The sequence below is a fragment of the Methylobacterium sp. CM6241 genome (assembly GCF_054817845.1).
Genome location: NZ_CM139246.1, coordinates 4,104,069 through 4,915,000, shown reverse-complemented (window position 1 = coordinate 4,915,000; position 810,932 = coordinate 4,104,069). Strand labels below are relative to the sequence as shown.

Sequence of the window (810,932 nt, the reverse complement as noted above, 5' to 3'; positions counted from 1 at the left end):
ACGGGCCGCCGCAGCGAGATCCGCAGGCACCGAACCGCCAAGCTGGACCGCTACAGGATGTTCCGCATCCGAGAATCCGAGCAGACGCTCCCGGTCGCCGTGCAGGACGGCGTTGCTCGTTACCATTTCGGTATAAAGGCGTGCACGGCGCGACAGGACGCGGTGGAACGACCGGCAGTATCGGTCGGTCCAATCCATCATCGGCGCGACCGAGAAACGGATATCGTCAGGTTTCATCATGTCCGCATCAAAGAGACTGGCTCCGGCTTTGCCGGAGTGACGTCTGCCTCGGCTGTTCCAATCAATGATCGTGCTTGCAATCCGGCCCATGCACATGAGCGTGGCCGTCATTCCCATGATCATGAGCGTGCGCGTGCCCGTGATCTGCATGGTCATGACCATGATCGTGCGCATGCGAATGATCGTGATGGTGATCGTGCCCGCACTGGCTATGGTCGTGGGCCTCACGCTCGGGCTTGAAAGCCCGTGAGACCGGGTTTGCGGCGCAGCCCTGGCCACGGACGAGTTCCGCATTCGCCGGAGTCGCGGGAATATAGAGGACGTCGGCGCCGATCTCCGCCGGGACGTGACTGCCGCCGAGCTGCCAGGAAAGCCGCATCAAGCGCGCCGGATTCTCGGCGCGCACTTCGAGCAACGGTTCGGCCGCGGCGCGAACCGTCACCAAGCGTCCATCTTCGAGACGAAAGGCATCGCCGTCCTCGACGGGCGCCAGCTTCGACAAGGCCAGGGTGAAGCTCAAGCCTCCCGCGCCGTTGAGGATCGCAGCCGCCCCCTGGCGACCATCGTGATCGAGCGTGACGCTATCGGCAACGGAATCGGGGCGGATGGCGGCTTTGCGGACGATGGCGGTGGCTCGCAGCATGGCTTCCTCGAACGGTTTAAACTCATCTGGGCATCCGGCGAGGGCGGCCCAAGGTGTCTGGCGTGCATCACTAACGGGTTTTTCGCCGGAACGGAAAGCTTGGCCGGAACCGTTCCCCCATCACGTGCATTCCACGAAAGGAATGGCTAAGCTACGTTGCGCAAGGTCACCACGGCGATAAGCCGGGCCAGAAAACGCACAAGGGAGTCTCGGGACCATGAAGAAGCTCATTGCCGCTACCCTCGCCGGGGCTCTCGCCCTCTCCCTCGGCGCCTGCAACACGCCGCAGGATCGTGCACTCGGCGGCGCCGGCCTCGGCGCTTTGGCCGGTGCTGCCATCGGCGGTGCAGCCACCGGTCGGGCCGGCGGCGCTCTTGCCGGTGCGGCCATCGGTGGCGCCAGCGGCGCGATCATCGGCGCCGGCACAGCCCCGCGCTGCCCCTACGGCACCTATCGCGACGCCTACGGCGACGTGTACTGCCGCTGAGATCTTTCCATACGGGAAGAACATCGGGGTCGAGGCGCATGCCTCGGCCCTTTTTCATGACGTGGAGACAAGACGGGCCGGGGGCATTTGCCGTATGCGGGTCTGCGCCGGCGAATGACCGGCCGACGATCCTCTGCGATGCCGATGCTGTCTCACGCTTTTCTCGTTTCGCCCCTCGAATGCGCCCTCCACGCCCATCAAGGCGGTTCCGCATGACCGTCGGGATCTGGGGCAAGCTCGGCGGCGCCGGAATCGGACTGGCCATCGGTGGACCGATCGGCGGTCTGGTCGGCGGGGTCGCCGGTCACTTCCTGGTGGATCGGGAAGGCGCGATCTTCGGCGCGACGCCGAGGGATGTCGTCTTCACCACCGGCCTCGTGGCGCTGGCCGCCAAGATGGCGAAATCGGACGGCGTGGTGACGCCTTCCGAGGTCGAGGCCTTCGCCAAGGTCATCCAGGTCAGCGAGCGGGAGCGGCCCGGCGTCCAACGGCTGTTCGACCTTGCCAAGGGCACCTCGGCCGGGTTCGATGCCTATGCGCGACAGATGGCGACGGCGTTTCGCGATGAACCGGCTTTGCTGGAGGATGTCCTCGACGGCCTGTTCCACATCGCGAAGGCCGATGGTGCGATCCATGAAGCAGAGGAGCGCTACCTGCGTGCCGTGGCCGAGACCTTCGGCTTCGACGATGTCGCCTTCCGACGCATTGCGGCACGGCATGTACGACTCGCCGACGATCCGTATCTGGTCCTCGATCTAGACCATGAGGCGAGCGACGCCGAGGTGAAGGCCCGGCATCGCGCCCTGGTGATGGAGAACCATCCCGATCGCGCCATCGCTCGAGGCGTCCCCCCCGAAGCCGTGACGATCGCGACCGAAAGGCTCGCGGCGATCAATGCCGCCTATGACCGGATCGCCGCCGAACGACGTTTGCGTTGAGGCGGAACGGAGGAACTGCCGCATGAAGCCCAAACCGGAAAGCCCGGTGGCGACCAGTGTCATGCCATCGCCCAACCATGGGGAGCGCCGCGACGGGCCGCCGACCATGCTGATCCTGCACTATACCGGAATGGAGAATGCAGCCGCCGCATTGCAGCGCCTCGCTAACCCGATCTCCGAGGTCTCGGCGCATTACGTGGTGCTGGAAGATGGCCGGGTGATCCAGATGGTGCCGGAATCACGCCGCGCCTGGCATGCTGGGGCCGGTACATGGGGCCGCGCCACAACGGGAATCGAGCGAGACATCAACTCGCGCTCCATCGGCATCGAGATCGTCAATGGCGGGCATGTCGGCGGATTACCGCCCTATCCGCCAGAGCAGATCGACGCGGTGATCGCACTGTCCCAGGATCTCGTCACACGTTGGAACATCGCGCCGTGGCATGTCCTCGGCCATTCGGACGTGGCGCCGGAACGCAAGGAAGATCCAGGCGAGCATTTTCCCTGGCACCGACTGGCCGCGGCGGGAATCGGACATCACGTGCCGGCGTCACCCATCCGCGACGGGCGCTTCTTCGCGGAGGGCGATACCGGACAGCCGATCGAAGCGCTCCAGGCCATATTCGCACTCTACGGCTACGACATACCCGTGACCGGAGTTTTCGATCGTCGAACCCAGGCGGTCGTCACGGCATTCCAGCGCCGATTTCGCCAGGCACGCGTGGATGGAGTCGCCGATGCCTCGACGATCACGACCTTGCGCGACTTGCTGGCCGCATTACCGTCACGGTGATTGCTCGACGCCGCATCCGTCGCCGCACGTGAGCGGTCCGGCCCCATAGTCTAAAGACGGGTCGACTTCGCAATCATCGATGACGTCACCGGCACAGGCGCCGGTGACGGAATTCAGGACCACTCTCAGGCGCGTTGCGACACGGCGTCCCTGTTCTCGTCCTTCGCTGCATCCTTGGCTGCGTCCCGCGTGCGCCACAGGCTGTAAGCGACGCCGCCCGCCAGCAGCACCAGCGTCACGACAAGCGACACCCATGGCGGCACATGAACGAGGTCGAACGTGTCGGCCACTACGATCTTCGTTCCAATGAAGATGAGGATGAACGCCAGCGCGGTCTTCAGATAGGCGAAGCGATCCACCATGGCGGCGAGAGCGAAGTAGAGCGCGCGTAGGCCGAGAATCGCGAAGATGTTGGAGGTGTAGACGACGAACGTATCGGTGGTGATCGCGAAGATCGCCGGGACGCTGTCGACGGCGAAGATCACGTCCGCGCCGTTCACGAGGATCAGGCCGAGCGCCAGGGGGGTGAACCAGAGGACGGACTTGCCGCTCTGCGGATCCGGCTTCCGAACGACGAAGCGTTGGCCGTGCATCTCCGGTGTGATGCGCATCACCTTGCGCAGCATCCGAACCATCGCGTTGTCCTGAATGTCGCCGGCCTCTTCCTCCTTGCCGAACAGCATCTTCAGCCCGGCGAAAATCAGGAAAGCAGCGAAGATCGACAAGACCCAGGCGGCCTGGTGTACGAGCGCGGCGCCGAGCCCGATCATCAGCCCGCGCAGGACCACCGCGGCGAGAATGCCCCAGACGAGAACGCGGTGCTGCGCCGCGCGGGGAATACCCAGGGAGGTGAGAATGACCGCAATGACGAAGACGTTGTCCATGGACAGCGACTTCTCGACCACGAGGCCGGCCACGTATTCCTGAGCGGGCTGTGCCCCGAAATACCACCAGATCCAACCGCCGAAGGCGAGGCCGAGGCTGAAATAGAACGCGGTGAGAAGGAGGCTCTCCTTCACCCCGATCTCGTGGTCCTTGTCCCGATGTAGCAGACCGAGGTCGAAGGCGAGCAGCCCGGCGACCAGGGCGTGGAACCCGAGCCACATCCAGACAGGCTTGCCGAGCCATTCGATGAAGAGAAAGTCGACCATGTGGGACCGTCGATGCTTTGCGAGACGCAGGAAAGCATCGGCTCCGACATCACGGAAGGCGTCAACGCGCATCCGCCAGAGGGGCCCGCAGCCGATTTCCGTAAGCTGGGAACCGCCGGGACGGTAATCAAGAGACGGCATGGCGGCGCCGTCGCGTTCACGCCGAGCGCGGGTTCCGAGAGCTCTACCGGTGTGGCCAACCGGCCGCAGAACGGGGCAAACCGCTCGTCGCCATCGATCGCTTCCTTGTTTTGCTGCACCGCGACGCCCCACAATGGCGGGCGGTTCGGAGCCGGGCGGTGTGAGGGTTCAGCGCGTGAGGATCGGACGCATCCTTGGATGGGCGAACTTCGCGCTGGTCTTGGCCGGTTCGGCGCAGGCCGAGGCGACGCGCTTCGTCGCCCCGGAATGCCGGGCCGGTTCGACACGACAGGATGCGCTCACGGGAGTCGGCGAGCGCGGCGAGTTGATCCTGGCATCGGGCAGTCGCGCAATTCTGGGCGGTATTCGTTGGCCGGTGGAAGAGGATGGCGCGGCCCGTGCCTGGCTTCTCCGGCATCGAGACCGTCCGCTGGAGCTCGTGCCGCGCGGCGAGGCCGACCGATGGGGACGCGCGCAGGTCGATGCGGCCGTTCTCGACGAGGCGGTGGACCTTGCCGGTGGGCTGATCGCGGAGGGACTTGCCTATGTGGATGCCGGCGAACGCGACACGCTGTGCAGACCGGCGCTGCTGAGCCTCGAAACCGAGGCTCGCGGAGCGGCGAGGGGGCTTTGGCGCACGGGCGTGCGTGAGGGCCGGGAGGGTGGCGCGTTGCGCGAAGCGACCGGTCGTTTCATCGTGGCGCAAGGGAGGGTCGTGAATGTCGGCGAGCGGTCGGCCCGGACCTACGTGGATTTCGCCAGGCGGGGTGAAGATGGCTTGACGGTCACCGTGTCGAAGCGCACTTGGCGCCAGTTGCGTGAACGTGGTCTGAGTGCGGCGACGCTACGCGGGCGCCTCGTCCGCGTTCGCGGTGTCGTCGAGGCTTGGCGCGGACCCACCCTCGACATCGCAAGCGCAGACATGATCGAAGTTTTGGATGAGGAGCGGGCGCTTCGGCGCTGAACGGAATGATTGGGGGGCACACTCGACATCGCGGATTCTGGGCTGGCCGAAGCGGCCTGCTCATGTCGACGCTCATCCTGCCGCTGTTGGTGGGCTGCGGCGCCGACCAGACCGGCGCCCTGTTGCAGCCGGCCGCGATCAAGGTCCCGGTGGAGGCTCCCCGCACCACGGGCCGTGAGCGGACCGCCTCGGATGCCGACCATGCCAAGCTCGTGGCTTCCTTCGGTGGGGAATACCGTTCGCCGGCCGCTCTGCGCCTGCTGACGGAGGTGACCGACCGTCTGGTGAAGGCCACCGACCGTCCGGAGGAGACCTACGCGGTCACGCTTCTCGACTCGCCGGTCATCAACGCCTTCGCCCTGCCCAATGGCCGGCTCTACGTGACCAGGGGGTTGCTGGCGCTGGCCAGCGATACGTCCGAGATCGCCGCCGTGCTGGCGCATGAGATCGCCCACGTCACCCTGCGCCATGCCACGGCGCGCACTGAACTGGCCCTGCGCTCGCAGCTGGTGAGCCGGGTCGTCGCCGACGTGCTCAACGATCCGGCCACCGGCGCCCAATTGCAGAACCAGTCGAAATTCGCCCTGGCCCGGTTCTCCCGCGATCAGGAGCTCGAGGCGGACGGGATCGGTGTCCGGACCCTGGCGCGGGCCGGCTACGATCCGTTCGGTGCGGGCCGGTTCCTCAACTCGCTCAATCGCACCACAAACATGAAGACCGGGACGGGCATGGCCGGCGAGCCCGACATGCTCGCCACCCATCCCGGTACCAGCGAGCGGATCAACCTCGTCACCCGCGCCGCCCGCCTGATCGGCGCGCCCGGCCTCGGCGTCGATGAGCGTGCGCGCTACCTCGCGGCCATCGACGGTATCGCCTATGGCGACAATCCGGGCGACGGGATCGTCAAGGGCCGCCGCTTCCTCCATCCGAGCCTCGGCATCGCCTTCGAGGTACCGGAGGGATTCACGATCGAGAACACGCGGAACGCCGTCCTCGGCGCCACCGGGGAGGGGAGCCGTCGCCTTTTGTTCGATCAGGTCGAAAGCCATGTCGGCCAGAGCCTGGAGGAGGTGCTGCGCGCAACCTGGAGCGACAGCATCGAGGCGAGTTCGGTGGAGAACCGGATGATCGCCGGCAACTCCGCAGTCACGGCGATGTCGCGCGGCAAGGACTGGACCTTCCGCCTCGCCGCTGTCCGGGTCGGGGAGACCACCTTCCGCATGATCATGGCCGCCAAGGGCAGCACGGATCCCGACGGCGCGTTCCGTCGCTGGACGGAGAGCCTGTCCGGCGTCGGCCCCGACGAAGTGAAGTCTCTACGCCCACTGCGCATCCAGGTCGTCGTCGCCGGGCCGGCCGATACGGCCGACGAGATGGCGCGCAGGATGGTGGTGCCCGATCGTCCCCTCGACCGCTTCCTCGTCCTCAACGAGCTGGAGCGGGGTGCCGTCATCCGGGCGGGCCAAAGCTACAAGCTCGTCGTCGAGTAGCGAAACACGGTTGCGGTCTGGCAGTTCGATGCCGGACCACGCTGTGGTGATTCCCGATTCCACCCGGGTCGTTCATGCTGGTCGTCAGGCCCGCCGCGACGCTCGGGGAGCACCAACGGTTCGACCGGTGGCGGAGAACGTGGCCGTCATGGGCATCCTAACCGAGTCTCATCCGAACGGAGTCGTCGATGCATCATCCAGCGTCCGCTGTCCGTATTCTCATCGTGGAGGACGAGGTGATGCTTCTCGACGTCATCACCGCCCATCTCGAAGAGGTCGGATATGACGTGATCCCGGCGGTCACCGCAGAAATCGCGCTCGATATTCTGCAGCGTGGCGACCCGGTGGACATCCTGTTCACGGACATCCGTCTGCCGGGTGCGATGGATGGATGGCAGCTCGCCGAAGCCGCGCGGGACATCCGTCCCGCCCTTCCGGTGATCTACGCCACCGGCTTCTCTCACACCCCGCCCCGGATGGTAGGCGGCGCGGTCTTCTTTCAGAAGCCCTATCGCGCGGCGGCGGTCATCCGCGCGATCAAAGGGTTCGGCGTGTCACCACCCGCCTGATCGGTCAGGCGGCGGCGAGTGCCATCGACATCGATTCCTTCTTCATCAACTCGCGGTAGAACCCGTCGAGGTGGGTAAGCTTGTCCGGCGAGCCGTCCTGGATGACGCGCCCGCCTTCGAGCACCACGATCCGGTCGAAATCCTTCAGCGTCGAGAGACGGTGCGCGATCGCGATGACGGTCCGCCCCTTCATCAAATTGGCCAGGGCGTGCCGGATCGCCTCCTCGGAATCGGCGTCCAGCGCCGAGGTCGCCTCGTCGAGCAGCAGGATCGGGGAATCCTTCAGGATGGCGCGGGCGATGGCGATGCGCTGGCGCTGACCGCCGGACAGCTTCACACCCCGGTCGCCCACGATCGTGTCGAAGCCCTCCGGCAATGCCTCGATGAAGTCGGTGCAATGCGCCGCCGCAGCTGCCTTCCAGACATCCTCGTCCGATGCGTCCGGCCGGCCATAGCGGATGTTCTCGCGCAGCGTCCGGTGGAACATCGACACGTCCTGGGGCACCACCGTGATGGCTTCGCGCAGGGAATCCTGCGTCACCCGGTTAATGTCCTGACCATTGAGCAGGATCTTCCCGCTCTGGACCTCGTAGAAGCGCTGGAGCAGCGAGAAGAGGGTCGATTTACCGCCACCCGACTTGCCCACGAGACCGATGCGCTGCCCGGCCTCGATCTTCACGTTGAAATCCGTGAAGACCGCGCGACCATCGGGATACGAGAAGGCGACGTGATCGAACTCGATCTCGGCGCCGGTGCCCGAAAGCGGCATCGCTTCGGGATGGTCGATCAGGTCGTGCGGCTGAAGCAGGGTATGCAGGGCCTCCGACAGCCGGGCCGTATGCTGAGTCGCATCCACCAAGGCGACGGCGAGGTCGCGCGTGGCGGCGAGGATACGGATGCCGAGGGTGCAGACGAGGACCACCTGTCCGTTGGTGGCCTGGCCCGCTTCCCACATGGTGATGGCCCAGTAGAGCAGGCCGAGCACCGCGAAGACCGTGAGGATCGCGTGAACGATCCGAAGCTTCTCGAGGTAGAGCAGCGAGGAGCGACGCGACCGCATCTCGACGCCGATGGTACCGTCGAAGCGCTTGTATTCCCGCTTGAACGCCGAGAAGGCGCGGACCAGCGGCATATTGCCGACGAGATCCACCATCTCGCCATCCACGCTCGCGGCTTTGGCCGCGAAGTCGTGGTGGAGCGGCTTTCCCGCAGCCGCCATCTTGAACATCAGGATGACGACGGCGGCGAAGATGCCGGCCAGGACGCCCGCCATGGTGAGGTTGACGGTGCCAATATAGACGATCGACAGGAAGGCCGCGACGCAAGGTGGCATCACGTTGAACACGAACATGTTCTCGACCGTGAAGATCGCGTTCGAGGTTGCGGTGATGCGCGAGGCGAGAGTTCCGGGCTGCCGGTCGGCGAAGAAGGACGGCGAATGCCCGGTCATGTGCCGGAACAGGTCGCGGCGGATATCACCCGTGACACCGACGAAAGTGAAGGATCCGACGAGGCTCGCCACGCGCCAGAGCATGTTGTCGGCGGCGATGAAGGCGATGAGGACGGCCAGTGCGCCCCAGATCAGGCCTGCATCCGGCCCCTTACTCAGGGCATCGACGACGCCCTTCAGCGCGTAATCCGTGCTCACGGAGAAAGCGACGGCTCCGAGGACAGCGCAGAGGATGACCAGATGGGGAAGGGCCCGCCGCTTCAGGTAACGGGAGACGAAGGCGAAGGGCCTGTCGGCATAGACGCAGAGGTCTTCCATATGGGTGACCATCCCGGTGCTCATTCTTAACTGTCGGATTCTGACGTGACCCTGCAAGCAGGCAGCACGGAACCGTGAACCTATAGGTCGCAACGCAAATCTCGTCCAAGCGTTGCAGGCTGCCGTCAAGCTTGCGCTCTTATACCGAGGAAACCTGAACGGGTCTTGAGCGGCAAGCGAATTCGATGCCGTAACCCCATCAGGTCGCCTCCACCTGACGGGTCTCCGGCATGATCAGGGCGAGGAGGGCGAAGCCCGCCAGACCCACGATGGCGAGGCCGAGGAAGGCGCTGTGGCTGCCGAGGTGATCGGCCATGATTCCGGCCAGCGACGTCGACAGGGCGGCGCCGATCCCCATGGCGGTTCCGACCGCACCGAGGGCGAGGTTGAACCGGCCGGTGCCGCGCGTGACGTCAGAGACCACGAGGGGAACCATGACCCCGAACACGGCCGCCGAGACGCCGTCGAAGACCTGGATCGCCACGAGGAGTTCGGGGCTATCGGTATAGGCGAAGAGCAGGCCGCGGATCGGGAGGGCGGCAAAGCCGATGAGAAGGAGCGGGCGGCGGCCCCATTTCTCGGCGGCCCGCCCGACCGCCGGGCCGGAAATCGCCAGGACGACCTGGGGCACCACGATGCAGGCTGCGATGAGCGCGGTGGCGGTTTCGCTGGCCCGCAGGGTCAACATGCTGCCCACGAGAGGCAGCATGGCGGCGTTGGCCAGGAAGAAAAGGGTCATGCAGGCGGCAAAGCACAGAAGGGGGCGATTGGTGACGATGGCCTTCAGCGCGCTTTCCTTCGGCCCCGACTCCACCGCCTCGGCTTGGCGGGCCTGCAGCGGTGCCGCGCCGGGACGGATGAACGAGAGCGCGATCAGCGTCGGGATCATGAGGAAGGCGGTGAGGTAGAACACCGCGTCGTTCGACAGGTAGTAGCCGCAGGCTCCCATCAACGCCGCCGCGACCGCGTTGCCGAGCGCCGAGAAGCTCGCGTTGCGCCCCAGCCGTTCACCGGCACGTTTATGCCCCACCAATCCGATGCTGATGGCCGCGATGGCCGGCGTCAGGATGCAGCTCGCGGCCGAATGGGCCGCCATGGCGAGCAGAACGATGAGGAAGCTCGGCCACATGGCGAGGGCGAAGGCGCTGAGCGAGATCGCCACGACCGAGAGCCCCGCCGCGAAGCGTCGCGAACGAACCGCATCGACGAAAGCACCGCCCGGCACCTGACCGAGCAGGCTGACGAGGCTGCCCACCGTGAGGGCGAAACCGATGTCGGATTGCGTCCATTGCGCCTGCGTGAAGTACACGGCGAGGAACGGACCGAACCCGGTCTGGAGGTTCGCGACGAAGAACGCGAAGGCGTCGAGCCCGCGGCTGCTTCTCACCGAAACGGCCTGCATGTCGGTCGAAGCCTCTCCGGGCATCTCGGCATAGGCGTCACGCCGGGGAACCCCACGCGGTCGGAATTCCGACCGGGGCACTTCGCGGGGTTTGATGACGCGTCGATTCTGCGAGCGGGATACCGTCATTTGTCCGGCGATTTCTCAGCCGGCTTGTCTGGCATGGGAGTGGCCGCAGGGGTAGACGGCGGCGTGACGGGAGCCTGGACCGGAGCCGCCGGAGTCGGTGCGGCGGGGGGCTGAACCGCAGGGAGCTGCGCTGCCGGGACTGGCGCTGCCGGAACTTGCGCGGGAGCGACTTGTGCAGGGGCCACCTGAGCGGGCGGAGGCGCTTGGCCGGCCGCCGCGTCGCCGTCGGGCGGAACGCTCGGGCTCGCCGGGCCGAGGACGACGATGGGATCGCCCGGCTTGTATTCCGGCGAGACGCGAACCTGGTTCCGGCTCAGCTGAAGGACGAGGCGGCTCGGCTTGCCATCCGGCGAGAAACGCATGGCGCGCCAGTCCACCGCGATCTTGCGCGAGCCTACGCCAAGAAAGCCGCCGAAATCGATGATGGCGGCGCGTGGCCGACCATCCTTGTCGAGGATGATGTCGATGATCCGACCCATATCCTCGCCGGTGGAACTGCGCACGGCTTTGCCGAGCACACCCTCGTAATCCTGGGTATCCAGAACCGTCGCGGGTGTCCCTGTGGCCGGTACGGGCGGGGCAGCCGCCGGCTGTGCCGGCGCGGTGATCTGCGGTGGCGGCACCGGCGGCGAGACTGGGGTTGCGGGTGCCGCGGGCGCGGCCGGAGACGCGTCGCTCGCCGCGCCGGTAGCCGGAGCGGTTCCCTCTGCTGCGGCTCCCGCGGCCCAAAGGGTGATCGACGCGGCGGCAACCAGCCGGACAGTTCTGAACACGTGCGTTCCCCGAAGAAGCATGTCGCCGGCTCCCGCTCGACCTCGGCCATCCCGAGACGTTCTCGCCTGGCATGGAGTGGGAAGGCGTATGAGAGCGGACCAAGGCGAAGTTGTGGATGACGGCGAACCGATCAGCAGAGGAGCGGCTCGTCCCGATCACGGATTGGCAAGAACCGGACCGTGGCGGTCATGGTGGCGTGCAGCGCGGAAGCTGTCCAGGCGAACCGGCGCCCGGCGACACGGAATTTTTCCCTGTCCGCCGCGTGAGGTATGACGAAAGCCCTGTGATCGTCTGGTTTTCGCCTTTTGTGCATCGTAGAGATGCGCGCAAGCGTGCCGAACCACCCGCGCGAACTGAGGTGGAATACTTTTGAGGAACTCGTCGATGCGTATCCCGTCGAAAGCCTGCGCTCTGGCGCTTCTTGCAGCGTCTTTGGGCGGTTGCCAGGCATTGTCCGGCGGCGGTGGCGTCATGCCAGAGAGCGAAGTCGGTCCTCCGCCCTCCATGCGCGGTGCCGTGCCTGGCGCTCAGCGCGCACGGGCGGCCGAGGTCGATCCCGATGGGGCGCCGCTCCAGACGGCTCCGACGCGGCGCCTGGACCTGCCGAAATCGGCCGGCGGCCAGACCCGCTCCCAGGCGGAGGCGGAGCGCCGGATTCGCCGTGAGGACATCGAGGGCGAAACGACCAGCCGTTCGAGCTCCGGCGGGCTCGCCCCGCAGATGGGGTCGGGCGGCAGTGTCGGCCTCGGCGGGAAATTCTAGAACCGCGCGACGCGACTGACGGATTCTAAAAGCGCCGCCGATGGAGCCCCCATCGGCGGCGTTGTCGTGTGTGAGGGCGAAGATGCCGGTCAGACGAGATCGGCACCACGCGTGTCGGTATCGACCCGACCTTCGACGGCAACGAGTCCCGTCAGGCCAGCGAGGAGCGCGCCGGAAGCGACGAGGGCGAGGGCAGCGGCTGCGATGAACATACTCTTAGTGTTCCTCATCGCGCTTAAGGGATCGTTCTCCGTCGCGTCTGGGCGGTGTTCCGAGATCGCGCAGATGCGGCGATTCCGGGGGAGGAACGAAAAAAGATTGCACGCTCCCGCAATGTGGCGTCGTCCGGCGACCTACCGTCCTGCCACCCGGCGCAGACCCGATCCCCTCTCCACCATCGGATCATGCGGCGCTTCTCCCGCGAACCGCACAGCGAAGGCCTCGGAACGATTCGGTTGTCTTCCTAACGCATTGTCGGACGACAGGTTTTTCGGACGATGCCCGTTTCGATGCCGCCGGGCCGCTCTGTCGTCCCTGATGACGATCATAGAGGGAGCGGCCGTCATGCGGATCGGATCGCGTCGGGACGGAAGTCCGTGCTCCCGCCTTCGTGGGCTTGCAAAATCCCCGCTATCCCCGTCCCTTCTGTGGATGGGCGGTGGGTCTACGTGATTCCCTCTTGGAACGCTCTCAGCACCGCTTAGTTGTTGCAGCTATGCGCTCCGAGGCCCTTGGCCGTGGGCGTGACGGCGCTCAAAGCCAAAAACCGGAGGAACTCATGGCAACCAAGACCACCACCAAGGCAGCCGACAAGCCGGCCGCTGCCAAGAAGACCGCTGCTCCGAAGGCTGAAGGCGCCGCTAAGCCCAACGCGCTGCAGCAGCCGCTGAAGCCCTCCGAGGAACTCGCGGCCGTCGTCGGCTCCGCAGCGCTTCCGCGCGGCGAGGTCGTCAGCAAGGTTTGGGAATACATCAAGAAGCACAATCTCCAGAATCCCGAGAACAAGCGCGAGATCCTGGCCGACGACAAGCTGAAGAAGGTCTTCGGCAAGGACAAGTGCACGATGTTCGAGATGAACAAGCACCTCGCTGCCCATCTCAAGTCGGCCTGATGCCGGTGCGGCCCGGCGCTCGAGTGGCGCCGGGCAGGCTCTTTCTCAGTTTCGGTACGTCCGCTAGCGACCCGAGAGCGTTGCGCTCAGGCGATGTGACGGATCACTCCCCCATCGACGCGTAGGGCCGCACCGCTGGTGGCGCTGGCGGCCGGACTGCAGATGTAGGCGACCATGCTGGCGACCTCCTCGACCGTCGCCAAGCGACGAATGAGCGAGGTCGAGCGGTGCTCGGCGACGAAGTCCCGTCCCAGCTTGTCGAGATCGACCTCGCCGGTATCCTTCGCCATTTTCGCCATGAAGTCGGCGACACCCTCCGACAGGGTCGGCCCGGGCAGCACGCTGTTCACGGTCACTCCGCTTCCGGCCACCGTCTCGGCGAGGCCCCGTGACACGGCGAGCTGCGCCGTCTTCGTCATGCCGTAATGCACCATCTCCACCGGGATGTTCAGGCCCGACTCGCTGGAAATGAAGACGACCCGACCCCATCCGGCCTCGACCATGCCCGGCGTGTAGGCCCGCGAGAGGCGTATGCCGCTCATCACGTTGGTCTCGAAGAAGCGAAGCCAATCGTCGTCTTGTATCTCGAAGAACGGCTTCGGTTCGAAGATGCCGGTGTTGTTCACCAGGATATCGACCTCCGGCAAACCCTTCACCACGGCCTCCGCGCCGCTCGCCGTGGCGATATCGCCGGGGGCCGCGATGAATGCCGTCGTGCCGGTCTCCTCCGTCAAGCGCCCGATCGCCGCCCGAACCCGGTCCGGTGTGCGCCCGTTGACGGCGACGGTGGCGCCCATTCCGGCGAGGGCCTTGGCGATGCCGTAGCCGATGCCGCCGGTCGAGCCGGTCACCAGGGCGCGCCGCCCTTTCAGATTCATGTCCATGAATGTCTTCCTCCGTTGGCAGCCTCGTCGATCAACGCCTCAGGCGATGGGTGGCTGCGTTCGGGGGATCAGCCCGTCGGCTGGCGCCGCATGATGCTGGAGACGGCACCGGCCGCTGACAGGGCGCAGGCGCACCAGAGCGCTGCCCCGATGGAGACGGCCGTACCGCTGGCATGGGTCAGCCCGAAGATGACGGCGACGAGGGCCGCGCCGAGCGATTGCCCCGTCAGCCGCGCCGTCGATTGCATGCCGCTGGCTCCACCGCTGCGCGAACGCGGCGCGCTCGTGACGATCACCTTGTTGTTCGGCGCCTGGAACAATCCGAAGCCGATTCCGCAGACGGTCAGCCGCCAGGCGATATCCACCAGCGTTGGGGCGGCGGGGAGCAAAGCCAGCGCCGCGATGCCCCCGGCCATGAGCGCCAGGCCGATGCCGCCGAGAACACCCGGCGCGTACCGGTCGGCGAGGCGGCCGGAGATCGGCGCCGTGATCGCGATGGCGATGGGCCAGGGCGTCATCAGGAAACCGGTCTCGGTGGCGGAGAGGTGCAACGCGTCCTGGAAATAGAAGGGCAGGGCGACATAGGCCATCATCTGCGCCCCGAACGAGGCGATGGAAGTCACCATCGACAGGGCGAAGGCGGGAATGCGCAGCAGGTCCACCGGCAGCAGCGGTGTCGCGAGCCGGGCCTGATACAGGACGAAGACGGTGCCGACCGCGAGCCCGGCGGCGATCTCCGCAAGGGCGAGCCAGCGCCCATTCGCTTCGCCGATTCCATCGAGTCCGATGATGAGAAGGCCGAAGGTGAGGGCGTTGAGGAGCGCGCTCGGGACGTCGAACCGCGCCCCACTCACCGGCGTCACCGGCAAGGTCCGCGCGGCCACCGCCAGGGCCACGAGGCCGACGGGCAGGTTGACCAGGAACAGCCACGGCCAGGTCGCCACGGAGAGGATCGCGGCGGCGACGGTCGGGCCGGTCGCCGAGGCCATGGCGACGATGAGCGCCACGTTGCCGACCCCCCGGCCGATCATGCGATGCGGATAGATGAAGCGCACCAGGGCTATGTTCACGCTCATGATGCCGGCCGCACCGAGCCCCTGGGCGATCCGGGCGACGATGAGCCCGGGCAGGGATGTCGACAGCGCACAGGCCAGGGAGGCCGCGACGAACACGACGAGTCCGGCGAGATAGACCTTCCGATAGCCCAGGATGTCGCCGAGGGAGGCAAGCGGCAGCAGCGACGCGGTCACGGCGATCTGAAAGGCGTTGACCACGAAGATCGCGGAAGCGGGGCTGACCCCGAGATCCTTCGCCATGGCCGGCAGCGCCACGTTCACGATGGCCCCGTCCAGTACCGCCATGGTCATGGCGAGTCCGATGGCGAGAAGCGCAAGCATGCGCTCGCGCACCGGCAGACCATCCATGGGTTTCGCGCCGGGCCGCGGTACGGCTCCACCGTTATTGAGAGGGTCTGCCTCGTGCGTCATCGCACAGAGCCGTGAACGATCCCTGCTCGCTTCGGCAAGTGCCCTATGTCACCCATCGATCGCAAAGACATCATCGAGGCGTTCCACCGGGGATCACATGCGTCTGGCGACCTTCCTGCTCGGCTTCCTTCTCGCGGTCACGCCCTCTCTCACGAGAGCCGACGATGCCGGGCCTCTGGGGATTGGCCTGGAGGGCTTTGCCTATCCCCACCCCGTCTGGTTTCTCGACCTGACGCGGGACAACGAGCGGCAGCGCCTCGCCTATATGGACGTCACGCCGACCGGGACACCGAACGGACGTACCGTTCTGCTGCTGCACGGCCGTAATTTCCCGTCGAGTTACTGGGAGCCGGTGATCGGTGCCCTGGCGGGGGCGGGCTACCGCGTGGTCGTTCCCGACCAGCTCGGCTTCGGCAAATCGTCGAAACCGGTGGGACCGTTCAGCTTCGACGTGATGGCGGCGGAAACCGTATCGCTTCTCGATGCGCTCAATCTCCCGCGCGTCGATGTCGTCGCGCATTCCATGGGCGGTATGCTGGCCGCCCGACTTGCCCGAAACGCGCCGAACCGGGTGAACAGCCTCGTCCTCGAAGCGCCGATCGGTCTCGAGGATTATCGCTTCACCGTCCCTCCCGTTTCGAACGACACGCTTCTCCGCATCGAGGGCGGTGTCACCGCGGACGTCTACCGGCGCCAGCTGATGACGAATTACGCGCTGTCGCTGCCCTCCACGGCGATCGAGCCCTTCGTGGCGATCCGCGAGCGCGTGAAGGGTTCGGGCGAATATCCGCGCTGGCTCCAATCCTTCGTCAATTCCTACCAGATCATCTGGGGCCAGCCGGTGGTGCATGAGATCCCGCTGATCGCCGCGCCGACCCTGTTCATCATGGGCGCAAACGATCGCAACGCACCGGGCAAGCCCTTCGCCCCCGAAAACCTGCGCGCCGCCATGGGCGACAATGCCGGCCACGCCAAGAGCCTGGCGGCCCGGATGCCGGACGGGCGCGCGGTCGTCTTCGAGGGCGTCGGCCACCTCGTCCATATGGAAGCGACCGATCGCTTCAACGCCACGATGCTCGAATTTCTCAACGGCCATTGAACCGGGACGAACAAAGGGAGCCCTCGGATGGATGTCGGCGTGATCGGGTTGGGCCGGATGGGCCGAGGCATGGTGCAGAGCCTCGTCCGGGGCGGTCACCGGGTGAGGGTCTGGAACCGGACCGCGTCCGCCGCCGACGGTCTCGATGGGGTGACGGTCGCGCGTAGTGCAGCGGACGCCTTCACCGGGGATGCGGCGATCACCATGCTCGCCGACGACGCGGCCCTGCGTTCGGTGATCGTGGAGGGCGGACTTCTCGATTCCGGCACGCGGCCCGGCCTGCATCTCAGCATGAGCACGATCTCGGTGGCGCTCGCGCAGGAGCTCACCGCGATCCACGAGCGGGCCGGCGTGCCCTATATCGCCGCCCCCGTCTTCGGCAGGCCGGACGTGGCACAGAACGGTGCCCTGAACATCGTCGTCGCCGGCGACCCGGATGTCATCGCGAAGGCGCAACCGCTGCTCGACGCCCTCGGTACGAAGACCTGGACCTTCGGAACCGAGCAGTATCGGGCCAATGCGGTGAAGCTCGCGGGCAACTTCATGCTGATCGCGGCCATCGAGGCCATGGGCGAAGCCGCCGCCTTCGCCGAGGGACATGGCGTCGCCGGTGCCGATCTCCTCGAACTTCTCACCAACACGCTATTCGCCTCGCCGGTCTACAAGGGCTACGGCGCATCCATCGCCGCCGGGCGCTATGAACCGCCGGGCTTCGGTTTGAGGCTCGGGCTCAAGGATATCAGCCTCGCCCTCGCGGCATCGGGTCAGGCCGGCGTACCGATGCCTTTCGCCAGCGTGCTGCGCGACAACCTCATCGACGCCGTCAGCCACGGTGACGGCGACAAGGATCTCGCCGCCCTGGCGCTGGTCTCGGCGCGGCGAAGCGGGCGGTAGGCCGATCCCGGGGGAAACTGGCTGACAAGACTGGGGCAGCTTCCTGCTTGGTTAAAGCGCCCCCTCCCGCACCGCGCCAGGATCGGCGAGCGAGTGAAGCAGCCGCGCGGCGGAATGGGCGAAGCGCAGGGTCACCGCCTTGCGGCGGGCGCCGCTCAGCACATGGTCGACCGGGTCGCGCAGGATCGCGGCGCTGTAGCCGTCGGCGATGATCAGCCCGGCCTCGTCGGGCGTCAGTCCTTCGGGGAGGGAATCGGGAACGGCGAAATAGAAGCGGTCGCAATAGTCCCGGTAATCCGGCCACTTCTTGTCGGCGCGGAAGTCGGCGACGCTGGATTTGATCTCCACGATGGTCAGCCGGCCGGCCGGGCACAGGGCGATGATGTCCGCCCGCCTGCCATTGGCGAGGGAGAATTCCGGGATCGTCACATGGCCGAGGTCGGCGAACAGCCGGCGGACCCCGCGCTGGACCTGGAGCGCGGTCGCCGATTGCCGGCGGTCCGGCGGTAGGACGAGATGGGCGAGGGCTGCTGACATGGCTTCGCTTGGGGATGGCTTCGCTTGGGGAGAGTGCTGTCTCGAATCGACTGGTCCGCCAGGGAATCAGGTCGGCCCGCCCTTGTCACCTGCGGCAGCCTGCCCGCCCGCCAGTGCGGCGCGGATCGCGTCGAACCCGTCGGTCAGCGCCGCCGGCCCGGGCTGCAGGATCAGAGGCGACTTGATCTCGTGGATACGCCCCGCCGCCACGGCGGGGATCACATCCCAGCCCGGCCGCTCGCGGATGCGCGCCATGTTCACCCGCTTGCCGCACCACGAGGCGAGGATGACGTCCGGCTGCGCGGCGATCACCTGTTCGGAGGTGACGATCCTGTCCTTGGCCGCCGGCTGGCGGGAGAGGTCGGAAAAGACGTCGTCGCCGCCGGCATAGCCGATGAGTTCGGAGACCCAGCCGATGCCAGAGATCATCGGCTCGTCCCATTCCTCGAAATAGACTGTCAGGCGGGGCGGGCCGGCATTGTCGAGGGCGGCGGCGCCGAGGCGGTGGGCGTAACCCTGGGCCAGCACGTCGGCCTTCTCGCTGGCCCCGACCAGAGCGCCCACGGTACGGATCATCGCGAGGCAGCCGGCGACGTCGCGCTGGTTGAAGAGATGGACCGAGATTCCGGCGCGAGCGAGGTCGGCGACGATCTCGGCCTGCATGTCGGAGAAGGCGAGGACGAGGTCCGGCTGCAGGGCGAGGATCTTGGGCAGGTCGGCGCTGGTGAAGGCCGAGACGCGCGGCTTCTCCTTGCGGACGCGGGCAGGCCGCACGGCGTAGCCGGACACGCCGACGATCCTGTCCTCCTCACCCAGCAGATAGAGGGTCTCGACGGTTTCCTCAGTGAGGCAGACGATGCGTTCGGGCGGGAACCGGCGCATCCGGCGTCAGGAGTTGAAGAAGCTGATGACGCCCGCGCCCGGCGCGAGCCAGACGAAGGCCCAGACGAAGGCCGAACTCCAATTGGCCAGCTGGAACGGCAGGCGCGGCACCTCGAACATCCCGGCGATGAGCGGCACCACCGCGCGGGCCGGGCCGATGAACCGGCCGATGACGATGCCCCAGGCGCCGTAGCGCCGGCAGAAATCCTCGCCCTTGGCGACCATCTGCGGATAGCGGCTCATCGGCCAGATCGACTTGGCGCCGTGCTGGAAGTAGCGGCCGATCTCGTAGGACACCCAATCCCCGAGCCCGGCGCCGATACCGCCCGCGATCACCATCGGCCAGAACGGGATGCCGCTCGCACCGATCAGCGCGCCGATGGCTACCAGCAGCACGGTGGCGGGGACCAGGATCGACAGGAAGGCCAGCGATTCGCAGAAGGCGAGCACCGCGATGATGAGGGGTGCCCATTCCTTGTGCGTCTCCACGAAGGTCAGGATCGTGGTCTTCAGCGCTTCGAAATCCATGGATGCCCCTGCTCGTCGCGCCCGATGTGCGGGAAGGCCGCGATTCCGGCAAGGGTCGATCTCGTCACGAAGGGGGCCTCACGTCGGTTGTGAATGCACCACGGGACAAAACCGGCTACGACGCTGCCCGTCGCGCTCGCACCCGTCGAAGCAAGGCCGAATACGCCGATGAGAATTCTATCGATCCAGTCGCACGTCGCCTTCGGCCATGTGGGCAATGCCTCGGCGGTGTTTCCCATGCAGCGGCTCGGCGTCGAGGTCTGGCCGATCCATACCGTGCAGTTCTCCAACCATACCGGCTACGGCGCCTGGCGCGGCCGTGTGTTCGATGGGCCGATGATCGAGGACCTCGTGCTCGGCATCGCGGAGCGCGGTATGCTCGGGCAATGCGACGGCGTCCTGTCCGGCTATATGGGCTCGGCCGATATCGGCACCGCCATCGTGCGGGCCGTGGCGGCGGTGCGGAGCGCCAACCCGAAGGCGCTGTATTGCTGCGATCCGGTGATGGGCGATACCGGGCGAGGCATCTATGTCCGCCCCGGCATCCCTGAATTCCTGCGGGATCAGGCCCTGCCCGCCGCCGATATCGTCACTCCGAACCAGTTCGAGCTGAACTTCCTGTCGGGCCTGCCTACCGGCACCCTCGGCGAGGCCAAGGCCGCGGTGGCGGCGATCCAGGCTTTGGGGCCGCGCGTCGTGCTGGTGACGTCCCTGGTCACCGAGGACACCCCGTCCGAGTCCATCGACCTGATGGCGGGGGAGGGTGGCCTGTTCTGGCGCCTGCGCACGCCGCGCCTCGATCTCGACGTGAACGGCGCGGGCGACGCCATCGCGGCCCTGTTCCTGGTCCATTACGCCCGCACCGGCTCGGCAGCCTTGGCTTTGGGCATGGCCGGTGCTTCGGTCTACGGCCTCCTGCGCCGCACGGCCGAGGCGGGCTCGCGCGAGATCCTCACCGTCGACGCGCAGGACGAGTTCGTGGCACCCAGCGAGACGTTTCCCGTAGAGCCGATTTGATGGTCAACGAAAAGGAAAAGCCGATGAGCCGCCGCTTCGTCACCCTCGACGTCTTCACCGACACGCCCTTTGCCGGGAATCCGCTGGCCGTGGTGCTGGATTCGGAAGGGCTCGACGACGCGGCGATGCAGAGGATCGCGGGCGAGTTCAACCTGTCCGAGACGGTGTTCGTGCTGCCGCCGACGGAGGCACGCCACAAGGCCCGCCTCCGCATTTTCACGCCCACGCGCGAGCTTCCGTTCGCCGGCCACCCAACGCTCGGGGCGGCGATCCTGCTGGCATTGCACGATGCGAAATCCGGCCTCACCGACGCCACCGCCTTCGGTCTCGAAGAGACGATCGGCACCGTGGCCTGCGTCGTCGAAGCGGGTGAGGGGCGCGGCCGTGGTCGCTTCAAGCTCCCGATCCTGCCGCAATACGATGGCGAGGGACCGGACGCGACGCTCCTCGCGCAGATGATCGGGTTGGAGACGCAGGATATCGGCTTCGGGCGCCACGTGCCGAGCCGGCACACGGCAGGGCCGGCTTTCCTGTTCGTGCCGGTCAATACGCGGGCGAAACTCGACGCGGCGCGTGTGGACCTCGCCGCCTTCTCCACCCTGGATCCTCAGACGGCGCTCTACCTCTACGCAGTGGACCCGGAGGGCCTCGGCCTCCGCTTCCAGACCCGGATGTTCGCGCCTCATCTCGGCGTGATGGAGGACCCGGCGACGGGGTCCGCCGCCGCGGCCTTCGCCGGCGTGATGATGGAGTTCGAGCCTCTCGGTGACGGCGAGCACGATGTCCTGATCCGCCAGGGCGTCGCCATGGGCCGTCCGAGCGAGATCGCGCTCCAACTGGTCATCGAATCCGGAGCCCTCCAATCCGTCGAGATCGGTGGTTCGGCCGTGGTGATGAGCGAGGGGACCCTGCTTGTCTGACGGTTTCACCCTCACGCGGATCGAGGGGGTGACGGCGCGGCTGGTGCCGTTCGCATGGGAATGGGCGCAGGCCAACGCGGCTCTCATCTCCGAGAACTGGCGTCGGCGCTGCGCCGCACGGTCCGGGCTGTTCGACGGACGCGTCCTCCTCGCGAAATCGTGCCGGCTCGAGGGGGCATTCTGTTCCGTCGAACTGTTCGAGACGTCCTACGCGAGCTTCATCACCCACAAGGACCTGGGCTCCCCCGACCCCACCGTTCTGAACGCCTTCGCGGCCATTGCCCCTCACGGGTCGGATGGCGTCGTGCTTCTTGGTGTCATGGGCGCTCACACGGCCAATGCCGGGCAGGCTTATTTCCCCTGCGGCACGCCGGATCTCGACGACGTGCGTGACGGTGACACGGTCGATCTGGCCGGAAGCGCGGAGCGCGAGTTCGTCGAGGAGACCGGCATGGCACCTCCGGCCGGTGCGCAGAACCAATGGCTTCTGCTTCGCGGAAAGAGCCAAGCGGCATTTCTGCGGCCCGTGACGTTCCCCGATCAGGCAAACACACTGCGGCAGGACATGGAGCGCCATCGCCTCGCCGAGATCGAGCCGGAACTGGCTGGTTTCATCACGGTCGCGTCCAGCGACGAGATCGACCCCGGGTCGATGCCCGACTTCGTCCAGGCTTACCTCCGCTACGCATTCCCGCCGCCGAGCGCGTCCGCATCCTCGAACGACTGACGCAAAGCCAGGGCTGGAGTCGATATCGCGCGGGCCGCCCTATCGTACCGGGCGCAGGACCAGCCGGTCGCCCCGCACCTCGTAGGAGCCGAGCCTGTCAAGAAAGCTCATCCCGAGGAGGTTGCCCGACAATGCGCCACGCCGGCTCACCAGGGCCGAGACGCGCCGTTCGGTGATCGTGCCCACGGTGAGGCTGTCGAGATAGACGGGGGCGGCCATCGCGGTGCCGTTGGCGGTCGAGACCCGGATCGAGAAGTCGGAGTCCGGCGGCGCGATCCCGATGGCGGCGGCGTTCTCCGCCGTGAGGACGACGGAACTCGCGCCCGTATCGAACTGGAAGACCTGGGCACGGCCGTTCACCTCTGCCCGCACGGAGAAGGCCCCGTCCGCCCGGCGGTTGACCGTGACGCTTCCATCGCCGGACGTCACGGCGCTGCCGGGCCGCAGCGTCCCGACAAGGCGATTGCCGACATCCCCGGCCTCCTCCTTGTAGGCGTAGCCCGCGACCAGGGCGACGGTGAGCGCGGCCCAGAACAGCAGCGCCTTCAGGTTGGTGCCGATCTGTTGGCTGAACCGATGCCAGAACCCGGCGAGGAAGATCGTCAGCAGGGTTCCGCTGAAGGCGAGGCGTGCGAGCTGGTCCTTGTCCAGCCCGGCCACCGTGCTCTCACCATCCGAGAGGACGAGAAAGGCGACGATGCCGAGAAGGATCGCGAGGGCGGCGTAGATCATGGCCCGGCCACGGCCTTCCCACACGGGGGATAAGCGGCGCGGAGGCGATGCCCGAGGGTCGCCATGATGGCTTGCCGCTTCGTCTCCGACAGCGAGCCCCACATCCCGATCTCTTCGCGCGTGCGTCCGCAGCCCTCGCAGAGCCCGGTCGCCGCGTCGAGAATGCAGAGCTTCGTGCAGGGGCTCGAAGCCCTCGGGGCGACAGGCTGGGTCATGGCCGTTCCATGCCCTCAGGCGTGGGTCGCGATCAAGCGCCAAAGTGCCATGGTCAGCGCGGGACCGTCGCCACGAGGCCGAGAAGCGCCGCGATCTCCGCCACCTGCTGGCAGGCTCCGATGACGTCGCCGGTCTGGCCGCCGATCTTGGCGCGGGCCAGGGCGGTGAGGCCGAGGGATGCTCCCAGCGCCAGGGCGGGCATCAGCACCATCCCGAGGACGGGCAAGCCGGCGATCCAGCCAATCGCGACGAAGACGAGGGTAAGAGACGCGACGATTGCGATGGTCCGGCGATCGGGCACGCCCACCGACGCGCCCGCCCCGCCGGGACGGGCGGGGCCGAGCAGCACCATCGGCGCGAGCGCGGCGCTGCGCGAAAGGGACGCGGCCAGCAGGAGAGCCATCGCCGCCATGGCCCCGGTGCGATCGAGAAGGGTCGCGAATGCGCCGATCCTCAGGGCGAGGGTCAGGACGAGGGCGACGCCGCCATAGGCGCCGATCCGGCTGTCGCGCATGATCTCGATGCGGCGCTCGCGCGTCGCGCCGCCGCCGAACCCGTCCGCCACGTCCGCGAGACCGTCCTCGTGCAGCGCCCCCGTCACCAGCGTCCCCACCGCCACGGCGAGGGTCGCCGCCAGGAACGGCCCGAGATCCAGCCCCCAGGCGACGAGCAGGATCAGCGCGGAGGGCAGGGCGAGGATGAGACCCGCCACGGGCAGCAGCCGCGGCAGGGTGCGGAAGTCGGGCAAGCGATGCGGGTCGCCCTCGCCGGGAAGGCGCGGCACCGGTAGCCTCGAATAGAACCGCAGGCACGCCGCGAGATCGTAGGCCAACGAAGCGCCGGGAAACGTCTCGTCCGGTTCCAGATCCCGGCCTTGTGTCATGGAGGCCTGCCTTCACCGCTCGCGCCCTGTTGGTTATAGCTCGCCCCACAGGCAGGCCGCCATACCGGACGCGCCGAGACCCAAGGCAAGTTTCGCGCGATGACCCAGACACCCCCGACCCACGATCATTCCGACCAGACGCCGTTCTCCGACATCCGCCGCCTGATCGCCTCCGTGCCGGGCGCGGACCGGGATGCCGTCGCGATGGTGCGCGAGCGGGATGCGCTGCTGACGAAGCCGGCCGGGGCGCTGGGTCGCCTCGAGAAACTCGTCGAATGGCTCGCGGCCTGGCAGGGCAAGGGCCAGCCCAGCCTAGACCGCCCCCTCGTCTGCGTTTTCGCCGCCAGCCACGGGGTCACCAAGCGTGGCGTCTCCGCCTTCCCGGCGGAGGTGAACCGCCAGATGCTCGACAATTTCGCGGCGGGCGGCGGCGCGATCAATCAGCTCTGTGCCGCCTACGGCCTCGGCTTCAAGGTCTTCGATCTCGCCATCGACCTTCCCACCGGCGACATCTGCGAAGGGCCGGCCTTCACCGAGAAGGAATGCGTGGCCACCATGGCCTTCGGGATGGAGGCCATCGCCGCGGGCACGGATTGCCTCGGCCTCGGCGAGATGGGAATCGGCAACACCACCATCGCGGCGGCCATCTACGCGGCGCTTTACGGTGGCGAGGCGGCGCATTGGGTCGGGCGTGGCACCGGCGTCGATGCGGCCGGGATCGAGCGCAAGGTCGCGGCCGTGGAGGCCGCGTTGGCCTTCCATGCCGGCCATCTCGACGACCCGCTTCAGGTGCTATCGCGCCTCGGCGGCCGCGAGATCGCCGCCATGGCCGGCGCCATCCTGGCGGCGCGGATGCAACGCATCCCCGTGGTCATCGACGGCTATGTGGCGACGTCGGCCGCTGCGATCCTCCACGCCATCGATCCCACGATGCTGGACCATTGCCTCGCCGGCCATGTCTCGGCGGAGGGGGCCCATGCGGAGGTTCTGGAACGCCTCGGACTGGTGCCGCTGCTGGCTCTCGGCATGCGGCTTGGCGAAGCGTCGGGCGCCGCCCTCGCCATCGGTCTCCTGAAAGGCGCGCTCGCCTGCCACCGCGACATGGCGACCTTCGCCCAGGCGGGGGTATCGGGGCGCAGCGAAGCATAAACCGGGGCGACCCGCCGCGCGGATCTCGACTTCGCGCGGCTCCAGCCCGGTTCAGGCTGCGCGGGCCGCGCTTCGGCGACCGCGCAGGGTCGTTCCCGAATCCGCTTCCTCGGAAAGGTTGAGGGCGGGCAGCGTGTCCATGACGCGGCTCGCCGGGAAGATCACGACGACCTCCGTCCCCTCGCGCGGCTTGGATTTGAGGTGGAAGTTGCCGCCATGCAGGTCGACCAGCCCCTTCACGATGGGCAGGCCGAGACCCGACCCCTGTTCGGCCGTCTTGATCGCCAGGGAGCCGCGACCGAACGACGACATGACCGTGCCGAGTTCGTCCTCGGGAATGCCCGGCCCGCTATCCTTCACGCTGACATATTGCCCGCCCGACGCGGTCCACCCGACCTTGATCGTGATGTCGCCGCCCGGCGGCGTGAATTTCACCGCGTTGGACAGGAGGTTGAGCACGATCTGGCGCAAGGCCCTCTCGTCCGCCCAGATGCGGGGGAGGGCGGGATCGATGAATTCGTGGAAGGCTTGACCCTTTCCACGCGCCCGTAGGGCGACCATGTGGCGGCACTCGTCCACCGCATGGGCAAGCTGGATCGCCTCCTCGTTGAGCTCGTAGCGCCCTGCCTCGATGCGCGACAGGTCAAGGATCTCGTTGATGAGGTTGAGCAGGTGCATCCCGCTATCGTGGATGTCGCCGGCATATTCCTTGTACGACGGAGCCACGTGGGCGCCGAAAACCTCGTTCTTCATCACCTCCGAGAACCCCAGGATGGCGTTCAGCGGCGTCCGCAATTCGTGGCTCATGGTCGCGAGGAAACGCGACTTGGCGAGATTGGCCTCCTCCGCGCGTCGCCGCGCCTCGTCGGAATTGCCCTTCGCCTGTTCCAGTTCGATGAAGATCGCGTCCTTTTCCGCCTGCGATTTCAGCGCCCCCACGGCCGACGCGTAGACGCGGCGGGCGAGCCCCAGGAAGAAGATCTGCGATCCGACCACCATGGTCACGAGCAGGATCGTGTCCATGTCCTGCGAGAACGCCAGCAGGGAGAGCGCCGCCAGGATCAGCGGGAGCAGCGCGGCGGCAGCGGCAGCGGGCAGGGTCGCCGCCAGCATCGCGGCCACCGCGGCGGCGATGACGAGGCCGAACAGTACGAAAATGCGGGCGCTGGGCGCGGCTACGAGGATCATCAAGGCCCATGCCGAACTCTGGACGATCTCGCTCAGCATGAAGGCGCTGCGCCAGCGTCTCACCGAGACCGTATCCGCCGATTGCCGGAGGAAATGTTTGGTCAATCCCATCGAGAGGCCGACGCCGCAGATCAGGCAGACGGCCCAGGACAGGGCGACGGGAATCGGCACCCACAGGGAGGACGCCCCGGCGATGACGAGGCCCAGGACGGCATGGGTCAGCCCGGCACCCGAGCGGTACTCGGCGTAGATCCGGAGCAGCTCGTAATCGAAGGCGCGTTCGAGCCCGTTCGTCGAGGTCAGCCGCTCGCGTGCCGAACGGATGTCTCGGGCCACTTTGCGGCGGCGAACGGATTCCGGTGCCGAAGGACCGCGTCCACGCTGAACCATCTCCGCTGTCAGGTCCGACATCACCGTCTTGGGGATCTTGCGAGGGAAAACGGAGGTCGAAAGGACCTCGGCCTGTCGGTGCAGCGACAAGGCCAAGGTGCGCCAGATACGTTAAGAACGGCCTGCCGCGATCCGAACACTTGTCTCTAAATCGCGTGGCTTCACTCCGCTGGCACCTATGCAGGCCCCGATCCGGCTGCCCGCCTGGTGTGCGAAAGCGCACATTTCCTGGGTCGATTCAGTATTTAGAAGTAGTCGAACTTAAAGTCGGAGAGATGTCATGCTGAAGCTGAATGTCGACGGTGCGTCGCATGAAGTCGATGCCGATCCCGACATGCCGCTCCTCTGGGCGTTGCGCGATCATCTGGGCAAGACCGGTACGAAATATGGGTGCGGCATCGCTCAATGCGGCGCCTGCACGGTGCATCTCGACGGCCAGCCCGTCCGCTCCTGCCAGACCCGCATCGGCGATGTGGGCGAGGCGAAGATCACGACGATCCAGGGTGTGTCCGGGCGGGTGGCGGAGGCGGTTCAGACCGCGTGGCGCGGCCTCGATGTGGTCCAGTGCGGTTATTGCCAATCGGGCCAGATCATGTCGGCCATCGGTCTGCTTTCGACCACGCCGAAGCCGAGCGACGCCGAAATCGACAGTGCCATGGACGGCAACATCTGCCGCTGCGGCACCTATCAGCGTGTCCGCGCCGCGATCCACGAGGCCGCGCGCTCCCTCGCCTGATCCGCACCGAAGGCCGGCCCAAGGGCCGGCACTCTCCTGAACCCATGCAATGCCCGCCGTCGTCGCCCTGGAGGAAGCCATGCTGAAGGTCCGTCAGACCAAATCCGAGGCGGCCGCCCCCCGTCCGTCGCGCCGCGCCTTCCTCGGCGGAGCCGGCGTCGCGGCCGGCGCCCTGGTGATCGGCTTCACCCTCGGCCCCGCCAAGCCGGTGCGCGCGGCGGCCGGGCCCGACCTCTCCTCCGCCCCGGCTCAACCCAACGCCTTCGTGCGGATCGCCGCCGACGACACCGTCACCGTGCTGATCAAGCATCTGGATATGGGGCAGGGCAATACGACGGGTCTGGCCACCATCCTGGCCGATGAACTCGATGCCGACTGGTCGCGCGTGCGCGTGGCCTTCGCTCCCGCCGATGCGAAGCTCTACAACAACCTGCTGATGGGGCCGATCCAGGGGACCGGCGGTTCGACTGCCGTGGCCAATTCCTGGTTCCAGCTTCGCAAGGCCGGTGCCGCCGCCCGCGCGATGCTCGTCACCGCGGCGGCCGAGAAATGGTCCGTCCCTGCCTCCGAGATCACGGTCTCGAACGGCACGGTCAGCCACCTCGCCTCGAAGCGCGAGGAGCGGTTCGGCGCGCTGGCGGAAGCCGCCGCGGCGGTGCCCGTGCCACAGCAGCCGAAGCTGAAGGACCCGAGCCAATGGGTTCATATCGGCAAGAAGCGTCCGCGCCTCGACTCCGCTGCCAAGACCGACGGCACCGCGATCTATTCCATGGACATCCGCCGGCCGGGCCAGGTGACGGCGGTGGTGGCACATGCCCCGCGTTTCGGCGGCATTGTGGCGAAGGTCGACGACAAGGCCGCGCGTGCGGTGCCGGGCGTCATCGACGTGGTGACGATCCCCACGGGCGTCGCCGTTCTCGCCAAGGATACGTGGTCGGCCATGAAGGGCCGCGACGCTCTCTCGGTCACCTGGGATGAGAGCGCTGCGGAGAAGCGCTCCTCGGACACGATCCTCGCCGAGTATCGCGAGACGGCCAAGCGCCCCGGAATCGTCGCGTCGGAGAAGGGCGATCCCGCCGCCGCTCTCGCCGGTTCGGCCAAGGTCATCGAGGCGGAATTCACTTTCCCCTACCTCGCCCACGCCGCGATGGAGCCGCTGAACGCTACGATCGAGCGCGCTTCCGACGGCAGCTACGACATCTATGCCGGCCTGCAATTCCAGACGATCGAACAGGCGGTCGCCGCCGCGACCCTCGGCGTGACGGCCGACAAGGTCAGGCTGCACACGCAATGGGCCGGCGGATCGTTCGGGCGACGGGCGACGCCGACGGCCGATTACATCGCCGAGGCGGCCTCGATCATGAAGGCGACCGGCGGCAAGGCGCCGGTCCATCTGGTCTGGACCCGCGAAGACGACATGGCGGGCGGCTATTACCGCCCGATGGTGCTTCACACCCTCAAGGCCGGGATCGATGCCAAAGGCTCCGTGACAGGCTGGCAGCACCGGATGGTGGGCAAATCGATCATGATCGGCTCGCCCTTCGAGGCGATGCTGGTCAAGAACGGCGTCGATTCCACCACCGTCGAGGGCGCATCGGACACGCCCTACGCCATCCCGGCCTACCGGTTCGAGGTCCATAACGCCCGTGAGGGCGTTCCCGTCCTGTGGTGGCGCTCGGTGGGCCACACCCATACGGCGCAGGCGATGGAGGTGTTCATCGACGAGCTGGCCCATGCCGCAGGGGCCGACCCGCTGGCTTACCGCCTCGGGATGCTCGGCGGCGCGCCGCGCCTCTCCGCCGTCCTGAAGCTCGCCGCCGAGAAGGCGGATTGGGCCAAGCGCAGTAGCGGCAAGGGGCAGGGCCTCGGCATCTCGGCGCACGAATCCTTCGGCTCCTACGTGGCGATGGTGGCCGACATCACGGCGGATGGGAGCCATGTGAAGGTCAACCGCATCGTCGCGGCGGTGGATGTGGGCATCGCCGTCAACCCCGACGTGATCCGCGCCCAGGTGGAGGGATCGGTGGGCTTCGCGCTCTCCTCCGTTCTGCGCAACAGGATCACGCTGACGGACGGGGTGGTGCAGGAGAAGAACTTCGACGCCTACGAGCCGACGCGCATGAGCGAGATGCCGGTGGTGGAGGTCCATATCGTGGCCTCCGACGTTGCCCCGACCGGCATCGGCGAGCCGGGCGTGCCCGTCATCGCCCCGGCGATCTCGAACGCGATCTTTGCCGCGACAGGCCAGAGGCTGCGCTCGCTGCCCCTCGACCTGAGCGGGTTGAAGGGGGTCTGAGCCCGATCGGGAGCGCGCCTCCGCCAGTCGCGGCGGCGTCAGCGCCTCAGGAAATCGATGAGGTCCGTCGTCAGACGCTCGTGATGGGTGAGCGGGATCGCGTGCGGAGCACCCTCGTAGATTTCGAATTCCGCGCTCGGCACGGCTGAGGCCGCGACCTTTCCGGTGACGTCGATCGGCACCGTCTGGTCGGCATCGCCATGGATGATCAGGCAGGGCACCGTCACCTTCGCCATGTCGGGACGGAAATCGGTCTCGGAGAAGGCCTTCACGCAGGCGATGGTGGCCTTGGGCGAGGCCAGCATGGCGACCTGCCCGGCCCAGGCGATCATCTCGGGCGATGCGGGCGAGGTGAACATGCCGGCACCGAAAAAGCCCTTGTTGAAATTGGCGAGGAAGGACGGCCGGTCCATCCTCAGCCCGTCGATGATCTCCTCGAACACGCTGGCATCAACGCCGTCGGGATGGTCCGGGGTCTTCAGCATCATCGGCGTCACCGCCGAGATCAGGACCGCCTGGGAGATCCGGTCGCTGCCGTGCCGCGACAGGTAGCGCACCACCTCTCCGCCCCCCATGGAAAATCCGACCAGGGTCACGTCGGTGAGGTCGAGTGCGTCCAGCACCGCTTTCAGGTCGTCGGCAAACGTATCGTAATCGTAGCCCTGCCACGGCTGCTCCGAGCGGCCAAACCCACGGCGGTCATACGCGATGGTCCGGAAGCCCGCCTCGGCCACAGGTACCATCTGATATTCCCACATATCCGCGTCGAGGGGCCAACCGTGGAGGAACACGACGGGCCGCCCGTGACCCCAATCCTTGTAGTAGAGGCTGGTGCCGTCCTGCGCGGTGATGAAGGCCATGGGGTGCTCCCTGTGTTCCTCGGTAGGGCATGCTCGTGGGGGAGGCCGGCGTCGTGGGCTCCTCCGACGATTCAAGCGCGGGGTGCGGCCTCTCGTTCCCACGTCCCGTACTCCCAGGATCCCGTGTTCACACTACCTGTCACGGCGCATGACCTCGTTCGAATCGATCGCCGCGTCCCTCCGCGCCTGCCGCCTGTGCCGCGACGCGCCGCTCTATGGGGCGCCCCTGCCGCAGGAGCCCAAACCCATCGTCCAGGGCTCGAGTTCGGCGCGTCTCTGCATCGCGAGCCAGGCTCCGGGGAACCGGGCGCACAAGAGCGGTGTCCCGTTCATGGATCCGTCCGGCATCCGCCTAAGGTCGTGGCTCGGCCTGTCCGAGCCGGATTTCTACGACGCCAGCCGGCTGGCCATCGTGCCCATGGGCGCGTGTTTCCCTGGCCTCGACGCGAAGGGGGGCGATAAGCCGCCGCGTCGTGAATGCGCCGAACGCTGGCGGGACACGCTGTTCGAGGGCCTGCCCGAGATGGAGCTCATCCTAGTCATCGGACAATACGCGCAAGCCTGGCATCTCGGCCGGGTCGAGGGTAGTCTCACCGCCATGGTGCGCAACTGGCGAACCATTCTCGATGAGCCGCGCCGGCCGCGCGTGCTTCCCTTGCCGCACCCGTCCTGGCGGAACAACGGCTGGCTCCGGACCAATCCGTGGTTCGAAGCCGAATTGCTGCCGGTGCTGAAGGAGGAGGTTTCCCGGGTGATGACGCGTGGGTGACAGGGCCGCCCGCGTTGACATGGAGCGCCGTGACGGCGATCCGTCACCCGATCCCCCGGAGCTCTCCATGTCCCACGCCGCCATCGATCCGCGAGACCGCCTCATCGTCGCCCTCGACCTGCCGAGCGTGGCCGAGGCCGAGGCGCTGGTGGACCGCATCGGCGATGCCGCGACCTTCTACAAGATCGGGTACCGGCTGGCCTATTCCGGCGGCCTTCCCCTGGTGCAACGGCTTTCGCGAGCGGGCCTGAAGGTCTTCATCGACCTGAAGCTGCACGATATCGGCAATACCGTGGAAGACGGCGTCCGGGCCCTGTCCGACCTCGGCGCGACCTTCCTCACCGTCCATGCCTATCCGCAGACCATGCGCGCCGCCGTTCGGGGTGCCGGCCGGGGCGGGCCGACGATCCTCGCGGTCACCGTGCTCACCTCCTACGATCAGGCCGATGCGGACGAGGCAGGCTACGCGATGCCCATCGCGGATCTGGTGGCCTTGCGTGCGAGGCAGGCGGCCGAGGCCGGGATCGGCGGCATCGTCTGCAGTGCCGTCGAAGCAGCCTCCGTACGGTCCGCCATCGGCCCGTCGCGGCTGATCGTGACGCCCGGCATCCGCCCGGCAGGCGACGATCTCGGCGACCAGAAGCGCGTTCTGACGCCGGCGGCCGCCATGGCGGTGGGGATCGATCACATCGTCGTCGGCCGGCCGATCACCCAGAGCGCCGATCCTCGCGCCGCGGCGCAGGCGATCCTCGCTCAGATGGGCTGATGATCTCGGCGCGCTACAGCGGCTCGGCCGGTTCCCTGGCCTTGACCGGGGTGGTGGTCCCGGCGGGTTCGTGGAGCGCCCGCAACAGGAAGGCGATCATCGCATCGATGGGTGGCGCCGGCGCATTGGGGTACTGGCTTACCAGGACGGGATGGCAGTAGCGCGTGATCGCCACGTGCAGGCACGCGGCGGTGGTCGCGGGATCCTCGACCTGGAACTCGCCGCTGCGGACGCCGTCCGTCACCACCCGCTCCAATGCCGCGCCGATCCGGTCGATATGGTGCCGGCACACCCCCCAACTCTCCGTCATGGCGGCTTCCACCATCTCATGGATGCGCGGGTTGTCCTTGCAGCGCTCGATACAGTCGCGGTGAAGCTCCCGGATGATTTCCGCGACCCGCTGGTCCGCGCTGAGGCCAGGAGCCACGGCGATGCCCGCGATCAGCGCCTCGACCTCACGGGTGACGCGTTCGACCACCGCCTCGTTGATGGCTTTCTTCGATTCGAAGAACCGATAGACATTGGCCGGGCTCATCCGGAGCGTCTTGGCGATGTCGGAGACGGTGGTCTTCTGGTAGCCGATCTCGCGAAAGAAACGCTCGGCCGTCGCCAGAATCCTGCATCGTGTCGTGGGGGCCGCGTCTTCCAGGCTCGCCTGCAACGGGTCGACGGTGATTGTCATAAACGGACCCTAAATCTCCTGCCTCCAGCCGTCAAAAACACGGCGTTGAACAGTGGATCATCGCACGGAACAGATGAACGGTGCAGGAATGATCCCAGCGCTGAATCGAAGCGGCTCGTCCAGGAGATGGTGAGGTCGGCGGAAGGTCTCGTCGGACCATCACGAGCGAACGATTTGAAGTAGCGGCCGGCGCACCTTGGGACACCGCGTGGGATGTCCGGAGCCACCCGTGTCTCTACCGCTCAGGGATCGCTGACGGCGACGATCCACGATTGCGGGGCGGTCAACGTGCCGTCAGTGATACGACATTCAGGACAGGCAACCGTGACCGCCTCCGTTCCCGCGAAGAGATGAGGCGAAGGCGACTTCAATAACGAATGTCGGGCTCACGATACACATGAGCCGTGGCCGAAGCGGACGCTCACAACGCCGACAGCAAGCGGGTGTGGGTTTACGAGCCGAACTGCGATCCGAGCTGTTCCAGATACTCGGCCAGGTCCACGCCGCCGACACGCTTGCCGTAATCGAACCGCATGCCCTGTCGGATATCGACGCTCGTCTGCTTCGTCGTCAGCGTGAAGGGCTTCACGCAGATCCAGGCGCCGTCGCGGCGATGTTCGAAGAAATTCAGGATCTCGTGCTTGGCCATCGCAGCCTCCGGTCGAATCTCCAGATCAACCGCTAAGCCGCGTCAGAGTTCAGGCGTCTCGAACTTATATTCGGTTCCCACCTGAGCTTGGCCGTAAAGACAAACCCCCGTGCACTGCAACATTGCCGAAGCAATGCACGGAGGAAGGTCGGTTCAGGCAACAGCCTTCAGGGCGCCGGTCTTCGTATGGAAGTCCGGTCCGTTGAAGGTTTTCTCGACATAGCCGGCGCGGATGAGGAAGTCGCCGAAGCGCTCGCCCGCCGTCTTGCCCTGCGCATAGGCCGCGAAGAGCGGATCGAGGATGGTCCTGATCTCGGAGCTGCTTACATCCTCGGCGTAGAGCTTGCCGAGGCGCGAACCATCGAAGGCGGCACCGAGATAGAGGTGATAGCGCTCCGGGCCGCGACCGACGAAGCCGATCTCCGCGATGAACGGCCGGGCGCAGCCATTCGGGCAGCCGGTCATGCGGATCGTGATCTCGTCGTCCTGCAGCCCGTGTGAGGCGAGGCTCTCCTCCAGTTCCGTCATCAGGTCCGGCAGGTAGCGTTCGCTCTCGGCGAGCGCCAATCCGCAGGTCGGCAGGGCGACGCAGGCGATGGAATTGCGACGCAGGGCACTGGCGCCCTTCTGCATCCCGTACTCGTCCACCAGCGCCTCGATCTCCGCACGCTTCTCGGACGGCACGTTGGCGATGATGACATTCTGGTTGCCGGTGAGGCGGAAGTCGCCCTCGTGGATCTCCGCGATCCGGCGCAGGCCCGCCAGGAGCTTCGGCCCGTCGCCGAGATCGTCCTTGATGCGGCCCGACGGGACGTAGAGGGTCAGGTGGTGGCGACCATCGTCACCCTCGGTCCAGCCGAAGCGGTCGCCGTTGCCCGTGAAGGTGAAGGGCTTCGGGTCGGATAGGGGCTTGCCGAAACGCTTCTCCACCTCGGCGCGGAAGGCGGCGAGGCCGTAGCGCTCGATCGTGTATTTCAGACGGGCGTTCTTGCGGTTCTTGCGGTTGCCCCAGTCGCGCTGGACCGTCATCACCGCCTCGGCGACCCGCACCGCCTCTTCCGGCTTGCAGAACAGCATCACATCGGCGGTACGCGGGAACGTGTCCGGCTCGCCATGGGTCATGCCCATGCCGCCGCCGACCGTGACGTTCCAGCCGGTGACTTTGTTCTTCTTGTCGAGGATCGCGATGAAGCCGAGATCATGGGCGAAGACGTCGACTTCGTTCGACGGCGGCACCGCGATGACGATCTTGAACTTACGCGGCAGGTAGGTCTTGCCGTAGACGGGCTCGAATTCCGGTTCGCCGCCGATCACCTTCTCGCCATCGAGCCAGATCTCGCGCCAGGCATTGGTCTTCGGCAGGAGCGTGTCGGAGATCGCCTTGCCGAGATCGTATGCCGCCTTGTGGGCACCCGATTGGGCCGGATTCGTCGATGCCATGACGTTGCGGTTTACGTCGCCGCACGCCGCGATGGTATCGAGCAGGGCGGCGTCGATGGCGGCCATGGTCCGCTTGAGGTTCGACTTGATGACGCCGTGATACTGGAAGGTCTGGCGGGTCGTCGCCCGCAACGTGCCGTTGGCGTAGGTGGTGGCGATGTTGTCGAGGACGAGCCATTGCTTGGGCGTGACGACGCCGCCGGCAATGCGCAGGCGGATCATGAAGCTGTAGGCCTTGTCGAGCTTCTTTTTGGTCCGCTCGGGGCGCAGGTCGCGATCGTCCTGCAGGTACATCCCGTGGAACTTCACGAGCTGGCCGTCATCCTCCGAGATCGCCCCCGTGGCATGCTTGAGCAGGCCATCCGCCAGGGTGCCGCGCAGGAAGCCGCTCGCGATCTTGATGTGCTCGTTATGCGCGAGGCCCGCCTCGCGGGCCGCGTCGGCCTCGTCGATCGGACGGGTCGTCGGCGGGGTCTCGTAGGTGCGGGGAGGAGTCAGGTCGTCCATGGCGATGATCCGGTCTTTTCAATTCATATTTTGGCGCCGCATGCGCATCCCCATTTGAGCGGGGGAGGAACAACGCGCCCTAGTAGACGTCCTGCTGGTAGCGATGGGCCCGCTCCAGCGCCGCTACCGCGGCTTCGGCATCGGTGTCGCTCAGCGATTTGACCTCGGCATAGGCCTGGACGACGGCGTTGCGCACGTCCTTGGCCATCCGGTTCGCATCGCCGCAGACATAGAAGCTGGCGCCGCCATCGAGCCATTCCACCACTTCCTTGGCGTGCTGGCGGATGCGGTCCTGCACGTAGATCTTCTCTGGCTGGTCGCGCGAGAAGGCGACGTCGATCTTCGTCAACGAGCGGTCTTCCAGGGCGTCCTGCCATTCGAGCTGGTAGAGGAAGTCGTGGGTGAAGTGGCGGTCACCGAAGAAGAGCCACGAGCGACCGGTGGCCTCGATGGCGCGGCGCTCCTGCACGAAGGCGCGGAACGGGGCGACGCCGGTGCCGGGGCCTACCATGATGATGTCGGTGGCCGGGTCCTGCGGCAGGCGGAAATGCCGGTTCGGCTTCAATTTCACCCGCAGCTTGGCGCCGTTCTTGATCCGGTCGGCCACATGGACCGAGGCGACGCCCGACCGGGAGCGGCCATGGCTGTCGTAACGAACGGCGACGATGGCGAGATGGACCTCGTCGCCCACTTCCTTGCGCGAGGAAGCGATGGAATAGGCCCGTGGCGGCAGGGGCCGCGTGATGGTGTTGAGATGCTCGGCCGAGAACGTCGCGGGGAAGGTCTCGATGAGATCGATGAGGTGGCGACCCTCGATCCAGGCTTTCACCTCACCGCTGTCGATGAGCTTCTGCGCTTCGGAATGGCCCGTCGCCTTCACGAATCGCTCCACCGTGGTGGCCGACAAGGTGGTGATGTCGCGCTCCGCGAGGAGCGCCCTGCGCAGGCTCTCGTCCCCGGATAGATTCGTCGCCTTGAGGATCTCCTCCACGAGGGCCGGATCGTTCTCCGGGTAGATCTCCAGCGAATCGCCGGGCTCGTAGGCGGGGGCACCGTCCGGGAATTCGAGCGCGAGGTGGATCGTCTCCTTGTCCGAAAGCGACGAGTTGAGGTTGATGTGATCCACCACCTCGACCACGACCGGTTCGCGGCTCGGCTCGGCGTCGTCGTCCTCGACGGCGGCGCGGCCGGCGAAATCGACCGCCACGACGTTGTCGGCGCTCGGCGCGGGCGCCAGAGCCTTCAGGGTGTTCTTGATCCAATCGGCGGCGGGCTTGTCGAAATCGAGATCGAGATCGGCGCGGTCCACACTACGCTTTCCGCCCAGCGCCTCGAACCGCGCATCGAGCGCCTTCCCGATGGCGCAGAACTCCACATAGGAAGTGTCGCCGAGCGCCAGCACGCCGAAATTCACGCCGTCGAGGCGAGGGGCGCCGTCGCCCATCAATTCGTTGTAGGCGCGGGTGGCGCGAGCGGGAGGCTCACCCTCGCCCCAGGTGGCGGCGATGGCGATCACGTTCTTCGCGCCGGGCAGCGTCGCGATGTCGAGGTCGGCGAAATCCACGACCTTCGGCTTGAAGCCGCTTTTCTTGGCGAGCTTGGCCACGGAGCCGGCCAGGGCTTCGCAATTGCCGGATTCACTGGCGTAGATGATCGTCAACGGCTCGGATGCCTTCGGCGGCGCTGAGGGTGCCACGGCGTTCTGGCCGCCGGCCGCATCCAACCCAGCGAGAAAGCCCGCGAGCCAGGCGCGTTGGATCGGCGTCGCTCCGCCGAGGACCGAGTCGAGGCTCGCGCGTTCGCTGTCGTTGAACGGGGCGGTTTGGGGAAGGATCGCTTGTCGTGCCATCGGTAAGCCATGTCGTCCTGAGAGGCCGGCTGTCAACGGGATGTCCGTTTTACAGAACGACGTCGGGGTAGAAGGAGCTGCCTATCCTTGCAGCGCAATAGAGAATTTTATTCTCCCGCCACGACCGAGAGGGTTGGCGTGAAACGACCGTTCGAGGGAGCGGCCGGCAGCGGAAGTGCCGTTGTCGACTTCACTTTTTCCATGGCGAAGCGCGACGTCACGTTCTTGAGCGGCAAGGTGGCGATGAGCTGCTTATAGAATGTGTCGTAAGCCTGCATATCAGCGACAACGACCCGCAACATGTAATCCACATCCCCCGCCATGCGGTAGAACTCCAGCACTTCGGGCATGGCGGCGACGGTCGAGGCGAAGCGCTCGAGCCAATCGCGGGAATGGTCCGACGTTTCGATGGACACGAAGACGGTGAGGCCGAGACCCAGCTTGACGGGATCGAGAACCGCGACCCTGCGGTCGATCACGCCATCGGCTTCGAGGCGCTGGATACGCTTCCAGCACGGCGTCTGAGACAGGCCGACCTTCTCGCCGATCGTCGCGATCGACAGAGTGGCGTCGTTCTGCAGCAGTGCCAGGATCTTCAGATCGATCGCGTCCATATTGACCTCGCTAAGCAGTTCCGATCGGCGGCGCCGAGGTGCGCGGAGGCACGACGTCGACCGGCGAATTGAGAAGGATATTCCTTCGACAGGCAACCAATCCGGTCGCCACGCCTTTGCAAACCATAGCGGCGTCCGCGTGGGAATGCCGCGCCGCGATGGCCGCTATGCCTTGACAGCGTTCGTTATAGCGAACATTTCAGGCGTCAGACAAGCAGGCATCTTTCAGGCAGTCGTATCGAGCACCGCAGATGAGCAATTCCCTGGAACGAACGGCGCGGGACCTCGCGTCCACGATGGCCGGCCTCGATCTGCGGGGCCGGATCCGCGCGATCGAAGCCGCGATCCCCGGCCGACTGGTCTTCACGACCAGCCTCGGCATCGAGGATCAGGCTCTGACCCACGCCCTCGCCATGGCCAAGGGGCGGACCGAGATCGTCACGCTCGATACCGGACGGCTCTTTCCCGAGACCTACGACGTGTGGGCGGAGACCGAATCGGCCTACGGCATCCGCATCCAGGCCTATGCGCCGGAGCGGCTCGCCGAAGAGGCATTCGTCCGCGACGAGGGAATCAACGGCTTTCGCCACTCGGTCGCCGCCCGGCAGGCCTGCTGCGGCTTTCGCAAGGTCGAGCCGCTGGGCCGGGCCCTCGACGGCGCCGCCGGTTGGCTGACGGGTCTGCGCGCTGGCCAATCCGCCAATCGCGCGGATACGCCCCTGGCGGAGGCGGACGAGGCGCGTGGCCTCATCAAGATCAATCCGCTGGCGGATTGGACCAGAGCCGATGTCGACCGCTTCGTGATCGACAATTACATCCCCTACAACGTCCTGCACGATCGCGGCTTCCCTTCGATCGGCTGCGCGCCGTGCACGCGTGCCATCAAGGTCGGCGAATCCGAACGCGCCGGCCGCTGGTGGTGGGAGCAGGAATCCAAGAAGGAATGCGGCCTCCACGTGCACCAGCCCGAGGCGAACGTTCAGCCGGGCCAGGAAGCTGCCGCATTCGAATCGACACCCCGCAACAGCAATCTGGAGATGGCCCGATGAGCGCCGCCACCGCCCTGGCCGCCACGCTGCCCGAGCGTCTGACTCACCTGCAGCGTCTCGAAGCCGAGAGCATTCACATCATGCGGGAGACGGTCGCCGAGACCGAAAACCCGGTGATGCTCTATTCGATCGGCAAGGATTCGTCGGTGCTCCTGCATCTGGCGCTGAAGGCCTTCGCACCGGGACGCCTGCCGTTCCCGCTGATGCACATCGATACGACGTGGAAGTTCAAGGAGATGATCGCGTTCCGCGATCAGCGCGCCAAGGAGCTCGGGCTCGATCTCATCGTCCACACAAACCAGGACGGCCTGGCCCGGGGCATCGGTCCGATCAGCCATGGTTCGGAAGTCCATACCGACGTGATGAAGACGCAGGGCCTGCGTCAGGCGCTGGACAAGCACAAGTTCGACGCGGCCTTCGGCGGCGCGCGCCGCGACGAGGAGGCGTCCCGCGCCAAGGAACGCATCTTCTCCCTGCGCACGGCCCAGCATCGCTGGGACCCGAAGCGCCAGCGCGCCGAGCCCTGGCACCTCTACAATCTCAAGAAGAAGCGCGGCGAATCCCTGCGCGTCTTCCCGATCTCGAATTGGACCGAGCTCGATGTCTGGCTCTATATCGAGCAGGAGCAGATCCCGATCGTGCCGCTCTACTTCGCCAAGCCCCGCCCCGTGGTGGAGCGCGACGGCCAGTTGATCCTGGTCGACGACGACCGCCTGCCCCTGAACCCCGGCGAGACCCCGCAGAACCTGTCCGTGCGTTTCCGGACGCTGGGCGACTACCCGCTCACCGGTGCCGTGGAGAGTGATGCCGCGACCCTGCCGGAGATCATCGGCGAGACCCTGGCCGCCCGGACCTCCGAGCGTCAGGGTCGCGTGATCGACAAGGACGGGTCGGGCGCCATGGAGCGCAAGAAGCAGGAGGGGTATTTCTAAGATGACGATCCATCAGTCACCCGAAGCCTTCGGCTACGACAGCTTCCTCGCCGCTCACCAGAGCAAGGAAGTGCTGCGCTTCATCACCTGCGGCTCCGTCGACGACGGCAAGTCGACCCTGATCGGCCGCCTCTTGCACGACACCAAGCAGATCTTCGACGATCAGGTGACGGCGCTGCAGCGCGATTCGCGCAAGCACGGCACCCAGGGCGCCGAGATCGACCTCGCCCTCCTCGTGGACGGTCTCCAGGCCGAGCGCGAGCAGGGCATCACCATCGATGTCGCCTATCGCTTCTTCTCCACCGACAAGCGCTCGTTCATCGTCGCCGACACGCCCGGTCACGAGCAGTACACCCGCAACATGGCGACCGGTGCCTCCACGGCCGATGTCGCCGTGATCCTGGTGGACGCTCGGCAGGGTCTCACCCGTCAGACAAGGCGGCACGCGCTGCTGGTCTCGCTGCTCGGGATCAAGCGCGTCGCCCTCGCGGTGAACAAGATGGATCTGGTCGGCTGGTCGCAGGGCAAGTTCGAGGAGATCACGGCGGCGTTCGACGCGTTCGCCGCGCCCCTCGGCTTCACCGAGATCCGGCCCATCCCGCTTTCCGCCAAGAACGGCGACAACGTCGTCCTGCCCGGCGCCGCCGTGCCCTGGTACTCAGGGACTCCGCTCCTCCAATACTTGGAGGAAGTGCCCGTGCGGGTCGAGGAGCAGGCCGCTCCGTTCCGTCTTCCGGTCCAGTGGGTGAACCGTCCGAACTCCGACTTCCGCGGCTTCTCGGGCCTGATCGCCAGCGGCCGCGTCGCCCCCGGCGACGCGATCATCGTCGAGCCTTCGGGCCGGACCTCCACCATTGCCCGGATCTACACCGCCGATGGCGACCTGCCGCATGCCGTGGAAGGTCAGTCCGTCACCCTCGTACTCGCCGACGAGATCGACGCCTCGCGCGGTTCGGTAATCGTCACGGCCGATGCGCCGATGCGGGTGAGCGACCGTTTCGACGCCCGTCTCTTCTGGGCGGCCGAGACCGAACTCCTGCCTGGCGCCACCCTGCTCGCGAAGATCGGCACCGTGACGGTGAACGCCACCGTCACGACCATCCATACGCGGATCGATCCGGAAAGCGGCAATCCCGTCCCGGCCGCCCGCCTCGTGGCCAACGACATCGCGGACGTGACCCTGAGCCTGGACCGCGCCGTGGCCATCGATGCCTACGCGGCGAACCGCGATACCGGCGGGTTCATCCTCATCGACCGCGAGACCACCGATACGGCGGCCCTCGGGCTGATCCATGCGGACAAGGCCTCCGCAGCGGAGAAGGACGAGCCGGAGGCGACCCGCGCTGCGAAATCCGGCGGAGGGTTCCTGTCGAAGCTCCGTTGGGTCTTCGGAGGCATCTGACCTCAGGGCACATCTGTCCTCATCAGTACGAAGCGGCCATCCCGGAGCGTCATCGCGCCAGGGGTGGCCGCTTTGACGTGTCCGGCAGCCTTGCCGGCTCACAGCTCCGGGATTAGGGTCCGCGCGCTTTTTGAAGAGGCGCGTATCGGCGCCCATCTGACGTGATCGGAGTAGACCATCATGGGCTTTCTCGCCGACGCCCTGTCCAAGGTGAAGCCGTCCGCCACCATCGCGATGACGCAGAAGGCCCGTGAGCTGAAAGCCGGCGGGATGGACGTGATCAGCCTGTCGGTGGGTGAGCCCGATTTCGATACGCCCGACCACATCAAGGAGGCGGCGATCGACGCGATCCGTCGCGGCGAGACCAAGTACACGCCGGTTTCCGGGATCGTGCCCCTGCGCGAAGCGATCGTGCGGAAGTTCAAGCGCGAGAACGGCCTCGACTACAAGGCGTCGCAGACCATCGTCGGCACCGGCGGCAAGCACGTCATCTACAATGCCCTTCTCGCCACGCTGAACCCCGGCGACGAGGTGGTGATCCCGCGCCCCTACTGGGTCTCGTATCCGGAGATGGTGGTGCTGTGCGGCGGCACGCCGGTCTTCGCCGAGACGGACATGGAGCATGATTTCAAGCTCCAGCCGGAAGAACTCGAGCGGGTGATCACGCCGAAGACCAAGTGGATCATTCTCAACTCGCCGTCGAACCCCTCCGGCGCGGCCTATGCCCGCGACGAGATGAAGAAGATCACCGACGTCCTCATGCGGCATCCCCATGTCTGGGTGCTCACGGACGATATGTACGAGCACCTCTGCTACGGCGATTTCGAGTTCGTCACGCCGGCTCAGGTCGAGCCCGGCCTCTACGACCGGACGCTGACCATGAACGGCGTCTCGAAAGCCTATGCGATGACGGGCTGGCGCATCGGCTACGCCGCCGGTCCCGAGCACCTCATCAAGGCGATGGATTTCGTCCAGGGCCAGCAGACCTCCGGCGCCTCCTCGATCTCCCAATGGGCGGCGGTAGCGGCCCTCGACGGCACGCAGGAGCATCTCGCCCGCTTCCGCGCCGCTTTCCATGAGCGCCGCGACCTCGTGGTTTCCATGCTGAACCAGACCAAGGGCCTCAAATGCCCGACGCCGGAAGGCGCCTTCTATGTCTACCCGTCCTGCGCGGAGACGATCGGGCGCAAGACGCCTTCGGGCAAGATCATCGAATCGGACGAGGATTTCGTGCTGGAACTGCTCCAGGCCGAGGGTGTCGCCGCCGTTCACGGCTCGGCTTTCGGCCTCGGACCGAACCTGCGCATCTCCTACGCCACGTCGAACACGGCGCTGGAAGAGGCCTGCACTCGCATCCAGCGTTTCTGCGGCTCGCTGAGCTGAGACGGCGAGCGACGATTGCCGCCAACCCGGTGCCATGAGGCAGCGCGGTCGAAACCCGCTTCGATCGGAGCGGTGGGAATATCCTCACCGTTCCGACCTGCAATGACGCTGTCCCGGGTGTGAGCCGGGAATGCCGGCATGGACGAGCCTCCCGAGGCCGATCCCATCCTGTCCCGTGTTCCGCCAGCGGACGAGCCTGCGGCGGAAGGGCCCTATGCGGCCGGATCGGTTGCCGGCTCGGTGTAGGATGTCTACATCGGCGGTCCCCGCGGCTAATGCGTTCGACGGTTTCGCGAACCCTCTCGGACTTGCGTGGCTGCAGGGCTTGCCGTGACGGGGCGATGCGGACCAGTTCTCTGCGTCGATCCTGTGAGGCCTGGTGGGCCGGGTCGCGTCAGGTGTGTCACGAGTGCGGGGAACAGGAACCGTCGCCGTGGCTGATGGCCCACGCTCATTGCGCGCTCAGCTTGTCGAGCCATTTCAGGACAAGTGCCGGACGAGTGCTTGAGCGGATTGGTTTACCGACTTCACGCACAAGTGAGACGGGCCGGGGAACCGGCCAGGTTCCTCCGCGTAGTCTCGGGCTCCTCCTCATGCGCCGCCTTCTTACCAACGGCACCAAGGCGATCGTCGCCATTGCCGCGCTTTCCACCGCCGCCCATTGGGCCATGCGCCTCCAACGCGAGCCCGCGCTGTCCGCCGTGCCGGTGGCAGCGATGAAGGACCCGGTGGCGACGGGGTCGATCCCCGTGAGAGCCGTCGAATCCCCCGCCGGTGATCGCTTGGTGGACGTGACACGCGGGCTCGACCAGAAGCGTCTCGGCGAGTTGATCTCCGGGGCCGCCGTGACCAAGCCCAAAGTCGAGAAGACCGTCGCCACGCACTGAACGGGCGACGCTCGCCGGAAGCGTCACGCGATGGTCAAAGGCACGTGGTTCGGTGTGGCCGACCCATTGCAACAGGCTTTCGCATGATGGACCGATCCGCTCTGACCCGCCGCCAGACCATGGCAGGCGCCGCCGCACTGGCGCTGTCGGCCAGTTCCGCCCGGGCGTCGGAGCGTGCGACGGGCATGGTCTACGAGAGTGTCTCCGGCGAACGGATCGGCATCCCGGATGTCGCCGTCTCCAACGGCCGGGACGTGGTCCTCACCGATCGTCAGGGCCGCTACGGCCTCGATGTGTCGGATGGCGACACCGTCTTCGTGGTCAAGCCGTCGGGCTTTGCCCTGCCGCGCGACGAGAACAACATCCCGCGCTTCAGCTACCTCCACCAACCGCAGGGGACGCCGCCCGAATTGCGGCTGCGCTATCAGGGCATCGACCCGACGGGACCGCTTCCCGCCTCCATCGATTTCGCGTTGTCGCGCCAGTCGGAACCGGATGCCTTCGAGGTGATCCTGTTCACCGATCCGCAGCCCGAGAGCCCGGTGGAGCTCGGCCATGTCCGCGAGACGGCGGTGACGCGCGTCCTGGGGACGAAAGCCGCCTTTGGCATGACCACGGGCGACATTCTGTTCGACGATCTCTCGTTCTACGGCCGCTCGAACCGCATCATGGGGCGCATCGGCATTCCCTGGTTCCATATCGGCGGCAATCACGATCTCAATTTCGAGGCGCCCGACGCACGCTACAGCCGCGAGACCTTCAAGCGGGTCTACGGAGCGCCGTACTACGCCTTCCACCACGGCAAGGCGCTGTTCCTGATGCTGGACACCGTCCATTATCTCGGCGCCGCATCGGGGGCGGGCGATGGGGTAGGGCGCTACGAAGGGCGCATCGGCGAACGCCAGCTCGCCTTCGTGGCCAACATGCTGGCGCAGACGCCCAAGGATCGCCTCGTGGTCATCGCGATGCATATCCCGCTCTACACCGACCTCAACCCGGACGATCCGCGCCAGAACGTGATGGACCGCGAGCGCCTGCTGGACCTTCTGGGCGACCGCCCGGTATTGAGCCTCGCCGGCCATACCCACACGACGGAGCATCATTATCCCCGTGCGGGCGGCGCGGGGAGCCACCATCACCACGTCCTCACCGCCGTCTCGGGCTCGTGGTGGAGCGGCCCCTCTTCCCGCACCGGCATCCCCTCGGCCGACAGCCGCGACGGAACACCCAACGGCTTCCATGTCCTCTCGGTGGACGGCGCCGGTTACACGACCCGCTACCGCCCGGCCCAGGGCGAGCCGGACGAGGGGATGCGGATCGTTCTGGAGAGCCAGTATCGCGGCGGCGCGGGCGAGGTCCTGCGCGATTACCGGCCGATGCAGACGCTGCGGTCGCCGGTGCCGCGAGAGAGCCTCTCCGCCACCAATCTGGTGGTGAACGTCTTCGACGGCGGCCCGCGCACGCGGGTCTCCTATCGGATCGGCAGCGGCCCGGCCGTCGCGATGGTGCGGACGCGACGCCCCGATCCGTTCGTGAACGAGGTCTACCTCCGCTATCCCGAGGCGAAGAAACCCTGGGTGAAGGCGGAGCCTTCGAGCCATATCTGGGTGGCACGTCTCGACGGCGGCATCCCGGCCGGAAGTCACCGCATCACCGTGGATGTCGAGGACGAGTATGGTCGTCCGCTCTCCTCCGGCCTGGTGCTGGAAGTCACCGGCGAAGTCGGGTCATCGCGCGGCTGAGTCGGACAGCCCGCCCGTTTCGGGGCGGGCGGAGCGTAAGCCCGGTGTCAGGCGGCCAATTGGCGAGCGCCGTGGTTACCCTCTTGGATCTCCTCGACGATCTTGGCGCAGAACGCGTCGAGGTCGCCCGGATTGCGGCTGGTGACGATCCCTTTGTCGGTCACCACCGCCTCGTCGTGCCACTGGCCGCCGGCATTGATGACGTCCGTCTTGATCGATGAGAACGAGGTCAGGTTCAGGCCCTTCACGGCACCGGCCTCGATCAACAGCCAGGGCGCGTGGCAGATGGCGGCCACGACCTTGCCGGACGTCAGAAAGGCCTTGATCACCTCCAGGGCCTTCGGCTCGAGCCTCAGCTTGTCCGGGTTGATCTGACCGCCGGGGAGGACGAGCGCGTCGAAATCGGCCGGGTCGATGTCTTCGAGATCATTGTCGACCGCAACGTTCTTGCCCCAATCCGTCTTGTCCCAGCCGCGAATGGATTCCCGCGATTCGCGTGACTTCGGCGATGCGACGACGACGCTCGCTCCGGCCCCCCTGAGATTCTGCAGCGGAACGGTGAGCTCGGTTTCCTCGAAACCGTCTGTCGCGACGATGAGAACCTTCGACTGCTTGATGTCGGCCATGGCAGATCTCCGCATGTGTTCAAAGAGGTAGCGGAAGAACCGGTGGCGACTGGGGCAGGTTCCTGGACGGGCCGAGGCGCAATGCAGCCACGGCGGCAGCACAATGCTCGAATTCATGCTTTGCTGGAACTGGCGACGATCGGGGCGGGTTGGTCCGACAGACGACCGACTTAACGTCGGAACGCGATCCACCTAGAAGCGCGATCCACCTAGAAGCGAAGGAGACGCTGAATGGCCAATCCAGGCCTACCGATCCCCGAGCCGCTGCCGGGCGGAATCCCCGGTGACCTGCCACCGCCGCCGCTGCCGCCAGATGAAGGGCCGGATATCGGCCCGACCGGACCACGGACCCCGTATCCTGTCGACGATCCCGGCGTCGACGAGCCGAAGGGACCGGGCTCCGAGCCCGATTATCTGCCGGGCGGACCGACCGACCCCGGCGTCAGGATGTGATCGAGGGGTTTAGTGATCCCCGTGTGACGCGCGCACGTCCCGGGGCGCACTGAGGATTTCAGAGAGGCTCGTCACCACGTGGCGGGCCTCTTCATCCGTCAGGCGCAGCTGGAAGGGGGGAAGCGCCCCGGCCTGCAAGGCGACCACGGCCTGTCCCTGCTCGTCGGTGCCGACCTCGATGGCGGACGAGGTGACTTCGAGCATGGCGATATCCTCGTCGCTCAGATCGTCCGGCAGGTCGACATCGTCCGGCTCGTCGATCGCGGTCAGCAGCTGTCCCACCGCACGCACGAGCGCACGGGCCGCCCGCGCATCCATGACGACGGCCGTGGCCTGATCGTCCTTCTGGAATGAGAGCTGGATGTTCGCGCCTTCGAGGGAAACCGAGATGCCCGCCATGAACCGCCTGATTGCGTCGCCTAACTGCCTGGAACAGGTCCCATATATGCATGTCGCGGACCGAAAAACACGGGGTCCGCTCGGAGTCCCATGAGAGTGCGGCGTGCCGGTGCGGCAGGCAAGATCGAGCCGGGTGCCTTGTTGCCGCCGCACAATCAGCCTACATGGAGGACAGCGGGCATCAGTGAGCCGAACGCAACGTGCATCGCACGTCTCACGACCTGCTGATCCCGTCAAATGTAAAAGAGGACCGGCGCCGGGTATCTCGAGCAGATGCACGTCTTTGGTCAACGAACGATACGAGGTTCTATTCGTGAATACCGGCACTGTTAAGTGGTTCAACGAAACCAAAGGCTACGGCTTCATTCAGCCAGATGACGGCGGCAAGGACGTGTTCGTTCACATCTCCGCCGTCGAGCGCGCGGGAATGCGCAATCTCATTGAAGGTCAGAAGGTCTCCTACGAGATCCAGACCGACAAGCGCAGCGGCAAGGACTCGGCTGGTAACCTCCAGGCGGCTTGACGCCCCCGGCGCCAGCCCTCGGGGCTGGCGTCACCATCGGCCATAGAGCGCCGTGTCCGCCGCCATCCCGACGATCTCCTCTAGGGAGACGAGTTCGCTGAGGATGGCATCCCTCCCACCCATCAAACCTCTGACTTACGGAACACGGAGCTAAGCTCGTTGTTCTGCACACCAAGAAAATCTGAAAGATCACAAGAAAACATGTTGTTCGAATATACCCGGCGCCGCGGCGTCCGTTCGCCCATCACCGATGCGGCGACATTCAAGGTAGGAAAGCTGAAGCAGACGACGTCGCGTGATGCGCAGGACATCGATCTCAGCCACCTCATCGACACCTCTTACAACTACCATTCGCCCCGTGAACTGCGCTGGCACCTCGCCGAGCGGCTCGGAGTGGCTCCCGAAGTGGTCGCGGTTCGCGAACACGCCTGATCGGGCTTATCCTGCGTCGAGGGCATCGTCCCCGCGCTGATGGACGTTTCGCGCCGAGTTCCTCACAGGGCTCGGCGTTTGCGTGTCCGGGCCCATCGCGCCGGCATGGGGGCGGGGGAGAATCACCCTCGGTCGTCTCGACCATCGGGTGTCCCGCACCTCGGCGAATGCCCGCGCTTACCAGGGTGAACGCTCGGTCGATGGCGCCACGGAGCACCGGAACGCGGCCGGATTTGTCGATCGGCCCGGAGACCTCGAAAGCCTCGCCGATGGCGGTCGAAACCCGGCTCGATTCCGGTCGATTTTACCGCCGTATCCACACACAATCGACGCTTCACCAAGCTGCGAAGGGAATGACGCGTCGTCGCGATGACGAACGCTTCAGACCCGCGTCAGGGCGGCAACGACATCGTCGCGCAGGGTGTCCGACATCGCGATCAGCGCCCCGTGGACGGGATCTGGTCTATTGTAGGTCGTGCGATTTCCCCGCAGGTCGCTCACCGATCCTCCCGCCTCGCGCAGGAGCAGGTCGGCCCCGGCGAGGTCCCAGTCGCGCGCGTCGGACGAAACGAGGCCGATATCGATCGATCCCTCCGCGACCCTGGCCACCCGCAAAGCAAGGGACGGCACACGCGGGACGATCTCGAAATCGACCGCTTTTCCGTCAACGGAGCCGCCCCGTGCAAGCTTATCGGCCATCGGTTTCGGCCCTGTCACCCGCGCACCAGCGAGTCCGGCCTGTCGCGAGACCGACAGCGAAACGCCGTTGCACGTCGCGCCAGCACCCGCCACCGCCTCGTAGAACTTGTCGCTGACGGGAGCATGGACGAAGCCGAGAACAGGCTGCCCCTGCGAGAGCAACGCCACCGAAATCGACCAATCGGGATGGCCTGTGAGGAAGGCACGGGTGCCGTCGATGGGATCGACGATCCAGACGAGGTCGGAGCCCAGGCGAATTGGATCGTCGCTCGTTTCCTCCGAAAGCCAGGCGGCCTTCGGCAGCAAAGCACTCAGCCTGATCTTCAGGAACGTATCCACCGCCACATCGGCTTCCGTCACTGGAGAGCCACCGGCCTTCGACCATGTCCGGGCCGTCGTCTGTCCGTCCGCCCGGAAGTAGGGAAGGGCGAGGGAGGCAGCTTCGCGGATCGCCGCCCGCAGATCAGGGACGAGGGCCTTGGCGGCTTCGATCGACATCGTGTCGGACATGCGTCTCCGAATCTTCGGGTTTTCTCGAGAAGGGATGCGAATCGGGCCTTTCCGCACCCTGCGGCGGGAAGAGACTGATACCGTTGTAGGGCGGGCATCCCATGCCCACAAGGATCGAGAATCCGGAGATGCACCGCGATCCTGAGGAATGAAGCAAGGAAGTGTTGAGCATCCCAATCGCTTCCCCGCCGTCCACGATCGCTTAACTGTGGCTATTAAGGCGGTTTGAGGAGGTTAGACGCAAATCTGCTTGTCATAAGAGACGGCCCGACAGAGGCCGATCACACCAACAGGGCGTCGGACCAATGAACACTTTCTCAAACATGAATCCAACCGAGACAAACGTCGGCATCGCCACCGATCACTGCCTGCAGGATGGCGTCGCGCTGAGCTCCGTGGCGTTCACTACTTCGGTTCTGCCGATCACCGGCCGCGTCGCTGGTGGTACCGTGGCCATCGGTGTCGCCCTGGCCTTCGCCTCCGAGGATTCCGATGCCTGCGACGAGGATCGCTTCGCCCTTCTGCTCGTGGACGAGACCGGCGCCACGCTGGGTCGTCTCGGCCCTTATGGCGATGACGATGTGGTCGCGATCTGGCGTGATTGCTCGGCCCGGACCGGCCTGCCGCGGATGATCGTGCGGGAAGACGGCACCCTCGCAACCGTGTCGCGCCAGCTCGGCCGTGTTGCTCTCGGAACGACCCGCACCCGCCGTCGTCACGGCCTGCTCAATGGCCGCCGCCCGCGCTTCCTCGTCCGTCGTAAGACCGGCGTGCTGCCGGTGCGCCCCCTGATCTACCGCGGTGAGAGCGAGATCGTCGGAGGCGCGCTGTCCTAAGGCCGGACCGGCCTCAGAAGAGGGCCTGCCACAGGGCATCGGCCGACAGGCCAGCGAAAAGTATCAACCCGGCATCGCGGTTAGAGCGGAAGAGCAGCAATGCCCCGCGCCCGTCACCGGGTTTCAGACGGAAAACCTGCCATCCGAGATGGGTGGCAAACAAGGCAACGCCGACAAACCCGACAGGGCCCGCACCAGCCAGTGCCACGGCTGTGGCAATGGCGGCGGCCGAGACCGCGTAGCACAGGCCGATGGCGGGCTTCAGACTGCGGCCAAACAGGCGGGCCGACGAGCGGATGCCGGCGATCTCGTCATCCTCGATGTCTTGAACCGCATAGATCGTATCGTAGCCGACGATCCACGCAAACGCGCCGACATAGAGAGCCAAGGCCGGCGCACCGAGACTGCCGAAGGCGGCGACCCAGCCCATCAGCGCTCCCCACGAGAAGGCGAGGCCGAGAACCGCCTGGGGCATGGACATCACCCGTTTCATGAACGGATAGATCGCCACTGGTAGGAGGGACGCCATGCCGACCCAGATGGCGGTAGCGTTGAATTGCAGTAGCACGGCCAGACCGACCATCGCCTGCATCACGAGGAAGATGGCGGCGGACCGCGTCTTCACCTGCCCGGAGGGGAGGGGGCGAGAGCGCGTGCGCTCCACCTGCGCGTCGAGATCACGGTCGGCGATGTCGTTGTAGGTCGAGCCCGCCCCTCGCATGGCGATGGCGCCGATCAGGAACAAGAGCAGATGCGCCGGGTCCGGAAACGGCTTGTGACCGGCGAGCGCCGCCAGGGCGGCCGACCACCAGCACGGTAGGAGCAGTAGCCACCAGCCGATCGGCCGTTCGATGCGGGCGAGGCGGAGATAGGGACGGAGGCCGCGAGGGGCGTGACGATCGACCCAGTGGCCGACGACAGCATCCGCGACCTTCCCGTCTGCGCCGTCCGGCGAGGTCACGCCCGCCATGGGCGGGCGCTACCGTGGACCGAAATGGCAGCCAAGGCCTAGAGCGCGCCCTGCGGCATCTTCAAGCTGCCCGTCAGGCCTGGCCCGCCGAGCATGCCACCGCCGCTACCGCCGCCGCCGTTCTGGGCCTGCGCCCGCGCCTGGGCTTCCATCTTCGCGGCCTGGGCGGCGACGCCGCAGATCTTGGTGCGGATGCCGGCGACCTTCAGATGGTCGGCCTTGAAGCCTTCGGCGAAGGAATCGGGAATGGAGCACCATTCCTTGTTGGCGGCGATCCACTTCACGCCTTCGTTGCCGTTGGTCTGCAGCTTGCCGAACAGCGCGCAGGCTTCGGCGGGGGTCATCTTCTTCTTGGAGTTCGACGCGGCATTCGCCTTGGCCACGAGATCCTTGCGCGACTGGAGCGTCTTCTGGATCTCACCGCATTCCGCGTTCTGCGCGAAGGCGGGACCAGCGATGAGAACGGAGCCGAATGCAGCTCCGGCGACGGCCGCGATGATCTTCGATGACATGAGTTGGATTTCCCTCTCCCCCAATCTACACCGGTGCCTTGCCGTGGCTGCCGGAGCGATTGCCGAACCTCGTTGACGTCTCGCCATAGGAATGTGGCGTCTTTCAAGACGTAAATGGCCGGTAAGGTTTGCGTTTGGGGAAACTCGACAAAATCCAGCGCTGTTGCCCCGGCGCATCACCTGCAATCGGGCGCCGGCGTTGACAGGCCTGCGGACGCGGGCGACCACGCTGAGCCATGGCAGCATACGACTTTACCGCCCCCCGCCTTTTCGTCGAATCCGACCTTGGTGAAGGCACTGTCCTTCCCCTGGAACGCGCCCAGGCGAACTACCTGCTGAACGTCCTGCGGCGTGGCCCGGACGATCCCGTCCTCGTCTTCAACGGCCGCGACGGCGAATGGCGCACCCGCATTGCCCAGAGCGGGCGCAAGAGCGCAGAACTGATCGCCGTCGAGCAGGTACGGCCTCAATCCGAGCGTGCCGACCTGCATTACCTCTTCGCGCCACTGAAGACCGCCCGGCTCGACTATCTGGCGCAGAAGGCCGTGGAGATGGGAGCCGGAACCATACGGCCGGTCTTCACCCGTTACACGCAAGGCGAGCGGATCAATCTCGATCGCCTGCGCGCCAACGCCATCGAAGCGGCTGAGCAATGCGGCATCCTGGCGATTCCCGAACTTCCCGATGCGGTCCGGCTCCCCGTAGCGCTCGCGGAACTCGCGTCCGAACGCCTCCTCGTCTTCTGCGACGAGAACGCCGCGGTGGCCGATCCTGTCGCGGCCCTGCGCAGCGCCGCCGACCCGGCGGCGCCGCCGCCCCTGGCGGTTCTGATCGGGCCTGAGGGTGGGTTCTCGGCAGAGGAGAGGGAAATGATCGCTGCGCGGCCCAACACGGTCGCGCTATCCCTCGGACCTCGGATCCTACGGGCGGATACGGCGGCCGTGGTGGCTCTCACCTTGGTGCAGTCTGTGCTGGGAGACACACGCTGATGAGCCCCCCACCACGCCGCGTTGTTCATGGCTCGCGGCTGGACTAAGGAGTCGCCATCTTCAAAGGGGCTCCTCCGCTGCGGTCCGGCCTGCCTCTCACCACACACGACCTTCATCACGAGGCAGCGCATGGCGCGCGATACGTCCGACACGACACCGCTGACGAAGCGGGACGAACTGATCGCGTGGTTCGCCGAGGGCGAAAAACCGCCCGAGAGCTTCGCCGTCGGCACGGAGCACGAGAAGGTTCCGTTCTACCGGAACGGCAACGCACCCGTTCCCTACGCGGGCGAGACTGGAATCCGCGCGCTCCTCGAAGGCGTTGCGCGCGAAACGGGCTGGGAGGCGATCGAGGATGCCGGCAACCTGATCGGCCTCGCCGGAAATGACGGGGGAGCGATTTCGCTCGAACCTGGCGGGCAGTTCGAATTGTCCGGCGCGCCGCTAAGTGATGTCCATGCCACCGAGCGTGAATTGCGCAGCCATCTGGAGGCGACCGCTCGTGCGGCCGACCCACTCGGAATCGGTTTCCTCGATCTCGGCATGAGTCCGAAATGGACCCGTGAGGGAACGCCGGTCATGCCCAAGAGCCGGTACAAGATCATGGCCGGCTACATGCCCAAGGTCGGCTCCCTCGGCCTCGACATGATGCTGCGTACCGCCACGGTGCAGGTGAATCTCGACTTCTCCTCAGAAGCGGACATGGCGGCCAAGATGCGGGTCGCCCTGGCGCTGCAACCGGTGGCGACGGCGCTCTTCGCGAACTCCCCCTTCACCGACGGGCGCCCCAACGGCTTCCTCTCGCGACGCTCCGAGATCTGGCGTGATACCGATGCCGACAGGACTGGCATGCTGCCCCGCGCCTTCGAGGCTGGCTTCGGGTATGAGGCATATACCGACTGGCTGCTCGACATGCCGATGTATTTCGTCAAGCGCGGGGAGACCTATCACGACGTCAGCGGCGCCTCGTTCCGCGATCTCATGGATGGGCGGCTCGCGGCACTTCCCGGCGAGAGGGCTACGATGTCGGACTGGGCGAACCATGCCTCCACGGCTTTCCCCGAGGTCAGGCTCAAGCGCTACATCGAGATGCGCGGCTCAGATGTGGGCGGCGCGGACATGATCGTCGCGCAGGCGGCGTTCTGGGTCGGGCTGCTCTACGACGATGCCGGGCTCGCGGCGGCCTGGGACATTGCCAAGGCTTGGAGTACCGCAGAGCGCGAATGCCTTCGCGCTATCGTGCCACGTCTCGGACTCGCGACACCGATCGCCGGACGCAGTCTGGGCACTGTGGCAGCGGAAGCCCTGGCTATCGCCCGCAAGGGTCTTGAAGCGCGCGGGCGCCGTGATGCCCAGGGACGCGATGAAACTCACTTCCTCCAGCCCCTCGAAGCCATCGTCGCCAGTGGTCATTCGCGTGCTGAGGATAGGTTGGCGGATTACGAGGGTCCATGGCGGCGCTCCGTCGATCCGGCGTTCACGGAATGCGTCTTCTGAAGAGAGGCTATTGACTATAAACCCATGTCTTCTTGAAACGACAATTGTGCCGGGGCACACGTTCGGCCGATAGTGCCTCGTCTGTTCCGGAACGGTTCATCAAAGATGGTGTTTTAACGGTGCAGGTACACTCGAATTAGGAGATCGCCCGCATGTCGCGCATCATGTCCCTGGTCCTTGCCGGTTCGACCGCCGTCGGTCTGGCGGCAGCTCCTCTCTCCGGCGCACAAGCCGCCCCGATGCCCACTCTGACGTCGGCACAGGTCGCTGGCGGCTCTGCCGTGGAGACCGTTCGCTATGGCCGCTACTACGGCGGCGGCTACGGCTACCGTCGCGGCTATTATGGTGGCGGCTATCGCCGTGGCCCCGGCATCGGTGGAGCCCTCGCGGCGGGTGCCGCTCTGGGCATCATCGGCGGCGCCATCGCGGCGAGCCAGGCTCCCCGCTACGGCTATTACGACCGCGGCTACGCGCCAGCCTATGGGTATGCCCCGGCCTATGGCTACGCGCCCGCCTATGGCTACGCCCCGGCCTACGGTTATCCTGCCTACGGCTACTAACATCATCCACGGAGCCTCGTCTTCGGCTCAAGCCCCGCCCGAGGCTCCAGCCTCGGGCGGGGCTTGTCGTATCGTTGGACAGATATGACCGACGCGCCACTCGTCCTCGATCTCAGCGGCCTGAAATGCCCCCTGCCGGTGCTACGCACCCGCAAGGCCATGCGCGGCCTGGAACCGGGGGCGCAGCTGACCATCCTCTGCACCGATCCGGTCTCGGTGATCGACATCCCCCATCTCGTCACCGAAGAGGGCGATCGTCTCGTCGGTCAGGGCCGCGACGACGGCGTCTTCAGCTTCACCATTGAGAAGGGCGGCACCTGAAAACTCGTTCATTCCGCACTGTCTTCGCCTCAATGATGCGGCAACTCGCGGTTAGGTGATCCCGAAGAAGGCCGCGTGACCGCCCGTGGCCGGAAGACGGGAACGACTATATGGCGCCGGTGATCCGTGGCACCCGCATCCTGCACGATGGCTGGAGCCGCTTTCTCGTGGCAGAAGTCACGATGCCGGACGGCACGCGCCTGACCCGCGAGATCGAGGATCACGGCCGCGCGGTCGGGGTGCTGCCCTATGATCCTGAGCGCCGCGTGGCGCTTCTGGTGGAGCAGTTCCGGCCACCCACCTTCTTTGCGGCCGGTACCCTGTCGCTTCTTGAGATCCCGGCTGGACTCCTCGACGAATCTGAGCCCGAGGACGGCGCGCGCCGCGAGGCCTTCGAGGAGACCGGCGTCCGCCTCGGCACCCTCGAACGCCTGACAACTGGGTGGTCAATGCCCGGGATTTCTACCGAACAGATGGACCTATTTCTGGGTGCCTATAGCGCCGCCGACCGCTCCGGCCCCGGCGGTGGGTTGGCCGAGGAACATGAAAGCATCACCGTTCACGAGATGCCCCTGGCCACCCTCGCCGCCATGAGCGATCGGGGCGAGATCACCGACATGAAAACCCTGGTGCTTCTCTTCGCACTGCGGCTTCGTCGGCCGGATTTGTTCGCCTGAAGCACCAATCCGGTGGGTACGGCGCGCGTCCTGTTCGATCTGATTGCCGGCACCGTCACCCTGTCCACGAACACGGGCGGCGTCTTTACTAACCTCGCCGGCTCCATCGAGAAGATTTCGGCGGACTTCTACCTCATCACCATCACCGCAACCTGCGCCACCACCGCCCTCGTGTCCCGCCTCTGCTTTGGCGACGACGCGAAGGCTCTCGCGTATCTCGGCGGCACGACCAAGAGCATGGACCTTTGGGCGTGCTCCTTCGCTCCGGCGGCCTAGCCCCAGCACTCTTCCTTTGACAAACTCACCGCAGTAAATCGCGTCCCCCCCCGAGCGGGCCACACAGAGGCGATGACTGTGCCGCCCGTTGGCAGCGGGATCTCGAATTACATGAGCCGCGAATCAGAGAGGACACCGTCGTCTTCGCCCGTTGCCGCCGATCAGCATCCGCCATCTATGCATTTCTGTGCAAAGGGCGCCGGACTGCAGGCAATACCTGAAGTTTTGGGGACGCTCGTGCCCTGTTTCAGCGTAATATTTATAGTCGCATAGGCGCTCGCCGCACCTTCGTAGCGGTTAAAGCTTCTGGCCAGTAGCCGGCCCATTCGATGAGCGCGATCGCCAAGGCAATAGCGATCACGGCCAGCGCAACAATCGCCTCGGTCTTCGTCCAACGCCGTCGCGTCCACCGGCTTAAGATGATCGTCAGTCGTAGAAGCTGATCCATCCGGGCAGCTTATCACCGCAAAACCGGCCGGTCGCCGCACATGCTCAAGCCAATAGCCAGCCGCCGAGATGCACGGCGCCAAGGGCCATAAGACCAAACCCGACTGCTTCCACGGCAACGAGACAAGTCAGGATCGCGTCCTGTGCAAACCCTTCAGCAAAATGCTCTTCCGGCTCCGGCAAGTGCCCGTTGTCGAAGTGCTGCATTCCAAAATCCGCCCCCGGTCCGGAAAGCCGATCGTAGGCAGTTAATTTTGTATTCACTATTCAGGAGACTACGCATGGGCGCGTCCGCCATCATGACGCATCTGAGCCTTGCCGCGCTTAAATCGCGGGAAGGCGTGCAGCTGGAAGCCTAGCTCGACGGCATCGGGGTGTCGACGAACGGCTACGGCCACACCAGGGGCGTCAAGCTCGGACAGGTCATCACCAGGCCCAGGCCGACGCGTTGTTCCTCGATGACCTCGCCTCGCACGCGCTGCCGATCCTGTCGGCCACCAAGGTCCCGGTGGCCGAACACGAGCGAGACGCCCTGATCTCCATCGCCTTCAACTTCGGCGTGGGCGGCTTTACCGGCTCGACGTTCCTTCACCACTTGAGCGCCGGCGAACGGAAGGGCTACGCGGAGGCGATCGAGCTGTGGATTAAGAACAAGGAGCTGCCCCCCGACTGCCGAGCGGGACCAGTTCCTGACGCCCTACACCAAGGCGGCGCCTACGGCCCGTAGCACCGACGCGAAGCCGGTCAGCGCGCCGCTCACGGCATCGGTACCGCTGGACGTTCCACCCGTCGCGCCGGCGCCGGCCGCTTCCTTGATAATCCCGCCTGCTATTCCGGTGCCTTCGCCCGCCTCGGAGCCGCTGACGAGCCGACGGTGGTCTTTTAGCCGAGCAAGCTGGCCATGTTCCTCAACGACTTCATAAACAACCAGATGGTCGGTCCGAAATGGGGCCTGCTCCCGAGCCCTCGGCGCGGCGGTGGGCTGCTACATCGTGGTGCAATTCACGTTCGCGCTGATCTATGGCGCCTCCACCGTCGCCCATTCTCCCGCCTCAACACCCCGTCTTCGGCACGCTTTCAGGGTTCGAGGCGCTGTCGGTCTACATTGCCGTCTTGGAAGGCGTTTCACGCAAGAGCCGGCGTAGTGAGGTTCTCGACAAGCTGGAAAGGGTCGCCGGGTAATGGGATGGCTGGATTTTCTGGAGACCACCATCGCCCGCCAATCGGTTGGATGGTGACCCGCCTGCGGGGCGACAAGGAGCACCTTCCGCCGCCGGTGCCCGCAACGCCGGCCGATGTGCCGGCGCCGTTCCAACAGGTGCCGCGCGAGGTCATCGACGTGATGGAGGAAATGCGCGACTTCGCCCGGCGGCAGACCGTGGACATCAACAGCATCGCCGAGAGCGTGCGGACCATGCGGGATGAGGCGAAGCAGTACACAAGCTTGCTGGCTGCAATCGAACGAGAGCAGGCCACCGAGAATCGGACGCACGGATGCGATGCGCATGCTTGGCGCGCTCCTCTGTCTCACCTAATCCGACGCGCTACCGCGCCTGTTTGTCGTCCTGAGAGCACGATATGACCCGCCCGGTGAGAACCAGAGGGATTTTTTTATAACGGATCCGTCGTAACGGCACCAGCCAAGCTGAAACCTTATTGGGATCTCAGTATTTATCTAGCTCGAGCGAAACACTGCTGCCTCGATTTGGATACATCCATGAATAAATTGATCCTTGTTACCACTGCGATTCTGCTTGCTGGTCCTGCTCTCGCGCAGGGCGTTGTCCCAAGCGAGCCAAGCGGGTCAGGAACGGTCATCGAAAACCAGCCGAATACGACCGGCAATGACCGCGACGTGACAGTTTCGCGTGGGGCGACTGGTGCCGAAACGGCTACAAGCGACTCGGCCGCGGGCGGCAATGCCAATCAGCCTTCGCGTGCCGTGCCAAACGGTAGCGCTGGCGGCGGCGGTGGGGGCAACGGCGGGCTCTAATCTCCACTGTGAGAAAGCCGGCTCATAAGCCTCGCAGACATTAACCCGCCCGGCTGACGCCGTGGCGGGTTTTTCGTTCGCGGCCTTGCAACGAGACATCCGGTCACCGTTTCATCCGGCTACTGGCGTAGTTTAACGGTTAGAACGCAAGCCTAAGAAACCTGAACCAGGGGTGCGACTCCCCTTATCGTTTACATCCTTCTCCTCAAGCCCGACTGCCGTCAGGGCCAAAAAGGCTTTCCTGCGTTTTAGGAGCACGTTCGGCGCAATTTCGCTGCCCTGTAACAGACATGAGCCTGTATTTCGCCCCGAACAGACCTCGCCAGCCCGGGTCGCGCCCCCGCAGGTATTCGGTGAGGTGTGCGCCTAAGCACATCAATCATATGCCGGAAATCTTCGTAATCGCGAATTGATTGCCAACTCATTATCGTTGATCCTAACTCCTAGCTTGGCACTGAGCGGGGCATTGAGATGGATCGACATGTCGGCGACGCAAGAAATCGCTTTTGAGCAAGCTCATCGCGTGGGCGAGGGGCGCAGTGCAGAGGTTTTTGCAGACAGATCCAGACGAGTACTCAAACTCTATAAAGCAAAATGGGGCAATCAACTGGCGAAAAAAGAGTTCGTTGCGACATCTTTTGCCCGTTCCCATGGCCTGCGTGTCCCGGCTCCTTTGAGCATAATTGAGCGAGATGGACGAAGTGGTGTTATATTTGAACATATTTACGGCAAAACAGTCCTAGAACATTTTAAAAGTAGCCCGCTCGGAATGTTGGGCGCGTTACGAAAACTTGCCATCATTCAGTATAGCATTCATAAAATTGAAAACCCGCCGCTTCCGGACCAACAAGACGCGATCCGTATTCAGGTATCCAGAGCTCGGGTGCCGTCCTGGTTGAAACAGACAACGCTCGCGGTTCTCGACCGCTTACCGCATGGTGACAGGCTTTGTCATGGGGATCTCCATCCGGAGAACGTTCTCTACACATCCGAGGGCTTGGTCGTCATAGACTGGGAGAAGTCAACATCTGGTCATCCGGCGGCAGATGTCGCCCGTACCGACCTCATCATCCGATCCGGACGCGTCGGCGAGACTCGCACGCTAAGAAAAGTGATAGACAGAATTATTTGTAAAGCTTTGGCAGAATTTTATATTCGGCAGTATTGCCAGTTGAGCATGATCAGCAGGCAGGATGTCATGGCTTGGCGTTTGCCGATGCTTGTTGCTCGCCTTTCCGGTCAGGTTGCTGCAAATGAGCATGAAATTCAGGCAGAAGCTTCAGAGCTCGGAACTCAGTTCGCGCATCTCGTATGAAGAATGGTCACATCGCCCCTCGCTGAACTCAAGCGCGGCGAGCGCAAGCGGAGACCAGACTCGTAGGTATTGACAGGCAGGTTTCCCTCCCTACCTAGGTGTTTGATCCCAGGGTTTGATGGTGCAATCTTCACGTTGGAGTGGAAGGACGCGCTATGGGCTAGGTTCTTCACGGCAGCGCCACGACGACTGAGGCGGTTCGTCAAGCGATCCAGCATAGTCAAGCGAGCCTGAGGGCTCTCTCGAAACGCTACGGGATCAACCAGAAGACCGTCGCCAAGTGGAGGCAGCGGACCTCGGTCGCCGACCAGCGCACGGGTCCGAAGGATCCGCGTTCGACGGTGCTTTCACCTGAAGATGAGGCGATCGCGGGACCAGGCTCGGGCCGACGTGTTCGACTACATCGAACGCTTCTACAATCCGGCCCGCCGACACTCGACCCTCGGCTACGTCAGCCCAATCGAGTTCGAAAAACAGGCCCAATTAGCTTAGGATCGTGTCCACGGAACCGGCAGCAGGCCAGACCTCCGGCCGATATCCGGGCTTTACGAAGGTGACATCAAACTCGTCCGACCGGTCGACGTCCAAAGAGCAGGGCGTTGCAGGGCAGGCATAGCCTTTGGTGGTGGTCATCGTTGCGCCGGGCGGCTCAGTCTGAAAGGCCATCTTCTCCGACGTACCGCGGGTAATACTTCCACACGCGCCGACGCTCGCCGCGACGAGAGCCGCAGCCACAAGAATTCGCCCAGTCATGACGTCCCCCAATGCCGCGTGCATACGCGGCATTGGGTTGTGCCGAGCCTGTGATTTCTACGCAAGACTGAGATTGCTCGCGGCACTGCGCAGCCGTTCACTGTTGCACAGAAACTTCTTAGATGTGGCGTAGCGCTGTCCGGTAGCGCGCCAGGCTCATAACCTGGAGGTCAGCGGTTCGAATCCGAGCGCCGCAACCAGCATCACGCTGAGGCGTAACCATGGCTCGCCTAAGCACCCTTAAGCCCCGCCTGGGAGCCCTAGACACTTGCACGGCCAGCGGCACTTCCAGACGACGACGAAGTCGAGGACATCGGGCCGCTTGACCCAACGAACCTACCGCTGCCGGAGGCGATCGGGCGCAAGGAGAACTTCCTGGGCCTCCAGCGCAAACAGGAGGCCGAGAAGAACGACAAGAAGCTCGTTGACCGCGAGCCGGCCGGTCGCCGCGCAAGCCCTGACATCGTGAGTATCACCATGGACGTCGCTGCAATTCAGCGTGTTCTATCTGCGCGCGGTTTTGGCTCTGGCCCTATCGACGGGAAGAAGGGCAAGAAGACCACAGAGGCGATCAAGGCGTTCGAGGTCGCCAATGGCCTCGGTGTCGATCGCAAGGTCAGGCCACCCACCTCAGCTCCCCTGTTCCCGGAGTTGGTCCCGACACGTATCGACGATCTGCCGACCTTCCCGCCGGCCGCCATCGATCCCGAGGTGCGGCCACCTGCGACCCGCTGGCCCCGTCAGCGCGATTGTATGACCTTCTTACGTCCGAAGCCTTTTAGAGAACGCTTGCCGCCGCAGCGGCGTCACCAAGTCGGAGATGGTTCGAGAACTCATCGCCCAGCGCCTCGAATTCGAGGGCGTTGCAATCCCAGAAGCTGTAGCGCGTCGGCGCGTTCGACTCCCTCTTGATTCCCGGCCGGAGGCCTAATCATGGATCAGAATTCAGCCCGCGCCCTGATGATCTCGCCCGCGAAGTCGAAGGGCTTTGTCCTTCAGCCGGAAGCTGCCACAGCCGCAACCGTGAAATTCTCCGGCAGCGTTCGACTCGATCACAGATCGGGCAGCAAAGTCCCGTTTGACGGCGAACACCGCGCGTTCCGGGTACTGGACGGCAGGGCGGTAGATCTCGACCTCGCCACTCACGCTATCGCACTTGATGTTTGGTCCCGGCATTTGGTGGAGCGGGTTTGACGTGAATCGACCTGCCCCTACTCCTCTGGCTCGTGGCATGATGGCGTTCCGAGCCGGTCTACAGGCCGACCGGGATGCGTAAGCCGTGCGTAAGCAGCGATCGTTGCTGAGCAGGGCAACTCCTAGCTCCCCGCCCGGATCAACCGAACGGCGCAAGCGACCATCACCAACACAAACTCCGAACTCGCCGCCCGCTTCAAAGCGGAGGCCGGAGTTCATGAACCGCGCTACAGATGGAATGGGAGATGAGCAGTCTGAGAGACCTTGAGGCCGAAGCGCGGCAAGCGACGGGCCTACTGGCCGGCGCCATGCGACGGTATGCCGATCCCAGTACGAGCGTCAGCGACGCGGAGGGCACAGCCGCGCTAGTCGCCGCCTGGAAAGCCAAGGCGAAGGCCAACCCTGACGCTCAGCCAGCGACGATGCGGGAAATCATCATGAGGTAGGCTGCCGAAGCGATGGCAGCGGCATCGATGGCGCGCTGGGCCGTAGACGCGGCAAGAGCCGAAGCCGTAGAGCAGGTCAAAGCATTGCGGTTGGCGCGAGAGGATGAAGGCTATCAGACTCGCAAGGCCGCGAAGGAAGCTTTCGAGGAACGGAAAGCTGCGCCGCACTCACATAAGTGAGCGGGACAGAAACGGAGAAAAGCTTCTAGGATGACTCAGGGCGGCCGAGAGGCGTTGTGGGCTAATCGAACAGCTGGAAGCTTCATGAATGCCGCCAGTGAGTCTCTAAGCGAATCCTACGGACCGTTCCAAGCGGCGCTTCGCCAGCTTCGGTCCATTCTAAGACGACGCAATGAGTGTTTGTGCCCTAAAAAATTGCTTCGCGGCCAACGCTAGAGAATTACACCCCCACCGCACCCCAAAACGTAAAGCTGGGGTGCAGCACCTACAAAATTCTCAGCTAAGCCCTCGAAATTGTTGGTGCCGCAAGAGGGATTCGAACCCCCGACCCCCTCATTACGAATGAGGTTGGAGGGCTTTCACACCCTTTCGCGTCATTTCGCGCATGCCCTCCTAAGTCGTTGTAATCACTCCGCACCTCGGCATATCGTGCTCGCGGCCTTTCGCCGATGATCGCACGCTGCCGGCACATTCTGCGCCCCCAGCGCGCCCCCAGCGCCTCGGCAGGCCGGCGAATGAGGGTGTCGGGATGCCAGCTCAACTGCTCACGGACGCGGCGATCAGGGCGTGGCCTGTGCCAGAGACAGGCAGGGTCGAGGTCTCGGATAGTCGGAGCAGCGGTTTGGTGCTGCGCATCACGGCAAAGGGCGATCGCTCGTGGAGCTTTCGGTTTCGTGATCTGGATGGCCGCACGCAACGCGTGACAATCGGCCACTACCCCGAAGTCGGTCTCGCAGCCGCGCGGGCCAAGGCCGAGGAGCATCGAGCCCGTGTGGCCCAAGCCGGCAGCACAATCGGAGACCGCAAGGCGGCACGTCTGGCTGCCGAACGGCTACAGGCAGAGCGGGAGGCGGCCCTGGCGGCGGCTGAGGCGGATCGGGTGGCCGCCGAGCGTGCCACGGCCGACATACAGGCTCACGCCTGGGAGACGCTGGCAGAGCAGTACCTCTTGCGGCACGCCAAGCCGAAGAAGCGCTCGGCCGGCGAGGATGAGCGCATGCTGAAGCTGCATGTCACGCCGAAGTGGGCCGGGCGAGACTTTCGCACCATAAAGCGCTCCGACTGCATCCAACTGATCGATGGCGTCGCCGATACCGGCAAGGATGCTCTGGCCAATCGCCTCTGCCCGCTGCTCTCCAAGATGTTCAAGTTCGCGGTGGATCGGGGGATGCTCGACGCCTCGCCGGCCGTTGCCTTGCCCAGGGTTGCCCCCAACGTGGTCCGCGATCGCGTGCTGACGGGTGATGAGATCGCCCTGCTATGGGCCGCCACGGCTGATGACGTGGCATTCTCGCCCCTGATGCGTCTCGCCCTTCGTCTGATCCTCGCCACGGGGGTACGGCCGGGTGAGGTGGCCGGCATGCATGAAGGCGAGCTGATCGACTTCGACAACCCGGCGCGAGCCACATGGTACATCCCGGCCGAGCGCATGAAGGCGAACAAGCCCCATGCCGTGCCGCTCACGCCCCTGGCGCGATCCATCATCATCGAAGCGATCGGCATAACCGATGAGATGGGCACCCGCCGCGCCGATGTCAGCGGCGGCGAGGCACTGCCTGCAGGCCGTCGTCACGTCTTCACCTCGCCGCGTGGCACGCCTGGGGCCAAGGCGATCGATGCCCACGCCCTCGCCCATGCCATGGCCCGGTTCGGCCGGATGATGGCGAAGCCCGCCGGTGAGGGCTCGCCGGCCTGGATGACGGGTAGGGGCAGCGCGACGTGGTGCACCGATCTGCCCACGCCTCACGATCTGCGCAGAACGGCAGCCACGGGAATGCGGGGACTCAACATCTCGATCGCCGATGTGCAAGCCGTCATCGGGCATGCGCGGCAAGACGTGCTCGGCCGGCACTACGATCGCCACGATGCGATGCCCGAGAAGCGTCACGCCCTGACGCGGTGGGCAGCCGAGTTGGAGCGCATCATCGCCGGCCGGGCCGACGAGACGGTGGTGGCGTTTCAGCCGGCGCGCGCGGGAGCTGCCTGATGTCGTCGCACGATGAAGACTTGGGACTGTGGCCCTGGGAAGAGCGCTTGCTCGGCAGGCCGCTCTTCGACACGAAGCGGTATCTCAGCGGTGTGCCGCTCTTCGATATGACCGGTGAGGAACGGGGCAAATGGGATGAGCTGCGAGCCAGTGCCCCCGTAGCGATAGACGAATGGACGGCTCAACGTCTCAAGGCCAATCGCGCGCCCCACCTCGATCTCGACGGCCTGGGGTGCTCGCCCGGCTCAGATCGATGCCCGTATTACATGGCTCGCTGGCACACCGTGTTCGCGGCGACAATGGCGAACATCAAGCTTGGTTGGTCGCCGTCACCGGCAGGGATTGATCGGGCGAGGGAAGCTGTCAGAGCTTGCTTTACGCAAGACTATGCGCTGAGAAGCCAGCTACTTGCCTCCCACTCTCGGGTACAGAAGAGCTTGATCGAAAGCAGAGCGCAGCTCAAGGATCAGGCGACCCAGTGCTCGAAACTCATTCAAGCGATTGGCAAAACCACGCTCTTGCATAACGCACCATACGTAGATGGCGCACCGTCAACTGACGTTATGCAATCTCTTTCGCCGTGGCAGTGCAATCGATATGGAGGCTTGCTGACTAACGCTAGAAGGGCAAGCGCCGAACTGTCTGAAAATTTGAGTGAGCTTGAGGCTATACTTCGTTCACCGGAAAATAAAGCGACCGACCCCGATGGGAACATTTGGTTGAGAGAGTTTGCAGGCTTCATGTGCGTTGCGTGGGGCAGACTGATACACGGTCGCCCTATTGGAGAAGGCCCAGACGGGATTGGCTTCGTCTCGAATGCATTCGACAGCCTGTTGACCGTCTCCCCCGATTGGGCAGCGGATGGCGGCTGGGATACCAGAATACGCAGCGGAAAGGAGAAGGCCGCTCACTACACCGACGCCTTGAATCGCCGCGCCCCTCTGTCTCCCCGCCACGATCAGTCGAGGTAGCCGCCTCGGCCGAGATCGTAGGCCGCCATCGCCACGGCGTAGGGTGTGAGGCCCAGGGCGGTGCCCAGGGTCTCACGCGAAGGCAGGGGGCTGCCAGGATGATCGGCGAGGTGCTGCAACAGCGTCAGGCCGACCGCGATCGCATCGGGCATCATCGTGCGATCAAGAGGCAGGCAAAGCATCCGCTCGGCGATTACCTCGGCCCGCGCCGCGAGGTGACGCGTGCGAGTGGCTCCCGCCTCCCGTCTCGCGATCTCGGCCCTTCGCCTGAAGACGGCGGCAACCATTGGGTCCATCCTTGCCATGTCACTGCCTCCTACGGCGTGGGTGCCCAAGCGCCCGTCACCGAGGGCGATGCCGTCAGGGTCGGGTTGTTCACGTCGAGGCGCGAGACGAAGCCGCCGCCCCGGAAGTAGGTGTGCTCCACCTCAACGATGCGGTACGTGCCGTCCACGCCGGGCCGCGCACCGTTGACGCTGCATTGGCCGAGCGCCTGGGCCTTCGGCTCACCGTCGATCACGATCCAGCCCGAGCCACGCTCTTGCACGGAAACGGTGCTGTCGCCCTTGCCCGCCGTCTTGGCCATCGCCTCCTCATTCACGGGGAACATGCCCGAGATGCGGGCCTTGCTGTTACCGAAGCCGAAGCCCCCGGCAATCGAGGTAACGACGCTCTGCCACGCGGCCTTGTCTCGATCGAAGAAGCCATGCGCCGCTGCGCTCCACTGCGCACGGGTGATCCTCGGCTTGATGCCCCAGGCCAGCACGTTGGTGCCCACGGTGCAATCGACTGAGGGGAAGTCCACACCGCCGGCTGTGGCGACACTCGACAGGTCCACGATGGCCGCTTCGGTGCCCTCGATCTTGAGCTGCCCGCCGAGTTCCTGGGCCGTCCGCCTCAGCCATGACATCGGGGACTCGCTGCCGATCGACCAATACGAGCGCTTCACGTTGCCGAGACTGCCGCCGATGCGCAGGGTGACACCGGCCAGCTTCGCGATGGCTTCGGCCGGTACGCGGAACTCGATCTGCTCTGGGCCGCCACCGCCGCCGCTCTGGGGGGCATCCTTGCCGCCGCCCCAGGTGCCGTTGATCAGCTCTTTCAGTTTGCCCAGCATGTCGGCACCCTGAAACTCCAAGCTCACCGTGCGCCCGCCGCGCCGGCTGCCGTTGCTGATGATGTCGGCCATGTACCCGTTGAAGACGCGAGCCGCCGGCTCATCGGGCTATCCCAGCTTGATGTAGCAGGGAGCCCCATCACCGGGCAGGGCGAACTTGCCGTAGCGATCATCGATCACCAGGGAGGCTGTGCTCATGTTCTCGCGGTCGGCGATCTTCAGGCTGATGAGGTACGGGTCGAGCTGATCGGTGATGTTGCGGCCGGCGAAGTAGACCTCGGCATGTGCACGGTGGCGTCTCGGCCGAGGGGGGGCATTCACGATGTCATCGGCGTTGAGCAGCTCGCCGTCAGGGTCGAAGAGCATCGGTTCGTTCGCATTGCGGGCCATGGCTGATCTCAGAGTTCGGGCTGCGGGACGGGCAAGAGGGCGAAGCGCTCGACACGGCGGCGGGCCCTGGCTCGACGGCTTTCCGCCGCTTTCAGCTCAAGCCATTTCTGCGGGTCTTTCGCCTTGTATCGAGCGCGTCGCGCGGCTTGCATGGCGGCGCTTTCTTCGGGTGTGGCGACACGCGGCGCGGGCTCACCCGTGATCCGGCGGTGGCGAAGGCGCTGGTACGCCTCGCGCTTAAGCCGGATGTAGCGCTCGCGGTGCTTCTCGACGTAGCGCTCGCGTTGGCCTCTCCACTTCAGGCGCTTGGCCAACTGCTCGGGGGTGAGCGCATCGTCAGGCATCTGTGCGAGCTGTTCGCGGGCTGGGGGCTTCGGCTGGGATGCCGGCCGAACCGTCTCGGGTGTGCGCCGGGCTCGGGGCTCGGCGAGGGTGATACCGTCATCAAGGGCCATCTCAGGGTCTCGCTCTCCATCACGCGGGTCTTTCGACGCCATCGGTCTCAAATTAAATTTCGGAACGGCCCCCCTTTGCGAAATTAATCCGTAAGAGAGAGCTCGGGAGGCAGCGCCCCCCCGGGGCCTCGAAACCGCTAGAACGGTCCCTAAAGGGAGGGGGTGTCCCCCATGGGTGACGCCACCCATCCACACCGGTATCCGGCCCCCTGCCTCCCGCTGCCTCGCTGCCGCATATTCTCAGCATGCCCCAGGCCCAGGCAGGGCGGGGGCAGGCCGGCGGCAGGGTTCGGTGCCCGCCGCCAGTCGATGCCCGCCCTGGGGCTGCTATGCGGCTTTCTCAGTGCGGCCCTCGGCAAGCATCCACTGCCTGCGCTTGCCGGTGACGTAGGCCTCAGCGAGCTCCTTCAGGTTGATGCCCAGGTTCACGGCCCCGCGCCTCGTGGCATTGCCGGCCGGGTTGTCGCGGTACGTCACGGCCAAGCGCTCGGCGGCTGCGTGCCCGTCGGGCGAGTTCGCGAGATGGGCGAGGCTGCGCTTGATCGCTTCATCGGCCACGGCCATGGGGAGCTGCGTCTGGCCGGTCTGAACCAACTGCTCTTCGCCGTTGCGGTCGATGTAGAGCAGCGGCACCGCGACGATGACAAGCAGGCGATTGGGCGGGTAGCGGAACTCGGGCTCGGCGACGCTCACCGGCTTGGGCGGCTTGGGCAGCTCGGCGGTGCCGGCGCGGATGGCAGCGGCACGGTCCCTCATCGGTGCGACGGCCTTGCAGGCATAGTCGGCCGCCGAGACGGGGGCAGGCGACGGGTAGGCGATCGCCCGCGATGTCTTGCCGGCATCGTTGACGGTGGCGCGGGCCAGGGCGATTCCAGGCCGCTTGCCGTACCCCTCATCGACATGCACGCTCTGGAAGAGCTTGGGCTCGCGGTGGGCTATGGCCTCGGCGAAGACGGCGGACAGGATGGCATCGGCATTCACCGTCGGGCCGTATGCCGCCGTGATTGCCGTGCGCAGAGGGGCGAGTGCCTTGATCAGGGCGGCCACGGGCGCGTCCAACTTGCCCGCTGCCTCCACGAGATCGGCGGCGCGCGCTTCCTGGGCAGCCGCCTCTGTCTCGCGGGCGGCGGCGTCACGGGCGGTGTCGCGCTGGGCCTGTGCCGTTGCGAGGCCGGCGGTGGCGCGGTCGAGGCTGCCTTCCAAGGTCGAGACCAGGGCCTGTGCGTTGGCGAGGGCCGCGCGCTCGATCGCGCCGGCCTCCTCGGCGGTCTGGCCGGCTTCGAGCGCCAGCGCCACGGCATCGTCCTGCGTATCGATCAGCGAGGCCACCTTGCTTTTGGCGGTGGTGATCTCGGCGCGGAGCCGGGCGATGTTGCGCTCGCGCCCCAGCACGTCGGCGTCCAATTCGGCGATCGGGTTTTTCGAGTTGAAGAGTTTCGGAAACTTCATCGTTACACCTATATCGGCCGCGTGGTGGGGGCAGATCGCGTGCGGCCAGCCCGCAACCTGCGAATGGCTACCGGCAGGCGCGGGGCTGCGCCGGGCGGTTGAGGGCGAGGGCGGCGTCGCGCCACGCGGCGGGCGAGATCAGCACGCCGATGCTGGGGATGATCGCGCCACGCTGAAGGGTGATCAGGCCAACGGCTTCGAGCATGCGCAGGCAGCGGCGGTACGCGGCCGGGTCGGGCAGCACGTCGCTGACGTGGGCCGGGTCGGCCATGCACAGCCCAGCGATGGCGTAGCGGCGCGCGGCGTCATCGAGCACCATGGCGGCGGCGAGATCGGGAAGGCGCAGCCTGTCGAGCCACCGGCTCACCACCTCACCACGACGCCTCATCTCAATCTCGTGGATCGAGCGTCTCGGCTTGCCGGCCCCGCCGCCCTCGCCGAGTGCGGCATTGCCCTTCGTCTCGCGCCGGCTAGCGTGGCGCACATTGTACGCGCCAACGTATCCGCGAGGCTTTTTCGTGTGTTCGATCGTGACGGGCATGGCTGACATGGGGGGATCACCTCAGATGTAGCGGATGGGCTGGTGGAGACTGTCGGTTGCCGTGGCGAGACTGATCGCTTCGCCAAGCATCATCTTGGCGGCGTAATCGAAGGGGTTGCCGGCAGGCCCGACCTTAAGCACGGCGCTCATCAGTATAGCCGTCTCCTTCAGGCTAATTTGCTTGATGATGCGTCCCATACGGCCTCTCGCCGCCGCCTGCGTCATGTATCCGCCAGTGCTATGCTTATGCAAAGCTTGCAGCGCAGGCATCTGTATCGTCCAGATGATCGCCCGCCAGTTGGGCGTACCGTCCGCGAGGATGGGCACACCGGCAGCGTCCAACCCGGCCGAGCGGGACCGCTTCGTCTTCGCGGGCCGGGTAGCGGGGGCAGGGGGCGTCGAGGCAGGCGCGCGGGCAGGGCGGCTTACCGGCGGCTCGTGGCTGGCACTGTCGGCCTGGGGCAGGCTGGCAAACTCGCCGTCGCCGTCGTCGGCCCAGGGTGCGTGATCGCGGTACACCCCATCCGCCGCGTCGATATCGCTGTCGTCGGCCGGGGCAAGGGGCGAGACGTGCGCGCTGCCCTGATCGGTGCTCGGCCGACTTTCTTCACTCGAAATACGCTGATCGCCCGTCAGGGAGATCGACGGCGTAGCCGGCGCGTCAGACCCTCTCTCGGCTGACACAGCGTCAGGGCTCTGAGGCGTAGCCGAAGAGTCCTGTACGGGAGGGAAATAAGAACCCTTGGGGATATCTTGCTCGGCCCCTGGGTGCTTTAGTCTAGAAGCCCCAGCCTCGCTCGAAGCCTCAGAAATTGAGGCGTCACCGCGTGTGCCGGCAGGTCCGTGGAACCGCTTCACCAAAGCCTTGATCTGCTCGGGCGACAGCTTCACCTGCCCGCTGTCGAGTTCCAGTTTCACCGCATCGCACTTGCGGTGGCCGTTCGTGCCGTAGCGCTTCGTGCGGGTGATCAGGCCGAGGTGCTCAAGCATGGCCAGCCGGCGCTTCACGGTGCCGACACTCAGGCTCGTGCGGGCGGCGATCGTGTCTTGACGGCAGGTGGCGACGCCCTTGGTCGCAACGCCGATCAGGTAATCGAGGGTTGCCGCCGACGCGGGATCGAGGCCCTTGTGCGAGCGCTTCCACCTGCGCAGCACCGTGATGCAGACGGTCTCGCCATCGGTGCTATTGCCCGAAGGGGGGCCGCACCGCGGCTTGTCGTTGTAGGGCTCGGCCGGGCCACGCGACTGGCTTGTTTCCCTACGCCAGCGGGGCTTCGCTTCGGCGTGGAGATCGCCATAGCCGTAGCACGAGGGCTTGCTATTCGGTTTGGAGGCAACGAGATTATGCAAAGTCACCGGATGGTCTCCCGGGGCAAGTGTTGAGCCAGAGTGGATGCTGGCTTTTCGAGAACTAAATTACGTGTTTGCCGGGGGGAGCTCGGTGAGCATAGACGAAAGGGCCGGTACGCGGGAGCGTCACCGGCCCTTTTTCTGTCTGTATCAAGCGGCTTTGTGCTCGTAATTGCCACGCAGCTCTGCGGGAGGCAGCTCGGACTTGAAGCGCATGATCTCGGCTTCGCTGATCAGCGTGCGGCCACCGAGTTTCACGGCGCTGATTCTGCCGGTCGCCATGAGCTTGTAGAGCGTCGTCACGCCGATACCGAGGCTGGCCTTGGCATCCTTCACAGTCATCAGACGTGCGTTGCGGCTATCCATGGGTAGTGCCCTCTTCGTCTTGCCGGCGTCTTTCGCCAGCACCCGAGATGCACCCTGCCATGTCTCCGCCAGATCACGTCCACAGCCGATTGTGAAAAAACGACCATCGACTGTGGGTGATCACGCCGGCCTCTTGCCGATATAAACCTGATCGACAAAGGGCAGATTGACGGTGCCACCGGTAACGGGGTGCATTACCGCTGCCAGACGCCAAACCTAGGCACGGTCGTCTGCATCTGTGGGCGTGACATGCAGTGCCAAGAAATGGTCCAGCGTATCAACGGGCGGATAGAACTTGGAACCCTTCTTACTCTTGCCCCCATTGTAGCCGGTCCGCTTGCCGCTCTAGGGCGTCGAGCGCAGTGTCCGACGGTCAAAGATCGCCGCGTTCGCCCAGAGTTGCGGCCCAAGGCCAGACGCAGGAGCTTAGGAGGATCGTTAACCTGTTGCTCGAAGCAACCTGCCGCCAGCTAGCGCGGGGCCTGCTGGAAGACGGATTCCCAGGGCAGGAGGTCGTAAGGCATCAACAACAACGGCGGGCCCGTCTTCACGATGAAGCGCAGCCCATTGATCCCCCCTTGCAGGCCGAACTCGCGCCGCCCTGCGGCCTCGCGCAGCAGCGTTAGCTAAGGGGCGACCAAAACCCATTCATCATCGGGAACGCCGGACGGGTAAACAGTGCAAAAAGTGGTCATGCCCCTTCATCTGGATTCCAGACCGCTCAGCTCCATAAACCCTTTAGTTGTCCGCCTTGGTAGCGTGTGCAACAACCTCAGCGAGCTTGACTAGATCAATTGCTTCGAGCGTTTCTTCTCGCGGCACTGAATACCTTGGGAATTCGCGCCGGAGCGTTTGAGCGAGATCGCCGATCGTATCTTCACGTCGGAGAGAATGATGGATTAGGAAGGCAACAACTTGTCGTGCCTGCTCTTTCGCGCCGCGCACATGATTGTTCTCGCGCCCTGCAAGCGCATTGCGCCAACCATGTGCTGCTTTTTCTACAGTAATTTGATCAAGCACACGCTCTAAGCCGTGCGGCACAAGCTGAGACAGCAATCTCAGAAAGTATAAGGCATCATTATAGAAGGTAGGGCTTTGCTGGGAAAGCGCGTCTGAAATATTATTATAATGAGGCTCAAGCAGTTGTAGAATAATTGCGGGGTCATCTAATGAAAAGTTTGTTAGAACAAGCATACCCAACGTCCACTCTACGTGCCAAAATTGGGTAATCATTATTTGCTTACCCGCAGCAATAATACGGCTCGCAGTATTAGGCGCCATCACCGCGAGGCGCGCTGACAAATGCGAGATGCGCGGCTCGTTACGTGCAATTAGCGCATAGATCGCCGGCCGCGCTGCCATTACGCTATAGGCTACGCTGATCAGCATTTCAGCATTACCAATGTCGGACGCCCAATCGTCACCTATCGTTGCATCGACCGATTCCCAGTCGATCGCCATTACTGTCGCTTGAAATAGCTTCGGGGACGTCTTGTCCAAAAAACTTAGCAGCCCCGCCGCCGACTGGAAATTCCGCTTAGTGCTCTTTGACAGCTTGGCGGCGAGGTCTGTAGGAGACCAGCAGGCGCAGAGCTTTCGGCCGACCTGTTTCATCCGTCGCGTTGGTGCGAGCTTGCCGACATATATCTGCAACGGATCGTAAAGCCTGAGTGAGTCCCAAACGATGTCATTCAGCTCATAAAAAGCATTCACTGGATCAGCACGCATCCGCTTTGAGATTGCCGGGACAAGCGCCTCGATCAACTCGAATCCGAATTGCGGCTCGAAGTAGCAAAAATGCTCGCACAGGTCGGCGACGGTCCAGAGGGGAGCATTCTCGGGCCAAGCGCGAACCAAGCGTGCCAACGCAGGCCGGTCAACAGCTACCATATGTGCTGTCTTCCATACCTCATCCTGACCTACTCTCATCATATTTATCAGATCGGCAATCTCGCAGGCGTGAACCGGTCCGGCCTTACTCATCGCCTGAGCTAGCAGCGCTGGGTTCGTCTCGGCGACGATCGCTCGTCCCAGCGCTTGATCCTGATTCAACAAAACATTCACGAATCGGCCGATTGCATAGCCCGCACCTTCCGGCGTCGCTTCAATCCAGTTTACGAGCGTTCTCCGGCGCACGGCGACTCTCGCTATTTCGTCCGCCAAATAATTGTGTATCTCGGAAAGCGCCCAACAGGCCTCTCGTATTTCGACTGTCGTTGTCGCGGCCCAACAGCGTTCGAGGACTGGATAAAGCCATTGCCGATCTATCGGTCGATGCCAGCGTCCATTGACCTCGACCTGCGACAGCTCGCGCAACAGCAGAGCGATGCCGCCAAGCGGTGTCTCTTCATCTTGCAGCACCACGCGGAGCATCTTGGCAACCGCCATCCGGCCGTCCTGGTCTTGGTCATCGAGAATTGGACCGATGAGAACGCCCGAAAGCCGTTGATGCGGACAGCGTAAGTCCTCCCGGCTAAGCAACAGCCTTTGGCTGATTAGCCAGTCTATCGCCAAGTCTGTCTTATGGGGGGGCATCCACGATTCAAGAATCGACAAGAGCGCTTCACGCGTGCATCGGGCGTCTCGCGTCGCAAGCTGGCGTATCGCTGCGGCAGCGAGAACCAGATCGGCGCCGGCCGACCTAGCTGAACTCGCGAGCGCTCTGGCGCGACGCCAACCGCCGCCGAGAATGAAACAAAATTGCCAGGGGAAGGTCGCAACCTGCGCGGCATGGTCGAGGCGGCTATCCAGTTGCTCATCGCCGGGCCTGTCCCCTACGCGGTCGTCGGCACGGCGGACAGCAGCGAGCGTTGCAACAGGCATGGCACGCAAACCGTCGGCAATGACGCGGACTGCACGACGAGCATCAATCTGGATGACGCCGGGAAACGAATTCTTATCCACCTCAATCGTATGAGCGCTGATCACCCACAACGTATCCGTCGCCTGCTCTTCTAGTCCACGCAAGAAGCCTGGGCGTGCCAAATGGGCGTCGTCGACGATTAACAGCGTCGACCTTTGCCTGTCGGCAGGTGGCGTACTCTCTACCATCGGGTCGTCCAACCGTAGCACGCGCCACCCCTTGGCATGGAGCTGTCGCGCTGCCTGAAGCGTGCAAATCGACTTGCCAGCGCCTGCAACTCCCGCCAGCCGCGCTGATCCAGCACGTTCGAGATCGCTGAGCAGCACGGCCGTCTCTGGCAGCACGGGGCACGTTGCGACATCTGCCGGGCCAAGGGCACGGCCCATCAAGGCAGGTCCAAGATCACGCGCCGTATCGAAGGAGACTTCCAACCAGGGGGATATCGAAGCAAGCGGGCGAACAGTAGTCTCGATCGCGAGCATCCTTTGCTTGATTGCCTCGATCTCGACCGCACTGGGCAATGCCTTAAGGGCATCGATGATTTCGAGAAGATGCCCTGCATGTTCAGGATAGAATTGCTCTATTACATCGCTGTGTCCCGAGAGCAGCAATTGAATTGTCTCCCAGCCGATTACCTCTACTGGGAACCGGCCGTCACGCTCTCGGCGTTCAGATATCTCGCGAACATGGCGCTGTAATTTGGCATCGGTGGAGGCCGTAGTCGCGAAACACCAATGGGCAAGACTGGGCTTGAAGGTATCAGCCTTCGCGAGTTCGGCGTCGAACTCGGCCGGCGTGGCCTTTGCGCCGTAATTTCTATCCTTGCCCTTACACTGAACGCCGTGGACTAGCCGATTTGCATAGGTAGGCCTTCCATAGACGTCTACGCCATGCTGCTTTTGCCCGACGCGGCCGTTCTTCTGCGCCAGCGGGTCGCTCCAAATTTTGGCGAAGAGAGAGCAAATTAGCTCTTCAAACTTCTCCCATGATTTGGGCGGGGCAATCTGCTTGTCGATGAACTCCATACGCTAACGATAAACGCGCATCCCGCGTTGGCGAACCCTTTTCGCGCGCCTCTTGTGCGGCCCGCTGAAAATACAATTTGTTGAGCTTCCATTCCGTCCCTCACGCGCCAACAAGCAGCTAGCGGTCGGCTCCCGTCGCTCAATGCGCGCTGAAGTGAGTTTTTTTAATTCGGGGCAACCATAGAACTGCCCGGTACAATCGACCCCGGCCGCAAGCGATCACTAGCTCAGGCTTCTGAATGCTGAATTTTGATCACGGGACCTACGACCGCCACGCCTTCATAGGGCAGGTGCGAATAATATCGGCAGCCAGTAGGACCACCTGTCTGCGCCCCCGGCGCGCCCCCAGGGAATTGAGGACCTAATAACCTCGAAGAAAACAAACAGCAGCAACTGGAATCATTAGGGAATTTGGTGCCGCAAGAGGGATTCGAACCCCCGACCCCCTCATTACGAATGAGGTGCTCTACCAGCTGAGCTATTGCGGCGAGATCCGTAGTGCGACGGCTGGTGTCGCTTCGGATCGTTGCGGCTTCATATCCGCACGCTCGACCGATGGCAAGGCGGCCCGCGTCGTCTTCGTGATGCAACTGTGCCACGGACGGTGCATCACGGTCCCGCGATGCGCCATGCTGCCTTGACGCGGAGCGATGCGGCTTCGAAGGCTCGCGGCACGTTTCAGGAAAAGCCATGTCCCTCATTGCCCGCTTGCGTGCCTATGCTGCCGACGCGTTCGGCCTGTCCGCGAGCCCGGACGATTCGGAAGCTGTAGATGAGCGCTTGGCGGCGATTGCCCTTCTCGTCCATGTGGCACGGGTGGATGGCGTTCTCGACGGGGCCGAGTCGGAGCGGCTCTGCCGCTTGGTCGAGGGACGCTATGCCGGCAACCGAGAAGAGGCCGAAGCGCTGATCGCTCGCGCAGCCGGCGTCGATGCCCAGACCCGCGACATGGCGCTGCTCGTGGAAATGATGGGCCACGAGTTCGGCGAGACGGAGCGCGCGCGGCTGCTCTCGATGGCGTGGTCGGTGGCCGGCGCCGATGGCACGGTTCATGAGTTCGAAGAGGCGTTGGTCTGGCGGCTCGGTCGCCTGCTCCGGTTCGATGACACGGCGATCCGTCTCGCCAGAGCCGGCGCAGAATCGGGGGCGGTCTCCTAGCGGCAGCTCGGCAGACGATCCTCGGTTTCGCCGGGCCGGATCAGGCCGGAAGAAAGAATCGCGGCGCGATGATCGTCAGCTTCACCTTGATCCTCCTGGCCCAACTCGTCGGAGAGGTGCTCGCACGTGCCACGGCCCTCTCAGTCCCGGGACCGGTCATCGGGATGGCACTGCTTCTCTTGTTCATGGTGCTGCGCGACCGCTGGTCCGGCATTGCTTCACGCGTCCTCGCTGCGCCCCTCGTGGACGGCACCCTCGAGCGTTCCGGAAAAGGGCTGCTCGCCCATCTGTCGCTGATGTTCATCCCGGCCGGCGCCGGTATCGTCGGACGGCTCGACGTGCTCGAAGCTCATGGCCTGGCGCTGGCCTGCGTCGTTGTCGTCTCGACATTGGCGACCCTCACGGCGACGGCGCTAACCTTCGTCGCCGTCAAGCGTTGGGTCGCCCCGGGGAGGGAGCCATGACCGGCGATTTCGCGCTCTGGGTCTATCTCTCGCGCACGCCCCTGCTGTGGCTGACCGTGACTCTGATGGTCTATGCGGTGGCCGACCGCATCGCCACGGCAACGAACAGGCATCCTCTGGCGAATCCCGTAGTCGTCGCCATCATCCTGATGGCTGGCGTGCTTAAGCTGACCGGAACGCCCTACGCGACTTATTTCGACGGTGCCCAATTCGTCCACTTCCTGCTCGGGCCCGCCACCGTGGCCCTGGCGATCCCGCTCTACGAATACCGCGTCACGGTGATCCGCTCGCTGGCGCCAATGCTGGCAGCTCTCCTCGTGGGCTCCGTCGTAGCTCTCATCTCTGCCATGACGTTGGGCACGGCCTTCGGCATCCCGCACGACGTCATCATCGCCCTCGTCCCGAAATCAGTGACGACCGGTGTCGCGATGGGGATTGCTCAGAATCTCGGCGGCGATCCGACCCTCGCGGCCGTGCTGGTGATGTTGACAGGTATGACCGGTGGAATCCTGGTGACGCCGCTCATGAATCTGCTCCGCATTCAGGACATGCGGGCACGGGGCTTCGCAGCCGGTCTCGCCGCGCACGGTGTCGGCACCGCACGGGCGTTTCAGGTCAACGAGGTGGCGGGTGCTTTCGCGGGTATCGCACTCGGTCTCAACGCCTTCATCACGGCGATTCTCGCACCGCTCGCCGTGACGTTCTTGCGCTGACGTCACCCCTATTTGGCGAGAGCGGCCTCAGGCGTTTCCGTCGGGATGAAGCGGCCGTCCTGGCCCGGTTTCATGTCGATGCGCGTGTCGTGAAGGGCGTGCAGCGTCGAGCGATGGCCGATGGAAACGATGGTCGTCCCCGGCAACCGCTCGCGCAGCATGCGGTAGATGCCGGCTTCGCTCGGCTCGTCGAGGGCGGCGGTGGATTCGTCGAGGAAAAGCCACGCGGGCTTCGCCAGCACGGCGCGGGCGATGGCCAAACGCTGCTGTTCACCGCCGGACAGGCGCTGGTCCCAGGCATCGATCTCGTCGAGACGGTCGGCCAGCTGCGGCAGTTGCGCGGCAATCAAGGCTTCGCGGATCGCCTCGTCGGAGAACTGGTCGGTGGTGCTGGGATAGACCACCGCGCCACGCAGGGTTCCGAGTGGAATATACGGCCGCTGCGGCAGCACCAGCGCCGACTGACCTTCGGGCACGTCGATCCGGCCCTTGCCGAACGGCCAGATCCCGGCGATCGCCCGGAACAGGGTCGACTTGCCCGATCCAGACGGGCCGGTGACGAGAGTGGCGGCACCCTTGGTGAGGGTAAACGACTTGGCGGAGACAATCTCGCGACCATCGGGCAGCGCCAGGGTCATGCCGGACGCCGTCACGGCCGGGCCCGGTCCACTGCCCTGCACCAAGCCGTATCCGGCACCGGACAGGGCCTCCGCCTTCGTCATCGCCCGCTTGAATGACGTCAGGCGGTTGGTATTGGCGCGGTACGACGCGATGGTGGTGTAGGAATCGATGAAGAAGGACAGGGAACCCTGGACGCTGCTGAAGGCGTTCGCCGTCTGCTGGAACTGGCCGAGGGTAATTTTCTTCAGGAAGTAGGATGGAGCGGCGAGGATGTAGGGAAACACCACGCTGATCTGGTTGTAGGACAGGGTGAAGCTGCCGATCTTGATCCGCCGGTAGATGATGGCGAGGTAGTTCTCGATGATCTCCCGGAACAGCTCGCGCAGGCGCAAGGTCTCCGACCGCTCACCGCGCAGCAGGGCAATCTGCTCGGAATAGATCCTGGTCCGCGCAAGTGAGAAGCGAAAATCGGCCTCCACCTTCTCCTGCCGGAAGTCGAGGCCGATGAGCGGACGGCCGATGAGATGGGTCAGCCAAGTTCCGACCACCGCGTAGACGATGACCAGCCACACCAGGAAGCCGGGCACTACCATGTCGGTGAAGGGAAGAACGAAATCCCGCGACAGCCCCCAAAGGATAACCATAAAGGAAACCAGGGTAGCGGCCTGGGACAGGAGCCGGATCGACAGGCTCGTCGTCTGCTGGATGAAGAGGTTGACGTCGCTCTGGATGCGCTGATCCGGGTTGTCGGCCGGTTCGTCGGTGAAGGGTATGCGGTAATGCGTGCCCCCATCGAGCCAGCGGCTGTAGAGGCTGCGTGCGAGCCAAGTGCGCCAGCGGATATGCAGCGAAGCATCGACGAAAGTGTCGAACATGCCGATGATGACCCAGATCGTCGCAAGAGGCACGAAGATCCAGACGAGCTGATACCAGAATGCGTCGGCGTTATACTCTTGCAGCGCGTTGAAGAGGTCGCGGTACCAGAAGTTCAGGCGCAGTTGTAGCGCAACCTGCGCAAAGGTGATGAAGATCGAAAGCGCAACGAGGCGCCGTGCGACGCGGCCTTCGGTACCGCCGAAGAAACGGAACGGTCGGATTTCCCGGTTCGGCTCCTCGCGTGCGGCGAAGAACGGATCGGCGATGCGGGTGATCGCGCGGATGGGTTCGAGATGGGAAATTCCGAATACGATGCCTGCGAAGACCACCGCGCCCGTGGCCGCGAAGGCAGGCGGCAGCAGTGCCGCCAGCGTCTCCGGCAGAAAACCGGATGCTGCCAGTTGCTTAGCACCGGCTAGGAACAAATACCCGATACCGTAGACGGAAACGAACACCTTGAGATAATCTGAGAGCTTGGCGGAGGCAAAAAGGATCACCACCATCGCGAAGCCGCTGAGGCTGACGTAGAGCGGCGTCGAGGTGCCCGGCAGGATCAGAAGAACGAGGGCAAAGAGCGCCGTTATGGCGGCCTGCAGGCCGAGGCCTGTCCTGAGTACGGCCACGCGCGTCTCCTCAACTCGGTAAATTCAAATGTGCGAATGGGTCTTCGCCCGCCGGATTAGCACCCGATCGTGACGGCGGCAGTGACGGCCGGTCGTGGCGAGATCGTGGCGAGGGCTTCACCCGCCGGATGCGTCAGATCGGATCAGGGCCAATCCCAGTCGCCGTAATCGGGCTCGCGACAGCGGTACCCCACGGGGCATTCCAGATTATCGCGGGTCGGGACGAAACGGAGCTCGGCGATTTCCGTCAGGCCGCAAAGGCTGCGATCGCTGACGAAGCGTTCCGTCTTTACCGGCTGCTCCCCCTTGCCGGACCTATCCGCCTTGCCCACGGACCAGGACAGGACCGCCGATCCGTCGCGCTTCACGAGCGCCATCGCGTCCGCGCAGGACATCCGCGGAGTGGAGGGAGGCGTCTGAGCGCCGGCCGAGGTGGCGATGACGACGCAGACGGCGATGGCGAGGCGTCTCGTCACGATGGATCTGCGCGCTGGTATGTTTCTCACAAGCTTGAGCATGGCAGTTTTGGAAAGCGACGGGAAGGCCTTGCCGTTCGCTCGCCCTATTCCCGGAGTCTATCCACCGCTATCAAACGCACCGAGACAGAATAATCACACACCTGTCCTGACGAGAGCCGACTTTGAGAATGATAACGGCCTGCATGTCGGACGGGGTGGGGGATCGAATGTCGCGGAATAGTGAGGTGGTGGGCGCCGCCGCGAAATTGGCGCGCACGGGATTGGCTCGGCCTCAGGGTCGGGCTTGACGGGAGACGACGATGGCCGCCGGCATCGAAAGCGAGGATATGAGAAACGAGGACGGCACGCCGTCAGTGACGGTGACCGGACCGTCGGGAGGGTCGCGCCGTGCCTTGATACTCCCAGTATCCCTCGCCATGGGCTGGGGCGTTCTCCTCGGCTACAGCACAGTTCTGTTGACGAACGATACCCCTGTCCGACCTGAGACCGGCACGGCACAGGCTGCCTTGAACGAGCCGGGTCCGTTCGAGAACACGGCGGCATCCTCACGCCTGCCCCGTGCCAATGCGCCCTGGTCGGATGTGGGGCTTGGCTCTGCTCACGCTGGAGCGCCTGCCCGGGACAGGCTCGCTGCATCCCCTGCCCAGCCGGGCATCCGGCCGGTCGCGCTCAAGCAGGATACGGAAGTGACGCCACGCGCCGATGCCCCCGCTGCCGCTTCTCCACCGATCGAGGCGGCGGCTTATGTCGGCGTGTGGGGGCCGAACGAGGTGGCATGCCGCCGCGGCGCGCGGCGCCGTGGATACATTCCGGCGCGGATCACCGAGAATGGCGCGCGGGCGGGAAACACCGTCTGTACCTTCCGCGACGGGCGGCGCATGGGCGCGAGTTGGAGCGTGGCGGCATCCTGCAGCGATGGCGGCCGGCGCTGGACATCCCAAGTGAAGCTGATCGTCGAAGGCGACCGTCTGACATGGTCGAGCGCCAAGGGCGACGCCTCTTACGTCCGGTGCAATCGCCGCGCCGGGTAAATACCGCCGATACTGAAGTCTCGCCGGCTCTCTGCCGTGACGGGCTGAAATATCGGGTGAAGGTTTCACGGATTCAATTCGGCCAAATCCGTACACGCGACGACATTTAACCGCCCAGCGCCCGGTCTTGTCCGATCATCCGTAACGAAAAGAGGGTCGTCTTGCGACGACCCTCTCCGCTCTCGCGGCGGTAACCGCGAGAGCATCCATTCCACGTGACGATAGGGACGACTTAGAAGTCCATGCCGCCCATGCCGCCGCCGCCCGGCATCTGGGGAGCGCCGCTGTCCTTCTTGGGAGCATCGGCGATCATGGCCTCGGTGGTGACGAGGAGGCCGGCGATCGAGGAGGCGTCCTGCAGAGCGGTGCGCACGACCTTGGCCGGGTCGACGATGCCGGCCTGGATCATGTCGACATACTCCTCGGTCTGGGCGTTGAAGCCGTAGGTGATCGAAGAGGTGTTGTCGGTGATCTTGCCGACCACGATCGAGCCTTCGACGCCCGAGTTGGCGGCGATCTGGCGGATCGGGGCCTCAAGGGCCTTCAGCACGATCTTGATGCCGGCCTGGACGTCCGGGTTGTCGCTCTGGAGAGCGCGGACGGCCTCACGGGCACGGAGGAGGGCGGTGCCGCCGCCGGGGACGATGCCTTCTTCCACCGCAGCGCGGGTGGCGTTGAGCGCGTCGTCGACGCGGTCCTTCTTTTCCTTGACCTCGACCTCGGTCGCGCCGCCGACGCGGATGACCGCGACGCCGCCGGCGAGCTTGGCCAGGCGCTCCTGGAGCTTCTCACGGTCGTAGTCCGAGGTGGTCTCCTCGATCTGCGCCTTGATCTGGCCTACGCGGGCTTCGATGTCCGCCTTCTCGCCGAGACCGTCGATGATCGTGGTGGTCTCCTTCTCGATGCGGATGCGCTTGGCGCGGCCGAGCATCGGGAGGGTGACGTTCTCGAGCTTAATGCCGAGGTCCTCGGCGATCATCTGACCCTGGGTCAGGATCGCGATGTCCTCGAGCATGGCCTTGCGGCGATCGCCGAAGCCCGGAGCCTTGACGGCAGCGACCTTGAGGCCACCGCGCAGCTTGTTCACGACGAGCGTGGCGAGAGCCTCACCCTCGATGTCTTCGGCGATGATGACGAGCGGCTTGCCGGTCTGCACCACGGCCTCGAGAACCGGCAGCATCGCCTGGAGCGACGAGAGCTTCTTCTCGTGGATGAGGATGTAGGGGTCCTCGAGCTCGGCGACCATCTTCTCCGCGTTCGTGATGAAGTACGGGGAGAGGTAGCCGCGGTCGAACTGCATGCCCTCGACGACGTCGAGCTCGGTCTCGGCGGTCTTGGCTTCCTCGACGGTGATGACACCCTCGTTGCCGACCTTCTGCATGGCGTGGGCGATCATCTCGCCGATTTCCTTGTCGCCATTGGCCGAGATGGTGCCGACCTGGGCGACTTCCTCGGACGAGGCGACCTTCTTGGCGCGGCTCGTGATGTCCTTCACGGCGGCGGTGGTGGCGAGGTCGATGCCGCGCTTCAGGTCCATCGGGTTCATGCCGGCGGCCACGTACTTGGCGCCTTCACGGACGATGGCCTGGGCCAGGACGGTGGCCGTGGTGGTGCCGTCGCCAGCGATGTCGTTGGTCTTCGAGGCCACTTCGCGCACCATCTGGGCGCCCATGTTCTCGAACTTGTCGGCGAGCTCGATCTCCTTGGCGACGGTGACGCCGTCCTTGGTGATGCGCGGAGCGCCGAAGGACTTCTCGATGACGACGTTACGGCCCTTGGGGCCGAGGGTCACCTTGACGGCATCCGCGAGGATGTCGACGCCGCGGAGCATCTTCTCGCGGGCATCTGAGCCGAAGCGTACTTCTTTCGCTGCCATGTATAGATCCTCATCAGGTTGAGAGCCTTGAGGCGCTCACCGAAGGGCGCGCTCGAAAGGCTCGAATGGAAGAAGGAAGAGGGCCGGGTCGCTTTAGGCGACGACGCCCATGATGTCGGATTCCTTCATGATCAGGAGGTCCTGACCGTCGATCTTGACTTCGGTGCCGGACCACTTGCCGAACAGGACGCGGTCACCGGCCTTGACGTCGAGCGGGTTCACGCGGCCCGCCTCGTCACGGGCGCCAGGGCCGACGGCGACGATCTCGCCCTCTTGCGGCTTCTCCTTGGCGGTATCGGGGATGATGATGCCCCCCTTGGTCTTCTCTTCGCCTTCGATACGGCGGACGACGACACGGTCGTGCAGCGGACGGAACTTCATGAGCTGCCCTCTTGCTTCAAATTCATGGATGGCGTTGATGCGGCCGAAGGGCTCGCCCAACCCAGGCTGTTAGCACTCCCGAGCGAAGAGTGCCAAAGCAAGGGCGGAGGTAGGCTCAAGCTCCTTGCGAGTCAAGACGCGGACGACGCGTCATGCCGCGTTTGCGCAGCATGTTCTGCTCTCCTGTCGCTGACAGACGGATGACAATCACCCCATGATCAGCCTTCAGGGACCGCAAGGCGCGGTCGAGCATTCCGGCGCAGCCAATGGCGGCGGCGTGCCGAGCCATGCGATCTGGATCGACCTCAACGATCCGAGCGCCGAAGAGGCCGAGCATATCGAGGCCGCCACCGGCCTGCGCGTCCCCTCACGAAAGGCTCTGAGCGAGGTCGAGAATTCGAGCCGCCTGCGCCGGCTCAAGAACGGTCTTTCGCTCTCCACACCGATGATCACCTTCGACAAGGTGGATTCGCAGCTGACCCCGCTCGGCTTCGTCCTGACCCGGGACCGGCTCATTACGGTCAGGTTCAACGAACTGCGCGCCTTCGAGGAGGTCAAGAAGCGCATCGGCGACGGTGACGGCGCTTGCCAGACCGGCACCGAGATCTTCCTCCTCTTGGTGGAGGAGCTGGTGGACAGCCTCGCCGACGCCCTGGAGGAGATGGGTGCCGATCTCGACGCGCTCTCGACCCGGATCTTCGACTTCGACGTGAGGGCAGGGGGCGTCGCCGGCGATTCCGGCAAGACCCCGCGCCGCCGCGACCTCGCGCTGCGCCGAATCCTCCGCAGCGTCGGTCGGCGGGGCAAGGCGCTCGGCAAGATCCGCTCGAGCCTGCTCGGCCTCGAGCGCATCCTCCCGTTCGTCGCCGGCGAGTGCGAACACCTGCTCGGCGCGACCGAGATGCCGCGCTTCGAGACCCTGCGCCGGGACATCGCCTCCCTCGACGAGTTCGAGATCCGCTTGTCGGAAAACGTCCAGTTCCTGCTCGACGCCACTCTCGGCCTCATCAACATCGAGCAGAACAACACGTTTCGCGTGCTCACCGTCGTCTCGGTAGTGGGCGTGCCGCCGACCCTGATCGCGTCGATGTACGGCATGAACTTCAAGCACATGCCGGAACTCGACTGGGCCTATGGCTATCCCTATGGTCTGTCGCTGATCGTCATCAGCGCGATCATCCCCATCGTCTTCTTCAAGCTGCGCGGCTGGTTCTGACGCGCGTTCGATCGAGCGTTTTCGGGGTTTAGGGAAATCTTTTCGGCCCAGCGCGCAAGGATTGGGAGCATCGCCGGCAATCCGGCGACCAGAGTCGACCGCATGGCCGTAATCGTCGCCTTCATCCTGAATGCCGGGCTCAATTTCGGCCTCGGCCTCCTTCTGGCCAAGCTCATGGGGCCGGCGGATTTCGGCCTGTTCGGCCTCGCCACCACGGGTGCCGTGGTGCTCAACACCCTGGTCTTCGAGTGGCTGCGGCTGTCGGCGACACGGTTCTATTCCAATCGCGTCCGGCGCGAGGAACCTTGGATCCGCCATGGGCTGGACCGGGCCTACGCCATCCTGGCCGTCCTCCTCCTGGTCGCATCGGCTCTCTGCGCCGTCGTCGGCGCGACTGTGGAAATGAACACGGAGGGCCGTTTCGCCATCGCGGCGGGGGCTGGCCTCGCCGCCTTCGGCATCGGCCTGTTCGATTATCACGCAGCCCTCACTCGCGCGCGATTCGACGGCGGCCTCTATCTCAAGCTCACCCTCATCAAGAACGGCCTGTCATTCCTGCTCATGGCGGGCGCAGCCTGGCTGTTTCCGCAGCCGCTCTGGGTGCTGGTCGCTTGCGGGCTCAGCCAGTTTCTACCCGTCGTGATACTGCGCAAGCCGCTGCTCGATCCGCCCGTGCCGATCGTCCGCGTTCGGATGGGGGAGACCTGGCGGCTGTTTCGCGCCTACGGGCTTCCGCTGATCGTGGCGAACGCGATCTACCAGATCACGCCGTTCCTCAACCGTAGCGCCATCGCCATGTCGTTCGGCCTGGCGGAGGCCGGTTATTTCACCCTGGCGGCGGATGTCGCCTCGCGCAGCCTCAGCATGATCGGCACGGCCCTGGACCTCATTCTGTTCCAGCTCGCCGTGCGGGTGGACGAGCACGAGGGCCATGTGGCGGCCGAGGCCCAGATCGGCCGAAATGCGGCCATCGTGGTGGCGCTCATGGTGCCTTGCGCCGGCGGACTCTGGGCTGTGCTTCCAGCACTCCAAGGGCTCGTCGTGCCGGAGGCTTATCGCGGCCCCTTCGCCCTCTATGCGCTGATCCTCATCCCCGGCCTGCTCTGCGGCACATTGCTCAATTTCGGGCTCAACCCGATCTTCCAGATCCGGCGCAAGACGGTGCCAGTCATCGCCGCCGCCCTTGTCGGCCTTGCCGTGAATGCCATCTGCCTGGTCGTCCTGCCCGCGCATTTCGGGGCGCCCGGCATCGCCATGGCGCAGAGCGCCGGCCTCGTCGCCTCGACGCTCTGGCTCGCAGTCCGGGCCCTCGCGGGTCCGGAGCGCCTGCGGATCGACTGGTGGGAGATCTTTGCCGCCTGTACCGCCACCCTGGCGATGATGGCCTGCCTGGCACCGTTCAGGCACATGGATCCGGCCATGGCACTCGCCATCTGCCTGCCTCTCGGTGTGCTGGTCTATGCCCTGCTCGTTGCGGTGTTTGACATCGCCGGATTACGCGGCCTCGTGACAACCTATCTGCGGCAGCGCGCCGTCACCCCGGCGGCGTGAGACAGAACGCACCGCTTGAAAGCGGGGCGTCCCTTCCCGCATATGGTCGTCTGAAGATGCCGTCGAGCATCGTAGCGGGCAGGAAACGATGCGGTCATACGAGCCTCAGGACGAAGGCGAGGCACAAGCCATCGTCGCCGCCGCCGCCGGCCGGTCAGAGCCGATGCGGCTCGTCGGCGGGGGAACCAAGGCCGCGATCGGCCGCCCCGCCCAGGACGAAGCCACCCTCTCTTCCCTTCGTCTGACTGGGATCACCCTCTACGAGCCGGCCGAGATGGTGGTCGCCGCCCGGGCCGGAACTCCCCTCGCGCAGGTCCAGGCCTTGCTGGCGGAACGCGGCCAGATGCTGCCCTTCGAGCCGATGGACCATCGCATCCTGATGGGCTCGGCCGGGGAGCCGACCTTCGGTGCCGTGGCAGCGACCAACAATGCGGGACCACGCCGGATCAATGCGGGGGCGGCCCGCGACAGCCTCATCGGCGTCCGTTTCGTCAACGGGCGCGGGGAGGCCATCAAGTCCGGCGGCCGGGTGATGAAGAACGTCACCGGCCTCGACCTCGTCAAGCTCATGGCGGGCTCGTGGGGCACCCTCGGCCTGCTCACCGAAGTGACATTCAAGGTGCTTCCCGTCCAGGAACGGGTGACGACCTTGGCCTTCTCCGGCCTCGATGATGCGACGGCGGTGGCCGCTCTCAGTGCCGCCCTCGGATCACCGTTCGAACTCACGGGTGCGGCTCACCTGCCGAGCGGCCTCGACGGGCCGAGCCCGCGCACTCTGATGCGCCTTGAGGGTTTCTCGGAATCCCTCGATTACCGCCTCGGCGAATTGCGCAAGCTCCTCAGGCGGTTCGGAGAGCCGGAGATCATCGAGGGCGAGATCGGAGCCGTTCTGTGGGCTGCGATCCGCGATGTCATCCCACTGACGGAACCGCGCGCATCCGCCGTCTGGCGAATTTCCACCGCACCGATGCAGGGTCCTGCGGCCACGGCCGCCATCGCGGCGCAGCGCCCGGCGCGTTGGTTCTACGATTGGGGCGGCGGCCTCGTCTGGCTGGCCACCTCGGCCGAGGGCGATGCCGGCGCCGAGACCATCCGCGACGTCCTCCGCACCACCGGCGGGCACGCCACCCTGGTGCGGGCACCGGATGCGGTACGCGCGGCGACCGCCGTCTTCGAGCCTCTGTCAGATCCGCTGCTTCGTATGACGGCCGGGATCAAGGCGGCGCACGATCCGAAGGGGGTTTTCAATCCCGGCCGAATGTATGCTGGCATCTGACCCCCGTACGGTTCCCGCCCCAGCGATCCGGTTCTCGCCCGATGCCAGAACCAAGCTTTCAGCATCCGGCCCAAACGTTGACCGCGACAATCTCACCCGCAGCGGCCTCATGATCCTGAATGGCTTTCGCGCTATCCCCGCCGGGTGTGCGGAGGTTTAGAGCCGTTCCAAGGCTCGGCTTCCGCCGAAATTTTCTCTAAGCTGCTTGAAACAGCGCCGGGCGGCGACAGACCACCCAGCAAGAAAACGATATCGGGACCCTGAGGAAACGCCGTGCAGACCAATTTTAGCCTGACGCAGCTTGCCGACCCGGCGATGGCCGCTTCGGAAAAAATCCTGCGTACTTGCGTGCATTGCGGATTCTGCACTGCGACCTGCCCGACCTATCTCCTCCTCGGCGACGAACTCGATTCCCCGCGCGGCCGCATCTACCTCATCAAGGACATGCTGGAAGGCGGCAAACCGGCCACGCCGGAAGTGGTCAAGCATGTCGACCGCTGCCTGTCCTGCCTGTCCTGCATGACGACCTGTCCGTCCGGTGTGCATTACATGCACCTCGTGGATCATGCCCGCACGCATATCGAGGAGACCTATCGCCGGCCCTTGAGCGACAGGCTCCTGCGCAGCGTGCTCGCCTTCGTGCTGCCCTATCCGAACCGCTTCCGCCTCGCGCTTCTGGCCGCCAAGATCGGCTCGCCGTTCCGGCCCCTCGTCGCCCAGTTGCCCCGTGTCGGCAACCGCCTCGCGGCGATGCTCGACCTCGCCCCCGCGCTCCTGCCGAACCGCACCGTCAACGACCGGCCCGGCACCTTCCCGGCCGACAACCGAGCGCGGGAAGCGAGCGCCCTGCTCCAGGGCGAGGCCGCACCCGCCCGCGCCGGCCGGGTCGCCCTCCTGCGCGGCTGTGCCCAGAGCGTGTTGCGGCCGGATTTCAACGAGGCGGCGGTCCGGCTTCTCACCCGCCACGGCGTCGAGGTGGTGCAGGCGAAGGGGGAGGGGTGCTGCGGCGCGCTCACCCACCATATGGGCAAGTCCGAAACCTCCCACGCCCAGGCCAAGCGCACCATCGATGCCTGGATCGCCGAGATGGACGGCGACGGTCTCGACGCGATCATCGTCACGGCCTCGGGCTGCGGCACGACGATCAAGGATTACGGCTTCATGTTCCGCGACGACCCAGCCTATGCCGACAAGGCGGCGCGGGTCTCGGGCCTCGCCAAGGACGTCACCGAATATGTGGCGAGCCTCGGCCTGATGCCGCCTCTGTTCGAGAGCGATCTCGTGGTGGCCTACCATTCCGCCTGCTCGATGCAGCATGGCCAGGGCATCCGCACCGAGCCGAAGAACCTGCTCAAGAAGGCCGGCTTCACCGTGAAGGACGTGCCCGAGGGCCATATCTGCTGCGGCTCGGCCGGCACCTACAATATTTTGCAGCCGGAGATCGCCGGGCGCCTCCGCGACCGGAAGGTAGCCAATATCGAGCGCATGCGCCCCGACCTCATCGCCACCGGCAATATCGGCTGCGCCACGCAGATCGGGAACGGCACGAGCATCCCCATCGTGCACACGGTGGAACTGCTGGACTGGGCGACGGGCGGGCCGAAGCCGGCGGTGCTCGAGGGATTGGGCGGGATGCGGGTGCTGGAGGCGGCGGAGTAACGCCGAAGCGGCGCCAAGACCTGACCATTTCCCCAAGACCTGCGCATTTCCTGTCGATGGCTCGGATGGACAGCGGACGGGAAAAGGGGGTCAAGGGGTTCCGGATCCGGTCACCGGAATCCAGCGATAGCCTGTCCCTCGCGGTTCGACATGGCCGAGCGACGGGAACGCCGTGTGATAGCCCGCGACCAGCAGCTTCTCGGTGGCGGCCATCGCGTAGATCGCCCGACGGGTCGCGATGCCCTGATCCTTGTCGAGATCGAACAAGGCGTGCCATTCGGGGTGGCTCAGCGACGCCATCTCGTGATGGGCGCAATCGCCCCACACGAGCATCCGTTGCCCCTCGCTCTCGCAATGGAAGGCAAGGTGCCCCGGTGTGTGCCCGAAGGCCGCCACCACGTCGATGCCGGGCGCGACCGTGTCGCCGGGTCCGACGAAGCGGATGCGTTCGCGCAGCGGGACGAGATGGCTGCGCACCACTGCGGCCGATCGGTAGGTGTTGCTGTCCGCTGGCGCCGAAAGGCGCTCCTCCGAGGTCCAGAAGCGGTATTCCGCCTCTCCCACGACGTAGGCCGCGTTGGGAAATTGCGGAATGCCGCCCTTGAGGAGGCCGCCGATATGGTCCGTATGGCAGTGTGTGATCACCACGAGGTCGATTGCTTCCGGCGCAATTCCGGCGCGCCGTAGCGCCTGACCCAGCCTCCCTCCCGCCGGCCTGGGGATGAAGCCGACCTCGCCGTTTCCGGTATCGAAGAGGATGCGCTGTGTGCCGGTCTCGATCAGCGTCGGGGTGAAGCCCGGCGTGAACCGGTCCGGCGAAAGCCGGTTCTCCCGCATCAGCGCTTGCACCTCCTCTCTCGGCCGGTCCTCACCGACGATCGGCCATGGCCCGTCGATGGTCTCGTCCGCATCGAGCAAGCTGGTGATGGTGAAGGCGCCGAGCCGGATGCGTCGCGATGCAGGTGCCTCGGCGAGGGCAGCCGCCCCGGCCAGGGCCGGCCTCGCGCCGGAAAGAGCGAAGCCCGCGAGGGCGCCCGTGACAAGCCGGCGGCTCAATGTGATCATCGTGACAGGATCTCCGGCTGACCCAACCGCGCCGGTGGGCCGCGAGGCGGGGATCACCGGCCTAGCGCGTGGGGAGGGGGTACCGCTTGAACGAACGTGCTGGCCCAGCGCTCGGCCCCCTTTGGCACGTCGAGGGCGGGCACACCTTCTTTGCCGGACCGCTCGGCTACAACGCTAGCCACCAGCATGGTGCGCCGGTCTATCTGGCCGGCCTGTATGGATCTTTCCGCATCCGGTTCAGGCCTGGTCCGTGGATCGCCTGCCGCACGGCCTTCGTCCCGGCCGGGATGCGGCACGAACTCGATTGCGCCGGCGATCCCTTGGGCGTCCTCTATCTTGAGCCGGAGGCCGGAGCGCGGGCTCTCCTGGGCCTGATCGCCGCCGGCGAGGACATCGACGGCGCACGCGTCGCCATGCGGGGTGAGATCGAGCCGCTTCGTTCGCTCTACGAATGCCGGCGCGCCACGGTCTGGGCGGGGCAGGCCATCGCCGATCTCGCCGGCTTCGCAATGCGTCGGAACGAACCGACGCTCGATGGGCGCATCACTCGAATCATGGCCGGCCTCGGCACCCGCCAGGACGCGAGCATGTCGGCGCCGCGCCTCGCGGCATCCGTTGGGCTGTCCTCCTCGCGGATGCAGCACCTGTTCACCCGCGAGGTGGGAGTTCCATTCCGGCGCTATCGCTCGTGGCTGCGCATGCGGCGGGCGATCGACGCCGTCATTCGGGGTGAAACCTTCACGGTCGCGGCCCACGACGCGGCCTTCGCCGATCAGGCCCATTTCGCCAACGCGTTCCGGCAGACATTCGGTGCACCCGCCTCGGCGAGCCTCGTCGGTATCCGGCGGCCATAGACGCCAGTGGCCTCAGTTCGGCCGGCGCACTTCAGCCAGCACGAACACCCGGATCGCCGAGGACAGATTCTGCGCGCCCCGCGCCTCGTCGATCTCGCCGATCAGCACCTGCACCGACTGCTCGCGGGCGGCGGCGATCTCGCGCAAAGCCTCCCAGAACGGCGTCTCCAACGACACGCTGGTCCGGTGGCCGGCGATCATGACTGAGCGTTTGGTAGTGCCGGTGGTCATCGAGCGCGCAACCCTCCCCCCTCTGCGGCGGAGGGTGCCTGCGGAGCAGGCGGGAGAGGGGGCGACCTCTCCGGAGATGACGCTCCCCTCTCCCGACCCTCGCTGACGCGAGGGCCACCCTCCCCCGCAGAGGGGGGAGGGGAGACTTGCGAGCGCTTTAGGGTCGTCACCCGTCCGAATCCGGTCCCACGAGCTTGTGGCCCTCGTGGCGTGAGAACTCGATGGCCTTCTTGGCCTCGGCCAGGGTCTTGGCCTTCTTCGGCCGGCCGAAGGCGATGCGGTTGTCATCCGCCTTCGCCTCCTTCTCGGCCCGCGCCTTGCCCTTGCGGACCGAGCGCAGGTTGATGATCTCGGCCATGAGCTTCCCCGTCAGTCGACGCTCGGTGCCAGCATGGTCTCGGGGCGCACGACCCGATCGAACTCCTCCTCCGTGACGTAGCCGAGGCGCAGGGCCTCTTCCTTCAGGGTAGTGCCGCGCTTGTGCGCGGTCTTGGCGATCTCGGCGGCCTTGTCGTAGCCGATGGAGGGGGCGAGCGCCGTCACCAGCATGAGCGAGCGGCTCATCAGGTCGGCGATCTTGTCCTCGTTGGCCTTGATGCCGACGACGCAATTGTCGGCGAAGCTCACGGCGGCATCGGCGAGGATGCGGATCGATTGCAGCACCGCATTGGCGATGACCGGCTTGAACACGTTGAGCTCGAAATTGCCCTGGGAGCCGGCGAAGCTCACCGTGGTGCCGTTGCCGATCACCTGGGCACAGACCATGGTCAGCGCCTCGCACTGCGTCGGGTTGACCTTGCCCGGCATGATCGAGGAGCCCGGCTCGTTCTCCGGCAAGGAGAGTTCGCCGAGGCCCGAGCGCGGGCCGGAGCCGAGGAAGCGGATGTCCTGGGCGATCTTGAATAGGCCCGCCGCCAGGGCCGAGAGCGCACCTTGCGTGAAGACGAGGGCATCGTGGGTGGCCAGCGCCTCGAACTTGTTGGCGGCCGAGGTGAAGGGAAGGCCGGTCAGCTCGGCGACCTTGGCCGCAAACTTCTCCGCGAATTCCGGATGGGCGTTGAGGCCGGTGCCGACCGCCGTGCCGCCCTGTGCGAGAGCCAGCACACCCGGAAGCGTCGCCTTCACGCGCTCAGTGCCCAACGCCACCTGCGCGACATAGCCCGAGAATTCCTGGCCCAGCGAGACGGGCGTCGCGTCCTGCAGGTGGGTCCGGCCGATCTTGACGATGGACGAGAACGCCTCGGACTTCGCCTGGAGCGCGTCGTGCAAGTGCTTCAGGGAGGGCAGCAGCCGGTCGTTGATCTCGCGCGAGACCGCGATGTGCATCGCCGTGGGGAACACGTCGTTGGAGGATTGGCCGCGATTGACGTGATCATTGGGATGGACCGGCGACTTGCCGCCCCGCTTTCCGCCGAGCAGCTCGTTGGCCAGGCTCGCGATGACCTCGTTGGCGTTCATGTTCGACTGGGTGCCCGAGCCCGTCTGCCAGACCACGAGGGGGAATTCCTGGTCGTGCTCACCGGACACCACCTCGGCGGCGGAGGCGGCGACGGCCTGGGCCACCTTCGGGTCGAGGGCGCCGAGATCCTGGTTCACCAGGGCGGCGGCCTGCTTCACCATCCCGAGGGCATGGACCAGGGGGGCCGGCATCTTTTCGGTGCCGATCTTGAAATTCTGGATCGAGCGCTGGGTCTGCGCGCCCCAGTAGCGATGGGCCGGAACCTCAATGGGGCCGAACGTGTCGGACTCGGTCCGGGTGGCGGACGTTTCGGTGGGGCTTTCGAGCGGCGACATCGTGGCCTCTTAGATGGCGGAGTATGCGGCCTTACTTAGACGGTGCGGGGCCAAACCGCGATGGTGCTTTTACCAAAGGCGTCACAGGTCCGTGCCGGAGTCAGGCACCGCCCCCGCGTCGAATCCAACGAGGATACATGCCGATGCCCGTGGACGCAGCGACCATGGAGCCCGATGCCCGACCGCGTTTCCGTCCTTCCGTTCCCCGCCCGCTTCGCGAACAGCCGGGGCTGTTCGCCTTCCTGAAGGCGGTGCGCGCCAATCCGATCACCACGTGGCTCGACGAGCATTTCGTTGAGCCGGTCGTGGCGCGAGAGGGTGCGATGGGCCGTGTGACCGTGGTCAGTGACCCTGCCCTGATCCGCTACCTGTTCGTCGAGAACGCCGCCAATTACCGCAAGGACGACCTGCAGCGCCGGGTTCTCGCGCCGGGCCTCGGCAACGGCCTTCTCACGGCGGAGGGCGAGGAGTGGAAACTGCAGAGGCGGACCCTCGCGCCGATTTTTTCGGCCCGCCATGTCCTCGGTTTTGCGGCTCCCATGAATGAGGCCGGGGCGAAAATCGGCCGTCGCCTCGCCCGACGCGATGGCACAACCGTCGACGTGGCGCTGGAAACGACCCGGGTCACTCTCGACGTGCTCGAGCGGACCATCTTCACCGAGGGGCTCTCCAGCGATCCCGACGCTCTCGGCCGCGCCATCACGCGCTTCCTGGAATCGGTCGGGCCGGTGGACCCGATGGACGTGTTTGGTGTCCCTGCCTTCGTGCCGCGTATCGGCCGCCTTCGGGCGAGGCCCGCGATCCGCTTCTTCGAGGAAGTCGTGAACGCGCTCATCGAGCGCCGGCGGGCGCAACTCGATGGCGGAACGGCGCCTTCCGATCTTCTGACGTTGCTGCTTCAGGCTCAGGACCCTGAAACCGGCAAAGGTCTCAGCGACTTCGAAGTCCGCGCCAACATCGTCACCTTCATCGCTGCCGGTCATGAGACGACGGCGAATGCGCTGACCTGGGCTCTCTATTGTCTGTCGCAGGATCACGATTCCCGAACTCACGTGGAGCGCGAAGTCGATGCGGTGCAGGGTGATGTGTTCGATGCCGACGCACTCCCCTACACCAAGGCGGTGATGGAGGAGACGATGCGGCTGTTCCCGCCCGTTCCGTTCATGAGCCGGCAGGCCATCGCGGAGGATCGGATCGGCCGGATCAAGATCCCGCAGGGATCGCTGATCATGGTGGCACCCTACGTGCTCCACCGCCACCGGACGTTATGGGACGAGCCCGAGACGTTCATGCCTGAACGTTTCCTGCCGGAGAACAGAGCGGCGGTGCAGCGATTTTCGTACCTGCCGTTCGGAGCCGGACCGCGCGTCTGTATCGGCCAGAGCTTCTCGCTCCAGGAAGCCGTCATCGTGCTGGCGCATATGATCCGTCGCGTACGCTTCACATTACCGGCGGATCATGCCCCGGTGACGCCGTTGCAGCGCGTAACGCTCCGACCAGAACATGGCTTACGGATGCGAGTGGAGCAGCGGGCCTGACCTGACCCGCGGCACCATTATTAGGTAAGCGAAGCGCGCTTCGGCTCAGTTCTTCTTGCGGAACGCGTCGAGGCTCACAACTTCGGCGCCGGCCTCACCACCCTCGGGCTTCTTGGCCGCTGGCCGGGCCGGCTTTCCGTCCGCGCCATCCTCAGTCTTGTCGAGGTTCTGGCTCGCACCCTGCGCGGGCAGAAGTTTGGGAACGCTTGCGCCGATCGCCGCGACGGCATTGCCTTTCGGCATGATCTCGCTCGGCTCCGATGCGGCGCCACGCGGCGCGTTCTTCGAGCCCGGGACCTGTGGCGCATCGTCCGAAGCGTCATCCTCAGCCGTCTCGTTCAAGTCGAACTTCAGGCCGAACTGCACGGAGGGATCGAAAAACCCGCTCAGAGCATCGAACGGTACGAGCAGACGCTCGGGTACTCCCGAGAAGGACAGACCGACCTCGAACGCATGTTCGGTGACGCCGAGGTCCCAGAACTGATGCTGGAGGACGATGGTCATGTCCTGAGGGTATTTCTCCCGCAACCGCTGGGACATCCGCACCCCCGGCGCTTCCGTCCGGAACGAAACGTAGAAATGATGTTCCCCCGCGAGGCCTTCGCGGGCCGCGTCGGTCAATACCTTGCGCACGACGCCGCGAAGGGCATCCTGAACCAGAAGGTCGTAACGGATCAGATCGTCTGCCATCGCTTGTCGCTTTGCCCGGTACCTGCCGGAATATCGCGCTGGTGGCGCACCGGGTCGGTGAATTGACGTGAAGGCTTGCCGGACTCGGGCCCAGGTTTCAATCGCGCCGTTGCCGCCGTGGTGGCCACGGGGGGCGGTGAATTGACACCGTATCCAAGTACCCAGAATTCTGCTGAAAACGCCTGGGTCCATCGGCTTTCACCGAAGTCTGTCAGGCGCCTAGCCCGGCCTCTCGACCAAGCGGATTGAATATAGAGGGAGAGGCGTCGCTTTTGAAGCCCGATCCTGTCGTGGAGATGTCCGCGGAGCGGGCAATCGCTGAAATGGCTCGCCATGAAGGCGACGGGCGGTCGAGGCGCTCGTCGTTCCATCTGGCCGCGACCGCGTTTCGGGATGCCATCGGCCTCGTCCTGGTAACGCTGTCCATCATGGTCGTCGCGGCCATCGCCGCGATGCTCATCGTTCGAGTCGGCGCAGACATCCTGCAGGGTATCGATCCGCTGGCCAGCGACGTCCGCCGACCCCGGCTCTATCCGCAACAGATGGTCCTACGGGAGGTGGCGAGCGACATCCTGCGACAATGCCTGATCGTCGCCATCGTCATCGGTACGGCGATCTGGTCCGCGGGCAAGGCTTGGCGCGCCAAGCTCGCGCTCAGTCCGGTCGACGCACCCGGCCTCGCTCCTTCGAGGCTTCTCGCCATCATCCTGTTCTGGCCCTTCCTCCATATTCTGTGGGTGATCGCGACCGCGGATGCCTTTCACATGGCGTTCGGACGCAATGTCGGCCTGTCGCCCCTGCTCAGCAGGACGGGCGCATTCGCTTGGCTCGCCTTCACGATCGTCCTGGCTCCCGTGGCGGAGGAGCTGCTGATGCGCGGGGCCATGTTCGAGAGGGCATCGCGCTTCCTCAAGCCGTGGGGAGCCATCCTCGCTACCTCGGCGCTGTTCGTGCTGCTTCATCTCCAGGTCGGCAGCATCGCCCGTCCGGTCTCCCTCGTCCCCCTGGCCCTGATGCTAGGCTGGCTGCGTTGGCGGACCGGGCGGCTATGGCCATGCATCCTGCTCCACGTCTGGAGCAATCTCGCCGTCGTCGCCTACTTGCTGTGGCCGGCGTCCGCCTGACGCTCGCCTCCCGACCCGCTTCGCGGTATCGCAGGAGACAAGAATGGGATCCCGATGCACGCCTATCATCAGCTCATCGAACGCATCCTCTCCGAGGGGACGCGCAAGGACGACCGAACCGGCACAGGCACGCTCTCGGTCTTCGGCCACCAGATGCGCTTCGACCTGGCGCAGGGCTTCCCGCTTGTGACGACGAAGCAGTTGCATCTGCGCTCGATCATCCACGAGTTGCTCTGGTTTCTCACCGGTGACACCAACGTGCGGGCGCTCCAGGCCAACGGCGTCACGATCTGGGACGAATGGGCCGACGCCAACGGCGATCTCGGCCCGGTCTACGGCCGGCAATGGCGTTCCTGGGCTAAGCCCGACGGCGGTGCGGTGGACCAAATTTCCTGGCTCGTGGACGAAATCAGGCGAAACCCCGATTCCCGTCGCCTGATCGTTACGGCCTGGAACCCGGCCGACCTCGACAGGATGGCGCTGGCGCCCTGCCATTGCCTGTTCCAATTCTATGTCGCCGACGGGCGGCTCTCGTGCCAGCTCTATCAGCGCTCGGCGGACGTGTTTCTCGGCGTGCCCTTCAACATCGCGTCCTACGCGCTTCTGACAGCCATGATCGCGCAGGTGACCGGTCTCAGGCCCGGCGATTTCATCCATACCCTGGGAGACGCCCATCTCTACGTGAACCATCTCGATCAGGCGCGGTTACAGCTGACTCGTGAGCAGCGCCCGCTGCCACGCCTCGTTCTCAATCCGGAAGTCCGCTCGCTGTTTGAATTTCGGTTCGAAGACATCGCCATCGAAGGCTACGCGCCGCATCCCGCCATTCGTGCGCAGGTGGCGGTCTGATGTCTGTCTCCTCCCGCCCCCTGATCAGCCTCGTCGTCGCCGTGGCCCGCAATGGCGTCATCGGCCGGGACAACGGCCTGATCTGGCGCCTCGGCAGCGACCTGCGCCGCTTTAAGGCACTGACCATGGGCAAGCCGCTCCTGATGGGTCGGAAGACCTACGAATCCATCGGACGACCATTACCCGGCCGACGCATCATCGTTCTCACCCGCGATCAGTCACTCTCGATCGCGGACGTCAATGTCGTTCACGATTGGAAAGGGGCCATCGCGGCGGCCGGCGATGCGGAGGATCTGATGGTGGCCGGTGGGGGGGAGATCTATGCCCTGGCGCTACCGCATGCCGACCGCATCTACATGACAGAAGTCGACATTTCTCCTGAGGGAGACACCGTCTTCCCCAGCTTCGACAGAGGTACCTTCCGCGAGACATCCCGGGTCGCACACCCGTCCGGCGATCGGGATGAATGCGCCTTCGCATTCGTTGATATGGAACGGGTCCGGTAACTCTACGCCGCGACGCATTGTGCAAGAGCGCCCGGCGCTGTTGCCTTTCCCCTTCATGATGCCCACTTGCCAGCCTTGACAGGACGGAGTGGCGACACTCAGTACCGTGAGACGGATCGGCCTGAAGCGGCAACGCGCCGGTCCGACCTCGAACGTCACTGCCTCAGCGGGAGATATCGGCGAGCATGCCTTGGAGCAATCAAAGCGGCGGCGGTGGCGGCAACGGGGGAGGGCCCTGGGGCCGTGGCGGCGGCGGCAATGGAGGCGGGGGCGGCCCGTGGGGTAGCGGCGGTGGCGGCGGCGGCGGAAAGACGCCCCCCGACCTCGAAGAGATCCTCCGTCGTGGCCAGGACCGTCTGCGTGGCATCATCCCCGGCGGTTCCATGGGCGGCGGCAAGGGTGTCGCTGTGGCCGGCGGCATCGTGCTGTTCATCTGGCTCGCCACCGGCATCTACACGGTCGCGCCGCAGCAGGTCGGTATCGAGACGATCTTCGGACGCTACACGAACACCACCGGCCAGGGGCCGCATTACAACTTTCCCTATCCGATCGGCGCGGTCACAAAGCCGAATGTCGGCCAGGTCAACAGCGTTCAGATCGGCTACCGCGCAGGCGCCGGGTCCCAGTCGCGGGGCCGCGACATGCCTGAGGAAAGCCTGATGCTCACGGGCGACGAGAACATCGTCGACCTCGATTTCGAGGTGCAGTGGCGCATCAATCCGCTGAAGGCGTCGGACTTCGTCTTCAACCTCGAGAATCCCGAAGGGACGATCAAGGCAATTTCCGAGAGCGCCATGCGCGAAGTGATCGGTCGCCGGAATATCCAGGCGATCCTGACCAACGAGCAGTCCAGCGTGGCCCAGGAGGTCAAGGAGATCACCCAGAAGGCTCTCGACGAGTACGGCGCCGGTGTCCGCATCGAAGTCGTCCAGCTCGTCGCCGTCAATCCGCCGCCGGATGTTCGGCCCGCCTTCATCGACGTGAACGCGGCTCAGCAGGATGCGGAACGCGCTCAGAACGAAGCCCGCACCTATGCCAGCCGCGAGGTTCCGCAGGCTCGCGGTAAAGCCTCGCAGATCGTCCAGGCCGCGGAAGCCTACAAGACCCAGGCGACAGCGGACGCTACCGGCCAGGCGGCCCGCTTCCAGCAGGTCTACGAATCCTACAAGCTCGCACCGGCTGTCAGCCGTGAGCGTATCTTCCTCGAAACGATGGAGCGGGTCCTGGGCTCGGTCAACAAGGTCATCATCGACCAGAACGGAACCGGCGTTGCCGGTGGAGCAACGGGCGCGGGCGTCGTTCCGGTGCTTCCGCTGACCGAATTCGGCAATCGCAACACCAATACGGGGGCTGGACGATGAACAATCCCGCTCTTCGCACCGGCGTCCTCTTCCTCCTCGCGGTGCTCGCCGTCGCGCTCTATGCTTCGGTCTTCACCGTCGGACAGATGCAGCAGGCCCTGGTGATCCAGTTCGGCCGCGTCCGCACGGTCCTCAATCAGACCGGCACCGAGAAGCCGGGCCTGTACTTCAAGGTTCCGCTGATCGAGAACGTCGTGCTCTTCGACAAGCGCGTCCTCGATCTCGATCTTCCGGTTCAGACGCTTCTGACTGCCGACCGGCAGAATCTGGAAGTCGATGCGTTCGCCCGCTACCGCATCGTCGATCCGCTGCGCTTCTATCAGTCGGCGAATAACGTTCTGCGCGCCAACACGCTTCTGGCGAGCTTCACCAACTCGGCCCTGCGTAACGTGCTCGCCCGTTCGACCCGCGACGCCATCGTGCGGACCGAGCGTTCGCACCTGATGAACGTCATCCAGGGTGACGTGAACAATCAGGCGAAAGAGCTGGGCGTGGAAATCGTCGACCTGCGCATGACCCGAGTCGATCTTCCGGCGCAGAACTCGACCGCCGTCTACAAGCGGATGATCACCGAGCGTAACCGTGAGGCCGCCGATATCCGCGCGAACGGCGATCAGATCTCTGCGACGATCAAGGCGAAAGCGGACCGCGACGTCACCGTCGTCCTGTCTGAGGCCAACCAGACTGCTGAAACCCTGCGAGGCCAGGGCGACGGCGACAGGAACCGGATCCTCGTGGAGGCCTTCGGCAAGGACCCTGATTTCTTCGCCTTCTATCGGTCGATGCAGGCTTACGAAACTGGTCTGAAGGGACCCGAGACACGCCTCGTCATCAACCCGAACTCGGATTTCTTCCGTTATTTCAACGATCCGCAGGGGCGTGCTCCGGCAACCGCACCGCGCGCATCGGGTTCGGCGGATGCGGCTCCGACGACCGGGACCGTCCGCTGAAACGGGCTTCCACTAACTGACCTACCCTTGATCGTCCGCTTCGGCGGACGATCTAAGCCTCGTCTCAACAAGAGGTCGACCATGATTTCCGCCGCGAGCGCCAGAACGGCGCGACGTCCCCGAGCGTTCCACCAGACGGCACGCTCGGCCTTCGCCGCCGTGTCGTTCGCCACCGCGGTGGCGTTCACGGGCCTCGCGACTCCGGCCCTGGCGAAGGGACCTGAATCCCTTGCCGATCTCGCCGAAAAGGTGACCGACGCCGTCGTCAACATCTCGGCCTCTACCACTGTGGAGTCGAAGACGCCCGGCCGGACGATGCCGCAGCTGCCTCAGGGCACACCATTCGAGGATCTCTTCGAAGAGTTCTTCAACAAGCGGGGTCAGCGCGGCGACGGGGATTCACCGCGCCCACAATCGCGCAAGTCGAACTCCCTCGGATCGGGATTCATCATCGACGCATCGGGCATCGTGGTAACGAACAACCACGTCATCGGAGACGCCAACGACATCCAGGTGATCCTGCACAACGGCACCAAGCTGAAAGCAGAGATCATCGGCAAGGATCCCAAGATCGATCTCGCCGTTCTGCGGGTGAAGCCAGAGGCCGACAAGCCGCTGAAAGCTGTGGCCTTCGGCGATTCGGAGAAGATGCGTCCCGGCGACTGGGTCATCGCCATCGGCAACCCGTTCGGCCTCGGCGGCTCGGTCTCGGCCGGTATCGTTTCCGCGCGGGGCCGCAACATCGAGTCCGGCCCCTACGACAACTACATTCAGACCGACGCGGCCATCAACAAGGGCAATTCCGGTGGCCCACTGTTCAACATGGACGGCGAGGTCATTGGCATCAATACGGCGATCCTGTCGCCGACGGGTGGCTCGGTCGGCATTGGATTCGCCGTTCCTTCCGCTACGGCGTCGCAGGTCATCGACCAGCTTCGTGAGTTCGGCGAGGTTCGTCGTGGCTGGCTCGGCGTGCGCATTCAGAACGTCGACGATGCCACCGCCGACGCCCTCGGCCTCAAGGGCGGTGCCAAGGGCGCGCTCATCGCAGGCGTCGATGAGAAGGGTCCCGCCAAGACGTCCGGCCTCGAAGTCGGTGACGTCATCACCAAGTTCAACGGAACGACGGTGAAATCCTCCAGCGACCTTCCCCGCATCGTCGCATCGACGCCGGTCGGCAAGGTGGTCGAGGTCATCGTGGTCCGGAAGGGTACCGAGACAACCAAATCGGTCACCCTTGGCCGCCTGGACGATCCTGAGAAGCCGCAACTCGCCAATGCCAAGCAGCCTGAGGCGGAGCCCGCGATTCGGCAGGCCCTCGGTCTCAACCTGTCCGGGATCACCGACGAGCTGCGCCGCCGCTTCAGCATCAAGGACAGCGTGAAGGGTGTGGTCGTCACACGCGTCGACCCGAACTCCACCGCCGCCGACAAGCAGATCAAGCCGGGTGAGGTGATCGTCGAGGTTGGACAGGAATCGGTCTCATCGCCCGCCGACGTGACGAAGCGGGTCGATCAGCTGAAGAAGGAGAACCGCAAATCCGTTCTCCTCCTCGTGGCGGCGGCATCGGGTGATGTGCGCTTCGTGGCGATCGGACTTGAATAAGCGCTGTCTCCATCGACAATATCGGCCCGTCCCGTGCGCGGGTTGGGCCTCGCTATGCCGCCCGGCCGGGACATTCGGCTTGTGCGACTCGGCGGCCGGCGCGTAGGCTCATCTTCACGATGAGACGAGACAACCGATGACGGCGGTCGCCTTCGACACCCTCAAATTCGCCCGCTCCCTTCGCGAGAAGGCGAAGCTTTCGTCCGAACAGGCCGAAGGCCTCGCGGACGCATTCACCGAGCTGTTTCAGGGCGACATCGCAACAAAGTCCGATATCGGGTCGGTGAAAGTCGACATCGAGGCACTTCGCTTGTCGACACGAGCCGATATCGAGGCGCTCAAGCTGTCCACGAGATCAGACCTTCGCGAAGCCGAGGCACGGTTGGAAGCCAAGATCGAAGCCACGAAAGCCGATATCATCAAGTGGATGTTCGGCACGATCGGCTTTCAGACCCTGATCATCCTCGGCGCCGTCATTGCCCTGGCACGGATCGTCCGCTGACGCCTCAGTCCTACGCGACGAACTCGTTCGCTCCGTAACCCTGCAGGTAGAGAAGCGCGGTCAGGTCGCCGTGGTCGATGCGGACATCCGCCGCCGCCGCGACCTTGGGCTTGGCCCGAAACGCCACGCCGAGGCCGGCCTCGCCGAGCATGTCGAGATCGTTCGCCCCGTCGCCCACCGCCATCGTGTCCTCACGGTCGAGGCCGAAGCGCGAGCGCAGGGCGATCAGCGTCGCGCGCTTGGTCTCCTTGCCGACGATGGGCTCTAGCACCTCGCCGGTGAGATAGCCGTCCTTCACCCCGAGGGTGGTGGCATGCGCCTCGTCGAATCCGATCGTCGCCGAGATCGGTCCCGTGAACAGGGTGAACCCGCCGGAGACCAGGCAGGTATGGGCGCCGTTGGCCTTCAGCGTCCGGACGAGGACGCGCCCCCCCGGTGTGAGGGTGATGCGGTCCCGGATGAGGTCGTCCACCACGCCGACCGGCAGATCGCACAGCAGGGCGACACGCTCGCGCAGGGCCGGCTCGAAGGCGATCTCACCGCGCATGGCCCGCTCGGTGATGGCGGCGACGCGGTCCTTCAGGCCGATCGTGTCGGCGAGCTCGTCGATGCATTCCTGCTCGATCATGGTCGAATCCATGTCGGCCAGGAACAGCCGTTTACGGCGGTGAGCGCCGGAGACCTGCACGGCGACGTCGAACGGTTCGGCGGCGAAGGCCGCCCGTAGTCGCCGCGCCATCGCGGAAACGTCCTCCCCGGTGCCCGGAAACAGGATCTCGGCCGCCACCTCGCCATGGAGGATGCGCGGCTGATGATCGGTCCGCAGCACGGAACGGGCTTCCGCCAGCACTGCATCGGTGATGGCGGGGCGGCTCTCGTTTGCTATCAGGGTCGCGACGAGGGTCATCGGGGAGTGTCCACGCCTTGCCGCCGGTCACGGACGGATCACACAGACAGGCGCCCCCGGCGGCGATCCTCATCGCAGGGCCCACCGCCTCGGGCAAGTCCGGCCTCGCGACGGAACTCGCGCGCCGTCACGACGGCGTCGTGGTCAACACCGATTCCATGCAGGTCTATGCCGATCTGCGACGGTTGTCGGCGCGGCCGAGCGTCGAGGAGGAAGCGCTGGCGCCCCACCGGCTTTACGGCGAGGTGGATGGCGCGGTGAATTACTCCGCCGGGCACTTCGCCCGCGATGCCACGCGCCTCCTCGTCGATCTGAACGGCCGGCTTCCAATCTTCGTCGGCGGCACCGGCCTGTATATTCGCGCCCTGGAAGAGGGGTTGTCGGACCTGCCGCCGGTCCCCGATGAGATCCGAACCGCGCTTCGCTCACGGGCCGAGGACCGGGCCACCGACCTGCTCCATGCCGACCTCGCGGAGGTCGACCCCGCCGGGGCGGAAACGCTGCGGCCCACCGACCGCGCCCGGATCATGCGGGCGCTCGAAATCTTCGCCGCCACCGGGAGACCGATCTCGGCGTTTCATGGCGAGCGCGTCGCAGGGCCGCTGGCGGGCAAACGTCTGGTCAAGCTGTTCCTCGCCCCCGAGCGCGAGACCCTGCGCGCCCGGATCGACCGACGTTTCGTGGCGATGATCGAGGAGGGCGCCCTCGACGAGGTCGCGGCCCTGCGGGAGCGCCGCCTCGATCCGCTCCTGCCGATCATGCGCGCCCACGGCGTGCCGGGCCTCATCGCTCATCTCGACGGGACGATCCCCCTCGCCGAGGCGATCCAGCGCGGCCAGGGCGATACAAGGCGCTACGCCAAGCGGCAATTCACCTGGTTCCGCCACCAGATGGGCGAGGACTGGGCCTGGACCGATCCCGACGCGGCCCTCGCCGTGGCGACCAGCCTCATTTTTCCAGGCGGGCGATGAGGCTCGACGTATCCCAGCGGTTGCCACCCATGGCCTGCACGTCGGCATAGAACTGGTCGACGAGGGCGGTGACCGGGAGCTTGGCGCCGTTGCGCCGGGCTTCGAGGAGGAGAATGCCGAGATCCTTGCGCATCCAGTCGACGGCGAAGCCGAAATCGAATTTTTCGGCATTCATCGTCCGGCCGCGATTCTCCATCTGCCAGGAGCCGGCCGCGCCTTTCGAGATCACGTCGAGCACCGCATCCACGTCGAGCTCGGCACGCTTGGCGAAGTGGATCGCCTCCGACAGGCCCTGGACGATGCCGGCGATGCAGATCTGGTTGACCATCTTGGTGAGCTGGCCGGAGCCCGCCGGTCCCATCAGGCGTGAGGCCTTGGCGAAGCTCAGGATCGCGGGCTCGACCTTGGCGTAGGTGGCCTCGTCCCCGCCGCACATCACGGTGAGCGCCGCGTTTTCGGCGCCGGCCTGTCCGCCGGAAACGGGAGCGTCGATGAAGCCGAGGCCGAGTTCGGACGCGGCCTGGGACAGTTCGCGGGCGACCTCGGCCGAGGCCGTGGTGTGATCCACGAAGATCGCTCCCTTCTCCATTCCGGCGAAGGCACCGTCCTCACCCAGTGTCACGCCGCGCAGGTCGTCGTCGTTGCCGACGCAGGCGAAGACGATCTCCTGTCCGGCAGCCGCCTCGCGCGGGGTCTTGGCGAAGGCGCCCCCATTGGCCTTCACCCAGGCCTCCGCTTTGGCGGCGGTCCGGTTGTAGACGGTGACGTCGTAGCCATTCTTGGCGAGGTGACCCGCCATCGGGCCGCCCATCACACCCAGGCCCAGGAACGCGACCTTCGCCATCATCCGTCTCCATCTGTCACTACGTTTGCGGCGGGTCTAGATTCGATGGCGGGAGGGGTCAAACGCGAGACGGTCTCAGCCGCCCGTGACGCTCATATGGCGTGGTACGGCAGCCGGTCGGGCGCGCTCAATGACGAAGTCATGGCCCTTGGGCTTGCGAGCGATGGCATCGGTGACGGCCTGCGTGACGAGGGCGTCGTCCGGTGAGGCGCGCAGGGCCTCGCGCAGGTCGGCCGCGTCTTCCTGGCCGAGACACATGTAGAGCTTCCCCGTGCAGGTCAGGCGGACACGGTTGCAGCTCTCGCAGAAATTATGGGTCAGAGGCGTGATGAAGCCGAGCCGCCCCCCGGTCTCGGCGATGCGGACATAGCGGGCAGGGCCACCGGTGCGGTCCGGCAGCGGAATCATGGTGTATCGCTGTTCGAGACGTGCCCGGGCAACAGACAGGGGCAGGAACTGGTCGGTGCGGTCACCATCCACTTCACCGAGGGGCATCACCTCGATGAGGGTCATGTCCATGCCATCGCCATGGGCCCAGGCGATCATGTCGGCGATCTCGTCTTCGTTCACGCCCTTCAGCGCCACGGCGTTGATCTTGACCTTGATGCCTGCCTTGCGGGCCTTCTCGATGCCGTCGAGCACGACCTTGAGGTCGCCGCGCCGCGTCACGGCGCGGAACTTGTCCGGGTCGAGCGTGTCGAGAGACACGTTCACACGCCTGATGCCGAGTTCGGCGAGTTCCGATGCGAAGCGACCGAGCTGCGTGCCGTTCGTCGTCATCGTCAACTCTTCCAGGGCGCCTGTGCCTAGATGGCGCGACAGACGACGGAAGAGATGCATGATGTCGCGGCGAACGAGCGGCTCGCCGCCGGTGATCCTGAGCTTGCGCACGCCCCGGTCGATGAACACGCCACAGAGCCGGTCGAGTTCCTCTAGCGTGAGCAGATCACGCTTGGGCAGGAACGTCATGTCATCCGACATGCAATAGACGCATCGCAGGTCGCAGCGATCGGTCACGGAGATGCGAAGATAGGTGATAGCCCGCTGGAACGGGTCTATCAGGGGCGCTTGCGCTTTCGAAGCTACGGGTTCGGCATAGGCAACACCCATGGGAGACTCGTGGCTCTTGGCTGGGGAGATTTCTGAAGCGTGGTCGCGCGAGGAACCTAGCATCACTGGCATATGAGGCGTTGGTGGCCACGGAGCAAGCGCATGCCGACGCATGCCCCGTACGCTCTACACATATATTGCATCCGAGACTGTTACAGGCATGAGAGTTCCAGTATGAGCCAGCATCACGCCGATCCCCTCCCCACCGGACAGCAGGTCGCCGCACCGGAGCGGTGGCCCACCGAGATCCGCCTGTCAGGCGACAAGCGGACGCTGAACGTCTCCTTCGAGGATGGCGGCAAGTTCGCGCTGCCAGCGGAATATCTGCGCGTCTCGAGCCCCTCGGCCGAGGTTCAGGGACATTCCCCCGCCGAGCGCAAGGTCATCGGCGGAAAGCGAGACGTGGCGATCCTCTCGGTGGAGCCGGTGGGCAATTACGCGGTCAAGCTCACCTTCGACGACATGCACGATACCGGGCTGTTCGGCTGGGGCTATCTCTACGACCTCGGCCGTGAGTACCGGAACCGCTGGGCGAAGTACCTGTCCGAGCTCGAAGAGCGCGGCCTCGTGCGCGATGCCGCCCGGCGTCCGGCCACCAATCCGGCAAAGGGCGAGCCTCCGAAGAGCGAAGGAAGCTGCGGAAGCGGGTGCGGATGTCACTGACCGCCACCGCGGACCCGAACGGTATCGCGACCCCGACTCCCGCCACCAGCCGCCGCATCCTGGCGCTGGCTTTGCCGATGACGCTCGCCAACGTCACCACCCCGCTCCTCGGTTTCGTCGGGGCGGCGGTGATCGGGCGCCTCGGCGATGCCGCTCTCCTCGGCGCCATGGCGTTGGGTGCAGTGGTGTTCGATGCGATCTTCTGGTCCTTCGGCTCGCTTCGCATGGCGACGGCAGGGCTCACGGCTCAGGCGGCAGGTGCCCGCGACTCGGCCGAGATCGACCGGATCCTGGCCCGCTCGCTTGCGGCCGGAATCCTGGTGGGGCTCGTCATCGTCGCCGCTCAGGTGCCGATCGCGACCGGGGCCTTCCCGCTCAGCGGCGCGAGCCCGGCAGTAATCGCGGGTCTCGCCACCTATTTCCACATCCGCATCTTCGCGGCCCCATTCACGCTGGCGAACTATGCCATCCTCGGCTCGGTGCTCGGTCGTGGGCGGACCGATCTCGGACTTCTGCTTCAGGTGGCGATCAACCTCGTCAACATCGTCCTGACCCTCTTCCTCGTGCTCTGGGCGGATCTCAGCGTCGCGGGAGCCGGCATGGCCACGCTCGTCGCCGAAGCCGCCGGAACCGGCATCGGGCTCGTCCTGCTGGCCCGGCTCGGCTCGCGTCCGTTCGCGGTACCGTTCGCCGTCATTCGCGATCCACTGGCATTGGCGCGCATGCTCAGCGTCAATGCCGACGTCATGATCCGCACCCTGCTGCTGGTCGGTGCCATCGCCCTGTTTTCCGCGCTCGGTGCGCGCTCGGGCGACGTAATCCTGGCGGCGAATGCCGTCCTGTGGAATCTCTTCCTCATCGGAGGGTTTTTCCTCGACGGGTTCGCCACCGCGGCCGAGACGCTGTGCGGGCAGGCGGTCGGCGCGCGTGACGAAGCCGGTTTCCGCCGCGCGGCCCGCCTCAGTGTAATCTGGTGCGTTGCCTTCGGCCTAGCGGTGGCGACACTGTTCCTGGCCTTCGGCGCAGCCTTCATCGATACGGTCACGACGAGCCCGGAGGTGCGCGAAACGGCGCGTGCGTATCTGGCCCCCGCCGCACTCGCTCCTCTCGTTGCCTCCGTGCCGTTCGCCTTCGATGGAATCTACATCGGCTCCACGTGGACACGGGCCATGCGCAATCTGATGATCGCGGCCACCGGCGTCTACGCCGTGGCGATCGGCATCGCTCACACCGCAGGCTTCGGGAATATGGGTCTGTGGCTCTCGTTCCTGATTCTGCTGGCGGCACGCGGCGCCAGTCAGGCTCTGGCCTATCCGGGGCTCGCCCGCCGGACCTTCGATAGTGCGCCTGCGGCAAGGGATGTGCGCGCGCCCTGATCGTCGGCGTCCGAGCCGGATTGGTGCCGTTCAGCTTCGATCGATACACTGAGCACGTCTCACCAGCCGGGGATCGGCGCCGGTATCCATCCGCGCCGCCTCATCGGAGTCCTCCGTGCCCTATACCACCCTCTCCGACGTCGCCCCCGCCATCGATACGTCGCCGCGCTTCGCCTCCTCGGTTCCCGACACCGTCATCGCGATCCCGGTCTACAACGAGGCCGAGCGGATCGAGGCCTGCCTCCGCGCCATCGACGCGCAGGAGGGCGTGCGTCCCGGCAGCCTCGGGCTTTATCTGTTCCTGAACAATTGCAGCGACGGCACGGATCGGATCGTTGCCGAACTCGTGCAGGACATGTCGATCCCGGTCCGGGTCAGGATGGTCACCTTCGACGGCGCCCATGCCGGATGGGCGCGCTGCGCGGCCATGGAAGCCGCTGCCGAATGGATCGGCCCGGACGGCACCGCCGGAACGATCCTGACCTCGGATGCCGACAGCCGGGTGCCGTCGGATTGGGTTGCGCGCAACCTCGCAGCCTTGGATGCCGGGGCCGATGCCGTAGCGGGGCGCATCCAGATCGATGAGGACGAATGGGCGGCACTGCCCAAGTCGCTTCGCGCACGGGGCAAGCTCGAAGATGCCTACAGCGATCTCTTGACCGAGTTGGAAGCACGGATCGATCACGATCCGCACGATCCCTGGCCGTGCCACCGGACGACGATCGGCGCCACGCTCGCCGTCCGCCTCTCAGCCTACCGTAAGGTGGGGGGCATGCCGATGATCGCCCTCGGCGAGGACGGCGCTTTCGTGGCAGCCCTGCTGCAGCACGGGCTGCGAGTGCGGCACGCCAAGGACGTGGTCGTCACCGTTTCCGGCCGCCTGGTCGGCCGCGCGCCCGGTGGCGTCGCCGATACGATACGCGCGCGCTGCGAGGTGCCTGACAGCCTCTGCGATGCACGTATGGAGGCGGTTCCCCGCGCGCTCTACCGCTATCTGTGGCGACGCCGCCTTCGTCGGCTCCACGCCACGAGCGCCTTGGCGACCACCACGGCCTGGGCACGCAAACTGTCGATCCCCGAGGCGGATGCCGTGCGGATCGCTAAGCAGCCTCTCGTCGGACTCGCGGTCGCCGAGATCGAGCGTGTCAGCCCCAAACTGGTCTACCGTCCGCTCGGCCCTCGGCAACTGCCCCACCATATCCGCCTGGCGACGGTCGTCCTTACATTCCTACGCGCTGCTTCGGCCCTGAACCGCAAACTGCCGTCCCCCGAACTGCCTGAAGCCAAGACACTGCCTGAAGCCAAGACAATGGCAGTCGATCCCGCCTCTCACTGAGCCTCGCGCTTCGACAAATACGACGCCTTCAGATCGGCCTGCCTGCGATCCCCAGGCCGACTTTCTCGCCTCTCACCGAAAGAATGCCTCGCTTCAAGATGGCGTCTTCGAGTTCGTCGAAGGCCTTCGTGAGATGGGTCTTGGCCGTCAGGATGGTCGAGGCGCGCGGACGAGGCTGCTCCATCATCAGGCCGACAAGGTCGTCCGTACTTTCCAGGACGCTGCGGTGAAGCACGTGGATCGTAGGGTCGGGTTCGATGAACCGCATCGCACTATCGGTCCACCGCCTCAACTCGCCAGATAAATCCTCACCCACGGAAGCATAAGCTTCGATCTTCATGCGAACGTTCACGAAACTCGTCGCGATGTCTTTGTGCAGCTGCGTCATGACAACAAGGTCGGTCGGGGTTGGACTTCATAGGCCGTGAGGATAGTCTCTGTTCGTCAACAAAATATGCCATGCAAAATCTCGCGCAAAGTCGCACCGATCAGCCATGATTGGTGCTGGCCAGATATCGCGCGGCGTTCATCCGAACCACACGTTGTGCCGTCGTGACGGAGAGGGCCTGGAAGGCCGCCGTCATGCCATGCATCACCTCGGGCGCCTTCTCGCGCTCCGATTGCGAGGTCATGAACAGCTTGAGGATTTCCCGGCCGAACCGTACGGAGCGGCCGAGATGATGTCTCCGGCCAAGCCCCCCAGCCAGCGCATCCCATTGTTCACGGATCGGTCGCGCGTCCGTTAACGCCCCGCCGTCGCGAACCGAGCATCCGGCATGGGATGAGCCGCAGCGGTATCGAAGATGCCTTAGAAAATTCCCGATGATCGGTGATTCCCGCCATCGGGCTGAAAAACCGACGCCAGCCCTGTCCGTCAGGGTAAGGCCGGGCGAACACCCTGGCTTCCTGGCGGTGCAACACATTGGAAGTATTCTGATATATGGTTTTTCTCAAGAACCGGCTTTGCTTCCGACGATCGCTGGGCTACGCGCTAGCGACAATGCGCAAGATCACTCACTCCGCACTGATTTCCGCCTCCCTGCTGGCCTTCGCGGCCCTGGGCACCGGCTTCGCCTCGGCCAAGGAGACGCCGATCGGCCCTCCCATGCTCAAGGACGGGCTGGAAGTGACGGCGGTCTATCTTCAGCCGATCGAGATGGACCCGCTGGACATGATGCGCGCCGCCGCGCAATCCGACATCCACCTCGAAGCCGATATCCGCGCGGCCAAGGACAACCGTAACGGGTTCGCCGAGGGCGACTGGCTGCCCTCCCTCGACGTGAGCTTCGAACTGACGAAGCTGGAGGGCGAGGCCGCCACGGGTCCGAAGGTGAGCGGCTCGCTGATGCCGATGGTAGCCAATGACGGCCCGCATTACGGCGACAACGTCAAGCTGAGCGGCCCCGGCCGCTACCGGCTCAAGCTCACGGTGGCGCCTCCCGGCAAGAACCAGCATTTCGGCCGCCACGTGGACAAGGAGACGGGTGTCGCCGAATGGTTCAAGCCCTTCGACCTGATCCAAGACTTCACCTTCGCCGGCACCGGCAAGAAGGGCGCGTATTGAGCACCGTGATGCAGCACGTCCGCAGCCTTGCACTCGCCTGCACCTTCATGGCAGCCGGCATCGGCTTTGCATCGGCCAATGACATGCCGGTGATCAAGGTCGAGATGAAGGACGGCGTGATCATCCCCGAGATCATCGAGGTGCCGGCCAATACCCGCTTCAAGCTGGAGATCACCAATACCGGCACCTCGCCGGTGGAGTTCGAGAGCATGGAATTGAAGCGCGAGAAGGCCCTGGCCGCTGGCTCAACCTCGGGAATCGTGTTCCGCACCCTCGACCCCGGCACCTACGACGTGTTCGACGACTTCCACCCGGAAGCCAAAGCCAAGCTGGTGGCGAAGTAGCCCGATGGCGGCGAGCGTCTCGACGGACCTGCGTGAAGCCTGGATCGACCAGCGCCTCGCGGAACTCGGCCATTGGCTCCAGCGCCACGGCGGGATCATCCGCAGCGTGCAATGGGCTGTGGTCGCGGTCTACCTCGTCCTCGTGGCCGTGCCGGCCTTCCTGCCCCTGCCGGACCGGACCGCCCATCTCTGGAACAACCTGACCGTCCTCGCGCAGTTCGCGTTCTGGGGCATCTGGTGGCCCTTCGTCCTCGTGAGCATGGTGCTCGTCGGCCGGGCCTGGTGCGGGGTGCTGTGCCCCGAGGGCACGCTCACGGAATTCGCCAGCCGCTGGAGCCTCGGCCGCGCGGTGCCGCGCTGGATCACCTGGGGCGGCTGGCCCTTCATCGCGTTCGCCGGAACCACGGTCTACGGGCAGATGGTCAGCGTCTACGGCTACCCGAAGCCGGTGCTCGCCGTCCTCGGCGGCTCCACCGTGGCGGCGATCGCGGTGGGCCTCGTCTATGGCCGCAACAAGCGCGTCTGGTGCCGCTATCTCTGCCCCGTGAACGGGGTCTTCGCGGTGCTGGCCAAGCTCGCGCCAGTGAGCTTCCAGGTGGACCGCCCCGCCTGGGCCGCCTCCGACAAGCCGCAGGGCGCCGCCTTCAACTGCGCTCCCCTGGTGCCGGTGAAGACCATGCGCGGGGCCGGCTCCTGCCATATGTGCGGGCGCTGCAGCGGCTATCGCGGCGCGGTCCGCCTCGCCCGGCGCTCCCCCGCCTACGAGATCGTCCATGTGGCCGGCACCGAGCCGAGCCTCGAACAGACGGTCCTGATCCTGTTCGGCATGATGGGCCTCGCGGCCGGTGCCTTCCAATGGTCGTCGAGCCCCTGGTTCATCGACGCCAAGCAATGGCTCGCCACCTGGTTCATCGAACACGGGATGGTCTGGCCGCTCGAGACCACCTTGCCGTGGTTCGTGCTCACCAACTACCCCGAGCACAACGACGTCATGACCCTGCTCGATGGCGGCCTGCTGCTGGCCTATATCGGCGCCGCGACGATCATCCTGGGGGTGGGCCTCTCCGCCCTCGTGGCCCTCGGCACTCGCTTTCTCGGCCCCTGGTCGTCGTCGCGTTTCCACCACCTGACGCAGACGCTGATCCCCATCGCGGGATGTGGCGTCTTCCTCGGCCTCTCGGCCCTCACCGTCACCTTCCTGCGCGGGGAGGGGCTCCCGCTTCCCTACGTCGCCGAAATGCGTGCCGGGCTGCTCATCGGCGCGAGCCTGTGGAGCGCGTGGCTCGCCTGGCAGGTGGCGGGGCTCACCACCGGCGGATGGCGCCGGGCGGGCGCGACGGCCTGCATCGCCGCCGCCGCCACCCTGTCGGTTTCCGGCTGGGTGCTTCTGTTCTGGATCTGGTAGGGCGCTCACACCGCCCGCCCGCGACATCGAAGGAAATCTCCGCATGATCGGAGCATTCGTCATCGCCTTCCGCGAGGTCATCGAAGCCGGCCTCATCATCGGCATCGTGCTGGCGGCCACGCGCGGCATCACCGGGCGCGGCCGCTGGATCGGCCTCGGCGTGGTCGGCGGGCTTGCCGGCGCCTGCCTCGTGGCGCTCTTCGCCGAAGCGATCTCCGACGCGTTCGAGGGCGCGGGTCAGGACATCCTCAACGCCGCCGTCCTCGCCACCGCCGTCGTCATGCTGATCTGGCACAACACCTGGATGAGCCGCCACGGGCGCGAGCTCGCGGGCGAATTGAAGGCCGCCGGAGAATCCGTGCGCAGGGGGGAGACCACATCCGCTGCCCTGGCCTTCGTCGTCGGCGCGGCGATCCTGCGCGAGGGCGCGGAGCTCGTCCTGTTCCTCTACGGCCTCGTCGCGTCGGGCACGTCCGGCCCCGATCTGCAGATCGGGGCGCTGGCCGGAGTCGGCGCGGGCATCCTGATCTCGGCGGTGAGCTATTTCGGCCTGGCCGCGATCCCGACCCGCTACGTCTTCTCGGTGACCAGCGCGCTCATCATCTTCCTCGCCGCCGGTCTCGCGGCGCAGGCGGCACAGTTCCTCACCAATGCCGGGCTCATCACTGTGCTCGACCGGCCGCTCTGGAACACCGCCAACATCCTGTCCGAGGGCAGCATGGTCGGCCGCGTGCTCCACGCCCTCGTCGGCTATACCGACCGCCCGACGGGGCTGCAGGTCATCGTCTATCTCGGCACGATCCTGGTCATGGTCGCCCTCATGCAGTGGTCGTCGGCGGACAAGCGTCGGCGGACACTGCGGACGGCGTGAAGCGGAGACACAGGCCGTGCATGTGACTCACGATTCGGCGGCCCCGGCGGCCGCCCCGATCAGCTTCGACGAGTTCCTCGCCGTCGACATCCGGATCGGCACGGTGGTCTCCGCCGAGCCTTTCCCTGAAGCGCGGAAACCTGCAATCAAGCTCGTCATCGATTTCGGTCCGGCCATCGGCACCAAGCGCTCCAGCGCCCAGATCACCGAACATTACCGGCCGGAGGATCTGGTCGGCCGGCAGGTCGCCGCGGTGGTGAACTTCCCCCCGCGCCAGATCGGCAAGTTCCTCTCGGAGGTCCTGACGCTGGGCTTCGCCGATACGAACGGTGCCGTCGTACTGTTCCGCCCCGACCATGCCGTGCCGGACGGAAGCCGCCTGTTCTGAATGTAGACTCACCGCCGGCGGGGAGCGGTCGCTATCCAGGCGTCCACTCGCGCGGCCATCCCGGCCGGATCTCCGCTGAGCGCGAGGATTTTCTGCCTCGAGGTCTCGCCCGCCGCGATCCGGATCTCAGACCGTCGCAGTGACAGGGCCTCCGCCAAGGCAGCGATAAGAGCCGTATTGGCGGCGCCCTCCACCGGCGGCGCGGCGACCCGCATCTGTACCCAGACCCGTCCATCGGCGGTCTCGACCAGCCCGTCGAGGCCCGTTCGGCTCGCACGTGGCGTCAGACGCACGGCGAGCCGAATCCCCTCCGAAGTCAGGGTATAGGGACACGCCTCGGTCATGGCATGGCCGAGGCGTGGCAACGGCTCTCCGCCGACGGCAAGATGATTCCAATCAGCCCCAACACCAGACCCCTTCCTCAGTGCGATCCCGGCGCGAGGAAAAAGCGGAACATCGGCGAAAGTCTTCTCTTCAGCTCTTTCCCGCGAGACCCATGCGGCGGTCTTCGGCACGCATGGCCGCTTGTCAATCGCGCGTCATTGGCGCGCATTTTATATCCGGAGGGCTGTCGCGGCAGCCGTGTTGCACTAAGCTGCACCGCATCGTCACTGGAATGCGTTCATGTCCGATCTTCGCCTGCGCCGCAGCGTCCTTTACATGCCCGGCTCGAACCAGAGAGCCCTCGACAAGGCGAAGACGCTGCAGGCGGACGCTCTGATCCTAGACCTCGAAGACGCGGTCGGGCCGGACGAGAAGGAATTGGCCCGGGATCAGGTCTGCGCGGCCGTGAAGGGTGGCGGGTATGGTAGCCGCGAGCTCGTGATCCGCGTCAATGCTCCCCAGACTCCCTGGGGCGAGGCGGATTTGAAGGCCGCGATCCAGGCCTGTCCCGACGCCATCCTGATGCCGAAAGTGTCCTCGCCGGCGGTTCTCGAGAGCATCGCCAACCATCTCGAAGCCCTCGACGCCCCCGAGAGCATCGATGTCTGGGCGATGATCGAGACCCCGGCGGCGATCCTCAACATCCAGGAGATCGCCAAGGCCCGGCGCGACCGGCGCACCCGGCTCACCTGCTTCGTCCTCGGGACGAACGATCTCGCCAAGGATACCTGGGCCCAGCTCGTGCCGGGCCGGGTGCCGATGCTGCCCTGGATGATGTTCACCCTCGCCGCCGCCCGCGCCGAAGGACTCACCATCCTCGACGGCGTGTGGAACGATATCGGCGATGTGGAGGGCTGCCGCACGGAGTGCCGGCAGGCGCGCGACCTCGGCTTCGACGGCAAGACGCTGATCCATCCCAACCAGCTCGAACCGGCCAACACCTCCTTCGCCCCGACCGAGGAAGAAGTGCGCCGCGCTACCCTGGTGATCGACGCCTTCGACAAGCCGGAGAACGCCAAGCGGGGCGCCATCAAGGTCGAGGGTCGCATGTACGAGCGCCAACATATCAGCATGGCGCGCCGCGCGGTGAACTGGTCGGAATCTATTGCCGCCAAAGGGTATTGAGGGCGGGCCTGCGTCGCGAAGGCTCGGCCGGGCGGGGAACAAGGCGTGGTGAAGCGGGCTTTCCCGCTCATCCCGCCTCACCCCGGTCCTTCGCCGTCGCGTTACCACCCACGGACGGGTCGGGATGGTTCGGGCAGATCGGGTGAGGTTGGCACCGGAGGGCGCCACCGCCTTCCGCCGACGTCTTGCCCCAAGGATTCTTGCCCCTCATGAGCCCGATCCTCGAACCTTTCACCCTCGGCGACCTCACCCTCAAGAACCGCGTCGTCATGGCTCCGTTGACCCGGAGCCGGTCCTCCGACGAGGGCATCCCCCCGGATTTCGCGGTCGATTACTACGCCCAGCGGGCCAATGCCGGTCTCATCATCTCGGAGGCGACCAACATCTCGCCCCAGGCGGTCGGCTACGCCCTGACGCCGGGCATCTGGACCAATGCGCAGGTAGAGGGATGGAAGCCCGTGACCGCGGCGGTTCACGCCAGTGACGGCCGCATCTTCCTGCAGCTCTGGCATACGGGCCGCATCTCACATCCCGACGTGCAGCCCAACGGCCAGTCGCCGGTGGCGCCCTCGGCCCTGAAGCCCGAGGGTATGGCTTTCACCAAATCCGGCATGAAGCCGCATGAGACGCCCCGTGCGCTTGAGACGGACGAGATCCCAGGAATCATCGAGGATTATCGCAAGGCCGCCGAGAACGCGAAGCGCGCGGGATTCGACGGTGTCGAGATTCATTCCGCCAATAATTACCTGCTCGAGCAATTTGTGCGCGATTCCACCAACAAGCGGACCGATCAGTATGGCGGCTCCATCGAGAACCGCCTTCGCTTCCCCCTCGCCGTGGTGAAGGCGGTCACGGACGTCTGGGGCGGCAAGCGCGTCGGCATCCGCCTGTCGCCCGCCACCACGGAGCCCGGCAAGACACCGCTGGACAGCGATCCGAAGGCAACGTTCGGCGCCTATATCGACGCGCTGAACGCGTTCGATCTGCTCTACGTCCACACGATCGAGGGCGTGACACAACAGACCCGCGAAGTGCCGGACGAGGTCGATTTCGGGCAGATCCGCGAGCGTTTCCAGGGCGCATATATCGGCAACAACCAATACACGCTCGAACTTGCCGAGAAGGACCTCGCCGAGGGGAGGGCGGACCTGTTCAGCTTCGGCCGGCCCTATATCGCCAATCCCGATCTCGTGGAGCGGCTGCGCACCGGCGCACCGCTCGCCGAGGCTCCGAAGGCGTATTGGTATGGCGGGGGCGCCAACGGCTATTCCGACTGGCCGGGCATGAACGGCCCCATCGCGTTCCGGCGCTGAGGCTTTGTCCTGAAAGGCGGGCCTCAGCCCTTCGGTGAGGGCGGGGGCTCGCTGGCCTTGGCCTCGACCTGGGCGCCATCGGCATTCGCCGGTTGGGGCACGGACACTTCCGGGTAGCGCTTACGATACTCTTTGAGGAAGGCCTGCAGCGTATCCGCTTTGGTGGCTTTCTGCGCGATATCCCGGAAGGCCTGGCTCCGCACGGCATTCGGCTGGGTGAGCAAGGCGAAGGTGCGCGCGTCCATGCTGTCGGCCATGGGGCCGGCGAACTTCGCCCGCAGGCGCTCGAGCCCGAGCACCTCGTTCGACAAGCCGTAGGCAATGGCGGCGCGGATGATGTCGGAGCGCATGGCATCGTCGAGGGGTTTGCGCATGCGCCATGCCTCGCCGACCATGGCCTCATGCGCCTCGCCGGCCTCGCGCCAGCGGCGGCCACCCCAGAGAATGTCGGCACGCAGCCGGTCCGCGTCGGGGCCTGACTCCGCTTCGATGGTCTCCAAAGCCAGATCCGTGCGTGACAGGTCGGACAGGGCGCGGGCGCGGATGAGGGCGCGGGCGCGGCGCAGATCCTCGGGAAGCTCGGGCTGGTAGGTAGCATCGATGACCTGAAGCGCCTGAAGGGGCTTCTCGTCCATCATCCTGATGGTCGCCAGCCGCGCAGCGACACTGGCGCGGGCCGGCCCGGACAGCCGGTGATCGACCTGATGTTGGAGAAGTTCACCGGCTGAATCGAGGAGATCGAGTTCGACCAGCTTGTCCGCGAGGCGGCGCACGATCTCGTCGCCACGGCGGCCGATCGGGGCGAAATCCTTGAAGTCGAAATACAGCGCCAGCGCCTCCACGCCGGACATCTTCGCGCCCTTCTCGGTCAGGAAGAGGTCATCGAACAATTCCTGAGCGCTGTCGTGGAGCTCGCGGCTGATCGGTGATCCCGGCGCCAGCGCATCCGCCTTGCGTGACGCGGCAAAAGCCTGCCGCCAGCGCCCGGCTTCCATGTTGAGCTTGGCGAGTGCTGCGATCGTCCTCTGCTCGATCTCGTCGCCATGCCAGGTGAGGAGGAGGGTTTCCAGCCGCTCGATCGCCTCAGCCACCGGCATCTTGTCGAGGGCATGGGCCAGGATCGCGGCGCGAAGGGTCGCCACCGCCGCGATGGGCCGGTCCGCCGTGTCCGAGAGCCGCGTGTAGGTGTCGAGGGCAGCACTGGTCTGGCCCGTCACCTCGTCGATGCGTGCGCGCAGGAAGGCGAGCCTGTCGGTGACGGAGCGATCCGCCGCGCGCGCCAGCGCCGTCGTGATCTGCCGGCCCGCAGCGGCCCAATCGCCGTTCTCGATGGCAGCCTCCGCTGCCGCCGCGCGAAGCAGTCCCTGCAAGTCGTCGGGATAGCGCTCGATGATGCCGGCCGTATCGCGAAAGGCCGTATCGGCGGCCGGCCAGCGACCCGCCATGGCATCGAGGTAGCCTTTCCAAAGCCGTGCTTCCGGGTCCGCCCGGAGGAACTCGTTCTCCAGCGCCTTTCGCGCATCGGCGTAGCGCGCCATCTGGATGTTTGCCACGGCGGTGAGGATGGCGAGCTCGCGTTGTCCGGCCAGAACCGGATCCTCGCTGGCCGCCACCTGAAGGACACCGAGGGCTTCCACGTCGAGCCCGTTGGCGAGCATACCCCTCGCGAGGATCAGTCGCAGCGGCCCACGCGCCGGCCGTGGGGCATCCACCACGTCGTTCAGTTGCTGGCGCAGGTTCTCGCCGATATTGCCGCTCCTCGCCGCATCCCAGGGCGTGCGCTCTATGGCGAGATCGCTCACGGCGGTGAGTGCCGGCTTGGCAGGACGCGCGACGCCGGAAACCGACATGCCGCCCTCACGGCCGATCACGACGCCGTCCATATCCGGCCGCACCAGCAGGTCATCGGCTTTCGCAAGGACGGCGACGCCCTGACGACTGGGCAGCAGCTCGAAATCCACGAACGCCTGGCGTTTGGGGATCCCGGCGGGCTTGGGCCCATAACCGGTCACGACACCGATCCGCTCGCCGTTCCGCTCGATCCATGTCGCCCCGCCCGGATGCGGCAGGCGTATACCGATGCCGATCCGGCCGCTGGCTTCCGGGTTGCGGATCGCCGAAAGCGGTTCGCTGGCCGACAGATTCTCACCGGCGACGAGTTCCCACCCGGTCGGTGCGTCGGCATCGCCAATCGGCACGAGATCGAGAAGGCGCTCGCGGGGAACCCTGAAACTCAGAACGATGAAGGCACCCTGCCGCCGTGGCTGGCTGACGGTCTCGAAGACCGAATCGCCAGCGGGCACGATGACGGTTTCGGCGGTCTCGAAGACGAGGGTAGCGATGCCTGCGCGTTCGAACAAAGCCGCCGCCGGCTGTCGGCTGAACGGGAAAGCGAGGCCTGGGCCGGCTGGCCGCAGGATGATGGTTTTCTGCGGGGCCGTCACCTGCGGGGCACCCACCTGCTTCTGCATCGTTGCGGTGAGCGGCGAGGCGGGTTTCGACGCAGGTTCGGCCTTCGCATCCGCGGCCTTGCCGTCGGTGGAGGACTTACTGTCAGGGGAGGGTTTGCCATCGACGGGCACGGCCTTGGCGTCCGATGGCACAGCTTTGCGGAGAATATCCAGCGTGACGCCGTCATCGTCCCGTCCGGTCCGGATCTCGTAGCCGGCGGCGGGACTCACCATGAGACGGGCGCCGTCCGCGTCGTTCTCGACCGTCAGAGTCTCGATGGCAGGCTTCGTCCGTCCGCGGGGAGCGCCGTCGTCGATGCGCCAGGCACCGGGAATCGTCAGCCGCGTTCCCGATCCGGTCTCGTCGAAGCGAGCGACCGTATCCGGCGGGAGCCGTAAGCTGAGGCGTGTCAGCGTTGGGAGACGCGAGAGTTCGAGGGCGAGTCGCCTCGGTTCCACGATGGGCGTGGCCGCCTTCATGGCAGCTTCTGCCAATTGCGCCCGACGGACGAGGTCGGCCACGATCTCCGGTGGCAGGGGAGGGGGAAGCCCGGACCAATCCTCAGGTAGTAGATCGATGAAAACATGCTCGCCCGCCGCCTGGACGTTCAGGCGATACGGCTTCTGCAAGGCGATACGCATGCCGGTCCCGTCAGGGTCCCGCCGCACCATCGAGACGAATTCGGGGATATCACTGACGATCTTTTCCGGCGCAGGAGTGGTGGGCTCGCCGAAATTCACCAGGAGGACGAGGCCGGACATCCTGGCCTTCACCGGAACCGCCGAATTGAAGGTCATGGCGATTCGGGCGTAGCGCCCGACCTGATTGGCCTTCACCGTCAGGAGCCGCGCGGCTTCCGCCTCGCTGGCCCAGACGAACGTCCCCGCCACGATCGAGGTCGCCATGAAGCCGGCCATGAGGTGGCGCCGACGTCTCGCGATTCCGCCCCCCATTCCCATTGCAGTTTACGCCACACCCGGTTGCGCGGAGAGCCGAAGACAAGCCGCCGCGAAACGATACACCGTCGGCGACTCTCTCCCTTCGAGGCTAACGCCCGCCTAACGGGCGCCTGGCGCGCTGTCTCAAAACTGCGCGTCGCTCGAGAGATACTGGCGCGTTCATTCTTTCGAAGCGCGATATCGTCGGATCCGCGCTATCTCGCCCTCCGAACAAACAAAAAGCCCCACTCGGCTTCCGCCAAGCAGGGCAGTGTTCAGAAGGACATTCCTTGGGAGGAATGACCCTTCATATCATGTGAGATCCCACATTTACCACATCGACCCCAAACATCTCCCCGGCTTTCGAAGCTGGGCTACCCTGACGCTCGAGCATATGTCGGTGTTGCCCAGGGCGGACGGGACAGATCCGGTCGATGATGGGCGTTACAGACCGCCGTTTCCGCCGCTGCCACCGCCAGCGCTTCCGCCCCCGGACCGGCGTGAAGGCTGGCTGGAATTGCCGCCCGCCGCCGAGCTGTCGCGACCGCTGCGGCCACCAGTATTGTTCGACATGCTGGGGGTGCCAAGGCCGCGCTTCGAGTAGCGCGAGCGCGCATCGGCGGACGTCGTCATCTGGGCGAGCGCGAGAGAGGAAACGGCGAGCGCACAGAATGTGATGGCTAAGGTCTTCATAGGTGCTCCTGCGAATGCCCGGAGGTAACGCGGGACCGACCGGAAATATCCATACTGGACAATGGAGATCGCGATAGTAAAAGCCCCGCCCGGCATAGGCCAGACGGGGCGAAGTCGTCATATCCCCCTCGGGGCCGAGGGTATGGGTTAGACGCTTCACGGCACCGGAATCATCCTGGAAAGACGGCGACTGCGCAGATGTCGCACCGCCCCGGCGCGTTACCGCCCTAGATGACGCAGGCTATCGATGGGTTCGGCAACCGATGTGGTATCTGTACGGCCTCGTACTGCTCGCTGGCGTCGCGAACGCTGTGCAGGCGGGACAGAACGGTGCATTGGCGAAAAGCTTCGGCGGCTCGCTGAGTGCGGGCCTCGTCGTGGCAGCGGGAACGGCCACTTGCGTGCTTCTCGTAGGGCTTGCATCGGGCAAGCTCACGCTTCCGACTCTGGCTCAGGTCCTCGAGGCCCCGTGGTGGGCATGGTTCGGCGGAGTGCTGGGCGGCGGCATCGTTGTCGCGCAGCTTATGGTGGCGCGTCAGATCGGGGCGGCTCCCTTCCTCGGCATGCTCGTGACGGCGGGCGTCGTCGCTTCGATCCTGCTCGATCATTTCGGATGGGTCGGCTTCGAACGCCATCCGGCGACCCTGTGGCGCATCGTCGGCGGCCTACTGATGATCGGAGGCGTAGCCCTGGTGGCAAGCTCCTAGCCCATCGGGCCGAACCCTTACAGCGCCGCCCGTCTCCCGCCGGGCCGGTCACTCTCACATTTCGTCCTCAGGAACACCGATGCACCGCTACTTTCCCGTTCTGATCGCCGTCTTCGCCCTACTCGCGGCAGGAATTCTATATGCGTTCGTCCGAAACGGAGACACGGCACATACCGCGCCCGTCCAGCAGACGGCGCCTCGCTGATGCGTCGCCTCATGCCCATGGTGCTGCTGGGTCTGGCTGCGATCCTTGCGGTGATCTGGGTCGGCGTATGGAATTTCGAATCGCTTCGCACGGAAAGGGCCGAGAATGGCGGAGCCCCCGCCGTTCCCGCCTGCGATCCGGACAACAAGGTTGGCAAGGCAATCCTGCCGAACTGCCCGGATGCGTCGATCAAAGCGACGTCCAAACCCTGACACGTACGCCGACGACCGAACTTTGACCCATCCGGGACCGACGACGGTCCCGGATCGACGGTCTGTACAAACGGATCGGGCGGATACCCGATCCGGTCACTGCTTCACGACGAGGCCCGGAAGGGTTTTGCCGTTCGCGCCGAAATTCTCCAGAGCCTTGGCGCAGTTTGCCGGAACGTCCTGCGAATAGACGTCGGCATAGGCCTTCACGCGCAGAATGAGTTCGCCGCCCGCCAAGGCATCGGGCTCGAGACCGAGGCTCCGCACCACCGTCTTGAAGGTCTCGTAATTCGGTTTCGCATCGGGGCAGGACGCCGAGACGAACTGCAACAGCCCGGCGAGCTTTGCGGCAGTGTTCTTCTGGCGCTCCTCCTTGGTGTCCGGGGGCGCTGGCGCATCCGGGGCGGGCTGCGCGGCGAGCGGGAGCGTCAGGCTTCCGAACAGGAGCGAGGCGAGCAAGATCTGCTTCATGGGTGGCGTTTTCCTACCTATCTGTCGCATCGCCTGACTGTTTGCCGTCAGTGCGAGAGCGCGCTGGCCCGGGCGAGGGCGGCACCGAAGCCGTTGAGCGGCACGGTGATCGTCGTGGGTTCGGTGGCGTCCTGCTTCGGTGCGAGAATGAGCAGGTTCTTCGCGGTCTTCATCGTATCGGTGGCGAGGGTGGGCAGGCTCACCGGGACGAGGCACCCTTCGGAACTGCAGGTGTAATAGGGGGCGCCCTTGCCGAGGACCGCCTCGTCGATCTTGAAGCTCAACCCTGCCTCGATCTGGAACCCGAACGGCATCAGGATCAGTCCATCGGTGCGGTCGTTCGCCGGCGGCTTGAGCTCGATGGCGAATTCGCGGCGATTGTCGCGCTTCGATCCCTGGGCCTGGACCACCGAGCAGATCGTCGCCTGATTCTCGCGGGAGCAATTGATGCTCCAATCGCCGTAGCTCTCGCTCAGCGCGCTGGCTCCTTCCGGCCACGTCGCCTTGGCGGGGGCGGTGGGCGCAGGCGCGGCTGTGGCGGCAGCGGCCGGTTTCAGTGCGGGCTTGGGTTTCGGTTTGGGTTTGGGCTTCGGCGACGACTCGGCGGCCGGTGTGTCCTGCTCCGGCGCGGCCTCCTGGGCGTAAGCGGCGTTCCAGGCATCCCCGATCGCGGCAAGCGAGATCACGCCGACCAGGGGTAAAACATGTCTCCAACGCATCAAGCGGGCATCCGGCGTTCGAACGAAGTCACGCCTGCCGCCTAGCCCTCCCTGCCTCCGAGCGCAATGCACCGGTTGGCATCGCGATTTATCGCCCACCGGCAATCCGACCCGTTCGCCTTGCCTGATCTACCCGCCGGGTTCAACGCCGCTTGTCCTGGCCGGTGCCCTGGTCGATGGCCGGCAATTCGTTGGGGCCGAGGCCCATGACGACGGGCTGCTGCGTCGGTGTCTGGCCACGCGCGCGGTTGGCCAGGGCCACGGTCAGCTTCTCGGCGGGCTCCGATTGCATCAGGGCCAGGACGTCGGCCATCTTACGCGGGTTCATCGCCAGGACGATGGGTACCAGCACGTCGAGGGCAAGACGGTCGAAGACGCGGGCGGCATCCTTCGGCTTCATCGTCTCGTACATCGTGACGATGTTCTTCAGGGCCGCCCTCTCGGCCTCGGCCTGTTGGGCGCCGGCCCCGTCGGGCCTCTCTTCGTTGCGTTTGAGATCCTTCACGCCCTCTTCGAGCTTGCGTTCGGCGGTGCCGAGCATCTGCTCACGCAGGCTCAGGGTCTCGTCACGCTGCTTGAGCGCGTCGCGCCGAGCAGCCAATTTTTCGAGGATGGCGCGCTCGCTGGCCGGCATCGGCTCCGCGGGCGGCGGTGGCCGTGGAGCAGGCGGCTCCGGCTCGGCCGCCGGCTTCTCCGACTCTTTCGGTGTCACCGAACCCGTGGTCTGCGGGTCGGCCAGTTCGTAATTGGTCCGCGCCTTGGCGAGGACCCTGGCGAAGTCCGGCAATTGCCCGCCCGCCGAGGCCGCGCTCGGCCCCATGTCGTCGACGACGATGGCGCCGAGCTTGAGCACGAGCAGTCCGACGGCCGCCATCGTCACGGCATCGATGAGGCGCAGCTTGTAGGGCCGAACCTGGCCGGGACCTTTACGGCCCGGCCGCAGCTTTCCGAGGTGGTTCTGCCCCGCGCGGACGAGGAAGCCGGACTTCTTCATGCGGCGCGGCTCCGCAGGCGTCCAAGGGCGCGCTCGGACATGGCGAGCGCGGCGGCGGCGGCGGCTCCGAGACGCTCGCCGTTAGGGCTCGATGCCGCGACCGGCGCCTGCTCGGGCTGGGTCCGGCTGGCGCGGAGCTCCGTCGGGCGGATGTCGGAGGGGCGGATTTCGACGGGCGGCACCGCGGCTAACTGCGACGGCTGGGAATGCGCGACGATGGCCGAGATGCGGGCGATCACGGTCTGGCCGGCCTGGACATGGGCAGAGAGATCGGCGGCATAGCGCTCCGCCGTGCCGAGACGGTCGGCCAGGGTGCGGTCGCATTCGTCGAGGGTGGCGCGCAAGCCGATGATCGCCCGCTCGGCGGTGGAACTCGCCACGACGAGATCGCCGATCGTCTGGCGCAGGGCCGCTTCATCGGCCTTCATCCGGGTGATGCGCCGGCTCAGGCTCACCGACGAAACGATGCTGGCGACGAGCAGCACGGCAACGAGGATATCGGCGGCGAGGGTGACGAGGAGGCTCATGGCGCGGTCACCCGTCGTTGCGGTTGTTGATAGAAGCCTCGAAGGCCTGGAACGTGGTGCGCGAGCGCCGCAGCGGCCGCGTGAGTTGCACCGAGATGTTGTCGTCGACCCGGCCGATGCGCCCCTGCGTCAGGGCCCAGTCGCCACAGCGCACGGAGATCAGGTCCGTGGGCTTGGTATCGAACATCAGCGTGTCTCCGACCTTGAGCGACAGCACCTTCTTCAGCGGCAGCATCATCTCGTGGAGGACCGCATCCATCGTCGCGTCGGCCTGCCAGATCTCGGTGGCGAGGTGGCTCTCCCAGACATGATCGCGGCCGAGCTTCTCGCCCATGAAGCTCTGCATGAGCAGTTCACGGATGGGCTCGATCGTGGCGTAGGGGAACAGGATCTGGAGCTGGCCGCCGCGGCCGTCCATGTCGAGCTTCAGGGTGATCAGGATGGCGGCGTTGGCCGGCCGGGTGATCGTGGCGAAGCGCGGGTTGGTCTCGATCCGGTCGATGCCGAAGCGCACCGGGGAGAGGGGCTGGAACGAGAGTTCGAGATCGCTGAGGATGATCTCCACGAGGCGCCGCACCAGCTGCATCTCGATAGTCGTGAACGGACGCCCGTCGAGCCGAGTCGCCGAGCCGCCGCGCTTGCCGCCCAGCAGCAGGTCGAGGGTCGAGTAGGCGAGGTTCGATTCCACCGTGACGAGGCCGGAATTCTCCCAGGCATCGGCCCGGAAGACCCCGAGCAGGGTCGGCAGCGGAATGGCGTTGAGATAATCGCCGAAGCGGACAGAGGTGATGTTGTCGAGGGTCACCTCGACGTTGTCCTGGAAGAAGTTGCGCAGGCTGGTCGACAACAACCGGATCATCCGGTCGAAGACGATTTCCAGCATCGGAAGGCGTTCGTACTGGACGACGCCCGAATCCACGATGGCACGGACGCCGCCGGCACCCGATGCCGACAATTCGCGAAGGCTGAATCCGAGGACGCCGTCGATCTCATCCTGGTTGAGGATGCGGTCGTTGCCGGCGAGTTCGGGGAGATTGTCGGTCTCCCCGTCCTCGATCATCGTCGCCCATTCGGCGGCGACGTCGCTGGCATGCGTGCTCGTGCCCTGCTCGGCCAGCGCCGCGCCCCACTCGTCGGCGAGCGAGGTTTCGCCGCCTTCGGCGTTCTGCGCGATCAGGGCGGCTGCCCAATCGTCCTCTTCGAGCTCGTCTTCGGGACCTGCCATGACCGTCTCGATACCGGTTGAGGGGAATTACTGGACGATCACGTCCTTGAAGAGCACGGCCTCGGCCCGTGCCGGATGGATCGCGACATTGACGCGCCGCAGCAGTTCCTCGCGGAGCCGGTAGAGGCCGGCCGAGCCGGCGAGATCGCTGGCGCGCAGCTCACGCATGTAGACTTGGAACGTGTCCTCGATGCGCGGCATCAGCGGCTTGACCTCATTCTCTACCTTAGCGTCCTTCAGTTCGAGGGACACTTTGACCTTGGCGACGCGCGGCTTTTCCTGGCCGGGGTCGTTGGCGAGGTTGATCGTCATCTCGCGCACGTCGAGGAAGACGAGCGGCTTCTTCACCTCGACGGCGGCGTGATCGTCGCCGCCCTTCTTCTTCATCATAAAATATCCACCACCACCGCCGGCCAGCAGCAGCACGGCCGCACCGATGATGATGATCTTCTTCTTTCCACCCTTCGGGGCTTCGCCTTCGGCGTCTTCCCCGTCGGCGGAAGGGGTCTTCGTCGGCTTCTTCGCCATGGCGCGCCCCCTTCGGATCTCGTCTCAGGGTGCGTTCGGCGATGTGTGCCCGCGACCCCTTGCAGGGATATATCTGTGGCTACGGTTAACACCTCGTTAAGGAGGCAAATTCTGCCGGGCGGTTCTTGCCGCGGGGAGAGGAAGATCAGCGGCCAGGAGCAGGCCGGACTCGCACCAAGCATCTGAAACTGTTCATGAAATCCGTTTTTCGGCGGATGGCACGGGCCGTGCGGACATGATTAACGTCGCCGCAGCCCAAGGCCTTTCGATCCATGCAGAACGCACTGTTTGTCGGAGTCTCCAGTCAGGTCGCCCTGCAGCGTGAACTCGACGTGATCGCCAACAACATGGCGAACGTCTCCACCACGGGCTTCAAGGGCCGCAGCTCACGGTTCCAGGAATACCTGATGCCGGTCGCGAGCGCCGACTCGTTCCAGCGGCAGGATCGGCGCGTCTCCTACGTCATCGACCAGGGCACGGCCCTCGACCTCGCCCAGGGGCCGATCGAGCAGACCGGCAATCCTCTGCACGTGGCCGTGCGCGGCGAGGCGTTCCTCGTGGTCCGCACTCCGACCGGAGACCGCTACACCCGCAACGGTGCGTTCGAGACCGACCCTCAGGGCAACCTCGTCACCAGCGACGGCTATGCCGTCCAGGGCGAGGGTGGGCCGATCCAGATCAACCCCCAGGAAACCGGCATCGCCATCGGTCCGGACGGAACGGTCTCCACCAATCTCGGCATCCGTGGTCGCGTGCGGATGGTGACCTTCCCCAACCCGCAGGCCCTCACCAACGAAGGCGCCAACCTCTACTCGTCCCAGGCGGCCCCGGTGGCCGCCGGTGTGAACGGCCGCCTCGAATCGGGTGCCCTCGAACGCTCCAACGTCAAGCCCGTCATCGAGATGACCCGGCTGATGGACGTGAACCGCACCTACACCATGGTCTCGGGCGTGATCTCGCGCCTGGACGAATTGCGGGGCACGGCGATCCGCCGCCTCGCCGACGTCGCGTAAGGAACCCAGGCGATGCGCGCCCTCTACGCTGCCGCCACCGGCATGGCGGCCCAGGAACTCAACGTCCAGGTCATCTCGAACAACATCGCGAACCTGCGGACCACCGGCTACAAGCGCCAGACCGCCCATTTCCAGGATCTGCTCTACCAGAACCTACGCCGGGCCGGTTCGTCGACCTCGGACCAGAATACCCAGCTTCCCGCCGGCCTCGCCATCGGCTCGGGCGTGAAGACGACCTCCACCGCCCGGACGATGTCGCAGGGTCCGCTGGCATCCACGGAGAAGGAATACGACGTCGCCATACGCGGCGAGGGTCTGTTCCGGGTCACGATGCCCGATGGCCGCATCGCCTTCACCCGCGACGGCTCGTTCGATCTCTCCGCACAGGGACAGCTGGTGACCCGCGACGGCTACCTCGTCGATCCGGGCATCACCGTCCCCAACAATGCGACCAGCGTGACGATCAGCGCGCAAGGTTCGATCCAGGCCACGGTGCCGGGTCAGACCGCGCCGCAGAATCTCGGCCAGTTCCAGCTCTCCCGCTTCGTCAACAAGGTCGGCCTCGAATCCATCGGCGACAACCTATTCGTCGAAACCGCTGCCTCCGGCCCCCCCATCAACGGCCTGCCGGGCGCCGAGGGCTTCGGCAACCTGCAGCAGAGCTACCTCGAAGAGGCGAACGTGAACGCCGTCAACGAGATCTCGTCCCTGATCGCCGCGCAGCGCGCCTACGAGATGAACTCGAAGGTCGTCACGGCGGCCGACCAGATGCTCTCGACAACGTCGCAGATGTTCCGCGCCTGACGGTGCGGGCGCTTCACTCCCCTGACGTCCCGGCCTCGTCCTTCCATTTTACCCCGCCTCCGAAAGCGTCATGCCATGTACGCCCTGAGACAGATCTCCGCCGCCGAGTCACGGCGCGCCGCCACGCTCACCCCCGGCATCGTGGTGCGCGCCCTCTTCGCCCTGGCGGCCCTCTGCTTCATGACCGTGCAGGTTCTCGCGGAGAACAACGGCCAGCGGCTCCGCCTCCGCGGCGACGTCACGGCGCGCGGCGACATCCTGACCCTCGGTGATCTCGTGGAAGGTGCGCCGGCGGATCTCGCTCAGCGCGCTCTGTTCCGCGCGCCGGCGCTCGGGGCGTCCGGCACGATCCAGGCTCGCCGCATCGCCGACGCCATCGCGCCCCTCGGGCTCGGCGAGATCGAGACGGGCGGGCGGGCTCAGGTCTCGGTCCAGCGCGCCGCTCGGCGCGTGGGCCCGACCGAGATCGAGGCCGCGATCAAGCGCGTGCTGGAGACGTCCTACGGGCTCGATCCACGCAACCTCGCGATCCGCGTCGATGGGGAGAACACCGTTCTCCTCGCCCCCCTCGATCTCGACGGACAGGCGACGGCCCTCGACGTCACCTACGATCCGCGCCTGAAGCGGGTCGCTGCCCTCATCACCCTGGGCGAGCGTCAGGCATCCCTGCGCGTCGCCGGACTCGTGCAGGAAATCCGCGAGGTCCAGATTCTCTCTCGCACGCTCAATCGCGGCGACACGGTGAGCGCCGCCGACGTCACCATCGAGCGCCGCCCCCGGGAGGCGACGCCCCCCGACGCCCAGGCCGGGTCGGTCGTCTCCATCGGCCAGGTCGCACAGCGCAGCCTGAGTGCCGGCTCCATTCTCCGGTCCGGCGACGTCGCACCGGCGGATATGGTCCAGCGTGGCGAGGCCGTGACCATCGTGTTCGATGCCCCCGGCCTCAACCTCTCCCTGCGCGGCCAGGCCAACGAGAACGGCCGCCTCGGTGCCGCGATCACCGTCACCAATCCCGTCTCCAAGAAATCCCTCGCCGCCACCGTGATCGGCCCCGGCCGCGTCTCGGTCAGCTCGCCCGCCAGCCTCGGCCGCCAGGCCAGCGCGGCGTTCGACGCCGCCCGCTGATTCCACCCGATCGCCTCTAGGAAAAAAGCTGGCTCCCATGACCAACCGCACCACCCGCCTCACCTTCAAGCCGCTCTCGCTTGCCGCTGCCGTGCTGGTTTCGTCGGGCCTTGGCGCTTGCAATACGGCTGATCGGCTGTCGCAGGTCGGCGCCACGCCTACGCTCTCGGCCATCGAGGACCCGACTTCGCAGCCGGGCTACCGCCCGGTGCGCCTGCCGATGCCGGACGTCCAGCCGGTCTCCTACGCACCGAACTCGCTGTGGCGGACGGGATCGCGCGCCTTCTTCAAGGATCAGCGCGCCGCCCGGATCGGCGATCTCGTGACGATCAAGGTGAACGTCACCGACCGCGCCAACCTGAACAACGAGACGAAGCGCTCCCGCTCCAATGCGGAAGGAATGGGCCTTCCCAACGCTTTCGGCCTGGAGAGCAGCGCCGCCGTCGCCGCCGCCGGGATCAGCCCGGACAAGCTGATCGCCGGGACATCGACCTCATCGAGCGATGGTTCGGGGTCGGTCCAGCGCAACGAGACGGTGACGACCAACATCGCGGCGATCGTCAACCAGGTCTTGCCCAACGGCAACCTCGTCGTGGAGGGCAAGCAGGAAATCCGCATCAACTTCGAAGTGCGCGAACTCATCGTCGCCGGCGTGGTCCGGCCGGAGGACATCGAATCCGACAACACGATCGATTCCTCGAAGATCGCCCAGGCCCGCATCGCCTATGGCGGTCGCGGTCAGATCACCGATGTGCAGCAGCCCCGTTACGGCCAGCAGCTCGTCGACATCCTGCTTCCGTTCTAAGCCGGAAGAGGCCGGTCAATGGTCAGTGCCGGGCCGGTTCGGGCGCGGAGCGGTACCGTGATTGTCGACGAAGGCGGAGCGTTCGGGATCTTTCTTGAGCGCGGCGACACGGCGGCGCTGCCACATCGCCACCCCGATCACGAGAGCGAAGGTGGCGAGCGCAAGCACCAGGATCAGAACTTCATTGTCCATTTCGGGATCCTTGATCGACGCGAAGTCGTATCAGTAATCACGAGATGAGCGCGAAGGTTCCGGCGCAGAAAATCAATGCCCTGCCAAGCTTACGCCGGATATCGGGCCCCGATCATCGGATCGAAAGCTCGGGCTCCGGTATCCGCAATGCTTGATCACCGATGCCATCCCCGACAGAGCCGGTTGATGACGTGAGGTTCGGTGCTACTCGTCCCGATAGACGCGCTCGCGCCGCTCGTGGCGCTCCTGCGCTTCCAGGGAGAGGGTGGCGATGGGCCGGGCATCGAGCCGCTTCAACGAGATCGGCTCGCCGGTTTCCTCGCAAAATCCGTAGCTTCCGTCCTCGAGACGGGCGAGCGCCGCGTCGATCTTGCCGGTGAGCTTGCGCTGCCGATCCCGCGCCCGCAACTCGATGGCCCTATCGGTTTCGGACGACGCGCGATCGGCGAGATCGGGATGGTTCTCGTTCTCGGTCTGAAGTGCGACGAGTGTATCCTGAGCCTCGCGCAGGATATCGGCCTTCCAACCCACCAGCTTGCGGCGGAAATACTCACGCTGCCGATCGTTCATAAACGGCTCGTTCTCAGACGGAACATATCCGTCTTCGATCTTGACTGTCGCCATCCTCGCCCCTTCGCAAGTCCGTCACAGCCGGTACGCGGCGATGTTTCGCGTGCCTATACTTGAGGGCGCCCCACACTACAACGCACCCGACGTCCCGAACCTCATCTGATTTCATGATGCGTATACCATGCGACAAACACGCAACGGGTGCATCCCCCCGGCGGCGGGTCCGTCGGTGGCGAGTCCACACGGTCGCCGAGGATTATCGGGGTCGGGTCACGGCGCGTCAGATTGGCCCATAGCGGTGGCAATCGAGACCGTACGCAGTCGGACAGGTTGCGCGAATGGCTGTCGCCGGAGCGGTACGGCCGGTATGCGGCTGGACCGTCGTGACCTATACCTGTCTCGTTCGCGCTGGTCCGGTGACCGACGGCTCGATCTCGCCTTAAGCGTGCAACCGAGGCCCTGAGAGTGCCGGAAAGCCGATCTTTGCCGAAGCCGATCAAAGAACATTCGGAGATCTTCGTAGGCGGCAGCGAGATGGCGGCCCTGATGCGGGCCAAGGACTGGTCACTGACCCCTCTCGGCTCGCCGGAAGGCTGGCCGGAGGCGCTGAAGGTCGCCTTGCGGATCCTGCTGACCTCGAGATTCGAGATGTGGCTCGGCTGGGGGCCGGACATCGCCTTCTTCTACAACGATGCCTACCGCCCGACCCTCGGCCTCAAGCACCCGGATTCCCTGGCCAAACCCACCCGGATCCTCTGGGCCGAGATCTGGGACGACATCGAGGCACGGATCCGCAGCGTCTACGATCACGGCGAAGCGACCTGGGACCGTGGGTTGCTGCTTCTTCTGGAGCGCAACGGCTATCCCGAGGAGACCTATCACACCTTCTCCTACAGCCCCGTCATCGACGATGACGGATCGGTGGGCGGCCTGTTCTGCGCGGTCAGCGAAGAGACCGACCGGGTCATCAGCGAGCGCCGGCTCGGTATCCTGCGCCTTCTGGGAGAGAGCCTCGCGCGTGCGGAATCCCGCCCCGACGTTCTCAGTGCGGTCGAGGCCAGTTTAGGCACGGCGCGTCGAGATCTTCCCTTCAGTGCCATCCATCTCTTCGAGGGGGGCAACCTCGCCCATCTCGCCTCCACCATCGGAATATCCCGGGACCATCCCGCACTGCCGGGTGTGATCGATCCTGCGGGCCCCCTCGCCGAATGGTTCGGCGGCACCCAAGGCGAGAGGATCATCGATCTCGATCAGGCGCAGAACTGGCCCACGGGCGATTGGTCGAGGCCGCCGGCGAGGGCAGTGACGCTGCCCCTCGTCGGACAGGGTGGAAGCGCACCGCTTGGCATCGTCACGGTCGGCCTCAATCCGCACCGGCCCTTCGACGCGGATTACCTCAGCTTCCTCAAGCTTCTCGCCGGCCAGATCTCGTCGAGCCTCGCCAGCGTTTCCGCCTACGAGGCCGAGCGGCGGCGCAACGCCGTCCTGGCCGAAGCCGTCCGCATGCGGCAGGAGGCGGCCGAAGCCCTGAGGCAGGCCAACGACGCCCTTCTTTCCGAAGTGCGGCAGCGGACGGCCGAGCGCGACCGCATGCGGTCTCTGTTCAAGGACGCGCCCGGCTTCATGTGTGTCCTGAGCGGCCCGACGCACGTTTTCGAGTATACGAACGAGGCCTATCTCCAGCTCATCGGCCATCGCGACATCATCGGGATCGCCGTCCGTGAAGCATTGCCCGAGGTCGAGGGCCAGGGCTTCTTCGAGCTCCTCGACGAGGTCTATGCGACGGGCAGGCCCTTCATCGGGCGTAACATGACCGTGACGGTTCAGTTCGGACGAGAGGGCGGCCTCGAACAGCGCGTCGTCAACCTCGTCTACCAACCGATCACGGAAGCCGACGGAACGGTCAGCGGCATCTTCGCCGAGGGTCACGACGTCACCGACAGAGCCCAGGCCGAGGATGCCCTGAGGCGCCTCAACGAGACGCTGGAACAGCAGGTCCAGGCCCGCACGAAGGAGGTGCAGGAGCGGACCGAGGAGCGCGACCGGGCCTGGCGCCTGTCACAGGACCTGTTGATGGTCACCGAAGCCGACAGCCGGATCGCGGCAGTGAACACGGCGTGGACGACGCTTCTCGGCTGGACTTCCGACGCTCTCACCGGACGGTCCTTCGCAGAACTCGCCCATCCCGAAGACCGCGATGCCATCTGCTCTACCTTCTCGGCCATCGTCACCGAACCGCTCACCGCTCCTTTCGACCTCCGTCTGCGCCATGCCGACGGCAGCTATCGATGGTTCGCCTGGACGGGGGCGTTCGAGGACGGACGGATCTATGCCAGCGGGCGCAACACCACGGCGGAGCGCGAACAGGCCGCTGCCCTGGAACTCGCCGAGGATGCCCTGCGCCAAGCCCAGAAGATGGAGGCCGTGGGCCAGCTCACCGGGGGCATCGCCCACGATTTCAACAACCTCCTGACCGGGATCGTCGGCTCCCTCGACCTGATGCAGACCCGCCTGTCGCAGGGGCGGATGGAGAATATCGAGCGCTACGCCAAGGCGGCGATGTCCTCGGCCAACCGGGCAGCCGCGCTGACCCACAGGCTTCTCGCCTTCGCAAGGCGCCAGCCGCTCGACCCGAAACTGGTGGATGCCAACGCGCTCATCGCGTCGCTCGAAGATCTCCTGCGCCGGACGATGGGCGAGACGATCGCTCTCGACATCGCCATGGGGAAGGGGCTCTGGCCGACCTTGTGCGATCCGCACCAGCTCGAGAACGCCATCCTCAATCTGGCGATCAACGCCCGCGATGCGATGCCGGATGGCGGCCGGCTCCGCATCGAGACCAGCAACACCGAACTCGACCGAGCCTATGCCCGCCTGCATCCGGGGGTGGAGCCGGGCCCATATGTCTGCATCGTCGTGTCGGATAGCGGCACCGGCATGCCGGCCGATGTCATCGCCCGTGCTTTCGATCCGTTCTTCACGACGAAGCCCCTGGGGCAGGGGACCGGCCTCGGCCTGTCGATGATCTACGGCTTCGCCCGACAATCCGACGGGCATGCCAAGATCGATTCCCAAGTGGGGAGCGGCACGGCGGTGAAGCTCTACCTGCCCCGCTCCATCGAAGCGGTCGTGGAGGTGGACGCGGTCGGCGCCGTCGCGGAACTTGCTCGCCTCGGCGCCGGGGAAACGGTTCTGGTGGTTGAGGACGAGACTGTGGTCCGGGACCTCATCGTCGATGTGCTGGAAGACCTCGGCTACCGTGCGATCTCCGCCGCCGACGGTTTGTCCGGCCTCAAGATTCTCACGACCCAGGAGCGCGTCGACCTGCTCGTGACCGATGTCGGCCTCCCCGGCCTCAACGGTCGCCAACTCGCCGATCAGGCGCGTGAAACCCGGCCCGGCCTCAAAGTGCTGTTCATCACGGGGTATGCCGAGAACGCCATCTTCGGCAACGGCCAACTCGATCCGGGCATGCAGATGATCACCAAGCCGTTCCCCGTGGAGATCCTGGCTGGGCGCATCCGCGAGATGATGGAAAGCTGATCGGAGGAGGCCTCGTCGGGCGCTCGTGGCCCCTCAGTTGTCTTGGGCCGATTGCAGTTTGGCGAGTTCCACCGCCGCACGCAGCTCGATATCGGCGATGAGCCCATCCAGGCGCGGATCACCGCTCGTTCCCGCACGTTCCGAGAGACGACTCGCGATGGATTGAAGTTCACGTGTCGACACCCGCCCCATCACCAGCGACGCCTTGAGCCGGTCGAGACCGTCCAGAAGGTCGTGGCCGCGCCTGGCGAAACGACGGCGACGCTCGCCGGGCTGCTCGTCCTGGCCCTGGAGGGTCAGGATCGCGTCGAGCCCCGCCAGAGACGTGGTCGATGCGGTGGAGGCGGCGGTGGAAGTGGCGGCGGCATCATGGCCCAGCATGAAGGACGGCGACGCATCCGCCTTGCGAACGGTCGGCGAGGCAGCGGCCGAAGTCTGCGAGACGAGGCGGTTATCGACGCGCATGGGCCGTCTCCGAAAATCAGGGCGTCGTTTCGCGCATCGGCACGATGATCGTTCCGCCCAGCAGATTCCGCCCTCGATGGTTAATCATCGGTAAACAAGCCGGCAGAACCTGCCGGGTCGGCAGGGAAGGCCGACCTTCCATGCCTCGACATCGCCAGAGAGAATCAAGAAAATCATTTATTATCAGTCACTTATAAGACCAGATCTGTTGGCACGGTCCTGGCAGACCTACCGGTATGTCCGACTTGACCGACATGCTCCGTCGACCAGCAAAGCGACTCATGCCACTCGCGATCGCCCGGCCCAAACATTCTACTCTCCTTGCCTGCGCAGCCGCGCTGCTGACGCTGGTCTTCGCCATGAACGGGCAGGCTTCCGCCCTGTCACGCGTGAAGGATCTCGCGAGCATCGAGGGAGTCCGACAGAACCAGCTGGTCGGCTATGGGATTGTCGTCGGTCTCAACGGTACCGGCGACACGCTCAACAACATCCCGTTCACCCGGCAATCGCTTCAGGCGATGCTGGAACGCCTCGGCGTGAATACGCGGGGCGCCACCATGCGCACCCAGAACCTCGCAGCCGTGATGGTCACGGCGAGCCTGCCGCCCTTCGCCACGCAGGGAAACCGCATCGACATCACGGTGTCGTCACTGGGCGACGCCAAGTCGCTCCAAGGCGGCACGCTGCTGGTCACGCCCCTGCTCGGTGCCGATGGCGAGGTCTACGCCTTGGCGCAGGGATCGGTGGCCATTGCGGGCTTCTCGGCCGAAGGCGATGCCGCGAAGATCACCCGCGGGGTTCCCACCAATGGGCGCGTCCCCAACGGGGCGATGATCGAGCGCGAGACGGCGTTCAAGATGAACGACATGCGCTCCCTGCGCCTGTCTCTGCGCAACCCGGACTTCACCACCTCGAAGCGGATCGCGGCCGCGATCAACGACTTCATGGGCGCCGACACCGCCGAGCCCACCGATCCGGCCACCGTCACGCTGCAGATCCCCGCCAAATATAACGGCAACATGATCCGCCTCGTCACCGAGATCGAGCAGCTGAAGATCGAGCCCGACCAGACGGCGCGGGTCGTCGTCGACGAGCGCTCGGGCATCATCGTGATGGGCCGCGACGTGCGCGTCTCCACCGTCGCCATCGCGCAGGGCAACCTCACCGTCACCATCACCGAGCAACCGCAGGTGAGCCAGCCCGCACCCCTCTCGAACGGTACCACCACCGTCGTGCCTCGCACGGGGGTCAAGGTCGATACCGGCGACGGCAACAAGCTCGCCATGGTCAAGGAAGGCGTCACCCTGCGCGAGCTGGTGGATGGCCTCAACGCGCTGGGGGTCGGTCCCCGCGACCTGATCTCGATCCTCCAGGCCATCAAGGCCGCCGGCGCCCTCCAGGCCGATATCGAGGTGATGTAATGCAACCCCTTTCCTTCCTCCCACCCAAGAGGCGCTGACCATGCTGTTCGCCCCCCTCGCCGCCAAGGCCGCCATTGGCGTCGGCCGCGCGCTCATCGGCGACATCGCCAAGACCGTCGGCAACGGCCTGAAGGAAGACGCGGCCAAGGAAAGCGCCAAATCCGCATCGACGTCAGCGAACGCCAGACTGTCGGCGACGGCCGCCAAAACCCCAGCGGAGGTCAAGGCCCGGAAAGCCTCCAACGAGTTCGAGACGATGTTCCTGGAACAGACCCTGGAGCGACTCACCACCTCGGAGGGAACCGACGGTCCGCTAGGCGATAACGGCACCGGCGGAGCGGTCTACCGCTCGATGCTGACCAAAGAATATGCGGGCCAGATGGTGAAGAGCGGCGGAATCGGCATTGCCGATCAGGTTTACCGTGAGATGATCAAGATGCAGGAGGCCGGCAATGCACCCCGGATCTGAGACCAGAACGCTACGGATCGTCGACAAGGCCGGCGCGGACGCGCTGATCGCCCATATCATGGAGACGATGCAGTCGCTGGAGGCCATCCTCGTCGAAGAGGGTAGCCACGTAAGGGCCGGTCGGCTGCGCCAGGGGCTGTCGGACACGGAGCGGAAGACCGCTCTCGGTGCGTCCTATATGCAGGGCCTCGAAGTGGCGAAGGCCAATGCCATCGCGCTGGCGCGCTTTGCCCCGGACTCGATCGAGGGACTTAAATCCGCGCACCAGCGCTTCGCTCAGGTGGTCGAGACCAGCCAGATCGTCCTGGCGACGGCGCGCACGGTGTCGGAGAGCCTGGTCAAGTCCCTGGCCGAGGATATGAGCCGGTCGAGGACGACGACCGTCTACGGCCGTCCCTCGCAGCCGCCTTCGCCCTACGGCAGGGGCGCGGCCGCGCGGAGCCAGCCGCTGGTTCTGTCGCGCAGCCTCTGACGGCTCAACGCCCGCCAGCGTCGATCCTCACATAGGTGCGGACCGGACCGTAATCGGTGTCCACGCGCGTATCGACGGCCAGTCGGCCGCCGGTGATCGGCCGCGAGTCGGGACCGTCTTCGCGAGAGCGGAGAGCGAGGCCCGTCGTCGCCCGACCACCGATGCGGATACATGTGTCGGAGCCGGGAATACGAATGAAGCCGGAGCCGTGGCGGGGGCAGGGTTTCGCCGCTTGCTGGGGCTCGGGGCGGAGTGGCTCGTGCGCGAGAGCGGGCGCGGCCGACGCCAGGACCATACCGAAGAGCAGGCCATAGGTCCCGACCGTCCTCGCCATGCCTGTCCTCGCCGCCATTCCCGAACGATCATGCTGGATAGCTCAGCTTTAACGATGGGTCGATGCCACCTCGCCACAGCGAGACGGTAACCTTTCGGTAAACAAACGTCCTTAATGCTTTCTGACACAGTCAAACGGGAAGCATGGGTCATGGCGGATAAGGTCATCGGGGCGGCGGCGTCCGATCGGTCGCCGGAAGCGCTGTTGAAACAGGCCGTGAGCGGCGCCAAGACGCGGCCGGCGCCGGTACCGGAGGCACGCAAGCGCCTGCCGGCCATCGATCCGCTTCTCGCCGGTGTCGCCGCGGCGGCTCTCGTTCTCGGCCTCGCCATGGGTGCGGGCGCGATGAGCCTTGCCTCCCCGAACGGTAACCTTTCCTCGGAATCCCTGACGCAGATCCAATCCCGTCTCGATGCCCGCCACGCGGATCTCGGTCGTCTGCAAACCGACATCGAGAAACTCGGCAAGATCCTTGCTCAGGTGCAGGATGCGACCGAATCGGTTCGCAGCGAAGCGAAGAATCGCTCCGCGACGCTCAACGACCGGATCGGAAAATCAGAACAGGCCATCGTGACGAAGATCACGAGCCTCGCCGATCGCCAGGACCAGACCGAGCGCGACCAGACGGCGAAGATCGCGGCCCTAACGGCTCAGATCGAAAAGCGTGCCGTGGCACCCGCTCCGGCCGCACCGGTGGTGGCGCCGCAAGCCGCAAAACCTCATCAGGCTGAGCCGACTGAAACCGGCTCGATCCCGGATAAACCGAAGGTCGCCGCCCCGGCCGTGATCGAAACCTGGGCCGTGCGGGAGGTCTATAATGGGGTTGCCGTCATCGAAGACCGCCGCCATCGTCTGGTGGAAGTCGGTCCGGGCGATACAATTCCCGGTATTGGCAAGGTCGATGCGGTGGAACGGCGCGGTCGTGTCTGGACCGTCGTGACGAAGCAAGGGCTAATCACGAACCAGACGTGGTGATGGGAACGAAATGAGCGCGAAGGTGCGACTTCAGGAAACCTGAACCTCGATTTCCGGATCACGCAGGGAATGCGGAAAGCGCGGCTCGATGGTCATGGGATGGACCATCGCGCTGGCGCGCGTGATGCGGGTCCGACCATGCGTCAAAGCACGGTCCTGGCTTTCCAGGGTCGGAAACAGGATTGCCGCCAAAAGCGCTTGGCCTTCGAGATCGGCGTCGAGATTCTTGGCTTCGAACACTGGCATTGCGGTCACCGGACCTTGAGCCGTGCGGATTCGCAGGGGTCGTTGGGCTCGTATAAGCGAATAATGGGGATTGCGGCAACAAGTTCCCGATCACCCTGATTATTTACGCTTAATTTGCTTTTGCACTGCCGCGAAGTTTTCGCAGTGCGAAAGCGCACCGGATCAAAGCTCTAATTGCGCCGGCCCAGGGTTTTCGCCGTTCGAAAATCTTATCCGAGTAAACCCATCGCTTCTTTGGCAAGTCTCCAATGCAGACTGCCCTCTGGCCGTGAACACGGAACCGTCCTTTGACCAAGCCCCTCAAGCAGAGACAAGAATTCTTTTTCTCATCGCGTCAGGCACCGTACGTCCCAGCATCCTAGACATGCCCGTGTCTTGATTAGACGTCGAATAAAATAGAATTGACGCTGAGCACACCTATATTCGGACCTCGAATTCAAGCATCCGGCATGGTCACCGCAATGGTTCGAGCAAGCTCGGCAGCTCGTTGGGGATCTCGGCGACGATCCTGGGAAAGGTCGCCCTGTCGAGATCGGGACGTCGCTTCCTCCGGGTATTCGACACGAAAAAGGGCGCTTTCGCGCCCTTGATCGACGTCTCCATTCGGACTTCGCTGGTGTCAGGCGACTGCGGTCGCCTTCACCGGGATGCCCTTCTCCGTCAGGAACTGCTGCAATTCGCCGGACTGGAACATCTCGCGGGTGATATCGCATCCGCCGACGAACTCGCCCTTCACGTAGATCTGCGGAATGGTCGGCCAGTTCGAGAACGCCTTGATGCCGTCGCGGATCGCCATGTCGTCGAGGACGTTCACGCCCTTGAACGGCACTTCCAGGTAATTGAGGATCTGCACGACCTGGCCGGAGAAGCCGCACATGGGAAATTGCGGCGTGCCCTTCATGAACACGACCACGTCCTGGGAATCGATTTCGGTCTTGATGGCGGTGTTGGCGTCGGTCATTGCGATGTTCCTTGTTACTGGCCTGATCTAGTGATGGTCGGGCGCCGGTTTCAATACGGCTGCAAGACGCTCGAGACCGCGGTCCATATCGAAGTCGAGCGAGGTGAGTTCCTCGGGCGTGAAAGGCATGATGTCCGGGAGGCCGCCGGGCAGGGATTCTCCAAACACGTTGAGCGACGCGTCGGCGAGCTTTACCGATATGCTCCACAAGCGTTGCCAGTCGATCCGCTGACGCATCGAGGGCCTGTAGTTGCGCGCAGCCGACGCATGCCAAACGATGACCTCCTTGCGCCATGACCGGGTCGATTGAGCCGTAGGCGCAGAGACGTACTTCAAAATGTGAATGAGCACCCGGGAAAGCGCGCTCTCGACACGATCGATCTCGGATCGCCCAACGCTCTCGATCTCCTCGACTACATTATGCCAATCGAGAACATTCGATAATTCCGGGCGCTGTCCAAGCGCGCGCATAGCGGCACCCTGTTCCATCGCCCAGGCCACGGCACCGTCGTCGTAAAGGCTCGGCTGGTCCATGGGGACGCCTCGTTGGTCGCCCTTAATCCTGCGGGACGCCCGTCGTGAGCGCAAGGGCGTGGAGCACGCCCCCCATCCGCCCCTGGAGCGCCCCGTAGACGAGCTGGTGCTGCGCCACGCGAGTCTTGCCCTTGAAGGCCGAGGAGATGACCGTCGCGGCGTAGTGGTCGCCGTCGCCGGCTAGGTCCTTGATCTCGATCGTGGCGTCGGGCAGCGCCTCGCGGATCATGGCCTCGATATCGCGCGCATCCATCGGCATCGGACTTAATCCTTTTCGAGTGACGTTCAGACCGCGGCAGGCCGGGTCGCCATGTAGGTCGGCAGCCAGCCTTCATGCGCCTCGCGTAGATCCGAAACGGATATGGTTTCGCCCGCGGGCAAGGTCAAATCCTGCCCCCCGGTGAGGCCGACGACAGCGGCCGGGATGCCTTGCGCGTTCGCGCTGTAGAGAAGGTCCGGCACCTTTTCGGGATCCACGCTGAGGAGATAGCGGGCCTGGTCTTCTCCGAAGAGATAAGCATGCGCAGGTAGACCCGCCGGCTCTTCCGGCAGCGTCGCGCCGATGCCGCCGGCGATGGCCATCTCGGCCAAGGCCACGGCAAGGCCGCCATCTGACAGGTCGTGCACCGTGTCGACGAGCCCGGAGACGATGAGGCTGCGGACGAAATCGCCGTTGCGTCGCTCGACCGCGAGGTCGACCGGCGGCGGCGCACCGTCTTCGCGGCCGGAGACCACCGAGAGATAGACCGACTGGCCGAGCCAGCCCTCCGTCGCGCCGACCAGGACCAGCATGTCGCCGTCGCGCTTCAGCGAGAGGGTGGCATGCTTCGTCACGTCGTCGAGGAGGCCGACGCCGCCGATCGTCGGGGTCGGCAGGATGCCGACGCCGTTGGTCTCGTTGTAGAGCGAGACGTTGCCGGAGACGACGGGGAAGTCGAGGGCGAGGCAGGCCTCGCCGATGCCCTTGAGGCAGCCGACCAGCTGACCCATCACTTCCGGCTTCTCCGGGTTGCCGAAATTCAGGTTGTCGGTGATGGCGAGAGGCTTGGCGCCCACCGCCGTGATGTTGCGCCAGGCTTCCGCCACGGCCTGCCGACCGCCCTGGACCGGATCGGCCTCGCAATAGCGCGGCGTGACGTCGGCGGTGAGGGCGAGTCCCTTGGGGCCGTCCTCGACGCGCACGATGGCGGCGTCGCCACCGGGCTTCTGTACGGTGTTGCCACTGATGAAGTGGTCGTATTGCTCGTAGACCCAGCGCTTCGACGACAGGTCGGGGGAGCCGACCAGCTTCTTCAAGGCCTCGGCATTGCCGATCGGCGCGGGCACGTCGGCAGCGGCGATGACCGGCTGGTGCGTATTGGCGATATGCGGCCGGTCGTAGAGCGGGGCTTCGTCACCGAGTTCCTTGATCGGCAGGTCGGCCATGGTCACGCCGTCATGCTTCACCACGAAGCGCAGCGTATCGGTGGTGTGCCCGATGATCGCGAAATCGAGGCCCCATTTCACGAAAATGGCCTCGGCTTCCGCTTCCATACCGGGCTTGAGCACCATGAGCATGCGCTCCTGGCTCTCCGAGAGCATCATCTCGTAGGCGCTCATATTCTCTTCGCGGGCCGGCACCTTCTCGATGTGGAGCTCCACGCCGAGATCGCCCTTGGCGCCCATCTCGACGGCCGAGCAGGTGAGGCCGGCCGCACCCATGTCCTGGATCGCGATGACGGCCCCCGTTGCCATCAGTTCGAGGCAGGCTTCGAGCAGCAGCTTCTCGGCGAAGGGGTCACCGACCTGCACCGTGGGCCGCTTCGATTCAGAGGCGTCGTCGAACTCGGCCGAAGCCATGCTGGCGCCGTGAATGCCGTCGCGGCCGGTCTTCGAGCCGAGATAGACGATCGGATTCCCGACGCCCGTGGCCGCCGCGTAGAAGATCGCGTCGGTGCGGGCGAGGCCCACCGCCATGGCGTTGACGAGGATGTTGCCGTCGTAGCGCGGGTGGAAGCCGACGGCGCCGCCGACGGTGGGAACGCCGAAGGAATTGCCGTAGCCGCCGATGCCCGCCACCACGCCGGAGACGAGGTGGCGCGTCCGGGGATGGTCCGGCGAGCCGAAGCGGAGCGCGTTCAGCGCCGCGATGGGCCGGGCGCCCATGGTGAACACGTCACGCAGAATGCCGCCGACCCCGGTCGCCGCGCCCTGGTAGGGCTCAATGAAGCTCGGGTGGTTGTGGCTCTCCATCTTGAAGACGCAGGCCAGACCGTCTCCGATATCGATGATACCCGCATTCTCGCCCGGCCCCTGGATCACCCACGGCGCCGAGGTCGGCAGCCCACGCAGATGCTTGCGGGAGGACTTGTAGGAGCAGTGCTCGTTCCACATGGCCGAGACGATGCCGAGTTCGGTCAGCGTCGGGTCGCGGTCGATGAGGCCACGAAAACGCTCATACTCGTCCGGCGTCAGTCCATGCTGGCGCACCAGTTCAGGGGTGATCGGAACATCGTTGCGGAACATGCGAGCCCTCTCGACCGCTCAGGCTCCACTCGGGCGGCCTCCCATGGACGGAAGTCGCGCGAGGTGAACCTAGTTGGGTCGGCTCTAGAGTGTAAGCGCCTGTGCTGGCAACACGTCATCGCGGCGTCCGGCCATGCGCTCTCGTGGAAAAGCGCCGTCAGGCCGCTTTGGACGGGGGCAGGACACCCGCTCCGCGACAGCGGTCGATGATGCTGTGGATAGGCTCCGGCCCGGCGACGAAGGCGACGTAATCGAACGCCTCCGGGTTCAGGCTCGACATCAGAAGCTGGAAATGCATGCGGAACAGGTTCCACTTGCGCCGGGCGATGATCTTGCGCTCGATTAGATCGGTGATGCGGACATGGATCTCCACCGGCTGGTGCCCGGCAAGCGACGGGACACCGGAGGCAGTGAGCACGTCGCGATCGTGGACCGAGAGCCAGTCCCATTTCGCGCGCACGTCGATCCAGCGAATCGCAGGTGCCGCCGCCACCCGGGAGAGCGCTGCGCGCATCTCTTTGGCCGGCGCATCGAGGGTGATCCAGGGGATCACGCTGCCGATGCTGACGAAGGAGACGGGCGTGCCGCGCAAGCCGAAATCCGGATCGCGGGTGAGGATCCGGTCGAGGGCCTCGATGCCGAGAAAGCTCGACGAGGAATGGCCGATGACGACGATCTCGGAGGCATGGCCCTCGGCGGCCTGGATCTTGGTCGCGAAGGCGTCGAGGCGCGCGCGCATCCGGGTCTCGGCGCCGCTGGCATGGTCGTAGGTGAAGGCGGTATCGTCCACCAGATGGGCGACGTAGAACGGCTTGCCCCGTGTCACCGCCATCAGGCCGAGATGAATCCCGTAGGCGAGAACGGGGATCGCCGCGAGGCTCCAGGGTCGCCATTGCTCCGGTCCGAGCCAGGCCGGCAAAGCCGCGAGGACGAGGGAGAGGACCACCAGGGCGGCATAGATCGCGTGGACGCCGATGATCACGCGGGCGAAGCGCTTCGCCTCGCGACGGAATCGCTTCGGGTAGCCGTCCCGTAAGAGCCGCCACCAGAGTGCGGGCACCTCGACGAGCCGGCGCAGGGTCGAACGTGGAAACCGGGCGCGGACGATGTCGTCCCAGCGCAGCAGGGTGTAGCGCGTCGGCGCGCCATCCGCCTCCACGCGCCAGTCGAGACGCAATCCGTCGGCGGACCGTTCCGGATCGCTCACGGTGATGGTCATGCCGCGCCGGACGGCGGTCAGCCGGCTCTCCCGCCGGAAGAGGCCCCAATAGGTCTCGGGTTCACGCGGGTCGAAACCCGGCATGTAGAAGACCTGGCGAGGCAAGGTGTCGGGGGCCGGCGGGTCGGAGGCGATGGGGCTGGTATCCGTGACTGTGTGGAAGACAGGCGCGAGTGGGGCGCCGAATCCGCTGCCTACACGAACTGGCCGGCCTGATACGAGTGCGAAACCGCATCAGGCTGTGCCGGTCGAGAGCGCTCTCCGCCGACGTGGATGCCGGTTCGGCGGAAAAGAGCGCGGCACAACAAGGGGCTGGAGCTTTGTCCCAGCCCAACATGCTCGGACCCAGCGCTAGCCGTGCGCGAGGTATTCCGCGATGGCGGTGACGAAGCGGTCGCCATAGGCGTCGCGCTTGCGCTCACCGACGCCGTGCACCGTCCGCAAGGCGTAGAGGTCGACGGGCTTGGCCTTGGCCATCTCGATCAGCGTGCGGTCGGGAAAGACCATGAAGGCGGCGATGCCTTCGCCGCGGGCGATGGTGGCACGCAGGCCTCTAAGATGCTGGAACAAAGCTTCCGTCGCCGGATCGAGATCGAGGGTCGCATCTTCGCGCGCCGCGCCGCTGCGCTTGCGGTCGCGCGGCTCGGCCACCTTCGGCTCCGGGTCCGGCCGCATCTGGATCGCTTCACGGCCGAACAGGATGGCTTCGCCCTTCTCGGTCAGGGAGAGCCCGCCGAACCCGTCGTCGTTCTCCGCCACGGCCCCGGCTGCAAAGAGCTGGCGCAGCATTGCCCGCCATGCCGGGAGCGGCTTGTCGGCACCGACGCCGAAGGTCTTCAGCGCCGTGTGGCCGTTGCGCCGAATCGTGTCGGTTTCCTTGCCGTGGACGACGTCGCAGACATAAGCGGCGCCGAAACGCTGCCCCGTACGGACGATGGCCGAGAGCAGTTTCTGTGCCGGCACGGTGGCGTCGATGAGCGAGATGCCGCTGCGGCAGAGATCACAGCGGCCGCAGGGCTCGCTCGCCTCGCCGAAATAGCCGAGCAGCGATTGCCGCCGGCAGGTCGCACCCTCGCAAAGCGCGATCATCGCCTCCAGCTTGCGCCGCTCGACCCGGCGGCGCTCATCCGGCACGTCCTTCTCGTCGATCTGCCGTCGGCGCAGGGACATGTCGTCGAGGCCGTAGATCGTGAGCGTATCGGCGGGCAGGCCATCGCGACCGGCGCGGCCGATCTCCTGATAGTAGCCCTCGACATTGGAGGGCATGTCGGCGTGGCAGACGAAGCGGACGTCCGGCTTGTTGATGCCCATGCCGAAGGCGACGGTGGCGGTCATCACCACCCCATCCTCCTGCAGGAACGTGTCCTGGTTCTTCATGCGCGTGCCCTGGTCGAGGCCGGCATGGTAGGGGAGGGCGTTGAACCCATCCTTGGCGAGCACCTCCGCGAGCTGCTCCGTGCGCTTCCTCGACGAGCAGTAAATGATCCCGCTCTCGGAGCGGCGGTGGCGCAGGAAGCGCTCGATCTGGCGGGTCGGGTTGTCCTTCGGCGTGAAGGTCAGCCGGATGTTCGGCCGGTCGAAGGAATGCACGAAGGCCTTCAGGTCGCGGCCGGCCGGAAACAGCCGCTCGGTGATGTCGGCCCGCGTCGCCTTGTCGGCGGTGGCGGTGAGCGCCACGGTCTGGACATTCCCCAACGCCTCGCGCGCCTTGGAGAGATCGCGGTATTCCGGGCGGAAATCATGCCCCCATTGCGAGACGCAATGAGCCTCGTCCACGGCCAGCCGCCGCACGCCGGCCCCGCGCAGGGCATCCATCAGCCCTTCCATCATCAGCCGCTCAGGCGAGACGAAGAGGAGCCGCAGATCGCCGCTGCGGATCTTGCGCCAGGTCTCCCGCGACGTCGCCTCCGCCACCGATGAGTTCAGGGTCGCTGCTTCGACGCCGAAACCGATCATCTGCTGGACCTGATCGTGCATCAGGGCGATCAGCGGCGACACGACCACCGTGAGTGAGGATTCGACCAGGGCCGGCAGCTGATAGGTCATCGACTTGCCCGAGCCCGTCGGCATCACCGCGAACACGTCTGTCCCATCGAGGACGGCACCGATCACCTCGTCCTGTCCGGGCCGGAAATCGTCGTAGCCGAAGGTCTTCTTGAGGGCGCGTCGAGCTTCGTCGAGGCGGTCGGTCATGCAGGGCCCGTCATCGCGGTCAGGGAAGGGCGGCAGGCGGACGTCGCGCCGGCCATCCTCGGCACGGCAATGCCGCCGTCGCGGCCGTCATTTGCCATGATGGTGGCTTTGACGGCCTCGGGCTCCAAGGTCAATCGTCGGGATCGCCGCCTCGCCTCGATCGCGAACGTGTCAGCGGGATGCGATCGCGACGGCGGCACCGGCCATGACCGTTCCGGCTCCACGGTTGAGCAGTCGTCGCGCCCTGGCAGAGGTCATCACGCGCCGGGCCCGTTCGGCCGCCAGGACGTAACCGGAGAGGATGATGCCGAGGACGAGAACGATGGTGACACCAAGCTCCGCCAGCCCCAGAGCATCGATCCGGCCGAGATCGACCACCGTCGGCAGCAGGGCCAGGAAGAACAGGATCACCTTCGGGTTGCCCAGGGTGATGGCGAGGCCGCCCGCGAACAGACGCAAGGCTCCCTCGTCACGAAGAGGCTCCGCGTCGATCACGCCGACCCGGGATGTCCAGGCTTTGAAGGCCAGGACAGCGAGATAGACCGCGCCGGCATATTTCAGTGCGACGAGAAGCGGCGCGAAGGTCTGCGCCACCAGGGCGAATCCACCCGCCGCCACGGCGAACCATATCAGGTCACCGACAATGAAGCCCGCGACGAAGGCACCGATGCCGCGGGTGCCCTCGGCGAGGACACGCGCCACCAGGGCTGCGATGCCGGGGCCGGGGGAGGCTACGGCGGCGGCATAGATGGCGGCAAAAACGACAAGATGCGCGATGGGAATGACGCCTGCTCCGGTCGACAGTTGCAATACAGGGCATACAAAGACTTCACATCTTAAGTCACCCGAAAGGAGATGTCTGCTCAGATTGGGCAAGGGTCAGCGGGTCGTCATCGCGGGCCGATGAAAGACCGGCGAGTTTATCCCATGATGGTCCTTCCCTTCCTCGGTTTCGCTGGCGCCACGGGGGCGGCGATCGCCGGGAGACGCGGCCTGGCCTTGCTGCTCTGGGGCCTGTCCCTGGGCGTGCTGCTGGCATTGTTCCGCGAGCACGCCACCGACGCCCTGCCGCTCGTCTTCTGAAGGCCACGGAATGTCCGCATCGTCCCTCGCCCGCGCGCTGAACGCAGCGGGACTCCTCGGCTGCAGCCTCATCCTTCTCGTGGCGTTCTGGTTTCAGATCGTCCTCGGAGAATTGCCGTGCCCGCTCTGCGTGCTCCAGCGCGCCGCTTTCACGGCAGTCGGGCTGGGGCTCGTCCTCAATATCTGCGACCGGCCGAGACCGTCACATTATGCCATCGTCATCCTGAGCGCCGTGGTGGGAGGCGCGGTCTCCGCCCGTCAGACGGCTTTGCACATCATCCCCGGAACCGGGACCTATGGCTCGGATCTGTTCGGCTTCCATTTCTATGTCTGGGCGCTCATCGCCTTCACCGGCATCATCGTCGCCGTCGCGATCCTGTGCCTGTGGGATCGGCAGTTCACTCCTGAGGCCGCCGTGTCGCGCTCGGAGACGGTCTCGGTCCTCGGGCAGCCCACCGGAACGGCGCCGACAGTTCTTCCCGGCACCCGGGCCGGGGCGCTCGGCCTATCCGTCGTCCTGCTGTTCCTCGTCGTGGCGCTGGCCAATGCCGGTTCGACCTTCGCAGAATGCGGGTTCGGCCTGTGTCCCGACAATCCGGTAAATTACGAGATGTTCGAGCGGCTGATCGCGCGGTGAGTCAGGCGGGCACGATACGCCCGTCGGACACGGAAACCATGTCAGCCCGGCCGTCCAGCTCGGCGAACAACGCCGGATCGGCGCCGGTCATCCAGACCTGCCCCTGCAGGGCGGCCAAGGCATCGAACAGGCCCGCCCGCCGCCGCGGATCGAGATGCGCCGCGACCTCGTCGAGCAGAATGAGGGGGGCGATGCCGCACATGGCCTGAACCAGGCGCGCATGGGCCAGGACGAGGCCAATGAGCAGCGCCTTCTGCTCACCTGTCGAAGCGGTCGCGGCCGCCACGTCCTTCGGTCCGTGGCGGACCACGAGGTCGGTAGCCTGCGGGCCGACCAGGGTGCGCCCGGCGGCACGATCGCGGTGGCGGCCCTGGCGCAGGGCAGCGCGGAACCGGTCCTCCGCCTCCAAGGCCGGCCAGACGGCCACGAGATCGTCGAGGTCGCCTTCCAGCCTCAGCCCGGCCCATGGAAAGGGCTGCGCGTCGTCGCGGGTCTCGGCGATGAGACGATCCAGCCGCTCGGCGGTCTCGCGCCGCGCCAACGCCACAGCGACGCCGAGTTCGGCGACTTCGCGCTCGATGGCATCGAGCCATTGCCCGTCGCTGGGCCGTTCTTCGAGCAGGCGGTTGCGGGATCGAAGTGCCCGCTCCAGCGCGTTCACCCTCGCGCCGTGCGTCGCGTCGACGGCAAGGACCAGACGGTCTAGGAAGCGGCGGCGGTCGCCGGCGGGGCCGCGAAACAACCCGTCGAGATCCGGCGTCAGCCAGACCACCCTCAGGAACTCGGAGAAGGCAACGGGGGAACCTACCGTCTCGCCGTCGATCCGGCACAGACGCGTGGCCCGGCCGTCGCCCACGGCGGGCTCGAAGCCCGTGCCAATGCGATGTTCCTCCTCGCCCTGTTTGAGCGCGAGGGAGACCGCGAACCCGCCGGAGCCCGCATTGCGCGCCATGCTCGATAGGTCCGCGCGCCGCAGGCCCCGGCCGGGGGAGAAGAGCGAAATCGATTCGAGGAGGTTGGTCTTCCCCGCCCCGTTCTCTCCGACGAGCGCGACGAAGCGGTTCCCGACGGCGAGGTCGAGATCGGCATGGTTGCGGAAGTCGCGGCAGATGACACGGGTGAGGCGCAGACCGACGACGGACGGTTCGTCGGTGGATGGATCCACGATGCCCGAACTTTCTGGGGTAATCGGCGAAACGACCTCGATCACACCCGCATCGGCATCAGCACATACAGCGCCGAGGCGCCCTCGCGGTCCTGGATCAGGGTCGGCGAGCCGGGATCGGCGAGCTTGAACAGAGCCGTGTCGCCCTCGAGCTGGCTCGTGATGTCGAGGAGGTAGCGAGCGTTGAAGCCGATATCGAGGGCGGAGGCCTCGTAATCGACGTCGAGCTCTTCCGTGGCGCTGCCGGAATCCGGGTTGTTGACGGAAAGGGCGAGGCGGCCCTCCTGCACGGCGAGCTTCACCGCGCGGCCGCGCTCGGACGAGATCGTCGAGACACGGTCGACCGCACGGGCGAACTCGTCGCGCTGCACCGTGAGAAACTTGTCATTCCCCGACGGGATCACCCGCTGGTAGTCGGGAAAGGTGCCGTCGATGAGCTTGGAGATCAGCGTCACGCCGCTGGCGAAGCGGAAGCGGATCTTGGCCGGCGACAGGTCGATCTCGACGGTCTCGCCGCCATCCTCCACCAGCTTCTGAATCTCCGCCACGGCCTTACGCGGCACGATGATGCCCGGCATGCCACGGCTGCCCTCGGGCGCGTCGATCTCGACGCGGGCGAGGCGATGGCCATCGGTGGCGACCGCACGCATCTTGAGGGCGCCGTCGACATCGATCGTGTGGAGGTAGATCCCGTTGAGGTAGTACCGCGTCTCTTCCGTGGAGATCGCGAACTGGGTCTTCTCGATGAGACGCTTGAGGTCGCTCGCGCCGATGGAGAAGCTGGTGCCGAGTTCGCCGGCGGCGAGATCGGGGAAGTCACCTTCGGGCAGGGCACCGAGGGAGAAGCGCGAGCGGCCGGAGCGGATCGTCATCTGACCGGTCTCGCCGCTGGTCTCCAGCGAGACCTGCGCCCCGTCGGGGAGCTTGCGTACGATGTCGTAGATCACATGGGCGGGCACCGTGGTGGCGCCCGGATCGACGATGTCGGCCGGCACGGATTCCGTCACCTCGATGTCGAGATCGGTCGCCTTCAACTCCAATCCGTCGGTTCCGCTGCGCAGGAGCACATTGGAGAGGATCGGAATCGTATTGCGCCGCTCAACCACACGATGCACGTGGCCGAGCGATCGAAGGAGGGCCGCGCGCTCGACAGTGACTTTCATCGCAACAACTCGTGGTCAGTCGGAAAAACGTCGCTGACCCCGAAAACGATGACGGATGGAGCCGGCGGCTTGGCCGGTGAACTTGGCGAAGGCCCTGTCCGAACGCAAGAGCGCGAAACGCTCTATCCAGGGCAATGCGGAAGAGACGTCCTCCAGGGCAACCGCTCCGAGCGCTTGCCCCGGCTTTCTTCGACGCCTTCGGTCTCCGAGGCCAGCCTCCGCGAACCGGAGCTTTCGCTCGAGCTCGAGGCGAAGCCGCTCATGCGGCTTCGCCTCGTCCAGGCTTTCAGTCCTGCAGCATTCGCTTGAGGAGCTCGACCTCGTCGTTCAGCACATTGTCCTCGCCGATCAGCTTATCGATCTTGCGGACCGCGTGGAGCACTGTGGTGTGGTCGCGCCCTCCAAAGCGGCGGCCGATCTCGGGCAGCGACCGCAGGGTCAGCACCTTGGAGAGATACATCGCGATCTGGCGCGGCTTGACCACGGCGGCGGTCCGCCGCTCCGACAGGATGTCGGAACGCGAGACGTTGTAGCGCGAGGCGACCAGTTTCTGGATGTCCTCGATCTTGATGCGCTTCGGCTCGCGGTTCTTCACGAGGTCACGGATCGCGGTCTCGGCCGTCTCCATTGTCACGGCGGTGCCGGTGAGCGTGGCATGGGCGAGAAGCCGGTTCACGGCGCCTTCGAGATCGCGGCCATTGGCGGTGATCGCACGGGCGACATAGGTGGCGACGGTGGGCGACACCTCGAAATTCGGATGCGCCACCCGTACAGCGGCGAGCCGCGCCGACAGGATCGACATGCGTAGCTGCTCGTCCAGAGTGCCGATCTCGACCACGAGGCCGCCGGCCAAGCGCGACCGCACCCGCTCTTCCAGGGCTTCGAGTTCGGTGGGCGGACGATCCGAGGCCACGACGACCTGACGGCCCGCATCGATGAGCGAGTTGATCGTGTGCCCGAACTCGGCCTGGATCGACTTGCCCTGAATGAACTGGACGTCATCGAGGATCAGGAGATCGATGGCGCGCAGTTTCTCCTTGAAGGCCAGCGCACTCTGGGTCTTCAGCGCGTTGACGAAGCCGTACATGAAGCGGTCGGCGGTGAGGTAGATCACCCGGCGGCCGGACTCACGCGCGGCATGGCCGATGCCATGGAGAAGGTGGGTCTTACCCAGGCCGACGCCGGCATGGAAATAGAGCGGATTGTAGAGGGCACCCTGGCCGTCATGACGGGCCACGCGCTCGGCTGCGGCGTGTGCCAGGGCATTGGATCGACCCACGACGAAGCTCGCGAAGGTGAGGCGATTGTCGAGGGGCGCGCCGTTGAGGTCGCCGGAGGCTTCGCCGCGCGCCTGAGAGGAGGATTCCGCCTCGGCCGGGAAGCTCATCTCGCCGGATGAGGGCTGCGCGCTGCTGGCGGCCTGGAGACGAGCGAGGGGACTCGCGGGAGCCGAGGACTTGACCGCACCCGAAACGACGCGTGGGGGAGCACCAGCACCGCGCACGCCCACCTCGATGAGCGAGACGCTCTCGACTTCGCTGCGGAACGTGGCCAGGACACGGTCGAGATAATGGGATTCGATCCAGCTCTTGAGGAACCGGGTCGGCACGCTGAGGCGGGCGGTCCCGGAGACCACCTCCACCAATTCGAGACGCGCGAACCAGCTGGCGAAGACGTCTTCGCCCAGTTCCGCCCGCAGGCGCCGCTTCACGCGCGCCCAGGCAGCAACCGTGTCCGATCCCCCTGCGCCACTCATGCCGGTCTCGGCGTTACCCGCCACGCTACCGTCGACATGCATCATCGCTCTCCTCGCGCCGAGGGCGGAAGCCGCCGCCCGGAACGTACGCACACTGGACTGACTTCACGCCCCGCAAGGAATTCGCGGAACCCATAGAGATCCGGCGGAGTCAACACCTCCACCGCAGGCTTTTGCCGATGAGAAGACCCTATCAACAATAAGCTACGGTTCTCCTAACAACGGGGGTTGCGGGGAAAGCAGTGTGAGGTGCCTTGAGAGTCTCGCTGATCCGCACCGAGTCCTGAGCCGCCCGAAACCTTGCGGACGATTCGGATAGGTTTGAATTAAGTGTGAATTTTCCCGCTTTTGGCGAGACATCATTAATCTACACAGCCCTCCTAGACTCCGCAACACGGCAGATTCGCAAGTAGGGTTAACGGTTCGACTCGGATTGGAGCGACCAACAGCCCACCGGACGATGAGCGATGGCAGTCAGCCGCGACGAAACATCCGGCGGGTCCGCACGGCAGATGCATTGGGACAGAGGCGGGAAAACACGGCCTGAAACGAAAGAAGCCCGGCACTGAGGCCGGGCTTCTTTCGCGTCATCCAAGGAAGGAAGGGATCAGGCTGCGAGAGCCTTGACCCGCGCCGCGAGGCGCGAAACCTTCCGGGAGGCGTTGTTCTTATGAACGATGCCGTGCTGAGCGGCCCGCATGATCTCGGGCTCGGCTGCCCGCAGGGCGGTCAGCGCAACGGACGGGTCGCCGCCGGAAATCGCCTCTTCGACCTTGCGGAGGAAGGTACGCATACGGCTGCGGCGCGAGCGGTTCACAGCGGTCCGCTTCGCGATCTTGCGGGTCATTTTCTTGGCCGACACGGTGTTGGCCATGGGGCATCCTCGTTCATGTAGGGCGATGCCGACGAGCCCGCGGGCTTGGTGTGTCGGTCTACGCGCAAAGGTTGTTCGGGCAATGGCGAAGCCGACGGGCTGCGTGAGTGCGGCCTGTCGGCGAAGCGCGCTCTATAGACACGCCCCGGCATTCCGTCAACGCGACAGGCGCGAATGTCCGTACCGCCGATGCTGCCGAACCCTCGCTCGGGCCATCGACATTCCGCACTGAATGACGCCGGTCGAACAAACCAATCGGCTGACAGCAAGTATTGTATCGGACTACGAACAGGTTATCCGCCGCCTCGACAGTTGAACGGGGCGCCCCGACACAGCCCTGTCGTTCACGACACGATCATCGGGCGATCGTCTTTTTTCGCTCGACGATGAGACGACGTTTGACCGGGGCCGGGCTTCGGAGAAAGTGGCCTTCCACGATTCGCACGCGAAACGGAATAGATGACCTCCGACATCACGCTCTATCATTCACCCAACACGCGCTCGTCTGGCGTCCGAATCCTGCTGGACGAGCTCCAGTTGCCCTATCGTCTGCACGTCCTCAACATGAGGGCAGGGGAGCATCGCGAGCCCGCCTATCTGGCGATCAATCCCCTGGGCAAGGTCCCCGCCATCCGGCACGGGGATGCGGTCATCACCGAGCAGGCCGCGATCTATCTCTATCTCGCCGACGAGTTCGCCCAGAAGGGCCTCGCGCCGCCGGTCGGGGACCCGCTGCGTGGTCCCTATCTTCGTTGGATGATCCTTTACGGGTCGTGCTTCGAGCCGGCGGTGATCGACCGCGCGCTCGAAAGAGAACCGGGCCCGATGGCGATGTCGCCCTATGGCAGCTTCGACGCGGTTCTCGACAGCATCGTCGCGGGCCTGTCGAAGGGGCCGTATCTTCTGGGCGAGCGATTCAGCGCCGCCGACATCCTTTGGGGTGCCGCACTCGGCTGGATGACCGCCTTCAAACTCGTCCCGGAAGAACCCGTGATCGTCGCCTACGTGGCCCGGATCAAGGATCGCCCCTCCTTCCGCAAGATCACGGCCGACGAATCCGCCCTCGCGGCCAAGCAGCAGGAAGCGGACTGATCACTGTTCGCGACCCACCATGCCCATCGGAATCATGAGAAGGAGCCACAGACATGCGGATGATCTTCGTCAATCTGCCGGTGAAGGATCTCGAAGCCTCGAAGACCTTCTTCGACGCCCTGGGCTTCACGTTCAATCCGGCGTTCACCGATGAGAATGCGGCCTGCATGGTGGTGTCGGACAGCATTTTCGTGATGCTGCTGACGGAAGCGCGCTTTCGTGACTTCATCACCGGCGACATCTGCGATGCATCGAAGGCCACCGAAGTGCTGACCTGCCTCTCCTGCGAATCACGTCAGGAGGTCGACGATACCCTGGCCAAGGCGCTGGTGGCCGGGGCCAAGCCTTGGAAGCCGAACATGGATTACGGCTTCATGTATGGCTGCTCGTTCCAAGATCCGGATGGCCACGTCTGGGAGCTGATGCATATGGATCCGGCAGCCATTCCGCCGCAATCCTGAGACGTGCATCCGGCCGCCGGGCTCAGCCCGGCGGTATCGCCGTGCCGGTCGAGCGCGTCATCATCGTCGAAGGAAGCGAGGAGGGGGCGAAGGCCGCCACCAGATGCATGCCGATGACGGGTGCGAAGACCAGGGTCATCATCACGAGAAGGATCAACGCCACGCTGTTGTCGCGGGAGGGCGAAGCGGCGCGCGAGCGGGCACGGCGGAAAGCAAGGGTCTGGAAGGTCATGGGCTCACCTCGTTCGACCGGCCGTCAGGGCCGATCGCGGGTGAACCCGATCAAGCGATCAGGCGCTCAACACGCTGTCGGCCGAAGTCGGCGCGGTCCATCGACTACTGTCGCTGGGCATTGGGTTCGAAAGTTCCTGTGATCCACCGAGCCGAGCATATGCCGGGCAACGGCGGTTGCGCCCACATGATGCGGTGCGAAGGGTTCGTCAAGCCTTAACGTGGCATCCGCGGGATTGATCCGCATCACGATGCGAGCCGCGCGGCGAAGCGCTCCACCAGGCGTCGCCCGACCTCGTCCTTGTCGAGGGTCGGCCATGTCTCCAGACCCCCATCCCGGTCGAGCAGATGGATGGTGTTGGCGGTGCCGCCCATGACACCGCCCTCGGCGGAGACATCGTTGGCGACGAGCAGATCGCAGCCCTTGCGGGCGATCTTCGCCCGGGCATGAGCGATCACCGAATCTGTTTCGGCGGCAAAGCCGACCACCAGCGTCGGGCGTCCTTCACTGCGCTGGGCGATGGTGGCGAGAATGTCCGGATTCTCCACAAGCGAAAGGGGCGGTACGGCCGCCCCGTCCTTCTTGATCTTGGACGCGTGATCCTGCGCCGGACGCCAATCCCCCACCGCCGCGGCGAAGATGGCGAGGTCGGCGGGGAGGGCGGCCTCCACCGCCGCCAGCATCTCCCGCGCGGTCTCCACACGCACCATCGTGACGCCCTTCGGATCGGCGATGGAAACGGGACCGGAGATCAGCGTGACCTCCGCGCCCGCTTCTGCGGCAGCGGCGGCGATGGCGTGGCCCTGTCGCCCCGACGAGCGGTTGGCGAGGTAGCGCACCGGGTCGATCGGTTCATGCGTCGGGCCGGACGTCACGAGCACGCGCCGGCCCGCGAGAGGCTTCTGCGGCGAACGACCGGCCAGAAATCCAAATCCCCCGGTCGCCGCCGAGGATGCCCTCGAGATTTCACCGAGCATGGCCTCGACCGCGTCGGCGATCTCCAAGGGTTCCGCGAGGCGGCCCGGACCGAACTCAGATTCCGCCATGGCGCCGTCATTGGGTCCGACCACCCGGACACCGTCGCCCTTCAGGGTCGCGAGATTCCGACGCGTCGCCGGATGCTGCCACATGCGGACATTCATCGCCGGAGCGATCAGGATCGGGAGGGTCGTCGCCAGGAGAACCGTGGAGGCGAGATCCGAGGCGTCGCCGCTCGCCATCCGTGCCATCAGGTTAGCGGTGGCGGGCGCGACCACAATGGCATCCGCATCGCGTGCCAGCTTGATATGGCCGATATCGGCCTCCTCCGCCCGGTCGAACAGGTCGGTATGGGCACGCTCCCCGGCGAGGGCGGCAGCGGCGAGGGGGGTCACGAATTCCTGTGCCCCCGCCGTGAGCAGCGGACGCACCCGCGCCCCGCGCTCGCGGAGGCGGCGGATCAGGTCCAGCGACTTGTAGGCGGCGATACCGCCACCGATGACGAGCAGGATGCGTCGGTTCTGGAGGGGGAGGGTCATGATGGAGGGCTACTCCCGCTCTTCGTGATCGTCCACAGCGAACGGATATGGCATGGCAGCCACGAACAGCGGTGTCCGCGCCATTCCGTTCACCCGGCCCCTATCGGAACGCCATCACCAGCGCGCCTACCGCGATGGCCCAGAGCGCCGCCGTGGACCAGAGCGCCCGGCGACGCTCCTTGCGGGCGATGCTCTCCAGAGCCTTGCGGTCGCCGGTTCCGCTCTCGTCGAGACGCACGAGAATCCGGCGCAGGCGCTGGGCGAGATCGGGCAGGTCGGTGACGACGTCGGACAAGGTCAGGGCCGCACGTCCCGCACCCTCGATTCGCCCGAGAGGTCCGAGATTGCGCGCGATCCACGAGCGGACCACCGGCTCCGCCCCGGTCCACATGTCGAGCTGCGGGTCGAGGGACCGGGCGACGCCCTCCACCACCACCATGGTCTTCTGCAGCATCACCAGTTCGGTGCGCGTGCTCATGTCGAACAGGGCAGTGATGTCGAAGAGAAGGGTCAGCACCTTGGCCATCGAGATTTCGTCGGCCCGTCGCTGGTGGATCGGCTCGCCGATGGCGCGGATGGCCTGGGCGAAATCCTCCACCGAATGGTGGGCCGGCACGTAGCCCGCCTCGAAATGCACCTGCGCCACGCGCTTGTAGTCGCGCAGGATGAAGCCGAGCAGGATCTCCGCGAGGAAGCGCCGCTCCATGATCCCGAGCCGGCCCATGATGCCGAAATCGACCGCCACCAGCGTGCCGCTCGCATCCACGAATAGGTTTCCGGGATGCATGTCGGCGTGGAAGAAGCCGTCGCGGATCGCCTGCCGTAGAAAGGACTGGATGACCGCGAGCCCGAGCGCCTTGGGGTCGTGGCCGGCGGCGACGATGGCGCCGCGATCATTGAGCCGGATGCCCTCGATCCACTCGCTCGACAGCACGTCCCGCGCGGTCAGCTCCCATTCGGGCTTCGGCACGCGGAAATCGGCATCGTCCTTGGTGTTCTGCGCCAGCTCGGACATGGCCGCGGCTTCGAGCCGGAAATCCATCTCCATCATCACGGAGCGGGCCAGGATCTCGACCACGTCGCGCGGGCGCAGGCGCTCGGCCTTCGGCGACAGGGCATGGACCACGCGGGCCATGAACCGCATCACCTGAAGATCGCGCTGGAACCGCTCCCGCACGCCCGGCCGCATGATCTTCACAGCCAGCACCCGCTCGACGCCGTTCGCGTCGAGGATATGGGCCTTGTGGACCTGGGCGATGGACGCGGCGGCCACGGGCTCGCTGAAGGACAGGAACAGTTCGCGGACCGGCTTGCCGAACGCGGCTTCGACCACGCGGATCGCCTGCTCCTGTGGGAAAGGCGGAACCCGGTCCTGCAGCTTCTCGAGATCGAGGGCGGCATTCATGCCGACGATGTCGGGCCGCGTCGCCAGGAACTGGCCGAACTTGACGTAGGAGGGGCCGAGCCGCGTCAGAGCGCGCTGCAGCGGCCCCGCCCCTGCGCCGAGGCCCGGCCGTTCCAGCATCCGCCCGAGCTTCAGGGCGAAGCGAAGATGCGGCGGCAGCTCGGTGGGGTCGATGAACGACAGCCCGCCTTCGCGCGCCAGCACGAAGCCGACCCCGGCACCACGGATGAGATAGACGATGGCGCCTAACATGGGATGCTTTCGACGTGCGTGATCACGGCAGGACCAGCACTCGGCCCACCACTGAACCTTATCCTGAGGTGCCGACGCTCGGCGGCGGCCTCGAAGGAGGTTTCCAGAGGCCGCCCTGCGATCTGGAGGCCTCCTTCGAGGCCGCTATCGCGGCACCTCAGGATGAGGGAGCTGTGTAGGACCAGATCGGGCAGATCGATCCGTTCTGGTTTCACGAGATCTTCCAGCCGGAATGGATCGCCACGATCCCGCCGGACAGGGGCCGGTGGGTGACGTGCTTGAACCCGGCTTCCTCGATCATGCCGGCAAATCGACCGGGGGTCGGGAATTTGCGGATGGATTCCACGAGATACCGGTAAGAATCCGCGTCGCCCGCCACGCTCGCGCCCAGGCGCGGAATCACGTGGAACGAATAGGCGTCGTAGATCCGGTCGAGGACCGGCAGGTCTACCTTGGAGAATTCGAGGCACAAGAAGCGCCCGCCGGGCTTCAGGACGCGGCGTGCCTCGGCCAGGGCCAGATCGATCCGGGGCACGTTCCGGATGCCGAACGCGATGGTGTAGGCGTCGAACGCCTCGTTCGGCAGGGGAAGCGACTCGGCATTCGCGGTGACGAAATCGATCCGCCCATCATAGCGGTGGCCGGCGCGCTCGGCGCCGACCCGCAGCATCGCCTCGTTGATGTCGAGCACTGTGACATAGGTCTCGGGGCCCCCCGCCTCCAGGCAGCGGAAAGCGATGTCGGCGGTGCCGCCGGCCACATCGAGATGGTGGAAAGGCCGATTGCGTGGTGGCCGCAGCATCGAGATGAGATGCGACTTCCAGGCGCGGTGGAGCCCGCCCGACATCAAGTCGTTCATCAGGTCGTAGCGTTTCGCCACGGAGCGGAACACGTCGTCGACACGCCCCTGCTTCTCGTCGAGCGCAACCTGCTCGAACCCGAAATGCGTGCTGGTCTCGTCCTTCGAACGCTCGGCCGAACTCATGTCACCATCCTCTTGCGCGAGCGTCATAGCGAAAGCCGGCAAGGATCGCCATGTGCCGGGTTAGACAGGTGCATGACGATCGGTGGCGGATGCCGACCCTCGCCGTGTCGGCGCCGTCCCCCGATCCAGAGCCTCGCCCCCTCCATGCCAGAACTGCCCGAAGTCGAAACCGTCCGTCGCGGGCTTTCCCCCGCCATGGTGGGTGCACGATTCTCCCGCGTGACCCTGCGCCGGCCGAACCTGCGGTTTCCCTTCCCCGAGCGCTTCGCCCAGCGGCTCGAAGGCGCCACGGTGACCGATCTGGCGCGACGGGCGAAATACCTCACCGCCGGTCTCGACACGGGAGAGACGCTGATCCTGCATCTCGGCATGAGCGGGCGCTTCGACGTGGCCTTGCCGGACGGGAGAAACGTCTCGCCGGGAGATTTCTATCTCGAAGGGGCACTCGGCAACGCCAAGCACGACCATGTGGTGATGGCGATGTCGAACGGCGCCACCGTCACCTATAACGACGCGCGCCGCTTCGGCTTCATGGATCTCGTGCCGACCCTGGACCTCGCCGGCTGTAAGCATTTCGCCGCGATGGGGATCGAGCCACTGAGCGAGGCCATGGGCCCGGAGAGCCTGGCGCTCCTCTTCCGCAACAAGATCACGCCGCTGAAGGCCGCTCTCCTCGATCAGCGGCTGATTGCCGGTCTCGGCAACATCTATGTCTGCGAAGCGCTTCACCGCGCCGGGCTGCATCCCGAATTGCCGGCGGGAATCCTGGCGAAAGACGATGGGCGCCCGACGACGAAAGCGCGGTTGCTCGCACGGATGATCCGCGACGTGCTAACCGAGGCCGTCGCCGCCGGCGGGTCCACCCTGCGCGACTACGCCCATACCGATGGCGGGTTGGGCTCGTTCCAGCATGCGTTCCGCGTCTACGACCGCACCGGCGAACCCTGCACGGCGAAAGGCTGCGGCGGCACCATAGCGCGGATCGTGCAATCGGGACGCTCGACGTTCTATTGTGAGACGTGTCAGCCTGCGAAGCCCGGCAAACCTGCTGTTCGCCGGGCCTGACTCGGTATTACCAGCCGCGACGCTCCTCCGGATCCGGCTTACGCCCCTGCGGGGTCAGCCCGTCGATGACGCCCGGTAGCGCCTGGGCCAGCTGTGACAGCAGATCGTCGCGGGAGAGGCCGGTGCGGCTCTGCAGCGTGTTCACCGTGTCCGAACCGAGGGCGTCCGCGAGCCGGTTCGGCTCGACGGGCTGGTTCTGTCCATGCCCGATCCAGGAACCGATGGCGTCGCCGAGACCGCCGCGCTGGAGCCGGTCGATCAACCCGTCGAACCCACCGAGATCGTCGCCCTGCTCCTGGTCGAGGCGGCTGTAAGGCCCCGCGCCGGAGGAATGACCCTGATCGCGAGAGCCCTGGTAGCCCTGGCCGCTGCCGGGTCCGTCGAGCATCCCCGACAGGTCGCTGAAATCGCCTTCCGGCGACGATCCGCGTGATCCGCCGCCATAGCCGCCACGGTCTCGGCCCTCATTGTACGGGTCCTGGTTGAAGCCGCCCTGGTCACCGTCGTCATAGGGCTCGGGCGGCCCGCGCCGGCCCTGCTCCATTTCCGGCTGGCCTCCCCGACCGCCGCCGAGGATGTCGCTCAACCCGCCGCCGCCCTTCTGCAGGAGCAGCATCAGCAAAGCCTGCACGATGGGCGACAGGGAGCCACCGAGCGCTCCGCCACCGGAACCGCCGCCTTGCTGGTGATCGCTGCCCCGGCCACCGCCGAGGACGTTGCCGAGCACACCGCCGATGACCTGATCGAGTAATCCCATGGTCGTTCCTCCTGAGCAGCGAGCCTTGACGGCGAATTCTATTCCCGGCGTCCGCCGGTCCCGGCGCGGTCGCGCGCGGGCAGATGATCGAGCGGGTTGGTCCGAGACGACTTGCCGTCATCCTCGGTCACAGCCGTCGTGGGGCGGATGGCGCTCGGCGGCTTCACGTCGCCGATGGGCTTCGAACCGGATGTCTCGCCGGATCGGGTTTCCGACGGAACGTCGGCGGCCGTCGGTTGGTCGCGGCGATCTGAGATTGCCTGGCCAGGCGCGGTCTGCACCAGGAAGATGCCGGCTGCGAGGAGCAGGCTCGCCCGGATGAAAGGTTCCTTGCGCATGGGATTGCTCCGTCGGTTCGAGGCACGGGGGCGCCCGGGTTCGGGCGCCGTCACATGCTTCTCCAAGCCCGAGCCTAGGCCGGGGGTTCCGACGCCGGTGCGGGTTTCAGTCGCGCTTGCGCCCGCCGCCGCCCTTGTATTTCGGCTTCTGGCCGCCGAGCCCCTGGGTCGAGCGCGCCTTCGGGCGCTCGGCCCAGAGGGGCGCTTCGCCTCCCACGGGTAATTCGCGGTCGGTGCCCGGGCCCATATTGTCGAGGCTCGGCTTCGAGATACGACTCCGCTTCGCGCCGTACTTTCCGGCATCGCGCTCCACGTCACCCTGGCGCGCCATAGGGTCGTCGGAAAGCAGAAGCTCCGTCGCCTGGAGGCGCTTCAGCTCGTCGCGCAGGCGCGCCGCTTCCTCGAAATCGAGATCGGCGGCGGCCGTGCGCATGCGCTTCTCGAGATCGGCCATGACGGCCTTGAAGTTGTGGCCGATCGTGGCCGCGTTCTTGGCCAGACCCGTATCGACCTGGACGTGGTCGCCCTCGAACACGCTGCTGAGAATGTCGGAGATTCCGCGCTTCACGCTCTGCGGCGTGATGCCGTGCTCCTCGTTATAGGCGAGTTGCTTCTGGCGGCGGCGCTCGGTCTCCGCCATGGCCCGTTCCATCGAGCCGGTGATGTTGTCCGCGTAGAGAATGCAGCGCGCGTCGGCATTACGCGCGGCGCGGCCGATGGTCTGGATCAGCGAGGTCTCGGAACGCAGGAAGCCTTCCTTGTCGGCGTCGAGGATCGCCACGAGGGCGCATTCGGGGATGTCGAGGCCCTCGCGCAGCAGGTTGATGCCGATGAGCACGTCGAACGCGCCGAGCCGCAGGTCGCGGATGATCTCGATCCGTTCCAGCGTGTCGATATCCGAGTGCATGTAGCGCACGCGGACGCTGTTCTCATGCAAATACTCGGTCAGGTCCTCGGCCATGCGCTTGGTCAGCGTCGTCACCAGCGTGCGATAACCGGCCTGGGCCACTTCGCGCACTTCGCCCAACAGATCGTCCACCTGAGAGCGGGCGGGGCGGATCTCGATCACCGGATCGACGAGGCCGGTGGGGCGGATGACCTGCTCGGCGAAGACGCCGCCGGTCTGCTCCATCTCCCATTTCGCCGGGGTCGCCGAGACGTGGACCGATTGCGGCCGCATGGCGTCCCATTCCTCGAACCGGAGCGGGCGGTTGTCGAGGCAGGAGGGCAGGCGGAAACCGTATTCGGCCAGCGTCGCCTTGCGGCGAAAGTCGCCCTTGTACATGCCGCCGATCTGCGGAACCGTGACATGGCTCTCGTCGGTGAAGACGATGGCATTGTCGGGCAGGTATTCGAACAGCGTCGGCGGCGGCTCGCCGGGCTTGCGGCCAGTGAGGTAGCGCGAATAGTTCTCGATACCGTTGCAGGCGCCCGTCGCCTCGATCATCTCGATATCGAAGGTGCAGCGCTGCTCGATCCGCTGCGCCTCGATGAGCCGGCCCATCTTGGTCAACTCGTCCACCCGAAGCTTCAGCTCGGTCTTGATGCCCTTGATCGCCTGCTGGAGCGTCGGACGCGGTGTGACGTAGTGCGAGTTGGCGTAGACCTTCACGAACTTGAGGTCATTGATCTTCTTCCCGGTGAGCGGATCGAATTCAGTGATCGACTCGATTTCGTCACCGAACAGGCCGATGCGCCAGCCGCGATCCTCCAAGTGGGCGGGCCAGAGTTCGATCACGTCGCCGCGCACCCGGAAGGTGCCGCGGGCGAAGTCGGACTGGATGCGCTTGTATTGGAGCGCCACGAGGTCGGCGACCAGTTGGCGCTGCTCGATCCGCTCGTTCAGCGACACCGTGAACGACATGGCGGTGTAGGTCTCCACCGAGCCGATACCGTAGATGCACGAGACCGAGGCGACGATGATGACGTCGTCGCGCTCGAGCAGAGCGCGTGTCGCCGAGTGGCGCATCCGGTCGATCTGCTCGTTGATCGAGGATTCCTTCTCGATGAACGTGTCGGAGCGCGGCACGTAGGCCTCGGGCTGGTAGTAATCGTAGTAGGAGACAAAATACTCCACTGCGTTGTCGGGGAAGAAGCTCTTGAACTCGCCGTAGAGCTGCGCCGCCAGGGTCTTGTTCGGCGCCAGGATCAGGGCGGGGCGCTGCGTCGCCTCGATGATCTTGGCCATGGTGAAGGTCTTGCCGGAGCCGGTGACGCCGAGCAGCACCTGATCGCGCTCGTTCTTGTTCACCCCTTCCACCAGTTCGGCGATGGCGCGCGGCTGGTCGCCCGCCGGCTCGAACTCGGATTTCAACGTGAAGGCGAGGCCGCCTTCGGATTTCTTTGGCCGCTCCGGGCGATGCGGCGCCCAGGTCTTGCCGTCCCGGAACAGCGGGTTGCCCTCGGTGAGGAGGCGCGACAGCGCGTCCACCGTGGCGGATACGCCGTCGGTGGCCAGCGAACCCTCATCCTCGTTCGCCAGCGCCTCGGGTGCCGGACCGTCTTCCGGCGGCGTGATCCCCAGCGCCTGGGCGAGGCGTGGATCGACCTCGGCCGCGTCGCCGAGGGTGAACCCGGCCTGCGGCGCTTCACTGAAACCGCCGGGCGGCGATGCGGCTTTCTTGGGCCTGCCGGGCTTCTTCGGCGGAGCCGGCGGCGCAGGATTCTCGACCGCGGGCAGCCGGTTACGGTTGAGCGCCGGGCTCAGCAGGGCGGCCAGGTGCTCGTCGAGCGGTTTCAGCTCGGGCTTCGAAGCCTTCGCCGAGGAGACGCGGGGTTTGTTCGCAGGAGGCATGGGTGGAATATGGCCCCGCGGAACGAAAGGGGAAAGGGCGGCCCATCGCTTCGCGCCAATCAGGAGCGAGACCCATCATGACGACGACGTCGAACCCGATCCATCCGCAGGCGCGGATCGGCCATGTCCATCTCAAGGTCGCCGATCTCGACCGGGCCCTGGCCTTCTATTGCGGCGTGCTCGGATTCTCCCTCAAGGCTCGCTACGGCACCCAGGCCGCCTTCATCGCGGCGGGGGATTACCACCACCATATCGGGCTCAACACTTGGGAGAGCGAAGGCGGCAGCCCGCCGCCGCCCGGCACGACCGGCCTATTCCACCTCGCAATCCTCTATCCGACCCGCGCCTCCCTCGCCGATGCCCTGCAGCGTCTCGACGCGGCCGGCATCGCCCTCGACGGGGCCAGCGACCACGGTGTGAGCGAGGCACTGTACCTGCGCGACCCGGACATGAACGGAGTCGAACTCTACAGGGACAGGCCGGAAGCGGAATGGCCGCGCGATGCCGAGGGCGGCCTCACCATGTTCACCCGCCGCCTCGATCTCGCCGATCTCCGGGCCGCCCTGGATGAAACCTGAGGAGCACCAAAACGTTAGGTGGCAACCTTTCCGTGTGCTAACCAGTGACGAGACGATGCCGCTCTCGAACGGGGGCGGCCGAGGCGGGCATGGCGGCACCAGATCGTCGCCGCCTCGACGCCACCCGCTCGCTCGAGGCCCACGGTCTCGGGCGCAGGGCGGCGGCGGGTGGAGACGAGCCGCGCCCCCCTTTGCCCGATGCGAGCGACCCCATGAAAATCCGGACCGGCTACACGATCGGCTACGACACGTTCGGCCCGACGCCGATCACCCTGATGCTCAACGTCCACCCATCCAGGGCTGGTGATCTGCTGACACCGGAAACGATGACGATCGAGCCGCCGGTGGAGGCCCACAGCTACCTAGATCCGTTCGGCAACGTCTGCACCCGCATCCTCGCCCCCGGTGGCCGGATCACGGTGTCGGCCGATTTCACGATCGAGGATTCCGGCGAGTTGGACGAACTCGTGCCCGATGCGAAACAGCATCCGGTGCAGGATCTCCCGGACGACGTCATGCCGTTCCTGCTCGGCAGCCGCTATTGTGAGACCGACAAGCTCTCGAACATCGCCTGGGGTCTTTTCGGCACCACACCCGAGGGTTGGGCACGGGTCCAGGCGATCCACGATTTCGTGCACCGGCACATCAAGTTCGATTACCAGCAGGCCGACGCCACCCGCACGGCTTTCGAAGCCTACACGCAAAAGATCGGCGTCTGCCGCGATTTCACGCATCTCGCCGTCGCCTTCTGCCGCTGCATGAACATCCCGGCCCGCTACTGCACCGGCTATCTCGGCGATATCGGCGTGCCCGTGGTGCCGCCGGGCGACTTCTCGGCCTGGCTCGAAGTCTATCTCGACGGGCGCTGGTTCACCTTCGACGCCCGCAACAACAAGCGCCGCATCGGCCGCATCCTCATCGCGCGAGGCCGCGACGCCACCGACGTGGCGATCTCCACGAGCTTCAGCACGGCCCTGCTCGCCAGCTTCGACGTGCATACCGACGAGATCAGCGAGACCGGCGAGTTGACCCCCATCGCCTGAAGCGGATCCACGCCGGATCGACATCCGACCTCCCGCGTTCCGATAGACACATTCCCTCCTCGGCCGGTCCCTCCACCGGATAGGCCGAGGAGGAATGCACCTCTATTGGAGACAGCATGTCGGACAGGATCAAGGGTACGGCGCTCATCGCCGGTGCGAGCGGCATCGTCGGCAACAACCTCGCCCGTCACCTCGTCGCCGAGGGCTGGAACGTCCTGGGCCTGGCGCGCCGGCCCGTGGATATCGAGGGCGTGACCCCGGTGACGGCGGACCTGACCGATCCCGCCTCCCTGCAAGCGGCCTTGTCCAAGCTCGCGCCGACGCATGTCTTCATCACCACATGGATGCGGCAGGCGACCGAGGCCGAGAATTGCCGCGTCAATGGCGCCATGGTGCGCAACCTTCTCGACGCACTGCAAGCGGCTCCGTTGCGCCACGTGGCCCTGGTGACCGGCCTCAAGCATTATCTCGGGCCCTTCGAAGCCTATGGGAAAGGCACGCTGCCGCAGACGCCGTTCCGCGAGGACCAGGACCGTCTGCCGGTGGAGAATTTCTACTACGTACAGGAGGACGAGGTCTTCGCTGCCGCCAAACGCCAGGGGTTCGGCTGGAGCGTGCACCGTCCGCACACCATCGTCGGCTATGCCCTCGGCAACGCCATGAACATGGGCGTGACGCTGGCCGTCTACGCCTCCCTCTGTCGAGAGACCGGACGCCCGTTCCTGTTCCCGGGCTCACCGCAGCAATGGAACGGGTTGACCGACGTCACCGATGCGCGGCTGCTGGCCCGTCATCTCGCCTGGGCCTCCACCGATCCCGCCGCGGCGAACACCGCGTTCAACGTGGTCAACGGTGACGTCTTCCGCTGGTCGTGGATGTGGGGGCGCATCGCGGAGTGGTTCGGCCTGGAGCCGGCGCCCTATCCGGGTGCGGCGACGCCCCTCGAAGAGCAGATGGCCAAGGACGGGCCGGTCTGGAGGGATCTGGCTGAACGCCACGGGTTGGTCGAGTCCGACCTCGACCGTCTCGCCTCCGCATGGCACACCGATGCGGATCTCGGCCGACCGATCGAGGTGGTCACCGACATGGCGCGCAGCCGCCGGCTCGGCTTCCTCGATTATCAGCCCAGCAACGACAGTTTCCTCGACCTGTTCGGCCGGTTGCGGACCGAAAAAGTCATTCCCTGACACAGCATTCACTGAGACAGAAAGTGACGATGCAATCCGAAACGCCGGCTTCGCCCAACCCTGCGCTTCCCGAACTCGACTCGGAGACCCTGGCCTTCGCGGGCCGGGTTTTCCAATATGCGCGGGCAGGGCATGTGGACGAGCTCGAAGAGCTATTCGCTCAGGGACTCCCGGCGAACCTCCTCAATGACAAGGGCGACAGCCTGCTGATGCTGGCCGCCTATAACGGGCAGGTCGAGACCACGCGCCTCATCCTCGAGAACGGCGGCGACCCCGAACTCTCCAACGACCGCGGACAGACCCCGCTCGCCGGCGCCGCCTTCAAGGGCGACATGGCCATCGTCGAGCTACTGCTGGAGAAGGGCGCCTCCATCGACGGCACCGGAACCGGCACGCGCACCGCGCTGATGACGGCGGCGATGTTCAACCGCACCGAGATGGTGGAACTCCTGCTGGCGCGGGGTGCGGACCCGGCCAGGCGCGACGGCAACGGGCAAAGTGCCGCGGATCTCGCCCGTTCCATGAACGCCGCCGACACGCCGTTCCAGCTCGAGGCGGCCATCCGGCTCGCCCGACTGAGCGTCGACTGAAGCCAATCGATCGATGGATGGGGCCTGACGGGATGATCAAATCGCTGGCGATGGTCCGCCGCTCCGTCTTTCCGCTGATGGCCGGCGCCCTGACAATCTCCTCGGGAGCGGGGGCCGAGGAATGGCCGATGTTCGGCCGCGACCATACCAACCGGCATTTCTCGCCGCTCACGGCCATAGACCGGGGCAACGTCGCCAAGCTACGTCCGGCCTGGATCTTCCAGACCGGGATCACCGGCTACTTCCAGGCCGAGCCGGTGGTGGTGGGCGGCGTGATGTACGTCTCCACCACGCAGAACCACGTGGCTGCCCTGGAGGCGAAGACCGGCCGGGTGATCTGGACCTACACCCACAAGGCCCGGACGGAGAAGATCTTCGGACCGCCCTCGAATCGCGGCGTCGCGGTCTCGGGCGGCAAGGTCTTCGAGGCGACCATGGACGGGCGGGTCATCGCCCTCGACGCCAAGACCGGCAAGGTCCTGTGGGACCACGAGGCCGTCCGCCCTGAGGAGGGCGAGTCGGAGACCGCCTCTGATCTTGCGGGAAAGCTGGGCGCGGGCGCGATCCAGGGTTCGAGCCGGCTCGGTTTCAAGATGCCGCCCCTCGTGGCCGACGGACTGGTCATCGTCGGCGTGGCCGGGGCCGGCTACGGCCTCCACGTGGAGGACGAGAAAGGCGGGCTCGACGGCGGCGCTGTGGTCGGGATCGAGGGCGGCTACGGACGACGCGGCTGGCTCGCTGCCTACGATGCGGCCACCGGCGAGGAGCGCTGGCGCTGGTACGTCACCAAGGAGGACGGCTGGGAAGGCGGCTTCGTCGAGAAGACCGCCGATGGGGTGCCGCTCAATCGCGACATCGCCGCCGAGAAGGCGGCCGTACCCCGGCACAGGGAGGCCTGGAAGGTCGGCGGCGGCTCGCTCTGGATGACCCCGGCCTACGATGCCGATCTCGGCCTGATCTATGTCGGCACCGGCAACCCCGCGCCGCAGAATTTCGGCCTCTCGCGGCCGGGCGACAACCTCTACACGATGAGCCTCGTCGCTCTGGACGTGAAGACCGGAAAACTGCGCTGGTATTACCAGCAGGTCCCCCATGACGAATGGGGCTACGACGTCGCGAGCCCGCCCTTCCTGCTCGACTACGCGACGTCGCAAGGCCCGGTGAAGGCGGTCGCCGAAGCGAGTAAGACCGGCTGGCTCTACGTCCACGACCGGGCGACCGGCACGCTCCTCGGCAAGTCCGCGCCGCTGACCACTCAGAAGAACCTCTACGCACCGCCCACCGAGACCGGAACCGTCGTCAGCCCCGGTCCCCTCGGGGCGATCTCCTGGCATCCGGTCGCCTTCGATCCGACGACGAGCATGGCCTACGCCCAGGTCCGTCACGGCGCGACGACCTACACGGTGAGGACTGTTCCCGCCACCGCCGGCAGGCCGCAGATCCGTTTCACCGAAACGAGCGAGGCGAAGGGAGAGCCTTCTTTCAGCACGCTCACGGCCGTCGACCTCGCCAAGGGCGGCGCGATCAAATGGTCGGTGAAGGCGGGAAGCCGCCTTTCGGGCGGCACGCTCGCCACCGCCGGCGGTCTGGTCTTCTCCGGCGAGGAGGACGGCCATCTCGATGCCCATGACGCAGCGACCGGCACGATGCTGTGGCGTTTCCAGTGCGGTGCCGGGATCGGCGGGCCGCCGATCACCTATTCGCTGGACGGCCGGCAATACGTGGCCGTGGCGGCCGGCGGAGCCTCGTTCACCAAGGGCTCGGGTTTCGGCACCGGCGACGCGCTCGTCGTGTTCGCCCTGCCGGACTAACGGTTATCTCGTCACTTCGCATGTCCGCCTCGACGGACTGAATATTGCCACCGCCAGCGCCCCTTGCCGGACATGCTCCCCCCACAAGCTTGGCCAGCACGATGGTTGCCTGTCGTGATAGGGGGTCGAGGATCGCTATCATCGCCTAGACGGCGTGCGAGCAGCGTGCTGTCGTCGATAGCGGGGCCAAGCGTGTTTGCCCGGCGGCAGGAAGTGACGGCATGAACCCGAACACCCGGCGATGGGCCATCAGTAGCGTCTTCGGCCTGTTCGTGGGCTGGGCGATCGGCGGGGTGATCTTTCCCGTCCTGACCGCCCTCATCGGTATGATGGTCCGGCCCAACCCGGGCATGCGGGATGCCGCCATAACCTGGCCGGGACCGGCTTTAGACATGCTGCCCTTCCTCGCCATCGGTCTTCAGGCCACCGTGGTGATCGCCGTGACGCTCCTCCTTGCCCGCGCGGGCGGTGAGCGTCGACGCATAGGCTGGGGCTGCCTCGCCGTCGGGGGCGCCATCCTCTTGAATGGCATCGTCCTCCTGGCGATCACGGGCGTCCTGGGCTGGCTTCTCGACCGGGATTCCGGTGGTACCAGTGGTGGCGAGGCGAGTGCCGGGTTCTTCCTACTGCTGTTGGGCCTGCCCTACGCCCTGCTCTGCATCGCGCTGCTGGCGGGCGGGGCGGTGATGCTGCGCAGGCGCCCGCCTTCGCCGCCGCCGGGAGGAACGGGACGGTCCGGACTGTGATGAAGGCGTGACGACCGCCATTACCCTTCAAGCAGGTCACCTGTTCGCGGCCGGCCGGATGTGACAGGACGACACAGGCGGCGCGCCGCTTGCATTGGCAGAGCCGAGATCACAAGAGACCGCACCACCCCATGTCGACCGATGTTTCCGAGCCACGACAGCCCACCGACCCCGGCTCCCCCGTGGTGCGCACGATCGCGATGCCCGCGGACACCAATCCGGCCGGGGATATTTTCGGCGGATGGCTGATGGGACAGATGGATCTGGCAGCGGGTAACGTCGCCGCTCGCCGGGCGCGGGGCCGCTGCGCCACGATCTCCGTGGATGCCATGACCTTCCATCGCCCGGTCATCGTCGGCGACGAGGTCAGCATCTATGCCTGGATCGTGAAGGTCGGCCGCACCTCGCTCCGCATCCAGGTCGAGGTCTGGCGCCGCGAACGCGAGAGCGAGACTACGATGAAGGTGACGGAAGGCCTGTTCACCTTCGTCGCCATCGGCAGCGACCGCCGCCCGAGGCCGATCCCGCCCGAGGTCGAAGAGACCTGGGAGGTCTGAGTTTCGATCCCACCCGGTTCGGGCGGGACCGCCTCACCACCACGACGTGCCGCGTCCCAATTCGCCGACGTCGAGATGGCTGGCGATGGAGGCTCCGATATCCGCGAAGCTCTCCCTACGCCCGAGTGACCGGGCGGCGAGACCGGGACCGAAGGCCAGGACCGGCACCTGCTCGCGGGTATGCTCCGTCCCCGACCATGTCGGGTCGTTGCCGTGGTCGGCGGTGACGATGCAGACATCACCCGCCTCGAGCACCGCATGGATCTCGGGCACGCGCGCATCGAAGCGCTCCAGCTCGGCGGCATAGCCGGGCACATCGCGGCGGTGGCCGTATTCCGTGTCGAAATCGACGAGGTTCAGGAAGACCAGCCCGCCCTCGGGGAGGGTGCGGAACGCGGCCAGCGCCGCATCGAGGCAGGCAACGTTGCCGGCGGCCTTGATCTCGCGGCCCGTGGCGCGGTGGGCGAAGATGTCGCCGATCTTGCCGACGCTGACCATAGGGCGTCCCCGCTCGCTCAGGCGGTCGAGGAGGGTTTCGCCCGGCGGCTGCGTGGCGAAATCCTTGCGGTTCGGGGTACGCCGGAAACCAGTTTCCTCTGAGCCGAGGAAGGGGCGGGCGATGACCCGGCCGATCCGGTAGGAGTCGCAGATCTCGCGGGCGATCCGACAGAGCTCGTAGAGCCGATCCAGCCCGAACGTCTCCTCGTGAGCGGCGATCTGGAAAACGCTGTCGGCCGAGGTGTAGCAAATCGGCTTGCCCGTCAGGACGTGCTCTGCCCCGAGACGCTCGACGATCGGGATGCCGGCGGCGTGGCAATCGCCGAGGATACCGGGGAGTTCGCCCCGTTCGATCAGCATTTGGATGAGGGCAGTGGGGAAGGCCGGCACTCTGTCGGGAAAGTAGCCCCATTCCTCGGTGACGGGGGCGCCCGCGATTTCCCAATGGCCGGAGGGTGTGTCCTTGCCGGGCGCGGTCTCGATGGCATGGCCGTAGGCCCCATCGACCGGACCGGATGGCTCGAGCCCGGGCGGGATGCGGCCGCTCGCCCCCTCGGCGGCGAGACCGAGGCCGAGACGCGTCAGATTCGGCAGCGCGAGGGGGCCGGCTCGAAGGCCCGCGCGATTACCCGCCCCGGCGGCACAGGATTCCGCGATATGGCCGAGCGTGTCCGACCCCTCGTCGCCGTAGCGGGCAGCGTCCGGCCCTCCGCCGATGCCGACCGAATCGAGGACGATGAGAAAGACGCGCGCCATGGGTCTCGTCGTGTTCAGGCCGGGACCACGTCTTCGGTGGTGGCGCTGTTGAGATCGAAGGCGGCAGCGAACAGGGCCTTCGTGTACTCGGTCTGCGGCCGGGCGAAGATGGCCTCCGCCGGGCCTTCCTCCACGACCTTGCCGTTCTGCATCACCAGCACGTAGTTCGCCAGCGCGCGCACGACCTTGAGATCGTGACTGATGAAGAGGTAGGCGAGCTTGCGCTCCTTCTGCAGGTCGCGGAGCAGGGTGACGATCTGAGCCTGAACCGACCGGTCGAGGGCCGAGGTCGGTTCGTCGAGGACGACGAAGCGCGGTTTCAGCACCATGGCGCGGGCGATGGCGATGCGCTGGCGCTGGCCGCCGGAAAATTCGTGCGGGTAGCGATCCATCGTCGCCGGATCGAGACCGACATCGGTCAGTGCCTTGGCGACCACGGCGCGCCGCTCGGTGCGCGACTTCACCGCTCCCTGCACGACGAGGCCCTCGGCGACGATGTCGGCCACCGTCATGCGCGGCGAGAGCGAGCCGTAGGGGTCCTGGAAGACCACCTGCATGTCGCGCCGGAACGGTCGCATCGGTCCGGGGCCGAGCCCGGCAATGGACTGGCCGAGGAAGACGATAGGGCCCTCGCTGCCGGTGAGGCGCAGCAGGGCGAGCCCCAGAGTGGTCTTGCCCGATCCGGATTCCCCGACGATCCCGATCGTCTCCCCCTCGCGGACGGCGAGGGACACGCCATCCACCGCCTTCACGTGGAAGGTGGTGCGCCGGAGAAGCCCCTCGCGGACCGGAAACCACACCTTGAGCGGGCCGGCTTCCAACAGGCGCGGAGCGTCGTCCGCCACCGGGTTGGCGCGCCCCTTCGGCTCGGAGGCGAGCAGGCGCTGGGTATATTCGTGTTTGGGCCCGGCGAAGATCTCGTCCACCGGCCCCGCTTCGACGATGCGGCCGGCGAGCATCACGCAGACCCGCGAGGCGATGCGCTGCACGATGCCGAGATCGTGGGTGATGAACAGCATCGACATGCCAAGGCGCTTCTGCAGGTCGGCCAGGAGCGTGAGGATCTGCGCCTGGACGGTGACGTCGAGGGCGGTGGTCGGCTCGTCCGCCACCAGAAGGTCCGGCTCGCAGGCGAGCGCCATGGCGATCATGACGCGCTGGCGCTGGCCGCCGGACAATTCGTGCGGATAGGCGCCCATGCGCCGCTCGGCGTCGCGGACGCCGACGAGTTCGAGCAATTCGAGGATGCGGGCGCGGGCCTTGCGGCCGGACAGGCCGCGATGGATCTCCAGAACCTCACCGATCTGCCGCTGGATCGTGTGCAGTGGATTGAGCGAGGTCATCGGCTCTTGGAACACCATGGTGATGTCGGCACCACGGATCTTGCGCAACTCCGGCTCCGGCAAGGCCAGAATGTCCCGTCCCTTGAACAGGATGCGACCGCCGGGATGGACGGCGCTGCCATCGAGGAGACGCAGGATCGACAGGGCCGTCACCGACTTGCCCGACCCGGACTCGCCCACCAGGGCAACCGTCTCGCCCCTGTGGATTGTGAAGCTCACGCGATCCACTGCCAGCGTCTCACGCTCACGCGAGCGAAAGGCGACCGACAGGTCCTGGACGTCGAGCAGCGTGTCAGTCATCGAGGGAAGGGCACCGGGTCCGCGGATTGGGGGAAGCCGAGGTTCTTATAGCGCGGCGCGATGAGATCGGCGAACGGCGATTGATCCGGCGCCAGACCGCATTACAAACGCCCCGTGACATCCCTCCGCAGCCTGATCTTCGCCTGTTGTCTCCTCGCCGCCGCGCCGGCCTCGGCCGAGGTGGCGACGGAAACCGTTGAGCAGGCGCTCTGCCGCCTGATCGAGGATTCAGCCAGGGTGCGCGGCCTGCCCGTGCCGTTCCTGACGCGGCTGATCTGGCGGGAAAGCAGTTTTCGCGTCACGGCCGTGAGCCCGGTCGGTGCGCAGGGCGTCGCGCAGTTCATGCCGGGAACGGCACGCGAGCGCGGGCTGACCGACCCGTTCGATCCCGAACAGGCGATCCCCCACGCCGCTCATCTCCTCGCCGACCTCAATCGCCAGTTCGGCAATCTCGGCCTCGCGGCGGCGGCCTATAATGGCGGCGCGGGCCGGGTCTCGGGCTGGCTCGCCGGAACGGGCGGCCTACCCGCCGAGACGCGCGCCTATGTCATGGCGATCACCGGCGCGCCGGCGGAGGATTGGCGCGGAGGCGCGGCCGTCAACGGAGCCGAGGGAGAGTCTGATGCCCCCAAGAAGGAAGCGTCGAAGGCGGAAGCGCCGAAGACCTGCCTGCAGGTCACCGCTGCTTTGCGGATTCCCTCGCGCGGCGATCGCTTCGCCCTTGGCGGCAACGAGGGGCCGGCCGCCCCCTGGGGTATTCAGCTCGCCGGGAATTTCTCGAAATCCCTCGCCCTCCAGAGCTTCTCCCGCACCCGGAAACTCTATGCCGGGGTGATCGGCGAGGTGCGGCCAATGATCATCGGGACGCGCCTGCGCAGTCGCGGCACGCGCGCCTTCTACCGGATCCGCATCCCGGCCGAGAGCCGGGCGGCGGGCGATATCCTGTGCGGCCGCATCCGGAAGGTCGGGGGCGCCTGCATCGTGCTGCGCACCTGAATCCGAAAAACCCTTTTTCCGGTCATGAATCCGCCGTGCGGCACGTGTCATTCGGGTCTTCGTTTCCCCGTTTGAGAGATGCATGACCCGCGCCTTCGCCGCCTTCGCCACTCTCGCCTGCCTCGCACTGGCCGCCTTCGGGGTCACGGCCTGTTCGCCCCTCGCCCTCTTCGATGCCGTCGGCCCGCGCGACCAGGGCGGCCGGCTCGCCCAGAAGAGCGCCGCCTTCGGCACCCATCCGCGGCAACGCCTCGATGTCTTTACGCCCGTCGGCGGCGCGGCGGATGCGACGGTGCTGGTCTTCTTCTATGGCGGCTCGTGGAAATCGGGCGCGAAGGACGATTACGAATTCGTCGGTCAGGCCCTGGCGGCCCAGGGTTTCGTCACCGTCATCCCCGATTACCGGGTCTATCCGGAAGTTCGGTTCCCCGACTTCCTCAATGACGGCGCCGCCGCCATCGCCTGGGTTCGCGACAACATCGCCGAATATGGCGGCGACCCGCGCCGCATCGTTCTCGCGGGCCATTCGGCCGGGGCCTACAATGCCCTGATGCTCGGGCTCGATCCGCGCTACCTGCGCAAGGCGGGCGTCGATCCGAAGGTGATCCGGGCCGTGGCCGGTCTGTCCGGCCCTTATGACTTCCATCCTTTCGACCAGGACACCTCGCGGGACGTGTTCGGACAGGCCCCCGACCCGGCGGCGACGCAGCCGATCACCTTCGCCAGCCCTCATTCACCGCCCGCATTCCTGGCCACGGGCGGCAACGACACCATCGTCCGTCCGCAGAATACCCAGAGCCTCGCGGCGCGACTGCGCGCGGTGCGCGTGCCGGTGCAGGAGCGGATCTATCCCGGCCTCGACCATGCCGACACGCTTCTGGCCCTCTCGGTCACCTTCCGCTCGAAAGCGCCGGAACTGTCGGAAATGACGACATTCCTCAAGCAATATGCCGGGACACAACAGCACGTTCGCTCGGTCTCGCGGTGGGACCGTTAGGCGAGCGCCGGAAGACAGGGGGACAAGCCATGCGCGACGACGACACGGACCGGCCGAAGCGCACGGTCTCCCATACGGTCGGCGAGAGCCTCGACACACTCTCCCTCGACGAGATCGCCGAGCGGATCGCCTTGCTGCGCGCCGAGATCGAGCGCCTGGAATCGGCCCGAACCGGCAAGAAATCCGCGCTGGACCGGGCATCCTCGATCTTCAAACTGTAGGCACGGACTCCCCGGGCGGGGCCGCGCCCTCCCGCCTCATGGCCTCCTCCTCCTCGCCCAGCCGGGCGATGTCGTCGGCCACGACCGCCTCCAGTCCACGCGCGATCTTCAGCGCCCGCGTCGGCTCGCCAACCCGCATCACCAGGACGATGGTCTCGCGATCGACGCAGCCGGGCTCGCCACAGGCGATTTCGTTGACGGCGAGGACGTCATCCTCGCCGAGCCCGAAACCCAGGCGAAGCTCGCGCTTGAGCCTCGCCGCATCGGCCGACCGTGCGGCCGAGCGGGCGCGGGCATCCTTGAGGGAAAAGAACGCCATCAGGCGGCGGCACGCTGCCAGGCGGGAAACGGATCGGGCAGGGCGCGGTAGGGCGCCGGATCGAACCGCGTCACCTCCTCGGAACCGACCAGACAGGCGTCGAGTGCGGCGGTGATCGCTGCCTGGTCGAGACCCGTCCCGATGAAGACGAGTTCCTGGCGGCGGTCGCCCCAGGGCTCGCTCCAGTTCCGGGACAGATGACTGCGCCACTCCGCATCCTCCGGCCAGCGGGCCTTCGGTACGCAGGCCCACCACGCCCCCATCGGGGAAACCCGGGCGATGGCACCGGCGAGGGAGAATTCACCGACCCAGTCCGGGCGCGTCGCCAGCCAGAAATGCCCCTTCGCGCGGATGAGGCCCGGCCATGTCGTTTTGGTGAAGGCATCGAAGGCCTCGGGGGCGAAGGGACGGCGAGCCCGGTAGACGAAGGAGCCGATCCCGTATTCCTCGGTTTCAGGCACGTGATCGGCGGCGCCGTAGAGCTCCTTGAACCAGAGCGGGTGTTCCTGCGCCTTCTCCTCGCTGAACAGGCCGGTATCCAGAACCTGGTCGGGGGGGACGCGGCCATAGGAGGCCTCGACGATGCGGGCATCGGCATTGAGCCCACGTATCACCGAGCGGACCAGAGCGAGCTGATCCGCCCCGACATCACCGGCCTTGTTGAGGACGACCACATCGGCGAACTCGATCTGCTCCACGAGAAGGTCGACAAGGGTCCGGGCATCCTCCTCGCCCGCAATCTCGCCCCGGTCGCGCAGGAACGCCGTCGAACCGTAATCGCGCAGGAGACTCACCGCGTCGACCACGGTGACCATGGTGTCGAGGCGGGCGACGTCGCTCAGCGCAGCCCCGTCTTCGTCACGGAACGAGAAGGTGCTCGCCACCGGCAGCGGCTCGGCGATGCCGGTGCCTTCGATCAGGAGGTAATCGAACCGCCCTTCCTCCGCGAGCGTCCGGACTTCGGCCAGAAGGTCGTCCCGCAGCGTGCAGCAGATGCAGCCATTGGTCATCTCAACCAGGCGTTCGTCGGTGCGGGAGAGGTTGGCGCTGCCCTCACGGATCAGAGCGGCGTCGATGTTCACCTCACTCATGTCGTTGACGATCACGGCGACGCGTCGTCCCTCGCGGTTGTTGAGAATGTGGTTCAACAGCGTGGTCTTGCCGGCACCGAGGAAGCCGGAAAGGACGGTGACGGGGAGACGGTGATCGCGCTGGCTCATCGGAAATCCACTATGTAATGTAATACTATTACAATTCGTGGGATCGTCCCTGTCAATCCCGTTTGAAAATCTCTGTCCACGGGTAGACAGAGGAGGGTCGAAAAGCGCGCTCCGCGTGTTAGGGGAGGGCCATCCCGGCAGAGTCGCGGCAAAGGTGCAGCCGCTGGCCGGCGATCGCCCGAGGATGGAATCCAGTGCGACCCTGGCGAGAAGGACCGGGAGACCGGCGCAGCTACCATCACGGCAACCTCAAAGAGGCGCTGATCGAAGCGGCGCGCCGGTTCATCGCCGAGCGCGGCGTGGGCGGTTTCACCCTGGTCGATGCGGCACGCCTCGTCGGAGTGACCCCCGCCGCGCTCTATCGTCATTTCCGGGGTCGCGAAGCTCTGCTGGAGGAGGTGGCCGGCCGTGGCTTCACCGACCTCGCCGAGCGTCTGGCACGCTCCCTCACCACACGCGGAACACCTCTCGAGCGCTTCACCCGAATGGGCGAAGCCTATCTCGCCTTCGCCGAGGAAGAGCCCGGCTATTATGCCGCGATCTTCGAGACGCGTGGCGCACCGATGGCAGCGGATTCTGCAGCCTCCGACGTCCCGCCCAGGCCCAGCCCCTTCGACCTTCTGCTCGAAGCGCTGAAATCGACGTTTCCGGATGGATTCGGTGGGGTCGAGCCTCGTTTCGTCGCCCTGGAAGTCTGGGCCCTCTCGCACGGGCTCGCCACGCTCTCGGCTTCCGGCCATCTGCCGAAGGGGCCGGGAATGCCAGACAAATACGAGTTGCTACGCGCCGGCGTGCTGGCCCTCGTCCATGGCGCGGGACGCCCCCGACCCTTGGCCTGACACTCTCCTGAAAACGACCCTTGAAACCGCCACGTCGCATTCGCAAGTAAATGTGGTTCACATTAACATCGGAGCTGTGAGCCGTGAGCTTTTCCTCGACCTCTCCCTGGGCCACCGCCAAAGCCTGCCGCAGCGGTCCGTTTCCCCGCCGCTCTTTCGAGATCGGCGCCGTCGTCGTCGCGTTCTTCTATTGGTGGCCGTTGGCGGCGGCCTACATCGCCTGGAAGGTGGCGGGTTACCCGGCATTGTCCGAACTGCGCGGCATGATCGGCCGCGGATCCGATTGGCAGGCGGGCATGCGCAAATCGCGCTTCGCCCAGGCGTTCGAGGCCGCAGACCTGCGCGGCACCGGTAACCTTGCCTTCGACGATTACCGCCGCGCCGAACTCGACCGGCTCAATGCCCAGCGCAAGGCGCTGCAGGAGGAGAGCCGCGCTTTCGCCGAGTTCGTGGAAGAACTGAAGCGCGCCAAGGACCGCGAGCAGTTCGACGCCTTCATGGCCAAGCGCAACAATAGCGGCCCGACGCAGAGCGTCTGACCGATCCCCCATTCGGGGCAAGGAGGGCTTCCGGCAGCGATGCCGGGAGCCCTTTTTCGTTTGTCCGGCGGCGAGATCAATCCTGCAGTTTCTTCAGGTGATGCAGGGCGATGAAGTGCAGGCAGAAGCCGAGGATCAGCGCCGTCACGCTCACCGCACCCGGCTCGGTCTGGAAGAACCGCAGCGAGACGCTCCACGCCTCGGAGCGGGACAGGCGGTGGTCAAACCCTTCGTAGAGCCGCATCCCCGGCAGGAAGAAGCCGACCATCACCAGGGACGCCCCAAGCGTATTGAGGAACGTGGCGCGATAGCGGACCCTGTCGTTACGGGCGGACTTGCTCATGGGCGTACTGTTTCGGATAAGTTTCATCGACGACCCGGACCACCCTGTTTGCATCGCTCCGACGACCGGGACGCGCCCCCCACCGCGTCATGGCCGCGCTTCTTTATCGGATTTTCCTGCCCCGGGGGGCCATAAGGGCGGGAGTTCAAAAGAGCGTGGGGTCTGTCCGGTGCCGTCCGTGGCACGGTGGGCCGGTTCTCGGGGGAGTGAAGGCGATGGTGAATACGGACGGTCCCGGCGCGGAGACCCGCGCGACGGTCACGGTGGTCAACCATCCCCTGGTCCAGCACAAACTGACCCTGCTCCGCCAGAAGGAGCGCTCGACCAAGGGCTTTCGCCAGATCCTCAACGAGATCGGGATGCTCCTCGCCTACGAGGTCACCCGCGACCTTCCCCTGGAGCGGGTGACGATCGAGACGCCGATCCAGGCGATGGAGGCACCGCAGATCGCCGGAAAGAAGCTGGTTCTCGCCCCCATCCTGCGCGCGGGGGTCGGCTTCCTCGACGGCATGCTGTCGCTGGTGCCCTCCGCGCGCGTCGCCCATGTCGGGCTCTATCGCGACCCCGAGACGCTGGAGGCGGTGGAATATTACTTCAAGGCGCCGTCCGACCTCGCCGACCGCACCGTCCTCGTCCTCGACCCGATGCTCGCCACGGCCAATTCGGCCATCGCGGCCATCGACCTCCTGAAGCAGCGCGGCGCGCGCGACCTGCGCTTCGTCTGCCTCCTCGCCGCGCCGGAAGGCATCGCCAAGCTCCAGGCGACGCATCCCGACGTGCCGGTCTGGACCGCCTCCATCGACAGCCACCTCAACGACCACGGCTATATCGTGCCAGGCCTCGGCGATGCCGGCGACCGGATGTACGGCACCCGCTGAGACATTCCTCGCTTACCAACTGCGCCCTTGCCAACCTGCCCTCCGGCCGCACATGACGGGTCACGCCAACCGGAGATGTGATGCAATGACGTCAAGCCCAGACCTGCCCGAGACCATGCGCCAGATCCGGTTCGCGGGAGCAGGTGGGCCGGACGTCCTGACTCTCGAGACGGTGCCGCTGCCCCAGCCCGGTCCCGGCCAGGTGCTCATCGAGGTCGTGTCGGCCGGCGTGAACCGGCCCGACATCCAGCAGCGCGAAGGCAAGTATCCACCGCCGAAAGGGGCCACCGAGATTCCGGGCCTCGAAGTCGCCGGCCGGGTCGCGGCCCTCGGCGAGGGGGCGGAGGGTTTCGCCATCGGCGACGAGGTCTGCGCCCTCACCATCAGCGGCGGTTACGCCGAATTCGCCGTGGCCGAAACCGGACAATGCCTGCCGCGCCCGGCGCCGCTCTCGCTGATCGAGGCCGCCGGACTGCCGGAGACCTATTTCACCGTCTACAGCAACGTCATCGAGCGCGGGCGGCTGAAGCCGGGCGAAAGCTTCCTCGTTCATGGCGGATCGAGCGGCATCGGCTCCACGGCGATCCAGATGGCGAAGCTCCACGGCGCGCGGGTCTTCGCGACCGCCGGATCCGCCGAGAAATGCGCCTTCTGCAAGGAGCTCGGCGCCGACGAGGCGATCAATTACCGGGAGGCGGATTTCGCCGAGGAGATCAAGCGCCTCACCGAGGGCAAGGGCGTCGATGTCATCCTCGATATGGTGGGCGCACCTTACCTCGCCCGCAACTTGGCCTCCCTGGCGATCGAGGGACGTCTCGTGCAGATCGCCTTCATGCAGGGCTACAAGGTCGAGAGCTTCAGCATGACGCCGATCATGATGAAGCGGCTCACCTTCACCGGTGCGACCCTGCGGGCGCGTCCCAAAGCGGAGAAGGCGGCCATCGCCGAGGGCCTGCGCCGGGACATCTGGCCCCTCCTCGCCGATGGCCGGATGAAGCCGATCATCCACGCCACCTTCCCCTTGGAGAAGGCGTCCGAGGCCCATGCGCTCATGGAATCCAGTGCGCATCTCGGCAAGATCATGCTAACGACCGGGCGGTGACGCAGGGGTTAACTTGGATGTCGCTGCGGCTTTTGCGTCATATGCCGCGACCAGGGCCAATCGACTCGGAACAGGGAGCTCGGCCGTCGCGTTCAATCCACCAAATGGGACATCCGCGTCTCAGGTTGAACATGACGGCCGTCCCCGGCCGAGCTTCGAAAGGTATCCCATGGCAGAACGACTCGACGGCCAGGACGCGCGTCAGGGCAAGAAGGGCAAGCCAGTCCTCTACGTCCTGATCGGCAGCCTCGTCCTCCTCGCCATCGCCATCACCGGTCTGATGACCTGGCAGGGTGCGAACTCTCCGAAAGACTACGCCTCGCAGAGCCAGGACGCCTCCCGTGGTCAGGTCACCGGCTCCGTGAACGGGTCCGGAAACGGAACCTCGTCGGCGAATACCGGCAACGTTCCCGCTGGCAACCCAGCCTACCCGGCGCCGGCCCAACCTTCGGCCAATGGCGGCCAGAAATAATCCAGACATCATGTCGGTCCCAGCGACCGGCAATGACGACAGCGCGCTACGGCATTGCGGCGGACCTATCCGCTTCGAAGCCGTAGCGTTTTTTATTGAGACGCACTGTTGGTCTGGTGAGATCTCTCGCTAGAGGTCTTTGCATGAAGAGCTACGATCACCACTCGGGATCTAAGCCTTCACGCTCCGCCAGTTCTCAGCGGGTCGGAACCGGAACTTCGCCACGATAATCGTAGAAGCCGCGCTTCGTCTTCCGGCCGAGCCAGCCGGCCTCGACATATTTCACCAGAAGCGGGCAGGGGCGGTACTTCGAATCCGCCAGCCCTTCGTAGAGCACCTGCATCACCGAAAGGCAGGTATCGAGGCCGATGAAATCGGCCAGCTGCAGCGGTCCCATCGGATGGTTGGCACCGAGCTTCATCGCGGTGTCGATGGCCTCCACCGAGCCGACGCCCTCGTAGAGCGTATAGATCGCCTCGTTGATCATCGGCAGCAGGATGCGGTTGACGATGAAGGCCGGGAAATCCTCCGACATGGTGGAGGTCTTGCCGAGCTTGGCGATGAAGGCCTTGGCCGAAACGTAGGTCGGGTCCGCCGTCGCGATGCCCCGGATCAGCTCCACGAGCTGCATGACGGGAACCGGATTCATGAAATGGATGCCGATGAACCGCTCCGGCCGGTCGGTCGCGGCGGCGAGGCGGGTGATCGAGATCGACGACGTGTTCGTCGCCACGATGGCGTCGGGGTTCAGCGAGGGGCACAGGGCGGTGAAGATCTGGCGCTTGGTCGCCTCGTCCTCCGTCGCCGCCTCGATGACGAGATCGCAGGGGGCGAGGTCGTCATAGCTCTCGGCGGCCTGAATACGGGCGACGCCGCTGCGCCTCTGCTCGTCGGTGATCGTACCCTTGGAGACCTGTCGCGCCAGATTGCCGTCGATCGTCGCGAGCCCGCTATGGATCCGGGCGGTGTCGCGGTCGTTCAGCCGCACGTCCAGTCCCGCCATGGCGCAGACATGGGCGATGCCGCTTCCCATCTGGCCGGCGCCGATGATTCCGACGGTCTTGATCTCGATGGCCATCGCTTGAACTCGCACCCCTGAGGCGCGGCCGGTTCGGCCGCAGAACGCCCGCCTAGCGATCGAGGCGTTGGCGCCGCAATTGAAATGCGGCGCACAAAATTCCTAGATCATTTTCTCGCTGAGGTGCAGCCCGGGCAAGCGCTTAAATGGGAAAAGAACTCCGCCGCGGATGGCTGCGGCGGAGTTCCATCGTTCTGATCCGGTCCGGATCAACCTTTGGCTTTGGCGATCTCGGCCTGAAGCTCGGGGACGATCTGGAACAGGTCGCCGACGAGGCCGTAATCCGCCACCTGGAAGATCGGCGCATCCTCGTCCTTGTTGATGGCGACGATGACCTTCGAATCCTTCATGCCGGCCAGATGCTGGATCGCGCCGGAGATGCCCACCGCCACGTAGAGGTCCGGCGCCACGACCTTGCCGGTCTGGCCGACCTGCCAGTCGTTCGGAGCGTAGCCCGCATCGACGGCGGCGCGCGAGGCACCCACGGCCGCGCCGAGGGCGTCGGCCAGCGGCTCGATGAGCTCCTTGAACTTGTCCGAGGAGCCGAGCGAGCGGCCACCCGAGACGATGATCTTGGCGGCGGCCAGTTCGGGCCGGTCGGACTGGGCGATCTCTTCGCCCTTGAAGGTGGATTTGGACGAAGCGGGCGCGCTCACCGAGACGGGCTCCACCGGAGCGGTCGATCCCCCGGCAGCAGCGGCCTTGAACGCCGCCATGCGGACCGTGATGACCTTCTTGCCCTCGGCGGCCTGGACGGTCTGGATCGCGTTGCCGGCATAGATCGGCCGGTCGAACGTATCGGGCGAGATCACGCTCATGATGTCGGAGATCTGCGCCACGTCGAGAAGGGCGGCCACGCGCGGCAGCACGTTCTTTCCGGTGGTGGAGGCGGCGGCGATGATCACGTCGTAATCGGCCGCGAGCGAGACGATCAGCGCCGCCGTCGGTTCGGCCAGGGCGTGGTCGTAGGCGGCATCCTCGGCCAGCAGCACCTTCTCGACACCGTCGAGGGCGGCGGCGGCATCGGCTGCCGGGCGGCTCGCCGCACCGGCGACCAGGGCGTGGATCGGTCCGCCGATTTCGTTGGCGGCGGAGAGCGCCTTCAGGCTGGCGTCGCGCACGGCGCCGTTATCGTGCTCGATGAGGAGGAGAATGGCCATGCTATGCGTCGAACCTCATATGCGGTGCGGCCTGGCATCCGTCGCGGCGTCGCGCCGGACTGCGGCCGAGGATAAGGATTGTGGGCCGGCGCCGGCCATCCTGCGACGGTCGGAGCGCGGACGGAGCCTGAAGCTCAGATGACCGAGGCTTCGCCCTTCAGCTTCTGGACCAGTTCGGCCGCGGAACCGACCTTGATGCCCGCCTTGCGTCCGGCCGGCTCGACGGTCTTCAGCACCTTGACCCGCGGCGTCACGTCGACGCCGAGCGCATCGGGGCTCAGCTCCTCGAGGGGCTTCTTCTTCGCCTTCATGATGTTGGGCAGCGACGCGTAGCGCGGCTCGTTCAGGCGCAGATCCGTGGTCACGATCGCCGGCAGGGCGAGGGTGACGGTCTGCAGGCCGCCATCGACCTCACGGGTGACGTCGATCGAACCCTCGCCGAATTCGAGCTTGAACGCGAAAGTGCCCTGCGGCCAATCGAGCAGCGCGGCGAGCATCTGCCCGGTCTGGTTGGAATCGTCGTCGATGGCCTGCTTGCCGAGGATGACGAGGCCGGGGGCCTCCTTCTCCACGACGGCCTTCAGGATCTTGGCCACCGCCAGCGGCTCCACGAGCCCGTCGGTCTTCACCAGGATCGCCCGGTCGGCACCCATGGCCAGAGCCGTGCGCAAGGTCTCCTGCGCCTGCTGCGGACCGATGGACACGGCGACGATTTCGGTCGCCTTGCCCTTCTCCTTCAGACGGATCGCCTCTTCGACGGCGATCTCGTCGAACGGGTTCATCGACATCTTGACGTTGGCGAGTTCAACGCCCGAACCGTCGGCCTTGACGCGGATCTTGACGTTGTAGTCGACGACCCGCTTGACGGGCACCAGAACCTTCATGGCGGTCACAATCCTCCAATGATTTTCTTGGCAAGGGCCGGCGCAGCGCGCGAGGGGCCTTCGACGCGGTCGAAGGTCCGGGCACCCTCTTGGAATGAAGCGGCGGACCGTAACGGGGGGATTTCAGACTTGTCAACGCGTGCGACAGTCTAGCCCCGCGTCGAACACATGCGATCCGTAATTCACGCTCGCTTGTATGCGGTCTACCAGATTTCCCGCTTCAGCGGTTCTTGCCTGGAACCCAGAGCACGTCGTCGGCTCCATTGGCATTGGCCGTGCGGCTCGCCACGAAAAGGAAGTCCGACAGGCGGTTGAGGTATTGCAGCGCCTCGGGCGAAACGCGCTCGCCCTCCACGGCGGCGAGGGCCACCGTCAGGCGTTCGGCCCGGCGGCAGATCGTACGGGCGAGATGGAGCGCGGCTGAGGCCGCGGAACCGCCGGGCAATACGAAGGATTTCAGCGGCGACAGCTCGGCATTGAGCACGTCGATATCCGCCTCGATCCGCTTCACCTGGCTGGCGACGATACGCAGGGGCTCGTAGGCCGGCGGCTCGTCGCTTTCCGGGGTCGCGAGATCGGCCCCGAGGTCGAACAGGTCGTTCTGGATACGGCCGAGCATCGCGTCGAGGACGATATCGGCGTGGAGACGGACGAGGCCGATACACGCATTGGTCTCATCGACCGTCCCGTAGGCCTCGACCCGCAGATCCGCCTTGGAGCGACGTTCGCCATTGGCGAGCGCCGTGGAGCCCTTGTCGCCGGTGCGCGTGTAGATGCGGTTCAGGGTGACCAAGGGTTATCCGATCTCAGATCCGGGCGTCGGGCTCAGAACGTGTAGCCGATCTTGCCGCCGAAATTCGTCAGGCCGCGATTCTCGTGGCACAGGCCGGCATTCGACATGTGCTCGACGGTGGCCATGATGCTCCAATGCTCGGTCAGACGATAGCCGAGCGCCGCCGCTTCGCGGAAGAGCGGGTTGCAGCCGAGGGCGTTGAAGCCCGCCGGTGCGTTGGCCTTCAGGCCGGTATAACCGTTATGCGCGCCCGCGCCGAAGAAGCCTTCGAGGAAGACCCGGTTGTTCAGGGTCTGCGGGAAGAGGTCCACCGTCCAGGTCGCGCCGATATAGGCGAAGCTGGTGCGACCATCGAAATTGTAGCTGCCGCCCACGGTCGGGCGCGGCACGAAGGCCTGCCAGAACGGATCGAGGCTCACGACCGGCTTGGAGAACAGGATCTCGCCGTTGATGGCGTTGGTGTTCTTCTCGGCGCTGCCGGGATCCTGCACGGCCCCGCCGATGCGCACTTCGGACACGATGCTCAGCGGCTGGACAGGCGTGACGTAGGCCGCAGCGGGAGGCGGCGATCCGAGATCGGCGGCCTGGGCGGAACACACGACGGGCAGGGCGAGAATGCCGGCGACCAGGCGAGAGCAGATGGCTTGCATCGATGACGGATCCAAAGTGAACCCGACCTTCCTACCACGCAGGAATACGCTGGTGTCAGCCCGGACGATCAGTAATCCCGTCCCGATATCGTCTTAGACGAGAGGTGAGACCCAGCCGCCACACTCACCGAGATGTGATGATTGCTCAGGCGGAGCGCCACCAGACGACGCCCATGATGAAAATGATCGCCAAGAACTGGAGCAGTACGCGGAGGCGCATCAGCCGCTGAGACAGGTTGGCGCTGCCCCCACGCATCATGTTGATGAGACCGAGAAACAGCACGACGGCCACGGCGAGGCAGGCGACGAGGACCAGGGTGTTGGATGACATGGAGGCTCGCGCTCGGAACGGGGGGATGGAGCCCATATGGCTCTGCCGATCCCCTAGCCCATAGGGCAGGGGATCGCACCCGCGGAACGGGTGCGACCTTCAGTTTCGCCGGAGCAGGCGCTCGAAATAGTCGAGCTCTTCCCTGGGCCGACTCGGATCGCCGAGCTTGCGCCGCAGCTCCTCCATGATCCGGCGCGTACGCTGGACCGCGGATTCGTCGGCGGTCGGAACCTTGCCACGGCCGTCGGAGAGGTCGCGGCCCTTGGTCGGACGGCCGAGCGGATCGTCGTCACGATTGCCGGCCTGCCCCTGCTGGCTCGGGTTCTCGCCGCCCTCCTGCTCGCCCTCGCCTTCACCCTCGCCCTGGGCCATCTCCTCCATCTGCTTCTGCATGCCGTCCGCGCCGCGCTTGAGCCCATCGAGGGCGCGGCCCTGAGCGTCGACGGCATCGCCTTCCTTGCCCTCGCCGAGGGCGCCTTCGGCGTCGCGCATCGCCTCTTCGGCGTCGGCAAGGCCTTCCTCGCCCTGCATCCCGAGCTCCTTCATCCGCTTCTGCAGATCTTCGAGACGCTGGCGCAAAGCCTGCTGGCGTTCGCCAGCGCCACCCTGGCCCTGCTCGCCCTTCTGGCCTTTCTGACCCTGTTGCCCTTGCTGGCCCTGCTCTCCGCCCTGCTGGCCCTGGTCGCCATTCTGCTGCTGCCCCTGCTGGCCGCGCTGGGGCTTCTGGCCCTGCTTCTGCCCGGGCTGCTGGCCGCGCTTGTTCTGGCCGTCCTTGAAGGTCTCGTCGCGGAGCGCCTGCTGCTCGCGGGACATCTTGTCGAGTTCCTCGGCCTGCTTGCTCATCTCACGGCCATTCGGGTCGGATTTGGCTCCCGGCTCGGCGGTCTGGAGGTTCTCGAGGATGCTGCGCAGCTGTTCGAGCAGGCGTTGCGCCTCGGCGGTGTCGCCGCGCTTCATCGCCTCTTCCATGTCCTTCAGCATCTTGTTCAGATCGTCCGGGGTGACGGTCTTGGCGTTCTGCTGCGACTTGCCCTTCTCGCCCTGCTGCTGAGGCTGCTTCTGCTGGCGCTCGGCCATCTGCTTCATGAACTTGTCGAGGGCCTGTTTCAGGTCCTCCGTCAGCTTCTTGATTTCCTCGTCCGGCGCGTTCCGGTCGATGGCGTCCTTCAGCCTGTCCTGGGCAGCGCGCAGGCTCTTCTCCGCATCGGAGAGGTCGCCATCCTCGATCTTGAGCGCCATCTCCCACAGCAGGTCGGCCACCTCGATCAGGTTTTCGTCGGTCCGTGCCGCCTTGAGCCGGCGGGACGCGGTGCGCAACCCGAGGAAGATCGAGGGCTGCGGCGTGAACTGGTCCGGCGCGATCATGAGTGCATCGAGGGCGGTCTGCACCCGGCGCCGGCTTTCGTCGGGAGCGGTGACGAGGCGCCGGCGCTCCTCGGCCAGGGCGCGCGCCAGGGGCTCGCGGAACGGCCGGGCCGGCAGCGTGATCTCCGCCGTCTCGGTCCGCCCCTCCTGACCGGCCTCGTCCTTCACCACGATGGTCAGCCGGACCCGCGCGCCCGACCAGGGATTGTCGGTGAGGTCCACAAGGGTCTTCGTATCGGTCTCGCCGCTCGCGTCCGAGGGCAAAGCGAGGGGCATCTTCGGAAGGGGCACCAGGGAGCGACCGCCCGTCAGGGGTTCGACGATCCCGTCGGCCGAAGCGATGCCGTAATCGTCCTTGGCGCGGTAGCTCAGATTGAAGGTGCCGCGCGCATTCACCTCCAGGGCGCCGACGCGCCGGACTTCCGGGGCGAGGTCCGGGATGGTCTCGACGATGAGATGCTGCTTGGGCGCCGAGCCCGCGGCGATGATGAGATCGGCGGTGCCGCCGACGAGCTGGAAACGGTCCTCACGAAGGTCGGGACGCGCTTCCTTGCCGGGGAGAGGCTTGAAACCCGCATTCGGCGTCAGCACGACATCGCCCTGGCCGGCGATCCGGACGATCAGCGTGGAGTTGACCGGTGCGCGCAGGCGCTGCTCGGTCCCGCTCATCGTGACGACGAGGGGCGGAAGCCTCGTATAGAGCGGCGGATCGATCCAGCCATCGACGCGAAAGTTCGGTCCCGGGCCGGCGGCCTCGTGCCAGTCGAACGCACTCCCGATGCGCTGGCGCCATTCCGGGCCTGCGACGAACAGGCTGGCCAACGCCGCCACGACGAAGCCGGCGCGAAGGGCGAAGGGGTCGCGGCGCGGCATGCCCGGACGGGGCAGGCCGACGCTCAAGCGGGAGACGGCCTCGGCTGCGCGGCGCTGATGCAGCGCCCAAAGCGCCTGCGTCGCCGGGTCCGTCGTTCCGACGGCGAGGGTATCCTCGATGGCCGAGGCCGGATTGTGGGACGAAGCGCCGTCGGCGGCGTCACGGTCGAGGCGGGCCAGTGCCTCGCGGCGGCTCGGGCGGGATAGGCGGACCAGCGGCACCAGAGCGGCGAGAAAGGCGAGGGCGAAGGCGGCGAGGCCGGCGATACGCCAGAACGGCGACAGATCGAGCCAGAGCCCGAGCCACGAGGCCGCGAGGAAAGCCAGGACCACGGCAAGCGCCCGCCAGACGAGCGGCCAGGCACGTTCCCACAATCCGGCGGCCTGCGATTGCGACACGAGCCGATCGAGCCGGCTTCGGGCTGCCGGCGTCTTCGGCGCCGTCATCTGGGTCGCTTTGGAGGTCGTCGCGTCGGCCTCGTCCATTCTGTTTGGGCTCCCGAGGCGGGGAATGCTCCAGGCATCCCGCCATGTCAGCCTAGCATGGTGGCGGCGCGCGGCGATCGGGTCAAATCGGCCCACCCGCATCGCGGGTGCGCGGCCAAGCAGGTCCGCATTGGCGAGCCAACGCTTCACCTCGCTTAGGCCTTTGAAGTGTCGCAGGTTTCGGAACGCAAAACCGGTGACCACTTTTACTAAACCTGCTTAGTCCGACCGCAGCCAGTCGGGCACGCGGTCGAGGCCGATGAGGTCGTCGTAGCTCTGACGCGGCCGGACGATGGCGGCGCGGTCGCCACTCACCAGAACCTCTGGCACGAGGCGGCGCGTATTGTAGGTTCCGGCCTGGACAGCCCCGTAGGCGCCCGCGGTCATCACGGCGACGAGGTCGCCCGGTGCGACATCGGGGATATCCCGGGCCAGCGCGATATAGTCGCCGCTCTCACAGACCGGCCCGACCACGTCGGCGACGAGGCGGGGAGTGTCGGCACCGGGCTCGATGACCGGGCGAAGGGCGTGGTAGGCCTCGTAGAGCGTCGGGCGGATCAGATCGTTCATCGCCGCGTCGACGATGACGAAGGTCCGGCCCTCCGTGCGCTTCACGTAGAGGACGCGGGTGACCAGGATGCCGGCATTGCCGGCGATCATGCGGCCGATCTCGAAGACCGGGCGCAGGCCGAGGGGCCGGAAATGCGGGCGCAGGATATCCGCCAGGGCGGCGGGCTCCGGGGGAGGGGCGTTGTCCTCGCGATAGGGAACGCCGAGACCGCCGCCGAAATCGATGTGATGCAGGGGGTGACCCTGCGCCATCAGGCTGCGCGCCAATTCGGCCAGGAGCCCGGCCGCATGGGCGAAGGGTGCGAGATCGGTGATCTGACTGCCGATATGCATGTCGACGCCGGACACGGCGATCCCCGGCAGGGACGCCGCGCGGGCATAGACGTCCGCCGCGCGTCCGATGGGGATGCCGAACTTGTTCTCGGATTTTCCGGTGGAGATCTTGGCATGGGTCCCGGCATCCACGTCCGGGTTGACCCGGACGGAGACCGGAGCGGTCGCCCCGAGAGAAGAGGCCACCTCGGACAGGGTTTCGAGCTCGGGCTCGCTCTCCACGTTGAAGCAGTAGATGCCGGCATGCAGGGCCGCCGCCATCTCCTCGCGGGTCTTGCCCACGCCGGAGAACACGATCCGCTGCGGATCGACGCCAGCGGCAAGCGCCCGCCGCAACTCTCCCTCGGAGACGATGTCCATCCCCGCCCCGAGACGGGCCAGGGTGGTGAGCACCGCCTGATTGGAATTCGCCTTCATCGCATAGCAGACGAGGGCGTCGTCTCCCGCGAAGGCTTCGGCGAAGACGCGGTAATGCCGATCGAGCGTCGCCGTGGAGTAGCAATAGAACGGCGTGCCGACTTCGGCCGCGAGGCCGGTCAGGTCGACATCCTCAGCGGCCAGCCGGCCGTCACGATACTGGAAATGGTGCATGGCGGGCCTTGGGACGCGAATCCCGAAACGCGAACCTGACAGAAGACGGCACGCCCGACATAGCCCCGTCGGGACGGGCGTCAGGCCCGCGTCAATCTAGAGGAGCGGATCGAGGATGAATGGCTGTTTGGGGACGGTATAGCCGCGCTTGACGCCCCTCGAGGTCTGTACGGGAGCCTCGAAGATCGCCTGGGGCGTACCGGAAATCGCCGTGGGGTCGAGGTCGTCGCCATCGGCCACCGCGGTCGCATCCGCCACCGGCGACGCTCCGAGGCCGATCCCTGAGGATTGCACCGGTGCTCGCGTATCGGGGGCCTGCAGGGCACCGCGCCGGCCGCAGCCGGAACCGGCGAGGGCCACGCAGCCCACAGCGAAGAGCAACGTCAGTCGGGAACGAAACAACATCAACGCGGGTCCGGCACCTCAGGCGGCGGCATCATAGCCGCTGCCGCTCGCCGATGCGAGCGCAACGGCCACGCTTTGTGCAGCCTGAGGCCCGGAGGCCTCAGGGAAGGGGATCAAACCTACGTGTCAGCCGGGCTGGTCAGCCGGGCTGGTCAGCCTTTCTTGCCGCCCGTCTTCTCGTAGGCGTCGATCGCGCGGCGGCAATTCTCGGACAGCTTGGTCCAGTTGGTCTGGAAGCACTTGTCCACCGCCGGATCATCGGGAGAGAGGTTCCCGCAATAGGTGAGGTAATCGCCGGTGCAATACTTCTTCAACGTCTCGTTGCCCCGCTTCGTCTGGGGAGCGGCTTGAGCGAAAGCCGCCGCCGACGAGAACACGGCCATGGTGGCGAGAGCGAGGGCAAGCGAAGTCGACTTGAATGCCATAGGGAACGAGATCCGTCTCAGACAGTGGAGATGTGACGAACCCGATGATGCCTATGCATGGTCGAAACAAGGCACGCCGGTGGTCATCCCATGAACAACGCGGCTTCTACGCCACAGCTTCCATGACCTGCAACAAGCCTGTAAGGCTTCGGCGGCTGTTCACACCCGTTCGGCCTGTTTCAACGGAACAGGGTCGGCCTGCGCACCGGGCATGGGGAAAACATCGACGGACGGAAGCCGGTTCTGCCTCAGCAGCGAATCCGCCACCTCGACGATACGCTGGCGAAGAACGGCGATCTCCTGGTCTTGCTGCACGTTGGCCTGCGGCACCTTTGCCGCTCGCAGCGCTTCGCATTCCTCCAGAAGCGCTACGTAGCGGGCTTGGAGATCCGGCGCGGGTCCGTCGCTGGCGGTGTCTCCTTCCACGGTCTCCGACGATGCTACTGGGCTGCGTAGCGCATGGAGATCGTCGATGAGATCGCGATGGGCGTTCTCCAGGACTTCGAGCGTGGCGAGGCTGAGGGTTCCTTCCGCGCGAGCGGTGGCGAGGTCGCGTTCGACGCCGTCGAGGGTCGCTCTCGTGGATGCGAGGGTGGCATCCCGCTCCTCCACATTTCGAGCCAGGGCGGCGATCTCGAGGGTCCGCGCTCCGATGGCAGCCATATCCGAATGGCGGCTCGCGCGTGCGGCCTCCACCTTTCGTTCGAGACGACGCTGGGTGACGGCGAAACGCGCGCGCAGGAAATCCTTTTCGGCGGCGATCTCGGAGGCGGAGAGGGGGACGAGCCCTTCGAGCCGACGCTTGGAGAGACGGATCGCCCGGGCGTTCACGGCCGGCAGGACCATGAGGGCGCAGAGGCTCGCCGCAAGGAAGCCGAGCGCGAAGATCATCACGGTTTCGATCACGCGGGCATGCTCTTCCTAAGCAGGTTTCGCAAAAGTGGTCACCGGTTCTGCGCCTTGAAACCTGCGAGATTTCAACGGTCTAAGCAGGCTCGCGTTGGCACGCCGCCGCGGGCTTGCATAGGCCAGATGCGCGAGCCGACAGACCTCAGCATGAACGTCTTTAAACCATTTCCCCCGTGCGAGACCAATCCTTTGAACGGCTTGAGACAACCCAACGCCGACCGAGCCGGGCGAACCGGATCAGAACGGGTTCCAAGTCGGCTTCGACGTGAACTTGAGGTAGCCGACATTGATCCCGAGGCGCGCGCCGACACCGGTCCGGATCGGCACCACCACCATTCCGTCATTCGTGACGGCGGTCATCCCGAACCCGCCGATGAAATAGGCCGAGCCGTCGACCCCGGCAAAGCGCCGGTAGAGGCCGGAGACCGAGGGCATGTTGTAGAGGAGCATCATCGTGCGGTCACCGTCGCCGCCGACGTCGAACCCGATGGACGGTCCCTGCCAGTAGATCCGGCGCTGCCCGGCATTGCGGGTATAGAGTGTGCCTTCGCCGTAGCGGACGCCGCCGACGATGGCGCCGGAGGCTTCCTGCCCGAGGATGTAGCCGTTGGGCTCGCCCCAACGGCGGGTCGCTTCCTCGACGGTGAGGGCGAGGCCGCGCGACATGGAGCCGAAGAACTTATGCCCGTTATCCACGATCTCGGCCGGACGGAAACGGCCGGGGGGCGGCTCGTCGAAGGCCAGAGCCGGGGCGACGGACGCGGCGATCGACAGCGCGGCGGCTGCCACGCCGAGGCTCAGAACGCGCCGACGGGTGATGAGCGGCGAGGGCTCGGCGGATGCGGAGAGGGGATTCGAAGGATCTGTCATCCGGAGCTCCATGTTCGCCCATCAATGGTTCGACATCCGTCCCGATCACCCACATTCTGGCGAATGGGTTTATCCGGTCCGGGACGAGCGGAGAGACGAGCTTGCGTCGCGCCGAGTCGAGCATGAAGTACCGCATGATAGGGTTAACGCGGCGTAACTTCGGAGCGGTCGCGTTGGCGTCGTGCCTCGCCGCACCTCGAAGCGCCTCGGCGGGGCAGGGGCTGATCGCCCTCAACGGTTTCGACGCGGTGAGCTACTTCCTCGACCCCGAAGGCCAGCCGGTCGCCGGCAAAGCGACCTACGAATGGGTCTGGAAGAACCGGACCTGGCGCTTTTCGAAGGCGAGCAATCTCGCGGCGTTCCGGGATGCGCCGTCGGTCTACGCACCGCGTCTCGGCGGCTACGATCCGATCGGGATCGTCGATGGCCGGATCGTCGATACGGACCCGCTGGTCTTCGCGATCCTGCCCGGTCCGACGGGGGATGCGCTCTACCTGTTCCGCAACCCGGAACATCGCGCGAAGGTCGTGGCGTCTCCCGCCATCATCGGGGTGGCGGAAGAGACGTGGCCGAGCCTGAAGTCGCTCACGGAGGACGGCGTGACCCGCTGACACGGGCGCCCCGGTCAGGGCCGCGCGGTGTGCCCTTCCCGGATCGTATTCAGGTTGGGCCCGCGATCGGGCAGTCCGAGACGGCTGGTATAGCTCGGATCCCCAAGGGCCGCGAAAGGGCCGTTGCGGTAGAAGATGCGGTAATGGCCATAGGTGATCTCGCGCCCGGAGGGCACGACGACCCTGCCGCCGGCCGTGGTCAGCACATGATCCCCGGCGGCCGTGTCCCACTCCATGGTCGGGCCGCAGCGGACATAGATATCGGCCTCGCCCGAGGCGATGAGGCAAAATTTCAGGGCCGAGGCCACGCCCCGCCTCTGACCGATGGGAAGGCCGGCGAGACAGGCCTCCGTCTCTGTGTCGCCGTGGCGGCGGCTGACCAGGGCGACGAGCCCGTCCTCCGGTACTTTCCGGACCCGGATTGCATTCCGACCCGTCGGTCGCCCGCGATGGATCACCGCCTCGAAGGCGGTGACGCCGGCCCCCCAGACGCGGCCGATACCCGGACCGGCCACGGCCGAGGCCACCGGCCTGTTTCCTTCGATCAGGCAGATATTGACGCTGTAATCCGGGTTTCCCGCGAGAAAATCGCGCGTGCCGTCCAATGGATCGACCAGAAAGAACAGGTCGGCCGGCGGCAGGTCGTGGGTGGACTCCTCGGAAACGATCGGGATCGTTGGATAACGCTGCTTCAGCGCTTCGATGATCAGCTTTTCGGAGGCGATATCGGCGACGCTCGAAGGGGTCCCGTCCGGCTTGATCACGTGTGCGCAATCGCCACCATGATGTCGTCGGAGGATGTCGCCCGCTTCGCAGGCGATGTCGGTCAATGTCGTCGCGATGCTGTCGCGCATCCGCGGATCGAGGGGCATGGGAAAGTCTTGCCTTGCGAGCCGCGTCTTGTCGACTCTAGAGTCGGCTTCAAAGCGTCCTACGCACTCGTCGCGTCGCTTTTCAAAGCATGCTGTGCCGTCTATCGGTGCCGCACCCAGCCGGTTTCATCTCTCGGAGCCGACGGACCGGCCGCATCGGCGGCCCATTCATTGCCCTGTGCGGAGAGCACGATGACCCCCGTCGATCTCGATTCCCTCGATCTCTCCGCGCTGCTGTGCTCGCGCGTCTGCCACGATGTGATCAGCCCCGTCGGCGCCATCGTGAACGGGCTCGAAGTCCTGGAGGACGAGAGCGACACCTCGATGCGGGAATTCGCCCTCGAACTCATCAGCAAGAGCGCGAAACAGGCCTCGGCGCGGCTGCAATTCGCCCGCATCGCCTTCGGCGCCGCCGGATCGGCGGGCGCCTCGATCGACCTCGCCGATGCCGAGAAGGTCTCACGCGGGATGTTCGGCGACGAGAAGACCCAGCTGACCTGGAGCGCGCCGCAGGCGCTCTATCCGAAGAACAAGGTCAAGCTCCTGCTCAACCTCGTGATGATCGCCACCACCACGATCCCGCGCGGCGGCCGCATCAACGTCGTCGTGAGCGGCGACGGCGAGGCTCCCTCCATCGTCATCAGGTCGAAGGGGTCGCATGCCCGCATCCCGGCGCATGTGGAGGATCTGATCGCGGGAACGCCGGAGAACGGCGCGGTGGACGCGCACAGCATCCTGCCGTTCTATGCGGGCCTCGTCGCCCGTGTCGCCGCGATGAACGTGCGCTTCGGGATCGAAGGCGACGAAGTGACGATCAGCGCGGAGCCCGTGGCAGACGCCGTCGCGCCGGCCTCGCCCCCCGCCGCTGCCCCGGTCGAGGATACCCGCCCCTCCGACAGCGAGCCCCCCGAAACCTCGCTCGCCTGATCACGGGTCCGACTGTCGCGGCAGGCCTCAATCAAATCCTGCCGCGACTTGTGGATTTGTCTCTCTCTCGAAACTCTTCACTAACCTGTCGGCCTCAAGGTGGACTTCGCACAAACCTAGTGCGCGTCTGGACCGAGTGCCTCTAATGGATGACTTGCTGCGTGAGTTTCTGACCGAGAGCGCAGAGCATCTCGACACGGTGGACGCCGAACTCGTCCGCTTCGAGCAAGACCCCAACAACCAGACGATCCTGCGGAACATTTTCCGCCTCGTCCACACGATCAAGGGCACGTGCGGCTTCCTCGGCCTTCCGCGCCTCGAAGCGCTGGCGCATGCAGCCGAGACGCTGATGGGCCAGTTCCGCGACGGAATGCCGGTGAGCAGCCCCGCCGTCAGCCTGATCCTGGTGACGCTGGACCGGCTCAAGCAGATCCTCGGCGATCTCGAGATCGCCGGCACCGAGCCGGCCGGAAACGACGACGACCTGATCAATGCCCTCGACGCCATGTCGGCCGCCCCGTTCGTGGCACCGGCCGCCGTGGTCGAGACAAAGCTCCCCGACCCCGTCGTGCGTGAGCTCAAGCCCGGCGAAGTCTCCCTCGACGATCTGGAGCGCGCCTTCCTCGAAGCCGAAGGTCCCGACCTGTCGGAGCCGCTCCCCCTGGAGCCGGCACCCATCGCCATGGCCGAACCGAATCAGCCCGAATTCACCGCTCCCGAGTTCGAACCTGCGTCGCTGGCCGAGGATTCGTCCTCGAAGGGCGCCAACCGGAAGAACGGGTCGGACGCTCCCTCCGGGGAATCCGAGGGCGGAGCCTCGAAGGTCCAGAGCATCCGCGTCAACGTGGACACGCTCGAACACCTCATGACGATGGTGTCCGAGCTGGTGCTGACCCGCAACCAGCTCCTCGAGATCGCCCGTCGCCACGACGATTCCACCTACAAGGTTCCCCTGCAGCGCCTCAGCCATGTGACGGCCGAGCTGCAGGAAGGCGTCATGAAGACGCGCATGCAGCCGATCGGCAATGCCTGGCAGAAGCTGCCGCGCGTGGTTCGCGACCTGTCGTCGGAACTCGGCAAGCAGATCGAGCTCATCATGAGCGGCGCCGAGACCGAGCTCGACCGTCAGGTGCTCGAGGTCATCAAGGACCCGCTCACCCACATGGTGCGCAATTCGGCCGACCACGGCATCGAATCCACCGCCGACCGGAAAGCGGCCGGCAAGCCGGCCCGCGGCACGATCCGCCTCGCCGCCTATCACGAAGGTGGCACGATCACGATCGAGATCGCCGATGACGGCAAGGGCCTCGATCTCGCCGCCATCCGCCGCAAGGCCGTGGAGCGCAACGTCGCGAGCCAGTCCGAGATCGACAAAATGACCGACGCCCAGGTGGCGAAGTTCATCTTCCATCCCGGCTTCTCGACGGCGAAGGCGGTCACCTCGGTGTCCGGCCGCGGCGTCGGCATGGATGTGGTGAAGACCAATATCGAGCTGATCGGCGGCGTCATCGACATCAACACGCAACTCGGCCGCGGCACCACCTTCACCATCAAGATCCCGCTCACGCTGGCGATCATCGCCGCCCTCATCGTCAAGGCCGGCGACCTTCGCTACGCCGTGCCGCAGGTGGCGGTGCTCGAACTCGTGCGCGTCGACAAGGCCACGGCCCAGAAGGTCGAGCGCATCAACGGATCGCCGGTGCTGCGCCTGCGCGAGCGCCTTCTCCCGATCGTCACCCTGACCGGGGTGCTCGGGCAGCAGGAGAACGCCGACAGCATCGATTCCGGCTTCGTCGTCGTCGCCCAGGTCGGCCGCCAGCGTTTCGGCATCCTCGTGGACGAGGTCTTCCACACGGAAGAAATCGTCGTGAAGCCGATGTCGTCGAAGCTGCGCCATCTGCCGCTCTTCGCCGGCAACACCATTCTCGGTGACGGTGCCGTGGTCCTGATCGTCGATCCGAACGGCATCGCCCGCCAGGTCAGCCAGGGCACGCAAACCGGCGTCATCCCGGTGGATGCCGAGCCGGAGGAGACCGATGCCGCGGACGCAAAGGCGACGCTGCTCGTGTTCAAGGGCGGCGGAGGCAGCTTCAAGGCGGTGCCGCTCTCGCTCGTGACACGGCTCGAGGAAATCGAGGCGAGCAAGATCGAGTGGGTCGGCGGACGCCCGCTCATCCAGTACCGCGGCCGGCTCATGCCGCTGGTCCCGGCCGATCAGTCGATCGAGATCAGAAGCGAAGGCACGCAGGCGCTGGTGGTGTTCTCGGACGGCGAACGGGCCATGGGCCTGGTCGTGGACGAGATCATCGACATCGTCGAGGAGCGCCTCGACGTGGAGATCGCGGCCGAGCGTTCGGACCTCATCGGCTCGGCGGTCCTGCGCGGCCGCGCCACGGAGATCATCAACATCGCCCACTTCCTGCCGCTCGCCTATGACGACTGGGCGCGGGGCGCGCACAAGCCGGAGAAGCGCAGCGCGACGCTGCTCCTGGTCGACGATTCCGCCTTCTTCCGCGACATGCTGAGCCCGGTCCTCAAGGCCGCCGGCTACAACGTGATCACCGCCGGAAGCGCGGAAGCCGCTCTCACCACCCTGGTGAACAACAGCCGGATCGACGTGGTGGTGTGCGACCTGGAAATGCCGGGCCGCAACGGCTTCGACCTGGTCGCCGCCATGCGGAAGGGCGACGAGCGGGTCTCGCAGCTCCCGGTCATCGGCCTCTCCGGCACGGTGGGCGTCGATGCCATCGAGCGTGCCCGGTCGCTTTCGATCCTCGATCTGGTGGCGAAGTTCGACCGCAGCGGGCTGATCTCGGCCCTCAGCGAAATCGACATCGTCAGCCTTCCCAAAGCCGCCTGAACACGGCCTTCGAACAGAATCGGAGAATCTGAGCCATGATGCAGGCCGCCAACAGCAACAAAGGCGTCGATTCCGGCGCCACCACCGACTTCATCACGGTCTTCGTCGCCGACACGATGTTCGGCCTCGCGATCGACCGGGTCCACGACGTCTTCATTCCCGCCGGCGTGACGCCCGTCCCGCTGGCGCCGATGGAGATCGTCGGCCTCCTCAACCTGCGCGGACGCGTAGTCACGGCCCTGTGCCTGCGCCGCCGTCTCGGTCTCGCCGACCGCGCCGACGACAGCCAGAAGATGGCGATCGGCCTCGAACAGGGTGGCGAAACCTTCGCCCTCGTGGTCGATGGTGTCGGCGAAGTGCTGAAGCTCGGAGCGGAGACGCATGAGCCGGTGCCGATCAACCTCGATTCCCGCTGGCGCAATCTCTCCCTCGGAGTGCACCGGCTCGATGGAAGACTTCTCGTCATCCTCGATGTCGACGCGCTGCTCGCCTTCGGAACGAAACTCGACGTCGCCGGTGCCGCTTGACCATCCAGATCGAGGACAGCCCCATGAAGAACTGCCTCATCGTCGATGATTCCGCCGTCATCCGGAAAGTCGCGCGGCGTATCCTCGAGTCCATGAACTTCAAGGTCGGGGAGGCCGAGGACGGCGCCAAGGCCCTGACGGCCTGCGTCGAAGCGATGCCCGACGTGATCCTGCTCGACTGGAACATGCCGACCATGGACGGCTACGAGTTCCTCCGGGTTTTGCGCCAGACACCCGGAGGCCTGGCGCCGAAGGTTCTGTTCTGCACCACCGAGAACGACGTCGGTGCCATCGCACGGGCGCTGCATGCCGGCGCCGACGAGTACATCATGAAGCCGTTCGACCGCGACATCGTCACGGCCAAGCTCGAACAGGTTGGATTCGGCCAGCAGGCCGACGCCGCCTGACCCGGAGACAGGGGGGGTTCCAGTCCCGCCCCATCGTCGCTGAGGTTTTCCCGTCGTCCCGACGAAGCGTAGAGTTCCATGGCCGCTGCCGCCTCCGCCCCCGCCTTCGCTCCGCATACCGGGGGCGCCGCGAGCAACGCCGCTCGCGTGCGGGTCATGATCGCCGATGATTCCGCCGTGGTTCGCGGCCTCGTGGCCCGGTGGATCGGCGAAGCCGGGTTCGAGGTGGTGGCGACGGCCTCGAACGGCCGGATCGCGCTGGAATCCATGTCGCGCACCGATCCCGACGTGGTGCTTCTCGACATCGACATGCCGGAGCTCGACGGGACGCAGGCCCTGCCTCTGATTCTCGCCAAGAGTCCTGGCGTCCAGGTCGTGATGATGTCGACGCTGACGACGCGCAACGCCGACATCTCCCTGCGATGCCTCGCCCTCGGCGCCGTCGATTACCTCGCCAAGCCGGAAAGCAATCGCGGCGTCACCACCTCGGATACGTTCCGCGCCGAATTGATCGAGCGGGTCCGCGTGTTCGGAGCGGCCCGCGCCCGGCGGCGGCCCCATGCCGCGCCAGCCCCTGTCGGAGCGGTCCAGAGTGCCCCGGCACCGGCCCAACGGCCGGCGACGCCCTTCGTCCTGCGCCCGAAAACCCGAACGGGAATCCCGCCGCGTTGCCTGCTCATCGGCTCGTCCACGGGCGGCCCGCGCGCCGTCGGCGAGGTGCTGGAAAAGATCGGTACCGCGACCCTGCGGCAGTTTCCGGTCCTGATCGTCCAGCACATGCCACCGGTCTTCACGGCGGTCTTCGCCGAGCATCTCGGTGCCAGGACCGGTATTCCGGCGGCGGAGGGCAAGCCCGACGAGCGTATCGTGCCGGGCCGAATCTACGTCGCCCCGGGCGGCCGCCATATGGGCCTGCAGGGCAGCCGGAACGACCTCTCCATCCGCCTCGACGATGGGCCGGTGGTGAATTTCTGCCGCCCGGCGGTGGACGTGCTGTTCCACGACGCCGCAGCCCTCTACGGCTCGGCGGCCCTCGCGGTGATCCTCACCGGAATGGGGTCCGACGGGACCAACGGCTCTCGCTCGCTGACGGAGGCGGGGGCGGCCGTGCTCGCCCAGGACGAGGCGACCAGCACCGTCTGGGGCATGCCGGGCAGCGTCGCCAAGGCCGGCCTCGCCCAGGCAGTCCTACCGCTCGGCGAGATCGGCCCGGCACTCCGCAACCTCCTGACGGGGCATGGCGCATGACCGATCTCGAATTCGACTTCCTGCGCGGCTACCTGAAGACGCGGTCGGGCCTCGCTCTCAGTGCCGAGAAGCGCTACCTCATCGAGAGCCGGCTCACGCCCGTCTGCCGGCGCTTCACCCTCGCGACCCTCCACGATCTGGTCAACGCGCTGAAGTCCCCGCGTGACCCGAGCCTGGAACGCGCGGTGGTCGAGGCGATGACCACCAACGAGACCTTCTTCTTCCGGGACCGCGTGCCCTTCGATCTGTTCCGAGACGTGCTGTTGCCGGAAGCCCTGGTTCGGCGCGCGAGCCAGCGCCGCCTGCGGATCTGGTGCGCGGCGGCGTCCACGGGCCAGGAGCCGTATTCCCTGGCCATGCTGATCCAGGACGCGGCACCGCGCCTTGCCGGCTGGCAGGTGGATATCGTCGCCACCGACCTCTCGACCGAGGTGCTGGATAAGGCCAAGGCCGGCCTCTACAGCCATTTCGAGGTGCAGCGCGGCCTGCCGGTACAATCCCTGCTCAAGCATTTCGAGCAGGTGGGCGATCAGTGGCGCATCTCCGCGAGCCTGCGCCAGATGGTGGATTACCGCCCGTTGAACCTGCTGCACCCATTCGAATCGCTCGGGGCGTTCGACATCATCTATTGCCGCAACGTGCTGATCTATTTCGACGCGCCGACGAAGGGCGACGTTTTGGGACGTCTCAGCTCCAGCCTGACCCCGGACGGCGTCGTCCTTCTCGGCGCGGCCGAAACCGTGATCGGGCTCACCGACCGGCTCGTGCCTCACCCGCAGCATCGCGGGCTCTATGGCCAGGCGCCAAGCGCCGCACGGCCGGGCTTGGCCACTCAGCCTCAGCCGATGCTGCGCAAGGTCGTGGGGTTGTAGTTCACGGCCTGCCGGCCTGGGCAGCGAAGGCGCATCGATCGAGGACGCCGTCTTCCGAAAGCCTGACCGGCAGGCGCCTGGATCGATCGCATGCGTCGGGTGATGCCCCGCATCCGCCAGGCCCAACACGAGATCCCAAGCCGAGATCGCGGAAGCCCGCGACGGCTTGCGGCTTGTCAGGAGCGCCGCCTTCAGTCCCCGACGGAAGGGAAGGCGCCACGTCTCCTTCGGCCTCGCCGGGACGATACGAACAGGGGAGGGGGCGCCCTCCGCATCGAGCCCGAGTTCGTCGAAACGCAACCGATAGCCGTCTCTCGTATCGCCCGCGTCCCGATTCGCAGAACCTTCGCCGCAACAAAAAAGCCCCGCTCACGCGAGGCCTTTTTTTCCAAGTTCCGAAGCGAGGGGGATCAGACGGCGATCCGCTCTTCGCCTTCGTTCGGCTCGCGCAGGACGTAGCCGCGTCCCCAGACGGTCTCGATGTAGTTCTTGCCGGAAGAGGCGTTCGCGAGCTTCTTGCGCAGCTTGCAGATGAAGACGTCGATGATCTTGAGCTCGGGCTCGTCCATGCCGCCGTAGAGATGGTTGAGGAACATCTCTTTCGTGAGGGTCGTGCCCTTCCGCAGCGAGAGGAGCTCCAGCATCTGGTACTCCTTGCCGGTGAGATGGACCCGGCTGCCGGTGACCTCGACGGTCTTCTGATCGAGATTCACGATCAGGTCGCCGGTGGTGATGACCGACTGGGCATGGCCCTTCGAGCGGCGGACGATCGCATGGATGCGGGCGACCAGTTCGTCCTTGTGAAAGGGCTTGGTGAGGTAATCGTCGGCTCCGAAGCCGAGGCCCTTCACCTTGTCCTCGATGCCGGCCATGCCGGAGAGGATCAGGATCGGCGTCTTGACCTTCGCCACACGCAGATTGCGCAGCACCTCGTAACCCGACATGTCGGGGAGGTTCAGGTCGAGAAGGATGATGTCGTAGTCGTAGAGCTTGCCGAGGTCGATACCTTCCTCGCCGAGATCCGTCGTGTAGGTGTTGAAGCTCTCCGACTTGAGCATCAGTTCGATGCTCTGCGCGGTCGCGCTGTCGTCTTCGATCAGAAGTACCCGCATCGTCGGTCCCCAGCCCAGCCGGCCGTATTCAGCGTTCGGGCAAGCCCCCGCCATTCGTCCACCACCGGCCCGTGGCGGACGCTCCCTCGTCATAGACGTGAAACGCTAATGGTTAATCGTTAACAAAACCTGATTCTCGGTGGCAAGCACAGAATTGAACGTTTCCGAAAATGATGCTGCGACCGATCGGCGATCCGGCCCCGAGAGGTGAGGGGCCGGCGCAAGCATTACACGAAAACATTCAGCTAAGCACTTGATAGATCTGCATTCGTCGAAAGCTGTATCTCAACTGACACGCTCAAGCGATGCCGCTTACCCCGAACGAACGAAAGTCCGTTCATGAATGACGACGGACCGCTTCAAGCCCGATGTACGCAGTGTTAAGGAGGGAGGTAAATGAATCGTTGAGAGACGCGCAGATGACGGACCGACCCCGCGTTTCTCCCACGCTGAATCTCGCTGCGGCCCAGGCTGCGCTCGCCGGCATCCAGACCCTGGAGACCTTCGGTCGCGTCGTGGCGATCAAGGGCCTGCTGGTCGAGGTCGCCGGGCCGGTCGCCGCCATGCGGCTCGGCGGGCGCCTGGACATCATGGTGGAGCATGGCGGCGGCGCCGTCCCTTGCGAGATCATCGGGTTCCAGGGCGACCGGGCGCTGGCCATGCCGTTCGGCTCGCTCGAAGGCGTTCGGCGCGGCTGTCCGGCCATGGTGCGCGACGAGGCGGCCGGCGCGATCCGCCCCTCCGCCGGCTGGCTCGGGCGGACCATCGACGCCCTCGGCCGACCGGTGGACGGGCTCGGCCCGCTGCCGCCCGGCCCGGCCATCTACCCCCTGCGCGCCGATCCGCCGCCGGCCCATGCAAGGCGGAGAGTCGGCCCACCGCTGGATCTCGGCATTCGCTGCATCAACACCTTCATCACCATGTGCGCCGGCCAGCGCATGGGCATCTTCGCCGGCTCCGGGGTCGGCAAGTCCGTCCTCCTCTCCATGCTCGCCCGCTACACGGCGGCGGATGTGGCGGTGATCGGCCTCGTGGGCGAGCGCGGGCGCGAGGTGCAGGAATTCCTCCAGGACGATCTCGGCCCCGCCGGCCTCGCCCGTTCGGTGGTGGTAGTGGCGACGTCGGACGAGCCGGCCCTCATGCGGCGCAACGCAGCCTACGTCACCCTGGCCATGGCCGAGTACTTTCGCGATCAGGGCGCGCAGGTTCTCTGCATGATCGATTCGATCACCCGATTCGCCATGGCCCAGCGCGATATCGGCCTCGCCGCGGGCGAGCCGCCCACCGCCAAGGGCTACACGCCGACGGTGTTCAGCGAATTGCCGCGCCTGTTGGAGCGGGCCGGCCCCGGCACGGGGCAGGGCGCGATCTCGGGCCTGTTCACCGTGCTGGTGGAGGGCGACGACCACAACGAGCCCGTGGCCGATGCGGTGCGCGGCATCCTCGACGGGCATATCGTGATGGAGCGCGGAATCGCCGAGCGGGGACGCTACCCGGCCATCAACGTCCTGCGCTCCGTCTCGCGGACCATGCCGCGCTCCTGCGACCCCGTCCATCTGCCGACCGTGAGGCGCGCCCGGCGCATCCTTTCCACCTATGCCGACATGGAGGAACTCATCAGACTCGGCGCCTACAGGGCTGGCGCGTCGGCGGAAGTGGACGAAGCCGTCGGGTTGATGCCAAGTATCGAGGCTTTTCTGGGTCAGAGTAAGGAAGAAGCAACCTCGATAGGCGAGGGTTACCAACGGTTGGCAGCGATCGTCGGCGGCGCCTGAGTGACGTCCGGAACGTCTTCTCTCTCGTCTCCGGCGCCGACGGCGCCGGCCTTTCGTGCGTGGCGTGGAATGGGACCCTCAATATGAAATCGCGTGACACGTTGATCCGGCTGCGCCGCTTCCAGGTCGACGAGAAGCGTCGGCGGGTGACGCAAATCGAGATGATGATGGCCGATTTCAACCGGATGGCGTCCGAGCTCGACCGCGAGGTCGCCTACGAGGAAGGCCGCGCGGGCATCACCGATACCGGCCATTTCGCCTATCCGACCTATGCCCGCGCCGCCGCGACCCGACGGGACAACATGCGCCAATCCGCGCTCGCCCTGGAAGGCCAGCTCACGGACGCCAAGGCCGAGCTCGGCGAGGCGTTCGAGGAGCTCAAGAAGATCGAGATCCTCGAGGATCGCGAGCGCACGGCGGAACGCGTCGCCGAGGCGGCCCGCGATCAGGCGGCCATGGACGGTATCGGCCTCTCCCGCATCCGCGCCTGAACGAGCGGCGCGGCGGGCGGCACGAAGTCGTCATGTTCACATGACATCTGTCCGGGTAATGCCTGGGCCGGCCGTCTCGCTTGCGATGCTCCTCGCGGTCGTGCAGGTAGGCTGGGCTGTGGGGGCATGACCGGTTCGTGATGAAGACAATCAAGGATTTCGCCTGGCCGCTCATCGGCATCCTGGCGATCGCCATCTCCGGTTACTTTCTCTACCAGGAGCTGAAGACGACCTCGATGGCGGCGGTATGGGCGGCCATCGTCGCCATTCCGCCGCATCGCATGGTGCTGGCCGGGCTTTCCACCCTCGTCGCCTATGCGGCCCTGGCCTGGTACGACCGGATCGCGCTGCTGCATCTGGGCGTGCGCGGCATCTCCTGGTTCTTCGTGGCGGTGTGCTCGTTCACCACCTACGCGCTGTCCCATAATATCGGTGCCTCGGTCTTCTCCGGCGCCCTGGTCCGCTACCGGGCCTATACGGCCAAGGGCCTTTCGGCCGCCCAGGTGGCGGTGCTGGTGGCTCTCTGCTCCTTCACCTTCTTCCTCGGAACGGTGCTCCTCGGCGGTATCGTCCTCGTGGTCGAGCCGCAGCTGCTCTCGCGGCTCAAGGGCATCCTGCCGGGCTTCCTCACCGACCCGAAGACCGCCCTCATCGTCGGCATCGGGCTGCTGGCCTTCGTCGCGCTCTACGTCGCCGGGTCGATCCTGCGCCTTCCGCCGCTCCACATCCGCAAGTTCAAGCTCGAATATCCGCGCCCGGCGATCATGGGCCGCCAGCTCCTGGCGGCCCCCCTCGAACTGCTCGGCGCCGCCGGCATCCTGTATTTCGCCCTGCCGGAAGCGGTGAATCCCGGCCCGATCGCGGTCATCGCGATCTTCCTCGCCTCGTTCTCCGTCGCCCTGGTCTCGAACGCCCCGGGCGGGCTCGGCGTCTTCGAACTCGTCTTCATCACGGCGATGCAGATCACCGATCCCGGCCAGAAGGACGCGATCATCGCGGCCGTCATCGTGTTCCGGGTGTTCTATTTCTGGATCCCGGCGCTCATCTCGGTAGTGGTCGTCCTGCTCTACGAGCGCTCACGCCTGGCCGACCTCGCGAAAGCGCCGCCGGCCTCCGCCGTGCCCGCGCCCCCCGTCGTCGCTCCGGGCATCGATCCGAACAGGATCGAGAAGCGGCTGGAGAAGAAGCCGCTCTAAGAATCCGGTCGTTCGGATGTCCCAGCGGGTACCTGTGCCAAGGACCATCATCCAATCAGATCACCTCATCCTGAGGAGACGAAGCGCAGCGAAGGCCTCGAAGGAGACTTCCAGTGGTCGCGCGATCTCTGGACGTCTCCTTCGAGGCCGCTATGCGGCACCTCAGGATGAGGCAGAGCATTGGGAAAACGGCTCAAGGAGCCTTTAGAGCGCCGCGGTACGGTCGGGCGGACCCTCACCGTGATTCCGGATATCGGCCTCAGACCGAACCGACCGTCCGCAGCCGCGCGCGCGGGTGGATCTCCGCCTGGCTCATGACGGCCGTCTCGCGGCGGAAGCGTTCGATGATCGAGCGCACGAAAGGCCGAGCCTGAGCCGAGGTGACGAGGACAGGCATCTCGCCCATCCGCGCGGCCTGTTCGAAGCGGTCGCGCACCGTGTTGACGAATTCCGACAGCTTGGAGGGCTGCATCGCGAGGTAGCGCTCGTCGCGCTCCCCGGCGATGGATTCGAGGAACGTCTGCTCCCAGAGCGGCGAGAGAGTGATGATCGGCAGCATGCCGTCATGCCCCTGGTACTGCGCGCAGATCTGGCGGCCGAGACGGGCGCGGACATGCTCGACGATGTCGCGCGGATTCTTCACATGGCCCGCCACCTCGGCGATGCCTTCCACGATGGAGCCGAGATCGCGGATCGAGACCCGCTCGGCGAGGAGGTATTGCAGCACGCGCTGGATGCCCGTGGTGCCGATCTGCGAGGGCACCACCTCCTTGACGAGGTCGGCGTGGTCCTTCGAGAGCTCCTTCAGCAGCTTCTGCACCTCCACATGGTTGAGAAGCTCGGAGACATGCGCCTTGATGATCTCGGTGAGATGGGTCGAGACCACGGTGGCCGCGTCCACCACGGTGTAGCCCTTGAGCTGCGCCTGATCGCGCAGGGAGGCGTCGATCCAGGTGGCGGGCAGGCCGAAAGTCGGCTCCAGCATGTGTTGCCCGGGCAGCTGCACCTGTCCGCCCATCGGGTCCATCGCCATGAACTGACCGGGGAAGATCTGACCCGTGCCGGCCTCGATCTCCTTCACCCGGACCACATAGGCGTTGGAATCGAGCTGGACGTTGTCGAGGATCCGGACCGAGGGCATGACGAAGCCGAGTTCCGCCGCGAGTTGGCGGCGCAGGGCCTTGATCTGGTCCGTCAGGCGGTCCTGGCCCTCCTGCCCGTTGACGAGGGCGAGGAGCGCGTAGCCCATTTCCAGTTTCAGATCGTCGAGCTTGAGGAGATCGGTCACCGTCTCCTCCTTGGCGGCCTGGGCGGCGGCCACGGCGGTGGCGTCCATCGGCGCACCGTCGGAATCGAGGGGCGGGGCCTCGCGGGCGACCTTGGCGAAGTGCCATGCGGCGTAGCCCGAAGCGCCGGCGAGGGCGAGGAAGGGCAGCATCGGCATGCCCGGCAGCAGCGAGAGCAGAACCATCACGCCCGACGACATGCCGAGCGCCTTCGGGTAGTTGGCGAGCTGCTTGCCGAGTGCCTTGTCGGCCGAGCCCTTCACGCCCGCCTTCGAGACGAGGATACCCGCCGCCGTCGAGACGATGAGGGCCGGAACCTGGCTGGCGAGGCCGTCACCGATGGTGAGCAGGGTGTAGGTCTTCGCGGCGGCACCGAAGGGCATGCCTTGCTGGGCCACGCCGATGATGATGCCGCCGATGACGTTGATGAAGGTGATGAGCAGCGCGGCGATGGCGTCTCCGCGCACGAATTTCGAGGCACCGTCCATGGCGCCGAAGAAGGAGGATTCCTCCTCCAGCGCGGCGCGGCGGGCCTTCGCCACCTTCTCGTCGATGAGACCGGCCGAGAGATCGGCGTCGATCGCCATCTGCTTGCCGGGCATCGCGTCGAGGGTGAAGCGGGCCGCGACTTCCGCGATACGGCCCGAACCCTTGGTGATGACGACGAAGTTCACGATGATGAGAATCGCGAACACGATGATGCCGATGACGAAGTTGCCGCCCATCACGAAGTTGCCGAAGGCTTCGATGACGTGGCCTGCAGCCGCCGTTCCCTCGTGGCCATGGCCGAGGATCAGGCGCGTCGAGGCGAGGTTCAGGGCCAGCCGCAACAGGGTCGCGACGAGGAGCAGGGTCGGGAAGACGGTGAATTCGAGCGGGTTGTCGATGAACAGGCCCGTCATCATGATGATGACCGAGATGATGATCGAGACGGCCAGCAGCAGGTCGAGCAGGAAGGCCGGCAGCGGGAAGATGAGCACCGTGAGGATGCCCATCACCGCCGTGGCGAAGAACAGGTCGGTGCGCTTCGACAGAGCGGTGAGGTTGGCGCGGTTGGGCATCGCGAAACTCGCGAACTGCCCCAGACCCGGCCCCTGAGCCGGCGCGGCGGCGCCCGTCTCGCTCATACTCGACACCCTTCACGTCCCACGTGGACCCGGCAAGAATTGCCGGGCTCAGGGTTAGCGAAGAGTTAATTTTTAAGGACTGTGACGACCAAATCCGGCTCGTTGGCGACCGAACCGGCTTGAGGGGAGGGGCGGTACGAGGGGAGAGAGGCTCGCTTCCAGAAGAGAGCGCTCTCGGCCGTCTCTAATACGGCCCCGAAAGCATCGATTGCCGGGCGCGGAGTGATCCGCCGAGAGATGCGCCCGACCACGTCGGGCCGGGGCACATCTCCAGGCCTTCCTGGTGCCGCGCTCTTTTTCGCCAAACCGGAATCCGCTTCGGCGCAGAGCGCTCCGGCCGGAACGAGGCAGGGGCAGATCAGCGATCGCGGGTCTTGGTGGTCCGGCTATCCTGCGTCTTGTTGCCATCGGCTGCCGGGGAGCCACCGGGGACTCCGGTATTTCCCGATCCGCCGCCGCGCTCGCCGCCCGTCATCTCCTTGCCGGTCTCTACCTTCTGACCTTCGGCCCCCGTAGGAGCCCCGCTGGCGCCCGGCGATCCTGTGCCCTGCTGGGCCGTTGCGGTCCCGACCGGGACCATGCCGAGTAGAGCGACGAGTGCGAGCAAGCGAATGTTCGACATAGGCATTCTCCGTTACTGACGGCGGTCAATAATTACTCATCCTCCATGTTCCAAATCTAATGAATACTAAGCACAATTTAAGGATTTGCGCGAAAATACATACACCTATGTTTATCATGGTGCCAAAGTGTCATTCATGACTTGCGAGAAACGACGGGGCTTCCGTGATGCTTTTACCGCGCAGATCGAAGCCTCCGGGGTCCCGGCCCATGGACCCGTCCAAAGCCATCCCCGACTCTTCTCATGCTCGGCGCATTCGGGCGACGGCGGAAACCCGCCGCGGCCTGAGCCGGGCGGGTCGACGGCTCGAGACGGAGCCGTGCGGTGGGGCGGAGATCTCGCGGCCAGTCTCGCCATCACGCACCAAAAAGGAACAGGTCGTCCTGAGCCATTTTGAGGTCGGCGAGGTGGACGTCGTGCAGGATGATCTTGTTGCTGCTCTCGACGCCGCGGAACGTCACCAGCGTATCCTGCCCGCCATTCATCGAACGGAACATGAGATCGCCGGACTCCACACCCGCCATGGCCACAGCGATGCGATCGTTCTCGACATCGAGGCCATAGAGGTTGTCGCGGCCAAAACCGGCGGTGAAGACGAACAGGTCCTCTCCCGAATTGGCGAACAGCTTGTCGGCATCCGCGCCGCCCCCGATCGTCGCTCCACCCGCGCCGGCCTTGATGCGATCATTGCCGGAATCGCCGTGCAGTGCACTCGGTGCCACGGAGCTTCCGACAAGTACGTCATCGCCTTCGCCCCCGGTTGCGTGGCCGCCCCGCATGCCGAGGGTGATGACATCGTTCCCACCCTCTCCGGCGAAGCTGGGCAATCCGGTCGTCCCTTTGAGAACATCGTCGCCGTCGCCGCCCCTGATAGAGACGTATCCACCACCTGCGATGATCGTGTCGGCATCCTGAGTGCCGACGATCGTGCCGGGAGTTCCGATCTTGCTGGTCTGGATGATGGTCACGCCCGCCGTGACGGCGGAGAGGTCCAATTCGGAGCCCGCACCGAGATGAATGATCTCGACATTCTGCAGCGTATCGTCGGTGAAGACGAAACTGTCTCCTCCCTGCAGGAACAGTTTGTCCATGCCGGCATCGCCGTGAACGCTCGCGCCTGCCTCCCTTACGACGAGGCGGTCGTCGCCGTCACCGCCCCAGAACGTGTCGGCCCCGCCCATGCCGCGTATCGTGTCGTCGCCCGCACCACCGCGAAGAATGTCGTCTCCCACGCCGCCCTGAATGATGTCATCGAAATCATGCCCATTCAGCGTCACGTTCCCCGTAGTATCGGAGAAATTTATGTTGAAGCTTACTTTATATTGCTCCAGGATATAATCTTCCGATAGATTGTTGATGCCATTATAGAGCTGGGCGATCACATTCCCATACGGATCGTTGTTGATCTGCCCGCGAAATTTGTACTTTGCGCCGTCATCGTCATAGATCGCGTTCGATATCGATATCGCAAGGCTCGCGTTAGGATCGAATTCAACGCCGTACGTATACTTGATAGAAGGCATGTCCCGCTCCTCGCTGCATCGCAACGTTCAGGTCGATGCACGACGAAAACTCGCCAGGATCTCGTCGCAATCTGCCCTCTCTAAAAATCAGATGCGAAGTAATGCGGCAATTGCATAAAAAGTACTAGAAACCGGGGAGCCGCTACCCAACTAGTCTATCTGGGAAGGCGTCTTACAGGCCGACGCGCCCCTCCATGGAATGCTCGGTAAACCACGCCCTCGAGCCTTCGCTGGACGGGCAAACCGGAACGGACCTTCAACGGAAGGGACATCAGCAAACGGCAGGACACGGTCTGTTCATCCGGGCCTGCCGAAGCGAGCGCCGACGACCAAACGAACCACTCGGTTTTATCCCGGCGCTCGACGACGGGACCGGCAATGACAGGCCACGCTCGAGCCCCCGCGATGCGCAATGCGCCTGATCGCGCAAAACCCGCCGCATGGCGGTCTAAGACCCCCTCGCGTGGCGGTCCAAGCCCCCCTCGCATGGCGCAACGCATGCCGCGTTCCGATGCGCCCGCCCGGTGCCATTGAGACACAGGTAGACCGGAGCAAGCGCGAAATCGGACGTTTCCTCGCCCGATCGGTGCTCTGGTCCCTTGCACGCCGAGAACGCGGCTTGTACAGCACGCCACTCGCGCATCGCCGCCGCCTCTTTGGCTGGCATCGACGTGTGAGACTGGAGGGGTGGCCGAGTGGTTGAAGGCGCACGCCTGGAAAGTGTGTATACCGGAAACGGTATCGCGGGTTCGAATCCCGCTCCCTCCGCCATCAACCATTAAACCCCTGTCAAACTACAGCTTTCTGACCTTGTCCTATCCCCGCGTCGCGGTTGTGCACGTGGTGGGCCGAGGCTGATATGATGCGCCCGAGCTTGCACCGTCAGGCATGGCTTGCCCGATGAAGAATGCCGACGCACTGGGCGCGCAAATGGTTGCCCGGAAAGCGGCGCGGCTCTACCATTCGGAATGACCGAAAAGCTGACGACAGCCGCCCTGTGCGACCTGAATTTGATTTCCCAAGAGGAAGTGGCGGCTGCCGTCGAGGTGTTTCTTGCAAATTCGATGGCGCCGCCTTTCGTTTTCAAGGAAGGCTACCGTCTCGATCTGGGAAAAGCCGTGCGACGGCATCCCGGCGCGAATGATTTCGTCAACCGGGGCAATGCCGGCCCCCTGATGAAGCGCCCCTTCGTGTTGGCGGCCATCCTGCAAGCCCGCCCCATGCGGGGCTGACCCCGTTTTCCGGCCTCGGCGCCAGCTGTTTCGTTGAAAACGGGAGTCGCAAGGCCTCTTTGTGCGGCGTGACCCAGCATCGGCTCATGCCGTTGCCCGTGTTCTCAGATTTTCGCTGTGAGTCCCTGGCGGCCCGATCACAATGCGGGCGGAGACGACGAAACTCTGACCGCCGCGGCCTTCAGTACCGGCAGAGCCGCCTTTCCCCACGATAGGCCGAGAGCGACGTCCTCAGACAGGGCGCGCTCCACAGCGAGGCATCTTGACGCTTCTCTTTGGCAAAATATATGTTACTCATCATCTTATTCGCGATGAGTCGTCGACGGGGAAATGCGTGATGGATGCGAGGATTGCGCTCGGGATGATCGGGCTTGCCCTGACGGCATGCTCGCCGGCCGAGACCGCCGTGTCACCTCAGCCGCCCTTGGTCCAGACCGTGGAGGTCGTGCGCAGCGGCAGCGGGATGGCCCGCTACACGGGGGTGATCCGGGCTCGCACCGAGAGCAATCTCGGCTTCCGCGTCGGAGGTAAGATCTTCGAACGTCTCGTCGATCCGGGTGACCGGGTGACGCGCGGCCAGCCTCTGATGCGCCTGGACCGGACCGATTTCAGCCTCGCGCTCAACGCGGCCCGCGCCTCCGTCGAGGCTGCCCGCGCTCAGATGATCAAGGCCAAAGCCGACGAGGAGCGCAGCCGGAAACTCGTCTCCGACGGCTGGACCTCGAAACAGACCTACGATCAGAACAAAGGCGCGGCCGACGCCGCCATCGCGCAATTCGCCAATGCCGAAGCCCAAGCGAGCCAGATCGCCAACCAGGCCGGCTATGCCGAGTTGCAGGCCGATGCCGACGGGGTCGTGATGGAGGTCCCCTCGGAGCCCGGTCAGGTGGTCGCCGCCGGGCAGACGGTGGTGAAACTGGCACGCGATGGCGCGCGCGAGGCAGAAGTGTTCCTGCCGGAGGGCAGCCGGCGTGCCGCGCAAGGCGAAGCCTCGGCCACCCTCTACGCCGAAGGCGAGAGCACCTATCCCGCGCGGCTACGTGAACTCTCGGCAACCGCCGACCCCGCCACGCGCACCTACCGCGCGCGCTACATTCTGTCGGGCGGCGGCGAGACCGCGCCACTCGGCGCGACCGTGACCCTGCTGCTCAAGACCTTGAGTGCCGGCCGTGCCGCCGCGGTGGAAGTTCCGCTTGGCGCGCTATTCGACCAAGGCCAAGGTACCTCCGTCTGGCGCTACGACACAGCCACCGAAACAGTGCGGCCTCAAGTCGTGAAGGTCGCTCGTATGGGCGAGGAGCGCGCGGACATCGTCGCGGGCCTGAGTGCGGGTGACCGCATCGTGGCGCTGGGTGCTCATCTTCTGAAGCCCGACCAGAAGGTCAGGCCGGCCCCGGCGAGCATGACGGGAGTCGTGCGGTGAGCGGCTTCAACCTTTCAGCACTCGCGGTCCGAGAACGAGCGGTCACGCTCTTTCTCCTCATTGCTTTAACGGGTGCCGGCTTCTTCGCGTTCGAAAAGCTCGGGCGAGGAGAGGATCCGGCTTTCACCGTCAAGGTGATGACGGTTTCGGCGGCCTGGCCCGGCGCCACCGCAGAGGAAATGCAGCGTCAGGTCGCCGACCCGCTCGAGAAGCGCCTGCAGGAACTCGTCTACTACGATCGCGCCGAGACGACGGTCCGGCCCAGCCTGATGATGACCAAGGTCATTTTCAAGGACAACATGCCGCCGGCCAAGCTCCAATCGGAGTTTTATCAGGCCAGGAAGAAGCTTTCCGATCAGGCCTCCAGCCTGCCACGTGGCGTGCTTGGGCCGCTGCTCAACGACGAATTCTCCGACATCTATTTCGCCCTCTACGCGGTGCAGGCAAAGGGTCTTCCGCACCGGCAGCTGGTGCTACGGGCCGAGGATATGCGCCAGCGCCTACTGCGCGTGCCCGGCGTCGAGAAGATCAATATCCTCGGCGAGCAGGCCCAGAAGATCTTCGTCGAAATCTCGTATCAGCGCCTCGCCACCCTCGGAATCACCGGCCAGCAAGTGCTGGCGGCGCTGGCCAATCAGAACGACGTCACACCGGCAGGCTTCGTCGAGGCGGTGGGTCCACGCGTCTACCTGCGCCTGGACGGCGCCATCGACGGACTCGACGCGATCCGAAACCTCCCCGTTGCGGCCGGGGACCGCAGTCTCAAGCTCGGCGATATCGCCGAGGTCAAGCGCGGCTACGAAGACCCGAAGACCTTCGAGATCCGCAACGACGGCGAACCGGCGCTCATGCTCGGCCTCGTGATGAAGCCCGGCTTCAATGGCCTGAACCTCGGCGCGGCCCTCAATGCCGAGGAGATGGCGATCCATCACGAGACGCCGGTGGGCATCACATTCACCAAGATCACCGACCAGGCCAAGGTCATCGACGACGCCATCCATGAATTCATGGTCAAGTTCTTCACGGCCCTCGGCGTGGTGATCTTCGTCTCCCTTGTGGCGCTCGGCTTCCGGGTCGGCATCGTCGTGGCGCTCGCCGTGCCGCTCACCCTCTCGGCGGTGTTCGTCGTCATGATGGTGACGGGCCGCGACTTCGACCGCATCACACTGGGCGCCCTCATCATTTCGCTCGGGCTACTCGTCGATGACGCCATCATCGCCATCGAGATGATGGTGGTGCGCATGGAGGAAGGCGCCGACCGGATCGAGGCCGCGACCTATGCCTGGAGCGCCACCGCCGCGCCGATGCTGACGGGCACGCTTGTCACCATCGCGGGCTTCCTGCCGGTGGGCTTCGCCGCTTCCACCGCCGGGGAGTATGCCGGTAACATCTTCTGGGTCGTTGCCTTCTCGCTGATCATTTCCTGGATCGTCGCCGTGACTTTCACGCCGTATCTCGGCGTCAAGCTTCTGCCGAACATCAAGAAAGTGGAAGGCGGCCACGAGGCCATCTACGCCACGAAAAACTACCAGCGCCTACGCCGCGTTGTGCGGATGTCGGTCGACCACAAATGGATGGCAGCCGGCATCACGGTAGGTCTGTTCGCGCTCGCGGTGGTGGCCATGGGGAAGGTCGAACAGCAATTCTTTCCGAATTCCGAGCGCCCCGAACTCATCGTCGAGGTGACCCTGCCGGCGGGATCGGCCTTCGCCACCACCGAGGCCAGCGTCAAGCGGATCGAAGCGGCCGTGCGCGAACTGTCCGAAGCCGGGGAGATCACGAGCTATATCGGCCAGGGCATGCCCCGCTTCGTGCTCTCTTTCGATCCCGAACTGCCAGATCCGGCCTTCGCCCAAATCGTGGTGCAGACCGCCGATGCGGCGACCCGCGACGTCCTACGCGGCAGGGTCCGCAAACTCGTCGATGAGGGCCGCTTCCCCGAGGCGCGGGTGCGCGTGCTGCAGATCGTGTTCGGCCCTCCCATCCGCTTCCCCGTGGCCTTCCGGGTCGTCGGTCCCGATCTCGACGTGATCCGTGGCATCGCAGCCGAGATCCGCGAAGTCATGGCGGCCAACCCGAACCTGCGCCTGGTTCATCTGGACTGGGGCGACAAGACCCCCAATCTGAGGCTCGCCTTCGACCAGGAGCGACTGCGCCTGATCGGGCTGACCCCGAAGGAGGCAGGCCAGCAGCTGCAGAATTATCTCAACGGCACCCCCGCCACGCAGGTGCGCGAGAACCTGCGCTCGGTCGATGTGCTGCTGCGCAGCCCCGGCCCGGAGCGGCGCTCACTCGGCGAGATCGGTGACCTGACGCTGGCGACGAAGGACGGCCGCCAAGTGCCCGTGTCCCAAGTCGCCCGGCTCGAGAGCACCAGCGAGGATGCAGTCCTGAAGCGCTACAATCGCGAGACCTATATCCGCGTCCAGGGCGACGTGATCGATGGAAAGCAGCCACCGGACATCCACGCTCAGGTCGCGCCCCTGCTCGATCCGATCAAGGCCAAGCTACCCCCGGGCTACCGCATCGACACAGCCGGCGCGGTCGAGGAAAGCGCGAAGGCGATGATGTCGCTCGTGGCGGTTTTCCCGATCATGTTGATCGTGACCCTCACGGTCATCATGATTCAGGTGCGTTCGTTCGCGGCCATGTTCATGGTTTTCGCCACCGCCCCGCTGGGCTTGGTCGGTGCCGCGCCGACTCTGCTGATTTTTCACCAGCCCTTCGGCTTCAACGCCATTCTGGGGTTGATCGCCCTATCCGGCATCCTGATGCGCAATACGCTCATTCTGGTGGACCAGATTCACCACGACCGTGAAGCCGGCCTGTCGGATTACGACGCCATCGTCGAATCGACGGTGCGGCGCGCCCGCCCCGTCATCCTGACCGCAGCCGCCGCCATGCTCGCTTTCATCCCGCTCACCCATTCGGTGTTCTGGGGAGCGCTGGCTTACGTCCTCATCGGAGGCGTCGGTGTCGGGACGCTTCTGACCCTGCTGTTCCTCCCCGCGCTCTATGCCCTCTGGTTCCGCGTGAAGCGAGTTCCGGACAAGGACCGGACGATTGCCGGCGCGACCTCGATGGCTCACCCGGCCGCATCGTAGCGGGACATATCAATCATGCCCAGCCGCTTCGGGCATGCCGACATCGCGCGTTCACCCGGTGAATGCGCGGTACATCGACCGGCTCGCGATGGTGCCCTCCTCGCGCGGGCCGGTCGATCGTCTGATAACTGGTCTACGGTCGATTAAGCGGAGCGGCTTCCGCCCAAATGCAAATACCGGATTGCGTGAATGCCATACAGGCCACGAATTCATCACACCCGTAGCGTTATAATTTTCAGCAATCGAATGACTAAAATCTAATGTCGAGCTGATATCATCGTATAAGCCAATTCATATCTGCCGATATACAGCCATCGTTCAACGAAATCCTGGATCTATACCGTCGGCACGAGCAACTGACTAGCACCAATACGGTTGCGGGACTACGTCCAAAGCGCGGTCTATCGTCCGCCACCGCCGCCCGTATTGGGGATCGCGACTTCAGGCTTGTTGGCGTTGCCCGCAGCACCCGAGTTATTCGAACGGCTTTCCGCGCCTACGGCACCATACGCCTCGGTTCCAATAGAGCCTGGACCACCGTTATCGATTCCCCCCGGCTTCACCACCGGCGCGCCGGTGGTCCCTGGCGTTGTCATACGTGCCGGGCCGGATTGCTTGATTTCCGCCGGCCCTGTCGATTGCGCCAAGGCGGGAGCGGACGCAGTCAGCATCACCGCAAAGAAGGAAGTGGCGATCTTCGTCATGAAACGTCCCAGAATTCACAAGTGAATCTCTGAGACGTCAACCTACGTGAGGGCGATCAGTTTCAAGCTTTGCAGCCTATCACACTCGCCACAACTCAAGACCTGTGTAGGCAGCCAGCTATGAACCCGGCAATATGGCGGGTCGAACAAGCTCCTTACGTTCGGTCGCATGGCTGTATCCAGGTTCCGCCTGCGGTATCCGCTCGCTTGGCGTTCCGCCCTGAAGCCTATCCTCTATCGAAGGAGGCACCTCATTGGGTTCGTCCGGAAAAGGAGGCCAGATTGGACGATCGGGTTGCACCAGCTTCACCATCGAGCGACCTCCCAGCAATCGGCGTCAGAGACACATACTGGGATATAATATGCCAACGCAATTTGCAAAGCGGCCGGCAGGACCCATTCGGACTAGGTCGCTGCGGCCAGGGTAGTCAGGAAGGTGTTCAGCGTTCGTGGAAGGGCAAAGGCGTCAACCGTGACGCCATATACCCCATCGGCCGAAGCCAATTGGGGAGGCCCGACCCCACGTCACGTTCCGGCGATACGGTCTTAGCGGCGGTCCAGCGTTCAACTAGGACCGGCCGCTATCCGGGTGCGGAACCGGAGAAAACCGAGCTTATCGCTCGCCAAAACCCGATAGGAGCTTCTCGATCTGAGCGAGACCGTTCTCGCGGGCCTTGGCCTCGCTGGTCAGGCTTCGGTCCGAGCGCTGAACCAGCTTGCCACCCTTGCGAATGGCCCATTGGTAGGTCGCGCCCTCGGTGCGGGGGCTGAGGATTTCCAGGGTGTAGGGGTATGTCGATGTTTCGGTCATGTCCCCTATATGGCGCAAGCCTTGCGCGCCTTCCACCCTTTAATAGCCATATCGCTTACTGACGGAACAAACCCAGCGGGCGCTCTGGGTCGGAGCAACGTACGAAGTGGTGGCGCTATCCCGGCTCCGGTCCCGCCTGGCTCGTCACATGGTCAGCGATGGCTCCAGCGGTGGTGAGCCAGATTTCGTCGCGGTGGGAGGCGATGTGGGCAAGCGCCGCCCGAAGCGGCCGCAGCCGATGCGGCTGACCGACGATATAGGGGTGCAGGGCAATCCCCATGACAAGCGGGGCCCGCTCCGATTGCAGCAGCATCTCGTCGAAGCCATCGACGATCATATCGGCGAAGTCCCGCGCGGAATCTTTCCTCGCCACGATAGCGGGGATGTCATTGAGTTCCTGGGGATACGGCACCGAAAGGATGCGCCCGCCTCCGCGTGTGGAGAACCAGAGCGGCTGTTCGTCATGGGCCCAATCGAGGAGATAGCGGTATCCCGCCTCGGCCAGAAGGTCCGGCGTCACGCGAGATTGCGAGATCCAGGGACCGAGCCATCCGGCGGGGGCCCTGCCTTCCTCCCGAGCCAGGATGGCAGTGGCTTCGGCGATGAGGGCGCGCTCGGCATCCTCGTCGAGGCTGCCCTGTCGCTCCGCGTTGGTGCGGCCATGGCCGACGATCTCGTCGCCGCGTGCCCGGAAAGCCTCGATCAGACCGGGGCAATCCTCGTAGATCCGGCTGTTGGCAAGGACGCTGGCGGGAAGGCAAAGCTCGTCGAACAGCGCTTTCATCCGCCAGGCGCCGACGCGATTGCCCCAGTCGCGCCAAGCATAGTTCAGCACGTCCGGCTGGGGACCGCCGGGAGCCAGTTCAGCGCCGAGGCCTGATCCGAAATCGAAAGTCTCGAGATTGAGCGCGACATAGACCGCGAGGCGCTTCCCCCCCGGCCAGTCGTAGACGGGACGATCGGGCAGGGCGCTATAGCGGTAGCGGCCGTGGTGTTTCGGTGCATCCGTCAATGCATCGCGCTCCATGATCGATCTCATTCCCTCGAATTGTCAGGCAGCACCGAGATAGGCCGCGGCAAGGGTCTCATCGGCGGAGAGTTCCGCCGCCGAGCCCGAGGCGACGACGCAGCCCTGTTCCAGCACGTAGCCGCGATCCGCCACGGTCAAGGCCAGTGCGGCCATCTGGTCGACGATGAGGATGGTCACGCCCTGGTCGCGCAACTCGGCCACGACGGCGTAGAGGGCGTTGATCATGGACGGGGCGAGCCCGAGCGAGGGTTCGTCGAGGAGGAGGATGCGCGGCTGCGCCATCATCCCGCGAGCGATGGCCAGCATCTGCTGTTCGCCGCCCGAAAGTAGCCCGGCCCGGCTCGTTGCCCGGTCGCGAAGGCGGGGAAACCGGTCGAGCAGGGCCTCGATCTCACTCGGATCGATCGGGGCCTTGCGTCCATGCGCGCCGAGCCGGAGGTTCTCCAACACGGAGAGTTCCGGGAAGACCTGCCTGCCTTCAGGCACGAGGGCGAGGCCGAGGCGGGCAATGGCATGGGCCGGTAGGCCGGCGATGGCACGGTCCTCCAGGATCACCGCGCCCTCTACCGGGCGGAGGAGACCGCTCAACGCACGCATGGCGGTGGATTTTCCCGCCCCGTTCGCGCCGAGGAGCGCGACGGTCTCGCCGGGACGGACATCCAGCGACAGCCGGTCCAGGACCGGTGCGGCGCCGTAACCCGCGGTCAGGTCGAGAGCCGAGAGAACCGCGTCGGCGGGACCTTTCCAAGGGGACGGGCGCGGCCGGGCAGGGGTATCAGCACCACCGAGATAGGCCCGCAGGACGGCGGGATCGGCCCGTACCGCAGTAGCGTCCCCCCGCGCGATGGGCCGTCCGGCATCCATGACGAGGATATGGTCCGAGATGCCCATGACGAGGGGCATGTCATGCTCGACGAGAACCACCACGATACCGCAATCGGCGATGCGGCGCAGGAGACCACCCAAACGGTCGGTATCAGCGCGAGTGAGGCCCGCTGCGGGCTCGTCAAGCAGAAGGACGCGTGGCTGACCGGCCAGGGCCCGCGCGATTTCGACGAGGCGGCGATCCACGTGAGGCAGTTCGGCGGCGGGCCGGTGGAGGGCTCCGGTATAGCCGACGAAGGCGAGGAGGGCGGTAGAGGCGGCGACATCGCTTCTCGCGCCTGCTCGGAACAGACGCCCGGGGGCAATGGCGAGGGCCACGTTGTCGATGACCGACAGTGAACCGAACAGCCGCGTGGTCTGGTAGGTCCGGGCAATGCCGGCGCGGGCGATACGGTGAGCGGGCAGACCGGCGAGATCCCGACCCGCGAGTCGGATCGCCCCGGCACCGGGCCGGTAGAACCCCGAGACCATGTTGAGCACGGTGGTCTTGCCGGCCCCGTTCGGGCCGATGATGCTCGTGACGGCGCCAGGTGCGGCGTTCACCGAGACGCCCTCCGCAGCCTTGATGCCGCCGAAGCTGATGCCGATCCCCTCCACCGAGAGCGCTTCCGGCTGCGTCTGCGCCAAGTAGGACACGACGTCGCCGCCGGTTCCAGACGCAGTCCCGGAAACGCGGCGCGGCAGGAGCCGGGCGAGGCTCCCGACGATGCCGGCCGGCACCAGCCACAGGACCACCAGCGTCGCGAGGCCGAAGAACAGCAGGCGGTACTCTGCGAGCCCGGAGAGGGTCTCTGGCAGGAGAACGGTGACCAGGGCACCGAAGAGCGGCCCCAGCACTGTGCCGGCGCCTCCCACCACCACCGAGAGTACGAACAGGATCGACTGGGTGAACGGGAACGAACTCGGCGCAATGAACAGCATCAACGGCGGCAGCACCGCCCCGGCGAGGCCGGTCAGTGCCGCCGAGATCATGAAGGCCAGGGTCTTCACCCGCACCGGATCGAAGCCGAGGGACGCGGCGGCGACATCCGCGTCCCGCACCGCCCGCATGGCGAGGCCAAGGCGGCTGCGCGCGAGGCGATGGAAGCCGTAGAGGGCGAGGCCGGCGCCGAGGACCGACAGGATCGCGAGTTCGCGCTCCAGGAACGGGAATCCGAACAGGGTCGGGCCGGTGGCGATGACGAGGCCGTTCTGGCCTCCGGTGAGCGCGCCGCCCTCGATCAGCCCATGCTCGACGATGAAGCCGAAGGCGATGGTCACCATGGCGAGATAGGGGCCCTTGACCCGCATGGCGGGGATCGCGAGCACGCCGCCGAGAACCCCGGAGAGCAGGCCGGCGGCGGGGAGCGCCAGCCAGAAGCTCACCCCGGAAAGGGTCAGGATGGCGCTCGCATAGGCGCCGATCGCGTAGAAACCGGCATGGCCGAAGGAGATCAGGCCGGTCAGGCCGAGGAGGACGTTCAGCCCCGTTCCGGCCAGCGTCGTCAACGCCACGAGGGCGATGATGAAATGGCTGTACCCGTCGGTGGCGGCCACGAGGCCGATCCCCGCGACGGTGAGGGCGAGAATGGCGAGGGGCAGGGCGGAGCTTCCGGAGCGCATCGGCTCAGACCTTGTTCACGGCGGCCCGGCCGAGAAGGCCGTCGGGGCGCAAAGCCAGCGCGAGGATGATCACCGAAAACACGACGATCTGGGTGTAGCCGGAACCGAGATAGCCGGTGACCAGGGCTTCCACGACGCCGTAGAGCAGACCGGCCAGGACCACGCCGGTGGCGGAGCCGATCCCGCCGAGAATGGCGACGGCGAAGGCCTTGATGCCGAACAGGGTGCCCATCTCGGCCGAGACCGAGAACAGCGGGGCGATGAGGAGGCCCGCCGCGCCCGCGAGCAGGGCGGAGAGCGCGAAGGCGCAAGCCACCGTCCGACGCACGTCGATGCCCATCAGCCGCGCAGCGTCGGCATTCTGCGCCACGGCCAGCAAGACCCGACCGAGATCGGTCCGCCGGAACACCGTGCGGATGGCGAAGGCGACGGCCAGACCGACCACCGGGATCACGATCTGCAGCGGGTATATTCCGGTGCCGAAGAAATCGACCGGGTTGCGCGCGAGCGGGGAGGGCAGGCTGCGCGGCTCCTTGCCAAAGGTGAACAGAATAACGTTGTCGAGCACCACGCCCCCGGCCACCGTGGCGAGGAGCCAGGCATCCGAGTTCCGCTCGACGAAGGGGCGCACCAGGATGCGCTCGACCACGATGCCGAGAAACGCGCAGCCGGCCAGGGCTGCGGCCACTGCCAACGGCATCGGCCAGCCCAATGTAACGCCGAGCATGTAGCCCAGCACCGCCCCGAGGGTGACGGCGCTTCCTTGCGCGAAATTCACCGTACCGGAGACGGCGTAGGTCACGTGGAAGCCGAGGGCGATGAGCCCATACATGCTCCCGAGACCGAGGCCGCTCACAAGGGAGCCGGTCAACATGGAACTCTCACTTTCACCGTATCATGTAGTCCATCCCACCCAGCCACCTCATCGCTGAGACGCCGCAGCGAAGCGGAGGCCTCGAAGGAGGCGTCCAGTTCGCACAGTGAGTTCCGGAGACCTCCTTCGAGGCCGCTTCGCGGCGCCACAGGATGAGGTCGCGGGTGGGATGAACGGCGATGGCCGCTTCCTCAGTTCGCCACGGCGACGATCTCGCCGTCCTTGAACCGCGTGAACACGTAATCCTGTGGGCCGAGCGCGTCTTGACGGTCCGGGGCGAAGGGCTTGTCGTAGGTCTTGATCAGGCCGGGATAGGTGGCGATCTTGTAGAAGCCGTCGCGCACGTCCGACCCCTTTGTGGACTTGGCCTCGCCAATCGCGAGGGCCAGGAGATGCGTCGCGTCGTACGCGTTGGCGATCCCCACGGCCGGGGTCACATCGGCCATGGACTTGATCGCCGGATACTTGGCCTTCAGGGCATCGAGCACGGCCATCGCCTTCGGCGAGGTATTGCCGGCGAAGGTGAAGGTCTGAATGAAATGCACCTTGGCGGCGCTCGGGCCGGCAAGCTCATCGAAGCGACCGCCGGCGGGGCCCCAATGCGACACGACGGGTACGCTCCATCCCATCCGGTCGAGGGATTTCACGACCTGGGCCGAGGGCCCGACATTGCCGACCAGGAACAGAGTATCGGCGCCGGCCTCTTTCAGCCGCGTCAGCTGGGGCACCATGTCGACATCGGACGCCTCGTATTTCTCGATGCCGGCGGCAGGAAGACCGGCTGTCTTCAAGGCCGCCGTCAGACCCTGCTGGTTCGACTCGCCCCAGGCATTGTTGACGAGGATCATGCCGGGCTTCTTCGCCTGATGGGTCTTGATCGCATAGGCGACGAGGGCCTCGTCCACGAGGGCATCCACCGCCGAAACGCGGAAGGCGTAGTTGTCGGCGGCACCGTTGCGCGTGATGCCGGTGCCCGCCGCCCAGGGGCCGAGGAAAGGCACTTTCATCTGGTTGGCGATGGGCACGATCGCCATCGAGACCGGGGTATCGAGACCGCCGACCAGGGCGACGACGCCGACGCGCTGGATCAGCTCCCGGGCGGCCAGCACGCCCTTCGACGGGTTGGCCTCGTCATCCCGCGCCACGAGCTCCAGAGGCCGCCCTAGAACGCCGCCGGCAGCGTTGACCTCGTCGATGGCGAGACCGATGCCTCGCGAGATCGCCTCGCCGGACTTGGCGGATTGGCCAGACAAAGCGGTTACGAGGCCGATCTTGATTGTCTCCGCCGCCTGCACCGGCGCGACGAACGCAAGACCGACCAACGCGGTCGCCCCGAGGGCGAGGCGACGGGTCAGCGATGATGGGCTGTGCTTGCGCATGGACGGCTCTCCGGAGGAATCGCACCCATCACCGCAACCACCGTGCCATATGTCAAAGCATTGATATCTCTTATTTAATTCCAAAAGCGCGGATTGCGATGCCTGCTTTCACGCCAAACTGCATACACTTATTGCATGCACTTCTGGCGAGCGTAGAGCAGTGTGGGGATCGAACGGAGACCAGAGCATGACCCAAGCGACAGAGGCCGAAACCAAAGCCGACACCGATGCGGCCATCGTCACCGCCTATCTGGAAGCCTCCATGGTGCCCGACCCGGAAACCGCCGCGGGCTATATGGCGCCGGGGATCGAGATCGTGTTCACCGGCGCCCGGGTCTTCCGGCACCCCCGCGAGGTGACGGCCTTCAACGCGAGCCGCTATGCCTGGGTGAAGAAGCGCATGGAGCGTCTGGACGTGATGCCGGGAGAGGGGGTCACCACGGTCTACAGCCTCGGCACCCTTTACGGCGAATGGCCGGATGGAACGCCGTTCGAAGGCAATCGCTACGTCGACCGCTTCACGGTACGTGACGGTCTGATCGTGACGATGGAAGTCTGGAACGACAGTGCCGAACGACTGCTCACGAAGCACGGCGTCTCGGCTTAGGCGCTCCCCTCAGGCGTCGGCTCCGGCAAGCCGCCGCGTGTCGACGAAGGTCCGGCCGTCCGCGAAGCGATAGCTGATGCTCTCCGAGAAGCGGCCGTTGGCTCGGACCAGAAGGGCGGCCGGGCGGGTGAGTTCCTCGGTCCGCGACAGGGCCTCGGCGACGGTCATCGGCACGTCGCGCCCCCCGCCGAGCTGACGCCACCATTGCACCGCCTTCTCGCGGCCATATCCGGCCTGCTCCAGGGCGATCCGCACCCGGTGGCTCGACCCGTCATCGGTCTGGAATTCGACATCGAGACTGCCTGATGAAGCATGGCGGCCGAGCCGCCACCGGGAGACGCCGCGCCAGACCGGTACCGCGCGGGACAGTATCGGATGCTCGTCGTCGGCCGCGGCCTCATGGCTCGGCCCATCCTCGTCGGTCTCGTCCGGCTCGACCCAGCACGCCTCGCAGGTGCTGGCATTGAGAGCGATGAGCGCGCCGCAGCCGGGGCAGGGCTTGGCCCGGATCTCTCCCTCTCGGCCTTTGATCGCGGCGGCGGTGCGGGCGGTGACGATATCCACCGGCCCGTGCATCCGTACCAGGCCGGCATAGTCGAGGATCAGCGCATCGGACTTGCCCGGCGCGGTCCGCAGCGCACGGCCCACCTGCTGGACGTAGAGGCCCGTGCTCTGGGTCGGCCGCAGTAGAGCGATGAGGTCCACGCGCGGGACGTTGAATCCAGTCGAGAGGACGCCGACCGAGGTCAGGCAGCGTAGCCTTCCGGCGGTGAAATCGCGCACGATCCGGTCGCGATCGCGCTTGCCGGTCTCGCCCGTCACCATCTCGCAGCTGAAGCCTTCCGCCCGCACCGCATCGCGCACCGCCTCGGCATGGGCGACACCGGCGCAGAAGGCGAGCCAGGCCCGGCGGTCGCGGCCGAAACCGGCCATTTCCTCCACCGCCGCGCGGGTGATCCAATCCTGGTTCACCGCCGCCTCGAGGGCGCTCGGGATGTAGTCGCCGCCGCGCTTGGCCACGCCCGACACGTCGAGCGCCGTGGCGGTGGCCTTGCAGATCAGGGGGGCGAGGTAGCCCTGGTGGATCAGGTCGCCGACATTGGCCTCGTAGACGATGCGTTCGAACAGGCGGCCCTCGCCCTCGTCGAGGCGGCCGCTATCGAGGCGGTACGGAGTCGCCGTGAGGCCGACGACGCTCAGCTCCGGTCGGGCGGCACGCAGGGCCGCGAGGAACCGGCCGTAGCGAGTCTCCGCGTCGCGAGGAATCAGATGGGCTTCATCGACCACCACGACATCGAAGGCACCGATGGCGTCGAAGCGGTTCCATACCGATTGGATGCCGCAGAACAGGATCTGCGTCGCGGTTTCGCGTCGGTTCAAGCCGGCCGAGTAGATACCGGCCGGCGCAGCCGGCCAGTAGGTCATGAGCTCACGATGATTCTGGGCGATGAGCTCGCGGGTATGGGTGACGATGGCAATCCGCGCGCCGGGACGCTCGGCGAGCACCTCCCGCACCAGGGCCGCGATGACGAAGGCCTTGCCCGCCCCCGTGGGCAGGACGATGAGCCCGTCGCCGGTCTCGTTGCGCCACGAGGCATAGAGGGCGTCGAGGCTGGCGCGCTGGTAGGGTCTCAGGTCCATCGCCGGCTCTGTAAGGCCGTTCTCGCCGAACCGGAACACTGCCCGGCGGGATGCGGCCTCGCCGGATGGTCAAGCCTCTTCGCCGACCACCTCATCGCGCATCACCCGCGCGATGCGCTCCACCATTCCCTGCGACAGACGCACGAACTGCCCGGTGCCATGCCCGCGCCCATCGAGTAACTCGGCGAAGAGGGGCTTCGCGGGCTCGCAGACCAGGGCCGCCACCGGCCTCGTATTACGCCGCTTGGCCCGCAGCCGCTCGGCCAGCGCATCGGGAACGAACGGTTCACGCAAGGCGGGCTTCTCCTGTCAGGGCCGACGGTCCGAGGAGAGGGGCCTAGGCTTTCAGGGTTGCCGAGAGATTAAAGCCGCCGGATTGACTGCGTCACGCGGTGCCGCCTCCAAGCCATGAAAATCGCGTCGAGGCGGCAAACGAGCGTATCGCCGATAGATACAAGAGCTTGACGAAATGTATCATCCACAGATACATTCATTATGGATGAACGTTGGTGACGCAGTGGCTATCTTGAGCTTTGCCGACGACGCAACGGAGGCGGTCTTTCACGGTCGCCAGCCGAAGGGCATCCCGTCGTCGATCCTGAGTGCCGCCCGCCGCAAGCTTCGCTACTTGGATGCCGCGAGCACGCTGGACGACCTGAAGCAGCCGCCGGGCAACAAACTACACCCGCCGCTTCATGATCGCGCCGGTACACACGCTATCTGGATCAACGGAGCCTATCGTGTGTGTTTCCGGTGGACCGAGGCAGGACCGGCCGAGGTGGAGATCATCGATTACCACTGAGACGACCACCAGCAATGAGGGACACCACCGCCATGCCGCTCGATGACCAAACCGACATGGTTCTCCCGCCCATGCATCCGGGGGAGGTTCTCCGCGAAGAGTTCATGCTCCCCCTCGGTCTCAGCGCCGGCAGGGTCGCCAGAGCCTGCGGGGTGCCACGAACCCGGATCGAACGCATCGCAGCCGAGGAAATCGGCATCTCGACCGATACCGCACTGCGGCTGGGGCGGTTCTTCAAGACCAGTCCCGACCTGTGGATCAATCTGCAGAAGCGGTTCGAGATCGAGTCGCTCTTCAGGGAGATCGGCGCCGATATCGAGAGGATCATGCCGTTTGAGCAGGAGGCCGCCTGACAGTTGGGGCAGCGCCCTCTATCAACTAGCCCGGCGTCGCAAAGTACTCTTCTCGGTGACGTAGGGTGCCAGGACCCGGCGGAGGTCACGCTCGCGCGGGGGCTCGGCAACGATATGCGCCCGCACGGCCACGGCATCGAGGTGATGATCCATCAGATGGGTCGCACGATCGACGTCGCCGGCCATGAGCGCCGCCACGATCTCGCGATGCTCGTTGACGGCGCAATCCGAGGAGTGCGGACGGCTGTACAGCGAGAGGGTCAGCGCGCAGCGATAGCCGAGCTCGGCCACGTAGCGGACGAGGACGGGGCTGCCGGTCATTCGCGCCAGCAGGAGGTGAAACTCGGTGGCGAGCCGGATCGATGGGGCTTCCGGTCCGCCACGGACCGCGTCCTCCTCGTCGATATGGGCGAGCAGGATCGCTTCCTGCTGGGCGGTGAGGCGACCGGCCAGTCGCTGGACCACGAGGCGCTCCAGGGAGATGCGGACCTCGAACGTGTCGCGTGCCTCTTCCCAGCTCGGCGTCGCCACGATGGCGATCCGGTTGCGGCGGAGTTCCACCAGCCCTTCACCGGCGAGTTGCCCCAGCACCTGCCGCGCGATGGTGCGGCTGACGCCGAAACGGTCGCCAAGGGCATCTTCCGGCAGGCGATCACCGGGCGCCAGCGCGCGCTCGACGATGGCGCGGCGCAGGGATTGGCACATCATTCCCACGCGATCCTTGGCCACCTGCGTCTCAATTCCCGCCATCGCCCAATCGCATCCCTCTTCGCAGCGTTTCGGCCACGGGCGTGTCTCCGGCACGCTTGTCATCGTCGCCCACCGGTGACGCAACCGCCATGCATGAGCGAGACCAAAGCTGAGCGGGAATCGAAAACTCTCGCAGAAGTTGCAAGGCCGCAGCACCAGCGCCACCGTGATGTGCTGGACGCTTCCCGACGTTCCTGGCATCACCTCGACTGTTCGTCGAGCGGCCCGAGACACGCTTGTGACACCCGCTCCCGACGGCGCTTCCTGGAACAAGCCGCCGGCTCTCCCTTTCATTGTGCCCCAGCGAGCCACCCGATGACGATGCTCTCGCTCCTGTCCCTCCGCGCCCGTATCGAGGCGGGAACGCTCACCCCCGCCCAGGCCATCGTGCGGACCCGGGATGCGATAGCGGAGCACGAACCGTCGGTCCGTGCCTTCGTGGCGACCGATGCAACCCCGCAGGTGTCCGATACGGGCCCGCTCGCCGGCATCGCGGTTGGCATCAAGGACATCATCGACACCGCGCACCTCCCGACGCAGATGGGATCGTCGATCTATGCCGGTTGGCAGCCGCGCGCCGATGCGCCGATCGTGGCGCGTCTGAAGCGTCTCGGCGCCGTGCCCCTGGCCAAGACCACGACGACCGCCTTCGCCTTCGTCGATCCCACGGAGACACGAAATCCCCGCGCGCCGGGCCGGACCCCGGGTGGATCGTCCGCCGGGTCGGCAGCGGCGGTGGCCGCCGGGATGCTGCCGCTGGCACTGGGAACACAGACCGGCGGCTCGGTGATCCGGCCAGCAGCCTTTTGCGGCGTGGTGAGCGTGAAACCCTCGTTCCGGCTGCTGCCGACGGTCGGCGTGAAGTGCTTCTCCTGGACCCTCGACACACTCGGCCTGTTCGCCGCGAGCGCAGCCGACGCCGCCCATGCCCTCGCCCTCATCGCCGGCCGGCCGGAGATCGACGGGACGGGGCCGATTCCAAGAATCGGCCTCCTCGTTCCCGAGTATTGCGAGGCCGCCGAACCCGACGCGGTGCAGGCTCTCGACCGGGCGCGGGTGATAGCGGAAGCAACAGGTGCCGACATCCGCGACTTCGCGTTGCCCGACGAGTTCCGCCATGCCTTCGATGCGCACGCGACGATCCAGGATTTCGAATCGGCGCAAGCTCTCGCCTGGGAATACGAAACCCACCGCGATTCGCTGCCGCCGCTCCTTCGCGGCCATCTCGACACCGCCCGGACCATCGAGGCCGCTACCTACGATGCCGCCCGGCGGGTCGCTCATCATGCGAGGCGCAGCCTGCGGGACATCCTGCGCGATTCCGATCTCGACATCCTGCTGACAGTCTCGGCCCCGGGCCGGGCGCCGGAGGGGTACGCCTCCACCGGGGATTCCCGCTTCAACCGGCTCTGGACGCTGATGGGAGTGCCCTGCGTCACCATCCCCGTGCCGGGGGAGGGGGCCCCGCTCGGCGTGCAGATCATCGCCCGTTTCGGGGACGATGCTCGTGCGCTCTCGGCCGCGAGGTTCCTGGAAAAGGCTTTCGCCAAGCAGTCATGACGCCAGCCCGGTTGCCAGGCTGCCGTCGCAAGTCTGCGACTCGGATGATCGAAGCTCAGGCCAGCGCGAAACCTCTATTGATCGTGCGTCATGAAAAGGCCAGCGTCTTAGAGAAGAGACAAGCGCGGCGGCTTCGCTTCGCCTGGGTCATCCAGACTTCTCCGCTGAACGGTGAGCCACGTTTCCATGCGCCTGCTTCAGCTTCTCTCGATCCTCATGCTCTTGGCATTGTCCTCGACGGCTCGGGCGGTTGAGGCGCCGCCGGTGAGCGGCGCAACCGCGCCAGCCCCGGCAGTGACCATCGTGCCGGCTGACCGCCGGGAAATCGTCGAGCAGGCCGTGGTCACCGGCACGCTCGTCCCGCGCGACGAGATCTTGGTGGCGCCTGAGATCGAGGGCTACCGCATCACGGAATTGCTGGTGGAGGAGGGGGCAGAGGTCACGAAGGGCCAGGTCCTGGCCAGGCTCTCGTTGGAGATGATCGCCACGCAGGAGGCGGCCAACGCCGCCGCCATCGCCAAGGCTCACGCGGCCATCGTTCAGGCCCGTAGCCAGATCGTCCAGTCCGAGGCCGCGCAGATCGAGGCCAACCTCGCTCTGGAACGCGCCCGCTCCCTCATCAAGACCGGGAACGCCACGGCGGCGGTGCTGGAGCAGCGGGTCTCGGCAGCCCAAGGTGGCGAAGGCCGGCTCGCCGCGGCGAAGGGCGGCTTGCAACTCGCCGAGGCCGATCTCTCGGCGGCGCGGGCGCAGAGCAACGAAATCGCCCTCAAGCGCGCGCGCACCGACATCAAAGCGCCCGACGGAGGCATCGTCAGCCGCCGCACCGCCCGGATCGGCGCAGCGGCGACATCCACAGGCGAACCGCTGTTCCGGCTGATCGCGCGTGGCGAGATCGAACTCGAAGGCGAAGTGCCGGAAACCTGGATGCCGCGCATCATGCTCGGCAATGTCGTCCGCCTCGAAGCGGATCAGGGGCGAATCGTGACGGGCAAGGTCCGACGGATCGACCCCGAGATCGACCGGCTGACGCGCCTCGGCAAGATCCGTATCAGCCTCGACCGCGACCCGACCCTGCGCATCGGCGCCTTCGCGCGCGGCAAGGTCGAGGTGGCGCGGCGCGATTCCGTGGCCGTCCCCCTCTCCGCCGTACTCTACGGGATCGATGGCTCGGCCCTCGTCTACGTGGTGAATGACGGCACGGTGGAAGCCCGCAAGGTCGTCTCCGGCCTCGCGGCGGACGGGTTCATGGAAATCCGCGAGGGGTTGAAATCCGGGGAGGCCGTCGTCGCGCGGGCCAGCAGCTTCCTTCGCCATGGCGACCGGGTCAGACCGGTGCAGCCGAAAGCCGAAGCCGCCGCCTCCGTGACGTCGCGCTGAGAATCGGACCCGTCAGCCCATGCGCCTCAACATCTCAGCCTGGGCGATCCGCAAGCCGATCACCTCGATCGTGCTGTTCCTCGTCCTGATGATCCTCGGGCTCGTCAGCTTCCGCTCGCTGCCGATCACGCAATTCCCGAACATCGACATCCCGATCGTGGCGATCCAGGTCACCCAGGCCGGCGCGGCTCCCTCCGAGCTGCAGACCCAGGTGACGAAGGTGGTGGAGGATGCGGTCGCCGGGGTGAAGGGCGTCAAGCACATCATCTCGACGATCTCGGAGGGCGTCTCGGCCACCACCATCGAGTTCCGCCTCGAAGTGAACGTGGACCGCGCCGTCAACGACGTGAAGGACGCCATCGCCAAGGTGCGGGTGACGCTTCCGCGCACCATCGACGAACCGATCATCAGCCGCGTCGAGATCGCCGGGCTGCCGATCATGGTCTACGGCGCCTCGGCGCCGGCGATGACGCCGGAGGACCTGTCCTGGCTCATAGACGACGTGATCGCCCGGCAGGTCCAGGGCGTGAAGGGCGTCGGCGGCGTCGAGCGTCTGGGCGGTGTCGCTCGCGAAATCCGCGTGACGCTCAAGCCCGACCGGCTCCTGGCACTCGGCATTACCGCAGCGGACGTGAACCGCCAGCTCCGCCTCACCTCGGCCGACATGGCGGGCGGGCGCGGCGAACTCGGCGGGCAGGAACAATCGATCCGAACGCTGGCCGGCGCCGCCAGCCTCGATACCCTGGCCCAGACCTCGATCGTCGTGCCGGGCAACCGCAAGGTCCGCCTGGACGAGTTGGCGACGCTGGTGGACGGATCGGAGGAGCCGCGCACCTTCGCGCGCTTCAACGGCGAGCCCGTCGTCGCCTTCGCGATCTCGCGTGCGACGGGCGCCAGCGATGCCGAGGTCGCCAGCGCGGTGGCTCGCAAGATCGCCGATCTCGGCACGAAGAATCCCGGTGTCCGGTTCGACCTGATCGACACCTCCGTCATCAACACGGTGGGCAACTACCATTCGGCGATGCTGAGCCTCATCGAGGGGGCGGCGCTGGCCGTCATCGTCGTGTTCCTGTTCCTGCGCGATTGGCGAGCGACGCTCATCGCCTCCATCGCGCTGCCCCTCTCGGTGCTGCCGACTTTCTGGGTGATGAGTACCCTAGGCTTCTCGCTCAATGCCGTCAGCCTGCTGGCCATCACCCTCGTGACGGGCATTCTGGTGGACGATGCCATCGTGGAGATCGAGAACATCGTCCGCCACATGCGGATGGGTAAATCCGCCTACCGGGCGGCCCTCGAAGCCGCCGACGAGATCGGCCTCGCGGTCATCGCGATCACCGCGACGATCATCGCGATCTTCGCACCCGTCTCCTTCATGAGCGGCATCGCCGGACAGTATTTCAAGCAGTTCGGCCTCACCATCGCGGCGGCCGTGTTCATGTCCCTGCTGGTGGCCCGCCTCATCACGCCGCTGCTCGCGGCGTATTTCCTGCGCGATCACGGACCGGATCACGAGCGCGAGGGGCCTGTGATGCGGGCCTATACCCGCGTGGTCGCCTGGTCCGTCAGGCATAAATACGTCACGCTGGTCGTCGGCCTCGCGTGCTTTGCCGGGTCGATCATGTCCACCGGGCTGCTACCCGCCGGCTTCCTGCCCGCGGAGGATGCGGCACGAACGATCTTCGTGGTGGAATTGCCGCCCGGCGCCCGCCTCGCCGACACGACCCGCGTCACGGACGGCATCGTCGACAAGATCAGGGCGCTGCCTGAAGTCCGCAGCGTATTCGTGGATGGCGGCCGCCAGTTGCCGGCCAAGAAGGAGGTGCGGCTCGCGAGCTTCACCATTAACCTGACGCCGAAGAACGCCCGTCATCGCACGCAGAAGCAGCTCGACCGGATCATCGGTGCGATTCTGCGAGAGGAGCCGGACATCCGGTTCTGGTCGCTGCGAGACAGCGGGCAGCGCGATCTCGCGCTCATCATTTCGGGGCCGGACCTGCGCCTCGTCTCGGAGACGGCGGCGCAGTTGCAGCGTGAGGCGGCCACCGTGCCCCACCTCGTCAACGTACTCTCCACGGCACCGCTCGACCGTACCGAGATCCGCATCCGCCCCAAAGCTGGCGTCGCCGCCGATCTCGGTGTCTCCACGGATCTCATCGCCGAGACCATGCGGGTGGGGACGATCGGCGACATCGGCGCCAACCTCGCCAAGTTCAACGCCGTCGACCGGCAGGTGCCGATACGAGTGCAGCTGCCCCTCGCCCTGCGCGGAGACCTGTCCCAATTGGAGAGCCTGAAAGTCCCGGTGAAGGGGGGCGCCTCCGTTCCGCTCTCCACGGTGGCCGATCTCAGCCTCGGGCGTGGTCCCACGGCGATCGACCGTTACGACCGCTCGATCCGCGTGGCCCTGGAGGCCGACATGGAGGGCTCGGACGCGCTGGGCACCCTGATCGAAGCCGTGATGGCGCTGCCGACCGCGCAGAACCTGCCGCCGGGCGTGAACATCAGCCAGACCGGCGATGCGGAAATCATGGGGGAGGTGTTCGAAGGCTTCGCCCTCGCCATGGGCGCGGGCCTGATGATGGTCTTCGGCGTTCTGGTGCTGCTGTTCGGAAACTTCCTTCAGCCGCTCACCATCCTGTTCTCGCTGCCCCTCTCCATCGGCGGTGCGATCCTCGGTCTCCTGATCTTCCACATGCCGATCTCGATGCCGGTGGTCATCGGCATCCTGATGCTTATGGGCGTGGTCACCAAGAACGCGATCATGCTGGTGGATTTCGCCATCGAGGAAATGGCGCGGGGCGTGGATCGCGCCACCGCGATCATCGATGCGGGGCGCAAACGCGCCCGCCCCATCGTCATGACCACCATCGCCATGGCGGCGGGCATGGTGCCGTCGGCCATGGCGCTCGGCATCGGTGGCGAATTCCGCGCGCCGATGGCCGTCGCGGTCATCGGCGGCCTCATCGTCTCGACCGGCCTGTCGCTGATCTTCGTGCCGGCCATCTTCGTCCTGGTGGACGACCTGTCTCGCCTTTTCGTCCGACTCTTCGGCCGTTTCATCGGGCGGAAGGACGAACCCACCGAGGGGACATTCGCCCTGCCGGCCACACTGGCCAATGACGGAAAGGGCTTTCCGTCACGCTCTGCGGCCGAGTAGGCGCTGGTCTCAGCCCTTCCTGTCGAGGGGACGCCCAAGCAGCCGCGCGAACTCGGCCTCGATCTCCTCCACGGAGAATGGATTCTGCGCGGCGGGAGTGGCGCGACGCGGGGCCAGCGGCTCCTTGCTCGCCGGTTCCCGAGCGGCTGGGAGAGGAGATGGTGGTGCCGGCAAGAATACTTCCGGTCCGCTCTTTTCCTGACCGTCGGGAGCAGGCTCACTCGGAACGGGCTCGTCCCGGCTCGGCTTAACCGTCGATGGATCGGCCTTGGGAGGCACCGCGGCCTGCGGCGGTTCGGCGTCTGCGGGCTCGGCCATGGCGGCCGCTATCGGATCCACGGGCCGATCAGGGGCGGATTTCTCTGTCTTCATCGGATCGAGAACCGGTTCAGGCCTCGGCGCAGGCTTGGGCTCCGCCAGCGGCGTGGATGCCTTCGGCGGCACGGCCTGCGGCGACGGAGAAATTGCGGCGGATGGCCGGCGAAGAGCCTCTTCGAGCTGCCTTGCCATGTCGGACAGGATCGCCGCATCCACCGGACGGGAACTCGTCGGCCGCGCCAGCGGCGGCGGAACGGCGGGAACCTGCTCGACCATCGGGGCGGGTTTCGCCGTGGGTTGTGGACGCATCGGCGGCTCGGTGCGCACAGGCTCGGTCACCGGTGGCGCGACTGGGGCCGGGGGGGCTTCAACGACCTCATTGGCATTCGGCGTTGCCGCGGAGGACACCGGTTCATTGGCCGCATCCGAGCGTGTCTCCGTGGGGCGCTGACGGTCGGGGGCTTCGGCCTTGAGGTTCGCGAGCGGCGGCGGATTCCGACGGGCCGCCTTTGCGGCGATGATGTCGGCTTTGCTGGGCTTCGAAGCGGTCTTCGGCTCTTCGGGATCATCGCCGCGCGGCTTGGGCATTGCCGCCAGATCCGGCGCCGCTGCCGGTGAACTCGGCTCGCTGTAGGCCTGAGCTTTCGAGACTTGAGAACGGGGGGCCGGCGGCTGCAGATCCGGCACTTGAAAGACCGGCGCCTGGAACACCGGAGGCTCGGTCGGCCGCGCGGGCTCGAAGGCCGACTCCTCCTGGAGCGGATCGACCTTGGCCACTTCGTCGACAGGGAGGCGGGCGCCGGCGCCGCGATGAATGTTGCGTTCTACGATGACGTCGTTGGGGCCACCGACGAGAAGCAGATGCTCGACATTGTCCCGGCGCAGCAGGATCAGTTGCCGCTGCCTGTCGAGTTCGTAGATATCGACGATACCGAGGCGGGGCTGTCGTCCGCGGGGGCCGGATTTGGCCAACGCCATGCCCCTTCCCGAGAATCGCCGGAAGACCAGCACGATCGCGGCCAGCACGGCGAAGATGACGGCGAAGATGATCAGGAACTGGAGCGGAAACGAGCCGTCCGAATTAAAGAACGCTGACAAGATCGGGCTCTTTCGGGTTTCTGGCCGAGGCCATACGCACAGGTTGTCCTGATATCACGCTTGGGGCGGTCACAGGCAATAACGTTAAGATTTCGTTTACGGTAACTCGTTGATTTGGTTAACGCACGTTCCCCTGCTCGCTGAAATTGCAGGAATGCCGTTGCCCACAGAAAAAGCCCGGCACGCGATAACCGCGGTAGGGCCAAGAGCAACCGGGACCGCCAGCGACCAGTGTTATTTGACGTGTATGACCGAGCTTATAGAAGTGCTTGGTCACCCAAGAAGCGAGCGATCGCACGAGCTCAAGCAGCTGAGCGGCAACACGCCAGTGATCGCGTGCTCGGCGAGCGTATTGCTGAGGTCAATGGAATTATTGTGACCATCCAGCCAGTCATCGACGACCGGTGAGACGTTCATCTGAAACAAAAAGCCCGCCGCGGCATGAGCCGGGCGGGCGAAGTCCGTTCAGGGGAGGAACACGAGGTCATGCCCATGAGGCCGTGCTGGTTCCGACTTGGTGCGATCCTGTACAGAGGAGAAATCAGCTCAGAGAGGTCTGTAGGTCGATCGCGCACCCCGCTACCGGCAAGCCGCCGCCTCACGGAACTCGTCCAGCCCCACAGTGACGTGTCGGCCGTTTTCGACGATGCCGGGATGTGCCGCCCGCCTAGAACATGGGAGTGCCTCCTGTCACCGGCACCAACGCGCCGGACATGTAGCTGCCCTCGCGCGAAGCCAGAAGGACATAGGCCGGCGCGAGCTCGGCAGGCTGACCCGCTCGGCCAAGGGGGGTGTCCTCTCCGAGCTTCTTGATCTGCTCCGGGCTTTTCACGATGGGTTGGATGGGTGTCCAGATCGGGCCGGGCGCCACGCAATTCACCCGAATACCCTTGGGGGCGAGCAAGTTCGACAAGCCAATGGTGAGGCTCGCGATGGCGCCCTTTGTCGCTGCGTAGATCAGCATCGTCTTATCGGCGATTTTGGCCTGCTGACTGGTCGAATTGACGATCGCGGAGCCGGGTTTCATGTGAGGTACCGCCGCTTGGCAGAGGTAGTACATGGCGAACACATTGGCTCTGAACGACCCTTCGAGATCCTCCGACGTCACGTCGTCGAGCTCTTCGTTGACCGTCTGCGCAGCTGCGTTGTTCACCAGGATGTCGATGCCACCCAGCGCTTCGACGGTGCGAGCGACGAGTTCACGGCAATGCGCCTCGTCGCGTAGATCGCCCGGCAGCAACAGAGCACGCCGGTCGGCCTTCTCGATCCACCGAGCGGTCTCCTCCGCATCGGACTGCTCAACCGGCAGGTAGGAGATTGCGACATCCGCTCCTTCACGGGCATAGGCGATCGCCACCGCGCGTCCGATTCCGCTGTCGCCACCCGTGATCAAGGCGACCTTGCCGATCAACAACCCCTTGCCGACATAGCTCTCCTCACCATGGTCCGGCACGGGCGTCATCTTCGAGGTCAAGCCAGGTCGTTCCTGCTGCTGGTCTCCGGGGAAAGGCGGGCGGGGGCCGGCGGTGCGTGGGTCTGAGGTCATCGTCTGTCCTTCCGAGGGCCTCGGCTAACGTGACAGAAGGCCGTTCGTAGCTGCGGCAGAATGGTGCTGGAATGTGCAACCTCTACAGCCTCATCACTTCGCAGGCAGACATCCGTAAAGCATTCGGCGTTGCGGAGGATCGCGCCGGAAACCTCCCGAGGATGCCGGGCATCTTCCCCGACCAGATGGCGCCCATCGTGCGGATCGAGGATGGCAGGCAGGCCCTCGAGATGTTTCGATGGGGCATCCCAGGTCCGAAGCAGTACGGCGAGCATCCGATCACAAACGTCCGGAATGTGAAGAGCCCGCACTGGCGGCCCTGGCTCAAGCCGGAATACCGCTGTCTCGTCCCCGTCTCTTCTTTCAGCGAGTACGCCGACACCAAGCCGAAGAAGACGCCCACGTGGTTCGCCCTCGATGACGACCGTCCGCTCTTCGCCTTCGCCGGCATCTGGCGTCCCTGGACCGGCGTGCGCGGTACCAAGGCCGAGAACCCCGATCGCGAGGAGGCCGAGCACCGGCTGTTCTCGTTCCTCACGACAGAGGCCAATGGGATCGTCGGCCCGGTTCACCCGAAGGCCATGCCGGTCCTGTTGACGACATCGGAGGAGTGGCGGGCGTGGCTCGAGGCGCCGACCGAGATCGCCCTCGAGCTACAGCGCCCACTACCCGACACCATGATGAAGGTTGTGGCGGCTGGAGCCCGGCGCGATCCGGCGGAATGACTATCGCGTGCCGGTCGTCTCGGTGCTGAAAACAGATCCGTCGCGATAATAATCTAAACGAGCCTGCACATTGCATGCACAGGTTGAGATGCGAGAGACAGCCGGAGCGAGCCGACCTATTTGTGGGGGAACTTGGCTAGGAACGCGTCCTCGGGCCTTGCGTCGTGAGCCTATTGACCGCCGATTCTGCGGCAAGACCTATCAGAGCGCCTGTCAACACATCTGCGGGGAAATGCGCCCCGCGTAGAACTTGAGCTGCGACAACCCCGGCAGCGGTGACATACGCGGCACCCTTGACCTCAGGATAGACTCGAGCGGCGGCACAAGCGACCGCAGTACTCAGGGCGGAATGGCCCGAGGGGAAGGATTGCCATGGTCCGTTGCCGGTTCCAGGCCACCCTCGCGCGTAAATCCCCTCATCCATGAGGACGTTTGGGCGCGTTCGATGCACCGTCCTTTTCAAGCTCGTTTTCACGACGCTCGCCAAGATACCGGCCTGGAGCATGTGTCGGCCTGCCTGTGCGAGGCGGCGATCGCGCTTCACCATGCCCAAGGCCAAAGCACCAGCCGACAGAGCGAGCAGCGACTTCCAACTCCCGATTTCGCTCGCTAGCCCTAGCGCTCGAACGGCCGGATGATCCTTGGCGCCTGCGAGGGTCAGCCCCGCCGTGACGTCTCCAGCCTCGAAACGATCGGCGATAGCCGATGCCCTGGAATGAGTCTGTCGAAGGGGCGATCGCGCAAGCATGGCCTTAAACGCCCGCCATCGGGAATCGTTCGCCGCTGCCTTGATGGACAGAAGCTCCTACACCGCTTCGGACTGATTGGATGATGCCGTTGGGCCGTCACCTGTGATGCATCGGGCATAGCGCCTCCGCCCCGCGCCCCCTATTCCGTCCGGCCCATCACAACTGCTTGGCCCCATGTCTGCATCACCCGCCTTCAAGATCGAACCGGGCAGCCCCCAATCGTGGCGTGAAGCCTTCCTCAGCATGAAGCCTAATGTGGTCCCTTGCCCTGGGCTGACGGTACAGAATTGGCAGGGCGTCCATGCCGCGGCCCTGGACTTCCTCGACAAGTACGCCGACGAGGCTGGCCGTCTCGGCTGGACGACGCTGGACTTGTTCGGCGTGCACCCCGAACTCGGCGTGATCCGCTCCGATTTCTGCGGAGCCCTCGTTCTGAGTAGCGATCTCGTGTCGAAGGTCGAGCCGGACTTCATCCGTTTTGAGCGGACGCGATACTTTCGGACTGTGCCGGGGCGACCGCACGGTGCCGTGCCGATCTGGGCGGTGAAGCGTTAGACGCACCCGATGACCGTTCGAGCCACGAGTCCTGTGTCGAGATATCTGCCTCGTCTCGCGTGCCGCAAACGCACGGTGCTGCGGCACTCGTACCGGGTTCGCGTGGCGAACCTAGCGAGGGTGCGTGACGTTGTGGGTTTATGACAAATGCGCCTCACACCCCGACCTCGGACAAGATCGCGGATGCGAACCGCCGGGAAATCGCGATTGAGCATCTGCTGTTTGGCACGATTCGGTTCGTCGCCCAGCGCCACCCGGACTTACTGGACGAACTCGACCGCAGCGTGGATCATCTTTGGGACAAGGCTCATGACGACACCCGAGATGATGAGGCTGTGCGCGAGATAGCGAGGCGTTTCATCAACAGCCTTCGTGCTTCGAATTAGGCCGTGGGGTTAAGGCCCGCGGGTTTCCTCGATCAGTTGTTGAAGCCTAAGGTTCGAGTAAGCCGGCTCAGCCCTGCGGGTGGCTTGAGGGAAGGGGACCGCGATGGCGTTCAAAGCGAAATCAGCCTCGGAGACGAAGGCCGCCGATCTGGCGCTTGCCCTTGCTCGGATTGCCGACCGCGAAGGAGCGCCGGTCAGCATTGGCGTCGAGCAGTTGCGACGCGGCAACCCCCGGCTGACCCCCCTGGCGATCGGCCAGATGTACCGGAAGCACCGCGATATCCTCGAAGCGGACTTGGCTGAGCGCGGGTACGTACTGGTCGATTATACCGACCAGGGTCCCGGGCGGGGAATGGAATTCGAGGTTGGGGCTGCCTGACCCGTTGAGCGATGAGCGAAATGCTCCGCGTGGCCGGAGCCATGCGGGGCAGGGTTCGCAATACGCAGAGGGTCAAGCGAGATCGTTCTGCTCCTCGGGATCATCAGACAGCCGCTCCGCCGGATCGACGGTTTCCTGCGTATGGCTGCCTTCGATCTTCGAGGTTTTCGTGATGACCTGATCCATTGGTACGTTCAGCGGATCCTGAGCGTCCGGCGCAGCCGTTGGGCCTGCCTCATCGGTTTGGGGCGTTTTCTTCTCGGTCATGGTGTCCTCGCTGGCGTCTTGAACGAGACCAACGACTGGGCGAGACGGATGTTCGAGCAGGATCTTGTCTCACGTCATCTGTGCAAGCGCGCATATATTAACGGTGAAGCTCGAACTGCCTGGATGGGCAGGACTTGGGGGCCAAGAGCAATGGTGCCGACACAATCTCGATATGTCTTAAGGCCCCTCAAGGGAATCGCGGGGCTGATACTCTTATGGCTGAGCTATCAGATATGGTTTGGGCTGATCACGTACCTACCGCGTGATAGCGCGTTGGGCTGGAGCGCAGCGACCGCACTTGGCGCGCTAGGGATCCGCTGGATATTCCGCTGCTTCAAATCCAATTCGGAAATCGAAAGGCCGGCTGTAGCATCAGCCTAGCGTATTCGCGGGCATATCTAGTCAGACTACGGGCTTTCATTCTCACGCGGCCTTGCGGAGTAGATGTATCAAGTAAGGACGCCAGAAACCTATCGCATCTTGTCCGAAAGATGGGATCTTACTTAGGGGTTCCCGTCGCCTCGTTCGACAAAGCAAAGTTTCGATCCGCCTTACTCCGCACTTCCATAACCGGCTGAGGCGTTCCACCGATATGCATCTGACTAAGCACATCAGGAACTCTCACGGTAGCGGCAATCGTGTTTACGTGAGATTCTGACGTGTTATGTGCCACCGCCGCAGAAAACTTCTATTACCCTGCGATCTTTATGTAATATGACGACTTTTCTTCCGCAATTTTATTTTATCGCCATTGAGCTTTCTTAGCATCATCTCTGCATTTATAATTATATCTTGCTTTGGTGAACTCATCATTGTCTCTTTTTCAATAATCCGCTCCATTCTGGCGATTTCAGTTTCTATTCTTCGCAGCTTTCGACCCGGCCAAGCAGACAATACGACGTCGGAGATATTGTTTATAAGGCGGCCGACTGATTTTTTCATTGGATCGTGAATTATACAACTATAGATTTCATTTACCTATAGCCTTGTATGGGCTACCATGCGTTTGTACAAAGCTGAAACAGCATTATCGTGCAGAATGCGCCGAACCGTCTGATTGATGACCAAGTTGGACAAGCTGTGAAAACAGGCAGCGGGAAACTCGGAAGGGGCACTAAGCAATGAGCCCGTATGTCGCGGTTATCATGGCTTCGACCGCCATCGGCTACTTTGGCCTGCTGATCTTGGCGCTTCTCTACGATCTGCCATTCCTGCTTGCGATGCTGGCGCTCCTGGCCGTCTATAGATTCACGCCTCGTCGGTGGTTCGATTGAAAACAAGAATCCGCCGTGGTGTGAACCGGGCTGGTGAAGGGTGACTGGTCCTCATGCCGCATTCATCGAGTTGGCGTATAGATTCCTTGGAGCGACGGCTTGGGCTCATCGAAATGCCCAGCCTAAGGTTGGATTTGGAGGAAAACGATGACGTACAAAATGCTCTCTGCGATTGCGATCGTGGCCAGCGCCATTGGCTTCGGCAGTGCCGCACAGGCAGCCCCATTCGCCGCTGCACCGGCTGCGGGCGCGTTGGAGGACGGTCTTGTGACCAAGGCGGCGGGATATTGCGGCCTCGGCTATTACCCTGACCGCTTCACCGGGCGCTGCCGCGGCAACGGCTCCATCAATCACGGCCCGCGCCGCTTCTATGGCCCTGGCTATGCGAGGCCTTACGCCCGCCCCTATTACCGGCCCTACGGTCGCCCGGTTTATCGCGGTTACTGATCAGCAGACACCGCTGCGCAAAGACGCGTTAAGGAAACCCCGCTCCGGTTTTCACCGGGCGGGGCAATGTCGCGCTCTCGGGACGACCGAACGTCGCGATGCGCAGCGTCGGGTCCAGTAGGCTGGAAGGGCGCGCTGAACATATGCGTCGCGTCTGTGCATTCGGCACTCGATTGCTCGCTCTCACACGATTGCGGTCAGTAACTCGCTGTGAGGCTCCCGCTGGTCACGGATGACCCGGACGGTCTTTGCGATCCGGTTAGTAACCTCGGTCTGCCGGGTGACGAGGTCACGGAATTCCTTCAACACGTCGACTACCGCGCGCGCGGCACCTGTAGGAACGGCGGCACGTCGGCCACCGTTACGGGAGCCGGCGGCGGTCAGTGTTCCCTTTCGCCTTGCGCTCCCGTCACCATCCATCCAATAAGCAGCGTCGTATTCCCGCTGTGGAACACCCGCAGGACCTCTTGGCCGGCAATGGCGTCCTTCAAAAGTCCAGCCGGACCATCACCCGGCGACCCGTTCTAACGTGTCGGGAGCCGCTCCCATCCGGCTCTTGCGCCAGACGCCGTCAGGACGGCAAGGTAGACTGGCAGCGCCGCGAACCGTGCGTGCGTATCAAAGAGCGGGATGTTGAACCGACCGTCGCAACTTACCTTCGGCCTGCTGCTCACCGGGCTGGCGGGCTACATCGATGCCATCGGGTTCATTCAGCTCACCGGGCTCTACACATCGTTCATGAGTGGCAACACCACACAGATGGGGGTGTCGATCTCTCACGGTGCGGTGGACGGCATCGTAAAACCGGCAGTCCTGATCGCCACGTTCCTGCTCGGGTCGACCATTGCCAGCGGCCTGTCGATCGTCACGCCCGCGCCTTGGAAGACGACGATCGTTTTGACCTACGAGGCCATCCTAGTCTTCGGAGCGTTCGCCCTCGGGCTGCAACTGCCTGATTTAGGTCTGGTGTCGTTCTTCCTGGCTCTCGCCATGGGCGCACAGAACGCGGTCCTCGGCTCGGTGCAGGGCTTCCGAGCGGGAACGACGTTCATCACGGGAGCGCTGTTCAGCCTAGGTCAGAAGATCGCCGCTGCCTTCACGAGGACGGGACCGCCGTTGGGCTGGATTGGTGATGCCGCGGTTTGGTTGGCCCTGCTGATCGGAGCCATTGGCGGTGCCGCCGTCTACAGCGCCATCGGTATCTTCGCCTTGATCTTCCCGGCTGGATTGACGGCCTGCCTCGCGACTCTGGCTGCGCTCTTCGCAAGGACGCATCGGGTTCGAGTCTGAAGGACGGCTGAAAGACGCCGAAGGTCAATCTGATTGCCGACCCGTCACTGTCCGACACCGTACGCGGAACCAGCCGGGGGTATTGCAGGATTGATCCTCAAAGAAGGAGCACGCGATGTGGATCTTGCAATGGGGCGACAGCACCAACCGAGCCGGCGGGCAATGGAATCACGAGGAGCATGAAAGCTCCGAGAAGGCCCTGGCAGCCGCCAAAACGAAACTTCAAATGGGGTTATTCGCGCATGCCATTCACTCCCCCGCAGGGGTGCAATGGATGACGGGAGACGAGATAACCAACGCGGTCGAGCAGGATGAAACCCTACCGAACCCCTGATCAGCGTCCGGCTGTCGCGTCCTCGCAACTGTCAGCGTGAAAGTGATCCGTCATGTCCAAAGCGAGACGACTTACCCCAGCAATATGGGTGGTGACTACGACTGCTTCACTCGCACAATCCGTAGACCAACCACATACCGAAGCGGGTCGGACCCAACCGGCCCCCAGCCCAGCGGGCAGCCATTACCCGGATATGGGATGGCTATGGTTTAGCATCCCGATTCTGCTGATTATGGCTGCCATTTATTTCATTGCGAAATGGCGCTCTTCGTCCTCGCCTGAACGGAGAGACTAAATCTGTTGATCAGCGAATACACTATGCCCAGCCGAAACGAGAACTCTAATGGCGCAAGCAAAATCCAACTAGCCTGTTAATCAGTAAACATGTAAATTTATATTATCAGCCTCCGTCTGGCCATCTGGCATAATCCGCTCTGCAGAGGCGGGGGATGTCCCATGGTCCTGGTAAAGCTCAGCTATGTGCTGGAGGAGGAGCGAAAACGGACCCGTCATCGTTCACGAGCGGCACATCAGGCCGTATCAAAGCTATCTGCTAACTCGGTTTGATTGGGCAGCGCGTGCGGGAGCCGATCTCCCGGTCAGCCTTTGGTCAGGCATTCTTCCTTAAGACTTCGTTAACACAAAATTTCCGCCCCGAACGCCGGTCGCGTCCAGGAATGTTCTTAACCGAACATTAACCATGGAGGCGGCAGATTTTGCCCAGCGCTCCGGGAGATTCTGGCGGCGCCGAGGGGCTTCGAGCACCGTGTCCGTCACCGACCTTCCCATCCTGTCCATGCTCCGCACCCGGATGCAATGGCACCAGACGCGCCAGAAGCTACTCTCGGAGAACGTCGCCAACGCCGACATGCCGGGCTTCAAACCGCGTGATCTCGCGAGCCCGCGCTTCGGCAACGGAGCCGGCGACCTCGCTCAGCCGGCAGGCTCCATGGGCGGCAACTCGGGCCTCGCGGTCACCAGCCCGGCCCACATCGCCCTGAACGGCGGTCCCGAAGGACCAGGTGCCGATCCCCGCCGGTTCAATGGCTTCGAGATCAGGCCGAGCGGGAACGGAGTGAATCTGGAGGAGGAGATGATGAAGGCGGGTGACAACCAGGCCGAATATCAATTCGCCGCGACGATGTACCAGAAGAGCCTCGACAAATTGAAGATCGCCATCGGCAAGCGCTGATCGTCCCGCCCTCTGAGCTTGCGGAGAACCTGCCGTGGACTTCCTCAAATCCCTGACCATCGCCGCATCCGGTCTCAAGGCCCAGTCGGGCCGGATGCGGATCATCGCCGAAAACATCGCCAATGCTGATTCGGCCCCGAGCGCGGTCGGCGCCGAACCCTACCGGCGCAAGATCCCGACCTTCACCCAGCACATCGACCGGGAGACCGGCGCGTCGATGCTGGAGGCCGGGCGGGTCAGGCGCGATCCCTCGCCGTTCCGCACCAAATACGATCCCGGCAATCCCAGCGCCGATGCGCGCGGTGAAGTGCGGATGCCCAACGTCAACGGGCTGATCGAGAACATGGACATGCGCGAGGCACAGCGCTCCTACGAGGCCAATCTGAACATGGTCACCGCGACCCGCAAGATGATCAACGCCACCCTCGCCATCCTCAAGGCCTGACGCTCCTCTCCCTCCGAAAGTCCGCCGCCATGCCGACCAACGCCTTCGCCGCAGGAGCCTACGCCGCCGTCCAGAATATCGGCGGCATGAAGGGCGGCGCGCCCAAGATCGCCCCGACTTCTGCAGCGGATGGCGGCTTCACGTCGCTTCTTTCCTCGGCCCTGGACAAGATCGGCGAGAGCGGCGCCAAGGCCGATGCGCAAACCCTGGCGGTAGCGGGCGGCAAGGCCAACGTCGTCGATGTGGTGACCGCCGTAGCGGAGAGCGAGACGGCACTCCAGACCCTGGTCGCCGTCCGGGACCGCGTGATCTCCGCCTATGAGGAAATCATGCGGATGCAGATCTAGTCGCCACCGCTTTTCTTTGCCTTCCTGCCCGCCTCCTCATCCTGAAGTGCCCGCGTCAGCGGGCCTCGAAGGAGCCCTCCAGAGCCCGGCGAGCGAACTGGAGCCCTCCTTCCAGGCCTCCGCTCCGGCACCTCAGGATGAGGGCGCAGACGAGATGCCGGCCGACATCGCCGCCGCCCCGAAACAATCCGCGAGCTCACTTCCATGACCGGCCTTGCCATCCTCGACGTCTCCCGGGACGGGATCTTCGTCTTTCTCAAGGTCGCAGGACCGCTGATGATCGTCGCCTTGGTCGTCGGTCTCGTGGTCTCGCTGCTCCAGGCGCTGACGCAGATCCAGGAACAGACACTCATCTACGTGCCCAAGATCGTCGCGGTCTTCGCAGCGCTTCTCTTCATGCTGCCCTTCATGGGCGATGCGCTCGCCGGCTACATGACCCGCATCGCCGCCCGCATCGTATCCGGCGGATGACGCGCCGGGCCGGGCGCTGCTATGCAGGGTCATGAACCTGCTCCTGCCCGGCATCGCGGCGGCCTACCTGCTCACCTTCGCGCGTATCGGCACGCTGATGATGCTGCTGCCGGGGCTCGGCGAACAATCCGTCTCGCCGCGGATCCGCCTCGCCTTCGCATTGCTGGTCTCGCTGATCCTGTTCCCGATGGTGCGCCCGCTCCTGCCGATGCAGGGCGCCACCCTCGCGGCCCCCGGATTGATCTCGCTTCTTATCGGCGAATTGCTGATCGGGCTCGTCCTCGGCCTCACCGTCCGCATGGTGCTGGCCGCATTGCAGACCACGGGCGTCATCGTCTCGCAGCAATTGGGCCTGTCCTACGCGATGACCGTGGACCCGACGCAGGGCGGCCAACAGGCGGCGCTCGGCAATTTCCTGATGATGCTCGGCATCACCCTCATCCTCGCTACGGATCTGCACCACGTGGCTCTCGACGCCATAGGGCGAAGTTACGTGATGCTGCCGCCCGGCGGCGTGCTGGCCATGGGGGAGGCGGCCCAGCTCGCCCTTCGGGCGATGGCGCGGGGCTTCCTCCTGGCGGTCCAGATCTCGGCGCCGTTCATCGCGTTCGGCATCCTGTTCAATGTCGGGCTCGGTGTGCTCTCGCGCCTGATGCCGCAGATGCAGGTCTTTTTCATCGCCGTGCCGGCCTCCGTCCTCATCGGCATGCTGATCCTGTTCGGCAGCCTCGGCATCATGATGGGTGTCTTCCTCGACGACATCGGCCGCTATCTCGGCGAGTTGACCGGGCGGTGACGGCAGTGTCGAAAGGACCTGTGAGACAGCGGACAGGGGAGCGCTGAGCCATGTCCGACGACAGCGATCAGGAAGACAAGACAGAAGAGCCGACTCAGCGGCGCATCGAGAAAGCGATCGAGCAGGGCAACGTCGCCAACAGCATCGAGGTCAACACCTTCTTCATCCTGTCCGCCTTCATGATGGCGCTGCTGCTGGCATCGGGAACGATCGCCAAGGACCTGCTCGTCAGCTTGCGCGCCTTTCTGATGAACGCGCATCAGGTCCCCTCCGACCCCACCGCCTATACCGAGATGGGGATGAGGATGCTGCTGATCTGCGGCCAGGCGCTCATGATTCCCGTCAGCCTCGTGGTCATTGCAGGCCTCGCCGGCGGTTTGGTCCAGCACCCCCTGGTCTTCTCCACCGATGCCCTGATGCCGAAATTCGATCGCATCTCACCGATGGCCGGCGTCAAACGCATCTTCGGCGTGGAGGCCATGGTCCAGTTCATCAAGGGCTTGGCCAAGCTGATGCTGGTGGGGGTCGTCGCCAGCACCATCCTGTGGAACGAGCGCGATCGGCTCGAGGTCTTCGCCCAGCTCGACCCCGCGGCGATGCTGCCTGCCATCCTGGGCATCGCCCTCAAGCTTCTCGGTGGCATGCTCGCCATGTTCGTGGTCATCGCCATGGGCGACGCCTTCTATCAGCGCTTCCGCTGGCGCTCGAAGCTGCGCATGACCAAGGAGGAGATGAAACAGGAGCACAAGGAGAGCGAGGGCAATCCGGAAGTGAAGGGGCGCATGAGGCAGATCCGCGCCTCGCGGGGCAACAAGCGCATGATGGCCGACGTCCCGACCGCCACGGTCATCGTCACCAACCCCACCCACTACGCCGTCGCCCTGCGCTACGAGGCCGGGATGGCGGCTCCGATCTGCGTTGCCAAAGGCGTCGATTCCCTGGCGCTGCGCATCCGGGCCGTGGCCAAGGAGCACGATGTTCCCATCATGGAGAACCCGCCGCTGGCCCGGGCGCTCCATGCCACGGTGGAGATCGATTCCGAGATTCCGGCGGAACATTACCGCGCGGTGGCGGAGGTGATCGGCTTCGTCATGCGGCTGAAGCGCCGCGCGGCGTGAAAACGCCACGCTTTATGCACCTTTTTTGACGAGACTGGTCCGTGACGTCCTGAGGATACCCTTGCTGCCGACGCGGCCCGGGCGCTAACCGGGATCGGTCGAGGGTGGAATGGCGCCGAAATGGCTGAGGTGAGCGGACCAACGAAACCGGTGTCGAGCGCCATCGACCGGTCGGAGAGGCCTGGGCGGGTCGGACTGCTCCTCGTTCTCGCCGGACTTCTCGTGGGCGCGGCGGTAGGCTTGTCCTTCGTCGCGAACGAACAGGCGCAGCCGCTGATCCTCGGCCTCCTCGCGCTGCTGGCCATGGCGGGCGTGTTCTGCCTGTTCGCCCTGGCGATCGGCGCGCTCCAGCTCGCGGGACAGACCGGGCGCGACGACATCACCAAGGCCATCGTCGACGCGTCGCCCGAAGGCGCCATCGTGGTGGAGGATGGCGGCCGCCTGATCTACGCCAACGAAGCCTATCTCCGTATTTCCGGCGGGGAGACCTTCTCCAACCTGAGGCCGGTGGAGCGCGTCTTCGTCGGCTCACCCGATGTGTCGGAGGCCGTCTACCGCCTCGCCCAGGCAGCCCATGACGGGCGCGGCCACGTGGAGGAAATCCGCATGGCGCCCCCGCCTCAGGGCGAGACCGAGCGCGCCTTCGCCTGGTTCCGCATCGCAGTGCGCGCGGTGGAGAGGCCGAGACTCCCGGCGACCCTGTGGACGGTCACCGACATCACGCACGAGCGCGAGCGCCAGGAGAACGTCTTCCAGGAGCTTCAACACGCGATCGATTATCTGGACCATGCGCCGGCCGGCTTCCTGTCCATCGATCCGGCAGGCTCCATCGTCTACATGAACGCGACGCTGGCCTTCTGGCTCGGCTACGACCTCGCGACCGTGGGGTCAGGCGGGCTGCGCCTGCCCGATATTGCGCCCAGCGCCGACGTGCTCACCGCCACCGAGGGATTGCCCGGCGAGGTGCGCACCGACCGGTTCGACCTCGACCTGCGGCGCCGCAACGGCCAGCCGTTGCCGACCCGGCTCTACCATCGCGTCGCCTTCGGCCAGGACGGCAAGCCGGGCCCGTCGCGCACCTTCGTGCTCAACCGCTCCGCCGGGGCCGAGAGCGACGAGCCGCAGCGCGCCGCCGAGGTGCGGCTCGCCCGCTTCCTCAACAACAGCCCCATCGCCATCGCGACCCTCGACCGGACCGGGCGCATCGCCCGGGCCAACGCGTCCTTCGCCCGGTTGTTCGGCGGCACCCCACGCCAGGCCGTGCCGGATGGGCGTGGCGAGCTCGGCACCGAGCCGACGATGTGGGAAGCCCTGCTCGACCGCGACAGGGCCGTCCTCGAGGGCGCCCTGGTGAAGGCCGCCGACGGGACCGTGGAAGTCCAACCGATCGAGGTGGCGCTGGCGGGGCCGGGAAACCGTTCCGCGCGGGTCTGGCTCAGCCCGGCCGGCGGCGACACCTCGGCAGCAGCGGATGCGGCCACGCCGGCCGACCGCGAGCGCGTGATCCTCTATGCCCTCGACACCACGGCGCAGCGCCAGCTCGAGCAGCAGATCGCCCAGACCCAGAAGATGGACACGGTGGGCCAGCTCGCCGGCGGCATCGCGCACGATTTCAACAATGTCCTCCAGGCCATCATCGGCTATTCGGACCTTCTGCTGGCCAGCCACAGGCCGACCGATCCGGCCTTCCAGGACATCATGCAGATCAAGCAGAACGCCAACCGGGCCGCGAGCCTGGTGCGGCAGCTGCTGGCCTTCTCGCGGCGTCAGACCCTGCGCCCGGAAGTGATGAATGTCGGCGAAGCCCTGTCCGATCTGACGCTGCTGCTGAAGCGCCTGCTCGGCGAGCGTGTCGATCTCGACCTCAAGCACGGGCGCGACATCTGGCCGATCAAGGCCGACGTGAACCAGTTCGAGCAGGTCATCGTCAATCTCGCGGTGAATGCCCGCGACGCGATGCCGAATGGCGGCCAGCTGCTCATCCGCACCGCCAACATCCTCGAAGGCCATGAGACCAACGAGCGCCAGCCCGGCGCACCGGCGGGCGACCATGTCCTGATCGAAGTGCTCGATACCGGCGAGGGTATCCCGCCCGACGTGATGGAGAAGATCTTCGAGCCCTTCTTCACCACGAAGGATATCGGCAAGGGGACCGGCCTCGGCCTGTCCACCGTCTTCGGCATCATCAAGCAGAGCGGCGGCACCATCGACGTGCAATCGACCGTCGGCAGCGGCACCGCCTTCCGGATCTACCTGCCGCGTCACGAGCCTGCGGCCGAGCCCGTTCCGGAGATCACCGTCGCCGTTGCCCCGCAGAGCAACGCGGAGATCGCCGCCAGCCGGCTCAGGGGAGCGCGTGACCTCGAAAAGCCCGGCAGTGGCGGACAATCCGCCCCGCGCAAACCCTCGCCCGATCATACCGGACAGGGCGTGATCCTGCTGGTGGAAGACGAGGACCCGGTCCGCGCGGTCAACAGCCGGGCCCTGTCGGCACGGGGCTACACGGTGCTGGAAGCGGCCTCGGGCCTCGACGCCCTGGCCCTCATCAGCGATGTCGACCAAACCATCGACCTCGTCGTCTCCGACGTGGTGATGCCGGAGATGGACGGCCCGACGCTGCTACGCGAACTGCGCAAGCACCGTCCTAATCTGAAGGTCATCTTCGTATCTGGCTATGCCGAGGACGCGTTCCGCAAGAACCTGCCCGACGGCGAGGATTTCAACTTCCTGCCCAAGCCCTTCAGCCTCAAGCAGCTCGTGGAAACGGTGAAGGAGACGATCGCCCGTTAGGGCGACGTTCTCCGGCCGAATGATGCGAAATCAGCACCCGGCACCTTGCAAAAAGAGAACAAAACAAGTACATCATTCGCATCCGAGGCACATTGAGCCTTGAGCTCTCCCCATGCATAAGGATGCCGACGAATGGCTCAGCCCGCGCTGAAAGTTGTGGATTCCCCGATGGTGGACAAGGACAAGGCGAAGGCGATCGATGCCGCGCTGTCCCAGATCGAGCGTGCTTTCGGCAAGGGCTCGATCATGCGACTCGGCAAGAACGATAAGGTGGCGGAGGTCGAGACCGTCTCCACCGGTTCGCTCGGCCTCGACATCGCGCTCGGCGTCGGCGGCTTGCCGCGTGGCCGGGTGATCGAGATCTACGGCCCCGAATCATCAGGCAAGACCACCCTTGCCCTTCACACCATCGCCGAGGCCCAGAAGAAGGGCGGCGTCTGCGCCTTCGTGGATGCGGAGCACGCTCTCGATCCGGTCTATGCACGCAAGCTCGGCGTGCAGCTCGACGATCTCCTGATCTCGCAGCCCGATACCGGCGAGCAGGCCCTGGAGATCACCGACACCCTGGTGCGCTCGGGCGCTATCGACGTGCTCGTGGTCGATTCGGTGGCGGCGCTGACGCCCCGCGCCGAGATCGAGGGCGAGATGGGCGACAGCCAGCCCGGCCTTCAGGCCCGCCTGATGAGCCAGGCCCTGCGCAAGCTCACGGGCTCGATTTCGCGTTCGAAATGCATGGTCATCTTCATCAACCAGATCCGGATGAAGATCGGCGTCATGTATGGCAGCCCGGAGACGACCACCGGCGGCAATGCACTGAAGTTCTACGCGTCGGTGCGCCTCGATATCCGTCGTATCTCGACCCTCAAGGATCGTGACGAGGCCATCGGCAACCAGGTCCGCGTCAAGGTCGTCAAGAACAAGGTCGCGCCGCCCTTCAAGCAGGTCGAGTTCGACATCATGTTCGGCGAGGGCGTCTCGAAGGTCGGTGAGTTGATCGACCTCGGGGTGAAGGCCGGGATCGTGGAGAAGTCCGGCGCCTGGTTCTCCTATGCGAGCCAGCGCCTCGGCCAGGGCCGCGAGAACTCGAAGGGGTTCCTGCGCGACAATCCGGACATCGCCAACAAGATCGAAGCCGCGATCCGGCAGAATTCGGGATTGCTGGCCGACAAGATCCTCGAGACCGCCAAGCCCACGGCGGACGATCTGGACGAAGGCGAGGCCTGATCGCCTCGTAAGTCATGAAAGAGGCCGTCGCGGACCATCGCGGCGGCCTCTTTCATGTTCGGACTATCCTATCGGTGCGAATCGGCCCGATGCTCGCTCTTTGGTCGATCGCCAAGTCCAGAGACGAGCGCCGTCGAGCGTTCGAAGGGTGCAGCGTTAAGAAACAGGAACGCACGATCGCGGAGCGGGCGTGACTCGACGGTCCGGCCTCCTTATGAGGGCGCAAGCCACGAAGAAGCCTCGGGTTGTCGTCTCGACCGCCCCAAGCGCACGACAGAGTCATTTCACGATGAGCGGCGTCAACGAGATCCGGTCGGCCTTTCTTGACTATTTCGCCAAGGCGGACCACGCCGTGGTGCCGTCGTCGTCCCTCGTTCCCCGTAACGACCCGACCTTGATGTTCACCAATGCGGGGATGGTGCAGTTCAAGAACGTCTTCACCGGCGTCGAGAAGCGGCCTTACAACCGTGCCACCACGGCGCAGAAATGCGTCCGTGCCGGCGGCAAGCACAACGACCTCGACAATGTCGGCTATACCGCGCGCCACCACACCTTCTTCGAGATGCTCGGCAATTTCTCCTTCGGCGATTATTTCAAGCCGCAGGCGATCGAACTGGCCTGGAGCCTGATCACGAAGGAGTTCGGCCTCTCGAAGGACCGGCTCCTCGTCACCGTCTACGCGGATGACGAGGATGCGGCCGGGCTCTGGCGCAAGATCGCCGGCTTCTCCGACGACCGGATCATCCGCATCGGCACGTCGGACAATTTCTGGCAGATGGGTGATACCGGCCCATGCGGTCCCTGCTCGGAGATCTTCATCGATCAGGGCCCCGGATTGCAGGGTGGTCCTCCCGGTTCGCCCGACGAGGATGGCGACCGGTTCCTCGAATTCTGGAACCTCGTCTTCATGCAGTACGAGCAGATCGAGCCGGGCAACCGCCTCGCTCTGCCACGCCCCTCCATCGATACCGGCATGGGGCTGGAGCGCATGGCGGCGATCCTCCAGGGCGTCACCAGCAATTACGACACCGATCTGTTCAAGGCGCTGATCGACTCGGTGAGCCACGCCGTCGGCCGTCCCCCCGAGGCAGGAAACGTCGCCTCCTACCGCGTCATCGCCGATCACCTGCGCTCGGTCTCGTTCCTCATCGCCGACGGTGTGCTGCCGTCGAACGAGGGCCGCGGCTACGTCCTGCGCCGCATCATGCGCCGGGCCATGCGCCACCTCGAACTCCTCGGCTCCCGCGAGCCGGTGATGTTCCGCCTGGTCCCCACCCTGGTCCGCGAGATGGGTCAGGCCTATCCCGAACTCACCCGCGCCGAGAGCCTGATCTCGGAAACCCTCCGCCTTGAGGAGACCCGCTTCCGCCGTACCCTCGAGCGTGGCCTCGCCATCCTCGATTCGGAAAGCCGTTCGCTGGTTCAGGGCCAGAACCTGTCCGGTGAGACCGCCTTCACCCTCTACGACACCTACGGCTTCCCTCTCGACCTGACGCAGGACGCCTTGAAGGCGCGCGGCATCGGCGTGGACACGGAGGCGTTCGGCCAGGCGATGGAGCGCCAGCGCCAAGCGGCGAGAGCGGCCTGGACCGGCTCCGGGGAATCCGCCACCGAGACCGTCTGGTACGGCATCAAGGAGCGCGTCGGCGCCAGCGAGTTCCTTGGCTACGAGACCGAGAGCGCCGAAGGCATCGTCACCGCGATCCTGCGTGAAGGCAGCGAGGTCGACGGCCTGTCGGCGGGCGAGACCGGCCTCGTCCTCGTCAACCAGACACCCTTCTACGCCGAATCCGGCGGTCAGGTCGGCGATACCGGCCTACTCTCTGCCACCGGCCTTCAGGCGCGCGTCACCGCCACTGAGAAAAAGCTCGGCGATCTTTTCGTTCACCACGTCACCGTGGACGAAGGTCGGCTCGCCATGGGCCAGCCGGTCGAGCTTGCCGTCGATCATGCCCGACGCTCGGCCATCCGGGCAAACCATTCGGCGACGCATCTGTTGCACGAGGCTTTGCGTCAGGTACTTGGCGACCACGTGGCCCAGAAGGGCTCGCTGGTCTCCCCCGAGCGGCTGCGCTTCGATTTCAGCCACCCCAAACCGCTGGACGAGGCCGAACTTCGCGCCGTCGAGGACATCGCCAACGCCGTGCTGTTGCAGAACACGCCGGTAGTGACCAAGCTCATGGCCCAGGACGAGGCCGTCGCCTCCGGCGCCCGCGCGCTGTTCGGCGAGAAATACGGCGACGAGGTTCGCGTCGTCTCCATGGGGCGTCCGGTCGACAACCAGGGTGAACTCGCCGAAGCTGGCCGGCTTCCGGCCTTCTCCATCGAGCTTTGCGGCGGCACCCATGCGGCCCGTACGGGCGAGATCGGCCAGATCACCGTGCTCGGCGAGAGCGCGGTCGGTGCCGGCGTACGCCGGATCGAGGCTCTGACGGCGGGAACCGCCCGGCGTCACCGCGCCGAGGAAAGCCGCACCCTGAGCCAGATCGCAGGCCTGCTGAAGTCCCAGAGCGCCGACGTGCCCGAGCGACTGAGCGCCCTCATCGAGGATCGCCGCCGCCTGGAACGCGAATTGTCCGAAGCCAAGAAGAAGCTGGCGATGGGCGGCACGTCGGGGGGCGATGACGGCGTCACCGAGATCGCCGGCATCAAGGTGATGGCCAAGGTCGTGGAAGGCGTGGAGACCCGCGATCTCAAGAGCCTGGTGGATGCCGGCAAGAGCCGTATCGGCTCCGGGATCGTCGCTCTGGTCGGGCTGTCGGCCGATGGAAAAGCCGGTCTCGTGGTCGGGGTGACCGCGGATCTCACCGACCGCTACGACGCGGTCGCCCTCGTCAGGGCGGGCGCCGGGCATCTGGGCGGTAAGGGCGGCGGCGGTCGCCGCGACATGGCACAGGCCGGCGGACCGGAGGGATCGGGCGCCCAGGCCGCCATCGACGCAATCCGCGAAGCGCTGTCGGTCAGTTGACGCGTTTCCAGGTCTGCCGCTTGCAGAACACGCTCATTACGCAGCCGGCGACCTCGACGACGTTCGGCCCCTTCACCGTGAGACTTCCCGAATAGGTCTTGCCGTCATTGGGGTTGTAGAGCGAGCCGTCATAGCCGTCCCCCGACGGGGTACCGGCATTCATGATCTGAATCCCGATGAGGCTACGGGACTTCAGCGACGCATCGGGGTTCTTGGAATCCAGCCCCGGACCGGGAACGCTGACGAGCGTGCCGCAATAGCCGCTTCCGCAACGCGCGATCCGCACCTTCGAATCGCTGTTCTCCGTCAACCACACCCCGCTCGGGTCGATGCCCTTCTGGGCGAAGGCCGCCCCGGTCATGGCCAGCGCCATCAAAAGCGCAACGGTGGGCCGTGAGGTGACTTGCCTCGACGTCATGATGATCCTTTCTGCTCTCGAATGGTCACGGCGGCCGTCGGATCGGCCCGGCTCTGAAGGAGGCGGGAGTTACCCCTCCGGTACGGGGGGAGCAAGTCGATCGAGGGCTGGGGCATCCCTTGACAGGAAAGCCGTCCACGCGCCTACAGGCACTGTCTGGCGAGGGTTGTATCCAGCGATGCGTGTGATTGAGACAGAAATTCCCGCGGTGAAACGGGTCGTGCCCAACCGCTTCGGCGATGACAGGGGCTGGTTTTCGGAGACCTTCCGGGCGGACATCCTGGCCGAGGCCGGCATCGACGTCGCCTTCGTGCAGGACAACCAATCCTTTTCGGCACAGACCGGAACCGTGCGCGGCCTGCATTTCCAGCTCGAACCCGCAGGGCAGGCCAAGCTCGTCCGCGTGCTTTCCGGGTCCATCCTCGATGTCGCCGTCGATCTGAGGCATGGGTCCGAGACCTATGGCCGGCATGTCGCCGTCCGGCTCGACGCGGCCGAGGGGGAGCAGCTTTACGTTCCCGTCGGGTTCGCCCACGGGTTCTGTACCCTCGAACCCGACACCATGGTCGCCTACAAGGTGTCGTCCTATTACAGCCGGGCGCATGACCGGAATCTCGCCTGGAACGATTCGGATCTGGCGATCTCCTGGCCGGTCAGCGCGGAAGCAGCAATCCTGTCCGACAAGGACCGGGTGGCGCCGTCCCTCGCCCAATTGGGCACGGTCTTCTGATCGGCGGTCCTTCCACAATTTCAGCGACCGCAGCTTCAGCGACAGGATACGAGCCCGCTGATGCGCGACCACCAGGATTTGTCGACATGGCCAAACCCCAACGCATCCTGGTCACGGGCGGATGCGGCTTCATCGGATCGGCGCTGGTCCTGCACCTCGTCGAGGATCTCGGCCGTGAGGTCGCGACGCTCGACGCACTGACCTACGCGGCCAACCCGATCTCGCTAGCGTCCCTCGACGGTAATCCGCGTCACCGGCTCGTCACGGGAGACATCTGCGATCCCGCCGCCGTCCATGCCCTCTACGCCGAGTTCCGGCCCGACGCGGTGATGCATCTCGCCGCCGAGAGCCATGTGGACCGCTCGATCACCGATCCGGGCGCTTTCATCTGCACCAATGTCGTGGGCACGCAGGTGATGCTCGACGGCGCCCGCACCTATTGGGAAAGCCTCGACGGCGAGGCGAGGGCGGCATTCCGGTTCCTCCACGTCTCCACCGACGAGGTCTACGGCTCGCTCCCGCCGGACGGGTTCTTCACCGAGGACAGCCGCTACGACCCGCGTTCGCCCTATTCGGCTTCCAAGGCCGCCTCCGACCATCTGGCGCGGGCCTGGGGGGAGACCTACGGCCTGCCGGTTCTGATCACGAACTGCTCGAACAATTACGGCCCCCGGCATTTCCCGGAGAAGCTGATCCCCCTGATGATCCTCAACGCCCTCGAAGGCCGTCCGCTGCCGGTCTATGGCGACGGGCTTAACGAGCGCGACTGGATCCACGTCGAGGACCACGCACGCGGCCTCGTCGCGGTGCTGGAACGTGGGTCGCTGGGGGAGACCTACCTTCTCGGTGGCCGGTCGGTGCGCAACAACCTTGCGGTGGTGAAGGCTCTCTGCGCCGCCTTCGACCGACTACGGCCGGAGCATGGCCCGCATGAGCGCCTGATCTCGTTCGTCGCCGACCGTCCGGGCCATGACCGGCGTTACGCCATCGACCCTGGCAAGGCCGAGCGGGAAATCGGCTGGACCCCTACCAAATCCTTCGAGGACGCGCTCGAGGACACCGTACGGTGGTATCTCGACAACGAAGCCTGGTGGCGTCCGATCCGCGAGGGCCGCTATACCGGCGAGCGCCTCGGCCTCGGCACACCTGCCGCGAAGGCCTGAGATGAATATTCTGATCCTCGGCGGGGCGGGCCAGGTCGGCACCGAACTGCTGGCCTCCCGCCATTGGGGCGCGGGCGTGACCCTCGTCGCCCCGACCCGTACCGAACTCGACATCACCGACTCCTCCGCCGTGGCGCGGATCTTTACCGAGCGCACCATCGGGGCGGTGGTGAACGCCGCCGCCTACACGGCCGTGGACAAAGCCGAGTCGGAGGTGGTGGAGGCCTGGCGCTTGAACGCCCTGGCTCCCGCCATCCTGGCGGCCGAGACGGCGCGGCGGGGCATCCCCCTCGTCCACGTCTCCACCGATTACGTCTTCGACGGCACCGGTTCGGGCGCCTACACGTCCGACGCGCGTATCGGCCCGACGAGCGTCTACGGCGCCAGCAAGGCCGCTGGGGAGATGGCGGTCCGCACCGCCAATCCGCGTCACGCGATCCTGCGCACGGCCTGGGTCGTGAGCCCGCACCGGGGCAACTTCGTGAAGACGATGCTGCGGCTCGCCGCCGAGCGGGATGCGCTGAACGTCGTGAACGACCAGCGCGGCTGCCCGACTTCCGCCGCCGATCTCGCCGACGCCCTCGCGGATATCGCCCTGCGTCTTTCCGCCGACAGCGACGCGCCCACGGGCACGCACCATTTCGTCAATGCGGGTGCCACCACCTGGCACGGTTTCGCGCAAGCCATCGTCGCCGGTTCGGTCGCGCGCGGGGGCCGGAACGTTCCGGTCAACGGCATCCCCACGAGCGCCTATCCCACGCCGGCGCGGCGGCCCGCCAACTCGGAATTGTCGACGGAGAGCCTGACGAAAGCCTACGGGCTGACTCCGCGCCCTTGGCAGGCCGCCCTGGACGACATTCTCGACCGGCTGATCGGCCCCGCGCCTCACTTAGCAGAGACCACATCATGAAGGGTATCGTTCTCGCCGGCGGGTCCGGCACGCGGCTCCATCCGGCGACCTTGTCGATCAACAAGCAGCTTCTGCCCGTCTACGACAAGCCGATGATCTATTATCCGGTCTCGGTGCTGATGCTCGCCGGCATCCGCGAGATCCTGATCATTTCGAGCCCCGAGCATCTCGGCAATTACGAGCGCCTGTTCGGCACCGGCGAACAGTTCGGCCTCTCCTTCAGCTACGCGGTCCAGCCCCGTCCGGAAGGCCTCGCCCAAGCCTTCACCATCGGTCGCGACTTTGTCGGCTCGGACGATGTCGCCCTCGTTCTGGGGGATAATCTGTTCTTCGGCTCGGGCATGAGCGCCATGCTGAAACAGGCGCGCGAACGCGAGACCGGCGCGACGATCTTCGCCTATCACGTGGATCACCCGGAAGCTTACGGCGTGGTCACCCTCGACCGCGAGGGGCGGCCGCTGCGCATCGTGGAGAAGCCATCGGTGCCGGAAAGCCCCTGGGCCGTGACCGGCCTCTACTTCTACGACAACCGCGTGCTCGACATCGCCGCCGCCGTGAAGCCCTCGGCGCGCGGCGAATTGGAGATCACATCCGTCAACCAGGCCTATCTCGATCTCGGCGAACTCCATGTGCAGCGCATGTCGCGCGGCTATGCCTGGCTCGATACGGGGACGCATGACAGCCTGCTGGAAGCGGGCGAGTTCGTGCGCACGCTGCAGAACCGGCAGGGCCTCCAGGTCGCGTGCCTGGAGGAGATCGCCTATCTCCAGGGCTTCATCGACAAGGCGCAGTTGATCGCGCGCGGCGAACTCTTCGCCAAGACCGCCTACGGCCAGAACCTCCTGAAACTGTCGAAGCTCGACCCGGAATCCCGCCTCGACGAGTGAGCGGCTAGGCGTCGCCGATTGCCAGGATGGCGCCCGTATAGGTCTCGCTGACTTCGCAGATCGGGCGTCCGGATCGATCCGACAGGATCGCCTCGATGGCGAAGACCTGCTCGGACGGGCCGGGAACACCCGCATCCTGGGGCCATAAACGAAGCAGTCGCAGGTTTCGCCGTCTGGGGAACAGGGTGTGGACCACCCGGCCGAAGGGAATCTCGGTCTCGTCGAGGAGCAGATTCATCTCTCTCGTCAGACGAGCCGGGACGTACCAGTTCTCGGCCTGGGAGAGGACATGGCCTCCCCAGCTCAGCCGAACGTGCCGGTACCGGACCACTTCCCCGTCGGAGAGGTCGAGCCTTTGACCCTGCACAGGGCTCGGCTGTCGTTCGGGACCCACGACCCGCGTCGCCACCAGATGGGCGCTTGAGGCGAGCCGACGCTCCCGGCACCAGCCTTCCAGCACGGATGTCGCGCTGTCGCCGCCGAGGAGCCGCGCGCTCAGGGTCTCGATCAGCGCCTCGGCCGTTTCCGTAGAGCAGGAGGCGAGGGGGGCATGCGGTCCGGCGGGAAGGGTCATGGCTTCGACCTATCATGCGGCCGAAACCGACACACGCCATGATCGGGCACCTGTCCCCGCTGGGAAAGCGGGCGCGCAGGAACTCATCAGCGTCTCGGCATCCTTGGCGGGATGGAAGGGAGGGCCTGCTACTCAGGGCGGGAAGCGCCTCGATGTGGGATCGTCACATGCCGCCCGCGCCGATGAGCGTGAGGCCCGTGACCTGCGAACACCACGGATCGACAGAAATCGCCAGAGGCGCCGATCCACGTTTTATTTAACTGAATTTGATCTCATCGTTCGATAACAGTTTATATCCGCATAGTGACACGAATCCATAATTCAAAGTTTTATCAAACCAGAGAGACTCAAATGGCGGTGGTGAACCTGACTCAAAACTTCGACGTCTACCGCAACCCGCTCGGGGGAAGTGACACGATCAACGGTCTATCCGGCGATGATATCATCTCGGGTCGGGACGGGAACGACGTGATCGACGGTGGGGCGGGTTTCGACATCGCCAATTACATGGATGATTACGAGGCCAAGGGCATCAAGGGCGTCATCGTCAATTTCGCCACCGGCAAGGCCACCGACGGGTTCGGCAATACCGATACGCTGATCGGCATCGAGGCGACGATGGGATCGCGGCTCGCCGACCGGTTCACGGGAGGCAATAAAGCCCTGGACAGCGCGGGAGAGTATTTCTACGGGCTCGCCGGCACGGACATCATCGATGGCGGCAGCGGCTTCGACGAAGCCCGCTACGATCGGGATGCAGGGTTCGGCGGCAAGAAGGGCGTCACCGTCAACCTCACGACCGGCAAGGCCATCGACGGGTTCGGAACCGTCGATACGCTGCGCAACATCGAATCGGTGCGGGGCACCGCCTTTGCCGACCGGCTTTCGGGAGGGGACACCGATCCCGTCGGTCCGAACAACTTTTTCCTCGGTCTCGGCGGGAATGACGTCATCGATGGTGGCTCGGCCTACGACGAGGTACGCTACGACAAGGACGTCAATTTCGGTGGCACGCGTGGGGTCATCGTGGACCTCGCCGCGGGAAAAGCCACCGACGGGTTCGGAGCGACCGACACGCTCCGCAGCATCGAAGGCGTACGCGGCACGCAATACGCCGACTCCCTGCACGGTAACGATTCGAACGACCGGAGCTTCGATAGCCTGATCGGCCTCGGCGGCGGCGACACGCTCGACGGCGGCGGCGGCAACGATGCGGTCCGCTACGACAGGGATGCGAGTTTCGGGGGCGCCCAGGGCGTCACGGTCGATCTCGCCAAGGGCTTCGCGACGGATGGGTTCGGCTATCGCGATACGCTCATCAGCATCGAGGTCGTGCGAGGCACGCAGTTCGCGGACATGCTGACGGGCGGCAATACGGCGAGTGCCGCCTACGAAGGCTTCTACGGACTTGGGGGTAACGACACGATCGCCGGCGGTAGGGGGTTCGACGAAATCCGCTACGACCGGGACGTGGATAATGGCGGCACCCGGGGCGTCGTCGTGAACCTCGCCACCGGCACGGCGACGGACGGTTTCGGCAATACCGATACGCTATCGGGGATCGAGGCAGTCGCGGGCACGGCTTCCGCCGACCGTCTGACCGGCGACGGGCTGGCGAACCGCTTCACGGCACAAGGCGGCAACGACGTCCTGGATGGCGGAGCCGGGCTCGACACGATCGATTTCCGAAACGACGATCTCGCCGGGGCCACCCACGGCGCGGTGGTGGATCTCGGTGCCGGCACGGCCACCGACACCTATGGCGGCACCGATAGCCTGATCTCGATCGAATCGGTTTCAGGATCGGTCTTCGCCGACACGATGACCGGTAGCAAGGTGGCGAACACGTTGGTGGGCAATGCCGGCGGCGACCGCCTCGACGGAATGCTGGGTAAGGATATCCTGACCGGAGGGGCGGGAAGCGACACGTTCCGTTTCAGCACCGCCTTCACTGCGGCCAATCTCGACCACATCACGGATTTCGCATCCGCCGATACGATCGAGATCGCGCGGACGATCGTGCCGGTACTGCCCATCGGGACATTGGCCGCCGCCGCGTTCAAGGACCTGTCCACCGGCGCGGTGAATGCCGACGACCGCATCCTCTACGACCGAACCACCGGGACCGTGTCCTACGACAAGGATGGTAGCGGCAGCGCCCTGGCGGTGACCTTCGCCGTCCTGGATCAGCCGATCGCGCTCACCAATCTCGATTTCCACATCGTCTGAACAAACGTATCTTCCCTGCCGGGCGCGTCGTCCTACAGGGCGCGGCCGGTATGCCGATATCCTAGATCAGCTTGAGGGATGTCGTACTTCGTACGCTCGCGGCGCATGAGGCCGGACTATCGAAGAAAGCGAATGGTGGAGCCTAACGGGATCGAACCGATGACCTCTTCCATGCCATGGAAGCGCTCTCCCAGCTGAGCTAAGGCCCCACATTCCGTAACAATCGTGACATCGTCTCACGATCGTCGTCATCATCGGTGAACATCACCGAGATCTGCTGTTTCCCGCTCGTCGAAGACCGCATCTCGCGACCACATCGACGAATCGGACGAAAAGAAATGGTGGAGCCTAACGGGATCGAACCGATGACCTCTTCCATGCCATGGAAGCGCTCTCCCAGCTGAGCTAAGGCCCCACTTCTGGGACCACCGCAACACCTCTCGCGGTGGTCGTTCCGCCAATCTGCCTCGCGGCGTCCGGCGGACGCGGTTCTATATTCGGGCCGTTGCCCGGACTCAAGCCCCTAATCGCATTCATCGCCGAGAATTTTCGGCGCTGGGCCTCGGGACATGCAAAGCGAGGCGGGGACGCGCCTCAGCTTTCCTCGTCGTTCTCGATATCGCCGTCGATGAGATCGGCCACGTCGTCGTCGCCGGTATCTTCCTCCTCGAGGAAGGTGTCGTCGGCATCTGTCGAATCGGCATCGTCGTCGCCGGTCGTGGTATCCGCCTCGTCCTCAGCGGCCTCGACCTCGTCGAGGGAGACGATCTCGGGACCGCCCTTCTCGGCATCCGTATCCTCGTCGTCGTCAGCCGGCACGGCTGCGGAGCGGGAGGCGAGCGCGGGAGCGGCCATGCGCGACGTGGCGGCGGCCTGATAGATGGTCCCGCATTTCGGGCAGGTCGCCGGATCTTTGTCGAGATCGTAGAATTTCGCGCCGCAGCTCATGCATTGACGCTTCAAGCCGAGTTCCGGTCTGGCCACGGGCGAACCTCTGATAGGGTTTTGGGAGAGGCGCCCCGTTAGTCGGGTGGAACCGTCCTGTCAAATACTCTCGTCAGGACACCCCGACTACCTGGGCCTCCGGTTTATCCGGATTCAACCGCCCGGAGGCCTCTCCGGGTCGGATGACGCCGCCCCGCCTGCGTGGTAACCGGCGCTACGAAGTTCGCCGGCTGCATGGCCGGCCCCAGACGGCGCGACCGCGCCAGAAGCCGAAAAGTTGTCGATCCCGTGTCGCATCACTCCGAACCGCAGCCCCTGACCGCTTCCGCCGGCGCGCCCTTGCGCGGCGCGCTGCGGCCTCCGGGGGACAAGTCGATCTCCCACCGGGCGATGATCCTTGGCCTCCTCAGCATCGGCGAGACCCGTATCGAGGGATTGCTCGAAGGTGACGACGTGCTGCGCACGGCCGACGCCGCCAGAGCCCTCGGTGCGGGCATCGATCGCCTCGGGCAGGGCAGCTGGGCGGTGCGCGGCGTCGGCATCGGCGGGATGATGGACCCGGCCAGCGTGCTCGACTTCGGCAATGCCGGCACCGGCTCGCGCCTGATGATGGGCGTCGTCGGCGGGCAGGACGTCACCGCGACCTTCGACGGCGACGCATCCCTGCGCAAGCGCCCCATGCGCCGCATCCTCGATCCGCTGATCCGCATGGGCACCCAGGTGCTGAGCGAAGAGGAGGGCGGCCGCGTGCCGTTGACCCTTCGCGGGCCGAAGGAAGCCATCCCGATCACCTACGAGACCCCGGTCGCCTCGGCGCAGATCAAATCGGCGGTGCTCCTCGCCGGCCTGAACGCGCCCGGAACCACGACGGTGATCGAGGCGGCGGCGACCCGGGACCATAGCGAGCGCATGCTTCGCCTGTTCGGCGCCGAGGTCGCGGTGAGCCCGCACGGCCCCGGCGGCCACGGCCGCTCCATCGCCCTCACGGGCCAGCCGATCCTGCGCGGCACCGACGTGATCGTGCCGGCCGATCCGTCCTCCGCGGCCTTCCCGCTGGTGGCGGCGCTCATCGTCCCCGGCTCGGAGGTGACGATCGAGGGCGTGATGATGAACCCCCTGCGCATCGGCCTCATCACGACGCTGCTGGAGATGGGCGCCGATATCGAGCGCCGTAACGAGCGCGACGAGGGCGGCGAGACTGTGGCCGATCTCCATGTCCGCGCCAGCCGGCTCAAGGGCGTCGACGTGCCGGCCGAGCGCGCCCCGGCGATGATCGACGAATATCCCGTTCTCGCCGTCGCCGCCGCCTTCGCCGAGGGCGTCACCCGGATGAACGGGCTGCACGAGCTGACGGTGAAGGAATCCGACCGCCTCGCCGCCGTGGCGGATGGTTTGCGCGAGAACGGCGTGACCTACCGGATCGAGGGTGAGGATCTCATCGTCGAGGGCGACGGCTCCGCCGCGCGCGGCGGCGGCACCGTCGCCACCCATCTCGACCACCGCATCGCCATGGCCTTCCTGGTGATGGGCCTCGCGACGAAGCAACCCGTGACCGTCGATGACGGTGCCATGATCGCCACCAGTTTCCCGAGCTTCCTGCCGACGATGCGGGCGCTCGGCGGCCGCATCGCGGAGTAGGTCCCATGCCGATGGTCATCGCGATCGATGGACCCGCCGCCTCGGGCAAGGGAACCCTGGCCAAGCGCCTCGCCGCGCATTACGGCCTGCCGCATCTCGATACGGGTCTGCTCTACCGGGCCGTGGCCCTCAGCGTGATCGATGCCGGGCGCAACCTCGACGACCATGCCGCCGCGGCTCGGGCCGCCGCGACGCTGATCGCCGACCGCCTCGCGGATCCGCGCCTCCGGGAGCGGGCAATGGGAGACGCGGCCTCCCGCATCTCGTCGATCCCGGCCGTGCGCGCGGCTTTGCTCGCCTGGCAGCAGCGCTTTGCCGGCGGCGCCAGCGGCGCCGTCCTCGACGGGCGCGATATCGGCACCGTGGTCTGCCCGCAGGCGCAGGTGAAGCTGTTCATCACCGCCGCCGCCGAGGAGCGCGCGCGCCGCCGTCATCTCGAACTCCTCCGCAGGGGAGAGCCGGCGAGCCTCGGGGCGATCCTGTCCGACATCGTCGCCCGCGATGCACGCGACGCACAACGCTCGACAGCCCCTCTCAAAGCCGCTCCCGACGCCGTTCTTCTCGACACCACCGATCTCGATGCGGACGAAGCCTTCGAGGCGGCGCGCGCGGTGGTGGACCGTGCGCGGGTGCATTGACGAGGCTCAGTGCTCCGGCTCGAGCCCGTAGCGGTTCGGGCCCACCATGCCCGCCAGCCCCACGGTCTCGATGAGGAACCAGAGATTGAACCCGGTCATCGTCAGGGTGGCGACGATCACCGCCACCGGATAGGCGTCGGCGAGAGTCTCGATCGGTGCAAAACCCGCGACGGTCACGAAGGCGTTGGGGAGCAGCCACCATCCGGTCCGCCCCCGGTCGTGCAGACGCCGGACCGTGGCGACCGTCACGAAAGCCCCGGCCCCGATGGTGCCTGCTCCCACAACGATCAGCGCCGCGGACCGCGCATCCATCGACGCGACCAGGATGGCGATGCTGCCCGACACGACGACAAGCAGCAGCGTGCCGATCAATTGACGGTGATAGGCTCGGCGGGACAGGCGGCCTCGCGGATCGAAATGCGCCGCAGGCCAAGGAAAGCCCGTCATTGAGAAAAGCCCGTCATCATGTCCCCCTCGGCTTCACCCGCCGGGTCGGCGGCTCGGTCAGCGGATCGTCCGGCCAGGGATGGCGCGGGTAGCGTCCGCGCATCTCCGCGCGCACGGCTGCCCAGGAGCCGCGCCAGAAGCCGGGCAGATCCTTGGTGATCTGGATCGGACGCGAAGCCGGTGACAACAGGTGGAGGACCAAGGGCACACGACCGCCCGCGATGGCGGGATGGCGGTCGAGGCCGAACAATTCCTGCACCCGGACGGCCAGGACCGGACCGCCCTCGGCGTCGTAGTCGATGGGGATGCGCGATCCCGTCGGCACCTCGAAATGGGTCGGGGCCTCTGTATCGAGGCGATGACGCATCTCCCAGGGTAGAAGCGCGCCGAGCGCGCGGCCGAGATCGTCTGCCGTGATGGAGTCGAGGCTCACACGGCCCTCGATTTCCGGCGCGAGCCAATCTTCCACCGACGCGCCTAATGCCTCATCCGAGAGGTCGGGCCAGGTTTCGCCCTCGGCAGCGCGAAGAAACGCCAACCGGGACCGCCACTGGGCGAGGGCGGGCGTCCAGGGCAGGCTGTCGAGGCCGAGCCCGACGATGCCCCGCGCCAGGATCGCGGCCGAGGAGGCATCCGGTTTCACCGGCAGGATCCGCTCGCCGAGGGTTGCCGCGCCGAGACGGCGGGAGGCGCGTGCCCGCAGGGACCGAGCCCCCTTGTCGAACACGACCTGGGTGACCGATTCGATCCGCTCTGCGAACAGCGTCTCGATCTCCTCCAGCGTGATCGCGGCGGCGGCGAGGATGCGCCCGGCAGCCGCCGTCCCGGAGATATCGGCCACCACGAGGAAAGGTTCGCGCGCGAGCGCCGAGGCCGGATCGAGCCGCCCGGCGCGGCCATTCGCCATCACGAACTCGCCGTCGCGGCCTCGCGAGCGGGCAACGCGGTCGGGATAGGCAAGGGCGAGGAGCGGCCCGGCCCCGAAGACATCCACGTTCCTGACTGCGCGAACGAATCCCCCGGCCTGCTCGGCCCAGCCTCGCGCCAAACGCCGCATGTCGGAGGCACGGGTTCCGCAGTCGCGGGCGAACCGATCGGCCCGGACGGAGAGATCGGCATCGTCGCCGCCGAGCCCGCGCTCCACCAGGATCGCGGCGAGGTCGGCAGCCTCCCGCGCCCGGCCGAATTCCGCCGCCGCGACCACCATCCGGGCCAAGCGCGGGGGGAGGGGGATGGCCCGCAAGGCCCGTCCCGTCTCGGTGAGGCGTCCATCGCCATCGAGGGCGGCGAGGTCGCGCAGCATCGAGCGCGCTTCCGCCAGAGCAGGGGCCGGCGGGGTATCGAGGAACGAAAGGGTAGTGGGATCGGAGACGCCCCAGGCGGCGCAGTCGAGCAGAAGGCCGGAGAGGTCGGCGGCCAGGATCTCCGGCCGCGTGAAGGGTTCGAGGGCGCTGGTCGCCGCCTCAGACCACAGCCGATAGCAGATGCCCGGCTCGGTCCGCCCCGCGCGGCCGCGCCGCTGGTCCACCGAGGCGCGGGAGGCGCGGGCGGTGACGAGGCGGGTCAGGCCGATGCCGGGCTCGTAGAGCGGCACGCGGGACAGACCGGAATCGACCACGATCCGGACGCCCTCGATCGTCAGCGACGTCTCGGCGATGCTGGTCGCCAGCACGACCTTCCGGGTTCCGGGCGGAGCGGACGCCACGGCGCGGTCCTGTTCGGCCGGAGGGAGGGCACCGTAAAGGGGCGCGATTTCGGTGTTCTCGTCGACCCGCTCGGCGAGGAGCGTCGCGACCCGCCGGATCTCGCCTTGTCCGGGCAGGAAGGCGAGGACAGAGCCGGGATCGGCCCGCAGGGCGCGAAGGATGGCGTCGGCCATCGCATCCTCGATCCGCCGGTTCGGATCGCGCTCCGTATGGCGTGTCTCCACCGGATAGGCCCGCCCCTCGGATTCGACGATGCGCGCGTCGCCCATGAGGCGCGAGACCCGGGCACCGTCCAGGGTGGCGGACATGACGAGGATCCGGAGATCGTCGCGGAGACCACCCTGGGCGTCGAGCGCGAGGGCGAGACCGAGATCGGCGTCGAGGGAGCGCTCGTGGAACTCGTCGAAGATCACCGCGCCGATGCCGGACAGTTCCGGATCGTCGAGGATCATGCGGGTGAAGACCCCCTCCGTGACGACCTCGATCCGCGTCGCCCGCGAGATCTTCGAGCCGAGGCGGACGCGGAGCCCCACGGTCTCGCCCACGCGCTGGCCGAGGGTGGCGGCCATGCGCTCGGCCGCGCCGCGGGCAGCCAGGCGCCGTGGTTCGAGGAGGATGATCCGGCCCTCCGCGCCGAGCCATGGCGCGTCGAGAAGCGCCAGCGGGACGCGAGTGGTCTTGCCGGCTCCGGGAGGTGCCACGAGCACCGCCGACGGGGCTGCTTCGAGCGCCGCGAGAAGGCGCGGCAGGGCCGCATCGATCGGGAGGGCAGCAGAGAAGAAGGGGTTCGTCGCCATCGCGGATGGGGTGGTGCGGGCAAGCGGTGAGATGCGCAACCCCGATTCGGCGCGGCGTCATCGATCACGTGCGGGATACCGGAATCATCCCCTCGTTCCGGCTCATTTACCGGCTTTTCGGTGGACAAACATGCGTTAAAAAAGAATGGGAACGGAGTCCGGGCGAACGACTTATTGCCTCGACGCGCGCGGCGCGATCCTAACGGATGGACTTGATGACCAAGATTGCCCTTGCTCTTGCAGCAGGAACCTTTTTCAGCGCTCTCGGCCTCGGCGCCGCCACTGCCGCCCCGGCCATGCCGAGCGCTCCCGTGATCGCCGGTGAGGCACTGACCACCGAAATCGTCACCCGCGGTCATCACCCGGGCTACGCCAGCCATCGCGGCATGCGCCATCGCCACCACCATCATCGTCACGGCATGCGCCATCGCCGCGCCCCCGCCGCCTACAGCCACGGCGATCCGAATTCCCGCAACCCGCAGCAGCCGGGCTACATGCAGCGCAAGGGCACCACGTCGGGCGGCCCGCGCTACTAAGCTGAGCGGCAGTATTTTCGTCGGAGGGGCCGGTGCGGAGACGCATCGGCCTTTTTTCGTCGCTCGGCGGTTCTCCCCAGATGATGCGGAAGGGAGCGCTGATCCGGTCCGGCCGGCTCTGCTATGGTGGGGCATGTCCCAGCGTGCAGTCCGCTCCAGTCCGAAGACCCATGCCACGGCGGAAGAAACCGTGAGCGCCTCGCCCCTCGACATCGCCGGCGCCACGCCGATGATGGCGCAGTATATCGAGATCAAGGCCGCCAATACGGATTGCCTCCTGTTCTACCGGATGGGGGATTTCTACGAGTTGTTCTTCGAGGATGCGGAGATCGCATCCCGTGCGCTCGGCATCGTCTTGACGAAGCGCGGCAAGCATGGCGGGGCGGATATCCCGATGTGCGGTGTGCCGGTGGAGCGCTCCGACGATTACCTCAGCCGCCTCATCGCCCTCGGCCATCGCGTCGCGGTCTGTGCCCAGACCGAGGACCCGGCGGAGGCCAAGAAGCGCGGCCCGAAATCCGTGGTGCGGCGCGAGGTGGTGCGCCTGGTCACCCCCGGCACGATCACCGAGGACCGTCTCCTAGACCCGTCACGGGCCAGCATCCTCCTGGCTCTCGGCCGCCGCAAGTTCTCGGAATCCGGCTACGCCTACGGCATCGCAGCCGTGGACATTTCCACCGGCCGGTTCTCCCTGAGCGAGGTTCCCGAAGGCGAGCTGGGTGCTGCCATTGCCCGGCACGATCCGCGCGAGATCGTGCTTTCCGAGGCGATCCACTCAGATCCGTCTCTCGCCGGCCTCTGGCGCGACGTGAGAGCCCCGGTCACGCCCCTGGCGCAGGCGGAGCTCGAACCGGCCTCGGCGGAGCGGCGGATCAAGGAACAGTTCGGCGTCTCGACCCTCGACGGGTTCGGGCAGTTCGGGCGGGCCGAACTCGCCGCCGCCGGAGCGGCCCTGCTCTATATCGAGCGCACGCAGATCGGCGCGCGGCCCGCTCTGTCGCCGCCGACGCGGGAGACGAGCGGGGCGACGCTGGCCATCGATGCGGCGACCCGCGCCAATCTCGAACTCACCCGAACCCTCTCCGGCGAGCGCACCGGCAGCCTGCTCGACGCCATCGACCGCACGGTATCGGCCATCGGCGCGAGGCTGCTGGCCGAGCATCTCGCCGGCCCTCTCACCAACCTGTCGGCGATCACGCGGCGCCACGAGGCGGTGTCGTTCCTGGTAGAGGACGGCGCCATTCGCAGGAGCCTGCGCGATGCCCTGGCGCGGGCGCCCGACATCGCCCGCGCCCTCTCGCGGCTCGGCCTCGGGCGCGGGGGGCCGCGCGATCTCGCCGCCCTCCGTGACGGTCTCGACGCGGCCTTGGCGATCTCGCAGCGTTGCGGCGCGGTGAAGGCCTTGCCGGACGCCCTCGGCGCCATCGTCCAGCGGCTGGGAACGGTCGATGCCGACCTCGTCGAGCATCTGCGCGCGGCGCTCGCCGACGACCTCCCCCTCAACCGCCGCGACGGCGGCTTCGTACGCGCCGGCTACGATGCCGAAATCGACGAGGCCCGGCTGCTCGGTCAGGATTCGCGCAAGGTGATCGCCGGGCTGCAGGCGCGCTATGCGGAGGAGACCGGCTGCCGCACCCTGCGGATCAAGCACAACAACATGCTCGGCTACTACATCGAGGTGCCGCAGGCCGTCGGCGAGAACTGCCTCAAGGGCCTGATGCGCGAGACCTTCATCCACCGCCAGACCATGGTGGATGCCATGCGGTTCTCGAGCGTGGAACTGAACGATCTCGAAAGCCGCATCTCGGGAGCAGCCGACCGCGCTCTCGCCCTCGAGACAGAGGTCTTCGATGCACTGGCCGCTCGGATCATGGCCCAGGCCGAGACCGTCGCCGCCATCGCCGACGCCCTGGCCAGCCTCGACGTCACCGCCTCCCATGCCGAACTGGCTGTGGAGCGGGATTGGCGCAGGCCCTTCGTCGACGACAGTTTCAGCTTCGTCGTCGAGGGCGGCCGACATCCGGTGGTGGAATCGGCCCTGCGGCGATCCGGCGAGCCGTTCATCGCCAACGATTGCGACCTTTCCGGCGAAGGGCGCGGGCGCATCCGCCTCATCACCGGGCCGAATATGGGCGGCAAGTCGACCTTCCTGCGCCAGAACGCCCTCATCGCCGTCCTCGCCCAGATGGGCGCCTTCGTGCCGGCGACCCGCGTGCATCTCGGCGTGGTAGACCGGCTGTTCTCGCGGGTCGGCGCCGCCGACGATCTGGCGCGCGGGCAATCGACCTTCATGGTCGAGATGGTGGAGACGGCCGCGATCCTGAACCAGGCGAGCCGGCATTCCCTCGTCATCCTCGACGAGATCGGCCGGGGCACGGCAACCTTCGACGGCCTCTCCATCGCCTGGGCCTGCCTTGAATACCTGCATGAGCAGAACGGGTGCCGCGCGCTGTTCGCGACCCATTTCCACGAACTCACGGCCCTGAGCCAGCGTCTCACGCGGCTCGACAACGCGACGCTCAAGGTCGCCGAGCACAAGGGCGAAGTGGTGTTCCTGCACGAGGTCGTGCCCGGCGTGGCCGAGCGGTCCTACGGTCTGCAGGTCGCCCGTCTCGCCGGCCTTCCCGCCGGGGTTATCGCCCGGGCCGGCTCGATCCTGAAGAACCTCGAGAAGGCCGAGCGCGACCGTCCGACCCGTCCCCGCATCGACGATCTGCCGCTCTTCGCCAGCCTCGCGCCGCCGCCCATGCCGGAAGTGCAGGTTCCGACGCGCGAAGACCCTTTGCGTCAGGAACTCGATGGGATCGATCCCGACGCATTGACGCCGAGGGAGGCGCTGGAGGTTCTCTACCGCCTGAAGAAGGCGGCGCGCGAAGCGTGACGACGAGACCGGAAACGGATCGAGCCTTCGGTCCCGGCGGCGGCCGAGGCGGCTACAGCTCGTGGCCCGGTGCACCATGGGTGGCGAGCCGGAACCCATCCAGCCCGTCCGCTTCAGGCTGGCCGCCGGCCCGTAGCGCGGCCACGTAACGCAACGCGCCGGCGACGGCGCGCTCGGAATAGGGCTTGGCGATGACTCCCAAAGCCCCGGCGAAATCCGCCGGAATGCGTTTGTCGTTGGCGGTCATGAACACGACGCTCGTGCGCGGGTCCGAGCTGAGCGTCCTCGCCACATCGATGCCTGTCGGACCGTCGATGAGGTGAATGTCCACCAGGGCGATATCGGGCACGGTGGCACGGCCGAGCTCGATGGCCTCGGAGGAGCTTCCCGCCACGCCGACCGTGACATAGCCCAGGTCGTCCAGCAGGCATTCGAGTTCGAGGGCGATGAGCGCCTCGTCCTCGACGACGAGAATGCGCAATCCGGGTACGTGGCTCACCCTGCCTGTCCCATCGCGGCTTCGCGCGGTGGGGCTGCGGTCGGCTTCCTGATCTCGTGCTGCAACGGAATGACGATCTCGACGCGCGTCCCCGTTCCGGGCTCGTGCCAGGTGATGACGCCGCGCAACTGTTTCACCACCATCTCGACCAGGGAACAGCCGAACCCGGCTGGGTTCGACACGCCCGCCGTCCGACCGACACCGTCATCCTCGATCAGGAGACGCAAGCCGGTCTCGCATTGGCGCGCGGAGATAGAGACGCGCCCCTCCCGGTCATTGGGGAAAGCGTGGCGCACGGCGTTCGTAGCGAGTTCGTGGAGCATGAGCGCCAGAGGCGCCGCGATGGCGGCCGGCAACGAGATCGGATCGATCTCGGCCGTGACCGCGGTGCGCGCCGGATCGATGCTGGCGGTGAGGTCGGAGAGGAAGTCGTCGGCGAACTCCTCCAGGTTGAACCGTGTCACGTCGCCGGCCGAATAGAGCATGCGATGGACCATGGAGAGCGCCCCGATCCGCTCCGCCATGCCCTGAAGGGCGTCCCGCGCCTCGCCCTGGGGGGTTCGCCGCGCCTTCAGCAAGACCAGGGAAGAGATGACCTGCAGGTTGTTCTTGACCCGGTGATCGACCTCGTGAAGCAGCGCGGTCTTCTCGTCCAGGGCGGCCCTCAGGTCGGCGGTCTGTTCGTTGACCTGCCGTTCGAGTTCGTCGTTCGTCCCCTTCATGGCGAGTTCGAGCACGTGTTTCTCGGTCATGTCGGCCTGGGCGGCGTAGAAATAGACGAGCTCTTCCGCATCGTTGCGGACCGGCGTGATCGTCATGGCGTTCCAGAAGGAGGTTCCGTCCTTGCGGTAGTTCTGAAGCTCCACTTCGACTGGAACCTGCCGGCGCACGGCCTCCCGAATGCGATCGATCGCCCGAGGGTCGGTATCGGGTCCCTGGAGCATCCGACAATTATGGCCCTGCAACTCCTGCCGGGTATAACCGGTGAGATTCAGAAAGGCGTCGTTGACCCAGACGATGGGGTTGTCGGCGAGGCGGGGGTCGGTCACCACCATGGGCGTGGGACTGGCAGCGAAGGCCATGGCGAACATCTTGGCATCCATGAGGGCATTACCCACCGGACGGAGTTCGGCCGAAACCGGGTTGTTGCTGCTGTCCATCATCCTGACATCACGCCTACGCCGCCGCTCGAACGATGACAGCACTTCGACGGTACTGACCGACCCGACCGCCCCAAGAGATAAATCGAGGCCGATCTGCCCCGTCACTTCGACTCGTCAGGTCGAAATATGTCCCATTGCAAGCCAATAGCTACCTACAAAGACCATGCACTCTTTAAGTTCCTGGTGACCATTCTTCATCCCTGTCACACGGGGCCGCTGTCGCCGCGACGCATCGTGGCAACCCACCGGACGATCCACCCACCGACGAGCATGGCAGCCGACCTTCAAGGGTCATAAGCCTTCAGGAGTTCCACGAATGGCTCAAAGTGCAGCGGTAGCGGGGAAGGCGCGCTCCAAGCTCGCCATGCGGGATATCTTTGAAGATCCCCGCATCATCCTGATGCTGGCCCTCGGCTTCTCGTCCGGCCTGCCGCTGCTGCTCGTGCTCGGCACGTTCTCGACGCGGCTCGCCTATTCGGACGTGGACATCAAGGCGATCGGCCTCTTCAGCTATCTGGCGCTCCCCTACACCCTGAAATTCCTCTGGGCGCCGCTCATCGACCGTTTCGACGTGCCGGTCCTCAGCGCACGCATCGGCCGCAGGCGCTCGTGGATGATCGCCACACAGGTCGCCGTCGCCCTCGCGCTCTCCCTCATGGCCACGGCCGACCCGGCGAGCAGCCTCGTCCTCCTCGGCCTCGGCGCCTTCCTCGTGGCGATCTGCGCCGCGACCCAGGACGTCGTCATCGACGGATGGCGCATCGATGCCGCCGGCACCGATCTGCAGGGCGTCATGGCGGCGACCTCGAACCTCGGCTACCGCCTGGCGCTCATATGCGCCGGGGCGGGCGCCCTGTTCATCGCCGACTGGGCGGGATGGTCGGTGGCCTATTTCAGCATGGCCGGGCTCATGGGCGTCGGCATGATCGCCGCGCTCCTCGCTCCCGCCTTCGACAGGGAGCACGCCGAGGCTTTGGACGCCGCATCGGCGCAGCCGGCCGGCGCAGCGGCGAAGGTCTGGTCCTTCCGTGGCGCGGTGCTCGAACCCCTGACCGAACTCCATACCCGCCTCGGCCCGAGCCTGTGGGCGATCCTCATCCTGGTCGCGTTCTATCGCATGCCGGATTTCATCTCCGGCGTCATGGCGAGCCCGCTCTATCGGCAGATCGGCTTCACCCTCACCGAGATCGGCGCGGTGTCGAAGCTCTACGGCATCTGGGTCGGCATTGCCGGCGCCTTCGTCGGGGGCTGGGCGATGACCCGGCTCGGCCTGTTCCCCACCCTCGTCATCGGGGCGTTCCTCGGGGCGGCGTCGAACCTGTCCTTTTCCTGGCTCTCCTATGGCGGGCCTGAAGTGTGGCGGCTGACGGCGGCGATCTCCATCGACAATTTCTGCGGTTCCTTCGCCGGAATGGCGCTCATCGCCTACATGTCGAGCCTGACGGCACCGGGCTTCGCGGCGACGCAATACGCGCTGTTCTCGTCGCTCTACGCGCTCCCGGGCAAGCTTGTGGCCGGCACGTCGGGCTTCATCGTCGCCAGCTACGGCTATCCCGTCTTCTTCGCCTTCACCGCGGCCGTGGGCATTCCGGTGGTGATCCTGTGCTTCTTCGTCGGACGCGCCGGCGAGCGCAGCGCGGCCCGCGCCGCCGCCGAGACCGCTGCCCTGGGCGACACCGAGAGCGTGAGCGGGAACCATTCTGCGGGCCTCACGCTTGCTTCCGGCGATCGGCCCGGCGCGCCGGCACTCGAAACACGGATGAGACCCTAGTCGTGAGCAACATCTCTCTCGTTGACGATATCCGCTCCACCCCGGCGGAGACCGCCACCGGTTCGAACCTCAGTGATGCCGACCGTGCGGCCCTCGTCGGAGCCGTCCGCACCTTGGAGACGCCGGGCCTCGCCGCGCGGCTGTCCTCGGTGGCCGGAGCGCCCCTCGACATGATCAGCCGCAGCCTTCCGGCTCCCGTGACGGAAGCGGTCTCGCGCGCCACCGAGGGGGCGATGCGCACGGCCCTGCGCGTGGCCCTCGCGACCCTGCCCGAGGCGGAGAAGACGATCGTCCCGGCAGCGGCCGCCGGAGCGACCGGCTCCGCGGTGGTCGACGACCTCCCCACCCCAGCAGCCTCCACGGCGGGCGAGCGTTTCGCGCGCTTCCTGCCCACCGGGGATTTCGGGCACAAGGCGATGGCGGCCCTGTCCGGCGCGGTCGGCGGCGCGTTCGGCATCGCGACGCTGCCGCTGGAACTGCCGGTCTCGACGACCTTGATGCTGCGTTCCATCGCGGAGATCGCTCGCGAAGAGGGCGAAGACCTGTCGGACCCTGAGAACGCGCTGGCCTGCGTCCAGGTCTTCGCGCTCGGCGGACGCAGCGGCGCCGAGACGGCGCTGACGGAGAGCGGGTATTTCGCGGTGCGCGCGGCTTTGGCCAAGACCATGTCGGAAGCGGCGCGCTATGCCGGCAACCGCGCCCTTCTCGACGAGGCGGCTCCGGCCCTGATCCGCTTCTCCACGCAGATCGCCGCGCGGTTCGGTCTGGTAGTCTCGCAGAAGGTCGCCGCGCAAGCGGTGCCGATCCTCGGCGCCGTCGGCGGGGCTGCCGTGAACACCGCCTTCATGAACCATTTCCAGGCGATGGCGCGCGCTCATTTCACCGTGCGCCGCCTGGAGCGGACCTATGGCAAGGACGTGGTGCGCGTCGCCTACATTGCCGAGAAGGCACAACTCGCGGCCTAAGGCGCCCGCTAACGGGCCGGATAATGCTCCTTCAGAAGGGTATAGACGAGGCGGGCGGTCTGGACCTCGCCTCCTTCCGGCCGGCCGGGTTTCGTCGAGGGATTCCAGCCGTACAGGTCGAAATGTACATGCGCCCGCGTCGCCGGCGCGAACCGCCGCAGGAACAGAGCCGCAGTGATCGCGCCGGCGAAGGGTCCGCCGGACACGTTGTTCAGATCAGCCACCTTGGAATCGAGCAGGCTCGCGTAGGGCTTGTGGAGCGGCAGCCGCCAGACCGGGTCGACGGCCTCGTCACCCGCCTTCGACACGGCCGTGGCCAGTGCGTCATCCTCCGTGAAGAAGGCCGGGAGATCGGGCCCTAGGGCGACCCGCGCCGCTCCGGTGAGGGTGGCGAAATCGATCAGCAGATCGGGCTTGTCCTCATCGGCCAAAGCGAGGGCATCGGCGAGGATCAGGCGCCCCTCCGCGTCGGTGTTGCCGATCTCCACCGTCAGCCCGGCGCGGCTCCTGAACACGTCGCCCGGCCTGAAGGCGTTGCCCGCGATGGCGTTCTCCACCGTCGGAATGATGAGGCGCAGGCGCAGGTTCAGACCGGCCCCCATGATCATCGCAGCGGCGGCGAGGGCGGCCGCCGAGCCGCCCATATCCTTCTTCATCAGCAGCATGCCGCTCAACGGCTTGATGTCGAGGCCGCCCGTATCGAACACGACGCCCTTGCCGACGAGGGCGACTTTCGGCGCGTCCTCATCCCCCCAACTCATGTCGATGAGGCGGGGCGCGCGGGGCGAGGCCGCGCCGACTGCGTGGACCAGGGGAAATTCGCGAGCGAGATCCGACCCCTCGGTCACCGAGATCAGTGCGGAATGTTCCTCCGCCAGCGCCCTGGCGACGGCTTCGATTTCTCCAGGGCCGAGATCGTTGGCGGGAGTGTTGATGAGGTCGCGCCCGAGGGCGACGGCCTGGGAGATCCGATGGATTTCGGCCGCATCTACGCCTTCCGGCGAGACGAGGAGCGGCCCCTTCGGCATCGGCTTGCGGTAGCGCGTGAAGCGATAGCTTCCGAGCAGCCAGGCCAGGGAAGCGGCCTGCATGTCGAGGGAAGCCCTCGGTTCGAGGCGGTAGGTTCCGGGCGGCAACAGCGAGGGCAGTTTGCCAGCGAGGAAGGGATCGGCCCCGTCGCCGAGGCCGAACAGGATCCGTTCGATCGTCCCATCCTCGGCGGGAAGAAGCGCCACCCGCCCGGCTTTCGGCAGGAAGTCGGTCGCTTTGGCGAAGGCCCTGTGCCTCGGGCCGAGCTCCGCTTCGAAGCCGCTCCACTCGTCGCTCCGGAGGCAGCAGATCGGCAGGGCGGAGGGATCGTCGGCGCTGAGATGGGACAGGATGGATTCTCGGGGGCGTTGCGTGGCGCGGCCGGCTGATCCGCTGAAGCCCTAAAGTCGGGTTAACCGGCGATTAGGGTTAATGGTCTATCACTGCGCCACCGGTGGCGTGAAGCGTCGACCGGCAGGCTCGTGCGGAGCACGTCATGGTGTCGTTGCGTTCAGACCAGCCTCATCCGGGTTCGCCGACTCGCATTCGGTTGCCGCTACGCCTGGCCGGCGTGGCGCTGCTCGGCCTTCTGGCGAGCGCCTGCCAGTCGCGCTCTCCGGAAACCACGGGATCCATCGGCGGCTTCTCCATCAAGAATTTCGGACGGGGGCCGGACCGCAACGTCGTGAGTCTGGGCGACGTCGACGCGCTCGGTCAGAAATACAATGCCGACCAGAACGATGTCGGCCTCGCCCTGCGCTATGCGCAGGCACTCAGGGCCACGAACCAGAAGCCCCAAGCCGTGGCGGTGCTTCAGCAGACGGCTCTGCGCAACCCGAAGAATTCGGCCGTTCTGGCCGCCTACGGAAAGGTCCTGGGGGAGGTCGGGCGCTTCACCGAAGCCGCCGAAGTGCTCCAGAACGCCCATACCCCGGCGCGGCCGGATTGGCGTGTCCTGTCCGCACAGGGCGCGGTGGCCGACCAGATGGGCGACCATGCCCGCGCGCAAGGCTTCTATGAGGCTGCGCTCAAGATCCAGCCCAACGACCCCACCGTTCTCTCCAATCTCGGACTGTCCTTCGCGCTGGCAAAGCAGCTCGACCAGGCCGAGGCGGTGATGCGCGTCGCCGTGGCCCAGCCGCGCGCGGATGCACGCGTGCGCCAGAACCTCGCTCTGGTCCTCGGATTGCGGGGCAAGATCGCGGAGGCGGAAGAGGTCACCCGCGGTGACCTGTCTCCGGAAGATGCGGCGGCCAACGCCGCCTCCCTGCAGGCCATGTCCGCCCCGGTGCGACAGCCCAGAGCCACGAAATACCCCGGACGCTCGCCGGCCGGCGAGTTCCCGCCGGGCTGAGGGACATCCCGATCGCTCCGAGCAGAGCGGCGGACTGCGCGCCCCTGAGACGCGGATACGGCCTCAGCGGTAGATCTGGATGATTGCCGGCGTCAGGATGACGACGAACAAAACCGGCAGGAAGAACAGGATCATCGGCACGGTCAGCTTCGGCGGCAGGCCGGCTGCCTTCTTCTCCGCCTCGTTCATGCGCTGGTCCCGGCTTTCCTGGGAGAGCACGCGAAGGGCCTGTCCCACGGGCGTGCCATACCGCTCGGCCTGGATCAGCGCGGTCGCGACCGCCTTGACGGCATCGAGGCCCACGCGGTTGGCGAGGTTTTCGAACGCCATGCGCCGATCCGGCAGATAGGACAGTTCCGCTGCCGTGACGGCGAGCTCCTCGGCCAACGCCACCGACTGGGTGACGGTCTCGATACTGACCCGGCGGATGGCGTGCTCCACCGACATGCCCGACTCGACGCAGATCAGCATGAGGTCGAGGGCGTCGGGCCATGCCGCCCGGATCTCGGCCTGGCGCTTCTTGGTGGCGTTGATGAGGTAGAGTTCGGGTGCCTTGATGCCGACCAGCAGGGCGGCGATGACCATCATGAGGCGGACGGTGACGGAGTAATCCAGGATCTTCAAGACGAAGAGATAGACGATCGCCGCGAGCCCGACCGCGATGGGCATGACCATCCGGAAGAACAGGAACCCGGTCTCGGCGCCGGGCGAACGGTATCCCGCCATCACCAGTTGCTGCCGAGCGGTGTCGGTGCCGAGCCAGCGGCTCAGGTTGAACTGGTCCACGACCCGCTTCATGTAGGCCTTCGGCGCCACCCGCAGCGTCGACCTGTTGTTCAACCGGTCCCGCTCGCGCCGGCGCAACTCCTCGCGCTCCTCGCCGATGAGCTTCATGCGCTTGTTGAGCTTGTCGGGCTCCAGAAGCGGCTGCAGCAGGGCGAAGGCCGTCGCGGCGGCCGCCACGCCGGCCAACACCATGCCGATGAAGCGCGGGTCGATGAGCTTTTCGCCGATGACGGACAACATGGGCGTCAGACCTCGAAGCTGATCATCTTCTTCATCACGAAGATCCCGATCGACATCCAGATCGCAGAGGCGACGAGGGCCATCTTACCGGTATTCGTCGTCCAGAGCAGGGCGACGTAATCGGGGCTGGAGAGGTAGGTCAGGACCGCCACGACGAAGGGCAACGCCGCGATGATGCCGCCCGACGCCTTGGCCTCCATGCTCATGGCCTGGATTTTCCCCTCCATCTTCTTTCGTTCACGCAAGACCCTCGACAGGTTGCCGAGAGCCTCCGACAGATTGCCGCCGGACCGGCCCTGGATGCCGATGACGATGGCGAAGAAGTTGACGTCGGAGACGGGCACCCGCTCGTACATCCGCACCATGGCGTCGCCGAGAGTGAGACCCATGGTCTGGGATTCCACCACCTGGCGGAACTCGCCACGGATCGGCTCCTGAGCTTCCCGGGCGATGATCCGGAAGCAATCGCCCACCGGGATGCCGGAGCGCACGCCGCGGGTGATGATGTCGATGGCGGTGGGCAGTTCGGTGATGAAGGCCTTGATGCGCTTCTTACGCAGGAAGCTCAGCAGCCATAGAGGCAGGCCGAAGGCGCCGGCGAAGAGGCCCGCGAGAGTCGCGAACGTATGTGCGGTGAGGACGAAGACGACGAGGCCGGTGGCGACGGCCATGAGTGCGGAGACGGCGTAGAATTTCTGCTTCGTCCAATCCAGCCCGGCGCGGGCGATCTTGAGCTCGAGCGAGACCTTCGTCCCGCCACGCTTGGCTTCCACCTCCTTCAGGCTCCTGGCCACCTGCTCACGCCGGCTCGCCGTCGCCACGCGCTGGGCAGGAGACGTCACCACGCTGACGGCCTGCCTGCGCTTGGCCGCGCGGCTCTCGCCCGACAGGAGCGGCGTCAGCACCACATAGGCGACAGCCCCGGCGGCGATTGCCGCGAGCCCGACGGCAAGGGGCATCTGCAGCCCGTTCATGGGGTGACGGCGCCGTCTGAAGCCGCGTCGAGGGCGGCCGCCAGGGCCTTCTCCTCCCCGTAATAGCGCGCGCGCTCCCAGAAGCGCGGACGGCCGATGCCGGTGGAGCGATGGCGTCCGAGAAGCTTGCCGTTCGCGTCCTCGCCCAGCACGTCGTAGACGAAGAGGTCCTGGGTGATGATGACGTCGCCTTCGAGGCCCAGCACCTCGGTGATGTGTGTGATGCGGCGCGAGCCGTCGCGCAGGCGCGTCGCCTGGACGATGATGTCGATGGATCCGACGATCATCTCGCGCAGGGTCCGCGACGGCAGGCTGAAGCCGCCCATCGTGATCATCGATTCGATACGGGCCAGGGCCTCACGCGGGGAATTGGCGTGGAGCGTGCCCATCGAGCCGTCATGGCCGGTATTCATGGCCTGGAGCAGGTCGAACGCCTCCGGGCCGCGCACCTCGCCGACGATGATCCGCTCCGGCCGCATGCGCAGGCAGTTCCTCACGAGGTCGCGCATGGTGACCTGCCCCGACCCTTCCATGTTCGCGGGCCGGGTCTCGAGGCGGACCACGTGGGCCTGCTGCAGCTGCAGCTCGGCCGCGTCCTCGCAGGTGATGATCCGCTCGTCCTCGTCGATGTAGCGCGTGAGGCAGTTCAGCAGCGTCGTCTTGCCGGACCCCGTACCGCCCGAAATCACCACGTTGCAGCGGACGCGGCCGATGATCTGCAAGATGCGGGCCCCTTCGGGCGAGATCGCCCCGAAGGTCACGAGCTGGTCGAGGGTGAGCTTGTCCTTCTTGAACTTGCGGATGGTGAGGACCGGCCCGTCGATGGCGAGCGGCGGCGCGATGATGTTGACGCGGGACCCGTCGGGCAGGCGGGCGTCGCAGATCGGCGAGGATTCGTCGACGCGGCGGCCGACCTGGCTGACGATGCGCTGGCAGATGTTCATCAGCTGCTGGTTGTCGCGGAAGCGCACATTGGTCAGCTGGATCTTGCCTCCGACCTCGATGAAGGCCCGGTTGGCGCCGTTGACCATGATGTCGGCGATGTCGTCGCGGGCCAGAAGCGGCTCGAGCGGCCCGTAGCCCAGCACGTCGTTGCAGATGTCGTCGAGGAGTTCCTCCTGCTCGGCGATGGACAGGACGATGTTCTTGAGGCCGATGATCTCCGAGACGATGTCGCGGATCTCCTCGCGCGCCGATTCGACGTCGAGGCGCGACAGCTGCGCCAGATCGATGGCCTCGATCAGCGCGCCGAAGATCATGCTCTTGGTGCGGAAATAGTCCTCCGACTTCACCGTCTCCCGGACCGGGACGGGCCGCTCCGCCTGCGGTTTCTTCGCCTCGGCGGCATGGTCGTCGAAGACCGGGATGGAGGCCGATGGCTTGGGTGCCGACGGAACCGCGATGGTGGCCGCGACCGCCGTGCCGGTACTCCTCCTACCGAACATGACAGGGCTCCTCACGGTTCGGGTCCATCAGGACGCCTTGCGTCGGGACAACCGGGACAGGAGGGGCTCGAACAGCTTCCCGCGGGGGCGGCGCGCCTCGGGGCGGCCGATCATGCGTGCGGCGAGCTCGGAGAATACGTCCGACGCCTTGGCGCCGACCTGGACCTCGGCGATCATCTGGCCGTTATTCGCCGCCGTGCCGAACAGGGCCGGGTCATAGGGAATCGTCGCCGTCAGCGTGGCGTCCAAGGCCTTCGCGAACTCGCCGGCCGAGATTTCCGGCCGCTTCGGCACGCCGACGCTGTTGAGGACGATGCGCGGACGGGCGTCGTTCGGCCTGTTCTGCTGCAGCAGGGTCAGCAGGTTCTTGAGGTTGCGCAAGGAGGCGAGTTCCGGCTGGGCGACGACGATGATCTCGTCGGACGAGATCAGCAGGCGCCGGGTCCAGGCCGACCAGGTATGCGGCACATCGAGGACCACGCAGGGCACGGCCGCCCGCATCAGGTCGATGAGGTTGTCGAAGGACGTTTCGTTCAGGTCCGTCGTCCGGTCGAGAGTGGCGGGCGCGGAGAGAAGAGAGAGATTGTCGCTGCATTTCGAGAGCAGCCGGTCGAGGAGGTTGGAATCGAGGCGCTCGGGCGCGAAGACCGCTTCGGCGATGCCCTGCGGCGGATCCTGGTTGAAGTTGAGGCTCGCCGACCCGAAGGCGATGTCGAGATCGGCGATGACGGTGGCCATCGCGTGCTCGCGTGCCACGGTCCAGGCGAGGTTGTGGGCGATGGTGGACGAGCCGACGCCGCCCTTGGCGCCCACCACCGCGATGGTGCGCCCCACCGGCCGGGCGCCGGGCGCGGTGAACAGGTCGGACAGGGCCTGGATCAGGACGACCGGCTCCACCGGCGCCATCAGGTACTCGCTCACGCCGCGCTGGATGAACTGGCGGTAGAGCTGCACGTCGTTGACATGGCCGATGACGACGACCTTCGTCCCTTCGTCACAGACTTCCGCCAGGGAATCGAGAATCTCCAGGGGACGCGATTTCGCGCTCTGCGTCTCGATGATGACGACGTTCGGCGTGGGCGCGTGGCGGAAAGCCTCGACGGCGGCGGGACCGCCGCCCATCTGGATCTTGATCTGCGCCTTCTGCAGCCGCCTGTCGCTCCCGGCCGCCTCGATCGTCGCGGCCGTTTCGCCGGTCTCGCAGAATGCCTGGATCGTGATCCGCGGCACCGGAGCGATGATGCGCTCGGGTGACTCGTTGATATCGGGCATGGGGCGGGGTCCGGTCTCTGGTTGGAAACGAAGGCCGAAGCTCTGTCGAACGACGGAAGGGGAGCGTCGATCAGTTATCGATGGCTGCCTTCACCGACGTCTTCCCATCCTGGCGCCATATGGTTGACGGATCCTTGCCCTCGCGCAGTTTGTTGATGTCCATCGTGCGCTGGACCGCATCGATGCGCCCCTCCGGGCGACCGCGTACGAGGTCCACCGGATCGGCGACCTGGCTCGCGACATTGGACTGCATGGCGCAGCCGAGGTTCCAATGCGTCTCGTTGCGCGCGGAGAAGGCAGGGCTTCCGGCCCCGAGATCCTGGGGCCACAGGCCGCATTGGTTGCCGACTTTCGCCTCCAGGCGCCGGAAGCTGAGGCGCAGGGGCGAGGCGAGGAATGGGTCCGCCACCGCGTAGCCGGTGACTACCATCTGCCCTCCGCCGACACCGTTTTCTGCGCCCAGCCTGCGGATACCGGCACCGGTCCGCTCCACGGCTGCGCCGAGCGACGGCGAGACGCCGCGCGGCATGTCGAGGATCACGGTGCCGCGCCCGTAGCGGCGGAATTCCAGCAGGAAGGCCTCGATATCGGCGCGCTGTCGCGGATCGATATGACCGGTACCGGTGACGAAGACATCGAGCGAGCGCGTGTCGTCGGCGAGCACGATGGGATGACGGGCCCGGTAATCGGCCGGATAGAGCGAACCGGTGGTCTCGGCGCGGTCGGCGCGGCAGGCACCCAAAGTCGTGGCCAGGGCAATCGAGGCGAGCACGGCGAGGGGGGAGCGGAACGGGATGAGTGACATGGGGGTCGGGTCCTGATGGGGCCGGGGCCGCTTCGTCCTGCAATGTCGTGGCTGCGCGGATCTCGCACGGGGCGTCAGTCGGTGATGAAGCCGACGCGTCCGCGATACGTGGCGCCGAGCGGCGCTGTGCGAGCCGAACCGTAGACCCGGTTCAAGCGTCCGAGCAGGATCGCCTGGCCGTCCTGGGCATCGATGAAGCCGTCATCCGGCCGCGCCACCTGCTTCGCCTCCATCGCCTTGGCGATGTAGGGCGTCACCATGATCATGAGTTCGGTTTCCTGGCGCTGGTAGTCGCGCGAACGGAACAGGGCTCCGAGGATGGGCAGGTTCACGAGGCCGGGCAGACCGCCGACGGAGGCCTTGTTGCGTTGCTGGATCAAGCCGGCGGTCATCATGGTTCCGCCGGAGGCGAGCTCCACCGTGGTCTCGGTCTTGCGCAAGGTGAAACCGGGCACCGAGACCGTGGAATCGCCCTGGGTGAAGGTGAAGGAGTTGGTCTGGTCGATCTCGGAGACCTCCGTCGCGACGCGCACCGAGATGCGGTTCTCGGCCATCACCACCGGCGTGAAGTTCAGGGTCACGCCATAGGTCTTGAACGTGATGCCGGTGGTGCAGACGCCGCCGGTGCAGTTCTGGGTGGCGGGCACGGGAAGCTCGCCGCCGGCCGTGAACTTGGCGGATTCCCCCGAAATGGCGGTGAGCGTCGGCTCCGCGAGAATGCGCGAGACGCCGGCCTGCTCGAAGGCGCGCAAGGTCGCCGAGACGCTCGCCCCGCCGCCTGCGTTGATCGTCGCCCTGATCTCGTTCCCGTTCGGGAATTGCCCGCCATTGAGACCGAACGGCGCGACGTTCGCGAGGTTGAAACCGGACCAGTTGCCGCTGAGATTGACGCCGAACTGCTTGAGCACCGTCCGTGCGACCTCGACCACGGTGACGCGGAGCATCACCTGATCCTTGCCCCGGATGGTGAGGTTGTTGATGACCGCGCCCTTCGCGCCAGGACCACCGGCACCGCCGCCGGACTGACCAACGAAGGCAGTGGCGATGTCCATGGCCTGGGCCGCCTCCGCAGCGGAACCGACCGTGCCGGACAGGATGAGGGAATCCCCCGCGGTCCGGATGTCGAAACGCCCGCCAACGATGCTCTGGAGCAGGATCTGCCGCAGGGTTCCGAGCTTGAGGTCGCGCGCCACGGTGACGTCGAGGGCGGTGATCTGGCGGCCTTCGGCATCCATGATGAAGATCGAGGTCGCTCCGTCCTCCATGCCGATCACGAAGACCTTGCGGGTCGAGCGCACCACGGCGTTGGCCACTTTCGGATTGGCGACGAAGACCTCCTTGGCGTCGCGCGGCAGGTCGATCACGAGGGAGCGCCCGGTCGTCAGCTCGACGCGGCGCGAGGTGCCGGATTCATTGCCCCCGACATCGACGATCGGGGCGGGCGTGAAGCTGTCTCTCGGCGCCGCCACGGCGGGCGGGGCCGGGAATGCCAGCCCCAAGAGGGCCGCGAACACGGCCAGGCTGCCCACGCGGACGCGATGTCTCGTGGTCATCGAAGAATCCTTGAACATCGCGCGGTTCGGCATCTCAGCGACGCGGTTGTTGTCTGGCGACGCCGAAGCGCACGACGGTGATCGCGGAATCCTGCTGCGTCTCGGGTACGGCATCCACGGTCCGGCCGGCATCCACGAGGCTGCGCAGGGAGAGGGAGAGCTGTCCCACCTTCTGCGCCAGGGTGACGGTTTCGGCCTGGGACGGGGTCAAGGCGAGGGTCGCCGTCTCGCCGGTGACGACATTCGTCCCGTTTTTCTCCTGGACGATCTGGCCGACCGCGAGCACGCGGATGTCGGTGAGCAGGGTCTCGGAGATCTGCGCCTCGCCACCGCCGGACCGCGAAGCATCCTCGTCCCGATAGGTGCGGATGACGTCGACATGGTCGTTGGGGAGGATGAAGCCGCCGGCCGAACTCGAGCCGCGCGTATCGGTGACGATGGCGACGGCACGCATGCCGGAGGGCAGGATCGCCGCCATGAAGCCGCCGTCGGACCGCGCGATCTTCTGCGGGCGGATCGGCTCGCCCGCGAGGAAGGCGCTGCGGGTGATCGAACCGATGATGGTTTCCATGGCGTTGGGCGACACAGAGCGCGTCATGTAGCCGATGGTGATGGCCTGGTCGGGCCAGGGCTGCCAACGCAGGTCGGCTGCCTGGATGTTCTGCCCCATGGGCAGGTCGGCGGCGGCCACCAGCACATCCGTGACGGGGAGCGGGGGAGGGGGCGCCTGGACCACCGGCTGGGCCGGGGGCGGTGCATCGCTGCCGCTCATCAGAAACGCGGCCCCGCCCCCGGCGGCGAGGGCGATGGCGAGAACGGCAAGGCGGGCTGGTTTCATCGCCGTGTTCGAACCTGACAGGACGGCCTCGTGCCGTCACCATCCCTTGTTCGACGGGATTCCTCAAATTACGGTTAACAAAAAATAACGATGGCCGAGTGCGACTGTCCTGCGACAGATCTGCTCTTGCTGAGGTCAGGACTTTCCAGGCTTCAGACCGGGCTCGGCAAGCTCACCCTGGACGTGCATCTTATATCACGATGCCATCATTCTTGCCCAGGTCATGGTCTCCGGGATCACGATCAGGGCGCCGAAGGAGAGGGCGATTCCGTAGGGCACGCCCGTTTTCGCATCGTGCAAATGGAGGGCGAAGGGCAGGCGGCCGAGCAGCGGCGGCAGCGGATGCGCTCGCGCCATCAGTATCGCCAGGGAGAGCAGACCTCCGGCGAGCGAGGCGACTGCCAGATACTCAAACAACCGGTCGAACCCGATCCATACCGCCGTCGCAGCGGCAAGCTTGGCATCGCCACCGCCGATTTTGCCCAAGGCGAAGAGGGTAAAAGTAACGACCAGCGTTACTGCCCCGGCGCCGAGATGGCTCATGAGGTCCCATCCCCATAATCCCGTCGCGACCGCGAACAGAGCAAAGCCCGCCAGCAGGAGAAGGGACACCGTGTTCGGGATCAGCATGGTCAACAAGTCGCGGACGGCCGCATAGGCCATCAGGAACGGAAACACGATCAGCAGCGCGACGCTCGCCATCGGAGTCATCTCTGTTTCGGATCTGAGGTCAAAATTCGTGACGCCGGCCCATAGCGACGCAAACTATCACGGTCGCCGGCCACACGAAGGTTTGTGGATGAGATCGTTCTAAAACTGTTCGGAGATCTCCTCCGCGCCGGAAGGCTGCAACGTCACCGTCCAGATCGGATCGAAGACTGCAACAAACTCTGCCGGACGATCGGGGCGGATCGTCCGGCGAGATGCTCAATCCACGCGAGGTCTGCATGCACAACCAGTCGCGCAAGATGAGACGAGCCAATCTGGATGTGGTCTAATTCAAGCTGTCTTACGGAGTAGCTAGTTTATCGGAAACCTTTGTGAGAGTACTAGTCAGGTTCGTACCGATTGTTCCCAGGATAGTTAGGACAGCTACCGAGATGAGCGCAGCGATGAGGCCGTATTCGATGGCCGTCGCGCCGGATTCGTCGGCGGCAAAACGTTTGAAGATGCTCGACATAACAGTAGTTCCCGATTGGTTGTCTTGCCAAGTTGCCGTCGAACCTTGCCTTGTCTCGATCGGCGACTGAAAACAAGATGGCCTGTTTTCTCTTGAGATTGGGTTAAATCGGCCGTGCAAATAGCGTCGAGAACCCCTCGATTGTCTTTTGGTAAAAGGGAAATGAATGAAAAAGATGTATTTTTACACATTTCGCGAAGAACAAACTCCGCTGCATCTCGTGATAAATCTACTGCCATGACCTTCGCCATGGCGACATGATGCCAAATCATTTCGTCAAGACGGCACGGACCGATGCGTCGGGATGTGTGCCGAACGGCCTTAGCGCTTCGTTCACCACCACGTGCTTAACACTCGCCTGACGAAGAGAGGCTGGCCGTTCCGCATGGGGGCTCAGCCGGAAACGCGCGGGTTTAGCCGAGAGCATCAGAGCCATGGGCCACCGGTCACTGCCGACACGCTCGCCCCTGACGCGCCCCGCTCGAGGGGTCGGAGTGGCCCTCTGCCTCGCTCTCGGCGCGATGCCCGCCCTGGCGGAGACGGCCCCGGCAACCGTGGCGGTGAGCGTCGACAATGCCAAGGTCATTCGCCTGCCCGAGCGGACGCAGACGGTGATCGTCGGCAACCCTCTGGTGGCGGATGTGGCGCTCCAGCGGAACGGAATCGTCATCCTGACCGGCAAGAGCTTCGGCTCCACCAATCTCATCGCCCTCGACGCGTCCGGCGCGATGCTCGCCGAATCCATCGTCAGCGTCCAAGCCGCTCAAGGCTCGATCGTCACGGTTCAGCGCGGGCTGGACCGCGAATCCTATTCCTGCACCCCCAATTGCATGCCGTCGATGCAGCTCGGCGATGCGACGAAGTATTTCGGCGATGTCAGCGGGCAGGCCGATGCCCGCCGCAACCTGGCCACGGGGGGAGGCGGGGGCGGAGGAGGCGGCCCGAAATAGGACGGGCCCCCGGAATTCGACGAGGCTGCTTCAGCACCGGGCGCGCGCCGGGGCAGATCGGAACGATGTCTTCCGATATGTGGGCGAAGGCGATCGAAGTGGAAACATTGCACTTCCGGTCACTTGCGGGTATGCACCACACGCGCCCGCCAGACACCCTTGGAGGCACGGGCGCGTCGTGGATCGGTGAGGGCCGTCCGTTTCGGGCGGCCTTTGGCGTTTCGCGGCTTTTTTCTGTTTTGTTTGAAGGATCACGCCATGAGCGCAGTAAAGCCGCTTGAGGCCGTGGCACGCGACCGGGTCGGCAAGGGGGCCGCCCGGGAAGTTCGTCGCCAGGGCAACGTTCCCGCCGTCATCTATGGTGGTGGCCAGGCTCCGCAATCCATCGCCATCGACCTCGTCCGCACCCGGACCTTGATCTATGCCGGTGGCTTCAAGACCACGCTGTTCGAGATCAATGCCGGTGGTCGCAAGACCCGCGCGATCCCGCGCGACTTCCAGCTCGATCCGGTGACCGGTGTGCCGCTGCATGTCGACTTCCTGCGTGTCGTCGCCGGCCAGAGCCTCACCGTCGAAGTGCCCGTGCACTTCATCAACGAGGATGAGGCCCCCGGCATCAAGAAGAATGGCGGCACCCTGAACGTCGTCCTGCACACGCTCTCGCTCGAAGTGCCCGCCGACGCGATCCCCGACGCGGTCGAGGTCGATCTCACCGGTCTCCAGATCGGCGATTCGATCCACATCGAAGCCGTGAAGCTGCCGGCCAACACGACCTTCACCGGTGAGGCCGAGGCCGTCGTCGCCAACGTCGTGCCGCCGACCGTGCTCGGTGCCGAGGTCGAGGCCGAAGAGGCCGCGATCGCCGAGGCGCAGTCGACCGAAGCTGCCGAAGAGAAGGCCGAGGCTGAGGCCGAAGAGGCCGCCGAGGCTGAAGAAGACAAGAAGGAGGATTGAGGCCCTGGGGCTTCGCGCCCCGGTCTCGTCTTCGTCCACGGGTGCTCCGGCCGCGAGGTCGGGGCACCTTTTCGTTTGACGTCGCCCCTTCGTCATCCGTCCTTAGAGCTGCGCCCGCCCACGTTGGGTCGGGCGCAGCTCTAAGCCTTCTGCTTTGCCGCGCTCTTTTTCGCCGAACCGGCATCCACTTCGGCGGAGAGCGCTCTCGTGACGAAATCGTCTTGGAGATGATGCCATGCGCCTGATCGTCGGGCTCGGCAATCCAGGGGCCCGCTATGCGGGCAACCGCCACAATATCGGCTTCCTCGCTCTCGACGAGATGGCGCGCGTCCACCGCGCCGCGCCTTGGCGGCGCAAGTTCCAGGGTGAGGTGACCGAGGCGACGCTCGGCACCGAACGGGTCGTCCTGCTGAAGCCGCAGACCTTCATGAACGAATCCGGCCGCTCGGTCTCGGAAGCCCAGCGCTTCTACAAGATCGCCCTCGCCGACGTCATCGTGCTCCACGACGAACTCGACCTCGCCCCGGCCAAGCTCCGCGTGAAGCTCGGCGGCGGCAATGCCGGCCATAACGGCCTGCGCTCGATCACCGCCCAATGCGGCAACGATTACCGGCGCGTCCGTCTCGGCATCGGTCATCCGGGCGACAAGGCCCTCGTCCATGCCTACGTGCTGAACGATTTCGGCAAGGGCGAGCGGGCCTGGGTCGAGGATCTCTGCCGCGCCGTGGCGGACCACGCTCCACTCCTGGCCCAGGGCGAAGACGCGAGCTTCCAGAACAAGGTCCACCTCGCCATGGCGGGCCGGGGCTGGGACGACGTCAAACAGGTCAACGCGGCGGCCACCGGCCGTGATTGACACGAAAACACAGGAACACGATATCGAAGCTCGGATTCGACGGGTGGGGAGGCTGGTTTGAGGAACGTCACGGTGACGATGGACGAGAGCCTCCTGCAACGCGCTCGCGTCGCTGCGGCGCGTGACGGCAAGAGCCTCTCGAAGTTCATCGCCGAGACGGTCGAACAGCGCGTCGGCCGGCCGCTCTCCCAGAGTCAGGCACTAGAGCGTTTCCTGGCGGGGCCACCCCTCCATCTCCTCGATGAGAACGGGCGCGCGCCGACGCGCGATCAGATCTACGATGCCAAGTGACGCCGTCCCCGTTACGGGCCGGGTGTTCGTCGACACCAACGTCTTCGTGTATGCCCGCGACGACCGCTTCCCTGAGAAGCAATCCATGGCGCGGCATTGGCTGGAAGCGTTGGCGGATCGGGGCCTGATCGTCGTGAGCCCGCAGGTTCTCGGCGAGTTGCATGCCGTCATCCTGCGCGGTCGGCTCCCGATCGATCCGGAGGATGCGCGGCAGACGACGCTGGCACTGGAGGAATGGTCGGAAGGCGCCACCGATCTCGCCCTCGTCGGCGATGCGTGGTCACTGCGCGAGCAGACCCGGTTTCAGTGGTGGGACTGCGTCATCCTCGGTTCCGCGATCCGGGCCGGATGCCGCTTCCTCCTGTCGGAAGACTATCAGCACGGCCGCGAGGTCGAAGGAACGACAATCGTGAATCCGTTTCGGGCCTTACCGGAATCGATCTTCGCGAACTCTTGAGGAATATCATGGGCTTCAAATGCGGCATCGTCGGCCTGCCGAACGTCGGCAAGTCGACCCTCTTCAACGCGCTGACGCAGACGGCGGCGGCACAGGCGGCGAATTACCCGTTCTGTACCATCGAGCCGAATGTCGGCGAGGTGGCGGTGCCGGACCCGCGCCTCGACGATCTGGCGCGGATCGCCACGTCGAAGGAAATCATCCCGACGCGGCTGACCTTCGTGGACATTGCCGGCCTCGTGCGCGGCGCCTCGAAGGGGGAGGGGCTCGGCAACCAGTTCCTCGCCAATATCCGCGAGGTCGACGCCATCGCCCACGTGGTGCGCTGCTTCACCGATGGTGACGTGACCCATGTCGAGGGCAAGGTCGACCCGAAGGCGGATATCGAGACCATCGAGACCGAGCTGATGCTCGCCGACCTCGACAGCCTCGAGAAGCGCCTGTTCGCCCTCGAGAAGAAGGCCAAGGGCGCCGACAAGGAAGCCAAGGAGATGCTCGACCTCGTCCAGCGGGCGCTGCCGCTGCTGCGCGAGGGCAAGCCCGCCCGTCTGGTCAGCCGCAAGCCGGACGAGGAGAAGCTGTTCCAGACCCTCGGGCTGATGACGGCGAAACCCGTCCTCTATGTCTGCAACGTGGACGAGGGCGATGCCGACAAGGGCAACGCCTATTCCGAGGCGGTGATCGCCCAGGCCAAGGCCGAGGGCGCGCGCGCGGTGGTGGTCTCGGCCAAGATCGAGAGCGAGATCGCGGTGATGCCGCTCGCCGACCAGGGCGACTTCCTCGAAGCGGTGGGGCTCGTGGAGCCCGGCCTCAACCGGGTCATCCGCGCGGGCTACGAGCTTCTCGGCCTCATCACCTACTTCACGGTGGGTCCGAAGGAAGCGCGCGCCTGGACCATCGAGAAGGGCACCCGCGCGCCTGCCGCCGCCGGCGTGATCCATACGGATTTCGAGAAGGGCTTCATCCGCGCCGAGACCATCGCGTTCGCCGATTACACCGCCCTGAAGGGCGAGAGCGGCGCCAAGGAGGCCGGCAAGTTCCGCCTCGAGGGCAAGGACTACGTGGTGCAGGACGGTGACGTACTGCATTTCCGCTTCGCCAATTGAGGAGCTGGACCAGCCTGCCGGCATCCGCCGGGGTGAGGACGCCCATCCCCTCTCCCCGCACGCGGGGAGAGGGCCGAGACGACCCCGTCGTCGGCGCGGCGAGGCGGCAGCCGACGGTGAGGGGCTCGTCCGAATGAGCCTCCTCCGGCACGGCCCCCTCACCCTCGCTCCGCTCATCACAAGCACGACGAGGTGCTTGTGATCCTCTCCCCGCAAGCGGGGAGAGGCGGGCCGCCCCTGAAGCGAGCGCAGCGCCATCCTTCGACCCGAAACTCTGCGACCCGGGGACAAGAGGTTCAATGACCGGCATCACCTTCGAGGATTTCACCCCCGGCGACGTGATCGAGGGCGGCCCGCTCACGGTGACGCGGGAGGCGATCGTCGCCTTCGCGAAGGAGTTCGATCCGCAGCCCTTCCATCTCGACGAGGAGGCCGCGAAGGCGACGCTGGCGGGTCGGCTGATCGGCTCCGGCTGGCAGACGGCCGGGTTCGGCATGCGCCTGCTCCAGGCCCATGTCTTTCGCGGCGCCACCTCCATGGGCTCGCCCGGCATCTCGCAGCTGCGCTGGCTCCGCCCCGTCCTGCCGGGCGACGCGCTGCGGATCGTCACCAAGGTCGAGGAGTGCCGCGCCTCGAACTCGAAGCCGGATCGCGGCTTCGTCCGCTTCACCCTCACGGTCGTGAACGGGCGTGACGAATCGGTGATGATTCAGGCCTTCACGGTCATGTTCGCCCGGCGCGGGGCCGATCCCCTGCCGCCCCGCGCGGTGACGCCCGGAGACCCGGTCGAGGTGATCGAAGGCGACGACGCGGAGCTGCTCCTCTTCCTCAAACAGGCAAAGCTCGGCACGATCCGCAATCTCGGCCGGCACGTCTTCACGCCCGAAGCGATCATCGCCTTCGCGCGGGATTACGATCCGCAGGCCTTCCATCTCGATGCGGACGCCGCCCGAAAGACCCATTTCGGCGCGCTCTGCGCCTCGGGCTGGCACACGGCGGCGGTGTGGATGAAGCGCCTGCACATCACACGCCAGCGCGACATCGCCCTGACGGAGCGGGATGGCCCGGTGCCGCAGCTCGGCCCCTCGCCGGGCTTTCGCGACATGCGCTGGCTCGCCCCGGTCTATGCTGGTGACACGATCGCTTACGCCTGCACTCTACTCGACAAGCGCGAATCCGCCTCGCGCCCCGGCTGGGGCGTCGCCACCCACCACAACACCGCGCAGAACCAGCGCGGGGAACGGGTGTTCGAGTTTACGGGGTCTGTGTTCTGGCAGTGGGAAGCGTCTTGACCCGCGAGAGCGCTCTCCGCCGAAGTGGATTCCGGTTCGGCGAAAAAGAGCGCGGCAAGACAATGGCTTAGAGATATGCGCCGACCCAACGTGGTCGGGCGCAGCTCTAAGCCGCCGAGCGCCGCTCCGGATACAGCGCCAACAACCCCTCCGCATCCGCCGAAGCCACGCCGCGTTCGGTGATGATCCCCGTGACCAGACGGGCCGGGGTCACGTCGAAGGCGGGGTTGGCCACCGGGCTGCCCGGCGACACCACCTCGATCGTGGCGAATCCGCCATCGGCGAGGCGGCCGGTGAGATGGGAGACTTCGCGGCCGTCGCGCTCCTCGATCGGGATCTGCGCGACACCGTCGTCCAGCGTCCAGTCGATGGTGGAGAAGGGCAGGGCGGCGTAGAACGGCACGCGGTTGTCGGAGGCCGCCAGCGCCTTCAGATAGGTGCCGATCTTGTTGCAGACGTCGCCCGAGGCCGTGGTGCGGTCCGAACCGACGATGCAGACGTCGATCTCGCCATGCTGCATCAGGTGGCCGCCGGCATTGTCGGCGATGACGGTGTGCGGCACGCCGTGGGCGTTGAGCTCGAACGCGGTGAGCGCCGCGCCCTGGTTCCGCGGCCGGGTCTCGTCGACATAGACATGGACCGGGATGCCGGCCTCGTGCGCCACATAGATCGGCGCCAGCGCGGTGCCCCAATCCACCGTGGCGAGCCATCCGGCGTTGCAATGGGTCAGCACGTTGAGGCGGCGGCCCTCTTCCTTGTCGTAACCCTTGGCCTTGTGCAGATCTGCCAGGATCGCGGCGCCGTGGCGGCCGATGGCGTGGCAGCTCTCCACATCCTCCTCGGCGATGCGCCCGGCCTCGGCGAAGGCGAAGGCGGCGCGCTCAGGAAGCGCGACCTCGCGCAGCTTGGCGGCGACACGGTCGAGGGCCCAGCGCAGGTTGATCGCGGTGGGGCGGGTGGCGGCCAGGGTCTCGACGGCATGGTCGATCCCGGCATCCGAGGCGTCCCGGCGCAGGCCCAGGGCCAGGCCGTAGGCCGCGGTCACGCCGATGAGCGGCGCGCCGCGCACGATCATGGTGCGGATGGCAACGGCGGCTTCGTCCAGGGTGGCGAGCCGCTTTATCTCGAAGGCGAAGGGCAGGCGGGTCTGGTCGATGACCTCGACGGACGCGCCGTCGGCGGCGGGAAGGATGGTGCGGTAGGGTTTGCCGTCGATGTTCATGCGCGGGCCTCTCGCATGTTCCGGGCGCAAGGGCCAGTCCTTGGGCGACGCGCCCGCCCCATTGCAAGGCGCGGAGCGATCGACCAGGCCGCGTCGCTCGCCCAAACGTCCGGTGGTGCACCACGTCATCCCGGGGCCGCGCAGCGGAGCCCGGGATCCAGAAACGCAGGTCGAGCAAGACTATTCGCCGTTGGCGGCTCTGGATCCCGGGCTCGCCTTCGGCGCCCCGGGATGACGGCAGCGTGCCCCCTACGAGAGGGCTACGTGCTCAGAAGCTCACCGGCCGTGCCCGTTTCACCTGCGGGATCGTCTCGATCTCCACCCGTACGCTGTCCGAGATCGGTGCATCGACGGCGCAGAAGCAGATGGCGTTGCCGCCCTCTTCCTCGCGGCCGAGGTTGAAGGTCGCGACGTTGACGCCGGCCTCGCCCAGGATGGTGCCGAGCCGGCCGATGAAGCCCGGCTTGTCGTGGTTGCGCACGTAGAGCATGTGCGGCGCGAAGGCGGCATCGATGGCGATGGAGCGGATCTCGATGATCCGCGGCTTGCCGTCATGGAACACCGTCCCGGCGGCGTCGCGCGGCATATCCTCGGCATCGACCGTGATGCGGATCACGGATTCGTAGTCGCTCGCGCCGCCCTCGCGCTTGATCTCGTCCACCACGATGCCGCGCTCGCGCGCCAGAGCGGGGGCGGAGACCATGTTGATGTCCTGCAGGAACGGCCGCAGCGCCCCGGTCACCGCCGCCGCCGTGAGCGCGCGGGTGTTCATGCCGGCGACAGCGCCCTCGTAGGTGATGCGGATGCCCTTGATCGGCGCATCCGTGAGCTGGCCGAGGAACGAGCCGAGCTTTTCGGCGAGCGCCACGAACGGCTTCAACCGGGGAGCCTCATCCGCGGAAATGGACGGGAAGTTGATCGCGTTGGTGATCGCGCCGGTCATCAGGTAGTCGGACATCTGCTCGGCGACCTGCAGCGCCACGTTCTCCTGGGCCTCGTTGGTGGAGGCGCCCAGATGCGGTGTGCAGATGACGTTCGGGTGGCCGAAGAGCGGGTTGGCGGTGGCGGGCTCCTCGACGAACACATCGAAGGCCGCCCCGGCCACATGGCCCGAATCGAGGGCGGCACGCAGCGCCACCTCGTCCACGAGGCCGCCACGGGCGCAATTGACGATGCGCACGCCGGGCTTCACGCGGGCGAGGTTCTCGGCCGACAGGATGTTGCGGGTCTTGTCCGTCATCGGCACGTGGAGCGTGATGATGTCGGCCCGCGCCAGGAGCGCATCGAGCTCGACCTTCTCGACGCCGATCTCGAGGGCGCGTTCCGGGGAGAGGTAGGGGTCGTAGGCCACGACCTTGAGCTTCAGGCCCACCGCGCGGTCGGCCACGATGGCGCCGATATTGCCGCATCCGATGATGCCGAGCGTCTTGCCGGTCAGCTCCACGCCCATGAAGCGGTTCTTCTCCCACTTGCCGGCCTGGGTCGAGGCATCGGCCTGCGGGATCTGCCGCGCGAGGGCGAACATCATCGCGATGGCATGTTCGGCGGTGGTGATGGAATTGCCGAACGGCGTGTTCATCACGATGACGCCGCGCGCCGTGGCGGCGGCGACATCGACGTTGTCGACGCCGATTCCCGCCCGGCCGATGACCTTCAGGCGCGAGGTCTGGGCCAGCACCTTCTCCGTGACCTTGGTGGCCGAGCGGATGGCGAGGCCGTCGTAATGGCCGATGATCGCGGCGAAGCGCTCCTTGTCCTTGCCGAGGTTGGGGAAGAAGTCGACGTCGATTCCGCGGTCACGAAAGATCTGCACGGCGGCATTGGAGAGGGAATCGGAAATGAGCACCTTGGGAGCAGCCATGATGGCCTCCGGCTCTTGAGGAAGGGAATTATTTCGGAGGTGAGGTGTGAGGGCGCGGCAGGTCTCAACCCTCCCCCCATTGCGGGGGAGGGTGGTCGCGGAGCGACCGGGAGAGGGGACGACCTCTCCGGACGGCGCGCTCCCCTCACCCGACCCGCTGCGCGGGCCACCCTCTCCCGCAGAGGGGAGAGGGGGAGGGGAGCATTGCCTCAGGCAGCCTTAGCGAGCTTCGCCTTCTGGGCGGCGCAGGCCCAGTCGAGCCAGGGCATCAGGGCCTCGAGATCCGAGGTCTCCACCGTGCCGCCGCACCAGATGCGCAGGCCGGCCGGCGCATCGCGATAGGCGCCGATATCGAAGGCGATGCCCTCGGAATCGAGCGTGTCGGCGATCCCCTTGGCCACCGACGCCACCGTGGCGTCACCCATCGCGAGGACGTCCGGATCGGTGATGACGAGGCAGACGCCGGTATTCGAATACGTCGCCGGGTCGACGGCGAGGTGTCCGATCCACGGGGTCCGCGCCACCCAGTCGTGAACGACCTTGGCATTGGCGTCGGCACGGGCGTGGAGCGCGTCGAGACCGCCGATGCTCTGCGCCCAGCGCAGGGTATCGAGGTAATCCTCGACCGCGAGGAGCGAGGGCGTGTTGATCGTATCGCCCTTGAAGATGCCCTCGATCAGCTTGCCGCCCTTGGCCATGCGGAAGACCTTCGGGATCGGCCAGGCGGGGGTGTTGCTCTCGATGCGCGCGACGGCGCGGGGCGAGAGGATCAACATGCCGTGCGCGGCCTCGCCGCCCATCACCTTCTGCCAGGAGAAGGTGACGACATCGAGCTTGGCCCAGTCGAGCGGCATGGCGAAGGCGGCCGACGTCGCGTCACAGATGGTCACGCCTTCGCGGTCGGCGGCGATCCAGTCGCCATTCGGCACGCGGACGCCGGCGGCGGTGCCGTTCCAGGTGAAGATGACGTCGTTGTGCTTCGTGTCGATGGCCGACAGGTCCGGCAGCACGCCATAGGCGGTCTCGTGGACGATGGGCGAGATCTTCAGTTCCTGCAGCGCGTCGCTGACCCATTCGGAGCCGAAGGCTTCCCAGGCGGCGACCTCGACCGTCTTCGGGCCGAGCATCGACCACATGGCCATCTCGACGGCGCCGGTATCGGAGGCGGGGACGATGGCGATGCGGTAATCGGCGGGCACGCGCAGCACGGTGCGGGTCAGCTCGATGGCCTCGACCAGCTTGGCCTTGCCGGCGGGCGAGCGGTGCGAGCGGCCGAGAGCGGCGTTCTGAAGGGCCTGGAGGGTCCAGCCGGGACGCTTGGTGCAGGGGCCGGACGAGAAATTCGGCACGCGGGGGCGCGTGGTGGGACGTGTCATGACAAAGTCCATCCTTACAGATGAATGCTCCTCGTTAGGGAGGAGTGGCCCGCCGCTGCCAATGAACCTCATGCGACGAATAAGCAAGATGCGTTGCGGATAAATTCAGTCCCGCCCTCCCGAACGTCATGGTCTGTCGTGGTCAAACCTTGATGGATCAAGGCTTTGTCGAGGACATGCCGGATCGCACAGACAGGTCAGGCCGGCGTTCGCGCGTGATCCGCTCCGCCTCGCCCCGGCGCCAGCGCGCGATGGCGCCGTGGTTGCCCCCATTGAGGATCTCGGGAATCGCCCGTCCCTCCCATTCGCGGGGGCGCGTATAATGCGGATATTCGAGGAGGCCGCCCTCGAAGCTCTCCTCCTCTCCCGAGGCGGATTTACCCATGACGCCGGGAAGAAGCCGGATGCAGGCATCGAGCACGACCATCGCGGCCATCTCGCCGCCGGACAGGATGTAGTCGCCGATGGAGACCTCTTCGAGGTGTCGCGCCGCGATCACCCGCTCGTCCACCCCTTCGAACCGGCCGCAGACGACGACGAGTCCCGGCCCATCCGCGAGTTCGCGCACGCGCGCTTGCGTCAGGGGGCGTCCGCGCGGGCTCATCAGCAGCCGGGGCCGCGTGTCGCCGGGCGAGGCCACGGCATCGATGGCGCTGCCGAGCACGTCGCAGCGCAGGACCATGCCCGCTCCGCCCCCCGACGGGGTATCGTCCACGGCGCGGTGGCGGCCGATCCCGTGGTCGCGGATCTGCCGGGCTTCGAGCGCCCAGGTTCCGCGCGCGAGCGCATCGCCCGAGAGCGAGATGCCGAGCGGGCCGGGAAACATCTCCGGGTAGAGGGTGAGGATCGTGGCGGACCAGGGCGCGGGCGTCATGGCGCTTGATGGCGCGTGTGGTGAGGGCGGGTCAACGATCCTCTTCCGGGCTCACACCTCGACCGTCTCCCTCTCCTTCCAGGCAGGGCGATCGCATATGCCGATTTGCCTGTCAGAAACCCGCTGGCACCACCCCGTCATCCCGGGTCCGCGCAGCGGAGCCCGGGATCCAGAAACACGAGTGGTGCAGGACTTTACACTGTCGGCGGCTCTGGATTGCACGCCTCTGGCGCGGCCCTCCGGGTCCAGGCTCGCCTGTGGCGACTTGGAATGACGGCGTGGTGTCATATGCGATTGCCCTGCCTTCCAGGAGTGGGGGCCAGCGCTGCCCTCCTGATGTGTGAATGCCGCAGGCAACCGGGGGAGGGCACTTCCGGGCGGGCCGCCTCGTTGTCCCACCATGTCTTCTCGTCTCGCCCTTGCGGCCTTCCTCACCCTCATCGTCCCGGCCTTCGCCGCAGAACCGCTGGCACCTCCTGGCACCCCTGCCTCCGCTTTTCCAAAGCCGGACAGGCCGGTGGCCGAGATCATCGCGCCGCTCTGGGCCTCCGAAGCCCAGCGCGACAAGGTCGATGAGGTGGGCCAGGTGGCGCGGCTGATGGGGATCGCGCCGGGCCAGACCGTGGCCGATATCGGGGCTGGGAGCGGCTATTACACGACGCGTCTTGCGGAACGGGTCGGTCCCCGAGGCCATGTCTTCGCCGAGGACGTGACGCCGCGCTATCTCGCCGACCTCACGGCGCGTCTCGCACGCGCCAAGCTCGGCAACGTCACCGTGGTGCGGGGGGAGCCGCACGATCCGCGCCTGTCGCCAGGCTCCCTCGACGCGGCGTTGCTGGTTCACATGTACCACGAGATCAGCCAGCCCTACGGCCTCCTGCACAACCTGGCCGCGGCGATGAAACCCGGTGGCCGGGTGGGGATCGTCGATGCCGACGCCATCCCGTCGCGGCACGGTACGCCGCCGGCCCTGCTGCGGTGCGAACTCGCGGCGGCGGGCTATCGCGAGATCGGCTTCTCGGTGCTGGAGGGCGGAGTCGGTTATCTCGCGATCTTCGAGGCTCCGGCCCCTGCGGCACGCCCCGATCCCTCCTCGATCACCCCGTGCACGGATCAGGCGACGCGAACCGGCCAGCGTTGAGCGAGGGCGGATTCACGGTTCGGTAGCGGCGAACGGCTATCTTCGTCCCAGCTCGAAGAGCGAGCGGGAGAATACGTGCGTGGTCCTGACGTTTTGGCTCGATCAGCCGGTCTGGTTGATGTTCGTCCTTCTGTCGGCGGTCTTCGCCGTCTTGATGGGCGTCATCAGCATCCTCTCGGTCTGGTCCGCGACCCGCCCGGGCATGCACAAGCTCGGCATCGGCGTCGTCGCCCCCTACTTCAACGCCATCTCGGTGATGTTGGCGCTGCTCACGGGCTTCGTGGCGAACGACGCCTGGGAACGGCAGCGGCAGGCGACGAAGATCGTGCAATCGGAGAAGACCAACCTCCTCGCCGTTCACGATCTGAGCCTCGCCGCGGCCTCCGACATGTCCGCGATCCGCACCAAGCTGCTCGCCTATGCGAACGCGCTGATCGACGACGAATGGCCGAAGATGACACAGGGCGAGTCTTCGGGGACCGCGAACGACGCTTTGGGCGAGTTGATGCAATCCGTGGCCGATCCCCGGCACAGCACCGAGGCGGGAGCCGCCGCGCATGGGAGCCTTCTCGATGCGGTGATGAACCTGAGGGCCGAGCGCGGCACGCGCCTCGGCCTCGCCGACGTTCAGGGCGACCAGTCGAAATGGCTGACGCTGATGGTGCTGGCGCTGCTCACCCTCTTCTCCATCGGGCTGATCCACGTGGACAAGCCGGTGCCGCAGGCCGTCGCGATGATCCTATTCTCGGCCGCCACGGTGACGACTTTGGGCATGATCGGCCTGCACGAGCGGCCCTTCGACGGGCCGATGCCGGTCACGTCGGCACCGCTGGAGATGGCGCGGACGTCGATGACGAGCCCGAAGCCCTGAGCGACGGGCCGGTCCCGGCGCTCCCGCCTCAGGCGGGCTCGTCGGGCGGCTTCGGCCCGGCGGGCGCGAACAGGTCGTCGGGCGGATCGATCACGATCCGGCCATTGGCCACGTCGAGGGTCGGGACGAAGGCCTTGGTGAAAGGCAGGAGCGCGGTCGCGCCGCCGAGGGCCGGCTTGATCTCGAGGAGATCGCCGCCGCCGTAATTCGGCACGTCGGTGACGGTGCCGAGGACCGCGCCCGACACATCCACCACATCGAGCCCGACGAGGTCGGCCGTGAAGAACTCGTCTTCGTCCTCGACCTGGCCGAGGCGGTCGCGCGGCAGGTAGATGGCGAGGCGGTTCAGGGCTTCCGCGCCGGTGCGGTCGGAGACGCCCTTCACCCGCACCACGAGCAGGTCGGGCGAGGCTCCGCCGGCCCGGCGCACGTCGGTGAGCTCGATGCGCTGCCCCCCGGCGCCGATGAGCGGCCCGTAGGAGCCAATGGCCTGCGGGTCGCCGGTATAGGATTTCAGGCGGATTTCGCCGTTGAGCCCGTGCGCACGGCCGAACTCGCCCATCTGGACGAGGCTCGGATCGGTGGACGGGAGCGGCACCTCCGGCATCGGCCTGGGCCGATGCGCAGAGGTGGCCGAGCCCGAGCCTAAGCGGCTCGGGCGGTCGCGACGGCCGCCATCGCCGGCGGAAGAAGTGCCTCCGGGGCGGCGCGCCATCGCGGGGACGCCTTAGGCCGCGGCGTCTTCGGCCGGGGCGGCGGCCTTCTCGGCGCGCTTGGCGGCGCGCTCCTTGGCCTTCTCGCCCGGCTCGGCCTTCTGCGGGTTGTTGCGCGCGGGGCGCTTGGCGAGGCCGGCGGCATCGAGGAAGCGCAGGACGCGGTCGGTGGGCTGGGCGCCCTTGGCGAGCCAGGCCTGGATCTTCTCGGACTCGAGCACGATGCGGGCCGGATCGTCCTTGGCCTTCATCGGGTCATACACGCCGACCTTCTCGATGAAGCGGCCATCGCGGGGCGCGCGAGCATCGGCGACGACGATGCGGTAATACGGGCGCTTCTTGGCGCCGCCACGGGTGAGACGGATCTTGAGGGACATGGTGTGCTCCTGGAGGTTGGTAATCTGATCGTTCTTGGCGGATAGCGAGTAGTGAGTAGCGAAGAGAGCCGGCCTGCCGCCCCTTCGCTATTCGCTACTCCCCATTCGCCCCTACTTCTTCTTCCCGAACGGGAAACCGCCGAGGCCCGGCAGACCGCCCGGCCCCTTCGGTCCTCCGAGCCCCGGAAGGCCCGGCATCTTTCCGCCGCCGAAGCCCGGCGGCATGGGCGGCAGCTTGCCGCCCAACTGCTTCTGCATCGCCTCGATCTGCTCGGGCGTCGGCTCGGGCATGCCGGGGGGAAGGCCGGGCATGCCGCCGCCGCCCAGACCGAACATCGAGCCGAGCGCCTGGCCGATGCCGCGCTTGCCCGAGCCCATCGCCTTCATCATGTCGGCCATGGTCCGGTGCATCTTGAGGAGCTTGTTGAGCTCCTCCACCTTCGTCCCCGACCCCGCGGCGATGCGCTTCTTGCGGGAATTCTTGAGGATGTCGGGATTCTTGCGCTCTTGCGCGGTCATCGACGAGATGATGGCGCGCTGGCGCTTGAACATGTTCTCGTCGAGATTTGCGCCCTCGACCTGCTTCTTCATGGCGCCCATGCCGGGCAGCATGCCCATCAGGCCGCCGATGCCGCCCATCTTCTCCATCTGGGCGAGCTGCATCGACAGGTCGTCGAGGTCGAACTTGCCCTTGCGCATCTTCTCCGCGGTGCGGAGCGCCTGCTCATGGTCGATGGTTTCGGCCGCCTTCTCCACGAGGGAGACGATGTCGCCCATGCCGAGGATGCGGTTGGCGACGCGGGAGGGGTGGAACTCCTCGAGCGCGTCCACCTTCTCGCCGGTGCCGACGAGCTTGATCGGCTTGCCGGTGACGGCGCGCATGGAGAGCGCCGCGCCACCGCGCGAATCGCCGTCCATGCGGGTCAGCACGATGCCGGTGACGCCGAGGCGCTCGTCGAAGGCGCGGGCGGTGACCACGGCGTCCTGGCCAGTCAGCGCGTCGGCGACCAGCAGAACCTCGTGAGGCTTCGTCGCCGCCTTGACCTCGGCGGCCTCGGCCATCAGCGCCTCGTCGAGGGTGATGCGACCGGCGGTGTCGAGCATGACCACGTCGAAACCGCCGAGGCGCGCGGCATCCATGGCGCGGCGGGCGATCTGCACCGCCGACTGGCCCTCGACGATGGGCAGGCTGTCGACGCCGACCTGCTTGGCCAGGATCGCCAGCTGCTCCATGGCGGCCGGGCGGCGGGTGTCGAGGGAGGCGAGCAGCACCTTGCGCTTGTCGCGGTTGGTCAGGCGCCGGGCGATCTTGGCCGTGGTGGTGGTCTTGCCCGAGCCCTGGAGGCCGACCATCAGGATGGCGACGGGGGCGGGGGCGTTGAGATCGATGAGGCCAGCCTCGGAGCCGAGCATGGCCACGAGTTCGTCGTTGACGATCTTCACGACCATCTGGCCGGGGGTCACCGACTTGACGACGACGGCGCCGACCGCCTTCTCGCGGACCTTCTCGGTAAAGCCGCGCACCACTTCGAGGGCGACGTCGGCTTCGAGCAGCGCGCGCCGCACCTCACGGAGGGCCGCGGTGACGTCGGCTTCCGTGAGCGCACCCCGACGGGTGAGCCCCGACAGGATACCGGACAGGCGGTCGGACAGGCCTTCGAACATCGTCTGGCTCTCCGAACCTACTGGAACAGGCCGGCGGACGAGACGCGCCGCACCTGCAGCGCCGCCTCGAAGGCGTTGATCGCCGACGCGAACTTGTCCCGGCAATCGGGATTGCAGAACCCGACGACGGACCCGTTGTAGAGCGTCAGGGAATCGGCCGCGATCGGCTTGCCCGACCAGGGGCAGACGTCGTTGACCGCATCCTCGATGCGAAGGGGTTCATGCGCTTGCGACAGGGCGAGACTCACTCGTCTGGATCGGCGGAGCGACGGCCTGTTTCCAACGCGAAACTCGCCCGAGGGCGCATCGCGCTGTCGGGCGTTGACCTCCAGCCTCACAGGGCCGGTCGGCGTTCGTATTGACGACATGTCGTCGGATATGAGGTTGGCGGACTAGTCCGAGAGCCCACGCAAGTCAAGATCGCGGTGGAAACCAAGGACAAATCCCGCCACGCGATCGCGGCCGGGAGTATGGTGCTTGGCCTCGATATTCCTCCGTCTAACGTCGGGGCGGCTGCGAATCACGTATTCGGCGTCGCCTCCTTCGAGCTTGGCCACGGCGATGCCCGTAATCCCGGCCCGAGAATCGGCCTCAGACTTCGCGGATGACGAAAGAAACACCTGCCCCGCATGCCGGACTTTTATACGCTCTACCTCATCGTGCTGATAGCCGGGCTCTCGCACTGCGTGCTCTGGGCCGCCATCCTCTATCGCTACAGGACGCTGCCGGGGGTGCGCTACTGGCTGGCGGGCAGCATGGCTCATGTGGCGGGCGGCATCCTGCTCACCATCGATGGCGGCGTCGGGAATTTCGCCACTACCGTCGGCGGGAATGCCGTCGCCTGTCTGGCCTTTCACCTGAATACGGTCGGCCTGCGCCGCTTCCACGGGGACAGGCCGCGTTGGGCTCTCCATGCCGGGCTGCTGGCCGCCAGCATCCTGGCCATGGCCCTCACCTGGCGGCCCTGGTGGGGCCAGAACCCACTCTACGTCACGTCGCAATGCATTCCTCTCGTGCTCGCAATTCTCTATCTCGCCCGGCGCCAGACACGGGAGCTCGGCGCACTCATCACGATGAGCGCACTGGCGTCGGCCATCACGGCCCATGGCATCGTCGCCTGCGCGGTGACGGTGAGGCTCAGCGGCATCGCGCCGGATGTCTCCCTGGTCTCCCTCGCGGCCATCGACCTGCTGGTCTTCATCCTGGCGGGCATCATCTGGAATTTCGGCTTCATCGTCTCGGTGGTCGACAGCCTGATGGCGAAAGTGGAGCGGCTCGCCGCCGAGGACGACCTGACCGGCCTGCCCAATCGCCGCCAGTTCATGCAGCAGCTCACCGGGGAATGCGCGCGCAAGACGGGCGAGCCGTTCAGCGTGATGCTGATGGATCTCGACCGGTTCAAGGGGATCAATGACGACCTCGGCCACATGGCCGGCGATGCCGCGCTCAAACACGTGGCGGACGCGGTGCAGCGAATCATCCGTCCCGCCGATGTGTTCGCGCGGCTCGGCGGCGACGAATTCGGCATCCTGCTTCGCGGCGTCCAAGGGGATGCGGCCGGTCGGATCGCCGAGCAGGCCAACGCGGCCCTGCGCGCTTCACCCTTCCTCTGGCGCGGCGAACGCATCGGGCTGACGATCAGCATCGGCGTGACCTCGGCCGTCCCCGGCAGACACCACACGCCGGAGGAACTGATCGAATGCGCGGATTCCGCGCTCTACGTCACGAAGGGCCGGAAACGAGACGGCTGGACATTCCTGCCCTTCGCGTCCCGGCCGAACTTCGGCGCAGGTCAGGCGGGCGGAGCGAAGACCGCGCGCCTGCCCGACCGGGCCTCCCGCATCCCGCTGGCAGGCTGAACCCACCGCCTCCGGTCGAGCGCTATGAGAGTCACGCATCTCGCGGGATGCGCGGGACACGGCTCGAGAAAGGCAGGGCGCCTGCATATGGCACCACCCCGTCATTCCGGGTCGCCACCGGCGATCCCGGAATCTAGAGCCGCAGACGGTGCAAAGTCCTCACCACCTGTGTTTCTAGATCCTGGGCTCCGCTGCGCGGCTCCAGGATGACTGAGGCTACAATTAGGCTTCCGACGAGCAAATCGGCCACTACAATCTCCTTCTGTTCCCAGGAGAGGAAGCCCGTTGCGCCTCAAGTCGAACCCTCTTGAATAGAGCGAACAGCCGTCGAGTGGATGGATAAATCCGGCAGGCTCGGCCGAGAGCGATCAGAGCGAGGCCCCCGGACTCACCGATCCTCGAATTTCGGCTTCCGCAATTCCGCCTGGAGTTTCAGCACCTCGTCGAGACTCATCGACCGGCTGCTCCAGTTCGTCTCCATGATGTTGATGGCGGTGAAGCTGTAATGGGCCTTGCCGCCATAGGCGTCGAACGGCGTGCTGTCCGGGTCCGGCGCCACCGGCTTGACGTAATCGACCCGGTAGGACGGGTGGCCGCCCTTGCCCGTGACCGCGATGCGGACCGAGGCGTTGCCGTGCCGCTTCTGGCAGAAGCGCATGTTGGTGAGCAGCCGGCTCAAATAGGCGTCGGCCTCCTCCAGGGTGGGGACGACGTCCGCGAGAGTCGCGTCGGAGGGAAGGTGCGTCTTCTTGATCATGTCGGCCCGTGAGGTTGGTGCCGCACCATAGGCACACCGTCCGGGTGAGGCGAGACCCCGCCCGGCGGAGCCGGGATCAGCCCGCGACGAGTTCCCGCGCCGGGGCTGCCCGGATCGGTGCTCCGGCGACATCCGCCAGGATCTCGTAGGAGCGCACTCGGGCGGCATGGTCGTGGATGGCGCTAGCCACCATGAGTTCGTCCGCGCCCGTCTCGGCGATCAGGTCTGCGAGCCCCCGGCGCACGGTCTCCGGCGAACCGACGATGGCGCGGGCGAGCATCCCCGAAGCCTGGCGCTTCTCGGAGGGCGACCAATAGGTCTCGATATCGTCGATGGGCGGCGGCAGCAGGCCCCGCGTGCCCCGGAACATGTTGGCGAATTGCTGCTGCGCCGAGGTGAACAGGCGGCGCGCCTCGGCATCGGACTCGGCCGCCACGACGTTGACGCCGACCATGGCATGGGGCGCCGTCGACTGCTCGGACGGGGTGAAGCGCTCGCGATAGACGGCGAGCGCCTGGATCAGCGCGTCTGGCGCGAAATGCGAGGCGAAGGCGTAGGGCAGGCCGAGCATGGCGGCGAGCTGCGCGCCGAACAGGCTGGAACCGAGGATCCAGAGCGGCACCTTGGTGCCCGTGCCCGGCACGGCCTGGATCACCTGGCCCGGCTGCGCGTCGCCGAGCAGGGCCTGGAGTTCGAGGACGTCCTGCGGGAACTGGTCCGACGTCTCGGGCGAGCGCCGCAGGGCGCGCAGGGTGCGTTGGTCGGTTCCCGGAGCCCGGCCGAGGCCGAGATCGATCCGGCCCGGATACAGGGTCTCCAGCGTGCCGAACTGCTCGGCGATGACCATGGGCGAGTGGTTCGGCAGCATGACCCCGCCGGCCCCGACGCGGATGCGGCTCGTGCCCGAGGCCACGTGGCCGATGACCACCGAGGTCGCCGCGCTGGCGATGCCCACCATGTTGTGGTGCTCGGCCAGCCAGAACCGCCGGTAGCCGAGGCGCTCGGCCGCCCTCGCGAGGTCGAGGGTGTTCCGCAGGGCGTCCCCGGGCGTCGCGCCATGCGGCACGAAGGCGAGGTCGAGAACGGAAAGAGGGATCATGAATCGCGTGTCCGTTTGCGTGAGCGACCGGCTCGCGCCGGCCATGAACGTCCCCACCCGGAAGAGATCGCGACGCCGCCGCCGCTTCGCAACCGGGCCGTCCAGCGCAGGAGCCATGCGTTCCGGCCGACCCCGAAGCGATCCTCTCGTCATCCGACCCGCGACAGGCTCGACACACGACCTATATGGCTGGGCCTCGACCTCCCGCCCCGAACCCGAGCAACGCCACCGTGTCTCCCGGATACCTGCCCTTCGCCGGCGCCCTCGATCTCCCCGCCTATACCTGTGACAATTGCGGGTTTTGGCAGCGCCATTTCGCGCCGCCGCCCTCGTGTCCGATGTGCCTCGACGCACGTCACGTGGTGCCGCAGAAGGGCTGGCAATTCTGGAGCGAACGCGAGGCGCAGGACCGCTTCCCCTGTCATTGGGAGGAGCTGGAGCCGGGAATCTGGCGTTTCTGGAACGACCCCGTCTCGGGCATCGGGCCGAGCGCCTACCTGATCCAGACGTCCGACGGGAATATGGGCTTCGAGGCCTGCCCGGTCTTCAGCGAGGCGGCGCTCAAGCACATCGCCTCGCTCGGCGGAATGCAGGTCCTGTCCTCGTCGCACCCGCATGCCTACGGGGCGCTGGTGCAGCTGCAGGACCGGTTCGACCCGGAACTCTGCCTGCCGGCCGCCGACTTCATCTGGAGCGCGGCCTTGCAGGTCTCCTGGCCCTACGACGATTTTCTCGAACCGCTCCCCGGCCTCGAACTCCACCGCACGGCGGGGCATTTCGACGGCCACGCGATCCTGTTCGACCGGTCGCGAAAGATCCTGTTCTGCGGCGACGCCCTGAAATTCGAGCTCGACCCGAAGGATTTCCGCCGGGCCGAGACGATCTCGGCGCACAAGGCCTTCGTGCGCGGGGTGCCGCTGACCACCAACGAATTGCGCCGCTACCGCGACGTCTTCGCCCAGCTCGACTTCACCCAGACCTGGACCCCGTTCGAGCCGGCCGCCAATTGCGGCCGGGCCGAGGTGCTGGCGCTCATCGACGGCATGCTGGCGACCCGCCCGCACGCCGCCCCGGTGAGGCTGGACAGCCTCCGGCGATAGGTCAGGCCCGCTTGCGTCAGTCGCGCTTGGCGGTCTGGCCGAACATCACCTTCTTGGCGTCCTCGCTCATGGTCTTGCCGTGATCGGGGTTGACCTCGGGCGCACGGGCATAGGCCGCCTTCGTGGCCGGACGCTCAGCGATCGCCGTGAACCAGCGCTTGAGGTTGGGGAAATCGTCGAGGTTCTGGCCCTGCTTCTCCCAGGGGACGATCCACGGATAGGAGGCCATGTCGGCGATGGAGTAATCGGGTCCGGCGACGAACTCCCGGTCGGCCAGACGCCGGTCGAGGACGCCGTAGAGCCGGTTCGTCTCCTTGACGTAGCGCTCGATCGCGTAGGGGATCTTCTCCGGCGCATATTGCGAGAAGTGGTGGTTCTGGCCGAGCATCGGCCCGAGCCCGCCCATCTGCCAGAACAGCCATTGCAGCACTTCGGCGCGGCCGCGGGGGTCGGAGGCGATGAAGCGCCCCATCTTCTCGGCGAGGTAGAGCAGGATCGCGCCCGATTCGAAGAGCGAGACCGGTTCGCCGCCACCCTGCGGGTCGTGATCGACGATGGCCGGCATCCGGTTGTTAGGGGCGATGGCCAGGAAATCCGGATTGAACTGCTCGCCCTTGCCGATGTTCACCGGCTTGATCGTGTAGGGAAGTCCGACCTCCTCCAGGAACATCGTCACCTTATGGCCATTCGGCGTCGGCCAGTAATGCAGATCGATCATCGAAATCCCTCCAGCGAACCGCGATCACCGGGCGGCGCTGAAAGCCGAGGTGGCGACCGTCGGCACCGAGGTCAAGCCGGCACCGTTCGGTCGAATGCGACAGATTTTTCACCCTATCGCTTTAAGGTTCTCGTGCTTGCATCCCCCTTCACGGGGTAACCCGAGCGGGAGACCGGCAGGATGAGCAGCGCGACGGCGATCAGCAGCGGCGGGATGGTGGCGGCCTCCCAGCGCTTCAGCAATGCGGCGGAACAGATCGCTACGGTCGGCATGACCATGCCCAGCCCGACTCAGGCCGATCAGATCCTCCCCAGCCCGACCCAGGTGGACCTGTCGAGCTCGGCCGTGCAGCTCATGGAGAGCAAGGCGAGCTTCGAACTCAACACAGCCGTGCTGAAATCGACCCTCGACACCGAGAAGCGCGTCCTCGACATTCTCGTGTAGCGTCCCCATCCATCGACGGAGGTGTCTCACCATGACGATCACGGTTTCGCTGAACTCGCTCGGAGTTCTGAAAGCCACCGACGTGGTGGCGAACGCCCGTATCGACGCCCTGCGCAAGCGGGAGACCGAGTCCAACCTCGTCTCCGTCAATCTCGGCGCGCGCACCGAACCGACCTTGAACGCCCGTCCGACAGGTCAGGACCGCGTCGTCGATGTGATCGTCTAGAGCGGTGTCCGATCGGCTTGAATCGACCGGGGTTTCGGGGGCGGCGCAGATGTGATTCGATGCGCGGCTTTCCGAGGAGGAGAGCCGGATGCCCTCAGCCCTGTCAGTCGATCTGCGTGAACGGGTCGTGATGGCGATCGAGGCAGGAGCCTCGCGCCGGGAAGCCGCCAGACGGTTCGAGGTTAGTCCGGCTAGCGCCGTGCGCTGGCACGAGGCCTTCATGCGGGAAGGACGCACATGGGCCAAGCCGATGGGCGGCGATCAGCGCTCGCACGCCATCGAGGCCCAGGCTGGCCTGATCCGGCGGACCTATGAGGCCAAACCGGAACTGTTCCTGCGGGAGCTACGCACCCATCTGGCCGAACGCGGCCTGCGGGTCGGGGTCAGCAGCCTGTCCCGCTTCTTCAAGCGCCACGGCATCACGCGTAAAAAAACACCGGCCACGCCGCAGAGCAGGATCGAGAGGACGTGAAGGCCGCGCGCCTGGCCTGGTTCGAGGGCCAGCTCGACCTCGATCCAGACCGGCTCGTGTTCCTGGACGAGACCGCAACCAACACGAAAATGACGCGTCGCTACGGATGGGCGCTGCGTGGCAAGCGCTGCCGGGTGGCCGTGCCGTTCGGTCACTGGAAAACCATCACGGTCACAGCGGGACTGCGGGCCAGCGGCCTGACGGCGACCGCGCTCTTCGACGGCCCCATGACCGGGGTCCGCTTCCGCCGCTATGTCGATGAGACCCTGGCGCCGACTCTGAAGCAGGGTGACACAGTCGTGCTCGACAACCTGCCCGCCCACAAAGTCAGCGGCATCCGCGAACGCATCGAGGCGGCCGGTGCCCGCCTGCTCTACCTGCCGGCCTACTCGCCCGACTTCAATCCGATCGAACTGGCCTTTGCCAAGCTCAAGGCCTGTTTGCGAGCCCAGGGCGCCCGCACGGTTGTGGAACTCTGCGACACCATCAAGCAGGCCTTCAGGCGCTTCACACCGAATGAGTGCCGCAACTACCTCGTGGCCGCAGGCTACGATGCTTTCGATCCAACCTGATCGGATGCCGCTCTAGTGCCGTACCGAAGGCCTGAAAATTAACCGGCTGCAATGACAGTCGACATCAGGTTTGATCGGGATCCATGACGTGACCACCAATCGTCGCAGCGCCTCACGCAAAGATGCCTTCCGCATCGGGGCGCTTTCATTCGGGAACGACCGGCCTGATATCGACTGCCTGGTCTGGGACCAGTCCGAAACCGGCGCCCAGATCGAAGTCGAAGTTCCGGAGGCGGTTCCGGACGAGTTCATCCTGGTCATGACGGCCTACGCGAAGCCCCGCGCCTGTACTGTAGTCTGGAGACGGGACCGAAAGCTCGGCGTCGCTTTCTCGCTCTGAACGCCGGCGCCGCCGGGACATCCGCAGGACGGGTGAGGGGCGGGAACGCCAAGTGTCGGGATCGTCGGCACCGCAGGGTCGCGGATACGGGCTCGAACCCTGAAGCCCCAAACGGCGATTCACTCTCCGCGTCCGTGCAACGCGGCTATCAGCGTGCCGCGAATGGCTCCTCCACCATATTTACAAACGCACTGCGGTTTCGGGCAGCCGCATGGAGGCGATGCACGCCATGCGGGGGAATGCCGGTTTTTCCGATTCGAACTCTGTCGCTATGACGGCTGCAGGTCGGCGACCCGACGCGTCCACTCGGTGCGAGTCGATTCCATCGCTCGAGCAAAAGCCATATCCAATTGCATAGACGGGACAAGACGACATGGCACATTGGAAAGACGACGTGGATCCAGCCCTGTTCGAGGCATCGTATCGGCCGGGAGACAGAATTGTCGTCCTCGAAGAGATCGTCGCATCCGACTTAAAAAATGGCCGGCTGATCTTGGAAAAGGGACGACAGTTCGAGGTCAGCATGAGAGGCGGATTTTTGTTCTGCAAGCTCGGCGGCAACAAATACAATGAAGCGGTGATCCTCCCGGAGGACTTCCGCAAGGTTCAGATCGTGTCACAGATGAGCGTGGTGCAGACATAGCTGTCTGCCGCGACGTCCGCCAAACGTGATCGAGCGGAACCGCCCGCCATTGGCGTCCTTAGTGATGTCGGAGGCCGAGGACGTGGATCGGTCGGGATTTCACCGCCAGCGGCTCGGCACGCGAGAGGCTGCTTGCGCCGAAACCGGGCAACCGCTAGAGCGATGGAGCCGTAACGGGCAGTCGGGGTGTAGCGCAGCCTGGTAGCGCATCTGGTTTGGGACCAGAGGGTCGTAGGTTCGAATCCTATCGCCCCGACCAATCGCGTGCTTATCGGCCGTTCCATCCTGCAGGAGCTATCGACCCCACGATGCCGAGTGCCCGGATCTACCAGCCCGCCAAGGATCCCACGCAATCCGGCATGGCCCGCACCAAAGCGTGGGTGCTGGAATTCGACCAGAGTTCTCCGCGGGACACGGACCCCCTGATGGGCTGGACCGGTTCGTCGGACATGCTGCAGCAGGTCAGGCTGTCGTTCGAGACGCAGGAAGAGGCCGTGGCCTACGCGACCCATAACGGCATCACCTACCGCGTCGAGCAGCCCCAGAAGCCCGTGATCCGCAAGGGTCTGTCCTATTCGGATAATTTCAAGTTCAACCGCACGGCGCCCTGGACCCACTGAGGCGCCGTCCGAGTCGCAATCCGGGCATTCGGCTCAAAGCTGAATCAGGATCGTGACCACCCCGAAAATCAGGACCGACGCCACGGCGACGGCGAGCAAGATCAGTGCGGCGCGTGATTCGCGCATGTCATCTTCGGTCATTGAGGCCATGCTACAACATCGGGTGACATTCTGGGAAGGTGACCTTGAGGCGTTCGTAGTTGGCCAGTCACGGCATGAGACGTGCCTTTAAAATGCAGCGGGTGTTGCGGCTGTGGACGATATGGCGAGAATTTCGCAGAAGGAATGAAGTTTCGCTCCGATCCCGTCATAGGTGGCGGACGTTGAATCGAAGGGGTAATGTCGCGACGATGGATTGTATCATCTGTGCCTTCTCTGTACCAAATTTCACTGTCTTAAAAGCATCTTGAGCTAGTTTGCGCCGTCACGCACTCCCGACCTTGACGCAATGTTGATTTGAAATGCTAGGCGGCTGACACCGATGTCGCGCCATGAGGTTTAGTCATTATGAGTTCAGTCGCTGAAACGCTCGACATCACGCCCGACTCGGAACCAGTGGCTTTGCTCGAAAAGGACGGCAGCCAGCGTCTGACCCTTAAGTTAAAGCGCCTCGCCATAGCCAGCCAGTGGGTCGCAATGCTCAAGCTGGTGAAAAAGAATGAGGGGCTGAGCGGCCATCCCGCCATTCTCGTGTATCGGCTGCGGGCAGCGCTCGAACTACAAAAGCGAGACGAGATCAAACGGTGTTGTGCGACAATCCGCCAGATCACCGACAGCGAGCAGCTCCTCACGTTTGCGTCGACGTTGCTCAAGTGGGAGAAACCGCTTGAGGCAGCGAGAATTCTTACGAAGCTTCCTAGCACCTATCGATCGGAAGAAGCCCGGCAACTCGCCAAGCGCGTTTACAAGCTGACGAAGGATGCAACCGCCCGCAAACGGGTCCGTCACCTTCTTTTCCTACAGGCTCCCTCCGGCCGGATCACGACGGAAGAGCATCGCTTCCCCAGCGATTCGGACAACTACACCGTTCCCCCATCTCGCATAGAGGTCATGCGCCTGAACGGCATCGATCCTGAGATTGGGGACAGCGTCAGGGAAATGTTCGCCCAGTTTGAGGCCGTGCTCGAGCAGAGGAGATTTCCCGCCGTTACGGAATACAGGGATGTGTTCATCGACAAAGTGGGAATGATCTGGTCGGCTGACGGGAGCGTCGTTCAAGCATCGACCCGTGCCGTGCCGACAATCACCGATCTATCCTCCATCCCGGTTTTCGATGAAGCATATAGTTGCCTTGGACGACACAAGGGATATTTCGAATGGATCGTGCGACGCCTGAGCGGATTGGCTTGGCGACTCGAGCCCAGCACGCCTGATTGCCCGATCCTCTTGCGCGCAGAGCAAGCTGGCTTGGCTGCGGACGCACTCGGCGCACTCGGCATGGACACGGACGCACTCATCACAGTCGAAGGGCCGGTCTTCTGCCGTCGTTTGTATGCCGGCTACGTTTCGATAGGGACATTGGCCCGTACCACCGCGTTCCAGCCTGTATATGGCGCGTTGATCGAGGCCGCGGAACGCCAGAACAACGCTCCGACGCCGGGCAGATTCTATATCTCCCGGCGGGATTCGGCGCGTCGCTCGATGACCAACGAGGCGGACTTCGAGCGCGCACTCATTGATCGGGGCATCACACCGATTGTGCTGAGCCAACTCGGCCTGCTCGAAAAAATCAATCTGTTCCGCAACGCGGAGCTTGTCATCGGCGCGCACGGCGCGGGCTTCTCGCACCTCGTCTTCGCCAAGCCCGGTATGCGCGTGATCGAGATCGCGCCCACCACGCTGGCCAAATCCAAGATGCTGGGCGTGCAGACGTGCTTCACGCGGTTGTCGACCGTCTACGGGCATCATCATACGTTCGTGCTGCATCCGATGAAGCCGGCAACGTCCGAGTGGTCGCCCGACATCGCGGAGATCGACAGGCTGTTGGCCGCCAACTGATATAATCTCCGACTATTTTGACTTAATTTTCCCTGAGGAGTGACGATGAAAGCCATTATCCTGGCGGGCGGGCTCGGCACCCGTCTCAGCGAAGAAACGTCGGTGAAGCCGAAACCCATGGTGGAGATCGGCGGCCGCCCGATCCTGTGGCACGTCATGAAGATCTACGCAGCCCATGGCGTGAACGATTTTGTGATTTGCTGTGGCTACAAAGGCTATGTCATCAAGGAATACTTTGCCAATTACGCGCTTCACAATTCAGACATGACCATCGACCTTTCTAGTGGCGAGATGGTCTTCCATCGCCGCTGGGCCGAGCCCTGGCGCGTGACGCTGGTCGATACCGGCGAGGAATCGATGACGGGCGGCCGGTTGCTGCGGACGGCGGACCATGTCCGCGACGAGAAGGAATTTTTCTTCACCTACGGCGACGGGTTGGGCGACGTGGACATCACCGCCAGCCTCGCCTTCCATCGCGAGCATGGCCGTCAGGCGACGCTGACCGCCGCTTACCCGCCGGGTCGGTTCGGGGCGCTGGGCATCCACGACAAGGTCGTCACGAATTTCGAGGAGAAGCCCAAGGGCGACGGCTCCATGATCAATGGCGGCTTCTTCGTCCTGTCGCCCAAGGTCATCGAGCGCATCGCCAATGACCTCACCGTTTGGGAGCAGGAACCGTTGCGCGGCCTCGCCAGTGATGGGGAACTGATGGCGTACGAACATCGCGGCTTCTGGCAGCCGATGGACACGCTCCGCGACAAGCACATGCTCGAAGGCCTGTGGGCGTCCGGCAAAGCACCCTGGAAGGTGTGGGCATGAGCGCCGCAGCCGAGCGTGGCGGAGCCGCATGGTGGCTCGGAAAACGCGTCTTCGTCACCGGCCATACAGGCTTCAAGGGGGCATGGCTGTCGTTGTGGCTTACCCGTTGGGGTGCGGAGGTCACGGGCCTGTCCCTCGCGCCGCCGACACAGCCGAGCCTGTTCGACGAGGCCGAGATTGCCAAGCGGATGACATCGCATATCGGTGATATTCGTGACGCCGATCTCGTCAAGCGCCTGATCGCGGAGTCACAGCCGGAGATCGTGCTGCATCTCGCAGCCCAGCCTCTCGTGCGCCTGTCCTATCGTGAGCCGGCGGAAACCTACGCCACCAACGTCATGGGCACGATCCACGTGTTGGAAGCCGTCCGTGCCACGCCGTCGGTGAAGGCAGTCGTCGCCGTCACCAGCGACAAATGCTACGAGAACCGCGAATGGCCTTGGGGCTATCGCGAGAACGACCCGATGGGCGGGCACGATCCCTACAGCAGCAGCAAGGGCGCGTGCGAAATCGTCATCGCGTCATGGCGCAAGTCATTCTTCTCCGCACCGGATTCAGCGCGCGTCGCGTCGGTGCGGGCCGGCAACGTCATCGGAGGCGGGGACTGGGCGGAGGATCGCCTCGTGCCCGACATCCTGCGGGCCTTCGAGGCCGACCAGCCCGTCGTGATCCGCAATCCGGGGGCGACCCGGCCGTGGCAGCACGTGCTCGAACCGATCGGCGCCTATCTCCGCATTGCGGAGCATCTGTACGAGGACGGTCATGACTGGGCCGAAGGCTGGAATTTCGCCTGTGACGGGGACGACATCCGCCCTGTCGGCTACATCGTCGACCGCATGGTGAAACTATATGGCGGCACCGCGCGCTGGGAATTGGACAAGGACGGGCATGTCCATGAGGCGCATGCCCTATCGCTGGACTGTTCCAAGGCGCGCCAGCGGCTCGGCTGGAGACCAACATGGCGCCTGGACCGGACTCTGGAACGGATCGTCGAATGGTCGCAGCGGCGGCTCGCCGGCGAACCGGTCGGCGCTCTCAGCGAGGCTGAGATCGATTTGTTCCTGACCGACATGGCGGCGCGCCCAAAACGCGATGCGGCCTGACGTGGATTGGATAAGGAGGCCGGAACGGTGCGGGTAGCAATAACCGGAGCGTCCGGCTTCCTCGGCGGCAGGGTCGCCACCGCACTCGTCGCACGGGGCCACGACGTCACCTGCCTCGCCCGCCCCTCGTCGGAGGTGAAAGCCGGCGGGGCGTCCGTCCTGCGCTTCTCGAGCGCCGAGGAAGCGGGCCGCCATGTGGATTTGCTTGCACCCGACATACTGATCCATCTCGCGGCCGCTCAGGGGCGACGAGGTGAAAGCGCTGCGACGATGGTGGATGCCAACGTGACGCTGAGCGCCGCGTTGTTCGGAGCAATGCGGGACGGAACGCTATTCATCAATACCGCGACGACGCTTCCGCCGGACGTAAACCTGTACGCCCTGACAAAGCACCAGTTCGTCGATCTTGCCCGCCTACTCATTTCGCAGGGACGAACCGGCGCCCATATGGCGAATGCCGAAGTTCAGATGATCTACGGGCCGGGGGACGATCCGGACAAGTTCGTGCCCGGCCTCGCGCGACAGCTGGTCGCGAACGTGAAGCCGCTAGTGACCACACCGGCGACCCAGCGCCGTGATTTCATACATGTGGACGATGCCGTTGAGGCAATCCTGACGCTGGTGGTTTCTCGTGCGCAGCTTGCCGCCTGGCAGGATGTGCCGATCGGGTCCGGCGTGGCGGTGCCGCTCGGGGATTTCATCGCACGCGCCATCCTCGCGAGCGGCTACGACCAACCGTGGCAGAAGTCGCTGCCGCCACGGGCGGGAGAGCCGCCGGAAATGGTGGCCGATACCTCCGTCCTCCGCCGCCTTGGCTGGACTGCTCGAGTGACCCTCGAGGCCGGCATCGCCCAGTTGATCGACGACGCCCGCGACCGCGCAAACGCCATCCTCTGACGGTCCTAAGGGCCCGGCCCGCTCCTGCTTCGGCCCCGGCGGTGCGAGGCAGAGACTGAGATCCCTACAACCGCGCGAGGAGTTCGGCCTTCTTGGTCGAGAACTCGGCCTCGGTCAGCACGCCCTTGCGGTGCAGGTCGGACAGGCGCTCCAGGGTCGAGATGACGTCGCCCGAGGGGGCTCCGGCTTGCGGGAAATCCGGCTCCGGTGCCGGACGCGGGCGGTCTTCGGTGCGGATCGGCGACGGGATCGGATCGGGATGGAACGGCTTCGGCTCGAGGGTGCGATCCGGCGCGGGGGCTACGCTGACCCGTTGGAGCGATTCGAGATCGACATAGCCGTTGCGGCCGCTGAAGCGAAGGCTCTGGGTATCCCCCTGCTGCTGCGACACGCCGGAAATGTCGTAATGCCCGGTATCGTAGAGGACGAGCGTTCCCGAGGTCTCCACGGCGAGCAGCCGGCTATCCGGGAAATAGGCGTAGCGCATGCTGTTCTGCGAGCCGGACGTGGCCGGTCGGCCGAGCTCCGCCGGCCACCAATTCCCGGATGCCGCGCCGTCGTCCCATCCGCCGGGGGGCAGGGATTGGGCTAGATCGGCGCAGAGAGTCGCGACCCGTGACTTGAGATTGGCATCGAACATGTTGCCGATCATGGTCATGCCGCCGGACGACCATTGCCCGAAACCGCCGAGTTCGGGATGGTTGAACTGCGCCATGGTTCCGTTGCCCACCTCCAATGCGCGCATGAGGTGGCGGACGGCGTCGATGCTCACGCCGTGCCGTTCGGCGGCGGCTTGCAGGACGGAGGGTCTATCGGACATGGGCTGTCTCCAAAGACATGAGCTGCCTCCAAAACGGCGAAGATGCCGGGCGCGGCGAAGCGGCCGGATCATAGTACGGCGCTTGCGCGCGAGTCCGTCTCGCAACGCAAAAAGTTTCCACGATCACGGACCTTACGGTCAAGCATCAGCGTTCACTCGGCGGAATTCATGCCGTCGGGCTCCGCGTCACGCAGCGAGCCCACCCTGGAGTGATCATGGTCGCTAAGAACCCCCCGATGCCGCAGGCCGCCGCGCAGACGAAGGCCGTGCGGTCGCGCATCAAAGAGGGATCGCCCTATCCGCTGGGGGCCAACTGGGACGGCCTCGGCGTCAACTTCGCCCTGTTTTCGGCCCATGCCACCAAGGTCGAACTCTGCCTGTTCGACGATGCCGGAGAGCAGGAACTCGAGCGGATCGAGTTGCCGGAATACACCGACGAGATCTGGCACGGCTACCTGCCCGACGCGCGTCCCGGTACGATCTACGGCTACCGGGTCCATGGACCGTACGAGCCCAAGGCAGGCCACCGCTTCAACCCCAACAAGCTGCTGATCGATCCCTACGCCAAGGGTCTCGTCGGCTCCATCACCTGGAACCCGGCCCTGTTCGGCTACCAGATGGAGACCGGCGACGACCTCACCTTCGACGAGCGCGATTCGGCGCCCTTCACCCGCCGCAGCCGCGTCATCGACCCGGCTTTCACCTGGGGACGAGACCGCAAGCCCCACGTGCCGTGGGAGAAGACGATCTTCTACGAGACCCATGTGAAGGGCTTCACCAAGCTGCACCCGGCCGTGCCGGAGAAGCTGCGCGGCACCTATGCCGGCCTCGGCAACCCGGCCGTGCTCGACTACATCAAGAGCCTCGGCGTCACCTCGGTCGAACTCCTGCCCGTCCATGCCTTCGTGCAGGACGATTATCTCCAGGAAAAGAACCTGGTGAATTACTGGGGTTACAACACGATCTCGTTCTTCACGCCCGCCCGGCGCTACGCGGCGGTGCCGGACTTCGCCTTCTCCGAGTTCAAGGAGATGGTGGCGCGCATGCACGGCGCCGGCCTCGAAGTGATCCTCGACGTGGTCTACAACCACACCGCCGAGGGCAACGAGAAGGGCCCGACCCTGTCGTTCAAGGGCGTCGACAACGCCTCCTATTACCGGCTCATGCCGGGCGAGGAGCGCTACTACATCAACGATACCGGCACCGGTAACACCTTCAACCTGTCCCACCCGCGCGTCCTGCAGCTGGTGACCGATTCCCTGCGCTACTGGGCGACGGAAATGCGGGTCGACGGCTTCCGCTTCGACCTCGCCACCATCCTGGGGCGTGAGCCGCACGGTTTCGACGAGGGCGGCGGCTTCCTCGACACCTGCCGGCAGGATCCGGTGCTGAACTCGGTCAAGCTCATCGCCGAGCCGTGGGATTGCGGCCCCGGCGGCTATCAGGTCGGCGGCTTCCCGCCGGGCTGGGCGGAATGGAACGACCGGTTCCGTGACGATGTCCGCGGCTACTGGCGCGGAGATTCCGGTCTGCTGCCGAGCCTCGCCTCGCGCATCACCGGATCGGCCGACAAGTTCAACAAGCGCGGGCGTAAGCCCTGGGCCTCGGTGAACTTCCTCACCGCCCATGACGGGTTCACGCTGAACGATACGGTTTCGTACAACGAGAAGCACAACCTCGCGAATGGCGAGGACGGGCGGGACGGGCATTCCCACAACCTCTCCAACAATTACGGCGTCGAAGGTCCCACCGACGACGAGGCGATCAAGGCGGTGCGCACCCGCCAGATGCGCAACATGATGGCGACGCTGTTCCTCTCGCGGGGAACGCCGATGCTACTCGCCGGCGACGAATTCGCCCGCAGCCAGGGCGGCAACAACAACGCCTATTGCCAGGACAACGAGATCTCCTGGCTCGATTGGGAGGGGATCGACGAGGCGGGCCGCGACCTCGCCGAGTTCACGCAGCGCCTCACCATCCTGCGCGAAGCCTTGCCGATCCTCACCCGCGGGCGCTTCCTCTCCGGCGCCTATGACGAGGATCTCGGCGTCAAGGACGTGACGTGGCTGCGCCCCGACGGCGAGGAAATGTCCACGGAGAACTGGACGGATGGCGGCGCGCATTCCATCGCGGTCCTGCTCGACGGACGCGCGCAGGCCTCGGGCATCCACCGCCGGGGCGGCGATGCGACGCTGCTGATCCTCTACAACGCCTATAGCGACCTCGTCTCGTTCACGCTGCCGAGCTCGGTCGGCGGCGTCGGCTGGACCCGGCTCCTCGACACCAACCTGCCCGACAGCCAGGAGGTCGGCACCTGGGAGATCGGCGACCGCTACGAGGTCACCGGACGCTCGATGCTGATGTTCGTGCTGAAGCCCGAAGAGACCGAGGGCGACGAGGCCACCGAAATGGAGCGTTCCTACCAGCACGTGATGCAGGCTTTCGAACGCGCCAATATCGAGAGCGTGCGCTTCGCCCCCTCGGCGACCTGAAGCGCGCACCGACGAAGTGGATGCTGCTTCGGCCAGGACGGACGCGGCGGAACAAAGGCTTGGAGATGCGTCCCGACCCAAGCGGTCGGGCGCGACTCCGGGCCATTTCGATCGATGACGACGCGGGCGCCGTCGGCACCTGCGTCGTCATCGCGGGATTTGTCGAGGGAAACGGATGAAGCGCCAGCCGTTGGGCATTCCTGACCCACATTCATTGCCTGGCAAAACAACCGACCGATGATGACCGAGAGCCCCGAGAAACCGCCTGCAGGTGAACCGCCGCGCGTGAAAACCGGGGCGGTGTCGGAGATCGCCGATCACACCAGCGACATCTTCTTCACCGCTGTCGAGGCGACCCGGATGCCGATGGTGGTCACCGACCCCCGGCAGGACGACAATCCGATCGTGTTCGTCAACAAGGCCTTCCTGGGCCTCACAGGCTATGCATCCGAGGAGATCATCGGTCGCAATTGCCGCTTCCTGCAGGGGCCGGACACCGACCGGGAAAGCGTGAACGCCCTGCGCGAGGCGATCCAGGCAAGGCGGGAATTCACCACCGAGATCATCAACTACCGCAAGGACGGATCGACCTTCTGGAACGCGCTGTTCGTCGCGCCGATCTACAATGCGGCCGGCGACCTCGTGTATTTCTTCGCCTCGCAGCTCGATGTCTCCCGCCGCCGCACCGTCGAGGAGGCGTTGGGGCAGGCCCAGAAGATGGAGGCGCTCGGCCAGCTGACCGGCGGCATCGCCCACGACTTCAACAACCTTCTCCAGGTCATCGTCGGCTACATCGATATTCTGAGCCACGGTCTCGACCGTCCGGATGCGGACCGTAACCGCCTTCGGCGCGCCACCGACAATATCCGTACGGCCGCCGAACGGGCGACCACCCTGACTCAGCAGCTTCTCGCCTTCGCGCGCAAGCAGCGTCTCGACGGCCGCGCGGTCCATCTCAACGCCCTCGTGAAGGGCATGGAGGATATGGCCGCGCGCAGCCTCGGTGACGCGATCACGCTGCGGCTCGACTTGAGCGAAGACCTCTGGAACTGCCGTGTCGACCCGGCTCAGGCCGAGGTCGCACTGCTCAACATCCTCATCAACGCTCGCGATGCCATGCCGGAGGGCGGCACCGTCGTCATCTCCACCGAGAACCGGGATATCGGCGCGCAGGATCTGGGCTCACAGGATTTCGGCGGATCGGATTCCCTGGGCGAGGGCCGCTACGTCACCGTGACCATCACGGATACCGGGGCGGGAATCCCGCCGCCGATCCTGGCGCGGGTAATGGAGCCGTTCTTCACGACGAAGGACGAGGGCAAGGGCACGGGGCTCGGCCTCTCGATGGTCTATGGCTTTGCCAGGCAATCCGGGGGCGCGGCGCAGATCGAGTCCGTCGTCGGCAAGGGAACGCGCGTCCGCCTGTCCTTCCCCGCCGCCGCCGAGGACGACCGGGAGCCGAACCGCGCCGTGTCGGGGCCGGTCGATCGCCAGGGGACCGAGACCATCCTCATCGTCGACGACCGCGAGGACGTGGCCGAACTGGCGCGGACCATCCTGCGCGATAGCGGCTACACGCTGTTGATGGCCCAGAACGGCCGTGAGGCGCTGGAGATCCTGGATTCGAGCGGTTCGGTGGACCTGCTGTTCACCGACCTCATCATGCCGGGCGGGATGAACGGCATCATGCTCGCCCGCGAGGCTAGGCGGCGGCAACCCCGATTGAAGGTCCTGCTGACCACCGGTTACGCCGAGGCGAGTCTCGAGCGAACCGATGCCGGGGGTTCGGAGTTCGACCTTCTGAACAAGCCCTATCGCCGTACCGATCTCATCCGCCGCGTTCGCGCCATCCTGGACGGTCCGAACGACGACAGCTGAGGTAGCGGCGAGGGGCCCGATACGGGAAACTCGCCATGCCACAAGGTGACAAGTCGAAATACACCGACAAGCAGATCCGCAAGGCCGAACACATCGCTGAAGCCTACGAGGAGCGCGGCGTCCCTGAGAAGGAAGCCGAGGCTCGCGCCTGGGCGACCGTCAACAAGGACGATGGCGGCGGCAAGCATCCGGACGGATCGGGGAGGGGCAAGTCGAGCTCCCACCCGGCGGCCCACAAAGGCGGAGCCGCCGGCGGAAAGGCCTCGGCCTCTCGCACCGCCGAGCAACGCTCGGCCTCGGCGAAGAAAGCCGCTGCGACCCGCAAGCGCAACGCCGAGGCAGCAAGGCCCTCATCCTGAGCGAACGATGGCCGCGCGTTCCCCTCTCCCCGCACGCGGGGAGAGGGAAGCGGCGACCCCGTCGTCGTCGCGGCGAGGCGGCAGCCGGGGGTGAGGAGGCGCGTCCGAAGGAGCCATACCCGGAGATACCCCCTCACCCTCGCCCTGCCGGGCTCACGTCGCCTCCCGACGAGGGGAGGACGACGTCCTCTCCCCGCCCGGCGGGGAGAGGGGAACCCGCACTTCGCGCTCAGGCCATGGCGGTCTTGAGGTTCGCGTCGACCTTGTCGAGGAAGCCGGTGGTGGAGAGCCACTTCTGCTCTGGGCCGACCAGGAGGGCGAGATCCTTGGTCATGAAGCCGGCTTCCACCGTGTCGACGCAGACCTTCTCCAGCGTGTTGGCGAACTTGGCGAGGTCGCCGTTGTCGTCGAGCTTGGCGCGGTGGGCGAGGCCACGGCTCCAGGCGAAGATCGACGCGATGGAATTGGTGGAGGTCTCCTTGCCCTTCTGATGCTCGCGGTAGTGGCGCGTCACCGTGCCGTGCGCGGCCTCGGCCTCGACGGTCTGGCCGTCCGGCGTCATCAGCACCGAGGTCATCAGGCCGAGCGAGCCGAAGCCCTGGGCGGCGGTGTCCGACTGCACGTCGCCATCGTAGTTCTTACAGGCCCAGACGTAGCCGCCGGACCATTTGAGGCAGGAGGCGACCATGTCGTCGATGAGGCGGTGCTCGTAGGTGATGCCGAGCGCCTGGAACTTCGCCTTGAACTCGGCGTCGAACACCTCCTGGAACAGGTCCTTGAAGCGGCCGTCATAGGCCTTGAGGATGGTGTTCTTGGTCGAGAGGTAGACCGGGTACTTGCGGGCGAGGCCGTAATTCAGCGAGGCGCGGGCGAAATCGCGGATCGACTCGTCGAGATTGTACATCGACATCGCGACGCCGGCGGCCGGAAACTTGAAGACTTCCTTCTCGATGATTGTGCCGTCGTCGCCCTCGAACTTGATGGTCAGGCGGCCCTTGCCAGGCACTTTGAAGTCCGTGGCGCGATACTGGTCGCCGTAGGCGTGGCGGCCGATGACGAAGGGCTGGGTCCAGCCCGGCACAAGGCGCGGCACGTTCTTGCAGATGATCGGCTCGCGGAAGATCACGCCGCCGAGGATGTTGCGGATCGTGCCGTTGGGCGAACGCCACATCTCCTTCAGCTTGAACTCCTCCACCCGCTGCTCGTCGGGGGTGATGGTGGCGCATTTCACGCCGACGCCATGGCGCTTGATCGCCTCCGCCGCATCGACGGTGACCTTGTCGTTCGTCTCGTCGCGGTGCTCCACACCGAGGTCGTAATAATCGAGGTCGAGGTCGAGATAGGGATGGATGAGCTTGTTCTTGATCTCGCTCCAGATGATCCGGGTCATCTCGTCGCCGTCGAGTTCGACGACCGGGTTCGCCACCTTGATCTTCGACATGATCCTCAGAACCTTTCTCATCACGCGGCCGGGACCGGCCGCGCTCCCGCTCGCCCGCGGTCATAGCGCGCTGCAACAGGACGCGAAAGCCGTGCCCCTTACAGATCGGGAACTGCGTCGGGGACCGAGATAATTCCCGGCCGGCTCTGGACATCCGCCCTCGGGCCGGGAATCTGCGGCCCATTCCGATTTCTGTGAAGGATATCTCCATGAGCGAACGCATCATCCTGCGGGCCGGCGAGGCCCTGGTCGCCGGCGGGCCGCCCAACACCGCCTCCGAGCCGGAGGTCATCATCGGCGAACTCGACGGGCCGGTCGGCACGGCACTCGCCACCCTCACGGGCGATCAGGTGGTGGGCCATTCCCGCGTCTTCGCGCTCCTGAACACCGACATCATGGTGCGGCCGGTGACGCTCTGCGTCTCCAAGGTCAGCGTCACGGAGAGCAAGTACACCTCCATCCTGATGGGCACGGTGCAGTTCGCCATCGCCAACGGCGTCCTCGACGCGGTGCGCCTCGGCTACATCCCCAAGGAGAAGGCCAACGATCTCGGCATCATCTGCTCGGTCTGGCTCAGCCCCGGCGTGATCGAGGCCGAGACGGTCGATCACAAGGCTTTGTTCGAGATCCAGCGCAAGGGCATGACGGAGGCGATCCGCAAGGCCATGACCAACGAGCCCTCGATCGACTGGCTCCTCGAGAACCAGGACAAGATCATCCACAAATACTACCAGATGGGTCTCGACGGTAAGATCTGAGCGTTTCCACTGCGAACGGGGGAGCCGCGGCGCCGACGGTGCCCGCGGTTCCCATCCTCCCCAAACGGACTTTCCGTCCGGGCCGACCCGTGGCAGAGGGCGACGATGATCGCCCCCGTCATCATCCTGGTCGAACCGCAACTGGCCGAGAATATCGGCATGGTCGCCCGCGCCATGGCGAATTTCGGCCTCTCCGAACTCCGCCTCGTGGCGCCGAAGAACGGCTGGCCCAAAAAGGGCGTGCGGGAGGCCGCTTCAGGGGCGACGCATGTCCTCGACGGCGCCACCGTCTTCGCCACGGTGCCGGAGGCCATCGCCGACCTGAACTATCTCCTGGCCACCACGGCCCGCGAGCGCGGACAGATGAAGCGCGCCTATGCTCCCGACGAGGCGATGACCGACATGGCCTCGCGGACGGCACAGCGCGTCGGCGTGATGTTCGGCCGCGAGCGGATCGGGCTGACCAACGACGAGGTGTCGCTCGCCGACGCCATCGTCACCTTTCCGGTCTCCCCGGACTTTCCGTCCCTCAACCTCGCCCAGGCGGTGCTCCTCGTCGGCTACGAATGGCGCAAGGCCTCGGGCCAGGCCCGGCTCCCCTTCACCGGCGAGATGCAATCTCCACCCGCCACACGCGAGGCGATGGCCTCCCTCGTCGCCAGCTTGGAAGGCAGCCTCGACGCGGGCGGATTCTACCCGCCCGAAAAGCGGGATGTCATCGCCCGCAACATGCGCGACATGCTGCATCGCATGGCAATGACCGAACAGGATGTCAGGACGTTTCGCGGGGCATTGCGCGCTCTGACCCGAACTAAGCCTCCAGGCTGATAAATGTTATCAATCTAGTTGGTTCTTAACGCCTGCGCGACTTTTGCATGCGAGTGTCGGGCGCCATGTGGAAGCATAGACTCAACGCCATCGGCGGCGAATTCGTCTCGGTCGATCGGGAAAGGGCGTTTCAGGACGAGCGCTTTCCCGAGACCCTGCGCCATGCGCGCCTGATCTTTCTCTGCGCCATTCTCCTCAACACGCTCTTCCTGCTCAGCGACTGGCGCTTCGCCGGTCAGATCCATTTCTGGGTCGCCGTACCCGCCCGCGCAGGTATCATCCTGCTGTCCCTCGCCAGCCTGCTGGCGACCTGGAAAGTCACCGGTTTCGGCAGGCTGCAGGTGGTGATGGTGACATGGGAGATCCTCGTCGCCGGATGCGTCGCGGTCCTGTGCTCGTCGCGATCCGACATCGCGCTCTTCGTGATGCTGCTGCTTCCGGCGATCTACATGATCGTCATGCCGACGCGCTTTCTCTGGAGCCTGACGACGAGCGCGATCGCCTCCACCGCGCTGGTGACGGGCTATCTCCTGCCGCCGCCGATGCCGTCCACGGCCCTCGGCATCTGTCTCGCGGTCCTGTTGTCCAACGTCGCCACGCTGCTGTTCGTGGTGCGGTCGAACCGCCTGAGGCGTCTGGAATGGACCGCGACCCAGGCGGAGCGGCGCGCCAATGCGGAACTGGCGGAAAGCCGGCGCCTGTTCGAGACGATGTTCAAGGCAGCGCCGATTCCAATCGTGGTGTCTCGCGCCGATGACGGCCAGATCGTCGATGCCAACGACGCCGCGAGCTGTTTCTACGGACTCGACGACGGCGAAAAGCTGACCCGATACACAATACGCGATCTGGTCGACGGGCCGACCCGGCGCGTGATCCAGGCAGAACTCGACCGGAATGGAACCGCCAGCGAGATCGAGATCGCCACGGGCGTCTCGGGCCGTGTACGCCGGGACGCCCTATTGTCGGCGGTCATCGTGGAGATGGACGGCGCGACCCGTGTGATCTCCAGCCTCGTCGACATGACGAGCCGCAAGGCGGTGGAGGAGCGGATCCGCCTCGCCGCCCAGCGCGACGTCCTCACCGGTCTGCCGAACCGCGCCCTGTTCCAGACGACCCTCGACGCCGCGCTGAGCAAGGCGGAGGCATCCGGCCAGCGCGTCGGCCTCATCCTGATCGATCTCGATGCGTTCAAGGAAGTGAACGACACCCTCGGCCACGACGCGGGCGATGCCCTGCTCAAGGAGGTCGCCCGGCGTCTCGGCAACATCATCGGCGAGCACGATCTCGTCGCCCGGCTCGGCGGCGACGAATTCGTCATCATCGCCCTGTGCGAGAAGGATCGCCATCAGCCGAGCCGGCGCATCCACGCCCTGTCCCGGGCGATCCTCGAAGTCCTGAAACCGTCGATGGCCGTCTCGGGGCGTGTGGTCTCGCCGCGTGCCAGTCTCGGCCTCGCCCTGTTCCCGGAACACGCCGCCAATCCGACCGACCTCTTCACCAATGCCGACCTCGCCCTCTACGCGGCCAAGGCGGCCGGGCGGAACCGGGCGACGCTGTTCGTCCCGGCGCTTCGGGCGGATATCGAGCACCGCGTCTCCGTCGCCCGCGAGATGCGGTCGGCCCTCGAAGTCGGCGGGCTGATTCCGTATTATCAACCGAAGATCGGCCTCGCCACGGGGGAGATCATCGGGTTCGAAGCCCTGGCGCGGTGGCAGCATCCGAGCCGCGGACTCCTGGCGCCCGCCAGCTTCTCGACCGTGTTCGACGACGCGGAGATCGGGGTCGCGGTCGGGACCGTCCTCGCGCGCCAGATCTTCGCCGATCTGGCAAGCTGGATCGCGCAGGGGTACGATCCCGGCCGGGTGTTCCTGAACCTCTCCTCGGCCCAGTTCGCCCAGGAGAACCTCGCCGAGAACCTGATCTCCGATCTGGCCGCCGTGGGCCTCTCCCATGACCGGATCGGCGTGGAGGTGACCGAAACGGTCCTGCTCGGCGGCCATGGCGACCGAGTCTCGGCGGTGCTGGCGAGCCTGCACAGCGCCGGTGTACGCGTTGCGCTCGACGATTTCGGGACCGGCTACGCGTCGCTGACCCACCTCAAGCAATATCCGGTGGACGAGATCAAGATCGACCGCAGCTTCGTGCGCGATCTGGAGCGGGACCCGAACGACGCCGCCATCGTCACGGCGGTGGTTCAACTGGGCCAGAGCCTCGGCCTCAACGTCACCGCCGAGGGCGTGGAGACCGAGGCGCAGGCGACCTTCCTGCGCGAACAGGGCTGCGCCTATGCGCAGGGCTATCTCTACAGCAAGCCCATGCCGCAGAGCCGGGTGCCGTGGTTCCTGAAGCACCACGGCGGCGCTGTCGCGCAGCCGAAGAGCGGAGCCACCACCGAGCTCAAATTCGCCTGATCAGGAATCGACCTGATCCAGCGCCTGGGCGATATCGGCGATCAGATCCTCGGCATTTTCGAGACCGATGGAGAGACGGACGGTCTCGGGGCCGACCAGCGCCGCCGCCTTGTCGGCATCGCTCAGCTGGCGGTGCGTCGTGGTGGCCGGGTGGATCGCCAGGGATTTGATCTCGCCGATATTCACGAGATGCGAGACGAGCTCCAGGCTCATGATGAACTTCACGGCCGCCGGCTGCCCGCCCTTCAGCGCGAAGGTGAAGATCGAGCCCGGCCCTTCTGGCACGTAGCGGGCGGCCAACTCCTCGCCCGTCTGGCCGGGCAGCGCCGGATAGCTCACCCATGCCACCGCCGGGTGGTCCTTGAGGAAGGCGGCGACGGCCTTCGCATTCTCGCAATGCCGCTTCATGCGCAGCGGCAGGGTCTCGATGCCGGTGAGCGTCAGGAAGGCGTTCATCGGCGACAGGCCGGGGCCGAGATCGCGCAGGCCAAAGAGTCGACAGGCGACCGCGAAGCTGAAATCCGGGAAGCGATCCGAGACGACGAGGCCGTCGTAATCGGCCCAGGGCTCGGTGATGAGGTTGTAGCGCCCTACCGCTGCCGGCCAATCGAAGGTTCCGGCATCGCAGATGATGCCGCCGATGGTCTGGCCGGACCCGCCGAGGAATTTCGAGGTCGAGTGGAACACAATGTCGGCGCCGTGCTCGATCGGCCGGATCAGGGCTGGGGAGGCGAGGGTGTTGTCCACCACCAGGGGCAGGTTGTGCCGCTTGGCCACTTCGGCGATGCCGGCGATGTCCATCACCGTGGCGCAGGGATTGACGATCGACTCGCAGACGATGGCCTTCGTCTCCGGCGTGATCGCGGCCTCGAAATCGGCGGGCGTCAGGCCCTTGGCGAAGAGCGGCTTGAGGTCGTAGCGCGCATCGAGCCGGTTCATCAGCCCGAGCGAGCCGCCGAACAGACGCGGCGAGGCCACATAGGCGTCGCCGCTCTTCATCAGCGTCATCAGCACGAGGAGGAGGGCGGACTGGCCCGACGAGACGGCCACGGCCGCCTTGGCGCCCTCCAGGGCGGCGACCCGGCGCTCCAGGGCGGCCACGGTGGGGTTCGAGCCGCGCGAATAGGAGAAGCCGGTGCGCCGCATGGCGAAGATGTCGGCGGCCTGCTCGGTGGATTCGAACACGAAGCCGTTGGTGAAGTAGATCGGCTGGACGCGCGCGCCCGTGGCGGGGTCGGGTGCCGCGCCGGCATGGACGGCCTGGGTAGCGAAGCGGAGCGGGCGGGTCTCGGTGGCCATGATGGGCGTCGCGATCTTCGAAAGAGGTGGCGGGGTCAGGCAGCGCGCCTGGCGAAGGCCCGCAATGTCCGGACCAGGGTGTTGGGCGCGTAGGGCTTCGGGATGAAGCGCGCGCCCTCGGGCATGTCGTGCGGACCGGGCGTGCCCATGCCGGACACGACGAGGACCGGGATGGTCGGCCAGCGATGGGCGACGAGGCGGGCCAGCGCGAACCCGTCCATGGAGCCCTGCGGCATGTCCACGTCGGTCATCAGCAGGTCGATCTCCTCGTTGCGTTCGAGGATGGTGAGCGCCTTGTCGGCCTGCGGCGCTTCGAGGACGCGGAACCCCGCATCGACCAGGGTATCGGCCGCCTCCATCAGGAGAAGGCCGTCGTCTTCGACGACAAGGATGACCGGGGGCTCGCCGGAAGTCTCGAAAGGATCATGCATCATGCAAAGCGAACGATCTCGATGGAGGAATGGTTCGCGGGGTAGTCCCGACGCCGCCGAGGGTCAACCCGGGGGCGTCGGGCCGGGATCGCGCCCAGGCCTGCCAGCAAAATCAAGCGCTTAACGCCGCGTCGAGATCCTCGATCAGATCCGCCGGGTCCTCGATGCCGATGGAGAGGCGCACCACTTCGGGCCCGGCGCCGGCCGCGGATTTCTGCGCGTCGGTGAGCTGGCGGTGGGTCGTGGAGGCCGGGTGGATCACCAGCGAGCGGGTGTCGCCGATATTCGCCACATGGGAGAACAGCTGGAGATTGGCCACCAGCTTCACGCCGGCCTCGTAGCCGCCCTTGAGGCCGATGGTGAAGACCGAGCCGGAGCCAAGCGGCGTGTAGCGCCGGGCGAGCTGGCGATACTTGTCGGTCTCCAGCCCCGGATAGCTCACCCATTCCACCGCCGGATGGGCGTCGAGATGGGTCGCGATCTCCAGCGCGTTGTCGCAATGGCGCTGCATCCGCAGGGGCAGGGTCTCGATGCCGTTGAGGATGAGGAAGGCGTTGAACGGCGAGAGCGCCGGGCCGAGATCGCGCAGGCCCAGCACCCGGATGGCGATGGCGAAGCCGAAATTGCCGAATGTCTCGGAGAGGACCATGCCGGAATATTCGGGGCGCGGCTGCGACAGCATCGGGTAGCGGTCGTCGCCGGCCCAGGCGAAGGTACCGCCGTCGACCACGAGGCCGCCGATGGAATTGCCGTGGCCGCCGAGGAACTTGGTGGCCGAATGCACGACGATGTCGGCCCCGTGCTCGAAGGGGCGGATCAGGTACGGCGTCGCCATGGTGTTGTCGACGATGAGCGGGATCTTGTGGCGTTTGGCGATCACCGAGAGGGCGGCGATGTCGGTGATGACCCCGCCCGGATTGGCGATGGATTCACAGAAGATCGCCTTGGTGCGCGGCGTGATGGCCCGCTCGAACGAATCCGGGTCGTCCGTATCGGCCCAGACCACGTTCCAGCCGAAGCTCTTGTAGGAATGGTTGAACTGGTTGATCGAGCCGCCATAGAGCTTGTTGGCCGCGATGAACTCGTCGCCCGGCTGCATCAGCGCATGCATGGTGAGGAACTCGGCCGCGTGGCCCGAGGCGACCGCCACGGCGGCGGTGCCGCCTTCGAGCGCCGCGATGCGCTCTTCCAGCACCGCGTTGGTGGGGTTGGTGATGCGCGAATAGATGTTGCCGAAGGCCTGCAGCCCGAACAGCGAGGCGGCGTGGTCCACGTCGTCGAACACGAAGGACGTGGTCTGGTAGATCGGCGTGGCCCGCGCACCCGTGGTGGCATCGGGAGCGGCGCCGGCATGGATCGCCAGCGTGTTGAAGCCTGGGATACGGTCGGTCATCACTTACTCCGGGGGCCGGCGGGCACGCACTGGACGTCGTTCTAGCGCCTGTGCCGGGCCAGACGGAAGAGGAGCCACGCCCCCGTTCCGCTTAAACGAACAGAAGTTCTTTATGGCGGACGATGCGCGCGGGTCAAGGGTTGGTGGTGACGCGAGGGGGGGAAGATCACCCCCGTCATCCCGGGGCTGCGCAGCAGAGCCCGGGATCCAGAACCGCGAACCCTTATCCAGCGAAGGCCGTCACTGCGTCTGGATCCTGGGCTCGCCTACGGCGCCCCAGGATGACGGCGAGGGTGGCCACACCTCGTGACCATTCGCCCCTCCGACCCCGAGGAACCCGCCTCGCGCCTCCCGCTTGACCCAGTCCCGATGCGACGGAGGCAACTAGTGAGTAAGGACGACCACGACGAGACCTGGCGCGCGTTCAAGGAGGCGGTGAACATGACGCCCGCCGCCCTGGAGACATTCCTCGACAGCGAGCAGAGCCGCTCGGTCGGGCAAAAGAAGGACGGCGCGTCCGAATCCACCGGCCACGCCTCCGGCCGCCGCATCGTCGCGATCCTGAAGGCCAAGAAGGCCGATCTCACCGACGACGATTACGCCCATATGCGCAAGGTCACCGGCTACGTGAACCGCCACCTCAAACAGGGCGGCCCGGAGGACAAGGACGCGGTGGAGGATTCACCCTGGCGTCTCTCGCTGATGAACTGGGGCCACGACCCGCTGAAGACATAAAGGGTGAGTGCTGTCGCGAGGAGCGGGAGCCTCGTGCGAGCGTCCCTCCCCCCTCTGCGGGGGAGGGTGGTCGCGGAGCGACCGGGAGAGGGGGCAACGCGTCCGGATAGGGCGCTCCCCTCATCCGACCCGCTGACGCGGGCCACCTTCTCCCGCAGAGGGGAGAAGGAGAACCGCAGGAACGATCCTGCAAGAATTCGCATGGCACTCGGCCCCGCCTACGGTTATAGCGCCGCACATGCTCCAGCCCGCTCCGCCCCCTCCCGTTCCCGCCGCGCGGATCCTCATCGCCAGCTTCGTCGGCACGGCGATCGAGTTCTACGATTTCTACGTCTACGCCACGGCCGCCGCCCTGGTGATCGGGCCGATCTTCTTCTCGGCCGACGATCCCTCGGTACAGACGCTGGCGGCCTTCGCCACCTTCTCCGTCGCCTTCATCGCGCGGCCGCTGGGGGCGGCGTTCTTCGGGCATTTCGGCGACAGGGTCGGGCGCAAGGCGACGCTGGTGGCCTCGCTGATGATCATGGGCCTCTCCACCGTGCTCATCGGCTGCCTGCCGACCTATGCCACCGCCGGATGGTGGGCGCCTTTTGCCCTCTGCGTGCTGCGCTTCGGCCAGGGCATCGGCTTTGGCGGCGAATGGGGCGGCGCGGCCCTGCTGGCGGTGGAGAACGCCCCGCCGGGGCGACGCGCCCTCTACGGCATCTTCCCGCAGCTCGGCGCGCCGGTGGGCTTCATCACCGCCAATCTGGGCTTCCTCGGGCTGGCTCTCGCCCTGACCCCGGCCGATTTCCAGGCCTGGGGCTGGCGCATCCCGTTCCTCGCCTCCGCCGTGCTCGTCGGCGTCGGGCTCTATGTCCGCCTGAAGCTCACCGAGACCCCGGTCTTCAAGGCCGCCATGGAGAAGGCCCCGCCCGAGCGCGTGCCGCTCGCCACCATCTTCACGAAATACATCAAGGCGACGCTGCTCGGCACCTTCGCCATGGTGGCCTGCTACGCCGTGTTCTACCTCTCAACCGTCTTTGCCCTGAGCTACGGCGTCTCGAAACTCGGCTTCGACCGACCGACCTTCCTGCTGTTCGAATGCGTCGCCGTGCTGTTCATGGCCCTCGGCATCCCGCTCTCGGGCTGGGCCGCCGACCGCTACGGCCGCCGCCCCGTCCTCCTCACCGGCCTCGCCTTCACCGCCTCGCTCGGCCTGCTGCTCGGCCCGATGCTGGGAAGCGGGCAGGGGGGCCTGGTGCTCGGCTTCCTGTGTCTGGGCCTGTTCGCCATGGGCTGGCTCTTCGGCCCCATGGGCGCCCTGCTGCCCGAACTCTTCCCCACCCGCGTCCGCTACACCGGCGCCTCGGTGACCTACAACCTCGCCGGCATTTTGGGCGCTTCCGCCGCGCCGTATCTGGCGCAGCGGCTGAGTGACTGGGGCGGGATCGGCTGGGTGGGGTTGTATCTGGCTGTTGCGGCTGGAGTTAGCTTTGTGGCTGTGGCGCTGATGGAGGAGACGAGCGAACGTGGGATATAAACTAACTTTCGACTTGCGTCAGCTTTGGCCCCGCGCTGTCGATGCGAAGTTTCACTTCATATAATTCCGATTCCATAAACAATTCACTCGAAGACACCGGTTGAATTTTGATTTTCCAATCCACCGAATCCTGCTTATATCTTCCTCCATTAACTGAAATTACATAATTAGCAGCGAAATGAGGATCATCAAGCAACTTGTAAATTTCGCGCGAAGTTCCAATCGTATTCTTTGCATTAAAAGCTGCGCGAATTATGACTGCTAGATAAATTGTTCTATTGACCTGACTTGAAGATCTCACGATACGTCGGAGTTGATGCATAACGAAGAGCCATATTGAGCCGCCGTTCGAGTTAAAATTGCAAATATCCCTCGCCGTCGCCCATATTTCATCATGCATTAATAGCGAAAATAATATACGCTCGTCCGAAATATTCTCGCTTATAAAAAATTTTTCTATCGACTCAAAGTCAACATCGCGCAGAGAAAGGTGGCTACTTTGGTTTGTGGATTTCATTAAACTATAGCCATAAACTAAGTTTATATTGTATTTATATTTAGAATTATTTATATAAAATTCCATCCCATCGATAGAGTCATCTTCTTTTGCCGATGCAAGTAGCCATCCCTGTCTAAGAAAAAGAAATCTTATCGCTTTTTTATAATTTTTCTCCCCTGAACCATAGGAAAAAGCAGGATCTATCAAAATTCCAGCCTGAAAGCTGCTACGGGCTTGCGGAAATGATGCCAGTAGTTTCTCTTGTGCAGTCGAAAATAAAGACGATCCTATTTCTCTGGCATCTGGGTGACTATCATCCATCAAGATAAAACTGTTGTATCCGCCTAATTCTGAGCGCTCGACATTGTTCAAGACCCGACACCACGCATCGGCTGCAGGATCAGGACCGGTGCCTTTTGATCGGAAATAAACTGAAATTTTATTGCGCTCCGCCAAATTTAGCAAAAAACGCCAGTTAAGAGACATCAATTCTATCAAATCTAGTATCGGTCCCGAAAAACGAGGGATACTACCAATGCCTTTTATTACCGGCATAGGAACAATAATCAGCGGACCCGACAGTTCTCTAGCTGCCTGAAAATCATCATCGTCCAGAAATTGAAAGCCCCCCTTTTGATTTATTAAAGTAACTGTCTCATCGCCAAAATCTTTAATTATTTTTGCTAATCCCTTCTTTTTGACAAAGTCTATAACAACATACTTTGGGCCCTCAAAATGCTTTGATAGATTCCTAAAATCCTCTTCTGCTTCTGCATTAAACATGAGAGCGTTTGATATTTTATACATGTCTTCTCGCCAGACACGCTCAGTACTTTTAGATCCTAACAGCAAAACTAAAGCGCCAACATCTTCCAGCAACTCAGAATTATCTCGTCCCGAATCACTTAGACCGGAAAAATATTCAGGTTCTCTATCCAATGATGTATTAATGTCTATTTGTACTTTTGATAAATCAAGGTGCGTAAACGACATTCCCGAAAGATTTTGCCCTCTCAGGTCGGCACCGTCCATGATCGTACCAATAAACAAGGTAGCAGGATCTTCCCCAGATATTATAGCCAAATCTCGAAGATTATCCGTTTCAGAATAGAGCATTTTTATTAGATTTTTTGCGAGATCGTTTTTCATTTAAATCACTCGCTTTCTGCTATTATTGCACAGAGAGTCATCTCTGAATAAGGGTCGTTTAAATCACCTACTTGAAGGCCAGCTTCGAACAACCGCGTACGCAAAACTGCTTGCGCCGCTAATCTTTTGTTGTTACTAAATGGGCCATCCGAGATGGGCCACCATTTATTTTATTTCTTATATTGTATTGATTTTATATCAATATCTTCACGAAGACATCTTACTTCAATTCTGATATTCGGCTCTATACCTTTAGATCGATCAGATCGAGTATCGGTTATGTTTAATCTGGGCTCTTTGACAGCATTCCACGGTCGTCCTTCTAAAAAATTTTCTTCGACCGGTTTAATGATCCATACATACTCGTTGTCCACTATTCGAACGTTCAATACTTTGAAAGCTTCATTGTTTTGTACTATTTCTGTAACCCTCTGCCTAGAAGACGAATAATCCGCCGACCCCTTCAATTCTATCTGCGGCAAAATACCTTTTAATCCGCCTTTTAGGATGCCGCCAATGCCGGTAGATTGTTTACTAGATGATTTAACAGTCTCAGAACTTTTTATTTTTTTCAAAGGCGTGTCTCGCCGCACAGAAGCGGGACTTACTTTCGCAGGTTCAGTTGGCGGAATGATCACCACCAAGTGTGCTCTCTTCAGGCAAAGCTCAAATCGGACATCCGCAGAAGCCTCTTTTCCTATTCGACCTGAAAAGAAAGCAACATCAACAAACAAATCTGCAGATTTGCGATTCTTGGTGAAACCCTTATGCCAAGCCTCCAAACTTACGACTTCGGCCAGCGCTCTTTTGCGATTATCCCGGTCCATATATAATGTTCCCTAGATACAAAAATATCGATACGATGGACCTACATGCTCTTAAATCAAGATAAATGCCGAAAGCCTAAAGTCAACGTCGCTCAATCGTCAGCCTCTGCACCCCCTTACCCCCCAAAACCGGCCGCTTCGAACTCAAGATCCGAGAATTCACCCCGGTCCAGCCGATCTCACCCGAGATCCGCCCGTACTCGATCTTGGGGCAGCGGTTCATCACCACGGTGAGGCCCGCCGCCTCGGCGCGGGCGGCGGCGTCATCGTCGCGGACGCCAAGCTGCATCCAGACGATCTTCGGCAGCACCGGCAAGGCGAGGGCCTCGTCCACGAGGCCGCCGGCCGCGTCGGAGTTCCGAAAAATCTCGACCATGTCGACCGGGCCGGGGAGGTCGGCGAGGCGGGCGACGACGGGCTTGCCCAGCAGCATCTGCCCGGCGAGGCCGGGATTGACCGGGATCACGTCGTAGCCCCGCGACAGCAGGTATTTCAGCACGATCCAGCTCGGCCGGGCCGGGTTCGCGGACGCGCCCACGAGGGCGATCGACTTCGTCTCCGTGAGGAGCCGGCGGATCAGCGCATCGGGATAGCGGTCGTGGCGCGAGGTGTCGGGTTGGGCGGCGTCGGGCTGGGTCATCGGAACTCTTGAAAACGAAGCCCGAGACTTGTCCGCCATCGCGGCGCATGCTGCAAGGCGCGTCATGACGACTGCCATGAGCCTGCCTGAGACCATCGCCTTTCTGGAGCGGGACTTCCCGCAGATGAACCATGACGGGCCGGCCTTCCACCTCGAATCGGTGGGTCCGCTCTCCGCGCGGATGCGGCTCGACTATCACGAGCGCTTCCTGCGCCCCGGCGGCACCATCTCCGGCCCGGCCATGATGGCGCTGGCCGATTACGCCCTCTACGCGGCGATCCTCGCCAATATCGGCCCGGTGGGCCTGGCCGTGACGACGAACCTCTCCTTCAACTTCCTGCGGAAACCCGGCCCCACCGGGCTCGTCGCCGAGGCCACCCTCCTCAAGCTCGGCAAGCGCCTCGCAGTGGGGGAGGCGCGCCTCTTCGCCACCGGCTCGGACGACCTCGTCTGCCACGCCACGGGGACGTATTCGATCCCGCCGGAGCGGTGAGCACGTGACCCTCCCCCCTCTGCGGGTCCGGCGTGAGCATCCCCTCTCCCCGCTTGCGGGGAGAGGGACGCGACGACCCCGTCGTCGGCGCGTCGAGGCGGCAGCCGAGGGTGAGGGGGCGGTTCCGGGGCAGCCTCTTCCGGCGACGCCCCCTCACCCTCGCTCCGCTCATCACAGGCACGACAGGGTGCCTGTGATCCTCTCCCCGCGTGCGGGGAGAGGGGAAGCCGGTGCCGGATATCTCCTGCTACGGAAAACGCGCTTCCTCACGCTTCAACCGATTTCGCTTATCTGACACCGCTTTAGCATCCTCGATCCCGCCCGAGCGGTGAGCCGGCACGCTACCCTCCCCCCTCTGCGGAGCAGGCGGGTGAGGGGGCGGCCTCTCCGGAGATGGCGCTCCCCTCACCCGACCCACTCCGTGGGCCACCCTCTCCCGCAGAGGGGAGAGGGGAGCCGGTGCTGGATAAGTCCAGCCCCGGACAACCGCGCTTCCTCACGCTTCAGCCGATTTCGCTTATCTGACACCGCTTAGCATCCTCGATCCCGCTCGAGCGGTGAGCCGGCGCGCCACCCTCCCCCCTCTGCGGGGGAGGGTGCCTGCGGAGCAGGCGGGAGAGGGAGCGGCCTCTCCGGATAGGGCGCTCCCCTCACCCGACCCACTTCGTGGGCCACCCTTTCCCGCAGAGGGGAGAGGGGGGAGCCGGTGCCGGATAGCCCAGGCCCGGACAACCAGGCTTCTTCAAGTTTCAGCCGGTCTCGCTCACCGATGGCGACGTGCCCAGTCTCGAACCCACCGGAGCGTCCGACCATTCCCACCCATCCCCCTCATCCTGAGCAACCATTAGTCTTTTGCCATGGCGTGTCTCTGGCGAGGACGGTGTTTGCGTAAGTGAGGAGCTTTCTGGCGCAGGCGACGAGACTTTTCTGGTGGGATTTTCCGGCGTCCTTGAGGCGTTTGTAGAGTCGGACGAGGGCGTCGTTCCATCGGAAGGCGGCGGGCAGGGCTGCAGCGTAGAGGGCGGTTCGAACGGTGGCGCGTCCTCCCGCGATGCGGCGCTGGCCCTGATGTCGGCCGGAGCTGTGATCGAAGGGGGCGAGACCGGCGAGGCTTGCGGCCTGCTCGCGGGAGAGGTCTCCGAGTTCGGGCATGCGCACGATGAGGGTGAGGGCGGTGCGCGGCCCGATGCGGGGAACGCTGAGGACGAGGTCGAGGCGTCGGGCGAGATCGTCATGGGCGCGCAGAGCGGTGACGAGGGCCTTGATCCGCGCCGCGCGCTCGGCCTTGAGACGCTGGATCTCGATGGCGATGTGCTCGCGGATGCGCGGGTCTTGATAGGCCTCCCGCCGTGTCTTGAGGCGGACGACGTCCTCGTCGATCTGCTCGACGAGGCGCAGGGGCTCGGCCAGGGCGACCAGGCGCGGATCGGGGGCTGGCCTGCCGGGTCCGTGAGCCGCCGTGCAGGCGGCGATCAGTCCGGCATCGATGGCGTCGGTCTTGGCCCGGCGCAGGCGAAAGGTCGCGTAGGCGCGGACCTGCCGGGGCTGGAACAGGACCACGTCGAGGCCCGCCTCGCGCAGGGCAGCGGTAGCCCTGCGCTCATAGCCGCCGGAGGCTTCGAGGCCGACCCGGCCGATCCCGAGACGGATCAGCACCGCGACGAGTTCGGCCCGCCCCTCACCGGTGTTGGGCAGGCGCCAACGCTCGTCGCATCCGTCGACGGCAAGGTCGAGCCAATCCTTGCCGACATCGATCCCGGCTACGGCCGGACCGGTCTTCGTGCTACTGTGTGTCATCTTCGTCGACCCTGCCTTGCAAGCGAACCACGACGTTCAGGCAACCATCCGGGTTCGATGAAGAGGCCGACCGCGATCTTGCTCAGGAGCAGCCAAAAGGCTCAGGCGCCAACGATCCGACGGCCGACCGCCCCACTCCGGACGGCCATCCGGGGTGGGGCATTCCTCACGGAACACGGCGACCATAATCCAAGTCGCTATTGCAAGGCGCCGCAGCGAAGCGGAGGCCTCGAAGGATGCAATCGAGGGTGGGAGGGGAGCGCGAAGGATGCGGTATCCTAATACCTCAACCCCGAAATGCTTCGTTTCCTTGAGGTTTTTGCCGATTCCCCTCACCCGAAATGCCTTGACGACTCATCCGCAGACCCGTATTGCAGCCTCCAACGCCGCTGCGTGTCTCACGTGGCGGCGCATCGTTTTGCAAGACATCATACGGAACGCCACGGGATGAAGACCTTTTCTCTGAAGCCCGCCGACGTCGACAAGAAGTGGATCATCGTCGATGCGGAGGGTCTGGTCGTCGGCCGGCTCGCCACCATCATCGCGATGCGCCTGCGTGGAAAGCACAAGGCTTCCTACACGCCCCACGTCGATTGCGGCGACAACGTCATCGTCATCAACGCCGAGAAGGTGAAGTTCACCGGCCGCAAGCGCGAGCAGAAGGTGTATTACCACCACACCGGTTACCCGGGCGGCATCAAGGAGCGGACCGCGAAGTTCATCCTCGACGGCCGGTTCCCCGAGCGCGTGGTCGAGAAGGCCGTTGAGCGCATGCTCCCCCGTGGACCGCTGTTCCGCCAGATCATGGGCAACCTCCGGGTCTACAAGGGCACCGAGCATCCCCACACCGCCCAGCAGCCGCAGGCGCTCGACGTCGGCAGCCTCAACCGCAAGAACGTGAGCGCTTGATCATGGCGACCCTCCAGTCCCTCTCCGACCTGAACCGCGCCAACGTCGAAGATCCCGAGAACGCGGCCCCCGTCCACGTTCAGAAGCTCGACGCCCAGGGCCGTGCCTATGCCACCGGCAAGCGCAAGGACGCGGTCGCCCGCGTCTGGATCAAGCCCGGCAACGGCACCGTCGTGGTCAACGGCCGCACGGTCGAGACCTACTTCGCCCGCCCCGTGCTGCGCATGATCCTGCGTCAGCCCCTCACCATCGCCAACCGCGTCGACCAGTACGACATCACGGTCACGGTGCATGGCGGCGGTCTCTCCGGCCAGGCCGGCGCCGTCCGTCACGGCCTGTCCAAGGCGCTCACCTATTACGAGCCCGAGCTGCGCGCGCCCCTGAAGCGCGAAGGCTTCCTGACCCGCGACAGCCGCGTGGTCGAGCGCAAGAAGTACGGCCGCAAGAAGGCTCGCCGCAGCTTCCAGTTCTCGAAGCGCTGAGCGTTTCGGTTCTCTCGAGTTTTGGAAAGGGCGGCCTCGTGCCGCCCTTTTCGTTTGTCGCGACACAGTCCGAAGGTCACTCGATGCCCAACGTCTTCCGGCGCGTTCACGCCCCCGTCGTCACCGCGGTCACGCTCTGCCTGTCGAAGGCCGGCGGCGAGGTGAAGGGCGAAGTGAAGCTCGCCGACGGACGCCAGTTCAGCACCACCGGCCTGCTCCCCATCGCCCAGGCCTTCGGCATCGCCGTGCATGTGGCCAACGAGGGCGGCATGGAAATCGTGGTCATCGATCCGCAAAGCGCCTGGAAGCCGAGCTGGGGAACGCTCGAGGGTTAAGGTTCACGCAAAGACCCGTCGCGTACCGCTCGAATGGGGGGTCCGATTCCGCTCGGAAGCCGTCGCCATTCCGGTGGAATCGCCCTAGTTTCGGGGCATGATCCAGCCGACGAAACCCTCCTTCGACCCCCGTCCCACCCGCGCCGAACCCGATGACGACCCCCATCTCTGGCTCGAAGAGGTGGAGGGCGTGGAGGCCGTCGCCTGGGTCGAAGCGCGCAACGCCGAGACGCTGGCCCGCTTCACCGACCCTGTCATGGAGCGCGACCGCGAGGCGGTGAAGGCCATTCTCGACCGGCCTGACAAGATCCCCCTCGTGTCACGGCGCGGCCAGCTCCTCTACAATATCTGGCGCGATGCCGAGCATCCCCTCGGCCTGTGGCGGCGCACCGACGAAGCCTCCTACCGCGCCGGCACCCCCGCCTGGGAAACCCTTCTCGACATCGACGCCCTGGCAAAAACCGAAGGCGTGGACTGGGTTTGGGGCGGTGCGACGCTCATCCCCGGCGCCCATGACCGCGCCCTGCTGAAGCTGAGTCGGGGAGGGGGCGACGCCACCATCCTGCGCGAGTTCGACCTGCCGACGCTCAGCTTCGTCGCCGACGGTTTCACCCTTCCCGAGGCGAAGGGCGGGGCCGATTGGCTCGACCGCGACACGCTGATCCTGTCGAGCGCCCTCGGCGAGGGCATGGCCACCCGCTCCGGCTATTCCCGCACGGTTCGGCTCTGGACACGCGGCCAGGACCCGCTCGCGGCCACCATCCTGTTCGAGACCGCGCCCGAAAATATGGGCCTCTGGGGCGAGGTCGACCACGCCTCGCCCTCCGAGCGCGTGGTGTTCATGGAGCGCACCGGCTTCTTCGACGGCATCCTGCATATCGGCGACCGAACTGGCCCGACCCACCGCATCGACGCCCCCACCGACGCCGAAATCTCTCTCCACGGCGACCATCTCGTCATCCGAACCCGCTCTGAATGGAGCATCGGCGGCGCGCTCCACGTGCCCGATACGGTCCTCGCCATCGGCCTTCCGGCGTTCCTCGACGGGGATCGCGCCTTCACCGTGTTGTGGACGCCCTCCGACCGCCGGGCGCTGCAGAACGTCTCCTGGGCCGGGCCGCGCCTCATCGTCGATGCCCTCGACGACCTGCGCCCGTCCTACAGCGTGTTCGAACCGGGGGAGGGCGGCTGGAACCGCCTCAGCCTTCCTGGCCTGCCGGAAATCGGCAGCGTATCCGTCTGGCCCTTCGATTCCGAGCAGAGCGAGTCGGACGGGTCGCTCCTCGCGATGGTTCAGGATCCGCTGACGCCGCCGACGCTGCTGTCGATCCCCGGCGATCTCTCGGCTCCCACCATCCTGCGCACGACGCCATCGGCCTTCGACACGAAAGGCCTGACGGTCACCCGCCACGAGGCCATCTCGGTGGATGGCGAGCGCATCCCCTACGTCCAGGTCGGGCCGACTGGGGCCAGCGGTGACGCGCCGGTGCATCTGTCAGCCTATGGCGGATTCCAGATCTCGCTGCTCCCCACCTACCAGGCGGTGCTCGGCAAACTCTGGCTGGAGAAGGGCGGCGTCGGCGTCGTCGCCAACATCCGTGGCGGTGGCGAGTTCGGCACCCGCTGGCATCAGGCCGGCCGGCGCGAGGGCAAGGCGCTGGCGCATGACGATTTCGCGGCGGTGGCCGCCGATTTGGTGGCGCGCGGAGTCACGAAACCCCAGCGCATCGCCGCGCAGGGCGGCTCGAATGGCGGCCTCCTCATCGCCAACATGCTGACCCGCTACCCCGAGCGCTTCGGCGCCCTGTTCTGCACGATCCCCCTCATCGACATGCGGCGCTATTCGAAACTCCTGGCGGGCGCGAGCTGGATCGCCGAATACGGCGAGCCCGATGTGGAGGCGGATTGGAGCTTCCTCGGCGCCATCTCGGCCTATCACACAGCGGAAGCGGGCAAGCCCTATCCGCCGATCCTCATAGCCACGACGCGACGCGACGACCGCGTCCATCCGGGGCATGCCCGCAAGATGGCGGAGAAGCTACGCCATCTCGGGTACGACCCGGCTTTCTTCGAACCGGCGGCCGGAGGTCACGGCTACGGCAAGGACAATTCCGAGACGGCCGCTTTCCTCGCCCTTGGGATGGGATTCCTCCGGCAGTCCATCGGCTGGGTTCCGGAGGAGAGCTAAGAGTCTCAGGCGCCGCGCCGGCGCATACCGTCGCGGATGACGTAGGCGCCACCAGCCGCGGCCATGATGGCGAGCGCGTACCATGTCAGGGCGTAGACGAGGTGGTTGTCGCTGAAGGCCACCACGGTGAGCCCACCAATAGGGTAGATGCCGGGATCAGGCCCGGCCTCGGCATCGATGAAGTAGGGCGCGGTCGCTCCGAGACCTCGCGAAGCAGCGATGGCTGCGACATCGCGCGAGTACCAGCGATCGGCCGCAGGATCGTTGTGGCGCAGAAAGCCGCCGCCGGGCTCAGAGATGCGCAGTAGGCCGGTGACCTGGGTTTCGCCTATGGTCCGGCAAAGTTCACGCGATGCGGGATCGCGCTTATCGGCGGGGACGAAGCCGCGATTGACGAGGACGGTCGTTCCGTCCGCGCCCACCAGCGGCGTCATTACCCAATATCCGCCGCCGAGTTCCGTCACGGCCTGGACGAGGGTTTCCCGATCGTTCGCGAAGGTCCCGGTGGCGTAGACCCGGCGGTAGGCGTCGGTGCCGGCATCGATCGAGGGCCAATCCGACTGCCGAGGTGCGAGGACCGGAGCGGCATGGATCCGCGCATCGACGCGGGCGATCAGGTCGTGCTTCCACGCGCGGCGCTGGACCTGCCAAGTGCCCAGCGCAAGGAAGGCGGCTACGGCCAGGAGGGACAGAACGCCGACCACCGCGAGGCCAGTGCCCGAGGGCCGGAGGGATCTATCCGTTCTCATCAGAATGCCGAGACGATAAAATAAGGCCACGCCTCGGATACGTGATCCGAGACGTGGCCGTAGGGTACTGGTCTCGCATCGTTCTTCCCGAAAACCGGCGTCCAGTAATTGGGACGGTGCGCTAGTGGTGCTGATGCAAGCTGGTCGGCGTCATCGGCATCATGTTGGTGTTCAGATGATACATCACCCAGACGGAGCCTGTGAGCGTGATCACCACGAGCGTCAGGGTGAAGATAAGCGCCAGGATCGTCCACCCACCCTCGGACTTCGTGTTCATGTGGAGGAAGTAGACCATGTGGACAACGATCTGCACCACACCGAAGCCCATGATGACGAGGCCGGTGAGACGCGGGTTTCCGAGCACATCCCCCATGACCAGCCAGAACGGGATCGCGGTCAGGATCACCGACAGCACGAAGCCGGTGACATACCCTTTGAACGAGCCGTGACCGCTATGGTCGCCGTGGCCCTTCACATCCTCTTCGTGGTCCGCCGCATGGGCGGACTGGCTGGCGGCGCTCATTGCAGCACTCCCATGAGATAGACGAAGGTGAAGACGCCGATCCAGATCACGTCGAGGAAGTGCCAGAACATCGAAAGGCACTGCAGCCGGCGCTGGTTCTCCGGGATAAGGCCCTTCTGTTCGGTCTGGACCATCAGCACGACGAGCCAGACCAAGCCGAGCGTCACGTGCAGGCCGTGGGTGCCCACCAAGGTGAAGAACGACGACAGGAAGGCGCTGCGCTGCGGCCCGGCGCCTTCATGGATGAGGTGTGCGAACTCGTAGAGCTCCAGGCCGATGAAGGCGAGGCCGAATAGGCCGGTCACGCCGAGCCAGAGCTGCATCCGCCGCTGCTCGCCCTTGGCCATCTCCAGCATGGCGAAGCCATAGGTGATGGACGAGAACAGCAACATCGACGTGTTCAACGCCACCAGCGGCAGGTCGAACAGATCCTTGGGAGAAGGACCTGCCGCATAGTTTCGACCGAGAACGGCGTATGTGGCGAACAGGGCCGCGAAGATGAGACAATCGCTCATCAGATAGATCCAGAAGCCCAGCATGGTGCCGCCTTCGGGATGGTGATCCTCCTCCATGTAGAAGGAGGGTGCCTCGCCTTCCTTGGCAAGGGTGGGAGCGTGCGACGCCATGGTTCTCAGACCCGACCTTCGAGCAACCGGGTCCGTTCAGCCTCGGTACCGATCACGGTGTCGGCCGGGATGTGGAAGTCGCGGTTGTAGTTGAACGTATGCCCGATGGCGACGACGGCCATGGCGATGAACGTCAGTGCGGCAAGCCACCAGATGTACCAGATCATGCCGAACGAGAAGCCGATGCTGAGGATGCCGAGGATCATGCCCGTGCCGGTGTTCTTCGGCATGTGGATCGGGCGGAAACCCTGGAGCGGTCGGGCATAGCCACGGCGCTTCATGTCCGACCACGCATCGTGATCGTGAATCACGGGCGTGAAGGCGAAGTTGTAGTCCGGCGGCGGCGAGGAGGTCGACCATTCTAGGGTACGGCCGCCCCACGGATCGCCGGTCACGTCACGCAGCTGTTCACGCCGCATGAAGCTCACGACGAGCTGGATGATGAAAGAGAGGATGCCGAGCGCGATCAACCCGGCGCCGAAGGCCGCGATGATGAACCAGATCTGCAGCGACGGATCGTCGAAATGCTGCACGCGGCGCGTCACGCCCATCAGGCCGAGGACGTAGAGCGGCATGAAGGCGAAGTAGAAGCCCGTGAGCCAGAACCAGAACGACATCTTCCCCCAGAACGGATCGAGCTTGAAACCGAAGGCCTTGGGGAACCAGTAGGTGATGCCGGCCAGCATACCGAACAGCACGCCGCCGATGATGACGTTGTGGAAGTGAGCGATGAGGAACAGGCTGTTGTGAAGTACGAAATCGGCCGGGGGCACGGCGAGGAGAACGCCGGTCATGCCACCGATGGTGAAGGTCACCATGAAGCCGATGGCCCAGAGCATCGGCTCCTCGAAACGGATGCGGCCCTTGTACATGGTGAAGAGCCAGTTGAAGAGCTTTGCCCCCGTCGGGATCGAGATGATCATCGTCGTGATGCCGAAGAACGAGTTCACGGAGGCACCCGAGCCCATCGTGAAGAAGTGGTGCAGCCAGACGAGGTAGGACAGGATCGTGATGACCACGGTGGCGTAGACCATGGATGCGTAGCCGAAGAGCCGCTTACCGGAGAAGGTGGAGACGATCTCCGAGAACACTCCAAAGGCGGGTAGGATGAGGATGTAGACCTCCGGATGACCCCAGATCCAGATGAGGTTCACGTACATCATCGGGTTGCCGCCGAGGTCGTTCGAGAAGAAGTGCGTGCCCACGTAGCGGTCGAGGGAGAGCAGCGCGAGAACGGCCGTGAGGATCGGAAAAGCGGCGACGATAAGGATGTTCGTGCAGAGCGCGGTCCAGGTGAAGATCGGCATCTTCATCATGGTCATGCCAGGCGCGCGCATCTTCACGATGGTGGCGATCAGATTGATGCCGGACAACAGGGTGCCGATGCCGGCGATCTGAAGCCCCCAGATGTAATAATCGACGCCGACGCCGGGACTTCCGGCAGGGCCGGAGAGAGGCGGGTAGGCCAGCCATCCGGTACGGGCGAACTCGCCGACGAACAACGACGCCATGATCGTCGCGGCGCCGCTGACGGTCATCCAGAAGCTGAAATTGTTGAGGAATGGGAATGACACGTCGCGTGCACCGATCTGCAGCGGCACGACGAAGTTCATCAGACCGGTGACCAGAGGCATCGCCACGAAGAAGATCATGATCACGCCGTGGGCAGTGAAGATCTGGTCATAATGATGCGGCGGCAGGTAGCCCTCGTTGGCGCCGAAGGCGATGGCCTGCTGCGAGCGCATGAGGAGAGCGTCGGAGAAGCCGCGCAGCAGCATCACCAGCGCGAGAACGACATACATGATGCCGATCTTCTTGTGGTCGACGGAGGTGAACCAGTCGCGCCACAGCGGACCCCACCAGCGCATATAGGTGATGAGGCCCAGTAGTCCGACGCCACCGATGGCGACGCCGATGAACGTAACGAGCAGGATCGGCTCGTGATACGGAATGGCTTCGAGAGTCAGTCGCCCGAAGACGAGCTTCTGAAGATCGAGATTGGCAAACATGGGATCGCTTCGTTCCCGGTTGTCGGCGAGGGGACGTACCGATCGATTCGGTACTGGTCTCTCATGGGTTCAATTTAATGGTGCCGCCGCTGTGATGCGCCTGTCCCGAAGGCCGCGCGTCATCGCGTCGGCCTAGCGGTTCAGCTGCGCGGGGGCAGGGTCACTTTGCTTCGTCTCGGACCCGGAATGGTCGTGGTGGTGATCATGCCCCTTGTCCGGGTCGACCTCCTGGCTGCGCGTCTTCTTTTCGGTGGCTGGGAACGTCGCCCCCTGGGCCTCCTCGCCGCGGACGGCATGCCGGTCGTCGTAACGAAGCCGCTCCCGGTTGGCGTGGCTCTCTTTGCCGGCGCCGCCCTTAGAGTCGATGCTCATCATCTCGCCCATGCACATCTTACCCTCGACGACGCACATGTTCAGAATGGCGCTGTAGAGCCCCGGCGCAACGCTGGAATAGTAGCCCACCGGCTCGCGCTCGCTCGGCTTCTCCAGGGCGATGTAGGCGTCGCGGTTGAGCTCCTTGCCCTCTGCCTTCACCTTGGCGACCCACTGGTCGAAGCCGCCCTGGTCAAGCCCGTGGAACTTGAAGTTCATCCGCGAGAAGCCTTCCCCGCTATAATTGGCGGAGAAACCTTCGTAGACGCCCGCCTTGTTGATGACGGCGTGCAGCTTCGTCTCCATTCCGGCCATGGCGTAGATCTGTCCCGCCAGCGCCGGAATGAAGAAAGAGTTCATCATCGAGGCCGAGGTGATCTTGAAATTGATTGGCACATCCACCGGCGCCGCCAGTTCATTCACCGTGGCGATGCCCTGATCAGGATAGAAGAACAGCCACTTCCAATCGAGTGCCACGACCTCGACCGTCAACGGCTTCACATCCGCAGTAAGCGGACGGGAAGCGTCGATGCGGCTCAGGGGCCGGTAGGGATCGAGCGTATGTGTGCTGATCCAGGTCAGCGCCCCGAGGGCGATGATGATCACGAGAGGCGCCGACCAGATCAGCACTTCGAGCTGAGTCGAGTGGTGCCAGTCGGGGTCGTACTCAGCCTCGGTGTTCGATTGGCGATAGCGCCAAGCGAAAAAGAGCGTGAAGGCGATCACCGGAAGGATGATCAGCAGCATCAGCCCCGTCGAGGCGACAATGAGGTCACGCTGCCGCGTGGCGATGTCGCCCGCTGGCTGCATGACGACCATGTTGCAGCCCGAGAGAAGGGCCATGAGAGGCAGGAATGCGAGAGCGCGCAAGGATCTGGATGACATCCGACCGGCTGCAGTGAGACGTCCGCGGGCGGAACGTCGGGAGGAAACATTTGGTTTACGAAAAGCGGCGGCTCGTACTGGATCGCTTGCCGCGATGCCGGTTCGATACGGGCTTCTCCTGCGCAGTGCAAAGGCGCCCTGGCAAGTGCGTGCGGCTTCAATCAGCCGGGCGTTGAGAGCATAGCTGATTTCCATCGCGGAAGGCAGTAAGAAGGGAAGCATCACCCGCGGGACATATGCCTGGCTGATCCGCGAAACGTGACGTTGCATCGCTTTGCCGCAGTGCAACAAGCCCTCATAATCGGAACACAGGGATGCGCCAAGTGCGGCGTGTCCTTCCCACCCTTCAAGCAGCGAATGGCCGTCCATGAGCCAAGATTACGCGTTGCAGACCCCTCCGCATCTGAGTGCAGGTGCCAGGGCCAGCGCATCCGAACCCGAAGTCGCGCCCGGCGACATTGCCGTCGGTGTCCTCATCGGCCGGACATCGGAATTCTTCGACTTCTTCGTCTTCGGCATCGCCTCGGTGCTGATTTTCCCGAAGGTCTTCTTTCCGTTCGTCCCGCCCCTGGAAGGCACGCTCTACGCGTTCGCCCTCTTTGCTCTCGCCTTCGTGGCACGGCCCATCGGTTCGGTGATCTTCATGGAGATCGACCGACGGCATGGGCGAGGCGTGAAACTGACGATCGCCCTGTTCCTGCTCGGTGGCTCGACGGTGTCGATCGCGTTCCTGCCGACCTATCACAGCATCGGGATGGCCTCGGTCTGGCTGCTCGCCGCCTTCCGTATAGGGCAGGGGCTCGCGCTAGGCGGCGCGTGGGACGGCCTCGCTTCGCTTCTGTCGATCAAAGCCCCCAGTGACCGCAAGGGCTGGTATGCGATGATCCCGCAGCTTGGAGCGCCCATCGGCTTCGGGCTCGCAAGTGCCCTGTTCTCGTTCTTTCTTGCCAACCTGACCATGGACGACTTCCTCGATTGGGGCTGGCGTTACCCGTTCTACGTGGCCTTCGCGGTAAACGTTGTCGCTCTTTTCGCGCGACTTCGCCTCGTGGCAACCGAGGAGTTCACGCAGCTTCTCGAGACGCGCGAACTCGCCCCGACCCCGGTCTGGGAAATGATCCGCGCACAGGGACGAACTGTCCTTATCGGCGCCTTCGTGCCGCTGGCGAGTTTTGCACTGTTCCATCTCGTCAGCATCTTCCCGATCAGCTGGATCACCCTGTTCACGAAGCGCTCGGCCGGCGAGTTCCTGCTCGTACAATTCGTCGGCTCGATCGTCTTCGCTGGCGCGATTGTGATCTCGGGAATCGTCGCGGATCAGGTGGGCCGGCGTCGGCTCGTCGGCATCGCGGCCAGCCTGATCGGCTTGTTCAGCCTCGCCAGTATTCTCGCACCGCTGCTGTTCGGCGATAGCGAAACCGGCCAGACGATCTACGTGCTCGTCGGCTTCGGTCTGCTCGGCCTGTCTTACGGGCAGACATCAGGCTCGGTGACCGAGTATCTCGGCACGCGCTATCGCTATACCGGCGCGGCGCTCACATCCGATCTCGCCTGGCTGATCGGAGCTGGCTTCGCGCCGCTGGTGGCGCTGAGCCTGTCGAGCCGATTCGGCCTTGCTTGGGTGGGCGTCTACCTACTGTCGGGTGCGGTCGCGACCTTGGGCGCGCTCGCCATCAACCGGAAGGTTGCCGCGATCTGACAATTACGGACGTGGTACAATGAGAAAAAGGCCCGCATGCAATGCATGCGGGCCTTTTTCATATCCGTTTCGGGTGAGCCTTATCGGATTGCAGGGCAGAATTCGCCGGATGGACCCAGAGCGAGATCCCCCTGACGAGGAGTGTTCAGGGCAAACGCTCCGGTATCGTCGCGCGGAAAGAAGCTCGGGCCGAGTTCGCGTTCGAAGAACCCATTCCCGACCTCGTAGAAGCAGCGATCCATGACCGCCGTCACGGGAAAGCTGCGCTGAACAACGGGTTGTCCGAAGGGTGCGCCTCGGCGCGGAACGTCGCAATAGCCGGTCACGTCTACCGGAGCCGACCCATCGAGCCTGATTGTCCTCGACGTGCCGGGGCGAACCGTCACTGCTCCACCATCCCCTTGGCCCACTACAAGCGTCAATGTCGACCGGTTGGCAACTTTGCGCAGGCAGGACGCCTCAGCTTCGCTGAACCCTGTCACGAGAACCACGAGGGTCGCGAAGCCGGCCGCGAGCGACTTCAGGCGGATGGGCATGTGAAGACCTCTCAAAGGTTGGGATTGCGGAGAACGTGACATCAAAACCGGATCGGCGGGATCAGGGGTTAATTCCACCAGGACCGCCGGATGTTCCACCGGTACCCGGCAGGGCGCCGGTCCCAGGGGGGCCACCGACGCCGGTTCCGACGCCCGCACTGGAGGACGGCCCCGATGCCGCACCCGCACCACCGACCGGAGGCTTTCCAACCGGAGACCCGGGAGAAACGGAGTTTGTCGATGGCATGTCAGAGGCGCTCCCTGAGGGTGTGCCAGCTTCACCACTCTGCGATGGAGCCGTGCCGATGCCGGCCGGAGCCCAAATGCTCTGAGCAAGTACGGTCCCCGTCAGCAATAGGACGAGACAAGATGCGAGCACGACGGGTCTGGCGATCATCGAAACGGGTCCTGGAAGAACAGAGATATAGGGCAGAACTCGGCGTGGCTCGCTTCCGTTCAACCACGATGCCAAGGAAGCGTGGGATCTGCCAATCCTCCCACGGTCAGGAGGCATGAAGCGCCTTCTGCAACTCGTCCTTCGACATACTCGAGCGACCGCGGATATTTTCCGATCGGGCCTTCTGCATTAGTTGGGCCTTGGTGGGCCCATCCGAGGCCTTGCGGGACTTGGATCCGCCTTTCCGGGCGGAGGCCGCTTTCTCGGCTACGTCCTTCGGCTGACTGGAAAACTGCTTCCCGTTTTTGGTGTCAGCACGCTTTTTTCGGGTCGAGCGGTCGTACTCCTCCTTTGACAAGGAGGAACGTGCTTTCTTCGGAAGATACCGTTCGCCCGTCTCGCTGCTCGGCTCGCCGGATTTCGTATCCCATTCCTCATTGGACCATTGCGTAAGGCTGTTGTCCTTGGACTTCCGTCCCTTGTAACCGCCTCCGGCCTCCTTATAGGCCTTCGTCGCCGCTTGAGCTTTGCGGGCGGACCATTGGCCGGGTTTGCCTCCTTTATCCGAGGAGGTGACCTCGGACTTGATTTTATCCCACAGCTTAGGATCGGACTTCTCTGCGCTGGCGGCCATCGTTCAAGCCTTTGCTTGTTTCCATGCGATCAACATGCGCCGGAAGGGCCAGTTCCCGGGGTGTGACGTGTCATCAATCCGTGTGAAAGCACGACGATACAGGTGCTTCGACCGCGAAGGCTCCGGTACCGCAACATTGACTTGAGAAGCCAGAGCCTTCACCTCGCGAGCGCGCAGGGCGGTTATCCCACGGCGAGACAAACGGAACCTTTCAAATGAGCGAAAGCGGATTGGCGAAGCCCACGGTGTTCATCGATGGGGAGGCCGGCACCACCGGGCTCGGCATTCGCGAACGCCTAAAGCGCGAGGGCCGCGTCTCCCTGAAAAGTATCCCTCATGAGAGCCGCAAAGACATCGCGGTCAAACGGGCGCTGTTGGCTGACGTAGATCTCGTCGTCCTCTGCCTGCCCGACGACGCTGCTAAGGAAACGGTGGCTTTGGCCGATGCTCTTCCGGCTGGCGGTCCCCGCATTCTCGATGCGAGCACTGCCCACCGCGTCAGCCCCGGTTGGGCTTACGGCTTCGCTGAGTTGAACGCCGGCCAAGCACAGGTGATCCGCGAGTCGCGGCGCGTCGCCAATCCCGGCTGCTATCCCACCGGGGCGATCGCGTTGGTACGGCCCCTTGTCGACGCTGGATTGCTGCCGTCGGACACGCCGATCAGCGTCAATGCGGTGAGCGGCTACAGCGGTGGCGGCAAGAGCATGATCGAAGCCTATGAGGCCGGCGACGCGCCGGCCTTTCAGCTCTACGGCCTCGGCTTTGCACACAAGCACCTGCCGGAACTTCAAACCTATGGCGGCTTGACCCGTAGGCCAATCTTCATCCCATCCGTGGGAAACTTCCGCCAGGGCATGTTGGTCAGCATTCCGCTTCACCTCGATACTCTGCCGGGGCGTCCGGATGCGGCAGCATTGGAAGCGGCTCTCGCAGCCCATTACGCCGGCAACACCTTGGTGACGGTGATACAGACCAGCCCGAACGACAAGCCGGATGCCGAGGGCCTGAACGATACTGATCGTCTCGAACTAAGGGTCTATGGAACACCGGACCATTCCCAGGCGCTGCTCGTTGCCCGGCTCGACAACCTTGGTAAAGGCGCCTCCGGTGCCGCCGTTCAGAATATTGGCCTCATGCTCGGGCTGGATTAAACGAACGACGCGGACAGGACTCACTACACTATCCGGGCCTGTCCATATTATGGGGCGTGGCTCGGGTATCGCCGGATCGGTCGACTGACGGAAATTGGAACTTGGCGCCGAGACTTCACGCGGCGTCATTCGAACAATGCGTATACAATATTTCTGGCAGCGCATTTCCCATGCGAGAGCGCATCGCCATAGGCTGGCTCGGCCGCAGAGTTGCGACAGCCATACGTCGATTCTCGGACATCGAAGCGACCAACGAGTCCAACTTCATCCTCCTTCCTCTCCGACCCGACAAAGACTATCCCCACGCGCATTAGTTGTATTTTGTTCGTCCCGTTGACGGGACATCCATATTCAGCAAAATTACGGCGGATATTTCAGACCGACCTTCACGACTCATCTTAAAAAGAGACCGCTTGAGAATCTGCCTCTCATCGTGCCGCTGATATTCGCAGCAATACGACGCATACTTTTTGCATAAGGTGCGATTTTGACTGAAGTTACAGGGAACGGATTTCCGTTGAACAGGTTAGCCACCGTCGCCTGCCAACACGGCGATGAGGTAAGTTTCTTGTCGCTCAATGGAAGTCGAAAAACTCACCGTATGCCCCATCGAAGTAGATGCTTGTTTCTAAGAAGCTTTTCCTGATGCGAGAGGAAGGTACAATTCCACGAGCACCTTGAAGATGTCAGACGAGGAGGCCAAAGATCCGCCGCTACCGCTGCCGAACTCCTACCTCGAAACGTCATGAGAGGGGAGGTATACGATTGCAAACTCTTAATTTCTACGATTTGCCGGCCTTCCGCACCAGAAGCCGCGACATCTGCTATTCGGCGAAGGTGGAAAATCACCTTCTACTCCAACATCGGGATCACGGCATGACATCTGGACAAATAGCCCCACCGACAGGGCTGAATGATGGATCTTCCCGATGCGTGGCAGTGCGCCGTGCAGTTGGATTCGGCTGCCGCAACGACCTTTGAGCTTATGCGAAGTGGCGGGAGCGGACTTACCCCCGGATGGAACTTCGAGGTTGGCCCAGGTGGATTTGCCAGTCGTGATTGTTTTGACCGGCAGACAATCCCACCCACGAAGTTTTCCCCTGCGACCTTTGTCGGGTCTGGTGATGAGCGAGCCGCCGCGAGGCGTTGATGCGCTGAAATGATGGATAAACTCTGCTTGGTGCCACGCCCAAACGTATGGGGATCGCATGATATGGCTCTCGCAGACGGCGAAAACCCGATACACACGAGCGAATGATCCTTAAAACACCGAATTTCCTGCAATAACATCTTGCGATAGGTGAAAACAGAGCTTAGTCTCGTGTACAGTTTCAACAAATTGAATCGATGGTACGAATATCATGAGTGAATCAGACACTGAATCGGCTCGTCTTATCACCTTAGCGGCTGATATCGTTTCCGCTTACGTCAGCAACAATCACGTTCAAAGCGCGGAACTGCCTAAGCTTTTAAGCGATGTGCACGAAGCCATTCGCACTGTGAGCACGAGCAATGCACCGGCGGTGGACACTGGGCCGCCCAAGGCGACGCCGCAGGAGATCCGCCGCTCCGTGACCCCGGATTACTTGGTCAGCTTCGAAGACGGCAAGCAGTACAAGACGCTTCGCCGTCACCTCACGCTACGGGGACTGACCCCTGAGCAATACCGGGCAAAATGGGGTCTGCAGCCCGACTATCCGATGACGTCCGCCGCTTATTCCGAACAACGGTCCGAGCTAGCTCGTGCACTCGGTCTCGGCCAGCAGCGTCGTAAGACTGTGACCAAGTCAGCTCCAGAAGAGGTTGTGAGCGAGCCGGTGGAAGAAGCTGTCGCTCCCGCGCCGGAAAAGAAGCGTCGCGGCCCGCGCAAGAAGCAGGCGGCCTGAGTCTTTTCCAAAGACCCGACCTAGTATCATCCGGGTCATCCGACAAAGCCTACTTCCGGCATGCGCCGCGAAGTAGGCTTTGTCGCGGAAAATGCTGAAATTTGCAGGAAGGTACGGTTTTTTATAGGAGCTTTAGGCGAGCCGTGGATCGACGAGGATTGGACTTTATAATTGTTGTCTCAATCGTCGATCACCCTTGGTCGGAACATGCCGCAAACACAGGATCTGCGGTAGTGGAAGCCGTGAGAATCCTGCTGCCTTGGGGCGCAGGCCCGTACGGTGCTCTCCACACTTGATCAGCCAAGGCAATCGGCGAGGGCTAATGACAGCCCTCCAGGGCGGTGTTAGGAAAAGCGCGGCGTCCCGACTCCGTAGCTCAGCTGGATAGAGCAGCCGCCTTCTAAGCGGCAGGCGTCAGAGCAGCCGCCGCCCATTCCACAGAGCGTTGAGCAGCCGGCGAGACCTGCCGCTGGACCCCGCGTAGCACGCCAGTGGCAATGGTTTTCCCGCGGCCTCCCTTGAACGAATCGCCGGCGGGGGTACCATCATCGGTGACTGTCGAGGGGTTCGATTCCTGTGCCTGGTTGGCACTCGATGGCACACACGTCCGGGTCTGCCGGGTTCACGTGGGCAAGAGGGCTCGGGTCGCTCCCGGGCCCTTTCGCTTTGGCCCGCCCTGAACGTGTAAAACGATTCCACAAACGCGATTTGGGAATCGTTTTACACGTTCGGGGCGGGCCTCAGGCGGCCGCGACGAGCCGGTCCCTGCGACGGAAGGCGGCTGCGAGCCTGGCCTCCCAGATCGCCATGGCCATCTCGTAGTCCTCGTAGGTGGTCTGCTCCTCCCACCCCACCATGTCCTCGATGAAGACGGTCGCCGTCCGGTCGCTCTCGCCCGTGACCGAGATCCGGTATCCAAGTGACCGGAAACCTTCCTCCAGAGCCTCGCGGCGGCCGTGGTAGGAGAGCGCCATTTCAGGCCCCCGCCTTCGCCGCGGCCCGCTCTCGCTCCTGCTTTCGCCAAGCGCGGTTCAAGGCCTTGAGCATGACCTCCTCCTCCGCCGCCGTGGGCCATGCCAGGACGGATCGGCCATCGCGCGTCGAGATGCCGTTGACGCCGCCATCCGTAAACGGCCCCCGGATCTCCAGAGCCGGATTTCTGTACCCGCTCACGCTTACCTCCTCGCGTGTCTCGGTCATCCCAGCCTCCGCGAATAGCTGCCATCGGAATGGAAGGTGACTTCCTCAGTGTAGGTGGTCACCTCCACGTCATGGCTGCCCGAGATGGACACCTTCGCGACTGGCCCGCCCAACCAGTCGTCATCGAGGTTGACGACTGTGTAGCCGTCATCAGGGATGAGCTCGTTGAGCGCACGCTGCATGGCTGCGGCGAAGGTTTCACGCTCCTCCGGCGTGGGCTCGCGCATCCCGAGATGGTCCCCGAGTTTCTCGATCAGGCCAGCGGTCTGGCTATCCAGCATGGGCATGTCCGTTCTTTTCAGGCGCAGGGGCTGACGACGGCGGGGAGATCGGAATCCCGCGTGGGCACGGGGGCGAACAGGGGCACCAGGGCGACCGCCATCTGTTCAGCATCAATCGCCGCGACCGGGATCTCATTTTCGACCGGGTTGCTGCCGCCTTGGGGCCACCGCATCTTCATGGTCTCTCGCCGGGCTGCGACCACGCTGGCCCGCATTCGGTCGAGGCGGCCGCGCACGTAGGCTACGCAGGCCGGCACGTCGACGATGTATTCGCGCTCGGCGGTGCGATCCGGGTTGCGGCGGTAGAACTCCGAGCCTTGAGGGGTCAAGACAACGAACGCCGCCTCCGCCGACTCTGCCCGGGCAACCGCCTCGTCGCGCTCCCGGATCACCTTTTCGAAGTAGGACTGCGCCAGTGCGTCCATGCGCCCGCGGGCGGCCGCGTCGGTGTGGATGGCACTCGACCTCGTGGTGGCAACGGCGGACCGGAGACGCTCCAACCATTCCGGCCCGCACGGGATCTCGCCGAGGGCGGCTTTGGCAGCCGCATGCAGTTCCTCGAACAGGGCGGCCGTGCGCTCCTCGTAGGGTCTCTGGTCGCTCCGCCGCTTCATCATGTCGGCCCGGTCGGCCTCCACCTTCGCCATGCGGTCCCGGACCGTGCCGATCTCCTCCATGAGCTCCATCACCCGCGTCGCGAGCTCGTCCTTGCTCTTGTTCATGAGGGAGCGCCGGGTGACGCGCGAGGTGCACTCGAACACGGGCATCACCAGTTCTCCCCCACCGCTGCAGGCTCTGGGACAGGGACCCAATTGACGTCGAGAACACGCCAACCTTCAAGCTTCGCCATGCGCCAGGCGCAGCTTCGTGTGATCGCCAGATCCCGGCGCACAAGGGCGTCCACGACGAGCGGCTGCATGTGCGCCACGGCCTTGGCATCCATGCCGTGGCGCTCCATCTCGTGTTCGGAATTGTTGTCGTAGTGATAGGCACGTATCCCCCGGAAGGCGGTCACGTCCAGGCCCGTAGCGGCCGCGGCCGCTTGGAGCTCCTCGATGGTGAAGATCACCTCGTAACAGGTGATCTCGTCCGCACTCCACTGGCGCTCGAAACGCATGGCTCAGGCCCCCTTCTTCACGAGGCGATCGAGGTCGAAACCCCGGTACCGGACGTACTCGTCGTCGTCCTCGTCCGGGAGATCGTGCGATCCGCCGGCAGCGTCGTAGGACCCCCGCTCGTACCCGGCGCGGTATGTCGCCTCGACGGCGGCGTGCCGGACGAACCCAGCGTCCCGGAGCAGGGAGAGGGCCAATGGCTCGCTCATGCTAAATTCGTGCGGGCCGCCCATGGCATGCTCAACCGCGAAGTAGATCGCCTCCTCGTCGGTCATCGCTCGCAACGTGGCGATGCGCGCCTCCTCGGCCCGGGCGCGCTCGGCCTGGAGGCCCGACACCGTCCGGTGCACCTGCGCAGCGTCCTCGGGCGACAGGGCCGCGAGGCGGGTCGCCAGGTCGTCGATGGCCTTCTCGTCAAGCATGTCCGATCCCCTTCACCAGGTGATCGAAGCACAGCACGCAGATTCGTCCAGCGCGGACGTCCCTCGCCGGTTAACGGTCAGGGGAGCGCGGTAAATTTCCAGCGGCCCTTGTGCATGCCGCAAATTGCGGTACATTTAGATGACCGGCGCAAGCCGAGGCCTCCCGGGGCGATCCGGGCCGATGATGGAGCCACCCGATGACCACCACCAAGATCGACCGTTCCGCCCTCCTGAGGAATGCTTGGCGGATCGCCCGCGAGGCCGCGGCCTCCGCCGGCACCGCCGTCCGTGCCGCGCTCGGCGCCGCGTTCCGGCAGGCTTGGGCCGAGGCCCGCATGGTCGCCCAGCCCGTCCAGCAGCAGCAGGCCCAGGCCGTCGCGCCGGCCGACCTCACCACCACCGAGGGCCTCGCCAAGGCGCTCGTCGGCAAGACCGCCTCCCTTGCGCTTGCGGGTGGTGAGGCCCTCTACACCATCGTCTCCGTCGAGCGCTGGACCTCGCCCGACGGCGCGCAGGTCCGCGACTACATCAAAATGGAGACGAGCGGCATGTGGTCGGACGACCGCAAGGGCCCGATCAACCTGTTCATCCTGCGCAAGGGAACCGGACGCGGCACGTACACCGAGACGGATGCCGGCGAGGCCTTCTGGGGGTACGCAGGGTTCTGCAACAGCGGCAACAAGCGCTGCAACGCCAACGACATGGTCAAAGACATCCTGGAGAGCATCCGTTCATGACTTGGATGGTCCGACTGCGCGCCCACGACGGGGGCGAGATCCTGGAGAGGGCGAGCTACGGCTCGCCCGACGCCGCCATGGACGCCTACCGCCTCCTGCTCGGCCGCGAGGACCTCGTGGGGCAACCCCTAGCGGCCGTGTTCAAGCCGCCGCCGGACGCGACAGGTGACGGCAACGTCGGGACCTGGTTCAGCCGGTTCGACAAGCCTCTCGGGGCGGGCCGCATCGGTCCCGACGACCCCCGGCTGGACCCTTGGGCTAACGCATACGATGCGAAAAGCGCAGTGTACTCCCCCGCGCCGGCGTCCAAGCCTAAGGCCGCACCGGACTGGGAAAAGGACACCCGACCCCTGTCGGAGTGTCTAAAGGCATGGGCCAAGACCCGGGGCGGGCGCGACGCCGCGGCTGACGCCCTGAAGGTCTCACGGTCGACCTTCGATGGCTGGTGCGACGGCCGTAGCGCGGCCCAGGACCGGATGATCCGCAGGCTCATGACACTCACCGACACTATTCGTCATTGACGCGACCAATAGTGTCACCGATATTGGAGACAGCGGACGATGGCATTAGGCCGTCATCCGGATGGAGCGAAAGTCCACATGACGCGTATCGAAGCCCTCACCGCGGCCCTCGCTTGGGAGATCGCCGGACTGCCCGTCGAGCAGCAAGTCGACGCCCTCAACCAGGCCCGCCGTGCCCTGAACGAGGTCTCCCCGTTCCGGGCTGAGCCCGTCGACCTGGTGACCTGGGTCCGCCCCAGAACCCTGGTGGCGAACCCCCACGTCCCGAAAGCGGTCGCCTCGAACGACATGGACGTGCTGCACGTCTCGATCAGGGAGGACGGGTTCACGCAGCCCATCGTCACGTTCCCGGACGCCACGACCGGCATCGTCGTGGACGGGGTCCACCGCGCCCGCATCGGCCGCGACATGCCGGACATCCGGGATCGGACCCACGGCTACCTGCCGGTCGTCGGAATCGATAAGGCCATTCCCGACCGCGCGGCCACCACCATGAGGCACAACCGGGCCTGGGGACGGCACCACGAGACCGGCACGGAGGTGGGGGCATGAGCGTCCAGATCACCCTGGCCGGCCGCCCGTTCACCGTGTGCTCCGGCATGTGGGTCGTGGCCAACTCCGTCGTCTTCCGCCTCGTGCACGTCGAGTTCCTCGCACCCCCCTGGAAAGCGCCCGATGTCTCCCGACTCTGAAATCGTCCTGGACCTCAGGGCCACCCACGAACGGGACCCTGAGCATGACGGCGACCTGATCCACCTCGGGTTCGTGACGGTGGGGGGCGAGAAGGGAGAGTTGATCTACGTCGGCCGGGACGCCTCCATGCGCTCCGACCGTGGGATCATCCCCCTCGAAAAGGAGCCCTACAACCTCGCCCTGTCCGAACGCGTCGACGAGCTCGCCGGGGCGGTATGGGGCGATGATTGGTCCCGCGCCCTGGCCGAGCTCGCCGGCATCAACAGGCGCACGACGTCCCGGGATCGCATCCGCAAGTACGGCCTGCCCCCGGCCTTGCTGTACGGGCTGGTCAAGCTCTCGGAGCGCGAGGACGCGCGCGAGATCTCGGCCGTCGCACGCGCGGTCGCCCGGTATTGGGACGTCCACAAACGGGCACCGTTGGATGCGCCGCTCAAGGGGATGATCTTTCTGCTGCAAGACTTCCGTGGTTTCGATGCATTCAGATACTGGTCGAAAGTCGCGGACGTTGACGATTTCTTAGGGACTCCGGACTAGGGTTACATTCTAGCCCAACTGACAGAGGTCGGCAGGGCGCTGGTAAGGATAAGACCTGATGACGAAGAACGCCCTCCGGGGTGTGCGCCCCCGTGCGCCCGAACCGTTCCCCCGCAACAATCCCCCGTCCGTCGAGGAGCTCGATCACGGGCTCGATTTTTTCGACTGCGATCCCCTGGCCGATGCCATTCATTGGTCGACCGGGCTCCTCCTCGATTTCATCGACCTGCGGACGGACGTCCGCACGACGCTGGAGAAGCTGTCATCGTGCGTCGTCAACTTGGTGACGCTCGCGGCGTGTGAGAGTGCGTGTGACCAGGTGGCGGACGATCTCAATGTGCACCCCAATGAGCGCGACCGGTACGCCGATTACGCGGCACGGTGCGTGTATTACGCGGCTTTCCTCGGCGACCAGGGGTGCGCCCTGCGCTGCGCGGTCCGCGTCTGGCTGATCGCGATGGCGGGCGGCCACAGCGACACCGGGCTCCGGGATCTCCTGACCACGCACGCCGAACTGATGTCCATTGCCGCATACTGCGACGGTGGCGACTGGCGCCCGAAGACGGAGCCAAGGTGGACCCGCCGCCAGCGAGATGCCCTGACCTCGCTGCAGGTGATCGCCCGTGCCGTTCGCGAGAGCGAGCAGCCTAAGGCCGGGCAGTGGGGCCGCGTCCGCGACGACACTGGGTACGACCCCCGCGACGAGGACGATCTGCCGGAGGCGACCGGTTCGGGCCTCCTCGTCGTGCGCAGCGTCGAGCACCTGCCCGGCAGTGCAAAGGCCGGCGTTCACGGCAGCGGCGGGACCACGCCCAGGGCGGAGTGGGCCCCCATCGCCGGGGTGACCCTCCCGTGCCGGCCGGTGCCCGATCTCGCGGTCGCGCGCCGGGACCTCGTCGAGCAGTACCCGCACGCGGCGGGGCTCATCGAGCGGATCCTGAACCTCCTCGTCGGCAGACCATTCGCCAGGCTCCCCCCCATCCTGCTTGTCGGGCCGCCTGGCTCCGGAAAGACGCGGCTCGCCACCAGCATCGCCACCACCCTGGGCCTCCCAAGCACGGTCTACTCATGCAGCGGTGTGGCCGATGCGTCGTTCATCGGGACCTCCCGGCAGTGGTCATCCGGCAGGGCCTCGGTGCCGCTTCAGACGATCCGGCAAGAGAGCCTCGCGACGGTGGCGGTGGTCCTCGACGAGATCGAGAAGTCCGGCACAGGGACCACGAACGGGTCGTTACACGACGGGCTTCTGCCCATGCTCGATCACGCCGAGGTCTACAGGGACCCCTATCTGGAGTGCGACACGAACCTCGCGGGCGTGACGTTCCTGGCCACGGCGAACGGCACCTCAGGCATGCCCCGGCCACTGCTCGACCGCTTCCGGGTTTTCCAGATGCCGGAGCCCACGCTGGCCGACCTGCCGGCGCTTGCTCGGGGGATCGTGCAGGATGTCCGGCGGGAGCGGGGGACGGATGCCTCCTGGCTGCCTGACCTCGACGGTGACGAGCTCGGCCTGATCGCGGAGCACTGGCGAGGGGGGAGCGTCCGTCGTGTGCAGCGTCTCGTGGATACCGTGCTTGCGGGTCGCGAGACCCTCGCGGCCCGGCATTGAGGAGGGTGAGCATGACCACGCACGCACCCATCCTCGACTACCGCCTCTTGCAGATCCGGGCCGAGCGCCGGGCAGGCCTCATCGACGCCGACGTCGGGCGAGCGGCCGAGGCCATCATCCAGCGAGCGATTCGCATGGCGGCCGAGGGGCGGATCCCCGGCACGCAGGCACTGGACATCAGCGGTCGCGCGATGGGCATGGCCCACGCCTTCCCCCTGGTGACGGAGGATCGCCATGCACCCCGATAGCCTCCCGGCGATCCGCGAGCGGGTCCGGTTCGCTTGGTCGACCCGCCGGGCATGCGGCCTGATCGCCCTGGCGGTAGGCGTCCGGATCGACCGTATCATTGCCCTTGAAGCGGAGGGCCGGATCGCACCGCATGATGCCCTGCGCATGGCGTCCGAGGCGGAGGCGGTCGCGCTCTGCCTACCCCCGCTCGCCCTCCGGTGACGGACGTCTATCGGAATCTGACGAGGCGCTGCTGGTCCGTCCGTGAACGCGGCCGCGTCGTGGCTCACCTCCATTCCCTGACCCTGGCCGACGTCGTGATGATCGTCCGGCCAGGGGCTCGGGCCAGGGTTTTACGGACCGGCCACCGGGGGGTTCACGCGTGGATCCGGGGGGACCTCATCCCGCATGCGGGCGTCCCCCCGGTTGCCGTCAGACTCCGTTACCGGCCGTTCGAGGCCGGCCATTTCACGGACGATTGCGGCCTGCAGGTTCAGGCGGCCGCGTTCGTATTTCTCGATGAGGACGGCAGGGCATGGCACAGCGAAACAGGTACCCCGGCACGAGGATCGACCTGACGGGGCTTCCCGACCGCCCCCTGTTCCACGACTGGATCGTCGAGCCGGACGACCGGTCCGCGGATGGGGCGGTGCTCACGGGGACAGCGTACGGGTACCCCCGGTTCCCCGATGGGACGGTCGTCACGACGAGCACCGTCCAGGATTTAGATGCGGCCGCGGGATGGGCGTACTGCTACTCGACGGGGCTGGTCCGCCTCGGCCGGTGCCGGGACCCCAACGGCTGCGAGAACGTGGACCTCATGTAGGCCAAACGCGGTACGCAAATGGGCCGAATTCGGTACCTACGGGAAAGGCACAACGGTTAATTTGCGTCCCGATGACGATTTTCTCGATGGACGGCATTCCGTCTGTCCCGGGGCCCGAAGGTGGCAAAACGCCCGGGCGGGTGGCAGAACGCCTATTCGAGGGGGCGAAAGTGGCAAAACGCCTGTCAGCTTTCCGGGCCCGTCCCAATGGAGGACACGGCCCCCGGGGTGATCAGTTAACGACGACCGGCATCGAGCTCGCGTCGTATTACTTCAGGATCCGAATGGTTTCTGGACTGACCTTGCGGTTGTCGATGAACGCCCCGGCGTCGATGGCATCGAGTAGGATAGCGCAGGTGGCACGGATGTGCGCCAGGTGGCTGACCCCCGATTGCTCGTCGAGGTCCTCGCCCGCGGACCAAAGGGTGGCGTGCCGCTCCAGGGCCCCGATGTAGGTCTCCGCGTCGACGGCGGCGTCCCTCCAATTCCAACGCCCATACGCCTTGGCCGGGCAGTCCGCCCCCAGTCCGAGGACGGCCGCCTCCTGAACGAGGGCGATCCGGGGGATGAGCTCCAGAGGCAGTTTGCACCGGCCGGCGACGGCCTTCGGGTTCTCGGACATGGAAAAGTTCCCGTACGGGATACAAGCGGGGTTCAGGCGGTCCGAAACGGGGCAAAAGTTCCCGTACGGGACTTTTATCTCGGTGCGCCATTTCAGATGGTCGCGATGCCCTTGTGTATGCGGGCCGAGGAATTAGTAGGGGCGGAACTCTGGGACCGGGTGATGCACGCTATTGAAGAGGTGCTGCCGCCGGATGTCTAAGTGCCGGACCGAGAGATCCTCAAGCTGCTTCCGAGCACGTTGGGCCGAGAAGCGATCACATATGCAGGGCCGTTGACCCGAGGCACCCTCGACAGGAGGATGGGCATCCGGCTAGCGCACGACAAATACTTCGAACTCGAAGAGATTGAAGCGCAGGACGGTGGCGGGAAACGCTACCGACGTCGCAAAGTGTTGAGGGCGGCGCAAATCCAGGCCACTAAACCGCCCTCAAAGCACCGGCCTCAGTCGCGGTCTCCCAGTTGCCGCATCGTCGTAAGTGTCTGCTCTGGAAATCGTTTCAAAGATGGGCTCTGCGGGCTTGGTGACGCTCAAGTGGCATAGATTCACTCCGTCCCGTGGCCTGATTTTCCTCCGCCCTACAGACGAGAATGTTGGATCCTGAAATTGCGTCGTCCAGACCAGGGCAATGTTAGGCATTTACCCTCACAGTCGCCCTCGGAAGGCAAATCCACCTCGGAGCATGCCAGCCCAAGAGACTTCGGCCCTATGATACGCCCCATCCATCCGCGAGACCTCATCGACAGTCTGGACGCCGTGTCGAGAGGGGCGACATGGGCCGTACTGGTGGTGTCATGCCTGGCCTTCGTCACCTTCGATTGGTTCGTCCCGGAGGTGGGAACGGGCCCCTTGTACATCCCGCTGATCGCACTGGCCGGGTGGCGGCTCGGCCCCCGGGCGGCATATGGAGTTGCGTTGGTTGCGGCCTTCCTCAACATCCTCCCTATCCATGGGGTGGACACCGGCGTGTCCGGCGTCACCCCGGTGGCGCGAGGCCTGGTGCGGCTCGGGGCCTACGCCTTCGTCACGGCCACCGTCTGCGGCCTGCGGCGGATCTACAACCGCGAGCGGTATGCGGCCCGGCACGACGCGCTGACGGGTGTCCTGAACAGGTCCTCGTTCGAGAAGCAAGCCCGTTCGATCCTAGCGGGATGCGCGGCGGACGGTCCGGTCACGGTTCTCGCCCTGGCCGACATCGATGGCTTCAAGTCCGTCAACGACACGTCCGGACATGCGGAAGGCGACGCAATCCTTCGCCTGTTCGCCGCAGCCGGCATGGCGGCGACCAGCAAGGGTGACCTGTTTGGACGGCTCGGGGGAGACGAGTTCGTCATGATGTTACAGGCGGGTACGGTCGCGGCCGCGGCGAGCCGTGTCGCGACTGTCCATCGTCACCTCCGCGTCGGCCTGGGAGGGTCGGGCCATCCCATCGACGTCAGCCTGGGGGCGCTCGTCGTACGGCCCGGGTCGAAGCTGGAATGGCCCGAGGCGATCCGCGAGGCCGACCGACTCATGTACGTCGCAAAGCGCCAAAGGTCTGGTAGCTTCCGTACCGAAGTCTTCGGAGAAACCGCCACGCCGGACGCCGCCATATTCTTCGGCGCCGCCGCCTGACACGCGACCATGCCAACGGTCCGGAACGCGTGGGCGACACTTGCCATGTATGCGAGCCGGGCAACGTCAGCGGTCGCCATGGGGGCACCATTGGCCTGGGACGGCAAGGCCCATCCGGAACGCTCCCGTGCGGAAGCACCACTCCGCCAGCGCGAGGTGCTTGCACGACACCCCCGTGCCCTGCGTATTGGCGCCGCGGCGACCGACGACAAGGGATCTGGCCCGGTCGAGCCGATAACGGCACCATAGTGGTTCACCGACCCTCCAAGACGGTGCGCAGGTCTGTAGGCGGACGCCCCAGCAAATTCGCAAGCGTCGGGTCGGTATTCGCGAACTCGCCCGCTCGCGCCGCCCGGTACAGGCCGAGGGTGATCTCGATGACGGCGGTGGGTGCCCCGCCTGTTCGCATCCCTGCCGCCATGGCCTCGTCTGTGATTGTCCTGCGCTCGACCCGCTTGCCATGTATCGACGTCAGAAGGGCCGCGACATCCGCCAGGTCCAGCGCTTCCACACCGGTCAGCGGCGGGGTCGGTCCCTCGAACCGCCCCTCATCGACGAGCAAGGCAGCTGCGGCCGCGGCCAAGTCGTCGTGGGTGGTCCACGCGACCTTGCCGTCGACTGGGGCGCTGAGCACGCCCGTGGCGACTGCATCTTCAACCATCATCGTCGGTACCGTCTCGGCGTAGAAGCCGTTGCGCAACGAGGTCCAGGCGATGCCGGCGTCGCGTAGCATGGCCTCGGTACCCGCATGGTTGCGCATCGGCGGGAAGGCGGAGGATGAGCCCGCCCCCATGTGGCTCGTATAGACGACGCGCCTAGCACCCACCGCACGCGCAGCTTCGACGGCACTTCGATGCTGGGCGACGACGTCCGCGCCGGTTCGCTCCCCGTTGGAGGAGACGATCAGGACCTGCGTAGCTCCCTCAAACGCGGTTAGCAGGGTGTCGGGCTTCGCATAGTCACCATGGCGCACGCCTACGCCTGCTCGGACGAGCCCATCAGCTTTTCCCGGGTCCCGGGTGGTGGCGACGATCCGGTCCGGCGGCATCAGCCTGAGAAGTTGCTCGACGATGCGACGGCCGAGTTGGCCCGAGGCTCCTGTCACGACGATCATCGACGATACGAACCCTGCGTTAGCTTTGATAACGACTCGCTGATAGCGCCGATTAACGATGTAAGCAAGTTCGTGCTATCGCCGATAACGCCCCAGCGATACGTTCCTGCGATGGCGCACAGCGAACCTCAGGACGACATCCCGGTTGATACACGGGCACGCATCGTCGCCGCCGCGGCCGAGCTCATCGCGGCGGGCGGGATTGAAGCGGCGACTACGCGCGCGGTATCGACCGCGGCCGTGGTCCAGGCCCCAACGATTTACCGGTTGTTCGGCGACAAGCGCGGCCTGCTCAATGCCGTGGCCGAGCAGGCGTTCGCCGCATACGTCGCTAGTAAGGCCGCGCGGACACCTAATCCGGACCCTGTCGCGGACCTACGCCAGGGTTGGGACGACCACGTCGCCTTCGGCCTGGCCCATCCGGCAATCTTTACGCTCATCAGCATGCCGGCCGATGGCGCCTCCTCGGCCGCCGCAGCGGCCGGGCTTCAGGTCCTGCATGAAAGGGTCCGACGCGTGGCGCGGGCCGGTCGATTACGCCTCGGGGAGGAACGCGCGGCCGACATGATCCACGCCGCGTGTACCGGCACGATCCTTACGCTTCTTGGGCATCCGAGAGGCGAACGCGCAGACTTCTCCGATGCGGCGCGCGAGGCGGTGATGGCTGCGGTTCTGGACGAGCGTCAAGCCTCAGCCACAGTCCCATCGGCAACGATGGCATCGGGCCTGCGGTCCCATCTGGATGGTCTCGACATGCTGTCGCCGGGCGAACGCCATTTGATGGACGAGCTTCTGCGGCGCGTGGCGGATGCCGGTCGGTAGCTGCCTTTTGTGAGTGTTGCAGCATCCGGCCGTGAGACGCTCCGTTCAGGCTGCCTCGGCCTCAAGTTCGCTCAGAAAGCGGCTGACGAACTCGTCCATCCCGGTCTCGCCCATGTCGACGGACTTGGCGTTCCCAGCGGCCACGAACGTCACGTCGGTGATGCCGATCACGTTCAGGATTAGCCGTAGGTACTGGGTTGCGATGTCCCGGTTCCGGATCGGCGAACCCTCCGTGTAGATGCCGCCGGAGGCCAGCAGCACGGTCGCTTTCTTGCCGGTGACAAGGCCCTTGCCGTCCATGCCGAGCGTCAGGCCCTTCCGGACGATGTGGTCGACCCATGCCTTCAGCGAGGCCGGTACATTGTAGTTGTAGACCGGCGTCGCGATGACGAGGTGGTCCGTCGCTAGCACCTCGGAGACCAACTTGTCCGATAGGCGTAGCACCTCCCTCATCTCGGCCGAGTGCCGCTCGGATGGGGTGAAGTAAGCCTGGAGCCAAGGCGCGGTCACGAAAGGAAGGTCGGTCCGCATCAGGTCGCGTTCCACGACCTTACCGTCCGGGTGGGCGGACCGCCATTCGGAAACGAAGCGGCGGGTGAGGTTGCGCGAGATCGAATGATCGCCCCGCGGGCTGGCCTCTACGACGAGAAGGCGGCTCATGATGGTCTCCACGATGGTTGCCCGGGTTCGAGGCCGTGCCTCGTATGCGGACCGGTCGACCCATTCTTGCCGGGTGCAACTCCCGTCTGTAAGCGATAAAAAACCGATGCTCTCAATCGGTTGAGATGATGGATGATTGGCAACCTCACTCTCGATCAGCTCCGTGTGCTGATCACCATCGCCGACCTCGGGAGTTTCTCGGCAGCAGGCCGACGGCTGCAGCGTGCCCAGTCGGCTATCAGCCAGACCATGGCGACGCTGGAAGGCGCCCAGGGCGTCAGACTGTTCGACCGTTCCGGTCATCGCCCGCAACTGACCGAGGTTGGTCGTGCGCTCGTCGGGCAGGCCCGTCTCGTGCTGGCAAGCGCCGGTCGGTTCGAGGCGGTGGCGGCGGGGACCCGTGAGGGGATCGAGCCCGAACTCGCGGTGGCCATCGATCCATTGGTTCCCACGGCTCCGCTGATAGAGAGCTTGCGCGCGCTCCGTGACGCCTTTCCCCACCTCCCGGTCAGCTTTTCAACGGAGGGCCTGCGAGGGGCCGAGCGGCGGCTGCGCCGGGGCGAGGCCGCGCTGGCCTTCTGCCTCCTACTCCCGACCGTGCCGGAGGATCTCGTCGCCCTGCCTCTGGTAGAGGCACAGCTGCTTCCGGTCGTGGCGCCGACCCACCCACTGGCGCAGCTCGGTCGACCGGCAACGCGGGCCGACATTGAGGAGCACGTCCAGTTGGTTCTTTCCGACCCGGCCGCGCCCGAAGGGGCGAGCTATGGAATCATCGGTTCCAAGACCTGGCGCTTCGTCGACCTTGGCCGTCGCCTCGATTTTCTTCTTGCCGGGCTAGGTTGGTGCCGGATGCCGGAAAACCTCGTCGCACCGTTCTTGGATAACGGGCGTCTCCTCACCCTACGTGTCGACGATGACCACGCCGCTTCAGCCGGGGCCCTAACGGTGTACGCGGCGCATATGCGTGATCGCACGCTAGGGCGCGCTGGCAGATGGCTACTGAACGACCTTCAGATCCGTTTCGAGATGCAGCCTGCCGCGAAAGGATCGAACGAAAGGCGATCCGACGGTGCGATCCAAGATCGGGATTTGAAGTCGGAGACTTGATTGCCTGCCCGTTTTCCCCTGCAAGCAGGCATTCACGATCCGCCTTAGATTCACCTCCGCTCGTGCATGGGTGACGCGGCGGCCGTAGGGTCGACCTACCTAAAAGTCGGACCTTCGAAGCGGCCCTCCTCGACAAGCACGGCCACGGCGTCTGAGCTGTAAAGGGCGGACCAATTCCAGGCCGCTGCGGCGGAGTAATACCAGGCCAGTGGCGTCCGGCCTCTTCAACTATGAAGGGGGCCGATCGGGCCCCTTCATCGCTCGTCGCCGATCGTGAAGCTCAAGTTGGCAGGATCTCGCCCGTCTCGGGATCGTGGGGGTCGGCCGTGGCCTGATTTTGCTCCGCCCTGCCGTCGACGCGGCCACGCCGGTTGCGGGAGGATTTGAGGCGGCAGCTGTCGCCGTTCAGCCCGAACACTCGGGCCGCCTCGCGACGAGAGTTGCCGTCGATGAAAATAAACTGACGAACGGCCGCGTAGACTTCCACGGCAAACATCCTGGGTCCCTCCCGAAAGAGAAGCCTCTCAAACTAGCCGACTTTTACGCCGCCCACATCAGCCAGATAGCAACCACCATCGACGAGTGCCTCATGCCCCTGGCCCAGTTTCGACCGCATGCGGCTGGCTCGCTGCGTCGGATGGGCCGCCGCATCTATCCGTCGTGCGGAACGTTGCTCTTGCGGCAAATCATTCGATGCGGCGGAAAGCTGTGCGTTCGCGATATTCACAAGGAGACGGCGATGAGATCCTTGATGCGGGTCGCAAGCGTTTCAAGCACGAAGGGCTTGGTCAGGACCTGCATCCCCTTCCGGAGATGCCCGTTTCCGAGGACGGCGTTCTCGGCGTAGCCGGTAATGAAGAGCACCTTCAAGTCGGGACGACGCTCGCGTGCGGCATCCGCCATCTGGCGGCCGTTCATCCCGCCCGGGAGACCAACATCGGTCACCAGCAGGTCGATGCGGACGTTCGACTGCAGCACCTTCAGGCCTGAGACGCTGTCGGCGGCCTCGATAGCCGTGTAACCGAGATCCTCCAGCACCTCGGTGACCAGCATCCGAACCGAGGGCTCGTCGTCGACGACCAGCACGGTCTCGCCGCGGCCCGCACGACCAACCTCGGCAAGCCGTCGGGCGACGTCGGTCTCGTCGGCCTCGCCGTAATGACGCGGCAGGTAGAGGCAGACGGTCGTGCCCTCGCCAACCTCAGAATAGATGCGGACCTGCCCACCGGACTGTCGAGCGAAGCCGTAGACCATCGAGAGGCCGAGCCCCGTGCCCTCGCCAAGGGGCTTGGTCGTGAAGAACGGCTCGAACACCTTCGTCATCAGGTCCGCAGACATCCCGATGCCCGTATCTGTGACACACAGGCTCAGGTACTGGCCCGGCGGCATGTCGTGCTGCCGGGCGCCCACCTCGTCTATCCATTTGTTCGTCGTCTCGATGGTAATGCGCCCACCGTCTGGCATCGCGTCGCGGGCGTTGATGCAGAGGTTTAACAGCGCATTCTCAAGCTGGCCCGGATCGATCAGCGCTGGCCAAACTCCCGACAGACCAACGACCTCCAGGTGAATGGCTGGGCCGACGGTGCGCCGAATGAGGTCCTCCATGTCCGTGACGAGGCGGTTCACGTTCGTGGGCTTGGGGTCGAGTGTCTGCCGCCGGGAGAAGGCGAGAAGGCGGTGCGTCAGAGCAGCCGCCCGCTTGGCCGCGCCCTGCGCCACGGTCATGTAGCGGTCGAGGTCGCCCATGCGCCCCTGGGACATGCGGTTCTGCATCAGCTCCAGGGAGCCGGAGATGCCAGCCAGTAGGTTGTTGAAGTCGTGCGCGAGGCCACCGGTGAGTTGCCCGACCGCTTCCATCTTCTGGCTTTGGCGCAACGCCTCCTCGGTCTCGGCAAGGACCTCGGCTTGGCGCTTGGCGACGCTCACGTCGCGCACAGACGCGTAGATCAGGCCATCGCGAGGTACGGCGTTCCAAGAAAGCCAGACATGGCTGCCGTTCTTGTGCCGGTATCGGTTCTCGAAGGTGAACTGAGCCTCGCCGCGCGCCAGGCCGCCGGCGGCCGACAGGGTGGCCGCGATGTCGTCGGGATGTACGAAGTCGAGGAACGGCCGCGCCCTCATCTCGTCCTCCGTCCATCCCAGCGTCCTCGGCCAAGCAGGGTTGAGGCTGATGAAGTACCCTTCGATGTTGGCGACGCAGAGAAGGTCCGAGGATGCCTGCCAGACTTGGTCACGCTCGGCCGTCCGGGCCGCGACCTGCGCGGCAAGGTCGGCCTCCGTCTGCTTCCGTGCAGTCACGTCGTGCACGAAGACGTGGAATCCGTCGACGGTCTCGTCGGGAGTGCGGCGAGGTAGATACCGGATTTCGGCAACGCGGGGTTCCCCATCCCGGCGCGGCCAGTCGAGTTCGAACGTGACCGCCTCGCCCGCGAGCGCGCGATCCATGTACGGCCTTCGGGCGGCGTAGTTCTCTGCTCCCAGAAGCTCCCTGACGTCACGGCCGACGATTTCCGCCGCAGGCACCGAGAACCATTCGTCGTAGGCCTTGTTGGCGAAGCGGTAGACGTGGTCGGCACCGATGAAGGAAATCAGGACCGGCAGCGCATCGGTGATGAGGCGTAGTTCACGCTCGCCCGCCTCGGCGCGCTTCTCGATGGTCCTTCGCTCGGTGATGTCCGAGAAGAAGATGGCCACGCGGTGCGTAGCCGGATCGCCGGTCCGGAGGGCGCGCACATCAAACCAGCGCCCGAACACCCCCGCGTAGTGCTCGAAATGGGCAGGCTCCCCGGTGAGGGCGACGCGTCCATAGGTATCGAACCAGTGCCGTTCCAGGTCGGGGGCGAACTCGCTCACCCACCTGCCGGCCACGTCGGCACCGGTCTGCCGTACGAAAGCGGGATTGGCCTCGACGATCCGGTAGTCTACGGCACGCTCGCCCTCGAACCGCATCTCGATGATGCAAAAGCCGACCTCGATGCTCTCGAACAAGGTCCGGTAGCGCGCCTCGTTCTCCCGCAGGGCGATCTCGCCGAGCGTGCGTTCGGTGACGTCGTGCCCCTCGACGAAGATTCCGCTGACGGACCCGCGGGCATCTGTGATGGGCTGGTAGACGAAGTCGAGATAACGCTCGTTGACCGGACCGCCGGGTACGGCCTGGACGTCGAACCGCGCACCTGTCGCCCTGTGGGCCTGGCCTGAGCGGAAGACCGCATCGAGTAGGTCGACGTAACCCTGGGCGGCCGCATCCGGCAACGCCTCGGCCACAGTGCTGCCGGCCACGTCGCGATGGTCGATGGCGCGCTGGTAGGCAGCGTTCGTCAGTGCGAAGCGGTGCTCCGGTCCGGTCAGCAGGGCGATGAAGCTAGGCGCCTGCTCGAACATCTGCGCGAGCGACGCTGACTGGGCACGTAGACTGCGCACCTCGGCTTCGAGTTGTTCGCGCGTCAGCATCGAGGGGTCGGAAAGATCGGCGGCCTGCATCCCAGGCGAAATAGCGTTCAATTGTGTTGGACGCGAGGAAGTTGAGTGCTGTCGGGCCTATTGCCCTGACGGCATCGCCTGAACGCGCGTGACAAGGAACCCAATTGGAAGAGGATCGGTCAGGATCGGTTCGCGTCCGACGTGTTGTTGACGTATCGGATCGCAGCCAGGTTGCCGCGCCCTTCCAGTGCCCTGATTCGGTGATGGCGGCTTAAACTCAGCATGGCATTAGCGGATGCGGGGTGGCCGTCATGGCGAAGGGTGTCGGCAATTGTCGCAAAGTCACGCGCCGCGCCCTCGTCGGTGACGATACCTCGCGCCAACGCGTTCACCAGTTCTTCGACGACTCGGCTCATGCTCTCGCTCCATCGCTGCACGGAGTCATCAGACCGCTTCCCGAATGGCGAGCAAAAGGTCCTTCGGACGATAGGGTTTGCCGAGAAAATGACCGGAATCCGGCACCTCACGGTCGGCCAGCCTCCGGCCGCCGGAGGTCACAACCAACCGGATATGGGGCCAGGCATCCGCGACGCGTTCCGCGAGGACGAACCCGTCCATCGATCCCGGCATGTCGATGTCCGTGAACAGCACCCGAATGTCGGCTTGGCACCTCTCAAGGATGGCCCAGGCCGCATCGGCATGGGGCGCCTCGGTCACCACGAAGCCGGCCTCCTCCAACATGTCGACCACCATCATGCGGATCAGGCCTTCGTCCTCAACGACGAGGACGTGAGGTGACGAACGTAAAGCATCTTGGATTGGCATGGACTAATTCGGTGATCCCGTCACGGATCGAAAATAACCCATGACTGGGACAATCTCTCTGGCCGACCTTCGTTTCACCGTGGCCATACTATTTTAGCCTGACCGAAGCGCGGAAACTTGCCGCGTCCAGGTTCATTTGTCGCGTCGATGGTGAGAGGCATCGAAGGTAGATCGAATATCTTCAAGCGGCAACTCGGAGGGATGCTTTGCTTCTTGGACGACATCCTGCTTGCAACGCCGACCAAGCCGTAAACGCGGTCTGACATTAGGCCTCTACCCTCGACCGCCTGTGCCAGTCCCGCCCGGTCGGCAAGGCTGCGGCATCGATCCGTCATGCGGGACGTTGCCCAAAAGTCAAACCATCCGATGCGGCGGAAAGCCGTGCGTCCGCCATGAGCGGCCGGATGGGGAACGGAAGGAAACGGAATGCCCACACCTATGTTCGACGAGAGCAACATCACTTGGCGGACGCTCGATTGGCTCCCACACATCGCCTTCTTCGTCTACAAGGTCGACGAGGAAAACCGCATCGTCGATGTCGTATTTAAGTTCGCGGCGAACCAGAAGGTGATGCTGCACCGGCACAAGAGCCCCTACGTGACGCTTGTGATGCAGGGCGAGCTTCGGTTCTACCGCGAGGATGGCAGCTACAAGGAGACCCGCCCGACGGGTAGCTACGTCTCCGGCATGGCAAACGGCGAACCACATCTGGAAGGCGGTGGCGACGAGGACGCCATCGTGTTCTTCAGCAACCGCAATATCGAGGACGCGCTCTACGAGTTCCTCGACGACGCAGGCAATCCCGTCCAGGTCCTGGGCATCGCCGACTTCAAGGCGCAGCTTGAAGACCAGATCGCGACCGGGACCTACGAGAAGGTCACCGCCAAAGCCGCCTGACCACCGCGGATGCGGGGATGCCGAAAGCATTCCCGCATCCGTCACGGGTCGCTGCCCCTCGCGACTGCGGATACGGCCCGATCCGGAGCGTCAGAGGCGCGTGATGAGGTTGGTCAGCGAATTCGGAGAGGCATTATCAGCGTGGTCTCGGTCACCTTGACGTAGCCCAAGGCGATCATCAGTCCCGTGGCAATGAGGATCAGGGCGAGTGTCGCCCATGGCCGCATGCCCACTCTCATCATCCGGGCTTGGCATCCGGAAGGTCCGACCAGGTCATGCCGGCCTGAGCCACTCCCTTCACCATCGGCATGCAAACACTCGCCGGGGGCATGCCCCTTGCGACTGGTGAAAAAGTAAAAATGGCTCGCGGCCGTGTCCGCGATGTTGCGCCGCCGCATTAAATCGATGTAAGGCCACACCATCCAACAGGACCCGGTGAAAGCCCGGGTGGCTCTTCCGGCCGCCGATCCGCCGGACCACGCAATCGACGTCGACCGTGTCGCGAACCTCCGAGGAGGCCGACCCGCCGTCTTGCGCATCCCGCACCGGATCGAACACGCTTCGCGTGCGGGACGACGAAAGTCTCCCACCCATCATGAACCTCGCACAACTCCGGAGCGAATGGGCTCCGAACGTCACGCGTGAACTTTTGGCCGGGGCGGTCGTCGCCTTGGCCTTGATCCCCGAGGCCATCGCCTTCTCGATCATAGCCGGCGTCGATCCCAAGGTCGGCCTCTACGCCTCCTTCTGTATCGCCGTGGTCACCGCCTTTGCCGGCGGGCGCCCGGCAATGATCTCCGCCGCCACCGGGGCCATGGCGCTCCTCATGGTCGGCCTCGTGAAGGATCACGGCGTCGGCTACCACTTCGCCGCCACGATCCTGACCGGGCTCCTTCAGATCGTCGCCGGGGCGCTGCGCCTGGGCAACCTGATGCGGTTCGTCTCGCGCTCGGTGGTCACCGGGTTCGTCAACGCCCTGGCGATCCTGATCTTCCTAGCGCAGATGCCGGAGCTCCTCGGGCAAGGCACCACGGTCTACGTCATGACCGCAGTCGGCCTCGGCATCATCTACGGCCTGCCGTACCTGACCAAGGCGGTGCCGTCGCCGCTGGTCACCATCGTCCTGCTCACGGCGGTCTCGATGTATCTCGGCCTCGGCATCCACAAGGTCGGCGACATGGGCGCGCTTCCGAGCGAGCTGCCATGGGTGGCCCTGCCGCAGGTGCCGTTCACCCTCGACACCCTCTGGATCATCCTGCCGGTCTCGCTGACGCTGACCATGGTTGGCCTGCTAGAGAGCCTGATGACCGCGGCCATCGTCGACGAGATGACCGACACGACCTCGAACAAGAACCGGGAATGCGCTGGCCAGGGCGTGGCCAACATCACCTCGGGGTTCTTCGGCGGCATGGCCGGCTGCGCCATGATCGGCCAGTCCGTCATCAACGTTTCCTCCGGGGGACGCGGGCGCCTGTCGACCCTGTTCTCGGGCGTCTTCCTGCTGTTCCATATCGTGGCGCTCGGGCCCTACGTGGCGCAGATCCCGATGGCCTCGCTCGTGGCGGTGATGATCATGGTCTCGATCAACACCTTCCAGTGGAAGTCCCTGCGCACGCTGGTCACCCACCCGAAGGCATCGAGCGTGGTCATGCTTGGCACCGTCGCGGTGGTGGTCGCCACCCACGACCTGGCGAAGGGCGTCCTGTTCGGGGTGGTCCTCAGCGGGCTGTTCTTCGCCCACAAGGTCACGAAGTTCTTTGCCGTCCGGTCGTCCCGCGGCGAGAGCGACGTGCGCACCTACCGAGTCACCGGACAGATCTTCTTCGCCACGGCGGAGGCGTTCCATTCCGCCTTCGACTTCCGCGAAGAAGCCCTCAAGGGTGTCGTGATCGACCTGCAGGCAGCGCACTTCTGGGACATCTCAGCGATCAACGCTCTCGAACGGGTCGTCCTGAAGTTCCGCCACCACGGCGTCACGGTCGACGTGGTCGGCATGAACGAGGCGACGGCCACCATGGTCGAGCGCATCGGCACCCACGACAAGCCTGGTGCGACCTTCGCAGTCGGTGGTCACTGATCCAACGACGGCCATCCTCGTCCCGCGCTGGCGGCTCACGAGGATGGCCCTGTACCCATTCTGAAACCCATGCCCGCCCGAGAACGACAGACCGCATGAAGCATTCCGCAACGCACTTGCTCGCCGCGCTGGCCACGGCCGGCATGACGCTCACTCCCGCCTATGCCCCCGAGCCGACCGGGACTTGGTTGACTGAGGACAAGCGGGCCAGGGTCCGGACCGAGCGCTGCGGACCGGGCAACCCAACCTGTGCGGATACGTGGTCTGGGGCAGCAAGCCGCTCGGTGTGAACGGCCTGCCTCGCGTCGACCGGGAGAACCCCGACACCGGCAAGCGGGAACGCCCATTGCTCGGTCACCAGATGATCTTGGGACTGAAGCCGGGCGGGGACGGTCGGTTCTCGGGCCAGAACTACAACGGGGACAACGGTAAGTCCTATGCGGTGACCATCTGGAGCGAGACGCCTTCCGAGCTGTCGGTGAAGGGCTGCCTCCTGGCCGTTCTATGTGGAACCCAGACGTGGACCCGGGTCACGGACGTGGTGCCGGGCCAGCTCAAGGGCCCGACGAACGGGAATGGCGGCCCAAGATCCGACCGTGAATGGGGCGACAAGCCGTCGGCTCCCGGTAATGCCAAGGGCCGATCCAACCTACCTCAATAGGCGCCCTCGTCAGGGATGCACAGGACGGTCCCGCAGGCCTTGCAATGGACGGCGTCCGGCTCGTGACGCTGCAGGGCGCAGGCCGGACAAGGGTGGCGGACCTTGTTGGGTCTGAACAGCACCTGCGCCAGGCGCAAGAACAGGGTGACCCCGCACAGCATCACCACCACCGAAATCAGGCGTCCCGAGGTGCCCGACAGGGTGATGTCCCCATAGCCGGTGGTCGTGAGCGAGGTCACGGTGAAGTACAGGGCGTCGACGTAATTGCCGATGGCCGGGTTGGAGCGGTGCTGGGTGGCGTAGACCAGCCCCGTCATCACGAAGACGAACACAACCAGGTTTGTGGCCGCGAGGATCACCTCCTCGTTGCGGCGAAAGAAGTCGCTGTCGGAACGGAGGCGGTCCAGGAGCTGGTACGTCCTGAGAAGTCGCAGCGTTCGCATGATGCGCAGGAATCCCGCTCCCTCGCCGACGATGGGTGCGAGGAAGGAGACCAGCGCGGCGATGTCCGCCCAGGTGGTCGGGCGGAGCAACTCACGCCAGCGATGCTGCGAGATCGAGAAGCGCGCGACGAAGTCCGTCAGCACGGCCACCCCGATCAGGACATCGAAGCCTTCCACCAACGGCGCCCTCGGCATGAACGAGGACACCACGATGAACAGGATGGTAGCGACATCGAACACGAGCAGGCCGTAGCGGAACCGGTGGGCCCGGTCGCTCTCCCCTTCATAGAGGTCCGTGAGGCGGCTCTTCATGGCGTCCATGCCAGGTCTCTAGCGCCCGCCGCGCGCGTCGTCTCGTCTCCGTGATGGATGGATCGGTCGCACCAGACGTCTGACAGGGAGACGAGGGGCCGTTGACCCGAGTGGTCGGGTGCGGTCCCCGGAAAAGGGATGTTTGAATGTCGGTGACCCGCAAGGACGAGGCACGCCTGCTGAGCGGCGACGAACACGAACTTGTCACGCAGGCCCACCATCCGGCGCTTCGCGGCCTAGACGACGGTGCACTCTCTGCCTTGGTCAAGCGCCTGCGCGAACGTCGAGACAGGGCTCGCGACATCTCCCAGCAGCAGCGTCGCGAGTTCCGTGGCAAGTCCGCTCCCTCCGGCGCACGTCCGGCCACCGACAACAGCGGAACGAAGCGCAAGGGTGCGGTCCTGGCCGGTGCCCTTAAGCGGGCGAGCCGGGAGCACGAGCGTCGACGTCACGAAGCGGCCCGCACCGACTTGAGCGGGAACGCCCGGCGTGCGCTGAGGATGAAACGCGCCGCCGGCGACCCGTCCGTGAACCTGCCGTCCTCCCGCACCGCCGGACAGGGGATGCGCTCGCTGCCAAACGACGGGATCGCGCCCTCGGGCGCCCTCGACGCAGAAGGTCACAAGCCCGTCCTGGAACGCAGCCGCAAGGTTCGCTGAAGGTTCCGCGTGGCGCTTAACCTTGAGCCGTCGCACGGGTTGCCCCGCGGGCGGACAGCTGGCAGGCCAAGGCCATGCATGAGCCCAAGCGACTACCCCGTCCGATCTCGGCCCTTCGCAACGTCCTGCAGGGCGAGGCGTCCGGTGGCCTGATCCTGATGGCGAGCGCCGCCCTGGCCCTCGCCATCGCGAACTCTGGCTGGTCCGAGGCGTACTTCGCCGTCCTCAAGACTTATGTCGGTAGCCTCAGCGTCCTGCACTGGGTCAACGACGGTCTGATGGCGGTCTTCTTCTTACTGGTTGGGTTGGAGATCAAGCGCGAGGTCCTCGACGGGCGCCTGCGGACCTGGCCGGACCGAGTGCTGCCCGGCGTCGCGGCGTTCGGCGGCATGGTCGTCCCAGCCCTGGTCTACGTCGCGGTCAACCGGCACTCGCCCGAGACCCTGCGCGGTTGGGCGATCCCGACCGCCACCGACATCGCCTTCGCGCTCGGCGTGCTTGCCCTCCTGGGATCGCGCGTTCCCGTCTCGCTCAAGATCTTCCTGACCGCGCTCGCCATCATCGACGACCTCGGCGCGGTGCTCATCATCGCGGCGTTCTACACCGCGGACCTGTCGCTGCCGATGCTGGGAGGCGCCGCCGCGGTCTTCGCCGTCCTGTTCGGAATGAACAAGGCCGGGGTCAGTCGCTTGACGCCTTACCTCCTCTTCGGCGCCGTGCTGTGGTTCCTGGTGCTGAAGTCCGGCATCCACGCCACCATCGCGGGCGTACTGCTCGCCTTGACGATTCCGCTACGCCTGAGCGTCGGCAAGCCGGATGACCCGACCTCGCCCCTGCATATCCTTGAGCACGCCATCCATCCCTGGTCCGCCTACCTCGTGCTACCGGTCTTCGGGTTCGCCAACGCGGGCGTGTCGTTCGCGGGCATGACGACGAAGATGCTGCTCGATCCCGTCACGCTCGGGGTGGCTCTCGGCCTATTCGTTGGAAAACAGATCGGCGTGTTCGGGGCCGTGGTCGCCGCGGTGAAGCTTGGGCTCGCGCAGCGCCCGGCCCATGCCGGCTGGTGGCACCTCTACGGCCTCTCGCTGCTCTGCGGGGTCGGGTTCACCATGAGCCTGTTCATCGGGTTGCTGGCCTTCGCCGACAGCCCGGAACTGGAAGCGGAGACGAAGATCGGCGTCCTGCTCGGCTCCCTGTCCTGCATGGCATTTGGCGCGCTGGTGCTCCTGCTGGCTCCAAAGCCCGACAGGGGCAGCCGCTCCGATCCTGAGAGGACGCAAGCCCGGGCCGGGGCGATGGCATGAACTCACGTCTCAGGGCCTGGCTGGAGACCCTCGGCGACCAGTTCTGGCTCCGCCCGGCAGTCATCGTGCTGACTTGCCTCGGCCTGGGGCAGCTCGGTGTCTGGCTGGAGACCGCCCACATCGCCGGATACGACGCCTCCTCGTCCGCCGCGAACTGGGGATACTCTGGTGGGGCGGAAGGCGCCCGCGCCCTCCTGAGCGCCGTCGCGTCCTCAACAATCGGCGTCGCCGGAACCACGTTCTCCATTACCATCGCGGCCCTTTCCATGGCCTCGGGTCAGATGGGACCGCGCCTCCTGCGCAACTTCACCCGCGATGCGCGCAACCAGGTGGCGCTCGGGATCTTCCTCGGCACCTTCGCCTACGCGCTCATTGTCCTGCGTACGGTCCGGACCGTGCAGGAGACGCCCTTCGTCCCACATCTTGCCGTCAGCGGCGCGATCCTGCTCGCGATGCTCAGCGTCGCGACCCTGGTCTGGTTTGTCCATCACATCGCCGCCGGCATCAACGTCGAGACCGTGGTCGATGCCGTCCATGACGACCTGTGCGACGCCATTCAGAGGCATACCCTCGACGCCCCGGACGTTCGGAGCTCGCTGCCCATGCCGGAATCGGGAACCGTTGCCGCGCCGGCCAGCGGCTATCTCCAGGCCGTCGACCGGGACAGCCTCGCCGATTGGGCTCACGAGCACAGGGTCCTGGTTACGTTGCGTGCGCGTCCTGGCAATTACGTACCCGCTGGGTTCCCGGTCGCGCATCTCTCGTCCCCAATCGAGGACGCATCCGGGGCCCTGGGAAAGGCCCTGACGTTCGGTCGTCGTCCGGCCGCCCTGCAGGACTTGGAATACGCGGTCCGGCAATTGAGCGAGGTGGCGGTCCGGGCGCTCTCGCCCGGCATCAACGACCCGTTCACGGCTGGCAGCGTGACGGACCACCTCGGCGACGCGCTGTGCCGGCTTGCACCGCGGCACCTGCCCAGCGGCGTGACCGCCCGCGAGGGACGGATCGTGCTGGTGCAGCCCGTAACCGACTACGCCGGGCTGTGCGACGCGATGTTTCACATGATCCGCCAGAACGCCGCCGGCTCCGTTCACGTCCTGGCCCGCATGCTGGAGGTGCTGACCCGTGTCGCCGAAATCGAACACCAGACGGACCGCCGCGTAGAGCTCCGACGGCACGCCAACCTCGTCATCGCAGCGGCGCGCCGGGATGTCAGTGAACTGGCGGACCTGAATGATCTGGAAATGCGCCACCAGCGCTTCGGCGCTGTCGCTCCGACTGCCTAGCCGACGTTGGAACGACGCTTGGAAGCCGTCAAAGACCTCCGTACGTCGCCGCGAATGAACGTTGCGGCTCCCCCCCCGGGGCTGCCTGGAGCGAGCGACTTGTCGGACAATCCTTTCGATCCTAACGGTGATGCCATGTCCCATGCCGCCTTGCCCGATCAAGCCCATGCATCGATACCTGCCATCGCGCAGGCGGCACCTAACCCCTCTAATTGTCCAAGCACCCGCTTCTTCGCCGAAGTCGGCATCGTCCCCGGCATGCGCGTTCTCGATGTCGGCTGCGGAAACGGAGACCTCAGCCGCTTCGTTGCCCGGTTGGTGGGACCGGACGGCGAGGTTATCGCCATCGACCGAAGCCCGGAGGCGTTGGCGATGAGCCACACGGCGGATGAAGGTCCTCAGGCGGCGCCCATCCACTACCGGCAGGCGGACCTGACGGACACACTGCCGGATCAGGGCCGCTTCGATGCCATCGTCGGGCGCCGCGTGCTGATGTACCTCCCTGACGCCACCGCGACGCTCGCCCGTCTCGCCTCCCTCGCGAAACCAGGGGCGATCATGGCGTTCCAGGAGCACGGGCGTGCCGGCCTTCCCGCCGGGCTCGGCGAGTTGCCTCTCCATCGTCGGCTCTACGGTTGGTTATGGGACACGGTAGCGGCGGAGGGCGGCGATACCGGGCTCGCGCTGCGCTTGGCGGACCTATTGCAGGCGGCGGGGCATCGCATTGAGGTGGCGCGGAACGAGGGGGTGCTCCTGCAGGCCGGCGAGCCGTCCTTCCTGCCGACGCTGGCCGGAGCCATGCTCCCCCGCATGGTCGAGCGCGGTGTTGCAAGCACGGATGAGGTGGGCCTCGACACCCTCGCGGAACGTCTCCGAGAGGAGCATGGGGCGGTTGGCGGCATGATCGTCTGGGACTTGGCTTTCCTCGTCTCGGCACGCGTCACTTCAGGCAGATAGTCCGGTCGAGGTGCAGCCGATCCTCGCGCTAGGCAGGCGATGTAGCTCGCCCTTCTTCACCGAGGGTGGGCATTCACTCGTATCCTCCGAGCAGCAAAATCAGTTCTGGCGCCCTAGCGCCCACCTGCGGAGTGGCGGTCTTGTGTCGGGTACGAGCACTACAAAGTGCGTGACGGGCCTCCGCCTCGGCGCGATCCTCCTCATGTCCTCAAGCTGCGCTACGACCTGGAAAGCGTGGCGGGAGTTACCCTGAACCAGGGGTCGCCAGGGTGCGACGAGCCACCATGGCCAGGGTCGAGCCCTGGACGATGATGGTGAACAGCACCACGGCGTAGGTCGCCGCGAGGATCGCGGCCTTTGCGTCGCTCTCCGGTACGGAGAGGGCCAGCGCGACAGAGATGCCGCCGCGGACGCCGGCCCAGGTCAGGAACGGCACGTTCCGGGCCGACAGGTTGCCGCCCCACCGGAAGGCCAGCAATGGCGCGGAGACCGCCACCAAGCGCGCCAGGAGGACAATCGGTACCGCCGCCGCCGCAAGGACAAGCGAGCCGGGCTCAAAGCGCAGGACCAGGACCTCAAGGCCAATCAGCAGGAACAGCACCGCGTTCAAGACCTCGTCGACTAGGGTCCACAGGGACGAGACGTATCCCTGGGTGCGCTCTCTCATGGCATCGCGCGGGGCCCTGTCGCCGACCAGCAGCCCGGCCGCTACCACCGCCAGGGGACCGCTGGCATGGAGCTTCTGGGCAAGGGCGTAGGTGCCGGCGACCAGGGCCAGCGTGATCAGGACTTCGACCGGGAAGTCGTCGATGGCTCGCATGGCGCGATAGGCGACGTACCCGGTAACAACGCCGAGAAGCAGGCCGCCGCCGGCCTCCTGCAGGAGCAGTCGCGCGATGCCGCCGGCACTGGATGGTTCCCCGCCGATGCCGGCTGCGAAGCCGAGAAGGACGGTGAACAGGACGATGCCGACCCCGTCGTTGAACAACGCCTCTCCCTGCATCTCGATCTCCAGGGAGGGCGGCACCTTAACATTCTTCAGGGTGGCGAGCACCGCGACCGGATCGGTCGGACTGATCAGGGCTCCGAAGACAAGGGCCCATGCCAGCGAGACCGGATGCCCCGACCATTGGGTAACCGCCCAGAAGGCGCTGCCGACAATAGCCGTTGAGATGACGGTCCCGACGAGGGCCAGCGTGGCGACGGGCCAGGCCCTGTTGCGCAACGCGCTCAGGTCGAGGGTCATGGCGCCCGCGAACAGCAGGAAGGCCAGCATCCCATTCATCACCACGTCGGTGAAGTCGATCTGACGCAACGGGCCGGTCAGGGCTTCGTAGAGGTGCTGATTGGGAAAGGCGACGTCGAGGAGGACCAGCAGCAGCGAGGCGACGAGTCCCAGGACCAGCATGCCGATGCTATGTGGCATGTGGATGAAGCGTCCGTTGATCCAGCCGAACAGGGCGGACAGGGTCAGCAGCATCGCTATCAAGTCGAAGATGGAGATCACGCGATGGTCCCGGTGCGGTCCGAAACGGTTACGAGGACAAGGTGCTTCCCACGGTAAGGTTCAATCGGGCGGGTGCACGGACGGCACGCCCCCCCTTCGGACGCGAGAGTTTCCGCAGGGTCAGGCGTCATAGGCAGGCTAATAGTCGAAATCTTATTGATGGAACCCATGCCCTGGGTCCGCTCCCAACCCAGGCTGTGTGAAAACGTGCTGATCTGATAGAGTAAATTCCGATCTTGGAGGTCGGGATGAAGCGCTTCATCGCAGGTGAGGATCGTCAGCAGATCACGCTGCTTCCCGATTGCCTGGACGACTATATCACCGCCGACAATCCGGTTCGCCTCGTCGAAGTGTTCGTCGATGAGCTCGATCTGACGGCACTCGGCTTTGCAGGCGCGGTGCCGGAGGCGACCGGCCGTCCGGCCTATCACCCGGCGACGCTGCTCAAGATCTACCTCTACGGCTACCTCAACCGTGTCCCGTCGAGCCGTCGGCTCGAACGCGAGAGCCAGCGCAACGTCGAGCTGATTTGGCTGACCGGTCGGCTGATGCCCGACTTCAAGACGCTGGCCGACTTCCGCAAGGACAACGGTTCTGCCATCCAGGCCGCTTGCGCGCAGTTCGTGGTGCTGTGCCGGCGGCTGAACCTGTTCAGCAAGGCCGTCGTCGCGGTCGACGGCAGCAAGTTCAAGGCGGTCAACAACCGCGACAAGAACTTCACCGCCGCCAAGGTCGAAGCCCGGATGGCGCAGGTCGAGGCGAGCATCGGCCGTTACCTCGCGGCGCTGGACCGGGCTGACCGCGAGCCGAGCGACATCGCCGAGGCGCGCACGACGCGGCTCAAGGAGAAGATCGCGGGCTTACGCGAGCAGATGCAGGTTCTCCAGGCGAGAGGCCGGCAGGTCGAGGCTGCGCCCGATCGCCAGATCTCGCTGACCGATCCCGATGCGCGCTCCATGCCGACCAGCGGCAAAGGCACCGGCATGGTCGGCTACAACGTCCAGGCGGCCGTGGATGCCGAGCATCACTTGATCGTCGCCCATACGGTGACCAACATCGGCAATGATCGGACCCAACTCGCGCCGATGGGGCTTCTGGCGCAGGCAGCGACAGGATGCGACACGCTTACGGTGCTGGCCGACCGGGGCTACCTCAACGGCGAGCAGGTCCTGGCCTGCGAGGGGACCGGCGTGCTGCCCTGCGTGCCAAAGACCCTGACCTCGGGCCATGCCAAGCGTGGCCTCTTCACGGGACAGGACTTCGTCTACGACGCCGAAAACGATCACTACACCTGTCCCGCCGGCCAGCACCTGACCAAGGGGCCGGCCCGGTCCGATCGCCGGGCCGAGGGCGACGAGATGGACCACTACCGCAACCTGACGGCCTGTCTCGATTGCGCGCTCAAGCCCCGCTGCACGCCGGCGGAGACGCGGCGTGTCAAACGCTGGGTGCACGAGGGCGTCCTCGACGCAATGCAGGCGCGGCTCGACCGAATGCCAGACGCGATGAAGATCCGTCGCCAGACCGTCGAGCACCCATTCGGCACGCTGAAGGCCTGGATGGGAGCGACCCACTTCCTGACCCGGACCTTGGCCAGGGTCAGAACAGAGATGAGCCTGCAGGTTCTGGCCTACAACATGAAGCGGATGATCCAGATGTTCGGGGTCGGTCCGCTGATGGCGGCGATCCGAGCCTGAAGGCCACCACTTCGCTCGGCGACACTCTCAGGACATTCGCCTTGAACCTGAGGGATCTGCGTTCTCACACGGCCTCGATCGCGAACGGAAAGGCGGTTGAACTGTGGAGTCCGGTCGTACCGTAGCGTCTGCTTTGATCGGAGCATCTCCCAAGAACGGACAGACAGAAGTTCACCCAGTCTTGCCATAGGTGTCGATTTGACACTTGCTGCCGATAGCAGTCGTTCAGCGTCCAGGCGGCGTCATCCGGATTGATTATATGGCGGTGGCCGCTTCCTGCTAACGGGTTCCACTCGGATTGTAGGCATATAGGGCGCGTGGCGATACTTCCGTACTGAGAAAATCAAGAGTGCGCCTAGCTCAAGGATGACTTCCTGCTGTCATCCCGGGCATCAAAGGAAGCGCGTAGTGGCCCTCGGTGACTGCAATTGCAGATAGAGTCAGCCCTAATATCGTAATGTACAAGACGGCAAATATGTCCCGATTGGCCCCGTCTGTCGCGAGGAATAAGCCAGCGAAGGGTATGCTCTGCAATGCGAGGACGGCTGCGATATTCATCATAGAGACCTCAGCGGCCGGTGGTCGGATGTTGAAGCACCACCGAAGCCGCAGTCTTCAGGCACTTGTAAGATTGTGTTCCACTCGTTCGGTCTGTGCCTTGCTCAGGAAGCGCAAGGAATGAGCCGCCGTCCAAGCGGACGGCGGCTCATCTACCCTGCAGGCAGCGTTAGAGCGGTCTGCCTTATTGGCCGCCCCGGCTGGAACTCCGGGGGAGCGATACGTCAGGCGGTCGCCAGGGCCTGAGTGGGAATCACCACATCATTGTTCGCAGCATGGTGGCGCTTCAGCATTGGCCGCAGCACCGCGATGGCGAGGAAGGCAGCGAGGAGATCCATGGCTGCAACCGTGTAGAGTACCGTCGCCCAGGTACCGGTCGCCTGCATCAGGATGTTGCCAAGCGGTACGAAAAGAGCAGCGAAGCCTTTTGCACAATAGAGTACGCCGTAAATCTTACCGATGTGGGCTGAACCGAAGGTATCGGCGGCGGTGGCGCTGAACAGCGAGTAGACCTCGCCCCAGGCCAGGAACACGATGCCCGAGAGAATGATGAAGGCCCACGGGTTGGTGCCGAAGTACCCCAATGCCACGATGCCGATGCCCTCCATAGTGAAGGCGATGAACATCGTCTTTTCACGGCCGATGCGGTCTGAGATAAAGCCGAATAGCGGACGCGAGATGCCGTTCAGGATTCGGTCGAGCATGAGCGCGAAGGGCAAAGCGGCCATGGCAAAGAAGTACAGGTTGACCTTGAACTCCTTCACACCGAGATCCTGCGCGATGACGCCGAGCTGGGCCACGGCCATCAGTCCGCCGGTGACCGTGCAGGTGAACATCAGCAGCATGACGTAGAAGACTGGTGTACGAAGCGCTTCACGAAGCGTGTAGTCGCGCCTGCTCTGGAGAACCTTGCTGGAATAGATAACCTCGCCCTTCGCAGGCCCACGCAAGCCGATCGCCGCCAGCATGATGATCGCGCCCTGGATCAGGCCGAACACGAAGAAGGCCTGGGCGTAGCTGCCCTGGGAGATCATGTTGGCGATTGGGATGATCGTCAGGGCCGAGCCAGCGCCGTAGCCACCCGCCGTCAGGCCGACCGCGAGGCCGCGCTTGTCCGGGAACCACTTCAGGGCGTTGTTGATGCAGGTGGCGTAAACACAGCCCACACCGATACCGCCCGCCACCGAGCCGGTATAGAAGCCGGTGAGCGTGGTGGCGTAGGAGTTGATGACCCAGGCAAGCCCGGTCATCAGGCCGCCAAACATCACGACCCGGCTCGGGCCGTACTTGTCGATGAAATATCCTTCAATCGGGGTCAGCCATGTCTGCACCACGACGAAGATTGTGAAGGCGACCTGGATTGCGGCGCGATCCCAGCCAAACGTCTTCTGGATCTCCGGGACGAAAAGAGTCCAAGAATACTGGATGTTAGCAGCCGCAACCATGCAGGCGACGCCTAACACGAGTTGCAACCATCGATTGGCAGGTACTGCGGCTGCCGGTGGTGCACTGGACGTAGCCATGGGCGATCTCCCGTTTCCGAATAACGTGCGGCGTCTTTTGATTGGGCTCAGCACGGCCTCAGGCCCCCGCAAGTTACGACTCGGGATCTATCGTGCATCACTCGGTATGCAGTATTTGGCATACCACGGGGTATGGCAAGGGAAATAGTTCCGCTATAATTTTAATCCGGCGCGTCGATCGGAATTATAATTATGGATTAATTCGATGCGTTTGAACGTGCAACGGAACTATGCTGGAGAGCGGGCGCGGGTAGAGTCTATGAAGTTTTGCACTATTAAATTGGTTGACAAAACCTTTTTTGACCCAATGATCTGCAAACTTAGCTTGACGTTTAAATGGAGTATACCCAATGGCAGTTTCGCATAACTCACTGGTTCTCTACGGCTTCTTCTTAGTCGTTGGAGGATTAATGCTTGCCTTGCGCGCAAGGAGGGCGAACGAAAGTCCTGCGAAGAGCAAATCTATGACATTTGCTGGCGTAATAACGGTGACTGGTTTAGGAATTTGGGCCGCGAGCATTATGATTGAAAATTGATTGGGGTATTTTGATTGCAATTTATATCTTCAATTGCTTACGCGATGCTGGAATTGAGTTCAGATTTTTCTGAAAGCCCGTTGTTGATAGGCAGCGAGGTGTTCCCTTGCCGACAATTCAAGGGCAAGATCGTACCGACCAGTATCGCCTCGATCCGGTCATTTAGACTTGATTATCCGACGCGCCGGAGGGAACATAGAAAGTACGTCGCGGTACAACTCAGCCGTGTTGCACTTGCCGATCCTTATTGCCATAGCTAGGAGCCCGTCCGAGTAATCCTCTCGACGGCGAGGCCAGAGGGTGATTCACTCGGCTCATGGCCAAGGTGTTTCGCTCCTGGGATGTGGATCAGGGCTGGTTGCTGCCGCCCTCGCTGCACGAGTTCGTGCCGCCCGGGCACATGGCGCACTTCGTCCGCGACACGGTGCGGGAAGCGCTCGACCTCTCGGCTATCCTCGACACCTACGTCGAGGAGCGCGGCTACCCGCCCTACCACCCGGGCATGATGGTGGCGCTCCTGCTCTACGGCTACAGCCGTGGCCTGTACTCGTCGCGTCAGCTCGCCCGGGCCTGCGAGGAGCGGGTCGACGTCATGGCGGTGACCGGGCTGAACCGGCCGGACTTCCGCACCATCGCCGACTTCCGCAAGCGCCACCTCGTGGCCCTGTCGGACCTGTTCGTGCAGGTGCTGCGCCTGTGCCGCGCGGCCGGTCTGGTCCAGTTCGCCCACGTGGCGGTGGACGGGACCAAGGTGAAGGCCAACGCCTCCCGCCACAAGGCGATGAGCTACGGACGCATGAAGACGGCCGAGCCGGCGCTGGCCGCCGAAGTCGACGCCTGGCTGGAGCAGGCGCGGGAGGCGGACGCGGCCGAGGATGCGGTGCAGGGCGCGAACCGACGGGGCGACGAGACGCCGGACTGGATGGCCGACAAGCAGCGACGGCTGGAGACGATCCGCGCCGCCAAGGCCGCGCTGGAAGCGGAAGCGGTCGATCCGCCCGACCCCGAGGACGAGAGCGGGCCGGGTGCATCCTCGGGCATGCGCCGGCAGGGGCGGCCCCTGCGCGGTGAGGACGGCGGTCCGCCGGACCGGGCGCAGCGCAACTTCACCGACCCGGACAGCCGGATCCTGCCGACCCGCGACGGGTTCGTGCAGGGCTACAACGGGCAGATCGCCGTCGATGCCGCGCATCAGATCATCGTAGCCCACCGCCTCGTGACGAACGCCGCCGACGCTCGCGCCCTCGTGCCGCTCATCGACGACGTCCGCGCTCATCTCGGGCGCAAGCCGCGCGAGGTCTCGGGCGATGCAGGCTTTGCCAACGAGGCGAACCTGGCCGCGCTGAAGGAGCGGCGGATCACCGCCTATCTCGCTCCGGGGCGGGCGCGTCACGGCGAGGCGGATGCGGCCGGGCGTCGTAAGCTGACGAAGACGCCCCTGATGCGTGCGATGGCCGCGCGGCTGAAGCGGGCTGGCCGCCGGAGCCGCTACCGCCTCAGGAAGCAGGTCGTCGAGCCGGTATTCGGGCAGATCAAGCAGGCCCTGGGCTTCCGCCAGTTCCTGCTCCGCGGGCTCGATCAGGTCCGGGGCGAATGGGCGATGATCTGCACCGCCCACAACCTCCTCAAGCTGGCCAAGGCCGGGCGCTGAGCATGACGCGGGCGGGCTCGCCTTGATCTCAACCCCGACCTCAATCCGAAAAATCGTTACTCGGACGGGCTCCTAGGAGTCTTGTTCCGGTTGGACGTCAAATAACATCGTGTTTGTCCAATTTCGTACATTCCATATCCCTAAAAGATGCCAGAAGACCTCAATATATCTTATCTTCGCGCAGTGCTGTAACTTATTATTAAATTGTTCTAGGCCCTATGATTTTTAGTATTGCGGGGATTTTTTGTGCTGCAGGAGTTTCAACACACCATTCTGGAGATGACCGCGCGTGGTCGGCCAACTGACGAAGTGGCAGACTGCATCTGTCGCTGGGCCGAGGAGCGCGCGCCTGGCGCGCTGTGCTCGATCCTCACAGTTGATCGGACCGGGCGCCTGCATCCCCTGGCAGGCCCAAGCCTACCCCTGCACTACTCTGCAGCTCTTGACGGCTTAAAAATTGGGCCTTGCGTCGGATCGTGTGGGACAGCCGCTTACCGGGGCGAGCCTGTCACAGTCGTTGACATTAGCACCGATCCTCTCTGGACGGCGTATAAGGCCCTGGCTGAGCCGCTTGGCTTCAAGGCGTGCTGGTCGAGCCCGATCTTTCGCGGAAATGACTGTGTGCTCGGGACCTTCGCTTTCTATTATGGCGAATGCCGAGGCCCGAGCGATCAGGAGCAGGCAATCGTGGCGGCCTGCATTCACTTGTGCTCCATCCTGCTTGAGCGCGACGAGGTTCGATCCGAGATTCGCCAACTCGCCTACTTTGACTCGCTTACCGGCTTGCGCAATCGCGCATGCTTCAATCTTGATTTCGACGAGCAGTCTGGGAAGAACTGCGCTCTCGGTCTTCTCCTCATAGATGTGGACCACCTCAAGCGAGTAAACGACACGCTGGGACATGCTGCCGGGGACACGCTTCTCCGTGAGGTGGGACTGCGGATCGCTGCACATGCCGGACCGGGTACGGCTTACCGGATCGGAGGCGACGAGTTCGCCATCCTCATCACCGGTGAGAGCGCCCGGTCAGATATGGACCAGATCGTAAATGACATTCTGACAGCAACACGAGAGCCTACCGCCTGCGGCGAGCGTGTAGTAACCGCAACGGTGACATGCGGCGGGTCGACCTGTGGTTCAGAGGAGCCGTGCGAGTTGGCGGTTTTGCGTCAGCAAGCAGACCTCGCCCTCTATCATGCCAAGGAAAGCGCACGGGCGGGCTTCGTTTTCTTCGACGACACGTTCGCTAGCACCATCACGCATCGTTTTCAGACGTTCCAAACCGTGGCGAGCGCTTTGGCGGAGCATCGACTTGCGGCGCACTATCAACCCATTGTTCGGCTCGACAGCCGCGAGATCGTCGGCCTAGAGGCGCTTTGCCGCCTGAGCATGCCCGACGGGCGCATCCTCACTGCCGGGCAGTTCGTTGAAGCAGTCCAGGACCTCTCCCTCGGCCGTCTCATCACGGACCGGATGCTAGATGAGGTTGCGAGGGACATTCGTCATTGGTTAAACCTAGGTATTCCAATTCAACACGTCGGCGTGAACGTGTCGATGGCTGACTTCCAGGGAGACGACCTCTATCGACGGATCGTAACCGTATTCGGACGTTACGGGGTTCCGCTACAGCACATTATACTGGAGGTTACTGAGTCAGTGTATATGGAGAGAGGACATCACGACGTCGTCTCTTCGATCCACCGCTTGCGTGCGGAAGGACTTCTTGTCGCCCTCGATGACTTCGGCACGGGGTACGCGTCTCTAACTCATCTCCTCAGTTTCCCGGTCGATATTATTAAGATCGACAAAAGTTTCGTTGATTGTTTGGAGGGGCGTGAGGCCGGACGCGTGATTGTTAAGGGTCTACTCGATATTGCGAAGGGACTCGGGATGAGAATCGTGGCCGAGGGTGTCGAGACGACAAAGCAGGCATTGACGCTGCAACATCTCGGCTGCGTCCTTGGCCAGGGTTACCTATTTGGTCGCCCAACTGATTTACTCAACACAACGAACTCACTTCTAAAATTCGCGCAAAACAATGACTGCCGTTTAACGGAACGAAGTGTTCTATAGAGGACGAATAGTTGCTGAGCGGCAGTAAGTGTGAGTTCAGATAAGAGTACAATTAACGCACACATTTCGTCTGGCCCCGTCGAGCTTCCGCTTTCCGCCCGAACCGGACTTTTGTCATCTTCCTCCAAGATGCCGCAGAGCGGACCAGCCTAGGGTCGGTGAAGGACCGTGAGCGGTCTCCGAAACTATGTCCGCTTCGATGCATCCGGCGTCCGGAAGCGGACGGGCACAAAACCACCCATGACGGACGTTCAGGGTGGGTACCAAGCGTCAGATTTCCACCGCTAACGCAGGGTCAGCGCATCCAGCCAACCATGCGAAGCGGCGTAGCGAATGATCTCGGCACGCGAACGAAGTCCGAGCTTCTCGGCGGCCCGCGCCTTGTAGGTTTCGACCGACTTCACGCTGACCTCGATGCGCCGGGCGATCTCCTTGTTGCTGAAGCCCTGCGCGATCAGGCGCAACGTTTCCGTCTCGCGCGGACTGAGCGCCTCACCGGTCTCGGCCGACCCCGTGCCTCCCGTGATTGCCGAGCCATCCGAAAGGGCATGCCCGGCGACGGATGGGTCAAGGTAGACGCCGCCCGCAGCGACCGCATGGACCGCTCGCAGGAGGTCCTCGGCGGCAGAACGCTTCAGCAGATAGCCCTTCGCGCCCGCCCTGAGCATCGGCTGCACGTAGGCCGCGTCCTCGTGGACAGTCAGGACAAGAACCTTGGTCCCCGGGCACTCGCCTGTGACCCGTTCCGTCAGTTCGAGGCCGTTGAGCCCGGGCATCGACACGTCGACAACCGCGACGTCCGGCACCACCGACCGGATCAACGGCAGCGCCTCCCCGCCGTTTGTGGCCTCGCCCACCAGTTCCAGTTCGGGGTCCGCGTTGAGCAGCGCCCGGATGCCGGCGAGGACGATGGGATGGTCGTCGGCGAGGACGACACGGATGTGGCCCATGAGCGAGTCCTTTATGCGTCAGGCGGCCTGCGGGACCGGAATGCGAACGAATAACGTCGTGCCGACGCCAGGGGACGATTCCAGCGTCAGCGTTCCGCCTAGAAGGGCTAAACGCTCGCGGACACCGGAGAGACCAAGCCGAGGCTTGGCCGAAGGGCCGTCATGCAGCGGCTGCCCTAAGGCCTCCGGATCGAAGCCGACACCGTCGTCCTCGATGATCACTTGGATCTCATTCGGACGATGCTCAACCGAGACGCTCACAGTGGCCGCGCGCGCGTGCTTGAGCACGTTGGTGAGCGCCTCCTGCACGATTCGATAGATCGCGCTCTCCGTTGCCGCGGGTAGCCGCACAGGCTCCCCGAGGAACTCCAGGTCCGAACGGATGCCATGGCGCAGGCCCCACTCGCATAAAAGGGTGGCAAGGGCCTCGCGCAGGCCGAGGTCGTCGAGGGCGGTCGGACGCAGGTCCACGGCGGCCCGGTGGATGTCGCGTCCGATCTCCCCGGCGAGGGTTTGCAGCCAGCGGACCCGACTACCCGCCTCCGCCGAGGCATCGCTGCCTTCGAGCAGGCGCTCCAGCCCTTTCAGCCCGAGCGAGAGGCCGGTGACGGTCTGGCCGACCTGGTCGTGAAGCTCGCGCGCGATCCTCCGCTGCTCGTTTTCTTGCGCCTCGCCGAGACGGCGGAGGAGTTCGAGGCGTTCCGCCTCGGCGCGCTTGCTAGGCTCGATATCTGCGACGACGCCGTACACCAGTCCGGATGGGGCGCCCTCGTCCAGGCGAGGCGCCCGGCCGTTCAGGCGCACCCATCTCGGTTGCGCCTCCGAGCCATCGACGCGGAACTCGACGTCGAGCGTCGCGTCACCCATCGAGCTCCGGCGGAGCTCCTCAGTCAAACGCGCACGGTCATCGGCATGGACCGCTTCGATGACCTCACGGGCGTCCGCCTCGGTCTCGCCATCCCCCGTGACCTGAGCCCGCCAGGCGAGGAGGTGAGCGGCCCGTGGCGACCCGATGACTTTCCCCCGCACCGTGTCCCAGCGCAACGTACCGAGTTCCGCGGCCTCGGCCGCCACGGCGCCTTGCTCCTCGCTTGACTGGAGCGCCAGCGCGAACCTCGCTCGCTCGCCGGCCCGTCGCTGTGCCATGTCTCGGCCGACCATGGCGACCAGCGCAAGGGCGAGGCCGATACTGAGGGCGCTACCGCTTCCAAGGAGGAGGTACGACCGGGATACAGGCGCGTTCAACGCCTCGACCGGCATTCCGAAGTGCACCGACCACCCCCCGGTGTCTTTCAACGTCCGGTAGACTACCTCGACGTTCGAGCCTTCCAGCGTCGAGCCTGTGTAGAAGCCCTGGGGCTTCCGGCGGATGGCCTCCCTGAGGGCGGCGTTCGCCGGGTGGCCGAGTTCCTCCGCCTCGGCGCGAGTGCGCGCGATGGTGTTTCCCTCCGCGTCCACGATGGTGCCGACCCAGCCCTCCGGCGCGCCAGCGTCGCGCAGGATCGAACTGACCGCGTTTGTGGCGAGGCCGACGGATAGGACGTAGCGTAGCTCGCCGCTCCGTATGACGGGCGTCCGCAATGCGACGAGGCGCTTGCCGGAGATTAACCCGACGGGTCCGATGCCCCCGACCACGGCATGACGCGTCGCCACGACCGCGTCGAAGCTCTTCCGGTCGGCCGTCGGCCCGAGGACATCGTCGAGGGAGCGCAGGAGGTTGACGACCTGGGCGCCGTCCGGCGTTGCGAGTTCGACGGTCTCCCACAGGGGGTGGGCCCGCTTGAGCCGCTCGGCCTCGGCGTAGAAGATAGCGAGGTCCGGTTTGTCGAGGGTGGCGGAAGCGGCCTCCGCTTGCAGGACGGCAACCTGCGCGGCGATGTCGGAGGCGACGCGCTCCGCGACCCGCGTAGCACTGGCCACCGCGGCGTTTCGGGTGAGATCGCGCTGCTGCTGGGCCATGAGCGTGGCGACCCAGCCGCTGAGCAGCAGCACGGGAATGGCCGCCGCGACGGCGAGCGCGACGAACGTGCGACTATTGCCACGGTTCAGTTGCGCTTGGCCGGTTTGGTCGGTGACGTGTCTATGCCGAAAGATCATGCGCCCTGGCTCGAACGGGTCCCGCCATGCGTAGGGACCCGCCGGGGCACTTCGCAAGCCCACCCTGCCGCTCAGCCGAAGGCGCATGAGAGCCTTTTGGGTCGGCGGCCTCAAGTGAGGTCGTAGTCGAACGCGATGCCTGAAGGTTGCGGAAAGGTGCCTGGTTCGTCAGCATCACCCAGGAGACGTCGCCCGGAGGCGATGACCTGGAGATCTTGAGGGTCGCAATCCGCATCGAGCACGCTTCGTTCCAAGAGGCGAAGACGCTGGACGAGGTTCGGTGGCCCGTCCGACCCATCATGAAGCGGCGCCTCCACCAGGGCAGTGACCGCACGCTCCAACCGACCCAATGTCCGAACCCGAGGCGATAACGGACTTCCCCTGCCCATCATGCGTCCCTTTTCGGTTCACTAGGTCTATCACTGTTTCGCCTAGGCAAGGGGAGACCGAGGCGGGATAGCAACTATGGCCGCCCTCCGGGCGCCCATGGCTTAAGTTGGAGACAACGCGAGATCCGAACCGTTCAGCCCCTCGGAGCGGGATGCAACGCTACGAAGTATCACGTTCGGATGGGGAACCCGAGCTGAGATCTCCCAGGCCGACCCATCGTACCCCTCGAACCATGCCCGGCGCTCACGCGAATCCGCGGGATACGGGCAAGCATCCCTCGGGCGTCCGGTGGTACGGGCGCGACCGCCCTGCTTGATGATGTCCATGATCATCGGCGCTTGCCTCTCCGTCATCTTGAAGCGTGTGACGGCGGCAAGGTGCGCCGGGATTCCCGAAGCCGACAAGCTTGATCCCTCTCGCTCGCCGTTCTCACCGACAGGTGTCAGGGCAATCCCGACACGGCGAGGACCGATCTTGGCTTGACCGTTGCGCCAAGAACGACCTGGTCGCGTCGCGGGACGACCCGGTGTGGTACCGAGGCCGCCCCGCGACCTGCGATCAGGACTTGTTCTTCTCGTACTTGAACTCGGGCGCGTTCTTCACCGCGTCTTTGTCGGCATCGACCATGGCCTTCAGCTTACCGTCGGCGCGGTGAAGGAAGATCGAGGATGGGTCCACCATGACGTAGCGCTCGCCCATGCCGAGGAAGCCGCCGACGCTGACGACCACGCCGGTAACCGTCTTACCCTGGTCGATCACGAGATCCTCGATCTCACCCACGTTCTCGTTCTGCTTGTTGTACAGGTTCTTGCCAACGAGCTTCGACGAGGTAACCTCGGCAGGCTTGGCCGTGATGAACTTGATCTTGGCGTTCGCCGTATCGGCCATGACCATGCCGCCCGTGACGCCTGACGTCGTCGACATGCCCGTACCTGACGGAGATGCCGCCATGGGCATCGTCTGACCGTCCGACGGCGTTGCTGATCTGTCCTGGGCGAGGGCGGGCGCCGCTAGCATGGTTGTGGCGAGAAGTGCGCTGACAACGATGGTTTTCATGGGACTCTCCTGGGTTTCATCTATGGAGGCCCGGCATCGAACGGTGAGCCGGGTGAGAAGGGTCGGGGCGCTCTCGCTCATCCGTAAGCGCTGGCTCCCTTCGAGTTCGTCTCAGTAGCCGCAGCCGTAGACCGGACGACGAGCGCCGTAGCCGTATCCAACCGGGGCGTATCCGTAGCCATAGGAGGGGCCGTAATAGGCGGGTCGGACCGCGGCTGCGGCCAGGCCAAGCCCCAGTCCGGCCGCGATACCGACGCCAGGGTAGCCGCGCCGGTAGCCGTACCGGCCAAAATGACGGCCGCGGCCGTAGCGCGCGGGGCGGAAGCCGCCGCGATATCCACCAAAGTGCCGATGATGATGCCGGATGCGGGCCCCACGGTAGCGGTGTCCGCCCCGGAAGCCATGGAGACCGCCATGGTGGCCGTGGAAACCGTGCCCCCTGCCGTTGGGACGCGCCTCGCTCGCCGGTGCGAACAGGACGAGGGAAGAGACCGCCGCGAGGGCGACTGCAAGGTGTTTCATCGGATGCAACTCCATGAGGGCTCTGGAGGACAGGGGCGTGCGCCTTGAAGGCGACGGGACGGCTGCGAACGAGGGGGCGATCCGGTTCGATGATCCGACCGGTGGATGTCCGTCCGGTACCGCAAGCGACGCCCGTCCGGGCAACCGCCTGCCGCCTAACAACTGATCTGGTGCATCGGCGGTGGATCGGCAGTCCGGGAAGACCGCAGCCGTGTCGGGATAGCCCTGACACCGACTACGTGGCCCTTCGCAACCGACCCAACCCGGCGGTTGCCTGTTTAGGATTGCTTAACCACGATCCTCCGACCCTGCTCTCGACCGGAACGGACCTCGACGCGGTCGAACCCACGAGGAGCTGCATGAGAACGGCATTGGCACGAACGGCGCGGCTTGCGCGAGACTGGCGAGGGAGCGGGCGGGGAAAACCTCCATCGGCGATAGCCGACAGGCTGCGTTCGCCACCGACTCTGGAGCGGTCCGTCGAGGACGTCGCGCGCTATGGCGGCGGCCTCGGTGGCGCTCCTGTCATCGAACGCATCGCACCGGGTGACCTCAACCTGAGCGGCATCAACTCGACGCCGTGACTGACCATTCCCGGAGCCGAACTAGGAACACGCGACGAGCTCAAGGGCTTCAGGTTCCAACGGATATAGCCTGAGGGAAACGCGCAATGCTCTTCGATAGCTGGTCCGGGTTGGGGCGCGTGCTGCTCGTCGGTCCCTTGGCCTATGTCGCGCTGGTCGCGATCCTGCGGATCTCGGGCAAGCGGACGCTCACCAAGCTCAATGCCTTCGACCTGGTCGTGACGGTGGCCTTGGGTTCGACCCTCGCCACCGTGCTGCTCAGTAAGTCCGTCGCACTCGCCGAAGGCGTGCTCGCCATGGCGCTACTCGTCTTCCTCCAGTTCGCCATTACTTGGCTTGCGGTCCGGGTTTCCTGGGTCGACGGGCTCATTAAGAGCGAGCCGACCTTGATCGTACACCAGGGCCGGTTCCTGGAGCGGGCCCTGGTGGCGCAGAGGATCACCAGGGACGAGGTGCTCTCGGCGATGCGGTCGTCCGGGGCCGGGGACCTTGCCGACGTGGATGCCGTCGTCCTGGAGACGGATGGCTCGATGAGTATTCTGAAGGGCCGGTCGGAACCCGCTCGTTCGCCGACGTTGGCGAGCGTGATGAAGAGATCTCAGAGTTGAATGACGGTCGGAGGCCCTGCTTTGGGCGTACGCCCCAATGGAGAGGGCGGTTCCAACGGGCCAAGGCTTCGATCCGCGGCCGCCGGTCGCGTCCCGGTGACACAGGCCGGGATGATCCGGGTTCCGCTTCCGTCTGCCCAATAGAAAAACCGCGAAGGAAGCGAAGATGAGTGTCGACAGATCCAGGATCCGGCGGGCTCGCATGGCGGCCATCGACCGGCAGGTCCGAAGCGAGATGCGAACGTCCGACCTGGTGCTGGCGGTGGTGGGCGTGGCCCTCCTGGGCGGGCTCTGCCTGCTTGGCCTCGCGAACTGGGTCGGGGAAGCCCAGGGTCTCGCGAGCATGCCGGTTCCGGCCGCGACCGAGGTGCTCTGAGGCGCCGCCGTGAACTGGTTCCTTCGGCTTAGGCCGGCACCGACCTTGGGTCGGCGCGGGGTGGCGACGGTGGCTTGTTCGTCCCTCACCAGGGACGAGTTGCGGCGGCGGGCGCTCCTGGCCGCACGCCGCCGCCTGAGCGAGCTTCAAGACGCCGGTGAGATCGGCGATGCAGCCGCGAGTGTCGTCGAGGACGACCTTCGGCGGTTCGAGCTGCGCGCCTTCCTCGGCAAGCTCTATCCGAACTGAGCAGGCCCCCGGGTCAATCAGACGTGGTCAGGTCGTCAGCGGAAGACCCAGTTGCGCGCTCTCCGTATCGCGTCCGCTGCGGCGGTCGATGAAGCGGAGCGTAGGGGTGACGGTCACCCCATGGAGCAGGATGGAGATCAGGATGGTCAGGCCCGCCACGCTCCAGAGGAGCTCGGCCTGCTCGAAGGCGGCGTGGTGCATGCCGTAGGCCATGTAGTAGATCGTCCCCAGCCCACGGATGCCGAAGAAGCTGATGACCGCCCGTTCAACCGCGGGACGGTCCGACCCGAGCAGGCTGAGCCAGCCACAGACCGGCCGCACCACGAACAGGGCGAGGAGCGCGAAGGCGACGCCCTGCCACGTCAGGGCCTTGAGAAGGCCGCCACCGGCAAGCGCGGCGCCGAAGCCGACCAGCAGCACCATCATGAGCAGCCTCTCAAGCTCCTCGGCGTAATCGTGCATCTTGTGATGATAGTCGTGCCCGCGATGGGCGGACCGAAGCGCCAGGGCGGCGACGAAGACGCCGATGAAGCCGTAGCCGTGCGCGACCTCGACGACGGCATAGGTCAGGCAGGTGATGCCGAGCGCTACGAGGCCGTCCCCGGTCCGTGACAGCCGGGCATTGTTGGGCAGGTGGAACGTGAGCCAGCCCATGCCCCGCCCGACCCCGGCGCCCAGGGCGATTCCGACACCGATCTTCCAGAGGACGTCGACCGTGAGCCAGGAACCGAACTGCCACGCCCCGAAGCCCTGGGCCGCTGCAAGGGCGATGGCGAGGTGAACGAAAGGAAAGGCGAGACCGTCGTTCAGGCCCGCTTCCGAGGTCAGGGCGAAGCGCATCTCGTCCTCCTGCCCTTGCTGCGGGGGGCCGACCTGGACGTCCGAGGCGAGCACGGGATCGGTCGGGGCAAGGGACGCCGCAAGAAGCAGGGCCGCCGCCGGGCCTAATCCGAGAAGACCCGAGGCCAGCCCAACTAGGGCTAGAGCGGCATCCGATCAGGTTGGATCGAAAGCATCGTAGCCTGCGGCCACGAGGTAGTTGCGGCACTCATTCGGTGTGAAGCGCCTGAAGGCCTGCTTGATGGTGTCGCAGAGTTCCACAACCGTGCGGGCGCCCTGGGCTCGCAAACAGGCCTTGAGCTTGGCAAAGGCCAGTTCGATCGGATTGAAGTCGGGCGAGTAGGCCGGCAGGTAGAGCAGGCGGGCACCGGCCGCCTCGATGCGTTCGCGGATGCCGCTGACTTTGTGGGCGGGCAGGTTGTCGAGCACGACTGTGTCACCCTGGTTCAAAGTCGGCGCCAGGGTCTCATCGACATAGCGGCGGAAGCGGACCCCGGTCATGGGGCCGTCGAAGAGCGCGGTCGCCGTCAGGCCGCTGGCCCGCAGTCCCGCTGTGACCGTGATGGTTTTCCAGTGACCGAACGGCACGGCCACCCGGCAGCGCTTGCCACGCGGCGCCCATCCGTAGCGACGCGTCATTTTCGTGTTGGTTGCGGTCTCGTCCAGGAACACGAGCCGGTCTGGATCGAGGTCGAGCTGGCCCTCGAACCAGGCCAGGCGCGCGGCCTTCACGTCCTCTCGATCCTGCTCTGCGGCGTGGCCGGTGTTTTTTTACGCGTGATGCCGTGGCGCTTGAAGAAGCGGGACAGGCTGCTGACCCCGACCCGCAGGCCGCGTTCGGCCAGATGGGTGCGTAGCTCCCGCAGGAACAGTTCCGGTTTGGCCTCATAGGTCCGCCGGATCAGGCCAGCCTGGGCCTCGATGGCGTGCGAGCGCTGATCGCCGCCCATCGGCTTGGCCCATGTGCGTCCTTCCCGCATGAAGGCCTCGTGCCAGCGCACGGCGCTAGCCGGACTAACCTCGAACCGTCTGGCGGCTTCCCGGCGCGAGGCTCCTGCCTCGATCGCCACTACGACACGCTGACGCAGATCCGCTGACAGGGCTGAGGGCATCCGGCTCTCCTCCTCGGAAAGCCGCGCATCGAATCACATCTGCGCCGCCCCCGAAACCCCGGTCGATTCAAGCCGATCGGACACCGCTCTAGGATGGTCAGAGGCATGGCGATGCCGAGAAGGCGCCAGGTCACGATCCAGCGCTTCCATCCGATGAGGCGGTCCAGCTTGAGACCGGCACCCATCAGCGAGACGATGACCACCAACTCGCTCAGGCGTTCGACGAGGCCGAGGTGTTCCTGCGGATGAAGGCTAGTGCCGGTCAATCCGAACAGCGTTGGCAGGGCTGCGCCGATCCCGACGCAGCAAATGGGAAGGGACAGCGGCAGCTGCTTGAGCACCATCGGCAGCCATGCGGTGAGGAGTACCAGCGTGCCGAAGCCTGCCAGGGCGAGAATGTAAGGTTCCATGGGGGACGAACCCCTTCCGCCCGGCGACGTTCCTGACCTGCACTGACGTCATCACCGTACCGAGGCAGAAGCTCAAGGAAGGTTCAGGCCAAACTGGGAAAGTCGTTAAAAGGAGCGATGCCTATGAAGGACATGGTCATGCCGTGCCGATACCACGGCGGGCATCCGGACGCAGGTCTCGGGCGATACGTCGAATAAGATGGCCGCGGGTTGTAGTTTTCGTGGGACGGTGCGATAGGTATCACCGGGTGTGCAGTCCTGATTTGGACTGGCAGGTTTCCATGTTGGTCGGGCCGCCAACAGTGGGGACCTTTGCCTGTGAAGACAAATTCTCATACTGATTGGTATTTGCTCACCTCAATCGATGACACCGGGCTCCAATCTCTCCATTTGCCTGGGAGTGGACTTGTCAGCTGCTTGAGTAGCCATCACACGAGCTCAGTTTACCTCGTGATGATTCTGGCGGACGACTATACCGTTGCGGAAACCGAACGAGTTTCGGCAAGGGACGACGAGGAGGCCATATTGCATGCCGTGCGCCTAGCTGACGGCCGTGCCATCGATGTGTGGAACGGTTTGCGTTTCGTCGAGCACTTGGGATCCACCGGGGCTTAGACTGATGCACCTGTCTGAGCCGACGCTGCCTGATCATAGCTTGAGGGGTGGGGACCAATTGGCAAAACGAGGCAGTTGGGCCAGCCTACTTCGGTCGAGCTCCACAGGGGTGAGCGAGCGGTGACCAGGTGCTTCCGTACCCGCGGTCTGGGAACGATCTAGTACGTCGACTGTGGGCTTAATCGTGCCGGTTCGAGCAAGTCATGTTGCTCTGGCGTGTGGCCGGGCTAACAATCCTGATCTCCATGTTGCTCTACGGTGAGGCCGTCAGGCCAGTGCTACGCTTCATCATCCACCGCAACATGCGCGATAGCTCTTGCGGCTAAATTGCTCTGCCGCCGCTCCCCCTAACACCGAGCCGGCTTAGTCCAGGACGCGAAACCCGGTCGCAAACGAGCAGACATGCCTCCTGGGGTGGGCTTGACTCTCGATACTTGCGGTCCGGAAAGTCTAAGTTGCCAGCACTGCGACAAAAACGCATGCTCGGTAATAGCTAAGCTATCATCGGCTTGAGTAAGGTCTCCTAATCCCACCAGTTCACAGGCTAGATCGAGTCTGAATTTAATCCATTCAATCGGGTGCGTGCTGGCACGTACCGCCAAGCGGCCTTACATTACTATTGAACACATCAAGAAACAGTTCGAGGCGAGCCGTCTTATTTCTGTTTTAATCCATAAGAAAATCTCCGATGTCATTCAAAAATATCGCACTTGCGACGGCGACGGCATGTCTCGTCGCAGCCTCGCCAATCGCTGCGGCCGCGCGGCCCTATACCCCACATCCCACCAATGCAGGCATCGCACACAAGTATAACGGCTTGTCAGCCTATAAGCAGAAGCGAAAGGTATCGAAGGGGGAACGCTCGTATCGCCGGGAGAGCACCCGCAACTTCGGCAATCCGAATTCGAGGAACCCTTCCCGGGCCGGTTACCAGCAACAACTCGGTAATACGACCAATGGCCCGCGTTATTAATCACGTGCAATGCAAGAGCGTGTTCAGCCCCCCCCCCGACGACAGCATTAGACCGAAAGAAAAAGAATTACCCCATTATAATAAGCTTGATGATCGTTCTCATCGCAGCCTTAATTGGGGCATGGGGTCTAATAGGGTCAGTTTACTTGTATATAGTGGTGCGTTGCCTGAGCTCGAACATTGAGGACAACCAGCCATTTCGTGTCGTCATCGAAATTCACGGCGACGGCACGGGAGGAAAGCCGGAGGGAGTTCAGAATGATGCGCGTGACCGGTATTACCGGCCTCCTCCTAACCTTCGTCCTGCTGTTTGGATGGGGAAACCTGAGCGCCCGGCCGGCGATGACCGGCACGGGAGGGGGGCCGGAAACGACTGTCACGGCACCGTACACCGCACTGACGGGCCAGACCGTACCAAGCGGGACGGCGGCTGTTCCGACAAACGATCCGTCGGAGCGGACCGTGCGGCAGCGAGACCTCGACCACGTCCTCGACGGGATCTGCGTCGGATGTCGCTAGGCGCGAGAGCCTACGCATAGGCCTGGCGCTCGGGTGACGGCGGCGCTTCCGACGATGAGATCATCGCAATCACGGCATGGAGCGTTGCCCGAATGAACCTCAAGGTATCCCTGGCCTCATTGGCCGTCGCATCGGTCGTCAGCATCGGCGCAATGGGACAATCGGCCATCGCCAAACAAAGTGACGCTTACCGTCAGCAAAAGGCGTCCTTCCGATACTCCTGCCGCCCGCCGCTCAAGTTCGCTGCGGGAGCATGCGTCAAACGCTGCCCTGCCGGCTACCGGGACACGGGACACTACTGGCGCTTCAGGAGCATGAGCCGGTAGCCGGCAGGGCGCATCGACCCATCCTAGAGCGGTGTCCGATCGGCTTGAATCGACCGGGGTTTCGGGGGCGGCGCAGATGTGATTCGATGCGCGGCTTTCCGAGGAGGAGAGCCGGATGCCCTCAGCCCTGTCAGTCGATCTGCGTGAACGGGTCGTGATGGCGATCGAGGCAGGAGCCTCGCGCCGGGAAGCCGCCAGACGGTTCGAGGTTAGTCCGGCTAGCGCCGTGCGCTGGCACGAGGCCTTCATGCGGGAAGGACGCACATGGGCCAAGCCGATGGGCGGCGATCAGCGCTCGCACGCCATCGAGGCCCAGGCTGGCCTGATCCGGCGGACCTATGAGGCCAAACCGGAACTGTTCCTGCGGGAGCTACGCACCCATCTGGCCGAACGCGGCCTGCGGGTCGGGGTCAGCAGCCTGTCCCGCTTCTTCAAGCGCCACGGCATCACGCGTAAAAAAACACCGGCCACGCCGCAGAGCAGGATCGAGAGGACGTGAAGGCCGCGCGCCTGGCCTGGTTCGAGGGCCAGCTCGACCTCGATCCAGACCGGCTCGTGTTCCTGGACGAGACCGCAACCAACACGAAAATGACGCGTCGCTACGGATGGGCGCTGCGTGGCAAGCGCTGCCGGGTGGCCGTGCCGTTCGGTCACTGGAAAACCATCACGGTCACAGCGGGACTGCGGGCCAGCGGCCTGACGGCGACCGCGCTCTTCGACGGCCCCATGACCGGGGTCCGCTTCCGCCGCTATGTCGATGAGACCCTGGCGCCGACTCTGAAGCAGGGTGACACAGTCGTGCTCGACAACCTGCCCGCCCACAAAGTCAGCGGCATCCGCGAACGCATCGAGGCGGCCGGTGCCCGCCTGCTCTACCTGCCGGCCTACTCGCCCGACTTCAATCCGATCGAACTGGCCTTTGCCAAGCTCAAGGCCTGTTTGCGAGCCCAGGGCGCCCGCACGGTTGTGGAACTCTGCGACACCATCAAGCAGGCCTTCAGGCGCTTCACACCGAATGAGTGCCGCAACTACCTCGTGGCCGCAGGCTACGATGCTTTCGATCCAACCTGATCGGATGCCGCTCTAGTTAGCCCATCTCCCAGGAAACGGCAGGCTCCGCGGCACGAGGAACTGGCCCGCGAACGGTATCCTCGGCGTACGACCCCGCCGTCTCGGCCAAGCGCCCCGTGATCCCCACCAACAAGACCCGACGTTCGCGGCTCCCGCGCACGACCTTCCCCCCACGATGGCATGTTGCCCACAAACGGAGAACGGACATGAAGCGCACTTCAATCTCGACGGTCGTCCTACTCGGCATGACGTTGGCGGCCACCCCAGCCTTTGCGATCACCGTGATGAACCAGGACAAGGGAGAGCAGACCCTAACGGTCGACAAGGGTGAGACAGAGACCGACCAGAAGCTCGCGGCGGGTGCCACGACCGAGGTCGAATGCCAAGGTGGATGCGAACTCCGCGTTAAGGGATCGGGCTACGGACGGTCGGTCGAGAAGGGTGACAAGCTCGTCATCAAGGACGGCATGATCGGCTTCGTCGGGGAAACGACCGGTTCCACAAAGACCTCGAAGGGCGACAAGGCCAAGTAGCTACGCTTCCGGTCGGATCGGGCCTAATTCTGACCCGGCCGGACCCTTCCTTGGCGGCTACCGACGTCGCCGCCGGTCCTTTCGACCTCACGCGGCAGGGATGAGCCAGCCCGGACCGCGCGCAGCCCACACGTGTGTGGGTTCAGCGGAGCGCTTGGGCACCCATTCGATGGACGGTTTCGCCATCCCCAACTGTGCCGCCGCGGCAGACCTGGGCATTCGCGTCGATGACGAAGGCCAAGACCACCGCGTCAGCGTTGGCCTCCAACCGGATATCCCCGCCCTCGACCGCCAGGCCGCTTTCGGCCTCGTCGAACGTTTGTCCGTCGGCTGCCACGCATCCGGTGAAAACAAAGAAGTAGGTCGTTCGGCCAGGCTCAGTCGGCACAGACGTGGTTTGCCCAGCGGCGAGGCGGATATCGCGGCAATCGACAGCGTTGCGCACCTGGAACGGGGCCTCGTCCCCAGACGGACCGAAAACATGTCGCCATTCGTTCGCATGTGGCTCGGGAAGCCGGCCATGCTGGATGCCGGGATCCAGACCTTCTGCGTACGGCCGGACGAAGATCTGTAGCATGCGAAGCGGCGGGTCGTCGTTGCGGGTACGCTCCTCGTGCTGGAAGCCGCGTCCCGCATTCATTACCATGAGATGGTCGGCATCAATCGTCAGGTGGTCTCCCTCAGGGTCGTCATGGCGCATCACACCAGCCGGGACCCAGGAAACGATCTCGTCCACGACATGCTCGTGGAGCTTGATATGTGTTCCCGGCGCTAGAAAGGATTCCATGATCGTCGCCAGGGGGCCGAGACCGTGGTCCTTGTTCCCAGGGGCAAGGTGACCCGGAAAATACGCTCGGGCGGAAAACTGACCGCTATCGATGGCATTCTTTGTCGTGCGCGTCGCCTTACGGATCATGGTGGGATTGACTTCCTGGCTGGCCAGACGGCCGCGTGGACGTGCCGGACAACGCGTTCGCGCCGGTGCAAATGCCATTACCCTCCCGGACGAGTAAGAACCCCAAAGACCCGGGCGGATGGCCTTCGGATCGTTAGTCCACAAGCACTTTTGAGCAGTAATGGGGCTACGAGGTCCGACCTCACCACCGGCGCACCTAAACGGATCTCCCAGGTGCCGGGACCGCCATCGTCTGGTTCCCGGGCGCGATGTCCTCGCGGGCGACGTAGAATTTCATTCCGTTTCGACACGCCACAACGACGATCCAGTTATCGGGGGCGGCGCTTCGTTGCTCGGATAGCTCGGATGTCGAGATGCCGTTGCAAGTCTTAAAACGCGCAACCTTGTGCGCGGCCTCCTTGCGGAGGCGGTTGATCCCCGGAAGTGCTTCCGCACCCCACTTCGTTGTGATCCTCGGGTTCGCTCTAGCGGTATATGGAACGTAGGCGCTCGGGTCGACTTTGGCGTCGCCTGCCCATGCACTGGAGGCCAATAGGAACGCAGCTATCGTGCTCATCGAACGCGTCATGCAGGATTTCCTGGCCGTAGGGACGGAAGACCGACACAAGGCCGGACCCTGGACAATCGATCAAGACAGGCAAATGGCCCTTTCGGACGATCCCGCTTGAAAAAGGGAGCCGTTCCCTATCCCAACGAGAACGGTTTTTTTCCGCGACTAATGACGTCTGGCCGGAGCCGAGCAAACCCCACACGGCGAGGGACTGCTAGGGGCGCCCCCGCATTTGGCGGGCGAACCATATCAAGCTCCGTAGCAGCCACCATCGGCGAGTGCCTCATGCCCCGTGCCCAGCCGGCGCATGGCATCCCGGCACCGTAGCGGCGCAAACTGCCATTCGGCAGGCACGTTGCTTGAATCTACGCCCGCATCGCCCGAGAAATAAGCCGGCCGTGCGTTGCTCGACATCACAGGACGAACGATCAATTCACCGCTTGCTCGGCGTTCACTGGAGGATCCAAGCGAGGACGGCGGAACGCCGCGACACGGGTATGGCGTGCCCGAAGAGATGTGCACCGGCAATTTGAACCAGTTGCTGTTGAAGATCTGCTTCCCGCGAGCTTCCGTCCCATCCCAGGCGTTGCGCCAAACTAGTCGTGAATGCCCCGAGGTCACGTAACCCCAACGGCATGGACCATGCGGTGGTCGTGACGATGCTCGGTTGGCAATCTCGGGAAACAGTCGCGTAGAGCTTTTCGAGGGATAAGAGGGTGGCTCTCCAGCTCCTCGACCCATGCGCGCGGCAGGCAGCCCGTCAGGGTAGGGCCCAAGAGCCTCGCGCCGTCATCGGCAGGCACAACCCAGACAACGGCGCGACGGGCGGAAACGAGGCAGTGGGATAGGAGCCTTGGCGCATCGCGTCGAGTGAGGTCGTTCTCGCACGACAACACCAGGTCATAATCGCCGGCGCCGGTCGCAGCATCCGTGCCGGCCGATCGATCCTGAAGGGTACGAGAGAGCTCACCGGACACCGCCCCCATCTCGGCGACCGTGCCGTAGTCGAGGATGAGGCGGGCAATCAATGACGACATCCTGTCCAGGTAGTCCGAGCCGCGCGGTGTGGGCTCGTAGAAGTTCATATCCGTTGCCGATGTGGTTTGAGGCTGGCCAATCAGGGAAAGCAATTAGGACATGACCACGACGGTTGGGAGCGAGGGAACATAGGTTGCGAACCCTCCTGCAAATGTCACATAATAACGTTACTTTGCGATCTGGATTCGGATGACGGACGGTCCATCGCAGTGTTCACATGTCCCGGCACCCAAAAGTTCGCCGTATGCCGGTTAGTCCCGGTGCTAACTACGGATAACTCTGCCGCGGGGTTAGGGGTTCGAACATTGGCTGGCGACCGCGTGGTTGCCCGTTCGGCGTCGCTGGATGTGTTTCGGCGTGCAACTTTGACCCCGTGAGGCGGGGGATCGGCGTCCAATTCTGACCCCCTAACCTCGTTCTCGCAGACTGCCCTCCGGTACGGCTGGAAGGGTGGTGTAGGGGGATGAAGGGCGTGGACACGATTGCGCGCATCCGGCGCGAGTTCTTCAACCGCGGCCGCGCAATCAAGAACATCGTCCGAGACCTGCACGTCTCCCGCAACACGGTCCGGAAGGTCGTCCGGTCGGGGGCCACCGCCTTCGCCTACGAGCGTGAGGTGCAGCCGCTGCCCAAGCTCGGGCCGTGGCGCGACGATCTCGATCGGATGCTGACCATCAACGCCGGCAGGTCCGTCCGCGAGCGGCTGACGCTGATCCGGATCTACGAGGCGCTGCGCGGGCTCGGCTACGAGGGCGGCTACGATGCCGTTCGGCGCTATGCCAAAACCTGGAAGCGCGAGCGCGCCTCGGTCACGGCGCAAGCCTTCGTGCCGCTGTCGTTCGCCCCGGGCGAGGCCTACCAGTTCGACTGGAGCCACGAGATCGTGCTGATCGGCGGCACGACCATGACGGTCGATGTCGCCCACGTCCGGCTCTGCAACTCGCGCATGCTGTTCGTACGAGCCTATCCGCGCGAGAGCCAGGAGATGGTGTTCGACGCCCACGACCGGGCGTTCGCGTTCTTCCAAGGCACCTGCCAGCGCGGCATCTACGACAACATGAAGACCGCGGTGGAGACGATCTTCGTCGGGCGCGAGCGCGCCTACAACCGCCGCTTCCTGCAGATGTGCTCGCACTACCTCGTCGATCCGGTCGCCTGCACGCCGGCCTCGGGCTGGGAGAAGGGGCAGGTCGAGAACCAGGTCGGGCTGGTGCGCGAGCGCTTCTTCACCCCGCGTGTCCGGGTGAAGAGCTACGAGGAGCTGAACGCGCTCCTGCTCGATCAGGTGATCGCCTACGCCAAGGCGCATCCTCATCCCGAGGAGCGCGAACGCACCGTCTGGGAGCGGTTCGAGGCCGAGCGGGCAGCCCTCGTTCCCTATGCTGGCCGCTTCGACGGATTCCACGCTGTCACCGCCTCGGTGTCCACGACCTGCCTCGTGCGCTTCGACAACAACCGCTACTCGGTCATGGCCTCCGCCATCGGTCGGCCGGTCGAGGTGCGGGCCTACGCCGAGCGCGTCGAGATCCGGCAGGACGGGCGCGTCGTCGCTGAGCACGAGCGCGCCTTCGGCCGGGATCAGACCGTGTTCGATCCCTGGCACTATGTCCCCGTGCTCACCCGCAAACCCGGCGCGCTCCGGAACGGCGCACCGTTCAAGGACTGGGTGCTGCCCGCTGCCCTCGACCGGGTCCGACGCAAGCTCGCCGGCAGTGCCGGAGGTGACCGGCAGATGGTGGAGATCCTCACCGCCGTGCTCGGCGACGGGTTGCCGGCGGTCGAGGCGGCCTGTGCCGAGGCCCTACGCGAGGGCGTCCACTCGGCCGACGTCGTCCTCAACATTCTCGCCCGGCAGCGCGAGCCGACCCCGCCCGTCACCATCCTGACCCCCGAGAGCCTGCGGCTGCGCCACGAGCCGGTCGCGGATTGTGCCCGCTACGACAGCCTGAGGAGCCCCCCATGATGGAACGCCAGAACATCCTCGCCACCATGGGCGAGCTGAAGCTCTTCGGCATGAAGGCCGCCTACGACGAGATCATCAAGGTCGCGCTCAAGCGCACCCACGAGCCGCAGCAGATCGTCGGCGACCTGCTCCAGGCCGAGATCTCCGAGAAGCAGGCACGCTCGATCCGCTACCAGATGACGATCGCCAAGCTGCCCCTGGCCAAGGACATCGCCGAGTTCGCCTTCGACGGCACCCCGATCAACGAGGGTTTGGTACGCGCGCTCTCCGGCGGCGAGTTCCTGGCTCACCAGCGCAACGTCGTACTCGTCGGCGGGACCGGGACCGGCAAGACCCACCTCGCCATCGCCATCGCCCGGGCCTGCATCCGGGATGGGGCGCGGGGCCGGTTCTACAACGTCGTCGACCTCGTCAATCGGCTCGAAGCCGAGGCGCGCGCCGGCCGGCAGGGCCGCATCGCCGACCACCTCGCCCGGCTCGACCTCGTGGTGCTCGACGAACTCGGCTACCTGCCGTTCGCGCAGTCGGGCGGCCAGCTCCTATTCCACCTGATCAGCAAGCTCTACGAAACCACCTCGATCGTGGTCACCACCAACCTCGCCTTCGGGGAATGGCCGAGCGTGTTCGCCGGCGATGCCAAGATGACCACGGCGCTGCTCGACCGGCTCACCCACCATTGCGAGATCGTCGAGACCGGCAACGAGAGCTGGCGCTTCAAGAACCGCGCCTGAGGCCGGCACACACGTCGTGCCTGCTGGACCCCTGATCAGCCCGGCTGCGCCACCCCGACCCGCTTCGCCGGGCTGATCAGGGGCGTCCCGCCATACCCATTCAGGGGGTCAAAGTTCGACGCCGATCCAGGGTCAATGTTCAACGCTGTTTGACATTCGAGGACATGAGACTGGACATCGTGGCCGCCGAGCAGGCGCGCCTGTACGACGTCGCCTACGCAAGCCTGAACCGGCATTGGACCAGCCGGGGGGCGACATCCGTCGGTAGTATCACCCGTATCTGCGAACTGGTCTATGCAAGGGCTGCCGAGCGCCCTCAATCGGACTGGAAGGCCGTCGTCTCGGAAGCCACTGCCGAAGCCGGCTTCCACGTGCGATGGAACGGTGACGAAGTGATCGCGCTTGACGCGCGGTCGTGACAACGACCAGGGGTTCGATCTGGCGCGCAGGGCCAATTTGGCCGGGGATGTCATGCATCAAGACGGCACTCGGCTGACGAGATGTTTCGATCTGCGGCCGGTTATGGCTAGACGCGCGTCCTGACGAGATCGAACCGGTAGCCGTCGTCAGACGTCCCGCAAGCATCTGTCATCGTTCGGCAGATTCACACCGTCTTTATCAGGCCGCCTCAGGCACGACTCTCAGCGCGAGAATTGCCTCGGCCTCGAAGAGGGCCGCTACGGCCCTACCGAGCCTGTTCAGCACGACCTCATCCATCATGACCGGGAATGCCATCTCCAACGCCCGTGTAGCTCCGACGATGGCCGCCCGCGCTGCCGGCGAGCGCGGCGTACGTCGAATTTCGATGATGGGCATGGAGCATCCTTTGGGGCTTCGAGTATGCGCTCTGATTGGCTATTTGCCTAAGCATATTGCGGATTGCCCCGGTGGGCTGCCCGCCGGTCAGACGGACTCCGTCACATCCAACTCCCGTTGTTGATCCGTCCCCTGATCGGCTGCCGCTCCGCTAAGGTATGGGCTTGGGCGATCCCAGCCGCGAGGGCGACGGAGGCGGAGGGGTAAGAGCCCGTGGACCGGTACGGGTGGTAGCCCGCCGTCGTGATCGACCATCGGAAGCGGCCCTTCTCGCTCCGGCAGGCCGAGACGGCCACGCTGTGGTCGGGCAACGAGGGAATGCGCATTGTTCCGTCATCCCACATGGGACGGCCACGACCAAGCGGTATCGGTTCTCGGTAGTGTCTCAGTTTGAAATTTGCCTTTTCGACGGATGCCTCACGAAGCAAATGTACTAACGACGCGAATACCCATGTGCCTCGTCGCATAAAGAAGATAGCGTGACCGCTTATCGACTGACGAATCAGGTGTCGATGACCGAGCGACGTGGGCGCTCCTCTCACGAGAGGAAGAAGTGCCTTGGCTCTCCCCGTACACCTAAACACTGTTTTGATGACCCACACTTGTCCGCAGTGTTATGCGCAGCTGGAACATAACGGTTTTTGGTTCCGGGCAATACGATCATATCGCTGCATCCAATGCGACGTGATAGTGCCGCTGGGGTACATCGAGAAGGTAACCCTTTTCGCCTCGTATGCCTCTGCCAACCGCAAGCCAGATTAGGCGTTTGTGGTGAGGGCAGGTCGGCCGTTAGTGTTTTCAAGACGCCATGTGTCGATTCTGCGGCCGCTGGCCAGGGCTTTCTCCCTGTAGAGGGCGGTCCCTCGGCGAAAGCACCAGCGGCCCCCTGAGCGAGTTCAATTTGACTAATCGAATTCAGTTTTTAGAAATTATTCGGCCATTTTGATTTCAAACAGTATTATCATAAAATTCAGGAAAGCATCTAATAGCTCTGTGCATTATCATACGGAAGGGCTACGGTTGCGTATCACCGGCTCTACCCTTGGCTCCGATGACTGAGAGAGTCGTGCGCTCCCGCCTCCACTAGGAGAGCGATGCGATGCCCGATACTCCACTATCCCGCGTGGTCCATTTGACCCAACGCCGCCCGGTCTATCGTGCAATCCTGCTTGAGAAAGACGGCACCGTCCTCAATGCATGCCGTCTTTTAGCAAAGAATGATGAACACGCATCGGAGGTCGCTAAGGCAATGATGGGCGGACATTCTATAGAGTTGTGGGATGGGTCGCGATTTATAAAGTATTTTCCTCACGTCGCTTGACGACAAATGAAGGCACAAAATGCACAGTCATTATTGCCTCGATCCTAACGATTTGGATTTTTCGGGGCCGCTCCATGTAACTTTCGAAGGGGCATATCCAAACATTAAGCTTCTGTCCGCAACGGACATTCATAAATCTAACATACTTTCAGATCTATATATTGAACAGCGCAGAGACATTAAGCGCGAGATTGCTGTATATTTTCGCTTCGATCAAGTCAGGCGCCCATAGGACGCTTTAGGTTATTGTTTTCCGATAAAGCCCGCGCTTACCCGGCGCGGGTGCTTCGTTCTTCTTAGGGACGGAGCCGTAATTCTCCGGCTCCTCCTCGGTGGCGATGCGCATCACCTTCACTGCGTTGCCGATAGCGTCAGCTGGGCGCTTCTGGCCCTCGGGTCCGGTGGGAATAGGCTACGCACCGATCTTTTTGATAAGGCTGCTCAGTTCGTCCAAAGCCAAGCCAATTAAATCTGCTTGAGCTTTGATCTTAGCGGCATTGAGATCAGCTGCCGCGTCTGATGACCACCAGATCCCACCATCCATACTGCGGAGCATTCCGGTCAGGCGTTGATGCTGTAGAGCTAGAGCGTCTATCGCACTCTGGTTTTTCATTGGTCGTTTTCCTGCTTAGCGCCAAGCATACGCTAGTGGGGGGCTCGACGCGAGGGACCGGAACGGAAACGCGGGGCTCAACCGTTCGGGATCAAATTTCAAACTGAGACACTGCCCGGTTCTCGCGTAGGCTACTTGGCAAAGGCTGTCGGAGAGCCGCGGTGCGCTCATTGACACGGCCGAGCTCGGGGACCTTATGACCCTAGCCTGCAGGATGCATCCCGTGACGATAGAGACCCCGAGCCCAGCCGCGTGGACGGCGGATCACCTGCGCCTCGCCGTCGACGCGGCGGGAGTGGCGCTGTGGTCCTGGAACGTCGACAACGATTCCTTCACGATGGACGCGCGCGGCTACGGCCTTTGGGGGGCCCCCCTCGACCGAACGGTGACCTTCGAGGACCTATCGGCGTTCATCCACCCGGCGGACCGCGACCGGGTTCGCGCGGCCTTCTCGGCGACCCGGGCCCTCATGGGCACCTACGAGATCGATTTCCGCATCATGCACGGGAAGGACGTGCGCTGGGTCTCGGCCCGGGGCCAGGGCAACGACCATAACATCGTCGGTCGGACCATGTTCGGCGTTTTCCTCGACGTGACCGGCCGCAAGCAGGCCGAGGAGGGCCATGAGCTTCTCGCCGGCGAGATGAGCCACCGGGTCAAGAACCTGCTCGCTCTCGCTTCCGGCCTGACCGCCATTACCTCGCGTTCGACGACGACCTCCGTCGACATGGCCCGCGAGCTGACGCAGCGCCTCACCGCCCTGGACCGGGCCCACGACCTCGTCCGGCCGCTGCCCGGCAGCGAGGGCAAGGCCGCGCTCCTCGGCGACCTGATCGCGATCCTCCTGGCGCCCTACGACGACATGGGTGCCTTCAGCGGCCGCATCCGCGTATCGGTGCCGCGGATGGGCGTCGGCGAGGCCGCGGCGACGACCCTGGCGCTCGTCGTGCACGAGCTCGCCACCAACTCCCTCAAATACGGCGCGCTCTCGGTTCCGACGGGCACTCTCGACGTTTCCTGCTCCTCGCAGGCGGACGTAGTCGTAATCGCATGGACGGAGAGGGGCGGGCCCGAAGTGGCCGAACCTTCTGGGCCCGGGGGATACGGAAGCAAGCTTCTCGAACGTGCCATGACCCGACAACTTGACGGCTCGATCCACCGGGAATGGAATACGGCCGGCGTCGTCGCCACCCTCACGATGAACAAGGCCTATCTCTCTTCCTGAGACGTGCGGTCCAGCCAGCCGGCAGACCCGCATCGAGCCGGAGTCGGTGTAAAGGCCGGCCTTGCCTTCAGCACCGGCATCCTACTTGGTTTGCGCCACGCCAATGGTGCGTCGCTCGCACGATGCTAGAGCGGCATCCATTGCCTGGGGGTATCAGGTGTAATTCATCGTGCATCACGGCAACACTTCACGGTAGTTCCCGACCGAAGTTCGGTCGGGAACTCAAAGGTGCTGATCGAACAGGGACGGTTCCGGCCCTCATCCTGCCGGTCAGGCCGCGGAGAGAGTTTGACCCGAGCCCTTCCGGAACGAGGTGAAACGGTCCTGCTCGTCGAGCGGCACATCCATGACGCAGCTCAGCCCAGCGGCGTCGAAGTCGAGATGCACCGTTCCTCCGAGCTCATGGCTGATGCCCCCGTTGATCAGGCGCGTGCCGAACCCCCTGCGGTGGGGCACTGTGACAGCCGGCCCGCTACTCTCGCGCCATTCCATCACGAGCCGGCGCGCGCCGCCCTCCGTCGTCGCCACGCGCCACGCGATGTCCACGCGCCCCGCCTCATCGGAGAGAGCCCCGTACTTGGCGGCGTTCGTGGTGAGTTCGTGCAGCGTCATGCCGAGAGCCAGAACGTAGCGCGGCGGCAGGTCGAGGTCGGGACCATCGATCCGGAACCGGTTTTCACTGCCATCGAGAAAGGGGGCGAGCTCGTTCTCCAGCACCGTCCGGAGCGACGCCCCAGTCCAGTCGTCGCGCGAGAGCAGGTCGTGGGTCTTCGAGAGTGAGATGATGCGTCCCTCAAGCCGCTCGCCGGTCTCGTCGGTCCGACGCGACTGGCGGGCGAGGGACTGAACAGTTGTAAGCGTGTTGCGGACCCGGTGGTTGAGCTCGTGCAGCATCATGGTCTGACGCTCCTGTAGGAGGTGGCTCCGCGAGATCTCGGAACGTAGCTCGCCTTCGTGCTTCTGCAGCGAGATTGCCATGGCGTCGAAGGCCTCCCCGAGTTGGCCGAACTCCGAGGGACCCGAGAGCCCAGACCGCGCGCCGAGGTCGCCGAGCCGCCAGGCAGAGGCAGCCTGCAGCAGTCGCTGAACGGGACGGCGTATGAAGGCGCGCCCGGCAAGGAACGCAGCCAAGAGTGCAGCGAGTGCACCGAGGATGATGAGGATCACCCCCCGTTGCGTCGCCGCGTCGATGTCGGCGAAGGCCGCTTCTGGCGAGAGACCCACCGCGACCGTAATGGCATCGAGATCGTCCGGCGTCGCAGCGGCAATACCCGTGATTCGCATGTTTCCGCGCAGGCCAGGCAAATCGATGACCTTGCCGCGGCTCTGCGAGACTGCCAACCAGAACTCGGGTGGAAGAGGCTTGCCGACCCACTCGGCGTGATCGGGTAGTCGGAGTAGGATGGAGCCGTTCCGGTCCGCGACGGTCAGCGTAGCATTCGGGGGGAGCCCGGCCCGTGCCTGGTGTCCTGCAAGATGATCCAGGTCGATGCTGGCCACGACGACTCCGACCGGCTGACCATCGGATCCTGGTATGGCCTGGGCGAACTGCCAGGTTGGCCGCTTGGTGATCCGTCCGGTCACGAACCCTCCGACGGTGAAACCGCCCGTCCGCATCGCGTCTTGGAAGTAGCCGCGGTCGGCTAGGTTGTACGCTCCGCGCGCAGTGCCCAGGGTGTTGCAGACGATGCTCCCATCCGTGTCCGCCACCCCGAAGAAGAAAGCGCCGGGCACCTTTCCGAGCAGGGTCCTCAGGTAGGCCGTGCAGCTGAGCGGGTCCTTGCCCTAAATCTCCGGCACCTCGGCAAGGATGCCGAGAACCTGCCGGGTGCCGCGTCCGAACTGGCCTAGGTCGGCGGCGACGCTGCGGGCGGCGCGCATCGCCTCGCCTCGCACGGCCTCGCCCCGCGCGGAGCGGAGCGCGTACTCGTTGTAACCCTGGATGGCGAGGGCGGGCATGAGCGCGAGCGCCACAAGCCCGACGATGCGTTTGGTCAGAGGCATGAGGAAATCAACTCAGCGCCCAGGGCTCGAGCAGGCATAGAGGTTCGGCGCCCCAGTACATGGGCCTGGGTACTCCTCCGGCGAGGGCCATGCATTCCACGTCCACAGGGATCCGAGTTTCAGGCAGCAGCGACATCGAGGACCTCCTGCATGGAAGCCAGGGGAGCCTCCAGTCGGCAGATAAGGCCTGTGGGCGAGTAGGAGAGCTTGACCTCCCCGCCGACCTCGGCCGCGAAGCTCCGCTCGATCAACCGCGAGCCGAAACCTTTTCGCGATGGCTGGGCGAGGATGGGCGGCCCCCCTTGCTCGGACCAGGTCAGGCAGAAGCGCGGGGCATCGCCCTCGTGCACTACGTGCCAGCGCAGGTCCACGACGCCCGTATCGTTAGAAAGCGACCCATACTTGGCCGCGTTCGTGGCGAGCTCGTGCAGGGACAGGGCGAGCGACAGGGCGGCCTTGGCCGCCAGGAGGACGTTGGGTCCACTCGTACGGAGGCGTCCGCCCGCGGCCCCGACATGCACGCCGAGTGCTCCGTCCACCACCTCCGAAATGGGAGCGGCCGTCCAGCTAGCCGCGGTAAGGATGTCGTGCGCACGGCCGAGCGAGATCAGTCGGGCGGCAAAGGCCTCCCGCATCTCGTTGACGTCCGTCGATCCGCGTAGGGTCTGGCTGGCGATGGCCTGCACTAGGGCGAGCGTATTCTTGACCCGGTGCTGTAATTCGCCGGTGAGGAGCCGCTGGTACTCCTCGGCCTTCCTACGCTCCGAGATGTCCAGCATGGCGCCGATCATCCGAACCGCTTGCCCGGTTCCGTTGCGGATGACGTAGCCCCGGTCGAGGACGTAAGCGTAGGTATCGTCCGCGCGCAGGAAGCGGTACTCGTCGGTCCAGGCCGTTCCGATGCCGTCGATGACGGTATGGATCGAGGCGTCGATGCGGCCACGGTCCTCGGGATGGATGTGCCCGATCCACCAGTCGCCGGTCGGGTCCACAGCCTCAGGCGAATGGCCGTAGGCGGCCTGAAGCGCGTCGTTCCAAAGCACCTCGTTGGTGGCGAGGTTCCAGTCCCAAATCGCGTCGTTGGTGGCCCGAGAGGCTAGTCGGTAGCGTTCCTCGGTCTCGCGCAGAGTCTGCTCGGCCCGCCGGGCCTGGGTGATGTCGCGTGCTGTTCCGATGAGCCGAAGCGGTCGCCCGTCCTCGAATAGGGTCTGCCCCTTAGCGGAGACCCAGCGTTCGATCCCGTCCTCCGGAGAGATAGTGCGGTAGATGATGTCGTACGTGCCGTCGCCCTTCGGATCGATGGCGGCGGTGACCGCCGCGTCCGCCCTCTCGCGGTCGTCCGGGTGTAGGCGGGCGAGGTAGACATCGAGGTCGACGTTAGCATCGGGGCCCAGGCCAAAGAAGGAGCGCGTGCGCAGGTCCCACTTCAGCACGTTAGACACGAGGTCGAAGTCGAAGATGCCGGTGCCCGTCGCCTCTACCGCGAGTCGCAACTGCTCTCGTGTCTCGCGAAGGTCTTCTTCGACCTGGCGTCGGTCATGGATGTCGCTCGTATTCCCGAGCCACCCCACAACGGCGCCGGCGCCGTCCCGCATGGGCTCCGCCCGGATCAGGAACCAGCGATAGGCGCCATCGGCATGACGGAGGCGGGCCTCGGTGTCGTAGACGACCTCGCGCGAGCGAGCGTTATCCCAAGCCCTCGTCAGCCCAGGTAAGTCGTCGGGGTGAATGACGTCGGTCCAGCCGGACGGCAACGCCTGCTCCAGCGTCTGTCCGGTGTAGGCGTACCAACGGTCGTTGAGGTAGCTGAGGCTGCCGTCGGGCTTGCCAAACCAAACCACGGTTGGCGCAAGCTCGGTCAGGGTCTGGAAGCGCTCTTCTGCGACCTTGCGCTCGTGGATGTCGAGCGAGGTACCAATCCAGCTGCGCACATTCCCGTCGGCATCATGGACTGGGCGCGCCCGCGATAGGAACCAGCGATACTGGCCATCGGCACCCCGCAGCGGGAACTCGACCTCGTAAGGCTGACCGGATCCCGCCGCCGCCAGCCAGGCCCGGCGCGTCGGTTCACGGTGGTCAGGATGGATCACACCCATCCAGCTCGTCTCCCCGGTCTCGTCCGTGGGCAGGCCGGTATAGTCGTACCAATAGGCGTTGCAGTAGGTGACGTTGCCGTCCGCATCGCCGAACCAGACCACCTGGGGACTGACCTCGACAAGGGAGCGGTAGCGCAACTCGCTGGCCTGCAGGGCTGCGTCGGCGTCACGCTGCTCGGTGCGGTCACGCAGAATCTTCAGGAAACCGACGGTTCGACCGTCTTTCGACCTCAGGGGCATCATCTCGCCGGAGGCCCAAAACCGAGTGCCGTTCTTACGCATGTGCCAGCGCTCGTCGGGTGCGCTGCCGTTCTCCTCGGCCAGACGCATCTCGGTCGCGGGCCGTCCGCTCAAGCGGTCATCGGGCGTGAAGACCGCATCCAACCCCTGGCCAAGCATCTCGGCCTGCGTCCAGCAAAGGATCCGCTCCGCACCCGTGTTCCATCTGGTCACACGCCCCTCGATGTCGGTGGCCACGATGACGTAGTCCGTGGCGCTGTCGAGGATGCGCTCGTGCAGGAGGCGTTCCTCCTCCTGGGCACGCAACGACCGGCGCAGCTCCATCTGCGCCATGGTCTGACGCGCGAGGCGGGCAAGGCCCTTGCGCTGGCGCTCCGTCAGGTCGTGCGGCTTGGTATCGAGGACGCAGACCGTGCCGATGGGATGGCCTTCGGCGGTCTTGAGAAGGGCACCGGCGTAAAAGCGCAGGCCAGGGTTTCCGGTGACGAGCGGGTTGCCCTCGAAGCGCGGATCGCGGGTCGCATCGGGAACATACAGGAAGTCCTCCTGCAGGATCGCCTGCCGGCAGAACGACGTCTCCAGCGGCGTCTCGCGCACGCCAAGACCCACCTCGGCCTTGAAGAACTGGCGCCCGTCTCCGATCAAATTCACCACGCCGATGGGCACGTCGCAGAGTTCGGCGGCGGCTTCCGCGATTTCGTCGAAGTCCTGCTCCCGCGGCGTATCCAGCAAACGGTAGCGGTCGAGTGCACGAAGGCGTTCGACCTCCTCGTCACTCATTGTTGCGCGATCCATGAGAGGGTTAGGCACAAGCAGCCTGGATCGTTCCGATCAATGAGGATTCCGACGGCGGAGGCAACCACATTCGAGCTTTCCTGTTCGACGCAAGCCGGGACACCCTCATCGGCTTCGAAGCGGTATCGCGATGCTGATGCGAAGGCCGTCGTAATCCGCCGCAACGTCGACCTTGGCGCCTGTCTGCGCCGCAAGTATTCGATTGATCAGCCGCATGCCGAACCCTTCACGGGTGGGCAGCGCTGGCGGTGGACCGTCGTGTTCGTTCCAGACCCATGCCAGCCACCTGCCCTCCGTTCGATCCTCCACCGTCCAGGTCGCCGTGACCCGGCCATCCGGATGTGCCAGTGCCCCGTGACGGAGGGCGTTGGTGGTCAGCTCGTGCAGGGCCATGCCAACAGGCACTGCGAGTTCGGACGGAAGCCTCACGGACGGTCCCCCAAGCGTGATGCGCCCGTTCTCGTTGTACGGATCGAGCTCCGCCCTCAGCAGGCCCTCGAATGAGACGACCTGTGCTTGATTTTCGGTAATCAGGGCATGGGTCCGGGCAAGCGAGACGATGCGGTTTGTAAAGGCACGGCCGAACTCCGCCATTGTCATAGACGACCGCATGGTTGCGTTCAGGACAGCCTGGACGGTCGCGAGGTTGTTCTTTACGCGATGGTGGAGCTCGCGGACCATCATGGCCTGCCGGTCCTCGAAGGCACGGCGGTCGGTGACGTCGCGCTGGGCCGAGACCCAATGCGTGATACGGCCCTCGCCCTCCCTGACGGGGGTAATTAGCCATTCGACAATGTAGGTCGAGCCATCCTTGCGGTAGTTCAGCGCCTCGCCCTGAAAGGCCTCCCCGCACTCAAGCGATGCGCGAGCGCGGTCGAGCTCGGCGCGTTCGGTCCTGAGTCCTTGCAGAAAACGCGGGCTCCGGCCGATGACCTCGTCCAGTTGGTAGCCGCTTAGGCGAACGAAGGCGCCGTTCGCGTACTCGATCCGCGGACCGGGTTCGTCGAGGTCCGCCGTAGTAATCAATATGGCTTCCCCGGTCGCCTCAACCGCGGCCTTCAACAGCCTGAGATCGATATCGCCCGGCCCACTCGCTTCACCCAACGGCACCGCATACTCTCCCGCGGCCACGGAAACGCCGAGGCCCTGTCTACAGACCGGACGGGACGTAGGACCCGACCACAGAAATAGAACCCAAGTTAAACGACTCGGTTGCCGCGACGTACCATGTGTCACGTCCCCGCCTGTAATCTCGTGGATTGGAAGTGAAATCATCACGCTTGGTAGGTGTCGGGAGGGCTTGCGAAGTGTGGTATGCGGACCCTGTCCGTTCGCTCCAGAGCGGACCTTCAGCCTCTGACCCGACTTGGTCGTACGAGTTGCCTCTAGGTCTACTGGAAAGTGGACGTGGGTCCCGGTCAGCCCCGACCAAGCGGGTCGAGCGCGCCCGCATCCAGTTGTTCGAGAATGCGCATCAGCGCCAGGCGGTTGTTTTTGTCTTCCGCGTTGTCGAGCGCATCCTGTAGCACCAAGCGAATATCCTCGGCTTCGACCTTCTCCATGTCCCAGTCCGGATAAAGACGCTCGCGCTCTTCCTCGCTCTGGCTCAGCGAAACGATGTCATAATGCCGCTTGTCGCGATGCAGGGTCGCGATCAGTTTCTTTATCTCGGCGGCCGGCCCCTCGATCCACTGGAAGAAGACGCCGCTGCCGAAAACCAGCACCCCGGTGATGCCGTGTGCGAGATTGTTGCGCTGGGCCGCCTCGACGATGCGGGAGACTTCGGCATCGTCAACGCCTTCGGCAGCACGACTACAGTAGACAAAGTGGTACAGTGGAATGAGCGCATCGTCGTCAGAATCGACGCCGCGCGGGATGCCGTATTCGTCGAACATGAGTGAGCTCGCTTCATTTATGCCAGGGAGACCACGACGTCGCATGAAGGCGGCCATGGGGTGGATCTCCCCTGGGGCGTCGGTCACATCCGGCTAGGAGCCCGTCCGAGTAACGATTTTTCGGATTGAGGTCGGGGTTGAGATCAAGGCGAGCCCGCCCGCGTCATGCTCAGCGCCCGGCCTTGGCCAGCTTGAGGAGGTTGTGGGCGGTGCAGATCATCGCCCATTCGCCCCGGACCTGATCGAGCCCGCGGAGCAGGAACTGGCGGAAGCCCAGGGCCTGCTTGATCTGCCCGAATACCGGCTCGACGACCTGCTTCCTGAGGCGGTAGCGGCTCCGGCGGCCAGCCCGCTTCAGCCGCGCGGCCATCGCACGCATCAGGGGCGTCTTCGTCAGCTTACGACGCCCGGCCGCATCCGCCTCGCCGTGACGCGCCCGCCCCGGAGCGAGATAGGCGGTGATCCGCCGCTCCTTCAGCGCGGCCAGGTTCGCCTCGTTGGCAAAGCCTGCATCGCCCGAGACCTCGCGCGGCTTGCGCCCGAGATGAGCGCGGACGTCGTCGATGAGCGGCACGAGGGCGCGAGCGTCGGCGGCGTTCGTCACGAGGCGGTGGGCTACGATGATCTGATGCGCGGCATCGACGGCGATCTGCCCGTTGTAGCCCTGCACGAACCCGTCGCGGGTCGGCAGGATCCGGCTGTCCGGGTCGGTGAAGTTGCGCTGCGCCCGGTCCGGCGGACCGCCGTCCTCACCGCGCAGGGGCCGCCCCTGCCGGCGCATGCCCGAGGATGCACCCGGCCCGCTCTCGTCCTCGGGGTCGGGCGGATCGACCGCTTCCGCTTCCAGCGCGGCCTTGGCGGCGCGGATCGTCTCCAGCCGTCGCTGCTTGTCGGCCATCCAGTCCGGCGTCTCGTCGCCCCGTCGGTTCGCGCCCTGCACCGCATCCTCGGCCGCGTCCGCCTCCCGCGCCTGCTCCAGCCAGGCGTCGACTTCGGCGGCCAGCGCCGGCTCGGCCGTCTTCATGCGTCCGTAGCTCATCGCCTTGTGGCGGGAGGCGTTGGCCTTCACCTTGGTCCCGTCCACCGCCACGTGGGCGAACTGGACCAGACCGGCCGCGCGGCACAGGCGCAGCACCTGCACGAACAGGTCCGACAGGGCCACGAGGTGGCGCTTGCGGAAGTCGGCGATGGTGCGGAAGTCCGGCCGGTTCAGCCCGGTCACCGCCATGACGTCGACCCGCTCCTCGCAGGCCCGGGCGAGCTGACGCGACGAGTACAGGCCACGGCTGTAGCCGTAGAGCAGGAGCGCCACCATCATGCCCGGGTGGTAGGGCGGGTAGCCGCGCTCCTCGACGTAGGTGTCGAGGATAGCCGAGAGGTCGAGCGCTTCCCGCACCGTGTCGCGGACGAAGTGCGCCATGTGCCCGGGCGGCACGAACTCGTGCAGCGAGGGCGGCAGCAACCAGCCCTGATCCACATCCCAGGAGCGAAACACCTTGGCCATGAGCCGAGTGAATCACCCTCTGGCCTCGCCGTCGAGAGGATTACTCGGACGGGCTCCTAGCCGTCATCTATTTCTTGCAGCTTTTCGAGCCGCTCATTAGGCGCATGAAGCCTCATCGTGTTCGGGTTCAGATGCAAGGCGCTCGAATATTCTGAGAGCTTGCAAATGAGTGGCTTGGTCTAGTGCTCCGTTCGCAACTTCAGCCTGTGACCACATCCAAGATCGGGCTGGATCGTCACGCATAGCCCAGCGGGGAAACAATCGGTCCGTCACGGTGTGATAAGACAACCGCCTGATCTCCAAATGCCGGTCGTCCCTCAAGATCCGGGCATAGGTGGCATCGAGTGCTTCGGCCGAGCCCTCCAACAACTGCATGTAAACATCCGCCCTGCAGATGAGAGCGCCAGTGATCCCATCGCGTGCGTTGCATCGCCGCGATTGCGTCAGGATGCCATTGAGCATCGCTTGATCGAAACCAAACGGTCGTGAGGCATAGATGAGCTGAATGACGGACATTTCTGCTGGATCCTATCAGGCCGTCGGATCGGTAGCGGTATCTACATTCGGTCGGCCGAAGGCTCGAGGGATGAGACATCGCTGCGGCGATTGCAGATTTTTCAGGGCCTCTTCGAGCGCTCGGAGCTTGTAGACGAGAGCAGTCTCTGTGCGAGCAGTACGGCGGTTGCGGCATCGACCGCTGAGGCATCGGCACCGACGCGTTCGACATATTCGGGATGCTCAAGGAAGACGGGCCCCCCGACGATGACGCCGATAGAAGGGTTGAGTGACGCGCGTCTCACCGCCTGGATCGAGGCCGCGAGGTGATCGAGGTGGCTCTCCCGGCTCAGCGTCAGACCCACAATGCCAAACGGTTCAGAACCGACGAGATCGGCGATCTCCCTCGGGCTGGAGGCAAGGCCACTCGCCACATGCCATCCGGCCTTGCGCATGAACTGCTCGACAATTGCCAAGCCGAAGGTGTGGAGTTCGCCGGGTGCTCCCATCAGGAGGATACGGCGCTCGCTATCGTAGGGCGCGATGTCTCCGTCCGAGCGGAACGCGGCCAACAGGAACTGGAGTTGGGCGAGGCCGGCCGTGACCTCGATAAAGTCGCATAGATCGTCGTCCCACATGCGTCCCAACAAGGCCGCAGAAGGTGCCAGCAGGTCGAGGAACAGGTCGTCGACGCAATAGCCCTTGGCCATTAGGACTGAGAACGCGTTCATGACGGCCGTCACGTCGTGCCCGAGGATCAGATCGGTGAAGCCAGCGACCGTTTCCGTATTTAGCTTCGGCAAAACGTCCGACCGGACATGCCTCTCGCCACGATCGAGTAAGATCAGCCGGGGGATGATGTCCGTCTGAACGATGCGGCTGAGCGCCAGGGTTCGCTGGCGTGCCTCATCGACGGATCGTCGTCGTGCATAGTCCTCCCGGGCATACGCCGCTTCAGCGATCCCCGCCGAGATCAGACCCGCCCACTCCCGGTGCGTCGATCCTGGATCCAGCATTGCCTCATCCCTATGGTCCGGGGTTCGAGTCCCCGTTTGTTATTGACCGTCGTCCGGCGAGTACGGAACGCAAGAGAGACGCAAATGTACCAATTGTAAAGGAGGTAACTTTCCAACCGCAGCCAACCGATATCCGCAGTTTACGACGGGCAGAGAAATACGGTCTCATTCGCGTAGATACAGGGTTTCGAACGTCCGCCTCTCGTCGACTGCGGCCTAAAGCGGCCCGACCGCTCCCCACCCGACCCGGTCGTAGAGCGGACCATCTGCTACCGACCGAGGCAGTGTGAGAACGCGCCCCTCGCCACTGTGATTAGAAGTGATTCCTATAACAGGCCTCTAAAGTCGCTATAGATGCCCTCCTCAGCGACATTTAGCAGCCTGTCGTGGGAGATTATGCTCCGGAGTCGTAGCTTTCCGATGTTTTCACACAGCCTGGACCCATAGCAGACGAGCAGCCCGTTTGCCGGTAGGACAGTCTGCATGACCGAGCATACAACCTTCCAGGTACAGCGTGCCGACCACGTCGGCTTCGCGGTCGCCTCCCTCGATGAGGCGCTTCGGTTCTGGGTTGATGGGCTTGGCGCGCGGCTCGTGCGCACGGGCGAGATGGGGGGCGAGTTCCTCGGCCAAGTGACGGGCGCGCATGGGGCGCAGGTGCACATGGCGATCGTGTCGCTGGCAGATCAGACGATCGAACTCCTTGAGTATCAGGGCGTGGATCGGCCGAGCGCACCGGCCAAGCCGTTCGACCCGGGCTTCGCGCATCTCGCCCTCGTGGTCGATGACATCGACGCGCTTTTGGCGCGGATCGCCGCCTACGGCTGGAAGGCACAAGGCACGCCGCAGCCGATCGCGGGTGGCGCGCGGGCGGGAACGCGGGTGATCTACGTCGTGGGCCCTGACGGCGCGACGATCGAGTTCATGCAGCCGCCAACCGCTGTTCGCGACCGCTGATCCTTCTGATCGAGTGTCCGCTTTCCACCCAATGTGGTCGAAGTGCGGACGGGGAGATGTCGACCCAACTACGCCAAAGAAGCCTTTCTGATGAATGCTCCCAGGCAGACTTAGATCGTTCTATTGCCTCGGTCTGCTTGCCCAACCGACATCCGACGCAACTCGCCAACGGCTATCTCGATCTGCATTTCGGCGAGCCGTGAATAAACGAAAACCGGCATATCGTCCCGCGTGACCGGATCGAAGTCACACTCGGCTCCGCTCGAAAGAATGTAGACTCCAGCGACCCGGCCGACCGATCAAATTGAGACCTTCCAGATCCGGATCACCCAGGTAGGGAAGGAGATACCGAAGGTTACGAACCTCACTTCCGATCAAGAGCCCTATACGCGCAACGGAGGACGAGACCGCCTCCACCTTGAAATTCACCCGCTAATAAATAGCTTCCTATTTATAGATACGCAATTCGGTGGATCGTTCCTACCAGGTTGCCACGAGGCGACGAGATGGACCTGAGCGACCTTAGCCAAGCCTACTCCCACACCTTGATATTGACGGGACGCCAATGGCGTCGCGTGGCCAACACGGTCACGGAAAGGCACGGGATCTCGGAGGCGAAGGCACTTCCGCTGGTCATGATCGCGCGGATGGGGGACGCACCGCGCCAGAACGCCTTGGCTGAGGCGGTCGGCATCGAGGGGCCGTCGCTGGTGCGCCTGCTCGACCAACTTGAGAAGGCCGGGCTGGTTGTGCGAACCGAGGATCCGAGCGACCGGCGAGCGAAGGTGCTCAGCCTCACCTCGGAGGCGAAGATGGTCGTCGCCGAGATAGAGGTCGAACTGGCCGGCTTGCGCGCGGCTATGTTCGCCGACGTGAGTCCTGCCGACCTGGAGGCGAGCCTACGGGTGTTCCGGACAGTCCAGGATTTCGCCGCAGGGGCCTCGGCCGCGGCAGCGGCCACGAAAGATGCCCCCGAATGACCCTTCCGGGCTGGCGCGACTGGGCGTTCTCGCTGAAAACCTTCGGGGCCGGCGTGCTGGCCTTGTTCCTGGCGTTCTGGATCGATCTGCCGAACCCCTACTGGGCGCTCGGCACCGTCTACATCACCAGCCAGGTGCTCGCCGGCGCGACTCGTTCCAAGGCGCTCTACCGGGTGCTGGGCACCCTGCTGGGGGCCGTCGTGACGGTCGCCCTCGTGCCGAATCTCGTGAACTCGCCGGAGCTCCTGACCCTGGCCATCGCACTGTGGGTCGCGACCTGCCTGTACTTCTCTCTCCTCGACCGGACCCCGCGCAGCTACCTCATGATGCTCGGCGGCTACACGGCGGCCCTGATCGGCTTTCCGGCCGTCGGCGACCCCGGGACGATGTTCGACACAGCCGTGGCGCGGGCCGAAGAGATCACCCTCGGCATCCTCTGCGCCAGCCTCGTCAACACGGTGGTGCTGCCGCAATCCGTGGTGCCCGTGATCACTGGCCGGCTTGACCTTTGGCTGCGTGATGCGCGCGGCTGGGTCATCGACGTCCTCGGCCGCGCCCGTACCACGAAGGACACCCAGGCGACTCGGTTGAAGCTCGCCTCGGACGCGGTCGCGTTCGACGCCCTGGCGACACCGCTGCGATACGACATGACTGGGGCCGAGCGCTCGGCCGATGCGATGGCGACGCTGCGCCAACACATGCTGATGTTCCTGCCCATCGCCTCGGCAATCTCGGACCGCATCGAAACGCTGGAGCGCGCGCGGGCTCTGCCGCAGCGTCTGCGCACCCTGCTCGACGAAATGGCTCTTTGGCTCGCCTCCGGCACGACCGAGCGCACCGAGGCCGACCGGCTGAAGGCGGCTGCGGTTGCACTCGAACCCGAGCTTGGCGCGCGGACGTCCTGGAGCGCGTTGGTGCTCGCCAGTCTCCTGGCGCGGCTGCGCGACTTCATCGACCTGCGCCAGGACGCCCGCATCCTGGAGCGGCACATCGCGGACGGCACCCCCGTCACCGAGGACCTCACCTTCCGATACACTGCCGCGGCCCGCATGATCCGCCACCGCGACCACGGCATGGCGCTGCTGTCGGCCGTGGGCGTGTTCCTGACCATTTTGATCACCTGCGCGATCTGGATTGCCACCGGCTGGCCGCACGGTTCGGCCGCCCCGATGATGGCGGCGGTGGGCTGCAGCTTCTTCGCCGCCCAGGACGATCCCGCGCCGTTCATCGTCAGCTTCGCCAACTCGGCGATCCTCGGCGCCCTCGGAGCGGGGACCTATCTGTTCGCGGTCCTGCCGCTCGCCACCACGTTCGAGATGCTGGTCCTGGCTTTGGCTCCTGCCCTGCTGATCTGCGGGATCTTCATGGCCCAGCCGAAGACCGCGCCCCTGGCGATGGGCGCGGCGGTCAACGGCTCGGCGATGATCGCCATCCAGGGCAGCTACAGCGCCGACTTCGCCGCCTTCGCGAACTCGTCCATCGCCGTCATCGTCGGGATGTGGGTGGCCGCCATCGTCACGCGTCTTGTGCGCTCGGTGGGTGCCGGGTGGTCGGCGCGGCGCCTACGGGCCGTCAACCGCCGCAGCCTGGCCCGGGCGGCCGAGCACCAGGGGGCGCAGAACGGCCTCGAACTCGCGGCCCTGATGCTGGACCGGGTCGGGCTGATCGCGCCGCGCCTCGCCTCCCTGCCTCCCGACGATGCCGAGTGGACCGCCGACCTCCTCGCCGAGGTCCGGGTCGGCATTAACGTGGTCGAGTTGCGGCGTGATCGGCGGGAACTCCCGAAGGAAGGCCGAGAAGCGGTCGAGCTCCTGCTCGGCGCGCTGTCACGGCACTTCAGAGTCAAGCGTGAGGAGCCGCCGTCGGACCTGCTCGGCACCATCGATGGTGCGCTTGACGCGGTCTCGGCCGATCCGGCTCGCCAAGCCTCGGGCCGCGCCGCGCTCATGGCCCTCGTCGGCATCCGGCGTGGCCTGTTTCCCGACGCGGTCCCCTACCGTTCGACCCGGAACTCGACCACGCAACCGGAGCTCGCGGCATGACGGGTGAACTCGACCTCTACGGCGTCTTCGTTCCGAGCTTAGCGGCCTGGATGCTGATCGCCTTCGCCGTCAGCCTACCCCTCCGGTGGGTGCTGGCCCGGACCGGGTTCTATCGCCTCGTCTGGCACCGGCCGCTGTTCGACCTCGCCCTCTACGTCGTGCTCCTCGGTCTCGTCGTCTCGGTGGCGGTCCCGCTCACCTCTTAAGCGGCCAACAGAATTCGACCGCTCCATCCATGTCCAGACCTTCCGGAATCCCCGATGCCTCGATTCCTCGCCCTTTCGTTCCGCATCCTCATCACCCTCGGGATCGCCGCCGCCGCCGTCGTCGTCGGTTTGGCGCTGTGGGACTACTACATGGAGGCGCCGTGGACGCGGGACGGGCGCGTGCGCGCCGACGTGGTGCAGGTGGCGCCGGACGTCTCTGGCCTCGTCAGTGAGGTACTCATCGCCGACAACCAGGTGGTGAAGCGGGGCGACGTGCTGTTCCGGATCGACCCCGACCGCTTCGCCCTGTCGCTCCGTCAGGCGGAGGCGATGGTCGAGGGCAAGAAGGCAACCGCCGCACAGGCCGCAGCCGACTACGCCCGCTACCTGAAGTTGAGCGACGCTGCGGCGTCCCAGCAGCGGGTCGAGGCCGCCCAGGCCGCCGACCTGGAGGCCAAGGCCACCTATGAGCAGGCCATGGCGGACCGAGACACCGCCAAGCTCAACCTCGGACGTTCCGAGGTGAAGGCCTCGGTGAACGGACGCATCACCAACATGGGCCTGCGCCCCGGCACCTACGTCTCCACCGGGCGCGGGGTGATGGCGCTCATCGACAGCGACACCCTGCGGGTTGAGGGCTACTTCGAGGAGACCAAGCTGCCGCGCATCCATGTCGGCGACAGAGCCAGCATCCGCCTTATGGGCGAGGCGGGGACCCTGACGGGCCATGTCGAAAGTTTCGCCGGGGGCATCGAGGATCGCGAGCGCACCGCCGGGTCTAGCCTACTCGCCAGCGTCAACCCGACTTTCGCCTGGGTAAGGCTGGCGCAACGCATCCCGGTGCGGATCAAGCTCGATCGCGTTCCCGACGAGACCCGGCTGGTCTCGGGCCGCACCGCGACGGTCGCGGTCGAACCGAAGGGCGAGACTTCGCACTTCAGCCTGTTCGGCTCCTGGCGGGGGGCCCCGCCCCCGGTCGCCGGGGAGACCACCGCACGCTGAAGCCCCGTGGGCAATCCCACTCCTCTCAAGCTGTTATCCAGACACGGAGATACACCATGACTGATCCGGCATTGAGCCTAGCGAATGACGGGGCGGATGGCGTTCTAGCCAACGCACCCTACCATGTTGGTGCGGTGACCCTCGTCGTGTGCGACCTCGACGCCGTCAGGACCTTTTACCGGGATGTGATCGGCCTTGGCGTCGAGGCGGAGGCCGGCGACACCGTACGGCTCGGGACGGGCGGCACGACGCTCGTCGTCCTACGGGCGGACCCGGATGCCCGGCCGTGGACACAGCAGGAAGCGGGTCTTTTCCACACCGCTTTCCTGTTGCCGACCCGCGGCGATCTTGGCGCTTGGCTCCTGCACGCGGACCGGAACGGCGTCACGCTCACGGGCGCGGCGGATCACCTTGTCAGCGAGGCGGTCTACCTCTCCGACCCGGAGGGCAACGGCATCGAGATCTACGTCGACCGCCCCAGCCAGCAATGGCAACGGGCGCAGGACGGCTCCGTTGTGATGCGCAATGAGCGTCTGGATCGCGCCGGCATCGTCGGTGCCGCCATCCGGCCCTGGGCCGGCATGCCGGCCGGCAGTTGCGTCGGACATGTCCACCTGCAAGTCGGCGATCTCGACGCGACGGAGCGCTTCCATGTGGACCTGCTCGGCTTCGATGTCATGTGCCGCTATCCAGGCGCCCTGTTCCTCGGCTCTGGCGGCTACCATCACCAGCTTGCTGGCAACATCTGGAACAGCCGTGGCGCTCCGGTACGCGTCGAGGGGACGACCGGCCTCGCGGAGGTCTCCTTGATCGCGAAGGGTGAGACGCTTGCATCGGTACGGAGCCGCTGCCAAGTCGCACGCGCGTCTGTCATCGAGGATGGGGAAACGCTCATGATGCGCGATCCGTGGGGAACACATCTACGGCTTACGCCGGAGCACTGAAGCTTCGGAATGGGGCCGGGTTCCTACCCGGCGCCATTCGGTTCAGCGTGCCTGCGAATCCGCGGCGCCCGGGGCCAGCCACTGACCAGAGGCTGCGAGCATCGTCTCCACGCCGGTGCGCAGGGTCGGTGTCAGGACAGGCGCGTACTCAGGGGAGTGGTTCGAGGGAAGCTCGTTCAGGGTCCCGGCTTTCTCCGCCTCGGCGTAGAGCTTCGGGTCAGTCCCTCCAACGAACCAGAACACCGACGGCACGTCCCAGGCGCGGGCGAAGACAGTGAAGTCCTCGCTGGCGTTTGCGCTGCTGGCGGTCCGCACCGTGTCGGCCCCCAGGCGGTGCTTGAGGGCCTCGGTCACCTTGGCGGTCGCTTCCTCGTCGTTCACAGTCAGGGGGAACTGCCCCAGCATCGTCAGAAGAGGCGGCTTCGGAGCACCGGATATGGCGGCCTCCCCGTCGATGACCCGCTTGATTGAGGCCAGCACCTTATCACGCACTCCATCGTCGTAGGTGCGAACGTTGAGCTGCAGCTGCGCCTCGTCCGGGATGATGTTGGCGCTCGACCCAGCCAGCATCGACCCGACCGAGATTACGGCGCTGTCCGACATCGAGACCTCGCGCGAGACGATGGTTTGCAGGCGCATCACCGTTGCGGCGGCCATGACCACCGGATCGATGGTTGATTCCGGCCCGGAGCCGTGCCCGCCGCGTCCGTACAACGTTACCTTCATGCTGTCGCTGCGGGAGAGAACGGGGCCGCTGGCGAGGCGAACCTGCCCGGCCGGGAACGGCAGCACGTGCTGCCCCAAGGTGACGACCGGCTTCGGAAAGCGCTTCACCATCCCGTCGTCGACCATGGCCTTGGCGCCCTCGCCGATCTCCTCGCCAGGCTGGAACACGGCCATCACGGTCCCATGCCATTTTTCTTTGTTGGCGGCCAGGATCTGGGTCGCGCCCATCAGCCAGGTCACGTGCAGGTCGTGCCCGCAGGAATGCGCGATGGCCGTCTCACGGCCGGACGCCGGATCCGTCCCTTTTTTCGTGCTGGCATAGGGAAGGCCGGTGTTCTCCTTCATCGGCAGGCCGTCCATGTCGGCGCGCAGAAGCACGGTCGGGCCGTCGCCGTTGCGCAGGAGGCCGACCACGCCCGTGCCGCCCACGCCCTCGGTGACCTCGAAGCCCTGGTCCTTGAGCCATTTCGCGGCGATGCCGGCCGTGCGCGTCTCCTGCATCGAGAGCTCCGGGTTGGCGTGGAGGTCCTCGTAGATGACCTTCAGCTTCGCGAGTTGCGCCTCCGTCGGTCCGGGCAGAGCCTTAGGGCCGCCTTGGGCGAAGGCCGGATTAGGAATGGTCGAGAGCGGAATGAAGGCTGCCAGCGCGAGCCGGCTGCAGCGTTTGCCGATAACCATCTTGGTGTATCCCTTTGGTCGGACCGCGGCAGCGCTGCTGCGACGATGTCCGTCGTTGCGAGGCGTCTCGACGTCGGCGAGACGCGATGGATCGGCCCTGTCAATTATAGGGGATGCCGGCGCGGGGGCGATATCGCGGAAGCGTCCAACCGAAGCGGAGCGAAGCGGCCCGCACCAGCAGGGCGACGAGGAAGCCGGCGCCCAACGCAAGCTCGCGCGGGACGCCAAGGATGGTCAGGGCGACGAAGGCCGCGGCACCGGCCGCGGCGGCCGAGGCGTAGATTTCCCTGCTGAGGATACCTGGACTGTCCCCCCCGAGAAGGTCGCGCAGGAGGCCTCCGAAGGTGGCCGTCACCACTCCCATGACGATGGCTACCGTGGCGCTCGCACCAGCCTGCAAGGCCTTCTCCGCCCCCGCCACGGTGAAGAGCGCCAGGCCGAGGGCGTCGAGGCGCACGAGGTATCGGTACCGGGATTGCGGGATGTGCGCGACGAAGAACACGGCGCAGGAAACGAGCACGCAGGCCAGGAGGTAGGCCGGTTGCTGCGTCCAGAACACTGGCTGGCCAAGCAGGAGGTCCCGGAGCGTCCCGCCCCCGACACCCGTCACGGTGCCCAACACGGCGAACCCGACGAAATCCATTTCCTTACGCGATGCAACGAGGGCCCCGGCGACCGTGAAGACGATCACGCCGAGCCAATCCAGGGTGGCGGTCGCAGTCTCGAACATCGGGTTTCATCCTGGCGGTCAGAAGCGGTCTCGTCGCGGTGCCTTCGCACCACGGCATTCATCGGAAGAGCAGGACCTGGTTGTCGGAACGGGGGTGATCATCCCACTCACGCTGCACCATCGCCTCCGGCATCGACGTCTTCACGACGACGGTCGTACCGGTCGGGACACGACCGTAGAGATCGTAGATGTCCTCGTTCAGCAGGCGGATGCAGCCGGAGGAATCCGTGCCGCCCACCGTCCAAGGCTCGTTGGTGCCGTGGATGCGGTAGAGCGTGTCCTTGTCGCCTTGGTAGAGGTAGAGGGCGCGGCACCCGAGCGGGTTCTCGACGCCAGGCTCGACGTAACGTGGGATGCCGGGCCGACGCTTCAGCATGGCCTCCGTCGGGCGCCAGCCCGGCCACTTGGCCTTGCGCTTGATCACGGCGGTGCCGGACCAAGTGAAGCCAGCCCGGCCCACCCCGATGCCGTAGCGGATCGCGGTCCGACCCTCGCGCACGAGGTAGAGGAAGCGGGCGTGCGTATCGATGACCAGCGTGCCTGCGCACTCCGGCCCGTCGTAATTCACCAGTTGCTTGCGAAATTCCGGGGGTACGAGCGTCAGATCGACCGTAGGGACGTCGAAGGGATCGTCTGGGATCGCGCCGGTGAACCAGGCGTCGCGGTTCGACGCGGGATCGACGGGTACTGGTGCCTTCGGCGCTTCGGGCTGCGTGTCCCAGAAGAAGGCTTGCGCCTGACCGGGTGCGAGGACGGCTGCGGCGAGGAGCAGGGATCGGCGGGTAGCCAACATCGTCGTGTATCCTGATTGGGCGTTCGAAAGTGGCGCGGCTCTAGGCAGGTTCGAGGGCGCCGCGCGGTCGATGCCGGACGTGCGGCGTCATTGCGGCTCGCGGGACGAGCCGGCCGGTCGCGGAGGGTGAGGCGGCAAGCTCATGGGCTCGCGGCGTGTCAGGCTATGGGGACGTCATTGCGCAGGCCTCCAAAGGTTGCTCCGCATGCGTCATGCATGCGGCCCCCTCTGTCATTGGCCTGAGAGTTTCACCCGGGCCTTCGCGCAGGCATGGGCATACACCGTCGGCGGGAGCTGACGCTCCGCTTTCCAGAGTGTTGAACGACGGGCGGTCCGGGTGCCTGAGAGTTTCCGGGGCGGTTGCTCCTTCGGCGGCCGGTTCACACCGGCTCTCTCCCGCTCGTCGATAGATGACTTGACCACTGATGTATCGGCCAAACGAGCGGCACGCCAGATAATTCGTTAGCTTACAATCAATGTGGGTGCGTTGAGGCACATAGGCTGTTCCTGATACGTCGTGGGAATGGGTCAGACGGGCTTCGCTCGGATGGGCGCGGTGTCATTTCCTATTAAGGAAGCAATTTATCAGACCCTCGCCGTACAAGCTTGGCTCGAACTGATAGGGTTGGAAGATGACGTGCAGGATCGTTACGCCCCGAATGCCGCCCGTGGGTGTACGCCACTGTATGGATTGACCTTCGGACAAGCCCAACACAGCTGCGCCGAGGGGTGACAGGACCGAGACACAAGTCTCGTCCCATTGCTCCTCATCGGGATAGACCAGCGTCAGGCGCTCGACATGATCGGTGACGTCGTCCCGATACTCGACGCGCGCATGCATCGTCACAACGTTCCAAGGCAACGCCTCCGGCCTGACGATTTCAGCGCGGTCCAACTCGGCAGCGAGAAGATCAGGTGCGGTGGCCTTCGTATCCATTTGAGGATGACCGGATGCGACCCGGCGCAGGTCGAGGAAATCTGTGTCCGGGATCATCAAGTGGGGCGATCCTCCGAGGACGATGTGACCCGTCATTGCGTAAAAGCTCCCATCTCTGAGGTATGAGGTAAGTTAAGATCGAATGGTTCGGTACGGTATTGGAGTAAGGCGATCGGCAGGACGCCCCCTACACCGTCTCCGGCACTTTCACGTCGAGGACCGTCAGTCGTTTCACGATGCCCGTGCGGGTTCGCCAATTTATCGACTGGCCGAGACTAAGCCCGATCAAGGCCGCCCCGATGGGCGTCATGACGGACACTCTTCCCTGTTCGATGTCCGCCTCGCCAGGGTAGACCAGAGTCACGGCCTGAACCTTTCCCGTTGCGTCGTCCCTGAATTCGACCATGCACCCCATCTGGACGAGGTCTGCCACGCATGCCCTTTGACCGACGATTCTGGCCCGATCCACTTCATCGGCGAGAAAGTCGGCAACCTCGGGCGAACGGTCAGTGGCAAATGAAGCCAGCTGCGACAGGCGTTCATGATCGTCCTTCGTCATCTTGATTTGTGGCTTCGTCATCTTTTGCGACATAGTCGTCGATCCTTGCTGTATTTCGACCTCGGACGATCAAGCGGCGCTTGGTCCGGGGTCGTCGTCCTTGTCTGAATTGGCCGCGGCGGACCGGTCGTTGCCCTGCCCGGATTGCGGCCTTGGGTAATTCCCACGCGAGAAGGGGATCACGGTGCGCGCCAGCGGAACCACATCATGCGCAGGTGCCGCCCCGCTACTCCCAGCCTTGTCATCGCGGATCTCGGTCGCGGAAGGCGATGTCGGGGCGGACTTGGAATTTTCCATAGCTGTTACTCCGCAAGTACGGGCCCACCGCCAATAGAAAAGCGAGGACGCGACGCAGGTCAGCCGAGGGGTAAGCCATATAGGCTCCTCCCGCCGGTCAAATATTTGATTATATTGGTTAGCTCTAAATTGAGCTAGCTCGCAATCCCCGAGCGGTCAGTGCACGCAGGCACCTCCGGCTCGGGGCTATTCGCCCGCGATAAGTCTACCTGCCCGGAGCAGGTCCCGATGGGGAGGCCAAGAATTGCGCATGATCTTTCGATCCTCTCGGAAGTCCACCTGCTTGTCAATTCCCGTTTCGCCGCACCTTCCAGTTTAGAAAGTTCGGCCTGCGGAAAGCGTCGATTGACACCCGTACGGCTTCGCCTATGCTCCGCCCCATCATGTCAAACCTTTTACAAAGCATTCGCCTCTTGGGGCGTGCGGGCAGTCTGCAAGCAGGCTCCTAAGCCCTGGCACTTGGCCAGCCTTTTGAGGCGGGGCCCGTTCCAGGGATAGTTTTCCAATAAATTCCAGTCCTAGCTCAGATGCCGTTCTCGGACAGGCTTGGTGAAAACGCATAGCGTAGCCTCAGCGAGCGACGGCATATCGGCGTGGGCGCAAGCTGGTCGTTTCCGCCTGTTGTCGCCGTCCGTCGACGTCGTGGTCTTCCAGTGGGGCCTAGACCTCAAGCGAGGTACTTCTCAGCCAGCCTCGTTTCAACTTCTAATCGGTTAAAGCCGCCGGTTTCACTCCGGCTGCTCAGCCTCGGCGGCGCAATGGCATGGCGGACGGCCGAGCCAATCCATCGATGATCTAGGACGGGTCATGGTGATCGGATCGGTTCGTCCGATCCGGTCGCTGCTCATCCTGAATTCTTTCAGTCCCTCGGATGAACGACTTGGCGGTCACGGCTGAAGCCTCACCGAACTCTCCCCTTTGTAAAGGAATAAGAACGATGACCGAACCCATTTGGCCAGTCTACGGTCGTATCACCGGCCCCATCGTCGTGATTGGCTTCGGGTCCATCGGACGCGGCGTCCTTCCGCTGATCGAGCGCCACTTCGAGTACGACAAGGACCGCTTCACGGTCGTCGAGCCCTCGAACGCGCACTGGGCCCTCGCCGACAGGCATGGTCTGCGCTTCGAGCAGGTGGCCCTGACGAAGGAGAATTTTCGCGACGTCCTCACCCCGCTCCTCACCGAGGGCGGCGGCCAGGGCTTCTGCGTGAACGTATCCGTCGATACGTCCTCCCGCGCCATCATGGAGCTCTGCCGCGAACTGGGCGCCTTCTACATCGACACGGTCGCCGAGCCGTGGCCGGGGTTCTACTTCGACAAGGACCGGAGCCAGGGCGACCGCACCAACTACGCGCTGCGCCAGGAAATCCTCGACGCGCGCGCCGCCAACCCAGGCGGCACCACCGCCGTGTCGTGCTGCGGCGCCAATCCCGGCATGGTCTCGTGGTTCGTCAAGCAGGCGCTCCTGAATGTCGCCGGCGATCTCGGCCTTGAGATCCCCGAGCCGAAGGACCGCGCCGGCTGGGCCAGCCTCATGCGCGAGGTCGGCGTCAAGGGCATCCACATCGCCGAGCGCGACACCCAGCGCGCCAATACCCCGAAACCGCAGGGGGTGTTCGTGAACACCTGGTCGGTGGAAGGCTTCGTCTCGGAGGGCAACCAGCCGGCCGAGCTCGGATGGGGAACCCACGAGACCTGGCGTCCGGACAACGCCCGCGACCAGGAGAGGGGCTCGCGCTGCGCCATCTACCTGCACCAGCCCGGCGCCGACACCCGCGTGCGCTCTTGGACACCGACGTCCCAGGCGCAGTTCGGCTTCCTCGTGACCCACAGCGAGGCCGTCTCGATCTCGGATTACTACACGGTGCTGGAGGGCGAGCGCGCCGCCTATCGGCCGACCTGCCACTATGCCTACCATCCCTGCAACGATGCGGTCCTCTCCCTGCACGAGATGTTCGGCAAGGCGGCCGAGGTGCAGGGGAGGCACCACATCCTGGACGAAACCGAGATCCTCGACGGAATCGACGAGCTCGGCGTGCTCCTCTACGGCCACGCCAAGAACGCCTACTGGTTCGGCTCGCAGCTCTCCATTGAGGAGACCCGGCGCATCGCCCCATACCAGAACGCCACCGGCCTTCAGGTGACCTCGGCGGTGCTCGCCGGTATGGTTTGGGCCTTGGAGAACCCGAAGGCCGGCATCGTCGAGGCCGACGAGATGGACTTCCGCCGCTGTCTCGAAGTTCAGAGCCCGTATCTCGGCCTCGTCGTTGGCGTTTACACCGACTGGACCCCACTCGCCGGCCGCCCCGGCCTCTTCCCGGAAGACATCGACGAAACTGATCCCTGGCAGTTCCGCAACGTCCTCGTCCGTTAACGGAAGGGTACGCGATGACTGGGGTCGTTCACGTCGTGGGCGCGGGGCTCTCGGGGCTCTCAGCGGCCGTGCGCCTCGTGGAAGCTGGGCGTACGGTGATCGTCCACGAGGCCGCTGGTCATGCCGGCGGCCGCTGCAGGTCCTATCACGATCCGCAACTCAGGATGACAATCGACAATGGCAACCACCTTGTCCTGTCGGGCAATAGGGCGACATTTGCTTTCCTTGACCGCATCGGAGGCCGCAACGCGGTCTCCGTGCATGCGCGGGCAGAGTTTCCCTTCGTTGACCTCGCCGCGGGTGAGCGCTGGACACTGCGCCTTAACAAGGGGCGCGTGCCTTGGTGGATCCTCGATCCCAGCCGGCGCGTCCCGGGTACCCTGGCTACCGATTACGCACCGATCCTTCGCCTCCTTTCGGCACGGCCGGGTGCGAAAGTCTCGAATGTCCTCGCTTGCGAGGGGACACTCTACGAGCGGCTTTGGCGCCCCGTCCTCCTGGCCGCACTGAACATCGACCCAAGGGACGCGGATGCGACCCTTGCCGCTCAGGTCCTGCGCGAGACCTTCGTCGAGGGCGGGCATTCCTGCCGGCCTGTCGTCGCCCAGGGCGGGCTCTCGAAGGCCTTCGTCGACCCGGCATTACGCTTCCTGGAGGAGCGGGGGGCGGTGGTCCGCCATAACAGCCGTCTGCACCGCCTCGCGTATGAAGGGGGGCGCGTCGCTGGCCTCGTCCTCGGCGACGGCCCTGTGCGGCTGCGGCCTCGGGATCAGGTTATCCTCGCGCTTCCCCCAAAAGCGACGGCCGACGCCATCCCGGGGTTGGAGGTCCCGACGGATCACCGGGGGATCGCGAACGTCCACTTCGGCGTGAATTGTCCTCCCGCCATGCCGCGGCTGACGGGCGTGGTGAACGGGCTGTCGGACTGGATCTTCGCCTATCCGGATCGAATCTCGGTTACCGTTAGCGCAACGGACGTAGGCGATTTGAGCCGACCGGAACTCGCGCATCGGATTTGGACCGAAATCTCCTACGTCACAGGCAGGTACATGTCGGGCCTTTCGGACATGCCGCCGCCCTGGCAAGTCATCCGCGAGAAGCGAGCGACCTTTGCGCCGACGCCTGAGGCGGCCCGGCTCCGGCCCCGGACGCGAACGGAATTCCGCAACCTCTTCATCGCAGGCGACTGGACGGACACGGGTCTGCCCGCTTGCATCGAAGGAGCCATTCGGTCGGGGGATAAGGCAGCTCAGACGGTGATGGAAGCGAATGGCTGACCCGTTCTTGGATAACGAGCCCATATTCTTGGATAAAACTTGCATACTTTGCGATATTGATTATCTAGTAGTTGCTATGTTAATTTCGGATCATCCTCTGAACAAGAGAGCCAGCCGCCTCGTCGCAGGCCGCTAAGCCCCGAAGCTGGAGAGCGGCGAACGCTCTCTGCTCGGGGTCGATGACCATTCATACAGACCAGCCCGACAATCCCTGATGGCTTCCTGGCTGCTTGAAACAGCGGCCGGAGTTCGCTCGATCTCGCGCGAGCGTGGAAACGCACGTCAGGTTGCCGACCAACACAGCTTTTCGTCATCGTCAGCGCTCTCAGGAGAAGGATCCATGCGTATTCTCGTTGCCACCGACTTCTCGCCCCGCTCGCAACGGGCGGTGCGTCGCGCAGGCATCCTCGCCGCACAGAGCCGCGGGACGGTCATTCTGATGCACGTCGTGGACGGCCCGGGTGGACGGGAAACCTCGCGGGATATTCGAGAGGCTCAACGCATGACCGTTGAACAGGTGGCCGTGGTCCCCGAACTCTACCGTGTCCCATGCGAGCCGCTTGTCGTCCTAGGCTGCCCCTCAGATGAGATCCGGAGTGCCGCGGGGGCTCATGATGTCGACCTGATCGTGGTCGGCTCCTCGCATCGGGCGGGCAGTCGCACCGCGGGACGAACCGTCGGAAACCTGGTCCGGAGCGCTCCATGCCCCGTCCTCGTCGCAAGACGCTTCGCCGCATCCCCCTACGCGAGGGTCCTCATCCCGGTCGATCTTTCGCGGGCGTCGGCGCGGGCTCTGCGATACGCGGATTCACTCACGCTCGTGGACCGCGCTCACGTCACCGTCCTGCATGCCTTCGAGGCACCGGGGAAGTCCAAGCTGTCCGGGTTTGGGGTCGGGCGCGATCAGATCGATAGCTACGTCGAGGCTTGCCGTTCGAGGTCCACGGAGGATGTCGAGATGCTTCTTACGAATGGCGGCCTTGCCAATCGTGAGTGGTCTAGACGGATAGAGGAGGGTTCCCCCACCGAGGCCATCACCGGCCTTGCCGAACGGATCCCCTCGGATCTAGTGGTGATCGGCACGCATGCTCGAACGGGTCTCAGGAAGGCCTTCCTCGGAAGCGTCACAGAGGACGTGCTTTTGACCGCAGGTCCGGACGTCCTGGTTGTCCCCCCGCCTTGTCCCCCTCTTGAGCGACGGTCGCGGCTGCCAACACGTGCCGGATGGCCGGGGGGCAGGCCACTCACCTCAAGCCTTGCGAATGGGTGGGTATTCGCGACAGGCAGGCCGACAAGTGCGAAACCGTACCATGCCGCCGGCGCGTCGCAGGACTTACGGTCGGTCACCGCCCATCATCGCGCCCAGCCCTGACTGATCGGCCCCCACGCGGTGGCTCTTCGCCAAGTTTGGTGGATCAGGGTGCGAGGAGGAACCGTCGTCGTAGGAGGTCGAGATTGGCGCGACCGTACATGGCGCGCTTCAAGAGCTTGAGACGCGTGATCTGGCCTTCGGCTTGTCCACTGCTCCAAGGCAGTGTCAGCGCGGACCGAACAGCATCTCTATCCTGACCGAGGCTAGCAGCGAAGCTTTCGACGATCCGGACACCGCAGGTTTGCGCTTCGCCCAGCCATTGATCGAACGCCGTGACATCTGATTTTCCTGACGGCTGCTGGCCACAGCGGCTCCGGACGATTCGGCAGAACCGGCGGCCGAGATCGACCACCTTGGCCGCCTCGGTATCCTGCAGGACGCGCGAGACGACCGCGGCCGCCTCAGGGCCGAGGTCTTCGGGCTCCCGCAGGAGATACCAGGACAGCTGCTTGGATGAGGCCAGGGGTGATGCGGTGGAGGTCACAACACGGGTGTCGGTCGGTGCTGGCGACGACCGGATAGTCGTTCCAGCCGGGCCTGCGCGCCGCTCGGACAACCAGCGATGCACCTGCTTCGAGGTGCCGGCAAAGCCGATACCCTGAAGTTCGCGCCAAAGCTGCGCAGCGTTCTCGCAGCCCTCATCGAGGCGGCCATGCAGATGCCCGAGATAAGGATCGAGCATGCTCGGCTTCGGCTCGCGCATGCCGTTCCGGGGAAAGCTCGCGGCGAAGGCGTACTTGCGCACCGTGGCGCGGGCCAAGCCCGTCTCGCGATTGATGCGCCAAAGCGAGTGTCTTTCCGCATGGCGGCGACGCACGTCGTCATAGGCCGCTTCCCATCGACCGCGGGCCGCGGCCCGCGCGAGCATCTCGGACGGTGCGCGCGGGTAGGGCGTGACGCGCCGAATCGATGGCGATGCCGGGGCCACGGCCGGCAACAGCTTCAGACGCGGATGGACGCGGGCGAGCCAGCGCTCGACCATCTGTCGGGTATTGAGCAGGAGATGCCACCGATCCGCGACCTGAACGGCATCGGGCGCACCCATGGCGGTCCCACGCGCATATTCGGTCGAGCGGTCCCGTGCCACGACCTGGATCTGTGGGTCGCGCCGGAGCCGGGCCGCCAGCGTCGAGGCCGAACGATCCGGCAGCAGATCGATGGGACGGCGGCGTTCGAGGTCGACGAGGATGGTGCCATAGGTTCGGCCCTTGCGCAGAGCCCAGTCGTCGACACCGACGATGATCGGTTTGGATCCGGTCGGCAGCGGACATTTGCGGATACCCCGCAGCAGCGTCGTGGCACTGGTGGGCATCGCCAGGTGCGGCAGCAGCCGGGCGGCGGGTGTGGCACCGAGCGCCAGCGCGGTCCGAACCTGGGCATCGGCCAGCCGGCAGGTTCTCTGAGCGTAGCGGTCGAGGAGGCCCGGCAGACGCTCGGCAAAGGTTCGGCGTGCGCAAGCGGGATCGTGGCAGTAGAAACGTCGGATCGTCAGGGTCAGACGCACCTCCTGACCGCTCGTCGGCAGGTCGGCGGGACGCCGGTGATAGCGACTATGCACCGACCGGCTGACCGTACGACAGCGTGGGCAACGGGCATGATCGCACTTCGCTTGAGCGGAAATGCGAAGGGCAGTGCTCTCCTCACGCGTGACGTGGAGAAGACGACAACCGGGGATGTGACAGAGAAGGGTCATGCCCTGATCTGAGAATCCCCGCCCGGTTCAGCCAGCAGCTACCTTCCGGCATCCCCCCACCCACCCAATCCACCAAACTTGGCGAAGAGCCACTTTTCAGGGGGCAGGCCACGTCGTCGAATGATGATTGCGACTGAAGAGCATTGAAAAAACTTTCGAAAGCTATCGCGCGATGTTGGCCCGTAGTGCCCACAAACTACGCTCCAGCCCTAGCTGAATACTCGAACAACAGATGGTCACCATCATGCCGCATCCGTTAACAATGAGTTCAATTTCACCCAAAATTCAACTGACATGAGAACTTTCTGTACTACGTGCGGATTGGGCCCACGATCAGGAGCCCATGATGGCTCACCGCATGAGGTGCATAATGTCCGCATCAACTGCCGTTCGGCATTCGTCTCGCTGGATGCAATCAGCCTTCTTGCTGGGCGCCCTGAACCTGCTTTCAGTGATCGGCATTTGCGCAGTCGCGGCGTTCCTCCTTTGGGAGATGCGCCTCGATGCAACGCGGCGCACCGAGATCAGCTCGCGCAGCGTAGTGCAGGTTCTGAGCCGTGACATCGCGCGCAATATCGAGATGTACGACCTTTCCCTGCGAGCGGTCGTCGACGGCATGAAACGACCCGAGGTGATGCAGGCGCTCCCAGAGTTGCGACATATGATCCTGTTCGATCGAGCGACCTCAGCGGCTGGTTTCGCCAATCTTTTGGTGCTGGACCGGGATGGTAACGCCATTGCCAACTCCCAGACGCTCGGACCCATCTCGCTTAACGCGTCAGATCGGGAGTACTTTCGTTACTTCGCTAGCCGAGCGGATGACGGGTTGCACATCAGCACGCCCATCGTCTCCCGCCTCAGCGGTCGACCCGTTCTCGTGATGAGCCGCCGGTTGTCGAATTCCGACGGCATATTCACAGGGGTCGTCGTTGGCGGCATTGAGCTCGACTACATCCGCAACCTCTTCGCCACGGCTGACGCCGACCATCTTGGGACCGTCACTCTGTATGGGCCCAAAGGAACGATCGTCATGCGTGACCCCTTCGATCCAGATCGACTCGGGATCAGCGTGGCACAAACGCCGAGCTACCAGAGGATGTTAGCCGCCAAAAGCGGCAGTTTCGTTGGCCCAGCAATGGTAGGGGAGGGTGACCATCATTTCGTGTTCGCTCAGATTGGCGACTACCCACTTCAATTGAGCACATCCGTTACCCCGGCTCAGGTCTACTCTGACTGGCTGGGGAAGGCATTGGGGCTTGGCGGCGTCGTCGTCAGCCTCTGTGGCGCGACGGTGGTCTTAACTTGGATGTTCGGTCGCGAGTTGAGCCGCAGGAAGCGGTCCGAGCAGGTTACCGCCACTTTGAACGTCGAGCTGGAGCAGATGGCGACCACAGATGCTCTGACGGGGCTCGCCAATCGGCGACGCTTCGACGAGGTGCTCGCACGGGAGTGGAGGCGCTCTGTTCGCACCCAACAGCCGCTGTCCCTAATTTTGCTGGATGCGGACCATTTCAAAGGCTTCAACGACACCTATGGACACCAGAAGGGTGATGCAGCGCTGAAGCTGATCGCTCGGTCGATCGAGGCTGCGACCGATCCGGCTCACGACATCGCCTGCCGCATCGGCGGTGAGGAGTTTGCGGTGATCCTGCCCGAAACGGATGCTGCCGGAGCGGAGATCGTCGCGGATCGCATCCGCGAAGCCGTATCAGGGTGGAAAGAGCCACACGCGGCAAACCCGCATGGCGTTCTGACTGTCAGCGGGGGCTTGGCTCAGATCCCGCAAATACGCGCTGCGGATACGGCTGCTCTCATCGCAATTGCCGATCGCGCACTCTACCAGGCCAAGGCCCGTGGCCGAAACCAGATACGGGTCGCAGGTGAGCGCGAAGCTGGCCTACGATCCGTTGCCGGCACCCCAGAACACCGTTCTCAGGTCTTAAGCCTTCCTGGACAAGGTTAATGCGCTCCCTTGGTCCGTCACCTCATCCGCACTACAACGCACTTCTCAGCCATGTAACCGTTCCACCGGCCTCAGCTCTCGGCGGTGATCCGCTTCCGTAGGGCAGGGGGGCGTTGTGAAGGCTGCCAGCGTCCGCATGGTCGGACGGTCTATCACCTGGGCGACGGGCGGTGGTGGGACGCCGAGGCAGGAACCTGGCGCGACGGGGCAGGGAGGATCATCTGCCTAGCCGTAGGAGCCAAGGACGTGCTCGGGACGGTCCGTACGACCAGGGTGGTTCTGGCGGCCGCTCACCGTGACCACGACACCGCAAACAACGCCGGCTCGAACCTCGCGGCCTTCTGCCAGCGCTGCCACATGATCCACGATCAGCCTGAGCATCAGCGCAGGCGCTGGCGGACCCTGTTCCGCAGGAAGGCCATGGGCGACCTGTTCCGTGGGCCGTATGATTGAATGCCGGTGGTGTTGAAGCACGGTACGTCTGGGGATGACGCGTCCGAAGTGCCCCTTCAGGCGACTGTCCAAGTCAGAAGCAGCATCCCGCTGAGGAAAATGCCATAGGTCATCGTGATAGCGACGATCTCACGGTGGTCATGGACGAGATTACGGGACACGAGGATCATGACGATGACCGGCTGGGGTTCGATGCCGGCAATATAATCGAACGATCTCTAACGCGGGGTCGTCGCGAATGGTTAACTTCATCTTAACCATTCGGTGTCGCGCATCGGTCACACTAGGGAGACGCCCCTAGCCTCCGGTACATTCACGACAGATAGGGCAAACGTGGCCTAGCTAGGCAGCCAACACCCCTACAGAGTTGTACCGGGAGGGGATTCGCCCGGCGGGTCAAACGCTGGGGCTTCGAATGCCCCTCACCGAACGGCGGCAGCCTCAGCGTCAGCAACTACCTGAACCGTGCGAGGCATGATCACCGACTTCGCCGCCACGGTTGGCTGAGGCGTTGTGGTCAGATCACTGACGCTGCGCACCTTCTAGGTCTCACGAGCGTGCTCGCGGAAGAGAGGAGGGGTGAGGTGAACTGCGTCCGCAGCCACAGCTGCTCCGGATACGAAGGTCGCGGAAGCAAGGATCGCAAGGGTAAGGGCCTGGGCGATACGCATGGAAATTCTCCAGATTGGTCAGCAAGGAGCCGGCCGTTAGAGACATTTAACCACGACAAGTGTGCGGTGCATCATGCTTATTTTGCATTGCACCATAATTCGACGAGGACAGAAACGAACTAGCATATTGCTTTCGCTCGAATGCCGGAGGGGCTTTACGAGGTATTCGCGCTATGCTTCAGACGCACAGGGCGGAACACTTGAAAGCCGACACTTGAATTTTTATCTGTAACGGCAGAAAATAAATTTCAAAAACTGATTTAGGAAAACGTTAATCATTGATAGTCCCTCGCCGAATGTGCGCGAGATCCTCTTTTGATTTTTGGAGCCGATAAGCGCCTGTTGCATTATTAGGCCATGCCCCACGGTAAACCCACATCTCTCCAAATTCAGGCCGAAGCCACTGGCGAAAAGCCACTCGAATGGGCGTGGGCCATCTACTGCGGGACCGATCGGTTCCTCATCACTCGATCGCGTGCCAAGTTTTCTAGTCGAACCGAGGCACTTGAGGCCAGAGAGGCGGCAGCGAACGAGGTAGCCCGGCGACTGCGCATCGAGACCGTGAAGCAGGATGCGGATTGATATCATCTGAGACACGAAATCGTTGCCCGGTGGCCCAGGCTGCGGATCCGACGGGGGCATCACTGGCCGACTAGACGTGCCGCCAATGAGCGGCCTCGTGAGGGAACCGCTCGAGGTGGTCCAGGATCGCAAGTACCACCGCCAGAGCCGGGCTCCCCTGCATCCAAGGACCTTCGTACTCGTCCCGCTCTAACCGTGCCTCAGTATAGGCTCCCCTGCTCCTGAGACAGTAGCCGCAGTCGGGCAGGAGGCTCCTGAGAAGGCGGACTGCATCTTCGTGTTTCTGGATGAACTCCAGCACGCTCATGCTTCTGGCGGTAATGTAATAGTACCTCTGAAACTCGTCGGGCTCTCCCAGCGGGGCGTGACCGCGAGCGCGGCCACCTGACAAGCTTTCGCCCTTGTCGTTCCGCCAGACTTTCTGCGGTCCCAGGCCCATTGGAGGGCCGGTGCCCTTAACGATGGTATGATAAAGCGTCTCGACCAGCTCACCGTTCGCCTCAACGGAGCGCCACCGATACGCATACTCGTTCGTCAAGCGCTCGCGTAGATAGCGAAGGCGATCAGGATCGATCCGCCGGGTGTCGGGCGGGATCTCAGTGAAGAGCTTGTCCCGATAGTCACCCATCATCGCATCGATCATAGCAATGCTGCTGTCTTCGGGGCCGTCCTTCATCTCACGGCCTATCCGAGCGTTTCGGCCTATCGGCTGAGGTCTCGGCCTGCGGAATGAGCATCCAAACGGAGGGGCGACCTTTCCACTGGTTCTCAGCATTTGCTTGCCGTGCCGCGATCAGTTTGCCTGCAGCGCTGTCTGCTCCCTCAATAGATTGAGGCTGCGGGTCGGCCCGAGCTGAGACCAAAGTTGCGACGATGAGTAAAGCCATAAGTGATACATACTTCATCTCACGCATCCTTTAGATGTAAAATAACGCTTGAAGCTATTGCAAAACGTTCATCGACGCGAACCGCTCATCCTGATTAATCACCCCATCCGACCCGCAGCCAGCTCCTCGCCCACATAGCCGATGTACCATTTAAGGTGCCCGGCCACCTCCTGGTCCAGGCGATCAGGTGATGCCTTCAGGGCCTCGGCCGTCGCGTTCACGGTGCCATAGGGCTCGCAGACCTCGCCGAGGTAGAGGTTGATCTCCTCGTTCAGCTGCTTCTCCGACATGTGGTCGAAGCGGTTGGCCTTCCTCGCCTTTTCCAGCTTGCGGAGCCGGAGGTCGATCACTTTCGAGGTCATGGCTGGGTCATCTCCTCCAGGCGGGCAAGGCGCTCGTGCAGATCCGTCGCCTCGATGGCGCGGACGTGAGCGTCGACGGATTTCGAGATGTCTGCGGCCTCGGATGGGGTGAGCTCGCCGGCTGCTACAGCCTGCAACAAGGCGTGCGTGGCCTTGGGGAGGTCAGCAGTAGTCTCGATCACGGGAAGGTCGAATTGCACCGGGCGGTCCTTCCTGGCCGGCATGAGGCGATCCAGGCACATCCTGAGGGCCTGCGTGTCGCCGTCGTTGGCAAGCTCGATGGCTTTCCGGACAATGCTCTCGGCATCGCCCTCCAGGATGGCCTCCAGGGCCAGCGTAGAGCGGTTGCGGCTGCCCTTCGGACGGCCGGCGGGGTTGCCGCTCTGGCCAGGTTGGAAGCCAGGTTTCCTCGTCGTCATGCTTCGTCTTGAACGCCCACCGATACGGGAAACACACTGTATTGAACAATGTTCAAACAGGGAAGCCGGATGCGATGCCGGTCAAAGGGATAGCGTCGTTCGATCCGGTGGAATGATGCGCTTGCCATCGCCTATCGGCACGGGCGCTTCACCGCCGAGGGGGTCGCGTTCCGCCGGGACTGTCGGCCCGTGCCGGATCGGTCGCAGGCGCTGCTAGCAGATCTGACGGGCTAAGAATCCTTGAACGAGCGCGGCAATCGAATTGGAAGCGCGGCCATGCCTCTCTGTACCCTCTTGAAGCGTCAGAGGCCGTCTGGAAGATCGGTTCTAGGAGCGACGCCGCGGAGGAAGCTCAACACCTTCAATCGGTCCTGCTCGTCCTCGATCATGGCCCAAAGCCGCAGAAGCTCGACCGTCTGGTTTCGATCAAGCGATGACGGATCTGAGAACGCTTCGACCGAGCAATCGAGCGTGTCAGCGACCCGGTTCAATAGCGATTCCGATCCATTTGACTCGTATTCAGCGGCATCCCGCTTACACATAGGTAACTCCGATTGTGCACAACCGGGTTATCGCATTCTTCGAGGACCGATCAAACTGCAACCAGAAATGAAAATTCACGTTTGAACTGCATTGATTACTTAAGTTGTTCTGCGACAATCCGTCTGGTTTTGGGCAGAGAGGATCGGACAGGAATGGAAGACGATGAGAGCTTCAATGCCATGGTGGAGGCTTGCCTCACTGCTCACGAAGCGGTGGCCGACGCTGGCACGCCCGCAATGCTTGTTATGACGCGCGCTCTCCTATGGCAGTTGGGGCAGGAAATCATTCAACGAAGGGAGCGGAGCAAAGAAATTCTTCGCTTAACTATTGCTAATGAGCAACGTAGCAATCCGCAACAATCTAGGTCCAATTAGTCCTCATATCCCGGTCGTTCCTTCGGATGAGCGCTACCGGATCAGCCACGTCCCCGTGTAAGCCAGCGCCGCCAGATAGACCGCTTGACCGCTTTCATCCGTCACCAGCACCGTGATTGCCTGGCGTTCGCCATCCTTAGGCACTTCGTCGGCCGCGACAGCCGGAAGCGATTTTTTGGCTTCGAGCACGGCGGCTTGCAGGTTGGCGCAGTGAACGCCCACTTCATCGCGCTCGTTGCGACCGTCGTTGATGTCGAAATAGTAGCGAGGCAAAGGGCTCTCCACGCGTTGAAGGCGGGAGCACACAGGGTCTCTCAATCGCGGAAGGCCAGAGGGTATGGCCGCGATGGCCTCATCGTTAAGGCAACGCCCCGACAATAGCACTAGCTAGCGTGGATACTCAGAGTCGCACTGCATCTAGAGTTGAATCGGGGTTGCCGTATTTGCGAGCCGAGTAATCACCTAATCAACAGGCGGGAAATGCTCGATGAACCGTAGGCCGTCCCAAAGCTCGACGGCGTTTCCGTCGACCATCGCCTGGGCGCGCTCACAGGCTTCCGCATCGCTATCTGCTTGAAGACGCAGGGCGTTTAAAACGGTTCCACTCTTGGCGATCAAAATCGCACGATAAGCGGGTGGCCTTGTCTCACTGAGCCTATCAGTTCGGGAATGAGACGCTTCGGACACGACTTCGCCCCCTTGTATCGACGGGAGCGCTTCTGTCTCTCGGCCGTCAGCGTGCCGATTGGATGCTGGCGATGGCCACTGGTACAGCTTAACCACAGCGGTAGATAGGGTTGCCTGATGGCTGCTAGGGAGATGCTAGAGCCGTTCCCGTTCATGTTGGGTCGAAGGCGTCGTATCCGGCGGCAGCGACGTAGTTTCGGCATTCGCGAGGATGGAAGGCTTTGAAGGCGTTTCGGATCGCGCGCCTTAGGTCTGGGACGGTGCGCGCGGCGGCCGTTCGCAGGAGCGCTTTCAGCTTGGCAAAGGCTTGCTCAATCGGATTGAAGTCCGGGCTGTAGGCCGGGAGATAGAGGAGGCGGGCACCCGCCGCCTCGATGGTCTCCCTCACCCCGGCCACCTTGTGGACGCTCAGGTTGTCGAGGATGACCGTATCGCCACGCTTCAGCACGGGGACCAGCGTGTCGGAGACGTAAGTCAGGAAGCGCTCGCCGCTCGTCGCTCCGTCGAACAAGGTGGTGGCGACGAGGCCGCTCGTGCGTAGGGCGGCGGTGACGGTGGTGGTCTTGTAGTGATGGGGTGGACGCCCCCCGACGGCATCGACGTGCCAGATTGGTGGTGTTGTGAACCACCCGAGGGAGGCGTCCGTGACAGAGGTTAGCATCATCGGCCTGGATCTGGCCAAGAACGTCTTCCAGGCGCACGGCGCGAACGCTGCCGGTGCGCCGATCTTCCGCAAGAAGCTGCGGCGGGAGCAGGTGCTGGCCTTCTTTGCTGCTCAACCGCCCTGCCTCGTGGCGATGGAGGCCTGCCCCGGTGCGCATCACTGGGGCCGCGAGATCGGCAAGCTCGGTCACACGGTCAAGCTGATCGCGCCTGCCTACGTGAAGCCCTTCGTCAAGCGGCAGAAGAACGACGCGGCCGATGCCGAGGCGATCTGCGAGGCCGCGCAGCGTCCGACCATGCGCTTCGTTGCCGTGAAGAGCGAAGCCAAGCAGGCCTCCGCGGTGATCTTCCGGACCCGCGACGTGCTGGTCGGCCAGCGCACCCAGCTCATCAACGCGATCCGCGGCCATCTTGCCGAGTACGGCCTGATCGCGCCGAAGGGGCCCGCCCATATCGAGCGGCTGATCGCACAGATCGAGGATCCCGCTTCGGACATTCCTCCAGCCGCCCGCGCCAGCCTCGCCGTTCTCGTCTGTGCGCTCCGCCATCTGCAGGAGCAGACCGCAACCCTGGATGCTGAGATCGCCACGCGCGCGAAGGCCGACGATACGGCACGGCGGCTGATGAGCGTGCCGGGCATCGGCCCGCTGATCGCCACTGCCATCGAGGCCCTGGCCCCGCCCGTTGAGACGTTTCGTTCGGGCCGCGACTTCGCCGCCTGGGTCGGGCTGACACCGGTGCAGCGCTCGACCGGCGGCAAAGAGCGCCTGGGTCGCACCTCGCGCATGGGCGAGCGGACGCTGAGACGCCTGCTCATCATCGCGGCCAGCGCGGTGGTACGCTGGGCCAAGCGCAAGGGCGTGCCGGCCGACTCATGGCTCGGCCAAATGCTCGCTCGCAAGCCGCCGATGCTGGTCATCGTAGCTGTGGCGAACAAGAACGCGCGCATCGCGTGGGCCCTTCTGACGAAGGGTGGGATCTACCGAGCTCCGGCCGTCACCGCGTAGGCGGGGCGGACGCGAGGCTGTCGGAGGGCGTGAGGAGGTCGACGGACAGGTATGGCGCAACGTCGGTGAGACGGAGTTGGGAGAACCAGGCGCACGGGGAGCGCTTCGAGCGCGCTGTAGTGATGTGGTCCCGACTCTCGCACTCCCATACGGGCCCGCGGCATGTGACCCGCCGCATCAGAGGCCGGACACATGGCAGCACCCGATCACGCACCGCACCCGTCCAGAGATTTTGCTTGCACCCGAAGGGGCGTCCACACATGCCCGTGCGGAGCGGAGATGCGGCAGCGCTCGCCCCGTAGGGATCGGCCATAGGGCCTCACCATGTCGGTGGCGACCGCCGTCTCGTCGATGAAGACGAGGCTGTCCGGATCGAGATCAAGCTGGCCGTCGAGCCACGCGGTCCGGGCCGCCCTCACGTCCTCGCGCTGTTGCTCGTCTGCGTGAAGAGCCCCTTTTTACGGGTGATGCCGTGGCAACCGAAGAACCGCCACAACCCGCTCGTGCTGGTTCGGACACCCCGCTCGGCCAGCGTGTCGCGCAACTCCCGGAGGAAGATCTGCGGATGCGCGCGGCAGATCTCCAGGATCGTCTCGGCATGGGCTTCGATGGCAGGCGGGGACCGGTCGCCGCCCGCGGGCTTAGGCGCGATCTCGCCCTCGTCGCGGAAGCGCGCGTGCCAACGGATCGCGCTGGCCTTCCCGACACCGAAGCGCTCGGCCGCCTGCCGCCGCGACGATCCCGCTTCAACCGCTTCGATGACACGCTCGCGCAGATCGACTGACAGAGCTGACGGCATGGCGCTCTCCTTCGAAAGCAAGCCATCGAATCAGAATGCAGCCGTCACCGCTACCCCCCGACTCAATCCAGAAGGGAACGGCTCTAGCGCGTCGTCACTCTCGTGACGACGCCAGGGAGTGCCAGTGGGGTTAAGCCGTTCGGTTCCGCTGGCCAGACAACGACCTCCGGCGCAGACGGCTGCTACCCGAGCGACGAGTGCGGTCGGACAGTGTTGTAGTGCTTCCATCATTGCCTGATCACGACGCGGGCCTCCTTCAGGGTGTAGAACACCTCGCCTATCAGGAGTTCATCCCGAACTTCGCGTTGAAGCTCTTACAGTATCCTTTCTCACAAGCCCCCCGCATCGATGTCGGGAGTTGCTAATCTGACTATCACGAACCAGAATTCATATATTAGCATTAATATAAATAATAGCATGAGATCTAAATCATACTTAGCTTAAGGTTTAAGTATATATACTAGATTTAGTTAATTTAAAGTTCCGTTAATCATGAATTTAGGCCATCCCACGCTGCGGTGAAAAGTTTTGACGTGATGCGCCTCTTTGACAGGCCTAGCTTGCCGTGACATATTTCGCATGTAGGTTGATAGTTGCAACCGAAAACTCGTCGCCCCCCTCCCTGTGAACACTCTGGGAGCACGTTGCCCATAAGCTCCGTCCTCAGAGTTGGCCGCTCGCACGACGATTGAGAATAACGTGACTACATACCTTCGCTTACCATTTAGACGTTTTCGAGCAGCCGAGGGAGGGGCCGCGGCCGTAGAGTTCGCTCTCGTCGTACCAGTGCTCATGGTTTTGCTATTTGGCATCATGGGTTTCGGGTGGTTCTTGGGAATCGCTCACAGCCTACAGGAAGCCGCCTCCCAATCTGCACGAGCGTCCGTAGCGGGCATGGATATCGGCGAACGGTCCGCCGTGGCCATAGCTACCATCAAGCGGCGAACCTCCGACAACCCCTTGATCGATCCTAATTCCCTCACGGTAGATGTAGGGCCGGATGCAGTAAATCCCGATCTCTTCACGGTCACACTACGCTATGACATGAGCGAAAACCTACTCAAGATCATACCTACGTTCGTCCCCTTGCCGACAACAATTACTAGGACCGCTAGCATCCGTAGGGGAGGCCTGTGAAGCGGACCGTGCTAAAGGTTTTCTGGTCTGATCGCGGAGGTGCGATTGCTCCTCTCGTCGGTCTCTCAATTGTCGCTCTAGTTGGCTTTTGCGGTCTCGGCATCGATTTGGGGGTTGCCTTCAACCATAAGCGCAAGCTTCAGTCTGCTGTAGACTTAGCTGCGCTGGCCGCTTCGGGCGCCAAGAATAAGGTCGGTGCTGCCACCTTCGCCATGATGGATAATGGCTTCAGCGTCCCGACAAAACTTGAGGTGACGCCTGGCACTTACACGGCGGATCGCAGCCTAAGTCCCCAGGCCCGGTTCTCGGAGGGTGGGACCCGCTTGAATGCGACCAGGGTCACAGCCAGTTCGTCGATCATCACCAGTTTCTCCCACCTGATCGGCGGGCCCGCATCCATGGAGATGACGGCAAGCGCCATCGCCATCCGGGCTGAGCTTGCTGCCTTTAGCATTGGCTCTCGCGCCGCCGCCCTCGACGGAGGAATTGGCAACGCCCTCTTGTCAAGCATTCTAGGAACGTCCGTAACCTTGTCCGTTCTCGATTACCGTACCTTGGCCAGTCTAAAAATTGATGCGCTCACCTTCCTAAAGAACGCAGCAACTCGGGGCCATATTCAGGCCGCGACCTACAAGGACGTACTAGACGGTTCGGTCACCGTTGGCGAGTTGGCGCTAGCTTTAGCCGATACAGCCCGCGCTACACCTGGGGGCTTCGAGGCTGCGCAAATTCTTGGTCGTCTCGCCGCAGGGAAAGGCGCAACCGAACGCGTGAAGCTTGGAGACCTGCTATCTTTTGGCGAACTTGCACAACAGCCCCTTACATCTCCTGGCTCGCCACTTACTGTTGGTGCCCTCGGTATGCTCAGTGCCGGTGCGGTTCTCGCCAATGGAGCGAATCAAATAAGCGCTGACCTGGGCGTTAACATACCGGGATTACTCAAATCTAAAGTTACGCTTAGAGTCGGTGAGGCTTGGCGTACATCCGGTTTTGTTCAACCTGGCACCACGCTTTCGACAGCACAGGTTCGGGCTCTCGTAGAGGTATCCCTTGTGGCTCCCCTTGGGCTTGGGGAATTGAAAGTTCCAATTTATGTGGAAGTCGGGCGAGCAAAGGCGAATCTGGTAAAGATCGCATGCCCCTGGAACTCCCCAGATCAAAGGTCAGTCACATTGGACGTGACAACAGGCCCTGCCTACCTCTCAATTGGAGAGACGCCGTTATCGTACCTCGAACCCGGAGGACCGCGTCCTCCGCTGACGCCGGGGGTAATACTACGTGCGCTGCTCCTTGATGTGCGAGCGTCCTCAAAGATTGAAATAGGACCGACCACACGCAGTCTTACTTTTACAGATTCTGACATCAAATCAGGACGGATACAAACCGTAACTTCGGACGGGCTAACGTCGTCTTTATCACGCTCCCTTTTTTCTAATATGTATCTCGATGTGAATGGCCTTCCAGTCGGAGGCATCCTTAACCTGAAGCAGTTAGTTAGCTCTGCGCTCATGCTGGCCGTGCCTGCCGTCGATTCCATTCTCGACGGGCTGCTGGCGACCTTGGGAGTTCAGACTGGTGCCGCCGATGTCTCCGTTGATGGAACGCACTGTAGTGGTGGAGCCCTCGTACAGTAGGGGCGTGATATTATTTTCCCCAATCTATTATTTAGAGATTAGTCTATAAGTCTATGAGGGCGCTATTTTGGTCCACAACAAGGTGCCACTAACCTCAGGATTTAATGCAATGCTTTCCGCGCTACCAACTCACTCGTCGTGTTAATCAATGACGTTGAAAGCATTTCACAGGTTAAACCCATATGTACATTGCAATAGATTTAGCGAAATTTGTCAAAAAGTGCGATACGGCTCGACCGCACGTCGGTGAAAATCAAGTAATCACTCACGGTGGGGGGGGGGGGGGTACGCGAGCGCGGCGTGAGACCGACGAAGCCGATCTGAGGCACTCGCGGGTCCTCTTGCCGGGAGCGCGTTTCGCTGATTCCATCGCGAGATGGGCCGAAGCGAACTGGAACTGCTGAACCGCGAGGAGCTGATCGAGCTGGTGCTGCGGCTGCAGTGGCCAGAGAAGACCTCGCGGACCTCGTCCAAGCCGCCGGCAACCGACCTTAAGGAGAAGCGCGAGCACTATAAGCCTGGCGGCGCCAAGCCGGGTCACGAGGGTCACAGCCGGGTGCTTTGCGACGATCCCGATAAGATCGTCGAGCATCGTCCCGCGGCCTGTGCCTGCCGCGGCGGCAGCCTGCACGCTGCTCTTCCGGCACAGGTCGTCAGCACCTGCGAGCGGATCGAGCTGCTCAAGGTGGCGCCGGTCGTGACGCAGCATCGCCCGCTCGCGGTCCGTTGCCCGAGTTGCGGGGAGCGGGTCATTGCACCGGTGCCGGAAGCGGCGCGTGGCACCCCGCTCGGCCCACGGCTGCACGCTGTGACGACGTACCTAATGACCTTTCAGGCCTTGTCCTACGAGCAGCTGCAGGCGGCGCTGTCTGAGCTGTTTGGCCTCAAGCTCAGCCAGGGCAGCCTGATGAACCTGCTCCGCCGCGCGCAGGGCCGCTTCCGTGCCGGCCGTGACGCCGCCATCGCGATGCTGCGCAAGGCCGAGGTTGTCGCCTGCGACGAGACCGATGTGCGGATCGAGAGCTCGAACGCTTACCACTGGCTCTTCCACTCAGCCGCGGCCGTGGTGCACACGACCGCGTCGATGTGCGGCGCTGTCGTGGTGCGCGAGATGATGGACGGACAATAGGGCCGCGGTGTGGATTTCCGACCGCTACACGGCCCAACAGTGCCATGCGGATGAGCACCAGACCTGCTTGACGCATCTAGCCCGCGACGTCCACTACGTCGTCGAGGCCCGCGACGATCCCGTGCCCTGGCGCCTGCAACTCTGGCTGCAGAGCGTATTCGCCCTGGCCAAGCGCGTCACAGACTTGGCCGCCGCGACGCTCTCGGCCAAGCGCCGCAGCCTGGATCGGCAACTCGGCGCCTTCCTGGACGCGCCGAGCCGCTGTGACCTTACCCGCGAGCTTCTGGCCAAGATCAGCCGCGCCCGCGATCAGCTCCTGATCTTCCTCGCATATCCTAGAAAGGTCGAGCCGACCGACAACGGCTCCTAGGAGCCCGTCCGAGTAATCCTCTCGACGGCGAGGCCAGAGGGTGATTCACTCGGCTCATGGCCAAGGTGTTTCGCTCCTGGGATGTGGATCAGGGCTGGTTGCTGCCGCCCTCGCTGCACGAGTTCGTGCCGCCCGGGCACATGGCGCACTTCGTCCGCGACACGGTGCGGGAAGCGCTCGACCTCTCGGCTATCCTCGACACCTACGTCGAGGAGCGCGGCTACCCGCCCTACCACCCGGGCATGATGGTGGCGCTCCTGCTCTACGGCTACAGCCGTGGCCTGTACTCGTCGCGTCAGCTCGCCCGGGCCTGCGAGGAGCGGGTCGACGTCATGGCGGTGACCGGGCTGAACCGGCCGGACTTCCGCACCATCGCCGACTTCCGCAAGCGCCACCTCGTGGCCCTGTCGGACCTGTTCGTGCAGGTGCTGCGCCTGTGCCGCGCGGCCGGTCTGGTCCAGTTCGCCCACGTGGCGGTGGACGGGACCAAGGTGAAGGCCAACGCCTCCCGCCACAAGGCGATGAGCTACGGACGCATGAAGACGGCCGAGCCGGCGCTGGCCGCCGAAGTCGACGCCTGGCTGGAGCAGGCGCGGGAGGCGGACGCGGCCGAGGATGCGGTGCAGGGCGCGAACCGACGGGGCGACGAGACGCCGGACTGGATGGCCGACAAGCAGCGACGGCTGGAGACGATCCGCGCCGCCAAGGCCGCGCTGGAAGCGGAAGCGGTCGATCCGCCCGACCCCGAGGACGAGAGCGGGCCGGGTGCATCCTCGGGCATGCGCCGGCAGGGGCGGCCCCTGCGCGGTGAGGACGGCGGTCCGCCGGACCGGGCGCAGCGCAACTTCACCGACCCGGACAGCCGGATCCTGCCGACCCGCGACGGGTTCGTGCAGGGCTACAACGGGCAGATCGCCGTCGATGCCGCGCATCAGATCATCGTAGCCCACCGCCTCGTGACGAACGCCGCCGACGCTCGCGCCCTCGTGCCGCTCATCGACGACGTCCGCGCTCATCTCGGGCGCAAGCCGCGCGAGGTCTCGGGCGATGCAGGCTTTGCCAACGAGGCGAACCTGGCCGCGCTGAAGGAGCGGCGGATCACCGCCTATCTCGCTCCGGGGCGGGCGCGTCACGGCGAGGCGGATGCGGCCGGGCGTCGTAAGCTGACGAAGACGCCCCTGATGCGTGCGATGGCCGCGCGGCTGAAGCGGGCTGGCCGCCGGAGCCGCTACCGCCTCAGGAAGCAGGTCGTCGAGCCGGTATTCGGGCAGATCAAGCAGGCCCTGGGCTTCCGCCAGTTCCTGCTCCGCGGGCTCGATCAGGTCCGGGGCGAATGGGCGATGATCTGCACCGCCCACAACCTCCTCAAGCTGGCCAAGGCCGGGCGCTGAGCATGACGCGGGCGGGCTCGCCTTGATCTCAACCCCGACCTCAATCCGAAAAATCGTTACTCGGACGGGCTCCTAGCGGTTGCTTCGCCCAGCCGTCGCGCAGGGGAAGGTCACCAACGGCTACCGCGCCCTATGGGCCGCTGAAGGCGAGGCCGCCATCCGCACCGTCGTCGACACCTCGCGCCTGACAGGCAGCCACCCCTTCAGCACCGTGTTCAAAACCATCAGTGCCTGAACCCTGCCATCATAGGCCTGGGCGACTAGAAAATGAACACCGGTTACTTTGAGTGCGCCGCATGACACAAGTCTATGCTCGCCATGCAGAGATTCTGCACTGAAAAAAATCACAGATTCGCCCAGATGGTGTGCCCATTAAAGACTTGTACCGCCCATTCGATACTCACTAAAAACGATTATTTTCTATTTTACTTTGTTTCGCTTAATTCAATGATCTGGCACCTCCTCCCGTCGGGCTGTCGTACCAAGCCCCTATAACTTCGGAGGTTCTCCAAGCGGTTTTGCAGACCAGTAAAGGCAGTGAATCAGATAGCCTCAACAAGAATACATCTGGAACAATGTCTGTGTCGAGCATAACCAGGCTCACACCCAGCACTGTTCGGTCACAGACAATGACATGCACCAACGTGTGCTCTGTCAATAAAATGGCCCCGGTCTCGTAACTTGCGAATGATGTATTGGGATAACTAACGGACATTTGGCACCTCTGCTTGGAACGTACCTTATTTATTGTTAAATATTGCATTATTCTACTCAAACTCGACTCGAATTTCGGATGAAAGCAACCCGCAAAGCTATAGCCTATCTGTTACTTGCAGAAAATTACTTCATTTATTGGCTGACTAAAGGAGGGCGAGCTCTGTATTCATATTCGAGCCGATGCGGTGTTTGACAATGAATTCCATCAGTTAGATGGCCTATTGAAGACTCTAGAAGCAAAGGCATATTTAGTTTAAAGATACGAACCTGCCACATGCGCGTTTACTGTTATACCTCTTCAGGTTTGATCAAGATTGTTGCATCCAGGTTAACGCTCGACATATTTTCGCTTGCCGCTCAATTTTTAGGCGAGCTTTTCCCGTGAAAGGCGAAATCGCGATTAAAGGCGGAGGTGTACTAAGGTCAAGCTCGGCTCAATCCATCTCCACCTCATATCTAGGCAACAACCTCGTTCGGACACCTGCAGTCGGCAAGGGACGGTATTCCTTTGACAAGACCGGAAGCTACTGATCGCGCGACTCGTCGGACTTCTAGTACCGTTTCATCCAACACATCGACTTTCCACCCTTGTGAACGTCTCTCGACACAGGCTGCAGCCAATTTTCATTTTCTACTCAACAAGGCGGCTTTGGAGCCGCCTTGTTGAGTAACATGGGATGGGCATGCCAATGACTGCCATTAGCGAAAACTCCAACGAACAGAATAGCACTAAGGCACCGGTAGATAAAACGATGACGGAGATCGGAACCATGGCGAATAGAAGCTGCGTCATCGAAAATGTTTCGTCGGGCTCTAAGCGGAACGTCCTGCTTCAGGGCGATAAGCAAGGGTCCGTCGCCCACTCGGATCACATATTTGGGACGGCCCTCGTCGTTGACCTGAGGACACCACCGCACCGAACACGGCCCCCACAGCGTTCTTCCGCACGACTCAAAGGGTAAACAGTTAGTCCAGGCCGGCGGCTCCAATCCGAATGCCGCACCATAATGCTCTCACCTCAGTTGAGTTCTGGTTGAAATTAAACCTATTTTTAAGGGTTGAGGCGGATGGTGATCATCTGTTGTTCGAGTATTCAGCTAGGGCTGGAGCGTAGTTTGTGGGCACTACGGGCCAACATTGCGCGACAGCTTTCGAAAGTTTTTGTCAATGCTCTTCAGCCGCAACCATCCTTCGACGACCGAAGATAGCGCCAAACTTGCTGCGCTCGAACGGTCTCAGGGAGTGATCGAATTCGATCTCGATGGAACTGTCGTTCGCGCCAACGAGAACTTCCTCACCGTGCTTGGTCTTAGCGCAAAGGAGGTCATTGGGCAGCAGCACCGAGACTTTGTTGAGCCGGCGTTGAGGGACAGTCGCGCATACAAAGAGTTTTGGGAAAAGCTGCGGGCTGGCGAGTTCCAGGCCGGGCAATTCAAGCGTATTGGCAAGGATGGCCGCGAGGTTTGGATCGAGGCGTCCTACAACCCGATTTTTGATCGACGGGGTAAGCCCTACAAGATTATCAAATTCGCCACCGACATTACACGGCAGAAGCGGCTCGATGCGGATCGCGAAGGGCAGATCGAGGCCATTCGAAAGGCTCAGGCTGTCATCGCGTTCGATCTCGATGGCACCATCATTGAGGCCAATGAGAATTTCCTGTCGGTCGTCGGCTACACGCTGCCCGAGATTGTCGGTCAGCGTCACAGGATGTTCGTCGATCCAGCTTTTGCCGGCAGTCCCGCTTACGCTGCGTTCTGGGCCAACCTGCGCCGGGGTGAGTACCAGAAGGGGCAATTCAAGCGCATCGGCAAGGATGGCCGTGAGGTTTGGATTGAAGCGTCCTATAATCCCATCTTTGATGCGAGTGGGCGTCCCTACAAGGTCGTGAAGTTCGCGACCGATATTACAGCGCAGGTCGCCTTGCTGGCTGACCTCAAGCGCCTGATCGAACAGAATTTTGCTGAGATCGACGGTGCTGTTTCGCGCTCCTCGCAGGAGTCGAGGTCTGCTACTCAGGCTGCAGGACGTACAGCCAACAACGTACAAAGCATGGCAGCCGCCTCCGAGGAACTGGCCGCCTCCGTCGATGAAATCTCACACAGCATGAGCAAGGCACGCACTGCAACGGACGATGCGCATGCGCAGGTAGAGGTAGCGGGTGCAGTTACACAGAAGCTCACAGCAGCTGCGACCGCGATGAGCGGCATCGTATCCCTGATCCAGAATATCGCCAGCCAGATCAACCTGCTGGCCCTAAACGCGACCATTGAGGCGGCAAGGGCTGGCGAAGCAGGACGCGGCTTCGCTGTGGTCGCGCAGGAGGTCAAGAGCCTCGCCGTTCAGGCAGCCCGTGCCACGAGCCAAATTTCCAGTGAGATCGATAGCGTACAAGCAGCTTCGGAGCAGGTCACTGGTACGCTCGGAACGATCCAGGGATCGGTCGAGACCATGCGGGACTACGTTGTCAGCACCGCCGCTGCGGTTGAGGAGCAGAGCGTGGTGACACGTGAGATATCACTCAGCATGCAGGAGGCAGCCGAAGCAGTTCGAGCGATTTCACAGAATGTACTGGCGATTTCGGCATCGATCAACGAGGTCTCATACGCTGTCGATACGACAAAGCAGGCCGCTCGTGTTCTTGTTCGTTAAGAGTGCGAGCGGCATTACCCGAGGCTGCATGATCGAACCCCAAGCAGCGCTGGTGGGAGGAGCATGATCTCATGGTGCCTGCGAACGACCTGCTTCCTGGCCCCGACCTCATTAGAATGCGGCGAGCTCTCCAAGCAAGCCTAACGCAACTTATGAATGCGCAAGAGTACCTTGCTGGACAGATCAATGCCTTAACTTCAATTGAGCAACAGGTTAGGCTTTTGGCGCTCCGCGAGAGCAGTCTCTGTCTCGGCGATCATGCAGACACCGAAAAGCTCCATTATCTGCGTGACCTTCAGCAACAAACAAACGCGAACTTTCGTCGCATTCGTGAGAAATACGACATCCTTAGTGCACAAATTTCTAAACTGATGATCCGGCACGAGTGTCTCTATGATGCTACTTTTGATCAAGGCGGACGTGTTCCAACATGTTAGGATAGGCCTGATCTTTTTTGAGGGTCTAGGCTGGGCCGCCAATGGACTATGCGGTGAACACTCTCTCATCCTGCTTCGTGGTTCGCATATCTAACCGAGATTTTACCCATTTATTCGAACGTCACCCGAATATTACGTCCGCTCTGCTCCAAGCCAAACATGCTGAGGGCGTAACGTTTCGCTAGGCGGTGTGGACGGATTAGTGACGGCGGGCTTTCCGAGCGGGCGGATCGATGATTCATAGAGTGTCGGTTTTGGGGAGGCTTGCCCATGCTGACACGGATGACGGACGCGGATTGGACGATCGCCCTGGAGGTGTTCCGCGCGGTTCGCTCGCGACGGGGCGACAAGGGCCGTGACGACCGTAGGTTTCTGGAAGCGCTGCATTATTTCACGGTGCAGAGCGTGACGTGGCGGACACTGCCGGCCGAGTTCGGGAACTGGAATTCGATCTGGAAACGGTTCTGGCGACTGCGCGAGAACGGGACGATCGATGCCTTCTTCGAGGCGCTGGCCGAACTGAGCCCCACCGCCGACTTCGTGCAGATGTTCGACTCGACGGTGGTCCGGGCCCACGTCTCGGCGGCCGGTGCAAAGGGGGGCAGCAGGATCAGGCGCTCGGCCGCTCGCGGGGCGGTTTCTCGACGAAGATCCACCTCAAGACCGACTTTTCCGGCCTGCCCCTCGCCTTCGTCCTGACTGGTGGAGAGGCCGGTGACAGCCCACAGTTCGAAACGCTGCTGGATCTCGGGCCCGACGTAAGGCCCCGCGCCGCCGTCACCGACAAAGGCTACGACAGCAAGCGCAATCGCGCCGCCGCCCGCGTCCGCGGCATCGCTCCGATCATTCCCTGCAAAGCCAACGCCAAGAAGAGACCCGTCTTCTTTCCAAAAGCCCTCTACCGGACCAGGGCGCGCATCGAGCAGACCTTCGGAAAGCTCAAACGCTTCAAACGCATCGCGTTACGCTGCGAGAAGACCAGAGCGAGCTTCGCAGCGTTCGTCTCCCTCGCCCTCGCATTCATCCTCATCAAATCCGTCCACACGACCTAGTGCTCATCAGGCTCCATAGCCGCATCTTGCCGATAGTGTCAGGAGGGGACAACTCCGCCTCGGGGGCGGAGACAGGCGCGGCGGCGACGTCTGCATCACCCCATTGCCGCCTGAAAGCGGACTGGCAGATATCCACCCAAGTCGGTCGAAGAGCGGACGGGCGGATCCCAACCCAATCCGGCTGTTCCGCAGCATTTCCGAGCAGCCCGAAACCGGTCATTCGGGCCGATGCGTCTCTGCCGGTTTCCCATGGTCTTAAAGAGATGCCGGAATAAGCAAATTGGGAATTGATTTTGGAAAAGCGTCACCTGCTTGTGCCGCCCTATCCCGCAGGGGTCCATGCCTTTATTGCTCTACCTTCCAATTTGGAAAGGTTTTCGGCCCTGGTCAGACTGCCGCGACACCGCCGTCCACGAACAACTCATGGCCCGCAACGAAGCTGCTTTCGTCTGATGCCAGGAACAGCACGGCACGAGCAACCTCTTCGAGACGCGCTAAGCGTCCAAGCGGAACACCCTGGACGACCCCTTCTTCAGCACCCGGCGCGTTGTCGAAGAAGCTTCGGATCAAATGCGTCTCGGTAGCCCCGGGCGAGACGACGTTCACGCGGATGCCCCGGTCCTTCAGATCGTTGGTCCAGCTCCGTGCAAACGAGCGGACCGCCGCTTTGCTGGCATTGTAGAGCGACTGGCCCGGATAGGCCTTGGACCCCGCGATCGAGCCGTTGAGGACGATCACGCCTCCCTCCGTCATCAGCGGCAGTGCTTTCTGCACGGTGAAGGCCATACCCTTCACGTTGATGCCAAACGTGACGTCGAAGTCGTTTTCGCTGATGGCTTCGATCGGGATTGGCTGATGAACGCCGGCGTTGGCGAACACGACATCCACCTTGCCGTGGTCGCGTTCGATACGTTCGTAAAGCCTCGCCAGGTCCGTGAGGTTTGTGACGTCGCCCTGCACGCCGATGGCACCATGACCGACCTGGTTGATGGCTTGATCGATCAGCGCCTGTCGCCGCGCGGTGATGTACACGCGCGCTCCCTCCTCGGCGAAGAGCCGTGCGGACGCTAGGCCGATGCCGTCGCTGCCGCCGGTAATCACCACAACCTTGTCTTTGAACCGCTTCACCATCAAATCGACCTTTCAAGTGGAGGATTGCTCCGCATCCTATATGGAGGCATCCTCCACTTGACAAGGGAAAGGTAGAAGTTTGATCCAGCCTGGCTTACGCGTTGATGCAGAACGGAACCGTCAGCGCATCCTCGTCGCAGCAGAAGAACTGTTCCTTGAGCGTGGTGCAGGCGTTTCGCTGGAGGAGGTGGCGAAGCGAGCAGAGGTCGGGATCGGCACGCTTTACCGCCGTTTCCCGACGCGAGAGGCACTGTTGGCAGCCACCAGCAACCAGCGGTTCACGTCGGTTGCGGAGACGAGCCGCGCGCGCGGTGCGGATCATGATCCCGGAGACGCATTGCGCCGGTTTCTCGAAGAACTCGCGACGAATACGACCGTCTATCGAAACCTTGCCGCATCGCTGGGGACCGTCATCCAGCATGGGACACCCGGCTGCAATGCGATCACAGCAGAAGGGCAGAGACTGTTACGGCAGGCTCAGGAAGCCGGTGTCGTTCGAGAGGACGCTAGCTTCGACGATATCATCTTCGTCATCAGCGCGGTGGCCATCGCGGTTGAGAATGACGAAGCATCGGCGTCGCGGGTCGCTCACTTGGTAGATCTACTTTTCAGCGGCGTGCACGTGCGGTGACGAGGCAGACAGGCATCTGTCCGGTTGTCGCACTCCCCACGGCCTCGTCACAGGCGTTTGCCTTCTCGATTTTCGATCGTTTTCGGGAAAGCGACACCAACCATCAGAGGCAGCTACGACATATCTCACGCTTGAAGCGATCGGACCGCCTCCCACCCAACCCAGTCGTAGAGCTGACGGACGAGTCTCGACCGAACCCGGTCAATACTCCTTCGTCGGGACTGGCCGGAAAGCAGTCGGTCGTTGTGCTGAGCGTTCTGGTTTGTAACCGAGCTGCTTGGGGAGCGCGAAAGGTAGGGTTTGATGATAGCCGGAGGCAAACCTTCGGCAATCCACCAGTCGTCATCGAACACCGCGCCTCATATCGATGTCCGAGGGCAAGCTCATCGTTTCATCGGCGGCACCCGAAAACGTGGCTCTTGGCCTGCCGCGGAAGGCAGAGGCAATCAGTACGTAGAACAGCGGGGTCACGAACACGGCCAGCACGGTCGCCGTGATCATGCCGCCAAGCACGCCGGTGCCGATCGCCCGCTGGCTGTTCATGCTCGCGCCCGTTGCGACGGCCAGCGGTACCACGCCGAGGATGAAGGCGAACGACGTCATGACGATGGGCCGGAAGCGCAGCTCACAGGCTTCGAGGGCCGCCTCGCGCACCGGTCGTCCCTGTGCCACGAGCTCCTTGGCGACCTCAATGATCAGGATGGCGTTCTTCGCCGTCAAACCGATCACCGTGATCAGGCCGACCTTGAAGTAGACGTCGTTCGGCATGTCGCGCAGCAGCATGGCGAAGACAGCGCCTACCACGCCGGTCGGTACCACGAGCAGGACGGCGAGCGGGATCGACCAGCTCTCGTAGAGCGCGGCGAGGCAGAGGAAGACACAGAACAACGCCAGAGCGAGCAGGTACACCGCCTGAGAGCCGGAGAGCTTCTCCTGCAGGGATTGCCCAGTCCAGGCATAGTCGAAACCTGCAGGTAGCTGCCCGGCAAGGCGTTCCATCTCGGCCATTGCATCGCCGCTGGCGAAGCCGGGGGCGGCGCTGCCCGAGATCTTGATGCTCGGGTAGCCGTTGAACCCGACCACCTGCGCAGGGCCCATGGTCCATGAGACATGAGCGAAGGATTGCAGCGGCACCATTTGGCCCTTCGCGTTGCGGACATGCAAGTCGAGCAGATCCTCGGCCTTCATCCGACGCCCGGCCTCCGCCTGTACGATCACCCGCTGCATGCGGGCCTGGTTCGGGAAGTCGTTGACGTAGGCTGAGCCGAGGCTTGTCGAGAGTGCGTCGTTGATGTCGGCGAAGGTGACGCCGAGCGCGTTCGCCTTCTGTCGGTCGAGGGAAAGCTCGATCTGCGGCGCGGTGGGCAGTCCCTCGACGTAGACGCCCGAAAGGACCGGGCTCTGGCTCGCTGCCTTCAGTAATTGGTCACGCGCGGCCGCTAGCGCGGCATAACCCTGCTGCGCCTTGTCCTGCAGGCGAAACGCGAAACCGCTCGAATTGCCGAGGGCCTCAATGGCCGGCGGTGACAGCGCCATGGCGATGGCGTCGGGCAGGCCGCCGAGTACCGAGTTGGCGCGGGCGCTGATCGCCTCGGCGCCGTCCTTCGTTCTGCGTTCCTTCCAATCCTTCAAAGTCACGAAGGCGATGGCGGCGTTCTGGCCCTGGCCCGAAAAGCCGTAGCCCAGCAGCGTGACGCGCGCGGCCACGGCTGGTTCGGCTTCGAAGTGCTCCTCAATGCGCTCGGCCACGTCGAGCGTGCGGCCGGTGGCCGATTCCGGCGGCGTCTGCGCGTCGACGATGACGTAACCTTGGTCCTCGATGGGCAGGAAGCTCGACGGCATGCGCACGTAGCCCCAGCCGAGCGCCGCGACCAGCGCCGCGTAGACGAGGAGCGACCGCACCGGCCGTCGCAGCATCCCGGCGACGCCAGCTCGGTAGGCGAGCGTGCCTGAGTGGAAGCGGCGATTGAACCAGCCGAAGAATCCGCCCTTATTGGCGTGGCCATGGCCGGCCTCGACGGGCTTCAGCAGGGTCGCACATAGAGCAGGCGTGAGCGACAGGGCCAGGAAGGCTGAGAAGGCAATGGAGGTCGCCATGCTGACCGCGAACTGCCGGTAGATTACACCGACGGAGCCGGGAAAGAAGGCGAGTGGCACGAACACGGCGATCAGCACGGACGTGATGCCGACGATGGCTCCGGTGATCTGCCCCATCGCCTTGCCAGTGGCCTCCTTTGGGGAGAGGCCTTCCTCGCTCATGATACGCTCGACATTCTCGACAACCACAATGGCGTCGTCGACCAGGATGCCGATGGCCAGGACCATGCCGAACATCGTGAGGACGTTTATGGAGAAGCCGGCCACCAGCAGCGCGCCGCAGGTGCCCAGTAGCGCCACCGGCACCACGATGGTCGGGATGACGGTGTAGCGCACGTTCTGGAGGAACAGGAACATCACCGCGAAGACGAGCGCCATCGCCTCGGCGAGGGTCATCAGCACCTTCCTGATCGACACTTCCACGAACGGCGTGGTGTCGTAAGGTACCGTGACGCTGACATTCGCAGGCAGCGTGCGCTGGAGCTGGGCGATCTTGTCCTTTACGCCGGTCGCGGCGGCGAGCGCGTTGCCGCCGGGCGCGAGCTGGATGCCGATGCCGGCGGCCGGGTGACCGTCGAGGCGGGTCTGCATCGTGTAGGACTGGCCAGCGAGCTCGACCTCGGCCACGTCGCGCAGGCGCACGAGCGAGCCATCCGTATTGGCGCGCAGAACGATCTCCTCGAACTCGGCGACGGTCGTCAGCTGCCCCTTCACCAGCACACTGGCGGCGATGCGCTGACCCTGTTTGGCGGGCTGGGCGCCGACGAGGCCGGAGGCCACCTGGGCGTTCTGTACGCCCACTGCCGCGGTCACATCGCCGGGCGTCAGGTTCAACCCCACGAGCTTCATCGGGTCGATCCAGATGCGCAGCGCCTTCTCGGACGAGAACAGGATGGCGCGCCCGACGCCCGGCACGCGACGGAGTTCGCCCAGGATGCGCCGGGCGGCGAGATCGCCGAGGTCGCTCTCGCTCAGGGTGCTGTCGCGCGAGCTCACGACAACGAACTGGAGGAAGCTGGTGCTGGCCTCCTCGACGATGACGCCCTGTTGCGTCACAGCCCGCGGCAGGCGCGCCTCGATCCGCTTGATCCGGTTCTGGACCGCGACTGTGGCCTTCGATGGGTCGGAACCCGGCGCGAAGGAAGCCATGATCTGCGCCTGGCCCGAGGTGTCGCTGGTGGACTCGAAATACATCAGTCCCGGGATGCCGTTGAGCTCCTCCTCGATGATACGGGTTACGCCGTCGTAGAGACGCTCGGGCGGGGCACCCGGGTAGACGGCGGTGACCTGGATCGTAACGGGGGCCACGTCCGGGTACTGCGAGACCGGAAGGAAGGCGATGGAGATCGCGCCCACCAGCATGATGAAGATGGAGATCGCCCAGGCGAAGATCGGGCGCTCGATGAAGAAGCGGGTCATGGGAATGCGCCTGCACGAGCGGAATACCGGAATGGCACCGCAGCTGTCGGGACGGGGATCAGGATTTCCGGGATGCCTCGGCTGACCAGGTGCCCTTCCAAGGGACAGGGTTCACCGGCATCCCGGGCTGAATCTTCTGGAAGCCTTCGACGACGACGATCTCGCCGGCCTTCAGGCCATCCTCAATCGTCCAACCCGCATCCGTCAGGGCGCCGGTGCGGAGCGGCCGCAGCGCGGTCTTCCCGCTCACCACGACGTAAGCTTGCGCTTCCCCGGCGCTGCTGCGCTGGATGGCCTGAGCGGGGACGACGACCGCGCCGGGAATCGTTCCCTGCCGAACTTGGATGCGGACATAGGTGCCCGGCAGCAGGGCGACCCGGGGGTTCGGGAAGGTGGCACGCAGACTGACCTGACCGGTGCCCGGGTCGACGCTGACGTCGGTGAACAGGAGCCGGCCGGCATCGGCGTGCAGAGACCCATTGGGAAGGACGAGCCTCACCTCCGTGGCCTCCGTCCCGCCTGCTCGTTCGACGAGCAGGCTCGGGTCCGAGGCGGTCGCGTTGAAGTCGGCGTAGATGGGATCGACCTGCTGAATGAGCGCGAGCTTGGTCACTTCGGCCTGGCCGACCAGTGCACCCTCGGTCACCAGGGCCCGCCCGATGCGGCCGCCAATGGGGGCACGCACGGTAGCGTAGTCCAGGTCGATCCTAGCGCGCGCAAGTTGGGCCTTCGCGCTCGCGACGTCCGCCTCGGCTTGGCGCAAGGTTGCAATGGCGATGTCGTGCTGGGCGGTGCTGGCGGCCTGCTTCTCCAGAAGGGTCTCGGTGCGCTCCGACTGGCGCAAGGCCTGGGTACGGGTGGCCTCCGCGCGCGCCACGGCCGCCGTTCGGACATCGACTTCGGCCTTGTAGACGGCCGGGTCGATCCGGAAGAGGACGTCCCCTTTCCTGACAAGGCTACCCTCCTCGAAGGTGCGCTGCTGGATGATGCCGGAGACCTGGGCCCTGACCTCGGCCACCCGCGTCGATACCAAGCGCCCCGGCAGGTCGAGGGTGCGCGGCACCGTGGCCGTCGCCGCTACGACGGTCGAGACATCCATGGACGACATCTCGGCGGCAGGTGCGGCCGGATTGCTCGCCTCCGGCTTGCAGCCGGTTAGGGTCATCGCCATGAGGAAAGGCAAGACGAGCCGGACGATGACCGGACGCCGATGATCAGGCCGTCTCATGTTGTGGCATACCTCAGTAGGAACGGGTCGTGGATGGCGTCGGATCGCACTCGGAGTGGTCATGCGGTTCCGCGACTTCCTGCTTGGCATCGCACACCGCCTCATTTAAATCCATACGTATGGAATGAAAAAGGAGATGCCTGAATGGGTCGCGCAAGGACCATCGACCGCGACCGGGTATTGGACGTCGCGGAGCAGATCGTCAGCCGGGACGGGGCCACGGCCTTGACCTTCGATGCCGTGGCGAAAGCCTCGGGCATCACCAAGGGGGGAGTACAATACTGCTTCGGCACCAAGGACGATCTGATCGCCGCTATGGTTGAGCGCTGGTTGGCAAGATTTGACGCCGAGGTCGCACGGAGCACCCCGCCGGATGCCGACAACGTCGCGCGCGCGCGCGGTTACGTCGTGGCATCCAAGCGGATCGACGAAGCTACCCAGACCAAGATGGCCGGGATGCTCGTGACGCTGCTGCAGTCGCCCGGGTACCTGCACCGCGCCCGCACTTGGTACGCGGAATGGATTGGTATGTTCGACGCTGGCTCCGCGTCCGAGCGTCGCGCGAGGACGGCCTTTCTCGCCGCAGAGGGTGCTTTCTACCTCCGTAGCCTCAACCTCATCGAATTGGACCAAGCCGGGTGGGATGACGTCTTCGACGACATACTCAAGCTCGTCTGAGCGGCATCCTCGAAGCTCGACGCGTCAGACTTTCTTTGCCGAACACACCTTCGCGACGCTCCGGCTCAGATTGCGAACGGAAAGGGGGCTGGAATGCAGTGTCCTGTCGTACCGGATGGTCTACTTTGATCGGAGCATCGCCCAAGAACGGACAGACAGAAATCGACCCAAGTCGGTCGTACAGGCCGGCGCGAGCGCACCTCAGTAGCAGCCTCTCGCTCGGCTTTGGGGATCGTCCGGCTCAACAATCCCGTGCTCCAATTCGTGCAGCCAGGTAAGACGTGGCCGAGCGCAGCATGAAGGGTACGAGACCATCCATGCTGCGTGTCGTCTCACGAGGGCGTGACTGTCGACCTCACGCGCGTCGGCGCGTCAGTCCGGCGGCCCCGCTCAGGCGACGTGCGCCGGATCGCCGATTGACCAGGCCAGGCCATCGCCACGATCCATCTCGCGGATCGTCGCCATGTCCGCGTCGTTGATGCGGAAGCCGTCAAGGTCGAGGTTCTGGCGCATGCGCTCGGGGTTGAGGCTCTTGGGCAGGACGGCATACCCGTTCTGGATGCCCCAACGCAGGAGAAGCTGGGCTTCCGACACGCCGTACTTGGCGGCCATCGTCTGGAAGACCGCATCCGGCTCCCGCATCGCATCGGTCTTGGCGCTGTCCTGTCCCGGCTCGATGCGCCAGGTGGAGAGGGGGGCGAGGCTGCTGTAGGCGACACGCCGCGCACTTGGCACTCGGTCTCGAACGTCATCGTCGAGGTCGGGTCCGAGACGGCCGCCAGCTCGATTTGCTACTTCACGGTCCACCAGGAGCTGCCGGGTCTTCCGCTGCAGCCGATCGTAACCGGACGGTACATCGACAGCTTCGAGCGTCACGACGGCACATGGCGCTTCGTGTTGCGCGAAGTCGAGGGCCGTCTGTTCGGCGACGTTAGCAAGCATGTGGCTGCCCCGGCCGAAGCTACCGCAGGGTGATGCCGTCATAACGGACAAACGATAGGCGCCGGTGACCGACGCGAACAAGGGCCTCGGGCTCGCCATTTCGAAGGGGCTTGCCCAAGCGGGTCTGTCGGTCCGGATGGGCGCCCGCGACCGCAGATCCCGATTTTAGTTTCCAACACGGAGTGCAGGCGATGATGAATGGGGAGGTCGGTTCGACCGGCGGCGCAATCCTGGATCATATCGAGTTCGCGGTTGCGGACGCAGAGCGGTCGCGGCGCTTCTACGAAGGAGCGCTCCGCCCATTTGGCATGGCCGTCATCATCCGTGTGGGTCCCGAGCGATCACGCACGGGTGGCGTACGGTACGGCATAGGACGGGACGGATATCCCAGTATCTGGTTCCATGATGGAAAGGCGCCAGGTACGCCTATTCACCTTGCGCTTGCGACAACCGGCCGAGACGTTGTGGATGCTTTTCACCATAGTGCACTCGCGGCCGGAGGGACTGATAACGGCGCTCCTGGTATTCGCGAACGTTACCACCCGAACTACTACGCTGCCTTTGTTTTTGACCCTGATGGAAACAACATCGAAGCGATTTGTCAGTCCTGTTGATGGGATACGATCGGGGCAGGTCCGCTTCATGATTAGGACGGCCAGAAGCAGACGAGTAGCCTTTCCTAGTTACGTTCCTTGGCCCTCGGTCTGTCGTCAAAATGACCGTTTTCCCGTCACCCAGAATCAGCTGCTATCGCCACAACGTTGCCGTTAAAGCCAACTTACGCTGTACTCAAAGGCCCGCCATCGCGGGTAATGCCATTATGAAAGCTGCGTGCACGCACGTGGGCTGAGTATGCCAGATTGTCTGCAGTGCAACAGAGGCAGCAAAGTCTCGTTGTGGAACATGTAAGGTGTCAGTTCAGTTTTTACGTTGGATCGCACACCTCTAATAAGTTCCACAGGCCGCAACTTGAGGATGCAAGTACGGCAGATTCATTTAGGGAAAACGGTCCTTTGTATTGATTTGACGCACTTACAAATGTGTCGTTCATTCGGTTGCGGAAATCTGAAGCCATAAGAGGCTTTGTGTATCCGAAGGAGACGACAATGCCGTTTGGCACCCGTCCGCTGAACCCCTTGATCCACAAAATCGAAAGCTTCGTTCGCCTCTCCGAGGCCGAGCGAACGTTCTTGCAGGAGATCGGTACATCCAGCCGGAATGTCGAGCCTCGAAAAGCGCTCATAGAGGAAGGCGAGGAACCGCCCGGCGCTTTTTTGATCCTGGAAGGCTTGGCCTATCGCTACAAGCAGCGGAAGAATGGGCGGCGCCAAATCACAGGGCTCCTGATCCCAGGTGACCTGAGCAATCTCAATACTCCTCTACTACACAGGATGAACTACTCCATTGGCACGTTCTCCGCCTGCCGCGTCGTATGGCTGACCCCTGAAACGATGGAGCAATTACAGCAGCATCAGAACATCGCTCACGGTCTGCGCATGGGCGCCCTTGTGGATGAGGCGATGCTACACGAATGGCTACTAAACGTTGGAGGCCGCACGTCTATTGAGCGCTTGGCGCATCTCCTCTGCGAATTGTACCTTCGCTATCAGACTGTCGGATGGGCCCGCGGACAGAGCTATGAGCTGCCTCTGAAACAAGCTGATCTGGCGGACCTCACCGGCCTATCAAACGTGCACGTCAATCGCACGCTGCAGGAACTCCGGCGCAGACGGCTGATCGAATTGAAGAATCGCCGTCTGACCATCCTGGACTGGGCGGGCCTGAAAGCTCTGGCCGAGTTCGACGCCAACTACCTGCACCTGCGAGAAGGTTAGAAACGGCTCTGCTTCCGACGATCTGTCGTTGCGCCTGAGCAGTGCCCAGCCAGACAACCGATTCGCCTTTGAGAGCGGCGGCCTCACGTCGGTTCGGCTCAAACGCTCGGAGTCCCGCTTCCATAACCCTCACCAAAAACCGAGCGACGCTTCGCCGTAGGTAAACCGACGGTATTTCCGGCACCGAGTGTCTGTCGGCGTCAGCCCTACCGCTTCGTGAAGCGGACCGGCGAGTGTCGACCCTGAGAAGCCATCCGACGGGTCATCAGCTAACGGCTGCTGACGGAGGCATAGCGGACCTCCGAGGGAACCAGTCAGTGGCGCTGGGGAGGCTTAGCTGTTCCGATAGGTTCGTGGGCTTTAAGGGAGGAGGCGTTCCAGAAGACAGAGCCACTCATTTGGAATGGGCTGGGCGAGGGGCTGGAACGTTCCACAGAGGCAAGGTCTGTTGGAACGCCGCAACCTCTGCTCCAGATGGAGAGCTGCCTCGGTTCACAGGGGCTCAGCCGATCAGGCCACGGCGAGCGCCGTGCCGGCCTTCACCCGGTCCAGAGCGATGTTGGTGCGGTAGTAGTCGACAAGCTCGTTCTCGGCGAACAGGCTGCGTGTCAGCGCCTCGTAGCTGCGCATGTCGCGGCAGATGATGACCATGACGAAGCTGATGCCGCCCGTCACGTAGTAGCACTGCTGCACCTCGGGTGTGGCGCGGAATAGCGCCTTCGCCGCGTCCACGGTGGCGGCCCGCTCATCGCGCAGGCGCACCTCGACCAGAGCGGTGATCGCCAAAGATAGCGCCTCAGGCTCGACGACGGCGACGTTCTGGCCGATGACGCCGGCCGCCTCCATGACCGTGATCCGCCGCTGCACAGCCGCCGGCGACAGGTTCACCGCCTCGGCGATGACGCGCTGTGGTGTCTTGTTGTTCTGCTGAACAATGCGGAGGATCGCCAAATCGAACGCGTCGAGCGCTCGCGGGGGAATGTTGCGCGGCAGGGTCATCCGGCGAGTGGATGTCTCGTTTCGGCCGTCAATCAAGAGCCCTCGTCTCAACGGCGTGATGATATCACTTGCTCATGCGGATGACGATGACCATCGCGCCGGGCGGCAACACGACGCTGGCCGGCATCTTGTGTGGCCTGGGCGCCGGGGCCCTATGGGGGCTCGTCTTCCTCGCTCCGGAACTGGTGAGCGGCTTCCAACCGCTGGAACTGACGGTCGGGCGCTATCTAGCCTACGGCCTCATCTCTGCCTGCCTGATCGCGCCTCGGCTGCGCAGGCTCCTGCCCCGGATCGGCCGGCGGGAGTGGCTGAACCTCGCTTGGCTCTCGCTCGCTGGCAACACGATCTACTACATCCTTCTGTCCCTGGCGGTGCAGACCGGCGGCATCGCCCTGACGGCGCTGGTCATCGGCTTCCTGCCGGTGGTGGTCACGCTCATCGGCAGCCGGGATCGCGATGCGGTGCCACTTCGCAGGCTCGCACCCTCGCTTCTGCTCTGCGTCGGGGGGGCGCTCTGCATCGGCTGGCAGGCAGTCGCCGCGCCCGCCTCCGGCTCGCTGGCGGCCCAGGTCATGGGACTTGCCTGCGCGCTGGGGGCGCTCATCTCATGGACCTGCTACGTGGTGAGCAACAGCCGCTGCCTGCGCCGCCTTGGCGACGTCTCCGTGCACGACTGGAACCTGCTGACCGGCCTCGTCACCGGTGCTCAGGCGGTGGCGCTGGTCCCGGTCGCGCTCCTGTCCGCGACGGTGCAGCATGGCGTCGCCGAGTGGGCGTGGTTTGCCGGCGTTTCAGTCGGGGTGGCGGTGCTCGCCTCCCTGGCCGGCAACGCGCTCTGGAACCGGATGAGCCGGCTGCTTCCCCTGACGCTGGTGGGGCAGATGATCCTGTTCGAGACCCTTTTCGCGTTGCTTTACGGGTTCGCATGGGAGCGCCGCCTGCCGCAGCCGTTGGAGGTAGCGGCCTTCGTCCTCGTGGCGGTGAGCGTGGTCACCTGCATCGCCGCGCACCGGAAGCGACCGCGATCCTCGCAGGGCGAGGTCGCTGTGGCAGTTCCTATTTGAGGCCGCAACAGGCCTGAAACTTCCATAACACCAAGCCGGCGAACATCTGCTTTTGGGGGCAATGCAGTCCGTCATGATCGCCGGGCTGAATGCCTGCTCTCCACCCTTCCTGGTCATAGAGCGGACCACCGGGACCCGACCCAATGTCGCAGTAAATTTCGGATCCAACCTCTTCCGAAAGCAGTCGTTGGGTGACGTTTTCGAGGTGCAGCAGATCCATGCCGGCTCAGGCAGACCAGCCCGTCGGTACGGAACCATTATGCGGCCTCTGTGATCCGCTCCTGATGAACAACCGGGGCGCTGCCGCCATGCTGCTTGAGCGGCCGGTTGCCACTGAGGCGACGCAGGAGGACGTAGAAGACCGGCGTCAGGAAGAGGCCGAAGGCGGTGACGCCAATCATACCGGAGAACACAGCGACGCCCATGGCGCTGCGCATTTCCGAGCCGGCACCGGTGGCCGTCACCAGGGGCAGCACGCCCATGATGAAAGCCATCGAAGTCATCAGAATCGGCCGCAGCCGAAGGCGGCTCGCCTCGATGGCGGCCTGGAGCGGCGTGCGGCCGGCGAATTCAAGTTCGCGGGCGAATTCCACGATCAGGATCGCGTTCTTGGCCGAGAGGCCGACGAGGACGATGAGGCCGATCTGGGTGAAGACGTTGTTGTCGCCCGCTGAAAGCCAGACCCCAAACATCGCCGCGAGCAGGCCCATCGGCACGATCAGCAGAATGGCGAGCGGCAGGGCCAGGCTCTCGTACTGGGCGGCAAGCACGAGGAAGACGAGGAGCAGCGCCAGCGGGAATACCCACATCCCGGAATTGCCGGCGATGAACTCCTGGTAAGTCAGGTCCGTCCACTCGAAGGCGAAGCCGCGCGGCAGGGTCTCGGCCGCGATGCGGGCGGCGGCCGCCTGGGCCTGGCCCGAGGAGTAGCCCGGTGCCGCACCGGCGTTGATGTCGGCCGAGAGGAAGCCGTTGTAGCGCATCGCGCGTTCCGGCCCGGCCGTCTGCCGGACGCGAAGCAGTGCGGCGAGCGGCACCATCTCGCCGGAGCCCGCCCGCACCTTCAGCGCCCCGATGTCGTCCGAGCGGGCGCGGAAGGGCGCGTCGGCCTGAACCCGGACCGAGTAGGTGCGGCCGAACCGGTTGAAGTCGTTGACGTAGAGCGAGCCAAGATAGATCTGCAGCGTGTCGAACACGTCCGTTACAGGGATGCGCAGCTGTCGAGCCTTCGTCCGGTCGATGTCGGCGAAGAGCTGCGGCACATTCATCTGGAAGCTCGAGAAGAGGCCCGCGAGCTCCGGGGCCTGGGCGGCCTTGGCCAGGAAGGCCTTGGTCGCGTCGTTGAGCGCCTCGTAGCCGAGGCCGGCCCGGTCCTCGATCTGCATCTTGAACCCGCCGATGGTGCCGAGGCCGTTCACAGGCGGCGGCGGAAACATCGCGATGAAGGCCTCGGGGATTGCCGCGAACTTCTTGTTGAGCGACTGGGCGATGGCACCGCCGTTCAGGGCCGGCGAGCGGCGCTCCTCGAATGGCTTCAGGGTGGAGAACACAATCCCTGAGTTCGAACTGTTGGTGAAGCCGTTGATGGAGAGGCCTGGGAAGGCGACAGCGCTTTCGACGCCGGGCTCCTTCAGGGCAATCTCGCTCATACGGCGGATCACGTCCTCGGTCCGGTCGAGGGTCGCGCCGTCCGGCAGCTGCGCGAAGCCGACGAGGTACTGCTTGTCCTGGCCCGGCACGAAGCCGCCGGGGATCTGGCGGAACAGCACCACGGTCAGACCGACGAGGACGAGGTAGAGCACCATCATTGTCGCCTTGCGGGAGACGACGAAACCGACGCCTCGCCCGTACCCGTCCGAGGCCCGGCCGAAGACGCGGTTGAAGCGCCGGAAAAACCAGCCGAGCATCCCGTCGAGGATGCGGGTCAGGCGGTCCTTGGGGGCGTGGTGGTCTTTCAGCAGCAGCGCCGAGAGAGCCGGCGACAGGGTCAGCGAATTGACGGCCGAGATGACGGTCGAGATAGCGATGGTGAGGGCGAACTGCTTGTAGAACTGGCCCGTCAGGCCGCTGATGAAGGCGAGCGGTACGAATACCGCCACGAGCACGAGGGCGATGGCGATGATGGGTCCGGAGACCTCGCGCATGGCCTGGTAGCTGGCGTCTCGTGGCGACAGGCCACTGTCGATGTTCCGCTCGACGTTCTCGACGACCACGATGGCGTCGTCGACCACGATGCCGATGGCGAGCACGAGGCCGAACAGGCTGAGCGCATTGATGGAGAAGCCGAAGACGTGCATCACCGCGAAGGTGCCGACGATGGAGACCGGCACGGCGAGAAGCGGGATGATCGAAGCGCGCCAGGTCTGCAGGAACAGGATCACCACGAGGACGACGAGGGCGATGGCCTCCAGCAGAGTGTGGATCACGGCCTCGATGGAGGCGCGCACGAACTGCGTCGGATCATAGACGATCTCGTAGTCGACGCCCTCGGGCATGTTCTGCTTGATCTCCGCCATGGTCCGGCGGACCTCGTCGGAGATCTGAATCGCGTTCGAGCCGGGCGACTGGGAGATCGGCAGGGCGACGGCGGACTTGTTGTCGAGAAGGGAGCGCAGGGCGTAGTCGGAAGCTCCGAGCTCGATCCGGGCGACGTCGCGCAGGCGGGTGATCTCACCGCTCTCCCCGGTCTTTACGACGATGTCGCCGAACTGCTCCTCAGTGGTAAGCCGCCCGTTGGCGTTGAGGGAAAGCTGGAGGTCGAGTCCCGGGATTGCCGGCGAGGCGCCAATGACACCGGCCGCCGCCTCCACGTTCTGCGCCTGGATCTCGCGCACGACGTCGCCGGCCGACAGCCCGTGCTCGGCAACCTTCTGCGGGTCGAGCCAGATGCGCATCGAATAGTCGCCAGAGCCGAAAAGCTGCACCTGCCCGACGCCGTCGAGGCGGGCGAGCCGGTCCTTGATGTTCAGCACCGCGTAGTTGCGCAGGTAGGTCATGTCGTAGCGCCCGTTGGGCGAGACGAGGTGCACCACCATGGTCAGGTCCGGCGAGGACTTCACCGTGACGATGCCGAGCTGGCGCACGATGGCCGGCAGGCGCGGCTCGGCCTGCGAGACGCGGTTCTGTACGAGCTGCTGGGCCTTGTCGGGGTCAGTGCCGAGACGGAACGTGACGGTGAGCGTCATGATGCCGTCGGTCGTGGCCTGGCTCGACATGTAAAGCATGCCCTCGACGCCGTTGATCTGCTCCTCGATCGGCGTCGCCACCGTCTCGACGATGACTTTGGGGTTAGCGCCTGGGAAGGTCGCGCGCACGACGACCGAGGGTGGCACCACGTCCGGATACTCGGAGATCGGCATCGCGAAGAGCGAGATCAGGCCCATGATGAACATGAGCACCGAGAGCACGCCTGCGAAGATCGGCCGGTCGATGAAGAATTTCGAGAGGTTCATGCCGCCCTCCTGGGCGCACGGGGAGAGAGAGCGGTCGCATGGCGGCCGCCGGGTAGAAGCCCGATCGGGAAGAGCGGCCTGCGCCGCCCGTCAGTTCTGCGCGACTCGGCGCGGAGCCGTTGCGGAGTCCTGCGGCCGCGCGCCCATGGCGACCGGCTCGGGCCGAAGGAGCATGCCGGGCCGGAGCCGCTGAAGGCCGTTGACGACGATGCGCTCGCCGCCTGACAGGCCGGAGTTTACGACGCGCAGTCCGTCAACGGACCGGCCGAGGGTGACGGCACGGAACTCTGCGCGGTCGTCGGCCCCCACAACGAGCACGAACTTCTTGTCCTGATCCGTGCCGACCGCACGCTCGTCCACGAGCAGCAGCGATTCGGGTGCGGCCTGGCCGAGGCGCATGCGAGCGAACTGACCCGGGATGAGATGTCCGTCGCTGTTGCCGAAGCTTGCGCGGACCCGGATGGTGCCGCTTCGCGCATCGACCTTGTTGTCGATGAACTGGAGGTGCCCACGCGCCCGCGCCCCGTCGGCGGTGAGCATCTCGACCGGGATGCGGTCGAGGCTGCCGCGCTTGCCCGAGGGGTCAGCCAGTGAGGCCAGGGCCTTGAGGACGACGGTCTCGTCCGCGTCGAAGCTGGCATAGACGGGATCGACGGAGACGAGGGTGGTCAGCACAGCAGCGCCCGCGCCAGTGGCGACGAGGTTCCCCGGCGTGATCTCACGGCGTCCAACGCGTCCGCCGACTGCGGCCCTCACCTCCGTGTAGCTGAGGTTGAGTCGGGCGGCCTCCAGCGTCGCCTTGGCAGCGTCGAGGCTCGCCTTGGCTTCCTTGAACGCGTTGGCGCGGACATCGAGATCGCGGGCCGTGACGATGCGCTGGTCGGAAAGCCGCTGTCCACGCTCGAAGTCGCTTGCGGTCAGGGCGAGACGCGCCTCAGCGCCGGCGGCCTGTGCCTCCAGGCGATGGACTTCGGTGGCGTAGGGTGCGGGGTCGATGGTCACCAGCAGGTCGCCGGGCCTGACGAGTTCGCCCTCGGTGAAGTGCGTCGCCTGGATCGCTCCGCCAACACGTGCCCGGACGTCGACCCGGTCAACCGCTTCGAGTCGGCCGGAGAACTCGTCCCACAGCACGACCGGGCGAGGCGCGACGGTGGCGACGGGCACCGGCGTCGCGGGCTCGGCCGGCGCCGGTGCGGCGACCGCCTCCGTTCCGTGCGCCGTCAGGCTGGGGAGGGTTTGAACGAAGGCGCCCGCCAGAAGAACGAAGGCAACACCGGCCGCGAGGCTGCGCCGAAAACCGGAACGGGTAGGGGAAGCGTGAGGCGAAGGGTTCACGGCCGACTCCGACATCTGTAGAGTTCGCTACACATGTCGGCATGGACGGCGGGCGTCAAGAGACTTATCTACCACTCGTTATAAAAGTTGGAGTCAGCTGACAATGGTGATGGGGCGACCCAGGTCCTTCGATAGGGACAAAGCCCTCGACGAGGCGATGGAGGTGTTCTGGCGTCACGGCTACGACGGCGCCAGTCTCGCCATGCTGACGAAGGCGATGGGCATCAAGGCGCCGAGCCTCTACGCAGCCTTCGGCAGCAAAGAGGGCCTCCTCATGGCCGCCCTCGATCGCTACGCGCTGCGGCGGTCGGAGCACATGCGCTACGTGCTCGCCGGCGCCACGGCGCGCGACGTGGCCGAGCGCTTCCTAAGCAGCATCGCCGAGAGCCATACCGACCCGGCCAATCCGCCCGGCTGCCTTCTCGTCCAGGGCGGACTCGCCTGCGGCGCCGGCTCGGAGAACATCCCGTTCGAGCTGGCCTCGCGCCGGGCCGAGTCGGAGACGGAACTCCTCGGGCGTTTCATTCAGGCAAAGGCCGACGGCGATCTGCCGGAGGACGCGGATCCTGCGGCACTGGCGCGATTCCTGTCGACGGTGGCCTCTGGCATGGGCGTCATCGCGTCGTCGGGGGCCAATCGCGAGGCTCTGCGAGAGGTGGCGCGCGTCTCGCTCGGGGCCTTCGCCAGGAGCGGTAGGGACTGAACGCTCGGTCGAACAGGGCTGCAGGCCGCAGATTCCGGCACTTTCCTTCCTGAAAGCTGCATGCCCGCAAACTACCCGCTCCGGCAGTAGAGAAGACCAGCAAGTCCCGACCCTACTCAGACCGACCTTGCAATACAGAGCATTGGCCGGAAGTGATTCGACGGGGTCGCACTGGCGGCCGCAAGCGTAGCCCTTAAGCGGACCGACGCGTGGGCTCTTGTCGACAAAGGATACTGACCAGATTTCAGCCTTCAAGGCCGCATACTGCAACGCCTGGATTCGAGGAAAGGCGGAACTTCAATCATGCATCTCGAGTGCATCGCCAGTTTCAATATCAAAGGAGGCGAATTCACTTGAGCCGCCTAAGGAAATGCCTGCCCGCATAAAGATGTTGATCCGCTGGGAGCCATATTTGGCATCTTGCAGTTACCTGGGAAGAAGCCTGTCATGGCGCGGAGGTAGAGCATCGTGAACAAGCTGGTGGCCAAGCGTGACGAGATTCGCGTAGCAATTGCTGATCGAATGGGATTGGGATCGCTGCAGACATTGAGCTCTGCGCAGACGGCGGATGTCGACCGGGAGGCGGACCAGGAGATCGCCAAATGTCGTGCGGCCATCAAACGTGAGAACACTTACCGTGAGGCGACCGACCTCGCTCCCTTTCAGCGTTTACTGGTCGATTACTGCAGGTTGGAGCGGGAGGAAAACGGTCCGGAGGATGGCGATGCTACGGAAGGATTTGGCGCTCGCCATTGAGGTGATCCGCTGACGCGTTCCTGGTCGTGCTGCAGTATTCGAGCATGCCACCACCCCATATATTCGCCCGAGGCGCTCATTATAATGATGATATCCTGGAAATAAGCGTCTCATTCAAACGCGCTCGCTAGCTGTTCTTTCTTCACAGGGTGCTTCGCGTCCGCTACGCTTCGCGCGCCCAGGCCGGTGATCGCTATAATGCGCCATAGACGGTCGATCGGCCTGAGGAAAACGCCGTTCTCAGTGCTCGGAAGGCTGCAGAGTGTATGTTGGGGGTCGAACCCTACTCGTCTTGAGCCCAGGTGAAGCGGGCGTTGCCCAGACCTGTGCCGATGGTCAGGATGCCCCGGCGCTGAACATCACGCATGTAAAGCAATTCGCTCAGGCCCTGGACCACCGCATCGTTGTGCAAAACGATGACGGTTTCGGCGCCAGCAATGACCGGCAGGGCAGAGCGAACGCGTTCCGGGAGGTGGAAGCCGTCCGCCTTCCAGTCACCGGGAAGGTTCTGCGTACCGCAGGCGATGGTGCCGTCCGAGCGGATCTCTCCGGGGCAACCGATCCCAATGAAAGGAGCGAGCCGAACATCCGCCGCCATTGCTTTCTCGACCAACCGCCGGAGCATGTCGGTCAGGCGCTGCACGGTCCGGTCTCCTAGAATGCCTTGCTGCGCATTCTCACTCAAGGAGCGTGGCGAGGACGAGCGGCCGGTTGCAACCTTCCCTAAAAGGAAAGGCAAGAGAGACCGGAAGGCGCGAAGGCCGAGAAGGCATCCGTCTAACCGTTGCCTTCAGCGCATTTAGGTGAGTTTGCTGCATAAGGCCGAGGCATACTTTTGCCGCCAGCGTTCGCGAATTTTCCCAGGGACTTTGGCCCAAATTAGCGGAAGCAGGACGAGGATCTCGTGAGCCAAAGGGCGCCACTCCAGCAGCATGGTGCAGCTCATTAAACGGGTCGTACGGCCTTGCGGAGATAGCAGGCCATCGGTCTAACCAGTGGGAAGGATTCGACTGCGTCTCCACAATCTTAACCTACCAAGTCGACCCCATTGGACTACCGTTCCTGCATCGATAGCCACCGCCTGTTCCCTGCTGGAACGCGCTCTAACCGCTACCCTCGGTTTTGAGGCGTGGCGCCGCTTCGACCGCCTGGGCAACCGTCTCCACAGCTGACATCACTTCACCGGGAGCGGTATGGTGCACCATATGACCGCAATCCTGCACGACATGCAGGCTGCTATTCTGAAGCACGCGATGCAGGCGCACGGCTTGAGTGGCAAGATCCACCATCTTGTCCCCAGCTCCGGCGACAATGGCCACCGGCATTGAGAGTTCGGCGTAGCGGTTTTGGACCGCCAGCGCATCTGGGATCATCAATGCAGACTCGGCCGCGCTGGCCCGCAACTGTGAGGGACGGATTGCCATCTCGGAGGGGACGCCTTCGAACGTGGCGGCCACCGGTGCAGGGCTGAACAGCTTCCGGATCATTGACGGCCAGAGAAGACGAGCGACGGGAGGCGAAACGGTGTAGCGCAGGATGTCGCCGATGAGCGGCAAGGCGGGACCGGACATCAGTACGACGTCCGCACGGACTGAACCGTAGTAGTACCCGCTCTCTAAGATAAGGCCCCGGACCATGTCCGGGTGGTCGAGCGCGAGGGCGATGGCGACAGAGGCACCCCAGGAGTGGCCCAGCACGAGGGAGTGCGAGACCCCAATTTGCTGCAGCGCCGTGCGAAGTAGATCTGCCTGGGCGGAGGGTGTCCAGATGGTGCTGCGGGGTCGCTCGGTATAACCATAGCCCGGTCGATCAAAGGCGATGACGCGATAGCGCTTGGCTGCTGCCTGGACGAAGCCGCTCGACATAAAATCTTGGAGCATGCTGCCGTTGCCGTGCAGGAGCACCAGAGGTTCGCCGTCGCCCACCTCGGCATAGTGAACTTGAAGGCCATCAACGTCGATGATCCGGCCGGTCGGCGGGTTGTCCCGCTCCGCCTGTCGTGCTCTCGCACTCACCACAACGGCGGTAAGACCGAGAGCCGCGGCTCCCAACGTCATGAGAGCAGCGGGACGTGCGAAGTCGCGGCTCTGAGCCATGGCAGGTGTCCGATCAAAGTGGCCAGCAGCATCAGCAGGCGGGTTCGCCCGTAGCACGCTGCAATAGAACGAACGGTCCTGGTATGCCGTCGTTCCGCGCGACGTAGGCGGATCGCCAGATCGGCTGTATTGCCTTTTTCCACACCGGATCATTCGGGCTATTAAGCCGGGGCAGTAGTGGCGAGAGCAGGACGGGATAGCGGCCTCGCCGCGTCCCGGCATGGCGGCAGATCATCACGGTCGCGAGGGGCTGAGCGGACGTCTCGAAGTGGGTGCATGCAAGTACGTAGACGGCAACGCATATGAGTTCGAACCCATCAATGCCGTAGCGTCCGCCAGCCGTGGGATTAGGTCGCCCCGGCCGCTTCATTGAGCAATGATGTGGTCCGAACCTCAGGCGCGACGTCTACGGTCCGCCTGTCTCGTCGGGACCGGAAAAGGCACCGGTGCAGCGGCCAGGATCGGCTTCCAGGTCACGTTCCATTCCTCCATTGGAGCGGGATCGGAGCGATGAACGAGGTCGAGGAAGGCTATGCCGGCTTCCATCGTCGCACGCTTCACCAGAGGGTTCAGCGGCCCGCCATTCCTAAGGGATCGATCGGTGAAGACGCTGTGCGAACCGCCCTGGAACACGACGAGGGCCTTTCGCGCCGTAGGGATGGCGTTGAAGACGTCGATGCGGTCCTGCACCGGCGAGAAACGGCCGGGGATGCGGATCGTGTCCTCGGTCGTGGTCACGTGGAGGGAGGGGACATCCGCGGAAGCGAGAACTGCCGCGAGGTCGGCCTCGCCGTAGAAGGGTGGGGCTGAGATCACGATACTCGCCGTGAAGCGTGGGTCCCGGCCCCCGATGGGCTTCCCGTTGCGGATCACCTGAGCGCCGGTCAGGATCAGGGTCGTGTTCGCCCCGTATGAATGACCGGCCGCGACAACGCGTTTCCTGTCGATGGCGGCTTGGAAGGGATTGTCACGATGGAGCAGGCGGTCGAGGCCGAAGCTCACGTCCCGCGTCCGCTCTATGGCTTCCTGCTCGTCCGCTGCCCCATCGAGACGGTCGAGGAGCAGTATCGGGTTGCCCTCCCAAAGCGTCTGGTCGCTGCCGACGTGCTGGATGTGCAGGCTCGCGATCCCGCGCGCCGACCACCCCTCGCCGAGGTAGCTGTAGCCTTTTCGCGAACCGCCGAGCCCATGGGAGAAGACGATGAGCGGGACCGGTCCCTTCCGGGTCGCGGAGGCTGGCCAGTAGAGCCGCGCCGGCACCGCGCGGTCGCGTGTCGGATCGACCCATTCGAAGTCGATGACCCGGGCTTCCTCGGATGCCGGCAGCGCCTGGGCCGACAGGGACGAGAGCCAGGCTGCGGCACCCGACGCCAGGGCCATCGTGCCGAAGCGGCGGCGGCTGAGGCTACGATTCGTCGGTGCCGGGAAGGCGTCCGTGCGTTGCGGGACATCGGCGGTGATGGGCATGAACGTCTCACGGTGTTTGACGGCAGGTTGATCGGGCGGGAGCCTTGTGGCCTTCGTCGGAAGCATTCGGGGTCGGGATGGACATCTAGAGCTGCGCCCGACCACGTTGGGTCGGGACACATCTCTAAGCCTCTGTTTGCCGCGCTCTTTTTCGCCGAACCGGCATCCACTTCGGCGGAGAGCGCTCTAGCCGTCATCCAGCGGCGCTTACGGTACGCCCGTTCAAGACAAGCGATGGGACGCTGCAACCCCGCGCCCATGATGGGGTTGACCGACGACCTCGCCAACGACCGAGAATTTCCGCCGTTCGGTAAGCGCGTGGACGACCATCTCCCCGCTACGCCCCCTCAGAACATGCTGCCCCAAGGCCTCCGCCTCGATGCCGTCTGGAAGCACGGGAATCCTGCAGAGCACGGCTTCCGAGACGAGCACGGACCGGCTTGTCTCCCGGCACAGACCTTCCAGTCGGGCGGTTGCGTTCATGACGTCGCCGAAGTAGGCGATCTTGTGCCGGTCGATCCCTATCTCGGCCGTGACGACGCTGCCGCCATGGAGCGCCGCGCGGAGTTCCGGGACGAGTCCGAATCTCCTAGTCCATCGGTCGCGATCATCGCGGAGCATTCGTTGGATCGCGAAGATGCATTCGATGCACCTGGCCCGCTCGATGCCGCGCATCAGTGGCCAGGAGATGATCACCTGATCGCCAATGTAGTCGTCGATCTGACCGCGATGTCGGCGAACCGGTTCGGCAATCGTCTCGAACACGTCCTTCAGCAGTTCCTGTGCCGCGAAGTCCCCGTGCTTCTCCGCATAGGCGGTCGAGCCGACGAGATCGAGGAACAGGAAGATGCGCTCCTCGCTGCGCGGGCGATGATAGCGACCGAGGATCAGGTTGGTGAATGTGCTGCGGCCGATGAGATCGCGCATGCGCAACACGCCGATCAGGAGCGCCGACACAGCCATCGCGTAGATGACAGCCTGGGGCCGAGGTATCACGACCTCCGCCAAGCTCTTGTCCGTCAGGCCTAGGGCTCGGACCACGATGCCCATCACGCCCATTCCTATGATGATCACGAGGAGCAAGCTCATCTCCGCCGCGGCGAAGTAGGCCAGAGAGGGCAGGCGCCGGAGGCAGGTCGTGTACCGCGGGAACAGGGCACCGCGCTCGTAGGCGATGGCGAGGACGCCTATGCATGTCCCATACGTAACGCCGAGTACGGCCGGCCCCTCGTGGAACAGGATGCCGTACAGGGCACCGAACGCGGCACTGGCGGCGGCGATGACGATCCAGAACGTGAGCGAGCCGTTCGACATCGTTTCCATCCAAGTGGGAGCTGCTCTGGAATGGCCGAGGAAGGCCACGGGCATGGGATCTTGGGAATTAGGCCGGTCGAGGCGACTTACTGTGCCCGACGGAGGGTCACCGTTTGGCCGGGCAGTGGGACGCCCAGGCATCCGGCGGCTCCTTCGCTTCGCTACGTATGATCGGGAAGGTCCGTCCGACGACCGGGATCTATTGGAACACCGCGCCGGACAGACGTTCGGACTCGGCCCATAACCGAGCCGCAACGGCCTCGTCCCGAGCTTGGACCGGAATGGCGGCGGGCCCCGGCGCGCCGCGGGTCTCACCCAGTCGCGTCGGACCGTAGTACCCCCCGCTCAAAGCAAATGGCGAGGACGCGGCATACAGGGTCGGCAATGCCCCCTGCGCTGCCGGCTGGAACAGGAACCACATGTAGGTCCGCATGATGCCGGCGAAGCTCCAGCGACCTGAGCCGTTCGGCAACAGGTCTGTCCGCGAGATCCCGGGATGCGCCGCAAGGCTGGTGACCCCCCAGCCGTTCGCTTCGCTGCGGCGCTGAAGTTCGAGCGCGAACATCAGGCAGGCGAGCTTGGACTGAGCGTAGGCCGCCATCGGGCGATAGGCGCGCTCCGTCTGCAGGTCGTCGAAGTCGATGCGGCCGCTACGGGCCGCCACGCTGGACAACGTGACCACGCGGGGTGTGCGCCCCCGGCGCAGCAACGGCAGCAGATGGGCGGTGAGCGCGAAGTGTCCGAGGTAGTTCGTGGCGAACTGCAACTCGAAGCCGTCGCCAGAGACCTTGCGCACCGGCGAATTCATCACTGCGGCATTGTTGATCAGTAAGTCGACGCCGTTGAGATCGCCCGCCATGCGCTGAGCGAAGGCAGCAATCGAAGCGAGGCTTGCCAGGTCGAGGATTTCGAAGCGAACCCTGGCGTCAGGCGACTTCTGCCGTATCAACTTGATGGCTTGTCCGCCCTTGTCCGAGTTGCGCCCAGCGATGACAACCTCGCTCCCGCCCCGCGTGAGTGCGAGCGCATTCTCGAAGCCGAGGCCACCTGTCCCCGTCACGATGGCAACCCGTCCCGACTGGGAAGGAAGGTCTTTCAACGTCCAGCCAGACATTCAGGTCTTTCCCGCCCCACACGCTAAATCGCACTCGGTGCAAAGATATATTCGCACTGAGTGCAGTTTTGTATGTGCGAAATCGCATGCGAAAACGCCGGGATGGAAATCGTGTCATCAAAGCCGAGTGGCCTGCGCGCGCGTAAGCGTCAGGAGACGCTGGAGAGGATCGCGGAGACAGGCCTTAAGCTGTTCAGCCGGAACGGCTACGAGGCGACGACGCTGGATGCCATCGCCGAGGCGGCCGGCATCTCGCGTCGGACTTTCTTCTACTACTTTAAGTCGAAGGAGGAGATCCTGCTGGATTGGCAGATGCGGGGGTTCAGCGCATCCCTGCACAAGGCGATCCTGGCCCAGCCTTCCGACAAGGTGCCGGTGGATGCGGTCCGCGATGCGATGCTGACGCTGTCCGCAGGCTTCCGGACCCAGGAGTTCATCAGCATCGACCGCGTCCTGCGGTCCAGCGAAACCCTCAGGGTGCGTAAGCAGGCAACCTACGGCCTGCATGAGCAGGCCCTGTATGCGACGCTGGTCGAGCGATGGCCGAGTCCCGATCGCAGCACGCCCTTACGCCTCCTCGCGATGGCCTCGCTCGGCGCCATGCGCCTGGCCATTGAGGACTGGATCCAGGTGGGCGGAGATCAGCCGCTGGACTCCTTCCTGCACGCCGCGTTTGATGGGCTCGCAGCTGAGTTCTGCCAATCCCTGCGATAGCTTCGCACCCACGTGCCGAAGATTCGGGCTGCCGAGATCCGACAGCTCCGGTACGCCCTCTACGTGACCTCCGCCTCGTGGAAGCTGACAGTCGCAAATCCACCCAGCCCGGTCTTGGAGCGGACGGACGGGTCCCGACCCAACTACGTCGAAGAAGCCAATCCGATAGGTGCTTTAAAGCAGACCTAAACCGTGCCTTCGCCGCGATCTGCTTGCCCAAGCAATATCCGCTGCAATTGGCCGACCGCTGTCTCGATTTGCCTTTCGTTGAGCGATGAGTATCCGAAGACCAACATGTCGTCCCGTGCGCCGCGGTCAAAATCGTAGGCGGCCCCGCTCGAAAGAGCGTAGACGCCGATGCCCTGCTCACGTGCGAGAAGCTGGATCTGCCGGGCGGGCGGAAAGGCGGGTGGGAGGCGCCAGACCAGGTGCAGGCCGCTCTCCCCGCCGAGGACGACGGCTCCATCGAACGTCTTACTCAGCGCTCCGACGAGGCAGTCCCGGCGCGCCTTGTAGACCTGTCTCAGGCGACGCAGATGCCGGTCGAAGTGTCCCTCGTCAATAAAGGCAGCGAGAGCGGCCTGCTCAAGCCAGGCCTGACCGTTGCTCATCCGTGCCTTCAGCATTCGCGCCTCATCCCAGAACATGCGAGGGACCGTGGCGAAACCGATGCGCAGGCCGGCGCCTACGGACTTCGAGAACGTCCCAGCGTAGAAGACGCGTCGGCCGCCGTCGAGACCGGCCAGGGCCGTCAGTGGCGGCCCGTCGTACCGGAAGTCGCTGTCGTAATCGTCCTCGACGATGTAGCTGTCAGTTTCCTCCGCCCATCGCAGCAGGGCCAGGCGCCGTGCCAACGGCATCGTGGCCCCGGTGGGGAACTGGTGTGAGGGCGTGACGTAGAGCAGGCTGCCCTTGGCCGTGGGCAAAAGGTCCGTGCGCAGGCCCTCGCCGTCGACCGGCACTGGATGGATCTCCAAGCCGGCGTTCCTAAAGATCAGCGAGGCTCCGAGGTAGCAGGGGTTCTCGATGCAGAGCTGCCGGGTATGTCCCTTCAGCAGGTTGAATACGAGGTTGAGGGCGTCCTGCCCACCCGTGGTCACGATGACCTGATCCTCGGTCACAGCCACCGCTCTGGCGCGCCGTAGGTGCGTGCTGATGGCCATGCGCAAATCCGGGAGGCCGGCCGGATCGCAGTAATCGGTAAGGTAGGCCGTCTCCCGCGCCAGGAGCCGCGTTACGATCCGGCGCCAGATGGCCAGCGGGAACCCGGCCGGGTCGGACCGCCCAACCCAGAAATCGAGTTCGGGCCGGTCGCCGCCCCCGCCGGGCGAACCTGCGAAGCAAAGCAGGGGCTCGCTCGACACGTCCGGCACCGGGCCGTTCGTGAACGACCGACTGCCCTGTTGGATCAGTAGAAGACTGTCCGGTGAGATCGGCTCAACGAATAGGCCCGCCGTGCCGCGCGCCTTGACGTAGCCCTCCGCCGCAAGGCGTTCGTAGGCCAGCATCACCGTGTTGCGGGACACCCGGAGGCGCTCCGCCAGCAGGCGACTCGGAGGCAGTGCCATGCCGGCCTTGATCTGACCGTCCAGGATGATCTCTCGAACCTGGGCGAAAACCTGCGCTTGGAGCGGCTTATCGGACTTGGCGTCTAGCGTGAGCGTCAGTTCCACACGTTCCATCCTGCCCGATATCGCCTGCTTGCTGTGGCGTAACCCGTCCCTGCCGCAACGAACCAGGTCTCAGGCGCACGGCCCCGATCCGCAACAAAACGGTTGGCACCATGGCCCAGCGCTCTTTTGGCCCTTCCACCGGACCAAAATTTGGAATTGTTTGCACTTGAGTGCATTCTGCTGACGCACTGGGCCGGCCTGCCAGAAAAATAAGGCAGGACGCTCGGCCGTGGAGGAAACATGAACGAGATCGTCAAGCCTGACTCCCTGCTGGTCGCCCAGGCCGAGAGCCTCACCGAGACCTTCTTCGGCGGCTGCCCGCACGACTGCCCGGACACGTGCTCGATGCTGTTCGAGGTCAAGGACGGGAAGTTGCTCGGCGTGCGCGGTAACCCGGACCACCCGATGACCCGTGGCGGCTTGTGCGTGAAGCTGAAGGACTACGAGAAGCGCCACTACCACCCCGACCGGCTGCTCTACCCGATGAAGCGGGTCGGGCCGAAGGGCTCGAAGCAGTTCGAGCGCATCACCTGGGATGAGGCGCTCGACACCATCGTGACGCGCTGGAAGGCGATCATCGACCAGTACGGGCCCGAGGCCATCGCGCCCTACAGCTACCTCGGCAACCAGGGCCTCGTGCACGGGCTGAACGGCGGCGACGCCTTCTTCAACCGCATGGGCGCCACGGTGACGGAGCGCACCTTTTGCGGCGAGGGCTCATGCACGGCTTGGCTCCTCACCGTCGGCCCAACGGCGGGGCTCGACCCGGACAGCTATATCCACTCGAAATACATCGTGATCTGGGCCTGCAACTCCGTCAGCACGAACCTGCATCACTGGGCCATCGTCAAGGACGCCCAGAAAAAGGGTGCTAAGGTCGTCGTCATCGACACCTACGCCTCGCGCACGGCCAAGGCGGCCGACTGGCACATCGCCCCGAAGCCCGGCACGGACGGCGCGCTCGCCATGGCGCTGATCAACTCAATCATCGAACAGGGCCTCATCGACCAGGACTACGTCGACAATTACACGGTTGGCTTCGAAGAGCTGAAGGAGCGGGCCAGCACCCGCACGCCCGAATGGGCCGCCGAGATCACCGGCGTCCCGGCCGAGGACATCCGCAAGCTCGCCCGCGAGATGGCGACCGAGCAGCCGGTGGCCATCCGCATGGGCGTGGCGCTGGAGCGGCACTACGGCGGCGGCCAGACCATCCGGGCGGTATCATCCATCCCGGCGCTGACAGGCGCCTGGCGTCATGTCGGTGGCGGCGTCACGCAGTTCGGCGTGTGGGAGCATCCCTACAAGTTCGACGTGATGTGCCGGCCCGACCTGATCCCGGAGGGCACACGTGTCGTCTCGAACCTGCAGATCGGACCGGCCCTCACCGGCGAGTTGAAGCTCGATCCGCCGATCATGTCGATGATGTGCTGGAACTCGAACCCGGTCACGCAGGCGCCCGAGACCGACAAGATCGTCGCCGGGCTGATGCGCGAGGACCTGTTCATGATCTCGGCCGAGCACTTCATCTCGGACACAGCCTCCTACGCCGACATCGTGCTTCCGGCCACGATGGGCGCGGAGATGGAGGACATGATCCTGTCGTGGGGACACCTCTACCTGACCTACAACACCAAGTGCGCGGATGCGCCCGGTGAGGCCATCCCGAACAACGAGATCTTCCGCCAGCTCGCCGCCCGGCTCGGTTTTGAGGAAGAGAACTTCAAGTGGACCGACACGGAGTGCCTGGAGCACTATGTCGACTGGAACTCGCCGGCCTGCGAAGGCATCGACCTCCAATACATGCGCGAGCATGGCTTCGCCCGGCTCAATGTCGGTACGCCGGACGACCGGGCCCCGCATAAGGAAGGCAACTTCCCGACGCCGACCGGCAAGTGCATGTTCATGGTCGAGGGAGCCACCAACTTCGTCGCGCCGCCGTTCCGGCAGATGTACGAGGGCTTCCAGCCAGGCGAAGCACTCGATCCGCTGCCCGACTATCTCGGCCCGCGCGAGTCCCACACCAACGATCCGGCACTGGCCAAGCGCTTCCCGCTCAACATCGTCTCGCCCAAGAGCCACTACTTCCTGAACTCCTGCTACGCGAACATGGAGGACAAGCAGAAGGGCCAGGGCGAGCAGTTCGTGATGATCAGTCAGCACGACGCCAATGCGCGCGGCATCCGGGATGGCGACCGGGTGCAGGTCGCCAACGACCGCGGCGCCTTCAAGGGCGTGGCGCGCATCACCGAGGACGTGAAGGCCGGCATCGTGGTCGCGACGCTGGGCTACTGGCGTCAGCTTAACGAGGGTACGGTCAACAGCATCTCGTCGGGCGCCTTCACCGACATGGGCCACGCTCCGTCGTTCTCGGACAACCTCGTCGAGGTTGCCCGGGCGAACTGAGGTCAACGATTGACTGACCAGCAAACAGGCGTCCTACGGGACGCTTGTTCCTGGTCAACGGTTCTTTGGTCAGCCTGCGCTGAGAACGCATTGTGAGAGCCCCTGGGTGTTCGTCGAAAACACACCCAGGTGTCCGCTTCTCCCACCATCGCGCCCGAAAGCAGACCGGCAAAAACCCACCTACCCGGTCATAGAGCGGTCGGACGGGTCCCGACCCAACCTTGCCATATCAACTGGTTGGCGAGGTGCTCGGAAGCGGACATACGTTACGACCTGCCTTGGACGCAGCTTCCACGGAGCGACCCTTACAAAAGCTTCCGTTCCTCAGCGCAGTCCGCTGTCCGCCGCCAGTGCCTCGGCCGCTCGTCTGAAGCCGGCGACCATCCTGACCATGGGCTCCCTCACCTCCGGCGGGGCGGTCTTCAAGGAACCGGCATGGAAGGGCAGCTCGGGATCGTATTCGCTCATGAGCTGACAGCATTCGGCATAGGTCCGGTCGCGCATCTCCGCGACCATGGAGAGCCCGAAATCCAAACCAGCGGTCACGCCCGCGCCGGTGATCCGATTACGGTCCCGGACGACGCGGGCGTCCGTTGGGATGGCGCCGAACCCGGCCAGCGCATCCCGGCAGGACCAATGCGAGGTCGCCCTGTAGCCCTTGAGCAGCCCTGCCGCTCCCAGGATCAGCGAGCCGGAGCATACGCTGGTGACGTACGTCGCCCGGCTTGCCCGGTCGGCCATGAAGGCGAGCGTCGCGGGATCGGTCGCTGCCTTGATCGTGCCGTCCGTGCCGCCTGGCGTGAACAGCACGGTGAGGTCGCGCGGGCAGGTGTCGAAGGTCGCGTCCGGGGTGATCGTCACCCCGCCGTCGCTGGTCACCGGATCGAGGGTCTTGGCGACGAGATGGATCCTGGCCCCCATCATCGCCGCGAACATGCTTTGCGGACCGATGAGGTCCATGACCGTCATCCCCGGGTACATCAGCATCGCGATCCGCTCGTCGCCCATCCAACGTACGTTCGGGTCGTAGCCGGCCATGTCCTCGCCGTGGCCGGTCGAGGGTGCCGGTGGGCCCTTGGCCCCTGCATCCTCCGCACGGGCGGGGGACCGTAGGAACGGCATGCCGGCGAGGGCGGCGGCGAGGCGGGTGAAATCACGGCGAACGAACATGATGCCCTCTCAGAACCGGACCGAGGCGGTCGCGTAGATGGAACGGCGGTTCGACGGGCGTACCCGACCGTCGAGGAACAGGTAGGGTTCGAAGTAAAGCGCATCGGCGAGGTTCTTGCCGACCAGGGAGTAGGTCCAGCCATCGACCGTGTAGGACGCCTTGGCATCGAGCGTGACGAACGCAGGGGTGAAATACGAGTTGTCGAGCGTGATCGCCTGCCTGCCGGCGGCGTAGAGCCCGGCGCCGAGCGAGACCCCGCGGAGCGAGCCCTCCAGGAACTTGTAGTTCGCCCACAGACGACCGGAATCGGCCGGAACCGCCATCAGCCGCGAACCGACGGCGAAGTTGTTGTCCTTCGTGACCGTCGCGTCGATGTGGGCGTAGCTTCCGAGGACCTGCCAGTTCGGCGTCGGCTGCCAGACCAGGTCGACCTCGGCCCCGCGCGAGCGCTGCTCGCCGACCTGCACCTGCAGGAACGGGTTGTTCGGGTCGCCCGTCGCGACGTTCTGGCGGGTGAGCTCGAAGGCGGCCAGCGTGCCGGACAGCCCGGATGCGAGCGCGATCTTGACGCCTCCCTCGACCTGCTGCGACGTCTCGGGCTTCGGGGTCGACGTCGAGAGGTAGGGCACGACCCGGATGCCCTCGCTGTAATCGGCGAACAGCGAGACGACGTTGCTGACCGCATCCTTGTACACGTCGACGATGGCCCCGGCCTTCGGCAGCGGCTTGATCTGCTGGAGCTCCTGGCGGGTCCCGGTGAGCCTGTCGAGGCCGTCGAGCTCGACATAGGCCCCGCGCACGCCGGCAAGCAGGTGGATGCGCTCCCACAGCGTCGTCTGGAGTTGCAGCGACAGCCCGGCGTTGATGTAGGCGTTGCTGGGCGTCAGCGCCCGGGAGGTCGGTTCGACGAAGTCCGGGAAGACCGGCGCACGGAAGTCCACCGGGCCGATCAGGTCGAAATTGCTCACGAACTCCCTGTCCTTGACCCGGTCGAAATCGGCCGACATCAGCAGGACGTTGCGGGTCGGACCGAGGTCGAAGGCCGCCTTCAGATTCGGGTTGACCGAAATCTCCGAGATGTTCCCCCGCACGATGGCGTTGGACACGAAGAAGCTCGACGGCGGTACGTCGGGTCGGTTGCCGATGACGAACTGGTCCGGCTGGCTGAGGATCGAGCGGCTGAAGCGGACGGTCGTGAACGTCGACCAGACATCGTTGAAGGCGTGGTCGAGACGTGCCGTGACGCCGTAGAACTCCGAGGACGTGTCCGGCACCGTCGTCGAGCTCGGAAAGAGGGAGCGTCGGATGCTGAACGCGGAGGTGTCGACCGTACCGACCGCCGGCAGACCCGTGTAGTCGGGCTGGGTCCGACGCGAGTAGAAGCCCTGCAGCGTCAGCGAGGTGCCGGCGTTGTTGGTGAAGGTCACCGTCGGGTTGAGGGCGAGGCTTCGGGTCTCGACTAAGTCGATGGAAGGCACATCGCGCTGGAATTGGCCCGTCATGCGGAACAGCACCGTGCCATCCTCGGTCAGCGGCCGGTTGATGTCGAAGTATGGGCTGACGAAGCCACGGCTGCCGGCGGTGACGCCGATCTCGGTGAAGGTCGCGAAGACCGGCAGCTTCGAGACCAGGTTGATGATGCCGCCGATCGGCGCCGAGCCGCCTGCGTAGAGGATGCCGGTCGGGCCCTTCAGAACCTCGATGCGCTCGACGTTGTTGAGGAGGTCGCGCGCGCCCGGCTGGAAGAAGGTCGACAGGCCGTCGACGTAGGTCTCCGCCGGGAAGCCGCGCACCAGCGTGTAGAACTGGTTGAAGGCCACCGGGTTCGGACCCGTGACGCCGGACACGTTCCGGAGCGTCTCCGAGACGGTCAGGCTCTGCTGGTCCTCGATAAGGTCGCGGGTGATGACTTGGACCGATTGCGGCGTCTCCTGGATCGGGGTGCCGGTCTTGGTGGCCGAGACCGAGGTCAGGGCGCGATAGCCCTGCACGGGGCCGGCCGTGGTCTGGCGGACCCCCGGGCCTGAGGAGGTATCGCCTCCCTCCACAGTGAGTTCCGGCAGGGTGACCCCAGTGGCGGCGGTCTGGGCGAGGACTGAGGTGGTGGCAAGCAAGGTGATGAACAGGGCGAGGCAGAGCTCGACCCGGGGAACAGGGTACATGGTTTGGGTCCGTTGTCTGAAAGATCGGGAAGGGCGATCAATCAGGCGACGGGTGGGGCACGGGCGCTGGCACTGATCCCTGGCGGTGCACGGGGGTAGGCCGCGACCTCGAAACGCCAGACGACGACGGAGGCTTGCCGGACGGTCCAGATGATGGGCGACGAGGTGGCGGGCGGAACGACCGGCGCCCCCAGGGCGTGAGCCACCAGGCAGCAATCGAGATGCTTGTGCGGCGGAGATGACTTGAAGGGCTCGCCGTCGCTCCCCGCGCCTTGCGCACAGATGACGTGGGTCGGACCGCCCGAGGCCGCGAAGCTCGCGCCGCCGAGGAATGCCTGGAGCGCAAGTGCGTACAGCGCGGCCATGGCGATGACCGCACGGCAGGCGGCCCACCCTGGCAATCGCATCCGCATGGATCTTACGTACGGCTGCGCTTGCAGCGCCGTCAACGCAGGCGCGTAATCATGGGCCGGAATTCATGCGGCCGAGGCGAAAGGCGCACGTCGGTTCACCCTCGACGAAGGCCTGAATGCTTGGTGCGCTTGGACTTCATCAGTCAGGTCCAATGGCTGCCCCCCCTAACCCCGGGGTGCATTTCCACGCTGATCAGCCACCGTTACGGGTCCGCCGGGCTCCCCCGCAAGCGACCGTTCGGTAAAGGCTACAGGTAGCTCAGGGCCGGCAAGGCGGCCCGGCGTTTCAGGCCGACCATCCAGCGGCATGCGAGCCAGAGCGGCGGGACCAGGGCTCCTGCGACCAGCCAGATCTGCACCGGCGCTCCAGCCTCGATTCGACCGGAGGCTCCGCCGAGACCGAGCGCCAAGGCGCCGTCATGGAGCAGTCGCAGCAGCCAGAGATGGGCAAGATAGAAGAACAGCGGCGCGCCGCCGAAGGTGCGCAGCCAGCCGAGGCTTCGCGCCGGCACTGCCTCGAATAGGGCGAGGAGCCCGAGGCCGAGGCCTAGCGTAAGCAGCAGAAAGTCGGCCGAGGGCGGGTACTTGGTCAGGTTGACGAAGGAGAGCGCGGTGAAGAGGGTCGTCGTCCCCGACTGCCATGGTACCGGCTCGCCGTAGCCGTTGAGGCACCGCAGGATCAGGAAGGCGGAGAGCGCCGCGCCGCCGAGTGCCAGGAGCCCCGCGCTGCGTGTGGGCGGCGCGACCGCTCCGGCGAAGAGCGGCCCCAGGGCGTAGCCCGCCGCTATCACGCCGAACCAGGGCAGCACCGGGTAGGAGGTCCGCGCCACGCCCCAGGGCAGTTCGATGAAGCCGCGCTGATGTAGGATCGACCAGGACACGTAGCCCATGTCGCCCGGTTGGAGCACGAGTCCGTCGAGCAGGTTGTGGCCGAGCATCACCGCCGCGGCGAAGAGGACGAGGGCAGCACGCGGTAGCCAGAGCAGGGCGGCCAGCGCCACCATGCTGAGGCCGATGGCCCAGATCACCTGCAGGTAGAGGATCGGCGGCGCGAGGCTGCGGGTCCAGGCCAGGCTGACCAGTGTCACCTCAAAGAGGATCAGCAGCAGGCCGCGCTTGAGCAGGAACACGCTGGTCACCCACCGGTCGCCGTGTTTCTGCGCGTGGAGGCTGGCCGAGAGGCCGGTAAGCAGGATGAAGACCGGCGCGCACAGATGCGAGGTCAGCCGGGTCAGGACGAGGCCGGGCGGCGTCACGGCCAGATCCATCGGGTCGCGGACCTGGGCGTGCAGGTAGACGAACTCCCGCACGTGATCGACGAGCATGAGCAGCATGACGAGGCCGCGCAGGGCGTCGATGGAGACGATGCGGGACCGCGGACCCTGGGCTCCCTCGGAGGCTGTCGGTCTCATCGCACGCGCTCCGTTCCGATCCGGTGCAGGAGCCGGCCGACATCGACGGGTGTCCAGACCGCGCCGCCGCGCGGCTTGCGGACCCCACGCCGCGTCAGCTCGGGAGCGAGGCACTGGGGCGTCCGCCCGACCTCTCCGCCAATCGATTCCAGAATCGGCATGAGGTCGAGCACGTAGCGGCGCGCGCGCTCGGACGAGGCCCCGCGCCCCGCATCCCCGCGCCGGACGTGGGCGGCAGGCGCATCAACGGGCTGGCCCGCCGGGCTGCCATCCCCGGCTGCACCCTTCCAGTTCGCGCGCATCATGCGGGCCATTCGGCGAACCGGCGGTGAGCCAGCGCGGCGAGGAGCAGGGTTCCCGCAACCAAGCAACCTAGGGCCACCATCGCCTGGCGCTCCGCCGCGGCGCGGGGCACGGAGGGCGCGAATGCCGGCACGGCATCGTAGGCGGTAAAATCGAGCCGCGCGGGACAGCCCGGACAGACCGGCGCGGGGTCCAGTGCCTGGGCGAGGATGCGGGGCTCGAAGAACGCACGCAGGTCCCGGCGGTACGCGGCGCCCGCCGCCAGGAAGGCGGAATGGCGCTCCGCGTCGGTTCCCGCCGCCATCTCAAGGGCGAGGGCGAGCACCGTCGTGGGAGATAGCGTTGCCAGCCGCCGGCTCCAGGCCGCCGCAGCCTGGGCATGGTCGTGCGCGGCATCTCGGTAGCTCGCCAGCGCTTCGTCGTAGAACGCATCGCGAGCGAGGCGCTTGATCTCGGGCGCCTCCGCCAGCCCCGGCCGACTCGCGGCATCCGGAACCTTGCCGGCAAGCCAGGCCAGGGTGATCCGAGCGCCTTCCTCACCGGTGTAGAACCGGACCTGTGCCTGCCGGCTCGCATCGATTGCCGCGATCCGTGAAGGCGTCGGCGCGAGGGCCTCGACCGCGTACCCGAGAGCGCTCGGCAGGGCGACAGTGACGATGGCCCAAGCCAGCACGAGGATCGCGAGGGCGGAGACGCCCCCGCGCCACAGGCTGGCCACCAGGGCGCAGGCCGACACCCAGAGGACGACGTAGGCGGCCAGGGTGGCCGCAAGGAGGGCCAGCGTACCCTCCCAACCGCCGAGCTCTCCGAGACCGCCCGATACGATGAGCGCCAGCGCCGTTCCACCGAGCACAGCTGTGATGGCGACCAGCGCCACGGCCCCGAACTTCGCGCTCGCCACGCGACGCGGCCCGACGGGCTGCGACGCGATCATGCGCAGGATGCCGTTGTCGTGCTCGGAGGAGAGCCGTGTGCCGGCGAGTGCGATGACGGCGAGAGGTACGAGGTAGACCAGCGCGAAGGCAAGATCGAAGGGGCCGAGCCTGAGCCGGGCGGTCGAGCTGGGTTCGTAGGCGGTGTCGTCGAAGACCGTGCTGAAGCCGAAGCTGGCCCGCATGATCGCGGGTTGCACGTCGGATTGACCGGCCGCGAATACGGCGAGCGGCGTCGGCGGCTTCACCGCGTAGGCGGCCATGAAGTAGGTCATGTAGCCGAAGGCGTCGGTGGGGTCCTGCCAGTAGTTCACTTTGATTGGCGAGGGCTTGCCATAACGCTCATGGGCGGCCTTGGCGTCCCGCACGACCCGGTCGGTGTTGGCGGCGGCCTGCAAGAGGGCGGCTCGCTCCATGGAGACGCGCCCTGCGCCCGTCCACGCCGCTAGGCAGAGAGCCACGAGGAGGGCGGCGAGGATCGCCCAGGTCAGGCGCTCGCGCAGGATCAGGCGCAGTTCGGCGCCGAGCAGGACGGGAAACCGGACGGTTCTCACGGCTTCAGCCTCCGGACAAGGGGACGGCACAGGAGCGCAAGCAGACCGAGCCACAGGGCGAGGACGAAGGCCGGAACGCGTGCGTTGGCCAGCGTGGTGGCGAACGGCAATGGCCGGTGGACGAAAGGCGGGATCTCCCCCCAGAGATCCGGTCCGGCGACGAGGGTGGTCCCGCCGCGCTGGGGATGGTCGCGGATCTCGGCGTTCATGCGTTCGGAGATTCGGCGCCGATAGGCCTCCGCCGCCCAGACGAAGTGGGCGTGTTGGGCGAAATCGGTGCCGGCGAGCGTCTGCGAGAGGGCCTGCAGGGCGACCCGCGGCGACAGCAGGCCAGCCCAGGCCAACGCCCTTTCCTGGGTCGCGAGGCTGTCGAAGAACGCGCCGAGCTCACGGTCGTAGACCGTGAAGTTGTAGTTCTCGTTCTCCGACATCATCAGGCCGCGCAGGTCCACGGGCAGTTCGTCGGGGTCGCTCACGCTATAGCGGGCGAGCACCTCGCGCGTACGGACATCGTTCGCCTCGGCGGTGCGATGCGCCCGAAAACCGGACTCGATCCGCGTCCGGACCTCGCGGTAGGACAGGGCGGGCATGACCGCGTCGACACCGACGATTGCGAGGCGGGGGGCCGCGACGCAAAGGACGGCCCAGACCGCGAGCGCCGCCGCAAGCGCGCCCCGGGCCGTACGTGCGACGAGCGAGACGAGCATCGCGAGCAGCAGAAATACGGTGGCATAGATCAGCTGCGCCGCTACCCAGGTGAGCAGTCGCGGAACGGCCTGCCAGCCGGCACCCTCCTCGCTCACCACTGCGAGCGCGCCGATCCCGAGGAGCGGAAGCCCTGCCACGAGCGCCAGCGCGGCGAAGAGCGCCGCGAACCGGGTCGCGAAGAGCCGGCCCGGCGGGACGCCGTTGCCGAGCGCGAGACGCAGCGTGCCGCGCTCGCGGTCGGCGGCGAAGGCGGAGAAGCCGAGCAGGATGGCGGCGAGCGGCACCACGAGTTGGACGATATCGGCGACGCTGCCGAGGCCGGATCGCGCGAGCGGTCCGGCATCCTGGATGGCGCGATAGACCGCGTCGTTGAAAACGTGCGCCTCGACCCGCACCATCCGGCCCGTGTAGGGCTCGGTACCGGGATCGAGCACGGCGAGCGGTGCCGAGGGGCGGAACACCCAAAGGCCGAAATGGTCGGCCGAATGCGGGTTCTTGGTATCCTGGCCGAGCCAGCGCGCGCGCTCGGCGGCCGCGACCTGAGCGACCTCACCAGCATAGCGCATAGAATCCCGCCAGGCGCCGAGGCCCGCGACCGTGAGGAGCAGGACGAGGACGGCACCGATCCAGCGAAGGCGCGCATCGCGGGCGGTGCGCGCGAGTTCGGCCGCGAGCTGCCTCACGCCGCGCTCCCCGCCAGCCGCTCGATGTAGAGCCGCTCCAGGCTGACATGGTCGAGGGTCCGGGGGTCGATCTCCTCAACGATACGGCCACGGCTAAGGACACCGACGCGGCCAGCCATCTCGCGCACCCTGTAGAGATCGTGGGTCGCCATCAGGATGGCGGTGCCACGATCCGCCGCCGCCCGGACCGTTGTGGAGAAGTCCGCCGCCGCGCTCGGATCAAGGCCCGAGGTCGGTTCGTCGAGGAGGAGGAGCCGGGCACGGCGCGCGAGTGCCACCGCGATGCCGACCTTCTGGCGCATGCCCTTGGAATAGGAGCCGGCGGGACGGGCGAGGGCAGGCTCGGCGAGGCCGGCCTCCGCGAGGAGCATGCGTGCGTTCGCTTTCGTCAGATCGAGGCCGGCCAGGGTCGTGAAGTAGCGCAGGTTCTCCACCCCGGAGAGGCCGGGATAGAGCGCCACCTGTTCGGGGATGTAGGCCACGTGCCGGCGCGCGCCGACCGGGTCGGCGCCGGCATCGACACCGCAGACCCGGACCGTGCCGGCATCCGCCTTTAGGAAGCCGAGGATCAGGTTGACCGTTGTGGTCTTGCCAGCCCCGTTCGGCCCGAGCAGGGCGAAGACCTCCCCGGGACGGAGCGACAGGTCGAGGCCATCGAGGGCTTGGCGTTCGCCGAAACGCTTGCCCGCCCCCCGGATCTCCAGGACGAAGTCGCCCGAATGGGTCGTGACCTCAGTCATCAGAACCGCACCGAGATCGTGCCGGTGAAGCGCCGGGGCGCGCCGGGATAGACCCGGAACACGCTGTTCGAACTCTCATAGTAAGTGGTGTCGAAGATGTTCTCGACGTTAAGGCCGAAGCGCATGTTCTCGTAGCGGTAATAGGCCAGCGCATCGACAGCGATGTAGGCCGGCAGAGAGAAGCCCGAGCCCGATGCGTCCCCGGCGCGTTCGCCAACCCCGCGCACGCCGCCGCCCAGGCCGAGGCCCTTCCAGGGGCCGGCCTGGACCTCGTGCACAGCGAGCAGGCTGCCCGAGTGGCGCGGGATGTTGATCAGCGGTGCGCCCACCGGCAGCACGTTATCCTTGGTCACCACTGCGTCGGCGTAGACGTAGCCCGCCAGGATCTTGATCTCGGGGGTGATCTGGCCTGCGGCCGTGAGTTCGAAGCCCTGGCTGCGCACGCCGCCCGCCGCCAGCGAGAAGCCGCTGTTGTTGGGGTCGGCCGTCAGCACGTTCTGCCGCTCGATGCGGAAGGCCGCCGCCGTCAGGCCGAGGGCGCCTCCGAACAGATCGAGCTTGGCACCCACCTCGTAGCCGATGCCAGTCTCGGGCTCGAACGGCTCCGCGCGGGCCACCGCGAAGGCGTCGGGGCCGATATTGGGCCGGAAGCTGGTGCCGACATTGGTGTAGAGCGAAAGCTCAGGCAGGGGCTGGTAGACGAGCCCGGCACGCGGCGTGGCCGCCACCCGCGATTGCTCTGACTGGGTCGAGTTCGTTCGCTCGCGAAAAGATTGCTCGAAGAAATCGAACCGGGCCCCGAGGAGCGCCTTCCACTCGGGGCTGAGCGCGATCTGGTCCTGGACATAGAGGGCGGTGTTGGTGACTCGTTCCAAGTTGTTGCGCCGGATCGTGAGCGGCGGCAGGGCCTGGCCGTAGCGGGGATCGTAAATGTCGAGGCTGTAGGGGCTCTGGCGGAAGTTCGAGCGATCATAGACCACGCGGCTATCCGTGCTCTCCCGCTCGAAGCCGAGAAGCAGGGTATGACCGAGATCACCGGTGGCGAAGCGCCCCACCACCTCGGCCTGACCGATGGCGGTATCCCAGCGGTAATCGCGGAAGTTCCGGTCGCGCAGGACGGTGCGATTGTCCGCGGCGAGGCCACGGACCTCCGCCGATTCCCCGACCAGCGAGCCGGTGTTGAAGTGGGTGGCGAGGCGCATCTGCCAATCGGCGTTGAAGCGATGCTCGACCCGCACCTGCATCGTGTCCGAGCTCTGATACGTGCTCTGCCCCGGCTCGCCGAGGAAGCGGGAAATCGGCAGGAAGCCGAGTTGGCGGTTGATCGCAATCACACCCCGGTCGACCACGACGCGATTGCGCAGGAACTCGGTCTCGACGGTGATTTTCGTGTCCGGCGTGACCTGCCAGCTCACGACGGGAGCGACGAGGAGCCGGTCGCTGTCGACAAAATCGCGAAAGCTGTTCTGGCGTCCGCCCGCAAAGTTAAATCGGTAGAGCAGCGTGCCGTCCTCGTTGAGCGCGCCACCGGCATCGACCGTGTCGCGGAACTGCTCGAAAGAACCCCAGAGACCGCCCATCTCGACGAAGCGCTCAGCGGTCGGCTGTTTGGTGACGAAGTTGACGAGGCCACCTGGGTCACTGCGCCCAAACAGGCCGCCACCGGGGCCCTTGAGCACCTCGATGCGCTCGACGTTCTGGGTGTCGGGCGGCGGCGGCGAGCCTCGGTTGATCGGGAAGCCGTTACGGTAGAGTTCCGAGGTAGTCGTGCCACGGATGGCGTAGCTGAACACCGTCAGGCCGCCAAAATTGTTCTGCTGGGCGACGCCGGGCGTATAGTTGAAGACCCGGTCGACGCGGGTGGCGGCGAGATCTGTGATGACCTCGCGCGGCGCAACGGTGACGATCTGGGGCACGTCGCGCTGGGGCGTGTCGGTCTTCGTGCTGCTCACCGCCCGGTCGGCCCGGTAGCCCGGGGTCGGACCGATCAGGCCTATCCCCGGGGAGGGGCCAGCACCAGCGACCACTGGAGCGCTCCCGCCAGTAGCCTCCACGGAGAGTTCCTCCAGCGTGACGGCCTCCTGCGCCCGGGCCTCCAGTGCAGGCGCGCCCGCCGAAAGGATTGCGGCAAGCGCGTAGTGCGATCCTCGACGCCTCGACATCCGACGACGCTTGGCCGGAACGGGCAGGGTCAGGATCGCAACCTTCGAGGTCGCCAGGTTGGGACGAAGGGGCACCGGTGCGCTCAAGGTTGTCGAGCGACGGCCGAGCGGGTGCCCTCGCGGGACCGGCTGCGTCAGTAGCCAAGCCCGCTCATGCGCTCCGCCGGGACACCCCGCCCGAGAGACGTATCGTTGTGCAAGGCAGGTCTCCTGGCTCGCGGGTCGTCGCCCTCGCCTCGGCCTTCCCAGTACGTCGCACCAGTGACCATGGACGGTGAGGGCTCACCGCTAACAGTTGCGGGGGCAGCTTCGGAAGCGCTCCTGCGAGCACCCCGAATTCCCTCTTAGCCCGCGAGCCGACGACCCGCAGGAACCTTGACGGTCAGACATTCGCCGGGCGCCGCCGCATAGTCAATCGAGGGGGCGTCATTTTCTCGCAACATTGTAACATTGCATCAGTCTGGTCCCGGACCGTTGTCCGTCGCCAGATGGATTGGGACAGTCCGCTCTTTTCAGGTGCGGAGGCTCTGATCCATCGGGGGTGAAAGGTTATGCAGCCTGCGCCTAGTGGCGCAATCGGCCGATGCTCGATGGCCTCCACGATAAGCGCTTATGGACGTCTTCTGGTCGAAAGCAGTCGGACCGCATTCCACCCAGCCCAGTCGTCGGTCCTCACCTTACCAGCCTCGAAGCAGACGTTCCGAGGATCAGCAAAGGGTTGGCAGCAGCCTCTTGGCAGATGAGCCGCCAAGCTCTCACATCACCGCATGGGCCTTAGGGAGTTCGCTGACCTGCGTTGTGTAGCGAGGGATGCGCATTTTGAACTTCGTCGACCACGTCCGCTTCGTCTTGAGGCCGGCCCGTGCCGGGACGACAGCACCACGACCGAAGCGTCGATTGCACTCGTCCATTGCAGCCATCAGCGGAGCACTGCGCTCGCAGTCGAGCTGTCCGATCAGAGCCTGTTGTCCGTCTTCCAGCGGCGCGAGGTCGGTCGCGATGATGCCAACCTTGCTAAAGCACCAGGGGCGGTCCCCCTGGCGCCCCGTGCTATGCAATACAATCCGGCAACATTAAGCGGAGCTAATCGCTTCAGAATGACGCTATCCAACAAGCTACGTGAGTTTTGCTTGCTGGCAGTTTTATGTTTCGTACAAAAATTACTCTATGGGGCTTTCACGGATCCTCAGAGAAAATGCTATGGCCAACAGCACCCAAAATTCTCAGGCAGACTATATCAAACTCGCAGCGGACATCGTCGCCGCCTACGTCTCCGCCAACTCGGTTCCAGCAGGATCATTGACCGACTTGCTGAGTAGCGTGCACGCCGCCATTAGCAGCCTTACCAACGGTGGATCTAGAGCGGTGTCCGATCGGCTTGAATCGACCGGGGTTTCGGGGGCGGCGCAGATGTGATTCGATGCGCGGCTTTCCGAGGAGGAGAGCCGGATGCCCTCAGCCCTGTCAGTCGATCTGCGTGAACGGGTCGTGATGGCGATCGAGGCAGGAGCCTCGCGCCGGGAAGCCGCCAGACGGTTCGAGGTTAGTCCGGCTAGCGCCGTGCGCTGGCACGAGGCCTTCATGCGGGAAGGACGCACATGGGCCAAGCCGATGGGCGGCGATCAGCGCTCGCACGCCATCGAGGCCCAGGCTGGCCTGATCCGGCGGACCTATGAGGCCAAACCGGAACTGTTCCTGCGGGAGCTACGCACCCATCTGGCCGAACGCGGCCTGCGGGTCGGGGTCAGCAGCCTGTCCCGCTTCTTCAAGCGCCACGGCATCACGCGTAAAAAAACACCGGCCACGCCGCAGAGCAGGATCGAGAGGACGTGAAGGCCGCGCGCCTGGCCTGGTTCGAGGGCCAGCTCGACCTCGATCCAGACCGGCTCGTGTTCCTGGACGAGACCGCAACCAACACGAAAATGACGCGTCGCTACGGATGGGCGCCGCGTGGCAAGCGCTGCCGGGTGGCCGTGCCGTTCGGTCACTGGAAAACCATCACGGTCACAGCGGGACTGCGGGCCAGCGGCCTGACGGCGACCGCGCTCTTCGACGGCCCCATGACCGGGGTCCGCTTCCGCCGCTATGTCGATGAGACCCTGGCGCCGACTTTGAACCAGGGTGACACAGTCGTGCTCGACAACCTGCCCGCCCACAAAGTCAGCGGCATCCGCGAACGCATCGAGGCGGCCGGTGCCCGCCTGCTCTACCTGCCGGCCTACTCGCCCGACTTCAATCCGATCGAACTGGCCTTTGCCAAGCTCAAGGCCTGTTTGCGAGCCCAGGGCGCCCGCACGGTTGTGGAACTCTGCGACACCATCAAGCAGGCCTTCAGGCGCTTCACACCGAATGAGTGCCGCAACTACCTCGTGGCCGCAGGCTACGATGCTTTCGATCCAACCTGATCGGATGCCGCTCTAGCGCGCCGGAGGTGGACAAGGTCGAGAAGGCGACGCCGGCTCAGATCAAGAAGTCGATCACGCCTGACCACCTTATTAGCTACGAGGACGGCAAGCCCTACAGGACGATGAAGCGCCATTTAACGCTCCGCGGGCTGAGCCCTGAGGCTTACCGTGCGAAGCATGGCCTACCTGCTGACTACCCCATGGTATCCGCAAGCTACTCGGCTGCAAGGTCCGCCCTGGCCAAGCAACTCGGTCTCGGGCAGCAGCGTAATGGTGCGGCCAAGGCAAAGGCTGTCGCACCGGAAAAGGTTGTCGTTGAAAAGGCCGCTTCGGCTCCGGAGAAGCCCAAGAAGGCTGCTCGGCCGCGAAAGGCTGCTGCCGCTACCTGAAGAGCCTTGGACAGTGCTGGGCGCGTTCTGGGGCCTTCCCGCGGTTGGACAAAGGAAAGCGAGCGAAAACTAAGCTGCATCGGGAATAGCAGCTCACTAAAAAGCTAACGGCCACAGAACTCAGGCCAAGGTGCGCGTACATCCGGCGTTAACCCTGTCTCGGCATCGTGGCCGTCTCCGATCAAGCGACGTGGGTCGCGATCAGCGCGATCCTCAAATGGAAATCATATAGTTTACGATCAATGACCGCCTAGCCCGCTACTCTGAGGCCATGAGCTTGAACGTGGTGCCGTCCTCGCCTTCAGCCACGATCTCGACGCGGTCTCCAACCTTCGCCGCAAGGGCCTGCTTCAGGGTGCGGGTCGTAGCCGTGTCGTTGGCTGTTAGGAGGGTCTCGTTGTTCGGCAACGCCCACCGCTCCGTCTAAAAGAACGCTCACGACGCCTGTCGAGTTCTAGGACTCTCTGAGTGCGACTTCATCATGGAGGAACGTGCAAACCCGTCACAGGGTTAGTCACCTGGACAACGATCCAGGAGGAAACATGACGCTCATTCGTTCGCTCGCCGCTGCCACGGCCATACTGACGCTCACGGCTGCCGCCACGATCGCAGCTCCCTGCGCCGTCGGAACGACATCCAACAGCCAGGACAAGCAAGCTGCGGCCGACAAGAGCTCAAAGGTAGACGGCGGCTCCGATGCCAAAGTGACCCCTGGCGCGAAGGCTGAGTCGCCCGGCACGGTCGGTGCCATGAACAATGTCGGCTCGAACACCCAGCCGGCCGCCGGAGAGAAGAAGCCAGCCGAAGGGCAGGTGGTGAAGCCCGGAAGCGACAACTGCTGAACGACAAGCAGCCCCGCCGCCCCGATTTAATCACGGGGTCGGCGGGGTGCGGCGTGTCGTGTCAACACGACGAGAGCCGATACGCAACTTGGCTCGCCCGGAGGATAGGCGGAGGCGGTTAAATAACCGTAGCTTAAATTTAATTCACGTCAGCGGCTTGCGCCGCTAGAATTGCTCGGATCATCTGCCGGATTGATGTAGTTCAAGCCAAACGGTCCAGTCCCGCTTACTTGGATTACAACCGGTTCTTCGGTGGACCACAATGAATGAGCCATATCTGCCGGCAATGATACGAACCCACCTGCTCCCAACATCTTGCCGCGCCCCTTATCTATTGTGCTTCCCATATCATGAACGAGAGACCCCGATAAGATTGTCACCGTTTCTGCAGTCGAGTGGGTATGCGGAGCAATAGTCGTATTAGCCGGGATCTTTAGTCGAAGCACGAACGCTCCAGGCTTGGCTGGATCACCGTCGAGTAGACTGATTTCGATACCCTTTGGCAGGTCATTGGGGGCGGGCTGCCACTTGATGGCTGCAGCGTTTGAGATCGCTGTCATGCCGTGCGCATCGGGCGCGATAGACGTTGAAACTTCCGACTGAGGTAGATTGTTTTTTACAAGGTACTTGATGCCTCGATCAAACGAGACGTCGTTGTCTCCTCTTATATCCACGCTGTACGCCTGTTCAGGCTTATCGCTGCTGAGGTCTTTTATGTAGACGTTGATATTGAGGATGAGGTTCGAGACCTTCTGGATCTCACCCGTGATCGCGACGTCGGCACCGAGCTTCTTCGCATACTCTTCAGCGCATCCGTTACAGTGCCGCAAATCCGATCCCTTGGTGACTTCATCCTTCACAGGATCGGTGGACACTATGACGTAACGGCCGCTGTCTTCTAGAAGGGTGCGCAATAGGTCACTTAATGGTCGAAGACGTGCCTTATCGGATTCAGTTGGGCCTTGAATGCCGAGATTGGCAAGCTGGAAATCGAAAACTGCTGCCTTTGGAGGCTCGGCGTACGCTGCTGTCGCACTCAATAGCGCACCTGCCAGGGAAGGTAATGTCCAGAAACCAGCCTTCATAGTCGTTCCATCCTTGGTTTGTTGGAGGTGGAACGTGTCACGGCAGGAATGGTCCCCCGATCATGCCAGCGGGAGGAAAGTTTCAAACTCGATGCGGAGAGACGCCTGCTGATGTCGGTCCGTGAGCGTCCTGAACATCAAATTCGAGTGACCGATCCACCGCTCCCGAAAACGGGGCTTTTAGGGCGCGCGAGTCGGAGCGCGTTTCCCTTCGGCTGGCCTGCCCCCATTCGGTGGTCCAGGTTCGAAGTTAGTGCATCGTCGGTTGGAGTTGACCCCGTTTGTGGTCCACGGCCTATGCAAGTTCTCGGGCTGTGACAGCTTGGTTGGCGAAGGCTCGGGGCGTCAAGCCGCCCAGTGCCGTGTGGGGTCGATCTTCGTTGTAGTGGCACCTCCAGTCCTCGATGCGCTCACGGGCATCGGCCAGCGACAGGAACCACGAGGCGTTCAGGCATTCCGCTCGTAGACGGCCGTTGAACGACTCGATGTAAGCGTTGTCGGTCGGCTTGCCCGGTCGGGAGAAGTCGATCTCGACCCCGTTCAGGTAGGCCCACTGGTCGAGCATGCGGCCGGCGAACTCGCTATCGCGGTCCTTCGGTTCCGGCCCATTGTCGACCCGCAGGCTCTTGGGCCGCCCCCTCAGCCGGACCAAGGCATCAAGCGCCTCGGTCACCTGGAAGGCGCGGAAGTTGGCTCTCGGCGTGAGTGAGAGCGCCTCTCGCGTGTGGCAATCGACGACCGTCAGGATCCGGAACGGACGCCCGTCGAAGATGCGGTCGGATACGAAGTCCATCGCCCAGACCTCGTTGGGCCCACCGATCGCTGGTCGCCCCTGGCGGTAGCGCCAGGCCCGCTTGCGCTTGGGCAGCTTGGACCGGATTGACAGTCCCTCGTCGCGGTAGATCCGGTAAGTGCGCTTGTGGTTCACCTTCCAGCCCTCCCGTTGCAACAGGATGTGAAGCCGCCGGTAGCCGTAGCGGACCCGTGCGGCAGCCAGCTCCTTCAGTCGCATCCGCAGCGCGACCTGCGGATCAGAGCGCTTGGTATAGCGCTGGGATGAACGGCCGAAGCCGGTGGCCAGACAGGCCCGACGCTCGCTGATGTCGTAGGCCACCTGCAGGTGACCGGCGACCTCACGGCGAACGGCGGGCCTCACCACTTTCGCTTGAGCACGTCCTGCAGCATCGAGCGGTCCAGCGTCAGGTCTGCGACCAACCGCTTGAGCTTGCCGTTCTCGTCCTCCAACTGCTTCAACCGCCGGATCTCAGGCACGCCCATACCGACGAACTGCTTCTTCCAACGGTAAAACGTCGGCTCGGATACACCCATCTTCCGGCAGACCTCGTCCACCGTCGCACCATTCTCCGCCTGCCGCAGGGCAAAGGCGATCTGTTCGTTCGAGAAGCGTTTGCGAGGCATGGCATCCTCCCTCCTTCAGGGTTCAGGATGCCCGAAAAACTTGCGCTCAGCACGGACCACTTTGCTGGGGGCAGGCCATCATGGCAAGCTTCTCCATTTTTGGAATAGGGATGCAAATTTACTGTTATAAATACCCCTATCTGCACACATTCCTACGCAACACGTTTATAAAGGCGCACGCTTAGCCAATGTGTTGCGATATTCGGTGCACTAATTTTGATGTTGGCCAATCGAGCGAGGACGGGCCACCGCCAGTCGACGCCAGCGTCCTGGGCTGGTTCCCTGTTCTTTAGTGAATACACGGGTAAAGTGACTTTGATCGGCAAAGCCACACGCTATTGCGATCTCAGCTAGTGTCAAATTCAATTCACGCATCATAACCTTAGCCTTAATGATACGCTCTCGTGTTAGCCACGCATGGGGTGATATACCGGTGGATTGGCGAAAAGCGCGGGCGAAGTGGCTGACGGAAAGGCCACATATCTCCGCCACCTCTTGCAAATGAAGGGACCGGCAGAGGTCGGCGCGGATGTGGTCCTGCATTCGCCGAAGTTGCCAGGGAGCCAGTCCGCCACGAACCGTTTCCAAGCCAGGAGCTAGGGTGGTGTAAGTTCCTAGGAGATGAGCGGCGACTGCACGAACCAACTGTTTGCGAACAAGCTTTGACCATTGATCATGCCGATCCAGCGTTGCCGTGAGGCTCACGGCAATATCATGTAATATGGGGTCCACAAAAATATTTCCGCAAACAGGATGTAGTTGATCCAGTGTATCGATATCGAAGATGGTAAGATCTTCTGCAACCTGCTTCAAAATTCGACAATCAACCCCGAGTTGAATGGTTTGTGGGCATGCCTTTAAGGTTTGCCGCTGGCGTAGATCATGGAGGATCGTCTCTCCTGCACACGTCAATCGGGGTGACGAGGCATCGCCGCGTTCGTTAGGATCGTCGCATTCGCTTCTCGTGAATGTTCTGTGGTTAACGCCCGTCTGAATCTGGAGTAAAATCGCATTAGTACCTTCGATCCGAAGGTCGGCGGCGACGGTACTCCGCGGCATCATAATAAATACGCCGTCACTCCAATCGTTGGGTCCGATGCTTATATGAGTTGCGGACGTGCTTAATAAGTGATCGCAATGAATGGATTGCTTCTTCGGCATAGGGGGAGACGAAGTTGCGGGCCGCGAAGGAGTTTGAGGATCCATCCCTTGGACAGGCGCATAAAGCATGTCTGGTTCTCCATGATAGTATGAAGAACTCTTAAATTAAAACCAGGATTTGGTATTTCTCGATATTGCGGCGTTTTTACAATATCTTGCTGAGTTAATTTGCGATACTAGGAAATATTATTCCTGTACTCTCCGGGTGGTTTACCTATGGCGCGTTTGAATGCAGTGTTAAATGCGGCCTGTGTTGAGAAGCCGGATGACAGTGCCACGTCAACGAGGGGAATATTGCGGTTGCTTAGTAGTTTTTTAGCTAAATCGAGCCTTTCTTCGCTGACGAAGCCATAAGGTGTCTTCCCAGTAACCCGCTTAAACATGCGAGTAAAGTGAAAGGGGCTTAAGCAAGCCACAGCCGCAATCTCAGCTAAGCAAAGATCACGGTGTATGTTCTCTTTGATGAAAGCGACCGCTCGCTTAATACGGTCCGGGCAATCAACTTCGAGGGGCAGTAGAGCCCTCGTGTCCGGCCGATCATGTCCGTAGGCCTGGGCAATCCGGGCGGTCAAGGCCAATGCCGCCGTCTCAACAAGCATCCGGCCCGCCGAACTCTCCTGAATTAGTTCCTGATATATCGAGAGCCCAATCTGGGCCAGTAGCGGGTCTTCGACCCCGGCAAGATAGCGCACGGAATCCGCACGAATGCGCCTATCTCCGTATTGGACCGCGAGGCTCTCAAAGCGGTCCGCAGGCAGATAGATGTGGAGGATATCGTCAAGCGGTGCGGAGATGTTGATGTCGTCCTCTCCGACCCCGACGGGGCAGAGCCAAATCGTGCCGCCCTCAACCGCCGTTCGCTGCCGCATTCCTGCTCCCTTCCGGCTCACATAAGCATCCGAGCTGCGCCCGATCGCAAGGGTTATTTCCATTTGGGTCGGGACGATGGCCGGGAGGTCGCCCGCAGGATGAGACCGCAACTCGGCCGCGACGCCGGTCCAGTGCCGTCCAGCCGACGTGGCAAGGAGACCCGCATTGGGGAACTTGTGCGCGCTGTGACGGTGCAGATCCATCCAAACAACGTGCAAGCCACGCCGCACGAACGCTATTATACAGGTGTATCAGATACCAAATTGGAGGAGCCTGCCATCTTGGTGGGCATGGGCAGACCAACGAATGCGGCAGGTATTTTCGCGCTGGCCAAGCCAAGCGTCCGTATCCCCAAGTGCGGATCATCTCAGCGCCGATGATACCCCGGCCTGGATGCGGCCCGGGCCAGCTCGTCGCGGGAGATTGTGCCCCGCCGAGCTCGTCTCCGCTGCAAACGTCGCCGTCATGCCAGTGATTCTTATGGGCCTCGCCGGCTGGGCGGCCGCCACGTCTTCGGTGACGGTGGCCATACTCATAGGGGGCGGAGCGCTGCTTGCCCTCGTCCTCGCCGTTCATCGGATCGCACGATGGCGAGCCGCAGCGAAACAGAGCGAAGCACGTTTCGCCGCGATCTTTGAGCGAGCTGGAATTTCTATGTGGCGCGAGGATTGGACGGCGGCGGCTCGGGCGGTCATGGACCTGCGCCGGGCGGGTGTGACCGATATCGAGTGCTACTATGCCAGTCGTCCTGATGAGCTACGCGCGCTGTGCGCCCAGGTCCTCGTTACGGATGTGAATACCTTTACCGTTGAGGAGACGGGCGCTGCCGATAAAAGCGCCTATCTTGGCCCCCTCGATCGGTTGCTGCCCTCGACAGACCAGACCTTCGTCCAATGGCTCGTTGCGTTCGGCCGCGGCGATCGGTTCTTCCGCTCTGAAGCACATGTGGTGCGAGCCGATGGAAGCGAGGGGGATACACTCTTCACCGCAATGCTTCCGCAGGACCTCGACGGGTTTGCCGAGATTATCGTTACGTCCCTCGATGTGACGGCATTTAAGCAGGCCCAGACTCGCTTTGCTCTTGCCGACACGGAACTTGCCCGAGCCTCGCGGATCACCACGGTCGGTGCCCTGAGCGCTTCGATTGCACACGAGGTCAATTCACCGCTTGCAGTGATCGTAGCTAATGCCGAGGCCGCCCTGCGTTGGCTTAGACGGTCTGAGCCGAATGTCGCTGAGGCGTCCGCCGCTCTCGACGACGTCGTTGCTGCTGCCACACGCGCGCGCGACGTAATTTCACGAACCCGGGCCTACCTTGGTAACGCATCTAGCCTGTTCGCCCCCGTCGATCCGCTCCAGGCAGCCCGCGATGCCAACTTGCTCGTTGAGCGCGAGATGCGGGTGCACGCCGCGACGGTTCATATCGCTGCCGAGGGCGAGATCCCTCTGATCGCTGCTGATCCCGTCCAGGTTCAGCAGGTCTTCGTAAATCTGCTTCTCAACGCTGCGCAGGCAATGAGCGACAGCGTCGGGCGTCGGGATATCGTCATTGCCCTCCGCCACGAATCCGCGTTCGTGTCTGTTGCTGTCACGGATACGGGACCTGGGGTCGCGCCAGAGCGGCGTGCCCGGATCTTCCAACCGTTTCACTCTACGAAATTAGGCGGCATGGGCATGGGATTGGCCATCTGCCGCAATCTCATCGATGCCCATGGCGGCGACATCTGGATCGAAGCCGCGCCGAGCGGCGGCGCGGCGTTCCACTTCACCCTTCCGATCTCCCATGCATGAGTCTCCACCACGCGGAACCCTGGTCGCCATCGTCGACGATGATCCCTCGATCCGCACGGCGCTCGCCCGGCTGACGCGCTCACTCGGGTACCAGGCAGTCCTGTTCGAAGGGGCCGACCCTCTCCTAACCGAGCCTGCTCCGTGTGGGATTGGCGTGGTCGTTACCGATATCCAGATGCCGGGGCTGACGGGATTGGATCTGCTCCGCATCCTGAACGCGCGTTCCCCGGACCTGCCCGTCATAATGATGACCGCATATCCTAGCGAGGCGACCCGGGAGCGGGCCTTTGCCTCGGGGGCCTCGGACTATCTTACCAAGCCTTTCGGCGCCGAGCAGTTCGAGCGTTGCCTGTCCGTTGCATTCGGTAAAAAGCGGAACTCGTGATAGTGGCGAGCGCTAAAATTCTCGCCCAGATGCTCCGTGCTCATGTATAGGCCAGATGTAGTTGCCCCTACGAGAACGATGCTCGAAGCGACCGTCCATATCGTAGACGACGATCCCGTGCTGCGCGATGCGCTGGTTCGACTCTGTTATTCGGAAGGACTTGCCGCCGTTGGGCACGAAGATCCCAGCAGCCTGTCGGGTTCGCTGTCGCGCCGTTCACCCCAATGCATCCTGCTCGACGTGCGTCTCGCCGAGCAGAGCGGGTTGGCTGTGCAGGAGATGCTGCGCGCCGCCGGCAGCACCGTCCCGATCATCTTCCTCACGGGCTACGGCACGATCCCGATGTCGGTCCGCGCCATGCGGGGCGGTGCCGTCGAATTCCTGACCAAGCCCTTCATTGCCGACGTCCTCATCGCCGCCCTCCGCAAGGCCCTGGAGGCCGATGCCGCCGCCGTCGACGACCGCCGCGCCCAGGACGAACTGGTCGCTCGGCTCGACGTTCTGACGCCCCGGGAACGCGACGTAATGTGCTGCGCCATCGGTGGATTGATGAACAAGCAGATTTCCGCCGAGCTCGGCATCACCGAGATCACCGCCAAGGTTCATAAACGGCGTTTGATGGAGAAGATGCAAGCGCGATCCCTTGCCGATCTCGACCGTATGGCGGACCAACTCGGCATCGCAGCGACCCGCCGGCGCTGAGGGGCGAGCCATGACGGCAAGGCCTCGAAGCCAGGCCGGACCGAAACTTTGGTATGAGGCGGCTCAACCAACGCATCGGCTCGATGTTCTGCCGTATAGTATCCGGCTGCATTGATCGGCCTAAGATCAGGACACGAACCAAGGGCAGCAACGGAGACATCCCGCCGCCCCGTTCCGTCCCAAGACCGATCCAACATCCGGAGCCGCATCATGATCAAGCATCTCGCTGCCGTCGCCCTTCTCCAGTTCGGCCTGATGGCGCCTGCCCTGGCCATGCCCGATCACCATCAATCGCGCACCACCGTCGAGAGGAGCGCCGTTGAAGGGACCGGTTCCCTCCCGCCCCTCGGGGAGCCGCAGGGCTATCGGACCATCGACAGCTCGGCCAAGGGCGGCAATGCGGACGAGACGAACCATGCGGTTCCGAATTTCGGCACCACCTCCGGCGGCCCCGCCGACTGACGACCCGCCGTCACCGCATGCTGCGTCGCATCCAGGGAGACCGACATGAACCTTCTCATCAGGCCTTGCCTTGCGCTCACTCTCGCACTGGGGACGACAGCGCCGTTCGCACAATCCTACACGCCTCCGGCGGGGCTCGATGCCGCTGGGGTACCGGGAGGCCGGATCCAATCTTCGATGAGCGCGGCGGATCCGATCCCCACCGGGGCCGGTCGCCGCCCGGCGCGCCGACATGCCGACCGGCAGGCGGAATGAGGCTCGCGATGGAGGACCGGTGGTCCCGTTCCTTAGCCACCCGGTCCACCGCTCCGTTCCAGCTGGCTGAGGCATGGCCATGTGCGCATGGCTATAACATTCAGGCCCTGTGCCTCTCCTGATGGGAGAAGCACAGGGCCTGAACGTATCGGAATGGGTATCGACGAGCGGAGCTGCCCGTCCCCCGGCATTCCTTACTGGACCGGATCGCTCCGGACCCCTGCGGCGGCTCACGGCTCCGAATGCAGAAAGCCGTGGATCGCCTGGACGACTACTGATCCGTCGCCGACCCCCGATGCGACCCGTTTCACCGAGCGCGCGCGGACATCGCTGACAGCGTAGAGGCCCGGAACGACCGTGGCGTAGGGAAACGAGGACGGCGAACCGTCGGTTTTGAAACCGGTGGCACGAGCCCCTTCTGGTCCAGGGCGAGGCAGTCGGCGAGCCATCCTGTATTTGGCATGGCACCGATCATGACTAAGACGTTTCTGATCTTTCGGGTTTCGCTCACCCCGCTCGCTCGGTCGGTCCAAGTCACCGATGTCAGCGTGTCCTCGCCTAGGAGCACGGTGATCTCCGTCTGCGTGTGCAGCGTGATGCGCGGCGACGACGCGATCCGGCGTACAACATAGTCGGACATGGTCGCGGCGAGGCCGCCCGCCCGCACGAGAAGATGGTCTCGGGCCACGTCGGGCGAGGCGGTGCCAATCTTTTTCGGTATCACGTTCCCCTTCCGCGACGAAGGGTTCGAATGCGTGCAGTTCTTCGCCGTAGACATTGCCGAGCGCAAGCAGGCCCATGAAGCACTGCTCGCTTTCTAGCACTACTTTGGCATTCTTGCCTGAAGAGCCATGATGGAACTTCGTGTAGGTTTAAGCGGCGTCGAAATCGTCTGGTTTGAGGCACCTGAGATTGCATAATTCTCAGACTATTTTCCTGCTGGTGGCGCATATCTAGGTCAGAATACCTTTTTGCCAAAGTAGTGCTAGAAGCTGTTATGAACCGCTTGCCAGTTGAGCGGCCTGTTTGAGCATGAGGCAGACGAAGGCGACGATGTGGAGATCGGCGAGTGTGCTGGGATAGCGCTCGTAATCCTTGACGAGGCGGCGGAAGCGCGTCGCCCAGGGTGCCCCCGTCTTCACCACGTAGCGTAACCCGTTGAACGCCTCGCGACGCGAAGACTCACGCTGCCCCGCGTCCTCGCGCAGCAGTGTCAGGTCCGGTGCGACCAGCTCCCATTCATCATCGGAAACCTCGGACGGGTAGGCTTGGCGCGAAGAGGTCATGCCTCCTCATCTAGATTACAGACCGCTCAGGTCGACATTCCGATGGTCCTCATGACCTGGCACGACGATATCTCGATGTCGGTCAAAGCGATGAAGGCCGAGGCGGTCGACTTCCTGGCCAAGCCGTTCCACGAGCAGGACCTCCTCGACGCGATCGGCACCGCCCTAGCGCGCGACGCGCGGCAGCGCAGCGCGCAAGCGTCCCTCGACGATCTCAGGGCCAATTACGAGATCCCGACCACGCGGGAGCGAGAAGTGATGGCGCAGGTCACTGCCGGGCTAATGAACAAGCGGGTCGCCAGCAACCTCGGTCTGAGCGAGATCACGGTTTAGATCCACCGCGGCCACGTCATGCTTAAGATGAAGGCACGATCTCTGGCCGACCTCATTCGCAGCGCCGAGGCCCTCCTTGCAGCCTCTCATGCCGAAAATACGATCGCCGGCTGACCGATGCCCCGCCTGCGAAAGGTTCGGCTCGGCAAACCTCCGTATGATTCCGCTGGGTGGCTTGAAGGACCATATCTCGCCCTGTGTCAACGCTCTCCGATCATTGGGACGGACGGCGAACCGTAGGTCAATGCAATGCCATTAACGCCTGTAATCGCGATCGTCGACGACGACGAAGACGTGCGGGTGGCGACCGGAAGCCTAATCCGTTCCCTTGGATACACGGCCCGCATCTATGCCTCGGCACGGGACTTTCTCGACACCTATCTCAAGGACGCGCCCGATTGCGTCATCACCGATGTACAGATGCCTGGGATGACCGGCGTGGAGTTGCACCAGGGCCTGCTTTCCCTCGGATCGCGGGTGCCAGTGATTTTCGTGACAGCTTTCCCGACCGATACTTTGCGAAACTCCATCCTGGCGGCGGGCGCGAGCGACTTCCTCAAGAAGCCGTGCGACGGGGCCACCATTATCCGCTCGATTGAACGAGCCCTGAAACGCCGTTCCGATCATCCTGCCGAGGGATAGGACGCTGAACGTCCGCCGCTACTGCGGCCGCGATATGTCTGAAGTAATGGATGCGCCCTTTCCGTACTGCGGGATAGGTCGAGCGATGCAACCAGCGATCACCTCCGCTATGCCCAACGTCGGTCTCTCGTCCTGCGAAAGGCGGCCAAAGCGGCGTTGAAAAATACAGGTATTCATTCAAGAAAAGCAGTTTCTGTACAATCCGTGGAGGTCGGTTCCAGATACCGCTTTAACCCAATTGCTTCATAGTTCCACGAACTAGTCTGCTGGGATGAAATCATGTCGACTGGGAATATAGCCGAACTCATTGTCGCATCGCTCAATCGTGCCGGCGTTGAACGGATTTATGGCGTCGTTGGAGACAGCCTGAACGGTTTGACGGAGGCACTTCGGCATCAGTCCAACATCGACTGGGTTCATGTCCGCCATGAAGAGGTTGCGGCCTTCGCTGCCGCCGGCGAGGCACAGATCACAGGTCGCCTCGCGGTTTGTGCCGGCTCCTGTGGGCCGGGCAACCTGCATCTGATCAACGGCCTCTACGATGCCCAGCGCACCCGGACGCCCGTCCTTGCGATCGCGGCCCAAATCCCCTCGGCCGAAATCGGCGGCGGCTATTTCCAGGAAACCCATCCGCAATCGCTGTTTCGCGAATGCAGCGTTTATTGCGAGCTTGTCTCCGATCCGCACCAGATGCCGTTCGTTATCGAGAATGCGATCCGTGCCGCTGTTGGGCAACGCGGCGTTGCGGTGATCGTCGTGCCGGGCGATGTCGCCTTGAAGCCTGCGCCCGTCCGGGCCGTGTCGGAGGTTCCGGGGCTTCTGCCTCCGGTGCCAGTCGTGCGGCCTGCTGAAGCGGAGCTCGACGCCCTGGCCGCGCTCTTAAACGGCGCCGACCGCGTTACCCTGTTCTGCGGTCGCGGCTGCGCCGGCGCGCACGGCGCATTGATGGCCCTGGCCGATGCGCTGAAGAGCCCCATCGTCCATGCGCTTGGGGGCAAGGAGTATGTTGAGTACGATAATCCCTACGATGTCGGGATGACGGGGTTCATCGGCTTTTCATCCGGCTACGAGGCCATGCACGCCTGCGATGTTCTCCTGATGCTGGGGACCGACTTTCCCTACAAGCAATTCCTGCCGACCGGGTGCCGCATTGCGCAGGTCGATATCCGGCCGGAGCAGCTTGGTCGCCGGGCCCGGCTTGATCTCGGCCTCGTTGGCGATGTGCGGGCAACGATCGATGCGCTACTTCCCAGGCTGACGGTCAAGGTCGACCGCCTGCATCTCGACGACAGCCTCACCAGCTACCGTGCTGCGCGGGAAGGACTTGATCATCTGGCGCAGGGTACCCTCGGCCGTAAGCCGATCCACCCGCAATACCTAGCGCGCCTCGTCAGCGAGGCCGCGGCTGACGACGCCGTATTCACCTTTGATGTCGGTACACCAACGATATGGGCGGCGCGCTACCTGCGCATGAACGGGCGCCGGCGCCTCGTCGGCTCGCTAGCGCACGGCTCGATGGCGAATGCGATGGCCCAGGCGATAGGCGTCCAGGCGGCGCAACCAGGACGGCAGGTCGTGTCCCTCTCGGGTGATGGCGGCTTCACGATGCTGATGGGTGACCTGATCACGCTGACGCAGGAGAAACTGCCGGTAAAGGTAGTGATCTTTAACAACGGCGTCCTCGGCTTCGTCGCGCTTGAGATGAAGGCTGCCGGGTTCGTCGAACTGGGAACCGACCTAAAGAACCCTGATTTCGCTGCCATGGCGCGGGCAATGGGCATCCACGCGATTCGCGTGGAAGATCCCGGCGATCTGGCCGACGCCGTCGCGGACGTCTTGGCCCATGACGGCCCTGCCCTCCTCGATGTCGTCACTGCGACCCAGGAACTCTCGATGCCGCCGACGATCGGACTTGAGGAGGTGAAGGGCTTCAGCCTGTGGCTCTTGCGTGCCGTAATGAGCGGTCGCGGCGACGCGGTGGTCGATCTCGCTAAGACAAACCTCCTGCCGCGCTGAGGCACCCCTTTCCTACTCTCCGTTCATCCATAAGGGGGTGCTTGTGGACCTGACACCGCTGTTCCTGTCGCGAATCCAGTTCGCGTTCACGATCTCCTTCCACATCATCTTTCCGGCCTTCACCATCGGGCTTGCAGCGTGGCTCACCTATCTCGAGGCTTGCGGCCTCGTGACGGGTCGCGGCATTTATCGTCGCCTCTCGGATTTTTGGCTCAAGATTTTTGCCGTTGCCTTCGGGCTTGGGGTGGTCTCGGGCATCGTCATGGCCTTCCAGTTCGGCACCAACTGGAGCGAGCTGTCTCGGCGGACCGGGCCTATCCAGGGTCCCCTCCTCGGCTATGAGAGCTTTACCGCCTTCGCACTTGAGGCCGCATTCTTCGGCGTCCTTATGTTCGGACGCAATCGAGTGCCGCGCTGGGTCTACTTCGTCGCCTGCCTGATGGTGACGCTTGGGACTAGTCTCTCGTCGTTCTGGATCCTCGTCAACAACACTTGGATGCAGTGGCCGACCGGATACGCGATGGGATCGGACGGCGTATTCGTCCCTACGGACTGGTCGGCCATTATCTTTAACGAAGTTGTGTGGGTGCGCTTTCCGCACATGATGCTCGCGGCCTACGTGACCTCTGCCTTCTGCATCGCGGCGACGGGGGCCTGGTACATGTTGCGCGAACGCGGGGCTTACGAGGGCCGGGTTATGCTCACCATGGCCCTGCGGCTCGCCGCGATCCTTGTGCCGATCCAGATCGGCTTCGGGCATCTCACCGGCGACTACGTCCATGACAAGCAGCCCGCGAAATTCGCCGCCATTGAGGGGCGATGGGAGAACGAGCAGCCGGCCTCCGAGATCCTGATTGGCTGGCCGAACGACCGGACGGAGACGACGGACTACGCCCTGAAGATTCCGTACCTCGGCAGCCTCATCGGCTCGATGAGCCTCACCTCCAAGGAAGTTGGCCTCAAGAGCTTCCCGAAGGACCAACGCCCGCCCGTGCTGATCCCGTTCTTCGCCTTCCGGGTCATGGTCGGTTGCGGCCTCCTCATGCTCGGCATTGCTTGGCTCGGGTCGTGGCTCAGCTTGAGCGAGCGCATCCAGCGCGCCAGGCTGTTCCTCTGGGCCACGTTCCTCTCGTTTCCGCTTGGGTTCGTGGCGACCCTGACGGGCTGGTTCACTGCTGAGGTTGGACGCCAGCCTTGGGTCGTCTACGGCCAGCTCCGTACGGCGGACGCTGTGACGCCGTTCCTGACGACGCCCCAAGTTGCCACCAGCCTCGCGGTGTTCGCCGCTGTCTACGCGCTCATCTTCGCCTTCGGCACCTACATCATCTACCGCCAGCTCCGCGCCGGACCGATCCCGACGGCCGTCTCGGGCGCCGGCACGAGCAATCCGAAACGTCCGCTCTCGATCCCCGGATCAAGCCCGGGCGTGCCACACGTGTTGGAGGCCGGCGAATGACACTCGTGGATTTCTGGGCGGGAGCGCTGGCGCTGTCTCTCCTTCTCTACGTCCTCCTCGACGGCTTCGATCTCGGCGTCGGCATGCTGTTTCCCTTCGCGGGCAATGAAGGCCGCCGCCGGCAGATGCTCGCCGCCATCGCCCCCGTTTGGGACGGCAACGAGACCTGGCTCGTGGTGGCGGCGGCGATCCTGTTTGGAGCCTTCCCAGCCGTCTACGCGCTCCTGCTTTCGGCCTTCTACCTGCCGCTCCTCGTAATGCTGGCTGGCCTGATCTTGCGCGGCGTCGCCTTCGAGTTCCGTTACAAGTCCGAACGCCTGCGGCCGGTCTGGGACGCAGGCTTCGTTGTTGGATCCTATGCCGCCGGGTTCATCCAAGGCACCGCCGTGGGCGCCATCGTCGAAGGGCTTGTGGTGGAGAATCAGCGCTATGCTGGCGGGCCCTTCGCCTGGGCCTCACCATTCGCATTGCTCTGCGGAGTCGGCCTGTGCATTGGCTACGCGCTGATCGGCGCATGTTGGCTCGCGGGAAAGGGTGCTGACGACGTTCGCGCCTTCAGCCGGCACATCCTGCCCCGCCTTATGGGGGCGCTCCTTGTGTTCCTTGTCGCGGCTTTCCTGCATGCCGCCATCCTCGACTTGGCGGTGATCCATCGCTGGGGCGAACGGCCGGTTCTGTTCCTGTTTCCGATGCTGGGTCTGGCCGCCTTCGCCACCATGGCGCTCGGCCTGCGTAGAGGAGCCGATCGGCTGCTGTTTTCCGCCGGCGCCGTCATCTTCCTCGCGGCCTTTGCCACGCTGGCGCTCTCCTTCCTGCCATACATGGTTCCCTTCACGATCAAGATCACCGAGGCGGCAGCGCCTGAATCGTCCCTGCGCTTCTTATTTTGGGGTGCCGGCCTCTTCGTCCTACCTCTAACCCTCGCCTACACCGCCGCCGTGTATTTTATCTTCCGCGGTCGGGTACGTCCCGATAAAGAACTGTATTAAGCCAGATTTGATTTTATAATTGATCGTTTATTACTCGCCGAACCGATCTGCTTCTCGAGCAATGAGAGTATTAATTGTGATGGTCACAGTCCATCATCATACGGTATACGCCAACGGCATAAGGCAGCATTTTCTCGAGGCAGGAGCGGGTCCCCCTGTCGTGCTGCTCCATGGATTTCCGGAGACGAGCTACGCTTGGCGCCATCAAATTCCGGTTCTTGCCGAGCATTTTCGAATCATCGCGCCTGACCTGCGAGGATACGGAGAAACGGAGAAGCCCGCGTCAGGTTACGATAAGCGTAACATGGCTCTGGATCTTGTGAAGCTTCTCGACTCGCTTAGTATCGAGCAGATTGCGCTGGTCGGACACGATCGAGGCGCCCGTGTTGCGACGCGGTTCGCCAAGGATCATCCGGCGCGCGTTGCGCGGCTGGTCGTTATGGACAACGTGCCAACTCGGATCGTAGCACGCAGCATGAATGCGCAAATCGCGCGAGCATATTGGTTCTTCGCATTCCACCTCGTTCCGGACCTCCCGGAAGCGCTGATCGCCGGTCGTGAGCATATCTGGCTTCGACACTTCTTCTCGGACTGGTGCTTCAATCCGCATACAATCACAGGGAAAGATTTCGAAGCCTATGTGGCAGCCTATCGTGCGCCCGGAGCGGTGCGCGGGTCGATGGCGGATTACCGAGCCAACGCTGAGGATAATGCTCAGGACGAGATGGATGCAGCCGTCAAGATCGGCTGCCCGGTCTTATCCCTTTGGGGCGCCGATTTTGGAGCCGTTGGTAAGATGTTCGACATGGCAGCGGTCTGGGCTGAGATGGCCGACGATCTTCGTGCCGTCGCAATCGAACATTGCGGTCACCTTCCACACGAAGAGCAGCCGGCTGAAGTCAATCACTTACTGCTCGATTTTCTCAAAGACTGGGAGGGCTGACCAATAAACACTGTTTTGATGCCTTTACCCTTATCAAAAGCAAACAAAACGCATGGATTTTGCCTGTTTATAAGCATAACTATATATATAGGAAAGATATTATATAAATTTATTTATTGGGTAAGACATTAGCATTGTTGTGAAGTAATGGAATTTGCTAAATGCGAATGTGATAAGGGATGGAAATAGTAATGAGGGGGGCGGACATCGCGACGATGCAGGACATCCCGATCGGATTGTCGGCCGTCGGAATCCGCTAGGAATTCGACTCGATGGGATAGGTCGAGGTTCCGGCCGACCGCTACTGTGGAGCGCAGACCGAGCGCTCGCTCCGCCATTTCGACATCGGCGGCGACCAGATGCCGAAGGCGGTTTACCACACATACGGTATCGTCAAGAAAGTATGCGCTCTGGTGAATGCCGAGGCGGGACGCCTTGCGGCATAGAAGCGGGACGCGATCCTGCGCGCCGCCGACGAGACCACCGCGGGGCTTCTCGACGCGCACCATCCGCTGTTTGTCTGGCAGACGGGGGCCGGCACCTAATCCAACATGAACGTCAACGAAGTGATCTCGAATCGGTCAATCCAGTTGCTCGGCGGGGGCCTTGGAAGTCGGCATCCAATCGGCCCCAACGACGACGTCGACATGGGCCAATCTTCAAACGACACAATCCCAACCGCCATGCACATCACCTCCGCGGCGGCCATCAACAATTTTGTCCTGCCGCAGATGACGCGGCTCGCCGGGGGGCTCCACCGCAGCGTTCATCGCCCCCGAGGTTTTGGAGCGCTGCTTTGCCGACCGGCTGAGCCCCGATACCTGTTTGCTTGCCCTGACGCGAATGATCGCGACCTACGGCATCGACTTGAAGACAGATGCCGTTGCCTGCCGGCGCATCCGTGCTGAGACGGCGCCCCTCCCGCAGATTTAGGACGGCTGAAACTGGATCTGCCTGATCGAAGTGGGTTTGGTCGCACGAGCCCGCGCAACGTCGGAGTGAAGGCGCCATCCACCCTCCCGAAGGAATTTTTCCGAGAGAATCCTGCCGAAGGGATCTTGCGGAAGTCGCATAAGAACCTCGCCGCATCCGCCGTGATGATCGTGGCGGGGGCGTCCGGCCGTCTCCCTGCGGCGGCGGTCCGGCGCCTCGGCCATTGCAGTCCGACGGCGTCAGGGTGTCGGCCTGACTGTCCCAGCGGGGCTGCGGATATCCACCGTCGCGGTCATGCCGGCGGCAAGATGCACGTCCTCGGGCAGGCGCTCGATCCGGATTCGGACCGGGATGCGCTGGGCGAGCCGGACCCAAGTGAAAACTGGATTGACGTTGGGCAGGCCAGCCACGCCGGGAGCGGCGTTCGGATCCATGATGCCGCGGGCGAGGCTCTCCACACGCCCATCGATGACGCGATCCAAATAGCCCATGAGAACGATTCGAGCGGGCGCGCCGACGCTAATCGCCCGCAGCTGCGTCTCCTCGAAATAGCCCGCGATCCAGTAAGTGTCCGAGTCGACCAAGGTCATGATGGCTTGTCCCGCGGTGGCGTAGGTGCCGGCCTGGAGAAGGAGGTTGCTCACATAGCCGTTGACCGGGGAGCGGATCTCGGCGCGGTCGAGATTAACTCTGGCATGGTCGAGATTGGCGGAGGCGGACTCGGCGCTCGCTGCGGCTGCCTCCGCCTTGCTCTGGTAGGTCTCGCGATCTTCCGCAGTCACTGCGAGGTCGCTCAGCCGGTTTCGACGATCCGCCTCGGCGCGGCTGTTCACCGCCTGGGCAGTGGCCTCGCGAAGCGCTGCCTCGGCGCGACGCACCGCGATCCGATAGTCGCGATCATCGATCCGGAATAGGACGTCGCCTTTGCGTACGGCCTGGTTGTCCGCGACAAGAACAGCCGTCACCCGGCCGGACACTTCAGGTGCCACCTGTGCGGTGTAGACCCGCACGGTGCCGTCCCGGGTCCAGGGCGTGTCGAAATAGTAGCTCCAGGCCGCCCAGGCGAAGAGGCCGGACAGGGCGACCACCGCCGCGACGGCGAAGAGCCCGAAGGCCGTGGGCACGGCGGGGACGGGTTTGTCGGGCGATCCCATGGATCAGTTCCGTCTGAGCAGGAGGACGAGGCCGGACAGCAGCGTCGTGAACAACGCAAGCTCAAGCAGGGCACCGCGCGCTGGCAGCGCGGCGGGATTGATCCGCCGCAACACGGCGATCAAGGCCCAGGTGCCCGCGACCGCCATGGGCAGGCAGAGCGCGAAGGGTGAGATGAGCACCCCCATCACGTCGATCTCACGCATTGGCAGAATCACCGGGACAATCTCCAAACGCGCTCGGGCAGGATTACGTCATAGGCCGCTGCGCCGAAGGCGAGGCCAGCAAAGATCGCAAAGCTCTCGTTTAAAGAAGCGGCGAGGTCGTATTGCATCGGGTTGAGCGGCTCGACGGCGATAAGGAAGGAGAGGTTGTAGCCGAGGGCCGGGCCTGTGGAGCGCGGATCGGTCATCCCCACCGCGCCGATAAAGAGGAAGGGAAATAGGATTGCCGCCAGGAGCCCGAAGGAGGATGGCGCAGTAAGGAGTCCGTAGCGCACGAGAAGGCCGACGGCCTGGCCGATAATGACCCCGCCAAGATAGGCCCGCGCGCGGCGATCTGCGTCTGGCATGGTCGAGAAGATCACGGCGGTAACGCCCGCGAAGGTGACAAAGATGCCGCCAGACGGCCAGGCGGTGGCGATCCAGATCGCCCAGCTCGCGCCCACCACTAGGACCGCGCGGACCGCGTTGGCGAGGACCTCCGGCTCGCCCGGTGCAGGTCCCAGCGGAAAGGCCGGTCCGGGGCGCGGCCCTTCCAGGCTCTCGGCCAGGGCACTGGCGGCGTAGACTCCGCCGACGCCGATCATGATGGCGACGCCGCGCATCAGCGCCGTCTCGAAGATGTCGAGCGGCGCCGATGCGCTCAAAGCCACGACGAGGGCGGCAGTGAGGCTCGACAGGGCGGCCCCGTAGGAGGCGAGCCCCGGAAGGCGACCGCCTATGTAGGAATTGAGCCCGCACCAGACGGCCAGGAACAAGCCCATGGCCACGGGCTGCTGCGCCAGCAGGGCCACCGCCGCCACGCCTGCGACGAGCCCGAGCATCGTCCCTCCGATCCGCCACAGGCCCTTGAGACCGACCTGTCCGCGAGTGGGTAGCGCTAGCGACATCACCGTCCAGGCCGCCCAGCGGGGGGTGTCGAGTTGGAGCCACATGGCCAGCCATAGGACCGCCAGAGCGGTCAGCGCAGTCCGGATACCGAAGGCGCAGCCGGTGCCGTTCAGGGACATCGGCACGGACCATCGGGTGCCTGACAAGCGGCGCAGCTGTCGGGAAGTGGGCTCACGCCGGCATGAGACATGTCCTGCCTTCGAGGTGAGCGCGATGTCTTCGGATGAGCCATCAGATCTTCCCGTCGCCAAGGCCGAATTCGTCGCCGTGGCATGCGACATGATCGGTATCGCCTACGAGCTGTGCAAATTCAGCGACATTGCCGGTCGAATTCTTTACCGGCGTTGCCGCGCATTGGACGATTCGACCATTTCCCAGGCGGATTTCAAATCCTGTCCGATTTGTACAAGAAATCGGACTGGAGCACGGATAGATCTCAGGTCGCGCCGTTCTGAGATCAGGAGACGGGAAAGGTGGAGCGTTGCTGGACCACGATGCCCCTCGCGGTCACCCTGGTCGTTCTGCTCTGGCCGGGGCGCTTGGGCGCAACGCCGCCAGGTGTTTGCGGGGCCCGCATCGTTCGGATGCAGGATCGGATCGACGGCGCCCTCGCTCGTCACGCGGCCAAGGGGCCGTCCGCCCCGGAAAGCCGTTCGGCGACGCGTAGCCATCAGCCGACGCCGGCCTCGATCGCCGCAGCAGAAAGCCGGTACGGCGCATGGGATGGCGGCGAGAGCGCCCTCGGCGCCCTTGCGCGGGCCCGCCAGGCTTCGGAAGAAGGGAACGTTGCCCTGTGCCGTCTCGCTCTGAAGCGAGCCGAACGAGAGCTTAGGCGTATGCCTTGAGTCCCGGGGGCCATCCCTGGGTGGAACAGTATGTCCCGTTCGCTGCGGCCCCTTCCCCATCGCACGGATTCGGTGGGCGGTCGCAGACAACATCCGGCCCCGTGTTCAACCAACCATCAACTCGGAGATGACAGATGAAAACGATTCAAGCCTTGGCTTTAACGACGCTGGTGACGCTCTCGGCCCCCGCGATGGCAGAGACCAGCACACAACAGCCGAATGATCGCCGAGTCGAACTGGCTCAGATGGATAGCCCGGGGGACGGACTGGATGCTGATTCCGCGTCTCAGGGCAACGGACGGCCGAGGGGCGTGACAACAGCGAACCCTTCCCGCAGCAAAGCCATGACGCCGGTGAAAAAGAGCAGCGCCAAACGCCATCGCAACTCTCGGCGCCGCTGACTCCATCCGGTTGCGAGGCCTGCGCGGACATTCAGCGCGGGCCTCGCACAATCCGCTCTTCTTCGTCCGGCAACGCCAATATCGATAAAACCTCAGTGAACTCGGTTTGGCCGTGCTCACTGAAGTTTCGCGTCGGCACTACATGATCTTTCATTTACCTCCATCGTCGTCATCGGAGGTCGCTCGGGAAACCATTCTCGGCGCCCATCAAGGTCTCCGGGACACACCCGGGCCGCGCAGTCGCCGCAACACAAGCCATCGCGCGGCGCCCGCGGGACAGTCCGATCTCAGCCCTTCCCGAAGGCGAGGAGATCTGGGTTGAGGACATCGGAGTGGACGGAAAGCATGCCGTGTGGGAACCCTGGATAGGTCTTGAGCGTGCCGTGAGCCAGAAGATTGATCGATTTGTACGCCGCGGCGGCGATCGGAACGATCTGGTCGTCCTCGCCATGCACGACCAAGGTCGGGACCGTAATGGCCCGGAGATCCGCAGTCTGGTCGGTTTCGGAGAAGGCCTTGATGCCCTCATAACGGGCCTTGGTGCTGCCGATCATGCCCTGGCGCCACCAATTTTGGATCACGCCGGGCTGGACCGTCGCGCCGTCGCGGTTGAAGCCGTAAAAGGGTCCGCTGGCGACGTCGAGAAAGAACTGCGCACGGTTTGCGGCGGCGGCCGTACGGAAACTGTCGAACACCTCGATCGGCAGGCCCTCGGGATTGGCCTCCGTCTTGACCATCAACGGCGGTACCGCCGAGACCAGCACCGCCTTGGCCACCCGTCCGGCAGGCTGGCCGTGCTTGGCGACGGAGCGGGCGACCTCGCCACCGCCGGTGGAATGACCGATATGCACGGCGTTGCGCAGGTCCAGCGCCTCGCTCACCGCGAAGGCGTCGGCGGCGTAGTGTTTCATGTCGTGGCCGCCACCGACCTGCACCGAGCGTCCATGGCCGCGACGGTCTCGCGCCACGACGCGGTAGCCGTGCTGCAAGAAGAACAACATCTGCAGGACTAATCGGCTTGACGATTTACGCCGCTTCTTGGACGACCACGCCATCCAAGAAGGAACGCCGGATTGCCTGCGTGAGCTAAGCAAACATTTCGTACAGGCATGGCGCTCAGTAATAGCGCGGTATCGGCCCTACCTGTGGCGTGATGTCGTCGCCGAGATCTAGCATGACCTCGTCGACGTAGCACCAGCCCCATCCCTCAGGAGGATCGTAGCCTTCGATGATAGGGTGGCCTGTCGTTCGGAAATGCGCAGTGGCGTGTCGGTGCGGAGATTGATCGCAGCATCCTACATGGCCGCAGGTCCGGCACAGCCGCAGGTGAACCCATGCGCTGCCGATCCGCAGGCATTCCTCGCACCCCTTGGCACTCGGGTGGACGTGACGGATCGCATCAGCATGCGTGCAGATGGGTGACATTCGGGACCTCGAGGCAGAAGGATGGGACCACTCAATCGGGGGTGGAGCGGACGAGACGAACCGGAACAGCTTTGGCGGAGGGCGTTCCGCTGACCGGGTCGTGAGCGTAGAGCGGCAGAAGCGCATTGGTCTCCGGGTAATAGGCACCGCAGCACCCGGCCGGGAGCGCGTAGAGCACGACGGTGAAGCCTCGGACGCATCGCTCAATCCCGTCGGAGGATAATGTGACCAGATCGACCCGGTCTCCCGCTTCAAGATTCCGGACGGCCATCTCCGTCGCGTTGAGGAAGACGACGTCGCGCTGGCCATAGACCCCGCGATAGCGGTCGGACAGCGAGTAGAGGGTCGTGTTGTATTGGTCGTGACTGCGCATTGTCGTGAGCCAGAGCCCGTCCGGCGCGTCGAACGGCAGGTCTTCCGTGAGACCGGGCGTCACCAGGAAGTTCGCCCGCCCCGTGGACGTAGCCCAGATCCGTTCGCGTGCGGAATTGGTGAGATGGAAGCCGCCGGGCTGCCGGACGCGAGCATTGTAGCCTCGGAACGCTGGAAAAATCGCTTCGATCTCGTCACGTATCAGGTCGTAATGCCCGGCGAGGGCCTCCCATTCGACCTTGATGCGGTTGCCGAGGGTTGCTCGGGCCATGCCCGCAACGATGGCGGGCTCGCTGCGCAAGTCACTTGAGGCGGGTTCGTTGCGCCCCGCTGAGGCATGAACCATCGACATGGAATCCTCGACCGTGACGGATTGCGGTCCGGTCGCCTGTCTGTCGATCTCAGTCCGCCCGAGGCACGGAAGGATGAGGGCGTCGCGTCCGTGGACGAGGTGTCCGCGATTGAGCTTCGTGGAGATCTGGACGGTGAGATCCAGCCTACGGATCGCATCGTGGGTACGCCCGTGATCCGGGATTGCCCCGGCGAAGTTGCCGCCCAGGCCGACGAACACCTTGACGTCCCCGCGGAGCATGGCCTCCAGCACGGAGACGACGTTGTGCCCCGGCTGCGATGGGGGCGTGAACCCGTAGCGCTCCGCAAGCCGGGCCAGAAACTCAGGCGTCGGGATTTCCGTGATCCCGACGGTACGGTCGCCTTGCACGTTCGAGTGCCCCCGAACCGGGCAGATCCCGGCGCCGGGCCGGCCGACATTGCCTCTCATCAGGGCGAGGTTGGCGATCTGCTGGACATTATGAGCACCGTTGCGGTGCTGGGTGATGCCCATGCCGTAGACGAGGATGGCGCGATCGGCTTTCGCATATACATCGGCCGCAGTGCGAATGTCGGTGCGCGTCAGACCCGACCGGGCCTCGATCTCGGTCCAGGCCGTGGCACGAAGGTCGGCCGCCAACTCGTCGAAACCGTGCGTGTGCCCAGCGATGAAATCCCAATCGAGGACGGCAGCCAGGTCGGCGGTCCGCGCCGCGTCGTCTGCCTCGATCAGGGCCTTCATCATTCCCTTCAGAACCGCGACGTCACCTCCAACGCGCAGTTGGTAGAGGGCCTTGCTGATCGGCGTGGATCCGAGGGTCAGCATTTCCACCGGCGATTGTGGGGCCTGGAACCGCTCCAGGGCCCGCTCACGGAACGGGTTGAATGAGATGATGCTGGCACCCCGGCGTGAAGCGTCGCGCAGACTTGTCAGCATGCGGGGCGAATTAGTGCCGGGGTTCTGTCCGAAGATGAAAATCGCATCTGCGAGATCGAAATCCTCTAGCAGGCACGTACCCTTTCCGACCCCGATCGATGCCGGTAGACCAACACTTGTTGGTTCGTGGCACATATTCGAGCAATCCGGAAAGTTGTTGGTGCCGAACGCACGTACGAAGAGTTGATATAAAAAAGCCGCCTCGTTCGAAGTTCGGCCTGAAGTGTAAAATGCTGCCTCGTTCGGACTATCCAGTTCGTTTAGTCGTTCTGCGATAATATTGAATGCCTCATCCCAAGCGATAGGGACATATCGGTCAGATAAACAATCGTAGCGCATTGGATGCGTTAATCGACCTTGCATTTCAAGGTCGTAATCATTCCATGTTGCAACCTCAGTAACAGTATGTGCGGCAAAGAAATCCGGCGTGCAGCGCCGCGCCGTTGCCTCCCAAGCAACAGCCTTCGCACCGTTCTCGCAAAATTCGAAGGACGAAGTGTGCTTTGGATCGGGCCATGCGCAACCTGGGCAATCGAAGCCGGCCGGCTGGTTCATCTGCAACAGCGTTTTGGAGCCTTTAAAAGGCGTCCGCTGCGCGATCAGTGCCTCACCCGTTGCCTTGAGTGCGCCCCATCCGCCAGCAGCTGCTCGATAGGGTCGGATTGTCTTGGTCGTGCTCATGAGCTCGCCTCTCTTCTATCGGCGAGTTCATCAGATCGTAGCCCTGAATTCTTGTTCTTATCCATGGCGAATTGCAGGATTGAGCTCTTGCATCAGCTTGCCTCCCAGGATGTGGCTTCTCACTGGGGTTAATGGATCAGACTGGCCCAACATTCTCGGGTGCGCCGGTGGCGTCTCTTCGCTTATCTTACACCTCCGTTCATAGTTGCGCGATGGCAACATAGCCGGCGGCACGTGAGCCTTGGGTGACCTCGGTCTTGAACAGGTCGTTGATCGTCTCGGCCCGGGCGCTGCCATAGCTATCACTGACGGATGGCTCCGGCTCAACGGTCGCCTCGGCCAACCGCTCTGTGTAGCGCAGCGCAAGGTATTGCGAGCCCCTTTCTCAGTGGTGCACATGCCCCGCCCAGGACGGGACGACGCTCATGCAGGTTGTGCTCCAAAGCATCGAGCATGAAGGCCGCATGGGCGGTTCGGGAGATCTACTAGCCGACGATACGGCGGGCAAAGGCGTCAATCACGAAAGCTACGTAGACGTAGTCCGAGCAGGTCGACACGTAGGTAAAGTTCGAGACACAAAGTGCCTCCGGGCGTGGTGCCTTGAATTGTCGTTTGACCCGGTCGAGCGGGCAGCCCGCTCTGGGAGGGGTCGGTGCCGCCTCCCAAGCTTGGTGATCTTGCGTTGCGTTCGGAGCTCGTGATCAACCGTACATCCGCTTGTTGCCGTGCGCGAGGGCCAGTTTTACCGGTTGCCCTTCAAGACGTGCGTCACCGGATCACATTAAACTCATCACGCGGCGAGAATCCGATTTCAGCCATCCGCCAAATCCGCGAGGAACTTTCCATGGCGAACACGAATTCCAGCACAGGGCAGCGGCTTCACGAGACCCAGAACAACACGAAATCCAACGCAAAGAAGGTCTCGACCGAGGCGCTCAATGCGCGACTTTCGGACGGAATCGATCTGGCGTTAGCGGTCAAGCAGGCGCATTGGAACCTGAAGGGCCCGCAGTTCATCGGCGTTCACCTGATGCTAGATGGGTTCCGCGACGAGCTGGACGATTACAACGACAAGGTGGCCGAGCGTATCACTCAGCTCGGCGGTACGGCGTGTGGCACCGCAGCTGCTGTGGTAGCGGCCTCACAACTAGCCCCCTATCCCCTCGACGCCTACGGGATCGCCGACCACCTCGCGGCGCTGATTGACCGCTACGCGGTCTATGCGAACGCTGTCCGCCAAAATATCGAGGACACCGACGAGGCGGGCGATGCCGGCACGGCCGATCTCTTCACCGAGGTCTCGCGCGGAGTAGATAAACAGCTGTGGTTCCTCGAAGCTCACGTACAAGAGCCAACAGGCAGGATGCGCGACGGCGACCACGCTGGGAAGCGCTGATCGCGATTAGCCTTCTAAACGGAGGGGAGGCGCGTTTATCTAGCGCCTCCCCTCCAAAAATTACCTTTTGACGCCTCGATTTTGTTAGAACTCGCGTAACGGACTGGGATTCTTTGATTAGAGAGGCGAGTGATGTGGGGACGATGAACTAAGACCGCTAGAAACTGCCCAACAAGGATTTCGTTTTTCACAAGAGAAGATTTCTCAATCGAAGATAAGCTCACGTCCCAAACTCAAAGGCCTGAGACGGGTGATCCGAAAAGACCGGCAACTTGTCGATACCGACGAGACGAAGATCGATGCCAACGCTCAACAAGGTGCTAGGATGTTTGGTCCCGGCATTTGTTGGAGCGGGTTTGATCTGAAGCACTGAGCTCGGCGAACCATGCCTTGCAGATGGCCTTGTAGGATGTGTGGGATTGCCCCGTTTCTGTGGACGGTTCAGGGGGGGCTTGGCTGAACAGAGGCTCGAATTATGGGGGCATCAGCTGGCGACAGTCGGCGGCTCCACTTTGCTCTGAGGTGGCCTGCCGGGTTGCATGGCGGCCAGGTAGTCGGCGGCACGTGAGCCCTGGGTGGCGGCGGTTGCGAGTGCGTGGGGGTCGGCGCGTAGGAGGGGTGCCCAGGATGCGCAGTAGGCGGCGTGGTTGGGGTGCGGGATGCGGGCAATTCCGAGATCGGCCAGGATGAAGGCGGCACCAAGCTTGGCCACGAGTTCCTCTGCTGCGTAGCTGCGGGCGCCGAAGCGGCCGGTGAGGTCGCGGGCAAGGCGGTGGGGTTGACCCTGACCCACCAAACTGGTCCGCGCTGAGCGCAAGTTTTTCGGGCATCCTGAACCCTGAAGGAGGGTGGATGCCATGCCTCGCAAACGCTTCACGAATGAACAGATCGCCTTCGCCCTGCGGCAGGCGGAGAACGGCGCTTCGGTGGACGAAGTCTGCCGGAAGATGGGCGTCTCCGAGCCGACCTTCTACCGCTGGAAGAAGCAATTCGTCGGCATGGGCGTGCCGGAGATCCGACGGCTCAAGCAGCTGGAGGACGAGAACAGCAAGCTCAAGCGGCTGGTCGCCGATCTGACGCTGGACCGCTCGATGCTGCAGGACGTGCTCAAACGAAAGTGGTGAGGCCCGCCGTTCGCCGTGAAGTCGCCGGTCACTTGCAGGTGACCTACGACATCAGTGAGCGTCGGGCCTGCCAGGCCACCAGCTTCGGCCGCTCGTCCCAGCGTTACAGGAAGCGAGCCGACCCGCAAGTCGCTCTGCGGATGCGGTTGAAGGAGCTGGCCGCCGCACGGGTCCGTTACGGCTACCGGCGGCTGCACATCCTGCTGCGACGGGAGGGCTGGGAGGTGAACCACAAGCGCACCTACCGGATCTACCGCGACGAGGGGCTATCGATCCGGTCAAAGCTGCCTAAGCGTAAGCGAGCTTGGCGTTATCGTCAGGGTCGACCAGGGATCGGTGGGCCCAATGAGGTGTGGGCGATGGACTTCGTATCCGACCGCATCTTCGACGGACGTCCATTCCGGATCTTGACCGTCGTCGATTGCCACACGCGAGAGGCGCTCTCACTCACACCAAGAGCCAACTTCCGCGCCTACCAAGTGACCGAGGCGCTCGACACCTTGGTTAAGCTGAGGGGACGGCCCAAGAGCTTACGGGTCGACAATGGGCCGGAGTTCGCCGGTCGCATGCTCGACCAGTGGGCCTACCTGAACGGAGTTGAGATCGACTTCTCCCGACCGGGCAAGCCGACCGACAACGCCTACATCGAGTCGTTCAACGGCCGCCTACGGGCGGAATGCCTGAACGCTTCGTGGTTCCTGTCGCTAGCGGATGCTCGCGAGCGCATTGAGGACTGGAGGTGCCACTACAACGAAGATCGCCCCCACACGGCCCTGGGCGGCTTGACGCCCCGAGCCTTCGCCGACCAAGCTGTCACAGCCCGAGAGCTTGCATAGGCCGTGGACCACAAACGGGGTCAACTCCACAGGCTCAAAAGCCATACCAAAGGGCGGACCACTTCAATGGGGGCGGATCACCAAAGAACATGAGAATGCTCTTTTCAATACTGCTAATGAAGATGAGCAAAACAAGACATTTTATGAGTTTGCCAATTTTCTGGAACTTCAGGCTGCAGCCTTACATGGCAAACTTTTTTCAAAAGTAACGGACAAGATAGCACGAGAAAAAATTCGCGACTCAATAGCCACCATTGAACTAATTGAGCCCTGGAAGAAAAAACTTGAAGCAGGAATATCCAGCACGACGACCTTTGAGCACCTTCGCAAATTTTGCAAATCAGAGCGTCAAAACATCAATAACGTCAAAGCAGGACAAGAGATGATGAAGGCTGAAGAGGTCACGGAAAATCCCGTGTGAGCCGCGGCATATGCCTCCAGGAAGCTGGTTACTCAGCTGCAGCTTAGGGGGTTGGTTCGCGCTGAGAACCGGTCCCGCGCGGTAATCCGATCGACCGGCAGATGGGCGACGGGCCGCTGAAACACCTCCTGCTGCAGGAAGGCTTGCTCGCCCTCCAGCTGCTCCTCATCGCAGTCCATGTACCAGCAGCGCCGCGAACCGCTCCAGCGGAAGCCGCGAGCTTTCAAGGCATCCTTGGTTTCAAAGGCAGCCCCCTGCGCCCACAGGCGCACGGTCGGCTTGCGGGCGGTCTCCAGCAGGGATGACAGGGCTAAGCGCCCTGAAGCCCGCAGCGGACGCGACAGGAGCGTCATAAGGGCATGACAATCGTCGATCGCCCGGTGGCCCTTGTAGAAGAACCCGTAGTCGATCAGCAGATAGCCGAGCTTCATGCCCTCATGGCCCTCGGCACGCCACGGGATCTGATGGCAGGAGCAGGCCCAGTTCTTTTCCGCGAACACCGGCCAGCGGTCCTCGCACATCTGCCGGTCGAAACTGGCGTTGTGAGCAATCACCACCGCCGCGTCGGCGGCGAGCGCCTGCACCGCGGCGTCATCAATGCGCTTCCCGGCCACGTCGGCATCGGTGATGCCCGTGATCAGGGTGATCTCGGCCGGGATCGGTTTGCGTGGCTGATGCAGCTGGTTGAACGTCTCCAGCACCCGGTAGATGCGCCCGCTGGCGCCATACTCAAACTTGAGAATGCCAAGCTCGATCACCTCATCGGTGGCGTAGTCGGTGCCGGTGGTTTCGGTGTCGAGGACCAGGCCGATGAAGGTCGGCTCATTAGGTACATCCGGAGCGTCCGTCAGGGGCTCCAGCCGGCGCAGCACGCGGTAATCACCCGTGCTTTCGAGCACGGCGGCGATGCTGTCGAGGGGCTGGCTCACGGTCTGGTGCGTCCTGCTTGGTTCTCCGGGGCAGACGGCACTGAAGCCGGCCGTCATCGGACCAAGCTTAGGCTCAGGTCACGTGATCTGACCAGCGTGATCGTTGGAGATCCACAAGGGGTCGGCCGGTCACCCGGCTGGAAAGAGAATGGCGTCGTAATCCTGCGCCCCGTTGAGCACGTGCAGCACCTCGACCAACGCCTCGGCGTCGCTGAGCCGGTAGAAGATGAGGTAGTTGCCGTGGGATCGGCGACGAATGCCGGCCTGCTCCCGGCCGGGCAGCAGCGGAAAGGCCCGCGCCATACCAGCAAGCCCCTGACAGCGCTGCTCCAGCTCCTCCACGAACGTCACGGCGCGAGCTGGGTTGTCCTCCTGGATGAACCGGCCGATGCGGATCAGATCCGCGATCGCCTTTTCGGTCAGGACGACCCTCACGGGCGCTTGCTCTCATCGACCATCCCGAGGGCGGCTCGGATCCGCGCGAACGCGTCCTGCACCGGCACAACCCGACCAGCCTCGGCGTCGGCGATGCCAGCGGCTAAGGCGCTGTCCAGCGCCCGCAGCTTGGCCTCATGGTCCTGCTCGGCGAGGTAACGCTCGCGCACCAGGTCGCGGATGTACTCGCTGGGGGTGGCGAAGGCGCCGGCGCGCACCTTGTCGCGCACGTACTGCTCCAGTTCGCGGGTGAGGGTGACGGTCATCTGACCATTGGGCGTTGCCATGATCGGGCCTCCTATTTGTAACTTCATAACACACAGTGATAATCACTGTCTAACAGTGTCAGGCGCCGGTCCCTCCTGTTGTGACACAGACCCGAAATCCCAATGGTTACGTTTCGTTAACCATGTTTTGGCACCCAGAAGGCGAGTGGGCGACCCCCGCCTCTCGTCATTGGGAAACCCTGCTTCAGCCTGGGGCTGGGCGGGGTTTTTCCGTTCAGGGTACAACTGCTGCCCCCCGGTTACCGAGCGGCGTCGCGGCAACACCCAGAGCGCGGATCTGCTTCCCGAAGGCAAGCGCTCGGCCATTCCGGTAATGGTTGCCGATAGATCAATCGTACTCCCTGCGCAGCGCGGCACGCTCGTGGATCAGAGCCTCATACATCTGCCGGAACCGTTGCTCCTCATCACCCCGAAGCGGGGTTCGCTGGACTGAGAATGTCCGTCCCCTGATGACATCCAGAATGCGGATCTCGTGCAGCGGCGCATCCGGTAACGCTTGTCCGAGTAGCCAAAGGCCCATCCGCGCTGCATCCTCATCGAGCTCAGGCTCTGGAGCAAAGTACGGATAGATATAGCGGTTGGTACCTGCGCCGTCCGTGGCAGATAGAATGCTGTCGACCTTCACCGTTGCCGCCAACCCAGCGACGTTAAAACGGGCTCTCAAAACCGGCCCGGCCTGAATTGGCACATTGGTCAGGCGCCGACGATCGCCCCACCACTGCAAAAATCCGTCTCTGAGCTGGCGATAGAGATTGGTACGTCTCCAATTCGCAGTGATCCGTTCATCAACGGCCTGACGTAGATCCAGAGTTCCAAAAACGTGCGCCTTCGCATCTGCCCAAAACGGCGCGTAGAAATCGCCACCGCCTTCATCATCACCAGCTTCTCGGGCAATTTCCTCACGGATGTCCGTGCGCAGGGCGGTTCGGCGAGCGCTCGCATCGGAAAACCCGATCTTGAGAAGCTTGCGGAGAGAGATGTCCTGGAGTGGCAAAGTTGCCTCCAAATAAGCAAGGCAACCCAGAGTAAGGAGGATCTGGGGATAGAGAATCCCCGAAGCGACGTGCGGCTGTAATTCCTGTTGAAAAGCTCCGTCACGTTTGGCTGACCCCCTAGGGCGCGGGGCGTGTCGCAATCTCGGACGTGAGGCGCAGACGAGCCTCTACCGTCGCGCTTTCACGCTTTGTTCGCCTTTGGGAGTCCGAAGCAGAGCGCGAGCAGCCCATTCTGCTCGCACACGGTCCACGTGCCGGCAAAGCCGAAGCCCTTGCGCAGCCACAGCATGGCTTCGAAGCCCTGGATGATGCGCCGAGCCGTATGGAAGGAGTGGAAGCCGCCGATCCGGGGCATGTTCTTCTCGACCCGGAAATAATCGCTCTCAATGCCCTGTTGCAAGTGCTTGGTGACGTAGTGAGCCGGCACGCGAGGCAGCAGGCCCTCCTCCTTTTGGCTCTCCGTGATGGCCGGCGGGTAGGTGCCGGCGCCATCGGTACCAACGCGGTCCGGAGCGAAGAGGGGCTCAGCTGAGAGCATCTTGCGGAAGAAGCGCTTGGCGGCGTCGAGATCCCGGTTGGCGATGATTAGGGAGTCGACCGGATTGCCGTGCTTGTCGACGGCTCGGTACAGGTAGCAACACTCGCCGCTCACCCTGATGTAGGTTTCGTCGATCCGGACCGAACCGCAGTGCGGCTTGCGGAACTGGCTCAGCCGGTTCTCGATCAGGGGAGAATAGGCCAGAACCCAGCGGTTCAGGGTGCTGTGATCGACCTCGATGCCACGTTCCAGGAACAGCTCCTCGATATCACGGTAGCTCAGCGGATAGCGCAGGTACCATGAGACCGCCTGCACAATGAGCGCCGCCTCGTAATGCCGACCCTTGAAGTCGCTCTTGGCACGCTGCTTAAGCTTGGCGGCGATGGCGGACAAGATCAAAGGTGGCCTCCGAGAACGGAAGCGCCATGCAGGCCGTATGGTCAACGCGGGGTAAACGCCGCGCGTTTGCGACAGGCCCGCGACGAGCAAGCCGCCGGTGTTCTTGGTATCGCTATCGAGAACGTTGAGCTGCGGGCCCAACTCGCAGAAGCGCAGGATCAGTGCATCGAGCTTGCCGTGGATGCCGGGGAGTTGCACGTCGAGATCGAGCGCCTACGCGTCCGGCTCGCCGTGGTCGAGCGCGACCGCGACAGATGGCAGGCGCTGGCCGAGCACCGCAGCGCTGGCTGACGGCACCCGTAAGAATGAAAGGTTAGCCATAACCGGCCTGGTGCTGAAACCAGGCCGGCCGGGAAGCCGTCTTACCGAACCGAGGCTTCTGCGTCGGCAACAAGGCGCCGAGTCGCGGGAGCACGCGGGGTCAGGGACGGCGTGGTCGTCAGCTCAGAGGCCGGACGAACCGATGCCGTGACGCGAGCCTGCTCACGGTAGAGCGTCGGGGTGATGTTGATGCGATCCTCAGCCATCGCCGTCCCGGTCAGGATGGCGGCGGCGAGAGCGGCGAGCACAATTTTACGAACGGTCACGGTACTTATCCCTCAAGAGTTTCGGGGTCTGAACCCCGTTTCATGAGAGGGACATGCGGTGCAGTGCACCATCATTCCAACAGATCAAATCAATAGCCGGTATTGATAAAATCGATCCGCTTTCCCGCTCTGGTCCTCGTCCTGTCACTGTCTCCTGCGTTCGCGGCCAAGCCGATCACCGGCCGGGCCTCGGTGGTAGACGGCGACACCCTCGACATCGGCGGCACCCGCATCCGCCTTCACGGCATTGATGCGCCGGAGAGCGGCCAGCTTTGCAATAGAAGGGCAGGGGAGGCCTTCCGACGCGGGCAGGCTGCTGCGCTGGCGCTGGCCGATCGGATCGGCTCCACGCCTGTCTCCTGCGATCCTCGCGATACCGACAAGTACGGGCGCACCGTCGCGGTCTGCCGGAAAGGCGCGGAGGACCTGAACCGCTGGATGGTCGCGCAGGGGCATGCCATCGCCTACCGCCGGTACTCGGAGGACTATGTCCCGGCCGAGGACACCGCGAAGGCGGGGAAGCTCGGGATATGGGCCGGCTCCTTCACGGCGACGGGGGACTGGCGCAAGGGCGAGCGCGCCATGACCATGGGGTTCGCGGCGCCGGGCGGCCCGGATGGTCTCATACCCTCGCCGGCGCCTCCGCAGCCGGCCCCCGTGGCCGGTGGTTGCGCGATCAAGGGGAACATCAGCCGGAAGGGCGAGAGGGTCTTCCACGTCCCCGGATCGCGCGATTATGACCGGACCCGGATCAGCGAGAAGGACGGCGAGCGCATGTTCTGCTCAGAGGATGAGGCGAGGGCGGCCGGGTGGAGGGCGTCCCGCAGGTTGAGCGACCAGAACCCTTAGATCAGGGAGAGAAGAAAGGTAGCAGTAAGTTCAAAATTCCACAGGGTTGACCTGGCCTTGGAGGGGTTGGCCCACTGTGGCAAAATCAGTCATGCCTTACGCTGTAGAAATCACCTTAGCCGATCCCCCTTCCCCGACCGGTGAGGCGGAAACGCAGATGTACCTCTTGCCTGAGAGGTTCGATACGATAGGGGATGCTAAGAGCGTCTAACAGAACGGCACGAAGCTGGAAGTTCAGCGTTGGTTTGGCATGGCCAGACCGCTTCTCCCCGATGATCTCTGGGATGAGATCGCTCCGCTCCTCCCGCCACCTCGGCCCCGTCCGAAGGGCGGGCGTCGTCCGATCGAGAACCGGGCCGCCCTGACGGGCATCCTGTTCGTGCTGCGCTCGGGTCTGCCGTGGGAGATGCTACCGGCCGAGATGGGCTGCGGCTCCGGCATGAGTTGCTGGCGGCGGCTGCGGGACTGGCAAGCGGCGGGCGTATGGAGCCGCCTGCATCACGTGCTGCTGGAGCGCCTGCACGCAGCGGGTGAGATCGACTGGAACCGGGCTTGCCTGGACAGCGCGTCTGTCCCGGCTAAAAAAGGGGGCCTGCCACCGGCCCGAACCCGACGGACCGGGGGAAGCCGGGCACGAAGCGCCACCTCGTCACCGACGCGCGCGGCACGCCGCTCGGCTTCTGCCTGAGCGGGGCCAACAGACACGACACCGTCATGATGGCGGCCACCCTCGATGCCATTCCGCCTCTGCGGAGTGGTCGACGAGGGCGACCGCGACGCCGTCCGGACAAGCTGCACGCCGACAAGGCCTACGATGCCCGACCCCGCCGCCATGAGTGCCGGGCGCGGGGCATCGTCCCGCGCATCGCGCGGAAGGGTATCGAAAGCAGCGAGAAACTCGGTCGGCATCGTTGGGTCGTCGAGCGTACCCACGCGTGGTTCAACCGCTTCCGCCGCTTGCCCGTCCGCTACGAGCGACGTGCAGACATCTACGAGGCCTTCACCAGCCTCGCGACCAGCCTCATCACTCTCAACCAGATCAAACGGTTCTGTTAGGCGCTCTAAGGAGGCAGCGATTGGTCACATCGTGGGGCTGGGCCGTGATCCTGATGCTGTGCTGTTTACTGTGACAGACCAGAATGGTCTTACGGTCATGACAAGCCTAGATCTGTCACTACAATAGATTTCGCGTAAGATTTTGTTTCGATGAATATCCCTAGCCGTCCTAAAACGCGCGAAACAGCGCCAGAACGACTAGTGTAAGAACGACAGAAATAATAACAGAACCAAGACAACCAAGCCGGTTTGAAAAGAAAAAGAACATAGCTTGTCCCTCAGATTGGATCGCAGCCGTCAACGCTATCGCAGAGACCTAAGCGCCGTTGTTCAGGCCTTCATAGGTGAACTGCCCCAGCACGGACATTCCGTCGAGAAGTTCAAACGGGCTCGTGCCGACCCATTCTCGTGCAAGGAACAGGGCCTCCTCGTCGGAGACTGCATTGATGTCGAACGATCCGATTGCCTGCCATTGGGTGTCAAAGACAATGGCCCGGTAATGTGGAACCTGATGGCGAGCGGCGTGCCAATCTAGATGGTGTTCGTAGCTGGACACGGGTGGGCCGATCTCGTGGAGGACCAATGGAAGCCCTTCGCCTCACATCGTTGTCGCGAAAACAAGGAACCGGGGTTTGAGTTGCTTCCCTGCCTGATCTCAATCGACGGATGGAAAATGCTCGATGAAGCGAAGGCCGTCCCATAGTTCTACGGCATGGCCATCCACCATCGCCTTGACAGCTTCGATGGCGCGATCATCATCCTCTGCAGCAAGGCGAGCGCCGCTCACGACGTCCCCATTCTTCGCGAGGATGATTACTCGATAGACTGGCGCACGGCGCTCACTAGGCGCCTCAGATCGTGATTGAGTGTTATCGGACATACGCAAACCCCAACGCCAGACGGGAGCACATAGGGCTCTCGGTCATCGGCCGCTGATTTGATCTCGATGATTGGCAGGACTTAGCAGATTCATTCCTTAGCGCACCTTGGCAGTTTGGGGGGATGGGCAAGCAGCCAGCTCAGATCTTCCGCACCTCGCCGACCTTCAGGCCGATGCGCTCGACAGTTTGAGCGCCAAACGCACCGGCATAGCGTGGTGCCGGTCCCTCAGGGTCCTGAGCGGCGACCATCTTGATTGCTTCGTCTTTTGTGTCCGCCAGGATCGCATAGACGTGGTCCGATCCGTCGAACTGGCGAACAGCGATGAGGTGCGCGAACTGATCTTGCTTCTTCGGCATGGCTCATGCCGATGCCATGCACTACGGCGCGCGTGAAGCTCCTGCGAAGGTGGGTACGAAACAGGACGCACGCTTAAGGGCAGCCCCGCCGCCTCGATCTGATCACGAGGCCGGCGGGGTGCAGCGTGTCGTGTCCACACGACGAGAACCGATACGCAACTTGGCTCGACCGGAGGATGGACTGAAGCGGTTAGCGGAGAGAGAACCGGCCAAACAGCCATCGGCTCGCGATGGGACAAAACAATTTCAGTTCCAGTCTCCGCTATCGAGCGTGCAGGCTCCAGCAGTGACGCGGGCGATGGCTGACATGGCGTCGCCTAGAGAGGAATGCTCCCTCTTCACACTCTTTAATATGCTCGAAGCGTCCGGCTGAATTTGAACTTCAGGAGTGTCCCCGGTCTTTGAGATGTTGCCGAGGCTTCGCCCGAGGCGATCTTTCAAGTCCCATGCTTGGCCGGCGGATCCTACAGGAGTGAGGACGACGTCCATGGCTGGATGACCTTCAAGGAAGAACAGGCATCACCATAACACGGATCCTGAACCTGCAGCGTGCCGGATGCGGCGCGAGGGCAGTCGACCTGCGTACGTTCCAACGGGAGCGAGCCGGCATTGGTGAGGATTGGCCAACGTGGCATGACATGAACATGCACATTCCGTCGTTGCCCGATCATAGCGTGGCCGTCTCGGCCTGCCGGAGCGAAAGGGGCCGGTTCCGCTGGTCAGTCACGACAGCCGGCTACCATCCGTACCGATCCACGAGTTCCTACCCCTCCGCCTCCGTAGCCCTCGCTGCTGGGATAGCCCACGCTCACGCTTTGGCGGAGCGGCAGACAATTAGGGGACGGGTCAACGAAGGGAGTTGGATGTAAGCCCGATTCCAGGGTCGCTGCGGCCAGGCGGCCGTGGCATGGTGCGACGATGAACGAGACGTCGATCCACCCATACACTATCGAGATCCTTCCACCGAAGGCAAAGGGTAGCTCGTATCAGTGGGCGCTTCGCAAGAATGGGAAGCTTGTCCAACGCTCAGATCGCAGCTTGCCCTCGGAAGCTAAGGCTCACGAAAACGCCCTGGCAACTGTCGAGAAATTACTCTCAGGAGCCAGCGTTCGATAACGTCGCCTGTCTTATGAAGCGTAATGCCCAACGGAGCGGCAATGATCTCTGTGCAATTCCATACGTAACGGCTAAGGTTGGATATCGTCGGTCATGGCCCTACGGCACCGATGACTGAGAGAGTCGTGCGCTCCCGCTTCCCCTAGGAGAGCGTAGCCGTGTCCAGTCGCCCGCTTGTCCCGCTGATGCCGGAGCCGCATTTTTATAGCGCTCGGTTGCTCGACTTTGACGGGAGGACCCTTCGTACTCGGGTCTTCTCTGCCGTCAACGATCAGAAAGCGTCTGTCCTTGCACGTCATATGGTGGATGGACGGGTAGTCGAGTTGTGGGACGGATTGCGCTTTATTGAGCGCTTCTCACCGGTGGATTGAGTGCTCAAAAGCCGGTGGGCGCCGGCATCACGAGCGGCCGTCGTCGGAGCGACCCGCGTGTTGTAGATGGTATTCCCAGTCATGATTAACGAGGCCGTGCCCAACCGGCTCGGCAGGGCCGTGGCAGCCCTCTTTGAGGCCGAGGCCGCTTATTCTATGTCGAAAGCCTTCAGTACGTTACGTCGCGATCTGTCTGATGCTTGTCGCCACGAGGTGCATACGGTGGCCGGCCTTCGGCCCGGTTGGCGAGAATGCGCTCACCTAGCGCTACGGCGCGTTGAGCAATTGCGACGGCATCACATGGGCGACAAGGCCCACCGCGGCCCTGGGCATGGCATTTGAGAGGTTTCTGGCAGGACAGGCGAGGCATGGGGCGAGCATAAGCATTTTTTGCCCCTCAAGACTGCGCAATTCCTTAGTGTGAAACCATATTGGGCACGCTTGGTTACCCAATCACAGGGCGTTTTCTCGCCCGATCAGGTGGACCCAATGAAAACATTACTCTTCGCTTCTGCTGCATTGCTTTTCACCGTCCCTGCACTTGCCCAGGGCGTAGCACCAAGCCAGCCGGGCACATCAGGAGTTGTGATTGAGAACCAGCCGAACACGACCGGCAATGACCGCGACGTGACAGTTTCGCGTGGGGCGACTGGTGCCGAAACGGCTACCAGCGACTCCGCTGCTGGTGGCAATGCCAATCAGCCCTCGCGCTCGGTGCCAAACGGCAGTGCGGGTGGCGGTAGCGGTGGCAACGGAGGTTTATAAAACTAAAAATTGGCTGATTGATATCGCAGCCCAGAGCCTTGAAACCCGCCAAGCAATAGATTGGCGGGTTTCAAGTTCGGTGGCTGAAAATTTAACCACCGCCGATCCCGGTTATAACCTTCCCAGTTCCGTTGCATTCAGAACATGAGTCTGAGCCAGTTTTCCCGGTGCCACTGCACTTCTGGCATAAATTTTCGCCCGTTCCAGGCGTGCCAGGTGAAGCTTCGTTACCGGGTTTAGGCTGGTTACTGTCGACCATAGCGCTCTCCATGAATTGCGGAAAAACAGGTTCTGGTGACGTTATCAGTGAGATAGCCTCATGGCACTCAAACTATGAAACTGATTGCAAGATTACGAAGGTGCTCTGCTCTTACCCTGCGCCGTAACCACCCTTCTCGTTGGTTGGGTGGTTGCTCGGGGAATGGTCATCATATCCCCCTGTCGAAGGCCCCTTGTCTTCAGAAGGCTCTACTGAGCGTGGCCCCGTTGGACCGGCGTCGGCGAGTTCGGCCGGCTCCTTGGCCTTTTCCACGGGGTGAGCCGGTGGCGGCGTTCTGGTTTCGCTTGGTGCGACGTCATCTCGTGAGGTCAAAGCAATCCTCCATAGGTGTGCGGCTAGAAGGGCTCAGGATGTCGACCACTCTCGCTTGACCTCCGCCGCAGGGCGGTCGAGGCGAACCGTGTTGCCCTCAATGGACTGGACGAAATCCACGGGAATGAAGTGGTGGAGCCCTTCGGCCGCCGGGTCCTTCTTCGTCAGTTTGATCTCGCCCTTATCGACGTGATCGACGGTGCCCACATGGGTGCCATCCGATCCGACCACGTCCGCGTGTTCCTTGATCTGGGAAACGTCGACCATCGATTTAACTCCCTGTTTCGGCTTCAACAGGGGGCGGGGGCAAGCTGTTCCTACATGGGAGGCGCCGGGCGTCGCGCGCCCTATCGGAGATGTGCGGGACCCGGAACGAGAGAGCCCGGCCAGCGCGACGCTTACCGGGTCCATAAGGCTTCACCCTCTGCCCCATCCGGCCCGCCTAGAGCCGTACCCTGGCGAGTTGAATCGCTTGGGCTAGGCAGTCTGGATTGTGTGTGATTCACTGCGTGGGTTTAGGAGGGAGGATTGCCATGCCGTCAGCCCTGTCGGTCGATCTGCGCGAGCGTGTGGTCGCCGCGATTGAAGCGGGCGCATCGCGGCGTCAGGCGGCCCAACGCTTTGGTGTCGGGGCAGCCAGCGCGATCCGGTGGCACGAGCGTTACCGGCAGGACGGGCAGATCGCGTCCAAGCCGATGGGCGGCTACCGCAACTCGCAGCGTCTGGAGGCGCAGTCCGTCCTGATCCTTCAGACCTACGAAGAGCATCCTCAATTCTTCTTGCGTGAGCTCCGCGACAGGCTCTTGGAGCGCGGCGTCCGGGCAAGCACGAGCAGCCTGTCGCGCTTCTTCGCCCGGCACCGCATCACCCGTAAAAAGGGGCTGTCCACGCGGCCGAGCAGGAGCGGCCGGATGTGAAGGCCGCACGCGAGGACTGGTTCGAGCGCCAACCCGACCTCGATCCGGATCGCCTGGTCTTCCTCGACGAGACAGCCGCCACGACCAAGATGGCACGCCGCTATGGTCGTGCTCCGCGCGGCGAGCGCTGCCGGATCGCCGTGCCCCATGGGCATGTGTGGACGCCGATGAGCAGGCGTCGCAGCGTCCGCTCGCCCATGCGCGAGGTGCGGCCGAGGCGCTCCTTGCCGCCGGTCGAGCGTTGCACCGGTGTCAGCCCGACCCAGGCGGCGAAGTCGCGCCCCGAACGGAACGTCTCTACGTGCGAGGCCAGGGCCTCGATGGCAGTGGCGATCAGCGGGCCGATGCCCGGCACGCTCATAAGCCGCCGAGCCGTATCGTCGGCCTTCGCGCGCGTGGCGATCTCAGCATCCAGGGTTGCGGTCTGCTCTGTCCGACGTCAGCACCTGTGGGACAGATTGAGGGTCTTCACGAACGGAGGATGGCTGGTTCATCGTAGCCCCTGAGGAGCGAAGATGAAGCAGACATCCGGACCGGCCAAGAAGCCGGTAGAAGCGGTGATCAAGGACATCCGTCGGGCCACACGTCGGCAGTTCTCGTCCGAGGAGAAGATCCGCGTGGTTCTGGAAGGCTTGCGTGGCGAGGACAGCATCGCCGAGTTATGCCGACGTGAGGGGATCGCCGCCTCGATGTACTACGGCTGGTCCAAGGAGTTCCTGGAGGCTGGCAAGAAGCGCCTGTCGGGCGATACGGCTCGTGCGGCCACCACGGATGAGGTGCGGGATCTACGTCGCGAAACGGGGGCGCTGAAGGAGGTCGTAGCTGATCTCGTCCTGGAGAACCGTCTGCTTAAAAAAAGCATGAGCGGGGCTGGGGGCGACGAGGCATGAGGTACCCGGCCCCCGAGAAGCTGGAGATCATCCGACTCGTCGAGCAATCCCACCTGCCGGTGCGTGCCACCCTGGACAAGCTCGGCATCACGCGCTCGACGTTTTACCGCTGGTACGACGCTTACCAGCGCGGCGGCCCCGAGGCGTTGAGCGACCATCCCTCGCGGCCGAGCCGGGTCTGGAACCGCCTACCTGCGGAGATCCGCGAGCAGATCGTTGCCCTGGCCTTGGAGCAGCCTGAACTCAGCCCGCGTGAACTGGCGGTACGCTTCACCGACGAGCGGGGCTACTTCGTCTCGGAAGCGACCGTCTACCGGCTGCTCAAGGCTCAGGACCTGATCACCAGCCCGGCCTATATCGTCATCAAGGCCGCCGACGAGTTCCACGATAAGACCACCGCTCCCAACCAGCTTTGGCAGACGGACTTCACCTATCTGAAGGTCGTTGGCTGGGGCTGGTACTACTTGTCGACCGTATTAGACGACTTCTCGCGCTACATCGTCGCCTGGAAGCTGTGCACGACGATGCAGGCCAGCGACGTCACCGCCACGCTCGACCTGGCGCTGGGTGCGGCTGGACTCGATCAGGCGCGGGTGATGCAGCGGCCCCGCCTGCTCTCCGACAACGGGCCGAGTTACGTCGCCAGCGACCTGGCTGACTGGCTCGGCATTCGGGGCATGACCCACATCCGCGGTGCGCCATGCCATCCTCAAACGCAGGGCAAGATCGAGCGTTGGCATCAGACGCTCAAGAACCGCATCCTGCTCGAACACGCCTACTTGCCCGGCGAGCTGGAGACGCAGGTTGCCGACTTCGTCGAACACTACAACCATGCCCGAGCCCATGAGAGCCTGAGCAACCTCACGCCCGCTGACGTCTACTTTGGACGCGGCGAAGGGATCCTGGCCGAGCGCGAACGCATCAAGCGCCAGACCCTGATGGATCGCCGCTTGCGCCACCACGCGCAGGCCGCCTAACCTCTCACCCCAGATGGACCAGAACCTCCGCTCCTGAACACCGCAGACTGTCCCAAATCATCTGACGACGGACACCCGCGCCGGACGAGCGGTGGCATCCGATGAACGTGAACGTCACGCCGATCCAGGACGTCCACCGCGAGGACCTCTACCTCTCGTCGCCCCTCGGAATGTCGGTTTCGGGGTGGGGCGCACGGGTCACGGACGCGGAGACTGGCGACCTGATCGGGCTCGTCGTCGACGTCCCGCCGGGTCCCGGGCGCTATCCGGTTCATCTCTGGATACTGGGAGAGCTCCGTCACGAGGCGGACGTGAGCGGCGGATCCGGCCGGGACCGCGTATTGGTCGGCATAGACCGGCACGCCCGCCTGCTCCACGATTCGGGCGACCTCGATAGGACGGTGACGATGCTGTGCCGCGGCGTGCGCACGGAAATGATGAGCGCGGAGGACGCGACCGCCCTGGAGGGGATCACCCTATGACGCCCGCAGATCTCGCCGTCGCCGGCCGCCTGCTCACGGGTGAGGAGCAGTGGAAGAGGGCCTTCGCCCGCATCCTCGGTGAGCACCACCCGGAGGGGCCCCGGGACACGATGGACCCCCGCGCCGTCGACCGTTGGGTGAACGGCGTGAAGCCGATGCCGGATTGGGTAGGGCCGGTGGTGGTCCGCCTCCTCAAGACCCTCGCGGAGGACGCGGAGCGGGACGCACGGGATGCCCGCGCGCTGCTCCGCGTCCTCGCGTAGGGGTCACCGGGTGAGGACGCGCTCCTCGGGCTGGACGTCGGACGCGGCCATCCTTTCCAGAATCTGATCCAGGGTCACGGGCCGGTACGACCAGACGTCCACGCCAACGTCGCAGGACTGCGTCGTGCCGGGCAAGAGCCCGTGCGTGTGCCCGAAGAGATGGATCGACCCCTTGAACGCCCTGGGCCAACTCCTCATGGGGTAATGGCACAGCACGAGATGGCGGCCGTCGTGGGAGATCTCCCGGATGCCCTGGTGCTGTTCCGCCCACGGCAAGCGACGGTTCTTCTTGTCGTGGTTCCCGACGACGAGGATCTTGCGTCCGTGTAGGCGCCGGAAAACCTTCGCTGCATATTCGGGCGTCGAGAGCGCGAAATCCCCAAGGTGGTAGACCGTGTCCCCGGGGCGCACTGTCGAGTTCCAAGCCTCGATCAGGAGCTCGTCGTGCTCCTGGATCGAAGCGAACCCGGACCTCAAACCCTGAAGTATGCTGGCATGCCCAGCGTGCGTGTCGGCGGTGAAGAGCGTGGCCATCGTGGCCTCCATTTTTGGGAGGCCGGCGCGCACGCTCAGATCCTCCTCAGATGACGGGAAAGGCGGGGGCGTGCGCCATGGATTTTCGCGACATGGGGAGGCCTCGGTGATGGGGTGAATCTAGACGATCGCAGCTCGCCCGGGTGAGGGCAAGCGCGACCGTAAGCCAGGGTAAAGAAATCCCTGGGCGACATTTCGGGATCGACTCGGCCGCAAGTTTGTTCTTCATTCGTTCTCATGAGCGAATCGATGGAGACGGTCGTGGACGAGATGGAACGCGCTTACCTGGAGGCCTGCGACGGCGATGCGCGGGACGCCCTGCGGCGGGCCCTGGGCGATGCCCTGCAGGAGCTTGCGGCCGTGGACCGACAGGTGAGCCGGGGGTTCGTACGTGCAGGCAAGCCGTCCGATCTCGCCCGCAAGCTCGGACCCGAACGCCGGGCCCGGCAGGGTCAGGTGACCGCCGTCTGACGCGCGCGCTGGCGTGACGTCCGCCCCTCCGCCCATGCCTTCGCCGAGGCGGCCGCGCGCCGGGCCTTTTCGGCAACGGGATCCGTGACGCCACGCTGGCGCAGGTTCTCCGCGACGAGCATAGCCTTGAGCGTCTCGCTGTCCGGTAGCTCTACGGCCCGGCGAGCCACGACCAGGGCATCGGACCAGGCCAGCAGGGCGGGGGCCTTCAGTTCGAGCATCTGATCGCCGGTGTAACGCCGCGTAATTCCATTACCATCCACGACCTGGAGCAGGTCGCTGTTCGCGTGGTCGAGGACCATCCCCACCTGTGCGGCCGGGATCGCGTGATCCTTCTGCGAGACCGTCGCGAATGCCCGGCGGACGTCATGGGGAGAGGCGCGACGCCCGGGCATGGCCGCGACCGAATGGGTGAGCGTGTCCTCGCTCATGTGCTCCACGATGCCTCCGGCGCGCCGCGGCCGCATCCCCGGGAAAAGCCACTGCGACCGGGGGCTGGCGTCCGATGTGGTCCGCCGGAGGTACGCCTGCACCCGCCACCAGACGTGCGGAGGGAGTGGCAATGCATGCGACCCGCGGCGTGGATCCTCCGCCGTGGGCGCGCCCCGCGAGATCTTTCGATGGCCTTGCCACCACAGGCCCCAGCCCTCCCGCGCGGCCCATGGCTCGAACTCGTCGACCCTGGCCTTCACCACGGAAAGCCTGCGCTGTGCGGTGTAGATGAGGAGCTCGATTGCCATCCCCACGCTGTCCGAAAGGACCCCATGCTGCGCGACCGCAAGCATATGGGCGACCTCGGGCAGGAGCGGGAAATGGCGGCGTGCCTTGACGCTGCCCAGACGGGGGGCCTTCAAGGTAAGCATCGACCCGGCCTTCGCGCCCGACCTCCGGACCTGGCCGGGCTCGGCCATCCATTCCCAAAACCGGCGGACTACCCGGACGACGTCCTTAGCAGTCGACCGCTTGTCCTCGGCGATGAGGGACTCGACGATGGCCGCGACGTCCGGTGCCTCGATCCTCGAAACGAATCGCTTGTCCAGGGTCCGCATCGACGGCCCGCCGACGACGCCCGCGTAATTCCGGACCGTCGCGTCCCGCAGGCCCCCGGCGGCCGCCTCACGCCGCATCCACTCCCGCCATGCCGCGCGCGCCTCACCGTACGTCCACGTCGCCGGTGGTGCGGTGCGGGGCATGAAATCCGGGACGGCGATCTCCTCGCCTGCGGCTTGGCCCCGGCGGCGCTTGGCCTCGCGGGCGACGGCCGCCCGCTTGAGCTCGATCCACTCCCGGGCGGGCTCGCCCTTGCCGGCATCGATGTGCCGGCGGACCTCGACGGCGACGGCCCGGGCCTGGGAGAGGGACCAGGTCTTCGCATCGCCCAGAAGAACGCGATGCTGCTTGCCCTCGTACCGGGCCCGGACGTGCCATGAGGCGGCCGTGGGGGAGAGGCGCAGCGTCAGGCCGGGGCATCCCCCGTCCGCGACGTCGCGTGGCGGGGAGGTCGCCTCCCTAATCAGGGTGGCCACGATGGTCGCGTCGAAGGATAGAGCGGCCTTGGCTGCCATGTGCTCTCCGGAGTGAGCGTCTGCTCTAGCCAGTAGCACGCCAGTGGCAATGGATTTCCCGCCCCCCCGGCTGTGGACAGCGTTTGGAGATCCGACGCCAGGGTTACGAAAGGCCTGCCCCAATACCCGAAAAACCGGGCCATTCCGTAGGCGAAATGCCTTGCGGGAGAGTCCCTTATGGACGGGTCGGGAGGGTGGTGGTAGACGGGGATCGGCGTCCCGACTCCGTAGCTCAGCTGGATAGAGCAGCCGCCTTCTAAGCGGCAGGTCGTTGGTTCGAGCCCAACCGGGGTCGCCATCTCTCCGCCATCACGCGAGGGCCAGAGTAAGCTCCGCCAGATCAGGCCTTGAACGCCATTCCGTGAAACATGCCGTGCGGTGCAGCCAGTCTGGTGTGAGGGTGACCGCAACGTTGGCGTTCTGTTGCATCGATCAGGACTGAATGACCGAGTTCGAGGCGGGCGAGTAATAAAGTGTGCCGGGCTGTCTGTCTGCGAGCCGAAGAACATCAGCGACTTAGCACGACAGGTCGCCACAAACAGTCGGGGCAGGAGTTCGGACCACATCCGCGAGCCCCTCGGAAGACCACGGTAGACAGTGACGCCAGGGCAGCAACGATCGGGATCCTGGTCGTCTCATCGTGGAGGCTATGATTGCCCGAACAGCGCGATCAGGGCGTGGATCACGCTCGCCCCGCCCACCGGTGCAACGAAGAGTAGCACCACATTCAGTCCAATGATCCAGACGACCGCCCGCTCTTGTGCCTTGGTCATCGGGGGCTTGCGTGAAGGCGGCTCCCAAGCCGGTTCTCGCGGCGGCTTCCAACCCTCGTCCACGAACATCAGCGGCCTCATCGCCGACTCAAATCGCATCACCGCATGGCCGGCACAGCGATAGTAGAGCGGAGTAAAGAGATGAGGCAATCGCCTGCGTTGCGAGATGGAAGGCGTCAGGGTCGGTCTGAACTCCGCCAGTCGACAAGCTAAGCAGACCTCGAAGGACTCTCGGCACAGACATCGATCCAGATCGTCTCACCCGATGCCTTCCACGCTGGGCTCGGCCTGCCGGATCGTCATTGCCGCCTGTGCTGGAACGTCACAGCTGAATTTTGCGTTTCCTTCAGCGTGCACCGCGCCAGACTCAGGGAGAAACGCATGAAAGCCTTGACGCTTGCCCTCGCCGGGGCATTGCTCCTCGGATCGCCCGCCCTCGCTGCGGAAGGTGGCTCCGGAACCACGAAGTCCGGCACGATGAACAACACCGGGCCGAATGATGCGGGAGCCGGTTCATCGCCGGGAGCCGCCGGGAGCGGCCCCTCCACGGGAGACAAGAGCCGCTCAGGCACGTCGAACAGCACGGGCGCCAATGATGCCGGTTCGGGGTCGTCTCCGGGAGCATCGGGCAAAGGTACCAGCGCGCCGACCCGCTGACGTCACTGAGGGCGGATCAGGCCTGGGTCTCATGCGATCCAGGCCTCTCGTCGCCCGCCTCGCTACCATCGAACGAGGGGGTGCTTCCGGGTCGGCCGGGAGCACCCTTTGTCATTCTCAGAAGCCGAACCGCACGTAGGGGCGGGGTGCGTAAGCGTAGGGCCGAGGAGCATAGGCGTAAGGACGGTAATAGGGCCGGTAATACGGGCGATAGCCGTAACCATAGCCATAAACCGGCACGGGGCGGGGCGCGTAGTAGCCGAACGCGCGGGATGTGGCCTTGCACCCGAACGCGGAGGGGTAATAGCCGTAACCGCACCCGCCGGCAGCCTCGGCCGTGGTGGTTGTGGCGGCAGACATCGTCAGGCCACCAATGACGGCGGCAAGGAGGCCATAAGTCTTGACGTGCTTCATGACACAAACTCCGGATCGCGTCCCCTCGGGATTAAAGCTTCACCGCGGGGCGTGCTGCATCAAGACACCCGATCGCTGAACAAATTCTGACATTTTCGCCGCCTGCACCTCCCTACCGTACGAGGGACCTTGAGCGCGCGATTTCGTGATTGAGAAAGGGTGACCGGGGAGCTTTCGCGAGGGCGTACCGTTCCTGCTAGCCAAGGACGGGATTGACGCGGTCCCCGAATGAGGTCTCCTCACCCCAAACCTCTCCGTTGCGATTGCAGACCGGAAGCCAGCCATGACAGACCTCAAGACCCTGCGCGACGTTTCCGGCCTGAGCCCGGTGCCGGCCCGGCTTCGATCCTCCGCCCTGGTGATGATCGATCTGCAGAACACCTATCGCGAAGGCATCATGCGCCTGGAAGAGGTGGAGCCCGCCATCCGCGCGGCACGCGAACTCCTCGACCGCGCACGGGAGGCCGGCATCCCGATCTTTCACATCCAGCACGATGCCGGACCCGGCTCGCCCTACGATATCGCCGCCACGATCGGCAGGATCAGTGACGAGGTCGCGCCACGAGACGGCGAGAGGGTCATCGTCAAGAACTATCCTAATTCCTTCGTCGGTACGGATCTGCAGAAGCACCTCGAAGCGACGGGTATGAAATCGGTTCTGCTCGCCGGTTTCATGACGCATATGTGCATCAACTCCACGGCGCGCGGCGCTTTCAACTTGGGATTCAGCCCGACGGTCGTGGCTTCCACCACCGCGACCCGCGCCTTGCCCGGTCCCGACGGTCAGGTGGTGCCCGCGAATTCGCTTCAGGCCGCGAGCCTCGCGACGCTCGGGGATCTCTTCGCCGTGATCGCGCCTCGGGTCAGCGATATCGCGGAATGACTCGCGTGAGTGACACTCAATGGACCTCGGGAACGTGTGCGGCGCAGCATCGTTCGGGTTCTGAAGCAGGAGCGCGAATCATGAAAATCGATACCGTCGCGGATCTCGTCGTCGAAACCCTCCAGCAGGTGGGGGTACGACGGATCTACGGTGTCGTCGGCGACAGCCTCAACGCCATGACCGAGTCGATCCGGGCGAGGGGCGTCATCGACTGGGTGCATATGCGCCACGAAGAGGTCGGCGCCTTCGCGGCCGGCGCGGAAAGTCAGATCACCGGGGAGTTGGCTGTCTGTGCGGGCTCCTGCGGGCCAGGCCATGTCCATCTCATCAACGGCCTGTTCGATTGCCATCGAACCCGGACTCCCGTCCTGGCCATCGCCGCACATATCCCCTCGGCAGAGATCGGATCCGGCTACTTCCAGGAGACAGACGCGAAGGCCTTGTTCGCCCAGTGCAGCCACTATTGCGAGCTCGTCTCCGATCCGTCCCAGCTCCCGTTCGTCCTGGAGAATGCCATCCGTGCCGCGGTGGGCGAGCGTGGTGTCGCCGTGGTGATCATTCCCGGCGACGTCGCGTTGAAGGATGCGCCGGCCCGCGCCATTGCTCCCAATGCCGGCCTCCTGCCGGCGAAGCCGACGATCCGTCCCGCCGAAGCCGAGCTCAACGCGCTGGCCGAACTCCTCTACGGCTCGTCGAAGATCACACTGCTCTGCGGCCGGGGATGCGCCGGCGCCCATGCCGAATTGCTGCAGCTCGCTGAAGCTCTCAAGAGCCCCATCGTCCATGCCCTCGGTGGCAAGGAATTCGTGGAATACGACAATCCCTACGATGTCGGAATGACCGGCCTCATCGGGTTCTCGTCCGGCTATGCGGCGATGCGCGACTGCGACACGCTGCTGATGTTGGGCACCGACTTTCCCTACAAGCAATTCTATCCCGCGAATGCCAAGGTGGCGCAGGTCGATCTACGGTCGAACCAGCTCGGCCGGCGGACGAAGCTCGATCTCGGTCTCGTCGGCGACGTACGGGATACGATCACGGCGCTCCTGCCGAAGCTCGGCGTCAAGTCCGACCGCACCTGGCTCGATGCCAGCCTGAAACACTACGCCAAGGCGCGCGAGGACCTCGACGATCTCGCCACCGGCGCGCCGACCAAGGGCTGGTTCGGCCTGAAATCGGCCAAGGCCCCGATCCATCCGCAATATCTGACCAAGCTCGTGAGCGAAGCGGCGGCGGATGACACGATCTTCACGGCCGATGTCGGTACGCCGACGATCTGGGCGGCGCGCTACCTGAAGATGAATGGCAAGCGCCGGCTTCTCGGATCGTGGGTGCATGGCTCCATGGCGAACGCCATGGCGCAGGGCATCGGCGCACAGGCGGCCTCTCCCGGCCGGCAGGTCGTTTCCTTGTCGGGCGATGGCGGTTTCTCGATGCTGATGGGCGATCTCCTGACACTGCGGCAGGAGAAGCTGCCGTTGAAGATCGTGATCTACAACAACGGCTCCCTCGGCTTCGTCGAAATGGAGATGAAGGCCGCAGGCTATCTCGAAACCGGCGTCGCGCTCGAAAACCCCGATTTCGCCGCGATGGCCCGGGCGGTCGGGCTCCACGCGGTGCGGGTAGAAGACCCGGCCGAACTGGAGGGCGCGATCCGGAACGTGCTCGCCTATGACGGTCCGGCCGTACTCGACGTGGTGGTCAACCGTCAGGAACTCTCGATCCCACCGAAGATCGACGGACAGCAGGTGAAGGGCTTCAGCCTTTACGTGCTGCGTGCGGTGATGAGCGGCCGCGGGGATTCGGTTCTCGATCTCGCTAAGACGAACATCATCCGGTAGCTGAAGCATTGCTTCGAAGGTATCCAGACCGAGCCGTGATGCGGCCTCCAGGCTCAACGGTGGCCGCATCCTCGGACAAAAGATTGGTTTGGCAGCGGGGCCGGGAAGCGCAAGCCGGCCTTAACAACAGGATCCTTGCAGCTGCGGCGGGCGTAATCCTTGCACGGTCTTCCGAAACGGAGGAAGGAGCTTCCATGCGCTACATGCTCGGCTGCAGTCTGTCTTATAACATACTGTCGGACACGACGTTTATCTTCAATATCGAGGTCGCTCGACTGAAGAGCCTTGAGATTCTCAGCGAGACGCTGATTCTCAAGCCCGACCTGAAGCGGGAAATCTACATCTCGCCCGATCTGCAAAACCGATATCTCGGGGTGAACGTCCCCGCCGGCCAGTTCTCGCTGGAATACAACGCCGAGGTCGAGCTCACCGTCCATCGGGCCGATCCGGCCACGATCAACGAAACGCCGATCTCGCAGCTTCCCCTCGACATCCTGCCGTTCCTGCTGCCCAGCCGCTTCGTCTCGTCCGACCGGCTGACGCCCTTCGCGCAGGCCGAGTTCGGGGCGATGCCCAAGGGGCACCAGCGCGTCAATGCGATCTGCAACTGGATTCACGATCATCTCACCTACCAGCCCGGCACCAGCGACGGCGAGACGACCGCCGATGAGAGCCTGCTCAAGCGCGCCGGCGTGTGCCGCGATTTCGCGCATATCGGGACGGCCTTCTGCCGAGCCCTGGGCATCCCCGCCCGATTCGTGAGCTGCTACGCCCACGGGCTCGTGCCGAGCGATTTCCACGCTGTGTTCGAGGCCTATCTCGACGGCCGCTGGTGGCTGTTCGACGCCACCCGTCAGGCCGATCTCGACGGTCTCGTCCGCATCGGCGTCGGCCGGGATGCGGCGGAGATCGCCTTCTCGACGCCCTACGGCAACATGCAGCCGGTCAACCAGCAAATCCGTATCGCGCGCTCCGACGGCCTCGGCAGCCCGCCCCAGCGCACGGTCGACGCAATCTCGACGGAATTGCCCGCGCCGCATGCGGGAGCGGCCTGAACGTCCGGGTGACGGGATGCCGTGTCCCGTCGCCCGATTTCGGCACCTACGCGCGTCGTCGGCACATGGGTCGGGCCGACAAAGGCGATCGATTCGGTGCCCTGACCTCATGTCGGGGTGGTTCGTCCACACCTCCGTCTTGGATAAGACCGTCTACCAGACGGCCGATGTATGAGATTTCAGTCTAAGCAAGACTTTACGATCTATGATATGCCTCTTTCGGGATAAGATAGACTATCGAATGAGGCACGATGCCAGCCATCCTCCAGACAAAGGGAATGACATTCGATGCATATCGAATGTCTTTTCGGGCAATGCGCTCGCTTCGGCGCGAAACCGGCGCTATGATCGCGATTGCTATCACGCAATTTGTGTTGATCAGTTTTGCAGGAAGATCATTTGACAGTCCTTTCATATCGCTGGGTGGACTATTTTACTTAGCTTTATCAATCATATACATTCCTTATTTATTAGAAATCTATCGCTATTGCTTGGACCTTGAACGCTTAAGCATTGAAAACTTGCTCGCTCAGGCGATCCGGGCAAAATATTTTCTCGTCTATGAGATAGGATGGCAGCTGATCACATCCCTATGGGGAGAAGCCCAGAAAACCGACTCGCTGCCGCTTATGCTATCGATATTTATCGGCGCGGGCGGCCTCTTGTTATGGCTTAGGATACGCTTGGTCGTCTTGGGACTGATCCTTGCAGTGCCAAGCCTGAACGTCACCGCCAAAGACGCGTTTCGGGCAACGGAAGGTCGGGCGTGGGACATCTTCTTTATCGCTTTTCGAGCAAGCTTGCCCCTCGTCGTGATCATGGTTGCGGTCATCATTTCGGTTTCCATCGCAATCGGCCCGCTCTCGGATGAAAATCGATCTCTACAGATCGTCCTTTTTCAGATTGTTTTCTTGCCTATAGGGTTCATCGGCTTGGTTCTGCGCACGGTCGTGGAAGTGCAGATTTTCCAACGGCTCGGACTTCCCAGCCGCCAACATGAGGTAGAATGACCGCCCGGTCGTATGGCTCGATTTTCGCGACGACGATGCAGGAGCGTTAAAAAATGACCTATCGCCACATCGTCGGCCCCAAGACCCATATCTTTGCCGATCTCGCCGCGCTGATGGCCAAGGCGACGCCGCTGAGATCCGGCGACCGGCTCGCCGGCATCGCGGCGGAATCGGCGGAGGAGGGGATGGCCGCCCGCTGGTGCCTGTCCGAGGTGCCGCTGTCGGAGATCCTGGCCAAACCCCTCATTCCCTACGAGGAGGACGACGTCACCCGCCTCATCCTCGACACGCATGATGAAGTGGCCTTCAAGGAGATCGCCCATCTCACCGTCGGCGATTTCCGCGAGTTCCTGATCAAGGCGTCCTCCGAGACCCTGACCCGGATCTCGCCCGGCATCACGCCGGAGATCGCCGCCGCGGTCTCGAAGATCATGCGGCATCAGGACCTAATCCTGGTGGCCCGCAAATGCCGGGTGGTGACGAAGTTCCGCAACACGATTGGCCTGCCCGGCCGGCTTTCCGTCCGTCTCCAGCCCAACCATCCCACCGACGATGCCGCCGGCATCACCGCCGCCATCGTCGACGGGCTGTCCTATGGCTGCGGCGATGCGGTGATCGGCCTCAATCCGGCCTCCGATTCCGTCTCCACCCTGAGCGGCTTGCTCCACCTCTTCGACGACCTGATCCAGCGCCTCGCGATCCCCACGCAGGGCTGCATCCTCACCCATGTCACCACCACGCTGGAGGCGATGAACCGCGGCCTGCCGGTGGATCTCGTGTTCCAGTCGATCGCGGGCACGCAGAAGGCCAATGCCAGTTTTGGCGTCACCCTGCCGATCCTGAAGGAGGCGCACGAGGCGGCCCTTGCCCTGAAGCGCGGCACGGTGGGCGACAATTGCATGTATTTCGAGACCGGGCAGGGCTCGGCACTCTCGGCCAATGCCCATCACGGCATCGACCAGCAGACCCTGGAGGCACGGGCCTACGCCGTCGCGCGTCCGTTCCGGCCGCTCCTCGTTAACACCGTGGTGGGCTTCATCGGGCCGGAATATCTCTATGACGGCCGGGAGATCATCCGGGCCGGATTGGAGGACCATTTCTGCGGCAAGCTCATGGGCCTGCCGCTCGGCTGCGACGTTTGCTACACCAACCATGCCGAAGCCGACCAGAACGACATGGACACGCTCCTGACCTTGCTGGGAGCGGCCGGCTGCACGTTCGTCATGGGCATTCCCGGTGCCGACGACGTGATGCTCAACTACCAATCCACCTCGTTCCACGATTCACTCTACGTGCGCGAGGTGCTCGGCCTGAAACGCGCGCCGGAATTCGAGGCTTGGCTCGAACAGATCGGCCTGACCGATGCGGAGGGCGCACTCCTGCCCGAGGGACCGAGCGCCCGCCTCATCGCGGCGGCTCCCGGCCTGTCCGCCCAGAAGGGGATTGCCGCATGAGCGCCGAGGACACCTCCGAAGATCCCTGGGCCAGATTGAGCCGCCTGACGCCGGCGCGGATCGGTCTCGGGCGCGCCGGAACCGGCATGCCCACCATCGAGGTGCTGCGCTTCGGGCTCGCCCATGCACAGGCGCGGGATGCCGTCCACACGCCAATGGATACCGCAGAGGTCGCCTCCGGGATCGAGGCACGCGGCTATCCCACCCTCATCCTTGCTTCGGCGGCGCCGGATCGCGCCACCTATCTGCGTCGCCCCGACCTCGGCCGCACCCTGGGCGAGGAGAGCGCGAAGGCCCTTGCCGAGCGGCCCACCGAGCCAGCGGACCTCGCCATCGTCGTGGCGGACGGCCTGTCAGCCAGGGCAGTGCACGAGGGTGCGGCCGGCTTCCTCGCCGCCTTCAAGCCGCATATCGACAGGGCCGGGTGGACGCTGGCTCCCATCGTAGTGGCGACGCAGGGGCGCGTCGCCCTCGGCGACGGGATCGGCGCGGCGCTGAAGGCTCGCGCCGTCGCCGTCCTCATCGGCGAGCGGCCGGGCCTGTCCTCGCCCGACAGTCTCGGGATCTATCTGACTCTGGACCCGCGCGTCGGTCGTTCGGATGCCGAGCGCAACTGCATCTCGAACGTCCGCCCCGCCGGGCTCTCCCATGAGCTCGCGGCGTTCAAACTCGACTGGCTTCTGCGCGAGGCGTTCGTGCGCGGAATCACCGGCGTGAACCTCAAGGATGGCAGCGGGCCAGACCTGGAGCCGCCGCCGCGTCAGCAGGCGATCGGGGACGGAAGCGACACCGCATCCGTCGCCTGACGGAGCATTGTTCGAGGTCGACGGCAGTCGAGCCGAGAAGTGTGGAGCCCTGTGACTGGAATGGGCACACCTCAGTCGGACGCGCTTTCAGTCGACCGAGTGGATACACCTTTCGCTAAAGCGCGATTCTGAGCACAGCTCGTGGGCGCGGCCGATGGCGATTTGCCTATACCCTGCCGGGGTGAGGCAAAGAGCAGTTGTCCTCACTCTCTTACTTCGCGCATAGCCGAGCCTCGACGCTGCGCCGGCTGCGATAGCTATTCGCGAGGGTCGAACGGGTCACCGTGTTCTCACCGGACACCGCTGCCTGTCCCCGGTCCCGGGAAGAAGCGTGGCTGTGGCGGGGTCGCAACACCGCGAAAGCATCCCGACTTCGCCTTGGGAGACGCCCTCATTCGCCGCGATCCCGCCATAAACCGGGACCACCTCAACATCCGCGGTAAACGACAGTTTCCCCAACGCTTTACCGCTGAATTCCGAGACTGCGCTTCACGGTGTCGAACGACGCTTCGCCGGCGTCGCCTGTCATCGCGTTGAGAAACGACAGCCGGGCTTCACCTGTAGCGGCTGAGACGGGGCCGAGAGAGACGATGGACGTGCGTACCACAGACAAGTCGAAGCTTCCGAGCCGTCACGTCACGGAAGGTCCCGAGCGGGCTCCGCACCGGTCGTATCTCTACGCGATGGGTCTCACCAAGGAACAGATTCACCAGCCGCTGGTCGGCGTAGCCTCGTGCTGGAACGAAGCGGCGCCTTGCAACATCTCGCTGATGCGCCAGGCGCAGGCCGTGAAGAAGGGCGTCTCCGCCGCCAACGGCACGCCGCGCGAATTCTGCACCATCACGGTCACCGACGGCATCGCCATGGGCCATGCCGGCATGCGCGCCTCTCTGCCTTCGCGCGAGGTCATCGCCGACTCGGTCGAGTTGACCATGCGCGGCCATGCCTATGACGCCCTCGTGGGCCTTGCCGGCTGCGACAAGTCCCTGCCGGGCATGATGATGGCCATGGTGCGCCTCAACGTGCCGTCGATCTTCATCTATGGCGGCTCGATCCTGCCGGGCTCGTTCCGCGGCAAGCCCGTCACGGTACAGGACCTGTTCGAGGCGGTGGGCAAGCACGCCGTCGGCGACATGAGCCTCGACGATCTCGACGAGCTGGAGCAGGTCGCCTGTCCCTCGGCCGGGGCTTGCGGCGCGCAGTTCACCGCCAACACCATGGCAACGGTCTCCGAGGCCATCGGCCTCGCGCTGCCGTATTCGGCCGGCGCCCCGGCCCCTTACGAAATCCGCGACAGATTCTGCATGACCGCGGGCGAGAAGGTGATGGAGCTCATCGCCAAGAACATCCGCCCGCGCGACATCGTCACCCGCAAGAGTCTTGAGAACGCGGCCGCCGCCGTCGCGGCTTCCGGCGGCTCCACCAACGCGGCCCTGCACCTGCCGGCGATCGCGCATGAATGCGGCATCAAGTTCGACCTGTTCGACGTCGCCGAGATCTTCAAGCGCACGCCTTACATCGCCGACCTGAAGCCGGGCGGACGCTACGTTGCCAAGGACATGTTCGAGGTCGGCGGCATCCCGCTGCTGATCAAGACGCTCCTCGACCACGGCTTCATCCACGGCGACTGCATGACCGTGACCGGCCGCACCATCGCCGAGAACATGGAGAAGGTCGCCTGGAACCCGGACCAGGACGTGGTCCGGCCCGCCAATGCGCCCATCACCGTCACCGGAGGCGTGGTCGGCCTGCGCGGCAACCTCGCACCGCAGGGCGCCATCGTGAAGGTCGCCGGCATGTCGGAAGACAAGCAGGTCTTCACCGGCCCGGCCCGCGTGTTCGACGGCGAAGAGGCCTGTTTCGAGGCAGTCCAGAAGCGCACCTACAAGGAGGGCGAGGTTCTCGTCATCCGCTACGAAGGCCCGAAGGGCGGCCCCGGCATGCGCGAGATGCTCTCGACCACCGCCGCGCTCTACGGCCAGGGCATGGGCGACAAGGTCGCCCTCATCACCGACGGACGCTTCTCCGGCGCGACGCGCGGTTTCTGCGTCGGCCATGTCGGCCCGGAAGCCGCCGTGGGCGGGCCGATCGGCCTAATCCGCGATGGGGACATGATCACCCTCGATGCGATCAAGGGCACGCTCGACGTGGCCGTGACCGACGAGGAATTCGCCAAGCGGCGGGCGGAATGGACGCCGCGGACCAACACCGCGACCTCCGGCTATCTCTGGAAATACATGCAGACCGTCGGTCCCGCAGTGGACGGCGCCGTCACCCATCCCGGGGGCGCCGAGGAGATTCAAACCTATGCGGATGTCTAGGACTGACCTTCGCCGGCCCGTGCGGCCGGCAGGGGCCGATCCCGGTCGCGCCGCACGTCGGGTGAGGCGGATGGGAGCGGCCCTCGCGCTGCTCCTCGCCGGCGCCACCTCGGCGCTGGCGCTGGATCCCGCCGCGCGTACGCCCGTGCCTGCCACGGGCGGTTACCGCACGGCGCGCGAAGCCCTGCGCTCGGGCGTCCGTGACTACAATGCCGGCGACAAGGAAGGGGCCGCGCGCGCCCTCGAATACGCCGCCGGCCAGGGCCACGCCCTTGCCTTGTGGAAGCTCGGCCGGATGTATGCCGAGGGCGACGGCGTGCCCCATGACGACCTGAAGGCTTTCGAGTTCTTCTCGCGCATCGCCGACGACAACACCGATGACGGGCCGGACACCCAGAATTCAGGCGTCGTCGCCAGCGCCTTCACGGCGCTCGGCACGTATTTCCTCGACGGGATCAAGGGCACTTACGTGCGCCCGAACCCGGAGCGGGCCTACGACATGTTCAATTATGCGGCGTCGTATTTCGGCGACCCGAACGCCCAGTACAATCTCGCGCGCCTCTACCTCGAGGGGACCGGCGTGGATGCCGACCCGCGTCAGGCCGCGCGCTGGTTCAATCTCGCGGCCGAGAAGGGCCATGCTCCGGCCCAGGCCCTGCTGGGCAACCTTCTGATGAACGGGCAGGGCGTTCCGGCACAGCGGGCCCGTGGCTTGATGTGGCTGTCGCTGGCCCGGGAATCGGCCCAAGGGCGCAAGGACGACTGGATCGTCACCCTGTCCGACAAGGCATGGGCCACCGCCTCGGAAGAAGAGAAGGCCCAGGCTCAGGCCCAGGCCCTCCAGGCTCAGTCGCAGGTCACCGGATCGTCCCGGCGCCGTCGCTAGAGCTGCACCCGACCACGTTGGGTCGGGGCACATCTCTAGGCCTTTGTTTTACCGCGCTCTTTTTCGCCGAACCGGCATCCACTTCGGCGGAGAGCGCTCTAGGCGATCCGGGAAGGGAGCGACAGCCGGCTCCCGGCAGGCTCATTTCGTCCGCGCCGCGATCGCCGTGACGAAGGACGGACGCGACAGCGTCGCGTCGATATAGGACGCGAGCTTCGGCCAGCGGCCGGCATCGACCGGCTCCTTGGCGAGACGCAGGTTATGAAACGTCGTCGCCACCGAGATGTCGGCGATGCTGAACGCGTCACCTACAAGGTACGGGCCGTCGATCTGGCTCTCCAGGTAATCGTAGAGTTTCGGGAACTCGTCCGTCACCGCCTTCACCGCCACGGCCTCGTCGCCGGGCTTACCCATCAGGACAGGCTTCACGACACGCTCGGCGAAGGGCTTGATCAGCACCGCGAACAACTCGGTATCGCCGAACTTGTCGAACCAGACGGCGCGCGCGCGGTCCTTCGGCGCCTGTGGCCACAGGACCGGGCTCGGATACTTGGCCTCGATATAGGCCGAGATCGCCGACGAATCGGCCAGCCGAAAGCCGTCATCCTCGAAAGCCGGAATCTTACCGAGAGGGCTGCAGGCCTGGAACGCCTCGTCCGGCGCGTGGAAGAACACCGGAACGTGCTCGAACGTGATGTTCTTCTCGGCGAGGGTGACGAGAATCTTGCGGACGAAGGGCGAATAGCTCGTGCCGTAGAGAATCATGCGAAGGGAAGGCCTGTTGGATCGGGGAGGGTGAGGCGGGCCGCGATGGCCCGTGCCTCGGGTGACCTCAGATAGGGCCCGGATCCCGTTCGATCACCCCATGCACGGCATAGCCGCCGAAACGCTGCGCCACGCGTGCCCGCCGTCGGGAAAGGCGCGCCACATCGGCGAGGGCGTCGGCGAGTCCCTGTCGCGGGGTGACGTGAAACCCAGCGAGCCATCGGTTGAGCAGCCATCTCGCCGGCTGCGGCAGACCGCCCTGATCCCCGAAATCGACGATGTGCAGAGAACCGTCCGGAGCGAGGTGACCGGCCGCCTCGGCGAGGACGGCGCGCCAGGGCGGGATCATCGACAGGGCGTAGGAGATCACGATCCGGTCGAAGACCGCCTCCCCGAACAGGGCGGCCGGATCGAAGGCCGTGGCATCGCCACGGGCGAGGCGGATGCGGTGGGCGAGGCCCGCGCGGGCGGTGGCGCGCCCCGCTGTCGCCAGCATCTCGGTCGAAACATCGAGGCCAAAGCATCGGGCATCCGGGTAGGTTCGCGCGATGCGCACGAGGTTGCGCCCGGTGCCGCACCCGATCTCCAGCACGCTCCCCCCGGCGGGAAGCCGGAGATCCGCGACCATGCCGTCTCGGCCGAGGAGGTAGAACTTCCGGCTCGCATCGTAGATGTGCCGCTGGTAGCGGTACATCCGGTCCATCAGCCGCGCCGCCTCGCTCATGAAGAGGCCAGACGGTAGAGGTGGAACGCCCCATAGATCGACGACCGGTCCTGCTCGCCGAGTCGACGGCTCTCCTCCTCGGCATAGTCCCAGGCGCCGAGGATGGAATCCGGGACCCGGCCGGGCAGCCGACGCTCGTCCGCTGCCGTCCGGAAGATCACGCGGGCGCCAGGCCGAGCCGCGCGGGTGATCTGGGTCCACAGGTCGGTGAGGTCGGCATCCGTCATCCAATCCTGCGCATCGAGAAGGATGACGGCATCGACGCTGGCGGCCGGGCTCTCCCGCAGGAATTCGGTCATCGATTGCTGGCGGAAGTCGAGGCGGCCGGCGCGCTCGCGTAGAGCCGCGTGGTTCCCGGCCTGGAGATAGGGCGGCAGCGATGCGTCGGGCGCGGTGTCGTAGGCCCGGCCGAAGGCCTGCCAGGCGAAGTAGTTGGATCGGATCGGGAAGCCGCAGGCGAGCCGCTCCAGACGGTGGCGCAAGACGGCCGCCATCCCGCCGGGGCCATCGCCCGCCAGAGCCACGTATTGCGCGGGCGGGATGCCGAGGCCGTAGAGCGAGGCCGGCTGGCGGATGAGCCAGCGGATGAAGGCCTTCTCGAAGAGCGGGGCCAGTTCTTTCTCGAAGATCGTCCGCTGTTCGGCGAGGTCCCGCGCCTTCAGAACGGCACTGAGATCGCAGCCGTAGCGGCGGGCCAGCCAATGGCCCGCGCCGATGAAACGCCCGAGCAGGCCGTAGCGGTAGAAGCCTCGCTCGAAGGCCGAGATGCGACGCCCGCCATCGAGACGCCGCGTCTCCCAATAGGCCCGGGACGTGGCGTCGAGATGCGGCCGGATGATCTCGTCATAGGCGGCCACGTTCTCGGGCCGGGCGGGGCGGCCGAAGAAGCCGAAGTACGCGGCATGGTCGGGCAGGTGCCGGAGGGCGGCGAGTTTCAGCCTCCCCAGGGCCACATGGGCGCCGTTGAGGTCGACGGCGCTGATCCGTGCCGGGTTGGCCGTGAGGTAGGAGAGCGCGTTGCAGCCCCCCGAGGCGATGGTGACGACGTGGTCCTCCGGCCGCAGCCGGAGCGCCGCCATGTCCACCACCGGGTCTTCCCAGATCTGCGGATAGACCAACCCGCTGAAGGCCGCCGTGAACAGGCGTTCCGATACTCCCGCCTTCGAGAAGGCCCGGTTGCGATGGACGGCCTGAGTGAGACCCAGATTCGTCTCGCGGCGGATGGCCCGTGCTGCGCGCGTCATGAACGGTCTCACGTCGCTGGTTGGCGTGAACGATTCCAGGGCCGTTACGGCATGTGCATGACCGCCCGGTGACGGAGGATCGTCTCCGAACGGGTCCGATGAGAGATCATTCCTTTACCCGGGGCAGTCGCGCCCAGAACGTCGCTAGCTCAGCCCTCGAACTCGGGCCTCGGATCAGCGCGGTCGCAGCTCGATCGTCACCGGCACGTGGTCGGAGGGCTTTTCCAGGCCACGCAGATGCTTCTGCACGGAAGCCGAGACCAGACGGTCGGCGGCCTGGGGCGAGAGCAGCAGGTGGTCGATGCGGATTCCCTGGTTCCGCTGCCAGCAGCCGGCCTGGTAATCCCAGAACGTGTAGAGGCCCGGCCGAGGGTCGCAGGCGCGCAGGGCCTCGGTGAATCCTTCGGCGAGGAGGGCGCGGAAGGCGGAACGAGTCTCGGGCAGGAACAGCGCGTCGTTCACCCAGGCGCTCGCATCCGCCGCGTCCTCGGGCTCGGGAATCACGTTGTAATCGCCCGCCAGGACCAGGGCCTGCTCGTCCGCCAGGAGCGCGCGGGCGTGCGCCCTCAGCCGCTCCATGAAGCCGAGCTTGTAGGTGTATTTCGGTCCCGGCGTCGGATTGCCGTTGGGCAGGTAGATCGAGGCCACCCGGACGGGGGCCACATCCTCTCCCGAGATCAGCGCCTCGATGTAGCGGGATTGCTCGTCGGTCTCGTCGCCGGGCAGGCCACGGCGGATCTCGCTCATGGTGAGCGGCGCCCGCACCAGCAGGGCCACGCCGTTATAGGCCTTCTGTCCCAGCGTCTCGACGGCGTAGCCCGCCGCCTCGATCTCGGCGCGGGGAAAGCCCTCGTCCTGGCATTTCAGCTCCTGCAGGCAGACCACGTCGGGCTTGGCCTCGTCGAGGAAGCCGACGAGATGGCCGACCCGCTGCTTGATCGAATTGACGTTCCAGGTGGCGATCCGCATGGGCTCTGAGATCCGGTCGGAGAGGGCCGCCCGTCATCGGGCCTTCGCGTCGGGCTGGCAAGGTATGCGCACACGAGGAAGACCGGATGTCCGACGGCTGGTTCGCACCGATCCGGGCCTATTGCGAGCGCGGGGATGCGGGCTTCTGGGCCGAGCCGCTGAACGCCGCCTCCAACGCCGCCTTCCTCGTTGCAGCGTTCCTGGCTTTTCGCCTCGCCGGCTCCGGCCCGAGACGAGACCGAGCGGCGACGGCGCTGGCCGGGCTCGTCGCCCTCGTCGGCATCGGGTCCAGGCTGTGTGAAAACGTGCTGATCTGATAGGGTAAATTCCGATCTTGGAGGTCGGGATGAAGCGCTTCATCGCAGGTGAGGATCGTCAGCAGATCACGCTGCTTCCCGATTGCCTGGACGACTATATCACCGCCGACAATCCGGTTCGCCTCGTCGAAGTGTTCGTCGATGAGCTCGATCTGACGGCACTCGGCTTTGCAGGCGCGGTGCCGGAGGCGACCGGCCGTCCGGCCTATCACCCGGCGACGCTGCTCAAGATCTACCTCTACGGCTACCTCAACCGTGTCCCGTCGAGCCGTCGGCTCGAACGCGAGAGCCAGCGCAACGTCGAGCTGATTTGGCTGACCGGTCGGCTGATGCCCGACTTCAAGACGCTGGCCGACTTCCGCAAGGACAACGGTTCTGCCATCCAGGCCGCTTGCGCGCAGTTCGTGGTGCTGTGCCGGCGGCTGAACCTGTTCAGCAAGGCCGTCGTCGCGGTCGACGGCAGCAAGTTCAAGGCGGTCAACAACCGCGACAAGAACTTCACCGCCGCCAAGGTCGAAGCCCGGATGGCGCAGGTCGAGACGAGCATCGGCCGTTACCTCGCGGCGCTGGACCGGGCTGACCGCGAGCCGAGCGACATCGCCGAGGCGCGCACGACGCGGCTCAAGGAGAAGATCGCGGGCTTACGCGAGCAGATGCAGGTTCTCCAGGCGAGAGGCCGGCAGGTCGAGGCTGCGCCCGATCGCCAGATCTCGCTGACCGATCCCGATGCGCGCTCCATGCCGACCAGCGGCAAAGGCACCGGCATGGTCGGCTACAACGTCCAGGCGGCCGTGGATGCCGAGCATCACTTGATCGTCGCCCATACGGTGACCAACATCGGCAATGATCGGACCCAACTCGCGCCGATGGGGCTTCTGGCGCAGGCAGCGACAGGATGCGACACGCTTACGGTGCTGGCCGACCGGGGCTACCTCAACGGCGAGCAGGTCCTGGCCTGCGAGGGGACCGGCGTGCTGCCCTGCGTGCCAAAGACCCTGACCTCGGGCCATGCCAAGCGTGGCCTCTTCACGGGACAGGACTTCGTCTACGACGCCGAAAACGATCACTACACCTGTCCCGCCGGCCAGCACCTGACCAAGGGGCCGGCCCGGTCCGATCGCCGGGCCGAGGGCGACGAGATGGACCACTACCGCAACCTGACGGCCTGTCTCGATTGCGCGCTCAAGCCCCGCTGCACGCCGGCGGAGACGCGGCGTGTCAAACGCTGGGTGCACGAGGGCGTCCTCGACGCAATGCAGGCGCGGCTCGACCGAATGCCAGACGCGATGAAGATCCGTCGCCAGACCGTCGAGCACCCATTCGGCACGCTGAAGGCCTGGATGGGAGCGACCCACTTCCTGACCCGGACCTTGGCCAGGGTCAGAACAGAGATGAGCCTGCAGGTTCTGGCCTACAACATGAAGCGGATGATCCAGATGTTCGGGGTCGGTCCGCTGATGGCGGCGATCCGAGCCTGAAGGCCACCACTTCGCTCGGCGACACTCTCAGGACATTCGCCTTGAACCTGAGGGATCTGCGTTCTCACACAGCCTCGGTCGTTCCTGTTCCACACCGTCGCCGTCCGCTGGGCGATGCTCGCCGACGTCATCCCCATTGCCCTCTTCATCTACGCCTATTTCTTTCTCGCCCTTCGACGGCTCCTCGGGCTCACCCTCGTTCCGGCGATCCTGGCGACCCTCGGCTTTGCCGGCTTCGCTGCCGGGCTGGAACCGGCCCTCGACGCGCTCACGGGCCAATCCGTCGACCGCTTGAGCAACGGCTCCATCGCCTACGCCCCCGCCATCCTGACCCTCGTCGGCGTCGCCGTCGGCTTGCTGATGCCCCAGACATGCTCCCTCGGCCCGGCACGGAGCCGCGCCGGCCTCTCGCTCCTCGCCATCGCCGCGCTGTTCGCCCTCTCCCTGACCTTCCGCACCCTGGACGCCGCCCTCTGCCCGAGCCTGCCGATCGGCACCCATTTCCTCTGGCATTGCCTCAACGCCGCCGTCCTGTACGGCCTCATCGCCACGGCGTGGCGCTTCGAGGCGACGGTGAACGATCGGCGTTCCGCGCCCTGAGGAGGGCGGCTCCGTCGTTCTCCGATCGGCCCGCTCGACGCCGCGTCGCGAGAAGCCACGGGTTTTCTTGCACCCCACAGGTTTTCTTGCACCCCACAGGGATTCGTTGCAGAAGAGCCGGCCGTTCGAAGGAGCGGTGTCACGCACAGGCTCGAACGACGGGTTGCCCGCGCTCGGCCGAGCGAAGTCAAATACGGATCGCGTCCATGTCACAGAGCCTCCGCCTCGGCGTCGCCGGTCTCGGCACCGTCGGCGCTTCCGTCGTCCGGATGGTGGCTCGCCGCGCCGAAGCCATCACCGCCGCCACGGGCCGGGCGGTGCGCGTCACCGCCGTCTCCTCGCGCGACAAGACCCGCGACCGCGGCCTCGATCTCTCCGGCGTGACCTGGTTCGACGATCCCGTCGCCTTGGCCTCCTCGGGCGAGGTCGATTGCGTGGTGGAGCTCATCGGCGGCTCGGAAGGCCCGGCCAAGGCGACGGTGGAAGCTGCCATCGCCGCCGGGAAGCACGTGGTCACCGCCAACAAGGCGCTGCTGGCCCATCACGGCGCGGCCCTGTCGAAAGCCGCCGAGGCCAAGGGCGTGACCCTCGCCTACGAGGCTTCCGTCGCCGGCGGCATCCCCGTCATCAAGGCCCTGCGCGAGGGGCTCACCGGCAATGCCGTGTCGCGTGTCTACGGAATCATGAACGGCACCTGCAACTACATCCTCACCCGGATGGAGCGGGAGGGCCTGACCTTCGAGGCCTGCCTCAAGGATGCGCAGGCTCTTGGCTATGCCGAGGCCGATCCGACCTTCGACGTCGAGGGGTTCGACACCGCCCATAAGCTCGCCATTCTCGTCAGCCTCGCTTTCGGTGTGGAGATCGACGCCGAGGGCGTCTCGGTGGAGGGCATTTCGGCGATCCAGCCCCTGGATCTCACCATGGCCGAGGAACTCGGCTACCGGATCAAGCTGCTCGGCGTCGCGCAGGTGGCCGAGGGCGGCATCGAGCAGCGCGTCCACCCGACCATGGTGCCGAAATCCTCCGCCATCGCCCAGGTGATGGGTGTCACCAACGCCGTGACCATCGATGCGGATGCGGTGGGCGAGCTGACGCTGATCGGCCCAGGAGCCGGCGGCGAGGCGACCGCTTCCGCGGTGGTGGCGGATATCGCCGACATCGCGGCCGGCGTCGCGCGGCCGACCTTCGGACGCCCCGCCATGAGCCTCGCGCCGTCCGAGCGGGTGGCGATGCAGCGGCATGAGGGCGGCTACTACATCCGCCTCACCGTGCATGACCGGCCCGGCGTCGCGGCGGGTGTCGCCACGCGGATGGCCGAGCGTGACATCTCCATCGAAAGCATCCTGCAGCGGCGCTCGGAGAGCGCCGCCACCAAGGACCCGCATGGCCGCTCCGGCCAGCCGGTGCCCCTGGTGCTGATCACCTACGCGGCCACGGAAGGCACCATCCGCGCGGCGCTCGACGCCATCGCGGCGGATGGACTCCTTGCCGAAGCGCCGCAATTGATCAGGATCGAACGCGAATAAGAAGGCCGCCCATCGCGGCCCAGACACGACAAGGGACGGGACCAGGATGGCGGACGAAACGATTGGGCAGACGGGACATCCGGTCACCCGCACGCTGAGCCTCGAACTGGCGCGCGTGACCGAGCGCGCCGCCATCGCCGCCGCCCGGCTTCGCGGCCAGGGACGCGAGAAGGAGGCCGACCAGGCCGCCGTCGACGCCATGCGGCGCGAGCTCAACCTCCTGCCGATCAACGGCACGGTGGTCATCGGCGAAGGTGAGCGCGACGAAGCGCCGATGCTCTACATCGGAGAGCAACTCGGCACCGGGGCCGGGCCGAAGGTGGACATCGCCGTCGATCCGCTGGAGGGGACGACCCTCTGCGCCAAGGACATGCCCGGCGCCATCGCGGTGATGGCGCTCGCCGAGCACGGGTCGCTGCTCGCCGCGCCCGACGTCTACATGCAGAAGATCGCCATCGGCCCCGGCTATCCCCAGGGCCTCGTCGATCTCGATGCCAGCCCGGCCGACAACATCGCGGCGCTCGCCCGCCACAAGGGCTGCGCCCCCTCCGAAATCACCGCCATCATCCTCGACAGGCCGCGCCATATGGGCCTGGTCGCCGCCGTGCGCGAGACCGGTGCCGGCATCCGCCTGATCTCGGACGGCGACATCGCGGGCATCATCCACACGACGAGCCCGGACGAGACCGGAGCCGACATCTATCTCGGCATCGGCGCGGCACCCGAGGGCGTCATCGCCGCCGGTGTCCTGCGCTGCATCGGCGGGCATATGCAGGGCCGTCTGATCCTCGACAGCCACGACAAGCGCGAGCGCGCGGCCCGGATGGGCATCAGCGATCCGAACCGCAAATACGAGCTCGCCGACATGGCGCGCGGCGACGTGATCGTGGCCGCGACCGGCGTCACCGACGGGGCGCTCCTGCAGGGCGTGCGGTTCAAGACCGGCATGATCGTGACGGAGACGGTGGTCTACCGTTCGTCCACCGGCACCGTCCGCCGCATCGTCGGCGAGCATCGCCGCCCCGAGCGGTTCGAAGCGTGACCGCCGTGCCGGACCTCGCGATCCGCGCCGTCCGGCCCGACGAGCGCGAGGCCTGGGAGGGGTTGTGGTCGGGCTATCTCGACTTCTACCGCGCCTCGATCCCGCCGGAGACCCGCGACCTGACCTGGTCGCGGATCCACGATCCCCTCGTGCCCATCCATGCCCTCGTGGCCGAGGATGAGGGCGTCCTGGTGGGGCTCGTCCATTACATCTTCCACGCCTCGGCCTGGACCCGTGGACCGTACTGCTACCTGCAGGACCTGTTCACGGCGCCGTCCTCCCGGGGCAGGGGGATCGCCCGCGCCCTGATCAAGCGGGTGATGGTCGAGGCCAGTAACGCCAGGGCCGACCGCGTCCACTGGCTGACGATGGAAGACAACGCACCGGCCCGCGCCTTGTACGATACGCTCGCCGACCGGTCGGGCTTCATCCAGTACCGGCGGATCTTGCCGCCGGGCTGAACGGACGACATGATGGTCGAAAGTCGGCATCGGGTTTGCGCCACGACCACCCGAAGCGGAAGGAGAGCGGAAGTCCGCTTCGAGAAAGCGGGCGCCCTGTGGGGGCCAGCCCTCGATCCGGCTCCGTCTCGTTCGTCTATGCAGTGCTTCCCAGGGGTTCCGTTGCCTCGGCAAACCGGAGGTTTGTCGGCGTCCGCCAGGCAGCCTCGACAGCGCGTCGCTCAATGCGTTCACCGGTCAACGGGATCGACGTATCGACCATGTCGACGGAGAAATCGGCAGCCCAGACTGCGCCCGCCCCCTTGAGGAAGAAGCCGAAGAATAGGCTCTCCGCATCATCATCGACGTCAAGCACAACCTTTCGGGACGTCCAAGGGTTATCGCCGAACAACCAGCCGTCACGGTGGTTCTTCAGGTTGTCATAGGCGAACGTCTCACCGGGTGCGCCGCCAACACTCGCCAAAATCGTTGCCCCATGGCTCACACCTTCGCTGCGAAGCTGAGCGCTGACAGCGACCCTCTTTCCACGATACGGCCGTGCGGAAGCAGTCTGCATGTATCCGCCCATAGCCTTCGTGAGATCTATGTAGCGATCCGCGGAAATCTCTGGGATCAGCCGAATCAGAGCGGCCGATCCACCCGGCGCTCCGGCTTCCGCATCCGCACCATGGTCGTAAGCATCAGGGTACGCTGCCCTGAACTCCCAGACCTTGAGATCCTTCACCTTACGTGTCGCCGATGCAGTCATGCTTTTGGCTCGGGCTGTGAGAACGTTCCAGTCCTTGCATCCGAGCTGACGGGCGACGATGTCGAGACACTCGCCATGTGAGATATCGACGTTCTTGGCTCGCATAGCCGTTTCCAGGGCTTTTGCCATGGATTTTGCACTGCCAACGGAAGTCATCTTGCTGATCCCTACCGGATCGGCCGCAACGTCAGTGCTCGCATTGCCGACTGGCCGACCCTGCAAAAGGGATGGCAGACCTCTTGGAGGATGCATTCACCAAACCCAAGAGGGCGCGAGCGGCCGGCTGCATCAGCCGCTCCGAGGAAAACACCCTGACCGTCGAGTCGTCAAGCTTCCTCGTGGTCGATGAAGGGCCGGATGCGGCCTCGACACGCTGGCCCCATCCATCCCCTCAGGCCCCCACCCGACGCCTATCGCTCGGTGAGCGCTGCCTTGATGCGGTCGAGGTCGAGGGCGCGCCGACCGGTCTGGATCTGCAGGCATTCGCCGCTGAGAGGGCCGATGATGGAGCCGCCCGGATAGACGAGGGACGGCCATTCGCAGGCCTTGTCGCGGAACGCGATCCAGGCCCGCTGAGCGTCGCGCAGGGAGAGGTTGGCGCTCTCGCTCATCGCCGCGCCCAAATCCTTGTAGGTGCGGTTGAGGAGCGTATCCCAGGCCGCGATCTCGCGGGCGTAGCACCCGTTCATGCCCATGGTGGACGAGCCCGAACCGTCCGGCGCATCGATACAGGGTTGGGAGACACGCCCGATACAGGACAGGCGCGCGCCGTCGTCCTTGGCGGATCCGACGCAACGCTCGATCGTCGCCAGGTCGGACGAGGCCTGACGGCCCGTATCCGTCTGGGCGAGGGCGACTCCGCCCGACGATAGGGTGAGCATCGCCAAGGCGGCGATGCCGTTCGAGAATCCTCCGCGCATCGTGCGGGCTTCAGTTGAAGAGGGTGCCTACGCCGCCCTGCACACGTCCGAGACCCTGCTTGGCCACGGGATTGCCGGGCTCGAGCTGAGCGGCCCGCTGGTAGCTCTCCATCGCCTCCTTCTTGCGGTTCGACTTCTCGTAAGCGAGACCGCGATAGGCCCAGGAGGTGGCGTCCTTGTTGTTGACGTTGAGGGCCGCGTTGTAATCCTCGATCGCCTTGTCGAACTGGTTCGTGGCGATGAGGCTCTGGCCGCGCGCGGCGTAGGGCGCGGCGACGAAGGGATTGCGGTCGATGGCCGCGTCGAAATCGCCGATGGCCTGGGTGTTCTGGCCCTGGCGCTGACGGACGAGGCCGCGCGCATGGTAGGCCTCGGCCGATTCCGGCGTCAGGCGGATCGCCTGGTTGAGGTCGGAGGTGGCGCCGTCGAGATCGCCCTGGGCGCGCAGCACGTTGGCGCGGCCGATATAGGCCGGGCCGTAGCTCGGATCGGCGGAAATCGCCTTCGAGAAATCGGCCAATGCCGCGTCGTTGCGTCCGGTCTGGCGGTAGGCGAGGGCACGGTTGTTATAGGCCGAGGCCGAATTCGGATCGATCTGGACGGCTTTCGAGAAGTCACCGATGGCGTCGTTGAACTGGCCCGAACGGGCATAGGCCGCGCCGCGGGTGACATAGGCACCGGCATCGTTGGGATTGCGCTGGATCACCTCGGTGAGGGAGGCGATGTTGACGTTGGTGGCACCGGTGGAATCGGTTTCGACCACGGCGAACTGGCGCGTCGCCGCTGCCCCGCCACCGCCATAGGTCTCGCACCCGGCCAAAGCCGCCGCCATCGCCACGGCCCCGATCAGACCCGCCTTCGCGCGCGGCACTACAAACGTCATTGCCCCTCTCCCCTCGGGATCGCCATGCCCCCAAGGCACGCTCCCGTCCGCTGCTATTGATCGTCCCACCCGCCGTCGCGCCTCGAAGCGCTTCGGATGCGGGAAAGACGACGCGTGCCTGCACAATCCCGCGTCGCGGTGAACACGCGCTTAAATTCTGCCGGCTCACCCGCTGAAGCCGCGCGATGTGGCGAAGGTATGGCCCGTTTCCCTACGGCGCGGTGAAGGCGGTCCGGCGTGTCGCGGCAGGCTGAGAGTGTGTCCGGTAAGACGCAGTTTCGATGCTCTGACAGGTGGTCTCCAGCGTCGTAGGGGAGCAATCGAGCGGTAGACCTGAGACAGGCACCCGATGCCGGAGAACGAGGATTCGCGACGGGTTACCGTATCGTCCGCCAGGCCTCGATTGGGTGGCCAGGCAAGGACGAATGAACATTGCCCCCTTGCGCCCCTCGGGCTCCGGCTGGATGCCGCGCTCGGGACGTCATAGCGGACGAGATCGCGCGGGCCGCCCTCGAAGCGAGACGGCGCTGCACCGACCGGCATTTTTCAGCATTACAGTTGGTTATACAGAACAACGACAAACGAAGCATGGACGGACAAAGGTCGAGCGGGGTGAAGTGGCACTGACGGCCCTTGCTCTGCTCGACCTGGATCAGTTTGTGCCTGATCGCCCGTTAAAGCCTTTAGGCCCTAGCGCACCTTTATTTCCTGCTGGATATCCGTGATCGCCCGCTCCGAATGCTCGGCCAGGATACCTTTGACCGATACCGGTGTTGCCGCCCACGTGACCGCGGCCAGGAATACAACCGCCGCAATCGCGTAGGCAAAAGTCTCCATGATACCGAGCCAGCCCAATAGCAATGGCACGAGGCTGATGACCAATGCAGCCCCAACATTCTTCGATATATATAATATCGATACGAAACAAATTAACGCTAAAGCAAGCGGTTTGACGAATGCGACGATTGTCCGTTCCACGATTCAGCCCCTTGAACAACTGGTACTGGTTGGCGCGCTCATCGGAATGAGCCCTGAAACTCAGCTTTCAGCGGCCACACCAAGCCGTTACGACATTTTTTGTTAAATGTCTGTAAAATTCAATGTATTCCCATGCGAACAACCGGATCAACAAAAGCAAGTTCCCGGAACATTGCCCCGGCATACCGGTGCAAACATACCAATCCGCCTGCCTCGAACTGAACGCAAAGAATAAATATAAATAGATTCACGACATCATGTGCGAGTCAACCATGCGCGGTCGCTAGTGTCACGATTTCGAATAGCAATAATGCGAGTAAATATTCTTCAAGACTTAGTTGTGATGTAAAACCATTCCGAATAACCAAGAGATTCCATATTTTACTTTAGTTAGGATATAACTGCGTGGATTCTACGTTATTGTTGCACCAAAAGATTGAAAGTAATAAAATTGCACGCGCGCAGGTTCTTTAACGGAACCATTCAGCGGCCTTATTTGCTTCAGCTTTTTACTAATTTACCTAAAACTAGGCATGAATTCACCTTCGACTATAGCGAAAACGCGATTGCTATCGCACCAGTTCGCTTGACCGCAATTCAGATTGGCGAACGAATAGACTTTCCAGCCCAAGCCGCATCAACGAATAAATTAGCAATGAAATGCGATTTGACACAACAGGCGGTGAGATTACAATATACCGCCCACCGCATGTCAGCTATTATATGCCCATCACAATAAATTTGTTCGCATTTATCATATATTATATCAATCTTCACATATTAGCCTCCAAATTCTCAATTGATAGAAGGCAACAGAAAGATACCCGCACATAAAAACGCCACTTGAATACATAAATATGATATTTCACATCATATTTTGTATCATATAAATTCTCAATTGAGAGCATGAATACTAAATTATATAAATCAACACGTGCTATAGCCTCGTCTTTTCAGACAAGTTAGCAAATCGCTTCCTCCGCAATACAAGCCTCCAACGCCACGGATCAATCCACGGAAATTGTCTCTCCGTCCCAAAATACGGTAATTCAGAATACCCCTGGCGTATCGCTCACGATTCCTGCCAGCATGGTTCGAACGGCCTGCGAATTACTGCTTGCGTCGTCATATGCCGATGCGCCAGACGGAAACCAATTGCGCCATCAAGGGTTGTGCGACCGCATCGTTGTCACGCAATCGACTGCGCGCGCAGCATTCGAGAACCGGCATCCGCCCGACCGATTCTACGTGTGTCGTAGGTCGCGGATCGAATCGGACGTTCCCAGGAGTTCCCCGGTGCCTACCCCCTCGAAAGTACTGACGCTGGTTGAAACGACCGAAAACATCGAGCCTTCGCGCACTTTCGATTTCTGGCGGAATACCGCGCTGAAAAATCTCGGCAGAGTCGGCCGGTTAGATCCCCACGGAACGTTCTCGGCGAGCCGTCTGGCCGTTGTGTCCTCGCACACGACCTTGCTTCTGACGGAAAGCAGTCCAGTGAGCGTCGAGGGCGATCTTCGCCATATTCGGCAAGCCGGCCGTGACGACATCGTCGTCAGCTTCTTCCTCTCGGGACACGGTTATCTCGAACAGGGAAGCTGCGGTCACATCGTGGGTGTCGGTGATATCGGTTTCATCAGGCTCGACCGCCCTTTCGCCGTTGGCGCTCTGACGCCGTATCGGGAGTTACGCTTCAGCGTCCCCCGGTTGGAGTTCGAAGCACAGGTCGGAAGCGCCGATGGCTTGGTCGGCCGCCGTATCCGGGCGAGCCCGTCGACGGAATTACTGATGACGTACATGCACAGTGTCGCGCAATCCGCGACGGGCATGTCGGACGCCGAGGCGGGACTTGCGGTCAAGGGTGCTCTCCACATCGTCCGTGCGCTCGTGAGAGATCGCGACGAGGACAGTGAGGGACAAGCGTCTTCCGACGTGCTGAGATCGCTCGCGCGCGTGCATATCGAACGTTATTCGCATGACCCATCGTATGGGCCCGAGGCCATGGCCGCGGCGCTCAACGTCTCCCGGTCCAAACTCTACCGCGCGTTTGCGGAGGTCGAGGGTATCGCCGCCGAGATCCGCGATGCCCGCCTGGATCGCGTCCGTCGCTGGCTCGAATCACCGGCCAACGATTGCTCATCCATAAAAACCCTCATGCATGCCTGTGGCTTCACCGATGCGCCCACTTTCAGCAAGGCGTTCAGGCGGCGGTTCGACATGTCGGCGAAGGATGTGCATGCCCTTCGAAGCGATCGATGTTCCGCATCGGCGCGATTGCCGTAAGGACGTCTGCCATGACCGGATGCGGCCGCTCGGCGGCCTTGCATCACGGTCGCAAAATCGGGACCGGCTTCAAGAGGGCGGACGACCGGGTATGATCGCCGCTCCTACACAACCGGGATCACCCGCGTGACATGGCCCATCTTGCGGCCCGGCCGGGCGTCACCCTTGCCGTAGAGGTGCAGATGCGCGCCGGGTTCGGCGAGGAGAGAGTGCCAGGCGTCGATATCGTCGCCGATCAGGTTCTGCATCTCGACGGAGGCCCCGGCTACGCGCGAGGCATCGCCCAGGGGCCAGCCGCAGACGGCGCGCACATGCTGGGCGAATTGCGATGTCACCGCGCCCTCGATGGTCCAATGTCCGGAATTGTGCACCCGCGGCGCGATCTCGTTGACGATCAGGTGCTCGCCCGCCTCGTCTCGCACCAGGAACATCTCGACGGCGAGGATCCCGACATAGTCCAAAGCCTCGGCGATCCTACGGGCGATCTCCACCGCTTTCCGGGCGGTCTCCTCCGACAGGTTCGGTGCGGGCACGCGTGTGAGCGCCAGGATGTGGTCGCGGTGCTCGTTCTCGCACAGGTCGAAGGCGGCGAAGCTTCCATCGGGGGAACGGGCCGCCACCACCGAGACCTCGCGCTCGAACGGCACGAACCCTTCGAGGATGAGCGGCGCGCCGCCGAACTCGGCGAAAATCGCGTTCCGGTCGCCCTCTTCGGCGGTGCGGATGATGCGCTGGCCTTTGCCGTCATAGCCGAAGCGGCGGGTCTTCAGCACCGCCGGCAAGCCGATCGCCTCCAAGGCGCGGGCGAGGTCGTCCGGCGCGTCGATCTGCCGGAACGGCGCGGTGGCGATGCCGAGGCCGTTGATGAAGCTCTTCTCGGACAACCTGTCCTGAGTCGTGGAGAGGGCGTCGGCGCTGGGGCGGAGGGGCGCGTGGCGCGCCAGCAGGTCGGCGGTCTCCCGCGGGATGTTCTCGAACTCGTAGGTCACGACGTCGACGCTCGCCGCGAAGCGGGCGAGGGCGTCGGAATCGTCATAGGCCGCGCAGGTCGTCTCGGCCGCGACATCGAAGGCCGGGCTCGTCGCATCGGGGGCGTAGACATGGACCTTCAGGCCGTAATTGGCCGCGGCCAGCGCGATCATGCGGCCGAGCTGGCCGCCGCCGATGATGCCGAGGGTGGAACCGGGCGTGAGGGACATGTCGGTCACGGAATCTGTGTCTCCGGCCTCTCGGCCACGGATGCGGTCTGCGCGGCTCGCCACGCATCGAGGCGCTCGGCGAGGGCGGTATCGGTCAGGGCCAGGACGGCGGCGGCGAGGAGGGCCGCGTTGACGGCACCGGCCCGGCCGATGGCGAGGGTGCCCACGGGAATGCCGGCCGGCATCTGCACGATCGAGAGCAGGCTGTCCTGGCCGGACAGGGCCTTCGATTCCACCGGCACGCCGAAGACCGGCAGCGAGGTCATGGCGGCGGTCATGCCGGGGAGATGCGCGGCCCCGCCGGCGCCGGCGATCACGACCTTGTAGCCCGCCTGCTTCGCACCCTTGGCGAAGGCGACGAGCCGGTCCGGCGTGCGATGGGCGGAGACGATGAACGCCTCGTGCGGCACGCGAAGGGCATCGAGGGTATCGGCGGCGTGCTGCATGGTTGCCCAGTCGGACTGGCTTCCCATGATGATCGCGACCGGGGGCGCTCCCGCCATCGTCGTCACTTCCTTCCCGAGACGATCGCGGCCGCCTGGTCGTGCTTGGCCTGGTTCAGGCCATGTCTTCGTGGCGGCGCGATCCCGGGAAGCGATCCTGCACCCGGACCGTGCCGCATACGCGGGCGGGCGACCGCCCGCAAGACGGTGCCCGAGCCAATCCTGTGCTCAAGGCAAACCGGTTCCACAGCGCTCTCCGCCGACGTGGATGCAGGCTCGGCGAAAAAGAGCGCGGCAGAACGAAGGCCTGAAGATGTGCCCCGACCCGACGTGGTCGGGCGCAGCTCTAGGCGATGATGTCGGGCGTGATCTGGTCTTCCAGATAGGAGATCCGGTCGCGCAGGCCGAGTTTGCGGCGCTTCAGGCGCTGGATCTGCAACTGGTCGCCGGCGACGCTCAGTTCCAAGGCGTCGATGGCCCCGTCGAGGTCGCGGTGCTCCTGGCGGAGCCGCGCCAGCTCTTCGACGAACTCAGCCGTCCCGTCATCCTCGAACTCACCCGCCATCGCACCTGCAGCCCCGACACGCCCCTCGTTGAAACCATGCGGCACACACGCCCCTGCGGCAAGGCGGTGGCCGCAATTCGCTCTGGAAGATGCTTCTTCCATCGCAGCGGGCTTCGCCGGGCACGATTAACTAATGTTGCCCAACACCCGAATCCGGTTTCGACAGCCGGCTCATACTATGCCAATCTACCTGAGTCGGAACGAGACAGGAGAAACGACTCATGTCGCTGCAGACGCATTTGAGCCAACTCGCCCTCAAGCACGAAGCCCTCGAGCGGGAACTTCATTCCGCGATTCAAAGCCCGTCTGAGAACGATTTACGGATCGCAGAATTGAAGCGACGCAAACTTCACCTCAAGGACGAGATCAATCGGCTTCGTGCCGCGACCGACTCGGTGCATTAGAGCCCGTTCCAAGCCGTTTCGTAATTTCCAGAACGACGCCGCCGCGCTCCACAGCGCGGCGGCTTTCGTTTGTGGTGGTGTCGGCCGTGTCGCCTTGGGCGCGGCTTGAGCTACAATCTCCGATCAAGCCGGCATCCTTCGACCGGCCATCCGGGGACGAACCGCCATGGACGCTGCCGCGACACCTCCCGAATCGGCTGAAGCACCGGACGCATACGGCCCGGTCCATGCCGCCTCCCTCGCCGACCCCGAAGGTTTCTGGCTCAAGGCCGCCGATGCGCTCGACTGGGACAGGGCACCGGCCCGCGCCTTCGATCCCGAGGCCGGCGCCTATGGACGCTGGTTTCCCGACGCGACGCTGAACGCCTGCCACAACGCCGTCGACCGCCATGTGGCTAAGGGACGGGGCGAGCAGGCGGCGATCCTGTACGATTCCCCCGTCACCGGAACGAAGCGGACGATCAGCTACGCGGCCCTGCGCGACGAAGTGGCGACGCTCGCCGGCATCCTCTCGCTGCTCGGCGTGGAGAAGGGCGACCGGGTCGTCATCTACATGCCGATGATTCCCGAAGCCCTGTTCGGGATGCTGGCCTGCGCACGTCTCGGCGCGGTCCATTCCGTGGTGTTCGGCGGTTTCGCCGCCAACGAACTCGCGATCCGCATCGCCGACGCCGCCCCGAAGGTGGTGCTGGCCGCCTCCTGCGGCATCGAGCCGAGCCGGGTCGTGCCCTACAAGCCGCTTCTGGACGCGGCCATCGCGGCCTCGCCGCACAAGCCCGCGGCCTGCCTCATCCTGCAGCGCCCCCAAGCCGAAGCGGGATTGGTGGAGGGACGCGACCGCGACTGGGCCGAGACGGTCTCCCGCGCGAAGGCCGCCGGGATCAACGCCGATTGCGTCCCCGTCGCGGGGACCGACCCGCTCTACATCCTCTATACCTCGGGCACGACGGGCAAACCCAAGGGCGTGGTGCGGGATACCGGCGGGTATTGCGTGGCACTCTCCTGGTCGATGCCCAACCTCTACGACGTGAAGCCCGGCGAGGTGTATTTCTGCGCCTCCGATATCGGCTGGGTGGTGGGCCATTCCTACATCGTCTACGCCCCGCTGCTGCATGGCTGCACCACCGTCCTCTACGAAGGCAAGCCGGTGGGGACACCCGATGCCGGGGCGCTTTGGCGGGTGGCTGCGGAATACGGCGTCGCCTGCCTGTTCACGGCACCGACGGCCCTACGAGCGATCAAGAAGGACGACCCGCGCGCCGAACTCGTCGCCTCCTACGACCTGTCCGGCTTCCGCTCCCTGTTCCTCGCCGGCGAGCGGGCCGACCCGGATTCGGTCGCCTGGGCCGAGCGGGCCCTCGACCGGCCGGTGATCGACCATTGGTGGCAGACCGAGACCGGCTGGGCCATCGCCGGCAATCCGGTGGGGATCGGCATGCTGCCGGTGAAGCATGGCAGTGCCTGCGTGCCGATGCCGGGCTACGATCTCGCCGTCCTCGACGAAGCCGGCAAGCCGCTGCCGCCCGACACGATGGGCACGATCGCCCTGCGGCTTCCCCTGCCGCCCGGCTGCCTGCCGACCCTGTGGGGCTCGGACGAGCGCTTCCGCCAGAGCTACCTCACCACCTATCCCGGCTGGTACGACACGTCGGATGCCGGGATCGTCGACGGGGACGGTTACGTCACCGTGCTCGGGCGCACCGACGACATCATCAACGTCGCCGGGCACCGGCTCTCCACCGGCGGGATGGAGGCAGTTCTGGCCGCCCATCCCGATGTCGCCGAATGTGCCGTCATCGGCATTCGCGACGCGCTGAAGGGCGAACAGCCCTGCGGCTTCGTGGTGCTGAAATCCGGCGTCTCCCGCGACACCGCCGAGATCGAGCGCGAACTCGTCGCCTCCATCCGCGAGCGCATCGGCCCCGTGGCGGCGTTCAAGCTCGCGCTCACCGTGGCACGGCTACCCAAGACCCGCTCGGGCAAGATCCTGCGCGGCACCATGAAGAAGATCGCCGACGGCGAAGCCTGGACCACCCCGCCGACCATCGACGACGCCGCCGTGCTGGACGAGATCGGTGAGAGCTTGAAGGGGAGGGGGATCGGGGGGTGAGCGTTCCCTTGCCTGGACTGATGAAGCTTCAGCGGAACCCGATGCGGGGCCAGTCGAAGAAGGAGCGCAGCGTCAGGCTCCCAGCGACGAGGGGAGCCGCTGAAGCTGCACGCCCTGCGCTGACAGCTTTTGGATTCACCCATCTGCTCGATGGCTGTTCCTCTCTCAAAGAGATGGTGACGTGAGGCGCGACGGGCTCCCTCTCCTGGAAGGCAGGGCGATCGCATATGCTAATTTGCTTGTCAGAAACCCGCTGGCACCACCCCGTCATCCCGGGTCCGCGTAGCGGAGCCCGGGATCCAGAAACACAAGTGGTGCAGGACTTTACACTCTCAGCGGCTCTAGATTGCACGCCTCTGGCGCGGCCCTCCGGGTCCGGGCTCGCCTGTGGCGACCCGGAATGACGGTGTGGTGTCATATGCGATCACCCTGCCTGGAAGGAGAGGGGACCCGAGCGGCCCGCGAGATGTGGGAGTATCGCAGACGGAGACGCTTTGGGCGTTCGGGAAACACAGATGTGGCCCGTCCATCCCTGGCGCGGGGGAGACAGGTGCTCCATCTAGGCTGTCAGCCAAAACCGGAGCCCGCACATGACCGCACGCCTGTTCGAGCCTCTGTCCCTCGATGGCCTGACGCTGCCCAACCGCATCATCGTCGCCCCCATGTGCCAGTATTCGGCCCATGCGGGCCAAGCGGGCGATTGGCACCTGATGCATCTGGGGCAGCTCGCCATGTCGGGCGCGGGCCTGCTGACCCTGGAGGCCACCGCGGTCTCACCGGAGGCGCGCATCTCTCCCACGGATCTCGGCCTCTACTCGGACGAGACCGAGCTGGCGCTGGGCCGGGTGCTCGATGCGGTGCGGCTCCGTGCGCCGATCCCCATCGCGATCCAGATCAACCATGCCGGCCGCAAGGCCTCGAGCCGCGCCCCCTGGGACGGCGGCTCGCAGATCGAGCCGGAGATGCCGGACGGCTGGCGCACCGAGGCGCCCTCGGCTGTTCCCCATGGCGACGGTGAGGTGCCGCCCCATGCCCTCGACGCGGAGGGGCTGAAGCGCATCCGCGACGGGTTCGTGGAGACGGCGAAGCGCGCCCTGCGCATCGGGATCGACGGGTTCGAACTCCACGGCGCCCATGGCTACCTGCTGCACCAGTTCCTCTCGCCGCTCTCCAACAGCCGTACGGATGCCTATGGCGGCAGCCTCGCGAACCGCATGCGCTTTCCGCTGGAATGTTTCGAGGCGGTGCGCGAGGTCGTGCCGGCGGGCAAGCCGGTCTGGATGCGGGTCTCGGCCACCGATTGGGTCGAGGGCGGCTGGTCTCTCGACGAGACGGTAGAACTCGCCCATGCGCTGAAGCGGCGCGGTTCGGCGGCGATCCACGTCTCCACCGGGGGCCTCTCGACGCGCCAGGAGATCCCGCTCTCGCCCGGCTATCAGGTTCCCTTCGCCGAGCGGGTGAAGGCCGAGACCGGACTCACCACGATCGCGGTTGGCCTCATCACCGAGGCGGCCCATGCGGAATCGATCCTGGCCGAGGGCAAGGCCGATGCGGTCTCGCTCGCCCGCGCCATGCTGTACGATCCGCGCTGGCCGTGGCATGCGGCGGCCGAGCTCGGCGCCCAGGTGAGTGCGCCCAAGCAGTACTGGCGCTGCCAGCCGCGCCAGTTCAAGACCCTGTTCCGCGATACCCAGTTCGGGCAACGCTGACCCGATTTCAGGCAAAGACCATGGACGACGACATCACGACGATCACGGTGCAGCGCGTCCGCTACGACGAGGAGAACGGCATCAGCCTGATCTCCGGCGCGGATGACGAGGAGGAGCCGGCCGGCTACTTCATCATCCAGATCGAGAAGGGCGACCCGGACGGGCCGCTCATCGAGATTTTCGGAGAGGATCTCACCCAGTCCGACGGGGTGACGGCTTTGGAGATCGGCGTGCGCCACCTGCTCTTCAGCTTCGAGCCGACGAGCCTCATCGGGGCGGAGATGCCGATGGTGCGGATCGAATCGATGACGGAGATCGCCGAACTCGCCAAGGCGCGGCTCAGGGTCGCCTTCGGCAAGCGGGCTCGGCTGGCCTGATCCGGCCGCCCTATTTCGCCACCGCCCCCACCAGCGGCCCCAGCGGCCGGCTGATGTCGGAGCGGTTGATGCCCGGCGCGTAGAGGCTGGACACGCTGCCGTCGAGGAACAGCGCGTTGGCGCAGCCGAGCGTGTCCTTGAACAGGCGGGCGAAGGAACCGAAGGTCACGGGGCGCTCCGAGATGGCGAAGATCGCCGTGCGGCCGTCGTCGCGGACGCCGACGCCGTTGCGGATCTTCTGGCTCGGCCCGTCGGTGGAGATCTTCGGATGGATCTTGCCGTCGATCACCAGCATCGGCCCCGATTGGGTGGCGAAATCCGGCTTGATCTTCTGGCGCAGGTAGCGGGCCGTGTCGGCGACGCCGGCGCGCTCGCCCTTCACGTAGAAGATGCCATTGGGCTTGAGGTGAAAGTTGCCCGGCCCGTTGGCGGTGGAGACGCCCTTCATCTCGCGGCCCTCTTCCACATAGAGGCCGACCGGCGCCTGGCCCTTGTCGTACATGCCGCCATTCATGGCGAAGCTGAGCTTCGGCCCGATCTTCTCGCCCAGGGTCGAGAGCGACGAATAAGGCAGGCCGTCGGTGCCGAGCCAGAACACCCGGACCCGCTCGCGGCGCAGATCCACCGTACAGATCGTGAAGGTCTCGCCCTCCGACTGCACCGCCTTACACGGAGAGGCTGTGGTCGGCGCGGCCCCGGCGGGCAGGGAAGCGAGTCCGGCCACGCCCGCGAGGAGCATGGCTCCGGCAAAGGCTCGGGCAACAGCACGGGCAAGGTTGGATCGCGTTGACGTCATCGGTGAATCCCGGGGCGAACGAACCGTCCGCCGTCCCATGCGGACGGCGTGGCGCGGGGTGTCCTCGCCCGAAACCGGAGGCGTTTTCAAGGCGTGACGGTCGCCCGTCTCACCGAGCTGTGATCGGCGCGGCCGGTGCGGGACAAAATGCGCCATGAACTCTTTGCGGAGCCGGGGCGTTCTGCAACCACTGGGGACAAGAACCTGTCTTTGGAGACAAGACGATGAAACGCATTGTTCTGGCAGCGACCGCGATGGTCGGCGCTCTGGCGATGATCCCGGCGACGGCGGAAGCCCGTGGCTGGGGCGGCCATGGCGGCGGATTCGGCCATGGTGGCGGGTTTGGCCATGGCGGCTTCGGACGCGGTGGATTCGCCCATGGCGGCTTCGGCCGCGGTGGGTTCGGTCACGGTGGCTTCGGCGGCTATCGCGGCGGCTTCCGGAGCGCGGGCTTCGGCTATCGCGGCGGCTGGGGTGGGCATCGCGGCTACGGCTGGCGAGGCGGTTACGGTCGTGGCTACGGCTACGGCCTCGGCGGTCTCGGCCTCGGTGTGGGCCTCGGCCTCGCCGCTGGCGGGCTCTATGGCGGCTACGGTGGCTATGGCGGATACCCGGCCTACGGGTATGGTTACGCCCCGGCCGCTTATGGCGGATACGGCGGTTACGGTGGCGAATGCTACACCGTCCCGCGCACCCGCTGGACTCCCTACGGACCTCGCCGGGTCCTGGTCGAGCGCTGCTACTGAGCCGGTCTCGTTCGAGATGACTTCAATAGGAAAGGGACCGCCTCGGCGGTCCCTTTTTCGTTGCCCCCTCGGCCAACCCATACGCTATCGCCGGCCTCGCTCGTCCTTGCGCATCGGCATGGCATCGATAGTGGAAAACAGGCGGGGGGCCGGGATCGGGGCGGCTTCGACGAGCTTCGCATCGCCGTCCTTGCCCACCAGCACGACACGGAAGTCCCGCTCCCCAATCCCGAAGCGGTTGCGGATGCTTTTGGCCTCGGCGCCTGTCCCGATCGCCTCCACCACGACGAGGTCGCGCTCCGCGTAATCCGCCCGTCGCGCCCGCGCCTCGCGTCTCTGCTCCTCGATTCGCGGATCTTCACCGTCCGGAGCGACGATGACCAGAACGCGCGATGTCCAGCGATGGGCGGCGAGGGGATCTTCGGCGAGTGCCTGCGACGCAAGGCCGGACATGGCAGCGATACTGGCGAGGAGAAGCGGGCGGGCCATCCGGGTATACCGATCGAGGTGACGGGCATGTGCCCATGGGCGTCAACGCCGCTCGGCGCGGGCGGTGCCGCAACGCGCAACCGGAACACCCGAGCCAGATCGGCCTTGTCGAAATGTCCCTCGATTCCCGCACGCCCGTTCAGCGGATTCGTCATCACAACCGGAGCGTCAGATCATGGTCGCCGTGAACCGCAGCATCGTCCTCGCCTCCCGTCCGCACGGAGAGCCGACCGCCGCGCATTTCCGGCTCGAGGAGAGCCGCACACCGACGCCGGGGGAGGGGGAAGTGCTGCTCCGCAACCGCCTCCTCTCCCTCGATCCCTACATGCGCGGACGGATGAGCGCGGCGAAATCTTATGCCGAGCCTGTCGCCATCGGCGCGCCCATGGTCGGGGCCACCGTGTCGGAGGTGGTGGCCTCGCGGCATCCGGATTTCCACGAGGGCGACGTAGTGACCGCCTTCGGGGGCTGGCAGGATTTCGCGGTCACCAAGGGACAGGGGCTGCGCAAGCTCGATCCCGCGGCGGCGCCGGTCAGCACGGCGCTCGGCGTCCTCGGGATGCCGGGCATGACCGCCTATACCGGCCTCCTCACCATCGGGCAGCCGAAGGCGGGCGAGACCGTCGTGGTCGCCGCCGCTGCCGGGCCGGTAGGCTCCCTCGTCGGTCAGATCGCCAAGCTGAAGGGCGCGCGCGCCGTCGGCATCGCGGGCGGTCCTGAGAAATGCGCCTACCTCACCGACGTGCTCGGCTTCGACGCGGCGGTCGATCACCGCACCGACGACCTGCCCGGCGCGCTTGCCGCCGCCTGCCCCGACGGAATCGACGTGTATTTCGAGAATGTCGGCGGCGCGGTGTTCGACGCCGTACTGCCGCTCCTCAACGACTTCGCCCGCATTCCGGTCTGCGGCCTCGTCTCGGGCTACAACCTCACCGAATTGCCACCGGGGCCGGACCGCAGCCCCGTCATCATGCGCGCCATCCTGACCAAGCGCCTGACCCTGCGCGGCTTCATCGTGTGGGATTTCGCCGACCAGGAAGAGGAGTTCCTGAGTGAGGTCGGCACCTGGCTGAGAGAAGGGCGCATCCAGCATCGGGAAGACATCGTCGACGGACTGGAGGCGGCGCCGGAGGCCTTCATCGGGCTGCTGAAGGGCCGGAATTTCGGCAAGATGCTGGTGCGGATCGCGTGACCAGCAAGTGCGCGATCCTTGCGCGCCAAAACGAACAAAGATAGAACATCGACCTGTGATCGATGGGGACAAATTCGCCCTCCCGATTGCGGGCCGCCTGTCCGAAGTTCATGAAGGGCGAACGGGACGGACGGCGTGTGAGGCCCTTCCGTCAGTGAGATCGATCGAGAGGAGAGCGGCATGGCCGGCAGCGTCAACAAGGTGATTTTGGTGGGCAATCTCGGGCGCGACCCCGAGACCCGGCGCCTCGCCTCCGGCGATCCCGTGGTCAACCTGCGCATCGCCACGTCCGAATCCTGGAAGGACAAAGCGTCGGGCGAGCGCAAGGAGAAGACCGAGTGGCACTCGGTGGTGATCTACAACGAGAACCTCGCCCGCGTGGCCGAGCAGTACCTGCGCAAGGGCTCGAAGGTCTATATCGAGGGCCAGCTCCAGACCCGGAAATGGGCGGACCAGTCCGGCGTCGAGAAATACACCACCGAGGTGGTGCTCCAGCGCTTCCGTGGTGAACTCACGCTCCTCGACGGCCGTAGCGGCGGCGGAGAAATGGGCGCCGACGACGAGGGCGGCGGCCAGATCAGCCGCGGCGGCGATTACGGCGGCGGCCGTGGCGGGGATCGCGGGGGAGACCGGGGTGGCGATCGCGGCGGGGAATACGGCGGCGGCCGTTCCTCGGGCGGCGAGCGTCGGCCGGCGGCGGCTTCGTCGAAGCCCAATTACGACCTCGACGACGATATCCCGTTCTAGGGATCTGCCGTTCCCGTCCTCGGCATCCGACGGACGGGACGCATTACGAGAGTCACACATCTCGCGAGCAGCGCGGGTCCCCTCTCCTGGAAGGAGAGGGACAGGGTGAGGTGTGTGACCTTTTCGAAGATGGACCACACCTCGCCCAACCCTCTCCTTACAGGCAGGGCGATCGCATATGACACCACGCCGTCATTCCGGGTCGCCAAAGGCGAGCCCGGAATCCAGAGCCGCCGAAAGTGTAAAGTCCTGCACCACTTGTGTTTCTGGATCCCGGGCTCCGCTGCGCGGACCCGGGATGACGGGGTGGTGTCACCGAGTTTCTGACAGGCGAATCGGCATATGCGATGGCCCTGCCTGGAAGGAGAGGGAGCACGTCGCGCCTCATATCGCCTCCTCATGAACAGGGGGGAACAGGCGTCGAGGAGATGGGTGACTCCAGCAGCCGCTGACCGAGCAGACCGGCGGGTGCCCGATCAGGGGGTAAGCATCAGGCGTCGGGTTGCGACGGCCCGAGCCGCGCCATCTCCGATGCGACCTCCAGCAGGGTCTCCCCGGTCAGATCCGGTACCTCGAGGGCCGGTGAGTACGGCACGCCACGAGCGACATAGCCTGTCATGAGGCCGGCGATCCTGGCGCCGTGGAGGTCCCAAGGGTGGATCGCGATCATTGCCATCTCGCCCGGAGCGATGCCGGCGGCCCGCGCGGCGTGGCGGTAGACCTCGGCGCGCGGCTTCGACAGCTTCACCTCCTCAATGGAGAAAACCCGCTCGACGAGCCCCTCCATACCTGCCGCAGCGAGCAATCCCCTCGTGGTCGCGGCTGCGCCGTTGCTCAGCGCGAAGACCCGGATGCCGTCATCGGCCAGAACCTCGAATGCCGCCTTGGCGTCCTCGTGCGGCGGAAGGGCCTTCATCATGCCGAGCAAAGCCGTCTTGTCCTCCGGCGAGGCGGAGAGGCCGTGCATGGCGAGCACCTCGTCCAGGCACCCCGACAGCACGGACTGGAACGGCGCGAAGGTGCCTGTCGCCGCCAGGGCGAACATGTCCCGCAGGCCGGCGGTGTAGAGGAAGTCCAAGGCGAGGGGCGGCAAGCCCATTGCCACCAGGGCGGGCCGCATCGGCTCCATGCTGAACACGGTGCCGATGATGTCGAAAGCGACGGCTTTCGGGCGAACGAGCATGACTTTGCCCCTGTCGATGGATGCGGCGGGATCGATGGCGTCGGGTAACCGGCCCAGCGGTCTGTGAGTTCACACGAACCGTGCCTTCGTGCTTCCATGGGCTCGATCGAGCAGGGGAGGCGAATCGATGCGCGTCATGGTTCTGGTCAAGGCGACCGCGGACAGCGAAGCGGGGATCATGCCGTCCCTCGACCTGCTCACCGCCATGGGCGAGTTCAACATGGAACTCGCCAAGGCGGGCATCCTCCTCGCCGGCGAGGGCCTGCACCCCTCCGCCAAGGGCAAGCGTGTCGCCTTCGACGGTGCCTCCCGCACCGTCAGCGACGGCCCCTTCGCCGCGACCGGGGAACTGGTCGCCGGCTTCTGGCTCTGGCAGGTGAAGGACATGGAGGAAGCGCTGGACTGGGTGAAGCGCTGTCCCAACCCGATGCCCGGCCCGAGCGAGATCGAGATCCGGCCGCTCTACGAGATGTCCGATTTCGCGGGCGCTGCGGCGGGGTGAGGGGCACGACGGTCCGACCCCACCATTCTAGGCGACCTCGCGGCACTCCGACATGGGCCCCGGATCGGGTTCGGCCGAGCCTCCACCCATCCGGGGAAGAGGCCGGGAAACAACCGGTGCTCATTCGCTGAAATCGGCGTTGCAAGCGCTTGCGACGCATGGGGTTTGTCGATGTCGTCGCGACATGTCCGGCGGTGGCGCAGCGGCACCGGATGGCGTATGAAGGACGTCCGAGCCAGGACGTGACGCGGCCGGCCTTTTCGAGGCCACGCGGAACGCCCCGCCCCCCACTTTCCGTAGCGCCCGTCGCTCCACGCGGACCCGGCCCGCCGGGACCGTCACAGGCAGAGATCGAAGACCTTGGCAGAGAAAGACGATACCGGCGCCGGCGCGACGCCGCCCGCCTCGGACATCAAGCCCGTTTCCATCACCGACGAGATGCGCCGCTCCTATCTCGATTATGCGATGAGCGTGATCGTGAGCCGGGCGCTGCCCGATGCGCGGGACGGCCTGAAGCCGGTGCACCGGCGCATCCTCTACTCGGCCTATGAGAGCGGGCACCTGCCCGAGCGGAAATACGTCAAGTCGGCCCGCATCGTCGGCGACGTGATCGGTCTCTACCATCCGCATGGCGACCAATCGATCTACGACGCCTTGGTCCGCATGGCCCAGGACTTCTCGATGCGGCTCATGCTCATCGACGGGCAGGGCAATTTCGGCTCCGTGGACGGCGATCCGCCGGCGGCCATGCGCTACACCGAGTCGCGTCTGGCCAAGCCCGCCAACGCGCTGCTCGCCGATATCGACAAGAACACCGTCGACTTCCAGCCGAACTACGACGAGTCGCGAGAGGAGCCGAAGGTTCTGCCCGCGCGCTTCCCCAACCTCCTCGTCAACGGAGCGGGCGGCATCGCGGTGGGCATGGCCACCAACATCCCGCCGCACAATCTCGGCGAGCTCATCGACGCCTGTATCGCCCTCATCGACGAGCCGGGCCTCACCATCGAGCAGCTGACCGAATACGTCCCCGGCCCCGACTTCCCCACCGGCGGCTCGATCCTCGGCCGCGCCGGCGTGCGGCAGGCTTACGCCACGGGCCGCGGCTCGGTCATCATGCGGGCGAAGTCCCATGTGGAAGAGCTTCGCAAGGAGCGCGAGGCGCTGATCTTCACCGAGATCCCGTATCAGGTGAACAAGGCGACTCTCATGGAGAAGATCGCCGAGCTGGTGAAGGAGAAGCGGGTCGAGGGCATCTCCGACCTGCGCGACGAATCCGACCGCGACGGCATGCGCATCGTCATCGAGATCAAGCGCGATTCGATGGCCGACGTGGTGCTGAACCAGCTCTACCGCTTCACGCCGCTGCAATCCTCGTTCGGCTGCAACATGGTGGCGCTGAACGGCGGCCGCCCCGAATTGATGAACCTGAAGGACCTGCTCACGGCCTTCGTCGATTTTCGCGAAGAAGTCGTGTCCCGTAGGACCAAGTTCCTGCTCGGCAAGGCCCGCGAGCGCGCCCACGTCCTGTGCGGCCTCGCCATCGCGGTGGCCAATATCGACGAGGTCATCCGCCTCATCCGCACCTCGCCCGATCCGAACACCGCCCGCGAGGCGCTGATGGGCCGCCATTGGCCGGCCCTCGACATCGCGCCGCTCATCGCCCTGGTGGACGACCCGCGCCACCGCGTGGACGAGAACGGCAATTACCGCCTGTCGGAGATCCAGGCCCGCGCCATCCTCGACCTGCGCCTGCAGCGCCTCACGGCCCTCGGCCGCGACGAGATCGGCGACGAGCTCCAGAAGCTCGCCGACGAGATCGCCGACTACCTCGACATCCTGCGCTCGCGCCTGCGCATCATGACGATCGTCAAGGACGAGCTGCGCGAAGTCCGCGAAGCCTACGCGACACCGCGCAAGACCATGATCCTCGACTGGGATTCGAACGTCGAGGACGAGGACCTGATCCAGCGCGAGGACATGGTCGTCACCGTGTCCCATGCCGGCTACGTCAAGCGCGTGCCGCTCTCGACCTACCGGGCCCAGCGCAGGGGCGGCAAGGGCCGCTCGGGCATGTCCACCCGCGACGAGGATTTCGTCACCCGCCTGTTCGTGGCCAGCACGCACACGCCGGTCCTGTTCTTCTCGAACCAGGGGCAGGTCTACAAAGAGAAGGTCTGGCGCCTGCCGATGGCCGCGCCCAACGCGCGCGGCAAGGCGCTGGTCAACATCCTCGCCATGGATGCGGGCACGGAGCGCATCACCACGATCATGCCGCTGCCGGAGGACGAAGCCTCCTGGGAGACGCTCGACGTCATGTTCGCCACCGCCAGCGGCGGCGTGAGGCGCAACAAGCTCTCGGACTTCGTGCAGGTGAACCGCGCCGGCAAGATCGCCATGAAGCTCGATGAGGGCGACCACATCGTCCACGTGGAGATCTGCCGCGCCGACCAGAACGTCCTGCTCACCACGCAAGCCGGCCAGTGCATCCGCTTCCCGGTGGAGGATGTGCGCGTCTTCAAGGGCCGCGATTCCACCGGCGTGCGCGGCATCAGCCTGGCGCAGGACGACCGCGTCATCTCGATGACGATCCTCAACAGCTTCGAGGCGACGCCCGAGGAGCGGGGCGCCTTCCTGAAGATGCAGCGGGCCGTGATCGGCGACACCGAGGGCGGCGATGCCGATTCCGAGGACATCGCCACCGATGCGCCGCTTCTCTCCCAGGAGCGTTACGCCGAAATGGGCGCGGCCCAGCAATTCGTGCTCACCCTCTCCGAGCGCGGCTTCGGCAAGCGCAGCTCGTCCTTCGAGTATCGAATCTCGGGTCGCGGCGGCAAAGGCATCACCGCCATGCGGGTCAACCCGCGCAACGGCAACCTCGTCGCCTCCTTCCCGGTCCAGCCCTCGGACCAGATCATGCTGGTGACCAATGCCGGACAACTCATCCGTGTGCCGGTGGACGATATCCGTATCGTCGGCCGCGCCTCGCAGGGTGTCACGGTGTTCAACACCGAGAAGACCGAGCGCGTGGTCTCCGTCGAGCATATCGAAGGTGAAGGCGAAGGTGAGGACGATGCCGGAGAGGTGACGGCAATCGATCCCGCAGGCGACGCCACCTGAAGACGGCCCTGTTCAGGCCGGTCTGGAATCGTTCGAGACCAGTCTGAACATTGTCGCGGGGAATGCCGGTCGAGTCGCAAGACTTGGCCGGCATTCTCGTTTCGGTCACTGATCTTCGGTGTTGCAGCCAAGTCATATCCGGCGCCGCGATGCACCGATAAGTTCAGCCTCAGAGAGATATCGCTCCACGATCCGCGCCGGACCGAACGAGACGTTTGGCGCAGCGTGGAGTTGCGAAAAGGCTCTGACGTTCCGGCACTTCGCTTGGCGAATCCATAAGCCGGACGTCGTCGACCAGACTTCGAAGACCGAAACTTCGGGCGGGCGCTCCATCGGGGCATCCGCCCTTTTTCGTGCGTCGGTCCCTAGCCGGGAGGATTCGCCATCGGGCCGGGATGGTCGCGGGCGGTTCCGTTTCGAGGCGAAATGCTCTACGCCCACCGGTGATGATCCGCACCGCGCTCTACGCTGGCTCTTTCGATCCGGTCACGAACGGACACCTCGACGTCATCCGTCAGGCATGCCGGCTCGTGCAGCACCTGGTGATCGCCATCGGCGTGCATCCGGGCAAGGCCCCCATGTTCTCGCCTGAGGAACGCGCGGATCTGCTGCGGGCGACCTGCGCCCCCCTGGCGGAGGCCGAAGGCGCCAGCCTCGACATCGTCACGTTCGACGATCTGGCGGTGTCGGCCGCACGGCGCTCGGGCGCCAGTATCTTCATCCGCGGCCTGCGCGACGGCACGGATCTCGACTACGAGATGCAGCTCGCCGGCATGAACGGCGCCATGGCGCCGGAGGTGCAGACCGTGTTCCTGCCCGCCTCCACCGGCGTCCGGCCGATCACCGCCACCCTGGTTCGCCAGATCGCGGCCATGGGCGGCGATGTCTCGCCCTTCGTTCCTCCCCTCGTGGCGGAACGGCTCGCCGCGCGCTTCACGCAAGCCTGATCCCTTCCATCCACCTCTTTCAACGGACCGGAGACCGCCCCCTCATGACTCATCGGACCCTCCATCGGCGGACCGCCTTCCTGTCCCTGGCCCTCGCCGCCATGATCGGGTTCGCGCCCGTGGCACGGGCCGCCGACGACAACACGGTCTATCTCGACACCAAGGATGGCCGCGTCACCATCGAGCTGCGCCCCGATCTCGCGCCGCAGCACGTGGCCCAGCTCAAGACCCTCATCAAGAAGGGCTTCTATGACGGGCTGAAGTTCCATCGCGTCATGGACGGGTTCATGGCCCAGACCGGCGACCCGAAGGGCAACGGCACGGGCGGTTCGTCCCTGCCGAACATCCCGGCCGAATTCTCGCAATCGCCGTTCCGGCGCGGCACGCTCGGCATGGCCCGCTCGTCGGATCCGAACTCGGCGAACTCGCAGTTCTTCATCTGCCTCGGCGATGCGCCGTTCCTGAACGGCCAGTACACCGTGATCGGGCTCGTCTCCTCCGGCATGGATGTCGTCGACAAGATCAAGAAGGCCGCCGCGGGCGCTCCGGGCGGCGCGGTCCAGAACCCCGACAAGATCGTGAAGATGCAGATGGCCCAAGGCGCGAAATGAGCGGAGGCGCGACAGTGAGGCGCCCGACGCGCCTCGCCGTCGTCGCGTCGGCGGTCGCCATCCCGTTCGCGGCGGCTTTTGCAGGAGCCGCCCTGGCAGCGTCCGGCCTGCCCCTGGCGCTGCCCGGGACATTGCGGTCCACCGTGCAGGTGCCGGAGGGTGGCATCGCCGCGAGTCCGGCCGACACGCTGAAGGATCTCTATCCGAGGCTGGCCGCCTGCTGGGAGATACCGCAGGGCCTCGCCGGCTTCCCGCGTACCGAGATCACCGCCCGTTTCGCGCTCCGCCGCGACGGGTCCGTCATCGGCGAGCCTCGCATCACCTTCTCGATGCAGAATGCCGATCAGCGCGGCAGGGACATCCTGACCCGCTCGACCCTCGACGCGATCCGGCGCTGCACGCCGGTCGCGATCACGCCGGCGCTCGGCGCCGCCATCGCGGGGCGCCCGATCGCCCTGCGGTTCATCTACCAAGGTCCCCAGGGACAAGGAGTCTGACCCCATGGCCGATACCGAAACCCTCATCCTCGAAACCACCAAGGGCCGCGTCGTCATCGGGCTGCGCCCGGATCTCGCCCCCAACCATGTCGAGCGTCTCAAGACGCTGGCGGGACAGGGATTCTACGACGGCGTGCCGTTCCACCGCGTCATCGACGGGTTCATGGCCCAGACCGGCGACCCGACGGGCACCGGCTCGGGCGGTTCCGACCTGCCGGACCTGAAGGCCGAGTTCAACGACGAGCCGCATGTGCGCGGCACCTGCTCGATGGCCCGCACCAACTTCCCGCATTCGGCCAATTCGCAGTTCTTCCTCTGCTTCGGCGACGCCCGCTTCCTCGACAAGCAGTACACGGTCTGGGGCAAGGTGACCGAAGGCATGGACGTGGTGGACAGCCTCAACAAGGGCGAGCCGCCCCGCTCGCCGGACAAGATCGTCAAGGCCACGGTCGGCACCGCCTGAGCCGGTCGATCCGTCGATGAAAAGGGCGTCCGCGCGTGACCCGCGCGGACGCCCTTTCTCGTTTGTGGGGCCCAGCTCCGCGCGTTACATGAAAACGGCGATTTTCCTGTAACGCGGGTACGAGCCATGCCGTCCATCGATGCCGCCGCGCAGACGGTCTTCGCCGATCTCAATCAGCGCTGCGCCGATGCGGAGTTCGACCGCGACTTTCCCGAGAACGGCAAGTTCATCAGGCGCACCATCAAGGCGCGCGAATACTGGTACTATCAGGGCTACGATGCCGCCACCGGCACGAAGTCCAACCGCTATGTCGGCACCGTAGCGGATTCCGAGACCACGCGCCGGGTCGAGGCCCATGACCGCCAGCGGGTCGATTACCGCACCCGTATCGACGCGGTTCGCATGTTGCGGAGCGCCGGGTTTCCGACCGCGGACGCCCTGACGGGCCGGGTCGTCGAACGTCTGGCGCAGGCAGGCTTCTTTCGGCTGCGTGGGGTCCTGGTCGGCACGGTGGCGTTCCAGACCTATCCGGGCCTCGTCGGGGAGCGCCCGATGAGAGCGCTCAGGACCGGCGACATCGATCTCGCACAGGATTACGGCATCTCGGTCGCGATCGGAGAGAGCATGCCTCCCGTTCACGAGGAACTTCAGGCCATAGATGCGAGCTTCCGTCCGGTGCCGAACCTGTCGCGGCCGGACCGCACGAGCGCTTTCGCGAACGCCGATGGGTTTCGGGTGGAGTTTCTCGTGTCGAACCGTGGCTCGGACGATCTGACCGGCGCGCTCGTCCCGATGCCGGCCCTCGGCGGTGTCAGCGCCCAGCCGCTTCGCTATCTCGATTTCCTCATCAGAGACCCGGTTCGCTCGACGCTGCTCCATGCCGGCGGGATCTCCGTCACGGTGCCTGCTCCAGAGCGCTACGCCGTTCACAAACTCATCGTGGCGAACGAGCGGACCGAGCGTGAGAAACAGGCGAAGGACCTAACTCAGGCAGGCTTCTTGATCGCGGCCCTGGCCAGGAACCAGCCCGTTGCCCTGGCAGCCTCCTGGGTCGAGGCGTGGAGCCGAGGTCCCTCCTGGCGCCGTCACCTGGAAACAGGCGTCGCTCGCCTCGACGAGACCGGGCGCATCGCCATCACGCAAGCCGTCTGCGCGCATGGCGGAATGCTGGGCTACGAGCCGACGCAGGTCGGGTTTCCCGCATCTTCCCCGTAGCGGTCACCGATCGGCGTGACGAAGCAACGCCTCCGCCAGCGCCAGATCCTCCGGCGTGTTGATGTTCAGGAATGGGTCGACCGGGTCTGCCGGCCAGTCCACCGCCACGGCTCCGTGACGGCGGAGGAACGCGCCGACACGCCGTTCGCCGCGCTCCACCAGGGCCGTCCGAAGATCCTCGCGCAGGGACACCGCGCAGAGCGCCACGGTAAAATGCTCCCGCCCGGCCGATGAGGCCATGGCGATGGGGGAGCCGGACAGTCCGGTCCAGAGGCGGTCCACCAGGTCGAGGGGCAGGAACGGCGCATCGCCCGTGACGCTGGCCACATGCGTCGCGGAGGGGTGATGCGAGGCGGCGTGGTCGAGGGCGGCGAGGATGCCGGCGAGCGGCCCCGGATGGTCGGGCACCCCGTCCGGCACGATTGGGCCGGGGAATTCCGCGAACCGGGCCGGGTCGCCATTGGCGTTGAGGACGATGCCGAGACCGCATTGAGGCGCGAACCGCTCCACCACCCGGTCGACGAGGGTGCGGCCCGCCAGAATTCTCAGCGGCTTGTCGCCGCCGCCCATCCGGCGGGACAGGCCGCCGGCCAGGATCACGCCGAGCACGGGCTCCACGCCGGGCTACTCGATGACGATGCGCGGCGCAGCGCGGGGGGCGGGCCCGCCGGTGAGGTTGGCCCAGAGCTGCGCGGCGATGCCGCGATAGACCTTCGCGTGCGGCCCGTCCGGGTCCACCGCCACCACGGGACGGCCGGAATCGGAGGTCTCCCGGATGGTCATGTCGAGCGGGACCTCGCCGAGGAACGGCACGTCGAGCCGCGCGGCCTCGTCGCGGGCGCCGCCATGGCCGAAGATGTGCGAGGCATGGCCGCAATTCGGGCAGATGAAGGTCGCCATGTTCTCGATGACGCCGAGGATCGGCACCGAGACCTTGCGGAACATCGTCACCCCGCGCCGCGCGTCGATCAGCGCGAGATCCTGCGGCGTCGAGACGATGACGGCCCCGGAGAGCGGCGTCGCCTGGGCCATGGTGAGCTGGGCGTCGCCGGTGCCCGGCGGCATGTCGACCACCAGGATGTCGAGCTCGCCCCAGGCGACCTCGCGCAGCATCTGGGTGATGGCGGATTGCACCATCGGGCCGCGCCAGATCATCGCCGTCTCGGGCTCGATCAGGAAGCCGATGGACATCACCTTGATGCCGTAGCCGTCCATCGGCGCGAGCAGGCGCTCCTCGATCACTTTCGGCTTGCCGGACAGGCCGAACAGCTTGGGCACCGAGGGGCCGTAGATGTCGGCATCGAGCAGCCCGACCTTCAGCCCCTGCGCCGAGAGGGCGAGGGCTAGGTTGCAGGCGGTGGTGGACTTGCCGACGCCGCCCTTGCCGGAGGCGACCGCCACGATGTGGCGCACGCCGGGCAAAGCAGGGCCGGTGCGGGGAGGCGCGGGTCGTCCCGGCTGGGGCGGTTGCGGTGCCGTGGCTTGGGTCGGCGGGGCGGGCTGGTTCGGGCCGCGCTCCGAGGTGAGGCTGGCGAAGACGCCGGAGACGCCCGCCATGGCCAGGACGGTGCCCTCGGCCTTGCGCCGGACCGGCTCGAAACGCTCCGCCTCGCTCGGGTCGATCAGGATCGAAAACATGACCCGGTTGGTGGGGTCGACCACCACCTGGGACAGGCGGCCCGATGCGGGCAGCGTGGTCCCGCCGGCATCGACGGTGACGGCGGATAGCGCCTTGAGCACGTCGTCGCGAGTGATGGCCAAGATGTTTCTCCAGGCAAGACTAATGGGCGGGCGGCCCGAACGTTACCTTGCATGTAACCGACGGCAATCAGAACGCCAGACCCGTTGCGGTCTCACCCCGCCGATATGCACGGAGCGGGCGGCTTCAGCGGCGGCGCTCGGGCGGGATGGCGATGAGGTTGCACCGCTCCATCGGGCCCCTGACCACCGACCCGTCGCCGCGCCGATACATCCCGTTGCGGAGATGGCGGCATCCGGGCGGGCCGGGGAGACGCTTCACCCGCTGGATATGGACGCTGCCGTAGCGCCGGTTCGAGAAATCGTGGCCGCCGATCCGCACGCCGGGACCGAAGCGGACTTGCGCCGCGACGGGCGCGGTGAGGAGGGGAAGGGAGCAGGCCGCACCCAGGAGCAGGTTGAGGATTCCCCGGATCGGGACGGGCAAAGACATTCTTCCTCTTCTTCCTCCGGTGCTGAACCAAGCGAGCCCTGGCCCGTTGTGAGTGCAGCCTTCAGGGCCGGCCCGCGACCGGGACAGCCGTGCCCTGAGACGGACGACAGATCTTCAGGAGACCCGTTTCATGCATCAAGGCAACCACCGCGACCACGAGGGCGCGAAGAAGCTGTTCGAACTCGTCAAGGACATCAAGGTCGCTATGATGACCACGGCGGATCAGGACGGGAAGCTCTACAGCCGCCCGATGTGGAGCCAGGATACCGACGAGAACGGCGACATCTGGTTCTTCACCAAGCTGCACTCGCCCAAGACCGCTGAGATCAGCAAGGACAACCAGGTCAACCTCGCTTATTCCGACCCGTCGAGCCAGACCTACGTCTCCATCGCCGGCAAGGCCGAGATCGTCACCGATCAGGCCCTCGTCGACGAGAAGTGGAGCGAGAGCATGAAGACCTGGTTCCCCAATGGCAAGGACGACCCGGAAGTCGCACTCATCCGCATCCACCCGGAGAAGGGCGAGTATTGGGACAGCCCCAACGCCACGGCCCTGCACATCTACGGCTACGTGAAGGCCGCCCTCACCGGCGAATCGCCCAAGACCGAGACCAAGAAGGTCGATCTCGCCTGATCCCTGTCGACGAGACGGACCACGAGGGCGGTCATCCCGAACGGGTGGCCGCCCTTCTACGTGAGGAGGCATCGAGCAGTCGCCACGGGCGCCTTCTCATGGAAGGCAGGTCGGTGGCAGACATCGATTTGCTCGACGAAAACCCATTTGTCGCCCCCCGTCATCCCGGGGCCGCGCAGCGGAGCCCGGGATCCAGAAACACAATCGGTGCACGACTTTGCACCGCCAGTGGATCTGAATCGCGCGCCGCTGGCGCGCCCTCGGGTCAGGGCTTGTCGGCAGCGATCCGGAATGACGATGTGACGCCATCTGCAATCTCCCTGCTCGTAAGAAGAGGGAGCCTGCAGCTTACCTCGCCCTCCGGGGACACGAAAAAGCGGTCGGCGTGAGGCCCAGGCTAGACTTGGCCAAGCCGGGCAGGGGAACCGATCTAAGCTCGAGCCAACCGTAGGATCAGTTAACGATTGGCCTGCGGCGTTTCTCTCACGCCGTCATGCCGGGCCGCCGAAGGCGAGCCCGGACCCGAAGGGCTAGGCCCCAGGCATACCATCCGGAACCCGAGGCTTTGCCATGTCAGCCCAGGGCGCGGCTCTGGATTCCGGGCTCCGCTGCGCGGCCCCGGAAAGACGGAGATGGGCCAGTGAACGTCATGCCATACCGCTTCGACATGAGATCGACCCCCGCCATTCACCGCCCGTCCGATTGACTCGCGCCCGAGGCCCGTGCGCTCTTCGCCGGCGAGCGGGCGCCCGGGTCCCGCGCCGGATCCCTCCCGACCATGCTCGATCTCGCGACGCGGGTTTACAACCACAATTTCAAGATCGACCCGATCATCCGGTCGCTGCTCGATACCGATTTCTACAAGCTCCTGATGGCACAGACGATCTTTCGCCGCCATCGCGACGCAGACGTGACCTTCGGCATCCAGAACCGCAGCCGTTCCGTCCGCATCGCCGATTTCGTCGATGTGGGGGAATTGCGCGAGCAGCTCGATCACGCCCGCACCGTTCGCCTGAGCCGGGGGGAGTCGACCTGGCTGCGCGGCAACACCTTCTACGGCAACCGCCAGATGTTCTCGGCCGATTACATGGATTGGCTCGAAGGCTTCCGCCTGCCGGACTACGAACTCGAGGCGCGCGACGGACAATACGTTCTCACCTTCCACGGTCCCTGGATCGAGACCACGATGTGGGAAGTGCCGGCGCTCGCCATCCTCAACGAGCTGCGCTCGCGCGGGATTCTGCGCGGGCTCGGCAAGTTCGAGCTGCAGATCCTCTACGCGCGGGCGATGACGCGGGTCTGGGAGAAGATCGAGCGGCTGAAACGCCTGCCGGGCCTCTCCATCGCCGATTTCGGCACCCGACGCCGCCACGGATTCCTGTGGCAGGATTGGTGCGTCGAGGCGATGCGCGAGGGCCTGGGCGAGGCCTTCCTCGGCACGTCGAACTGCCTCATCGCCATGCGCCGCGAGGTCGAGGCGGTGGGCACCAACGCCCATGAACTGCCGATGGTCTACTCGGCCCTCGCCGAGGACGACGAGGCACTGGCCCAGGCGCCCTACGACGTGCTGCGCGACTGGCAGCAGGATTACGCCGGCAACCTCCTGGTGATGCTGCCGGACACCTACGGCACCACCGGTTTCCTCGCCCATGCGCCCGAATGGATGACGGCCTGGACCGGGATCCGCATCGATTCGAAGGACCCGATCGAGGGCGGCGAGGAGGCCATCGCCTGGTGGGCATCGCGCGGCTGCGATCCGGCCTCCAAGCTCGCGATCTTCTCGGATGGGCTGGATATCGAGACGATCGTGGCGATCCACGCGCATTTCCACGGGCGGATGCGCATCGGCTACGGCTGGGGCACCCTGCTCACCAACGATTTCCGCGGGCTGGTGCCCGATCACGGGCTCGATCCGATCTCCATCGTCTGCAAGGTCATCGCCGCCAACGGCCGGCCGACCGTGAAGATCTCCGACAACCCGTCCAAGGCCATCGGCCCCGCCGACGAGGTCGCCCGCTACAAGCGCGTCTTCGGCATCGGCGAGATGGCGGAGATGCCGGTCATCGTGTGAGGTTTGCCGAGAGCGGCCCTCATCCAGGCATGCGGGAGACGGGCGGCGTGCCGTCCGTCTCCCCTGTCAGGCGCGGAGGAAGTCCGCGATCAGTGCCGGCGCGGCGGCGTCGAAGCCGACCACGTCGAGCATGCCGGCATCCTCCGGGTCGGCGATGCTGAAGCCGTTGGAGACGAGCCCCACGACCACGAGCTTGGCGTCGATCCCGGTCTTCCGCCGGTACGCGCGCAGGGCCTCCACCGGGTGGACCGGACCCGCCCACGTCTCCGAGTCGGTGTAGACCACGAAGGCGTCGGCCTGGACGTTCCGCTCGAGGGCCCAGCGCATGGGCAGCGAGCAATCCGTCCCACCGAAGGGCAGGTCGGCCGTGGCCGCCACCGCCGCGTCGAGCCGCATCGACGGCCCGATCGGCAGCGCGGTCAGCGCCGTGCCCTCGTTCCGGCGTCGGCCGGCACCGGCCGTGAAGCCGACGACCTGCCAGTGCTCCTCGGTCGCCGCGGTGACGAGCGCCATCGCGGCGGCCGCCTCACGCGGGGTGAGCGAAGACCCGGCCACGCCTCCCGTCGCCATGGACCCCGACACATCGAGGGCCAGGACGAGACGCTTGCCGGTGGGCGTCACCGACGCGAACGCCGTGTAGAACGCGGCGTTCAGCGCCTCGACGATGGCGGCCACCGGCTCCCAGGAGAGCCGGCCGCGCTCACCCCGCCCCGACGCGTAGGTCTTGAGCGCCATGAGCAGCGCCATCGGATGGAGGCGCGCATCCAGGATGCGCGTCCGGTCCGACAGCACTGCCCGGACATGCTCGGTCCCCTCCGAGAAGGGGGCGAGCACGCCCAAGGCCGTGAGCCGCCCGAGCTGACGCACGAGGGCTCCCATCGGCATGCGCTCGATCAGCGCCTCGTTCACCGCCCGGCTCGTCATCAGTTCGGTCGGCAGCGCCTCCCACGGCAGGCCGTGCGTGCGGATCATCGCCGCGGCCGAAGCCCCGTTGACGCCCGGCGCCTGCACCGAGGCGAAGGCGTGGACGAGCGCCGGCGCCGCCTCGGCCAGGGTGCCGCGGCAGATCCAGTCGAACAGGGCGGCGCGATCCGGCTCGCCCGTCTCCGGATGAGCCAGCCGCAGCAGATCGCGGTGCGACCAGCCGTTGCGCGAACGATACTTCACTGCCTGGTAGGCAAGGGCCGCCACGGGGCGGGCGACGTACCAGTCGGCCACCGCGCGGCGCAGGCCACGGCCCCAGCCGCGCATCGCCTCGACGGCGGACGCGAACTGGAACAGGTGCGTCCCCGTGCGGCAGACGCGCGGAAGGGCGGCCAGAGCGGCCCGGCGGGTGGCGAGGGCATGCTCGCCCTCCGCCGAGGCGGCGAGCGCCAGGGCGAAGATCGCCGGATCCTGCTTCGGAGCCCGTCCGGCCTCGCTCACCGCCACGATGGCGGCGACCACGCGCGGGCCGTCTTCCGCGAGGCACCGCAGCACGGCCCGGGCATTGTCGCGCGTCAAAGCGACGGGGCCGGCATAGTACGAGCCGCCCTCGGAGCCGAGCACCAGGAAGCGATCGAGCCGCGTCCAGTCGCTCACCGGGAAGGCGTGTCCGCCGGCCGAGTTCGGCACGGTACGGGGAATGGGCTCCGACTGCGGATTGCGCCGGAGCGAGAACAGCTTGGCATAGGACATCATCGCTCGCTCCTTCCTCCACGGGGCCTCGTGCCCGGTGGTTCGTTGGGGCCGCGCGGGCATGGGTCAGTGGCAGGAGGGGTCTTTGCTCTACCGTCTGAGCTACGGGCATCGCTGCCCGGCGGGAGTCGAACCCGCGACACAAGACGTCGATAATCCTGCCGCGTCGGCCCGCGCGGCCGATGGGGTGATCCGCTCGCCGATCCGGGTCGGCCATGCGGGCATGTGTTCGAGGGACGGTGTCATGAGCTTCGGGACCGCGACGGCCCCGGCGGAATTCGAATCCGCGACCTCCGCGAGGCGAGCCCCGCGGCGCTCTACCGATAACCGTCCCCTGTCGGCCCGCACGGACCGCTCGGGTTCCGGCGCGGGCGCTCGGACGCGAGCCAGGAGGCCCGCACCGCGCGAAGGCGACGGAAACGTCGACGATGAGGGATTGTCGGTGAACCCGGCCTATGGCCGCGCGGACATGGTCGAGGCGAACGGATCGGCCGCGAGGCCGTCGGGGGGTCGAACCCCAGGGCTCGAAAGCCCTTCATCCCAAAGATAACCGTTCGTCAGCGGCCCGCGCGGAGCGCCGGATCAAAGACGGGTCGGTCGCCGGCTTTCGCCCCCGAGACAGGCGAACGCGGCGACGCTTAGGTCGACTTTCTTCATGCGTTGCTCCGTCCGTGGCAGGGACCGAATGGCGAGGGACGCGGACATGTCGAATGGGGCTCGGGCGGTTTCACATGAGAGGTGATAACCGAGCCCCCCGCCGGCCCGCGCCGGTGAGGCAATCCGGTCTGCCGGTCATGAACGATCGAGGACGACTGGGCCTCGAGGCCCCCACGGCTCGCGACCGCGGACGTCGGAAATGGTGCGATAACCCTCGATCACCGGCCCGGCAGGCCGATGGCGGGGTGATTAGAGTCGCGCTCCGGTCCAGTCAAGGCGAAACTTGAAAAATCTTACAGTTCGGTCCATCTCCTGAGCATGATCACATCCGCTCAGATCCGCGCCGGGCGCGGGTTGCTGAAATGGACGCAAGGGACGCTCGCGGCGCGGGCCTCCCTCTCCATCGTCACTCTCAACATGATCGAGAGCGACCAGGTCGCCCCGCGCAACCGAACGCTCGACGCTATCCGCAACGCCCTCGAAGGGGAGGGCGTCCGTTTCATCGGCGACGAGGACGAAGGGTTCGGGGTGATGCTGCGGGCGCGGCCGGCACGGGCCGCATGAGCCGCCGCATCGACCTCAACGCCGATCTCGGCGAGGGCTACGGACCCTACACGCTCGGCGACGACGCAGCGCTCCTCGATCTCGTCACCTCGGCCAACGTCGCCTGCGGCTTCCATGGCGGCGATCCCGCGATCATGGTCGCCACCGCCTCGGCGGCCAAGGCTCGCGGCGTGTCTATCGGCGCCCATCCGGGATTTCAGGATCTTCGCGGTTTCGGTCGTCGTGTCATCGCCGAGAGCGCGGGGGAGATCGAGGCCGGGGTGGCCTACCAGATCGGCGCGCTCCAGGCCTGTGCGGCCCTCGGCCATCATCGCGTCACCCATGTGAAGGCGCACGGAGCCCTCGCCAACCTGTCGAACTCCGATGCGGATGTGGCGAAGGCTCTGGCGCGGGCGGTCCTCGCCGTCGACCGGACTCTGCCCCTGGTGGTGATGCCGGGCCTCGCGGCCGAGCGCGCGGCTCTCGATGCCGGTCTCGCCGTGGTGCGGGAAATCTATGCCGACCGGGCCTATGCCGACGATGGGCAACTCTGCGCGCGCTCACTTGCCGGGGCCGTGATCCACGATGCGGCCGAGGCGGCGGCGCGGGTCCGCCGCATGGTGGAGGAGGGCGCGGTGATCACCCTGTCCGGCCGCCGGATCGCAGTGTCGATCGATACGATCTGCGTCCATGGGGATACGCCACGAGCGGTGGAGACGGCGCGCGCGGTCAGGCTCACCCTCGGAGAAGCGGGCTTCGCACTGGCCGCGTTCAACGCCGCCTGATGCCGGAATGAATGCAAAGCTTGCAGGAAGCAGGGATCGTTTCCCGCCGATACTCCGTTCCTCATGGCGATTACGCTGGCGAGATTGCCGCGACATCGTGTGCGTAGCGTTGAGACGGAACCGACATGGCGACAACCACCCCGGCTGAAGCCGCATCGCCGCAGGCGCCGAAGGCGGGGTCCGCGGGTGCCAAGAGTTCCACGAGTGGCAAAACCGGCATTTCTCGTGCGACACCTCTGCGGGATCAGATGCTGCCGCCCCGGGCAACGCGCATCGCGGCGGCCGAATCGCTCCCGCCCTCGCTGGTTTCGCCCCTCATCGTCACCGCGCTGATCGTCTCCGGCCTCTATATCGGCCGCGACGTCCTCATTCCCATCGCCATCGCGGTCCTGCTCTCCTTCGTGCTGGGCCCCATCGTCTACCTGTTGCGGCGCCTGCGCTTCGGGCGGTTCCTGTCGGTGGCGACCTCCGTCGTCATGGCTCTCGGGGTCGCGGCGGCTTTGGCCACCCTCATCGGAGTCCAGCTGGCGGATCTGGCCAAGGATGTGCCCCGCTACCGCGCGACCATCGAGCAGAAGGTCGAAGGCCTGCGCGATAGCCCGGCCGGGCGGATGGCCGATTACGTCGCCAATATCGGCCGGACCATGCACCAGGGCGGGGAGGAGAGCACGAAGCCCGAGACTCCGAAGCCCGAGGCCGGGAAGCCCAACGCTCCGCCGCCCGAGAAACCGGTCCTCGTCGAGATGAAGGAGCGGGCGCCGGACCCGCTGGCGCTGGCCAACACCATCCTGTCGCCGATCCTGCATCCGCTGGCCACAATCGGCATCGTCTTCATCGTGCTGCTGTTCCTGCTGATGCAGCGCGAAGATTTGCGCGACCGAATGATCCGCCTCGTCGGGTCGAGCGATCTCCACCGGACCACCGTGGCGATGGACGACGCCGCGCGGCGTCTCAGCCGCTACTTCCTGGTCCAGCTCGCGCTCAACGCCGCCTTCGGCCTGGTGATCGGGATCTGTCTCTCCGTCATTGGCGTGCCCAACCCGGCCCTCTGGGGCATCTTCTCGGCGCTGATGCGGTTCGTCCCCTATATCGGCGCGGCCCTGGCGGCCCTGTTCCCCCTGGCGCTGGCGGCGGCGGTCGATCCCGGCTGGTCGATGGTCATCGCCACCCTGGCGGTGTTCCTCATCCTCGAACCGCTGACGGGGCATGTCATCGAGCCGATGCTCTATGGCCAGTCTACCGGCATGTCGCCCTTCGCCGTGCTGGTCTCGGCGCTGTTCTGGACATGGCTGTGGGGGCCGGTCGGCCTGCTGCTGTCGACGCCGCTCACCGTCTGCCTCGTCGTTCTCGGCCGCCATGTGGACAAGCTCGAATTCCTCGACGTGCTGTTCGGCGACCGGCCTGCCCTGACCCCGGTGGAGAACTTCTACCAACGCATCCTCGCCGACGACCCGGAAGAGGCCGAGGAGCATGCCGAGCTGATCCTCAAGGAGTGCTCACTCTCCTCCTATTACGACGACGTGGTGCTGAAAGGCCTCGAGCTCGCTGCCCGCGACGCGGCCCGCGGTGTGCTCACCCCGGAGCAGAAGAACGATATCCGGGACACGGTCGCGGTCCTCATCGCCGGGCTCGACCGCCGGGAGACCGAGGTGCCCGACGACGACTTCGCCATTCCCGACGACATCCCCGAGGCCTGGAAGCAGGACGGTGCGGTCCTATGCGTGACGGGGCGCAGCTTCGTCGACGAATCGGCCTGCTCGATCCTGGCCCAACTCCTGAGCAAGCGCGGCATCGGCACGCGAATCGTGCCCTTCTCCGATGTGGCGCGAGCCCAGATAGACAGTTTCGACCCCGGCCCGGCCCGGATGATCTGCATCGTGTCGCTCGCCATCAGCGGGGAGCCGACGCATCTACGCCGCCTCGTCGGGCGGCTGAAGCGGCGCATGCCGGACCTGCCCATCGTCGTCGGCCTGTGGCAGGCGGATCACGAGATCCTCAACGACGAAGGTCAGCGCGCGGCGATCGGCGGCGACGTGCACGTCTCGTCCCTCGATTCCACATTGCAGGCCGTCCTCGCCCAGGCCGGCACGATTGTGGGAGCCGACAAGGCGGGCTCGTCCGCGCCCGAGCCACCGCCATCGGCCCCCGTCACGGCCGCCCTGGCGACCTGACGGAAGAGGCCGTCCGTTGCGGTCGAAAGGCCGGGCGATGGCGGTCGAACCACCGGCGTCATGGCGGTCGTTCGGGGCGTGTCGGGCTTGACGCGGCCGGCCCATCGTCGCTTCCGTGGCGGACACGGTTCGGACAGGAGGCCCGTCGATGAGCGTCGTCGATCTCGCACGGTTCATGGAAGATCTCGCCACCGAGTCGGGTCAGGCCATCCTGCCCTTCTTCCGCGCTTCGTTCGGCATGGACGACAAGGGCAGGGGCACCGGCGCCTTCGATCCGGTCACCGAAGCCGACCGGGCGGCAGAGACCATCCTGCGCGGCCGGATCAGGAGTACCTTTCCCACCCACGGCATCGTCGGCGAGGAGTTCGGCTCCGACCATGCGGATGCCGAATGCGTCTGGGTCCTCGACCCGATCGACGGCACCCGCGCCTTCATCACGGGGCTCCCCACCTGGGGAACGCTGATCGGCCTGCTCCATGACGGCGTGCCGGTGCGCGGGCTGATGAACCAGCCCTATCTCGGCGAGCGCTTCGTGGGCGATGGAGCCAGTGCCACGTTCCACGGCATTCGCGGCCCGCGCAAGCTCATGACCCGCCGCTGCGAGCGCCTCGCCGATGCGCTGCTCGCCACCACGGACCCGCGCCTGTTCGCGCCGGGCGACGAGCAGGATCGCTTCCAAAGCATTGAGGGCGCGGTGCGGATGTCGCGCTACGGCACCGATTGCTACGCCTATTGCATGCTCGCGGCGGGGCAGATCGACCTCGTGGTGGAGGCCGGCCTAAAGCCGCACGACATCGTCGCGCTGATCCCGATCATCGAGGGTGCCGGCGGTGTCATCACCGCCTGGGATGGCAGTTCGGCCGCGAAAGGCGGCCGCATCGTCGCCGCCGGGGACGTCCGGCTACACGCCGCGGCCCTGCGCCACCTCAACCCGTGAAGTCCTGAACCGCGCGGGTTCTAGGGCAGCATTGCGGCAGCGGCTGACCGCCCCGTATCGGCGTGCTCCACTCGCGACGGCGTGACCACCGACCCCGGCACGAAGGCATCGAAAGCCGCCCAGAAATCATCCCGGATCGCGTCACGCTCCGAGAGGATCTCATGCCGGGCATCGGGCAGGACGAGGAGAAACCCGGAGGAAAGGCGGCCGACGAACCGCTCCGTGATGGCGGTATCGCAAACAGGGTCGGCGCCAGCGCCGATCACGAGGATCGGGATGCGGATCGAGGCGGCCTTTCGCGGATCGGCGAGCTTCTCCATCGCCCTGAACGCACCGACGATCCAGGCCACGCTTGGGTCGCCCACGGCGCCAGTGCCCACCGCCCGGGCCGCCTGGGCATTGCGTTCATAGCGGGCGGAATCACCCGAGAGTCGGTTTCCTGCAAACGGTTTCGTCGCCATCGAGGTCGGTTTGCCGAACGGGATATAACTGCGCCCGAGCCCCAGCGCATGCAGCAGACGGGCGAGAAAGAAGGACGCCGCCGGGAAACGGATCATCCGGATCGACAACATCGGTGCCACGGTCACGAGACGGGCGAAGGGGAGCCATCCGTCCATCGCACCGGTCAAAGCCACGGCGCCACCCATTGAATGGGCGAGGCCCATATGCGGATGTGGCATCAACGGCCGCAGGATCGCTTCCTCTATCGCTTTGAGATCGTGGCGATAATTGTCGAACCGTGCGACGTGGCCACGATGCGCATCGGTGACTTGCCGCTGCGATTCGCCCTGACCACGCCAATCGAACGCTACGACCGCGAAGCCGCGCCGGCGCAGATCCGTGATGGTTTCGTAGTACTTTTCGATGAACTCGGCCCGGCCCTGAAGCAGGCACACCGTCCCTTTGGCGAGGCGCGTTGTGGGGCGCCAGTGAACCGCCCTCAGCCGTACTCCGTCATCCGTCTGAACAGAGACCAGTGTTCCCCCCGGGGGAACTGGATTTCCGGGGGTGGAAGCAAGGCTCAGCATGGGCGGGGTCCGAACAAGAGGAGCAGCATCAAAATTTCCATGCAACGGGGTATCCAAACTCTTGAAGCCTATCGCTACGCCTCCGATATTGGAGGAGCGCCGGCCGATACGGCGGCGCAATAGTCCGGCCCTTTGGGCGGACGATAACGTTACATGTTGCTTCCTACGGAGAATATGTCATGCGCCAGTTCGATCTTGCTCCCCTCTATCGTTCTACTGTCGGCTTCGACCGTTTGTTCTCGGCCCTCGATCAATTCGTGAGCGCCGACGCGGTCCCGACCTACCCACCCTACAACATCGAGCGCACAGGCGAGAACGCTTACCGCATCACGGTCGCGGTAGCAGGCTTCACCGAAGCAGACCTTACCATCGAGGTGAAGGAAAACGCTCTCTCGCTCAAAGGTGAGCGTAAGCCGGATGCCAGCCGAAAGGTCGAGGTTCTGCATCAGGGCATCGCCGCCCGTGGCTTCGAGCGTCGGTTCCAGCTTGCCGATTACGTGCAGGTGACGGGCGCAGCCCTGGAGAACGGGTTGCTCCATATCGATCTCGTCCGCGAGATTCCGGAGGCCAAGAAGCCTCGCCAGATCCAGATCGCCACGTCGGCTGCCACCAAGGCACCCGTGATCGAGGGTCAGGTGCAAGAAGCGGCCTAATCGATCGTCTTTTGATAGAGAGCGCCCCGATCCCCTGGTCGGGGCGCTCTTGCGTGTCAGAACCCGTCGAACCGGTCTCCTCGGCCGGGCTCCCTGCATCGATAGCCAATGAAGCAATCCGGCGTGTCGCGCGTGGGCGCATAGGCGGGGATTGTGATCTCGGTCACTTCGCAAGCACCCCGGTCACGCACGAAACGGTCATAGGTCGCTCCACCCGTCCCAAGAACGATGCCGCGGTTGCGCGACACGACGGATCGGGCCTCTGGGCACGTCATATCGAGTGTGGATGCCCGTTGCGCGATAGCCGGCGAAGCGACGCCGATCGCGGCACACATGCCGCAGATGGACTTGAAGATCCTGACCACAATCCGATGCCCCCGTGTTCGACGACGCGAGAGCACCGCCCGACCAGGGTAACTCGAAGCCGATCAGCCAAGTTTCACAGGGGCTTCACAGGTCTCCGAAGGCGAGTTGTCCCTGTGGGCTCTGCCTAGGACGAGCAGCTATCGGCCGGTCCTTACGGACCGTAGGCTTCGGCGCGGTTCGCTGCGTTTTCGGCTCGCCGCGCATCCTAGCCTTTGCCTTGTCGCGGGCTACGGCTTCGGGAGCCTGCGGATCCTCGTTCAGCCACTTGCCGCGCTTGATGACCTCGTTGACCCGTCCCTGGTTCACGCCGACCTTGAAGGCGATCTCCTGCTGGGTCATTCCCGTGGAAGCGTGAAGGTCGAGGATGGCCCGGGCCAGTTCCGGTGTCATCTTCTGCCCCGTGAGGCGTCTCGCCGGCTTGATCGTCCGGGTCGCTCGATCGCGCTCGCGCAGGCGCTGCAGCAGGGCCAGCGCCATGTTCATACCCTGCTCTCGCAGGGCCTCCTCGAATTCCTTCAACGTCGCCATCGTCGGCTTCCTCGTTGCCGTCGCGGCCGGACCTTAGGACCTGCCCGCCACCGAGAGAACGATCGGGCATGCGCCAAGGTTGCGACGGACGCCATTAGTCGATCGAGCATGGTTGAGCCGGCACAGGGCCGATGGCAACCGGGTGAAGACTTCATCCACTACTAATCCGCCGCACGTCACTCTCGGTAGCGTCGCTGTTCCAGCGCGCGTCATCGCCCGTGAAGGGACCGACTCGTACTCATTCCGTAGTGACTGGCCCTTACCGTCTTACCTTTGACGGCCAACCCTTGGCGGAAAGCCCGGGCTTCGGCTAAACCGCGCGGCACACGCGGCTTTCGAGGACGCTTCCCCAATGATCAGCCCGATCCTTTCCGTCGCCCGCGACGGGTCAGCGCCCGGCGCTCCCTCCCTCGTCGAAGCCTTGGAGAACGGGTCGGTCCTGGTCTTCCATGACGAGGACTTCCCGTTCAGCGATTTCGAAAAGCGCTTCGTCGAACGACCCTTCGCTGACGGCAAGGCCAAGAATGTGAACATCCGCGGCAAGGAGGCCGCCCTGAGAGGTGCCGCCGGGACGCCGGAGGAACAGGAAGCGCTGCGTCAGCTTCTCATCCGCTACAAGGCCTTCGCCCAAGGGCTCATCGACCGCCATCTGCCGGCCTATACCGGCAAAGTCACGCTGGCTGGCACCTCCTACCGTCCGTTCGAGGTGGATCAGCGCAAGCTCAGTTGGCGCCGCGACGACACCCGTCTGCATGTGGATGCCTTTCCGTCGAATCCGATCGGCGAGAAGCGCATCCTGCGTATTTTCCGCAACATCAACCCCAACGGCCAACCGCGCCTGTGGCGGGTAGGCGAAGATTTCGGCTCGATGGCTGAAAAATTCTTGCCGCGCTTGCCGGGCTACTCGCCGCTATCCGCGCGGCTGTTGGCCACGCTGCGTATCACCAAGGCGCGCCGCTCCGAATACGACCACCTGATGCTTCATCTCCATGACGCGCTCAAGCAGGACATGGAGTACCAGCAGAAAGGTCCCCAGGCCGATGTGCAATTTGCACCGGGCCAGACCTGGGTGACGTTCTCGGACCTCGTCATGCACGGCGCCATGGGCGGCCGCTACATGCTGGAACAGACGGCCTACCTGCCCGTCACGAGCCAAGCGGATCCGGAACTCAGCCCACAGCGGATCCTTGCCAAGAAACTCGGCCGCAAACTGCGTTGAGATTTCACCGATACAGAAACCGAGTTTAGGGCCACGCCATGATCCTCGAAATCGCACAGATCGAAATCAAAGCCGGCATGGAAGCTGATTTCGAGGCGAACATCGCCAAGGCATCCGAAATCTTCAAGGTCGCCAAGGGATGCAGGAGCTTCGCTGTTCGTCGTTCCGTTGAGAAGCCGCAACGCTATCGACTGCTGATCGAGTGGGAGACCCTCGCGGACCATACAGAACTCTTCACGGGCTCGCAGGCCTGGAAGGATTACCGCGCTATGGTATCCCCTTTCTTCGAGGGACCGCCGAGCGTCGAGCATACGGAACTGACCCTGCAGGCGTTCTGACGTCCAGGCCCGTCATGACCGGCGGCATCATGCCCCGAGGGGAACGGGCAGGAGGAGCAAGCTGCTGTCCGCCAGCAGCCCCGCATCATCCTAAGGAAAATGCGTATCGCGGAAACGTTCGAGCTTGCTCGAAGCCATCTCTCTTTTCGTTAGAGGTCGAAACACGATCGGCTTCCTTTCATCAGGATTCGATGATCGGGGTGGGTTAATAGATTTCCTTCACTCCCTGGCGCGCGGCTCGCGCAAAGCCTCCGCCACCGTGACAGCGGATCGCCGACTGCTTACTGAAGGATACCGTCCTCGACAGAGGCGGTCTTATCCGAAGCGTCCTTGCACAGGCGTCCATCGCCCATGATTCAGCGCCCCCTCCGCATTGGCACCCGCGGCAGCCCCATGGCTCTCGCGCAGACGGGAATGGTCCGCGACAAGATCGTGGCCGCAAATCCGGGGCTGGAAACGGAGCTGGTGGTGGTGAACACGGTCGCCGACCGCATCCTCGACCGCCCCCTGTCCGAAATCGGCGGCAAGGGACTTTTCACGAAGGAGCTTGAACAGGCCCTCTTCGCCGACGTGGTCGACGTGGCCGTGCATTCCATGAAGGATGTCGAAACCTGGCTACCCGAGGGGCTGGTCATCGCTTGCATCCTGGAACGGGACGATCCACGCGATGCATTCCTCTCCGCGCAAGCCGAGGGCTTTGCCGGCCTCGCACCAGGCGCACGCGTGGGCACTTCTTCCCTGCGCCGGGCCGCCCAGGTTCTCATGCGCAGGCCGGACCTGCGCATCGTCCCCATGCGCGGCAACGCCAACACAAGAATGCGCAAGCTCCAGGAGGGCACATGCGAGGCGACGCTTCTGGCCCTTTGCGGTCTCGAACGCCTCGGCATGGCCGACATGGCACGGAGCGTCCTGTCTGTGGACGAGATGCTCCCCGCCGTGGCGCAGGGCGCCCTCGGCATCGAATGTCGGGAGGCGGATTCCGATGTTCGAGCCCTGCTTGCCCCCCTCCGGTCCCCGACGGCCATGGCTGAACTCGATGCCGAGCGAGGTCTTCTTGCGGAGCTTGACGGGTCGTGCCGCACACCCATCGCGGCCCTGGCACGGATCGACGGCGGGGTGCTGACCCTGAACGGCCTGTTGTTCCTGCCCGACGGCAGCGCTCATTGGGCGGTCCACCGCTCTGGCGCGGTATCCGATGCGGCCGGAATCGGACAGGACGCCGGCGCCGAGCTGAAACGTGCCGCTGGCGACACCTACGCCAAGCATCTGCAATAGCTTGGCGCACGCATCGGTCGCGGGAGCTTGGTATCCGGTCGGGCGCGGCATCTCCGCGCCTTGCGGGCGGAAGAGGAACGGTTAATCGCTCGTCCGGTACTGTCTGCGTACAATCTCATACACTTCGCGGCCCGAGAATACCGATGCATGAGGTCCGCACCGCCCTATCGCCCTGCTCAACCGTACTGATCCGTCTCGACGGGGATCCCGCCGGTCTCGGAGAGTTCACGATCGAGCAAAATGGCGATGCAGCGCTGATCGCCAGCCTGCAGGCGCGTGTCGAGGAACAAGCCCGTTTCATCGACGCACAGGCAGTGTCCCTCGCCCATAGCCGGAAAATCTTCGAACGCGCCTCCGCCGTAGCCAAAATCGGAGTCTGGGAATGCCGCCTCGAAGACGAGGCACTGACCTGGACCGATGCCGTCTACAGGATGTTCGATCTGCCGGTGGGCTCGCCGGTGGACCGCGAGACGACCCTGGCATGCTACAGCCCGGCGTCGCGCATCCGCCTCGAGGCGCTCCGCAGCCAGGCCATCTCCGAACGCGGCGGCTTTACCCTCGACGCCGAAATTATGACCGTCGCAGGCAACCGCCGCTGGATCCGCCTGACCGCAACGGTGGAATGCGACAGCGGAATCCCGGTCCGTATCTTCGGCATGAAGCAGGACATCACCGAGGAAAAGATCCTCGCAGACCGGACCCGTTATCTCGCAGAGTTCGACACGCTGACGGGCCTGCCGAACCGCACCGTTTTCTATAATCGGCTCACAGCTATGGGCAGAATGGGAGCTTTGTTGCTCCTCGACCTCGACGGCTTCAAACACGTCAACGACACACATGGCCATATGGCCGGTGATGCTTGTCTTACGGAGGTCGGGCGACGTCTTATGGAGACGTGCCGTCACACCGAGTTCGTGGCGCGTATCGGGGGGGACGAGTTCGGCATCGTGGTGGACGCCACCATCGATCCTCCCCTCCTCGCCGTCTTGGCGGAGCGTATCATCGCTGCCATGGCGCCGCCCATCGCTTGGGGGCAGGGGACCTTCACGATCGGAGTGTCGATCGGCATCGCCATGATGGCACGCCACAAATCGGAAGACATCTTCGCCGAGGCCGACATGGCGCTGTATGCGGCCAAGGCGGAAGGGCGGGGGACGTTCCGGCTAGCCCCTCCGGCAGAACACTTGCGACCGCCTCACGCTGATACGTGGTGAGAAACGGATCTGGGCGGCAAGCCTCGCTCAGCTGCCATCATTCGGGCAAGCGCGACGATTTCGCGGATCTGGAACGGCTTGCGGACCGAAAGGCTTCCCCGAAGGGGCCTGCGGTCAAAATAAGCATTCGTCGATGCATAGATCACCGGGCGGTCGGGGCGAACCTCGCGGAAGGCAAGAGCCACCGTCCATCCGTCTATCATCCCCGCGAGATTGATATCGGTCAGCAACCAGTCGATATCGACGCCATGAATCCTGAGAAGCGTCAAAGCGTCTTCTCCGCTTGACGCGGCGACGACTGCGAGACCAGCGCGCTCGCACTGGATCGTCAACATATCCAGCAGAAGGAAATTATCCTCGACGATCAGAACTTTCGGTGTGCCACTCATTCCGGCCATCGACCCTATCCTACACCAACAAATGGCTGCATTAATGGTTAAGCTTCCATCAACGGTCGCATCGACTCGGGTGTCGCTCGCAACGTGGACGGGGGGTCGTTTGGAGACCGTGTGACGATGCGCGAGGCAGCGTTGGAGCCAACGGCGGAGAAGGGGAGGTGGGCGGTCTGCAATGAAGCTACGCTCGCCGAACTCGAAGACCTGCTTGGACGCGACCACTTGATGCAGCTTCTGTCCCTGCTCATCGTCGAGATCCGAATCCGGTTTCGAGCAGGGAACGACGATCGGATCGCCATCGGGCAGGACGCCCATGCACTCCTGGCATCGAGTGGGGCTCTCGGCTTCGTCGACCTCTCGCGGTGCTGTTCGGCGATCGCTCAAGCTTGCCTCAATGGCGGTGATATCGACGTCCCGCTGCAGGAAGGCCGGGTCGCCGCCAAGCGCGCGCTCGACGCGCTTGCCGTCTTGGGCGCATACGGGTGACAGCACTTTCGCGTCTTCCGAACACCTCACCGCAATGATCCGTTGCGCCGAAGACACACCCGTCGGAGGAGAGGAGCAAGCAGCTTTTTCGTCGCGCAGCTGCCGCATTTCAGGTGCGACACAGGGTATCGCGCCGGTCACGAGGTCGTTTCGTTGAATTGAGGTGCTCAGCGTCACACGCCGCGACTGGACTTCAGTCTTTGAAACACCCCGTCAAGGTTGACGGAACCTTCGCTTAACCCGCTCGACCTACATAGGTCCTACCACCAAACGACCCCGCTGGGACGCTCCGGAACCGGACACCCCGCCCGAGGAGACCACGACCATGTCGATGACCGCGCGCTTTCGCGTGTTTCCGCTCGCGGCGGCCCTTTGCGCCGCGCTCAGTGTCGCTGCCTGCACAAACGACAAGGATCTTGCCGACGCTTCGGGCTTCGCAGGAGGCGCCAATACGCCGGGCAGCGCGCAGGACTTCGTCGTCAATATCGGCGACCGCGTCTTTTTCGAATCGGATTCGACCGATCTGACGCCGACCGCCACCGCCACCCTCGACAAACAGGCCCAGTGGCTGCAGCGCTATCCCCGCTACACCTTTCTGGTCGAAGGCCATGCCGACGAACGCGGCACCCGCGAGTACAACTTCTCGCTCGGCGAGCGCCGCGCCCAATCCGTCAAGGATTACCTGTCCTCGCGCGGCCTCGCCGCCGGACGGATGCGGACGGTTTCCTATGGTAAAGAGCGCCCGGTCGCCGTGTGCAACGACATCTCCTGCTGGTCACAGAACCGCCGCGCCGTGACCGTCCTCGACCGGGGCGCCGGCTCCTGAGAACGTAGGTTAGCCATTACGGGTGCGGCCCACTTTTGCTGCGTCCAGGCACATCTGCTATCGGCGGGGCGCCGCCGATGCATCCTCGTCCGATCCGACCACAGGTGCCGATTCCCATGCTCCGCCGCCTGCTCATCGCGTCCACCTTTCTCACGTTCCTGTCTCCCTTGACCGTCGGCGGTTCGGCGACGGCCCAGGATGCGTCGGAATTTGTCGTCCGTCTGAACCGCATCGAGAACCAGTCCCGTCAGATGGCTGGTCAGATCGAGACGCTGCAATACGAGAATCGCCAACTCAAGGAACAGCTTCGCAAGTTCCAAGAGGACGTCGAATATCGCCTGCAAGAAGGCAAGGGTGGCGCTGGAAAGCCCGCCGCATCCCCGTCAGGCACCAATCCCGGACAAGCCAAGCCGCAAAAGCGCAGCGATGCCTTCAACCCCGAGCAGAATCCGGGTCGTCCCGGCGGGCCGATGCCGCTCGGCACGACTATGCCGTCGGCTGCCATCGCGACCGCACCACCGTCTCGGGGACCGAGTGTGCCGCCCACCGTGGTAGATGCCGATGACGAAGAGCCTGGCCTGTCGCCTCCCGGCCTAGGTGGCCCCGTCGACCTCACGCCCCCGTCGCGCGTTCCTACGACGGGCGCTCTCGCGAGCCCGTCGCGCCCGATGACCAGCGTAGCCGCCACCACGACAGGCGATGCAAGGGCGGATTACGAGACGGCTTACGGCTACATCACCGGACGCCATTACGAACAGGCGGAGATGAGCCTACGCCAGTTCATTCAATCGCATCCGCGCGACGCGCAGGTGCCGTCGGCGACGTACTGGCTCGGTGAGAGCTACCTCCAGCGCAACCGCAACCGCGAGGCGGCCGAGCAGTTTCTGAAGGTCTCCACGGACTACGCGCGCTCGCCCCAGGCGCCGGATGCGATGCTGAAGCTTGGAATATCTCTGAATGCACTCGGCGCACGGGAACAGGCCTGCGCCACTCTCGCCGAGCTGGAGCGGAAGTTCCCGTCCGCAGCGCAGGGTGTCCGCCAGAGCGTGGTTCGCGAGCAGAAACGCGCCCGCTGTGCCGCTTGAATGCCACCCCAGCGGGTGACGGGATCGACGCGACGCTTGTCACGGCGCTGAAGCCCTATCTCGAAACTCGCAACCTGCTCATCGCAGTTTCCGGCGGACCGGACTCTACTGCATTGATGCATGCGGCCGCCCGGTCCGGGGCGGCGCATCCGATCCAAGTCGCGACGGTGGATCATCGTCTTCGTGCGGAGGGAGGCGTCGAGGCCCGGAACGTCGGGATTACTGCGCGGGCGCTTGGTTTGAGGCACCACATCCTGAGCTGGGACGGCGACAAGCCTAGCCGGGGTATTCAAGCCGCCGCACGCCAGGCGCGCTACGCCCTCCTGGCGGAATGCGCGACGGGGATCGGCGCGGACACAATACTGACGGGCCATACGGCTGACGATCAGGCAGAGACCGTGCTGATGCGGCTCCTCGCCGGAAGCGGCCCAGCGGGTCTCGCGGGTATGCGGCGCGACCGTGAGCTTGCGCCGGGCCTGCGCCTTGCAAGACCCTTCCTCCATATTCCAAAGGCGTATCTCGTCGCCTACTGCTCGGCTCATGGGCTGGCATACGCAAGCGATCCTTCGAATGTGGATGAGCGCTTCGCACGTGCACGTTTACGCCGACTGATGCCCGACCTCGCAGCGGAAGGTCTCAACGCCGAACGGCTCTGCCGTCTGGCGGCCCGCATGTCTCGCGACGAGGACGCGTTACGCGATGCAGCGCAGTCCACCTTTATCAGGCTCCGCCTTACCGCCGATGCCGTTGTCCTGGATGGCCGCCTACTGGCCGCTCTTCCGGATGCGATCCTTATTCGCGTCGTCGACCTCGCATTGAACGAGGCCGGAGGGGGAGGGGTAGGGCGCCTGGAACGCATGGAGCGGCTCGTCTTCGAAGAGCTTCGGCCGGCCCTCACCGCAGGCACCGCCATGCGACGCACGCTTCGGGGCATCCTCGTCGAACTTGGGGCCGAGGGCGTCCTCTCCTTCTCTCCGGCACCGGCGCGACGGTCCCCATCTTAGGGACGCGCTCACCTTTCCGCCGACCGGCTTGCCGCAGGCAGGCCCGATTTACTTGGCAAGGGAGGCGGCACTGCCTACATTGCCGACATGCATCCGCGTGATCCGCCCACCAAGCGCGGGACCGGACGCCCCCAGGGATTGATCGATGAACCCGAACTTCCGCAATTTTGCCTTGTGGGTCGTCATCTTCCTGCTCGTGCTTGCCCTCGTCACCCTGTTCCAAAATCCGGGACATCGCGGCGGCGGCAGTGAGATCGCCTATAGCCAGCTTCTGAATGATGCCGATTCCGGCAAGATCCAGACGGTGGTGATCTCCGGGCAGGATGTGAGTGGTACCTATGTCGGCGGTGGCAACTTCACCTCCTATGCACCCAACGACCCGAATCTGGTGTCGAAGCTGCAGAGCAAGGGTGTGCAGATCACCGCACGTCCCCCCTCGGACAACACGCCCTGGTTCATCCAGCTTCTCGTGAGCTGGCTGCCCATCCTGGTTTTCATCGGTGCCTGGATTTTCCTGAGCCGCCAGATGCAGTCGGGTGCCGGGCGCGCCATGGGCTTCGGAAAGTCGAAGGCCAAGCTTCTCACCGAGGCCTCTGGCCGCGTGAGCTTCGACGACGTCGCCGGCGTGGAGGAAGCCAAGGAAGACCTGCAGGAGATCGTCGAGTTCCTGCGTGATCCGCAGAAGTTCCAGCGTCTCGGCGGTCGCATTCCACGCGGGGTGCTCCTCGTCGGCCCTCCCGGCACGGGTAAGACCCTCATTGCCCGTGCGGTGGCGGGCGAAGCCAATGTGCCGTTCTTCACGATCTCGGGTTCGGACTTCGTCGAGATGTTCGTCGGCGTCGGTGCCAGCCGCGTCCGTGACATGTTCGAGCAGGCCAAGAAGAATGCGCCCTGCATCATCTTCATCGATGAGATCGACGCTGTCGGTCGCCACCGCGGCGCGGGTCTCGGCGGCGGCAACGACGAGCGCGAGCAGACATTGAACCAACTCCTGGTGGAGATGGACGGGTTCGAGGCCAACGAGGGCGTGATCATCATTGCGGCCACGAACCGCCCCGACGTGCTCGACCCCGCCCTGCTGCGTCCGGGCCGCTTCGACCGCCAGATCATGGTGCCGAACCCCGACGTCGTCGGCCGCGAGCGCATTCTTCGCGTTCACGTTCGCAAGGTGCCTTTGGCTCCGGATGTCGATCTCAAGGTCATCGCGCGTGGGACCCCTGGCTTCTCCGGCGCCGACCTGATGAACCTCGTCAACGAATCGGCACTACTTGCCGCACGTCGTGGCAAGCGCATCGTCACGATGCACGAGTTCGAGGACGCCAAGGACAAGGTGATGATGGGTGCGGAGCGGCGCACCTTGGTCATGACCGAGGACGAGAAGAGGCTCACGGCCTATCACGAGGGTGGCCACGCCATTGTCGCCTTCAACGTGCCTGCCACTGATCCCGTCCATAAGGCGACGATCATTCCGCGTGGCCGGGCCCTGGGCATGGTCATGCAGCTTCCGGAGCGCGACAAGCTGTCTATGAGCTTTGAGCAGATGACCTCGCGTCTCGCCATCATGATGGGAGGTCGCATCGCCGAAGAGATGACGTTCGGCGCCGACAAGGTTACTTCTGGAGCACAGTCAGACATCGAGCAGGCGACACGTCTCGCTCGCATGATGGTGACGCGCTGGGGCTTCTCGCCTGAGCTCGGCACCGTGGCCTATGGCGAGAACAACGACGAGGTCTTCCTCGGCATGTCCATGGGCCGTCAGCAGACGGTTTCCGAGGCCACCGCCCAGAAGATCGACGCAGAGGTTCGCCGCCTTGTGGAAACCGGCCTCGAGGAAGCCCGCCGCATCCTCGGCGAGCATAAGGACGATCTCGAAGCACTGGCCCAGGGGCTTCTCGAATACGAAACCCTCTCGGGTGACGAGATCAAGAACCTGATCGCAGGCAAGCCGCCCATCCGTGATGCCGGTGATGGACCGACTCCGATCCGTGGTTCTTCCGTCCCGTCCGCCGGTCGCGGCCGGCCGCGGGACAACGAGGGCGGGCTGGAGCCTCAGCCCCAGGCGTGATGCCAGGGTGTCCGTTCTTCAGAGATATCAAAGCGGCGAGGGAGACCTCGCCGCTTTTCTTTTGATTTCCGAAAGCCGAATCGGGCGGCACCGCGGATAGATCGACCGTACGGCGAGGCGCTTGCCGGCGTGACGAGCAACGAGGAGGTGAGGGACAAGCTTGTTAAACTCGACCTGGCTTTCGATCCGCTGGCCTATTCGTTCGAGACGTGCAGCCTGCTCTTGACGAGCGTTCGGACGGGTTCTGGCAGGCGAACATGGCGACCGGGCAGTGTGTCGAGCTTTACTATTTCAGCATTGGCAAGCAGATCGAGGGTGCTGTCCTCGTTTCGCTGATCATTGCTGTTTCACAGGCCTTCTGACGCGCGACGAGGGATGAGCTAGGCTCCCGTCCGGCCACCATTCGTTTGCCATGCTTCGATACCATTCAGCGAGGTGAGACCCGCTATGATGGGCTGTGACGATCGGGATTGAAGAACGTGCGTAAGTATTTCGGCACAGACGGCATCAGAGGCCGTGCCAACGGGGTGATCACCCCTGAGCTGGCCCTCAAGGTGGGGCAAGCGGCAGGATTGGTCTTCCAGCGGGGCGATCACCGCCACAGGGTCGTGATCGGCAAGGACACCCGCCTGTCGGGGTACATGATCGAGACGGCTCTCGTTGCCGGGTTCACTTCGGTGGGCATGGACGTGATGCTGCTCGGCCCCATGCCGACGCCGGCCGTGGCCATGCTCACCCCCTCGATGCGTGCCGATCTAGGGGTTATGATCTCGGCGTCGCACAATCCGTTCGAGGATAACGGCATCAAGCTCTTCGGTCCCGATGGATTCAAGCTGAACGACGATGTCGAGCGCGCCATCGAAGCCTTGATCGACGGGGAGTTGCACAAGAAGCTCGCCGGCTCACGCGACCTCGGCCGCGCCAAGCGAATCGAAAGCGTGCATGCTCGCTACATCGAATTTGCCAAGCGTACGCTGCCGCGCAACGTTACCCTCGACGGCCTGCGGGTCGTGGTCGATTGCGCCAATGGCGCGGCCTACCGCGTTGCGCCGGAGACCCTTTGGGAACTCGGAGCGGAAGTGATCGCCATCGGCGTCGATCCCGATGGCTTCAACATCAACCACGATGTCGGATCCACGGCTCCCGCCGCTCTTGCCGCCAAGGTTCGGGAATTGCGGGCGGATATCGGCATCGCCCTCGACGGCGACGCAGACCGTGTTCTCATCGTCGATGAGAAGGGCCAGTCGGTGGACGGAGACCAACTGATGGCTGTCGTGGCACGGTCCTGGAAGGACGACGACCGTCTGACACAGCCCGGCATCGTCGCGACGATCATGTCCAATCTCGGTCTCGAGCGGTTCCTCGGGGGGATCGGCCTTGGTCTCGCCCGCACGGCGGTCGGCGATCGCTACGTCCTCGAGCACATGCGCGAGCATGGCTACAATCTCGGCGGCGAGCAGTCGGGTCACATCATCATGTCGGATTACGCCACTACCGGAGACGGTCTGGTGGCGGCTCTTCAGCTTCTCAGCGTGGTCAAGCGTCAGGAGCGGCCGGTGAGCGAGGTCTGCCATTGCTTCGACCCGCTGCCGCAGATCCTCAGAAACGTGCGCTACCGCTCTGGTACGCCGCTGCAGCAGGATGCGGTCGTGACAGCCATCGCCCATGGCCGCGAGCGTCTCGGCGAGACCGGCCGCGTCGTCATACGTCCGTCGGGTACCGAGCCGGTCATTCGCGTCATGGCTGAGGGCGATGATCGAAGCCTCGTCACGGAAGTCGTGGACGACATCGTCGATGCCGTCGCGAAAGCCGCGGCCTAATCGCGCAACGCCTCCGGCGCGAGGCAGCGCCATGCCGTGAGGAGAGCGCTTCTGAGCGTCTCCTCATCGGCCCCATCCAGGGACAGGCTGGTCCAGCCACGCCGTCCCCAAGCGCCGGGGACAGGATCGAACAGGTCCGGCTCGGCCTCGACCACAAAAGCCTGATGCTCGGCCGGGAACTTCAGCACAACGCGTTCTTCGTCGACCCAGAGGGTTGCGAAGATCCGCCCGCCGATGCGGAAATCGGGTTGGCCCATATGGGCGCCTTCCTCCACCCCCGGCAGCATCAGAGCGAGTGCGCGTACATCTTCAGGCCGCATGATCTCTCCGCCTCGTTACTCGCGAAAACCACCGAGGCGGCACGCGAATGCAAGTGCCGCGATATCTCGACAGCTTCTACGAGCGACAGTAAATTTGCGGCCCTCTAAGAACTCAGAAAGGCTAACGTTTAACGTTAAGCGCGATTTAACTCATCCGGCAGATGATGGGTTCGTCATCCAGGCTGGTGCTCCCACACCTCCGCCGAACGATCGAGTTGAAGGATCCATTATGCGCCGCTCCAAGCTTTCTGCCTTGGCGCGCTCGATCACGCTCCTTGCGAGCGTGGGAGCGCCATGCCTCGCGCAGGCCGCCGACCTGCTTCCGAGCCTGCCTCCCGAGCCGCTCCCCCCGCCGATCGAAATCGGCGGCGCATGGTACCTTCGCGGCGACGCCGGTGCTGGAATTCTCGGAGAAGGTCACACCGTCGCCAAGGACGTGACGACCCCCCCGATCCAATACAATTACAACGTGTTGAAGGATTATCTGGGCAACCAGGCCTTCGTGGGCGCGGGTATCGGATACCAAGCCAATTCCTGGCTCCGCTTCGATTTCACCGGCGAGTACCGGTCGGAAGCGAAATGGATCTTCTACGCAGCCGAGAAGCCGAGCGGCGGGATCAATCGCACGTCCGGCAAGTTCTCCTCGGTGGTCGGCATGGCCAACGGCTACGTCGATCTCGGCACATATTACGGCGTCACTCCCTTCGTCGGCGCAGGTGTCGGCTTTGCACACCACATGTTCGGCGGCGTGACCGACAACGGCCAAGGCCTCTATCAGGGCGGCTTTGGCTCGGGCCCGGAAAAGCAGAAGCTCAGTTTCGCTTGGGCAGCCCATGCCGGTCTCGGCTATTCCATTACGCCGAACCTCAAGCTCGAACTCGCCTATCGCTATCTCAACATGGGTTCGGCGCAAACCGGCACGATCACCTGCGAGGCACCGCCCTTCTGCAAGACGGATTATCACCTCAAGGACATTGCCTCGCATGACGTGAAGGTCGGCATGCGCTGGATTCTTGGGGGCGCCGTTGCACCAGCGGTCGAATATCAGCCGCTGCCGGAACCGATCGTCCGTAAATACTGATTTTTTCCAAGGACACTACAAAGACGGCGCGGATCGGTATCCGCGCCGTCTTCTTTCGTGCGAGCACGACAGCTGGGTTAACGCCGGAGCGCGTTGTCTTTTCCAGCTCAGGACCCGTTAGGGTTAAGGCGATCATAACCTTTTAAATACATCATCTTGGTCAGTCACCCCCCTCGCCGGCATGCATCCGTAACATGCGCTTTCCGGCCGATGCGTCCGTGAGGATCCTGATGATTCCGCCTCGTCCATACCGCTCCGCAGCCCTCGCTGCGATCCTCGCCGGACTGGCAATCGGCGCCGCCATGCCAGCCGTTGCAGCGGACCTTCTTCCGCCGCCACCGCCTCCGCCGGCACCCGCCCCGGTCCAGATCGGCAGCGGATGGTACCTCCGTGCCGATTTCACCGAGAGCTATTACGATCATCCCAAGGATGCGACGCTGGTCGAACCGGGCACACCGCCGCTCGTACGACTGCGCCTCAGTCATCAGCCAGGCTATGGTGGCGGCATCGGCTACCGCTTCAACAACTGGCTGCGCATGGACGCCACCATCGACCAGCGCCTTCCCAGCCGTTTCACGACCTACTCGTCCGGCTCGAACTTCGCGAACGGATACAACGTCGAAGCCGGCAAGCTCGACGTGCTGACAGCCCTTGTGAACGTCTATGCGGATCTCGGCACGTGGTGGGGACTGACCCCCTATATCGGCGGAGGCATTGGTATCGCGCAGAAAGACTTCCGCAACGCCTATACCCAAACCACCTGTACCGTTCCCGTGCTCTGTGACGGAAGCCCGGTGGTCGGGCCACGCCCCGCTGCCGCGCGTCGCAACGGTTCGGTCACGTCATTGGCCTGGGCACTGACAGGCGGCGTGTCCTACGAGATCGGTGCGGGCTTCGCGATCGATGCGAACTACCGTTACGTCAATCTCGGCCGCGCCAAGACCGGCCTCGACGATTTCGGCTTCGGGACCCGCCTCAAGGACATCTCGGCCAACGAGGTTCGCGTCGGCCTGCGCTACAGCTTCGCTGGCGGCGCTGCTGCTTTTGGGACCGGCGGTTACGGCGGCGGCAATCCCTACGAATAGGGCACAGCCCGACACGGCAGGACCTTCGCCCGCCTTCCTATGCTCAAAGCCCGCCCGGCCCGTGCCGCGCGGGCTTTTTCGTCCTGCGACCATGACCATAGGCCTCGCCGTAACTCATGTGGCGCGAACGCAACGGAGTATTAAGGTTACGCAATCAATAACGATACTATGTTCGGAAAGAACAGTCGGGCTGCAGCCCTGAGGACGACCTCGATGCGTACCGTCACCCTTGCTCTCCTGACCGGCATCACACTCGGATGGCTGCCGACCGCCCGGGCCGCCGATCTGGACTATGGCGTGCTGCGTGGTTCCGATTACGAGCCTGCCTCAACCGAGATCGATTGGAACGGCGGATATTTCGGCGGGCATGCGGGATACAGCTCGGCCGCGCTGGGCTTCAACAATGCGTTTCAACCCATTGTCGCAAGCGCGCTCAGCCAGACTTACTTCGAGAACGAGATGCATGCCTCTGGATTGCTCCAAACGCATTCAACCCGGACGGAAGGCGCCAGCTATGGAGCTTTTGCGGGATGGAATTACCAGTTCGACGAGACCGTCATCGGCATTGAGGTGGATTACACAAGCTTCGGCAGAACCGGCGCGAGCAACAATTACATTTCTCGTTTCATGGTTGGAACAGATGGCTTTTTTCGCTCCGTCGGCCTCGAAGGCACGTCCTCGACGCGAATTGAAGATTTCGGCACGATCCGGGCCCGTGCCGGTTATACAATGGGCGCCTTTCTCCCGTTCGTAACGGGCGGACTGGCCATCGGCCGCGCACAAATCGCAGATCAAGTAAAGGTTCAGGCCGCAGAATACGACCAAACCACGTATCGTGCCAATCTCGGCCTCAGCGATCCTAGGCGAGCCGCCGTCGTCGGCCACAGTGGTTATAGCAGCTTCAATGCCCAAAACCCCAGTCGATCAACTCTGGCAGCGCCCATCACCTACGGAAGCAGTAAAACAAAGGTCGTTGGCGGCATCGCTCTGGGCGCAGGCCTGGAATACGCGTTGACGCAGAACATTATTCTGCGTGGGGAATATCAATATGTTCTCTTCAACGACTTTGATGGCCACAAAGTCAATCTGAACACCGTCCGCGGCGGCGCGGCCGTGAAGTTCTGAGACTCATACAAAATCTGGTGCGTTAAGGGCTTCATCGCATCATCTGCTGCAAAGTCCGTCAGCATTTTGAAACGGACTCCGCACGATGAATCGAACCAACCTCTCCGTCGGTGCCGCGATACTCAGCCTCGTATCCATTTCAGGAGCCGAGGCAGGAGGCCGCCACATTGCCGTCGATGCTGTGTACCAAGGTCCGTATGTTCAGCGGCACGGCGCGATGTTGCCGCCGCAGATTTCCTATCGTGATCCTCGCTATTTGCCGGCGCCGCGCTTGGTGAGAACCATTTACGGCCCGCCAGTCGTCCTGGGTCTTGTTCCCCCGCACAACCCCAACGCACCGGTCTATAACGAACCGCCGCCGCGCTTCTCGCAGGACTGACCAACGTCAGCTTTCGAGTTCGCTGTCCCAGTACAGGTAATCCAGCCAGGTGTGATGGTACTCGCGGTGGTCGAATTCCGGTTGGCGGCGATGGAGCTCGTGCCGCGTCGGCCGGTGGGGTTCATGCAGGAGCGGCATCTCCGCTTCCGCCGGAGTACGGTTCGCCTTGCGCAGATTGCAGGGTGAGCAGGCGGCGACGACGTTCTCCCAGCTCGACAATCCGCCGCGTGAGCGCGGAATGACGTGGTCGAAGGTCAGCCCGCCCGAGGGCATCCGAAGTCCGCAATACTGACAGGAGAAGGTGTCGCGCAGGTAGATGTTGTAGCGGGTGAAGGCCGGACTGCGCGCCAGGGTCACGTAGTTCTTGAGGGCAACGACGCTGGGGACCCTCAAGGCTCGGCTCGGTGACCGGGCTTCGACATCGTAGCTGGCCACCAATGTGACCCTGTCGAGGAAGAGGGCGGTGAAAGCGTCCTTCCAGGACCATAAGGACAGCGGATTATACGAAAGCGGCCGGTAATCCGCATTGAGGACGAGCGTTTGGAGATCCAGCATGGCGCTACTCTCTTGACGGATCGACGAAGGGACGACGCAGCACGTTCCGGCGCGGCATCGTCCCCGGATGATGAAAGATCGGTGGTCCCGGCAGTTCGGTCTTCGACTTCGGCATCCGGCGAACAAATCTCGGTCGCCGGACCGGCACAGGATGCGAAGAGAACAGATGATCGGGGAGGGCGGACCGGCCTGGGCTTAGCCAAAAGCGGTCGCATCGGGCGGGAACGCCCGGTTTGTGGCGAGGCACATCGACATGGACGGCCAACGCCACCTCCTCGTGTCGATACGAAAAGGCTCTGTCCATTGCGCGTTAGTCTAATATCAGCATGACACGCTTGTGAAGGTTGCCCGGTCGATCTGCGACGTCGCGGCCCACAATCTTTCAGGCGGACCGGACGAATGATGTGTCTGCGGCACCCTTTCGCCCCATTGATCGGCCATCCGACAATCTGATTTTTGACCCGCTGCCACCTACGGCGCGTGTAGTGCCTTCGCTGATGCTCTCGTCATGGCCACGGCTCTTGCCGGAGATGGGCCTGGAAGCGATTGGCCCGCGCACCGGGGTCTGCGTGCCGCCGCCAGAGGGGCGGTCGGCCCAAGCCGACGAAAGGAACGACATGGAACTGGGATTCATGAAGGGCAGAATGCGACATGCAGCGCTCCTTGCCGCGTGGATGGGTGCCTCCTTCCTGACTCCCATTCCGGTTCTGGCGCAGGCGGCGCCCGTCGCCCCCGCGCAGACGGAGCCGGCAAAGCCGGCGCCCGCTACCGTCCCACCCGCTGCGACGGCCCCCGCGCCGGCCGCGAAGCCGGCCGTGCCGAAACAGGCAGTCTCTGAAGCGATCCAGAATGTCCGCGACCGGCTCGACGAGGCGAAGGCCAATCTCGATGAGCGTGAGAAGCTGCTCGCCGGCCGCAACGTCGATTCCGCGAACCTGCTCAAGGCACGCGAAGGCCTCGACGCCATCGCCGACCGGATCCGTCAGATCATCGATGCCACCACGCCGCGTCTCGAAGCGGCCCGCGAGCGCCTGACGCAGCTCGGCCCGAAGCCGAAGGAAGGCGAGGAGGGCGAGGACGTCGCCAAGGAGCGGGGCGAGCGCGAGCATGCGGTCGCCGAGATCGACGAGACGCAGCGGCTGGCGAAATCGCTTCTTGTGCAGAGCGAGCAGATCATCGACCAGATCACGAACAAGCGCAGGGCAGCCTTCACCCGCGGCCTGTTCGAACGCTCGTCGGCACTGGTGAATCCCGACCTCTGGATGCGTATCGCCGACGATGTCCCGCGCGACATCCGGGCTCTGCAGGCCGCCGTCAGTGATATCGCTGGCCTGTTCGGCCGCAACGGATCGATCTGGAATCTTCTTCTGCTCGGGGTCGCCCTGGGCATCTCCGTGGCGCTGTATTTCGGACGCCGAAACATCGCCCCGCGTCTCGGGCGGCGCAGCCAGAGCGTCGTCGACCCGACGCAGCGCATGAAGCTGATGGCGGCCTGGCGCGTCTTCCTCCTCGGCACCGTACCGGCGGTGGTGGGAAGCTACGCCGTCTATTACGCCCTGGATTCCACGGACCTGCTGCCGCAGCGGCTCATGCCGGTGGCCGGCGCCATCCTCGGCGGGCTCGCTTTCATCGCCTTCGTAGAGGCGCTTTGCGACGCACTGCTGTCGCCGGAAAAACCGTCCTGGCGTCCTGCTCCGCTCAGCGATTCGACCGCGTCGCGTTTGACGCGGCTCGCCGTCGGCATCGCCACGGTAATCACGGTGGTCAAATCCATCGAAGCGCTCAATTCCGGCATCTACGCCGCATTGTCGATCTCCATCGCCACGCGCGGCATCGGCGCTCTCGCCACCATCCTGATCCTCGCCATCGGGTTGCACCGCTTCGCCGACACGGCGGATAAAGAGGAGGCCTGCTTCGGTCCCTACGTCGCGCCGGAATCCACCACGACGATCGGCGGTCCCGCGCGCCTCCTCGGATGGGCTGCCGTCATCGTCATCGGCATCGCGCCCCTCGTCGGCTATGTCGCCTTCGCCGCCTTCCTCATCGACCAGCTGGTCTGGACGGCGTGCCTGATCGCGCTGCTTTACCTGCTCATCACGAGTGCCGACACGTTCATCGGCGGTACGCTGAAGGACGAGACCCGCTTCGCCACAGCGCTTCAGGCCAATACCGGGCTACGCAAGCGCTCGATCAACCAGATCGCCGTTCTGTCGACCGGTCTCGCCCGAGTCGTTCTGATCCTGGTGGCCGCCTTGCTGGCGCTCGCGCCCTGGGGCCTGGATTCCACCGACGTCTTCACCTCCGTGCGCAGCGCCTTCTTCGGCTTCAAGGTCGGAGACGTGACGATCTCGCTCTCCACCATCGCGTATGCGGTGGGACTTCTCGTCATCGGCGTGGTCATCACGCGCGCAGTCCAGCGCTGGCTGGAACAGACCTACCTCCCGGCCACCGATCTCGATGCGGGCCTGCGCAACTCCATCTCCACCATCACCGGTTATTGCGGGTTCCTGATCGCCCTCGCGCTCGCCTTCTCCTATCTCGGACTCAGCCTCGAGAAGCTGACTATCGTCGCCGGTGCGCTCTCCGTCGGTATCGGTTTCGGCCTTCAATCCATCGTCAACAACTTCGTCTCGGGCCTGCTGCTGCTGTGGGAGCGACCGATCCGCGTCGGCGATCAGGTGCTCATCGGCGACAGCGAGGGCATCGTGAAGCGCATCTCGGTGCGCTCCACCGAGATCCAGACCTTCGACCGCTCGGCGGTGATCGTGCCGAATTCGAACCTCATCTCGGGTATCGTGAAGAACCGGGTTCGCGGCGATCGCACCGGCCGCGTCACCATCACGGTCAACGTCCTGCGCAACCAGGATCCGGTCCGTGCCGCCGAAATGCTGGTGGCCTGCGCCGCCGCTCATCCGGACGTGCTGAAGGAGCCGGCGCCGCGAGTGGTGTTCCGCAAGATCGGCGATCCTTTCCTCGAATTCGAACTGATCGCGATGATCGTCGATGTCAGCATGGGCCTGAAGGTCACGAGCGACCTGAACTTTTCCGTGTTTCAGGCCTTGTCCGGCGCAGGGTTCATCCCGGCTCTCGGCCCCGGATCGAGCGTCGTCACCGTCCAGGGCCTGGAGCCGGTCCAGACCGCACTCGGGCAGATCGCCGGCGTGTTCGCACAGAACCGGAGCCAGGATCGGCCGGCTCAGGCGGAGGAGGTCGATGACCGGCAGGTCAGCCCTTCCGCGAACGAGGAAGCCGAGCCGATGCGCTCGGCAACGCCCCGTGAACCGAACCGGCGTAGGAGCCCTGCGGAGGTGTCGTAGACCGACACGATCGACGACGAACGCGAGGCGGAAACGATGACGATGGGATTCCGGGTGTTCGGCCTCGCGCTCGTGGGCAGCTTCGCACTGTCCGGCTGCGCCAGGGAAGCACCGACCACCGGCGCGCTCCCGAGACTGTACTGGCCAATGACCACCTCCGGCGCATCGGTCGATGCGGCGACCGCGCGCGATATGATTTCGGCGTATCGTGCGCGGAGCGGCGGTGCACCCTTACGGATCGACCCGGACCTGCAGCGTCTGGCCGAAGCCGAGGCGGCGGCGATGGCGGCCGCCGACAAGCCGAGCCAGGCACAGACGGTGAAGGTCGCGGTTCAACGCCTCGGCTATGCTGGCGCGCAGGCGAATCTCTCGGCCGGCTATCACACCCTGGCGGAGGCCTTCTCGGGATGGCGCGACAGCCCGGCCCATAACGCCGTCATGCTGGCCCCTCGGGCCACACGCATGGGCATCGCCACCGCTTATGCACCCAATTCGAAATACAAGGTCTATTGGGCGCTGCTGGTCGCCGAGTGAGCCAGCCCCCCTCTCAGGGCAGCTTCATCGAACGCGGCGTCGGTGCCTGCTCGCCCATGAGCGTCACCGTCACGCGCCGGTTCGATGACAGATACGGATTGTCCGGGAACAGCGGCTCGGTATCCGCCTTGCCGGAGACCGAAGCGAAGCGATCGTCGGGCACGCCGGCGCTGGCGAGGATTTCGCGCACGCTGATGGCGCGACCTGCCGAGAGCTCCCAGGGCGGGGCAGGGGGGCGTGTACCGGGCCTGTCCGTGGCGGTATAGCCTGTGACGGTGATGCGGTTGGGCAGCTTCCGAATGACGGGGGCGAGTTTCTCCAGAAGGCGCCTCGTCCGATCGTTCGGCCGGCTCGACCCGTGCGGGAACATCGTGCTGCCGTCCTGATCCACCAGCGAGAGATCGACGCCCTTCTGCGTCGGATTGACGATGATGTTCTTCGAGAGTTCCGAGATTTCGGGCATGTCCTGCATCGCCTGGCGCAGACTGGCGGCGGCAAGGCCGAACGCTTCCGGATAGCCGCTGTCCTGGATCCCTTCCGGGGCAGTCGATTCGATATCCGGCGGCTTTGGCCGATCGGTGGCCTGTTCGGGCGCGATTTCGCTGCGGTTCTTGATATGCCCCGGCGTCGGAAGGCCGTTCACTTCGATGATTCCGGAGAAACGCGATTCCCTGTTGACACCGAAGGCATCGCGCATGGAGCCGGCCACAGCCTGCATCTTCTTCTGATCTTGAGTGGAATAGGCCGCGATCATCACGAAGAAGCTCATGAGCAGCGCCATGAGATCGGCGAAAGTCACGAACCAACCGTGACCGCCATGGCCTCCGCGCTTCTTCCTGGCCACGGCCGGTTACCCTCTTCCCGTCAGGCCGCTTCCGCCGCGAGGTCGTCGCGGTGGTTGTGCGGCAGGTAGGCGACCAGCATCTCGCGCACGAGGGACGAACTCTTCGAGTCGCGGATAAGCAGGATGCCATCGATGATGAGGGAGCGGGAGACGTCCTCCTCCTCCAGCTTCACGTGTAGCTTGTCGGCGAGCGGAAGCGCGATCATGTTGGAGATCAGCGCGCCATAGAGGGTGGCGAGCAGCGCGGTCGCCATGGCAGGGCCCAGCTTCGAGGGGTCCGACATGTTGGCGAACATCGTCACCATGCCGAGAATGGTGCCGATCATGCCCCAGGCGGGGGCACAATCCCCGAAGGCGCGGTAGATCTTCGAGCCCTCATCGAGATGCATGAGGAAGTTGTCGCGGTCGCGCTCCATCGTGTCGCGGATGAACTCGCGGTCGTAGCCGTCGGCGATGTAGCGGGCGCCCTGAGCCAGGAAGGGATCGGAGATCTCCATGTTCTCCAGCGCCATCGGGCCGGATTTGCGCACGACGTCGGCGATCTTGGTGATTTCCTCGATGAGTTCGCGCGGTCTGATCGCCCGCATGGTGAAGGCGTAGCGCATGCCCATCGGCAGGCCGTGCATCATGGTCGCGAACGGGAAGCGGATCATCGTCGCCGCGGTGGAACCGCCGAAGATGACGATGACCGCGTGCTTGTCAAAAAAGGCGGCGAAGTTCCCGCCATCGATCATGATCAGGGTGAAGACGACACCGAAGCCGCCGAGAAGCCCGATACCGGTTGCGAGATCCATGGTGAACCCTGGTCGGCTTGCCCAGCAGCACGGAACAGGATCCGAGCGGAAAGCGACGTCTTCAGCCTTAGGCAGACGCGCTAAACGAACCGTAAAGGATAACGGTCCTCCCGGCGCATTCCTGTCATTCGCCGTTCAGGGTGGCATTGCGATAAGCCGAGCACGCCGAATGGCTTGTGACCTCCGATGAATGGGGGCCGGGCCGAAGGTGAAGGGTTGAGGGCGAAGGTTCCGGCAAAAGGGACCGCGCCGTGATTGGCATCGGAGCACACGTCGTCATGCCGTTGGTTCGTCTCTATGCGCGCGTCATGGGCCTACTGGGCGCCGATCGGCGCCTGGCAGCCCTCCTCGCTGTCGCCAATGTGGCCCTCGCGGTCGCGGCTTTCGCCGAGCCGCTGCTCATGGGGCGCATCATCGATCAGCTGACGCATCTGAAGAGCGACGGTAACGCCTTCTCGACACTGGCGCCGCTCATCGGCGCATGGGTCGCCTTCGGCCTGTTCACCATCGCGGCCGGCGTCACCATCGCACTGCATGCGGACCGGCTGGCCCATCGCAATCGTCTCGCGTCCATGGCGAATTACTTCGAGCATGTGCTCGAACTGCCGCTGGCCTTTCATTCCTCGAACCATTCCGGCCGCGTCCTGAAGGCGATGCTGGAAGGATCGAACGGCATGTTCTGGCTCTGGCTCGGCTTCTTCCGCGATCATTTCGTCGCCGTCGTCTCCCTCGCCGTGCTCCTGCCGATGACCCTGTTCGTGAACTGGCAACTCGGCTCGATCCTGGTCGTGCTGGTGACGATGTTCACCGTGCTCACCACCTTCGTCATGCGCCGCACCGAGATGTTGCAGGGCCGGGTCGAGGCCTACCAGTCGGGCCTTGCCGCCCATGCCTCCGACGCCCTCGGCAACGTCGCCGTGATCCAGTCCTTCACCCGCGCCAAGGCGGAGAAGGAGGCCATGCACGGCATCATTCGCAACCTGCTCGCGGCCCAGATCCCGGTCCTGTCGTGGTGGGCGCTCGCCAATGTCGCGACCCGCGCTGCCGCCACCCTGACCATGACGGCCATCTTCATCACGGGTATCGCCCTTCATCAGCACGGCATGGCCTCGATCGGCGAAGTGGTGGCCTTCATGAGCCTCGCCACCATGCTCGTCGCCCGCCTCGATCAGGTCGCCACCTGCATCAACGGTCTGTTCCAGCAGATGCCCAAGATCGCCGAGTATTTCGAGATTCTGGACACGACCCCGGCCGTCCACGATCGTCCCGGTGCCATGCAGGTGGCCCGGTTCGAGGGCGAGGTCTCCTTCGATCAGGTCGGCTTCTCCTACACCCCGCGCCGCAAGGCCGTGGAGAGCGTCTCCTTCACGGCGCAGGCCGGGCAGACCATCGCCCTCGTCGGCACCACAGGCTCAGGCAAGTCGACCACACTGGGCCTGCTGCACCGTGCATTCGACCCCGATACTGGCGCTATCCGCATCGACGGTACCGACATCCGCGATATCGGCCTCGCCTCCCTGCGTCACAACATCGGCGTGGTGTTCCAGGAGCCGATGCTGTTCGCCCGCTCGATCCGTGAGAATCTCCAGGTCGGCCGTCCCGACGCCACCGATGCGGAGATGCTCGACGCCCTCGACCGTGCCCAGGCGACGGAGTTCATGGATCGCCAGTTCGACGGTCTCGACACGATCATCGGCGAGCGCGGTCGCTCGCTCTCCGGCGGCGAGCGCCAGCGTCTGTCCATTGCCAGGGCGCTGCTCAAGAATCCGCCCGTGCTGATCCTCGATGAGGCCACGTCCGCCCTGGACGCGACCACCGAGCGGAAGCTGCAGGGTGCGCTCGAAGCCGTGATGGAGGGCAGGACCACCTTCGTCATCGCCCACCGTCTGGCGACGATCCGCAACGCCGACCGCATCCTCGTCTTCCACGAGGGACGGATCGTCGAATCGGGCACTTTCGAGGAACTCGTCGCGGAGAACGGCCGCTTCGCCGACCTCGCCCGTGCGCAGTTCATGGCCGGTGCCGACGCCTCCGAGCCCACACTCGCCCTTGCGGCCTGACGGAGAGAACCCTCCCCCCTCGTCGGGGGAGGGTCACTGCCGATCAGGCGGAGACGGGGGTGATCTCTCAGGCGGTTGCGCGACCCTCATCGAGCCAACTGCGTGTATGCCCTTCTTCCGCGGACGGAAGGAAGGTTCATTGACACCCTCCTATCTGCGGGGGTGGGCGTCGCCCATATCCTCCTCGGCCCACACCTTGAACTTCGTCAGGACGTTCGTTCCGAACGTATGGGTCAGCGGGACGTCCGCCGCATCTCGTCCTCGGGCAACCAGGATACGACCACGGCGTGGGGCGTTGTTGCGCGGGTCGAAGACATGCCAGGCACCACCGAGATAGACTTCGGTCCAGGCGGCGAAATCCCCGGGCGCATGCGGCTCGGGTTCGCCGATGAAACTGAGATAACCGGTGCAATAACGCGTCGGCATGTTGAGGCCACGGCAGAACGCCACGAACAGGTGAGCGTAGTCGCGACAGACTCCGCGCCCTACGGCGAGGGCATCTGCAGCGGTGCGGTCCACATTCGAATAGCCGTAGCCGAAGCTGATATGGCCGTGGACCCAATCACAGACGGCTTGAGCGCGTGCCCAGCCGGGCGTGACATCGCCGAACAGGCGCCACGCTTCGTTCGAGAGCAAATCGGATTCGCAGTAGCGGCTTGCCACCAGGAAGGGCAGGGCCTCCAGGGGCAAGTCCTCGATGGGATGCTGGATCGCTTGCGGCACGACCGGATCGAGATCGCCGTCATCATCGAGCCATCCCTCCACCGAAAGGGTCACCGCCCCCGCCGGTGCCACGAGGCGGCAGCAGCGGTTACCGAAATCGTCGATGAACACTTCGTGCGGCGTCTCCGGGCCGATGGCTAGGCTGTCCGGCTCCATCGCTCCAGCGAACCGACTCGGATGCGCCGTCAATCGAGCGATCATCGGAGTAGGATAGGCGAAGTCGTAGCCCATCTCGCAGCCGAACCTGATGCGCATTACCGTTGAACCTCCGACCGACCGTCGCGCCAGCCCTGCCGCCCTCATGCCCGCGCGAGACCGTTCGGCATAGGCCGCGAAGGTCACAGGTGGATGTCAGCATGCAGGTCGCGACACTCCGCTTCATTGCCGGCGCGCCTCGGCCTGCTTGGCCAACATCCGGGCCTGCAGCCGCTGCCGCCGTGCTGCAATGACGGTGCCATTGATTTCACCGCCGAAGAGGAACATCGCAGCTAGCCAGTAGAGGAAGACCAGGAACACCATCGCGGTGGCCAATCCGCCATAGGTCGAGGCGTAGGCGGCCGAGAACCGATCGAGGTAGAAGCCGAACCCAAGTCCGGCGAGAAACCAGAGGACCAGCGTCACGGCAACGCCGGGCAAGACCGACAGGATGGCGCGACGGCCCGCAGCCACGAATTTATGGGCAATGACCAGGACCGTGGCGAGCAGGAAGGCCGTGATCGCGATCCGCCCGATAGCTACGGTGAGGCTCAGTGGTTCGAGCCCAGGCGCCACGTTGATGATACGACGCCAGATCAGCGGCCCCAGGACGACGAGCAGCGCGAAGGCGAGCATGGCGAAGGCCCCGCAGACGACGTAACCGATGGATTCGAGTCGGGTGAGCCACCAGGGCCGGATCTCGCGCAGGCCGTAGGCTCGGTTGAGCCCCACCCTGAGGCTCTCCACTCCGGAGGACGAGAAGTAGAGGGCGAGCAGCGCGCCGATGGTGAGCACGCCGCCACGTTGCTCGGTGAGCACACGGTGAACCTCACTCGCGATGGGTTTCGCCACCTCGCGCGGCCAAGCCTCGAAAATCAGGTCGCCCGCCTCGTCAGCCAGCGACTTGGTCCCAAGCAGACCGGCCAAGGCGGCGAGCAGGATCAGGAAGGGAAACAGCGACGTCAGGATCGAGAGAGCGATATGGCTCGCGATCGCCCAGCCGTCATGGGCAACGAAGCGCTGGGCGGCGAGGCTGGCGATGTTGGCACTGTTGCGGAGACGGCTCACGGCGGGTGGGGCGCTTCTCGTGACTGGGGGGACTCGTCGACCCGTCTGTCTAAACGCGAGGCTGGGCGATGGCGCAACGTCCAGGGCGATCGTCCGATCGATGCAATGCCGCCCGCCACCAATGCGACTTGTGTTCGACGGTTCGGTGTGTTGCCTGCGCCACCGTCATGTCAGTCGATGCACCGGCTTCCTCAACCCGTACCGTGCCCGCTTCGGTGGTCTCGTCGGTCTTCGTCCTGATCTGGGCATCGGGCTTCGTCGCCGCGCGTTTCGTGGCGCCCCATGCGGAGGCCTTCACCTTCGTCGCCATCCGACTCGTCGGCGTCGCCATCGTCCTGACCGCCATCACCCTCGGCCTCGGCGCGAGATGGCCGCGCAGCCGGGCAGGATGGCGCGATGCCCTGGTTGCCGGCGTGCTGATGCAGGGCATCTACGTCATCGGCGTATTCTGGTCGGTGGAGCGCGGCCTGCCATCGGGCATCGCTGCCCTGGTCGGCAGTCTCCAGCCCCTGCTCACGGCGGCGATGGCGCGTCCATTCCTCGGTGAAATCGTCAGCCCGCGTCGCTGGATCGGGATCGCCACGGGCTTTGCCGGCGCACTTCTCGTCCTCGCCCCGAAAATCGGTGCTGCAGACGCGTCCGGTATCCCGGCACTTCCGCTTCTCGCCTGCCTCGGTGCCATGGTGGCAATGACGATCGGCACCCTGTGGCAGAAGAGTCGTGCGGGACAGGCCGAATTGCTGCCGAATGCGGCGATCCAGTTCGTCGGGGCGACGCTCCTCGCCGTGCCGGCGGCGCTTCTGTTCGGCACCGGCCGTTTCGACGCGTCCCTGCCGCTCTGGGGCGGACTGGCCTGGTCGATCTTCGTGAATTCGGTGGCGGGCATCCTGCTTCTTCTGGCCCTGATCCGGCGCGGCGAGGTGGCCGGCGTCGCCTCCCTGCTCTTTCTGGTCCCCCCGGTCTCGGCGGCGATGGCCTATCTCCTGTTCGGCGAGACACTGGCCCCGATCCAGATGGCCGGCATGGCCGTGGCCACGATTGGCGTCGCGGTCGCCAGCCGAAGATGAGTTTTTCTTTGATTCATCTCTCAATAAAATTCAGCTCTCCTGGTTTTGTCGAGCAAAACCAGGCTTTCCGCGGCAAGAAATAATGAATTCAGGCGGGATAGTGCCGCGCTGCGGCGAGACGCCTCTACAGACTTGGCAAACCTGCCTATAATGAGCGCCAACCCTCATTCTGATTTGAGAGATTCGAACCATGTCCGCTTCCCCGGCCGTCTCCACCGAACCGCAGGATCTCCTGACCCTCGCCCAGGGCGCCGGCGAAGCTGCCAAGGCCCTCGTCGCCGAGGCGACCCGCCGCGTTCGCGCGAAGGTTCTCTCCGCCGATGGGAAGATCTCGCCTGAGAAGCTTGAGGCCGAGCAGCATGCCGCCCACGGCCTCGCCTGGCTCGCCACCTATGCCGAAGGTGTTCGCGAACTCGGCGCCTACGCAGCGCGCCTGACCGAAGCCGGAGAATTCGGGGAGACCGAGGCGCTCCTCGTGAAGATCGGCATCGGCGAATATCTCGACCAGATGTTCTCGGGCATTCCCATGAGCCAGGGCGAGATCGTGCGCGTCACCGGCTCGCTCGGTCTTTCCGCCCGCGAGATCGCGAAGTTCCGGACGGACGCCGTCGAGGCCATGATCGCGGAGGGCAATACGGCGGCCAATCGCGCCGCATTGGTCGCTCGCATCCGCGACAACGGTGGCTCGGCCACCATCGGCAAGTCCGGCCTCGACGAGGACATGGAGGCGATCCGCTCCGAGATGCGCCGCTTCGGCCTCGCCGAGGTCGTGCCGCACGCCCATGAGTGGCACAGCCAGAACGCCTACATCCCGATGGAGATCGTCACCAAGATGGCCGAGCTCGGCGTCTTCGGCCTGACGATCCCAGAGGAATACGGCGGCATGGGCCTGCCCAAGATCTCCATGTGCGTCGTCTCCGAGGAACTGTCCCGCGCCTATATCGGCGTCGGCTCGCTCGGCACCCGCTCGGAGATCGCCGCCGAGCTCATCCTATGCGGCGGCACCGAGGAGCAGAAGCACCGCTTCCTGCCCGGCATCGCGTCCGGCGATACCCTCCCCACCGCCGTGTTCACCGAACCGAATACCGGCTCCGACCTCGCGTCCCTCCGCACCAAGGCGGTGAAGGACGGCGACGTCTGGAAGATCTCGGGCAACAAGACCTGGATCACGCACCCGGTCCGCGCCGACATCATGACCTGTCTCGTGCGCACCAAGCCCGAAGAGAAGGGTCACAGGGGTCTGTCGCTCCTCGTCGCCGAGAAGCCCCGCGGCACCGATGAGGATCCCTTCCCGGTGGCCGGCCTGTCCGGCGGCGAGATCCACGTCCTCGGCTATCGCGGCATGAAGGAATACGAGCTCGCCTTCGACAATTTCGAAGTGCCGGCGGCCAACCTTCTCGGCGAAGTCGAGGGCAAGGGCTTCACGCAGCTCATGCAGACCTTCGAATCCGCCCGCATCCAGACGGCGGCTCGCGCCATCGGCGTGGCGCAGAACGCCCTCGACCTCGGTCTCCGCTACGCCGAGGACCGGGTGCAGTTCGGCAAAGCGCTGATCAACTTCCCCCGCGTCGCCGACAAGATCGCCATGATGGCGGTGGAGATCAACATCGCCCGCCAGCTCACCTACTTCTCCGCCCGTGAGAAGGACGAGGGCAAGCGCTGCGATCTCGAGGCCGGCATGGCGAAGCTGCTCGGCGCCCGCGTCGCCTGGGCGGCGGCCGACAACGCCCTGCAGATCCATGGCGGCAACGGCTTCGCGCTGGAATACGCAGTCAGCCGCGTCCTCTGCGACGCGCGCATCCTCTCGATCTTCGAGGGCGCCGCCGAGATCCAGGCCCAGGTCATCGCCCGCCGGCTTCTCGAAACCGCCTGAGCCTCCTCGCCATAAACGGCGGCCGGGCGTTCAGCCCGGTCGCGGCGGGGCATCCAAACGAAAAAGGCCTGGAACCGGGTTCTCCCCGGTTCCAGGCCTTTTTCGTTTGAAGGTTCCTCTTCCCCAGAGGTGAGGAAGAGGAACCGCTTCTATTCCGCCGGTGCGTGATGGCTCGATGGCATGGATCCCGCCTCGGCCGCCTTCGGCTCGTGCTCCACCGGCTTCGTCTTGAACAGGCGCATGATGAAGACGAAGAAGACCGGCACGAACAGAACCGCCAGGATCGTGGCAGAGATCATGCCGCCGAGCACGCCGGTACCGATGGCCTGCTGGCTCTTCGACGCTGCGCCCGAGGCGATGGCCAGGGGCACCACGCCGAAGATGAAGGCCAGCGAGGTCATGACGATCGGTCGGAAGCGGAGCGTCGATGCCTCGATGGTCGCATCGACGAGCGATTTACCCGGCTTCCAGAGATCCTTGGCGAATTCCACGATCAGGATCGCGTTCTTGGCCGAGAGACCGATGATCGTGATGAGGCCGATCTTGAAATACACGTCGTTGGGCAGCCCGCGGAGGTAGACGGCCGCCACCGAGCCGATGACGCCGAGCGGGATGACCAGCAGCACCGAGAACGGGATCGACCAGCTTTCGTAAAGCGCCGCGAGGCACAGGAACACGATCAGGATCGACAGGGCGAGGAGCAGGGTCGCCTGGCTTCCCGCCTGTTTCTCCTGCAGCGACTGACCGGTCCAGACATAGCCGAAGCCCTTCGGCAATTGCTGCATCAGGCGCTCCATCTCGGCGATGGTGTCGCCGGACGTATAGCCAGGTGCCGGTTCACCGGTGATGCGCACCGACTGATAGCCGTTGAAGCCGATGATCTGGGCTGGGCCGACGCTCCATTTGAGGTCGGCGAAGGACGACATCGGCACCATCGTGCCCTGGCTGTTCTTGACGCCGTAATTCAGCAAATCGGCTGCCTTCAGGCGCTGGCTGTCCTCCGCCTGCACGATGACGCGCTGCATCTTGCCCCGGTTCGGGAAGTCGTTGGTGTAGACCGAACCGAGATTGACCTGGATCGTGTTGTTGATCTCCTCGAAATCGACACCCAGTGCCGCCGCCTTCTCACGGTCGATGACGAGTTCCGCCTGAGGCGCAGGCGGCAGGCCCTCGACATAGACCTTCTGCAGGATCGGGCTTTTCTTGGCGAGGGAGAGCAGCTGCTCCTGGGCCGCCATCAGGGCCGAATAGCCTTTCTGGGCACGGTCCTGCAGGCGGAAGCTGAAGCCCGAGGCGTTGCCGAGATTGTCGATGGGCGGCGGCTCCAGAGCCTGAATCACCGCGTCCTTGTAGCTGGACAGCGCCTTGTTGGTGCCCTCCACGAGGGCAGCCGCCGAGTTCGCGGCGTCGCGCTCACCCCATGGCTTCAGGGTCACGAAGGCCTGGCTCGTCACCTGGCCCTGGCCGGAGAACGAGAAGCCGTTGACGATCGTCACCGTGGCGACGCCGGGCTGCGCGAGGAGATGCTCCTCCACCGCCTTCACGGCTTTCAGCGTGCGGTTGAACGACGAGCCAGGCGGCGTCTGGATATCCACGGTGAAGAAGCCCTGGTCCTCCACCGGCAGGAAGCCTTCCGGCATCCGCACGAAGGCGAAGCCGAGGCCGATGACGAGGGCGAGATAGACCATCATCACCCGGCCGGACCGCTTGATCATCCCCGCGACGCCGCGCCCGTAGCGCGCGGTCTCCCGGTCGACGACCCGGTTGAACCAGCCAAACACGCCGCCCTTGGAATGGCCGTGTCCCTTCTCGATGGGCTTGAGGAGGGTGGCGCAGAGAGCGGGCGTCAACGTCAGCGCGAGCAGCGCCGAGAAGCCGATGGACGTCACCATCGCGATGGAGAACTGACGATAGATGATGCCCACCGAGCCCGGGAAGAACGCCATCGGGATGAAGACCGCGATGAGCACCAGGGTGATGCCGATGATGGCGCCAGTGATCTGGCTCATCGCCTTGCGGGTCGCCTCCTTCGGAGACAGCCCTTCCTCGTTCATGATGCGCTCGACATTCTCCACGACCACGATGGCGTCATCGACGAGGATGCCGATGGCCAGCACCATGCCGAACATGGTGAGCACGTTCACCGAGAACCCGGCGAGCAGCATCACCGTGCAGGTGCCCATGAGGGCGATCGGCACGACGATGGTGGGGATCAGGGTGTAGCGGATGTTCTGGAGGAAGAGGAACATCACCACGAAGACCAGGATGACGGCCTCCACTAGCGTCATCAGCACCTTCTTGATCGAGGCTTCGACGGCGGGCGTGATGTCGTAGGGGATGTCCCACTGCACGTTGGAGGGGAAGAACTGCGACAGCTCTTCCATCTTCGCGCGAATGGCGGAGGCGGTCTCAAGGGCGTTGCCGTCGGGCGCCAGGGTCACCGAGATGCCCGCCGCCTCACCGCCGTTCAGGCGGGTGGTGAACTTGTAGTCCTCGCCGCCGAGCTCGATCCGGGCGATGTCGCGCAGGCGCACGTTCGAGCCGTCCGGGTTGGCGCGCAGCACGATGGCTCCGAACTCTTCCGGCGCCGTCATCTGCCCCTTCACGATGATGGGGAAGTTGACGGTGTTCGAGGCCGGGCTCGGCATGGCGCCGACGGCGCCAGAAGCGATCTGGACGTTCTGGTTGGTGATCGCCTTCGAGACGTCGGACGCGTTCAGCGACAGGCCGCGCAGCTTGTCGGAATCGATCCAGATGCGAAGGCTGCGCTCGGTCGAATAGAGCGTCGCGCGGCCCACGCCGGGGATACGACGAATCTCGTTGATGACGTTGCGGATGAGGAAGTCGCCGAGCGCGATCTCGTCCATCGATTTATCGGGCGAGATCAGCGTGATGATGTTGAGGGTGGCGGCGGAGGCCTCCTCGACCAGCGTCCCCTGCTGGCGCACTTCCGCCGGAAGACGGGCTTCCACGCGCTTGAGGCGGTTCTGCACTTCGACGCCGGCGAGGCTCGAATCGGTGCCGGGCTGGAACTGGGCCGTGATCTCGACGACACCGAACGCGTCGCTGGCGGATTCGAAGCTCAGGATGTTGGCCGCACCGTTGAGCTCATCCTCGATGAGGCGGGTGGTGCCGGTATAGAGGTTCTCCACCGATGCGCCGGGATATGCCGTCGACAGCGCGATGGAAGGTGGCGCGATGACCGGATACTGGGCGACCGGCAGGCTGGGGATCGACAGAATTCCGCCCAGGCAGATGAATAGCGCGACGACCCAGGCGAAGATCGGGCGATCGATGAAGAAACGGGCCATGGCTCAGCGCACCTGCGCCGAAGCGGGCTGCGGGCTGGGTGCCCGGTCATCGAGATCGGTATCGATCGGTTTCAGTTCGGCGTGAGCGGAGGCGACCTTGAGCTCGACGGTCTTCACGGCCGAACCGACCGAGATCTTCTGGACTCCCTCGACCACGACGCGATCCCCGGTCTTCAGGCCGTCGCGGATGATCCAGTTCGAATCGACGACCGGGCCAACCTCCACCGGCTGGAGCATGACCTTGTCGTCTTTGCCGACGATCCAGACCTCGGCCTTGCCGTCATTGGTGCGCTGGATCGCCTGTTGCGGCACCGCGATGGCATCAGCGTCGATGCCCTGCTTGATGCGGGCGCGGACATACATGCCCGGGAACAGCTCATCATGCGGATTGGGGAACAGCACGCGCAGGGTGACCTGTCCGGTGCTGGGATCGGCGGTGACGTCCGAGAACAGGACCTTGCCGGCCGACCCGTAGAGCGAGCCGTCATCCATGATGAGATGCGCGTTGGCGGTGTCCTTGGAAAGGCGCGAAAGCTCGCCGCTGGCCAGATCGCGGCGCAGCTTGTTCAACTCACCGACCGACTGGGTGATGTCCACGTAGATCGGATCGAGCTGCTGGATCGTGGCGAGGATCGCAGTCGCGCCCTGTTCGACCAACGTACCCTCGGTGAGAAGCGCACGGCCGATGCGGCCGGAGATCGGGGCGCGCACGTCGGTGTAGTTGAGGTTCAGCTTGGCCCTATCGCGCGTGGCCTTGGCGCCGGCCACCTCCGCCTGGGCCTGTTTCAGGCTGGCATAGGCGCTGTCGTACTGCGCCTGGCTGGCGGTCTGGCGCGAAAGCAGCTGCTCGAGACGGTCGGCTTGCTGGCCGGCCAGGACCTGGGCGGCCTCGGTGCGGGCGAGGGCCGCCTCGGCACTGGCGAGCTCGGCCTCGAACGGAGCCGGGTCGATCTTGTAGAGAATGTCGCCTTCCTTGACCAAGCTGCCCTGCTCGAACGTGCGCTTGACCACGAGGCCGGACACGCGGGAGCGCACTTCGGCGATGCGCAGGGGCGCAACGCGACCCGGAAGATCGCGCACATAGGGAATAGGCTGTTCGCGGACGGTGACGACACTGACTTCCGGCGGCTGGGTCGGCACCGGCGCCGCGGCCTGTTGCTTCTGGTTGCAGGCAGACAGGGCGACCATGACGGAGGCAGCAGCCAGAGAGGCCGGCCAGACACGTCGGACGCGGTGAGAAGTGGTCGTCACGATGATTTAGCTCCTATGCGATACGCGGTCGACCGCAATCCGGCAGGGGATTGGTGGCACTGACACTCAAGTCCTGGGCGAAGACCCGCGAAGCGACTTCAGCACCTTGGCAATCGCTGGGCCACGCAGGGCGGCCATGGCGTCATTGGGCGTGTGGCGGCCGGACCGGGGCCAACCACACACATCATGGCTTCAGCAATCGTTCACAATCTTGGCGATCACGCGACGCAAGCCGGAAAAAGGAGAGCCTTCGACGCGGTTCGGTTAAAACGCCGCGGCCAAGCTCTCAGGTGGCGATCCTGGGAGGGCGGTGGAGTGGTGCGTCCGCGCTGATCCCGAGAGACAAGGCCGAACGACCACGCAACGTCGGTGCCGAGGCTGCACCGAGCACGCGCGATCCCGAAAGCGAGGGCGGGGTCATCGCGTCGTCGACCTCCAGACGCGCGGCGGAACCGGTCGACGGAACCTCACCCTGGCTCACGAGACCGTCGTGCCCCCGACTGCTGACGGGCGCACCGACACCGGCGCCCCACAGCTCCTGCGGGAAACTCGGCAGAACCATCACAAGGAGGGAAAGCAACACGAGCAGGGTCGACAGAGCCGTGCGGGGACGAACGACCGCATGCGCTTGCGGGGCGTTCGAAGCGAGGCATCCTGCCTCGACGGAGGCAACGGCAGATCTGGTCGTCTCTGAAGTCACGAAACTGAGGGTGGTGCGAAAGTTCCCGCAGCGCAATAACCTGCGACATTCTGTCAAGCGGACGGCCAAGAGCGGGGATCACCGCCGTTGCGCCAATCCCACAGTACATTCCGTTCACATCGCAGCGGGTTGACCGCCCTTAACCATCCGGCCAAGTCTGCCGGTCCAATCATCTGACGTCCGGCTCGCAGAGCCTGGACCTCGCCGGAATGGGAGACGGGGTGCCTGCGCACCGGCCTGTCCAGATCCGGCCGGAGACGATTAAAATGGGCATTCGCTCTCTCCTCGCCGCCTCGGCTCTCGCGTTGGGCATGGGCCTTGCCACAAGCGTCGGTGCCAGCGCCGGCAACCCGTTCGACAGCGGTCCGATCGCGGATTTCCTCAATATCTTCAAGGAACAGGCGATCCCGCGCGAGACAGTCGCGTGGAAGGGCTCAGAGAAACCCGGAACCGTGGTCGTCTCCACGAGCCAGCGCCGGCTCTACTATGTCCTCGGCGGCGGAGCGGCTGTCCGCTACGGCGTCGGCGTCGGGCGTCAGGGCTTCTCATGGTCGGGCGAGAAGTCGGTGACGATGAAGAAGGAATGGCCGGCTTGGCGTCCGCCGGCGCAGATGCTGGCGCGGCGGCCCGACCTGCCGCGCTACATGGCCGGCGGCCAGGACAACCCCCTCGGCGCGCGGGCGATGTATCTCGGCTCCTCGCTCTACCGTATCCACGGCTCCAACGAGCCGGAAACCATGGGTGCCGCCGTTTCGTCGGGCTGCATCCGCATGACCAACAAGGATGTGGTCGACCTCTACGACCGGGTGAAGGTCGGCACGAAGGTGATCGTGCGCAACTGAAGCCCCCATCCGCCTCCCGCCGGCATCCGGTCGGTCGCGACCGAACGGAGGAGAGAGCGGAATGATCTTCGGTGTCGACATCAGCCTCGTCGCGGGCCTGTTCGCCGTGGCCGTGGCGGCTGGCTGTGTCGATGCCATCGCGGGCGGCGGCGGCCTCATCACGGTGCCGGCCCTGCTCCTGTCCGGGCTCGATCCGGTGAGCGCCATCGCCACCAACAAGCTCCAGGGCAGCGCCGGCGCAATCTCATCGACCATCGCCTTCGCGCGCCGCGGTCACATCCATTGGCCGGCGGCCTGGAAGATCGCCCTCAGCGCCGGTCTCGCGTCGATCGGCGGTGCGCTCTGCGTCAGCCTATTGCCGCGCCCCGTCCTCGACGCGGCCGTACCTGTCCTGCTGATCGGGATCGCGTTCTATTTCGCTTTCGCGCGGCGGATGAGCAGCGAGGACGCGGCGGCACGGATGCGCCCCGGCCTGTTCGCGCTCACCTGGGCTCCCGCCGTCGGCTTCTACGACGGCGTGTTCGGCCCCGGCGCCGGGGCCTTCTACATGATCGGGTTCGTGACGCTGCTCGGGCTCGGCGTGGTGCGTGCGACCGCCCATACCAAGCTCGCCAATGCCGCCAGCAACCTCGGAAGCCTCGCCCTGTTCGCAGCCTCGGGCCACGTGGTCTGGACCATCGGCATCGCCATGGCCTTCGGGGCTTTCATCGGGGCCCAGATCGGCTCGATCCTGGCGATCCGCCTCGGCGCGAAGCTGATCCGGCCGCTTCTCGTCACCATCGCCTGCGCGATGGCGATCCGGTTGCTCTCGAACCCCGAAAACCCACTGCGGCAGGCCGTGATGGGCCTGTTCGCCGGGAACTAAGAGCGTCTAACAGAACGGCACGAAGCTGGAAGTTCAGCGTTGGTTTGGCATGGCCAGACCGCTTCTCCCCGATGATCTCTGGGATGAGATCGCTCCGCTCCTCCCGCCACCTCGGCCCCGTCCGAAGGGCGGGCGTCGTCCGATCGAGAACCGGGCCGCCCTGACGGGCATCCTGTTCGTGCTGCGCTCGGGTCTGCCGTGGGAGATGCTACCGGCCGAGATGGGCTGCGGCTCCGGCATGAGTTGCTGGCGGCGGCTGCGGGACTGGCAAGCGGCGGGCGTATGGAGCCGCCTGCATCACGTGCTGCTGGAGCGCCTGCACGCAGCGGGTGAGATCGACTGGAACCGGGCTTGCCTGGACAGCGCGTCTGTCCCGGCTAAAAAAGGGGGCCTGCCACCGGCCCGAACCCGACGGACCGGGGGAAGCCGGGCACGAAGCGCCACCTCGTCACCGACGCGCGCGGCACGCCGCTCGGCTTCTGCCTGAGCGGGGCCAACAGACACGACACCGTCATGATGGCGGCCACCCTCGATGCCATTCCGCCTCTGCGGAGTGGTCGACGAGGGCGACCGCGACGCCGTCCGGACAAGCTGCACGCCGACAAGGCCTACGATGCCCGACCCCGCCGCCATGAGTGCCGGGCGCGGGGCATCGTCCCGCGCATCGCGCGGAAGGGTATCGAAAGCAGCGAGAAACTCGGTCGGCATCGTTGGGTCGTCGAGCGTACCCACGCGTGGTTCAACCGCTTCCGCCGCCTGCCCGTCCGCTACGAGCGACGTGCAGACATCTACGAGGCCTTCACCAGCCTCGCGACCAGCCTCATCACTCTCAACCAGATCAAACGGTTCTGTTAGGCGCTCTAAGCCCGGCGTCAGCGCGGCATGAAGGCCCAGTAATCCAGGTCCAGGATCACGGCCGGGTCGTATCCGTCACCGACCTTGTCCGGATGGTTGCCGCAGGGCTGGTTCTTCGTGGCGACCGTGCGCAGGCGAAGAGCGCCGATATCCGTGCGGCCGGGAAGCTCGGCGGCTTCGAGCACTTCGCTCCAGGCATAGACCGTGTCACCCGCGAAAAGCGGCGCCACGTGGCGCCCGGCATTGATGCCGGCGAGCGCGAAGGCGTTGCCGAGACCGTTGAAGCTGAGCGCACGGGCGAGCGAAATGACGACACCGCCATAGATCAGGCGCCGGCCGAACCGTGTGTCCTTCGCGGCGAAGCCGTCGAAATGCACCTTGGCGGTATTCTGGTAGAGGCGCGTGGCGATCTGGTGCTCGGCCTCCTCGACGGTCATCCCGTCGACATGGTCGATCTTCTCGCCGACCACATAATCGCCGAACCGGTGCGGGCTGCCGGCGAGGTCGAGGTCGTAGGCAGCGGTGTTCAGGGGCGGCAGGGCGCCGGCCAGGTCGGCCGGGTCGACCACCTTGGCGAAGGTCGGGACATGTTCCTGCTCGATCTTCGCTTCCGGGTCCCGCTTCTTCACCAGCACCCAGCGGCAATAGCTCAGAACCGTCTCGCCGTTGGCGTCGGACCCGGTGGAGCGGACGTAGACCACGCCGGTTTGGCGGTTCGAGCTCTCCTTGAGGCCGATCACCTCGGAGACCGTGGACAGGGTCTCGCCCGGATAGACCGGCCGGCGGAAGCCACCCTCGGCATAGCCGAGATTGGCGAGCGCATTCAGGGAGATGTCCGGGACCGTCTTGCCGAAGACCACGTGGAAGGTGAGCAGGTCGTCCAACGGGCTCTGCGGGTAGCCGATGGCCTTGGCGAAGGCATCGGAGGACTGAACGGCGAAGCGCGGGCCGTAGAGGGAGGTGTAGAGCGCGACATCGCCGCCCGTCACCGTGCGCGGCGTGGCATGGCGGATGGTCTCACCGAGGCGATAATCCTCGAAGAAGCGGCCGGGATTGGTCTTCATCTCTTGGTCGTCCCTCGACGTGATTTTCTTGGCCCTTTGTCCAGTGCGGCCTCAGCCGCCATAGACCACGGTCTGGGGCGGAATGACCTCGTGCAGGAGGCGGCTGATGAAGAGAAGCAGCAGCACCAGGACGATCGGCGACAGGTCGATCCCACCGAGATTGGGCAGGACGCTGCGGATCGGGCGAAGAACCGGCTCGGTCAGCCGGTAGAGCACCTCACCGATCTGCGACACGATCGGGTTGCGCACGTTGACCACGTTGAAGGCCACGAGCCAGCTCAGCACGGCGCTGGCGATCAGCACGTAGATGAAGAGCTGGACGACGGTGTCGAAGAGCCAGAGAAGAGCGTACATGCGCGGTTCTGATGTCCTCGTTCGCCCCGCCTCACCGGCGCGGGTCAACGGCGGGATTTCCTGAATTGACAGCCCGAGGCAGGCGCGCTTACAAAGCGGCCACCTCGGAACGGGGCTGTAGCTCAGATGGGAGAGCGCCGCAATCGCACTGCGGAGGTCAGCGGTTCGATCCCGCTCAGCTCCACCAGGTTTCTTTCAAGTCCCTGGTGAATCAACGATCTTGTCGTGAACGCGTAGCTTTTCCGGCGCGCGGGAGACAAGGTCAGCCAGCTTGGCAGCGTGCCGGGCAGCGACGGTGTTTCGTCGCTTGTGGCCACCTCGACAGCGCAACATGTTACCCACTGACGGCCTCCTGCGCAGGAAGGCCGCGCGGCGTCCATGACCCGCACATGAGCGCGACGCATCCTGAGCGCGAAATGCCTAGGCCGCGGCCGACCGGCACAGGGCCGTGCCGTCACGGATCATGAAATTCACCAGCGTCGGCGAGACGCCGTTCTCGCGGGCCAGGACGGTCTGCGGAATGCCGTCGATCCGATGGGCGAGAAACACCCGGCGGGTTCGCTCCGAGGTCGTTTCCAGCGCGGCCAGTGCCGCCTTCAGCGCCTGGCATTGCTCGAGGCGGTCCTGAGGACAGGTGCAGGGAGCGGGAATGGCCTCGGCCTGCTCATCCGGCACGAAGCGGCAGCGCTCGCGGATCGTGCGCCGCGCCCAATCGATGGCGGCGTTCCGAACCATCCGCCGCAAGTAATGCAGCGGCGCCTCGACGCGGCGACCAGGACGCAGATCGGCGGCCGGTTCCTCACAGAGCTTGAGCACCACCTCCTGCACCACGTCCTCCGCCGCCGAGCGATCACGCAGGATCTGCGTCGCGTAGGCCACGAGGCCCGACTGTTCGGCGATGAGAGCGGCGAGCAGCGGAGCTGCGATGTCGCTCCGCCTTCCAGGCGAATGAGTCTGTGACATGGACGACCTTCTTCGGATGCGTAGGTCAGTACGAAAACGCGCGAAACTGCCCAGCCGCGCACGTCGCCGGGTCATTTCCACGATCCAACTCGGATATGGAGGCTAAAGAGATAAATTCCACAGACATACAAGAGTGATTTTATAGGGAGATGTTTGAATTAGAAATATTCTAAATGTAGAATCGCCGGTTAGATCGAGTGGGTCAGACGATATTCAGGCTTTCCTCGAAGGGTTTATGCTATGAAGCTACATGAAATTTGGCCAAAATGTTCTGTCGCATGGGCACAGGCCACCTGCTGCATGAACGACCACATCTTCGGATTGTGAACGGTTGCGTTAAGAAAAGATACAGTTATTGCGCGAGCAGGAACCGGCTGCGCAGGATCGAAAGGCGTGGCGGCAGCGGAGTGCTCGGCTCGTCATGCCGCTGTGGGCGCCACGAGTTTCCCGGTTGCCCCTAAATTTCCGGAGTGCCGGAGCGTCCTGTCCCAGAGGGCATCCCGGTCGCGGATGCCGGTACCAGCCAACGACGAGACGCGATGCTTTCGACAACAGTTCCTTTTCGATGCGGCGAGGCGACGGGCCGTACCGTCGAGGTCTACCTGGACGGCGACCGGCTCAGCGTCGTGGCGGAGGGCCGGGTCGGTCTACGCCTGCGCCTTCAGCAGGGGAGCAGGCCGCATCTGTCCCTGGAGGAGCCCGTGAGACCCGACCCGAGCGAGGTCCTGACGAACATCACGGCGGCATTCGAGATGGTCTCGGCGACACATCCAGATGCCGAACGGATCGGCCTCGACGGTGCCAGCTTCGCGGGTCTCGTCGCCTCCCTGGCGGAACGTGGCCTCGTCGTCCGGGAAGGCGACGCGCTTTCCGTCGATCCGACGATGCTGTGGCAGCGCCCCGAACCCTGGCTCGCCAACCTCGCCGCGCGCGATTTTCCGGCGCGGCCGGTGATGAGCGGCGGCAAGCGCCATCCGCAGCGGCCGCCGAAGCCCAAGGGCGTGATCTATTCCCGCTTCATCCCCTGGCTCGGACAGGCCGTGGCGTTCCGCGCCGCCACAATCGACGACGTCGATACCCTGCATCGCTGGTTCAACGATCCGGTGGTCGATGCCGCCTGGGGCGAGGCCGGCGAACGCGACAAGCACGCGGCCTATCTCGCCGGTATCATCGCCGATCCGCACATGATCCCGCTGATCGGGACGATCGGCGGCGAACCGTTCGGCTATTTCGAGATCTACTGGGCCAAGGAGAACCGCCTCGCCCCGTTCTACGACGTGCAGGATTACGATCGCGGCTGGCATGTCCTGATCGGCGAGAGCCGGTTTCGCGGCAAGGCCTACATCTCGGCCTGGCTGCCCTCGCTGATGCATGCGCTCTTCCTCGACGACCCGCGCACGGAGCGAATCGTCGGCGAGCCCAAGGCGGACCATGTCCAGCAATTGCGCAACCTGGAGCGGTCGGGCTTCGCGCGGATCAAGACCTTCGATTTTCCGCACAAGCGCGCGGCCCTGGTGATGCTCCTGCGCGAGCGCTTCTTTTGCGAAAGGCTGTGGTCGCCGGCGGGGGGCATCCCCGCCTCGCCGGAGACCGTCTCGCCGCCGGCGTCCTGACGGGACGCGTCAGCGCAGGGCGACTGAACATGGCACCACGCCGTCATTCCGGGTCGCCAGAGGCGAGCCCGGACCCGGAGGGCCGCGCCAGAGGCGTGCAATCCAGAGCCGCCAACGGTGTAAAGTCCTGCAGCACCTGTGTTTCTGGATCCCGGGCTCCGCTGCGCGGCCCCGGGATGACGGGGTGCTACGATTGGATTTTGGACGCGTGAATCGGCATCTGCGATTGCCCTGCCTCAGCGGGAGGCGAGGTAGGCGCGCCAGCCGCCGTGGATTGTGATGTCCTCGGCGCCCGCCACCGCATGGGCCTCGCACAGGAACCCGGAGACGTCTGAACCGTCCTCCAGGGTGAGCTTGCCGATGCCAAGGGGGGCGGGGATCGCGGCGGTGAAGCGGCCGAAACCCGCCGGGGGCAGGGCCCAGATCTCGACCTCCAACCCGCCGCCAGCCAAGCCCGGTTCGTGGACCAGACCGGGCTTGGCCGGGTGAGTGCCGGGCAGGGCGTAGAGCCGGTACGCGCCCGAGGTCCGCGCCGCCCGCACCATCCTGCCGCCGAGATCGGTGAGCTGGTGGTTGAGGGGCAGACCCGAGAGATGGGCGCCCACCACAGCTAGGGCGATCTCGTCCGCCTCCGGGGCCGGCACCCGGCTCGCCTCGGGCAGAACCGCGTCGCGCGCGATCCCCATTCCGCTCGCCGCCGCGCGGTGGAGCGCGTCGGCCCAGTGGCCCAAAGCCTCGTCGCTGAAGCCGGGACCGACCAGCGTCACGCCGCCGGGCAATCCATCGGCACCGAAGCCTCCCGGCACCGCGATCGCGGCGAGGCCGAGGAGATTGGCGAAGTTGGTGTAATGCCCGAAATGGCTGTTCAGGCGGATCGGGTCGGCCAGCATCTCCTCCACCGTGTAGGCGGTGGGGGAGGTCGGCAGGAGCAGGATGTCGACCTCCGCCCAAGTCGCCTCGGTGCGCCGCCGCAGGGCCTCGAACGCGTAGCGGCCCTCGAACGCATCGACGGCGCTGTAGCCCTTGGCGGAGTCGACGATGCTCCTCACGCTCGGGTCGAGGGCGTCGGCATTCCCGGCGAAGAACCCGGCGATGGCGGCCAGGCGCTCGGCCACCCACGGCCCGTTGTAGAGCAACGTCGCGATCTCGCGGAACGGTGCGTAATCGAAGAGTACCGCCACGGCGCCCAGCGATTCGAGGCGGGCGATGGCCGCGTCGTAGAGCGCTTCGCGCTCGGCATCGCTGTAGAACTCGCGCTCGGCCGGGGTCAGGACGCCGAAGCGCAGGCCCTGAGCGGGGAGCGAATGTGGTACCGCCCGCCGCGAGAACGGATCGGCGGCGTCGAACCCCTCCGCGATGCGGCGGATCGCGAGACCGTCGCCCACGGTGGCCGTAAAGATGCTGATGCAGTCGAGACTGCGGCACGCAGGGACGAGGCCCGTCGTGCTGAACAGGCCCGGCGTCGGCTTGATCCCCACGAGGTTGTTGAACATCGCCGGCACGCGGCCGGAACCGGCCGTGTCGGTGCCCAGCGAAAAGCTCGCGAGCCCCGCCGCCACGGCGACGGCCGAACCGGAACTCGACCCGCCCGAGACATGGGCGGCGCTGAACACGCTGCGCGGCGCGCCGTAGGGCGAGCGGGTGCCGTTGAGGCCGGTGGCGAACTGGTCGAGATTGGTCTTGCCCGTGCAGAACGCACCCGCCGCCTTGAGGCGCGTCACCACCTCGGCATCCGCCTCCGCCGTGTAGGCGAAGGCCGGGCAGGCCGCCGTCGTCGGCAGGCCGGCGACGTCGATATTGTCCTTTACCGCGAAGGGCACGCCCCAGAGCGGCAGGGAGTTCGGCTCGGGGTGGCGCGCCATCAGGTCTCGCGCCGCGCCGACCAATTCCTCCCGGTCGAGGGCGGTGATGAAGATGGCGGGGTCCGTCGATGCCTCCATCCTTTCGGCGACGGCTTCGGCGACAGTCACGGGGGTGGCACGGCCCGACGCGTAGAGGTCGCGCAGGGTCGACAGGTTGAGGATGGTCGGCAGCATGTCGGTCGGCTCTCTCACCTGCTCAGATCTCTTCGAGGATGGCGACGAGATCGCCGCCGCGCAGGGTGCGGCCCGGCTTCACCCGGACCTCACGCACGATTCCCGCCATAGGGGCGGAAACGGCGATCTCCATCTTCATCGATTCGAGGATCGCCACCGTCTCGCCGGACGCGACGCTCTGGCCTTCCTCGACCAGCACCTTCCAGACATTGCCCGGCACCGTGGTCGGCACGCCCACATGGCCAGCGGGCACCGCATCCTCTTCGCCCAGAGGCGCGCCCTCGTCGGCGACGAAACTGTCGAGCCCCTCGTCCTGCCAGCGCTGCCGCTCGGCCTCGAAGGCGGTCTGTTGGCGCAGTTTCGCGGCCGTGATCTCGACGGCGTTGCGGGCGAGCTCGGCCCGATGCTCGGCATAGGAGAACGTGCCCTCCTCGATGGTCAGCGGGTAGGCCCCGTGCGGGAAGGCGGCGCGCGCCTCCATCAGCTCGTCGTGGCTCACGGGGAAGAAGCGGATGCGGTCGAACGGGCGCAGCAGCCAGGGATGGCCGGGGACGAATTCCTTCGTCATCCGCCAGGTGTTCCAGATCTGGATGGTGCGGCCGAAGAGCTGGTACCCGCCCGGCCCCTCCATGCCGTAGATGCACATATAGGCGCCGCCGATGCCCACCGCGTTCTCCGGCGTCCAGGTGCGGGCGGGGTTGTACTTGGTGGTGACGAGGCGGTGGCGCGGGTCCACCGGTGTCGCCACCGGCGCGCCGAGATAGACGTCGCCCAGTCCCATCACGAGATAGCTCGCATCGAAGATGATGCGTTTTACGTCAGCTTCCGACTCCAACCCGTTGATGCGGCGGATGAACTCGATGTTCGACGGGCACCAGGGCGCGTTGGGGCGGACCAGTTCCTGGTACTTGCGCATGGCGAGTTCGGCCTGCGGGTCGTTCCAGGACAGGGGCAGGTGGACCACGCGGCTCGGCACCGTCACGTCCTCGACGGCGGGCAGGGCGGCCTCGATCTCGCGCAACTGCCCGAGCAGGCGTGAGCGCGGCAGCGTGGTGCCGTCGTAATGGATCTGGAGCGAGCGGATGCCGGGCGTCAGGTCGATGAGCCCCGGCAACCGCGCCTCGGCCACGGCTTCGGCCAGGAGGTGGACCCGCAGGCGGATGCCGATATCGAGGGCCATCGGCCCGTATTCGACCAGCAGGTTATCGTCGCCCTGGCGGCGGTAGACCACCGGCACGGGGCCGGAGGAGTCGGTGGCGAGGATGGGGGAGCCGGCACGAGCTGGTCCCTCCCCCCTCTGCGGGGGAGGGTGGCCCTCGCGTGAGCGAGGGTCGGGAGAGGGGTGCGCCGTATCCGGAGAGGTCGTCCCCTCTCCCGCCTGCTCCGCAGGCACCCTCTCCCGCAAGGGGGAGAGGGTGGGTACGTCCCCCACCCGCTCCACCGCCCTGAACCGCACCGTATCTCCAGGCCGCAGCTGGCCCATCTTCCACTGCTCGTCGCGGGCGATCACCGCCGGACAGACGAAGCCGCCGAGACTCGGGCCGTCCGGCCCCAGGAGGATCGGCATGTCGCCGGTGAAGTCGATGGAGCCGATGGCGTAGGCGTTGTCGTGGAGGTTCGAAGGGTGCAGTCCGGCCTCGCCGCCGTCGCTCCGTGCCCAGAGCGGGGTCGGGCCGACGAGGCGCACGCCGGTGCGGGCCGAGTTGAAGTGAACCTCGTAAGAGGCTGAGAACAAATCTGAAATGTCCTCGTCCCGGAAGAAGTCCGGCGCACCGTGCGGCCCGTAGACCACGCCGATCTCCCAGGCATGGGTGAGGGGCGCAGGCTCGGGCATCAAGGCCTCGACCTCGGGCGCATCGCCGAGATGCAGCACGTCCCCGGCCTTGAGCACACCGGTGGCGTGGCCGCCGAAGGCGCCGAGGGCGAAGGTCGCCCGCGAGCCGAGGACGATGGGCGCGGCGAAACCGCCGCGCAGGGCGAGGTAGCTGCGCTGGCCGGGGCCGGCGATCGCGCCGATGCTCAACGTCTGTCCGGGTTCGACGATGAAGGCGCGGCCATGGTGCTGCTCGACCCCGTCGAGACGCGCGGTCATCGTGGCCCCGGCGAGCGCCACGGTGGCGGCGGCGTGGAACCGCAGGGTCGGCCCCGACACGGTGAATTCGAGGGCGCAGGTATCGGGAGGGTTGCCCACGAGGGCGTTGGCGTTGCGGAACGAGCGCGCATCCATCGGCCCGCTCGGTGGCACGCCCACATGCCAGAGGCCAATGCGGCCGGGCAGTTCCTGCAGGCTCGATTGCGCGCCGGGAACCAGCACCTCGATGCTGCGCGGCGCATAGGGAAAGTCGCGCAACGCCGTGGTGGCGACCCGGCCCGAGGCGAAGAGATCGGAACCGGCGATGGCGCGCAGGTAATCGAGATTGGTCTCGATCCCCGAGACCGCGCTGTCGTCGAGGGCCTGGCGCAAAGCGGCGAGCGCCGCAGGGCGGTCCTCGCCGGTCACGATGATCTTGGCGAGCATCGGGTCGTAGTTCGTGGTGACCTCGGTGCCGGTCTCGATCCAACCGTCGATGCGCGCCTCGGCAGGGAACCGCACTTCGGTGAGGAGGCCGGCGCTCGGGGCGAAATTGGCGTGCGGGATCTCGGCATAGAGCCGCGCTTCCATGGCGGCACCCTGCGGGACCAGGGGGCCGGCGGCAGCAATCACGTCCTCGCCCGCCGCCTGGCGGATCATCCATTCGACGAGATCGATGCCGAACACCGCCTCGGTGATTGGGTGCTCGACCTGGAGCCGAGTGTTCACTTCAAGGAAGGAGAAATCCTCGCGGACGGGATCGTAGATATACTCCACCGTCCCCGCCGAGGCGTAGGCGACGCTCGTCCCCAAAGCCACCGAGGCCGCGTGGAGCCGCTCGCGCACGGCATCCGACAGGCCCGGCGCAGGGGTCTCCTCGATGACCTTCTGGTTGCGGCGCTGGAGCGAGCAATCGCGCTCGCCAAGCGCCACCACGCGGCCGGCACCATCGCCGAAGATCTGCACCTCCACGTGGCGCGCCTCCCCGACGAAACGCTCGAGATAGACGCGGGCATCGCCGAAGCTGGCGCGGGCCGTGCGCTCGACGGTTGCGTAGTGCTCGCGCAACTCCTTGGCAGAGGCGCACAGACGCATGCCAATGCCGCCGCCACCGGCGGTGCTCTTGAGCATCACCGGGTAACCGATGGTCTCGGCCGCCGCGAGGGCTGCGTCCAGGTCCGGCAGCAGGCCGGTGCCGGGAAGGAGCGGGACCCCGCTGGCGCGGGCGAGGTCGCGCGCGGTGTGCTTGAGGCCGAAGGCGCGCAGGTGCTCGGGTTTCGGGCCGATGAAGACGATGCCCTCGGCCGCCAGACGCTCGGCGAAGGCCACGTTCTCCGACAGGAACCCGTAGCCGGGATGGACGGCTTGTGCTCCCGTCGCCTTGCAGGCGGCGATCACCGCCTCGACGTTCAGGTAGCTCTCGGCCGCCGGTGCGGGGCCCAGGCGGACAGCCTCGTCCGCCTCCAGCACGCCGCGGGTGAACCGGTCGGCATCCGAGTAGACGGCCACGGACGCGACACCCATGCGCCGGCAGGTGCGGGCGATCCGCCGGGCGATCTCGCCGCGATTGGCGATGAGGATCTTGCCGAACATCAGCGCAGATCCCCGGTCGAGGCTTGGTCCCGGATCGAGACGTGAATCGGCGTCGGGTTGAAGCCGTTGCAGGGGTTGTTGATCTGCGGGCAGTTCGAGATCACGCAGATCACGTCCATCTCAGCCGTGACCTCGACATAGTCGCCGGGAGCGGAGACGCCGTCGACGATGGCGAGCTCGCCGTTCTGCTCGATGGGCACGTTCATGAAGAAGTTGATGTTGGGCGGGATGTCGCGCTTCGAGAGCCCGTATTTCGCGACTTCCAGGGCGAAATTCTCGCGGCAGGCATGGAGATACTTGGTGGCGTGTCCGAAGCGGACGGTGTTGGCCTCGCAGGAGCAGGCGCCCGCCGAGGTGTCGTGTCGGCCGCAGGAATCGGCGGTGACGGTCGCCATCACCCGGCCCTCGTTGGAGACGAGCCGCGTGCCCGTCGTCACATAGGCCGAGCCCTGGACGCGCAGGGTGTCCTGCGAGGAATATCGCTCGCCCATGTCGCCGACGCGGTAGAACAGGGTGTCCACCGCCTGGCAGCCGTCGGTGTCGGTGATGCGAAGAATCTGGCCCTTGCGCACGAGGCCGGACCAGGGCGCCTGAGCCGGCACGACCTCTTCGAGGAGAAGCTGGGTGTCGTTGGTCATGATGCGTCCCTCCCGTCAGAAGCCGATGGCGGCGTTGTTCTCGAAGCCGCGCACGGCCTCGATCGTGGCCGTGCGGCAGAGATCGTCGGCCGCGGGGACGGGCGCCCGGAAACGGGTCACCACCACGGGGTTCGGCGCGTAATCCGGGTTCGGGTCGAGGGGGTGGGGACAGTTCGAGAGGGTGACGAGAAGGTCGAGCTCGGCGCGGAGATCGACGAAGTCGCCCGCGCGGCGACCCGCCTCGTTCCAGGCGAAGCGCCCCTCCGCACCCACGGAGACGGGGGCGAACAGCGTGACGCAGGCGGGGATGTCGCGCCGGTCGAGCCCGGCCTTGAGGGCGGCGAGGACGAGGTTGTCGCGGGTGTTGCGATGGGGGCCGCCCGCGTAGCGCGCCGCGTTGGAGGCGGCGTTGGAGCCGCCCACCAGCGCATCGTGCGCGCCGCAGGAATCCTCGATGAGCGAGAGCATCACCCGGCCCATGTCGGAGAACAGCACCCGTCCGCGCTGGAGGGCGGCGGTCCACTGCACCTTCACGGTATCGGCGTAGTTCAGGCGTTCGGAGGTCTCGGCGGCGTTCCAGGCGACGAGCGCGACGCTGGAGGGGCCATGGTCGAGACTGATCCGCAGGGCCTCGCCCGCATTCAGCTCGAAGGTCCAGTACCAGCCGCCCGGGATGGTCTCGGTGTGGAGGATTGCCGCTTCGTCGAGGGGCAACCCCCGCGACGAGGGCGGCGGCAGGGCGCGGGGGGCATGCCCCTGGCCCTGGGCCTTCAGTTCCTCGTAGCGACGCCGATTCTCGGCGATGATGCTGGCTGTGTCGGTCATGCCCGTCTCCTCAAGTCTGTTCTCCGGGTCGTCCCGGAAAAACAGCCCTGTCGCGGCCGGGTCGTCCCAGCGGGCATGCGTCGATCGCAGTGCTGCTTAACCCGGGGGACCGCCGAGTGTGAAAGATTTGCGGACCGGCTCCCGTACGTCCCAGGTGCCGGCGAAACCGGAGGGGGAGACGAAGGTGTCTCCCGCCCGGTGGGTCTTGGCGAGCCCGTCCCCGTCGATGACCGACGCCACCCCTTCCAGGATGTGGACGAACCCGTTCTGCGCGAAGTCGATGTGCCACTTGCCCGGCTGGCAGGTCCAGGTGCCGGCCGAGAAGAGACTGTCCTCGCTTTGGTAGACGACGCTCATCGTCTGGGCGGGGTCGCCCGAGAGGATACGCTCCCGCTCCGGCCGGTAGAGCTTCGATTGCCGCTGAGCGGGGGCGAGATCGATGGTCTTTCTGCCCTGTCCCATACCGGTCACGAGGGTCGCGACCGATCAGGCTCCCATGCCGTCGAACAGGGCAAGAATCGGACCGCCGAAAGTATGAAGCGGGCACGCAATCTCCACCGAGCCATCTCCCTCGCAAGGACATTTGTGGCCGGCCGAATCCCGGCCGTACCTGCAAATACCAATATGTCTCGCGCGAGAGAGGCATGAGTGTGTTGAGCGTCCGCTTCACGAGGAAGTTAACACCTAGAAAAGGTGGCTATAGCGCTCGATCTCCCAGGCACTGACCGTGAGGTGATACTCCTCCCACTCGGCGCGCTTGTAGCGGATGAACTCGTCGCGCAGCGCCTTGCCCAGGGTCTTCTCCACCAGCGGGTCGGCGGCGAAGGCGTCCACCGCCTCGGCGAGGGTCTGGGGCAAGAACTCGATGCCGCGCTCGGCGCGCTGGGCGTCGGTGAGGTCGTAGAGGTTGTCCTCGTTGGGGGCACCCGGATCGATGCGCTCGCGGATACCCTCGAGACCGGCCGCGAGGACGAGAGCGGCGGCGAGGTAGGGGTTGACCGCGCCGTCGGCGTTGCGGCTCTCGCAGCGTCCGCCGCCGGCGGGCACGCGCACCGAATTGGTGCGGTTGTTCGAGCCGTAGGAGTTGAAGACCGGCGCCCAGGAGAAGCCCGCCATGGAGCCCTGGCGCACGAGGCGCTTGTAGCTGTTCACGGTCGGCGCGAAGGCGGCGCAGAGCGCCCGCCCGTGCTTCAGCACGCCGCCGATGAAGTAATAGCCGGTCTCGGTGAGGCCGAGGCCGCGCGGATCGGCCGATGGGTCGCAGGCGAAGATGTTCTTGCCCGTCTCCTTGTCGGAGAGGGACATGTTGAAATGCGCGCCATTTCCGGTGCGGTCTGCAAAGGGTTTGGGCATCATCGTGGCGATGAGGCCTTCTTCCTTGGCATAGTGTTTGGCCATCATGCGGAAGAAGGTGAGCCGGTCGCACATCGTCAGGGCGTCGGCGTAGTTGAAGTCGAACTCGAACTGGCCGCACGCATCCTCGTGGTCGAAGGAATACAGGTCCCAGCCGAGATCGTTGATGGTGGTGGCGACCTTGTCGAGCCAGGTGAAGTTGTCGACGAAGCCACGCACGTCGTAGCAGGGCTTCACCAGCTTATCGTCGGGGATCGGCGTGTGGAGCGAGCCGTCCGCCTCCTGCTTCAGCAGGAAGATCTCGCATTCGATGCCGAGATTGAAGCCGAACCCCATGGCCTCGGCCTCGGCCATGACGGTCTTCAGGGCGACACGGGTCGAGAGCGGATAAGGCTGGCCCTGGAACGTCAGGTCCGCCGGACACCAGGCGAGCTTCGATTCCCAGGGCAGCTGGATCAACTGGGAGAAGTCCGGCACGGAGGCCAGTTCGTCCTCGTTCGGGGCCTGGCCGAGCCCGTCGAGGGCATAACCGGTATAGCGCTCGGACCCCGCCGCCATCTGCGGCAGGTGGTCGATGGGCACGACCTTGGCCTTCTGCGCGCCATGGATGTCGACATAGGCGCCGATGACGTATTTCACGCCCTTGGCGCGCAGGTCGTCCTGCAGCTTGGCGATGGTGGGATCGATTTCGGTGGCATGCGCCATCGGGCGGCTCCTTGGTTTTAAGCGGAAATGGAGAAGGAATTGGGGAGGGGCGGGGTCTCGGAGAGGCCGCGCAGGACGAGGGCGGACAGGTCCTCGACCATCCAGCCGAACAGGCGTTTCCCGTCTTCGAGACTCGCCTCCGAAGGACGCCCGGTGACGCCGTTCAGGCTCGTCCGGTTGACCGGATGGGAGAAGACGAGCCCCTCCGTCCGGTCGGGATCGTCCGCATCGGCGATGCGGTCCGGGCGCACGAGGTCCGGCGCCATCGCCATCATCAGCGCGGTCTCGGCGGCGTTGGCGTGCCAGTCGTCGGCATCGGCGAAATGCGCGGCGCGGACGCGCTCGCTCACCGTGGCGGAATTCAACAGGGCGACCATGAGGTCATCATGGGCGGCCCGCAGTATCTCCAGGGCGCAGCGCAGGGGCGCGGCGTTGGTGACGTGGGCGTTGACGATGAACAGCCGGCGCACGCCGGACTGGTAGGCCGAGGTGCCGATCTGGGCCACGAGCCGCGTCATCATCACGGGATCGAGGGGGATGGTGCCCGGCCAGCGCCGGCTATGCCCGAGGGAACAGCCATAGGGCAAGGTGGGGAGCACCGGCACGCGGGTCCGCGCCGAGACCGCATGCGTCAGGGCCTCGGCGAGAACGAAATCCATGCCCGTGCCGAGATGCGGCCCGTGCTGTTCCGTGGCTCCCACGGGTAGGATCGCGGCCTGCGAAACGGCGGCGAGGTCGCCGGGGATCTCGTCCCAGGTGCGGTTCGCCCAGAGGAGGGGGGAGGGGGCGGTCATACAGACCTCCGTCGGCCTACGCCGAGGTCGAGGTGTGACGACTCCTTCTCCCCTCTGCGGGAGAAGGTGGCCTGCGAAGCGGGTCGGATGAGGGGTGTGCCATCTCCGGAAAGGTCGCCCCCTCTCCCGGTCGCTCCGCGACCACCCTCCCCCGCAGAGGGGGGAGGGCTGTACCCGAGCGCCCCGGATGCGTGAACGTCGGCATGCCGGAGATCACCGTGAGGCAGGCCGGAGCCGGTCGTGTAAGACATGGCGTTCATTCCACTTCGTCCCCGGCGGAGGTCATGCGCGTCACCACGTCGGGGGCGACGCTCTCCTCAGCTTCGTCCTTCGGCGGGTGGATCAGCGCGTCGAGACGGGCGCGGGTGGCGCGGAATTCGGGGGTGAGCGCCTGGTTGTGGCTGCGCGGGCGCGGCACCGGCACCTCGATGAGTTCGGCCACCTCGCCCGGATGGGCGCTGAGCACTAGGATGCGGTCGGCCAGATGCACCGCCTCGTCGAGGTCGTGGGTGATGAAGACGATGGTGATGTCGATCTTCTTCCAGATCTCGATGAGGTAGGCCTGCATCCGGGCGCGCGACTGGGTGTCGAGGGCCGAGAACGGCTCGTCCATGAGCAGGATGCGCGGGCGGGTGGCCAGCGCCCGGGCGATGGCCACCCGCTGCTTCATGCCGCCGGAAAGCTGGTGCGGGTAGCTGTCGGCGAAGGCCTCCAGGCCGATGAGCGCCAGCCATTGCCGGGCCTCGCGCTCCGCTTCCCGACGCGGCGTGCCGTTCTCCTCCAGCCCGAAGGCGACGTTGCGCAGGACGCTGAGCCAGGGGAACAGCGTGTAGCCCTGGAACACCATGCCCCGGTCCGCGCCCGGCCCGGAGACCGGCACGCCCTCGACGCTGACCACGCCCGAGGTAGAGGTCTCGAGCCCGGCGAGGATGCGCACGAAGGTGGACTTGCCGCAGCCCGAAGGCCCGACGACGCAGAGGAACTCGCGCCGGTGGGTGACGAGGTCGATGTCCTTCAAGGCCACCGTCACGCCGCCATCCGCCCTGCGGAAGGTCTTCGTCAGCTTCTCGACCCGGAGGGCGACCTCACGGCTCTTCAGTTTCTCGAACCGGGCGCGGACCGGCTCGCACTGGGTGCGGTAGTCGCAGGCCTCGATCGGCAGGATGACGGGAGAGGCGACGGGAGAGACCGAGTTCACGCTTCGCTCCTGTCATAGGGGAACAGCCGGCGGCCGAGCCAGGCGAGGGCGAGATCCGTGATCGAGCCGACGAGGCCGATGATGAGGATCGCGGCGTAGACGTTGTCGAAATGCTGGTAGCGGGCCTGCTGCGTGATGAAGAAGGTGATGCCCGACGAAGTGCCTATGAGTTCGGCGACGATGAGGTAGGTCCAGGCCCAGCCGAGCAGGATGCGCTGGTCGCGGTAGAGCTGCGGCAGCATCGCCGGCACGATCACCCGACGGATGAGGCGGAGATTCCGCGCGCCGAGCGTCAGGGCCGCCTCGATCAGCAGCGGCTCGATCCGCCGGGTGGTGTTGGCGATGACCAGCACCTGCTGGAAGAAGGTGCCAATGACGATGATCGCGATTTTCGGCCCGTCATAGATGCCGAGGATGGCGACCATCAGCGCCCCGAAGGCGGGAGCCGGCATGTAGCGCACGAACTCGATGACCGGCTCGGTGAGGCGCGCCAAAGTCGGCTGGGCGCCGCAGAGGATTCCCAGCGGCACGCCGATCAGCGACGAAAGCAGGAAGCCGAAGGCGATGATCTGGATCGAGTGCCACAGGCTCAAGGGCAGGCGGATGGCGTCGCGCTGGGTCGGCTGGGCCGTCAGCGAGGTCCAGAACGCGGTGGCCACTTCGTGCGGGGCGGGAAGGTAGACCGGGTTGGCGGGCCTGCCCGCCGGCTCGGCGGTGCCGGCGGCCTTGGCCGAGGCGACCTCCTCCGCGAAGGCGGCCTTCGGCACGCGCATCCCCGGCTCCATCCAGGCGATGTCGCCGGGCTCGGTCACCTCCACCAGGGGATGCCACAGGAACGGCACGTAGGAGACCGCCGCCCAGGCGAGGAGCGGGATCAGGAACGACAGGATTGCGAGGCTCGTCCGGCGGCGCGGCGAGAGCGGCCGGGCGACGCCGACCCAGGAGCGGCGGCGGGGGGACAAGGGAGACGAGACGCGGGCCCCTCCTCCCCCTTGTGGGGAGGAGTTGGAGGTGGGGGTGGTTGGGTGACCCACCGCGGCCGAGGCTAGCGGAGCTACCCCCACCCCTGTCCCCTCCCCACAAGGGGGAGGGGAAGTGCGCTCCAAGCCCTGGCGCATCTCCGCGCTCATTTGCCGTCGGTCAGCGCGGGGTCGATGTAGCTCTTCACGTCCTGGGCGGTCTTGTAGACCTCGTACTTGACGTTGAAGGCGTCGGCATAGCGGCTCGAGCCGTAGAGGGAGCCGAACCCGTCGGCATCCTTCATCACCTTGGCGCCCTCGGCGAGGGTGAGGAGCTTTGTGCCCTTGAGGAAGCGGGTGAAGGTGGGCGCGTCGATGCCGACCTTGGCCGCCATGATCGCCACCGCATCGCCCTGCGTCTTCGGATCCTGAATATAGGCGACGACCTTGTTCCAGACGCCGACGAACTTGATCCACTCGGCCCGACGGCCCGACAGGCTGGCCGGCGAGACGGTGACCACGTCGTAGATCAGGCCCGGCTCGTCGGCGGAGGTGTAGAGCGGCTTGGCGCCGGCCGCGCCCTTCATCGCCTGCCCGGCGACGGGCTGCCAAGCGCCGATGGCCGAGACGTCGCCGGAGGCGAGAACCTGCGGGGTCTCGTTGGTCTTGGCGTTGACCAGGGTGACGTCCGTCTCCTTGAGGCCGAGCTTGGTCAGGCCGTTGATGAGGAGGAGATGCTCCACGAGGCCGACTTCGAGGCCGACCTTCTTGCCCTTGAGGTCGGCCAGTGCCTTCACGCCGGGCTTGCCGACGATCATGTCGTTGCCGTTGGAGTAATCCGTGAGCATGATCATGACGTTCTTGGCGCCATTGCCACCCATCACCAGGGCATCGCCGTTGGTGCAGGTGACGGCGTCGAGCTTGCCGGCGGAGAACGCGTCCATGGAGGCCGAGTAGTCGAACCACTCGAACTTCGCGTCGACCCCGGCCTCCTTCAGCCAGCCCTTCTCGATGGCGACCTGCCAGGCGACCCAGCCGGGCCAGTCGCTGTAGCCGATGCGCAGGGGCTCGGCGGCGTGCGCCACGGGGATGGAGGCGGAGGCCGTGAGGAGGCCCAGGGCAAGGGCGCAGCCCGTGACGGCCTTGCGTCCGGCGGTCAGGATCGTGGAAAGGTGCATCTGCATTCTCCGAACCGCGTAGTACGATCGCTGGAAATCGTAATACCGATCGGCTGATTGCCATACAAAATACGTGCCAGGACGAGTCCGGCATGCAGGAGGAAGGCGCCATGGCGGGTAGCGAAGCGACGGAAGCGGCCCCCGAGGACGGCACGAACCCGGAGGAGGGAGTTGGCGGCCGGCGCAAGCCGGTGAGTCGGATCAGCCTGTCGCTTTCCGAGGATCTGCTCTGCGAGCTCGATACCATGGTGGGGGAGCGTGGCTTCGCCAGCCGCTCACAGGCCGTGGCGACGATCCTCCACCGCTCGCTCGTGGAGCACCGCCACAAGGTCGGCGACCGGGTGATGGTGGGCACGATCACACTGTTCTACGACCATCTCGCGCCGGGCGTGCAGCAGCGTCTGGCCGATCTGCAGCGGCGCTACATCGCTGAGGTCATTTCCTCTCTCCACGTCCATCTGATGAACAACCAGACCTTGGAAGTGGTGCTGGTGCAGGGGCCGGCGGCGACGCTGCAGACCATCGCCGACACGATGATCACCGAGCGCGGCGTCATCTCCGGCCGGCTGGAACTCGCGGCGGCGCTGATTCCGCCGATCCATCCGTTCCAGGGAGAGAAGGCGCCCTGACGAGGGGCCTCAGCTCTGCCAGACCCGGGGCATCGGCGCGCCACGGTAGTCCACCAGGATACGGGCGGCCGTCGCCCGTAGGGCGTCGGGGTCGGCGCTCAAGAAACGGGCAACGAGGTGCCCGTTCCAGGCACTTGCCGCCACATCCACCCCTGTCGGTCCCAGACTGTCGAGATGGGCGCGAAGCGGCTCCAGGCGGGATTCCGCGTCTGCCGAAACATCGAGCAGAGTCGCCATGGCGCGGGCACCGCCGCCGAAAGCCGTCCGCTCCAGAAGGGCGGTGATCGGCCCGTCGAAGGCGACGGAATCCGCGTAGGTCAGACGCCCCGCGCGGCGGATGCGCCAGGCATCCCGGAACAGGCCCGTTTCCATACGCTCATGGCGCGCCGTTCGCCCGAAAACCACCGCCTCGAAAGCGAGCAACCGTGCCTCCGGCGCGAGGTCCACCTCGAACCGTCGCTCCAGCCGCGCGCGGTCGAACAGGATCGTCTCCTGCGGCAGCCAGTCGAGACCCGCGCCCTCGGCCAGGGTCGCGGTCGTCGTCACGCGGCTCGAGAGACCGTCGGACTTGTAGATCTTCTCGGCGGCCGTCGTCGTGAGCACGAGATGCGCGCCGTCATCGACCGTCGCCTCGACCCGGAAACCGTCGCCGCAGGCGATGCCGCCCGCCGTGTTGAGCAGCACCGCCTCGCAGACACCCTCGCCATGGCGCGGCAGGCGCAGGCGCAACGGCCCGGCCTCCGAGAGATCGGCGATATGCGTGCCCGCCCCGTGGCGGACGACGCGCACGGCGACGCGCCCCTCCGAGCGCTGGCGCACCGGAACAATAGCGTGTGGGACGGTGTCGCGGCTCGAGAGGTCGGCCAATGGAAGGGGGTCCCGCGCGGAACCCTCAGGCCGGCCCTGTAGCGACCGGACGCGCGGGATCGACGCCCCATTCGGACCAGGACCCATCGTACAGCGCACGGGGCGGGTGGCCCAGCGTCTCCAGGGCGAGCGCGACGATGGCCGCCGTGACGCCTGAACCGCAGGTGGTGATGACCGGCTTTGCCGGATCGACCCCGGCCTCGGCGAAGACCGCGCGCAGGGAATCCGCGTCCTTCAGCCGGCCGTCCGCCTGGAGCGCGGAATAATGGACGTTGCGGGCGCCCGGCATGTGGCCGGGACGTACGCCGGGGCGTGGCTCGGCCTCCTCGCCACGGAAGCGCGGGGCGGAACGGGCATCGACGATCTGCGCCGAACCGCGCTCCAGGGCGCGAGCGACATCGCCGGCATCGGCCACGGCGCCATGGTCCAGTCGCGCCGAGAAATGGCGCCGGTCGCGCCGGGGGCCGTCGCCATCCTCGGTCTTGCCGCCGGAGGCGAGCCAAGCCGGGAAACCGCCTTCCAGGATCTGGACGTCGCGCACGCCGAAGGTGCGCAGCATCCACCAGACCCGGGGGGCGGAGAACAGACCCATTCCGTCATAGACGATGATGTGCATGCCGTCGCCGATGCCGAGTTCGCGCATGCGCGAGGCGAAGACCTCCGGGCGAGGCAGCATGTGCGGCAGCGGCGACGTCTCGTCACTCATGGCATCGATATCGAAGCGGATCGCGCCGGGTATGTGCGCGGCCTGGTACTCGGCTTCGGCGTTTCTCCCCTGTGCGGGGAGATACCATGACGCATCCAGCACGATGATGCCCGGCGCGCCGAGACGCTCCTTGAGCCAGTCGGTCGTGACGAAGTGCGAAGGCGTCATGTTTTCTCGGTCCGTGGTGAGGGTCAGCGCCACTCAACCACATCCGCCCCCGGCTTGCACAGTCGGTGCGTTGAGGCGAAAGCTCACCGCATGACGAGCCGCAGCCACGAACCCCTTCCGGAGCGGACAGAATCGTGAGTCCCCGCGAGACGTTCCACATCGAGATTCTCGGCTCCGAGGACGAGGGAGAGGATCGCGTGCGCCAGCGCCTGTCGATCCGCGCGAGCGGGCCCGAGAGCGCCACGGAGCGCGCGCTCCTGCTGTTCGCACGGGCACGGGCACCGCAGCGCTCGGGCGGACCGGCCGAGGCGGTACGGGTCATCGACGGGGCGGGGACAGAGGTCTTCCACCGCACGCGTTTCGACGAGACCCCCTGACCATGCGCGTCCTCGCGGGCCTCGTTCTGATGCTTCTGTTCGCGGGGCTGTTCGTACGGAGCTACACGCTGCCGCCCGCACCGGACCGGCGCGGCGGCACCACCATCGCCCTGGCCTGGCCGAATCGTGCCCTGTTCGGCAGCCCACGCGGAGATTGCGTCGGCGGCCCGGAAGACGAGGCGCTCATCGCCTGCCTGATCGGCTCCGTGTCCCGGTTCCGGGCCGAGACGATACCCCTCGTCCAGCTCCCGTTCTGCGGTACCTGCTACGGCCTGTCCCAGACCCTCGCCTCCCTCGGCCGTGACGAGAAAGCGGTCCAGGCCAAGCTCGCCCAGATGGCGCGTTTCGGCTGGTAAGGCCACACGTCCAGGCGCTCAGCGTATGGCTCAAGGCCGAGATTGACTTCGCAGGCGCGAAAGCGCATATCGCAGTTGCAGCGTCAGCGGCCGTGACAGGTTCGCTTGAGAGGGCTGCGTGACGGATCGCCGATTGCGCGTCAGCGCGACCCAAGCGACCTGAGCCCCTCTCTTCAAACGTGCATGCACCCGGATCGCCCCATCACGCGGGCGACCTCCAGCTCAACGGACCAGTCCCTTCGATAAGACGACCATCCTAGCCGATGGCGTCCGGCCGGTCCCGCTGCCTGAAAGTCTACCCTTGACCCAATTTACCGATTTCGGCCTCGCTCAGCCCGTGCTGCGCGCCCTGGATGAGGCCGGCTACAAGACTCCGACCCCGATCCAGGCTCAGGCCCTGCGCCCCGCCATGGAAGGCCGCGACCTCTGCGGCATCGCCCAGACCGGCACCGGCAAGACCGCGGCCTTCGCGCTGCCAATCCTGCACCGCCTCGCCCAGAACCCGCGCAAGGCCATCCGCCGCGGCTGCCGCGTGCTGGTGCTCTCGCCCACCCGCGAACTCGCCAACCAGATCGCCGAGAGCTTCTCGGATTACGGCAAGCACCTGTCCTTCACCAACACCGTGGTGTTCGGCGGCATCACCATCTCCCGCCAGGAGAAGGCGCTCGCCAACGGCGTCGACATCCTCGTCGCCACGCCGGGCCGTCTCATGGATCTCATCGAGCGTCGCTCGCTGACCCTCGAAGCCGTCGAGATCCTCGTCCTCGACGAGGCCGACCAGATGCTCGACCTCGGCTTCATCCACGCCCTCAAGCGCATCGTGAAGATGCTGCCGAAGGAGCGCCAGAGCCTCTTCTTCTCGGCAACCATGCCGAAGAACATCGCCGGCCTCGCCGACCAGTACCTGCGTGACCCGGTCCAGGTGGCCGTGACTCCCGTGGCGACGACGGCCGAGCGTGTGACCCAGGAGGTCATCTTCGCCCATACCGGCGCGAAGCAGGCCCTGCTGAACCACATCCTGCGCGACCCTGCCATCGAGCGGGTCCTGGTCTTCACCCGCACCAAGCACGGCGCAGACCGGGTCGTGCGCGGCCTGGAGAAGGTCGGGATCAACGCCTCGGCCATTCACGGCAACAAGTCCCAGCCGCAGCGCGAGCGTGCTCTCGCCGCGTTCAAGGACGGGTCGTGCCGCGTTCTGGTGGCCACCGACATCGCCGCCCGCGGCATCGACGTCGAGGCCGTGAGCCACGTCATCAACTACGACCTGCCCAACGTGCCCGAGAGCTACGTCCACCGCATTGGCCGCACCGCGCGCGCCGGTGCGAACGGGCTCGCCATCTCGTTCTGCAACGACGAGGAGAAGGCCTACCTGCGGGATATCGAGCGCACCACGCGCCAGAAGATCCCCGTCGGCGCCTTCCCCGAGGGCTTCAACCCGCCGACCCGCCAGGAAGCGGCCGAGGCCGCGCAGGCCGAGGAGCGTCGTCCGGCGCCCCAGGGACAGCGTCCCGGCCAGCGCCAGGGTCAGCGTCCCGGCGGCGGACGCCCCGGCTTCGGCGGTCGTCCCGGCGGCGGTCGCGGCGGCGAGAGCCGTGGCGGCCAGCCCAGCGGTCCGGCCCGTTCCGGCCGTCCGCAGGAAGGCCGCGGCGATCGTCCGGCGGAAGGGCAGGGCCGTGGCCCCCGTCCCGACCAGCGCGGCGACACCCGCGCTCCGCGCCAGGGTGAACGCCCGCGCAGCGGCGGCGGCGGCAATGCCGCCGGCGAAGGTCGCGCCATCGGCTGGCTCGACCGCTTCCCGCGTTCCTGATCCGAATCGATCCCAGACGGTCGAGTTCGCTCGACACGACGCCGCCCCGGACCGTCCGGGGCGGCGTTTTCGTTTGAGCCCAAGGCCGGGACGGATATTGCTTACGGACGATCCCGCGCCATCTCAGCCTCTGGCGGGCATCTCCGCGAGGGAGGCATGGGCATGCGTTTCGAATTGTACCGGGATTCGAGTGGCGACTGGCGCTGGCGCCTCCGAGTCACGAACGGGAACGTCATCGCCGATTCGGCCGAGGGCTATGCCCGCAGGGAAGATTGCGAGCATGGCATCACCCTGGTGAAGGGTTCGGCCGATGCCAGCATCGTCGACATGACGTTGAAGATCGCCTGACCCGTTCACGCAAAGCCACCGACGCGGAGACCCCGCCCGCGAAGGCCGTTCCCGGGAAGGTTGCCGTTAAGCTTGCCGACGGAGGGCATGAAACGGTTTGCCGATTCTGTGCGTTCGGCTGACGGCCAAGCATGCATTCCTTCGCATGCCGTCGTATCATCACCGTCGTTCGATCACTCGAGGAGTCATGAACGTGTTGAGAAAACTCCTTCTGGCCGCCTTGCTGGCCCTGGGCTTCGCCGCCCTGGCCCCCCAGGGCGCCTCGGCCGCGCCCATCGGCCCAGTCTCGGCCCTTCAGAGCGAGGCCGCACCGGCCGTCGCCGAGAAGGCGCAGTACTACTATCGCCGGCCGTATTACCGTCGCCCGTTCTACGGTCGTCCTTACTACGCCCGTCCGTATTACCGTCGGCCGTACTTCGCGCCGCGTCCGTTCTACCGCCGCCCGTTTTACGGTCCGCGCCGGTTCTACGGCCCGCGTCGCTTCTACTACTAAGTCGGTCACGCCGGTCGGTTTCGAGGCCCGGTCGTCCCATTCGGGACGGCCGGGCTTTTTCTTGACCTGATGCCCCTTGTCGGCCGATGCAGGAGACCAAGCGACGCCTCGGACGAACGAAGGCGGCGCAACGAGGATGGGTGGAGACCGGAATGGGCGAGACCAGCGACCCGCGCGGCGACCTCACGGTGCGCACCATCGCCATGCCGGCCGACACCAACGCCAATGGCGACATCTTCGGCGGCTGGGTGATGTCGCAGATGGACCAGGCCGGCGGGATTGCCGGCGTCGACCAGGCCCAGGGCCGCGTGGTCACGGTGGCGGTCGACGCGATGACCTTCATTCGTCCGGTACGGGTTGGCGATGTGCTCTGCGTCTACACACGGGTGGAGAGTGTCGGCCGCACGTCCATGAAGATCCAGGTCGAAGCCTGGGCGCGCCGCTTCCGCACCAAGCTGCGCGAGAAGGTCACCGAGGCGACCTTCACCTTCGTCGCCATCGACGATGACGGGCGCCCGCGCCGGCTTCCCAAATCGGAGCCGGAACAGGGAACGTGAGCCCTGAACCGGCCCTAGGGTTCGCCTCGCAGTTCAGACGTTCGGCGGTGCCACGCGCTGGCGCAGGCCGGTGATCACCGCCTTCAGGATATCCGAATCGAGATGATCGCCCGTGACCGAGCGAACGGTTTCGATCCGGTCGTGGATGAAGGCGAGTTTGGCGATGACGGCCGGTGTCAGCTTGAAGGGATAGAGCGCCGGCTGCCCCATGCTGCGGCTCAAGGAATTCACCGCATAGGTCAGCGGCAACCATGCCGAGATCAGGCGATCGAGGTCTGGCGACTGATACGGATCGAAATCGATCACGACGGGGTCCGGCGCGCCGTTGCGCAGGCGAGGCCGCACGTGCAGTTCGAAGGTGCTCGCCGTCTCCACCGTGTCGACGATGTGGAGGTAATGCGCCCAGGTCTCGGCGAAATCCTCCCATGGGTGGCTGGTGGCATAGGCGCTGACGTAGGATTCCTGCCAGTCCGCCGGCGCGCCTTGGGCGTAGTAACGCTGCAGGGCCATGCCGTAGCTGGCACGCTCGTCGCCGAACAGGTCGCGGAACGACCAGATGCTCTGATCGTAGCGGATCAGGACGTTCCAGAAATAATGCCCGATCTCGTGGCGGAAATGGCCAAGGAGCGTGCGGTAATACTCCCCGAACAGCATCCTGCGCCGTTCGCGCTCGACATCGTCCGCCTCGGCGATGTTCAGGGTGATGAGGCCGCTGCGATGCCCGGTGAGCACGGGGGGACCGACGCTGTAACTCTCGGCGGGGTCGACGAGGAAGTCGAAGGCCAGACCGGTGGCGGGGTTCTCGTCCCGTGTCATCAGGGGCAGGTCGAGGCGAAGCAGCGAGTAGAACAACCGGTGCTTGGCGGCCTCGATCTGGCGCCAGCGCGTCAGATTCCAGGCAAGGGCCAGGTCCGGCACCACCCTGTTGTGCCGACAGCAAGTACAGTACCGGTCTGGACTGTCATCGGGCAGCAGCCAATTGCAGGCGCTGAACTCGGCATTTGCACAGAAGCGGTACTTCCGGCCCGGATCGGCATAGGCGTGCCAGACTGTCCCGGAGGGCTCCAGGGCGGAAATCTCGTGGGTGCCGCAGACATAGCCGAGCCGCCGCTGACAGCTCTCGCATTCCGTACTCTCGAAACTCGCCGGCTGGTTGCAAGCCTGGCACTGAAAGATCTTCATGGGCCGGCCGGGCCCGCACTCTGGGCGCCGGCATATGCGTGAGAGAACGCTTCGCGGCGAAGCCCCGCGTCACGATGCACGGAATTTGCTTTCCGCTCGACGGCGGGCAGCGTCGCCATGCCGTCTGTCTGAACTGCCAGGGCCAATCTGCTCACGTGATGAACGTCGTCACCTCCCATCGCCCGGTAGGGCAACGCCGCTGTAGACTAGCACCGATTTCGACTGCCGTCGGCGGCGATCACAGCCTATGGTCATTCGGCCTCAAAACGCCGATGACAACCGTGGGGCGCTTCGGTGATGCGCTCCGGTTTCCCGCCACCGCCGCGCGTCCGCCGCGCGCCCGGTCTCACGTCCGAACCAGCGGGAGTCCCCGTGTCCATTAAAGCCGCTCTGCACCACGTCACTCACTACAAGTACGATCGGCCGATCCAGCTCGGACCGCAGGTGATCCGCCTGCGCCCCGCGCCGCATACGCGCTCGACCGTGCCGGCCTATTCCCTCAAGATCCTGCCGGAGAACCACTTCATCAACTGGCAGCAGGACCCGAACGGGAACTGGCTCGCCCGTCTGGTCTTCCCCGAGCGGACCACCGAATTGAAGATCGAGGTCGATTTGACCGCCGAGATGGCGGTCATCAACCCGTTCGATTTCTTCGTCGAGGATTACGCCCAGACCCGCCCCTTCGCTTACGAGAGCGACCTGACCGCGGAGCTGAAGCCTTATCTCGTCACCGACGACGCGATGGGCCCCGAGATCGACGCCCTGCTCGAGCGGCTGCCCGAACAGCCCAACACCGTGCTCTTCCTCGTGGCCCTCAACGCCATGATCGCCTCCGAGATCACCTACGGCGTCCGCATGGAGCCCGGTGTCCAGACACCGTCCGAGACGCTGACGCTCAAGAGCGGCTCCTGCCGCGATTCCGCTTGGCTCCTGGTCCAGGTGCTGCGCCGCATCGGCCTCGCCGCGCGCTTCGTCTCCGGCTACCTGATCCAGCTCGTTCCCGACACGACCGCCGTCGACGGGCCCGCGGGCACCAGCACGGACTTCACCGATCTTCATGCCTGGGCCGAGGTCTACCTGCCGGGTGCCGGCTGGATCGGCCTCGACGCCACGTCGGGCCTCCTCTGCGGCGAAGGGCATATCCCCCTTGCCGCCACCCCGCATTATCAATCCGCCGCGCCGATTTCCGGCCTCGCCGAACCCGCCGAGGTGGAGTTCGGCTTCGAGATGACGGTGACTCGCGTGGCGGAAGCCCCGCGCATCACGAAGCCCTTCTCCGAGGAGGTCTGGGCCAAGATGGATGCGCTGGGCGAGCGGATCGACGTCGATCTCGCCGAACAGGACGTGCGCCTGACCATGGGCGGCGAGCCGACCTTCGTCTCCATCGACGATTTCGAATCGGCCGAGTGGAACGCCGCCGCCGTGGGGCCGACCAAGCGCGGCCTCGCCGACAAGCTGATCCGGCGCCTGCGCACCCGCTTCGGACCGGGCGGCATGCTGCATTACGGCCAGGGCAAATGGTATCCGGGCGAGAGCCTGCCGCGCTGGGCCTTCGCCCTGTACTGGCGCCGGGACGGCAAGCCGATCTGGAGCAATCCCGACCTCGTCGCCAAGGAGGACGGCCCGCGTGACGCCACCTCCAGCAAGGCGAAGGCGCTGATCGACGGCGTCGCCAAGCGCCTCGGCCTCGAAACCTACGTGTTCCCCGCTTTCGAAGACCCGATCTACTGGGAGGAGAAGCGGGAGGAGTTGCCGATCAACGTCACCACCTCCGACGCCAAGTTTCCGAACCCGGAGACCAATGCCCGTATCGCGCGGGTGTTCGAGCGCGGCCTCGGCGAGGCCGCCGGCTATGCTCTTCCCCTGGCGAGCCTGCCCATGGGTAAGGACGATCCCGACGACCGTCGCTGGATTTCTGAGCCCTGGGAATTCCGCCGTACCCACGCCTTCCTGACACCGGGCGATTCGCCGGTCGGATATCGGCTGCCCCTGAGTTCGCTGCCCTTCGTGCCGCCGGAGCATTACCCCTATTATCAGCCGCAGGATCCGCTGGAGGAGCGGGGCGCGCTCCCCGAAGGTCATCCCGGCACGAAGACCGAGAACGGATCGGGCGTCACCGGCGTCGCCGTGCGCACGGCGCTCGCCGTCGAGCCGCGGGATGGGGTGCTGCGGGTGTTCATGCCGCCGCTGCAGCGGGTGGACGAGTATCTCGAACTCATCGGGCATCTCGAGGCCGTCGCCGCCGAGCTGAAGCAGCCCCTGCATATCGAGGGCTACGAGCCGCCGTTCGATCCGCGCCTCAACGTCATCAAGGTCACGCCCGATCCGGGCGTGATCGAGGTCAACGTCCACCCCGCCACCTCGTGGCGCGAGGCCGTCACCATCACGAGCGAGCTCTACGAGGATGCCCGCCAGATCCGCCTCGGCGCGCAGAAATTCATGACCGACGGCCGCCATACCGGCACTGGCGGCGGCAACCACGTGGTGCTGGGCGGCGCCACCCCGGCGGATTCGCCGTTCCTGCGCCGGCCGGACCTGCTGAAGAGCCTCGTGCTCTACTGGCAGCGCCACCCCTCGCTCTCCTACCTGTTCGCCGGGCTCTATATCGGCCCGACGAGCCAGGCGCCGCGCATGGACGAGGCCCGGCACGACGGGCTCTACGAGCTCGAGATCGCCCTGGCGCAGGTGCCCAAACCCGACGAGCCCAACATCCCGCGCTGGCTCGTGGACCGGATCTTCCGCAACATCCTCGTGGACGTCACCGGCAACACCCACCGCTCCGAGATCTGCATCGACAAACTCTACTCGCCGGACGGCCCCACCGGCCGCCTCGGCCTCTTGGAGTTCCGCTCCTTCGAGATGCCGCCGGACCCGCGCATGAGTCTGGCCCAGCAACTCCTGCTGCGGGCCATCGTCGCCTGGGCCTGGCGCGAACCGCAGGAAGGCGGCTGTGTCCGTTGGGGCACGGGCCTGCACGATCGCTTCATGCTGCCCCACTTCCTCTGGACGGACTTCCTCGGCGTGCTGGAAGACCTCCGCCAAGCCGGCTACGACTTCGATCCGGCGGCGTTCCAGGCGCAGTACGAGTTCCGCTTCCCAGTCTTCGGGACGGTGGAGCAGGGCGGCGTCAAGCTGGAACTGCGGCAGGCATTGGAGCCCTGGCACGTGCTGGGCGAAGAGGGGGCGATCGGTGGAACGGTGCGGTACGTGGACAGCTCCGTGGAGCGTCTGCAGGTCAAGGTCGAGGGCTTCGTCCCCGGCCGCCACATCATCAGCTGCAACGGCCGGCGCCTTCCGATGACCGGCACCGGCACGGTGGGCGAAGCGGTGGCGGGCCTGCGCTTCAAGGCGTGGCAGCCGGCCTCCTCGATGCATCCGACGATCCCCGCGCATTCGCCCCTCACCATCGACATCCTCGATGCGTGGAGCGGACGCTCGATCGGCGGCTGCCGCTACCATGTCAGCCATCCCGGCGGCCGCAACTACGAGACCTTCCCGGTGAACACCTACGAGGCCGAGGGTCGGCGTCTCGCGCGCTTCCAGGCCCATGGCCACACGCCCGGCAAGGTCGAGATGCCGGTCGAGGAGATCAGCCGCGAGTTCCCGCTCACGCTCGACCTCAGGACACCCGCGCCCAGATGACGGATATGGCCGAGGCGCAAGCCGGAGGACGGGCGAAGCGTCTTGAGCGCTGGACCTCGGACTACCAGCCTCGGCCCGGTATCCCGGACGAGTTCGTGGGGGCGGGAGGCGCGCATCTCGGTGCCTGGCCCCGCCTCCTCGACCGGCTCGGGACCCTGAGCGGAACCGAGATCACCACCCGCTTCGCCTCGGCGGAGCGGCATATCCGCGATACCGGGATCTCCTACCGGATCTACGGCGACCAGCGCGAGCATGCCTGGCCGCTGAGTTCCCTCCCTCTCGTGATCGAGAGCGCCGAATGGCGCGCCCTCAGCGCTGGCATCGTCCAGCGCGCTGAGCTGATGGAAACCATCATCTCCGACATCTACGGCCCCGGCCGGATGGTGTCGGAGGGCGTGCTGCCGGCGGCCCTCGTGGCCGGCAGTCCGGAATTCCTGCGACCGCTCTCAGGGGTGAAGCCGCCCGGCGGGCGCTGGCTCAAGCTCTACGCCGCCGATATCGGCCGGGGGCCGGACGGGCGCTGGCGTGTCCTCGCCGACAGGACGCAGGCTCCCTCCGGTCCCGGCTACGCGCTGGAGAACCGGATGGTGCTCACCCGCGCCTTCCCGGACCTCTATGCCGATCTCCATGTCGAGCGCCTCGCCCCGTTCTTCCAGGCGTTTCGCGACGGGCTGGTCATGGGTGCGCAGCGGAGCGACCCGCGTATCGGCCTTCTCACCTCCGGGCCGTTGAGCTCCACCTATGTCGAGCAGGCGGCGCTGGCGCGCTATCTCGGCCTGCTGCTGGTGGAGGGTGACGACCTCGTGATGCAGGACGGCGCGCTCCACGTGCGCACCGTGTCCGGGCTGAAGCGCACGGACGTGCTGTGGCGGCGCATCGATTCCGACTATGTCGACCCGCTCGAACTGAACCCGGCCTCGCGCCTCGGTATTTCCGGGGTGCTGGAGGCTCTGCGCAACGGCAGTCTCGTCGTCGGCAACATGCCGGGTTCCGGCATCCTCGAATCGGGTGCGCTCGGTGCCTACCTGCCGCGCATCGCCCGCTACTTCCTCGGCACCGATCTCAGCCTCGAAGGGCTGAAGAGCTGGTGGTGCGGCGATCCCGACGCGCTCGCCCATGTCCGCGACAACCTCGAACACCTCAACCTCCGCCCTGTGGCGACGCCGACCAAGGGGATGGGTCGCGACGCGATCCTCGGACCGCACGCGATCGTCGCCGAGCGCGAGCGCGTGGTGGCGGCCCTGCGCGACAGGCCCTTCGACTACATCGCCCAGGAACAGGCTCCGCTTTCGACCATGCCAGGCTGGGAGCGTCGAGAGGACGGGATGCGCCTCGTGCCCCGTCCCTTCGTCCTGCGGGTCTTCGCGGCGGCGACGCCGGACGGCTGGCGCGTGATGCCGGGCGGCTTCTGCCGCATCTCGGAGCGGCCCGACGTGAACCCGATCGAGATGCGGGCCGGGATCAAATCGGCGGATGTCTGGGTCCTCTCGGACCGTCCGGTCGAACCGGTTTCGCTGATGCATCCGGGCGCGCCCAGGGTTCGCCGCATCGCCGGGCACCTGCCGTCTCGCGCGGCCGACAACCTGTTCTGGTTCGGCCGCTACGTCGAGCGGGCAGAGGCGGTGATCCGCCTCGTGATCGCCCATCTCGGCAGCGTCGGGAACGCGGTGATCGCCGACATGGCGGGCGACGAGACGGCGCCGACGGCCCTGCGGATCCGCGCCCTGCTCGACGAATGGGGCGCCATCGAAGCGCCCGACCTGCCGACGGCCAAGCTCGCGCAGGAAGCCCTGAGCGGACGCCTCACCTACGGCTCGGCCCTCTCGCACAGCGTGTCGGCACGCCATAACGCGGCCTCCCTGCGCGAAAGGCTCTCCAGCGAGGCATGGCGCGTGCTCGCCGACCTGAAGGATCTCCTGGAACTCGACGAGGCGAAGGAACTGGCCGAAGCCGAGCTCCTCGGCCTGGCGGAGCGTGCCCTCAGCCACATCGCCGCCCTGGCCGGTCTCGCCCAGGAGAACATGAACCGGACCGCCGGCTGGCACTTCGTCGATCTCGGACGCCGGATCGAGCGGGCGATCAACACCTGCTCCTTCGCCGCCAGTTTCGCAGGGGACGAGGCGACGGCCGAGGATCTCGGCGTCATGCTGTCCCTGTGCGACTCGCACGTCTCGTTCGGCGCGCGCTACATGCAGGGCGTGGCGATCGACCCGGTACGCGACATGGTGCTCCTCGACCCGTTCAACCCGCGCTCCGTCGCGTTCCAGGTGGAAGCGATCTGCCGGCATCTCGCCGACCTGCCGGTGTTGCGCGTCGACGGCCTGCCGGAGACGCACCAGCGCCTCGCTCTCAAGCTGGCCGCCGAATTCACCACCGGCGAAGCATCGGAACTCGACGGCGCTGCCCTGACGCGCCTGGAGAACGCCTTCGAGGGCCTCGCCGACGCGATCGTCACCCGCTACTTTCCCAACGGCCCGCACGCCATGCGTCCGGAGAAGCTCGTGGGGCTCGCGTGATCTATACGCTGCGCCACCTCACCACCTACCGCTACGGCAAGCCCGTCCGTTACGCCCGCTGCTCCCTGCGGCTTCAGCCGCGGGACGGGGAGGGGCAGAGTGTCCTGTCCAGTGAGTTGACGATTTCGCCGGCTCCGCAAACCCGTACGGTGCGGCGCGACTATTTCGGCCTCGACGTGGTGACCTTCCTGATCGACACGCCGCATAACGAGTTGCGGGTCGAAGCCCTGTCGCGGGTCAAGGTGGAGCGTCCGCCGCTGCCGCCGCCCGAATCCGGCATGGCATGGGAATCGGTGCGCGACGCGGCGATTTCCGGTCGGTCGATGGCGCCCGACGCCCCCGTGCATTTCGTGTTCCCGAGCGTCAGGGTTCCCCTCGACCCGGACGTGACCGACTATGCGCGCGCGAGTTTCACGCCCGGTCGCAGCGCATATGGCGGAGCCGTCGACCTGATGCGGCGCATGCGTGCCGACTTCAAATTCGATGCGAAGGCTACAACGGTTCACACGCCCCTCGCCAAGGCCTTCGCCCTCAAGGCGGGGGTGTGCCAGGATTTCGCGCATATCATGATCGCCGGCCTGCGCGGGCTCGGCCTGCCGGCGGCCTATGTCAGCGGCTACATCCGCACGATCCCTCCCGCCGGACGGCCCCGCCTGCGCGGCGCCGATGCCAGCCATGCCTGGGTCTCGGTCTGGTGCGGGGATGGCTGGATCGGCCTCGACCCCACCAACAATATCGGCGCCTGCGACGACCACATCGTGGTGGCGCGGGGCCGCGACTACACAGACGTCTCGCCCATCGACGGCATCGTGTCCTCTTCCGGCCCGCAGAAGCTCAAGGTCGAGGTGGATGTGATCCCGGACGGCGAAGCGATGCCGGAATCGGCGGGCGAGCCGGAAACCGAAACGGCCTGATTTCGAGCGTCGTCCTACGCGATCCCCAGGTGTCACAGCGAAGCGAGCGCCTAGACGGAGGCCGCCGGGGAACGCCGAGCGTCGAGGCCTCCAGGGAACGCCGCGCGTCATGGAGGCCTCGTCGGTCCCTCAGGATGAGGTCGCGAGACGGAATGGGTTCCGTCGATTCCTACGCCGGAGTCCGCTTCTCGACGATCGTCGTCTCGATGATCGTGTCCGGCTCGTAGAGCCAGCGCGCCATGGCCCCGGCCATCACGGCACCGAGCACCGGTGCCAGCCAGAACAGCCAGAGCTGGCCCATCGCCTCGGCCCCCGCGAACAGGGCCGGACCGGTGCTGCGCGCGGGATTGACGGAGGTGTTGGTGATCGGGATCGAGATGAGGTGGATCAGCACCAGGGCAAAGCCGATGGGAATACCGGCAAATCCGGTGGCGGCGCCCTTCGATGTCGTCCCGATGATGATGAACAGGAAGAAGAAGGTCGCGAGAACCTCCACGAGGAAGCAGGAGAGCAGTCCATACTTGCCTGGGCTGAGGTCGCCGTAGCCGTTCGAGGCGAAGCCGTTAGGCATCCATCCGGCCTTGCCGGAGGCGATGAGGTAGAGCACGCCGGCACCGAACACGGCCCCGACGATCTGCGCGACGATATAGGGAATCACATGATGGTCGGCGCAACGCCCGGCGGACCATAGGCCGACGGTGACGGCGGGATTGAAATGGCCACCCGAGATATGGCCCACGGCGTAGGCCATCGTCAGGACAGTCAGACCGAAGGCGAAGGCCACCCCGAGAAATCCGATCCCCAATTCGGGATAGGCCGCTGAAACGACGGCTGCGCCGCAGCCGCCGAAAGTCAGCCAGAATGTTCCGAAAAATTCTGCTGTCGCTCGCCGGATCGTATCATTGGTCATGACCATCTCCGCTCAAATGCAGAGGGGCGACCATCCGGTATTCAAGACCGAAGAATCGGTTCTCTGCTCGATATTCACATGAATAGCGTAGTTTTCATCACAACTCTTGGCAATCGTCGAATCGGTGCTACCGAAACGATCTCAAGGTGCGGTCTCACCTACCGATACAGAAACCAGGAGCGGTCCCGCCCCTCTCCCGTCTTGGATGACCTCCTGGCTCGGAGCACGTCCGCGTGACTCATGGACTTGCCCTGTCGACCTCGCTATGGGCGGCGACGGTCGGCGGAATGACCGATGGGGAGGCTGGAACGTGGTCGAGACAAATGTGGTCGACACCCATGCCGCCGCGCGAGAGGCGATTTTCGCCTTCATCGCTGGCCGCAACCCTGGCCTCGCGCCAGGGGCCATCACGGGAGAGACGTCCCTCGTCACCAGCGATGCCCTCGATTCTATCGGCGTGCTCGATCTGATGATGGAGCTCGGCGACCGGTTCGGCTTCGAGATCGAGGACGACGCGTTCGAACTCACGCATTTCGAAAGCATCGACGCGCTGGCCGCCTTCGTCGACGCCAAGCGGGCTGAGGCGCAGCGTTAGGATATGTCGGCGCCCGCACTGCTGCACGACCTCCTCGACGGATCGGCATGTGCGCCCGAGCGGACCGCCCTCGTCGCCGGCACCGAACGGCTGAGCTATGGCGGGATGCGGGCCGGGGTGGATGACCTCACAGTACGCCTGAGGAGCCAGGGCGCGAAGCCCGGCGACCGCATTGCGATCCTGCTTCCGAAATCCTTTGCCGAATGTACGGCGATCTTCGCCATCAGCCGGATCGGGGCGGTGTTCGTGCCGATCCATCCGAGCCTGCGCCCGCGTCAGGTGGCGCATATCCTCGCCGATTGCGGTGCGCGGCTCCTCATCACCGACGCGACCTTGCTCTCGGCCCTCGATCTGCCCCCCTCGAACGTTCCACCCTCAACGGGGGAGGGAGGGGTTCCCGAATTCCCGATCATCGTCCGGCTGCAACCGGAATCCGTGACATCTCCGCCGCCCGGCCTCGCCGCGATCCTCTACACGTCCGGCTCCACCGGTCTGCCGAAGGGCGTGATGCTCAGCCATGCCAATCTCCTGGCCGGCACCCGGATCGTGCGCACCTACCTGGCGATCACGGCGGACGACCGCATCCTCTCCGTCCTGCCGTTCTCGTTCGATTACGGCCTCAACCAGTTGCTCACGAGCGTCGAGCAGGGCGCGTGCCTCGTCCTGCTGGAATTCCGCTTCGGAGACGAGGTGGTGGGTGCGCTGGAACGGCATCGGATCACCGTGCTCGCCGGCGTCCCCACCCTCTGGACCCTGCTGACCCGCGCGGCACCGAGGCTGGGAAAGGCCGATCTTTCGAGCCTGCGGTTGATCACCAATTCCGGCGGAGCGGTGCCGCTGGAGACGGTTTCGAGGCTGCGCAAGGCGCTGCCGCAGACCGGGATCGTACTCATGTACGGCCTCACCGAGGCTTTTCGCTCCACCTTCCTTCCCCCGGAGGAATTGGAGATGCGCCCGGGCTCCATGGGCCGCGCCATCCCGGAGACCGAGATCTTCGCGGTGACGGCGGAGGGAGAGCGGAGTCGGCCCCAAGAGCCGGGCATCCTGCACCATCGCGGGCCCACCGTATCCCTCGGCTACTGGAACCGGCCTGAGGACACCGCCCGGGTGCTCGTGCCTGACCCGCGCTTTCCGGAGGACGGAACCCTCGTCTGCCGCTCGGGCGACCTCGTCGTGGAAGACGAGGACGGTTACTTTCGCTTCCTCGGCCGCGAGGACGCGATGATCAAAAGCGCCGGGTTCCGCGTCAGCCCCACCGAAGTCGAGGAGGCGCTGATGGAAACCGGAGCCTTCCGGGCCGTGGCAGTCATCGGCCTGCCGGATGCCGCCCTCGGTCAACGCATCCATGCGGTGGCGGTGCCGGCGGAGGGCGGTCCTGCCCGAGCCGAGGTGCTGCAGGACGTGCGGCGGAGCCTTCCCCAGCACATGGTCCCGCGTGCCGTCGAGAGCGTCCCGGCCCTGCCGACGACGCCGAACGGTAAGGTCGATTACAAGCGCCTCGTGGCGGAACGGACGAGCTATGTCTGACACGGCCGGCGACAGCCTCGCGGATCGCCTCGTGGCGGCACATTTCCCCCGGTCGGACGGTGTGCTCCGGGTGGGCGGGCTCGACCCGCGCGACCTCGCCGAGGCTCACGGCACGCCACTCTTCGTCTACGATGCCGACCTTCTGAGACGGGCCTATCGCGACCTCGCCGATGCGGTCTCGGGCTTCGCCGTGGTCGATTATTCGGTGAAGGCCAATCCGGCACCCGAGGTGATCCGGGTTTTCCGCGACGAGGGAGCGGGGGCGGAGATCGCCTCAGGCGCGGAATTCGCCGCGTCCTGGGCGGCCGGTGTCGAACCCCGACACATCCTGTTCGCCGGGCCGGGTAAGAGCGATTTCGACATCGAGGCCACCGTCGCCGGTGGGATCGGCGAGATCCATCTGGAGAACAGCGAGGAGATGCGGCGCGTGGCCGAGGCCGCCGGACGCCACGGCATCGTTCAGCGCGTGGCGATCCGGATCAATCCGGGGCCCGACGCGCAGGGGGGCGCCATGCGAATGGGCGGCAAACCCTCGCCCTTCGGCTTCGACGAGGAGGAACTGGATGCGATCGTCGATGCGGTGGAGGCCGAGCCGCGGCTGCACCTGTCCGGCATCCACCTCTTTGCCGGGACGCAAGGGCTCGTCGCCGCGACGCTCCTGTCGCAATGGGCCTATGGATTGTCGCTGGCGGCGCGGGTCGCGGACCGGATCGCGCGCCCGCTGGACACGATCGACCTCGGCGGCGGCCTCGGCATCCCCTATTTCTCCACCGACACGCAGCTCGACCTCGCCGCCATCCGGGACGGCATGCCAGCGCTGATCACCCGTGTGAAGTCAGATCCCCGCCTCAGGGAGGCGCGGATCGTGCTCGAACCCGGACGGTTCCTCGCCGGGCCGGCCGGGCTCTACGTGGCGCGGGTGCGGGCCGTGAAGGTCTCGCGGGGCAGCCGCTTCGTCATCACCGATGGGGGCATGCACCACCATCTCGCCGCCTCCGGCAATCTCGGACAGGTGGTCAAGCGCGATTATCCCGTCGCCGTCGTGGTGGACCGGGGCGGGCCACGCTCGCCCTGCGCCGTCGTCGGCCCGCTCTGCACGCCCCTAGACATGCTCGCCCGCGCCACACCGCTGCCGGACCTCGCGGCAGGAGACCTCATCGCCGTGCTGCAATCGGGGGCCTACGGCCTGACGGCGAGCCCCACGGGCTTTCTCAGCCACCCGCGCCCGGTGGAGCTCCTCGTGGATGGCGGCGCGGCACGGGAGATCGGCGGAGCACTGAGGACGGACTGACGCTCCCGTCCTCCGCACGGATGAAATCGCTTCAGACTGAGGGGGTTTGGCAAGAGAACGGAAACCCTCACAGCCTTAACGTCCCCTCGCGAAAGCTACGTGACGGTCGGAGGCTCGTCGCCAGGGCATCCGACTTCGGGGGCTGTGTGGGGCGCTCGTCGCCCCGATGACGTTCGAATGCGGTGCGGGAGGTACCCCGGTTGAAAGGCGGCGGCACGATCAGGCGGAAATCCACCAAGCTCGAATTCCTCGAGCACATCGCCGCCAGCACGCAGACGGGAAGGAGCGATCTCCCCACGGTCATGACGAGCGACGAATACGCCCGCGACCACGTGCTGATGATCTGCGAATCCCTGCAACTCGGCCTGACCCGCCTGTATCGCGACCGGGATGGATACGGCTACGAGGTGCGCATCACCCGCGCCGGCCGGCTCCTGGCAAAGGGCGACATCGAAGCGGCAGCGGCCGTCCTCGATTCCAACACCAGCGTCATGCGCCTCGCCGGCGAACCACCTGAGGGCGCGCTCGGCACCCTGCTGGCGCCAGGCAGCAAAGGGATCTCGCTGTTCGGGATCGCGGCCCGGCAATACGCGCCCGAAATGATACGCGGCGTCGCAACCGGGCATCTTTCCGTCTCGGACGGCATCATCCAGGCATCCAAGGAGACCGCGACCGGACCCAGCTGGGGCGGGTGGCGCGAGATCGGCGGGAGCGCCCGGCCTTTGCGCGAAGGGGAAACGACCTCGGTCCTGCCGTCGAGCCGCTCGACGCGCCATGTCTTCGCGCGAAAACCGTAGCGTTCCGTTCGACCACGGGGCGAAGGCCGGCACCTCTCCGTGACATGCCAGCCCCTTGAGCTTCGACCCCTTCAGGCCTTGCGCTCCGTGAAGTCGCGAAAAGCCTCCAGCGTCTCGGCGCTCACGTGATGCTCGATTCCTTCGGCATCGCGCCGCGCGGTCTCGGCGCTGACGCCGAGGGCACAGAGAAAATGCTCGACGATCCGATGGCGCTCGCGGCTCTGGACCGCGAGCATGCGCCCGCTCTCGGTGAGGAACACGCCGCGATAGGGGCGCTGCTGGACGAGGCCGTCCTCGGCCAGGCGTTTCAGCATCTTGGCGACGGTGGGCTGGGCGACGCCGAGGCGTGCGGCGATATCGACCTGCCGCGCCTCGCCGCCATCACCGATGAGATCGGCGATCAACTCCACGTAATCTTCGACGAGTTCGAGGCGGCGCGCCTCGCGTGCCTGCCGGAAGCTCTCCACATGGACGTCCGGATCGACCAGAGGGGCGTCGGGCATGGATCGCGACGAATCCTGCATGATGCCGGGCACCCCTTGCTTCATCGGTGTCACGGACACGGACCATTCCGTTCCCGAGCCGTGTTTAGCCAAGGCCGGCCCCCGAGGGGAGCCCTAAACCGGGCCGTGACGCCCCTGCGCGCAGATGAGCGACGAATTCCCGGGCGAAAACCGGTAGCGCTTCGAGGGATCGCAGGCAGATGGTGAGGTCGCGCGCCGCCCATGGGTCGAGGAGCGGTACGATATCGAGACCCATCGAGCGCGCGGCGCGCCGGGCGGTGGTTTCGGGGACGATCCCGAGCCCGACGCCGCATTCCACCAGCCGGCACACCGCATCGAAGCCGCGCAGCTGGACCCGCAGCCGCATGAGCGGCCGCCCGGTGCGCATGGCCTTGTCGGCGAGGAAGCGGGTGATGGCGCTCGCCCGATCGAGGCCGACGAGGTCGTAATCCAGCACATCGGCGAACAGCACGCCGTCCCGCTCCCCCAGCGGATGGCCGGAGGGCAGCACCGCCACGAACCTGTCCTGGCGGAACGGGTGGGTCTCCAGAGTGCCGGTATCCACCGTGCCGGAGACGATGCCGAGATCGGCGGCTCCCTCCGCCACGAGACCGACGATCTCGTCCGACGTCCGCTCGACGATATCGACGCTCACGCCGGTATGGAGGGCGAGATAGGCGCTCAGGGCTTCCGGCAGGAATTCGGTCAGCGCGTGGGTGTTCGACAGGACCTTGATCTGGCCGATCGCGCCGCCGGCATAGGCGGCGAGATCGCCCTGCATCCGGTCGATCCCCTCCAGCAGGGAACGGGCATGGGCGAGGAGTGCCCGCCCGGCCGGCGTCAGGACGACGCCCTGACGGCTCCTGCTGAGGAGTGCCGCCCCAAGGGAAACCTCCATCGCCCGGATACGGCTCGACGCGGCGGCGAGCGCCAGGTTCGCCCGGGCCGCCCCATGCGTGATCGACCCCGCCTCGGCCACGTGGCGAAACAGGCCGAGATCGACGAGGTCGAAACGCATCATCGGGCAAACCCGGCGAAAGGAGGCCACATTGGAAACACATCCTTAACCCTGTGACGCGATGCTCGAAACATGGTGGTCCGTCGTCGCGTCCGTTCCGTTCTCATGCCGCTCGGCCTCTACGCCGTGTCCGCGCTCGTGGTCGGATATTTCGTTCATCAGGCCGAGAGCGGCAATCGCGGCTTGGAGGCCAAGCGCGCGCTCAAGATCCAGGCCTATGGGTTGAAGCAGGAGCTCACGGCCGCCAAGGCGGACCGGGCGATCTGGGAACACCGGGTGGCCCTCCTGCGCAGCGACCAGATCGACCGCGATCTCCTCGAGGAACGTGCCCGCATCGTGCTGGGGCGCGTCCACGCGAACGATGTCGTCATCATCAACCCATGATCGTGTTTGTCCCGTCGCATTCCGCCTGACAACTCCGACGATCTGTCGACTGGACGGCCTCGCTTTCCGGAAAACCCTGTCCTAGAAACGGTTCAGAATAGCCGTTCACGGGAGGAAAGCCGATGGATGCCGCCAACGAAGCGGGGCAGGCGAAAGCCGATTCGGCCAAAGGTTCGGCTCAGTTGGGTACGGGGGCCAGCAACGCTCCGGAGCACGCCCCCGCGCCGAACACACCACAATTCACGCGGGAAGAAGACCTCCACGCCTATCACGAAATGCTGCTGATCCGGCGCTTCGAGGAAAAGGCGGGCCAGCTCTACGGCATGGGCCTGATCGGTGGGTTCTGCCACCTGTATATCGGCCAGGAAGCCGTCGTGATCGGCATGCAGATGGCCTCGGTCGAAGGCGACCAGACCATCACCGGATACCGCGACCACGGCCACATGCTCGCCTGCGGCATGGACCCGAAGGGCGTGATGGCCGAGCTGACCGGCCGCCGCGGCGGGTATTCCCGCGGCAAGGGCGGCTCGATGCACATGTTCTCCAAGGAGAAGCAGTTCTTCGGTGGCCACGGCATCGTCGGCGCCCAGGTCTCCCTCGGAACCGGCCTCGGTTTCGCCGACGCATACAGGAAGAACGGCAAAGTCAGCCTGACCTATATGGGCGATGGCGCCGCCAACCAGGGCCAGGTCTACGAGAGCTTCAACATGGCCCAGCTCTGGAAGCTGCCCGTGGTCTACGTGATCGAGAACAACCGCTATGCCATGGGCACGTCGGTGGCACGCGCCTCGGCGCAGACCGATTTCTCCAGGCGCGGCATCTCCTTCGGCATCCCCGGCGAGCAGGTCGACGGCATGGACGTCCGCACCGTCCGTGAGGCGGCGAGCCGGGCGGTGGAGCATGCCCGCTCCGGCCAGGGACCCTACATCCTCGAGATGCAGACCTACCGCTATCGCGGCCACTCGATGTCCGATCCGGCCAAGTACCGGACCAAGGACGAAGTCTCCAAGATGCGCGACGAGCACGACCCGATCGAGATGGTGCGCAAGCGCCTGATCGAGATGCACGGGGTGCCGGAAGCGGACCTCAAGGCCACGGACGCCAAGGTCCGCGAGACCGTCAACGACGCGGCCGAGTTCGCCACGCACGATCCCGAGCCAGATCCGTCCGAGCTCTGGACCGACATCCTGCTGGAAGCCCGCGCCTAAGACAGGCCTCGCGACGCTCCCCGAGCCGGGGCATCCCCCTGCCATGACGGCACGGGGAGAGCCGCAGCGAGGGACCGAGAAGCCGCTGCTTCCTCTCCAGAAGGCCGCCCGCCAACCTACGGATAAAAAACCTCATGGCGACCGACATCCTGATGCCCGCGCTGTCTCCGACGATGGAGGAAGGCAAGCTCGCTAAGTGGCTGAAGAAGGAGGGCGACGCGGTCAAATCCGGCGATGTCCTCGCCGAGATCGAGACCGACAAGGCCACGATGGAAGTCGAGGCCATCGACGAAGGCGTCCTCGCCAAGATCCTCATCGAGGAAGGCACCGAGGGCGTGAAGGTGAACACGCCGATCGCCATCATCGCCGGTGAAGGCGAGGACGTGGCCGCGGCGGCGGCGGGCGGCGGTTCGAAGCCGGAGGCTTCGACCCCGGCACAATCGGCCCCGACGCCGACCATGCAGGCCGAAGGCCAGGCCTCTGCACCGGCCGCCACGGCGAAATCGGGCGACGACAAGCCGAACGCTCCCGCCGCCCCGGCCGTCATCACCAACAAGGCCCCCGCGCCGGTGATGGAGGAATTCCCGGCCGGCACCGAGATGGTCACCATGACCGTGCGCGAGTCGCTCCGCGACGCCATGGCCGAGGAGATGCGCCGCGAGGATTCGGTCTTCGTGATGGGTGAGGAAGTCGCCGAGTACCAGGGCGCCTACAAGGTGACCCAGGGCCTGCTGCAGGAATTCGGCGCCCGCCGGGTGGTCGATACGCCGATCACCGAGCACGGCTTCGCCGGCATCGCGGCCGGTGCCGCCTTCACCGGCCTGCGCCCCATCGTCGAGTTCATGACGTTCAACTTCGCCATGCAGGCGATCGACCACATCATCAACTCGGCGGCCAAGACCCTCTACATGTCCGGCGGCCAGCTCGGCTGTCCCATCGTGTTCCGTGGCCCCAACGGTGCCGCCGCCCGCGTCGGCGCCCAGCACAGCCACGATTACTCCGCCTGGTACTCCAACGTGCCCGGCCTCAAGGTGATCGCGCCCTATACGGCCTCCGACGCCAAGGGCCTGCTCAAGGCCGCGATCCGCGATCCGAACCCGGTGATCTTCCTCGAGAACGAAATCCTCTACGGCCAGAGCTTCCCGGTGCCGAAGCTCGACGATTTCGTGCTCCCCATCGGCAAGGCGCGTATCCATCGCACCGGCAAGGACGTGACCATCGTCTCCTTCTCCATCGGCATGACCTACGCGCTGAAGGCGGCGCAGGCTTTGGCCGAGGAGGGCATCGACGCGGAGGTCATCGACCTGCGCACGCTCCGCCCAATGGATACCGACACGATCGTGGAATCGGTGAAGAAGACCGGCCGCTGCGTCACGGTGGAGGAGGGCTTCCCGCAATCGGGCATCGGCGCCGAGATCATCGCCCGTCTCATGGCCGATGCCTTCGACTTCCTCGACGCCCCGGTCCTGCGGGTCACCGGCAAGGATGTCCCGATGCCCTACGCCGCCAACCTCGAGAAACTCGCCTTGCCCAACGTGGCCGAAGTGATCCAGGCGGTGAAGGCGGTCTGCTATCGGTGAGCCTACCGCGCCAACTTCCCTCCCCCTTGTGGGGAGGGATCGAGGGTGGGGGTGCTTCCGCCAGCCTCCGCACGTCGAGGGTCGCCCAACCACCCCCACCTCAAACTCCTCCCCACAAGGGGGAGGAGAGTAGAGCAGCACCATGACCGACAAGTTCCAGGAACTCTCCGCTCCCCCCGACGCCCTGAACAATGGTGGCATCGAGGTGGTGCGTGCCAGCGTGGTGGACGGCGCGGTGAGCGTGGCCCTGCGCCGCTCCTTCGACGATCCCTATACCTGGGGCCGTCTTCTCATCGACCTCGCGCGCCAGGCCGCCCGGGTCTACGCGCTTGAGACCGAGATGTCGGAGGAAGAGGCGTTCGAGCGCATCCGCGCCGGCCTCGATTCCGAGAGCTTCGACCCCGACCTGCCGCCCGGCGGCACACTCAACTGACCGCCCCGCCACGCCCATCCGCTGACGATCAGGATTCATAACGATGCCCATCAACGTCCTGATGCCCGCCCTGTCGCCGACGATGGAGAAGGGCAACCTCGCCAAGTGGCTCAAGAAGGAAGGCGACGCGGTCAAATCCGGCGACGTCCTCGCCGAGATCGAAACCGACAAGGCCACGATGGAAGTCGAGGCCATCGACGAGGGCATCCTCGCCAAGATCATCGTGGCCGAGGGCACCGCCGACGTGCCAGTGAACGATCTCATCGCCATCATCGCCTCCGAGGGCGAAGACCCGAAGACCGTCGGGGCCGCAGGCAACGGCGGCGCGGCGGCGGAGGCCCCCAAGGCCGATGCTCCCAAAGCAGACGCGTCGAAGAACGATACGCCCGCACTGAACACCACCCCCGGCGACGGCCATAAATCCTACGCGCGAGTCGACGCGGCGCCGGACGGAGCCAAGCCGGATGCCGCGCCCCAGGCCGGGCAGGGCGGCCGCATCGTCGCCTCTCCGCTTGCGCGCCGCATCGCCAAGCTCGAAGGCATCGAGCTGTCCGCCGTCTCGGGCTCCGGCCCGCATGGTCGCGTGATCGAGCGCGACGTCCGCGCTGCCATCGCCAGCGGCTCGGCCAAGGCCGGCGCACCGAAGGCAACCGCCCCCGCCGCTGCCCCTGCGGCCGCTCCGGCTCCCGCCGCGCCAGCGCCCGCACCAAAGGCCGCCGCACAGGGGCTGACCATCGATCAGGTGCGCGGCTTCTACCAGAAGGGCACGTTCGAGGAGGTTCCCCTCGACGGCATGCGGAAGACCATCGCCAAGCGCCTCACCGAGGCGATGCAGGTGGCCCCCCACTTCTACCTCACGGTGGATTGCGAGCTCGACGCGCTGATGGCCCTGCGCGAACAGCTCAACAAGAGCGCCGGCACCACCAAGGACGGCAAGCCCCTGTTCAAGCTCTCGGTGAACGACTTCGTCATCAAGGCGATGGGCTTGGCGCTGATGCGCGTGCCGGCCGCCAACGCGGTCTGGGCCGAGGACCGGATCCTACGCTTCAACAATGCCGAGGTAGGCGTCGCCGTCGCCATCGACGGCGGGTTGTTCACCCCGGTGATCCGCAAGGCCGACCAGAAGACGCTTTCCACCATCTCGAACGAGATGAAGGACTTTGCCGGCCGGGCGCGGGCCAAGAAGCTGAAGCCGGAAGAGTACCAGGGCGGCGTCACCTCGGTGTCGAACCTCGGCATGTTCGGCATCAAGCACTTCACGGCGGTGATCAACCCGCCGCAATCCTCGATCCTGGCGGTGGGTGCGGGCGAGAAGCGCGTCGTGGTGAAGGACGGCGCCCCGGCGGTGGTCCAGGTGATGACCGCCACGTTGTCCTGCGACCACCGTGTGCTCGACGGGGCTCTCGGCGCCGAGTTGATCTCGGCCTTCAAGAGCCTGATCGAGAACCCGATGGGGATGCTGGTCTAGTCTTTCGGACCAGACTGAACGAGCCCTCCTCCCCCTTGTGGGGAGGAGTTGGAGGTGGGGGTGACTGGGTGACCCACTGCGAAGTCCGGCGGAGCCACCCCCACCCTCGATCCCTCCCCACAAGGGGGAGGGAGGTGCGCGAGCTTGGTGGGGTTCACGGGAGGCGACAGCCGATGCCATGGAAGGAACCGCCTCGGCACTCTGTCTCTCCACGCGCCGCACTGAATGCGAAGACCCTGCGCCGAACATCGACAGAGGCGGAGAGGCGATTGTGGCGGCACCTGAGGCATTGCCTGCCGATCGAAGGCTCGCATTTCCGTCGTCAGGTTGCCCTCGGTCCTTACGTCGCTGATTTCTGTTGTCTGTCCGCGCGCATGATCGTCGAAGTCGAAGGCGGGCAGCATAGCCACGACCACATGGCCGCTTACGATGAAACCCGAACGCTCGCTCTCGAAGAGAGAGATTTCCGCGTTTTCAGATTCACCAATGCAGACGTCATGCTGCGGATCGACATCGTCCTCGAGACAATATTCGCCGCACTCTCCGACCCGTCGTTACATGTCCTGCCCGAGACAGGATTGGCAACGCCGAAGGGTCAATCGGCACCTTACACGTTTCATCCGGCACCACCCCCACCTCCTACCTCCTCCCCGCAAGGGGGAGGAGAGACCGCGGAGCCCTGAATGTCCAACACCTACGACATCCTCGTCATCGGCGCAGGCCCCGGGGGCTACGTCGCGGCCATCCGGGCGGCGCAACTCGGGTTCAAGACCGCGGTGGTGGACCGCGAGCATCTCGGCGGCATCTGCCTGAACTGGGGCTGCATCCCCACGAAGGCGCTGCTGCGCTCGGCCGAGATCTACCATTACATGCAGCACGCTTCCGATTACGGGTTGTCGGCGGAGAAAGTCGGGTTCGACACGGCCGCCATCGTCAAGCGCTCGCGCGGCGTCTCGACCCGGCTCAACGGCGGCGTCGGCATGCTGCTCAAGAAGAACAAGGTCGATGTGATCTGGGGCGAGGCCACCATCGAGGCCGCGGCCAAGGGCAACGAGCCCGGCAAGGTCACGGTGAAGGAAACGAGCCGCGCCCCCGCGCCGAAGGGTGCGCTCGCCGCCGGCTCCTATTCGGCCAAGCACATCATCGTCGCCACGGGTGCCCGCCCCCGCGCGATCCCGGGCATCGAGCCGGACAAGAAGCAAATCTGGACCTATTACGAGGCCATGGTGCCGGAGACGATGCCCAAGAGCCTGCTCGTCATGGGCTCGGGCGCCATCGGCATCGAGTTCGCCTCGTTCTACCGCACCATGGGCGCCGAGGTGACGGTGATCGAGCTGCTGCCGCAGATCCTGCCGGTGGAGGATGCCGAGATCGCCGGCCTCGCCCGCAAGCGCTTCGAGAAGCAGGGCATCAAGATCCTCACCGGCGCCAAGGTGACTAAGGTGGAGAAGGCGGCCGATTCCGTCACCGCCACCGTCGAGACGACGGACGGCAAGAGCCAGCAGCTGACGGCGGAGAAGCTGATCTCGGCGGTGGGCGTCGTCGGCAACATCGAGAATCTCGGTCTCGAGAAGCTTGGAATCGGCATCGAGCGCGGCATCGTCGTCACCGATGGGCTCGGCAACACCAATGTGCCGGGCATCTACGCCATCGGCGACGTCGCCGGACCGCCGATGCTCGCCCACAAGGCCGAGCACGAGGGCGTGCTCTGCGTGGAGACGATCAAGGGCCTGCACACCCACGCCATGGACAAAGCCAAGATCCCCGGCTGCACCTATTGCCAGCCGCAGATCGCCAGCGTCGGCCTCACCGAGGCCAAGGCGAAGGAGCTGGGATTCTCCGTGAAGGTCGGCCGCTTCCCCTTCGCCGGCAACGGCAAGGCCATCGCGCTCGGCGAGCCGGACGGGCTGGTGAAGACGGTGTTCGACGCCAAGACCGGCCAGTTGCTCGGCGCCCACATGGTGGGAGCGGAAGTTACCGAACTGATCCAGGGCTACGTCGTCGCCATGAACCTGGAGACGACGGAGGAAGACCTGATGCACACGGTCTTCCCGCACCCGACCCTAAGCGAAATGATGCACGAGAGCGTGCTCGATGCCTACGGCAAGGTGATCCACAGCTGAGCCCGGCACATCATCGTGCCGATGTCCACAGGCTTATAACCACCCGGGTAAGGATCCGTTAACCGTCACGGCGTGTTCTGTCTTCGTTCTCAATGCGAGTCGGAGACGGGCCATGCCGAAGACGCTGACCAGGATCAGGAACGAGGGTGAGGCGGAGCCGGGCCTGCACTGTCCGGTGGAGGATATCGCCCAGGCTTATCTCACCAGCACGGCGGGGGATGCGGAGATCGCGCTCCGCTGCGCCATCACCGACGCGCTGTCCGACCTGATGCAGGCCGAGCGTCGGGCACGCGAGACCAGCCGGTTGATTTCGCGGGGTTATGTCCGCTCCGCCCTCAGGGGCTGAAGCACGCGTTAAGCAGAACGCATCGCTTGAAGCGCGCGCCCGCTGGCGCATGTACCCTCGCATCACACCGAGGACGATCATGCGCCGCCGTCTCGCCACCCTCCTGTCCGCCTTCGCCCTCGCGGCGCTGACGCATCCCGCCTCGGCCGAGTTGCGCGTGACCATCGACAAGGAGGCGCAGCGCATGAGTGTCGCGGTGGACGGCGAGACCAGGCATGTCTGGCCGGTCTCCACGGGGCTCGCCCGCTACGACACGCCGAACGGCGCATATCGGCCGTTCCGGATGGAGAAGACGCACTTTTCCCGCGAATGGGACAACGCGCCGATGCCGCACGCGATCTTCTTCACGCCCGCCGGCCACGCCATCCACGCCACCCATCAGACCCGTCATCTCGGCCGCCCGGCCTCGCATGGCTGTGTCCGGCTCTCGCCGCGCAACGCCGCGACTTTGTTCGCGCTGGTGAGGCAGCAGGGGATGGGTGGGACGCGTGTCACCGTCGAGGGCAGCATTCATGCGCCCGTCGCCAACCTCCGTCGGTCCGAAGCGCAGCGTGTGGCTCGCTCCTCGGAGCGCGCACGTCGCGTCGTGTCTCAAAGCGCGCGAGACCGGGCGTGGGAGCAGGAAAACTACTACGACGCACCGGTCGCACGTGTGTCTCGCAATCCGCTTGACGAACGTAGTGGGTACGGAACGGTCGTTGTCTACGATGACGGATACTAGGGAGGGAGACCCCCTCCCTCCCGGTCGTCAGAGACCCGGTTCGGTTTCACTGCGTCTGAGTCCCCCCACTCACCCGCCAGATCACCTTCCCCACATCGTCCGACACGAGCAACGCCCCGGTCTTGTCGAGGATCACGCCAACGGGCCGCCCCTGCGCCTTCTCGTCGGCATCGAGGAAGCCTGTGAGCGCCTCGACGGGTTGGCCGGTGGGCTTACCGTCCTTGAAGGGCACATAGATCACCTTGTAGCCGCTCTTCGGGCGGCGGTTCCATGAGCCGTGCTGGGCCACGAAGAGGCCGCTCTTCCACGCCTCCGGCAGGGCCGAGCCGTTGGAGAAGGCGATGCCCAGAGACGCGGTGTGGGTGCCGACCGCATAGTCCGGCGCGATGGCCTTGGCGACGAGGTCGGGCTTCTGCGGCGAGACCCGCTCGTCCACATGCTTGCCCCAGTAGCTGTAGGGCCAGCCATAGAAGCCGCCCTCCTTCACCGAGGTGACGTAGTCGGGCACGAGGTCGCTGCCGATCTCGTCACGCTCGTTCACCGCCGTCCAGAGGGCGCCGGTGGTGGGCTCGAAGGCGAGGCCGTTGGGGTTGCGCAGGCCGGTGGCGAACTCGCGCATCTGCTTCGTGCCGATCGTGTATTCCCAGATCGCGGCGCGGCCCACCTCCTTGTCGAGACCGTTCTCGCCGACATTGCTGTTCGAGCCCACGGTGACGAAGAGCTTGTTACCATCCGGGCTCGCGATGACGTTCTTCGTCCAATGGTGGTTGATGCCGGACGGTAGCTCGACCACCCTCTCGGGCTTCGCGGTGATCTCGGTCTGGCCCTGTGCGTAGGGCACCTTCACCAGGGCATCGGCATTGGCGACATAGAGATCGCTGCCCACCAACGCCATGCCGAAGGGCGAGTGCAAGCCGGTGAGGAACATGTGGCGCTCCTCGGCGACCCCGTCGCCATCCTTGTCGCGCAGGAGCACGATCCGGTCCGGGCTCGGCACGCCGGCGCCGGCCATGCTCTTCACCTTGTCGGCGACCCAGTCGGCGATGCCGGTGGAGGGGTCGTCGGTCTTGGGCTTGTTCGCCTCCGCCACCAGCACGTCGCCATTGGGCAGGAGATACATCCAGCGTGGATGGTCGAACCCGGCCGCATAGGCCGCGACCTGAAGCCCAGTGGCCGGCTTCGGCTTGGCGCCGTTCTCCCAGCGGGCGACGCGGGCGATGTTCACGGTCGGCATCAAGGTCGGGTTGGGAGCGGGGAGGGTGGGGTTGGCCCCTTCCCCGGCCGAGGCTTCGAGACTGGCCTTCTCGGGGTAGACGACGAAGCGGAGGAATGCCGCTCCGCCAAGAAGCACTACGCCCAAGGCCGCAAGGCCGAGCTTCGATCGATTCCGCATGGTGGTGACCCTGTATCCGCGTATCCGCGCCCGAGCCGGACGCCCTTCGCTCAGATTACATGGGCGAGGTGAGATTTGGCTACGGCAAGGGAGGGATCAGCCTGGGGCGGATCCCCGTCGCGCCACGGTCCGGTTCGTGACGCCATCGGGCTGGGACGGCCTCGGACGAGCGGTCTGCTCGCCCCGCACGGGCGCCCCGGCAAATCCGCCGAAATCCTCGCGGAACTGATCGATGATCTCGCCGGAGGTCTCGATGCAGCGGCCGATGTATTCCGAGAGCGCGGGGGGAGGGGCGAAGCCCTCCGCCAGGAGGCGGGTATTGTCGAAGGTCACGTCGAGTTCGCAGAACCGGTAATAGGCCTGCAGCGCCCGGAACATCGCCACCTTGATCGCCTCGTCCATGCCGAAGACCTCGGTGAAGCGCTTGTGAAGGGTCGCCCGGTCGCGGGCGGAGAACTCCTCGTAGTGGCGCGGACCCTCGGCCGGGTCGACGCGATCGAGGGTGCGGCCGAGCTCGCTCCAGCGGGTGCGGCTCAGCTTGCCGGCGGAGAGGTGGTAGGTGCCGTGGGCGAGGGCGGGCCTCGCGAGCATCTCCACCAGGGTGTCGGCCACCCAGTCGGTGGGGACGATGTCGACGGTCCCGTCACGGGAACCGGCGACGAGCCGCAGCCGGTCGCAGGCGCGGATCACCCAAAGGATGCTCGAACCCGGCCGGGCACCCAGCGTCGAGTGGCCGAGCACGATGGAGGGGCGCGCCACCACGAGGGGCAGGTCCGCGAAACCGGCCGCGAGCGACGTCTCGGCGGCGGCTTTCGACGCGCTGTAATGCACGAGATGCGCGGCGTCGGGGTCGGGGTAGCGGGTCTCGTCCACCATGGTGGGCGGCTTGCCGCCGCAGATCATCGCCGTGCTCACATGCAGGAAACGGTCGAGCCGCGGCATCCGCGCCGCGCGCCGGGCCAGGGCCAGGGTACCGTCATGGTTGGTCCGGTGCACCTTCTCCTGCGCCCACCACGAGGTGTCGGCGGCCAGATGCAGAACCTGCGTCACGGAATCCAGACGCGGATCGGCGATCTGGTCGGCCTTGGTGAAATCGCCCGCCACGATCTCCACGCGCTGTGCCATCCGCTGGGCGTTCAGGGCACTCGTGAAGCGGCCGAGACGCGCCGCGATGCGCTGACGCCCGGCCTCCTCGTCGGAGGCGCGCACCAGGCAGACCCATTCGGCATCGGTTTTCGCCACCAGGGCGCGGTGCAGGACAGCACCGCCGATGAGCCCTGTCGCACCTGTCAGAAGAATTCGACTCACAGCACTCGCTCCAAGGACTGCACATCCGGGCGGACGTTTCGGCAGCCCAAAGATAGTTAAGGGATCGTTAACAAGATGCTGACAAGTGTGTGGAAATTAATACGTAAAATTTTCCCTAACTATGCCGGGTTCAGTCGAATCATGGTTAAGAAATATCGTTAATTTTGTATTATATCTTGCACCGTGAGGCTGACTACGCTCCGGACCGAGGTGCATCCACCCGATTGACCGAGCCTAAACCTGTCATTGCATGACCTGCGTCCATCCACGCGAAGATCGCAGCGCGGGAAAACTCGATATCAGGTCCGCCAGGGCAACTTGCGCCACGCAGCGGGGCATCACAGGTAGGATGCGACGCGGGGCGTCCCCCCGTTCATCGCGAGGAGCAACGACTATGGATGGCGAAGTCTACGGTGCGCTGGGGCAGCCCGGCATGGGATTGTTCATGGCCATCCTCATCGGCGCCCTGGCGGGCTGGCTCGCGGAACAGTTCACCGCCGCGAATATGGGCCTGTTCGCCAACATCGCGATGGGCATCCTCGGCGGCCTGCTGGGGAACTACCTCGCCGCCAAGCTCCACATCCCGATCTACGGCTTCTGGCGCAACCTCATCTCGGCGACCGTGGGCGCGGTCATCATCATCACCATCTACCGGGCGATCCGCGGGCGCGGCATGAGCTACTGACAGGTTAGGCGGATCGTTTCCCGATCGTTTGCGATGCGGTGGCCGAGCCATTACGTTCCGGCCTGAGCACCGGCACGTTGCCGGCGCAGCTTGCCCGGTATGCCATGGCCGTCGTCCTCGACCTCCTGCGAAACGACCAGCGCCCCCGGCACCCGGAAAAGGCGCATCGCCCCGACAACCCGATCCAGCGCAAGCCCGACTGGATCCGGGTGAAGGCACCCGGATCGCCCGGCTGGAACGCCACCCGCGCCATCGTGAAGGAGCACGGCCTCGTCACGGTCTGCGAGGAGGCGGGCTGCCCAAATATCGGCGAGTGCTGGGAGAAGAAGCACGCCACCTTCATGATCATGGGCGACACCTGCACGCGGGCCTGCGCCTTCTGCAACGTGCGCACCGGCCTGCCGAACGCCCTCGACGACGACGAGCCCGCCAAGATCGCCGATTCGGTGGCCAAGCTGGGCCTGCATCACGTAGTCATCACGTCGGTGGACCGCGACGACCTCGCCGATGGAGGGGCGATGCATTTCTTCCGCACCATCCGGGCCATTCGCGAGCGCAGCCCCGCCACCACGATCGAGGTGCTCACCCCCGATTTCCTGCGCAAGGACGGGGCGCTGGAGCTCGTCGTGGAGGCGCGACCGGACGTGTTCAACCACAACATGGAGACGGTGCCGGGCAATTACCTCACCGTCCGCCCCGGCGCGCGCTATTTCCATTCGGTCCGCCTGCTGCAGCGGGTGAAGGAGCTCGACCCCACCATCTTCACCAAGTCCGGCATCATGGTCGGCCTCGGCGAGGAGCGGAACGAGATCGTCCAACTCATGGACGACCTGCGTTCGGCGGATGTGGACTTCCTCACCATCGGCCAGTACCTGCAGCCGACGAAGAAGCACCACGAGGTGAGGCGCTTCGTCCCGCCGGAAGAATTCAAGACCCTTGAAACCACGGCCTATTCCAAGGGTTTCCTCCTCGTCTCGGCGACGCCCCTGACCCGCTCCTCGCACCATGCGGGCGAGGATTTTTCTCGATTGAAGGCCGCCCGGCTCGCTCGGCTCGCGCCTGCCAACGCCTGAGGGCCGATGCCTTCCTTCCGGATCAACCGCGCGGTGCGCCACTCGCCGCAGCAGATGTACGACCTCGTGGCCGACGTGGAACGCTATCCGGAATTCCTGCCGCTCTGTGAGTCCCTGCGCGTCTTGCGCCGCCAACCCGGCGCGGACGGGACCGAGATTCTCGTTGCCGAGATGGGGGTTGGCTACAAGGCGATCCGCGAGCGCTTCACCACCCGCGTCACCCTCGATCCGCAGAACCTGAAGATCGTCGCCGAATATATCGATGGGCCGTTCCGGCACCTCGAGAACCGCTGGGGTTTCAAGGAGAAATCTCCCGCCGGCTGCGATGTCGACTTCTTCATCAACTACGAGTTCAAGAGCCGCACCCTCGGCCTGCTCATGGGAACGATGTTCGACCGCGCCTTCCGCAAGTTCACCGATGCGTTCGAGGGCAGGGCGGACCGGGTGTACGGCGTCGCCTGACGCGCCGGTGCCCGTTCTCTGACGGGCTACTGGATCCACACATCTGCTCGACGGCCGCTTCTCTACCCATGAGGGGTCGACATGAGGCGCGACCGTCTCCCTCTTCTGGAAGGAGAGGGCTGGGGTGAGGTGTGGTCCATCTCCGGATAGGTTATACACCTCACCCTGTCCCTCTCCTTCCGGGCAGGGCGATCGCATATGCCGATTTGCTCGTCGAAAATCGAATCGCAGCACCCCGTCATCCCGGGGCCGCGCAGCGGAGCCCGGGATCCAGAAACACAGGCGGTGCAGGACTTTGCACCGTCGGCGGCTCTGGGTTCCGGGCTCGCCTCTGGCGACCCGGAATGACGGCGTGGTGCCATATGCAATCGCCCTGCCTTCCAGGAGAGCGGACCCGATCAACCCGCGAGATGTGTGGCACCGTAGATAAGACGGGCGGACGGATGCCGCGCGGGGCCCTAGATACCGGGGTGCAGCGCCACCGGAGAACACCCCGTGAGACCGATCCCGCTTCTCGCCCTCGCCCTCGCCTTGAATGCCGGCCTCTCCGGTTTCGCCGTGGCGGACCAGCCCGGTGCCGACTGGCTGCCGATCGATCAGGTCAAGAAGGCGCTGATGGCCGAGGGCTACACCGAGATCACGAAGCTCGAGGCCGATGACGGCCATTGGGACGGCGAGGGCATCAAGAACGGCCAAAAGATGAAGTTCGATGCCGATCCGAAGACGGGCGCGATCCTCGGCGAAGTCGCCGATTGAAAGCCAGTCTGATCGGATTGCTCAGCGGATGGCGAGACCGAAGTCGATCATCCTATCAGACCACCTCATCCTGAGGTGACGCCGCACAGCGGCGGCCTCGAAGGAGCCCTCCAGATCGCTCGATGCTGGCTGGAAGCCTCCTTCGAGGCCGCTACGCGTCACCTCAGGATGAGGTAGAGCCTTGGAAAAGCAACTGAAATAGGCCTCAATCCGTCCCGACGGGCTCCACGGCCCTGCCGAACAGCTCCAGCGCCTCCGCCACGGCCGCGCGGCGGATTTCGCCCCGGCCGAGATCGCCGAAACGGCGCTCGATATGTCGGGTCGCAGCGCCCCGGCGGGCGAGGCCGAAATGCACGAGGCCCACGGGCTTGGCCTCGCTGCCGCCGCCCGGGCCGGCGATGCCGGTGATCGAGACCGCCACATCCGCGCGCGAATGGGCGAGCGCCCCCTCCGCCATGGCGCGGGCGACGGATTTGCTCACCGCCCCATGGGTCGCGATGAGGTCGGCGGGCACGCCGAGCATCTCTGTCTTGGCCTCGTTGGAATAGGTGACGAAACCGCGCTCGACCACCGCCGAGGAGCCGGGGACGGCGGTGAGCAGCCCGGCGACGAGGCCACCGGTGCAGGATTCGGCGCAGGCCGCACGGAGGCCGGCGGCAGCATAGGCCGCCACCAGCGCCTCGGCGCGGGCGAGGAGCGCCGGGTCGTCGATCACGCCGCGTCTTCTTCCGGCAGGCGGATCGTCGCCGCCGCCTGGGCCGCGAGCCCCTCGGCGCGACCGACGAAGCCGAGCTTCTCGGTCGTCGTCGCCTTGATGGAAACCGAACTCAGCTTCACGCCGCAGATCTCGGCGATGCGGGCGCGGATCGCCTCGCGATGGGCGCCGATGCGCGGCGCTTCCGCCAGCACGGTGATGTCGAGATGGTCGATCCGGCCGCCCCGGTCGCGGACGAGCTTCACCGCATGGGCCAGGAACCGGTCGGACGAGGCGCCGCGCCATTGCTCGTCGCTCGGCGGGAAATGCGTGCCGATATCGCCATCCGCGATCGCCCCGAGGAGGGCGTCGGTGAGAGCGTGCAACGCCACGTCCCCGTCGGAATGGGCCAGCACGCCGCGATCGGCGGGGATCTTCACGCCGCCGAGCCAGACATGGTCGCCCTCGGTGAAGGCGTGGACGTCGAAGCCGGTCCCGAGGCGGGTCACATAGGTCGTCATGGAATCGGTCTCTGGTTCGGAGGGCAGCACATCGCTGCCGGAAAAGCCGCGGTCGGCCTCGATCAGGTCGGAGGGTTGGGTGATCTTGCGATTGCGCGGGTCGCCCTCGAACACCACCACGTCGAGCCCGGCCCATTCGGCCAAAGCCCCGTCATCGGTGAAGCCGTGGAGGTCCGCCTCCGCCGCCTGGCGATGGGCGGCGAGGAGGGGCGCGAAGGCGAAGGCCTGAGGGGTCTGGACGGCGCGCAGGGATTCGCGGGCAGGGGTCTCGCGCACCCGGCCGATACCCGGGCCGACATCCTCGACGATCTTGATCGTATCGGTGACGGCGATGCCGGGCACCGCCGCGCCATGGTCACGACCGGCCACGAGGGCACGGTCGATCAGCGCCTCGTCCACATGCGGGCGGGCCGCGTCGTGAACCAGGACGAGGCCCGGCGCGCCCGTTTCCACCGACTTTGCGGCCAGGGCTTCGAGACCGGCCCGGACGGATTGCTGGCGCGTGGCGCCGCCTTCGACGGGCGCCGCGAGCTTGGCGCGCAGAACGGGGTCGAGTTCCGCGACGCAGGCGTGGTAGAACGAGGCCGCGTCCGCGGCGATCACGGGCTGGATCACCGCGAGGTCGGGATGGGCCGCCAGTGCGGCGAGGGTCCGGGTGAGGACCGCGCGTCCGCCGACGCTGCGATATTGCTTGGGAACGTCACCGCCGATGCGGATCCCGCGGCCGGCTGCGACGACCACCGCGGCGTTCCAGGCGGTGCCGGACATGGAAAAATGCTCCCGCATCAGTTCGAGGTAGCGTGAATGGCTGGGGTGGTCTGTCGTTTAAGCGGGGCATAGCCTGAAATCAAATCGCGCAAGGCGCTTGCGTCGCCCCGGCGATTGTCTATTTGTTGGGCACAATGAAAGCTGATGATTATTTGAGCGTTCTGCGCTCGGGCGATGGCCAGGGGCAGGCCGGCGAGGGGGCAGGCGCCGCGGCTTCGGTGCCGGTCCTGCTCGCCCCCCTGTCGGGCGTCACCGACCTGCACATGCGTCGCATCGCGCGGCGTCTGGGTGCAAGCGCCGTCGTCTCGGAAATGGTCGCCGCCGCCGAATTCGCCCGTGGGGCGGAGGAGGCGCGCCTGCGGGCCGAGGGGAGCGGTGTCGATCCCCATGTGGTCCAGCTCGCCGGTTGCCGTCCCGATTCGATGGCGGAGGCCGCCCGGTTGGCCGAGGCGAACGGCGCCGACGTCATCGACATCAATATGGGCTGCCCGGCCAAGACCGTCACCGGCGGCGAGGCGGGCTCCGCCCTGATGCGCGACATCGAGGGGGCCACGCGCATCCTCGCCGCCGTCCGCGAGGCGGTGGCGATCCCGGTCACCGTGAAGATGCGCCTCGGCTGGGACCATGCGAGCCTCAACGCCCCCGATCTCGCCCGGCGCGCCCAGGGCCTCGGCCTTGCGGCGGTGACCGTGCACGGGCGCACCCGCCAGCAATTCTACAAGGGCCAGGCCGATTGGGCCGCCATCCGCGCCGTGGTGGACGCGGTCTCGATTCCTGTCATCGCCAATGGCGACGTGGTGGATCTCGCCGGCGCGCGGGCCTGCCTCGCCGCATCGGGCGCTGCCGGGTTGATGATCGGGCGTGCGGCCGTGGGTCGTCCCTGGCTCGTGGGCGAGATCGCCGCCGGTCTCGCCGGCCGGGCACCGCGTTCCCTCGACGCCGAAGAGAAGGCCGCCCTCGCCCTGGAGCATTACCAGGGGCTCCTCGCGCTCTACGGCCCCGCCATGGGCGTGCGCCACGCGCGCAAGCATCTGGCGGCCTATGTGGACGATGTCGGCGCCCTCGGCTCGGATGACCGGACACGGCTTCTCACCACGACCGACCCGACAATCGCGGCCGACCTTCTCCTGAGGGCGATGCGGCCCCTGCGCGAACCGTCCATCACCGAGGAGGCAGCGTGAGCGCGGACAAGGAACATGGCGGAAGGACCCGCCCATTGCCTTCGAGTGAGGCGGTGATCAACGCGCTGCCGCTGCCGGTTCTGACCATCGGCGCGGATGACCGCATCCTTCACGTGAACCACGCGGGGGAGACGTTCTTCGACCATTCCGCCCGGTTGATGCAGCGCCGGCACTTGCGCGACATCATCCCGTTCTCGTCCCCGATCAGCGCTCTCGTGGCCGAAGTGCGCCGCCGCAAGGCGAGCGTCAGCGAATACGGCGTCGAACTGGTTCAGCCGCGCTCCGGCCTGGAGCGCAATGTCGACGTTTTCGCGACCCCCCTCGGCGACGAGGAGGACGCGGTGGTGATGATGCTGCAGGAGCGCACCATCGCCGACAAGATGAACCGCCAGCTCACCCATCGCGGCGCCGCGCGCTCGATGATCGCGCTGGGCGCCATGCTGGCGCATGAAATCAAGAACCCGCTCGCGGGCATCCGCGGGGCGGCCCAGCTCCTCGAACAATCGGGCACCGAAGACGACCGCCTGCTCACCCGGCTGATATGCGACGAATCCGACCGGATCGTCCGCATCGTCGAGCGGATGGAGCTGTTCGGCGACGAGCGCCCGGTCGAACGAGGCCCCGTCAACGTGCACGGCGTGCTCGATCAGGTGAAGCGCTCGGCCCAGTCGGGCTTTGCCCGGCATATCCGCTTCGTCGAGACCTACGACCCGTCGCTGCCGCCGGTCCTCGGCAATCGCGATCAGTTGATCCAGGTCATCCTCAACCTCGTGAAGAACGCCGCCGAGGCCATCGGCGCCGATGCGGTGGACGGCGAGATCACACTCTCCACCGCCTTCCGTACGGGGCTGAAGATGCAGGTTCCGGGCTCGCGCGAGCGGGTCAGCCTGCCCATCGAAGTCGCGGTGCGGGATAACGGGCCGGGGGTCTCGGCCGAGCTTTTGCCTGACCTGTTCGACCCGTTCGTGACCACCAAAGCCCAGGGGTCCGGCCTCGGACTTGCATTGGCTGCCAAGATCATCGGCGATCACGGTGGCATCGTCGAATGCGATCCGGTGCCGCGCCGCACCACTTTCCGTCTCCTCCTTCCCATGTCGAGCGCCCGAGACGGGCGCGAATCGGTCGTGGAGCAATAGAGTCGCGTCATGCCCAACGGCCACATCATCGTCGCGGACGACGACGCTGCGATCCGCACCGTCCTCAACCAGGCCCTGTCACGGGCGGGCTACGAAGTCCGCTCGACAGGCAATTGCGCCACGCTCTGGCGCTGGGTCGCGCAAGGGGAGGGCGATCTCGTCATCACCGACGTGATGATGCCGGATGAGAACGTGTTCGACCTGCTGCCGCGCATCAAGCGCGTCCGGCCGGAACTGCCGATCATCGTCATGAGCGCGCAGAACACGTTCATGACCGCGATCCGCGCCTCCGAGCGCGGGGCCTACGAATACCTGCCCAAGCCCTTCGACCTGAAGGAGCTCATCGCCATCGTCGGCCGGGCGCTCTCGCGACCGCGCGGCACGCCCGCCCCCGGCGCCGATCCGGGCAACGAGGACATCCCGCTGGTCGGCCGCTCGCCGGCCATGCAGGAGATCTACCGGGCGCTCGCCCGCCTGATGCCCACCGACCTCACGGTGATGATCACCGGCGAGTCGGGCACCGGCAAGGAGCTGGTGGCCCGCGCGCTGCACGATTATGGCCGTCGCCGCTCCGGGCCGTTCGTGCCGGTGAACATGGCGGCGATCCCGCGCGACCTCATCGAATCCGAACTCTTCGGCCATGAGAAGGGCGCCTTCACCGGCGCGCTCTCACGCTCGGCCGGGCGGTTCGAGCAGGCCGAGGGCGGCACGCTCTTCCTCGACGAGATCGGCGACATGCCGATGGAGGCCCAGACCCGCCTCCTGCGCGTGCTGCAACAAGGCGAGTACACGACGGTCGGCGGCCGGGTCCCGATCAAGACCAATGTCCGCATCATCGCGGCCACCAACAAGGACCTGCGCGTCTCGATCCAGCAGGGCATCTTCCGCGAGGACCTGTTCTTCCGCCTGAACGTCGTGCCGCTGCGCCTGCCCGCGCTGCGCGAGCGCTCGGAGGACGTGCCCGATCTGATCCGTCACTTCTTCATCCTGGTGGAGAAGGAGGGTCTCAGCCGCAAGCAGCTCGACGGCGAGGCGATGGAGCGCCTGAAGCGCTATCGCTGGCCCGGCAACGTGCGCGAGCTCGAGAACCTCGTCCGCCGCCTCGCGGCCCTCTACCCGCAGGAGACGATCACCGGCCCGGTGATCGAGGCCGAGCTCGATACGCTGCCGCTGGCGCAGCCACAGGCCAACGGGTCCGGTGCGCGCAAGGCCGGCGCGGCGGACAACGAGACGCTGTCGGCGGCGGTGGAGCGCCATCTCGCCGAGTATTTCAGCGGTTATCGCGACACGCTGCCCCCGCCCGGCCTCTACCACCGAATCTTACGCGAGATCGAAGGCCCGCTCATCGGCGCGGCGCTCGCCGCCACGCGCGGCAACCAGATCCGCGCGGCGGAACTGCTCGGCGTCAACCGCAACACCCTGCGCAAGAAGGTGCGGGACCTCGACCTTCAGGTCTTCCGCAACGCACGGTGAGCCCGAACGACACGTCCGGCGAACCAAAGAACCTGTTCCATTTCAGCGAGGACCCGGCGATCCGGGTCTTCACGCCGCGCCCCGTCCGCGTCGGCGTGGATCGCGGACAGGCGGGAGCCTGGCTGAACGGCCCGCTGGTCTGGGCGATCGATGCGGCCCACAGCCTGCTCTACCTGTTCCCGCGCGACTGCCCGCGCATCGTGATCTGGCCGACCGAACGGACCTCGTCGGAGGATCGGCGTGTATGGTTCGGCGACGTCACCGGCCGCGCCGTCGCCTATGTGGAGGAGGCCTGGGCGGAGAGGATCGCGACCGCCGCGATCCAACGCTACCGGATGCCGGCCGAGACCTTCGAGCCCACCGGCGAGCCCGGCACCTGGGTCTCGCGAAGCCCGGTCGTCCCTGTTGGCCACGACACGATCCGGGACCTCCCCGCCGCGATGAAGGCGCAGGGCGTCGAACTCCGCACCCTCCCGCGCCTAACGCCCCTGGCGCCGATCTGGCGCTCCACCCTGCACGCCAGCGGCATCCGCTTGAGGAACGCGCAGGACTGGGTCACGCCGGAGGGCGGACCGCCGAGGCCGATCGCACTTCCTCTTGCGCGGTGAGGAAATGCTCGGGTTGACCGGAACGGCTGGTCAAACAACAACTTCTGGCCCCACAAGAATGGCGCGTGGCAATATTTGCGATGAATTGCTGGGCAAACCCAAAAGCCTAGATTGCCCTTCTCGACTCATAATTAGCAAAAACCTGAAACAATACCTGTCATGACGCGTTGTCAAAAACTTTTCACAATCAATTTGATATCTATTCGGTTCGTCGATTGATTTTATAGATATCTCTATAGACACATACGAAGAAATGTCACTTAATTAACGCGGAACGGCAAATCACAACAAACACTTCCTAAGTGTGATGTTGGCGCCACTCGATAAAGTTCAAAAAACCATTATTCGATCGCCTGACGCGTTTGTCCGAGGAGAGAACGTTTGGCCGAGGATCATGGTCGCTCTCCTTTCCGGACATGGCTTTCGATCTCGGTGCTCGGCATCGCCGCGTTCACGATGGTCTCGACTGAATTCGCCCCTATCGGGCTGATGTCGCAGATGGCTGGCGATCTCGGCGAATCCCAGGCCACGATCGGCTTCACGGTCACCCTCTACGCCTGGTTCGGAGCCCTCAGCGGTCTTCTCGCGCCGACACTTGTCGGACGCCTCCCGCGCAAAGCTCTCCTGATCGGATTGATGCTCGTCATCGCCGCGTCGAACGCGATCGCGCTTATGTCGCCGTCCCTGGAGTCGCTGTTCCTCGCCCGCTTCGTGGGCTCAGTGGCACACGGCATCTTCTGGGCGACGGTCGCCGCCTTTGCCATGAACATCGCCCCGCCTCACCGAACGGGGCTGGCAACCTCCATCGTCTTCGGCGGCATTTCCGTCGCCGCGGTCATGGGTGTTCCGGCGGTGAATATGGCGGGGCAGGTGATGGGGTGGCGCGGAGCCTTCGGCGCGCTTGGGCTGCTCGGTCTGCTCACGGCCGTTTCGATGATGGTGACGCTTCCCAACCTGACGACATCGGCGCGCGGCCGGGAGGCGACACTCGCCGATGCCATCGGTCAGCGGACGCTCCGACCGATCTACGCCATCACCGCGCTGATCGGGGCGGTTCATTTCTCGGCCTACACCTTTGCCGAGCCGTATATCGCCGCGCTTCCGGGCATCCTGCCGACGACGGTCCCGATTTTCCTCTTCGCCTTCGGTGCGGCAGGCCTTCTCGGCAGCGTTCTCGGCGCATTGTTGATCGATCGTTTCCTGCGCGAGGTCATCCTGTGTGCGCTCACGGCGATGGGAATGGCCCTGATCCTCATGGGAACGTCGAGTACGGTCCTCGGTCTTCTCGGCGTCGGAGCATGCCTCGTGGTCTGGGGCGCGGCGATCTCGATGCTTTTCGCGACGTTGCAGACCTGGATTTTGAAGGCAGCCGGCCCGCTGGCAACGCCGGCGGCAGCCGTTCACACGGCCGTCCTGAACGCGGCGATCGGCATCGGCGCCATGGCGGGATCCGCCCTGCTCGATCGATGGGGTCCCTTCACCGTCATGCTCGGTGCCGGGATCGGCGCGATCCTGACACTGGGCTTCACCCTCATCCCGCAGGGACGGAGGAGACAGACTAGTTGAAGAATTCCCTGCCCGACGGAGCGCCCGTCATTCGCATCGCGGCAGCGTTGATCTTCGATTCGCATGGCCGAACGCTCCTCGTTCGAAAGCGAGGGTCCTCGTTCTTCATGCAGGCGGGAGGAAAGATCGAGCCGGGAGAAACCCCGCTCGCGGCTTTGGGGCGCGAGCTGAAGGAAGAGCTGGGCGTGGAGCTTCCGTCCGAAGCATCCTATCTTGGCCGCTTCGTCGCGGAAGCCGCGAACGAAGACGGACACTGGGTGGACGCCGAACTTTACGGCTTCGACATCGGCCAACCCGTCTCTCCCGCAGCCGAAATCGAAGAGGTGGTCTGGGTTTCCATGACGATGCCGCCAACGATCGAGCTTGCGCCCCTGACAGCCAACCAAGTCATTCCGCTGGCCCGGCGAATGCACCTGTCAAAGTTGTAAATCTCACTTCATCGAACAGACAAAGATCGATGGGCGCCATACGGCAAAGCGCGGGCGGGTTTCCCCGTCCGCGCTTCGAAAGATCAACCCAGCCGCGAGGGTCAGGAGGTGGGTGTCAGGAGGTGGGTGTCAGGCCATGGCGGGCTTGGCCGTCATGGCCCGCGTCTCGCCGAGACCGAGCCAGTTCCGGCGCATGGGCTTGAGGACGAAATAGGCGAGGATCGCGGTCAGCACGTCGAGGGTGATGATGATCGCGAAGACCGGGAGCCAGGAGCCCTGGACCAGGTAGATCCAGGCGGCGATCGGTCCGCCGAAGAGCGAGCCGATGCCCTGCGCCATGTAGAGGAAGCCGTAATTGGTGGTGGCGTGCTTGGTGCCGAACGTGTCGGTGAGGATCGAGGGGAACAGCGAGAAGATCTCGCCCCAGGCGAAGAAGACGACGCCCGAAAGCAGGGCGAAGGCGTAAGCGTTCTCGCGGAAGACGAGGAGCAGCGCGATGGCCACCGCTTCGGCGGCGAACGCGATGCCCATCGTGTTCTCGCGGCCGATCTTGTCCGAGACCCAGCCGAAGAAGGGCCGGGTGAGGCCGTTGGTGATGCGGTCGAAGGTGAGGGCGAAGGGCAGGGCCACGAAGCCGAAGATGATCGCGTCGGCCACGCCGAAGTCGCGGGCGAAAGAGGCGAAGTTCGCCACCACCATCAGGCCGCCGGTGGACATCATCGTCATCATCGCGAACATCAGCCAGAACAGAGGCGTCTTCAGCATCTCCTTCGGGGCGGTGTCATGGACGCAGGTCGAGAGGTTGCGGGCCGGGGCCGGCAGGACCTCGTCGGCGCGGGGAGCCCTCAGGCCGAGGGCGGCCAGTGCGCCGATGACGCCGAGGATGATGCCGAACACCGTCAGCGTGTGGCGGTAGCCCGAGGCGGTGAGCATGTCGCTGATGGGGAAGGTGCTCAGCATCGCGCCCATGCCGTAGCCGGCGGCGACTACGCCCACGGCGAAGCCGCGGCGATCGGGAAACCATTTCACCATAAGGCCGACGATGCCGACATAGACGATGCCGGTGCCCAGACCGCAGAACAGGCCGTAGGTGGCGTAGACGCCCCAGAGCGTGTCGACGCGGGCGGCCAGTACCCAGCCCAGGCCCGAGAGGATGGCGCCCAGCGCGATCATCAGCTTGGGGCTGAACCGGTCGATCAGGTAGCCCTGGACCGGCGAGAAGAAGGTCTGAAGCACGATCAGGATCGTGAAGGTCCATTGCAGCTGCGGCAGGCTCGCGCCCGTCGTCGCGATCAGCGGCTTGGTGAACAGGGTCCAAACGTATTGCGGGCTGGAGATCGCCATCATGGCCACGAGGCCGAGGCCGAGTTGGATCCAGCGCTGCCGGGAAAGATTCGTATCCATTATGCACTCCATGCTGCGGGCACGGAGACGCAAAGTGTATACCAATTGAACCGAAGGGGTCGTCAGCGTGTGGCGGAGACCAGCCAGCAACCCGCATTCAGGGCGACGCCCCCCGAGACGGTGCGCGTCGCGAAGTCGTCGCTCACCCTGCGCAGGGCCTCCTCGCGAATCGATGCCGGCTGATCGCGCAGGAGTCGGGAGACGGGGCCGAGTTCGGTGGCGAAATCCGCGGCGGCCTCTGCCGCGGTGGGGCCCACGCCGTCACCGGACCGGGCGAGGGTGAGCGGGCGGTCGACAGCCTCGACGGTGATGTCACGGAAGCCGGCCTCCGTCAGCACGGCACGAATGGTCTCCGCTTCGGCGAAGCGGAACGGACCGGGCGCATCCGGCGAGCCCGGCTCGGGTTCCGGCACGAGGGGTAGGACGAGCTCCCTCGGCACGGTGATCCAGGGATTGTCCTCGATCCGCCGCCAGCACAGAAAGGTCAGGCGTCCGCCGGGAACCAGGGCCTTGCGGATGTTGGCGAAGGCGGCGGCGGAATCGTCGAAGAACATGATTCCGAAGCGCGAGATCGCGTGTTCGAAAACCGACGCGCCGAAATCGTGGCTCTGCGCGTCCGCCTCGATGAACGCGATCGGCGCGTTGGCGGAAGCGTCGAGTCCGGCCCGCGCGCGCGCGACGGCGAGCAGGGGCGCGGAGAGATCGGCCGCCACCACATGTCCCCCGGCACCGAGATGCCGCGCGGCGGCGATGGCGCAATCACCGGCGCCGCAGCCGATATCCAGCACCGAGCCGTCCACCCGAAGCCGCGCAGCATCGAGCAACGCGGTGGTGAGAGGGGCGAAGACAGCGTCGATCCGGCGCTGGTTGCGGGCCCAGCGCGCGCCGACCTCGCCGTTCCAGTATTCGCGCTGGGTGATCGCGCCATCCGCCATCATGAACCGTCCGGTCTTTGGGTCTCGATCGTCCGATCCCCGGCGGGGACCCGTCTCACAGGCCGGCCGAACCGCCATCCGAGCGCGGATCGTGGACCGCCTCGATCCGCCCGTTGCCGGGATGGCGGACCAGCATGCCGGCATGGCCCAGGGAATCGATGTAGGAACCACCGAGTTCCTCGATCTCGTGGCCCATCGAGCGCAGCTCGGCGATGCAGGCCGGATCGAACCGGTCCTCCACCTTCACGCTCAACGATTCGGCACCCCATGTGCGCCCGTAGAGCAGGCGCGGCGCGTCGACCGCCTCGGCCGGGCTCATGCCATAATCGGCATACCGCGAAAAAATCTGGGCCTGGAATTGCGGTTGCCCGTCGCCGCCCATGCTGCCGTAGGACATCACGCGGCCGTCGTCGAAGGCGGCTAGTCCGGGGATCAGGGTGTGGAACGGCCGGCGCCCCGGCTCCAGAGGGTTCACCGCGCCCTTGTCCAGAGAGAACGAGGTGCCGCGGTTCTGCCAATGGATGCCGGTCTTCGGCAGGACGATCCCCGAACCGTATTCCCAGTAGATCGACTGGATGTAGGAGACGGCCAGACCGTCCTTGTCGATGGCGCCCATCCACACGGTGTCACCGTCGCCCGGTCCCCGGAGGGGCACGGAGGCGGCGCGACGCATGTCGATCTGGGCCGCCTCGCGGTCGAGGCGCTCCGGGGTGAGGAAGCTCGCCGGATCGACGCTCAGCCGGTCGTAATCGGTGACCGTGCGGTCGCGGATGGCGAAGGCGCGCTTCGTCGCCTCGATCAGCCCGTGATACTGCGCCGTGCTCTCGGGCCGCGAAATCTTCAGCCGGTCGAAGATGCCGAGGATGATGAGCGCGGCGAGGCCCTGGGTGGGCGGCGGGAAGTTGTAAAGCGTCGCGTCGCGACGGCGCAGCGACAGGGCCGCCCGCTCTCGCGGCGCATAGGCTTCGAGATCGGCCCGCGTCACCGGCGAACCGAGGCGGTCGAGATCGGCGGCGATCTCGCGGCCGAGGTCGCCCCGGTAGAAATCGTCGAGCCCGGCATGAGCCAGCTGTTCGAGCGTATCGGCGAGGGCCGGCAGGCGGCGCGTGGCGCCGGCGGCGAAGGGCTTGCCCCGGTCGAGGAAGGTCTGCGCGAAACCCGGCTGGTCGTGCAGCGTGTCGAGCTCCTTCGGCACGTAGCGCGCCTCGGAGGGCGACACCGCGCAGCCCTGGCGCGCGTGTCGGATCGCATCGGCCAGCAAGGTCTCGAGGGGGAGCCGGCCGCCCAGCGCCTTGGCGAGGTCGAGAGCCAGACGCCAGCCGCCGATGGCGCCGGCCACGGTCAGGGCCGCATCCGGCCCGCGCGAGGGGATCGTCTCATGGCCCTGGCTGCGATAGCGAGCGACCGTGGCGAGAGACCCGGCCGGACCGCAGGCCTCGATGCCACGCACCTGGCCGCCCGGTTCGCGAACCAGCCAGAACCCGTCGCCTCCGATGCCGTTCATATGCGGATAGACCACGGCGATGGTCGCCGCCATCGCCGCCATCGCCTCGATGGCGTTGCCGCCTTGCGCCAGAACGGTCTGTCCGGCGGTAGCGGCCAGGTGGTGAGGCGCGGCGACGGCGGCGGAGGAATAGACGGGCGTCTCGGGCATCGCGAACTCGGTGTGAGGAAAGGCGTCAGGATAATGTATTTTTACGCTCGGTCGACAGTGACATGTCCCTGGCAAGAACCGGACGCAGCCTGCTGCGGCAGCATCGGTTTCACCGCTCGAAGCGTCGTGTGAGGCCGCGCTGCATCGACGTTATCCGCCGATACGCCTGCCCGATTCGTATTAATTTCGCCACACTGTTGTGGCGACGCATCAGCCATGGCGTGGCTTCGACGTTCCAGACAATCGGCCGCCTCGGGAGACGACGTCTCCTCGCAGGGCGAGCCCGAACCGCATAACAGACGGGCGCCGCCGCGCGGGCCCGGCTGGGTCGGTGCGCTCGTCGTCAGCACCGCCCTGGTCTCGGCCATCGCGACCTTCCTGATCCTCGCCGGGGTCATCCGGGTGACGCCGACGCCGACGATCGGCCTGACGCTGCTGGGCATCAACGTCTTCCTCGTCCTCAGCCTGTTCGTCGTCATCGGCTGGGAGGCGCGGGTCTTCCTGCATGCGCGCCGGGCCAATGCGGCCGTGGCACGCCTGCATACCCGCATCGTCGGCCTGTTCAGCCTCATCGCGATCCTGCCCACGGTGCTCCTCGCCGTCGTGGCGGCGGTGACGATCGATCGCGGATTGTCGCTCGGCTTCACCGACCGCGTCCGCGACGTGGTGCTGAAATCCGTCGAGGTGGCCGACGCCTACCAGGAGAACCAGTGCCAGTCGCTCGCCCGCGAGATCCGCATCCTCAACGACGACCTCACCCGGGCGCGGCCGAATTTCGACGTGAACCGGCAATGGTTCGAGAACTTCCTGACCACACGGGCGACGGCGCTCGGGCTGCCGGTCGCCGAGATCATGCGGGGGCCGAACGAGGTCGTGGCCCGCGCCAAGATCGACATCCTGAAGGAACGCCGGCTCCCCTCCGCCGCGGCCTTCGAGGAGGCGGCCAAGTCGAACGAGACGATCTGCCTGCGGCCGAGCGAGGGCCGGATCTTCGCCGCCCTGCTGCAGATGCCCGCCTATGACGGGGCCGTGCTGCTGGTGCAGCGCGAGGTGAGCCAGCTCGCCGTCGACTTCCCCGGCGTCTCGCGGGCGGCGGCGGCCGAGTATCTGACCTACGATTCCCTGAAGCGCTCGATCCAGATCAGCTTCGCCTCGATCTTCGTGCTGATCGCACTGATCGCCCTGCTGTCGGCGGTCTGGTTCGGCCTCAACTTCGCCAACCGGTTCGTGGCGCCGATCCGCCGGCTGATCAACGCGGCCGACCAGGTCGCTTCGGGCAATTTCTACGCCCAGGTCCCCGCCCGGAAGAGCGACGGCGACCTCGCCCATCTCGGCGAGAGCTTCAACAAGATGACCCAGGAGCTGCGGCGCCAGCACGATGGGCTGACGGCGGCCAGCGAACTCATCGACCGGCGCCGCCGGTTCACCGAAGCGGTCCTTGCCGGCGTCTCGCCCGGTGTCATCGGCGTCGACGCGGCCGGCCTCGTCACCATCGCCAACCCTTCCATCGAGCGCACATTGGGGCTCAAGGCGGACGCGATCATCGGCAAGCCGCTGGTCCAGGCGGTGCCCGAGCTTCAGGCCATCCTTCCCGAGGGAGGGGAGGGCCGCCTGCGCGCCCTCCAGCAACAGATCCAGCTGACCCGCGACGGGCGCGAGCGCACGGTCACCGTGCGCGTCACCAGCGAGCAGGCCCAGGGCGGCGCCCGCGGCTTCGTGGTGACGCTGGACGACATCACCGACCTCGTCACGGCCCAGCGCACCTCGGCCTGGGCGGATGTCGCCCGCCGCATCGCCCACGAGATCAAGAACCCGCTGACCCCGATCCAGCTCTCGGCCGAGCGTATCCGGCGCAAATACGGCAAGGTCATCGTCGCGGACAAGGACGTGTTCGACCAGTGCACGGCGACGATCATCCGCCAGGTGGACGAGATCAAGCGCATGGTGGACGAGTTCTCGTCCTTCGCGCGGATGCCGAAACCCGCCATCGCCCGGAACGACCTCAGCGAGATAGCCAAACAGAACCTGTTCATGATGCGGGTGGCGCATCCCGACATGGAGTTCGGCTTCACCGAAGCCGGGCAGGACCGCCTGCATGCCGCCTTCGACATCAGGCTCCTGTCGCAGGCGATCACCAACATTCTCAAGAACGCGGTGGAGGCCGTTTCCGCCGTGCCCGAGGCCGAACTGGGCAAAGGCCGAGTCGATCTGCGCCTCCTCGTCGAGGAGGGGTTCGCGGTGATCGAGATCACCGACAACGGCAAAGGCTTCCCCGTCGAGGGGCGCCAGCGGCTGCTCGAGCCCTATATGACCACCCGCGAGGGCGGCACCGGGCTCGGGCTCGCGATCGTCAGCAAGGTGCTCGAAGAGCATGGCGGTGGCATCGAACTGAACGACAATCCAGAGGGCAGGGGCGGTCGCGTGCGGATGCGCGTGCCGCTCGATACCCAGGAAAAGAAGCCGGAGGGGACACCTTCCGCGCAGGCTGAGAAGGTTGCCGCACAGACGGCACCCCCAATCGCGGAGATGACGTCATGAGCGCCGATATTCTGATCGTCGACGATGAGGCCGACATCCGCGACCTCGTCGCCGGCATTCTCGACGACGAAGGCCACCGGACCCGCACGGCCGGAGGCTCCGACGAGGCGCTCGCCGCCATCGAGTCGCGTCGCCCTCACCTCGTCTTCCTCGACATCTGGCTGCAGGGTTCGCGCCTCGACGGGCTGCAGGTGCTCGACCAGATCAAGCTCGGGCATCCCGACCTGCCCGTGGTGATGATTTCGGGCCACGGCAACATCGAGACGGCGGTGGCCGCCATCAAGGCGGGCGCCTACGACTTCATCGAGAAGCCGTTCAAGGCCGATCGTCTGGTCCTGGTCGCCGAGCGTGCCCTCGAAGCCTCCCGCCTCAAGCGCGAGGTGCGTGATCTCAAGGCGCGCTCAGGCCAGGCGAGCCGGCTCGTCGGCGGGTCCGTGGCGGTGAACCAGCTGCGCCAGACCGTGGAGCGGGTGGCCCCCACCAATGCGCGCGTGATGATTCTGGGCGCGCCGGGTTCGGGCAAGGAGCTCTCGGCGCGGACGCTGCACGCCTCGTCGACCCGCGCGAGCGGCCCGTTCGTGGTCATCAACGCGGCGATGATCACCCCCGAGACCATGGAGGCCGAGCTGTTCGGCGTCGAAGCCGGCGAGGGCCGTGCCCGCCGGGTGGGCGCCCTGGAGGAGGCCCATGGCGGCTCCCTCTATATCGACGAGATCGCCGACATGCCGCGCGAGACCCAGAACCGCATCCTGCGGGTTCTGGTAGACCAGAACTTCCAGCGAGTCGGCGGCACCACCCGCGTCCATGTGGACGTGCGCATCATCTCCTCCTCCTCGCGCGATCTCGCCGAGGAGATCGCCGCGGGCCGCTTCCGCGAAGACCTGTTCCACCGCCTTTCCGTGGTGCCGATCCGGGTGCCGTCCCTGTCCGAGCGGCGCGAGGACGTGCCGGAGCTCATCAACTTCTTCATGGAGCAGATCTCGACCGCCACGGGGCTCGCCCGCCGGCGCATCGCCGAGGACGCCATGGCGGTGCTGCAATCGCACGATTGGCCCGGCAACATCCGTCAGCTGCGCAACAACGTCGAACGGCTGATGATCCTCACCCATACCGACCCGGAGCAGGAGGTGACCTCCGAGATGCTTCCCACCGAGATCGGCGCCCTGGTGCCGACGACGCCGAACGGGGCGGGCGGCGAGAAGCTGATGAGCCTCGCCTTGCGCGAGGCGCGCGAGATCTTCGAGCGCGAATATCTGATCGCGCAGATCGCGCGATTCTCCGGAAACATATCGCGGACCGCCGAGTTCATCGGGATGGAACGCTCGGCCCTGCACCGCAAGCTGAAGTCGCTCGGCATCGGCCCCTGAGGGCCCGGGCGACCTTCACCTTACATGTACGTGCCCCTTGCATGTGCGTGACAATGAACGTGTAATAGTCGAGGTTGTCTGTTTTCACCGGTCTGCTACGCATTCAAACCAACAAGAACCCACCAGTCACGGCGGGCGGCAGGTTTATAAGAAGGATTAATAAAAAATGGCGGGCGAACGCGCTCAGAACCTGCAGGACACGTTTCTCAATCATGTCCGCAAGAACAAGATCCCGCTCACGATCTTCCTCGTCAACGGCGTCAAGCTCCAGGGCGTCGTGACCTGGTTCGACAACTTCTGCGTCCTCCTGCGCCGGGACGGTCATTCGCAGCTCGTCTACAAGCATGCGATCTCGACGATCATGCCCGGCCATCCGGTTCAGTTGTTCGAGCCGGACGAGACGGCGCCCGAGAAAGCCTGACCTTCCCGTGCGGTGAGGCGGAAAAGCCCGGCTCGGCCTTCGTCGAACCGGGCTCGCATCTCACGACGGGATCAGGCGCGGGACGGGCTTACCAGCCCCATGCCGGACGACAATGCAGGCCGCCATACGGACCGCGCCAGCAGGCGCCGCCGCCATAGGCGCCCCATGGGCCGGGATGCCAGAAATGACGCGGGCCCCAGCCGGGTCCGTACCACCAGTCGATGAAGAGGCTCGCGCTCTTGCCCGAAACGGGCGGCTTATCGCCGAGAACCTTGACGGTGTAGGTGAGGGTGTCGCCGTTGAGCTTCGGATCCGTGAGTTCCACGACGGAGAGCTGTGCCTCGCCGTTGACATCCACCGACAATGTCGCGTTCGGCGGGTCCTTCTGGAAGTCGCTCTTTCCGGAGGTCCAATAGTCGACGAACTTCGCCGTGGCCGCGTCGCCGGTCATGCGCTCGGGCCGGTCGGTGAACATCAGGGTCTGCGGCGCGACACCCTTGAGCGTCAGGGTGTTGCCCTCGAACGTCACGGAATCGGCGGTCTGGACGAACAGCCAGTTCGCGGCCGGCATGGCGATCTTGGTATCGGACTTCGCATCCGGAACAGGCTGGGCCTGCGCTGCGGTGCCGAGGATCGACAACGCCACGGCCGCCAAAAGAGAAATAGTTTTCATATGCTAACCTTCGGTAATATTGACAGGCCTGCCTCAGGCCGGTCGATAAGCCGCGTTAGCCCTTACGATCCGATTAATGCGATCCTTATACATGCCCCTACATTGATATTTGCCCACGGATCGGATGGCGCCGCCCTTGAGGTTCCGTGGGCGACGAGCCGGCATTCCCGCGCCCCGCCCGGACACTGTCAATGGAGCCCAGGCTCCCCCATATGAGTAGATCTCATGACACTCGCGATGAGTGAGTGCTTCTCCTCCGAGCAGGATGGCGCAGCGGGAGTTTTGTGAGAGACACGAGATCCGCGCTTTTTTCGCCGACCCGGCATCCCCGTCGGCGGAGAGCGCTCTAAGCCCGATGGGCAAGGGAACTTCATGAGCGAACCTATGCTTCCCGGAGAGGCACGGCTGCAGGCGATGGCCGCCCCCGAGGGAGACATCGCGGCAGCAACCCATACGCTCGTCGTGGGGCCGTATCTTACCCGTACTTCTCTCTCGAGGAACGGCAGCCAGACTCAGGAGCCGATGCGTTCCAGCGAGGCGCGGATCGACGAGGCGGCGGGTCTCGCCGTGGCCATCGAACTGGACGTCACCGAAGCGATCATCGCGCCCGTCTCCCGCATCCGCCCCTCGACCTATCTCGGCAAGGGCCGCGTCGAGGAACTGGCCGGGCGGATCAAGGCCGAGGAGATCGGGCTCGTCGTGATGGATTGCGCACTCTCGCCGGTGCAGCAGCGCAACCTGGAAAAGGCGTTCGGCTGCAAGGTCATCGACCGCACCGGCCTGATCCTCGAAATTTTCGGCCGTCGTGCCTCGACCCGCGAGGGCACGCTACAGGTCGAGCATGCCCACCTGGCCTATCAGCGGAGCCGGCTCGTACGGTCCTGGACCCACTTGGAACGGCAGCGCGGCGGCTTCGGCTTCCTCGGCGGCCCCGGCGAGACGCAGATCGAGGCCGATCGCCGGATGATCCAGGAGCGGATGACGAAGATCGAGCGCGAGCTCGACAGCGTCACGCGCACGCGCGGTCTCCACCGGGAGAGCCGCGCGCGGGTGCCGTATCCGATCGTCGCCCTCGTCGGCTACACCAATGCCGGCAAATCGACCCTGTTCAATGCGCTGACCAAGGCCGAAGTGATGGCCAAGGACATGCTGTTCGCCACCCTCGACCCGACCGCGCGCGCGACGAAGCTGCCGCATGGCGAGACGGTGATCCTCTCGGACACGGTAGGCTTCATCTCGGAACTGCCCACCGCCCTCATCGCCGCCTTCCGCGCCACGCTGGAGGACGTCATCGAAGCCGATATCCTGCTCCATGTCCGCGATGTCAGCCACGTCGATTCGGAAGCGCAGGCGGAGGATGTCGGCGATGTCCTGCGGGAACTCGGCATCGAGACGACGGCCGAGCGAATCATCGAGGTCTGGAACAAGGCCGACCTGCTCGACGATTCGGAGCGGACACGCCTCCTCAACCTCAGCGCCCAGGGGCGCAACGACCGGGACAGCGACGTGCCGATCCTGGTCTCGGCCCTCACCGGCGAGGGTCTGGCGGCCCTGTCCGGCCGGATCGAGGCGCGGATCGCCAAGCGTCGTTCCACCTTCGCCGTGACCCTGGCGCCGGAGGATGGGGCAGCGCTCAACTGGCTGTACGAGAATGCCGAGGTCCTCGACCGGCGCGCCGAGGAGGCGGGCACGATCCACTTGGCCATCCGCGTGGCACCCGAGAAAGAGCCGCGCTTCCTCAACCGCTTCGCCAGTGCACGCAAGCTGAGCCGGGCAGAGTAGCCGGTCATTCAGTACTCGCGTCCCGATCGGGACGTTTCGGCGCGAGCGGACTCGATAAAAAACCCCGGCTCTCGTCGAGCCGGGGGAGGGAGTCAGTTTCGGGTCTGAAGAAACGTCTTACGGCTGCAGCACGCTGTTGATGACGTGGATCACGCCGTTCGACTGCATCACGTTGGCGATGGTCACCTTGGCGGTGTTGCCCTTCGCATCCGTGAGAAACACAGCCTTGCCCTTGGTCTGAACCACGAGCGGCGCGCCCTGTACGGTCTTGATCTGGCCCTCGCCGCCGCCATCCTTGGCGATCTTCATGAGGTCCTTGGCGGTCAGGGTGCCGGGCACGACGTGGTAGGTCAGGATCGCGGTCAGCGTCGCCTTGTTCTCGGGCTTCACCAGGGTCTCGACGGTGCCGGCCGGCAGCTTGGCGAAGGCGGCATCGGTGGGCGCGAAGACGGTGAAGGGGCCAGGACCCGAGAGGGTCTCGACGAGGCCGGCGGCCTTCACGGCGGCGACGAGGGTGGTGTGATCCTTCGAGTTCACCGCGTTCTCGACGATGGTCTTCGACGCATACATCGGAGCGCCGCCGACCATCGGGTTCTTGGCGAGGGCGGCCACCGGGAACGCGGCGCCCATGGTGAAGGCGAGGGCGACGGCGGCGAAGGTGGAGGCCACGGGGCGACGGGCGTTGGTCATGGAGCGTTCCTCTTGAGTCATACCCCTTCGGAGGGGGTCATCGCTCGTTACGGAGCCCGGAAGAGGAAAGTTTCGGGAAAGCTGCAGAAAGTCGTGGTCGCGCTATAGCGCTCTCCGCCGAAGTGGATGCCGGTTCGGCGAAAAAGAACGCGGCAGAACAAAGACCTGGAGATGTGCCCCGACCCAACGTGGTCGGGCGCAACTCCAGATACGGCGGGAAGCGAGCACCTGCTCCAAAGCAAAAGCCCGTCCGACCAGGAGGTCGGACGGGCTTTCGTGATCCGAGCAGCGGCGAGGACAACCCTCGCCACTGAGTTCGAGATCAGTACTTGCGGATGATCGGGGCCGGAGCAGCGGCGACCGGGGTCGGCGAGTACAGCGGCACGATCAGGCGGCCTGAGATCTCGGTGCTGTCGAAGCTGGTGGTCGCGACGGTGCGGGCGACGTAGACCTGCGCGGTGGCGAAGCCGAAGTCGTAGCCGACGAGGCCACCCATCAGGAACCGGCCACGATCGTTGAGGGCGGCGTTGATGATGCCGCCAGCCTTGGCGCCGGTGTCGAAGTTGACGGTGCCGTAGGCAATGGCGCCGATCTCGAACTTGCCGAACTTCTTGGTCGCGGTCAGGTCGAGGTTGAGGGAGTCGGAGAGAGAGTAAACGGTAGAGAAGCCAGCCCGGTTGGGGTCACGGCCACCGCCGAAGGAGGACGGCGAGTCGTAGATGTTGGCGGTCAGGTTGGCGGTCAGGTTGTAGCCATCGCCGGTGTAGCTGCCGGCGACACCGAAGCGGTAGGTGTTCGACGAGAGCTGGGGCAGCACTGCCGTGGAGGCAACGACACCATTGTTCTGGACGAGAACGCCGCGGTCGCCATTGAGCTCGTTCAGGTAGACACCGCCGAGCAAGCTGACGCCGAAGTTGTTGCCGAGATCGAAGGCCCAGATGCCGCCGACGAAGGTGCCGACGTTGATCGAGAGATCGCGCAGGCCGGTCGAGCCGCCACGGTTGCCGAAGGCGAACACGGTCGGGGGAGCGACGAGGAGCTCGATGCGGCCGCCGAGCGGAACCAGCGGGGTCGACCAGACCAGCACGGGGATGTTGATCCCGACGTCCAGAGCCGAGTTGTCACGCGACTGGTAGACGAAGGTGTTCAGGGCGTAGATGCCCTCGGGAAGCGGCGCGCCGGTGGCGAGGCCGACCTGCTCGCCGGGGATCGTCGTGGTCTGTGCGTAGGAAGCCGAGGCGGTCATGCCCATGGTCAGCGCGAGTGCGCCAGTGGCGAGCCAGTTCTTCGTCATTTTCTAGTCCTTCCCAAGGATTTCAGGCACTCGCCGCGCAGACCTACGCACCATCTTGCCGAGCGCCGCATTCTTGCGGCTTCCTGGCTTTTTGTGCGTAGGGCCCCCCTTGCGGCCCGAATTCGTGTCTCAACGCTGAGAACTATTCTACAGGTCGGATCGGAATGACAGTCCAATGCTTCGGATCGAGGCAGTTCCAAATCCACCGTTGCGGAAAAGCCGCAATTTGGGCGCGCTGCAGCGCAAGGTTTTGTTAACTTTCTCGGCAGAATTGCCTTGGGCATGGCGTCGCATTGAGCAACGCATCGGCAAAATAACGCTGGGCCATCAAGCTGTTGCGAGCGACCGTATCAACGGGACGATTGCGCAAACGCGGGAGGCGGTTTGCGCATCGCAATTCCTGATCGCAGGCAGCCTGTGCGCCGCAACAGAGCCCCGGTTCCCCGCGCCGAACGAATCACGCTCGGCCGGCGCGTGAAGACTGCCTATTCCGCCGCGCTACGGCCCTTCGCAACCACGCCGGCGGTCGCCTCGGCGAGCGGCCGGCGGGCCAGCACGTCGCGCAGGAACCGGCCGGTATGGCTCGCCTTCGATTTGGCGATCTGCTCCGGTGTCCCTTCGGCCACGACGATTCCGCCGCCATCGCCACCCTCGGGACCCATGTCGATGACCCAGTCGGCGGTCTTGATGACTTCGAGGTTGTGCTCGATCACCACGACGGTGTTGCCCTGGTCCACGAGTTCGTGGAGCACCTCCATGAGCTTGGCGACATCGTGGAAGTGAAGGCCCGTGGTCGGCTCGTCGAGGATGTAGAGGGTGCGGCCGGTGGCCCGTTTGGAGAGCTCCTTCGATAGCTTCACCCGCTGCGCCTCGCCGCCCGACAGGGTTGTCGCCTGCTGGCCGACCTTGACGTAGCCGAGGCCGACCCGCGCCAGGGTCTCCATCTTCTCGCGGATCGTCGGTACGGCCTTGAACAGGTCGGCCGCCTCCTCGACGGTCATGTCGAGGACATCTGCGATGGAATGGTTGCGGTACTTCACCTCCAGGGTCTCGCGGTCGTAGCGGCGGCCCTTGCACACGTCGCAGGTGACGTAGACGTCCGGCAGGAAGTGCATCTCGATCTTGATGACGCCATCGCCCGAGCAGGCCTCGCAGCGCCCGCCCTTCACGTTGAAGGAGAAGCGGCCGGCCTGGTAGCCGCGCGCCTTCGCCTCCGGCAATCCGGCGAACCAGTCGCGGATCGGGGTGAAGGCGCCGGTATAGGTCGCCGGGTTGGAGCGCGGCGTGCGCCCGATCGGCGACTGGTCGATATCGATGACCTTGTCGAGATTCTCCAGCCCGTCGAGACGCTCGAACGGGGCGGGGTGCTCCATCGCGCCGTTCAGGGATTTGGCGACCGCCTTGTAGAGCGTGTCGATGATGAGGGTGGACTTGCCGCCGCCCGAGACGCCCGAGACGCAGGTGAAGGTCCCGAGCGGAATCTCGACGCTCACATCCTTCAGGTTGTTGCCCCGCGCGCCGACGAGGGTGAGCTTGCCCTTCTTCGTCTTGCGCCGGGCTGTGGGCACCCGCACGCTCATCTCGCCCGTCAGGTATTTGGCGGTGAGCGAGGCGGGGTTCTTCAGCACCTCCTCGGGGGTGCCCTGCGCGATGATCTGCCCGCCATGGATCCCGGCACCGGGGCCGACATCGACGACGTAATCGGCCTGGAGGATCGCATCCTCGTCGTGTTCGACGACGATGACGGAATTGCCGAGGTCGCGCAGGCGCTTCAGCGTGCCGAGCAAGCGCTCGTTATCGCGCTGGTGCAGGCCGATGGAGGGCTCGTCGAGGACGTAGAGCACCCCCGTGAGGCCGGAGCCGATCTGCGAGGCGAGGCGGATGCGCTGGCTCTCGCCACCCGAGAGCGAGCCCGAGCCGCGCGCCAGGGTCAGGTAGTCGAGGCCGACATCGACCAGGAAGGTCAGACGGTCGCGGATCTCCTTCAGGATGCGGAAGGCGATTTCGTTCTGCTTCGGCGTCAGCTTCTCCGACAGTTCCGAGAACCAGCGATGCGCCTCGCGTACGGAGAGCGCGGTGACGTCGCCGATATCCTGCATGGCGACCTTCACCGCCAAAGCCTCGATCTTGAGGCGCTTGCCGCCGCAGGAGGCGCAAGGGGTCTCGCTCATGAACCGGGCGATGTCCTCGCGCGAGGCGTCGCTCTCGGTCTCCTTGTAGCGCCGCTCCAGGTTCGGGATGACGCCCTCGAACGGCTTGTTCACCTCGTAAGCGCGCATGCCGTCGTTATAGGCAAAGCGGATCGACTCGCGGCCGGAGCCGTAGAGGATGACCTTGTGCGCCGTCTCGGGCAAGTCCGACCAGGGCGACGTGGTCTTGAAACCGTAATGCCCCGCCAGGGCGTCCAGGGTCTGGCCGTAGTAGGGCGAGGTCGATTTCGCCCAGGGGCCGACGGCACCGCGCTTGAGGCTGAGCTTGACGTCGGAGATGACCAGTTCGGGGTCGATCCGCATCTCGTGGCCGATGCCGCCGCAGGTCGGGCAGGCGCCGAACGGGTTGTTGAACGAGAACAGGCGCGGCTCGATTTCGGCGATCGTGAACCCGGAGACCGGGCAGGCGAAACGCGACGAGAAGGTGATGGTCTCGCCCTCGGCCGGATCGGCGAATTCGATCAGCGCGATGCCGTCGGCCAGTTCCAGGGCGGTCTCGAAGGAATCGGCGAGACGCGCGGCAATGTCGGCGCGGACCACCAGCCGGTCCACCACCACGTCGATATCGTGCTTGAGCTTCTTGTCGAGCTTCGGCGCATCGTCGATCGGGTAGTATTCGCCGTCGATGCGAAGACGCTGGAAGCCCTTCTTCTGGAACTCGGCGATCTCTTTGCGGTACTCGCCCTTCCGGCCCCGAACCACGGGGGCGAGGAGATAGAGCCGGCTCTTCTCCGGCAGGGCCAGTACCCGGTCGACCATCTGGCTCACGGTCTGGCTCTCGATCGGCAGGCCGGTGGCGGGCGAGTAGGGGATGCCGACCCGCGCCCAGAGCAGGCGCATGTAATCGTAGATCTCGGTGACGGTCCCCACAGTGGAGCGCGGGTTCTTCGACGTCGTCTTCTGCTCGATGGAGATGGCCGGCGAGAGCCCGTCGATCTGATCGACATCGGGTTTCGACATCATCTCGAGGAACTGACGGGCATAGGCCGAGAGCGATTCGACGTAGCGGCGCTGGCCTTCCGCATAGATCGTATCGAAGGCGAGCGACGACTTGCCGGACCCCGAGAGGCCGGTGAAGACCACGAGCTTGTCGCGCGGAATCGTGAGATCGATGTTCTTGAGGTTGTGCTCGCGCGCGCCCCGGACGGCGATGACGCGACGGTCGGGGCTACCCTCGAACAGCTTCTCGATCCGCGCCTCGACGCTCTCTTCCTGTGCCTGCGCCGCTTGGCTCTTCAGGCCCCGTGGTGTCTTGGCGGCGGCTTTTGCTTTGGCCATTGGGTCTCTTCGGCGGCAGGACTTGGCGGAAAGGAAGGACTTGGCGGAAAGGAGGATCGGCGACGACGCGCGGGGATCGTCTCCGGGACGTCATGCGGCGAGGTCGAAGACAACGGTCCCGCCACCGGTCGCCATGTCGGGCGCACGGGCCGGGCGGGCAAGACGCACGCCACGCATATCCGCCACCCAGCTAGAACAAAAAGCGTACAGCTACAATATCGGCGCTGAATTCTGCGCTCGGGCGGACGCTCGCCAAGCTCTCGCGACCGAACGCACCATGGAAGTGGGACACGCTCCTCTGCTGGAGCGGCACCCGACCGCGGTGGGTCGGCACGCATTTCCAGGCCTTCGTTTGTCGCGCTCCTGCTCGCCGAACCGGCAACCACTTCGGCGCAGAACGCCCTAGACGCTCGTCTGAAACCCGCCGAGGGGCGCGACGACCCGGCAGATCAGCCCATCGGGCTCGTAGGCGAGGGAGACCTCGCCGCCGACGGCGCCGGCGAGCCCGCGTTCGATGAGCCGTGAGCCGAAGCCCTTCCGCGTCGGGGGGCTCACGGGTGGCCCGCCATGCTCGGACCAGACGAGGTGGATCGTGTCGTCGTCTCCCACCGCGACCACCCGCCATTCCACGACGACGCGGCCGTCCGGCCTGGAAAGGGCGCCGTATTTGGCGGCATTGGTGGCGAGTTCGTGCATCATCAGGGCGAGCGACAGGGCCGCCTTGGAGCCGATGACGATCTCGGGCCCCGACAGATCGAACCGCCCCGGCTGCTGGTCGTCGTGAAGGGACAGGGCGCTCTGCAGGATCGTCGAGATGGCGGCGCTCTCGCGCTCTCCGGTCAGCAGGATGTCGTGGGCATTCCCGAGGGCGATCAGGCGCGCGGCCAAGGCATGCTTGGCCGCTTCCACATCGGTGACGTTGCGCAGACTCTGCGAGGCGATCGCCTGAACCATCGCGAGGGTGTTCTTCATGCGGTGGCTGAGTTCGCGGTTGAGAATCCGCTGCTGCTCGTCCGCCTCGATCCGGATCAGGCTGCTCCAGGCCCGTTCCGCCACCTCGCGGACGAAGGCGATCTCGTGCGGCGTCCAGGAGCGTGGCGAGGCCTCCGTCGCATAGAGCACGCCGACGAGGCGGCCGCGCTGGAGCAGGGGGACGGAGATCACCGCCTGCACACCCTCCGCGATGTAGAGTTCCGCATCGCTATCGAGGTCGGGGGAGGTCGCGAGATCGTCCACCGCGAGGATCTCGCCGCGCCGCAGGCCGGCGATGCTCGCGGGAAATTCCTCGAGCCGCAGGGTCCGGCTCGGAAAAGTCTGTCCGTCCGAGGACCAGGAATGCGCCACCGTCACCAGCCCCGCCGGAAGGTCGACCATGCCGTAGCCGGCCCGCGTCGCCCCGAGGGCGCGGCCCAGGATCTCCGCCGTCATGGCCACGACATCGGCGTTCGAGCGCAATTCACGCAGGCGGTCGCCCAGGCTGATCAGCGCCTCGCGACGGGCATCCGCGCGTTTCTCCTCGGTGATGTCCTCGATCATCGCCATGGCGTGAACGGCGTCACCCAGGGTCTGGGAGACGAGGTTCACCCTCGCCCAGATGATCCGGCCGTCGCGTCTCCGGTAGCGCTTCTCGAACCGGTCCTGCAGGGTCTCGCCGGTGGCGAGGCGGCGATGCAGGTCGTCGCGCGCATCCGCATCCTCGGCGGGGGTCCATTGGGCGAGGGAGCGACCGACGATCTCGGATTCCGGCGCACCCCAGATCTCGCAGAGCTTGGCGTTGACCCTGAGCGCCAGGACGCTGCGGGGATCGAACTGGACGATCCCGATATTGGCACCCTCGAAGACCGCGCGGAATTGTGCCTCCAACTGGCTTCTGACGGTGACGTCGAGCATCGCGCCGACCATCCGCACCGGCGCGCCCAAAGCATCGCGGACGAGATATCCGCGGTCCAGCACGTCGGCATAGGCCCCGTCTCCCTTGAGGAAACGGTACTGGCAGCTCCACCTGTCCGAGCCTCCGTCGAGGAAGGCATTCAGCCCGGCGGAGACGATGGCGCGGTCATCGGGATGGATGTTGCCGAGCCACCAGTCGGAGCCGGGACCGATATGGGCAGGCCGCCAGCCATAGGACGTCTCGAGCGCCTCGTTCCACAGGATGGCGTCGCGCAGCAGGTCCCAATCCCAGACGACATCGTTGGTCGCCCTGGCCACGAGGCGATAGCGCTCGTCGGTCGACCACCGATCGAGGGAGGCGGCACCATCGCCGATACCAACGGCACCGTCGGTCATACCACCGGCCGCCGTCCTTACCGGCGAAGGAAGATCGCGACGACTCCCTCGGAGGGGTGGAGGTACATTCGCAGTGGTCATCGGATGCGGGTCTGATTCCGTCGATCGCCATCACATGAAATGCAGTCGGACCTCGCAACGAACAAGTCTCGCCACGAGATTTCGCGAGATCCTCCCCACCCACAGCGTATCGAACTCGGTTCGGAGACTTGACCCGGCACCTGGGCCCGGGATCGGAAAGCCTCGTCCTCCCGAGCGGACATCGAGCGATGCCGCCTCAGACAGCCGCTGCCGGGACGGGATCGTCCTGGCTCGGCTGCGTCGGAGGATCGACGAAGAGCATCCGCCCGTCGGCATCGTAGACGGCCCCGAGCACGGTCTCGAAATGGCTCACCACGGCGCCATGGCACTCGCAGGCCGCCTCCTGGATCTTGGCCCGGTCGAGAATGGTGATCCGGCCGCGCCCCACCTCGATCAGCCCCTGCACCTGCAGGGTGCGCAGGATCCGGGTCAGGTAGGTCCGCTGCACGCCCAGCATGTTGGCCAGGAGTTCGTGGGTCACGGGAAGCGTTTCGGTGCCGATCCTGTCCTGCAGCGTCAGCAGCCAGCGCAGGCATCGCTCCTCGATCGGGTGGAGGGCGTTGCACGCCACGGATTGCAGCACCTGGCCGAGGAGGCAATCGGCGTAACGGGTGAAGAGGTTGCGCAGCGTGGTCGAGCGAAGCTTGGCGTCCTGCAATTTCGCGGCATCGAGCCTGAGGACCGGTCCGCCGATCTGCACCAGGGCCGTACTGAACGCCGGAAGGCTGCCGTGACTGACGACGCCGCCCACGGCGCCCTCCCGGCCGATCGTGGCCGTCTCGGCGCTCCGGCCGTCACGCATGGAGACGATCAGGTTGATGACCGTCTGATCGCAGGGAAAAGAGATGTACGAGACCCGGGACCCGACGGAAAACAGAACCTCCCCGCGCCGAACGACGGTCGGCTCGAAATGCGGCATCAGAAGCCCGCGATCCTCCCGGGACAGCGCCTTCAGCAGGAGATTGCCTTCGATGAAGGACTCTGTCGACGGGAGCATCTGATGCGCTGTGTTCACCTTCTGTCTCGCGCTTAGCTTATCATCGCCAAGGCGTCTGTCCACTAGTTGACGAAGGTAGCGAAAAATCTTGTCGTCGCGGCGGATTCGAGTGTGGCTCCGCCAGCCTCCGCAGCATCAGGGTCGCCCAACCACCCCACCTCCAACTCCTCCCCACAAGGGGGAGGAGGGCGGGACGGAGCTTCCCGCGAAAAATGTAGAATGCCGTAGCCGTAGGCAAGAAGGCACCCGCGCATCACGCTCGGGCGCGGTGTCGGTTCAGCCCTGGCCGGCCTCGTCGCCTTCGCCGATGCAGTCGAGGGCCCGCTCCACGGCGCTGACCGCTTCGCGCAGGTTGCGGACGGTGAGCTCCATCTCCCTGCGGGGACGGCCCATGGCGGCGGCACGGTGGGCGACGCCCTGAAGCAGCTCCAGGGCGGCGAACAGATCGTCGGCGACGGCGACCACATTGGAGATCTGTGGTGCGGCGGCGGGGGGGCGGGAGAAGGGGACCACGTTGCTCATGTTGGACAAGGTGTCGCCCAAGGCCGGCCCGAGCACCAGATCCAAGGAGGCTAAATCCGCGTGATTGCGGCCCCCATGCCCGAAAGCCGTCAAGCGTAGTGAGCGTTTTCGTGGCGCGAGAACATCACTCTGCCCGTAAGCTGAGACGGTTCGTTATCCTTGTGCTTGACGCGAGGGCCAACCCGGCGCCACGAAAGACCCGATCGGTCCAACCGGACCAGACTCCCAGGAACTTCCGATGCGTCCCATCCCCGTCCTCTTCGCCGTCGGCCTGCTCTGTGCCCTCGGGGCCTGCAACAGCGCCGACCGCAGCGGCTTCTCGGACAGTTTCAGCACCGAGAATTTCCGCCGCTCCAACGACACCAACGGCACGCAGACCCGCCGCGACGTGAACCGCGCCTACACCGCCCCGTCGATGCCCTCCATCGTCAGCCGCGGCAACTGAGAGCCTGCTCGCGTTGCTCGTCCAAGGCCTTACCTCATCCTGAGCAACCATTAGTCTTTTGCCATGGCGTGTCTCTGGCGAGGACGGTGTTTGCGTAAGTGAGGAGCTTTCTGGCGCAGGCGACGAGACTTTTCTGGTGGGATTTTCCGGCGTCCTTGAGGCGTTTGTAGAGTCGGACGAGGGCGTCGTTCCATCGGAAGGCGGCGGGCAGGGCTGCGGCGTAGAGGGCGGTTCGAACGGTGGCGCGTCCTCCCGCGATGCGGCGCTGGCCCTGATGTCGGCCGGAGCTGTGATCGAAGGGGGCGAGACCGGCGAGGCTTGCGGCCTGCTCGCGGGAGAGGTCTCCGAGTTCGGGCATGCGCACGATGAGGGTGAGGGCGGTGCGCGGCCCGATGCGGGGAACGCTGAGGACGAGGTCGAGGCGTCGGGCGAGATCGTCATGGGCGCGCAGGGCGGTGACGAGGGCCTTGATCCGCGCCGCGCGCTCGGCCTTGAGACGCTGGATCTCGGCGGCGATGTGCTCGCGGATGCGCGGGTCTTGATAGGCCTCCCGCCGTGTCTTGAGGCGGACGACGTCCTCGTCGATCTGCTCGACGAGGCGCAGGGGCTCGGCCAGGGCGACCAAGCGCGGATCGGGGGCTGGCCTGCCGGGTCCGTGAGCCGCCGTGCAGGCGGCGATCAGTCCGGCATCGATGGCGTCGGTCTTGGCCCGGCGCAGGCGAAAGGTCGCGTAGGCGCGGACCTGCCGGGGCTGGAACAGGACCACGTCGAGGCCCGCCTCGCGCAGGGCAGCGGTAGCCCTGCGCTCATAGCCGCCGGAGGCTTCGAGGCCGACCCGGCCGATCCCGAGACGGATCAGCACCGCGACGAGTTCGGCCCGCCCCTCACCGGTGTTGGGCAGGCGCCAACGCTCGTCGCATCCGTCGACGGCAAGGTCGAGCCAATCCTTGCCGACATCGATCCCGGCTACGGCCGGACCGGTCTTCGTGCTACTGTGTGTCATCTTCGTCGACCCTGCCTTGCAAGCGAACCACGACGTTCAGGCAACCATCCGGGTTCGATGAAGAGGCCGACCGCGATCTTGCTCAGGAGCAGCCAAAAGGCTCAGGCGCCAACGATCCGACGGCCGACCGCCCCACTCCGGACGGCCATCCGGGGTGGGGCATTCCTCACGGAACACGGCGACCATAATCCAAGTCGCTATTGCAAGGCGCCGCGAAGCGGCCTCGAAGGAGCCCTCCAGGGATCACGCGAGCACTGGAGGCCTCCTTCGAGGCCCGCTGATGCGGGCACATCAAGAGGAGGAGGTCTGATTGGATGATCGATCCTGGAATGGAAATCCGTCGAAAAATCCAATCGAACAGGCTCCGACACTCGCCACTCAGTTCTTGGCCAGGGCGTCCGCGAAGGCGATCATGCGGTTGCGGGCGTAGGTCGGCAGGCCGGCACTGATCGACGTGCCGGTGTTGAAGGACGAATTGCCCATCAGCACCTGGGCCGGAAGCAGGTTCTTCAGAACCGGCACGCGGGCATATTCCTGCTTGCGGTCGAGGACATCGGCCTTGATCGCCAGCGCCATATAGGTCGTCACCACCGTCTTGCCGGGGTCGTTCGGCATCGGCTGGAACACGGCGAGGAACTTGCCGAAGCGCAGGATCTGGTTGACCCAGAAGATCGTCTGTTCGAGACCGCCCGCCACCGGCGTGTCGACCCGCGTGAGCGCCGCGAGCGAAGCCGCTTCGGCCGCCGGCAGGGTCCGCAGCTCGCTCTGGAACGAGACGAACTCGGCCACCTTCTTCGAGGCACCGTCCTCCAGCTTGTTGGCGAGCTTCACGCCCAGGGGCAGCTTGCCCTCGAGGTCGTAGCGGGATTCGATGCAGGCGGCGGCGCCCTCGCACCAGGCCCGGTCCGGGCGGCGGGCGAAGGCGGCGGCCGGGTCCTTGGTGGGCGTCACCTCGGCGGGGCTCAGCGTCTTGTGCTTGATGACGGGGTCCATCTTGGACACGAAGCCGAGATTGGCGAAGGCCGACAGGTCGATGGAGTCCGCGGGCTTGGCCACCACGAACCGCCCCTGCGCCACATAGACCTTCAGGGTCTCGTGCCGCTGCTTCGAGACGCCGTTGAGCGTCACGGTGTAGTCGGGCTCGGCATAGGCGGGGTAGGGCGCCAGGGCCGCCTGCTCGGCCGGGCGCAGCTTTCGCCATTCGAGATAGGGCGTCAGGCCGCTCTCGGGGTTGGCCGGATTGTCCCGGTGGTCGGTGAACAGGATCGTGCCGGGCTTGAGGGCGGCAAGGCCCGACGGCTCGATGGCGGGAACCTCCTTGATCCGGTCGGCGGGGACCTGGGCCTTCATCCCTTCCTGCGCGGAGGCGGGGAGGCCGAGTGCCAGGACGGGCAGGAAGCTGAGAATCTGGACAAGGACACGTGTCGCCGGAAGCTGCGTCTTCACGTCGGGGCCTCGATTGCTGATGAAGGGGGGATCCGCGCCTTCAGTAGCGCGGGTCGTCGCCGAACAGGTAGTCGGGATCGCGGCGGCGAGCGCGGGGCGGCTCGTCCTCGCCGAAGGGCGAGCGTTGGGTGCCGGGCCATGCCGGGCTCCGCGACCCCTCGTAGCCATAGCCATCCCCCTGCGCCCGGCGGCCGCGCGGCTGCGCCGGCCTCTCACCGAAGGGGTCGAGGGGGTCCGGCTCGGCCCCGCGCCGGGTGGTGAGGTTGCCGTACAGGTCGCCCACCACGTCGGCGCCGTCGTCGAGGCCGCCAGTGTCGCCGTCCTCGGAATCCGGCCGCATGGCGGTCTGCACCTCGCGCGGCAGCAACTGGTATTGCGTGTCGGCCACGCGACCGTTGCTCAGCCGGAAATGCTCGAGGAAGCCGCCACCCGCGACACGCTCACCGCTGCGGGCGTCGATGGGCAGGTCGGCGAGGTCACGTTTCGCCTCCGGGGAGGGCGGGGCGAGGGGAGTGCGCGCCACGCCGTTGGCCCAGGCGGCCTGCAGGATGGTGCCGGCGATCGGCACCGCGAGATGCCCGCCGGTCTGGCCGCGCCCCAGGGTCCGGCGGGTGCCGTCGGCATTGTCGTAGCCGACCCAGACCACGATGGTGATCTCGTTGGTGAAACCGGCGAACCAGGCGTCGTTCTCGTTCTCGGACGTGCCGGTCTTGCCGGCAATGGAGCCGGAGAAGCGGGCGAGGGCCGCCGCCGTGCCGTGGTTGGTGACACCCTGCAGCATGGTCTTCAGCTGATAGAAGGCCACCCTGTCGGCCGAACCGATCCGCACCGGCTCCTTCGGCTCGCGCTTGTACAGAACCGTGCCGTCGCGCTCCACCGCCTCCAGCGCGTAGGGCGCCGGCCGCGCGCCCTCGTTGGCCACGGCCGCGTAGAAGGCAGCGAGATCGACCATGCGGACCGGCTGCGAGCCGAGGACGAACGGATAGTAGCGCTCGCATTCGGCATAGAGCTGCGCTTCGAGCGCGAGGTCGCAGACGCGGGTGAGGCTCGCCGGCGGCGTATCGGCGATGCCGCCCTGGAGCAGGCGCGCGGTGACGAGGTTCTTCGAGAATTCGAGCCCGCGCCGAAGGGTCGTCGCGCCCGACCCGCCGCCATCGTAGTTCTTCGGGCTCCAGGATTGGCCGACACCGCCGATGGGCGGCAGGGTCACGCTGGCATCCATCACCAGGGTATTGGGCTGCAGGCCGGCGTTGAGCGCGGCGAGATAGGTCAGCGGCTTCAGGGTCGAGCCGGGCTGGCGCACGGTCTGCGTCACCCGGTTGAGCTGGCTCAGCGGGTAGGAGAAGCCCCCGTCCATGGCGAGGATGCGCCCGGTGCGGTTCTCCAGCACCAGGGCCGCGCCCTGGACGGAGGGGCGCACGCGCAGCTCCGCGCGGAGAGCCTTAGCCTTCGGGTCGCGCAGCTTCACCCGCACCACGTCGTAGGTCTGTAGTCGGCCCTTGGCGATGCCGGGATCGAGGCTGACGATGCGCCCGTCGGCGAGCCCCGCCTTCACCGGTCCGCGCCCGGATTCGAGCACCACGGCGAGCGGCCAATGCACGTCGTAGAGCACCGGCCGCGCGCTCTCCAGGGCGCGCTGCCAGACGGGTTTCTGCGCCGCCGGCTTCGGCCCGGTGGCCGCCGGTGCGGACTTCGCGGCAGCGGGCTTGTCCGCGGCCGATCTGGGCTTCGCCTCGCCGCCGACGACGAGCGGCACCGACTGGACCGATCCCTCCACGGCGGGCGTCGCCCCGCCGAGCTTGGCGATGCTGTCGGCGAGGTTGAATTCCGGCCCCTCGTAGCGCTGGCGCCCGGTGGCGCGCTCGTAAGTGGCGAGCCCGTCCTGCAGGGCGGATTCCACGGCGGTCTGGAGGCCGGCATTGATGGTCGAGCGGACCACGTGGGAGGCTGAGGTGAGCGAGTCGATGCCCGCGAAGGTGCGCGCCTCGCGGGTGAGGTGATCGACGAAGTAGAACCCCGAATCCCGCCGCGTGGTCTCGATCGGCTTCAACCCGAGGGGGGCGTTGGCCGCCTCGGTCAGCTGCGCCTCGGTGATGACGCCCTCGTCCTTCATCCGCGCCAGCACATAGGCGCGGCGCTCCTTGGCGCGGTCGGGATACTTGTCCGGATTGTAGAAGTTCGGCCCCTTCGGCATGCCGCCCAACAGCGCCGCCTCCGGCACGGTGAGCTGCCCCACGGATTTCCCGAAATAGCTCCGCGCGGCCATCTCGATCCCGTAGGAGCCGCGGCCGAGATAGATCCCGTTGAGGTAGAGTTCGAGGATCTGCGGTTTGCCGAGGATCCGCTCCAGGCGGGAGGCCACGATCATCTCGCGGATCTTGCGCTCATAGGTGACGTCGTCGCCCACCGACAGGTTCTTGACCACCTGCTGGGTGATGGTGGAGCCGCCGGCCGGCCGGCCCGGCGAGGCGAGATTGCCGATGAAGGCCCGGATGACGCCGCGCTCGTCGATGCCCTTGTGGGTCTCGAAGCGCTTGTCCTCGGCCGCCACGAACGCCTTTTGCACCATCACCGGCACGTCGGAGATCGGCACGCTGAGACGGCGTCCATTGGCCTCGAACGCCTCGGCGTAGCGCTTGCCGGCCCCATCGAGGATCAGGCTCGCGCCGGGCAGCTTGCGGTCCTTCAGGTCCTGGGCCGAGGGCAGGTCGGCCACGGCCTTGTTGTAGAAGGCGATCACTTCACCCGCGTCGAAGGGCGAATTCGCCGGGTTCTCGCCCTTGCAGAACTGCCGGTAGCTCGTGTTGAGCTCGCCGATATCGAGCCCGTGCAGGAGCTTCGGCGCGGAGGCACCGGCGATGGCCGAGGGGTCCTCCATGGCGGTGGAGATCAACTCGTCGAGGTTGATGTCCTCGATGTCGAAGGCTTTCCGCATATGCGCGCAGCCGTCGCGCAGGATCTGCACCACTTGGCCCTTGTCGGCCACCGGATCGAACTGCGTCTTCACGGCATCCGGCCGCGTCGTCACCTGACTGAGCGTCAGCGCCGTCGCGAACAGCTTGATCAGGATGATGTTCATCGAGGAGCGGGCACCGAAATCCAGGACGCGTCACAGGGCACGGACGACAGGATCGGCAGCCGCAACGCACACGGCCCAAGATGGGATGCACAAGGCGGCTGATTTAAGGAGACGCCCGTCATCAAGCCTCGCCGAGACCAAGGTACTGCTCGGCTGTGGAAGGCGGGACCGAACGGAATTTTGTAGCCATGCCTTGTTCGACAGCATCGAGGATGATACATGTCACGTATCACGTAGTGCGCGCATGATTCAGAGCTTTGCAGACAAACGCGTCGAAGCCTTTTTCGAGGATGGAGCGAGCTACAGGCCCTGGCGTGCTTTCGAGGCTGCGGCCAAACGCAAGCTCGATATTCTCGATGCCGCAACGACTCTCGACGACCTACGCTCTCCCCCCGGGAACCGCCTGGAGCTCCTCAAGGGTAACCGTGCGGGGCAGTACAGCATCCGCATCAACGATCAGTGGCGTCTTTGCTTCCGATGGACAGTACAAGGGCCGGAGCAGGTAGAAATCGTCGATTACCATTGAGATACGAAGGAGATCGGACATGTCTCGCATTCGCACGCATCCGGGTGAAGTTCTGGCCGAAGAATACCTCGCCCCACTCGGGCTTTCCGCCCGGCAGGTCGCAGCCGAGATCGGTGTTCCCCCCAACCGCCTGTCCGAGATCATCCGCGAACGGCGTGGCGTGAGTGCCGACACGGCGATCCGGCTCGGTGTCCGCTTCGGCACATCTCCCCAGTTCTGGCTCAACCTCCAGAACGCGCATGATCTGTCCAAGGCACGCGCGACGATGGACTATTCCGCCATCCGGTCGTGCGAACCCCAGACCGTTCCGGTGCCATAAAGGGGAGCCGTAGCTCCGCCTACTTGTTCCGCCCCAGCAGCACGAGCCAGCCGATTCCGATCACGCAGACCATCGCGCCCACCGTGATGAAGGCCGGTGTGCCGAGATCCATGAAGCGGGGGGCGAGCTGCGTCGCGAAGGCCGCCACGATGAGCGCCACGGCGATGCGGGCGGCGGCGCGCTCGATGCCGCGGGTGAGCTTCTCGATGCCCTTCAGCTCGATCTCGACGGTGACGCGGCCCTGTTTCAGGCGCACCAGCATGAGGTGAATGAGGGTGGGCAGTTCGGAGGCCGCTCCGAACAGGCCCGCTCCCACCGCCTCGACCTTGCGGCTGATGCCCTTGATCGAGAACTGCGAGGCGAGCTTGCTCTTCACCGTCGGGCCGGCGGCGGTGAAGAGGTCGAATTTCGGGTCGAGATGGCGCATCACGCCATCGGCGGTCACCAATCCCTTGAACAGGATGGCGAGGTCGGTGGGCATGGCGAGGTCGTTCTCGCGGGCCATGGTCATGAAATCGGTGAGGAGGTCACCGAAGTTCAGCACCGAGCCGGCATGGCGGTTGATGAAGGCCTGGGACGAGGTCTCGAGCTTGGTGAGATCGGGATTGCTCGATCCGGTCCAGTCGAGGAGGACGGCCATCAGCCCATCGGAATCCTCCTTCAGCATGGCGCCGATCAGCATGAGAAGCTGGGTGCGGCGACGCTCGGAGAGGCGGCCGATGATGCCGAAATCGATGAAGCCGATGCGGTTGCCGGGCATCACCAGCATGTTGCCGGGATGCGGATCGGCGTGGAACACGCCCTCGATCAGCGCCATGTTGAGGAAGGCGTCGGTGCCCTTCTGGGCGACCTTGACCTTGTCGATCCCGGCCGCGTCGAGGCGGGGATGGTCGTTGGGCGGGATGCCGTGGATGAATTCCTGGACGAGAACGCGCTCGGAGGTGAACTCCCAGTGGATCTTGGGGATGACGATGTCGTCCCGGTCGGCGAAGATCGCCGCGATGGTCTCGCAGTTGCGCGCCTCGTTGACGAGGTCGAGCTCGCCGTAGAGACCGGCGGCGAGGTGGCGCATCTGCTCCTGGGGCTGGTAGCGCCCGAATTCCGGCCACTCGTCGACCACGATGCGGGTGGCATGGGCGAGGAGACGCAGATCCGCCTCGATGATCTTGCGCAGGCCGGGGCGCAGGACCTTCACCACCACCTCCTCGCCCGACATCAGACGGGCGCGGTAGACCTGGGCGATGGAGGCCGCGGCCAACGGCACCGTGTCGAACTCGGCGAAGATCTCCGAGGGGGGCGCCCCGAGATCGGCCTCCAGCTGCGGCCGGATCTTGTCCCAGGCGATTGGCCGGACCTGGCTGTGGAGCTTCTCCAGCTCCTCCGTCCATTCCGGCGTCAGCAGGTCCGGCCGGCTCGCGAGGATCTGGCCGAGCTTGATGAAGGTCGGCCCCAGGGCCTCGATCGCGCGGCGCACGCGCTGCGGCTGGGACAGGCGGGCCACGTCCACGTGGGGCCGGCGGCGCTTGGCGAACCGCGCCAGATGGCCGAGGCCGAGGCGCTCCACGACCTTGGTGACACCGAATCCGATCAGGACAGCGGCGATCTCGCTCAGGCGCTGCCTGTCGCGAGCGGCGACGAAGGCGGTTTTCAGCATGTGCGCAAGGGACTGCCCCGTCTGGCGTGAAGGTGGCCGCGTTGAAAAGTCAGGCCGGCCCGCCTGTTCGGATCGTGCCGATCTGCGGCGCGGCTCCGTCTAGGGTGCCGGCGAGGCCGAAATTTGGCAGCGCCGCCGCATTTGCCAGGACGGCAGCCTCGACCGGGACGGCAGCCTCCGACGGGATTAGCGCCGCCACACGCCCGGCGCCAGACGCCTTTTCAGCCCATGCGACCCTGGAATCGCACATCGCCGCCGCGAGGCATCCCCTCCGCGTGAAAATGAGCTAAACACGCGGACCGGACACGGGCGCCCCACCGATCGCGAACGAACGCGCGGCGGGGACGGGCGCCTCCTCAGACACGCAGTTCCACGGAAACGGAGACACGGTCCCGATGGCAGGCACGCCCCGCGCAGGTATCATTCCGGTGACGCCCTTCCAGCAGAATTGCACCCTGATCTGGTCCGACGAGACCAAGATCGGCGCGGTCGTCGATCCCGGTGGCGATCTCGACCGGATCGAAGCCGCGATCCGCGACCAGGGCATCACCATCGAGAAGATCCTGCTCACCCATGGCCATATCGACCATGCCGGCGGCGCGGACGAGCTGCGCGAGCGGCTCGGCGTTCCGATCGAGGGCCCGCACGAGGCCGACCGCTATCTGCTCGATTCCCTGCCCGAGACCGGAGCCAATTACGGGATCGACGGTGCGCGCGCCGTGATTCCGGACCGCTGGCTCGCCGAGGGCGACGCGGTGAGCGTGGGCGAGCTCGGCTTCGACATCGTGCACGCGCCAGGCCATTCGCCCGGCAGCGTGGTCTTCGTCAGCCGCGACGCGCGCTTCGCCCTGGTGGGAGACGTGGTGTTCAAGGGCTCGGTCGGCCGCACCGACCTGCCCGGCGGCAACCACGACCAGCTCATCCGCGCCATCAAGGACAAGGTCCTGCCGCTGGGCGACGACATCGCCTTCATTCCCGGCCACGGCCCCACGAGCACGCTGGGCGAGGAGCGGATGACCAATCCGTTCCTGCAGGAGTGAACTTCGGAGATGGGTGAGAGCGTCATCGCCTGGCCCCGTCGTGACTACGCTGTGGGGCGGCGAGAGACTGTCGGCTCTTGTCTCTTGCCACTCCCCGCGGCGCCACCTCATATCCTAGCGGCGGACGATCATGGATCGCCTGCACGTTCGAGGACCATGATCGATGTCGGACACCGTGCCGTTTGATCTCGAGGAGTAGCGCGCCCGAATCGAGCGAGCTCAGGAAGAGACCCGCAAGTTTGTCGCCGAGCAGCACAAACTGATCGCCGAGCAGAGCAAATTCGCTGCCGAGCAGAGCAAGCTTGCCGCTGAAGCATCGAAGCTGGCGCGAGATCGGATGCTCGCCCCGTGGCAGATCGCCCTTTCGGGTATGGCTGCCGGCGCTGCGTTCTTCGGCGCGGGTGCGGCTTTCATAAAGGTGCTCGGGCCTTGAGGTGAATTCGGCTCGTTCGGGCTCCGAAACGGCCTGCCTTTCTCGCCTCCTGCCTGACGCTCGGACGTCTTCCACCGCCCCATCGGCTCGGTTCGCCACAACTGGGCTGGAGCGGTGCATTTTCAAGACGCACCGCTTATATATAGCCCACTGAACGAATCGCAGGCGTACCCGGGGACCGAGCCGGGGCACGAAAATCAAGCAAAGACCCGCCTGCCTGGGGAACTTGATGTCCGACATGACCGACGACGACACCTCCCGCAACCTGGCGGCTACGGCCTATGGGGCGGAATCCATCCGCGTGCTCAAGGGGCTGGATGCCGTGCGCAAGCGGCCCGGCATGTATATCGGCGACACCGATGACGGGTCGGGCCTGCATCACATGGTCTACGAGGTGGTGGACAACGCCATCGACGAGGCGCTGGCGGGCCATGCCGACATCGTCACCTGTACCCTCAATGCCGACGGCTCGGTGACGGTGTCCGATAACGGCCGCGGCATCCCCACCGACATCCACAAGGAGGAGGGGGTCTCGGCCGCCGAGGTCATCATGACCCAGCTCCATGCCGGCGGAAAGTTCGACCAGAATTCCTACAAGGTCTCCGGCGGCCTGCACGGCGTCGGCGTCTCCGTCGTCAACGCCCTCTCGCAATGGCTCCGCCTGCGCATCTGGCGCAACGGCAAGGAGCACGCGATGGAGTTCCGCCACGGCGACGCGGTGTCGCCGCTGGTGGTCGTGGGCGACGGCAACGGACGGCGCGGCACGGAAGTGTCGTTCCTGCCCTCCACCGACACGTTCACGATGATCGAGTTCGACTACGCGACGCTGGAAAAGCGCCTGCGCGAACTCGCCTTCCTCAATTCCGGCGTGCGCATCGTCCTCACCGACGCGCGCCATGCCGAGCACAAGCGCGAGGAGCTGTTCTACGAGGGCGGGATCGAGGCCTTCGTGCGCTATCTCGACCGCTCGCGCAAACCGATCGAGGGCATGACGAAGCCGGTCTTCGTGCGGGCCGAGCGCGACAACATCCGCGTCGAGGTCGCGCTGTGGTGGAACGACTCGTTCAACGAGACCGTGCTGCCCTTCACCAACAACATCCCGCAGCGTGACGGCGGCACCCATATGGCGGGCTTCCGCGCCGCCATGACCCGGCAGATCACCGGCTATGCCGAATCCACCGGCATCACCAAACGCGAGAAAATCACCCTCACCGGCGAGGATTGCCGCGAGGGCCTGACGGCGGTCATCTCGGTGCAGGTGCCCGACCCGAAATTCTCGTCGCAGACCAAGGACAAGCTGGTCTCGTCGGAAGTGCGCCCGGCCGTGGAGAACGTCCTCAACGAGGGCCTCTCCAACTGGCTCGAGGAGAACCCGGCCCAGGCGAAATCCGTGATGGGCAAGGTCATCCTGGCGGCCTCCGCCCGCGAGGCCGCGCGCAAGGCCCGCGAGACCGTGACCCGCAAGGGCGTGCTCGACATCGCCTCGCTGCCCGGCAAGCTCGCCGATTGCCAGGAGCGCGACCCGTCGAAATGCGAGATCCTGCTGGTGGAGGGCGATTCCGCCGGCGGCTCGGCCAAGCAGGGCCGCGACCGCCACTTCCAGGCCGTGCTCCCCCTGCGCGGCAAGATCCTGAACGTCGAGCGCGTGCGGGCGGACCGGATGCTGTCCTCGGCCGAGATCGGCACGTTGATCACGGCGCTCGGCGCCGGCATCGGCCGCTCCTCCACCGACCGCGAGGGCTTCAACCCCGACAAGCTGCGCTATCACCGCATCATCATCATGACCGATGCGGACGTGGACGGCTCGCACATCCGCACCCTGCTGCTGACCTTCTTCTTCCGGCAGATGCCGGAGCTGATCGAGCGCGGCTACGTCTACATCGCCCAGCCGCCGCTCTATAAGGCCGCCAAGGGCAAGACCGCGATCTACCTCAAGGACGAGCGGGCGCTGGAGGATTACCTGATCGATGCCGGCGTCGACGGGGCGGTGCTCCGGCTCGCATCGGGCGCCGAGTTCGGCGGGCCGCAATTGAAGGCCCTGGTGGAGGAGGCGCGTCAGTTCCGCGGCCTGATGCAGGCGCTCCACACGCGCTACGACCGCGCCACGGTGGAACAGGCGATGATCGCCGGGGCCTTCCGCACCAACGTGGACGAGAACCCCGACGAGGCGGCGAAGCGCGCCACCGAGATCGCCCGGCGCATGGACGTCATCGCCGACGATATCGAGCAGGGCTGGGAAGGCTCCGTCAGCGAAGGCGGCTACATCCTCAGCCGGACCCTGCGCGGGGTGCGCCAGGTCGTGACCCTCGACGCCTCGCTCATCGCCTCGCAGGAGGCACGCCGCCTGTCCGACCGGGCCGAGGCCCTGCGCGAGATCTATGGCGAGCCGGTGACCTATGCCCGCAAGGGCGAGGAGACCGTGCTGCACGGCCCCGTCGGCCTGTTCGAGGCGGTGATGGCCTTCGGCCGCAAGGGCCTGCAGCTCCAGCGCTACAAGGGGCTCGGCGAGATGAACCCGCAGCAGCTGTGGGAGACCACCCTCGACAGCGAGGTGCGCTCGCTGCTCCAGGTTCGGATCAAGGACACGCAGGATGCCGACGACCTGTTCGTGAAGCTGATGGGCGACGTGGTGGAGCCGCGCCGGGAGTTCATCCAGGAGAACGCCCTCAGCGTCGCCAATCTCGACGTCTGAGCCAACGCGACCGGGAGGGTCGATATGAGCAACATCATCCGTCCGACCTTCGGTCAGCCGCGTCGGCCTGAGCCCGTCAGTGACGACGACCGGGTCGAGGTCACGACGCAGCGCGTCTACGGGGAGGCCGGCGATCACCGCGTCTGCCTCGTCCGCGACGACGACGCGCCCGGCGGGGAGGTCTACAAGGTCGTCGTCGGGCGTCTCTCCGGGCAGGAAGTCAGCACCGTGGCGATCCTGCCGGCCACGGCCGAGGGCGAAGTGGATGCCGAGATGGTCGCCCTCGCGATCCTCCGCACGCTGAGCCTGATCGACGAGGACGACGACACTCCGGGCATCGCCTGAGGGCCAGTCCTCCGGCCCGGCCGAGTTCTCCATCGCCGGCGCGAGGCAGGCGACAGGATGTCCCATCTCTTGCGAGCGACCACCGCCGAAGAAGCCCGCGCTCCGGGCGCGATGGCGGCTGGCAGGACCCGTCTTCCCGATCAGCCGATAGCGTAAGCGTCTGCACCGGCTCCACTTCCCGAGCCTCGGCTCCGCCGCGCGGCCGCTGAATCACGTCGGCCGTCACAGGCGCTTCCACCGACGCAGTGCTCGGCAACGAACCTTCCGTCGTCCGAGGAACCATTGACGCCAGATTGGACTTATTCTAATTAGCAACTGAGGGGCAGGCGCATCGGGGGCGTCCCGAGCCGGCCCGGACATATTGGAGAGACCCATGGCACAGATCACCAGCGCAGCTTGCGAGGCCTGCCGCTTCTTCGACGACCACAAGATCAATGGCGGCCAGGCTGCCGCCGATCAGGGCCTCTGCCGCTACAACCCGCCGGTGAGCCAGCCCGAGCCGAAGTCGCCCGGCCTGTGGCCGGTGGTGGCCTCGAAGGATTGGTGCGGTCACTTCACCTCCGGCATGACCGCCGCCGAGTAAGCTCCAGCCGCCCGCCGGACCCGTCAGGCAAGACCGATCGGTCAAGCTTAGAGAGGCTCGGCACAAGGTCGGTTTCATCACGAAGGGCGAGATCGGGGCCGGTGCGGAAGCACCGGCCCTTTCTCATGTGTCGAATACGGTGGCGTCTCTTCCCGAACCTCACGAAGAATTCTCTCGCACGCGTCCCGAATTCCGTTAGGACGCCGCGAGCCGGTCATGATCCGGTCACCTTCGCGTCCGAAGCGGGGACCTTCAGACGATGGGCGGCTCCTGCCATCGCGTCCTGTGTCACGCGGTCCGTATGGATGGGCGGCACAGGGACGGGCGGTTGCGTTTCGGGGCGGGTTAAGGATTTTTTCTGGATGACGTATCGACCCATTTCGGCAATGGCCGGGCGCCTCTTGGCCCCGATGGCCGGCCTCGCGCTCAGCGCGATATCGGGCTTCGCCGTGGCCGCCCCCAACGACCCGAGCGGAACCTGGCTCACCGAGGACGGGCGAGCCCGTGTCCGCATCGAGAAATGCGGCGCCAAGAACGATCACGTCTGCGGCTACGTCGTCTGGCTGAAAGTGCCGCTGAACGACAAGGGCCAGCCCCGGGTCGATTTCAAGAATCCCGACCCGAAGAAGCAGGCCCGCCCCTCCCTCGGCCACCAGCTCATCATGGGCATCAAGCCGAACGCCGAGAACCATTACGAGGGCAAGATCTACAACGCCGAGGACGGGTCGTTCTACGATGTGACGATCTGGAGCGAGAAGCCCGGCGAGCTCACCGTGCGCGGCTGCATGCTGCGCTTCATGTGCATGTCGCAGGCCTGGACCAAGGTGACGGACACGGCACCGGGCCAGATCACCGGCCCGACCAACGGCCCGGGCGGCCCCCGCTCCGATCCGGAATGGGCGCCGAAGGCCGCACCGGCCGGGGGAGCCGGCACGCCTGCCGCATCCTCCGCCAAACCGGCCGCCACGGCACCGAAGCCGGCAGCCAAGCCGGCCGAGTAAGACGACGGCCGGAACCGTTCGATCCGGCCGAGGGTCGTTGGAATGATCGACGGCCGCTCGTATCCGCTCGATGACGTCCTGCACGGCCGGATCGTGCCGCTACCGTGCGAACTCCTGACGATCAGGGAGTTCGCACGGTAGCGGGCGTCGGAAGTCCGGTTGCACGACAAGACCTATCCTCGGATCGAGACCCGTCCTGGGATCAAGCCCCTCGCTTGGCCGGGGAGCCGCTGCCCGCCGGCATCATCGCGAAGCTGCCACCCCTGATCGTCTTCGAGCCGTCCGGGGACGTTCCCCGGACCGGGCGCGCGGCGAAGGAGGCGACCGGGATCACTCGGCGCTCGGCGTAGCGGTTCCGACAGGCCCGAGCGGCTGCAGCCACACCGGAGCCGCACCTCCGACATTCGATCCCCAAGACCCTCGACCGATCCCCAAGACCCTCGACAACGAAGCCACCCACGAGCGCCCGACGGTGCGCGTGCCCGGCTTCCTTGTATGAGGGACACCCGACGCTGCGCGTCTGCGCCACGTCCGGTCGGGAACGACCGCCCGGAGCCGGTCTGTTTCCATCGGTCGGGGCCATATTCGGCCAAACGTTGAGTGCGCCGCAGGCTCGACATAGACTTTGCTTGTCCAAGACATCGGTCGACCTTTGTAGAGGGGTCGATCGATGGATCGGCATTGCGGAGATCCAAGTCAGTCCATGAATTTCAGCTTGAAATCCCTTGTCATCCTTGCGATTTTCGGAGCACTATCCGGGGAGGCCAAGGCAATCGATTCCGGCTTCTACAATGGCAGCCATGTTTGCAACGGCGCGTTGACGCTGGACGACTGGGAATTCCGACAGGAAGGGTCGTCATTCGACGTCTTCTTTCGCAAGACGACGGCGTCTTCCTTCCAAAAGCTGGAGTTGGTCGCTCAGGATACGGATGGTGGTCTTCTCCTCGTCGATCGACGCGGTCGCCCTTGGATCGCGGTGCGATTCGGGCAGAACGGCGACAGCCTCCAGGGGCGGTGGCTCACCGGCCAGGGCAAGCCGCAATCCGATTGCGAGCCGTTCACGCTCTCCCGGAGCGAGAGCGCGAAGGCTCGCATGGATCGCCTCTTCGGTCTGCTTGGCGAGACCAGTCCCTCCGTCGAAACGGTGCGGACCGTCGCCGAGGAACAGCAGAAACTCCCGCCGATCGACCTGCTGCCGGATCTGGACCAGCAAGCCTATCGCCAGCGCTATGCCGAGGCGGCGCCGACCTTCTGGAAGCGCTTCTACGACGCCGAGCGCAAGCGGCTCGCGGAACTTCCCGTCGAACCGTCGGACGCCCGTGATCGGGCCGTCGGGGAAATGCGTGCGGTGACGAGCCTCACGCTGGCGCCCGAGGGGTCGCTCGACCGAAACGGGGCAGCCCGCCAGGCTGCCCTGGACTTCCTGCGCATCGTCGCCGACCGCCTCGCGGCGAGCGGGCAACCGCTCGAGGCCCTCCCGGGGGATACCTTGTGCGAGCGAATGGCGACGTTCGGCTCTATCGACGTCGAGCGGCTCGAATTGGCGGTCGGTCTACCGGTCGAATACTGGGACCGTGCCTTCACGGAGGACCTTCTCCAGAAAGCCCAGTCCTGCAAGGACGGCAGGACCATCGGGCGGTTGCTGTCTCAATCCTATCCCGACATCGAGAAGCGCCGGAAGGCCGCCCTCTGGCTGCGCGAGGAGCGGAAGCGCCTCCTCGCCCTTCCCCTGACCCTGACGTCGTTCCGTGACACGAACGGGTTGCAGCTCAGCAGGGACGAACTCCGCCGAAACGACGTGTCGCGAATGGCCCTTGACCGCTTCCTCGGAGCCCCGCTCGAAACCCGTCGCACCGAGATGGAGCAGGCCGCCGCTCGGGAGCTTCAGGAGGTGTTCGGCGGCGACAGCCTCAAGAGCCTCCCCCTCAACGAGGCTCGCTCGCAATGCGACCGGCTCGTCGGCACGCAATGGGGCAACGAGGCCCTGTCGCGCCTCCACAAGACCTGCACCGGAATGGCGGAAGACTACGTGGCGAGAAGCGTCCGGCAGGTCTTCCAGGAGCAGGTCGGGCAGATCGAGGCTGCGCCGAAGACGTTCGCAGGGCTGGAAGCCAATAACTGGTTCCTGATGGGCACGGGCGATGTGCGCGGGATCTATCCGCCGGCGGCCCTCGTCACGGAGTTCAACGGCAAGGTCGCCGAGGTCCGGGCCGAGGCCGTCCGCATTGCGACGGGCGAAGTCGATCGGGCCTTCGCCGCCGCCGATCCTGTGTCGGACGTCACGGCGTCGCCCATCCTGCAATGCGGGCGCGGCACGATTCCGTTGCATGAGAGTCTCAGGCTTCTCGTCCAGGCCTGCCAGGAAGGAAGCCGCGCCTTGGCCGCCCGGCGCGACGAGCTCCGGTGCCAGGAAGCCCTCAAGGCATCCGGCGGCGGCTCCGGCCTGCTGGACGCCACGATCAGGCCGAAGGCCGCAGCGGGCAACAGCTTCCGGGTCCGTCAGCTCGTCTGCGAAGCGGCCAGGCAGAAGGTCACGGTCACCTTCCCCACCTCCGGCATGTTGTGGTGGTCCAAGCAATATGTCGAGGCGCGGCTCCCGGCCGAGAGAGGACGCGACCAGGTCCGCGCCCTGCGCTGGCTCATCGAGCCGGTCGCCGATGCGAAGGGCGAATGGGCGATCTCCAGGCTCGAATCCAAGACAGGGGAGGTGGCGCTGCCCTTCCCCGAAGACAGCCTGCTGCCCTGCCTCGCGCGGCAAAGCCTCTGCCGCTGACCTCTCTGCGCGACCTCGACACCGGGGCGGCCGAGATGGGTCTTTCGTCACGCCGGTCGATACCGGCTCGTGCTGCCCCGGATCTCAGGTCCGGGGCGACGCATCGTTTAAAGCCCCGTCACTCCACCAGCGCGGCGTAGGTCAGCACCCGCAATTCCCGTCTGATCGGCAGGGCCGAGGAGGGGATGAGCTGGGCCAGCATCACCACGGCGAGATCCTCCGCCGGGTCGATCCAGAACGAGGTGCTGGCCAAGCCGCCCCAGGCGACCTCGCCGGGGGTGCCGACGATCTGCGCCCGCGCCGGGTCGAGCATGACCGAGAAGCCGAGCCCGAAGCCGATCCCCGTATAGGACGATTCCGAGAAGCGCGGCTGGCCCATCGAGGCGAGGTCGCCGCCGAGATGGTTCATCAGCATCAGCTCCACCGTCTTGCGGCCCAGGAGCCGCACGCCGTCGAGGGCGCCGCGCCCGAGAATGAAGCGGCAGAAGCGCATGTAATCCGACGCGGTCGAGACGAGGCCGCCCCCGCCGGAGGCGATCGCGGGCTTGGTGGTGAAGCGGCTTCCCACCGCGTCGTCGTAGAGCTTGAGGCTGCGGTCGCGGAACAGGCTGTAATTGGCCGCCAGCCGGGAGACCTTGCCGGCGGGCACGTGGAAATCCGTATCGACCATGCCGAGCGGGTCGATCACCCTCGTCTTCAGGAAATCGCCGAAATCCTGTCCCGAGACCACCGCGACGAGATGGCCGAGGAGGTCGGTGGCGACGCTGTAGTTCCATTCCGCGCCGGGCTGGGCGAGGAGGGGCTGCCGCGCCAGCCGGGCGACCACCTCGGCGAGGCTCGCATCCTGGTTCTCGCCGAAATCGACGCCGTTCTGCCGGTAGAGCGCATCGACGAGGGTCGCCTCCATGAAGCCGTAGGTGAAGCCCGCCGTATGGGTGAGGAGGTCACGGATGGTGATCGGGCGCTGGGCCGGCACGGTCTCGGCCTTCACCCGGTTGCCGCCGGTGAAAACCCGCATGTCGGTAAATTCAGGCAGGAAGCGGGTGATCGGGTCGTCGAGCTGGAAGCGCCCCTCCTCGTAGAGCATCATCACGGCTACCGAGGTCAGCGGCTTCGTCATCGAGTAGATGCGGGTGATCGTATCGGCGGCAAACGGAGTGCCGCGCGCGATGTCGGCCAGGCCATGGGCACGGAAGAAGGCGGTCTCCCCGCGCCGCGACAGCATCACCGAGAGGCCGGCGAGCTTGCCCTCCTCCACCAGCCTGCGCATCCAGCCATCGACCCGCTCGAGCCGCTCGGGGCAGAGACCGAGGGCCTTCGGGTCGGTTACGGGCAAGTCCTGAACCGGGGTGTCCTGCATGCGCGCTTCTCCGTCTTCACCGCCCTCGCGCGGCCGCCTCATCGAACCTGAGCCCGGCCTTTAGAGCATCGTTCGGCGCCATGGGTACCGGTATTTGCCGGCTGTCGGTCAAACGCCGAAGGGCCGTCGCATGACGCATCGAAGGGCCGTCGCGTAACGCATGGAAAGCGCGGGACGTGGCGCTCACCAGCCCATGCTGCCCGGTCCGCCCTTGAACGGGCCGACGACCTCCGGCGTGATCCAGCCGCCATAGAAGCCGCCGGGCTGCGGCTCGACTGTCACGTCACCGATGAAACAGGCCTCCATCGCCCCCGCATAAAAGGCGACGAAGCCGGCAATGGCCGTGAAATCCGGTGTGGGTTCCGGGTAGGACCAGGCCGCGCCCGGCGCCCGATGGCCGCCGGCCAGGACATCGTGGAGGACGGCGCGGCCCTTCCATTCGCAGATCCCCGCCATGATGGGCGGCCCGAGCACGCCATCGGCCACATCGCCGGGGGGCAGGTAATAGGTCGGCGGATGACTGGTCTCCAGCACGCGGTACCCGGCCACCGTGTCGGCGACGGTCGCACCGGCGAACACCACGCGCAGGCGCCGGGACACGCGCTCCAGCCGCGGCGGGCGCGGATAATTCCACACGCTTTCCTGGCCGGGGCCGAAGGGCAGGGGGGTGGGGTGCATCGGAATCATCCAAATTCTAAGGTTCATCAGTGAGTTGTCGGTGTGTATCCTCCCGGGAACGGGAGACCGCTGTCGCGACGGCGGCCGGCGCGGAGGCGATATTCGAGACGCGGCGTTTGCGCGTGGCGCGGGCCATGCTAGCCCGGCTCGCGACGCGGATGATAGAAATTCGGCCGCTCCGATGGACGGCCGTCTCGGTGAGCCGGCCATCCCGAGCCAGACACCCTGGGACAATGCCTGTGACGGATTTCGCCCTCTTTCTCGATTTCGACGGCACCCTCGTGGAGATCGCTCCGCGACCCGACCAGGTGGTGGTGCCCCCGGAGCTCGCGCCAGCGCTCCTGCGCTTGCGGGACCGGCTCGGCGGGGCGCTCGCCATCGTCACCGGCCGCCCCATCGCGGTGATCGACGACTTTCTCTCGCCCGCCAGGTTCGATGTCGCGGGCCTTCACGGGGTCGAGCGGCGGGTCGACGGGGTCGTGTCCGGAGGGCGCGCCGAGGATCATCCTGCCCTGCGCGCCCGCATCACGGGGCTCAAGGACGCCGTGCGCGACCTCGAATCCGTGCTGATCGAGGACAAGGGAGCCTCCGTCGCGGTACATTGGCGCCTCGCCACGCCCACCGACGCCGCGCAGGCGGAGGAGGCCGTGAAGGCGGCCGCGGCCGATCTCGGTGACGCCTATCGGCTGCAGCTGGGCAAGGCGGTCGGCGAAATCGTCCCGGCCTCCGCGACCAAGGGCCATGCCATCCGCGCCCTGTCCGAGGCGCCGCCCTATGCCGGCCGCCGTGCGATGTTTCTGGGCGACGACCTCACCGACGAGAAGGCCTTCGCCGTGGTGAACGAGGAGGGTGGGGTGAGCGTCCGCATCGGTGGCAGCGACACCATCGCCACGCGGCGCCTCACCGATCCCGATGCGGTGCGCGCGCTGATCTATGCCTGGGCCGATGGCGCACCGATCGATCCCGACGCCCTGCCGCCCGCCTGAGGGCGCGACCGGCCGCGATCCCGCATCGGGGCCGGTGCCGCAGACCAGACCGTGACGCCCCGCACCCGCATCGAGGGCGGGCGAGATGTGAAATCCCGGATTCCAGCGCGAAGGACAACCGCACGCATGTTCGAGTTCCCGGTCCTCGTCGGCGATATCGGCGGCACCAATGCCCGCTTCGCACTCGTGCCGGAGGCGGGCGCCGGGGCGGAGATCGTCGGCCATGTCCCGACCAACGCCTTCCCCGACCCGAGCGCCGCGATCAGCTCCGTTCTCGAAAAGTATGACGGACCGGCGCCGCGCTCGACGATCCTGGCGGTCGCCGCCCGGATCGATGGCCCCGCCGTCCGTCTCACCAATGCGAACTGGGTCATCGAAGGCGCGCGGATCGGCCGGGATTTCGGCCTCTCGCGCGCGGTGGTCGTCAACGATTACGTCCCCGTCGCCGCCGGCGCCGTGGATATCGCCCCCACCGACCTGACGCCGATCGGCCCCTATCGTGATGGCGGTCTGAAGGGCGACCAGGGGACGAGGCTCGTCCTCGGCCCCGGAACCGGGTTCGGGGCAGCGGCCGTCATCCCCTACGCGGACCGTCTCGCCATCGTCTCCACCGAGGCCGGCCACGTCGATTTCGGCCCCGCTGATACCGACGAGGAGGAGATCTGGCGGTATGTGGAGCGTATCGAGGGGCGGGTGACGGTGGAGGCGCTGCTCTCGGGGCCCGGTCTCGCTCGGCTCTACAAGGCCATCCATCTCGCCCGCACAGGCCAGGAGGCGGCGGATGCCGAGCCCGCCATGGTCACGAATAGAGGTGTCGACGGCAGCGATCCTCATGCGGCCGAGGCCGTCGCCCTGTTCGCCAAGCTGCTCGGCCGAGTCTGCGGCGACCTCGCTCTGACCTTCCTCGCTACGGGCGGCGTCTATATTGGCGGCGGCATCGCACCGCGGATCCTGCCCATCCTGGAGGAGGGCGGTTTCCGACGGTCTTTCGAGCATAAGCCGCCCTTCGTCACGCAGATGGAGGCGATCCCCACCAGCGTGATTTCCGTCCAGGATCCGGCCTTTTCCGGTCTCGCCGCCCTGGCCAACCGGCCCGAAGTGTTCGTGTATCACGGGCAGGTCTGGACCGAGGACTGATCCGGGCGGCTACTCGTCCGACTCGTTGTCGACGTTCTGCTCCGCCTCGTCGTAGGTGTAGCCTTCGAGCCAGTCGGCGCTGTTCTGCGATCCGGCGGGGTAGGGGTTGGACGCATCCGCCTGGCCGGCGATCTTAGCAGCCTTGCCCTCTTCCATCACGGTCTTCGAGACGTAGCCCATCGGTCGATTCCTCCGCGCCGGCGCGATACCGGCCGTCACCGTGCAAGATGAGCGAGCGCCCGGAATTTCAAGGGCGCGGCTTCGTCAGATGCCGTCCCCCGCCACTTCGCGGGCCACAGCCCGCCGGCCGATGTCCCGGCGGCAGAAGCCCTCGGGCCAGTCGATCCGCGACACCGCCGCATAGGCGCGGGCCTGGGCCTCCATCATGCTGTCGCCGGTGGCCGTCACCGCCAGCACCCGGCCGCCATCGGCGACGATACGGCCATTCTCCGCCCGCGTGCCGGCTTGGAACACGATGACCGCGTTGTTGGCGCCGGCTTCGGCGATCCCCCGGATCGTCGAACCGCGCATCACCGCGCCGGGGTAGCCGGCTGCCGCCATCACGACGGTCAGGGCCGCGCGATGAGCGTCGAACTGCAGCGCGATGCCGGTGACGTCGCCCTCGCAGGCGGCGAGCAGGGCCGGCACCAGATCGGAAGCGAGACGGGGCATCAGCACCTGCGCCTCGGGATCGCCGAACCGGGTGTTGTACTCGATGAGCTTCGGGCCATCGGCCGTCAGCATCAGGCCGGCATAGAGGATGCCGGTGAAGGGCGTCCCGCGCTCGCGCATTCCCGCCAGGGTCGGGGCGATGATCGTCTCCATCACCTCCCGTTCGAGGGCGGGCGTCAGGATAGTGGCCGGGGAATAGGCGCCCATGCCACCGGTATTCGGGCCGCGATCCCCGTCGAAGACGCGCTTATGGTCCTGCGCCGTTCCGATCGGCACGGCGTTCGTCCCGTCGCAGAGGGCAAAGAAGCTCGCCTCCTCGCCGAACAGGCACTCCTCGATGACGATCTCACCACCCAGTTCGCCAAGCATGGAGCGGACAGCGTTCTCCGCCTGATCCAAGGTCTCCGCCACCACGACGCCCTTGCCGGCGGCGAGCCCATCGGCCTTCACCACGATGGGCGCACCGGATTGCGCCAGATAGGCGAGGGCGGCATCTTGATCGGTGAACCGGGCGAAGGCGGCGGTGGGGATGCCGCGTTCCGTGCACAGATCCTTGGTGAATCCCTTCGAGCCTTCGAGCTGCGCCGCGGCCTTGGTGGGTCCGAAGGCACGGATACCGGCCGCCTGGAGATCGTCGACTAAGCCCGCAACCAGCGGCGCTTCCGGCCCGACCACCACGAGGCCGATCCCGGCGGTCTCGCAGAACTTCTTCACCGCCTCATGATCGGCGACAGCGAGATCGGGACGGTTCTCGCCATATTCCGCCGTCCCCGGATTGCCCGGAGCCGTGAACAGGCGGGTGCAAAGCGGACTTTTGGCGATCGCATAAGCCAGCGCATGTTCGCGTCCGCCGGAGCCGATGAGGAGGATGTTCATAAGTCACGCTTCGAAGGACAAGGAAGGCATGGCGAGATGCCGAACCGGTATGGACAAGAGCCTGCACAATGCGCCGAATGGCTCTCCACCATAGCATTGTCCCGGCCTCGCAGCGCCGCCCCCTAAGCATCCCGGCATGGCGTTTCCCCCGAAAAGCAGGGGATGGAAAGTCCCGGCCACGGTCCCGGTCGCGGATTCCCGTGATTTCGAGGATGCTTGGCACGCACGAAATTCATTCCCCAACCGCATATGATCGATGATAATCGGAGGAACGATGCCGGCTGTCCCCGAGTTGAATATCGTCATGCCAGGATGTCGCCACTCCGCTTCCCCGCCAATGGCCCCGACGCCGGGGTCGGGAGTGCGTTTGTCGCAGTTTCTTCAAAGCGGTCGTGTCACCGTCAAGGCTGCCAATGACAATCGTCCATCCCATATTCCGGCGTTTTGGCCTTGGGCCGTGGCTATTGGTGTCGCGCCGGTGCTGTCGGGCATCCTACTCCTGGCCCTGATCTTCTGACGCTGCCTGCTCGCTCCGGGGTTTACCCGCGTCCGTGCCGAGCCTAGCGTCCGCCGCGACATGGCCCTCGTTCCTCCTCCATTAACGTCTCCGCCGATCTCCAATGCTCCCGAATGGTCGGTGGGGGATCTCGCCTCGGCCCTGAAGCGAACGCTCGAGGACGCGTTCGGTCATGTCCGGCTGCGCGGCGAGATTTCCGGCTATCGCGGCCAGCATGGCTCGGGCCACGCCTATTTCTCGCTGAAGGACGGGACCGCCAGGATCGACGCGGTGGTGTGGAAGGGGACTTTCAACCGCCTGCGCCAACGGCCGCAGGAAGGCTTGGAGGTGGTCGCCACCGGCCGCATCACCACCTTCGCCGGTAAGTCCTCCTACCAGATCGTCGTCGAGACCCTCGAGCCGGCGGGGATCGGTGCCTGGATGGCCTTGCTGGAGGAGCGCAAGCGTGTCCTCTCGGCGGAGGGGCTGTTCGCGGCCGAGCGCAAGCGCGCGATTCCCTACTTACCCCGGGTCGTCGGGGTCGTGACCTCGCCGACCGGCGCCGTCATTCGGGACATTCTTCACCGGCTGGAAGACCGCTTTCCGAGGCCGGTCCTCGTCTGGCCCGTACGCGTCCAGGGGGAGGGCGCGGCCGAGGAAATCGCGACCGCCATCCGCGGCTTCAATGCGCTTCTCTCGAACGGCGCCATCCCACGGCCGGACGTGCTCATCGTCGCCAGAGGTGGCGGCTCGATCGAAGATCTCTGGGCGTTCAATGAGGAAATCGTGGTCCGTGCCGCCGCGGAAAGCGCCATTCCCCTGATCTCGGCGGTAGGCCACGAGACCGATACCACCCTCATCGATTTCGTCTCGGACCGACGTGCGCCGACTCCCACCGGAGCTGCCGAGATGGCCGTTCCCGTGCGCGCGGATCTCATCGCCGAGATCCGCGACCTTGGTCATCGTCAGCGCGAAGCCGTCCAGCGCAGGCTCGACCGTGAGGGTTCAGACCTGCGCGCGCTTCTCCGCGCCATGCCGGGCGCGGATGCGTTCCTGTCGGCAAAACGCCAACGCCTCGACCTTGCCGAGGCCCGGCTTATGCCGGCGCTCGCTAGCAATGCACGCGATTACCGGGTTCGTTTCGGCCGCCTGCTCGACAGGCTCGGGCGTCATCCGCCGGAATTGCGCCTGACTCAGGCGCGTGGTCGGCTCGCCCTGGTGGCCGATCGTCCCCACTCGGCCCTGCGGAACTATGCGACGCGCAAAGGAGAGGCCCTAGCCTATCTCGGCCGCCGCCTCGTGGTCGCCCGCGAGCAGACCCTCGTGCGTGCTCGCTCGGAGGCCGTTCGCCGAAAGGAGCGGCTCGGCGCGCTCGACGCTCGCCTGGGACAGGCAGCCAATCGCCTGATCGAGCGGCGCGCCGACCGGCTCGCCAGTTTCGCATCGCTCCTCGGGTCATTGAGCTACCGCGCGGTTCTTGCCCGAGGCTTTGCCCTCGTGCGCGACGAGGAGGGAGCACCGGTCCGCGCCGCCGCATCGGCTATGTCGGGCCAGCGCCTGAGCCTCGAATTCGCCGACGGCACGCTTCTCGCCCGGACGGAGGCTTCGGATGCTCCGACGCCGGGAGGAGCAGAGCCTCCGAAGCGTAAACGGCAGTCGCGGAAAACGGTGGAAACACCGCCGCAGCAATCCCTGTTCGAGCTATGACCCGATCACGCCGTAGGTCCTGTCGAACAAGTCCTGCCGCAGACGCATGGCATGGCCGTGAACCTTGGCGCGAGCGATGCGTCTTGGCCCGCCGTGGCTCGCAAGCCGTCGAGAACACCGCTAAAGGCATCCGCTGAAGTCTCGCCGCTGGGGAGCAAAGCCGCCAACGGAGGGATTTTCCTCAGAAACGGTTGAAATGCATGGCGGCGCGTCGAAACACGACCTCAGCACCGCCCGTATCGGCCCTGCGCAGGCTGGCCAAGGAGAGACGATGACCACCACGATCAACAGCGGACAGAAGCTACACCTCGTCTTCGGCGGCGAGCTCGAGAACCTCGACGGCGTCAACTTCCGTGACGTGAAGGGGCTCGACATCGTCGGAATCTTTCCGGACTATGCCTCCGCGCAGAGCGCCTGGAAATCGAAGGCACAGGCCACCGTCGACAGCGCTCAGACGCGCTATTTCATCGTCCATCTCCATCGCCTGCTGGAGCCATGATCTGTGCAGGGCATCCCCCAATCATAAGTGAAGGCATTGTGACGCCGGGGCGGGGGTTGTAATGGGTGCCGCGCCGATGGGCCGGTATTCTGGCGCGGCTGGAAAATGTGAGATGAAGACGGCGGCATGAAGTCCTCGATCAAGATCATCGCTGGAAATGCCAGCCGTCCGCTTGCGGAGGCGATTTCCGCCTATCTCGAGCTTCCCCTGGCCAAATGCATGGTCCGTCGCTTCGCGGACATGGAAATCTTCGTCGAGCTTCAGGAGAATGTCCGCGGCGAGGACGTCTTCATCGTTCAATCGACCTCGTTCCCCGCCAATGACCACCTGATGGAGCTGCTCATCATGATCGATGCGGCGCGGCGCTCCTCGGCGCGGCGCATCACGGCGGTGATCCCCTATTTCGGCTATGCTCGACAGGACCGGCGCACCTCCGGCCGCACCCCGATTTCGGCTAAGCTTGTCGCCAACCTCATCACTGAAGCCGGCGCCGACCGCGTGATGACACTGGACCTCCATGCAGGCCAGATCCAAGGCTTCTTCGACATCCCCACCGACAACCTCTTCGCCGCGCCGGTGATCGTGCGCGACATCAAGGAGCGTCTCGACCCGAAGGAATGGATGGTGGTCTCGCCCGATGTCGGTGGTGTGGTCCGCGCCCGCGCCATCGCCAAGCGCATCGACGCGACGCTGGCCATTGTCGACAAACGCCGCGAGCGCCCCGGTGAATCGGAAGTGATGAACATCATCGGCGAGGTCGAGGGCCGTTCGTGCATCCTCGTCGACGACATCGTCGATTCCGGCGGTACGCTCGTGAACGCCGCAGAAGCCCTACTGAACGCCGGCGCCAAGGATGTGTCAGCCTACATCACCCACGGGGTGCTCTCGGGCGGCGCCGTCTCCCGCATCGCGGCTTCGCGGATGAAAGAGCTGGTGATTACCGATTCGATCCAGCCGACACAGGCGGTCAAGCTCGCCCGCAATATTCGCGTGGCCACCATCGCGCCGCTGCTCGGCGAGGCCATCGGTCGGACCGCGACAGAATCGAGTGTGTCGAGCTTGTTCGTCTGATTGGCCCGATGCCTGACCGATACGGCAGCGGTCATCGTCCGCTGGCCAAGTTACGGCGCTCGACGCCAAAATCTCAGGGACCTCGCGTCGCGCGGGTCCTCCGTCGGCGGTGACTGGACGCGAAGGCAATTGCGCGCTCTTCTGCCGCCGCCTATATACGCTGATCCCCTTTTGAGAGCGTGAGACGGGACTTCCGGATCGATTCATCCGGAGCCTGCGGACCGATGCCCGGCGCCGCCCGTTCCCCGCTAACGTCGGAGCCACAGAGCATGTCCCAAGGTCCGCTAATGCCGAAGGCGACCGCCGTCTGGCTGGTCGAGAATACCTCGCTCGCCTTCGAGCAGATCGCCGATTTCTGTAAGCTTCACCCGCTCGAAGTGAAGGGTATTGCCGACGGCGAAGTCGCTGCCGGGATCAAGGGCCTCGACCCGATCACCACGGGTCAGCTTACCCGCGACGAGATCGAGAAAGCGCAGAAATCTCCTAATTACAAGCTGAAGGTTGCCGTCTCGAAGGTGAAGTTGCCGGAGGTCAAGCGCACCACCAAGGGTCCGCGCTACACCCCTCTGTCACGGCGCCAGGACCGGCCGAACGCCATCCTCTGGCTGCTCCGCAACCACCCGGAGTTGAAGGATGCGCAGGTCATCCGCCTCGTCGGCACCACCAAATCGACGATCCAGCAGATCCGTGAGCGCACTCACTGGAATTCGAGCTCGCTGCAGCCGATGGACCCGGTGACCCTTGGTCTTTGCACGCAGATTGATCTCGATTTCGAGGTTCAGCGCGCCGCCAAGGACCGACCGGCCGTTCTGCCGACCGATGCCGGCGCGACCCTGTTGCCCACAGAGGTGTCCACCGCAGGCAGCTACGAAGAGGCGGACGAGCATCATCGCAACGAGCGCGACGAGAAGCTCAACGCGGATTCGGTCTTCGCCAAACTCAAGGGCATGCGCAACACTGAGGATGACGACGAGGAATAATCGTTACCTCGACGACACCACAATCCATTCGAATCATCCCAAGGGCGCTGCTGTTGCAGCGCCCTTCTTCGTGTTGGTGCACCGCATGATCGCCAACCATAAGAAAATGAGTAATATTGATCTTCCTCGATCCACGGGGACACTTTTTCGGGGCGGATAATGGCCTCTCGCGAGACAGGACACGATGTGGCGGAGCACCAGCCGGGCAGCCACGGATTCGGACCGGACATCCTAGTGACAGGATCACTCCCTGACGCGGCGACCGGGGATGTTGTCTCGCGCATGGCAGCGTCGGAGCCTGTGACCCTGGCGGAGTCGTTGATGAGCGAGGAGGGCTGGAGCCCGCTGAATTTCGACGAGACTGGCCCAAACCCGCCCTACTTACGCATCGGCGGCAAGCTCTCGATGACGCTGACGGAATATGAGCCGTGTTTTTCGTCGTATAGCCGGGATCGCATCCTGTTCCGATCCAAGGTTTCGATGGCCGAGCATTTGCGGAAATACGATCAGATGATGATTGATCCGCTCGCCTTCGAAGAATGTTTCGGCCCTGGCGAGGGGACCGACGCGACATTCCCGTTCGGCGCTTGGCTTACGATCCGCAAGGTTGGATTTTCCGGCATCGAACTCTGGGATAAGGGCCGGGGCGATGTGGTTCTTCCACTAGAGGCACTCTCGATCGCCTCCGCGATCTGGCTGCGCCACGCCGAGACGCCTCGCTGGATGCTCACCTGATCGCCCCACCCACCAACGATCCGAAGCGTTATGTTGCCGAAACGCACGAGATCAGGTATGGGAGCGCCGTCCTCCAATCGGATTCGACTGCGCGCGGGCGTCTCGTCCCGTCACCGGCCCGTTGGAGAATGGCCCTCGACCATCGCTTCATATTGCGTTGGCCCTCCTACGGGGGGTGAGCCTGTCGGATCCCATCAGGGGCCGCGGGCGGTGATCGCCGAGGGTGCCCCGTCACACGAACCGCCGACGCCGGCCTCGCACGAGAGGCCTGTCAGGAGACAGAATGACCGCTGGTAACGCCCTGCAGCGTAGCCCGAGCCGCGACGACTTCGCGGCTCTCCTCGAGGAGAGCTTCCTCGAGCACGAGATCACCGAAGGGTCCGTCGTCAAGGGTCGCGTCGTCGCGATCGAAAAGGACGTGGCCGTCATCGACATCGGCGCCAAGACGGAAGGCCGTGTCGCCCTCAAGGAATTCAACGGCCCCGGCCGCGAAGGCGAACTCGCCGTCGGCGACGAGGTCGAGGTCTATGTCGACCGCATCGAGAACGCCCTCGGCGAGGCCGTCATCTCGCGCGATAAGGCACGCCGCGAGGAGAGCTGGGTCAAGCTCGAGAAGGCCTTCGAGGCCAATGAGCGCGTCACGGGCGCGATCTTCAATCAGGTCAAGGGCGGCTACACCGTCGATCTCGATGGCGCCGTGGCCTTCCTGCCGCGCTCGCAGGTCGATATCCGTCCCGTGCGCGACGTCACGCCCCTCCTTGGCACCCCGCAGCCGTTCCAGATCCTCAAGATGGATCGTCGCCGCGGCAACATCGTCGTGTCGCGCCGCACCGTCCTCGAAGAGAGCCGCGCCGAGCAGCGCTCCGAGCTCGTGGCCAACCTTGAAGAAGGCCAGGTCATCGACGGCGTCGTCAAGAACATCACCGAGTACGGCGCGTTCGTCGACCTCGGCGGCATCGACGGCCTGCTCCACGTCACCGACATGGCATGGCGTCGTGTGAACCACCCGTCCGAGGTCGTGACCATCGGCCAGACGGTCAAGGTCAAGATCATCAAGATCAACCACGAGACCCACCGCATCTCGCTCGGCATCAAGCAGCTGCTCGCCGATCCGTGGGAGGGTATCGCCCAGCGCTACCCGGTCGACGCCAAGCTCAAGGGCCGTGTCACCAACATCACCGATTACGGTGCCTTCGTGGAGCTGGAGCCGGGCATCGAAGGCCTGATCCACGTCTCCGAGATGTCCTGGACGAAGAAGAACGTCCATCCGGGCAAGATCGTCTCTACCTCGCAGGAAGTGGAAGTGCAGATCCTCGAGGTCGATCCGGTCAAGCGCCGCATCTCGCTCGGCCTCAAGCAGACCCTCCAGAACCCCTGGGAGGCCTTTGCCGAGCAGCATCCGGTCGGCTCCGAGGTCGAGGGCGAGGTCAAGAACAAGACCGAGTTCGGTCTGTTCATTGGTCTCGACGGCGACGTCGACGGCATGGTTCACCTGTCGGATCTCGACTGGAACCGCCCCGGCGAGCAGGTCATCGAAGAGTTCAAGAAGGGCGACATGCTGCGCGCCCAGGTTCTTGACGTCGATGTCGAGAAGGAGCGCATCTCGCTCGGCGTGAAGCAGCTCGGCGGCGACCCCTTCACGGAAGCCGGCGAACTCAAGAAGGGTCAGATCGTGACCTGCGAAGTGGTGGAAGTGAAGGATTCGGGGGTCGAAGTTAAGATCGTCGACACCGACCTCTCCACCTTCATCCGCCGGGCAGAACTCGCCCGCGATCGTGGTGACCAGCGTCCCGAGCGTTTCGCCGCCGGCGAGAAGTTCGATGCCCGCGTGATCCAGTTCGATCGCAAGGCGCGTCGGGTCCAGCTTTCGATCAAGGCCCTGGAAATGGCCGAGGAGAAGGAGGCCATGGCCCAGTTCGGCTCCGCCGATTCCGGCGCCTCCCTCGGCGAGATCCTCGGTGCTGCCTTCAAGAAAGCCCGCACCAGCGACGACAAGGACGACGCGCAGGACTAAGCCCCGCGCAGATACGAATGGCGTCCAGCTCGTTAGAGCTGGACGCCATGTCTCGGAACGCCCGCGCGGGATCGTCTCTCGCGCGGGCGTTTTCGTGTCTCGGTACGAGACCTCATCACAGGACAGTTTCAAAACGCGACGTTTGAACGGATTGCGGCATTCGGCAGATTGTTGACCGCCGACCCATCGGCTAGGAACCGGGCGACCGAAGAAACGGCTCGAACTGCACACGCCACTTTTCGAGACATAGCCGGTGCCGGACACTCGTCTGCAGTGGCAGCCACGTATGACATTCGGGTCGCACTTTAATCAGCTGAAAACAGCACTCACGTTTCATCACCGGTGGTCGGCCATAAGCTCGTGCCGGCTCGCCATGATGCGGACCTCTTCGGGCCTTGGACACATAGCCCCACCTCAAGACGTCGCATCGAGGCCTGTTCTATAAGTGTTCCAGAGAGAAAATCGGAACACCGAAACGTTCGACGAGACTGATAAATAATAGCTGGAAGACTATCGCCGATCCCTTTACCGACCAGGGTCAGCGAGGCATCGATCCGGCAGACTGGTCAAGCCAGCACACCGGGCAAGAATGCCCATGGGAAGAAGCGCTCCTCCGATCCTCTCGATCCGATGCCCTGGATGGACAGACGTCCGATGAGGGTCCTCCGGACGTGTTCTGCAGAACGAGGTATGGCGATGAGCGCCGATAATAACGATACGAGCCCGTCCAACGGCGCTTCCTCCACCACGCCTGCCCTGAACCGCAGGCAGATTCTTGGCACGGCCCTGACCGGAATGGCGGCCGTGGCAATGCCCGGCTCTCTGGTCCTTGCTGCCCCTCCGGCAAAGAAGGTTGATGTCCTTCTGATCGGCGGCGGCATCATGAGCGCCACCCTCGGCGTCTGGCTGCGCGAACTCGAACCCAACTGGTCGATCCAGATGATCGAGCGTCTCGATGGCGTGGCGAAGGAGAGCTCCAACGGCTGGAACAACGCCGGCACGGGTCATTCCGCCCTGGCGGAGCTCAACTACACGCCCGAGAAGAAAGATGGGCAGATCGAGATCGCCAAGGCCGTCGAGATCAACGAGGCCTTCCAGGTCACCCGCCAGTTCCTGGCGTGGCAGGTTCGCAACGGCGTCCTGAAGAACCCGCGCTCCTTCATCAATTACACCCCGCATATGAGCTTCGTGTGGGGCGACGAGAACATCGCGTTTCTCAAGAAACGTCATGCCGCGCTCAAGGCGAGCCCCCTCTTCGCCGGCATGGACTATTCGACCGATCCCGAGCAGATCCGGAAATGGGTTCCCCTGATGATGGAGGGCCGCGATCCCAAGCAGAAGATCGCAGCCACCTGGACCTCTTTGGGCACCGACGTGGAGTTCGGCGAGATCACCCGCCAGTTCGTCGCGCATCTGCAGAGCCAGCCGAATTTCGACCTGCAGGCCTCGTCCGAGGTCCGGACCATCGACAAGAACCCCGACGGCTCCTGGCGCGTGGTCTCTCGGAACCTCAAGGACGGGTCCGAGCAGAGTTTCGACGCCAAGTTCGTCTTCATCGGCGCGGGCGGCGGATCCCTGCATCTCCTGCAGAAATCCGGTATTCCGGAAGGCGAGGATTACGCGGGCTTCCCCGTCGGCGGCTCGTTCCTCGTCAATGAGAATCCGGATGTGACGACGCAGCATCTGGCGAAGGCCTACGGCAAGGCCTCGGTCGGCTCGCCGCCGATGTCCGTTCCGCATCTGGACACGCGCGTCCTCGACGGCAAGCGCGTCCTGCTATTCGGTCCCTTTGCGACCTTCTCCACCAAGTTCCTGAAGGAGGGCTCCTATTTCGACCTCCTGTCCTCGACGACCACCAGCAACGTCTGGCCGATGGTTCGCGTGGGCGTGGATGAATATCCGTTGGTGGAGTATCTGGCCGGTCAGCTGATGCTCTCGGACGATGACCGCATCGCCGCCCTGCGTGAGTATTTCCCCAAGGCCAAGAAGGAAGAATGGCGCCTGTGGCAGGCGGGCCAGCGCGTGCAGATCATCAAGCGCGACAAGGACAAGGGTGGCGTTCTGAAACTCGGCACGGAGATCGTCAGCGCGAAGGACGGCAGCATCGCGGCGCTGCTCGGCGCCTCCCCGGGCGCGTCCACGGCCGCTCCGATCATGCTGAAGGTGCTGGAGAAGGTGTTCGCCTCGAAGGTTTCGTCCCCTGAATGGCAGTCGAAGCTTCGGCAGATCGTCCCGAGCTACGGATTGAAGCTGAACGACGATCCGGAACGGGTCGCGCAGGCCTGGGCCTATACGAGCGAGCAGTTGCAGCTGCCGTCTCCTCCGCAGATCGACGTCGAGGCACTGAAGCAGACGCCGGTCAGCAACACCGTCCTCAACAGCAACCCTACCACCACGACGAAGCCGGTCCACGACCTCGCTCCCTGAACGAGCGAAGCCAAGCGCTGAAATCCTCCGATGTCGCCCGTTCGCCATCGGAGGATTTTGCTTGGGTTGAACGATCGAAGCGAAAACCCGTCGCCGCGCCGGCACGACGCCTCGGCTTCGACCAATCCTAAACCACCCATCGGGCCCCGTATCCCTTGAGGCAGTGTCCTGACGCCGCGCGTCCGGCCAACGAGTGCTCTTGCCGGTCCGCAGAAGGGAGCGCTAGAACACGGCCCTGCTTTCGCGTCCCCCCGGGCTTCGGCGACCTTCCGGCGGAAGGACGTGTGAGCTCCCAAAGGTTTGGTGCAAACCACCGGCGGGTGTGAAACAAGTCTTGACGGGCGGAGGGGTGCACCATGGATGCACGCCTCCTTGCCCATGAGCGAAGAACCGGCCGAAACGGGCGGAAACGTTAAGGGAACGGGACGATCGCATGGCTGCAGACGCCGAACTTCTGATCGATCGTCGGCGCCTGCGCCGCAAGCTCTCCCTCTGGCGCGTCGTGGGAATCGGCGGGTTGATCGTCGCCGTCGGTGCGGTGGGCTACCGGGTCCGGGGCAATGACGGGTTCGGCTTCCCAGCCGTGAAACCACAGATCGCGCGAATTTCCATCGGTGGCTTCATCGCCGGCAGCGAATCGACGACCAAGCTGATCGAGCGCGTCCGCGATGCCAGCGCGGTGCAGGGCGTCATCGTCTCGATCTCCTCGCCGGGCGGCACAACCACCGGCTCTGAGGAACTCTACCGCAACCTGCGCTCGCTGTCCGAGAAGAAGCCGATGGTCGCCTTCGTCGATGGCACGGCGGCCTCTGGCGCCTATATCGCCGCCATCGCGGCCGATCATATCGTCGCTCGGGAAACCGCCCTGGTCGGCTCCATCGGCGTGCTGTTCCAATATCCCGATCTGTCCGGGCTGCTCGACAAGGTCGGCGTCAAGGTCGAGTCGGTGAAGTCGTCGCCCCTGAAGGCCGAGCCATCCGGCTTCACCCCGACCTCGCCCGAGGCACGGGCCGCCCTGGCCTCCGTTGTGGGCGACACCTACGCCTGGTTCAAAGGCCTCGTCTCCGAGCGGCGCAAACTCTCCGAGAAGGAACTGGCGACCGTTTCCGACGGGCGCGTCTTCAGCGGCCGCCAGAGCGTTCCGTTGAAGCTGGTGGATAGCGTCGGCGGCGAACGTCAGGCGGTGACTTGGCTCGAGGCGGAGCGCAACGTCGCCAAGGGCCTGCCCATCCGTGATTGGAAGCCCAAATCCGAGAGCGACTTCAAACTCTGGTCGGCTCTCAGCACGGGCGCCGATCTCCTTGGCATGGGCGGTCTTGCGACGCGCCTGCGTCAGGTCGGCGACGAGACGGCGAGCATCGCGCAAGGGGGAATGCTGGCTCTCTGGCGTCCGGCCTCAACCGATGCGCCTTGAGGGCGACGCCGAATCACGCCTGCCTGGATCACGTCCGCAGGGGTGCCGGAACCGCATGAAGTCAGGGAAGACCGCCGCATGATCAAGTCGGAGCTCGTGCTCAGGATCGCAGAGCAGAACCCGCATCTCTACCAGCGTGACGTGGAAACCCTCGTGAAGGCGATCCTCGACACGATCGCGGAAGCCTTGTCACGCGGCGACCGGGTCGAGTTGCGCGGCTTCGGCGCTTTCTCGGTCAAGCGTCGTGATGCGCGCCGCGGGCGCAACCCGCGCACCGGTGAGCCCGTTGCCGTCTCCGAGAAGGCCATCCCCGTGTTCAAGACGGGCAAGGAGATGCGCCAACGACTCAACGAGGCCGGCATCGGCGCAGAGGAGCCCTCCGAGAATGAGGAATCCTGAGCCCATGCAAAGCCTCGTCCTACCGACCGGAGTGTCTCGATGATCCGCTTCTTCAAGGGTTTGGTGCTGCTTCCCATCGCGATCGTGGTCGTGGCCCTGGCCGTGGCGAACCGGGAGGTCGTCCGCCTGTCCTTCGATCCGTTCACGGCGGACACGCCGGCCTTCAGCCTGCCATTGCCGCTCTACGTCCTGATCTTCGCCTCTGTCGCCATCGGCATTCTCTGCGGCGGTATCGGCACTTGGCTCGGCCAGTCCGGCACCCGGCGCACGAGCGCCGCCCGCCGCCGTGAGATCCGTCGCCTGGAGGGCGAGACCGAGCGTCTGAAATCCCGCGTCGCGGCCAGCGAGCCCACGCCGGCCGAGCGTTATCCCGGCCAGGACGGCCGCGTCGCGCTCCCAGCCCCGCGCTAGAGGCCAAGCGCAGTCATGTCGTCGATCCGCGTCAAGATCTGCGGGCTCAGTACCCCTGCGGCCCTCGACGCAGCGCTCTTGGCGGGGGCTGACCTGATCGGCCTCGTGCATTTCGCGAAGAGCCCGCGTCATGTCGACTTCGAGACTGCGGGTCGGCTGTCGGAACAGGCGAAGGGCAGGGCGGAGCGGGTCATCCTTCTCGTCGATCCCGACGATGCTCTGATCGATGCGGCACTGAGGGCCGTCGATCCGGATTGGATCCAACTCCACGGCCATGAGACCCCGGAGCGGGTCGCGGCCATCCGTGCCCACAGCAATCGCCCCGTGATGAAGGCGCTAGGCGTCTCGACGCGTTCGGATCTCGACGTTCTCTTCGCCTATGAAGCGGCCGACCGCATTCTCCTCGATGCGAAGCCTCCGCCCGACGCGGCCCTGCCGGGCGGCAACGGCATTGCCTTCGATTGGGACATCCTCGCGGGGCTGGACCTGCCGGCGGGGACGATGCTGTCCGGCGGCCTCGCTCCCGGCAATGTTGCCGAGGCCCTCCGCCGGACGGGCCTTCGCGCCGTCGATGTCTCTTCGGGGGTCGAGACCCGGCCGGGAGAAAAGAGTTCCGAGCGCATCGGAGCCTTCATTGCGGCGGTTCGGACTGGCGAATAGCGTCCGATTTCACAAATCGACGCGTTCGCCGCATTGTAGCCGCCCCCCGCACGGGTCTAGGCATTGGCGCAACCCCATACCGAACGCACAGGCCCGGCGGCGATCCGCCGGCCGACGACGTGAAGGACGACTGACCGTGACCATCGCCCCCTCTCCGAACTCGTTCCGCAACGGACCGGACGAGCGCGGCCGCTTCGGCATCTTTGGCGGACGCTTCGTCGCCGAGACGCTGATGCCGCTCATCCTCGATCTAGAGAAGGCCTATACGGAAGCGAAGGCAGATCCGTCCTTCCAGCAGGAGATGAACGGCCATCTGACCCATTATGTCGGCCGTCCGAGCCCGCTCTATTATGCCGAGCGCCTGACCGAGCACCTGCGTGCGGCATCGGCCCCGGGTCACGGAGCCAAGGTCTTCTTCAAGCGCGAGGAGTTGAACCATACCGGTTCGCACAAGGTGAACAACGTGCTCGGCCAGATCATGCTGGCCCGCCGCATGGGCAAGCCCCGGATCATCGCCGAGACGGGCGCCGGGCAGCACGGGGTCGCCACCGCCACCCTTTGCGCCCGGTTCGGCTTGAAATGCGTCGTCTACATGGGCGCCGTCGACGTGGCGCGCCAAGCGCCCAACGTCTTCCGCATGAAGATGCTCGGCGCCGAGGTGATCCCGGTAGAATCCGGCACCAAGACCCTCAAGGACGCCATGAACGAGGCGTTGCGCGACTGGGTCACCAACGTCGCAGATACATTCTACTGCATCGGCACGGTGGCCGGCCCGCACCCCTATCCGGCGATGGTGCGCGACTTCCAGTCGATCATTGGCCGGGAGACGAAGGAGCAGATGCTGGAGATGGAAGGGCGACTGCCCGACTCGCTCATCGCCTGTATCGGCGGCGGCTCCAACGCCATGGGGTTGTTCCACCCGTTCCTCGACGACCGCGAGGTGGAGATCTACGGCGTCGAGGCCGCCGGCCACGGCATCTCCTCGGGCCTGCACGCCGCCTCCCTCTCCGGCGGGAAGCCGGGAGTGCTCCATGGCAACCGAACCTACCTTCTTCAGAACGAGGACGGCCAGATCGCCGACGCCCACTCGATCTCCGCCGGCCTCGATTATCCCGGCATCGGCCCCGAACACGCTTGGCTGCACGAGGCCAAGCGCGTCACCTACCTCTCGGCGACGGATTCCGAGACGCTGGAAGCGTTCAAGCTGTGCTCGATGCTGGAGGGTATCATCCCGGCCCTGGAGCCGGCTCACGCCCTCGCCAAGGTGTTCGAGATCGCGCCGACGAAGCCGGCCGAACACCTGATGGTGCTCAATCTCTCGGGCCGTGGCGACAAGGACATCCCGCAGGTAGCCGAAATCCTGGGAACCCGCCTCTGAGAAAACCGCAACGGGGAGCTCGCAAGTGGCAAACTCCCCGTTGACACCCGAAGGCGGATTTCTTTATACCGCCGATCTCTTCAGGGGCGCCTGCACCGCGCGGGTTCCTTTGTTGTGGCGGGGTAGCTCAGTTGGTTAGAGCAGAGGAATCATAATCCTTGTGTCGGGAGTTCAAATCTCTCCCTCGCTACCAATCATTCCTAGTCGTTAGATCGACCTAGCCTTTGAGCCCTGGACCCCTGGTCCGGGGCTTTTTGGTTCTCTGAGAGGGATCTGCCGGACAGCGCGAACAATCGGGACGTGGTGCCCACCTGACGGCATCGATGGGCGGTTTTTGCGTGGCCCCTGCCTGGTATCCTCAGTCTCGCTCGCGATGCTCCTCAGCAATGATCCCATGGCGCTTCGTCCCCACTCGCCACTCATCGGCGCAATCGGGAGGCCACGACCTCGTTCGGTACGGAGGGCTAGGTCGACCTTAGTGTAGATTGATCTTGATCGCGGGAACCGGACGCTCGGTCGTCGCCCCGAGTGGAAGTCACAGGTGGACTTCGACCGGCTGTTTGCCGGGAACGGACGACGAATGCACCGGCGCCGGAAGGTCCGACGCCGGTCTCATCGAGTATGCGGCCTTCGGCGTCGGTGGCCGCGTCCTGGCGTTCCAGCCGGATGCCCTTATCCGAGGGCGTCTTCCACCGCCCTGCCGCAGGCTTCGGTATCGGCGTTGCCGCCGAGATCGCGGGTGCGCAGGGTGCGCTCGGAGAGGACACGCTCGATACCGGTGACGATCTCCCGGGCGGCTTCGGGCTCGCCGAGATGCTCCAGCATCATCGAGCCGGACCAGATCTGGCCGATGGGGTTGGCGATGCCCTGGCCGGCGATGTCGGGGGCCGATCCGTGAACCGGTTCGAACACCGAGGGGAAGAGCCGCTCCGGGTTGATGTTGCCGGAGGGCGCGATGCCGATCGTGCCGGTGCAGGCGGGTCCGAGGTCGGAGAGGATGTCGCCGAACAGGTTCGAGGCGACGACCACGTCGAACCGGTCCGGGTTCAGGACGAAATGGGCGGTCAGGATGTCGATATGGTACTGGTCCCAAGCCACGTCCGGGTAGGCCTTGGCCATCTCCTTCACCCGCTCGTCCCAATAGGGCATCGTGATCGAGATGCCGTTGGACTTGGTTGCCGAGGTCAGGTGCTTCTTCGGGCGGCTCTGGGCCAGCTCGAAGGCGAATTTCAGGATACGGTCGACGCCGTGGCGCGTCATGATCGTCTCCTGCAGGGCGAATTCGCGCTCGGTACCGGCGAACATGCGCCCGCCCGCATTCGAGTATTCGCCTTCCGTGTTCTCGCGGACCACCCAGAAATCGATGTCGCCGGGCTTGCGGTCGGCGAGCGGGCTCTTCACGCCCGGCATCAGGCGCACGGGGCGCAGGTTGGCGTATTGGTCGAATTCCCGCCGGAACAGGATCAGCGAGCCCCAGAGCGAGACGTGATCGGGCACCCTGTCCGGCATGCCCACGGCCCCGAAGAAGATCGCGTCGTGGCCCCCGATCTGCGCCTTCCAGTCTTCCGGCATCATCCGGTTGTGCCGCTCGTAATAATCGCAGCTGGCGAAGTCGAACCAGTCGAACTCGAGGGTGAAGCCGTGGCGCTTGGCGGCCTTTTCGAGGACGCGCACGCCCTCCGGCACGACCTCCTTGCCGATCCCGTCGCCCGGAATGACGGCGATGCGATAGTGGCGTGATGTCATGGGATCGGCTCTCCGCGGATGGGACGGCTGGGTTCGGGAGTTCAGGCGGCGCTCGACGGCCAGGGCGTCTCGGCGACGGGGGTCACCGGCCCCCGACCCTCGAACCAGGAAACGAGGTTGTCCACGAGGAGGTTGCCCATGGCACGGCGGGTATGGTGGGTGGCCGAGCCCACATGCGGCAGCAGGACGACGTTGTCCAAGGCGATGAGGGCGTCGGGAACCTGGGGTTCGTCCGCGAACACGTCGAGGCCGGCCGAGTGGATCACCCCCTGCTGCAGGGCCGCGATCAGGGCGTCCTCGTCGACGAGGCTGCCGCGCGCCACGTTGATGAGGATACCCTCCGGGCCGAGGGCGCCCAGCACCTCCGCGGTGACGAGGGGCCCGGCTCCGCCGCCGGGCGCCACGACCACAAGGACGTCGCAGGCCCGCGCCAGCTCGATCGCGCTCGGGTGGTAGTCATAGGCCACCTCGGTTTGCCTGCGGCGGCCGTGATAGGCGATGGCGCAGCCGAATCCATCGAGGCGCGTGGCGATGGCGTGCCCGATCCGCCCGAGGCCGAGGATGCCGATGCGGCGCCCGCGCAGGGAGGGCGAGAGCGGAAACGGGGCTTTCGGCCAGGCGCCCGCGCGGAGATAGCGGTCGGCTTGGGGGAGGCGGCGGACGGTGGCGAGGAGCAGGCCGAGGGCGAGGTCCGCCACCTCCTCGGTGAGCACGTCCGGGGTGTTGGTAACGACGGCGCCCCGGCCCTTGGCGGCCGCGACGTCGATCGTGTCGTAGCCGACACCGAAATTGGCGACGATCTCCAGGGCGGGGAGGCGCGCGAAGAGATCGGCTCCCGCCGGCGCCTGTCCTCCCACCACCACGCCGCGAATGGCCGGGCCGACCTCCGCCAGGAACGCGTCCCGGTCGGTGGCCCGATCGAGGCGGTGGAGGACGAAGCGCTCGTCGAGGGCCCGGATCGTATCGGGCAGGATCGCCTTCAGCAGCAGGATCTCCGCCTTCGCATGCGCTGTCATGGGGCCTCTTCGCAGTTGCGTGTTCCGTGGAGGTGGCGCTCCCGCTCCGGGGCGAAGCCACCTTGTGCTTTCCGCCAGCGGAGGGTGGACCGCAACCCGGAGCCGGCCCGCTCGGCAAGACCGCGTTGCGCCAATCCCATACAGGCCGCGAGGACTGTCTCGTTCCTCTGGCCGCGCGGAAGGCCGGACCTGACCTTGACCACCGTGGCGCTGACGAAATCTTCGGTCAAAGCGGACAGAACGGCTCGCTCCTCATCACTGAGCGGTCGCATCGTACGGATTTCCTCGGCACGTCGGTTCCCGGAAGACGGCCGCCGCCCGGAGCCGGGCGACGGCGGTGGAGGCCGTGCGGGGCCGGATCGCGCCCCGCACGGATCGGTCGCCGCTTACTCGGCGAGTTCGCGCATGACCTTGATCAGGTCCGACTTGCCCTCGAAGCCGATGCCGGGAAGCTCCGGCATGACGATGTGGCCGTCCTCGACCTTCACCCCGTCCGGGAAGCCGCCATAGGGCTGGAACAGGTCCGGGTAGCTCTCGTTGCCGCCCAGCCCGAGGCCGGCCGCGATGTTGAGCGACATCTGGTGACCGCCATGCGGGATGCAGCGCTTGGGCGACCAGCCGAACTGCTCCAGCACGTCGAGGGTGCGGAGATACTCGACGAGTCCGTAGGAGAGGGCGCAGTCGAACTGCAGGTAGTCGCGGTCGGGCCGCATGCCGCCGTAGCGCAGGAGGTTGCGGGCATCCTGGTGCGAGAACAGGTTCTCGCCGGTCGCCATCGGGCCGGGATAGAACTCGGAGATCGCGGCCTGCAGGGCGTAGTCGAGGGGATCGCCGATCTCCTCGTACCAGAACAGCGGATACTGGCGCAGCATCTTGGCGTAGGCGATGCCCTGTTCGAGATTGAAGCGGCCGTTCACGTCGACGGCGAGCTGCGCCTGCGAGCCGATCTCCTTCAGCACGGCCTCGATGCGGCGCTGGTCCTCCTCGATCGGCACGCCGCCGATCTTCATCTTCACGACGTTGTAGCCACGGTCGAGGTAGCCGCGCATCTCGGCGCGCAGCTGGGTGTCGTCCTTGCCGGGATAGTAATAGCCGCCGGCCGCGTAGACGAAGACGCGCGGATTGGCCTCGACGCCCTTCTGCTCGGCGAGCATCCGGAACAGCGGCTTGCCGGCGATCTTGGCGGTGGCGTCCCAGATGGCCATGTCGAGGGTGCCCACCGCCACCGAGCGCTCGCCGTGGCCGCCGGGCTTCTCGTTGGTCATCATCGCCGCCCAGAGCTTGTGCGGGTCGAGATTGTCACCGGCCTCGTTGAGCACGCTCGCAGGTTCGGCCTCGAGGATGCGGTTCTTGAAGCGCTCGCGGATCAGGCCGCCCTGGCCGTAGCGGCCGTTGGAATTGAAGCCGTAGCCCACCACCCGGCGGCCGTCGCGCTCCACGTCCGTGACCACGGCCACGAGGCTGGCGGTCATCTTCGAGAAGTCGATATAGGCGTTGCGGATGGGCGAGGAGATCGGCTTGGTGATCTCGCAGACGTCGACGATACGCATGGTGGCTCTCCTTGAGATGCGAAGGGATTCGCGCGGGGGAAGGGATGGAAGCGGACGAAAGCAGCCGGAAGGTCTAGTGGGCGGCCGCCACGGGGCGGGGCAGGGCATGCCCGGCTTCCGTGTCGGGAACGACGTCCTCGGATGAGACGGCGGCCCGGTTGCGGTAGGCCTCCTCCGCCTTGGCGAGGTCGAAGGCGCCTTCCCACTTGGCGACCGCGATGGTGGCGACCGCGTTGCCGATGAGGTTCGTGACCGCCCGTGCCTCGTTCATGAAGCGATCGACGCCGAGCAGAAGGACGAGGCCGGCGACCGGGACGGTGTGGATGCTCGACAGGGTGGCGGCGAGGGTGACGAACCCGGCCCCGGCGACACCCGCCGACCCTTTCGAGGTCAGGAGCAGCACGCCCAGGACGACGAGCTGGTCGCCGATGCCCAGCGGCGTGTTGGTGGCCTGGGCGACGAAGATCGCCGCCATGGTCAGGTAGATGCAGGTGCCGTCGGCGTTGAAGGTGTAACCCGTCGGCAGAACGAGGCCGACCACCGACTTCTCGCAGCCCACACGCTCCAGCTTGGCCATCATCCGGGGCATCACGGCCTCGGTGGAGCAGGTCCCGAAGGTGATGAGGATCTCGTCCTTGAAGAAGCCGAGAACCTTGAAGAGCGAGAACCCGGTCCAGGCGCAGACGGAGCCGAGCACCAGCACGACGAACAGGATCGACGTGGCGTAGACACCGAGCATCAGGTAGGCGAGGGACCAGACGGTGCCGAACCCGTACTTGCCGATGGTGAAGGCGACGCCGGCACCCGCACCGATGGGGGCCAAGCGCATCACCATGGCGACGATGCGGAACAGCGCGTCCAGCAGGCTGTCGATGACGACGACCACCGGCTTGCCGCGTTCGCCCGCCTGAACCAGGGCGAGGCCGAAGAGCAGCGAGATCAGGATGATCTGCAGCATGGCGCCCTTGGCGAAGGCATCCACCATCGTCGAGGGGATGATGTCCATCAGGAAGCCGACGATGCCGGGCTGGGCTTCCGCCCGCTTGGCGTAGGAGGCGATGGCGCTGCCGTCGATATGCGTGGCGTCGATGTTCATGCCGACGCCCGGCTGCATCACGTTGACCACCACGAGGCCGATGACGAGGGCCAGCGTCGAGACGACCTCGAAGTAGATCAGCGCGCGCACACCGATGCGGCCTACCTCCTTCATGTTACCCATCTTGGCGATGCCGACCACGATGGTACCGAAGATGACCGGCGCGAGCAGCATCTTGATCAGCTTGATGAAGCCGTCCGCCAGGGGCTGCAGCGTGACGGCGACGTCGGGCAGGAAATACCCGACGAACCCGCCGATGACGATTGCTATGAAGACTTGAACATAGAGTCGGCTTAGCCATGACTTCATGATCTGTTTCCTCCTGATCTGCCACTTAACGGGCAGCTTGATTAGTGATCCCTCTTGTGGGGCTTGATGCTGTGGGTACGCCTGGACACCCTCGTCCGGCCAATGCCATGTTCGGTTCGGGCTATGCGCGAACGGCATCGGGCTGGACGGACGGATGGACATGGTCCGACCGATGGATCTGGGCTGATCGATGGATCTGGACTGGCTGAAGGACTTCCTCGCGCTGGCGGAGCAGAAGACGTTCTCGCGGGCGGCGGAGGCTCGAAGCGTGACGCAGCCGGCCTTCAGCCGGCGCATCCGGGCTCTCGAGGATTGGGTCGGGACGCCACTCTTCGCACGGGGCGCGCAAGGGGCGGCGCTGACCCCGGCCGGCGTCACCTTCCTCCCGGCAGCCCAGGCTCTGCTGCACAGCCTGGAGCGGGCCCGCCGCGAGACGCGGGCGGTGGGCGCTCAGGATACGGCGACGCTCTCCATCGCCGCGACCCACGCCCTATCGTTCACGTTCTTTCCGAGTTGGGTCCGCCGGGTCATGCGATCCCGGACGCTGGGCACGCTCAATCTCATCTCGGACAGCATGGAAGCCTGCGAGCAGATCATGCTGTCGGGCGAGGTGCACTTCCTACTCTGCCACTTCCACGGGAACGCCCCGACACGGTTCGAGCCCGACCGGTTCGAGAGCGTGCGGGTCGGCGACGATCGTCTCATCCCGCTTTGCGCGCCCTCGGGAGACGGCGCGGGTCTGTGGTCGCTGCCGGGATCGTCCGCCGAGCCGGTTCCCTACCTGGCCTACAGCCAGGCCTCGGGCCTCGGGCGCATCCTGGCGAGCTGCCGCAACGGGGATTCGTTCCACCTCGACACCCGCTTCACCTCGCATCTCGCCGCGACGCTGACGACCATGGCGCGCGAGGGGCACGGCGTCGCCTGGCTCCCACAAACGGTCGCGGCCGACGATCAGACGCGCGGTCGCCTCGTCCGCGCGGGGCACGAACAGTTCGACGTGCCCATCGAGATCAGACTGTTCCGCTCGCTCGAGTGCCGCAATCACGCCGCCGACGAGCTTTGGGACTATCTCACCGGAGCGCAAACCTCATAGCTCGTGGGTGCGTCGATCACAGCCGCATCCCCGTGGAGCACGGCCAGTCTTGGACCGGTGGACATCTGCTTTCGGGAAGTCAGTCAATTGCCGTCTATGGCGAAGTTGGGGTCTGCCGTCCCTTCGGAGAGGAGTCGGCAAGACAGGTCGATAGCCTATGAACCGAATCGGGCCGACCCCTGAACGGCCCACTCCCGCATATCTCCCGGGGGGCTCCGCGATCCTACCCAGGGTGCTTGACGACACCGTCACTCGGCATCCGGCTGGCGAGTGCATCGATGGCGAGGCGTGACCGCAACGGCAGATACCGTGCCGCGGGCCAGACGGCGTAGCAATCCATGGTCGCGTAGGGCCGCTCCGCCCAGAGCTGGACGAGTTCACCCTTTTGCAGGCTGTCGCGGATCAGCCAATGCTGGAGCCAGCAGAGGCCGAGCCCCGCCTTGGCGGCGCTCAGGATGACTTCGACGTCGTCGAACCGCAGCCTGGAATGTGGGGAGATCGGGACGAGGACGCCGTTGGCATCCGGCAGGCGCCAGGCATAGCCGCGGTCGCCGCGCGCATAGGCGAGTGCGTCGTGCCCGGCGAGATCCGCGAGCTCCTCCGGGCGTCCGCGCGCATCGAGGTAGGACGGGGAGGCGCAGAGCACCATACGTTCCGTCACCAGCCGCCGGGCACGCAGGGAGCTGTTGTTGCCGAGCGCGCCGAAGCGCAGCCCGAGGTCGAAGCCGTCGGCGATCAGATCGATGACCCGGTCGCTGAAATTCAGGTCGAGTTCCAGCTTCGGATGCGCCTTGGCGTAGTCGAGCAGGATCGGCGCCGCGCAGCGCCGGCCGAGGAGAACCGGCATCGAGATCCGCAATCGCCCCGCCACCTCCTGGCGGCCCGATTCGAGGAGCGCCTCGCCGGTCCGCAATTCCGCGACGGCGCGCAGGCAATGTTCGTAGAATTGCTGCCCGGCTTCCGTCAGGCTCTGGGTGCGCGTGGTCCGCTGGAACAGGCGCACGCCGAGCCGCTCCTCGAGCCGGGCCACGGCCTTGCCGACGGCGGACCGGGACAGGGACAGCCGGTCGGCCGCCCGCGCGAACCCGCCAGCCTCTACCGCCTCCACGAAGATCTGCACGCCGTCGAACTTGTCCCGCATCGGTCGCCCGATCCTGCCGATCCTGATCCGTCGATTGTAGCGCCAAAGGCAACAAAGAAGCGAATACTCAGATCTGAAGCCGCAGAAAAATCTACGTTAGAGGAAGGGCGGACGGACGGCGAGGCCCCGACAGGAGCGGCCCCGCCCAACGGGCGGCAGAGGTCGAGTCCCGTAGGCACGCCCCGGATGGAAAAGGAAGAACTGAGGATGAGCGCGAAAGTCGTTGTGGTCACCGGCGCGAGCAGTGGCTTTGGAAAACTCACGGCCCTGGAACTGGCGAGGCGCGGTCACAGCGTCATCGCGACCATGCGGGATGTCGAGGGCCGGAACAGCGCGGTCCGGAACGAACTGATCGAGGCCGCGAAGGCGGAGGGGAATCCCCTGCAGGTCCTCGAAATGGATGTGGTCAGCGACGACTCAGTCGAGGCCGCCATCGCTCGGGTCATCGCGCAGCACGGCAGGATCGACGTTCTGGTCAACAATGCCGGCCTGATGCCCATCGGGGTGACGGAAGCCTACACGATCGCCGATGTCGAACGGCTGTTCGCGGTCAATGTCTTTGGGGCGGTCCGCGCCGACCGTGCCGTCCTGCCGCATATGCGCGCCGCCGGCAGCGGACTGATCGTGCAGGTCACGTCGCTGATGGGACGCTTCGTCATCCCGTTCTTCGGTGTCTATGCGGCGACCAAGTTCGCGCTCGAAGCCCTGGCGGAGACCTATCGTTACGAGCTGAGCGGCTTCGGGATCGATTCGGTCATCGTGGAGCCGGGCCCGTTCCCCAGCAACCTGATCTCGTCCAGCCCCGAGCCGTCCGATACGGACGTACTGACCGCCTATGGCGCAGTGGCGTCGATCCCGGGCCAGATCAAGGACAACGCCGACAAGTCGTACGACCCCGCCCATCCTCCGCGCCCGCAACTCGTCGCCGATGCGATCGCCGGGCTGGTCGAGGCAACGGAGCGGCGTCCCCTGCGCACGGTGGTCATGCCAGAGGGCGTGGATTTCGGCGTCGCGCGCATCAATGAGGCGGTGGCTCCGATCCAGAACGACATGCTTCGGGCCATGGGCATGGCACACGTCATCTGAAACATGAGGCGGCGGGACATGCCACACGCCGCTTTTCGACGGGTTCGGTCTCGCTCGATGGAGGGGACGTTGCCTCGTGGGGGACTTCCAGCCCCTGCGCTGAACGGATCGGGATGCACCGGATGTGGCCGAACGGCCGGTTCGGCACGCTCCCGGATGCCTGCGGGATCAGAGCTGATTGAACCGCTGCCGCTGCCCCCTCGACCGGTACAGTTGCTAACTTTTGACAGCTTCATGGCCCTGTGACACCGTTCGGTCATGTCGAGCACGCCGACCCGCAACATCGCCCTGACCCATGAGCTGGAGAGCTACATCAAGGGTCAGGTCGCGAGTGGGCATTACGCAAATGCCAGCGAAGTCGTCCGCGCCGGTCTTCGCCTTCTGATCGAGCGTGACCACGCGGTGCCTCGCTCCCGCGGCCATAGCTCCGCAAAAGCGGCGGACAGATGATGACCGCCTCGATTGCCACTCCGTCCGCCCCGCACGACTTCCAGGCGGATATCATTGCGGTCGAGGGCATCGCCGCGGTTCCGACGATCCTGAACGTAGTCTGTCGGACGACGGGCATGGGCTTCGCCGCCATCGCCAGGGTGACGGACGACCGCTGGGTCGCCTGCAGTGTCAAGGACGACATCGCCTTCGGTCTGGCGCCGGGCGGCGAGCTACCGGTCGCCACCACGATCTGCGACGCGATCCGCTCGTCCGGGACGGGAGTGGTCATCGACCACGTGTCCGAGGACCCGGCGTTCCAGGCGCATCCGACCCCGGAGATGTACGGCTTCCAGAGCTACATCTCGATGCCCATCACCCTGCCGGACGGCAGCTTCTTCGGCACGCTCTGCGCCATCGACCCTCGTCCGGCCCGACTGAACACGCCGGAGACAGTCGGCATGTTCAGGATGTTCGCCGACCTCATCGGCTTCCATCTCGACGCGCATAGGCGCCTCGCCGACCGGGAGGCGCTCCGGCGCAGCGACGCCTTCGTCAGAGGCATCCTCAGGGCGAGCCCGGATTGCGTGAAGGTGCTCTCCGCCGACGGCACGCTGGAGTTCATGAGCGCGCGGGGGCTCGAACTGAACCAGATCGGATCGCTTCAGGACGTGGTGGGAAAGGAATATGCCGGGCTCTGGCCGGAAGGCGAGCGCGCCAAGCTGCGCGATGCCGTCCGGCGGGCGGCCGCCGGAGAGGTCTCACGCATCGAGGGGCAGGCCCAGACGGCCGATGGCGACCTCCGCTGGTGGGAGGTGAGCTTCGCACCCTTCCAGCCCGACGAGGGCGGTGCCCTCAAGCTCGTCGGCATCTCCCGCGACATCACCGAGCGCTACCGGGCCGAGACCGCGCGGCAAGCCGGGGCGGAAGCCCTGCAAGCCCTGAACGACGACCTGGAGCGGCAGGTCGCGGAGCGGACGGCGGAGCTTCGTCTGTCGCGCGACATCCTCCAATCGAGCGCCGCGCCCATCTGCGCCTTCGACACCGCGTACCGGCTCATCGCCTTCAATCAGGCCCATAGCGACGAGTTCTTCCGCATCTTCGCCCACCGCGTGCAGGTCGGCGAGGTGTTCCCCGACCTGTTCCCGCCGGACCAAGCCCCGGTCATGCGCGGGTTGATGGAGCGCGCGCTCCGGGGCGAGACATTCACCGTCACCGAGGAATTCGGCGACCCCGACCTGGCGAAGCCCTATTGGGAGGTGTCCTACTCGCCCTTGCGCGACGAAGTGGGACACATCGTCGGGGCGTTCCACTACGCCAAGGATATCTCGGAGCGGCTACGCGCCGAGACCGCACTCGCCGACACGCAGGAAGCGTTGCGCCAATCGCAGAAGATGGAGGCCGTCGGGCAGCTGACCGGGGGCGTGGCGCACGATTTCAACAACCTTCTCACCATCATCCGCTCCTCCGTCGATTTCCTGCGCCGGCCGGAGCTGCCCGAGGAGCGCAAGCGGCGCTACCTCGATGCCGTGTCCGATACGGTCGACCGCGCCGCGAAGCTGACCGGGCAGCTCCTCGCCTTCGCCCGCCGCCAGGCCCTCAAGCCCGAAGTGTTCGAGGTCGGCGAGCGCCTGCGCGCCGTCTCCGAGATGATCGACACCGTGACGGGGGCCCGCATTCGCCTGACGGTGGAAACGCCCGACGAGCCCTGCTTCGTGAAGGCGGACCTGAGCCAGTTCGAGACCGCCCTCGTCAACATGGCGGTGAATGCCCGCGATGCGATGGACGGGGAGGGGACCCTGACCCTGAATCTGGTGCGCCGCGGAAAGCTGCCGCCGATCCGGGGGCATGCGGTCGCCCTCGGAGCCTTCGCGGCGATCTCCCTCACCGATACGGGTACCGGAATCGCGCCTGAGCAGTTGGGCCGCATCTTCGAGCCGTTCTTCACCACCAAGGAGGTGGGGAAAGGAACCGGCCTCGGCCTCAGCCAGGTGTTCGGTTTCGCCAAGCAGTCGGGCGGCGATGTCGACGTGTCGACCAGGCTCGGGCACGGCACGACGTTCACGCTCTACCTGCCCGAGATCGTGATCGAGCAGAACGGCGCGGACCGCGAGATACCGCAGCCGGCCCCGGGCTCCCCGATGGGTGCGGGCCAGCGCGTCCTGGTGGTCGAGGACAATATCGAGGTGGGCCGCTTCGCCACGCAGATCCTCGAAGACCTCGGCTACCGCACCACCTGGGCCGTCAATGCCGAGGAAGCCCTGGAGCTGTTGGGGAGCGAGGGCAACGGATTCGACGCCGTGTTCTCGGACGTGGTGATGCCTGGCATGGGCGGCATCGCCCTGGCCAAGCGATTGCGCGCGCAGCTGCCGAGCCTGCCGATACTGCTCGCCTCAGGCTACAGCCACGTCCTGGCGCAGGATGGAACGGAGGGTTTCGAGCTTCTGCACAAGCCGTACTCGGCCGAACAGCTCGGGCGCATCCTGAGGCAATTGACGACGAAGCGGATGAACGCGCTCGTCGGCTGATCGAAGCGGCATTCGCGAATTCCTGGCGTCAAAGTCGGGAAGCCTCCCCCTGACATCGATCGCCCGCTGGTGCTTCCGTGCTCGGAACCTAGATCCAGCCCCGCATCGTCACCACGCCCCCGGATATTTCATGGCTCATCGCATCCTCGTCACCGGAGCCAGCGTGGCCGGCTGTACCCTCGCATGGTGGCTCGCCCACCTCGGAAACGAGGTCACCGTGGTCGAACGGGCACCCGCCTTCCGGGACGGCGGCCAGAACATCGACGTGCGCGGCGTCGGCCGTGAGGTACTGCGCCGGATGGGACTGGAACAGATCGCCCTCGAACGCGGAACGGGCGAAACCGGAACCGCTTGGGTCGATGGCGAGGGCCGGATCGCCGCTCAATTCCTCGTGGACAGGGACGGCGGCGACGGACCGACGGCCGAGATGGAGATCCTGCGCGGGGACCTCGCCCGCCTTCTCTACGAGGCCGGGCGCGACACGGCACGGTTTCGCTTCGGTGACAGCATCGACAGGATTGACCAGGACGGGGAGGCGGCGACCGTCACCTTCGCGAACGGTCGCACCGAGCGCTACGACGCCGTCGTCATCGCCGAGGGTGTCGGTTCGGCGACGCGCGAGCTCGTCTTCCCCGGCGAGAACGATCCGCGCTGGATGGATCTCGTCATCGCCTATTTCACCATCCCGCGCGTCGCCGACGACGACCGGCTCTGGCGCTGGTACAACGCGACCGGTGGCCGGAGCGTCTCGCTTCGACCCGACCGCAACGGCACCACGCGGGCGATGCTGTCCCTCCGGCAGCCGCCGGGGAACGAGCAAAGCTGGGACAGCGACCAGCAGAAGGCGTTCCTGCGGGAGCGCTTCGCCGGTGCCGGCTGGCAGACCGGACGTGTCCTCGCCGGCCTGGACACGACGGAGGATTTCTACTTCGACGTCCTTCGCCAGGTCCGGATGCCGCGCTGGTCGAAGGGCTGCGTCGCGTTGGTGGGTGATGCGGCCTGGTGCGCCACGCCACTCGCGGGCATCGGCACCACCCTCGCCATCACCGGCGCCTTCGTGCTGGCCCACGAGCTCTCGCGGACCGCCGATATTCGCTCAGGATTCGATGCCTACGAGAGGGCGATGCGACCGATGGTCGAGCAGGGCCAGGGCGTCCCGAAGATCGCCCCAAAACTGGCGAACCCGAAAAGTCGCCTCGGCATCCGCCTCCTCCACGGTGCATTGCGGTTCGCCAGCATGCCCATCACACGGCGTATCGCGGGAAAACTGTTCTCGAATGCGCCGAAGGCACCCGACATGTCGCGTTACGACCCTCCGACCACGGCTGACGAGGGGCCATCCTCCACGCTTCGGACAGTTTGATCGCTGCGCGACGATAGCGCCGGGATCCGACAGGGCCAGCCGAGCGACGGACACCGGACCGAACGGCCGGGCGACTCCTCACCCTCAGCGCAGGCGCGCGGACATCGTCGTCATTGGCCCAGGGCAAGGGTGAGGCGGTAACGCGCCTGGCTCACCCGGACCCTCACGGTGCCGACGGGGCACCCGAGCACGGCGGCCGCCTCCTCATGCGTGAGTCCATCCACCGTCACCAGCAACAAAGTCTCTCGCTCCTCCATGGGAACGGCATCCAGGGCGGTCTGCAATGCGAGATGGGCGGCCCCTTGCTGCTGGTTGCCAGCCGCCGAGTGTTCGGCCGCGACGGCACCGTCGAAATCCAAGATCCGGCGCCTCACGCGCCTGTGCTTGTTGTGGTGGATATTGCGCAGGATCGTGAACAGCCACGCCACGAGGCTGGTGCCCTCAGCGAACCGGGAGCGCTGTTCCCAGGCCCGCATCAGCGTGGCCCGGACCATGTCGTCGGCCTCCACGATGTTGCCGGTGCGCGGGAGAGCGAAGCGGCGCAGGCGTGGCACGAGGGCGATCACCCCGTCGCCGAACGTCTTCGAGACCTGCCGCTCCGCCTCCGCGTCGAGCAGGGCGGCTCTGAGCCGGAGCAGAACCCTACCGAGCCGCGTATCGGCCTCGACCGTGCCCGCTCTGGGAATGAGCTCTTCAAGTCTTCGTCCAAGCTCATCCTGCACAGGGGGATTCGAGCCATCTGGATATGAAGATTCTTTAGCTTCTGTGGTGACGTACATTCCGCAGATACGTCCTTGTACCGGATAGCGGCCGGAGGTCGCCGTGCTTCTACGGTTGAGAATACGTACGCGCTTCTGGATGATCGCTCACGTTCACGTCAATGATCCAGATATACCAGTCTTTCGCTTTCACACATCGGAACCGCCGGCCACCCCCACCTGTTAGAGGCGGGCTTGATACAGGCGGCACGGAAGGCGGTCGAAGGTGGTTGGCGGCGGCAGGCATGAGCTTCGGCGGGTCGGCGGGCGCAAGGACTGTCTTGTCTCGATCGTCATGACAGGCGGCCACACGGAGGCCGCCCGCCGGAAGCTCAACGAGCACGAGCATTCCGCAGACGTTGTCCAGAGCCGTAGCGACAGTTTCCCCTTGCTCTGAACTGACGAATAAAAATCACTCTACTAGTAGATTTGCATCATTGCTCGGCAGTGAGCACGAGCCACTTGAGGGGTGTGTCAGTCGCTGAGGCATTGGAGCATCCCGTGAGCGCGCGAAAGACGACCGATGCTTCCGACAAGCTCAAGGCCTCGGTGAAAGAGGCCATCGGAAAACTGGTCGGAGATCCAGAAGTCGAAGCCGATGGCAGATCTCAGCAGAAATTACTGAAACCCGACGTGAAACCGAAGACCACCCCAAAGTCGTAGCTTCGGCGGACCGTCACGCTTCACGAACATCCTTCACGACAAGAACAGGAGAGACATCATGGTCGATGCGGATCGCATCACGGGCGCCGCCAAGGAACTCGGCGGCAAAGTGCAGGGCACGGTGGGCGACCTCACTGGTTCGAAGCGGGATTCGGTGGAGAGCCGTGCCCGTGAGGCACAGGGTGCTGCCGAGAACTTGTATGGCCAGGCCAAGGACACCGTGCGCGACGCGGCCGACCAAGTGGTCGATACCGCCCGCGACATCGGCGGCAAGGTTCGCGACACGGTCGGAAACCTGATCGGGTCCGACGACGTCGAGGATCGCGCGCGCCGCGCGCAGGGCGCCGCTGCCGACACCTACGACCGCGCCGAGCGCTCCGTCCGCAGCGCTGGCCGCGAGGCCTATGACCGGGCCGAGGACGCCTACGAAAACGGCGGCAATTATCTGCGCCAAGGCGGCCGCGAAGCCAGCAACCAGATCGCCGAGCACCCTGTCGCCGCCCTGCTGGTCGCCGGCCTCCTCGGCTACGGAATCGGCCTCCTCATCCACGGCCGCGACTGACGCTTAGAGCGCTCTCCGCCGAAGTGGATGCCGGTTCGGCGAAAAAGAGCGCGGCAAAACAAAGGCCTGGAGATGTGCCCCGACCCAACGTGGTCGGGCGCAGCTCTAGCGCCGCGATCGATCGTCCCGACCGCGCCGTGACCGCGCGGTCGGACCCATGAGTTCACCCACCCCCGAACGACCGAGCTTCTCGGACGACCGACGACCCGGAGTACCAGTATCGTGTCCACTTCCCCCCTTCTTGCGACCTCATCCACCCCGGCCGCCGCCGACACCCGCACCGTCCTGCTGAACCAGGTGTCGTGGGGCGCGATCTTCGCCGGCGCCGTCACCGCCCTGGTGACCCAGGTCATCCTCAACATGGTCGGCGTCGGCATCGGCCTGTCCAGCGTCGGACCGGTGGCCGCCGACAACCCGGCCGCCTCGACCCTGTCGCTCAGCGCCGGCATCTGGTTCATCGTCTCGGGCATCGTGGCCGCCCTGGCGGGCGGCTTCATCGCCGGGCGTCTGTCGGGCAAGCCCGTCACGGGCGCCGCCGGCCTGCACGGCCTCGTCTCCTGGGCGGTGACCACCCTTGTGGTGCTCTACCTCCTCACCTCGGCGGCCGGTGGCCTCATCGGCGGAGCCTTCTCCGGCGTGACCAGCACGCTCGGCGGAGCCGGCTCGCTGGTCGGCGGCACCGTGCAGACCGCGGCCCAGGCCGCCGCCCCGTCGCTGTCGAAGATCACCAACCCGCTCGACGGCATCGAGCAGAGCGTCCGCAACCAGGCCGCCGGCCAGGACCCGCAGGCCGCCAAGGACGCCGCCGTCGCCGCGATCCGCGCCCTGTTCACGGGTGATCCGAGCCAGAAGGCACAGGCCGAGAACCGCGCCGCCGACGCGTTGGCCAAGGCCCAGGGCATCCCGGTCGACCAGGCCAAGACGCAGATCCAAGACTACCGCAAGCAGTACGAAGAGACCGTCGCCACCGCCAAGCAGAAGGCTGAGGCTGCCGCCGTGGCCACCAAGTCCGCCGCCACCCAGGGCGCCTTCTACGGCGCGCTCGCCCTGATCCTCGGCGCGCTCGCCGGCTTCTTCGGCGGTCGCCTCGGCGCCCCGAAGCTCCACACCCTCGCCGACAGCTACGGCGCCCGCCGCGCCTGAGCCGATCCCCGGCCGGTCACCCGCGACCGGCCGGACCTCACCCTACGATCCTCATTCTCGAACCGAAGGAGCATCCCCATGAGCAGCACCACGGACAAGCTGAAGGGCCTCGCCAACGAAGCCGCCGGCAACGTCAAGCAGGCGGCCGGCAAGGTCACGGGCAACGACACGCTGGTCGCCGAGGGCAAGGCCCAGGAACTCAAGGGCGAGGCCCAGCGCACCGTCGGCGAGGCCAAGGACGGCGTCGCCTCGGTGGTCGACACGGTCACCGGCAAGCGCTGACCTCACAAACGCTGACCCGAAAGGGCGGGCCCCGACCCGATCCGGGGCCCGTCACCTCCATCAATTTCGAACCTGGGAGTATCTCATGAACGGCGACCAGTTCCGCGGCGCGTCCCGCCACCTCACGGGCCGCGCCCAGACCGCGCTCGGCGGGATCACCGGTGATCCCGCCCGTCAGGTGCGCGGCGCCGTCAATCAGGTGGCCGGCGGTGCGCAATACGCCTACGGCCGGGCCCGTGGCCGGGCCGAGGATTTGGCCCAGGATGGCCGAGACATCGCCCATGAGATCCGGGATCGCGCCGGAAATCTCGTCGAGGACGGACGTCACCTCGTTGACGAGGCGCGAGATCGGGCCGGACACCTCATTGCCGATGGGCGCGACCTCGCGCGTCACGCCCGCAAGCGCGGCACGACCTACGGCCGGCAGGCCGTTCGCTACGCCGACAACAACCGAGCCTCCGCCGTGTTCGGCCTCGCCGCCGTCGCTTTCGCGGTCGGATGGCTGTCCCGTTCCAAGCGTTGATCCCTCGTCCTCGGAGACCATCCCATGATCCGCAAGCTCCTGACTGCCTTCCTGCTTCCGAAGGTCATCGCCTATGTCAGCCGCCGCTTCGGCGGCCGGTCCGCCGCCCCGCCGAACCGTCGGGGCTACTGATCCGGTTTCGGCATTTCCCCATCGTACGTCAGGAGACCACCTCACGATGAAGCTGACCTTCGCCCTCGCCGCCACCTTGGCCGCAACCCTGATCGGGCTTCCGGCCCAGGCCTCCCCGGCCACCGTCTCTCCGATCGAGGCGCTGGTCCGTGGTGACCTGCCGACCGGGTACGTGCAGCACCGTCGCTTCGGTCATCGGCACGGCTGGCGTGGCGGGCGTGGATACGGCCGGGGCTACGGCCATCGTCGTGGCTACGGCTACCGCCGTGGTCCCGGCGTGGGCGCCGCCGTCGGCGCAGGCGTGGCAGGCCTTGCGGCGGGGGCCATCATCGGCGGTGCCATCGCCAACTCGCAGGCCCAGGCCGCCCCGCGTGGGGTCCCGGCCGAGGCCGTCGCAGCCTGCGCCCGCCGTTTCCGCTCTTACGACGCGGCCAGCGGAACCTATCTCGGCAACGACGGCGACCGTCACACCTGCCCCTGATCCATCGATGGGGCCCGGACACGCCCGGAAAATGCCGGCGTCGCTCCGCCCCGGCTCCCGCGGCACTCCTTTCAACGCCGGCTCGGCTCCCATGCCGGGCCGGATTTCCGCGGGCGGCCTTCCGCCCCCCACTCCCCACCGACAAGGACGACAGATGAGCAAGGGCTATCCCTCGATGACCGCGTTGCTGGGCCTGTTGGCCGTGGCCGGCTACCAGAACCGCGACAAGCTCGCCGAACTGCTGAAGGGGCACGATGCCCCGTCGGCTCCGTCCCTGAGCCCGAACCACGGCACCGTCCCGCCGATTCCCAACACCAGCGCGAACACCGGCTCCACGGGCGGCCTCGGAAGTCTTCTGGGCGGCCTCGGCACGGCCGGCGTGGGCGGGCTGATCGCCAGCGGCCTGAGTGAACTCGTCGATCACTTCACCAAGGGCGGTCATGGCGAGACCGCGACGTCCTGGGTCAACCAGGGCGCCAACCGCGACATTCCCGAGGCAGATCTGGAACGTGCCATCGGCACGGACACCCTCGACCACCTCACCCAGCAGACCGGGCTGAGCCGCGCCGCGCTCCTGTCCCGCCTCTCGCGCGAGCTGCCCTCGGCCATCGACCGCTACGCCGCCGACGGCCGCAAACCGGCTTAAGGCCAGACTTGCAGGCCAGACCTGCCCGACACGATGCCACGATGCGGCCGGCGCATGACTGCGCCGGCCGCATACGACGCCGGGCGATGCCGCGCCGGGGTTCGATCCACCGCCTTCCCCGACACCGCGAGACCCTCATGGCCATCGACTACCGCTCGGAACTCCGCCGACCCTTGCCCTTCAGCCTCGCTGTCGTGGCCGCGATCCTGCTGGTCTGGCTCATCGTCGCCTCCATCGCGGGCGCACGCCAGCGCAGTGCCCGGGACCATCGGATCGAGGACCTGCAGAGCCAGCAGACTGCGCTCCGCGCCGATCTCGAGCGGCAGGTCTCGACCGCCGGAACCCTGAATGCGCTCCAGGCCAAGATCGCCACCGCCCAGCAGCAGGGCCAGCAGGCGAGCCAGGCCGCCGAGCAGGCGACGTCGCGCGCCGCGGCCCTGACGCAGGAGCAGCAGGCGGCTGAGGCCAAGGCGGCCGAGGCAAAGAAGACGGCCGAGGCAGAGGCCCGCAAGCTTACCGAGCTGCAGAGCCAGGTCACGCAGGCCGAGGGAAAGCTGACGCCGTTGCGCGAGGCCATCACCACCGCGGAGACATCGGCGGTGGACCGCGCCCGGGATCTCGCCGAGGTCGGTCGCCGTCTCGAGGACGCCCGCGTGCAGGAGGCCAAGCTCCGCGCCGATCTCGCGACCATGACCCAGGAGGCGACGGCCAAGACGGCCGACCTCGCCAAGGCCGAGGAGCGCCAGCAGAATGCCCGCGAGGCCGCCGCCGCCGCGCAGAAGGAACTGGCTGACGCGCGTGCGGCGACCGAGCAGACCACCAAGCAGCGCACGGAAATCGATCAGGCCGTCGGCGAATTGAGCGCCAGCAAGGACAAGCTCACTGCCGAGATCGGTCTCGCCAACCGCGACGCCCAGCAGGCGCGCGAGGCCCTGGCGACGGTCCGCAACGACCTCGCCGAGGTCCAGGCGCAACGCGACCGCGTCGTGTCCGAGCGTGGTCAGGCCGAGCAGGCCTTGCAGAAGCTCTCCGCCGACCGCGATGCCGGCACCGCTGCCCTCGACGCGCTGCGCAAGCGCCAGACCGATGCGCAGGGAGAGTTGGCCACGCTCACCGAGACCCTGGCCACCCGCAACAAGGAGGCTGCCTCCATCGACGAGCGCCTGGCCTCCGCCCGGCAGGATCTGAGCGCCGCCCAGGCGAAGCTCGCCGAGACCCGCCAGCAGCTCGCCGCTCCGCCGGCCGTGGCGCCCGGCCAACCCGCCACCAATCAGCCGTCTCGTTGAGGCAACAACGACCCATGCGAGCACTGCTTGCGTGGGGCGTCCATCCGGCCCTGTCCCCTATGAAGATCGCAGCATGACCATCCGTATCTTAGCCCTGACGGGTCTCGCTCTCGTCGGAGCTCTAGCCATGACCCAGCCATCCGCGGCGCAGGAGGGCCCCGAAATGGAGGCCATGCGGGCGAGCTGCGGCGGCGATTACCTGCGACTCTGCGCGGGAATGAAGCCCGGCGGCCCTGAAGTGAAAGCCTGCTTCAAGCGCAATCGCCCGAACCTTTCGGAAGGATGCTCGAGCGCCATCGCGGCTTATGAGCGGTCGCGTGGCCGCTCCTCCGACGACGCCGAAGACTGACACGTAAGACGACAGCGCGTGCCCCGTCTTGCCCGGTGAGAGTGGCGTCAGGGACGTGCGACACGAAAAACACAGAGAAACGGATCGGATCCATGACCAAGTTCACCAAGGCCATCACCTATGCCGTGGCCGTCGCGGCCCTCGTCACGCTGGTGGTCGTCATCGTCCAATCGACGAGCATGCTCGCAAGCTCGTAGCGGGCGATGGGACGACCAATGTTTCGGAATGGCCTGCGGCATGTAGAAACGCCGCAGGTTCCTGTCGCGAACACGAACGACGACCATAATCGAATAATCGGCGGATGAAGGAACGGTATTGACGCGAACTTGTTTCTTGCTTCCAAGTTTAAGTCGGAGGCATGCATGCGTCGCGTATCATCTGTCCTCTCGATCTTCAGGAAGCGCGCCAATCCTGAACAACCTCCGCAAAAGTCATTACGGTCAAGCTCTCCTGTCGCGCCCCATCCTCTGAGCGAAAGTCTCATCTACCCGATGGGACAAAGCTATAGCTGGGGCGGCCCATCGACGGCGTCACATGGCTTCGCGCCGGCTATAGGCTATGACGGCTATCATGGCGGCAACGGCTACTGATCTTGTGACGAAATAAAATCACGGCTGAGTCTGGAACAGGAACCCCGTGACTATCTAACCGACGGCGAGATTGAGGGTGCGGTCGGCCGGCGAGAGCCTGACCTGGGAACCCCATCCGAATGGCAGGAAATCCTGCTCGATACCGTCCGCGAACACGACGCCGCCGTCGTTCATCCGCGAGGTGATGAGGAGCCCGGCGTCTTTCAGCTTGCCGGCGCGCAGCCGCGTGGTGCTGGCGACGCTGGGGAAGGGCTCGCGCACCCAATAGCCCACCGCCGCCTCCTCGGTTCCGAGCGGGATGGTGAGATGCGTCGCCTCGGCGATGGAGCGGGCCCATCCGGTGATCCCGGTCCCGGAGGCCACGATGAGCCCGCTGGAGGAATGATCCTCGGCCTCGTCCGCCGTCTCGATCCGATAGCGTGCGGATTGGTGGCTGCGATGCCCGACGAAGATCTCGTTGAGGGCAAACAGCGTCTCGCCATGGTCGAGGATTGCCCGGACCATGGTGCGACGCTCGATCGTCGCCGCACCGTTCACGCTGGCGGGGAGGAGAGCGCCCAACCGCTCGACGGCGATGCGGGCGAGGATACCGTCATAGAGGTCTGGCGCCGGGTTGATGCCGATGACGGGCTGCGCTCCGAGATACTTCGCCACATTCGCCACCAGCCCATCCTGCCCCACGGCGACGATCACGTCGTCGGGGGCGAAGAGGAAGCGGTCGAGATCGGCCCGCCGGACCAGGGCTTGGCGCCACTCGTCGGGAACCGAGGCCCGCGCCTGGGCGAGCACGGCGTGGAAACGCTCGTGGCGCTCCACCACGTCCTCGAGTTTCTGCCCGCGGCTCTCGAGGAAGAAGCGCGCCTGGCCGCTGGTGGCGTGGCGTGCGATCAGAGCCTCGTAATCGGTCTCGCGGATCACGAAGACCGCGCGGTGGGTGAGGGCGGCCATGGTTAGCGCGCCTCCACCATCGGACGGGGCTTGTGGAACTCGCTCATCACGGCGGCCAGGAGGTCGGGCGTCACGCTGACATGCTCGATCGTGTCGAGTTTGCCCGCCAGTTCCTGCGCGGCGAGGCCGAGCAGAACCGCGGGCGGGAGGTCGCGGTAGATCGCGACGCGCTGCGCCTCGGCCAGGACCCTGGCCCCCTCGACGAGGCGGATGCGCTCCGCTTCCGCCATCGCCTCGACGCCTTGCGCCTCGGCGAGACCGGCGGCGCGGCTTCGCGCGTTCTCCGCCTCCTCGGAGATGAGGAGCTTCTCCCGGCGCGCCAGTTCCGTGCGCGTGGCGAGCTCGTTCTCGGCGATGGCGCGCTCCTTCTCCACGGCCAGCGCACGACGGGAGAAGGTCGCCTCGTCGGCCTTCTGCTGAAGCGCTTCGAAGGTCGGGGTCTGCAGGGCGCGTTCGAGCTCGCTCGTCGGCGCGAGGTTGGTAAGCCGCACCGACACCGCCGCGACGCCGATCTCGGCGAGGGACTGATCCGCCGCCAGAACGGTCTCCAATCCTCCGCGCAGGGGCTCGGGGCCGGCATCGAGGATGGCGCGCACCGGCTTGCCACCGAGATATTGCAGCACCGCCTGACTGGCGATGCCGGCGATGCGGGCCTCGATCTTCTCGATCGGCTCACCCTGGAACTTTCCGTTGCGAAGGCCGATGGAGAAGTCGATGCGGTTCGCCAACCGCTCGGGATCGACCACGTGCCAGCCGATCGTCCCCTGCACGGCGACGGCCTGGAAATCCTGGCTGCGGCCCCGCACGAACAACGTCATCTCGCGGTCGTCCATCGGCACTTCGGCGATGCTCGACGTCTCGGGGCGGAACCAGAACACGAGGCCCCGGCCGCTCTGCCGGATGCGTCCCTTGCGGTAGCGGATGACGTGGCTGCTCGCCTCGCTCCTCAGCTGCGCGACCAGGCCGATATTGCGGATCGTCGCCATGGAAATCCTCCTGTGCGTTCAGCGAGATGGTTGAAATCGGTAGAGTTCGGCCGGCCGGAACGACGTTCCGGCCTCACGCAATCCGGTCGGCGCCAGCCAGCCCCGGTCGAGCATTCTGCGTCGGAAAGCCGGCTTGTTGAGCGTGGTGCCGAGCACCGCCTCGTGCCCGTCCTGCAACTGGCGCAGGGTGAAGTGCTCGGGCAGGAGGGCAAAGCCCACATCCGAATAGTCGAGCTTGCCGCGCAACCGCAGGATCGCCATGGCCAGGATGGCGGCATGGTCGAAGGCGAGGGGAAGCGTCTCTCCCTTCGGCGACAGGGCCGTCACCTCTCCGCCCGTCTCGCCCTGCCACGGCACCGCGATGGTGGCCGGCATGAGGGCCGCCGAGCGCTCCAGCGCCTCGGCGAAGTCAGCCTCCGGCAGAAGAGCCAGATAGGCGACGCTTATGATCCGCATCCGCGGATCGCGGTCGAGGGCGCCGAATGTGTAGAGCTGCTCCAGATGCGCCCTGGCGATGCCGGCCTTCTCCTGCAGGACATGCAGGGCCGCCGCGTCGAGGGTCTGGTCGATGCCGACGAACCCGCCGGGCAGCGCCCAGCGGCCGGCATGCGGAAGCTGGGCCCGCTTCAGCAGCAGCGCCGCGAGCCGGCCCGCGCGCAGTCCCAGCAGGACGAGATCGACGGCGAGGGCAGGGCGCTCGTAGGCGGCGGGATCATACTCCGCCAGGAACTCGGCTTCGGTCACGGGATAGCCTTATATGCTCGATGCATCTTAGTTAGATGCATCAAGAATATAAGGCAAGAGGTGCGTCGCCGGGGTCCAGGGTTCCGGCCTCGTCCGGCGACTGCTTCCGGAAAAGGAATCGGCCACAGAGCTTCCGTCGCCCCAGGCACGAAAAAACCGGCCATCGCCTGGGGGGCGATGGCCGGTCTTCGAGCCGATGTGAATCAGGATGACGCGAACGGCGTGGTCAGTTCGGCAGCTTGTCGTCGATGCCCTTCACATACCAGTTCATGCCGAGGATCATCGGGTCGGGCGCGGTCTCGCCCTCCTTCACGGCGACGCTGCCATCCTGTTTCAGGACCGGCCCCTTGAAGGGATGGAGCGTACCGTCGGCGATCGCCTTCTTGGAGGCCTCGGCCTTGGCCTTCACGTCGTCGGGCATGTTGGCGAAGGGCGCCAGCACCACCATGCCCTCCTTGATCCCGCCCCAGGTGTCGTGGCTCTTCCAGGTGCCGTCGAGAACGGCCTTGGCCTCGCCGATCACGTAGCCATCCCAATCGTCGACGATGGAGGTGAGCTGAGCCTTCGGGGCGAAGCGCATCTGGTCTGAGGACTGGCCGAAGGCGAACTTGCCCTGCTTCTCCGCCTCCTGCAGCGGAGCGGCGGAATCGGTGTGCTGGGACAGGATGTCGGCGCCCTGCGCCAGCAAGGCCTTGGCCGCCTCGGCCTCCTTGCCCGGATCGAACCAGGTGTTCACCCAGACGATCTTGAGCTTGATGTTGGGGTTCACCGATTGCGCGCCGAGCATGAAGGCATTGATGCCGCTCACGACCTCCGGGATCGGGAACGAGGCGATGTAGCCCACCGTGCCGGTCTTGGAGAGCCTGCCGGCGATCTCGCCGCAGATGTAGCGGCCCTCGTAGAACCGCGCCGAATAGGTCGAGACGTTGGCCGAGCGCTTGTAGCCGGTAGCGTGCTCGAACTTCACCTTCGGGAATTTCTTGGCCACCTTCAGGGTGGGCTCCATGAAGCCGAAGGAGGTGGTGAAGATCAGCTGATGGCCCGAGCGCGCCAGGCTTTCGATGGAGCGTTCGCTGTCCGCTTCGGGCACGTTCTCGAGGAAGCTCGTCTCGACCTTGTCCGGCATCGCCGCCAGCAACGCCTTGCGGCTCTGGTCGTGCTGAAACGAGTAGCCGAAATCGGCCACCGGCCCGACATAGATGAAGCCGACCTTCAGCTTGCCCGCCGGCTTCTCCTGCGCCTGGGCCGCACCGAGCCCCAGCGCGAGCGCCACAGCGACGGCGACCCCCTTGATCATCCCCATATCACCGTCGTCCTCTTCGAAAAGCGCCGTTCAGCGGAACGGCGTGAACACGCGGCCGAGCGAGGCCGGGGCCACCGAGCCGCCCTGTCGTCGCCCCAGGGAGAGCAAGACGAGGGCCAGGATGGTGGCGAGATAGGGCAGGGCCGAGAGGGCCTGGCCGGGCAGCCCGAGACCCGCTGCCTGCGCGTGAAGCTGCAGCACCGTGGCGCCGCCGAACAGCATCGCGCCGGCCATCACCCGTAGCGGGCGCCAGGAGGCGAAGACGACGAGGGCGAGGGCGATCCAGCCGCGGCCGGCAGTCATGGCGGGGGCCCAGAACGGCGTGTAGGCGAGGGAGAGATAGGCGCCGGCGAGACCGGCGCAGGCACCGCCGAACAGCACCGCGAGGAACCGGACCTTGCGCACCTTGAGGCCGAGCGCGTGGGTGGAGGTGTGGTCGTCGCCGATGGCGCGGAGCGCGAGACCGGCCCTGGTCCGCCACAGGAACCATGCGATTCCGGCCACGAGAGCGAAGCCGGCATAGACGAACGCATCCTGTCCGAAGAACAGCCGGCCGATGCCGGGAAGGTCGGTGAGGCCGGGAATCGCGAGATGCGGCGCCGATTCCCGCTTCATGCCGACATAGGAGGCGCCGACCAGTCCCGAGAGGCCGAGGCCGAGGATCGTCATGGCGAGCCCGGACGCGATCTGGTTGGCGGCGAGCACCACGGTGAGGATTCCGAACAGGGCCGACAGAGCGAGGCCGGCGCCCGCCCCCGCCACCGCTCCGGCCAATGTCGAGCCCGTCTCCACGGCCACCGCGAAGCCCGTGGCGGCGCCGAGCACCATCATGCCCTCGACGCCGAGATTGAGCACGCCGGACCGCTCGACCACGAGTTCGCCGAGCGCCGCGATCATCAGCGGTGTCGCGGCGGCGACGATGGTGACGAGCACCATCTGCAGGACGTCGAGAGTCATGGTGCGAGCTCCCTTCGACGCGCCGTCCGTCCAGTCGCCTTGCGGGTCGTCTCTCGCCGAGGAGCGCGCGGACGGATCATGCGCGCGAGCCGGGGCGACAGGGGTGTCACGCCCGTCACGTCGCCGTCCCCGGCACGAAACGGACGCGGTAGCGCGACAGGGCGTCCGCCCCGAGCACGAGGGCGAGCAGCAATCCCTGGAAGGCGCGGGTGAGGTCGAGGGGCAGCTTGAGGTCGATCTGCGCGCCCTCGCCGCCGATGGTCGTGAGCGCGATCACCAGGGCCGCCACCAGGATTCCCGCCGGGGAGAGCCGGCCGAGGAAGGCGACGATGATGGCGGTGAAACCGTAGCCCGGCGAGATCGACGGCTGAAGCTGGCCGATCTTGCCCGCCACCTCGGCGATCCCGGCGAGCCCCGCCGCCCCGCCCGAGACCGCGAAGACCGCGAGCGTCAGGCGGACATCGCTGAACCCGGCGAAACGGGCGGCGCGCGGGCTCGCCCCCACCACCCGGACCTCGAAGCCGAACAAGGTCCGCGCCAGCACGATGGCGGCGACGATCACCGCCGCCAGGGCGATGAGGACGCCGGCATGGAGCGTGTCCCCCTCCATCAGGTAGGGGAGGCGGGCCGCGTCGTCGAAGGTGACGCTCTGGGGAAAGTTGTAGCCCGCCGGATCGCGCAAGGGTCCACGCGCCATGTAGTCCAGCAGCAATTCGGCGACATAGACCAGCATCAGGCTGGTGAGGATCTCGGAGACGCCGAGCCAGACCTTGAGCAAAGCCGGGATCAGCGCATAGGCGATGCCGGCCAACGTGCCCACGGCGAGCATCAGCGGCAGGACCCAGAGGGTGTTCCCCTCCGCCCCGTGGGTCGCCACCGCGATCCAGCCGCCGAACAGGCCGCCGACGACGAACTGGCCCTCGGCGCCGATATTCCAGACATTGGCGCGGAAGCAGAAGGCGAGGCCGATGGCGATGAGGGCGAGGGGCGCGGCCTTCAGCGCCACCTCCTGCAGGGACCACAGCTCGCTCAACGGCGCGACGAAATAGGTGACGAAGGCCGCGGCCGGCGAGCGGCCCATGGCAGCGACCACGATGCCGCCGATGGCGACGGCGACGACGAAGGCCAGAATCGGCGCGAGGCCGTCCATGAGGGGGGAGCGGTTGGTGCGCGGCGACAGGTCAATGCGCATGGGCCACCCCCTCCTTCGCCGCTGACGGCGGCGTCGGTTCGATGCCTCCGCCGCCCATCAGCAGCCCCACCGCCTCGCGGCTCGTCTCGCTCGCGGGCACCGCCCGCGACAGCGTTCCGTCATGCAGGACCGCGATGCGGCCCGCGATCTCGAACAGTTCGTCGAGATCCTGGCTGATGACCAGCAGGGCGGCCCCGCGCCCGGCGAGATCGAGCAGGGCCTGCCGGATATGCGCGGCGGCGAGCGCATCGACGCCCCAGGTCGGCTGGTTGACGACGAGGATGCCCGGCTCGGCCATGATCTCCCGCCCCATCAGGAATTTCTGCAGGTTGCCGCCGGAGAGCGTGCCGGCGGCGGGGTCCGGCCCGGCCTTGCGCACGTCGAAGGCGGCGATCACGCGTTGCGCCAAAGCCTTGGCCGCGGCGTTACGCAGGAAGCCGAAGCGGCTGAGGCCGGCGGTGGCGTGGCGCGAGAGGAGGGCGTTGTCGGACAGGCTCAGGGTCGGGGCGGCCGCGTGGCCGTTGCGCTCCTCCGGCACGAAGCAGGCCCCGTGGCGGCGCCGCTCGGTGATGCCGAGGCGCCCGGCCGGAACGCCGTCGAACGTCACCATGCCGGCCTCGGGTGCCGAAGCCTCGCCGGACAGCGCATCGAACAACTCGGCCTGTCCGTTGCCGGCAATGCCCGCGATGCCGACGATCTCCCCGCCCGAGACCGTCAGCGAGATGTCGCTCAGCGCCGTGCCGTGCAGGCCCGACGTCGCCAGCGAGAGTTTGGAGAGGACGAGCCGGGGCGCCCCAAGGGGCATGCCGGAGGGCGGCTTCACCTCGCCGACCTGGACGCCCACCATCATCGCCGCCAGCGACCGGGCGCTCTCCTGGCGCGGGTCGCAGGCGCCCACGACCTTGCCGCCACGCAGGATGGTGGCGCGGGAGCAGAGCCGTCGCACCTCGTCGAGGCGGTGCGAGATGTAGAGCAGCGCCCGGCCCTCGTCGCGCAGTCGCTCCAGCACCGTGAACAGGCCTTCCGCCTCACCCGGCGTCAGCACCGATGTCGGTTCGTCGAGGATGACGAGGCGCGGGTCCTGCAGCAGGCAGCGGATGATCTCGATACGCTGGCGCTCGCCGGCCGAGAGCGACCAGACCGGGCGATGCGGATCGAGATGCAGGCCGTAGGTGGCGCCCACCGTGGACATCTTTTCCCTGAGCGCCTTCGGGCTCATGTCGGGCGGCATCACCAGGGCGATGTTCTCCGCCACGGTCAGGTTCTCGCAGAGGGAGAAATGCTGGAACACCATGCCGATGCCGAGCGCCCGCGCGGCTTCGGGGTTGGCGAGCTTCACGATGTCGCCGCGATGAGTCACGACCCCTTCGGTGGGTTCCAGAAGCCCGTAGAGGATCTTCATGAGCGTCGACTTGCCGGCCCCGTTCTCGCCGAGCAGGGCATGGATCTCCCCGGCGCGGATTTCGAGATCGACGCCGTCATTGGCCGTGAAGTCGCCGAAGCGCTTGACGATGCCGTAGGCACCGAACAGCGGCGTCGCGCCAATCTGGCCGGCAAGAGCCGGGGTAGCGGGAGCCGGGGTAGCGGGAGCCGGGCTCGGGGTCGCATCCGTCATGAGGGCTGGGTTCCCCGATTCCATAGCGAGCCCATCGGACCACGCCGCCATTGCGGGGGGCAGCGCAGGATCGGGCGAGCACGCAACCCGCCCGCCTTCCTGCCCGCGGCCGCCGTCACGATCCGCTCCGCAGCGCATGGGCGAGGCGGGTATGGGCCTCGCGCAGCTGCCCGGTCTCGATGCCCAACGGCTGCCCGTCCACCACCCGCCAGCTCCCCGCCACCATCACCCGGTCGGCCCTGTGGGCGCCGCACAGGACCAGCGCCGCCAGCGGGTCGTGGGCGCCGGAAAAGCGGAGTTCGTCGAGGGTGAACAGGGCGAGATCGGCCTCGCGGCCCTCCTCGATCCGGCCGATATCCCTTCGGCCGAGGCAGGCGGCCGAGCCCTCCGTCGCCCAGCGCAGGGCGTCGAGATGGGTGACGCGCTGAGCGCCGTAGGTCAGGCGGTTGAGCATCAGGGCGTGGCGAACGCCTTCCATCAGGTTGGAATTGTCGTTCGAGGCCGACCCGTCGACGCCGAGCCCCACCGGTGAGCCGGCGGCCTCCAGCTCGCAGGTCCGGCACTGGCCGGAGGCGAGCGTCATGTTCGACGTCGGGCAATGGCACACGCCGACACCCGCCCTGCCGAGCCGGACCACCTCCTCGTCGTCGAAATGGATGCCGTGGGCGAGCCAGGTCCGGCTCTGCATCCAGCCAATCTCCTCGATGTAATCCACCGGGCGTTGGCCGAAGACGTCGAGACAGTATGTGTTCTCGTCCAGGGTCTCGCCGAGATGGGTGTGCAGGCGGCAATCGTAGCGCTCGGCCAGCGCCGCGCTCTCGCGCATCACGCGCTTCGTCACGCTGAAGGGCGAGCAGGGCGCCAGACCGATCTGCACCATCGCCCCCGGCTTCGGATCGTGGAACAGACGCAGCACCCGCTCGCTATCGGCCAGGATCGTATCGTCGTCCTGCGTCAGGCATTCGGGCGGCAGACCGCCGTCGCGCACCGACAGGCTCATGGAGCCACGGGTGACGAAGGCGCGGATGCCGATCAGGCCCGCTTCCTCGACCTGGATGTCGACGGCGGATTCGAGGCCCTTGGGAAAGAGGTAGTGGTGGTCGCCCGCCGTGGTGCAGCCCGAGAGCAGGAGCTCGGTATAGGCGAGCCGGGTCGCGAGGCGGAACGCGTCGGGGGTGATCTTGTCCCACACCGTGTAGAGGGCCTGCAGCCACGGGAACAACGGCTTGTTCAGCGCGACGGGATGGGCGCGCGTCAGCGTCTGGAAGAAATGGTGATGCGTGTTCACGAGCCCGGGAATGACGACGTGGCGGCTCGCGTCGAAGGTCTCGTCCACGGCTCGCGAAGGCTGCGCTCCCGCCGCGATCCGCTCGACGATCCGCGTTCCCTCGACGACGATGCCCCCGCCCGCATCCTCCGCGAGGATCGCCAGCGGATTGCGGATCCAGATCCGCCTCGGTGTGCCCGCTTCTGCCATCGTGCCCGTCAGTCCCTTCGCCGGAGGATGGACGGAGCGTTGCCCCGGCCTCGTCACGCCTTGGTGTAAGGTGGACGGACGCGTCCTTCCAGAAGCGCTCCCCGCCGGACGCGAACCGTTCCGACCGGCGCGTTCCTAGGAAAACCTTGCTTCAGAAGACGTGAAACGAGACGCCGGCGAGGAAACTTTTCTCTTCCGTGCCCTTGAAGGTCGCCGTTTCCTGAGCGCCGAACTTGTTCAGCCAGTACTGAAAGCCGATGAAGACATCGACTTTGTTGGGAGTGTCGTAGACGAGCTTGCCGAGGTCGAGGACGAGATTGGTGCGGGAGAGGAATTCGAGACCGGTCTTCGCGTTGAAGGCGAACGCGGTCACGTCGGTGACGCCGCGCCCCTTGGGCAGCACGATGTTGTTGAAGCCCGCGATGCTGAGCGGCAGGCCGGTGAAGCTCAGGGGCAGGCTGTAGACGATTTCGATTTCGGGGACCGTGTCGAAGCTGACGTCGCGGTTGGGGTAGGTATTGAAGCCGTTCCGGTTCCACTCCTTGTAGGCATGGACGGACGCGTTGATGAACCCGGCCGGTACGTCGAAGGCGAAGTTCAGCCCGCCGACCACGTCGCGCTTGCGCGGGCCGAAGGCCGTGTTCTTGGCATTGGCGTCGAAACCATAGGACAGGGAGATGTCCTTGATGATGCCCGGCACCGCGAAGGCCTTCGTGCCGGTGAGCGCATTGAGGCTGAGCGTACCGCGATAGAGGCCGTAGGCTTCCGTGGCGCCATAATCGTATTGCGCGAAGCCTCCCGGCGCGTTGGTGGTGCCGCCGGGGTCCTGCGAGGCGGATTTCAGGATGTCCAGCGTGAAGAAGTTGGTGCCGTAGGCCCAGGCATTGGCATGCGAGATATTGTAGATGTGCTTCGGGATACCGCGCGTGCTGAACGAGCCGTCGGAATTCTGAACCTGCACGCCGGGCTCGGACGACGGAAACTGATAACGGTAGCTGAACTGCGTATCCGAGAAGAGGAAGAACGATCCGGGCGCATCGGGGAGCGGTGCGGGTGCGGGAGCCTTCACGAGGTCGGCGGCGAAAACGGGCCCCGTCACCAGCAACGAGACCACGGCCGCCATCAGCGCTTTCGGGATGCCCGACATGTTCAATCCCTCTTCCGAGCATCGCGCTCATGGGGATCGAAGGCTGCAACCCATATGCCAGGACACGCGAGCCGGAGAGGATGTGCGAATTGGCGACCCGATATGTGCAAATATGCAACAGAAGCGCCGAGGGTACGAGTCGATAACAAATACAGGGGGCCACCGTCCGACCGGCAGTCAATGCACATATATCGATTCGAACTTGATAGTTTAACAATTCCTCTTCGCCGGCAAGTCATTGACGATCATGAGGCCCGACCCAACTGGCATCGTTAAAAACGATATAAAAAATTCCGGTACTTTCAAGCGCGACCCGGAAGGCATGGTCTCCCGAATCGACGGCTATAGTGGTCGTCCTCGGGAATGTTGCAGCACCAAGCCGGTCTCGATAAGTCTGCTTCTCGCAACACCATGCATTCACGGCACGAGAAACTGCGCTAGGGTACGACCGCGTCCCTTCGGGTCGTCTTCGTCCCCCACTTCATCGAGAGACCGGTGCCTGCATCACAGACCCGCGCCGAACACCTGGCGGACCAGATCGCGAACGACATCCTGGCCGGCGTTTTCCCACCGGGCCTTCATCTCGACGAGCAGGTCCTCGCCAAGCGCTTCGGCGTGTCGCGAACTCCCGTCCGCGACGCCCTGCGCCTCTTGAGCGGGACGGGACTGATCGACCTGCGTCCGCGCGCGGGCGCCATGGTGCGCAGGATGGCGCTCGACGAACTCGACATGCTGTTCATCGCCATGGGCGAGATCGAAGCCACCTGCGCGCGGCTCGCGACACTGAGCATGGCGCCGAAGGAACGCAGCCAGCTGCAGACCCTTCATCACGGCATGGCCCGGCTGGCGGATGCGGATGACAGGGCGGGCTACATGGCCGCCAACCAGGAGTTTCACGGCCTCCTCTATGCCGGCGCCCATAACAGCGTCGTCGAGGAGATCGCGGTCTCGCTTCGCAGAAGGCTGACACCTTACCGCAAGGCGCAGTTCAAGGCCCCCGGCCGGCTCCATCGATCGCATGCGGAGCATGGCGCCGTCGTTCGCGCGGTGCTGGGGCGCGACGCGGCGGCGGCCAATGCCGCGATGCTGATCCATATGAGCATCGTCGAGGACGTCTTCGAGAGCGTGGATGCCGAGCCGGCGCGGGAGCGCGAAGCCGCTCACGAACGCGATGACGACCGCCGCTCCGCCGTCGAACCGGAAGCGGGGATCGGCAGGCCGGAGCGCTCGAACCGCTGAGCTAGCGCAAGGATTCCACAACTTGGCGCGCAACGACGCAGGATCGCGCATCATTTGGGCGTGTGCCGGAGCTACCGTGCATACATGATCGGAACGAAATCGCGACCGAATCGGCACCGACGCCGGGATTCGAAAACGCGGCATCGGACGATCGGGTGTGCAGGTCATGAGTGTCACGCTCAGCGCGGAGCCCGCCGATCTCGCCTTCGATCCCGCCACCACCGCGCTCGTCATCATCGACATGCAGCGGGACTTCCTGGAGCCCGGTGGGTTCGGCGAAACCCTGGGCAACGACGTCTCGCTCCTGCTGGCCGCCGTCGCGCCCTGCCGGTCCGTCCTCGCCGCGGCACGCCGCACCGGGATGCTGGTCGTGCATACACGGGAAGGTCACCTGCCCGACCTGTCGGACGCACCGCCGGCCAAGCTCGAACGGGGTGAGCCGACGGCGCGGATCGGCGCCCCCGGCCCGATGGGACGCATCCTCATCCGCGGCGAGCCCGGACACGACATCGTGCCGGATCTCGCGCCGTCGGCGGGCGAGATCGTGATCGACAAGCCCGGCAAGGGGGCATTCTACGCGACCGAACTGGGAGCGGTTCTGGCCGAGCGTGGCATCGCCACCTTGCTCGTCTGCGGCGTCACCACGGAAGTCTGTGTGCATACGACGATCCGTGAAGGCAACGACCGGGGCTATCGCTGCGTCGCGCTCGCGGATTGCTGCGCCTCCTACTTCCCGGAATTCCACCGCATCGGCCTGGAGATGATCAAGGCGCAGGGCGGCATCTTCGGCTGGGTCTCGTCGTCGGAGGCCGTCCTGACGGCCCTCGCCACGCCCGGATGACGATCGGCGGGACGGGCTGATGGCGGCGGGACGGGGGGGGGTGGACCATGGCAGCGGGATCGGCTTCGGGCGGAACGACAAGCGGGATCGGCGGCGTCTTCCGTCCCAGCCTCTGGGTGCCGGGGGATTGGAACGCCTTCTTCGGCTTCGGCACCAACATCCTGGTGAACCTCCTGGTCCTCACCGGCCTGCTGCGCTTCGTCCTCGGCATGCCCGATGCCATCACCTTCGGGCGCATCCTGCCGGCCATCGGGCTGATGCTGTGCCTCTCCACCGCCTATTACGGCTGGCTGGCCTATCGCCTGGCGAAGGCGACGGGCCGGAGCGACGTCTGTGCCCTGCCATCCGGCATCAGCGTCCCGCACATGTTCATCGTCGTCTTCGTCATCATGCTGCCGATCAAGCTCGCCACCGGAGATCCGGTGAAAGGCTGGGAGGCCGGCCTCGCCTGGGTCTTCATCCAGAGCTTCATCCTGATGATCGGCGGTTTCGTCGCCCCCGTCATCCGGCGTGTCACGCCGCGCGCCGCGCTCCTCGGCACGCTGGCCGGCGTCTCGGTCACCTTCATCGCCATGCGTCCGGCCCTGGAGATGATCACGACACCCGTCATCGGTGTCGTCGCCTTCGCCATCATCCTCCTCGCCTGGTTCGGCGGCCTGCGCTATCCCGGCCGGATCCCCGCCGGCCTCGTCGCCATCCTGTTCGGGATGGTGGTGGCCTGGGGTGCCAAGCCGTTCGGCCTCGACATGGGCGGGGTCAGCGGTCCCGGTTTCCTCGCCGCCATCCAGGGAATCGGTTTCTCGATTCCCCTGCCGGCCTTCGGCCACGTCTTCGGTGGGTTCGAGTTCCTCGGCGTGATCCTGGTGACCGCGATCCCGTTCGGCATCTACGATCTCGTGGAGGCCATGGACAATGTCGAGAGTGCCGAGGTCGCCGGGGATGCCTATCCGACCACCCGCGTCCTCACGGCCGACGGCGCCGTCAGCCTGATCGGCTGCATGATGGGCAACCCCTTCATCAACGCGGTCTATATCGGCCATCCCGGCTGGAAGGCGATGGGCGGGCGCATCGGCTATTCGGTGGCGACGGGTCTGGTGATCCTGGCCCTGTGCTGGCTCAATCTCGTGTCGCTGCTCTCCAGCCTCGTGCCCGTGGTCGCGATCGCGCCGATCCTCCTCTACATCGGCATGCTCATCGGGGCGCAGGCCTTCCAGGAGACGCCGCATTCCCATGCGCCCGCGATCGTGCTCGCCTTCGCGCCGCATCTCGCCGCCTGGGCCAAGACCCTCGTGGACGGCGCGCTGGGCGCGGCGGGCACCAGCGCGGCGGCGGTGGGGCTCGACAAGCTCGGACAGGTGGGCGTGCTCTATGGCGGGCTCGAAGTGCTCGGCGAGGGCGCGATCCTGGGTGGGCTGATCCTCGGCGCCATCGCGGTGTTCATCATCGAGCGCGATTTCGCCAAGGCGGCGGCTTTCTCGGGCGCCGGGGCGGTGATGACCTTTTTCGGCTTCATGCATGGCCCCGCGGTCGGAATCGCGGTGAAGCCCGGCCTGGCCCTTGCCTATCTCATGGTGGCGGGGCTCCTCTACGCAGCGTCCCGCGCCACCGCCGGGGAGCGGCTCATGCCGGTCTCGTCGGCACTGCCAGCGGAATAGAAGAGACAGGGAGACGATCATGGTCGAGATGCCGAAGACCGAACCCGCACCGGGGGGGCTCGACACCTATATCGACGCCGCCTCCTCGCTCCTGGGCATTCCCCTCGACCCCGCCTGGGTCGCGGCAATCGGAGCGAATCTCACCGTGCTTCAGGCCACTGCCGGCCTCGTCGCGGCCTTTCCCCTGCCCGACGAGGCGGAGCCGGCTCCGGTCTTCGTAGCGTGAGCAGCAGAACGCAATGACGAACGACACGATGAACGATCCGAGCACGATGCACGCGGCGAAGATCGCCGAGTCCGTGAGGGACGGGGTGATCGGCGCCCGCGAAACGGTCGAGGCCGTGCTCGCGCGCATCGCCCGGGTGGACACATCGGTGAATGCCTTCACCGACGTGCTGCCCGAGCGCGCGCTGGCCAGGGCCGATGCCATCGATACGGCGCGGAACCGTGGTGAGGCGCTGGGGCCGCTGGCGGGCGTCCCCTTCGCGGTGAAGAACCTCATCGACATCGCGGGCCTGCCGACGCGGGCCGGCTCGAAGATCAACCGCGATCTCGCCCCCGCCGAGCGTGACGGCGCCCTGGTGCGACGGCTCGAAGCCGCCGGGGCCATCCTCGTAGGCGGCCTCAACATGGGCGAGTATGCCTATGATTTCACCGGGGAGAACGTCCATGACGGCGCCACCCGCAACCCGCACGATCTCGGCCACATGTCCGGCGGCTCGTCCGGGGGTTCGGGCGGCGCCATCGGCGCGGGCCTCGTCCCGCTGGCCCTCGGCTCGGACACCAACGGCTCGATCCGCGTCCCCGCCGCCTTCTGCGGCTGCTTCGGGCTGAAGCCCACCTATGGCCGGCTGACGCGGGCGGGAAGCTTCCCCTTCGTCGGCAGCCTCGATCATCTCGGCCCCATGGCGCGCAGCGTCACCGACCTCGCTTTGTCCTACGATGCCATGCAGGGGGCCGATCCGGACGATCCGGTGGCGACCACCCATGCCCCCGATCCCGCCATGCTGGGCCTCGATGACGGCATCGGCGATCTGCGCATCGCCGTGGCGGGCGGATACTTTGCGCGTGGCGGTGATCACGAGGCCTTCGTGGCGGTGGAAACCCTCGCCGCATCCCTGGGCGCCAAGCGCCGGGTGGAGATCCCCGAAGCCGCACGGGCGCGGGCCGCCGCCTACCTCATCACCGCCGCCGAGGGTGCGGCCCTCCATCTCGACCGGCTGCGGACCCGCGCCGCCGATTTCGACCCGGCCGTGCGTGACCGGCTCATCGCGGGAGCGATGATTCCGGCCCCCTTCGTCGAGCGCGCGCAGCGCTTCCGCCGCTGGTACCGGGCGGCAATGCTCGACCTGTTCCGCGAGGTCGACATCATCCTGGCACCCTCGACCCCGTGCCGGGCTCCGAAATCGGGCCAGGTCACCTTCGAGCTCGACGGGGTGACGCTGCCGGTGCGGGCGAATATCGGCGTCTTCACGCAGCCGATCTCGTTCATCGGCCTGCCCGTGGTGGCGGTGCCGGTACGGGTCGATGACGGCCTGCCCCTCGGTGTCCAGATCATCGCCGCTCCGTGGCGCGAGGATCTGGCGCTCCGGGTCGCGCGCCACCTGGAGAGGAACGGCGTCGTCTCCGCGCCGCATGCGACCCTGTGAGCGAGCCGATGGAAATCGACGCAGCCGACGTAATCGCCGAGGTCGAGGCCGCCTTCGCGGCTTATGAAAAAGCGCTGACCGGCAACGACGTGGCGACGCTGGAAGCCCTGTTCCACGACGATCCCCGCACCATCCGCTATGGCGGGGGCGAGAACCTCTACGGCATGGACGCGATCCGTGCCTTCCGTCGCGCGCGCTCACCGGCCGGGCTGGAACGGACCCTGTCCGATACGGTGATCACGGCCTATGGGCGGGATACGGCCGTGGCGATGACCCTGTTCCGCCGCGACGGCTCACCCGGCAAGGTGGGTCGGCAAAGCCAGACCTGGATCCGTTTTCCCGATGGCTGGAAGGTCGTCGCCGCGCATGTGAGCGTCATCGACGGATAGGCGCGGAGAGCCCTGGCCTGCTCCTCTCGCGGAGACCGCTTATAGGAGAGCAAGCGTCAGCGACGTGCGGGGCGGTAGCGCGTGCTCACGTCTCCTGAGGCGCCTTCTCGGTCACCACGCGGCGCAGGCGACCCTTGCGCTTCTCGTACTGGAACATCGAGGTCAGGGTCGGGTCGGCCGGATCCGATGCCGGGCTCATCGGCGCCAACTCGGGCGCCGGCGCAGGCTCGGGGGCCGGTGCAGGCTCGACCGCCGGGGTGGGAGCCCTCCGTTCGAGTGCGAGGCGCACCACCTCACGGTCGCGCATAAGGATCGCCGCAATGGCGTGGTCGGCGGCCATCGTCGCGCTGGCGCCGTCGGTGAAGGTGATCGGCAGGGTCGCGGTGGTCGTGGCCGAGGATTCGAGCACATCGAGCCCGAGCCCCACGAAGGAGGCCGCAAAACCGAAGGGCGACGGCAGGGCCTTGGTCGTCGTGGCGAGCGCGCCTTGGAGACCGCGCACGATGTCGCCGCTCCAATGCGGCTCCGTCGCCGGGTCGGTCGGCAGGCCGAGATCGGAGAGATCCTCCACGCCACGGATATCGCCGTTGGGAAAGCGGAACACGCCGTTGTCGTAGGTGGCCACTCCCTCGCCGAAGGAGCCCGCCGTGATCCGAATATCCGTCATCGTGCCGTCCTGGCGGACGTCGACCGCCGCCATCGCCCGAACCTACGCAGCCATGTGTCCGAAACAGGGCGTCGCTTCAGACGGCCGGTGCAGGCGCCGTACCATAGGCCTCCGCCATCTCGGCGATGGCATCGAGCTTGGCATGGAGCGCCGACCAATCGTCCCGCTCGGCAATCGGATCCCACAACGCCTCGACCTCTTCGATCAACATCGTGCAGGGCTCGCGCCGCGCAAAATACGGGTGATCGAGCCGGATTCCTTCCGCCGGGGACAGGGAAGCGAGGCTGGTTCTGACGGCGGCGAAATCCTCGCGCTCGTAGAAGGCGGAGGAGGGGCTCGCCGCCGCGCGGTCGGTGCTGGCGAGGCCGCCATACCAGTCGAAGAACGTCTGCTCGAACGGCGCCCGGCTCTTCGCCAGGAAGCCCCAGAAGGCGGCGACGAATCGGTGCAGGTCTGCCTCGTCCGCCGGCTTTGCCAGGCCCAGCCGGGCGAGGAGGGCCTCGGCGAAGGCATCCTGAAGGCTCGTCCCGAAGACCTTCAGCGCGCCTTCGAGGGCTTCGCGGTCGGCGAGCGGCATCAGGCATTCGGCGAGCCGGCTGAGGTTCCAGAACAGCGCCTCGGGCTGCCGGCCGAAACTGTAGAGCCCCTGAACGTCGAAATAGGCGGCGGTGAAGCTCGGATCGCTGGCGGGCGCGAAGCGCCACGGGCCGTAATCGAAGCTTTCGCCGGTGACGTTGATGTTGTCGGTGTTGAGCACCCCATGGACGAAGCCCGCCGCCATCCACTGGGCGCCCGTGCGGGCGACCCTGCGACAGACCTCCTCCAGGAAGGCGACGGCGCGGGGCCCGGTCTCCTCCCGCCACGCGTCGGGCAGGTAGGTCCCCACCGTGTAATCGAGGAGTTTCTGAATGTTGTGCGGCTCGTCCAGCGCCAGCAGGCGCTGGAAGCTGCCGATGCGGATATGGGAATGGCTCAGCCGCACCAGGACGCTGGACCGGGCGGGGGAGGGCTCGTCGCCGCGCTCCAAGTCTTCGCCGGTCTCGATCAGGCTGAAGGTCTTCGAGGTGTTGACGCCCAGGGCCTCGAGCATGGAGGTGGCGAGAATCTCGCGCATGCCCCCCTTCAGGGTCAGGCGTCCATCGGCGGTGCGCGACCATGGCGTGGTGCCGCTGCCCTTCGTCGCGAGATCGAGGAGACGCCCATCCACGAGGTCGTGGAGCTGCGCGAACAGGAAGCCGCGCCCGTCGCCGAGATCGGGGTTGTACGAGCGGAACTGGTGGCCGTGATAGCGCAGCGCCAGCGGCTGGGGCAGGCTACCGGGTAGCGGCTGGAAACGGCCGAAATGCGCGATCCACGACTCGTCGGACAGACCGTCGAGCCCCACCCGCGCCGACCAGGGCCGGTTGCGATAGCGCAGGATCGTCTTCGGGAAATCGGCGGCGGCCACGACGTCGTAGAAGTCGGGGCCGAGTTCCATGTGCTTCGCGGCGGTGCGGGGTGATGGCATGGGCGAGCGCGGGTTCCTGCGATGGAGGCCGGACTCTAGCGAGAGCGGCGCGGCGATGACAGCCACCCCCGAAGGCAGCTCCCCCGATAACGCGAGCGCCTATCGGGGGAGAGTCATGCCCCCTCGAACCGGCGCTGCTCCGCACGGCTCGCCAGAATGACGACCTTGCCGGGAAACCGTTCGATCAGAGCGAGGTTCCTCGCCCGCCTCTTGCGGTTCCAGGTCCAGACGTAGCGCAGGAACTCCATATCGAGCCGCTCCGGGCAACCGAGCGCCGCATCCGGCCGGACCCGGCCGTAGCTCGCCGCCAGCCGGCGGATCACCCGCGCCATCGTGAGCCAGGCCGGAAGATCGAGATAGACCAGGGTGTCCGCCGCCTCGAAGCGCGGCCCGATCGTGTCGGTGTAGTTCCCGTCGATGACCCAGCGGGGGAGCGCCGCGAGACGCTCCACCTCGGCGCGGAACGCCTCGGACGGCACGGGCCCCCAGCCCGGACGGAAATAGGCCTGATCGAGATGGAAGACGGGCAGGCTGCGGGCGGAGCCCAGGCGTCTCGCCAGGGTCGATTTCCCGCTACCCGGCGGCCCCATGACGATCACGCGCTGCATGCGGACCTGCTTAGCCGATGAGCGGTCGCCGCCGCCAGAGTGTGCGTCGCGCTACCGCTCCCGCCCGATCGTCGCCTCGATCTGTCCGTGCGGTTCGTCGGTGGGCAGGAACACAGCGTTCGGGTTGTCGAGGCCGAAAGGCGCGAGGTTGATCGGGATGTAGTGCTTGTTGGGCATGGCGAAGGCGATCTCGGCGATCTCCGGGATCGCGGCCAGAACCGCCTCGCCCATCCGGTACATGCTGTCCTGGACACCGTAGCTGTACGTCGTGCCGAACACCGCGATGAGGGTCGCCAGCACCTGGGCGTTGGCGGCAGCATAATCGGCCGGGATGCCGGCCCAGGTCCAGGTCGCGTCCATGCTCGTCGCGGCGATGCGGTCGCTGGTATCCGGCAGGGTACGGTATTGATCGTCGACGAAATCGGCCCAGCCGGACTGGGTCGTCTTCATGAAGGTGTAGCCGCGCAAGCCGGATTTCAGCACCGACCCGGCCTGGTTCGCCGTGAGCTCGACGAAGCCGACGCCGTTGCCGTCGAGGGTGAAGGTATGGCCATGCGGCACGCCCGCGATGGCGTGGCGCAGCCAGCGCGTCTCCCGCGCCTCGATCACGACCTCCTCGACCTGCGGGTAGGTGTCGAGGAAGACCGATGCCACGGCGCTGGCGAACGCTTCCTTCTCCGCCGCGAGATGTTTCGCCGCCGTGACGTTGACGATGTTCTTGACGCTGTCGGTGGCGACGCAGGCCCGGTTGTCGCCCGCTGTCCAGGCACGGTCGAAACCGCCCTTCATCAGCACCTTCACGTCGAGTTCGCGCGGGGTATGGTGGTCGCCGTCGCGGGCGAGCCGCATCACCCGCACCCGTCCCTTGCCGTAGGTCGACGCCGTCAGGGCCATGATCGGTTCCTTCTCGTTTGCCTAAGGCCTCGGCCGCATGGGCGATAGTCTGCGAGAACGACCTGTCGGGGAAGACCAGACCGATCATCACCGGCCAGCGGATGCCGTTCGGTCCGCCGCTCCGACAGAGCGCGGGGGTCCCGGTTCTCCGGAAGATCGTCTGCAAGCGGGAAAATCGTCCGCAAGCGGTATGCCAGCGGAATCGGCCGAGCCTACGGCCCGGAGCGGATAGGGTCCCGATGCCGCTTGCCCGATCTGGTCCGTTGCCTGCTACGAAAGCGCATGAAACCGGCTCGGTTCGGCACCTCCGCCGGAGCCGTCGAGGCGGCATGAACCAGCAGCGAGGGATGCCATGACCCTTCCAGCGGCCGCCGGGGCTGGCGGCACGGAGCCTGCCGTCTCCGGCTTCGCCAAACTCGACCTCGCCAGCCTCAACGCGGCACCGGCCGCGCATTTCGTGACGGCCCTCGCGGCGGTGTTCGATCATGCGCCGTGGGTGGCCGAAGACGCCGTGCGAGGCCGTCCCTATGCGACGCTGGCCGAACTCTTCGCCGCCATGCGGGCCGCGGTGGAGGCGGCCCCGGAGACGGATCGGCTCGCTCTCCTGGCCAACCACGCGGAGCTTGGCCAATACGCCGCCCGCGCCGGCACGTTTGCTGCGGATGCAAACGCCGAACGAGCCTCGGCCGGGCTCGACCGGCTTTCGGAGGACGAGTCTGCGCGGTTCGAGAGCCTGACCGCGCGCTATCGCGCAACGTTCGGCTTTCCCTTCATCCTGTGCGTCGAGCGACACGGCCGCGCCTCGCTGCTCCGCACGTTCGAGCAACGTCTGGCCTCGACGCCGGCGATGGAGCGGGCGACAGCAGAGCAGGAAGTGTTCCGGATCGCCGCGATCCGCCTTGATGCTCTGGTGAAGGGGGAGGGCAGGCTGCGCACGACCGGCCGCGTCTCCACTCACGTCCTCGACACCGCTTCCGGCAGGCCGGCGGCCGGGGTTACGGTGTCCCTGTACGAATGGGTCTCCGACGACAGGGCCGCCCTCGTGGCCAGCACGGTGACGAACGCCGATGGACGCACCGACGCGCCCCTCATCGGCGGGAGGCCGGTGCCGATCGCGGCCTACGAATTGCGGTTCGGCATCGGCGACCATTTCCGGCGGACGAATCCCGGACTGCCGGAACCGCCCTTCCTCGATATCGTCACCCTGCGCTTCGGGGTGAGCGACCCGGAGGGTCACTACCACGTCCCGCTGGTGGCGAGCCCCTGGAGCTACCAGACCTATCGCGGGAGCTGAGCTCGTCCGTGGAGACGGTGAGTCGCAGATCCCGCGAGGGAGTGCCCCGGTCAGGCGGCGCGGATCGTCGCGAGGAAGCGGCCGAGTTCGACGTTGAGATGCTCGGACTGGCGTGACAGTTCCGATGCCGCGCCGAGCACCTGGCTGGCCGCCGCTCCCGTCTCCTCGGCGGCGTCCGCCACGCCCACGATGTTCACCGTCACCTCGCTCGTGCCGGTAGCGGCCTGGGCCACGTTGCGAACGATCTCCTGTGTCGCGGCGCCCTGCTGCTCCACGGCCGCCGCGATCGACGTCGAGACGCCGCTGATTTCCTGGATTCGCGTGGTGATGCCGCCGATCGCCGAGACCGCCTGATCCGTCGACCTTTGCACCGAGGCGATGTGGCCGCCGATCTCTTCGGTCGCCCTGGCCGTCTGGTTGGCGAGCTCCTTGACCTCCGCCGCGACCACGGCGAAGCCGCGGCCGGCCTCGCCGGCGCGCGCCGCCTCGATCGTGGCGTTCAGAGCGAGGAGATTGGTCTGGGCCGCGATCGAGGTGATCATCGTCACCACATCGCCGATCTTCAGCACCGCCGAGTTGAGGTCCTTCACGAAGGTCGTCGTCCGGGCAGCCTCCTGAACGGCCGCATGGGACATGTCGGCCGAGGCGCTGACCTGACGGCCGATCTCGTGCACCGATGAGCCGAGTTCCTCGGCCGCGGCCGCCACGGTGGTGACGTTGGACGCGGCCTGATGGGCGGCGGCGGCGACGCTGGTGGATTGCGCAGCGGTCTCCGTGGCGGTGCCGGCCATGCTCTGGGCTGTCGCCTGCAGTTGCGTCGCCGAACTCGTGACGCTCTGGATGATCCCGCCGACCGCGGTTTCGAAACCGTCGGCCATGGTTCGCATGGCCGACTTGCGCTGTGCTTCCGCGCCGGCCCGTGCCAGGGCGGTCTCCTCCTCCAGAGCCTTCATGCGCAACAGGCCGTCCTTGAACACCTGCACGGCATCGGCGATGCGCCCGATCTCGGTCCGGGCCTTCTGGTGCGGGATGGTCACGGAGAGGTCGCCCGCAGCGAGGGTCTGCATCGGCCGCACCACGGAATCGATCCCTCCGGTGACGCCCCGGATGATGACGAGGGCGGAGAGCACGGACAGCACGACGGCGACGACGATGGCGGAGATGCCTAGGGTCCGGGTCTGCTCGAACACCTCCTTGCTGCGCGCCTGTGCCATATCCGCACCGACATTATTGAGGTTCACGAGTTTTTCGAGGGCCTCCGACACGCCTCGGCGGATGGCGAGGCCCTTGGTCTCGTACAGGGCGAAGGCCTGAGCTTTCTCTCCGCTGCGGGAGAGATCCATGATGGCGTCGCGCACCACGGCAAATTTCGCGGCCTCACGGGTATACGCCTCGTAGAGGTCGCGCTCCCCGGGGGACGCGATCATCGTCTCGTAGGATTTCTTCTTCTCCTCGAGCTTCTTTCCGAAACGGACGAGGTCACCCTCGATCGTGGCCTGCTTCTGCGCATCGGTCTCCTGGGCATGGCGCAGGATGACGGCGCTGTTTCTCGCCGTGAGTGTATCGATCTCGCCAAGTACACGGATACTGGGAAGCCAGTTGGTCTCGATGTGGAGTGCCTGTTCACGCATGCGCAGGGTGCCCAGAATCCCGAGCAGCCCCAATCCCATGATGAAGACGGTGAGTATCGAGAAAGCCACGATGAGCTTCGTGCAAATCGGGAGAGCCTGGAGCGTCACAACGAACCTCATCAAGACCACCATCCGGTCATTCGGTGGGGCGATCGAATGTCGACACTCCCTCGGAATCCTTAAGGTTCACTTTTGATTGCCTCGTCTCTTCCTCATCCCTTCGCGACACATGTATTCTTCTGTCATCGTCAGAGATCTGCAGGGCGATGCCCAATCCGGCCGTGCCTCGCCCCATTTCCCCATTCGTCCGAAACAGGACGATTGCGCATTGGGATCTGTTCCGGCATGCGGATTGCAATGCATTGACTTCGGTTTGACGTGCCGACAACCAATCACCGTGAGACATTCAACCGTGGCAGCACGACCGATGACACGCTTCTTCACCGTTACTCTCGCGGCCGGTCTTGTGATCGCATCCGCGAGCCTCGCTGCCGCCCAGAGCTACGGCGCCCCCTCGGGCCGCGACGCCGCCACCGCACCGGGCGGAACGGAAGGCGTGGCCGGTCCTCGCAACGAAGCCGAGGCCATCCGGAGCGGCGATGCCGTTCCGGTGCCGCAAGGTGCCGGGGGTATTCGGGCCGATGAGCCGAAGGTGCCGCCCCACGCACCTCACACGCATCCGTCCCCGCGCCCCTGATTGCGCCGTTGGCGCAACGGGCTCGGAGCGTCGACGACGCCAAGCCCCCATCCGACCACATTCCCCTTGCATAGGCGGCTTGGAACGGTGCCGGGCGCACCGGGGACGATACGGGGATCTCGGATGGGCGTTGCTGCAGCGGAGAAGCGGGTTTCCGAGCCCGATGCCGGGCACCTCCCCGCCGTCGCCTCCGCCCTTCGGACCATCGAGACCGAGCGCGAGGGCCTGCGCTGCCTGATGGAGGCCATCGGCAACGGTCTCGGCACGGCCTTCTCCGAGGCCGTCGCCCGGATCTCCGGCGCCAAGGGCCGGGCCATCCTCACCGGCATGGGCAAGTCCGGCCATGTCGGCCGCAAGATCGCCGCGACGATGGCCTCCACCGGCACGCCGGCACTCTTTGTTCATCCAGCCGAGGCCAGCCATGGCGATCTCGGCATGATCCAGCCGGAGGACGTCGTCGTCGCCCTGTCCTGGTCGGGCGAAACCACGGAACTCGCCAACATCATCGGCTATGCGCGGCGCTACCGGGTCGGCCTCATCGCCATCACGGCGAATGCCGGCTCGACCCTCGGGCGGGAGGCCGATATCTGCCTGACCCTGCCCAAGGCCCGCGAGGCCTGTCCCAACGGGCTCGCGCCGACGACCTCTACGGCGATGCAGCTCGCCCTGGGCGACGCCCTCGCCGTCGCCTTGCTCGAGGCCCGCGGCTTCTCAGCCCGCGAATTCGGCATCTACCATCCCGGCGGACGCCTGGGAGCCTCGCTCCGTCAGGTCCGCGAGGTGATGCATGCGGGCGACCAGCTGCCGGTGGTCCGGCGCGGCACGGGCATGCGCGCCGCCATCGCCGAGATCGACGCCAAGGGATTCGGATCGGTGGTGGTGGTGGAAGAGGACGGCCGCCTCGCCGGTATCCTCACCGACGGCGACCTGCGCCGCAACGTGTTCAGGGCCGATCTCGACGGCCTCGTCGTCGAGGCGCTGATGAGCGTCCGGCCGCGCACCGTGAGCCCGGAGACCCTTCTCGCCAAGGCCCTGGAAATCCAGGAATCGATGAAGATCACCTCGCTCATCGTCGTGGAGAACGAGCGCCCCGTGGGCCTCGTCCATTATCACGACCTGCTGCGGGCCGGGGTCGCCTGACGACGGGCCTTTCCTCCGCGAAGCCCGGAGCGTATCCGCCCCCCGCTCTCACGCTAAGCGCGCGTCGTCCCGGCATCACACCGTCAGGCAGTCGAGGATAGGCTCCAGCATCGCATCGACTGCGCCGCGCGCCGCCTCGGCCGGCCCCAGCGCCCCGTCGAGGGCGAGCCGAGCGAGACCATGGACCAGGGACCAGCAGGCGACGGCCTTCGGGTCCGGGGCGGTATGATGGGACGCCGCCGGTCGTCCGCCATCCTCGAAAGGGGTTCCGGCCACCGCCGCTTTCAGGAGCCCGAATGCACGACCGGCGGCCGCCGCGTAGGCCGCGTCGCCCGTATTGATCCGCGCACAGCGCCACATCGTGTCGAACTCGGCCGGATGGTCGAGGGCGAAGCCGACATAGGCCCGGCCCTGGCCACGGATGCGCCCGTCGCGGTCGGTCGCGGTGGAATCGGCAGCCGCCAGCGCGTCACCCAGCATCCGGAACCCCTCCGTCGCCACGGCGGTGAGTAATCCGCGCGCGTCGCCGAAATGATGCTGTGGGGCCGCCGGCGAAACGCCCGCGCGTCGTGCCGCCTCCCTCAGGGAAAATCCATCGATCCCGCGCTCTCGCAGGATGGCCGTCGTCGCCTGGATCAGGGCGGCCCGCAGATCGCCGTGATGGTAGGCAGCCGCCTCGGTCGTCCCGACGTCCTTAGACGACTTGACAGTGTCAAGATGCGCGTTCATGCTCGATCTATACGATGTCAAGATAAGGATGGGCAAGACGTGATCCCCGCAGCCAGCCTGTTCTCCCTCTGCAGCACGATCGCCCTGTTGAGCTGGATCGCCCTCGCCATCGCGTTGTTCGCTCCCCGTCTCCGAAGGGCTACCTGGATCGGCACCGGCCTCGTCCTGCCGGCATTCCTGGCGGTGGCCTATCTCGGCGCCCTGGCGGCAGGGTTGGCCGGGGGAGCGAAAGGCGGCTTCGACTCCATCGAGGCGGTCCGCGCCCTGTTCGCGGACGATCATGCACTCACCGCCGGCTGGATCCATTATCTCGCCTTCGACCTCTTCGTCGGCACCTGGATCGCTCGCGCCGGGATCGGGGCGGGGATCTCGCCGCTGCTGCTCCTGCCCTGCCTCGTCCTCACCTTCCTGGTCGGCCCGGCCGGTCTCCTCCTCGCCCTCGTCATCGGATTCAGCACCGGCAGGCTCGGCCTGGAGACCCGGACATGACCACCTTCACCCTCGGCGGAGACGCTCCCCACCCCACGGCACTCGCCCGGCTTCGGGCGGACGATCCCGTCCTCACCGCCTTCGGCCTCGCCTGTCTGTTGACCGGCGCCGTCACCCTGGCACTCCCCCTGGTCGATGGGCGGCTCATCGATAGCGCCTTCGTCTGGGCGAAGCCCGCGAAGTTCTTCGTTTCGGTCGGTCTATACGCCCTGACCTTCGCCTGGCTCACCGGCTACGTCCGGCCGGATCGGCGCCGTTCCCGCTCGCTGCGTACCGGCCGGCTCCTGCTGATCGTCGCGGGCGGGTTCGAGCTCGGCTACATCACCCTGCAGGCGGCGCGGGCCGAGGCCTCGCATTTCAACGACGGCGATCCGCTGCACGCGTCCCTCTACGCCCTGATGGGGATCATGGCGCTGACCCTGCTCGCTGCCAAGATTCCCCTGGCCGTCGCGGTGGCGGTCCGGCCACGTCCCGGCCTCGAGCCGAGCCTGCGCCTGGCCGTCCTTCTCGGCCTCGCGACGACGGTGATCCTCGGGGCTGCCACCGGCATCGCCCTCAGCGTCAATCATGGCCATGCGGTCGGCCCGACCGGTGCCGGCCTGCCCCTTCTCGGCTGGAACCGGGCGGGCGGCGATCTGAGGATCGCGCATTTCCTCGGCATGCATGGGGAACAGATCGTGCCGCTCGCAGCCGCCGGCTTCATCGCCCTCGGCTTGCCGAGGCGACGGATGCTCGTGACGCTGGCGGCCTGCCTCCTCTGCATTGTCATCGCAATCGCCTGGGTCCAGGCCGGTCAGGGCCTCGCCTTTCCCTTCTTTTGACCGCGTCCTTCCCACCGCGATGACGTCGGCAGCGCTTTGAGGCGGCGGCGCGCTCGCCTATGGTCGGGGGAATGCCACCCGTGCTCCGCCCCGTCCGCCGCCTCGACCCGATCCTCGTGGACCGCATCGCCGCGGGCGAGGTGGTGGAGCGCCCGGCCTCCGCCGTGAAGGAACTGGTGGAGAACGCCATCGATGCGGGCGCGACCAGCATCGAGGTGACGATCGAGGCGGGGGGCCGCCGGCTGATCCGCGTGGTGGATGACGGCGCCGGCATGAGCGCCGACGATCTCGCCCTCGCGGTGGAGCGCCACGCCACATCGAAGCTTCCCGGCGGCGACCTGACCCGCATCGATTCACTCGGCTTTCGCGGCGAGGCGCTGCCCTCCATCGGGGCTGTGGCCCGCCTCTCCCTCACCAGCCGCACCGCCGAAGCCGAGACCGGATCGACCCTGGTGGTCGATGCCGGGATCAAAGGCGAGGTCCGTCCCGCACCGAGCCCGCGCGGCACGCGGATCGAGGTCACCGACCTGTTCTCCGCGACGCCGGCACGGCTGAAATTCCTCAAATCCGACCGCGCCGAGGCGCTGGCCATCGCCGATGGGTTGCGGCGTCTCGCCGTGGCGCAGCCCCGGATCCGCTTCGCCCTCCGCTCCGAGAGCGGCAGCCCCCTGGTCTTTTCCGCCGAGACCGGCGACGACGCCGACCTGCGCCGGCTCACGGCGGTGCTGGGGCCGGATTTCGGCGCGAGTTCCGCCCCCCTCCACAT

769 protein-coding genes, 10 tRNA genes, 24 pseudogenes, 2 riboswitches and 1 other annotated feature (2 of these 806 cut by a window edge) are annotated in these 810,932 nt (G+C 65.4%); of the genes and pseudogenes, 439 read left to right on the top strand and 364 right to left on the bottom strand.

What is annotated here, in order from left to right:
* Both dusA and ACYQR9_RS23210 read right to left on the bottom strand, forming a co-directional pair.
* Positions 1–240 carry the beginning of a tRNA dihydrouridine(20/20a) synthase DusA gene (gene dusA / locus ACYQR9_RS23215; RefSeq protein WP_461228175.1) on the bottom strand. It extends 768 nt beyond the left edge of the window, so the window shows 240 of its 1,008 coding nt (coding positions 1–240); it begins with the start codon at positions 238–240; the stop codon falls past the left edge of the window.
* Positions 241–301: 61 nt separating this feature from the next.
* Positions 302–883 (bottom strand): urease accessory protein UreE, encoded by a 582-nt coding sequence (locus tag ACYQR9_RS23210; RefSeq protein WP_461228174.1) that lies wholly within the window; start codon positions 881–883, stop codon positions 302–304.
* Positions 884–1,100: 217 nt separating this feature from the next.
* On the opposite strand from ACYQR9_RS23210, the gene ACYQR9_RS23205 reads away from it, so the two are divergent.
* The 3 genes from ACYQR9_RS23205 to ACYQR9_RS23195 all read left to right on the top strand — a co-directional run bounded on the left by ACYQR9_RS23205 (position 1,101) and on the right by ACYQR9_RS23195 (position 3,101).
* Positions 1,101–1,370, top strand: a complete 270-nt coding sequence (locus ACYQR9_RS23205) for a hypothetical protein (RefSeq protein ID WP_018042474.1) — start codon at positions 1,101–1,103, stop codon at positions 1,368–1,370.
* A 212-nt stretch (positions 1,371–1,582) separates the two neighbouring features.
* A complete protein-coding gene (locus tag ACYQR9_RS23200; RefSeq protein ID WP_461228173.1) occupies positions 1,583–2,308 on the top strand; it encodes a TerB family tellurite resistance protein in 726 nt (241 codons plus the stop codon).
* Between the two features lie 22 nt (positions 2,309–2,330).
* Positions 2,331–3,101: an N-acetylmuramoyl-L-alanine amidase gene (locus ACYQR9_RS23195; protein ID WP_461228172.1), complete on the top strand. Its 771-nt coding sequence runs from the start codon at positions 2,331–2,333 to the stop codon at positions 3,099–3,101.
* A gap of 125 nt (positions 3,102–3,226) precedes the next feature.
* Here ACYQR9_RS23195 and ACYQR9_RS23190 read toward each other — a convergent pair whose 3' ends face one another.
* The gene (locus ACYQR9_RS23190; RefSeq protein WP_056428954.1) at positions 3,227–4,252 is read right to left on the bottom strand and encodes a TerC family protein; all 1,026 of its coding nucleotides are present in this window, start codon (positions 4,250–4,252) and stop codon (positions 3,227–3,229) included.
* Between the two features lie 274 nt (positions 4,253–4,526).
* On the opposite strand from ACYQR9_RS23190, the gene ACYQR9_RS23185 reads away from it, so the two are divergent.
* From ACYQR9_RS23185 to ACYQR9_RS23175, 3 genes are all read left to right on the top strand, one after another.
* Positions 4,527–5,357: a DNA-binding protein gene (locus ACYQR9_RS23185; RefSeq protein WP_461228171.1), complete on the top strand. Its 831-nt coding sequence runs from the start codon at positions 4,527–4,529 to the stop codon at positions 5,355–5,357.
* A 62-nt stretch (positions 5,358–5,419) separates the two neighbouring features.
* Positions 5,420–6,847 carry a M48 family metalloprotease gene (locus ACYQR9_RS23180; protein ID WP_311276191.1) on the top strand — a complete coding sequence of 476 codons (1,428 nt, stop codon included), beginning with the start codon at positions 5,420–5,422 and terminating at the stop codon, positions 6,845–6,847.
* A 188-nt stretch (positions 6,848–7,035) separates the two neighbouring features.
* Positions 7,036–7,416: a response regulator gene (locus ACYQR9_RS23175; protein WP_461228170.1), complete on the top strand. Its 381-nt coding sequence runs from the start codon at positions 7,036–7,038 to the stop codon at positions 7,414–7,416.
* 4 nt (positions 7,417–7,420) lie between these two features.
* Here the strand turns inward: ACYQR9_RS23175 and ACYQR9_RS23170 are convergent, their stop codons facing one another.
* The 3 genes from ACYQR9_RS23170 to ACYQR9_RS23160 form a co-directional block, all read right to left on the bottom strand.
* Entirely contained in the window at positions 7,421–9,184 is a 1,764-nt protein-coding gene (locus ACYQR9_RS23170; protein ID WP_056428957.1) for an ABC transporter ATP-binding protein, read from the bottom strand.
* A gap of 199 nt (positions 9,185–9,383) precedes the next feature.
* Positions 9,384–10,715, bottom strand: coding sequence for an MFS transporter (locus ACYQR9_RS23165; RefSeq protein ID WP_461228169.1), 1,332 nt, complete (start codon positions 10,713–10,715; stop codon positions 9,384–9,386).
* Positions 10,712–11,488, bottom strand: coding sequence for a PRC-barrel domain-containing protein (locus ACYQR9_RS23160; protein ID WP_461228168.1), 777 nt, complete (start codon positions 11,486–11,488; stop codon positions 10,712–10,714). Before ACYQR9_RS23160 ends, ACYQR9_RS23165 begins: the two co-directional genes overlap by 4 nt.
* Positions 11,489–11,873: 385 nt before the next feature.
* Here ACYQR9_RS23160 and ACYQR9_RS23155 point away from each other — a divergent pair, with 385 nt between their 5' ends.
* On the top strand, positions 11,874–12,251 hold the full coding sequence (locus ACYQR9_RS23155) for a hypothetical protein (protein ID WP_056428763.1): 378 nt from the start codon (positions 11,874–11,876) through the stop codon (positions 12,249–12,251).
* A gap of 89 nt (positions 12,252–12,340) precedes the next feature.
* Here the strand turns inward: ACYQR9_RS23155 and ACYQR9_RS23150 are convergent, their stop codons facing one another.
* A complete protein-coding gene (locus ACYQR9_RS23150) occupies positions 12,341–12,463 on the bottom strand; it encodes a hypothetical protein (RefSeq protein ID WP_461228167.1) in 123 nt (40 codons plus the stop codon).
* A gap of 566 nt (positions 12,464–13,029) precedes the next feature.
* On the opposite strand from ACYQR9_RS23150, the gene ACYQR9_RS23145 reads away from it, so the two are divergent.
* Entirely contained in the window at positions 13,030–13,362 is a 333-nt protein-coding gene (locus ACYQR9_RS23145; protein WP_056428766.1) for an SWIB/MDM2 domain-containing protein, read from the top strand.
* A gap of 86 nt (positions 13,363–13,448) precedes the next feature.
* Here ACYQR9_RS23145 and ACYQR9_RS23140 read toward each other — a convergent pair whose 3' ends face one another.
* Complete coding sequence (locus tag ACYQR9_RS23140) at positions 13,449–14,246, bottom strand: SDR family NAD(P)-dependent oxidoreductase (RefSeq protein WP_207412526.1); 798 nt, start codon at positions 14,244–14,246, stop codon at positions 13,449–13,451.
* 68 nt (positions 14,247–14,314) lie between these two features.
* Positions 14,315–15,670 (bottom strand): MFS transporter, encoded by a 1,356-nt coding sequence (locus tag ACYQR9_RS23135; protein ID WP_207412527.1) that lies wholly within the window; start codon positions 15,668–15,670, stop codon positions 14,315–14,317.
* Positions 15,671–15,830: 160 nt separating this feature from the next.
* Here ACYQR9_RS23135 and ACYQR9_RS23130 point away from each other — a divergent pair, with 160 nt between their 5' ends.
* Both ACYQR9_RS23130 and ACYQR9_RS23125 read left to right on the top strand, forming a co-directional pair.
* Positions 15,831–16,832: an alpha/beta fold hydrolase gene (locus ACYQR9_RS23130; RefSeq protein WP_461228166.1), complete on the top strand. Its 1,002-nt coding sequence runs from the start codon at positions 15,831–15,833 to the stop codon at positions 16,830–16,832.
* Between the two features lie 27 nt (positions 16,833–16,859).
* Positions 16,860–17,726: an NAD(P)-dependent oxidoreductase gene (locus ACYQR9_RS23125; RefSeq protein ID WP_461228165.1), complete on the top strand. Its 867-nt coding sequence runs from the start codon at positions 16,860–16,862 to the stop codon at positions 17,724–17,726.
* Between the two features lie 51 nt (positions 17,727–17,777).
* Here the strand turns inward: ACYQR9_RS23125 and ACYQR9_RS23120 are convergent, their stop codons facing one another.
* The 3 genes from ACYQR9_RS23120 to ACYQR9_RS23110 all read right to left on the bottom strand — a co-directional run bounded on the left by ACYQR9_RS23120 (position 17,778) and on the right by ACYQR9_RS23110 (position 19,673).
* The gene (locus ACYQR9_RS23120) at positions 17,778–18,263 is read right to left on the bottom strand and encodes an MmcB family DNA repair protein (RefSeq protein ID WP_056143956.1); all 486 of its coding nucleotides are present in this window, start codon (positions 18,261–18,263) and stop codon (positions 17,778–17,780) included.
* Positions 18,264–18,329: 66 nt separating this feature from the next.
* Complete coding sequence (locus ACYQR9_RS23115) at positions 18,330–19,145, bottom strand: cobalamin-binding protein (RefSeq protein WP_461228164.1); 816 nt, start codon at positions 19,143–19,145, stop codon at positions 18,330–18,332.
* A 6-nt stretch (positions 19,146–19,151) separates the two neighbouring features.
* Positions 19,152–19,673 (bottom strand): DedA family protein, encoded by a 522-nt coding sequence (locus tag ACYQR9_RS23110; protein WP_056257668.1) that lies wholly within the window; start codon positions 19,671–19,673, stop codon positions 19,152–19,154.
* Positions 19,674–19,841: 168 nt separating this feature from the next.
* On the opposite strand from ACYQR9_RS23110, the gene pdxY reads away from it, so the two are divergent.
* Genes pdxY through ACYQR9_RS23095 form a run of 3 tightly spaced genes read left to right on the top strand, consistent with a single transcriptional unit; the run spans position 19,842 to position 22,337 of the window.
* Complete coding sequence (gene pdxY, locus ACYQR9_RS23105) at positions 19,842–20,690, top strand: pyridoxal kinase PdxY (protein WP_311276202.1); 849 nt, start codon at positions 19,842–19,844, stop codon at positions 20,688–20,690.
* Positions 20,691–20,713: 23 nt separating this feature from the next.
* Positions 20,714–21,610 (top strand): PhzF family phenazine biosynthesis protein, encoded by an 897-nt coding sequence (locus ACYQR9_RS23100; protein ID WP_419952354.1) that lies wholly within the window; start codon positions 20,714–20,716, stop codon positions 21,608–21,610.
* The gene (locus ACYQR9_RS23095; protein WP_461228163.1) at positions 21,603–22,337 is read left to right on the top strand and encodes an NUDIX hydrolase; all 735 of its coding nucleotides are present in this window, start codon (positions 21,603–21,605) and stop codon (positions 22,335–22,337) included. The genes ACYQR9_RS23100 and ACYQR9_RS23095 overlap by 8 nt, the downstream gene beginning before the upstream one ends.
* A 39-nt stretch (positions 22,338–22,376) precedes the next feature.
* On the opposite strand, the gene ACYQR9_RS23090 is transcribed toward ACYQR9_RS23095, so the two are convergent.
* From ACYQR9_RS23090 to cobS, 3 genes are read right to left on the bottom strand one after another with little or no spacing between them, the layout of a single operon-like run.
* Positions 22,377–23,069 (bottom strand): retropepsin-like aspartic protease family protein, encoded by a 693-nt coding sequence (locus tag ACYQR9_RS23090; protein ID WP_461228162.1) that lies wholly within the window; start codon positions 23,067–23,069, stop codon positions 22,377–22,379.
* On the bottom strand, positions 23,066–23,284 hold the full coding sequence (locus ACYQR9_RS23085) for a DUF1289 domain-containing protein (protein WP_461228161.1): 219 nt from the start codon (positions 23,282–23,284) through the stop codon (positions 23,066–23,068). The genes ACYQR9_RS23090 and ACYQR9_RS23085 overlap by 4 nt, the downstream gene beginning before the upstream one ends.
* A gap of 53 nt (positions 23,285–23,337) precedes the next feature.
* On the bottom strand, positions 23,338–24,168 hold the full coding sequence (gene cobS, locus ACYQR9_RS23080) for an adenosylcobinamide-GDP ribazoletransferase (protein ID WP_461228160.1): 831 nt from the start codon (positions 24,166–24,168) through the stop codon (positions 23,338–23,340).
* 99 nt (positions 24,169–24,267) lie between these two features.
* Between cobS and cobT the strand changes: the two genes are divergently transcribed.
* On the top strand, positions 24,268–25,317 hold the full coding sequence (gene cobT / locus ACYQR9_RS23075) for a nicotinate-nucleotide--dimethylbenzimidazole phosphoribosyltransferase (protein ID WP_461228159.1): 1,050 nt from the start codon (positions 24,268–24,270) through the stop codon (positions 25,315–25,317).
* Between the two features lie 51 nt (positions 25,318–25,368).
* Here the strand turns inward: cobT and ACYQR9_RS23070 are convergent, their stop codons facing one another.
* Complete coding sequence (locus ACYQR9_RS23070; RefSeq protein WP_461228158.1) at positions 25,369–26,916, bottom strand: sensor histidine kinase; 1,548 nt, start codon at positions 26,914–26,916, stop codon at positions 25,369–25,371.
* Positions 26,917–27,175: 259 nt separating this feature from the next.
* On the opposite strand from ACYQR9_RS23070, the gene ACYQR9_RS23065 reads away from it, so the two are divergent.
* Together ACYQR9_RS23065 and ACYQR9_RS23060 are read left to right on the top strand one after the other, a co-directional pair.
* Positions 27,176–27,631 (top strand): (2Fe-2S)-binding protein, encoded by a 456-nt coding sequence (locus ACYQR9_RS23065; protein WP_056428807.1) that lies wholly within the window; start codon positions 27,176–27,178, stop codon positions 27,629–27,631.
* A 79-nt stretch (positions 27,632–27,710) separates the two neighbouring features.
* Complete coding sequence (locus ACYQR9_RS23060) at positions 27,711–29,927, top strand: xanthine dehydrogenase family protein molybdopterin-binding subunit (RefSeq protein ID WP_461229885.1); 2,217 nt, start codon at positions 27,711–27,713, stop codon at positions 29,925–29,927.
* Positions 29,928–29,965: 38 nt separating this feature from the next.
* Here the strand turns inward: ACYQR9_RS23060 and ACYQR9_RS23055 are convergent, their stop codons facing one another.
* Complete coding sequence (locus ACYQR9_RS23055; protein ID WP_461228157.1) at positions 29,966–30,787, bottom strand: alpha/beta fold hydrolase; 822 nt, start codon at positions 30,785–30,787, stop codon at positions 29,966–29,968.
* Between the two features lie 148 nt (positions 30,788–30,935).
* On the opposite strand from ACYQR9_RS23055, the gene ACYQR9_RS23050 reads away from it, so the two are divergent.
* On the top strand, positions 30,936–31,556 hold the full coding sequence (locus ACYQR9_RS23050) for a uracil-DNA glycosylase family protein (RefSeq protein ID WP_461228156.1): 621 nt from the start codon (positions 30,936–30,938) through the stop codon (positions 31,554–31,556).
* 67 nt (positions 31,557–31,623) lie between these two features.
* On the top strand, positions 31,624–32,322 hold the full coding sequence (pyrF, locus tag ACYQR9_RS23045) for an orotidine-5'-phosphate decarboxylase (protein WP_461228155.1): 699 nt from the start codon (positions 31,624–31,626) through the stop codon (positions 32,320–32,322).
* A gap of 13 nt (positions 32,323–32,335) precedes the next feature.
* Here pyrF and ACYQR9_RS23040 read toward each other — a convergent pair whose 3' ends face one another.
* The 5 genes from ACYQR9_RS23040 to ACYQR9_RS23020 form a co-directional block, all read right to left on the bottom strand.
* Entirely contained in the window at positions 32,336–33,004 is a 669-nt protein-coding gene (locus tag ACYQR9_RS23040; protein ID WP_311276212.1) for a TetR/AcrR family transcriptional regulator, read from the bottom strand.
* 451 nt (positions 33,005–33,455) lie between these two features.
* A complete protein-coding gene (locus ACYQR9_RS23035; RefSeq protein ID WP_056428824.1) occupies positions 33,456–33,653 on the bottom strand; it encodes a hypothetical protein in 198 nt (65 codons plus the stop codon).
* 153 nt (positions 33,654–33,806) lie between these two features.
* Positions 33,807–35,600: an NADPH-dependent assimilatory sulfite reductase hemoprotein subunit gene (locus ACYQR9_RS23030; RefSeq protein WP_461228154.1), complete on the bottom strand. Its 1,794-nt coding sequence runs from the start codon at positions 35,598–35,600 to the stop codon at positions 33,807–33,809.
* A 79-nt stretch (positions 35,601–35,679) separates the two neighbouring features.
* Entirely contained in the window at positions 35,680–37,449 is a 1,770-nt protein-coding gene (locus ACYQR9_RS23025) for a diflavin oxidoreductase (RefSeq protein WP_461228153.1), read from the bottom strand.
* A gap of 107 nt (positions 37,450–37,556) precedes the next feature.
* On the bottom strand, positions 37,557–38,063 hold the full coding sequence (locus ACYQR9_RS23020; RefSeq protein ID WP_018042510.1) for an Lrp/AsnC family transcriptional regulator: 507 nt from the start codon (positions 38,061–38,063) through the stop codon (positions 37,557–37,559).
* Positions 38,064–38,314: 251 nt separating this feature from the next.
* Between ACYQR9_RS23020 and ACYQR9_RS23015 the strand changes: the two genes are divergently transcribed.
* The 6 genes from ACYQR9_RS23015 (at position 38,315) to ACYQR9_RS22990 (ending at position 45,458) form a co-directional block, all read left to right on the top strand.
* Positions 38,315–39,112 (top strand): phosphoadenylyl-sulfate reductase, encoded by a 798-nt coding sequence (locus ACYQR9_RS23015; RefSeq protein ID WP_056257726.1) that lies wholly within the window; start codon positions 38,315–38,317, stop codon positions 39,110–39,112.
* Positions 39,109–40,044 (top strand): sulfate adenylyltransferase subunit CysD, encoded by a 936-nt coding sequence (cysD, locus tag ACYQR9_RS23010; RefSeq protein ID WP_056428839.1) that lies wholly within the window; start codon positions 39,109–39,111, stop codon positions 40,042–40,044. Before ACYQR9_RS23015 ends, cysD begins: the two co-directional genes overlap by 4 nt.
* A 1-nt stretch (position 40,045) precedes the next feature.
* Positions 40,046–41,446: a sulfate adenylyltransferase subunit CysN gene (gene cysN, locus ACYQR9_RS23005; protein WP_461228152.1), complete on the top strand. Its 1,401-nt coding sequence runs from the start codon at positions 40,046–40,048 to the stop codon at positions 41,444–41,446.
* 180 nt (positions 41,447–41,626) lie between these two features.
* On the top strand, positions 41,627–42,829 hold the full coding sequence (locus ACYQR9_RS23000) for a pyridoxal phosphate-dependent aminotransferase (RefSeq protein WP_461228151.1): 1,203 nt from the start codon (positions 41,627–41,629) through the stop codon (positions 42,827–42,829).
* Between the two features lie 593 nt (positions 42,830–43,422).
* Positions 43,423–43,716, top strand: a complete 294-nt coding sequence (locus ACYQR9_RS22995; protein WP_056428847.1) for a hypothetical protein — start codon at positions 43,423–43,425, stop codon at positions 43,714–43,716.
* An 83-nt stretch (positions 43,717–43,799) separates the two neighbouring features.
* Positions 43,800–45,458: a calcineurin-like phosphoesterase C-terminal domain-containing protein gene (locus ACYQR9_RS22990; RefSeq protein ID WP_461228150.1), complete on the top strand. Its 1,659-nt coding sequence runs from the start codon at positions 43,800–43,802 to the stop codon at positions 45,456–45,458.
* 47 nt (positions 45,459–45,505) lie between these two features.
* On the opposite strand, the gene ACYQR9_RS22985 is transcribed toward ACYQR9_RS22990, so the two are convergent.
* Positions 45,506–46,084 carry a type 1 glutamine amidotransferase domain-containing protein gene (locus ACYQR9_RS22985; protein WP_461229884.1) on the bottom strand — a complete coding sequence of 193 codons (579 nt, stop codon included), beginning with the start codon at positions 46,082–46,084 and terminating at the stop codon, positions 45,506–45,508.
* Positions 46,085–46,315: 231 nt separating this feature from the next.
* Between ACYQR9_RS22985 and ACYQR9_RS22980 the strand changes: the two genes are divergently transcribed.
* Positions 46,316–46,537, top strand: a complete 222-nt coding sequence (locus tag ACYQR9_RS22980) for a hypothetical protein (protein WP_056428854.1) — start codon at positions 46,316–46,318, stop codon at positions 46,535–46,537.
* 9 nt (positions 46,538–46,546) lie between these two features.
* Here ACYQR9_RS22980 and ACYQR9_RS22975 read toward each other — a convergent pair whose 3' ends face one another.
* Positions 46,547–46,936 carry a hypothetical protein gene (locus ACYQR9_RS22975; protein ID WP_056428856.1) on the bottom strand — a complete coding sequence of 130 codons (390 nt, stop codon included), beginning with the start codon at positions 46,934–46,936 and terminating at the stop codon, positions 46,547–46,549.
* A 313-nt stretch (positions 46,937–47,249) separates the two neighbouring features.
* Between ACYQR9_RS22975 and ACYQR9_RS22970 the strand changes: the two genes are divergently transcribed.
* On the top strand, positions 47,250–47,459 hold the full coding sequence (locus tag ACYQR9_RS22970; protein ID WP_026175704.1) for a cold-shock protein: 210 nt from the start codon (positions 47,250–47,252) through the stop codon (positions 47,457–47,459).
* A gap of 201 nt (positions 47,460–47,660) precedes the next feature.
* A complete protein-coding gene (locus ACYQR9_RS22965; protein WP_056428857.1) occupies positions 47,661–47,891 on the top strand; it encodes a hypothetical protein in 231 nt (76 codons plus the stop codon).
* 381 nt (positions 47,892–48,272) lie between these two features.
* Here ACYQR9_RS22965 and ACYQR9_RS22960 read toward each other — a convergent pair whose 3' ends face one another.
* Complete coding sequence (locus tag ACYQR9_RS22960) at positions 48,273–49,100, bottom strand: 3'(2'),5'-bisphosphate nucleotidase CysQ (protein ID WP_207412548.1); 828 nt, start codon at positions 49,098–49,100, stop codon at positions 48,273–48,275.
* 323 nt (positions 49,101–49,423) lie between these two features.
* On the opposite strand from ACYQR9_RS22960, the gene ACYQR9_RS22955 reads away from it, so the two are divergent.
* A complete protein-coding gene (locus ACYQR9_RS22955) occupies positions 49,424–49,936 on the top strand; it encodes a DUF6101 family protein (protein WP_461228149.1) in 513 nt (170 codons plus the stop codon).
* A gap of 13 nt (positions 49,937–49,949) precedes the next feature.
* Here the strand turns inward: ACYQR9_RS22955 and ubiA are convergent, their stop codons facing one another.
* Positions 49,950–50,906: a 4-hydroxybenzoate octaprenyltransferase gene (ubiA, locus tag ACYQR9_RS22950; RefSeq protein WP_461228148.1), complete on the bottom strand. Its 957-nt coding sequence runs from the start codon at positions 50,904–50,906 to the stop codon at positions 49,950–49,952.
* Positions 50,907–50,944: 38 nt separating this feature from the next.
* Positions 50,945–51,418, bottom strand: coding sequence for a hypothetical protein (locus ACYQR9_RS22945; RefSeq protein WP_056428862.1), 474 nt, complete (start codon positions 51,416–51,418; stop codon positions 50,945–50,947).
* A gap of 236 nt (positions 51,419–51,654) precedes the next feature.
* On the opposite strand from ACYQR9_RS22945, the gene ACYQR9_RS22940 reads away from it, so the two are divergent.
* The 6 genes from ACYQR9_RS22940 (at position 51,655) to ACYQR9_RS22915 (ending at position 55,738) form a co-directional block, all read left to right on the top strand.
* Entirely contained in the window at positions 51,655–52,407 is a 753-nt protein-coding gene (locus ACYQR9_RS22940) for a 16S rRNA (uracil(1498)-N(3))-methyltransferase (protein ID WP_461228147.1), read from the top strand.
* Positions 52,408–52,536: 129 nt separating this feature from the next.
* On the top strand, positions 52,537–53,904 hold the full coding sequence (locus ACYQR9_RS22935; RefSeq protein ID WP_461228146.1) for a glutamate--cysteine ligase: 1,368 nt from the start codon (positions 52,537–52,539) through the stop codon (positions 53,902–53,904).
* Between the two features lie 152 nt (positions 53,905–54,056).
* Positions 54,057–54,464: a hypothetical protein gene (locus tag ACYQR9_RS22930; protein WP_461228145.1), complete on the top strand. Its 408-nt coding sequence runs from the start codon at positions 54,057–54,059 to the stop codon at positions 54,462–54,464.
* Between the two features lie 84 nt (positions 54,465–54,548).
* Positions 54,549–54,785: a sulfurtransferase TusA family protein gene (locus ACYQR9_RS22925; protein ID WP_207412554.1), complete on the top strand. Its 237-nt coding sequence runs from the start codon at positions 54,549–54,551 to the stop codon at positions 54,783–54,785.
* Between the two features lie 110 nt (positions 54,786–54,895).
* Complete coding sequence (locus ACYQR9_RS22920; protein WP_207412555.1) at positions 54,896–55,462, top strand: NUDIX domain-containing protein; 567 nt, start codon at positions 54,896–54,898, stop codon at positions 55,460–55,462.
* 12 nt (positions 55,463–55,474) lie between these two features.
* Complete coding sequence (locus ACYQR9_RS22915) at positions 55,475–55,738, top strand: hypothetical protein (protein WP_461228144.1); 264 nt, start codon at positions 55,475–55,477, stop codon at positions 55,736–55,738.
* Between the two features lie 492 nt (positions 55,739–56,230).
* Here the strand turns inward: ACYQR9_RS22915 and ACYQR9_RS22910 are convergent, their stop codons facing one another.
* On the bottom strand, positions 56,231–56,392 hold the full coding sequence (locus ACYQR9_RS22910; protein ID WP_461228143.1) for a hypothetical protein: 162 nt from the start codon (positions 56,390–56,392) through the stop codon (positions 56,231–56,233).
* Positions 56,393–56,513: 121 nt separating this feature from the next.
* Between ACYQR9_RS22910 and ACYQR9_RS22905 the strand changes: the two genes are divergently transcribed.
* The 11 genes and pseudogenes from ACYQR9_RS22905 (at position 56,514) to ACYQR9_RS22855 (ending at position 61,886) form a co-directional block, all read left to right on the top strand.
* Positions 56,514–56,912, top strand: coding sequence for a glycoside hydrolase family protein (locus tag ACYQR9_RS22905; protein WP_461229883.1), 399 nt, complete (start codon positions 56,514–56,516; stop codon positions 56,910–56,912).
* A 504-nt stretch (positions 56,913–57,416) separates the two neighbouring features.
* Positions 57,417–57,767: a hypothetical protein gene (locus ACYQR9_RS22900; protein ID WP_461228142.1), complete on the top strand. Its 351-nt coding sequence runs from the start codon at positions 57,417–57,419 to the stop codon at positions 57,765–57,767.
* Positions 57,768–57,902: 135 nt separating this feature from the next.
* Positions 57,903–58,178, top strand: coding sequence for a hypothetical protein (locus ACYQR9_RS22895; protein WP_461222595.1), 276 nt, complete (start codon positions 57,903–57,905; stop codon positions 58,176–58,178).
* 481 nt (positions 58,179–58,659) lie between these two features.
* Positions 58,660–59,493, top strand: a complete 834-nt coding sequence (locus tag ACYQR9_RS22890) for a phosphotransferase family protein (RefSeq protein WP_461228141.1) — start codon at positions 58,660–58,662, stop codon at positions 59,491–59,493.
* A 209-nt stretch (positions 59,494–59,702) separates the two neighbouring features.
* Positions 59,703–59,861, top strand: a pseudogene (locus ACYQR9_RS22885) (IS481 family transposase); the annotation flags it as partial.
* Positions 59,848–59,985, top strand: a pseudogene (locus tag ACYQR9_RS22880) (IS3 family transposase); the annotation flags it as partial. The pseudogenes ACYQR9_RS22885 and ACYQR9_RS22880, both read left to right, overlap by 14 nt.
* Positions 59,986–60,369: 384 nt before the next feature.
* Positions 60,370–60,446, top strand: a tRNA-Met gene (locus ACYQR9_RS22875).
* Positions 60,447–60,723: 277 nt separating this feature from the next.
* A pseudogene (locus ACYQR9_RS22870) lies at positions 60,724–60,843 on the top strand (peptidoglycan-binding domain-containing protein); the annotation flags it as partial.
* Between the two features lie 190 nt (positions 60,844–61,033).
* Positions 61,034–61,177, top strand: a pseudogene (locus ACYQR9_RS22865) (hypothetical protein); the annotation flags it as partial.
* 2 nt (positions 61,178–61,179) lie between these two features.
* Positions 61,180–61,440, top strand: coding sequence for a hypothetical protein (locus ACYQR9_RS22860; protein ID WP_461228140.1), 261 nt, complete (start codon positions 61,180–61,182; stop codon positions 61,438–61,440).
* A 245-nt stretch (positions 61,441–61,685) separates the two neighbouring features.
* Positions 61,686–61,886 carry a hypothetical protein gene (locus ACYQR9_RS22855; protein WP_461228139.1) on the top strand — a complete coding sequence of 67 codons (201 nt, stop codon included), beginning with the start codon at positions 61,686–61,688 and terminating at the stop codon, positions 61,884–61,886.
* Between the two features lie 478 nt (positions 61,887–62,364).
* Here ACYQR9_RS22855 and ACYQR9_RS22850 read toward each other — a convergent pair.
* A tRNA-Ser gene (locus ACYQR9_RS22850) sits at positions 62,365–62,451 on the bottom strand.
* Between the two features lie 144 nt (positions 62,452–62,595).
* Here ACYQR9_RS22850 and ACYQR9_RS22845 point away from each other — a divergent pair.
* Positions 62,596–64,053, top strand: coding sequence for a tyrosine-type recombinase/integrase (locus ACYQR9_RS22845; RefSeq protein ID WP_461228138.1), 1,458 nt, complete (start codon positions 62,596–62,598; stop codon positions 64,051–64,053).
* A complete protein-coding gene (locus tag ACYQR9_RS22840; protein ID WP_461228137.1) occupies positions 64,053–65,024 on the top strand; it encodes a hypothetical protein in 972 nt (323 codons plus the stop codon). Before ACYQR9_RS22845 ends, ACYQR9_RS22840 begins: the two co-directional genes overlap by 1 nt.
* Here the strand turns inward: ACYQR9_RS22840 and ACYQR9_RS22835 are convergent.
* The 10 genes from ACYQR9_RS22835 to ACYQR9_RS22790 all read right to left on the bottom strand — a co-directional run bounded on the left by ACYQR9_RS22835 (position 65,012) and on the right by ACYQR9_RS22790 (position 75,068).
* A complete protein-coding gene (locus ACYQR9_RS22835) occupies positions 65,012–65,179 on the bottom strand; it encodes a hypothetical protein (RefSeq protein ID WP_461228136.1) in 168 nt (55 codons plus the stop codon). The two genes, ACYQR9_RS22840 and ACYQR9_RS22835, sit on opposite strands and share 13 nt — an antisense overlap.
* Positions 65,180–65,340: 161 nt before the next feature.
* Positions 65,341–66,213 carry a hypothetical protein gene (locus tag ACYQR9_RS22830; RefSeq protein ID WP_461228135.1) on the bottom strand — a complete coding sequence of 291 codons (873 nt, stop codon included), beginning with the start codon at positions 66,211–66,213 and terminating at the stop codon, positions 65,341–65,343.
* A 36-nt stretch (positions 66,214–66,249) separates the two neighbouring features.
* Positions 66,250–66,531 carry a hypothetical protein gene (locus tag ACYQR9_RS22825; protein WP_461228134.1) on the bottom strand — a complete coding sequence of 94 codons (282 nt, stop codon included), beginning with the start codon at positions 66,529–66,531 and terminating at the stop codon, positions 66,250–66,252.
* Between the two features lie 8 nt (positions 66,532–66,539).
* The gene (locus ACYQR9_RS22820; protein WP_461228133.1) at positions 66,540–66,986 is read right to left on the bottom strand and encodes a hypothetical protein; all 447 of its coding nucleotides are present in this window, start codon (positions 66,984–66,986) and stop codon (positions 66,540–66,542) included.
* 327 nt (positions 66,987–67,313) lie between these two features.
* Complete coding sequence (locus ACYQR9_RS22815; protein ID WP_461228132.1) at positions 67,314–68,435, bottom strand: hypothetical protein; 1,122 nt, start codon at positions 68,433–68,435, stop codon at positions 67,314–67,316.
* Positions 68,436–68,502: 67 nt separating this feature from the next.
* Positions 68,503–68,985, bottom strand: coding sequence for a hypothetical protein (locus ACYQR9_RS22810; protein ID WP_461228131.1), 483 nt, complete (start codon positions 68,983–68,985; stop codon positions 68,503–68,505).
* 12 nt (positions 68,986–68,997) lie between these two features.
* Positions 68,998–70,332 (bottom strand): hypothetical protein, encoded by a 1,335-nt coding sequence (locus ACYQR9_RS22805; RefSeq protein WP_461228130.1) that lies wholly within the window; start codon positions 70,330–70,332, stop codon positions 68,998–69,000.
* Positions 70,333–70,476: 144 nt separating this feature from the next.
* Complete coding sequence (locus tag ACYQR9_RS22800; protein WP_461228129.1) at positions 70,477–70,692, bottom strand: helix-turn-helix domain-containing protein; 216 nt, start codon at positions 70,690–70,692, stop codon at positions 70,477–70,479.
* 738 nt (positions 70,693–71,430) lie between these two features.
* On the bottom strand, positions 71,431–74,580 hold the full coding sequence (locus tag ACYQR9_RS22795) for a hypothetical protein (RefSeq protein ID WP_461228128.1): 3,150 nt from the start codon (positions 74,578–74,580) through the stop codon (positions 71,431–71,433).
* A 412-nt stretch (positions 74,581–74,992) separates the two neighbouring features.
* Positions 74,993–75,068 (bottom strand) — tRNA-Thr (locus ACYQR9_RS22790).
* A 202-nt stretch (positions 75,069–75,270) separates the two neighbouring features.
* Between ACYQR9_RS22790 and ACYQR9_RS22785 the strand changes: the two genes are divergently transcribed.
* The 3 genes from ACYQR9_RS22785 to ACYQR9_RS22775 all read left to right on the top strand — a co-directional run bounded on the left by ACYQR9_RS22785 (position 75,271) and on the right by ACYQR9_RS22775 (position 76,915).
* The gene (locus ACYQR9_RS22785) at positions 75,271–75,738 is read left to right on the top strand and encodes a tellurite resistance TerB family protein (protein ID WP_056424570.1); all 468 of its coding nucleotides are present in this window, start codon (positions 75,271–75,273) and stop codon (positions 75,736–75,738) included.
* A 68-nt stretch (positions 75,739–75,806) separates the two neighbouring features.
* Positions 75,807–76,202, top strand: a complete 396-nt coding sequence (locus ACYQR9_RS22780; RefSeq protein WP_461228127.1) for a CidA/LrgA family protein — start codon at positions 75,807–75,809, stop codon at positions 76,200–76,202.
* The gene (locus ACYQR9_RS22775; RefSeq protein WP_461228126.1) at positions 76,199–76,915 is read left to right on the top strand and encodes an LrgB family protein; all 717 of its coding nucleotides are present in this window, start codon (positions 76,199–76,201) and stop codon (positions 76,913–76,915) included. Before ACYQR9_RS22780 ends, ACYQR9_RS22775 begins: the two co-directional genes overlap by 4 nt.
* An 8-nt stretch (positions 76,916–76,923) precedes the next feature.
* Here the strand turns inward: ACYQR9_RS22775 and ACYQR9_RS22770 are convergent, their stop codons facing one another.
* Both ACYQR9_RS22770 and ACYQR9_RS22765 read right to left on the bottom strand, forming a co-directional pair.
* Entirely contained in the window at positions 76,924–79,035 is a 2,112-nt protein-coding gene (locus ACYQR9_RS22770; protein WP_461228125.1) for an ABC transporter ATP-binding protein/permease, read from the bottom strand.
* Positions 79,036–79,178: 143 nt separating this feature from the next.
* A complete protein-coding gene (locus ACYQR9_RS22765; protein WP_461228124.1) occupies positions 79,179–79,511 on the bottom strand; it encodes a hypothetical protein in 333 nt (110 codons plus the stop codon).
* Positions 79,512–79,813: 302 nt separating this feature from the next.
* Between ACYQR9_RS22765 and ACYQR9_RS22760 the strand changes: the two genes are divergently transcribed.
* A complete protein-coding gene (locus ACYQR9_RS22760; protein ID WP_207413666.1) occupies positions 79,814–80,545 on the top strand; it encodes a hypothetical protein in 732 nt (243 codons plus the stop codon).
* A gap of 232 nt (positions 80,546–80,777) precedes the next feature.
* On the opposite strand, the gene groL is transcribed toward ACYQR9_RS22760, so the two are convergent.
* Both groL and groES read right to left on the bottom strand, forming a co-directional pair.
* Positions 80,778–82,421, bottom strand: a complete 1,644-nt coding sequence (gene groL, locus ACYQR9_RS22755; protein WP_056424589.1) for a chaperonin GroEL — start codon at positions 82,419–82,421, stop codon at positions 80,778–80,780.
* A 93-nt stretch (positions 82,422–82,514) separates the two neighbouring features.
* Positions 82,515–82,802 carry a co-chaperone GroES gene (gene groES / locus ACYQR9_RS22750; RefSeq protein WP_018042554.1) on the bottom strand — a complete coding sequence of 96 codons (288 nt, stop codon included), beginning with the start codon at positions 82,800–82,802 and terminating at the stop codon, positions 82,515–82,517.
* A gap of 214 nt (positions 82,803–83,016) precedes the next feature.
* Between groES and ACYQR9_RS22745 the strand changes: the two genes are divergently transcribed.
* The 4 genes from ACYQR9_RS22745 to ACYQR9_RS22730 all read left to right on the top strand — a co-directional run bounded on the left by ACYQR9_RS22745 (position 83,017) and on the right by ACYQR9_RS22730 (position 88,504).
* Positions 83,017–84,018, top strand: a complete 1,002-nt coding sequence (locus tag ACYQR9_RS22745) for a magnesium transporter CorA family protein (RefSeq protein WP_056424594.1) — start codon at positions 83,017–83,019, stop codon at positions 84,016–84,018.
* Between the two features lie 102 nt (positions 84,019–84,120).
* The gene (locus ACYQR9_RS22740) at positions 84,121–85,569 is read left to right on the top strand and encodes a lipopolysaccharide biosynthesis protein (RefSeq protein ID WP_461228123.1); all 1,449 of its coding nucleotides are present in this window, start codon (positions 84,121–84,123) and stop codon (positions 85,567–85,569) included.
* 88 nt (positions 85,570–85,657) lie between these two features.
* Positions 85,658–86,845, top strand: a complete 1,188-nt coding sequence (locus tag ACYQR9_RS22735; RefSeq protein WP_461228122.1) for an FAD-binding protein — start codon at positions 85,658–85,660, stop codon at positions 86,843–86,845.
* 273 nt (positions 86,846–87,118) lie between these two features.
* Positions 87,119–88,504: a heterodisulfide reductase-related iron-sulfur binding cluster gene (locus ACYQR9_RS22730; protein WP_207413673.1), complete on the top strand. Its 1,386-nt coding sequence runs from the start codon at positions 87,119–87,121 to the stop codon at positions 88,502–88,504.
* A 90-nt stretch (positions 88,505–88,594) separates the two neighbouring features.
* On the opposite strand, the gene ACYQR9_RS22725 is transcribed toward ACYQR9_RS22730, so the two are convergent.
* On the bottom strand, positions 88,595–89,569 hold the full coding sequence (locus ACYQR9_RS22725; RefSeq protein WP_461228121.1) for an MBL fold metallo-hydrolase: 975 nt from the start codon (positions 89,567–89,569) through the stop codon (positions 88,595–88,597).
* A gap of 86 nt (positions 89,570–89,655) precedes the next feature.
* Between ACYQR9_RS22725 and ACYQR9_RS22720 the strand changes: the two genes are divergently transcribed.
* The gene (locus ACYQR9_RS22720; protein ID WP_419952318.1) at positions 89,656–90,423 is read left to right on the top strand and encodes a helix-turn-helix domain-containing protein; all 768 of its coding nucleotides are present in this window, start codon (positions 89,656–89,658) and stop codon (positions 90,421–90,423) included.
* Between the two features lie 12 nt (positions 90,424–90,435).
* On the opposite strand, the gene ACYQR9_RS22715 is transcribed toward ACYQR9_RS22720, so the two are convergent.
* From ACYQR9_RS22715 to fumC, 3 genes are all read right to left on the bottom strand, one after another.
* On the bottom strand, positions 90,436–90,654 hold the full coding sequence (locus tag ACYQR9_RS22715; RefSeq protein WP_056424607.1) for a ribbon-helix-helix domain-containing protein: 219 nt from the start codon (positions 90,652–90,654) through the stop codon (positions 90,436–90,438).
* Positions 90,655–90,820: 166 nt separating this feature from the next.
* A complete protein-coding gene (locus tag ACYQR9_RS22710) occupies positions 90,821–91,012 on the bottom strand; it encodes a DUF4169 family protein (protein WP_461228120.1) in 192 nt (63 codons plus the stop codon).
* Between the two features lie 11 nt (positions 91,013–91,023).
* Entirely contained in the window at positions 91,024–92,448 is a 1,425-nt protein-coding gene (gene fumC / locus ACYQR9_RS22705; RefSeq protein WP_027174402.1) for a class II fumarate hydratase, read from the bottom strand.
* Positions 92,449–92,591: 143 nt separating this feature from the next.
* Between fumC and ACYQR9_RS22700 the strand changes: the two genes are divergently transcribed.
* Positions 92,592–93,986 carry a cytochrome P450 gene (locus tag ACYQR9_RS22700; protein WP_461228119.1) on the top strand — a complete coding sequence of 465 codons (1,395 nt, stop codon included), beginning with the start codon at positions 92,592–92,594 and terminating at the stop codon, positions 93,984–93,986.
* A 45-nt stretch (positions 93,987–94,031) separates the two neighbouring features.
* Here the strand turns inward: ACYQR9_RS22700 and ACYQR9_RS22695 are convergent, their stop codons facing one another.
* The gene (locus ACYQR9_RS22695; RefSeq protein WP_207413685.1) at positions 94,032–94,676 is read right to left on the bottom strand and encodes an SspB family protein; all 645 of its coding nucleotides are present in this window, start codon (positions 94,674–94,676) and stop codon (positions 94,032–94,034) included.
* 323 nt (positions 94,677–94,999) lie between these two features.
* Here ACYQR9_RS22695 and ACYQR9_RS22690 point away from each other — a divergent pair, with 323 nt between their 5' ends.
* The 7 genes from ACYQR9_RS22690 to ACYQR9_RS22660 all read left to right on the top strand — a co-directional run bounded on the left by ACYQR9_RS22690 (position 95,000) and on the right by ACYQR9_RS22660 (position 101,573).
* A complete protein-coding gene (locus ACYQR9_RS22690) occupies positions 95,000–95,800 on the top strand; it encodes a lysostaphin resistance A-like protein (protein WP_461228118.1) in 801 nt (266 codons plus the stop codon).
* Positions 95,801–95,854: 54 nt separating this feature from the next.
* A complete protein-coding gene (locus tag ACYQR9_RS22685; protein ID WP_461228117.1) occupies positions 95,855–96,649 on the top strand; it encodes a thymidylate synthase in 795 nt (264 codons plus the stop codon).
* Positions 96,649–97,155 carry a dihydrofolate reductase gene (locus ACYQR9_RS22680; protein WP_461228116.1) on the top strand — a complete coding sequence of 169 codons (507 nt, stop codon included), beginning with the start codon at positions 96,649–96,651 and terminating at the stop codon, positions 97,153–97,155. The genes ACYQR9_RS22685 and ACYQR9_RS22680 overlap by 1 nt, the downstream gene beginning before the upstream one ends.
* 185 nt (positions 97,156–97,340) lie before the next feature.
* Complete coding sequence (gene hflK, locus ACYQR9_RS22675) at positions 97,341–98,516, top strand: FtsH protease activity modulator HflK (RefSeq protein WP_056424630.1); 1,176 nt, start codon at positions 97,341–97,343, stop codon at positions 98,514–98,516.
* Positions 98,513–99,466 carry a protease modulator HflC gene (hflC, locus tag ACYQR9_RS22670; protein WP_056424635.1) on the top strand — a complete coding sequence of 318 codons (954 nt, stop codon included), beginning with the start codon at positions 98,513–98,515 and terminating at the stop codon, positions 99,464–99,466. The genes hflK and hflC overlap by 4 nt, the downstream gene beginning before the upstream one ends.
* 81 nt (positions 99,467–99,547) lie before the next feature.
* Positions 99,548–101,071 (top strand): DegQ family serine endoprotease, encoded by a 1,524-nt coding sequence (locus tag ACYQR9_RS22665; RefSeq protein WP_461228115.1) that lies wholly within the window; start codon positions 99,548–99,550, stop codon positions 101,069–101,071.
* A gap of 136 nt (positions 101,072–101,207) precedes the next feature.
* Positions 101,208–101,573, top strand: a complete 366-nt coding sequence (locus tag ACYQR9_RS22660; protein WP_207412668.1) for a CCDC90 family protein — start codon at positions 101,208–101,210, stop codon at positions 101,571–101,573.
* A 10-nt stretch (positions 101,574–101,583) separates the two neighbouring features.
* Here the strand turns inward: ACYQR9_RS22660 and serB are convergent, their stop codons facing one another.
* Positions 101,584–102,480 (bottom strand): phosphoserine phosphatase SerB, encoded by an 897-nt coding sequence (gene serB, locus ACYQR9_RS22655; RefSeq protein WP_461228114.1) that lies wholly within the window; start codon positions 102,478–102,480, stop codon positions 101,584–101,586.
* A gap of 17 nt (positions 102,481–102,497) precedes the next feature.
* Here serB and miaA point away from each other — a divergent pair, with 17 nt between their 5' ends.
* Positions 102,498–103,451, top strand: a complete 954-nt coding sequence (miaA, locus tag ACYQR9_RS22650) for a tRNA (adenosine(37)-N6)-dimethylallyltransferase MiaA (RefSeq protein ID WP_461228113.1) — start codon at positions 102,498–102,500, stop codon at positions 103,449–103,451.
* Here the strand turns inward: miaA and ACYQR9_RS22645 are convergent.
* The gene (locus tag ACYQR9_RS22645) at positions 103,429–104,295 is read right to left on the bottom strand and encodes an NAD(P)-dependent oxidoreductase (protein ID WP_461229882.1); all 867 of its coding nucleotides are present in this window, start codon (positions 104,293–104,295) and stop codon (positions 103,429–103,431) included. The two genes, miaA and ACYQR9_RS22645, sit on opposite strands and share 23 nt — an antisense overlap.
* A 75-nt stretch (positions 104,296–104,370) precedes the next feature.
* Entirely contained in the window at positions 104,371–105,405 is a 1,035-nt protein-coding gene (moaA, locus tag ACYQR9_RS22640) for a GTP 3',8-cyclase MoaA (RefSeq protein ID WP_461228112.1), read from the bottom strand.
* 174 nt (positions 105,406–105,579) lie between these two features.
* On the opposite strand from moaA, the gene ACYQR9_RS22635 reads away from it, so the two are divergent.
* From ACYQR9_RS22635 to ACYQR9_RS22625, 3 genes are all read left to right on the top strand, one after another.
* On the top strand, positions 105,580–106,068 hold the full coding sequence (locus ACYQR9_RS22635) for a gamma-butyrobetaine hydroxylase family protein (protein WP_461228111.1): 489 nt from the start codon (positions 105,580–105,582) through the stop codon (positions 106,066–106,068).
* Positions 106,059–107,444, top strand: coding sequence for an MATE family efflux transporter (locus ACYQR9_RS22630; RefSeq protein WP_461228110.1), 1,386 nt, complete (start codon positions 106,059–106,061; stop codon positions 107,442–107,444). Before ACYQR9_RS22635 ends, ACYQR9_RS22630 begins: the two co-directional genes overlap by 10 nt.
* 151 nt (positions 107,445–107,595) lie before the next feature.
* The gene (locus ACYQR9_RS22625; protein WP_461229881.1) at positions 107,596–108,780 is read left to right on the top strand and encodes a glycosyltransferase family 2 protein; all 1,185 of its coding nucleotides are present in this window, start codon (positions 107,596–107,598) and stop codon (positions 108,778–108,780) included.
* A gap of 28 nt (positions 108,781–108,808) precedes the next feature.
* Here ACYQR9_RS22625 and ACYQR9_RS22620 read toward each other — a convergent pair whose 3' ends face one another.
* Together ACYQR9_RS22620 and ACYQR9_RS22615 are read right to left on the bottom strand one after the other, a co-directional pair.
* Positions 108,809–109,168, bottom strand: a complete 360-nt coding sequence (locus tag ACYQR9_RS22620) for a hypothetical protein (RefSeq protein ID WP_461228109.1) — start codon at positions 109,166–109,168, stop codon at positions 108,809–108,811.
* A gap of 100 nt (positions 109,169–109,268) precedes the next feature.
* Positions 109,269–109,412 carry a hypothetical protein gene (locus tag ACYQR9_RS22615; RefSeq protein ID WP_461228108.1) on the bottom strand — a complete coding sequence of 48 codons (144 nt, stop codon included), beginning with the start codon at positions 109,410–109,412 and terminating at the stop codon, positions 109,269–109,271.
* Between the two features lie 368 nt (positions 109,413–109,780).
* Between ACYQR9_RS22615 and ACYQR9_RS22610 the strand changes: the two genes are divergently transcribed.
* From ACYQR9_RS22610 to ACYQR9_RS22590, 5 genes are read left to right on the top strand one after another with little or no spacing between them, the layout of a single operon-like run.
* Positions 109,781–110,344 carry an iron transporter gene (locus ACYQR9_RS22610; RefSeq protein WP_461228107.1) on the top strand — a complete coding sequence of 188 codons (564 nt, stop codon included), beginning with the start codon at positions 109,781–109,783 and terminating at the stop codon, positions 110,342–110,344.
* An 8-nt stretch (positions 110,345–110,352) separates the two neighbouring features.
* A complete protein-coding gene (locus tag ACYQR9_RS22605) occupies positions 110,353–110,688 on the top strand; it encodes a cupredoxin domain-containing protein (protein WP_056424666.1) in 336 nt (111 codons plus the stop codon).
* 4 nt (positions 110,689–110,692) lie between these two features.
* On the top strand, positions 110,693–112,093 hold the full coding sequence (locus tag ACYQR9_RS22600; RefSeq protein ID WP_056424671.1) for a 4Fe-4S binding protein: 1,401 nt from the start codon (positions 110,693–110,695) through the stop codon (positions 112,091–112,093).
* A 43-nt stretch (positions 112,094–112,136) separates the two neighbouring features.
* Positions 112,137–112,964 (top strand): FTR1 family iron permease, encoded by an 828-nt coding sequence (locus tag ACYQR9_RS22595; protein WP_461228106.1) that lies wholly within the window; start codon positions 112,137–112,139, stop codon positions 112,962–112,964.
* Between the two features lie 16 nt (positions 112,965–112,980).
* The gene (locus ACYQR9_RS22590; RefSeq protein WP_461222712.1) at positions 112,981–113,352 is read left to right on the top strand and encodes a tRNA-binding protein; all 372 of its coding nucleotides are present in this window, start codon (positions 112,981–112,983) and stop codon (positions 113,350–113,352) included.
* Positions 113,353–113,360: 8 nt separating this feature from the next.
* Here the strand turns inward: ACYQR9_RS22590 and ACYQR9_RS22585 are convergent, their stop codons facing one another.
* The gene (locus tag ACYQR9_RS22585; protein WP_311274982.1) at positions 113,361–113,696 is read right to left on the bottom strand and encodes a DUF167 family protein; all 336 of its coding nucleotides are present in this window, start codon (positions 113,694–113,696) and stop codon (positions 113,361–113,363) included.
* A gap of 280 nt (positions 113,697–113,976) precedes the next feature.
* Here ACYQR9_RS22585 and ACYQR9_RS22580 point away from each other — a divergent pair, with 280 nt between their 5' ends.
* Positions 113,977–114,861 carry an HpcH/HpaI aldolase/citrate lyase family protein gene (locus ACYQR9_RS22580; protein WP_311274866.1) on the top strand — a complete coding sequence of 295 codons (885 nt, stop codon included), beginning with the start codon at positions 113,977–113,979 and terminating at the stop codon, positions 114,859–114,861.
* Between the two features lie 209 nt (positions 114,862–115,070).
* Positions 115,071–116,174, top strand: coding sequence for an alkene reductase (locus tag ACYQR9_RS22575; RefSeq protein ID WP_461228105.1), 1,104 nt, complete (start codon positions 115,071–115,073; stop codon positions 116,172–116,174).
* Positions 116,175–116,197: 23 nt separating this feature from the next.
* On the opposite strand, the gene ACYQR9_RS22570 is transcribed toward ACYQR9_RS22575, so the two are convergent.
* Both ACYQR9_RS22570 and ACYQR9_RS22565 read right to left on the bottom strand, forming a co-directional pair.
* Complete coding sequence (locus ACYQR9_RS22570; RefSeq protein WP_461228104.1) at positions 116,198–119,542, bottom strand: hypothetical protein; 3,345 nt, start codon at positions 119,540–119,542, stop codon at positions 116,198–116,200.
* 465 nt (positions 119,543–120,007) lie between these two features.
* The gene (locus ACYQR9_RS22565; protein ID WP_056424689.1) at positions 120,008–120,256 is read right to left on the bottom strand and encodes a hypothetical protein; all 249 of its coding nucleotides are present in this window, start codon (positions 120,254–120,256) and stop codon (positions 120,008–120,010) included.
* A 263-nt stretch (positions 120,257–120,519) separates the two neighbouring features.
* On the opposite strand from ACYQR9_RS22565, the gene ACYQR9_RS22560 reads away from it, so the two are divergent.
* A complete protein-coding gene (locus ACYQR9_RS22560) occupies positions 120,520–120,963 on the top strand; it encodes a DMT family transporter (RefSeq protein WP_461228103.1) in 444 nt (147 codons plus the stop codon).
* Between the two features lie 204 nt (positions 120,964–121,167).
* Positions 121,168–121,380 carry a hypothetical protein gene (locus ACYQR9_RS22555; protein WP_461228102.1) on the top strand — a complete coding sequence of 71 codons (213 nt, stop codon included), beginning with the start codon at positions 121,168–121,170 and terminating at the stop codon, positions 121,378–121,380.
* 96 nt (positions 121,381–121,476) lie between these two features.
* Here ACYQR9_RS22555 and ACYQR9_RS22550 read toward each other — a convergent pair whose 3' ends face one another.
* The 6 genes from ACYQR9_RS22550 to fliL all read right to left on the bottom strand — a co-directional run bounded on the left by ACYQR9_RS22550 (position 121,477) and on the right by fliL (position 125,844).
* Positions 121,477–121,851 carry a hypothetical protein gene (locus ACYQR9_RS22550; RefSeq protein WP_461228101.1) on the bottom strand — a complete coding sequence of 125 codons (375 nt, stop codon included), beginning with the start codon at positions 121,849–121,851 and terminating at the stop codon, positions 121,477–121,479.
* A gap of 47 nt (positions 121,852–121,898) precedes the next feature.
* Positions 121,899–122,570 (bottom strand): invasion associated locus B family protein, encoded by a 672-nt coding sequence (locus ACYQR9_RS22545; RefSeq protein ID WP_207412651.1) that lies wholly within the window; start codon positions 122,568–122,570, stop codon positions 121,899–121,901.
* A 142-nt stretch (positions 122,571–122,712) separates the two neighbouring features.
* The gene (locus ACYQR9_RS22540) at positions 122,713–123,564 is read right to left on the bottom strand and encodes a MotE family protein (RefSeq protein WP_461228100.1); all 852 of its coding nucleotides are present in this window, start codon (positions 123,562–123,564) and stop codon (positions 122,713–122,715) included.
* Positions 123,561–124,091: a DUF6468 domain-containing protein gene (locus ACYQR9_RS22535; protein WP_056424706.1), complete on the bottom strand. Its 531-nt coding sequence runs from the start codon at positions 124,089–124,091 to the stop codon at positions 123,561–123,563. The genes ACYQR9_RS22540 and ACYQR9_RS22535 overlap by 4 nt, the downstream gene beginning before the upstream one ends.
* A gap of 7 nt (positions 124,092–124,098) precedes the next feature.
* Positions 124,099–125,316, bottom strand: a complete 1,218-nt coding sequence (gene fliM, locus ACYQR9_RS22530; protein ID WP_056424709.1) for a flagellar motor switch protein FliM — start codon at positions 125,314–125,316, stop codon at positions 124,099–124,101.
* 27 nt (positions 125,317–125,343) lie between these two features.
* Positions 125,344–125,844 (bottom strand): flagellar basal body-associated protein FliL, encoded by a 501-nt coding sequence (fliL, locus tag ACYQR9_RS22525; RefSeq protein WP_056424713.1) that lies wholly within the window; start codon positions 125,842–125,844, stop codon positions 125,344–125,346.
* A gap of 272 nt (positions 125,845–126,116) precedes the next feature.
* Between fliL and flgF the strand changes: the two genes are divergently transcribed.
* From flgF to flgH, 4 genes are all read left to right on the top strand, one after another.
* On the top strand, positions 126,117–126,857 hold the full coding sequence (flgF, locus tag ACYQR9_RS22520) for a flagellar basal-body rod protein FlgF (protein WP_056424716.1): 741 nt from the start codon (positions 126,117–126,119) through the stop codon (positions 126,855–126,857).
* Between the two features lie 12 nt (positions 126,858–126,869).
* Positions 126,870–127,661, top strand: a complete 792-nt coding sequence (flgG, locus tag ACYQR9_RS22515; RefSeq protein ID WP_056424719.1) for a flagellar basal-body rod protein FlgG — start codon at positions 126,870–126,872, stop codon at positions 127,659–127,661.
* A gap of 75 nt (positions 127,662–127,736) precedes the next feature.
* Positions 127,737–128,786 carry a flagellar basal body P-ring formation chaperone FlgA gene (gene flgA / locus ACYQR9_RS22510; protein WP_461228099.1) on the top strand — a complete coding sequence of 350 codons (1,050 nt, stop codon included), beginning with the start codon at positions 127,737–127,739 and terminating at the stop codon, positions 128,784–128,786.
* 37 nt (positions 128,787–128,823) lie between these two features.
* Complete coding sequence (gene flgH / locus ACYQR9_RS22505; RefSeq protein ID WP_207412648.1) at positions 128,824–129,591, top strand: flagellar basal body L-ring protein FlgH; 768 nt, start codon at positions 128,824–128,826, stop codon at positions 129,589–129,591.
* A 15-nt stretch (positions 129,592–129,606) separates the two neighbouring features.
* Here the strand turns inward: flgH and ACYQR9_RS22500 are convergent, their stop codons facing one another.
* Positions 129,607–129,783 (bottom strand): hypothetical protein, encoded by a 177-nt coding sequence (locus ACYQR9_RS22500; RefSeq protein WP_200919058.1) that lies wholly within the window; start codon positions 129,781–129,783, stop codon positions 129,607–129,609.
* A gap of 204 nt (positions 129,784–129,987) precedes the next feature.
* A complete protein-coding gene (dksA, locus tag ACYQR9_RS22495) occupies positions 129,988–130,407 on the bottom strand; it encodes an RNA polymerase-binding protein DksA (protein ID WP_056424729.1) in 420 nt (139 codons plus the stop codon).
* 480 nt (positions 130,408–130,887) lie between these two features.
* On the opposite strand from dksA, the gene ACYQR9_RS22490 reads away from it, so the two are divergent.
* Positions 130,888–133,896 carry a PAS domain-containing protein gene (locus ACYQR9_RS22490; protein ID WP_461229880.1) on the top strand — a complete coding sequence of 1,003 codons (3,009 nt, stop codon included), beginning with the start codon at positions 130,888–130,890 and terminating at the stop codon, positions 133,894–133,896.
* Between the two features lie 33 nt (positions 133,897–133,929).
* On the opposite strand, the gene ACYQR9_RS22485 is transcribed toward ACYQR9_RS22490, so the two are convergent.
* Positions 133,930–134,361 (bottom strand): flagellar assembly protein FliX, encoded by a 432-nt coding sequence (locus ACYQR9_RS22485; RefSeq protein WP_461228098.1) that lies wholly within the window; start codon positions 134,359–134,361, stop codon positions 133,930–133,932.
* Between the two features lie 281 nt (positions 134,362–134,642).
* On the opposite strand from ACYQR9_RS22485, the gene ACYQR9_RS22480 reads away from it, so the two are divergent.
* Genes ACYQR9_RS22480 through ACYQR9_RS22470 form a run of 3 tightly spaced genes read left to right on the top strand, consistent with a single transcriptional unit; the run spans position 134,643 to position 136,723 of the window.
* Positions 134,643–135,782: a flagellar basal body P-ring protein FlgI gene (locus ACYQR9_RS22480; protein ID WP_461228097.1), complete on the top strand. Its 1,140-nt coding sequence runs from the start codon at positions 134,643–134,645 to the stop codon at positions 135,780–135,782.
* 40 nt (positions 135,783–135,822) lie between these two features.
* On the top strand, positions 135,823–136,251 hold the full coding sequence (locus ACYQR9_RS22475; RefSeq protein ID WP_461228096.1) for a rod-binding protein: 429 nt from the start codon (positions 135,823–135,825) through the stop codon (positions 136,249–136,251).
* Positions 136,235–136,723, top strand: a complete 489-nt coding sequence (locus ACYQR9_RS22470; protein WP_461228095.1) for a hypothetical protein — start codon at positions 136,235–136,237, stop codon at positions 136,721–136,723. The genes ACYQR9_RS22475 and ACYQR9_RS22470 overlap by 17 nt, the downstream gene beginning before the upstream one ends.
* 4 nt (positions 136,724–136,727) lie before the next feature.
* Here ACYQR9_RS22470 and ACYQR9_RS22465 read toward each other — a convergent pair whose 3' ends face one another.
* Complete coding sequence (locus tag ACYQR9_RS22465) at positions 136,728–137,057, bottom strand: porin (RefSeq protein WP_461228094.1); 330 nt, start codon at positions 137,055–137,057, stop codon at positions 136,728–136,730.
* Positions 137,058–137,207: 150 nt separating this feature from the next.
* Between ACYQR9_RS22465 and ACYQR9_RS22460 the strand changes: the two genes are divergently transcribed.
* Positions 137,208–138,032, top strand: a complete 825-nt coding sequence (locus ACYQR9_RS22460; RefSeq protein WP_461228093.1) for a hypothetical protein — start codon at positions 137,208–137,210, stop codon at positions 138,030–138,032.
* Positions 138,033–138,062: 30 nt separating this feature from the next.
* Here ACYQR9_RS22460 and ACYQR9_RS22455 read toward each other — a convergent pair whose 3' ends face one another.
* The 8 genes from ACYQR9_RS22455 to ACYQR9_RS22420 all read right to left on the bottom strand — a co-directional run bounded on the left by ACYQR9_RS22455 (position 138,063) and on the right by ACYQR9_RS22420 (position 146,500).
* Entirely contained in the window at positions 138,063–138,278 is a 216-nt protein-coding gene (locus ACYQR9_RS22455; RefSeq protein WP_056454960.1) for a hypothetical protein, read from the bottom strand.
* Between the two features lie 619 nt (positions 138,279–138,897).
* Positions 138,898–139,239, bottom strand: a complete 342-nt coding sequence (gene grxD, locus ACYQR9_RS22450) for a Grx4 family monothiol glutaredoxin (protein ID WP_056424753.1) — start codon at positions 139,237–139,239, stop codon at positions 138,898–138,900.
* A gap of 27 nt (positions 139,240–139,266) precedes the next feature.
* Positions 139,267–139,773: a DUF29 domain-containing protein gene (locus tag ACYQR9_RS22445; RefSeq protein WP_461228092.1), complete on the bottom strand. Its 507-nt coding sequence runs from the start codon at positions 139,771–139,773 to the stop codon at positions 139,267–139,269.
* Between the two features lie 22 nt (positions 139,774–139,795).
* Positions 139,796–140,032, bottom strand: coding sequence for a BolA family protein (locus ACYQR9_RS22440; RefSeq protein WP_018042619.1), 237 nt, complete (start codon positions 140,030–140,032; stop codon positions 139,796–139,798).
* Between the two features lie 26 nt (positions 140,033–140,058).
* Entirely contained in the window at positions 140,059–142,278 is a 2,220-nt protein-coding gene (purL, locus tag ACYQR9_RS22435) for a phosphoribosylformylglycinamidine synthase subunit PurL (RefSeq protein ID WP_461228091.1), read from the bottom strand.
* A gap of 157 nt (positions 142,279–142,435) precedes the next feature.
* Positions 142,436–143,581 carry a hydrolase gene (locus ACYQR9_RS22430; RefSeq protein WP_461229879.1) on the bottom strand — a complete coding sequence of 382 codons (1,146 nt, stop codon included), beginning with the start codon at positions 143,579–143,581 and terminating at the stop codon, positions 142,436–142,438.
* 267 nt (positions 143,582–143,848) lie between these two features.
* On the bottom strand, positions 143,849–145,690 hold the full coding sequence (recQ, locus tag ACYQR9_RS22425; protein WP_056424759.1) for a DNA helicase RecQ: 1,842 nt from the start codon (positions 145,688–145,690) through the stop codon (positions 143,849–143,851).
* Between the two features lie 171 nt (positions 145,691–145,861).
* The gene (locus ACYQR9_RS22420; protein WP_461228090.1) at positions 145,862–146,500 is read right to left on the bottom strand and encodes a LysE family translocator; all 639 of its coding nucleotides are present in this window, start codon (positions 146,498–146,500) and stop codon (positions 145,862–145,864) included.
* A 117-nt stretch (positions 146,501–146,617) separates the two neighbouring features.
* Here ACYQR9_RS22420 and ACYQR9_RS22415 point away from each other — a divergent pair, with 117 nt between their 5' ends.
* On the top strand, positions 146,618–146,773 hold the full coding sequence (locus ACYQR9_RS22415; protein ID WP_018042624.1) for a DUF5993 family protein: 156 nt from the start codon (positions 146,618–146,620) through the stop codon (positions 146,771–146,773).
* A 10-nt stretch (positions 146,774–146,783) separates the two neighbouring features.
* The gene (locus ACYQR9_RS22410; RefSeq protein ID WP_056424762.1) at positions 146,784–147,410 is read left to right on the top strand and encodes a disulfide bond formation protein B; all 627 of its coding nucleotides are present in this window, start codon (positions 146,784–146,786) and stop codon (positions 147,408–147,410) included.
* Between the two features lies 1 nt (position 147,411).
* Here the strand turns inward: ACYQR9_RS22410 and recF are convergent, their stop codons facing one another.
* The 4 genes from recF to rpsT form a co-directional block, all read right to left on the bottom strand.
* The gene (gene recF / locus ACYQR9_RS22405; RefSeq protein ID WP_461228089.1) at positions 147,412–148,575 is read right to left on the bottom strand and encodes a DNA replication/repair protein RecF; all 1,164 of its coding nucleotides are present in this window, start codon (positions 148,573–148,575) and stop codon (positions 147,412–147,414) included.
* Positions 148,576–148,616: 41 nt separating this feature from the next.
* Positions 148,617–149,738 (bottom strand): DNA polymerase III subunit beta, encoded by a 1,122-nt coding sequence (dnaN, locus tag ACYQR9_RS22400; protein ID WP_461228088.1) that lies wholly within the window; start codon positions 149,736–149,738, stop codon positions 148,617–148,619.
* Positions 149,739–150,024: 286 nt separating this feature from the next.
* A complete protein-coding gene (dnaA, locus tag ACYQR9_RS22395) occupies positions 150,025–151,536 on the bottom strand; it encodes a chromosomal replication initiator protein DnaA (RefSeq protein WP_207412677.1) in 1,512 nt (503 codons plus the stop codon).
* A 565-nt stretch (positions 151,537–152,101) separates the two neighbouring features.
* Positions 152,102–152,368 (bottom strand): 30S ribosomal protein S20, encoded by a 267-nt coding sequence (rpsT, locus tag ACYQR9_RS22390; RefSeq protein ID WP_461228087.1) that lies wholly within the window; start codon positions 152,366–152,368, stop codon positions 152,102–152,104.
* Between the two features lie 459 nt (positions 152,369–152,827).
* Between rpsT and ACYQR9_RS22385 the strand changes: the two genes are divergently transcribed.
* Positions 152,828–153,460 (top strand): glutathione S-transferase family protein, encoded by a 633-nt coding sequence (locus ACYQR9_RS22385; RefSeq protein ID WP_461228086.1) that lies wholly within the window; start codon positions 152,828–152,830, stop codon positions 153,458–153,460.
* A gap of 53 nt (positions 153,461–153,513) precedes the next feature.
* Complete coding sequence (locus tag ACYQR9_RS22380) at positions 153,514–153,921, top strand: VOC family protein (protein WP_461228085.1); 408 nt, start codon at positions 153,514–153,516, stop codon at positions 153,919–153,921.
* A 22-nt stretch (positions 153,922–153,943) separates the two neighbouring features.
* On the opposite strand, the gene ACYQR9_RS22375 is transcribed toward ACYQR9_RS22380, so the two are convergent.
* The 4 genes from ACYQR9_RS22375 to ubiE form a co-directional block, all read right to left on the bottom strand.
* Positions 153,944–154,153 (bottom strand): hypothetical protein, encoded by a 210-nt coding sequence (locus ACYQR9_RS22375; RefSeq protein WP_056258007.1) that lies wholly within the window; start codon positions 154,151–154,153, stop codon positions 153,944–153,946.
* A gap of 245 nt (positions 154,154–154,398) precedes the next feature.
* Positions 154,399–155,670: a phosphopantothenoylcysteine decarboxylase domain-containing protein gene (locus tag ACYQR9_RS22370; protein WP_461228084.1), complete on the bottom strand. Its 1,272-nt coding sequence runs from the start codon at positions 155,668–155,670 to the stop codon at positions 154,399–154,401.
* A gap of 100 nt (positions 155,671–155,770) precedes the next feature.
* Positions 155,771–157,327: a 2-polyprenylphenol 6-hydroxylase gene (gene ubiB / locus ACYQR9_RS22365; RefSeq protein WP_461228083.1), complete on the bottom strand. Its 1,557-nt coding sequence runs from the start codon at positions 157,325–157,327 to the stop codon at positions 155,771–155,773.
* A 211-nt stretch (positions 157,328–157,538) separates the two neighbouring features.
* Positions 157,539–158,312: a bifunctional demethylmenaquinone methyltransferase/2-methoxy-6-polyprenyl-1,4-benzoquinol methylase UbiE gene (gene ubiE / locus ACYQR9_RS22360; protein WP_461228082.1), complete on the bottom strand. Its 774-nt coding sequence runs from the start codon at positions 158,310–158,312 to the stop codon at positions 157,539–157,541.
* Positions 158,313–158,456: 144 nt separating this feature from the next.
* On the opposite strand from ubiE, the gene mutM reads away from it, so the two are divergent.
* Entirely contained in the window at positions 158,457–159,377 is a 921-nt protein-coding gene (mutM, locus tag ACYQR9_RS22355) for a bifunctional DNA-formamidopyrimidine glycosylase/DNA-(apurinic or apyrimidinic site) lyase (RefSeq protein WP_461228081.1), read from the top strand.
* A 7-nt stretch (positions 159,378–159,384) separates the two neighbouring features.
* Here mutM and ACYQR9_RS22350 read toward each other — a convergent pair whose 3' ends face one another.
* From ACYQR9_RS22350 to uvrB, 3 genes are all read right to left on the bottom strand, one after another.
* A complete protein-coding gene (locus ACYQR9_RS22350; protein ID WP_461228080.1) occupies positions 159,385–160,134 on the bottom strand; it encodes a YidB family protein in 750 nt (249 codons plus the stop codon).
* Positions 160,135–160,172: 38 nt separating this feature from the next.
* Positions 160,173–160,472 carry a hypothetical protein gene (locus ACYQR9_RS22345; RefSeq protein WP_461228079.1) on the bottom strand — a complete coding sequence of 100 codons (300 nt, stop codon included), beginning with the start codon at positions 160,470–160,472 and terminating at the stop codon, positions 160,173–160,175.
* 106 nt (positions 160,473–160,578) lie between these two features.
* On the bottom strand, positions 160,579–163,266 hold the full coding sequence (gene uvrB / locus ACYQR9_RS22340; RefSeq protein WP_461228078.1) for an excinuclease ABC subunit UvrB: 2,688 nt from the start codon (positions 163,264–163,266) through the stop codon (positions 160,579–160,581).
* Between the two features lie 77 nt (positions 163,267–163,343).
* Between uvrB and ACYQR9_RS22335 the strand changes: the two genes are divergently transcribed.
* From ACYQR9_RS22335 to ACYQR9_RS22305, 7 genes are all read left to right on the top strand, one after another.
* On the top strand, positions 163,344–163,844 hold the full coding sequence (locus ACYQR9_RS22335; protein WP_056424800.1) for a VOC family protein: 501 nt from the start codon (positions 163,344–163,346) through the stop codon (positions 163,842–163,844).
* 212 nt (positions 163,845–164,056) lie between these two features.
* Entirely contained in the window at positions 164,057–164,887 is an 831-nt protein-coding gene (locus ACYQR9_RS22330; RefSeq protein ID WP_461229877.1) for a transglutaminase domain-containing protein, read from the top strand.
* A gap of 128 nt (positions 164,888–165,015) precedes the next feature.
* Complete coding sequence (locus ACYQR9_RS22325) at positions 165,016–166,074, top strand: SDR family oxidoreductase (RefSeq protein WP_461229876.1); 1,059 nt, start codon at positions 165,016–165,018, stop codon at positions 166,072–166,074.
* 29 nt (positions 166,075–166,103) lie between these two features.
* Complete coding sequence (locus ACYQR9_RS22320) at positions 166,104–166,664, top strand: ankyrin repeat domain-containing protein (protein WP_461229875.1); 561 nt, start codon at positions 166,104–166,106, stop codon at positions 166,662–166,664.
* A 77-nt stretch (positions 166,665–166,741) separates the two neighbouring features.
* Positions 166,742–168,475 (top strand): outer membrane protein assembly factor BamB family protein, encoded by a 1,734-nt coding sequence (locus ACYQR9_RS22315; RefSeq protein ID WP_461229874.1) that lies wholly within the window; start codon positions 166,742–166,744, stop codon positions 168,473–168,475.
* Positions 168,476–168,696: 221 nt separating this feature from the next.
* Positions 168,697–169,221: a hypothetical protein gene (locus ACYQR9_RS22310; RefSeq protein ID WP_461228077.1), complete on the top strand. Its 525-nt coding sequence runs from the start codon at positions 168,697–168,699 to the stop codon at positions 169,219–169,221.
* Between the two features lie 131 nt (positions 169,222–169,352).
* Complete coding sequence (locus ACYQR9_RS22305) at positions 169,353–169,778, top strand: acyl-CoA thioesterase (RefSeq protein WP_461228076.1); 426 nt, start codon at positions 169,353–169,355, stop codon at positions 169,776–169,778.
* Between the two features lie 33 nt (positions 169,779–169,811).
* On the opposite strand, the gene ACYQR9_RS22300 is transcribed toward ACYQR9_RS22305, so the two are convergent.
* On the bottom strand, positions 169,812–171,032 hold the full coding sequence (locus ACYQR9_RS22300) for a phosphopentomutase (protein WP_461228075.1): 1,221 nt from the start codon (positions 171,030–171,032) through the stop codon (positions 169,812–169,814).
* A 14-nt stretch (positions 171,033–171,046) separates the two neighbouring features.
* The gene (locus ACYQR9_RS22295; protein WP_461228074.1) at positions 171,047–172,675 is read right to left on the bottom strand and encodes an ABC transporter ATP-binding protein; all 1,629 of its coding nucleotides are present in this window, start codon (positions 172,673–172,675) and stop codon (positions 171,047–171,049) included.
* 114 nt (positions 172,676–172,789) lie between these two features.
* Here ACYQR9_RS22295 and ACYQR9_RS22290 point away from each other — a divergent pair, with 114 nt between their 5' ends.
* The 3 genes from ACYQR9_RS22290 (at position 172,790) to ACYQR9_RS22280 (ending at position 174,889) form a co-directional block, all read left to right on the top strand.
* Positions 172,790–173,671, top strand: coding sequence for a lytic transglycosylase domain-containing protein (locus tag ACYQR9_RS22290; protein WP_461228073.1), 882 nt, complete (start codon positions 172,790–172,792; stop codon positions 173,669–173,671).
* Positions 173,672–173,753: 82 nt separating this feature from the next.
* On the top strand, positions 173,754–174,668 hold the full coding sequence (locus ACYQR9_RS22285; protein ID WP_461228072.1) for an alpha/beta hydrolase: 915 nt from the start codon (positions 173,754–173,756) through the stop codon (positions 174,666–174,668).
* A gap of 29 nt (positions 174,669–174,697) precedes the next feature.
* On the top strand, positions 174,698–174,889 hold the full coding sequence (locus ACYQR9_RS22280; RefSeq protein ID WP_056424829.1) for a DUF1192 domain-containing protein: 192 nt from the start codon (positions 174,698–174,700) through the stop codon (positions 174,887–174,889).
* On the opposite strand, the gene ACYQR9_RS22275 is transcribed toward ACYQR9_RS22280, so the two are convergent.
* Together ACYQR9_RS22275 and zigA are read right to left on the bottom strand one after the other, a co-directional pair.
* On the bottom strand, positions 174,879–175,208 hold the full coding sequence (locus ACYQR9_RS22275) for a hypothetical protein (RefSeq protein WP_461228071.1): 330 nt from the start codon (positions 175,206–175,208) through the stop codon (positions 174,879–174,881). The two genes, ACYQR9_RS22280 and ACYQR9_RS22275, sit on opposite strands and share 11 nt — an antisense overlap.
* Positions 175,208–176,428: a zinc metallochaperone GTPase ZigA gene (gene zigA / locus ACYQR9_RS22270; RefSeq protein ID WP_461228070.1), complete on the bottom strand. Its 1,221-nt coding sequence runs from the start codon at positions 176,426–176,428 to the stop codon at positions 175,208–175,210. The genes ACYQR9_RS22275 and zigA overlap by 1 nt, the downstream gene beginning before the upstream one ends.
* A gap of 194 nt (positions 176,429–176,622) precedes the next feature.
* Here zigA and ACYQR9_RS22265 point away from each other — a divergent pair, with 194 nt between their 5' ends.
* Both ACYQR9_RS22265 and ACYQR9_RS22260 read left to right on the top strand, forming a co-directional pair.
* Complete coding sequence (locus tag ACYQR9_RS22265) at positions 176,623–177,267, top strand: TetR/AcrR family transcriptional regulator (protein WP_461228069.1); 645 nt, start codon at positions 176,623–176,625, stop codon at positions 177,265–177,267.
* Positions 177,268–177,350: 83 nt separating this feature from the next.
* Positions 177,351–177,806: a DUF2852 domain-containing protein gene (locus tag ACYQR9_RS22260; RefSeq protein WP_461228068.1), complete on the top strand. Its 456-nt coding sequence runs from the start codon at positions 177,351–177,353 to the stop codon at positions 177,804–177,806.
* Positions 177,807–177,882: 76 nt separating this feature from the next.
* Here ACYQR9_RS22260 and ACYQR9_RS22255 read toward each other — a convergent pair whose 3' ends face one another.
* Positions 177,883–178,149 (bottom strand): hypothetical protein, encoded by a 267-nt coding sequence (locus ACYQR9_RS22255; protein WP_056424843.1) that lies wholly within the window; start codon positions 178,147–178,149, stop codon positions 177,883–177,885.
* Between the two features lie 215 nt (positions 178,150–178,364).
* On the opposite strand from ACYQR9_RS22255, the gene upp reads away from it, so the two are divergent.
* The 3 genes from upp to ACYQR9_RS22240 all read left to right on the top strand — a co-directional run bounded on the left by upp (position 178,365) and on the right by ACYQR9_RS22240 (position 180,601).
* The gene (gene upp, locus ACYQR9_RS22250; protein ID WP_461228067.1) at positions 178,365–179,027 is read left to right on the top strand and encodes a uracil phosphoribosyltransferase; all 663 of its coding nucleotides are present in this window, start codon (positions 178,365–178,367) and stop codon (positions 179,025–179,027) included.
* Between the two features lie 85 nt (positions 179,028–179,112).
* Positions 179,113–180,129: an NAD(P)H-quinone oxidoreductase gene (locus ACYQR9_RS22245; protein ID WP_461228066.1), complete on the top strand. Its 1,017-nt coding sequence runs from the start codon at positions 179,113–179,115 to the stop codon at positions 180,127–180,129.
* A gap of 169 nt (positions 180,130–180,298) precedes the next feature.
* Positions 180,299–180,601, top strand: a complete 303-nt coding sequence (locus tag ACYQR9_RS22240) for a flagellar basal body-associated FliL family protein (protein ID WP_056424851.1) — start codon at positions 180,299–180,301, stop codon at positions 180,599–180,601.
* Between the two features lie 196 nt (positions 180,602–180,797).
* Here ACYQR9_RS22240 and ACYQR9_RS22235 read toward each other — a convergent pair whose 3' ends face one another.
* The 12 genes from ACYQR9_RS22235 to ACYQR9_RS22180 all read right to left on the bottom strand — a co-directional run bounded on the left by ACYQR9_RS22235 (position 180,798) and on the right by ACYQR9_RS22180 (position 192,324).
* Complete coding sequence (locus ACYQR9_RS22235) at positions 180,798–181,679, bottom strand: 3-hydroxybutyryl-CoA dehydrogenase (RefSeq protein WP_207412617.1); 882 nt, start codon at positions 181,677–181,679, stop codon at positions 180,798–180,800.
* 209 nt (positions 181,680–181,888) lie between these two features.
* A complete protein-coding gene (locus ACYQR9_RS22230; RefSeq protein WP_461228065.1) occupies positions 181,889–182,839 on the bottom strand; it encodes an electron transfer flavoprotein subunit alpha/FixB family protein in 951 nt (316 codons plus the stop codon).
* Between the two features lie 134 nt (positions 182,840–182,973).
* Positions 182,974–183,723, bottom strand: coding sequence for an electron transfer flavoprotein subunit beta/FixA family protein (locus ACYQR9_RS22225; RefSeq protein WP_056258098.1), 750 nt, complete (start codon positions 183,721–183,723; stop codon positions 182,974–182,976).
* Between the two features lie 220 nt (positions 183,724–183,943).
* Positions 183,944–184,516, bottom strand: a complete 573-nt coding sequence (locus ACYQR9_RS22220) for a cob(I)yrinic acid a,c-diamide adenosyltransferase (RefSeq protein WP_207412615.1) — start codon at positions 184,514–184,516, stop codon at positions 183,944–183,946.
* A 32-nt stretch (positions 184,517–184,548) separates the two neighbouring features.
* Positions 184,549–185,166 carry an acyloxyacyl hydrolase gene (locus ACYQR9_RS22215; RefSeq protein WP_056424869.1) on the bottom strand — a complete coding sequence of 206 codons (618 nt, stop codon included), beginning with the start codon at positions 185,164–185,166 and terminating at the stop codon, positions 184,549–184,551.
* A gap of 145 nt (positions 185,167–185,311) precedes the next feature.
* Entirely contained in the window at positions 185,312–185,497 is a 186-nt protein-coding gene (locus ACYQR9_RS22210; RefSeq protein ID WP_056424872.1) for a twin transmembrane helix small protein, read from the bottom strand.
* Between the two features lie 99 nt (positions 185,498–185,596).
* On the bottom strand, positions 185,597–188,221 hold the full coding sequence (locus tag ACYQR9_RS22205) for a TIGR02302 family protein (RefSeq protein ID WP_461228064.1): 2,625 nt from the start codon (positions 188,219–188,221) through the stop codon (positions 185,597–185,599).
* Positions 188,222–188,440: 219 nt separating this feature from the next.
* The gene (lysA, locus tag ACYQR9_RS22200) at positions 188,441–189,715 is read right to left on the bottom strand and encodes a diaminopimelate decarboxylase (protein WP_461228063.1); all 1,275 of its coding nucleotides are present in this window, start codon (positions 189,713–189,715) and stop codon (positions 188,441–188,443) included.
* A 96-nt stretch (positions 189,716–189,811) separates the two neighbouring features.
* Entirely contained in the window at positions 189,812–190,120 is a 309-nt protein-coding gene (locus ACYQR9_RS22195) for a hypothetical protein (RefSeq protein ID WP_461228062.1), read from the bottom strand.
* A 152-nt stretch (positions 190,121–190,272) separates the two neighbouring features.
* The gene (locus ACYQR9_RS22190) at positions 190,273–190,545 is read right to left on the bottom strand and encodes a hypothetical protein (protein WP_056424884.1); all 273 of its coding nucleotides are present in this window, start codon (positions 190,543–190,545) and stop codon (positions 190,273–190,275) included.
* 159 nt (positions 190,546–190,704) lie between these two features.
* On the bottom strand, positions 190,705–191,451 hold the full coding sequence (locus tag ACYQR9_RS22185) for a hypothetical protein (protein ID WP_461228061.1): 747 nt from the start codon (positions 191,449–191,451) through the stop codon (positions 190,705–190,707).
* A 240-nt stretch (positions 191,452–191,691) separates the two neighbouring features.
* Positions 191,692–192,324: a DUF1134 domain-containing protein gene (locus ACYQR9_RS22180; protein WP_419952264.1), complete on the bottom strand. Its 633-nt coding sequence runs from the start codon at positions 192,322–192,324 to the stop codon at positions 191,692–191,694.
* 173 nt (positions 192,325–192,497) lie between these two features.
* On the opposite strand from ACYQR9_RS22180, the gene ACYQR9_RS22175 reads away from it, so the two are divergent.
* Positions 192,498–192,935, top strand: a complete 438-nt coding sequence (locus ACYQR9_RS22175; protein WP_246747994.1) for a YHS domain-containing (seleno)protein — start codon at positions 192,498–192,500, stop codon at positions 192,933–192,935.
* 14 nt (positions 192,936–192,949) lie between these two features.
* Here the strand turns inward: ACYQR9_RS22175 and ACYQR9_RS22170 are convergent, their stop codons facing one another.
* Complete coding sequence (locus ACYQR9_RS22170; RefSeq protein ID WP_056424893.1) at positions 192,950–193,807, bottom strand: 3'(2'),5'-bisphosphate nucleotidase CysQ family protein; 858 nt, start codon at positions 193,805–193,807, stop codon at positions 192,950–192,952.
* Positions 193,808–193,999: 192 nt separating this feature from the next.
* Here ACYQR9_RS22170 and chpT point away from each other — a divergent pair, with 192 nt between their 5' ends.
* The 6 genes from chpT to ACYQR9_RS22140 all read left to right on the top strand — a co-directional run bounded on the left by chpT (position 194,000) and on the right by ACYQR9_RS22140 (position 200,648).
* The gene (chpT, locus tag ACYQR9_RS22165; RefSeq protein ID WP_461228060.1) at positions 194,000–194,734 is read left to right on the top strand and encodes a histidine phosphotransferase ChpT; all 735 of its coding nucleotides are present in this window, start codon (positions 194,000–194,002) and stop codon (positions 194,732–194,734) included.
* A 145-nt stretch (positions 194,735–194,879) separates the two neighbouring features.
* The gene (locus tag ACYQR9_RS22160) at positions 194,880–197,594 is read left to right on the top strand and encodes a hybrid sensor histidine kinase/response regulator (protein ID WP_461228059.1); all 2,715 of its coding nucleotides are present in this window, start codon (positions 194,880–194,882) and stop codon (positions 197,592–197,594) included.
* Between the two features lie 38 nt (positions 197,595–197,632).
* Complete coding sequence (locus ACYQR9_RS22155) at positions 197,633–198,121, top strand: chemotaxis protein CheW (protein WP_056425002.1); 489 nt, start codon at positions 197,633–197,635, stop codon at positions 198,119–198,121.
* A 23-nt stretch (positions 198,122–198,144) separates the two neighbouring features.
* Positions 198,145–198,528 (top strand): response regulator, encoded by a 384-nt coding sequence (locus ACYQR9_RS22150; protein WP_056425005.1) that lies wholly within the window; start codon positions 198,145–198,147, stop codon positions 198,526–198,528.
* 78 nt (positions 198,529–198,606) lie between these two features.
* Positions 198,607–199,776 (top strand): protein-glutamate methylesterase/protein-glutamine glutaminase, encoded by a 1,170-nt coding sequence (locus ACYQR9_RS22145; protein ID WP_461222762.1) that lies wholly within the window; start codon positions 198,607–198,609, stop codon positions 199,774–199,776.
* Positions 199,773–200,648, top strand: coding sequence for a CheR family methyltransferase (locus ACYQR9_RS22140; RefSeq protein ID WP_461228058.1), 876 nt, complete (start codon positions 199,773–199,775; stop codon positions 200,646–200,648). Before ACYQR9_RS22145 ends, ACYQR9_RS22140 begins: the two co-directional genes overlap by 4 nt.
* Before the next feature lie 410 nt (positions 200,649–201,058).
* Here ACYQR9_RS22140 and ctrA read toward each other — a convergent pair whose 3' ends face one another.
* Positions 201,059–201,760, bottom strand: a complete 702-nt coding sequence (gene ctrA, locus ACYQR9_RS22135) for a response regulator transcription factor CtrA (protein ID WP_018042682.1) — start codon at positions 201,758–201,760, stop codon at positions 201,059–201,061.
* A gap of 419 nt (positions 201,761–202,179) precedes the next feature.
* Between ctrA and fliI the strand changes: the two genes are divergently transcribed.
* The 3 genes from fliI to ACYQR9_RS22120 all read left to right on the top strand — a co-directional run bounded on the left by fliI (position 202,180) and on the right by ACYQR9_RS22120 (position 205,222).
* Positions 202,180–203,535, top strand: a complete 1,356-nt coding sequence (gene fliI, locus ACYQR9_RS22130) for a flagellar protein export ATPase FliI (RefSeq protein WP_056424907.1) — start codon at positions 202,180–202,182, stop codon at positions 203,533–203,535.
* Between the two features lie 83 nt (positions 203,536–203,618).
* Entirely contained in the window at positions 203,619–204,026 is a 408-nt protein-coding gene (gene fliJ, locus ACYQR9_RS22125) for a flagellar export protein FliJ (RefSeq protein WP_027174293.1), read from the top strand.
* Positions 204,027–204,166: 140 nt separating this feature from the next.
* On the top strand, positions 204,167–205,222 hold the full coding sequence (locus ACYQR9_RS22120) for a lysylphosphatidylglycerol synthase domain-containing protein (RefSeq protein WP_311274911.1): 1,056 nt from the start codon (positions 204,167–204,169) through the stop codon (positions 205,220–205,222).
* A 259-nt stretch (positions 205,223–205,481) separates the two neighbouring features.
* Here the strand turns inward: ACYQR9_RS22120 and flhA are convergent, their stop codons facing one another.
* The 3 genes from flhA to ACYQR9_RS22105 all read right to left on the bottom strand — a co-directional run bounded on the left by flhA (position 205,482) and on the right by ACYQR9_RS22105 (position 209,780).
* On the bottom strand, positions 205,482–207,635 hold the full coding sequence (gene flhA / locus ACYQR9_RS22115) for a flagellar biosynthesis protein FlhA (protein ID WP_311274912.1): 2,154 nt from the start codon (positions 207,633–207,635) through the stop codon (positions 205,482–205,484).
* Positions 207,636–207,993: 358 nt separating this feature from the next.
* On the bottom strand, positions 207,994–208,257 hold the full coding sequence (locus ACYQR9_RS22110) for a hypothetical protein (protein ID WP_056424916.1): 264 nt from the start codon (positions 208,255–208,257) through the stop codon (positions 207,994–207,996).
* Between the two features lie 356 nt (positions 208,258–208,613).
* Positions 208,614–209,780, bottom strand: coding sequence for a calcium-binding protein (locus ACYQR9_RS22105; protein ID WP_461228057.1), 1,167 nt, complete (start codon positions 209,778–209,780; stop codon positions 208,614–208,616).
* Between the two features lie 681 nt (positions 209,781–210,461).
* On the opposite strand from ACYQR9_RS22105, the gene ACYQR9_RS22100 reads away from it, so the two are divergent.
* From ACYQR9_RS22100 to ACYQR9_RS22085, 4 genes are all read left to right on the top strand, one after another.
* Positions 210,462–210,551, top strand: a tRNA-Ser gene (locus tag ACYQR9_RS22100).
* A 197-nt stretch (positions 210,552–210,748) separates the two neighbouring features.
* Entirely contained in the window at positions 210,749–211,012 is a 264-nt protein-coding gene (locus ACYQR9_RS22095; RefSeq protein WP_056432548.1) for a hypothetical protein, read from the top strand.
* A gap of 337 nt (positions 211,013–211,349) precedes the next feature.
* Positions 211,350–212,435, top strand: a complete 1,086-nt coding sequence (locus ACYQR9_RS22090) for an efflux RND transporter periplasmic adaptor subunit (RefSeq protein ID WP_461228056.1) — start codon at positions 211,350–211,352, stop codon at positions 212,433–212,435.
* A complete protein-coding gene (locus ACYQR9_RS22085; protein ID WP_461228055.1) occupies positions 212,432–215,539 on the top strand; it encodes an efflux RND transporter permease subunit in 3,108 nt (1,035 codons plus the stop codon). Before ACYQR9_RS22090 ends, ACYQR9_RS22085 begins: the two co-directional genes overlap by 4 nt.
* Positions 215,540–215,940: 401 nt before the next feature.
* Here the strand turns inward: ACYQR9_RS22085 and ACYQR9_RS22080 are convergent, their stop codons facing one another.
* The 6 genes from ACYQR9_RS22080 to ACYQR9_RS22055 all read right to left on the bottom strand — a co-directional run bounded on the left by ACYQR9_RS22080 (position 215,941) and on the right by ACYQR9_RS22055 (position 222,824).
* Positions 215,941–216,243: a hypothetical protein gene (locus tag ACYQR9_RS22080; protein WP_461228054.1), complete on the bottom strand. Its 303-nt coding sequence runs from the start codon at positions 216,241–216,243 to the stop codon at positions 215,941–215,943.
* A 613-nt stretch (positions 216,244–216,856) separates the two neighbouring features.
* Positions 216,857–217,054 (bottom strand): hypothetical protein, encoded by a 198-nt coding sequence (locus ACYQR9_RS22075; RefSeq protein ID WP_018042694.1) that lies wholly within the window; start codon positions 217,052–217,054, stop codon positions 216,857–216,859.
* Between the two features lie 115 nt (positions 217,055–217,169).
* Positions 217,170–218,081, bottom strand: coding sequence for a polysaccharide deacetylase family protein (locus tag ACYQR9_RS22070; protein ID WP_461228053.1), 912 nt, complete (start codon positions 218,079–218,081; stop codon positions 217,170–217,172).
* A gap of 24 nt (positions 218,082–218,105) precedes the next feature.
* The gene (locus ACYQR9_RS22065) at positions 218,106–220,571 is read right to left on the bottom strand and encodes a branched-chain amino acid ABC transporter ATP-binding protein/permease (protein ID WP_461228052.1); all 2,466 of its coding nucleotides are present in this window, start codon (positions 220,569–220,571) and stop codon (positions 218,106–218,108) included.
* Positions 220,572–220,575: 4 nt separating this feature from the next.
* Positions 220,576–221,445 (bottom strand): branched-chain amino acid ABC transporter permease, encoded by an 870-nt coding sequence (locus tag ACYQR9_RS22060; RefSeq protein WP_207412835.1) that lies wholly within the window; start codon positions 221,443–221,445, stop codon positions 220,576–220,578.
* A gap of 191 nt (positions 221,446–221,636) precedes the next feature.
* Positions 221,637–222,824: an ABC transporter substrate-binding protein gene (locus ACYQR9_RS22055; RefSeq protein ID WP_461228051.1), complete on the bottom strand. Its 1,188-nt coding sequence runs from the start codon at positions 222,822–222,824 to the stop codon at positions 221,637–221,639.
* Between the two features lie 187 nt (positions 222,825–223,011).
* On the opposite strand from ACYQR9_RS22055, the gene ACYQR9_RS22050 reads away from it, so the two are divergent.
* Positions 223,012–223,431: a nuclear transport factor 2 family protein gene (locus ACYQR9_RS22050; RefSeq protein ID WP_461228050.1), complete on the top strand. Its 420-nt coding sequence runs from the start codon at positions 223,012–223,014 to the stop codon at positions 223,429–223,431.
* A gap of 9 nt (positions 223,432–223,440) precedes the next feature.
* Here ACYQR9_RS22050 and ACYQR9_RS22045 read toward each other — a convergent pair whose 3' ends face one another.
* Positions 223,441–225,072: a DEAD/DEAH box helicase gene (locus ACYQR9_RS22045; protein WP_461228049.1), complete on the bottom strand. Its 1,632-nt coding sequence runs from the start codon at positions 225,070–225,072 to the stop codon at positions 223,441–223,443.
* Positions 225,073–225,141: 69 nt separating this feature from the next.
* Positions 225,142–225,366 (bottom strand): hypothetical protein, encoded by a 225-nt coding sequence (locus tag ACYQR9_RS22040; protein WP_207412839.1) that lies wholly within the window; start codon positions 225,364–225,366, stop codon positions 225,142–225,144.
* Between the two features lie 205 nt (positions 225,367–225,571).
* Between ACYQR9_RS22040 and ACYQR9_RS22035 the strand changes: the two genes are divergently transcribed.
* Positions 225,572–225,874 (top strand): type II toxin-antitoxin system RelE/ParE family toxin, encoded by a 303-nt coding sequence (locus tag ACYQR9_RS22035; protein ID WP_461228048.1) that lies wholly within the window; start codon positions 225,572–225,574, stop codon positions 225,872–225,874.
* Positions 225,875–225,888: 14 nt separating this feature from the next.
* Complete coding sequence (locus tag ACYQR9_RS22030) at positions 225,889–226,227, top strand: HigA family addiction module antitoxin (protein WP_461228047.1); 339 nt, start codon at positions 225,889–225,891, stop codon at positions 226,225–226,227.
* Between the two features lie 21 nt (positions 226,228–226,248).
* Here ACYQR9_RS22030 and ACYQR9_RS22025 read toward each other — a convergent pair whose 3' ends face one another.
* On the bottom strand, positions 226,249–226,977 hold the full coding sequence (locus ACYQR9_RS22025) for a GntR family transcriptional regulator (protein WP_461228046.1): 729 nt from the start codon (positions 226,975–226,977) through the stop codon (positions 226,249–226,251).
* Between the two features lie 321 nt (positions 226,978–227,298).
* On the opposite strand from ACYQR9_RS22025, the gene ACYQR9_RS22020 reads away from it, so the two are divergent.
* The 3 genes from ACYQR9_RS22020 to ACYQR9_RS22010 all read left to right on the top strand — a co-directional run bounded on the left by ACYQR9_RS22020 (position 227,299) and on the right by ACYQR9_RS22010 (position 233,074).
* Positions 227,299–228,537 carry an amidase gene (locus tag ACYQR9_RS22020; RefSeq protein WP_461229873.1) on the top strand — a complete coding sequence of 413 codons (1,239 nt, stop codon included), beginning with the start codon at positions 227,299–227,301 and terminating at the stop codon, positions 228,535–228,537.
* Positions 228,538–228,723: 186 nt separating this feature from the next.
* Complete coding sequence (locus ACYQR9_RS22015) at positions 228,724–229,917, top strand: efflux RND transporter periplasmic adaptor subunit (protein WP_461228045.1); 1,194 nt, start codon at positions 228,724–228,726, stop codon at positions 229,915–229,917.
* Between the two features lie 19 nt (positions 229,918–229,936).
* A complete protein-coding gene (locus ACYQR9_RS22010) occupies positions 229,937–233,074 on the top strand; it encodes an efflux RND transporter permease subunit (RefSeq protein ID WP_461228044.1) in 3,138 nt (1,045 codons plus the stop codon).
* A 9-nt stretch (positions 233,075–233,083) separates the two neighbouring features.
* Here the strand turns inward: ACYQR9_RS22010 and ACYQR9_RS22005 are convergent, their stop codons facing one another.
* On the bottom strand, positions 233,084–234,490 hold the full coding sequence (locus ACYQR9_RS22005; protein WP_461228043.1) for a hypothetical protein: 1,407 nt from the start codon (positions 234,488–234,490) through the stop codon (positions 233,084–233,086).
* Positions 234,491–235,157: 667 nt separating this feature from the next.
* The gene (locus tag ACYQR9_RS22000; RefSeq protein ID WP_461228042.1) at positions 235,158–236,036 is read right to left on the bottom strand and encodes an SDR family oxidoreductase; all 879 of its coding nucleotides are present in this window, start codon (positions 236,034–236,036) and stop codon (positions 235,158–235,160) included.
* Positions 236,037–236,107: 71 nt separating this feature from the next.
* On the opposite strand from ACYQR9_RS22000, the gene ACYQR9_RS21995 reads away from it, so the two are divergent.
* The gene (locus ACYQR9_RS21995) at positions 236,108–236,761 is read left to right on the top strand and encodes an SOS response-associated peptidase (RefSeq protein WP_461228041.1); all 654 of its coding nucleotides are present in this window, start codon (positions 236,108–236,110) and stop codon (positions 236,759–236,761) included.
* A 136-nt stretch (positions 236,762–236,897) separates the two neighbouring features.
* On the opposite strand, the gene ACYQR9_RS21990 is transcribed toward ACYQR9_RS21995, so the two are convergent.
* Positions 236,898–237,266 carry a phosphatase PAP2 family protein gene (locus ACYQR9_RS21990; RefSeq protein WP_461229872.1) on the bottom strand — a complete coding sequence of 123 codons (369 nt, stop codon included), beginning with the start codon at positions 237,264–237,266 and terminating at the stop codon, positions 236,898–236,900.
* Positions 237,267–237,684: 418 nt separating this feature from the next.
* Here ACYQR9_RS21990 and ACYQR9_RS21985 point away from each other — a divergent pair, with 418 nt between their 5' ends.
* The 3 genes from ACYQR9_RS21985 to ACYQR9_RS21975 all read left to right on the top strand — a co-directional run bounded on the left by ACYQR9_RS21985 (position 237,685) and on the right by ACYQR9_RS21975 (position 238,830).
* Positions 237,685–238,065, top strand: coding sequence for a hypothetical protein (locus tag ACYQR9_RS21985; protein WP_207412847.1), 381 nt, complete (start codon positions 237,685–237,687; stop codon positions 238,063–238,065).
* Positions 238,066–238,205: 140 nt separating this feature from the next.
* Entirely contained in the window at positions 238,206–238,451 is a 246-nt protein-coding gene (locus ACYQR9_RS21980; protein ID WP_461228040.1) for a hypothetical protein, read from the top strand.
* Positions 238,452–238,554: 103 nt separating this feature from the next.
* The gene (locus tag ACYQR9_RS21975; protein WP_461222837.1) at positions 238,555–238,830 is read left to right on the top strand and encodes an adenylosuccinate synthase; all 276 of its coding nucleotides are present in this window, start codon (positions 238,555–238,557) and stop codon (positions 238,828–238,830) included.
* A 72-nt stretch (positions 238,831–238,902) separates the two neighbouring features.
* On the opposite strand, the gene ACYQR9_RS21970 is transcribed toward ACYQR9_RS21975, so the two are convergent.
* Positions 238,903–239,097, bottom strand: coding sequence for a hypothetical protein (locus tag ACYQR9_RS21970; RefSeq protein WP_461228039.1), 195 nt, complete (start codon positions 239,095–239,097; stop codon positions 238,903–238,905).
* Between the two features lie 1,121 nt (positions 239,098–240,218).
* Here ACYQR9_RS21970 and ACYQR9_RS21965 point away from each other — a divergent pair.
* The 13 genes from ACYQR9_RS21965 to alaS all read left to right on the top strand — a co-directional run bounded on the left by ACYQR9_RS21965 (position 240,219) and on the right by alaS (position 253,793).
* Positions 240,219–240,371, top strand: coding sequence for a hypothetical protein (locus ACYQR9_RS21965; RefSeq protein WP_461228038.1), 153 nt, complete (start codon positions 240,219–240,221; stop codon positions 240,369–240,371).
* 147 nt (positions 240,372–240,518) lie between these two features.
* Complete coding sequence (locus ACYQR9_RS21960) at positions 240,519–240,818, top strand: hypothetical protein (RefSeq protein WP_461228037.1); 300 nt, start codon at positions 240,519–240,521, stop codon at positions 240,816–240,818.
* A 633-nt stretch (positions 240,819–241,451) separates the two neighbouring features.
* Complete coding sequence (locus ACYQR9_RS21955) at positions 241,452–242,108, top strand: YoaK family protein (RefSeq protein WP_461229871.1); 657 nt, start codon at positions 241,452–241,454, stop codon at positions 242,106–242,108.
* Positions 242,109–242,223: 115 nt separating this feature from the next.
* On the top strand, positions 242,224–242,442 hold the full coding sequence (locus ACYQR9_RS21950; protein WP_461228036.1) for a hypothetical protein: 219 nt from the start codon (positions 242,224–242,226) through the stop codon (positions 242,440–242,442).
* Between the two features lie 766 nt (positions 242,443–243,208).
* Positions 243,209–243,634 (top strand): flagellar basal body rod protein FlgB, encoded by a 426-nt coding sequence (gene flgB, locus ACYQR9_RS21945; RefSeq protein ID WP_056432617.1) that lies wholly within the window; start codon positions 243,209–243,211, stop codon positions 243,632–243,634.
* Between the two features lie 34 nt (positions 243,635–243,668).
* Positions 243,669–244,079: a flagellar basal body rod protein FlgC gene (flgC, locus tag ACYQR9_RS21940; RefSeq protein WP_056432620.1), complete on the top strand. Its 411-nt coding sequence runs from the start codon at positions 243,669–243,671 to the stop codon at positions 244,077–244,079.
* Between the two features lie 29 nt (positions 244,080–244,108).
* The gene (gene fliE, locus ACYQR9_RS21935) at positions 244,109–244,426 is read left to right on the top strand and encodes a flagellar hook-basal body complex protein FliE (protein ID WP_056432623.1); all 318 of its coding nucleotides are present in this window, start codon (positions 244,109–244,111) and stop codon (positions 244,424–244,426) included.
* Between the two features lie 204 nt (positions 244,427–244,630).
* Positions 244,631–244,897: a flagellar biosynthesis protein FliQ gene (gene fliQ, locus ACYQR9_RS21930; protein ID WP_027174271.1), complete on the top strand. Its 267-nt coding sequence runs from the start codon at positions 244,631–244,633 to the stop codon at positions 244,895–244,897.
* Positions 244,898–244,928: 31 nt separating this feature from the next.
* Positions 244,929–245,693: a flagellar biosynthetic protein FliR gene (gene fliR / locus ACYQR9_RS21925; protein ID WP_056432627.1), complete on the top strand. Its 765-nt coding sequence runs from the start codon at positions 244,929–244,931 to the stop codon at positions 245,691–245,693.
* Between the two features lie 50 nt (positions 245,694–245,743).
* Positions 245,744–246,811, top strand: coding sequence for a flagellar biosynthesis protein FlhB (gene flhB / locus ACYQR9_RS21920; protein ID WP_461228035.1), 1,068 nt, complete (start codon positions 245,744–245,746; stop codon positions 246,809–246,811).
* Positions 246,812–246,931: 120 nt separating this feature from the next.
* Positions 246,932–249,601 (top strand): cell cycle histidine kinase CckA, encoded by a 2,670-nt coding sequence (gene cckA / locus ACYQR9_RS21915; protein WP_461228034.1) that lies wholly within the window; start codon positions 246,932–246,934, stop codon positions 249,599–249,601.
* A gap of 132 nt (positions 249,602–249,733) precedes the next feature.
* Positions 249,734–250,825, top strand: a complete 1,092-nt coding sequence (recA, locus tag ACYQR9_RS21910) for a recombinase RecA (RefSeq protein ID WP_056432636.1) — start codon at positions 249,734–249,736, stop codon at positions 250,823–250,825.
* A gap of 289 nt (positions 250,826–251,114) precedes the next feature.
* Complete coding sequence (alaS, locus tag ACYQR9_RS21905) at positions 251,115–253,793, top strand: alanine--tRNA ligase (RefSeq protein WP_461228033.1); 2,679 nt, start codon at positions 251,115–251,117, stop codon at positions 253,791–253,793.
* On the opposite strand, the gene ACYQR9_RS21900 is transcribed toward alaS, so the two are convergent.
* Positions 253,786–254,211, bottom strand: a complete 426-nt coding sequence (locus tag ACYQR9_RS21900; RefSeq protein ID WP_461228032.1) for a DUF2147 domain-containing protein — start codon at positions 254,209–254,211, stop codon at positions 253,786–253,788. The two genes, alaS and ACYQR9_RS21900, sit on opposite strands and share 8 nt — an antisense overlap.
* 178 nt (positions 254,212–254,389) lie before the next feature.
* Between ACYQR9_RS21900 and rfbC the strand changes: the two genes are divergently transcribed.
* The 4 genes from rfbC (at position 254,390) to rfbA (ending at position 257,901) form a co-directional block, all read left to right on the top strand.
* Positions 254,390–254,941: a dTDP-4-dehydrorhamnose 3,5-epimerase gene (gene rfbC / locus ACYQR9_RS21895; protein ID WP_207412859.1), complete on the top strand. Its 552-nt coding sequence runs from the start codon at positions 254,390–254,392 to the stop codon at positions 254,939–254,941.
* A gap of 86 nt (positions 254,942–255,027) precedes the next feature.
* Positions 255,028–256,104, top strand: a complete 1,077-nt coding sequence (gene rfbB, locus ACYQR9_RS21890) for a dTDP-glucose 4,6-dehydratase (RefSeq protein WP_461228031.1) — start codon at positions 255,028–255,030, stop codon at positions 256,102–256,104.
* 1 nt (position 256,105) lies between these two features.
* Complete coding sequence (rfbD, locus tag ACYQR9_RS21885) at positions 256,106–257,014, top strand: dTDP-4-dehydrorhamnose reductase (RefSeq protein WP_461228030.1); 909 nt, start codon at positions 256,106–256,108, stop codon at positions 257,012–257,014.
* Positions 257,011–257,901, top strand: coding sequence for a glucose-1-phosphate thymidylyltransferase RfbA (rfbA, locus tag ACYQR9_RS21880; protein ID WP_056432662.1), 891 nt, complete (start codon positions 257,011–257,013; stop codon positions 257,899–257,901). Before rfbD ends, rfbA begins: the two co-directional genes overlap by 4 nt.
* A gap of 4 nt (positions 257,902–257,905) precedes the next feature.
* On the opposite strand, the gene ACYQR9_RS21875 is transcribed toward rfbA, so the two are convergent.
* Positions 257,906–258,475 carry a hypothetical protein gene (locus ACYQR9_RS21875; protein WP_461228029.1) on the bottom strand — a complete coding sequence of 190 codons (570 nt, stop codon included), beginning with the start codon at positions 258,473–258,475 and terminating at the stop codon, positions 257,906–257,908.
* A gap of 351 nt (positions 258,476–258,826) precedes the next feature.
* Here ACYQR9_RS21875 and ACYQR9_RS21870 point away from each other — a divergent pair, with 351 nt between their 5' ends.
* On the top strand, positions 258,827–260,704 hold the full coding sequence (locus ACYQR9_RS21870) for a calcium-binding protein (RefSeq protein ID WP_461228028.1): 1,878 nt from the start codon (positions 258,827–258,829) through the stop codon (positions 260,702–260,704).
* A gap of 133 nt (positions 260,705–260,837) precedes the next feature.
* On the opposite strand, the gene ACYQR9_RS21865 is transcribed toward ACYQR9_RS21870, so the two are convergent.
* The 3 genes from ACYQR9_RS21865 to ACYQR9_RS21855 all read right to left on the bottom strand — a co-directional run bounded on the left by ACYQR9_RS21865 (position 260,838) and on the right by ACYQR9_RS21855 (position 261,688).
* A tRNA-Ala gene (locus ACYQR9_RS21865) sits at positions 260,838–260,913 on the bottom strand.
* Between the two features lie 130 nt (positions 260,914–261,043).
* Positions 261,044–261,119: transfer RNA gene (locus tag ACYQR9_RS21860), tRNA-Ala, on the bottom strand.
* A 179-nt stretch (positions 261,120–261,298) separates the two neighbouring features.
* Positions 261,299–261,688, bottom strand: coding sequence for a TIGR02300 family protein (locus tag ACYQR9_RS21855; RefSeq protein ID WP_082470039.1), 390 nt, complete (start codon positions 261,686–261,688; stop codon positions 261,299–261,301).
* Positions 261,689–261,937: 249 nt separating this feature from the next.
* Here ACYQR9_RS21855 and aroA point away from each other — a divergent pair, with 249 nt between their 5' ends.
* Positions 261,938–263,287, top strand: coding sequence for a 3-phosphoshikimate 1-carboxyvinyltransferase (gene aroA / locus ACYQR9_RS21850; protein WP_461228027.1), 1,350 nt, complete (start codon positions 261,938–261,940; stop codon positions 263,285–263,287).
* A gap of 5 nt (positions 263,288–263,292) precedes the next feature.
* Positions 263,293–263,925: a (d)CMP kinase gene (gene cmk / locus ACYQR9_RS21845; protein WP_207412865.1), complete on the top strand. Its 633-nt coding sequence runs from the start codon at positions 263,293–263,295 to the stop codon at positions 263,923–263,925.
* A 6-nt stretch (positions 263,926–263,931) separates the two neighbouring features.
* Here the strand turns inward: cmk and ACYQR9_RS21840 are convergent, their stop codons facing one another.
* Positions 263,932–264,372 (bottom strand): DUF805 domain-containing protein, encoded by a 441-nt coding sequence (locus tag ACYQR9_RS21840; protein ID WP_461228026.1) that lies wholly within the window; start codon positions 264,370–264,372, stop codon positions 263,932–263,934.
* A gap of 16 nt (positions 264,373–264,388) precedes the next feature.
* On the bottom strand, positions 264,389–266,875 hold the full coding sequence (gene hrpB / locus ACYQR9_RS21835) for an ATP-dependent helicase HrpB (protein ID WP_461229870.1): 2,487 nt from the start codon (positions 266,873–266,875) through the stop codon (positions 264,389–264,391).
* Positions 266,876–267,090: 215 nt separating this feature from the next.
* On the opposite strand from hrpB, the gene ACYQR9_RS21830 reads away from it, so the two are divergent.
* Positions 267,091–267,411 (top strand): hypothetical protein, encoded by a 321-nt coding sequence (locus ACYQR9_RS21830; RefSeq protein WP_056433123.1) that lies wholly within the window; start codon positions 267,091–267,093, stop codon positions 267,409–267,411.
* Positions 267,412–267,544: 133 nt separating this feature from the next.
* Positions 267,545–270,292 carry a DNA mismatch repair protein MutS gene (gene mutS / locus ACYQR9_RS21825; protein WP_461228025.1) on the top strand — a complete coding sequence of 916 codons (2,748 nt, stop codon included), beginning with the start codon at positions 267,545–267,547 and terminating at the stop codon, positions 270,290–270,292.
* A gap of 52 nt (positions 270,293–270,344) precedes the next feature.
* Here mutS and ACYQR9_RS21820 read toward each other — a convergent pair whose 3' ends face one another.
* Both ACYQR9_RS21820 and ACYQR9_RS21815 read right to left on the bottom strand, forming a co-directional pair.
* Positions 270,345–270,791, bottom strand: coding sequence for a response regulator (locus tag ACYQR9_RS21820; protein ID WP_461222857.1), 447 nt, complete (start codon positions 270,789–270,791; stop codon positions 270,345–270,347).
* Positions 270,788–271,894: a PAS domain-containing protein gene (locus ACYQR9_RS21815; RefSeq protein ID WP_246748018.1), complete on the bottom strand. Its 1,107-nt coding sequence runs from the start codon at positions 271,892–271,894 to the stop codon at positions 270,788–270,790. The genes ACYQR9_RS21820 and ACYQR9_RS21815 overlap by 4 nt, the downstream gene beginning before the upstream one ends.
* A gap of 376 nt (positions 271,895–272,270) precedes the next feature.
* Between ACYQR9_RS21815 and ACYQR9_RS21810 the strand changes: the two genes are divergently transcribed.
* Complete coding sequence (locus ACYQR9_RS21810; protein ID WP_461228024.1) at positions 272,271–273,725, top strand: AmpG family muropeptide MFS transporter; 1,455 nt, start codon at positions 272,271–272,273, stop codon at positions 273,723–273,725.
* A gap of 2 nt (positions 273,726–273,727) precedes the next feature.
* A complete protein-coding gene (locus ACYQR9_RS21805; protein ID WP_461228023.1) occupies positions 273,728–274,690 on the top strand; it encodes an EcsC family protein in 963 nt (320 codons plus the stop codon).
* Between the two features lie 8 nt (positions 274,691–274,698).
* Here the strand turns inward: ACYQR9_RS21805 and ACYQR9_RS21800 are convergent, their stop codons facing one another.
* The gene (locus ACYQR9_RS21800; RefSeq protein ID WP_461229869.1) at positions 274,699–276,036 is read right to left on the bottom strand and encodes a leucyl aminopeptidase family protein; all 1,338 of its coding nucleotides are present in this window, start codon (positions 276,034–276,036) and stop codon (positions 274,699–274,701) included.
* Between the two features lie 179 nt (positions 276,037–276,215).
* Between ACYQR9_RS21800 and ACYQR9_RS21795 the strand changes: the two genes are divergently transcribed.
* Positions 276,216–277,073 (top strand): tetratricopeptide repeat protein, encoded by an 858-nt coding sequence (locus ACYQR9_RS21795; RefSeq protein WP_461228022.1) that lies wholly within the window; start codon positions 276,216–276,218, stop codon positions 277,071–277,073.
* A 63-nt stretch (positions 277,074–277,136) separates the two neighbouring features.
* Here the strand turns inward: ACYQR9_RS21795 and ACYQR9_RS21790 are convergent, their stop codons facing one another.
* From ACYQR9_RS21790 to ACYQR9_RS21750, 9 genes are all read right to left on the bottom strand, one after another.
* Positions 277,137–278,099, bottom strand: coding sequence for a type II secretion system F family protein (locus ACYQR9_RS21790; protein ID WP_207412873.1), 963 nt, complete (start codon positions 278,097–278,099; stop codon positions 277,137–277,139).
* Positions 278,100–278,104: 5 nt separating this feature from the next.
* Entirely contained in the window at positions 278,105–279,073 is a 969-nt protein-coding gene (locus ACYQR9_RS21785; protein ID WP_419952200.1) for a type II secretion system F family protein, read from the bottom strand.
* The gene (locus tag ACYQR9_RS21780) at positions 279,070–280,518 is read right to left on the bottom strand and encodes a CpaF family protein (protein ID WP_056432718.1); all 1,449 of its coding nucleotides are present in this window, start codon (positions 280,516–280,518) and stop codon (positions 279,070–279,072) included. The genes ACYQR9_RS21785 and ACYQR9_RS21780 overlap by 4 nt, the downstream gene beginning before the upstream one ends.
* Positions 280,519–280,545: 27 nt before the next feature.
* Positions 280,546–281,790 carry an AAA family ATPase gene (locus ACYQR9_RS21775; protein WP_461228021.1) on the bottom strand — a complete coding sequence of 415 codons (1,245 nt, stop codon included), beginning with the start codon at positions 281,788–281,790 and terminating at the stop codon, positions 280,546–280,548.
* 70 nt (positions 281,791–281,860) lie between these two features.
* Entirely contained in the window at positions 281,861–282,595 is a 735-nt protein-coding gene (locus ACYQR9_RS21770; protein ID WP_461228020.1) for a CpaD family pilus assembly protein, read from the bottom strand.
* Between the two features lie 74 nt (positions 282,596–282,669).
* Positions 282,670–284,148, bottom strand: coding sequence for a type II and III secretion system protein family protein (locus ACYQR9_RS21765; RefSeq protein WP_461228019.1), 1,479 nt, complete (start codon positions 284,146–284,148; stop codon positions 282,670–282,672).
* A 34-nt stretch (positions 284,149–284,182) separates the two neighbouring features.
* A complete protein-coding gene (gene cpaB / locus ACYQR9_RS21760) occupies positions 284,183–284,986 on the bottom strand; it encodes a Flp pilus assembly protein CpaB (protein ID WP_461228018.1) in 804 nt (267 codons plus the stop codon).
* Between the two features lie 195 nt (positions 284,987–285,181).
* Positions 285,182–285,688 (bottom strand): A24 family peptidase, encoded by a 507-nt coding sequence (locus ACYQR9_RS21755; RefSeq protein WP_461228017.1) that lies wholly within the window; start codon positions 285,686–285,688, stop codon positions 285,182–285,184.
* A gap of 307 nt (positions 285,689–285,995) precedes the next feature.
* On the bottom strand, positions 285,996–286,166 hold the full coding sequence (locus ACYQR9_RS21750; RefSeq protein ID WP_461228016.1) for a Flp family type IVb pilin: 171 nt from the start codon (positions 286,164–286,166) through the stop codon (positions 285,996–285,998).
* A 521-nt stretch (positions 286,167–286,687) separates the two neighbouring features.
* Between ACYQR9_RS21750 and ACYQR9_RS21745 the strand changes: the two genes are divergently transcribed.
* The 7 genes from ACYQR9_RS21745 (at position 286,688) to ACYQR9_RS21715 (ending at position 292,072) form a co-directional block, all read left to right on the top strand.
* On the top strand, positions 286,688–287,116 hold the full coding sequence (locus ACYQR9_RS21745; RefSeq protein ID WP_246748119.1) for a pilus assembly protein N-terminal domain-containing protein: 429 nt from the start codon (positions 286,688–286,690) through the stop codon (positions 287,114–287,116).
* A gap of 258 nt (positions 287,117–287,374) precedes the next feature.
* Entirely contained in the window at positions 287,375–288,070 is a 696-nt protein-coding gene (locus ACYQR9_RS21740) for a 50S ribosomal protein L25/general stress protein Ctc (RefSeq protein WP_056432735.1), read from the top strand.
* Positions 288,071–288,305: 235 nt separating this feature from the next.
* On the top strand, positions 288,306–288,926 hold the full coding sequence (gene pth / locus ACYQR9_RS21735) for an aminoacyl-tRNA hydrolase (RefSeq protein ID WP_207413559.1): 621 nt from the start codon (positions 288,306–288,308) through the stop codon (positions 288,924–288,926).
* A 57-nt stretch (positions 288,927–288,983) separates the two neighbouring features.
* On the top strand, positions 288,984–289,217 hold the full coding sequence (locus tag ACYQR9_RS21730; protein ID WP_461228015.1) for a hypothetical protein: 234 nt from the start codon (positions 288,984–288,986) through the stop codon (positions 289,215–289,217).
* Positions 289,207–289,674, top strand: coding sequence for a PIN domain-containing protein (locus ACYQR9_RS21725; RefSeq protein WP_461228014.1), 468 nt, complete (start codon positions 289,207–289,209; stop codon positions 289,672–289,674). The genes ACYQR9_RS21730 and ACYQR9_RS21725 overlap by 11 nt, the downstream gene beginning before the upstream one ends.
* Positions 289,675–289,682: 8 nt before the next feature.
* Entirely contained in the window at positions 289,683–290,780 is a 1,098-nt protein-coding gene (gene ychF, locus ACYQR9_RS21720; protein WP_461228013.1) for a redox-regulated ATPase YchF, read from the top strand.
* A 299-nt stretch (positions 290,781–291,079) separates the two neighbouring features.
* Entirely contained in the window at positions 291,080–292,072 is a 993-nt protein-coding gene (locus ACYQR9_RS21715; RefSeq protein WP_461228012.1) for a MaoC family dehydratase, read from the top strand.
* Positions 292,073–292,178: 106 nt separating this feature from the next.
* On the opposite strand, the gene mtnA is transcribed toward ACYQR9_RS21715, so the two are convergent.
* The 4 genes from mtnA to trmD all read right to left on the bottom strand — a co-directional run bounded on the left by mtnA (position 292,179) and on the right by trmD (position 297,405).
* The gene (mtnA, locus tag ACYQR9_RS21710; protein WP_461228011.1) at positions 292,179–293,294 is read right to left on the bottom strand and encodes an S-methyl-5-thioribose-1-phosphate isomerase; all 1,116 of its coding nucleotides are present in this window, start codon (positions 293,292–293,294) and stop codon (positions 292,179–292,181) included.
* Between the two features lie 268 nt (positions 293,295–293,562).
* A complete protein-coding gene (gene serA, locus ACYQR9_RS21705; protein ID WP_461228010.1) occupies positions 293,563–295,155 on the bottom strand; it encodes a phosphoglycerate dehydrogenase in 1,593 nt (530 codons plus the stop codon).
* A 209-nt stretch (positions 295,156–295,364) separates the two neighbouring features.
* Positions 295,365–296,531: a phosphoserine transaminase gene (locus tag ACYQR9_RS21700; protein WP_461228009.1), complete on the bottom strand. Its 1,167-nt coding sequence runs from the start codon at positions 296,529–296,531 to the stop codon at positions 295,365–295,367.
* Between the two features lie 157 nt (positions 296,532–296,688).
* Positions 296,689–297,405, bottom strand: a complete 717-nt coding sequence (gene trmD / locus ACYQR9_RS21695) for a tRNA (guanosine(37)-N1)-methyltransferase TrmD (RefSeq protein WP_056432761.1) — start codon at positions 297,403–297,405, stop codon at positions 296,689–296,691.
* 400 nt (positions 297,406–297,805) lie between these two features.
* Here trmD and ACYQR9_RS21690 point away from each other — a divergent pair, with 400 nt between their 5' ends.
* The gene (locus tag ACYQR9_RS21690; RefSeq protein ID WP_461228008.1) at positions 297,806–298,546 is read left to right on the top strand and encodes a methyltransferase domain-containing protein; all 741 of its coding nucleotides are present in this window, start codon (positions 297,806–297,808) and stop codon (positions 298,544–298,546) included.
* Positions 298,547–298,625: 79 nt separating this feature from the next.
* Positions 298,626–299,417 (top strand): bestrophin-like domain, encoded by a 792-nt coding sequence (locus ACYQR9_RS21685; RefSeq protein WP_461228007.1) that lies wholly within the window; start codon positions 298,626–298,628, stop codon positions 299,415–299,417.
* 28 nt (positions 299,418–299,445) lie between these two features.
* Here ACYQR9_RS21685 and rimM read toward each other — a convergent pair whose 3' ends face one another.
* From rimM to ACYQR9_RS21665, 4 genes are all read right to left on the bottom strand, one after another.
* The gene (gene rimM / locus ACYQR9_RS21680; RefSeq protein WP_207413539.1) at positions 299,446–300,132 is read right to left on the bottom strand and encodes a ribosome maturation factor RimM; all 687 of its coding nucleotides are present in this window, start codon (positions 300,130–300,132) and stop codon (positions 299,446–299,448) included.
* A 12-nt stretch (positions 300,133–300,144) separates the two neighbouring features.
* Complete coding sequence (gene rpsP / locus ACYQR9_RS21675; protein ID WP_018042769.1) at positions 300,145–300,507, bottom strand: 30S ribosomal protein S16; 363 nt, start codon at positions 300,505–300,507, stop codon at positions 300,145–300,147.
* A gap of 111 nt (positions 300,508–300,618) precedes the next feature.
* Positions 300,619–302,172: a signal recognition particle protein gene (ffh, locus tag ACYQR9_RS21670; RefSeq protein WP_461228006.1), complete on the bottom strand. Its 1,554-nt coding sequence runs from the start codon at positions 302,170–302,172 to the stop codon at positions 300,619–300,621.
* A 17-nt stretch (positions 302,173–302,189) separates the two neighbouring features.
* Positions 302,190–302,420, bottom strand: a complete 231-nt coding sequence (locus ACYQR9_RS21665) for a hypothetical protein (protein ID WP_056144470.1) — start codon at positions 302,418–302,420, stop codon at positions 302,190–302,192.
* A gap of 381 nt (positions 302,421–302,801) precedes the next feature.
* Here ACYQR9_RS21665 and ACYQR9_RS21660 point away from each other — a divergent pair, with 381 nt between their 5' ends.
* Positions 302,802–304,031, top strand: coding sequence for a GGDEF domain-containing protein (locus ACYQR9_RS21660; RefSeq protein ID WP_461228005.1), 1,230 nt, complete (start codon positions 302,802–302,804; stop codon positions 304,029–304,031).
* Between the two features lie 388 nt (positions 304,032–304,419).
* Here ACYQR9_RS21660 and ACYQR9_RS21655 read toward each other — a convergent pair whose 3' ends face one another.
* Both ACYQR9_RS21655 and ACYQR9_RS21650 read right to left on the bottom strand, forming a co-directional pair.
* Positions 304,420–304,788, bottom strand: a complete 369-nt coding sequence (locus tag ACYQR9_RS21655; protein ID WP_461228004.1) for a hypothetical protein — start codon at positions 304,786–304,788, stop codon at positions 304,420–304,422.
* A 76-nt stretch (positions 304,789–304,864) separates the two neighbouring features.
* Positions 304,865–305,887, bottom strand: a complete 1,023-nt coding sequence (locus ACYQR9_RS21650; RefSeq protein ID WP_461228003.1) for an LLM class flavin-dependent oxidoreductase — start codon at positions 305,885–305,887, stop codon at positions 304,865–304,867.
* 185 nt (positions 305,888–306,072) lie between these two features.
* Here ACYQR9_RS21650 and ACYQR9_RS21645 point away from each other — a divergent pair, with 185 nt between their 5' ends.
* Entirely contained in the window at positions 306,073–306,987 is a 915-nt protein-coding gene (locus tag ACYQR9_RS21645) for an MBL fold metallo-hydrolase (protein WP_461228002.1), read from the top strand.
* A 16-nt stretch (positions 306,988–307,003) separates the two neighbouring features.
* Here the strand turns inward: ACYQR9_RS21645 and ACYQR9_RS21640 are convergent, their stop codons facing one another.
* Positions 307,004–307,705, bottom strand: coding sequence for a glutathione binding-like protein (locus tag ACYQR9_RS21640; RefSeq protein WP_461228001.1), 702 nt, complete (start codon positions 307,703–307,705; stop codon positions 307,004–307,006).
* A gap of 180 nt (positions 307,706–307,885) precedes the next feature.
* Here ACYQR9_RS21640 and ACYQR9_RS21635 point away from each other — a divergent pair, with 180 nt between their 5' ends.
* The 11 genes from ACYQR9_RS21635 (at position 307,886) to ACYQR9_RS21585 (ending at position 315,839) form a co-directional block, all read left to right on the top strand.
* Entirely contained in the window at positions 307,886–308,149 is a 264-nt protein-coding gene (locus ACYQR9_RS21635; protein WP_207413526.1) for a hypothetical protein, read from the top strand.
* Between the two features lie 31 nt (positions 308,150–308,180).
* Positions 308,181–308,375, top strand: a complete 195-nt coding sequence (locus ACYQR9_RS21630) for a hypothetical protein (RefSeq protein ID WP_419952185.1) — start codon at positions 308,181–308,183, stop codon at positions 308,373–308,375.
* Between the two features lie 88 nt (positions 308,376–308,463).
* A protein-coding gene (locus tag ACYQR9_RS21625) for an IS630 family transposase (protein ID WP_461227386.1) occupies positions 308,464–309,419 on the top strand; the annotation gives its coding sequence in 2 pieces (ribosomal slippage) (positions 308,464–308,803 and positions 308,803–309,419; 957 coding nt in all).
* A gap of 88 nt (positions 309,420–309,507) precedes the next feature.
* Positions 309,508–309,759, top strand: coding sequence for a hypothetical protein (locus ACYQR9_RS21620; RefSeq protein ID WP_056433139.1), 252 nt, complete (start codon positions 309,508–309,510; stop codon positions 309,757–309,759).
* 373 nt (positions 309,760–310,132) lie between these two features.
* On the top strand, positions 310,133–310,402 hold the full coding sequence (locus tag ACYQR9_RS21615) for a hypothetical protein (protein ID WP_207413524.1): 270 nt from the start codon (positions 310,133–310,135) through the stop codon (positions 310,400–310,402).
* 182 nt (positions 310,403–310,584) lie between these two features.
* Positions 310,585–310,661: transfer RNA gene (locus tag ACYQR9_RS21610), tRNA-Pro, on the top strand.
* Between the two features lie 49 nt (positions 310,662–310,710).
* On the top strand, positions 310,711–311,022 hold the full coding sequence (locus tag ACYQR9_RS21605) for an ETC complex I subunit (RefSeq protein ID WP_056433142.1): 312 nt from the start codon (positions 310,711–310,713) through the stop codon (positions 311,020–311,022).
* A 507-nt stretch (positions 311,023–311,529) separates the two neighbouring features.
* Entirely contained in the window at positions 311,530–313,020 is a 1,491-nt protein-coding gene (locus ACYQR9_RS21600) for a glycosyltransferase family 61 protein (protein WP_461228000.1), read from the top strand.
* A gap of 45 nt (positions 313,021–313,065) precedes the next feature.
* Positions 313,066–313,839 carry a glucose-1-phosphate cytidylyltransferase gene (gene rfbF, locus ACYQR9_RS21595; protein ID WP_461227999.1) on the top strand — a complete coding sequence of 258 codons (774 nt, stop codon included), beginning with the start codon at positions 313,066–313,068 and terminating at the stop codon, positions 313,837–313,839.
* Entirely contained in the window at positions 313,836–314,942 is a 1,107-nt protein-coding gene (gene rfbG / locus ACYQR9_RS21590) for a CDP-glucose 4,6-dehydratase (RefSeq protein WP_461227998.1), read from the top strand. The genes rfbF and rfbG overlap by 4 nt, the downstream gene beginning before the upstream one ends.
* A 27-nt stretch (positions 314,943–314,969) precedes the next feature.
* Positions 314,970–315,839, top strand: a complete 870-nt coding sequence (locus tag ACYQR9_RS21585) for an NAD-dependent epimerase/dehydratase family protein (protein WP_461227997.1) — start codon at positions 314,970–314,972, stop codon at positions 315,837–315,839.
* A gap of 64 nt (positions 315,840–315,903) precedes the next feature.
* On the opposite strand, the gene ACYQR9_RS21580 is transcribed toward ACYQR9_RS21585, so the two are convergent.
* Positions 315,904–316,659 (bottom strand): SHOCT domain-containing protein, encoded by a 756-nt coding sequence (locus ACYQR9_RS21580; protein WP_461227996.1) that lies wholly within the window; start codon positions 316,657–316,659, stop codon positions 315,904–315,906.
* Between the two features lie 215 nt (positions 316,660–316,874).
* Between ACYQR9_RS21580 and glgX the strand changes: the two genes are divergently transcribed.
* The 3 genes from glgX (at position 316,875) to ACYQR9_RS21565 (ending at position 321,388) form a co-directional block, all read left to right on the top strand.
* Entirely contained in the window at positions 316,875–319,151 is a 2,277-nt protein-coding gene (gene glgX, locus ACYQR9_RS21575; RefSeq protein WP_461227995.1) for a glycogen debranching protein GlgX, read from the top strand.
* 240 nt (positions 319,152–319,391) lie between these two features.
* A complete protein-coding gene (locus ACYQR9_RS21570) occupies positions 319,392–321,029 on the top strand; it encodes a hybrid sensor histidine kinase/response regulator (protein ID WP_461229868.1) in 1,638 nt (545 codons plus the stop codon).
* A 35-nt stretch (positions 321,030–321,064) separates the two neighbouring features.
* On the top strand, positions 321,065–321,388 hold the full coding sequence (locus ACYQR9_RS21565) for a plasmid stabilization protein (protein ID WP_461227994.1): 324 nt from the start codon (positions 321,065–321,067) through the stop codon (positions 321,386–321,388).
* 229 nt (positions 321,389–321,617) lie between these two features.
* On the opposite strand, the gene ACYQR9_RS21560 is transcribed toward ACYQR9_RS21565, so the two are convergent.
* Positions 321,618–322,829 (bottom strand): NADP-dependent isocitrate dehydrogenase, encoded by a 1,212-nt coding sequence (locus ACYQR9_RS21560; RefSeq protein ID WP_056432812.1) that lies wholly within the window; start codon positions 322,827–322,829, stop codon positions 321,618–321,620.
* A 209-nt stretch (positions 322,830–323,038) separates the two neighbouring features.
* Here ACYQR9_RS21560 and ACYQR9_RS21555 point away from each other — a divergent pair, with 209 nt between their 5' ends.
* The 3 genes from ACYQR9_RS21555 to ACYQR9_RS21545 all read left to right on the top strand — a co-directional run bounded on the left by ACYQR9_RS21555 (position 323,039) and on the right by ACYQR9_RS21545 (position 326,826).
* Positions 323,039–323,587: a formaldehyde-activating enzyme gene (locus ACYQR9_RS21555; protein ID WP_018042789.1), complete on the top strand. Its 549-nt coding sequence runs from the start codon at positions 323,039–323,041 to the stop codon at positions 323,585–323,587.
* Positions 323,588–323,692: 105 nt separating this feature from the next.
* Positions 323,693–324,415, top strand: a complete 723-nt coding sequence (locus ACYQR9_RS21550; protein ID WP_461227993.1) for an RNA methyltransferase — start codon at positions 323,693–323,695, stop codon at positions 324,413–324,415.
* A 65-nt stretch (positions 324,416–324,480) separates the two neighbouring features.
* Positions 324,481–326,826, top strand: coding sequence for a putative bifunctional diguanylate cyclase/phosphodiesterase (locus tag ACYQR9_RS21545; protein ID WP_461227992.1), 2,346 nt, complete (start codon positions 324,481–324,483; stop codon positions 326,824–326,826).
* Here ACYQR9_RS21545 and ACYQR9_RS21540 read toward each other — a convergent pair whose 3' ends face one another.
* From ACYQR9_RS21540 to ACYQR9_RS21530, 3 genes are all read right to left on the bottom strand, one after another.
* Positions 326,827–328,125, bottom strand: coding sequence for an O-acetylhomoserine aminocarboxypropyltransferase/cysteine synthase family protein (locus ACYQR9_RS21540; protein ID WP_461227991.1), 1,299 nt, complete (start codon positions 328,123–328,125; stop codon positions 326,827–326,829).
* Between the two features lie 35 nt (positions 328,126–328,160).
* A complete protein-coding gene (locus ACYQR9_RS21535) occupies positions 328,161–328,559 on the bottom strand; it encodes a response regulator (protein ID WP_461227990.1) in 399 nt (132 codons plus the stop codon).
* 109 nt (positions 328,560–328,668) lie between these two features.
* Positions 328,669–329,949 carry an O-acetylhomoserine aminocarboxypropyltransferase gene (locus ACYQR9_RS21530; RefSeq protein ID WP_461227989.1) on the bottom strand — a complete coding sequence of 427 codons (1,281 nt, stop codon included), beginning with the start codon at positions 329,947–329,949 and terminating at the stop codon, positions 328,669–328,671.
* 369 nt (positions 329,950–330,318) lie between these two features.
* Here ACYQR9_RS21530 and ACYQR9_RS21525 point away from each other — a divergent pair, with 369 nt between their 5' ends.
* Complete coding sequence (locus ACYQR9_RS21525; protein ID WP_461227988.1) at positions 330,319–330,684, top strand: DUF3140 domain-containing protein; 366 nt, start codon at positions 330,319–330,321, stop codon at positions 330,682–330,684.
* A 238-nt stretch (positions 330,685–330,922) separates the two neighbouring features.
* On the top strand, positions 330,923–332,206 hold the full coding sequence (locus tag ACYQR9_RS21520) for an MFS transporter (RefSeq protein WP_461227987.1): 1,284 nt from the start codon (positions 330,923–330,925) through the stop codon (positions 332,204–332,206).
* Between the two features lies 1 nt (position 332,207).
* Here the strand turns inward: ACYQR9_RS21520 and ACYQR9_RS21515 are convergent, their stop codons facing one another.
* From ACYQR9_RS21515 to ACYQR9_RS21505, 3 genes are all read right to left on the bottom strand, one after another.
* A complete protein-coding gene (locus ACYQR9_RS21515; RefSeq protein ID WP_461227986.1) occupies positions 332,208–333,854 on the bottom strand; it encodes a hypothetical protein in 1,647 nt (548 codons plus the stop codon).
* A gap of 170 nt (positions 333,855–334,024) precedes the next feature.
* Positions 334,025–334,681: a hypothetical protein gene (locus ACYQR9_RS21510; RefSeq protein WP_461227985.1), complete on the bottom strand. Its 657-nt coding sequence runs from the start codon at positions 334,679–334,681 to the stop codon at positions 334,025–334,027.
* A gap of 82 nt (positions 334,682–334,763) precedes the next feature.
* Positions 334,764–335,321 (bottom strand): CoA-binding protein, encoded by a 558-nt coding sequence (locus tag ACYQR9_RS21505; RefSeq protein ID WP_461227984.1) that lies wholly within the window; start codon positions 335,319–335,321, stop codon positions 334,764–334,766.
* Positions 335,322–335,397: 76 nt separating this feature from the next.
* Here ACYQR9_RS21505 and ACYQR9_RS21500 point away from each other — a divergent pair, with 76 nt between their 5' ends.
* Positions 335,398–335,814, top strand: a complete 417-nt coding sequence (locus ACYQR9_RS21500; protein ID WP_461227983.1) for a PaaI family thioesterase — start codon at positions 335,398–335,400, stop codon at positions 335,812–335,814.
* 828 nt (positions 335,815–336,642) lie between these two features.
* Here ACYQR9_RS21500 and ACYQR9_RS21495 read toward each other — a convergent pair.
* Positions 336,643–337,611, bottom strand: a complete 969-nt coding sequence (locus ACYQR9_RS21495) for an IS110 family RNA-guided transposase (RefSeq protein ID WP_461227982.1) — start codon at positions 337,609–337,611, stop codon at positions 336,643–336,645.
* A 447-nt stretch (positions 337,612–338,058) separates the two neighbouring features.
* Between ACYQR9_RS21495 and rplM the strand changes: the two genes are divergently transcribed.
* From rplM to ACYQR9_RS21475, 4 genes are all read left to right on the top strand, one after another.
* Positions 338,059–338,520, top strand: a complete 462-nt coding sequence (gene rplM, locus ACYQR9_RS21490; RefSeq protein ID WP_056252523.1) for a 50S ribosomal protein L13 — start codon at positions 338,059–338,061, stop codon at positions 338,518–338,520.
* Between the two features lie 2 nt (positions 338,521–338,522).
* Entirely contained in the window at positions 338,523–339,002 is a 480-nt protein-coding gene (gene rpsI / locus ACYQR9_RS21485) for a 30S ribosomal protein S9 (protein WP_026175762.1), read from the top strand.
* Between the two features lie 83 nt (positions 339,003–339,085).
* Entirely contained in the window at positions 339,086–339,337 is a 252-nt protein-coding gene (locus tag ACYQR9_RS21480; RefSeq protein WP_056432842.1) for a hypothetical protein, read from the top strand.
* Between the two features lie 97 nt (positions 339,338–339,434).
* The gene (locus ACYQR9_RS21475) at positions 339,435–341,525 is read left to right on the top strand and encodes a prolyl oligopeptidase family serine peptidase (protein WP_461227981.1); all 2,091 of its coding nucleotides are present in this window, start codon (positions 339,435–339,437) and stop codon (positions 341,523–341,525) included.
* 5 nt (positions 341,526–341,530) lie between these two features.
* On the opposite strand, the gene ACYQR9_RS21470 is transcribed toward ACYQR9_RS21475, so the two are convergent.
* From ACYQR9_RS21470 to cyoA, 5 genes are all read right to left on the bottom strand, one after another.
* Entirely contained in the window at positions 341,531–342,274 is a 744-nt protein-coding gene (locus tag ACYQR9_RS21470) for an SURF1 family protein (protein ID WP_461227980.1), read from the bottom strand.
* A gap of 121 nt (positions 342,275–342,395) precedes the next feature.
* A complete protein-coding gene (gene cyoD, locus ACYQR9_RS21465) occupies positions 342,396–342,797 on the bottom strand; it encodes a cytochrome o ubiquinol oxidase subunit IV (protein WP_056432852.1) in 402 nt (133 codons plus the stop codon).
* Positions 342,794–343,423 carry a cytochrome o ubiquinol oxidase subunit III gene (gene cyoC, locus ACYQR9_RS21460; RefSeq protein WP_056432855.1) on the bottom strand — a complete coding sequence of 210 codons (630 nt, stop codon included), beginning with the start codon at positions 343,421–343,423 and terminating at the stop codon, positions 342,794–342,796. Before cyoC ends, cyoD begins: the two co-directional genes overlap by 4 nt.
* A gap of 5 nt (positions 343,424–343,428) precedes the next feature.
* Positions 343,429–345,432, bottom strand: coding sequence for a cytochrome o ubiquinol oxidase subunit I (gene cyoB / locus ACYQR9_RS21455; RefSeq protein ID WP_056432857.1), 2,004 nt, complete (start codon positions 345,430–345,432; stop codon positions 343,429–343,431).
* A 132-nt stretch (positions 345,433–345,564) separates the two neighbouring features.
* Complete coding sequence (cyoA, locus tag ACYQR9_RS21450; RefSeq protein WP_461225336.1) at positions 345,565–346,689, bottom strand: ubiquinol oxidase subunit II; 1,125 nt, start codon at positions 346,687–346,689, stop codon at positions 345,565–345,567.
* Positions 346,690–347,056: 367 nt separating this feature from the next.
* Here cyoA and ACYQR9_RS21445 point away from each other — a divergent pair, with 367 nt between their 5' ends.
* The gene (locus ACYQR9_RS21445) at positions 347,057–348,388 is read left to right on the top strand and encodes an MFS transporter (protein ID WP_461227979.1); all 1,332 of its coding nucleotides are present in this window, start codon (positions 347,057–347,059) and stop codon (positions 348,386–348,388) included.
* An 80-nt stretch (positions 348,389–348,468) separates the two neighbouring features.
* On the opposite strand, the gene ACYQR9_RS21440 is transcribed toward ACYQR9_RS21445, so the two are convergent.
* Positions 348,469–348,924 carry a hypothetical protein gene (locus tag ACYQR9_RS21440; protein ID WP_461227978.1) on the bottom strand — a complete coding sequence of 152 codons (456 nt, stop codon included), beginning with the start codon at positions 348,922–348,924 and terminating at the stop codon, positions 348,469–348,471.
* A 503-nt stretch (positions 348,925–349,427) separates the two neighbouring features.
* Positions 349,428–349,955 carry a hypothetical protein gene (locus ACYQR9_RS21435; protein ID WP_461227977.1) on the bottom strand — a complete coding sequence of 176 codons (528 nt, stop codon included), beginning with the start codon at positions 349,953–349,955 and terminating at the stop codon, positions 349,428–349,430.
* A 215-nt stretch (positions 349,956–350,170) separates the two neighbouring features.
* Here ACYQR9_RS21435 and argC point away from each other — a divergent pair, with 215 nt between their 5' ends.
* Together argC and ACYQR9_RS21425 are read left to right on the top strand one after the other, a co-directional pair.
* Entirely contained in the window at positions 350,171–351,106 is a 936-nt protein-coding gene (gene argC, locus ACYQR9_RS21430) for an N-acetyl-gamma-glutamyl-phosphate reductase (RefSeq protein WP_461227976.1), read from the top strand.
* A gap of 1,361 nt (positions 351,107–352,467) precedes the next feature.
* Entirely contained in the window at positions 352,468–352,992 is a 525-nt protein-coding gene (locus tag ACYQR9_RS21425) for a Ros/MucR family transcriptional regulator (RefSeq protein ID WP_056432877.1), read from the top strand.
* A gap of 740 nt (positions 352,993–353,732) precedes the next feature.
* Here ACYQR9_RS21425 and ACYQR9_RS21420 read toward each other — a convergent pair.
* Genes ACYQR9_RS21420 through ACYQR9_RS21395 form a run of 6 tightly spaced genes read right to left on the bottom strand, consistent with a single transcriptional unit; the run spans position 353,733 to position 356,010 of the window.
* Positions 353,733–353,966 (bottom strand): hypothetical protein, encoded by a 234-nt coding sequence (locus ACYQR9_RS21420; protein ID WP_461227975.1) that lies wholly within the window; start codon positions 353,964–353,966, stop codon positions 353,733–353,735.
* A gap of 1 nt (position 353,967) precedes the next feature.
* Complete coding sequence (locus tag ACYQR9_RS21415; protein ID WP_461227974.1) at positions 353,968–354,165, bottom strand: hypothetical protein; 198 nt, start codon at positions 354,163–354,165, stop codon at positions 353,968–353,970.
* 23 nt (positions 354,166–354,188) lie between these two features.
* The gene (locus tag ACYQR9_RS21410; RefSeq protein WP_461227973.1) at positions 354,189–354,473 is read right to left on the bottom strand and encodes a hypothetical protein; all 285 of its coding nucleotides are present in this window, start codon (positions 354,471–354,473) and stop codon (positions 354,189–354,191) included.
* A 17-nt stretch (positions 354,474–354,490) separates the two neighbouring features.
* Entirely contained in the window at positions 354,491–355,240 is a 750-nt protein-coding gene (locus ACYQR9_RS21405) for a hypothetical protein (RefSeq protein ID WP_461227972.1), read from the bottom strand.
* Positions 355,240–355,590: a hypothetical protein gene (locus tag ACYQR9_RS21400; protein ID WP_461227971.1), complete on the bottom strand. Its 351-nt coding sequence runs from the start codon at positions 355,588–355,590 to the stop codon at positions 355,240–355,242. The genes ACYQR9_RS21405 and ACYQR9_RS21400 overlap by 1 nt, the downstream gene beginning before the upstream one ends.
* 3 nt (positions 355,591–355,593) lie before the next feature.
* On the bottom strand, positions 355,594–356,010 hold the full coding sequence (locus tag ACYQR9_RS21395) for a hypothetical protein (RefSeq protein ID WP_461227970.1): 417 nt from the start codon (positions 356,008–356,010) through the stop codon (positions 355,594–355,596).
* Between the two features lie 197 nt (positions 356,011–356,207).
* Between ACYQR9_RS21395 and ACYQR9_RS21390 the strand changes: the two genes are divergently transcribed.
* From ACYQR9_RS21390 to ACYQR9_RS21345, 10 genes are all read left to right on the top strand, one after another.
* A complete protein-coding gene (locus ACYQR9_RS21390; protein WP_461227969.1) occupies positions 356,208–356,747 on the top strand; it encodes a hypothetical protein in 540 nt (179 codons plus the stop codon).
* Positions 356,744–357,268: a hypothetical protein gene (locus ACYQR9_RS21385; protein WP_461227968.1), complete on the top strand. Its 525-nt coding sequence runs from the start codon at positions 356,744–356,746 to the stop codon at positions 357,266–357,268. Before ACYQR9_RS21390 ends, ACYQR9_RS21385 begins: the two co-directional genes overlap by 4 nt.
* 78 nt (positions 357,269–357,346) lie before the next feature.
* Positions 357,347–357,820, top strand: coding sequence for a ParB N-terminal domain-containing protein (locus tag ACYQR9_RS21380; RefSeq protein WP_461227967.1), 474 nt, complete (start codon positions 357,347–357,349; stop codon positions 357,818–357,820).
* On the top strand, positions 357,817–357,960 hold the full coding sequence (locus tag ACYQR9_RS21375; protein ID WP_419952763.1) for a hypothetical protein: 144 nt from the start codon (positions 357,817–357,819) through the stop codon (positions 357,958–357,960). The genes ACYQR9_RS21380 and ACYQR9_RS21375 overlap by 4 nt, the downstream gene beginning before the upstream one ends.
* The gene (locus tag ACYQR9_RS21370) at positions 357,944–358,498 is read left to right on the top strand and encodes a hypothetical protein (RefSeq protein WP_461227966.1); all 555 of its coding nucleotides are present in this window, start codon (positions 357,944–357,946) and stop codon (positions 358,496–358,498) included. The genes ACYQR9_RS21375 and ACYQR9_RS21370 overlap by 17 nt, the downstream gene beginning before the upstream one ends.
* A 58-nt stretch (positions 358,499–358,556) precedes the next feature.
* Positions 358,557–360,107: an AAA family ATPase gene (locus tag ACYQR9_RS21365; RefSeq protein ID WP_461227965.1), complete on the top strand. Its 1,551-nt coding sequence runs from the start codon at positions 358,557–358,559 to the stop codon at positions 360,105–360,107.
* 11 nt (positions 360,108–360,118) lie between these two features.
* The gene (locus ACYQR9_RS21360) at positions 360,119–360,355 is read left to right on the top strand and encodes a hypothetical protein (RefSeq protein ID WP_461227964.1); all 237 of its coding nucleotides are present in this window, start codon (positions 360,119–360,121) and stop codon (positions 360,353–360,355) included.
* On the top strand, positions 360,342–360,557 hold the full coding sequence (locus ACYQR9_RS21355; protein ID WP_461227963.1) for a hypothetical protein: 216 nt from the start codon (positions 360,342–360,344) through the stop codon (positions 360,555–360,557). The genes ACYQR9_RS21360 and ACYQR9_RS21355 overlap by 14 nt, the downstream gene beginning before the upstream one ends.
* The gene (locus tag ACYQR9_RS21350; RefSeq protein ID WP_461227962.1) at positions 360,554–360,913 is read left to right on the top strand and encodes a hypothetical protein; all 360 of its coding nucleotides are present in this window, start codon (positions 360,554–360,556) and stop codon (positions 360,911–360,913) included. Before ACYQR9_RS21355 ends, ACYQR9_RS21350 begins: the two co-directional genes overlap by 4 nt.
* Positions 360,871–361,161 carry a hypothetical protein gene (locus tag ACYQR9_RS21345; protein ID WP_461227961.1) on the top strand — a complete coding sequence of 97 codons (291 nt, stop codon included), beginning with the start codon at positions 360,871–360,873 and terminating at the stop codon, positions 361,159–361,161. Before ACYQR9_RS21350 ends, ACYQR9_RS21345 begins: the two co-directional genes overlap by 43 nt.
* A 268-nt stretch (positions 361,162–361,429) precedes the next feature.
* On the opposite strand, the gene ACYQR9_RS21340 is transcribed toward ACYQR9_RS21345, so the two are convergent.
* Positions 361,430–361,783 carry a dATP/dGTP diphosphohydrolase domain-containing protein gene (locus ACYQR9_RS21340; protein WP_461227960.1) on the bottom strand — a complete coding sequence of 118 codons (354 nt, stop codon included), beginning with the start codon at positions 361,781–361,783 and terminating at the stop codon, positions 361,430–361,432.
* Between the two features lie 708 nt (positions 361,784–362,491).
* Between ACYQR9_RS21340 and ACYQR9_RS21335 the strand changes: the two genes are divergently transcribed.
* Complete coding sequence (locus ACYQR9_RS21335) at positions 362,492–363,397, top strand: GGDEF domain-containing protein (RefSeq protein WP_461227959.1); 906 nt, start codon at positions 362,492–362,494, stop codon at positions 363,395–363,397.
* A 253-nt stretch (positions 363,398–363,650) separates the two neighbouring features.
* Here ACYQR9_RS21335 and ACYQR9_RS21330 read toward each other — a convergent pair whose 3' ends face one another.
* Positions 363,651–364,469 (bottom strand): NmrA family NAD(P)-binding protein, encoded by an 819-nt coding sequence (locus ACYQR9_RS21330; RefSeq protein WP_461229867.1) that lies wholly within the window; start codon positions 364,467–364,469, stop codon positions 363,651–363,653.
* Between ACYQR9_RS21330 and ACYQR9_RS21325 the strand changes: the two genes are divergently transcribed.
* Positions 364,362–365,333 (top strand): TetR/AcrR family transcriptional regulator, encoded by a 972-nt coding sequence (locus ACYQR9_RS21325; RefSeq protein WP_461227958.1) that lies wholly within the window; start codon positions 364,362–364,364, stop codon positions 365,331–365,333. The genes ACYQR9_RS21330 and ACYQR9_RS21325 overlap by 108 nt on opposite strands.
* Positions 365,334–365,378: 45 nt before the next feature.
* On the opposite strand, the gene ACYQR9_RS21320 is transcribed toward ACYQR9_RS21325, so the two are convergent.
* Positions 365,379–365,993: an FMN-dependent NADH-azoreductase gene (locus ACYQR9_RS21320; protein WP_461227957.1), complete on the bottom strand. Its 615-nt coding sequence runs from the start codon at positions 365,991–365,993 to the stop codon at positions 365,379–365,381.
* A gap of 132 nt (positions 365,994–366,125) precedes the next feature.
* Between ACYQR9_RS21320 and ACYQR9_RS21315 the strand changes: the two genes are divergently transcribed.
* On the top strand, positions 366,126–367,100 hold the full coding sequence (locus ACYQR9_RS21315) for a LysR family transcriptional regulator (RefSeq protein WP_461227956.1): 975 nt from the start codon (positions 366,126–366,128) through the stop codon (positions 367,098–367,100).
* A 280-nt stretch (positions 367,101–367,380) separates the two neighbouring features.
* Here ACYQR9_RS21315 and ACYQR9_RS21310 read toward each other — a convergent pair whose 3' ends face one another.
* From ACYQR9_RS21310 to ACYQR9_RS21295, 4 genes are all read right to left on the bottom strand, one after another.
* Positions 367,381–367,596: a hypothetical protein gene (locus tag ACYQR9_RS21310; protein ID WP_461229894.1), complete on the bottom strand. Its 216-nt coding sequence runs from the start codon at positions 367,594–367,596 to the stop codon at positions 367,381–367,383.
* 227 nt (positions 367,597–367,823) lie between these two features.
* On the bottom strand, positions 367,824–370,550 hold the full coding sequence (locus tag ACYQR9_RS21305) for a hybrid sensor histidine kinase/response regulator (RefSeq protein WP_461227955.1): 2,727 nt from the start codon (positions 370,548–370,550) through the stop codon (positions 367,824–367,826).
* 149 nt (positions 370,551–370,699) lie between these two features.
* Positions 370,700–370,936: a hypothetical protein gene (locus tag ACYQR9_RS21300; RefSeq protein WP_461227954.1), complete on the bottom strand. Its 237-nt coding sequence runs from the start codon at positions 370,934–370,936 to the stop codon at positions 370,700–370,702.
* Positions 370,937–370,964: 28 nt separating this feature from the next.
* Entirely contained in the window at positions 370,965–371,345 is a 381-nt protein-coding gene (locus ACYQR9_RS21295; protein ID WP_461227953.1) for a response regulator, read from the bottom strand.
* A 426-nt stretch (positions 371,346–371,771) separates the two neighbouring features.
* Here ACYQR9_RS21295 and ACYQR9_RS21290 point away from each other — a divergent pair, with 426 nt between their 5' ends.
* The 4 genes from ACYQR9_RS21290 to ACYQR9_RS21275 all read left to right on the top strand — a co-directional run bounded on the left by ACYQR9_RS21290 (position 371,772) and on the right by ACYQR9_RS21275 (position 374,980).
* Positions 371,772–372,242 carry a cupin domain-containing protein gene (locus tag ACYQR9_RS21290; RefSeq protein WP_461227952.1) on the top strand — a complete coding sequence of 157 codons (471 nt, stop codon included), beginning with the start codon at positions 371,772–371,774 and terminating at the stop codon, positions 372,240–372,242.
* Positions 372,243–372,667: 425 nt separating this feature from the next.
* Positions 372,668–372,723 (top strand) — a sequence feature (sul1 is cis-regulatory element that is thought to sense ions involved in sulfur or methionine metabolism; They are found in Alphaproteobacteria).
* Positions 372,724–372,837: 114 nt separating this feature from the next.
* The gene (locus tag ACYQR9_RS21285) at positions 372,838–374,319 is read left to right on the top strand and encodes a SulP family inorganic anion transporter (RefSeq protein WP_461227951.1); all 1,482 of its coding nucleotides are present in this window, start codon (positions 372,838–372,840) and stop codon (positions 374,317–374,319) included.
* Positions 374,320–374,414: 95 nt separating this feature from the next.
* Positions 374,415–374,609 carry a hypothetical protein gene (locus tag ACYQR9_RS21280; RefSeq protein WP_461227950.1) on the top strand — a complete coding sequence of 65 codons (195 nt, stop codon included), beginning with the start codon at positions 374,415–374,417 and terminating at the stop codon, positions 374,607–374,609.
* Positions 374,606–374,980, top strand: coding sequence for a DUF2147 domain-containing protein (locus ACYQR9_RS21275; protein WP_461227949.1), 375 nt, complete (start codon positions 374,606–374,608; stop codon positions 374,978–374,980). The genes ACYQR9_RS21280 and ACYQR9_RS21275 overlap by 4 nt, the downstream gene beginning before the upstream one ends.
* Here the strand turns inward: ACYQR9_RS21275 and ACYQR9_RS21270 are convergent.
* Positions 374,974–375,744, bottom strand: coding sequence for a potassium channel family protein (locus tag ACYQR9_RS21270; RefSeq protein ID WP_461227948.1), 771 nt, complete (start codon positions 375,742–375,744; stop codon positions 374,974–374,976). The two genes, ACYQR9_RS21275 and ACYQR9_RS21270, sit on opposite strands and share 7 nt — an antisense overlap.
* 137 nt (positions 375,745–375,881) lie before the next feature.
* Here ACYQR9_RS21270 and ACYQR9_RS21265 point away from each other — a divergent pair, with 137 nt between their 5' ends.
* The 4 genes from ACYQR9_RS21265 (at position 375,882) to ACYQR9_RS21250 (ending at position 379,944) form a co-directional block, all read left to right on the top strand.
* A complete protein-coding gene (locus tag ACYQR9_RS21265) occupies positions 375,882–376,394 on the top strand; it encodes a hypothetical protein (protein ID WP_461227947.1) in 513 nt (170 codons plus the stop codon).
* A 74-nt stretch (positions 376,395–376,468) separates the two neighbouring features.
* Positions 376,469–377,701, top strand: a complete 1,233-nt coding sequence (gene nhaA / locus ACYQR9_RS21260) for a Na+/H+ antiporter NhaA (RefSeq protein ID WP_461227946.1) — start codon at positions 376,469–376,471, stop codon at positions 377,699–377,701.
* Entirely contained in the window at positions 377,698–378,987 is a 1,290-nt protein-coding gene (locus ACYQR9_RS21255; RefSeq protein WP_461227945.1) for a DUF2254 domain-containing protein, read from the top strand. Before nhaA ends, ACYQR9_RS21255 begins: the two co-directional genes overlap by 4 nt.
* Before the next feature lie 99 nt (positions 378,988–379,086).
* Complete coding sequence (locus ACYQR9_RS21250; RefSeq protein ID WP_461227944.1) at positions 379,087–379,944, top strand: class I SAM-dependent methyltransferase; 858 nt, start codon at positions 379,087–379,089, stop codon at positions 379,942–379,944.
* Between the two features lie 244 nt (positions 379,945–380,188).
* Here ACYQR9_RS21250 and ACYQR9_RS21245 read toward each other — a convergent pair whose 3' ends face one another.
* Complete coding sequence (locus ACYQR9_RS21245; RefSeq protein ID WP_461227943.1) at positions 380,189–381,451, bottom strand: cation:proton antiporter; 1,263 nt, start codon at positions 381,449–381,451, stop codon at positions 380,189–380,191.
* Between the two features lie 248 nt (positions 381,452–381,699).
* On the opposite strand from ACYQR9_RS21245, the gene ACYQR9_RS21240 reads away from it, so the two are divergent.
* Positions 381,700–383,148: an IS1182 family transposase gene (locus tag ACYQR9_RS21240; RefSeq protein WP_461227942.1), complete on the top strand. Its 1,449-nt coding sequence runs from the start codon at positions 381,700–381,702 to the stop codon at positions 383,146–383,148.
* A gap of 782 nt (positions 383,149–383,930) precedes the next feature.
* Here ACYQR9_RS21240 and oxlT (ACYQR9_RS21235) read toward each other — a convergent pair.
* Positions 383,931–385,229, bottom strand: a complete 1,299-nt coding sequence (oxlT, locus tag ACYQR9_RS21235) for an oxalate/formate MFS antiporter (RefSeq protein ID WP_424753531.1) — start codon at positions 385,227–385,229, stop codon at positions 383,931–383,933.
* A gap of 852 nt (positions 385,230–386,081) precedes the next feature.
* On the opposite strand from oxlT (ACYQR9_RS21235), the gene ACYQR9_RS21230 reads away from it, so the two are divergent.
* On the top strand, positions 386,082–387,416 hold the full coding sequence (locus ACYQR9_RS21230) for an IS1182 family transposase (RefSeq protein ID WP_461227898.1): 1,335 nt from the start codon (positions 386,082–386,084) through the stop codon (positions 387,414–387,416).
* Between the two features lie 279 nt (positions 387,417–387,695).
* Positions 387,696–389,489 (top strand): bifunctional diguanylate cyclase/phosphodiesterase, encoded by a 1,794-nt coding sequence (locus tag ACYQR9_RS21225; protein ID WP_461229866.1) that lies wholly within the window; start codon positions 387,696–387,698, stop codon positions 389,487–389,489.
* A gap of 284 nt (positions 389,490–389,773) precedes the next feature.
* Here the strand turns inward: ACYQR9_RS21225 and ACYQR9_RS21220 are convergent, their stop codons facing one another.
* From ACYQR9_RS21220 to ACYQR9_RS21200, 5 genes are all read right to left on the bottom strand, one after another.
* Positions 389,774–390,439, bottom strand: a complete 666-nt coding sequence (locus ACYQR9_RS21220) for a response regulator (RefSeq protein ID WP_461227941.1) — start codon at positions 390,437–390,439, stop codon at positions 389,774–389,776.
* 18 nt (positions 390,440–390,457) lie between these two features.
* Positions 390,458–392,536 carry a sensor histidine kinase gene (locus tag ACYQR9_RS21215; protein WP_461227940.1) on the bottom strand — a complete coding sequence of 693 codons (2,079 nt, stop codon included), beginning with the start codon at positions 392,534–392,536 and terminating at the stop codon, positions 390,458–390,460.
* 491 nt (positions 392,537–393,027) lie between these two features.
* Positions 393,028–393,252 (bottom strand): ribosome modulation factor, encoded by a 225-nt coding sequence (locus tag ACYQR9_RS21210; protein WP_461229865.1) that lies wholly within the window; start codon positions 393,250–393,252, stop codon positions 393,028–393,030.
* A gap of 232 nt (positions 393,253–393,484) precedes the next feature.
* Complete coding sequence (locus tag ACYQR9_RS21205; RefSeq protein WP_461227939.1) at positions 393,485–393,982, bottom strand: PRC-barrel domain-containing protein; 498 nt, start codon at positions 393,980–393,982, stop codon at positions 393,485–393,487.
* Between the two features lie 111 nt (positions 393,983–394,093).
* A complete protein-coding gene (locus tag ACYQR9_RS21200; protein WP_461227938.1) occupies positions 394,094–394,504 on the bottom strand; it encodes a hypothetical protein in 411 nt (136 codons plus the stop codon).
* Positions 394,505–395,174: 670 nt separating this feature from the next.
* On the opposite strand from ACYQR9_RS21200, the gene ACYQR9_RS21195 reads away from it, so the two are divergent.
* The 3 genes from ACYQR9_RS21195 to ACYQR9_RS21185 all read left to right on the top strand — a co-directional run bounded on the left by ACYQR9_RS21195 (position 395,175) and on the right by ACYQR9_RS21185 (position 396,321).
* Complete coding sequence (locus ACYQR9_RS21195; protein ID WP_461227937.1) at positions 395,175–395,696, top strand: DUF421 domain-containing protein; 522 nt, start codon at positions 395,175–395,177, stop codon at positions 395,694–395,696.
* 166 nt (positions 395,697–395,862) lie between these two features.
* Complete coding sequence (locus tag ACYQR9_RS21190; RefSeq protein ID WP_461227936.1) at positions 395,863–396,072, top strand: hypothetical protein; 210 nt, start codon at positions 395,863–395,865, stop codon at positions 396,070–396,072.
* 9 nt (positions 396,073–396,081) lie between these two features.
* Positions 396,082–396,321: a hypothetical protein gene (locus ACYQR9_RS21185; protein WP_461227935.1), complete on the top strand. Its 240-nt coding sequence runs from the start codon at positions 396,082–396,084 to the stop codon at positions 396,319–396,321.
* Between the two features lie 27 nt (positions 396,322–396,348).
* Here ACYQR9_RS21185 and ACYQR9_RS21180 read toward each other — a convergent pair whose 3' ends face one another.
* From ACYQR9_RS21180 to ACYQR9_RS21170, 3 genes are all read right to left on the bottom strand, one after another.
* Complete coding sequence (locus ACYQR9_RS21180) at positions 396,349–397,290, bottom strand: cation:proton antiporter (RefSeq protein WP_461229864.1); 942 nt, start codon at positions 397,288–397,290, stop codon at positions 396,349–396,351.
* A gap of 27 nt (positions 397,291–397,317) precedes the next feature.
* Positions 397,318–398,273, bottom strand: a protein-coding gene (locus ACYQR9_RS21175; protein ID WP_461227934.1) for an IS630 family transposase whose coding sequence is annotated in 2 segments (ribosomal slippage) — positions 397,318–397,934 and positions 397,934–398,273 — 957 coding nt in all. Because the reading frame shifts where the segments join, the coding sequence is not laid out codon by codon here.
* The gene (locus tag ACYQR9_RS21170) at positions 398,231–398,683 is read right to left on the bottom strand and encodes a hypothetical protein (RefSeq protein ID WP_461227933.1); all 453 of its coding nucleotides are present in this window, start codon (positions 398,681–398,683) and stop codon (positions 398,231–398,233) included. The genes ACYQR9_RS21175 and ACYQR9_RS21170 overlap by 43 nt, the downstream gene beginning before the upstream one ends.
* A gap of 1,846 nt (positions 398,684–400,529) precedes the next feature.
* On the opposite strand from ACYQR9_RS21170, the gene ACYQR9_RS21165 reads away from it, so the two are divergent.
* From ACYQR9_RS21165 to ACYQR9_RS21155, 3 genes are all read left to right on the top strand, one after another.
* Positions 400,530–400,790 carry a hypothetical protein gene (locus ACYQR9_RS21165; RefSeq protein ID WP_461227932.1) on the top strand — a complete coding sequence of 87 codons (261 nt, stop codon included), beginning with the start codon at positions 400,530–400,532 and terminating at the stop codon, positions 400,788–400,790.
* A gap of 441 nt (positions 400,791–401,231) precedes the next feature.
* A protein-coding gene (locus tag ACYQR9_RS21160; protein WP_461227386.1) for an IS630 family transposase occupies positions 401,232–402,187 on the top strand; the annotation gives its coding sequence in 2 pieces (ribosomal slippage) (positions 401,232–401,571 and positions 401,571–402,187; 957 coding nt in all).
* A gap of 206 nt (positions 402,188–402,393) precedes the next feature.
* Positions 402,394–402,720, top strand: coding sequence for a hypothetical protein (locus ACYQR9_RS21155; protein ID WP_461227931.1), 327 nt, complete (start codon positions 402,394–402,396; stop codon positions 402,718–402,720).
* A gap of 142 nt (positions 402,721–402,862) precedes the next feature.
* Here the strand turns inward: ACYQR9_RS21155 and ACYQR9_RS21150 are convergent, their stop codons facing one another.
* The gene (locus tag ACYQR9_RS21150; RefSeq protein ID WP_461227930.1) at positions 402,863–403,636 is read right to left on the bottom strand and encodes a pirin family protein; all 774 of its coding nucleotides are present in this window, start codon (positions 403,634–403,636) and stop codon (positions 402,863–402,865) included.
* Between the two features lie 1,167 nt (positions 403,637–404,803).
* Positions 404,804–405,271: a hypothetical protein gene (locus ACYQR9_RS21145; protein ID WP_461227929.1), complete on the bottom strand. Its 468-nt coding sequence runs from the start codon at positions 405,269–405,271 to the stop codon at positions 404,804–404,806.
* 416 nt (positions 405,272–405,687) lie between these two features.
* Between ACYQR9_RS21145 and istA the strand changes: the two are divergent.
* The 3 genes and pseudogenes from istA to ACYQR9_RS21130 form a co-directional block, all read left to right on the top strand.
* Positions 405,688–407,175: pseudogene (gene istA / locus ACYQR9_RS21140) on the top strand (IS21 family transposase); the annotation flags it as partial.
* Between the two features lie 8 nt (positions 407,176–407,183).
* Positions 407,184–407,918, top strand: coding sequence for an IS21-like element helper ATPase IstB (gene istB / locus ACYQR9_RS21135; protein ID WP_279601257.1), 735 nt, complete (start codon positions 407,184–407,186; stop codon positions 407,916–407,918).
* A gap of 164 nt (positions 407,919–408,082) precedes the next feature.
* The gene (locus ACYQR9_RS21130) at positions 408,083–408,337 is read left to right on the top strand and encodes a hypothetical protein (RefSeq protein ID WP_461227928.1); all 255 of its coding nucleotides are present in this window, start codon (positions 408,083–408,085) and stop codon (positions 408,335–408,337) included.
* A gap of 199 nt (positions 408,338–408,536) precedes the next feature.
* On the opposite strand, the gene ACYQR9_RS21125 is transcribed toward ACYQR9_RS21130, so the two are convergent.
* From ACYQR9_RS21125 to ACYQR9_RS21115, 3 genes are all read right to left on the bottom strand, one after another.
* Complete coding sequence (locus tag ACYQR9_RS21125) at positions 408,537–408,734, bottom strand: hypothetical protein (protein WP_461227927.1); 198 nt, start codon at positions 408,732–408,734, stop codon at positions 408,537–408,539.
* 101 nt (positions 408,735–408,835) lie between these two features.
* The gene (locus ACYQR9_RS21120; protein WP_461227926.1) at positions 408,836–409,060 is read right to left on the bottom strand and encodes a hypothetical protein; all 225 of its coding nucleotides are present in this window, start codon (positions 409,058–409,060) and stop codon (positions 408,836–408,838) included.
* Positions 409,061–410,467: 1,407 nt separating this feature from the next.
* Complete coding sequence (locus tag ACYQR9_RS21115) at positions 410,468–410,668, bottom strand: hypothetical protein (protein ID WP_461227925.1); 201 nt, start codon at positions 410,666–410,668, stop codon at positions 410,468–410,470.
* A 223-nt stretch (positions 410,669–410,891) separates the two neighbouring features.
* Between ACYQR9_RS21115 and ACYQR9_RS21110 the strand changes: the two genes are divergently transcribed.
* Positions 410,892–411,893, top strand: a complete 1,002-nt coding sequence (locus tag ACYQR9_RS21110) for a sensor histidine kinase (protein WP_461227924.1) — start codon at positions 410,892–410,894, stop codon at positions 411,891–411,893.
* A gap of 270 nt (positions 411,894–412,163) precedes the next feature.
* Here ACYQR9_RS21110 and ACYQR9_RS21105 read toward each other — a convergent pair whose 3' ends face one another.
* The 8 genes from ACYQR9_RS21105 to ACYQR9_RS21070 form a co-directional block, all read right to left on the bottom strand.
* Positions 412,164–413,627, bottom strand: coding sequence for an HWE histidine kinase domain-containing protein (locus tag ACYQR9_RS21105; RefSeq protein ID WP_461227923.1), 1,464 nt, complete (start codon positions 413,625–413,627; stop codon positions 412,164–412,166).
* A 51-nt stretch (positions 413,628–413,678) separates the two neighbouring features.
* Positions 413,679–413,897: a hypothetical protein gene (locus ACYQR9_RS21100; RefSeq protein ID WP_461227922.1), complete on the bottom strand. Its 219-nt coding sequence runs from the start codon at positions 413,895–413,897 to the stop codon at positions 413,679–413,681.
* 119 nt (positions 413,898–414,016) lie between these two features.
* Complete coding sequence (locus ACYQR9_RS21095) at positions 414,017–417,013, bottom strand: PAS domain-containing protein (protein WP_461227921.1); 2,997 nt, start codon at positions 417,011–417,013, stop codon at positions 414,017–414,019.
* Positions 417,014–417,133: 120 nt separating this feature from the next.
* On the bottom strand, positions 417,134–418,138 hold the full coding sequence (locus tag ACYQR9_RS21090) for an HWE histidine kinase domain-containing protein (protein WP_461227920.1): 1,005 nt from the start codon (positions 418,136–418,138) through the stop codon (positions 417,134–417,136).
* A gap of 308 nt (positions 418,139–418,446) precedes the next feature.
* A complete protein-coding gene (locus ACYQR9_RS21085) occupies positions 418,447–418,980 on the bottom strand; it encodes a BLUF domain-containing protein (protein WP_461227919.1) in 534 nt (177 codons plus the stop codon).
* Between the two features lie 112 nt (positions 418,981–419,092).
* Entirely contained in the window at positions 419,093–420,427 is a 1,335-nt protein-coding gene (locus ACYQR9_RS21080) for an IS1182 family transposase (protein WP_461227898.1), read from the bottom strand.
* A 96-nt stretch (positions 420,428–420,523) separates the two neighbouring features.
* Positions 420,524–420,943 carry a BLUF domain-containing protein gene (locus ACYQR9_RS21075; protein WP_461227918.1) on the bottom strand — a complete coding sequence of 140 codons (420 nt, stop codon included), beginning with the start codon at positions 420,941–420,943 and terminating at the stop codon, positions 420,524–420,526.
* 101 nt (positions 420,944–421,044) lie between these two features.
* Positions 421,045–421,653, bottom strand: coding sequence for a cobalamin B12-binding domain-containing protein (locus ACYQR9_RS21070; protein ID WP_461227917.1), 609 nt, complete (start codon positions 421,651–421,653; stop codon positions 421,045–421,047).
* Between the two features lie 768 nt (positions 421,654–422,421).
* Between ACYQR9_RS21070 and ACYQR9_RS21065 the strand changes: the two genes are divergently transcribed.
* The 6 genes from ACYQR9_RS21065 to ACYQR9_RS21040 all read left to right on the top strand — a co-directional run bounded on the left by ACYQR9_RS21065 (position 422,422) and on the right by ACYQR9_RS21040 (position 428,069).
* Complete coding sequence (locus ACYQR9_RS21065) at positions 422,422–422,895, top strand: VOC family protein (RefSeq protein ID WP_147855659.1); 474 nt, start codon at positions 422,422–422,424, stop codon at positions 422,893–422,895.
* A gap of 506 nt (positions 422,896–423,401) precedes the next feature.
* Positions 423,402–423,875, top strand: coding sequence for a MarR family winged helix-turn-helix transcriptional regulator (locus tag ACYQR9_RS21060; RefSeq protein WP_018042862.1), 474 nt, complete (start codon positions 423,402–423,404; stop codon positions 423,873–423,875).
* The gene (locus tag ACYQR9_RS21055) at positions 423,872–425,917 is read left to right on the top strand and encodes an FUSC family protein (protein WP_461227916.1); all 2,046 of its coding nucleotides are present in this window, start codon (positions 423,872–423,874) and stop codon (positions 425,915–425,917) included. The genes ACYQR9_RS21060 and ACYQR9_RS21055 overlap by 4 nt, the downstream gene beginning before the upstream one ends.
* Positions 425,914–426,123, top strand: a complete 210-nt coding sequence (locus ACYQR9_RS21050) for a DUF1656 domain-containing protein (RefSeq protein WP_018042864.1) — start codon at positions 425,914–425,916, stop codon at positions 426,121–426,123. The genes ACYQR9_RS21055 and ACYQR9_RS21050 overlap by 4 nt, the downstream gene beginning before the upstream one ends.
* A gap of 54 nt (positions 426,124–426,177) precedes the next feature.
* The gene (locus ACYQR9_RS21045; RefSeq protein WP_018042865.1) at positions 426,178–427,125 is read left to right on the top strand and encodes an efflux RND transporter periplasmic adaptor subunit; all 948 of its coding nucleotides are present in this window, start codon (positions 426,178–426,180) and stop codon (positions 427,123–427,125) included.
* Between the two features lie 56 nt (positions 427,126–427,181).
* The gene (locus ACYQR9_RS21040) at positions 427,182–428,069 is read left to right on the top strand and encodes a VOC family protein (protein WP_026175776.1); all 888 of its coding nucleotides are present in this window, start codon (positions 427,182–427,184) and stop codon (positions 428,067–428,069) included.
* A 42-nt stretch (positions 428,070–428,111) separates the two neighbouring features.
* Here ACYQR9_RS21040 and ACYQR9_RS21035 read toward each other — a convergent pair whose 3' ends face one another.
* From ACYQR9_RS21035 to rnk (ACYQR9_RS21015), 5 genes are all read right to left on the bottom strand, one after another.
* On the bottom strand, positions 428,112–429,473 hold the full coding sequence (locus ACYQR9_RS21035) for an amidohydrolase (RefSeq protein WP_461227915.1): 1,362 nt from the start codon (positions 429,471–429,473) through the stop codon (positions 428,112–428,114).
* 100 nt (positions 429,474–429,573) lie between these two features.
* Positions 429,574–430,203 carry a trimeric intracellular cation channel family protein gene (locus ACYQR9_RS21030; protein ID WP_018042868.1) on the bottom strand — a complete coding sequence of 210 codons (630 nt, stop codon included), beginning with the start codon at positions 430,201–430,203 and terminating at the stop codon, positions 429,574–429,576.
* 58 nt (positions 430,204–430,261) lie between these two features.
* The gene (locus tag ACYQR9_RS21025) at positions 430,262–430,996 is read right to left on the bottom strand and encodes a L,D-transpeptidase (RefSeq protein ID WP_461227914.1); all 735 of its coding nucleotides are present in this window, start codon (positions 430,994–430,996) and stop codon (positions 430,262–430,264) included.
* 319 nt (positions 430,997–431,315) lie between these two features.
* Positions 431,316–431,405, bottom strand: a riboswitch (glycine riboswitch).
* A gap of 150 nt (positions 431,406–431,555) precedes the next feature.
* On the bottom strand, positions 431,556–431,990 hold the full coding sequence (rnk, locus tag ACYQR9_RS21020; protein ID WP_461227913.1) for a nucleoside diphosphate kinase regulator: 435 nt from the start codon (positions 431,988–431,990) through the stop codon (positions 431,556–431,558).
* Between the two features lie 130 nt (positions 431,991–432,120).
* Entirely contained in the window at positions 432,121–432,525 is a 405-nt protein-coding gene (rnk, locus tag ACYQR9_RS21015) for a nucleoside diphosphate kinase regulator (protein ID WP_018042871.1), read from the bottom strand.
* A gap of 1,201 nt (positions 432,526–433,726) precedes the next feature.
* On the opposite strand from rnk (ACYQR9_RS21015), the gene ACYQR9_RS21010 reads away from it, so the two are divergent.
* The 3 genes from ACYQR9_RS21010 to ACYQR9_RS21000 all read left to right on the top strand — a co-directional run bounded on the left by ACYQR9_RS21010 (position 433,727) and on the right by ACYQR9_RS21000 (position 437,812).
* On the top strand, positions 433,727–435,163 hold the full coding sequence (locus tag ACYQR9_RS21010; RefSeq protein ID WP_461227912.1) for a homospermidine synthase: 1,437 nt from the start codon (positions 433,727–433,729) through the stop codon (positions 435,161–435,163).
* Positions 435,164–435,177: 14 nt separating this feature from the next.
* On the top strand, positions 435,178–436,440 hold the full coding sequence (gene hpnE / locus ACYQR9_RS21005; protein ID WP_461227911.1) for a hydroxysqualene dehydroxylase HpnE: 1,263 nt from the start codon (positions 435,178–435,180) through the stop codon (positions 436,438–436,440).
* A 340-nt stretch (positions 436,441–436,780) separates the two neighbouring features.
* A complete protein-coding gene (locus ACYQR9_RS21000; protein WP_461227910.1) occupies positions 436,781–437,812 on the top strand; it encodes a universal stress protein in 1,032 nt (343 codons plus the stop codon).
* Between the two features lie 43 nt (positions 437,813–437,855).
* On the opposite strand, the gene ACYQR9_RS20995 is transcribed toward ACYQR9_RS21000, so the two are convergent.
* Complete coding sequence (locus tag ACYQR9_RS20995) at positions 437,856–439,505, bottom strand: ISL3 family transposase (RefSeq protein ID WP_461227909.1); 1,650 nt, start codon at positions 439,503–439,505, stop codon at positions 437,856–437,858.
* A gap of 424 nt (positions 439,506–439,929) precedes the next feature.
* Here ACYQR9_RS20995 and ACYQR9_RS20990 point away from each other — a divergent pair, with 424 nt between their 5' ends.
* A complete protein-coding gene (locus ACYQR9_RS20990) occupies positions 439,930–441,468 on the top strand; it encodes a sensor domain-containing diguanylate cyclase (RefSeq protein WP_461227908.1) in 1,539 nt (512 codons plus the stop codon).
* Between the two features lie 84 nt (positions 441,469–441,552).
* The gene (locus ACYQR9_RS20985; protein WP_461227907.1) at positions 441,553–441,921 is read left to right on the top strand and encodes a hypothetical protein; all 369 of its coding nucleotides are present in this window, start codon (positions 441,553–441,555) and stop codon (positions 441,919–441,921) included.
* Between the two features lie 1,323 nt (positions 441,922–443,244).
* On the opposite strand, the gene ACYQR9_RS20980 is transcribed toward ACYQR9_RS20985, so the two are convergent.
* The 3 genes from ACYQR9_RS20980 to ACYQR9_RS20970 form a co-directional block, all read right to left on the bottom strand.
* Positions 443,245–443,850 (bottom strand): hypothetical protein, encoded by a 606-nt coding sequence (locus tag ACYQR9_RS20980; RefSeq protein ID WP_461227906.1) that lies wholly within the window; start codon positions 443,848–443,850, stop codon positions 443,245–443,247.
* A gap of 309 nt (positions 443,851–444,159) precedes the next feature.
* On the bottom strand, positions 444,160–444,423 hold the full coding sequence (locus tag ACYQR9_RS20975; protein WP_461227905.1) for a hypothetical protein: 264 nt from the start codon (positions 444,421–444,423) through the stop codon (positions 444,160–444,162).
* Complete coding sequence (locus ACYQR9_RS20970) at positions 444,420–444,842, bottom strand: DUF5681 domain-containing protein (RefSeq protein WP_461227904.1); 423 nt, start codon at positions 444,840–444,842, stop codon at positions 444,420–444,422. Before ACYQR9_RS20970 ends, ACYQR9_RS20975 begins: the two co-directional genes overlap by 4 nt.
* 695 nt (positions 444,843–445,537) lie before the next feature.
* Between ACYQR9_RS20970 and ACYQR9_RS20965 the strand changes: the two genes are divergently transcribed.
* On the top strand, positions 445,538–445,759 hold the full coding sequence (locus tag ACYQR9_RS20965) for a hypothetical protein (protein ID WP_461227903.1): 222 nt from the start codon (positions 445,538–445,540) through the stop codon (positions 445,757–445,759).
* Between the two features lie 33 nt (positions 445,760–445,792).
* Here ACYQR9_RS20965 and ACYQR9_RS20960 read toward each other — a convergent pair whose 3' ends face one another.
* Complete coding sequence (locus ACYQR9_RS20960) at positions 445,793–446,032, bottom strand: DUF6894 family protein (protein WP_461227902.1); 240 nt, start codon at positions 446,030–446,032, stop codon at positions 445,793–445,795.
* Positions 446,033–446,597: 565 nt separating this feature from the next.
* Positions 446,598–447,026, bottom strand: a pseudogene (locus ACYQR9_RS20955) (IS630 family transposase); the annotation flags it as partial.
* A 64-nt stretch (positions 447,027–447,090) separates the two neighbouring features.
* Between ACYQR9_RS20955 and ACYQR9_RS20950 the strand changes: the two are divergent.
* On the top strand, positions 447,091–448,116 hold the full coding sequence (locus ACYQR9_RS20950) for an IS110 family RNA-guided transposase (RefSeq protein ID WP_461227901.1): 1,026 nt from the start codon (positions 447,091–447,093) through the stop codon (positions 448,114–448,116).
* A gap of 260 nt (positions 448,117–448,376) precedes the next feature.
* Here ACYQR9_RS20950 and ACYQR9_RS20945 read toward each other — a convergent pair.
* Both ACYQR9_RS20945 and ACYQR9_RS20940 read right to left on the bottom strand, forming a co-directional pair.
* Positions 448,377–448,915 (bottom strand): annotated as a pseudogene (locus ACYQR9_RS20945) (helix-turn-helix domain-containing protein); the annotation flags it as partial.
* Positions 448,916–448,998: 83 nt separating this feature from the next.
* A pseudogene (locus tag ACYQR9_RS20940) lies at positions 448,999–449,246 on the bottom strand (integrase core domain-containing protein); the annotation flags it as partial.
* Positions 449,247–449,614: 368 nt separating this feature from the next.
* Between ACYQR9_RS20940 and ACYQR9_RS20935 the strand changes: the two are divergent.
* From ACYQR9_RS20935 to ACYQR9_RS20895, 9 genes and pseudogenes are all read left to right on the top strand, one after another.
* Positions 449,615–450,052: a TadE/TadG family type IV pilus assembly protein gene (locus tag ACYQR9_RS20935; protein WP_461227900.1), complete on the top strand. Its 438-nt coding sequence runs from the start codon at positions 449,615–449,617 to the stop codon at positions 450,050–450,052.
* Entirely contained in the window at positions 450,049–451,686 is a 1,638-nt protein-coding gene (locus tag ACYQR9_RS20930) for a pilus assembly protein TadG-related protein (RefSeq protein WP_461227899.1), read from the top strand. Before ACYQR9_RS20935 ends, ACYQR9_RS20930 begins: the two co-directional genes overlap by 4 nt.
* A gap of 376 nt (positions 451,687–452,062) precedes the next feature.
* Positions 452,063–453,179 (top strand): annotated as a pseudogene (gene tnpC, locus ACYQR9_RS20925) (IS66 family transposase); the annotation flags it as partial.
* A gap of 62 nt (positions 453,180–453,241) precedes the next feature.
* Positions 453,242–454,576 (top strand): IS1182 family transposase, encoded by a 1,335-nt coding sequence (locus ACYQR9_RS20920; protein ID WP_461227898.1) that lies wholly within the window; start codon positions 453,242–453,244, stop codon positions 454,574–454,576.
* Between the two features lie 76 nt (positions 454,577–454,652).
* Positions 454,653–454,811 (top strand): annotated as a pseudogene (locus tag ACYQR9_RS20915) (IS66 family transposase); the annotation flags it as partial.
* 1,649 nt (positions 454,812–456,460) lie between these two features.
* Positions 456,461–457,945 carry a methyl-accepting chemotaxis protein gene (locus ACYQR9_RS20910; RefSeq protein WP_461229863.1) on the top strand — a complete coding sequence of 495 codons (1,485 nt, stop codon included), beginning with the start codon at positions 456,461–456,463 and terminating at the stop codon, positions 457,943–457,945.
* 71 nt (positions 457,946–458,016) lie between these two features.
* A complete protein-coding gene (locus ACYQR9_RS20905) occupies positions 458,017–458,382 on the top strand; it encodes a hypothetical protein (RefSeq protein ID WP_461227897.1) in 366 nt (121 codons plus the stop codon).
* A 270-nt stretch (positions 458,383–458,652) separates the two neighbouring features.
* A pseudogene (locus ACYQR9_RS20900) lies at positions 458,653–458,871 on the top strand (transposase); the annotation flags it as partial.
* Positions 458,793–459,434, top strand: a complete 642-nt coding sequence (locus tag ACYQR9_RS20895; protein ID WP_461227896.1) for an IS5 family transposase — start codon at positions 458,793–458,795, stop codon at positions 459,432–459,434. The pseudogene ACYQR9_RS20900 and the gene ACYQR9_RS20895, both read left to right, overlap by 79 nt.
* A 387-nt stretch (positions 459,435–459,821) precedes the next feature.
* Here ACYQR9_RS20895 and ACYQR9_RS20890 read toward each other — a convergent pair whose 3' ends face one another.
* A complete protein-coding gene (locus ACYQR9_RS20890) occupies positions 459,822–460,565 on the bottom strand; it encodes an SDR family NAD(P)-dependent oxidoreductase (RefSeq protein WP_056453582.1) in 744 nt (247 codons plus the stop codon).
* 79 nt (positions 460,566–460,644) lie between these two features.
* Between ACYQR9_RS20890 and ACYQR9_RS20885 the strand changes: the two genes are divergently transcribed.
* Positions 460,645–461,196: a TetR/AcrR family transcriptional regulator gene (locus ACYQR9_RS20885; protein ID WP_056453584.1), complete on the top strand. Its 552-nt coding sequence runs from the start codon at positions 460,645–460,647 to the stop codon at positions 461,194–461,196.
* A 342-nt stretch (positions 461,197–461,538) separates the two neighbouring features.
* On the opposite strand, the gene ACYQR9_RS20880 is transcribed toward ACYQR9_RS20885, so the two are convergent.
* Both ACYQR9_RS20880 and ACYQR9_RS20875 read right to left on the bottom strand, forming a co-directional pair.
* Positions 461,539–464,712 (bottom strand): efflux RND transporter permease subunit, encoded by a 3,174-nt coding sequence (locus tag ACYQR9_RS20880; RefSeq protein ID WP_056453588.1) that lies wholly within the window; start codon positions 464,710–464,712, stop codon positions 461,539–461,541.
* A gap of 58 nt (positions 464,713–464,770) precedes the next feature.
* A complete protein-coding gene (locus ACYQR9_RS20875) occupies positions 464,771–465,940 on the bottom strand; it encodes an efflux RND transporter periplasmic adaptor subunit (protein WP_056453591.1) in 1,170 nt (389 codons plus the stop codon).
* Between the two features lie 144 nt (positions 465,941–466,084).
* Between ACYQR9_RS20875 and ACYQR9_RS20870 the strand changes: the two genes are divergently transcribed.
* Positions 466,085–466,618: a TetR/AcrR family transcriptional regulator gene (locus tag ACYQR9_RS20870; RefSeq protein WP_056453595.1), complete on the top strand. Its 534-nt coding sequence runs from the start codon at positions 466,085–466,087 to the stop codon at positions 466,616–466,618.
* A gap of 390 nt (positions 466,619–467,008) precedes the next feature.
* On the opposite strand, the gene ACYQR9_RS20865 is transcribed toward ACYQR9_RS20870, so the two are convergent.
* Entirely contained in the window at positions 467,009–467,353 is a 345-nt protein-coding gene (locus ACYQR9_RS20865) for an aldo/keto reductase (RefSeq protein WP_461229862.1), read from the bottom strand.
* On the opposite strand from ACYQR9_RS20865, the gene ACYQR9_RS20860 reads away from it, so the two are divergent.
* From ACYQR9_RS20860 to ACYQR9_RS20850, 3 genes are all read left to right on the top strand, one after another.
* Entirely contained in the window at positions 467,234–467,593 is a 360-nt protein-coding gene (locus ACYQR9_RS20860) for a nuclear transport factor 2 family protein (protein WP_461229861.1), read from the top strand. The two genes, ACYQR9_RS20865 and ACYQR9_RS20860, sit on opposite strands and share 120 nt — an antisense overlap.
* A 158-nt stretch (positions 467,594–467,751) precedes the next feature.
* Positions 467,752–468,174, top strand: a complete 423-nt coding sequence (locus tag ACYQR9_RS20855) for a VOC family protein (RefSeq protein ID WP_461227895.1) — start codon at positions 467,752–467,754, stop codon at positions 468,172–468,174.
* Positions 468,175–468,666: 492 nt separating this feature from the next.
* Entirely contained in the window at positions 468,667–469,395 is a 729-nt protein-coding gene (locus ACYQR9_RS20850; RefSeq protein WP_461227894.1) for a Crp/Fnr family transcriptional regulator, read from the top strand.
* A 510-nt stretch (positions 469,396–469,905) separates the two neighbouring features.
* On the opposite strand, the gene ACYQR9_RS20845 is transcribed toward ACYQR9_RS20850, so the two are convergent.
* Positions 469,906–470,394, bottom strand: a complete 489-nt coding sequence (locus ACYQR9_RS20845; RefSeq protein WP_461227893.1) for an Lrp/AsnC family transcriptional regulator — start codon at positions 470,392–470,394, stop codon at positions 469,906–469,908.
* Positions 470,395–470,468: 74 nt separating this feature from the next.
* On the opposite strand from ACYQR9_RS20845, the gene ACYQR9_RS20840 reads away from it, so the two are divergent.
* Positions 470,469–471,458, top strand: a complete 990-nt coding sequence (locus ACYQR9_RS20840; protein WP_461227892.1) for a DMT family transporter — start codon at positions 470,469–470,471, stop codon at positions 471,456–471,458.
* Positions 471,459–471,715: 257 nt separating this feature from the next.
* Here ACYQR9_RS20840 and ACYQR9_RS20835 read toward each other — a convergent pair whose 3' ends face one another.
* Complete coding sequence (locus ACYQR9_RS20835; RefSeq protein WP_461227891.1) at positions 471,716–474,910, bottom strand: efflux RND transporter permease subunit; 3,195 nt, start codon at positions 474,908–474,910, stop codon at positions 471,716–471,718.
* Between the two features lie 90 nt (positions 474,911–475,000).
* Positions 475,001–476,260 carry an efflux RND transporter periplasmic adaptor subunit gene (locus ACYQR9_RS20830; RefSeq protein WP_461227890.1) on the bottom strand — a complete coding sequence of 420 codons (1,260 nt, stop codon included), beginning with the start codon at positions 476,258–476,260 and terminating at the stop codon, positions 475,001–475,003.
* Between the two features lie 88 nt (positions 476,261–476,348).
* Here ACYQR9_RS20830 and ACYQR9_RS20825 point away from each other — a divergent pair, with 88 nt between their 5' ends.
* Positions 476,349–476,948 carry a TetR/AcrR family transcriptional regulator gene (locus tag ACYQR9_RS20825; protein WP_056428332.1) on the top strand — a complete coding sequence of 200 codons (600 nt, stop codon included), beginning with the start codon at positions 476,349–476,351 and terminating at the stop codon, positions 476,946–476,948.
* Between the two features lie 468 nt (positions 476,949–477,416).
* Entirely contained in the window at positions 477,417–477,704 is a 288-nt protein-coding gene (locus ACYQR9_RS20820) for a hypothetical protein (RefSeq protein WP_461227889.1), read from the top strand.
* 283 nt (positions 477,705–477,987) lie between these two features.
* On the opposite strand, the gene ACYQR9_RS20815 is transcribed toward ACYQR9_RS20820, so the two are convergent.
* The 5 genes from ACYQR9_RS20815 to ACYQR9_RS20795 form a co-directional block, all read right to left on the bottom strand.
* The gene (locus ACYQR9_RS20815) at positions 477,988–478,347 is read right to left on the bottom strand and encodes a hypothetical protein (protein ID WP_461227888.1); all 360 of its coding nucleotides are present in this window, start codon (positions 478,345–478,347) and stop codon (positions 477,988–477,990) included.
* A 460-nt stretch (positions 478,348–478,807) separates the two neighbouring features.
* Positions 478,808–479,800 (bottom strand): alpha/beta fold hydrolase, encoded by a 993-nt coding sequence (locus ACYQR9_RS20810; RefSeq protein WP_461227887.1) that lies wholly within the window; start codon positions 479,798–479,800, stop codon positions 478,808–478,810.
* A 393-nt stretch (positions 479,801–480,193) separates the two neighbouring features.
* A complete protein-coding gene (locus ACYQR9_RS20805) occupies positions 480,194–481,267 on the bottom strand; it encodes an alpha/beta hydrolase family protein (protein ID WP_461227886.1) in 1,074 nt (357 codons plus the stop codon).
* Between the two features lie 222 nt (positions 481,268–481,489).
* Positions 481,490–482,581: an adenylate/guanylate cyclase domain-containing protein gene (locus ACYQR9_RS20800; protein WP_419953430.1), complete on the bottom strand. Its 1,092-nt coding sequence runs from the start codon at positions 482,579–482,581 to the stop codon at positions 481,490–481,492.
* 199 nt (positions 482,582–482,780) lie between these two features.
* A complete protein-coding gene (locus ACYQR9_RS20795) occupies positions 482,781–483,695 on the bottom strand; it encodes an SDR family oxidoreductase (RefSeq protein WP_461227885.1) in 915 nt (304 codons plus the stop codon).
* Positions 483,696–483,767: 72 nt separating this feature from the next.
* Between ACYQR9_RS20795 and ACYQR9_RS20790 the strand changes: the two genes are divergently transcribed.
* Positions 483,768–484,409, top strand: coding sequence for a TetR/AcrR family transcriptional regulator (locus ACYQR9_RS20790; protein ID WP_461227884.1), 642 nt, complete (start codon positions 483,768–483,770; stop codon positions 484,407–484,409).
* 185 nt (positions 484,410–484,594) lie between these two features.
* Here ACYQR9_RS20790 and pdxR read toward each other — a convergent pair whose 3' ends face one another.
* Positions 484,595–486,082, bottom strand: coding sequence for a MocR-like pyridoxine biosynthesis transcription factor PdxR (gene pdxR, locus ACYQR9_RS20785; RefSeq protein ID WP_207413838.1), 1,488 nt, complete (start codon positions 486,080–486,082; stop codon positions 484,595–484,597).
* Positions 486,083–486,322: 240 nt separating this feature from the next.
* Between pdxR and ACYQR9_RS20780 the strand changes: the two genes are divergently transcribed.
* Positions 486,323–488,485 carry a molybdopterin-containing oxidoreductase family protein gene (locus ACYQR9_RS20780; RefSeq protein ID WP_461227883.1) on the top strand — a complete coding sequence of 721 codons (2,163 nt, stop codon included), beginning with the start codon at positions 486,323–486,325 and terminating at the stop codon, positions 488,483–488,485.
* Between the two features lie 324 nt (positions 488,486–488,809).
* Here the strand turns inward: ACYQR9_RS20780 and ACYQR9_RS20775 are convergent, their stop codons facing one another.
* The 10 genes and pseudogenes from ACYQR9_RS20775 to ACYQR9_RS20730 form a co-directional block, all read right to left on the bottom strand.
* On the bottom strand, positions 488,810–489,655 hold the full coding sequence (locus tag ACYQR9_RS20775; protein WP_056453447.1) for a DJ-1/PfpI family protein: 846 nt from the start codon (positions 489,653–489,655) through the stop codon (positions 488,810–488,812).
* A gap of 9 nt (positions 489,656–489,664) precedes the next feature.
* A complete protein-coding gene (locus ACYQR9_RS20770) occupies positions 489,665–491,818 on the bottom strand; it encodes a TonB-dependent siderophore receptor (protein ID WP_056453450.1) in 2,154 nt (717 codons plus the stop codon).
* 41 nt (positions 491,819–491,859) lie between these two features.
* Positions 491,860–492,225, bottom strand: a complete 366-nt coding sequence (locus tag ACYQR9_RS20765; protein ID WP_461227882.1) for a hypothetical protein — start codon at positions 492,223–492,225, stop codon at positions 491,860–491,862.
* A 254-nt stretch (positions 492,226–492,479) separates the two neighbouring features.
* Positions 492,480–493,643 carry a DUF1624 domain-containing protein gene (locus tag ACYQR9_RS20760; protein WP_056453461.1) on the bottom strand — a complete coding sequence of 388 codons (1,164 nt, stop codon included), beginning with the start codon at positions 493,641–493,643 and terminating at the stop codon, positions 492,480–492,482.
* Positions 493,640–493,948: a hypothetical protein gene (locus ACYQR9_RS20755; RefSeq protein WP_244478054.1), complete on the bottom strand. Its 309-nt coding sequence runs from the start codon at positions 493,946–493,948 to the stop codon at positions 493,640–493,642. The genes ACYQR9_RS20760 and ACYQR9_RS20755 overlap by 4 nt, the downstream gene beginning before the upstream one ends.
* Positions 493,945–495,432 carry an ABC transporter permease subunit gene (locus ACYQR9_RS20750; RefSeq protein ID WP_056453464.1) on the bottom strand — a complete coding sequence of 496 codons (1,488 nt, stop codon included), beginning with the start codon at positions 495,430–495,432 and terminating at the stop codon, positions 493,945–493,947. Before ACYQR9_RS20750 ends, ACYQR9_RS20755 begins: the two co-directional genes overlap by 4 nt.
* The gene (locus ACYQR9_RS20745) at positions 495,429–496,823 is read right to left on the bottom strand and encodes a DUF3526 domain-containing protein (protein ID WP_461227881.1); all 1,395 of its coding nucleotides are present in this window, start codon (positions 496,821–496,823) and stop codon (positions 495,429–495,431) included. Before ACYQR9_RS20745 ends, ACYQR9_RS20750 begins: the two co-directional genes overlap by 4 nt.
* On the bottom strand, positions 496,820–497,563 hold the full coding sequence (locus ACYQR9_RS20740; protein ID WP_018042859.1) for an ABC transporter ATP-binding protein: 744 nt from the start codon (positions 497,561–497,563) through the stop codon (positions 496,820–496,822). The genes ACYQR9_RS20745 and ACYQR9_RS20740 overlap by 4 nt, the downstream gene beginning before the upstream one ends.
* Positions 497,563–499,725: a TonB-dependent siderophore receptor gene (locus ACYQR9_RS20735; RefSeq protein ID WP_026175774.1), complete on the bottom strand. Its 2,163-nt coding sequence runs from the start codon at positions 499,723–499,725 to the stop codon at positions 497,563–497,565. The genes ACYQR9_RS20740 and ACYQR9_RS20735 overlap by 1 nt, the downstream gene beginning before the upstream one ends.
* A 183-nt stretch (positions 499,726–499,908) precedes the next feature.
* Positions 499,909–500,118: riboswitch (cobalamin riboswitch) on the bottom strand.
* Between the two features lie 362 nt (positions 500,119–500,480).
* Positions 500,481–500,762 (bottom strand): annotated as a pseudogene (locus ACYQR9_RS20730) (DUF4113 domain-containing protein); the annotation flags it as partial.
* 163 nt (positions 500,763–500,925) lie between these two features.
* On the opposite strand from ACYQR9_RS20730, the gene ACYQR9_RS20725 reads away from it, so the two are divergent.
* From ACYQR9_RS20725 to ACYQR9_RS20715, 3 genes and pseudogenes are all read left to right on the top strand, one after another.
* Entirely contained in the window at positions 500,926–501,141 is a 216-nt protein-coding gene (locus ACYQR9_RS20725) for a MucR family transcriptional regulator (RefSeq protein WP_461227880.1), read from the top strand.
* Between the two features lie 33 nt (positions 501,142–501,174).
* Positions 501,175–502,130, top strand: a protein-coding gene (locus ACYQR9_RS20720) for an IS630 family transposase (RefSeq protein WP_461227879.1) whose coding sequence is annotated in 2 segments (ribosomal slippage) — positions 501,175–501,514 and positions 501,514–502,130 — 957 coding nt in all. Because the reading frame shifts where the segments join, the coding sequence is not laid out codon by codon here.
* A gap of 17 nt (positions 502,131–502,147) precedes the next feature.
* A pseudogene (locus tag ACYQR9_RS20715) lies at positions 502,148–502,519 on the top strand (MucR family transcriptional regulator); the annotation flags it as partial.
* Between the two features lie 258 nt (positions 502,520–502,777).
* Here ACYQR9_RS20715 and ACYQR9_RS20710 read toward each other — a convergent pair.
* Positions 502,778–502,927 (bottom strand): hypothetical protein, encoded by a 150-nt coding sequence (locus tag ACYQR9_RS20710; protein WP_156652603.1) that lies wholly within the window; start codon positions 502,925–502,927, stop codon positions 502,778–502,780.
* Positions 502,928–503,061: 134 nt separating this feature from the next.
* Between ACYQR9_RS20710 and ACYQR9_RS20705 the strand changes: the two genes are divergently transcribed.
* A complete protein-coding gene (locus tag ACYQR9_RS20705; protein WP_056452738.1) occupies positions 503,062–503,361 on the top strand; it encodes a hypothetical protein in 300 nt (99 codons plus the stop codon).
* Positions 503,362–503,510: 149 nt separating this feature from the next.
* On the opposite strand, the gene ACYQR9_RS20700 is transcribed toward ACYQR9_RS20705, so the two are convergent.
* The 5 genes and pseudogenes from ACYQR9_RS20700 to ACYQR9_RS20680 form a co-directional block, all read right to left on the bottom strand.
* Positions 503,511–503,921, bottom strand: a complete 411-nt coding sequence (locus ACYQR9_RS20700; RefSeq protein WP_461229860.1) for a cupin domain-containing protein — start codon at positions 503,919–503,921, stop codon at positions 503,511–503,513.
* Positions 503,922–503,963: 42 nt separating this feature from the next.
* A pseudogene (locus ACYQR9_RS20695) lies at positions 503,964–504,446 on the bottom strand (DUF3280 domain-containing protein); the annotation flags it as partial.
* 295 nt (positions 504,447–504,741) lie between these two features.
* Positions 504,742–505,865 (bottom strand): IS3 family transposase gene (locus ACYQR9_RS20690; RefSeq protein WP_461227878.1). Its coding sequence is split into 2 segments (ribosomal slippage): positions 504,742–505,604 and positions 505,604–505,865, totalling 1,125 coding nucleotides; the frame shifts between segments, so codons are not numbered across the junction.
* A 210-nt stretch (positions 505,866–506,075) separates the two neighbouring features.
* The gene (locus ACYQR9_RS20685) at positions 506,076–507,095 is read right to left on the bottom strand and encodes a helix-turn-helix domain-containing protein (protein WP_461227877.1); all 1,020 of its coding nucleotides are present in this window, start codon (positions 507,093–507,095) and stop codon (positions 506,076–506,078) included.
* A 107-nt stretch (positions 507,096–507,202) separates the two neighbouring features.
* Positions 507,203–508,099 (bottom strand): helix-turn-helix transcriptional regulator, encoded by an 897-nt coding sequence (locus tag ACYQR9_RS20680; protein ID WP_461227876.1) that lies wholly within the window; start codon positions 508,097–508,099, stop codon positions 507,203–507,205.
* Positions 508,100–508,361: 262 nt separating this feature from the next.
* On the opposite strand from ACYQR9_RS20680, the gene ACYQR9_RS20675 reads away from it, so the two are divergent.
* The 5 genes and pseudogenes from ACYQR9_RS20675 to ACYQR9_RS20655 all read left to right on the top strand — a co-directional run bounded on the left by ACYQR9_RS20675 (position 508,362) and on the right by ACYQR9_RS20655 (position 511,491).
* Positions 508,362–509,687 (top strand): sensor histidine kinase, encoded by a 1,326-nt coding sequence (locus ACYQR9_RS20675; RefSeq protein ID WP_461227875.1) that lies wholly within the window; start codon positions 508,362–508,364, stop codon positions 509,685–509,687.
* Positions 509,602–510,015 (top strand): annotated as a pseudogene (locus ACYQR9_RS20670) (response regulator transcription factor); the annotation flags it as partial. The gene ACYQR9_RS20675 and the pseudogene ACYQR9_RS20670, both read left to right, overlap by 86 nt.
* Positions 510,016–510,150: 135 nt before the next feature.
* Entirely contained in the window at positions 510,151–510,774 is a 624-nt protein-coding gene (locus ACYQR9_RS20665; protein ID WP_461227874.1) for a response regulator transcription factor, read from the top strand.
* Between the two features lie 210 nt (positions 510,775–510,984).
* Entirely contained in the window at positions 510,985–511,236 is a 252-nt protein-coding gene (locus ACYQR9_RS20660; protein WP_461227873.1) for a hypothetical protein, read from the top strand.
* A gap of 45 nt (positions 511,237–511,281) precedes the next feature.
* Positions 511,282–511,491, top strand: a complete 210-nt coding sequence (locus ACYQR9_RS20655; protein WP_461227872.1) for a hypothetical protein — start codon at positions 511,282–511,284, stop codon at positions 511,489–511,491.
* A gap of 307 nt (positions 511,492–511,798) precedes the next feature.
* Here the strand turns inward: ACYQR9_RS20655 and ACYQR9_RS20650 are convergent, their stop codons facing one another.
* A complete protein-coding gene (locus ACYQR9_RS20650; RefSeq protein WP_461227871.1) occupies positions 511,799–512,215 on the bottom strand; it encodes a hypothetical protein in 417 nt (138 codons plus the stop codon).
* A gap of 397 nt (positions 512,216–512,612) precedes the next feature.
* Positions 512,613–512,777: pseudogene (locus ACYQR9_RS20645) on the bottom strand (transposase); the annotation flags it as partial.
* 39 nt (positions 512,778–512,816) lie between these two features.
* Here ACYQR9_RS20645 and ACYQR9_RS20640 point away from each other — a divergent pair.
* The 8 genes and pseudogenes from ACYQR9_RS20640 to ACYQR9_RS20605 form a co-directional block, all read left to right on the top strand.
* Positions 512,817–513,224, top strand: a pseudogene (locus ACYQR9_RS20640) (response regulator transcription factor); the annotation flags it as partial.
* A 135-nt stretch (positions 513,225–513,359) separates the two neighbouring features.
* The gene (locus ACYQR9_RS20635) at positions 513,360–513,752 is read left to right on the top strand and encodes a response regulator transcription factor (RefSeq protein ID WP_461227870.1); all 393 of its coding nucleotides are present in this window, start codon (positions 513,360–513,362) and stop codon (positions 513,750–513,752) included.
* A gap of 279 nt (positions 513,753–514,031) precedes the next feature.
* Positions 514,032–515,768, top strand: coding sequence for a ubiquinone-dependent pyruvate dehydrogenase (gene poxB / locus ACYQR9_RS20630; protein ID WP_461227869.1), 1,737 nt, complete (start codon positions 514,032–514,034; stop codon positions 515,766–515,768).
* Positions 515,769–515,811: 43 nt separating this feature from the next.
* The gene (locus ACYQR9_RS20625) at positions 515,812–517,224 is read left to right on the top strand and encodes a cytochrome ubiquinol oxidase subunit I (RefSeq protein WP_461227868.1); all 1,413 of its coding nucleotides are present in this window, start codon (positions 515,812–515,814) and stop codon (positions 517,222–517,224) included.
* A complete protein-coding gene (cydB, locus tag ACYQR9_RS20620; protein WP_461227867.1) occupies positions 517,221–518,213 on the top strand; it encodes a cytochrome d ubiquinol oxidase subunit II in 993 nt (330 codons plus the stop codon). Before ACYQR9_RS20625 ends, cydB begins: the two co-directional genes overlap by 4 nt.
* A gap of 79 nt (positions 518,214–518,292) precedes the next feature.
* Positions 518,293–519,156, top strand: coding sequence for an alpha/beta fold hydrolase (locus tag ACYQR9_RS20615; protein WP_461229859.1), 864 nt, complete (start codon positions 518,293–518,295; stop codon positions 519,154–519,156).
* A gap of 551 nt (positions 519,157–519,707) precedes the next feature.
* Positions 519,708–519,854: pseudogene (locus ACYQR9_RS20610) on the top strand (lyase family protein); the annotation flags it as partial.
* A gap of 43 nt (positions 519,855–519,897) precedes the next feature.
* Positions 519,898–520,089: pseudogene (locus ACYQR9_RS20605) on the top strand (malate:quinone oxidoreductase); the annotation flags it as partial.
* Between the two features lie 239 nt (positions 520,090–520,328).
* On the opposite strand, the gene ACYQR9_RS20600 reads toward ACYQR9_RS20605, so the two are convergent.
* The 3 genes from ACYQR9_RS20600 to ACYQR9_RS20590 are packed head-to-tail and all read right to left on the bottom strand — an operon-like array spanning position 520,329 to position 522,472.
* A complete protein-coding gene (locus tag ACYQR9_RS20600; protein WP_461227866.1) occupies positions 520,329–521,243 on the bottom strand; it encodes an HlyD family secretion protein in 915 nt (304 codons plus the stop codon).
* A 3-nt stretch (positions 521,244–521,246) separates the two neighbouring features.
* Complete coding sequence (locus tag ACYQR9_RS20595) at positions 521,247–521,447, bottom strand: DUF1656 domain-containing protein (protein ID WP_461227865.1); 201 nt, start codon at positions 521,445–521,447, stop codon at positions 521,247–521,249.
* An 8-nt stretch (positions 521,448–521,455) separates the two neighbouring features.
* Positions 521,456–522,472: an FUSC family protein gene (locus ACYQR9_RS20590; RefSeq protein ID WP_461227864.1), complete on the bottom strand. Its 1,017-nt coding sequence runs from the start codon at positions 522,470–522,472 to the stop codon at positions 521,456–521,458.
* Positions 522,473–523,332: 860 nt separating this feature from the next.
* On the opposite strand from ACYQR9_RS20590, the gene ACYQR9_RS20585 reads away from it, so the two are divergent.
* The gene (locus ACYQR9_RS20585) at positions 523,333–523,599 is read left to right on the top strand and encodes a hypothetical protein (protein WP_461227863.1); all 267 of its coding nucleotides are present in this window, start codon (positions 523,333–523,335) and stop codon (positions 523,597–523,599) included.
* Between the two features lie 287 nt (positions 523,600–523,886).
* Here the strand turns inward: ACYQR9_RS20585 and ACYQR9_RS20580 are convergent.
* From ACYQR9_RS20580 to ACYQR9_RS20565, 4 genes and pseudogenes are all read right to left on the bottom strand, one after another.
* Positions 523,887–524,603, bottom strand: a pseudogene (locus ACYQR9_RS20580) (alpha/beta fold hydrolase); the annotation flags it as partial.
* A gap of 112 nt (positions 524,604–524,715) precedes the next feature.
* The gene (locus ACYQR9_RS20575; protein ID WP_461227862.1) at positions 524,716–525,024 is read right to left on the bottom strand and encodes a UBP-type zinc finger domain-containing protein; all 309 of its coding nucleotides are present in this window, start codon (positions 525,022–525,024) and stop codon (positions 524,716–524,718) included.
* A gap of 31 nt (positions 525,025–525,055) precedes the next feature.
* A complete protein-coding gene (locus ACYQR9_RS20570) occupies positions 525,056–527,344 on the bottom strand; it encodes an FdhF/YdeP family oxidoreductase (protein ID WP_461227861.1) in 2,289 nt (762 codons plus the stop codon).
* Between the two features lie 247 nt (positions 527,345–527,591).
* Positions 527,592–527,982: pseudogene (locus ACYQR9_RS20565) on the bottom strand (DDE-type integrase/transposase/recombinase); the annotation flags it as partial.
* A gap of 206 nt (positions 527,983–528,188) precedes the next feature.
* Between ACYQR9_RS20565 and dps the strand changes: the two are divergent.
* A complete protein-coding gene (gene dps / locus ACYQR9_RS20560; protein WP_461227860.1) occupies positions 528,189–528,740 on the top strand; it encodes a DNA starvation/stationary phase protection protein Dps in 552 nt (183 codons plus the stop codon).
* Between the two features lie 484 nt (positions 528,741–529,224).
* Here dps and ACYQR9_RS20555 read toward each other — a convergent pair whose 3' ends face one another.
* On the bottom strand, positions 529,225–529,533 hold the full coding sequence (locus tag ACYQR9_RS20555) for a zincin-like metallopeptidase domain-containing protein (RefSeq protein WP_461227859.1): 309 nt from the start codon (positions 529,531–529,533) through the stop codon (positions 529,225–529,227).
* Between the two features lie 64 nt (positions 529,534–529,597).
* On the opposite strand from ACYQR9_RS20555, the gene ACYQR9_RS20550 reads away from it, so the two are divergent.
* A protein-coding gene (locus ACYQR9_RS20550; protein ID WP_461227858.1) for an IS3 family transposase occupies positions 529,598–530,700 on the top strand; the annotation gives its coding sequence in 2 pieces (ribosomal slippage) (positions 529,598–529,859 and positions 529,859–530,700; 1,104 coding nt in all).
* Entirely contained in the window at positions 530,693–531,121 is a 429-nt protein-coding gene (locus ACYQR9_RS20545; protein ID WP_461227857.1) for a hypothetical protein, read from the top strand. Before ACYQR9_RS20550 ends, ACYQR9_RS20545 begins: the two co-directional genes overlap by 8 nt.
* 32 nt (positions 531,122–531,153) lie before the next feature.
* On the opposite strand, the gene ACYQR9_RS20540 is transcribed toward ACYQR9_RS20545, so the two are convergent.
* The 6 genes from ACYQR9_RS20540 to ACYQR9_RS20515 all read right to left on the bottom strand — a co-directional run bounded on the left by ACYQR9_RS20540 (position 531,154) and on the right by ACYQR9_RS20515 (position 535,291).
* Positions 531,154–532,050: a 3'-5' exonuclease gene (locus tag ACYQR9_RS20540; RefSeq protein ID WP_461227856.1), complete on the bottom strand. Its 897-nt coding sequence runs from the start codon at positions 532,048–532,050 to the stop codon at positions 531,154–531,156.
* A gap of 129 nt (positions 532,051–532,179) precedes the next feature.
* Entirely contained in the window at positions 532,180–532,485 is a 306-nt protein-coding gene (locus ACYQR9_RS20535; protein ID WP_461227855.1) for a type II toxin-antitoxin system RelE/ParE family toxin, read from the bottom strand.
* The gene (locus tag ACYQR9_RS20530) at positions 532,482–532,772 is read right to left on the bottom strand and encodes a type II toxin-antitoxin system ParD family antitoxin (RefSeq protein ID WP_156652631.1); all 291 of its coding nucleotides are present in this window, start codon (positions 532,770–532,772) and stop codon (positions 532,482–532,484) included. Before ACYQR9_RS20530 ends, ACYQR9_RS20535 begins: the two co-directional genes overlap by 4 nt.
* A gap of 328 nt (positions 532,773–533,100) precedes the next feature.
* On the bottom strand, positions 533,101–533,766 hold the full coding sequence (locus ACYQR9_RS20525; RefSeq protein ID WP_461227854.1) for a hypothetical protein: 666 nt from the start codon (positions 533,764–533,766) through the stop codon (positions 533,101–533,103).
* A gap of 182 nt (positions 533,767–533,948) precedes the next feature.
* Positions 533,949–534,704 (bottom strand): IS6 family transposase, encoded by a 756-nt coding sequence (locus ACYQR9_RS20520; RefSeq protein WP_461229858.1) that lies wholly within the window; start codon positions 534,702–534,704, stop codon positions 533,949–533,951.
* Positions 534,705–535,066: 362 nt separating this feature from the next.
* Positions 535,067–535,291 (bottom strand): hypothetical protein, encoded by a 225-nt coding sequence (locus ACYQR9_RS20515; protein WP_461227853.1) that lies wholly within the window; start codon positions 535,289–535,291, stop codon positions 535,067–535,069.
* A gap of 105 nt (positions 535,292–535,396) precedes the next feature.
* On the opposite strand from ACYQR9_RS20515, the gene ACYQR9_RS20510 reads away from it, so the two are divergent.
* Together ACYQR9_RS20510 and ACYQR9_RS20505 are read left to right on the top strand one after the other, a co-directional pair.
* Positions 535,397–536,140: a thermonuclease family protein gene (locus ACYQR9_RS20510; protein WP_461229857.1), complete on the top strand. Its 744-nt coding sequence runs from the start codon at positions 535,397–535,399 to the stop codon at positions 536,138–536,140.
* Between the two features lie 250 nt (positions 536,141–536,390).
* A protein-coding gene (locus ACYQR9_RS20505) for an IS5 family transposase (protein WP_461226995.1) occupies positions 536,391–537,196 on the top strand; the annotation gives its coding sequence in 2 pieces (ribosomal slippage) (positions 536,391–536,721 and positions 536,721–537,196; 807 coding nt in all).
* Between the two features lie 316 nt (positions 537,197–537,512).
* Here ACYQR9_RS20505 and ACYQR9_RS20500 read toward each other — a convergent pair.
* The 4 genes from ACYQR9_RS20500 to ACYQR9_RS20485 form a co-directional block, all read right to left on the bottom strand.
* Entirely contained in the window at positions 537,513–537,752 is a 240-nt protein-coding gene (locus ACYQR9_RS20500; RefSeq protein WP_461227852.1) for a hypothetical protein, read from the bottom strand.
* Between the two features lie 99 nt (positions 537,753–537,851).
* A complete protein-coding gene (locus ACYQR9_RS20495; protein ID WP_461227851.1) occupies positions 537,852–537,983 on the bottom strand; it encodes a hypothetical protein in 132 nt (43 codons plus the stop codon).
* A 232-nt stretch (positions 537,984–538,215) separates the two neighbouring features.
* The gene (locus ACYQR9_RS20490) at positions 538,216–538,434 is read right to left on the bottom strand and encodes a hypothetical protein (protein WP_461227850.1); all 219 of its coding nucleotides are present in this window, start codon (positions 538,432–538,434) and stop codon (positions 538,216–538,218) included.
* Positions 538,435–541,311: 2,877 nt separating this feature from the next.
* Positions 541,312–541,545 carry a DUF2171 domain-containing protein gene (locus ACYQR9_RS20485; protein ID WP_461227849.1) on the bottom strand — a complete coding sequence of 78 codons (234 nt, stop codon included), beginning with the start codon at positions 541,543–541,545 and terminating at the stop codon, positions 541,312–541,314.
* Between the two features lie 266 nt (positions 541,546–541,811).
* On the opposite strand from ACYQR9_RS20485, the pseudogene ACYQR9_RS20480 reads away from it, so the two are divergent.
* Positions 541,812–542,359 (top strand): annotated as a pseudogene (locus ACYQR9_RS20480) (IS630 family transposase); the annotation flags it as partial.
* A 2-nt stretch (positions 542,360–542,361) separates the two neighbouring features.
* Here the strand turns inward: ACYQR9_RS20480 and ACYQR9_RS20475 are convergent.
* Positions 542,362–542,610: pseudogene (locus ACYQR9_RS20475) on the bottom strand (transposase); the annotation flags it as partial.
* Positions 542,611–542,710: 100 nt separating this feature from the next.
* Between ACYQR9_RS20475 and ACYQR9_RS20470 the strand changes: the two are divergent.
* The 3 genes from ACYQR9_RS20470 (at position 542,711) to ACYQR9_RS20460 (ending at position 544,807) form a co-directional block, all read left to right on the top strand.
* Positions 542,711–544,062, top strand: a protein-coding gene (locus tag ACYQR9_RS20470) for an IS3 family transposase (protein WP_461227848.1) whose coding sequence is annotated in 2 segments (ribosomal slippage) — positions 542,711–543,047 and positions 543,047–544,062 — 1,353 coding nt in all. Because the reading frame shifts where the segments join, the coding sequence is not laid out codon by codon here.
* Between the two features lie 101 nt (positions 544,063–544,163).
* Entirely contained in the window at positions 544,164–544,544 is a 381-nt protein-coding gene (locus ACYQR9_RS20465; protein WP_461227847.1) for a hypothetical protein, read from the top strand.
* A complete protein-coding gene (locus ACYQR9_RS20460) occupies positions 544,541–544,807 on the top strand; it encodes a hypothetical protein (protein WP_461227846.1) in 267 nt (88 codons plus the stop codon). The genes ACYQR9_RS20465 and ACYQR9_RS20460 overlap by 4 nt, the downstream gene beginning before the upstream one ends.
* A gap of 3 nt (positions 544,808–544,810) precedes the next feature.
* On the opposite strand, the gene ACYQR9_RS20455 is transcribed toward ACYQR9_RS20460, so the two are convergent.
* Positions 544,811–545,353, bottom strand: a complete 543-nt coding sequence (locus ACYQR9_RS20455) for a metallophosphoesterase family protein (protein ID WP_461229856.1) — start codon at positions 545,351–545,353, stop codon at positions 544,811–544,813.
* Between the two features lie 237 nt (positions 545,354–545,590).
* Between ACYQR9_RS20455 and ACYQR9_RS20450 the strand changes: the two genes are divergently transcribed.
* A complete protein-coding gene (locus tag ACYQR9_RS20450; protein ID WP_461227845.1) occupies positions 545,591–545,812 on the top strand; it encodes a hypothetical protein in 222 nt (73 codons plus the stop codon).
* On the opposite strand, the gene ACYQR9_RS20445 is transcribed toward ACYQR9_RS20450, so the two are convergent.
* On the bottom strand, positions 545,794–547,377 hold the full coding sequence (locus tag ACYQR9_RS20445) for an integrase arm-type DNA-binding domain-containing protein (RefSeq protein ID WP_461227844.1): 1,584 nt from the start codon (positions 547,375–547,377) through the stop codon (positions 545,794–545,796). The two genes, ACYQR9_RS20450 and ACYQR9_RS20445, sit on opposite strands and share 19 nt — an antisense overlap.
* A 221-nt stretch (positions 547,378–547,598) precedes the next feature.
* Here ACYQR9_RS20445 and ACYQR9_RS20440 point away from each other — a divergent pair.
* Positions 547,599–547,675: transfer RNA gene (locus ACYQR9_RS20440), tRNA-Arg, on the top strand.
* A 349-nt stretch (positions 547,676–548,024) separates the two neighbouring features.
* Here the strand turns inward: ACYQR9_RS20440 and ACYQR9_RS20435 are convergent.
* Positions 548,025–548,150 carry a hypothetical protein gene (locus tag ACYQR9_RS20435; protein ID WP_461227843.1) on the bottom strand — a complete coding sequence of 42 codons (126 nt, stop codon included), beginning with the start codon at positions 548,148–548,150 and terminating at the stop codon, positions 548,025–548,027.
* 381 nt (positions 548,151–548,531) lie between these two features.
* On the opposite strand from ACYQR9_RS20435, the gene ACYQR9_RS20430 reads away from it, so the two are divergent.
* Positions 548,532–548,807 (top strand): hypothetical protein, encoded by a 276-nt coding sequence (locus ACYQR9_RS20430; protein ID WP_082470521.1) that lies wholly within the window; start codon positions 548,532–548,534, stop codon positions 548,805–548,807.
* Positions 548,808–548,924: 117 nt separating this feature from the next.
* On the opposite strand, the gene ACYQR9_RS20425 is transcribed toward ACYQR9_RS20430, so the two are convergent.
* Positions 548,925–549,221 (bottom strand): GCG_CRPN prefix-to-repeats domain-containing protein, encoded by a 297-nt coding sequence (locus tag ACYQR9_RS20425; protein ID WP_311274015.1) that lies wholly within the window; start codon positions 549,219–549,221, stop codon positions 548,925–548,927.
* Between the two features lie 283 nt (positions 549,222–549,504).
* Between ACYQR9_RS20425 and ACYQR9_RS20420 the strand changes: the two genes are divergently transcribed.
* The 8 genes from ACYQR9_RS20420 to ACYQR9_RS20385 all read left to right on the top strand — a co-directional run bounded on the left by ACYQR9_RS20420 (position 549,505) and on the right by ACYQR9_RS20385 (position 559,477).
* Positions 549,505–550,104 (top strand): cysteine hydrolase family protein, encoded by a 600-nt coding sequence (locus ACYQR9_RS20420; protein ID WP_461227842.1) that lies wholly within the window; start codon positions 549,505–549,507, stop codon positions 550,102–550,104.
* An 80-nt stretch (positions 550,105–550,184) separates the two neighbouring features.
* Positions 550,185–551,945: a ubiquinone-dependent pyruvate dehydrogenase gene (gene poxB / locus ACYQR9_RS20415; protein ID WP_461227841.1), complete on the top strand. Its 1,761-nt coding sequence runs from the start codon at positions 550,185–550,187 to the stop codon at positions 551,943–551,945.
* Positions 551,946–552,139: 194 nt separating this feature from the next.
* Positions 552,140–553,000, top strand: a complete 861-nt coding sequence (locus ACYQR9_RS20410) for a transglutaminase-like domain-containing protein (protein ID WP_056433694.1) — start codon at positions 552,140–552,142, stop codon at positions 552,998–553,000.
* A 251-nt stretch (positions 553,001–553,251) separates the two neighbouring features.
* Positions 553,252–554,010, top strand: coding sequence for a hypothetical protein (locus tag ACYQR9_RS20405; RefSeq protein WP_461227840.1), 759 nt, complete (start codon positions 553,252–553,254; stop codon positions 554,008–554,010).
* Positions 554,011–554,063: 53 nt separating this feature from the next.
* Entirely contained in the window at positions 554,064–555,464 is a 1,401-nt protein-coding gene (locus ACYQR9_RS20400; protein WP_461227839.1) for an ethanolamine ammonia-lyase subunit EutB, read from the top strand.
* Complete coding sequence (gene eutC / locus ACYQR9_RS20395; protein ID WP_461227838.1) at positions 555,461–556,270, top strand: ethanolamine ammonia-lyase subunit EutC; 810 nt, start codon at positions 555,461–555,463, stop codon at positions 556,268–556,270. The genes ACYQR9_RS20400 and eutC overlap by 4 nt, the downstream gene beginning before the upstream one ends.
* Positions 556,271–556,860: 590 nt before the next feature.
* Positions 556,861–558,591, top strand: a complete 1,731-nt coding sequence (gene ilvD / locus ACYQR9_RS20390; protein WP_056433680.1) for a dihydroxy-acid dehydratase — start codon at positions 556,861–556,863, stop codon at positions 558,589–558,591.
* Positions 558,578–559,477 carry a tetratricopeptide repeat protein gene (locus ACYQR9_RS20385; protein WP_056433677.1) on the top strand — a complete coding sequence of 300 codons (900 nt, stop codon included), beginning with the start codon at positions 558,578–558,580 and terminating at the stop codon, positions 559,475–559,477. The genes ilvD and ACYQR9_RS20385 overlap by 14 nt, the downstream gene beginning before the upstream one ends.
* Positions 559,478–559,618: 141 nt before the next feature.
* On the opposite strand, the gene ACYQR9_RS20380 is transcribed toward ACYQR9_RS20385, so the two are convergent.
* The 4 genes from ACYQR9_RS20380 to xth all read right to left on the bottom strand — a co-directional run bounded on the left by ACYQR9_RS20380 (position 559,619) and on the right by xth (position 563,179).
* Positions 559,619–560,242 carry a glutathione S-transferase family protein gene (locus tag ACYQR9_RS20380; protein ID WP_461227837.1) on the bottom strand — a complete coding sequence of 208 codons (624 nt, stop codon included), beginning with the start codon at positions 560,240–560,242 and terminating at the stop codon, positions 559,619–559,621.
* Positions 560,243–560,309: 67 nt separating this feature from the next.
* Entirely contained in the window at positions 560,310–560,966 is a 657-nt protein-coding gene (locus tag ACYQR9_RS20375; protein ID WP_461227836.1) for a class I SAM-dependent methyltransferase, read from the bottom strand.
* The gene (locus ACYQR9_RS20370; protein ID WP_461227835.1) at positions 560,963–562,210 is read right to left on the bottom strand and encodes a BtaA family protein; all 1,248 of its coding nucleotides are present in this window, start codon (positions 562,208–562,210) and stop codon (positions 560,963–560,965) included. Before ACYQR9_RS20370 ends, ACYQR9_RS20375 begins: the two co-directional genes overlap by 4 nt.
* 174 nt (positions 562,211–562,384) lie before the next feature.
* A complete protein-coding gene (xth, locus tag ACYQR9_RS20365) occupies positions 562,385–563,179 on the bottom strand; it encodes an exodeoxyribonuclease III (protein WP_461227834.1) in 795 nt (264 codons plus the stop codon).
* 86 nt (positions 563,180–563,265) lie between these two features.
* Between xth and ACYQR9_RS20360 the strand changes: the two are divergent.
* The 6 genes and pseudogenes from ACYQR9_RS20360 to ACYQR9_RS20335 all read left to right on the top strand — a co-directional run.
* A pseudogene (locus tag ACYQR9_RS20360) lies at positions 563,266–563,475 on the top strand (ceramidase domain-containing protein); the annotation flags it as partial.
* Between the two features lie 50 nt (positions 563,476–563,525).
* Entirely contained in the window at positions 563,526–564,974 is a 1,449-nt protein-coding gene (locus ACYQR9_RS20355) for an IS1182 family transposase (protein WP_461227833.1), read from the top strand.
* Positions 564,975–565,088: 114 nt separating this feature from the next.
* Complete coding sequence (locus ACYQR9_RS20350) at positions 565,089–565,574, top strand: hypothetical protein (RefSeq protein WP_461227832.1); 486 nt, start codon at positions 565,089–565,091, stop codon at positions 565,572–565,574.
* 206 nt (positions 565,575–565,780) lie between these two features.
* A complete protein-coding gene (locus ACYQR9_RS20345; RefSeq protein ID WP_461227831.1) occupies positions 565,781–567,103 on the top strand; it encodes a homoserine dehydrogenase in 1,323 nt (440 codons plus the stop codon).
* Positions 567,104–567,149: 46 nt separating this feature from the next.
* Positions 567,150–568,145: a class II fructose-bisphosphatase gene (glpX, locus tag ACYQR9_RS20340; protein ID WP_056433649.1), complete on the top strand. Its 996-nt coding sequence runs from the start codon at positions 567,150–567,152 to the stop codon at positions 568,143–568,145.
* 5 nt (positions 568,146–568,150) lie between these two features.
* Positions 568,151–568,606 carry a GNAT family N-acetyltransferase gene (locus tag ACYQR9_RS20335; protein WP_461229855.1) on the top strand — a complete coding sequence of 152 codons (456 nt, stop codon included), beginning with the start codon at positions 568,151–568,153 and terminating at the stop codon, positions 568,604–568,606.
* 136 nt (positions 568,607–568,742) lie between these two features.
* Here ACYQR9_RS20335 and ACYQR9_RS20330 read toward each other — a convergent pair whose 3' ends face one another.
* The 4 genes from ACYQR9_RS20330 to ACYQR9_RS20315 all read right to left on the bottom strand — a co-directional run bounded on the left by ACYQR9_RS20330 (position 568,743) and on the right by ACYQR9_RS20315 (position 572,039).
* Positions 568,743–569,510, bottom strand: coding sequence for a glyoxalase superfamily protein (locus tag ACYQR9_RS20330; RefSeq protein WP_207411369.1), 768 nt, complete (start codon positions 569,508–569,510; stop codon positions 568,743–568,745).
* 254 nt (positions 569,511–569,764) lie between these two features.
* The gene (locus ACYQR9_RS20325) at positions 569,765–570,274 is read right to left on the bottom strand and encodes a lysozyme inhibitor LprI family protein (RefSeq protein WP_207411370.1); all 510 of its coding nucleotides are present in this window, start codon (positions 570,272–570,274) and stop codon (positions 569,765–569,767) included.
* 10 nt (positions 570,275–570,284) lie between these two features.
* Positions 570,285–571,157 (bottom strand): tetratricopeptide repeat protein, encoded by an 873-nt coding sequence (locus ACYQR9_RS20320; RefSeq protein ID WP_056433639.1) that lies wholly within the window; start codon positions 571,155–571,157, stop codon positions 570,285–570,287.
* Between the two features lie 690 nt (positions 571,158–571,847).
* Positions 571,848–572,039: a hypothetical protein gene (locus ACYQR9_RS20315; RefSeq protein ID WP_210348270.1), complete on the bottom strand. Its 192-nt coding sequence runs from the start codon at positions 572,037–572,039 to the stop codon at positions 571,848–571,850.
* Between ACYQR9_RS20315 and ACYQR9_RS20310 the strand changes: the two genes are divergently transcribed.
* Complete coding sequence (locus tag ACYQR9_RS20310; protein ID WP_461227830.1) at positions 572,032–572,241, top strand: hypothetical protein; 210 nt, start codon at positions 572,032–572,034, stop codon at positions 572,239–572,241. The two genes, ACYQR9_RS20315 and ACYQR9_RS20310, sit on opposite strands and share 8 nt — an antisense overlap.
* 1,190 nt (positions 572,242–573,431) lie before the next feature.
* Positions 573,432–574,418, top strand: coding sequence for a helix-turn-helix domain-containing protein (locus tag ACYQR9_RS20305; RefSeq protein WP_461227829.1), 987 nt, complete (start codon positions 573,432–573,434; stop codon positions 574,416–574,418).
* 104 nt (positions 574,419–574,522) lie between these two features.
* On the opposite strand, the gene ACYQR9_RS20300 is transcribed toward ACYQR9_RS20305, so the two are convergent.
* The 3 genes from ACYQR9_RS20300 to ACYQR9_RS20290 form a co-directional block, all read right to left on the bottom strand.
* Complete coding sequence (locus ACYQR9_RS20300) at positions 574,523–575,626, bottom strand: 5-(carboxyamino)imidazole ribonucleotide synthase (protein ID WP_348646098.1); 1,104 nt, start codon at positions 575,624–575,626, stop codon at positions 574,523–574,525.
* Positions 575,623–576,120: a 5-(carboxyamino)imidazole ribonucleotide mutase gene (gene purE / locus ACYQR9_RS20295; RefSeq protein WP_207411372.1), complete on the bottom strand. Its 498-nt coding sequence runs from the start codon at positions 576,118–576,120 to the stop codon at positions 575,623–575,625. The genes ACYQR9_RS20300 and purE overlap by 4 nt, the downstream gene beginning before the upstream one ends.
* Before the next feature lie 286 nt (positions 576,121–576,406).
* Positions 576,407–576,625: a YdcH family protein gene (locus ACYQR9_RS20290; RefSeq protein WP_056433634.1), complete on the bottom strand. Its 219-nt coding sequence runs from the start codon at positions 576,623–576,625 to the stop codon at positions 576,407–576,409.
* Between the two features lie 221 nt (positions 576,626–576,846).
* Here ACYQR9_RS20290 and ACYQR9_RS20285 point away from each other — a divergent pair, with 221 nt between their 5' ends.
* From ACYQR9_RS20285 to ACYQR9_RS20270, 4 genes are all read left to right on the top strand, one after another.
* Positions 576,847–577,029, top strand: coding sequence for a YdcH family protein (locus ACYQR9_RS20285; RefSeq protein ID WP_056433631.1), 183 nt, complete (start codon positions 576,847–576,849; stop codon positions 577,027–577,029).
* 166 nt (positions 577,030–577,195) lie between these two features.
* Complete coding sequence (locus ACYQR9_RS20280) at positions 577,196–579,139, top strand: propionyl-CoA synthetase (protein ID WP_461227828.1); 1,944 nt, start codon at positions 577,196–577,198, stop codon at positions 579,137–579,139.
* A 590-nt stretch (positions 579,140–579,729) separates the two neighbouring features.
* Positions 579,730–580,848, top strand: coding sequence for an NADH:flavin oxidoreductase/NADH oxidase (locus ACYQR9_RS20275; protein ID WP_461227827.1), 1,119 nt, complete (start codon positions 579,730–579,732; stop codon positions 580,846–580,848).
* A 20-nt stretch (positions 580,849–580,868) separates the two neighbouring features.
* Positions 580,869–581,225, top strand: a complete 357-nt coding sequence (locus tag ACYQR9_RS20270; RefSeq protein ID WP_018043001.1) for a hypothetical protein — start codon at positions 580,869–580,871, stop codon at positions 581,223–581,225.
* A 10-nt stretch (positions 581,226–581,235) separates the two neighbouring features.
* On the opposite strand, the gene ACYQR9_RS20265 is transcribed toward ACYQR9_RS20270, so the two are convergent.
* A complete protein-coding gene (locus ACYQR9_RS20265; protein ID WP_461229854.1) occupies positions 581,236–581,964 on the bottom strand; it encodes a phosphodiester glycosidase family protein in 729 nt (242 codons plus the stop codon).
* Positions 581,965–582,245: 281 nt separating this feature from the next.
* Between ACYQR9_RS20265 and ACYQR9_RS20260 the strand changes: the two genes are divergently transcribed.
* Positions 582,246–582,767: a hypothetical protein gene (locus ACYQR9_RS20260; RefSeq protein WP_056433616.1), complete on the top strand. Its 522-nt coding sequence runs from the start codon at positions 582,246–582,248 to the stop codon at positions 582,765–582,767.
* 84 nt (positions 582,768–582,851) lie between these two features.
* On the opposite strand, the gene ACYQR9_RS20255 is transcribed toward ACYQR9_RS20260, so the two are convergent.
* Entirely contained in the window at positions 582,852–583,256 is a 405-nt protein-coding gene (locus ACYQR9_RS20255) for a DUF4174 domain-containing protein (RefSeq protein ID WP_461227826.1), read from the bottom strand.
* 175 nt (positions 583,257–583,431) lie between these two features.
* Here ACYQR9_RS20255 and ACYQR9_RS20250 point away from each other — a divergent pair, with 175 nt between their 5' ends.
* Both ACYQR9_RS20250 and ssb read left to right on the top strand, forming a co-directional pair.
* Positions 583,432–584,448 carry an NADP-dependent oxidoreductase gene (locus ACYQR9_RS20250; protein WP_461227825.1) on the top strand — a complete coding sequence of 339 codons (1,017 nt, stop codon included), beginning with the start codon at positions 583,432–583,434 and terminating at the stop codon, positions 584,446–584,448.
* 180 nt (positions 584,449–584,628) lie between these two features.
* Positions 584,629–585,195, top strand: coding sequence for a single-stranded DNA-binding protein (ssb, locus tag ACYQR9_RS20245; RefSeq protein ID WP_207411376.1), 567 nt, complete (start codon positions 584,629–584,631; stop codon positions 585,193–585,195).
* 490 nt (positions 585,196–585,685) lie between these two features.
* Here the strand turns inward: ssb and ACYQR9_RS20240 are convergent, their stop codons facing one another.
* Positions 585,686–586,378, bottom strand: coding sequence for an HAD-IA family hydrolase (locus ACYQR9_RS20240; RefSeq protein WP_461227824.1), 693 nt, complete (start codon positions 586,376–586,378; stop codon positions 585,686–585,688).
* A gap of 127 nt (positions 586,379–586,505) precedes the next feature.
* On the opposite strand from ACYQR9_RS20240, the gene ACYQR9_RS20235 reads away from it, so the two are divergent.
* The 7 genes from ACYQR9_RS20235 (at position 586,506) to ACYQR9_RS20205 (ending at position 593,730) form a co-directional block, all read left to right on the top strand.
* Positions 586,506–586,880, top strand: coding sequence for a YciI family protein (locus ACYQR9_RS20235; protein ID WP_419952075.1), 375 nt, complete (start codon positions 586,506–586,508; stop codon positions 586,878–586,880).
* Positions 586,881–587,240: 360 nt separating this feature from the next.
* Positions 587,241–589,997 carry a DNA gyrase subunit A gene (gene gyrA / locus ACYQR9_RS20230; RefSeq protein WP_461227822.1) on the top strand — a complete coding sequence of 919 codons (2,757 nt, stop codon included), beginning with the start codon at positions 587,241–587,243 and terminating at the stop codon, positions 589,995–589,997.
* A 446-nt stretch (positions 589,998–590,443) separates the two neighbouring features.
* Entirely contained in the window at positions 590,444–590,944 is a 501-nt protein-coding gene (gene coaD / locus ACYQR9_RS20225) for a pantetheine-phosphate adenylyltransferase (protein ID WP_056433597.1), read from the top strand.
* A gap of 44 nt (positions 590,945–590,988) precedes the next feature.
* A complete protein-coding gene (locus ACYQR9_RS20220) occupies positions 590,989–591,555 on the top strand; it encodes a peptidylprolyl isomerase (RefSeq protein WP_311273998.1) in 567 nt (188 codons plus the stop codon).
* Positions 591,552–592,052 carry a hypothetical protein gene (locus ACYQR9_RS20215; RefSeq protein ID WP_461227821.1) on the top strand — a complete coding sequence of 167 codons (501 nt, stop codon included), beginning with the start codon at positions 591,552–591,554 and terminating at the stop codon, positions 592,050–592,052. Before ACYQR9_RS20220 ends, ACYQR9_RS20215 begins: the two co-directional genes overlap by 4 nt.
* A 4-nt stretch (positions 592,053–592,056) precedes the next feature.
* The gene (locus ACYQR9_RS20210; RefSeq protein ID WP_018043013.1) at positions 592,057–592,515 is read left to right on the top strand and encodes a peptidylprolyl isomerase; all 459 of its coding nucleotides are present in this window, start codon (positions 592,057–592,059) and stop codon (positions 592,513–592,515) included.
* Between the two features lie 126 nt (positions 592,516–592,641).
* A complete protein-coding gene (locus ACYQR9_RS20205; RefSeq protein ID WP_461227820.1) occupies positions 592,642–593,730 on the top strand; it encodes a nucleotidyltransferase family protein in 1,089 nt (362 codons plus the stop codon).
* A 3-nt stretch (positions 593,731–593,733) separates the two neighbouring features.
* Here the strand turns inward: ACYQR9_RS20205 and mobA are convergent, their stop codons facing one another.
* The 3 genes from mobA to ACYQR9_RS20190 form a co-directional block, all read right to left on the bottom strand.
* On the bottom strand, positions 593,734–594,348 hold the full coding sequence (gene mobA / locus ACYQR9_RS20200; protein WP_461227819.1) for a molybdenum cofactor guanylyltransferase MobA: 615 nt from the start codon (positions 594,346–594,348) through the stop codon (positions 593,734–593,736).
* Between the two features lie 6 nt (positions 594,349–594,354).
* Positions 594,355–595,491, bottom strand: a complete 1,137-nt coding sequence (locus ACYQR9_RS20195; RefSeq protein ID WP_461227818.1) for an Mrp/NBP35 family ATP-binding protein — start codon at positions 595,489–595,491, stop codon at positions 594,355–594,357.
* 124 nt (positions 595,492–595,615) lie between these two features.
* The gene (locus ACYQR9_RS20190) at positions 595,616–595,921 is read right to left on the bottom strand and encodes a hypothetical protein (protein ID WP_200919221.1); all 306 of its coding nucleotides are present in this window, start codon (positions 595,919–595,921) and stop codon (positions 595,616–595,618) included.
* A 130-nt stretch (positions 595,922–596,051) separates the two neighbouring features.
* Here ACYQR9_RS20190 and ACYQR9_RS20185 point away from each other — a divergent pair, with 130 nt between their 5' ends.
* Both ACYQR9_RS20185 and pncB read left to right on the top strand, forming a co-directional pair.
* Positions 596,052–596,555 carry a pyridoxamine 5'-phosphate oxidase family protein gene (locus ACYQR9_RS20185; RefSeq protein WP_056433585.1) on the top strand — a complete coding sequence of 168 codons (504 nt, stop codon included), beginning with the start codon at positions 596,052–596,054 and terminating at the stop codon, positions 596,553–596,555.
* Between the two features lie 778 nt (positions 596,556–597,333).
* Positions 597,334–598,626: a nicotinate phosphoribosyltransferase gene (pncB, locus tag ACYQR9_RS20180; RefSeq protein ID WP_461227817.1), complete on the top strand. Its 1,293-nt coding sequence runs from the start codon at positions 597,334–597,336 to the stop codon at positions 598,624–598,626.
* 66 nt (positions 598,627–598,692) lie between these two features.
* On the opposite strand, the gene ACYQR9_RS20175 is transcribed toward pncB, so the two are convergent.
* Positions 598,693–600,306, bottom strand: coding sequence for a TROVE domain-containing protein (locus tag ACYQR9_RS20175; protein WP_461227816.1), 1,614 nt, complete (start codon positions 600,304–600,306; stop codon positions 598,693–598,695).
* 972 nt (positions 600,307–601,278) lie between these two features.
* Between ACYQR9_RS20175 and ACYQR9_RS20170 the strand changes: the two genes are divergently transcribed.
* From ACYQR9_RS20170 to hisN, 4 genes are all read left to right on the top strand, one after another.
* Positions 601,279–601,524: a helix-turn-helix domain-containing protein gene (locus ACYQR9_RS20170; RefSeq protein ID WP_207411386.1), complete on the top strand. Its 246-nt coding sequence runs from the start codon at positions 601,279–601,281 to the stop codon at positions 601,522–601,524.
* The gene (locus tag ACYQR9_RS20165) at positions 601,521–602,288 is read left to right on the top strand and encodes a LamB/YcsF family protein (RefSeq protein ID WP_461227815.1); all 768 of its coding nucleotides are present in this window, start codon (positions 601,521–601,523) and stop codon (positions 602,286–602,288) included. Before ACYQR9_RS20170 ends, ACYQR9_RS20165 begins: the two co-directional genes overlap by 4 nt.
* A gap of 248 nt (positions 602,289–602,536) precedes the next feature.
* Positions 602,537–604,459 carry an AI-2E family transporter gene (locus tag ACYQR9_RS20160; RefSeq protein ID WP_461227814.1) on the top strand — a complete coding sequence of 641 codons (1,923 nt, stop codon included), beginning with the start codon at positions 602,537–602,539 and terminating at the stop codon, positions 604,457–604,459.
* Positions 604,460–604,607: 148 nt separating this feature from the next.
* Positions 604,608–605,396, top strand: coding sequence for a histidinol-phosphatase (gene hisN / locus ACYQR9_RS20155; RefSeq protein WP_056433570.1), 789 nt, complete (start codon positions 604,608–604,610; stop codon positions 605,394–605,396).
* A 20-nt stretch (positions 605,397–605,416) separates the two neighbouring features.
* On the opposite strand, the gene ACYQR9_RS20150 is transcribed toward hisN, so the two are convergent.
* Positions 605,417–606,424, bottom strand: coding sequence for an alpha/beta fold hydrolase (locus ACYQR9_RS20150; RefSeq protein WP_461229853.1), 1,008 nt, complete (start codon positions 606,422–606,424; stop codon positions 605,417–605,419).
* 179 nt (positions 606,425–606,603) lie between these two features.
* On the opposite strand from ACYQR9_RS20150, the gene ACYQR9_RS20145 reads away from it, so the two are divergent.
* Positions 606,604–607,077, top strand: coding sequence for an Hsp20 family protein (locus ACYQR9_RS20145; protein ID WP_461222941.1), 474 nt, complete (start codon positions 606,604–606,606; stop codon positions 607,075–607,077).
* 56 nt (positions 607,078–607,133) lie between these two features.
* On the opposite strand, the gene ACYQR9_RS20140 is transcribed toward ACYQR9_RS20145, so the two are convergent.
* Positions 607,134–607,412, bottom strand: coding sequence for a hypothetical protein (locus ACYQR9_RS20140; RefSeq protein ID WP_056433780.1), 279 nt, complete (start codon positions 607,410–607,412; stop codon positions 607,134–607,136).
* A 115-nt stretch (positions 607,413–607,527) separates the two neighbouring features.
* On the bottom strand, positions 607,528–607,971 hold the full coding sequence (locus tag ACYQR9_RS20135) for a hypothetical protein (RefSeq protein WP_056433561.1): 444 nt from the start codon (positions 607,969–607,971) through the stop codon (positions 607,528–607,530).
* Between the two features lie 352 nt (positions 607,972–608,323).
* Between ACYQR9_RS20135 and ACYQR9_RS20130 the strand changes: the two genes are divergently transcribed.
* The 4 genes from ACYQR9_RS20130 to ACYQR9_RS20115 all read left to right on the top strand — a co-directional run bounded on the left by ACYQR9_RS20130 (position 608,324) and on the right by ACYQR9_RS20115 (position 612,017).
* Complete coding sequence (locus ACYQR9_RS20130; RefSeq protein ID WP_056433558.1) at positions 608,324–609,190, top strand: Kdo hydroxylase family protein; 867 nt, start codon at positions 608,324–608,326, stop codon at positions 609,188–609,190.
* A gap of 38 nt (positions 609,191–609,228) precedes the next feature.
* The gene (locus ACYQR9_RS20125; RefSeq protein ID WP_056433555.1) at positions 609,229–609,528 is read left to right on the top strand and encodes an antibiotic biosynthesis monooxygenase family protein; all 300 of its coding nucleotides are present in this window, start codon (positions 609,229–609,231) and stop codon (positions 609,526–609,528) included.
* Between the two features lie 351 nt (positions 609,529–609,879).
* Complete coding sequence (gene hemC / locus ACYQR9_RS20120) at positions 609,880–610,803, top strand: hydroxymethylbilane synthase (protein ID WP_207411394.1); 924 nt, start codon at positions 609,880–609,882, stop codon at positions 610,801–610,803.
* Between the two features lie 143 nt (positions 610,804–610,946).
* A complete protein-coding gene (locus ACYQR9_RS20115) occupies positions 610,947–612,017 on the top strand; it encodes a diguanylate cyclase domain-containing protein (RefSeq protein ID WP_461227813.1) in 1,071 nt (356 codons plus the stop codon).
* Here ACYQR9_RS20115 and ACYQR9_RS20110 read toward each other — a convergent pair.
* Positions 611,999–612,406 (bottom strand): response regulator, encoded by a 408-nt coding sequence (locus tag ACYQR9_RS20110; RefSeq protein ID WP_207411485.1) that lies wholly within the window; start codon positions 612,404–612,406, stop codon positions 611,999–612,001. The genes ACYQR9_RS20115 and ACYQR9_RS20110 overlap by 19 nt on opposite strands.
* Before the next feature lie 817 nt (positions 612,407–613,223).
* Here ACYQR9_RS20110 and pal point away from each other — a divergent pair.
* The 6 genes from pal (at position 613,224) to glmM (ending at position 619,698) form a co-directional block, all read left to right on the top strand.
* Positions 613,224–613,724 (top strand): peptidoglycan-associated lipoprotein Pal, encoded by a 501-nt coding sequence (gene pal / locus ACYQR9_RS20105; protein ID WP_018043035.1) that lies wholly within the window; start codon positions 613,224–613,226, stop codon positions 613,722–613,724.
* A gap of 116 nt (positions 613,725–613,840) precedes the next feature.
* Positions 613,841–614,809 carry a tol-pal system protein YbgF gene (ybgF, locus tag ACYQR9_RS20100; protein WP_419952064.1) on the top strand — a complete coding sequence of 323 codons (969 nt, stop codon included), beginning with the start codon at positions 613,841–613,843 and terminating at the stop codon, positions 614,807–614,809.
* A complete protein-coding gene (gene tilS / locus ACYQR9_RS20095) occupies positions 614,806–615,813 on the top strand; it encodes a tRNA lysidine(34) synthetase TilS (RefSeq protein WP_461227812.1) in 1,008 nt (335 codons plus the stop codon). Before ybgF ends, tilS begins: the two co-directional genes overlap by 4 nt.
* 145 nt (positions 615,814–615,958) lie before the next feature.
* Positions 615,959–617,878, top strand: a complete 1,920-nt coding sequence (gene ftsH, locus ACYQR9_RS20090) for an ATP-dependent zinc metalloprotease FtsH (protein WP_027174054.1) — start codon at positions 615,959–615,961, stop codon at positions 617,876–617,878.
* A gap of 209 nt (positions 617,879–618,087) precedes the next feature.
* Positions 618,088–618,240 (top strand): hypothetical protein, encoded by a 153-nt coding sequence (locus tag ACYQR9_RS20085; protein WP_461227811.1) that lies wholly within the window; start codon positions 618,088–618,090, stop codon positions 618,238–618,240.
* 117 nt (positions 618,241–618,357) lie between these two features.
* The gene (gene glmM / locus ACYQR9_RS20080; protein WP_461229852.1) at positions 618,358–619,698 is read left to right on the top strand and encodes a phosphoglucosamine mutase; all 1,341 of its coding nucleotides are present in this window, start codon (positions 618,358–618,360) and stop codon (positions 619,696–619,698) included.
* Here glmM and ACYQR9_RS20075 read toward each other — a convergent pair.
* Positions 619,695–620,018, bottom strand: coding sequence for an MmcQ/YjbR family DNA-binding protein (locus ACYQR9_RS20075; RefSeq protein ID WP_056433528.1), 324 nt, complete (start codon positions 620,016–620,018; stop codon positions 619,695–619,697). The genes glmM and ACYQR9_RS20075 overlap by 4 nt on opposite strands.
* A gap of 229 nt (positions 620,019–620,247) precedes the next feature.
* Between ACYQR9_RS20075 and ACYQR9_RS20070 the strand changes: the two genes are divergently transcribed.
* The 4 genes from ACYQR9_RS20070 to ACYQR9_RS20055 all read left to right on the top strand — a co-directional run bounded on the left by ACYQR9_RS20070 (position 620,248) and on the right by ACYQR9_RS20055 (position 623,688).
* A complete protein-coding gene (locus ACYQR9_RS20070; protein ID WP_461229851.1) occupies positions 620,248–621,099 on the top strand; it encodes an outer membrane protein in 852 nt (283 codons plus the stop codon).
* 230 nt (positions 621,100–621,329) lie between these two features.
* Positions 621,330–622,184: an outer membrane protein gene (locus tag ACYQR9_RS20065; protein ID WP_461227810.1), complete on the top strand. Its 855-nt coding sequence runs from the start codon at positions 621,330–621,332 to the stop codon at positions 622,182–622,184.
* Positions 622,185–622,397: 213 nt separating this feature from the next.
* Complete coding sequence (locus tag ACYQR9_RS20060) at positions 622,398–623,309, top strand: outer membrane protein (RefSeq protein ID WP_461227809.1); 912 nt, start codon at positions 622,398–622,400, stop codon at positions 623,307–623,309.
* 85 nt (positions 623,310–623,394) lie between these two features.
* On the top strand, positions 623,395–623,688 hold the full coding sequence (locus tag ACYQR9_RS20055) for a hypothetical protein (protein WP_207411402.1): 294 nt from the start codon (positions 623,395–623,397) through the stop codon (positions 623,686–623,688).
* Positions 623,689–623,694: 6 nt separating this feature from the next.
* Here ACYQR9_RS20055 and ACYQR9_RS20050 read toward each other — a convergent pair whose 3' ends face one another.
* On the bottom strand, positions 623,695–624,243 hold the full coding sequence (locus ACYQR9_RS20050; RefSeq protein ID WP_018043045.1) for an HNH endonuclease: 549 nt from the start codon (positions 624,241–624,243) through the stop codon (positions 623,695–623,697).
* A gap of 644 nt (positions 624,244–624,887) precedes the next feature.
* Between ACYQR9_RS20050 and ACYQR9_RS20045 the strand changes: the two genes are divergently transcribed.
* A complete protein-coding gene (locus tag ACYQR9_RS20045) occupies positions 624,888–627,560 on the top strand; it encodes a DUF3772 domain-containing protein (protein WP_461227808.1) in 2,673 nt (890 codons plus the stop codon).
* Between the two features lie 36 nt (positions 627,561–627,596).
* On the top strand, positions 627,597–628,094 hold the full coding sequence (locus ACYQR9_RS20040; RefSeq protein WP_461227807.1) for a CAP domain-containing protein: 498 nt from the start codon (positions 627,597–627,599) through the stop codon (positions 628,092–628,094).
* A 13-nt stretch (positions 628,095–628,107) separates the two neighbouring features.
* Here ACYQR9_RS20040 and ACYQR9_RS20035 read toward each other — a convergent pair whose 3' ends face one another.
* The gene (locus ACYQR9_RS20035) at positions 628,108–628,938 is read right to left on the bottom strand and encodes a flagellar motor protein MotB (protein ID WP_207411404.1); all 831 of its coding nucleotides are present in this window, start codon (positions 628,936–628,938) and stop codon (positions 628,108–628,110) included.
* Positions 628,939–628,958: 20 nt separating this feature from the next.
* Positions 628,959–629,732, bottom strand: a complete 774-nt coding sequence (locus ACYQR9_RS20030; RefSeq protein ID WP_018043049.1) for a motility protein A — start codon at positions 629,730–629,732, stop codon at positions 628,959–628,961.
* Positions 629,733–630,010: 278 nt separating this feature from the next.
* Between ACYQR9_RS20030 and ACYQR9_RS20025 the strand changes: the two genes are divergently transcribed.
* Positions 630,011–631,792 carry a glucan ABC transporter ATP-binding protein/ permease gene (locus ACYQR9_RS20025; protein WP_311273984.1) on the top strand — a complete coding sequence of 594 codons (1,782 nt, stop codon included), beginning with the start codon at positions 630,011–630,013 and terminating at the stop codon, positions 631,790–631,792.
* A gap of 150 nt (positions 631,793–631,942) precedes the next feature.
* On the opposite strand, the gene ACYQR9_RS20020 is transcribed toward ACYQR9_RS20025, so the two are convergent.
* Together ACYQR9_RS20020 and ACYQR9_RS20015 are read right to left on the bottom strand one after the other, a co-directional pair.
* Positions 631,943–632,770: a transglutaminase-like domain-containing protein gene (locus ACYQR9_RS20020; RefSeq protein ID WP_056433514.1), complete on the bottom strand. Its 828-nt coding sequence runs from the start codon at positions 632,768–632,770 to the stop codon at positions 631,943–631,945.
* A gap of 123 nt (positions 632,771–632,893) precedes the next feature.
* Entirely contained in the window at positions 632,894–633,778 is an 885-nt protein-coding gene (locus ACYQR9_RS20015) for a YihY/virulence factor BrkB family protein (RefSeq protein ID WP_056433509.1), read from the bottom strand.
* A 167-nt stretch (positions 633,779–633,945) separates the two neighbouring features.
* Between ACYQR9_RS20015 and ACYQR9_RS20010 the strand changes: the two genes are divergently transcribed.
* Positions 633,946–634,845 carry a DMT family transporter gene (locus ACYQR9_RS20010; protein ID WP_056433506.1) on the top strand — a complete coding sequence of 300 codons (900 nt, stop codon included), beginning with the start codon at positions 633,946–633,948 and terminating at the stop codon, positions 634,843–634,845.
* A 190-nt stretch (positions 634,846–635,035) separates the two neighbouring features.
* Positions 635,036–636,718, top strand: coding sequence for an acyl-CoA dehydrogenase family protein (locus ACYQR9_RS20005; protein WP_056433503.1), 1,683 nt, complete (start codon positions 635,036–635,038; stop codon positions 636,716–636,718).
* Between the two features lie 149 nt (positions 636,719–636,867).
* On the opposite strand, the gene ACYQR9_RS20000 is transcribed toward ACYQR9_RS20005, so the two are convergent.
* Positions 636,868–640,029 carry a multidrug efflux RND transporter permease subunit gene (locus tag ACYQR9_RS20000; RefSeq protein WP_056433500.1) on the bottom strand — a complete coding sequence of 1,054 codons (3,162 nt, stop codon included), beginning with the start codon at positions 640,027–640,029 and terminating at the stop codon, positions 636,868–636,870.
* A 3-nt stretch (positions 640,030–640,032) separates the two neighbouring features.
* Positions 640,033–641,217, bottom strand: a complete 1,185-nt coding sequence (locus tag ACYQR9_RS19995) for an efflux RND transporter periplasmic adaptor subunit (protein WP_156467932.1) — start codon at positions 641,215–641,217, stop codon at positions 640,033–640,035.
* A gap of 1,029 nt (positions 641,218–642,246) precedes the next feature.
* Here ACYQR9_RS19995 and ACYQR9_RS19990 point away from each other — a divergent pair.
* The 3 genes from ACYQR9_RS19990 (at position 642,247) to ACYQR9_RS19980 (ending at position 644,542) form a co-directional block, all read left to right on the top strand.
* Positions 642,247–642,822: a L,D-transpeptidase gene (locus ACYQR9_RS19990; RefSeq protein WP_056433490.1), complete on the top strand. Its 576-nt coding sequence runs from the start codon at positions 642,247–642,249 to the stop codon at positions 642,820–642,822.
* A 61-nt stretch (positions 642,823–642,883) separates the two neighbouring features.
* Positions 642,884–643,687: a TSUP family transporter gene (locus ACYQR9_RS19985; protein ID WP_056452796.1), complete on the top strand. Its 804-nt coding sequence runs from the start codon at positions 642,884–642,886 to the stop codon at positions 643,685–643,687.
* A 49-nt stretch (positions 643,688–643,736) separates the two neighbouring features.
* Positions 643,737–644,542 (top strand): IS5 family transposase gene (locus tag ACYQR9_RS19980; RefSeq protein WP_461226995.1). Its coding sequence is split into 2 segments (ribosomal slippage): positions 643,737–644,067 and positions 644,067–644,542, totalling 807 coding nucleotides; the frame shifts between segments, so codons are not numbered across the junction.
* Between the two features lie 17 nt (positions 644,543–644,559).
* Here the strand turns inward: ACYQR9_RS19980 and ACYQR9_RS19975 are convergent.
* The gene (locus ACYQR9_RS19975) at positions 644,560–645,606 is read right to left on the bottom strand and encodes a MaoC family dehydratase (protein WP_461227806.1); all 1,047 of its coding nucleotides are present in this window, start codon (positions 645,604–645,606) and stop codon (positions 644,560–644,562) included.
* 51 nt (positions 645,607–645,657) lie between these two features.
* The gene (locus ACYQR9_RS19970) at positions 645,658–645,960 is read right to left on the bottom strand and encodes a YggT family protein (protein ID WP_056433481.1); all 303 of its coding nucleotides are present in this window, start codon (positions 645,958–645,960) and stop codon (positions 645,658–645,660) included.
* A 111-nt stretch (positions 645,961–646,071) separates the two neighbouring features.
* On the opposite strand from ACYQR9_RS19970, the gene ACYQR9_RS19965 reads away from it, so the two are divergent.
* Positions 646,072–646,147 (top strand) — tRNA-Ala (locus ACYQR9_RS19965).
* A 233-nt stretch (positions 646,148–646,380) separates the two neighbouring features.
* Here ACYQR9_RS19965 and ACYQR9_RS19960 read toward each other — a convergent pair.
* Positions 646,381–646,923 carry a sigma-70 family RNA polymerase sigma factor gene (locus ACYQR9_RS19960; RefSeq protein WP_419952051.1) on the bottom strand — a complete coding sequence of 181 codons (543 nt, stop codon included), beginning with the start codon at positions 646,921–646,923 and terminating at the stop codon, positions 646,381–646,383.
* 539 nt (positions 646,924–647,462) lie between these two features.
* Between ACYQR9_RS19960 and ACYQR9_RS19955 the strand changes: the two genes are divergently transcribed.
* On the top strand, positions 647,463–648,536 hold the full coding sequence (locus ACYQR9_RS19955; RefSeq protein ID WP_461227805.1) for a GNAT family N-acetyltransferase: 1,074 nt from the start codon (positions 647,463–647,465) through the stop codon (positions 648,534–648,536).
* 236 nt (positions 648,537–648,772) lie between these two features.
* Here ACYQR9_RS19955 and atzF read toward each other — a convergent pair whose 3' ends face one another.
* The 10 genes from atzF to ACYQR9_RS19905 form a co-directional block, all read right to left on the bottom strand.
* The gene (atzF, locus tag ACYQR9_RS19950) at positions 648,773–650,572 is read right to left on the bottom strand and encodes an allophanate hydrolase (RefSeq protein WP_461229850.1); all 1,800 of its coding nucleotides are present in this window, start codon (positions 650,570–650,572) and stop codon (positions 648,773–648,775) included.
* 22 nt (positions 650,573–650,594) lie between these two features.
* A complete protein-coding gene (uca, locus tag ACYQR9_RS19945; protein WP_461227804.1) occupies positions 650,595–654,236 on the bottom strand; it encodes an urea carboxylase in 3,642 nt (1,213 codons plus the stop codon).
* Complete coding sequence (locus tag ACYQR9_RS19940) at positions 654,236–654,874, bottom strand: urea amidolyase associated protein UAAP2 (RefSeq protein ID WP_461227803.1); 639 nt, start codon at positions 654,872–654,874, stop codon at positions 654,236–654,238. Before ACYQR9_RS19940 ends, uca begins: the two co-directional genes overlap by 1 nt.
* A gap of 15 nt (positions 654,875–654,889) precedes the next feature.
* A complete protein-coding gene (locus tag ACYQR9_RS19935; RefSeq protein WP_461227802.1) occupies positions 654,890–655,699 on the bottom strand; it encodes an urea amidolyase associated protein UAAP1 in 810 nt (269 codons plus the stop codon).
* A 96-nt stretch (positions 655,700–655,795) separates the two neighbouring features.
* On the bottom strand, positions 655,796–656,161 hold the full coding sequence (locus ACYQR9_RS19930) for a cupin domain-containing protein (RefSeq protein ID WP_461227801.1): 366 nt from the start codon (positions 656,159–656,161) through the stop codon (positions 655,796–655,798).
* 222 nt (positions 656,162–656,383) lie between these two features.
* Positions 656,384–657,757, bottom strand: a complete 1,374-nt coding sequence (gene glnT, locus ACYQR9_RS19925) for a type III glutamate--ammonia ligase (RefSeq protein WP_461227800.1) — start codon at positions 657,755–657,757, stop codon at positions 656,384–656,386.
* A gap of 17 nt (positions 657,758–657,774) precedes the next feature.
* Positions 657,775–658,551: a creatininase family protein gene (locus ACYQR9_RS19920; RefSeq protein WP_461227799.1), complete on the bottom strand. Its 777-nt coding sequence runs from the start codon at positions 658,549–658,551 to the stop codon at positions 657,775–657,777.
* 256 nt (positions 658,552–658,807) lie between these two features.
* Positions 658,808–659,749, bottom strand: coding sequence for an ATP-binding cassette domain-containing protein (locus tag ACYQR9_RS19915; RefSeq protein WP_207411415.1), 942 nt, complete (start codon positions 659,747–659,749; stop codon positions 658,808–658,810).
* Positions 659,746–660,711, bottom strand: a complete 966-nt coding sequence (locus tag ACYQR9_RS19910) for an ABC transporter permease (RefSeq protein ID WP_461222974.1) — start codon at positions 660,709–660,711, stop codon at positions 659,746–659,748. Before ACYQR9_RS19910 ends, ACYQR9_RS19915 begins: the two co-directional genes overlap by 4 nt.
* Before the next feature lie 164 nt (positions 660,712–660,875).
* Positions 660,876–661,892 carry an ABC transporter substrate-binding protein gene (locus tag ACYQR9_RS19905; RefSeq protein WP_207411417.1) on the bottom strand — a complete coding sequence of 339 codons (1,017 nt, stop codon included), beginning with the start codon at positions 661,890–661,892 and terminating at the stop codon, positions 660,876–660,878.
* A gap of 86 nt (positions 661,893–661,978) precedes the next feature.
* Here ACYQR9_RS19905 and nikR point away from each other — a divergent pair, with 86 nt between their 5' ends.
* Entirely contained in the window at positions 661,979–662,515 is a 537-nt protein-coding gene (gene nikR / locus ACYQR9_RS19900; protein WP_461227798.1) for a nickel-responsive transcriptional regulator NikR, read from the top strand.
* 9 nt (positions 662,516–662,524) lie between these two features.
* Here nikR and ACYQR9_RS19895 read toward each other — a convergent pair whose 3' ends face one another.
* Both ACYQR9_RS19895 and sseA read right to left on the bottom strand, forming a co-directional pair.
* The gene (locus tag ACYQR9_RS19895) at positions 662,525–663,382 is read right to left on the bottom strand and encodes an urease accessory protein UreD (RefSeq protein ID WP_461227797.1); all 858 of its coding nucleotides are present in this window, start codon (positions 663,380–663,382) and stop codon (positions 662,525–662,527) included.
* Between the two features lie 25 nt (positions 663,383–663,407).
* Positions 663,408–664,256, bottom strand: a complete 849-nt coding sequence (gene sseA, locus ACYQR9_RS19890) for a 3-mercaptopyruvate sulfurtransferase (protein WP_461227796.1) — start codon at positions 664,254–664,256, stop codon at positions 663,408–663,410.
* 134 nt (positions 664,257–664,390) lie between these two features.
* On the opposite strand from sseA, the gene ACYQR9_RS19885 reads away from it, so the two are divergent.
* The 6 genes from ACYQR9_RS19885 to yciA all read left to right on the top strand — a co-directional run bounded on the left by ACYQR9_RS19885 (position 664,391) and on the right by yciA (position 668,194).
* Positions 664,391–664,633 (top strand): hypothetical protein, encoded by a 243-nt coding sequence (locus tag ACYQR9_RS19885; protein WP_461227795.1) that lies wholly within the window; start codon positions 664,391–664,393, stop codon positions 664,631–664,633.
* 2 nt (positions 664,634–664,635) lie between these two features.
* The gene (locus ACYQR9_RS19880) at positions 664,636–664,989 is read left to right on the top strand and encodes a hypothetical protein (RefSeq protein ID WP_461227794.1); all 354 of its coding nucleotides are present in this window, start codon (positions 664,636–664,638) and stop codon (positions 664,987–664,989) included.
* Between the two features lie 301 nt (positions 664,990–665,290).
* Complete coding sequence (locus ACYQR9_RS19875; RefSeq protein ID WP_461227793.1) at positions 665,291–666,796, top strand: DEAD/DEAH box helicase; 1,506 nt, start codon at positions 665,291–665,293, stop codon at positions 666,794–666,796.
* Between the two features lie 162 nt (positions 666,797–666,958).
* Positions 666,959–667,144, top strand: a complete 186-nt coding sequence (locus tag ACYQR9_RS19870) for a YegP family protein (protein ID WP_056433746.1) — start codon at positions 666,959–666,961, stop codon at positions 667,142–667,144.
* A 193-nt stretch (positions 667,145–667,337) separates the two neighbouring features.
* Positions 667,338–667,637, top strand: coding sequence for a hypothetical protein (locus ACYQR9_RS19865; protein ID WP_056433743.1), 300 nt, complete (start codon positions 667,338–667,340; stop codon positions 667,635–667,637).
* Positions 667,638–667,789: 152 nt separating this feature from the next.
* The gene (gene yciA / locus ACYQR9_RS19860) at positions 667,790–668,194 is read left to right on the top strand and encodes an acyl-CoA thioester hydrolase YciA (RefSeq protein ID WP_461227792.1); all 405 of its coding nucleotides are present in this window, start codon (positions 667,790–667,792) and stop codon (positions 668,192–668,194) included.
* 33 nt (positions 668,195–668,227) lie between these two features.
* Here the strand turns inward: yciA and ACYQR9_RS19855 are convergent, their stop codons facing one another.
* On the bottom strand, positions 668,228–669,376 hold the full coding sequence (locus ACYQR9_RS19855; RefSeq protein ID WP_056433426.1) for a zinc-binding metallopeptidase family protein: 1,149 nt from the start codon (positions 669,374–669,376) through the stop codon (positions 668,228–668,230).
* A 372-nt stretch (positions 669,377–669,748) separates the two neighbouring features.
* On the opposite strand from ACYQR9_RS19855, the gene ACYQR9_RS19850 reads away from it, so the two are divergent.
* The 3 genes from ACYQR9_RS19850 to ACYQR9_RS19840 are packed head-to-tail and all read left to right on the top strand — an operon-like array spanning position 669,749 to position 676,448.
* Positions 669,749–673,018: a transglutaminase family protein gene (locus ACYQR9_RS19850; protein ID WP_461227791.1), complete on the top strand. Its 3,270-nt coding sequence runs from the start codon at positions 669,749–669,751 to the stop codon at positions 673,016–673,018.
* Positions 673,015–675,534, top strand: a complete 2,520-nt coding sequence (locus tag ACYQR9_RS19845) for a circularly permuted type 2 ATP-grasp protein (RefSeq protein ID WP_461227790.1) — start codon at positions 673,015–673,017, stop codon at positions 675,532–675,534. The genes ACYQR9_RS19850 and ACYQR9_RS19845 overlap by 4 nt, the downstream gene beginning before the upstream one ends.
* Positions 675,531–676,448 (top strand): transglutaminase family protein, encoded by a 918-nt coding sequence (locus tag ACYQR9_RS19840; RefSeq protein WP_419952450.1) that lies wholly within the window; start codon positions 675,531–675,533, stop codon positions 676,446–676,448. Before ACYQR9_RS19845 ends, ACYQR9_RS19840 begins: the two co-directional genes overlap by 4 nt.
* A gap of 169 nt (positions 676,449–676,617) precedes the next feature.
* Here ACYQR9_RS19840 and aqpZ read toward each other — a convergent pair whose 3' ends face one another.
* Complete coding sequence (gene aqpZ / locus ACYQR9_RS19835) at positions 676,618–677,358, bottom strand: aquaporin Z (RefSeq protein WP_461227789.1); 741 nt, start codon at positions 677,356–677,358, stop codon at positions 676,618–676,620.
* Positions 677,359–677,668: 310 nt separating this feature from the next.
* Between aqpZ and ACYQR9_RS19830 the strand changes: the two genes are divergently transcribed.
* The 4 genes from ACYQR9_RS19830 (at position 677,669) to ACYQR9_RS19815 (ending at position 681,568) form a co-directional block, all read left to right on the top strand.
* Positions 677,669–677,953: an acyl carrier protein gene (locus ACYQR9_RS19830; RefSeq protein ID WP_311273973.1), complete on the top strand. Its 285-nt coding sequence runs from the start codon at positions 677,669–677,671 to the stop codon at positions 677,951–677,953.
* Positions 677,954–677,956: 3 nt separating this feature from the next.
* Positions 677,957–679,480, top strand: coding sequence for an AMP-binding protein (locus ACYQR9_RS19825; protein ID WP_461227788.1), 1,524 nt, complete (start codon positions 677,957–677,959; stop codon positions 679,478–679,480).
* The gene (locus ACYQR9_RS19820; protein ID WP_461227787.1) at positions 679,473–680,771 is read left to right on the top strand and encodes a type III PLP-dependent enzyme; all 1,299 of its coding nucleotides are present in this window, start codon (positions 679,473–679,475) and stop codon (positions 680,769–680,771) included. Before ACYQR9_RS19825 ends, ACYQR9_RS19820 begins: the two co-directional genes overlap by 8 nt.
* A gap of 182 nt (positions 680,772–680,953) precedes the next feature.
* The gene (locus ACYQR9_RS19815; protein WP_461222988.1) at positions 680,954–681,568 is read left to right on the top strand and encodes a hypothetical protein; all 615 of its coding nucleotides are present in this window, start codon (positions 680,954–680,956) and stop codon (positions 681,566–681,568) included.
* 71 nt (positions 681,569–681,639) lie between these two features.
* Here ACYQR9_RS19815 and mntR read toward each other — a convergent pair whose 3' ends face one another.
* Both mntR and ACYQR9_RS19805 read right to left on the bottom strand, forming a co-directional pair.
* Complete coding sequence (mntR, locus tag ACYQR9_RS19810) at positions 681,640–682,092, bottom strand: manganese-binding transcriptional regulator MntR (RefSeq protein WP_056433737.1); 453 nt, start codon at positions 682,090–682,092, stop codon at positions 681,640–681,642.
* Positions 682,093–682,156: 64 nt separating this feature from the next.
* On the bottom strand, positions 682,157–683,092 hold the full coding sequence (locus ACYQR9_RS19805) for a LysR family transcriptional regulator (protein ID WP_420604500.1): 936 nt from the start codon (positions 683,090–683,092) through the stop codon (positions 682,157–682,159).
* A gap of 69 nt (positions 683,093–683,161) precedes the next feature.
* Here ACYQR9_RS19805 and ACYQR9_RS19800 point away from each other — a divergent pair, with 69 nt between their 5' ends.
* The 9 genes from ACYQR9_RS19800 (at position 683,162) to ACYQR9_RS19760 (ending at position 691,352) form a co-directional block, all read left to right on the top strand.
* Complete coding sequence (locus ACYQR9_RS19800) at positions 683,162–683,473, top strand: FtsB family cell division protein (RefSeq protein ID WP_056433401.1); 312 nt, start codon at positions 683,162–683,164, stop codon at positions 683,471–683,473.
* A gap of 122 nt (positions 683,474–683,595) precedes the next feature.
* The gene (gene pdhA / locus ACYQR9_RS19795) at positions 683,596–684,681 is read left to right on the top strand and encodes a pyruvate dehydrogenase (acetyl-transferring) E1 component subunit alpha (RefSeq protein ID WP_056433397.1); all 1,086 of its coding nucleotides are present in this window, start codon (positions 683,596–683,598) and stop codon (positions 684,679–684,681) included.
* A gap of 134 nt (positions 684,682–684,815) precedes the next feature.
* Complete coding sequence (locus ACYQR9_RS19790; RefSeq protein ID WP_207411432.1) at positions 684,816–686,261, top strand: pyruvate dehydrogenase complex E1 component subunit beta; 1,446 nt, start codon at positions 684,816–684,818, stop codon at positions 686,259–686,261.
* Positions 686,262–686,403: 142 nt separating this feature from the next.
* Positions 686,404–686,694: a DUF5076 domain-containing protein gene (locus ACYQR9_RS19785; RefSeq protein WP_018043098.1), complete on the top strand. Its 291-nt coding sequence runs from the start codon at positions 686,404–686,406 to the stop codon at positions 686,692–686,694.
* A 43-nt stretch (positions 686,695–686,737) separates the two neighbouring features.
* Complete coding sequence (locus ACYQR9_RS19780) at positions 686,738–688,162, top strand: pyruvate dehydrogenase complex dihydrolipoamide acetyltransferase (protein ID WP_461227786.1); 1,425 nt, start codon at positions 686,738–686,740, stop codon at positions 688,160–688,162.
* 173 nt (positions 688,163–688,335) lie between these two features.
* A complete protein-coding gene (locus ACYQR9_RS19775; RefSeq protein WP_461227785.1) occupies positions 688,336–688,845 on the top strand; it encodes an endonuclease domain-containing protein in 510 nt (169 codons plus the stop codon).
* Positions 688,846–690,285, top strand: a complete 1,440-nt coding sequence (gene lpdA, locus ACYQR9_RS19770) for a dihydrolipoyl dehydrogenase (protein ID WP_056433388.1) — start codon at positions 688,846–688,848, stop codon at positions 690,283–690,285. It abuts the gene before it with no gap.
* Between the two features lie 112 nt (positions 690,286–690,397).
* Positions 690,398–690,631: a hypothetical protein gene (locus tag ACYQR9_RS19765; RefSeq protein ID WP_424753635.1), complete on the top strand. Its 234-nt coding sequence runs from the start codon at positions 690,398–690,400 to the stop codon at positions 690,629–690,631.
* 79 nt (positions 690,632–690,710) lie between these two features.
* Complete coding sequence (locus ACYQR9_RS19760; RefSeq protein ID WP_461227784.1) at positions 690,711–691,352, top strand: L,D-transpeptidase; 642 nt, start codon at positions 690,711–690,713, stop codon at positions 691,350–691,352.
* Between the two features lie 46 nt (positions 691,353–691,398).
* Here ACYQR9_RS19760 and ACYQR9_RS19755 read toward each other — a convergent pair whose 3' ends face one another.
* Together ACYQR9_RS19755 and ACYQR9_RS19750 are read right to left on the bottom strand one after the other, a co-directional pair.
* Entirely contained in the window at positions 691,399–692,745 is a 1,347-nt protein-coding gene (locus tag ACYQR9_RS19755; RefSeq protein ID WP_461227783.1) for a PQQ-dependent sugar dehydrogenase, read from the bottom strand.
* A gap of 96 nt (positions 692,746–692,841) precedes the next feature.
* Positions 692,842–694,053 carry an SDR family oxidoreductase gene (locus tag ACYQR9_RS19750; protein ID WP_461227782.1) on the bottom strand — a complete coding sequence of 404 codons (1,212 nt, stop codon included), beginning with the start codon at positions 694,051–694,053 and terminating at the stop codon, positions 692,842–692,844.
* A gap of 394 nt (positions 694,054–694,447) precedes the next feature.
* On the opposite strand from ACYQR9_RS19750, the gene ACYQR9_RS19745 reads away from it, so the two are divergent.
* The 4 genes from ACYQR9_RS19745 (at position 694,448) to ACYQR9_RS19730 (ending at position 697,029) form a co-directional block, all read left to right on the top strand.
* Complete coding sequence (locus ACYQR9_RS19745) at positions 694,448–694,738, top strand: GlsB/YeaQ/YmgE family stress response membrane protein (protein WP_056433378.1); 291 nt, start codon at positions 694,448–694,450, stop codon at positions 694,736–694,738.
* 104 nt (positions 694,739–694,842) lie between these two features.
* Positions 694,843–695,811, top strand: a complete 969-nt coding sequence (lipA, locus tag ACYQR9_RS19740; RefSeq protein WP_461229849.1) for a lipoyl synthase — start codon at positions 694,843–694,845, stop codon at positions 695,809–695,811.
* A 6-nt stretch (positions 695,812–695,817) separates the two neighbouring features.
* A complete protein-coding gene (locus ACYQR9_RS19735) occupies positions 695,818–696,273 on the top strand; it encodes a type II toxin-antitoxin system RatA family toxin (RefSeq protein ID WP_056433376.1) in 456 nt (151 codons plus the stop codon).
* 495 nt (positions 696,274–696,768) lie between these two features.
* Positions 696,769–697,029, top strand: coding sequence for a PepSY domain-containing protein (locus tag ACYQR9_RS19730; RefSeq protein ID WP_461227781.1), 261 nt, complete (start codon positions 696,769–696,771; stop codon positions 697,027–697,029).
* 205 nt (positions 697,030–697,234) lie between these two features.
* Here the strand turns inward: ACYQR9_RS19730 and ACYQR9_RS19725 are convergent, their stop codons facing one another.
* Positions 697,235–697,744 carry a CinA family protein gene (locus tag ACYQR9_RS19725; RefSeq protein ID WP_461227780.1) on the bottom strand — a complete coding sequence of 170 codons (510 nt, stop codon included), beginning with the start codon at positions 697,742–697,744 and terminating at the stop codon, positions 697,235–697,237.
* Positions 697,741–699,012 (bottom strand): bifunctional 2-C-methyl-D-erythritol 4-phosphate cytidylyltransferase/2-C-methyl-D-erythritol 2,4-cyclodiphosphate synthase, encoded by a 1,272-nt coding sequence (locus ACYQR9_RS19720; protein ID WP_461227779.1) that lies wholly within the window; start codon positions 699,010–699,012, stop codon positions 697,741–697,743. The genes ACYQR9_RS19725 and ACYQR9_RS19720 overlap by 4 nt, the downstream gene beginning before the upstream one ends.
* 134 nt (positions 699,013–699,146) lie before the next feature.
* On the opposite strand from ACYQR9_RS19720, the gene dusB reads away from it, so the two are divergent.
* From dusB to ACYQR9_RS19690, 6 genes are all read left to right on the top strand, one after another.
* Positions 699,147–700,193, top strand: coding sequence for a tRNA dihydrouridine synthase DusB (gene dusB, locus ACYQR9_RS19715; protein WP_461227778.1), 1,047 nt, complete (start codon positions 699,147–699,149; stop codon positions 700,191–700,193).
* Positions 700,190–701,329, top strand: coding sequence for an ATP-binding protein (locus tag ACYQR9_RS19710; RefSeq protein ID WP_207411444.1), 1,140 nt, complete (start codon positions 700,190–700,192; stop codon positions 701,327–701,329). The genes dusB and ACYQR9_RS19710 overlap by 4 nt, the downstream gene beginning before the upstream one ends.
* A gap of 9 nt (positions 701,330–701,338) precedes the next feature.
* Positions 701,339–702,802: a nitrogen regulation protein NR(I) gene (gene ntrC / locus ACYQR9_RS19705; protein ID WP_056157473.1), complete on the top strand. Its 1,464-nt coding sequence runs from the start codon at positions 701,339–701,341 to the stop codon at positions 702,800–702,802.
* Positions 702,799–703,410 (top strand): DUF6886 family protein, encoded by a 612-nt coding sequence (locus tag ACYQR9_RS19700; protein WP_461227777.1) that lies wholly within the window; start codon positions 702,799–702,801, stop codon positions 703,408–703,410. The genes ntrC and ACYQR9_RS19700 overlap by 4 nt, the downstream gene beginning before the upstream one ends.
* Positions 703,411–703,791: 381 nt before the next feature.
* Positions 703,792–704,976 carry an MFS transporter gene (locus ACYQR9_RS19695; RefSeq protein WP_461227776.1) on the top strand — a complete coding sequence of 395 codons (1,185 nt, stop codon included), beginning with the start codon at positions 703,792–703,794 and terminating at the stop codon, positions 704,974–704,976.
* A complete protein-coding gene (locus tag ACYQR9_RS19690) occupies positions 704,973–705,404 on the top strand; it encodes an NUDIX hydrolase (RefSeq protein ID WP_461227775.1) in 432 nt (143 codons plus the stop codon). The genes ACYQR9_RS19695 and ACYQR9_RS19690 overlap by 4 nt, the downstream gene beginning before the upstream one ends.
* 129 nt (positions 705,405–705,533) lie before the next feature.
* On the opposite strand, the gene oxlT (ACYQR9_RS19685) is transcribed toward ACYQR9_RS19690, so the two are convergent.
* From oxlT (ACYQR9_RS19685) to ACYQR9_RS19675, 3 genes are all read right to left on the bottom strand, one after another.
* On the bottom strand, positions 705,534–706,808 hold the full coding sequence (oxlT, locus tag ACYQR9_RS19685) for an oxalate/formate MFS antiporter (protein WP_056452811.1): 1,275 nt from the start codon (positions 706,806–706,808) through the stop codon (positions 705,534–705,536).
* A 62-nt stretch (positions 706,809–706,870) separates the two neighbouring features.
* Positions 706,871–707,746 carry a class I SAM-dependent methyltransferase gene (locus ACYQR9_RS19680; RefSeq protein ID WP_461227774.1) on the bottom strand — a complete coding sequence of 292 codons (876 nt, stop codon included), beginning with the start codon at positions 707,744–707,746 and terminating at the stop codon, positions 706,871–706,873.
* Positions 707,747–707,798: 52 nt separating this feature from the next.
* Complete coding sequence (locus ACYQR9_RS19675; protein ID WP_461227773.1) at positions 707,799–709,397, bottom strand: gamma-glutamyltransferase family protein; 1,599 nt, start codon at positions 709,395–709,397, stop codon at positions 707,799–707,801.
* A gap of 216 nt (positions 709,398–709,613) precedes the next feature.
* Here ACYQR9_RS19675 and ACYQR9_RS19670 point away from each other — a divergent pair, with 216 nt between their 5' ends.
* From ACYQR9_RS19670 to hfq, 3 genes are all read left to right on the top strand, one after another.
* Complete coding sequence (locus tag ACYQR9_RS19670) at positions 709,614–711,935, top strand: sensor histidine kinase NtrY-like (protein WP_461227771.1); 2,322 nt, start codon at positions 709,614–709,616, stop codon at positions 711,933–711,935.
* Positions 711,932–713,302, top strand: coding sequence for a nitrogen assimilation response regulator NtrX (ntrX, locus tag ACYQR9_RS19665; RefSeq protein ID WP_056433342.1), 1,371 nt, complete (start codon positions 711,932–711,934; stop codon positions 713,300–713,302). The genes ACYQR9_RS19670 and ntrX overlap by 4 nt, the downstream gene beginning before the upstream one ends.
* Before the next feature lie 166 nt (positions 713,303–713,468).
* Positions 713,469–713,723, top strand: a complete 255-nt coding sequence (gene hfq, locus ACYQR9_RS19660; RefSeq protein ID WP_003600267.1) for an RNA chaperone Hfq — start codon at positions 713,469–713,471, stop codon at positions 713,721–713,723.
* 88 nt (positions 713,724–713,811) lie between these two features.
* Here the strand turns inward: hfq and ACYQR9_RS19655 are convergent, their stop codons facing one another.
* On the bottom strand, positions 713,812–714,396 hold the full coding sequence (locus ACYQR9_RS19655; protein WP_156467924.1) for a hypothetical protein: 585 nt from the start codon (positions 714,394–714,396) through the stop codon (positions 713,812–713,814).
* Between the two features lie 372 nt (positions 714,397–714,768).
* Between ACYQR9_RS19655 and hflX the strand changes: the two genes are divergently transcribed.
* Positions 714,769–716,178 carry a GTPase HflX gene (gene hflX, locus ACYQR9_RS19650; protein ID WP_461227770.1) on the top strand — a complete coding sequence of 470 codons (1,410 nt, stop codon included), beginning with the start codon at positions 714,769–714,771 and terminating at the stop codon, positions 716,176–716,178.
* 117 nt (positions 716,179–716,295) lie between these two features.
* Here hflX and ACYQR9_RS19645 read toward each other — a convergent pair whose 3' ends face one another.
* Together ACYQR9_RS19645 and ACYQR9_RS19640 are read right to left on the bottom strand one after the other, a co-directional pair.
* A complete protein-coding gene (locus tag ACYQR9_RS19645; protein WP_207411453.1) occupies positions 716,296–716,868 on the bottom strand; it encodes a fasciclin domain-containing protein in 573 nt (190 codons plus the stop codon).
* Positions 716,869–717,190: 322 nt separating this feature from the next.
* Positions 717,191–718,162 carry a transporter gene (locus tag ACYQR9_RS19640; RefSeq protein ID WP_207411454.1) on the bottom strand — a complete coding sequence of 324 codons (972 nt, stop codon included), beginning with the start codon at positions 718,160–718,162 and terminating at the stop codon, positions 717,191–717,193.
* A 175-nt stretch (positions 718,163–718,337) separates the two neighbouring features.
* Between ACYQR9_RS19640 and ACYQR9_RS19635 the strand changes: the two genes are divergently transcribed.
* Positions 718,338–718,640, top strand: a complete 303-nt coding sequence (locus ACYQR9_RS19635) for a hypothetical protein (RefSeq protein ID WP_461227769.1) — start codon at positions 718,338–718,340, stop codon at positions 718,638–718,640.
* Positions 718,641–718,647: 7 nt separating this feature from the next.
* Here ACYQR9_RS19635 and uvrA read toward each other — a convergent pair whose 3' ends face one another.
* From uvrA to ACYQR9_RS19615, 4 genes are all read right to left on the bottom strand, one after another.
* Positions 718,648–721,650, bottom strand: a complete 3,003-nt coding sequence (gene uvrA, locus ACYQR9_RS19630) for an excinuclease ABC subunit UvrA (RefSeq protein ID WP_461227768.1) — start codon at positions 721,648–721,650, stop codon at positions 718,648–718,650.
* Between the two features lie 402 nt (positions 721,651–722,052).
* Complete coding sequence (locus ACYQR9_RS19625) at positions 722,053–723,936, bottom strand: PAS domain S-box protein (protein ID WP_461227767.1); 1,884 nt, start codon at positions 723,934–723,936, stop codon at positions 722,053–722,055.
* 277 nt (positions 723,937–724,213) lie between these two features.
* A complete protein-coding gene (locus ACYQR9_RS19620) occupies positions 724,214–725,014 on the bottom strand; it encodes a Crp/Fnr family transcriptional regulator (protein WP_056433314.1) in 801 nt (266 codons plus the stop codon).
* 276 nt (positions 725,015–725,290) lie between these two features.
* Positions 725,291–725,572: a hypothetical protein gene (locus ACYQR9_RS19615; protein WP_311274099.1), complete on the bottom strand. Its 282-nt coding sequence runs from the start codon at positions 725,570–725,572 to the stop codon at positions 725,291–725,293.
* Between the two features lie 202 nt (positions 725,573–725,774).
* Between ACYQR9_RS19615 and ACYQR9_RS19610 the strand changes: the two genes are divergently transcribed.
* Entirely contained in the window at positions 725,775–725,981 is a 207-nt protein-coding gene (locus ACYQR9_RS19610) for a hypothetical protein (RefSeq protein WP_056433311.1), read from the top strand.
* Between the two features lie 34 nt (positions 725,982–726,015).
* Here ACYQR9_RS19610 and ACYQR9_RS19605 read toward each other — a convergent pair whose 3' ends face one another.
* From ACYQR9_RS19605 to ACYQR9_RS19595, 3 genes are all read right to left on the bottom strand, one after another.
* On the bottom strand, positions 726,016–726,984 hold the full coding sequence (locus tag ACYQR9_RS19605) for an IS110 family RNA-guided transposase (protein ID WP_461227766.1): 969 nt from the start codon (positions 726,982–726,984) through the stop codon (positions 726,016–726,018).
* A 378-nt stretch (positions 726,985–727,362) separates the two neighbouring features.
* Positions 727,363–728,430 (bottom strand): hypothetical protein, encoded by a 1,068-nt coding sequence (locus tag ACYQR9_RS19600; protein ID WP_461227765.1) that lies wholly within the window; start codon positions 728,428–728,430, stop codon positions 727,363–727,365.
* Positions 728,431–728,470: 40 nt separating this feature from the next.
* Positions 728,471–731,509 (bottom strand): penicillin-binding protein 1A, encoded by a 3,039-nt coding sequence (locus ACYQR9_RS19595; RefSeq protein WP_461227764.1) that lies wholly within the window; start codon positions 731,507–731,509, stop codon positions 728,471–728,473.
* Between the two features lie 244 nt (positions 731,510–731,753).
* Between ACYQR9_RS19595 and ACYQR9_RS19590 the strand changes: the two genes are divergently transcribed.
* Positions 731,754–732,035 carry a type II toxin-antitoxin system RelE/ParE family toxin gene (locus ACYQR9_RS19590; protein ID WP_461229848.1) on the top strand — a complete coding sequence of 94 codons (282 nt, stop codon included), beginning with the start codon at positions 731,754–731,756 and terminating at the stop codon, positions 732,033–732,035.
* 19 nt (positions 732,036–732,054) lie between these two features.
* Positions 732,055–732,354 (top strand): HigA family addiction module antitoxin, encoded by a 300-nt coding sequence (locus tag ACYQR9_RS19585; RefSeq protein WP_027173961.1) that lies wholly within the window; start codon positions 732,055–732,057, stop codon positions 732,352–732,354.
* Positions 732,355–732,373: 19 nt separating this feature from the next.
* On the opposite strand, the gene ACYQR9_RS19580 is transcribed toward ACYQR9_RS19585, so the two are convergent.
* A complete protein-coding gene (locus ACYQR9_RS19580; RefSeq protein WP_056433296.1) occupies positions 732,374–734,008 on the bottom strand; it encodes an ABC1 kinase family protein in 1,635 nt (544 codons plus the stop codon).
* Between the two features lie 395 nt (positions 734,009–734,403).
* On the opposite strand from ACYQR9_RS19580, the gene ACYQR9_RS19575 reads away from it, so the two are divergent.
* The 6 genes from ACYQR9_RS19575 to ACYQR9_RS19550 all read left to right on the top strand — a co-directional run bounded on the left by ACYQR9_RS19575 (position 734,404) and on the right by ACYQR9_RS19550 (position 740,102).
* Positions 734,404–735,048 carry an MBL fold metallo-hydrolase gene (locus ACYQR9_RS19575; RefSeq protein WP_207411461.1) on the top strand — a complete coding sequence of 215 codons (645 nt, stop codon included), beginning with the start codon at positions 734,404–734,406 and terminating at the stop codon, positions 735,046–735,048.
* Between the two features lie 208 nt (positions 735,049–735,256).
* A complete protein-coding gene (locus tag ACYQR9_RS19570; protein WP_461229847.1) occupies positions 735,257–735,481 on the top strand; it encodes a hypothetical protein in 225 nt (74 codons plus the stop codon).
* A gap of 238 nt (positions 735,482–735,719) precedes the next feature.
* On the top strand, positions 735,720–738,173 hold the full coding sequence (gyrB, locus tag ACYQR9_RS19565; RefSeq protein ID WP_461229846.1) for a DNA topoisomerase (ATP-hydrolyzing) subunit B: 2,454 nt from the start codon (positions 735,720–735,722) through the stop codon (positions 738,171–738,173).
* Between the two features lie 24 nt (positions 738,174–738,197).
* Positions 738,198–738,518 (top strand): hypothetical protein, encoded by a 321-nt coding sequence (locus tag ACYQR9_RS19560; RefSeq protein ID WP_043764525.1) that lies wholly within the window; start codon positions 738,198–738,200, stop codon positions 738,516–738,518.
* A gap of 373 nt (positions 738,519–738,891) precedes the next feature.
* Entirely contained in the window at positions 738,892–739,101 is a 210-nt protein-coding gene (locus tag ACYQR9_RS19555) for a hypothetical protein (protein WP_056433285.1), read from the top strand.
* Between the two features lie 362 nt (positions 739,102–739,463).
* Entirely contained in the window at positions 739,464–740,102 is a 639-nt protein-coding gene (locus ACYQR9_RS19550; protein WP_056433281.1) for a DUF2147 domain-containing protein, read from the top strand.
* Between the two features lie 202 nt (positions 740,103–740,304).
* Here the strand turns inward: ACYQR9_RS19550 and ACYQR9_RS19545 are convergent, their stop codons facing one another.
* On the bottom strand, positions 740,305–740,484 hold the full coding sequence (locus ACYQR9_RS19545) for a hypothetical protein (protein ID WP_461227763.1): 180 nt from the start codon (positions 740,482–740,484) through the stop codon (positions 740,305–740,307).
* A 321-nt stretch (positions 740,485–740,805) separates the two neighbouring features.
* Between ACYQR9_RS19545 and ACYQR9_RS19540 the strand changes: the two genes are divergently transcribed.
* A complete protein-coding gene (locus ACYQR9_RS19540; RefSeq protein ID WP_461227762.1) occupies positions 740,806–742,875 on the top strand; it encodes a hypothetical protein in 2,070 nt (689 codons plus the stop codon).
* Positions 742,876–742,993: 118 nt separating this feature from the next.
* Here the strand turns inward: ACYQR9_RS19540 and ACYQR9_RS19535 are convergent, their stop codons facing one another.
* Both ACYQR9_RS19535 and ACYQR9_RS19530 read right to left on the bottom strand, forming a co-directional pair.
* Positions 742,994–744,235 (bottom strand): serine hydrolase domain-containing protein, encoded by a 1,242-nt coding sequence (locus ACYQR9_RS19535; RefSeq protein WP_461227761.1) that lies wholly within the window; start codon positions 744,233–744,235, stop codon positions 742,994–742,996.
* 183 nt (positions 744,236–744,418) lie between these two features.
* A complete protein-coding gene (locus tag ACYQR9_RS19530) occupies positions 744,419–744,913 on the bottom strand; it encodes a DUF427 domain-containing protein (RefSeq protein WP_461227760.1) in 495 nt (164 codons plus the stop codon).
* 233 nt (positions 744,914–745,146) lie between these two features.
* On the opposite strand from ACYQR9_RS19530, the gene otsB reads away from it, so the two are divergent.
* A complete protein-coding gene (gene otsB, locus ACYQR9_RS19525; RefSeq protein WP_419953823.1) occupies positions 745,147–745,899 on the top strand; it encodes a trehalose-phosphatase in 753 nt (250 codons plus the stop codon).
* 126 nt (positions 745,900–746,025) lie between these two features.
* Entirely contained in the window at positions 746,026–747,036 is a 1,011-nt protein-coding gene (locus ACYQR9_RS19520) for a glucokinase (protein ID WP_461227759.1), read from the top strand.
* A 9-nt stretch (positions 747,037–747,045) separates the two neighbouring features.
* Here the strand turns inward: ACYQR9_RS19520 and ACYQR9_RS19515 are convergent, their stop codons facing one another.
* Together ACYQR9_RS19515 and purD are read right to left on the bottom strand one after the other, a co-directional pair.
* On the bottom strand, positions 747,046–747,216 hold the full coding sequence (locus ACYQR9_RS19515) for a hypothetical protein (protein ID WP_419953821.1): 171 nt from the start codon (positions 747,214–747,216) through the stop codon (positions 747,046–747,048).
* 84 nt (positions 747,217–747,300) lie between these two features.
* Positions 747,301–748,584, bottom strand: a complete 1,284-nt coding sequence (purD, locus tag ACYQR9_RS19510; RefSeq protein WP_461227758.1) for a phosphoribosylamine--glycine ligase — start codon at positions 748,582–748,584, stop codon at positions 747,301–747,303.
* A 577-nt stretch (positions 748,585–749,161) separates the two neighbouring features.
* Between purD and xseA the strand changes: the two genes are divergently transcribed.
* The 13 genes from xseA (at position 749,162) to ACYQR9_RS19445 (ending at position 762,968) form a co-directional block, all read left to right on the top strand.
* Positions 749,162–750,787, top strand: coding sequence for an exodeoxyribonuclease VII large subunit (gene xseA, locus ACYQR9_RS19505; RefSeq protein ID WP_461227757.1), 1,626 nt, complete (start codon positions 749,162–749,164; stop codon positions 750,785–750,787).
* Positions 750,788–751,058: 271 nt separating this feature from the next.
* Positions 751,059–751,286 carry a DUF4170 domain-containing protein gene (locus ACYQR9_RS19500; protein WP_461227756.1) on the top strand — a complete coding sequence of 76 codons (228 nt, stop codon included), beginning with the start codon at positions 751,059–751,061 and terminating at the stop codon, positions 751,284–751,286.
* Positions 751,287–751,412: 126 nt separating this feature from the next.
* The gene (locus ACYQR9_RS19495; protein WP_019903469.1) at positions 751,413–752,357 is read left to right on the top strand and encodes a ribose-phosphate pyrophosphokinase; all 945 of its coding nucleotides are present in this window, start codon (positions 751,413–751,415) and stop codon (positions 752,355–752,357) included.
* Positions 752,358–752,626: 269 nt separating this feature from the next.
* Entirely contained in the window at positions 752,627–753,337 is a 711-nt protein-coding gene (locus ACYQR9_RS19490; RefSeq protein WP_056433259.1) for a DUF1013 domain-containing protein, read from the top strand.
* A gap of 282 nt (positions 753,338–753,619) precedes the next feature.
* A complete protein-coding gene (locus ACYQR9_RS19485) occupies positions 753,620–754,072 on the top strand; it encodes a hypothetical protein (protein WP_244477971.1) in 453 nt (150 codons plus the stop codon).
* A gap of 283 nt (positions 754,073–754,355) precedes the next feature.
* Complete coding sequence (gene rpsA / locus ACYQR9_RS19480; protein ID WP_056433243.1) at positions 754,356–756,086, top strand: 30S ribosomal protein S1; 1,731 nt, start codon at positions 754,356–754,358, stop codon at positions 756,084–756,086.
* 696 nt (positions 756,087–756,782) lie between these two features.
* Positions 756,783–758,513: a malate dehydrogenase (quinone) gene (mqo, locus tag ACYQR9_RS19475; RefSeq protein WP_461229845.1), complete on the top strand. Its 1,731-nt coding sequence runs from the start codon at positions 756,783–756,785 to the stop codon at positions 758,511–758,513.
* A 433-nt stretch (positions 758,514–758,946) separates the two neighbouring features.
* The gene (sppA, locus tag ACYQR9_RS19470; protein ID WP_461227755.1) at positions 758,947–759,927 is read left to right on the top strand and encodes a signal peptide peptidase SppA; all 981 of its coding nucleotides are present in this window, start codon (positions 758,947–758,949) and stop codon (positions 759,925–759,927) included.
* 78 nt (positions 759,928–760,005) lie between these two features.
* Complete coding sequence (locus ACYQR9_RS19465) at positions 760,006–760,326, top strand: integration host factor subunit beta (RefSeq protein ID WP_056433233.1); 321 nt, start codon at positions 760,006–760,008, stop codon at positions 760,324–760,326.
* 39 nt (positions 760,327–760,365) lie between these two features.
* Positions 760,366–760,737 (top strand): LapA family protein, encoded by a 372-nt coding sequence (locus tag ACYQR9_RS19460; RefSeq protein ID WP_461227754.1) that lies wholly within the window; start codon positions 760,366–760,368, stop codon positions 760,735–760,737.
* A gap of 15 nt (positions 760,738–760,752) precedes the next feature.
* Positions 760,753–761,397, top strand: a complete 645-nt coding sequence (locus tag ACYQR9_RS19455) for a phosphoribosylanthranilate isomerase (protein WP_207411475.1) — start codon at positions 760,753–760,755, stop codon at positions 761,395–761,397.
* Positions 761,398–761,533: 136 nt separating this feature from the next.
* Positions 761,534–762,775: a tryptophan synthase subunit beta gene (gene trpB / locus ACYQR9_RS19450; RefSeq protein WP_056433223.1), complete on the top strand. Its 1,242-nt coding sequence runs from the start codon at positions 761,534–761,536 to the stop codon at positions 762,773–762,775.
* A 116-nt stretch (positions 762,776–762,891) separates the two neighbouring features.
* Positions 762,892–762,968: transfer RNA gene (locus ACYQR9_RS19445), tRNA-Met, on the top strand.
* Positions 762,969–763,447: 479 nt separating this feature from the next.
* Here the strand turns inward: ACYQR9_RS19445 and ACYQR9_RS19440 are convergent.
* The 5 genes from ACYQR9_RS19440 to dctA all read right to left on the bottom strand — a co-directional run bounded on the left by ACYQR9_RS19440 (position 763,448) and on the right by dctA (position 768,492).
* Complete coding sequence (locus ACYQR9_RS19440) at positions 763,448–764,521, bottom strand: tartrate dehydrogenase (protein WP_311273930.1); 1,074 nt, start codon at positions 764,519–764,521, stop codon at positions 763,448–763,450.
* Positions 764,522–764,562: 41 nt separating this feature from the next.
* Positions 764,563–765,537: a 2-hydroxyacid dehydrogenase gene (locus ACYQR9_RS19435; protein WP_461227753.1), complete on the bottom strand. Its 975-nt coding sequence runs from the start codon at positions 765,535–765,537 to the stop codon at positions 764,563–764,565.
* Positions 765,534–765,809 carry a hypothetical protein gene (locus tag ACYQR9_RS19430; protein ID WP_461227752.1) on the bottom strand — a complete coding sequence of 92 codons (276 nt, stop codon included), beginning with the start codon at positions 765,807–765,809 and terminating at the stop codon, positions 765,534–765,536. The genes ACYQR9_RS19435 and ACYQR9_RS19430 overlap by 4 nt, the downstream gene beginning before the upstream one ends.
* A 114-nt stretch (positions 765,810–765,923) precedes the next feature.
* Complete coding sequence (locus ACYQR9_RS19425) at positions 765,924–767,087, bottom strand: mandelate racemase/muconate lactonizing enzyme family protein (RefSeq protein ID WP_056433205.1); 1,164 nt, start codon at positions 767,085–767,087, stop codon at positions 765,924–765,926.
* 73 nt (positions 767,088–767,160) lie between these two features.
* A complete protein-coding gene (gene dctA / locus ACYQR9_RS19420; protein WP_056433200.1) occupies positions 767,161–768,492 on the bottom strand; it encodes a C4-dicarboxylate transporter DctA in 1,332 nt (443 codons plus the stop codon).
* Positions 768,493–768,682: 190 nt separating this feature from the next.
* Between dctA and ACYQR9_RS19415 the strand changes: the two genes are divergently transcribed.
* Entirely contained in the window at positions 768,683–769,585 is a 903-nt protein-coding gene (locus ACYQR9_RS19415; RefSeq protein ID WP_311273927.1) for a LysR family transcriptional regulator, read from the top strand.
* Between the two features lie 223 nt (positions 769,586–769,808).
* Here ACYQR9_RS19415 and ACYQR9_RS19410 read toward each other — a convergent pair whose 3' ends face one another.
* Entirely contained in the window at positions 769,809–770,726 is a 918-nt protein-coding gene (locus ACYQR9_RS19410) for a LysR family transcriptional regulator (protein WP_461227751.1), read from the bottom strand.
* 207 nt (positions 770,727–770,933) lie between these two features.
* Here ACYQR9_RS19410 and ACYQR9_RS19405 point away from each other — a divergent pair, with 207 nt between their 5' ends.
* The 4 genes from ACYQR9_RS19405 to ACYQR9_RS19390 all read left to right on the top strand — a co-directional run bounded on the left by ACYQR9_RS19405 (position 770,934) and on the right by ACYQR9_RS19390 (position 776,132).
* Positions 770,934–771,812, top strand: coding sequence for an SDR family oxidoreductase (locus ACYQR9_RS19405; protein ID WP_311273926.1), 879 nt, complete (start codon positions 770,934–770,936; stop codon positions 771,810–771,812).
* A 258-nt stretch (positions 771,813–772,070) separates the two neighbouring features.
* Positions 772,071–772,262, top strand: a complete 192-nt coding sequence (locus tag ACYQR9_RS19400; protein ID WP_056433188.1) for a type II toxin-antitoxin system ParD family antitoxin — start codon at positions 772,071–772,073, stop codon at positions 772,260–772,262.
* Entirely contained in the window at positions 772,262–774,769 is a 2,508-nt protein-coding gene (locus tag ACYQR9_RS19395) for a PAS domain-containing protein (protein WP_461229844.1), read from the top strand. Before ACYQR9_RS19400 ends, ACYQR9_RS19395 begins: the two co-directional genes overlap by 1 nt.
* A 130-nt stretch (positions 774,770–774,899) precedes the next feature.
* Complete coding sequence (locus ACYQR9_RS19390; protein ID WP_461227750.1) at positions 774,900–776,132, top strand: FAD-dependent monooxygenase; 1,233 nt, start codon at positions 774,900–774,902, stop codon at positions 776,130–776,132.
* Positions 776,133–776,242: 110 nt separating this feature from the next.
* Here ACYQR9_RS19390 and ACYQR9_RS19385 read toward each other — a convergent pair whose 3' ends face one another.
* Positions 776,243–776,854, bottom strand: a complete 612-nt coding sequence (locus ACYQR9_RS19385) for a sigma-70 family RNA polymerase sigma factor (protein ID WP_461227749.1) — start codon at positions 776,852–776,854, stop codon at positions 776,243–776,245.
* A gap of 537 nt (positions 776,855–777,391) precedes the next feature.
* On the opposite strand from ACYQR9_RS19385, the gene ACYQR9_RS19380 reads away from it, so the two are divergent.
* From ACYQR9_RS19380 to ACYQR9_RS19340, 9 genes are all read left to right on the top strand, one after another.
* Positions 777,392–777,553: a CsbD family protein gene (locus ACYQR9_RS19380; protein ID WP_461223038.1), complete on the top strand. Its 162-nt coding sequence runs from the start codon at positions 777,392–777,394 to the stop codon at positions 777,551–777,553.
* Positions 777,554–777,611: 58 nt separating this feature from the next.
* A complete protein-coding gene (locus tag ACYQR9_RS19375; RefSeq protein ID WP_461227748.1) occupies positions 777,612–778,115 on the top strand; it encodes a CsbD family protein in 504 nt (167 codons plus the stop codon).
* A gap of 222 nt (positions 778,116–778,337) precedes the next feature.
* Positions 778,338–779,258: a PhnA-like protein gene (locus ACYQR9_RS19370; RefSeq protein WP_461227747.1), complete on the top strand. Its 921-nt coding sequence runs from the start codon at positions 778,338–778,340 to the stop codon at positions 779,256–779,258.
* A gap of 78 nt (positions 779,259–779,336) precedes the next feature.
* Positions 779,337–779,540, top strand: coding sequence for a CsbD family protein (locus ACYQR9_RS19365; protein WP_056429224.1), 204 nt, complete (start codon positions 779,337–779,339; stop codon positions 779,538–779,540).
* An 85-nt stretch (positions 779,541–779,625) separates the two neighbouring features.
* Positions 779,626–780,063 carry a CsbD family protein gene (locus ACYQR9_RS19360; RefSeq protein ID WP_207411830.1) on the top strand — a complete coding sequence of 146 codons (438 nt, stop codon included), beginning with the start codon at positions 779,626–779,628 and terminating at the stop codon, positions 780,061–780,063.
* A gap of 178 nt (positions 780,064–780,241) precedes the next feature.
* Positions 780,242–780,676, top strand: a complete 435-nt coding sequence (locus tag ACYQR9_RS19355) for a BA14K family protein (protein WP_461227746.1) — start codon at positions 780,242–780,244, stop codon at positions 780,674–780,676.
* Positions 780,677–780,830: 154 nt separating this feature from the next.
* On the top strand, positions 780,831–781,322 hold the full coding sequence (locus ACYQR9_RS19350) for a YidB family protein (RefSeq protein WP_056425030.1): 492 nt from the start codon (positions 780,831–780,833) through the stop codon (positions 781,320–781,322).
* Between the two features lie 137 nt (positions 781,323–781,459).
* The gene (locus ACYQR9_RS19345; protein WP_461227745.1) at positions 781,460–782,608 is read left to right on the top strand and encodes a chromosome partitioning protein ParA; all 1,149 of its coding nucleotides are present in this window, start codon (positions 781,460–781,462) and stop codon (positions 782,606–782,608) included.
* 127 nt (positions 782,609–782,735) lie between these two features.
* Positions 782,736–782,957 carry a hypothetical protein gene (locus ACYQR9_RS19340; RefSeq protein ID WP_419953806.1) on the top strand — a complete coding sequence of 74 codons (222 nt, stop codon included), beginning with the start codon at positions 782,736–782,738 and terminating at the stop codon, positions 782,955–782,957.
* 644 nt (positions 782,958–783,601) lie between these two features.
* Here the strand turns inward: ACYQR9_RS19340 and ACYQR9_RS19335 are convergent.
* The 9 genes from ACYQR9_RS19335 to ACYQR9_RS19295 all read right to left on the bottom strand — a co-directional run bounded on the left by ACYQR9_RS19335 (position 783,602) and on the right by ACYQR9_RS19295 (position 793,916).
* The gene (locus ACYQR9_RS19335) at positions 783,602–784,495 is read right to left on the bottom strand and encodes an NAD(+)/NADH kinase (RefSeq protein ID WP_461223042.1); all 894 of its coding nucleotides are present in this window, start codon (positions 784,493–784,495) and stop codon (positions 783,602–783,604) included.
* A 2-nt stretch (positions 784,496–784,497) separates the two neighbouring features.
* Entirely contained in the window at positions 784,498–785,481 is a 984-nt protein-coding gene (locus tag ACYQR9_RS19330) for an SPFH domain-containing protein (protein WP_461227744.1), read from the bottom strand.
* A gap of 18 nt (positions 785,482–785,499) precedes the next feature.
* Complete coding sequence (locus tag ACYQR9_RS19325; protein WP_461227743.1) at positions 785,500–786,225, bottom strand: NUDIX hydrolase; 726 nt, start codon at positions 786,223–786,225, stop codon at positions 785,500–785,502.
* Between the two features lie 226 nt (positions 786,226–786,451).
* Positions 786,452–787,522 (bottom strand): BMP family ABC transporter substrate-binding protein, encoded by a 1,071-nt coding sequence (locus ACYQR9_RS19320; protein ID WP_311273914.1) that lies wholly within the window; start codon positions 787,520–787,522, stop codon positions 786,452–786,454.
* 36 nt (positions 787,523–787,558) lie between these two features.
* Positions 787,559–788,485: an ABC transporter permease gene (locus tag ACYQR9_RS19315; RefSeq protein ID WP_056425047.1), complete on the bottom strand. Its 927-nt coding sequence runs from the start codon at positions 788,483–788,485 to the stop codon at positions 787,559–787,561.
* A 115-nt stretch (positions 788,486–788,600) separates the two neighbouring features.
* Positions 788,601–789,677 (bottom strand): ABC transporter permease, encoded by a 1,077-nt coding sequence (locus ACYQR9_RS19310; RefSeq protein ID WP_461227742.1) that lies wholly within the window; start codon positions 789,675–789,677, stop codon positions 788,601–788,603.
* Complete coding sequence (locus ACYQR9_RS19305) at positions 789,667–791,292, bottom strand: ABC transporter ATP-binding protein (protein ID WP_461227741.1); 1,626 nt, start codon at positions 791,290–791,292, stop codon at positions 789,667–789,669. The genes ACYQR9_RS19310 and ACYQR9_RS19305 overlap by 11 nt, the downstream gene beginning before the upstream one ends.
* 115 nt (positions 791,293–791,407) lie before the next feature.
* On the bottom strand, positions 791,408–792,769 hold the full coding sequence (locus tag ACYQR9_RS19300) for an 8-oxoguanine deaminase (protein ID WP_461227740.1): 1,362 nt from the start codon (positions 792,767–792,769) through the stop codon (positions 791,408–791,410).
* A gap of 151 nt (positions 792,770–792,920) precedes the next feature.
* The gene (locus tag ACYQR9_RS19295) at positions 792,921–793,916 is read right to left on the bottom strand and encodes a hypothetical protein (RefSeq protein WP_246747887.1); all 996 of its coding nucleotides are present in this window, start codon (positions 793,914–793,916) and stop codon (positions 792,921–792,923) included.
* Positions 793,917–794,411: 495 nt separating this feature from the next.
* On the opposite strand from ACYQR9_RS19295, the gene ACYQR9_RS19290 reads away from it, so the two are divergent.
* The 6 genes from ACYQR9_RS19290 to hpxZ all read left to right on the top strand — a co-directional run bounded on the left by ACYQR9_RS19290 (position 794,412) and on the right by hpxZ (position 799,689).
* A complete protein-coding gene (locus tag ACYQR9_RS19290) occupies positions 794,412–795,155 on the top strand; it encodes a GntR family transcriptional regulator (RefSeq protein WP_461227739.1) in 744 nt (247 codons plus the stop codon).
* A 166-nt stretch (positions 795,156–795,321) separates the two neighbouring features.
* Positions 795,322–795,996 (top strand): cysteine hydrolase family protein, encoded by a 675-nt coding sequence (locus ACYQR9_RS19285; protein WP_461223051.1) that lies wholly within the window; start codon positions 795,322–795,324, stop codon positions 795,994–795,996.
* 47 nt (positions 795,997–796,043) lie between these two features.
* Positions 796,044–797,651, top strand: coding sequence for a regulator (locus ACYQR9_RS19280; protein ID WP_461227738.1), 1,608 nt, complete (start codon positions 796,044–796,046; stop codon positions 797,649–797,651).
* Between the two features lie 19 nt (positions 797,652–797,670).
* Positions 797,671–797,877 (top strand): DUF4089 domain-containing protein, encoded by a 207-nt coding sequence (locus tag ACYQR9_RS19275; RefSeq protein WP_207411817.1) that lies wholly within the window; start codon positions 797,671–797,673, stop codon positions 797,875–797,877.
* Positions 797,878–797,890: 13 nt separating this feature from the next.
* Positions 797,891–799,300, top strand: coding sequence for an AtzE family amidohydrolase (locus tag ACYQR9_RS19270; protein ID WP_461227737.1), 1,410 nt, complete (start codon positions 797,891–797,893; stop codon positions 799,298–799,300).
* 8 nt (positions 799,301–799,308) lie between these two features.
* Positions 799,309–799,689 (top strand): oxalurate catabolism protein HpxZ, encoded by a 381-nt coding sequence (gene hpxZ / locus ACYQR9_RS19265; RefSeq protein WP_461227736.1) that lies wholly within the window; start codon positions 799,309–799,311, stop codon positions 799,687–799,689.
* Between the two features lie 85 nt (positions 799,690–799,774).
* Here the strand turns inward: hpxZ and ACYQR9_RS19260 are convergent, their stop codons facing one another.
* The 4 genes from ACYQR9_RS19260 to pucL all read right to left on the bottom strand — a co-directional run bounded on the left by ACYQR9_RS19260 (position 799,775) and on the right by pucL (position 803,365).
* On the bottom strand, positions 799,775–800,389 hold the full coding sequence (locus ACYQR9_RS19260) for a hypothetical protein (RefSeq protein ID WP_461227735.1): 615 nt from the start codon (positions 800,387–800,389) through the stop codon (positions 799,775–799,777).
* Between the two features lie 43 nt (positions 800,390–800,432).
* On the bottom strand, positions 800,433–801,863 hold the full coding sequence (locus ACYQR9_RS19255; RefSeq protein WP_461227734.1) for a protein adenylyltransferase SelO: 1,431 nt from the start codon (positions 801,861–801,863) through the stop codon (positions 800,433–800,435).
* 113 nt (positions 801,864–801,976) lie between these two features.
* Positions 801,977–802,471, bottom strand: a complete 495-nt coding sequence (locus ACYQR9_RS19250) for a P-loop NTPase family protein (RefSeq protein WP_461227733.1) — start codon at positions 802,469–802,471, stop codon at positions 801,977–801,979.
* Positions 802,472–802,522: 51 nt separating this feature from the next.
* Positions 802,523–803,365, bottom strand: a complete 843-nt coding sequence (pucL, locus tag ACYQR9_RS19245) for a factor-independent urate hydroxylase (protein ID WP_461227732.1) — start codon at positions 803,363–803,365, stop codon at positions 802,523–802,525.
* A 352-nt stretch (positions 803,366–803,717) separates the two neighbouring features.
* Here pucL and uraD point away from each other — a divergent pair, with 352 nt between their 5' ends.
* The gene (gene uraD, locus ACYQR9_RS19240; protein WP_461227731.1) at positions 803,718–804,659 is read left to right on the top strand and encodes a 2-oxo-4-hydroxy-4-carboxy-5-ureidoimidazoline decarboxylase; all 942 of its coding nucleotides are present in this window, start codon (positions 803,718–803,720) and stop codon (positions 804,657–804,659) included.
* A 50-nt stretch (positions 804,660–804,709) separates the two neighbouring features.
* Here the strand turns inward: uraD and ACYQR9_RS19235 are convergent, their stop codons facing one another.
* Positions 804,710–806,398: a methyl-accepting chemotaxis protein gene (locus ACYQR9_RS19235; protein WP_461229843.1), complete on the bottom strand. Its 1,689-nt coding sequence runs from the start codon at positions 806,396–806,398 to the stop codon at positions 804,710–804,712.
* Positions 806,399–806,702: 304 nt separating this feature from the next.
* Here ACYQR9_RS19235 and ACYQR9_RS19230 point away from each other — a divergent pair, with 304 nt between their 5' ends.
* Positions 806,703–806,987 (top strand): hypothetical protein, encoded by a 285-nt coding sequence (locus ACYQR9_RS19230; protein ID WP_348646105.1) that lies wholly within the window; start codon positions 806,703–806,705, stop codon positions 806,985–806,987.
* A gap of 123 nt (positions 806,988–807,110) precedes the next feature.
* Positions 807,111–808,127, top strand: coding sequence for a KpsF/GutQ family sugar-phosphate isomerase (locus tag ACYQR9_RS19225; protein ID WP_207411809.1), 1,017 nt, complete (start codon positions 807,111–807,113; stop codon positions 808,125–808,127).
* A 75-nt stretch (positions 808,128–808,202) separates the two neighbouring features.
* Here ACYQR9_RS19225 and ACYQR9_RS19220 read toward each other — a convergent pair whose 3' ends face one another.
* Positions 808,203–808,856 carry a TetR/AcrR family transcriptional regulator gene (locus tag ACYQR9_RS19220; protein WP_461227730.1) on the bottom strand — a complete coding sequence of 218 codons (654 nt, stop codon included), beginning with the start codon at positions 808,854–808,856 and terminating at the stop codon, positions 808,203–808,205.
* Between the two features lie 39 nt (positions 808,857–808,895).
* Between ACYQR9_RS19220 and ACYQR9_RS19215 the strand changes: the two genes are divergently transcribed.
* The 3 genes from ACYQR9_RS19215 to mutL form a co-directional block, all read left to right on the top strand.
* Positions 808,896–809,345, top strand: coding sequence for an abscisic acid-deficient protein Aba4 family protein (locus ACYQR9_RS19215; RefSeq protein WP_461227729.1), 450 nt, complete (start codon positions 808,896–808,898; stop codon positions 809,343–809,345).
* A complete protein-coding gene (locus tag ACYQR9_RS19210) occupies positions 809,342–810,166 on the top strand; it encodes a hypothetical protein (protein ID WP_461227728.1) in 825 nt (274 codons plus the stop codon). The genes ACYQR9_RS19215 and ACYQR9_RS19210 overlap by 4 nt, the downstream gene beginning before the upstream one ends.
* 71 nt (positions 810,167–810,237) lie before the next feature.
* Positions 810,238–810,932, top strand: partial view of a DNA mismatch repair endonuclease MutL gene (mutL, locus tag ACYQR9_RS19205; protein ID WP_461227727.1) — the 5' portion only. 1,288 nt of this gene lie beyond the right edge of the window; only the first 695 of its 1,983 coding nucleotides appear in the window; the start codon lies at positions 810,238–810,240; its stop codon lies off the right edge, out of view.

Excerpts from the sequence above, each read along its gene's own strand:
- ACYQR9_RS23210 (WP_461228174.1), bottom strand. The coding sequence starts at position 883 with ATGCTGCGAGCCACCGCCATCGTCCGCAAAGCCGCCATCCGCCCCGAT.
- ACYQR9_RS23205 (WP_018042474.1), top strand. The coding sequence starts at position 1,101 with ATGAAGAAGCTCATTGCCGCTACCCTCGCCGGGGCTCTCGCCCTCTCC.
- ACYQR9_RS23200 (WP_461228173.1), top strand. The coding sequence starts at position 1,583 with ATGACCGTCGGGATCTGGGGCAAGCTCGGCGGCGCCGGAATCGGACTG.
- ACYQR9_RS23195 (WP_461228172.1), top strand. The coding sequence starts at position 2,331 with ATGAAGCCCAAACCGGAAAGCCCGGTGGCGACCAGTGTCATGCCATCG.
- ACYQR9_RS23190 (WP_056428954.1), bottom strand. The coding sequence starts at position 4,252 with ATGGTCGACTTTCTCTTCATCGAATGGCTCGGCAAGCCTGTCTGGATG.
- ACYQR9_RS23185 (WP_461228171.1), top strand. The coding sequence starts at position 4,527 with ATGGCGGGCGGTTCGGAGCCGGGCGGTGTGAGGGTTCAGCGCGTGAGG.
- ACYQR9_RS23180 (WP_311276191.1), top strand. The coding sequence starts at position 5,420 with ATGTCGACGCTCATCCTGCCGCTGTTGGTGGGCTGCGGCGCCGACCAG.
- ACYQR9_RS23175 (WP_461228170.1), top strand. The coding sequence starts at position 7,036 with ATGCATCATCCAGCGTCCGCTGTCCGTATTCTCATCGTGGAGGACGAG.
- ACYQR9_RS23170 (WP_056428957.1), bottom strand. The coding sequence starts at position 9,184 with ATGGAAGACCTCTGCGTCTATGCCGACAGGCCCTTCGCCTTCGTCTCC.
- ACYQR9_RS23165 (WP_461228169.1), bottom strand. The coding sequence starts at position 10,715 with ATGACGGTATCCCGCTCGCAGAATCGACGCGTCATCAAACCCCGCGAA.
- ACYQR9_RS23155 (WP_056428763.1), top strand. The coding sequence starts at position 11,874 with ATGCGTATCCCGTCGAAAGCCTGCGCTCTGGCGCTTCTTGCAGCGTCT.
- ACYQR9_RS23150 (WP_461228167.1), bottom strand. The coding sequence starts at position 12,463 with ATGTTCATCGCAGCCGCTGCCCTCGCCCTCGTCGCTTCCGGCGCGCTC.
- ACYQR9_RS23145 (WP_056428766.1), top strand. The coding sequence starts at position 13,030 with ATGGCAACCAAGACCACCACCAAGGCAGCCGACAAGCCGGCCGCTGCC.
- ACYQR9_RS23140 (WP_207412526.1), bottom strand. The coding sequence starts at position 14,246 with ATGGACATGAATCTGAAAGGGCGGCGCGCCCTGGTGACCGGCTCGACC.
- ACYQR9_RS23135 (WP_207412527.1), bottom strand. The coding sequence starts at position 15,670 with ATGGATGGTCTGCCGGTGCGCGAGCGCATGCTTGCGCTTCTCGCCATC.
- ACYQR9_RS23130 (WP_461228166.1), top strand. The coding sequence starts at position 15,831 with ATGCGTCTGGCGACCTTCCTGCTCGGCTTCCTTCTCGCGGTCACGCCC.
- ACYQR9_RS23125 (WP_461228165.1), top strand. The coding sequence starts at position 16,860 with ATGGATGTCGGCGTGATCGGGTTGGGCCGGATGGGCCGAGGCATGGTG.
- ACYQR9_RS23120 (WP_056143956.1), bottom strand. The coding sequence starts at position 18,263 with ATGTCAGCAGCCCTCGCCCATCTCGTCCTACCGCCGGACCGCCGGCAA.
- ACYQR9_RS23115 (WP_461228164.1), bottom strand. The coding sequence starts at position 19,145 with ATGCGCCGGTTCCCGCCCGAACGCATCGTCTGCCTCACTGAGGAAACC.
- ACYQR9_RS23110 (WP_056257668.1), bottom strand. The coding sequence starts at position 19,673 with ATGGATTTCGAAGCGCTGAAGACCACGATCCTGACCTTCGTGGAGACG.
- pdxY (WP_311276202.1), top strand. The coding sequence starts at position 19,842 with ATGAGAATTCTATCGATCCAGTCGCACGTCGCCTTCGGCCATGTGGGC.
- ACYQR9_RS23100 (WP_419952354.1), top strand. The coding sequence starts at position 20,714 with ATGAGCCGCCGCTTCGTCACCCTCGACGTCTTCACCGACACGCCCTTT.
- ACYQR9_RS23090 (WP_461228162.1), bottom strand. The coding sequence starts at position 23,069 with ATGATCTACGCCGCCCTCGCGATCCTTCTCGGCATCGTCGCCTTTCTC.
- ACYQR9_RS23085 (WP_461228161.1), bottom strand. The coding sequence starts at position 23,284 with ATGACCCAGCCTGTCGCCCCGAGGGCTTCGAGCCCCTGCACGAAGCTC.
- cobS (WP_461228160.1), bottom strand. The coding sequence starts at position 24,168 with ATGACACAAGGCCGGGATCTGGAACCGGACGAGACGTTTCCCGGCGCT.
- cobT (WP_461228159.1), top strand. The coding sequence starts at position 24,268 with ATGACCCAGACACCCCCGACCCACGATCATTCCGACCAGACGCCGTTC.
- ACYQR9_RS23070 (WP_461228158.1), bottom strand. The coding sequence starts at position 26,916 with ATGTCGGACCTGACAGCGGAGATGGTTCAGCGTGGACGCGGTCCTTCG.
- ACYQR9_RS23065 (WP_056428807.1), top strand. The coding sequence starts at position 27,176 with ATGCTGAAGCTGAATGTCGACGGTGCGTCGCATGAAGTCGATGCCGAT.
- ACYQR9_RS23060 (WP_461229885.1), top strand. The coding sequence starts at position 27,711 with ATGCTGAAGGTCCGTCAGACCAAATCCGAGGCGGCCGCCCCCCGTCCG.
- ACYQR9_RS23055 (WP_461228157.1), bottom strand. The coding sequence starts at position 30,787 with ATGGCCTTCATCACCGCGCAGGACGGCACCAGCCTCTACTACAAGGAT.
- ACYQR9_RS23050 (WP_461228156.1), top strand. The coding sequence starts at position 30,936 with ATGACCTCGTTCGAATCGATCGCCGCGTCCCTCCGCGCCTGCCGCCTG.
- pyrF (WP_461228155.1), top strand. The coding sequence starts at position 31,624 with ATGTCCCACGCCGCCATCGATCCGCGAGACCGCCTCATCGTCGCCCTC.
- ACYQR9_RS23040 (WP_311276212.1), bottom strand. The coding sequence starts at position 33,004 with ATGACAATCACCGTCGACCCGTTGCAGGCGAGCCTGGAAGACGCGGCC.
- ACYQR9_RS23035 (WP_056428824.1), bottom strand. The coding sequence starts at position 33,653 with ATGGCCAAGCACGAGATCCTGAATTTCTTCGAACATCGCCGCGACGGC.
- ACYQR9_RS23030 (WP_461228154.1), bottom strand. The coding sequence starts at position 35,600 with ATGGACGACCTGACTCCTCCCCGCACCTACGAGACCCCGCCGACGACC.
- ACYQR9_RS23025 (WP_461228153.1), bottom strand. The coding sequence starts at position 37,449 with ATGGCACGACAAGCGATCCTTCCCCAAACCGCCCCGTTCAACGACAGC.
- ACYQR9_RS23020 (WP_018042510.1), bottom strand. The coding sequence starts at position 38,063 with ATGGACGCGATCGATCTGAAGATCCTGGCACTGCTGCAGAACGACGCC.
- ACYQR9_RS23015 (WP_056257726.1), top strand. The coding sequence starts at position 38,315 with ATGAGCAATTCCCTGGAACGAACGGCGCGGGACCTCGCGTCCACGATG.
- cysD (WP_056428839.1), top strand. The coding sequence starts at position 39,109 with ATGAGCGCCGCCACCGCCCTGGCCGCCACGCTGCCCGAGCGTCTGACT.
- cysN (WP_461228152.1), top strand. The coding sequence starts at position 40,046 with ATGACGATCCATCAGTCACCCGAAGCCTTCGGCTACGACAGCTTCCTC.
- ACYQR9_RS23000 (WP_461228151.1), top strand. The coding sequence starts at position 41,627 with ATGGGCTTTCTCGCCGACGCCCTGTCCAAGGTGAAGCCGTCCGCCACC.
- ACYQR9_RS22995 (WP_056428847.1), top strand. The coding sequence starts at position 43,423 with ATGCGCCGCCTTCTTACCAACGGCACCAAGGCGATCGTCGCCATTGCC.
- ACYQR9_RS22990 (WP_461228150.1), top strand. The coding sequence starts at position 43,800 with ATGATGGACCGATCCGCTCTGACCCGCCGCCAGACCATGGCAGGCGCC.
- ACYQR9_RS22985 (WP_461229884.1), bottom strand. The coding sequence starts at position 46,084 with ATGGCCGACATCAAGCAGTCGAAGGTTCTCATCGTCGCGACAGACGGT.
- ACYQR9_RS22980 (WP_056428854.1), top strand. The coding sequence starts at position 46,316 with ATGGCCAATCCAGGCCTACCGATCCCCGAGCCGCTGCCGGGCGGAATC.
- ACYQR9_RS22975 (WP_056428856.1), bottom strand. The coding sequence starts at position 46,936 with ATGGCGGGCATCTCGGTTTCCCTCGAAGGCGCGAACATCCAGCTCTCA.
- ACYQR9_RS22965 (WP_056428857.1), top strand. The coding sequence starts at position 47,661 with ATGTTGTTCGAATATACCCGGCGCCGCGGCGTCCGTTCGCCCATCACC.
- ACYQR9_RS22960 (WP_207412548.1), bottom strand. The coding sequence starts at position 49,100 with ATGTCCGACACGATGTCGATCGAAGCCGCCAAGGCCCTCGTCCCTGAT.
- ACYQR9_RS22955 (WP_461228149.1), top strand. The coding sequence starts at position 49,424 with ATGAATCCAACCGAGACAAACGTCGGCATCGCCACCGATCACTGCCTG.
- ubiA (WP_461228148.1), bottom strand. The coding sequence starts at position 50,906 with ATGGCGGGCGTGACCTCGCCGGACGGCGCAGACGGGAAGGTCGCGGAT.
- ACYQR9_RS22945 (WP_056428862.1), bottom strand. The coding sequence starts at position 51,418 with ATGTCATCGAAGATCATCGCGGCCGTCGCCGGAGCTGCATTCGGCTCC.
- ACYQR9_RS22940 (WP_461228147.1), top strand. The coding sequence starts at position 51,655 with ATGGCAGCATACGACTTTACCGCCCCCCGCCTTTTCGTCGAATCCGAC.
- ACYQR9_RS22935 (WP_461228146.1), top strand. The coding sequence starts at position 52,537 with ATGGCGCGCGATACGTCCGACACGACACCGCTGACGAAGCGGGACGAA.
- ACYQR9_RS22930 (WP_461228145.1), top strand. The coding sequence starts at position 54,057 with ATGTCGCGCATCATGTCCCTGGTCCTTGCCGGTTCGACCGCCGTCGGT.
- ACYQR9_RS22925 (WP_207412554.1), top strand. The coding sequence starts at position 54,549 with ATGACCGACGCGCCACTCGTCCTCGATCTCAGCGGCCTGAAATGCCCC.
- ACYQR9_RS22920 (WP_207412555.1), top strand. The coding sequence starts at position 54,896 with ATGGCGCCGGTGATCCGTGGCACCCGCATCCTGCACGATGGCTGGAGC.
- ACYQR9_RS22910 (WP_461228143.1), bottom strand. The coding sequence starts at position 56,392 with ATGCAGCACTTCGACAACGGGCACTTGCCGGAGCCGGAAGAGCATTTT.
- ACYQR9_RS22900 (WP_461228142.1), top strand. The coding sequence starts at position 57,417 with ATGGTGACCCGCCTGCGGGGCGACAAGGAGCACCTTCCGCCGCCGGTG.
- ACYQR9_RS22895 (WP_461222595.1), top strand. The coding sequence starts at position 57,903 with ATGAATAAATTGATCCTTGTTACCACTGCGATTCTGCTTGCTGGTCCT.
- ACYQR9_RS22890 (WP_461228141.1), top strand. The coding sequence starts at position 58,660 with ATGTCGGCGACGCAAGAAATCGCTTTTGAGCAAGCTCATCGCGTGGGC.
- ACYQR9_RS22860 (WP_461228140.1), top strand. The coding sequence starts at position 61,180 with ATGGATCAGAATTCAGCCCGCGCCCTGATGATCTCGCCCGCGAAGTCG.
- ACYQR9_RS22855 (WP_461228139.1), top strand. The coding sequence starts at position 61,686 with ATGAGCAGTCTGAGAGACCTTGAGGCCGAAGCGCGGCAAGCGACGGGC.
- ACYQR9_RS22845 (WP_461228138.1), top strand. The coding sequence starts at position 62,596 with ATGCCAGCTCAACTGCTCACGGACGCGGCGATCAGGGCGTGGCCTGTG.
- ACYQR9_RS22840 (WP_461228137.1), top strand. The coding sequence starts at position 64,053 with ATGTCGTCGCACGATGAAGACTTGGGACTGTGGCCCTGGGAAGAGCGC.
- ACYQR9_RS22835 (WP_461228136.1), bottom strand. The coding sequence starts at position 65,179 with ATGATGCCCGATGCGATCGCGGTCGGCCTGACGCTGTTGCAGCACCTC.
- ACYQR9_RS22830 (WP_461228135.1), bottom strand. The coding sequence starts at position 66,213 with ATGGCCGACATCATCAGCAACGGCAGCCGGCGCGGCGGGCGCACGGTG.
- ACYQR9_RS22825 (WP_461228134.1), bottom strand. The coding sequence starts at position 66,531 with ATGGCCCGCAATGCGAACGAACCGATGCTCTTCGACCCTGACGGCGAG.
- ACYQR9_RS22820 (WP_461228133.1), bottom strand. The coding sequence starts at position 66,986 with ATGGCCCTTGATGACGGTATCACCCTCGCCGAGCCCCGAGCCCGGCGC.
- ACYQR9_RS22815 (WP_461228132.1), bottom strand. The coding sequence starts at position 68,435 with ATGAAGTTTCCGAAACTCTTCAACTCGAAAAACCCGATCGCCGAATTG.
- ACYQR9_RS22810 (WP_461228131.1), bottom strand. The coding sequence starts at position 68,985 with ATGTCAGCCATGCCCGTCACGATCGAACACACGAAAAAGCCTCGCGGA.
- ACYQR9_RS22800 (WP_461228129.1), bottom strand. The coding sequence starts at position 70,692 with ATGGATAGCCGCAACGCACGTCTGATGACTGTGAAGGATGCCAAGGCC.
- ACYQR9_RS22795 (WP_461228128.1), bottom strand. The coding sequence starts at position 74,580 with ATGGAGTTCATCGACAAGCAGATTGCCCCGCCCAAATCATGGGAGAAG.
- ACYQR9_RS22785 (WP_056424570.1), top strand. The coding sequence starts at position 75,271 with ATGTCCCTCATTGCCCGCTTGCGTGCCTATGCTGCCGACGCGTTCGGC.
- ACYQR9_RS22780 (WP_461228127.1), top strand. The coding sequence starts at position 75,807 with ATGATCGTCAGCTTCACCTTGATCCTCCTGGCCCAACTCGTCGGAGAG.
- ACYQR9_RS22775 (WP_461228126.1), top strand. The coding sequence starts at position 76,199 with ATGACCGGCGATTTCGCGCTCTGGGTCTATCTCTCGCGCACGCCCCTG.
- ACYQR9_RS22760 (WP_207413666.1), top strand. The coding sequence starts at position 79,814 with ATGGCCGCCGGCATCGAAAGCGAGGATATGAGAAACGAGGACGGCACG.
- groL (WP_056424589.1), bottom strand. The coding sequence starts at position 82,421 with ATGGCAGCGAAAGAAGTACGCTTCGGCTCAGATGCCCGCGAGAAGATG.
- groES (WP_018042554.1), bottom strand. The coding sequence starts at position 82,802 with ATGAAGTTCCGTCCGCTGCACGACCGTGTCGTCGTCCGCCGTATCGAA.
- ACYQR9_RS22745 (WP_056424594.1), top strand. The coding sequence starts at position 83,017 with ATGATCAGCCTTCAGGGACCGCAAGGCGCGGTCGAGCATTCCGGCGCA.
- ACYQR9_RS22740 (WP_461228123.1), top strand. The coding sequence starts at position 84,121 with ATGGCCGTAATCGTCGCCTTCATCCTGAATGCCGGGCTCAATTTCGGC.
- ACYQR9_RS22735 (WP_461228122.1), top strand. The coding sequence starts at position 85,658 with ATGCGGTCATACGAGCCTCAGGACGAAGGCGAGGCACAAGCCATCGTC.
- ACYQR9_RS22725 (WP_461228121.1), bottom strand. The coding sequence starts at position 89,569 with ATGATCACATTGAGCCGCCGGCTTGTCACGGGCGCCCTCGCGGGCTTC.
- ACYQR9_RS22715 (WP_056424607.1), bottom strand. The coding sequence starts at position 90,654 with ATGACCACCGGCACTACCAAACGCTCAGTCATGATCGCCGGCCACCGG.
- ACYQR9_RS22710 (WP_461228120.1), bottom strand. The coding sequence starts at position 91,012 with ATGGCCGAGATCATCAACCTGCGCTCGGTCCGCAAGGGCAAGGCGCGG.
- fumC (WP_027174402.1), bottom strand. The coding sequence starts at position 92,448 with ATGTCGCCGCTCGAAAGCCCCACCGAAACGTCCGCCACCCGGACCGAG.
- ACYQR9_RS22700 (WP_461228119.1), top strand. The coding sequence starts at position 92,592 with ATGCCCGTGGACGCAGCGACCATGGAGCCCGATGCCCGACCGCGTTTC.
- ACYQR9_RS22695 (WP_207413685.1), bottom strand. The coding sequence starts at position 94,676 with ATGGCAGACGATCTGATCCGTTACGACCTTCTGGTTCAGGATGCCCTT.
- ACYQR9_RS22690 (WP_461228118.1), top strand. The coding sequence starts at position 95,000 with ATGGCTCGCCATGAAGGCGACGGGCGGTCGAGGCGCTCGTCGTTCCAT.
- ACYQR9_RS22685 (WP_461228117.1), top strand. The coding sequence starts at position 95,855 with ATGCACGCCTATCATCAGCTCATCGAACGCATCCTCTCCGAGGGGACG.
- ACYQR9_RS22680 (WP_461228116.1), top strand. The coding sequence starts at position 96,649 with ATGTCTGTCTCCTCCCGCCCCCTGATCAGCCTCGTCGTCGCCGTGGCC.
- hflK (WP_056424630.1), top strand. The coding sequence starts at position 97,341 with ATGCCTTGGAGCAATCAAAGCGGCGGCGGTGGCGGCAACGGGGGAGGG.
- hflC (WP_056424635.1), top strand. The coding sequence starts at position 98,513 with ATGAACAATCCCGCTCTTCGCACCGGCGTCCTCTTCCTCCTCGCGGTG.
- ACYQR9_RS22665 (WP_461228115.1), top strand. The coding sequence starts at position 99,548 with ATGATTTCCGCCGCGAGCGCCAGAACGGCGCGACGTCCCCGAGCGTTC.
- ACYQR9_RS22660 (WP_207412668.1), top strand. The coding sequence starts at position 101,208 with ATGACGGCGGTCGCCTTCGACACCCTCAAATTCGCCCGCTCCCTTCGC.
- serB (WP_461228114.1), bottom strand. The coding sequence starts at position 102,480 with ATGACCCTCGTCGCGACCCTGATAGCAAACGAGAGCCGCCCCGCCATC.
- ACYQR9_RS22645 (WP_461229882.1), bottom strand. The coding sequence starts at position 104,295 with ATGGCGAAGGTCGCGTTCCTGGGCCTGGGTGTGATGGGCGGCCCGATG.
- moaA (WP_461228112.1), bottom strand. The coding sequence starts at position 105,405 with ATGGGTGTTGCCTATGCCGAACCCGTAGCTTCGAAAGCGCAAGCGCCC.
- ACYQR9_RS22635 (WP_461228111.1), top strand. The coding sequence starts at position 105,580 with ATGAGCCAGCATCACGCCGATCCCCTCCCCACCGGACAGCAGGTCGCC.
- ACYQR9_RS22630 (WP_461228110.1), top strand. The coding sequence starts at position 106,059 with ATGTCACTGACCGCCACCGCGGACCCGAACGGTATCGCGACCCCGACT.
- ACYQR9_RS22620 (WP_461228109.1), bottom strand. The coding sequence starts at position 109,168 with ATGACGCAGCTGCACAAAGACATCGCGACGAGTTTCGTGAACGTTCGC.
- ACYQR9_RS22615 (WP_461228108.1), bottom strand. The coding sequence starts at position 109,412 with ATGACCTCGCAATCGGAGCGCGAGAAGGCGCCCGAGGTGATGCATGGC.
- ACYQR9_RS22610 (WP_461228107.1), top strand. The coding sequence starts at position 109,781 with ATGCGCAAGATCACTCACTCCGCACTGATTTCCGCCTCCCTGCTGGCC.
- ACYQR9_RS22605 (WP_056424666.1), top strand. The coding sequence starts at position 110,353 with ATGCAGCACGTCCGCAGCCTTGCACTCGCCTGCACCTTCATGGCAGCC.
- ACYQR9_RS22600 (WP_056424671.1), top strand. The coding sequence starts at position 110,693 with ATGGCGGCGAGCGTCTCGACGGACCTGCGTGAAGCCTGGATCGACCAG.
- ACYQR9_RS22595 (WP_461228106.1), top strand. The coding sequence starts at position 112,137 with ATGATCGGAGCATTCGTCATCGCCTTCCGCGAGGTCATCGAAGCCGGC.
- ACYQR9_RS22585 (WP_311274982.1), bottom strand. The coding sequence starts at position 113,696 with ATGACCGAGGCGTGTCCCTATACCCTGACTTCGGAGGGGATTCGGCTC.
- ACYQR9_RS22580 (WP_311274866.1), top strand. The coding sequence starts at position 113,977 with ATGTCCGATCTTCGCCTGCGCCGCAGCGTCCTTTACATGCCCGGCTCG.
- ACYQR9_RS22575 (WP_461228105.1), top strand. The coding sequence starts at position 115,071 with ATGAGCCCGATCCTCGAACCTTTCACCCTCGGCGACCTCACCCTCAAG.
- ACYQR9_RS22570 (WP_461228104.1), bottom strand. The coding sequence starts at position 119,542 with ATGGCCGGCTTCATGGCGACCTCGATCGTGGCGGGGACGTTCGTCTGG.
- ACYQR9_RS22565 (WP_056424689.1), bottom strand. The coding sequence starts at position 120,256 with ATGAAGACCTTAGCCATCACATTCTGTGCGCTCGCCGTTTCCTCTCTC.
- ACYQR9_RS22560 (WP_461228103.1), top strand. The coding sequence starts at position 120,520 with ATGTGGTATCTGTACGGCCTCGTACTGCTCGCTGGCGTCGCGAACGCT.
- ACYQR9_RS22555 (WP_461228102.1), top strand. The coding sequence starts at position 121,168 with ATGCGTCGCCTCATGCCCATGGTGCTGCTGGGTCTGGCTGCGATCCTT.
- ACYQR9_RS22550 (WP_461228101.1), bottom strand. The coding sequence starts at position 121,851 with ATGAAGCAGATCTTGCTCGCCTCGCTCCTGTTCGGAAGCCTGACGCTC.
- ACYQR9_RS22545 (WP_207412651.1), bottom strand. The coding sequence starts at position 122,570 with ATGCGTTGGAGACATGTTTTACCCCTGGTCGGCGTGATCTCGCTTGCC.
- ACYQR9_RS22540 (WP_461228100.1), bottom strand. The coding sequence starts at position 123,564 with ATGAAGAAGTCCGGCTTCCTCGTCCGCGCGGGGCAGAACCACCTCGGA.
- ACYQR9_RS22535 (WP_056424706.1), bottom strand. The coding sequence starts at position 124,091 with ATGAGCCTCCTCGTCACCCTCGCCGCCGATATCCTCGTTGCCGTGCTG.
- fliM (WP_056424709.1), bottom strand. The coding sequence starts at position 125,316 with ATGGCAGGTCCCGAAGACGAGCTCGAAGAGGACGATTGGGCAGCCGCC.
- fliL (WP_056424713.1), bottom strand. The coding sequence starts at position 125,844 with ATGGCGAAGAAGCCGACGAAGACCCCTTCCGCCGACGGGGAAGACGCC.
- flgF (WP_056424716.1), top strand. The coding sequence starts at position 126,117 with ATGCAGAACGCACTGTTTGTCGGAGTCTCCAGTCAGGTCGCCCTGCAG.
- flgG (WP_056424719.1), top strand. The coding sequence starts at position 126,870 with ATGCGCGCCCTCTACGCTGCCGCCACCGGCATGGCGGCCCAGGAACTC.
- flgA (WP_461228099.1), top strand. The coding sequence starts at position 127,737 with ATGTACGCCCTGAGACAGATCTCCGCCGCCGAGTCACGGCGCGCCGCC.
- flgH (WP_207412648.1), top strand. The coding sequence starts at position 128,824 with ATGACCAACCGCACCACCCGCCTCACCTTCAAGCCGCTCTCGCTTGCC.
- ACYQR9_RS22500 (WP_200919058.1), bottom strand. The coding sequence starts at position 129,783 with ATGGACAATGAAGTTCTGATCCTGGTGCTTGCGCTCGCCACCTTCGCT.
- dksA (WP_056424729.1), bottom strand. The coding sequence starts at position 130,407 with ATGGCGACAGTCAAGATCGAAGACGGATATGTTCCGTCTGAGAACGAG.
- ACYQR9_RS22490 (WP_461229880.1), top strand. The coding sequence starts at position 130,888 with ATGGCGGCCCTGATGCGGGCCAAGGACTGGTCACTGACCCCTCTCGGC.
- ACYQR9_RS22485 (WP_461228098.1), bottom strand. The coding sequence starts at position 134,361 with ATGCGCGTCGATAACCGCCTCGTCTCGCAGACTTCGGCCGCTGCCTCG.
- ACYQR9_RS22480 (WP_461228097.1), top strand. The coding sequence starts at position 134,643 with ATGCCACTCGCGATCGCCCGGCCCAAACATTCTACTCTCCTTGCCTGC.
- ACYQR9_RS22475 (WP_461228096.1), top strand. The coding sequence starts at position 135,823 with ATGCTGTTCGCCCCCCTCGCCGCCAAGGCCGCCATTGGCGTCGGCCGC.
- ACYQR9_RS22470 (WP_461228095.1), top strand. The coding sequence starts at position 136,235 with ATGCACCCCGGATCTGAGACCAGAACGCTACGGATCGTCGACAAGGCC.
- ACYQR9_RS22465 (WP_461228094.1), bottom strand. The coding sequence starts at position 137,057 with ATGGCGAGGACGGTCGGGACCTATGGCCTGCTCTTCGGTATGGTCCTG.
- ACYQR9_RS22460 (WP_461228093.1), top strand. The coding sequence starts at position 137,208 with ATGGCGGATAAGGTCATCGGGGCGGCGGCGTCCGATCGGTCGCCGGAA.
- ACYQR9_RS22455 (WP_056454960.1), bottom strand. The coding sequence starts at position 138,278 with ATGCCAGTGTTCGAAGCCAAGAATCTCGACGCCGATCTCGAAGGCCAA.
- grxD (WP_056424753.1), bottom strand. The coding sequence starts at position 139,239 with ATGACCGACGCCAACACCGCCATCAAGACCGAAATCGATTCCCAGGAC.
- ACYQR9_RS22445 (WP_461228092.1), bottom strand. The coding sequence starts at position 139,773 with ATGGACCAGCCGAGCCTTTACGACGACGGTGCCGTGGCCTGGGCGATG.
- ACYQR9_RS22440 (WP_018042619.1), bottom strand. The coding sequence starts at position 140,032 with ATGCCGATGGATGCGCGCGATATCGAGGCCATGATCCGCGAGGCGCTG.
- purL (WP_461228091.1), bottom strand. The coding sequence starts at position 142,278 with ATGTTCCGCAACGATGTTCCGATCACCCCTGAACTGGTGCGCCAGCAT.
- ACYQR9_RS22430 (WP_461229879.1), bottom strand. The coding sequence starts at position 143,581 with ATGCCGGGTTTCGACCCGCGTGAACCCGAGACCTATTGGGGCCTCTTC.
- recQ (WP_056424759.1), bottom strand. The coding sequence starts at position 145,690 with ATGACCGACCGCCTCGACGAAGCTCGACGCGCCCTCAAGAAGACCTTC.
- ACYQR9_RS22415 (WP_018042624.1), top strand. The coding sequence starts at position 146,618 with ATGATGGTCCTTCCCTTCCTCGGTTTCGCTGGCGCCACGGGGGCGGCG.
- ACYQR9_RS22410 (WP_056424762.1), top strand. The coding sequence starts at position 146,784 with ATGTCCGCATCGTCCCTCGCCCGCGCGCTGAACGCAGCGGGACTCCTC.
- dnaN (WP_461228088.1), bottom strand. The coding sequence starts at position 149,738 with ATGAAAGTCACTGTCGAGCGCGCGGCCCTCCTTCGATCGCTCGGCCAC.
- dnaA (WP_207412677.1), bottom strand. The coding sequence starts at position 151,536 with ATGCATGTCGACGGTAGCGTGGCGGGTAACGCCGAGACCGGCATGAGT.
- rpsT (WP_461228087.1), bottom strand. The coding sequence starts at position 152,368 with ATGGCCAACACCGTGTCGGCCAAGAAAATGACCCGCAAGATCGCGAAG.
- ACYQR9_RS22385 (WP_461228086.1), top strand. The coding sequence starts at position 152,828 with ATGACCTCCGACATCACGCTCTATCATTCACCCAACACGCGCTCGTCT.
- ACYQR9_RS22380 (WP_461228085.1), top strand. The coding sequence starts at position 153,514 with ATGCGGATGATCTTCGTCAATCTGCCGGTGAAGGATCTCGAAGCCTCG.
- ACYQR9_RS22375 (WP_056258007.1), bottom strand. The coding sequence starts at position 154,153 with ATGACCTTCCAGACCCTTGCTTTCCGCCGTGCCCGCTCGCGCGCCGCT.
- ACYQR9_RS22370 (WP_461228084.1), bottom strand. The coding sequence starts at position 155,670 with ATGACCCTCCCCCTCCAGAACCGACGCATCCTGCTCGTCATCGGTGGC.
- ubiB (WP_461228083.1), bottom strand. The coding sequence starts at position 157,327 with ATGTTAGGCGCCATCGTCTATCTCATCCGTGGTGCCGGGGTCGGCTTC.
- ubiE (WP_461228082.1), bottom strand. The coding sequence starts at position 158,312 with ATGAGTTCGGCCGAGCGTTCGAAGGACGAGACCAGCACGCATTTCGGG.
- mutM (WP_461228081.1), top strand. The coding sequence starts at position 158,457 with ATGCCAGAACTGCCCGAAGTCGAAACCGTCCGTCGCGGGCTTTCCCCC.
- ACYQR9_RS22350 (WP_461228080.1), bottom strand. The coding sequence starts at position 160,134 with ATGGGATTACTCGATCAGGTCATCGGCGGTGTGCTCGGCAACGTCCTC.
- ACYQR9_RS22345 (WP_461228079.1), bottom strand. The coding sequence starts at position 160,472 with ATGCGCAAGGAACCTTTCATCCGGGCGAGCCTGCTCCTCGCAGCCGGC.
- uvrB (WP_461228078.1), bottom strand. The coding sequence starts at position 163,266 with ATGCCTCCTGCGAACAAACCCCGCGTCTCCTCGGCGAAGGCTTCGAAG.
- ACYQR9_RS22335 (WP_056424800.1), top strand. The coding sequence starts at position 163,344 with ATGACGACGACGTCGAACCCGATCCATCCGCAGGCGCGGATCGGCCAT.
- ACYQR9_RS22330 (WP_461229877.1), top strand. The coding sequence starts at position 164,057 with ATGAAAATCCGGACCGGCTACACGATCGGCTACGACACGTTCGGCCCG.
- ACYQR9_RS22320 (WP_461229875.1), top strand. The coding sequence starts at position 166,104 with ATGCAATCCGAAACGCCGGCTTCGCCCAACCCTGCGCTTCCCGAACTC.
- ACYQR9_RS22315 (WP_461229874.1), top strand. The coding sequence starts at position 166,742 with ATGGCCGGCGCCCTGACAATCTCCTCGGGAGCGGGGGCCGAGGAATGG.
- ACYQR9_RS22310 (WP_461228077.1), top strand. The coding sequence starts at position 168,697 with ATGAACCCGAACACCCGGCGATGGGCCATCAGTAGCGTCTTCGGCCTG.
- ACYQR9_RS22305 (WP_461228076.1), top strand. The coding sequence starts at position 169,353 with ATGTCGACCGATGTTTCCGAGCCACGACAGCCCACCGACCCCGGCTCC.
- ACYQR9_RS22300 (WP_461228075.1), bottom strand. The coding sequence starts at position 171,032 with ATGGCGCGCGTCTTTCTCATCGTCCTCGATTCGGTCGGCATCGGCGGA.
- ACYQR9_RS22295 (WP_461228074.1), bottom strand. The coding sequence starts at position 172,675 with ATGACTGACACGCTGCTCGACGTCCAGGACCTGTCGGTCGCCTTTCGC.
- ACYQR9_RS22285 (WP_461228072.1), top strand. The coding sequence starts at position 173,754 with ATGACCCGCGCCTTCGCCGCCTTCGCCACTCTCGCCTGCCTCGCACTG.
- ACYQR9_RS22280 (WP_056424829.1), top strand. The coding sequence starts at position 174,698 with ATGCGCGACGACGACACGGACCGGCCGAAGCGCACGGTCTCCCATACG.
- ACYQR9_RS22275 (WP_461228071.1), bottom strand. The coding sequence starts at position 175,208 with ATGGCGTTCTTTTCCCTCAAGGATGCCCGCGCCCGCTCGGCCGCACGG.
- zigA (WP_461228070.1), bottom strand. The coding sequence starts at position 176,428 with ATGAGCCAGCGCGATCACCGTCTCCCCGTCACCGTCCTTTCCGGCTTC.
- ACYQR9_RS22255 (WP_056424843.1), bottom strand. The coding sequence starts at position 178,149 with ATGAGCAAGTCCGCCCGTAACGACAGGGTCCGCTATCGCGCCACGTTC.
- upp (WP_461228067.1), top strand. The coding sequence starts at position 178,365 with ATGGTGAATACGGACGGTCCCGGCGCGGAGACCCGCGCGACGGTCACG.
- ACYQR9_RS22245 (WP_461228066.1), top strand. The coding sequence starts at position 179,113 with ATGACGTCAAGCCCAGACCTGCCCGAGACCATGCGCCAGATCCGGTTC.
- ACYQR9_RS22240 (WP_056424851.1), top strand. The coding sequence starts at position 180,299 with ATGGCAGAACGACTCGACGGCCAGGACGCGCGTCAGGGCAAGAAGGGC.
- ACYQR9_RS22235 (WP_207412617.1), bottom strand. The coding sequence starts at position 181,679 with ATGGCCATCGAGATCAAGACCGTCGGAATCATCGGCGCCGGCCAGATG.
- ACYQR9_RS22230 (WP_461228065.1), bottom strand. The coding sequence starts at position 182,839 with ATGGCCATTCTCCTCCTCATCGAGCACGATAACGGCGCCGTGCGCGAC.
- ACYQR9_RS22225 (WP_056258098.1), bottom strand. The coding sequence starts at position 183,723 with ATGAAGGTTCTGGTGCCCGTCAAGCGGGTCGTCGACTACAACGTCAAG.
- ACYQR9_RS22215 (WP_056424869.1), bottom strand. The coding sequence starts at position 185,166 with ATGCAAGCCATCTGCTCTCGCCTGGTCGCCGGCATTCTCGCCCTGCCC.
- ACYQR9_RS22210 (WP_056424872.1), bottom strand. The coding sequence starts at position 185,497 with ATGTCATCCAACACCCTGGTCCTCGTCGCCTGCCTCGCCGTGGCCGTC.
- ACYQR9_RS22205 (WP_461228064.1), bottom strand. The coding sequence starts at position 188,221 with ATGGACGAGGCCGACGCGACGACCTCCAAAGCGACCCAGATGACGGCG.
- lysA (WP_461228063.1), bottom strand. The coding sequence starts at position 189,715 with ATGCACCATTTCCAGTATCGTGACGGCCGGCTGGCCGCTGAGGATGTC.
- ACYQR9_RS22195 (WP_461228062.1), bottom strand. The coding sequence starts at position 190,120 with ATGTTGTTTCGTTCCCGACTGACGTTGCTCTTCGCTGTGGGCTGCGTG.
- ACYQR9_RS22190 (WP_056424884.1), bottom strand. The coding sequence starts at position 190,545 with ATGGCATTCAAGTCGACTTCGCTTGCCCTCGCTCTCGCCACCATGGCC.
- ACYQR9_RS22180 (WP_419952264.1), bottom strand. The coding sequence starts at position 192,324 with ATGACAGATCCTTCGAATCCCCTCTCCGCATCCGCCGAGCCCTCGCCG.
- ACYQR9_RS22170 (WP_056424893.1), bottom strand. The coding sequence starts at position 193,807 with ATGCCCCTCGATCCGCGGATGCGCGACAGCATCGCGACGACATTGACC.
- chpT (WP_461228060.1), top strand. The coding sequence starts at position 194,000 with ATGACCCCCGTCGATCTCGATTCCCTCGATCTCTCCGCGCTGCTGTGC.
- ACYQR9_RS22160 (WP_461228059.1), top strand. The coding sequence starts at position 194,880 with ATGGATGACTTGCTGCGTGAGTTTCTGACCGAGAGCGCAGAGCATCTC.
- ACYQR9_RS22155 (WP_056425002.1), top strand. The coding sequence starts at position 197,633 with ATGCAGGCCGCCAACAGCAACAAAGGCGTCGATTCCGGCGCCACCACC.
- ACYQR9_RS22150 (WP_056425005.1), top strand. The coding sequence starts at position 198,145 with ATGAAGAACTGCCTCATCGTCGATGATTCCGCCGTCATCCGGAAAGTC.
- ACYQR9_RS22145 (WP_461222762.1), top strand. The coding sequence starts at position 198,607 with ATGGCCGCTGCCGCCTCCGCCCCCGCCTTCGCTCCGCATACCGGGGGC.
- ACYQR9_RS22140 (WP_461228058.1), top strand. The coding sequence starts at position 199,773 with ATGACCGATCTCGAATTCGACTTCCTGCGCGGCTACCTGAAGACGCGG.
- ctrA (WP_018042682.1), bottom strand. The coding sequence starts at position 201,760 with ATGCGGGTACTTCTGATCGAAGACGACAGCGCGACCGCGCAGAGCATC.
- fliI (WP_056424907.1), top strand. The coding sequence starts at position 202,180 with ATGACGGACCGACCCCGCGTTTCTCCCACGCTGAATCTCGCTGCGGCC.
- fliJ (WP_027174293.1), top strand. The coding sequence starts at position 203,619 with ATGAAATCGCGTGACACGTTGATCCGGCTGCGCCGCTTCCAGGTCGAC.
- ACYQR9_RS22120 (WP_311274911.1), top strand. The coding sequence starts at position 204,167 with ATGAAGACAATCAAGGATTTCGCCTGGCCGCTCATCGGCATCCTGGCG.
- flhA (WP_311274912.1), bottom strand. The coding sequence starts at position 207,635 with ATGAGCGAGACGGGCGCCGCCGCGCCGGCTCAGGGGCCGGGTCTGGGG.
- ACYQR9_RS22110 (WP_056424916.1), bottom strand. The coding sequence starts at position 208,257 with ATGTCGAACATTCGCTTGCTCGCACTCGTCGCTCTACTCGGCATGGTC.
- ACYQR9_RS22105 (WP_461228057.1), bottom strand. The coding sequence starts at position 209,780 with ATGCCTTCTATCAAGTATACGTACGGCGTTGAATTCGATCCTAACGCG.
- ACYQR9_RS22095 (WP_056432548.1), top strand. The coding sequence starts at position 210,749 with ATGACCGAAAAGCTGACGACAGCCGCCCTGTGCGACCTGAATTTGATT.
- ACYQR9_RS22090 (WP_461228056.1), top strand. The coding sequence starts at position 211,350 with ATGGATGCGAGGATTGCGCTCGGGATGATCGGGCTTGCCCTGACGGCA.
- ACYQR9_RS22080 (WP_461228054.1), bottom strand. The coding sequence starts at position 216,243 with ATGACGAAGATCGCCACTTCCTTCTTTGCGGTGATGCTGACTGCGTCC.
- ACYQR9_RS22075 (WP_018042694.1), bottom strand. The coding sequence starts at position 217,054 with ATGACCGAAACATCGACATACCCCTACACCCTGGAAATCCTCAGCCCC.
- ACYQR9_RS22070 (WP_461228053.1), bottom strand. The coding sequence starts at position 218,081 with ATGGAGCGCGATGCATTGACGGATGCACCGAAACACCACGGCCGCTAC.
- ACYQR9_RS22065 (WP_461228052.1), bottom strand. The coding sequence starts at position 220,571 with ATGCGCTCCGGAAGCTCCGCCCTGCCCCTCGCCATTCTCGCCCTCACC.
- ACYQR9_RS22060 (WP_207412835.1), bottom strand. The coding sequence starts at position 221,445 with ATGTTGACCGGCTCCCTTGTGAGCGGCCTCGGTCTCGGGAGCATGTAT.
- ACYQR9_RS22055 (WP_461228051.1), bottom strand. The coding sequence starts at position 222,824 with ATGCGCAAGCACAGCCCATCATCGCTGACCCGTCGCCTCGCCCTCGGG.
- ACYQR9_RS22050 (WP_461228050.1), top strand. The coding sequence starts at position 223,012 with ATGACCCAAGCGACAGAGGCCGAAACCAAAGCCGACACCGATGCGGCC.
- ACYQR9_RS22045 (WP_461228049.1), bottom strand. The coding sequence starts at position 225,072 with ATGGACCTGAGACCCTACCAGCGCGCCAGCCTCGACGCCCTCTATGCC.
- ACYQR9_RS22035 (WP_461228048.1), top strand. The coding sequence starts at position 225,572 with ATGAACGTTGGTGACGCAGTGGCTATCTTGAGCTTTGCCGACGACGCA.
- ACYQR9_RS22030 (WP_461228047.1), top strand. The coding sequence starts at position 225,889 with ATGAGGGACACCACCGCCATGCCGCTCGATGACCAAACCGACATGGTT.
- ACYQR9_RS22025 (WP_461228046.1), bottom strand. The coding sequence starts at position 226,977 with ATGGCGGGAATTGAGACGCAGGTGGCCAAGGATCGCGTGGGAATGATG.
- ACYQR9_RS22020 (WP_461229873.1), top strand. The coding sequence starts at position 227,299 with ATGCTCTCGCTCCTGTCCCTCCGCGCCCGTATCGAGGCGGGAACGCTC.
- ACYQR9_RS22015 (WP_461228045.1), top strand. The coding sequence starts at position 228,724 with ATGCGCCTGCTTCAGCTTCTCTCGATCCTCATGCTCTTGGCATTGTCC.
- ACYQR9_RS22010 (WP_461228044.1), top strand. The coding sequence starts at position 229,937 with ATGCGCCTCAACATCTCAGCCTGGGCGATCCGCAAGCCGATCACCTCG.
- ACYQR9_RS22000 (WP_461228042.1), bottom strand. The coding sequence starts at position 236,036 with ATGACCTCAGACCCACGCACCGCCGGCCCCCGCCCGCCTTTCCCCGGA.
- ACYQR9_RS21995 (WP_461228041.1), top strand. The coding sequence starts at position 236,108 with ATGTGCAACCTCTACAGCCTCATCACTTCGCAGGCAGACATCCGTAAA.
- ACYQR9_RS21990 (WP_461229872.1), bottom strand. The coding sequence starts at position 237,266 with ATGCTCCAGGCCGGTATCTTGGCGAGCGTCGTGAAAACGAGCTTGAAA.
- ACYQR9_RS21985 (WP_207412847.1), top strand. The coding sequence starts at position 237,685 with ATGTCTGCATCACCCGCCTTCAAGATCGAACCGGGCAGCCCCCAATCG.
- ACYQR9_RS21980 (WP_461228040.1), top strand. The coding sequence starts at position 238,206 with ATGACAAATGCGCCTCACACCCCGACCTCGGACAAGATCGCGGATGCG.
- ACYQR9_RS21975 (WP_461222837.1), top strand. The coding sequence starts at position 238,555 with ATGGCGTTCAAAGCGAAATCAGCCTCGGAGACGAAGGCCGCCGATCTG.
- ACYQR9_RS21970 (WP_461228039.1), bottom strand. The coding sequence starts at position 239,097 with ATGACCGAGAAGAAAACGCCCCAAACCGATGAGGCAGGCCCAACGGCT.
- ACYQR9_RS21965 (WP_461228038.1), top strand. The coding sequence starts at position 240,219 with ATGAGCCCGTATGTCGCGGTTATCATGGCTTCGACCGCCATCGGCTAC.
- ACYQR9_RS21960 (WP_461228037.1), top strand. The coding sequence starts at position 240,519 with ATGACGTACAAAATGCTCTCTGCGATTGCGATCGTGGCCAGCGCCATT.
- ACYQR9_RS21950 (WP_461228036.1), top strand. The coding sequence starts at position 242,224 with ATGTGGATCTTGCAATGGGGCGACAGCACCAACCGAGCCGGCGGGCAA.
- fliE (WP_056432623.1), top strand. The coding sequence starts at position 244,109 with ATGCCGACCAACGCCTTCGCCGCAGGAGCCTACGCCGCCGTCCAGAAT.
- fliQ (WP_027174271.1), top strand. The coding sequence starts at position 244,631 with ATGACCGGCCTTGCCATCCTCGACGTCTCCCGGGACGGGATCTTCGTC.
- fliR (WP_056432627.1), top strand. The coding sequence starts at position 244,929 with ATGAACCTGCTCCTGCCCGGCATCGCGGCGGCCTACCTGCTCACCTTC.
- flhB (WP_461228035.1), top strand. The coding sequence starts at position 245,744 with ATGTCCGACGACAGCGATCAGGAAGACAAGACAGAAGAGCCGACTCAG.
- cckA (WP_461228034.1), top strand. The coding sequence starts at position 246,932 with ATGGCTGAGGTGAGCGGACCAACGAAACCGGTGTCGAGCGCCATCGAC.
- recA (WP_056432636.1), top strand. The coding sequence starts at position 249,734 with ATGGCTCAGCCCGCGCTGAAAGTTGTGGATTCCCCGATGGTGGACAAG.
- alaS (WP_461228033.1), top strand. The coding sequence starts at position 251,115 with ATGAGCGGCGTCAACGAGATCCGGTCGGCCTTTCTTGACTATTTCGCC.
- ACYQR9_RS21900 (WP_461228032.1), bottom strand. The coding sequence starts at position 254,211 with ATGACGTCGAGGCAAGTCACCTCACGGCCCACCGTTGCGCTTTTGATG.
- rfbC (WP_207412859.1), top strand. The coding sequence starts at position 254,390 with ATGCGTGTGATTGAGACAGAAATTCCCGCGGTGAAACGGGTCGTGCCC.
- rfbB (WP_461228031.1), top strand. The coding sequence starts at position 255,028 with ATGGCCAAACCCCAACGCATCCTGGTCACGGGCGGATGCGGCTTCATC.
- rfbD (WP_461228030.1), top strand. The coding sequence starts at position 256,106 with ATGAATATTCTGATCCTCGGCGGGGCGGGCCAGGTCGGCACCGAACTG.
- rfbA (WP_056432662.1), top strand. The coding sequence starts at position 257,011 with ATGAAGGGTATCGTTCTCGCCGGCGGGTCCGGCACGCGGCTCCATCCG.
- ACYQR9_RS21875 (WP_461228029.1), bottom strand. The coding sequence starts at position 258,475 with ATGACCCTTCCCGCCGGACCGCATGCCCCCCTCGCCTCCTGCTCTACG.
- ACYQR9_RS21870 (WP_461228028.1), top strand. The coding sequence starts at position 258,827 with ATGGCGGTGGTGAACCTGACTCAAAACTTCGACGTCTACCGCAACCCG.
- cmk (WP_207412865.1), top strand. The coding sequence starts at position 263,293 with ATGCCGATGGTCATCGCGATCGATGGACCCGCCGCCTCGGGCAAGGGA.
- ACYQR9_RS21840 (WP_461228026.1), bottom strand. The coding sequence starts at position 264,372 with ATGACGGGCTTTCCTTGGCCTGCGGCGCATTTCGATCCGCGAGGCCGC.
- hrpB (WP_461229870.1), bottom strand. The coding sequence starts at position 266,875 with ATGGCGACGAACCCCTTCTTCTCTGCTGCCCTCCCGATCGATGCGGCC.
- ACYQR9_RS21830 (WP_056433123.1), top strand. The coding sequence starts at position 267,091 with ATGACCAAGATTGCCCTTGCTCTTGCAGCAGGAACCTTTTTCAGCGCT.
- mutS (WP_461228025.1), top strand. The coding sequence starts at position 267,545 with ATGTCCCAGCGTGCAGTCCGCTCCAGTCCGAAGACCCATGCCACGGCG.
- ACYQR9_RS21815 (WP_246748018.1), bottom strand. The coding sequence starts at position 271,894 with ATGGATGCCAAGATGTTCGCCATGGCCTTCGCTGCCAGTCCCACGCCC.
- ACYQR9_RS21810 (WP_461228024.1), top strand. The coding sequence starts at position 272,271 with ATGGCTCAAAGTGCAGCGGTAGCGGGGAAGGCGCGCTCCAAGCTCGCC.
- ACYQR9_RS21795 (WP_461228022.1), top strand. The coding sequence starts at position 276,216 with ATGGTGTCGTTGCGTTCAGACCAGCCTCATCCGGGTTCGCCGACTCGC.
- ACYQR9_RS21790 (WP_207412873.1), bottom strand. The coding sequence starts at position 278,099 with ATGTTGTCCGTCATCGGCGAAAAGCTCATCGACCCGCGCTTCATCGGC.
- ACYQR9_RS21785 (WP_419952200.1), bottom strand. The coding sequence starts at position 279,073 with ATGAACGGGCTGCAGATGCCCCTTGCCGTCGGGCTCGCGGCAATCGCC.
- ACYQR9_RS21780 (WP_056432718.1), bottom strand. The coding sequence starts at position 280,518 with ATGTTCGGTAGGAGGAGTACCGGCACGGCGGTCGCGGCCACCATCGCG.
- ACYQR9_RS21775 (WP_461228021.1), bottom strand. The coding sequence starts at position 281,790 with ATGCCCGATATCAACGAGTCACCCGAGCGCATCATCGCTCCGGTGCCG.
- ACYQR9_RS21770 (WP_461228020.1), bottom strand. The coding sequence starts at position 282,595 with ATGTCACTCATCCCGTTCCGCTCCCCCCTCGCCGTGCTCGCCTCGATT.
- ACYQR9_RS21765 (WP_461228019.1), bottom strand. The coding sequence starts at position 284,148 with ATGACCACGAGACATCGCGTCCGCGTGGGCAGCCTGGCCGTGTTCGCG.
- cpaB (WP_461228018.1), bottom strand. The coding sequence starts at position 284,986 with ATGAAACCAGCCCGCCTTGCCGTTCTCGCCATCGCCCTCGCCGCCGGG.
- ACYQR9_RS21755 (WP_461228017.1), bottom strand. The coding sequence starts at position 285,688 with ATGGCGAGCGTCGCGCTGCTGATCGTGTTTCCGTTCCTGATGGCCTAT.
- ACYQR9_RS21750 (WP_461228016.1), bottom strand. The coding sequence starts at position 286,166 with ATGTCGAGCATCTTCAAACGTTTTGCCGCCGACGAATCCGGCGCGACG.
- ACYQR9_RS21745 (WP_246748119.1), top strand. The coding sequence starts at position 286,688 with ATGCCCGCCCTGGCGGAGACGGCCCCGGCAACCGTGGCGGTGAGCGTC.
- ACYQR9_RS21740 (WP_056432735.1), top strand. The coding sequence starts at position 287,375 with ATGAGCGCAGTAAAGCCGCTTGAGGCCGTGGCACGCGACCGGGTCGGC.
- pth (WP_207413559.1), top strand. The coding sequence starts at position 288,306 with ATGCGCCTGATCGTCGGGCTCGGCAATCCAGGGGCCCGCTATGCGGGC.
- ACYQR9_RS21725 (WP_461228014.1), top strand. The coding sequence starts at position 289,207 with ATGCCAAGTGACGCCGTCCCCGTTACGGGCCGGGTGTTCGTCGACACC.
- ychF (WP_461228013.1), top strand. The coding sequence starts at position 289,683 with ATGGGCTTCAAATGCGGCATCGTCGGCCTGCCGAACGTCGGCAAGTCG.
- ACYQR9_RS21715 (WP_461228012.1), top strand. The coding sequence starts at position 291,080 with ATGACCGGCATCACCTTCGAGGATTTCACCCCCGGCGACGTGATCGAG.
- mtnA (WP_461228011.1), bottom strand. The coding sequence starts at position 293,294 with ATGAACATCGACGGCAAACCCTACCGCACCATCCTTCCCGCCGCCGAC.
- serA (WP_461228010.1), bottom strand. The coding sequence starts at position 295,155 with ATGGCTGCTCCCAAGGTGCTCATTTCCGATTCCCTCTCCAATGCCGCC.
- ACYQR9_RS21700 (WP_461228009.1), bottom strand. The coding sequence starts at position 296,531 with ATGACACGTCCCACCACGCGCCCCCGCGTGCCGAATTTCTCGTCCGGC.
- trmD (WP_056432761.1), bottom strand. The coding sequence starts at position 297,405 with ATGACGCCCGCGCCCTGGTCCGCCACGATCCTCACCCTCTACCCGGAG.
- ACYQR9_RS21690 (WP_461228008.1), top strand. The coding sequence starts at position 297,806 with ATGTCTTCTCGTCTCGCCCTTGCGGCCTTCCTCACCCTCATCGTCCCG.
- rimM (WP_207413539.1), bottom strand. The coding sequence starts at position 300,132 with ATGGCGCGCCGCCCCGGAGGCACTTCTTCCGCCGGCGATGGCGGCCGT.
- rpsP (WP_018042769.1), bottom strand. The coding sequence starts at position 300,507 with ATGTCCCTCAAGATCCGTCTCACCCGTGGCGGCGCCAAGAAGCGCCCG.
- ffh (WP_461228006.1), bottom strand. The coding sequence starts at position 302,172 with ATGTTCGAAGGCCTGTCCGACCGCCTGTCCGGTATCCTGTCGGGGCTC.
- ACYQR9_RS21660 (WP_461228005.1), top strand. The coding sequence starts at position 302,802 with ATGCCGGACTTTTATACGCTCTACCTCATCGTGCTGATAGCCGGGCTC.
- ACYQR9_RS21655 (WP_461228004.1), bottom strand. The coding sequence starts at position 304,788 with ATGATCAAGAAGACGCACCTTCCCTCCGACGCGACTCTCGCGGACGTC.
- ACYQR9_RS21650 (WP_461228003.1), bottom strand. The coding sequence starts at position 305,887 with ATGATCCCTCTTTCCGTTCTCGACCTCGCCTTCGTGCCGCATGGCGCG.
- ACYQR9_RS21645 (WP_461228002.1), top strand. The coding sequence starts at position 306,073 with ATGGCTGGGCCTCGACCTCCCGCCCCGAACCCGAGCAACGCCACCGTG.
- ACYQR9_RS21640 (WP_461228001.1), bottom strand. The coding sequence starts at position 307,705 with ATGATCGATCTGCATTACTGGCCGACGCCGAATGGCCATAAGGTGACG.
- ACYQR9_RS21635 (WP_207413526.1), top strand. The coding sequence starts at position 307,886 with ATGAGCAGCGCGACGGCGATCAGCAGCGGCGGGATGGTGGCGGCCTCC.
- ACYQR9_RS21630 (WP_419952185.1), top strand. The coding sequence starts at position 308,181 with ATGACGATCACGGTTTCGCTGAACTCGCTCGGAGTTCTGAAAGCCACC.
- ACYQR9_RS21615 (WP_207413524.1), top strand. The coding sequence starts at position 310,133 with ATGGCACATTGGAAAGACGACGTGGATCCAGCCCTGTTCGAGGCATCG.
- ACYQR9_RS21605 (WP_056433142.1), top strand. The coding sequence starts at position 310,711 with ATGCCGAGTGCCCGGATCTACCAGCCCGCCAAGGATCCCACGCAATCC.
- ACYQR9_RS21600 (WP_461228000.1), top strand. The coding sequence starts at position 311,530 with ATGAGTTCAGTCGCTGAAACGCTCGACATCACGCCCGACTCGGAACCA.
- rfbF (WP_461227999.1), top strand. The coding sequence starts at position 313,066 with ATGAAAGCCATTATCCTGGCGGGCGGGCTCGGCACCCGTCTCAGCGAA.
- rfbG (WP_461227998.1), top strand. The coding sequence starts at position 313,836 with ATGAGCGCCGCAGCCGAGCGTGGCGGAGCCGCATGGTGGCTCGGAAAA.
- ACYQR9_RS21580 (WP_461227996.1), bottom strand. The coding sequence starts at position 316,659 with ATGTCCGATAGACCCTCCGTCCTGCAAGCCGCCGCCGAACGGCACGGC.
- glgX (WP_461227995.1), top strand. The coding sequence starts at position 316,875 with ATGGTCGCTAAGAACCCCCCGATGCCGCAGGCCGCCGCGCAGACGAAG.
- ACYQR9_RS21570 (WP_461229868.1), top strand. The coding sequence starts at position 319,392 with ATGACCGAGAGCCCCGAGAAACCGCCTGCAGGTGAACCGCCGCGCGTG.
- ACYQR9_RS21565 (WP_461227994.1), top strand. The coding sequence starts at position 321,065 with ATGCCACAAGGTGACAAGTCGAAATACACCGACAAGCAGATCCGCAAG.
- ACYQR9_RS21560 (WP_056432812.1), bottom strand. The coding sequence starts at position 322,829 with ATGTCGAAGATCAAGGTGGCGAACCCGGTCGTCGAACTCGACGGCGAC.
- ACYQR9_RS21555 (WP_018042789.1), top strand. The coding sequence starts at position 323,039 with ATGAGCGAACGCATCATCCTGCGGGCCGGCGAGGCCCTGGTCGCCGGC.
- ACYQR9_RS21550 (WP_461227993.1), top strand. The coding sequence starts at position 323,693 with ATGATCGCCCCCGTCATCATCCTGGTCGAACCGCAACTGGCCGAGAAT.
- ACYQR9_RS21545 (WP_461227992.1), top strand. The coding sequence starts at position 324,481 with ATGTGGAAGCATAGACTCAACGCCATCGGCGGCGAATTCGTCTCGGTC.
- ACYQR9_RS21540 (WP_461227991.1), bottom strand. The coding sequence starts at position 328,125 with ATGGCCACCGAGACCCGCCCGCTCCGCTTCGCTACCCAGGCCGTCCAT.
- ACYQR9_RS21535 (WP_461227990.1), bottom strand. The coding sequence starts at position 328,559 with ATGATGCATGATCCTTTCGAGACTTCCGGCGAGCCCCCGGTCATCCTT.
- ACYQR9_RS21530 (WP_461227989.1), bottom strand. The coding sequence starts at position 329,949 with ATGACCGACCGTATCCCAGGCTTCAACACGCTGGCGATCCATGCCGGC.
- ACYQR9_RS21525 (WP_461227988.1), top strand. The coding sequence starts at position 330,319 with ATGCGACGGAGGCAACTAGTGAGTAAGGACGACCACGACGAGACCTGG.
- ACYQR9_RS21520 (WP_461227987.1), top strand. The coding sequence starts at position 330,923 with ATGCTCCAGCCCGCTCCGCCCCCTCCCGTTCCCGCCGCGCGGATCCTC.
- ACYQR9_RS21515 (WP_461227986.1), bottom strand. The coding sequence starts at position 333,854 with ATGAAAAACGATCTCGCAAAAAATCTAATAAAAATGCTCTATTCTGAA.
- ACYQR9_RS21510 (WP_461227985.1), bottom strand. The coding sequence starts at position 334,681 with ATGGACCGGGATAATCGCAAAAGAGCGCTGGCCGAAGTCGTAAGTTTG.
- ACYQR9_RS21505 (WP_461227984.1), bottom strand. The coding sequence starts at position 335,321 with ATGACCCAGCCCGACGCCGCCCAACCCGACACCTCGCGCCACGACCGC.
- ACYQR9_RS21500 (WP_461227983.1), top strand. The coding sequence starts at position 335,398 with ATGAGCCTGCCTGAGACCATCGCCTTTCTGGAGCGGGACTTCCCGCAG.
- ACYQR9_RS21495 (WP_461227982.1), bottom strand. The coding sequence starts at position 337,611 with ATGACACACAGTAGCACGAAGACCGGTCCGGCCGTAGCCGGGATCGAT.
- rplM (WP_056252523.1), top strand. The coding sequence starts at position 338,059 with ATGAAGACCTTTTCTCTGAAGCCCGCCGACGTCGACAAGAAGTGGATC.
- rpsI (WP_026175762.1), top strand. The coding sequence starts at position 338,523 with ATGGCGACCCTCCAGTCCCTCTCCGACCTGAACCGCGCCAACGTCGAA.
- ACYQR9_RS21480 (WP_056432842.1), top strand. The coding sequence starts at position 339,086 with ATGCCCAACGTCTTCCGGCGCGTTCACGCCCCCGTCGTCACCGCGGTC.
- ACYQR9_RS21475 (WP_461227981.1), top strand. The coding sequence starts at position 339,435 with ATGATCCAGCCGACGAAACCCTCCTTCGACCCCCGTCCCACCCGCGCC.
- ACYQR9_RS21470 (WP_461227980.1), bottom strand. The coding sequence starts at position 342,274 with ATGAGAACGGATAGATCCCTCCGGCCCTCGGGCACTGGCCTCGCGGTG.
- cyoD (WP_056432852.1), bottom strand. The coding sequence starts at position 342,797 with ATGAGCGCCGCCAGCCAGTCCGCCCATGCGGCGGACCACGAAGAGGAT.
- cyoC (WP_056432855.1), bottom strand. The coding sequence starts at position 343,423 with ATGGCGTCGCACGCTCCCACCCTTGCCAAGGAAGGCGAGGCACCCTCC.
- cyoB (WP_056432857.1), bottom strand. The coding sequence starts at position 345,432 with ATGTTTGCCAATCTCGATCTTCAGAAGCTCGTCTTCGGGCGACTGACT.
- cyoA (WP_461225336.1), bottom strand. The coding sequence starts at position 346,689 with ATGTCATCCAGATCCTTGCGCGCTCTCGCATTCCTGCCTCTCATGGCC.
- ACYQR9_RS21445 (WP_461227979.1), top strand. The coding sequence starts at position 347,057 with ATGAGCCAAGATTACGCGTTGCAGACCCCTCCGCATCTGAGTGCAGGT.
- ACYQR9_RS21440 (WP_461227978.1), bottom strand. The coding sequence starts at position 348,924 with ATGCCCATCCGCCTGAAGTCGCTCGCGGCCGGCTTCGCGACCCTCGTG.
- ACYQR9_RS21435 (WP_461227977.1), bottom strand. The coding sequence starts at position 349,955 with ATGGCCGCCAGCGCAGAGAAGTCCGATCCTAAGCTGTGGGATAAAATC.
- argC (WP_461227976.1), top strand. The coding sequence starts at position 350,171 with ATGAGCGAAAGCGGATTGGCGAAGCCCACGGTGTTCATCGATGGGGAG.
- ACYQR9_RS21425 (WP_056432877.1), top strand. The coding sequence starts at position 352,468 with ATGAGTGAATCAGACACTGAATCGGCTCGTCTTATCACCTTAGCGGCT.
- ACYQR9_RS21420 (WP_461227975.1), bottom strand. The coding sequence starts at position 353,966 with ATGGCGCTCTCCTACCACGGCCGCCGCGAGGCTCTGGAGGAAGGTTTC.
- ACYQR9_RS21410 (WP_461227973.1), bottom strand. The coding sequence starts at position 354,473 with ATGCTGGATAGCCAGACCGCTGGCCTGATCGAGAAACTCGGGGACCAT.
- ACYQR9_RS21405 (WP_461227972.1), bottom strand. The coding sequence starts at position 355,240 with ATGCCCGTGTTCGAGTGCACCTCGCGCGTCACCCGGCGCTCCCTCATG.
- ACYQR9_RS21400 (WP_461227971.1), bottom strand. The coding sequence starts at position 355,590 with ATGCGTTTCGAGCGCCAGTGGAGTGCGGACGAGATCACCTGTTACGAG.
- ACYQR9_RS21395 (WP_461227970.1), bottom strand. The coding sequence starts at position 356,010 with ATGCTTGACGAGAAGGCCATCGACGACCTGGCGACCCGCCTCGCGGCC.
- ACYQR9_RS21390 (WP_461227969.1), top strand. The coding sequence starts at position 356,208 with ATGACCACCACCAAGATCGACCGTTCCGCCCTCCTGAGGAATGCTTGG.
- ACYQR9_RS21385 (WP_461227968.1), top strand. The coding sequence starts at position 356,744 with ATGACTTGGATGGTCCGACTGCGCGCCCACGACGGGGGCGAGATCCTG.
- ACYQR9_RS21380 (WP_461227967.1), top strand. The coding sequence starts at position 357,347 with ATGACGCGTATCGAAGCCCTCACCGCGGCCCTCGCTTGGGAGATCGCC.
- ACYQR9_RS21375 (WP_419952763.1), top strand. The coding sequence starts at position 357,817 with ATGAGCGTCCAGATCACCCTGGCCGGCCGCCCGTTCACCGTGTGCTCC.
- ACYQR9_RS21370 (WP_461227966.1), top strand. The coding sequence starts at position 357,944 with ATGTCTCCCGACTCTGAAATCGTCCTGGACCTCAGGGCCACCCACGAA.
- ACYQR9_RS21365 (WP_461227965.1), top strand. The coding sequence starts at position 358,557 with ATGACGAAGAACGCCCTCCGGGGTGTGCGCCCCCGTGCGCCCGAACCG.
- ACYQR9_RS21360 (WP_461227964.1), top strand. The coding sequence starts at position 360,119 with ATGACCACGCACGCACCCATCCTCGACTACCGCCTCTTGCAGATCCGG.
- ACYQR9_RS21355 (WP_461227963.1), top strand. The coding sequence starts at position 360,342 with ATGCACCCCGATAGCCTCCCGGCGATCCGCGAGCGGGTCCGGTTCGCT.
- ACYQR9_RS21345 (WP_461227961.1), top strand. The coding sequence starts at position 360,871 with ATGGCACAGCGAAACAGGTACCCCGGCACGAGGATCGACCTGACGGGG.
- ACYQR9_RS21340 (WP_461227960.1), bottom strand. The coding sequence starts at position 361,783 with ATGTCCGAGAACCCGAAGGCCGTCGCCGGCCGGTGCAAACTGCCTCTG.
- ACYQR9_RS21335 (WP_461227959.1), top strand. The coding sequence starts at position 362,492 with ATGATACGCCCCATCCATCCGCGAGACCTCATCGACAGTCTGGACGCC.
- ACYQR9_RS21325 (WP_461227958.1), top strand. The coding sequence starts at position 364,362 with ATGGCGCACGCCTACGCCTGCTCGGACGAGCCCATCAGCTTTTCCCGG.
- ACYQR9_RS21320 (WP_461227957.1), bottom strand. The coding sequence starts at position 365,993 with ATGAGCCGCCTTCTCGTCGTAGAGGCCAGCCCGCGGGGCGATCATTCG.
- ACYQR9_RS21315 (WP_461227956.1), top strand. The coding sequence starts at position 366,126 with ATGATTGGCAACCTCACTCTCGATCAGCTCCGTGTGCTGATCACCATC.
- ACYQR9_RS21310 (WP_461229894.1), bottom strand. The coding sequence starts at position 367,596 with ATGTTTGCCGTGGAAGTCTACGCGGCCGTTCGTCAGTTTATTTTCATC.
- ACYQR9_RS21305 (WP_461227955.1), bottom strand. The coding sequence starts at position 370,550 with ATGCTGACGCGCGAACAACTCGAAGCCGAGGTGCGCAGTCTACGTGCC.
- ACYQR9_RS21300 (WP_461227954.1), bottom strand. The coding sequence starts at position 370,936 with ATGAGCCGAGTCGTCGAAGAACTGGTGAACGCGTTGGCGCGAGGTATC.
- ACYQR9_RS21295 (WP_461227953.1), bottom strand. The coding sequence starts at position 371,345 with ATGCCAATCCAAGATGCTTTACGTTCGTCACCTCACGTCCTCGTCGTT.
- ACYQR9_RS21290 (WP_461227952.1), top strand. The coding sequence starts at position 371,772 with ATGCCCACACCTATGTTCGACGAGAGCAACATCACTTGGCGGACGCTC.
- ACYQR9_RS21285 (WP_461227951.1), top strand. The coding sequence starts at position 372,838 with ATGAACCTCGCACAACTCCGGAGCGAATGGGCTCCGAACGTCACGCGT.
- ACYQR9_RS21280 (WP_461227950.1), top strand. The coding sequence starts at position 374,415 with ATGAAGCATTCCGCAACGCACTTGCTCGCCGCGCTGGCCACGGCCGGC.
- ACYQR9_RS21270 (WP_461227948.1), bottom strand. The coding sequence starts at position 375,744 with ATGGACGCCATGAAGAGCCGCCTCACGGACCTCTATGAAGGGGAGAGC.
- ACYQR9_RS21265 (WP_461227947.1), top strand. The coding sequence starts at position 375,882 with ATGTCGGTGACCCGCAAGGACGAGGCACGCCTGCTGAGCGGCGACGAA.
- nhaA (WP_461227946.1), top strand. The coding sequence starts at position 376,469 with ATGCATGAGCCCAAGCGACTACCCCGTCCGATCTCGGCCCTTCGCAAC.
- ACYQR9_RS21255 (WP_461227945.1), top strand. The coding sequence starts at position 377,698 with ATGAACTCACGTCTCAGGGCCTGGCTGGAGACCCTCGGCGACCAGTTC.
- ACYQR9_RS21240 (WP_461227942.1), top strand. The coding sequence starts at position 381,700 with ATGAAGCGCTTCATCGCAGGTGAGGATCGTCAGCAGATCACGCTGCTT.
- oxlT (WP_424753531.1), bottom strand. The coding sequence starts at position 385,229 with ATGGCTACGTCCAGTGCACCACCGGCAGCCGCAGTACCTGCCAATCGA.
- ACYQR9_RS21230 (WP_461227898.1), top strand. The coding sequence starts at position 386,082 with ATGGCCAAGGTGTTTCGCTCCTGGGATGTGGATCAGGGCTGGTTGCTG.
- ACYQR9_RS21225 (WP_461229866.1), top strand. The coding sequence starts at position 387,696 with ATGACCGCGCGTGGTCGGCCAACTGACGAAGTGGCAGACTGCATCTGT.
- ACYQR9_RS21220 (WP_461227941.1), bottom strand. The coding sequence starts at position 390,439 with ATGGGCCACATCCGTGTCGTCCTCGCCGACGACCATCCCATCGTCCTC.
- ACYQR9_RS21215 (WP_461227940.1), bottom strand. The coding sequence starts at position 392,536 with ATGATCTTTCGGCATAGACACGTCACCGACCAAACCGGCCAAGCGCAA.
- ACYQR9_RS21210 (WP_461229865.1), bottom strand. The coding sequence starts at position 393,252 with ATGGACATCATCAAGCAGGGCGGTCGCGCCCGTACCACCGGACGCCCG.
- ACYQR9_RS21205 (WP_461227939.1), bottom strand. The coding sequence starts at position 393,982 with ATGAAAACCATCGTTGTCAGCGCACTTCTCGCCACAACCATGCTAGCG.
- ACYQR9_RS21200 (WP_461227938.1), bottom strand. The coding sequence starts at position 394,504 with ATGAAACACCTTGCAGTCGCCCTCGCGGCGGTCTCTTCCCTCGTCCTG.
- ACYQR9_RS21195 (WP_461227937.1), top strand. The coding sequence starts at position 395,175 with ATGCTCTTCGATAGCTGGTCCGGGTTGGGGCGCGTGCTGCTCGTCGGT.
- ACYQR9_RS21190 (WP_461227936.1), top strand. The coding sequence starts at position 395,863 with ATGAGTGTCGACAGATCCAGGATCCGGCGGGCTCGCATGGCGGCCATC.
- ACYQR9_RS21170 (WP_461227933.1), bottom strand. The coding sequence starts at position 398,683 with ATGGAACCTTACATTCTCGCCCTGGCAGGCTTCGGCACGCTGGTACTC.
- ACYQR9_RS21165 (WP_461227932.1), top strand. The coding sequence starts at position 400,530 with ATGATGCGCGTGACCGGTATTACCGGCCTCCTCCTAACCTTCGTCCTG.
- ACYQR9_RS21155 (WP_461227931.1), top strand. The coding sequence starts at position 402,394 with ATGAAGCGCACTTCAATCTCGACGGTCGTCCTACTCGGCATGACGTTG.
- ACYQR9_RS21150 (WP_461227930.1), bottom strand. The coding sequence starts at position 403,636 with ATGATCCGTAAGGCGACGCGCACGACAAAGAATGCCATCGATAGCGGT.
- ACYQR9_RS21145 (WP_461227929.1), bottom strand. The coding sequence starts at position 405,271 with ATGAACTTCTACGAGCCCACACCGCGCGGCTCGGACTACCTGGACAGG.
- istB (WP_279601257.1), top strand. The coding sequence starts at position 407,184 with ATGATGGAACGCCAGAACATCCTCGCCACCATGGGCGAGCTGAAGCTC.
- ACYQR9_RS21130 (WP_461227928.1), top strand. The coding sequence starts at position 408,083 with ATGAGACTGGACATCGTGGCCGCCGAGCAGGCGCGCCTGTACGACGTC.
- ACYQR9_RS21125 (WP_461227927.1), bottom strand. The coding sequence starts at position 408,734 with ATGCCCATCATCGAAATTCGACGTACGCCGCGCTCGCCGGCAGCGCGG.
- ACYQR9_RS21120 (WP_461227926.1), bottom strand. The coding sequence starts at position 409,060 with ATGCGCATTCCCTCGTTGCCCGACCACAGCGTGGCCGTCTCGGCCTGC.
- ACYQR9_RS21115 (WP_461227925.1), bottom strand. The coding sequence starts at position 410,668 with ATGAAAAACCAGAGTGCGATAGACGCTCTAGCTCTACAGCATCAACGC.
- ACYQR9_RS21100 (WP_461227922.1), bottom strand. The coding sequence starts at position 413,897 with ATGCCTCTGACCAAACGCATCGTCGGGCTTGTGGCGCTCGCGCTCATG.
- ACYQR9_RS21095 (WP_461227921.1), bottom strand. The coding sequence starts at position 417,013 with ATGAGTGACGAGGAGGTCGAACGCCTTCGTGCACTCGACCGCTACCGT.
- ACYQR9_RS21085 (WP_461227919.1), bottom strand. The coding sequence starts at position 418,980 with ATGGCCGCCTTCATGCGACGTCGTGGTCTCCCTGGCATAAATGAAGCG.
- ACYQR9_RS21080 (WP_461227898.1), bottom strand. The coding sequence starts at position 420,427 with ATGGCCAAGGTGTTTCGCTCCTGGGATGTGGATCAGGGCTGGTTGCTG.
- ACYQR9_RS21075 (WP_461227918.1), bottom strand. The coding sequence starts at position 420,943 with ATGTCCGTCATTCAGCTCATCTATGCCTCACGACCGTTTGGTTTCGAT.
- ACYQR9_RS21070 (WP_461227917.1), bottom strand. The coding sequence starts at position 421,653 with ATGAACGCGTTCTCAGTCCTAATGGCCAAGGGCTATTGCGTCGACGAC.
- ACYQR9_RS21065 (WP_147855659.1), top strand. The coding sequence starts at position 422,422 with ATGACCGAGCATACAACCTTCCAGGTACAGCGTGCCGACCACGTCGGC.
- ACYQR9_RS21060 (WP_018042862.1), top strand. The coding sequence starts at position 423,402 with ATGGACCTGAGCGACCTTAGCCAAGCCTACTCCCACACCTTGATATTG.
- ACYQR9_RS21055 (WP_461227916.1), top strand. The coding sequence starts at position 423,872 with ATGACCCTTCCGGGCTGGCGCGACTGGGCGTTCTCGCTGAAAACCTTC.
- ACYQR9_RS21050 (WP_018042864.1), top strand. The coding sequence starts at position 425,914 with ATGACGGGTGAACTCGACCTCTACGGCGTCTTCGTTCCGAGCTTAGCG.
- ACYQR9_RS21045 (WP_018042865.1), top strand. The coding sequence starts at position 426,178 with ATGCCTCGATTCCTCGCCCTTTCGTTCCGCATCCTCATCACCCTCGGG.
- ACYQR9_RS21040 (WP_026175776.1), top strand. The coding sequence starts at position 427,182 with ATGACTGATCCGGCATTGAGCCTAGCGAATGACGGGGCGGATGGCGTT.
- ACYQR9_RS21035 (WP_461227915.1), bottom strand. The coding sequence starts at position 429,473 with ATGGTTATCGGCAAACGCTGCAGCCGGCTCGCGCTGGCAGCCTTCATT.
- ACYQR9_RS21030 (WP_018042868.1), bottom strand. The coding sequence starts at position 430,203 with ATGTTCGAGACTGCGACCGCCACCCTGGATTGGCTCGGCGTGATCGTC.
- ACYQR9_RS21025 (WP_461227914.1), bottom strand. The coding sequence starts at position 430,996 with ATGTTGGCTACCCGCCGATCCCTGCTCCTCGCCGCAGCCGTCCTCGCA.
- rnk (WP_461227913.1), bottom strand. The coding sequence starts at position 431,990 with ATGATCCCGGACACAGATTTCCTCGACCTGCGCCGGGTCGCATCCGGT.
- rnk (WP_018042871.1), bottom strand. The coding sequence starts at position 432,525 with ATGTCGCAAAAGATGACGAAGCCACAAATCAAGATGACGAAGGACGAT.
- ACYQR9_RS21010 (WP_461227912.1), top strand. The coding sequence starts at position 433,727 with ATGACCGAACCCATTTGGCCAGTCTACGGTCGTATCACCGGCCCCATC.
- hpnE (WP_461227911.1), top strand. The coding sequence starts at position 435,178 with ATGACTGGGGTCGTTCACGTCGTGGGCGCGGGGCTCTCGGGGCTCTCA.
- ACYQR9_RS21000 (WP_461227910.1), top strand. The coding sequence starts at position 436,781 with ATGCGTATTCTCGTTGCCACCGACTTCTCGCCCCGCTCGCAACGGGCG.
- ACYQR9_RS20995 (WP_461227909.1), bottom strand. The coding sequence starts at position 439,505 with ATGACCCTTCTCTGTCACATCCCCGGTTGTCGTCTTCTCCACGTCACG.
- ACYQR9_RS20980 (WP_461227906.1), bottom strand. The coding sequence starts at position 443,850 with ATGAAGGACGGCCCCGAAGACAGCAGCATTGCTATGATCGATGCGATG.
- ACYQR9_RS20975 (WP_461227905.1), bottom strand. The coding sequence starts at position 444,423 with ATGACCTCGAAAGTGATCGACCTCCGGCTCCGCAAGCTGGAAAAGGCG.
- ACYQR9_RS20970 (WP_461227904.1), bottom strand. The coding sequence starts at position 444,842 with ATGACGACGAGGAAACCTGGCTTCCAACCTGGCCAGAGCGGCAACCCC.
- ACYQR9_RS20965 (WP_461227903.1), top strand. The coding sequence starts at position 445,538 with ATGGAAGACGATGAGAGCTTCAATGCCATGGTGGAGGCTTGCCTCACT.
- ACYQR9_RS20920 (WP_461227898.1), top strand. The coding sequence starts at position 453,242 with ATGGCCAAGGTGTTTCGCTCCTGGGATGTGGATCAGGGCTGGTTGCTG.
- ACYQR9_RS20910 (WP_461229863.1), top strand. The coding sequence starts at position 456,461 with ATGCTCTTCAGCCGCAACCATCCTTCGACGACCGAAGATAGCGCCAAA.
- ACYQR9_RS20905 (WP_461227897.1), top strand. The coding sequence starts at position 458,017 with ATGGTGCCTGCGAACGACCTGCTTCCTGGCCCCGACCTCATTAGAATG.
- ACYQR9_RS20890 (WP_056453582.1), bottom strand. The coding sequence starts at position 460,565 with ATGGTGAAGCGGTTCAAAGACAAGGTTGTGGTGATTACCGGCGGCAGC.
- ACYQR9_RS20880 (WP_056453588.1), bottom strand. The coding sequence starts at position 464,712 with ATGACCCGCTTCTTCATCGAGCGCCCGATCTTCGCCTGGGCGATCTCC.
- ACYQR9_RS20875 (WP_056453591.1), bottom strand. The coding sequence starts at position 465,940 with ATGAGACGGCCTGATCATCGGCGTCCGGTCATCGTCCGGCTCGTCTTG.
- ACYQR9_RS20870 (WP_056453595.1), top strand. The coding sequence starts at position 466,085 with ATGGGTCGCGCAAGGACCATCGACCGCGACCGGGTATTGGACGTCGCG.
- ACYQR9_RS20855 (WP_461227895.1), top strand. The coding sequence starts at position 467,752 with ATGATGAATGGGGAGGTCGGTTCGACCGGCGGCGCAATCCTGGATCAT.
- ACYQR9_RS20850 (WP_461227894.1), top strand. The coding sequence starts at position 468,667 with ATGCCGTTTGGCACCCGTCCGCTGAACCCCTTGATCCACAAAATCGAA.
- ACYQR9_RS20845 (WP_461227893.1), bottom strand. The coding sequence starts at position 470,394 with ATGACCCTGCCGCGCAACATTCCCCCGCGAGCGCTCGACGCGTTCGAT.
- ACYQR9_RS20840 (WP_461227892.1), top strand. The coding sequence starts at position 470,469 with ATGCGGATGACGATGACCATCGCGCCGGGCGGCAACACGACGCTGGCC.
- ACYQR9_RS20835 (WP_461227891.1), bottom strand. The coding sequence starts at position 474,910 with ATGAACCTCTCGAAATTCTTCATCGACCGGCCGATCTTCGCAGGCGTG.
- ACYQR9_RS20830 (WP_461227890.1), bottom strand. The coding sequence starts at position 476,260 with ATGTCGGAGTCGGCCGTGAACCCTTCGCCTCACGCTTCCCCTACCCGT.
- ACYQR9_RS20825 (WP_056428332.1), top strand. The coding sequence starts at position 476,349 with ATGGTGATGGGGCGACCCAGGTCCTTCGATAGGGACAAAGCCCTCGAC.
- ACYQR9_RS20810 (WP_461227887.1), bottom strand. The coding sequence starts at position 479,800 with ATGGCTCAGAGCCGCGACTTCGCACGTCCCGCTGCTCTCATGACGTTG.
- ACYQR9_RS20805 (WP_461227886.1), bottom strand. The coding sequence starts at position 481,267 with ATGCCCATCACCGCCGATGTCCCGCAACGCACGGACGCCTTCCCGGCA.
- ACYQR9_RS20800 (WP_419953430.1), bottom strand. The coding sequence starts at position 482,581 with ATGTCGAACGGCTCGCTCACGTTCTGGATCGTCATCGCCGCCGCCAGT.
- ACYQR9_RS20795 (WP_461227885.1), bottom strand. The coding sequence starts at position 483,695 with ATGTCTGGCTGGACGTTGAAAGACCTTCCTTCCCAGTCGGGACGGGTT.
- ACYQR9_RS20790 (WP_461227884.1), top strand. The coding sequence starts at position 483,768 with ATGTGCGAAATCGCATGCGAAAACGCCGGGATGGAAATCGTGTCATCA.
- ACYQR9_RS20780 (WP_461227883.1), top strand. The coding sequence starts at position 486,323 with ATGAACGAGATCGTCAAGCCTGACTCCCTGCTGGTCGCCCAGGCCGAG.
- ACYQR9_RS20775 (WP_056453447.1), bottom strand. The coding sequence starts at position 489,655 with ATGTTCGTTCGCCGTGATTTCACCCGCCTCGCCGCCGCCCTCGCCGGC.
- ACYQR9_RS20770 (WP_056453450.1), bottom strand. The coding sequence starts at position 491,818 with ATGTACCCTGTTCCCCGGGTCGAGCTCTGCCTCGCCCTGTTCATCACC.
- ACYQR9_RS20765 (WP_461227882.1), bottom strand. The coding sequence starts at position 492,225 with ATGCGATTGCCAGGGTGGGCCGCCTGCCGTGCGGTCATCGCCATGGCC.
- ACYQR9_RS20760 (WP_056453461.1), bottom strand. The coding sequence starts at position 493,643 with ATGAGACCGACAGCCTCCGAGGGAGCCCAGGGTCCGCGGTCCCGCATC.
- ACYQR9_RS20755 (WP_244478054.1), bottom strand. The coding sequence starts at position 493,948 with ATGATGCGCGCGAACTGGAAGGGTGCAGCCGGGGATGGCAGCCCGGCG.
- ACYQR9_RS20740 (WP_018042859.1), bottom strand. The coding sequence starts at position 497,563 with ATGACTGAGGTCACGACCCATTCGGGCGACTTCGTCCTGGAGATCCGG.
- ACYQR9_RS20735 (WP_026175774.1), bottom strand. The coding sequence starts at position 499,725 with ATGTCGAGGCGTCGAGGATCGCACTACGCGCTTGCCGCAATCCTTTCG.
- ACYQR9_RS20725 (WP_461227880.1), top strand. The coding sequence starts at position 500,926 with ATGGCCAACAGCACCCAAAATTCTCAGGCAGACTATATCAAACTCGCA.
- ACYQR9_RS20705 (WP_056452738.1), top strand. The coding sequence starts at position 503,062 with ATGACGCTCATTCGTTCGCTCGCCGCTGCCACGGCCATACTGACGCTC.
- ACYQR9_RS20700 (WP_461229860.1), bottom strand. The coding sequence starts at position 503,921 with ATGACAGCGATCTCAAACGCTGCAGCCATCAAGTGGCAGCCCGCCCCC.
- ACYQR9_RS20685 (WP_461227877.1), bottom strand. The coding sequence starts at position 507,095 with ATGCTTTATGCGCCTGTCCAAGGGATGGATCCTCAAACTCCTTCGCGG.
- ACYQR9_RS20680 (WP_461227876.1), bottom strand. The coding sequence starts at position 508,099 with ATGGATCTGCACCGTCACAGCGCGCACAAGTTCCCCAATGCGGGTCTC.
- ACYQR9_RS20675 (WP_461227875.1), top strand. The coding sequence starts at position 508,362 with ATGCCAGTGATTCTTATGGGCCTCGCCGGCTGGGCGGCCGCCACGTCT.
- ACYQR9_RS20665 (WP_461227874.1), top strand. The coding sequence starts at position 510,151 with ATGCTCGAAGCGACCGTCCATATCGTAGACGACGATCCCGTGCTGCGC.
- ACYQR9_RS20660 (WP_461227873.1), top strand. The coding sequence starts at position 510,985 with ATGATCAAGCATCTCGCTGCCGTCGCCCTTCTCCAGTTCGGCCTGATG.
- ACYQR9_RS20655 (WP_461227872.1), top strand. The coding sequence starts at position 511,282 with ATGAACCTTCTCATCAGGCCTTGCCTTGCGCTCACTCTCGCACTGGGG.
- ACYQR9_RS20635 (WP_461227870.1), top strand. The coding sequence starts at position 513,360 with ATGCCATTAACGCCTGTAATCGCGATCGTCGACGACGACGAAGACGTG.
- poxB (WP_461227869.1), top strand. The coding sequence starts at position 514,032 with ATGTCGACTGGGAATATAGCCGAACTCATTGTCGCATCGCTCAATCGT.
- cydB (WP_461227867.1), top strand. The coding sequence starts at position 517,221 with ATGACACTCGTGGATTTCTGGGCGGGAGCGCTGGCGCTGTCTCTCCTT.
- ACYQR9_RS20615 (WP_461229859.1), top strand. The coding sequence starts at position 518,293 with ATGGTCACAGTCCATCATCATACGGTATACGCCAACGGCATAAGGCAG.
- ACYQR9_RS20600 (WP_461227866.1), bottom strand. The coding sequence starts at position 521,243 with ATGGGATCGCCCGACAAACCCGTCCCCGCCGTGCCCACGGCCTTCGGG.
- ACYQR9_RS20595 (WP_461227865.1), bottom strand. The coding sequence starts at position 521,447 with ATGCGTGAGATCGACGTGATGGGGGTGCTCATCTCACCCTTCGCGCTC.
- ACYQR9_RS20590 (WP_461227864.1), bottom strand. The coding sequence starts at position 522,472 with ATGTCCCTGAACGGCACCGGCTGCGCCTTCGGTATCCGGACTGCGCTG.
- ACYQR9_RS20585 (WP_461227863.1), top strand. The coding sequence starts at position 523,333 with ATGAAAACGATTCAAGCCTTGGCTTTAACGACGCTGGTGACGCTCTCG.
- ACYQR9_RS20575 (WP_461227862.1), bottom strand. The coding sequence starts at position 525,024 with ATGTCACCCATCTGCACGCATGCTGATGCGATCCGTCACGTCCACCCG.
- ACYQR9_RS20570 (WP_461227861.1), bottom strand. The coding sequence starts at position 527,344 with ATGAGCACGACCAAGACAATCCGACCCTATCGAGCAGCTGCTGGCGGA.
- dps (WP_461227860.1), top strand. The coding sequence starts at position 528,189 with ATGGCGAACACGAATTCCAGCACAGGGCAGCGGCTTCACGAGACCCAG.
- ACYQR9_RS20530 (WP_156652631.1), bottom strand. The coding sequence starts at position 532,772 with ATGGCAACGCCCAATGGTCAGATGACCGTCACCCTCACCCGCGAACTG.
- ACYQR9_RS20490 (WP_461227850.1), bottom strand. The coding sequence starts at position 538,434 with ATGCCGAAGAAGCAAGATCAGTTCGCGCACCTCATCGCTGTTCGCCAG.
- ACYQR9_RS20485 (WP_461227849.1), bottom strand. The coding sequence starts at position 541,545 with ATGGTCGACGTTTCCCAGATCAAGGAACACGCGGACGTGGTCGGATCG.
- ACYQR9_RS20465 (WP_461227847.1), top strand. The coding sequence starts at position 544,164 with ATGAACGTGAACGTCACGCCGATCCAGGACGTCCACCGCGAGGACCTC.
- ACYQR9_RS20460 (WP_461227846.1), top strand. The coding sequence starts at position 544,541 with ATGACGCCCGCAGATCTCGCCGTCGCCGGCCGCCTGCTCACGGGTGAG.
- ACYQR9_RS20455 (WP_461229856.1), bottom strand. The coding sequence starts at position 545,353 with ATGGAGGCCACGATGGCCACGCTCTTCACCGCCGACACGCACGCTGGG.
- ACYQR9_RS20450 (WP_461227845.1), top strand. The coding sequence starts at position 545,591 with ATGGAGACGGTCGTGGACGAGATGGAACGCGCTTACCTGGAGGCCTGC.
- ACYQR9_RS20445 (WP_461227844.1), bottom strand. The coding sequence starts at position 547,377 with ATGGCAGCCAAGGCCGCTCTATCCTTCGACGCGACCATCGTGGCCACC.
- ACYQR9_RS20435 (WP_461227843.1), bottom strand. The coding sequence starts at position 548,150 with ATGACCAAGGCACAAGAGCGGGCGGTCGTCTGGATCATTGGACTGAAT.
- ACYQR9_RS20430 (WP_082470521.1), top strand. The coding sequence starts at position 548,532 with ATGAAAGCCTTGACGCTTGCCCTCGCCGGGGCATTGCTCCTCGGATCG.
- ACYQR9_RS20425 (WP_311274015.1), bottom strand. The coding sequence starts at position 549,221 with ATGAAGCACGTCAAGACTTATGGCCTCCTTGCCGCCGTCATTGGTGGC.
- ACYQR9_RS20420 (WP_461227842.1), top strand. The coding sequence starts at position 549,505 with ATGACAGACCTCAAGACCCTGCGCGACGTTTCCGGCCTGAGCCCGGTG.
- poxB (WP_461227841.1), top strand. The coding sequence starts at position 550,185 with ATGAAAATCGATACCGTCGCGGATCTCGTCGTCGAAACCCTCCAGCAG.
- ACYQR9_RS20410 (WP_056433694.1), top strand. The coding sequence starts at position 552,140 with ATGCGCTACATGCTCGGCTGCAGTCTGTCTTATAACATACTGTCGGAC.
- ACYQR9_RS20405 (WP_461227840.1), top strand. The coding sequence starts at position 553,252 with ATGCCAGCCATCCTCCAGACAAAGGGAATGACATTCGATGCATATCGA.
- ACYQR9_RS20400 (WP_461227839.1), top strand. The coding sequence starts at position 554,064 with ATGACCTATCGCCACATCGTCGGCCCCAAGACCCATATCTTTGCCGAT.
- eutC (WP_461227838.1), top strand. The coding sequence starts at position 555,461 with ATGAGCGCCGAGGACACCTCCGAAGATCCCTGGGCCAGATTGAGCCGC.
- ilvD (WP_056433680.1), top strand. The coding sequence starts at position 556,861 with ATGGACGTGCGTACCACAGACAAGTCGAAGCTTCCGAGCCGTCACGTC.
- ACYQR9_RS20385 (WP_056433677.1), top strand. The coding sequence starts at position 558,578 with ATGCGGATGTCTAGGACTGACCTTCGCCGGCCCGTGCGGCCGGCAGGG.
- ACYQR9_RS20380 (WP_461227837.1), bottom strand. The coding sequence starts at position 560,242 with ATGATTCTCTACGGCACGAGCTATTCGCCCTTCGTCCGCAAGATTCTC.
- ACYQR9_RS20375 (WP_461227836.1), bottom strand. The coding sequence starts at position 560,966 with ATGAGCGAGGCGGCGCGGCTGATGGACCGGATGTACCGCTACCAGCGG.
- ACYQR9_RS20370 (WP_461227835.1), bottom strand. The coding sequence starts at position 562,210 with ATGACGCGCGCAGCACGGGCCATCCGCCGCGAGACGAATCTGGGTCTC.
- xth (WP_461227834.1), bottom strand. The coding sequence starts at position 563,179 with ATGCGGATCGCCACCTGGAACGTCAATTCGATCAAGCAGCGGGTCGGC.
- ACYQR9_RS20355 (WP_461227833.1), top strand. The coding sequence starts at position 563,526 with ATGAAGCGCTTCATCGCAGGTGAGGATCGTCAGCAGATCACGCTGCTT.
- ACYQR9_RS20350 (WP_461227832.1), top strand. The coding sequence starts at position 565,089 with ATGCTCGCCGACGTCATCCCCATTGCCCTCTTCATCTACGCCTATTTC.
- ACYQR9_RS20345 (WP_461227831.1), top strand. The coding sequence starts at position 565,781 with ATGTCACAGAGCCTCCGCCTCGGCGTCGCCGGTCTCGGCACCGTCGGC.
- glpX (WP_056433649.1), top strand. The coding sequence starts at position 567,150 with ATGGCGGACGAAACGATTGGGCAGACGGGACATCCGGTCACCCGCACG.
- ACYQR9_RS20330 (WP_207411369.1), bottom strand. The coding sequence starts at position 569,510 with ATGACTTCCGTTGGCAGTGCAAAATCCATGGCAAAAGCCCTGGAAACG.
- ACYQR9_RS20325 (WP_207411370.1), bottom strand. The coding sequence starts at position 570,274 with ATGCGCGGAGGATTCTCGAACGGCATCGCCGCCTTGGCGATGCTCACC.
- ACYQR9_RS20320 (WP_056433639.1), bottom strand. The coding sequence starts at position 571,157 with ATGACGTTTGTAGTGCCGCGCGCGAAGGCGGGTCTGATCGGGGCCGTG.
- ACYQR9_RS20310 (WP_461227830.1), top strand. The coding sequence starts at position 572,032 with ATGACCAATGCAGCCCCAACATTCTTCGATATATATAATATCGATACG.
- purE (WP_207411372.1), bottom strand. The coding sequence starts at position 576,120 with ATGGCGGGAGCGCCCCCGGTCGCGATCATCATGGGAAGCCAGTCCGAC.
- ACYQR9_RS20290 (WP_056433634.1), bottom strand. The coding sequence starts at position 576,625 with ATGGCGGGTGAGTTCGAGGATGACGGGACGGCTGAGTTCGTCGAAGAG.
- ACYQR9_RS20285 (WP_056433631.1), top strand. The coding sequence starts at position 576,847 with ATGTCGCTGCAGACGCATTTGAGCCAACTCGCCCTCAAGCACGAAGCC.
- ACYQR9_RS20280 (WP_461227828.1), top strand. The coding sequence starts at position 577,196 with ATGGACGCTGCCGCGACACCTCCCGAATCGGCTGAAGCACCGGACGCA.
- ACYQR9_RS20275 (WP_461227827.1), top strand. The coding sequence starts at position 579,730 with ATGACCGCACGCCTGTTCGAGCCTCTGTCCCTCGATGGCCTGACGCTG.
- ACYQR9_RS20270 (WP_018043001.1), top strand. The coding sequence starts at position 580,869 with ATGGACGACGACATCACGACGATCACGGTGCAGCGCGTCCGCTACGAC.
- ACYQR9_RS20265 (WP_461229854.1), bottom strand. The coding sequence starts at position 581,964 with ATGCTCCTCGCGGGCGTGGCCGGACTCGCTTCCCTGCCCGCCGGGGCC.
- ACYQR9_RS20260 (WP_056433616.1), top strand. The coding sequence starts at position 582,246 with ATGAAACGCATTGTTCTGGCAGCGACCGCGATGGTCGGCGCTCTGGCG.
- ACYQR9_RS20255 (WP_461227826.1), bottom strand. The coding sequence starts at position 583,256 with ATGGCCCGCCCGCTTCTCCTCGCCAGTATCGCTGCCATGTCCGGCCTT.
- ACYQR9_RS20250 (WP_461227825.1), top strand. The coding sequence starts at position 583,432 with ATGGTCGCCGTGAACCGCAGCATCGTCCTCGCCTCCCGTCCGCACGGA.
- ssb (WP_207411376.1), top strand. The coding sequence starts at position 584,629 with ATGGCCGGCAGCGTCAACAAGGTGATTTTGGTGGGCAATCTCGGGCGC.
- ACYQR9_RS20240 (WP_461227824.1), bottom strand. The coding sequence starts at position 586,378 with ATGCTCGTTCGCCCGAAAGCCGTCGCTTTCGACATCATCGGCACCGTG.
- ACYQR9_RS20235 (WP_419952075.1), top strand. The coding sequence starts at position 586,506 with ATGCGCGTCATGGTTCTGGTCAAGGCGACCGCGGACAGCGAAGCGGGG.
- coaD (WP_056433597.1), top strand. The coding sequence starts at position 590,444 with ATGATCCGCACCGCGCTCTACGCTGGCTCTTTCGATCCGGTCACGAAC.
- ACYQR9_RS20220 (WP_311273998.1), top strand. The coding sequence starts at position 590,989 with ATGACTCATCGGACCCTCCATCGGCGGACCGCCTTCCTGTCCCTGGCC.
- ACYQR9_RS20215 (WP_461227821.1), top strand. The coding sequence starts at position 591,552 with ATGAGCGGAGGCGCGACAGTGAGGCGCCCGACGCGCCTCGCCGTCGTC.
- ACYQR9_RS20210 (WP_018043013.1), top strand. The coding sequence starts at position 592,057 with ATGGCCGATACCGAAACCCTCATCCTCGAAACCACCAAGGGCCGCGTC.
- ACYQR9_RS20205 (WP_461227820.1), top strand. The coding sequence starts at position 592,642 with ATGCCGTCCATCGATGCCGCCGCGCAGACGGTCTTCGCCGATCTCAAT.
- ACYQR9_RS20190 (WP_200919221.1), bottom strand. The coding sequence starts at position 595,921 with ATGTCTTTGCCCGTCCCGATCCGGGGAATCCTCAACCTGCTCCTGGGT.
- ACYQR9_RS20185 (WP_056433585.1), top strand. The coding sequence starts at position 596,052 with ATGCATCAAGGCAACCACCGCGACCACGAGGGCGCGAAGAAGCTGTTC.
- pncB (WP_461227817.1), top strand. The coding sequence starts at position 597,334 with ATGCTCGATCTCGCGACGCGGGTTTACAACCACAATTTCAAGATCGAC.
- ACYQR9_RS20175 (WP_461227816.1), bottom strand. The coding sequence starts at position 600,306 with ATGATGTCCTATGCCAAGCTGTTCTCGCTCCGGCGCAATCCGCAGTCG.
- ACYQR9_RS20170 (WP_207411386.1), top strand. The coding sequence starts at position 601,279 with ATGATCACATCCGCTCAGATCCGCGCCGGGCGCGGGTTGCTGAAATGG.
- ACYQR9_RS20165 (WP_461227815.1), top strand. The coding sequence starts at position 601,521 with ATGAGCCGCCGCATCGACCTCAACGCCGATCTCGGCGAGGGCTACGGA.
- ACYQR9_RS20160 (WP_461227814.1), top strand. The coding sequence starts at position 602,537 with ATGCTGCCGCCCCGGGCAACGCGCATCGCGGCGGCCGAATCGCTCCCG.
- hisN (WP_056433570.1), top strand. The coding sequence starts at position 604,608 with ATGAGCGTCGTCGATCTCGCACGGTTCATGGAAGATCTCGCCACCGAG.
- ACYQR9_RS20150 (WP_461229853.1), bottom strand. The coding sequence starts at position 606,424 with ATGCTGAGCCTTGCTTCCACCCCCGGAAATCCAGTTCCCCCGGGGGGA.
- ACYQR9_RS20145 (WP_461222941.1), top strand. The coding sequence starts at position 606,604 with ATGCGCCAGTTCGATCTTGCTCCCCTCTATCGTTCTACTGTCGGCTTC.
- ACYQR9_RS20140 (WP_056433780.1), bottom strand. The coding sequence starts at position 607,412 with ATGTGTGCCGCGATCGGCGTCGCTTCGCCGGCTATCGCGCAACGGGCA.
- ACYQR9_RS20135 (WP_056433561.1), bottom strand. The coding sequence starts at position 607,971 with ATGGCGACGTTGAAGGAATTCGAGGAGGCCCTGCGAGAGCAGGGTATG.
- ACYQR9_RS20130 (WP_056433558.1), top strand. The coding sequence starts at position 608,324 with ATGATCAGCCCGATCCTTTCCGTCGCCCGCGACGGGTCAGCGCCCGGC.
- ACYQR9_RS20125 (WP_056433555.1), top strand. The coding sequence starts at position 609,229 with ATGATCCTCGAAATCGCACAGATCGAAATCAAAGCCGGCATGGAAGCT.
- hemC (WP_207411394.1), top strand. The coding sequence starts at position 609,880 with ATGATTCAGCGCCCCCTCCGCATTGGCACCCGCGGCAGCCCCATGGCT.
- ACYQR9_RS20115 (WP_461227813.1), top strand. The coding sequence starts at position 610,947 with ATGCATGAGGTCCGCACCGCCCTATCGCCCTGCTCAACCGTACTGATC.
- ACYQR9_RS20110 (WP_207411485.1), bottom strand. The coding sequence starts at position 612,406 with ATGAGTGGCACACCGAAAGTTCTGATCGTCGAGGATAATTTCCTTCTG.
- pal (WP_018043035.1), top strand. The coding sequence starts at position 613,224 with ATGTCGATGACCGCGCGCTTTCGCGTGTTTCCGCTCGCGGCGGCCCTT.
- ybgF (WP_419952064.1), top strand. The coding sequence starts at position 613,841 with ATGCTCCGCCGCCTGCTCATCGCGTCCACCTTTCTCACGTTCCTGTCT.
- ftsH (WP_027174054.1), top strand. The coding sequence starts at position 615,959 with ATGAACCCGAACTTCCGCAATTTTGCCTTGTGGGTCGTCATCTTCCTG.
- ACYQR9_RS20075 (WP_056433528.1), bottom strand. The coding sequence starts at position 620,018 with ATGCGGCCTGAAGATGTACGCGCACTCGCTCTGATGCTGCCGGGGGTG.
- ACYQR9_RS20070 (WP_461229851.1), top strand. The coding sequence starts at position 620,248 with ATGCGCCGCTCCAAGCTTTCTGCCTTGGCGCGCTCGATCACGCTCCTT.
- ACYQR9_RS20065 (WP_461227810.1), top strand. The coding sequence starts at position 621,330 with ATGATTCCGCCTCGTCCATACCGCTCCGCAGCCCTCGCTGCGATCCTC.
- ACYQR9_RS20060 (WP_461227809.1), top strand. The coding sequence starts at position 622,398 with ATGCGTACCGTCACCCTTGCTCTCCTGACCGGCATCACACTCGGATGG.
- ACYQR9_RS20055 (WP_207411402.1), top strand. The coding sequence starts at position 623,395 with ATGAATCGAACCAACCTCTCCGTCGGTGCCGCGATACTCAGCCTCGTA.
- ACYQR9_RS20050 (WP_018043045.1), bottom strand. The coding sequence starts at position 624,243 with ATGCTGGATCTCCAAACGCTCGTCCTCAATGCGGATTACCGGCCGCTT.
- ACYQR9_RS20045 (WP_461227808.1), top strand. The coding sequence starts at position 624,888 with ATGCGACATGCAGCGCTCCTTGCCGCGTGGATGGGTGCCTCCTTCCTG.
- ACYQR9_RS20040 (WP_461227807.1), top strand. The coding sequence starts at position 627,597 with ATGACGATGGGATTCCGGGTGTTCGGCCTCGCGCTCGTGGGCAGCTTC.
- ACYQR9_RS20030 (WP_018043049.1), bottom strand. The coding sequence starts at position 629,732 with ATGGATCTCGCAACCGGTATCGGGCTTCTCGGCGGCTTCGGTGTCGTC.
- ACYQR9_RS20025 (WP_311273984.1), top strand. The coding sequence starts at position 630,011 with ATGCCGTTGGTTCGTCTCTATGCGCGCGTCATGGGCCTACTGGGCGCC.
- ACYQR9_RS20020 (WP_056433514.1), bottom strand. The coding sequence starts at position 632,770 with ATGCGCATCAGGTTCGGCTGCGAGATGGGCTACGACTTCGCCTATCCT.
- ACYQR9_RS20010 (WP_056433506.1), top strand. The coding sequence starts at position 633,946 with ATGTCAGTCGATGCACCGGCTTCCTCAACCCGTACCGTGCCCGCTTCG.
- ACYQR9_RS20005 (WP_056433503.1), top strand. The coding sequence starts at position 635,036 with ATGTCCGCTTCCCCGGCCGTCTCCACCGAACCGCAGGATCTCCTGACC.
- ACYQR9_RS20000 (WP_056433500.1), bottom strand. The coding sequence starts at position 640,029 with ATGGCCCGTTTCTTCATCGATCGCCCGATCTTCGCCTGGGTCGTCGCG.
- ACYQR9_RS19995 (WP_156467932.1), bottom strand. The coding sequence starts at position 641,217 with ATGGTCGCCCTGTCTGCCTGCAACCAGAAGCAACAGGCCGCGGCGCCG.
- ACYQR9_RS19990 (WP_056433490.1), top strand. The coding sequence starts at position 642,247 with ATGGGCATTCGCTCTCTCCTCGCCGCCTCGGCTCTCGCGTTGGGCATG.
- ACYQR9_RS19985 (WP_056452796.1), top strand. The coding sequence starts at position 642,884 with ATGATCTTCGGTGTCGACATCAGCCTCGTCGCGGGCCTGTTCGCCGTG.
- ACYQR9_RS19975 (WP_461227806.1), bottom strand. The coding sequence starts at position 645,606 with ATGAAGACCAATCCCGGCCGCTTCTTCGAGGATTATCGCCTCGGTGAG.
- ACYQR9_RS19970 (WP_056433481.1), bottom strand. The coding sequence starts at position 645,960 with ATGTACGCTCTTCTCTGGCTCTTCGACACCGTCGTCCAGCTCTTCATC.
- ACYQR9_RS19960 (WP_419952051.1), bottom strand. The coding sequence starts at position 646,923 with ATGTCACAGACTCATTCGCCTGGAAGGCGGAGCGACATCGCAGCTCCG.
- ACYQR9_RS19955 (WP_461227805.1), top strand. The coding sequence starts at position 647,463 with ATGCTTTCGACAACAGTTCCTTTTCGATGCGGCGAGGCGACGGGCCGT.
- atzF (WP_461229850.1), bottom strand. The coding sequence starts at position 650,572 with ATGCTGCCGACCATCCTCAACCTGTCGACCCTGCGCGACCTCTACGCG.
- uca (WP_461227804.1), bottom strand. The coding sequence starts at position 654,236 with ATGTTCGGCAAGATCCTCATCGCCAATCGCGGCGAGATCGCCCGGCGG.
- ACYQR9_RS19940 (WP_461227803.1), bottom strand. The coding sequence starts at position 654,874 with ATGACCAACGACACCCAGCTTCTCCTCGAAGAGGTCGTGCCGGCTCAG.
- ACYQR9_RS19935 (WP_461227802.1), bottom strand. The coding sequence starts at position 655,699 with ATGACCGACACAGCCAGCATCATCGCCGAGAATCGGCGTCGCTACGAG.
- ACYQR9_RS19930 (WP_461227801.1), bottom strand. The coding sequence starts at position 656,161 with ATGGGACAGGGCAGAAAGACCATCGATCTCGCCCCCGCTCAGCGGCAA.
- glnT (WP_461227800.1), bottom strand. The coding sequence starts at position 657,757 with ATGGCGCATGCCACCGAAATCGATCCCACCATCGCCAAGCTGCAGGAC.
- ACYQR9_RS19920 (WP_461227799.1), bottom strand. The coding sequence starts at position 658,551 with ATGACCGCCCCCTCCCCCCTCCTCTGGGCGAACCGCACCTGGGACGAG.
- ACYQR9_RS19905 (WP_207411417.1), bottom strand. The coding sequence starts at position 661,892 with ATGCAGATGCACCTTTCCACGATCCTGACCGCCGGACGCAAGGCCGTC.
- nikR (WP_461227798.1), top strand. The coding sequence starts at position 661,979 with ATGCAGGAGGAAGGCGCCATGGCGGGTAGCGAAGCGACGGAAGCGGCC.
- sseA (WP_461227796.1), bottom strand. The coding sequence starts at position 664,256 with ATGACGCCTTCGCACTTCGTCACGACCGACTGGCTCAAGGAGCGTCTC.
- ACYQR9_RS19880 (WP_461227794.1), top strand. The coding sequence starts at position 664,636 with ATGCGCGTCCTCGCGGGCCTCGTTCTGATGCTTCTGTTCGCGGGGCTG.
- ACYQR9_RS19870 (WP_056433746.1), top strand. The coding sequence starts at position 666,959 with ATGCGTTTCGAATTGTACCGGGATTCGAGTGGCGACTGGCGCTGGCGC.
- yciA (WP_461227792.1), top strand. The coding sequence starts at position 667,790 with ATGGGCGAGACCAGCGACCCGCGCGGCGACCTCACGGTGCGCACCATC.
- ACYQR9_RS19855 (WP_056433426.1), bottom strand. The coding sequence starts at position 669,376 with ATGAAGATCTTTCAGTGCCAGGCTTGCAACCAGCCGGCGAGTTTCGAG.
- ACYQR9_RS19845 (WP_461227790.1), top strand. The coding sequence starts at position 673,015 with ATGACGGATATGGCCGAGGCGCAAGCCGGAGGACGGGCGAAGCGTCTT.
- aqpZ (WP_461227789.1), bottom strand. The coding sequence starts at position 677,358 with ATGACCAATGATACGATCCGGCGAGCGACAGCAGAATTTTTCGGAACA.
- ACYQR9_RS19825 (WP_461227788.1), top strand. The coding sequence starts at position 677,957 with ATGTCGGCGCCCGCACTGCTGCACGACCTCCTCGACGGATCGGCATGT.
- ACYQR9_RS19820 (WP_461227787.1), top strand. The coding sequence starts at position 679,473 with ATGTCTGACACGGCCGGCGACAGCCTCGCGGATCGCCTCGTGGCGGCA.
- mntR (WP_056433737.1), bottom strand. The coding sequence starts at position 682,092 with ATGCAGGATTCGTCGCGATCCATGCCCGACGCCCCTCTGGTCGATCCG.
- ACYQR9_RS19805 (WP_420604500.1), bottom strand. The coding sequence starts at position 683,092 with ATGATGCGTTTCGACCTCGTCGATCTCGGCCTGTTTCGCCACGTGGCC.
- ACYQR9_RS19800 (WP_056433401.1), top strand. The coding sequence starts at position 683,162 with ATGGTGGTCCGTCGTCGCGTCCGTTCCGTTCTCATGCCGCTCGGCCTC.
- pdhA (WP_056433397.1), top strand. The coding sequence starts at position 683,596 with ATGGATGCCGCCAACGAAGCGGGGCAGGCGAAAGCCGATTCGGCCAAA.
- ACYQR9_RS19790 (WP_207411432.1), top strand. The coding sequence starts at position 684,816 with ATGGCGACCGACATCCTGATGCCCGCGCTGTCTCCGACGATGGAGGAA.
- ACYQR9_RS19785 (WP_018043098.1), top strand. The coding sequence starts at position 686,404 with ATGACCGACAAGTTCCAGGAACTCTCCGCTCCCCCCGACGCCCTGAAC.
- ACYQR9_RS19780 (WP_461227786.1), top strand. The coding sequence starts at position 686,738 with ATGCCCATCAACGTCCTGATGCCCGCCCTGTCGCCGACGATGGAGAAG.
- ACYQR9_RS19775 (WP_461227785.1), top strand. The coding sequence starts at position 688,336 with ATGCCATGGAAGGAACCGCCTCGGCACTCTGTCTCTCCACGCGCCGCA.
- lpdA (WP_056433388.1), top strand. The coding sequence starts at position 688,846 with ATGTCCAACACCTACGACATCCTCGTCATCGGCGCAGGCCCCGGGGGC.
- ACYQR9_RS19765 (WP_424753635.1), top strand. The coding sequence starts at position 690,398 with ATGCCGAAGACGCTGACCAGGATCAGGAACGAGGGTGAGGCGGAGCCG.
- ACYQR9_RS19760 (WP_461227784.1), top strand. The coding sequence starts at position 690,711 with ATGCGCCGCCGTCTCGCCACCCTCCTGTCCGCCTTCGCCCTCGCGGCG.
- ACYQR9_RS19755 (WP_461227783.1), bottom strand. The coding sequence starts at position 692,745 with ATGCGGAATCGATCGAAGCTCGGCCTTGCGGCCTTGGGCGTAGTGCTT.
- ACYQR9_RS19745 (WP_056433378.1), top strand. The coding sequence starts at position 694,448 with ATGGATGGCGAAGTCTACGGTGCGCTGGGGCAGCCCGGCATGGGATTG.
- lipA (WP_461229849.1), top strand. The coding sequence starts at position 694,843 with ATGGCCGTCGTCCTCGACCTCCTGCGAAACGACCAGCGCCCCCGGCAC.
- ACYQR9_RS19735 (WP_056433376.1), top strand. The coding sequence starts at position 695,818 with ATGCCTTCCTTCCGGATCAACCGCGCGGTGCGCCACTCGCCGCAGCAG.
- ACYQR9_RS19720 (WP_461227779.1), bottom strand. The coding sequence starts at position 699,012 with ATGTCCGGCACCGCCTGGAACGCCGCGGTGGTCGTCGCAGCCGGCCGC.
- dusB (WP_461227778.1), top strand. The coding sequence starts at position 699,147 with ATGAAAGCTGATGATTATTTGAGCGTTCTGCGCTCGGGCGATGGCCAG.
- ntrC (WP_056157473.1), top strand. The coding sequence starts at position 701,339 with ATGCCCAACGGCCACATCATCGTCGCGGACGACGACGCTGCGATCCGC.
- oxlT (WP_056452811.1), bottom strand. The coding sequence starts at position 706,808 with ATGGATACGAATCTTTCCCGGCAGCGCTGGATCCAACTCGGCCTCGGC.
- ACYQR9_RS19680 (WP_461227774.1), bottom strand. The coding sequence starts at position 707,746 with ATGATGGCGGATGGCGCGATCACCCAGCGCGAATACTGGAACGGCGAG.
- ACYQR9_RS19675 (WP_461227773.1), bottom strand. The coding sequence starts at position 709,397 with ATGCCCGAGACGCCCGTCTATTCCTCCGCCGCCGTCGCCGCGCCTCAC.
- ACYQR9_RS19670 (WP_461227771.1), top strand. The coding sequence starts at position 709,614 with ATGGCGTGGCTTCGACGTTCCAGACAATCGGCCGCCTCGGGAGACGAC.
- ntrX (WP_056433342.1), top strand. The coding sequence starts at position 711,932 with ATGAGCGCCGATATTCTGATCGTCGACGATGAGGCCGACATCCGCGAC.
- hfq (WP_003600267.1), top strand. The coding sequence starts at position 713,469 with ATGGCGGGCGAACGCGCTCAGAACCTGCAGGACACGTTTCTCAATCAT.
- ACYQR9_RS19655 (WP_156467924.1), bottom strand. The coding sequence starts at position 714,396 with ATGAAAACTATTTCTCTTTTGGCGGCCGTGGCGTTGTCGATCCTCGGC.
- hflX (WP_461227770.1), top strand. The coding sequence starts at position 714,769 with ATGAGCGAACCTATGCTTCCCGGAGAGGCACGGCTGCAGGCGATGGCC.
- ACYQR9_RS19645 (WP_207411453.1), bottom strand. The coding sequence starts at position 716,868 with ATGACCAACGCCCGTCGCCCCGTGGCCTCCACCTTCGCCGCCGTCGCC.
- ACYQR9_RS19640 (WP_207411454.1), bottom strand. The coding sequence starts at position 718,162 with ATGACGAAGAACTGGCTCGCCACTGGCGCACTCGCGCTGACCATGGGC.
- ACYQR9_RS19635 (WP_461227769.1), top strand. The coding sequence starts at position 718,338 with ATGCTTCGGATCGAGGCAGTTCCAAATCCACCGTTGCGGAAAAGCCGC.
- uvrA (WP_461227768.1), bottom strand. The coding sequence starts at position 721,650 with ATGGCCAAAGCAAAAGCCGCCGCCAAGACACCACGGGGCCTGAAGAGC.
- ACYQR9_RS19625 (WP_461227767.1), bottom strand. The coding sequence starts at position 723,936 with ATGACCGACGGTGCCGTTGGTATCGGCGATGGTGCCGCCTCCCTCGAT.
- ACYQR9_RS19620 (WP_056433314.1), bottom strand. The coding sequence starts at position 725,014 with ATGCTCCCGTCGACAGAGTCCTTCATCGAAGGCAATCTCCTGCTGAAG.
- ACYQR9_RS19610 (WP_056433311.1), top strand. The coding sequence starts at position 725,775 with ATGCGTCCCATCCCCGTCCTCTTCGCCGTCGGCCTGCTCTGTGCCCTC.
- ACYQR9_RS19605 (WP_461227766.1), bottom strand. The coding sequence starts at position 726,984 with ATGACACACAGTAGCACGAAGACCGGTCCGGCCGTAGCCGGGATCGAT.
- ACYQR9_RS19595 (WP_461227764.1), bottom strand. The coding sequence starts at position 731,509 with ATGAACATCATCCTGATCAAGCTGTTCGCGACGGCGCTGACGCTCAGT.
- ACYQR9_RS19590 (WP_461229848.1), top strand. The coding sequence starts at position 731,754 with ATGATTCAGAGCTTTGCAGACAAACGCGTCGAAGCCTTTTTCGAGGAT.
- ACYQR9_RS19585 (WP_027173961.1), top strand. The coding sequence starts at position 732,055 with ATGTCTCGCATTCGCACGCATCCGGGTGAAGTTCTGGCCGAAGAATAC.
- ACYQR9_RS19580 (WP_056433296.1), bottom strand. The coding sequence starts at position 734,008 with ATGCTGAAAACCGCCTTCGTCGCCGCTCGCGACAGGCAGCGCCTGAGC.
- ACYQR9_RS19575 (WP_207411461.1), top strand. The coding sequence starts at position 734,404 with ATGGCAGGCACGCCCCGCGCAGGTATCATTCCGGTGACGCCCTTCCAG.
- gyrB (WP_461229846.1), top strand. The coding sequence starts at position 735,720 with ATGACCGACGACGACACCTCCCGCAACCTGGCGGCTACGGCCTATGGG.
- ACYQR9_RS19560 (WP_043764525.1), top strand. The coding sequence starts at position 738,198 with ATGAGCAACATCATCCGTCCGACCTTCGGTCAGCCGCGTCGGCCTGAG.
- ACYQR9_RS19555 (WP_056433285.1), top strand. The coding sequence starts at position 738,892 with ATGGCACAGATCACCAGCGCAGCTTGCGAGGCCTGCCGCTTCTTCGAC.
- ACYQR9_RS19550 (WP_056433281.1), top strand. The coding sequence starts at position 739,464 with ATGACGTATCGACCCATTTCGGCAATGGCCGGGCGCCTCTTGGCCCCG.
- ACYQR9_RS19540 (WP_461227762.1), top strand. The coding sequence starts at position 740,806 with ATGAATTTCAGCTTGAAATCCCTTGTCATCCTTGCGATTTTCGGAGCA.
- ACYQR9_RS19535 (WP_461227761.1), bottom strand. The coding sequence starts at position 744,235 with ATGCAGGACACCCCGGTTCAGGACTTGCCCGTAACCGACCCGAAGGCC.
- ACYQR9_RS19530 (WP_461227760.1), bottom strand. The coding sequence starts at position 744,913 with ATGCACCCCACCCCCCTGCCCTTCGGCCCCGGCCAGGAAAGCGTGTGG.
- otsB (WP_419953823.1), top strand. The coding sequence starts at position 745,147 with ATGCCTGTGACGGATTTCGCCCTCTTTCTCGATTTCGACGGCACCCTC.
- ACYQR9_RS19520 (WP_461227759.1), top strand. The coding sequence starts at position 746,026 with ATGTTCGAGTTCCCGGTCCTCGTCGGCGATATCGGCGGCACCAATGCC.
- ACYQR9_RS19515 (WP_419953821.1), bottom strand. The coding sequence starts at position 747,216 with ATGGGCTACGTCTCGAAGACCGTGATGGAAGAGGGCAAGGCTGCTAAG.
- purD (WP_461227758.1), bottom strand. The coding sequence starts at position 748,584 with ATGAACATCCTCCTCATCGGCTCCGGCGGACGCGAACATGCGCTGGCT.
- xseA (WP_461227757.1), top strand. The coding sequence starts at position 749,162 with ATGGCCCTCGTTCCTCCTCCATTAACGTCTCCGCCGATCTCCAATGCT.
- ACYQR9_RS19500 (WP_461227756.1), top strand. The coding sequence starts at position 751,059 with ATGACCACCACGATCAACAGCGGACAGAAGCTACACCTCGTCTTCGGC.
- ACYQR9_RS19495 (WP_019903469.1), top strand. The coding sequence starts at position 751,413 with ATGAAGTCCTCGATCAAGATCATCGCTGGAAATGCCAGCCGTCCGCTT.
- ACYQR9_RS19490 (WP_056433259.1), top strand. The coding sequence starts at position 752,627 with ATGTCCCAAGGTCCGCTAATGCCGAAGGCGACCGCCGTCTGGCTGGTC.
- ACYQR9_RS19485 (WP_244477971.1), top strand. The coding sequence starts at position 753,620 with ATGGCAGCGTCGGAGCCTGTGACCCTGGCGGAGTCGTTGATGAGCGAG.
- rpsA (WP_056433243.1), top strand. The coding sequence starts at position 754,356 with ATGACCGCTGGTAACGCCCTGCAGCGTAGCCCGAGCCGCGACGACTTC.
- mqo (WP_461229845.1), top strand. The coding sequence starts at position 756,783 with ATGAGCGCCGATAATAACGATACGAGCCCGTCCAACGGCGCTTCCTCC.
- sppA (WP_461227755.1), top strand. The coding sequence starts at position 758,947 with ATGGCTGCAGACGCCGAACTTCTGATCGATCGTCGGCGCCTGCGCCGC.
- ACYQR9_RS19465 (WP_056433233.1), top strand. The coding sequence starts at position 760,006 with ATGATCAAGTCGGAGCTCGTGCTCAGGATCGCAGAGCAGAACCCGCAT.
- ACYQR9_RS19460 (WP_461227754.1), top strand. The coding sequence starts at position 760,366 with ATGATCCGCTTCTTCAAGGGTTTGGTGCTGCTTCCCATCGCGATCGTG.
- ACYQR9_RS19455 (WP_207411475.1), top strand. The coding sequence starts at position 760,753 with ATGTCGTCGATCCGCGTCAAGATCTGCGGGCTCAGTACCCCTGCGGCC.
- ACYQR9_RS19440 (WP_311273930.1), bottom strand. The coding sequence starts at position 764,521 with ATGACATCACGCCACTATCGCATCGCCGTCATTCCGGGCGACGGGATC.
- ACYQR9_RS19435 (WP_461227753.1), bottom strand. The coding sequence starts at position 765,537 with ATGACAGCGCATGCGAAGGCGGAGATCCTGCTGCTGAAGGCGATCCTG.
- ACYQR9_RS19430 (WP_461227752.1), bottom strand. The coding sequence starts at position 765,809 with ATGCGACCGCTCAGTGATGAGGAGCGAGCCGTTCTGTCCGCTTTGACC.
- ACYQR9_RS19425 (WP_056433205.1), bottom strand. The coding sequence starts at position 767,087 with ATGCGTATCGTCGACGTCTGCGAGATCACCAAGCCGATCTCCTCGCCC.
- dctA (WP_056433200.1), bottom strand. The coding sequence starts at position 768,492 with ATGAAGTCATGGCTAAGCCGACTCTATGTTCAAGTCTTCATAGCAATC.
- ACYQR9_RS19415 (WP_311273927.1), top strand. The coding sequence starts at position 768,683 with ATGGATCTGGACTGGCTGAAGGACTTCCTCGCGCTGGCGGAGCAGAAG.
- ACYQR9_RS19410 (WP_461227751.1), bottom strand. The coding sequence starts at position 770,726 with ATGCGGGACAAGTTCGACGGCGTGCAGATCTTCGTGGAGGCGGTAGAG.
- ACYQR9_RS19405 (WP_311273926.1), top strand. The coding sequence starts at position 770,934 with ATGAGCGCGAAAGTCGTTGTGGTCACCGGCGCGAGCAGTGGCTTTGGA.
- ACYQR9_RS19400 (WP_056433188.1), top strand. The coding sequence starts at position 772,071 with ATGTCGAGCACGCCGACCCGCAACATCGCCCTGACCCATGAGCTGGAG.
- ACYQR9_RS19395 (WP_461229844.1), top strand. The coding sequence starts at position 772,262 with ATGACCGCCTCGATTGCCACTCCGTCCGCCCCGCACGACTTCCAGGCG.
- ACYQR9_RS19390 (WP_461227750.1), top strand. The coding sequence starts at position 774,900 with ATGGCTCATCGCATCCTCGTCACCGGAGCCAGCGTGGCCGGCTGTACC.
- ACYQR9_RS19375 (WP_461227748.1), top strand. The coding sequence starts at position 777,612 with ATGGTCGATGCGGATCGCATCACGGGCGCCGCCAAGGAACTCGGCGGC.
- ACYQR9_RS19365 (WP_056429224.1), top strand. The coding sequence starts at position 779,337 with ATGAGCAGCACCACGGACAAGCTGAAGGGCCTCGCCAACGAAGCCGCC.
- ACYQR9_RS19360 (WP_207411830.1), top strand. The coding sequence starts at position 779,626 with ATGAACGGCGACCAGTTCCGCGGCGCGTCCCGCCACCTCACGGGCCGC.
- ACYQR9_RS19355 (WP_461227746.1), top strand. The coding sequence starts at position 780,242 with ATGAAGCTGACCTTCGCCCTCGCCGCCACCTTGGCCGCAACCCTGATC.
- ACYQR9_RS19350 (WP_056425030.1), top strand. The coding sequence starts at position 780,831 with ATGAGCAAGGGCTATCCCTCGATGACCGCGTTGCTGGGCCTGTTGGCC.
- ACYQR9_RS19345 (WP_461227745.1), top strand. The coding sequence starts at position 781,460 with ATGGCCATCGACTACCGCTCGGAACTCCGCCGACCCTTGCCCTTCAGC.
- ACYQR9_RS19340 (WP_419953806.1), top strand. The coding sequence starts at position 782,736 with ATGACCCAGCCATCCGCGGCGCAGGAGGGCCCCGAAATGGAGGCCATG.
- ACYQR9_RS19335 (WP_461223042.1), bottom strand. The coding sequence starts at position 784,495 with ATGGCCGCCCTCACCCACCGCGCGGTCTTCGTGATCCGCGAGACCGAT.
- ACYQR9_RS19330 (WP_461227744.1), bottom strand. The coding sequence starts at position 785,481 with ATGGCGACGATCCGCAATATCGGCCTGGTCGCGCAGCTGAGGAGCGAG.
- ACYQR9_RS19320 (WP_311273914.1), bottom strand. The coding sequence starts at position 787,522 with ATGATCAAGGGGGTCGCCGTCGCTGTGGCGCTCGCGCTGGGGCTCGGT.
- ACYQR9_RS19315 (WP_056425047.1), bottom strand. The coding sequence starts at position 788,485 with ATGACTCTCGACGTCCTGCAGATGGTGCTCGTCACCATCGTCGCCGCC.
- ACYQR9_RS19310 (WP_461227742.1), bottom strand. The coding sequence starts at position 789,677 with ATGCGCATTGACCTGTCGCCGCGCACCAACCGCTCCCCCCTCATGGAC.
- ACYQR9_RS19305 (WP_461227741.1), bottom strand. The coding sequence starts at position 791,292 with ATGACGGATGCGACCCCGAGCCCGGCTCCCGCTACCCCGGCTCCCGCT.
- ACYQR9_RS19300 (WP_461227740.1), bottom strand. The coding sequence starts at position 792,769 with ATGGCAGAAGCGGGCACACCGAGGCGGATCTGGATCCGCAATCCGCTG.
- ACYQR9_RS19295 (WP_246747887.1), bottom strand. The coding sequence starts at position 793,916 with ATGTCGGGCATCCCGAAAGCGCTGATGGCGGCCGTGGTCTCGTTGCTG.
- ACYQR9_RS19285 (WP_461223051.1), top strand. The coding sequence starts at position 795,322 with ATGAGTGTCACGCTCAGCGCGGAGCCCGCCGATCTCGCCTTCGATCCC.
- ACYQR9_RS19280 (WP_461227738.1), top strand. The coding sequence starts at position 796,044 with ATGGCAGCGGGATCGGCTTCGGGCGGAACGACAAGCGGGATCGGCGGC.
- ACYQR9_RS19275 (WP_207411817.1), top strand. The coding sequence starts at position 797,671 with ATGGTCGAGATGCCGAAGACCGAACCCGCACCGGGGGGGCTCGACACC.
- ACYQR9_RS19270 (WP_461227737.1), top strand. The coding sequence starts at position 797,891 with ATGACGAACGACACGATGAACGATCCGAGCACGATGCACGCGGCGAAG.
- hpxZ (WP_461227736.1), top strand. The coding sequence starts at position 799,309 with ATGGAAATCGACGCAGCCGACGTAATCGCCGAGGTCGAGGCCGCCTTC.
- ACYQR9_RS19260 (WP_461227735.1), bottom strand. The coding sequence starts at position 800,389 with ATGGCGGCGGTCGACGTCCGCCAGGACGGCACGATGACGGATATTCGG.
- ACYQR9_RS19255 (WP_461227734.1), bottom strand. The coding sequence starts at position 801,863 with ATGCCATCACCCCGCACCGCCGCGAAGCACATGGAACTCGGCCCCGAC.
- ACYQR9_RS19250 (WP_461227733.1), bottom strand. The coding sequence starts at position 802,471 with ATGCAGCGCGTGATCGTCATGGGGCCGCCGGGTAGCGGGAAATCGACC.
- pucL (WP_461227732.1), bottom strand. The coding sequence starts at position 803,365 with ATGGCCCTGACGGCGTCGACCTACGGCAAGGGACGGGTGCGGGTGATG.
- uraD (WP_461227731.1), top strand. The coding sequence starts at position 803,718 with ATGACCCTTCCAGCGGCCGCCGGGGCTGGCGGCACGGAGCCTGCCGTC.
- ACYQR9_RS19225 (WP_207411809.1), top strand. The coding sequence starts at position 807,111 with ATGGGCGTTGCTGCAGCGGAGAAGCGGGTTTCCGAGCCCGATGCCGGG.
- ACYQR9_RS19220 (WP_461227730.1), bottom strand. The coding sequence starts at position 808,856 with ATGAACGCGCATCTTGACACTGTCAAGTCGTCTAAGGACGTCGGGACG.
- ACYQR9_RS19210 (WP_461227728.1), top strand. The coding sequence starts at position 809,342 with ATGACCACCTTCACCCTCGGCGGAGACGCTCCCCACCCCACGGCACTC.